956 protein-coding genes, 1 tRNA gene, 3 other RNA genes, 5 pseudogenes, 5 riboswitches and 5 other annotated features (2 of these 975 running past the window's edge) are annotated in these 922746 nt (G+C 41.1%); of the genes and pseudogenes, 349 read left to right on the plus strand and 616 right to left on the minus strand.

The window, feature by feature from the left end:
- The 122 genes from fabG to NSQ11_RS08605 form a co-directional block, all read left to right on the plus strand.
- On the plus strand, positions 1–17 hold the 3' end of the coding sequence (gene fabG, locus NSQ11_RS08000) for a 3-oxoacyl-[acyl-carrier-protein] reductase (protein ID WP_008344855.1). 727 nt of this gene lie to the left of the window's left edge; the window shows 17 of its 744 coding nt (coding positions 728–744); its start codon lies beyond the left edge, outside the window; its stop codon occupies positions 15–17.
- A gap of 81 nt (positions 18–98) precedes the next feature.
- On the plus strand, positions 99–332 hold the full coding sequence (gene acpP, locus NSQ11_RS08005) for an acyl carrier protein (protein ID WP_008344853.1): 234 nt from the start codon (positions 99–101) through the stop codon (positions 330–332).
- A 184-nt stretch (positions 333–516) separates the two neighbouring features.
- Entirely contained in the window at positions 517–1260 is a 744-nt protein-coding gene (gene rnc / locus NSQ11_RS08010; RefSeq protein WP_008344850.1) for a ribonuclease III, read from the plus strand.
- A 105-nt stretch (positions 1261–1365) separates the two neighbouring features.
- Entirely contained in the window at positions 1366–4926 is a 3561-nt protein-coding gene (gene smc, locus NSQ11_RS08015) for a chromosome segregation protein SMC (protein ID WP_342501330.1), read from the plus strand.
- 21 nt (positions 4927–4947) lie between these two features.
- Positions 4948–5934: a signal recognition particle-docking protein FtsY gene (gene ftsY / locus NSQ11_RS08020; protein ID WP_342501331.1), complete on the plus strand. Its 987-nt coding sequence runs from the start codon at positions 4948–4950 to the stop codon at positions 5932–5934.
- Positions 5935–6075: 141 nt separating this feature from the next.
- Complete coding sequence (locus tag NSQ11_RS08025; RefSeq protein WP_008344844.1) at positions 6076–6408, plus strand: putative DNA-binding protein; 333 nt, start codon at positions 6076–6078, stop codon at positions 6406–6408.
- Positions 6409–6421: 13 nt separating this feature from the next.
- Positions 6422–7765, plus strand: a complete 1344-nt coding sequence (gene ffh, locus NSQ11_RS08030) for a signal recognition particle protein (protein WP_008344842.1) — start codon at positions 6422–6424, stop codon at positions 7763–7765.
- Positions 7766–7870: 105 nt separating this feature from the next.
- Complete coding sequence (gene rpsP / locus NSQ11_RS08035) at positions 7871–8143, plus strand: 30S ribosomal protein S16 (protein ID WP_008344841.1); 273 nt, start codon at positions 7871–7873, stop codon at positions 8141–8143.
- A complete protein-coding gene (locus NSQ11_RS08040; RefSeq protein WP_012009937.1) occupies positions 8143–8388 on the plus strand; it encodes a KH domain-containing protein in 246 nt (81 codons plus the stop codon). The genes rpsP and NSQ11_RS08040 overlap by 1 nt, the downstream gene beginning before the upstream one ends.
- Before the next feature lie 103 nt (positions 8389–8491).
- Positions 8492–8878, plus strand: a complete 387-nt coding sequence (locus NSQ11_RS08045; RefSeq protein WP_008344839.1) for a YlqD family protein — start codon at positions 8492–8494, stop codon at positions 8876–8878.
- Positions 8879–8886: 8 nt separating this feature from the next.
- Positions 8887–9411 (plus strand): ribosome maturation factor RimM, encoded by a 525-nt coding sequence (gene rimM / locus NSQ11_RS08050; RefSeq protein ID WP_008344836.1) that lies wholly within the window; start codon positions 8887–8889, stop codon positions 9409–9411.
- Positions 9408–10142: a tRNA (guanosine(37)-N1)-methyltransferase TrmD gene (trmD, locus tag NSQ11_RS08055; protein WP_007499635.1), complete on the plus strand. Its 735-nt coding sequence runs from the start codon at positions 9408–9410 to the stop codon at positions 10140–10142. The genes rimM and trmD overlap by 4 nt, the downstream gene beginning before the upstream one ends.
- A gap of 137 nt (positions 10143–10279) precedes the next feature.
- The gene (gene rplS / locus NSQ11_RS08060) at positions 10280–10627 is read left to right on the plus strand and encodes a 50S ribosomal protein L19 (protein ID WP_008344834.1); all 348 of its coding nucleotides are present in this window, start codon (positions 10280–10282) and stop codon (positions 10625–10627) included.
- 90 nt (positions 10628–10717) lie between these two features.
- Positions 10718–11566 (plus strand): ribosome biogenesis GTPase YlqF, encoded by an 849-nt coding sequence (gene ylqF / locus NSQ11_RS08065; protein ID WP_007499632.1) that lies wholly within the window; start codon positions 10718–10720, stop codon positions 11564–11566.
- A gap of 76 nt (positions 11567–11642) precedes the next feature.
- The gene (locus NSQ11_RS08070) at positions 11643–12407 is read left to right on the plus strand and encodes a ribonuclease HII (RefSeq protein ID WP_144684420.1); all 765 of its coding nucleotides are present in this window, start codon (positions 11643–11645) and stop codon (positions 12405–12407) included.
- Between the two features lie 28 nt (positions 12408–12435).
- A complete protein-coding gene (locus NSQ11_RS08075) occupies positions 12436–14169 on the plus strand; it encodes a hypothetical protein (protein ID WP_046526652.1) in 1734 nt (577 codons plus the stop codon).
- Complete coding sequence (locus NSQ11_RS08080; protein ID WP_008344827.1) at positions 14166–14441, plus strand: FlhB-like flagellar biosynthesis protein; 276 nt, start codon at positions 14166–14168, stop codon at positions 14439–14441. Before NSQ11_RS08075 ends, NSQ11_RS08080 begins: the two co-directional genes overlap by 4 nt.
- A gap of 176 nt (positions 14442–14617) precedes the next feature.
- Positions 14618–15778 carry an ADP-forming succinate--CoA ligase subunit beta gene (sucC, locus tag NSQ11_RS08085; RefSeq protein ID WP_008344824.1) on the plus strand — a complete coding sequence of 387 codons (1161 nt, stop codon included), beginning with the start codon at positions 14618–14620 and terminating at the stop codon, positions 15776–15778.
- A gap of 22 nt (positions 15779–15800) precedes the next feature.
- Entirely contained in the window at positions 15801–16703 is a 903-nt protein-coding gene (sucD, locus tag NSQ11_RS08090) for a succinate--CoA ligase subunit alpha (protein ID WP_007499624.1), read from the plus strand.
- A 63-nt stretch (positions 16704–16766) separates the two neighbouring features.
- Positions 16767–17669: a DNA-processing protein DprA gene (gene dprA / locus NSQ11_RS08095; protein ID WP_017367240.1), complete on the plus strand. Its 903-nt coding sequence runs from the start codon at positions 16767–16769 to the stop codon at positions 17667–17669.
- A gap of 194 nt (positions 17670–17863) precedes the next feature.
- Complete coding sequence (topA, locus tag NSQ11_RS08100; RefSeq protein ID WP_008344821.1) at positions 17864–19939, plus strand: type I DNA topoisomerase; 2076 nt, start codon at positions 17864–17866, stop codon at positions 19937–19939.
- 70 nt (positions 19940–20009) lie between these two features.
- On the plus strand, positions 20010–21314 hold the full coding sequence (trmFO, locus tag NSQ11_RS08105) for an FADH(2)-oxidizing methylenetetrahydrofolate--tRNA-(uracil(54)-C(5))-methyltransferase TrmFO (protein WP_007499618.1): 1305 nt from the start codon (positions 20010–20012) through the stop codon (positions 21312–21314).
- 62 nt (positions 21315–21376) lie between these two features.
- Positions 21377–22294 carry a tyrosine recombinase XerC gene (xerC, locus tag NSQ11_RS08110; RefSeq protein ID WP_007499616.1) on the plus strand — a complete coding sequence of 306 codons (918 nt, stop codon included), beginning with the start codon at positions 21377–21379 and terminating at the stop codon, positions 22292–22294.
- A 14-nt stretch (positions 22295–22308) separates the two neighbouring features.
- On the plus strand, positions 22309–22854 hold the full coding sequence (hslV, locus tag NSQ11_RS08115; protein ID WP_007499614.1) for an ATP-dependent protease subunit HslV: 546 nt from the start codon (positions 22309–22311) through the stop codon (positions 22852–22854).
- A 16-nt stretch (positions 22855–22870) separates the two neighbouring features.
- On the plus strand, positions 22871–24271 hold the full coding sequence (gene hslU / locus NSQ11_RS08120; protein ID WP_008344818.1) for an HslU--HslV peptidase ATPase subunit: 1401 nt from the start codon (positions 22871–22873) through the stop codon (positions 24269–24271).
- Positions 24272–24305: 34 nt separating this feature from the next.
- Positions 24306–25085, plus strand: a complete 780-nt coding sequence (codY, locus tag NSQ11_RS08125) for a GTP-sensing pleiotropic transcriptional regulator CodY (RefSeq protein ID WP_007499612.1) — start codon at positions 24306–24308, stop codon at positions 25083–25085.
- A 288-nt stretch (positions 25086–25373) separates the two neighbouring features.
- The gene (gene flgB / locus NSQ11_RS08130) at positions 25374–25763 is read left to right on the plus strand and encodes a flagellar basal body rod protein FlgB (RefSeq protein WP_012009952.1); all 390 of its coding nucleotides are present in this window, start codon (positions 25374–25376) and stop codon (positions 25761–25763) included.
- The gene (flgC, locus tag NSQ11_RS08135; protein ID WP_008344813.1) at positions 25763–26215 is read left to right on the plus strand and encodes a flagellar basal body rod protein FlgC; all 453 of its coding nucleotides are present in this window, start codon (positions 25763–25765) and stop codon (positions 26213–26215) included. Before flgB ends, flgC begins: the two co-directional genes overlap by 1 nt.
- 11 nt (positions 26216–26226) lie before the next feature.
- Complete coding sequence (gene fliE / locus NSQ11_RS08140) at positions 26227–26544, plus strand: flagellar hook-basal body complex protein FliE (RefSeq protein WP_007499609.1); 318 nt, start codon at positions 26227–26229, stop codon at positions 26542–26544.
- Between the two features lie 50 nt (positions 26545–26594).
- Positions 26595–28187, plus strand: a complete 1593-nt coding sequence (fliF, locus tag NSQ11_RS08145; RefSeq protein WP_007499608.1) for a flagellar basal-body MS-ring/collar protein FliF — start codon at positions 26595–26597, stop codon at positions 28185–28187.
- Positions 28188–28198: 11 nt separating this feature from the next.
- Complete coding sequence (fliG, locus tag NSQ11_RS08150; protein WP_017367244.1) at positions 28199–29215, plus strand: flagellar motor switch protein FliG; 1017 nt, start codon at positions 28199–28201, stop codon at positions 29213–29215.
- Positions 29208–29972, plus strand: a complete 765-nt coding sequence (fliH, locus tag NSQ11_RS08155) for a flagellar assembly protein FliH (protein WP_048002828.1) — start codon at positions 29208–29210, stop codon at positions 29970–29972. Before fliG ends, fliH begins: the two co-directional genes overlap by 8 nt.
- A complete protein-coding gene (fliI, locus tag NSQ11_RS08160) occupies positions 29969–31285 on the plus strand; it encodes a flagellar protein export ATPase FliI (RefSeq protein WP_008344803.1) in 1317 nt (438 codons plus the stop codon). Before fliH ends, fliI begins: the two co-directional genes overlap by 4 nt.
- A gap of 8 nt (positions 31286–31293) precedes the next feature.
- On the plus strand, positions 31294–31737 hold the full coding sequence (gene fliJ / locus NSQ11_RS08165) for a flagellar export protein FliJ (RefSeq protein ID WP_024720352.1): 444 nt from the start codon (positions 31294–31296) through the stop codon (positions 31735–31737).
- Positions 31738–31749: 12 nt separating this feature from the next.
- Positions 31750–32436: a MotE family protein gene (locus tag NSQ11_RS08170; RefSeq protein ID WP_017367246.1), complete on the plus strand. Its 687-nt coding sequence runs from the start codon at positions 31750–31752 to the stop codon at positions 32434–32436.
- Positions 32437–33759 carry a flagellar hook-length control protein FliK gene (locus tag NSQ11_RS08175; protein ID WP_017367247.1) on the plus strand — a complete coding sequence of 441 codons (1323 nt, stop codon included), beginning with the start codon at positions 32437–32439 and terminating at the stop codon, positions 33757–33759.
- Positions 33759–34202, plus strand: coding sequence for a flagellar hook assembly protein FlgD (gene flgD / locus NSQ11_RS08180; RefSeq protein ID WP_008344799.1), 444 nt, complete (start codon positions 33759–33761; stop codon positions 34200–34202). Before NSQ11_RS08175 ends, flgD begins: the two co-directional genes overlap by 1 nt.
- Before the next feature lie 21 nt (positions 34203–34223).
- The gene (gene flgG, locus NSQ11_RS08185; protein WP_008344796.1) at positions 34224–35018 is read left to right on the plus strand and encodes a flagellar basal body rod protein FlgG; all 795 of its coding nucleotides are present in this window, start codon (positions 34224–34226) and stop codon (positions 35016–35018) included.
- A gap of 37 nt (positions 35019–35055) precedes the next feature.
- Positions 35056–35271: a flagellar FlbD family protein gene (locus tag NSQ11_RS08190; RefSeq protein WP_008344794.1), complete on the plus strand. Its 216-nt coding sequence runs from the start codon at positions 35056–35058 to the stop codon at positions 35269–35271.
- Entirely contained in the window at positions 35268–35696 is a 429-nt protein-coding gene (fliL, locus tag NSQ11_RS08195) for a flagellar basal body-associated protein FliL (protein WP_007499592.1), read from the plus strand. The genes NSQ11_RS08190 and fliL overlap by 4 nt, the downstream gene beginning before the upstream one ends.
- A gap of 32 nt (positions 35697–35728) precedes the next feature.
- A complete protein-coding gene (gene fliM, locus NSQ11_RS08200) occupies positions 35729–36727 on the plus strand; it encodes a flagellar motor switch protein FliM (RefSeq protein ID WP_008354483.1) in 999 nt (332 codons plus the stop codon).
- Positions 36717–37838 (plus strand): flagellar motor switch phosphatase FliY, encoded by a 1122-nt coding sequence (gene fliY, locus NSQ11_RS08205; RefSeq protein WP_007499588.1) that lies wholly within the window; start codon positions 36717–36719, stop codon positions 37836–37838. Before fliM ends, fliY begins: the two co-directional genes overlap by 11 nt.
- 27 nt (positions 37839–37865) lie before the next feature.
- Complete coding sequence (locus tag NSQ11_RS08210; RefSeq protein WP_007499584.1) at positions 37866–38228, plus strand: response regulator; 363 nt, start codon at positions 37866–37868, stop codon at positions 38226–38228.
- Between the two features lie 18 nt (positions 38229–38246).
- The gene (gene fliZ / locus NSQ11_RS08215; protein ID WP_113747344.1) at positions 38247–38906 is read left to right on the plus strand and encodes a flagella biosynthesis regulatory protein FliZ; all 660 of its coding nucleotides are present in this window, start codon (positions 38247–38249) and stop codon (positions 38904–38906) included.
- On the plus strand, positions 38899–39564 hold the full coding sequence (gene fliP / locus NSQ11_RS08220; protein ID WP_007499580.1) for a flagellar type III secretion system pore protein FliP: 666 nt from the start codon (positions 38899–38901) through the stop codon (positions 39562–39564). Before fliZ ends, fliP begins: the two co-directional genes overlap by 8 nt.
- A 16-nt stretch (positions 39565–39580) precedes the next feature.
- Complete coding sequence (gene fliQ / locus NSQ11_RS08225; RefSeq protein WP_003211206.1) at positions 39581–39850, plus strand: flagellar biosynthesis protein FliQ; 270 nt, start codon at positions 39581–39583, stop codon at positions 39848–39850.
- A gap of 6 nt (positions 39851–39856) precedes the next feature.
- Positions 39857–40636, plus strand: coding sequence for a flagellar biosynthetic protein FliR (gene fliR / locus NSQ11_RS08230; RefSeq protein WP_007499578.1), 780 nt, complete (start codon positions 39857–39859; stop codon positions 40634–40636).
- Positions 40633–41721 carry a flagellar biosynthesis protein FlhB gene (gene flhB / locus NSQ11_RS08235; protein WP_007499576.1) on the plus strand — a complete coding sequence of 363 codons (1089 nt, stop codon included), beginning with the start codon at positions 40633–40635 and terminating at the stop codon, positions 41719–41721. The genes fliR and flhB overlap by 4 nt, the downstream gene beginning before the upstream one ends.
- A gap of 29 nt (positions 41722–41750) precedes the next feature.
- Entirely contained in the window at positions 41751–43784 is a 2034-nt protein-coding gene (flhA, locus tag NSQ11_RS08240) for a flagellar biosynthesis protein FlhA (protein ID WP_008344782.1), read from the plus strand.
- On the plus strand, positions 43784–44902 hold the full coding sequence (gene flhF / locus NSQ11_RS08245; protein WP_017359083.1) for a flagellar biosynthesis protein FlhF: 1119 nt from the start codon (positions 43784–43786) through the stop codon (positions 44900–44902). The genes flhA and flhF overlap by 1 nt, the downstream gene beginning before the upstream one ends.
- Positions 44899–45804, plus strand: coding sequence for a MinD/ParA family protein (locus NSQ11_RS08250; protein ID WP_035392057.1), 906 nt, complete (start codon positions 44899–44901; stop codon positions 45802–45804). The genes flhF and NSQ11_RS08250 overlap by 4 nt, the downstream gene beginning before the upstream one ends.
- Entirely contained in the window at positions 45801–46883 is a 1083-nt protein-coding gene (locus NSQ11_RS08255) for a chemotaxis response regulator protein-glutamate methylesterase (protein WP_008344775.1), read from the plus strand. Before NSQ11_RS08250 ends, NSQ11_RS08255 begins: the two co-directional genes overlap by 4 nt.
- A 5-nt stretch (positions 46884–46888) precedes the next feature.
- Complete coding sequence (locus NSQ11_RS08260) at positions 46889–48916, plus strand: chemotaxis protein CheA (RefSeq protein ID WP_052320408.1); 2028 nt, start codon at positions 46889–46891, stop codon at positions 48914–48916.
- 24 nt (positions 48917–48940) lie between these two features.
- Positions 48941–49402: a chemotaxis protein CheW gene (locus tag NSQ11_RS08265; RefSeq protein ID WP_008344771.1), complete on the plus strand. Its 462-nt coding sequence runs from the start codon at positions 48941–48943 to the stop codon at positions 49400–49402.
- 12 nt (positions 49403–49414) lie between these two features.
- Positions 49415–50041 carry a chemotaxis protein CheC gene (locus NSQ11_RS08270; protein WP_017367253.1) on the plus strand — a complete coding sequence of 209 codons (627 nt, stop codon included), beginning with the start codon at positions 49415–49417 and terminating at the stop codon, positions 50039–50041.
- The gene (locus tag NSQ11_RS08275; protein ID WP_007499566.1) at positions 50041–50541 is read left to right on the plus strand and encodes a chemotaxis protein CheD; all 501 of its coding nucleotides are present in this window, start codon (positions 50041–50043) and stop codon (positions 50539–50541) included. The genes NSQ11_RS08270 and NSQ11_RS08275 overlap by 1 nt, the downstream gene beginning before the upstream one ends.
- A gap of 24 nt (positions 50542–50565) precedes the next feature.
- Positions 50566–51333, plus strand: coding sequence for a FliA/WhiG family RNA polymerase sigma factor (locus NSQ11_RS08280; RefSeq protein ID WP_007499565.1), 768 nt, complete (start codon positions 50566–50568; stop codon positions 51331–51333).
- A gap of 21 nt (positions 51334–51354) precedes the next feature.
- Entirely contained in the window at positions 51355–51894 is a 540-nt protein-coding gene (locus NSQ11_RS08285) for a hypothetical protein (protein ID WP_017367254.1), read from the plus strand.
- Between the two features lie 155 nt (positions 51895–52049).
- Entirely contained in the window at positions 52050–52784 is a 735-nt protein-coding gene (rpsB, locus tag NSQ11_RS08290; protein ID WP_007499561.1) for a 30S ribosomal protein S2, read from the plus strand.
- A gap of 91 nt (positions 52785–52875) precedes the next feature.
- Complete coding sequence (tsf, locus tag NSQ11_RS08295; protein WP_007499558.1) at positions 52876–53757, plus strand: translation elongation factor Ts; 882 nt, start codon at positions 52876–52878, stop codon at positions 53755–53757.
- 134 nt (positions 53758–53891) lie between these two features.
- Positions 53892–54614: a UMP kinase gene (gene pyrH, locus NSQ11_RS08300; protein ID WP_008344767.1), complete on the plus strand. Its 723-nt coding sequence runs from the start codon at positions 53892–53894 to the stop codon at positions 54612–54614.
- 1 nt (position 54615) lies between these two features.
- Complete coding sequence (frr, locus tag NSQ11_RS08305) at positions 54616–55173, plus strand: ribosome recycling factor (RefSeq protein WP_008344764.1); 558 nt, start codon at positions 54616–54618, stop codon at positions 55171–55173.
- A 129-nt stretch (positions 55174–55302) separates the two neighbouring features.
- Positions 55303–56085 carry an isoprenyl transferase gene (locus tag NSQ11_RS08310; RefSeq protein WP_007499552.1) on the plus strand — a complete coding sequence of 261 codons (783 nt, stop codon included), beginning with the start codon at positions 55303–55305 and terminating at the stop codon, positions 56083–56085.
- A gap of 12 nt (positions 56086–56097) precedes the next feature.
- Positions 56098–56892, plus strand: coding sequence for a phosphatidate cytidylyltransferase (locus tag NSQ11_RS08315; RefSeq protein ID WP_007499550.1), 795 nt, complete (start codon positions 56098–56100; stop codon positions 56890–56892).
- Positions 56893–56931: 39 nt separating this feature from the next.
- Positions 56932–58083, plus strand: coding sequence for a 1-deoxy-D-xylulose-5-phosphate reductoisomerase (dxr, locus tag NSQ11_RS08320; protein ID WP_017367255.1), 1152 nt, complete (start codon positions 56932–56934; stop codon positions 58081–58083).
- Between the two features lie 6 nt (positions 58084–58089).
- Complete coding sequence (gene rseP, locus NSQ11_RS08325; protein WP_007499546.1) at positions 58090–59355, plus strand: RIP metalloprotease RseP; 1266 nt, start codon at positions 58090–58092, stop codon at positions 59353–59355.
- A gap of 80 nt (positions 59356–59435) precedes the next feature.
- On the plus strand, positions 59436–61133 hold the full coding sequence (locus tag NSQ11_RS08330; RefSeq protein ID WP_216099257.1) for a proline--tRNA ligase: 1698 nt from the start codon (positions 59436–59438) through the stop codon (positions 61131–61133).
- Between the two features lie 135 nt (positions 61134–61268).
- Positions 61269–65522 (plus strand): PolC-type DNA polymerase III, encoded by a 4254-nt coding sequence (locus NSQ11_RS08335; RefSeq protein ID WP_231131729.1) that lies wholly within the window; start codon positions 61269–61271, stop codon positions 65520–65522.
- A 422-nt stretch (positions 65523–65944) separates the two neighbouring features.
- A complete protein-coding gene (locus NSQ11_RS08340) occupies positions 65945–67795 on the plus strand; it encodes a glycoside hydrolase family 9 protein (RefSeq protein ID WP_035392050.1) in 1851 nt (616 codons plus the stop codon).
- 17 nt (positions 67796–67812) lie between these two features.
- The gene (locus NSQ11_RS08345; RefSeq protein WP_342501332.1) at positions 67813–69921 is read left to right on the plus strand and encodes a glycoside hydrolase family 48 protein; all 2109 of its coding nucleotides are present in this window, start codon (positions 67813–67815) and stop codon (positions 69919–69921) included.
- A gap of 79 nt (positions 69922–70000) precedes the next feature.
- Positions 70001–71227: an endo-1,4-beta-xylanase gene (locus NSQ11_RS08350; protein WP_046343548.1), complete on the plus strand. Its 1227-nt coding sequence runs from the start codon at positions 70001–70003 to the stop codon at positions 71225–71227.
- Positions 71228–71247: 20 nt separating this feature from the next.
- Complete coding sequence (locus tag NSQ11_RS08355; RefSeq protein WP_035700780.1) at positions 71248–72378, plus strand: cellulase family glycosylhydrolase; 1131 nt, start codon at positions 71248–71250, stop codon at positions 72376–72378.
- Positions 72379–72619: 241 nt separating this feature from the next.
- Positions 72620–73093, plus strand: a complete 474-nt coding sequence (gene rimP / locus NSQ11_RS08360) for a ribosome maturation factor RimP (RefSeq protein ID WP_008344744.1) — start codon at positions 72620–72622, stop codon at positions 73091–73093.
- 32 nt (positions 73094–73125) lie between these two features.
- Positions 73126–74241, plus strand: coding sequence for a transcription termination factor NusA (gene nusA / locus NSQ11_RS08365; protein ID WP_003211013.1), 1116 nt, complete (start codon positions 73126–73128; stop codon positions 74239–74241).
- A 15-nt stretch (positions 74242–74256) separates the two neighbouring features.
- Positions 74257–74541: a YlxR family protein gene (locus NSQ11_RS08370; RefSeq protein ID WP_008344742.1), complete on the plus strand. Its 285-nt coding sequence runs from the start codon at positions 74257–74259 to the stop codon at positions 74539–74541.
- The gene (locus NSQ11_RS08375; RefSeq protein ID WP_007499528.1) at positions 74534–74836 is read left to right on the plus strand and encodes a YlxQ family RNA-binding protein; all 303 of its coding nucleotides are present in this window, start codon (positions 74534–74536) and stop codon (positions 74834–74836) included. The genes NSQ11_RS08370 and NSQ11_RS08375 overlap by 8 nt, the downstream gene beginning before the upstream one ends.
- Positions 74837–74855: 19 nt before the next feature.
- Positions 74856–76976: a translation initiation factor IF-2 gene (gene infB / locus NSQ11_RS08380; protein WP_007499526.1), complete on the plus strand. Its 2121-nt coding sequence runs from the start codon at positions 74856–74858 to the stop codon at positions 76974–76976.
- Entirely contained in the window at positions 76973–77251 is a 279-nt protein-coding gene (locus tag NSQ11_RS08385; protein ID WP_017359071.1) for a DUF503 domain-containing protein, read from the plus strand. Before infB ends, NSQ11_RS08385 begins: the two co-directional genes overlap by 4 nt.
- A gap of 17 nt (positions 77252–77268) precedes the next feature.
- Entirely contained in the window at positions 77269–77619 is a 351-nt protein-coding gene (rbfA, locus tag NSQ11_RS08390) for a 30S ribosome-binding factor RbfA (RefSeq protein ID WP_007499525.1), read from the plus strand.
- Between the two features lie 68 nt (positions 77620–77687).
- Entirely contained in the window at positions 77688–78617 is a 930-nt protein-coding gene (gene truB, locus NSQ11_RS08395) for a tRNA pseudouridine(55) synthase TruB (RefSeq protein WP_017367262.1), read from the plus strand.
- A gap of 18 nt (positions 78618–78635) precedes the next feature.
- Positions 78636–79586 (plus strand): bifunctional riboflavin kinase/FAD synthetase, encoded by a 951-nt coding sequence (gene ribF / locus NSQ11_RS08400; RefSeq protein ID WP_048001557.1) that lies wholly within the window; start codon positions 78636–78638, stop codon positions 79584–79586.
- A gap of 155 nt (positions 79587–79741) precedes the next feature.
- Positions 79742–80011 (plus strand): 30S ribosomal protein S15, encoded by a 270-nt coding sequence (gene rpsO, locus NSQ11_RS08405; protein ID WP_008354438.1) that lies wholly within the window; start codon positions 79742–79744, stop codon positions 80009–80011.
- Positions 80012–80194: 183 nt separating this feature from the next.
- Positions 80195–82312, plus strand: a complete 2118-nt coding sequence (pnp, locus tag NSQ11_RS08410; protein ID WP_007499522.1) for a polyribonucleotide nucleotidyltransferase — start codon at positions 80195–80197, stop codon at positions 82310–82312.
- A 185-nt stretch (positions 82313–82497) separates the two neighbouring features.
- On the plus strand, positions 82498–83391 hold the full coding sequence (locus NSQ11_RS08415; protein WP_232516958.1) for a polysaccharide deacetylase family protein: 894 nt from the start codon (positions 82498–82500) through the stop codon (positions 83389–83391).
- 33 nt (positions 83392–83424) lie between these two features.
- The gene (locus tag NSQ11_RS08420; protein WP_007499520.1) at positions 83425–84654 is read left to right on the plus strand and encodes a pitrilysin family protein; all 1230 of its coding nucleotides are present in this window, start codon (positions 83425–83427) and stop codon (positions 84652–84654) included.
- A 73-nt stretch (positions 84655–84727) separates the two neighbouring features.
- Positions 84728–85648: an aminoglycoside phosphotransferase family protein gene (locus tag NSQ11_RS08425; protein WP_129548287.1), complete on the plus strand. Its 921-nt coding sequence runs from the start codon at positions 84728–84730 to the stop codon at positions 85646–85648.
- A gap of 69 nt (positions 85649–85717) precedes the next feature.
- On the plus strand, positions 85718–85990 hold the full coding sequence (locus tag NSQ11_RS08430; protein WP_008344726.1) for a YlmC/YmxH family sporulation protein: 273 nt from the start codon (positions 85718–85720) through the stop codon (positions 85988–85990).
- A gap of 123 nt (positions 85991–86113) precedes the next feature.
- Positions 86114–87016: a dipicolinic acid synthetase subunit A gene (gene dpaA, locus NSQ11_RS08435; RefSeq protein ID WP_007499517.1), complete on the plus strand. Its 903-nt coding sequence runs from the start codon at positions 86114–86116 to the stop codon at positions 87014–87016.
- Positions 87013–87606: a dipicolinate synthase subunit B gene (gene dpaB / locus NSQ11_RS08440; RefSeq protein ID WP_017367267.1), complete on the plus strand. Its 594-nt coding sequence runs from the start codon at positions 87013–87015 to the stop codon at positions 87604–87606. The genes dpaA and dpaB overlap by 4 nt, the downstream gene beginning before the upstream one ends.
- A gap of 139 nt (positions 87607–87745) precedes the next feature.
- Positions 87746–88765, plus strand: a complete 1020-nt coding sequence (asd, locus tag NSQ11_RS08445) for an aspartate-semialdehyde dehydrogenase (RefSeq protein WP_017359063.1) — start codon at positions 87746–87748, stop codon at positions 88763–88765.
- Between the two features lie 92 nt (positions 88766–88857).
- Entirely contained in the window at positions 88858–90072 is a 1215-nt protein-coding gene (gene dapG / locus NSQ11_RS08450; RefSeq protein ID WP_025207348.1) for an aspartate kinase, read from the plus strand.
- Positions 90073–90102: 30 nt separating this feature from the next.
- Positions 90103–90969, plus strand: a complete 867-nt coding sequence (gene dapA, locus NSQ11_RS08455) for a 4-hydroxy-tetrahydrodipicolinate synthase (RefSeq protein ID WP_019744174.1) — start codon at positions 90103–90105, stop codon at positions 90967–90969.
- A gap of 171 nt (positions 90970–91140) precedes the next feature.
- Complete coding sequence (gene rnjB / locus NSQ11_RS08460) at positions 91141–92808, plus strand: ribonuclease J2 (protein ID WP_008344715.1); 1668 nt, start codon at positions 91141–91143, stop codon at positions 92806–92808.
- A gap of 325 nt (positions 92809–93133) precedes the next feature.
- Positions 93134–93862, plus strand: coding sequence for a ClpP family protease (locus NSQ11_RS08465; protein ID WP_008344713.1), 729 nt, complete (start codon positions 93134–93136; stop codon positions 93860–93862).
- Positions 93859–94095, plus strand: a complete 237-nt coding sequence (locus tag NSQ11_RS08470; protein WP_048002209.1) for a YlzJ-like family protein — start codon at positions 93859–93861, stop codon at positions 94093–94095. Before NSQ11_RS08465 ends, NSQ11_RS08470 begins: the two co-directional genes overlap by 4 nt.
- Positions 94096–94205: 110 nt before the next feature.
- Complete coding sequence (locus NSQ11_RS08475) at positions 94206–96581, plus strand: DNA translocase FtsK (RefSeq protein WP_335358189.1); 2376 nt, start codon at positions 94206–94208, stop codon at positions 96579–96581.
- A 164-nt stretch (positions 96582–96745) separates the two neighbouring features.
- Complete coding sequence (locus tag NSQ11_RS08480; RefSeq protein WP_057079526.1) at positions 96746–97471, plus strand: GntR family transcriptional regulator; 726 nt, start codon at positions 96746–96748, stop codon at positions 97469–97471.
- Positions 97472–97574: 103 nt separating this feature from the next.
- On the plus strand, positions 97575–98804 hold the full coding sequence (locus NSQ11_RS08485) for an MFS transporter (protein WP_172793306.1): 1230 nt from the start codon (positions 97575–97577) through the stop codon (positions 98802–98804).
- Between the two features lie 319 nt (positions 98805–99123).
- Complete coding sequence (locus NSQ11_RS08490; RefSeq protein ID WP_335357810.1) at positions 99124–102240, plus strand: MMPL family transporter; 3117 nt, start codon at positions 99124–99126, stop codon at positions 102238–102240.
- Between the two features lie 145 nt (positions 102241–102385).
- Positions 102386–103666 (plus strand): pitrilysin family protein, encoded by a 1281-nt coding sequence (locus NSQ11_RS08495; RefSeq protein ID WP_182489155.1) that lies wholly within the window; start codon positions 102386–102388, stop codon positions 103664–103666.
- A complete protein-coding gene (locus NSQ11_RS08500) occupies positions 103663–104955 on the plus strand; it encodes a pitrilysin family protein (protein ID WP_144716491.1) in 1293 nt (430 codons plus the stop codon). Before NSQ11_RS08495 ends, NSQ11_RS08500 begins: the two co-directional genes overlap by 4 nt.
- A 151-nt stretch (positions 104956–105106) precedes the next feature.
- Positions 105107–105583: a MarR family transcriptional regulator gene (locus NSQ11_RS08505; RefSeq protein WP_007499493.1), complete on the plus strand. Its 477-nt coding sequence runs from the start codon at positions 105107–105109 to the stop codon at positions 105581–105583.
- Positions 105561–108680: an MMPL family transporter gene (locus tag NSQ11_RS08510; protein WP_048002211.1), complete on the plus strand. Its 3120-nt coding sequence runs from the start codon at positions 105561–105563 to the stop codon at positions 108678–108680. Before NSQ11_RS08505 ends, NSQ11_RS08510 begins: the two co-directional genes overlap by 23 nt.
- Before the next feature lie 29 nt (positions 108681–108709).
- Positions 108710–109438, plus strand: coding sequence for an SDR family oxidoreductase (locus NSQ11_RS08515; RefSeq protein ID WP_017359052.1), 729 nt, complete (start codon positions 108710–108712; stop codon positions 109436–109438).
- Positions 109439–109511: 73 nt separating this feature from the next.
- Positions 109512–109769, plus strand: a complete 258-nt coding sequence (locus tag NSQ11_RS08520; protein ID WP_008344693.1) for a DUF3243 domain-containing protein — start codon at positions 109512–109514, stop codon at positions 109767–109769.
- Positions 109770–109900: 131 nt separating this feature from the next.
- Positions 109901–110692, plus strand: coding sequence for a DUF3388 domain-containing protein (locus tag NSQ11_RS08525; RefSeq protein ID WP_003211480.1), 792 nt, complete (start codon positions 109901–109903; stop codon positions 110690–110692).
- A gap of 23 nt (positions 110693–110715) precedes the next feature.
- On the plus strand, positions 110716–111627 hold the full coding sequence (locus NSQ11_RS08530) for a helix-turn-helix domain-containing protein (RefSeq protein ID WP_008344690.1): 912 nt from the start codon (positions 110716–110718) through the stop codon (positions 111625–111627).
- Between the two features lie 73 nt (positions 111628–111700).
- Positions 111701–112282 carry a CDP-diacylglycerol--glycerol-3-phosphate 3-phosphatidyltransferase gene (gene pgsA, locus NSQ11_RS08535; protein WP_008344688.1) on the plus strand — a complete coding sequence of 194 codons (582 nt, stop codon included), beginning with the start codon at positions 111701–111703 and terminating at the stop codon, positions 112280–112282.
- A gap of 16 nt (positions 112283–112298) precedes the next feature.
- On the plus strand, positions 112299–113549 hold the full coding sequence (locus tag NSQ11_RS08540) for a competence/damage-inducible protein A (protein ID WP_007499480.1): 1251 nt from the start codon (positions 112299–112301) through the stop codon (positions 113547–113549).
- A gap of 177 nt (positions 113550–113726) precedes the next feature.
- Positions 113727–114770, plus strand: a complete 1044-nt coding sequence (gene recA, locus NSQ11_RS08545; RefSeq protein WP_007499478.1) for a recombinase RecA — start codon at positions 113727–113729, stop codon at positions 114768–114770.
- A 300-nt stretch (positions 114771–115070) separates the two neighbouring features.
- Positions 115071–116633: a ribonuclease Y gene (gene rny, locus NSQ11_RS08550; RefSeq protein WP_003211958.1), complete on the plus strand. Its 1563-nt coding sequence runs from the start codon at positions 115071–115073 to the stop codon at positions 116631–116633.
- A gap of 89 nt (positions 116634–116722) precedes the next feature.
- Positions 116723–117517 carry a TIGR00282 family metallophosphoesterase gene (locus NSQ11_RS08555; protein WP_019744184.1) on the plus strand — a complete coding sequence of 265 codons (795 nt, stop codon included), beginning with the start codon at positions 116723–116725 and terminating at the stop codon, positions 117515–117517.
- A gap of 202 nt (positions 117518–117719) precedes the next feature.
- Entirely contained in the window at positions 117720–117980 is a 261-nt protein-coding gene (spoVS, locus tag NSQ11_RS08560; protein ID WP_003211281.1) for a stage V sporulation protein SpoVS, read from the plus strand.
- 203 nt (positions 117981–118183) lie between these two features.
- Positions 118184–121228, plus strand: coding sequence for an efflux RND transporter permease subunit (locus NSQ11_RS08565; RefSeq protein WP_048002213.1), 3045 nt, complete (start codon positions 118184–118186; stop codon positions 121226–121228).
- A gap of 177 nt (positions 121229–121405) precedes the next feature.
- Complete coding sequence (gene tdh / locus NSQ11_RS08570; protein ID WP_048002214.1) at positions 121406–122470, plus strand: L-threonine 3-dehydrogenase; 1065 nt, start codon at positions 121406–121408, stop codon at positions 122468–122470.
- Positions 122467–123648, plus strand: a complete 1182-nt coding sequence (locus tag NSQ11_RS08575; protein ID WP_116306873.1) for a glycine C-acetyltransferase — start codon at positions 122467–122469, stop codon at positions 123646–123648. Before tdh ends, NSQ11_RS08575 begins: the two co-directional genes overlap by 4 nt.
- Before the next feature lie 157 nt (positions 123649–123805).
- A complete protein-coding gene (gene miaB, locus NSQ11_RS08580) occupies positions 123806–125332 on the plus strand; it encodes a tRNA (N6-isopentenyl adenosine(37)-C2)-methylthiotransferase MiaB (protein WP_007499471.1) in 1527 nt (508 codons plus the stop codon).
- 1 nt (position 125333) lies between these two features.
- On the plus strand, positions 125334–125768 hold the full coding sequence (locus tag NSQ11_RS08585) for a RicAFT regulatory complex protein RicA family protein (RefSeq protein WP_008344661.1): 435 nt from the start codon (positions 125334–125336) through the stop codon (positions 125766–125768).
- 248 nt (positions 125769–126016) lie between these two features.
- Positions 126017–126562: an outer spore coat protein CotE gene (cotE, locus tag NSQ11_RS08590; RefSeq protein WP_007499466.1), complete on the plus strand. Its 546-nt coding sequence runs from the start codon at positions 126017–126019 to the stop codon at positions 126560–126562.
- Between the two features lie 124 nt (positions 126563–126686).
- Positions 126687–129263 carry a DNA mismatch repair protein MutS gene (gene mutS / locus NSQ11_RS08595; protein WP_076821692.1) on the plus strand — a complete coding sequence of 859 codons (2577 nt, stop codon included), beginning with the start codon at positions 126687–126689 and terminating at the stop codon, positions 129261–129263.
- A 22-nt stretch (positions 129264–129285) separates the two neighbouring features.
- The gene (gene mutL / locus NSQ11_RS08600; protein ID WP_035392004.1) at positions 129286–131187 is read left to right on the plus strand and encodes a DNA mismatch repair endonuclease MutL; all 1902 of its coding nucleotides are present in this window, start codon (positions 129286–129288) and stop codon (positions 131185–131187) included.
- 204 nt (positions 131188–131391) lie between these two features.
- The gene (locus NSQ11_RS08605; RefSeq protein ID WP_017359046.1) at positions 131392–131562 is read left to right on the plus strand and encodes a hypothetical protein; all 171 of its coding nucleotides are present in this window, start codon (positions 131392–131394) and stop codon (positions 131560–131562) included.
- A gap of 144 nt (positions 131563–131706) precedes the next feature.
- Here the strand turns inward: NSQ11_RS08605 and bslA are convergent, their stop codons facing one another.
- A complete protein-coding gene (bslA, locus tag NSQ11_RS08610) occupies positions 131707–132243 on the minus strand; it encodes a biofilm surface layer hydrophobin BslA (RefSeq protein WP_017359045.1) in 537 nt (178 codons plus the stop codon).
- A 125-nt stretch (positions 132244–132368) separates the two neighbouring features.
- On the minus strand, positions 132369–132770 hold the full coding sequence (locus NSQ11_RS08615) for a hypothetical protein (RefSeq protein WP_342501333.1): 402 nt from the start codon (positions 132768–132770) through the stop codon (positions 132369–132371).
- Between the two features lie 590 nt (positions 132771–133360).
- On the opposite strand from NSQ11_RS08615, the gene NSQ11_RS08620 reads away from it, so the two are divergent.
- From NSQ11_RS08620 to NSQ11_RS08630, 3 genes are all read left to right on the plus strand, one after another.
- Positions 133361–133834: a CarD family transcriptional regulator gene (locus NSQ11_RS08620; RefSeq protein ID WP_007499456.1), complete on the plus strand. Its 474-nt coding sequence runs from the start codon at positions 133361–133363 to the stop codon at positions 133832–133834.
- Positions 133835–134148: 314 nt separating this feature from the next.
- Positions 134149–134898: a poly-gamma-glutamate hydrolase family protein gene (locus NSQ11_RS08625; protein ID WP_060832343.1), complete on the plus strand. Its 750-nt coding sequence runs from the start codon at positions 134149–134151 to the stop codon at positions 134896–134898.
- Between the two features lie 165 nt (positions 134899–135063).
- Positions 135064–136212 carry a Rap family tetratricopeptide repeat protein gene (locus NSQ11_RS08630; protein WP_008344020.1) on the plus strand — a complete coding sequence of 383 codons (1149 nt, stop codon included), beginning with the start codon at positions 135064–135066 and terminating at the stop codon, positions 136210–136212.
- An 88-nt stretch (positions 136213–136300) separates the two neighbouring features.
- Here the strand turns inward: NSQ11_RS08630 and NSQ11_RS08635 are convergent, their stop codons facing one another.
- The gene (locus NSQ11_RS08635) at positions 136301–137626 is read right to left on the minus strand and encodes a S8 family peptidase (protein WP_249476599.1); all 1326 of its coding nucleotides are present in this window, start codon (positions 137624–137626) and stop codon (positions 136301–136303) included.
- Between the two features lie 584 nt (positions 137627–138210).
- Here NSQ11_RS08635 and NSQ11_RS08640 point away from each other — a divergent pair.
- Positions 138211–138945, plus strand: a complete 735-nt coding sequence (locus tag NSQ11_RS08640; RefSeq protein WP_017359039.1) for a poly-gamma-glutamate hydrolase family protein — start codon at positions 138211–138213, stop codon at positions 138943–138945.
- A 76-nt stretch (positions 138946–139021) separates the two neighbouring features.
- Positions 139022–139471, plus strand: coding sequence for an OsmC family protein (locus NSQ11_RS08645; protein ID WP_035700836.1), 450 nt, complete (start codon positions 139022–139024; stop codon positions 139469–139471).
- A 46-nt stretch (positions 139472–139517) separates the two neighbouring features.
- On the opposite strand, the gene NSQ11_RS08650 is transcribed toward NSQ11_RS08645, so the two are convergent.
- The 4 genes from NSQ11_RS08650 to NSQ11_RS08665 all read right to left on the minus strand — a co-directional run bounded on the left by NSQ11_RS08650 (position 139518) and on the right by NSQ11_RS08665 (position 141140).
- Complete coding sequence (locus NSQ11_RS08650) at positions 139518–139886, minus strand: multidrug efflux SMR transporter (protein WP_007499443.1); 369 nt, start codon at positions 139884–139886, stop codon at positions 139518–139520.
- 15 nt (positions 139887–139901) lie between these two features.
- Positions 139902–140219 carry a multidrug efflux SMR transporter gene (locus NSQ11_RS08655; RefSeq protein WP_017367286.1) on the minus strand — a complete coding sequence of 106 codons (318 nt, stop codon included), beginning with the start codon at positions 140217–140219 and terminating at the stop codon, positions 139902–139904.
- Between the two features lie 2 nt (positions 140220–140221).
- Positions 140222–140764 (minus strand): TetR/AcrR family transcriptional regulator, encoded by a 543-nt coding sequence (locus NSQ11_RS08660; RefSeq protein WP_008344015.1) that lies wholly within the window; start codon positions 140762–140764, stop codon positions 140222–140224.
- 112 nt (positions 140765–140876) lie between these two features.
- Positions 140877–141140, minus strand: coding sequence for a hypothetical protein (locus NSQ11_RS08665; RefSeq protein WP_017359036.1), 264 nt, complete (start codon positions 141138–141140; stop codon positions 140877–140879).
- A 104-nt stretch (positions 141141–141244) separates the two neighbouring features.
- On the opposite strand from NSQ11_RS08665, the gene NSQ11_RS08670 reads away from it, so the two are divergent.
- The 9 genes from NSQ11_RS08670 to NSQ11_RS08710 all read left to right on the plus strand — a co-directional run bounded on the left by NSQ11_RS08670 (position 141245) and on the right by NSQ11_RS08710 (position 148119).
- Positions 141245–141646, plus strand: coding sequence for a YmaF family protein (locus tag NSQ11_RS08670; protein WP_007499437.1), 402 nt, complete (start codon positions 141245–141247; stop codon positions 141644–141646).
- Positions 141647–141715: 69 nt separating this feature from the next.
- On the plus strand, positions 141716–142666 hold the full coding sequence (gene miaA / locus NSQ11_RS08675) for a tRNA (adenosine(37)-N6)-dimethylallyltransferase MiaA (RefSeq protein ID WP_017359035.1): 951 nt from the start codon (positions 141716–141718) through the stop codon (positions 142664–142666).
- A gap of 25 nt (positions 142667–142691) precedes the next feature.
- Positions 142692–142913, plus strand: coding sequence for an RNA chaperone Hfq (hfq, locus tag NSQ11_RS08680; RefSeq protein WP_003211269.1), 222 nt, complete (start codon positions 142692–142694; stop codon positions 142911–142913).
- Between the two features lie 161 nt (positions 142914–143074).
- Positions 143075–143407: a YmzC family protein gene (locus NSQ11_RS08685; protein ID WP_249476598.1), complete on the plus strand. Its 333-nt coding sequence runs from the start codon at positions 143075–143077 to the stop codon at positions 143405–143407.
- A gap of 79 nt (positions 143408–143486) precedes the next feature.
- The gene (locus tag NSQ11_RS08690; protein WP_003212415.1) at positions 143487–143699 is read left to right on the plus strand and encodes a hypothetical protein; all 213 of its coding nucleotides are present in this window, start codon (positions 143487–143489) and stop codon (positions 143697–143699) included.
- A gap of 265 nt (positions 143700–143964) precedes the next feature.
- A complete protein-coding gene (gene nrdI, locus NSQ11_RS08695) occupies positions 143965–144357 on the plus strand; it encodes a class Ib ribonucleoside-diphosphate reductase assembly flavoprotein NrdI (RefSeq protein WP_017359034.1) in 393 nt (130 codons plus the stop codon).
- Positions 144317–146419, plus strand: a complete 2103-nt coding sequence (gene nrdE / locus NSQ11_RS08700) for a class 1b ribonucleoside-diphosphate reductase subunit alpha (RefSeq protein WP_019743850.1) — start codon at positions 144317–144319, stop codon at positions 146417–146419. The genes nrdI and nrdE overlap by 41 nt, the downstream gene beginning before the upstream one ends.
- A 17-nt stretch (positions 146420–146436) precedes the next feature.
- Positions 146437–147417 carry a class 1b ribonucleoside-diphosphate reductase subunit beta gene (gene nrdF / locus NSQ11_RS08705; protein ID WP_008344010.1) on the plus strand — a complete coding sequence of 327 codons (981 nt, stop codon included), beginning with the start codon at positions 146437–146439 and terminating at the stop codon, positions 147415–147417.
- Positions 147418–147501: 84 nt separating this feature from the next.
- Positions 147502–148119 (plus strand): hypothetical protein, encoded by a 618-nt coding sequence (locus NSQ11_RS08710; RefSeq protein WP_048002221.1) that lies wholly within the window; start codon positions 147502–147504, stop codon positions 148117–148119.
- A gap of 55 nt (positions 148120–148174) precedes the next feature.
- On the opposite strand, the gene NSQ11_RS08715 is transcribed toward NSQ11_RS08710, so the two are convergent.
- Positions 148175–148933, minus strand: a complete 759-nt coding sequence (locus tag NSQ11_RS08715; RefSeq protein WP_008344009.1) for an N-acetylmuramoyl-L-alanine amidase — start codon at positions 148931–148933, stop codon at positions 148175–148177.
- Positions 148934–149253: 320 nt separating this feature from the next.
- Here NSQ11_RS08715 and spoVK point away from each other — a divergent pair, with 320 nt between their 5' ends.
- The 9 genes and pseudogenes from spoVK to NSQ11_RS08760 form a co-directional block, all read left to right on the plus strand.
- Complete coding sequence (gene spoVK, locus NSQ11_RS08720; RefSeq protein WP_008344008.1) at positions 149254–150213, plus strand: stage V sporulation protein K; 960 nt, start codon at positions 149254–149256, stop codon at positions 150211–150213.
- A gap of 120 nt (positions 150214–150333) precedes the next feature.
- The gene (hflX, locus tag NSQ11_RS08725; RefSeq protein ID WP_017367291.1) at positions 150334–151596 is read left to right on the plus strand and encodes a GTPase HflX; all 1263 of its coding nucleotides are present in this window, start codon (positions 150334–150336) and stop codon (positions 151594–151596) included.
- 18 nt (positions 151597–151614) lie between these two features.
- Positions 151615–152895 carry an aminotransferase class I/II-fold pyridoxal phosphate-dependent enzyme gene (locus NSQ11_RS08730; protein ID WP_048002222.1) on the plus strand — a complete coding sequence of 427 codons (1281 nt, stop codon included), beginning with the start codon at positions 151615–151617 and terminating at the stop codon, positions 152893–152895.
- 91 nt (positions 152896–152986) lie between these two features.
- Positions 152987–153397 (plus strand): MerR family transcriptional regulator, encoded by a 411-nt coding sequence (locus tag NSQ11_RS08735; protein WP_007499423.1) that lies wholly within the window; start codon positions 152987–152989, stop codon positions 153395–153397.
- A 60-nt stretch (positions 153398–153457) separates the two neighbouring features.
- Complete coding sequence (gene glnA, locus NSQ11_RS08740) at positions 153458–154792, plus strand: type I glutamate--ammonia ligase (RefSeq protein WP_007499421.1); 1335 nt, start codon at positions 153458–153460, stop codon at positions 154790–154792.
- Positions 154793–155227: 435 nt separating this feature from the next.
- Positions 155228–155617 carry a S8 family serine peptidase gene (locus NSQ11_RS08745; RefSeq protein WP_035700856.1) on the plus strand — a complete coding sequence of 130 codons (390 nt, stop codon included), beginning with the start codon at positions 155228–155230 and terminating at the stop codon, positions 155615–155617.
- Between the two features lie 13 nt (positions 155618–155630).
- Positions 155631–155786: a hypothetical protein gene (locus NSQ11_RS08750; RefSeq protein ID WP_263490855.1), complete on the plus strand. Its 156-nt coding sequence runs from the start codon at positions 155631–155633 to the stop codon at positions 155784–155786.
- A gap of 199 nt (positions 155787–155985) precedes the next feature.
- Positions 155986–156648 (plus strand): DUF3986 family protein, encoded by a 663-nt coding sequence (locus NSQ11_RS08755; protein ID WP_224559748.1) that lies wholly within the window; start codon positions 155986–155988, stop codon positions 156646–156648.
- Between the two features lie 373 nt (positions 156649–157021).
- Positions 157022–157450: pseudogene (locus NSQ11_RS08760) on the plus strand (T7SS effector LXG polymorphic toxin); the annotation flags it as partial.
- A 161-nt stretch (positions 157451–157611) separates the two neighbouring features.
- Here the strand turns inward: NSQ11_RS08760 and NSQ11_RS08765 are convergent.
- Both NSQ11_RS08765 and NSQ11_RS08770 read right to left on the minus strand, forming a co-directional pair.
- Positions 157612–157872: a YesK family protein gene (locus tag NSQ11_RS08765; RefSeq protein ID WP_035700867.1), complete on the minus strand. Its 261-nt coding sequence runs from the start codon at positions 157870–157872 to the stop codon at positions 157612–157614.
- Between the two features lie 34 nt (positions 157873–157906).
- Entirely contained in the window at positions 157907–158326 is a 420-nt protein-coding gene (locus NSQ11_RS08770; protein ID WP_024720408.1) for a hypothetical protein, read from the minus strand.
- A 191-nt stretch (positions 158327–158517) separates the two neighbouring features.
- Here NSQ11_RS08770 and NSQ11_RS08775 point away from each other — a divergent pair, with 191 nt between their 5' ends.
- The 7 genes from NSQ11_RS08775 (at position 158518) to NSQ11_RS08805 (ending at position 166287) form a co-directional block, all read left to right on the plus strand.
- Positions 158518–159357, plus strand: coding sequence for an SMI1/KNR4 family protein (locus NSQ11_RS08775; RefSeq protein WP_035700871.1), 840 nt, complete (start codon positions 158518–158520; stop codon positions 159355–159357).
- A gap of 511 nt (positions 159358–159868) precedes the next feature.
- Positions 159869–160960, plus strand: a complete 1092-nt coding sequence (locus tag NSQ11_RS08780; protein WP_035700873.1) for a Rap family tetratricopeptide repeat protein — start codon at positions 159869–159871, stop codon at positions 160958–160960.
- A 2-nt stretch (positions 160961–160962) separates the two neighbouring features.
- Entirely contained in the window at positions 160963–161097 is a 135-nt protein-coding gene (locus NSQ11_RS08785; protein ID WP_255201816.1) for a hypothetical protein, read from the plus strand.
- Between the two features lie 817 nt (positions 161098–161914).
- Positions 161915–162250, plus strand: a complete 336-nt coding sequence (locus NSQ11_RS08790) for a hypothetical protein (RefSeq protein WP_008343962.1) — start codon at positions 161915–161917, stop codon at positions 162248–162250.
- 561 nt (positions 162251–162811) lie between these two features.
- Positions 162812–163690 carry a hypothetical protein gene (locus NSQ11_RS08795; protein ID WP_008343961.1) on the plus strand — a complete coding sequence of 293 codons (879 nt, stop codon included), beginning with the start codon at positions 162812–162814 and terminating at the stop codon, positions 163688–163690.
- 183 nt (positions 163691–163873) lie between these two features.
- Positions 163874–165799, plus strand: a complete 1926-nt coding sequence (locus NSQ11_RS08800) for a T7SS effector LXG polymorphic toxin (protein ID WP_008343960.1) — start codon at positions 163874–163876, stop codon at positions 165797–165799.
- 5 nt (positions 165800–165804) lie between these two features.
- Positions 165805–166287: a TIGR01741 family protein gene (locus tag NSQ11_RS08805; RefSeq protein ID WP_008343959.1), complete on the plus strand. Its 483-nt coding sequence runs from the start codon at positions 165805–165807 to the stop codon at positions 166285–166287.
- 69 nt (positions 166288–166356) lie between these two features.
- Here NSQ11_RS08805 and NSQ11_RS08810 read toward each other — a convergent pair whose 3' ends face one another.
- Entirely contained in the window at positions 166357–166818 is a 462-nt protein-coding gene (locus NSQ11_RS08810) for a macro domain-containing protein (RefSeq protein ID WP_135008858.1), read from the minus strand.
- A gap of 165 nt (positions 166819–166983) precedes the next feature.
- Between NSQ11_RS08810 and NSQ11_RS08815 the strand changes: the two genes are divergently transcribed.
- Both NSQ11_RS08815 and NSQ11_RS08820 read left to right on the plus strand, forming a co-directional pair.
- A complete protein-coding gene (locus NSQ11_RS08815; protein ID WP_035391969.1) occupies positions 166984–167526 on the plus strand; it encodes a GNAT family N-acetyltransferase in 543 nt (180 codons plus the stop codon).
- A 140-nt stretch (positions 167527–167666) separates the two neighbouring features.
- Positions 167667–168248, plus strand: coding sequence for an undecaprenyl-diphosphatase (locus NSQ11_RS08820; protein WP_008343955.1), 582 nt, complete (start codon positions 167667–167669; stop codon positions 168246–168248).
- Positions 168249–168305: 57 nt separating this feature from the next.
- On the opposite strand, the gene NSQ11_RS08825 is transcribed toward NSQ11_RS08820, so the two are convergent.
- Positions 168306–168677, minus strand: coding sequence for an iron chaperone (locus NSQ11_RS08825; protein ID WP_008343954.1), 372 nt, complete (start codon positions 168675–168677; stop codon positions 168306–168308).
- Positions 168678–169061: 384 nt separating this feature from the next.
- Here NSQ11_RS08825 and NSQ11_RS08830 point away from each other — a divergent pair, with 384 nt between their 5' ends.
- From NSQ11_RS08830 to NSQ11_RS08850, 5 genes are all read left to right on the plus strand, one after another.
- Positions 169062–169715, plus strand: coding sequence for a CotZ-related putative spore coat protein (locus NSQ11_RS08830; protein ID WP_035392640.1), 654 nt, complete (start codon positions 169062–169064; stop codon positions 169713–169715).
- 74 nt (positions 169716–169789) lie between these two features.
- Positions 169790–170134, plus strand: a complete 345-nt coding sequence (locus tag NSQ11_RS08835) for an S-Ena type endospore appendage (RefSeq protein WP_008343952.1) — start codon at positions 169790–169792, stop codon at positions 170132–170134.
- 44 nt (positions 170135–170178) lie between these two features.
- Positions 170179–171288: a collagen-like protein gene (locus NSQ11_RS08840; RefSeq protein ID WP_342501334.1), complete on the plus strand. Its 1110-nt coding sequence runs from the start codon at positions 170179–170181 to the stop codon at positions 171286–171288.
- Positions 171289–171532: 244 nt separating this feature from the next.
- Positions 171533–172645 carry a tetratricopeptide repeat protein gene (locus NSQ11_RS08845; protein WP_035391960.1) on the plus strand — a complete coding sequence of 371 codons (1113 nt, stop codon included), beginning with the start codon at positions 171533–171535 and terminating at the stop codon, positions 172643–172645.
- A gap of 462 nt (positions 172646–173107) precedes the next feature.
- Positions 173108–173329, plus strand: coding sequence for a hypothetical protein (locus NSQ11_RS08850; protein ID WP_008343948.1), 222 nt, complete (start codon positions 173108–173110; stop codon positions 173327–173329).
- Between the two features lie 39 nt (positions 173330–173368).
- Here the strand turns inward: NSQ11_RS08850 and NSQ11_RS08855 are convergent, their stop codons facing one another.
- Both NSQ11_RS08855 and NSQ11_RS08860 read right to left on the minus strand, forming a co-directional pair.
- Positions 173369–174064 (minus strand): YoaK family protein, encoded by a 696-nt coding sequence (locus NSQ11_RS08855; RefSeq protein ID WP_008343947.1) that lies wholly within the window; start codon positions 174062–174064, stop codon positions 173369–173371.
- Positions 174065–174098: 34 nt separating this feature from the next.
- Complete coding sequence (locus tag NSQ11_RS08860; RefSeq protein WP_057079497.1) at positions 174099–175964, minus strand: DNA ligase D; 1866 nt, start codon at positions 175962–175964, stop codon at positions 174099–174101.
- Positions 175965–176079: 115 nt separating this feature from the next.
- Between NSQ11_RS08860 and NSQ11_RS08865 the strand changes: the two genes are divergently transcribed.
- Positions 176080–176928 carry a Ku protein gene (locus NSQ11_RS08865; protein WP_007499384.1) on the plus strand — a complete coding sequence of 283 codons (849 nt, stop codon included), beginning with the start codon at positions 176080–176082 and terminating at the stop codon, positions 176926–176928.
- A 28-nt stretch (positions 176929–176956) separates the two neighbouring features.
- On the opposite strand, the gene NSQ11_RS08870 is transcribed toward NSQ11_RS08865, so the two are convergent.
- Positions 176957–177400: a DUF2188 domain-containing protein gene (locus tag NSQ11_RS08870; RefSeq protein WP_007499382.1), complete on the minus strand. Its 444-nt coding sequence runs from the start codon at positions 177398–177400 to the stop codon at positions 176957–176959.
- A gap of 159 nt (positions 177401–177559) precedes the next feature.
- Between NSQ11_RS08870 and NSQ11_RS08875 the strand changes: the two genes are divergently transcribed.
- From NSQ11_RS08875 to NSQ11_RS08905, 7 genes are all read left to right on the plus strand, one after another.
- Positions 177560–178033: a VOC family protein gene (locus NSQ11_RS08875; RefSeq protein ID WP_129548295.1), complete on the plus strand. Its 474-nt coding sequence runs from the start codon at positions 177560–177562 to the stop codon at positions 178031–178033.
- Positions 178034–178081: 48 nt separating this feature from the next.
- Positions 178082–178495, plus strand: a complete 414-nt coding sequence (locus NSQ11_RS08880) for an Rrf2 family transcriptional regulator (protein ID WP_017367312.1) — start codon at positions 178082–178084, stop codon at positions 178493–178495.
- A gap of 135 nt (positions 178496–178630) precedes the next feature.
- The gene (locus tag NSQ11_RS08885) at positions 178631–179482 is read left to right on the plus strand and encodes an SDR family oxidoreductase (protein ID WP_342501335.1); all 852 of its coding nucleotides are present in this window, start codon (positions 178631–178633) and stop codon (positions 179480–179482) included.
- 189 nt (positions 179483–179671) lie between these two features.
- Positions 179672–180388, plus strand: coding sequence for a (Fe-S)-binding protein (locus NSQ11_RS08890; protein WP_342501336.1), 717 nt, complete (start codon positions 179672–179674; stop codon positions 180386–180388).
- A gap of 21 nt (positions 180389–180409) precedes the next feature.
- Positions 180410–181834 (plus strand): LutB/LldF family L-lactate oxidation iron-sulfur protein, encoded by a 1425-nt coding sequence (locus NSQ11_RS08895; RefSeq protein WP_144716654.1) that lies wholly within the window; start codon positions 180410–180412, stop codon positions 181832–181834.
- Positions 181831–182553 (plus strand): lactate utilization protein C, encoded by a 723-nt coding sequence (locus NSQ11_RS08900; RefSeq protein ID WP_008343937.1) that lies wholly within the window; start codon positions 181831–181833, stop codon positions 182551–182553. The genes NSQ11_RS08895 and NSQ11_RS08900 overlap by 4 nt, the downstream gene beginning before the upstream one ends.
- A 330-nt stretch (positions 182554–182883) precedes the next feature.
- Positions 182884–183792, plus strand: a complete 909-nt coding sequence (locus NSQ11_RS08905) for a DMT family transporter (protein WP_048001489.1) — start codon at positions 182884–182886, stop codon at positions 183790–183792.
- Between the two features lie 49 nt (positions 183793–183841).
- Here the strand turns inward: NSQ11_RS08905 and NSQ11_RS08910 are convergent, their stop codons facing one another.
- Complete coding sequence (locus NSQ11_RS08910; protein ID WP_282901001.1) at positions 183842–183997, minus strand: hypothetical protein; 156 nt, start codon at positions 183995–183997, stop codon at positions 183842–183844.
- Positions 183998–184104: 107 nt separating this feature from the next.
- Between NSQ11_RS08910 and NSQ11_RS08915 the strand changes: the two genes are divergently transcribed.
- From NSQ11_RS08915 to NSQ11_RS08950, 8 genes are all read left to right on the plus strand, one after another.
- Entirely contained in the window at positions 184105–186321 is a 2217-nt protein-coding gene (locus tag NSQ11_RS08915) for an RNA ligase (protein WP_342501337.1), read from the plus strand.
- 64 nt (positions 186322–186385) lie between these two features.
- On the plus strand, positions 186386–187096 hold the full coding sequence (locus NSQ11_RS08920) for a DUF421 domain-containing protein (protein ID WP_017359590.1): 711 nt from the start codon (positions 186386–186388) through the stop codon (positions 187094–187096).
- A gap of 228 nt (positions 187097–187324) precedes the next feature.
- A complete protein-coding gene (locus tag NSQ11_RS08925; RefSeq protein ID WP_017359589.1) occupies positions 187325–187906 on the plus strand; it encodes a TetR/AcrR family transcriptional regulator in 582 nt (193 codons plus the stop codon).
- A gap of 21 nt (positions 187907–187927) precedes the next feature.
- On the plus strand, positions 187928–191071 hold the full coding sequence (locus tag NSQ11_RS08930) for a bifunctional cytochrome P450/NADPH--P450 reductase (protein WP_342501338.1): 3144 nt from the start codon (positions 187928–187930) through the stop codon (positions 191069–191071).
- Positions 191072–191315: 244 nt separating this feature from the next.
- The gene (locus tag NSQ11_RS08935; protein WP_048001486.1) at positions 191316–192224 is read left to right on the plus strand and encodes a trypsin-like serine protease; all 909 of its coding nucleotides are present in this window, start codon (positions 191316–191318) and stop codon (positions 192222–192224) included.
- Positions 192225–192370: 146 nt separating this feature from the next.
- Entirely contained in the window at positions 192371–194365 is a 1995-nt protein-coding gene (locus NSQ11_RS08940; RefSeq protein WP_048001485.1) for a glycosyltransferase family 39 protein, read from the plus strand.
- Positions 194366–194592: 227 nt separating this feature from the next.
- Positions 194593–194973, plus strand: a complete 381-nt coding sequence (locus NSQ11_RS08945; protein WP_224559893.1) for a NucA/NucB deoxyribonuclease domain-containing protein — start codon at positions 194593–194595, stop codon at positions 194971–194973.
- A gap of 143 nt (positions 194974–195116) precedes the next feature.
- Positions 195117–195965, plus strand: coding sequence for an STAS domain-containing protein (locus NSQ11_RS08950; protein ID WP_017359585.1), 849 nt, complete (start codon positions 195117–195119; stop codon positions 195963–195965).
- A gap of 32 nt (positions 195966–195997) precedes the next feature.
- On the opposite strand, the gene NSQ11_RS08955 is transcribed toward NSQ11_RS08950, so the two are convergent.
- The gene (locus NSQ11_RS08955) at positions 195998–196540 is read right to left on the minus strand and encodes an IseA DL-endopeptidase inhibitor family protein (RefSeq protein WP_017359584.1); all 543 of its coding nucleotides are present in this window, start codon (positions 196538–196540) and stop codon (positions 195998–196000) included.
- A gap of 296 nt (positions 196541–196836) precedes the next feature.
- Here NSQ11_RS08955 and NSQ11_RS08960 point away from each other — a divergent pair, with 296 nt between their 5' ends.
- Positions 196837–197280 carry a hypothetical protein gene (locus NSQ11_RS08960; RefSeq protein WP_008343821.1) on the plus strand — a complete coding sequence of 148 codons (444 nt, stop codon included), beginning with the start codon at positions 196837–196839 and terminating at the stop codon, positions 197278–197280.
- A 47-nt stretch (positions 197281–197327) separates the two neighbouring features.
- Here the strand turns inward: NSQ11_RS08960 and lexA are convergent, their stop codons facing one another.
- On the minus strand, positions 197328–197948 hold the full coding sequence (lexA, locus tag NSQ11_RS08965; protein ID WP_342501339.1) for a transcriptional repressor LexA: 621 nt from the start codon (positions 197946–197948) through the stop codon (positions 197328–197330).
- A 159-nt stretch (positions 197949–198107) separates the two neighbouring features.
- Here lexA and yneA point away from each other — a divergent pair, with 159 nt between their 5' ends.
- The 6 genes from yneA (at position 198108) to NSQ11_RS08995 (ending at position 202524) form a co-directional block, all read left to right on the plus strand.
- Positions 198108–198419: a cell division suppressor protein YneA gene (yneA, locus tag NSQ11_RS08970; RefSeq protein ID WP_007499348.1), complete on the plus strand. Its 312-nt coding sequence runs from the start codon at positions 198108–198110 to the stop codon at positions 198417–198419.
- Positions 198420–198436: 17 nt separating this feature from the next.
- The gene (locus NSQ11_RS08975) at positions 198437–199084 is read left to right on the plus strand and encodes a recombinase family protein (protein WP_017359583.1); all 648 of its coding nucleotides are present in this window, start codon (positions 198437–198439) and stop codon (positions 199082–199084) included.
- 69 nt (positions 199085–199153) lie between these two features.
- Positions 199154–199384 carry a DUF896 domain-containing protein gene (locus NSQ11_RS08980; RefSeq protein ID WP_008343816.1) on the plus strand — a complete coding sequence of 77 codons (231 nt, stop codon included), beginning with the start codon at positions 199154–199156 and terminating at the stop codon, positions 199382–199384.
- 188 nt (positions 199385–199572) lie between these two features.
- The gene (tkt, locus tag NSQ11_RS08985; protein ID WP_047946227.1) at positions 199573–201576 is read left to right on the plus strand and encodes a transketolase; all 2004 of its coding nucleotides are present in this window, start codon (positions 199573–199575) and stop codon (positions 201574–201576) included.
- A 198-nt stretch (positions 201577–201774) separates the two neighbouring features.
- Positions 201775–202221, plus strand: coding sequence for a sporulation inhibitor of replication protein SirA (sirA, locus tag NSQ11_RS08990; protein ID WP_007499339.1), 447 nt, complete (start codon positions 201775–201777; stop codon positions 202219–202221).
- Between the two features lie 84 nt (positions 202222–202305).
- The gene (locus NSQ11_RS08995) at positions 202306–202524 is read left to right on the plus strand and encodes a YneF family protein (protein ID WP_003212379.1); all 219 of its coding nucleotides are present in this window, start codon (positions 202306–202308) and stop codon (positions 202522–202524) included.
- Between the two features lie 268 nt (positions 202525–202792).
- On the opposite strand, the gene NSQ11_RS09000 is transcribed toward NSQ11_RS08995, so the two are convergent.
- Positions 202793–202960 carry an aspartyl-phosphate phosphatase Spo0E family protein gene (locus NSQ11_RS09000; protein WP_008343814.1) on the minus strand — a complete coding sequence of 56 codons (168 nt, stop codon included), beginning with the start codon at positions 202958–202960 and terminating at the stop codon, positions 202793–202795.
- A gap of 214 nt (positions 202961–203174) precedes the next feature.
- Here NSQ11_RS09000 and NSQ11_RS09005 point away from each other — a divergent pair, with 214 nt between their 5' ends.
- On the plus strand, positions 203175–203882 hold the full coding sequence (locus NSQ11_RS09005; protein WP_008343813.1) for a cytochrome c biogenesis protein CcdA: 708 nt from the start codon (positions 203175–203177) through the stop codon (positions 203880–203882).
- A gap of 94 nt (positions 203883–203976) precedes the next feature.
- Entirely contained in the window at positions 203977–204459 is a 483-nt protein-coding gene (locus NSQ11_RS09010; RefSeq protein ID WP_007499337.1) for a CcdC protein domain-containing protein, read from the plus strand.
- A 20-nt stretch (positions 204460–204479) separates the two neighbouring features.
- Here the strand turns inward: NSQ11_RS09010 and NSQ11_RS09015 are convergent, their stop codons facing one another.
- The 4 genes from NSQ11_RS09015 to sspO all read right to left on the minus strand — a co-directional run bounded on the left by NSQ11_RS09015 (position 204480) and on the right by sspO (position 205970).
- Positions 204480–204908: a DUF2621 domain-containing protein gene (locus NSQ11_RS09015; protein WP_007499335.1), complete on the minus strand. Its 429-nt coding sequence runs from the start codon at positions 204906–204908 to the stop codon at positions 204480–204482.
- A 259-nt stretch (positions 204909–205167) separates the two neighbouring features.
- A complete protein-coding gene (locus NSQ11_RS09020) occupies positions 205168–205557 on the minus strand; it encodes an Hsp20/alpha crystallin family protein (protein ID WP_342501340.1) in 390 nt (129 codons plus the stop codon).
- A gap of 102 nt (positions 205558–205659) precedes the next feature.
- Positions 205660–205806: a small acid-soluble spore protein P gene (locus NSQ11_RS09025; protein ID WP_003211331.1), complete on the minus strand. Its 147-nt coding sequence runs from the start codon at positions 205804–205806 to the stop codon at positions 205660–205662.
- Positions 205807–205823: 17 nt separating this feature from the next.
- Complete coding sequence (gene sspO, locus NSQ11_RS09030) at positions 205824–205970, minus strand: small acid-soluble spore protein O (protein ID WP_017359581.1); 147 nt, start codon at positions 205968–205970, stop codon at positions 205824–205826.
- Positions 205971–206190: 220 nt separating this feature from the next.
- Here sspO and acnA point away from each other — a divergent pair, with 220 nt between their 5' ends.
- From acnA to NSQ11_RS09065, 7 genes are all read left to right on the plus strand, one after another.
- On the plus strand, positions 206191–208920 hold the full coding sequence (acnA, locus tag NSQ11_RS09035) for an aconitate hydratase AcnA (protein ID WP_144740955.1): 2730 nt from the start codon (positions 206191–206193) through the stop codon (positions 208918–208920).
- Positions 208921–208986: 66 nt separating this feature from the next.
- Positions 208987–209490: a TlpA disulfide reductase family protein gene (locus tag NSQ11_RS09040; RefSeq protein ID WP_144740958.1), complete on the plus strand. Its 504-nt coding sequence runs from the start codon at positions 208987–208989 to the stop codon at positions 209488–209490.
- Positions 209491–209566: 76 nt separating this feature from the next.
- Positions 209567–209692 (plus strand): FbpB family small basic protein, encoded by a 126-nt coding sequence (locus NSQ11_RS09045; protein ID WP_003211002.1) that lies wholly within the window; start codon positions 209567–209569, stop codon positions 209690–209692.
- A gap of 51 nt (positions 209693–209743) precedes the next feature.
- Positions 209744–209887, plus strand: coding sequence for an acid-soluble spore protein N (locus tag NSQ11_RS09050; protein ID WP_008357830.1), 144 nt, complete (start codon positions 209744–209746; stop codon positions 209885–209887).
- Positions 209888–209902: 15 nt separating this feature from the next.
- The gene (gene tlp / locus NSQ11_RS09055) at positions 209903–210145 is read left to right on the plus strand and encodes a small acid-soluble spore protein Tlp (protein WP_017359579.1); all 243 of its coding nucleotides are present in this window, start codon (positions 209903–209905) and stop codon (positions 210143–210145) included.
- Positions 210146–210248: 103 nt separating this feature from the next.
- Entirely contained in the window at positions 210249–210671 is a 423-nt protein-coding gene (locus tag NSQ11_RS09060) for a thioesterase family protein (protein WP_008343800.1), read from the plus strand.
- A gap of 3 nt (positions 210672–210674) precedes the next feature.
- Positions 210675–210983 (plus strand): hypothetical protein, encoded by a 309-nt coding sequence (locus NSQ11_RS09065; RefSeq protein ID WP_019744130.1) that lies wholly within the window; start codon positions 210675–210677, stop codon positions 210981–210983.
- Between the two features lie 41 nt (positions 210984–211024).
- Here the strand turns inward: NSQ11_RS09065 and NSQ11_RS09070 are convergent, their stop codons facing one another.
- Together NSQ11_RS09070 and plsY are read right to left on the minus strand one after the other, a co-directional pair.
- Positions 211025–211312, minus strand: coding sequence for a HesB/YadR/YfhF family protein (locus tag NSQ11_RS09070; RefSeq protein ID WP_008343795.1), 288 nt, complete (start codon positions 211310–211312; stop codon positions 211025–211027).
- A 96-nt stretch (positions 211313–211408) separates the two neighbouring features.
- Positions 211409–211990 (minus strand): glycerol-3-phosphate 1-O-acyltransferase PlsY, encoded by a 582-nt coding sequence (plsY, locus tag NSQ11_RS09075; protein WP_019744131.1) that lies wholly within the window; start codon positions 211988–211990, stop codon positions 211409–211411.
- Positions 211991–212144: 154 nt separating this feature from the next.
- On the opposite strand from plsY, the gene NSQ11_RS09080 reads away from it, so the two are divergent.
- The 3 genes from NSQ11_RS09080 to parC all read left to right on the plus strand — a co-directional run bounded on the left by NSQ11_RS09080 (position 212145) and on the right by parC (position 217385).
- Positions 212145–212558 (plus strand): CoA-binding protein, encoded by a 414-nt coding sequence (locus NSQ11_RS09080; protein ID WP_017359577.1) that lies wholly within the window; start codon positions 212145–212147, stop codon positions 212556–212558.
- A 415-nt stretch (positions 212559–212973) separates the two neighbouring features.
- On the plus strand, positions 212974–214941 hold the full coding sequence (parE, locus tag NSQ11_RS09085) for a DNA topoisomerase IV subunit B (protein WP_007499323.1): 1968 nt from the start codon (positions 212974–212976) through the stop codon (positions 214939–214941).
- Positions 214942–214943: 2 nt separating this feature from the next.
- Positions 214944–217385: a DNA topoisomerase IV subunit A gene (gene parC / locus NSQ11_RS09090; protein WP_156061706.1), complete on the plus strand. Its 2442-nt coding sequence runs from the start codon at positions 214944–214946 to the stop codon at positions 217383–217385.
- 53 nt (positions 217386–217438) lie between these two features.
- Here parC and NSQ11_RS09095 read toward each other — a convergent pair whose 3' ends face one another.
- The 3 genes from NSQ11_RS09095 to NSQ11_RS09105 all read right to left on the minus strand — a co-directional run bounded on the left by NSQ11_RS09095 (position 217439) and on the right by NSQ11_RS09105 (position 219309).
- The gene (locus tag NSQ11_RS09095) at positions 217439–217564 is read right to left on the minus strand and encodes a hypothetical protein (RefSeq protein ID WP_008343787.1); all 126 of its coding nucleotides are present in this window, start codon (positions 217562–217564) and stop codon (positions 217439–217441) included.
- A gap of 29 nt (positions 217565–217593) precedes the next feature.
- Positions 217594–217941, minus strand: a complete 348-nt coding sequence (locus tag NSQ11_RS09100; protein WP_142155186.1) for a hypothetical protein — start codon at positions 217939–217941, stop codon at positions 217594–217596.
- A 195-nt stretch (positions 217942–218136) separates the two neighbouring features.
- Positions 218137–219309 carry an MFS transporter gene (locus NSQ11_RS09105; protein ID WP_144740961.1) on the minus strand — a complete coding sequence of 391 codons (1173 nt, stop codon included), beginning with the start codon at positions 219307–219309 and terminating at the stop codon, positions 218137–218139.
- 77 nt (positions 219310–219386) lie between these two features.
- Here NSQ11_RS09105 and NSQ11_RS09110 point away from each other — a divergent pair, with 77 nt between their 5' ends.
- Both NSQ11_RS09110 and NSQ11_RS09115 read left to right on the plus strand, forming a co-directional pair.
- Positions 219387–220550, plus strand: a complete 1164-nt coding sequence (locus tag NSQ11_RS09110; protein WP_108611262.1) for an isocitrate/isopropylmalate dehydrogenase family protein — start codon at positions 219387–219389, stop codon at positions 220548–220550.
- 2 nt (positions 220551–220552) lie between these two features.
- A complete protein-coding gene (locus NSQ11_RS09115) occupies positions 220553–221107 on the plus strand; it encodes a sugar O-acetyltransferase (RefSeq protein ID WP_342501341.1) in 555 nt (184 codons plus the stop codon).
- Between the two features lie 210 nt (positions 221108–221317).
- On the opposite strand, the gene arsC is transcribed toward NSQ11_RS09115, so the two are convergent.
- The 7 genes from arsC to NSQ11_RS09150 all read right to left on the minus strand — a co-directional run bounded on the left by arsC (position 221318) and on the right by NSQ11_RS09150 (position 226899).
- Positions 221318–221737 carry an arsenate reductase (thioredoxin) gene (arsC, locus tag NSQ11_RS09120; protein ID WP_008343782.1) on the minus strand — a complete coding sequence of 140 codons (420 nt, stop codon included), beginning with the start codon at positions 221735–221737 and terminating at the stop codon, positions 221318–221320.
- Between the two features lie 14 nt (positions 221738–221751).
- Positions 221752–223050 (minus strand): arsenical efflux pump membrane protein ArsB, encoded by a 1299-nt coding sequence (locus tag NSQ11_RS09125; protein ID WP_035391915.1) that lies wholly within the window; start codon positions 223048–223050, stop codon positions 221752–221754.
- 12 nt (positions 223051–223062) lie between these two features.
- Positions 223063–223377: a metalloregulator ArsR/SmtB family transcription factor gene (locus NSQ11_RS09130; RefSeq protein ID WP_034646476.1), complete on the minus strand. Its 315-nt coding sequence runs from the start codon at positions 223375–223377 to the stop codon at positions 223063–223065.
- A 730-nt stretch (positions 223378–224107) separates the two neighbouring features.
- The gene (locus NSQ11_RS09135) at positions 224108–224560 is read right to left on the minus strand and encodes a VOC family protein (protein WP_025207410.1); all 453 of its coding nucleotides are present in this window, start codon (positions 224558–224560) and stop codon (positions 224108–224110) included.
- Positions 224561–224666: 106 nt separating this feature from the next.
- Complete coding sequence (locus tag NSQ11_RS09140) at positions 224667–225380, minus strand: DsbA family oxidoreductase (RefSeq protein WP_342501342.1); 714 nt, start codon at positions 225378–225380, stop codon at positions 224667–224669.
- A gap of 126 nt (positions 225381–225506) precedes the next feature.
- Positions 225507–226127, minus strand: coding sequence for an NAD(P)H-dependent oxidoreductase (locus NSQ11_RS09145; RefSeq protein ID WP_025207412.1), 621 nt, complete (start codon positions 226125–226127; stop codon positions 225507–225509).
- 127 nt (positions 226128–226254) lie between these two features.
- Positions 226255–226899 (minus strand): NAD(P)H-binding protein, encoded by a 645-nt coding sequence (locus NSQ11_RS09150; protein ID WP_007499309.1) that lies wholly within the window; start codon positions 226897–226899, stop codon positions 226255–226257.
- Positions 226900–227130: 231 nt separating this feature from the next.
- Between NSQ11_RS09150 and NSQ11_RS09155 the strand changes: the two genes are divergently transcribed.
- Positions 227131–227712: a TetR/AcrR family transcriptional regulator gene (locus NSQ11_RS09155; protein ID WP_241511920.1), complete on the plus strand. Its 582-nt coding sequence runs from the start codon at positions 227131–227133 to the stop codon at positions 227710–227712.
- A gap of 218 nt (positions 227713–227930) precedes the next feature.
- On the opposite strand, the gene NSQ11_RS09160 is transcribed toward NSQ11_RS09155, so the two are convergent.
- Positions 227931–228512, minus strand: a complete 582-nt coding sequence (locus NSQ11_RS09160) for an NAD(P)H-dependent oxidoreductase (RefSeq protein WP_342501343.1) — start codon at positions 228510–228512, stop codon at positions 227931–227933.
- A 123-nt stretch (positions 228513–228635) separates the two neighbouring features.
- On the opposite strand from NSQ11_RS09160, the gene NSQ11_RS09165 reads away from it, so the two are divergent.
- Positions 228636–228980 (plus strand): helix-turn-helix domain-containing protein, encoded by a 345-nt coding sequence (locus NSQ11_RS09165; RefSeq protein WP_007499303.1) that lies wholly within the window; start codon positions 228636–228638, stop codon positions 228978–228980.
- Between the two features lie 332 nt (positions 228981–229312).
- On the opposite strand, the gene NSQ11_RS09170 is transcribed toward NSQ11_RS09165, so the two are convergent.
- The 5 genes from NSQ11_RS09170 to NSQ11_RS09190 all read right to left on the minus strand — a co-directional run bounded on the left by NSQ11_RS09170 (position 229313) and on the right by NSQ11_RS09190 (position 233580).
- Entirely contained in the window at positions 229313–230416 is a 1104-nt protein-coding gene (locus tag NSQ11_RS09170) for a threonine synthase (RefSeq protein ID WP_342501344.1), read from the minus strand.
- Positions 230417–230488: 72 nt separating this feature from the next.
- Positions 230489–230863 carry a RidA family protein gene (locus NSQ11_RS09175; RefSeq protein WP_017367342.1) on the minus strand — a complete coding sequence of 125 codons (375 nt, stop codon included), beginning with the start codon at positions 230861–230863 and terminating at the stop codon, positions 230489–230491.
- A gap of 11 nt (positions 230864–230874) precedes the next feature.
- The gene (locus tag NSQ11_RS09180) at positions 230875–231525 is read right to left on the minus strand and encodes a PAS domain-containing protein (RefSeq protein WP_017359563.1); all 651 of its coding nucleotides are present in this window, start codon (positions 231523–231525) and stop codon (positions 230875–230877) included.
- 162 nt (positions 231526–231687) lie between these two features.
- On the minus strand, positions 231688–232347 hold the full coding sequence (locus NSQ11_RS09185; protein ID WP_034646467.1) for a TetR/AcrR family transcriptional regulator: 660 nt from the start codon (positions 232345–232347) through the stop codon (positions 231688–231690).
- A 63-nt stretch (positions 232348–232410) separates the two neighbouring features.
- The gene (locus NSQ11_RS09190; protein WP_342501345.1) at positions 232411–233580 is read right to left on the minus strand and encodes an NAD(P)/FAD-dependent oxidoreductase; all 1170 of its coding nucleotides are present in this window, start codon (positions 233578–233580) and stop codon (positions 232411–232413) included.
- 257 nt (positions 233581–233837) lie between these two features.
- Between NSQ11_RS09190 and NSQ11_RS09195 the strand changes: the two genes are divergently transcribed.
- The 3 genes from NSQ11_RS09195 to NSQ11_RS09205 all read left to right on the plus strand — a co-directional run bounded on the left by NSQ11_RS09195 (position 233838) and on the right by NSQ11_RS09205 (position 235163).
- On the plus strand, positions 233838–234026 hold the full coding sequence (locus NSQ11_RS09195; RefSeq protein WP_242730488.1) for a hypothetical protein: 189 nt from the start codon (positions 233838–233840) through the stop codon (positions 234024–234026).
- Between the two features lie 108 nt (positions 234027–234134).
- Entirely contained in the window at positions 234135–234302 is a 168-nt protein-coding gene (locus tag NSQ11_RS09200) for a YdhR family protein (RefSeq protein ID WP_123766609.1), read from the plus strand.
- A gap of 93 nt (positions 234303–234395) precedes the next feature.
- A complete protein-coding gene (locus NSQ11_RS09205) occupies positions 234396–235163 on the plus strand; it encodes a pentapeptide repeat-containing protein (protein ID WP_081114681.1) in 768 nt (255 codons plus the stop codon).
- A 43-nt stretch (positions 235164–235206) separates the two neighbouring features.
- Here the strand turns inward: NSQ11_RS09205 and NSQ11_RS09210 are convergent, their stop codons facing one another.
- The 6 genes from NSQ11_RS09210 to NSQ11_RS09235 all read right to left on the minus strand — a co-directional run bounded on the left by NSQ11_RS09210 (position 235207) and on the right by NSQ11_RS09235 (position 241787).
- Positions 235207–235629, minus strand: a complete 423-nt coding sequence (locus NSQ11_RS09210) for a cytidine deaminase (RefSeq protein ID WP_342501346.1) — start codon at positions 235627–235629, stop codon at positions 235207–235209.
- 224 nt (positions 235630–235853) lie between these two features.
- On the minus strand, positions 235854–236780 hold the full coding sequence (locus tag NSQ11_RS09215) for an alpha/beta hydrolase (RefSeq protein WP_008343757.1): 927 nt from the start codon (positions 236778–236780) through the stop codon (positions 235854–235856).
- Between the two features lie 26 nt (positions 236781–236806).
- Positions 236807–237208: a MerR family transcriptional regulator gene (locus NSQ11_RS09220; protein ID WP_017359557.1), complete on the minus strand. Its 402-nt coding sequence runs from the start codon at positions 237206–237208 to the stop codon at positions 236807–236809.
- A gap of 235 nt (positions 237209–237443) precedes the next feature.
- Positions 237444–238919 (minus strand): glycoside hydrolase family 1 protein, encoded by a 1476-nt coding sequence (locus tag NSQ11_RS09225; protein WP_048001470.1) that lies wholly within the window; start codon positions 238917–238919, stop codon positions 237444–237446.
- Positions 238920–238933: 14 nt separating this feature from the next.
- Complete coding sequence (locus NSQ11_RS09230) at positions 238934–240826, minus strand: beta-glucoside-specific PTS transporter subunit IIABC (RefSeq protein WP_048001469.1); 1893 nt, start codon at positions 240824–240826, stop codon at positions 238934–238936.
- 118 nt (positions 240827–240944) lie between these two features.
- Positions 240945–241787, minus strand: coding sequence for a PRD domain-containing protein (locus NSQ11_RS09235; protein WP_008343748.1), 843 nt, complete (start codon positions 241785–241787; stop codon positions 240945–240947).
- Between the two features lie 373 nt (positions 241788–242160).
- On the opposite strand from NSQ11_RS09235, the gene NSQ11_RS09240 reads away from it, so the two are divergent.
- Positions 242161–242469, plus strand: a complete 309-nt coding sequence (locus NSQ11_RS09240) for a DUF4870 domain-containing protein (protein ID WP_007499277.1) — start codon at positions 242161–242163, stop codon at positions 242467–242469.
- Positions 242470–242522: 53 nt separating this feature from the next.
- Here NSQ11_RS09240 and NSQ11_RS09245 read toward each other — a convergent pair whose 3' ends face one another.
- The 16 genes from NSQ11_RS09245 to NSQ11_RS09320 form a co-directional block, all read right to left on the minus strand.
- On the minus strand, positions 242523–243926 hold the full coding sequence (locus NSQ11_RS09245; RefSeq protein WP_342501347.1) for a HAMP domain-containing sensor histidine kinase: 1404 nt from the start codon (positions 243924–243926) through the stop codon (positions 242523–242525).
- A gap of 2 nt (positions 243927–243928) precedes the next feature.
- Positions 243929–244636 carry a response regulator transcription factor gene (locus NSQ11_RS09250; RefSeq protein ID WP_048002663.1) on the minus strand — a complete coding sequence of 236 codons (708 nt, stop codon included), beginning with the start codon at positions 244634–244636 and terminating at the stop codon, positions 243929–243931.
- Between the two features lie 131 nt (positions 244637–244767).
- Positions 244768–246033: a glycoside hydrolase family 30 beta sandwich domain-containing protein gene (locus NSQ11_RS09255; RefSeq protein ID WP_080964594.1), complete on the minus strand. Its 1266-nt coding sequence runs from the start codon at positions 246031–246033 to the stop codon at positions 244768–244770.
- A gap of 41 nt (positions 246034–246074) precedes the next feature.
- The gene (locus tag NSQ11_RS09260; RefSeq protein WP_212339158.1) at positions 246075–247619 is read right to left on the minus strand and encodes a glycoside hydrolase family 43 protein; all 1545 of its coding nucleotides are present in this window, start codon (positions 247617–247619) and stop codon (positions 246075–246077) included.
- A 229-nt stretch (positions 247620–247848) separates the two neighbouring features.
- The gene (locus NSQ11_RS09265) at positions 247849–249309 is read right to left on the minus strand and encodes a CoA-acylating methylmalonate-semialdehyde dehydrogenase (RefSeq protein ID WP_342501348.1); all 1461 of its coding nucleotides are present in this window, start codon (positions 249307–249309) and stop codon (positions 247849–247851) included.
- Positions 249310–249674: 365 nt separating this feature from the next.
- A complete protein-coding gene (locus NSQ11_RS09270) occupies positions 249675–251006 on the minus strand; it encodes an alpha-glucosidase/alpha-galactosidase (protein ID WP_025207430.1) in 1332 nt (443 codons plus the stop codon).
- Positions 251007–251037: 31 nt separating this feature from the next.
- Entirely contained in the window at positions 251038–251868 is an 831-nt protein-coding gene (locus NSQ11_RS09275; protein ID WP_007499267.1) for a carbohydrate ABC transporter permease, read from the minus strand.
- Positions 251868–252800 (minus strand): sugar ABC transporter permease, encoded by a 933-nt coding sequence (locus NSQ11_RS09280; RefSeq protein ID WP_156061672.1) that lies wholly within the window; start codon positions 252798–252800, stop codon positions 251868–251870. Before NSQ11_RS09280 ends, NSQ11_RS09275 begins: the two co-directional genes overlap by 1 nt.
- Positions 252801–252830: 30 nt before the next feature.
- The gene (locus tag NSQ11_RS09285; protein WP_025207433.1) at positions 252831–254087 is read right to left on the minus strand and encodes an ABC transporter substrate-binding protein; all 1257 of its coding nucleotides are present in this window, start codon (positions 254085–254087) and stop codon (positions 252831–252833) included.
- A 217-nt stretch (positions 254088–254304) separates the two neighbouring features.
- Positions 254305–255345 (minus strand): LacI family DNA-binding transcriptional regulator, encoded by a 1041-nt coding sequence (locus NSQ11_RS09290; protein WP_156061668.1) that lies wholly within the window; start codon positions 255343–255345, stop codon positions 254305–254307.
- Positions 255346–255528: 183 nt separating this feature from the next.
- The gene (gene alsE, locus NSQ11_RS09295; RefSeq protein ID WP_025207435.1) at positions 255529–256221 is read right to left on the minus strand and encodes a D-allulose 6-phosphate 3-epimerase; all 693 of its coding nucleotides are present in this window, start codon (positions 256219–256221) and stop codon (positions 255529–255531) included.
- 17 nt (positions 256222–256238) lie between these two features.
- Positions 256239–257501, minus strand: a complete 1263-nt coding sequence (locus NSQ11_RS09300) for a PTS ascorbate transporter subunit IIC (protein WP_144741000.1) — start codon at positions 257499–257501, stop codon at positions 256239–256241.
- Between the two features lie 26 nt (positions 257502–257527).
- A complete protein-coding gene (locus NSQ11_RS09305) occupies positions 257528–257794 on the minus strand; it encodes a PTS sugar transporter subunit IIB (RefSeq protein WP_017359544.1) in 267 nt (88 codons plus the stop codon).
- 15 nt (positions 257795–257809) lie between these two features.
- Positions 257810–259882 (minus strand): BglG family transcription antiterminator, encoded by a 2073-nt coding sequence (locus tag NSQ11_RS09310; protein ID WP_342501361.1) that lies wholly within the window; start codon positions 259880–259882, stop codon positions 257810–257812.
- Positions 259883–260170: 288 nt separating this feature from the next.
- Positions 260171–260611 carry a hypothetical protein gene (locus tag NSQ11_RS09315; RefSeq protein ID WP_008343720.1) on the minus strand — a complete coding sequence of 147 codons (441 nt, stop codon included), beginning with the start codon at positions 260609–260611 and terminating at the stop codon, positions 260171–260173.
- A gap of 199 nt (positions 260612–260810) precedes the next feature.
- Positions 260811–261254, minus strand: a complete 444-nt coding sequence (locus NSQ11_RS09320) for a GNAT family N-acetyltransferase (RefSeq protein ID WP_017359541.1) — start codon at positions 261252–261254, stop codon at positions 260811–260813.
- Between the two features lie 108 nt (positions 261255–261362).
- Between NSQ11_RS09320 and NSQ11_RS09325 the strand changes: the two genes are divergently transcribed.
- Complete coding sequence (locus NSQ11_RS09325) at positions 261363–262739, plus strand: PLP-dependent aminotransferase family protein (RefSeq protein WP_017359540.1); 1377 nt, start codon at positions 261363–261365, stop codon at positions 262737–262739.
- Positions 262740–263022: 283 nt separating this feature from the next.
- On the opposite strand, the gene NSQ11_RS09330 is transcribed toward NSQ11_RS09325, so the two are convergent.
- The 3 genes and pseudogenes from NSQ11_RS09330 to NSQ11_RS09340 all read right to left on the minus strand — a co-directional run bounded on the left by NSQ11_RS09330 (position 263023) and on the right by NSQ11_RS09340 (position 264210).
- A complete protein-coding gene (locus NSQ11_RS09330) occupies positions 263023–263496 on the minus strand; it encodes a GNAT family N-acetyltransferase (RefSeq protein ID WP_008343714.1) in 474 nt (157 codons plus the stop codon).
- A 118-nt stretch (positions 263497–263614) separates the two neighbouring features.
- Positions 263615–263767 (minus strand): annotated as a pseudogene (locus NSQ11_RS09335) (DUF6262 family protein); the annotation flags it as partial.
- A 23-nt stretch (positions 263768–263790) separates the two neighbouring features.
- Positions 263791–264210 carry a MarR family transcriptional regulator gene (locus tag NSQ11_RS09340; protein WP_046344981.1) on the minus strand — a complete coding sequence of 140 codons (420 nt, stop codon included), beginning with the start codon at positions 264208–264210 and terminating at the stop codon, positions 263791–263793.
- Between the two features lie 170 nt (positions 264211–264380).
- Between NSQ11_RS09340 and NSQ11_RS09345 the strand changes: the two genes are divergently transcribed.
- Complete coding sequence (locus tag NSQ11_RS09345; RefSeq protein ID WP_342501349.1) at positions 264381–265901, plus strand: MDR family MFS transporter; 1521 nt, start codon at positions 264381–264383, stop codon at positions 265899–265901.
- A 41-nt stretch (positions 265902–265942) separates the two neighbouring features.
- Here NSQ11_RS09345 and NSQ11_RS09350 read toward each other — a convergent pair whose 3' ends face one another.
- From NSQ11_RS09350 to NSQ11_RS09370, 5 genes are all read right to left on the minus strand, one after another.
- Positions 265943–266812: a class II fructose-bisphosphate aldolase gene (locus tag NSQ11_RS09350; protein WP_144741011.1), complete on the minus strand. Its 870-nt coding sequence runs from the start codon at positions 266810–266812 to the stop codon at positions 265943–265945.
- 2 nt (positions 266813–266814) lie between these two features.
- Entirely contained in the window at positions 266815–267273 is a 459-nt protein-coding gene (locus NSQ11_RS09355; protein ID WP_048002655.1) for a fructose PTS transporter subunit IIA, read from the minus strand.
- 15 nt (positions 267274–267288) lie between these two features.
- Positions 267289–268704 (minus strand): PTS fructose transporter subunit IIBC, encoded by a 1416-nt coding sequence (locus NSQ11_RS09360; protein ID WP_035391864.1) that lies wholly within the window; start codon positions 268702–268704, stop codon positions 267289–267291.
- A gap of 12 nt (positions 268705–268716) precedes the next feature.
- Entirely contained in the window at positions 268717–269631 is a 915-nt protein-coding gene (gene pfkB, locus NSQ11_RS09365; protein ID WP_035391863.1) for a 1-phosphofructokinase, read from the minus strand.
- A 130-nt stretch (positions 269632–269761) separates the two neighbouring features.
- Positions 269762–270538, minus strand: a complete 777-nt coding sequence (locus NSQ11_RS09370; RefSeq protein ID WP_007499235.1) for a MurR/RpiR family transcriptional regulator — start codon at positions 270536–270538, stop codon at positions 269762–269764.
- 160 nt (positions 270539–270698) lie between these two features.
- On the opposite strand from NSQ11_RS09370, the gene NSQ11_RS09375 reads away from it, so the two are divergent.
- Positions 270699–272105, plus strand: coding sequence for a phospholipase D family protein (locus NSQ11_RS09375; protein WP_144626593.1), 1407 nt, complete (start codon positions 270699–270701; stop codon positions 272103–272105).
- Positions 272106–272117: 12 nt separating this feature from the next.
- Here NSQ11_RS09375 and NSQ11_RS09380 read toward each other — a convergent pair whose 3' ends face one another.
- Genes NSQ11_RS09380 through NSQ11_RS09390 form a run of 3 tightly spaced genes read right to left on the minus strand, consistent with a single transcriptional unit; the run spans position 272118 to position 273750 of the window.
- Positions 272118–272603, minus strand: coding sequence for a DMT family transporter (locus tag NSQ11_RS09380; RefSeq protein ID WP_024718278.1), 486 nt, complete (start codon positions 272601–272603; stop codon positions 272118–272120).
- A 21-nt stretch (positions 272604–272624) separates the two neighbouring features.
- Entirely contained in the window at positions 272625–273311 is a 687-nt protein-coding gene (locus NSQ11_RS09385) for a Crp/Fnr family transcriptional regulator (protein WP_035704488.1), read from the minus strand.
- Positions 273312–273324: 13 nt separating this feature from the next.
- Positions 273325–273750 carry a DMT family transporter gene (locus NSQ11_RS09390; RefSeq protein WP_008343684.1) on the minus strand — a complete coding sequence of 142 codons (426 nt, stop codon included), beginning with the start codon at positions 273748–273750 and terminating at the stop codon, positions 273325–273327.
- 212 nt (positions 273751–273962) lie between these two features.
- Here NSQ11_RS09390 and NSQ11_RS09395 point away from each other — a divergent pair, with 212 nt between their 5' ends.
- The 3 genes from NSQ11_RS09395 (at position 273963) to cysI (ending at position 279167) form a co-directional block, all read left to right on the plus strand.
- Entirely contained in the window at positions 273963–275390 is a 1428-nt protein-coding gene (locus tag NSQ11_RS09395; protein ID WP_024718275.1) for an aldehyde dehydrogenase family protein, read from the plus strand.
- A gap of 213 nt (positions 275391–275603) precedes the next feature.
- On the plus strand, positions 275604–277415 hold the full coding sequence (locus tag NSQ11_RS09400; RefSeq protein ID WP_182489213.1) for an assimilatory sulfite reductase (NADPH) flavoprotein subunit: 1812 nt from the start codon (positions 275604–275606) through the stop codon (positions 277413–277415).
- 33 nt (positions 277416–277448) lie between these two features.
- Positions 277449–279167: an assimilatory sulfite reductase (NADPH) hemoprotein subunit gene (gene cysI / locus NSQ11_RS09405; RefSeq protein WP_035704482.1), complete on the plus strand. Its 1719-nt coding sequence runs from the start codon at positions 277449–277451 to the stop codon at positions 279165–279167.
- Between the two features lie 27 nt (positions 279168–279194).
- On the opposite strand, the gene NSQ11_RS09410 is transcribed toward cysI, so the two are convergent.
- The 10 genes from NSQ11_RS09410 to NSQ11_RS09455 form a co-directional block, all read right to left on the minus strand.
- Positions 279195–281129: an AMP-binding protein gene (locus tag NSQ11_RS09410; protein ID WP_342501350.1), complete on the minus strand. Its 1935-nt coding sequence runs from the start codon at positions 281127–281129 to the stop codon at positions 279195–279197.
- A gap of 14 nt (positions 281130–281143) precedes the next feature.
- Positions 281144–282667 (minus strand): acyl-CoA carboxylase subunit beta, encoded by a 1524-nt coding sequence (locus NSQ11_RS09415; RefSeq protein ID WP_048002653.1) that lies wholly within the window; start codon positions 282665–282667, stop codon positions 281144–281146.
- Between the two features lie 18 nt (positions 282668–282685).
- Complete coding sequence (locus NSQ11_RS09420; RefSeq protein WP_342501351.1) at positions 282686–283468, minus strand: enoyl-CoA hydratase; 783 nt, start codon at positions 283466–283468, stop codon at positions 282686–282688.
- A 15-nt stretch (positions 283469–283483) separates the two neighbouring features.
- A complete protein-coding gene (locus NSQ11_RS09425; RefSeq protein ID WP_035391839.1) occupies positions 283484–284389 on the minus strand; it encodes a hydroxymethylglutaryl-CoA lyase in 906 nt (301 codons plus the stop codon).
- 12 nt (positions 284390–284401) lie between these two features.
- The gene (locus NSQ11_RS09430) at positions 284402–284617 is read right to left on the minus strand and encodes an acetyl-CoA carboxylase biotin carboxyl carrier protein subunit (protein ID WP_008346646.1); all 216 of its coding nucleotides are present in this window, start codon (positions 284615–284617) and stop codon (positions 284402–284404) included.
- A complete protein-coding gene (locus NSQ11_RS09435) occupies positions 284614–285963 on the minus strand; it encodes an acetyl-CoA carboxylase biotin carboxylase subunit (RefSeq protein ID WP_035391838.1) in 1350 nt (449 codons plus the stop codon). Before NSQ11_RS09435 ends, NSQ11_RS09430 begins: the two co-directional genes overlap by 4 nt.
- Before the next feature lie 8 nt (positions 285964–285971).
- Complete coding sequence (locus NSQ11_RS09440) at positions 285972–287609, minus strand: AMP-binding protein (RefSeq protein ID WP_048002651.1); 1638 nt, start codon at positions 287607–287609, stop codon at positions 285972–285974.
- A gap of 42 nt (positions 287610–287651) precedes the next feature.
- On the minus strand, positions 287652–288794 hold the full coding sequence (locus NSQ11_RS09445) for an acyl-CoA dehydrogenase family protein (RefSeq protein ID WP_008346640.1): 1143 nt from the start codon (positions 288792–288794) through the stop codon (positions 287652–287654).
- Between the two features lie 159 nt (positions 288795–288953).
- Positions 288954–290489 (minus strand): family 10 glycosylhydrolase, encoded by a 1536-nt coding sequence (locus NSQ11_RS09450; RefSeq protein ID WP_342501352.1) that lies wholly within the window; start codon positions 290487–290489, stop codon positions 288954–288956.
- A 24-nt stretch (positions 290490–290513) separates the two neighbouring features.
- On the minus strand, positions 290514–291401 hold the full coding sequence (locus NSQ11_RS09455; RefSeq protein WP_342501353.1) for a tyrosine-protein phosphatase: 888 nt from the start codon (positions 291399–291401) through the stop codon (positions 290514–290516).
- Between the two features lie 90 nt (positions 291402–291491).
- Between NSQ11_RS09455 and NSQ11_RS09460 the strand changes: the two genes are divergently transcribed.
- Positions 291492–292244: a DeoR/GlpR family DNA-binding transcription regulator gene (locus NSQ11_RS09460; RefSeq protein ID WP_048002648.1), complete on the plus strand. Its 753-nt coding sequence runs from the start codon at positions 291492–291494 to the stop codon at positions 292242–292244.
- A gap of 121 nt (positions 292245–292365) precedes the next feature.
- A complete protein-coding gene (locus NSQ11_RS09465) occupies positions 292366–292755 on the plus strand; it encodes a tautomerase family protein (RefSeq protein WP_017359513.1) in 390 nt (129 codons plus the stop codon).
- 33 nt (positions 292756–292788) lie between these two features.
- Here the strand turns inward: NSQ11_RS09465 and NSQ11_RS09470 are convergent, their stop codons facing one another.
- Entirely contained in the window at positions 292789–293343 is a 555-nt protein-coding gene (locus NSQ11_RS09470; protein WP_041092801.1) for a hypothetical protein, read from the minus strand.
- A gap of 125 nt (positions 293344–293468) precedes the next feature.
- Between NSQ11_RS09470 and NSQ11_RS09475 the strand changes: the two genes are divergently transcribed.
- From NSQ11_RS09475 to NSQ11_RS09500, 6 genes are all read left to right on the plus strand, one after another.
- Positions 293469–294602, plus strand: a complete 1134-nt coding sequence (locus NSQ11_RS09475) for a sugar diacid recognition domain-containing protein (RefSeq protein ID WP_017359511.1) — start codon at positions 293469–293471, stop codon at positions 294600–294602.
- Between the two features lie 77 nt (positions 294603–294679).
- Positions 294680–296089 (plus strand): glycolate oxidase subunit GlcD, encoded by a 1410-nt coding sequence (gene glcD, locus NSQ11_RS09480; RefSeq protein ID WP_008346628.1) that lies wholly within the window; start codon positions 294680–294682, stop codon positions 296087–296089.
- Positions 296086–297432 carry a (Fe-S)-binding protein gene (locus NSQ11_RS09485; RefSeq protein WP_342501354.1) on the plus strand — a complete coding sequence of 449 codons (1347 nt, stop codon included), beginning with the start codon at positions 296086–296088 and terminating at the stop codon, positions 297430–297432. The genes glcD and NSQ11_RS09485 overlap by 4 nt, the downstream gene beginning before the upstream one ends.
- Before the next feature lie 78 nt (positions 297433–297510).
- The gene (locus NSQ11_RS09490; RefSeq protein ID WP_342501355.1) at positions 297511–298998 is read left to right on the plus strand and encodes a spore germination protein; all 1488 of its coding nucleotides are present in this window, start codon (positions 297511–297513) and stop codon (positions 298996–298998) included.
- Positions 298999–299010: 12 nt separating this feature from the next.
- Positions 299011–300111, plus strand: coding sequence for a GerAB/ArcD/ProY family transporter (locus NSQ11_RS09495; RefSeq protein WP_025207468.1), 1101 nt, complete (start codon positions 299011–299013; stop codon positions 300109–300111).
- Positions 300108–301208 carry a Ger(x)C family spore germination protein gene (locus tag NSQ11_RS09500; RefSeq protein WP_241511937.1) on the plus strand — a complete coding sequence of 367 codons (1101 nt, stop codon included), beginning with the start codon at positions 300108–300110 and terminating at the stop codon, positions 301206–301208. Before NSQ11_RS09495 ends, NSQ11_RS09500 begins: the two co-directional genes overlap by 4 nt.
- Before the next feature lie 43 nt (positions 301209–301251).
- Here NSQ11_RS09500 and NSQ11_RS09505 read toward each other — a convergent pair whose 3' ends face one another.
- A complete protein-coding gene (locus NSQ11_RS09505; protein ID WP_008346618.1) occupies positions 301252–301482 on the minus strand; it encodes an excisionase family DNA-binding protein in 231 nt (76 codons plus the stop codon).
- Positions 301483–301637: 155 nt separating this feature from the next.
- On the opposite strand from NSQ11_RS09505, the gene NSQ11_RS09510 reads away from it, so the two are divergent.
- From NSQ11_RS09510 to NSQ11_RS09520, 3 genes are read left to right on the plus strand one after another with little or no spacing between them, the layout of a single operon-like run.
- Entirely contained in the window at positions 301638–302057 is a 420-nt protein-coding gene (locus tag NSQ11_RS09510) for a GtrA family protein (protein WP_241511938.1), read from the plus strand.
- A 4-nt stretch (positions 302058–302061) separates the two neighbouring features.
- Complete coding sequence (galU, locus tag NSQ11_RS09515; protein WP_017359504.1) at positions 302062–302943, plus strand: UTP--glucose-1-phosphate uridylyltransferase GalU; 882 nt, start codon at positions 302062–302064, stop codon at positions 302941–302943.
- Between the two features lie 53 nt (positions 302944–302996).
- Positions 302997–303599: a DedA family protein gene (locus NSQ11_RS09520; RefSeq protein ID WP_007499192.1), complete on the plus strand. Its 603-nt coding sequence runs from the start codon at positions 302997–302999 to the stop codon at positions 303597–303599.
- 39 nt (positions 303600–303638) lie between these two features.
- On the opposite strand, the gene NSQ11_RS09525 is transcribed toward NSQ11_RS09520, so the two are convergent.
- Positions 303639–304460: a uroporphyrinogen-III synthase gene (locus NSQ11_RS09525; protein ID WP_048002644.1), complete on the minus strand. Its 822-nt coding sequence runs from the start codon at positions 304458–304460 to the stop codon at positions 303639–303641.
- A gap of 148 nt (positions 304461–304608) precedes the next feature.
- On the opposite strand from NSQ11_RS09525, the gene NSQ11_RS09530 reads away from it, so the two are divergent.
- A complete protein-coding gene (locus NSQ11_RS09530; protein WP_007499188.1) occupies positions 304609–305229 on the plus strand; it encodes a GPR1/FUN34/YaaH family transporter in 621 nt (206 codons plus the stop codon).
- Between the two features lie 38 nt (positions 305230–305267).
- On the opposite strand, the gene NSQ11_RS09535 is transcribed toward NSQ11_RS09530, so the two are convergent.
- Positions 305268–306287 (minus strand): LLM class flavin-dependent oxidoreductase, encoded by a 1020-nt coding sequence (locus tag NSQ11_RS09535; protein WP_035704454.1) that lies wholly within the window; start codon positions 306285–306287, stop codon positions 305268–305270.
- A 175-nt stretch (positions 306288–306462) separates the two neighbouring features.
- On the opposite strand from NSQ11_RS09535, the gene NSQ11_RS09540 reads away from it, so the two are divergent.
- Complete coding sequence (locus tag NSQ11_RS09540) at positions 306463–311181, plus strand: hypothetical protein (protein WP_342501090.1); 4719 nt, start codon at positions 306463–306465, stop codon at positions 311179–311181.
- A 33-nt stretch (positions 311182–311214) separates the two neighbouring features.
- Here NSQ11_RS09540 and NSQ11_RS09545 read toward each other — a convergent pair whose 3' ends face one another.
- The 9 genes from NSQ11_RS09545 to nirB (NSQ11_RS09585) form a co-directional block, all read right to left on the minus strand.
- The gene (locus tag NSQ11_RS09545) at positions 311215–311775 is read right to left on the minus strand and encodes a CatB-related O-acetyltransferase (protein ID WP_017358859.1); all 561 of its coding nucleotides are present in this window, start codon (positions 311773–311775) and stop codon (positions 311215–311217) included.
- 64 nt (positions 311776–311839) lie between these two features.
- Positions 311840–313207 carry an MATE family efflux transporter gene (locus NSQ11_RS09550; RefSeq protein WP_035703202.1) on the minus strand — a complete coding sequence of 456 codons (1368 nt, stop codon included), beginning with the start codon at positions 313205–313207 and terminating at the stop codon, positions 311840–311842.
- 19 nt (positions 313208–313226) lie between these two features.
- The gene (gene dacB / locus NSQ11_RS09555; RefSeq protein ID WP_008346599.1) at positions 313227–314711 is read right to left on the minus strand and encodes a D-alanyl-D-alanine carboxypeptidase/D-alanyl-D-alanine-endopeptidase; all 1485 of its coding nucleotides are present in this window, start codon (positions 314709–314711) and stop codon (positions 313227–313229) included.
- Between the two features lie 131 nt (positions 314712–314842).
- Positions 314843–315823 carry a pectinesterase family protein gene (locus NSQ11_RS09560; RefSeq protein WP_008346597.1) on the minus strand — a complete coding sequence of 327 codons (981 nt, stop codon included), beginning with the start codon at positions 315821–315823 and terminating at the stop codon, positions 314843–314845.
- A gap of 99 nt (positions 315824–315922) precedes the next feature.
- Positions 315923–316615, minus strand: coding sequence for a DUF421 domain-containing protein (locus NSQ11_RS09565; RefSeq protein WP_008346595.1), 693 nt, complete (start codon positions 316613–316615; stop codon positions 315923–315925).
- A 66-nt stretch (positions 316616–316681) separates the two neighbouring features.
- Complete coding sequence (gene nirD / locus NSQ11_RS09570) at positions 316682–317005, minus strand: nitrite reductase small subunit NirD (RefSeq protein WP_008346593.1); 324 nt, start codon at positions 317003–317005, stop codon at positions 316682–316684.
- Between the two features lie 23 nt (positions 317006–317028).
- Positions 317029–319440: a nitrite reductase large subunit NirB gene (gene nirB, locus NSQ11_RS09575; RefSeq protein ID WP_017358862.1), complete on the minus strand. Its 2412-nt coding sequence runs from the start codon at positions 319438–319440 to the stop codon at positions 317029–317031.
- 89 nt (positions 319441–319529) lie between these two features.
- A complete protein-coding gene (locus tag NSQ11_RS09580; protein WP_342501091.1) occupies positions 319530–321668 on the minus strand; it encodes a nitrate reductase in 2139 nt (712 codons plus the stop codon).
- Complete coding sequence (nirB, locus tag NSQ11_RS09585; protein WP_017367411.1) at positions 321665–323926, minus strand: nitrite reductase large subunit NirB; 2262 nt, start codon at positions 323924–323926, stop codon at positions 321665–321667. Before nirB (NSQ11_RS09585) ends, NSQ11_RS09580 begins: the two co-directional genes overlap by 4 nt.
- Before the next feature lie 169 nt (positions 323927–324095).
- Between nirB (NSQ11_RS09585) and NSQ11_RS09590 the strand changes: the two genes are divergently transcribed.
- Entirely contained in the window at positions 324096–325298 is a 1203-nt protein-coding gene (locus NSQ11_RS09590) for a nitrate/nitrite transporter (protein ID WP_008346586.1), read from the plus strand.
- Between the two features lie 63 nt (positions 325299–325361).
- Here NSQ11_RS09590 and gltD read toward each other — a convergent pair whose 3' ends face one another.
- Positions 325362–326846, minus strand: coding sequence for a glutamate synthase small subunit (gltD, locus tag NSQ11_RS09595; RefSeq protein ID WP_008346585.1), 1485 nt, complete (start codon positions 326844–326846; stop codon positions 325362–325364).
- 16 nt (positions 326847–326862) lie between these two features.
- Entirely contained in the window at positions 326863–331434 is a 4572-nt protein-coding gene (gene gltB / locus NSQ11_RS09600; protein WP_212337985.1) for a glutamate synthase large subunit, read from the minus strand.
- A gap of 153 nt (positions 331435–331587) precedes the next feature.
- Between gltB and NSQ11_RS09605 the strand changes: the two genes are divergently transcribed.
- The 3 genes from NSQ11_RS09605 (at position 331588) to NSQ11_RS09615 (ending at position 336144) form a co-directional block, all read left to right on the plus strand.
- Complete coding sequence (locus NSQ11_RS09605; protein ID WP_024718330.1) at positions 331588–332490, plus strand: LysR family transcriptional regulator; 903 nt, start codon at positions 331588–331590, stop codon at positions 332488–332490.
- Between the two features lie 94 nt (positions 332491–332584).
- On the plus strand, positions 332585–334318 hold the full coding sequence (locus NSQ11_RS09610; protein ID WP_138825899.1) for an ABC transporter ATP-binding protein: 1734 nt from the start codon (positions 332585–332587) through the stop codon (positions 334316–334318).
- Complete coding sequence (locus NSQ11_RS09615; protein WP_138825901.1) at positions 334315–336144, plus strand: ABC transporter ATP-binding protein; 1830 nt, start codon at positions 334315–334317, stop codon at positions 336142–336144. Before NSQ11_RS09610 ends, NSQ11_RS09615 begins: the two co-directional genes overlap by 4 nt.
- Positions 336145–336203: 59 nt before the next feature.
- Here the strand turns inward: NSQ11_RS09615 and NSQ11_RS09620 are convergent, their stop codons facing one another.
- Complete coding sequence (locus NSQ11_RS09620; protein WP_342501092.1) at positions 336204–337025, minus strand: MerR family transcriptional regulator; 822 nt, start codon at positions 337023–337025, stop codon at positions 336204–336206.
- 88 nt (positions 337026–337113) lie between these two features.
- Here NSQ11_RS09620 and NSQ11_RS09625 point away from each other — a divergent pair, with 88 nt between their 5' ends.
- Positions 337114–337683: a GNAT family N-acetyltransferase gene (locus tag NSQ11_RS09625; RefSeq protein ID WP_008346575.1), complete on the plus strand. Its 570-nt coding sequence runs from the start codon at positions 337114–337116 to the stop codon at positions 337681–337683.
- A gap of 179 nt (positions 337684–337862) precedes the next feature.
- On the opposite strand, the gene NSQ11_RS09630 is transcribed toward NSQ11_RS09625, so the two are convergent.
- From NSQ11_RS09630 to proC (NSQ11_RS09640), 3 genes are read right to left on the minus strand one after another with little or no spacing between them, the layout of a single operon-like run.
- Positions 337863–339131, minus strand: coding sequence for a glutamate-5-semialdehyde dehydrogenase (locus tag NSQ11_RS09630; protein WP_272753665.1), 1269 nt, complete (start codon positions 339129–339131; stop codon positions 337863–337865).
- An 18-nt stretch (positions 339132–339149) separates the two neighbouring features.
- On the minus strand, positions 339150–340268 hold the full coding sequence (gene proB / locus NSQ11_RS09635) for a glutamate 5-kinase (protein ID WP_019743320.1): 1119 nt from the start codon (positions 340266–340268) through the stop codon (positions 339150–339152).
- Positions 340269–340295: 27 nt separating this feature from the next.
- Positions 340296–341141: a pyrroline-5-carboxylate reductase gene (gene proC / locus NSQ11_RS09640; RefSeq protein ID WP_080563247.1), complete on the minus strand. Its 846-nt coding sequence runs from the start codon at positions 341139–341141 to the stop codon at positions 340296–340298.
- A gap of 423 nt (positions 341142–341564) precedes the next feature.
- Between proC (NSQ11_RS09640) and NSQ11_RS09645 the strand changes: the two genes are divergently transcribed.
- The gene (locus NSQ11_RS09645) at positions 341565–342761 is read left to right on the plus strand and encodes a cytochrome P450 (RefSeq protein ID WP_041507098.1); all 1197 of its coding nucleotides are present in this window, start codon (positions 341565–341567) and stop codon (positions 342759–342761) included.
- Positions 342762–342879: 118 nt separating this feature from the next.
- Positions 342880–344919, plus strand: a complete 2040-nt coding sequence (locus NSQ11_RS09650; protein WP_342501093.1) for a molybdopterin oxidoreductase family protein — start codon at positions 342880–342882, stop codon at positions 344917–344919.
- 46 nt (positions 344920–344965) lie between these two features.
- Here NSQ11_RS09650 and NSQ11_RS09655 read toward each other — a convergent pair whose 3' ends face one another.
- The 3 genes from NSQ11_RS09655 to xylA all read right to left on the minus strand — a co-directional run bounded on the left by NSQ11_RS09655 (position 344966) and on the right by xylA (position 348611).
- Complete coding sequence (locus tag NSQ11_RS09655; RefSeq protein ID WP_007500674.1) at positions 344966–345652, minus strand: glycoside hydrolase family 11 protein; 687 nt, start codon at positions 345650–345652, stop codon at positions 344966–344968.
- A 94-nt stretch (positions 345653–345746) separates the two neighbouring features.
- The gene (gene xylB / locus NSQ11_RS09660; RefSeq protein ID WP_342501094.1) at positions 345747–347240 is read right to left on the minus strand and encodes a xylulokinase; all 1494 of its coding nucleotides are present in this window, start codon (positions 347238–347240) and stop codon (positions 345747–345749) included.
- A 33-nt stretch (positions 347241–347273) separates the two neighbouring features.
- Positions 347274–348611 carry a xylose isomerase gene (xylA, locus tag NSQ11_RS09665; protein ID WP_046526857.1) on the minus strand — a complete coding sequence of 446 codons (1338 nt, stop codon included), beginning with the start codon at positions 348609–348611 and terminating at the stop codon, positions 347274–347276.
- 213 nt (positions 348612–348824) lie between these two features.
- On the opposite strand from xylA, the gene NSQ11_RS09670 reads away from it, so the two are divergent.
- Positions 348825–349985, plus strand: a complete 1161-nt coding sequence (locus NSQ11_RS09670) for an ROK family transcriptional regulator (protein ID WP_017359472.1) — start codon at positions 348825–348827, stop codon at positions 349983–349985.
- 47 nt (positions 349986–350032) lie between these two features.
- On the opposite strand, the gene NSQ11_RS09675 is transcribed toward NSQ11_RS09670, so the two are convergent.
- The 3 genes from NSQ11_RS09675 to csaA all read right to left on the minus strand — a co-directional run bounded on the left by NSQ11_RS09675 (position 350033) and on the right by csaA (position 353898).
- Positions 350033–351640, minus strand: coding sequence for a glycoside hydrolase family 43 protein (locus NSQ11_RS09675; RefSeq protein WP_144740094.1), 1608 nt, complete (start codon positions 351638–351640; stop codon positions 350033–350035).
- 24 nt (positions 351641–351664) lie between these two features.
- Positions 351665–353056: an MFS transporter gene (locus NSQ11_RS09680; protein WP_007500679.1), complete on the minus strand. Its 1392-nt coding sequence runs from the start codon at positions 353054–353056 to the stop codon at positions 351665–351667.
- 509 nt (positions 353057–353565) lie between these two features.
- Entirely contained in the window at positions 353566–353898 is a 333-nt protein-coding gene (gene csaA, locus NSQ11_RS09685) for a chaperone CsaA (protein ID WP_017359474.1), read from the minus strand.
- 267 nt (positions 353899–354165) lie between these two features.
- Between csaA and NSQ11_RS09690 the strand changes: the two genes are divergently transcribed.
- Positions 354166–354645, plus strand: a complete 480-nt coding sequence (locus NSQ11_RS09690) for a hypothetical protein (protein WP_007500681.1) — start codon at positions 354166–354168, stop codon at positions 354643–354645.
- On the opposite strand, the gene NSQ11_RS09695 is transcribed toward NSQ11_RS09690, so the two are convergent.
- The 7 genes from NSQ11_RS09695 to NSQ11_RS09725 form a co-directional block, all read right to left on the minus strand.
- Entirely contained in the window at positions 354642–356267 is a 1626-nt protein-coding gene (locus NSQ11_RS09695) for a YndJ family protein (protein WP_342501095.1), read from the minus strand. The two genes, NSQ11_RS09690 and NSQ11_RS09695, sit on opposite strands and share 4 nt — an antisense overlap.
- Complete coding sequence (locus tag NSQ11_RS09700) at positions 356260–356865, minus strand: DUF4166 domain-containing protein (protein WP_342501096.1); 606 nt, start codon at positions 356863–356865, stop codon at positions 356260–356262. The genes NSQ11_RS09695 and NSQ11_RS09700 overlap by 8 nt, the downstream gene beginning before the upstream one ends.
- Entirely contained in the window at positions 356828–357709 is an 882-nt protein-coding gene (locus NSQ11_RS09705) for a hypothetical protein (protein ID WP_148779942.1), read from the minus strand. Before NSQ11_RS09705 ends, NSQ11_RS09700 begins: the two co-directional genes overlap by 38 nt.
- A gap of 151 nt (positions 357710–357860) precedes the next feature.
- Positions 357861–358433 (minus strand): TetR/AcrR family transcriptional regulator, encoded by a 573-nt coding sequence (locus NSQ11_RS09710; RefSeq protein WP_008346533.1) that lies wholly within the window; start codon positions 358431–358433, stop codon positions 357861–357863.
- Between the two features lie 3 nt (positions 358434–358436).
- Positions 358437–359156 carry an MBL fold metallo-hydrolase gene (locus NSQ11_RS09715; RefSeq protein ID WP_342501097.1) on the minus strand — a complete coding sequence of 240 codons (720 nt, stop codon included), beginning with the start codon at positions 359154–359156 and terminating at the stop codon, positions 358437–358439.
- A 38-nt stretch (positions 359157–359194) separates the two neighbouring features.
- On the minus strand, positions 359195–359671 hold the full coding sequence (locus tag NSQ11_RS09720) for a GyrI-like domain-containing protein (RefSeq protein WP_046526860.1): 477 nt from the start codon (positions 359669–359671) through the stop codon (positions 359195–359197).
- Positions 359672–359725: 54 nt separating this feature from the next.
- Positions 359726–360649, minus strand: coding sequence for a YafY family protein (locus tag NSQ11_RS09725; protein ID WP_017359481.1), 924 nt, complete (start codon positions 360647–360649; stop codon positions 359726–359728).
- A 118-nt stretch (positions 360650–360767) separates the two neighbouring features.
- Between NSQ11_RS09725 and NSQ11_RS09730 the strand changes: the two genes are divergently transcribed.
- Entirely contained in the window at positions 360768–361292 is a 525-nt protein-coding gene (locus NSQ11_RS09730; RefSeq protein WP_035391760.1) for a hypothetical protein, read from the plus strand.
- A 35-nt stretch (positions 361293–361327) separates the two neighbouring features.
- Here NSQ11_RS09730 and czrA read toward each other — a convergent pair whose 3' ends face one another.
- Positions 361328–361657, minus strand: coding sequence for a Zn(II)-responsive metalloregulatory transcriptional repressor CzrA (gene czrA, locus NSQ11_RS09735; protein WP_007500691.1), 330 nt, complete (start codon positions 361655–361657; stop codon positions 361328–361330).
- A 187-nt stretch (positions 361658–361844) separates the two neighbouring features.
- Between czrA and NSQ11_RS09740 the strand changes: the two genes are divergently transcribed.
- Together NSQ11_RS09740 and NSQ11_RS09745 are read left to right on the plus strand one after the other, a co-directional pair.
- Positions 361845–363170 carry an APC family permease gene (locus tag NSQ11_RS09740; RefSeq protein WP_017359483.1) on the plus strand — a complete coding sequence of 442 codons (1326 nt, stop codon included), beginning with the start codon at positions 361845–361847 and terminating at the stop codon, positions 363168–363170.
- A 97-nt stretch (positions 363171–363267) separates the two neighbouring features.
- Positions 363268–363930, plus strand: a complete 663-nt coding sequence (locus NSQ11_RS09745; protein ID WP_017359484.1) for a lysozyme family protein — start codon at positions 363268–363270, stop codon at positions 363928–363930.
- A gap of 35 nt (positions 363931–363965) precedes the next feature.
- On the opposite strand, the gene prpB is transcribed toward NSQ11_RS09745, so the two are convergent.
- The 4 genes from prpB to NSQ11_RS09765 form a co-directional block, all read right to left on the minus strand.
- The gene (gene prpB / locus NSQ11_RS09750; RefSeq protein ID WP_035391757.1) at positions 363966–364883 is read right to left on the minus strand and encodes a methylisocitrate lyase; all 918 of its coding nucleotides are present in this window, start codon (positions 364881–364883) and stop codon (positions 363966–363968) included.
- A 12-nt stretch (positions 364884–364895) separates the two neighbouring features.
- Positions 364896–366332 (minus strand): bifunctional 2-methylcitrate dehydratase/aconitate hydratase, encoded by a 1437-nt coding sequence (locus NSQ11_RS09755; protein ID WP_025207494.1) that lies wholly within the window; start codon positions 366330–366332, stop codon positions 364896–364898.
- 2 nt (positions 366333–366334) lie between these two features.
- Positions 366335–367477, minus strand: coding sequence for a citrate synthase (gene mmgD / locus NSQ11_RS09760; protein ID WP_342501098.1), 1143 nt, complete (start codon positions 367475–367477; stop codon positions 366335–366337).
- A gap of 167 nt (positions 367478–367644) precedes the next feature.
- A complete protein-coding gene (locus NSQ11_RS09765; RefSeq protein WP_008346516.1) occupies positions 367645–368184 on the minus strand; it encodes a DUF420 domain-containing protein in 540 nt (179 codons plus the stop codon).
- A 204-nt stretch (positions 368185–368388) separates the two neighbouring features.
- Between NSQ11_RS09765 and NSQ11_RS09770 the strand changes: the two genes are divergently transcribed.
- The gene (locus NSQ11_RS09770; RefSeq protein WP_008346514.1) at positions 368389–368895 is read left to right on the plus strand and encodes a GNAT family N-acetyltransferase; all 507 of its coding nucleotides are present in this window, start codon (positions 368389–368391) and stop codon (positions 368893–368895) included.
- Positions 368896–369047: 152 nt separating this feature from the next.
- Here the strand turns inward: NSQ11_RS09770 and NSQ11_RS09775 are convergent, their stop codons facing one another.
- The 8 genes from NSQ11_RS09775 to NSQ11_RS09810 all read right to left on the minus strand — a co-directional run bounded on the left by NSQ11_RS09775 (position 369048) and on the right by NSQ11_RS09810 (position 374968).
- Complete coding sequence (locus NSQ11_RS09775) at positions 369048–369839, minus strand: 3D domain-containing protein (protein ID WP_007500712.1); 792 nt, start codon at positions 369837–369839, stop codon at positions 369048–369050.
- A gap of 256 nt (positions 369840–370095) precedes the next feature.
- Positions 370096–371877 carry a DNA helicase RecQ gene (gene recQ, locus NSQ11_RS09780; protein WP_144626229.1) on the minus strand — a complete coding sequence of 594 codons (1782 nt, stop codon included), beginning with the start codon at positions 371875–371877 and terminating at the stop codon, positions 370096–370098.
- 135 nt (positions 371878–372012) lie between these two features.
- A non-coding RNA gene (ssrS, locus tag NSQ11_RS09785) (6S RNA) lies at positions 372013–372198 on the minus strand.
- Positions 372199–372331: 133 nt separating this feature from the next.
- Positions 372332–372832 (minus strand): TraR/DksA C4-type zinc finger protein, encoded by a 501-nt coding sequence (locus tag NSQ11_RS09790; protein ID WP_057079424.1) that lies wholly within the window; start codon positions 372830–372832, stop codon positions 372332–372334.
- 91 nt (positions 372833–372923) lie between these two features.
- Positions 372924–373571 carry an SDR family oxidoreductase gene (locus NSQ11_RS09795; protein WP_144626230.1) on the minus strand — a complete coding sequence of 216 codons (648 nt, stop codon included), beginning with the start codon at positions 373569–373571 and terminating at the stop codon, positions 372924–372926.
- A gap of 177 nt (positions 373572–373748) precedes the next feature.
- Positions 373749–374090: a PH domain-containing protein gene (locus tag NSQ11_RS09800; RefSeq protein WP_008346505.1), complete on the minus strand. Its 342-nt coding sequence runs from the start codon at positions 374088–374090 to the stop codon at positions 373749–373751.
- A 478-nt stretch (positions 374091–374568) separates the two neighbouring features.
- A complete protein-coding gene (locus NSQ11_RS09805) occupies positions 374569–374706 on the minus strand; it encodes a YozQ family protein (protein ID WP_017359491.1) in 138 nt (45 codons plus the stop codon).
- Between the two features lie 49 nt (positions 374707–374755).
- Positions 374756–374968, minus strand: coding sequence for a DUF6501 family protein (locus tag NSQ11_RS09810; protein WP_008346502.1), 213 nt, complete (start codon positions 374966–374968; stop codon positions 374756–374758).
- Between the two features lie 209 nt (positions 374969–375177).
- On the opposite strand from NSQ11_RS09810, the gene NSQ11_RS09815 reads away from it, so the two are divergent.
- The 4 genes from NSQ11_RS09815 to NSQ11_RS09830 all read left to right on the plus strand — a co-directional run bounded on the left by NSQ11_RS09815 (position 375178) and on the right by NSQ11_RS09830 (position 380559).
- The gene (locus NSQ11_RS09815) at positions 375178–376662 is read left to right on the plus strand and encodes an aldehyde dehydrogenase family protein (RefSeq protein ID WP_017359492.1); all 1485 of its coding nucleotides are present in this window, start codon (positions 375178–375180) and stop codon (positions 376660–376662) included.
- Positions 376663–376762: 100 nt separating this feature from the next.
- Positions 376763–378640, plus strand: a complete 1878-nt coding sequence (locus tag NSQ11_RS09820; RefSeq protein WP_035391751.1) for a prenyltransferase/squalene oxidase repeat-containing protein — start codon at positions 376763–376765, stop codon at positions 378638–378640.
- Positions 378633–379457, plus strand: coding sequence for a superoxide dismutase (locus NSQ11_RS09825; protein WP_342501099.1), 825 nt, complete (start codon positions 378633–378635; stop codon positions 379455–379457). The genes NSQ11_RS09820 and NSQ11_RS09825 overlap by 8 nt, the downstream gene beginning before the upstream one ends.
- A 151-nt stretch (positions 379458–379608) precedes the next feature.
- Positions 379609–380559, plus strand: coding sequence for a bile acid:sodium symporter family protein (locus NSQ11_RS09830; RefSeq protein ID WP_035391745.1), 951 nt, complete (start codon positions 379609–379611; stop codon positions 380557–380559).
- Between the two features lie 31 nt (positions 380560–380590).
- Here NSQ11_RS09830 and odhB read toward each other — a convergent pair whose 3' ends face one another.
- The 7 genes from odhB to cdaS form a co-directional block, all read right to left on the minus strand.
- Positions 380591–381847: a 2-oxoglutarate dehydrogenase complex dihydrolipoyllysine-residue succinyltransferase gene (gene odhB, locus NSQ11_RS09835; protein WP_007500721.1), complete on the minus strand. Its 1257-nt coding sequence runs from the start codon at positions 381845–381847 to the stop codon at positions 380591–380593.
- 14 nt (positions 381848–381861) lie between these two features.
- Positions 381862–384696 (minus strand): 2-oxoglutarate dehydrogenase E1 component, encoded by a 2835-nt coding sequence (sucA, locus tag NSQ11_RS09840; RefSeq protein WP_035391743.1) that lies wholly within the window; start codon positions 384694–384696, stop codon positions 381862–381864.
- Positions 384697–384920: 224 nt separating this feature from the next.
- Positions 384921–386837 (minus strand): VWA domain-containing protein, encoded by a 1917-nt coding sequence (locus tag NSQ11_RS09845; protein WP_058336741.1) that lies wholly within the window; start codon positions 386835–386837, stop codon positions 384921–384923.
- A gap of 11 nt (positions 386838–386848) precedes the next feature.
- Positions 386849–387727 carry a MoxR family ATPase gene (locus NSQ11_RS09850; RefSeq protein WP_017359496.1) on the minus strand — a complete coding sequence of 293 codons (879 nt, stop codon included), beginning with the start codon at positions 387725–387727 and terminating at the stop codon, positions 386849–386851.
- 89 nt (positions 387728–387816) lie between these two features.
- Positions 387817–388395: a superoxide dismutase family protein gene (locus NSQ11_RS09855; RefSeq protein WP_019743268.1), complete on the minus strand. Its 579-nt coding sequence runs from the start codon at positions 388393–388395 to the stop codon at positions 387817–387819.
- Positions 388396–388472: 77 nt separating this feature from the next.
- A complete protein-coding gene (locus NSQ11_RS09860; protein WP_035703339.1) occupies positions 388473–389804 on the minus strand; it encodes a peptidoglycan endopeptidase in 1332 nt (443 codons plus the stop codon).
- 404 nt (positions 389805–390208) lie between these two features.
- Complete coding sequence (gene cdaS / locus NSQ11_RS09865) at positions 390209–390835, minus strand: sporulation-specific diadenylate cyclase CdaS (RefSeq protein WP_212357261.1); 627 nt, start codon at positions 390833–390835, stop codon at positions 390209–390211.
- An 81-nt stretch (positions 390836–390916) separates the two neighbouring features.
- Between cdaS and NSQ11_RS09870 the strand changes: the two genes are divergently transcribed.
- The gene (locus tag NSQ11_RS09870) at positions 390917–391042 is read left to right on the plus strand and encodes a hypothetical protein (protein WP_003215647.1); all 126 of its coding nucleotides are present in this window, start codon (positions 390917–390919) and stop codon (positions 391040–391042) included.
- A 59-nt stretch (positions 391043–391101) separates the two neighbouring features.
- Positions 391102–392469: an MATE family efflux transporter gene (locus NSQ11_RS09875; RefSeq protein ID WP_342501100.1), complete on the plus strand. Its 1368-nt coding sequence runs from the start codon at positions 391102–391104 to the stop codon at positions 392467–392469.
- 21 nt (positions 392470–392490) lie between these two features.
- Here NSQ11_RS09875 and bshB2 read toward each other — a convergent pair whose 3' ends face one another.
- The 4 genes from bshB2 to rarD all read right to left on the minus strand — a co-directional run bounded on the left by bshB2 (position 392491) and on the right by rarD (position 394792).
- A complete protein-coding gene (gene bshB2 / locus NSQ11_RS09880) occupies positions 392491–393156 on the minus strand; it encodes a bacillithiol biosynthesis deacetylase BshB2 (protein ID WP_007500738.1) in 666 nt (221 codons plus the stop codon).
- A 17-nt stretch (positions 393157–393173) separates the two neighbouring features.
- Positions 393174–393524 (minus strand): YojF family protein, encoded by a 351-nt coding sequence (locus tag NSQ11_RS09885; protein ID WP_024718572.1) that lies wholly within the window; start codon positions 393522–393524, stop codon positions 393174–393176.
- Entirely contained in the window at positions 393521–393802 is a 282-nt protein-coding gene (locus tag NSQ11_RS09890) for a hypothetical protein (protein ID WP_048003185.1), read from the minus strand. The genes NSQ11_RS09885 and NSQ11_RS09890 overlap by 4 nt, the downstream gene beginning before the upstream one ends.
- Before the next feature lie 78 nt (positions 393803–393880).
- On the minus strand, positions 393881–394792 hold the full coding sequence (gene rarD / locus NSQ11_RS09895; RefSeq protein WP_039165518.1) for an EamA family transporter RarD: 912 nt from the start codon (positions 394790–394792) through the stop codon (positions 393881–393883).
- Positions 394793–394878: 86 nt separating this feature from the next.
- Between rarD and NSQ11_RS09900 the strand changes: the two genes are divergently transcribed.
- The gene (locus tag NSQ11_RS09900) at positions 394879–395352 is read left to right on the plus strand and encodes a spore gernimation protein GerT (RefSeq protein WP_046526872.1); all 474 of its coding nucleotides are present in this window, start codon (positions 394879–394881) and stop codon (positions 395350–395352) included.
- 40 nt (positions 395353–395392) lie between these two features.
- Here the strand turns inward: NSQ11_RS09900 and NSQ11_RS09905 are convergent, their stop codons facing one another.
- Both NSQ11_RS09905 and NSQ11_RS09910 read right to left on the minus strand, forming a co-directional pair.
- Positions 395393–395611 carry a hypothetical protein gene (locus tag NSQ11_RS09905; RefSeq protein WP_003215921.1) on the minus strand — a complete coding sequence of 73 codons (219 nt, stop codon included), beginning with the start codon at positions 395609–395611 and terminating at the stop codon, positions 395393–395395.
- Between the two features lie 75 nt (positions 395612–395686).
- Positions 395687–396019: a winged helix-turn-helix transcriptional regulator gene (locus tag NSQ11_RS09910; RefSeq protein ID WP_008346466.1), complete on the minus strand. Its 333-nt coding sequence runs from the start codon at positions 396017–396019 to the stop codon at positions 395687–395689.
- Between the two features lie 141 nt (positions 396020–396160).
- Between NSQ11_RS09910 and NSQ11_RS09915 the strand changes: the two genes are divergently transcribed.
- The 3 genes from NSQ11_RS09915 to NSQ11_RS09925 all read left to right on the plus strand — a co-directional run bounded on the left by NSQ11_RS09915 (position 396161) and on the right by NSQ11_RS09925 (position 398712).
- Entirely contained in the window at positions 396161–396778 is a 618-nt protein-coding gene (locus tag NSQ11_RS09915; RefSeq protein WP_035703274.1) for a nitroreductase family protein, read from the plus strand.
- Between the two features lie 237 nt (positions 396779–397015).
- A complete protein-coding gene (locus tag NSQ11_RS09920) occupies positions 397016–397234 on the plus strand; it encodes a DUF3311 domain-containing protein (protein ID WP_060832399.1) in 219 nt (72 codons plus the stop codon).
- Positions 397219–398712: a sodium:solute symporter gene (locus tag NSQ11_RS09925; protein ID WP_048003186.1), complete on the plus strand. Its 1494-nt coding sequence runs from the start codon at positions 397219–397221 to the stop codon at positions 398710–398712. The genes NSQ11_RS09920 and NSQ11_RS09925 overlap by 16 nt, the downstream gene beginning before the upstream one ends.
- Before the next feature lie 245 nt (positions 398713–398957).
- On the opposite strand, the gene NSQ11_RS09930 is transcribed toward NSQ11_RS09925, so the two are convergent.
- A complete protein-coding gene (locus NSQ11_RS09930) occupies positions 398958–400343 on the minus strand; it encodes a S41 family peptidase (protein ID WP_008346456.1) in 1386 nt (461 codons plus the stop codon).
- A gap of 151 nt (positions 400344–400494) precedes the next feature.
- Here NSQ11_RS09930 and NSQ11_RS09935 point away from each other — a divergent pair, with 151 nt between their 5' ends.
- The gene (locus NSQ11_RS09935; protein WP_342501101.1) at positions 400495–401193 is read left to right on the plus strand and encodes a class I SAM-dependent methyltransferase; all 699 of its coding nucleotides are present in this window, start codon (positions 400495–400497) and stop codon (positions 401191–401193) included.
- A gap of 92 nt (positions 401194–401285) precedes the next feature.
- A complete protein-coding gene (locus NSQ11_RS09940) occupies positions 401286–401549 on the plus strand; it encodes a hypothetical protein (protein ID WP_017359682.1) in 264 nt (87 codons plus the stop codon).
- Positions 401550–401598: 49 nt separating this feature from the next.
- On the opposite strand, the gene NSQ11_RS09945 is transcribed toward NSQ11_RS09940, so the two are convergent.
- The 5 genes from NSQ11_RS09945 to NSQ11_RS09965 all read right to left on the minus strand — a co-directional run bounded on the left by NSQ11_RS09945 (position 401599) and on the right by NSQ11_RS09965 (position 404506).
- Positions 401599–402429, minus strand: coding sequence for a M15 family metallopeptidase (locus NSQ11_RS09945; protein WP_017367458.1), 831 nt, complete (start codon positions 402427–402429; stop codon positions 401599–401601).
- Between the two features lie 68 nt (positions 402430–402497).
- Complete coding sequence (gene deoD / locus NSQ11_RS09950; protein ID WP_007500754.1) at positions 402498–403193, minus strand: purine-nucleoside phosphorylase; 696 nt, start codon at positions 403191–403193, stop codon at positions 402498–402500.
- 110 nt (positions 403194–403303) lie between these two features.
- Positions 403304–403621 carry a hypothetical protein gene (locus NSQ11_RS09955; protein ID WP_007500756.1) on the minus strand — a complete coding sequence of 106 codons (318 nt, stop codon included), beginning with the start codon at positions 403619–403621 and terminating at the stop codon, positions 403304–403306.
- A 54-nt stretch (positions 403622–403675) separates the two neighbouring features.
- On the minus strand, positions 403676–404284 hold the full coding sequence (locus NSQ11_RS09960; RefSeq protein WP_060832401.1) for a phosphatase PAP2 family protein: 609 nt from the start codon (positions 404282–404284) through the stop codon (positions 403676–403678).
- A gap of 51 nt (positions 404285–404335) precedes the next feature.
- On the minus strand, positions 404336–404506 hold the full coding sequence (locus NSQ11_RS09965) for a YozD family protein (protein ID WP_017359685.1): 171 nt from the start codon (positions 404504–404506) through the stop codon (positions 404336–404338).
- Between the two features lie 119 nt (positions 404507–404625).
- On the opposite strand from NSQ11_RS09965, the gene NSQ11_RS09970 reads away from it, so the two are divergent.
- Complete coding sequence (locus NSQ11_RS09970; RefSeq protein WP_017359686.1) at positions 404626–404760, plus strand: hypothetical protein; 135 nt, start codon at positions 404626–404628, stop codon at positions 404758–404760.
- Here the strand turns inward: NSQ11_RS09970 and NSQ11_RS09975 are convergent.
- The 7 genes from NSQ11_RS09975 to cgeC form a co-directional block, all read right to left on the minus strand.
- Positions 404757–405437: a hypothetical protein gene (locus tag NSQ11_RS09975; protein WP_008346441.1), complete on the minus strand. Its 681-nt coding sequence runs from the start codon at positions 405435–405437 to the stop codon at positions 404757–404759. The two genes, NSQ11_RS09970 and NSQ11_RS09975, sit on opposite strands and share 4 nt — an antisense overlap.
- Before the next feature lie 147 nt (positions 405438–405584).
- Positions 405585–405809 carry a YozE family protein gene (locus NSQ11_RS09980; protein WP_003215834.1) on the minus strand — a complete coding sequence of 75 codons (225 nt, stop codon included), beginning with the start codon at positions 405807–405809 and terminating at the stop codon, positions 405585–405587.
- Between the two features lie 79 nt (positions 405810–405888).
- Positions 405889–406170 (minus strand): YokU family protein, encoded by a 282-nt coding sequence (locus tag NSQ11_RS09985; RefSeq protein WP_025207505.1) that lies wholly within the window; start codon positions 406168–406170, stop codon positions 405889–405891.
- A gap of 2 nt (positions 406171–406172) precedes the next feature.
- The gene (ablA, locus tag NSQ11_RS09990; protein ID WP_081114315.1) at positions 406173–407573 is read right to left on the minus strand and encodes a lysine 2,3-aminomutase; all 1401 of its coding nucleotides are present in this window, start codon (positions 407571–407573) and stop codon (positions 406173–406175) included.
- Between the two features lie 116 nt (positions 407574–407689).
- Entirely contained in the window at positions 407690–409066 is a 1377-nt protein-coding gene (locus tag NSQ11_RS09995) for a sigma 54-interacting transcriptional regulator (protein ID WP_116307019.1), read from the minus strand.
- Positions 409067–409221: 155 nt separating this feature from the next.
- The gene (locus NSQ11_RS10000; protein WP_035391731.1) at positions 409222–410517 is read right to left on the minus strand and encodes a glycosyltransferase family A protein; all 1296 of its coding nucleotides are present in this window, start codon (positions 410515–410517) and stop codon (positions 409222–409224) included.
- A gap of 18 nt (positions 410518–410535) precedes the next feature.
- Positions 410536–410856 carry a spore maturation protein CgeC gene (gene cgeC, locus NSQ11_RS10005; protein WP_007500768.1) on the minus strand — a complete coding sequence of 107 codons (321 nt, stop codon included), beginning with the start codon at positions 410854–410856 and terminating at the stop codon, positions 410536–410538.
- A 207-nt stretch (positions 410857–411063) separates the two neighbouring features.
- On the opposite strand from cgeC, the gene NSQ11_RS10010 reads away from it, so the two are divergent.
- Together NSQ11_RS10010 and NSQ11_RS10015 are read left to right on the plus strand one after the other, a co-directional pair.
- The gene (locus tag NSQ11_RS10010) at positions 411064–411465 is read left to right on the plus strand and encodes a hypothetical protein (protein ID WP_007500770.1); all 402 of its coding nucleotides are present in this window, start codon (positions 411064–411066) and stop codon (positions 411463–411465) included.
- A 183-nt stretch (positions 411466–411648) separates the two neighbouring features.
- Positions 411649–412443, plus strand: coding sequence for a DUF3880 domain-containing protein (locus tag NSQ11_RS10015; protein ID WP_342492982.1), 795 nt, complete (start codon positions 411649–411651; stop codon positions 412441–412443).
- Positions 412444–412471: 28 nt separating this feature from the next.
- Here NSQ11_RS10015 and NSQ11_RS10020 read toward each other — a convergent pair whose 3' ends face one another.
- Positions 412472–413194: an N-acylneuraminate cytidylyltransferase gene (locus NSQ11_RS10020; RefSeq protein WP_017367462.1), complete on the minus strand. Its 723-nt coding sequence runs from the start codon at positions 413192–413194 to the stop codon at positions 412472–412474.
- Positions 413195–413447: 253 nt separating this feature from the next.
- On the opposite strand from NSQ11_RS10020, the gene NSQ11_RS10025 reads away from it, so the two are divergent.
- Positions 413448–414476, plus strand: coding sequence for an SDR family NAD(P)-dependent oxidoreductase (locus NSQ11_RS10025; RefSeq protein ID WP_017359692.1), 1029 nt, complete (start codon positions 413448–413450; stop codon positions 414474–414476).
- 52 nt (positions 414477–414528) lie between these two features.
- Here NSQ11_RS10025 and msrB read toward each other — a convergent pair whose 3' ends face one another.
- Together msrB and msrA are read right to left on the minus strand one after the other, a co-directional pair.
- Entirely contained in the window at positions 414529–414960 is a 432-nt protein-coding gene (msrB, locus tag NSQ11_RS10030; protein ID WP_282900319.1) for a peptide-methionine (R)-S-oxide reductase MsrB, read from the minus strand.
- Positions 414960–415493, minus strand: coding sequence for a peptide-methionine (S)-S-oxide reductase MsrA (msrA, locus tag NSQ11_RS10035; protein ID WP_065460583.1), 534 nt, complete (start codon positions 415491–415493; stop codon positions 414960–414962). Before msrA ends, msrB begins: the two co-directional genes overlap by 1 nt.
- A 138-nt stretch (positions 415494–415631) precedes the next feature.
- Here msrA and NSQ11_RS10040 point away from each other — a divergent pair, with 138 nt between their 5' ends.
- From NSQ11_RS10040 to NSQ11_RS10050, 3 genes are all read left to right on the plus strand, one after another.
- Positions 415632–416063 (plus strand): MarR family transcriptional regulator, encoded by a 432-nt coding sequence (locus NSQ11_RS10040; protein ID WP_007500780.1) that lies wholly within the window; start codon positions 415632–415634, stop codon positions 416061–416063.
- Positions 416064–416115: 52 nt separating this feature from the next.
- Complete coding sequence (locus tag NSQ11_RS10045; RefSeq protein ID WP_008346413.1) at positions 416116–416376, plus strand: hypothetical protein; 261 nt, start codon at positions 416116–416118, stop codon at positions 416374–416376.
- Positions 416377–416493: 117 nt separating this feature from the next.
- Positions 416494–417162 (plus strand): DUF4397 domain-containing protein, encoded by a 669-nt coding sequence (locus NSQ11_RS10050; protein ID WP_039963952.1) that lies wholly within the window; start codon positions 416494–416496, stop codon positions 417160–417162.
- 188 nt (positions 417163–417350) lie between these two features.
- On the opposite strand, the gene ypmT is transcribed toward NSQ11_RS10050, so the two are convergent.
- The 7 genes from ypmT to ilvA all read right to left on the minus strand — a co-directional run bounded on the left by ypmT (position 417351) and on the right by ilvA (position 422179).
- Positions 417351–417548, minus strand: coding sequence for a protein YpmT (ypmT, locus tag NSQ11_RS10055; protein WP_008346409.1), 198 nt, complete (start codon positions 417546–417548; stop codon positions 417351–417353).
- Between the two features lie 24 nt (positions 417549–417572).
- Complete coding sequence (locus NSQ11_RS10060; protein ID WP_007500787.1) at positions 417573–418139, minus strand: YpmS family protein; 567 nt, start codon at positions 418137–418139, stop codon at positions 417573–417575.
- 9 nt (positions 418140–418148) lie between these two features.
- Positions 418149–418910, minus strand: a complete 762-nt coding sequence (locus NSQ11_RS10065; RefSeq protein ID WP_025207511.1) for an SGNH/GDSL hydrolase family protein — start codon at positions 418908–418910, stop codon at positions 418149–418151.
- Positions 418911–418979: 69 nt separating this feature from the next.
- Positions 418980–419570: a cytochrome c oxidase assembly protein gene (locus NSQ11_RS10070; protein WP_007500791.1), complete on the minus strand. Its 591-nt coding sequence runs from the start codon at positions 419568–419570 to the stop codon at positions 418980–418982.
- Positions 419571–419592: 22 nt separating this feature from the next.
- Positions 419593–420435 (minus strand): DegV family protein, encoded by an 843-nt coding sequence (locus tag NSQ11_RS10075; RefSeq protein WP_268373069.1) that lies wholly within the window; start codon positions 420433–420435, stop codon positions 419593–419595.
- 187 nt (positions 420436–420622) lie between these two features.
- Positions 420623–420874, minus strand: coding sequence for a YpmP family protein (locus NSQ11_RS10080; RefSeq protein ID WP_008346400.1), 252 nt, complete (start codon positions 420872–420874; stop codon positions 420623–420625).
- Between the two features lie 36 nt (positions 420875–420910).
- Complete coding sequence (gene ilvA, locus NSQ11_RS10085) at positions 420911–422179, minus strand: threonine ammonia-lyase IlvA (RefSeq protein ID WP_008346398.1); 1269 nt, start codon at positions 422177–422179, stop codon at positions 420911–420913.
- A gap of 180 nt (positions 422180–422359) precedes the next feature.
- On the opposite strand from ilvA, the gene NSQ11_RS10090 reads away from it, so the two are divergent.
- Both NSQ11_RS10090 and NSQ11_RS10095 read left to right on the plus strand, forming a co-directional pair.
- The gene (locus NSQ11_RS10090) at positions 422360–423328 is read left to right on the plus strand and encodes a sigma 54-interacting transcriptional regulator (RefSeq protein ID WP_079919886.1); all 969 of its coding nucleotides are present in this window, start codon (positions 422360–422362) and stop codon (positions 423326–423328) included.
- A 13-nt stretch (positions 423329–423341) separates the two neighbouring features.
- Positions 423342–423977 (plus strand): hemolysin III family protein, encoded by a 636-nt coding sequence (locus NSQ11_RS10095; protein ID WP_008346394.1) that lies wholly within the window; start codon positions 423342–423344, stop codon positions 423975–423977.
- A gap of 38 nt (positions 423978–424015) precedes the next feature.
- Here the strand turns inward: NSQ11_RS10095 and NSQ11_RS10100 are convergent, their stop codons facing one another.
- From NSQ11_RS10100 to NSQ11_RS10155, 12 genes are all read right to left on the minus strand, one after another.
- On the minus strand, positions 424016–424639 hold the full coding sequence (locus NSQ11_RS10100) for a hypothetical protein (RefSeq protein ID WP_017359699.1): 624 nt from the start codon (positions 424637–424639) through the stop codon (positions 424016–424018).
- A 19-nt stretch (positions 424640–424658) separates the two neighbouring features.
- Positions 424659–425147 carry a type 3 dihydrofolate reductase gene (folA, locus tag NSQ11_RS10105; RefSeq protein WP_046526877.1) on the minus strand — a complete coding sequence of 163 codons (489 nt, stop codon included), beginning with the start codon at positions 425145–425147 and terminating at the stop codon, positions 424659–424661.
- Positions 425144–425938 (minus strand): thymidylate synthase, encoded by a 795-nt coding sequence (locus tag NSQ11_RS10110; protein WP_017367468.1) that lies wholly within the window; start codon positions 425936–425938, stop codon positions 425144–425146. Before NSQ11_RS10110 ends, folA begins: the two co-directional genes overlap by 4 nt.
- Positions 425939–426051: 113 nt before the next feature.
- Positions 426052–426579, minus strand: a complete 528-nt coding sequence (locus NSQ11_RS10115) for a phosphatidylglycerophosphatase A (RefSeq protein WP_008346387.1) — start codon at positions 426577–426579, stop codon at positions 426052–426054.
- Between the two features lie 18 nt (positions 426580–426597).
- Positions 426598–427215: a YpjP family protein gene (locus tag NSQ11_RS10120; protein WP_046526878.1), complete on the minus strand. Its 618-nt coding sequence runs from the start codon at positions 427213–427215 to the stop codon at positions 426598–426600.
- Between the two features lie 266 nt (positions 427216–427481).
- Positions 427482–428279 carry a class I SAM-dependent methyltransferase gene (locus NSQ11_RS10125; protein WP_025207514.1) on the minus strand — a complete coding sequence of 266 codons (798 nt, stop codon included), beginning with the start codon at positions 428277–428279 and terminating at the stop codon, positions 427482–427484.
- Positions 428280–428344: 65 nt separating this feature from the next.
- The gene (locus NSQ11_RS10130; protein WP_025207515.1) at positions 428345–428779 is read right to left on the minus strand and encodes a BrxA/BrxB family bacilliredoxin; all 435 of its coding nucleotides are present in this window, start codon (positions 428777–428779) and stop codon (positions 428345–428347) included.
- An 81-nt stretch (positions 428780–428860) separates the two neighbouring features.
- The gene (gene ilvD, locus NSQ11_RS10135) at positions 428861–430537 is read right to left on the minus strand and encodes a dihydroxy-acid dehydratase (RefSeq protein ID WP_007500822.1); all 1677 of its coding nucleotides are present in this window, start codon (positions 430535–430537) and stop codon (positions 428861–428863) included.
- 310 nt (positions 430538–430847) lie between these two features.
- On the minus strand, positions 430848–431987 hold the full coding sequence (locus tag NSQ11_RS10140) for a conserved virulence factor C family protein (RefSeq protein ID WP_025207516.1): 1140 nt from the start codon (positions 431985–431987) through the stop codon (positions 430848–430850).
- A gap of 30 nt (positions 431988–432017) precedes the next feature.
- The gene (locus NSQ11_RS10145) at positions 432018–432641 is read right to left on the minus strand and encodes an HD domain-containing protein (RefSeq protein ID WP_025207517.1); all 624 of its coding nucleotides are present in this window, start codon (positions 432639–432641) and stop codon (positions 432018–432020) included.
- Between the two features lie 2 nt (positions 432642–432643).
- A complete protein-coding gene (locus NSQ11_RS10150; protein WP_007500827.1) occupies positions 432644–433126 on the minus strand; it encodes a glutathione peroxidase in 483 nt (160 codons plus the stop codon).
- A 74-nt stretch (positions 433127–433200) separates the two neighbouring features.
- Positions 433201–434883, minus strand: a complete 1683-nt coding sequence (locus tag NSQ11_RS10155; RefSeq protein ID WP_099496572.1) for a formate--tetrahydrofolate ligase — start codon at positions 434881–434883, stop codon at positions 433201–433203.
- A gap of 138 nt (positions 434884–435021) precedes the next feature.
- Between NSQ11_RS10155 and metA the strand changes: the two genes are divergently transcribed.
- Both metA and NSQ11_RS10165 read left to right on the plus strand, forming a co-directional pair.
- Positions 435022–435930 (plus strand): homoserine O-succinyltransferase, encoded by a 909-nt coding sequence (metA, locus tag NSQ11_RS10160; RefSeq protein ID WP_008346374.1) that lies wholly within the window; start codon positions 435022–435024, stop codon positions 435928–435930.
- A 228-nt stretch (positions 435931–436158) separates the two neighbouring features.
- Positions 436159–437310 (plus strand): diglucosyl diacylglycerol synthase, encoded by a 1152-nt coding sequence (locus NSQ11_RS10165; RefSeq protein ID WP_007500831.1) that lies wholly within the window; start codon positions 436159–436161, stop codon positions 437308–437310.
- Between the two features lie 35 nt (positions 437311–437345).
- Here the strand turns inward: NSQ11_RS10165 and NSQ11_RS10170 are convergent, their stop codons facing one another.
- Positions 437346–438047, minus strand: coding sequence for an AIM24 family protein (locus tag NSQ11_RS10170; RefSeq protein ID WP_007500832.1), 702 nt, complete (start codon positions 438045–438047; stop codon positions 437346–437348).
- A gap of 267 nt (positions 438048–438314) precedes the next feature.
- Here NSQ11_RS10170 and cspD point away from each other — a divergent pair, with 267 nt between their 5' ends.
- Entirely contained in the window at positions 438315–438515 is a 201-nt protein-coding gene (gene cspD / locus NSQ11_RS10175; RefSeq protein ID WP_003215784.1) for a cold-shock protein CspD, read from the plus strand.
- 51 nt (positions 438516–438566) lie between these two features.
- Here the strand turns inward: cspD and NSQ11_RS10180 are convergent, their stop codons facing one another.
- From NSQ11_RS10180 to NSQ11_RS10190, 3 genes are all read right to left on the minus strand, one after another.
- A complete protein-coding gene (locus tag NSQ11_RS10180) occupies positions 438567–438749 on the minus strand; it encodes a hypothetical protein (protein ID WP_008346368.1) in 183 nt (60 codons plus the stop codon).
- Positions 438750–438920: 171 nt separating this feature from the next.
- Positions 438921–439103 (minus strand): zinc-finger domain-containing protein, encoded by a 183-nt coding sequence (locus NSQ11_RS10185; protein WP_008346366.1) that lies wholly within the window; start codon positions 439101–439103, stop codon positions 438921–438923.
- 1 nt (position 439104) lies between these two features.
- On the minus strand, positions 439105–439776 hold the full coding sequence (locus NSQ11_RS10190; RefSeq protein WP_035703310.1) for a ribonuclease H family protein: 672 nt from the start codon (positions 439774–439776) through the stop codon (positions 439105–439107).
- 94 nt (positions 439777–439870) lie between these two features.
- Between NSQ11_RS10190 and NSQ11_RS10195 the strand changes: the two genes are divergently transcribed.
- The 3 genes from NSQ11_RS10195 to NSQ11_RS10205 are packed head-to-tail and all read left to right on the plus strand — an operon-like array spanning position 439871 to position 441126.
- Positions 439871–440560, plus strand: a complete 690-nt coding sequence (locus NSQ11_RS10195; protein WP_007500834.1) for a queuosine precursor transporter — start codon at positions 439871–439873, stop codon at positions 440558–440560.
- Position 440561: 1 nt separating this feature from the next.
- Positions 440562–440957 (plus strand): reverse transcriptase-like protein, encoded by a 396-nt coding sequence (locus tag NSQ11_RS10200; RefSeq protein WP_035703313.1) that lies wholly within the window; start codon positions 440562–440564, stop codon positions 440955–440957.
- Between the two features lie 43 nt (positions 440958–441000).
- Positions 441001–441126: a hypothetical protein gene (locus NSQ11_RS10205; RefSeq protein WP_008346357.1), complete on the plus strand. Its 126-nt coding sequence runs from the start codon at positions 441001–441003 to the stop codon at positions 441124–441126.
- 37 nt (positions 441127–441163) lie between these two features.
- Here the strand turns inward: NSQ11_RS10205 and NSQ11_RS10210 are convergent, their stop codons facing one another.
- The 7 genes from NSQ11_RS10210 to NSQ11_RS10240 all read right to left on the minus strand — a co-directional run bounded on the left by NSQ11_RS10210 (position 441164) and on the right by NSQ11_RS10240 (position 448961).
- The gene (locus tag NSQ11_RS10210; RefSeq protein WP_035703315.1) at positions 441164–442051 is read right to left on the minus strand and encodes a 5'-3' exonuclease; all 888 of its coding nucleotides are present in this window, start codon (positions 442049–442051) and stop codon (positions 441164–441166) included.
- A 274-nt stretch (positions 442052–442325) separates the two neighbouring features.
- Positions 442326–442589: a YpbS family protein gene (locus NSQ11_RS10215; RefSeq protein WP_008346351.1), complete on the minus strand. Its 264-nt coding sequence runs from the start codon at positions 442587–442589 to the stop codon at positions 442326–442328.
- A 41-nt stretch (positions 442590–442630) separates the two neighbouring features.
- Positions 442631–446224 carry a dynamin family protein gene (locus NSQ11_RS10220; protein WP_144610228.1) on the minus strand — a complete coding sequence of 1198 codons (3594 nt, stop codon included), beginning with the start codon at positions 446222–446224 and terminating at the stop codon, positions 442631–442633.
- Between the two features lie 132 nt (positions 446225–446356).
- Positions 446357–446464, minus strand: coding sequence for a Fur-regulated basic protein FbpC (gene fbpC / locus NSQ11_RS10225; protein ID WP_306172627.1), 108 nt, complete (start codon positions 446462–446464; stop codon positions 446357–446359).
- A 64-nt stretch (positions 446465–446528) separates the two neighbouring features.
- Complete coding sequence (locus NSQ11_RS10230; protein ID WP_017359716.1) at positions 446529–447038, minus strand: isoprenylcysteine carboxylmethyltransferase family protein; 510 nt, start codon at positions 447036–447038, stop codon at positions 446529–446531.
- Positions 447038–448135 carry a 3-oxoacyl-[acyl-carrier-protein] synthase III C-terminal domain-containing protein gene (locus NSQ11_RS10235; protein WP_017359717.1) on the minus strand — a complete coding sequence of 366 codons (1098 nt, stop codon included), beginning with the start codon at positions 448133–448135 and terminating at the stop codon, positions 447038–447040. The genes NSQ11_RS10230 and NSQ11_RS10235 overlap by 1 nt, the downstream gene beginning before the upstream one ends.
- Before the next feature lie 319 nt (positions 448136–448454).
- On the minus strand, positions 448455–448961 hold the full coding sequence (locus NSQ11_RS10240) for a GrpB family protein (RefSeq protein ID WP_035391701.1): 507 nt from the start codon (positions 448959–448961) through the stop codon (positions 448455–448457).
- Between the two features lie 480 nt (positions 448962–449441).
- Between NSQ11_RS10240 and NSQ11_RS10245 the strand changes: the two genes are divergently transcribed.
- Positions 449442–450296, plus strand: a complete 855-nt coding sequence (locus NSQ11_RS10245; RefSeq protein WP_035391699.1) for a polysaccharide deacetylase family protein — start codon at positions 449442–449444, stop codon at positions 450294–450296.
- Positions 450297–450360: 64 nt separating this feature from the next.
- On the opposite strand, the gene pbuX is transcribed toward NSQ11_RS10245, so the two are convergent.
- The 12 genes from pbuX to NSQ11_RS10305 form a co-directional block, all read right to left on the minus strand.
- Positions 450361–451680: a xanthine permease PbuX gene (gene pbuX, locus NSQ11_RS10250; protein ID WP_335358226.1), complete on the minus strand. Its 1320-nt coding sequence runs from the start codon at positions 451678–451680 to the stop codon at positions 450361–450363.
- Entirely contained in the window at positions 451677–452261 is a 585-nt protein-coding gene (xpt, locus tag NSQ11_RS10255; protein ID WP_008346333.1) for a xanthine phosphoribosyltransferase, read from the minus strand. The genes pbuX and xpt overlap by 4 nt, the downstream gene beginning before the upstream one ends.
- Before the next feature lie 118 nt (positions 452262–452379).
- A riboswitch (purine riboswitch) is annotated at positions 452380–452479 on the minus strand.
- A 138-nt stretch (positions 452480–452617) separates the two neighbouring features.
- Positions 452618–454123 (minus strand): carboxypeptidase M32, encoded by a 1506-nt coding sequence (locus NSQ11_RS10260; RefSeq protein ID WP_129548351.1) that lies wholly within the window; start codon positions 454121–454123, stop codon positions 452618–452620.
- 127 nt (positions 454124–454250) lie between these two features.
- On the minus strand, positions 454251–456188 hold the full coding sequence (locus tag NSQ11_RS10265; protein WP_017367482.1) for an ATP-dependent DNA helicase: 1938 nt from the start codon (positions 456186–456188) through the stop codon (positions 454251–454253).
- A gap of 75 nt (positions 456189–456263) precedes the next feature.
- Positions 456264–456461 (minus strand): hypothetical protein, encoded by a 198-nt coding sequence (locus NSQ11_RS10270; RefSeq protein WP_017359721.1) that lies wholly within the window; start codon positions 456459–456461, stop codon positions 456264–456266.
- A 105-nt stretch (positions 456462–456566) separates the two neighbouring features.
- The gene (locus tag NSQ11_RS10275; protein WP_017359722.1) at positions 456567–457721 is read right to left on the minus strand and encodes a class I SAM-dependent RNA methyltransferase; all 1155 of its coding nucleotides are present in this window, start codon (positions 457719–457721) and stop codon (positions 456567–456569) included.
- A gap of 108 nt (positions 457722–457829) precedes the next feature.
- Positions 457830–458211: RNase P RNA component class B (rnpB, locus tag NSQ11_RS10280), an RNA gene on the minus strand.
- A gap of 60 nt (positions 458212–458271) precedes the next feature.
- A complete protein-coding gene (gpsB, locus tag NSQ11_RS10285) occupies positions 458272–458577 on the minus strand; it encodes a cell division regulator GpsB (protein ID WP_008344631.1) in 306 nt (101 codons plus the stop codon).
- A 75-nt stretch (positions 458578–458652) separates the two neighbouring features.
- Positions 458653–459195, minus strand: a complete 543-nt coding sequence (locus NSQ11_RS10290) for a DUF1273 domain-containing protein (RefSeq protein WP_202394241.1) — start codon at positions 459193–459195, stop codon at positions 458653–458655.
- Between the two features lie 49 nt (positions 459196–459244).
- Positions 459245–459481 (minus strand): spore coat protein CotD, encoded by a 237-nt coding sequence (gene cotD, locus NSQ11_RS10295; RefSeq protein ID WP_072368252.1) that lies wholly within the window; start codon positions 459479–459481, stop codon positions 459245–459247.
- 314 nt (positions 459482–459795) lie between these two features.
- Entirely contained in the window at positions 459796–461043 is a 1248-nt protein-coding gene (locus NSQ11_RS10300; protein WP_017359725.1) for a ribonuclease H-like domain-containing protein, read from the minus strand.
- Between the two features lie 23 nt (positions 461044–461066).
- Complete coding sequence (locus NSQ11_RS10305; protein ID WP_017359726.1) at positions 461067–463313, minus strand: DEAD/DEAH box helicase; 2247 nt, start codon at positions 463311–463313, stop codon at positions 461067–461069.
- A gap of 160 nt (positions 463314–463473) precedes the next feature.
- On the opposite strand from NSQ11_RS10305, the gene NSQ11_RS10310 reads away from it, so the two are divergent.
- On the plus strand, positions 463474–464592 hold the full coding sequence (locus NSQ11_RS10310; RefSeq protein ID WP_025207530.1) for an NADH-dependent flavin oxidoreductase: 1119 nt from the start codon (positions 463474–463476) through the stop codon (positions 464590–464592).
- A gap of 51 nt (positions 464593–464643) precedes the next feature.
- Here the strand turns inward: NSQ11_RS10310 and NSQ11_RS10315 are convergent, their stop codons facing one another.
- Complete coding sequence (locus NSQ11_RS10315) at positions 464644–465150, minus strand: PTS glucose transporter subunit IIA (RefSeq protein WP_008344623.1); 507 nt, start codon at positions 465148–465150, stop codon at positions 464644–464646.
- 168 nt (positions 465151–465318) lie between these two features.
- On the opposite strand from NSQ11_RS10315, the gene NSQ11_RS10320 reads away from it, so the two are divergent.
- Positions 465319–465738, plus strand: coding sequence for an Hsp20/alpha crystallin family protein (locus NSQ11_RS10320; protein ID WP_035391689.1), 420 nt, complete (start codon positions 465319–465321; stop codon positions 465736–465738).
- A gap of 21 nt (positions 465739–465759) precedes the next feature.
- Here NSQ11_RS10320 and NSQ11_RS10325 read toward each other — a convergent pair whose 3' ends face one another.
- The 3 genes from NSQ11_RS10325 to NSQ11_RS10335 all read right to left on the minus strand — a co-directional run bounded on the left by NSQ11_RS10325 (position 465760) and on the right by NSQ11_RS10335 (position 466984).
- Positions 465760–466212 carry a YppG family protein gene (locus NSQ11_RS10325; protein WP_017359729.1) on the minus strand — a complete coding sequence of 151 codons (453 nt, stop codon included), beginning with the start codon at positions 466210–466212 and terminating at the stop codon, positions 465760–465762.
- A gap of 108 nt (positions 466213–466320) precedes the next feature.
- A complete protein-coding gene (locus NSQ11_RS10330) occupies positions 466321–466701 on the minus strand; it encodes a YppE family protein (RefSeq protein ID WP_231493314.1) in 381 nt (126 codons plus the stop codon).
- Between the two features lie 49 nt (positions 466702–466750).
- Positions 466751–466984, minus strand: a complete 234-nt coding sequence (locus tag NSQ11_RS10335) for a DUF5446 family protein (RefSeq protein WP_231131595.1) — start codon at positions 466982–466984, stop codon at positions 466751–466753.
- A gap of 196 nt (positions 466985–467180) precedes the next feature.
- On the opposite strand from NSQ11_RS10335, the gene sspM reads away from it, so the two are divergent.
- Positions 467181–467285, plus strand: a complete 105-nt coding sequence (sspM, locus tag NSQ11_RS10340) for an acid-soluble spore protein SspM (RefSeq protein ID WP_017359731.1) — start codon at positions 467181–467183, stop codon at positions 467283–467285.
- 23 nt (positions 467286–467308) lie between these two features.
- Here sspM and NSQ11_RS10345 read toward each other — a convergent pair whose 3' ends face one another.
- Positions 467309–468265, minus strand: coding sequence for a DUF2515 domain-containing protein (locus NSQ11_RS10345; protein WP_017359732.1), 957 nt, complete (start codon positions 468263–468265; stop codon positions 467309–467311).
- Positions 468266–468311: 46 nt separating this feature from the next.
- Here NSQ11_RS10345 and recU point away from each other — a divergent pair, with 46 nt between their 5' ends.
- Together recU and NSQ11_RS10355 are read left to right on the plus strand one after the other, a co-directional pair.
- Positions 468312–468947, plus strand: a complete 636-nt coding sequence (gene recU, locus NSQ11_RS10350; protein WP_017359733.1) for a Holliday junction resolvase RecU — start codon at positions 468312–468314, stop codon at positions 468945–468947.
- A 19-nt stretch (positions 468948–468966) separates the two neighbouring features.
- A complete protein-coding gene (locus tag NSQ11_RS10355) occupies positions 468967–471654 on the plus strand; it encodes a PBP1A family penicillin-binding protein (RefSeq protein ID WP_019744017.1) in 2688 nt (895 codons plus the stop codon).
- 35 nt (positions 471655–471689) lie between these two features.
- Here NSQ11_RS10355 and NSQ11_RS10360 read toward each other — a convergent pair whose 3' ends face one another.
- The 17 genes from NSQ11_RS10360 to NSQ11_RS10440 form a co-directional block, all read right to left on the minus strand.
- A complete protein-coding gene (locus tag NSQ11_RS10360; RefSeq protein WP_019744018.1) occupies positions 471690–472199 on the minus strand; it encodes a YpoC family protein in 510 nt (169 codons plus the stop codon).
- A complete protein-coding gene (nth, locus tag NSQ11_RS10365; RefSeq protein ID WP_008344602.1) occupies positions 472196–472858 on the minus strand; it encodes an endonuclease III in 663 nt (220 codons plus the stop codon). Before nth ends, NSQ11_RS10360 begins: the two co-directional genes overlap by 4 nt.
- A gap of 17 nt (positions 472859–472875) precedes the next feature.
- Positions 472876–473580, minus strand: coding sequence for a DnaD domain-containing protein (locus tag NSQ11_RS10370; RefSeq protein ID WP_007500879.1), 705 nt, complete (start codon positions 473578–473580; stop codon positions 472876–472878).
- A gap of 97 nt (positions 473581–473677) precedes the next feature.
- Positions 473678–474970 carry an asparagine--tRNA ligase gene (gene asnS / locus NSQ11_RS10375; RefSeq protein WP_024718525.1) on the minus strand — a complete coding sequence of 431 codons (1293 nt, stop codon included), beginning with the start codon at positions 474968–474970 and terminating at the stop codon, positions 473678–473680.
- Positions 474971–475086: 116 nt separating this feature from the next.
- The gene (gene tseB, locus NSQ11_RS10380; protein ID WP_035391675.1) at positions 475087–475572 is read right to left on the minus strand and encodes a cell wall elongation/penicillin-binding protein regulator TseB; all 486 of its coding nucleotides are present in this window, start codon (positions 475570–475572) and stop codon (positions 475087–475089) included.
- 12 nt (positions 475573–475584) lie between these two features.
- A complete protein-coding gene (locus NSQ11_RS10385) occupies positions 475585–475755 on the minus strand; it encodes a YpmA family protein (RefSeq protein ID WP_008344594.1) in 171 nt (56 codons plus the stop codon).
- Positions 475756–475887: 132 nt separating this feature from the next.
- Positions 475888–478680: an ATP-dependent DNA helicase DinG gene (dinG, locus tag NSQ11_RS10390; protein WP_046527068.1), complete on the minus strand. Its 2793-nt coding sequence runs from the start codon at positions 478678–478680 to the stop codon at positions 475888–475890.
- A 115-nt stretch (positions 478681–478795) separates the two neighbouring features.
- Positions 478796–479179, minus strand: coding sequence for an aspartate 1-decarboxylase (gene panD, locus NSQ11_RS10395; protein WP_017359738.1), 384 nt, complete (start codon positions 479177–479179; stop codon positions 478796–478798).
- Positions 479172–480038: a pantoate--beta-alanine ligase gene (panC, locus tag NSQ11_RS10400; RefSeq protein WP_046527069.1), complete on the minus strand. Its 867-nt coding sequence runs from the start codon at positions 480036–480038 to the stop codon at positions 479172–479174. The genes panD and panC overlap by 8 nt, the downstream gene beginning before the upstream one ends.
- On the minus strand, positions 480035–480874 hold the full coding sequence (gene panB / locus NSQ11_RS10405) for a 3-methyl-2-oxobutanoate hydroxymethyltransferase (RefSeq protein ID WP_342501102.1): 840 nt from the start codon (positions 480872–480874) through the stop codon (positions 480035–480037). The genes panC and panB overlap by 4 nt, the downstream gene beginning before the upstream one ends.
- Positions 480875–481073: 199 nt before the next feature.
- A complete protein-coding gene (locus NSQ11_RS10410; protein ID WP_254505563.1) occupies positions 481074–482057 on the minus strand; it encodes a biotin--[acetyl-CoA-carboxylase] ligase in 984 nt (327 codons plus the stop codon).
- Positions 482030–483232: a CCA tRNA nucleotidyltransferase gene (locus NSQ11_RS10415; protein ID WP_342501103.1), complete on the minus strand. Its 1203-nt coding sequence runs from the start codon at positions 483230–483232 to the stop codon at positions 482030–482032. Before NSQ11_RS10415 ends, NSQ11_RS10410 begins: the two co-directional genes overlap by 28 nt.
- The gene (gene bshA / locus NSQ11_RS10420; RefSeq protein WP_008344584.1) at positions 483225–484370 is read right to left on the minus strand and encodes an N-acetyl-alpha-D-glucosaminyl L-malate synthase BshA; all 1146 of its coding nucleotides are present in this window, start codon (positions 484368–484370) and stop codon (positions 483225–483227) included. The genes NSQ11_RS10415 and bshA overlap by 8 nt, the downstream gene beginning before the upstream one ends.
- A gap of 2 nt (positions 484371–484372) precedes the next feature.
- Entirely contained in the window at positions 484373–485077 is a 705-nt protein-coding gene (gene bshB1, locus NSQ11_RS10425) for a bacillithiol biosynthesis deacetylase BshB1 (protein WP_017367496.1), read from the minus strand.
- The gene (gene mgsA, locus NSQ11_RS10430; protein WP_008344580.1) at positions 485064–485483 is read right to left on the minus strand and encodes a methylglyoxal synthase; all 420 of its coding nucleotides are present in this window, start codon (positions 485481–485483) and stop codon (positions 485064–485066) included. The genes bshB1 and mgsA overlap by 14 nt, the downstream gene beginning before the upstream one ends.
- A 17-nt stretch (positions 485484–485500) precedes the next feature.
- Positions 485501–486304, minus strand: coding sequence for a 4-hydroxy-tetrahydrodipicolinate reductase (gene dapB, locus NSQ11_RS10435; protein WP_017359745.1), 804 nt, complete (start codon positions 486302–486304; stop codon positions 485501–485503).
- Positions 486305–486309: 5 nt separating this feature from the next.
- Complete coding sequence (locus tag NSQ11_RS10440) at positions 486310–486645, minus strand: nucleotide pyrophosphohydrolase (RefSeq protein WP_008344575.1); 336 nt, start codon at positions 486643–486645, stop codon at positions 486310–486312.
- A 137-nt stretch (positions 486646–486782) separates the two neighbouring features.
- On the opposite strand from NSQ11_RS10440, the gene NSQ11_RS10445 reads away from it, so the two are divergent.
- Positions 486783–487655: a YitT family protein gene (locus NSQ11_RS10445; protein ID WP_003215598.1), complete on the plus strand. Its 873-nt coding sequence runs from the start codon at positions 486783–486785 to the stop codon at positions 487653–487655.
- A 30-nt stretch (positions 487656–487685) separates the two neighbouring features.
- Here the strand turns inward: NSQ11_RS10445 and ypjB are convergent, their stop codons facing one another.
- The 36 genes from ypjB to NSQ11_RS10625 all read right to left on the minus strand — a co-directional run bounded on the left by ypjB (position 487686) and on the right by NSQ11_RS10625 (position 519382).
- A complete protein-coding gene (gene ypjB / locus NSQ11_RS10450) occupies positions 487686–488492 on the minus strand; it encodes a sporulation protein YpjB (RefSeq protein WP_008344572.1) in 807 nt (268 codons plus the stop codon).
- A gap of 65 nt (positions 488493–488557) precedes the next feature.
- On the minus strand, positions 488558–489151 hold the full coding sequence (locus tag NSQ11_RS10455; protein WP_017359746.1) for a DUF1405 domain-containing protein: 594 nt from the start codon (positions 489149–489151) through the stop codon (positions 488558–488560).
- A 102-nt stretch (positions 489152–489253) separates the two neighbouring features.
- The gene (locus tag NSQ11_RS10460) at positions 489254–490021 is read right to left on the minus strand and encodes a menaquinol-cytochrome c reductase cytochrome b/c subunit (RefSeq protein ID WP_008344567.1); all 768 of its coding nucleotides are present in this window, start codon (positions 490019–490021) and stop codon (positions 489254–489256) included.
- Positions 490022–490062: 41 nt separating this feature from the next.
- On the minus strand, positions 490063–490737 hold the full coding sequence (gene qcrB / locus NSQ11_RS10465; RefSeq protein WP_003215804.1) for a menaquinol-cytochrome c reductase cytochrome b subunit: 675 nt from the start codon (positions 490735–490737) through the stop codon (positions 490063–490065).
- 2 nt (positions 490738–490739) lie between these two features.
- Complete coding sequence (locus tag NSQ11_RS10470) at positions 490740–491246, minus strand: ubiquinol-cytochrome c reductase iron-sulfur subunit (RefSeq protein ID WP_007500911.1); 507 nt, start codon at positions 491244–491246, stop codon at positions 490740–490742.
- Between the two features lie 144 nt (positions 491247–491390).
- Positions 491391–491837, minus strand: a complete 447-nt coding sequence (locus tag NSQ11_RS10475) for a YpiF family protein (RefSeq protein WP_007500913.1) — start codon at positions 491835–491837, stop codon at positions 491391–491393.
- A 61-nt stretch (positions 491838–491898) separates the two neighbouring features.
- Positions 491899–492438, minus strand: coding sequence for a ReoY family proteolytic degradation factor (locus tag NSQ11_RS10480; protein ID WP_008344562.1), 540 nt, complete (start codon positions 492436–492438; stop codon positions 491899–491901).
- Between the two features lie 75 nt (positions 492439–492513).
- Complete coding sequence (locus NSQ11_RS10485; protein ID WP_035391664.1) at positions 492514–493785, minus strand: tetratricopeptide repeat protein; 1272 nt, start codon at positions 493783–493785, stop codon at positions 492514–492516.
- A 289-nt stretch (positions 493786–494074) separates the two neighbouring features.
- On the minus strand, positions 494075–495361 hold the full coding sequence (aroA, locus tag NSQ11_RS10490; RefSeq protein ID WP_017359749.1) for a 3-phosphoshikimate 1-carboxyvinyltransferase: 1287 nt from the start codon (positions 495359–495361) through the stop codon (positions 494075–494077).
- 10 nt (positions 495362–495371) lie between these two features.
- On the minus strand, positions 495372–496487 hold the full coding sequence (locus tag NSQ11_RS10495; protein WP_017359750.1) for a prephenate dehydrogenase: 1116 nt from the start codon (positions 496485–496487) through the stop codon (positions 495372–495374).
- Positions 496488–496602: 115 nt separating this feature from the next.
- Positions 496603–497700, minus strand: coding sequence for a histidinol-phosphate transaminase (hisC, locus tag NSQ11_RS10500; protein ID WP_017359751.1), 1098 nt, complete (start codon positions 497698–497700; stop codon positions 496603–496605).
- An 11-nt stretch (positions 497701–497711) separates the two neighbouring features.
- Positions 497712–498515, minus strand: coding sequence for a tryptophan synthase subunit alpha (gene trpA / locus NSQ11_RS10505; protein ID WP_017359752.1), 804 nt, complete (start codon positions 498513–498515; stop codon positions 497712–497714).
- Positions 498512–499711, minus strand: coding sequence for a tryptophan synthase subunit beta (gene trpB, locus NSQ11_RS10510; RefSeq protein WP_007500937.1), 1200 nt, complete (start codon positions 499709–499711; stop codon positions 498512–498514). The genes trpA and trpB overlap by 4 nt, the downstream gene beginning before the upstream one ends.
- Positions 499692–500360, minus strand: a complete 669-nt coding sequence (locus NSQ11_RS10515; RefSeq protein WP_017359753.1) for a phosphoribosylanthranilate isomerase — start codon at positions 500358–500360, stop codon at positions 499692–499694. Before NSQ11_RS10515 ends, trpB begins: the two co-directional genes overlap by 20 nt.
- The gene (gene trpC, locus NSQ11_RS10520) at positions 500357–501109 is read right to left on the minus strand and encodes an indole-3-glycerol phosphate synthase TrpC (protein ID WP_048003157.1); all 753 of its coding nucleotides are present in this window, start codon (positions 501107–501109) and stop codon (positions 500357–500359) included. Before trpC ends, NSQ11_RS10515 begins: the two co-directional genes overlap by 4 nt.
- On the minus strand, positions 501102–502124 hold the full coding sequence (trpD, locus tag NSQ11_RS10525) for an anthranilate phosphoribosyltransferase (protein WP_048003158.1): 1023 nt from the start codon (positions 502122–502124) through the stop codon (positions 501102–501104). The genes trpC and trpD overlap by 8 nt, the downstream gene beginning before the upstream one ends.
- The gene (gene trpE / locus NSQ11_RS10530) at positions 502096–503643 is read right to left on the minus strand and encodes an anthranilate synthase component I (RefSeq protein ID WP_048003159.1); all 1548 of its coding nucleotides are present in this window, start codon (positions 503641–503643) and stop codon (positions 502096–502098) included. The genes trpD and trpE overlap by 29 nt, the downstream gene beginning before the upstream one ends.
- Before the next feature lie 232 nt (positions 503644–503875).
- Positions 503876–504259 carry a chorismate mutase gene (gene aroH / locus NSQ11_RS10535; protein WP_008344549.1) on the minus strand — a complete coding sequence of 128 codons (384 nt, stop codon included), beginning with the start codon at positions 504257–504259 and terminating at the stop codon, positions 503876–503878.
- Positions 504256–505347 (minus strand): 3-dehydroquinate synthase, encoded by a 1092-nt coding sequence (gene aroB, locus NSQ11_RS10540; RefSeq protein WP_017359757.1) that lies wholly within the window; start codon positions 505345–505347, stop codon positions 504256–504258. The genes aroH and aroB overlap by 4 nt, the downstream gene beginning before the upstream one ends.
- The gene (aroC, locus tag NSQ11_RS10545; protein WP_046343851.1) at positions 505347–506519 is read right to left on the minus strand and encodes a chorismate synthase; all 1173 of its coding nucleotides are present in this window, start codon (positions 506517–506519) and stop codon (positions 505347–505349) included. Before aroC ends, aroB begins: the two co-directional genes overlap by 1 nt.
- 76 nt (positions 506520–506595) lie before the next feature.
- Positions 506596–507372, minus strand: a complete 777-nt coding sequence (locus tag NSQ11_RS10550; RefSeq protein WP_008344547.1) for a protein-glutamate O-methyltransferase CheR — start codon at positions 507370–507372, stop codon at positions 506596–506598.
- 144 nt (positions 507373–507516) lie between these two features.
- Positions 507517–507963: a nucleoside-diphosphate kinase gene (ndk, locus tag NSQ11_RS10555; protein ID WP_003216015.1), complete on the minus strand. Its 447-nt coding sequence runs from the start codon at positions 507961–507963 to the stop codon at positions 507517–507519.
- 129 nt (positions 507964–508092) lie between these two features.
- Positions 508093–509055: a heptaprenyl diphosphate synthase component II gene (gene hepT / locus NSQ11_RS10560; protein WP_007500951.1), complete on the minus strand. Its 963-nt coding sequence runs from the start codon at positions 509053–509055 to the stop codon at positions 508093–508095.
- 24 nt (positions 509056–509079) lie between these two features.
- The gene (locus NSQ11_RS10565; protein WP_035391650.1) at positions 509080–509784 is read right to left on the minus strand and encodes a demethylmenaquinone methyltransferase; all 705 of its coding nucleotides are present in this window, start codon (positions 509782–509784) and stop codon (positions 509080–509082) included.
- A 3-nt stretch (positions 509785–509787) separates the two neighbouring features.
- Positions 509788–510555, minus strand: a complete 768-nt coding sequence (locus tag NSQ11_RS10570; RefSeq protein WP_007500958.1) for a heptaprenyl diphosphate synthase component 1 — start codon at positions 510553–510555, stop codon at positions 509788–509790.
- Between the two features lie 115 nt (positions 510556–510670).
- A complete protein-coding gene (gene mtrB, locus NSQ11_RS10575) occupies positions 510671–510901 on the minus strand; it encodes a trp RNA-binding attenuation protein MtrB (RefSeq protein ID WP_008344541.1) in 231 nt (76 codons plus the stop codon).
- A 23-nt stretch (positions 510902–510924) separates the two neighbouring features.
- Entirely contained in the window at positions 510925–511494 is a 570-nt protein-coding gene (folE, locus tag NSQ11_RS10580; protein WP_003215789.1) for a GTP cyclohydrolase I FolE, read from the minus strand.
- Between the two features lie 190 nt (positions 511495–511684).
- Entirely contained in the window at positions 511685–511963 is a 279-nt protein-coding gene (gene hbs, locus NSQ11_RS10585) for a non-specific DNA-binding protein Hbs (protein ID WP_003215863.1), read from the minus strand.
- Positions 511964–512337: 374 nt separating this feature from the next.
- Positions 512338–513816 carry a stage IV sporulation protein A gene (gene spoIVA / locus NSQ11_RS10590; protein WP_008344534.1) on the minus strand — a complete coding sequence of 493 codons (1479 nt, stop codon included), beginning with the start codon at positions 513814–513816 and terminating at the stop codon, positions 512338–512340.
- A 205-nt stretch (positions 513817–514021) separates the two neighbouring features.
- Positions 514022–514747, minus strand: a complete 726-nt coding sequence (locus NSQ11_RS10595) for a hypothetical protein (protein ID WP_007500961.1) — start codon at positions 514745–514747, stop codon at positions 514022–514024.
- A gap of 18 nt (positions 514748–514765) precedes the next feature.
- Positions 514766–514969 (minus strand): DUF2768 domain-containing protein, encoded by a 204-nt coding sequence (locus NSQ11_RS10600; protein WP_008344530.1) that lies wholly within the window; start codon positions 514967–514969, stop codon positions 514766–514768.
- Between the two features lie 266 nt (positions 514970–515235).
- Entirely contained in the window at positions 515236–516273 is a 1038-nt protein-coding gene (locus tag NSQ11_RS10605) for an NAD(P)H-dependent glycerol-3-phosphate dehydrogenase (RefSeq protein ID WP_048003160.1), read from the minus strand.
- Between the two features lie 14 nt (positions 516274–516287).
- Positions 516288–517598, minus strand: coding sequence for a ribosome biogenesis GTPase Der (gene der, locus NSQ11_RS10610; RefSeq protein ID WP_008344528.1), 1311 nt, complete (start codon positions 517596–517598; stop codon positions 516288–516290).
- A 159-nt stretch (positions 517599–517757) separates the two neighbouring features.
- Complete coding sequence (locus NSQ11_RS10615) at positions 517758–517952, minus strand: hypothetical protein (RefSeq protein WP_008344527.1); 195 nt, start codon at positions 517950–517952, stop codon at positions 517758–517760.
- A 6-nt stretch (positions 517953–517958) separates the two neighbouring features.
- A complete protein-coding gene (locus NSQ11_RS10620) occupies positions 517959–518843 on the minus strand; it encodes a YIEGIA family protein (RefSeq protein WP_007500964.1) in 885 nt (294 codons plus the stop codon).
- Positions 518840–519382: a hypothetical protein gene (locus NSQ11_RS10625; protein ID WP_017359763.1), complete on the minus strand. Its 543-nt coding sequence runs from the start codon at positions 519380–519382 to the stop codon at positions 518840–518842. Before NSQ11_RS10625 ends, NSQ11_RS10620 begins: the two co-directional genes overlap by 4 nt.
- Before the next feature lie 178 nt (positions 519383–519560).
- Here NSQ11_RS10625 and NSQ11_RS10630 point away from each other — a divergent pair, with 178 nt between their 5' ends.
- On the plus strand, positions 519561–519692 hold the full coding sequence (locus tag NSQ11_RS10630; protein ID WP_008344525.1) for a YpzI family protein: 132 nt from the start codon (positions 519561–519563) through the stop codon (positions 519690–519692).
- Between the two features lie 173 nt (positions 519693–519865).
- On the opposite strand, the gene fni is transcribed toward NSQ11_RS10630, so the two are convergent.
- The 17 genes from fni to NSQ11_RS10715 form a co-directional block, all read right to left on the minus strand.
- Positions 519866–520933 carry a type 2 isopentenyl-diphosphate Delta-isomerase gene (gene fni, locus NSQ11_RS10635; RefSeq protein WP_008344521.1) on the minus strand — a complete coding sequence of 356 codons (1068 nt, stop codon included), beginning with the start codon at positions 520931–520933 and terminating at the stop codon, positions 519866–519868.
- Positions 520934–520947: 14 nt separating this feature from the next.
- On the minus strand, positions 520948–522099 hold the full coding sequence (rpsA, locus tag NSQ11_RS10640) for a 30S ribosomal protein S1 (protein WP_008344519.1): 1152 nt from the start codon (positions 522097–522099) through the stop codon (positions 520948–520950).
- 223 nt (positions 522100–522322) lie between these two features.
- Positions 522323–523000, minus strand: a complete 678-nt coding sequence (cmk, locus tag NSQ11_RS10645; RefSeq protein WP_007500974.1) for a (d)CMP kinase — start codon at positions 522998–523000, stop codon at positions 522323–522325.
- A 71-nt stretch (positions 523001–523071) separates the two neighbouring features.
- Entirely contained in the window at positions 523072–523254 is a 183-nt protein-coding gene (locus tag NSQ11_RS10650) for a YpfB family protein (RefSeq protein ID WP_008344514.1), read from the minus strand.
- A gap of 63 nt (positions 523255–523317) precedes the next feature.
- Positions 523318–523965 carry a flagellar brake domain-containing protein gene (locus tag NSQ11_RS10655; protein WP_007500975.1) on the minus strand — a complete coding sequence of 216 codons (648 nt, stop codon included), beginning with the start codon at positions 523963–523965 and terminating at the stop codon, positions 523318–523320.
- A 102-nt stretch (positions 523966–524067) separates the two neighbouring features.
- Positions 524068–525417, minus strand: a complete 1350-nt coding sequence (gene ypeB, locus NSQ11_RS10660) for a germination protein YpeB (RefSeq protein ID WP_008344510.1) — start codon at positions 525415–525417, stop codon at positions 524068–524070.
- A gap of 16 nt (positions 525418–525433) precedes the next feature.
- Positions 525434–526354 (minus strand): spore cortex-lytic enzyme, encoded by a 921-nt coding sequence (gene sleB, locus NSQ11_RS10665; protein WP_045034327.1) that lies wholly within the window; start codon positions 526352–526354, stop codon positions 525434–525436.
- Positions 526355–526486: 132 nt separating this feature from the next.
- Complete coding sequence (prsW, locus tag NSQ11_RS10670; protein ID WP_008344507.1) at positions 526487–527143, minus strand: glutamic-type intramembrane protease PrsW; 657 nt, start codon at positions 527141–527143, stop codon at positions 526487–526489.
- Between the two features lie 155 nt (positions 527144–527298).
- Entirely contained in the window at positions 527299–528270 is a 972-nt protein-coding gene (locus NSQ11_RS10675; RefSeq protein WP_017367512.1) for a YpdA family putative bacillithiol disulfide reductase, read from the minus strand.
- A 124-nt stretch (positions 528271–528394) separates the two neighbouring features.
- A complete protein-coding gene (locus NSQ11_RS10680) occupies positions 528395–529669 on the minus strand; it encodes a Glu/Leu/Phe/Val dehydrogenase (protein ID WP_007500982.1) in 1275 nt (424 codons plus the stop codon).
- Positions 529670–529865: 196 nt separating this feature from the next.
- On the minus strand, positions 529866–530444 hold the full coding sequence (locus tag NSQ11_RS10685) for a genetic competence negative regulator (protein WP_007500984.1): 579 nt from the start codon (positions 530442–530444) through the stop codon (positions 529866–529868).
- A gap of 164 nt (positions 530445–530608) precedes the next feature.
- On the minus strand, positions 530609–531397 hold the full coding sequence (locus NSQ11_RS10690) for a metallophosphoesterase (RefSeq protein WP_017367513.1): 789 nt from the start codon (positions 531395–531397) through the stop codon (positions 530609–530611).
- An 87-nt stretch (positions 531398–531484) separates the two neighbouring features.
- A complete protein-coding gene (locus NSQ11_RS10695) occupies positions 531485–531937 on the minus strand; it encodes a DUF2663 family protein (protein ID WP_007500988.1) in 453 nt (150 codons plus the stop codon).
- A 64-nt stretch (positions 531938–532001) separates the two neighbouring features.
- Positions 532002–532766 (minus strand): LysM peptidoglycan-binding domain-containing protein, encoded by a 765-nt coding sequence (locus tag NSQ11_RS10700; protein WP_108611144.1) that lies wholly within the window; start codon positions 532764–532766, stop codon positions 532002–532004.
- Positions 532711–533352: a CPBP family intramembrane glutamic endopeptidase gene (locus NSQ11_RS10705; RefSeq protein WP_108611145.1), complete on the minus strand. Its 642-nt coding sequence runs from the start codon at positions 533350–533352 to the stop codon at positions 532711–532713. The genes NSQ11_RS10700 and NSQ11_RS10705 overlap by 56 nt, the downstream gene beginning before the upstream one ends.
- On the minus strand, positions 533349–534857 hold the full coding sequence (locus NSQ11_RS10710) for an ATP-dependent DNA helicase RecQ (protein ID WP_048003166.1): 1509 nt from the start codon (positions 534855–534857) through the stop codon (positions 533349–533351). The genes NSQ11_RS10705 and NSQ11_RS10710 overlap by 4 nt, the downstream gene beginning before the upstream one ends.
- Positions 534850–535902: a helix-turn-helix domain-containing protein gene (locus NSQ11_RS10715; protein WP_056704678.1), complete on the minus strand. Its 1053-nt coding sequence runs from the start codon at positions 535900–535902 to the stop codon at positions 534850–534852. Before NSQ11_RS10715 ends, NSQ11_RS10710 begins: the two co-directional genes overlap by 8 nt.
- Positions 535903–536170: 268 nt before the next feature.
- On the opposite strand from NSQ11_RS10715, the gene NSQ11_RS10720 reads away from it, so the two are divergent.
- Positions 536171–536419 carry a ferredoxin gene (locus tag NSQ11_RS10720; protein ID WP_008344492.1) on the plus strand — a complete coding sequence of 83 codons (249 nt, stop codon included), beginning with the start codon at positions 536171–536173 and terminating at the stop codon, positions 536417–536419.
- 34 nt (positions 536420–536453) lie between these two features.
- On the opposite strand, the gene NSQ11_RS10725 is transcribed toward NSQ11_RS10720, so the two are convergent.
- The gene (locus NSQ11_RS10725) at positions 536454–537035 is read right to left on the minus strand and encodes an ECF transporter S component (protein WP_008344490.1); all 582 of its coding nucleotides are present in this window, start codon (positions 537033–537035) and stop codon (positions 536454–536456) included.
- Between the two features lie 149 nt (positions 537036–537184).
- Positions 537185–537317: riboswitch (FMN riboswitch) on the minus strand.
- Between the two features lie 287 nt (positions 537318–537604).
- Between NSQ11_RS10725 and serA the strand changes: the two genes are divergently transcribed.
- Positions 537605–539179 carry a phosphoglycerate dehydrogenase gene (serA, locus tag NSQ11_RS10730; RefSeq protein ID WP_008344488.1) on the plus strand — a complete coding sequence of 525 codons (1575 nt, stop codon included), beginning with the start codon at positions 537605–537607 and terminating at the stop codon, positions 539177–539179.
- A gap of 33 nt (positions 539180–539212) precedes the next feature.
- Here serA and NSQ11_RS10735 read toward each other — a convergent pair whose 3' ends face one another.
- From NSQ11_RS10735 to NSQ11_RS10805, 15 genes are all read right to left on the minus strand, one after another.
- A complete protein-coding gene (locus NSQ11_RS10735) occupies positions 539213–539860 on the minus strand; it encodes a M23 family metallopeptidase (RefSeq protein WP_035391628.1) in 648 nt (215 codons plus the stop codon).
- A gap of 265 nt (positions 539861–540125) precedes the next feature.
- A complete protein-coding gene (locus NSQ11_RS10740; protein ID WP_035702882.1) occupies positions 540126–541232 on the minus strand; it encodes a hypothetical protein in 1107 nt (368 codons plus the stop codon).
- Positions 541192–541752 carry an RNA polymerase sigma factor SigX gene (gene sigX, locus NSQ11_RS10745; RefSeq protein WP_007501006.1) on the minus strand — a complete coding sequence of 187 codons (561 nt, stop codon included), beginning with the start codon at positions 541750–541752 and terminating at the stop codon, positions 541192–541194. The genes NSQ11_RS10740 and sigX overlap by 41 nt, the downstream gene beginning before the upstream one ends.
- 202 nt (positions 541753–541954) lie before the next feature.
- Positions 541955–543736 carry an ATP-binding protein gene (locus tag NSQ11_RS10750; protein WP_008344481.1) on the minus strand — a complete coding sequence of 594 codons (1782 nt, stop codon included), beginning with the start codon at positions 543734–543736 and terminating at the stop codon, positions 541955–541957.
- Positions 543733–544455, minus strand: a complete 723-nt coding sequence (locus tag NSQ11_RS10755; RefSeq protein ID WP_017359777.1) for a response regulator transcription factor — start codon at positions 544453–544455, stop codon at positions 543733–543735. The genes NSQ11_RS10750 and NSQ11_RS10755 overlap by 4 nt, the downstream gene beginning before the upstream one ends.
- An 86-nt stretch (positions 544456–544541) precedes the next feature.
- Positions 544542–545720: a c-type cytochrome biogenesis protein CcsB gene (ccsB, locus tag NSQ11_RS10760; protein ID WP_050827366.1), complete on the minus strand. Its 1179-nt coding sequence runs from the start codon at positions 545718–545720 to the stop codon at positions 544542–544544.
- Entirely contained in the window at positions 545704–547383 is a 1680-nt protein-coding gene (locus tag NSQ11_RS10765; RefSeq protein WP_252224427.1) for a cytochrome c biogenesis protein ResB, read from the minus strand. Before NSQ11_RS10765 ends, ccsB begins: the two co-directional genes overlap by 17 nt.
- Before the next feature lies 1 nt (position 547384).
- Positions 547385–547915, minus strand: a complete 531-nt coding sequence (locus tag NSQ11_RS10770; RefSeq protein ID WP_017359780.1) for a thiol-disulfide oxidoreductase ResA — start codon at positions 547913–547915, stop codon at positions 547385–547387.
- 90 nt (positions 547916–548005) lie between these two features.
- The gene (rluB, locus tag NSQ11_RS10775; protein ID WP_008344472.1) at positions 548006–548740 is read right to left on the minus strand and encodes a 23S rRNA pseudouridine(2605) synthase RluB; all 735 of its coding nucleotides are present in this window, start codon (positions 548738–548740) and stop codon (positions 548006–548008) included.
- Positions 548741–548874: 134 nt separating this feature from the next.
- On the minus strand, positions 548875–549411 hold the full coding sequence (locus NSQ11_RS10780) for a spore maturation protein (RefSeq protein WP_019743084.1): 537 nt from the start codon (positions 549409–549411) through the stop codon (positions 548875–548877).
- Positions 549412–549415: 4 nt separating this feature from the next.
- Positions 549416–550003, minus strand: coding sequence for a nucleoside recognition domain-containing protein (locus tag NSQ11_RS10785; RefSeq protein ID WP_008344468.1), 588 nt, complete (start codon positions 550001–550003; stop codon positions 549416–549418).
- Positions 549991–551142, minus strand: coding sequence for a D-alanyl-D-alanine carboxypeptidase family protein (locus tag NSQ11_RS10790; RefSeq protein ID WP_019743085.1), 1152 nt, complete (start codon positions 551140–551142; stop codon positions 549991–549993). Before NSQ11_RS10790 ends, NSQ11_RS10785 begins: the two co-directional genes overlap by 13 nt.
- Positions 551143–551255: 113 nt before the next feature.
- Positions 551256–551735, minus strand: coding sequence for a YpuI family protein (locus NSQ11_RS10795; protein WP_060781158.1), 480 nt, complete (start codon positions 551733–551735; stop codon positions 551256–551258).
- Positions 551736–551848: 113 nt separating this feature from the next.
- Positions 551849–552442: an SMC-Scp complex subunit ScpB gene (scpB, locus tag NSQ11_RS10800; RefSeq protein ID WP_008344462.1), complete on the minus strand. Its 594-nt coding sequence runs from the start codon at positions 552440–552442 to the stop codon at positions 551849–551851.
- Entirely contained in the window at positions 552432–553190 is a 759-nt protein-coding gene (locus tag NSQ11_RS10805; protein WP_007501021.1) for a segregation/condensation protein A, read from the minus strand. The genes scpB and NSQ11_RS10805 overlap by 11 nt, the downstream gene beginning before the upstream one ends.
- 210 nt (positions 553191–553400) lie before the next feature.
- Between NSQ11_RS10805 and NSQ11_RS10810 the strand changes: the two genes are divergently transcribed.
- The gene (locus NSQ11_RS10810; RefSeq protein ID WP_008359694.1) at positions 553401–553493 is read left to right on the plus strand and encodes a YjcZ family sporulation protein; all 93 of its coding nucleotides are present in this window, start codon (positions 553401–553403) and stop codon (positions 553491–553493) included.
- An 88-nt stretch (positions 553494–553581) separates the two neighbouring features.
- Positions 553582–554106, plus strand: coding sequence for a DUF309 domain-containing protein (locus tag NSQ11_RS10815; RefSeq protein ID WP_060781159.1), 525 nt, complete (start codon positions 553582–553584; stop codon positions 554104–554106).
- Positions 554107–554331: 225 nt separating this feature from the next.
- Here the strand turns inward: NSQ11_RS10815 and NSQ11_RS10820 are convergent, their stop codons facing one another.
- The 7 genes from NSQ11_RS10820 to NSQ11_RS10850 all read right to left on the minus strand — a co-directional run bounded on the left by NSQ11_RS10820 (position 554332) and on the right by NSQ11_RS10850 (position 558677).
- Positions 554332–554685 (minus strand): GNAT family N-acetyltransferase, encoded by a 354-nt coding sequence (locus NSQ11_RS10820; RefSeq protein WP_008344455.1) that lies wholly within the window; start codon positions 554683–554685, stop codon positions 554332–554334.
- A 113-nt stretch (positions 554686–554798) separates the two neighbouring features.
- Positions 554799–555263, minus strand: coding sequence for a 6,7-dimethyl-8-ribityllumazine synthase (gene ribE / locus NSQ11_RS10825; protein WP_007501031.1), 465 nt, complete (start codon positions 555261–555263; stop codon positions 554799–554801).
- Positions 555264–555289: 26 nt separating this feature from the next.
- Positions 555290–555913 carry a 3,4-dihydroxy-2-butanone-4-phosphate synthase gene (gene ribB / locus NSQ11_RS10830; RefSeq protein ID WP_017359786.1) on the minus strand — a complete coding sequence of 208 codons (624 nt, stop codon included), beginning with the start codon at positions 555911–555913 and terminating at the stop codon, positions 555290–555292.
- 11 nt (positions 555914–555924) lie between these two features.
- Positions 555925–556575: a riboflavin synthase gene (ribE, locus tag NSQ11_RS10835; RefSeq protein ID WP_048003386.1), complete on the minus strand. Its 651-nt coding sequence runs from the start codon at positions 556573–556575 to the stop codon at positions 555925–555927.
- Positions 556576–556823: 248 nt separating this feature from the next.
- A riboswitch (FMN riboswitch) is annotated at positions 556824–556965 on the minus strand.
- A gap of 114 nt (positions 556966–557079) precedes the next feature.
- Positions 557080–557424, minus strand: a complete 345-nt coding sequence (locus NSQ11_RS10840) for a hypothetical protein (protein ID WP_008344451.1) — start codon at positions 557422–557424, stop codon at positions 557080–557082.
- 234 nt (positions 557425–557658) lie between these two features.
- Positions 557659–557895, minus strand: a complete 237-nt coding sequence (locus NSQ11_RS10845) for a DUF2164 domain-containing protein (RefSeq protein ID WP_017359788.1) — start codon at positions 557893–557895, stop codon at positions 557659–557661.
- Positions 557896–558095: 200 nt separating this feature from the next.
- Positions 558096–558677: a TetR/AcrR family transcriptional regulator gene (locus NSQ11_RS10850; RefSeq protein WP_017359789.1), complete on the minus strand. Its 582-nt coding sequence runs from the start codon at positions 558675–558677 to the stop codon at positions 558096–558098.
- Positions 558678–558929: 252 nt separating this feature from the next.
- On the opposite strand from NSQ11_RS10850, the gene NSQ11_RS10855 reads away from it, so the two are divergent.
- Positions 558930–560192, plus strand: coding sequence for an MFS transporter (locus tag NSQ11_RS10855; protein WP_342501104.1), 1263 nt, complete (start codon positions 558930–558932; stop codon positions 560190–560192).
- Between the two features lie 30 nt (positions 560193–560222).
- Here the strand turns inward: NSQ11_RS10855 and NSQ11_RS10860 are convergent, their stop codons facing one another.
- Complete coding sequence (locus NSQ11_RS10860; protein WP_007501040.1) at positions 560223–560660, minus strand: peptidylprolyl isomerase; 438 nt, start codon at positions 560658–560660, stop codon at positions 560223–560225.
- A gap of 321 nt (positions 560661–560981) precedes the next feature.
- Here NSQ11_RS10860 and NSQ11_RS10865 point away from each other — a divergent pair, with 321 nt between their 5' ends.
- A complete protein-coding gene (locus NSQ11_RS10865) occupies positions 560982–561866 on the plus strand; it encodes a DUF1002 domain-containing protein (RefSeq protein ID WP_008344446.1) in 885 nt (294 codons plus the stop codon).
- 40 nt (positions 561867–561906) lie between these two features.
- Here the strand turns inward: NSQ11_RS10865 and lysA are convergent, their stop codons facing one another.
- The 23 genes from lysA to NSQ11_RS10980 all read right to left on the minus strand — a co-directional run bounded on the left by lysA (position 561907) and on the right by NSQ11_RS10980 (position 580067).
- The gene (gene lysA, locus NSQ11_RS10870) at positions 561907–563232 is read right to left on the minus strand and encodes a diaminopimelate decarboxylase (protein WP_224559315.1); all 1326 of its coding nucleotides are present in this window, start codon (positions 563230–563232) and stop codon (positions 561907–561909) included.
- Between the two features lie 115 nt (positions 563233–563347).
- Positions 563348–564820: a spore germination protein gene (locus NSQ11_RS10875; RefSeq protein ID WP_007501043.1), complete on the minus strand. Its 1473-nt coding sequence runs from the start codon at positions 564818–564820 to the stop codon at positions 563348–563350.
- Positions 564774–565382 (minus strand): stage V sporulation protein AE, encoded by a 609-nt coding sequence (locus tag NSQ11_RS10880; RefSeq protein ID WP_007501044.1) that lies wholly within the window; start codon positions 565380–565382, stop codon positions 564774–564776. The genes NSQ11_RS10875 and NSQ11_RS10880 overlap by 47 nt, the downstream gene beginning before the upstream one ends.
- Before the next feature lie 6 nt (positions 565383–565388).
- Entirely contained in the window at positions 565389–565739 is a 351-nt protein-coding gene (gene spoVAE, locus NSQ11_RS10885) for a stage V sporulation protein AE (RefSeq protein WP_007501045.1), read from the minus strand.
- Positions 565739–566755 (minus strand): stage V sporulation protein AD, encoded by a 1017-nt coding sequence (gene spoVAD / locus NSQ11_RS10890; RefSeq protein WP_008344437.1) that lies wholly within the window; start codon positions 566753–566755, stop codon positions 565739–565741. The genes spoVAE and spoVAD overlap by 1 nt, the downstream gene beginning before the upstream one ends.
- Positions 566756–566767: 12 nt before the next feature.
- Positions 566768–567220: a stage V sporulation protein AC gene (gene spoVAC, locus NSQ11_RS10895; RefSeq protein WP_019743094.1), complete on the minus strand. Its 453-nt coding sequence runs from the start codon at positions 567218–567220 to the stop codon at positions 566768–566770.
- Positions 567221–567240: 20 nt separating this feature from the next.
- Complete coding sequence (locus NSQ11_RS10900) at positions 567241–567657, minus strand: stage V sporulation protein AB (RefSeq protein WP_007501049.1); 417 nt, start codon at positions 567655–567657, stop codon at positions 567241–567243.
- Positions 567647–568267, minus strand: coding sequence for a stage V sporulation protein AA (locus NSQ11_RS10905; protein WP_046343891.1), 621 nt, complete (start codon positions 568265–568267; stop codon positions 567647–567649). The genes NSQ11_RS10900 and NSQ11_RS10905 overlap by 11 nt, the downstream gene beginning before the upstream one ends.
- 114 nt (positions 568268–568381) lie before the next feature.
- Positions 568382–569149 carry an RNA polymerase sporulation sigma factor SigF gene (sigF, locus tag NSQ11_RS10910; protein WP_007501051.1) on the minus strand — a complete coding sequence of 256 codons (768 nt, stop codon included), beginning with the start codon at positions 569147–569149 and terminating at the stop codon, positions 568382–568384.
- A gap of 12 nt (positions 569150–569161) precedes the next feature.
- Complete coding sequence (gene spoIIAB, locus NSQ11_RS10915; protein ID WP_007501052.1) at positions 569162–569602, minus strand: anti-sigma F factor; 441 nt, start codon at positions 569600–569602, stop codon at positions 569162–569164.
- On the minus strand, positions 569599–569952 hold the full coding sequence (gene spoIIAA, locus NSQ11_RS10920) for an anti-sigma F factor antagonist (protein WP_008344431.1): 354 nt from the start codon (positions 569950–569952) through the stop codon (positions 569599–569601). Before spoIIAA ends, spoIIAB begins: the two co-directional genes overlap by 4 nt.
- A 157-nt stretch (positions 569953–570109) precedes the next feature.
- Positions 570110–571312 carry a D-alanyl-D-alanine carboxypeptidase family protein gene (locus NSQ11_RS10925; protein ID WP_125590488.1) on the minus strand — a complete coding sequence of 401 codons (1203 nt, stop codon included), beginning with the start codon at positions 571310–571312 and terminating at the stop codon, positions 570110–570112.
- A gap of 111 nt (positions 571313–571423) precedes the next feature.
- Complete coding sequence (locus NSQ11_RS10930; RefSeq protein ID WP_008344425.1) at positions 571424–572236, minus strand: purine-nucleoside phosphorylase; 813 nt, start codon at positions 572234–572236, stop codon at positions 571424–571426.
- Positions 572237–572247: 11 nt separating this feature from the next.
- The gene (gene deoB, locus NSQ11_RS10935) at positions 572248–573432 is read right to left on the minus strand and encodes a phosphopentomutase (RefSeq protein WP_017367531.1); all 1185 of its coding nucleotides are present in this window, start codon (positions 573430–573432) and stop codon (positions 572248–572250) included.
- Between the two features lie 153 nt (positions 573433–573585).
- On the minus strand, positions 573586–574476 hold the full coding sequence (xerD, locus tag NSQ11_RS10940) for a site-specific tyrosine recombinase XerD (protein ID WP_035702861.1): 891 nt from the start codon (positions 574474–574476) through the stop codon (positions 573586–573588).
- Between the two features lie 6 nt (positions 574477–574482).
- Positions 574483–574710: a YqzK family protein gene (locus tag NSQ11_RS10945; protein ID WP_008344420.1), complete on the minus strand. Its 228-nt coding sequence runs from the start codon at positions 574708–574710 to the stop codon at positions 574483–574485.
- A gap of 117 nt (positions 574711–574827) precedes the next feature.
- Positions 574828–575280 (minus strand): ferric iron uptake transcriptional regulator, encoded by a 453-nt coding sequence (gene fur / locus NSQ11_RS10950; protein WP_003215577.1) that lies wholly within the window; start codon positions 575278–575280, stop codon positions 574828–574830.
- A 121-nt stretch (positions 575281–575401) separates the two neighbouring features.
- Entirely contained in the window at positions 575402–576046 is a 645-nt protein-coding gene (gene spoIIM, locus NSQ11_RS10955) for a stage II sporulation protein M (protein ID WP_008344417.1), read from the minus strand.
- 115 nt (positions 576047–576161) lie between these two features.
- Positions 576162–577292 (minus strand): S8 family peptidase, encoded by a 1131-nt coding sequence (locus NSQ11_RS10960; protein WP_326849286.1) that lies wholly within the window; start codon positions 577290–577292, stop codon positions 576162–576164.
- Positions 577293–577403: 111 nt separating this feature from the next.
- Complete coding sequence (locus tag NSQ11_RS10965) at positions 577404–577625, minus strand: hypothetical protein (RefSeq protein WP_008344413.1); 222 nt, start codon at positions 577623–577625, stop codon at positions 577404–577406.
- Positions 577626–577892: 267 nt separating this feature from the next.
- The gene (locus NSQ11_RS10970; protein ID WP_113767095.1) at positions 577893–578345 is read right to left on the minus strand and encodes a GNAT family N-acetyltransferase; all 453 of its coding nucleotides are present in this window, start codon (positions 578343–578345) and stop codon (positions 577893–577895) included.
- On the minus strand, positions 578332–579513 hold the full coding sequence (locus NSQ11_RS10975) for a TIGR00375 family protein (protein ID WP_019743102.1): 1182 nt from the start codon (positions 579511–579513) through the stop codon (positions 578332–578334). Before NSQ11_RS10975 ends, NSQ11_RS10970 begins: the two co-directional genes overlap by 14 nt.
- On the minus strand, positions 579510–580067 hold the full coding sequence (locus tag NSQ11_RS10980; protein ID WP_024718940.1) for an NUDIX hydrolase: 558 nt from the start codon (positions 580065–580067) through the stop codon (positions 579510–579512). Before NSQ11_RS10980 ends, NSQ11_RS10975 begins: the two co-directional genes overlap by 4 nt.
- A 168-nt stretch (positions 580068–580235) precedes the next feature.
- Between NSQ11_RS10980 and NSQ11_RS10985 the strand changes: the two genes are divergently transcribed.
- Positions 580236–581162: an aldo/keto reductase gene (locus NSQ11_RS10985; protein ID WP_035702855.1), complete on the plus strand. Its 927-nt coding sequence runs from the start codon at positions 580236–580238 to the stop codon at positions 581160–581162.
- 178 nt (positions 581163–581340) lie between these two features.
- On the opposite strand, the gene NSQ11_RS10990 is transcribed toward NSQ11_RS10985, so the two are convergent.
- The gene (locus tag NSQ11_RS10990; RefSeq protein WP_008343840.1) at positions 581341–581565 is read right to left on the minus strand and encodes a YqkE family protein; all 225 of its coding nucleotides are present in this window, start codon (positions 581563–581565) and stop codon (positions 581341–581343) included.
- A 119-nt stretch (positions 581566–581684) separates the two neighbouring features.
- Here NSQ11_RS10990 and NSQ11_RS10995 point away from each other — a divergent pair, with 119 nt between their 5' ends.
- Entirely contained in the window at positions 581685–582614 is a 930-nt protein-coding gene (locus NSQ11_RS10995) for an alpha/beta fold hydrolase (protein ID WP_080987801.1), read from the plus strand.
- A 24-nt stretch (positions 582615–582638) separates the two neighbouring features.
- Here the strand turns inward: NSQ11_RS10995 and NSQ11_RS11000 are convergent, their stop codons facing one another.
- From NSQ11_RS11000 to NSQ11_RS11010, 3 genes are all read right to left on the minus strand, one after another.
- Entirely contained in the window at positions 582639–583901 is a 1263-nt protein-coding gene (locus NSQ11_RS11000) for a tetratricopeptide repeat protein (RefSeq protein ID WP_024718943.1), read from the minus strand.
- A gap of 300 nt (positions 583902–584201) precedes the next feature.
- Positions 584202–584441, minus strand: a complete 240-nt coding sequence (locus NSQ11_RS11005; protein WP_008343836.1) for a YqkC family protein — start codon at positions 584439–584441, stop codon at positions 584202–584204.
- Between the two features lie 12 nt (positions 584442–584453).
- On the minus strand, positions 584454–584780 hold the full coding sequence (locus NSQ11_RS11010; RefSeq protein ID WP_024718944.1) for an iron-sulfur cluster biosynthesis family protein: 327 nt from the start codon (positions 584778–584780) through the stop codon (positions 584454–584456).
- A 213-nt stretch (positions 584781–584993) separates the two neighbouring features.
- Between NSQ11_RS11010 and NSQ11_RS11015 the strand changes: the two genes are divergently transcribed.
- On the plus strand, positions 584994–585701 hold the full coding sequence (locus NSQ11_RS11015; protein WP_035390737.1) for an expansin EXLX1 family cellulose-binding protein: 708 nt from the start codon (positions 584994–584996) through the stop codon (positions 585699–585701).
- Positions 585702–585718: 17 nt separating this feature from the next.
- Here NSQ11_RS11015 and NSQ11_RS11020 read toward each other — a convergent pair whose 3' ends face one another.
- Complete coding sequence (locus NSQ11_RS11020) at positions 585719–586693, minus strand: GNAT family N-acetyltransferase (RefSeq protein WP_035390739.1); 975 nt, start codon at positions 586691–586693, stop codon at positions 585719–585721.
- Positions 586690–587169 (minus strand): GNAT family N-acetyltransferase, encoded by a 480-nt coding sequence (locus NSQ11_RS11025; RefSeq protein WP_007501073.1) that lies wholly within the window; start codon positions 587167–587169, stop codon positions 586690–586692. The genes NSQ11_RS11020 and NSQ11_RS11025 overlap by 4 nt, the downstream gene beginning before the upstream one ends.
- Before the next feature lie 281 nt (positions 587170–587450).
- On the opposite strand from NSQ11_RS11025, the gene NSQ11_RS11030 reads away from it, so the two are divergent.
- The 4 genes from NSQ11_RS11030 (at position 587451) to NSQ11_RS11045 (ending at position 591101) form a co-directional block, all read left to right on the plus strand.
- Complete coding sequence (locus NSQ11_RS11030; protein WP_024718948.1) at positions 587451–587900, plus strand: YfmQ family protein; 450 nt, start codon at positions 587451–587453, stop codon at positions 587898–587900.
- Positions 587901–588041: 141 nt separating this feature from the next.
- Positions 588042–589274, plus strand: a complete 1233-nt coding sequence (locus NSQ11_RS11035) for a DNA polymerase IV (RefSeq protein ID WP_035390741.1) — start codon at positions 588042–588044, stop codon at positions 589272–589274.
- Between the two features lie 15 nt (positions 589275–589289).
- On the plus strand, positions 589290–589634 hold the full coding sequence (locus NSQ11_RS11040; RefSeq protein WP_035390743.1) for a YolD-like family protein: 345 nt from the start codon (positions 589290–589292) through the stop codon (positions 589632–589634).
- A 231-nt stretch (positions 589635–589865) separates the two neighbouring features.
- A complete protein-coding gene (locus NSQ11_RS11045; RefSeq protein ID WP_035390745.1) occupies positions 589866–591101 on the plus strand; it encodes an MFS transporter in 1236 nt (411 codons plus the stop codon).
- A 227-nt stretch (positions 591102–591328) separates the two neighbouring features.
- Here NSQ11_RS11045 and coaA read toward each other — a convergent pair whose 3' ends face one another.
- Complete coding sequence (gene coaA, locus NSQ11_RS11050; protein WP_008342294.1) at positions 591329–592288, minus strand: type I pantothenate kinase; 960 nt, start codon at positions 592286–592288, stop codon at positions 591329–591331.
- A 189-nt stretch (positions 592289–592477) separates the two neighbouring features.
- Here coaA and NSQ11_RS11055 point away from each other — a divergent pair, with 189 nt between their 5' ends.
- Both NSQ11_RS11055 and NSQ11_RS11060 read left to right on the plus strand, forming a co-directional pair.
- Positions 592478–593806 carry a CoA-disulfide reductase gene (locus tag NSQ11_RS11055; protein ID WP_035390747.1) on the plus strand — a complete coding sequence of 443 codons (1329 nt, stop codon included), beginning with the start codon at positions 592478–592480 and terminating at the stop codon, positions 593804–593806.
- An 8-nt stretch (positions 593807–593814) separates the two neighbouring features.
- Positions 593815–594237 (plus strand): VOC family protein, encoded by a 423-nt coding sequence (locus NSQ11_RS11060; RefSeq protein ID WP_225310449.1) that lies wholly within the window; start codon positions 593815–593817, stop codon positions 594235–594237.
- Between the two features lie 16 nt (positions 594238–594253).
- Here the strand turns inward: NSQ11_RS11060 and NSQ11_RS11065 are convergent, their stop codons facing one another.
- The gene (locus NSQ11_RS11065) at positions 594254–595030 is read right to left on the minus strand and encodes an SDR family oxidoreductase (RefSeq protein ID WP_025207582.1); all 777 of its coding nucleotides are present in this window, start codon (positions 595028–595030) and stop codon (positions 594254–594256) included.
- Positions 595031–595993, minus strand: a complete 963-nt coding sequence (locus tag NSQ11_RS11070; protein ID WP_035390752.1) for an MBL fold metallo-hydrolase — start codon at positions 595991–595993, stop codon at positions 595031–595033.
- 168 nt (positions 595994–596161) lie between these two features.
- Positions 596162–596373 (plus strand) — a binding site (T-box leader).
- Between the two features lie 41 nt (positions 596374–596414).
- Here NSQ11_RS11070 and proC (NSQ11_RS11075) point away from each other — a divergent pair.
- A complete protein-coding gene (gene proC, locus NSQ11_RS11075; protein ID WP_008342285.1) occupies positions 596415–597242 on the plus strand; it encodes a pyrroline-5-carboxylate reductase in 828 nt (275 codons plus the stop codon).
- A gap of 35 nt (positions 597243–597277) precedes the next feature.
- Here proC (NSQ11_RS11075) and NSQ11_RS11080 read toward each other — a convergent pair whose 3' ends face one another.
- Together NSQ11_RS11080 and NSQ11_RS11085 are read right to left on the minus strand one after the other, a co-directional pair.
- Positions 597278–597769, minus strand: coding sequence for a DinB family protein (locus NSQ11_RS11080; protein WP_035390754.1), 492 nt, complete (start codon positions 597767–597769; stop codon positions 597278–597280).
- 112 nt (positions 597770–597881) lie between these two features.
- Entirely contained in the window at positions 597882–599495 is a 1614-nt protein-coding gene (locus NSQ11_RS11085) for a M20/M25/M40 family metallo-hydrolase (protein WP_058214168.1), read from the minus strand.
- A 140-nt stretch (positions 599496–599635) separates the two neighbouring features.
- Here NSQ11_RS11085 and namA point away from each other — a divergent pair, with 140 nt between their 5' ends.
- Together namA and NSQ11_RS11095 are read left to right on the plus strand one after the other, a co-directional pair.
- On the plus strand, positions 599636–600652 hold the full coding sequence (gene namA / locus NSQ11_RS11090; RefSeq protein WP_342501105.1) for an NADPH dehydrogenase NamA: 1017 nt from the start codon (positions 599636–599638) through the stop codon (positions 600650–600652).
- 119 nt (positions 600653–600771) lie between these two features.
- Complete coding sequence (locus NSQ11_RS11095; RefSeq protein WP_212338148.1) at positions 600772–601536, plus strand: alpha/beta hydrolase; 765 nt, start codon at positions 600772–600774, stop codon at positions 601534–601536.
- Positions 601537–601580: 44 nt separating this feature from the next.
- On the opposite strand, the gene NSQ11_RS11100 is transcribed toward NSQ11_RS11095, so the two are convergent.
- Both NSQ11_RS11100 and rnz read right to left on the minus strand, forming a co-directional pair.
- Complete coding sequence (locus tag NSQ11_RS11100; protein WP_008342274.1) at positions 601581–602888, minus strand: aminotransferase class I/II-fold pyridoxal phosphate-dependent enzyme; 1308 nt, start codon at positions 602886–602888, stop codon at positions 601581–601583.
- Positions 602889–603027: 139 nt separating this feature from the next.
- Positions 603028–603957 (minus strand): ribonuclease Z, encoded by a 930-nt coding sequence (rnz, locus tag NSQ11_RS11105; RefSeq protein WP_074041963.1) that lies wholly within the window; start codon positions 603955–603957, stop codon positions 603028–603030.
- 222 nt (positions 603958–604179) lie between these two features.
- Here rnz and zwf point away from each other — a divergent pair, with 222 nt between their 5' ends.
- Positions 604180–605655: a glucose-6-phosphate dehydrogenase gene (zwf, locus tag NSQ11_RS11110; protein WP_008342269.1), complete on the plus strand. Its 1476-nt coding sequence runs from the start codon at positions 604180–604182 to the stop codon at positions 605653–605655.
- A gap of 48 nt (positions 605656–605703) precedes the next feature.
- Here the strand turns inward: zwf and NSQ11_RS11115 are convergent, their stop codons facing one another.
- From NSQ11_RS11115 to NSQ11_RS11135, 5 genes are all read right to left on the minus strand, one after another.
- Positions 605704–606426: a GntR family transcriptional regulator gene (locus tag NSQ11_RS11115; RefSeq protein WP_017357941.1), complete on the minus strand. Its 723-nt coding sequence runs from the start codon at positions 606424–606426 to the stop codon at positions 605704–605706.
- Between the two features lie 175 nt (positions 606427–606601).
- The gene (locus NSQ11_RS11120) at positions 606602–608008 is read right to left on the minus strand and encodes a glycoside hydrolase family 1 protein (protein ID WP_056705209.1); all 1407 of its coding nucleotides are present in this window, start codon (positions 608006–608008) and stop codon (positions 606602–606604) included.
- Positions 607992–609338 carry a PTS cellobiose transporter subunit IIC gene (celB, locus tag NSQ11_RS11125; RefSeq protein WP_007501108.1) on the minus strand — a complete coding sequence of 449 codons (1347 nt, stop codon included), beginning with the start codon at positions 609336–609338 and terminating at the stop codon, positions 607992–607994. The genes NSQ11_RS11120 and celB overlap by 17 nt, the downstream gene beginning before the upstream one ends.
- A 25-nt stretch (positions 609339–609363) precedes the next feature.
- A complete protein-coding gene (locus NSQ11_RS11130) occupies positions 609364–609696 on the minus strand; it encodes a PTS lactose/cellobiose transporter subunit IIA (RefSeq protein ID WP_017357943.1) in 333 nt (110 codons plus the stop codon).
- A gap of 3 nt (positions 609697–609699) precedes the next feature.
- The gene (locus NSQ11_RS11135) at positions 609700–610011 is read right to left on the minus strand and encodes a PTS sugar transporter subunit IIB (RefSeq protein WP_017367558.1); all 312 of its coding nucleotides are present in this window, start codon (positions 610009–610011) and stop codon (positions 609700–609702) included.
- A gap of 437 nt (positions 610012–610448) precedes the next feature.
- Between NSQ11_RS11135 and NSQ11_RS11140 the strand changes: the two genes are divergently transcribed.
- Entirely contained in the window at positions 610449–611447 is a 999-nt protein-coding gene (locus NSQ11_RS11140) for a hypothetical protein (protein ID WP_342501106.1), read from the plus strand.
- 113 nt (positions 611448–611560) lie between these two features.
- Here the strand turns inward: NSQ11_RS11140 and NSQ11_RS11145 are convergent, their stop codons facing one another.
- The 4 genes from NSQ11_RS11145 to NSQ11_RS11160 all read right to left on the minus strand — a co-directional run bounded on the left by NSQ11_RS11145 (position 611561) and on the right by NSQ11_RS11160 (position 616089).
- Positions 611561–612346 (minus strand): SDR family oxidoreductase, encoded by a 786-nt coding sequence (locus tag NSQ11_RS11145; protein ID WP_017367560.1) that lies wholly within the window; start codon positions 612344–612346, stop codon positions 611561–611563.
- 14 nt (positions 612347–612360) lie between these two features.
- Positions 612361–613206, minus strand: coding sequence for a GRP family sugar transporter (locus tag NSQ11_RS11150; protein WP_035390999.1), 846 nt, complete (start codon positions 613204–613206; stop codon positions 612361–612363).
- 118 nt (positions 613207–613324) lie between these two features.
- Positions 613325–614734 carry an NADP-dependent phosphogluconate dehydrogenase gene (gene gndA / locus NSQ11_RS11155; RefSeq protein ID WP_035390773.1) on the minus strand — a complete coding sequence of 470 codons (1410 nt, stop codon included), beginning with the start codon at positions 614732–614734 and terminating at the stop codon, positions 613325–613327.
- Positions 614735–614832: 98 nt separating this feature from the next.
- On the minus strand, positions 614833–616089 hold the full coding sequence (locus tag NSQ11_RS11160; RefSeq protein WP_007501120.1) for a DNA polymerase IV: 1257 nt from the start codon (positions 616087–616089) through the stop codon (positions 614833–614835).
- A gap of 120 nt (positions 616090–616209) precedes the next feature.
- Between NSQ11_RS11160 and NSQ11_RS11165 the strand changes: the two genes are divergently transcribed.
- Together NSQ11_RS11165 and NSQ11_RS11170 are read left to right on the plus strand one after the other, a co-directional pair.
- Complete coding sequence (locus tag NSQ11_RS11165) at positions 616210–616491, plus strand: hypothetical protein (RefSeq protein WP_008342247.1); 282 nt, start codon at positions 616210–616212, stop codon at positions 616489–616491.
- A gap of 25 nt (positions 616492–616516) precedes the next feature.
- Complete coding sequence (locus NSQ11_RS11170) at positions 616517–617335, plus strand: membrane protein insertase YidC (RefSeq protein ID WP_007501121.1); 819 nt, start codon at positions 616517–616519, stop codon at positions 617333–617335.
- Positions 617336–617461: 126 nt separating this feature from the next.
- On the opposite strand, the gene NSQ11_RS11175 is transcribed toward NSQ11_RS11170, so the two are convergent.
- Genes NSQ11_RS11175 through mce form a run of 4 tightly spaced genes read right to left on the minus strand, consistent with a single transcriptional unit; the run spans position 617462 to position 620957 of the window.
- Positions 617462–617926 (minus strand): chemotaxis protein CheW, encoded by a 465-nt coding sequence (locus NSQ11_RS11175; RefSeq protein WP_008342245.1) that lies wholly within the window; start codon positions 617924–617926, stop codon positions 617462–617464.
- Positions 617927–617940: 14 nt separating this feature from the next.
- Positions 617941–619062, minus strand: coding sequence for a tripeptidase T (locus tag NSQ11_RS11180; RefSeq protein ID WP_035390776.1), 1122 nt, complete (start codon positions 619060–619062; stop codon positions 617941–617943).
- 16 nt (positions 619063–619078) lie between these two features.
- Entirely contained in the window at positions 619079–620542 is a 1464-nt protein-coding gene (locus NSQ11_RS11185; protein ID WP_017357949.1) for an acyl-CoA carboxylase subunit beta, read from the minus strand.
- The gene (gene mce, locus NSQ11_RS11190; protein WP_017367566.1) at positions 620535–620957 is read right to left on the minus strand and encodes a methylmalonyl-CoA epimerase; all 423 of its coding nucleotides are present in this window, start codon (positions 620955–620957) and stop codon (positions 620535–620537) included. The genes NSQ11_RS11185 and mce overlap by 8 nt, the downstream gene beginning before the upstream one ends.
- A gap of 101 nt (positions 620958–621058) precedes the next feature.
- On the opposite strand from mce, the gene prli42 reads away from it, so the two are divergent.
- Positions 621059–621151, plus strand: a complete 93-nt coding sequence (gene prli42 / locus NSQ11_RS11195) for a stressosome-associated protein Prli42 (RefSeq protein ID WP_017357951.1) — start codon at positions 621059–621061, stop codon at positions 621149–621151.
- 39 nt (positions 621152–621190) lie between these two features.
- On the opposite strand, the gene NSQ11_RS11200 is transcribed toward prli42, so the two are convergent.
- From NSQ11_RS11200 to NSQ11_RS11225, 6 genes are all read right to left on the minus strand, one after another.
- Positions 621191–621700 (minus strand): L,D-transpeptidase, encoded by a 510-nt coding sequence (locus NSQ11_RS11200; protein WP_008342241.1) that lies wholly within the window; start codon positions 621698–621700, stop codon positions 621191–621193.
- A 52-nt stretch (positions 621701–621752) separates the two neighbouring features.
- On the minus strand, positions 621753–622706 hold the full coding sequence (locus tag NSQ11_RS11205; protein WP_007501130.1) for an aromatic acid exporter family protein: 954 nt from the start codon (positions 622704–622706) through the stop codon (positions 621753–621755).
- Positions 622707–622817: 111 nt separating this feature from the next.
- Positions 622818–623540, minus strand: coding sequence for an amino acid ABC transporter ATP-binding protein (locus tag NSQ11_RS11210; RefSeq protein WP_017357952.1), 723 nt, complete (start codon positions 623538–623540; stop codon positions 622818–622820).
- Complete coding sequence (locus tag NSQ11_RS11215; protein WP_024718895.1) at positions 623533–624192, minus strand: amino acid ABC transporter permease; 660 nt, start codon at positions 624190–624192, stop codon at positions 623533–623535. Before NSQ11_RS11215 ends, NSQ11_RS11210 begins: the two co-directional genes overlap by 8 nt.
- 121 nt (positions 624193–624313) lie before the next feature.
- Entirely contained in the window at positions 624314–625078 is a 765-nt protein-coding gene (locus NSQ11_RS11220; protein WP_017357953.1) for a transporter substrate-binding domain-containing protein, read from the minus strand.
- A gap of 196 nt (positions 625079–625274) precedes the next feature.
- Positions 625275–625712: a BrxA/BrxB family bacilliredoxin gene (locus NSQ11_RS11225; protein WP_007501138.1), complete on the minus strand. Its 438-nt coding sequence runs from the start codon at positions 625710–625712 to the stop codon at positions 625275–625277.
- A 167-nt stretch (positions 625713–625879) separates the two neighbouring features.
- Here NSQ11_RS11225 and NSQ11_RS11230 point away from each other — a divergent pair, with 167 nt between their 5' ends.
- Complete coding sequence (locus NSQ11_RS11230; protein WP_008342237.1) at positions 625880–626773, plus strand: YegS/Rv2252/BmrU family lipid kinase; 894 nt, start codon at positions 625880–625882, stop codon at positions 626771–626773.
- Positions 626774–626787: 14 nt separating this feature from the next.
- Here NSQ11_RS11230 and NSQ11_RS11235 read toward each other — a convergent pair whose 3' ends face one another.
- The 9 genes from NSQ11_RS11235 to NSQ11_RS11275 form a co-directional block, all read right to left on the minus strand.
- Positions 626788–627081, minus strand: a complete 294-nt coding sequence (locus NSQ11_RS11235) for a YesK-like family protein (RefSeq protein WP_008342236.1) — start codon at positions 627079–627081, stop codon at positions 626788–626790.
- A 68-nt stretch (positions 627082–627149) separates the two neighbouring features.
- A complete protein-coding gene (locus tag NSQ11_RS11240) occupies positions 627150–628406 on the minus strand; it encodes a dihydrolipoamide acetyltransferase family protein (protein ID WP_035390777.1) in 1257 nt (418 codons plus the stop codon).
- Positions 628407–628425: 19 nt separating this feature from the next.
- Complete coding sequence (locus NSQ11_RS11245) at positions 628426–629409, minus strand: alpha-ketoacid dehydrogenase subunit beta (RefSeq protein ID WP_007501148.1); 984 nt, start codon at positions 629407–629409, stop codon at positions 628426–628428.
- A gap of 12 nt (positions 629410–629421) precedes the next feature.
- Positions 629422–630414 carry a thiamine pyrophosphate-dependent dehydrogenase E1 component subunit alpha gene (locus NSQ11_RS11250; protein WP_017357956.1) on the minus strand — a complete coding sequence of 331 codons (993 nt, stop codon included), beginning with the start codon at positions 630412–630414 and terminating at the stop codon, positions 629422–629424.
- A gap of 17 nt (positions 630415–630431) precedes the next feature.
- Positions 630432–631856 carry a dihydrolipoyl dehydrogenase gene (lpdA, locus tag NSQ11_RS11255; protein WP_035390778.1) on the minus strand — a complete coding sequence of 475 codons (1425 nt, stop codon included), beginning with the start codon at positions 631854–631856 and terminating at the stop codon, positions 630432–630434.
- Entirely contained in the window at positions 631846–632973 is a 1128-nt protein-coding gene (gene buk / locus NSQ11_RS11260) for a butyrate kinase (protein ID WP_026050108.1), read from the minus strand. Before buk ends, lpdA begins: the two co-directional genes overlap by 11 nt.
- 27 nt (positions 632974–633000) lie before the next feature.
- Positions 633001–634095, minus strand: coding sequence for a branched-chain amino acid dehydrogenase (gene bcd, locus NSQ11_RS11265; protein ID WP_007501155.1), 1095 nt, complete (start codon positions 634093–634095; stop codon positions 633001–633003).
- Positions 634096–634120: 25 nt separating this feature from the next.
- Positions 634121–635014: a phosphate butyryltransferase gene (gene yqiS, locus NSQ11_RS11270; RefSeq protein ID WP_008342231.1), complete on the minus strand. Its 894-nt coding sequence runs from the start codon at positions 635012–635014 to the stop codon at positions 634121–634123.
- Positions 635015–635139: 125 nt separating this feature from the next.
- Positions 635140–637212 (minus strand): sigma-54-dependent Fis family transcriptional regulator, encoded by a 2073-nt coding sequence (locus tag NSQ11_RS11275; RefSeq protein WP_035390780.1) that lies wholly within the window; start codon positions 637210–637212, stop codon positions 635140–635142.
- 149 nt (positions 637213–637361) lie between these two features.
- Here NSQ11_RS11275 and NSQ11_RS11280 point away from each other — a divergent pair, with 149 nt between their 5' ends.
- Positions 637362–637598 (plus strand): DUF2627 domain-containing protein, encoded by a 237-nt coding sequence (locus NSQ11_RS11280; protein ID WP_017357960.1) that lies wholly within the window; start codon positions 637362–637364, stop codon positions 637596–637598.
- Between the two features lie 33 nt (positions 637599–637631).
- On the opposite strand, the gene NSQ11_RS11285 is transcribed toward NSQ11_RS11280, so the two are convergent.
- The 29 genes from NSQ11_RS11285 to NSQ11_RS11425 form a co-directional block, all read right to left on the minus strand.
- Positions 637632–638369, minus strand: a complete 738-nt coding sequence (locus NSQ11_RS11285) for a glycerophosphodiester phosphodiesterase (protein ID WP_008342228.1) — start codon at positions 638367–638369, stop codon at positions 637632–637634.
- Between the two features lie 226 nt (positions 638370–638595).
- Positions 638596–639696, minus strand: coding sequence for a Rap family tetratricopeptide repeat protein (locus NSQ11_RS11290; protein WP_007501159.1), 1101 nt, complete (start codon positions 639694–639696; stop codon positions 638596–638598).
- Between the two features lie 449 nt (positions 639697–640145).
- Entirely contained in the window at positions 640146–640949 is an 804-nt protein-coding gene (gene spo0A, locus NSQ11_RS11295) for a sporulation transcription factor Spo0A (protein ID WP_081114343.1), read from the minus strand.
- A gap of 283 nt (positions 640950–641232) precedes the next feature.
- Positions 641233–642510, minus strand: coding sequence for a SpoIVB peptidase (spoIVB, locus tag NSQ11_RS11300; protein WP_017367575.1), 1278 nt, complete (start codon positions 642508–642510; stop codon positions 641233–641235).
- A gap of 198 nt (positions 642511–642708) precedes the next feature.
- Positions 642709–644442 carry a DNA repair protein RecN gene (recN, locus tag NSQ11_RS11305; protein ID WP_035390783.1) on the minus strand — a complete coding sequence of 578 codons (1734 nt, stop codon included), beginning with the start codon at positions 644440–644442 and terminating at the stop codon, positions 642709–642711.
- Positions 644443–644476: 34 nt separating this feature from the next.
- Positions 644477–644926 (minus strand): transcriptional regulator ArgR, encoded by a 450-nt coding sequence (gene argR, locus NSQ11_RS11310; RefSeq protein WP_007501163.1) that lies wholly within the window; start codon positions 644924–644926, stop codon positions 644477–644479.
- 367 nt (positions 644927–645293) lie between these two features.
- Positions 645294–646148 (minus strand): TlyA family RNA methyltransferase, encoded by an 855-nt coding sequence (locus tag NSQ11_RS11315; RefSeq protein ID WP_007501164.1) that lies wholly within the window; start codon positions 646146–646148, stop codon positions 645294–645296.
- Positions 646145–648046 (minus strand): 1-deoxy-D-xylulose-5-phosphate synthase, encoded by a 1902-nt coding sequence (gene dxs, locus NSQ11_RS11320; protein WP_007501165.1) that lies wholly within the window; start codon positions 648044–648046, stop codon positions 646145–646147. The genes NSQ11_RS11315 and dxs overlap by 4 nt, the downstream gene beginning before the upstream one ends.
- A gap of 151 nt (positions 648047–648197) precedes the next feature.
- A complete protein-coding gene (locus tag NSQ11_RS11325) occupies positions 648198–649088 on the minus strand; it encodes a polyprenyl synthetase family protein (RefSeq protein WP_046343947.1) in 891 nt (296 codons plus the stop codon).
- A complete protein-coding gene (locus NSQ11_RS11330) occupies positions 649078–649338 on the minus strand; it encodes an exodeoxyribonuclease VII small subunit (protein WP_003215880.1) in 261 nt (86 codons plus the stop codon). Before NSQ11_RS11330 ends, NSQ11_RS11325 begins: the two co-directional genes overlap by 11 nt.
- Positions 649322–650680 carry an exodeoxyribonuclease VII large subunit gene (gene xseA, locus NSQ11_RS11335; protein ID WP_046343949.1) on the minus strand — a complete coding sequence of 453 codons (1359 nt, stop codon included), beginning with the start codon at positions 650678–650680 and terminating at the stop codon, positions 649322–649324. Before xseA ends, NSQ11_RS11330 begins: the two co-directional genes overlap by 17 nt.
- Before the next feature lie 70 nt (positions 650681–650750).
- A complete protein-coding gene (folD, locus tag NSQ11_RS11340) occupies positions 650751–651602 on the minus strand; it encodes a bifunctional methylenetetrahydrofolate dehydrogenase/methenyltetrahydrofolate cyclohydrolase FolD (RefSeq protein WP_007501171.1) in 852 nt (283 codons plus the stop codon).
- Between the two features lie 14 nt (positions 651603–651616).
- Complete coding sequence (gene nusB / locus NSQ11_RS11345) at positions 651617–652009, minus strand: transcription antitermination factor NusB (protein ID WP_008342218.1); 393 nt, start codon at positions 652007–652009, stop codon at positions 651617–651619.
- A 209-nt stretch (positions 652010–652218) separates the two neighbouring features.
- Positions 652219–652626, minus strand: coding sequence for an Asp23/Gls24 family envelope stress response protein (locus NSQ11_RS11350; RefSeq protein WP_017357965.1), 408 nt, complete (start codon positions 652624–652626; stop codon positions 652219–652221).
- Between the two features lie 25 nt (positions 652627–652651).
- On the minus strand, positions 652652–654001 hold the full coding sequence (gene accC / locus NSQ11_RS11355) for an acetyl-CoA carboxylase biotin carboxylase subunit (RefSeq protein WP_008342217.1): 1350 nt from the start codon (positions 653999–654001) through the stop codon (positions 652652–652654).
- A gap of 11 nt (positions 654002–654012) precedes the next feature.
- Positions 654013–654495 (minus strand): acetyl-CoA carboxylase biotin carboxyl carrier protein, encoded by a 483-nt coding sequence (gene accB, locus NSQ11_RS11360; RefSeq protein ID WP_008342216.1) that lies wholly within the window; start codon positions 654493–654495, stop codon positions 654013–654015.
- Between the two features lie 194 nt (positions 654496–654689).
- Positions 654690–655322, minus strand: a complete 633-nt coding sequence (locus NSQ11_RS11365) for a SpoIIIAH-like family protein (RefSeq protein ID WP_024718861.1) — start codon at positions 655320–655322, stop codon at positions 654690–654692.
- The gene (gene spoIIIAG / locus NSQ11_RS11370; protein ID WP_035390787.1) at positions 655322–655993 is read right to left on the minus strand and encodes a stage III sporulation protein AG; all 672 of its coding nucleotides are present in this window, start codon (positions 655991–655993) and stop codon (positions 655322–655324) included. Before spoIIIAG ends, NSQ11_RS11365 begins: the two co-directional genes overlap by 1 nt.
- Positions 655986–656618 (minus strand): stage III sporulation protein AF, encoded by a 633-nt coding sequence (gene spoIIIAF, locus NSQ11_RS11375; RefSeq protein ID WP_007501185.1) that lies wholly within the window; start codon positions 656616–656618, stop codon positions 655986–655988. Before spoIIIAF ends, spoIIIAG begins: the two co-directional genes overlap by 8 nt.
- A 14-nt stretch (positions 656619–656632) precedes the next feature.
- On the minus strand, positions 656633–657781 hold the full coding sequence (gene spoIIIAE, locus NSQ11_RS11380) for a stage III sporulation protein AE (RefSeq protein WP_230677075.1): 1149 nt from the start codon (positions 657779–657781) through the stop codon (positions 656633–656635).
- A gap of 64 nt (positions 657782–657845) precedes the next feature.
- A complete protein-coding gene (gene spoIIIAD, locus NSQ11_RS11385) occupies positions 657846–658259 on the minus strand; it encodes a stage III sporulation protein AD (RefSeq protein WP_087978339.1) in 414 nt (137 codons plus the stop codon).
- Positions 658256–658462: a stage III sporulation protein AC gene (spoIIIAC, locus tag NSQ11_RS11390; protein ID WP_003153142.1), complete on the minus strand. Its 207-nt coding sequence runs from the start codon at positions 658460–658462 to the stop codon at positions 658256–658258. Before spoIIIAC ends, spoIIIAD begins: the two co-directional genes overlap by 4 nt.
- 19 nt (positions 658463–658481) lie before the next feature.
- A complete protein-coding gene (spoIIIAB, locus tag NSQ11_RS11395) occupies positions 658482–658997 on the minus strand; it encodes a stage III sporulation protein SpoIIIAB (protein ID WP_007501189.1) in 516 nt (171 codons plus the stop codon).
- A complete protein-coding gene (gene spoIIIAA, locus NSQ11_RS11400; RefSeq protein WP_035390790.1) occupies positions 658991–659914 on the minus strand; it encodes a stage III sporulation protein AA in 924 nt (307 codons plus the stop codon). The genes spoIIIAB and spoIIIAA overlap by 7 nt, the downstream gene beginning before the upstream one ends.
- 66 nt (positions 659915–659980) lie before the next feature.
- Positions 659981–660262 carry a YqhV family protein gene (locus NSQ11_RS11405; protein ID WP_008342211.1) on the minus strand — a complete coding sequence of 94 codons (282 nt, stop codon included), beginning with the start codon at positions 660260–660262 and terminating at the stop codon, positions 659981–659983.
- Between the two features lie 373 nt (positions 660263–660635).
- Entirely contained in the window at positions 660636–661193 is a 558-nt protein-coding gene (gene efp / locus NSQ11_RS11410) for an elongation factor P (protein WP_007501192.1), read from the minus strand.
- A 25-nt stretch (positions 661194–661218) separates the two neighbouring features.
- Entirely contained in the window at positions 661219–662280 is a 1062-nt protein-coding gene (locus NSQ11_RS11415; protein ID WP_007501193.1) for a Xaa-Pro peptidase family protein, read from the minus strand.
- The gene (aroQ, locus tag NSQ11_RS11420; protein ID WP_007501195.1) at positions 662277–662720 is read right to left on the minus strand and encodes a type II 3-dehydroquinate dehydratase; all 444 of its coding nucleotides are present in this window, start codon (positions 662718–662720) and stop codon (positions 662277–662279) included. Before aroQ ends, NSQ11_RS11415 begins: the two co-directional genes overlap by 4 nt.
- Before the next feature lie 109 nt (positions 662721–662829).
- Positions 662830–663357, minus strand: a complete 528-nt coding sequence (locus NSQ11_RS11425) for a YqhR family membrane protein (protein WP_035702799.1) — start codon at positions 663355–663357, stop codon at positions 662830–662832.
- Positions 663358–663578: 221 nt separating this feature from the next.
- Between NSQ11_RS11425 and NSQ11_RS11430 the strand changes: the two genes are divergently transcribed.
- Both NSQ11_RS11430 and NSQ11_RS11435 read left to right on the plus strand, forming a co-directional pair.
- Positions 663579–664535 carry a DUF1385 domain-containing protein gene (locus NSQ11_RS11430; protein WP_046527015.1) on the plus strand — a complete coding sequence of 319 codons (957 nt, stop codon included), beginning with the start codon at positions 663579–663581 and terminating at the stop codon, positions 664533–664535.
- A gap of 38 nt (positions 664536–664573) precedes the next feature.
- A complete protein-coding gene (locus tag NSQ11_RS11435) occupies positions 664574–664969 on the plus strand; it encodes an SA1362 family protein (protein ID WP_007501201.1) in 396 nt (131 codons plus the stop codon).
- Here NSQ11_RS11435 and NSQ11_RS11440 read toward each other — a convergent pair.
- The 3 genes from NSQ11_RS11440 to NSQ11_RS11450 all read right to left on the minus strand — a co-directional run bounded on the left by NSQ11_RS11440 (position 664966) and on the right by NSQ11_RS11450 (position 667504).
- Entirely contained in the window at positions 664966–665841 is an 876-nt protein-coding gene (locus NSQ11_RS11440; RefSeq protein WP_008342205.1) for a patatin-like phospholipase family protein, read from the minus strand. The two genes, NSQ11_RS11435 and NSQ11_RS11440, sit on opposite strands and share 4 nt — an antisense overlap.
- Before the next feature lie 306 nt (positions 665842–666147).
- The gene (gene mntR, locus NSQ11_RS11445; protein ID WP_003215946.1) at positions 666148–666582 is read right to left on the minus strand and encodes a transcriptional regulator MntR; all 435 of its coding nucleotides are present in this window, start codon (positions 666580–666582) and stop codon (positions 666148–666150) included.
- Between the two features lie 85 nt (positions 666583–666667).
- Positions 666668–667504 (minus strand): biotin/lipoate A/B protein ligase family protein, encoded by an 837-nt coding sequence (locus NSQ11_RS11450; protein ID WP_017357972.1) that lies wholly within the window; start codon positions 667502–667504, stop codon positions 666668–666670.
- Between the two features lie 219 nt (positions 667505–667723).
- Between NSQ11_RS11450 and NSQ11_RS11455 the strand changes: the two genes are divergently transcribed.
- On the plus strand, positions 667724–668104 hold the full coding sequence (locus tag NSQ11_RS11455) for a rhodanese-like domain-containing protein (protein ID WP_024718853.1): 381 nt from the start codon (positions 667724–667726) through the stop codon (positions 668102–668104).
- A 39-nt stretch (positions 668105–668143) separates the two neighbouring features.
- Here NSQ11_RS11455 and gcvPB read toward each other — a convergent pair whose 3' ends face one another.
- The 3 genes from gcvPB to gcvT are packed head-to-tail and all read right to left on the minus strand — an operon-like array spanning position 668144 to position 672057.
- A complete protein-coding gene (gene gcvPB / locus NSQ11_RS11460; RefSeq protein ID WP_046343959.1) occupies positions 668144–669604 on the minus strand; it encodes an aminomethyl-transferring glycine dehydrogenase subunit GcvPB in 1461 nt (486 codons plus the stop codon).
- On the minus strand, positions 669597–670943 hold the full coding sequence (gene gcvPA, locus NSQ11_RS11465) for an aminomethyl-transferring glycine dehydrogenase subunit GcvPA (RefSeq protein ID WP_025207616.1): 1347 nt from the start codon (positions 670941–670943) through the stop codon (positions 669597–669599). Before gcvPA ends, gcvPB begins: the two co-directional genes overlap by 8 nt.
- Before the next feature lie 16 nt (positions 670944–670959).
- Complete coding sequence (gene gcvT / locus NSQ11_RS11470; protein ID WP_035390798.1) at positions 670960–672057, minus strand: glycine cleavage system aminomethyltransferase GcvT; 1098 nt, start codon at positions 672055–672057, stop codon at positions 670960–670962.
- Positions 672058–672260: 203 nt separating this feature from the next.
- A riboswitch (glycine riboswitch) is annotated at positions 672261–672368 on the minus strand.
- 250 nt (positions 672369–672618) lie between these two features.
- Here gcvT and NSQ11_RS11475 point away from each other — a divergent pair.
- The 4 genes and pseudogenes from NSQ11_RS11475 to NSQ11_RS11490 all read left to right on the plus strand — a co-directional run.
- Positions 672619–674289: an SNF2-related protein gene (locus tag NSQ11_RS11475; RefSeq protein WP_035390799.1), complete on the plus strand. Its 1671-nt coding sequence runs from the start codon at positions 672619–672621 to the stop codon at positions 674287–674289.
- A 14-nt stretch (positions 674290–674303) separates the two neighbouring features.
- A complete protein-coding gene (locus NSQ11_RS11480; RefSeq protein WP_035390802.1) occupies positions 674304–675101 on the plus strand; it encodes a YqhG family protein in 798 nt (265 codons plus the stop codon).
- 184 nt (positions 675102–675285) lie between these two features.
- Complete coding sequence (locus NSQ11_RS11485; RefSeq protein ID WP_080934047.1) at positions 675286–675450, plus strand: anti-repressor SinI family protein; 165 nt, start codon at positions 675286–675288, stop codon at positions 675448–675450.
- Between the two features lie 33 nt (positions 675451–675483).
- A pseudogene (locus NSQ11_RS11490) lies at positions 675484–675810 on the plus strand (helix-turn-helix domain-containing protein); the annotation flags it as partial.
- A 75-nt stretch (positions 675811–675885) separates the two neighbouring features.
- On the opposite strand, the gene NSQ11_RS11495 reads toward NSQ11_RS11490, so the two are convergent.
- Genes NSQ11_RS11495 through tapA form a run of 3 tightly spaced genes read right to left on the minus strand, consistent with a single transcriptional unit; the run spans position 675886 to position 677894 of the window.
- Positions 675886–676686, minus strand: a complete 801-nt coding sequence (locus NSQ11_RS11495; protein WP_035390805.1) for a TasA family protein — start codon at positions 676684–676686, stop codon at positions 675886–675888.
- A 58-nt stretch (positions 676687–676744) separates the two neighbouring features.
- A complete protein-coding gene (locus NSQ11_RS11500; RefSeq protein ID WP_041091749.1) occupies positions 676745–677317 on the minus strand; it encodes a signal peptidase I in 573 nt (190 codons plus the stop codon).
- Positions 677318–677366: 49 nt separating this feature from the next.
- The gene (gene tapA, locus NSQ11_RS11505; protein WP_046343966.1) at positions 677367–677894 is read right to left on the minus strand and encodes an amyloid fiber anchoring/assembly protein TapA; all 528 of its coding nucleotides are present in this window, start codon (positions 677892–677894) and stop codon (positions 677367–677369) included.
- Positions 677895–678146: 252 nt separating this feature from the next.
- Here tapA and NSQ11_RS11510 point away from each other — a divergent pair, with 252 nt between their 5' ends.
- A complete protein-coding gene (locus tag NSQ11_RS11510) occupies positions 678147–678473 on the plus strand; it encodes a DUF3889 domain-containing protein (protein ID WP_048001387.1) in 327 nt (108 codons plus the stop codon).
- Positions 678474–678507: 34 nt separating this feature from the next.
- Here the strand turns inward: NSQ11_RS11510 and NSQ11_RS11515 are convergent, their stop codons facing one another.
- From NSQ11_RS11515 to NSQ11_RS11555, 9 genes are all read right to left on the minus strand, one after another.
- Entirely contained in the window at positions 678508–678708 is a 201-nt protein-coding gene (locus tag NSQ11_RS11515; protein WP_060781188.1) for a YqzE family protein, read from the minus strand.
- Positions 678709–678768: 60 nt separating this feature from the next.
- Positions 678769–679152: a competence type IV pilus minor pilin ComGG gene (gene comGG / locus NSQ11_RS11520; RefSeq protein WP_057079315.1), complete on the minus strand. Its 384-nt coding sequence runs from the start codon at positions 679150–679152 to the stop codon at positions 678769–678771.
- A complete protein-coding gene (gene comGF, locus NSQ11_RS11525; protein ID WP_342501107.1) occupies positions 679149–679646 on the minus strand; it encodes a competence type IV pilus minor pilin ComGF in 498 nt (165 codons plus the stop codon). The genes comGG and comGF overlap by 4 nt, the downstream gene beginning before the upstream one ends.
- Complete coding sequence (gene comGE, locus NSQ11_RS11530; RefSeq protein WP_057079313.1) at positions 679588–679902, minus strand: competence type IV pilus minor pilin ComGE; 315 nt, start codon at positions 679900–679902, stop codon at positions 679588–679590. The genes comGF and comGE overlap by 59 nt, the downstream gene beginning before the upstream one ends.
- Entirely contained in the window at positions 679886–680332 is a 447-nt protein-coding gene (comGD, locus tag NSQ11_RS11535; protein WP_342501108.1) for a competence type IV pilus minor pilin ComGD, read from the minus strand. The genes comGE and comGD overlap by 17 nt, the downstream gene beginning before the upstream one ends.
- Positions 680325–680618 (minus strand): competence type IV pilus major pilin ComGC, encoded by a 294-nt coding sequence (gene comGC, locus NSQ11_RS11540; RefSeq protein ID WP_008342186.1) that lies wholly within the window; start codon positions 680616–680618, stop codon positions 680325–680327. Before comGC ends, comGD begins: the two co-directional genes overlap by 8 nt.
- Before the next feature lie 16 nt (positions 680619–680634).
- Positions 680635–681675 carry a competence type IV pilus assembly protein ComGB gene (comGB, locus tag NSQ11_RS11545; protein ID WP_342501109.1) on the minus strand — a complete coding sequence of 347 codons (1041 nt, stop codon included), beginning with the start codon at positions 681673–681675 and terminating at the stop codon, positions 680635–680637.
- Positions 681656–682726, minus strand: coding sequence for a competence type IV pilus ATPase ComGA (gene comGA / locus NSQ11_RS11550; protein WP_035390817.1), 1071 nt, complete (start codon positions 682724–682726; stop codon positions 681656–681658). The genes comGB and comGA overlap by 20 nt, the downstream gene beginning before the upstream one ends.
- 457 nt (positions 682727–683183) lie before the next feature.
- Positions 683184–684056: an STAS domain-containing protein gene (locus NSQ11_RS11555; RefSeq protein ID WP_035390819.1), complete on the minus strand. Its 873-nt coding sequence runs from the start codon at positions 684054–684056 to the stop codon at positions 683184–683186.
- Between the two features lie 99 nt (positions 684057–684155).
- On the opposite strand from NSQ11_RS11555, the gene NSQ11_RS11560 reads away from it, so the two are divergent.
- Positions 684156–684226: transfer RNA gene (locus NSQ11_RS11560), tRNA-Gln, on the plus strand.
- A 55-nt stretch (positions 684227–684281) separates the two neighbouring features.
- Here NSQ11_RS11560 and NSQ11_RS11565 read toward each other — a convergent pair.
- Positions 684282–684662, minus strand: coding sequence for a Spx/MgsR family RNA polymerase-binding regulatory protein (locus NSQ11_RS11565; RefSeq protein WP_007501232.1), 381 nt, complete (start codon positions 684660–684662; stop codon positions 684282–684284).
- 212 nt (positions 684663–684874) lie between these two features.
- On the opposite strand from NSQ11_RS11565, the gene NSQ11_RS11570 reads away from it, so the two are divergent.
- Positions 684875–685117, plus strand: coding sequence for a DUF2626 domain-containing protein (locus tag NSQ11_RS11570; protein WP_003217440.1), 243 nt, complete (start codon positions 684875–684877; stop codon positions 685115–685117).
- A 48-nt stretch (positions 685118–685165) separates the two neighbouring features.
- Here NSQ11_RS11570 and NSQ11_RS11575 read toward each other — a convergent pair whose 3' ends face one another.
- Entirely contained in the window at positions 685166–685804 is a 639-nt protein-coding gene (locus NSQ11_RS11575; protein ID WP_017357989.1) for an MBL fold metallo-hydrolase, read from the minus strand.
- 160 nt (positions 685805–685964) lie between these two features.
- Here NSQ11_RS11575 and NSQ11_RS11580 point away from each other — a divergent pair, with 160 nt between their 5' ends.
- Complete coding sequence (locus tag NSQ11_RS11580) at positions 685965–686138, plus strand: DUF2759 domain-containing protein (RefSeq protein ID WP_003217333.1); 174 nt, start codon at positions 685965–685967, stop codon at positions 686136–686138.
- 24 nt (positions 686139–686162) lie between these two features.
- Here the strand turns inward: NSQ11_RS11580 and NSQ11_RS11585 are convergent, their stop codons facing one another.
- From NSQ11_RS11585 to rpmG, 11 genes are all read right to left on the minus strand, one after another.
- The gene (locus NSQ11_RS11585; RefSeq protein WP_008342314.1) at positions 686163–686477 is read right to left on the minus strand and encodes an MTH1187 family thiamine-binding protein; all 315 of its coding nucleotides are present in this window, start codon (positions 686475–686477) and stop codon (positions 686163–686165) included.
- Positions 686478–686554: 77 nt separating this feature from the next.
- A complete protein-coding gene (locus NSQ11_RS11590) occupies positions 686555–687808 on the minus strand; it encodes an MFS transporter (RefSeq protein ID WP_039170371.1) in 1254 nt (417 codons plus the stop codon).
- A 350-nt stretch (positions 687809–688158) separates the two neighbouring features.
- Positions 688159–689280, minus strand: a complete 1122-nt coding sequence (locus tag NSQ11_RS11595; protein ID WP_079919861.1) for a M14 family metallocarboxypeptidase — start codon at positions 689278–689280, stop codon at positions 688159–688161.
- Positions 689281–689366: 86 nt separating this feature from the next.
- Complete coding sequence (locus tag NSQ11_RS11600) at positions 689367–691286, minus strand: LTA synthase family protein (protein WP_025207626.1); 1920 nt, start codon at positions 691284–691286, stop codon at positions 689367–689369.
- A 212-nt stretch (positions 691287–691498) separates the two neighbouring features.
- Complete coding sequence (locus NSQ11_RS11605; protein ID WP_007501244.1) at positions 691499–692452, minus strand: ROK family glucokinase; 954 nt, start codon at positions 692450–692452, stop codon at positions 691499–691501.
- Positions 692453–692465: 13 nt separating this feature from the next.
- Complete coding sequence (locus NSQ11_RS11610) at positions 692466–692669, minus strand: YqgQ family protein (protein ID WP_008342322.1); 204 nt, start codon at positions 692667–692669, stop codon at positions 692466–692468.
- Between the two features lie 70 nt (positions 692670–692739).
- The gene (locus NSQ11_RS11615; protein WP_035390823.1) at positions 692740–694278 is read right to left on the minus strand and encodes a rhomboid family intramembrane serine protease; all 1539 of its coding nucleotides are present in this window, start codon (positions 694276–694278) and stop codon (positions 692740–692742) included.
- Between the two features lie 86 nt (positions 694279–694364).
- Positions 694365–694538 (minus strand): hypothetical protein, encoded by a 174-nt coding sequence (locus NSQ11_RS11620; protein WP_017367602.1) that lies wholly within the window; start codon positions 694536–694538, stop codon positions 694365–694367.
- 89 nt (positions 694539–694627) lie between these two features.
- Complete coding sequence (locus NSQ11_RS11625; RefSeq protein WP_008342327.1) at positions 694628–694891, minus strand: hypothetical protein; 264 nt, start codon at positions 694889–694891, stop codon at positions 694628–694630.
- 85 nt (positions 694892–694976) lie between these two features.
- Positions 694977–695537 (minus strand): 5-formyltetrahydrofolate cyclo-ligase, encoded by a 561-nt coding sequence (locus NSQ11_RS11630; protein ID WP_035390824.1) that lies wholly within the window; start codon positions 695535–695537, stop codon positions 694977–694979.
- A gap of 49 nt (positions 695538–695586) precedes the next feature.
- Positions 695587–695736, minus strand: coding sequence for a 50S ribosomal protein L33 (gene rpmG / locus NSQ11_RS11635; protein ID WP_008360061.1), 150 nt, complete (start codon positions 695734–695736; stop codon positions 695587–695589).
- Between the two features lie 451 nt (positions 695737–696187).
- On the opposite strand from rpmG, the gene NSQ11_RS11640 reads away from it, so the two are divergent.
- Together NSQ11_RS11640 and NSQ11_RS11645 are read left to right on the plus strand one after the other, a co-directional pair.
- The gene (locus NSQ11_RS11640) at positions 696188–696535 is read left to right on the plus strand and encodes a hypothetical protein (protein ID WP_003217285.1); all 348 of its coding nucleotides are present in this window, start codon (positions 696188–696190) and stop codon (positions 696533–696535) included.
- Positions 696532–697032 (plus strand): endolytic transglycosylase MltG, encoded by a 501-nt coding sequence (locus tag NSQ11_RS11645; protein ID WP_035390825.1) that lies wholly within the window; start codon positions 696532–696534, stop codon positions 697030–697032. The genes NSQ11_RS11640 and NSQ11_RS11645 overlap by 4 nt, the downstream gene beginning before the upstream one ends.
- 44 nt (positions 697033–697076) lie before the next feature.
- Here NSQ11_RS11645 and pstB (NSQ11_RS11650) read toward each other — a convergent pair whose 3' ends face one another.
- The 9 genes from pstB (NSQ11_RS11650) to NSQ11_RS11690 all read right to left on the minus strand — a co-directional run bounded on the left by pstB (NSQ11_RS11650) (position 697077) and on the right by NSQ11_RS11690 (position 706678).
- The gene (gene pstB / locus NSQ11_RS11650) at positions 697077–697859 is read right to left on the minus strand and encodes a phosphate ABC transporter ATP-binding protein PstB (RefSeq protein WP_017367606.1); all 783 of its coding nucleotides are present in this window, start codon (positions 697857–697859) and stop codon (positions 697077–697079) included.
- A 15-nt stretch (positions 697860–697874) separates the two neighbouring features.
- Positions 697875–698678 carry a phosphate ABC transporter ATP-binding protein PstB gene (gene pstB / locus NSQ11_RS11655; protein WP_008342339.1) on the minus strand — a complete coding sequence of 268 codons (804 nt, stop codon included), beginning with the start codon at positions 698676–698678 and terminating at the stop codon, positions 697875–697877.
- Positions 698679–698710: 32 nt separating this feature from the next.
- On the minus strand, positions 698711–699595 hold the full coding sequence (gene pstA / locus NSQ11_RS11660) for a phosphate ABC transporter permease PstA (RefSeq protein WP_035390827.1): 885 nt from the start codon (positions 699593–699595) through the stop codon (positions 698711–698713).
- Positions 699595–700521 carry a phosphate ABC transporter permease subunit PstC gene (pstC, locus tag NSQ11_RS11665; protein ID WP_017367608.1) on the minus strand — a complete coding sequence of 309 codons (927 nt, stop codon included), beginning with the start codon at positions 700519–700521 and terminating at the stop codon, positions 699595–699597. Before pstC ends, pstA begins: the two co-directional genes overlap by 1 nt.
- Positions 700522–700600: 79 nt before the next feature.
- The gene (locus NSQ11_RS11670) at positions 700601–701518 is read right to left on the minus strand and encodes a phosphate ABC transporter substrate-binding protein (RefSeq protein ID WP_007501261.1); all 918 of its coding nucleotides are present in this window, start codon (positions 701516–701518) and stop codon (positions 700601–700603) included.
- Between the two features lie 214 nt (positions 701519–701732).
- Positions 701733–703868: a penicillin-binding protein 2 gene (locus NSQ11_RS11675; RefSeq protein WP_129548381.1), complete on the minus strand. Its 2136-nt coding sequence runs from the start codon at positions 703866–703868 to the stop codon at positions 701733–701735.
- Between the two features lie 122 nt (positions 703869–703990).
- A complete protein-coding gene (locus NSQ11_RS11680; protein WP_008342348.1) occupies positions 703991–705277 on the minus strand; it encodes an MFS transporter in 1287 nt (428 codons plus the stop codon).
- A 123-nt stretch (positions 705278–705400) separates the two neighbouring features.
- Entirely contained in the window at positions 705401–706009 is a 609-nt protein-coding gene (sodA, locus tag NSQ11_RS11685) for a superoxide dismutase SodA (protein WP_007501264.1), read from the minus strand.
- Between the two features lie 183 nt (positions 706010–706192).
- The gene (locus NSQ11_RS11690) at positions 706193–706678 is read right to left on the minus strand and encodes a DUF456 domain-containing protein (protein ID WP_048001748.1); all 486 of its coding nucleotides are present in this window, start codon (positions 706676–706678) and stop codon (positions 706193–706195) included.
- 143 nt (positions 706679–706821) lie between these two features.
- Here NSQ11_RS11690 and NSQ11_RS11695 point away from each other — a divergent pair, with 143 nt between their 5' ends.
- The gene (locus tag NSQ11_RS11695) at positions 706822–707574 is read left to right on the plus strand and encodes a DUF1189 domain-containing protein (protein ID WP_017367612.1); all 753 of its coding nucleotides are present in this window, start codon (positions 706822–706824) and stop codon (positions 707572–707574) included.
- 241 nt (positions 707575–707815) lie between these two features.
- Here NSQ11_RS11695 and NSQ11_RS11700 read toward each other — a convergent pair whose 3' ends face one another.
- Complete coding sequence (locus tag NSQ11_RS11700) at positions 707816–708361, minus strand: GNAT family protein (RefSeq protein ID WP_017367613.1); 546 nt, start codon at positions 708359–708361, stop codon at positions 707816–707818.
- Between the two features lie 184 nt (positions 708362–708545).
- Here NSQ11_RS11700 and NSQ11_RS11705 point away from each other — a divergent pair, with 184 nt between their 5' ends.
- Entirely contained in the window at positions 708546–708848 is a 303-nt protein-coding gene (locus tag NSQ11_RS11705; protein WP_007501268.1) for a hypothetical protein, read from the plus strand.
- Positions 708849–708954: 106 nt separating this feature from the next.
- A complete protein-coding gene (gene ispG / locus NSQ11_RS11710; RefSeq protein WP_008342357.1) occupies positions 708955–710070 on the plus strand; it encodes a flavodoxin-dependent (E)-4-hydroxy-3-methylbut-2-enyl-diphosphate synthase in 1116 nt (371 codons plus the stop codon).
- Positions 710071–710118: 48 nt separating this feature from the next.
- On the opposite strand, the gene NSQ11_RS11715 is transcribed toward ispG, so the two are convergent.
- Positions 710119–710481, minus strand: a complete 363-nt coding sequence (locus NSQ11_RS11715; RefSeq protein ID WP_052320617.1) for a DUF308 domain-containing protein — start codon at positions 710479–710481, stop codon at positions 710119–710121.
- Positions 710482–710620: 139 nt separating this feature from the next.
- Between NSQ11_RS11715 and NSQ11_RS11720 the strand changes: the two genes are divergently transcribed.
- Complete coding sequence (locus tag NSQ11_RS11720; RefSeq protein WP_008342361.1) at positions 710621–711199, plus strand: nucleotidase; 579 nt, start codon at positions 710621–710623, stop codon at positions 711197–711199.
- Positions 711200–711221: 22 nt separating this feature from the next.
- Here NSQ11_RS11720 and NSQ11_RS11725 read toward each other — a convergent pair whose 3' ends face one another.
- The 5 genes from NSQ11_RS11725 to NSQ11_RS11745 form a co-directional block, all read right to left on the minus strand.
- Complete coding sequence (locus NSQ11_RS11725; protein WP_008342363.1) at positions 711222–712139, minus strand: ROK family protein; 918 nt, start codon at positions 712137–712139, stop codon at positions 711222–711224.
- Between the two features lie 141 nt (positions 712140–712280).
- Positions 712281–712709 carry a Fur family transcriptional regulator gene (locus NSQ11_RS11730; RefSeq protein ID WP_003217433.1) on the minus strand — a complete coding sequence of 143 codons (429 nt, stop codon included), beginning with the start codon at positions 712707–712709 and terminating at the stop codon, positions 712281–712283.
- On the minus strand, positions 712687–713547 hold the full coding sequence (locus tag NSQ11_RS11735) for a metal ABC transporter permease (RefSeq protein WP_007501274.1): 861 nt from the start codon (positions 713545–713547) through the stop codon (positions 712687–712689). Before NSQ11_RS11735 ends, NSQ11_RS11730 begins: the two co-directional genes overlap by 23 nt.
- Positions 713547–714323 carry an ABC transporter ATP-binding protein gene (locus NSQ11_RS11740; protein ID WP_008342368.1) on the minus strand — a complete coding sequence of 259 codons (777 nt, stop codon included), beginning with the start codon at positions 714321–714323 and terminating at the stop codon, positions 713547–713549. Before NSQ11_RS11740 ends, NSQ11_RS11735 begins: the two co-directional genes overlap by 1 nt.
- Positions 714324–714459: 136 nt before the next feature.
- The gene (locus tag NSQ11_RS11745; protein ID WP_008342375.1) at positions 714460–715341 is read right to left on the minus strand and encodes a YitT family protein; all 882 of its coding nucleotides are present in this window, start codon (positions 715339–715341) and stop codon (positions 714460–714462) included.
- Between the two features lie 140 nt (positions 715342–715481).
- On the opposite strand from NSQ11_RS11745, the gene NSQ11_RS11750 reads away from it, so the two are divergent.
- The gene (locus NSQ11_RS11750) at positions 715482–715736 is read left to right on the plus strand and encodes a DUF2624 domain-containing protein (RefSeq protein ID WP_008342377.1); all 255 of its coding nucleotides are present in this window, start codon (positions 715482–715484) and stop codon (positions 715734–715736) included.
- Positions 715737–715785: 49 nt separating this feature from the next.
- Here the strand turns inward: NSQ11_RS11750 and NSQ11_RS11755 are convergent, their stop codons facing one another.
- Entirely contained in the window at positions 715786–716679 is an 894-nt protein-coding gene (locus NSQ11_RS11755; protein ID WP_017358005.1) for a deoxyribonuclease IV, read from the minus strand.
- A gap of 9 nt (positions 716680–716688) precedes the next feature.
- On the minus strand, positions 716689–718008 hold the full coding sequence (locus NSQ11_RS11760; protein WP_035390836.1) for a DEAD/DEAH box helicase: 1320 nt from the start codon (positions 718006–718008) through the stop codon (positions 716689–716691).
- Positions 718009–718163: 155 nt separating this feature from the next.
- Here NSQ11_RS11760 and vrrA point away from each other — a divergent pair, with 155 nt between their 5' ends.
- Both vrrA and NSQ11_RS11770 read left to right on the plus strand, forming a co-directional pair.
- Positions 718164–718883, plus strand: a complete 720-nt coding sequence (gene vrrA / locus NSQ11_RS11765) for a VrrA/YqfQ family protein (protein WP_035390838.1) — start codon at positions 718164–718166, stop codon at positions 718881–718883.
- Between the two features lie 156 nt (positions 718884–719039).
- Positions 719040–719984 carry a 4-hydroxy-3-methylbut-2-enyl diphosphate reductase gene (locus NSQ11_RS11770; protein WP_007501283.1) on the plus strand — a complete coding sequence of 315 codons (945 nt, stop codon included), beginning with the start codon at positions 719040–719042 and terminating at the stop codon, positions 719982–719984.
- Between the two features lie 36 nt (positions 719985–720020).
- Here the strand turns inward: NSQ11_RS11770 and NSQ11_RS11775 are convergent, their stop codons facing one another.
- From NSQ11_RS11775 to rpsU, 25 genes are all read right to left on the minus strand, one after another.
- Positions 720021–721142, minus strand: a complete 1122-nt coding sequence (locus tag NSQ11_RS11775; RefSeq protein ID WP_045034382.1) for a Nif3-like dinuclear metal center hexameric protein — start codon at positions 721140–721142, stop codon at positions 720021–720023.
- Positions 721135–721851, minus strand: a complete 717-nt coding sequence (locus tag NSQ11_RS11780; protein ID WP_048001529.1) for a tRNA (adenine(22)-N(1))-methyltransferase TrmK — start codon at positions 721849–721851, stop codon at positions 721135–721137. Before NSQ11_RS11780 ends, NSQ11_RS11775 begins: the two co-directional genes overlap by 8 nt.
- A gap of 120 nt (positions 721852–721971) precedes the next feature.
- Entirely contained in the window at positions 721972–722331 is a 360-nt protein-coding gene (cccA, locus tag NSQ11_RS11785) for a cytochrome c550 (RefSeq protein WP_008342390.1), read from the minus strand.
- Positions 722332–722632: 301 nt separating this feature from the next.
- The gene (rpoD, locus tag NSQ11_RS11790; protein WP_008342392.1) at positions 722633–723754 is read right to left on the minus strand and encodes an RNA polymerase sigma factor RpoD; all 1122 of its coding nucleotides are present in this window, start codon (positions 723752–723754) and stop codon (positions 722633–722635) included.
- A gap of 203 nt (positions 723755–723957) precedes the next feature.
- Positions 723958–725787, minus strand: coding sequence for a DNA primase (gene dnaG, locus NSQ11_RS11795; protein ID WP_008342393.1), 1830 nt, complete (start codon positions 725785–725787; stop codon positions 723958–723960).
- A gap of 33 nt (positions 725788–725820) precedes the next feature.
- Positions 725821–726321, minus strand: a complete 501-nt coding sequence (locus NSQ11_RS11800) for a DUF188 domain-containing protein (protein WP_035390840.1) — start codon at positions 726319–726321, stop codon at positions 725821–725823.
- A gap of 261 nt (positions 726322–726582) precedes the next feature.
- Positions 726583–727404: a pyruvate, water dikinase regulatory protein gene (locus NSQ11_RS11805; protein WP_008342399.1), complete on the minus strand. Its 822-nt coding sequence runs from the start codon at positions 727402–727404 to the stop codon at positions 726583–726585.
- 25 nt (positions 727405–727429) lie between these two features.
- Entirely contained in the window at positions 727430–728068 is a 639-nt protein-coding gene (locus NSQ11_RS11810) for a helix-turn-helix transcriptional regulator (protein WP_024423017.1), read from the minus strand.
- Positions 728069–728234: 166 nt separating this feature from the next.
- A complete protein-coding gene (glyS, locus tag NSQ11_RS11815) occupies positions 728235–730280 on the minus strand; it encodes a glycine--tRNA ligase subunit beta (RefSeq protein ID WP_342501110.1) in 2046 nt (681 codons plus the stop codon).
- The gene (gene glyQ, locus NSQ11_RS11820; protein ID WP_003217487.1) at positions 730273–731160 is read right to left on the minus strand and encodes a glycine--tRNA ligase subunit alpha; all 888 of its coding nucleotides are present in this window, start codon (positions 731158–731160) and stop codon (positions 730273–730275) included. The genes glyS and glyQ overlap by 8 nt, the downstream gene beginning before the upstream one ends.
- Positions 731161–731489: 329 nt before the next feature.
- On the minus strand, positions 731490–732260 hold the full coding sequence (gene recO / locus NSQ11_RS11825) for a DNA repair protein RecO (RefSeq protein WP_007501304.1): 771 nt from the start codon (positions 732258–732260) through the stop codon (positions 731490–731492).
- 35 nt (positions 732261–732295) lie between these two features.
- Positions 732296–732439: a YqzL family protein gene (locus NSQ11_RS11830; RefSeq protein WP_008342408.1), complete on the minus strand. Its 144-nt coding sequence runs from the start codon at positions 732437–732439 to the stop codon at positions 732296–732298.
- Between the two features lie 147 nt (positions 732440–732586).
- A complete protein-coding gene (gene era / locus NSQ11_RS11835; protein WP_007501305.1) occupies positions 732587–733492 on the minus strand; it encodes a GTPase Era in 906 nt (301 codons plus the stop codon).
- Positions 733485–733883 carry a cytidine deaminase gene (locus NSQ11_RS11840; protein ID WP_008342410.1) on the minus strand — a complete coding sequence of 133 codons (399 nt, stop codon included), beginning with the start codon at positions 733881–733883 and terminating at the stop codon, positions 733485–733487. Before NSQ11_RS11840 ends, era begins: the two co-directional genes overlap by 8 nt.
- A 112-nt stretch (positions 733884–733995) precedes the next feature.
- Positions 733996–734382, minus strand: a complete 387-nt coding sequence (locus NSQ11_RS11845) for a diacylglycerol kinase family protein (protein WP_008342413.1) — start codon at positions 734380–734382, stop codon at positions 733996–733998.
- Entirely contained in the window at positions 734360–734839 is a 480-nt protein-coding gene (gene ybeY, locus NSQ11_RS11850) for an rRNA maturation RNase YbeY (protein ID WP_007501310.1), read from the minus strand. Before ybeY ends, NSQ11_RS11845 begins: the two co-directional genes overlap by 23 nt.
- Positions 734840–736930 (minus strand): HD family phosphohydrolase, encoded by a 2091-nt coding sequence (locus NSQ11_RS11855; RefSeq protein ID WP_171465590.1) that lies wholly within the window; start codon positions 736928–736930, stop codon positions 734840–734842.
- A 138-nt stretch (positions 736931–737068) separates the two neighbouring features.
- On the minus strand, positions 737069–738028 hold the full coding sequence (locus NSQ11_RS11860) for a PhoH family protein (RefSeq protein WP_008342419.1): 960 nt from the start codon (positions 738026–738028) through the stop codon (positions 737069–737071).
- Positions 738029–738031: 3 nt separating this feature from the next.
- On the minus strand, positions 738032–739222 hold the full coding sequence (yqfD, locus tag NSQ11_RS11865) for a sporulation protein YqfD (protein WP_035390845.1): 1191 nt from the start codon (positions 739220–739222) through the stop codon (positions 738032–738034).
- 18 nt (positions 739223–739240) lie between these two features.
- Complete coding sequence (yqfC, locus tag NSQ11_RS11870; RefSeq protein WP_003217398.1) at positions 739241–739522, minus strand: sporulation protein YqfC; 282 nt, start codon at positions 739520–739522, stop codon at positions 739241–739243.
- Positions 739523–739728: 206 nt separating this feature from the next.
- Complete coding sequence (locus NSQ11_RS11875; protein WP_017358016.1) at positions 739729–740208, minus strand: hypothetical protein; 480 nt, start codon at positions 740206–740208, stop codon at positions 739729–739731.
- Between the two features lie 31 nt (positions 740209–740239).
- Positions 740240–741232 (minus strand): flotillin-like protein FloA, encoded by a 993-nt coding sequence (floA, locus tag NSQ11_RS11880; RefSeq protein ID WP_007501317.1) that lies wholly within the window; start codon positions 741230–741232, stop codon positions 740240–740242.
- A 27-nt stretch (positions 741233–741259) separates the two neighbouring features.
- Positions 741260–742573, minus strand: a complete 1314-nt coding sequence (locus NSQ11_RS11885) for a nodulation protein NfeD (RefSeq protein ID WP_017367624.1) — start codon at positions 742571–742573, stop codon at positions 741260–741262.
- Positions 742574–742714: 141 nt separating this feature from the next.
- The gene (locus NSQ11_RS11890; RefSeq protein ID WP_007501319.1) at positions 742715–743164 is read right to left on the minus strand and encodes a GatB/YqeY domain-containing protein; all 450 of its coding nucleotides are present in this window, start codon (positions 743162–743164) and stop codon (positions 742715–742717) included.
- A gap of 14 nt (positions 743165–743178) precedes the next feature.
- Positions 743179–743352, minus strand: a complete 174-nt coding sequence (gene rpsU, locus NSQ11_RS11895; RefSeq protein WP_003152957.1) for a 30S ribosomal protein S21 — start codon at positions 743350–743352, stop codon at positions 743179–743181.
- A gap of 182 nt (positions 743353–743534) precedes the next feature.
- Here rpsU and NSQ11_RS11900 point away from each other — a divergent pair, with 182 nt between their 5' ends.
- Positions 743535–744464 (plus strand): Na/Pi symporter, encoded by a 930-nt coding sequence (locus tag NSQ11_RS11900; RefSeq protein WP_017367625.1) that lies wholly within the window; start codon positions 743535–743537, stop codon positions 744462–744464.
- Between the two features lie 40 nt (positions 744465–744504).
- Here the strand turns inward: NSQ11_RS11900 and mtaB are convergent, their stop codons facing one another.
- The 12 genes from mtaB to gpr form a co-directional block, all read right to left on the minus strand.
- Positions 744505–745863 (minus strand): tRNA (N(6)-L-threonylcarbamoyladenosine(37)-C(2))-methylthiotransferase MtaB, encoded by a 1359-nt coding sequence (gene mtaB, locus NSQ11_RS11905; RefSeq protein ID WP_017367626.1) that lies wholly within the window; start codon positions 745861–745863, stop codon positions 744505–744507.
- A complete protein-coding gene (locus tag NSQ11_RS11910) occupies positions 745863–746633 on the minus strand; it encodes a 16S rRNA (uracil(1498)-N(3))-methyltransferase (protein WP_035390848.1) in 771 nt (256 codons plus the stop codon). The genes mtaB and NSQ11_RS11910 overlap by 1 nt, the downstream gene beginning before the upstream one ends.
- 23 nt (positions 746634–746656) lie before the next feature.
- On the minus strand, positions 746657–747592 hold the full coding sequence (gene prmA / locus NSQ11_RS11915) for a 50S ribosomal protein L11 methyltransferase (protein WP_342501111.1): 936 nt from the start codon (positions 747590–747592) through the stop codon (positions 746657–746659).
- Between the two features lie 22 nt (positions 747593–747614).
- The gene (gene dnaJ, locus NSQ11_RS11920) at positions 747615–748748 is read right to left on the minus strand and encodes a molecular chaperone DnaJ (protein ID WP_008342467.1); all 1134 of its coding nucleotides are present in this window, start codon (positions 748746–748748) and stop codon (positions 747615–747617) included.
- 165 nt (positions 748749–748913) lie between these two features.
- On the minus strand, positions 748914–750752 hold the full coding sequence (gene dnaK / locus NSQ11_RS11925; protein ID WP_008342469.1) for a molecular chaperone DnaK: 1839 nt from the start codon (positions 750750–750752) through the stop codon (positions 748914–748916).
- A gap of 24 nt (positions 750753–750776) precedes the next feature.
- Entirely contained in the window at positions 750777–751334 is a 558-nt protein-coding gene (grpE, locus tag NSQ11_RS11930) for a nucleotide exchange factor GrpE (protein WP_008342471.1), read from the minus strand.
- 63 nt (positions 751335–751397) lie between these two features.
- Positions 751398–752429, minus strand: a complete 1032-nt coding sequence (hrcA, locus tag NSQ11_RS11935) for a heat-inducible transcriptional repressor HrcA (protein WP_008342473.1) — start codon at positions 752427–752429, stop codon at positions 751398–751400.
- 81 nt (positions 752430–752510) lie between these two features.
- Positions 752511–753650 carry a radical SAM family heme chaperone HemW gene (gene hemW / locus NSQ11_RS11940; protein ID WP_035390855.1) on the minus strand — a complete coding sequence of 380 codons (1140 nt, stop codon included), beginning with the start codon at positions 753648–753650 and terminating at the stop codon, positions 752511–752513.
- Positions 753651–753764: 114 nt separating this feature from the next.
- On the minus strand, positions 753765–755603 hold the full coding sequence (gene lepA, locus NSQ11_RS11945; protein WP_008342476.1) for a translation elongation factor 4: 1839 nt from the start codon (positions 755601–755603) through the stop codon (positions 753765–753767).
- Positions 755604–755768: 165 nt separating this feature from the next.
- Entirely contained in the window at positions 755769–756101 is a 333-nt protein-coding gene (locus NSQ11_RS11950) for a YqxA family protein (protein WP_017358024.1), read from the minus strand.
- A 13-nt stretch (positions 756102–756114) separates the two neighbouring features.
- Positions 756115–757323 (minus strand): stage II sporulation protein P, encoded by a 1209-nt coding sequence (locus NSQ11_RS11955; protein WP_007501337.1) that lies wholly within the window; start codon positions 757321–757323, stop codon positions 756115–756117.
- Between the two features lie 66 nt (positions 757324–757389).
- Positions 757390–758505, minus strand: coding sequence for a GPR endopeptidase (gene gpr / locus NSQ11_RS11960; RefSeq protein WP_035390857.1), 1116 nt, complete (start codon positions 758503–758505; stop codon positions 757390–757392).
- Positions 758506–758703: 198 nt separating this feature from the next.
- Between gpr and rpsT the strand changes: the two genes are divergently transcribed.
- A complete protein-coding gene (gene rpsT / locus NSQ11_RS11965; protein ID WP_008342485.1) occupies positions 758704–758970 on the plus strand; it encodes a 30S ribosomal protein S20 in 267 nt (88 codons plus the stop codon).
- Positions 758971–759104: 134 nt separating this feature from the next.
- On the opposite strand, the gene holA is transcribed toward rpsT, so the two are convergent.
- Positions 759105–760124, minus strand: a complete 1020-nt coding sequence (holA, locus tag NSQ11_RS11970) for a DNA polymerase III subunit delta (protein WP_017358025.1) — start codon at positions 760122–760124, stop codon at positions 759105–759107.
- 238 nt (positions 760125–760362) lie between these two features.
- On the opposite strand from holA, the gene NSQ11_RS11975 reads away from it, so the two are divergent.
- Positions 760363–760497 carry a YqzM family protein gene (locus NSQ11_RS11975; RefSeq protein ID WP_008342491.1) on the plus strand — a complete coding sequence of 45 codons (135 nt, stop codon included), beginning with the start codon at positions 760363–760365 and terminating at the stop codon, positions 760495–760497.
- A 39-nt stretch (positions 760498–760536) separates the two neighbouring features.
- Here the strand turns inward: NSQ11_RS11975 and NSQ11_RS11980 are convergent, their stop codons facing one another.
- The 3 genes from NSQ11_RS11980 to NSQ11_RS11990 form a co-directional block, all read right to left on the minus strand.
- Positions 760537–762864: a DNA internalization-related competence protein ComEC/Rec2 gene (locus tag NSQ11_RS11980; RefSeq protein ID WP_035390859.1), complete on the minus strand. Its 2328-nt coding sequence runs from the start codon at positions 762862–762864 to the stop codon at positions 760537–760539.
- Entirely contained in the window at positions 762857–763426 is a 570-nt protein-coding gene (locus NSQ11_RS11985; RefSeq protein ID WP_008342495.1) for a ComE operon protein 2, read from the minus strand. Before NSQ11_RS11985 ends, NSQ11_RS11980 begins: the two co-directional genes overlap by 8 nt.
- Before the next feature lie 65 nt (positions 763427–763491).
- Positions 763492–764121: a helix-hairpin-helix domain-containing protein gene (locus NSQ11_RS11990; protein WP_008342497.1), complete on the minus strand. Its 630-nt coding sequence runs from the start codon at positions 764119–764121 to the stop codon at positions 763492–763494.
- Positions 764122–764211: 90 nt separating this feature from the next.
- On the opposite strand from NSQ11_RS11990, the gene comER reads away from it, so the two are divergent.
- Positions 764212–765060, plus strand: a complete 849-nt coding sequence (comER, locus tag NSQ11_RS11995; protein ID WP_045034391.1) for a late competence protein ComER — start codon at positions 764212–764214, stop codon at positions 765058–765060.
- Positions 765061–765108: 48 nt separating this feature from the next.
- On the opposite strand, the gene NSQ11_RS12000 is transcribed toward comER, so the two are convergent.
- The 8 genes from NSQ11_RS12000 to NSQ11_RS12035 are packed head-to-tail and all read right to left on the minus strand — an operon-like array spanning position 765109 to position 770126.
- Entirely contained in the window at positions 765109–765852 is a 744-nt protein-coding gene (locus NSQ11_RS12000; protein ID WP_136944802.1) for a class I SAM-dependent methyltransferase, read from the minus strand.
- Entirely contained in the window at positions 765849–766205 is a 357-nt protein-coding gene (gene rsfS, locus NSQ11_RS12005) for a ribosome silencing factor (RefSeq protein ID WP_008342502.1), read from the minus strand. The genes NSQ11_RS12000 and rsfS overlap by 4 nt, the downstream gene beginning before the upstream one ends.
- A gap of 12 nt (positions 766206–766217) precedes the next feature.
- The gene (gene yqeK / locus NSQ11_RS12010; protein WP_008342503.1) at positions 766218–766781 is read right to left on the minus strand and encodes a bis(5'-nucleosyl)-tetraphosphatase (symmetrical) YqeK; all 564 of its coding nucleotides are present in this window, start codon (positions 766779–766781) and stop codon (positions 766218–766220) included.
- A complete protein-coding gene (locus NSQ11_RS12015; RefSeq protein WP_342501112.1) occupies positions 766771–767340 on the minus strand; it encodes a nicotinate-nucleotide adenylyltransferase in 570 nt (189 codons plus the stop codon). The genes yqeK and NSQ11_RS12015 overlap by 11 nt, the downstream gene beginning before the upstream one ends.
- A gap of 13 nt (positions 767341–767353) precedes the next feature.
- On the minus strand, positions 767354–767644 hold the full coding sequence (gene yhbY / locus NSQ11_RS12020) for a ribosome assembly RNA-binding protein YhbY (RefSeq protein WP_008342507.1): 291 nt from the start codon (positions 767642–767644) through the stop codon (positions 767354–767356).
- Positions 767638–768480, minus strand: coding sequence for a shikimate dehydrogenase (gene aroE / locus NSQ11_RS12025; protein ID WP_171465595.1), 843 nt, complete (start codon positions 768478–768480; stop codon positions 767638–767640). Before aroE ends, yhbY begins: the two co-directional genes overlap by 7 nt.
- A gap of 21 nt (positions 768481–768501) precedes the next feature.
- Entirely contained in the window at positions 768502–769602 is a 1101-nt protein-coding gene (gene yqeH / locus NSQ11_RS12030; RefSeq protein WP_156061211.1) for a ribosome biogenesis GTPase YqeH, read from the minus strand.
- Between the two features lie 2 nt (positions 769603–769604).
- Positions 769605–770126, minus strand: a complete 522-nt coding sequence (locus NSQ11_RS12035) for a YqeG family HAD IIIA-type phosphatase (protein WP_008356191.1) — start codon at positions 770124–770126, stop codon at positions 769605–769607.
- A 362-nt stretch (positions 770127–770488) separates the two neighbouring features.
- Between NSQ11_RS12035 and NSQ11_RS12040 the strand changes: the two genes are divergently transcribed.
- Positions 770489–770629: a sporulation histidine kinase inhibitor Sda gene (locus NSQ11_RS12040; RefSeq protein WP_003217327.1), complete on the plus strand. Its 141-nt coding sequence runs from the start codon at positions 770489–770491 to the stop codon at positions 770627–770629.
- Between the two features lie 136 nt (positions 770630–770765).
- On the opposite strand, the gene NSQ11_RS12045 is transcribed toward NSQ11_RS12040, so the two are convergent.
- From NSQ11_RS12045 to NSQ11_RS12060, 4 genes are all read right to left on the minus strand, one after another.
- Positions 770766–770915 carry a hypothetical protein gene (locus NSQ11_RS12045; RefSeq protein WP_003217499.1) on the minus strand — a complete coding sequence of 50 codons (150 nt, stop codon included), beginning with the start codon at positions 770913–770915 and terminating at the stop codon, positions 770766–770768.
- Positions 770916–770993: 78 nt separating this feature from the next.
- A complete protein-coding gene (locus NSQ11_RS12050; RefSeq protein WP_169476094.1) occupies positions 770994–771722 on the minus strand; it encodes a GDSL-type esterase/lipase family protein in 729 nt (242 codons plus the stop codon).
- Between the two features lie 71 nt (positions 771723–771793).
- On the minus strand, positions 771794–772534 hold the full coding sequence (locus NSQ11_RS12055) for a polysaccharide deacetylase family protein (RefSeq protein ID WP_024718802.1): 741 nt from the start codon (positions 772532–772534) through the stop codon (positions 771794–771796).
- Positions 772535–772700: 166 nt separating this feature from the next.
- Positions 772701–773822 (minus strand): tetratricopeptide repeat protein, encoded by a 1122-nt coding sequence (locus NSQ11_RS12060; protein WP_007501361.1) that lies wholly within the window; start codon positions 773820–773822, stop codon positions 772701–772703.
- Between the two features lie 231 nt (positions 773823–774053).
- Here NSQ11_RS12060 and sigK point away from each other — a divergent pair, with 231 nt between their 5' ends.
- Positions 774054–774782: an RNA polymerase sporulation sigma factor SigK gene (gene sigK / locus NSQ11_RS12065; protein WP_058014952.1), complete on the plus strand. Its 729-nt coding sequence runs from the start codon at positions 774054–774056 to the stop codon at positions 774780–774782.
- A 150-nt stretch (positions 774783–774932) separates the two neighbouring features.
- Here the strand turns inward: sigK and NSQ11_RS12070 are convergent, their stop codons facing one another.
- The 6 genes from NSQ11_RS12070 to NSQ11_RS12095 form a co-directional block, all read right to left on the minus strand.
- On the minus strand, positions 774933–775214 hold the full coding sequence (locus NSQ11_RS12070) for a DUF3986 family protein (protein ID WP_048003093.1): 282 nt from the start codon (positions 775212–775214) through the stop codon (positions 774933–774935).
- Positions 775215–775259: 45 nt separating this feature from the next.
- Positions 775260–775670: an Imm1 family immunity protein gene (locus tag NSQ11_RS12075; RefSeq protein ID WP_050827450.1), complete on the minus strand. Its 411-nt coding sequence runs from the start codon at positions 775668–775670 to the stop codon at positions 775260–775262.
- Between the two features lie 20 nt (positions 775671–775690).
- Positions 775691–776119, minus strand: a complete 429-nt coding sequence (locus NSQ11_RS12080) for an NUDIX hydrolase (RefSeq protein WP_050827452.1) — start codon at positions 776117–776119, stop codon at positions 775691–775693.
- A 557-nt stretch (positions 776120–776676) separates the two neighbouring features.
- Positions 776677–778089, minus strand: a complete 1413-nt coding sequence (locus NSQ11_RS12085) for a polysaccharide deacetylase family protein (RefSeq protein ID WP_182489314.1) — start codon at positions 778087–778089, stop codon at positions 776677–776679.
- 153 nt (positions 778090–778242) lie between these two features.
- Complete coding sequence (locus NSQ11_RS12090; RefSeq protein ID WP_017367650.1) at positions 778243–778797, minus strand: hypothetical protein; 555 nt, start codon at positions 778795–778797, stop codon at positions 778243–778245.
- Entirely contained in the window at positions 778751–779305 is a 555-nt protein-coding gene (locus tag NSQ11_RS12095; RefSeq protein WP_182489408.1) for a GNAT family N-acetyltransferase, read from the minus strand. Before NSQ11_RS12095 ends, NSQ11_RS12090 begins: the two co-directional genes overlap by 47 nt.
- 336 nt (positions 779306–779641) lie before the next feature.
- Here NSQ11_RS12095 and NSQ11_RS12100 point away from each other — a divergent pair, with 336 nt between their 5' ends.
- From NSQ11_RS12100 to NSQ11_RS12120, 5 genes are all read left to right on the plus strand, one after another.
- On the plus strand, positions 779642–779968 hold the full coding sequence (locus NSQ11_RS12100) for an uberolysin/carnocyclin family circular bacteriocin (RefSeq protein ID WP_017358050.1): 327 nt from the start codon (positions 779642–779644) through the stop codon (positions 779966–779968).
- Positions 779969–780267: 299 nt separating this feature from the next.
- Positions 780268–781806 carry a hypothetical protein gene (locus NSQ11_RS12105; RefSeq protein ID WP_234915757.1) on the plus strand — a complete coding sequence of 513 codons (1539 nt, stop codon included), beginning with the start codon at positions 780268–780270 and terminating at the stop codon, positions 781804–781806.
- Positions 781769–782308 (plus strand): stage II sporulation protein M, encoded by a 540-nt coding sequence (locus NSQ11_RS12110; protein ID WP_342501113.1) that lies wholly within the window; start codon positions 781769–781771, stop codon positions 782306–782308. Before NSQ11_RS12105 ends, NSQ11_RS12110 begins: the two co-directional genes overlap by 38 nt.
- A gap of 21 nt (positions 782309–782329) precedes the next feature.
- Positions 782330–782875 (plus strand): hypothetical protein, encoded by a 546-nt coding sequence (locus NSQ11_RS12115; RefSeq protein WP_045034088.1) that lies wholly within the window; start codon positions 782330–782332, stop codon positions 782873–782875.
- On the plus strand, positions 782868–783536 hold the full coding sequence (locus tag NSQ11_RS12120; protein WP_046344050.1) for an ABC transporter ATP-binding protein: 669 nt from the start codon (positions 782868–782870) through the stop codon (positions 783534–783536). Before NSQ11_RS12115 ends, NSQ11_RS12120 begins: the two co-directional genes overlap by 8 nt.
- A gap of 52 nt (positions 783537–783588) precedes the next feature.
- Here NSQ11_RS12120 and NSQ11_RS12125 read toward each other — a convergent pair whose 3' ends face one another.
- A complete protein-coding gene (locus NSQ11_RS12125) occupies positions 783589–783882 on the minus strand; it encodes a CotD family spore coat protein (RefSeq protein ID WP_017358055.1) in 294 nt (97 codons plus the stop codon).
- A 183-nt stretch (positions 783883–784065) separates the two neighbouring features.
- On the opposite strand from NSQ11_RS12125, the gene NSQ11_RS12130 reads away from it, so the two are divergent.
- Both NSQ11_RS12130 and NSQ11_RS12135 read left to right on the plus strand, forming a co-directional pair.
- Positions 784066–784383: a hypothetical protein gene (locus NSQ11_RS12130; RefSeq protein WP_025207665.1), complete on the plus strand. Its 318-nt coding sequence runs from the start codon at positions 784066–784068 to the stop codon at positions 784381–784383.
- A 27-nt stretch (positions 784384–784410) separates the two neighbouring features.
- Positions 784411–784632 carry a hypothetical protein gene (locus tag NSQ11_RS12135; RefSeq protein ID WP_223255645.1) on the plus strand — a complete coding sequence of 74 codons (222 nt, stop codon included), beginning with the start codon at positions 784411–784413 and terminating at the stop codon, positions 784630–784632.
- Between the two features lie 241 nt (positions 784633–784873).
- Here NSQ11_RS12135 and NSQ11_RS12140 read toward each other — a convergent pair whose 3' ends face one another.
- The 4 genes from NSQ11_RS12140 to NSQ11_RS12155 form a co-directional block, all read right to left on the minus strand.
- Positions 784874–786214, minus strand: a complete 1341-nt coding sequence (locus tag NSQ11_RS12140; protein WP_007501378.1) for a sugar porter family MFS transporter — start codon at positions 786212–786214, stop codon at positions 784874–784876.
- A gap of 84 nt (positions 786215–786298) precedes the next feature.
- On the minus strand, positions 786299–787720 hold the full coding sequence (gene araA / locus NSQ11_RS12145; protein ID WP_017367659.1) for an L-arabinose isomerase: 1422 nt from the start codon (positions 787718–787720) through the stop codon (positions 786299–786301).
- A 17-nt stretch (positions 787721–787737) separates the two neighbouring features.
- On the minus strand, positions 787738–788442 hold the full coding sequence (locus tag NSQ11_RS12150) for an L-ribulose-5-phosphate 4-epimerase (RefSeq protein WP_046527161.1): 705 nt from the start codon (positions 788440–788442) through the stop codon (positions 787738–787740).
- Complete coding sequence (locus tag NSQ11_RS12155; RefSeq protein ID WP_058214201.1) at positions 788436–790061, minus strand: FGGY-family carbohydrate kinase; 1626 nt, start codon at positions 790059–790061, stop codon at positions 788436–788438. The genes NSQ11_RS12150 and NSQ11_RS12155 overlap by 7 nt, the downstream gene beginning before the upstream one ends.
- Before the next feature lie 272 nt (positions 790062–790333).
- On the opposite strand from NSQ11_RS12155, the gene NSQ11_RS12160 reads away from it, so the two are divergent.
- Positions 790334–791446: a GntR family transcriptional regulator gene (locus NSQ11_RS12160; protein WP_046344054.1), complete on the plus strand. Its 1113-nt coding sequence runs from the start codon at positions 790334–790336 to the stop codon at positions 791444–791446.
- A gap of 5 nt (positions 791447–791451) precedes the next feature.
- Here NSQ11_RS12160 and NSQ11_RS12165 read toward each other — a convergent pair whose 3' ends face one another.
- The 13 genes from NSQ11_RS12165 to NSQ11_RS12225 all read right to left on the minus strand — a co-directional run bounded on the left by NSQ11_RS12165 (position 791452) and on the right by NSQ11_RS12225 (position 808082).
- A complete protein-coding gene (locus tag NSQ11_RS12165) occupies positions 791452–792468 on the minus strand; it encodes a serine hydrolase (protein WP_182489406.1) in 1017 nt (338 codons plus the stop codon).
- A 10-nt stretch (positions 792469–792478) separates the two neighbouring features.
- A complete protein-coding gene (locus tag NSQ11_RS12170; RefSeq protein WP_234935723.1) occupies positions 792479–792934 on the minus strand; it encodes a MarR family transcriptional regulator in 456 nt (151 codons plus the stop codon).
- 94 nt (positions 792935–793028) lie between these two features.
- Complete coding sequence (locus tag NSQ11_RS12175) at positions 793029–793754, minus strand: DsbA family oxidoreductase (protein WP_144610320.1); 726 nt, start codon at positions 793752–793754, stop codon at positions 793029–793031.
- Positions 793755–793902: 148 nt separating this feature from the next.
- On the minus strand, positions 793903–794460 hold the full coding sequence (hxlB, locus tag NSQ11_RS12180; RefSeq protein WP_052321112.1) for a 6-phospho-3-hexuloisomerase: 558 nt from the start codon (positions 794458–794460) through the stop codon (positions 793903–793905).
- Positions 794457–795089: a 3-hexulose-6-phosphate synthase gene (gene hxlA, locus NSQ11_RS12185; RefSeq protein WP_024718772.1), complete on the minus strand. Its 633-nt coding sequence runs from the start codon at positions 795087–795089 to the stop codon at positions 794457–794459. Before hxlA ends, hxlB begins: the two co-directional genes overlap by 4 nt.
- A gap of 338 nt (positions 795090–795427) precedes the next feature.
- Positions 795428–795766: a winged helix-turn-helix transcriptional regulator gene (locus NSQ11_RS12190; RefSeq protein ID WP_034646559.1), complete on the minus strand. Its 339-nt coding sequence runs from the start codon at positions 795764–795766 to the stop codon at positions 795428–795430.
- A gap of 89 nt (positions 795767–795855) precedes the next feature.
- Positions 795856–796725, minus strand: a complete 870-nt coding sequence (locus NSQ11_RS12195; protein ID WP_342501114.1) for an alpha/beta hydrolase — start codon at positions 796723–796725, stop codon at positions 795856–795858.
- 79 nt (positions 796726–796804) lie between these two features.
- Positions 796805–797008 carry a hypothetical protein gene (locus NSQ11_RS12200; RefSeq protein WP_342501115.1) on the minus strand — a complete coding sequence of 68 codons (204 nt, stop codon included), beginning with the start codon at positions 797006–797008 and terminating at the stop codon, positions 796805–796807.
- A gap of 18 nt (positions 797009–797026) precedes the next feature.
- Positions 797027–797374, minus strand: coding sequence for a YxiJ family protein (locus NSQ11_RS12205; protein ID WP_144625331.1), 348 nt, complete (start codon positions 797372–797374; stop codon positions 797027–797029).
- A gap of 551 nt (positions 797375–797925) precedes the next feature.
- Positions 797926–798795 (minus strand): hypothetical protein, encoded by an 870-nt coding sequence (locus tag NSQ11_RS12210; protein WP_057079283.1) that lies wholly within the window; start codon positions 798793–798795, stop codon positions 797926–797928.
- Positions 798796–798834: 39 nt separating this feature from the next.
- On the minus strand, positions 798835–805839 hold the full coding sequence (locus NSQ11_RS12215) for a DNRLRE domain-containing protein (RefSeq protein WP_342501116.1): 7005 nt from the start codon (positions 805837–805839) through the stop codon (positions 798835–798837).
- 169 nt (positions 805840–806008) lie between these two features.
- Entirely contained in the window at positions 806009–806797 is a 789-nt protein-coding gene (blaBPU, locus tag NSQ11_RS12220; RefSeq protein WP_129547731.1) for a BPU family class D beta-lactamase, read from the minus strand.
- 115 nt (positions 806798–806912) lie between these two features.
- Positions 806913–808082, minus strand: a complete 1170-nt coding sequence (locus tag NSQ11_RS12225; RefSeq protein ID WP_017367671.1) for an acyl-CoA dehydrogenase family protein — start codon at positions 808080–808082, stop codon at positions 806913–806915.
- A 120-nt stretch (positions 808083–808202) separates the two neighbouring features.
- Here NSQ11_RS12225 and NSQ11_RS12230 point away from each other — a divergent pair, with 120 nt between their 5' ends.
- Genes NSQ11_RS12230 through NSQ11_RS12245 form a run of 4 tightly spaced genes read left to right on the plus strand, consistent with a single transcriptional unit; the run spans position 808203 to position 811269 of the window.
- Positions 808203–808991 carry an amino acid ABC transporter ATP-binding protein gene (locus NSQ11_RS12230; RefSeq protein ID WP_017367672.1) on the plus strand — a complete coding sequence of 263 codons (789 nt, stop codon included), beginning with the start codon at positions 808203–808205 and terminating at the stop codon, positions 808989–808991.
- Positions 808988–809848: an amino acid ABC transporter substrate-binding protein gene (locus tag NSQ11_RS12235; protein ID WP_017358081.1), complete on the plus strand. Its 861-nt coding sequence runs from the start codon at positions 808988–808990 to the stop codon at positions 809846–809848. Before NSQ11_RS12230 ends, NSQ11_RS12235 begins: the two co-directional genes overlap by 4 nt.
- The gene (locus NSQ11_RS12240) at positions 809845–810543 is read left to right on the plus strand and encodes an amino acid ABC transporter permease (RefSeq protein ID WP_008342617.1); all 699 of its coding nucleotides are present in this window, start codon (positions 809845–809847) and stop codon (positions 810541–810543) included. The genes NSQ11_RS12235 and NSQ11_RS12240 overlap by 4 nt, the downstream gene beginning before the upstream one ends.
- A 12-nt stretch (positions 810544–810555) precedes the next feature.
- Positions 810556–811269 carry an amino acid ABC transporter permease gene (locus NSQ11_RS12245; protein ID WP_216942551.1) on the plus strand — a complete coding sequence of 238 codons (714 nt, stop codon included), beginning with the start codon at positions 810556–810558 and terminating at the stop codon, positions 811267–811269.
- A 35-nt stretch (positions 811270–811304) separates the two neighbouring features.
- Here the strand turns inward: NSQ11_RS12245 and NSQ11_RS12250 are convergent, their stop codons facing one another.
- From NSQ11_RS12250 to NSQ11_RS12275, 6 genes are all read right to left on the minus strand, one after another.
- On the minus strand, positions 811305–812135 hold the full coding sequence (locus NSQ11_RS12250) for a manganese catalase family protein (protein WP_335358268.1): 831 nt from the start codon (positions 812133–812135) through the stop codon (positions 811305–811307).
- A gap of 128 nt (positions 812136–812263) precedes the next feature.
- Positions 812264–813304, minus strand: coding sequence for a 2,3-butanediol dehydrogenase (locus NSQ11_RS12255; RefSeq protein WP_008342621.1), 1041 nt, complete (start codon positions 813302–813304; stop codon positions 812264–812266).
- Positions 813305–813374: 70 nt separating this feature from the next.
- Positions 813375–814595: an MFS transporter gene (locus tag NSQ11_RS12260; RefSeq protein WP_046526831.1), complete on the minus strand. Its 1221-nt coding sequence runs from the start codon at positions 814593–814595 to the stop codon at positions 813375–813377.
- 371 nt (positions 814596–814966) lie between these two features.
- On the minus strand, positions 814967–815716 hold the full coding sequence (locus NSQ11_RS12265) for an SDR family oxidoreductase (RefSeq protein WP_046526830.1): 750 nt from the start codon (positions 815714–815716) through the stop codon (positions 814967–814969).
- 194 nt (positions 815717–815910) lie between these two features.
- On the minus strand, positions 815911–817110 hold the full coding sequence (locus tag NSQ11_RS12270; RefSeq protein WP_052320847.1) for an iron-containing alcohol dehydrogenase: 1200 nt from the start codon (positions 817108–817110) through the stop codon (positions 815911–815913).
- Entirely contained in the window at positions 817107–818549 is a 1443-nt protein-coding gene (locus NSQ11_RS12275) for an alanine/glycine:cation symporter family protein (RefSeq protein ID WP_052320848.1), read from the minus strand. The genes NSQ11_RS12270 and NSQ11_RS12275 overlap by 4 nt, the downstream gene beginning before the upstream one ends.
- 130 nt (positions 818550–818679) lie before the next feature.
- Between NSQ11_RS12275 and NSQ11_RS12280 the strand changes: the two genes are divergently transcribed.
- Positions 818680–819573 carry a LysR family transcriptional regulator gene (locus NSQ11_RS12280; RefSeq protein ID WP_008342630.1) on the plus strand — a complete coding sequence of 298 codons (894 nt, stop codon included), beginning with the start codon at positions 818680–818682 and terminating at the stop codon, positions 819571–819573.
- Between the two features lie 138 nt (positions 819574–819711).
- Here the strand turns inward: NSQ11_RS12280 and NSQ11_RS12285 are convergent, their stop codons facing one another.
- The 5 genes from NSQ11_RS12285 to NSQ11_RS12305 all read right to left on the minus strand — a co-directional run bounded on the left by NSQ11_RS12285 (position 819712) and on the right by NSQ11_RS12305 (position 825410).
- Entirely contained in the window at positions 819712–820833 is a 1122-nt protein-coding gene (locus tag NSQ11_RS12285; protein WP_046344081.1) for an ABC transporter permease, read from the minus strand.
- The gene (locus NSQ11_RS12290) at positions 820826–821992 is read right to left on the minus strand and encodes an ABC transporter permease (protein WP_138826136.1); all 1167 of its coding nucleotides are present in this window, start codon (positions 821990–821992) and stop codon (positions 820826–820828) included. Before NSQ11_RS12290 ends, NSQ11_RS12285 begins: the two co-directional genes overlap by 8 nt.
- Positions 821993–822011: 19 nt before the next feature.
- The gene (locus NSQ11_RS12295) at positions 822012–822956 is read right to left on the minus strand and encodes an ABC transporter ATP-binding protein (RefSeq protein WP_138826138.1); all 945 of its coding nucleotides are present in this window, start codon (positions 822954–822956) and stop codon (positions 822012–822014) included.
- 209 nt (positions 822957–823165) lie between these two features.
- The gene (gene fdhA / locus NSQ11_RS12300) at positions 823166–824380 is read right to left on the minus strand and encodes a formaldehyde dehydrogenase, glutathione-independent (RefSeq protein WP_017358089.1); all 1215 of its coding nucleotides are present in this window, start codon (positions 824378–824380) and stop codon (positions 823166–823168) included.
- Positions 824381–824807: 427 nt separating this feature from the next.
- Entirely contained in the window at positions 824808–825410 is a 603-nt protein-coding gene (locus tag NSQ11_RS12305; protein ID WP_017367683.1) for a methyltransferase domain-containing protein, read from the minus strand.
- Between the two features lie 318 nt (positions 825411–825728).
- Between NSQ11_RS12305 and NSQ11_RS12310 the strand changes: the two are divergent.
- Positions 825729–825803, plus strand: a pseudogene (locus NSQ11_RS12310) (YjcZ family sporulation protein); the annotation flags it as partial.
- A 43-nt stretch (positions 825804–825846) separates the two neighbouring features.
- Here NSQ11_RS12310 and NSQ11_RS12315 read toward each other — a convergent pair.
- From NSQ11_RS12315 to NSQ11_RS12345, 7 genes are all read right to left on the minus strand, one after another.
- Positions 825847–826002 carry a hypothetical protein gene (locus tag NSQ11_RS12315; protein ID WP_223255651.1) on the minus strand — a complete coding sequence of 52 codons (156 nt, stop codon included), beginning with the start codon at positions 826000–826002 and terminating at the stop codon, positions 825847–825849.
- Positions 826003–826167: 165 nt separating this feature from the next.
- A complete protein-coding gene (locus NSQ11_RS12320; protein WP_008342648.1) occupies positions 826168–826302 on the minus strand; it encodes a YrzI family small protein in 135 nt (44 codons plus the stop codon).
- Between the two features lie 443 nt (positions 826303–826745).
- Positions 826746–826976, minus strand: coding sequence for a YrhC family protein (locus NSQ11_RS12325; protein ID WP_017358091.1), 231 nt, complete (start codon positions 826974–826976; stop codon positions 826746–826748).
- Between the two features lie 72 nt (positions 826977–827048).
- Positions 827049–828197 carry a bifunctional cystathionine gamma-lyase/homocysteine desulfhydrase gene (locus NSQ11_RS12330; RefSeq protein ID WP_008342652.1) on the minus strand — a complete coding sequence of 383 codons (1149 nt, stop codon included), beginning with the start codon at positions 828195–828197 and terminating at the stop codon, positions 827049–827051.
- A gap of 1 nt (position 828198) precedes the next feature.
- Entirely contained in the window at positions 828199–829122 is a 924-nt protein-coding gene (locus NSQ11_RS12335; protein WP_024718360.1) for a cysteine synthase family protein, read from the minus strand.
- 46 nt (positions 829123–829168) lie between these two features.
- Positions 829169–829864 (minus strand): 5'-methylthioadenosine/S-adenosylhomocysteine nucleosidase, encoded by a 696-nt coding sequence (gene mtnN / locus NSQ11_RS12340; protein WP_019743016.1) that lies wholly within the window; start codon positions 829862–829864, stop codon positions 829169–829171.
- Positions 829865–829879: 15 nt separating this feature from the next.
- Entirely contained in the window at positions 829880–830521 is a 642-nt protein-coding gene (locus NSQ11_RS12345; protein ID WP_216942540.1) for a class I SAM-dependent methyltransferase, read from the minus strand.
- A gap of 187 nt (positions 830522–830708) precedes the next feature.
- On the opposite strand from NSQ11_RS12345, the pseudogene NSQ11_RS12350 reads away from it, so the two are divergent.
- Positions 830709–830914 (plus strand): annotated as a pseudogene (locus NSQ11_RS12350) (DUF2536 family protein).
- Positions 830915–831050: 136 nt separating this feature from the next.
- On the opposite strand, the gene NSQ11_RS12355 reads toward NSQ11_RS12350, so the two are convergent.
- From NSQ11_RS12355 to NSQ11_RS12430, 16 genes are all read right to left on the minus strand, one after another.
- Positions 831051–831716, minus strand: a complete 666-nt coding sequence (locus NSQ11_RS12355; RefSeq protein ID WP_017367687.1) for a YrrS family protein — start codon at positions 831714–831716, stop codon at positions 831051–831053.
- A gap of 67 nt (positions 831717–831783) precedes the next feature.
- Positions 831784–833526 (minus strand): penicillin-binding protein 2, encoded by a 1743-nt coding sequence (locus tag NSQ11_RS12360; protein WP_060832468.1) that lies wholly within the window; start codon positions 833524–833526, stop codon positions 831784–831786.
- A 50-nt stretch (positions 833527–833576) separates the two neighbouring features.
- Positions 833577–834050 carry a transcription elongation factor GreA gene (gene greA / locus NSQ11_RS12365; RefSeq protein ID WP_007501433.1) on the minus strand — a complete coding sequence of 158 codons (474 nt, stop codon included), beginning with the start codon at positions 834048–834050 and terminating at the stop codon, positions 833577–833579.
- 633 nt (positions 834051–834683) lie between these two features.
- On the minus strand, positions 834684–835316 hold the full coding sequence (gene udk, locus NSQ11_RS12370; RefSeq protein ID WP_007501435.1) for a uridine kinase: 633 nt from the start codon (positions 835314–835316) through the stop codon (positions 834684–834686).
- Positions 835317–835323: 7 nt separating this feature from the next.
- A complete protein-coding gene (locus tag NSQ11_RS12375; RefSeq protein ID WP_017358097.1) occupies positions 835324–836592 on the minus strand; it encodes a U32 family peptidase in 1269 nt (422 codons plus the stop codon).
- A gap of 20 nt (positions 836593–836612) precedes the next feature.
- Positions 836613–837542 (minus strand): peptidase U32 family protein, encoded by a 930-nt coding sequence (locus NSQ11_RS12380; RefSeq protein WP_008342670.1) that lies wholly within the window; start codon positions 837540–837542, stop codon positions 836613–836615.
- Entirely contained in the window at positions 837539–838204 is a 666-nt protein-coding gene (locus tag NSQ11_RS12385) for an O-methyltransferase (RefSeq protein WP_035390950.1), read from the minus strand. Before NSQ11_RS12385 ends, NSQ11_RS12380 begins: the two co-directional genes overlap by 4 nt.
- Before the next feature lie 212 nt (positions 838205–838416).
- Complete coding sequence (gene mltG / locus NSQ11_RS12390) at positions 838417–839499, minus strand: endolytic transglycosylase MltG (protein WP_165378943.1); 1083 nt, start codon at positions 839497–839499, stop codon at positions 838417–838419.
- Positions 839500–839572: 73 nt separating this feature from the next.
- Positions 839573–840661 (minus strand): acetyl-CoA C-acyltransferase, encoded by a 1089-nt coding sequence (locus NSQ11_RS12395; protein ID WP_212338232.1) that lies wholly within the window; start codon positions 840659–840661, stop codon positions 839573–839575.
- Positions 840649–842106, minus strand: coding sequence for an acyl-CoA synthetase (locus NSQ11_RS12400; RefSeq protein WP_251185815.1), 1458 nt, complete (start codon positions 842104–842106; stop codon positions 840649–840651). Before NSQ11_RS12400 ends, NSQ11_RS12395 begins: the two co-directional genes overlap by 13 nt.
- Entirely contained in the window at positions 842106–842672 is a 567-nt protein-coding gene (locus NSQ11_RS12405; RefSeq protein WP_007501449.1) for a biotin transporter BioY, read from the minus strand. Before NSQ11_RS12405 ends, NSQ11_RS12400 begins: the two co-directional genes overlap by 1 nt.
- A 159-nt stretch (positions 842673–842831) precedes the next feature.
- Entirely contained in the window at positions 842832–843113 is a 282-nt protein-coding gene (locus tag NSQ11_RS12410; protein ID WP_024423112.1) for a DUF1292 domain-containing protein, read from the minus strand.
- Positions 843114–843128: 15 nt separating this feature from the next.
- On the minus strand, positions 843129–843545 hold the full coding sequence (ruvX, locus tag NSQ11_RS12415) for a Holliday junction resolvase RuvX (protein WP_003216519.1): 417 nt from the start codon (positions 843543–843545) through the stop codon (positions 843129–843131).
- Between the two features lie 3 nt (positions 843546–843548).
- On the minus strand, positions 843549–843815 hold the full coding sequence (locus NSQ11_RS12420; RefSeq protein WP_024718370.1) for an IreB family regulatory phosphoprotein: 267 nt from the start codon (positions 843813–843815) through the stop codon (positions 843549–843551).
- A gap of 89 nt (positions 843816–843904) precedes the next feature.
- Positions 843905–846541, minus strand: a complete 2637-nt coding sequence (alaS, locus tag NSQ11_RS12425) for an alanine--tRNA ligase (protein ID WP_079920073.1) — start codon at positions 846539–846541, stop codon at positions 843905–843907.
- 79 nt (positions 846542–846620) lie between these two features.
- Positions 846621–846828, minus strand: a binding site (T-box leader).
- Positions 846829–846871: 43 nt separating this feature from the next.
- Positions 846872–847936, minus strand: a complete 1065-nt coding sequence (locus tag NSQ11_RS12430; protein ID WP_017358104.1) for an AI-2E family transporter — start codon at positions 847934–847936, stop codon at positions 846872–846874.
- Between the two features lie 225 nt (positions 847937–848161).
- Between NSQ11_RS12430 and NSQ11_RS12435 the strand changes: the two genes are divergently transcribed.
- The 4 genes from NSQ11_RS12435 (at position 848162) to NSQ11_RS12450 (ending at position 851114) form a co-directional block, all read left to right on the plus strand.
- Positions 848162–848890, plus strand: a complete 729-nt coding sequence (locus tag NSQ11_RS12435) for an amino acid ABC transporter ATP-binding protein (RefSeq protein WP_050827499.1) — start codon at positions 848162–848164, stop codon at positions 848888–848890.
- A 14-nt stretch (positions 848891–848904) separates the two neighbouring features.
- Positions 848905–849714 (plus strand): transporter substrate-binding domain-containing protein, encoded by an 810-nt coding sequence (locus NSQ11_RS12440; RefSeq protein WP_008342689.1) that lies wholly within the window; start codon positions 848905–848907, stop codon positions 849712–849714.
- A gap of 80 nt (positions 849715–849794) precedes the next feature.
- Complete coding sequence (locus tag NSQ11_RS12445) at positions 849795–850448, plus strand: amino acid ABC transporter permease (protein WP_008342691.1); 654 nt, start codon at positions 849795–849797, stop codon at positions 850446–850448.
- Positions 850449–850463: 15 nt separating this feature from the next.
- Positions 850464–851114 carry an amino acid ABC transporter permease gene (locus tag NSQ11_RS12450; RefSeq protein ID WP_017367699.1) on the plus strand — a complete coding sequence of 217 codons (651 nt, stop codon included), beginning with the start codon at positions 850464–850466 and terminating at the stop codon, positions 851112–851114.
- Positions 851115–851152: 38 nt separating this feature from the next.
- Here NSQ11_RS12450 and NSQ11_RS12455 read toward each other — a convergent pair whose 3' ends face one another.
- The 8 genes from NSQ11_RS12455 to NSQ11_RS12490 all read right to left on the minus strand — a co-directional run bounded on the left by NSQ11_RS12455 (position 851153) and on the right by NSQ11_RS12490 (position 857971).
- Positions 851153–851284 (minus strand): YrzQ family protein, encoded by a 132-nt coding sequence (locus NSQ11_RS12455; protein WP_008342695.1) that lies wholly within the window; start codon positions 851282–851284, stop codon positions 851153–851155.
- Positions 851285–851304: 20 nt separating this feature from the next.
- Positions 851305–851496 (minus strand): hypothetical protein, encoded by a 192-nt coding sequence (locus tag NSQ11_RS12460; protein ID WP_003216308.1) that lies wholly within the window; start codon positions 851494–851496, stop codon positions 851305–851307.
- 13 nt (positions 851497–851509) lie between these two features.
- Complete coding sequence (locus NSQ11_RS12465; protein ID WP_008342703.1) at positions 851510–851968, minus strand: PRC-barrel domain-containing protein; 459 nt, start codon at positions 851966–851968, stop codon at positions 851510–851512.
- A gap of 90 nt (positions 851969–852058) precedes the next feature.
- Positions 852059–854443 (minus strand): ATP-dependent RecD-like DNA helicase, encoded by a 2385-nt coding sequence (locus NSQ11_RS12470; protein WP_017358107.1) that lies wholly within the window; start codon positions 854441–854443, stop codon positions 852059–852061.
- A gap of 19 nt (positions 854444–854462) precedes the next feature.
- Positions 854463–855116, minus strand: coding sequence for a tetratricopeptide repeat protein (locus NSQ11_RS12475; RefSeq protein ID WP_008342707.1), 654 nt, complete (start codon positions 855114–855116; stop codon positions 854463–854465).
- A gap of 61 nt (positions 855117–855177) precedes the next feature.
- Positions 855178–856296, minus strand: a complete 1119-nt coding sequence (gene mnmA, locus NSQ11_RS12480) for a tRNA 2-thiouridine(34) synthase MnmA (protein WP_008342709.1) — start codon at positions 856294–856296, stop codon at positions 855178–855180.
- A 94-nt stretch (positions 856297–856390) separates the two neighbouring features.
- Positions 856391–857533 (minus strand): cysteine desulfurase family protein, encoded by a 1143-nt coding sequence (locus tag NSQ11_RS12485; protein ID WP_099496641.1) that lies wholly within the window; start codon positions 857531–857533, stop codon positions 856391–856393.
- A gap of 18 nt (positions 857534–857551) precedes the next feature.
- A complete protein-coding gene (locus tag NSQ11_RS12490; RefSeq protein WP_008342713.1) occupies positions 857552–857971 on the minus strand; it encodes an Rrf2 family transcriptional regulator in 420 nt (139 codons plus the stop codon).
- Between the two features lie 207 nt (positions 857972–858178).
- Between NSQ11_RS12490 and NSQ11_RS12495 the strand changes: the two genes are divergently transcribed.
- Positions 858179–859444 (plus strand): replication-associated recombination protein A, encoded by a 1266-nt coding sequence (locus NSQ11_RS12495; RefSeq protein WP_099496642.1) that lies wholly within the window; start codon positions 858179–858181, stop codon positions 859442–859444.
- A 33-nt stretch (positions 859445–859477) separates the two neighbouring features.
- Here NSQ11_RS12495 and NSQ11_RS12500 read toward each other — a convergent pair whose 3' ends face one another.
- From NSQ11_RS12500 to NSQ11_RS12520, 5 genes are all read right to left on the minus strand, one after another.
- On the minus strand, positions 859478–860242 hold the full coding sequence (locus NSQ11_RS12500; protein ID WP_213406884.1) for a tRNA threonylcarbamoyladenosine dehydratase: 765 nt from the start codon (positions 860240–860242) through the stop codon (positions 859478–859480).
- 92 nt (positions 860243–860334) lie between these two features.
- Positions 860335–860515: non-coding RNA, 6S RNA (gene ssrS, locus NSQ11_RS12505), on the minus strand.
- Positions 860516–860592: 77 nt separating this feature from the next.
- Positions 860593–862371 carry an aspartate--tRNA ligase gene (gene aspS, locus NSQ11_RS12510; protein WP_046344996.1) on the minus strand — a complete coding sequence of 593 codons (1779 nt, stop codon included), beginning with the start codon at positions 862369–862371 and terminating at the stop codon, positions 860593–860595.
- Positions 862372–862389: 18 nt separating this feature from the next.
- Positions 862390–863664: a histidine--tRNA ligase gene (gene hisS / locus NSQ11_RS12515; RefSeq protein ID WP_008342721.1), complete on the minus strand. Its 1275-nt coding sequence runs from the start codon at positions 863662–863664 to the stop codon at positions 862390–862392.
- A gap of 73 nt (positions 863665–863737) precedes the next feature.
- Positions 863738–863977: a binding site (T-box leader), on the minus strand.
- A gap of 58 nt (positions 863978–864035) precedes the next feature.
- Entirely contained in the window at positions 864036–864206 is a 171-nt protein-coding gene (locus NSQ11_RS12520) for a YrzK family protein (RefSeq protein WP_003216250.1), read from the minus strand.
- 137 nt (positions 864207–864343) lie between these two features.
- On the opposite strand from NSQ11_RS12520, the gene NSQ11_RS12525 reads away from it, so the two are divergent.
- Positions 864344–865924 (plus strand): SH3 domain-containing protein, encoded by a 1581-nt coding sequence (locus NSQ11_RS12525; RefSeq protein WP_335357732.1) that lies wholly within the window; start codon positions 864344–864346, stop codon positions 865922–865924.
- 97 nt (positions 865925–866021) lie between these two features.
- Here NSQ11_RS12525 and dtd read toward each other — a convergent pair whose 3' ends face one another.
- The 8 genes from dtd to NSQ11_RS12565 form a co-directional block, all read right to left on the minus strand.
- The gene (gene dtd, locus NSQ11_RS12530; RefSeq protein ID WP_048003401.1) at positions 866022–866465 is read right to left on the minus strand and encodes a D-aminoacyl-tRNA deacylase; all 444 of its coding nucleotides are present in this window, start codon (positions 866463–866465) and stop codon (positions 866022–866024) included.
- Positions 866466–866483: 18 nt separating this feature from the next.
- A complete protein-coding gene (locus NSQ11_RS12535; protein ID WP_008342726.1) occupies positions 866484–868694 on the minus strand; it encodes a bifunctional (p)ppGpp synthetase/guanosine-3',5'-bis(diphosphate) 3'-pyrophosphohydrolase in 2211 nt (736 codons plus the stop codon).
- Positions 868695–868836: 142 nt separating this feature from the next.
- Positions 868837–869349 (minus strand): adenine phosphoribosyltransferase, encoded by a 513-nt coding sequence (locus tag NSQ11_RS12540; RefSeq protein ID WP_008342729.1) that lies wholly within the window; start codon positions 869347–869349, stop codon positions 868837–868839.
- Between the two features lie 23 nt (positions 869350–869372).
- A complete protein-coding gene (gene recJ / locus NSQ11_RS12545) occupies positions 869373–871706 on the minus strand; it encodes a single-stranded-DNA-specific exonuclease RecJ (protein WP_017358116.1) in 2334 nt (777 codons plus the stop codon).
- Positions 871707–871787: 81 nt separating this feature from the next.
- Positions 871788–872144, minus strand: coding sequence for a lipopolysaccharide assembly LapA domain-containing protein (locus NSQ11_RS12550; protein ID WP_017358117.1), 357 nt, complete (start codon positions 872142–872144; stop codon positions 871788–871790).
- A 99-nt stretch (positions 872145–872243) separates the two neighbouring features.
- A complete protein-coding gene (locus tag NSQ11_RS12555) occupies positions 872244–872732 on the minus strand; it encodes a cation:proton antiporter regulatory subunit (protein WP_008342734.1) in 489 nt (162 codons plus the stop codon).
- Between the two features lie 200 nt (positions 872733–872932).
- Positions 872933–875161, minus strand: a complete 2229-nt coding sequence (gene secDF / locus NSQ11_RS12560; RefSeq protein ID WP_342501117.1) for a protein translocase subunit SecDF — start codon at positions 875159–875161, stop codon at positions 872933–872935.
- 41 nt (positions 875162–875202) lie between these two features.
- Positions 875203–875499 (minus strand): post-transcriptional regulator, encoded by a 297-nt coding sequence (locus tag NSQ11_RS12565; protein ID WP_003216788.1) that lies wholly within the window; start codon positions 875497–875499, stop codon positions 875203–875205.
- A gap of 116 nt (positions 875500–875615) precedes the next feature.
- Here NSQ11_RS12565 and spoVB point away from each other — a divergent pair, with 116 nt between their 5' ends.
- Complete coding sequence (gene spoVB / locus NSQ11_RS12570; RefSeq protein WP_019743030.1) at positions 875616–877166, plus strand: stage V sporulation protein B; 1551 nt, start codon at positions 875616–875618, stop codon at positions 877164–877166.
- Between the two features lies 1 nt (position 877167).
- On the opposite strand, the gene NSQ11_RS12575 is transcribed toward spoVB, so the two are convergent.
- On the minus strand, positions 877168–877830 hold the full coding sequence (locus NSQ11_RS12575) for a DUF421 domain-containing protein (protein WP_019743031.1): 663 nt from the start codon (positions 877828–877830) through the stop codon (positions 877168–877170).
- Positions 877831–877994: 164 nt separating this feature from the next.
- On the opposite strand from NSQ11_RS12575, the gene NSQ11_RS12580 reads away from it, so the two are divergent.
- Entirely contained in the window at positions 877995–878372 is a 378-nt protein-coding gene (locus NSQ11_RS12580; RefSeq protein WP_007501492.1) for a TIGR04086 family membrane protein, read from the plus strand.
- 49 nt (positions 878373–878421) lie between these two features.
- Here NSQ11_RS12580 and yajC read toward each other — a convergent pair whose 3' ends face one another.
- The 7 genes from yajC to NSQ11_RS12615 all read right to left on the minus strand — a co-directional run bounded on the left by yajC (position 878422) and on the right by NSQ11_RS12615 (position 883450).
- The gene (gene yajC, locus NSQ11_RS12585) at positions 878422–878688 is read right to left on the minus strand and encodes a preprotein translocase subunit YajC (protein WP_003216659.1); all 267 of its coding nucleotides are present in this window, start codon (positions 878686–878688) and stop codon (positions 878422–878424) included.
- A gap of 47 nt (positions 878689–878735) precedes the next feature.
- Positions 878736–879881: a tRNA guanosine(34) transglycosylase Tgt gene (tgt, locus tag NSQ11_RS12590; RefSeq protein WP_008342748.1), complete on the minus strand. Its 1146-nt coding sequence runs from the start codon at positions 879879–879881 to the stop codon at positions 878736–878738.
- 31 nt (positions 879882–879912) lie between these two features.
- Complete coding sequence (queA, locus tag NSQ11_RS12595) at positions 879913–880941, minus strand: tRNA preQ1(34) S-adenosylmethionine ribosyltransferase-isomerase QueA (RefSeq protein ID WP_046344118.1); 1029 nt, start codon at positions 880939–880941, stop codon at positions 879913–879915.
- 34 nt (positions 880942–880975) lie between these two features.
- The gene (locus tag NSQ11_RS12600) at positions 880976–881176 is read right to left on the minus strand and encodes a DUF2905 domain-containing protein (protein ID WP_008342752.1); all 201 of its coding nucleotides are present in this window, start codon (positions 881174–881176) and stop codon (positions 880976–880978) included.
- A complete protein-coding gene (gene ruvB, locus NSQ11_RS12605; protein ID WP_136944770.1) occupies positions 881169–882173 on the minus strand; it encodes a Holliday junction branch migration DNA helicase RuvB in 1005 nt (334 codons plus the stop codon). The genes NSQ11_RS12600 and ruvB overlap by 8 nt, the downstream gene beginning before the upstream one ends.
- Before the next feature lie 11 nt (positions 882174–882184).
- Positions 882185–882790, minus strand: a complete 606-nt coding sequence (gene ruvA, locus NSQ11_RS12610) for a Holliday junction branch migration protein RuvA (protein WP_017358123.1) — start codon at positions 882788–882790, stop codon at positions 882185–882187.
- A 147-nt stretch (positions 882791–882937) separates the two neighbouring features.
- Entirely contained in the window at positions 882938–883450 is a 513-nt protein-coding gene (locus NSQ11_RS12615; RefSeq protein WP_008342756.1) for an intercompartmental signaling factor BofC, read from the minus strand.
- 226 nt (positions 883451–883676) lie between these two features.
- Between NSQ11_RS12615 and NSQ11_RS12620 the strand changes: the two genes are divergently transcribed.
- The gene (locus NSQ11_RS12620) at positions 883677–884321 is read left to right on the plus strand and encodes a serine/threonine protein kinase (protein ID WP_017367714.1); all 645 of its coding nucleotides are present in this window, start codon (positions 883677–883679) and stop codon (positions 884319–884321) included.
- Between the two features lie 233 nt (positions 884322–884554).
- Here NSQ11_RS12620 and NSQ11_RS12625 read toward each other — a convergent pair whose 3' ends face one another.
- Complete coding sequence (locus tag NSQ11_RS12625; protein WP_008342761.1) at positions 884555–884737, minus strand: hypothetical protein; 183 nt, start codon at positions 884735–884737, stop codon at positions 884555–884557.
- A gap of 192 nt (positions 884738–884929) precedes the next feature.
- Between NSQ11_RS12625 and NSQ11_RS12630 the strand changes: the two genes are divergently transcribed.
- On the plus strand, positions 884930–885079 hold the full coding sequence (locus NSQ11_RS12630; RefSeq protein ID WP_164071257.1) for a hypothetical protein: 150 nt from the start codon (positions 884930–884932) through the stop codon (positions 885077–885079).
- 30 nt (positions 885080–885109) lie between these two features.
- On the opposite strand, the gene thiC is transcribed toward NSQ11_RS12630, so the two are convergent.
- Positions 885110–886870, minus strand: a complete 1761-nt coding sequence (gene thiC / locus NSQ11_RS12635) for a phosphomethylpyrimidine synthase ThiC (RefSeq protein WP_342501118.1) — start codon at positions 886868–886870, stop codon at positions 885110–885112.
- 126 nt (positions 886871–886996) lie between these two features.
- Positions 886997–887106, minus strand: a riboswitch (TPP riboswitch).
- Positions 887107–887344: 238 nt separating this feature from the next.
- Here thiC and NSQ11_RS12640 point away from each other — a divergent pair.
- Entirely contained in the window at positions 887345–887977 is a 633-nt protein-coding gene (locus tag NSQ11_RS12640) for a LysE family transporter (RefSeq protein ID WP_008342767.1), read from the plus strand.
- Positions 887978–888023: 46 nt separating this feature from the next.
- On the opposite strand, the gene NSQ11_RS12645 is transcribed toward NSQ11_RS12640, so the two are convergent.
- The 5 genes from NSQ11_RS12645 to nadB form a co-directional block, all read right to left on the minus strand.
- Positions 888024–888644: a YhcN/YlaJ family sporulation lipoprotein gene (locus NSQ11_RS12645; RefSeq protein ID WP_008342769.1), complete on the minus strand. Its 621-nt coding sequence runs from the start codon at positions 888642–888644 to the stop codon at positions 888024–888026.
- A gap of 133 nt (positions 888645–888777) precedes the next feature.
- On the minus strand, positions 888778–889974 hold the full coding sequence (gene safA / locus NSQ11_RS12650; RefSeq protein ID WP_048001812.1) for a SafA/ExsA family spore coat assembly protein: 1197 nt from the start codon (positions 889972–889974) through the stop codon (positions 888778–888780).
- Positions 889975–890105: 131 nt separating this feature from the next.
- Positions 890106–891215: a quinolinate synthase NadA gene (gene nadA / locus NSQ11_RS12655; protein ID WP_052320804.1), complete on the minus strand. Its 1110-nt coding sequence runs from the start codon at positions 891213–891215 to the stop codon at positions 890106–890108.
- A complete protein-coding gene (gene nadC / locus NSQ11_RS12660) occupies positions 891202–892065 on the minus strand; it encodes a carboxylating nicotinate-nucleotide diphosphorylase (protein WP_017358129.1) in 864 nt (287 codons plus the stop codon). The genes nadA and nadC overlap by 14 nt, the downstream gene beginning before the upstream one ends.
- Positions 892047–893618, minus strand: a complete 1572-nt coding sequence (gene nadB / locus NSQ11_RS12665) for an L-aspartate oxidase (RefSeq protein WP_342501119.1) — start codon at positions 893616–893618, stop codon at positions 892047–892049. Before nadB ends, nadC begins: the two co-directional genes overlap by 19 nt.
- 92 nt (positions 893619–893710) lie before the next feature.
- Between nadB and NSQ11_RS12670 the strand changes: the two genes are divergently transcribed.
- Positions 893711–894859, plus strand: coding sequence for an IscS subfamily cysteine desulfurase (locus NSQ11_RS12670; RefSeq protein WP_017358131.1), 1149 nt, complete (start codon positions 893711–893713; stop codon positions 894857–894859).
- A 2-nt stretch (positions 894860–894861) separates the two neighbouring features.
- The gene (locus NSQ11_RS12675; protein WP_017358132.1) at positions 894862–895401 is read left to right on the plus strand and encodes a transcription repressor NadR; all 540 of its coding nucleotides are present in this window, start codon (positions 894862–894864) and stop codon (positions 895399–895401) included.
- A 24-nt stretch (positions 895402–895425) separates the two neighbouring features.
- Here NSQ11_RS12675 and pheA read toward each other — a convergent pair whose 3' ends face one another.
- The 20 genes from pheA to NSQ11_RS12775 form a co-directional block, all read right to left on the minus strand.
- A complete protein-coding gene (pheA, locus tag NSQ11_RS12680) occupies positions 895426–896304 on the minus strand; it encodes a prephenate dehydratase (RefSeq protein ID WP_017358133.1) in 879 nt (292 codons plus the stop codon).
- An 18-nt stretch (positions 896305–896322) separates the two neighbouring features.
- Complete coding sequence (locus tag NSQ11_RS12685) at positions 896323–896766, minus strand: ACT domain-containing protein (protein ID WP_008342790.1); 444 nt, start codon at positions 896764–896766, stop codon at positions 896323–896325.
- Between the two features lie 55 nt (positions 896767–896821).
- Entirely contained in the window at positions 896822–898108 is a 1287-nt protein-coding gene (gene obgE / locus NSQ11_RS12690; protein WP_007501521.1) for a GTPase ObgE, read from the minus strand.
- Positions 898109–898129: 21 nt separating this feature from the next.
- Positions 898130–898723: a sporulation initiation phosphotransferase B gene (locus NSQ11_RS12695; protein WP_007501522.1), complete on the minus strand. Its 594-nt coding sequence runs from the start codon at positions 898721–898723 to the stop codon at positions 898130–898132.
- A 256-nt stretch (positions 898724–898979) separates the two neighbouring features.
- Positions 898980–899264, minus strand: coding sequence for a 50S ribosomal protein L27 (gene rpmA / locus NSQ11_RS12700; RefSeq protein WP_003216586.1), 285 nt, complete (start codon positions 899262–899264; stop codon positions 898980–898982).
- 12 nt (positions 899265–899276) lie between these two features.
- Complete coding sequence (locus tag NSQ11_RS12705; RefSeq protein ID WP_007501524.1) at positions 899277–899615, minus strand: ribosomal-processing cysteine protease Prp; 339 nt, start codon at positions 899613–899615, stop codon at positions 899277–899279.
- A 14-nt stretch (positions 899616–899629) separates the two neighbouring features.
- On the minus strand, positions 899630–899938 hold the full coding sequence (gene rplU / locus NSQ11_RS12710; RefSeq protein ID WP_003216781.1) for a 50S ribosomal protein L21: 309 nt from the start codon (positions 899936–899938) through the stop codon (positions 899630–899632).
- 12 nt (positions 899939–899950) lie between these two features.
- Positions 899951–900024, minus strand: a sequence feature (ribosomal protein L21 leader region).
- A 66-nt stretch (positions 900025–900090) separates the two neighbouring features.
- Entirely contained in the window at positions 900091–900960 is an 870-nt protein-coding gene (locus tag NSQ11_RS12715) for a M50 family metallopeptidase (RefSeq protein ID WP_041506793.1), read from the minus strand.
- Positions 900953–901744 (minus strand): M23 family metallopeptidase, encoded by a 792-nt coding sequence (locus NSQ11_RS12720; RefSeq protein ID WP_048002776.1) that lies wholly within the window; start codon positions 901742–901744, stop codon positions 900953–900955. The genes NSQ11_RS12715 and NSQ11_RS12720 overlap by 8 nt, the downstream gene beginning before the upstream one ends.
- Before the next feature lie 109 nt (positions 901745–901853).
- A complete protein-coding gene (minD, locus tag NSQ11_RS12725) occupies positions 901854–902657 on the minus strand; it encodes a septum site-determining protein MinD (protein ID WP_017358134.1) in 804 nt (267 codons plus the stop codon).
- 2 nt (positions 902658–902659) lie between these two features.
- Positions 902660–903343: a septum site-determining protein MinC gene (gene minC / locus NSQ11_RS12730; RefSeq protein WP_007501533.1), complete on the minus strand. Its 684-nt coding sequence runs from the start codon at positions 903341–903343 to the stop codon at positions 902660–902662.
- Positions 903344–903397: 54 nt separating this feature from the next.
- Positions 903398–903916: a rod shape-determining protein MreD gene (mreD, locus tag NSQ11_RS12735; RefSeq protein ID WP_048002775.1), complete on the minus strand. Its 519-nt coding sequence runs from the start codon at positions 903914–903916 to the stop codon at positions 903398–903400.
- A complete protein-coding gene (gene mreC, locus NSQ11_RS12740; RefSeq protein WP_007501536.1) occupies positions 903913–904812 on the minus strand; it encodes a rod shape-determining protein MreC in 900 nt (299 codons plus the stop codon). Before mreC ends, mreD begins: the two co-directional genes overlap by 4 nt.
- Before the next feature lie 27 nt (positions 904813–904839).
- Complete coding sequence (locus tag NSQ11_RS12745) at positions 904840–905859, minus strand: rod shape-determining protein (RefSeq protein ID WP_007501538.1); 1020 nt, start codon at positions 905857–905859, stop codon at positions 904840–904842.
- Between the two features lie 90 nt (positions 905860–905949).
- Positions 905950–906624: a DNA repair protein RadC gene (radC, locus tag NSQ11_RS12750; protein WP_026050121.1), complete on the minus strand. Its 675-nt coding sequence runs from the start codon at positions 906622–906624 to the stop codon at positions 905950–905952.
- 48 nt (positions 906625–906672) lie between these two features.
- On the minus strand, positions 906673–907242 hold the full coding sequence (locus NSQ11_RS12755) for a Maf family protein (protein ID WP_046527127.1): 570 nt from the start codon (positions 907240–907242) through the stop codon (positions 906673–906675).
- A gap of 177 nt (positions 907243–907419) precedes the next feature.
- The gene (locus tag NSQ11_RS12760) at positions 907420–908436 is read right to left on the minus strand and encodes an SPOR domain-containing protein (protein WP_046527137.1); all 1017 of its coding nucleotides are present in this window, start codon (positions 908434–908436) and stop codon (positions 907420–907422) included.
- 157 nt (positions 908437–908593) lie between these two features.
- Positions 908594–909325 carry an A24 family peptidase gene (locus NSQ11_RS12765; protein WP_050827521.1) on the minus strand — a complete coding sequence of 244 codons (732 nt, stop codon included), beginning with the start codon at positions 909323–909325 and terminating at the stop codon, positions 908594–908596.
- A gap of 152 nt (positions 909326–909477) precedes the next feature.
- Positions 909478–910779, minus strand: coding sequence for a folylpolyglutamate synthase/dihydrofolate synthase family protein (locus NSQ11_RS12770; protein ID WP_050827523.1), 1302 nt, complete (start codon positions 910777–910779; stop codon positions 909478–909480).
- 65 nt (positions 910780–910844) lie between these two features.
- Complete coding sequence (locus NSQ11_RS12775) at positions 910845–913487, minus strand: valine--tRNA ligase (RefSeq protein ID WP_008342812.1); 2643 nt, start codon at positions 913485–913487, stop codon at positions 910845–910847.
- A 58-nt stretch (positions 913488–913545) separates the two neighbouring features.
- Positions 913546–913775 (minus strand) — a binding site (T-box leader).
- Between the two features lie 166 nt (positions 913776–913941).
- Between NSQ11_RS12775 and NSQ11_RS12780 the strand changes: the two genes are divergently transcribed.
- Positions 913942–914133, plus strand: a complete 192-nt coding sequence (locus tag NSQ11_RS12780) for a hypothetical protein (protein ID WP_024718406.1) — start codon at positions 913942–913944, stop codon at positions 914131–914133.
- 82 nt (positions 914134–914215) lie between these two features.
- Here NSQ11_RS12780 and ysxE read toward each other — a convergent pair whose 3' ends face one another.
- The 8 genes from ysxE to hemA form a co-directional block, all read right to left on the minus strand.
- Complete coding sequence (ysxE, locus tag NSQ11_RS12785; protein ID WP_008342818.1) at positions 914216–915247, minus strand: spore coat protein YsxE; 1032 nt, start codon at positions 915245–915247, stop codon at positions 914216–914218.
- Between the two features lie 37 nt (positions 915248–915284).
- Positions 915285–916529: a LysM peptidoglycan-binding domain-containing protein gene (locus NSQ11_RS12790; RefSeq protein WP_052321018.1), complete on the minus strand. Its 1245-nt coding sequence runs from the start codon at positions 916527–916529 to the stop codon at positions 915285–915287.
- 331 nt (positions 916530–916860) lie between these two features.
- A complete protein-coding gene (gene hemL, locus NSQ11_RS12795) occupies positions 916861–918153 on the minus strand; it encodes a glutamate-1-semialdehyde 2,1-aminomutase (RefSeq protein ID WP_335357791.1) in 1293 nt (430 codons plus the stop codon).
- Between the two features lie 27 nt (positions 918154–918180).
- The gene (gene hemB / locus NSQ11_RS12800) at positions 918181–919152 is read right to left on the minus strand and encodes a porphobilinogen synthase (RefSeq protein ID WP_335357792.1); all 972 of its coding nucleotides are present in this window, start codon (positions 919150–919152) and stop codon (positions 918181–918183) included.
- Positions 919149–919940, minus strand: coding sequence for a uroporphyrinogen-III synthase (locus NSQ11_RS12805; protein WP_335357793.1), 792 nt, complete (start codon positions 919938–919940; stop codon positions 919149–919151). Before NSQ11_RS12805 ends, hemB begins: the two co-directional genes overlap by 4 nt.
- Positions 919937–920872 carry a hydroxymethylbilane synthase gene (gene hemC / locus NSQ11_RS12810; RefSeq protein ID WP_025207728.1) on the minus strand — a complete coding sequence of 312 codons (936 nt, stop codon included), beginning with the start codon at positions 920870–920872 and terminating at the stop codon, positions 919937–919939. Before hemC ends, NSQ11_RS12805 begins: the two co-directional genes overlap by 4 nt.
- Positions 920873–920909: 37 nt before the next feature.
- Positions 920910–921740, minus strand: a complete 831-nt coding sequence (locus NSQ11_RS12815; RefSeq protein WP_008342830.1) for a cytochrome c biogenesis protein — start codon at positions 921738–921740, stop codon at positions 920910–920912.
- Between the two features lie 7 nt (positions 921741–921747).
- Positions 921748–922746: the 3' portion of a glutamyl-tRNA reductase gene (hemA, locus tag NSQ11_RS12820; protein WP_008342832.1), read on the minus strand. Its footprint extends 369 nt past the window's final position; 999 of the gene's 1368 nt are visible here — the last part of the coding sequence; its start codon lies off the right edge, out of view — the gene reads right to left on this strand; its stop codon occupies positions 921748–921750.

The raw sequence follows: 922746 nt of genomic DNA on the forward strand, positions 1-922746 counted from the left end.
GAATGGTTATGTCCTAAGAAATATCAAAATTTCGTTACGTTTTCTCTAGTTTTTTAAAAACGAATCAACTATAATACTTTGAGGGGAGGTGAAAGGCAATGGCAGACGTATTAGAGCGTGTATCAAAAATTATTGTAGACCGCCTTGGCGTTGATGAGGCTGACGTGAAAATGGAAGCTTCATTTAAAGAAGATTTAGGCGCTGATTCCCTTGATGTAGTTGAGCTAGTTATGGAACTTGAAGATGAGTTCGATATGGAAATTTCTGACGAAGATGCTGAAAAAATTGCAACAGTCGGTGACGCTGTGAACTACATAAATAACCAGCAATAAGCGTAACAAAGTCCCGTCTATTTTCATGGCGGGACTTTGAAAATTTATGTTAGTTTCAACATATTCAGCTGATCAATTGTCAGCCTTTTTCAGATGCTAAGGAGCACGGTTTCCTTGCATGTAGAAAGAGAGACTCCATATAATCAGTATCCTTAAAGGCGATGACGCCTACCTGGAGGTTGCTATGCCAAAACAATATAAAGACAAACAGAAACAGAGCAAAAAACTAGAGCAATTCAGAGAATTTCAGCAGCGCATTTCTGTACACTTTAAAAATGAGAAACTACTCTATCAAGCCTTTACACATTCCTCTTATGTGAATGAGCATAGGAAAAAACCTTATGAGGATAATGAAAGACTTGAATTTTTAGGGGACGCTGTTTTAGAATTGACGATCTCACAGTTCTTATTTGCAAAGTACCCAGCCATGAGCGAGGGAGATTTAACAAAACTGAGAGCGGCGATCGTATGTGAGCCATCACTTGTGTCATTAGCGCATGAGCTGTCCTTCGGAGACCTTGTTCTTTTAGGAAAAGGGGAAGAAATGACAGGCGGCAGAAAGCGTCCGGCACTCTTAGCAGACGTATTTGAGGCGTTTATCGGAGCGCTTTATTTAGATCAAGGACTTGAGCCTGTTGAACGATTCCTAGAAGCCTATGTATACCCGAAAATTAATGACGGGGCATTCTCACATGTCATGGACTTTAAAAGCCAGCTTCAAGAATTTGTTCAGCGAGATGGAAAAGGTGTACTTGAATACCGAATCCTGCATGAAAAAGGTCCGGCACATAACCGGGAATTTGAAGCCAATGTATCCCTTAGAGGAGAAGTGCTCGGGATTGGAAATGGCCGTTCAAAAAAAGAAGCCGAACAGCATGCTGCACAGGAAGCACTTGCTAAATTACAGAAACATCATATGAACCAATAAAATCCCCCTCGTGATTCAGGGGGATTTCACTCTGTTTTCCATCATCTTTTTTCAGTTCATATGGTAAGATAATAGTACTTTAAATACATAAGGAGGATCACTCTCATGTTCCTCAAACGTTTAGACGTGATAGGATTCAAATCTTTCGCACAGCGAGTGACTGTAGACTTTGTCAAAGGGGTTACAGCTGTTGTTGGACCAAACGGAAGCGGCAAAAGTAATATTACTGATGCGATCCGCTGGGTACTTGGAGAGCAATCAGCAAAAAGCCTCCGCGGAGGAAAAATGGAAGACATCATTTTTGCAGGAAGTGACTCAAGAAAACGAGTCAACTTAGCAGAAGTGACATTAACGCTCGATAACGAAGATCACTTTTTGCCGATCGATTTTCACGAAGTCAGTGTGACAAGAAGAGTCTATCGTTCTGGAGAAAGTGAATTTCTCATTAACAATCAATCTGTCCGCTTAAAGGATATTATTGATCTTTTCATGGATTCAGGTCTTGGAAAAGAAGCTTTTTCGATTATCAGCCAAGGTAAGGTAGAAGAGATTCTATCGAGTAAAGCTGAAGAAAGACGTAGCATCTTTGAAGAAGCAGCTGGTGTCCTGAAATATAAAACAAGAAAGAAAAAAGCCGAGAATAAACTGTTTGAAACGCAGGACAACTTAAACCGGGTAGAAGATATTCTGCATGAACTAGAAGATCAAGTAGAACCACTAAGAATGCAGGCATCTATTGCAAAAGACTATCTGCAAAAGAAAGAAGAACTTGAAAATGTAGAAATTGCTCTCACCGTCCATGATATTGAAGCACTGCACAAAAAATGGACAACACTTGGTGAAGCTGTCGAGCGGTTCAAACAAGATGAAATGAAGCAGTCAACAGACATTCAAGCGAAGGAAGCCAAAATCGAAGAATCGAGAGACCGTATTCAGGCACTTGACGATTCGATTCATGACCTCCAAGAAGTCCTCCTTTTCACAAGTGAAGAACTAGAAAAGCTTGAAGGGAAAAAAGAAGTTCTAAAAGAACGGAAAAAAAATGCGGCTGCTAACCAAGGGCAGCTAGAAGACACGCTCGTGCGTTTAACCAAAAAACAGGCGTTGTTAACGGAAAAGATTGAACAGCAGAAAGTCACACGTGACAGCCTGCAAACAGAAGTGCAGCAGCTAAAAGATGAAGTGAAAACAAAACAACATCAGCTGTCTCTTCATAGTGAAGATGTGGAAGGGCAAATTGAACAGCTAAAAAGCGATTATTTTGACCTGTTAAACGAGCAAGCTTCTATCCGAAACGAACGCACATTACTAGAAGAACAGCAGCGCCAAGCAGCCTTGCAGCTAGAGCGGTTAACGCAAAATAATCAGAAACATATCGAAGAACGGGTGTCTGTGAAGGAAAAGAAAACAGAAGCCGAGAAGCAACTTTCAGAACGAGAAGAAGACATTTTGGCTCAGGTGAAACGCTTTAGAGAAGCGGAACAAAAGCTAGAGCAGATGAAACGTCAATACGAGAAAAAAGAAACGGCTCTTTACCAAGCCTATCAATATGTACAGCAGGCAAAATCTAAAAAAGAAATGCTTGAATCCATGCAGGAAGACTTCTCAGGATTTTTCCAAGGAGTGAAAGAGGTTTTAAAGGCAAAGGACCGGTTAGGTGGTATTCACGGGGCGATTGCAGAGCTGATTCAAACAGAGCAGCAACATGAAACAGCGATTGAAATCGCACTTGGCGCAGCCACGCAGCATGTCGTTACTGAAAATGAAGCGGCTGCCAGACAGGCCATTGGATACTTAAAGCAGCATTCCTTTGGTCGTGCGACCTTCCTGCCGATGAACGTCATCAAAGAACGAACCATTCAGTTCAGAGATATTCAAACAGCTGAGCAGCATGACGCATTTATCGGCGTAGCGAGTCAGCTCGTTTCCTTTGATGAAAAGTATGAAAAAGTCATTCGGAATTTGCTTGGAACAGTCCTAATCGTGAAAGACTTAAAAGGTGCCAATGAGCTAGCGAAAATGCTTGGACATCGTTATCGTATCGTGACCCTTGATGGGGACGTGGTGAACCCAGGCGGTTCAATGACTGGGGGCGGCGTAAAGAAAAAGAACAATTCCCTCCTCTCCAGAAACCGAGAGATTGAAACATTAACAAAGCAACTCGTTGAAATGGAAGAAAAAACAACGATTCTTGAAAAAGAAACAAAAGAAACGAAGCAATCGATTGCCGAAAGCGAAGTCCAATTAAATGAATTGCGTCAGCGCGGCGAAATGCTTCGAGAAAAGCAGCAAGAGTTAAAAGGGACCTTATATGAACTGCAAGTAGCAGAAAAAAATATTAACGCTCATCTAGAGCTCTATGATCAAGAAAAAGAAGAGTTGCAGCAGCGCTCTAGCGAACTTGCGAGCAAGGACAAAGAGCAGGCAGCCCTTGAAACATCTATAGGTGAGAAACTGACCTCTCTTGACGAAGAGATCAACACGTTAACAAAACGGAAGCAGACCCAAAGCTCAACGAAAGAAACCATTTCTTCCGAATTAACAGAGCTGAAAATCTCGCTTGCCAAAAAAGAGCAGTCTTTAGCAAATGAACAAGAAAAACTGTCGAGCTTAACGGCTGAATTAGAAGAGGCTGAAAAGACGCTGACGGAAACAAAAGAAGATTTGTCCCTCTTAACAAGTGAAATGTCATCTAGCTCAAGCGGCGCCGAACAACTGGAAGAAGCGGCAAAAGAGAAACTGGAACATAAAAACAAAACGACAGCGCTTATCTCAGAGCGACGCAAACAGCGCCTGGCTCTTTCTGAAACATTAGAATTCGCAGAACGTGAACTGAAAGAGCAAAAACGCCTGTATAAACAGCTCACGACAAGCTTAAAAGATGAAGAAATCAAGCTTGGCCGCATGGAAGTTGAACTTGATAACCTCATCGCTTATTTAAACGAAGAGTATGCCCTTTCGTTTGAAGGAGCAAAAGAAATGTATCATCTGACGCTATCGCCGGATGAAGCAAGAAAACGCGTGAAATTGATCAAACTAGCCATTGAAGAGCTTGGAACAGTGAACTTAGGCAGCATTGACGAGTATGAACGTGTGAATGAACGTTTTCTCTTCTTAACTGAACAGCGCAATGATCTGACAGAAGCGAAAAATACGTTATTCCAAGTCATTGAAGAAATGGATCAGGAGATGACGAAACGTTTCTCTGAGACATTCTCTCAAATCCGCGGGCATTTTGAATCTGTTTTCCAAGCATTATTTGGCGGAGGAAGAGCAGACCTTAAGCTCACAGATCCAAACGATTTACTAAACTCAGGCGTCGATATTGTGGCGCAGCCGCCGGGGAAAAAGCTGCAAAATCTAAGCCTACTTTCAGGCGGAGAAAGAGCATTAACAGCCATCGCTTTATTATTCTCGATCTTAAAAGTGAGACCAGTACCATTCTGTGTGCTAGATGAGGTAGAAGCGGCACTTGATGAAGCGAATGTGTTCCGCTTTGCTCAGTATTTAAAGAAATACAGCCAAGAAACACAGTTCATTGTGATTACACACCGAAAAGGAACCATGGAAGAAGCAGATGTTCTGTACGGTGTCACGATGCAGGAGTCAGGTGTCTCAAAACTGGTATCTGTCAAACTAGAGGAAACGAAAGAGCTTGTCCAGTAATTAAAGGAGGTTTTTGAACCCATGAGCTTTTTTAAGAAATTAAAAGAAAAATTTACGCAGCAAACCGATTCAGTATCAGAAAAGTTTAAAGATGGACTTGAAAAAACGAGAAATTCGTTTCAGGGAAAAGTAAATGAACTCATTTCTCGCTATCGTAAAGTGGATGAAGACTTTTTTGAAGAACTAGAAGAAGTGTTAATCGGTGCTGATGTTGGTTTCACGACTGTGATGGAACTGATTGATGAGCTGAAAAAAGAAGTGAAATTAAGAAACATTCAAGACCCAAGTGAAGTACAAGCAGTCATCTCTGAAAAACTCGTGGAGATTTACAATAGCGGTGAGGAACAAATCTCTGAACTGAACATTGAAGACGGCCGTTTAAATATTATTTTATTTGTAGGCGTGAACGGTGTCGGTAAAACCACAACCATTGGTAAGCTGGCAAACAAGCTGAAAAGTGAAGGGAAATCCGTCATTTTAGCAGCAGGTGATACGTTCCGTGCGGGGGCGATTGAGCAGCTTGAAGTATGGGGCGAGCGCTCTGGTGTTCCTGTCGTTAAACAAACAGCAGGCTCTGACCCGGCAGCGGTCATCTATGATGCCGTTCAATCAGCTAAAGCCAAAAAAGCAGATGTCCTGATCTGTGATACAGCAGGCAGACTGCAAAATAAAGTCAACTTGATGAAAGAGCTGGAGAAGGTCAAGAGAGTCATTGAACGCGAAGTGCCCGATGCACCGCATGAAGTACTGCTTGCCCTTGATGCGACAACGGGTCAAAATGCGATGGCGCAAGCGAAGGAATTTTCTAAAGCAACAAACGTGACAGGTATCGCTTTAACAAAGCTTGACGGTACTGCAAAAGGCGGGATTGTTCTTGCCATTCGCAATGAGCTCAACATCCCTGTAAAACTTGTCGGATTAGGTGAAAAAGTAGACGATCTGCAAGAGTTCGATGCTGAATCGTATGTGTACGGATTATTCTCAGACATGATTGATCAAGAAGACTAATCAAAAAGCCGGCAAAACTGCCGGCATTTTTATTTATATATCGCCGCAGGAAGTGACAAGATAAAAACTTGACACATAGATTAGAACCGTGTAAACTTAGTTGTTGTAAAGGGAATGAACTTAACAAAGGGGAGAGAGCCCATGACGCTTGAAAAAACAACGAGAATGAACTACTTGTTTGATTTCTATCAATCGTTGTTGACCGCAAAACAAAAGAGCTACATGTCGCTTTACTACCTAGACGATTTTTCCCTCGGTGAAATTGCGGATGAATATGAAGTATCAAGACAGGCTGTTTATGATAATATTAAACGGACTGAAGCGATGCTTGAACAATATGAAGAAAAGCTGCTCTTGTTTAAGAAATTTAAAGAGCGTAAAGAACTTCTCACAAAAATGAGAGAGCTTGTAGCAGATTCCGCGCAAAAGGAAGAAGCAGAAGCTTTAATTGAATCGCTTGAGAAATTAGATTAGGAGGCGGCACAGTATGGCATTTGAAGGATTAGCCGACCGACTGCAGCAGACGATTTCAAAAATCCGCGGCAAAGGAAAAGTGTCAGAGCAAGATGTAAAAGAAATGATGCGCGAGGTACGCCTTGCCCTTCTTGAAGCTGACGTCAATTTTAAAGTAGTCAAAGACTTTGTGAAAAAAGTAAGCGAGCGGGCAGTTGGACAAGAGGTCATGCAAAGTCTTACCCCAGGACAACAGGTCATTAAAGTTGTGAAAGAAGAACTCACTGAATTAATGGGCGGGGAAGAGAGTAAAATCGCTGTAGCGAAAAAATCTCCAACTGTCATTATGATGGTTGGTCTTCAAGGGGCAGGTAAAACGACCACAACTGGAAAGCTTGCCAACTTACTTCGCAAAAAACATAATCGCAAGCCGATGATGGTGGCGGCTGATATTTACAGACCAGCAGCGATCCAGCAGCTTCAAACGCTTGGGAAACAGCTTGATATGCCCGTATTCTCATTAGGTGATCAAGTTAGTCCTGTCGAAATTGCCAAACAGGCAATTGAAAAAGCGAAAGAAGAACATCATGATTATGTCATTTTAGATACAGCAGGACGTCTTCATATTGATGAAGACTTAATGGATGAACTTCAGAAAGTAAAAGAAGTCGCAAATCCAGAAGAGATTTTCCTCGTTGTTGACTCGATGACTGGTCAAGATGCTGTCAATGTCGCAAAAAGCTTTAATGAACAGCTTGGTTTAACAGGTGTCGTTCTGACAAAACTAGACGGTGATACGCGAGGCGGGGCAGCACTTTCAATTCGTGCAGTCACAAATACGCCGATTAAATTCGCCGCACTAGGTGAAAAGCTTGATGCAATTGAACCATTCCATCCAGAGCGTATGGCATCGAGAATTCTTGGCATGGGAGATGTGCTCACGCTTATTGAAAAAGCACAAGCAAACGTTGACCAAGATAAAGCGAAAGAGCTTGAACAAAAAATGCGGACAATGAGCTTCACGCTCGATGATTTCCTCGAGCAGCTTGGGCAGGTTCGCAACATGGGTCCACTTGATGAACTGATCCAAATGATGCCGGGAGCCGGTAAAATGAAAGGGCTCAAAAACGTCCAAGTAGACGAAAAGCAGCTCAATCACATCGAAGCGATCATTAAATCAATGACGACCGAAGAAAAAGAACAGCCAGAGGTCATCAATGCAAGCCGCAGAAAACGGATTGCAAAAGGAAGCGGAACATCTGTACAGGAAGTCAATCGCCTTTTAAAACAATTTGACGAAATGAAAAAGATGATGAAGCAAATGACCAATATGTCCAAAGGAAAGAAAAAAGGCGGCTTTAAATTACCATTTATGTAATTGGTTATACATGATAAAACCGTTGTTAAGAAAAAACACTTTACAAACCCTTTTATCATTGTTAATATACTATCTTGTTGAAATATTTTCGGAGGTGCTAGTAAAATGGCAGTAAAAATTCGTTTAAAACGTATGGGAGCAAAAAAATCTCCTTTCTATCGTATTGTTGTAGCAGATTCTCGTTCACCACGTGACGGTCGTTTCATCGAAACAGTTGGAACTTACAACCCAGTGGTATCACCAGCTGAGGTGAAAATCAACGAAGAATTAGCGCTTAAATGGCTTCAAAATGGTGCGAAACCATCTGATACAGTTCGTAACCTTTTCTCAAGCCAAGGAATTCTTGAAAAATTTCATAATGCGAAAAACAGCAAATAATGAATGAGCTGTCCTTGGAAGAATTGATTGTGTCCATCGTCGAGCCACTTGTTGATTTCCCTGAAGATATTCACGTATCTTCATTAGAAAAAGATGAGCAGGTCATTTACACACTGTCTGTCAATGCTGAAGATACCGGAAAAGTGATCGGTAAGCAGGGACGTACAGCTAAAGCGATACGAACAGTCATGTTTGCAGCAAGTGCAGAGTCTTCTAAGAAAGTTCAACTTGAGATTGCTGACTAAAAAGGGAGAGGGCTTAGGACCTCCCCTTTTTTTACACGTTTAAATCTATTTTTCGTTATACTGTAGAGGACAAATGCCTTCGGATAGGGGGACAAAAAGGAAGATGCAGATCATTCAACATGTCACCGTCATGCAAGTATTAACTGAAAGCAGTAAGGACAAACTGTTAACGACTTTTTTGGAGAAAAAAGAAAGACTAGAACGTGAGTGCAATCAACTATATTTTCAACTAAAAAAGCATGAAAAAGAACCACATCAGCAAGAAGCCATCCCTCAATTTCAAAAAGCCATTGAAAAAAGACAAGAGAAAATGAGGCAAATTGATTTTCAAGTCGAGCAGCTTCATATCTTGCCTCTTGGCAGTGAAATGAAAGAAACAGAAGTGGATGCGCTGATTGAAGTAAAAATAGGTGATAAATGGGATGACAAAATGCAAGACAATGTCATCGTCGTGAAAGACGGCACCATTGTGGAAATACGTCAGGGGTGATTGAGAACATGGAGCTAGAATGGTTGAATGTCGGAAAGATCGTCAATACACATGGAGTGCGCGGAGAAGTACGTGTTGTGTCAAAGACTGATTTCCCAGAAGAACGCTACAAAAAAGGCAGCGTCCTTTATATTTTCAAACAAAATCAAAAAGAACCGCTAAAAGTGACTGTCGCATCACATAGACAGCACAAACAATTTGATTTACTGACATTTGAAGAAGTCGGCTCGTTAAATGAAGCTGAGCAATTAAAAGAGTCGATTTTAAAAGTAGAAAAAGAACATCTTGGTTCATTAGATGAAGGGGAATTCTATTTCCACGAAATCATCGGCTGTGAAGTATATGATGAAGAGGACAAACTGATTGGTCAAATCAAAGAAGTTTTAACGCCAGGGGCAAATGATGTATGGGTGGTTGGAAGAAAAGGCAAAAAAGATGCCCTCATCCCTTATATTCCATCTGTCGTCAAAACAGTTGATATTTCATCCAAGAAAGTACACATTGAAGTGATGGAAGGACTCATTGACGAATGAAAATTGACTTCTTAACACTGTTTCCTGAAATGTTTGAAGGGGTGCTTCACTCATCGATCTTAAAAAAAGCTCAGGAAAAAGATGCGGTCTCATTTGATGTCGTGAATTTTAGGGAGTATTCCGATCATAAACATAAAACAGTGGATGACTATCCGTATGGCGGCGGTGCTGGCATGGTTCTGAAAGCACAGCCTGTATTTGATGCGGTAGAAGATTTAACGAAAAAAGCAAACAAGAAGCCCCGCATTATTCTTGTCTGTCCTCAAGGAGAAAGATATACACAAAAGAAAGCAGAAGAGCTTGCAAAAGAAGAGCATCTTATGTTCATTTGCGGCCACTATGAAGGCTACGATGAGCGCATCAGGGAGCATCTTGTCACAGATGAAATCTCAATCGGAGATTTCGTTCTCACAGGCGGAGAGCTGCCGGCGATGATGATTGCAGACAGTGTGGTCAGGCTTTTGCCTCATGTGCTTGGAAAAGAAGCGTCTCATATCGAAGATTCATTTAGTACAGGTCTGCTTGAGCATCCGCACTATACAAGACCAGCTGATTATAAAGGATTGAAAGTACCAGATGTGCTTCTCTCTGGAAATCATGCCAAAATTGAAGAGTGGCGGCGTAAAGAATCGTTGAAGCGAACCTATACAAGACGGCCAGATTTGATCGATTCTTGCAAAACATTAACGGATGAAGAAAAAAGATGGCTTTGGCAGCTTCATAATGACTAGATTGTATTGCACAAGGTATACAGGTGTGGTATGATACTACTTGTGACTTGGACGGCTTGCCGATTCAAGTTTGAAAACGATGTTCCGCTGCAATGAAGAAAGAGGACATGAGCATCTGTTGGAAGGAGTTGAAAACGATGCAACAATTGATTGAAGAAATCACAAAAGAACAATTACGCACTGATCTTCCTGCGTTCCGTCCTGGTGACACTTTACGTGTACACGTGAAAGTTGTCGAGGGTACTCGTGAGCGTATCCAGATCTTTGAAGGTGTTGTAATTAAGCGTCGTGGTGGTGGAATCAGCGAAACTTTCACAGTTCGTAAGATCTCTTACGGTGTAGGCGTTGAGCGTACATTCCCTGTACACACACCAAAAATCGCTAAGATCGAAGTTGTACGTCACGGTAAGGTACGTCGTGCGAAACTTTACTACCTACGTGAACTTCGCGGTAAAGCGGCTCGTATCAAAGAAATCAGACGATAATGATATCAAAGGAAAGAGCTTGTTACCTGTAACAGGCTCTTTTTTTGTACAATGTATAGAGACAACCGTTAGAAGAGAGAAGGTGCACATATGACAATTCAATGGTTTCCAGGCCATATGGCAAAAGCAAGACGGGAAGTCACAGAAAAATTAAAGCTCATCGACATCGTATTTGAATTAACCGATGCAAGGATTCCGATGTCCTCTAGAAACCCAATGATTGAAGAAATCCTCCAAAACAAACCGAAAATTATGCTTTTGAACAAAGCAGATAAAGCAGATCCTCGTATGACAAAAGAGTGGCAGGCACACTTTGAAGCGCAAGGTGTACGGTCGCTTGCCATTAATTCTGTCGATGGACAAGGGTTAAATCAAATCATTACGACATCAAAAGAAATATTAAAAGAAAAGTTCGATCGAATGAAAGCAAAAGGTGTTAAGCCGCGTGCCATTCGAGCTTTGATTATCGGAATTCCCAATGTCGGCAAATCAACGCTGATCAATCGGTTGGCAAAGAAAAATATTGCGAAAACAGGAGATCGACCTGGTATTACGACGTCACAGCAATGGGTGAAGGTAGGAAAAGAACTTGAACTGCTCGATACCCCCGGAATTCTCTGGCCGAAATTTGAAGATGAACAAGTAGGTCTTAGGCTGGCCGTCACCGGAGCGATTAAAGACTCAATCATCAACTTGCAGGATGTCGCCGTTTATGCGCTACGCTTTTTAGAAGAGCACTATCCAGAGCGATTAAAAAAACGCTATGATCTAGCAGAAATACCTGAAGATACAGTTGAGCTGTTTGATGCCATTGGCACAAAACGCGGCTGTCTGATGAGTGGAGGATTCATTAATTACGACAAAACGACCGAAATCATCATTCGGGATATTCGAACGGAAAAATTTGGTCCCCTCACTTTTGAGAAGCCTGAAAGCTAAAAGACACGCAGCTCATGCGGGTCTTTATTTTTTGCGAAAAACTGCCGATATAAAGAAGGAGGCTGCGGAAAAGCCAATGTACACGGTCAAACAAATAAAAGCATTAATAGAACAACATGCTGACGACGAGTCATACATTCGTGAACTATTGAAAGACGATACAAGAAAAAGTGTCCAGAAGCTGATGGACAAATGGAACAAAGAGAGAGAAAAGCATCAAGAACTACATGCAGCATGGAAGCAAATGCTGCAATTTGAAACCAAAGCAAAAGCGCAAGGATACACTTATATTGCAGGCATAGATGAAGCAGGAAGAGGACCACTCGCTGGCCCAGTGGTTGCGGCAGCTGTGATATTAAAAGAAGATACCGTCCTACTCGGTTTAAATGATTCAAAACAGCTATCTGAGAAAAAAAGAATGACCTATTATGAGCTCATTCAAAAGGAAGCGCTCGACATCGGCATCGGCATTGTTGATGCGGCAACGATTGACGAAATCAATATATACGAAGCATCAAGACTGGCGATGGTGAGGGCTGTAAAGCAGCTCACTCACACACCTGATTATCTACTCATAGATGCGATGACGCTCCCGCTTCCTACTCAACAGGAGAATATCATCAAAGGAGATGCTAAAAGCGCATCCATCGCAGCTGGTGCATGTATTGCCAAAGTGACAAGGGACCAAATGATGGAAGAGTATGGACGCCAGTACCCTGAGTATCAATTTGAAAAACATAAAGGGTATGGAACGAAAGAGCACCTTGCTGCCATTCAAACACATGGCGCCACACCTATCCACCGGTTATCATTTGCACCAGTGAAATCTGTTATTTCATAAATATTTTGACACAAGGAGGCTGCCTGTGATGACAAGAGTTGAAGATATACATACTGCACTGAATAGTCGGCTGAATACGGCAGAATCTGTTCCGCTTAACACGGAAGGAAAGGAAAATATTCACCGGCTCATTCTCGGCAAAGTACTGAAAATGCTCGGGGATGATACAGCACTTGTTCAAATAGGTTCGACCAAAATCAAAGCGCAGCTAGCGGCTCAGCTCAAAGCCGATTCTTTCTACTGGTTCCAATTAGAACAAGAAGGTGGAGGCAGTCTGAGTAAATTAAGACCTGTTCAGCAATTTGACCAAGATCCTAAAACATTAAAGGATGCCGCAGCTAAACTACTAGAAGGTCTGTCGCTTAAAAATGGACTTGAACAAATGTTAACAGCTACAGCTTTTTTAAAAGAAAAACCGGTCATCAACGAAGCAGAGTTAAAAACGGCAGTAAAATGGATTGAACAACTTCAAGGTGCGGATATCAAAAAAGGTCTGCAAGCACTTCTTTTTGCTTTAAAGAAAGATTTGCCGATTCAACAAGGAGTGCTCCAATCAATATTAGCGATGAAATCCCCCTCTGCACTTCATCAGGATGTGACAGCACTGCTAGATCGATTAACACAGCTTCCGAAGCAATCAGAAGCCACACAGGCTCTTACACAGGCCGTTCGTACGGTTGTAAATGCTGAGACAACTGTTCATGCAGAAAAGCTCTTATCGGTGCTTCTAGGAGCAAAAGAAGGTCAAACGAAGCAAGGAGAAAGCTTGCAGCTGGTGCAGCCTCATGTCAATCCGGCTCAGCAAACAAAGCAGAGCCAGCCCGCCGCTATACAAGGGCGACAGGCGGATACAGTGAATCAGAACAGCGTGCAGCAATTATTAAGTCCAAAACAGCTCCCGCTTCAGCAAATAGAACGCATTCTGACGAGCATCACAAAGCAAGGTACAGACGGACAGCAGCAGCTTGATGTAAAACAACTCACATCACTGGTTCAAGCAGTCCAGCAGGCAGGGCCACAGGCTGACGCAAAGGCAGCCGTGCTTCAAAGGGAATTTCCGTTTCTTTCAAAAACAGAGGCGAACGCATTGGCAAAGGTCATTCAGCAGACTGAACCAGCATTAAGCAATAAAACCGATGTACTCGATTTACTGATGACGATGAAAAAAGCGATAGGTGTACGAGATGAAATTGGGGTGCTAAAATTACTGGAAAAGGGCAGCCAAGATGTCAAAAGCCAAGAGCTTCACCAATTAAAGATGGTTTTAAATGATGCAAGGCAAGCTGATGTTCCCGAGCCCGTAAAAAAAGAAGTGGATCAATTATTCCATAGATTAAATGGGCAGTTACTAGTGCATCAGGAAAACCAAACAGTTAGTCAAATGATGGTTTCTTACCCGCTTTTCTCAAAACATAGTGTTCAAGATTTAACCTTTATTCTAAAAGGGCATAAGAAAAAAGATGGCTCTATCGATATTTCTCAGTGCCGTTTAATGTTTTATTTAAACATGGAAAACTTAGAAGAAACGTTAATAGACTGTACGATTCAGCAAAAAGTGATGTCAATTACAGTCGAGACGGCTCACGAACTGCAAGGGACCATTAATCCAATGATTCCAGCTGTTCGAGAGAATTTAAATGCCCTAGGGTATAGTTTGACGGGGATTACAGCGAAAAAGAGAGAAGAGCCAATTGATCCGTCTGACTTTCTAGATGAACACTTTCATAAAATCAGCGAGAAAGGGCTGGACTTACGAGTATGAAAGATTCAAAACCGCTTAGAAGAGCGGTCGCTCTACACTATGATGAAGAAAAACAAAAAGCGCCAAAAGTCGTTGCAACAGGCAGTGGCTATGTGGCTGATCATATTATTGAAGAAGCTCAAAAAGCTGGAGTCCCTATTCAAGAAGACCGTAATTTAGTAGAACTGATGCGCCACTTAACGCTCGATGAGGAAATCCCAGAAGCGTTATACGATACTGTAGCAGAAATATTTTCATTTATCTATCGATTGGATCAAAAAATGAAAAAATAAGGTAAAATAAGTGTTTTGACTGAAAAATTTATATTTTTAATAAAATAAAAGTTTGAATGTTTAGAAGGATTTTACGATTTTACATAGAACCCTAGACATTCTCTTTTTTATTCTTTAAAATGAAAGCGCAGTCTATTTTATAATTTTTGTTTCTACATATGTTGGGAGGATGGGAAATGAATATCCATGAGTACCAAGGAAAAGAAATCCTAAGAAAATATGGGGTTTCAGTTCCAAATGGTAAAGTAGCATTTACACCTGATGAAGCAGTGAAAGCATCAGAAGAGCTTGGAAGCTCTGTATATGTCGTAAAAGCACAGATTCATGCAGGCGGCCGTGGTAAAGCAGGTGGGGTAAAAATTGCAAAAACAAAAGATGAAGTGAAAGGGTTTGCAGAGGAATTGCTCGGCAAGACACTTGTCACACATCAAACAGGGCCTGAAGGGCGCGAAATAAAACGCTTACTTATTGAAGAAGGCTGCGATATTCAAAAAGAGTACTATGTAGGACTCGTTTTGGATAGAGCGACATCAAGAATTGTTTTGATGGCTTCTGAAGAAGGCGGTACTGAAATTGAAGAAGTAGCAGAAAAAACGCCAGAAAAAATCGTGAAAGTGGTCATCGACCCAGCGATTGGTCTCCAAGCCTATCAGGCGAGAGAAGTTGCGTTTAAAATTAATATTCCAACAAAATTAGTTGGTCAAGCTGTTAAGTTTATGACAAGCCTTTACAATGCGTTTATTGAAAAGGATTGTTCAATTGCCGAGATAAATCCTCTTGTTGTAACAGGTGATGGAAAAGTCATGGCACTTGATGCAAAATTAAACTTTGATAGCAATGCCTTATATAGACAAAAAGATATATTAGAATACCGTGACCTTGATGAAGAAGATCCAAAGGAGATTGAAGCATCTAAATATGACCTAAGCTACATTTCACTAGATGGGAATATTGGCTGTATGGTGAATGGAGCAGGCCTTGCGATGTCTACAATGGATATCATCAAGCATTACGGCGGGGACCCTGCAAACTTCCTTGATGTTGGCGGCGGTGCAACTGCTGAAAAAGTAACGGAAGCATTTAAAATCATCTTATCTGATCAAAATGTCAAAGGGATTTTCGTGAACATTTTTGGCGGCATCATGAAATGTGATGTCATTGCAGAAGGTGTTGTTGAAGCGACGAAACAAGTCGGCTTAACATTACCACTCGTTGTACGTCTTGAAGGAACAAACGTTGAATTAGGGAAGAAAATCCTGAGTGATTCAGGCTTAAATATCACTTCTGCTGAGTCTATGGCTGACGGGGCAGAAAAGATTGTATCTTTAGTCAAGTAGAGCAGAAAGGCAGGGAACCTAAATGAGTGTATTTATTAATAAAAATACGAGAGTAATTGTTCAGGGGATTACCGGTTCAACCGCATTATTCCATACAAAACAAATGATTGAGTATGGAACAAATATCGTTGGCGGTGTCACACCTGGAAAAGGTGGAACTGAAGTAGAGGGAGTTCCTGTATTTAATACTGTATCTGAAGCAGTACAGACAACTGGAGCAAATGCTTCTGTTATCTATGTACCAGCACCATTTGCAGCAGACGCCATTTTAGAGGCTGTTGATGCAGAAGTGGATCTAGTGATTTGTATCACAGAACACATTCCAGTTCTGGATATGGTTAAAGTGAAACGCTATATGGAAGGTAAGAAGACAAGACTTGTTGGACCGAACTGTCCTGGTGTGATTACACCTGAAGAATGTAAAATTGGCATCATGCCTGGCTACATTCATAAAAAAGGTCATGTTGGTGTTGTGTCTCGTTCTGGAACGCTTACATATGAAGCGGTACATCAGCTTTCAGAGGCTGGTGTTGGTCAATCAACAGCTGTAGGAATTGGCGGCGACCCTGTCAATGGTACGAACTTTATTGATGTATTAAAAGCCTTCAATGAAGATCCTGAAACGCATGCTGTGATCATGATTGGTGAAATCGGTGGTACTGCTGAAGAAGAAGCAGCTGAATGGGTAAAAGCAAATATGACCAAGCCGGTTGTTGGCTTTATTGGCGGTAAAACAGCGCCTCCAGGAAAACGTATGGGACATGCTGGTGCCATTATTTCTGGTGGTAAAGGAACTGCTGATGAAAAAGTAAAAACAATGCGTGAATGTGGAATTGAAGTGGCAGAGACACCATCAGTCATGGGAGAAACCTTAATTAAAGTGTTAAAAGAGAAGAATCTCTTCGAAGCTTGTAAAACGCATTAATGACACAAGAAGACTTGTTCTTTGACAAGTCTTCTTCTTTCTATCTTAAACTGGAGGAATGGTATGTACAACGTGTCCGAAAGAATGATTTTTCACCGCTTAAAAGGCCTCATCTCACCCTCTTTGTTAACAAAATGGTGGAAAGTCGATCCTGAGCTATATATAAATGAAGAAACACATCATTTCAAACAGGATCGATCATTACAAAAGATCGACTTTACCCGCTTACAACAAGCTGAAGAAAATGAATTCCCCATTTTTCAACACATCGTTCAAGCCTATTTAAAGCAAAATATTCACATGATTCCCATCACATCACCTTTATATCCCAGCTCACTAAAACACATTTATGATCCTCCCCCAGTATTATTCCTAAAAGGAAACGTTACCTATTTAAATGAAGAAAAAAGTTTAGGTGTAGTAGGTACACGAGTGCCATCCTCTTATGGAGAAGCGTGCGTGAAGAAAATTGTTGGAGAACTTGTAGAGGAAGATTGGATGATTGTGAGCGGTTTAGCAAAAGGAATTGATGGACTTGCACACAAAGAGTGCATAAGAAAAAAAGGAAAAACGATTGGTGTTGTAGCTGGCGGCTTTCAACATGTATATCCAAAAGAACATGTGCAAATGGCTCAATATATGGGAGAACATCATTTACTGTTGTCAGAGCACCCGCCTTATATCAAACCAGAAAAATGGCATTTTCCAATGAGAAACCGATTAATTAGTGCCCTGACAAGAGGAACCATCGTGGTCCAGTGCAAAGAAAAGAGCGGTTCGCTTATTACAGCCTACCAGGCATTAGAGCAAGGAAAAGAAGTGTTTGCTGTTGCAGGATCGATCTTTGATTCTAATTCTATAGGTCCAGCTAGATTGATTCAGCAAGGTGCCAAGCTTGTTCATTCAACGAAGGATATTTTAGAGGAATTCTCCTTGAGCGGTGTTCAATATACTGAACTCACATAAAAATATCGTTTGACAAAAGACATCGGAATATTTAATAATAGTGAGGATTTAAGTTTACACTTTGTTTTTCGTGTTTATAATGATGTTCATCATAAAGAATTTTTAACGATTGCCTGTTAAATAGGTGCAATTAACATAAATATAAATTTGTGAAATGGATAAAGAGAGAACACCTCTTAAGGGGGATTTTGAGTATGGCTGATTATTTAGTCATCGTTGAGTCGCCAGCAAAGGCGAAAACGATTGAGCGTTATTTAGGAAAAAAGTATAAAGTAAAGGCTTCAATGGGGCATGTAAGGGATTTACCGAAAAGTCAGCTTGGTGTTGACACTGAGCATGACTTCGAACCGAGATATATTACGATTCGAGGAAAAGGTCCAGTCTTAAAAGAATTAAAAACAGCAGCGAAAAAAGCAAAAAAAGTATATCTCGCAGCTGACCCCGACAGAGAGGGAGAAGCGATTGCTTGGCATTTAGCCCACAGCCTTGACCTTGACCTCTCTTCAGATTGCCGGGTTGTCTTTAACGAGATTACAAAAGATGCAATTAAAGATTCCTTTAAACATCCACGTATGATCGATATGGACTTGGTTGATGCGCAGCAGGCAAGACGAATCTTAGATCGTCTCGTTGGATATAAAATCAGCCCAATTTTATGGAAGAAAGTCAAAAAGGGCTTAAGCGCCGGTCGTGTTCAATCAGTTGCACTCCGCCTGATTATTGACCGCGAGAATGAAATTAATGAATTCAAACCAGAAGAATACTGGACAATTGATGGTACCTTCCTAAAAGGGAAAGAAAGCTTTGAAGCGAGTTTCTTTGGCGTAAATGGCAAAAAACATCCGCTAAAAACAAAAGAAGATGTAAAAGAAATCCTTTCGAAATTAAAAGGAAGCAAATTTTCTGTTGAAAAAGTGACGAAAAAAGAACGTAAACGCAACCCAGCTGTTCCGTTTACAACATCTACCTTACAACAAGAGGCAGCGAGAAAACTAAACTTCCGTGCGAAGAAAACGATGATGATTGCACAGCAATTATATGAAGGGATTGATCTTGGTAAAGAAGGTACAGTAGGTCTCATTACATATATGAGAACGGACTCAACACGTATTTCCAATACGGCAATTGAAGAAGTATCTGCTTTCATTGATCAAACGTATGGCAAGAATTTCTTGAATACAACAAAACGAACTGCCAAAAAGAACGAAAATGCACAGGATGCTCACGAAGCCATCCGTCCGACTTCTACGCTAAGAAAACCAGCAGATGTCAAACATGTGCTAAGTAGAGATCAGCTTCGTCTTTATAAATTGATTTGGGAACGTTTTGTGGCAAGCCAAATGGCACCAGCTGTTCTTGATACAATGAGTGTGGATCTTGAAAATAACGGGCTTACTTTCCGTGCAAATGGAAGTAAGGTGAAATTCCCTGGATTTATGAAAGTATATGTTGAAGGGAAGGACGACCAGTTAGAAGAAAAGGACAAAATGCTTCCTGATCTGAAAGAGGGAGACACCGTTCTTTCAAAAGATATTGAACCAGAGCAGCACTTCACGCAGCCGCCTCCACGTTACACTGAGGCAAGACTTGTCAAAACCCTTGAAGAGCTAGGTATTGGCCGCCCATCTACGTATGCACCAACATTAGATACCATTCAAAAGCGTGGCTACGTGGCACTTGATAACAAACGGTTTATTCCAACAGAGCTTGGAGAGATTGTGCTCAACTTAATTATTGAATTCTTCCCTGAAATCATTAACGTAGAATTTACTGCGAAAATGGAAAAAGAACTTGATAGCGTTGAAGAAGGTACGATTGAATGGGTACGCATTATCGACAGTTTCTATCAAGATTTTGCAAAACGGGTAGAAAAAGCAGAAGCAGAGATGCAGGAAGTTGAGATCGAGCCTGAATACGCCGGAGTTGATTGCGAAGAGTGTGGTCATCCAATGGTGTACAAAATGGGGAGATACGGTAAGTTCATGGCATGCTCTAATTTCCCTGACTGCCGTAACACAAAACCAATTGTCAAAGATATTGGTGTCAAATGCCCGACTTGTCACGAAGGAAATATCGTTGAACGGAAATCTAAGAAGCGCCGCATTTTTTACGGTTGCGATCGTTTTCCAGAGTGTGAATTCGTTTCTTGGGACAAACCAATTGAAAGAAAGTGTCCAAAATGCGAAAATATGCTTGTAGAGAAAAAGCTGAAAAAAGGCATTCAAGTTCAATGTGTGAACTGTGATTATAAAGAGGAACAACAAAAATAGCGGTGAGCAGCCTTGTTCACCTGCTTTTTTATGTCATCAAATAGAACTTACGAAATAGGAGAGTTGTACAATGAGTCAATTTGTAAATGTGATCGGAGCAGGTTTAGCAGGAAGTGAAGCGGCATGGCAAATTGCCAAGCGCGGAATTAAAGTCCATCTGTATGAAATGAGACCTGTCAAACAAACACCAGCTCACCACACAGATAAATTTGCGGAGCTCGTATGCAGTAACTCATTGCGTGCGAATGCTTTAACGAACGCAGTCGGTGTTTTAAAGGAAGAAATGCGTCATTTAGATTCAGCAATCATCGCAGCAGCAGATGAAAGCTCGGTTCCTGCTGGTGGAGCGCTTGCAGTAGATCGTCATGAATTTGCAGCTAACGTCACAGACCGCGTGAAAAATCACCCGAATGTGACGGTCTTTCAAGAAGAAGTGCAAAGCATTCCAGAAGGTCCGACGATTATCGCAACGGGTCCTCTTACATCAGAAGCACTTTCAAAAGAATTAAAATCTTTAACAGGTGAAGAGTATTTATATTTCTACGATGCAGCAGCGCCTATCCTCGAGAAAGACAGCATCGATATGGATAAAGTGTACTTGAAATCACGTTATGATAAAGGGGAAGCGGCTTATTTAAACTGTCCGATGACAGAAGAAGAATTCGATCGTTTTTATGAGGCGCTTATTTCTGCTGAAACTGTGCCGTTAAAAGAGTTCGAAAAAGAAATCTTCTTCGAAGGCTGTATGCCCATTGAAGTCATGGCCAAAAGAGGGAAAAAAACCATGCTCTTTGGCCCGATGAAACCAGTTGGACTTGAAGATCCAAAAACAGGAAAAAGACCTTACGCTGTTGTTCAATTAAGACAGGATGATGCAGCAGGTACTTTATATAATATTGTTGGTTTCCAAACACATCTAAAATGGGGCGATCAAAAGGAAGTATTCCGTTTGATCCCAGGTCTTGAAGAGGCTGAGATTGTTCGCTATGGTGTGATGCATCGTAATACATTTATTAACTCGCCAAGCCTTCTAAAACCGACGTATCAATTTAAAAATAGAGACGACTTATTCTTTGCCGGACAAATGACTGGTGTTGAAGGATATGTTGAGTCCGCGGCTTCAGGATTAGTGGCTGGAATCAATGCAGCTCGTTTTGTTAAAGGAGAAGAGCTTGTGACACTTCCAGAAGAAACAGCGATTGGTAGTATGGCTTACTACATCACATCAACAAACAAGAAAAGCTTCCAGCCGATGAATGCAAACTTTGGCTTGCTGAAAGATCTTGGCGTTCGAATTAAAAACAAACAAGAGCGCTATGCAGAGTACGCTAAACGCGCAATCGAAACTATTCAAACTATTTCGAAATCTCTGTAGTAAAACATTGCACGGAAAGCAAGATATGTGATACCATTTAAAAGCCTTAAAGAGGTGTAAAAATGACAGATAAACAGCGTCTTGTCCACTTATTCATTGAATATTTGCAGATTGAAAAGAACTATTCGGCTTTAACGATCTCAGGATATACTGAGGCGATTGAAGAGTTTGTCAGATTTATGAACATTCAAGGAATAGACGGTTTTGAAGAGGTATCCTATCAAGATACGAGAATTTATTTAACAGAAGCTTATGAAAAAGGCCTTACAAGAAGAACGATTAGTAAGAAAGTCTCTGCACTTCGCAGCTTTTATAAATTTTTATTAAGAGAACAGCTTGTGAAAGAAAATCCTTTTTTACTCGTTAGCTTACCAAAGCAGGATAAGCGAATTCCTTCATTTTTGTATGAAGAGGAACTAAAAGAGCTATTTACAGTTTCTGATGTAAATACACCGCTTGGTCAAAGAAATCAAGCCATTTTAGAACTACTTTATGCAACAGGTATGAGGGTCAGTGAGTTATGTTCATTAAAAGAATCTGATCTTGATTTATCGATGGATACAGTGCTTGTACATGGGAAAGGCAGCAAACAGCGGTATGTACCTTTCGGATCTTATGCACATGAAGCGCTCTCCACATATTTAGAGGATGGAAGGCAGAAGCTGAAAGTGAAGGGAAAGGATCGTGCTGATTCACATGTGTTTTTGAATCAGCGCGGAGCTCCTCTTACAGATAGAGGCGTTCGATTCATTCTAACTGAATTAATGAAAAAGGCGTCTGGCACATTACATATCCATCCACACATGTTAAGGCACACCTTTGCTACGCATCTTTTAAACGAGGGAGCGGATTTAAGAAGTGTTCAAGAACTTCTCGGTCACTCAAATTTATCATCAACACAGGTGTACACGCATGTATCAAAAGATTCTTTAAGAAAAACGTACATGTCTCATCACCCAAGGGCTTTTAAACGATCCTAAAAGGAGGTTTTTTCATGTCATCATTTCATGCAACCACAATCTTTGCCGTTCAACATAAAGGAAAAAGTGCGATGGCTGGAGACGGTCAAGTCACTTTTGGGCAGGCTGTCGTCATGAAACACACAGCAAAAAAAGTGCGCCGTCTTTTCGGAGGCAAAGTACTCGCAGGTTTTGCTGGTTCAGTTGCAGATGCATTTACACTCTTTGAGAAGTTTGAAACGAAGCTTGAAGAATACGGTGGTAACCTAAAACGAGCAGCTGTAGAACTGGCGAAAGAATGGCGGAGTGACAAGATGCTCAGACAGCTTGAGGCCATGCTGATCGTCATGAATAAAGAAAGCATCCTGCTCGTATCTGGAACAGGAGAGGTCATCGAGCCAGACGATGGCATTTTGGCTATCGGGTCAGGCGGCAACTACGCGCTTAGCGCCGGGAGAGCACTCAAAAAACATGCAGGTGACCATCTCTCAGCTCGAGAGATTGCAAAGGCGGCTCTTGAAACGGCCGGAGAAATCTGTGTCTACACGAACGATCAAATCACTTTAGAAGAGCTTGAATAGAAAGGACATGAGACGTATGGAGAAAAAGCCGTTCACCCCAAGAGAGATAGTTGAAAAGCTCGATCAGTACATTATTGGTCAGCTTGATGCGAAAAAAGCAGTGGCGGTGGCTTTAAGAAACCGTTACAGAAGAAGTCTTTTACATGATAAGCTAAAGGATGAAGTCGTTCCTAAAAACATCTTAATGATTGGTCCGACAGGTGTGGGGAAAACAGAAATTGCCCGCAGAATTGCAAGGATTTCTGGTGCACCTTTCATTAAAGTGGAAGCGACGAAGTTTACTGAAGTTGGATATGTCGGACGTGACGTAGAATCAATGGTCAGAGATTTAGTGGAAACAGCAATCAGACTAGTCAAAGAAGAAAAAATGAAGGATGTTCAAGAAGAAGCGGAAAAACAAGCAAACAAACGGCTTGTTCATCTACTTGTTCCTGGAAAGAAAAAAAGTCAGTCTGTGAAAAATCCTTTTGAGATGCTGTTTGGTGGTTCTGATGCTGATGAAAGTGATCGAGATCACTCAAGTGAAGAAGTAGAGCTTGAGTCGACGAGAAAACGCATTGCGCACCAGCTGGCGATGGGTGAACTTGAAGACCATTACGTCACGATTGAAGTTGAAGAGCAGCAGCCTTCCATGTTTGATATGCTTCAAGGCTCGGGTATGGAGCAAATGGGTATGAACATGCAGGATGCGCTTAGCAATCTCATGCCTAAAAAGAAAAAACGCAGAAAGCTGACCGTCAGAGAAGCGAGAAAAGCGTTAACTGCTGAGGAAGCTTCAAAACTGATTGATATGGATGAAGTCGGTCAGGAAGCCGTGCAAAAAGCAGAGCAGCAAGGAATCATCTTTATCGATGAAATCGATAAAATTGCCAAAAGCGGTGGTGCATCGTCTGCAGATGTTTCTCGTGAAGGGGTTCAACGTGATATTTTACCGATTGTAGAAGGTTCCACTGTGATGACGAAGTATGGGGCTGTGAAAACAGATCATGTTCTATTTGTAGCAGCAGGCGCTTTTCATATGGCGAAACCATCGGATTTGATTCCAGAGCTTCAAGGGCGCTTCCCAATCCGTGTAGAATTAGATAAATTAAGTATAGAAGACTTTGTGAAAATCTTAACGGAACCAGATAACGCGTTATTAAAGCAATATAAGGCTTTACTTGAAACAGAAGGTATATCTCTTGAATTTTCTGACGATGCTATTCATAAGATTGCCGAAGTGGCTTATCACGTCAATCAGGAGACGGATAACATCGGTGCAAGAAGGCTTCACACCATACTTGAGAAGCTGCTAGAAGAGCTCTCATTTGAGGCGCCTGATATTACAATGGAAACAGTGACTATTACCCCTCAGTATGTAGAAGAGAAGCTAGGAAAGATTGCAAATAACAAAGACTTAAGTCAATTTATACTTTAACAAATGAATAAAGTAATCTAGGAGGATCATTATTATGGCGTTACTACAAAAAACAAGGATTATTAACTCGATGCTGCAAGATGCAGCGGGGAAACCGGTTAATTTTAAAGAAATGGCAGAAACACTGAGAGATGTCATTGATTCAAACATTTTCGTATTAAGCAGAAGAGGGAAGCTTCTTGGCTACTCCATTAACCAGCAGATTGAAAATGCACGTATGAAAAAAATGCTGGAAGATCGTCAGTTCCCTGAAGAATATACAAAAAGCTTATTCAATGTCCCTGAAACATCTTCAAACCTTGACATCAATAGTGAGTACACAGCTTTCCCGATTGAGAACCGTGATTTATTCCAATCAGGTTTGACAACGATTGTGCCAATCATCGGAGGCGGAGACCGCTTAGGGACGTTAATCCTTTCTCGTTTGCAAGATACATTCACAGATGATGATTTAATTCTTGCTGAATACGGCGCAACAGTTGTTGGAATGGAGATTCTTCGCGAGAAAGCGGAAGAAATTGAAGAAGAAGCAAGAAGTAAAGCGGTTGTTCAAATGGCAATCAGCTCTCTTTCATACAGTGAACTTGAAGCGATTGAACATATCTTTGAAGAACTTGATGGAAACGAAGGGCTGCTTGTGGCAAGTAAGATTGCTGACCGTGTAGGAATCACTCGTTCAGTGATCGTAAACGCACTTCGTAAATTAGAGAGTGCAGGCGTTATTGAATCTCGTTCTCTTGGAATGAAGGGAACATACATTAAAGTATTAAACAACAAATTTTTAATTGAACTTGAAAATTTAAAATCTCACTAATCAAAAAACCCTTTTCGGCCGAAATAAACGCTGAAAAGGGTTTTTTTGTATAAAAAAAGAGGATTTGTCCGAAAAATGACACTCTTTTTTCCAAGAAACCCCTTACAATTCTGTAGTGCTTTGAATCTAGGTCTTTATACCTATTCGTAAAATAGATATATATTACGAGTTTTTTTTACAATTACATCATAGACTTTAATCCTATTATTTCTTACAATGAACATATGGTTTTACAAATCTCGACATGATTAAATGGAATGAAATACATATGATTGGAGGTATATGGTTTTGGATATATTTTCTGGAACGATAAGCAACCTTGAGAATGCCTTGGGCAGAGCGAATGTTAAGCAAAAAGTCATAAGCAATAATATCGCGAATATAGACACACCGAACTACAAGTCTAAAAATGTTGCATTCCACGACATGCTAAATGATGCGTCAATCAAATTAGATGCTAAAAAAACATACCAAGGTCACATTGATTTTTCTAAAACAGGGTCTAATTATTCAGTTGTTTCGAGTAACCGTACTTCTTATCAAGAAAACGGAAATAATGTCGATATTGATCAAGAGATGAGTGAACTCGCTAAAAACCAAATTCAGTATAATGCGTTGGTTGAAAGAATGAGCGGAAAGTTCAATTCTCTTAAAACAGTTTTGACAGGAGGTAAGTGATGTCAATTTTTTCAGGCGTTAACGCTTCGGCCTCAGCATTAACAGCACAGAGGCTCAGAATGGACGTTGTATCCTCAAACCTTGCGAATATGGATACAACAAGAGCTAAACAGGTTGATGGCGAGTGGGAGCCTTATAGACGCAAGCTCGTCACATTACAGCCGTCAGGTGAATCATTTTCATCTATATTGAACTCAAGCATGAATTCGAGCGGCAAATTAGGAAACGGCGTCAAAGTAACGAAAATTACTGAAGACGAAACTCCATTCAACCTTCAATATGATCCTACAAATCCCGATGCCAATGAAAATGGATATGTTCAAACACCAAACGTTGATCCATTAAAGGAAATGGTTGATCTCATCAGCAGCTCAAGGTCATATGAAGCAAACGTGACTGCGCTGAATGCAAATAAAAGCATGCTGATGAAAGCTTTAGAAATAGGAAAGTAAGGTGAAAAGAATTGGTTAACGCAATATCTCCTTTCCAGCTTCAAACCGCTCAGCAAGCAAGTGAATTGACGAATGCATCGTCTGTGCAGGCGGCTGCACCTAAAAGTCAAACGAATTTCTCTGATGTGCTGAAGAATTCCATTGAGGCATTAAATCAATCACAGCTGAAATCAGACCAGTATACGAATGCTCTCGCACAAGGGAAAGATGTCAATCTCGATGAAGTCATGATTGCTTCACAAAAAGCGAGTGTGACACTCACAGCTGCAACCGAGTTTCGGAATAAAGCAGTCGAAGCGTACCAAGAGATTATGAGAATGCAGATGTAGGAGGTGCTGGTGGACAAAAAATAGACTGAATGGAATGACCGGGGGTTAAGATGAATCGTACTTTAATGCAATTAAGAACAAAAACAGTTGAGTTTTGGCGAAATCGATCAAAATTACAAAAAATACTCATGATTGGCGGCGTAGCTGCCCTAGCAATCATTATTACGGTTGTTAGCATCTTTGCTTCTTCTGAAAAAATGGTTCCGTTGTTTAGAGATTTGTCTGAGGCAGAAGCAGGACAAATCAAACAGGAACTGGATGGCAAAAACGTTAAATCGGAACTTGCAAATAACGGAACGACGATTTTAGTTCCAGAAAAGCAAGCAGACACTTTAAAAGTAACACTTGCATCAGAAGGACTTCCTAAAACGGGGAATATTGATTACTCCTTCTTTGCGAACAATTCCGGCTTCGGTTTAACAGATAATGAATTTGATGTTCTGAAAGTAGACGCAACTCAGACAGAACTATCCAATCTGATCAACACGATTGATGGGATTAAAGATTCAAAGGTTATGATTAACCTGCCAAAAGATTCCGTTTTTGTTGGAGAAGAGCAAAGTAATGCATCAGCATCAATTGTGCTGCAAGTTCAACCAGGCTACACGCTTACTCAGCAACAAGTAAAAGGCCTTTATCATCTTATTTCAAAAAGTGTGCCGAATTTAAAAACAGAAAACATTGTCATTATGGACCAAGATTCCAACTACTATGACTTAAACAGCAGCTCAGATTCCTATGCAAGTGGAATGGATGCACAGCAGCAGAAAAAAGAGGAGATTGAAAAGAATCTTCAACGAAAAATTCAACAGCTGCTTGGAACGATGATGGGTCAAGAGAAAGTTGCCGTATCGGTCACTACAGACATTGATTTTACCGAAGAAAAAAGAAAAGAAGATCTTGTCGAACCAGTTGATCAAGAAAACATGCAAGGAATTGCTGTCAGCGCTGAAAAGATTGCTGAAACTTATTCAGGTAATGGCGCAGCAGCTGGAGGCACCGCTGGAACAGGTGACGATGATGTCACAAATTATCAAGGTGCCGATGGAACGAATGGAAGCGGAGATTACGAAAAGAGCGAAGATCGTATCAATTATGAAGTCAACCGCATTCATAAAGATATCAAAGAAAGTCCTTATAAAATCAGAGACGTTGGCATTCAGGCACTGGTTGAACCACCTACTGCAAACGATCCGACCTCATTAACTGCTGAAAGGCAGGATGATATCAAAAAAATTCTTTCAACCATCATCAGTACATCGATTGATAAAGAATACACAAACGGTCAAGCGCTCACTCAAGCAGACTTAGATAACAAAATCGTTTTATCTGTATCAAAATTAGACGGTAAACAGCAAACGGCAGCAGAAAACCCTTCAAACAATATTCCGATTTGGGTTTATATTGTTGGCGGTGTGCTACTACTTGCCATTATCGCTCTCATTATCCTTCTCGTACGTAAGCGAAGAAAAGATGAGGAAGAAGAGTTTGAGTTTGATGAACGTACACCAATTCATGTTCCTGATATCGATACTGAGCCAGAAACAGAAGAAATGGTGAGAAAAAATCAGCTTGAAAAAATGGCAAAAGATAAACCAGAAGACTTTGCTAAATTGCTACGCAGCTGGCTGTCCGAGGATTAGGAGGAATACACATGTCGAGAAAAGATCCAAATCGACTAACAGGCAGACAAAAAGCAGCAATCCTAATGATTTCCTTAGGGCTAGACGTGTCAGCATCTGTATACAAACATCTGTCTGAAGACGAAATAGAAAAATTAACATTAGAAATTTCAAATGTAAGAAGTGTAGATACTGCTAAAAAAGATGAGATCATCGAAGAATTTCACAGCATTGCCATCGCGCAGGACTACATATCACAAGGTGGCCTTATGTACGCAAGACAAGTGCTTGAAAAAGCGCTTGGTGAGGACAAAGCGGACAGCATCTTAAATCGCTTAACATCCTCACTTCAAGTGAAACCATTTGATTTTGCTAGAAAGGCTGACCCAGAGCAAATTTTAAACTTTATCCAGCATGAGCATCCACAAACCATTGCGCTCATTCTTTCCTACCTAGATCCAGTACAGGCTGGACAGATTTTATCTGAGTTAGGCGAGGAAGTACAAACCGAGGTTGCAAGAAGAATTGCTTTAATGGACCGCACATCTCCAGAGATCATCAATGAGGTGGAACGTATTCTTGAACAAAAGCTGTCTTCAACCTTTACGCAAGATTATACCCAAACGGGCGGAGTCGAAGCGGTAGTCGAAGTCCTGAATGGTGTAGACCGTGCAACGGAGAAAACCATTTTAGATACACTGGAAATTCAAGATCCTGAGCTTGCTGATGAAATTAAGAAACGTATGTTTGTCTTTGAAGACATTGTCACTCTTGATAGCAGAGCCATTCAGCGCGTGATTCGAGATGTTGAAAATGACGATTTACTGCTTTCACTCAAAGTGGCAAGCGAAGAAGTCAAAGAAATTGTCTTCCGCAACATGTCGCAACGTATGGTCGAAACGTTCAAAGAAGAAATGGAGTTTATGGGACCTGTCCGGCTTAGAGATGTCGAGGAAGCACAGACTCGTATTGTCAGTATCGTAAGACGACTTGAAGAGGCTGGAGAAATCGTCATAGCTCGAGGTGGAGGAGACGATATCATTGTCTAGGATTATCAAACATGAAACATCTGTTATTCCTGAACAAGGCCGTCAAACCATTCCCTTACAGCAAGTGGAATTCAAAAGAGAACATCACGAAGAAGAGCTTGTCAACGAGACAGAAGCATCTCAGCTTGTATTAAGTGATGCACAAGATGAAGCAAGCCGTATTTTAGAAAAAGCAAATCGTGAGCTGGAACAAACAATGGCTGAAATCAATCAGCGGCGAGCTGATTTTGAAGCAGAAAGAGTACAGCTCATTGAAGAAGCAAAACAAACAGGATATCAAGATGGTTTTCAAAAGGGCGAAGCAGATGCGAATTTACAGTATCAATCGATTCTTGATCAAGCGAATGACATTGTCAGCCTTGCAAAGCAGGACTATGAAGCAAAAATCGAAAGCTCTGCTGAAGAAATTGTCGAACTTGCGTTTGAGCTCGCTAAACGAGTATGGAATGCAGTTGAGGACACAAAAGAACAATTTTTAACGCTAGTGAAGCAGGTCATTTCAGAAGTGAAAGAATATGACGATATTTCCATCTATGTCGACCCTGCACATTACGAGCATGTGATGGAATATAAAGATGAATTAAATAGAATCCTTCAAAAGAATACACATCTTGCCATTTACTCGGATGAAAAAGCACCAAAAGGTACTTGTTACGTCGAAACAAGCTTTGGAAAAGTGGAAGCGAGTGTTGATACCCAAATGAATCAGTTAAAAGAAAAGTTATTAGAAGTCATTGATTCAGGTGATCACAAATGAACATAGATGTGCTAAAAGAAACGATTGAAACTGCCGATCCTTATAAACGTTTTGGTAAAGTCAATCGAGTTGTTGGACTGATGATCGAGTCCAAGGGGCCAGAAAGCTCAATCGGTGATGTATGTCTGATTCACAAAAAAGGGAGCAAGAATCATCCGATCAAAGCAGAAGTCGTTGGCTTTAAAGATGAAAACATTTTGCTCATGCCCTACGTAGAAGCCTCTAACATCTCACCAGGCAGTCTTGTTGAAGCAACAGGTGAGTCGTTAAAGGTCAAAGTAGGAACTGGTTTAATCGGGCAGGTTGTTGATGCCTTCGGTGATCCACTGGACGGCAGCATGCTTCCTAAAGGACTTGCACCTGTCTCAACAGAACAATCTCCTCCAAACCCGATGGACAGACCGCCTATTCGTGAAAAAATGGGCGTTGGTGTCAGAGTGATTGACAGCTTGCTCACAGTCGGCACTGGTCAAAGAATTGGCATATTCGCGGGAAGCGGTGTTGGTAAAAGTACATTGATGGGGATGATTGCCAAGCAGACAGAAGCGGATCTCAATGTCATTGCACTTGTTGGAGAGCGTGGACGTGAAGTTCGCGAGTTTATCGAAAAAGATTTAGGAGCTGAAGGACTGAAGCGTTCGATTGTTGTTGTCGCAACTTCAGATCAGCCCGCACTGACAAGATTAAAAGCAGCCTATACTGCAACGGCTATTGCCGAATATTTCAGAGACAGAGGCAAAAATGTCATGTTCATGATGGATTCTGTCACAAGGGTCGCCATGGCACAGCGGGAAATAGGACTTGCAACTGGTGAACCGCCAACAACAAAAGGATATACGCCTTCAGTGTTCGCTATACTGCCAAAATTGCTAGAACGAACTGGTACAAATCAACTTGGTTCCATCACAGCGTTTTACACAGTGCTTGTTGATGGTGACGATATGAATGAGCCGATCGCTGATACAGTGCGGGGGATTTTAGATGGCCACATAGTACTTGATCGTGCACTGGCCAACAAAGGACAGTTTCCAGCTGTCAATATTCTGAAAAGTATCAGTCGTGTCATGAGTAATATCGCAAGTCATGATCACAAGGAAGCGGCTAACCGGTTCCGCCAGCTTTTATCCACATATCAAAACGCTGAAGACCTCATTAACATTGGAGCATATAAAAAAGGCTCCTCTAAAGATATTGATGAGGCCATGCAAGCTTACCCACAACTGATTTCATTTTTGAAGCAGGACGTTGAAGAGGCTGTATCAATTGAAGACAGCGTGAGGATATTGCTCAGTTTGATGAATAGAGAGGATTGACAAAAACAGTGAGATATCAATACAAATTTCAAAAGCTCTTAGAATTGAAAGAAAGTGAAAAAGACAAATCACTTGCAGCGTATCAACAATCCGTTTCGGCATTTGAGCAAGCCGCTGAAAAACTCTATGAAAATATGAGTAAAAAAGAGCTAATGGAAAAGAGCAAAGAAGAAAAGCTGAGAAGTGGGATGAGTGTTCAAGAAATGCGTCATTACCAACAATTTGTGACGAACTTAGATAACACCATTCATCATTATCAGCAGCTTGTGATCATGAAACGCCATCAAATGAATGAAAAACAATCTGATTTAACTGAAAAAAATATTGAGTTTAAAAAGTTTGAAAAAATGAAAGAAAAGCAATTTGAAAAGTTCTCCCTTGAACATAAGGCAATTGAAATGAAAGAAATGGATGATATCTCTATCAGCCAATTCATGTTTCAAGGACATTAGGAGTCGAGATGAATGCCTAAGAAGGAAAAAACAAAGGAATCAAGCGGCGGCGGTAAATTTCAATGGATCTTGTTTATTGTCATTATCCCATTGGTTGTGCTTGTGATTGTAACGGGCACAATCCTTTATATGGCAGGTTATGATCTAAAGAAACCGCTCCAAAACATTCCGGGGATTAGCAGCTTGGTTGGATCAGATGACACATCAAAAACGTCATCTTCAAATAACGATCAACGTGATACAGAGTTGAAAGCGTTGAAAAAGACGATTAAAGAACAAGAGAATGAACTTGAAATTGCTCAAAAAGACTTGAAGACAAGTGATGAAGAGATTAAACGATTGAATCAAAAAATCAATTCACTTGAAAAAACATCTGATAAAGAGAACACGTCAGCAAGTGACAGTTCATCAAACAGTACATCATCAAGTAATAACGCATCAGGATCTTCAACTGATTCGTCAGCATCTTCTAATCAGCAATCAAAAGGAAAGGTCACCAGCATTTATGAAAGCATGGATGCAGGGAAATCTGCCAAAATTCTATCAGAGCTAAGTGATAAAGAAGCTTTGAAGATCCTTGAAGAGCTGAGTAAAAATAAGCTGACGGACATATTAGCAAAACTGACACCTCAGAAGGCAGCAACGTTCACGAAGGAGCTTGCCAAAAAAGAAGAAAGTGAAAATGGAGGTGGACAATAAGTGAAGCTATTGGACATTGGAGCCTTACAGCAATCTTCCCAAGGTCTCTCGGGACTAAAGGGAGAGGGGGCAGTATCTGCTCGCGGCCTGTTTAAACAATTGTTAAATGGCGCAGGTATTCAAAGTGGTCCAGTTATTTCTCAGCCGGCGGAAACCAATCTATCCATGAATGATGCGATGCAAATTATTGAAAAATGGATGCAATCACCTGAAGAAGGAATAGATGGAGATCTTCTTGCGGCACTTCAGGCGCTGCAAGGTCAAAAGCTTGAAGGGGCTGACTTAAAGTCACTTGAAGAGCTATTTCAAAAGATGGAATCGGTAATCTATGACGATCAAGATGAGAAGCCAGTTGCTGAACATAGTGAACAGCTCATACAAGTCCACTTTTTCTTATATCAAATACTGAATCAGCAGACAGTGAGCTTTGATGCAAAACTTGTACAGGATATTCAAGCAAAAGGTGAAGATTTCATCAAGTTTCTAACGAAAAACGGAGCAGATGAAAAGCTCATTCAACAAGTAAAAGAGCAGTTCTTCTCGCAAGGATCGGCACCTAAGCTGAATAATATGTCGCAAAGCGAGCTGAAACACTTTAATCAGTTAATCGATCATATGATGGCGAATGCGAAAGGGTCAGATAAAGAGTGGAAAATTTCCTTAGGAGAGTTAAAAGAAATGGTTGCTCCAAGGCAAGAATCTTCCTTCTCATCTCCAGCAAAAGGTGCTGCCTCACTTGAATGGCTTATGAAAAAAGAAGTCACCAAAGGTCAAGGCACTACGGCACCTGCTTCTGAAAAAACAATCACCCATACGCTGCTTCCAGGGCATAAACAGTTCTTCCAACTGCAATCAGCTGCTCCTGTGCAGCAGACGCAAACAACTGACGAAAAGCCAGGTACGGTTGATCAGCAGATTTTAAATACGTGGAAACAAATGAAGTTCACACCATTTGGCAATTCAAGCGGACGGTTTACCGTACGATTAAATCCAGAAAATCTAGGGTTTATTACCATCCAGCTAACGAAACAAAACGGAATGTATGCGAGTAAAATTACAGCTTCAACGCAAGCAGCAAAAGAGCTGCTCGAGCATCATCTGCCGCAGCTCAAGCAGGCGCTACCGAATATGTCGGTTCAAGTTGACCGTTTCCATATACCGCTTCAGTCAAATGAGCAGCCGTCTTTTGGACAATTTAATGAGGAAGGCAAGCAGCAGCCATCAAAAGGACAAAGTTTCCAGCAGCCTGATGAACAGGAAGCTGAATTCCAAGATGTACTGGATGCGCTTGTTGGATCAGAAGAAGAAGAGGAGGAGATCTAATGGCAACTGTTGATGCGACGAATAGAACAGCCGCACAAGCGGACACTTCTTCAACCGCAGCAAAGAAAACAGATACACTTGGCCGAGATCAGTTCTTAAAAATCTTGCTTACGCAGCTTCAAAACCAAGATCCGACAAACCCGATTGATGACCGTGAGTTTGTCACACAGCTTGCAACATTTTCTTCTTTAGAACAGCAAATGAATATGAACGAATCTATCACTCAAATGAATCAGATCATGTCTACATTCGTTGCACACCAAGATCCATTTACGACATATGTAGGCTGGATTGGTAAAGAAGTAGAGGGTAAACAAGATGATAAAGACATATCTGGCATTGTGAAGTCTGTAAAAAACATAAACAATGAATACTTCCTATATTTAGAAGATGGAACGAAAATCAGCCCTTGGGACGTTACAACTGTTGGAGAAAAATCGTAAGCAAATCGAGGAGGAAAATAAATGTTACGCTCACTTTACTCAGGAATTAGCGGAATGAAAAACTTCCAAACAAAATTAGATGTTGTAGCCAATAACGTAGCCAACGTCAATACACACGGATACAAAAAAAGCCGTATCACGTTTAAAGATATGGTCAGTCAAACCATTGCAAGTTCTGGTGGACCGACGAATAACTCTGGTTCAATCAACTCAAAACAAGTTGGATTAGGATCAGCTTTATCTTCTATTGATAAAATCATGACATCAGGTTCTTCTCAAAATACAGACGAACCATATGATTTCTATATTAATGGAGATGGATTTTTCCGTATTGAAAAGCAAGGTGAAATCCTATTTACAAGAACAGGGAACTTCAAACCTGATTCAAATGGGGATTTGGTAACATCTGATGGAAACTATCTTCTTGGCATGGATGGGCAAAGAATCAACATTCCACGAGACAATGTGTCAAGTGTTAGTGTTGGGCCAGATGGGACCGTTTCTGTTGTTGAGAACAACGTTTCTCGTACTGTTGGACAAGTATCACTTGTGTCTTTCAGTAATGCAGGAGGATTAGATAAAGTTGGGGATAACTTATATCGCCAAACACTCAGTTCCGGTGCACCAAGTAATGCCATGGCTCCTGGAACTCAAGGAACAGGTGAACTTCAAACAGGTAAACTTGAAATGTCAAACGTTGATTTAACAGACGAATTTACAGAAATGATTATCGCACAGCGTGGATTCCAATCGAATGCAAAGACGATCACAACATCTGATGAAATTCTGCAAGAACTTGTGAATCTGAAACGATAGGAGGTAGGGGGAGCGGTTTATCGCTTCTCTGCTTAATATGATTGAAGTGACAAGATTAAATGGCAAAGGATTTATGCTCAACGCTCTCCATATCGAGCAAATCGAAAGCTTTCCAGACACGACCATTACACTCGCCAATGGAAAGAAATTCGTTGTGAAAGAAGATGAAGAGCAGCTTCAGGAGAAAATCATTTCTTTCTATAGAAAAATCCAAGTCATTTCATTGAATCAAGGAATAGAGGAGTTTGAATGAAGAAGAAATTAGTCGTAGTAATGCTAATCATGATTATTGCTATCGTCGGAATTGGAGCAGGTATTGTCTTTCTGGTGAATGGGTCAGACGAAGCAAAAGCAGAAAAAGAGCCAACAGCAGATGAAGTCGTAAAAGCTTCTGTTGAAATTCCTGAGATTGTGACCAATTTAAAATCTGAAGGAAATGCGGTTAAACTTGTACTAAATATTGAAACAGATTCAGAAAAAGCCAAAGAAGAGCTTGAAAAAAGAAGCTTCCAAGTGAAAGATGCTGTGATCGATATTTTATCAGACACGAATGCAGATGAACTTGATGGCAAAAAAGGCAGAGAACATTTTAAAACACAGGTCAAAAACAAAGTGAATAACTATTTGCAAGATGGCAAGGTGAAAGAAGTTTATATAACCTCCTTTAATCTGCAATAGAGGCGATTAATTGACACGATGGAGGTGAAGAAATGTCAGGAGAAGTGCTTTCCCAGAATGAGATCGACGCATTATTATCCGCCATATCAACAGGCGAAATGGATGCAGAAGAGCTGAAAAAAGAAGAAACGACGAAAAAAGTGAAAGTGTATGACTTTAAACGTGCACTGCGCTTTTCAAAAGACCAGATTCGAAGTTTAACAAGAATTCATGATAACTTCGCTAGACTGCTTACCACACACTTTTCAGCGCAGCTAAGATCATATATTCAAATTTCTGTCAGCTCGGTTGACCAAGTGCCATATGAAGAATTTATTCGTTCGATTCCTAATATGACATTATTAAACTTATTTTACGTCAGCCCGCTTGAAGGAAGAATCATGCTTGAAGTGAACCCAACGATTGGCTATGCCATGATGGATAGGCTGATGGGTGGGATTGGCATTAGTCATAATAAGACAGAATCACTGACAGAAATCGAAACAAAGATTATCTCAAACATGTTTGAGGGAGCTTTGGAAAACTACAGAGAAGCGTGGCAGTCCATAACCGACATCGAGCCAGAAATGGCAGATTTCGAGGTAAATCCCCAGTTTGTTCAAATGGTGTCACCAAACGAAACAGTTGTCGTCATTTCTCTTAATACACAAATTGGTGAGGTAAGCGGGGTTATTAATCTCTGTATTCCTCACGTAGTATTAGAGCCTATTATTCCGAAGCTGTCTGTACACTACTGGATGCAATCGGAACGAAATGAACCGAAACAAGAAGAAACAAAGGCCATTGAAAAACGGATTATGACGGCGAAAATACCGGTAGTCGCAGAGCTTGGACAATCGGAAATGACGGTGGAAGAGTTTTTGAATTTGGAAATTGGTGATTGTATTGCCTTGGACAAACCAGTAAATGCGCCTCTTACTGTTATGGTCGGAAATAAACCGAAATTCTTGGGACAGGCCGGCCGCGTGAATCGGAAACAGGCGATTCAAATTCTAGATCACGACATAAGAGGTGAAGAAGATGGAGAATAACGGAAGTAAATTATCACAAGATGAAATCGATGCGCTCCTTAAAGGAGGCAGCAATGACGATATAGAGCCTGATACACTCCTTTCTGCAATGGAACAAGATGCCATTGGGGAAATCGGAAATATATCATTTGGAAGCTCTGCAACAGCACTTTCAACCCTATTAAGTCAAAAAGTGGAGATTACAACTCCAACTGTCACAGTGATTCAAAAAAGCAAGCTGAATGAGGAATTTCCTCATCCATATGTCGCAATTGAAGTGAATTATACGGAAGGCTTCAGCGCTAGTAACCTGCTTGTCATCCAGCAAACCGATGCGGCAGTCATTGCGGATTTAATGATGGGCGGAGATGGAACAAATGCTGACCCGTCGTTAAGTGAAATTCACTTAAGTGCAGTACAAGAAGCGATGAACCAAATGATGGGTTCAGCAGCGACGTCCATGTCAACAGTCTTTAATAAAAAGATTGATATTTCTCCGCCTCGCGTTGAGTTGCTTGATGTGAAAGAAGGAGAAGGCACAGACCGCATTCCAGCTGAAGAGATGCTTGTCAAAGTGTCCTTTAGATTAACAATAGGTGAACTCATAGATTCAAATATTATGCAGCTTTACCCTATTACGTTTGCGAAAGATTTGATTGCAGAATTAACAGACCCAGCGGAAGAAGAGCCGGTTCAAGAAGCACCTCAGAGTGCACCTGAACCACAGCAGGCTGCTCCGCAAGCACAATCTGCTCCTATGCAGCAATCGGCACCGCCGAAAAGACAGGCGAAGCCAAAGCCGGCAGAACCTGTCAATGTGGCGCCAGTTGAATTTGAGGCATTTAGTGAGCCTCAGCATACAACAAGTCAGCTCGGTAATCTTGATATGCTGATGGATATTCCACTTTCCATTACAGTGGAGCTTGGAAGAACGCAGCGCAGTGTGAAAGAAGTACTTGAACTTTCCGCTGGAAGTATCATTGAACTGGACAAACTTGCAGGTGAGCCAGTCGACATTCTGGTCAACAAACGAATCGTCGCCAAAGGAGAAGTTGTTGTCATTGATGAGAACTTTGGCGTACGTGTGACTGACATTTTAAGTCAGTCTGAAAGACTTTCTAATTTAAAATAAACAAACATATAGGGAGAGAATAAGTAAATGGCTACTAAGGTATTAATCGTAGATGATGCAGCATTCATGAGAATGATGATTAAGGATATTCTTGTAAAAAACGGATTTGATGTAGTAGGAGAAGCAGAAAACGGCGCACAAGCTGTTGAAAAATATAAAGAAACATCTCCTGATCTAGTCACAATGGATATCACAATGCCAGAAATGGACGGGATCACAGCATTAAAAGAAATTAAACAAATCGATGCTTCTGCAAAAATCATTATGTGCTCAGCGATGGGACAACAATCAATGGTTATTGATGCCATCCAAGCAGGTGCAAAAGACTTTATCGTGAAGCCATTCCAGGCAGACCGTGTACTTGAAGCAATTAATAAAACGTTAGGCTAAAAAAGGGTGTAAGACTTGTTGAAAAAACGTTTGATATGTATAGCAATGATCAGTTTTATGCTTTTCTTGACAGCGCAGCCAGCCTCACTGTTTGCTGAAACAAAAGATCCTGAAAATGGCATGGTGAATGACTGGATCAAAGATGAGAAAGAAAGCAAAAAGGATACAGAAAAGAAAACCACTGACAATCAAACGAATCCGACAGAAGAAGCTCCCTCTTCTTCTGTCTCCATTATGGATTTTGTCAAAATGATTGGTGCCTTACTTTTTGTCATCCTGCTCATTTACGGATTGGTGAGATTTGTTGGAAAGCAAAACCGCTTACTCAAGCCATTTCGCTATGTTGAAAATATTGGCGGAACGACGGTTGGTCAAAATCGTTCAGTTCAGCTGATCAAAGTGGGCAAACGAGTATTAGTTGTCGGCGTAGCAGACTCAATCCAGCTGCTAAAAGAAATCGATGATGAACAAGAATGCGAAGCGATTGTGAAACAATACGAAGAAGCGATGGAAAGTAAGACTGACTTACCGAAAATGATGCAAAAATTAACATCGCAAGTGAAGAAACACGATCAGCCGACCACTTCTTCTTTTTCAGCCAATTTAAAGGCGCAGCTAGCCGAATTGAAAAAGACCCAATCAGAAGTCAGAAAGAAAGGCCCGAAACAAAATGAATGAGTTTATCGATTTATTTAATTCCAGTGGCGCAGGGAATATTAGCACATCTGTCCGTCTTCTTTTATTGTTAACTGTATTTTCAGTTGCACCAGGCATTCTGATTTTAATGACCTGTTTTACACGGATTGTGATTGTTCTTTCGTTTGTTAGAACATCACTTGCAACCAACTCAATGCCGCCAAACCAAGTGCTTGTAGGACTTGCTTTGTTTCTCACATTTTTTATTATGGCACCCACGTTCTCAGAGATTAATAAAGAGGCACTCACGCCGCTGTTAAATGATGATATTACGTTAAATCAGGCCTATGAAAAAGCCGAAGTGCCAATTAAAGAGTTTATGAGTAAACATACGAGACAGAAAGATTTGGCTTTATTTCTTAGTTACGCAAAAATGGATACCCCTGAATCAATTAAAGATATTCCCTTAACGGCGATGGTACCAGCTTTTGCAATTTCAGAATTAAAGACGGCATTTCAAATTGGTTTCATGATCTTTATTCCATTTTTAATTATTGACATGGTGGTCGCAAGTGTCCTGATGTCGATGGGGATGATGATGCTTCCGCCGGTTATGATATCGCTCCCTTTCAAAATATTGTTATTTGTATTAGTTGATGGATGGTATTTGATTGTTAAATCTTTGCTGCAAAGCTTTTAGAGTAGGTGCTTAAAACATGAGTTCAGAATTTGTCATTACGATGGCTGAAAGATCAGTGTATGTTGTTTTACTTGTCAGCGGGCCGCTTCTTGCGCTCGCACTAATCGTGGGACTAATTGTCAGTGTGTTTCAGGCGACAACCCAAATCCAAGAACAGACGCTTGCGTTCATTCCAAAAATTGTTGCAGTGCTCATTGGACTTGTTGTGTTTGGTCCGTGGATGCTTTCAACAATTGTGTCATTTACAACAGAGCTGTTCTCGAATTTAGATCGATTTGCAGGTTAATCAGAGATGTCAATCATAGAATTATTTCCTGCCTTTCTTCTCGTTTTCATTCGGATCACCGCTTTTTTTGTGACAGTGCCGCTATTAGCGCATCGAACGATACCAGCAGTTCACAGAGTTGGTTTTTCACTGTTTTTGGCTGTCATTAGTTTTAGCACCATTAAAGAACCGCCAGCACTCGATATCGACGGTCTTTACATGATGCTTGCCGTGAAAGAAGCAATGGTCGGACTTCTTCTTGGACTGATTGCATATATCATGGTGTCCGCAGTTCAAATTGCCGGCTCATTCATCGATTTTCAAATGGGCTTTGCGATCGCCAATATTATTGATCCACAAACAGGGGCGCAAACGCCGCTGATGGGGCAGTTTTTTTATACGGTGACCTTGCTGCTGATGCTGGCAACAAATGCACATCATTTGCTGCTTGATGGAATCTATTACAGTTTTCAATATATTCAAGTTGATCAGTATGCACTGAACTTCGGTAGTGAATCCTTTGCTTACTTTATTGCAAAGAGCTTCAACCAAATGTTCATCATAGCCTTTCAAATCTCAGCACCTGTTGTGGCTAGTTTGTTTTTAGTCGATTTGGCATTAGGAATTGTGGCACGTACAGTTCCACAAATGAACGTATTTGTCGTTGGACTTCCCATTAAAATGGGCGTGAGTTTTATTATGATCATCATTTGTATGGGTGTCATCTTCGGGGTCGTCCAAAATACATTTGAAACGATTGTGCTCACCATGAGGAACTTCTTAGCATTGGTCGGTGGTTCGTCATGACGACAAGACTTAGACTCGACTTGCAATTTTTCGCAGGTGAAAAAACAGAAAAAGCAACACCGAAAAAGAGACGGGATTCACGTAAAAAAGGGCAGGTTGCCAAAAGTACCGACGTCAATACAGCCATCTCATTTCTACTAATCTTTTTATCATTCTTTTTTATTGGGCCTTTTATGAAAGAGCGTATTATTGCGCTCATTGAACGTTTTTATTCAACAACGATGCTAATGAAGGTTAGCACATCTAATATTCACCAGTTATTCTTGGAATTGCTTCAAGAGACAGGTCTCCTCCTCATGCCAATTCTTGGTGTTGGGATGCTTGCAGGGATCATCAGTAACTATTTACAAGTTGGATTTCTCTTTTCAACTGAAGTGATCAAGCCCAAATTAGAAAAGCTTGATCCAATCAAAGGGTTTAAACGAATATACAGTATTCGAGCACTCGTTGAGCTATTAAAATCCATTTTGAAAATTGGTTTTGTTGGTTTTGCGACATTTATCGCTCTATGGATGCACTTTGACGAAATCTTGCGGCTCCCTCTACTCACTGCAGAGGAAACCCTTCATTTCGTGGCTAATATGACCTTGATTATGGGGCTATATGCAGCAGGTGCTCTTCTGATCTTAGCCGGGCTTGACTACATGTATCAGAAATTTGATTATGAAAAAAACTTACGGATGTCTAAACAAGACATCAAAGATGAGTATAAAAAATCAGAGGGTGACCCGCTCATAAAATCAAAAATTAAACAGCGGCAAAGGGAAATGGCCATGAGACGGATGATGCAGGAAGTCCCAAAAGCGGACGTCATCATTACAAACCCGACCCACTACGCAATTGCCCTGAAATATGACGAAGAAAAGATGGACGCGCCGTTTGTTGTGGCAAAGGGAACGGATATTTTGGCTTTGAAAATTAGAACAATTGCGAAAGAACATGATGTCATGACTGTAGAGAACCGGCCACTCGCCCGCGCCCTCTATGATCAAGTGGATATCAACCAAGCGGTGCCGGAAGAGTATTTTAAGGCGATCGCAGAAATTTTGGCTTACGTATATAAAACGAAACAAAAGATTTTATGAATTTTTGGTTTTAAAAGGAGAGAACAGGCATGTCAGCAAGAGATTTATCTGTTTTATTCAGTGTTATTTTAATCGTGGCGATGCTGGTCATACCGTTTCCGCCCATCCTATTAAGTATTTTAATCATTATTAATATTTCTCTTGCGCTTATCGTGCTTCTCACCACAATGAACATGCAAGAACCACTGCAATTTTCCATTTTTCCGTCTTTGCTTTTGCTCTTAACACTGTTTCGTTTAGGGCTTAACATCTCTACAACCCGTTCTATTTTATCAACTGGAGATGCTGGTAAGGTTGTAGAAACGTTTGGATCATTTGTTGTTGGGGGCAATATACTCGTTGGTCTGGTTGTCTTCCTTATTCTGATCATCATTCAGTTTATTGTCATCACCAAAGGGGCGGAGCGTGTATCAGAGGTTGCGGCCAGATTTACACTCGACGCGATGCCAGGTAAACAAATGAGTATTGACGCAGATTTGAATGCAGGAATGCTGACAGAAAGTGAAGCTAGAAACCGCCGTGAAAAAGTAGCAAGAGAAGCAGACTTTTATGGTGCGATGGATGGTGCAAGTAAGTTCGTTAAAGGGGATGCCATCGCAGGTATTATCATCGTTATTATCAATATTATTTTTGGCATCATTATTGGGATGATTCAGCAAGGAATGTCGATTCAAGAATCAGCTTCCCACTTTACTCTTTTAACAGTAGGGGACGGAATTGTGTCGCAAATCCCTGCACTTCTCATCTCAACAGCGACAGGGATTGTTGTCACGAGAGCGGCTTCTAACGGAAACCTTGGTTCAGACATTACGGGTCAGCTCTTTGCCTTCCCTGCCATGCTTTACGTCACAGCAGGTACGATCTTCCTGCTTGGATTGTTTACGCCAATTGGCGTACTTTTGACAGGGCCGATCGCAGGTTTACTTGCACTCGGTGCGTACATGATGTCGAAAAACAAACAGGATCAAGAAGAGATTGAAGAAGTACTGGAAGAACAGGCAGAGGTAGAAGAGATGAAAAGTCCAGAAAGCGTCATTCATCTCCTGCAAATGGATGCCATTGAATTTGAATTTGGCTACGGGTTGATCCCGCTTGCAGATGCCAATCAAGGCGGAGACCTGCTAGACCGAATTGTCATGATCAGAAGGCAGCTTGCTCTTGAACTAGGTCTTGTTATTCCAGTTGTCCGTATTCGAGACAACATTGCGCTGAACCCGAACGAATACAGGCTCAAAATAAAAGGGAACGAAGTGGCAAAAGGAGAGCTGCTGCTCGATCATTACTTAGCGATGTCTCCAACGCCTGATGATGATCCGATTGAAGGAATTGAAACAATCGAACCATCCTTTGGCCTGCCGGCAAAATGGATATCAGAAGCAGAAAAAGATCAGGCTGAAATGCTTGGGTATACAGTGGTCGATCCAGCATCTGTTGTGTCTACCCACATCACAGAGAAGATTAGACAAAACACCCATGAACTGCTTGGACGCCAAGAAACGAAGCAATTAATCGATCATCTGAAAGAAAGTTATCCAGTTCTAGTAGATGAGGTAACACCGAATCCACTAGCGGTCGGGGATATCCAAAAAGTACTTGCAAAGCTTCTGAAAGAAAAGGTCTCCATTCGAAACCTTGTGACCATTTTTGAGACCCTTGCAGACTACGGAAAATTAACGACTGATACAGACTTGCTAACAGAGTATGTTAGACAGGCACTTGCAAGACAGATTACTGCACAGTATGCAAGAGAAAATGAATCACTGAAAGTCGTGACATGCTCAGGCCGAGTCGAAAAGGTGATTGCAGACAGCGTGCAGCAAACAGAGCATGGGAACTACTTATCGTTAGATCCAGAATCCTCTGAAAGTGTGATTCAATCAGTGGCGAGAGAAATTGAACAGCTTTCGCTTCGTCAGGAAACGCCGGTTCTATTATGCTCACCTCCTATAAGAATGTACGTCAAACAGTTGTTAGAAAGATATTTCCCAGATTTACCGGTACTATCTTATAACGAACTAGAAGCAAATGTGGAAGTACAGAGCATCGGAGTGGTGGATATCTAATGAAAATGAAAAAAATCACAGCGAATTCTATGCAGGAGGCAACGATCCAAATCAGGCAGCAGCTTGGGAAGGATGCCGTCATATTAAATTCGAAAACCGTTGTCAAACGAAAGCTGTTCGGTTTAAAGAAACAGCAAATGGTCGAAGTGATTGCAGTGCTGGATCAAGATTTTGAAGAAAGAGCCGGCAAAGGATTACAACCAGCAGCTGCGCCTATCCCGGTGTTACCGAAAAAGGAGCAGACTCAACACCTTACACAAGAGCTGCCGGCTGCTGCTCAAGCAGTCAAAGCAGCGCCTTCTCATTCTCAGCCTATAGAATATGCAAGAAACGAACGCCATGCCGGGATCTTGCCGGATTCTCTCATGAAAATGGATCAAAAGCTAAAGGATCAAGGTCTTGATGATGAGATTCGAGATGAGTGCTTAAAGGGTCTTTTAACAAAAGGTGCTGTGAAAGAAGAGCAGATTGAAAAAGAGCTTGAAAAACTACTCACAGGGATGCTGCCGGCTCACACTTCTGATGAGCCGATGATTCGTTCGAAATACATTGTGCTGTTTGGTTCAACTGGTGCTGGTAAAACGACAACGATTGCAAAGCTTGCTGCGAAAACGGCTATTCAGCAGCAAAAGAAAATTGCTTTTATCACAACAGATACGTACCGGATTGCCGCGATTGAACAACTAAAAACATATGCTGAACTGCTGAATGCACCTCTTGAAGTTTGTTATTCAAGAGAGGACTTTGTGAAAGCACAGCAGACCTTTAAAGACTATGATCATATTTTCATCGATACAGCAGGCCGTAACTTTAAAGAAGAGGCGTACATCAAAGAGCTGACAGATATCATTCCATTTGATGAAAGCATTCAAAGTTTTCTCGTCATGAGTGCGACATCGAAATATCAAGATATGAAAGCCATGGTCAAACGTTTTGAACACGTTCCAATCGATCAATTTATTTTTACAAAAGTTGATGAAACAGACACGATGGGAACGATCTTTCAAATCATTGCAGAATCTCAAATCGGGCTCGGGTTTTTAACAAATGGCCAAAATGTGCCTGAGGATATTCTTGAGAGTTCCCCCCTTGATTTGACAAGGATGGTCTTACAATGATGAAGCCTGACCAAGCCGAAGGTTTAAGAAAGCTTGTTCAGCAGAACCAACTGATTGTACCGAACTCTCTTCGTGCGAATGGACAAGCGAAAACCATTGCTGTCATGAGCGGTAAAGGCGGAGTAGGTAAATCGAATTTGACGCTGAATATGGCACTGTCTATCGCAAGTACGGGCAAGCAAGTGCTCATCATCGACCTCGACTTTGGCATGGGGAATATTGATATTTTACTAGGGAAAACATCGACCAGCTCTATATTAGACGTGCTTGTTAGAAAAAAATCCTTCCAAGCGGCTATGACAAAAGGAACGGACAATCTGTATTACATTTCTGGCGGAAGCGGGCTTGAACAGCTGTTTTCTTTAGACAAAGATCAATGGTCGTTCTTTTTAGAAGAGATGGAGAAAATATTGAATGACTTTGATTGTATATTCTTTGATATGGGTGCAGGCTTGTCAAAAGATCAACTCCCATTTGTTTTATCGGCAGGAGAAGTGGTCGTTGTGACAACGCCAGAACCAACATCCATCATGGATGCCTACAGCGCAATTAAGCACTTAGCCATTCATCAGTTTGAACAGTCTGTTCAAATCATTGTCAACCGGTGTAAAACCCCTTCGGAAGGATCTGAAACGTACCGGAAATTAGCAGGAGTGGTGACGTCATTTCTACACCGAAAGCTTGTATTTGCTGGTGCGGTACCTGATGATCCTGCTGTTCCTAAAGCGGTCACTGAACAAATGCCATTTTATATGAAGCAGCCTCATTCAAGGCTAAGTAAAACCATTAAAATGCTGGCTGAAACACTTTATCATCAGCAGATAAGAGAGGCACAGAGAGAGCAGCATACGTTTATAGATAAGTTGTCCTCTTTTTTTAAAAGGAGGAAGGTGGACTCATGATTAGAGTGCTTGTAGTAGATGACTCGGCTTTTATGAGAAAACTCATCAGTGATTTCCTAAGTGCCGAGCAAGAAATTGAAGTCGTCGGAACGGCGCGAAATGGAGAAGATGCCTTAAAGCGGATTAAGGAATTGAATCCGGATGTTGTCACACTTGATGTGGAAATGCCTGTTCTAAATGGAACAGAAGCATTAAAACAAATTCTGGCTGAACACGACCTTGCTGTGATTATGGTGTCAAGCCAGACGAAGCAAGGGAAGGAATTAACCATCCATTGCTTAGAACTCGGTGCTTTTGACTTTGTGACAAAGCCTTCAGGAAGTATTTCGCTCGATTTACACAAAGTAAGAGGTCAAATTGTAGAGCGGGTACTTGCGGCAGGCCTGTCCAGAAAACGTACTGAGAAACAAGTTTCTCCTAAGCCGTTCATGAAGCCGCCAAGTCCAATTCCAGCGGCCGCTCCCCGCCTGCAAGAAGTAAGAAGCGGCTCATCACTCCGAAAGATTATTTCAATCGGAACTTCTACGGGAGGGCCTAGGGCGCTTCAACGAGTCGTCACGAAGCTGCCAAAAGACATAGAGGCGCCGATTTTGATTGTGCAGCATATGCCGGCAGGATTTACGGCATCGCTGGCTACTAGATTAGATCATTTATCACAAATTACGATCAAAGAAGCTCAAGATGGAGACATCGCTAAAAATGGAGTGGCTTACATAGCTCCTGGTGGATTGAATATGTCACTTCATGAACAAGGGGCAGCTTTAGTGATCAGGCTGTCCCCAGAAGACACTGACAGCCGTCACAAACCTTCTGTTAACTATTTATTTGAATCCATCAGCAACATAAAAGGTTACGAGAAAATCGCTGTCATTATGACAGGAATGGGTAGTGACGGCACAGAAGGTGTCAAAAAAATGGTCGCAAGCGGTCATACAAAAGTCATTGCAGAAAAAGAAGAATCATGTGTTGTTTTCGGAATGCCTAAATCAGTCATTAAAGCAGGCCTTGCACATGAAACAAGGCATGTGGATGACATCGCACATGCAATTATAAGCTCCATGAAAAAAGAGAGGGCGTGAACACGTTGGATGTAAACCAATACTTAGATATCTTTTTAGATGAAAGCAGAGAACACTTACAAACTTGTAATGAAAAACTTCTTGAATTAGAAAAGAACCCAACAGACTTGCAGCTAGTGAATGATATATTCAGAGCCGCTCATACACTGAAAGGCATGAGTGCAACGATGGGCTATGATGATATGGCTCAATTAACACATCATTTAGAAAACATGTTTGATGCCATCAGAAACGAACAAATGATTGTCACTCCTGAATCAATGGATACGATGTTTGAAGCACTCGATCACCTTGAAGCAATGGTTCAATCGATTGCAGAGGGCGGGGATGGAAAACGTGATGTCACGGAGATTAGTAAAAAACTAGATGTGACAGGAAGCCATGCAGAAACAGCATCTGCCGTTGAGACAGCTGAAGCATCATCAGCTGCAAGCGACCTAGATTATAACGAATTTGAACGAACAGTTCTTGATGAAGCAAGAGAACAAGGCTTTAAATGTTATGAGCTGACCGTGACATTAAGTGACGCATGCTTATTAAAAGCCGTTCGTGTCTATATGATTTTTGAAAGACTGAACGAAGCAGGAGAAGTTGTCAAAACGGTTCCGAATGCAGAACTTTTAGAATCAGAAGATTTTGAATCTGAATTCAGCATTTCTTACTTATCGAAACAGCCGATGGAAGAAGTGAAAAAAATCGTGACAGCGATCTCAGAGGTTGAACAAGTGGAGATTTCTGAAGTCTCTGCCTTTGAAGAAGCGGCTCCGGCTGAAACAAAAGCAGCGAAACCTGAGCAGAAAAATGAAGAAGCCACAGTTCCTGCCACTAAAGCGCCAGCAAACGATGCGCCAAAAGCAAATGGCAATAACGGTGCAGCTGCCGGCGGAACGAAAACGATCCGTGTCAACATCGATCGTCTAGATTCACTTATGAACCTGTTTGAAGAGCTTGTCATAGATAGAGGACGTTTAGAACAGATTGCCAAAGAACTTGAAAACAACGAACTCACGGATACAGTGGAAAGAATGTCCCGTATTTCTGGCGACCTGCAATCGATCATCTTGAACATGAGAATGGTGCCTGTAGAAACGGTGTTTAACAGATTCCCTCGTATGATTCGTCAATTGACGAAAGAGCTCAATAAGAAAATTGAACTGATCATTGAAGGTGCTGAGACAGAGCTTGATCGAACAGTGATCGATGAAATTGGCGATCCGCTCTTACACTTACTTAGAAACAGTCTCGATCACGGGATTGAATCACCAGAAGAACGTGTGAAAAAAGGCAAACCAGAAAAAGGAACTGTTCTTTTAAAAGCATATCATAGCGGAAACCATGTCTTCATTGAAGTAGAAGATGATGGCGGCGGGATTAACCGTAAAAAGGTCCTTGAAAAAGCATTAGAGCGCGGAGTTATTACGGAAAGAGAAGCGGAAACACTTGAAGATCACCAAATTGATTCATTGATCTTTGCAGCAGGGTTCTCTACAGCTGATACGATTTCTGATATCTCGGGCCGAGGTGTAGGTCTTGACGTTGTGAAAAACAAGCTGGAATCATTAGGTGGTTCTGTGAGTATTAACTCAACAGAAGGTCAAGGCTCACTTTTCTCAATTCAGCTTCCACTCACATTATCGATCATTTCCGTACTTCTTGTGAAACTAGAGGAAGAAACATTTGCTATTCCGATTTCTTCTATTATAGAAACGGCTGTCATTAAGAAGAGTGACATCCTTCAAACGCATGATCGTGAAGTCATTGATTTCCGCGGATTTATCGTACCGGTTGTGTACTTGAAGAAACAGTTCAACGTACCAAATGCGAATGATTTAGAAGAAGAACTGCACATTATTGTTGTCCGTAAAGGAGACAAGCTAACAGCATTTGTGGTCGATTCGTTTATCGGTCAGCAAGAGGTCGTATTAAAATCACTTGGAGATTACCTACCAAACGTATTTGCGATATCAGGCGCAACAATCTTAGGTGACGGTCAGGTTGCACTCATCGTTGACTGTAATGCACTGATCAAGTAAAAAACAATAGAGGAGCGGTCTGAAATGAGTACAGATATCAAAACTGGCGAAAAGATGATTGTGTTTATCGTAAACAAAAAAGAATACGCCATTTCAGTATCAGAAGTAAAGTCCATTGAAAAATGGCAGCAGCCGACAAGAGTTCCTGGCGTTGCCCCTTATATATGCGGTGTCATTAATCTACGCGGTGTCGTGACACCTGTCATTGACCTTAGAGTGAGACTTGGATCAACTGACAACGAGATTACAGACGAAACAAGAATGATTATTGTACAAGTTGGTGACATTGAAGTCGGCTGGATTGTTGATGAAGCAAATGATGTCATTACTGTCCATCAGGAAGAGGTAGAATCTTCTACTGATTCAGCTGAAAAAGAAGGACTGTCATGGGTGACAGGAATTATTAAGCATGATCAGCGTCTATTCAATATCATTCATGCTGGTGCGGTCCTCGACAAGAGCGTGCAAGATGCACCTGTTCATTAAGGGGGATGTGAAATGAGCATTTTCAATGAAATTAAAGATGAACAGCTAGATATATTAAGTGAGGTTGGGAATATCGGAGCAGGCCATGCAGCGTCTGCTCTTGCCAGCCTATTGAATCGCAAAATTGATATGGCTGTTCCTTTTGTCAAAGTTCTCTCGTTTGAAGATTTAATGGATTTCTTTGGTGGAGCAGACCTTCCAGTTGCCAGTATCTTTTTGCGAATGGAGGGTGATCTTACCGGTTCAATCTTTTTCATTATGCCGTTTGAACAAGCTGAACAATTTGTAAGGGAGCTTGTTCAGGACCCAGCATTTGATATTGATACGATTCATGAACACATGCTAGGAACATCAGCGCTTCATGAGCTAGGAAATATTTTAGCAGGTTCTTATTTATCAGCACTTGCCGATTTAACAAAACTGCAGCTTCACCCAAGTGTTCCAGATGTCACGCTCGATATGTTCGGGGCTGTCATTAGTGAAGGGTTAATGCAGTTTAGTCCTCTCGGCGATCAGGCAATTGTGATTGATACATCGATTTTTGATGATCAAAATAAGCAAGAGCTGAAAGGAAATATGTTTCTATTACCAGACTTTGAATCGTTTGAAAAACTGTTCAAAGCATTAGGTAACCTATAATGAACGTGCAGATTCCGGCAGTTGTAAAGGTTGGTATAGCGGATGTTCAGCTTGTGAAAACACCGGACCGTATTCGGACATCCGGTCTTGGTTCTTGCGTAGGACTTGTCCTTTTTGACCAAGAAAAAAAACTGGCAGGACTTGTCCATGTCATGCTTCCAGACTCCTCTCTTTCAAAAGGAGCGGTAGAGAACTTGGCTAAGTATGCAGATACAGGTGTCAAGCATACAATTGATCTGCTCTTAAAAGAAGGAGCACGCAAACATGCGCTAAAAGCGAAGCTTGCTGGCGGCGCAGAAATGTTTAAATTTAAGTCAACCAATGATCTGATGAGAATTGGACCTAGAAATGTATCAGCTGTGAAAGAACATCTGTCTCTTCATCATATCCCGATCATTAGTGAGGACACGGGCGGGAACAATGGACGCACGATTGAATTCGATCCGCTTACAACAGAACTTGAGATCCGCACTGTGAAACAAGGCATTATGAAGATATAACTAAGGAAGTATAGGGGGAGAAAGATGCAATCCTTAAATTACGAAGATCAGGCGCTATGGGCTAGATGGAAAGAGTGGAAGGACCCAGCTGCTGGAGATGATCTTATGCGCCGCTATATGCCGCTCGTCACATATCATGTTGGAAGAATTTCCATCGGTCTCCCGAAGTCAGTGCACAAAGAAGACTTGATCAGTCTAGGGATGCTCGGTTTATATGATGCCCTTGAAAAATTTGACCCCGGAAGAGATCTGAAGTTTGATACATATGCATCCTTCAGAATTCGTGGGGCCATCATCGACGGTCTTCGTAAAGAGGACTGGCTGCCTCGTACATCAAGAGAAAAAACAAAAAAAGTAGAAGCGGCAATTGAAAAGCTTGAACAGCGATATTTGCGAAATGTGACACCAACAGAGGTTGCTGAAGAACTCGGCATGAGTGAACAAGATGTGGTCACAACGATGAATGAAGGGTTCTTTGCGAATTTGCTCTCGATTGATGAGAAGCTGCATGATCAAGAAGACGGAGAAAACGTTCAAGTCATGATTCGTGACGAAAAGACTGTGACACCTGAAGAAAAAATGCTGAAAGATGAATTAATTGAACAGCTTGCCGAAAAAATGACAGAGCTTTCGGAAAAAGAAAAGCTTGTGATTAGTCTTTTCTATAAAGAGGAATTGACGTTAACGGAAATCGGTCAAGTGCTTAATTTATCGACCTCTCGCATTTCGCAAATTCATTCAAAGGCATTGTTCAAGCTTAAGCATCTGCTTGATAAAGCCATTCAATCTTAAAGAGTTAGTGAGTGAAAAAATATGCTATGGCTGATTAGCTTTATGCTTCATGCTGCACTTATTTATTTTGTGATCATTTTATACACGAGAATGAATTCGCTGAAGGCAACAGAACAAAAGCAGCGAGAGCTTTTAGAAGAAACGGAAAATACCCTGGCTGCATTTTTGATGGAAGTCAAAGAAGAGAATGAAAAACTATCAAAAGCTGCAGCCACTTCCCCTGATTTTTCTGCTGAAGAGCTGAAATCGGATCTTCAGACACCAAAGCAACCACAACCACCAATTGAATCCCAGCAATCGGTAGAAAGTGAAGATCCAGTTCCAGAGCACCTGTCGGCTCTCCTTAGCGAAGTTGAGGTGCAGGAAGAGAAGGTAAACGAACCCGTTTCAAGTCTTGAAACAGAAGCTTCTGTGCCTTCTGAAAGTGAAATAGAAGAAACATTTGAGGATCAAGTAAAGGCCTTATATGATCAAGGGCTATCATTAGAAGAAATAGCGAAAGAATTAAAAACGGGCAAGACAGAAATCGAGCTTTTATTAAAATTTAGCGGAAAGCTGTAAAGGATTCTTGATTGTCAGTCCATCATGTGTTATATTATTTCTTGGTGTTAAATACACACGCTTAATGATTCGTATGAAGGTGCTGCCGTGGCGCAGTTTTATGTGAACATGACTTAAGCGGAGGAAAAAAAACCATTATATTAGGAGGCAACAACATGTCAGTTATTTCTATGAAACAATTGCTAGAAGCTGGTGTTCACTTCGGTCACCAAACACGCCGTTGGAACCCAAAAATGAAGCGTTACATCTTTACAGAGCGTAACGGTATCTACATCATCGATCTTCAAAAAACGGTGAAAAAAGTAGAGGAAGCTTACAACTTCACGAAAAACCTTGCTGCTGACGGAGGAAAAATTCTTTTCGTTGGTACGAAAAAGCAAGCACAAGATTCAGTGAAAGAAGAAGCAATCCGTTCTGGTATGTTCTATGTAAACCAACGCTGGCTTGGTGGAACGTTAACAAACTTTGAAACAATCCAAAAACGTATCAAACGTTTAAAAGATATTGAAAAAATGCAAGAAAACGGTACGTTCGAAGTTCTTCCTAAGAAAGAAGTCGTTCAACTGAAAAAAGAATTAGAACGTCTTGAAAAATTCCTAGGCGGAATCAAAGACATGAAGGGTCTTCCAGATGCACTTTTCATTATCGACCCTCGTAAAGAGCGTATTGCAGTTGCAGAAGCTCGTAAATTGAATATCCCAATTATCGGTATCGTTGACACAAACTGTGATCCAGACGAAATTGATGTTGTGATCCCTGCAAACGATGATGCAATCCGTGCTGTAAAACTTCTAACTGCTAAAATGGCAGATGCGATTCTTGAGTCTAAACAAGGCGAAGAAGAAGCTGTTGTAGAAGAAACGACAGAAACTGAAACAACAACTGCGTAACCTATTCAAAAGGTGATAAGAGGGAACTGCCTTTTATCACCTTTTTTTCACCTAGTAATCCGTGTTTTAACATAGAAGGAGGAAATGTAAAATGGCAATTACTGCTCAATTAGTAAAAGAACTGCGTCAAAAAACTGGTGCAGGTATGATGGACTGTAAAAAAGCGTTAACAGAAACTGATGGTGACATCGATAAAGCAATCGATCTTCTAAGAGAAAAAGGGATCGCAAAAGCTGCGAAAAAAGCAGACCGTATTGCGGCAGAAGGATTAACTCTTATTAAAACTGACGGCAACACTGGCGTTATCCTAGAAGTGAACTCTGAGACTGATTTCGTTGCGAAAAACGAAGGATTCCAAAATCTTCTTAACGAACTTGCTGATCATTTACTTGCTGCGAAACCTGCAACAATTGAAGAAGCACATGCTTCTAAAATGGAAAATGGTTCAACAGTTGAAGAACATATTACTTCTGCAATTGCGAAAATCGGAGAAAAAATTACGCTGCGCCGTTTCTCAGTCATCACAAAAGAAGATAACGCTGCATTCGGTTCTTACTTACACATGGGCGGACGCATCGGTGTATTAGCGGTTCTTAACGGAACAACTGATGAAGAGCTTGCGAGAGACATCGCAATGCACGTTGCTGCTGTAAACCCTAAATACATTTCTCGTGACCAAGTGTCTGAAGAAGAAGCAAACCGTGAGCGTGAAGTATTAACACAACAAGCGCTTCAAGAAGGAAAGCCTGAAAATATCGTTGCTAAAATGGTAGAAGGCCGTCTAAACAAATTCTTCGAAGAAATTTGCTTACTTGACCAAGCATTCGTTAAAAACCCAGATGAAAAAGTGAAACAAGTTGTAGGTGCGAAAAACGCAACTGTTCAAACTTATGTTCGCTATGAAGTGGGCGAAGGTATCGAAAAGCGTCAAGACAACTTTGCTGAAGAAGTTATGAGCCAAGTGAAAAAATAATGTTTGAAAAGCTCTCTGGGGCTTTTTTAGGGAGCACAAGCACTGTGTTCCCTATTTTTTAGAGGATATTGATTTACAAAAGACGGTTTCTTACGCATAATAAGAGACGGTATAGTTTACACTTGGAGGTTATCATGAGCAAACCGAAATATAATCGCATTGTACTGAAGCTAAGTGGAGAAGCACTAGCTGGTGATGCTGGAAATGGAATTAACCCAACTGTCATTCAATCAATTGCAAAGCAAGTAAAAGAAATTGCAGAGCTTGATGTTGAAGTTGCAGTCGTTGTAGGCGGAGGAAACCTTTGGCGTGGTAAGACAGGCAGTGACTTAGGAATGGACCGGGCAACAGCAGACTATATGGGGATGCTTGCAACAGTGATGAATTCATTGGCATTACAAGACAGCCTAGAAACGCTTGGCATTCAGTCTAGAGTACAAACCTCTATTGAAATGAGACAGGTTGCAGAGCCATACATAAGAAGAAAAGCGATCCGTCACCTTGAGAAGAAACGTGTCGTGATTTTTGCTGCAGGTACTGGTAACCCTTATTTCTCTACTGATACAACAGCAGCACTTCGTGCAGCTGAAATTGAAGCAGATGTCATTTTAATGGCGAAAAACAATGTAGACGGTGTCTACAGTGCTGATCCTCGTACAGATGCGGATGCAGTAAAATATGATAAGCTTTCATATCTTGATGTACTAAAAGAAGGGCTTGCTGTAATGGATTCTACTGCGTCCTCATTATGTATGGACAATGACATTCCATTAATTGTCTTCTCTATTATGGAAGAAGGTAATATTAAACGTGCCGTCAATGGCGAATCAATCGGAACGATCGTGAGGGGGAAATAACGTGTCAAAAGAAGTGTTGAACCAAACAAAAGAAAAAATGGAAAAAGCCGTTCAAGCATACGGACGTGAACTAGCAACTGTCCGTGCGGGCAGAGCTAATGCTTCCCTTTTAGACAAAGTAACAGTGGATTACTATGGTGCGCAAACACCACTAAACCAAATTGCGTCAATTACAGTGCCAGAAGCACGTATGCTGATTATCACACCTTACGATAAAACAGCGATTGGTGATATCGAAAAGGCGATCCAAAAGTCTGATCTTGGTATCACACCAACTAGTGACGGAAACGTGATCCGTATTGCGATCCCAGCACTAACAGAAGAAAGACGTAAAGAACTTGTAAAAGTTGTGAGAAAATACTCAGAAGAAGCAAAAGTAGCTGTTCGTAACGTTCGTCGTGATGCAAACGATGAATTGAAAAAGCTAGAGAAAAATGGGGAGATCACTGAAGATGAATTAAGATCATCTACAGAGGATGTTCAAAAATTGACAGATGAATATGTCGCTAAAATTGATGAAGTGACAAAAGATAAAGAAAAAGAAATCATGGAAGTTTAAGAAAAAACTATGTACAATAGATAATAGTGAAAAGACCCTCTTCATGTTTACAGGGGGTTTTTTTGTTAATACTGTTGAGGACTATATTATTAGCGGGAACGCAACCTTTTTGGGTGATGGAGGAATCTCATGCTCAATATACTCAAAAATTGGAAGAATCAGCAAACAGCAGCTTCCAACTTAGAAAGCCTGACAAAAGAAGACATATTAAATGGAGAAATTCCTGAACATATCGCCATTATCATGGATGGGAATGGAAGATGGGCGAAGAAACGTGCGCTTCCACGGGTAGCAGGACATCATGAAGGAATGAAAGTTGTCAAGCGCATGACCAAGCTTGCAAATGAGCTGAATGTCAAAGTGCTGACTTTGTATGCTTTCTCTACAGAAAATTGGAAACGTCCAAAATTAGAAGTAGACTTTTTAATGAAGCTTCCTGAAGAGTTTCTAAACATCTATCTGCCTGAACTCATCGAGGAAAATGTCCGTGTACGTTTAACAGGTGATCCAGACGGCCTCCCGCAGCATACGAAAAAAGCGGTAGAGAACGCAGTGAAGAGTACGGCGAATAATGACGGACTCATTTTAAATTTTGCGCTCAATTATGGAGGACGGACAGAAATTATTTCTGCATGCAGACAAATTTCTGAAAAAGTCAAAGAAGGCAAGCTTCGAGCAGAAGACATAACAGAAGAGATGTTTTCAGCTTATTTAATGACAGAATCTCTTCAAGATCCGGATTTGCTTATTCGTACGAGTGGAGAAATTAGATTAAGCAACTTTATGCTTTGGCAAATTGCATACAGCGAGTTTGTCTTTACGGATGTGCTTTGGCCTGACTTTTCTGATGAGCATCTCATAGGCGCTATCGGAGAGTACCAGCGCCGCGGCCGGAGGTTCGGTGGAATTTAGAGGGTGGTGCAGATGAAACAAAGAATTTTGACGGGTGTTCTGGCAGCTGCAGTGTTTTTACTTGCAGTGATTTATGGACAAATGCCATTTACCCTGCTGATTTATTTAATGGGAAGTGTCGCTCTCTTTGAGCTTCTTAGAATGAAAAAGATTTCGATTTTCAGCTTTCCTGGCATTGTCAGCTTAATATTGCTTTGGCTTTTAATGGGCGGAGAAAATAGCTTCTTCCCGAACGTAGACGCATCAAAAATGCAGATTGCTTTATTTGCAGTCTTAATCCTTTTAACTTATACAGTTCTGAGTAAAAACTCTTTCACATTCGATGAGGTTGCTTTTGTTATATTAGCCACATTATATATTGGCGTTAGTTTCTATTATTTTATTCAAATTAGAGGCTTGTATGGCATGAGTGCGATCTTCTTCGCAGCGGTGATTATTTGGTCCACTGACTCAGGTGCCTATTTTATTGGGAAATCTATGGGGAAACGAAAGCTTTGGCCAGAGATCAGCCCAAACAAAACAGTAGAAGGATTTATCGGCGGAATCGTCACAGCGGTCGTGCTGTCACTTGTGTTCCAGGCGGTTACAGGATTTTTGCCATCATATCTGCTTGTTATGTTTATTACTCTTTTGCTCAGTATTTTTGGACAGCTTGGCGACCTTGTGGAATCTGCTTTAAAGCGTCATTACCATGTGAAGGATTCAGGGACAATACTCCCAGGTCATGGCGGAATTTTGGACAGGTTTGACAGCTTTTTATTCGTTCTGCCGTTTTTATATTTATTGCTGGCCACGTTTGCTAGCTAACCTCATAGAAACTAATTGAACGAGAGAAGGAGTGGCAATTTGAAATATATTTCGCTATTAGGCGCAACAGGATCAATCGGAGAACAAACATTAGATGTGATCAGGCAGCATCCAGACAAATTCAAGTTGAAAGCGATGACGTTTGGCAGAAATATAGACAAGGCCATCCCTATCATTGAACAATTTCAGCCTGAATTTGTTGGATGTGTAGACGAAGCGACCTATCGCACGTTAAAAGGTCATTCATTTCAATACGATGTTAAAATGGCTGCGGGTGATGAAGCGAACATCGAAGCAGCGACCTATGATGCAGTGGATGTTGTGGTCAATGCACTGGTAGGAAGTGTCGGACTTGTGCCGACATTAAAAGCCATTGAACAAAAAAAGACGATCGCACTTGCAAATAAGGAAACACTTGTGACAGCTGGTCATATAGTAAAAGAGTACGCCAAAAAGTATGACGTTCCTTTACTTCCTGTCGATAGTGAACACTCCGCTATTTTTCAATCCCTGCAAGGTGAACAAGCTAAAAACATTGAACGCTTAATCGTCACAGCTTCAGGCGGCAGTTTCCGAGATAAAAAACGCACGGAGCTTGAAGGTGTAACGGTTGAAGAAGCGCTGAATCATCCGAACTGGTCCATGGGCGCAAAAATTACGATCGATTCAGCGACCATGATGAATAAGGGGCTTGAGGTGATTGAGGCGCATTGGCTGTTTGATATCCCATACAATCAAATTGATGTGCTGTTACATAAAGAGAGCATCATCCATTCCATGGTGGAATTCCATGACAAAAGTGTCATGGCTCAGTTAGGTACACCTGACATGAGGGTTCCGATTCAATACGCGCTCACTTACCCTGATAGAGCGCCATTAAAAGAAGCGAAATCATTAAACCTTTGGGAGATTGGACAATTAAATTTCCAAAAAGCGGATTTTGACAGGTATCGCTGCTTACATTTTGCTTATGAATCAGGTAAAATAGGAGGGACAATGCCTACTGTGCTTAATGCAGCCAATGAAATAGCTGTTGATGCATTTTTAAAAGGCAAAGTAACGTTCCTGCAAATTGAAGAATTGATTGAAAAGGCACTGAACAGACATCATGTGATTTCAACGCCTAGTTTGCAAGATATCCATGAAGTGGACAAAGATACACGAGACTTTGTTCAATCAATCCTCGCATAAGGTGGTATGTTCGTGAATACAGTGATTGCGTTTATTATTATTTTTGGAACGCTCGTTTTTTTCCACGAGCTTGGCCATTTAATTATGGCGCAGCGCGCAGGCATTTTATGCCGCGAGTTCGCAATTGGTTTTGGACCGAAGATTTTCTCCTTTAAACGAAAAGAAACCGTCTATACCATCAGACTTCTGCCAATCGGCGGATTTGTTAAAATGGCTGGAGAAGACCCTGAAGTCATTGAAATTAAACCGGGTCATACAGTGGGGCTCTTATTCAATGAGCAAAATGAAGTAGAAAAAATCATTTTAAATGATAAAGAGAAATATCCTGATGCACTTGTCATTGAAGTTGAACAAATTGATTTAGATCATGCGATGAGAATTTCAGGATATGAGGCTGGAAATGAAGACATCCTGACTGGTTACAATGTAAGCCAAACAAGCTTCTATATTGCAGATGGTGAAGAAATTCAAATTGCGCCATACAACCGTCAGTTTGGTTCAAAAACAGTATGGCAGCGTATTAAAGCCATTGCAGCTGGACCGATTATGAACTTTATCCTGGCATATGTGATTCTAGTGGCTTTAGGATTTATTCAAGGTGTAACCGTGGATGATCCTGTACTTGGTAAGCTGACAAAAGACGGCCGGGCAGCGCAAGCTGGGCTTATGCAGGGAGATCATATCGTTTCAATTAACGGGGATAAAATGAATTCTTGGACAGATGTTGTTCAAACGGTTCAAAAGAACCCAGATAAAAAAATGAATGTCGTCATTGACCGAGATGGCAAAGAAAGCACCATTCAAGTTGTACCGGAAGCTGTGAAGGCCGAAGGAAAAACCATTGGCCGTTTTGGCTCTTATCCGCCAACGGAAAATGGATTTCTCAAAGTCATTTCATCCTCAGGCACTACAGTGATATCTACAGCAGGTCTCATCTTAACGAACTTGCAAAAGATTGTCACAGGACAATTTTCATTAGATATGCTTGCAGGTCCTGTTGGAATATATGACATGACAGGAGAAGTAGCGAAACAAGGTGTGTTAACATTAATGCAGTTTGCTGCGTTTCTTAGTATCAACTTAGGGATCGTGAATTTATTACCGATTCCTGCATTAGACGGAGGAAGATTACTTTTCTTATTCGTTGAAGCCATTCGCGGCAAACCAATTAATCGTGAGAAAGAGGCACTTGTTGTCTTCATTGGTGTTGCGTTCCTCATGCTATTAATGCTAGTAGTGACATGGAATGACATCCAGCGATTATTTTTATAAAAACCATTGTCTCTTGTTTCTCATTATGGGAAACAAGAGTTTTTGTGAGAAGTCCTATTTCTTAAATGAGGTGTAACGACATGAGACAATCCCTGACTTTCATTCCAACTCTTCGAGAGGTGCCGGCAGATGCTGAGGCAAAAAGTCATCAGCTATTAGTAAGAGCTGGATTTATTAGACAAAACACGAGCGGTATCTATCATTATTTGCCGCTAGCACATAAAGTGATTCAGCACATTCAATCCATTGTTCGCAAGGAAATGGAAAAGGCGGGAGCAGCTGAGCTGTTAATGCCAGTGCTGCAGCAAGCAGAAATGTGGCAAGAGTCAGGAAGATGGTATACATACGGTCCAGAACTCATGCGTATGAAAGATCGTCACGGCCGCGAGTTTGCACTTGGCCCAACACACGAAGAAGTGATCACATCACTCGTACGCAGTGAAGTCAAATCGTATAAAAAGCTTCCTTTGACACTGTATCAAATCCAATCTAAATTCCGTGATGAACAAAGGCCTCGCTTTGGGTTATTGCGCGGACGTGAATTTATTATGAAGGACGCCTATTCATTCCACTCTTCACCAGAGAGCCTTGATGACACATACAACAAAATGTTTACAGCTTACTCGAATGTCTTTTCAAAAGTAGGTCTTAACTTTAGACCCGTCATTGCCGATTCTGGGGCAATGGGAGGAAAAGATACACATGAGTTTATGGCACTTTCAGAAGTAGGAGAAGATACAATCGCATACTCTGACACATCTTCCTACGCTGCGAACATTGAAATGGCTGAGGCTGTGTATCACGGAGAAGAAGCAAACCCTGCGGACTTCAAAGAACTCGAGAAAGTAAACACGCCGCAGGTGAAGACGATACAAGATGTTGCGTCATTCTTTGAAGTGGCTCCTTCTACATGTATCAAATCTGTCTTGTTTAAAGCGGATGATGCGTATGTACTTGTCCTGACAAGAGGCGATCATGAAGTAAATGATGTGAAAGTGAAAAACTTAGTTGGAGCACAGCTTGTAGAGCTTGCTTCACGTGAGGAAGTACTAGACGTGATCGGAACAGAACCAGGATTTGTTGGACCAGTGAAGCTTGAAGCGGAAGTAACGATTTATGCAGACCACGCTGTCAAAGGAATGACAAATGCAGTTGCAGGTGCAAATGAATCGGATTATCACTATGTCAATGTCAATCCTGCTCGTGATCTATCAGTGAAGGAATATACAGATCTTCGCTTGATTCAAGAAGGAGACGTTTCTCCAGATGGTGAAGGCACAATCCAGTTCGCAAAAGGAATTGAAGTAGGACAAGTCTTTAAGCTAGGCACACGTTATTCAGAGGCAATGGATGCAACATACCTTGATGAAAATGGACGTGCGCAGCCAATGATCATGGGCTGCTATGGTATTGGAATTTCTAGAACCCTTTCTGCGATTGTTGAACAGCATCATGATGATAAGGGGATTATTTGGCCAGAAACAGTTGCGCCATATGATCTTCATCTACTTGCCTTAAATATGAAAAACGATGCACAAAAGGAACTGGCTGAAACGTTGTATGAGCGTTTACAGGAAGAGGGCTATGATGTCCTTTTCGATGACCGCCAAGAGCGAGCAGGCGTCAAATTTGCCGACAGTGACTTAATTGGACTGCCAATTCGCATTAGCTGCGGGAAACGTTCAGAAGAAGGTATTGTCGAAGTGAAATTCAGAAAATCAGGTGAATCACACGAAGTATCTGTTGATGAACTGATTTCATTTATACGCCAAGCATAAAAAACGAACAAAAAAATGAAGGTACCTCCTGCAAAAAAGAGGTACCTTTCTGATTTACAAAAGGAGGGTCCTGTCTTGGATGAACAATTACCGATTACCCGGCGGCAATTTCATATATTACTCAATCAGATTCAAATGACAGATGATGACCTCAGTCGTTACTTTGAAGAAGGCGAGATCGTCAAATTGACGGTGCATAAGGCGGCAAAAACATGGCATTTCCATTTTAAATTTAAGGCGCTTTTGCCTTACCAAGTATATGCAATGTTTTTAAGCAGGCTGACAAATGCATTTTCTCATATCGCACAAGTCACTTGTACGATTGAAGTCAATGATCCGCACATATCTGAAGAGCTCGTTCAATCGTATTGGTCCCATTGTGTGGAAGAGCTTCAAGGAATTTCTCCCCCAATCATCAGCTTGCTTCAACAGCAAAAACCAGCGCTGTCTGGACATAAGATCATCATCAAAACAAAAAGCGAAACTGAGGCTCTGGCCATCAAGAAGAAATATAGCCCAATGCTTCAGGCTGCATTTAAACAAGTTGGTTTTCCAGAACTTCAATTTGATACAGAAATTTTTGTATCAGATCAAGAGATTCAGAAGTTCAGAGAACAAAAACTTGCTGAAGATCAAGAAAGAGCCATGCAAGCCCTTGTTGAGATGGAGAAGAAGGAAAGTGAGGATCAAGAGGAAGCTCCTTCTGGCCCTCTGATGATTGGCTATCAAATCAAAGACAATGAAGAAATACGTACGCTTGATAGTATTATGGACGAAGAAAGACGAATCACCGTCCAAGGGTACGTGTTCGATGCAGAAACGCGCGAACTAAAAAGCGGCAGAACCCTTTGTATCTTTAAAATTACCGATTATACAAATAGTATTTTGATCAAAATGTTTGCGAGAGAAAAAGAAGATGCTCAGCTCATGAAATCCTTGAAAAAAGGGATGTGGGTTAAAGCAAGAGGAAGCATTCAAAACGATACGTTTGTGAGAGATCTTGTCATGATCGCAAATGACGTCAATGAAATGAAACCTCAGCTGAAAGAAGATACTGCACCTGAGGGAGAAAAGCGTGTTGAGCTTCATTTGCATTCGCCAATGAGCCAGATGGATGCTGTCACTGGCATCGGTAAACTTGTTGAACAAGCAAAAAAATGGGGGCATGAGGCCATTGCTCTGACAGATCACGCCGTTGTACAATCCTTTCCAGATGCGTATGCAGCAAGTAAAAAGCATGGCATCAAAATGATGTACGGGGTGGAAATCAATTTAGTCGATGACGGGGTACCGATTGCGTATAATCCAGAGCACCGCTTGTTAGAAGATGCGACGTTTGTCGTATTTGATGTTGAGACAACAGGACTCTCTGCTGTGTATGATACGATCATTGAGCTTGCAGCCGTGAAAATCAAAGGCGGGGAAATCATTGACCGCTTTGAGGCATTTGCAAACCCTCATCATCCGTTATCAGCAACAACCATTGAACTAACCGGTATCACGGACGACATGGTGAGAGATGCACCAGATGTGGTCGATGTTGTTCGGGATTTCAAAGAGTGGATTGGACAAGATATCCTTGTTGCTCACAATGCGAGCTTTGATATGGGCTTTTTAAATGCAGCATATAAGCGACTATTAAAAACAGATAAAGCGTCAAACCCTGTCATTGATACACTAGAACTCGGCCGATTCCTTTATCCTGAATTTAAAAATCACCGGCTGAACACCCTGTGTAAAAAGTTCGATATTGAACTCACGCAGCATCACCGGGCGATTTATGATGCAGAAGCAACTGGTTACCTCATGCTGAAGATGCTAAAAGATGCGGCTGAAAAAGAGATTGCCTACCACGATCAATTGAATGAAAACATGGGGCAGTCCAATGCGTATCAGCGCTCACGTCCTTACCATGCAACAGTGATTGCACAAAATGAGACGGGTCTAAAGAATTTATTTAAGCTTGTTTCACTTTCTCATATTCATTATTTCTACCGCGTGCCGCGTATCCCTCGCTCACAGCTTGAGAAATATCGAGAAGGTTTAATTGTTGGGTCTGCTTGTGATAAGGGTGAAGTGTTTGAAGGGATGATGCAGAAGTCACCTGATGAGGTAGAAGACATTGCCGCATTTTACGACTATTTAGAAGTTCATCCGCCAGAAGTGTATCAGCATTTACTCCAGCTGGAGCTTGTTCGGGATGAACGTGCATTAAAAGAGATCATCACAAACATTGTGAAACTTGGTGAAAAACTGAATAAACCAGTCGTGGCGACTGGAAATGTGCACTACCTGCATCCAGAAGACAAAATTTATCGCAAAATCTTAATTTCATCACAAGGCGGGGCGAATCCGCTTAATCGTCATGAACTGCCAAAAGTTCATTTTAGAACAACTGATGAAATGCTAGAAGCATTCTCTTTCCTTGGAGACGAGAAGGCGAAAGAGATTGTAGTGACGAATACGCAAAAAGTATCTGAGATGGTCGAAAGTATTAAACCAATCAAAGACGATCTTTATACACCAAAAATCGAAGGTGCAGATGAAGAAATTCGGGAAATGAGCTATAACATGGCTCGCAGCATCTACGGTGACGATTTACCGAAAATTGTAGAAGACCGGATTGAGAAAGAATTAAAGAGTATTATTGGTCACGGTTTCGCTGTTATTTATTTAATTTCTCATAAGCTTGTTAAGAAATCACTTGATGATGGATATCTAGTTGGTTCAAGGGGATCAGTTGGTTCATCTCTCGTTGCGACATTAACAGAGATTACAGAAGTAAACCCGCTTGCGCCGCACTATGTATGTCCAAGTTGCAAGCACTCTGAGTTCTTTAATGACGGATCGGTTGGCTCAGGATTTGACCTTCCTGATAAAGACTGTCCTGAATGCGGGACGCCGTATAAAAAAGATGGACACGATATTCCGTTTGAAACGTTCTTAGGTTTTAAAGGAGATAAAGTGCCTGATATCGACTTGAACTTCTCAGGAGAATATCAGCCGATTGCCCATAACTATACGAAAGAGCTGTTTGGTGAAGAGTATGTATACCGGGCAGGTACAATCGGTACCGTTGCAGAAAAAACGGCATATGGTTATGTGAAAGGCTACGCAGGAGATCATAACCTTCATATGAGAGGTGCTGAAATTGACCGGCTCGTACAGGGCTGTACGGGCGTCAAACGGACAACGGGCCAACATCCAGGCGGTATTATCGTAGTGCCGGATTATATGGACATTTACGATTTCTCACCAATTCAATATCCAGCAGATGCGACAGGTTCTGATTGGAAAACGACGCATTTTGATTTCCATTCAATCCATGATAACTTGCTGAAACTAGATATTCTTGGACACGATGATCCAACGGTCATTCGGATGCTTCAGGACTTGAGTGGAATTGATCCAAAAACGATTCCGACAGATGATCCTGAGGTCATGAAAATCTTCCAAGGAACGGAACCTCTCGGTGTCACAGAAGAACAAATTGGATGTAAAACGGGAACACTTGGGATTCCAGAGTTTGGCACAAGGTTTGTTCGTCAGATGCTTGAAGATACAAAACCGACAACCTTCTCGGAGCTTGTTCAGATCTCTGGTCTATCTCACGGTACAGATGTATGGCTCGGCAACGCCCAAGAGCTGATTCATAATAAAACATGTGAACTAAGCGAAGTGATTGGCTGTCGTGATGATATTATGGTCTATCTGATTTATCAAGGTTTAGAGCCGTCACTTGCCTTTAAAATCATGGAATCTGTTCGTAAAGGGAAGGGACTTCCTCCTGAATGGGAAGAAGAAATGAAGAATAATAACGTACCGAACTGGTACATTGATTCTTGTAAAAAGATTAAATACATGTTCCCTAAAGCCCACGCGGCTGCTTATGTATTAATGGCCGTTCGAATTGCTTATTTCAAGGTGCACCATGCACTTCTGTACTATGCGGCTTATTTTACCGTTCGTGCTGATGATTTTGATATCGAAACGATGACAAAAGGATCGAATGCGATTCGAGCGGTCATGGACGATATTAACTCAAAAGGTCTTGATGCATCACCGAAAGAGAAGAACCTATTAACTGTACTAGAGCTTGCACTTGAAATGTGTGAAAGAGGCTATCACTTTAAAAAAGTAGACCTATACCGATCAAGTGCCACTGAGTTTATCATTGATGGAGACGGGCTAATCCCGCCATTCAACTCCATCCCTGGACTCGGAACAAACGTTGCGTTAAATATTGTACGCGCACGCCAAGATGGTGAATTCCTTTCAAAAGAAGATTTACAAAAACGAGGAAAAGTGTCTAAGACCATCCTTGAGTATTTGGATCGTCAAGGCTGCTTAGAAGCACTTCCTGATCAAAACCAGCTTTCTTTGTTCTAATGTGAAAAATGAAGAGCGCCCTTAAAGGGCGTTCTTTTTTTGTATATACAATAATATTATTATGTTAACTAAATGTTTTAACTGGAATTATTTTCTTGTTGATTCATATATCTTGATTTAACGTCGTGTTTTGAGAGAAGAGATTGTATGTCATTCTTTCTACCCAAATAGAGCAAAAAAGAGAATTTAGCCGTCTGAAATGTTCTCATACGACATATGATCATTTTGGGTACAGTCACATGAAGAATCAAGGAGAAAACCCTCGGTGAGCGTCAAGCTGATGGCTGTTTACTATGCACATTTTTGAAACATGCTTGATTCTTTTCAACACTGTACAAAACACGAACGGAATAACAAGGAGGTGGTCATTTCTTGTTCAATGTTTCACGTTTAAGAAAAAAGAAGGGGTGAGAAGTAGGTACATGTCAGATTACAACTATGTAGAGGTGCTTCAAAAATCCATTTTGTTTTACGAAGCCCAGCGTTCCGGAAAGCTTCCTGAAAGCAATCGTCTTAACTGGCGAGGGGATTCTGGACTAGAGGATGGGAAAGATGTTGGTCATGATTTAACAGGAGGCTGGTACGATGCTGGTGATCATGTGAAGTTCGGACTTCCGATGGCTTACTCGGCAGCCGTGCTTGCATGGACAGTCTATGAGTACCGAGAAGCTTACGAAGAGGCAGAGCTGCTTGATGATATGTTAGATCAAATCAAGTGGGCAACCGATTATTTTTTGAAAGCCCATACAGGTCCAAATGAATTTTGGGCACAAGTAGGCGATGGGAACGCGGATCATGGCTGGTGGGGTCCAGCAGAAGTGATGCCGATGAACCGGCCGGCATTTAAAATTGATGAACATTGTCCAGGAACAGAAGTAGCCGCCCAAACCGCAGCCGCTTTAGCAGCAGGTTCAATTATTTTTAAAGAAACTGATGCGCCTTATGCAGCAAAGCTTCTCACCCATGCAAAACAGCTTTATGCATTTGCTGACCAATATCGCGGTGAGTATACAGATTGTGTCACCAATGCGCAGCCATTTTATAACTCTTGGAGTGGCTATATTGATGAGCTCATTTGGGGTGGAATATGGCTCTACTTGGCGACAAATGACCAGACCTATTTAAACAAAGCACTAAAAGCAGTAGAAGAATGGCCGAAGGATTGGGACTATACGTTTACGATGTCGTGGGACAATACCTTTTTTGCTTCGCAAATTTTACTTGCGAGAATCACAAAGGAGAAAAGGTTTATCGAATCGACGGAGCGTAATCTCGATTACTGGTCGACGGGTTTTGTTCAAAATGGAAAAGTAGAAAGAATCACTTATACGCCTGGCGGACTAGCGTGGTTAGATCAATGGGGTTCTCTTCGTTATACAGCAAATGCTGCATTTTTAGCGTTTGTGTACGCAGATTGGGTCTCTGATCAAGAAAAAAAGAATCGATACCAAACGTTTGCGATCAGGCAAACACACTATATGTTAGGGGATAATCCGCAAAATAGAAGCTATGTCGTTGGGTTTGGCAAAAATCCGCCGATGCATCCACACCATCGAACTGCACATGGCTCATGGTCTAATCAGCTGACAACTCCTTCTTCTCATCGGCACACGCTTTATGGAGCGCTTGTTGGGGGGCCTAATGCACAGGATCAGTATACCGATGACATCTCTGACTATGTATCAAACGAGGTAGCAACAGACTATAATGCCGCCTTTACTGGAAATGTAGCCAAAATGGTACAGCTGTTTGGTCAGGGGCAGTCAAAACTGCCGAATTTTCCGCCTAAAGAAAAAGTGGAAGATGAGTTTTTTGTAGAGGCAGCTGTCATGAGTAACGATACAACATCTACTCAGATCAAAGCCATTCTATACAATCGATCAGGCTGGCCGGCCAGAAGTAGTCAATCACTTTCTTTTAGATATTATGTCAATCTGAGCGAGATATTTGCGAAGGGATTCACTGATAAAGATATTCAAGTGACAGCTGTCTACAATGAAGGCGCTTCCTTATCTCCGTTAACGGTGTATGACGCATCATCCCATATCTATTTTACAGAAATCGATTTTACTGGCGTAGCTATTTTTCCAGGAGGCGAATCGCTTCATAAGAAGGAAATACAGTTCCGGTTATCTGCGCCAAATGGTGCGAATATATGGGATGCCTCAAATGATTATTCCTTTCAAGGATTAACATCCAATATGCAAAAAACAGCGAGAATTCCTGTTTTTGATCAAGGTGATTTAGTATTTGGTACGCTTCCGAATAAATAAATATAAAGGGTGAGGACATGACAAATAAAGAACGGTTTTTAACACTTTATCATCAAATGAAAAACGATGCGAATGGATATTTTTCAAAAGAAGGCATTCCGTATCATTCCGTTGAAACACTCATTTGTGAGGCACCTGATTACGGGCATATGACAACTTCAGAAGCTTACAGCTATTGGTTATGGCTTGAAGCATTGTATGGTCACTACACAGGCGATTGGAGCAAACTAGAAGCGGCTTGGGATAATATGGAGAAGTTTATCATTCCAGTAAACGAAGATGGACATGACGAACAGCCGCATATGAGCTCTTACAATCCATCCAGCCCAGCCACATACGCTTCAGAAAAACCATATCCAGATCAATATCCGAGCCAGTTGACGGGTGCTCGCCCTGCTGGTCAAGATCCAATTGATCAAGAACTGAGGTCAACTTACGGAACGAATGAAACGTATTTAATGCACTGGCTTCTTGATGTAGACAACTGGTATGAATATGGGAATTTGCTCAACCCATCACATATAGCCGCATATGTAAACACATTCCAGCGGGGTCCGCAAGAATCCGTATGGGAGGCCATCCCTCATCCATCACAAGATGATAAAACAGCCGGAAAGCCCAATGAAGGTTTCATGAGCTTGTTCACAAAAGAAAATCAAGCGCCAGCCGCCCAGTGGCGCTACACAAATGCGACGGACGCTGATGCACGTGCGATACAGGCAATGTATTGGGCAAAGGAACTTGGCTATAATGGGTCAGCCTATCTTAATAAAGCGAAAAAGATGGGTGATTTCCTTCGCTACGGAATGTATGATAAATATTTTCAAACAATTGGAAGCGGCAAGCAAGGTAATCCGTATCCTGGAAATGGAAAAAGTGCATGTCATCACTTAATGGCGTGGTACACCTCTTGGGGCGGGGGACTTGGAGAATATGCGAATTGGTCATGGCGTATCGGAGCGAGCCATTGTCATCAAGGGTATCAAAACCCAGTCGCTGCCTACGCTTTATCCTCAGATAAGGGAGGCTTAAAGCCATCGTCACCAACTGCTGCAAGTGATTGGGAAAAGACGTTAAAGAGACAGCTTGAATTTTACGTCTGGCTTCAATCAAAAGAGGGAGCGATTGCAGGAGGTGCTACCAACAGCTGGAATGGAGACTATAGCGCTTATCCTGCAGGAAGAAGCACATTTTATGATATGGCTTATGAAGATGCGCCTGTTTACCATGATCCTCCGTCCAATAACTGGTTTGGAATGCAAGCATGGCCGATTGAGCGTGTAGCAGAGCTTTATTATATCTTTGCAAAAGATGGCGACAAAACATCTGAAAATTTCCAAATGGCCAAATCTGTCATCACAAAATGGGTCAACTATTCACTAGATTATATTTTTATTGGCACGCGTCCTGTGTCGGATCAAGATGGGTATTTTTTAGATGGTCAGGGTCAAAGGATTCTAGGGGGGGCAAATGTGGCTGTTGCTACGACGAGTGCACCCGGAGAGTTTTGGATTCCTGGGAATATAGAATGGAGCGGTCAGCCTGACACTTGGAGCGGATTCCAATCTGCAACAGGTAATCCAAATTTAACGGCAGTTACAAAAGATCCTACTCAAGATACTGGTGTACTGGGCAGTCTCATCAAAGCGCTCACATTCTTTGCTGCTGCAACACAGAAAGAGACAGGGAACTACACAGCACTTGGCATAAGAGCAAAAGAGACAGCGGCACAGCTCCTTGAGGTTGCTTGGAATTACAATGATGGTGTAGGGATTGTGACAGAGGAAGACAGAGAAGACTACCACCGTTTCTTTAAAAAAGAAGTGTACTTCCCAAATGGCTGGAACGGAACATTTGGTCAAGGAAATCAGATCCCTGGTTCCAGCACCATTCCTTCTGACCCGCAGCGAGGAGGTAACGGAGTGTATACGAGCTTTGCAGATCTTCGTCCGAAAATCAAGCAAGACCCAGCTTGGTCAGCCCTGGAGAGTAAATATCAATCATCTTTTAATGAAGCAACAGGCAAATGGGAAAACGGAGCGCCAAGTTTCACCTATCACCGTTTCTGGTCGCAAGTTGATATGGCTACAGCTTATGCAGAATACCATCGTCTCATAAACGAATAGAACGTAGTACAGCTGCCGGCTTTTTTAGTCGGCGGTCTTCTCATAAGATAAATGAAGTGAAAGCAAAGGTGATGTCATTATGGTTAAAAAGAAAGAATTTATGAATCATTCATCGAATGGCGGATCACAGGAACAAGAAAATCAAAGCTGGAGAAAAGAAGCAAATGATCGAATCTTACAACATAGACAAAGAGAGCTTGTCATAAACGTCATCAATAAGGAAAAAAAGCCAGTTGCCGGAGTAGAGGTGGAAATAAAACAAATCAGACATGAATTTGCATTTGGTTCAGCAATGAATGACCAAGTACTATTCAATCAAAGGTATGCTGATTTTTTTGTTCAACATTTTAATTGGGCTGTGTTTGAAAATGAGGCAAAATGGTATGCAAATGAGCCTGAACGAGGGAAAATAACCTACGAAAAAGCAGATGCCATGCTGAATTTTGCCAATAGACACCAAATTCCAGTGAGGGGGCACGCCTTATTTTGGGAGGTAGAGGATGCCAATCCAAACTGGCTGAAATCATTACCGAATCATGAAGTATATGAAGCTATGAAAAGGCGGCTTGAACATGCAGGGAATCATTTTAAAGGAAAATTCCGTCATTGGGATGTAAACAACGAAATGATGCATGGTTCATTTTTTAAAGACCGGTTTGGGAAACAGATTTGGAAATGGATGTATGAAGAAACGAAGAAAATTGACCCTCAAGCCTTGTTGTTTGTCAATGATTATAATGTAATCTCATACGGCGAACATCATGCATATAAAGCACATATCAATGAACTTCGTCAGTTGGGGGCACCAGTTGAGGCTATTGGAGTTCAAGGTCACTTTGAAGATCGAGTGGATCCAGTCGTTGTAAAACAAAGACTAGATGTGCTTGCTGAGCTTGGTCTACCGATATGGGTGACAGAGTATGACTCTGTTCATCCGGATGCCAATAGACGAGCGGATAACTTAGAAGCTTTATATCGGGTAGCCTTTAGTCATCCAGCTGTAAAAGGTGTGCTGATGTGGGGATTTTGGGCGGGTGCTCATTGGAGAGGTGAGCACGCAGCCATCGTGAATCATGATTGGTCGTTAAATGAAGCAGGCAGGCGTTATGAAAAGCTACTACAGGAATGGACGACACAAAGAGTGGAAAAAACAGATGCGAATGGCCAAGTGACATGTCCAGCGTTTCACGGGACGTATGAGGTTCGAATTGGTGAAGTAAGTAAAATGTTGCAGCAGCAGACGATTGAACTTGATTCAACTAAACAAACACCGCTGCAACTAGATATCATCGTACCAGTAGAATAAGGGATTGTGAGGAGAATGGAATGAAAAAATGGGTTCAACGGGTGGCTTGTTTTATGCTGCTGATCACTTTATGGGCGGGTTGGTTCACTCTGACCGTAAAGGCCTCCTCCTATGTGCAAACATCTGGTACACATTTTGTATTGAACAACCACCCATTTTACTTTGCTGGCACAAATAATTATTATTTTCATTACAAATCAAAAAAGATGGTAGATGCTGTTTTTGACGATATGAAGGCAATGGATTTAAAGGTTATTCGTATTTGGGGATTTCACGATGGTACCCCTCAAGAAAACTCAGTCTTACAATCTCGTCCAGGTGTTTATGAAGAATCCGGTTTTCAAAAACTAGACTATGCGATTTATAAAGCAGGGCAGGAAGGAATCAAGCTGGTCATCCCATTCGTGAACAATTGGGATGACTTTGGCGGGATGAATCAATATGTGAAGTGGTTTCAGGCAGGATCACATGATCACTTTTATACAGATCCTCGGATTAAAACAGCTTACAAAAACTATGTGCGCTATGTATTAGAGAGAACCAATACGTACTCAGGTGTTCAATATAAAGATGATCCTGCTATTATGACATGGGAGCTCGCCAATGAGCCGCGCGCTCAGTCAGACCCTTCGGGAGATATACTAGTAAACTGGGCAGATGAAATGAGTGCATGGATCAAATCAATTGACTCGAATCATCTTGTTGCTGTAGGAGACGAAGGGTTCTTTCGCATGACAGGTCATGATGATTGGTTTTACAGTGGAGGAGAAGGTGTTGATTGGGATCGTTTGACTGCTCTCCCTCATATTGATTATGGAACCTATCATTTATACCCGGATCACTGGAATCAGTCTGCTGCATGGGGAGTGAAATGGATCAAAGATCATATCACCCGAGGAAACGCAATCGGAAAACCTGTTGTATTAGAAGAGTTTGGCTATCAAAATCAAGCAGCCCGTCCTGATGTATATGATAGCTGGCTGAAGACAATTGAACAGCTCGGAGGCGCAGGTAGCCAATTTTGGATTTTAACAAGCATTCAAGACGATGATTCCCTCTACCCGGATTATGATGGTTTTCGAGTTTTAAAGGAGAGCCGGGAGGCAGGAATTATTCGTGAACACGCCAAAAGAATGAATGAAAAGAACTGATGAAGAATGCCTGTTTATAAGGAACTTCATTTGCATAAAAAAATTGGATATGGTATAGTTTTTATGGAAATGCTAACGATTACCGAGACAAGAGTGGGGAAACCCGCTCTTTTGTATTGAACAGGCAATTTTTGTCTCGACATTATTCATCCGTTTTCTGCTCCCCCTGCTCACAATAAAGCAGGGTTTTTATGCAGAATGATTGATAAGAGCGTTTATCGAAAGCACAAGGAGGAAGAGAATGAGCAAAAAAGTAGTGGATATCGTAAGCGACATGGTGCAGCCAATTTTAGATGGCTTACAGCTTGAACTCGTTGATGTTGAATTTGTCAAAGAGGGTCAAAACTGGTTCCTTCGCGTATTTATTGACTCTGATAAAGGCGTCGATATCGAGGAGTGTGCCAAAGTGAGCGAAGCCTTGAGCGAAAAGCTTGATGAGGCAGATCCAATTAGCCAAAACTACTTTCTTGAAGTGTCCTCTCCTGGAGCGGAGCGCCCATTAAAGAAAAAAGCTGATTTTGAAAAAGCACTTGGAAAAAATGTTTTCATGAAAACATACGAACCAATTGATGGTGAAAAGGCATTTGAAGGTGAGCTTACAAGCTTTGATGGTGAGATTGCAACAGTGACAGTGAAGATCAAGACAAGAAAGAAAGAGATCAATATTCCATACGAAAAAATCGCTAACGCAAGATTAGCAGTTTCGTTCAATTAACCTTTTCATTGATATAAGGGGGAACCATAAAAATGAGTAGTGAGTTGTTAGATGCCCTGACTGTTCTTGAGAAAGAGAAGGGCATTAGTAAAGAAATTATTATTGAAGCGATAGAAGCTGCACTCATTTCTGCATACAAGCGTAATTTTAATCAAGCACAAAATGTGCGTGTTGATTTGAACCGTGAAACGGGAACGATTCGCGTATTCGCAAGAAAAGATGTTGTAGATGAAGTGTATGATTCTCGCCTTGAAATCTCTGTAGATGATGCAGCAAATATGAACCCGAATTACATGGTTGGTGACGTGGTTGAAATTGAAGTCACACCAAAAGATTTCGGACGCATTGCAGCTCAGACAGCGAAACAAGTCGTGACGCAGCGAGTGAGAGAAGCAGAGCGAGGTGTGATTTACACTGAGTTTATCGATCGTGAGGAAGACATCATGACGGGAATCGTTCAGCGAATTGACAGTAAATTCATTTACGTGTCACTTGGCAAAATCGAAGCCCTTCTTCCGGTAAACGAACAAATGCCAAATGAGGACTACAAACCACATGACCGCATTAAAGTGTTCATTACGAAAGTAGAAAAAACAACAAAAGGACCACAAATTTATGTATCAAGAACACACCCAGGTCTTTTAAAGCGTTTATTTGAAATCGAAGTGCCAGAAATTTATGATGGTACTGTAGAGCTTAAATCTGTCGCTAGAGAAGCAGGGGACCGTTCTAAAATATCTGTTCGTACAGATGATCCTGATGTTGATCCAGTTGGTTCTTGTGTAGGACCTAAAGGTCAGCGTGTACAAGCAATTGTCAATGAGCTGAAAGGCGAAAAAATTGACATTGTTCATTGGTCTAATGACCCTGTTGAATTTGTTGCCAATGCGTTAAGTCCATCAAAAGTTCTTGATGTCATTGTAAATGAAGAAGATAAGGCGACAACTGTCATTGTCCCTGATTATCAGCTGTCATTAGCCATTGGTAAAAGAGGTCAAAATGCGCGTCTTGCAGCGAAATTAACGAGCTGGAAGATTGACATTAAAAGCGAAACAGATGCAAGAGAACTCGGTATTTTCCCAAGAACTGAAGACTCTGAATCTCTTTTCTTAGAGGCTGAACCAGTAGCTGAGGAATCTGACGAATAAGAGGTGATATAAAAGGTGAAAAGCCGAAAAAAAATCCCGCTTAGAAAATGCGTCGTGACGGGAGAAATGAAACCAAAGAAAGAACTGATTCGCGTTGTTCGTTCAAAAGAAGGTGAAGTGTCTGTTGACGCAACCGGAAAAATGAACGGGCGCGGCGCTTACCTTTCTCTCGATAAAGAAACCATTCTTGCGGCGAAGAACAAACGTAGTTTACAGCAGCAATTTCAGACACAGATTGACGAACACATTTTTGAAGAATTACTAGAACTAGCTGAAAAGGTGAAAAAACCGAATGACTGAATCTGAATGGTATCCTTTGCTTGGTCTAGCAAATCGAGCTCGTAAAGTCGTGTCAGGAGAAGATCTGGTGATCAAAGAAATTAGACATGCGCGTGCTAAGCTGGTTCTTCTTGCAGCAGATGCCTCATCCAACACAGAGAAAAAGGTATCTGACAAATGCAAATTTTACAATGTTCCGGTTAGAAAAGTTGAAGACCGTTCCGTTCTCGGACGTTCTATAGGGAAGGAAGCTCGCGTAGTTGTCGCTGTCACTGACCAAGGCTTCGCTAAGAAGCTCATAAGCTTGCTCGATTAATTTATTTGGGGGTGAACGAATGGCTAAAGTGAGAGTATATGAATACGCAAAAGCCATAGATGTTTCAAGTAAAGATATTATAGCAGCGCTTAAGGATATGAACGTGGAAGTGAACAACCACATGGCGACGCTTGAAGACGACACTGTGAAAAAGCTAGACGCTATCTATAAAAAAGCCAAAGCAAAAGAGACAGCTAACGAGAAACCCGCAGAACAAAAAAAACAATCATCTAACAAAAACAATGATAGAAAGAAGAATGACGTGCAGAATAATCAATTTAATAAAAACAAAAAAAACAACAACCAAAACAAAAACAAAAATAAACGCGGCGGCAACAACAAGGCGCAGCATCAGCAAGCAAGACCTGTGAAGCCGAAAAAAGAGCTTCCTGAAAAAATTGAATTTACAAATTCAATGACAGTCGGCCAGCTTGCTGACGAGCTTGGCAAAGAAACTGCTGAAATCATCAAAAAACTGATGATGCTTGGTGTCATGGCTACGATCAACCAAGAGCTCGACAAAGATACAGTCGAATTAATTGCTTCTGAATATGGTGTTCCAGTAGAAGAAGTGATCATTTTAGAAGAAACTGAACTTGAAAAGTATGAAGTTGAAGATAAAGAAGAAGATATGCAAGTACGCCCTCCAGTAGTAACGATCATGGGACACGTTGACCACGGGAAAACAACGCTTCTTGACAGCATTCGTAAAACGAAAGTTGTTGAAGGCGAAGCGGGTGGAATTACGCAGCATATTGGTGCATACCAAATTGAAGAAAATGGTAAGAAAATCACGTTCCTTGATACACCAGGACACGCAGCTTTCACTACGATGCGAGCACGCGGTGCTGAAGTAACAGATACGACGATCTTGGTCGTTGCAGCAGATGACGGTGTCATGCCGCAAACGATTGAAGCGATCAACCACGCAAAAGCGGCAGAGGTGCCAATCATTGTGGCTGTCAATAAAATTGACAAACCAACAGCGAACCCTGACCGCGTGATGCAGGAATTAACTGAGCATGGTCTTGTACCTGAGGCTTGGGGCGGCGAAACCATTTTCGTTCCTTTATCTGCAAAAACAGGTGAAGGCATTGACGAATTGATCGAAATGATCCTTCTTGTCAGCGAAGTAGCAGAACTAAAAGCCAACCCAAATCGTGCGGCAAAAGGAACTGTGATCGAGGCTGAGCTTGATAAAGGAAGAGGTTCTGTTGCAACCCTTCTCGTTCAAACTGGTACACTTCAAGTAGGTGACCCAATCGTTGTCGGAAATACATTTGGCCGTGTACGTGCAATGGTCAATGACATCGGACGCCGCGTGAAAACAGCAGGACCATCTACACCTGTGGAAATCACTGGTTTAAATGATGTACCGCATGCAGGGGATCAGTTCCTCGTATTCAAAGATGAAAAAACAGCTCGTCAAGTCGGTGAGGCGCGTGCGTCTAAACAACTTGATGAACAGCGTTCAGACAAAGCGAAATTATCTCTCGATGACCTATTTGAGCAAATCAAACAAGGTGATGTGAAAGATATCAACTTAATCGTAAAAGCAGACGTACAAGGTTCTGCTGAAGCACTGACGGCAGCTCTTCAAAAAATTGAAGTAGAAGGCGTAAAAGTGAAAATCATCCATACGGGTGTTGGAGCGATTACAGAATCTGATATCATTTTAGCAAGTGCTTCTAATGCGATCGTGATTGGATTTAACGTACGTCCTGATGGCAATGCGAAGAGCACAGCTGAAACAGAAAACGTAGATATCCGCTTACACCGCATCATCTACAAAGTCATCGATGAAATTGAAGCTGCGATGAAAGGGATGCTTGACCCTGAATATGAAGAAAAAGTCATCGGTCAAGTTGAAGTTCGTCAAACGTTTAAAGTATCAAAAATCGGTACAATTGCTGGTGGCTATGTCACTGAAGGTACCATTACTAGAGACAGTGGTATCCGCTTAATTCGTGATGGCGTCGTCATCTTTGAAGGTGAAGTCGACGTATTAAAACGATTCAAAGACGATGTGAAAGAAGTTTCACAAGGCTATGAATGTGGTATTACCATTAAGAAATACAATGATATCCGTGAAGGTGATGTCATGGAATCATTCGTTATGCAAGAAATCGAAAGAAAATGATCGGTTATACCGAGTGTGAGTGTATGATCTATGATGCATCCTCACTGAAGGAAAAACGTGCGGTTCTGCAGCGTATCATGACAAGAACGCGCCATAAATTCAATGTGACCATTGCTGAAATGGACTATCAGGATACATGGCAGCGTACTTCGATCGGAATCGCCGTCATTTCCTCCTCCCGGGTTCAAGTGGAAAAGGAACTTCAGCGTGTGTTAAGCTTTATTGATTCTTTTCCTGAAATTGAACGAACGATCACGAAAACTGAGTGGTTTTAACTAGAGGTGATAAGATCATGAGTATGAGAGCAACCCGTGTGGGTGAGCAAATGAAAAAAGAATTAGGCGACATCCTTGGCAGAAAGCTAAAAGATCCAAGAATCGGCTTTTTGACTGTAACGGATGTTGAAGTATCCGGTGATTTGCAAATTGCTAAAGTCTACATTTCTGTTCTTGGCGACGAGAAGAAAAGAGAGGAAACCCTAAAAGGCCTTGCAAAGGCGAAAGGGTATATCCGCTCTGAAATTGGCAATCGAATTAGACTTCGCAAAACACCAGAGCTTCACTTTGAATTCGATGAGTCTGTAGATTACGGTAACCGAATTGAAAGCCTGATTGCTGAACTAAACACAAAAGATCACGAATAAGACGTTGGAATAAGGATAGGCGATGATCGTCTGTCCTTTTTCATCGTTTATGAAAGGAGAGAACGCAGGTGCAAAACGGTGTTCTTTTATTACATAAAGAAAGAGGCATGACCTCTCACGACTGTGTGTTTAAAGTGAGAAAGATTTTACACACAAAAAAAGTGGGACATACAGGGACACTCGATCCAGAGGTTTCAGGTGTTCTGCCTATTTGTATTGGACGAGCTACAAAAATTGTGGAGTACTTAACAGATAAATCGAAAACGTATGATGCGGAAATCACCATTGGATTTTCTACAACGACAGAAGACCAAACAGGTGAAGTAGTAGAAGAAAAAAAGGTGCCGGTACCGATGTCAGAAGATGACATTGATGCTGCGTTGAAACAATTTGAAGGAACCATTGAACAGATCCCTCCGATGTTTTCTGCTGTCAAAATTGGCGGAAAAAAGCTCTATGAATATGCAAGGCAAGGCATTGAAATTGAACGTCCAAGCCGTGAAATTACCATTCATCGCATCGAGCGGACAACACCTGTCACATTTGAAAATGGAAAGGTATCCTTTAGATTCACCGTACTGTGTTCAAAAGGCACATATGTGAGAACGTTAGCCGTCGATATCGGAAAAAAACTTGGGTTTCCAGCCCACATGTCTCACCTCATTCGCATAGGATCTGGTGACTTTACGTTAGATGAATGTATCACTCTTGATGAGCTGCAGGAGATCAGCGAGAAAGGAACGGTTGAGGAACATCTTGTGCCGATCGAGCGTGCGCTCAATCATTTGCCGAAATGGGAGATAAATGATACATTAGCAAGTAAAGTGGAAAACGGTGCAGTCCTACCTATGCCTGATGAATTTGCTCATTTTGCAGAGGAAGATCGTGTCGCTGTCTTTGCTCCTTCAGGCCGTTGTATGGCGATTTATATGAAGCACCCGACCAAACAGAACCTGATGAAGCCGGCGAAGATTTTATCACAGGACAAGCAATCTTAAAGAAAAGGTGACCATCTCGTGAAGACTATACATATTTCACACCCACATACATTGAATCAAAAGGATCAAGTCCCGTCTGTGATGGCTTTAGGGTATTTTGACGGTGTTCACCTCGGACACCAAAAAGTGATTGATGCAGCGAAAAACATTGCGGAAAAAGAGGGTTTAGCTCTAGCAGTCATGACTTTTCATCCGCACCCATCACATGTTCTGCAAAAAGCACGTGAACCAAAAGACTTAATCACACCGCTTGAGGATAAGATTGATTTTATCGAACAATTAGGTGCTGACTACTTATACATTGTGCAATTCAGCGAAAGCTTTGCAGCACTGTCTCCTCAAGAGTTTGTCGATCAATATTTGGACGAACTGAATGTGAAGCATGCAGTCGCTGGTTTCGATTTTACATTCGGCCGGTTTGGCGCAGGCACAATGGAAACGTTTGACGAATACGGGAAAGGGCGGATTTCTGCGACCATTGTACCTAAGCTTTCCAACCAAGACCGGAAAGTCAGCTCGACCCTTATACGTTCCGCATTGAAAAATGGAGACGTTGAATATGTGAGTGAGCTTTTAGGGAAACCGTATCAGCTGCGCGGCATTGTGATTCATGGAGATAAACGAGGACGCACGATTGGCTTTCCAACCGCCAATGTTGGTTTGTCTGCTGAATACATCATCCCGCCAACAGGCGTATATGCAGTGAGAGCGGAAGTGAAAGGCAAGGTGTATGACGGTGTTTGTAACGTTGGCTACAAACCAACATTTTACGAAAAACGTCCTGACCAGCCTGCGATTGAAGTGAACCTTTTTGATTTTAACGAAGAAATTTATGGTGAACCGATTAAATTACAGTGGTACAAACGGATTCGCAGTGAACAAAAATTTAACGGTATCCAAGAATTAACGGCTCAAATTAGTCAAGATAAAGAAGAAGCGATTCAGTTTTTTCAAGATCATCTTCATTAAACAAAAAAATCGCAGAAAAACCGCTCTATCATTTGCAAAATCGGCATATTTTTAGTATGATAATTCCTGTAGCTTTAAAACCACTTACTTGGCAGGCCGACTTCACCGACGGTTGCGAGGTAGATGGGGCTAACATGATTTGGAGGTGAAACAGGATGGCTATTACTCAAGAGCGTAAAACTCAATTAATTAATGAGTTCAAAACACACGAATCTGATACTGGATCTCCAGAAGTTCAGATCGCTGTCCTAACAGAATCAATTAACAACTTGAACGAGCATTTACGTACTCATAAGAAAGATCACCACTCACGTCGCGGTCTTTTGAAAATGGTAGGTAGACGTCGTAATCTTCTTACGTATCTACGTAATAAAGACGTAACTCGTTACCGTGAGTTAATTAACAAACTAGGCTTACGTCGATAATCGTAAAAAGCGGGAGGATTCCCGCTTTTTTATCGTATAATCACTAATATTTTATGGTTAAAATGTTGAAAGAATGGCAAAAACCCTTCTACATACAGCTTTCACATTGATATGTGAAAATCATTTTGTTCATAATAAGAAATAACCTAAAAACTTTACGACAAGAGAGGAGTTTATCTCAGAATGGGACAAGAGAAACAAGTCTTCACCATAGACTGGGCTGGACGTCAACTGACAGTTGAAACTGGCCAGCTTGCAAAGCAAGCAAACGGAGCGGTTCTCGTACGCTACGGAGATACGGCTGTGCTTAGCTCAGCAACAGCTTCTAAAGAACCAAAACCACTTGATTTTTTCCCGCTCACTGTAAACTACGAAGAAAGATTATATGCAGTTGGTAAAATTCCTGGTGGTTTCATTAAAAGAGAAGGCCGCCCAAGTGAAAAAGCAATCCTTGCGAGTCGCTTAATTGACAGACCGATCCGTCCACTATTTGCAGACGGATTTAGAAATGAAGTACAAGTCATTAGTATTGTCATGAGTGTGGATCAAGATTGTTCATCTGAAATGGCTGCAATGTTTGGCTCATCTTTAGCTTTATGTGTGTCTGACATTCCATTTGAGGGACCAATCGCTGGCGTGACAGTAGGACGAGTAGATGGAAAACTCATCATCAACCCAAATGTTGAGCAGCTTGAACAAAGCGATATCAACCTTGTTGTAGCTGGAACAAAAGATGCAATCAACATGGTAGAGGCTGGTGCTGATGAAGTACCAGAAGAAACAATGCTTGAAGCCATCATGTACGGCCATCAAGAGATCAAACGCTTAATCGAATTCCAAGAAGAAATTGTGAAAGCTGTCGGTAAAGAAAAAATCGATATTCCTTTATATGAAGTCGATCAAGCATTAGCAGAGGAAGTAAAACAACTTGCTGAAGCGGATCTACTGAAAGCGATTCAAGTACATGAGAAGCATGCTCGTGAAGATGCCATCAGTGCTGTGAAAAAAGCTGTCGTTCAAAAATTTGAAGAAGAAGAGCGTGACGAAGCAACGATTAAACAAGCGAAGGATGTCTTAAATAAGCTTGTGAAAAACGAAGTTCGCCGCCTTATTACTGAAGAGAAGGTACGTCCAGATGGACGCGGCGTCGATCAAATCCGTCCACTTTCTTCAGAAGTAGGACTTCTTCCAAGAACGCACGGTTCAGGATTGTTTACAAGAGGCCAAACACAGGCACTCAGTATTTGTACATTAGGTGCACTTGGTGATGTACAGATTCTTGATGGTCTTGGTGTTGAAGAGTCTAAGCGATTCATGCACCATTATAACTTCCCGCAATTCAGTGTTGGTGAGACCGGTCCAATGCGTGGTCCAGGCCGTCGTGAGATTGGACATGGTGCGCTAGGCGAACGTGCATTAGAGCCAGTCATTCCATCTGAAAAAGATTTCCCTTATACGGTTCGTCTTGTGTCTGAGGTGTTAGAATCAAACGGTTCTACTTCACAAGCAAGTATTTGTGCGAGCACACTTGCGATGATGGATGCAGGTGTTCCAATTAAAGCACCAGTTGCAGGGATTGCAATGGGACTTGTTAAATCTGGTGAATACTACACAGTGCTGACAGACATTCAAGGAATGGAAGATGCACTTGGAGATATGGACTTTAAAGTAGCAGGTACATCTAAAGGTGTAACAGCGCTTCAAATGGACATCAAAATCGATGGTCTATCAAAAGACATTTTAGAAGAAGCACTTCAACAAGCGAAAAAAGGAAGAATGGAAATTTTAGATAGCATGCTGTCAACGATTCCAGCTTCTAGAGGAGAATTGTCACGTTATGCACCAAAAATCTTAACGATGACAATCAATCCAGATAAAATTCGCGATGTCATTGGACCAAGCGGTAAACAAATCAATAAAATCATTGAAGATACCGGTGTGAAAATTGATATTGAACAAGACGGTACAATCTTTATCTCTTCTACTGAAGAAGACATGAACCAAAAAGCGAAGAAAATCATTGAAGATCTTGTCAGAGAAGTTGAAGTTGGCCAACTTTACCTAGGTAAAGTAAAACGAATTGAAAAATTCGGTGCCTTCCTTGAAATCTTCAGCGGCAAAGATGGACTTGTTCATATTTCTGAGCTTGCACTTGAACGTGTTGGCAAAGTAGAAGATGTCGTGAAGATTGGTGACGAGCTACTCGTCAAAGTCACTGAAATCGATAAACAAGGCCGTGTAAACCTTTCTCGTAAAGCTGTTTTACGTGAAGAAAAGGAAAAAGAAGAAAAGCAGTCTTAATGAGAACAAATAAAATGTGTTAGAAGCCAGGTATCCGTGCCAGGCTTCTTTCTTTTCTTGCGCGTAACAATAGTTCTAGCTTGTTTCTCCCCATCATAATTTGTGGTAAAGGGGAGGGACAACCATTGAAAAAAACGATACCATTCTTTGTGTTTGTATTTTTACTGCTCGTGTCATATCAAACGATGAAGCAGCCGGCTGCTGTTACATATATGAATTCAATGAAAGAGCACGCCGAGGTAGCATCTGTTTCAAAAGATATTCTGTATCAAGAGATCGAATCGAAGTCTTCTGACTATGAAGAGAAGCCGCAAAATGCTAAGATTGATAAAGTGTGGAAAAAGATGCCTGGTTTAAATGGACAGACAGTCGATATCGATGCTTCTTACGAAAAAATGAAAAAACAGGGCTCTTTCGATGAAAAGCTGCTTGTTTTTAAAGAAACAAAACCATCTGTCCATTTACATGAACTTGGTGCTGAACCTATCTATAAGGGACATCCAGACAAAAAGATGAATGCATTCCTGATCAATGTAGCTTGGGGCGACGAGCATTTAACAAAGATGTTGAATACACTAGAAAAGCATCAAGTGAAGGCAACCTTTTTCTTAGAAGGCAAATGGGTGAAAAACAGTCCAGACCTTGCTAAAAAAATCGTGGCAGATGGTCATGAAATTGGAAATCATTCATACAATCACCCGGATATGCGCACACTGACAAGAGCACGAGCATTAGAGCAGATGATTAAAACAAATCGCCAAATTGAAGAATCCCTTGGGAAAAAACCGATATGGTTTGCGCCTCCAAGTGGCAGCTTTAAAGAAGAAACAGTAAAGCTTGCGAAACAAGAAGGAATGGAAACCATTATGTGGACAGTAGACACGATCGACTGGCAAAAACCATCACCAGCTGTATTACAAAAACGAGTGCTTGGGAAAATTCACAATGGGGCGATGATATTAATGCATCCAACAGACGCAACAGCGAGAAGTCTTGACGCACTTATCACTCAAATCAAAGAAAGAGGATATGAATTAGGAACGGTTTCTGACCTCCTAAGTGAAAAAAGACACCCGTGATGCGATCTGTTTGTTGAATAGGAGGAGCAAAACTTGGTCAAAACGTATACATGCCAAAACGGAGTAAGAATTGTACTTGAAAACAATCCCACTGTAAGGTCTGTCGCAATTGGCGTCTGGATTGGAACAGGTTCTAGACATGAGACACCAGAAGTAAATGGGATCTCACACTTTTTAGAGCATATGTTCTTTAAAGGAACAAAGACGAGATCTGCACGTGATATCGCAGAATCCTTTGACCGCATTGGTGGTCAAGTGAATGCCTTTACGTCAAAAGAATATACTTGCTATTATGCAAAGGTACTTGATTCACATGCTGGGTATGCCCTCGATGTGTTGAGTGACATGTTTTTCAACTCTGCTTTTGACGAAGAAGAGCTGAAGAAAGAAAAAAATGTGGTCTATGAAGAAATTAAAATGTATGAAGATACTCCTGATGACATCGTACATGATTTGTTAAGTAAAGCCATTTACGGTGATCATTCATTAGGTTATCCGATTTTAGGGACAGAGGAAACACTCTCTACTTTTAACGGTGATTCCCTTCGAAAATATATGGACGAATTCTATACGCCAGATCGCGTCGTCATCTCTGTTGCAGGGAACGTCGATGACACCTTCATTCGTGAGGTCGAAACATTATTTGGCTCGTATGAAGGAAAGGGGAAAAAGCAGCCTGTCGAAGCCCCGCAATTCCACTATGACAAACTGACACGCAAAAAGGAAACAGAACAGGCGCATCTTTGCATGGGCTTTAACGGACTTCCTGCTGGAGATCAGGGCATCTATGACTTAATCGTCTTAAATAATGTTCTAGGCGGTAGCATGAGCAGCCGGTTGTTCCAAGACGTAAGAGAAGATAAAGGACTTGCGTATTCTGTATTCAGCTATCATAGTTCATTTGCAGATAACGGAATGCTGACGATCTATGGTGGAACTGGAGCGAAGCAGCTGAACCTGCTATCTGAAACCATCTTACAAACATTAGACGTCTTAAAACGTGAGGGAATTACGCAGAAAGAACTTGAAAACTCTAAGGAGCAAATGAAAGGCAACCTCATGCTCAGTCTTGAAAGCACAAACAGCAAGATGAGCCGAAATGGTAAAAATGAATTACTCCTTGGCAAACATCGTACGCTTGATGAAATTATTGATGAAATCAATCGCGTCTCATTAGACGGCGTGAACAATTTATCGAAAAGAATCTTTACAGAAGATTATGCGCTCTCGCTTATTAGTCCGACGGGTGATCAGCCATCATAATGTAAACAACACGGCAGACTTCTCAAGAGGTCTGCCGTTTATTGTATACCAAGAAGAAAGGGGCCCTGCGTTCATGAAACACGAAAAACTGAAACAGCTATCTCCGCTTCTTAAACAAGCCATCTCTTTCCAGCCGATGACATCTGGATTTTCGGGAGACCGCACCTTTTTGGTCATAACGCCTAGTGAAAAGCTAGTACTCAAGCTATCAGACATTCAGAAATATTCCAGTTTGAAAAAGAAAGCGTCCATTCAGCAGAAGTTAAAAAATCGAGGCGTTATTTGTTCTGAAGTGATGGAGGTCGGAGTGAGTGCTGAACAAAACTGTACCTTTCGTATTTTTCCATTTATCGAAGGAGAGATTGCTAGAGCATCCATTCATCTGCTCACAGAAGAAGAGCAGTATGAAATCGGAAGGCGGGCAGGCAGAGACTTGAGTATCATGCATACATGCGATGCCCCTTTTTATGCAGCCCCCTGGGATAAGAAGGTATTAGCGAAACATGAACGGTATGTACATGCCTATCAATCAAGCGGAGTGACCTTTTCCCATGATCAGTTCGTATTAGATTTTATTCAGTCACATGCTGATGCGGTAAAAGGGAGGCCAAACCAGTTCCAGCATGATGATTTTCATTTAGGGAATATCATTATACAGCGTCATCAATATGCTGGGGCGATCGACTTTGATCAATCCGACTGGGGCGATCCGATTCATGACTTTTATAAACTGTCTTTATTTAGTCGAGAAAGAAGCATTCCATTTTCAGCCGGGCAATTGGATGCCTATATAAGTACGCAGACAACACATGATTTTTGGCTTCTTTTTTCCATCTATACAGCCATGAGCTGTTTTTCTTCTATTGTTTGGACGTTATCCTATGACCCGGGGCATGTAAAAGACATGGTGAATCGAGTGGAGAGAATGCTGACAGACCATAAGCGTTTTACTCAACTGACGCCAGTTTGGTATACAGATTGGCTTCATTCGTGACGTGTAGAACGGGACGGTCTATTCCCCCTCCCTGCTGCATATATGATATGGAAGGGGAGTGATGCGATTTTGAGGCTGAGTGAGCTGTCAGGAAAAGAGATCGTCGATATTAAAAGAGCGGAGCGGCTTGGCGTGCTTGGACAAACCGACCTTGAAATAAATGAACAGGACGGTCAAATTACAGCACTCATCATACCTTCCGTCAAATGGTTTGGCTTTCGAAAACAAGGAAATGACATCCGCGTTCCGTGGAATCACATTCAAAAAATAGGATCAGATATGATCATTCTCGATGTGCCTGAAGAACTTCAGCCGCACGGAGAAAAAGAGCACCCATCATAAAAGGGTGCTCTTTTTCTTTTCTCTTCCCGATTTGTTCACAGGCTGAATCCTCTCCTCATATGCTGAAAGGGAGATTCGGAAAATATTACAGACTTTTTTAAATAAAGAAGGTGAACGGTCAGTATGTTGAGCGGTTTAACGGTTGCGGTGATCGGGGGAGATGCTAGGCAGCTTGAAATCATTCGCAAGCTGTCACAGCAGCATGCCAAAGTGTTTTTGGTCGGTTTTGATCAGCTGGATCATGGATTTATTGGTGCTGAAAAGCTGAAAATGTCAGAGCTTCCATTTGAGCAGGTAGACAGTATGATCCTTCCGGTATCAGGTGCTACAGACGAAGGGGTCGTTGCCACCGTTTTTTCAAATGAGAAGGTCGTGCTAGAAGCTAAATATTTAGAAAGAACCCCTGCACATTGTACCTTGTACTCAGGTATTTCTAATATGTACTTAGACAATATGGCAAAGCAGGTGAACCGGAAGCTTGTGAAGCTGTTTGAGCGAGATGATATTGCCATATATAACTCTATTCCAACAGTTGAAGGGATTATCATGATGGCTATTCAGCAAACGGACTATACGATTCATGGGTCACATGTCGCTGTTCTCGGACTTGGTCGAACAGGGCTCACCATTGCCCGCACATTTCGGGCGCTAGGTGCGGAAGTGAAAGTTGGTGCTGCGGATACAGCCCATTTAGCGCGAGCCTTTGAGATGGGACTTGATCCATTTTCAATGGACCGTTTAAAAGATGAAGTAACGGATGTCGACATCATCATCAATACGATTCCAAGCTTAGTATTAGATTCATCTGTCATCGTCAGCATGACACCAAAGACACTCATTTTGGATATCGCCTCCCGCCCAGGTGGAACAGACTTTGACTTTGCACAAAAGCATGGAGTGAAGGCACTTCTTGCACCAGGACTTCCAGGGATTGTGGCACCAAAGACAGCCGGGCAGATCATTGCAAAAGTGCTTTCTGGGCTCTTATGTGAACTTGCGGAGGAAAAAAGGGGGATGAAATCATGACTACACTAAAAGGGAAAAGAATCGGCTTTGGTTTAACAGGTTCTCACTGCACGTACGAAGCCGTTTTTCCGCAAATCGAATCACTCGTGAAAGAAGGGGCAGAAGTGCGTCCTGTCGTGTCATATACGGTGCAAAATACGAATACGAGATTCGGAGAAGGAGCGGACTGGATTGAGCGGATTGAGAAGCTGACAGGATTTCAAGCGATTGACTCAATCGTCAAAGCAGAGCCACTCGGACCAAAACTTCCACTTGATTGTATGGTCATTGCACCTTTAACAGGCAATTCAATGGCGAAATTTGCAAATGCACTGACAGACAGTCCAGTCTTAATGGCTGCTAAGGCGACCATTCGTAATCACCGCCCTGTCGTTTTAGGCATTTCCACCAATGATGCATTAGGTTTAAATGGTACAAATCTCATGAGACTCATGTCGACAAAGAACATTTTCTTTATTCCATTCGGCCAGGATGATCCATTCAAAAAACCGACTTCCATGGTAGCGCATATGGATCTACTGACGAAAACGGTAGAAGAGGCGCTCGAGCATAGACAAATTCAGCCCATTTTAATTGGATCAAACGAATAATAGATTCACTAGAAAATCATGAAAGATTCAAAAAAGGTACTTCAAGCCTTGCTTTTCTATGGTAAAATAAAATGTAAAAAGTCATAGGATGGCCATCCGAAAGAAAAGAATCATGGATGGGTCGGAAGGAGTTTTACTGATGGGAAGAGGATTGCATGTAGCTGTAGTTGGAGCGACTGGAGCTGTCGGTCAACAAATGTTAAAAACACTAGCTGACAGAGATTTTGAAATGGATACACTTACCCTACTATCCTCAAAACGTTCTGCTGGAACAAAAGTGACATTCAGAGGTCAAGAGTATACCGTTCAAGAAGCAACACCTGAAAGCTTTGAAGGGGTCAATATTGCACTATTCAGTGCGGGAGGAAATGTTTCCAAAGCGCTAGCTCCTGAAGCAGTCAAACGAGGTGCAATTGTTGTCGATAATACAAGTGCTTTTCGTATGGACGAAAATACCCCTCTTGTCGTACCAGAGGTAAACGAAAAAGATTTGCATGACCATCAAGGGATCATTGCAAACCCTAACTGTTCAACGATTCAAATGGTGGCGGCGCTAGAACCGCTTCGTCAAGCGTATGGCATGAAAAAAGTCATTGTGTCTACTTACCAAGCAGTATCAGGTGCAGGACATGAAGCCATTGACGAACTGTACAGCCAGTCGCAAGCCATTTTAAATAAAGAAGATGTGAAACCAGAAGTCATGCCTTATCAAATTGCCTTTAATGCAATTCCGCAAATTGATAAATTCCAAGATAATGGCTATACATTTGAAGAAATGAAAATGATCAATGAAACGAAAAAAATCATGCATTTGCCAGAGCTGGAAGTAGCGGCAACATGTGTGAGACTACCAATTGAAACGGGTCATTCAGAATCGGTTTACGTTGAACTTGAATCAAATGACGCAACGGTTGATGACGTCAAGTCCATCCTAAAAGATGCACCAGGCATCACATTACAAGATGATCCGTCTCAGCAAATTTATCCAATGCCTGCAGATGCTGTTGGTAAAAACGACGTATTTGTCGGCCGCATTCGGAAGGATTTGGATCGTCCAAATGGCTTCCATATGTGGATTGTATCTGATAACCTGCTAAAAGGCGCTGCATGGAACTCCGTTCAAATTGCAGAAAGCTTACGAGCATTAAAATTAGTTTAACATTCAATGGATGATGAGGACGAATAGAAGAGAGTTAGGCATCTTTCGCCTGCTCTCTTCTGTTACGTCAGAATGAACTTGGAGTGAAAACAGTGAAAATAATTGTCCAAAAATTTGGCGGTACATCTGTCAAAGATGATCAAGGAAGAAAAAGGGCACTTGCACATATCTTATCTGCAAAAGAGAAAGGCTATAAATCGGTCGTTGTCGTGTCTGCGATGGGACGAAAAGGCGATCCTTATGCGACAGATACACTGCTAGGTCTGCTTTACGGCAGTGCGCAGCATATGACAAACCGAGAAAAAGATTTACTCGTGTCTTGCGGAGAAAATATTTCAGCTGTTGTTTTTTCAAGTATGCTGAATGAAAACGGGCTAAAGGCTGTTGCGATGACTGGATCACAGGCAGGCTTTGTGACGGATAAAGAACATACAAATGCGAAAATTATTGACATGAAGTGTGAACGTCTTGAGGCGGCACTTTCAGAGCATGATGTGGTTGTCGTAGCTGGATTCCAAGGCGCTGCAAAAAATGGAGACGTGACAACAATCGGACGAGGCGGCAGTGATACGTCAGCTGCTGCGTTAGGCGCTGCATTGCAGGCAGATTTCATCGATATTTTTACAGATGTAGAAGGGGTCATGACAGCAGATCCCCGTATCGTAGAAAATGCAAAACCACTGAGAGTCGTGACATACACAGAAATTTGTAACCTCGCATACCAAGGGGCAAAAGTCATTCACCCGAGAGCTGTTGAAATTGCCATGCAAGCAAAAGTACCAATGAGGGTCCGTTCAACATACTCTGATGATGAGGGCACACTCGTGACATCACACTACTCAGATAAAATGAGTCATGATGTGTACGACCGCCTGATTACGGGTATTGCACATGTCAATGATGTCACACAAATCAAAGTCCCAGCTAAAGAGGGACAGTACAGCGTACAAACAGAAGTCTTTAAAGCAATGGCAAATGCCCAAATCAGTGTCGATTTCTTCAACATTACACCGAGCGAAATCGTCTATACGGTGACAGGTGCAATGACTGAAAAAGCAACGGCGATCCTAAAAGATCTGGGCTATACGCCGATTGTCACGACAAACTGTGCAAAGGTATCAGCTGTTGGAGCAGGCATTATGGGTGTACCAGGTGTCACATCTAAAATTGTATCTGCACTATCTGAGCAAAATATTCCGATCTTACAGTCCGCTGACAGTCATACGACGATTTGGGTGTTAGTGAACGAAGAAAACATGAGAGCGGCTGTCAATGCCCTTCATGAAGTGTTTGAACTTTCAAGATAAATGTGATTGAATCATGATGAGGTGAAAAAAATGAATTTCGGAAATATCGCAACAGCTATGATTACACCTTTTGATAAAAAGGGCAACATTGATTTCCAAAAGCTATCAATTCTCATTGATTACTTGTTAAAAAACGGCAGTGACTCTTTAGTCGTTGCAGGGACAACAGGCGAATCGCCAACTTTATCGACTGAAGAAAAAGTCGCTCTTTTTCAGCAATCGGTGAAATTAGCAAATGGTCGTTGTAAAATCATTGCAGGAACAGGCAGTAATAACACAAATGCGTCTATTAAACTAACGAAAAAAGCAGAAGAAGCGGGCGTTGATGCAGTGATGCTTGTCGTACCTTACTACAACAAGCCATCACAGGAAGGCATGTATGCACACTTTAAAGCAATTGCCGAGTCTACATCTCTTCCTGTCATGCTTTACAATGTACCAGGAAGAACGGTTGCTTCATTAGCACCAGAAACAACGATTAAGCTTGCGCAAATACCGAACATTGTCGCAATCAAAGAAGCAAGCGGTGATCTAGATGCCATGACAAAAATCATTGCAGAGACACCAGAAGATTTTGACGTTTACTCTGGTGACGACAGCCTAACGCTTCCTGCGGTTGCGATTGGTGCAAGAGGAGTCGTCTCTGTCGCTTCTCATATCGTAGGCCTTGATATGCAGCAAATGCTAAAAAGCTACGCTTCAGGACAAACAGCGAATGCGGCATTGATTCATCAAAAACTGGTGCCGATTATGAACCAGCTGTTCTCAGCGCCAAATCCAACGCCTGTCAAAACAGCTCTTCAGCTGAAAGGATTAGATGTCGGATCCGTTCGACTCCCGCTTTTACCTTTATCAGAAGAAGAAAGACTGAATTTAAGCAGCGTATTAAACAGCTGATCAAAACAAAAAAATTCGTAAGCGGTCATTCTCAGATGTCCCTGAGTATGACCGTTTTTTATACATAAACACTTTCTTAAAATGTGACTTCATCTTGTTTTCTAAAATTAGATTCAGTTATAATAGCATTAAGCGATGATGGACGGGCTTGAGACTAGGAGGATAAGAATTTTGAAAAAGAAAAATACAGAGAACGTAAGAATTATTGCACTGGGAGGCGTTGGAGAAATCGGGAAAAACTTATATGTCATTGAGATTGATTCCGACATATATGTTGTAGATGCAGGACTCATGCATCCAGAAAACGAAATGCTAGGCATTGACGTGGTCATTCCTGATATCTCTTATTTAACAGAACGAGCTGATCGGGTGAAAGCAATTTTTCTTACCCACGGACATGATGAAGCAATCGGAGGCGTATTCCATTGCTTAAGCAAATTGTCTGTACCAGTTTACGGCACGAAGCTGACCCTTGCGTTACTTCGAGAAAAGTTAAAGCAATACGGCTTCAATCAAAAAGCTGATTTGCGAGAGGTTCATGCAAAGTCAGTCATTACATTTGAAACAACAAAGGTGTCATTCTTTAGAACGAATCACAGTATTCCTGATTCAGTCGGAATCAGCTTCAAAACATCTCTTGGTTCAATCGTATGCACAGGTGATTTTAAATTTGATCAAACCCCAGCGCTTAACCAAGCCTGTGACATCGGAGAGATTGCGAAAATTGGAAACAATGGCGTTTTAGCACTTCTTTCAGACAGTGCAAATGCTGAAAAACCAGGCTATACACCTTCTGAGGCGCTCGTCCAAGACGAAATCTCAAATGCGATGTACAATGCTGAAAACCGTGTGATTGTGGCTGTATCTTCATCAAATATTAATCGTGTACAGCAAATCATTAATGCCACAAACCAAAATGGCCGTAAGCTTGCAGTAGCAGGGAAAAATATGATGACAACTCTTCAGCTTGCGATCAAACTTGGTTATGTGACAGCGGACGAAGAATTATTTGTTCCAGTCCAAGAAGTGAAAAAAATGGCGAAAAACAGTGTGGTCATTCTCACAGCAGGAAGCCACGGCGAGCCTCTCGCTGCTTTAACAAAAATGGCGAAACAAAATCACAAACAGCTTCATATTGAAAAAGATGACACGGTTGTGATTGCGTCTACACCTCTTCCAGGACAAGAACTTACCTATTCAAAAACGGTGGATTTCCTTACAAGAAGCGGAGCACAAGTGATTTTTGCTCAAAAACGTGTGCATGTATCTGGACATGGCTGTCAAGAAGAGTTAAAGCTTATGCTGAACTTACTGAAGCCAAAGTATTTAATTCCAGTAAACGGCGAATATCGCATGCAAAAAGCACATTCTCGTATTGCTGAAGAAGTGGGCATGAAACGAAGCGACATTTTCTTAATTGATAAAGGGGATGTTGTGGAATTTAGAGGTCAAAACGTCAAAATCGGTGAAAAAGTACATCAAGGGAACATTTTGATCGACGGTCTTGGTGTTGGTGATATTGGGAATATTGTCTTACGTGATAGACGCCTATTGTCTCAAGATGGCATCTTGATTGTAGTCATTACGCTCGATAAACAAAAGAAACAATTAATTTCTGGACCTGAGATCATCACAAGAGGATTTGTTTATGTAAGAGAATCCGAAGAGCTGATTGTGAAAGCAACAGAAATGGTCAAAGGGATTGTGAAAGAGCAAACGGAAAACTCAATTGTTGAATGGTCAACACTGAAACAATCCATGCGCGATGTACTAAATCAATTCCTATATGAAAAAACAAAACGTAAGCCAATGATCATTCCAATTATTATGGAAGTGTGATGAGAAAAGCCCAAAGAGCACAAGCTCTTTGGGCTTTAGATTGTTGACAAAGTGCTAAAATGAACTTTATTTTAGCACTTTGTCTTCTTTTTAGCGTGATAGAAAACCTTTGCAGTCTAGGAAGGACGAGCACCGGAGCGGAGCGAATTTGACATTCGTGAGTACCGAAGCGCAGGACTGACAACGAATGCGAGGGTTTGTCTACACGCTAAGCCCAAGGAGCACAAGCTCTTTGGGCTTTTTTGATGTGACATGATGAATGCGGATGGAATGTGACGATCTTGTTCATAATAGGAGGAGAGTTTTTAGGAAAGGATGGAGACAAATGGACGAACAGAATGAACAGCAGCCTGAGCGAAAACCAGAAGAAAAAGATAGCATTATGAGCAAAATACAACAGCTTGGTGAAACAGCCGTCCCGCAGTTGTCACAAGATACAAACATACATTGCCTGACTATTATTGGACAAATTGAAGGGCACATGCAGCTGCCGCCACAAAATAAAACAACCAAATACGAACATGTCATTCCACAAATCGTAGCAGTTGAACAAAACCCAAAAATTGAAGGACTTCTAATCATTTTAAATACAGTCGGCGGCGATGTAGAAGCAGGACTAGCCATTGCGGAAATGCTCGCTTCTTTATCCAAACCGACTGTATCCATTGTGCTTGGCGGCGGCCACTCTATTGGGGTCCCAATCGCCGTATCGTGTGATTATTCATACATTGCCGAAACAGCAACGATGACCATTCACCCTGTACGCTTAACCGGTCTAGTCATTGGTGTTCCGCAAACCTTTGAATACTTAGATAAAATGCAGGAAAGAGTCATTAATTTTGTCACGAGTCACTCAAACATTACAGAAGAGAAATTTAAAGAGCTTATGTTCTCTAAAGGCAATTTAACAAGAGACATCGGGACAAATGTCGTTGGTCATGAGGCGGCTGAATACGGACTGATGCATGAAGTCGGCGGCGTTGGACAAGCGATTAAAAAGCTGAACGAGCTTATTGGCGAACGGGCTGCACAAAACGAGGGGCTGATCCAATGATTTTATATACAACTATGCCTTATGAAGCCATTTACGCTGAGGAACAAGGAGAACGCAAACTCCAGCAGGTAAACATTCAGGGCGTGCCAGTGATGGTTGAAATGAAAGAAGATGAAGCGGAAATCGTTCAAGTAATGAGTACAAATCCAATGGACTTTTTGAATCAGGAGCTTGCACCAGGTAAGCGATTGAAGTTACATTTAGGCACCAATCAAACCGACTCATATGAATGATTCTATGCTATAATAAAGGGAAAACTTACAACAAGATGCAGCCAAAACCAGGCTGCTTTCTTTCTGATCTTTTCGTAGGTTATATTTTCTTTTGTAGTAAGGTGATGAGTATGGCGAAAAAGAGAAAACGTAAAACAAGAAAAAAACAAAATAAACAGCTAAAACTGAAATATGAACTAAATGGGTTAGTCTGTATTGCCATAGCGATCATTGCCATTTTACAGCTAGGTGTAGTTGGACAAACCTTTGTACATCTATTCCGATTCTTTGCAGGTGAATGGTTTATTCTCTGCCTTATCGGATTATTTCTTTTTGGTGTGACGATCTTTTGGAAAAAACAAATTCCTGATTTACTGACCAGAAGAAAAGCAGGTTTATACTGCATCATTGCGAGTATCTTGCTTTTGTCCCATGTGAAGCTTTTTCAGCATCTTTCAGCTGCAGGCGTGATAGGTTCTCAAAGTGTAATCAGAAATACGTTTGAGTTATTCTTAATGGATATGAAAGGTGAGACAGGCTCGCCCGATTTAGGAGGCGGTATGATCGGTGCTGTATTATTTGCGGCCTCCTATTTCTTGTTTGCACAAGCAGGGTCGCAAATCATGGCTATTGTGCTAATGCTGATCGGCATTGTGCTGATCACAAACCGGTCACTGCAAGAAATGGTCAAAAAAGTGACGCTGCCTGTATCACAATTTTTGGTGAAGCAGTGGAAAGCATTTATTGAAGATATGAAAGGCATAAGGCAGGCGAAAAAGAATGCACCTGCGCAAAAAACAAGTGAAAAGAAAAAACGTTCACGCTTGCAAGAAGAGGCCGAAGAAGATCATGATCATATCTTGATCGAGGAAGAAGAGCAAGCTTCTGACAATCGTCAGCCGATTATCTCAAGTTTTGCTGATCGAGATGACATGCTCACACCGCAAGTTCAAAAAGATCAGCCGGTCAATGAGCCAGATCCTCTTCAAGAAACTGTACAAGGCACTCCGTCTCATGATACAGGGGATGAACCGAAAGAAGCTCCGCCTATGACGTTTACGGAGCTTGAAAACAAGGATTATGAGCTGCCATCGCTTGATATTTTAGCTGAGCCGCAGCATTCAGGTCAGCAAACAGATAAGAAGAATATTTATGAAAATGCAAGAAAGCTTGAAAAGACCTTCCAAAGCTTTGGTGTAAAAGCAAAAGTGACACAAGTTCATTTAGGGCCGGCCGTCACAAAATATGAAGTATACCCTGATGTCGGCGTGAAGGTAAGTAAGATCGTCAACTTGAGTGATGATCTAGCCCTTGCATTAGCAGCAAAAGACATTCGAATTGAAGCGCCGATTCCTGGCAAATCCGCCATCGGAATTGAAGTTCCCAACGCAGAAATTGCGATGGTTTCTTTAAAAGAGGTTTTAGAATCGAAACAAAATGACCGCCCAAATGCCAAGCTACTCATCGGACTCGGCCGAAATATTTCTGGTGAAGCTGTGCTGGCTGAAATGAACAAAATGCCGCATTTACTTGTGGCTGGTTCGACAGGAAGCGGAAAGAGTGTATGTATCAATGGTATTATCACAAGCATTCTCATGAGAGCAAAACCTCATGAAGTAAAAATGATGATGATTGACCCGAAAATGGTTGAATTAAATGTTTATAACGGCATCCCGCATCTGTTGGCTCCAGTTGTGACAGATCCTAAGAAAGCCTCACAGGCACTTAAAAAAGTGGTTAGTGAAATGGAGCGCCGTTATGAATTGTTTTCTCATACGGGTACAAGAAATATTGAAGGGTACAATGATTACATTAAACGAATGAATCAATCAGCAGAAGCGAAGCAGCCAGAACTCCCTTATATTGTCGTCATTGTAGACGAGCTTGCTGATTTAATGATGGTTGCTTCCTCTGATGTAGAAGATTCCATTACAAGGCTTTCTCAAATGGCACGTGCTGCGGGGATTCATTTAATTATTGCTACACAAAGGCCTTCTGTTGATGTCATTACAGGTGTCATTAAAGCAAATATCCCTTCCCGCATTGCATTTAGCGTATCGTCACAAACCGATTCAAGGACCATTCTTGATATGGGAGGCGCAGAAAAATTGCTGGGCAGAGGGGATATGTTGTTCTTACCTGTCGGTGCGAACAAACCAGTTCGTGTACAAGGCGCCTTTTTATCAGATGAAGAAGTGGAACATGTGGTTGATCATGTCATCACGCAGCAAAAAGCACAATATCAAGAAGAAATGATCCCAAGTGAAGAAACGCAAGATCAGCTTGGGGCTGTGGACGACGACTTATATGATGAAGCAGTTGAACTGATCATTGGCATGCAGACGGCCTCTGTTTCTATGCTGCAAAGGAGGTTCCGCATCGGTTATACCCGTGCTGCGCGTCTTATTGACGCAATGGAAGAGCGCGGGGTTGTCGGACCATATGAAGGCAGTAAACCGAGAGAAGTCCTCCTCTCAAAAGAACAACATGACGAGCTCTCTTCATAATTCGAAGAGAGCTTTCCTAACATGAAGTTAACGATATATTGATTATGTTAACTGGAAGTCAGACTATTTATTTATTTGCAAAAACATGATATAGTTATGTTCATCTTATCTCGGAATAGAGATTTCTCATCTTATCATTTGCATTGATTAGACGGAGGGAAAACATGTCGACCAAAACAGACAATCGCCATTTATATTTGAAAGTGATTGACCGTATTAAAGAAGATATTCAAACAGGTGTATATGCCGAAAAGGAAAAGCTTCCTTCTGAGTTTGAGCTCTCAAAGATTTTAGGCGTGAGCAGAGCGACCCTTCGTGAAGCCCTTCGTATATTAGAAGAAGAGAAGTATTTAATTAGAAGGCATGGTGTGGGAACTTTCGTCAACTCAAGACCGCTTTTTTCTACTGGCATTGAACAGCTGACAAGTGTCACAAAAATGATTGAACAGGTCAATATGACGCCAGGTACCATCTTTTTGTCCTCACAAGAAGGGGAGCCGACAGAGAATGATGTCATTCGTTTTCAGTGTGATGAATCCGAGAAGGTTTTTTCAATGGAACGCGTTCGAACAGCAGATGGACAGCCAGTCGTCTATTGTTTAGATAAAATTCCGGTCAAACATCTTCCCGCTTCTTTTACTCATGAGGAAGAATCGCTTTTTGAGCTGTTTGGCAGAGAACCGCACAGCGGAATTAAATATGCAGTGGCAGACATCGAACCGATTGGTTATCACGATCAGGTTTCACCGATACTAGAATGTGACCCAGAAACAGCGTTACTCTTACTGAAACAAATGCACTATGATCAGGATGATCAGCCGGTCTTATACTCGCTCAATTATTTTCGAGCGGATAAATTCAGCTTCCATGTCATACGTAAACGATTTTAACAAAGCAGTCGCTTCCATAGGCGGTTGCTTTTTGTTTGCCCATACATAAAACCCGTGAAACATGCCACACTAATACGTAACAGTATATAGAATTGGGTGAATGATGTTGGGCGAGAAAACTGTCAGTAAAAAGAATATTATTGCATTATCATCAGTGCCTCTAATCATGACACTTGGGAACTCGATGCTAATCCCCGTATTACCAGAGATCGAAAAGAAACTCTCAATCACTTCCTTTCAAGTGTCACTCATTATTACGGTATACTCCGTTGTGGCGATTTTGTGTATTCCGATTGCCGGTTATTTATCTGACCGAATTGGGCGAAAAAAGGTGCTTTTGCCGTGTCTTTTAATCGCAGGACTTGGAGGAGCTGTGGCAGCTGTTGCCTCAACCATCATGAAAGAACCCTACATGTGGATTCTATTTGGCAGGGTCCTTCAAGGAGTTGGCTCAGCTGGGGCAGCACCTGTCGTTATGCCGTTTATTGGCGATTTGTTTCACGATGATGAAGAGGTAAGTGCGGGACTTGGAGCCATTGAAACTTCTAATACAGCTGGAAAGGTACTAAGTCCTATTATTGGGGCACTTCTCGCTTCTTGGTTTTGGTTTGTACCGTTTTGGTTCATTCCATTCTTTTCAATCATTAGCTTTGTGATGGTACTGTTTATGGTTGAATCCGCAAAGAAAGAGGAAGATCCGCCTACATTTAAAGAGTTTTTAAAATCAACAAAGACGATTTTTAAGCATGAAGGACGCTGGCTTTATGCCATTTTTGCTATTGGTGGTTTTATTATGTTTCTTCTTTTTGGCGTGCTCTTTTATTTGTCAGATAATCTAGAGGCGGCGTATCAAATAACGGGTGTCAAAAAAGGCTTGCTGCTAAGTATCCCGCTCCTTTTCTTATCAATCAGCTCGTATATTGCGGGGAAAACAATCGGGAAAGAAAAGGGGAAAATGAGGATATTTCTCATCGTTGGTATGGCTCTTTTATCACTTTCGTATATATTTTTATGGTGGAATCACAGTTTTTACGTGTTGTTTGTCTGCTTAAGTATTGGTGGCGTAGGGATTGGCATTGTGCTTCCAGCACTTGATGCGTTGATAACAGAAGGTATTGAAAAAGAGCAGTGCGGAACCATTACGTCATTTTATAGCAGCATGCGGTTTATCGGTGTTGCTTTAGGACCTCCAATTTACGCATTTCTTATGGATAAAGGAGACTCCATCGTTTTTATTCTATCGACCATATGTAGTCTCATTTCATTATTTTTGGTCCTCTTTTTTATCCAGCCAGATGAAAAGGATGAAAGTGAACAATTGAAAACGGTTTAAACATAGAAAAAAGACGGTATTTTGCCATCTTTTTTCTTTTTTATAAATTGACATGTAAAATTTTGATAGTTAAACTAATGTATAGTAATATCTTTTAAATTATCCCAAATAGGAGGTGTTCAAAAACATTCATTTTCTGTCTTTATTTTAAGGCAGAAATTGAGCTCGTGGCTGATGATGGATATGCGTTTCTTCAACACGAAAGGACAATTGAATAGGTCATCCTGCCATTAGCACGTTGAAGGAGACGAAGTCAGCACTTCAGACACGCTCAAAAACAGCAAATTGATTGATGAACTAGAAGGAGCTTGAAGCAGCTATGTTGCAAATAATTAAAGCAAGATGGATTGTATTACTGGTGTGGATGATAACAGCTGTGATTCTGTTTATTACTGCGCCCAATTTAGAGGAATTAACAAGAGAAAAAGGGCAGTTAAAGGTTCCAGAGGGGACACCAACAGCTGAGGCACTTCACTTATTGGATAAGCTTTCAGATCATAATGGGAAAAAAGATACTGGTGTGATTGTATTCTCCGAACAACATTTGTTCCCTGCCAAAGAGCAGGAATTAAAAAAGGCTTTAGCTGCACTCATGACACATGCCCCAGAACTCCACATTGACGGAATTACTTCGTATTTTCATGTAGAACGTGACATTCAAAAACAACTTTTATCAAAGGATAAAAGTACACTTCTTGTTCCATTCAAATTCGACCACTACGAAACAAAAGCTGTGAAGGTTAAAGAACGAATTGAGGAAGTTTTAAAGCCCTACAACGTCTCATATGAAATGACAGGTCAAAAATTTGTGGACTCAGATGTCATTAAAAGCTCTCAACAAGGTCTGAAGAAAACTGAACTTATTACGATGATTTTTATTTTCTTTATTTTAATAATTGTATTCAGATCGATACTGGCACCTGTTGTTCCGCTTATTACGATTGGCATTTCTTATGCTGTCAGCCGGTGTATTGTGGCTTTTCTCGTAGAATATACACCATTTCCTCTGTCTAATTTCACTCAGATTTTTATGGTAGCTATTATGTTCGGTATAGGAACGGATTATTGTATATTACTTTTAAGCCGTTTTAAAGAGGAGATTGGTCAGGGGCGTGATGTCAAAGAATCGATTATCATCACGTATCAATGTGCAGGGAAAACAGTCTTTTTCAGCGGCTTAGCTGTGTTAGTCGGCTTCTCAAGTATTGGTTTCGCAAAATTCCAATTGTACCAATCAGCCGTCAGCGTTGCCGTAGGCGTTGGCATTCTGCTCATTGCACTTGTCACAATCGTTCCCTTTTTTATGTCGGTTTTCGGAAAATCCCTTTTTTGGCCGTCTAAAAGAGAAAACATTCGTCATCCACAAAGTAAGATTTGGGAATGGGCTGGGCGCTTTTCATTTAAAAGACCGCTCATCAGCTTAGGGGTAGTTGCACTCATCACTGTTCCTCCAATTCTGATGTATGACGGCACTCTTTCTTATAATAGTTTAAATGAGATTGGGACAAAGTATGAGTCAGTGTCTGCATTTAATACGATATCTGAGCAATTTGGCTTTGGTGAAGCGCTGCCGCTGAATGTGCTTGTCGAAAGTGACAATGAGCTCGATAATCAAGAAAAGATCGTCATGATTGAAAAACTGACCCGTAAGTTAAGTGACATTGAGGAAGTAAAAGCGGTTCGCAGTGTCACTCGCCCAGTTGGAGATGGGTTAAGTCAGCTCTATGTTACCTCTCAAGCGAAAGAGCTAGGAGGAGAGCTTGGGAAAGGTCATGAGGGCATCGGGAAAATTACAGATGGCTTGACCGAAACAAACTTAGCACTTCTCAAACAAAAACCAAAAATTGAAGAATCCGCTAAAGGGATTGATCAATTGATTGATGGGACAAAAGCCATCAAAGGCGGGATCGGAGAAGTGAGGAAATCACTCATTTCTTTAGAGGATGGTGTGAGGCGCAGTAAAGAGGGCGTAGGAACCATTCGCACTGAAATCAAACAAGCGAAAAAAGAATTAGAGCAAGAATACCGCAGAAGTGAAACCATGATTCAAGACCTTGAACGAGTCGTAAGCACACTGGAAGGTCACGCAACATCAAATGAGCAACTGATGACAACGATTAAGAAAGTGAAACAATCCTATGAAAACGTATCATTTGAAGGACTTGAAAACCGGCTTCCAGAAATCAAAGATATGAATGAATATAAAGAAATCAAAAAAGTATTCGAAGACACAAAAGGAATGCTCGATCAAGCTGGAGAGCAAATGAGCGTCTATGAAGAGGAAGCATCTGCCTTTAAACAAAAGATCAAGAAAGCAGATCAAGTCATTCAAACGTTCTCAAGCAAGCAAAAAGAAATCAAACAACAAGTAAAGGCGCTGATGACAGGTCTAGATCAAATTTATGATGGTCTTGATGAAACGAATAAAGGACAAAAACAGCTCATCAAAGAAATGCCTAAAATTGAAGATGGCGCAGATCAGCTGACAGATGGCCAAAAAGCCGTGAAAAAAGGGTTTAACCAGCTATCATCTAAACTCTCACTATTAACAGATGGATTAGATGAAAGTATTTCCGGACTTGAGCAAGTAAAAAGCGGCTTTACCGAGGCGGACAGCTATTTAAAACAGCTTCAGGAAGCACCAGATGAAGAAGTAACGGGCTGGTTTATACCAGAAGAAATACTGAAACGCCATGAATTTAAGAAAATATTTAATACGTATATGTCCCCAGATCGTAAATTAACAACCTTTGAAGTGATTTTAAATGTAAATCCATACAGCAATGAAGCAATGAAAGGTGTAGCAAAAATTGAAGAAACCCTTGATCAATATTTACCTGTAAGTGGTTTGAAAAACGCCAACTACGGTGTATCTGGTATCTCCAGTTTAAATGTTGACTTAAAAGAAACGTCAGACGGTGACTTTATCAGAACGGTTATTTTCATGTTAATTGGTATCTTTATTATTTTAGTTATATTATTAAGGTCAATCGTCATGCCGATATACTTAACACTGTCACTCATATTAACGTATTTTACATCCATTGGCTTAACAGAATGGATTTTCAAAATATTCTTTGGCTACGATGGTGTCAGCTGGGCTGTTCCATTTTTCAGCTTTGTGATCCTTGTGACCCTCGGCATTGATTATTCGATCTTCCTCATGGATCGTTTTAATGAATGGAAGGGAGAGCATGTTCAAGCATCCATGATATCAGCGATGAGAAATATGGGGTCGGTCATTATTTCAGCAGTTGCTATTTTAGCGGGTACTTTTGCTGCGATGCTGCCCTCGGGTGTATTATCATTAGTTGAAATTGCAACGGTCGTACTCATTGGACTTTTATTATATGCTTTTGTTGTACTACCACTCTTTATCCCGGTCATGGTTCGCATCTTTGGAAAATGGAATTGGTGGCCGTTTAGAATGAAATAACAACCTGCGTCTCTGCTTTTAGCAGAGGCGTTTTTATTTCCTATCCTTTCCTCTGATTGATATAATGACTATTAAATGGCTGTTTCACGTATATATCAGCTATGTTCTAATACATAATAAATAGGATGAACAAAGGAGGTTTCTCATGACGTACTTACAAGAGAAGACATTTGATACACCTGGTCTTCATACTCATATTGTCAAAACAGAAAAATTTAAAACCGTGACGATCCTTTTTAAAATGCTTGCGCCTTTATCCAAAGATGACGTCACCATGCGTTCTCTTTTCCCGCATGTGCTTTTAAGAGGAACAGAAAAAATGCCGAAAACGGGAGAGCTTCGTGCTTATTTCGACGAGCTCTATGGGGCGACCGTTTCCGCAGACATGGCGAAAAAAGGTGAAAATCACATCATTACCTTTCGTCTAGAAATGGCGAATGAAAAATATTTAAAGGATCAAACCCCTTTACTAGAAAAAGGGATTGCCTTACTTTCTGAACTATTATTCCACCCGTACGTGGAAAACGGGGTATTTCATGAATTGTACGTTGAGCAAGAAAAACGAACATTGAAACAGCGCATTCAAGCCGTTTATGATGACAAAATGCGCTATTCAAACTTAAGACTTGTGCAGGAAATGTGTAAAGGTGAGCCATATGCACTGCACGTCAATGGTGAAATGGAAGACGTCGAAGCGATTACGTCAGAAGCGCTCTTTAAAGCATACGAGCATGCACTTCAGTCAAACCAGCTGGATCTCTATGTTGTGGGAGACGTTGATGAACAAGACATCAATCGAATGGTCTCGCAATACTTTAAAACAAGTGAAAGAGAGCCGGTCAAACAAAATACCGAATCATCAAGATTACAAATAGAGCCAAAAGAAGTCATTGATGAAGAGGACGTAAAACAAGGAAAGCTAAACATTGGTTTTCGCACACATACAACGATAGCGGATAAAGATTATCCGGCGCTGCATTTGTTTAATGGCATATTCGGCGGCTTCTCGCATTCAAAGCTATTTATCAATGTGCGCGAAAAAGCAAGTCTTGCGTACTATGCTGTTTCTAGACTTGAGAGCTTTAAAGGTTTGATGATGGTCATGTCAGGAATTGAAGTCGGCAACTATCAGCAGGCAGTAGACATCATCAAAGAACAATTTGATGCCATGCAAAAAGGCGATTTTTCTGATGAAGCAATTGAACAGACAAAGGCTGTCGTCAAAAACCAGTTGCTCGAAACAATTGATACGTCTTATGGAACAGCGGAATACTTATATCAGCATGCCGTCGTGCCAACAGAGGAGAGCCTCGATTCCTTTTTAGATGCGTTAGACAGAGTGACAAAAGAGGACATCATCAAAGTGGGTCAAAAAATCGAATGGGATACGACCTATTTTCTTAAAGGAACGGAGGGTGCTTCATGACAGTGAAAACAATTCAATTCGATCAGCTGCAAGAGACGGTGTATCATGAAAAAATGGATAGCGGACTTGACGTCTATGTGCTGCCAAAGCAAGGGTTTAACAAAACCTATGCAACCTTTACAACAAAATATGGCTCTGTCGACAATGAATTTGTGCCGCTTGGCAAAGAAGACATGATCCGAGTGCCTGATGGAATTGCCCATTTCTTAGAACATAAACTGTTTGAAAAAGAAGATGGAGATGTGTTTCATACATTTAGTAAACAAGGAGCATCCGCAAATGCTTTTACGACATTTACGAGAACAGCTTACTTATTCTCAAGCACCTCAAATGTCGAACAAAACCTTGAGACACTCATTGATTTTGTGCAAGAACCTTATTTTACTGAAAAAACAGTCGAAAAAGAAAAGGGCATCATTGGTCAAGAGATTAACATGTATGATGACAATCCCGACTGGCGTTTATTCTTCGGTTTGATTGAAAATCTATATCAAGAGCATCCTGTGAGAATTGATATAGCTGGAACAGTAGAAAGCATCGCTCCGATTACAAAAGATCATTTGTATGAATGCTATGAAACGTTCTATCACCCAAGCAATATGCTTCTATTTGTTGTCGGTCCCGTTGATCCGAAGCAAATATTAGATCAAGTTCGAGCGAATCAGGCGAAAAAGCCATTTACAGACCAGCCAGAGATCAAACGAAAAGACATCAATGAGCCTGAAGGTGTGTACCGAAAAGAATACGAACTTCCAATGAACGTACAAGGCTCAAAATGTATGTTTGGATTAAAAACAAAGAATCCTCATAAAAAAGGCAATGAACTGTTAAAACATGAGCTCGGAATGAATCTCATTTTAGAGACGCTGTTTGGTAAAAGCTCCTTACAATATGAACAGATGTATGAAAAAGGCTTAATTGATGAGACCTTCAGCTACGATTATACGGAAGAAGGCGGTTTTGGCTTCACTTCAGTTGGCGGAGACACAAATGACCCTGATCAACTCGCAGATGAATTAAAAGAAACGCTTCTTCAAGCAAAAAGCCTGATCACAGAAGAAAAGATTGAACTTGCTCGCAAGAAAAAAATTGGCAGCTTTTTAAAAGCGATGAACTCCCCGGAGTACATCGCCAATCAATTCACTCGATACGCATTCTTAGAAATGAGCTTATTTGATGTCGTGCCAGTACTGGAGCAAATCCAATTAACAGATATTCAGGAAATCTTAGACGAAGAAATTGATGAAGAAAGAATGTCAGTTTTTAAAGTCGTACCGAAAGCAAAATAAATGAAAAAAAGACAAACTCAACGTATAAGAGTTTGTCTTTTTTGTGTCCAGCTAAAGAAAGTGCTTTATATGCGAAGATATTGATTGACAATTGTTTTGGGTATTAGTTAAACTCTTTAATAGTTAAACAATCAAACTAAAGGAGCAGCATATGGTACAAAATAAAATTGCCCAGCTCATCCAGAGATATGCGGACGTCTATCTCATGATGGAGAAAAAAGTATCGAGTATGATCACGGAAAAGCTCGATAAAGAACTGACACTTGATCAATATTACTCGCTTCGATACATCAATTTACACCCAGGATGTACATCAACAGACCTTGCCATCGAATGTAATGTCAACAAAAGTGCTGTGACATCCATGACCAATCGTCTTTTTAATAAAGATTATATTTATCGTGAGCATGATCAAGCTGACCGAAGAAACGTTCATCTCTATGTAACGCCCGAAGGAAAAGATGTAGTCAGCCGAATGGAAAAGCAGCTTCAGGATCTTGTTCGGTCATATTTAGAAAAATTTGATGAAAAAGAAATCGAATCATTTATTCAAACATATGAAAAGATTTATCAAATTATCATCGAAGAGGAGGCACAACATAGTAATGAGAGCAATCATAAAGGGTAGATGGCTGATCACGATCCTTTGGGTCGTACTAGCGGCTGTATTATTAATCACCGCTCCTAATATGGCGCAATTAACAAAAGAAAAAGGGCAGATTTCTGTTCCAGATGGTTATCCTTCTTCCTACGCCGATCAATTATTAAAGAACATGTCTGAAAATGGGGATACGGAAAAATCGATCGTCATTGTCTTTCAAGGAAAGGATATCGTTAAAGAAAGAGAAGCCTCTTTAAAGAAAGCGATGGAGATTTTAGAAAAGGATCAAGATCTCCATGTTGAAGACATCACTTCTTATTTTGATGCAAACAAAGATATTAAAAAACAGATGCTCTCTAAAGATCAAACAACACTTCTTGTTCCAGTTACATACGACTCGAACAAAATCAAAGCATCCGATTTTAAAGAAAGAGTCAATGAAAAGCTTAAGAGCCTGAACCTGAAATTTGAAATGACAGGGCAGCCGCTAATCGACGATGATGTCATCACAAGCTCACAAGAAGGTCTGAAAAAAACAGAATTCATTACAATTGGGTTTATTTTAATTGTTCTTGTGCTTGTTTTTAGATCCGCAGTGGCACCGTTCGTTCCTTTAGTGGCCGTAGCGCTTTCCTATTTGGTCAGCCAATCCATTGTGGCTTACCTAGTAAAGTATGTTGATTTTCCGCTCTCTACCTTTACCCAAATTTTTATGGTCGCCATCATGTTTGGGATTGGAACCGACTACTGCATCCTGTTGCTAAGCCGGTTTAAAGAAGAACTATCTCACGGAAAAGATAAGATTGAGGCGATTATTACAACATATAAGACGGCAGGTAAAACCGTTTTATTCAGCGGAATTGCTGTCCTCATTGGTTTTACGTGTATCGGATTAGCCGAATTCCAACTGTATAAATCAGCTGTCGCCGTGGCGGTTGGTGTTGCCGTGTTAATTGTGGCATTGCTCACTGTCGTTCCATTCTTTATGGCGGTTTTAGGAAAAGTGTTATTTTGGCCGATCAAAGGCGATATTGCTCACCCGCAATCGAAAATGTGGGAAACAGCCGGTCGTTTTTCATTTATGAAACCACTTCTCAGCTTGCTAATCGTTGCAATTATTACCCTTCCAGCGATTCTTATGTATAAAGGAACACTTTCATATAACAACCTAGACGAAATCGGCAATAAATACGAATCCGTCAATGCATTTAATACGATCTCTGACAAATTTGGACCAGGTGAAGCCCTTCCAGCAACCGTTGTCGTGAAATCATCCGATCTTTTAGACAATAACGAAGGTCTGATTGCTGTTGAAAAACTCAGTCGTGCGATTGAACAAACAGATGGCGTGAGTAAAGTGAGAAGTGCCACTCGTCCTGTTGGAAAAGGACTGAATGATCTGTACGTGAAATCTCAAGCCAAAGAGCTAAATAGCGGGCTTGATAAAAGTAACGAAGGGTTGAAAAAGATCCAAGATGCTCTTACAACCATGAGTAAATCCATCGAGGATCAAACACCACAAATTAAAGCATCAGGAAAAGGCATTAACAAATTGATTTCTGGAACCGAATCCGTAAAATCAGGTATTCAAAACGTCGAAAAAACGATGAGAGAACTGCAAACCTATATCGATCAAAACAAAAAAGGCGTTTCTGAAATTAAAGAAAGAATAAAGGGTGCGAAAAAGGAATTAACAGATCAAGTCGCACAAGTGAATCAACAAGTGGCACTGTATAAAAGCATTTCCAAAGAATTAAAAGCAGCATTGGCACAAGTCGATACGTCATCCTCTGCCGCAGCGGATGTGAAAGCTTTGATCAGTCAAGCGAATAAACAGTTCAGTACACTTGAGCAGCAAATTCCGCAAGTGAAAGAAAATCAATCATATCAAGCCATCAAAGCTTCATATAAGGAACTTTCTACTACCTTGCAAGAAGGAGCCAAACAGGCTGACAGCTATGCAAAACAAGCAAAAGAAGCAAAAAAACAGCTTGAAGCAGCAGATGCTTTTATCGCAAAAGCTTCAGAGCAGCAAAAAGTGTTTACAAATCAAATTGATGAGCTGATTGCTGGCTTAGAAGCCATTGAAAACGGGCTAGATCAAACGTCTAAAGGCCAAGGGCAGTTAGCTGATGGTATGCCTAAACTTGCAAATGCAGCCGGCGACATCATTAATGGTCAAAAACAAATGAAAGAAAAAATTGGCGGCTTTGGTGACAATCTGACCAAGCTGACAGATGGTCTAAACAAAAGTGTCGACGGCCTTGAGAAAATTTCAAACGGCTTAATGGGTGCAGGAGACTACTTAGATGAACTGAAAAACGCGCCAGATCAAGACATGGCCGGTTGGTTTATTCCAAAAGATGTCCTGAAAAACAAAGCTTTCAAGCAAGTGTTCGATTCCTATATGTCTGATGACCGCAAGATGACAAAGATTGACGTCATTTTAGAAGACAATCCATATGGAAACGACGCCATGAAAACAATTAAACAAGTAGAAGCTTCGGTCAAACGTGCACTTCCTGAAACAAACCTAAAAGATGTTTCATTTGGCGTATCTGGTGTTTCAAGTATGAACGCTGATTTAAAACAGCTGTCAGACCAAGACTTCAATAAGACGGTTCTTTACATGATGATCGGTATTTTCCTGATACTAGTGATTCTGTTCCGTTCTCTCGTGATGCCGCTTTACTTAGTAGGCTCGCTGATTTTAACGTACTTTACCGCCATTGGTGTAACAGAATTTATTTTTACCCATTTCTTTGGATATCCAGGCATCAACTGGGCTGTTCCATTCTTTGGCTTTGTCATCTTAATGGCGCTTGGAGTCGATTATTCGATTTTCTTAATGGAACGGTTCAATGAATACAAAACAAAAGACATCCAGTTTGCCATGACTGAATCAATGAAAAATATGGGATCTGTTATTATGTCTGCTGCCGTCATTTTGGCAGGAACATTTGCAGCGATGCTGCCATCAGGTGTATTGTCACTCTTACAAATTGCAACACTTGTTCTAACTGGACTTTTATTGTATGCACTCGTTGTGCTACCATTGTTCGTACCTGTGATGGTCAAATTGTTCGGATCAGCGAATTGGTTCCCATTTAAACGAAAAGAATAAGGATTCCATAAAGAAAGTAGGAACAAAGTATGAGTCGTTGGGCACTGATTACTGGTGCCAGTGGCGGAATTGGGCAGGCGACAGCCAAAAAGCTTGCCCAAGAAGGCTGCCATCTGATGCTCCATTATCATCAAAATGAAGAAGCGGCTAGTCGTCTTTCCGCCGATCTCAAAGAAACATATCAAGTAGAAACGTACGTCGTTCAAGCTGATTTAGCGAAAACAGGCGGAGCAGCAGAGCTTGTCAGCCGCCTGCCGCTTGATCCAGATATTCTTGTTTTAAATAGCGGAAAGAGTCATGTTGGTTTAGTGACAGATACTGAAAAAGAAGTTCTAGCCAGCATGGTGCAGCTTCATGTGACAAGTCCATATGAGCTTACCCAATCCATTTTGCCTGCCATGATCCAAAAAAAGTCAGGTCATATTATTGCAGTTAGCTCAATATGGGGGGAAACCGGTGCCTCGTGTGAAGTACTGTACAGTATGGTCAAGGGTGCTCAAAATGCCTTCATTAAGGGGCTTGCCAAAGAGCTTGCCCCAAGTGGAATTAGAGCAAATGCAGTCTCACCAGGTGCGGTTCAGACTGATATGATGAAAAGCTTCACACAAGAAGACCTTGCGATGATGGAAGAGGAGATTCCACTCGGCCGTCTTGCCGCACCTGAAGAGATAGCCGATGCCATTTGGTTTCTTGCCTCCAAGCAGTCAAGTTATATCACAGGTCAAATTTTATCTGTGAATGGCGGCTGGTACTGTTAAAAAACGTGTATAATTCGTCTCTCCATGACAAAAGCTATGGCTGTAATTCATCTTTTCGAATGGAGGAATCGACATGTCTGTACTTGAGAGCTGGGACCATTGGAAAAACTTTTTAGGTGACCGTTTAAATCATGCACAGGATAAAGGTTTATCAGATGATACCATCAATAACCTTGCGTATGAAATTGGCGGATACCTGGCTAATGAAGTTGAAGCAAAGAATGAGCAAGAAAGAGTACTTTCTGACCTTTGGAGCGTTGCATCAGAAGATGAACAGCGTGCCATTGCAAACATGATGGTCAAGCTAGTTGAAAATAATAGCTCGCACTAAACAAAAAGAGAGGTCGTTTGTGCCTCTCTTTTTATTTTAACCGTTTAGCAACATTGTGCTTTCTAAAAATGTGAAAATGCTTTATGATAAAGGAAGGTAAAAATTTGCCACAATGAAGGGGGTAATATCATTTGGCAAAGCTCGAATGGTATTTTGAATATGAGATACAGGTGAACCGTCCCGGACTTTTAGGAGACATTTCTTCTTTAATGGGGATGCTTTCAATTAATATTGTGACAATTAATGGTGTTGATGTATCAAGACGCGGCATGCTTCTTCGATGTGACCACACAGATCAAATTAAGCGGCTTGAATCAATTTTAAATACAATGGAAACGATAAAAGTAACGAAACTAAGACAGCCAAAACTTCGTGACCGTTTAGCTGTTCGTCATGGAAGATACATTCAGCGTGATGCGGATGACAAAAAGACGTTCCGTTTTGAAAGGGACGAGCTTGGTCTACTTGTCGATTTTATGGCTGAATTATTTAAAAAAGAAGGACATAAATTGATTGGAATTCGCGGAATGCCGCGGGTTGGAAAAACAGAATCAATTGTTGCTTCAAGTGTATGTGCCAGTAAGAGATGGCTGTTTGTATCGTCGACTCTTTTGAAACAGACCATTCGCAGTCAGCTGATTGCAGATGAATACAGCCCAGATAACGTCTTTATTATTGATGGGATTGTGTCGACAAGAAGAGGTTCTGAAAAGCACTTGCAGCTTTTAAGAGAAATTATGAGACTGCCTGCTACAAAGGTGGTAGAGCATCCAGATATCTTTATTCAAAATTCAGAATATACAATGGATGATTTCGACTACATCATTGAATTGCGTAATAGTGCAGACGAAGAAATTACATACGAGCACGCAGAAGAACCACAAGTATTTGATCATTCTGGTTTTTCTGGCTTCGATTTTTAATATGGTAATGGTAGGTGTTTGTTTTGACTGAATTGGGAAAACGGCTCGTTGAGGCCAGAGAGGAAAAAGGGATGTCGCTGGAGGATTTGATGGCGGCTACCAAAATCCAAAAGCGCTATTTGCTAGCAATAGAACAAGGAAACTATGATATCATTCCAGGTAAATTTTACGTCAGAGCGTTTATTAAACAATATGCCGAAGCCGTTGGACTGAATCCTGAACAATTGTTCGAAGAGTTTCGTAAAGATGTACCAAGCACGTATAACGATGAAGTGTCTGATAAATTATCAAATATTAAACCGCAACGAGAGCTGCCAAAGCCTGCCTCAAAGGTACTGGAGCTGCTTCCGACGATTTTAATCATTGGAGGGATCCTTGTGGTGATCGCTATCATTTATGTGATCGTTCAAGCGGTTAATCATGATAGCGGACAAAAAAATAATCAGGCGGCTCCTCAGCAATCAGAATCAAAATACGAAGTGTCTAAGGATTCATCGCTTGCAAAGGATCAAAAGAAAAAGGAAAAAGCTTCGTCAGATGATCAAGAAAAATCATCTGAAAAAGACGATTCCTCAAAGGATTCATCTAAAGACGATGAAGATGTTTCTTTGAAGGCGACGAATACAGAGGGTTCTACGACAACGTATGAAGTATCAGGTGCAGAAGAGATGGAGCTAACCATTTCTGCCTCACAAGCTTCATGGCTTCGTGTGAGAGACGAATCTGGAAAAGTGCTGAAGATGGGTGAATTGAAAGATGGCGAATCGTTTAAAACAGACTTGACTGATCTTTCCCAAGTCGATATTCGCTTAGGAAATGCATCGGGAATCGATATTAAAGTCAATGACGAAACGCTGAAGTACGAATTAGACCCTAAAAACACCATGACACAAAACATTGTGATTGTGAATAAAGGAAAGGAAAAGTCATCTTAAGCAAGTAGATGACTTTTCTTTTGTTCCTACTATTATATACATAAAAAAATGCCTTATTGGAGGATTGGAATTCATGTTTAACTTACCGAATAAAATTACTCTTTCTAGGATCGCCTTGATTCCTGTGTTTATGTTGATTATGCTTGCTCCATTAGATTGGGGTGTTGCGCGCTTTGGTGACGTCAGCATCGAAGTCACTCACCTTGTTGGAGCGATCTTGTTTATTGTCGCTTCGACAACCGATTGGATTGATGGTTACTATGCACGTAAGCTCAATTTAGTCACAAACTTTGGTAAGTTTTTAGATCCGCTTGCAGATAAATTGCTTGTTTCAGCGGCTTTAATTATACTTGTTCAATACAATCTCACACCGGCATGGATGGCAATTGTAATCATTAGCCGTGAATTTGCTGTAACAGGTCTAAGGCTTGTCTTAGCTGGAGGCGGTGAAGTGGTCGCAGCCAATATGCTTGGAAAAGTGAAGACGTGGGCGCAAATCATTGCGATTTCGGCACTTCTTTTGCATAACCTGCCGTTTGAACTTGTATCATTCCCATTTGGTGATCTTGCTATGTGGGTAGCGGTGTTCTTCACTGTTGTCTCAGGCTGGGATTACTTTGCGAAAAACTGGGAAGCCTTAAAGAATTCTAACTAAAAAGGACGTGTACGCTTTGAAGTCAGAGAGAAAAGCAGAAATTATTGCAGTCGGTTCCGAACTTTTGCTAGGGCAAATTACGAATACGAATGCACAATTCATCAGCAAACAACTAGCTGAAATTGGTGTGAATGTTTATTACCACACAGCTGTTGGTGACAATCCAGAGCGTTTAAAAAGGGCCATTCAAGTGGCACAGGAAAGATCAAATTTTATTATCTTCTCAGGGGGTCTTGGACCAACGAAAGACGATTTAACAAAAGAAACCATTGCGAGTACGCTCGGTAAAGAGCTTGTGCTAAATGAAGAAGCATTTGAGTCTATTCAAGAATACTTCCGTAAAACCGGACGTGATATGTCGCCGAACAACCGTAAACAGGCGCTCGTTCTAGAGGGATCTGATGTGCTCGTAAACCGTTTCGGAATGGCACCTGGCATGTTTATACAAGAGGGAGATACGTTTTACATTCTGCTCCCTGGACCGCCAAGTGAATTGCACCCGATGTTTGAAAACGAAGCGAAGCCGCTTATTTCTGAAAAACTTGGCCTAAAGGAAAAAATCGTGTCTGTAGTCTTGCGTTTCTTTGGCATCGGTGAATCTCAACTGGAAACAGATCTTGAAGATTTAATTGATGCACAGACCAATCCAACGATTGCACCGCTTGCAGCTGACGGGGAAGTGACGCTAAGGCTGACAGCCAAGCATGAGGATGAAAAAGAAACAGAGCGTCTGTTAAAAGAAACAGAAGCACAAATTTTAGAACGGGTCGGCGAGTACTTCTACGGATATGGTGATACATCTCTGGCCTTTGAAGCTTCAAAGGCCTTGCATGAACACGGGAAAACAGTAGCAGCGGCTGAAAGCCTGACTGGTGGTATGTTTTCAGAGTGGCTGACAGATCTCGAAGGGGCATCATCCATTTTAAACGGCAGTGTGGTTTGTTACACAAATCAAGTCAAGCAGCAAGTGCTGGGCTGCCGTGAAGAAACATTGTCTTCTCATGGTGCTGTTAGCAAAGAGTGTGCGTTAGAGCTCGCAGAAGGCGTTAGAAAACTGACGGGAAGCGATATCGGTATTAGCTTTACAGGTGTGGCAGGTCCTGAACCACACGAAGGACAGCCGGTTGGAAAAGTATTTATCGGGCTATCGACAAAAGATCAGACAGACGTGTTTGAATGGATGTTTACTGGCAGTCGATCAGGCATTCGCAAGCGTGCTGTGAAATATGGTTTGCACCACCTTCTCAAATTATTAAAAGAAAGTTAATTTTGTTTTTTATGAGGTTTACTCCTTTATAAAAGAGCGTTTTTTCTAATAGAAACAGCTCTTTTCTTAAATAATCTGCCAAGAAAAAATCGAATATGTGTTCGTTTTTTTCTTGGCAAATGACGTAAAACAAGGTATAGTATAGATAGTGGAATTGATAAAGGAGGAAACAATAGAATGAGTGATCGTCAAGCAGCCTTAGATATGGCTCTTAAACAAATAGAAAAACAGTTTGGTAAAGGCTCTATTATGAAACTAGGAGAGCAAACAGATACACGTATTTCAACAGTACCTAGTGGTTCGTTAGCACTTGATACTGCGCTTGGAATAGGTGGATACCCTCGCGGCCGTATTATTGAAGTATATGGTCCAGAGAGTTCTGGTAAAACGACAGTAGCACTTCATGCGATTGCTGAGGTTCAGCAGCAGGGAGGACAAGCTGCATTTATCGATGCGGAGCATGCGCTAGATCCAGTTTACGCTCAAAAATTAGGTGTCAACATTGATGAGTTATTGCTTTCTCAGCCGGATACAGGAGAACAAGCACTTGAAATTGCAGAAGCACTTGTTCGTAGTGGTGCAGTTGATATTGTTGTCATTGACTCAGTAGCTGCTCTTGTACCAAAAGCAGAGATCGAAGGAGACATGGGAGATTCACACGTTGGTCTTCAAGCACGTTTGATGTCTCAAGCACTTCGTAAACTATCTGGTGCTATCAACAAATCAAAAACAATTGCGATCTTTATTAACCAAATTCGTGAAAAAGTAGGGGTTATGTTTGGTAATCCTGAAACAACGCCTGGTGGACGTGCACTTAAGTTCTATTCATCTGTTCGTTTAGAAGTACGCCGTGCTGAACAGTTGAAACAAGGGAACGACATTATGGGGAACAAAACGAGAATTAAAGTTGTGAAAAACAAAGTGGCACCGCCATTCCGTATTGCCGAAGTAGACATTATGTACGGTGAAGGTATCTCGAAAGAGGGAGAAATCATCGACCTTGGAAGCGAACTAGATATCGTACAAAAGAGCGGGGCTTGGTATTCTTATCAAGAGGAACGTCTTGGACAAGGACGTGAAAATGCGAAGCAATTCCTAAAAGAGAATAAAGACATTCTTCTTATGATTCAGGAGCAGATTAGGGAGCACTACGGTTTGGATACAAACGGAGTGAAATCAACTGACGAAGAAGGACAAGAAGAATTGGAATTGAATGACTAAAAAGACGCTGAAAAGCGTCTTTTTTTTACAATTACATAACAGCTAGCGGGTCAAAAGTTCTGTCTTTGCTTGAAATAACGACTTACGCCTTAGTCTGACTAGCTTGACAAGTATTTCCGACACAATTACAATGGGAATGTATCACTTGTTTTTCTTAACATGATTGATAACTAATTTAAACTTGACAAGGGCAGTGAGGATCTCATTCCCTGTGAAGGCCCTGTATGTTGAGACACAAAACAATGTACATGCCGACACTTTATTTGTAAAACCAAGTTCATAGCAAGAGGAGGTGAAAATATGTCGCCTACGATGTTTACGATCATCTCCATTTTGCTGAGCCTAATCTGTTTAGTTGTTGGCTACTTTGTTCGTAAAACCATTGCAGAAGCAAAAATATCCGGCGCAAGAAACATGGCCGAACAAATTGTTGAGGATGCAAAGCGTGATGCGGAAGCATTGAAGAAAGAAGCGCTCTTAGAAGCGAAAGATGAAATTCATTCGTTTCGTGTAGAGGCGGAGCAAGAAGTTCGTGAAAGACGTAATGAGCTTCAAAGACAAGAAAACCGTTTACTTCAAAAAGAGGAAAACCTTGATCGCAAGGACGAATCTTTAGATAAACGGGAGTCCCTGTTGGAGAAGAGAGATCATTCTCTGAATGAACGACAACAACATATTGAAGAGATGGAAAGCAAAGTGGATGATATGATTCGTTTGCAGAAAGCTGAGTTGGAGCGTATTTCTAGTCTAACTCGAGATGAAGCGAAACAAATCATTCTGGATCAAGTTGAAAATGAGCTTTCCCACGACATTGCAGTCATGACGAAAGAATCTGAAAACCGGGCGAAAGAAGAGGCTGATAAAAAAGCGAAAAACATTCTTTCACTTGCGTTACAGCGTTGTGCAGCTGATCATGTAGCTGAAACAACGGTATCTGTAGTCAATCTTCCAAATGATGAGATGAAAGGTCGTATTATCGGACGTGAAGGACGAAATATCCGTACGTTAGAAACGTTAACAGGTATTGACCTGATCATTGATGATACACCTGAAGCTGTCATCTTATCGGGCTTTGATCCGATAAGACGTGAAACAGCGAGGATAGCTCTGGACAAGCTAGTCCAGGATGGACGTATTCATCCTGCACGAATTGAAGAAATGGTGGAAAAATCACGCCGTGAAGTCGATGATTATATCCGCGAGATGGGTGAGCAAACGACATTTGAAGTCGGAGTTCACGGTTTACATCCGGATCTCATCAAAATTCTCGGTCGCTTAAAATTCCGTACTAGTTATGGACAAAATGTCCTGAAGCATTCAATTGAGGTTGCACATCTTGCAGGTCTCATGGCTTCAGAGCTTGGAGAAGATGCAAAGCTTGCAAAACGAGCAGGTCTTCTGCATGACATTGGAAAAGCCATTGATCATGAAGTAGAAGGAAGCCACGTGGAAATTGGCGTTGAGCTTGCGACGAAATATAAAGAGCATCCTGTTGTCATCAACAGTATTGCATCTCACCATGGTGACCAAGAACCGACATCTATTATCGCTGTTCTTGTTGCGGCAGCCGATGCATTATCTGCAGCACGCCCTGGTGCAAGAAGTGAGACGCTTGAAAATTACATTCGGAGACTTGAGAAATTAGAAGACATCTCTGAATCTTATGAAGGTGTTGAAAAATCGTTTGCGATACAAGCTGGACGTGAAGTGCGTATTATGGTGAAGCCAGATTCAATTAATGATCTTGAAGCTCACCGTCTAGCAAGGGATATTCGTAAGCGGATTGAGGACGAGCTCGATTACCCTGGTCACATTAAAGTGACAGTTATTCGAGAAACTCGCGCAGTAGAGTATGCAAAATAGAGCGGTGCGCTTAGCGCCGCTTTATTTTTTTGTGTAAATATGCAACACTGATAAGAAGATCATTTTATAAGAGAAAGGGTTCAAAACGTATGAAAATATTATTTGTTGGAGATATCGTTGGTTCACCTGGCAGAGATACACTGAAAGAATACTTGCCAAAGCTAAAGAAAAAATATCAGCCACACTTTACGATTGTCAATGGAGAAAATGCGGCTCATGGGAAAGGTCTTACTGAAAAAATCTATCATGAGCTGCTTCAAGCTGGGGCTGATGTGCTCACGATGGGGAACCATACATGGGATAAAAGAGACATCTTCGATTTCATCGATGATGCACCCCATATTGTTCGTCCGGCAAACTTCCCGCAAGGTACACCAGGGAAAGGGCTCACTTTTATTAAAAAACAAGGTAAAGAACTAGCTGTCATCAACTTGCAAGGCCGCACATTTTTACCTCCGATTGACTGCCCATTTCAAAAAGTAGATGAGCTAATAGCAGAAGCTTCAAAACGTACACCGTTTATTTTTATTGATTTTCATGGCGAAGCCACAAGTGAAAAGCAAGCAATGGGTTGGTATACAGATGGCCGTGCATCATGTGTCGTTGGAACACATACACATGTTCAAACAGCAGATAACCGCGTCTTGCCAAAAGGAACTGCTTATATTTCGGATGTTGGCATGACTGGTCCTTATGACGGCATTTTAGGTGTTGATCGGGAAACGATTATTAAACGATTTAAAACGAGCCTTCCTGTCCGTTTTGAAATTGCAGAAGGCCGCACGACATTAAGTGCAGTGATCGTAGAAATTGACGAACCGTCGAAAAAAGCTGTCAAAATTGATCGAATTTTGATAAATGATGACCATATTTTCTTTGAATAAATATTCACATATTTATTTCAGAAAAATATTAATCAGAAAGAAGGAATATGCGCCCTCTATCGTGAATATAGTAAAAATGGTAGGTAGCCTGCTATTTTTGAAAAACATTTTGGGGATGGATTTTCAAAAAAATAGCAACATCTAACAAAGATTGTTCTAATGAACACTCACTTATCCATTGTAAATTTAAGGGGGAGCAAAAATGGAAATTTTAAAAGTTTCAGCAAAGTCAAATCCAAATTCAGTAGCAGGAGCATTAGCCGGCGTTTTACGTGAACGCGGTGCAGCGGAAATACAGGCTATCGGCGCTGGAGCACTGAATCAGGCGGTCAAGGCTGTCGCCATTGCAAGGGGATTTGTTGCGCCTAGCGGAGTGGATTTGATATGCATTCCAGCCTTTACTGACATTCTTATCGATGGAGAAGAAAGAACAGCAATCAAACTGATTGTTGAACCACGATAATTCTAATTTTATTATTTTCAACCTGCTTACATCATGTAAGCAGGTTGTTTTTGTTTACCGCTATACATTTCTCATATAACATATTTCTTTCACAAAATAGATAGAAAATGACATATTAGAGCTTGCATTTTTTCACCATGATGATAAATTAAGATTAAGTTGAAAATACTTCATCAAAAATAAATATTTAAGTAGGTGAAATAATGGTTGAAGCTTTTTTAAAAAGAGGAAAGCTTGTTTTTATTTTATTTTTTATCGTTCTCATTGCTGGAGGTTATTTGTTTACACAGCTTCCTAAACGAGAACTGCCAGAGTTTCAAGCGAATATTGTAACCATTTCGACTGTTTTCCCTGGTGCAGATGCAAAACAGGTAGAAAGTGATGTCACCAATAAGCTTGAGTCGGCCATTTCTGATATCAATGGTGTAGAGAAGACAAGCTCTGTTTCTGCTATTGGTTTCTCAAATATTGTGCTTGAAATTGATGATCAAGCCGATTTTCAAAAGGTGGCAAGTCAAATCAAGAGTGAAACCACAAATGCCGCCTCTTCTTTTCCAGATGGTGTGATGGAGCCAGATGTAAAGGATGAGTTTGGCAACGTGCCAGTTGGTTCTTATATGATTGTAGCAAGTAACTCATCTGATTTAGCAAAAAGTCAGGAATCGCTGCGTGCGTTAAAAGAAAAAGTGGAGGACATCAAAGGTGTTGATGGAGTCGTCATCAAAGGGTTCAATGACAAACAAGCAATATTGAACTTGGATTCAAGTAAACTGGAGGATAACGGGTTAAACGTGACTGATGTCACAAATGCCATCAATCAAGAATTTGACACATCCCCTCTAGGTGACGTCCAGGCAGCTGGAGAAAAGGTCAAGCTGTCCATTGATGCCTATGATCGTTTAGATCAAATCAAAAAGATTGAGATCTTCTCAAAAATGAGCCGAGAGCCTGTTACAATCGGTCAGCTTGGTCGTTTAAAAGAAGTAGAAAAAGAGAAAAGTGATATCGTTTCATATAACGGAAAGCCAGCCTATTCATTTACAGTCAATATCAAGCCAGGACTGGATATTCCTAAAATGTATGACAAAGTCAGTGCGGTCATTGAAAAAGAGAAAGAGCTGCCAAATGGTGTGGATTGGATAGACTACTATTCACAAAAAAGTGAAGTAGATGCCATTTTTAACGATTTAATCAAAGAAGCGATCGTGGCCGTCATCGCCGTCATTGTCGTCACCACACTTGGTCTAACCATTGGTGGTGCGTTTATCGTTTCACTTGCGATTCCGCTATCCATAACGATCGGAACCATCCCGCTGCCGTTTTTACAAGTGGACCTTAATCAAATTTCAATTATTGGCTTTATCATTGCGCTAGGGATACTTGTAGATGACGCCATTGTCGTCAACGATAATATTTTAAGGCAGATGAAAAAATACGAAAGTCCGCTTAAAGGAACAATTGCAGGTGTAAAAGAAGTGGCTGGATCCATTTTAACGTCAACACTGGCAGTTGTCTTTGCCTTCTTGCCGCTTGTTTTCCTTTCTGGTGCGAACGGTTCATTTATTCGAGCGTTACCGTCTGTTCTAGTCACAACTGTACTTGCGTCAATGGTTATTTCATTGACACTTGTGCCAGTGTATCAATATACAGCAAACCGAAAAAGAAAGAACAAGAAGATTCAAAAGGAACCGGGCTTTTTAGGCAAACCATTAAAAAGATTAGCTGATTTTTATGCAGATCGAGTACTGACAAACATCGTGAAGCGGCCACTTCTCATTGGATTAAGTGGTTTGCTCGTTGCCACACTTGCCTTTTTGCTTATTTTCGCCACACCATTTGAGTTTTTCCCTGCGGCGAATAAGAAAGAAGTTGTTGTCACTGTGACACTTCCAAGTGAAACAACCTTAGATAAAACAAATGACACATTAGAGAAAATAGAACAAGAGATCAAACAGCAAAAAGGCATTGAAGAGACGGCCATTTTTGCAGGCGGCGGTGTGCCGAACTTGTTTAATGAAAGCATTTCAAACGCAAGTGATCATACTGGTCAGATTGTTGTCAGAGTAGACAATAATCAGATGACAAGCAAAGCATTGATCGATCGTATGACAGAGCCATTGCGAAAGAAATATAAAGATGCTGATATCTTTATGAAAACCATTGTTCAAGGTCCGCCAACTGGAGCGCCTGTGACCGTAACCATTGCAGGAGAACAATTTTCAAAGCTCGTAGATGTGAAAGAGAAGCTCACAAAAGAAATGAAAGAAAGCGGAGCAAGTCTGATCACAGACGATGTCAATCAACCGGTGAAAACCATCTCATTTGAATTAAATCGTGACCGAATGGCAGAGGATGGGCTCACTGCTCAGTTTGTCAGCAGACAGCTTGGCCTTGTCACAGAAGGAATTCCATTAGGCACTTTTAAACAAGGAACAGATGACATCGACCTCGTAGTGAAACAGGACATGGGGACACATCAAAACGGACTGAAGCTAAAAGACATCAAGGTGCCTGTGAGTGCAAATGAGGGTGGCATGCCTCAACTTGAGCCGCTTAGCCGATACGTAAAAGAAAAAGAAACAGAGCAATTTGAAAGCATTCCGCATGAAAACGGGATGCCGACGATCACGTTAAAGGCATATCCTGGTACATCAGATACGTTTAAAGAGGATATGACAGAAGTCGTAAATGAAGTTGGGAAAAGCGATGCAGCGAAGAATTTGACCATTTCTCAGGGCGGAGAAAATGAAGATCAAACCCAATTCTTTATTGAAATTAGTCTCTTATTTGGGGTAGTTTTGCTGCTCATTTATGTGACCATCGCTTTCCAGTTCAATTCACTCATGCTTCCGCTTTTAGTTCTTGGAACGGTTTACTTAGCGATATCCGGCGCCATTATTGGACTATTTGTCACTCAAACGCCGTTTAGCTTTATGGCCACAATGGGGATTGTATCATTGGCAGGTATTGTTGTCCGAAATGCGGTCGTTTTGTTTGAATTTATTGAACAGCGGCGCAAGCAAGGTCTCGATCAACAGGCAGCTGTGATTGAAGCGGGGAGAGCAAGGATTAGACCTATTTTGCTGACAGCATTTACAGCACTTGTCGCTCTTATGCCCGTTGCTTTAAGTAATGACCCACTCTTTAAGCCGCTAGCGATCTGCATCGTATCAGGTGTCTTTTTCTCAACGATTCTGACACTACTGATTGTGCCGGCTTTATATGTGGCCGTTTCAAAAAAACGCTGACAACTTAAAAGCAAATCTCCGAATAAAAGGAGATTTGCTTTTTTTTTTAGAAAAATATCTAAAAAAATATGTGGAGTGTTCATTTGTCTTCTCCTGAAAGACATCGGTATTTACGTCTAAAATAAGACATGATAAGATCGGATTGGGAGAAGTTTTTTAACAAAGGGGTTGTACGTCATGTGTGGAACGATGAAAGCGATTGTTAAAAAAGAAAGCGCTTACGGAGCGACGATGATGGAAATGCCAATTCCAGAAATAAGGGATCATGAAGTGCTTATCCAAGTAAAGGCTACATCGATATGCGGAACGGATGTGCATATTTATAATTGGGATGATTGGGCGAAGGGGAGAGTCAAAGCACCGTACATTTTTGGTCATGAATTCACAGGGGAAGTTGTCAAAACGGGGAACCAAGTCTCACGAGCAAAAGTAGGGGATTTTGTATCGGCTGAGACGCATATTGTCTGTAATCAGTGTTATATGTGTTTAACGGGTCAGCAGCATTTGTGCAGCGAAACGAAAATTTTAGGGGTCGACATTGATGGCTGTTTTGCTGAATATGTCAAAGTACCAGAACAAAATGTGTGGCATAATCCAGCTCAAATGCCAGTGGAACTTGCATCTATTCAAGAACCGCTTGGAAATGCTGTTCATACAGTTCTGCATACACCTGTTTCAGGAAAGTCAGTGGCGGTTTTTGGCTGTGGGCCCATTGGTTTAATGGCGATTGCGGTTGCAAAAGCCTCCGGGGCTGTCCAAGTGTTCGCTGTTGATAAAAATGAATACAGACTGGATCTTGCCCGTAAAATGGGTGCAGATCATATCGTGGATATCGGAAAAGATGATCCTGTTGCCATGATCAAGCAGCTCACGCGGATGGAAGGGGCAGACGTGATGTGTGAGATGTCAGGACATCCCGTTGCGATTAATCAAGCACTCGAAGCTTGTGCAAATGGAGGGAAAGTGAATATACTAAGTTTGCCAGAGCGGCCGGTAACCATTGACATTACGAATCAAATTGTTTTTAGGGGATTAACCGTGCAAGGGATCACGGGGAGAAAAATGTTTGAGACGTGGCGTCAAGTATCTGAACTTTTAAGAACGAATACCATTGATGTACAGCCGGTTGTCACCCATACGCTGCCATTTGAAGATTTTGAAAAGGGATTTGAACTCATGAGAAATGGTACGTGCGGGAAGGTCGTACTGATCATGCCATCATATCAAAGGGGGACGAAATGATGAAAGAATTTACGTATTTACAAGATGAATTGGGCACAATGAAGCAGCAAGGCACCCATCAAACACTGAAAGAAATCGATTCCAAACAATCATCCACGGTGACATTAAATGAACAATCCGTCATACAACTCTCTTCAAATAACTACTTAGGTCTCACCTCACATCCAAGGCTGATGAAAGCGGCAAAAGAGGCGATTGATGAATTCGGTGCTGGAACAGGATCTGTACGAACCATTGCTGGAACGATGACAATGCATGAACGGCTTGAAAAAAAGCTCGCAGCTTTTAAAAAGACAGAGGCAGCCCTCGTATTCCAATCAGGCTTTACGACCAACCAAGGGGTCTTATCCAGTATTCTCACAAAAGATGATATTGTCATTTCAGATGAGCTGAACCATGCCTCAATCATCGATGGGATTCGCTTAACAAAGGCAGATAAAAAAGTATATGCTCATTCTAATATGGAAGAGCTTGAGAAAATATTAAAGAAATCGATGAATTACCGCGTCCGTCTTATCGTGACAGATGGTGTGTTCTCAATGGATGGAGATATTGCACCGCTTCCTGAGATTGTAAGACTTGCAGAAGCATATGATGCCTTTGTGATGGTAGACGATGCCCATGCGTCTGGAGTACTTGGTGAAAATGGCCGCGGAACAGTGAATCATTTTCAACTTGACGGCAGAGTGCATATTCAGGTTGGCACACTTAGTAAGGCAGTTGGTGTGCTAGGCGGTTACGTCGCTGGTTCTGCCGTTTTAATCGACTATTTAAAGCATAAAGCAAGACCGTTTTTATTCAGCACCTCACATCCGCCGGCTGTCACAAGAGCCTGTGAAGAAGCCATTGAAGTGTTGTTAGACGAACCGGAGCGCATTGAAACACTTTGGGAGAACGCGGCCTATTTTAAAGAAAAAGTCATCGGTCTTGGATTTGAGGTGGCACCAACAGAAACGCCTATTATTCCGATGATGATTGGAGACGAGGCACTCACTTTCCGTTTTTCAAAAGCATTAATCGAGCGCGGCGTTTTCGCTCAAGGCATTGCTTTTCCAACTGTAGCGAAAGGAAAAGCGAGAATTAGAGCCATCATCACAGCAGAGCACACAAAAGAAGAGCTTGACCGTGCACTGACAATCATCGAAGAAGAAGCAAAAAAACTGAATATACTTGATTGAGAGAGCTGAGGCTCTCTTTTCTTTTGATCAAGAGTATTGATGACTGTCCAGATGATAGACATTTTTCATAGAAAAAACACATATGAATTTATTTTCATTTCACGACAAAATAGTCTATACTGTAGGGTGGAGCTTGGTTTGAAAGGAGTACAAATTCATGAATGAAGAGCAGAGAAAAGCGAGCGGACAAGTAAGTTCATCGGACAAAAAATCCGAGAAGGACTACAGCCAGTATTTTGAAGCTGTGTACATTCCGCCTTCCTTAAAAGATGCAAAAAAACGGGGTAAAGAAGAAGTCGAATACAATCAATTTCAAATTGACGAGCGTTTTCAAGGGTTAGGAAACGGCCGCAAGTTTTATATTCGCACATATGGCTGTCAAATGAATGAGCATGACACAGAAGTGATGGCTGGTATTTTTATGGCGCTTGGTTATGAACCAACAAATTCGACTGAAGATGCGAATGTCATCTTATTAAACACTTGTGCCATTCGTGAGAATGCAGAAAACAAAGTGTTTGGAGAGCTTGGTCATTTAAAAGCATTAAAGCGTGAAAAGCCAGATTTAATCTTAGGCGTCTGCGGATGCATGTCGCAAGAAGAATCGGTCGTTAACCGTATTTTAAAGAAACACCCATTTGTTGACTTGATTTTCGGTACCCACAACATTCACCGCCTGCCAGAGCTATTATCTGAATGCTACCTTTCAAAAGAAATGGTCATTGAGGTTTGGTCTAAAGAAGGCGATGTGATTGAAAATCTTCCGAGAGCCCGCCAAGGAAAAATTAAGGGCTGGGTGAATATTATGTACGGCTGTGATAAATTCTGTACATACTGTATCGTCCCTTACACGCGCGGTAAGGAAAGAAGCCGCCGTCCGGATGAAATTATTCAAGAGGTCAGACGCTTAGCAGCAGAAGGATATAAAGAAATTACCCTTCTTGGTCAAAACGTGAATGCGTATGGAAAAGATTTTGAAGACATGGAATATGGTCTTGGTCACCTAATGGATGAGCTGCGTAAAATCGATATTCCACGTATCCGTTTTACAACAAGCCACCCGCGTGACTTTGATGATCACTTAATTGAAGTGCTTGCCAAAGGCGGAAACCTTCTCGATCATATTCATTTGCCGGTTCAATCAGGAAGTTCTTCTGTGCTGAAACTCATGGCAAGAAAATACGACCGTGAACGTTACCTTGACCTAGTGCGCAAAATCAAAGAGGCAATGCCAAATGCTTCATTAACAACGGACATTATCGTTGGGTTCCCAAATGAAACAGATGAGCAGTTTGAAGAGACGCTTTCCCTCTATCGTGAGGTTGAGTTTGATGCGGCTTATACGTTCATTTACTCTCCAAGAGAAGGAACACCAGCAGCCAATATGAAAGACAACGTGCCAATGCGTGTAAAAAAAGAACGTCTGCAGCGCCTGAATGCACTCGTAAATGAAATTTCTGCGAAAAAAATGAAGGAATATGAAGGGCAGACTGTCGAAGTATTAGTAGAGGGTGAAAGTAAAAACAACCCTGAGATCCTAGCCGGATATACAAGTAAAAGCAAGCTTGTGAATTTTAAAGCACCAAAAGAAGCGATTGGCAACATCGTCAAAGTGAAAATCACACAAGCCAAAACTTGGTCTCTTGACGGAGAAATGGTTGGAGAAGCTATCGAGGTGAATTAAAATGACGCTTTATTCAAAGAAAGAGATTGTCGAGCGCGCAAGAGAGCTCGCGAAAATGATTTCTGAAACAGAAGAAGTTGATTTCTTCAAAAAAGCAGAAGCGCAAATCAATGAAAATACAAAAATTGCAGCGATCATTAATCAAATTAAGGCGCTTCAAAAGCAAGCTGTGAATTTAAAGCATTATGGCAAACATGAAGCCTTAAAACAAGTGGAAGAAAAAATTGATGCCCTGCAAGAAGAACTGGATGAGATCCCAGTGATTCAAGAATTCAAAGAATCACAAACAGAGGTTAATTCCCTGCTTCAGCTTGTAGCGCACACGATTTCTAATCAAGTAACGGATGAAATCATTCTTTCAACCGGCGGTGACCTCTTATTAGGAGAAACCGGTTCAAAAGTGAAAAACTCATCCCCAAGTTGCTCCATTAAATGAGAAAACCCCGCAGATGCGGGTTTTTTTGTTTTCTGATGTAAGAATTGCATACCTTCTTTCTCCTTCAGCTTCCATCAACCCCAATCTCTCATTCTCCAACTTTTCCAATTTTCAAGGCAAGTTTATGGGCGACCATGCATACACTGAAACAGAAATGAATTTAATTGAACATGAGACTCAAAATCGTGACACACTAGACGAATGCCCAGCATAAGATAAAACGATCAAGAACAAGGAGGCATGCCGGAATGTCTGAATACAGAGAAATTATTACAAAAGCGGTGGTCGCAAAAGGGAGGAAATTTACCCAAAGCACACACACCATTTCTCCATCGCAAAAACCAACCAGCATCCTAGGCGGTTGGATCATTAATCATAAGTACGATGCTGAAAAAGTCGGTAAAACAGTTGAGATTGAAGGTACATTTGATATTAACGTGTGGTATTCTTACGCAGACAACACGAAAACCGAAGTGGTCACAGAACGTGTAAAATATGTAGATATCATCAAACTGAGATATAAAGATAAAAACTTCCTTGATGATGAGCACGAAGTGATTGCGAAAGTCTTACAGCAGCCCAATTGCTTAGAAGTCACCATTTCTCCAAATGGCAATAAAATTGTCGTTCAAGCAGAGCGTGAATTCATTGCTGAAGTAGTAGGGGAAACCAAAATTGTTGTAGAAGTCAATTCAAGCTGGAAAGAAAAAGATGATCACGAATGGGAAGAAGAAGTGGATGAGGAATTAGAAGATATTCATCCAGAATTCCTCGCGGGTGATCCAGAAGAGTAATTGATGACTAGGGCGCATATCCCCCTAGTTTTTTTGTGCCTTGATCTAAGGAAAAAAGGTGAATTTTTATGCTATAATGAAAGATGGTATGAATTCGAAAGTAATATAGTGAGGGATTAGAAATATGGCAAGTTATACGCCCATGATACAGCAATATTTAAAGATCAAGGCAGATTACCAAGATGCCTTTTTATTTTTTCGCTTAGGCGATTTTTATGAAATGTTTTTTGATGATGCAAAAGAAGCAGCACAAGAATTAGAAATTACGTTAACGAGCAGGGATGGCGGCACGATTCCAATGTGTGGTGTTCCATATCATTCTGCGTCTGCATACATAGAACAACTGATTGAAAAAGGCTATAAAGTCGCCATTTGTGAGCAGGTGGAAGACCCTAAAACGGCAAAAGGTGTGGTCAAAAGAGAGGTCGTTCAACTGATTACACCAGGTACGGTCATGGATGGCAAAGGACTGAATGAAAACGAAAATAACTTTATCGCGTCTGTTTCCAGCTTTCAAAATGGCTACGGTCTTGCGCTTTCCGATTTATCAACAGGTGAAAACATGGCGGCTTTCATTGAACGGTTAGATGAAGTTGTGTCTGAAATTTATTCTGTCGGTGCAAAAGAGATTGTGGTATCAAAGCAGCTCGATGAAGAAACGGTGAAAACCCTGAAGGAACGCTGCCAAGCGACCATCTCATACGAAGATCGCGCTGAATTAATAGATGAAGCTGAACGACTCGTTGCTCATCTTGACGAACATCTGAAAAGAGCATTTTTAACACTCTATGCATACTTAAGAAGAACGCAAAAAAGGAGTCTTGATCATCTTCAGCAAGTTCAAGTGTTTCAGCTTGAACAAACGATGAAAATTGATCTTTACTCAAAGCGAAACCTTGAATTAACAGAAACCATCCGTTCAAAAAGCAAGAAGGGTTCTTTATTATGGCTATTAGATGAAACAAAAACGGCAATGGGCGGAAGACTGCTCAAGCAATGGATCGATCGTCCGCTCATCCGCCTTTCACAAATCAAAGAACGCCAGGAAATGGTGCAAATTCTGATGGAACATTTCTTTGAGCGAGAGGATCTGCGAGAACGTTTAAAGCAAGTGTATGATCTTGAACGTCTAGCAGGCCGTGTGGCATTTGGAAATGTGAATGCTCGTGATCTTATTCAATTGAAAGAATCTCTCAAGCAAGTGCCGGCTATTAAAGAGCTTGTCCATTCTCTCCCGGAGGAAATGGCGAAATCTAGAGCAAATGACATTGACCCATGCGGTGATTTACTTAATTTATTAGAAGATGCTCTTTATGAGAATCCGCCGATGACGTTAAAAGAAGGCAATTTGATTAAAGACGGCTACAATGCAAAATTAGATGAATATCGTGATGCGAGCCGAAACGGGAAAGACTGGATCGCTCGTCTTGAACAGCAAGAAAGAGAATATACAGGCATTCGATCGTTGAAAGTCGGCTTTAATAAAGTGTTTGGCTACTATATCGAAGTGACCCGTGCAAATACGCATTTATTAGAAGAAGGCCGTTATGAAAGAAAACAAACCCTTGCCAATGCAGAGCGGTATATTACACCTGAATTGAAAGAAAAAGAAGCCCTTATTCTTGAGGCGGAATCAAATATTAGTGAATTGGAATATGAACTATTTTCTGCGCTTCGGGAACAAGTAAAAGCCTATATTCCTAGATTACAGTTGCTCGCAAAACAAATGAGTGAGCTTGATGCGCTGCAATGCTTTGCCACTGTGAGTGAAAAACGGCGTTATGTTCGCCCTGAATTTTCATCAGATGAAGTGGAAGTCATTGATGGTCGTCATCCTGTTGTTGAAAAAGTGATGGATCATCAAGAGTATGTGCCGAATGACTGCCAAATGGGCAAAGGGAGACAAACCTTGCTCATTACTGGTCCGAATATGTCAGGGAAAAGCACATATATGAGACAAATGGCATTGATATCGATTCTTGCGCAAATTGGCTGTTTTGTGCCAGCATCAAAGGCAACCCTTCCGATTTTTGATCAAATCTTTACACGTATTGGGGCGGCAGATGATTTGATTTCTGGTCAAAGTACTTTTATGGTAGAGATGCTCGAAGCAAAAAATGCGATGGTACATGCGACAAAGAACAGCTTGATTTTATTTGATGAAATTGGACGCGGGACAAGCACTTATGATGGAATGGCTCTTGCACAGGCAATCATTGAATTTGTGCATGATCATATTGGTGCCAAAACCCTTTTCTCCACTCATTATCATGAACTGACGGTACTGGAATCCCAATTAAGCGAACTGAAAAATGTCCACGTGCGAGCTGAAGAGCATGAAGGAACAGTTGTTTTCTTACATCAAATCAAAGAAGGTGCAGCGGATAAAAGCTACGGCATCCATGTAGCGCAGCTTGCTGAACTGCCTGATGCGATCATTGATCGAGCCCAGACCATCTTAACGGAGCTTGAGAGCGGATCACATGAAGTGATTCCGCGCGTCTCTAAAGCCCCGAAAAAAGAAATGGCTGAGGAAAAACAGCAGCTTTCTTTCTTTGAAGTGGAAGAAAAACCGCAAACAAAACCTGTGCTGAAAAACAAAGATCAAGCAGTGATCGAAGAATTGAAGTCATTTAATTTAATGGATATGACACCGCTTGAAGCGATGACAAAGCTATATGAATTGCAAAAGAAATTATAATGTAAGGTGAGGTGAGCAAGAAATGGCAAAGATTATTCAGTTATCCGATGACCTATCAAATAAAATTGCAGCTGGTGAAGTGGTCGAACGCCCGGCTTCTGTTGTGAAGGAGCTCGTGGAAAATGCGATCGATGCTAGTAGTACTGTCATTGAAATCGATGTAGAAGAAGCAGGACTTTCTTCTATTAGAATTATTGATAATGGGGTGGGAATCGATGCTGAAGATTGTAAGCTCGCCTTTCAGCGTCATGCGACGAGTAAAATCAAAGATGAAAATGATCTGTTTCGTGTCAGGACGCTCGGTTTCAGGGGGGAGGCGCTGCCAAGTATTGCCTCTGTCTCTCACTTAGAAATGAAGACAAGTACCGGTGAAGGTGCTGGAACACACTTAGCTCTCCAAGGCGGGAAAATCATTTCGGAGAAAAAAACCTCTGGCCGTCGCGGCACCGAAATTGTGGTCACCAATTTATTTTATAATACGCCAGCCCGTCTAAAATACATGAAAACTGTTCATACGGAGCTTGGCAACATTTCTGATGTTGTGAACCGAATTGCACTTGCTCATCCAGAAGTGTCGATTCGTTTGCGACATCAAGGAAAAGTGCTGCTTCAAACAAATGGAAACGGAGATGTGCGGCATGTGCTTGCGGCCATTTATGGAACGGCAGTGGCCAAAAAAATGCTGCCACTACATGTACAATCACTTGATTTTGAAGTAAAAGGCTATATTTCCTTACCAGAAGTGACAAGGGCATCACGTAATTATATGTCTTCTGTTGTCAATGGCAGATACGTCAAGCATTTCCCGCTGGTAAAAGCCATTCATGAAGGATACCATACACTGCTTCCGATCGGACGCCATCCGATTACATTTATTGAGATGAAGATGGACCCCATTTTAGTCGATGTGAACGTACATCCTTCTAAACTTGAAGTCAGACTAAGTAAAGAGCAGGAACTTCATGAATTGATCAAACAAGGGATTAAGGACGTCTTTCAAAAGCAGCAGCTTATTCCAAGTGCTTCAGTGCCAAAAAAAGCACCAATGCCAGCAGTGAAAAATGAGCAGCAATCTTTATCTTTTGATTCTAAACAAACAATGAAAAGCCGAATGGAAACACCTGTTTCCTATGAGCTGGACTCGCTTGAATCGGCTGTATACGAGACCAGTCAGAACGACACATACGGGATGCGTGAACCGGAAAGTACGGAAGCGACTTTACCAGCATCGTCTGAAGAAAAGTTTGACCATGTATATGTAGAGGAATCTGCAGCTTCGCATGAACAACATGATGAAGTGATACTGGAAGACAGTGCAGCCCAGCATCAGGCTGAAAGTGAACGTGTCCCTGTGATGTATCCGATTGGACAAATGCACGGAACGTATATTTTGGCTCAAAATGAACGCGGTCTTTACATCATCGATCAGCACGCTGCCCAAGAGCGAATCAAGTATGAGTACTTTCGTGAAAAGGTAGGAGACATTGAACAGGAAGTGCAAGAAATGCTTGTTCCATTAACCTTTCACTACTCAAAAAACGATATGTTGATTATTGAAGAGCATATCGATATTTTAGCAAAAGTAGGGGTCTTCTTAGAGCCATTCGGATCAGGCAGCTATATCGTTCGATCGCATCCGCAGTGGTTTCCTAAAGGAGAAGAGGCTGAACTCATCGAAGAAATCATTCAGCAAGTACTTGATGAAAAGCGTGTGGATATCAAGAAACTGAGAGAAGAAGCGGCGATCATGATGAGCTGTAAAGGCTCGATTAAAGCAAATCGTCATTTGCGTCACGATGAAATCAAAGCCTTATTAGATGAACTCCGCCAAACACAAGACCCATTTACATGTCCGCATGGCCGGCCGATTATGATTCATCATTCCACTTATGAAATGGAAAAGATGTTTAAACGGGTGATGTAGCAGGATTTTAGCTGGTGGGTGAATCGGTTTGCCCACCAATTAATTTTTCAATCCGATAGTTTGGTTCGTGTTTTTGTGATGTGAAGATAAACACCCGCTGTCATGTTGTAAGGATAACCCCTTTCCTCAAATGGATAGGGGTTTTTGTTATTTGGTTATACGATTAGGTGAAGCGTGATATGATTTTAAAAAGGAGGGAATATGATGACATTCAAAAAAGCGTTCAATATAGGTTACTTTGTTTTGCTTTTATCTTTTTTTGTCGTATATTTTTTGCTTCCAGTCGATCAACTATTTACCGCAATGATGATTCTAACCTTACTATTTGGAGTATATCAATTTGTGATTTTTAAAAAACTAAAAGAGCAAAAATAACAATAAAAAACGCCATATTTGGGTTTGCCAACTAAATGATGACAGTCCATAATGAGATATGGTGTAACAATTATATAAAATGCAGTAAGCACAGTGGCAAGAGATGTAATAAATGAGAAAAAGCGCTCTAAGAGCGCTTTTTGTTTAGCATCCGCAAGGATTTGGCGGTGTGACGACAACTGGCCGTTTATTAATATCAATCGTATCCTCTGCATAAAATGTGGAACCAATGCTGATCGCACGATTTTCTGCGCGGAACGTATATGTACCTGCAGCAGGAAGTACTTTATGAGAAAGTTGTAATGTATATTGGGAACTTCCGAATAAATCGAAACGAGCTGGAATGCGAACAGTTTTTCCATTGTTCAAAATGTAACTGTCTTTTAAAGCTTTTCCGTTGATAATATCCTTTGTTGTGGCTTGAAAACCTGCTGGTAAAGTAAATTCAACTGCACCAATACTAAGAACAGAATTTGGACGGTAAGTCAGGTCAATGTCAGAAAAAGACCATTCTTGTTTACTTGCTCCTGTGATTTTTGCATAAAGGGCAGCTGGCCTTGCATTCGTTGAAGCTTTGCCTTCCTCTGTTTTAGCCCCTTCAGCTGATGCGGCTAGCGGTACTGAGAGTGCCATGACCAATGTCAGCATCCCCATCATAATGATTGTCCATGTTTTCTTCATTTCTTCCTTCCCCCTTGGTTGATTATAGGTAAATAATAGATGATTACATCCATTATTTACCTATAAGGTTACCATATTCCTATATGTCATTAAATGGTATTTTATACCCTTATTTTGCTTGTTTTTTAGTAATAACCGGGTAGGAATGCATTTGGTTGGTTCATTCCGTAAGCATTTCCTGTCATATGATGATTTGCCGGCATCATCATTTGCATATCATGATAGCCGTATGGCTGGTGGGGAGCCATACCATAACCGCCGTAGTGACCGAAGTGATGGTGATCGTTCATCTGTACATTTGAATAGGGATCATACTGCTTCGTAAAAGGAGAATAGGCTGAATGATGATGCGGGTGGTGTCCGCTATAAGCATCTTTTTTACCGGTATGATAATGATTTGGCATATTCATAGGGTCATGCATGTTTGGTGCGATCATATGCTCATGATTGGCTGTATACACATTTTCAAACGTGTGATAGGGATTTCCTTGATGGTAATGGTTGGTTTGGTTATTCATATTGTTCATTTTGTATCTCATCCTTTTTTTCAGGTTGCCATATCTTATGAACTGCACCTGTTTCATGAGCCTATCCATATGAAAGAAAAGAACGACATGTAACAAAAAAACCGGCTTTTCAGCCGGGAAAACAAAAAGCAGGTGTAGCGTCAAACACTAAAATGAGAAGCTATGTCTTTTTCTGCGACGCTTCTTACATCTGCTGCAGACACTTTTAGGAAAATAATGGGGATCGTAGCTTCTTGAAGTATCCCAAAAATCGCTCTCAAACCAATCATCTTTTTTATGATAAAACTTCTTTTTTTCACACGGATCCATATGGTGATGATCGTCATGCTTTTTATAGCATTTTGAGTGGGAATGTTTGCTCTTGCATTTGCACATTGTCATCCCTCCTAAATGTGACTCAATGCTAGTATATGCAAGAAAGGTGTACGAGGACTGGATGGTGGCGCTCCTTTTGTAAAAAAAGGCTAATTCTTTAAAAACTCAAATAAAAAGAATTGACTAGTGCTAAATTAACATGATAAAATATAAATTTTTATCCTCTGCTTAAATGTGTTATAATGATATTGTGAATACTTTCGGAGGTGGCGGATTTGTTTCAAATAGGTGATAAAATTGTTTATCCAATGCATGGAGCCGGTGTGATTGAAGGAATGGAAGAAAAAGAGATTTTAGGTAAGACGCAGGAATATTTTCTGATTCAAATGCCGAATATGCAGATGATGGTCCCAAAAGGCAGAATCAATCAACTAGGTATACGTCCGGTAGCTGATCAAGCTACGCTGAAAGTTGTGATGAACAATTTTGCAGAAGAAACAAACGACGACACGCTTACTTGGAAGCAAAGATATGATGAAAATCTGAAAAAGCTAAAAACAGGTTCGATTGAAGATGGCGCAGACGTTGTCAAAGATCTGATGAGACGTAATCAGAAAAAAGCCTTAAATTCTAGTGAAAAGAAGATGCTTGAAGATGCACGGGGCATGTTAGTGAGCGAAATTTCACTTGCACAAGGCATGTCGCAAGATGAAGTGCTGACAGCATTAGAGAATGAATTAAGAGTTTAATGCTGGATATACAGAGACTGGCTGTAAACAGAAGGAGATATTCCTTTTGTTTACAGCTTTTTTATTTGAAAAAAGATGAAAATTCCCAATTTTGTAGGTGTTTTTGACTAAAACTAAAATGAGGTCATAGGATTTAGTTTTTACTTGCACATGAACCGTTTGAAAGAAGCCGAAAATACCTAGGGCAACATAAAAAAACAGGTAAGTTCTCCTGATTCATGAAAAGGAGCCGGACATTCTTTGAATTCTTTTAGCGATTGATAGTAAAATAATGCGATAAGATGACATCGAAGAGAATGAAAAGGAGCGGTGAAATGAAAAGACTACTCATAAGTGGATTCATCTTTCTCATCCTGTGTGCTCTTTTACTGGTGAAATGCAGCCATTCTATCCAAGAAAATAAAGAGCAAAAACAACATCATGAAGAAGTAGAAAAGTATAAGAAAGAGCGAAAAAAAGGGGATCAATATGAAAGTTTTAAGCAGCTTATACGGCATGAAAGAGACGGCTATGAGATAGAGTTTCATGAAAAAGGGGGAAGTGACTTACTTGTCTTTTCTCCTCACGGCGGCGAAATTGAACCAGGAACAAGTGAAATTGTAGAAGCATTTGAAAAGAAGTACTCTACGTATTTATTTGAAGGGACAAAACAAGACAACAATCGTGACTTGCATATCACTAGTACAAAATTCGATGAACCGATTTTGGTTCAAATGATTAAAACATATCCCTTTTCTATATCTATCCACGGCTATAAAAGTGATAGAAGACATACACTTGTGGGCGGGACAAACGAAAAAATGCAAGAAGCGGTTGTGCGAGAACTAAAAGACCGGGGCTTCTCTGCAGAGCTCGTGCAAAAAGGTGAGCGCCTCTCTGGTACGGATCCAAACAACATTAATAATCAAAATGCAAGTGGCGAAAGTGTCCAATTAGAAATTAGTACGGCGCAGAGAAAAGCCTTTTTTGACAACTTTGATACAAGAAAAGGAAAGAAAAAAGCATTTAGTCGCTATGTCAGTGGTTTAAAAGAAGTGCTTAGAGAATTCGACCCTTCTTCGTAGAAAAAAGGTTTTGATGGGCAAAAGTACTCTCTTTAAACTTGGTAAAAAAGATAGAAATGTGCAAAATCAACATAAAATATGAAATAAATGACAATTTGCCTTAAAATCATAAATTATGTAAAATAATAGTTATCAGTTTGATATGATAGAATGGGGCTGAAGTGGATGGCACACAAAATACCATCTTCCGAAGTAGGTGTAAAAATCAATCAATGGTACACACATATTTGCAAATTTGAAGTTGATCAGGCAAACGATATGAAGCGCCTTGTTGAAGAAGACATTCATGAGATGGAAGAAGATCAAGATTTATTACTCTATTATTCTCTCATGGATTTTCGCCATCAAATGATGCTTCAGCACTTAACGCCAGTCCATGCAGGGAATGAATCGCTTCAAGCGGTTTCTTTTCCAAAAGATATTGAAGAGGCAGAAGATGAGATGACGGGTTTATTGGGCTATTACTTTCATTTTTTCCATGGAATGTATGCATTTACCCAGCACCGGTATATCGAAGCCATTTCCTATTATAAGCATGCGGAACATCAGCTGATCTTAGTGACCGATGAGATCGAAAAAGCGGAATTTTATTATAAAATTGCTGAAGTATACTATCATATGAAACAAACCTATTTTTCTATGCATTATGCGAAAAAAGCGAGAGACATCTATAAGAAACATCAGCTTTATGGAAAAAGAAGCATTCAATGCGATTTTGTGATGGCAGGTAATTGGATTGATGTAAGTCAGCATCAAAAAGCGCTCCCGTATTTAGAAAAAGCTTTAAAAGTGTGTGAAGCAATGGAAAGAAAAGAATGCACATCTTATTTTAAGGCGATGGCCCTCAATAACTTAGGAACTTGTCATTATAGTATGGGAACCTATCATACAGCGACTGTCTTCTTTGAACAAGCCATTTCACTTTATCAAAAAGATCAAGCTGCAACGATGATCAAATCATTGTTTTCACTGGCTCTTACTTGTTTTAAACTCGAAGATATGGAGCGAGCGAGTGAGGCTATAAAGGAAGGCATGAATCAGGCATCTATATTGGGAGATGAAATTTATCAATTGAAATTCCAATTTTTACAGGCACTCTATATAGAAACAGACAGCTCTGAACAATTGAGATCAGCCCTTTTGGGACTACGAAACAAAAAAATGTTTGCTGATTTAGAGGAATTGGCACTTGATGCGGCTAATTATTATAAGGAACGCGACATGTACAAGGAATCTTCCACTTTTTTTGAAATTGTGATCGAAGCGCGTACGCACATTCAAAAAGGAGATGAGATGTATGAGAACGAAGCATAACATGTCAGCTGCTCAAGTAGAAGAAAGACTTCACACATAAAACAGACAAAACAACACCCTTTACGAAAAACGTAAAGGGCTTTTTTATTTATTCTTGGATTGCTTTTTCTGCGTCGATGGCACCTGCTCCGTAAATCATTGGGTCCTCTCCAGACCACTTGCTTGTATTTTCTTTTAATAAGGCTTTGACTTCATCAGGTGTTAAATCTGGTGAATGCTCTAATAATAGTGCGCAGATACCGGCACAAATGGGTGTCGCCATCGAAGTGCCAGATAACGTCGTATAATCATCATCGACTCTACTTGATTTATCTAGTTTATCTAGGAATGATCTTGGTGATCTAAGAGAGACGATATTGACTCCTGGTGCGAGGAGGTCGGGCTTTGTTTCACCGTAGACCGTTGGACCTCTGCTCGAAAATGGTGCCACGACATCGTCACTTGATTCTGGCGTATTTCGATCATCATAGGCTCCGACCGTAATGACTTTTTGACTCACGGCAGGGCTTGCGATTGTTTGACTGTTAGGACCGGAGTTCCCAGCAGCAACGCATACAACAATCCCTTGATCCCAAGCCGCATTGACAGCGCGCACCATCGGATCGTCTTGTTCGTCATCATAACGCTGCGCATCGCCGCCAAGTGACATACTGATAATGTGAATTGGGTCATTAGGATGGTCTTCGTTGAACTGTATGCACCACTCAACACCTTCTATAATAGTAGAAAGTGATCCAGCGCCTTGTTTATTTAACACTTTTACCCCAATGATATTGGCTTTTGGAGCGGGTCCTTTGTATAAGCCGTCTGAGGCAGCTCCGTCTCCAGCCACATCCCCAGCGCAATGCGTTCCATGACCGTTATCATCATAAGGTTTCGTTTTTTGTTTGACTAAATCTACAAAGTCGCGAATTCTTCCATCTAAGTCCTCATGTGGGTATACGCCTGTGTCAACGACCGCAACCGTAATGCCTTCACCGGTTAAGGTCGTGCCATTTCGGACGACTTCATCCGCATGACTTGATTGTGTCGCCACATCCAGCAGTGCATGTACCTGTCTGTCTAAATATATTTTGCGAATATGCTCCCCATTTGCTAAGAGTTCCTCTAAAGCAGCAGGGGTAAGATCAGCTGCGCAGCAGTTAATATGTGAAAAATGTTTTTTGATGTTTGTTTTTCTGCTTTTTTTCATTAGCTGCTTTGTGCTTTGAATACCTGCTTCGACTGCATCTTCTTTAAATTCAATGATGACCCGAAGCTTCTTGCTCTTCTTTAACCTTCCTTCAAAAAAACGATGAAGAAAACAAGGCGTCCACTTAAAAGGCTTATAGAGGTGAAGGACGGTCTCTCTTAAAGGTTGATCCAATTTACTAGCATGTGTTCTGACCATTTGTACCATGGAAAATCCAAACATGTGATGCCCTCCATTCTAGCTATCCATTCTCGTACACTCTTACGTTATGAACATGACAGCATCTTCGTTCGGATTCTTGTCCCTTCTTTTGTTCATATTGGCGTCTGACTCATTTCCTCCAAAAAGAAAAAGCGTTTACATTTTGTAAAATAATAGAAAAAGGTGGAAATCATATCAAAACTGCCGATGATAGGTGGGAGAGTTCTTCTTAGAGAACCAGTAAAACAGAGGATTCTGCAGAAAAAAGGGGGTTCTAGACAGGGTCAATGCTCATACAAATGTGATTCATTCCAGATGAAAAAAACCAAATCAGCATAAAAAAAAGACGAATTAAAGAAAACAGACTGGGTAGGACTAGGTCATTTTAAACATAACTTCATTTGTTTGTCATACTATTCTAACTCTGTTTTCAATCAGGAGAGGCGTTTCTGTGTATATAAATGCAATTATCTTATTTTTGAGGAATCTCATGATCTAGAGTGTTATGATCAAATTTGAAGAGAAAATGTGGAAAAAATGAAAAGAAATGATGATTCAATATTAATCATAGAAACGGCTTAGAAATCTGTTAAAGGAGAACGGGAATGAAGAAGTTTTTTGCTTTGCTTCTCCTGCTTGTCATCGGATGGGGCGTCTATTATACCATGCAAGCACAGGAACATGATGAGCCAGTGTCATCAGGTGGAGAAGACGAAAGCGGTTCAAATGATATGTATCGCAATTTTAAAGAACTGGAAGAGAATGAATCAACAGATCATTATCAAATCACATCCAATCCAGTGCCCGGCAGCCGTCTTCTAGTGATGTCGCCTCATGGCGGGAGAATCGAAGGCGGCGTTAGTGAGATTGTCCATTTTTTTGATAACGATTTTTCTACGTACTTATTTGAAGGTTTTAGAGAAAATGCATCAGAACTTCATATTACAAGTACAAACTTCGATGAACCAATCGGAGTCGCACAGGCAAAAGCACATGATTATGTATTAGCTGTTCATGGATATAAAGGGGAGCCGGGAATTGACCACACCCTTGTTGGCGGAACAGACTATGACCGTGCTGAAAAAATTGTGAACTCATTAGAGCGCAACGGTTTTTCTGCTGAACTTGCAGTTGCACACGCAACCCTAAGCGGAACGAGCAATCATAATATTAATAATCTTACAAAAACAGGGCAAAGTGTACAGCTTGAGATTAGTAGAAGTCAACGGGAAGCGTTATTTGACAGTTTCGATTTTCGGTATCGATCGAGTACAAAAAACGAGACGTTCTACCGGTATGTCAGGGCGATTCGCACGGTGCTGGATGAAGAATATACGTAAGGATGGTGCACATCTTAAGACAGCAAGGTGAATTCTTGTTACACTATAAAAAGTGATAACAAAAGGAGAGACAGATATGGCGCGTCATCATTTTCATCTTCAGGCAAGCTGGCCTGGTCTGCGTAACGATGTGGGGACAATCGAATGTGCACAGTTAAAGACGGAGATTTCCATTCCAAAAGAAATGGATGGACCGGGTATTGGAACAAATCCAGATGAGATGCTCCTAGGTGCAGCGGCCACATGTTATATCATTACACTTGCAGCCATGATGGAGCGGAGTCAATTAGAGAAAGAGGATCTATCGATGAGCTCTGAGGCAGTTGTCGATGTGACAAACGGTGTTTTTACATATGAGAAAATCATTCACCGTCCTGTCATCATTCTCAAAGAGTCTGCTACTGCACAGGACATAGAACGAGCTCGTAAGCTTGCACATAAAGCTGAAAGCTCATGTATGATCTCTAGAGCTGTGCAAGGGAATGTCCATATTTCTTTAGAAGAAACCATCAAAGCGGGTCATTAAGACAAAAAAGTCATTTTCTCTTGATTAATGGAGAAAATGACTTTTTTTATGACGTCCATTCGGTTTGATCGAATGGTTCTTTCTTTTCTTCCTTTTGTTTTTTGGATTGATTTAAGACAATGACGCCGCATATGACAAGTGCAAGACCAATGAATCCTTTCATATGAATGGTTTCGTTAAATAGTACGAGGCCCACAAGAGCAGTAAGTGCTGTACCGACCCCAGACCAAGTGGCATATGCAGATGACAGCTCAATTGTTTTGAGTGCCAAACTGAGAAAGGTAAAGGCGCACCCAAATCCGATCAGGACCCCCATACTCGGCAGCACCTGTGTAAAACCTTGCGAAAGCTTCAGCATCGTACTGCCAAAAACCTCTGTCAAAATGGCTCCTGTTAAATAAAGCATTCCTTTCATATCACTTCACATCCTTTAAGACATATTTAATAGTACGACCCCTGAAACAAGCATTGCCATTCCAATAAGTGCTTGACGGTTCAAGGTTTCTTTGAAAAAGAGCACGCCAAAAAAAGCCGTGAGGACGGTACCTACCCCAGACCATGTGGCGTAAGACATGCTAAGTGGAATGATATTAAGGGTCAATGACAGCATGTAAAAAGCAAGTGTATAGCCAGCGACAACGACAGCGCTAGGTTTAAAGCGTGTGAAACCATTTGATAGTTTCAGCATCGCTGCCCCAATCGCTTCTGAAAAAATGGCGATAGCCAAAAAAAGATATCCGAGGATCATCATTATCCCTCCTCTAAAATGTGTAAAATCCGATGAAGTAAAAGGGTTTTTTCCTCTCGATTCAATGGTTCAAGCTGAAACATTTCTGAAAACCATATGCCATCACAGGCAAGACGGATCAATTGGCTAAGTGCAGGGTCATTGATTTCCTCGGCTGCTTTTTCTTTAAATTCCGCATAAAAATGACGCCAAGGATTTAATAACGCTTCATCAAATGACATGGTTGCCAGCATACTTGTACATAGCTGTGTGGTGTTTTGCCTATCAAGATCATTTAATGTGGCCAATATATAGGCACGTACATAAGGCGCCTTTTCGTTTTTGTATGTTTCCTGATACGTGTCAAGCTGCTGACGAAAAGAGGCAACCGCATGCTCATTCATTTGCTGGATCAGGTCTTCCTTGCTCGAAAAATGATACAGTAGCCCGGCTTTGGTCATATTTGCATGTTCTGCCACCTGCTGAAGGGTGAGCTGACTCAATCCTTCTTTTAGAATGGTGTGAGCTGCTGCCTCAAAAATTTGTTCTTTTTTCGTTTTAGACATAAAAAAAACACCTACTTTACTGAACGGTCGGTAAAGTAAATGTTAACCTATGAAAAACAAATGTGTCAATCGATTCATTTTATAAGAGGATGTTTTCACTGAATCGTCATATTTAATAATAAGGGTATGGTCCATATGGCGGGTATGGCGGTGGATAAGGATAACCATAGCCATATCCTGGAGCAAGAAGCGACCCAGCTAAAAGCCCTCCAGCAAAACCACCTAAAAATGGCGGTCCAAAAAATCCAGGTCTTCCATAGCCAAAACCAGGGCGCCCAAAACCAAACCCAGGTCTTCCAAAACCAAATCCAGGGCGTCCAAATCCAAAAGGTCTTCTCATCTCATCTTGAACAAACGGTGCGTCAAAATAATTCATAAAAAAAGACTCCTTTCACATAAAATCACTGTAACTGACATCAGTGTATTCGAGTGGCCCACTTGTGTTTGGGTGAATGCCTAAAATAAGGAGGAATGTAAAAAATGGGCCTGTATCCGTCTGATTGGGCTAAATGTCCACCTCATGCACATGCTTATAAAGCGCGAACGGATGTAACCGAAGAACATTATCATTTAATAGAAGGTATTTCTCAGCCTGTGAATGGAAGCAGTACCGATAGACATACTCATTATTATCGGGGGATCACGTCATTTGAAAGAGGGCATTTTCATAGATATTATGGCGTCACTGGACCTGCTATCCCAAGAGTGGACGGGACGCACTACCATGAAATTGAGGAAGTCACGTTTTCTGCCTATACCGATTCTGTCCCGATTCCATACGGGGGAGTCGTTTACAGTCCAGATGAAGAAAGGCCAACGCATAAGCACCGTTTAAAAGGAAAGACATATGAAGTGGTCGGGAATGAACCACTTGGCTGGTGACGAGGAGTATATAGGAGAGAAAGAGAAGTTATGCTATACTGTAGGCAGTTTGTAAAAGAGAGTGATGTTATGAAAAAACAACCAGTGATTGTATTAGTAGGTCCGACGGCTGTCGGAAAAACAAAGCTGAGCATTGATATAGCGAAAGCATTTAATGGAGAAATTATCAGCGGGGATTCCATGCAGATCTATAAAGGGATGGATATTGGCACAGCGAAAATCACCCCTGAAGAAATGAATGGCGTTCCGCACCATTTAATCGATATTAAACAACCGGATGAATCGTTTTCTACAGCTGAATTTCAGCAGCTTGTCCGCTTAAAAATCAAAGAGATTGCTGCGAGAGGAAAAACGCCCATGATTGTTGGTGGAACTGGGCTATATATTCAGTCTGTTTTATATGATTACACGTTTACTGATGAGAAAAGTGATCCTGCTTTTAGAGAAGAGATGACGCTGTTTAAGCAGCAGCATGGACCGATCAAGCTGTATGAAAAGCTAAAAGAAGCCGATCCTGACGCTGCAAAAGCGATTCATCCGAATAACGTCCGCCGCGTGATCAGGGCGCTTGAAATCATCCATACAACAGGTCAGAAAATGTCTGATATGCAAAACGGGCATCAAGAAGTTCCTCTGTATGACACTGCCTTCATTGGGCTGAAAATGGACCGAGAGCTTTTGTACGAGCGCATTCATCAAAGAATTGATATGATGTTAGATGAAGGCTTAATTGAAGAAGTGAGCGCACTTTATCAATCTGGTTTGAAAGATTGTCAGTCTGTTCAAGCGATTGGTTATAAAGAGTTGTATGCCTATTTTCAAGGCAACTGCTCACTTGATGAAGCCATCCAGCAATTAAAACAAAATTCCCGCAGATATGCGAAGCGTCAGTTTACGTGGTTCCGTAATAAAATGGATGTCACCTGGTTTGATATGACACCACCTTGCCACTTTTCGGACAAAAAAGAGGAAATTTTCGCATATATAGCAGGAAAGCTTGGACTTAAAGCGAAACTGTAGTTATCAGAATCAAGGAGGACGAAACATGAAACCGATTAATATTCAGGACCAATTTTTGAATCAGATCCGCAAAGACAATACATTTGTCACAGTATTTTTACTGAATGGCTTTCAGCTTCGCGGTCAAGTAAAGGGATTTGACAATTTCACGGTGCTGCTTGAGACAGAAGGGAAGCAGCAGCTTATTTATAAACATGCGATTTCAACATTTGCACCTCAAAAAAATGTAAATCTTGAATTAGAATAAACACCCGTTTTCACCAATAGCCCCATGCAGCTGCGAATAAACCGGCCGAAACCCGCTACGTTTTTTGTCAGTGCAGAGGGGCTATTTTGCATGCCATGAAACTTTTCTGTCCAAGTTGCGTATAAATCCTTATTGGACATTTAAAAGGTGAGGGGATTTATATGGAAAATGCAGAGCTTGAATTGAGAAGGATTCGAGTGATCCTTCTTTTGATTGGAATCGTTGTCTTATTTGGATCATGCGCCATCTCGAACATCGAAACGAGACAAGAAAGTTGGCATAACCATTCTGGTGAGCATGATGGGAGCCATGTTGATGGTCTTTTACCATCATCTGTTGCACTAAAAAATAATCACATTGCTGTTGTAAAAGATGATGAAGTACATGTATACCGGTTTGATGAAAAAGAAGGAGAGCTGACGCTCATTACGACAAAGTACATAGATGAATGGGATGGAGATGATGGTGATAGTGAAGACTTTGATGAAGAGTAAGCACGTAAATTTACAAATGAATGTGAAGTCGCTACACTATAAACATGCATCAGACATCTAGACAGAAAAGGATGAGTTCATGACACACAAAATTAAAATTAATCATTGGGAACAAACTTGTGAAGATGACTCCTGTTTCGAATATGGAACAAGCGTTTCTGTAAACGGGAAAGAGTTAGTAAGAGAAGCCTCGATCGTCTCTGCGCTTGAAGCGGTGCTGAAAGAATTAGGTGTTGAAGTGGAAATAACAGAAGTGTCAGAAGATTTACAGTGCGATGCCTACAAAAAATAAAACAAAAAGTCTAGTCTACTAAGCGATTTTTTTTCGTGTTATGATAGATTTCGGTTTCAGTTGAATAGGGAGTAGGGCAGTCTATTTTTAGAACCTGCTCTGCTCTATTTATTTGAACGTACGAGTTCGGCTATGAATGTTCGGCCGGGTTGGTTGATTTTTTTCGTTTCGAGCATCTATATGTTGTGTTTTGAAAAAACATAGTATACTATATATAGTGAATAGCGGAATGATCAACAATACTAAAAACTAGGTCGTGATGGAATTGATTCAAATCGTATTTGATTCAAAAACAGGAAATGTTCAACGCTTTTTGGACAAGACCCCTTTTACAGACAAACGAAAATTGACTGGAGAAGAGTTTTTGGATACGCCGTTTATTCTCGTCACCTTTACGACAGGATTTGGACAAGTCCCTGGTACCACTCAGTCATTTTTAGAGAAAAATGCGCACCTTTTACTAGGTGTAGCGGTGAGTGGGAACAAAGTGTGGGGAGATAACTTTGCCAAAAGCGCCGATACGATTTCTAAACAATATCAAGTTCCTATTTTGCACACCTTTGAACTAAGCGGAACAAAAAGGGATGTTGAATTGTTTACACAGGAGGTAGAAAGAATTGTCACAAAATCAGGTTCCAAAGTGGATACAATTAAATAACGAGATTATGATTCAAAAAGAAGGAAAGTTTCAGTTCGACAAGGACAAAGAAGCTGTACATAGTTATTTCGTAGATTATATTAATCAAAACACGGTCTTCTTTCATAATCTAGAAGAGAAGATTGATTACTTAATAGAAAACGACTACTATGAGGAAGAATTTTTAAGACAATATAGCATGTCAGATATTAAAGAAGTATTTGAAGCTGCATATGCCAAGAAATTTAGATTCCCATCATTTATGAGTGCGTTTAAGTTTTACAATGACTATGCACTGAAAACAAATGACAAAAAGAAAATCCTTGAACGCTATGAAGACCGCATTTCAGTTGTGGCTCTTTTCTTTGCGGGCGGAGACAAAAAGAAAGCACTTGAGTTTGTGGAACTGATGATCAACCAAGAGTATCAGCCAAGTACACCAACATTCTTAAACGCAGGCCGTAAAAGACGTGGTGAGCTGGTGAGCTGCTTCTTGCTTGAAGTGAATGACTCATTAAACGATATCTCAAGAGCCATTGATATTTCCATGCAGCTGTCTAAATTAGGCGGCGGCGTTAGCTTGAACCTTTCAAAGCTTCGTGCGAAAGGTGAAGCGATCAAAGATGTTGAAAATGCGACCAAAGGTGTCGTAGGCGTCATGAAACTTCTTGATAATGCATTCCGATATGCAGATCAAATGGGACAAAGACAAGGTTCAGGCAGTGCCTACCTGAATATTTTCCACAGAGATATTAATGATTTCTTAGATACGAAAAAAATCTCTGCGGATGAAGATGTTCGTGTGAAAACACTTTCGATCGGTGTCGTCATCCCAGATAAATTTATCGAGCTTGCTAGAGAAGATAAAACAGCTTATACATTCTATCCTCATACAGTTTATAAAACTTATGGACAGCATCTTGATGAGATGGATATGGAAGAAATGTATGACGAGCTTGTAGAAAACCCGAAAGTCAAAAAAGAAAAAGTCAATCCAAGAAAACTTCTTGAAAAATTAGCTGTTCTGCGCTCAGAATCAGGCTATCCATATATCATGTTCCAAGATAATGTGAATAGAGAGCACGCTCTGAACCATATTTCACGTGTGAAATTCTCAAACCTTTGCTCAGAAGTACTTCAAGCTTCAGAAGTCTCTTCTTACACGGACTATGATCAAGATGATGAGATCGGACTTGATATTTCTTGTAACCTTGGTTCTTTAAATATCATGAACGTGATGAAAAACAAATCCATTGAAAAAACAGTCAAGCTTGCAACGGACTCACTTACACTTGTGTCTGAAACAACAGATATCCGCAATGCACCAGCTGTTAGAAAAGCGAACAAAGCGATGAAGTCAATTGGACTTGGTGCGATGAACCTTCATGGGTATTTAGCTCAAAACCAAATCGCTTATGAAAGTGAAGAAGCAAGAGATTTCGCTAATACGTTCTTTATGATGGTGAACTATTACTCCATTAAGCGTTCAAGTGAGCTTGCAAAAGAAAAAGGGGAAACATTCCACCGTTATGAGGGCTCTGGTTATGCAACAGGTGAGTACTTCAATAAATACGTAGAAAATGATTTCACTCCAAAAACAGAAAAAGCAGCTGCGCTATTTGAAGGCATGCACATTCCAACAAAAGAAGATTGGGCAGCACTCAAAGATTTTGTAGCGGAAAATGGCATGTACCATAGCTATCGATTATGTATTGCGCCAACAGGTTCTATTTCGTATGTTCAATCGGCAACAGCTTCTGTAATGCCAATTATGGAACGTATCGAAGAAAGAACATACGGAAACAGCAAAACGTATTATCCAATGCCTGGACTTTCAGCACAAAATTGGTTCTTCTATAAAGAAGCATACGATATGGACATGTTTAAAGTAGTCGATATGATCGCAACCATTCAGCAGCACGTCGATCAAGGAATCAGCTTTACATTATTCCTAAAAGATACGATGACAACGCGTGACTTAAACCGCATCGATCTTTATGCACACCATAAAGGCATTAAGACACTTTATTATGCAAGAACGAAGGATACAGGGCAGGAAGGCTGTCTTTCTTGTGTTGTTTGATTAAAGGAGAGTTTAACGTGACAAAAATTTATGATGCAGCCAACTGGTCAAAACACGAAGATGATTTTACACAAATGTTTTACAACCAAAACGTCAAGCAATTCTGGCTTCCAGAAGAGATTTCCTTAAACGGGGATCTCTTAACATGGAAATATTTAGGCGAAGAAGAGCGAGATACGTACATGAAGGTACTGGCTGGACTGACGTTACTTGATACAGAACAAGGAAATACAGGAATGCCGATAGTGGCTGAACATGTGGACGGTCATCAGCGTAAAGCCGTGTTAAACTTTATGGCCATGATGGAAAATGCCGTGCATGCAAAATCATACTCAAATATCTTTATGACACTTGCACCGACTGAAACGATTAGTGAAGTATTTGAATGGGTCAAGAAAAATAAATTCTTGCAAAAGAAAGCAGATATGATTGTAGGTCTGTACCGTTCCATTCAAAAGGATGACCCGATTTCCTTATTTAAAGCAATGGTTGCTTCAGTGTATTTAGAAAGCTTCCTATTCTATAGCGGCTTTTACTACCCGCTATATTTCTACGGTCAAGGAAAGCTCATGCAAAGTGGTGAAATCATTAACTTGATTTTGCGCGATGAAGCGATTCACGGTGTGTATGTTGGATTGTTAGCACAAGAAATTTACAACAAACAAACACCTGACGTGCAAAAAGAGCTTTATGATTTCTCTATCGATCTGCTTAATGAGCTTTATGAAAATGAACTTCATTACACTGAGGATATTTATGACCAAGTCAATTTATCGCATGATGTGAAAAAGTTCATTCGTTACAATGCCAATAAAGCGTTAATGAACCTTGGATTTGCCCCTTACTTTGAAGAAGAAGAGATCAACCCAATTGTATTGAACGGACTCAATACAAAAACAAAGTCACATGACTTCTTCTCAATGAAAGGGAACGGCTACAAAAAGGCAACAGTTGAGCCGTTAAAAGATGACGATTTCTTCTTTGGAGATGAATCATAAGGAAAGCGTAAAAGTCAAAACGCATCACTCGTTTTGGCTTTTTGCCATTTCTAACAATGTGTTACATACTGGAGGTTACCGAACATGGGAAAAATGGACGAAATGATTTTAGTTGCACCGCGCGCACGCGTGTTCCAAAACGAAACACTTGCGTTTAATGGTGTGAATAGTGAAGAGAAAACAATCAGCACCATTATGAAAGAAATCGAAGAGCACTTCGAGCAAATGCGAAGAGGCGATGCAGAAGAAAATCCTGACTTTAAGCAGCCAATTCCATATGTTGTCATTAAGCGTGAGGACGAAGTATATGTATATGAAAGACTTCAAGGCGGGGGAGAGACTCGCTTACATCATAAGTTATCTCTTGGCTTTGGCGGTCATATGAATTTCATTGAAGGGAAAAAATTTGCTGAGATTCTAAAAGAAAATACCGATCGTGAACTGGACGAGGAACTTTCGATTCAAGAAGAAGACAAACTTGAGATGAAAACCCTTGGACTTATTAATGATGATGACAACAGTGTCGGCCGTGTGCACATCGGACTGTTATCAGCCCTTGAATTATCACCGGGTGCTCATGTAGAAGTAAAAGAAACAGATCAAATCTCAGGCGAATGGATGAAAGTAACAGATTTGAAAAAGCCTGAGTACTTCGATCGTCTTGAAACATGGTCTCAATTTGTCGTGAACATTTTAGCATAATTGGATAGACAACAAACCGGCTCTAAAGATGACTTGAGCCGGTTTGTTTTTTAGATTATTGAAAAACGAATGCGTCGTGACCGGCCTGCTTTAATCGAGCGACGAGGTCATCTGCATTTTGCTTTGAACGGAAAGCGCCAGCTTGGACTCGGTACATGCCGCTATCCAGTACGACCAGCGCTTCAAATCCTTTGGATCTGAGTGTAGCTGCTAGTTCATCCGCATTGGCTTTGACCTTGAAAGCCCCTGCTTGCACTTTATATAGGTTACTTGCTTTTTTTTTCAATTGAAGGGCTTTTTCTAATCCAGTGGCATGAGCACGAGCGATCCCTTGAAGGAAAGTAGCGTTACGGAGCTTATTTGCATCAGCTACCGTATCGATGAAACCGTTTTCAGTTAAAATGGCAGACATAGAAGTTTCCCGCAGAACGTGGAAGTTCGCCGTTTTCTTGCCGCGGTCGGCAAAATCAACGGAGCGGACAATCTCATCATGAAGGGCATTGCGATACGTGGTGGTTGGTGCTGAAACGCCAGGGTACACATAACTTTCAAAACCTGTGCCTCCGCCAGCATTAATATGAATAGACACGAAATAGTCAGCTCCCCAGCTGTTTGCCGCATTCGTACGCTGGGATAACGTGACGGATTGGTCAATTGAACGACTTAAGCGGACGGAAACCCCATCATATTCACTAATCAACATATCCCTCAGAAAAAGCGCAATTTGCAGTGTGATATTTTTCTCCAAAAGTCCATTAGCAGCAGCTCCAGAATCTGTTCCTCCGTGGCCAGGATCAATAAAAATTTTCACCATCTATTCATCACCTCGTCTTTATTTTATGAGGAAATAGAAAAATTGCCTGTACAAAATGCGGAAATCATCGAGACTCTTTTTTGCACAATTTGTGATGAAAAAGCGCCATTTTTCTAAGAAAAAACAAATTGTTGGTTTGTCCGCCCGAAATGGATGAATACAATGGAAATAGCACATCATTTCCTGGGAAACCGCACAATCCCCTACAATAACCGGTATCTCGGGTCATTTTGACAGTAAACCGATGCTAGTGCGGGCGATTGTCACGATTACAGCTCCACCCGAATAGATTAAAGAGAGAAGAGCGAGAGGTGAATACGTTGGAGCGAGCTGTCACATATAAAAATAACGGCCAAATCAACATTATACTTAATGGACAGAAGCAAGTATTGGTTGATGCAGATTCAGAGGCAGAATACTTAGAGGCCTTGCAAAAAAATGAGGCCAAACACAGCATCTTACGAGAAATAGAACGAGAAATGAACAGCCTTGTCGGGATGGATGAAATGAAACGAAACATAAAAGAAATTTATGCTTGGATTTTTGTCAATCAAAAAAGACAAGAACAAGGATTAAAGGTAGGAAAACAAGCGCTTCATATGATGTTTAAAGGAAATCCTGGCACAGGGAAAACAACGGTTGCACGGCTTGTCGGGAAGCTTTTCTTTGAAATGAATGTTCTTTCAAAGGGGCACTTAATTGAAGCGGAACGAGGAGATCTGGTTGGAGAGTACATTGGACATACAGCTCAAAAAACAAGAGATTTGATTAAAAAATCACTAGGCGGCATTTTGTTCATCGATGAAGCCTATTCTCTTGCCCGCGGAGGAGAGAAAGATTTTGGGAAAGAAGCCATTGATACCCTTGTAAAACATATGGAGGATAAGCAGCATGAATTCATCCTCATCTTAGCTGGATACTCCAAGGAAATGGATCATTTTCTTTCTCTAAATCCTGGTCTACAATCGAGATTTCCGATCAATATCAACTTCCCTGATTATACGGTCGATCAGCTGATGGATATTGCAAAACGAATGATGGCCGATCGGGAATATGTCTTTACCCAAGAGGCAGAATGGAAACTGCGAGACTATTTAATGCACATCAAGAGCACCACGAGTCCTGCCAAATTCAGCAACGGCCGTTTTGTGCGAAACACCATTGAAAAAGCGATTCGAACTCAGGCTATGAGGCTGCTTCTTGTGGATCATTATGATAAAAAAGACTTACTTACGATTAAAAGCCATGATCTGCAAATGAAAGAGGATACGCCTTCTTGAAATGGCGTATCCTTTTTGTAAAGAGACAAGAAATTAAACCTTCCGAATGGTGGTATACGTGTGGTGTGTTTGGTATGATGGTACTACTGAAACTTAAGTACAGAAAGGAAACAACTGACGTTGAATGAACATGAAATGATCGAAAAAGCGATCCTTGTCGGCTGTCAACTGCCGCATATAACGGATGAACGCTTTCAATATTCTATGGAAGAATTAGCTTCCTTAACCAAAACAGCTGGCGGTGAAGCTGTCAGCATCATGACGCAAAAAAGAAATAGACAAGACAGCGCGACTTACATCGGGAAAGGGAAAGTGGAAGAGCTTGAAGTGCTTTGCGAAGAGTTAGACTGTGACGTTATTATTTTTAACGACGAGCTTTCGCCTAGCCAGTTAAAAGCTTTGGCGACTGCCTTAGATGTGAAAATCATTGACCGTACGCAATTGATTCTAGACATCTTTGCCAAAAGAGCCCGTACAAGAGAGGGGAAGCTGCAAATAGAGCTTGCCCAGCTTCAGTATGCCTTGCCGAGGCTAAGTGGACAAGGGATCAGCCTTTCAAGACAAGGCGGCGGAATTGGCGCAAGAGGTCCAGGTGAAACAAAACTTGAAACAGACAGACGTCATATTCGAAACCGCATACACGAAATTCACGGACAACTGTCTGCAGTCAAAGAACACCGCACGAGATACCGGGAACGACGGAAAAAAAATGGCGTATTCCAAATCGCTATTGTCGGGTACACAAATGCCGGGAAATCAACATTGTTTAACCAGTTAACAGAAGCGGATAGCCATGAAGAAGATTTGCTGTTTGCTACACTTGACCCAATGACGCGTAAAATGACACTTGAATCTGGCTACAGTGTACTGATTTCCGATACAGTTGGTTTTATTCAAGACCTTCCAACCACACTGATTGCAGCATTTCGTTCCACTCTTGAAGAAGTAAAAGAAGCAGACTATTTGCTTCATGTGATCGATTCTTCGAATGAGGATTATGAAGGGCATGAACGAACGGTTCATAAGCTTTTAGAAGAATTAGAAGCTGATCGTATTCCGATGCTGACAGTCTATAACAAAAAAGACCAAATCAGGCCGGATTTTATCCCTTCCTCAAAGCAGCGCCACATTTTAATCAGTGCTAGGCGCGAGGAAGATGTGAAGCGGTTAAAAGCGGATATCATGGCTGAACTGAAAAAAGATTTTTTAAAGCCATATCATGTAAGAATTCCGGCATATGAAGGAAAACTCATATCTGCCTTAAAGTCAGAAACCTTGGTGGAATCACTGGAATTCCAAAAGGAAGCAGAGCTTTATGACATCACTGGATTTAGTGGTGAGGAGCAAACCATATTAGGACAAATCAAGAAGTATATGTTGTAGGAAAGGAATTAAATCACGATGTTTCACACTTTAAAACATGGCACCATTTTAGAAAAAATAGCAGCAGAAGCAGAACAAGACATTTCACAAATACATCAGCAAATTGATCGAAAGAGTGAACAAAATGAGTGGCGGGTTCTTGAAAGCTACCGGAAACATAAAGTCAGTGACTCTCATTTTAACCCGACAACTGGTTATGGCTACGATGATATGGGAAGAGACACGTTAGAAAAGATCTATGCGGATGTATTTGGAGGGGAAAGCGGTCTTGTACGCCCGCAGATCATTTCTGGAACACATGCCATTTCCATCGCCTTATTCGGTGTGCTAAGACCTGGTGATGAATTGATCTACATGACGGGGAAACCTTACGATACCCTAGAAGAGATTGTCGGGATTCGCGGCAAAGAAGGGACAGGCTCATTAAAAGATTTTCAGATCGATTACAAAGCCATTGATTTGCGTCAAGATGGATCTGTCGATTTCGACAAAGTCAAAGAATCTATTTCCCCAAAAACAAAAGTCATCGGGATTCAGCGTTCTAAAGGCTATGCGTCAAGACCATCCTTTACAATAGAAGAAATTGAACAAATGATTTCATTTGTGAAAGACATCAATGAGGACATCATTGTGTTTGTTGACAACTGTTATGGTGAATTTACTGAATTACAAGAGCCGTGTCATGTGGGTGCAGACCTTATGGCAGGTTCTCTCATTAAAAACCCAGGCGGCGGCCTTGCCAAAACTGGCGGCTACATCGTCGGAAAAGAAAAATGGGTAGAAGCTTGCTCTTATCGAATGACATCTCCAGGCATCGGCAGTGAAGCGGGTGCATCGCTGTATGCGCTTCAGGAAATGTATCAAGGATTTTTCTTAGCACCGCATGTTGTTGCACAAAGTTTAAAAGGCGCCGTGTTTACAGCGCGTTTTCTTGAAAAACTCGGGTTCCAAACAAACCCGGCGTGGAATGCGAAAAGAACCGACTTGATTCAATCTGTAGAATTTGGAGACCCTAAAAAAATGATTGCATTTTGTCAGGCGATTCAATATGCATCACCGATTAACAGTCATGTCACACCGCATGCAAGCTATATGCCGGGATACGAGGACGATGTGATTATGGCAGCGGGCACATTTGTCCAAGGAGCCAGCATTGAATTATCAGCTGATGGTCCGATTAGACCGCCTTACACAGCCTATGTTCAGGGCGGTCTCACGTATGCCCATGTGAAAAATGCCATTTGCAGTGCTGTAGATGCCTTACTAGAGCAAGGTTTTATTGAAGTGCCTGCTCGATAAAAAAATCCATGTTAATATTCCTAACATTTCGTTGACACATAATATAACATGACATATAATAAATTTAAGCAAAGAGGAGGAGACAGTTGAGATGAGTGATAACATTCGCCGCTCAATGCCTTTATTCCCAATTGGGATTGTCATGCAGCTAACAGAATTATCTGCAAGACAAATTCGCTATTATGAGGAAAATGGTTTAGTATTTCCAGCTAGAAGTGATGGGAATCGCCGATTGTTTTCTTTCCATGATGTTGATAAATTACTAGAAATCAAAAACCTCATCGAACAAGGTGTAAACATGGCAGGCATCAAAAAACTTTTTGCCAAAGCTGAGGCAGAAAATCCATCGTCTGAAACAAAGACAGAGGAGAAAACCACAGCGAAGCACAACTTGACAGATGATGAACTCAGGAAGCTACTGAAGAAGGAACTCATTCAGGCTGGACGTTTCCAACAAGGAACGACCTTTAGGCAGGGGGATATGTCAAGGTTCTTCCGTTAACCAATTAGCAAAAGCATTGCTATACACATTTTACCTTTTGTAGGGGAGGAGTTTTACGAAATGGCAAAGTACACAAGAGAAGATATCGTAAAATTAGTAAATGAGGAAAACGTAAAGTACATCCGTCTGCAATTTACAGACATTCTCGGAACAATTAAAAATGTTGAGATTCCTGTGAGCCAGTTAGAAAAAGCTCTCGATAACAAATGTATGTTTGATGGTTCATCTATTGAAGGGTTTGTACGTATCGAAGAATCAGATATGTACCTATATCCAGATCTAAACACGTTTGTTATTTTCCCTTGGACAGCAGAAAAAGGTAAAGTTGCACGCTTTATTTGTGACATTTATAAGCCAGACGGAACACCATTTGATGGAGACCCTCGTAACAACTTAAAGCGTATCTTGAAGGAAATGGAAGAACTAGGATTTAGTGATTTCAACCTTGGACCTGAGCCAGAATTCTTCTTATTTAAATTAGACGAAAAAGGCGAGCCAACGCTCGAACTAAACGATAAAGGTGGATACTTTGACCTTGCACCAACAGATCTAGGCGAAAACTGCCGCCGTGACATCGTGCTTGAGCTTGAAGAAATGGGCTTTGAAATTGAAGCGTCTCACCACGAAGTAGCACCTGGACAGCATGAAATTGACTTCAAATATGCAGGCGCTATCCGCTCTTGTGATGACATTCAAACGTTCAAACTCGTTGTTAAAACAATTGCGAGAAAGCACGGACTTCATGCGACATTCATGCCAAAACCATTGTTCGGTGTAAACGGATCTGGTATGCACTGTAACCTATCATTATTCAAAAATGGCAAAAACGCATTCTTTGATGAAAAAGCAGATTTACAATTAAGCGAGACAGCTAGACACTTTATCGCAGGTATCGTGAAGCACGCAACAAGCTTCACAGCGGTCACAAACCCGACGGTGAACTCTTACAAACGTCTTGTTCCTGGCTATGAAGCACCTTGCTACGTAGCATGGAGTGCACAAAACCGCAGCCCATTGATTCGTATTCCAGCATCACGCGGCATTAGCACACGTGTAGAAGTACGCAGTGTAGACCCATCTGCAAACCCATACCTTGCACTAAGTGTATTACTTGCAGCAGGTCTAGACGGAATCAAAAACAAACTAGACGCACCAGCGCCAATCGACAGAAACATCTATGTCATGGACAAAGAAGAGCGCCTTGAAAACGGCATCGCTGACTTACCTGCAACACTTGCAGAAGCACTTGAGCTGCTCAAGTCAAACGAAGTCATGATCAACGCACTAGGCGATCACTTATTCGAGCACTTCATCGAATCAAAAGAAATCGAATGGGATATGTTCCGCACCCAAGTACACCCATGGGAACGCGATCAGTATATGTCTCAGTATTAATAAAGAAATCCTCTTGGAGCCATTGGCTTCAGGGGGATTTTTGTTTTTATGAGTGTTTCTTATATTTTAAAATGAAGCAGGCACCACCCACCATTCACCCACAAAAAAGTGATAAAAAACCACTCCATTATCTTGGAGATATACTCTTCATAATTATTCATTGAATCTGTGTCTATTTTTTCTAGTATGAGGTCCAAGCCAACGAAGCTGTACCTATGCAGAAAGATGAGAAGCAGCTACTAATGATTAGATTGCCCTCAAAGTGTGCAAGACGATTCTGACGAGAATGATTAAAAAGAAGAGGAAGACGGGGCTGCCTAAGATGGCACGCAAACGATCAAAACGGTGGTTCCTACTTTATCGCTTAGAGGATGGACATCGTGTTCATCTATATGAACTGCTTAGTCGGATCAGGAAAAGGTGGAGGATTATCAGATGAAAAACAAATTCTTAGAAGGAGACTGGATTAAAGCATCTAAGAAAGGAAAAAGAGAACAACTTAATAAAGCAGGTTATGTACTTAAAGTAGCCGAGGATGATATTTTAGTAAGGTTCCTTAGTGGTAATACTTTGGTTGTTCCAAAGTCTTGGGCTGAAAATTTGGATGAGGCACTTATTGTTGTAATATCATCGGTTGGGAATTATGGGTTACAAGAAAAGAGTGATATACTCTACCCTGCTAAATTTGAAGGTGTTATCGCTGTAGGAGCATTAAATATGAACGGTGATATATGGAAAGGGACAACTGTAGGTAATGGCCTTAAATGTGTTACTTCCGGGGCATTATATAAAAAGTTATTCAAAAGATGGTTCTTTTTTATATAGTAGTGGTACTTCAATGGCGGCTGCCTACATGGCAGGTCTTGCTGCTCTCTTTTTTGAAGAATATTCTTCTTATAATAAATCCACAATCTCTAAAAAATCATGGGAAAAAATCAAAAATTCAGATAAAATAAATGGGTATTCAGTTATGGATACAGTTAAATTTTTTTGAGAAACTAGGGTTTATATGAAGAATAAGCTTATTTTAGTAGTACTGTCTTTTATTCTATGTTTTTCGCGGTGACTCCAGCATATTCTTAGAGCGTAACTTCACTGAATAGTGAACTTGTGGTTAGTGATCAATTGATTGAACAAGATACGAGGATACCAGTATAGATGTTTCAAACTTTAATAAAGAATTTGACTTTCTTTTGAATGATCCAGTATTTATTGAAATAGAAGAAACTTTAGCGTTACAGAGTCAGAATGCTGAATTGAAAGAAGACAGTGTAACTGGTCAGTGGATACCGGTGGTGGCTGCTGCTTTAAGATTATTAATTTCTCAAGTTGGAAAAAAGGGAATGCAAAAAGGATGGAAAGTAGCTAGACCATATGTGCAGAAAGCATTAAAGGCGCCTCAAAATCGTATTATTGATGGCCCTGGATCAGGAGGGTGCATTATACAGGTACGTAGCAAAAAAACCACTATTCAGACTAGATTATGCACCTATAAAACATGGAAGACCTGCTGTTCTGCATTATCATGTTCCACCAAATCTAGAAGATCATCATGTTATTTTCTAAAGGGGAGATCAACGTTGCTTAACTTAGACGATACAATGCATTTGCATGTAGGCTATTATGAAAATGATTTAGATTATGAAGGAGTGTTTTTAAAAAGTTTAGATTCAGGGAAATGGTTATTGTTTTTTTATCAAGAAAGCTATGGTATAAAACTTGAACAAAAATATGAAAAATATGATGATTTTGTTTTGTTGGTTGGAGAGTATAATATTGATGATGAAGATATTGAGGATAAAGGTGATGCATTGTTCGAACAATTTCTAAAAGAAAATGGTTTAATAAAAGCATAGCGTTTTTGTGTGATACGTTACAATAAATAAAATGATATAGAAGAAGATATCTTTATCTGTTTAAAGACTGTTATGTAGACTTTAAAACTTTTCTAGAAGTATATTGATTCTGAAGGCGATGCGTTTTGGGAATAATAGAACCAAAGTGTCCATGTTTATGGGCACTTTTTTTATTTTCATTGCCGAGAAAAAGCGAACATGAATATTTTGTCCAGAAAGAAGAACCTGCGGACGCTGATCATTGGGCGCTTTAAGTGCCACACAATGGGTGTCCACTTTTATGTTGTGTTTTTTGTATCTTTACTCCTATTTAATGACAGCCATCACGTTGGTAAAATTGACCTTGTTAATGGATAGAAGGGAGTGACTTCTTCTGGGGAAGATACTTGATGCTAAAGCACTAATCAGTGCCATGGACGCAAGGGCGAAACATTATCAGGAACTCCGCGAACAAATGATTGATTTAAAAAAGGCACTACAAGGCGTGGCAAACCTCGGTGATGATTTCACTGGAAAAGGTGCGGTTAACATTAAAAGCTTTTATAAAGAACTAGCGGGTAATGTAGACATGTTTATCAGCTTTATTGATAAGCAAAAAGCGTTCCATGAAGGTGTTTCTGGTACGCTTGATGATACGAGCTATGGCGGGGACACCTTCGTAGAAGAACACTTTTTAGACAACGCTGTACATATGGGCATCAAAAACGCCAAAAGCATTGTGAAGGATCAAAAAAATGCTCTTAAAACGATTTTTGAAGATATCGATGACCTCATTTCACTGGAGGTATTCGATAGCAAAACCAAGCCTTATTCCGCAGCGTAAGGAAGGTGGGAAGAGGGTAACACTTAAGCATTTCCTCCAATTATTGAAAGGGTCGAAGCACTTTTAAAAGCATGTCCGTTATCTTTGAGTACCCTGAAGATTAAAAAGTACGCAACTTCTGAATTGGAAGTTGCTCTATGTTATTTACTCCTAAAATAACTCAAGATGGCATTTATAATTAAGGTGATCACAGATGCAATCAGTAAAGATATACTGATTGCACCCAGTCCTAAACCTTCCCACTTTCCTACGAAAAAACTGATTAATAATAAGATCATACTGATGAAGATGAGAATTGATGGTATTCCATACTGTAAAGGTGCATTCTTTCTTTTAAAGATAACAGAAACAACAAGTATAACGATCGTAAGGATAACTGTTAGCAGCCAAAATGATGACATTTATTGACCTTCCTTCTTCTAAAAATATATGAAATTATTTTATTTCCTCATCCATTACTTTCTTATACTTTTCAAATTCAGCATCTTTCATTTCACCGTTCATTTGTAATAAAAAGTTTCCTTTTGAATAGGTGTGAGAGAAGAACATAGATCCAGCATTGCCTAACTCATCATAATAGGATTTCGCCTGCTGTAAATCAGTTTCATTTCCAAATTTAAAAATCCTTCCGCCAGCATTTTCACCTAAGGAAGGAACGAGAATTCTTTTTCCTTCTTCTCTTATATTTCCAAACTCTTTTTGTTTAAGATCAGATGGTTTTTCTGCTTCAAGGCCAGCACTTTTAAAAGCTTCAATAATATTGGCTGTCGTGAGCTGTTTTTCATTTGATGCTGCGCTACTGCAAGCTGTTAGCATCATTAAACAAATAAAAATGAATATAGATAATTTCTTCATATTGGATCCTCCTGATTTTTAGGTGCAAAGGAAATTTTACATGAAGTACCTTCTTTTTACTATCGTTTCGACAAAAATAGACAACGTGAATGACTAAGTAACTAAGGTTCTTCTTTTATTTTGCCTAAATTGTTAAATATACTCAGCAAGATGGTATACTTATGTGCATATTTTACTAGGAGGCATTCATCTTGAAATCATTTTGGGAAATAGACGAGGAAGGTTACTATACGTTAAAAAAGATCAACGAAGCAGAAATAGCTAAAGCTGAAAAGAAACTTGGTGTCACTTTGCCAGATACATATAAAAAGCTCATATTAGAGCAGAATGGTGGTAATACCATTCATAATGCTTTTCCAACCACTCACTCTAATTCATGGGCTGAGGATCATATTCAATTTAATCACCTGCTGGGAATTGCTGAAGATGAAGGAATTATGGATAGTGCCTATTTAATAAAAGAGTGGGAGCTGCCAGAAGGGCTTGTTTTGATTTTTGGGGATGGTCACACTTGGGTAACGATGGATTATCGAAAAACGAAAGAGAATCCTGCAATTCATTATTATGATGTTGAGATGGAAGAAGACTTTAAGTTAGCAGATTCCTTTGATGAATTCATTGAGGGGCTTTATACAGTTGAGTACAGTGTTGATGAGGAAGCAGCAGAGGGTGAATATGAACTTTCTGAAGTTCATTTAAGTAAAGAAGAACTTGAAGCCATATTTGAATTGGACGTCCTTGATGAAGAGAATCTTTATAAAATTCAATATTACCCGATGGTTGATTTGAACGAAATTGAATGGTTTTTTAAAAAGATGCAATATCACATTGAAAAAACAAAAGATGAAGATGATCTTTATGAAGTAGCTTCTACGGTTAACAACGCTCTCTTATTGAATCCAAATATGCCAATCAACGATAAAATTAATGAGATTTTACAGCAAATAGCTAAATTTCTAGAAAAAAATGATGAACCACTATTAGTGAATCTCGGAGAACATATTGCTATGAAAACAAGTTTCCTTTATTAAGCTTTGATCTGGCATAGGCTGTCCATACTGATGGAAGATCATTTTAGGAAAAAATGCAAAAGAGAGCATTCTGTCTAGAGTTGCTCTCTATATTACATCTGTTTTTATTAATCAGTAATTCAGTGCTTAAAAATCCAATAAATCAAGGTTGATGATCCACGAAGACATATAAAGACAATATAGTACACTTGTGGGAACGCGATCAGTATATGCCTCAATATCACTTCTAAGCAATTCTTCATGTTTTGAAGAGGAAACGCTTCTTCTATGTAATAAACTTACGCTAGAAAACATTTGTTACTTCTTGTGTTACAGTATACCTATGTTTAACTATTCACTGCCATGTCATTCCTATTTTAATGCGTTCTACACAAAACATACCTTTTATAAATAAACATTATTGTATTTTGCGGGATACCGAAAACTTTTAAAATAAGCACCTTGTCTTTACATATGTTGTAAATGTCATGTTAAAATTATACAAAGGAAATGATAGCAAGGGGGTAATGGAATGTCGAATTTGATTGCTTCTGTAGATGTAGCAAACACTCTCAACAAATGGTATTTACATATTAAAAAGAGAGAAGTTTCACAAGCAGTAGAGTTGAGGGATGAGATTCAAGATATGTTAGGCGAAATGGAAGAAAATCAAGATGTTTTACTCTATTTCAATATTCTTGATTACAGGTTTAAGGTGCTTATGGAAGATTTAGTTGGGCAACCAACCATAACAGAAAGTGAAAGAGTCAAAACAGATGACATGCTAAGGTTTTACTTTTATCTTTTTAAAGGTATGTATGAGAGTGCAAAGAATAACTATTCAGAAGCTCTAGTCCTATTCAGAGTAGCTGAGAGACAACTGGACAAGGTACATGATGAAATTGAAAAGGCCGAATTCCATTATAAAATTGGTACACTCTACTATTTCAATAAGGTCACGCTCCTTTCTCACCATCATCTACAAACAGCAAAGGACATCTACAAGGGTCATGAAGGCTACAGCATACAGACCATAAACTGTAATATGTTGTTGGCACTGAATTTGATTGATGATGGTAGACTAGACAAAGCTGAAAAAATGCTTTTGGATTGTGTTGAGAGACTAATTGAAAAGAATGATAAGAGATTGTTAGCGTTAGCTTATTATGATCTAGGATTTCTAAAAATTCAGGATGACCACCATATAGAAGCAATTGAATATTTCAACAAAGCAATTTCCGCAGATGATCTAAAACAGTCAGCTCCCGTTTCATACTTACAATGTGCGTATGAATTTGCAAGATCAAGCTATAAATCAAATCAGTTGGATCAGGCAATAAGTTGGGTTGCTGAGGGGAAAGCCTTTTCTAAAGAACAGCAGAACACAAACTTTATTTTGAAATTCAATATCCTTGAGAAATGTTATACAACACCACAGGAAAGCTCTGAGGATATTAAGAAAGAACTAGGACTTTTGGAAGAAAGAAAAGCATATGTTGATATAGAGGCTTTAGCTCCTGATGTTGCCTCCATTTATAAGAAGTTAAATCTTTATGAAGAAAGTAACTATTTCTTGGAATTGGCTTTAAAATCTTGTACGCTTATAGGAAAGGAGGTCATATGATCATGAAAAAAGTAATGATGATGATTACTACTGCTTTGCTATTAGGTACAATTCTTGGAATGCCTGTTGTACAACAAACTCAGTCAGATGTTAAAGATGAGATAGTGTTACTTTCCTCAAGAGGTGCAGGATCATAAAAGGGATAGGGTTTTAATTCATCACTGCGAAGTATAATTGTTTAAAAAATGATAAAGTGGATTAAAGTGTCAGGCTCCTTATGGTATAAAAGAATATGCCATAATGGAGTCTTTTTTATATTAGATGCTCCATTTACTTTGATGGCAGCGTATAGAGATACTAAAAAACAAATGAATTTATTAAGCTTTTTGAAGAGGAAACTTTTAATGTCAGTTAGAGAAAATATGGGTATTACCCAATTTCACTGTATATATTTATGTGAGAGCTGTATAAAGTATGGGATTCTGAAAAGCTGAAAAAATGTATGAAGAATTTCAAGATGTTTTTATGAAGAAAGAGAAGAAAACAATTTGAGGTAAAAACAAATATAGTACATACTTTCAATTTTGTTACTTAAATCCTAAATATGGAACTGACTGTAGAATGTTGAAACTGATTGTTTTATAATTTCACGGTAACATAACTTTCTCTGGATTGTAATTAAAAGTATAAAACGTAAGTGAAAGTATATCGGAGGATTTGGATGATAAAAAAAGAAGTTTTTCAAATAATTTTGTTTACAGTCCTTTTAGCAATTTTTCTTTATCAAGGTGTACAAAGAGATTTTCCTTTTGAATATCTGATTACCTTAGTTGTGTGCTATGTTGCTGTAATAGTTTATAGAATTATAAAAGTAATGAAATATAAAAAGGAGCAAAGTACAGTTAAGTAGTTTGAGCTATTTTTGTTTGCGGTGTCCGCAATCACTATTGGGATCAGACGTTTGAGGTCATGGCTCTTTGGCATGTTGACATTTAACTTCGGAGGTGCTTTTATATGTCTATTCAAGTGAACGATGATGATGTTTTAGAGATGTGTAATATATATGCTCAAGAAACTCATCACAGAGAAGCATTGATTTTAGGAAACAGGAAGGGTCTATTGGAATTAAAAAATGCGATAGATCAGGCTTTAAAAACTGGTAGTGCTGTTGCAAATTTATACCCATCTGATTTTGAAGGGTATGAAACTTGTATTGCTCTAGTGGATGATGAAAAGCAGTTTGAGAAATTAATTACTCCTTATGTAGAGGAATATACACAAGATGATGATGCGATTGATCCAATTGATATTATTAAAGACTACGATTCCAAAAAAGAAAAACTCTTATAATAGGGTTTTTCTTTTTTTAGTGGAGTATAGTTTCACCTTTTTTAGCTTTGTGTTTACTTGGAGTAAGGGATGGAGAAAGTTATGTAGGTGTGAAAATAAATAAATGGTAAACAGAATATTACAGGGTGGCATTACAACCCCAAGTGATTTGAGATGCAAAAAATTAATAAGTGTCTTAATGATTGCTATCATAATTTGATGAAGTTGTGATGGAGTTTGAACGTGAAAGTAATCTATGTGAGTACTGCCTACCGAAGTGTAGACTATAAGAGCAACTTTGCTAAATCATTTTTGAAAGGTCTTAAAAAATATGATATCGTTGAGAAAAAATTGTTGGGGGGATGTAAATGAAACGCACATTATATATGTTGTTAGGAGCCATCATTTTAACTTATTTTACTTTGATTTTACCTTTTTCAAAAATATACAACAGTGGACTGTTTGAAGTATTGTCTTTTTGGTTAATTCTAATCTTTGTATTTTCTTATAATAATAAAAACCATACTTGAGATATTTACGATTTTTTCTTTATATGGTAGTGTGTGGGCGGAGGTGTTTGGGATGAAAATCAGGTTCATACTCATTTTACTAGCTTTCGTATTCTCATTGACAATGTTTGGGGGTATTTCAAGTGCAAAAAGTAAGGAAACTAAAGATAATACAAGCCAAGAACATTCAGTCAAACTTGAAGTTGTCAAGTCTACTACATATTATAATTCACTAGATGGAGAACGAATTGAATATAATTCTGAGAATGAAAAGCGGATTGCAAAAACAAAATTAGAGGACATAAAGAAGTATAAAAAGCTCACAGGAAAAAGTATTTCATACGAAGATGTAGGGTTGAAAGATAATGGTGATTTAGGAGAATCTGATAAAATACATACCTTATCATCTTTACCGCCAACCGATCCGGCAACAAATAGCAAACTGCTTATTTCTCAACAAGTTTTTTATAAAGGTACATCTGGAACTAATTATAAATATCAATATCATTCTTATGCCGAATGGTTTAAAAAGCCTGTTAACCATAAAAAAGATGCGTTTGCAGTAGCTTGGGATACATCTGCAGTCCCTTTATCAGGTACTTTTGAGGGGTATTGGCAGCAACAAAAGGCCGTTGCTGATGGTAAAGGTGGCCTCACACATGTAACAGAAGATAAACAACTATCAGCTGATACAGACTCATACAAAAATTATGGTCATGGAGTTATTCTTTCACCTGGCTATGGAGATACTCAATTTATAACAATGGATAGAGATGTACTTGTTCCAAAGTCTAAAAAAGGAGATCCTGCAAATATTATCACAAAATATCATCACACTTATGCAACAATAAATGGTATTTCCATTAGTGTTGGCCCAGCTTCAATAAGTTTTAGTGATAGTTGGGGAGATGATTTAGTTACAGAATATAGCTTTGTATATGGAGATAGATAAGAGAAGAGGGAAGCCCTTCTCTTTATTAGGATTCCTTATTAATTCCTATTGATAACAGCATCTCATTCAATGAGTATGTTCAAATTCTTCAAAATTGGTTAAAAAACGATAAAGTGGATTAAAGTGTCAGGCTCCTTATGGTATTCTAGTAAAAGAATATGCCATAAAAGGAGTCTTTTTTATATGAAAATATTAGATGCTCCATCTTTACTATCAGCTGTAGAACAGAGATCAAAGGCCTATCATGAGCTTCAAGAAGAAATGAAACTTGTGAAAAAAGCATTAAAAAGTGTGTCGGGCTTAGGTGATGAATTTACTGGAAAAGGTGCAGACAATATCAAATCTTTTTATGAGGATCTTGCGCTGTACACAGACACATATCTTGATTTTATCGATATGCAGAAAGCTTTTTTAGATGGGGTGAAAGGAAAGCTTGATGATGAATCATTAGGCGGGAGTACTTTTATTGATGAGCACTTTTTAGACACTCAATTGAAACAAGGGATTCAGAACAATAAAGATATGGTCAAAGAACAAAAAGAGGCACTTTCCACTATTTTTGATGATATTAGTGATTTAATTGAATTACATACTTTTTCAAGTAAAGAGGTCAATGAACATTTAGACGATGCGAACAAAAAAAGAAAAGAGACCATTGAAGTTTTACATCAAATAGACAATGATTTAAAAACGGAATACGCAAAGTCAGAAGCGGTTGAGAACCACCTCAACACTTTTTATGCAAAGATGATGGCTGCTACTGGAAAAGGAAAGAATGCGCAGCCAATGTATTATGATGCAAAAGCATTTCATGAGACAGACGTGTACAAGAACCATGATCAAATTGATGCTCAAGTAAAAGCCTATTTAAAGGTGAAAAACGAAGAAAAAGAAAAACGAAGAATCAAAGAATTGAAAGAAAAGCTCAATGATCCTTCGTGTCTATCAGAAGCGAAATACTTTGAGATTGTAGACGAGATCGGATATGAGAATCTCACATATGATCAAAAAATGTATTACAGCCAGCTTCTCCAAATCAAAGCTCAGGAAGAGGCCTCGGAGGTATTTATTGATAGTGTCAAAGGTGCTGCAGTTGGTCTATATGATGTGGCAAAAGATACAGTAGTTGGCATCTACGATCTTGTGACAGATCCTGGAGGTGCCGTTGAATCTGTCGTAACGGCTGTTTCTCATCCAATTGAAACGTCGAAAGCGATTGGAAAATCTATTTCTGATTCATTCCAAAAAGAGGTCATTGAAGGTGATGCCTACTCGAGATCACACTGGTTCGCCTATGCGACTGGTTCTCTAGCAGAAATTGTCTTTGGGTCTAAAGGGGCAGGAGCCATCACAAAAACAGGGACAACAGCGGCCAAAACAACAGTGAAGAAAGGCCTTGAACAAGGAGCAAAATCATTAGATAGAGTCTCTATTCCTGGTCTATTGCCATATTCACCAAAGTTTCAAATGGCTGGTGGACCGAAGCTCCCGTACAATGTATTTGATGGAGAAAATCTCAAAAATAAACTCCTCTCCATGGCAAAGCGTCTAGACAACAACTCAGGATACGGTACCTCTCAGACAGGCAGAAGATTACCAGCACCTAAATCACCACCGACCGTTGTCAGTTACGGAGAGCACTATGTGCGATGGAAACGCAAAAAGGTATTAAAACCGAATGTCGTTTATTCAACAAAGCAAGGTTACACCTACACAACAGATCACTATGGCCGCATTGTCAAAGTCGAAGCAAGTGATTTAAAATATGGAGAGATGAAAAGAAACCAATATGCTCAATCCAATTCAGGAAAGCCGGATCGATTACTGGATGATGATGGAGGGCATTTAATTGCATCTATTTTTAAAGGGTCTGGGGATATTGATAACCTACTTCCGATGAATTCCCAGATTAATCGTAGTGGCGGGAAATGGTATAACATGGAGCAGGAATGGTTGGCTGCACTCAAAGAGATTCCACCTAAACATGTAGAGGTAAGTATTGAGCCTATTTATCAAGGTGATTTGCTAAGACCTGATAGTTTTTTTGTGGAATATAAAGTAGGAAAAAGTTATGTTCAAGAATTTATCAAGAATCAACCTGGAGGTTAAAGATAATGGAATCAATAGAACACTATTATAAAAAGATAGCAGAATCAATTAATGAATTAATACCATATGATTGGGATAAAGTTTGGATGTATGCAGAAATCCTTGATGATTCGGCTGGAATTACATTTTGTTTCAACGAGACTAATAGTGAAGAGTATGTTTATGGACATGAAATTCCACTTAAATATAATGTAAGTAAGTCAACATACATTCATTTATTATACGAACTAAGTAAAACTTTTGAAGAATTGAAAAAAGCATATATACAAAATGATTTAGGTGCTTGGACAACAGCTACCCTACAATTAGATAAAACAGGGAAATTCTCGATTGATTATGGCTATGAAGATATTTTATCTATAGGGCTTTATGGTATCCAGAGAAGAGCCGTATGGGAGTATAAAACGTTCGGGTTTTTACCAGAAGACGAGAAAGATAAAGAAGCTGTGCTAAATTATTTGAAAAATAAAGAAGAAAATAGCAAATAGCAAATGACCCTCCAAATGAATGAAGGAGGGTTTTTGTAATATTTGTTTCATAAGAATTTCCCATTTTACCTATTTAAACCGATAAACCGTCACTTCACACTCACCAAGGACCTCTTCTATCATCTCTCGAACAACCGTCCAATCGCCACCTGCCAAGCCGCAGCCGATCCCATAAGGAATGGCGATAGAATGAAGGAGGTTCTCTTCATTTGGATTTGTCACTGTCTGTTTTAGATGTTCAAAGCAGCTGCGTAATGCGTCGTCATCTGTTTGTTTTGTTTTTCTTCCGTATCCAACTTGAGCGAATAAGTTGGCAATGGTTTTTCCGTCGTTTGTTGTGATGAGCTGGACGGAGCTTAATAAGTCATCTCCTTGTTCTGCACATAAACGTTTATAGTCTTTATACACATTTGGGTATTTGCTTTTGATTTGCTTTGCTAACCCTGCTCCCATGACACCCTTACAATTCACTTGGTGACAGATGATGTCTTCTTCTGCGTCTAAGATATTGCCTTCTACCGTTTTGATCATTTCAAGTCATCCCTTTTCAATAAAATGCAAACTTATGTTCTATTATACCAGTTTTGATGACATTATGTTTAAAAAAATGGATACGTTCATACGATCAAATTGGCAAAAACAGTCCATGACATCTAAAATAGTGAAAGATAAAGAAAAAGTAGTAAGGAGAGTCTTATGGATAAAATAGAAACAAATCGGTTAATTCTTAGACCATTTCGTGATGAAGATGCACCCGGAATGCTTGCATACTTGTCTCAACCAAGAGTGAATTGTTTTCTGGATGATCAAATCTCTACATTAGAAGAAGCGGTAGCTAAGGTGCAAAAAAGAAAAGCAGATCACTCTTATATGGCGGTTTGTTTAAAAGAAAGTCAGTTGATTATCGGTGAACTGTTTTATCTAAAAGATGAGCCGGATACGTATTCGATTGGCTGGAATTTTCATGCGTCATATGAAGGGAATGGATATGCCCGTGAAAGTGCAGAAGCTCTCTTGTCGTATCTATTTGTCAATCAAGGAGCAAGGCGCTTATATGCATATGTAGAGGATGACAATGATCGATCTCAAACATTATGCGAACGTTTAGGTATGAGGAAAGAAGGCTTCTTTCTTGAGTTTGTTTCATTTACTACAAATGAGGATGGCACACCTAAATATGAAAATACCTATCAATATGCTTTGCTGAAAAAAGAATGGGAGCAGTTTCATTCTAAATAGTGCTTTGTTTCTTGGTATCCGGATGACAATGAAGTGACAAAAATGTGAGATGATCCCTTTATTTTGTTCGCTCGATCGATGTCACGGTCTTCTTTTTTCATTTATCCTTTTCCTAAACGAAGCAAAAGGAATGAAATGAGATGCAGGAGTTTAATGAACGGGTATTTCGGTCGATTAATCAACTTAGTATGAATCACGATGTCTTAAATCCAGTTCTTATTGGATTGGCTGAATATTCAGTGATGTTCATTGCGATCATATTTTTGATCATGTGGTTTCAAAATCGGAGCAGAAGAAACAGATGGATGATGATATCTGCTGGGTTGACCTTTATCTTGGCAGAGATGTTAGGGAAAGTCGCTGGGCTCTTTTATTCCAATCAGCAGCCCTTTGCAGAATTGAATCATGTTAATCTTTTAATCGAAAAGGAAGTGAACAACTCTTTTCCGAGTGATCACACCATTTTTATTTTTTCCATTTGTATAGTCTTATGGCTTTTTCACAAGCGTCGTATTTATTGGCTTTTCATTGCCTGCGCTGTAGGATTTTCAAGGATTTGGGTAGGTGTTCATTATCCATTTGATGTGCTGGCAGGTGCTGTGATCGCTTGTTTAACGGCGGTAACGGTTGTTTATTTGCCGCTATTCCAAAAGGGCGTTAGCCTGCTTCTGTCGTGCTTTGAATGGGTGGAGCAGAAATGGGCAGGAGAGAGAACCAAATAAAATGTAAGTCCACGAAAAAACACCCCAATCTGTTATGAAATCAGATCGGGGTGTTTATTATTTTCGCCAAAATGTGGAACAATCTGCTTTGTCTTCAATGTTAAATTCAATGATTTTTTTAAGTAGAGGATAGTCAATCGGTAAGCTTTCCTTCATCCGAAACATCTTTTTTCCATGGTCATAACCAGCTTGTACAATATCTGCTGAAAAGTGATCAATCCCTTTTCCTTCTGGTGCGACAGAAATGTGGTGTTTTGCGACGCTAAATCCGATAATAAATGTGCCATGATCTGTGAACATGGGCTGATTCCAAGCAATTCTGGGCTCTAATTGAGGGAATGTGTCTGAAATCCATTGTAAGATGTCTTGCATGCGCTGTTTCAGCTCTGGATGACCGATATTGCTTACATATTCTTCAAAAACCTGCATTGTTTTCATCCTCCATATTCATCAAGCCTCAGACGGGATTCGAACCCGCACTCCTTTCGTAAGCATAGGCTAGGGGGCAACACGCTTCCCTACGGAATTTCACCGACAGGAGTTTCACCTGTCTCAGCTCATTTGCTTTTCGGTGCTTCTGAAACCCTTGCCTTGCGACCCGCTAGCTACAATTGTTTTACGGCGCTCTTCCCTTCTAGAGCTACTGAGGCACGGAAGTTCTTGTTCATATTATATAGAGAAACTTGAAAAATGAAAAGCTATGCTCATCATCTAATCCAATCGCACAAAATAGTCAAAGGCACATATGATAAAAGACCATATAGTTATGTATACAGCATGGAATTGGGCTGATTGAAAGTGACAAACCTGTTGATGAGTAAACTAAAAGAGATAAACAATCAAACAAAATTAGAAGGCTTTACTCACAAACGTTCGATGAGTTCTCCCTTTTTGCTCACCATGGAAGATGGGGAACCTTTTTACTCATGGGTGTTTTTTGAAAGAAGTGTGTTTAAGACTTGCTATTTTTCTTTGAGCTCTATCAATGAAAAGCAGAATTGTGTGCTGTTGGAACTTCTTGTACCGTGCTGCAATAGATCAACATGCTGTCAAAAAGTTTTGTATCGATCCAGTTCGAAAATTCTTGTAGATCTTTCTTTTTTATGTGGAATGATTGAAGTAGAGCTTCCTGTATATGATGCGCTTATTTTAAAGAATATAGAATCTCACCACATCTTTCTTTGTTTTTCCACAACGCCCAGTTCGGTGGAAGTATGGCGGAATGGAACAAAATTTCTCAATACGGCAACTGTTGTGTTGCATCATCAAGATCATCAGGATGTACCAGTCGCAATTAGGATTCAAACTGGTACATTTTGTTATGATCTTCTTGTCCAAAAAGGAGAAAGTCGTGCGATTACTGTGAAAGATGTGAAATTTATCTTGAAATCTCCATCAACTGAAAGTGTGCAAGCACGATTAGACATGCAAATCAACATGGTGCAAAGAAGAAAAATAAAGCTTTGAAGCTGTGATAATCGCACAATCTTCAAAGGTCAATGGATCATAGTCTATCAAGACTAGGTTGAAGGAGGGTTAAAATGGCTATTTTAGGCGGATGTAGTAATGAACAAGCGGGCTTTGTAAATGATGCAGTATGCTTCACACTTGATTTAGCAGCAGCAGCTGATGCAGTTGTCGTCTGGACAGATGGAACACCTTATGTCATAAACGGAACCATCATGGTGGAAAACAATGGGATTGTGGCTGTAGCACCTACCGTGGCTTTAGAGGTAAACGGTACAGCTGTTCCTGATTTCACGGTACCGCCAGGAGAGAGTCGATCCATTACGCTCAGTGATCTGAACTCGATTGGGATTTTAGCTACTGGTGGAACCTCGACTGGAAGTATTGTCGTTTCGTTTTCTCTCAATTATCAGTATTAGTGTGTGTGTCTTGAAGATTCCACAGTTTGAAAGTAGTGTGAGACATGTGCGCCCAACTTAATATGTGTGGAGGAATAACCGGTCCAACGGGAGCCACGGGTTCAACGGGAGTAACTGGCCCGACTGGAGCCACGGGTTCAACGGGAGTAACTGGCCCGACTGGAGCCACGGGTTCAACGGGAGTAACTGGCCCAACGGGAGCCACGGGTTCAACGGGAGTAACTGGCCCAACGGGAGCCACGGGTTCAACGGGAATAACTGGTCCAACAGGAATAACCGGCTCAACGGGAGTAACCGGTCCAACCGGCCCGACTGGAGCCACGGGTTCAACGGGAATAACTGGTCCAACAGGAATAACCGGCTCAACGGGAGTAACTGGCCCAACCGGAGCCACGGGTTCAACGGGAGTAACTGGCCCAACGGGAGTCACGGGTTCAACAGGAGTAACTGGCCCAACTGGTGCAACGGGCTCAACAGGAGTAACTGGTCCAACGGGAGCCACGGGTCCAACAGGAATAACCGGCTCAACGGGAGCCACGGGTCCAACAGGAATAACCGGCTCAACGGGAGCCACGGGTTCAACAGGAGTAACCGGCCCAACCGGAGCCACGGGTTCAACAGGAATAACCGGCCCGACTGGAGCCACGGGTTCAACCGGTGCAACGGGCACAACTGGTGCCACAGGTCCAACAGGAGTAACTGGTCCAACCGGAGCCACAGGTGACACAGGTCCAACCGGTACTAGTTTAACAACTAACTCGATGTACGCATCCAATACGTCGGGAAGTACGGTGCTGGTTGTTTTGGGCGGAACGGCAGTGACGCTGCCTAATAACCAAAGTTTAGATGGATTTACCGTAAGTGGTGGTAATACGGTGTTTACTGTACCTGTTTCAGGACGATATTTCATCACGTATCAAGTAAATACAAACGCTGCACTTCTGGCAGGAACAAGAGTAATTAACAACGGAACCCCCATAGCAGGGTCTATTTTAACACCTGCTTTATCTACATCTACCTACAATGTATCTCTCATTACAACACTTGCAGCAGGGAATCAAATTTCTCTTCAAATATTCGGTTTAGTCGCAACCGTAGTATTACTTGGCGGGGGATCTGTTGGAGCGGCATTAACCATTATCAGATTGGAATAAATCCAAAAAGCCCAATAAGGGCTTTTTTTCAATTCAACCGTGTCCTTTAATAGAAAAAAGACGGATTTTTTAGTGTATGCATCATTGACTAGGAGAAAGAAACGCAATAACAAAGGAATCGGTTATTGAAGATTCAAGTGATTCATATTAAAATGATGTCAAATGGACGAATTAGCAATTGCTAATAGAAGTTCCATATTTAGTGAAATCATGTGGTGTAGCTGAAGGTGATTGGGGGTGTAGAATGAGCAAAGTTCCTGTGGCGGAATTGGCATCACTATTAAATGACTGGAACATGGAAATCAAAAAAGATCATGCAGATGAGGCAGAACGGCTATTTGCTAAAGCGAAACAAGCAGTAGAGGAAATTGATGATGCTGACATCCTCATGTATTATTCTCTTCTTGAGAAAAGGCATCATATTCTGATGTACAATTTAAGAGGGCAAAAAGGCAATGTTTCAACGAAAAGTAAAGAAGGCCATTATGGGAAAAAAGATGATGATTTGTCTAATCGCCTTGCTTACTATTTTGATTTTTATGAGGGTGTGTATGAACAGCATCAGGGGAATTATGAGGTTGCATTACAGATGTATCAAAGTGCGGAAAAGCTCTTAGATAAAATTCCAAGTGAAATCGAACGCGCTGATTTCGATTTTAAGGTCGCGTGGCTTTACTATCGCCTGAGTCATATCATGCTTTCATTAAGTTATATTCGCAGGGCTCTACACGTCTATAAACGTCACAAGCACTATGAAAGAAGAACTGCACTTTCATATTCTCTTATTGCAGCCAACCTTACAGAGATTGGCAGGTACGAAGAAGCGCTTGAGAATTATCGTTTGGCGGAAGAGGTGTTGACGAGCGAACAGGATGATTTTATGCTGGCTCAGCACCATCATAATGTCGCCATTTTATATTCATTTTGGAATAAACCGAAAGAATCTATACGACATCTTGAAAAAGCATTGTCTCATCAAGAGTATTATGATTCAGATTTCTTTTTCCATTCTACGTATCTGATCAGCCGGGAACTCTGTGTGATTGGTGAAAAGCAGCGTGCAAGTCAGTATATAGATGCTGCATATGCCCGAATGAAAGAAGCTTCTCATGAAGTGTTTCAGCTCAAAATAGGCATCGTACATGATCTTTACTTAACGAATGTGCCACAAAGATTTCAGCAAATTAATGAGAAATTAAGAAAGTTAGAAGAAAAGAATGAATATCATGAAGTGAAAGAGCTTTCTCACTTTGCTGCAAAGTATTGTGAAAAGCAAGCACTTTATGAGCAGTCTGTTTTTTACTTGAATAAAAGTTTAGAAGCGGATTTACATATGAAAAGAATGGGGTTGATATAAGATGAAAACAGGATTAAAAGTATTATTCGTTGTGGGTTTAGCGGTCGCTGCGGCTGTTTTAACTGAAAATGTAGCGGGTTCTTTCGAAGTAGCAGAAAAAATCATTGGTGGTTAATCACCCAATCATTTCTCGCCCTTGTTGATGATGATCAGCAAGGGTTTTTTATATGTGTGAAAATAGGCTCTTCTTATTAAACGCTGCAAGAACGTTTAATAAGAAGAATTCGCAACAAAGGGGGTGTGCAAATTTGTTACCTGCTCCATTATTCTAAATAAATATAGGGCAGAGCAACAAGTTAAAAAGGTCACCTTTCTTTGCTTAATTTAATTTTTTGCAGGACTTTTCATTCAAATTTCATCAAATTGGTCTATAGTACATAGAAATTGTTACAAAAGTGGGAACACCGCTCCATTTGTCACGCATATGATGAGATGAAGTGTAAGTTGAAGGCAGGTGATTGTATGGATCCTCGGGTATATGGAGGCTTTCATGGCGGCGGTTTTAGCGGAGGTGCAGTGGGCCCTCATATTGGCTTTGGCGGGTATTATGTGAGCCCTGGCGTATTCTCGGGCTTAGGAGGTTACCCTGGATATGGAGGGTTCGGGACGTTTTCTGGATATTCTCCATATGGCTCCACATTCATTATGGGGCGTCCTCCTGGTTTTTATGTAAGAAGTTATTAATGTTTTATCACAGTGGTTGAAATAGCCATCTAAGATTGGCTATTTCAATTGGTGAAAGTGCTTAAATGTAGCTGTGATCACGATAACCCCTAGGATGCAAATAGGCAGCCAAATGATGATAAACGGATCGTACGCATCTGTGTATGCTGCTAAAGCAGCTCCTAGGCAGTAAAAGACAATAGAACCGATTCGCAGCAAGCTCACATGTTGAATAGGGGCTTTTCTTTTTTCCCGATTTGATAAGCGCTGCGCCAAATCTTCAAATAAGTTAGCAAGTGTACTCGTTAAAACTGTTGTAGAAATGCCAGCGACATTTAATTTGCGTGCGGCCGCCGTTTGCATGCCCATCGCCATACTTAAAAGGATAATCAGCATAAAATAAGCACCTTGCGTATAAGGAAAAATGGTCATAAGAGCAAATAGAAGCAAGATGATGACTTCTATGATAAAGATGCGTGTAACGGCTTTTGGCCAAAATGTTTTTTCTTGTTTTCCACCTATGACAACAGCTAGTAAAACACCTAGAACAAATCCGCTAAGTGCCGTGATGGAATGAAGAGCGGTTAACTGCAATGAACTGCCTGCTGCAATGCCAAGCAGTACAATATTTCCCGTCATATTTGCTGTAAACACATGCCCCAGGCTTAAATAGCCAATAACATCCACTATTCCTGCGGTAAGACATAAGAACATCAGGGCAATGTTTCGTATTGAGTGTGCGGTCAAAATAGTCATCCCTTTCTTCCTATCTAATGAATAAGTGTAACGCTTAATGACCGCGTATGTCCATTTTATGAGCTGGTAACATGTCCTGCAGCTGATATAAAACTTGTCGAAAAGAATCATCATTCACATGGTGCCTCATTTTCCGGAATGGATCGCCTTTTTCCTTTAGACGTTTCATAACAGCCGGCATCGTAAATAAAGAAGGGTGACAGTCTTCGCTATTTAATTCTTCCCATTCAATCGGTGTTGCAACAAGTCCGAGCTCGTTTCCTCTCGGGGAATACGGGGCGATGATTGTTTTTCCAGCATCATGTTGAAGGTAGTCTAAATATAAACGGTTGCCGCGGTTTTTCTTTAGACGCTCTAGCGTAAACAGCTCGGGTGCTTGTTCGCATAAAAATTGGCAGATGAACGCAGTGAATTGTCTAGTTTGTTCATATGTGAAGGCATTTTTCTTCAATGGGATATAAACTTGTAGCCCTTTCCCACCACTTGTTTTAATAAATGCGGTGAGAAAGAGTCCATCTAAAATGGCCTTGATTCGTTTGGCTGCTTCTATTGCTAGGTGAAACTCTTTAACAGAAGGCGGATCTAAATCAAATACAATTTCTACAGGCCGATCTGTATCTCTCGTTTCAAAAGGAATATGAAATTCCATCGCCAGCTGGTTACCAAGCCAAAGCAACGTATTAGGATCATTACAGATTGTGTAAGACATATCGTGCGCTTGATCTGTCTCAACAAAATCAGGCGCATAATCGGGCGTTGCCTTTTGATAAAAAGATTCTCCACCAGTGCCATGAGGAAAGCGTATTAACGTAAGACGTCTTTCACGTAAAAAGGGCAATAAATAGGGAGCGGCTTGCCTCAAATAAAGTAAGTAATCTGCCTTTGTGATATGAAGGGCAGGTACAACCGGTTTCTCTGGGTGGGTGACGTCAATCAAAGCTGGGAGCGGATAAAGCTGTTTGAGCATGTGTTGAAAGGTACACGTTGCTGGATCTGCAGCGAATAAAAACGAAGAAAACCGGGGCTCTCGTAAGGCTGATCCATCAAAAGAGATACAGGCAATCTTTGCGACAATGGATGGTGGGATTTCATAATGTGATGCTCCAGTCATTTGACCTTTGGTTAGAAATAAGGTGCGCAGGGTTTGTTCTTCTTCTTTAGAAAAACCATGCTTAAATTGGACAACCTCTAAGAGATTCGTTTCTTGATAAAGACATCCTTGAAAATAGCCATTGTCTTTATCAAAACGAGTCACGATGACAGATACATACCGCCAATTTTTGATTTTGAGCCATTCTTTCGAGCGGGTATGCTCCTGCCATTTACTCATTTTCTTTTTAGCAACTAATCCTTCCGCTAAATAGGTCAGCATGATTTTTTTCATGTCATCAGGGCTGCTATCGGTTTGGATGATTTGAAGAAGAGAGGGGTGATTCAGCTGAACGGAGGGAGGAAGATTTGCAGCTTGGAACACCTCATGCAGCTCAGCTTTTCTTTCAATCAGCGGTAAATCAACGAGGGATTTCCCTTTGCATCTCAATAGATCAAATGCAATCAAATGACATGGAAACCGCTTAGCCTGGCGTTGAATGGTTTCTGTGTTTTTCAGGCGGCCTCTTTGCTGAACTTTAGTAAAGTCGCTTTCTTGTTCACTCAGTAAAAAGACCAATTCTCCATCTAGGGTCAGCGGTAAAATAGGTGCAAGCTGCTTTGTTAGTTGCTGGCACTGCTCAATGACTTCAGGAAATTGTTTGTTTAATCGTTTTCCCGCTCTGCTCTCTAAATGGATGGCGTCTTTTTCCCAAATAAGAATGGCCCTGAAGCCGTCATATTTTAATTCATACAGCCAGTCTGCTCCAACAGGAATACCATGTGCAGACGTTAAACGCATCGGTTTCATTGTGTTTTTCACTTCCTTACATCATGTGTTCTTATGGTGGGATGAAATTTTCATAAACATACATAACTCTGATGAAAACATTACATAGTAAGGAGAAAAGAACGGAGGCGTTACGATGCATACAGTATGGAAGGGCGGCATTAGCTTTGGACTGGTGAATATTCCAGTCAAGCTGTTTACCGCTACAGAAAACAAAGATATTAAATTAAGACAGCTTCATAAAGAATGCCATACGCCGATTAACTACAAAAAGGTTTGTGCTAACTGCGGCGAGGAGGTAGCGCCAGAGCAAATTGTAAAAGCGTACGAGTATGCCAAAAATAAATTCATTGAATTGGATGAGGAAGAACTCGAAAGGCTGAGAAAAGAAAATGAAGAAAAAGCCGTCGAAATTATTGATTTTGTGAAGATAGAAGAAATCGACCCCATCTATTATGAAAGAAGTTATTTTCTATCTCCAGATACCGGCGGAGCAAAGGCTTATTCATTATTAAGAAAAGCGTTGCAAGAATCAGGGAAAATCGGTGTAGCCAAGATCATGATTCGCTCAAAGGAGCAATTAGCGATTGTTAGGTGCTACGAACATATTTTACTAATGGAAACCATTCATTTCCCTGACGAAATTAGGCAAGTATCAGACGTCCCCAATATCCCGCAAGAGGAAAACATCGTGAAGAAAGAGTTAGATACAGCACTCCTTTTAATTGAGCAGCTGACCACCACATTCGATCCAGCCGCTTATCGGGATGAATACAGAGAGCAGCTGATGAATGTCATTGGAGACAAAATTTCTGGAGAACATACCGTTCAACCAGCAACGACAGGTAAAAAAGAGGCTTCATCCAATGTCACTGATTTGATGGCCGCTTTGCAGGCTTCTATCGATCGATCAAAACCAGAAAAAACGAAAAAAGCAGCACCTAAGAAAAGAAAAGCACCCGCTAAAAAAGAAAAGAATGCATAAAGAAAAGACCGCTCGCCAAAGGGCGGTCTTATTTGGGCTTCACCACATCCTGAATCGTCCCGTCTGTTCTGTGGATGACAACTGCTGTTCCTTTTTTAGATGAAATCTCTTTCGCGCGGTCGATGGCTTCCTGTTTCGTTTCTTTTACCTCACTTGCACGCTTCGCTTTTTCAGTTTGAACCGCCCAGCCTTCATCATGTTTCACGACATGCTGCGCATGATCCATGAGCTCAGGTCGTGCAGAGCTGCTTTTCTTAGAAGGAGTCACAGAACCATGAGAGTGAAAGTCCTCCATTTCTTTTTCCGTCGCATTCTTTTTCCACTCTTTCGCTTGATTGATCGCAATTGGAATCGCTCTACCTTCTTCATAGCCTTCCTGCACCATTTTGTTGGCAATCTCAAGTGCTTTTTTTCGAATGACTTTGTCTAGTGATTGGAATGAAGCTGGATAATCTTCCATTGTCCAAGGCATATTGAACGCTCCTTTCTTTTATTTGAACACCTTCCCCCATATGCAATGGATCAAACATTTAACCATCTCAATCCAATGGCTTGGTTGAAATACATCGTTTTGCTGAGGAAGAATGTTTTCAATTCCTGCACAATAGAAGATAGTAAAGGAGTGATTGAAATGATGATGAAAGGCTTGTATGAAGCACATTTACCTGTGAGTGATTTGAAGGCATCCATTTCTTTTTATGAAAAATTGGAATTAACACTTGCTCATGAAAATGAACGAGTGGCCTTTTTGTGGATTGAGAAAGGAAAGAGCTGGCTCGGCCTTTGGAAGGTTGATATGTCCACTGTTCCATATCATCCAGCGACGCGACATGTCGCCTTCCAAATAGAAACATCCAGCATTGACCAGATCAAAGAATGGCTGATAGAAAAAGGGATCAGCATTCATCCGATGTTTGGTTTTTCGGAAGAGCAGCAGCCTTTAGTTCTTGATAATCCGCCACAATTTCATGCCGCCATTTACTTTCTTGACCCAGATGGCAATTTGCTTGAATGCATTGCACCGCTTGAAATTGATGCAGGAGAACATCATGAGATGATGACATTTGAAGATTGGGAAAGAAAGAAACATCCGTTTATTGATTGACAAAACCGCTTATTGTAACTATATTGATTACAACGGTGGTGAAGGAATGTGAAACAAATTAGCAGCAGGTATACCATTGCTGTTCATATCTTGTCTTTTATTGCGGGTGTTTCAAAAGAGTGCACAGGGGATTTTATTGCAGAAAGTGTCAATTCAAATCCAGTCATTATCAGAAAAATGATGGCTATGCTCAAAAAGGCGGATCTCATTGAGATTCGCCGAGGAGTTGGCGGTGCTTCCTTAAAAAGGCCGGCAGAGGACATCACTCTACTAGATGTGTACCGGGCTGTGGATGTAAGCGCAGATGAAGAGTTATTTAGCTTTCATCAACCAGTCATTGCATGTCCAATTGGTCAAGCCATGGATACGAGACTGCGGCAAGAACTTAAAGAAGCACAGTCCGCACTTGAGCATCACCTTAAACAAGTGACAATTAAGCAATTATTAATCGAGGCAGAGTAGAAAAAGCTCATACATAGAGCTTTTTTTACCCCTTCGTTGTAACCATTTTGATTATAACGAATGATCTGATGCAAGAAACCAGCTGCTTCATACATGAAACATCACCGTTGAACGAAAAATGAGGAGGTCAAATCAATGACATTATTAGTGACAGGTGCAACAGGACAACTTGGATCGCTCGTCGTCAAACATTTGCTCGCAAAAGTACCAGCTGAACAATTGGCGGTCAGTGTTCGAGATCCGCAAAAAGCAGTCCATCTAAAGGAAGCTGGGGTGGATGTGCGCAAGGGAGACTTCACACAGCCGGATACACTTCAATCAGCGTTTCAAGGGATTGATCGCCTTTTGATCATTTCGTCTGGGGATGGAGACCGCGTGAAGCAGCATATCAATGCCATCCAAGCAGCGAAAGCAGCGAATGTGTCATTTATTGCTTATACAAGTGTTGTCAATGCAAGAGAAAGTCAGCTTAACCTAGCACATGACCATGCAAAAACAGAAGAAGCAATTTTGGCCTCTGGCATACCTCATGTTTTTCTAAGAAACAATTGGTATGTGGAAAATGAAAAAGATACGATTCTGGCATCAGTCAACGGAGCGCCGTTTATCAGCCCAATTGGTGAAGGTAAAGTCGGCTGGGCAACAAGAAATGACTATGCAGAAGCAGCAGCAAATGCGTTAACACTGCCGGCACATGATCAGAAAATCTATGAATTGTCAGGACCGCTTCGCACACACACTGAACTTGCACAAATGGTCAGCAAAGTGAGCGGGAAAGAAATCAAAGTAGAGCACATGGATGTAGATACATTTGGAGAATTTTTAGCGTCAAATGGTGTACCGAAAGAAGCTGTTCCATTTGTCAAAGCGATGCAAAGCGGAATCCGCGATGGGGCATTAGCAGTCGAAAGCCATGATTTCGAAAAACTATTAGGCCGCTCTTTAACACCTATTGAAGATAGAATACGAGAAATGATGTCAAACTAAACATGTAAAAACGCCCTATAAAAAGGGCGTTTTTTTCATGTACCTTCACAAGCATGATGTCCAAATTTTAGACAAATCCGTTCGTTGAAATTTCAGAAATTTGGGATTAAAATGAAATGAAAGTCCATTATTTAGTCATCAGATGACCAGACATAAATCAAGGTGCAGTAAAAGAAAGGAAGTTCGCCGATGAGAGTCAGTTTATTTGTCACCTGTATCATTGACACGATGCAGCCACATGTAGGAAAGGCGACTGTTGAGGTATTAGAGCGGCTTGGTGTTGAAGTGGAATTCCCTGAAGCACAAGTGTGCTGCGGGCAGCCCGCCTTTAACAGCGGTTATACAAAAGAAACAATCAAAGCGGCCAAAAATATGATGAAAGCCTTTGAATCAGCTGAATATGTCGTCACACCATCAGGTTCTTGTAAGGCCATGTTTTTAGAATATCCGCACCTTTTTAAAGAAGACCGAGCGTGGTTCGCCCGTGCTCAGGCACTTGCTGCGAAAACATATGAATTAACGGAATTTATTGTTGATATATTACATGTAACAGATGTAGGTGCGAGATTGAAAGGAAAAGCCACCTATCATACCTCCTGCCATATGACGAGACTGCTTAGAATTAAGGAAGCACCTTTCACACTGTTGTCAAATGTCAAAGATTTGGTGATGGAACCATTGCCTCGCGCTGAAAATTGCTGCGGATTTGGAGGAACTTTTTCAATCAAAATGACACCCATTTCTGAGCAGATGGTCGATGAAAAAGTACAAAGCATAGAGGGGACAGGCGCTGAATATATCATTGGTGCTGACTGTGGATGTCTGCTGAATATCGGGGGAAGGCTGAATCGTCTTCATAAGCCAGTCAAAGTGATGCATATCGCAGAAGTGTTGAATAGCCGCTGAAGCTAAGAGGGGGAACGGCACATGAGTATGAAAATTGGAGAGAAGGCTTTTAAAGAGCGGATCGGCGAAGGATTAGAAGACGCTGTGATGAGAGTAGCTGTTTCCTCTGCACAAGAGCGTCTGTATAAAAGACGGATGACTGCAAGTGAAGAGCTTGGAAACTGGGAAAAGTGGCGTGAACTTGGAGAGGACATTAGGCAGCATACACTTGCCCACCTTGATGACTACTTATATCAATTAAGTGAGAGCGTGAGCAGACGTGGAGGTCATGTGTTTTTTGCAAAAACAAAGGAAGAGGCATCGGCGTACATTCAAGATGTCGCACAAAAAAAAACAGCAAAAAAGATCGTGAAATCAAAATCAATGGTCACAGAAGAAATTGAAATGAATCAAGCGCTAGAAGAGATTGGCTGCGAGGTAGTTGAAAGCGATCTTGGAGAATATATTCTTCAAGTTGATGACCATGAACCACCTTCACATATCGTGGCACCAGCCCTTCATATGACGAAAGAACAAATACGGGAAGTTTTTCACGAAAAGCTTGGATATGATATGTCAGAGACTCCTGAAGAAATGACCAAATTTGTAAGAGCTTTGTTACGAGAAAAATTTCTTGAAGCAGATATTGGTGTGACGGGCTGTAACTTTGCTGTGGCTGACACAGGATCGATTTGTCTTGTGACGAATGAAGGGAATGCGGATCTTGTCACGTGTATTCCAAAGACACATATCGCAGTCATGGGGATGGAGCGGCTTGTACCAACGATGGAGGAGCTCGATGTCCTTGTCGGTCTATTGTGCAGAAGCGCAGTAGGTCAAAAGTTAACAAGCTATATCTCTGTCGTGGGGCCAAAAGGAGAAGAAGAAGTTGATGGGCCAGAAGAGTTCCATTTGGTCATTGTGGATAACGGACGGTCAAACATATTAGGGACAGAATTTCAGCCAGTTTTGCAATGTATTCGGTGTGCAGCCTGTATCAATGTGTGCCCCGTTTATCGGCATGTTGGCGGTCATTCGTACGGATCAATTTACCCGGGTCCGATTGGTGCTGTTCTTTCGCCGCTACTTGGAGGATATGACGACTACCAAGAGCTTCCTTTCGCCTCAAGTTTGTGCGCAGCCTGTACAGATGCTTGTCCAGTGAAAATTCCACTTCACGAATTATTAATCAAACATCGACAAGTCATCGTTGAAAAAGAGGGGAGAGCGCCTAAAGCGGAAATGATGGCAATGAAAATGTTCGGAATGGGCGCATCCACTCCTAGAATGTATCGATTTGGAACAAAAGCAGCCCCTGTGCTCTTGAAACGTATGGCTTCAAACGGACAGATTTCAAAAGGTGCGGGTCCTTTAAAGAATTGGACAGAAATTCGTGACCTCCCAGCGCCAAGCAAAGAAAGGTTTCGGGATTGGTTTAAAAAGAAACAAAAGGAGGAGCGACAATGAAAGGAACCATTTCTCATCGGGATCCATTTTTAGCACATATCCAGCAACAATTAGGCAAAAGCTCCTCCAAGCCTGCATCTATTCGGCGTCCGGTTTGGAAGCATCGAGTCAATTGGGAAACAAATGAAGGTCTGTCGAAAGAAGAATTGGTAGAGCAATTGAAGGTGCAATGTCAGCAAATTCATACGAAAGTGGTAGAAACAACGCCAAAAGAAGCACCCTCAACGTTACGATTATTGATGAAAGAGTATGGAGAAGGTCCTGTGATGACTTCGAGCGATAGACGTTTTGCACAATATGAATGTCATCCTATGTTTCAAGCCTTGCGGAAAGAAGGAATCTCAGTCACTAGCTGGAATGCAGATACATCAAGAGAAGAAAATATAAGGCGGGCAGAACAAGCGAAATATGCAGTGGTATTCAGCGATTACACACTTGCAGAATCCGGAACCGTTGTTCTTTCCTCCCATCAAGGTCAAGGGAGAGCACTTCATTTTTTACCGATGATGTATATCGTATGTATTGAAAAAAGCACAATTGTCCCGCGGATGATTCATGCTGTTTCAGCTCTTCATCGCCTAGTAGAAGAAGGAGAGCAGACGAAAGGCGCCATTCATTTTATATCAGGTCCAAGTAATTCTGCCGATATTGAAATGAATTTAGTCGTTGGTGTTCATGGGCCGGTGCGGGCTGTGTATGTATTAATAGATGATGAATGAGGGCTTTCGTGAAGAAAGCTTCAGCGTGTAGGCAAACCCTCGCATTCGGTGTCAGTCCTGCGCTTCGGTGCTCACGAATGTTAAATTCGCTCCGCGCCGATGCTCATCCTTCCTAGGACTGCAAAGGTTTTCTATCACGCTGAAAAGAAGACAAAGGGCTAAAATCAAGTTCATTTTAGCCCTTTGTCAACAATCTGGGGCTTTCGTGAAGAAAGCTTTTTTTATGTAAACATTCTTAAAATTCATCTTGCCTCTAGGCGAATGGTCATAGTAAGATGACGTCATACAAGATGAGAAGCTCATCTACTGCTGATGTAAAGGAAGCTGCTAATGGAAATGAAGACAAATGCTCCAAAGAAGTCGATTGCGGTGCCGCTTGTGATCTCCATCATTGCGATTTCGTTTTCGGCCATTATTGTGAAGTGGTCAAGTGCGCCTGCTGCTATTTTAAGTATGTATCGAATGATATTTGCGGCGGTTTTGATGCTTCCGTTTATTCTGCCGCGTCAAAAAGAGTTTGTCTCGTTAAAGCGGAGAGACTGGTTTTTCTTATGTATGTCAGGTTTCTTTTTAGGGCTCCATTTTGTTTTGTGGTTCGGCTCATTGAAGCTCACCACAGTGGCGAGCTCTACAATCATCATTGCACTTCAGCCGATGGTGTCATTATTAGGCGGATTTCTCATTTTTCGTGAACGAACAACGAAGTCAGCCATTTTCACAATGTGTGCGGCGATTGTTGGTGCGCTCATGATCGGATGGGGGGATATCGGACATAGCCAAGACGCCATTATAGGAGACATTTTATCCTTTTTCAGTGTAATCGCTGTTGTTTGTTATTTATTAATCGGTCAACAAGCTGTGAGAAAGATATCTCATTGGATTTATAGTTTTTGTGTATTTGGTTTTGCCGGCCTTTTTTTAATTTTATTTAACCTTATACAGCAAACGCCTTTTGTAGGCTATTCGGGTAAAGAATGGGGGATTTTCTTACTGCTCGCCATTATCCCTACCATGTCCCATGTCATTAACAACTGGCTGTTAACCTATGTGAATGCGACAACTATTTCAATGAGTATTCTAGGAGAACCTGTTGGGGCAACGATACTCGCTGTTTTACTGCTTGGAGAGAAAGTCACGCTGCTACAAATGTTCGGTGGTCTTCTTGTTCTTTTAGGTGTCTTTTTCTTTTTGATGCAGCAGCGACAAGGGATCGTGATGAAAACAAAAGAATCCGGTTAACTCCCGGATTTTTTTACTCTTTTAAATGATTTTTTTCAATTACTTTGTTTCATCTAGCCTCGACTTTCTTCAATTCCACTTGTTTTCTTCTTATCATTCGAATCGCGATGACAACGATGGTCACGATCAATGCAATGAATAGAAGAGAAAATACTTGAAATACGATATCCCCAATGTTGAATGCAGTATTCGCTTCATTAGGCATGTGTAACCCTCCTTATATCTATATATTACCATCATCAATAAAAGATTGAGATTTATCCATAATTTATCTATAATAGGTAAAATATCACTCATTAAAGGAGAACCATTATGAGAACTTTAGTCCTTTTACGAGGTCTCCCAGGTGCAGGTAAATCAACTTGGATCAAAGAACAAGGCTTAGAACCATATACATTATCAGCGGATCAGATCCGTCTGTTAACCCAGCCTCCGCAGTTATCAGTCAATGGGAAACCGGAAATTTCAAGCAAACATGATCATAAAGTCTGGTCTTTATTATTTGAACTCCTCACAGCCCGAATGGAACGAGGAGACTTTACTGTCATTGATGCAACACATGTCACAAGTAAGTCCATTTCGCAGTATAAATCATTAGCTACTTCATACCGCTATAGAGTGTATGTCGTCGATTTTACGCAAGTGCCTCTTGAAACAGCCCTGCTGCAAAATCGCGGTCGAGAGCCGCACAAAGTAGTGAAGGAATCTGTGTTATATCAAATGAATGAACGGTTAAAGACAGAGAAGGTGCCTTCATGGGTAACCGTTTTGACGCCTGAGGAATATCCAGTCATTATGACGTATCAGCCCAGGTCTTTTGATCAGTATGAAGCCATTCACGTCTTCGGTGATATTCACGGCTGTTACACAGCTCTAAATACTTATTTGCAAGGAGACTTGAAAGAAAACGAGCTTTATATCTTTGCAGGTGATTTGCTTGATAGAGGAATAGAAAACAAGGAAGTTTTAGAATGGATGCTGGCACATAGAGAATGCCGCAATGTGATCGTCATTGAAGGAAATCATGATCAGCATCTTTACAAATATGCACATGAAGAAAAAGTGAGAAGTAATATGTTTAACCGTCATACTGCGCCTGAAATTGCGGAAGCAGGTTTTGACCTAAAAGAATTAAGGAAGTTTGTCAGAACATTTCATCAGCTCACCTATTTTACGTATCATGGTCAGACATTTCTTGTCACCCATGGTGGGCTTGCCCATTTGCCAGAAGAGCTTCTGCATGTCTCAACGCAGCAGCTTATTCACGGAGTAGGTGAATATTCAGATGACATTGACCACTTATTTGTGCAAAATACTTCTGGATTAGATATCATTCAAATTCACGGTCATCGCAATTTATATAGACTGCCTATCCAAGCGGCGGAAAGATCTTATAACCTCGAAGGTCAGGTTGAATTTGGTGGACAGTTGCGTGTGTTAAAAATTACAGCAGGCGGGATTGAGACACATGAAATTGACAATCCTGTCTACAGAGCTTCTGAAAACAAGCAACCGGTCTTTGTTCAGCCCAATGTGACGCTGGGTGATTTTTTAGCCCATTTAGATCAGCATGAATATGTACAAGAATTAAAGCTGCCACACGATATTTCATCTTTTAATTTCACCAAAAAAGCATTTAGTGAAAGACAATGGGATGAAATAAATGTCAAAGCAAGAGGGTTGTTTATCAATATGACTTCAAAGCAGATTGTGTCTAGAAGTTATAATAAGTTCTTTAATATTGATGAACGTCCTGAAACAAGAATGCAGCATTTAGTGAATCATCTTCAATTTCCTGTGACGGTCTATGATAAAGCAAATGGATACTTAGGCACGGTTGGGTTTAACGACATAAAAGATGAGCTGGTGTTTACGTCCAAATCGTATACGTCACATGTGAAGCAAAATCAGCATGCTGCTTGGGTCGAAGAGCTATTTTATGCGACCTTTGACGATGTGCAGGTCGACTACATCAAATCATACGTACGCGACAACCATGTATCCCTTGTATTTGAAGTCATTTTGCCAGAGAAAGACCCGCATATTATCACATATGATCATGATCAACTCATTTTACTTGATATCGTGAAGCGTCAGCTGAGCTATCAAAAAGAACCATTTGCTGAAGTGAAAAGGCTCAGTGAACAGCTTGGCATGCGGTGCAAACAGCAAGTGGCAGTGTTTCATGATTGGACCTCTTTCTATAAATGGTATCAATCTGTATTACATGATGACACAATCAAAGAAGAAGGCTATGTCATTGAGGATAATAGCGGCTTTATGACCAAGTTAAAGCTTCCTTATTATCAATTTTGGAAGCAAATGCGATCCATTAAACAGCGTGTTGCAGATAAGCGCTCCACCCAAAAATATATGCAGGCTTTGCAAACAGCAGAGCAAGCAAGATTTTATACATGGCTACTCGAGCAAGATCCAGTAAACGTGAGAAACAGCTCAATCATTGAGCTGCGTTCACAATTTGAGCAAACGGAAGCGGGCCATTTGAATAATGACGGAATAAATGCATAGTCTAACAAAGAGTCTTTTCTAGAGAAAAGGCTTTTTTTCATGAAATCGAAAGGTGGAAGCTGAAATGCCAGATCATATTGAAGTCATACTTCGAACCATATTTGCTTTTGCTATTTTATTCGGCGGTGCCCGTCTTCTTGGAAAGCAAACCATTGCACAAATGAATATTTTTGATTTCATTGCGGCGATCAGTCTAGGTTCAATTGCGGCGAACTTGGCGTTTAATACTACGCTTCCGCTTCATCACACAACCATTTCTTTTGTGACACTTGTGATCATTATTTATGTGATTTCTTTACTTGCTTTAAGAAGCCGGAAGGTGAGAGGTTTTATGGCCGGTAAACCAACGCTTGTGATTCAAAATGGCAAAATCCTTGAAGAGAATATGAAAGGAATGAGGTATACACTTGATTATTTAAATCAACAGCTCAGAGAAAAGAATGTGTTTGACATTAGTGAAGTTGAATTTGCAATGATTGAAACAGATGGGCATATGTCAGTGAAAAAATACCCTTCATTTGATTATGTCACGCGAAAAGATCTTAACCTGTGGATGCAGGCAGAGCGTTACATGCCCATTGAAGTCATTATGGACGGAAAGCTCATTTTGAAAAACCTTCATGAAAACCAATTAACGGAGCAGTGGATCTATGAAGAAATTCAAAAAAGGCAGCTGTCTTTAAAAGACATTGTTTATGCGGTTCGTTCAAGTAATGGCAGTTTATATATTGATACATATGACGATCACATCCATTCTCCAATTGACCAAGAATGAACATATAGTTCAGACGACACCCGCGCGTCACAGAACTGCCAATATTTATAAGTCGTTTGGATGTCATCTATCTAGGTATCATTTCTCAATTATTATTATTTTCAGAAAATGTAGTGACGGAGAAAAATAAGTATGTTTAAGTATAAATAGAAGAATTTAAAATATTAATATAATATACATCAAGCGGAATGAACATTCATTCCTGATAAAACGAAAGGAGAGGATGAAATGCCCGCAGCAACTACTGATAAACAGGAGCAGATTATGAAGGCTTCTCTGGACTTATTTATTGAACGGGGTTTTGACGGTACAACGATGCCGATGATTTCGAAAAGAGCCAATGTTGGAGCAGGAACCATTTATCGTTATTTTGATAGTAAAGAAGCTCTTGTGAACATTTTATACCAGCGAAGTCTGACTGCATTTATCGACAAGGTGAATACAAACAGTCCAGACCCTAAAGCAAGCATTAGGGCTTATTTCAAACATGTCTTTTATTGCTTAGTGCTCTTTACAAAAGAGAATCCAAGTGGTCTGTACTTCTTAGAAATTGACAAACGCTCACACTATTTAGATGAGAAAAGTAAAGAGAAGATGCAGCAGCTATTAAATGAGCTATTTCATATTTTTGAAGAAGGCAAAAAGGATGGAATTCATCCAAATCTTTCAGGGAGAACAATTTTATCCATTGTATTTGGAGCGTTCGTTCAGCTTCATAAACAGATTCTAGCAGAGGAAATTGAACCAACGATTGAATTTTTAGAAGATATTGAGCAATGCTTATGGCGTGCCATTAGCGTTGCATCATAAAGAAATAAAGGGAGTGGGCACATGCAACAAATATCAATCATTCCAAAACCAAAAACATACGGACCTTTAAAAAATATTCCTCATATCAAAAAAGGAGAGCTTTCTCAAACCTTTTGGCGGCTGGCAGATGAATTAGGGCCGATCTTTCAGTTTGAATTTTCAAAAGCAACAAGTATTTTTGTTTCCAGCCATGAACTTGCCAAAGAAGTATTTGATGAGAGGCGTTTTGATAAATTCATTGGAAGCAGTCTCAATAAAGTGAGAACATTTTCAGGGGATGGGTTATTTACAAGTTGGACAGAAGAGCCGAATTGGAGAAAGGCTCATCACATCTTGATGCCGGCGTTTAGCCAGCAGGCCATGAAAGGCTATCATGAGATGATGCTCGATATTGCCACACAGCTTGTACAAAAATGGCAAAGAACGGGCCGTGATGAAGAAATTGAAGTAGCAGAGGATATGACAAAGCTCACTTTAGATACGATCGGGCTATGCGGTTTTGATTTTCGATTTAACAGCTTTTACAAAGAAAATCAGCATCCATTTATTGAAAGCATGCTGAATGGCTTAAATGAAGCGATGGATCAAGCAAGTAGATTGCCGGTCGCAGATAAATTAATGATCAAAAGAAGAAAAGAATTTGAACAAGATGTTGAATTTATGAAGCAATTAGTAGATGACATTATTCAAGAACGGAAAAAACAAGATAAAACGGGCAATGATTTACTTTCTCTCATGCTACATGCAAAGGATCCTGAAACAGGTGAACGCCTGTCAGATGAAAATATCCGTTATCAAATCATTACCTTCTTAATAGCAGGTCATGAAACAACAAGTGGATTGTTGTCATTTGCGATTTATTTTTTACTAAAGAATCCAGACAAATTAAAAAAAGCCGTACAAGAAGCAGACGACGTGCTACAAGGCGGACTGCCGACATTTAAGCAGGTTCAAAAACTAAGTTATACGCGTATGGTCTTAAATGAAGCACTTCGCCTCTGGCCGACGGCGCCTACGTTCTCTCTTTATGCGAAAGAGGATACAGTCATTGGAGGGAAATATCCGATCAAAAAAAACCAAAGTGTCAGTGTGCTACTTCCTAAAATACATCGGGATCAAGCGGTTTGGGGGGAGGATGCAGAAGAATTCAAGCCTGAACGTTTTATGCATCCTGAAAAGATTCCACAGCATGCCTATAAACCATTCGGAAATGGCCAGCGTGCATGTATTGGGATGCAATTTGCCCTTCATGAAGCCACGATGGTTCTGGCGATGGTTCTGCACAACCTTGAACTGATTGACCATACGTCGTATGAACTGGATTTAAAAGAATCCCTGACGATTAAGCCGAATGATTTTAAAATCAAAGTACGGCCAAGAAAGCAGCAATTCTTTATGGCGCCTCCGAAAGAAGAACCAACAAAAAGCACGGCATCTGCTGAAGCAAAAATAGCGAGTCATGGAACACCGCTATTGGTCTTGTACGGATCAAATCTGGGCACAGCAAAGCAGATGGCAAACGAATTTGCTGAAGACGGAAAAGCAAAAGGGTTTGACGTGACAACGGCACCGCTTGATGATTATACTCGAAAGTTACCAGAGTCAGGCGCAGTTTTAATTGTAACGGCTTCATACAATGGTCATCCGCCTGACCATGCGAAACAGTTTGTGGATTGGGTGACGCAGGATGAGGAGCAGGATCTATCAAACGTGACATTTGCAGTCTTTGGGTGCGGGGATCGAAATTGGGCGAGCACGTATCAGCGTATTCCTCGTCTGATTGATGAAGCACTTGAAAGAAAAGGGGCGAAGCGTGTAACGGATATTGGTGAAGGCGATGCGGGCGGTGATATGGATGAAGATAAAGAAACATTCCAGAAGACAGTCTTCGATGAGCTTGCAAAAGAATTCAATTTAACCTTGCAGGAGAAACGCCAAGAAAAGCCAAACCTATCCATTGTATATACGAATGAGCTAGTGGAACGTCCTGTAGCTAAAACATACGGTGCCTTTTCAGCTGTTGTATTGAAAAATCAAGAATTACAATCTGAAAAAAGTACCCGCCAAACAAGGCATATCGAACTTCAATTACCTGAAGGCAAGCATTATAAAGAAGGAGATCATATCGGAATCGTGCCAAAAAATAGTGCAACACTCGTTCAGCGAGTGACCGATCGTTTTAAGCTGGATCCCAAGCAGCACATGATACTCTCTTCGGAAAAAGAAGCAAGTCATTTACCATTAAATCAGCCAATTCAAGTCGAAGAATTGTTGGGGTCACATGTAGAGTTGCAAGAGCCTGTGACACGTACTCAGCTAAGAGATCTTGCAAAATATACGGTATGCCCACCTCATCGTATTGAACTTGAACAAATGGCGGGAGACATTTATCAAGAAGCTGTATTAAAGAAGCGTGTGACCATGCTTGATTTACTAGAACAGTACGAAGCATGTGAACTGCCATTTGATCATTTCTTAGCCCTTTTACCAGGATTGAAGCCTCGTTATTACTCGATCTCCAGTTCGCCAAAGGTAGATGAAAAGAGGCTTAGTATCACAGTAGCTGTTGTGAAAGGAAAATCATGGAGCGGACGCGGTGAATATGCAGGCGTCGCATCAAACTATTTATGCGGACTGCAAGAAGGAGATGAAGTGGCCTGCTTCCTTCATGAAGCTCAAGCAGGATTCGAAATGCCGCCTTCTCCTGAAATACCAATGATCATGATTGGACCAGGAACAGGTATCGCCCCGTTTAGAGGGTTCATTCAGGCAAGGGAAGCTTGGCAAAATGAAGGGAAGTCGTTAGGTGAAGCCCATCTTTATTTTGGCTGCCGCCACCCGCATGAAGATGATCTGTATTATGACGAAATGCAGCTTGCACAAGAAAAAGGAGCCGTCACCATCCACCGTGCTTACTCTCGCTACGAGGAGCAAAAAGTGTATGTCCAGCACTTCATTAAAAATGATGGAGCCAAGCTCATTGAATTGCTCGACAAAGGCGCCTACCTGTATATTTGCGGGGATGGAAAGGTCATGGCACCAGATGTCGAGGCAACACTTATTGAACTGTATCAGACTGAGAAACAGTGTGCGAAAGAAACAGCTGAACAATGGCTGACATCTTTAGCCAATGACAACAGATATGTAAAAGATGTATGGAGCTGATCATGTTGAAAAGAAGACAAAGGGCTAAAATAAATCACTTTTTAGCCCTTCGTCAACAATCTTGAAACCGCCAAAATGGCGGTTTTTCTTTTTTCATAGAGAGATCGCTAGAATAAATATTTGGAAGATACGAAACACCTAATTTACAAATGAAATATTTTGTAAAAAATAAGAATATTCTCTCATTTACTCCAATATGAAACAATCGTATCATTTTTGATATAGGACATAAAGGAGGAATATGATGAAAAAGGTGAAAAAATTAATCCCTTCTCTACTCGTTTTTGGTGCTTTAAGTGTGCCTAGTTTTGCCCATGCAGCATCTGATTCAGTACTTACGTCTGATTATGACATGGTGACTTCTGACGGAAAGGTGATTTCTTCAGCTGACTTCCACAACGATATGAAAACCCCCTCATCCTTTGACAAAGTGGATGATCTCTCTTCTACTATTGGCGAAAAAGTAAAACCACTCACAAAATATTTAAAAGACTTTCAAACAAAAGTAGTCATTGGAGACGATGGTAGAACAAAAGTGACGAATACAAGAGTAGCACCCTATAATTCTATTGCCTATATTACATTTGGTGGATCTAGCTGCACAGGAACACTCATTGCTCCAAACAAAATATTGACAAACGGACACTGCGTCTACAATACAGCCACAAGAAGCTATAGTGCAAAAGGGTCTGTCTACCCAGGCATGAATGACAGCACGGCTGTGAACGGCTCAGCAAACATGACCGAATTCTATGTACCAAGCGGATATATCAACACGGGGGCGAGTCAATATGATTTTGCCGTCATTAAAACAGATACGAACATTGGAAATACGGTCGGCTACCGCTCTATTCGTCAAGTGACAAGTCTAACAGGTACAACGATTAAAATTTCTGGATATCCAGGTGATAAAATGAGATCGACTGGCAAAGTGTCACAATGGGAAATGTCAGGTCCAGTCACGAGAGAAGATACGAATCTCGCATACTATACGATCGATACATTTAGCGGAAACTCTGGCTCTGCGATGCTAGATCAGAACCAACAAATCGTCGGGGTCCATAATGCGGGTTATTCAAACGGAACGATCAACGGCGGACCAAAAGCGACTGCTGCTTTTGTTGAATTTATCAACTATGCGAAGGCGCAATAAAAAATAGGGCATTCAGCTTGTTTCCTTTACAGGGCACAGGCTTTTTTTATCGTCAATTGCAGAAAAGTTTCTTTTTTTGTTCATCACTATTTCATATTTAAAAGCTATGCTGAATGAAATAAATGAAAAAGAAAGAAGAGATATGAGTGAAAAATAAAAAAATAGATATGATATTGTTGTTGATTTTATTGATTGCAGCTTTTCTCTACACTTATCAAATTTGGCAGAATGACAGTGCCAATCAATATTATTTAGCTGCAGTCAAAAGTATGTCCAAAAGCTTCCATCACTTTTTTTATGCCTCATTTGATGCAGCTGGATTCGTATCAATTGATAAACCACCCGTCGTTTTTTGGATTCAAACCATCAGTGCACTTATTTTTGGCTTTCATACATGGAGTGTGATATTGCCGCAGGCACTTGCTGGAGTGGGATCTGTTCTTCTTCTTTATCTCATGATAAAACCGGCTTTCGGTCAAGGTGCTGCAAGGGTGTCAGCGGCCGTTATGGCTCTCACACCAATTGCCGCAGCTGTGAGCAGAACAAACAATATAGACAGTATGCTCGTCTTCACATTACTTGCGGGTACGTATTTCTTGATGCGTGCTGTAAAAAGCGGGAAGATGCGCTGGCTTCTTATGGCCTTCGCTTTGGTAGCGGTAGGATTTAATATGAAGATGCTGCAAGCGTTTATGGTCGTTCCAGCATTTATTTTCTACTATTTTATTGCTGCTCGCGTACCGTTAAAAAAGAAAATTTTCTCTCTCTTATGCTCGATCGTTGTATTAGCCTGCTTATCTCTATCATGGGCAGTTGCTGTAGATATGACAGCTGAAAGTGAGCGCCCTTATGTGGGAAGCAGTCAAACAAATTCAGTGTTAGAACTTGCCTTTGGGTATAACGGCACGGAACGGCTGCTTGGTCAGACGACAGGGAAATCCTTTGGTGACATGAACCAGCAAGCAGGTATGGTGATGCCAGACAATTCTGGATTAGGCGATTCGTCAGAGGATCAGTCAAACAGAAATCAGCCGCCGCCATCCCAAAATCAAATGATGCCACCTCAACATGGTCCAGGTGGTGGTTCTCCGCCTGGAAGTGCTGTAGGTCAACAAAGCATGAATATGTATGGCACTGGGAATCCCGGTATATTTCGTTTATTTCAATCTGCATTGTCAGGTCAAATCAGCTGGATGCTGCCGTTTGCTTTGTTTGGACTTTTAGGGATGATCATCAGCTGGTGGAAGGAGAGAAAAGCTCAATTAAATGAATGGAAACAAACGATGTTTTGGACAGCATGGCTGATTCCTGCTGCCGGATTCTTTAGTATTGCGGGTTTCTTTCACCATTACTATCTCATTATGCTTGCCCCGCCTATTGCAGCACTATGCGGCATAGGAGCTAAGAAGATGGGAGATTTATTTAAGGCCAACAAAGGAGTATCTGCGTATTTGCTTCCAGCAGCAATCGCTGTTACAGCCATCTTCCAAGGGTATATTTTGAGTAACTATACGACTCAAATCAGTAGTATTTGGATGTATGCCATTGCGATTGCAGGGATGATTATCGCTATCCTATTGCTGATGTACAGAGAAAAACAATTGATCATGAAACGACTGCTCATCACCGCTTTGACAACGCTGTTACTGATTCCAGGTTTTTGGTCCGCCACCCCAATCATCTATGGTGGAAATGCTGTTCTTCCAGAGGCAGGTGTACAGCTGGCTAGTTCACGAGGAGGGAACATGTTTACATCTAGTGTCGATCAAGGCTTACTCACTTATTTAAAGGCGCATCAAACAGGAGAAACGTATTTATTTGCAACGCTTACGACTGTTACCGCAGCGCCATATATTATTGATGAAGATGAGAATGTCATGGCCTTAGGCGGTTTTAATGGGACAGATCCTATTTTGACTGTCAATAAATTAAAAGCACTTATTCAACAAGGAAAGGTGAAATACTTTTTATTACCAGACAATCAGTCATCAGCTAACAGCAAATTGGTGAGCTGGATTAAATCACATGGTACAGTCATCTCATCAGAAGAATATAAACAATCCTCATCAGCTGAAGAAGGGATGCCGTCCGAGATGTCTTCGCAAAATGAAATATTATATAGAGTAGATGAAATATCTTAAGTAGAACAAGGCGAATGATGAAGAAATCATTCGCTTTTTCTTATGAATCTTTTGCTAGGCAGATTCAGCTCATGTTTTTCACATGTCATCACGCAGCCACTCATACATTAAAAATGACTCATTTCCTTCAAGTCAACATCATTTCATCAAAAGTATGAGGAGGTCACGAGCTTTTGAAGATGAGAAAAGGCTGGATCGCTGCTGTCGTTCTTTGTTTTGTCATTTGGATGGGTGCGTTATTAGGTGGTTTTGGAGAGGATCGTTCCGCAAAAGGGGCAGATCGTTATGATCATGTGATTCAATTTCCTAAGGAACGGTATCCTGAAACAGGCAGTCATATTCAAGAAGCTATTCGAAAAGGGCACTCAGATGTGTGTACCATTGACCGAAATGGGGCAGATGCCCGCAGGCAAGAATCATTAAAAGGAATTCCCACAAAACCTGGTTTTGACCGGGATGAATGGCCGATGGCAGTGTGTCTTGAAGGAGGAAAGGGGGCGAGCGTTCAATATGTCAGTCCATCAGATAATAGAGGCGCTGGTTCATGGGTCGGGCATCAAATCAGCGGGTATCCTGACGGGAAACGAATTTTATTTATTGTCAAATAAACATAGACAAGAGGCTCCTTGAGGGGGGCTTTTTTTGTTCAACAGGAGCGTATTCGAGCTAGCAGGTACAAAAGATTCAGTGGTACAATCAATCCATCAGGTACAAAGACTGACAAGTAGAAAATGTGAAGGGACATATGCTTATGGAAAAGAACCGTGCATTATACGATTTTTTCATGCAACATGCAGAGAAACTGACTGAAACATGGTATGAATCAATTGAGGATGATGATCCAGAATCCATTTATCGTTCAACAGATTCCAGCATCATAGCAGAGCTAAAACGGCAAAATCAAGATTATTATCAGCATTTTATCCGCGCACTTATTGAAGACAAGACGTATTTACATACGAAATTTAAAAAATGGTCTGAAGACTTAGCAAGTGATCCGAAGCACTTGAACACACCATTAGATTACGTCGTGAGAGAATATATGTCCAATCAAAGAGTGGTTCTTCATTACTTAAAAGAGTTTATAAAACAGCATCAAGGTGATATTGACATTGACCGAATATTTTATTGGTATGATTTGATATCTGAGGCATTTAACATTTCAATTCATGTCTTTATTCAGCAATATGTGAAAAATACCACCAAAAAACTCGTTGCACAAAGAGACATGATTTATGAGCTGAGTTCCCCAGTCATTGTGTTAAAAAGTCATGTTGCCTTATTGCCTTTAGTTGGAGATATTGACACTGCGCGAGCAAAGATTATCTTAGAAAATACATTAAAACAGTGTTCGCAAAAAGGTGTTCAACATTTATGTATTGATTTATCAGGTGTCGTCATCATTGATACGATGGTAGCACATCAAATCTTTGATCTTGTCACGTCACTTCGATTAATTGGGGTTGATACGACCATTTCAGGCATTAGACCAGAAATTGCTCAAACGGCTGTACAGCTTGGACTTCCTTTTAATGAATTTCAAACGGCTTCATCACTTGCTCACGCTTTAGATCGTATGACTGAATTTTCATCCATATAAAAACCAGGCCTAGTGAACGGCCTGGTTTTTATTTAGATCACAGCGTCAATTTTTGTTACTTTCCACTCGTTTTGTACTTTCTCGAAAGTGACAGTACGTTTTACTTTGCGTCCATCAAGTGTTGGAACTGTGAATTCGTATGTGCGGATTGTACTTTTCTTAGAGACGAGTTTAGGTGTTGCCTTATCCCAATTAAGCATATTGTCTCCGTCACCAACTGGCACAGCCATTTTTCCTTTATGAACGATGAACTGATAGTCTTTTAAACCGTGAGTAATGGCATCTTTTGTGAAAACTTGAGATAGATAGCTGTTTAGTTTTTTCTTTGTGTCAAATGTTTTAGACAGGTAGTTGTAAGTCATATCTTTATAAGTAAATGATTTTAATTTGTAATCTGAATGCTCTTTAATGTTGTAGCCTGACATCGCACTCCAAAAGTGTTCTCTTGCATCAAGGGCAATATGTAACGCTTCTTTATTTGTCAAAGCGGCTGATTTTTTGGAAGCGGCCAGTGTTGTTGTTTGTAATGAGATCATAAGCATAATAGCGGTTAATAAAACAAATAATTTTTTCAAGGCGATTGCCTCCTTTTCTCAATGAAAACTTCTTATGTTACAAATGTTACAATAGTTACAGAGATATTACAAGTATTAAATCTAAATGTTTTTTATTTCTTTTCTTTCTATCTATATAACGTTTGAGGGAGACAAAAAGTTTTCATTTTTTTATTTTTTTCTTCCTCATTAGTATTTAACCGTTCTAAAGGAGAATAAAACGTCTTTTGGAAAGATTTCTATTTGTCTCCTCAACACTCTTTTTTTATGTATGACATATACTGTCGTGATGAATGTCTAAGAAAGTGGTGTTTAGTATGTATAATCCATATGAAGGTACGTGGAATGGATACTTGTACGATCGGCAGGTACAAAGCATGCCAGCGTTTCCTATTTCTCAAGTTGGAGGATTTCCCGGCTTGCCATTCGGAGGGACTGGGCAAGGGCAAGGTGCAGGAGGACAGTCGGTCCCGCCAGCCCCGCCGCAGCATATCATCTCGCAATATCAACAAGCAGTTTCTCAGCCTCAAAGTATGCAGCCGCTCATTGCAGGGCAGAGTGTAGGCGGAAGCCAGCAAACGGTTCAATTTGCAGCTGGATGTAATAGAAGGTGGACCATTGTGTTCCTTAGAAACGGTCAAGTATTTCTCATGTATGTTCTTTCCTCGCAGCCTTTTGGCCGTACAACGGGTTTTATATGGCCGAACTTTACATTTGGCTCGTTCCCAAGCTCCAGTATTCTTGCATATTCTTGTTCATAAAAGAAAAAGCCGGCTCTCATCAGCAATTGATGAAATACCGGCTTTTTTTAATGAATATTTCTAAATACGCCAATCACTTTACCTAGTATACTCACATTCTGTAAAATAATCGGTTCCATTGATGGATTATCGGGCTGTAATCTAAAGTGTGTATCTTCCTTATAAAAACGTTTCACTGTTGCTTCATCTTCTTCTGTCATAGCCACCACAATATCTCCATTGTTGGCAGTGCTTTGCTGACGCACAATGACGTAGTCTTTGTCCAAAATACCTGCATCAATCATACTTTCTCCCATAATTTCAAGCATAAATACTTGTTCATCTGGCGCTGCAAAAGTTTCTGGAAGTGGGAAATATTCTTCTACATTCTCAACAGCCGTGATAGGCAAGCCTGCTGTGACTTTTCCGATGACTGGAACATTCATTACAGCGCTCTTTGGAATATTCATTTCCTCTTCATCTAGTACTTCGATCGCTCTAGGTTTCGTCGGGTCTCTTCTAATTAAACCTTTCGTTTCTAGTCTAGCTAAATGTCCATGGACAGTTGAACTTGATGCTAGACCGACAGCTTCGCCAATTTCACGAACGGATGGGGGGTAACCCTTGCTTTTTACTTCTTCTTTTATGAATTTCAGGATATCGAGTTGTCTTTTTGATAGCTTCGTCATCTTTTGCACCTCAAAACGTCAATTTTAAAGAAATTATAGCATGTTTTTCCTAACAGTACAAACATAGGTTCGAAAAAAACGTTTGACAGAAACGTTTGTTCGTATTTATAATGAGTGTCAGAAAGAACGAACACACATTCTATTAGGAGAGATGACATTATGAGGTTAAAGGAATCTATTATTTTTATTGGGCTATTCTCATTCATCGTTGGCATATTTCTCTCACTTATTGCAGTCACTAGCCATAATGATCCAAATCAATATGTTAAAATAGAGGTTCAATCAGGTGATACTCTTTGGGGATTAGCTGATCAAGTAAACGACAGTAAATCAATCGATAAAAATGCTTTTATTGACTGGGTAACTGAACACAATGATCTCGCTTCAACTGACATCCAGCCGGGAGATATCCTTGTGATTCCAGTTAAAAAAGAGCATCCAGTCGTATATCAACTTGCAACAGTACAGTAGAAAGGTCGATTGAAGACATGAATGCAATCATTTATGCGAGAGTAAGTACTGCCAAAGAAGAGCAAGAAACCTCGCTTAAAAGACAAGAAGAAGAACTGCTTGCTTTAGCTGCAGCGCACAAGATGAATGTAGTCAAAGTGATTAAAGAAAAAGCGAGTGGTTACGATCTTGATCGTGACGGTGTTTTTGACATGCTGGCTGCGCTGAAAGAGGAAGAAATCGATGCTGTTCTCATTCAAGATGAGACACGCCTTGGAAGAGGGCAGGCGAAAATCGCTCTTCTTCATTGTCTGTTTAAAGAAAAAGTCAAGGTGTACAGCGTATTTCATAGAGGAGAGCTTGAGCTTTCAGAAGCAGATGAAATGGTCATTGAAATTGTAGGCGTTGTAGAAGAGTATCAGCGGAAAATTCATAATTTAAAAATTAAGCGTGGGATGAAAAAAGCTGTTGAGCGAGGGTATCAACCCGAACTAAATTTAAAACACCAAGAACAGGCGCCCGGCCGCGAACGTATTGAAGTACCGATTTCTGAAATTGTTCGATTAAGAAAAAACAACATGACATTCGCTGAAATTGCAGTGACATTGCAGGCACTTGGTTTTGACATTTCAAAAGCAACCGTCCATAGAAGGTACCAAGAATATGAAAAAGGGCTTGCGACTTAAAGCGTGATTTGTTGTAAAAATGACTGATATTTAGTAGTATGTAGAGAAAATGTTTTAAAGGAGTTTGTCATGATTTCTAAAGAACAGCTTGCAAGAATCAATGAGCTTTCAAAAAAGTCGAAAGAGGCCGGTTTGTCGGACGCTGAGAAAACAGAACAGAAGCAATTAAGAGAGGAATATTTAAAGGCTTTTCGTTCTTCTATGAAAAATACACTCAAAACCGTGAAAATCGTCGATCCAGAAGGAAACGATGTCACACCAGAAAAATTAAAAAGAGAAAGAGACCAGAATCTTCATTAAAGGTCATCATTTCTTGATTTTTGAAAAGATGGGAGGAATATTCTCATCTTTTTTCATATTTGCATAAGTTTTTAGGTGATCGATAAACTAAATGTGACAAAATCCTTCTTTTTCGGCGTGAAATAGTTGTGAAAAAAGGACAGTAGATTTATGATAATGGTGTACACAAGATACGGAAGGGGATTTATATGGAAACGATTGAATTGAAATCTATTGCAACAATACGTACTCTCTCCATAGACGCAATTGAAAAAGCGAATTCCGGTCACCCTGGAATGCCGATGGGCGCTGCACCAATGGCATACGCTTTATGGACGAATCACTTAAACGTAAGTCCGCAAAATCCAAATTGGTTTAACAGAGACCGTTTTGTGTTATCTGCGGGACATGGCTCTATGCTTTTATATAGCATGCTTCATTTAAGCGGATACAATCTGAGCATCGAAGATTTAAAACAATTCCGCCAATGGGGAAGCAAAACACCTGGACATCCTGAGTTTGGACATACAGAGGGTGTAGATGCGACAACAGGTCCTTTAGGACAAGGGATTGCGATGGCTGTTGGAATGGCACTTGCAGAAAGACATCTTGCAGAAACGTATAACAAAGATCACTTTAATGTTGTGGATCACTATACATACAGCATTTGCGGAGATGGAGACTTAATGGAGGGCATTTCCTCTGAAGCTGCTTCACTTGCTGGTCATTTAGGCTTAGGCCGTTTAATTGTTCTTTATGATTCAAACGACATTTCTTTAGATGGCGACCTCGATCGTTCTTTCTCTGAAAATGTGAAGAATCGTTTTGAAGCGATGAATTGGGAAGTTCTTTATGTAAAAGACGGCAATAACATTGATGAAGTGACGGCTGCTATTGAAAAAGCCAAACAAAGTACAGACAAACCTACACTTATTGAAGTGAAGACGACAATCGGTTTCGGATCTCCAAACCGCGCGGGAACGTCTGGGGTGCACGGTGCACCGCTTGGCAGTGAGGAAGCGAAGCTAACGAAGGAAGCTTATTCTTGGACGTTTGAAGAAGATTTCCATGTACCTTCTGAAGTGTACGATCATTTCAAAACAGCTGTTAAAGACGCTGGACAGAAAAAAGAAGCAGCGTGGAATGAACTGTTTGAGCAATATGAAAAAGAATATCCAGAACTAGCAGCTCAGCTGAAGCTTGCGATTGAAGGAAAACTTCCTGAGAATTGGGATCAAGAGGTTCCTGTTTATGAAGCAGGTTCAAGCCTTGCCTCTCGTGCTTCTTCTGGAGAAGTATTAAATGGCATTGCAAAACAAGTACCATTCTTTATTGGCGGGTCTGCTGACCTTGCTGGATCAAATAAAACAACAATCAAAGATACAACTGACTTTGGCAGAGAGAATTACGCTGGCAGAAACATTTGGTTTGGTGTGAGAGAATTCGCAATGGGTGCAGCATTAAACGGTATGGCACTTCACGGCGGACTTCGTGTATTCGGCGGAACATTCTTTGTTTTCTCTGACTACTTAAGACCTGCCATTCGTCTTGCTGCATTAATGGGACTTCCTGTCACTTATGTATTTACGCATGACAGCATTGCGGTTGGGGAAGATGGACCAACGCATGAGCCAGTTGAACAGCTCGCTTCATTACGTGCGATGCCTAACCTTTCTGTGATTCGTCCAGCTGATGGAAACGAAACAGCTGCAGCATGGAAAATTGCTGTATCTTCAACGAATAAACCGACAGCGCTTGTTCTTACTCGTCAAAACCTTCCAACGATTGATCAAGCACCAGAGAAGGCGTATGAAGGCGTAGAAAAAGGTGGATATGTCGTCGTTGAAGCAGCTGATGCACAGCCAGAAGCTCTTCTACTTGCTTCAGGATCTGAAGTAGGTTTAGCCATTGAAGCGCAAAAAGCACTTGAAAAAGAAGGCATTCGCGTTTCTGTCGTGAGCTTACCTGCATGGGATCGCTTTGATGAGCAGTCAGACGAATACAAAGAGTCCGTTCTTCCTAAAGCAGTGAGAGCACGTGTTGCAATCGAAATGGGTGCTTCACTTGGCTGGGAACGTTACACTGGCCTTGATGGCGATGTGATTGCGATTGATAAATTTGGCGCTTCTGCACCAGGCGAAACCATTATTGAAAAATACGGTTTCACTGTCAGCAACGTGGTGAGCCGCGTAAAGGCAAAGCTAAATAAATAATCAGTCTCCAAGCATCATGCTTTTTTGCAGTCGGTTTGCAGAGCTTTTCACTATGCTCTGCAAACTTTTTTCTTTTTTCTTGTTTTTTTGACAAAACTAGTTTCTTCTTGCTTCATATATAGACAATTCTTTCTTTCACATTTTTGTATAATACAAGCAATAAGCGAGATTGACGAAATGTGAAAGGAAGGGATAGACATGGAACGCCATTATTATATTTATTGGATTGAGGATGAGTTTGCTCATCATTATTTTGGTAGAGAATCTATTTTGTTTCATTTGTTTGAATCGTTACACTGGACGAACCGCAGTGATGACGAATTAGTCATGCTTGTTAAGCAAGTGGATTATGTAACGAAACGTATCCCTGCTTTTCATATGCACCAGCGTTTAATGAACAATTTAACCAACATTCACTATACACAAATAGGCTCAATATACAGTGCATCGCTGCCAGATGGAAAAGGCACAGCCGCATTCATTATAAAAGACCGTTACATTCAAATGTCTGCCACAGGCAGTTATGAGGCAGAAGCGGTGTTTTTTGAAGTACTCAGAAAAATTAGTCCTTGTTTCCTAGCTATGGACTTTGGATCAAAGAAGCATGGTTGGCTCAATCCGGTAAAAGTGAGGAATTTTGTTTAAAAAAATAAAATTGAACGTGAAATGTTGTATAATAGCCTTTTGTTTAGTACACTTTATACGAGACAACATGAAGGAGGAAGAATTATGGATTTATGGGTTGTCATCCTTGTAGGCGTTGTTGCACTGCTTGCAGGAGTTGCACTCGGATTCTTTATTGCTCGTAAGTATATGATGAGCTACTTGAAAAAGAATCCACCAATTAATGAACAAATGCTTCGAATGATGATGATGCAAATGGGCATGAAACCGTCCCAAAAGAAAATCAATCAAATGATGAAAGCCATGAACAACCAAGCGAAATAATACGTACGTTATTATGATCATAGATGGAACATGGTCCCTAAAGATTGGACAAGCGATGTCCTTTCTTTATTGAAGTCACCTTCATCAGACGCATAAAACCACTGTACTTGCATGAATAAAGCAGGGAAAGTGGTTTTTATTTTGCCGTGAACCGTCCGTTAAAGACAAAACAAAAAACCCCTGTGAGCAGAGGTTTTCGTTTCTTTTATTGTCACACATATCAACTTTTCTAAAATCGTGCGGCATTTGTTTCTATCTTGAGATATCATTAGTTGGCTGAGTTTGAGTGTAAGTGTCGTTGATATTGTAAGAGGAGATGATCTAGCTGCTGGCTATGTTCGATGGTCACTGTTGATGTCATCCCATTATGCAAGACAACTTTCATCAACTCTTCTCTTTTTTCTTCAATTTGAGTTAATAATGATGTTTTTACCAAAGTCATGTTCCTTTCATGCAAATCTTGATAAAAAGAATCGGTTCTATTATATCCATTTTAAGGTTTATTTTCAAATTTAAAGGGTTTGGTATCTTGATGTCAAATTAAATTATATAAGGTTTTAAGAGATTAGACCATCTTTATTGAGATGATGTAAAAAAAATGAAATGAATTTGTCATCTCTTATTGTATATTGTAAGAAGGGGGTGTTCTTTTGTCAGATTTGAATTACTTTTTAGCGTTTGGAGCAGGGTTTCTTTCTTTTATCTCACCGTGCTGTCTGCCACTTTATCCAGCCTTTTTATCCTATATTACGGGCGTTAGTATAGATGAAGTGAAATCTGAGAAGGTGATGCTGAGAAGGAGAAGTCTTCTTCATACATTATTCTTTTTAATTGGATTCTCTCTCATTTTTATTGCCATTGGATTTGGGACATCGTTTGTTGGGAAGTTTTTCATTGAATATCAAGATGCGATTCGTCAAATTGGTGCCATTCTCATTATTTTCTTTGGCTTTATGATTCTTGGTGTATTTCAGCCTTCTTTTTTAATGGGAGAAAAGAGGTTGCAGTTTAAGAATCGTCCAGCCGGTTTTTTTGGATCGATTCTCATCGGAATGGGTTTTGCTGCTGGTTGGACACCATGTACCGGCCCGATTTTATCAGCCGTCATCACACTTGCCAGCAACAAGCCAGAGTCCGCTGTGACCTACATGATTGCGTATGTATTAGGTTTTGCTATCCCATTTTTTGTTCTTTCCTTTTTCATCACAAAAATGGCTTGGATCAGAAAGCGCCAGCAGCTCATTATGAAAACTGGCGGGATTATTATGATCGTGGTAGGAATCTTGCTGTTCTTTGATCTTCTGACGTGGATCATTATTATGTTCTCATCATTATTTGGAGGATTTACTGGTTTTTGAAATCGTTTTCTACAGTCGCGGCGAATGGTTTTTTTTCGTCAATTGGAGTATATTATACATAGGCTGACCTTAAAGAATAAAGGAATGATTTGATATGATGATCATAATTTCTTCTATAGTGGCGGTATGTATGGCGGTAGCCGTCATGTTTATTCGCATTAAATCATCTGCAAAACCTGCAACCGCGAAAAAAATTATTTTACCTCCTATCTTTATGAGCACTGGTGCACTGATGTTTTTTGTGCCAATGTTTCAAGTAACTGGAGCTGAATTTTTAGAGGCGATTACTGTAGGGATGTTTTTCTCTATCTTTTTAATTAAAACATCGAAATTTGAAATTAGAGGCAATGAAATCTATTTGAAGCGTTCAAAAGCATTTGTGTTTATTCTCATTGGGCTTCTTGTTCTTCGTATCGGAATGAAGACGATTTTAAGTTCTTCCATTGATTATGGTGCGCTTAGCGGGATGTTTTGGATTCTAGCCTTTGGCATGATTGTCCCTTGGCGGGTTGCGATGTATTTGTCGTTTAGAAAGATGTCTAAACAATTAGATCTGCAGCAGGCCCAAATAAATTAAACCTCCTTTTTAAAAGGAGGTTATTTTAATAAAGATTCATATGGTGAATGGTCGATCTTTTTTTCTTGAAGGCGCTTTAGTAGAAATTTATGATCCCGCTTCGGTGTAGCGATAATATAGCCACGAATGATTAAGTCTAAATTAATGCTGGCCGCTTGTTCTTTAAGTGCCAGCTCGCCAATTTTACCGGCGATTTTTTCTTTGGCGACATCTCTAAACAGTTCTGGAACCGGTAAAACTAGCTCATTTAATAGCTGTTTGTCTTCATCACGCCATAGGTGCAGGCTCTTTTGAATATATTCATCCTGCCAATCAAGCTCTGATTTCCCGTCTTCTTTCGGCAATCGTTTTAAAAACTTGCGAAACATAAAAAAGCCACCGATCGCTAGTAATCCAATCATCACTGTACCCCAAAATAAAATGAACCACAAAAACCAGCCGCTTAACATGTTCTCACTCCCTATATCCCTTCTCTCTATTCTATTTTACATGAAGAGAAGGTAGAAGAAAATAACAAAAATGTATGTGTTTTTTCTCTATAAATGCCTTTTTTGATCAAGAGGCGCCCATTTACTAGAATGACCCAAACCATTTAGTAGAAATGGAATACATTATTGTATAGCGACTCTACTATTTGGCCATGGTGGTTCGCACAAGGTATTGACTTGAAACGAACGGAAGAGAGCCCGCCTGTATACAGGCGGGCTCTTAATGTTTGAAGTGTGGCATTTGAAAGGAAAATGCTCCGTCTTGACGATGGGCATCCTTTTTGATTTTTATTGATATGATTCTGTTTTCGTAATCTGTATCAATGTCTTTGTCATTCAAATAAAAAGGGAGCATGACACTTTTTTCAATCGGCTGTTCTCTTTCATCAATCAAATAAGCGAGGATGAGCTCACATCCGGAAAAGGTCAGTTTTAAATCAGTGATCAATAGGGTGGAGAGGTCGATCTCAATAATATAATCACGGCTCGTTTCGTAAAGATCGATTGGGAGCTGTTCGTCATACCATGCAAAAGGATCATCGATTAATACACTCAGCCAATCATCTATTTCAAGAAAATCAGAGGAATTCACTTGCTTTTCATTCTCCATAAACACTCCTCCATCACATCTCATAATAAATCATATGATGAAAGCTGAAATGTGTGAAAGACCTAAAACATCCCGTTTGGTCACGGGCTTAAGAGAAAATGTTTACATATCATGATGTGAATTGTGCTTTTGTCTTGTATGGTTGCGGTTTTTCACTTTTTTACTGCCTGATAGTGGCTCAGGCTGCCCGCCTTGATGCTCTTTAGGAGAGTTTTGACGTATGTCTTTCCCGGTGTTTTTGTTCGTCATCATTACTCACTCCTTTCTTATTGGTTTTTTTTACGCTTTTTATTATTTTGCTTTTGTTCTTCTGTTAAAACGAGCTGATCATTTTCTATATAGCCTGCACCATTTCCTTGGCTTTTGGCTGCGTTCATGCCGTCAATGACATGATTTGCTTTTCTTTTTGTCATGTTCTATCACCTCAGCATTAGTATGAACCCGTGCTGCTCAGTTTATGAAGAGTAATCATTTCCTCATGATAAGCTAAACTTATTGAATTTAATAAAAGCATTGTTATTTACTTATGTATGAATTTGTTTTAAGATGAAATTGTGAGAAAATTGTGGTGAAATACGACGATTTTTCTGAGAATTGAAATTGATCTTGATCATCAAAAGGGGGATTTTGGACATGTCGAAACAGCAGCAAGTCGCTAAACAAGACGCTTTTCAATCTAGAAAAACGTTTTCGACAAATGGGAAAACGTATCACTATTATTCGTTAGAAGCACTCGAGAAACAAGGAATCGGAAATGTTTCTAAATTGCCTTATTCCATTAAGGTACTGTTAGAATCAGTGCTTCGCCAAGTAGACGGTAGAGTGATCAAGAAGGAACACGTTGAGAACTTGGCAAAATGGGGAACTGCCGAGGTAAAAGAAATTGATGTTCCATTTAAACCTTCTCGTGTTATTTTACAAGACTTCACGGGTGTGCCAGCTGTCGTTGACCTTGCTTCTTTAAGAAAAGCAATGGCAGATGTGGGCGGAGACCCAGATAAAATCAACCCTGAAATTCCAGTTGACTTGGTCATTGACCACTCTGTACAAGTCGATAAAGCTGGAACTGAAGATGCATTAAACATTAACATGGATTTAGAATTCGAACGTAACGCAGAGCGTTATAATTTCCTTAGCTGGGCAAAGAAAGCGTTTAACAATTATCAAGCTGTTCCGCCTGCAACAGGGATCGTTCACCAAGTGAACTTAGAGTATCTTGCAAGTGTTGTTCATGCAATCGAAGAAGATGGCGAGATCATCACTTACCCAGATACATTAGTTGGTACTGACTCACATACAACAATGATTAACGGTATCGGTGTACTCGGATGGGGCGTTGGCGGTATCGAAGCAGAAGCTGGTATGCTCGGTCAGCCTTCATACTTCCCAGTACCAGAAGTTATTGGTGCTAAATTAGTTGGAGAGCTTCCAAACGGAACAACTGCAACTGACCTTGCATTAAAAGTGACACAAGTTCTTCGTGAAAAAGGCGTAGTTAACAAGTTCGTCGAGTTCTTCGGACCTGGTGTTGCACAATTGCCGTTAGCAGATCGTGCAACAATTGCGAACATGGCGCCAGAATACGGTGCAACTTGCGGATTCTTCCCAGTAGATGAAGAAGCGCTAGCTTACCTTCGCCTTACTGGACGTGATGAAGAGCAAATTAATATCGTTGAAGAATATTCTCGCGCAAATGGCTTATTCTATACGCCGGATGCAGAAGAGCCAATCTTTACTGATGTTGTGGAAATTGATCTTTCTCAAATTGAATCAAACTTATCTGGTCCTAAACGTCCACAAGATTTGATTCCACTTTCTCAAATGAAAGAGACGTTCCATAAACACATCGAAAGCCCAGCTGGTAACCAAGGTTTTGGCTTAGAAAAATCAGAGCTAGACAAACAAATCGAATTTGATCTAGCAAATGGTGAAAAAGCTGTGATGAAGACAGGTGCGATTGCGATTGCAGCGATTACGAGCTGTACGAATACATCGAACCCATACGTCTTAATCGGAGCAGGTCTTGTTGCGAAAAAAGCAAGTGAGCTCGGTATGAAGGTGCCAAACTACGTGAAAACGTCACTAGCACCGGGTTCTAAAGTTGTAACAGGGTACCTTGTGAATTCGGGACTTCTTCCATATTTAAGAGACCTCGGATTTAACATTGTTGGGTATGGCTGTACAACATGTATCGGAAACTCAGGACCGCTTGAAAAAGAAATTGAAGATGCTGTCTCTGAAAATGATCTGCTGATCACTTCTGTTTTATCAGGTAACCGTAACTTCGAAGGTCGTATCCATCCGCTTGTAAAAGGAAACTACCTTGCATCTCCACCATTAGTTGTGGCTTATGCACTTGCTGGTACGGTGAATATTGATTTAACAAAAGATCCGATCGGTGTCGATAAAAATGGCGAGAACGTTTATTTCAATGACATTTGGCCATCAATGGATGAAATCAACAGCGTCGTGAAAAGCACTGTCACACCTGAGCTATTCCGTTCAGAGTATGAAACTGTTTTTGACAACAATGACCGCTGGAATGAAATTAAAACGACGGACGATGCATTGTATAAATGGGATGAAAATTCCACATACATTGATAACCCGCCATTTTTTGAAAACTTATCAGTTGAACCTGGTAAAGTTGAACCACTTAAAGGATTGCGCGTAGTGGCGAAGTTCGGTGATTCTGTCACAACAGACCATATTTCTCCTGCTGGAGCGATTGGTAAAGACACACCTGCGGGTAAATACTTGCAAGAAAGAGGCGTATCGCCTAGAGACTTTAACTCATACGGATCTCGCCGTGGTAACCACCATGTTATGATGAGAGGTACTTTTGCAAACATCCGTATTAAGAACCAAATCGCACCAGGAACAGAAGGCGGGTATACAACGTACTGGCCAACTGGTGAAGTGACATCGATTTATGATGCATGCATGCGTTATAAAGAAGATGGAACTGGTCTTGCGATCTTAGCAGGTAAAGATTACGGAATGGGTTCTTCTCGTGACTGGGCTGCAAAAGGAACAAATCTTCTTGGAATTAAATTCGTTCTAGCGGAAAGCTTTGAGCGTATCCACAGAAGTAACCTTGTCTTCATGGGTGTACTTCCTTTACAGTTTAAAGATGGAGAAAGTGCAGAAACTTATGGACTAACAGGAACAGAAACATTCGAAGTAGATGTTGATGAAACAGTTCGTCCGCGTGATCTTATCACTGTAAAAGCAATTGATACAGATGGCAACGAGAAAACATTTGAAGTAATTGTTCGCTTTGACAGTGAAGTCGAAATTGACTACTACCGTCATGGTGGTATCCTTCAAATGGTATTGCGTGAAAAATTGGCAAGCAACTAATAAAGCAAAGAAGAGAAGGCGCTTAGACAGCTTTCTCTTCTTTTTTAACATAGTGGAGGATCAATCATGTGGAAAAAAGGAATGGCAAGCGCTGTTTTACTTGTGTTGATTGGTTTACTTGCATGGAATGTATTCGGACCAAAAGAGCCATCCATCGGTCTTGAAACAGGGGACAAAGCCCCTGATTTTGAGCTCAAAACACTTGATGGCAAAACGGCATCGTTATCTGATTATCGAGGGAAAAAAGTACTCCTCAATTTTTGGGCGACATGGTGTAAGCCTTGCCGAACAGAAATGCCAGATCTAGACGCAATTAGAAGTGAAAATGAGCAAGTTGAGGTACTAGCGGTGAATTTGACGAACACTGAAAAGAGTGTGGATCACGTCGCCTCATTTATTGATGAACTTAAGGTCAGTTTTCCTGTTTTATTAGATCAAAAAGGTATTCAAGCGAGATATCAGGTACTTTCCTATCCGACGACATACATACTAGATGAAAAAGGGCGTATCCTGACTGTAAAGCATCAAATGCTCACAAAAAAAGAAATTGAAAAAGAGCTGGATCTATAATGATTCAGCTCTTTTTTGCTTATTTTCTAAATGTTTTGGCGAAAATGGTATGAACAGAGTGGAGGTGGTGATAGAAATGAGACGAAGAAAGCGCCGTACTTTTGAAGAACTTGTGCTTGAAAATAAAAAAGAATTATTAAGCAATGAGGAATTTTTAAACCAGCTTGAAGAAAAGTTGGAAGAGCGATTTAGACAGAAATAAGTTATGATTTGACCTTTTTCGTTCATCCTAAAGAAGAGGGAGGGATGAATGATGGGTAGAGAGCATGATAAACAAGCGCAGTTTACACCAGACCATTTAGGGACAAAACCTGTAGCATACAAACGAAATAAAGGCAAAAAGATGCATAATAAATCGAATGAACAGCCTGATGTGATACAGACGAAGGGCGAATAATAGGAGGGAAGCATGATGAATGACAAGTCATATCAATCCAATCCAGATGATCGTTCTGATAATGTTGAGAAGCTGCAGGATATGATCGAAAACACACTTGAAAATATTGATGAATCTGAAGCAGCAATGGGTCTTTCAACAGAGGAAGAAAAGCAGATGATCAAGCAAAAAAATGAAAACCGTAGAACAAGTATTGACGCAATGCGTTCTGAAATAAAGGACGAGGAAGCAGCAAGAAAGAGCGGTTACACTGAATAAACCAGGGATTCCTGGTTTATTTTATTGCCTCTTTTTAGAAGAACCATTTGGAATGTGGTAAAATGTCAGAGACGTTAGGTTTTGATAGGAGAGCGATGAAAACGTGTATGTATCTAAAAAAGAAATAGAAGTCCGTTATGCAGAAACAGATCAAATGGGTATTGTGTATCATGCCAACTATTTAATCTGGATGGAAGTCGGCAGAACAGCATTAATTAAAGAATTAGGCTTTTCCTATGCCCAGTTAGAGGCAGACGGTGTCCTTGCACCTGTTGTCGATCTTCAGGTTCAATATAAGAAACCACTACTGTACGGTGAAACGGCTACAGTTCACACATGGATAGAAGAATATAACGGCGTGAAAACAGTGTATGGCTATGAAATACAAAAACCTGATGGACAAACGGCTATTACAGGGACCACCTCACATATTTGTGTGGACAAAGAAACCTTTAGACCGATTCAATTTAGAAAAGCTTTCCCTGCATGGCACAGCGTATACGAACAGTCCAAGAAGCAGGTTTGATTCATGGCCTTTGGAATTAAAAGAAGAGATTTGAATGCTTGGAAATCAGCTGTTCGGCAAGGGAATGTGGCCTTTTTGACACACTATTGGCTTGATGACCGTTTTCCGCATGCGAATACTGTCACAAAGGCAGCCTGTCAGGATATGGAGCAATTAATCGCTTGGGGACAAAAGCATGGATTAAAGAAAGAATGGATCCATGTTCGCGAAGGTTTTCCTCATTTTGATCTCATCGGTGATTCGCAAAAACGGATTTTGCAAAAAGAGCGGTCGTTAGGAAACATTCAGGAGTATGGACTTTATATTGAGTGATAAACAAAAAAGATACCCGAGGGATGAGGTATCTTTTTTGTTTATTCATAATGAAATTCTGGTTCTTTCACGGACTCGTTATAATCAATATGCAGATCATGGTTGTCAAAATACCAAATATCACTTTCTTCCACAAAGAAAGTAATGCCTTCTACTTCAGCGGTTGCGCCGGCATTTTGAGGTTCATCTTTTGCGACGCCGAGAGAAAAGCCTTTTTGTACATTACTGCACCCGCCATATCTGACAAAAAAGCGAACATGATCACCTTTTTCTAAATCCAGTTCATTCTTGTACCAATTGAGTGCATCATCTTTTATCGTTAATTTCAATGTGATCGCCCCTTTTTGAAGTCATGCTGTTTTTAAATGCAGGATGCAAAAACAGCTTTTCTTTACTTTTACCACATATTTAAATTGATGAAACGGCTAAAGCCATTTGATTTTCGGTTCAGTTTTGTTGAGAATTCGTTTGAGGTTGGCGATGTGTCTGAAGATCACAAAACCAGCAAGAACAGCAACAACAATAATTAAAAATACGTCTTGGGTGAATATGCTGTAAATGAATGTGTAGATCCCAGTCAGCATAGATGATAATGAAACATATTTACTAATGTATAAAAATAAGAAAAAAGCAGCGATCATCGTGATAAATAAGAACGGGGCATAAAATAACAGCACGCCGCCTGATGTAGCGACCGCTTTTCCCCCTTTAAATTTTGCAAAGACAGGAAAGCTGTGACCGATAACAGCAGCAACTCCTGCTAATAAGGGATGAATGTCCAGTTGCATGAAAAACGGTAAAGCCGAAGCAAGAGTCCCTTTTAAAATATCAGCAGTGATAACGATGGACCCTGCTTTCACACCTAGCGTACGGAATGCATTCGTCGCACCTAGGTTCCCGCTGCCATGTTCACGGATATCGATTCCCTTTGCAGCTTTCCCGACAATGAGACCTGATGGAATACTGCCGAGAAGATAAGCCAAAATAAACATCAAAGCAATTAACATCTGCATAACTCCTTTATATTCTCCCTCTTGTCTTACATTTTAACATGATCTTATGAAAAACATGGCGATCTTTTTTTGAAAAAAACGATGGCCGATGAATTCAGCTTTGTTTTTAACAAGAAATTCGCTAAAATAGAAGAAAAGGAGTGTCTGGATGAATCATCCTTCAAAACAAGAAATTGGGCGTATATTAAAAAGCAGTAAGCGAATTGCGGTTGTTGGTTTGTCAGATCAGCCGCACCGAACGTCCTATATGGTTTCAAAAGCCATGCAAGATGCCGGTTATGACATCATTCCTGTCAATCCAACGATTGATGAAGCACTTGGGGTAAAAGCGGTCGACTCTTTAAAAGACATAGAAGGGCCTGTTGATATCGTCAATGTCTTTAGACGTTCTGAGTTTTTGCCTGAGGTGGCGAAAGAATTTCTTGAAATAGACGCACCTGTTTTTTGGGCGCAGCAAGGCGTATATCATGAAGAGGCAAAAAGGCTGATTGAGGAAAATGGCAAGGTCGCCATCATGGATTTATGTATCAAAGTGGCTCATGCGATGACAAAAACTCATTAAATCGTCAAAAATCCTTGGTTTTTCAAGGATTTTTGCTTTTTTGTTGCAGAAATATATTTGCGATTCTAGAAGAAAGCGATAAAATAAGGCGACAGGGACCTATCGGTGACCTTGCATATCGAGAAAAAGAGCGATAAGATAAATATAGAACATTTGTTCTGTTTTGCTAAAACCATCATATGATTGCATTTGGCTTATGAAACAGTCTTGTTTATAATGGACTTCTAGTTCTGATTGCAGAATGTAGAACATTCTCATAACCGTGCAAAAGAGCATGTATCGCTGAATCACACATGCATGGTGATGATGCAGCTTATTAAAGTGGACAGTAATGAGCAGCATGATCATCATTAAAATCTAGAGAGATCATTGATGATTAGCCGGTTATGTTTGTTAGTGAAAGGGGATTAAGCATTTGGTTAAAAAGCAGCAAGTAGATTATAACGATGATTCTATTCAGGTGCTAGAGGGGCTTGAAGCGGTCCGTAAACGCCCAGGGATGTATATTGGATCGACGGATTCACGCGGTCTTCATCACCTTGTCTATGAGATTGTAGACAACTCTGTCGATGAAGTGCTCGCTGGCCATGGAGATCATATCATTGTCAAAATACATAAAGATAACAGCATTTCCGTCCAAGATAAAGGGCGCGGAATGCCTACTGGTATGCATAAGCTTGGAAAACCGACACCAGAGATCATTTTAACGGTCCTGCACGCAGGCGGAAAATTTGGTCAAGGCGGTTATAAAACAAGTGGTGGACTTCACGGGGTTGGGGCGTCCGTTGTGAACGCACTTTCAGAGTGGCTCACCGTGACGATAGAACGCGATGGATTTATTTATCACCAGCGCTTTGAACATGGCGGAAAGCCAGTCACATCACTTGAAAAAATCGGGAAAACGAAAAAGACCGGTACACTGATTCATTTTAAGCCAGATCCAACGATGTTCAGTGTCACCACCTATAATTTTGATACATTATCAGAGCGTTTAAGAGAATCAGCCTTTTTATTAAAAGGGCTAAAAATAGAGCTGATTGATGAGCGCCATGATGTGCAGGAGACCTTTTATTATGAGACAGGTATTGAAGCGTTCGTTGCTTATTTAAACGAGGAAAAGGATGTACTTAGTGAAGTCGTTTCGTTTGAAGGCGAACATCAGTCCATTGAAGTCGATTTTGCCTTTCAATTTAACGACGGATATTCAGAAAATATTTTGTCGTTCGTCAATAACGTAAGAACCAAAGATGGCGGTACGCATGAGTCTGGTGCAAAAACAGCCATGACGAGAGCCTTTAATGAATATGCACGCAAAGTGACCCTTTTAAAAGAAAAAGACAAAAATTTAGAAGGTACGGATATTCGTGAAGGTCTGTCAGCTGTTATTTCTGTCAGAATTCCTGAAGAGCTTCTTCAATTTGAAGGACAAACAAAAGGAAAGCTTGGAACGAGTGAGGCAAGGTCAGCTGTTGATGCCGTAATTTCTGAAAAATTGGCTTATTTCCTTGAAGAAAACCGCGAAACGGCAACACTGCTTGTGAAAAAAGCGATTAAAGCGCAGCAGGCAAGAGAAGCGGCTAGAAAAGCAAGAGAAGAAGCGAGGAGCGGCAAGAAACGGAAAAAATCTGAAGCAACACTCAGCGGAAAATTAACACCTGCTCAATCTAGAAACCCGGCAAGAAATGAACTGTATCTAGTAGAGGGTGACTCAGCGGGTGGATCAGCCAAGCAAGGGCGTGATCGGAAATTCCAAGCGGTGCTGCCGCTTCGAGGGAAGGTCATTAATACAGAGAAAGCAAAGCTTGCAGATATTTTCAAAAACGAAGAAATCAATACCATTATCCATGCCATTGGCGGTGGGGTTGGTGTCGATTTTAATGTAGAAGACATCAATTATGACAAAATTGTCATCATGACAGATGCTGATACAGATGGCGCGCATATTCAGGTTCTATTGCTTACGTTCTTCTATCGCTATATGAAGCCGCTGATTGAGCATGGCAAAGTATTCATTGCCCTTCCGCCTTTATATAAAGTTAGCAAAGGCTCAGGAAAGAAAGAAGTCATTGAATATGCTTGGTCTGATGAAGAAATGGATGATGTACTAAAGAAAGTTGGAAAAGGATATACGATTCAGCGCTATAAAGGTTTAGGTGAAATGAATGCCGACCAGCTATGGGAAACGACAATGAATCCAGAGTCGAGAACGCTTGTCAGGGTGAAGATCGATGATGCTGCACGGGTGGAGCGCCGCGTCACGACACTGATGGGTGACAAAGTAGAACCACGCCGTAAATGGATTGAAAAGAATGTCGCCTTTGGACTTGATGAGGAAAGCAACATTCTTGAAAATGAAAACTTGTCGCTAGCTGAGGAGGTTTAAACATGGCACAACAAGAACGCTTTCATGATTTACCGTTAGAAGAAGTGATTGGGGACCGTTTTGGTCGCTATAGTAAATATATTATCCAAGATCGTGCACTTCCAGATGCACGTGATGGATTAAAGCCTGTACAACGAAGAATTTTATATGCGATGTATGCAGAAGGAAATACACAAGATAAAAACTTCCGTAAAGCTGCCAAAACAGTCGGTAACGTCATTGGTAACTATCATCCGCATGGTGATTCATCTGTTTATGAAGCAATGGTGAGAATGAGCCAGGATTGGAAAGTGCGAAACGTGCTGATTGAGATGCATGGAAATAACGGGAGTATCGACGGAGATCCTCCTGCTGCCATGCGTTATACGGAAGCAAGGCTTTCTGCCATTGCATCAGAGCTTTTAAAGGACCTCGACAAGGAGACAGTCGAATTTGTCGCGAACTTTGATGATACAAGCAAAGAACCTGTTGTCTTACCAGCGATGTTTCCCAACCTTCTTGTGAACGGGTCAACAGGGATTTCAGCCGGTTATGCGACTGATATTCCGCCGCACCACCTAGGAGAAGTGATTGATGGCGTGATTAAGCGAATTGAACAGCCGCATTGTACGGTTGAAGATTTAATGACAGTCATCAAAGGGCCAGATTTCCCAACAGGCGGGATCATTCAAGGTGTAGATGGTATTAAGAAGGCATATGAAACAGGAAAAGGAAAGATTATGATTCGCGGAAAAGCGGAGATTGAAACCATCCGCGGTGGACGCCAGCAAATCGTGATCACAGAAATTCCTTATGAAGTGAATAAGGCTAATCTTGTCAAAAAGATGGACGAGTTCCGTATTGAAAGAAAAGTAGAAGGAATCTCTGAAGTTCGGGATGAGACGGATCGTACCGGCCTTCGGATTGTTGTAGAGTTGAAAAAAGAAGCGGATGCGAATGGTGTCTTGAATTTCTTATATAAAAATTCTGATCTGCAAATCCCATATAACTTTAATATGGTCGCGATACATAACAGAAGACCGACTTTAATGACGCTTACAACTGTACTAGACGCTTACATTGCTCATCAAAAAGAAGTGGTGACGAACCGCTCAGCATACGAGCTTCGAAAAGCAAAAGAACGTCATCATATTGTAGATGGATTAATTAAAGCTCTTTCCATTTTAGATGAAGTCATTGCGACGATTCGTTCGTCTAATGATAAGCGTGATGCGAAAAACAATTTGATGGAGAAATATGATTTTACAGAAGCTCAATCAGAAGCGATTGTTTCTCTCCAGTTATATCGTTTAACAAATACAGATATCACTCAACTAAGAGACGAAGCAAGAGAGCTTGACGTGCGAATTGCAGAGCTTGAAGACATTTTAGCGAATGAGAAGAAGCTGTTTAAAGTCATTACGAACAACTTGAAGAAGTTGAAAAAGACGTATGCTGATGAAAGACGATCCGTCATTGAGGAAAAAATTGAAGAAATTAAGATTAACCTTGAAGTGATGATCGCATCAGAGGACGTGTACGTCACAGTCACAAAAGATGGATACATCAAACGGACAAGTCAGCGTTCCTATGCTGCATCAAACGGTAAGGACTTCGGTATGAAGGATACAGACCGACTGATTCACCAGTTTGAAATGAATACAACAGATGTTCTTCTGCTATTTACGAATAAAGGGAGCTACATTTACTGTCCAGTTCATCAGTTGCCAGATATACGCTGGAAAGACATGGGGCAGCACATAACGAATATTATTTCGATTGATCGCGATGAAACCATTCAAAAAGCGATCCCAATTAAAGAATTCGATGAATCATCGTATCTCTTGTTCTTCACAAAAGGCGGTATGGTGAAGAAAACAGAGCTTCTCCAATATAAAGCGCAGCGCTATTCAAAACCGCTTGTCGCCTTGAATTTAAAAGGTGATGATGAACTTGTAGATGTTCATGTTACAACAGGTCAGCAAGAATTGTTTATTGCGACGAAAAATGGCTATGGATTATGGTTTGATGAAGAAGAAGTGAGTGTGGTCGGTCCGAGAGCGGCTGGTGTGAAAGGCATCAATTTGAAGGACGGAGACGAGGTGGTCTCTGGACAAACCATTGATCCGAAGAACAATGTGCTTGTTCTCACGACACAAAGAGGTGCTGTGAAGCGGATGAACCTCTCTGAATTTGATAAGACATCAAGAGCAAAACGTGGAGTGATCATGCTAAGAGAATTAAAGAAAAATCCTCACAGAATTGTTGCTGTGATTGCTGCTTCACTGCACGATACACTTGAGATTGATACGGAAAAGGGTGCCACGATCCCGCTCGATATTTCCACACTAAGGGCAAATGATCGTTATAGCAATGGATCGTTTATTTTAGATGAGGAAGAGCAGGGAGAAGTAACTCAAGTTCTTTTATCACCTGCTGCATCTGACCAAGATGACAATAAATAAGCAAAACGAAAACCCCCTGCGTAAGGCAGGGGGTTTTTTATGATGAGGTCAATTTAACTCTCGTGATTGCCAAACATGCTTGTGATGGCATGCACTACTTCAATTCCTTGGTAAACGAAAAGAGAAAGTGAAGTGACAGAGAATAGACCTAGAATGAATACTCTTAAGAAAAATAACATCGTGTAAAACCTCCCAATTTTTGTTTGATTTAAATGGTTGGGTTAACACGAGCTACTCGGAAATTCGAAGACTGGTAGAACACTGCAAGTAAATGCTTCTTTTTCCGGTCAAATCGATCAGTATAAGTGATGCGTGCAAATCCAGCTGCCATACTGCCAATGACTAGCAGTGCTGTAAATGCCGCAAATACTGCGTTCACATGTTTTTGTTTTTTATCATCGCCTGCTGTCTGAACGATTTTCATTTCATGTGATTCTTGATCAGCAACCACCTTTGCATGATGGTATACCTGAACGGAATGAGGCATTGAGAACAAATGAAAACTTGCAAGTGCTATGAATAAGACTGCTAATTTTAACAGCATATTTTTTTTCATTTTTCTCACCCCTTCCTGTTTATTTTCATGATCTTACCACGTTTTCAGTTATTTGAAAAGTCTTATTTTTTTACTTTCCCTCTTTAAAAAAGCGCTAAACATCAAGACATCTATAGGACTGTTTCACTTCATGAAAGGTTTCAATTTTATTTATTAAATTTAAAAAAAGTACCGAGATCAAAGATCTGGCACTTTTCAAAAAGAATGTATTGATGTCGGTTTTGCAACAGCTTTTGTAAAGATTCCTGCAATACAAATGGCAAACAGAACAAAAATAAACGCATGAAGCAGACCGACTTGATTGGCGAGCAGTCCTAAAACAGGGGGCCCTGATAGAGAGGCTGTATACCCAGATAAAGTGACGATACTGACACGTTTGACAGCATAGCGGCTATCATCACCAGCTGCTGAAATGGTCAGCGGGAAGCCTAATGACGCGCCAAGTCCCCATAAAAAGATAGATATCATACACACGACGAGTGAAATCTTTAAAATCACCAAGAATAGTCCGGCGGCAGCAGATAAGATCGCGACTCTTAGCAATAACACCCTACCAAAGCGATCAATGAAACGTCCACTCAGTAATCTGCCACTAATCATTCCACACAAAAATAATGCATAGATGACCGTACTCATTGAATGAGAAACCTGATAGCCATCAACCATTGCTAGTGGAATCCAATCATTTGCAGAACCTTCTACAAATGCGAGACATAAGGCAATCATCGCTAATGAGATCGTCCGTTTGTTCAGCCATGATGTTTGAGAAGCCTCAACTGATTCTGTCTGCGTCTCATCCTGGTCTTTTCCTGTCCCGTGCGGAATAAACCGTGTACAAATCAGGATGCTGAGAAAGAAAAGGAGTGCAATGGTGAGAAGGTGAATGAAGACAGACACACCTAAATAAATAAAGAGAATTCCGGCACCTGCACCAATTAACGTTCCAATACTGAAAGAAGCATGCAAAATCGGCAGGATTGTTCTCTTGATCTGATACTCAATCTCCGTTCCTTCTAAGTTCATGGCTACATTGCACATGCCTGAGCCTGAACCAAAAAGAAAAAGACCAGCAGTGACAACCAGCGTAGAAGAGAGGGCGGCGCCGATTGCAAGGGTTGAGAATCCAATAAACATCAAAAAAGCGCTGACCACAATCGCCACTCGGCCGCCTTTTTTGCGAACGAATACATTGGAAAGAATCAGCCCGACAATGGAACCTACAGATAAGCCGAGTAAAATGAGTCCCATTGTGCCTGTATCTGCTTGCAATAAATCTCTCACTTCTGGTGTTCTTGAAAACCAAGTGGAGATGGAGATCCCAGACATCGTAAAAATAACAATAATCGCTTTATACCACTTTAATTTCATCTAATCCCTCATATCTATGTAGTCATACAGAACAAATCTACTCGATTATAAAGGAGACTTCTTGATTCGTAAATAACATGAGGGAGGATCATCATGAAGAAAATATTCCAACTTCATCATTCTTTGATAGAATGAAGACAAAAGGGGCGATACATATGTCATATCGAATAGGTGTTTTAAAGGGAGACGGGATTGGACCGGAAATTGTTAATTCTAGTATCCGTATTTTAAAGACAGCGTTGTCACAGTTCAATGAACCATTTGTGGAATTTGTAGAGTGTCCTATCGGTGCTGAAGCCATTCATTCTCATCAAGATCCAGTGCCAGCTTCTACGATAGCCGCCTTGAAAAAATGCCATGGCTGGATATTAGGACCTCATGATTCAGCTTCATATCCTGATCAATTGAAAGAAAGAAGAAATCCAAGTGGAGAACTGCGTCATACATTTGATTTATTTGCAAATATTCGTCCATCGCAATCGCTGCCAGGTGTGAAAAGCGTTGCCAGTGGCGTCGACCTTGTCATTTTTCGAGAAAATACAGAAGGCTTTTATCCAGACCGGAATATGTATCAGGGGACAGGAGAGTGGATGATTACACCAGATGTCGCCATATCTACAGGTGTGTTTACAAAAAAAGCAATTACCCGTATTGCCTACGCAGCCTTTCAACGTGCAGTGGAGAGGAGGGGGAAAGTCACCATTGTTCATAAAGCGAACGTGATCAAATTAGGATCTGGCTTGTTTTTACGAACATGTCAAGAGGTAGCGAAAGCATATCCACAAGTGGAGGTTGAGGATATTCATATTGATGCGATGGCTGCTCATTTAGTGAGACGTGCAGGTGATTTTGATGTGATTGTGACAGAAAATATGTTTGGCGACATATTATCTGATCTTGCAGGGGAACTAGTCGGCAGTTTAGGAATGGCACCCTCATTAAATTGTAACGAAAATCAAGCGATGGCACAGGCGGCACATGGTTCAGCACCGGATATTGCTGGTCAAAATATCGCCAATCCAATGGGCATGATTCTTTCTACAGTGATGCTTTGTAACTGGCTACATGTGAAATATCAAGATGAAAGATTAAAACAGACAGCGAGTCTGATCGAACATACTCTTGGTGAGGCCTTAAAAAAGAACTTGAAAACGAAGGATTTAGGAGGAAATGAGACGACAACACAATTCACCGAGGCATTCATTCAAACGATGAATGAAGTTTCAATAAAAGGGAGATGAACATGAAAACCGAAAAAGAAAAGATGATCAAAGGAGAATACTATCACCCAAATGACCACACATTGATGAAAGATCGAGCAAAAGCGCGACAATTGACATTTGCCTATCAGCAAACAAATGAGCCATCACAGAGAAAGGCCATTTTAAAGGAGCTTTTAGGCGCTTGCGGAGAAGATGTGGTGTTTGAAGGCAGAATACAATGTGATTATGGATACAATATCGAGGTTGGTGAGCATTTTTTTGCAAATTTTGATGCTGTGTTATTAGATGTTTGCAAGATTACAATTGGAGATCATTGTTTGTTAGGTCCGAATGTACATATATACACAGCTGGACATCCGTTAAATCCAGAAGAACGTCAAACAGGTATTGAATTCGGCAAATCAGTCACAATTGGACATCATGTATGGATTGGCGGCGGTGCCATTATCAATCCAGGTGTGACAATCGGAGATCATGCTGTCATTGCATCAGGAGCCGTTGTGACAAAAGATGTTCCGGCAAATGTGATTGTTGGCGGGAATCCTGCAAAAATCTTAAAACATTTAGAGGAATGAAAATCTGACGAATCAACCGTTGGATTTTCATTTTTTATTTTATCTCAATAAGATAAGTATACTTAATAATGAGACAAAGAAAATTCAATTGTTTCTTAACTTCCTAGAATATATATTATGTAAACTAGATATTAATTAATGCAAAAAGAGAATCTTTGACTTGATCCTCTTTATTATTAGATTTTATATTCAATCGACTCAAACGCAGCACTACTTTCCAGTCTCAGCAAACTGTTTCAATCGATCTCCAATTTCATCTCTTACCCTTTGGAAAAATGACCACTTCTCTTCTTCTGTTCCTTCTGCCTTTGCTGGATCATCAAAGCCCCAATGGACACGCTCGACATGAGGAGGAGTCATCGGGCATTTATCAGCTGCGTCCCCGCATAGTGTTACGACTAAGTCAGCGTGATGCAATATTTTCTGATCAATCAGGTCAGACGTTTGATGAGAAATATCAATCCCTATTTCTTTCATTGCTTTTACAGCATTCGGATTTAATCCATGAGCTTCGATACCAGCACTATAGACCTTCCACTCATCTCCAAGATGTTTTTTAGCCCAACCTTCAGCCATTTGACTGCGGCAAGAATTACCGGTACATAAAAAGTATATTGTTTTCTTTGACATGTTGATCGTCTCCTTTAATGTATAATCATTAGCCAGAAATACAATGCTAAAAGTGTGATGAATAGCGTTGGTACAGTTAAAATGACCCCTATTTTGAAATATGTCCCCCAGGAAATCTTCACACCTTTTTGAGAAAGGACGTGGAGCCATAGTAGTGTTGCTAAGGAGCCAATGGGCGTAATTTTTGGTCCTAAATCAGAACCAATGACATTTGCGTATATTAACGCTTCTCTCATCATTCCTTGTGTATCGGTGCCGGAAATGGCTAATGCATCGATCATGACCGTCGGCATATTATTCATGACAGATGAAAGAATCGCTGCGATAAATCCCATACCAAGAGTACCTGCCAATAAACCTTGATTTGCTACAGCTTGAATCACGCTAGAAAGAGCATCAGTAAGCCCTGCATTTCGCATGCCATAGACAACAACGTACATACCTATGGAAAAGAAAACGATCGCCCAGGGAGCTTCTTTTAGAACGCTTTTTGTTTGAACAGAAGGGCTTTTTTGTGCAATGACCAAGAATAAAATAGCAATCACTCCAGCTATGACCGATACAGGTATAGATAAAAATTCGCTTGCAAAATAACCAATCAACAAAAAAGCTAATATATACCAAGATAATCTAAACATCTTTGGATCTTTTATTGCTTCACTAGGTTGTTTTAACTCATTCATATCATAGTGTTTAGGTATACTCTTTCTAAAGAAAAGGTACAGTACAGTGATACTCGCAAGCAACGAAAAAAGGTTTGGAACAACCATTCTGGATGCATATTCAATAAATGTAATGTTGAAATAGTCGGCTGTTACAATGTTCACCAAATTACTTACGACAAGTGGAAGCGATGTTGTATCTGCAATAAACCCACTCGCGATAATAAAAGGGAATACTATTTTTTCATTGAAGTGTAATGCTCTGACCATGGCTAAAACAATGGGTGTCAAAATAAGTGCTGCACCATCGTTTGCAAATAGAGCAGCGACGATTGCACCAAGGATGGTCACATACACAAACATACGTAGCCCACTGCCTTTTGCAGCCTTTGCCATATGCAATGCTGCCCATTCAAAAAAGCCGATTCGATCAAGGATGAGTGAAATGACGATAATGGCGACAAAAGCTAAAGTCGCATTCCAAACAATGCCTGTCACGGTGATCACATCGTCTACATTCACAACACCTACGATTAATGCTAAAATAGCTCCTCCACAAGCGGACCACCCTATGGATAAATTTTTTGGCTGCCAAATAACCAGTACCAAAGTGAACAAAAATATGATTAATGATAAAACGGCAAAACTCAAACCCATCCCTCCTTACGAACAAGAAATGTTTGTTGCTTTATGTTGTATACTTTTTAAAAGGTCATCTTCTTTATCAATTTGATTTAAGATGATCCGAATCGTCTCAAATTCTGGAGACAGTGTATTGATTGAATAATAACGCCACTGCCCTTTTCTGTTCTCATGAACAAATCCAGCTTTTTTTAATTTTCGTAGATGCTGACTAATCGCTGGTTGACTCATTTCGAACATATCTACCAGTTCACAAACACAATATTCTTTCTCCAAAAACAATTTCATCATGATCAGTCTTGTTTGATCACTGAGTGTTTTTAAACAATTCGACATATGTGTCACACCAATTGAAACATCTGTAGTCACAATGATTCCCCCTCTTTTCAACTCCTTCAATAGTATATAACTGAAAACTTATATAATCAATTGATTATATGAATTCAAACAAAAATTGATTCGTGTGAAAATGATTGATTTAAATACCGACTTCTCTTCTTCAAATGAAACCACATAGTTATTTAAATAGCCCAGTTCTCTATATTGGCAAAAAAGGTGTTGATAAAAACAAAAGACAGAGGTCTTGTGCCTTTTATCATTCGAGTGAAATTAAATAATCAAGAAGAAAAAACTTACGAGGCAAAGACGGTTATACATGCCACTGGTACGTGGAAAAACCCTAACCCAATAAATGCTGAAGGGATTATGACAGAAAATGAAAAAAGAGTTGCTAATCGAATGGCATTCCTGATATTTTAAATCGCGATCTGATTCGGTATCAGAATTGCATTGGGCATTCTGCTGTTAACACTTTGCTAGAGCTGCCAAAGCTAAAAGAGACATCAAAAAGCACAGAAATGATATGGATTTTAAGAAAGCAGGATATTAGTGAGGTATTAAGAGGAGAAAACAATGATCAATTGCCTGCAAGAGGTCAATTAGATGGAAAGGACCCTTCTTGGTGTCCTATGATCAGAAGGTGAAAGAGGGTCCACAAATTAAGATACAGTTATTGTTTCAACTAATTAAAGGACCCTTGTTCTTGTCTTGGTACAAATTAGATAGGTCATAAAGGTTTTTGGGGTAATTCCATTATTTGAATCTCCATCCCCCATGAAGTTGTGATATAGAAAAATCCAAGAGAGCTCAGCTCTCTGACTTTAACATCAGACTGTTCTGCAAAATATTTTAAAGCCTCTTCTATATCGGTAACTGTAATAGCTAGATGGGCTACACCGATATCACTGGGTTTTAGGTGAACATTCTGTTGATCTGGCGTCGACCATTGAACCAGTTCGATCTTTCTACCGCCATATTGCAAAAATGCCGCCCCTTCTACAACTGAATGTTCGTGAACCCCAAAGTACCTTTTTAAACTATCGTCCTCAAACTGCATCCGTTTTGGCCGGAACAAGACTTCAAAACCCAAAATATGAGTGAAGAATTCAACTGCTACTTCGATATCGGGTACTACAAATCCTGAATGCTCGATTGTACCTTGAAAAATTGTATTTTTCATATCGCTAAACCCCTTTGATTTTTGGAAGTAAATGTTTCATTATAAAGTGGTATTTAAAGTAGCTATATCAATCTTTTGTGATTTCTATATCTTTTTTGAATATCCATTAAAATTTACATGTTCCATCTGAACAATATTCATCGAGCGACGACTCTAATTTATGCTCTTCAACCTTACGATTCCCGTACTCTTCTTTCCATACCTGTTGTAATGTTTCTAAAAACACTTCGCTAGGTTGTGCTCCTGAGATGACATATTTATCATTCACAACGTAAAAGGGCACGCCCTGAATCCCAATTTTAGATCCCTCGGCTCTATCAGCTGCGATATTCTCGCTATATTGATCATTTGATAAAACATCCAAAGCTTCGTTGCCATCAAGACCTATTTCACTTGAAAGTTGAGCAAGTGTTGCGTGATCACCGATATCTAGTGAATCTGTGAAATGAGCTTTCAAAATACGTTCCATAAACTCCCGAATCTTCCCTTTCTCTTTTGCATAATAAGAAAGACGAAGTGCATCATATGAATTCGTAGGAATCATTGTATCAAATTGATAATCTAACCCAACCTCTTTTGCTTTCTGTTTCAATTGATTGTTCAGTACTTTTGCTTTTTCATATGGGACACCATGCTTAGAGGATAATAATTGATGGATATCCATTCCTGTATTTTTTTTCGCATATGGATCTAATTGAAAATGTCGAAATAAGACTTCGACCTCTTCTTTATGTTCAAACTGTTCTAACCCTATTTCAAATTGACGTTTGCCAATATAACAAAACGGGCAAACAAAATCAGACCAAATTTCTACTTTCATCCTATGTTCCCCCTTTATGATTTTAATGAATGTATTTTGTCTATTCTTCTTTATTACGCTTTTGAACGTGCGAGGTGGGATGATGTTAATTAAAATCTTTTTAACTAATCCCACCAATGCTCTTTTTTAAAACGTTCGTGCTACCGTTTTTGCTTTTTCAATTGTTGAAGTAACAATTTCTTCTTCTTTAGTTGGATCATAGTCAATACCTTCAACAAAAATCGTTGGTTCCACTTCAATTCCAACAAACTTCAGCGCACCTCTTACGTAAGAATCGGAATGTTCCATTCCAATTGCCTGCGAATAAAATCCTCCCATACCATGAATATGGATTGCTTTTTTCCCTTTCATCAATCCTTCTGGACCTTCTGATGTATATTTAAACGTTTTTCCAGCACTCATGATTGTATCAAAATAGGCTTTTAATAAAGGTTGGATTCCTAAATTCCACATTGAAGACTGAATGATATATTTATCTGCTTCCATAAATTGCTTTGTGAATGCATTCACTGCTTCTATTTTTTGTGATTCAACATCTGTTAGCACTTCCCCACTTCTTAACTTCTTTTGTCCAGTTAAAAAATCAGCATCGATTAATGGCACATTTGCATAATAGACATCTACTTCTATTATTTCATCCGTTGGATTTACTTTCTTATATTCAGTGATAAATGCTCTAGCAACTTGCGTACTTCTTGATTGTTCCTCACTTTGAGGTGTTCCTTTAACAAATAATACTTTTGACATGATCATGTCCCCTTTATGATTTTGATTTTGAATACTTATAAAAAGAATGCACACGCAATATTTTGGTATGACCCTAAATGATTCCTATAATTTCTGCTGAATCAACAACCTCATACAAAAAGCTGATTTAATGATTATAGACAATGGGCATTTTTCCGATTAATTGGTGTTGCCTAGCAGCGTCATACATGAGTTTAGCGACATTTTCCCTAGATACGGACATTTTAGCTGGCTGATCGCCGAATGAATAACCGTAAGATTGCCCGTTGTATTTGATATTAGGATTAATGATTCGAACGACTGTCCAATCCAGGTTCGATTCTTTAATCAGTTCTCCTATCTTCTTCATTTCGGCATAACCATTTGGCATGAGAAGTTTAGGCAATATTCTTGGCAATATCGTCGATAAGCTTTTCTTATCGTCTTCAGATTGCAAGGCTGGCGTCGCGAGTGTAATCAACCTTTTTTTGGTGAACTTCTTCATCGCTTTGACAATTCGGTTATGTCCATCGGCGATCGGTGTACCTTTTTGTTTTCGAGACAAATCAATGCCGGGACCTAAGGTGCTTATCACGACATCAGCTTCTGAAACTGCCGTTTCAATAGCTGAAGTGTTCGTTAGTTCACCCGTTACAATGCGTAAATTCGAATGCTTTTGCTTGATTTTCTCAGGGTTTCTAACATATACCGTAACGATATCTCCGTTTTCTAATGCAAACTGTGTTAAAAGTTGACCGATTGCACCAGTTGCACCAAAAATAGTGATGTTCATGGTCGTCTATCTCCTTTTGTTATTCAGAATGATCACAATGATTTCCTTGATCAAAAATCTTTCGTAATAACATGTGTTATTTAAGCAACGCGCGTTGTATAATTGATGATAAGATGAAAAAGAATAATAAACAATAACCAAAATAGCCAATATGTAGTTTACGCAACACTTCTAATGTATTGTCGTTTTTAGACAAGATGATGAACCCTAAAAGGAGAAGAAAAAATAATTATGCCAAAAAAAGATCCGAGAATACTTCGTACAAGACAATTGATTGTAGACTCTTTTCTTTCGTTAGCTAGTGAAAAAGATTTCAACCATATAACGGTACGTGATATCACAGAAAAGGCTACTATTAACCGGGCTACATTTTATGCGCACTTTGACGATAAATTTGATTTATTACATTCTACAATCACCAATACATTTACAGACAAATTGAAAAAAAGACTCAATGATCACGATGGATTCAATGAAAAAGTCATTGCAAATATTTTTCTAGCCATGTGTGATCACCATAAAGAGATAAGCGACCTATGTCCCAAAGGTTATCATTCTTTAGGAACTATTATCGAAAGTAAAATTAAAGAGGAGTTACAGAAGCTAATAGCTGATCTTATGCTAAAAGGAACTAACAACATCATCGAATTAGAGGATAAACAAATGGTAACAACCCTATCTACTATGCTAAGTTGGGGGATATACGGAGCTGCATACACATGGAATAAGGATGGAAGACTTATTTCATCAGAAGAGCTAGTGACTAAGACCCTGCCTATCTTTAAAAATGGCATGAGTCAGTATTATCTTTAATGAAAATGATGTTAACAATCTGCTTGAGCCGGCAGTGCTATAAAAAATATTAAAAAAACACAGAAATGGTATGGGTTTAAATAATGGGGTATTTGGAGGAGATCAAGAGGTCAATTAGGCAGGCTCGATTTGTTGTTGCTTAAATGACAAAACTTCTACGACCTTCTCAAGAAATTAAATCGGTCGTAGAAGATGGGCCTTATTTGTTGTACTGTAAATCAAATATTCTGGGATATTTCTTTTAAAAATTGCTTTCTCTTTTCATCTGTTGTTAAATTCACTCTAGAAAAATGAATCCATTTCGTGGAGTCGTTTTTTATCCCCAAATCAGCTAGCGTTCTGTCAATGAAAACGCTTTGAATAGCATTTCCAGCTTCAGATTCTATATACTCTTTATCTGTAGTTGATGTTGAGATCACGGTTGTTTTTTTAATATTTGTCAATAAACCTTGTAAAGTACCAGTGTTTTGATCTTCAATGAATGCGAAACCGCTTAACATCACTTTATCAATAAATCCTTTTAAAATAGCAGGTAGATCCCACCACCAGACTGGGAATATAAATATCAATTCTGTTGACTGTTTTAATTTTTCTTGATAATCCTTCACTAATGAATAAGGCGTTTCTCCTTTATGAAAATGCTTTAATTCTTCAGCTGTAAAAACAGGATTAAATCCATCTTTATATAAATCGATTACTTGAAACGGTTCTCTCTTTGTTTCTAATTTTTCTGTTATGGAAGTCAAAATGGCATGATTATAGCTTCCATCCCAAGGATGTGCATAGACAATCGTTTTCATTATTCATTCACCCTTTTTCTGAGTTTTGTATCATTTTTTGATGTACATTGATTTTATTGTATGCTATAACATACTACAAGTACGGTAATCAAAGTGCGATACTAACCCAAAGGAGAGTATAAAATGAATGAGGAGTCCTTCCAGACGAAAGCTGAGCTAAAAGATACTGGTTTTGGGTATACTTTGTCATTAATTGGTGGGAAATATAAAATGCCAGTTCTGTATGCTTTATATTCAAACGATGGTCCTGTTCGCTATAATCAGCTGAAACGTAAGCTCGGAACGATTTCTTTTAAAACATTAACCAATACACTAAAAGAGCTTGAGGCGGATCACTTAATTCATCGTAAAGAATATCCCCAAGTGCCTCCAAAAGTAGAATATAGTTTATCTGAAAAGGGCTTATCACTGATGCCTGTATTAGATGAGATATGTTATTGGGGAGAGAAACAAATGAAAAATAATTAGGTAGAGTGGAAAGAAAGCTACTACGGTTTAAACATACTTTTTAAAGTAGCTTTCTTCTCATCTTATATCAATCCGATTGGCTCATTTTGTTGATGCGCTAACTCCATTTCTTCTGCCAGATAGAGAGCGTTCTTCCCGATACATGCTGCTAACTTGCATCTAAAATCATGGAAGTCGGTGTAAGACCAATGTGCTTCGAAATGAGTAAAATCCATTCCCACGAATCATTCCTCCGTTTTCAAATTGTGATGGTCAATGTATTCAACATTCGCAAATATTACTCCTGATTGATCCTATAATAGGACAACGAGGCACGCAACGGAGTCCTAAGGTTATTTTGATTTAATCCCTGCCCCACAAAGAGGGATGATAATGGTTTCTTCTGATTCCTTTTGATATTTCATGTAGCCAACAAAATTGATGGCAGATGTCACTTCGACATAAAATCCTTTCTGACTCAGTTTAGAGCGTGCATGTATAATTTCTTCTTCTTCAATATCAATAAACGTACCATTCGTCTTGTATACAGCTTCTAAAATTTGTTTAGAACGCGCTGGGGCAGCAATAGCGATCCCTTCTGCTACAGTCCCTTTATTTGTGACAGGTGATGCTGATTCCTCCGCATGTTGAAAAGCTTTCACAAGTGGTGCGCAGTTCTTTGCTTGTATGGCAATAATTTTCGGTATTTTATGAATGAGACCATTTTCGAATAACTCTCTAAAGCCATAATACGCACCGAGCAGCAGAGTGCCGTTTCCAACCGGAATGATTAAAGCATCCGGTGCTCCTTTTAGTTGCTCATAGATTTCATAGGCGTATGTTTTTGTACCTTCGAAAAAATAAGGGTTATAGACATGGCTTGCATAAAAAACGTTTTCTTCGTCTACTGCCTTTTGGGCCGCAGCTGCAATGTCCTCTCGTGTACCATGAATTTCTTTAATCGTTGCCCCGTGGGCTTTTATTTGAGCGACTTTTTTAGGTGATGTTTGATCACTTAGATAGATGTCACAGGCAATACCACAACGCGCCGCATACGCAGCAATTGCCGTTCCTGCATTCCCGCTGCTATCAGCAATGACTTTTGTTACCCCTAATTCCTTAGCTTTTGTCATTAACACAGCTGCTCCACGGTCTTTAAATGATAGTGTAGGCATCATATAATCAACTTTTACATATGTGTTTGGCTCATTAGGATCTAGAACGATTAAAGGAGATTGGCCCTCGCCCATTGTCACAGTTTCCCACGTCTTAGAACCTTTTGGAAATGGCATGGTTTCAACATAACGCCATAATGAATTTGGATAGTGCTCCCAAGCTGTGACGTCTATTTTCGGGGTATCTTTCACTAGATTGAATACTCCACCACAATCACATTTCCATAGAGTTGGTGTCATCTCATATTTTTCTCCGCAATGGTTACAAATTAATTGATTCATTCTTCATCTGCCCCTTTGAATATTTTTTTATACAAAATATAATTTTTTATATAGGGTGGTCAAAAAAATATTCTAAATATATGCAATGGCATCCATTTCAATTTTGAAACCAAAATGTAATTCATTCGTTGGTACAATCGTACGAGCTGGTTTATGTTCACCGAAAAATTCGGTATAAACCGCATCTACTTTGTCCCATAATTCAATATCTGAAATGTATAATGTCATGCGCAAAATCTTTTCTTTTTGACTTCCAGCAGCCTCTACAATCATCTCTACATTCTTAAGCGCTTGTAATGTCTCTTTTTCAATGGGGCCGAACTCTTTTTCTGTCGTTTCAGGATTGATGGCAAATTGTCCCGACACATAGACCGTGTTTTGATGAATGGTTGCGAAGGCATAGTGTCCGTTTGATTTTAGATTTCCTACCTCGAGTATGCTTTCCATTTTGACACTCCTTACCTCGATTTATTTTTGATTTCATCCAAATAGCTATAGACGGTTACTTTGGAAATGCCTAACATAGATGCGACCTTCTCAACAGATCCTTTCATTAAAAAAATGCCCTTTTCATCCATAAATTTGATTAGTTCAATTTTTTCATGGCGTTTCATGACTGGATGAACACTGTTTTGAATGATTTGTTGAATCAATTGATCGACGATTTCTTCCACATTTTCAAGATCATCATTTGATGTTGTTTCTTTCTCTTGAGCTTCCACTTGTGTAGAAAGAAATGTGTCCATAAATTGCTGCATTTGATTCAGTGCTTCAACATCAAAATTGATACAGAAAGCTCCGATCACTTTTTGCTTTGAATCACGTATTAATGAAGTCGAAGAACGAATCGTACGCTTATCTTCTGTTACAAATGTATAACCAGCCAGATAATCTTCTTTAAAATCTTCTGATTGTAATACAGTCTTGACTAGATGATCAAATGATTGGCCGATTTCTCTTCCTGTCACATGGTTATTTACTGTAAACATGACAGATGCTTGAGGATTCGTTAAATCATGAATCACCACTTCACAATTTGGTCCAAACATTTTTGCAGTAGATTTTGCTAAAGGAATATAACTCTCTAATAACTTTTTAATATGTTCCATGCCTAAGCACCTCATTTTTTTATTCCACTAGATTATATAATTTTTTATATATAAAAACAATATATAGATTTATTTATATATTGTAATGCTCACAAGATCACAAATATGAAAATCACCATATAAAAAAAGCAGCCATTGACTGCTTTTTGCTTGTGCTCCTTTCTAATTGTCTTCCTGCTGGATGCCATACAAAATGACGTCAATTCCCCATCGGAACCGTTCCATTGATACGGTATCACCTGCAAACATTTCTTCTTTTACATGATGAATGAAAGGAAACTGCGTTTTGTCTGCTTGAAGAAATGCTTTTTTTGTGTCTGAAATCTGTGAAGAGCCTTGTTTCTTCCAAGAGACCTTTTCGTATGCTACAGAAGATACGTATAACAGCAATAGGTCTACTCCCCATGCTGCGGATGTAGATTTGATCCCGCCTTCATGCAATGCAGCGAGAAGATGTTCGGTCAACTGAATAAAGTTCGTTCCTTGTGGAATGGTGGAAAGAGAAATTTCAGCGAGACCAGGTTTTTCGAATAGCAGGAGGAAATAAGTATGCAATAGGTCGAATAACTGTTCTTTCCATGTGCTATCCTTTGAATCTGGATAGACCATTTGTCCGAGACCATAATCCAATACGTAAGCACTGAGTTCTTGAACATTGTTCACGTAGACATACAAGGATGCAGGTCCCGTATCGAGTGCTTTAGCCACCTTACGCATACTCATGCCCTCTATCCCATGCTCCTTAAGAAGCTCATAGGCCGTTTTCACAATAAGCTCACGGCTTAAGGGTTCTTTAGCCGGCCGAGACCGGCGACTGATCATACGACGATTTGAATTGTTCATACTCTCTTTATAACATGTCAAAGTAAAATAGTAAATTGAGCATCAATCATCATCCTTTTGAAAAGAATTCATCATATCTGCAAGCTTGACCGCAGCGTCTTTTGAAAAACACAGTTTTAAACTATTCTCCGATTCATTAGCTTTTTTCGATGAATATTCGTACATCATGTCTTCGTATTCTTCAATCGCCTTTTCAAAATGATGAGGATGCCGGACAATAGCAAGTGCTAGCTCCCTTGCATCAAACATCGCCATGTTCACACCCTCGCCTGCGAATGGCGACATGACGTGAGCTGCATCACCGATAAGCGTTACTCCTTTATGACGATTCCATTTGAAACCGACAGGAAGCGTATAAATCCGTCTTGGAATGATGGTATCTTCTGCATAACGAATATAGTTTTTCAGCTGATCATCCCAATCACTAAATAACGCTAATAATTGTTCTTTTGCTTCTTTCGCTTGATGAAACGGTATGCCACAAGTCTCGATCCAATTGCGTTCTACCATGAAGCTTGCGTACACTTTGATTCGGCCATCTCCGTTTAACTGCCCAATCAGTCCTTTGTGGTCTGCCAAAGCAAACATCTTACCTCGTTTATTAAATTCAGCTAAATCAGGGTGGTTCTCCTCTACGCTTATGACATTCAGTTCTAGCATCGTGAGCCCAGAGTATTCAATCTCAATATCTGTTAACAGAGGACGCACACGAGAAAAAGCACCATCAGCCCCAATCAAAAGGTCAACTGTTTCGACAACTCCGTTTTCAAAATGAAGCTCGGTCATACCACTTTCTAATGAAACGCATCTTTCTAGTTTATATCCATATTTGATGGTTTCAGCATCAATTTGTTCTAATAGTAGTTCACATAACACACCACGATCAATTTCCGGGCGAGTACCTTTTTGATCTGATTCCGTTTCTTCATCTAAATAAATTCTTCCTGATTTATCAAGTAATCGGAAATCTTCCCCTTCATAGCGGGCATTCCTTTGAAATTTCTCATAAACTCCTGCTTCTTTTAAGGCTTTTTGACCTGTTTCTTCGTGAATATCCAGTGAGCCCCCTCGTTCAAGGCTCTTGTCATGCATCTCCCGTTCATAGATGGTTGTTTGTATACCGTAATTTTGCAAAATTAAGGCAAGTGTTAGTCCCCCAGGTCCTCCTCCAATGATAGCGATTTGCTTTTGATTCTTAGATAATGACGTCATCTTTTGCATCTCCTCATCCCTTTGTGGAAATCGTTTTAAATTTCATTTCATTTATATTATAACGAACACCGTTCGTAAAGAACAGCGTTCGTTTAAAATTGTTTGTTGTACGATTGTGTTTTCATGAAAAAGAAACCCATCGCCCACCATCATATGATACACTCCATCTAGGAAGGTTAAAGGTTGTCGAATCATAACAATGATACTTAGATCAGTAGGTCTCCATTGTTCTCACTCTAAGTGTAAGAGGTGTTTCTATGAATAAATTATTGGCCATGTTGATATTAGGATTAAGCTTTAGTGGTGCTGCGCTCATTCTTTCAGTCCCTTTGTTATTCAAACAGAAACCAGAACAATTTGAGCTGGTGTTTGCTGCTGGATCAGCGGGCGCTTTCGTAGTATTCGCTGTCTCATGCCTAGTTCTTCGAAAACGATTCAATTGCTAAAAAACCTAAACAAATACCCATTGTTTATGACGGTGGATTTTGTTTAGGTTTTTGTGATTTACCTTAGTGTTCAGTCAAAGAATGTATACAAGCTGACCCCGATAGGGAATCTACTTATTCAAAACAAAAGAAACCGCTGAAACATATCACGATATGCACTCTAAACGAATCACTAGCTTTGGCATAATAGACATCAATGCGAAAATCTTTAATATTAATTCTGACATTCCTCATATCACAAAAGGTCCATTAAACGCATATCGTTTTGTGATATAATCTTGAGTCAAAGACAAGCGCTAAGAGAAAATGAACTTGCTGAATGGACATCATGACTGTGAAAAATTCTGAAGAAATGATAGGGTGATAGCGATGAGAAGACTTGAGTCTGGTATATCAGTAGACAACGAAACATTTTCTGATGTTGCCAGGTATGAAAACGAAACAATTAGCAGAACGACAATCATCAACTCAAATATTCGTTCTCCTATTTTTTGGAGCTGTCACTTGGATCATCTTGTATTTGATACGTGTGATCTGACGAATGCGAGATTTTTTGCCGGTAGTACGATTGATCATTGTACTTTTAGTCATTCAGACTTGCGCTCTGTGGGCATTGGCAAAAACGAAGCTGTCTTCACCAATTGCGAATTTTCTTCCTGCGATATGAGGGGAATGACATTGGAGAATGCTACGTTTATCGATTGTACTTTCTCTAATTGTAGATTCAATGACCGTGTTTTACAGGCAGCGAACATCGTCAATTGTACCTTTGCTGGTAAGCTAATAGATATAACGTTTGAGGGAAATGGCAAACAAAAGCTGATCGCCAATTTTGAAAACTGCACCCTTGATGGTGTTCGTTTTATAGGCTGTGACCTAGCGGCATGTATTCCGCCAGCATCCAAAAACCATTTATATGTTGAACATGTATCTGCACGTGTGAAAAAGGCCTTAGAGAAGATAGATGATGATCCTACTCTGTCTGACCATGATCGGAAAATACTAGTGCGGAGTCTGCGGAAGCTTGAACAAATGGAACAGTATATTTTTAACACGAAATATATGGAGAACATACATGGGGCCGCTTTTGTTGAACGCTTTTTCAGTCATCTTGGATGTAGCAAGGATCACATGTAACGTTTGCTACATCCCTTTTCCTATTTTATCTTTATGTGGTACATCAGCTTCGAGTATATTTGAGCGGAATGAGTTCTTCGATTTTCATCTTGACCAGCTGCCCATCCATATCAAGGATGACAAAACATGTTGGTCCAAAGTCTGAAATGAGCTCTCGGCAGATGCCGCAAGGGCTGACCACCCTAATTCTTCTATCTTTTTCATCTGAATAAGGGTGTCTCACTGCAACAATTGTATCAAAATCTTTGTATCCATTCGATAAAGCGCTACCAATCGCAATGGTTTCTGCACAAACAGTTACCCGTCCGATATAGGCTTCTATATGGACAGCTGATATGATTTCTCCTGTTTTCATGCGGATCGCTGCCCCTACATGATGCTTGTCATCTTCATAAAGACTGATAATCTTCTTTTTTGCTTCGCCTATTAATTCGATATCTTCTTGTGATAGATCAAACGTTTTCATTTCGTTCCCCTTTCACCTTACTGCTCGTATGTATTATACCAAACATGAGGTGATGGACTGAACTTCACTCTCCTTTACTAACCAGCCAAAAGACCGTTTAATCTGTAGTGAATTGCCATTTTGAATGTATTTCATATTCAATTGAAAAAGGCTGCTTTCACGTAAGCAACCTTTTCCCTTATTTACATCAGAACATGTACCCTTTCTAGGTGTGAACTGAATCCCTAACGATTGATCACTTGAATGATTTTCTTCAGAGCATCTGCCGCTTCTGGAATTGGCATGACAACAAACACATGCAGCATTTCAGGATAAACAAAGGTTTTGATGTCTATTCCTTGTGCTGTTAATTTTTCATCAAGCTTGATGGCATCTGGATATAACATATCATGTGTTCCAATGAAATGAGTGATCTTCGCTAGTCCTTTGAAGTCGCCGTATATGGGACTGATCAATGGATCTGTGAGACTTTGATCAGCTGCCCACAATTTTGTGATGACTTCCATTCCTTCATGACCTAGAATCGGGTCCTTTTTTGCATATTCAAAAATGAGAGGGTTGCTCATACTCATATCAACACACGCAGATAGTAACACGATATCCTTTGGCTGCGGCAGATCTTCCTTCTTTAAAAGATGCGCAAGACCAAGTGAGATGTTTCCGCCAGCTGAATCTCCCATGATCGTCAATTGATTGGCACTTCCGGCAGTTTTCAGAAGGTCTTTATATAGGTTAAGCATTTTCGGATATGTATCCTGGTTGCTATAATGAGGTACTTTTGGGTAAATAGGAGCGACTACTTTCGCACCTAGTGATTGCGCCATTTTATCCATGAACCACCAATGGACATTCAAAGGCTGATTTGTCCACGCGCCACCATGTAGATAGAGAATGACTTTTTGATTTTGTGATGATTGTTCATTCAATGTGAAAACTTGCATGCCTTCGAAAGTCTGCTCTTGTACCTCACTGATTAACTTCACATCATCCCCAATGGCATAAGGCTGCGTATTTTCAATTCCTTTTTGCTCGAGGAATTTTTTTGTCTGTTCGATACTGGAAAAACTCTCTTTATTACTTTGCGAAGCGAATAATGTTTCAAATTGAATACTTTCTTTAGAACGTTCACCATGATACATTTCTACACTCATTTTTTTCTCTCCTTCACCCAATAGGTTTATTGATCATCCTGCTTTGGAACACGAAATGATTCCAGGTAGAGTTGTACTTTTTTTTCAGGGGTTTTTAATAAGTTAGATAAAAGGTCTTGAATGAGACGAAGGCTTTTAATTTTCTTTTCAATTTCTTCATGTTTAAGATGGACAATTTGTCTTAGGGTATCAAGGTCTATGTCTTGACTTAGCATGTCCATAATTTCTGCTATTTCCTTTAATGAATAACCGAGCGTTTTCGCATCTTTGATCAATTGAATTTTCACAACATAGTCGTCTGTATAGAGTCTGTAACCGTTTGAACGTCGTCTTGGAGCAGGTAATATGTTGTGTTCTTCATAGTAACGAATTGCGGCAGGACTTACTCCTGTTTTTTTGGCAAGTTCTCCTCTAGTCATCAACTCCATCGTTACTCCTTTTTTATTATTTTGTTTTACTATATGTACATTATAAAGGTTGAACTATACTTCAAGGTCAAGGTGAAACATTTTTCGGCCAACTTTTGTTATCAAATGATTGTAGCAAAGAGATCTCTAGTGCTTGCTATGACATAATTGAGGTTACTTTTCGGTAAACAAAAAAACACCATCGTACCCGGCCAATTAAGGCGGATGCAATGGTGTCATCATCATTCCATCTGGATTATGATAAATCTTCCCCATTTGTTGCAATCACTTTTTTGTACCAGTAGAAGGAATCTTTTTTGTAACGATTTAATGAACCATTCCCTCTGTCGTCTTGATCTACATAGATCAAACCATAGCGCTTACTCATTTGAGATGTTCCGCAGCTAATTAAGTCAATACAACCCCATGGTGTATACCCCATTAAGTCGACACCTTCTTTGACTGCTTCTTTCATCTGTTCAATATGTTGTTTTAAATAATCAATTCGATAATCGTCGTGAATTTCTTTGTCTGGTGTCAATGTATCTCTTGCGCCAAGTCCGTTTTCACAAACAAATAAAGGTTTTTGGTATCTGTCATACAGTTTAATTAATGAAATGCGCAGACCCATTGGATCAATTGGCCAATCCCATTGTGATAACTCCAAATGCTCATTTTTAATTGGACTATCAAATGTACCCGCTAGCTCGGCTGCATCTTCTCGGGCTTCTGCTACGTGGGACATATAGTAGCTGATCGCCACAAAATCAACGATGCCCTCTTTCAAAATTTGCTCATCCTGCTCTTCGATATCAAGTTTGATGTCGTTGTCAGCAAAATATTTCACCATGTATGTTGGATATTCACCTCTAGCTTGAACATCCGGATAGAACATATTCAATTGGTTCGATTTTACCGCTTGCAGCTGGTCCTCTGGTTTCGTTGTTTTTGCATAGGCTTCAATTTGGTTTATCATACAGCCAATTTGGACATTTGGAATGATTTCTTTTGCAGCCTTCACTGTGAGAGCGCTGGCGATAAATTGGTGATGTGATGCTTGATACGCAGCCTGTAATTTATGGTCTACTAGGTCCTCTAAAATTCCAGCACCGGTGTAAAGGCTGTTGAGGTTCATATTCATTTCATTGAATGTAATCCAATACTTCACTTTATTTTTATATCTTTCTAAAATGGCACGGGCATATTTTTCAAACAACGGGACAAGCTCTCTACTCATCCAGCCATTATATTTCTCTGTTAAAGTAATCGGCATTTCGTAATGAGACATCGTGACTAGCGGTTCAATTCCATATTTCGCACACTCATCAAATACGTTATCGTAAAAAGCCAATCCTTCTTCGTTCGGCTTGTCTTCTAAACCAGTTGGAAAGATTCTTGCCCATGAAATAGACAAGCGAAACACTTTAAAGCCCATCTCTGCAAATAGTGCAATATCCTCTTCATATCGATGGTAAAAATCGATTCCGCGTCTTTTCGGAAAATCAAATTCATCGGGTTGTTCCTTGTATCTTGTTAATTCAGCTGAACTCACATCGAAAGTAAAGTTGTTCACTTTTCCTTTTTCATAAGGATCTTTATATGCAGCAAAGTCTGACGTCGACAGGCCCTTGCCACCTTCTAAGTATGCGCCCTCTATTTGATTGGCAGCAGTTGCGCCACCCCATAAAAAATCATCTGAAAATCCTTTTTTTAATTCTTTCATTTCAATCATCCCTTCTCTTTATATTAGTGAATAAGCATTAAGAGCTTATTTTGACCTGCGGTGACATGAGCGTCACCTGTATGAATCACATCAAGATATTGCGTTGAATTTGTGACGATAATAGGTGTCACTACATCTAAATGGTTTGATTGAATTCCTTCTATATCAAACGATAATAAATGATCCCCCGTCTTTATCTTATCGCCCTCTTTTACCAGTACATCAAGGAATTGGCCGTTTAGGCTGACCGTATCAATCCCCACGTGGATCAATAATTCAATCCCATCATCTGAAACGAGTCCGATGGCATGTTTAGTAGGTGTAACAGTCACTACTTTTCCTGAGAACGGTGCTTGTACCACCCCCTTATCAGGCAAAATTGCGACTCCCTTCCCCATCATTTCACTTGAGAACACGGAATCATTCACTTCAGATAAAGGAATGACCTTTCCACTCATAGGTGCTTGAACTTCATAAGGGTTTGTTTGCTTAGACATTTGTTGATTCTCTGTACTCTCAGTGTGATTTGGCTTTTCTGCAGCTTGCTCGTTAAAAGCCGTTACAGACTCCTGAAATCCAAGGAGAATGGTGATGAGAAGTGACACGATGAAGCTAAGGGCGATTCCAATCAGAGCCAGCTGAAAATTATTTGTCCCTTTCATAATGTAAGTTGGCAGTGAAGTAATGCCTGGGATCGAAAAGGCTGTCGTTTTAACTGAAAATAAACCGTAAAAACATCCACCGACTGCGCCGCCAATTAATGAAGCATAAAAAGGTTTTTTTAGTCTAAGTGTGACTCCATAAATGGCTGGTTCTGTGATCCCGAAGAAACTAGGAAGCAATGTTGAAAGCGCTAAAGACCTTGTTTCTACCCGCTTGGTGCGGATGATGACACCTAACACAGCGCCTGCTTGTGCCATATTCGCAATGAAATTCATTGGAAGCAGCATGATATCGTAACCCACTTTTTCAAAGCTGGCTAACGTGCTTGGGAAGAATGCGTAATGCATTCCAGTTAACACAATGAGTGGCATAAGGCCCCCCATTAATAAACCGGCAATCGGACCAGCGAAATTGAACAATGAAGTGAAAAAGATTTCTAAATATTGCCCAGAAACGTTCCCAATAGGAGCGATAAAAGCCAGTGTAAGAGGAGCCGTGATCATCAGGCTCAGTACCGGTGTAAATACGATACTTAAGGATTTTGGGATCGCTTTTGTTATCCACTTATCGACAAAACTTAGTAATAGCACACCTAATATAATTGGTAATACAGAAGATGTGTAATTATTTAGTGGAATACTTAACCCTAAAAAACTTAACGGGTCTGCTCCTTTTGCTGCACCTTCGATCATCGTTGGATATAGTAAAATCCCTGCTAATGCGAGCGCAAGAGATTCTCGCGTTTTAAATTTCTTCGCTGCCGAATAAGCAATGAGGAAAGGTAAAAAGTAAAAGACAGCATTTGAAAAAATTTGAAGTACTTGATAGGTAGAACTTGTCTCCGTCAGCCACCCTAAGCTAACGAACAGTGCCATGATTCCTTTGATCAATCCACTACCAACAATCGCTGGCAAAATAGGTGTGAAAATCCCGCTGATCACATCGAATACGACTTCAATTGGGTTCATCTTTGACGTGTTTTTAACAGGAGCAGAATCATTGCTACTATGACCGGCCAGATGATCGATTTCCTCATAAACCTCTGCTACCTTTGCTCCAATAATGACTTGGAACTGTCCACTTTGGAATTGAGCACCTAAAACACCATCTAATGTTTTCAGCTCATCTACTTTTACCTGACTTTCATCGTTGAGATTAAATCTTAGCCGTGTGATACAATGCCAACTTTGAGATATATTTTCGGTTCCACCAATTAATTTCACAATTTTTCCAGCCAATTCTTTGTTTTCCATGCTTTCACCCCTTCATTTTCACAAAAAAAACCTAAACAAAATCCACCATAGAAAAGATCATTCTTTCTCATGGAGATTTGTTTAGGTTAATGCTTTTTCATAACACGCCTAAAAGAAATCATTTATTTTTTTGGTGTTCCTTTGTGATTCTCTCAATATGGATGACTAAAAAAACAAGTTCGTCTTCTGTCACATTCCAATTGAATTCTCGTTTTAACATTTCTTTGATGATCAATCCGCAGGCATAACTCTTCATATAACGATCCTGTATTAATTCTTTTAACGAGTCATCCATCTGCTGCGGTGGTTGGTTGGTTTCCTGCCTGACAATAAAATATCTCAAGTGGGTAATAAACCTCGAATAATTAATGGATGATTTATCCAATATCATCTCGAAAATATTTTGAATGATTTTGACGATTTCTTTCGTCAGGTGAGTCATCTTAATGGTGTCTCCCATAGACTGACCATCTATTTGAGCGTTTACAAAATGCAGGGCAATGAGTGAAGCTTCAGTATCTTCAAAAGAAATGCCCATCATCTTTTGAATAATTGTCAGTGCTTTTTTCCCGACTTGATATTCTTGAAAATAGAGATGTGGAATTTCCCACACAATGGGGTTTTCATACGCCATTTTTTCTTCGTGCCTTTGAATAGCGAAGGTGAGATGATCGGATAGCGAAAAGAGCGCGCTGGAACCTAACTTCTTATTCAACATCTCTTCGCCTACGCGAATGATTTTTTCAGTTAATAAAAGGATATCAGTTGGGATAGCGGCAAGTTGAGATTCTAATGGAGACGTCTGATCAGAATAAAATGTCTTACTGACAGCGCTCTCATCAAGTGTATCACCTTTCTTCTTTTTAAAACCTATTCCTGTTCCAAACACAACGACTTCATTTTGAGCCTCTGTTAGAGCTAATACGATATTATTATTTAAAACTTTAACGACGGTGAACATCCTCATCCCACCTTACCTAAAATGCTAAAAAAGCATAAAAAAACACCAAAATCTCAGCAAACAACGTACAAATGTACAATCTGTTTACCTGACTTGGTGGTGCCTGATCATATCAGTAACACTCCTGCATCGGTTACGACTTTATTTTAAATAGATGGATGACCAAAGTCAACTATTTTTTTCTGAAAAAATAGATTAAAATACCCAGAATCATTTTATCTTTCCTTGTCTTTTTACAGTTTAACATATTTAAGGTTGCTGTAAGGTTCGGATTAATACGAGTTAAGGTTGAGGTTGTACAATGGGTTTGTAAGGAATTGAGGGATGAGTCAAATGGTCCCCTCTTCTAAATCAATCATAGAGGTGAAAAGCTTTGAGAGAAAATAAAATTTTGTCTTCATTATGTTACTTCAGTATCTTTTTTGCACCGTTTCTATTTCCGATTATCGTTTATTTCTTAGGAAAAGACGAAGTGAAATACCATGCGAAAAAATCACTATGGACACATATTATTCCTTATTTGATTTTCGGTCTTGGTATTGCCGGTTCAGGTTTACTTGGCATGAACGATATCAGTCATGCTGGTCCGTTCTTAATTGCAACGTATGCTGTGACATTCCTTGTGGCGATCTACTTCTTCATTTGGAACATTGTGAAAGGCATTAAAGTGTTTTCAGAATAAGAGTTAGAAAAAACGGTTCTGTGATTGATCAGAACCGTTTTTTGTATGTCCGTTTAAGCGGGTAATTGGATATCAATCGTTGTTCCTTCTCCTATTATACTTTGTATTGTCATATCTCCCCCGTGTTTTTGGATGATATCTTTTGCAATCGCCATTCCAAGACCTGAGCCTGCATGTGTCCCTCCTGTATTCGTCCCTCTATAGTAGCGGTCAAACACTTTTTCTAGCTCTGCCTCTTCAATTCCTTTGCCGTTGTCTTGAATGGTGATGTGGGTATGTTCTTTTTGTTCAAGCTGTACAATGATTTTCACATCAGCATCATTGTGAACAAGGGCATTTAAAATGAGATTGGTGACCGCTCTTCTTATGAGGATCGTATCAATATTCAGCATAAGCTTGTCTACATGCGTTTGCAGCTCAATGGTCTGATCTGCATATCTCGAATCGTTGAGGATATCAATTAACGTTTCACGCAGCAATGGCACAATGTTCACCAGTTCTTTATGCAGCATCACGTCGTTATTTTTCAGCCTTGTTGTTAAATTGAGATCCTCCATCACATCTTTGATGTACAGTGATTTATTCTCTATGATGCTGGCATAATGTCTAATGTCTTGATTTGAAAGAGGATAATTTGGATCTTTCATGATTTCTGCATAGCCTTGAATAGAGGATAATGGTGTTTTAATATCATGAGAAATATGACTGATCCACTCTTCCCGCATTTGCTCTAATTTGTCTTTTTCTTTTTGGCTTGAAGCGAGCTGCTCGGATAAGTGATTGACATTATAGAACACATCTTTATATATCCCCTTCGTTGGCAGCTTTGTCGTATAATCTCCGTTTGCGAGCCGCTGGATGCCATAAATGGCACGGCCGAGCGGTTTGATGAGTTGCCGGCTGAATAAGTATCCAATGAATAAGGCAATGATGGCATCAATCGATAATAAAATCATCGTCCCGATATTGAATTGCGATATTAATTCTTTCGTATCAAAAGAAAATAAATATTTTCCGATGGAAGGGTCCTTAAATCCGATGAAGTAGCTGTATTCCTTACCCTTTCCATTTTTCCCGCCAGCATAGATCGTCGACATCAATTGCTTATCTTTATATTTATGTAAGTTTACAATTTCTATAGGTGTGTATTTGCTTTTTAAGCCTTTAGGTGCTAGTGCATGATAGACGTCTTGTCCATTTTCGTCTAATATTTGAATCCACGCATTTTGTTGTTTTAAAGCTTGCTGTCCTTCTTTACTCACAGTGATATTTTGATTAGACAAGGTGATGTATTGTTCAAATGTTCTTGTGAAGGTTTCCGGCGTATTTTCTTCGTTTTGCTGACTGCTTGCTTGTAGTACAAGCCCTATCATGAATCCAAATAAGTTAATAAAGACCGTGATAATGGTCACGATAATGACAGAGACCATGTATCTGCCTGTTAATCGCCATTTCATCTTTACGCATCCTTTACAACAAATTTATAGCCAAGTCCTTTGACCGTCACGAGAAATTCTGGTGTAGATGGGGAATGTTCTATTTTTTCCCGCAGTCTTCGTATATGAACCATTACCGTATTATCAGAACCGAAGAAATCCTCTCCCCAAACCGTTTGATAAAGCGTTTCTTTACTGATGACGCGATTCGGATGCTGCAAGAAATAAGTCATCAACATAAGTTCTTTCGGTGTGAGTTCAATTGCCGCACCGTTTTTCGTCAGTTCGGCTTGCTGCTCGTTTAACTCAAATGGTCCTTTTTTGATCACGGGCTCCGCTTGAGAAGGCTGTACGTATGATGACCGTCTTAGCTGGGCTTTTACCCGGTAGGCGACTTCTTTTGGACTAAACGGTTTTGTAATGTAATCATCGCCGCCAATGGCAAGTCCTACAATTTTGTCTGATTCCTCTCCCTTTGCTGATAAAAAAATAATCGGAACATGCGAAACATCTCTGATTTGTTTGCAAATATCGTAGCCTTCACCGTCTGGCAGCATAATATCCAATATGACGAGATCTGGTTGTTCTTGATGAAATTGCGTGAGCCCATCACGGGCAGTTGAAGCTGTTAACACTTGGTCAATGCCTTCTCTTGTTAATACGGTATGGATTAATTCTAAAATTTCTTTTTCGTCATCTATAATCAATACTTTGCTTTGAACCTTTGGCATGATGATCACTCTCCTGAAGTCATTGTTATTATTATACCCAAAGTGTTGACGTCGTGAAAAATCAACTTTCTATTTACACAGAAAAAAGCCAATTTTCTTTTTTAATGAGAAAATTGGCTTTTCGTGTTTCTTTAGCGTTTGACCACAAATGTTGTCACACTTTGAGCCGGGAGATGAGCCCAAAATTGATTTCCTGATATGTTTAAGTCAGTTCCAGGTTGAAGGTTGCTGCTGCCGCTCGTCACCCATCTAGACGCCTGAGAAACGGAGCCATTTTGCACGACGAAGTGTTGATTGACCCCTGCATTGCTTTTATTAATCGCCACAATGACGACCTGATTGTTTCCTTTGTAGGCTGAGACGAAAACATTTGGTTCAGGGCTTTTCGTTGCATCAATTCTGACGAAACCTGGTCGCACAAACTTGGAGAAATGCGCCATGTTGTATCCGCGCTTGCTAATCATTCCATCTTCTTTCATAGGACCGTATGATCTCCGGATGTACCACCACACATACGCCTGAAAGTCCCCTTCCACCATTGAATGGTGAATATGCTCTGATACCCCTAATGCTTCAGGCCAGCGGTCCGCTGAATTGTTATCACTATTCGGGTAGTAGACCTCTGTCATCCATAGCTCTTTCCCTGCCCCTTTTTGTTTGAAAAGAGGGTACGGAAGCTGGCTAATTTGGGTTCCGTATAGATGAGCGCCGAGAATGTCCATATTCCTTAGCGCCTGCGGATCGTTTAAGATAGGATCTGAGATATTCTTAAGGTATTGAAACGATTCTGGTGCAATCACACGTGCATTAATGGAGCCGGCATTTTCTCTCATGAATCGCAGGATTTCCTGAGGTGTCCACCATGTCCATTCATGCGCATAATCAGGCTCGTTTTGTACAGAAATGGCATAAAGATTGACTCCGTTGTTTTTCATGTAAGTGACAAAATCATTCAGATGCTGAGCATATGCTGCGTATTGATTGTATTTAAGCCGCTTGGCAGGTGATCCATTCCGGTTAAATGTTTCAACCATACTGCTTGGAGGATTCCAAGGGGAAGCAATGACTAGAGCACCATGCTCGATCGCTCGTTTGGCCGTCGCGACTTCTCTGCTCCAATTGTTTCTGTTTTCGTCTACATAAATTCTAAGAATGGAAAACCCTAACTGATTTTGTCCATTGCCAAAGGCGGTTTCCCTTTGTGGTGCTGTCAAATCACCAATCCAAGCTGGATGGTTCATTCCGCCAAAACCACGAATCACTTGTCTTTCTGCATTAAGGTTAATGTTTGCGTCAGCTGCTGATACTTCAGCTACTCCGGGGCCTATGAACATGACAGACAGCATGGTGAAACACACCAATAAAGCAAGCATTGGTTTTTTTATACATGACATCAAATTTCCCACTCCTCTATCAAACATTTAAGCACCTTTATTCGCTACCTTTGAGTAAACTGCCAAGAATCAAATTGGAATAGATTTCCCCCGCCAGTTCCGGTAAAGACAAAAAATACGTTGTGCACTCCGGATGCGCCGTTAATCGATGTTTCTATTTCCCGCCAGTTTTGTGTTCCACCGGTGGAAGGAACATCAAGTGTACCGACCAGTCTGCCGTTTGCGCTGCCAAGGCGTACTTCTATTTTCCCGCCTACTGTCGATGCGACATTGGCTTTAAATGTTCTAGCGCCATTTGAACCAAAGTCTACATTCCCTAAAGCCACCCAATCGCCATTTTGAATATTGGTGACATGCTGGTTATTCACTGGTCCTCCTGGTGCTGACGAGGCTTCTGTCAAAATGCGTCCATTCCAAGCGAATGTTTCAGCTTCAACACGTTGATATGGATTCAGATTAGATAGCTGTTTCACCCCTTCATAATTGGCTGCTACTTCTCGAAGGGAGCCATCTGCATTATGCACAAGCTTGTTAATATGTGGAGAGCGATAGCCTTTGCCGCTTCCGTATAATGCAGAGCTAACGGTTTGCGTATGATACACCACATACCACTCATTTTTAAAATTGAACACCGCATGATGGTTGTTACCGCCGCCACCAAAAAAAGCACCCGGATTTTTCAGAAAGTGTCCTTTATACGTGAAGGGTCCCATCGGACTTGAGCTCGTCATATAGCCGATTTCACCAGGTGGTTTATCAGCAGGATGTGAGCCGCCAAAATTGATGCAATAGGAATAGTAATAGGTACCGTTATACTTATGCATCCCTGAATCTTCAAACATAAAAGGAGCATCAATGGTGGATGCGATACTGGCCACACTTGTCATATCAGCACCTAGCTTCAGGACTCTTGCTGTTTTAGGATTTGCCCATTGTCCCTGCGTTGGATTGGAACCGCCTGGAACGCCACCGCCGGCATATAGATAACCAGTACCGTCATCATCTACAAATACGGCCGGATCAAAAAGCCATACAACTCCAGACATGCCAGGTGTACTTGGCGTAACGAGTGGTTTTCCAATCGGATCAGTCCATGGGCCGATCGGGCTGTCTGCTGTAAGGACTCCAATCCCTCCGCCGCTGTTAGCGAAATAAAGGAAAAATTTATCCTTTCCATTGATCTTCTTTACCGCTGCTGATGGGGCCCATGATGCGCCTGCCCATTTGGCAATGCCTCTGCCGCCATTTGCCCCATTTGCTCCCGCTACTGGAATCGCTCCGTGATCGGTCCAGTTGACCATATCCGCCGAAGAGATGACGAATACTCTATTCAGATTTGCAAATGAATTGTCCTTAATTGTTCCGTTGCTTTGATATTCATAGTCATCACTCGACATATAAAGGTACACTCTTCCGTTATAGGTAAGCGCAAACGGGTCTGCTCCTAAGTGATGATCAATGAGCGGGTTTGCATTTCCTACTTGCTTGGCAATTGGTGTGCTTGCCGCATGAGCTTCATATACTGGCAAACAACTCAGTACCAAAGTGAAGATCAATAAACAAACGCTACACTTCATCCTCGTCCTCATCCTCATCGTGTCATTTCCTCCTGTTTTCATCTTCCTGATATTGGGGTTTAGGCCCAATTTCAAATTATGTTGATGTTTCGTGATGAAGAATGAATACAAAGAATGATTTCTCCCTGTGAATCCTTGTAAAGAGTGCGATGAAAACCCTTACTTTTTAACTAGAAGACAACAAAAAAATGCAGTCTCCATGATGGAGCTGCATTCTTCCTCAATGTTCAATAAATGTAGACTACATATAACGAGCGGTCACCATTTTCTTTCTCGTGTAAAACTCTACTCCATCTGTCCCATTGGCGTGCAAGTCTCCGTAGAAGGAATCTTTCCAGCCGGAAAATGGGAAGAAAGCCATTGGAGCAGGGACACCAATGTTAATGCCTAACATGCCGGCTTCGATGTTTTCACGAAATTCTCTTATGCTTGAAGCGCTGTCTGTGTATAGGCAGGCACCGTTTGCGAATTTTGATTGATTGGACAGGTCGATTGCTTCTGCGAGTGATGAGACACGGACAATGGATAAGACTGGGGCAAAAATCTCGTCCTGCCAGATTTTCATTTGATTTGTGACATGATCAAAGATCGTTGGTCCGACAAAATACCCTTCTCCATTTGTTTCGTTATCTTGTCTGCCATCACGAATCAGGCTTGCGCCTCCTTCAATTCCTGATTGGATATATTGAAGAGTTCGTTCTTTATGCTCTTTCCGAATGACTGGTCCGAGAAAGACATCTTCATTTATTCCGTTTCCGATGACAAGCTGGTTGGATTCATCGACCAATTGTTGAATCAAGTCGTCCGCCACGTCTTCTTCCACTGCGACAACGGCTGCTGCCATGCAGCGTTCACCTGCTGATCCAAAAGCAGCGCCAATGATTTGTTTTGTGGCTGATTCTAAATCAGCATCTTTCAAGACGATAGAGTGATTTTTTGCACCGGCAAGTGCTTGTACACGTTTACCATGTGATGTCCCTTTTTTATAGACGTATTCTGCGACTGGCTGAGAGCCGACAAACGAAATGGCTTTTACCTTTTCATGTTCAAGCAGACCGTTTACTACATCGTGAGCGCCATTGACAATGTTGAGCACACCTTTTGGAAGTCCCGCTTCTTCAAATAGTTCTGCTAACCGTGCAGCAAGGATTGGCGTCCGTTCTGAAGGTTTTAAAACAAATGTATTTCCGCAAGCGATGGCAAGCGGGAACATCCAGCATGGGACCATCATCGGAAAGTTAAACGGGGTAATGCCGCCGATGACGCCAATTGGGTAGCGGTACATGCCAGACTCTAGACCAGTCGCAATATCAGGCAGTTGTTTCCCCATCATTAAGGTTGGTGCACCAGCGGCAAATTCCACACATTCAATTCCTCGCTGCACCTCTCCTTTTGCTTCTGTTACACTTTTTCCGTTTTCCAGCGTGACAAGTTCAGCTAACTCATCCCATTTCTCTACGAGTAACTGTTGGTATTTAAATAAGATACGTGCGCGCCGGGGAACAGCTGTTTTAGACCAAGTGGTGAACGCTTCTTGTGCTGCCTGGACTGCATGTTCTACATCCGTTTTTGTTGAAAGTGGTACTTCTGCGATGACTTCGCCAGTAGCTGGATTATAAACAGCTTCCGTTTGGTTCGTTTCGGCGTCCACCCATTGTCCGCCAATATAATTTTTCAACGTTTGTACATCTGTTTTGGTCATGTTCCCTCTCTCCTCTTTGTTTGGATTGTGATGCAATCGTGTGTTGATTTATCGTCATTGTCTCATCTAAGGGGCCTTCATCTGTATACACTCTTTGTCAAATGAAACCACAATTTTGCTTTACGTTCTGATAAAACATGTGAAGTCTATACCTTCTAGCTCTTTTGGTTCCGCAGATCTGTCCCCCTTTTAGGTCGTTTTGTCTGTGTGTCATGATCATGTTAATCAATTGATGATATATTTTTGGTTAACTGTTGGTTAACTTTAAAAAATCATAATATTAAAAACGCTTCCAGTCAATGATCAGTTTGTTGATCTAAAAAAACCTGATGCCAGGTGCATCAGGTTAAGACTGTTTATGTTAGTTATTTAGAAGAAATTGCGTATTGACTTGGCTCTGTATAAGCCGGGAGCATCTCCCCGTGTGCTTCAATTAATTCATTACATAGTTTGATGGTGTCATCAATTGATAATTCAGCACTTGTATGCGGGTCTAATAATGCCGCTTGGTAAATGTGTTCTTTTTTGCCGCTGATTGCAGCTTCAATCGTCATGAGCTGTGAGCTGATATTGGTCCGGTTGAGTCCAGCCAATTGTTCAGGTATCTCTCCGATATAACATGGCATGATACCGCTCCGGTCTGCAACACATGGCACTTCCACACAGGCTTTTTCAGGAAGGTTGTGAATGAGTCCTCCTGTGTTCAGTACATTTCCACCAAATTTAAAGGGAACGTTCGTTTCAATCGCTTCAATGATACGTGAACCATATTCTTTAGAGCGCGTATGCGTGATTTGTGTGTTTCCCACAAGGTCATGTTTCATCGTATTCCAATTGTTGATTTGTTCCTCGCAGCGTCTTGGGTATTCATCGAGCGGAATGTTAAACTGTCCAATCAGTTCTGGATAACGAGATTTGATAAAATACGGATGATATTCTGCATTGTGCTCTGAGGATTCGGTGACATAGTAGCCGAATTTATCCATTAGTTCAAAACGAACCATATCAGGATGCCGCATTTTTTGTTTTTCTTTTGCTCTTGCTTTGATTTCTGGATACAAGTCTTGACCGTCCCGTTTCACTTCTAATAACCATGCCATGTGATTAATGCCGGCAATTTTTTCTTCAATGCCTTCATGATCCATTTCAAGTGATTGAAATAAATCTTTCGTACACACCTGTACGCTATGGCAAAGACCAACCGTTTGAACCCGAGTATAACGCAGCATAGCGCCAGTCAGTGTGGCCATTGGATTCGTGTAATTTAATAATAAGGCGTGTGGACATACCTCTTCCATATCCTTTGCGAAGTCCAGCATCACGGGAATGGTTCGAAGTGAACGGAAAATACCGCCGATGCCAACCGTATCCGCAATCGTTTGTCTTAATCCATATTTTTTTGGAATCTCAAAATCAATAACAGTGCTTGGCTGATAGCCTCCTACCTGGATGGCATTGATGACATATTTCGCATTCTTTAAGGCTTCTTTCCGGTTGTGATACGACTGAATGGTCACATGTGCACCGTAGTTCTCTTTTAAGTGACGTAGCATCGTTTCTGATTCTTTCAGCCGGTTATGGTCGATATCATATAACGCAAATTCAAAGCCAGCAAGTGCGGGAACGAACAAACAATCTCCTAATATATTTTTAGCAAACACGGTACTTCCTGCACCGATAAATGTAATTTTAGACATAGACGACACTCCTTTTTACATCAAGGTTGGATTACCCTTTAACAGAGCCTTGAGACAGCCCTGCGATAAAGTATTTTTGCAAAAGTAAAAACATCGTGACCATTGGCAGCATCGCAATAAGAGCAGCGGCGCCAACGAGCTGGAGCTGGTGTTGATTTTGACCAAAGAAATTGGATAAGGCGACTGTAAGTGTATGCATCTCTTTATCTTGCAAGAAGAAGATGGCAAATTGATAGTCGTTCCAAATATACACACAGGCAATGATTAAAACAGAAGCGGTAATCGGCTTCAGCAGCGGAAAAACGACGGTGAAAAAGACTCTGAGTGTTCCCGCACCATCAATACGAGCGGCTTCTTCAAGCTCCTTTGGAATCGTCGACCGGATAAAACCGGCATATAGAAAAATCGTCAGTGGCAAAAAAGCAGCAACATTGTTTAAAATAGCGATTTGATAAGTATTCATCATGCCAATTTGTACAACCATTTTGTATAAAGGGACAAGGGCTGTGAGCGGCGGTATGACCATAATGGCAATGAATAAGAGATACACCGCTTGATTCAGCTTTGTTCCTCTTCTTGCAAGCGGATAGGCGGCAAGTGATCCAAAGATGATGAGTAGGGCAGCCGAGCTGAACGTAATGATCACTGTATTCAAAAAGGACTGGCCAAGCTGAGCATCTGTCCATGCCATCAGAAAGTTTTCAAAATGAAGCGTTGATGGGAACAACCATTTTGAGCTAAAATCTCCTATCCCCTTTAGAGAGGTCGTGACTAAAATATAAAATGGAATCAGGTGCAGCAATGTGATCAAAAGGGCGAGTAAGGAGTACCATCTTTTCTTTCGTTTATAGGCGTTATCCATCACACCTCGGTCTCCTTTCGTTTGAAATAAATGAGCGCTGCGACACTAACGACAAGGATGATGACAGCCATGAAGACACCTTGCGTCGCTGCATAGCCTGCATCCTGCCGTTTGAAATACAGATCGTACATAAAAGTCGACATCGATTGCGAGGAATCTCCGGGTCCTCCGCCAGTGAGGGCGACAATGACATCAAATAATTTAAGTCCACCGATCACATTGAGCACAACATTGATGGTGATAGATGGCATTAAAAGCGGTAATGTGATTCGCCAAAATTGCTGAAGACCTGAAGCGCCATCGAGTTGTGCTGCTTCATAATAATCTTTAGGAATGCTTTGGAGTCCTGCTAAATAAATGATCATGGCAATCCCGACGAATTGATACGTATTCACAAACACGATGATCCAAGTGTTTAGCTGCGGATTACCAAGTGCGTTCATTGGATCAAATCCAAAAAGGGTGACAACGTCGTTTAATGCGCCGCCTTGGTACGCAAAGACAAAATACCAGATATAGCCCATAGCAATCGGGCTGATCATGACGGGTAAATAGATCACCGTTCTTGTGATGGCTCTCATCTTTAAACTTTGATTTAATAAGAGTGCATATCCAAGTCCAATCATATTTTGTAAGATGGTGCTCCCGATGCCGTAAAGAAGGGTATTTCTCACAACAAGCCATGTGGTTGGATCTTGCAGCAATCGTTTGTATTGATCCAGTCCAATCCACTCATACTGTTGTGAGAAACCGTTCCAATTTGTAAAAGAAAGCTGAATCCCGTTAAAAAAGGGATAAATGATAAAGGCACTGACAACGAGAACAGCAGGCAGATACATCCACCAAAGTGAAGAATTTTGGCTATTTTTCATCTTCTGTTTTGGAAAAGAGGTAAATGTCGCCGCCTGTTTTTCTTTTGTGATGTCACTCATTGGCTTCACTCCTGTTTCAGCATGAGCCTGCTATTGTTTTTTCAGACGCTTATATTCCTCTTCCATTTTCTTCGATAGTTGTTCCGGTGTGATGGAGCCTGCTAATAATTCTTGACCGGTCGTTGCCATGACAGCCCACATGCCGCTCGGTAGGTATTTCCGATCAAAATAGGGTTCAATCTTAATATCTTCATATTGCTCGTAAAATGTAGAGTAATAGTTTTTGGCTTTGACTTCTTTTAAAGCCGTTTCAGAGGAAGTGCCCTCTGCGATTTTCTTTGCGTTTTCAGGCTTTGCTAAAAAGTCAATGAATTGTTTTGCTTCTTTTAGATGCTTTGAGTCTTTCCATGCCGCAACAGTAAAGCGTTCCCCGCCAATCCAGCTTTGCTCATCACCTTCATGAATAGCTGGTACGGGCATGGTGCCTACTTTGATCGATTGATTGAGTTCAGTCGCCTCAGGTCCTAAAGATCCTCCCACAAAGGTGAAAGCGATTTTGTTTTGTGCCATCAGCTCAGGTGCTTGGGATAGTTTCGCCGTGAGTACGTCTTTGTTTAAAAGGTCTTGATCTTTCAGCTCCTTCATAAACTGTGCAAGCGGTGTATAGTGAGACCAATCAAATGATCCATTTTCAAGGTCTTTTCCGTATTGATGTTTTTGATCGGTAATGAGTAAAGGCGTTGCCAGCTCATCAAAGACTTGGGCAATATTAGAATTGTCGCCTCCTGGGATCCAGAGCGGCACAACGTCTCCTTTACTTTTTTCTTTGACAGTTTGTAAAGCACTTTTCAGTTCATTCAGTGTTTTAGGAACTTTTATGCCATATTCTTTTAATAGATTGGCATTAAAACTAAGTCCGTCTTTTGCTTGATTCAGCGGATAGGCATAGACTTTGCCGTCTTTGTCTTTTAAAATTTGATCGAGTGAAGGATCGAGTTGTTTTACCCAGTCCATCTCCTTTAGATCAGCCACGTATTCGCTATATCGCAGCTTGGCCCAGCCGTGTGTATCAAATAGGTCTGGCATATCGTTTGCCCCCATTTTGACGCGTATCATATCTTCATAGCTGTTGCCAGGGAAGTTGGCATCAATTCGGATGTTTTGATGTTCTTTTTCAAAATCACGGATCACTTCTTCAAATGCCTTTCTCTCCCCGCTGTTACTCATTGTGGAGAATAGAGTCAAGGTCACTTTCCCGTTTGCTTCAGACGCACCGTTATTGCCGCAAGCAGACAAGATCATCGACAAAACTAGAGCTACACACAGCATCAGAATTTTTTTACTCATCGTTTCCTCCTTTTGATTACTGAAAATTCAGACGATTATCGGTAGAATTCATGCAGTTGCGGAAACAAAAGAAGTCCATTATACTGGAATTCTATTCTTTTCAAAGAGATAAGAGAGCAATTGGGTGAACTGCGTTGTTTTCAGCATGATCTGGCCATCATGCTCAGCAGCTCCCTTCCTGCTTTTTTGTCTCTTTTTTGTTTGCTGAAATGCTCGTTCACCCCCTTTCATGGATTGGGCATGTGCTGCCTCTTTGCATGAGCTTTGTTGGCACGACGACTTTTAGGGGAAGCTTTCTTCCTTCTATCCGCTCAAGCAAAAGCTTTAGACCTACTTCCCCCATTTGTTCTGTATATACTTTAACCGTTGTGAGCGGCGGGCTTGAAAAGGAAGCGGCTTCGATATCATTAAACCCCACGATTGAGACATCTTGAGGTACACGAAGACCGGCTTCATGTAGCGCACGCATAGCGCCTATTGCCATAGAATCACTTCCGATAAAAAAGGCTTCTGGAAGCTTTCCTTTCTGAATGGCTTTTTGCATAAGTGAGTAGCCTTCTTGCATCGAATATTCGCCTATGTGGATGTCATTCATATGAAGAGTTCCCGCTTCTTGCATTCTTTTGATAAAAGTTGTTTGTCTTTCATCCTCAATCACAGCATTTCCTTCGAAATAATGCTCCCTCTCTTTCCCGCCAATATAGCCTAGATGTGTATAGCCGAGAGATTGCAGATGACAAATGGCACGATCTGCCGCTCTGACAAAATCCACATGTACACAATCATACAAATCTTCATCCGCATAATGATTGATAAAAACGATATGTTCCATTCGGTTTGTCATCTTTTCAACCGTATCAGGGCTGATTCGTCCAATGACAATCAAACCGTCAATATCCTTTAGTATCGCCCCTTTGTCCATGTTTCTTAGGCGAAAGGTATGGAGAGTAGACAGACCTTGTTTGGCATATTCTTTTTCAATTCCTTTTCGAATCGATGAAAAAAAAGGATCATTTAATTCTTCGTCAATGGATTGGGCGACAACGACACCGATGACTGGGGATGCGGGTGGGCTTTTAACTTCTGCTTGATCGGCTTTTCTTGCTCTGACTGGGGTATAGTTTAATTTCTTGGCTATGTCGAGGATGTTTTGTCTTGTTGCGTGTGAAACGGCAAGCGTTTGGTCGCCATTTAACACACGGGATACAGTAGAGACGGATACTTTTGCATCATGAGCAATATCTTTGAGTGTAGTCATAGGTAAACTCCTCATCATTTTTGACTAAATGTTTACTAAAGATATTTGAAGAATAACACATAAATAAAGCGCTTTCAATTATAAATTTGTGCTTTTATGAAGTTTTTGAGTATGTTTTGATAAGGAGATAGTTTTTTTAGTAAAATTGCGTAAAAAAGAGGATGGGCTTCATCCTCCTTTTTACTAAGGTGATTTCATTGTGGCTGTTTCTTTTGCGAACAATTGCTTCATTATTTCCCATGCTTTATCTAATTCTTCGTGAAGGCCAAATAAACCTGAAGTGCCAATGATGTAAATTTCATTTCCTGCCTCAGCAAGCAACCGGAACGTGCTTTCATTACAAGAGCCGTCTACCTCAATTGAAAATGAGTATCCCCCCTTCTCTTTGATTTCTTTCACCTCTTTTATTTTCGGAAGCATTTCTTTGATAAAAGGCTGACCCGCAAACCCTGGATCAATTGTCATGATCGTCACCCGGTCTATTAAATGAATAAAAGCATCTAATGCTGCAACTGGTGTGGCGGGATTGAGAACAAAGCCGACCTCACACTTTCTTTCGTGGATATGCCGAATGATTCGAAAAACGTCTTTTTGCACCACTTCTGGATGTAAACAAATCATCGTTGCGCCTGCATCAATACATGCATCAATTAAAAATTCCTGAGGCTGTTCGGCCATTAGATGAACATCAATCGGAACATCTGTCAGTTTCCGAAGTTGTTCAATGAAAAAGGGTGATAAGGTCATATTCTTTACGTAATGACCATCCATGACGTCGACATGATAACGGTCTGCCCTTGTGTTCAGAAGCTGAATTTGTTCACGGAAGTGTGTTAAATCCATGCACATCAATGAAGGTGAGAAAAAAGCTGTCATCCTGAAATGCCTCCTTTTTAAAGATGAAATAAAAATTTGATCAATCCAATCAATATTCCGATGATACCGAAGTCTGTATCTCCAAATGTTGTCCCTTCAAAGCCAAGAGTGCCTAACACAGGAAGTAAACAAGCTGGTAAAAATGAAAGGAGTATTCCATTTACAAAGGAACCGGCGACTGCACCTCTCACTCCCCCCGTTGCATTGCCATATACGCCCGCTGTCGCACCGCAGAAAAAGTGTGGCACAAGTCCAGGAACAATGACAGTTAAACCAAACAAAGGAAGAAGGAAAATAGACACGATGCCTCCTGCAAAACTGCATAAAAAACCGATGATCACCGCATTTGGAGCAAATGGGAAAACAGTTGGCGCATCAAGTGCCGGCTTTGCCCCTTTGACGAAACGATCGGCAATCCCTTTGAAAGCAGGCACAATTTCCCCGATTGCCATCCGTACACCTGCTAAAATAATGTACACCCCAGCAGCAAAGGTAATGGCCTGAATGAGAATGAAGACAGCAAAGTTCGTACCACCACTAATGTTTTCTATATATGAAATTCCCGCAAACGGTGCAATCGCAAAGAAAAGCAAAGCCATCGTAATGGAGATGGCCACCGATGTATCTCTTAGAAAACCGAGTGATTTAGGCACTTGAATGGTTTCCGTTGATTTCTCTGGGCGCCCGACCCATTTGCCGATCATTCCCGCTGTAAAATAGCCGAACGTACTGAAATGACCGAGCGCCAGATCATCACTTCCAGTGACTTTCCTTGTAAACGGCTGAAGGATTGCGGGAGCAATGACCATCGCTGCACCTAATACGATTGAACCAGTGATGATCAGCAGCGTTCCTTGCATGCCGGCTGTTGACAGAACGACTGCAAGCATAGCCGCCATATATAGCGTATGATGACCAGTTAAAAAGACGTATTTAAAGGGTGTGAATTTTGCCAAAAGCAAATTGACCACCATACCAAAAATCATAATGAGCGCTGTCTGTGTACCGAATTCCTTTTGGGCAATGGCTGCCATGGCATCTGTATTTGGGACAACCCCTTGAATGTGAAAGGCTGCTTCAAACATCTTCCTGAAAACCCCAAGTGAATCAGATACGACTGTGGCGCCCGCTCCTAATATTAAAAAACCCATTGTTGTTTTTAAGGTGCCTGATACAGTATCGGCAGCTGACTTTTTCTGCAAAAGTAAACCAGCCAGTGCAAACAAACCGATGAGAATTGCGGGTGTGCCCAATATATCGTTCATGATCAGTTCTATCATGATGTGAATCCCCCTTTTTCCGTCGATTATATGTGTTTACGAAGGACGTCTTTAATGGCTTCCTGGTCTAACAAGTTATTTAATCCAGCGACCTTTCTTGTGCCGTCATCCAGCTGATCGATAATGTCTGTTGCGCCGATATAGAGGTCTGCTTGTTCATTTTTGCTTGTACTGAGATCGGTGTGATCCACTTCCGCTAAAAGTCCTAATTCTTCTAATGCTTTTTTGACATTCATTTCAACAATAAAGCTGCTTCCTAAACCGTTTCCGCATACAACTAGAATTTTTTTCATTCTCTTTTTCCTCCTTTATACTTGTGAAAATCGATTGATTAATTGTTGAATGGCTGCTAATTCCTCTGCTTCAATCAATTGTCTCACCCGTTTTTCTTCACTTAACAGCATCGTCAGCTGTTTGAGTGCTTTCAGGTGGGTCATACTGTCAATGGCAGCTAATACAATGATGAGCCGAACTTGCTTTTTTCCATCCTTTGAAAAGGAAACGGGCTGATGACATGACATAAGTGACATGCTTAATTTGTTCACGCCATCTTCTGGTCTGGCATGCGGAATCGCCACTTGTGGCGCAATCACAATATAAGGGCCATTTTGATGAACAGACTGGATCATCGCTTTCACATAACTTTCCTGAATCGCTTGTTGATCAAGCAAAGGCTGCGCTGCTTTTGTAATGGCCTCCTGCCATGTGTCTGCTGTTTGCTGGAGCTGAATGGTTTCTTCTGTTAATAAATCGTTTAACACTGGTTTCCACCCTTTCTGGTGTGATACATATGTCGGATGAAGCAGCTCCTTCAGGTCATGAAGCAATGCTTTTTCATTTTGAACGATGGTATGCTGCTGAATGATATTGAATAAAGCATTCACATGGTGCTCATCAAGCTTAGGTTCTGAGCCTTCTCCATATTGAAGCAATGTTTTTTTCTCATAAGCAGTGAGAATCGGGTGCACGAGATGAACAGGTTTTCCTTTAAACGATATAGGTGTCGTTGACACAACAAAGTCGGCATCAATGGATGTTAATTCTTCATATGAACGTTTTGATAACAGTCCGCGTATGTCGATGTAGCCGATTAATTCAAGAAGCTGCGTTTTCAGCATGTGACTGGTGCCAATTCCTTCTCCGCAGACAATGTAAACAGAACGTTTCGCAATCGATGAAATCCCTTCTCTTCTCATCCAGCCGCCAAAATGCATCGCCACATAGGCAATTTCATGATCGCTCATCTTTGAACAGGCTGCCTTCTCTAAATGGCAAGCAACCTTTTGCGTGATGTCAAACACCTCTGGCTGTGCATGTTTCATGGAATCTGTTAATTCATTGATGATCTCAATGTGATAGATGAGCCTATAATAGGCCGGAATTAAATGCATGGTTAAGTTTTGTTCCAAGACTTCTACTTCCTGGAAGGAAATACACGCATAACGCTGAAAGTCCATGATCATTTGTCTCGCAATGGTTCGAATGAGATGTTCTTCTGGTTTTTGACTTGTTGGAAGTTTTTGTTTTTTGGCACTGAGCCATAAGGTGCTAAGAAAATAGATTTCATCATCATGAACCAAAAGACTGGTTTCTTTTTGAATTTGCGCCATGAAACGAATAGCAGCCAAGCATTCATCTGTTTCCTGCAGTGTCCGTTTTTCTTCTGTTGAAATGTGTACAGCACGTCCTAGCTTCATCCGTTTAAAGTAGAAAAAGAGATCCATAGACAGCTGATCCAGCATGTCATCTGCAAATTCAAGCTTCAGATCTTGTTCGGATTGTTGAAGGAGATCATGTATTCTCTTATATGAGATAGGATCCTTTAACCAAACCGATGGAAACGTTTTTTCATTTTTTATCATGGTGCGAATGAAATGAATATAAGGTTTCAGCGCCAACCGAATTGTTCTTTCTTCTCCTGAAATTAAATAGCCACTGGCCGCCAGATAATGAAGTGTAAGCTGCTGTTTTGAAAGTGCTTCTTTTAGTTGTTTCATATCTTCAAGCAGTGTATTGCGGCTTACCTTCGTCATCTCCATAAAATCATCAATTTTTAGATGCTTTTCACTGCATGCAATGGATAGGAGCAAGATGGCACGTCTTTCTTTTACACATGGTTCATAGTCATGACCGACAAGAACAGTGTCAGCTTTTTCGATAATGACTTCTTTCTCGTGTGGATGTAAATAGTAGCCTCGTTGATCTTTTCGCTGGACGCCACTAAGCTGATGGGTTTCCAGCCAACTATTCATTCGTTTGATTTCAGCGTAGACCGTTCGAGTAGAGACATTCAGTCGATTCTGTAAATCTTCAATTGATAGATAAGTGGTCGTGTGAAGCAGCATCGATAATAAAGTCGTGCCCCTTTTGGTTAAGTGCAGTTGGAATCCCTCCCCTCTTCCCTTTGGTTATAAGTCTAATCAACTCGCATGAGTCAAAGAAGTCCAAATGTTTTCAGTAAATGTTGTGCAGGTTTTTGGGTGTTCTTTTGTTATAAGAAAAAGCACACTCGTTTGAGTGTGCTTTGAGACTTGTATACAAAGAGCTCTTTGTCTTCTTTTACGTGTTTGAGGACGAATAAACGCAAAAAACCTAGAATGGTATAAAGCCAGTCAAGGTTTTTTCACTTCTTATTCATCTTTTATTTTTCCTATATGTGACGCTTAAAATTATTTTTTGTTTAAACTAAATCCGAAATCCAAATCGTTTTCAAATGAAATACAAATACTCCAATCACCTTCTAATGATATAAAGTAGTGGTGCTGTGGGATATCTAAAAAATAGACTAGTAACTCTTCTAGATGTTTTAATTCAAACTGGTACCCAAACTCTGTAAGGTTATCCCCTATGTAAATTACTTGTAAGTTATTATCTAAATATTTTTCTTTTAATTCAGTTATAAAGAGAAGAGCATCAGAAAGTAACGATTCATGATTTGAGCTCTTACTATAATGTTTATTGGTTTGTAACCAATCTATTTTTGAACCAGCAAAATCAAATTTTTGTTCTATTAAGTCTAAATAAATTTTTGGATTTTTATGTACTTTGACATATTTAAGAAGGTCTTTTAATTCCAAATCCTTTATTAGATCTTCATCATAAGAATTCAATAAAATTACCCCCCTTTGTGTTTTTTAAAGTCTTTCTTGACAAAATCCATAGGAATCGCTGTTTCGTCATTTTGTTGCAAACAATTCAGTGTACAATGCCATTGTAGCTTGCTGATCCGTCTCTGACAAAGCATATTCATCTTTTTTTGACCGAATTATATTGAATTTTCTGCCATGCCAAAACTTCATTCTTCTGTGTTCAATCCCAATAATAAATATAGTGCTGAGTTGAAGAATCGCTTGTCATCCCCATTTTTTCATACAATTGTTGTGCTTTTATATTAGAAGTCGCTGTTTCTAAACAGATAAATCGGGTTCCTTTATCGTTTGCAAATGAAAATGCTTTTTTCATCAATTCCTTACCTACTCCCTTTTGACGAAAATCGTTTATAACAAACAAATCATTTAAAATGAACGCATCTTTCATCGCAACAGATGAAAATGTGGGATACAGTTGTACAAATCCTACATATTGTTCACCTTGCTTTGCAACAAACAAAATAGACTCTTGTTTACGGTATCGTTCCACTAGAAAATGATAAGCACCTTCTATATTAGAAGTCTGTTTATAAAATTGGCGATATTGATCAAATAGAACCGAAACTTGTTTTAAATCATTTTCATTAGCTCTTACTATATCCACTCTTCTATCCCCTTTTCATATCAATTAGTAGTATAATAATCGATATTCTGACATGTAAAAATGTACAGATTTATACTTTATTAAATGTCAGAAGGGAGGAATGAAGAAATGAAACATTATATTTTCCCTTTCAGTGCCAATCAACCAAAATATAAACAAATTTATGAGCAATTTAAAAAATTAATCGAGGAGGGAAAGTTAAAAACAGGAGAAAATCTTCCTTCCATTCGTTCACTAGCCAATGACCTAGGTGTTAGTCGCCACACTACACTACAAGCATATGATCAATTATTAGCTGAAGGATATATTCAAGCCAATGAGCGTAAAAGCTATAGTGTCAATGAATTTGAACCGATATTTCTTCAAACCTCTATTTCAGAAGTACCTAGAAATGAACCAATACAATTGATCGATTTCATTGATTTCAAAGCAAGTACTGTTGATGAGGAACAATTCCCTTTAAAAGTTTGGCGGCAAATTTCCAACAAAGTGCTGCAGCAATCCATTAGCTTTCAATATGGAGAACCTTTTGGAGAACCGGGGTTTAAACAAGAACTGGCTGATTATTTATTTCAAGCGAGAGGTATGATCATTAACCCCAAAAATATTATCGTTGGAAGTAATACACAGCAACTACTGTTGTATTTGGGATTTCTATTAAAAGAACGTTTTTCTAGTATGATTGTTGAAAACCCTGGTTATAGCGGTGTACGGGAGGTCTTTCATTTACATGGATTTGAAATGGAGAGTATTCCTGCATTAAAACAGGGTGTATTATTGGACCCACTTGTACATAAAAAGGGGAAATTATTGTATATCACACCTTCACATCAATATCCTACTGGTACTGCACTATCGATTCAACAAAGAATTGAATTGATTCAATGGGTACGATCAAAAAACGGTTTCTTATTAGAGGACGATTACGATGGAGAATTTCGATATGGACAAAAACCATTTCCTGCTTTAGCCTCTTTAGATGCTGCACATGTCATTTATTTTGGTACGTTTTCGAAAGCATTTCTACCAGCTATACGATTAGCATATATGGTGTTACCTGATTCATTAATCAATATCTATATGAGTAAATTTGAACATTTCGAACATAATGCTTCTTTATTGCACCAACTGACCATGACTGAATTTATGAAAAGTGGGGAATGGACAAAGCATATTAAGCGTATGCGCAATACTTATAAAAGGAAAATGAATTTATTGGTTCAACAAGTTCACCATCTATTTGGAGAGCAGATTGAGATCATTGGTGACAATGCAGGGTTATATATCATGTTACGTATATACACTCCCTATTCCGAAAAAGAATTAATTGAAAAAGCTCTTCAACAGCATGTTAAAGTGTATCCTACAAGTCATTTATTTATCGGAAATCCACCTGTACAACCGCACATACTGCTCGGTTTCGCAAACCTTTCTCTTGAACAAATCGAAAGAGGTATTTGTTTATTAAAAGAAGCATGGGAATAAGATTGGTGGTTCATTGGAGGTTTTTTGTAACTTAGATGGATATACTCATCTAACACTTCCTCTGGTGAATCAATATCCTGATGAAATGTCCCACCTAAAAAATCTTCTAACTTCTTTAAATAACTAGAGCTCTCATTCATTGAATCACCTCTGCAATGTATTATATCTTTTCTACTATTGAAAAAAGTTAAATAAATAAAAGGGTATAACATATTTTATATAACGAATATGTTATACCCTTTCTTCTTAAACTAACGCACCTGTTAGCATAACAAAAAAATGATTATTTTATTTTTTTTAGCATTTTAAAATTAGCCAACTTAACCCCCTTTTTTTCCACAGTTTGTGAACAAACAATTTTGTAACCTAGATGTTCAAAAAATGGCTTAGCTGTAATACTTGCTTCGGTATCAATTTCTAAAAGCTTTAGTTTCTTTGCCTCAGATTCGAGCATATCAACTAAAGCTGTGGCTATACCTTGTCCTTGATAATCTTTATGAACGAATAGTCTATCTAAGTACCCGTTATGCGTTAAATCGCTAAAACCAACAACTTTATCATTCACTTTAGCAACAAATGTTATATTTTGTTCCAATGATTCCTTCCAAGAATTCATTTTAGATTCTTTTTCATCTCTTGGTGCCCAAGCATCCAATTGTACTTGGGAATAATCTTTTGAATTTACGGAATGAACTGTTTCATAAAACAATGAAATAATCTCTTTTGTATCAGTTTCCTTAAACTTTATAATCTCCACTTTCTGTTATACCTCCCCTTTTTAGGATAAGCATCCTAATATACTTATCATTATTTCATCAACTTCTTCTTGCGCTATACTGCTCCGTTAGTTGAAGGAGGGTGAACGTTATTCTCTCTTATAAATTTTTATAGACATCTGCATATGCTACTTTCAGTTGCTCTCTTAATTGCCTATTTTCCTCTTCCAACTTTTTGTTTTTTCTTTTTAGAGATGCAATGAGAGCATCTTTGTTGTTTTCGTTCATTTCTCGCTTTACTTATTTCGGTGTAGTTAACGCATCAGTGTGCTTTCTTACGATTTAGACTTAAGCAATTGCAGCTCTTGATCCATGATTTCAGCTGCTTCTGAAATAAATTGAATGATTAAATCCAATTCTTCTGGCTTGTATTCATTTGTGAGTTTTTTGGTGGATGCCGATAAAGATAGAAAGAGTTGTTTCACCTGTGATTTCCCAGCCGTTAATGGAACAATGATGACTCTTCGCTTGTCTTTTGGGTCCTTCTCCCTTTTGACGTAGCCTGCTTTTTCTAACCGGTCAATGAGAGCGGTGACCGCACCTGAGCTAAGACCGGTTTTTTCACTTAATTCACCTGCTGTGAGTGGTCCAAGTTCGTTTAACAAATCTGCTGATTTGAGATCTGTTGGGAAAAGGCCGAGCGATTGAGCGGCTGCTTGGTGAAATAGGACTGTTCGTGTAGCAAGGCGTCTCATCGTATGAATGATCTGGTCCGCTCGATCTTCTGCCTCGTTCTTTGTTGACAACTTGTTCTCCTCCCTTTAAAATCAATTTATCTTGATCATCAAGATAAATGTTCTCTTACTTTATAATTAACTTGATCATAGCAAAAATAATGAGAGAACGTAAGCAGGAGGTAAATGAAATGAATCACGTGGATAAAGGCAAGGCATCCACTCGCTTTGTTGTCGTCGGGTTGCTGTTAGGGATTTTTATGGCAGCGATGGACAACACCATTGTCGCAACAGCAATGGGAAGCATCGTCGCCGATTTGGGCAGTTTTGATAAATTTGCTTGGGTGACTGCTTCTTATATGGTGGCAGTGATGGCCGGTATGCCGATTTATGGAAAGCTTTCAGATATGTATGGTCGAAAGCGTTTTTTTCTGTTTGGACTTATTTTCTTTTTAATTGGATCTGCGCTGTGCGGCATCGCACAAACGATGGATCAGCTCATTATTTACCGTGCGATTCAAGGACTTGGAGGCGGTGCTCTTCTTCCGATCGCTTTCACGATTATCTTTGATATCTTCCCGCCAGAAAAGCGCGGGAAAATGTCCGGTATGTTTGGTGCAGTTTTTGGTCTATCCAGTGTATTAGGACCGCTGTTAGGAGCAATTATTACGGATTCGATCGGCTGGCATTGGGTGTTTTATATTAACGTACCAATTGGTATCGTCAGTGTGTTCTTGATCGCCAAATTTTATCAAGAATCGGTCGAGCATCGTAAGCAGAAAATTGACTGGTCAGGTGCCATTACACTTGTCGTTGCGGTTGTCAGTTTAATGTTCGCCCTTGAGCTTGGCGGCAAATCGTATGCATGGGATTCTGTTCAAATCTTGACACTATTTGCTGTGTTTGTAGTCTTCGGCACCATCTTCTTCATTGTTGAACGAAAGGCCGAAGAACCGATTATTTCATTTTGGATGTTTAAAAATCGTTTGTTTGCGACATCTCAAATTTTGGCGTTTTTATATGGCGGGACGTTTATTATTCTAGCTGTCTTTATTCCTATTTTCGTCCAGGCGGTGTACGGTGAATCTGCAACAAGTGCCGGGTTCATTTTAACACCGATGATGATTGGGTCTGTGATTGGCAGTATGATTGGTGGAACGATGCAGACGAAAGTACCTTTTAGACGATTAATGACTATCTCTGTGATTTCATTTTTTGCTGGGATGCTACTGCTTGCCAATATGTCGCCAGATACAGCAAGATTGTGGCTTACGCTCTTTATGATGATTTCAGGTTTTGGTGTTGGATTTAGCTTCTCCCTTCTGCCATCTGCTTCAATGAATGATCTCTCTCCGCGCTACCGCGGCAGTGCTAATTCTACCAATTCGTTCATGAGATCACTTGGGATGACTTTAGGCGTGACGATTTTTGGAACGATACAAACCAATGTCCTGACAAATCGTTTAGCAGATGCTTTTAGCGGAATGAAAGGAGCTTCTTCTCAAGTTGGTGATCCACAAGCCATTTTCCAAGAGGGGGCACGCTCACAAATTCCGCCTGATATTTTAAATAAAGTGATTGATGCGATGTCACAAAGTATTACGTATGTATTTATGATTGCTTTATTCCCGATTGCACTTGCGGCGATTACGGTCATATTTATGGGAAATGCACGAGTACGTACATCAAATGAAATGAAAGAAAGCGAATAATGTGAAAAAAGCAGAGCGATGCGGCTCTGCTTTTTTTCATCTTATTGATATAAAAATTGGGCTTTTCCTTCACTGCCAACGATCTTTATTTTAGATGTGACCATGTCTTTGGCTGCTTGTTTTGCTTTTTGTAAATACATACGCGGATCTAAGCTTTCAGGTTCGTTTGAGAAATGATCACGAATCGCTTCAGAGTATGCATTTTTTAGTTCAGTGGACACATTGACCTTTGCCATACCGAGTGCGACACATCTTTTGACATCCTCATCTGGTACAGCTGAACCACCATGAAGGACAAGTGGCACATCGACAAGCGCTGCAATTTGTTCAATGCGGTCAAAGTCGATATCCGGCACCCCTATATAGATGCCGTGGGCCGTGCCGATCGCAGGTGCTAAAGTAGGTACACTAGTTTCTTCTACAAATTGACGGCATTCAGATGGAATGGCTTTTTGGGCATCCTTTTCATCCACGACAATATCATCTTCTACCCCGCCTACCTTGCCTAACTCGGCTTCCACATTCACCCCTACTTTTAAGGCAAGGTCAACCACTTCTTTTGTGCGGCGTACATTTTCTTCATATGAATGCATGGAAGCATCGATCATAACGGATGTATATCCCGCTCGTATACAAGTAAGAATCACATCAAAATCAGTGCAATGATCGAGATGAAGGCCGATTGGTATTTGGTATTGATCAGCTGCCGCCTTTACTGTATCTGCAATGGCTTTTGCGCCAAGCGATTGGACCGTGCCAACCGTTGTTTGCAAAATGACAGGTGATTTTAATTCAGCTGCCGTTTCGAGTACCCAGTAAATACTATCAAAGGAATGTACATTGAATGCGACAATTCCGTATTTTTCTTTTTTTGCTGCTTCAAGCATAGGTGTTGTGGAAAGTAAAGGCATGGTCAAACATCCTCTCTCGTCAAAATAACTGTTTTTAATACAGCGAGCATTTCTTCATTTGTTCTTGTTTCGAGCAGTTTTTGCCGTTTCGTTTCATCCATTAATCCGCGTGAAAGAGCAGAAAGTGCTTGTAAGTGAGTAGTTCCTGCTTCACTTTTTGGAATGAGTAAGGATAAGAAGAAAAAGCAAGGCTTTCCATCAAAAGCGTCCCATTCGATTCCGGTTTCTGTACGGACGATGACGAGTGCCGGTTTTGTGATGGCGTCTGACTGTGTATGCGGAATGGCAAATCCATCTTGAAAGCCGGTTGTACTCAGAGCTTCTCTTTCAGCTAGTCCTTTTTTGACTGCCTCAGGAGATGTAGAAATCCCTGCTTCAGAGGCAATGTCAGCTATGGCTGCGAAAACGCCAGCCTGTGAAGAAGCTGTTTCATGTAGATTCATATAAATATGTTCCATCATTTCTCTTCCTCCCTATTAAACTGCGGGTTTGTCTATTTTCTTGCGGTAAAGTCCGTATAGAATCGCACCTACAAGTGAGCCGATGAGTATGGAAAGCACCCACTGAAATGCGCCTGTGACGACTGGAAGGACAAGGAATCCACCATGCGGAGCAGGAACCTGTACGCCAAAGAGATACGTCAATATAGCAGAGATGGCGGAACCAAACATGATAATTGGCAGGACAACGACTGGGTTTTTGGCCGCAAATGGAATGGCTCCTTCGGTAATATGAGTCGCTCCGAGAATATAGTTGATCATCCCAGCATTTCGTTCTTGTGGTGTAAAATGTTTTCGGAAAATCGTTGTGGCAATCGCAATGATAAGCGGTGGTGTGATACATGCTGCTGACACCCCTGCCATGAAGTAAAGGTTACCTTCTGCGAGTAAAGCCGTTCCTGTGACATAGGCTGCTTTGTTAAAAGGTCCTCCCATATCAAATCCACACATGGCTCCAACAATTAAACCTAAAAGCAATGGATTTGTGGATTGAACTGATGAGAGAAAATCCATTAATGAATGATTTAGCCCTGTGATTGGAACTAATAGCGGGGTCATGACAGCCCCAATTAAGAAAATACCGATAACAGGATAGAGGAAAATTGATTTTAATCCGTCAAGTGATGCTGGTAATTTTTGAAGCAGGAATTGAAGAAGTACGATGATATACCCTGCTGCAAAACCTGCGATAATACCACCTAAGAATCCAGCGCCTCCATCGTTTGCAAGCAGGCCGCCGATAAATCCGACAACCATCCCTGGGCGTTTGGCGATTGAATCAGCGATAAATGCTGCTAAAATAGGCACCATTAAGCTAAAGCCGAGCCCGCCAATGTTTTTCAAGTAGGCAGCGAACGGATGATACGTTTCATGCTGAGGATCAGCTGAGTAAATACCGAATAGAAAAGATAAAGCGATTAAGACACCGCCCCCAACAACAAATGGAAGCATGTGTGATACACCGTTCATTAAATGCTTATAGATGGTGTGTATCCACTTATTCGCTGACTTTTGTTGAGCTGATGAAGGCGCAGATGGTTTTTCTGTTCCAGAAGCTCTTCCTTTCACTTGATGAACGGGGGCTTCTCCATTGATAATGCCTTGAATCAGTTCGTTTGGTGTGCGAATACCCTTTGCTACAGGCACTTCAATGAGTGGTTTGCCGTGAAAACGATCTGTATTCACATCTTTGTCAGCAGCGACAATGACCCCATCGGCCTCCAAAATGTCTTGATCCGTTAAAGCGTTTTCAATTCCTACTTGACCATGCGTTTCAACTTTGATGTCGACCCCTAATTGCTCAGCTGCGATTTTTAATGCCTCAGCTGCCATAAATGTGTGCGCAATGCCTGTTGGACAGCCAGTGGCAGCGACAATTTTCTTGCGGCTCATGTGAACTCCCCCTTATATGTTCTGAATGTGTATTTGCTCAATTAATGAATCAATGTCATGTAAATCACTTAACCCTTTTGAAAAGGCGGTAGATGCCCCTGTTGCAATGCCGTAGCGTAAGCATTCTTCATGAGGTTGTCCTTCCAGCTGTTTACTTAGGAATGCAGCGAGCATGGCATCACCAGAACAAGCCGTATTTACGACCGTTCCTATTGGTGCATTTCCTTTTAATACGGCTTCATTTGTAAGGAATAGTGCTCCTTCCCCTCCTCGGGAAATGAGTACTTGCTCTGCACCCATCTCGATCAGCTTTCGCCCTGATTCAACGAGTTCTGTTTCTGATAAACGGTGGGTTTTTCCAAAAAATGCGGCCATCTCTTCTTCATTTGGTTTTAGTAAATATGGTTTGTATTGAAGTGTTTCTAAAACCGCTTTAGAGCTTGTGTCTAAAATAAATTTCACGTTGTTTTGATGACAAATAGCGGCTATCTCTGAGAAAATGCTAGCAGGGACGCCTTTAGGCAGACTGCCTGACATAATGAAGATGCTGCCTTTTGGAATGGTCGAGATTTTTTCGCGAAAGGCATCAAGCGCTTTTGCCTCAATAGCAGGTCCTTGATTCACAAGCTTGTATTCTTCCGTTGTGTTAATAAATACATTAATGCGTGTAATCCCATCCACTGGGATAAAATCGGTTTGAATGGAAAGATCTTTTAACGATTGTTCAATATATGAACCTGAAAACCCAGCAATAAATCCTAATGCAGTGCTGGTGAAGCCATATTTCTTTAGCATAATGGAGACATTAACACCTTTTCCATTCGGCTGATAATCTTCATCTTCCGTACGGTTGACTGTATCTGCCCGCATTTCTTTTAATGCAATATATAGGTCAATAGCAGGATTTAAGGTGCAGGTATAAATCAATTGGTTTCACCTTCTTTCTTTTCTCTAAAGAAAGTATCTCATACGATTCAGTGAAAATGTTTTCAGATTGTGTAAAGGTTTTCACGGTAAAAAGCCTCCCATCATAAAGTGTGGAAGGCTTTTTGAGTGTTTATTTCATCCGAATCACATAGGCGTCTAGTAAAATGCGGGCAATGACATGAAGCGACAGGCGGGACCTGACTTCATAATCTGGGAAGAATGATTGTTCCCCTTTATATCCGACGAGTGTCATATCTGATATTTTACTTAATGTAGAATCAATTCTCGTTGTGACCGTAATGGTCGTGACCTGCTTCATACTGAGGTTTTGGCAGGCTTCTACTAGTTCAGACGTTTCTCCATTTAATGAAACAAAGATGGCAAGTTCGTTTTTATCAATGTCACGCGATTTGAGCCGAATGATATTCGGGTCGTCATGAACTTCACATGTTTTCCCGATGAGCTGCAATTTGATGGTCATCTCTTTGGCGATCATCTCTGAAAAGCCTCTGCCAAAAATATAAATTTTGTCCGCATCGTGGATTTTTTGAACTGCATCCTCAATTTGCCCAATACTTTGCAGTTGAATCGTCTTTAAGACCTCTTCTTCATTTTTTCGAATGGCTAGTTTGATGTCTTCGTCAATATTTTTTAGTTGATCACTATCATCTGTCATTTTCTTTTCTTGTTTCAATCGATATTTAAAGGATGTATAGCCGTTGTATCCGATTTTCTTCATCAGTCTGACAATGGTCGCCGTCGACACGTTGGCTCTTTCACTTAATGTGACGATGGATAAGGTGGAGATATCCTCTAAATGCTGGTGAATATAATGCAGTAAATAACGTTCTGTTTCACTTAACGTTTGATACACATCACTTGGTATATTAAATAATGGTTCATTCAATGCGATTCCCCCTTACTCATTTCATACTATAATTAAATGCCCTATGAAAACAAGATGATTCTTTTATCCTGTATTTTTTATTAGAAAGCTGGATGAGTGAAATTTTGTTTTTAACATAAGCTAAGAAAAAGAACGGTTTGTGTGAAAGGAGTTGATCACTGTGCTTCAATTCTTGTTTTTTCTGATCTTTTTATATGTGGTGTATGTATTTTTGACCGCATTTGTCTTGTTTTATTTACCGTTTCAAAAAACTTGTAAAGAACATTGCATCTATAAAGCTTCTTCCATCTCAGGAGACGACCAAGGCATAAATCAAGTCATGCTGCTTGATGACGGATTTGAATCAGGTCAAGTGAGAGTTCAAATGATTCGAGAGGCTGAAAAGAACATTCGTTTGAGTTATTATTCCATTCAAAAAGGAAAAACCGCCGAATGGGTGCTTGGTGCTTTAATTGAAGCGGCTGATCGAGGAGTAAAAGTTCAGCTGTTGTTAGATGGCATTTGCCATAGCCTGCGTGGACCGCTGAAGCATTTGCGTTATGCTGTGGCGAATCACCCGAATATGGCCATTCGTTTTTATGAGCCTTTTCGTTTGTTCAAGCCATGGACGTGGCATAACCGCCTTCACGATAAGCTTCTTTTGGCAGATGGCAGGGTCGCTGTCATGGGCGGCAGAAATATTGGTGATAAATACTTTGCAGATCAGCCGCCGAAAGACTTTGCGTATGACCGAGATGTGCTGCTGTACAACGCCAAAAAAGGAAAAGTATTAGATGAAATGGAGCAGTATTTCGTTTATTTGTGGAATCATGATTTTACGAAAAGAACAAAAGATGTATTTTCCAAGGCAAAAGCGAAAAAAGGAAAAAAGCTAAGAAAACAGCTGCTTCGATCTTATCAGGAAGCCATTCGTACAAAAGAACCCTTTGTCACGTCCACATATGATTGGGCAAAAGACGCCATTCGTGCAAAGCAGATTGCATTTTTCACAAATCCAGTGGAACGCTTAAATAAACGTCCGCTCGTCTTGAAAAAGTTAAACGATCTCGCACAGCGGTCAAAGCGTTCTGTTCTTATCCAGACGCCTTATGTCATACCGACACGGCCAATGAAAGACGGGCTCACGCCATTACCAAGTGATATTCAAACGACGATCGTGACGAATTCTCTTACAGCGACACCAAACCCTTTAGCATTTGCAGGATATTTAAGCACGAAAAAGGAATTGATGAAAACAGGTGTTCATTTGTATGAATATCAAGGTCCGTATTCAATTCACGCCAAATCAATGGTCATTGATGATAACTTAAGTATTATTGGAACATATAATCTAGATGCAAGATCCAGCTTTTTAAATACTGAATCGATTTTGGTGATTGATAGTGCACCATTTGCGTTATCTCTGACGGAAGCAATCGAACGAAAAATCGCTTATAGTATTCTCGTAGCGAAAGATCGGACAGAATATAAAGCAAGCGACTATGGACAGAAAAAAAAGCCTTTCATGAAAAGGCTCCTTTTAACTGGTTTATCTACCATAACGGTTTTATGGCGGCGGTTGATTTAAATAAAAGGGCAGCTACTTTTGTGGCAGCCCTTTTTCTCTTGACTGCTCCTCTTCTACTGGTTCCAGCTTGGTTAACTTAAATACGAGGATTCCTGCCACAATGACAAGTACACCTAATAATTTTGTAAAAGAAAATGTTACTTTTTCTAACCCAAGCCAGCCAAGCGAATCAAATAGAAGCGCACAACCTAGCTGGGAGGTGAGAACAATCGAGATTCCATAAGTGGGACCGAGACGTTTGATGCTCTGAACAAGACAGATGACAACGCCTACCCCGATGGCTCCGCTTATCCAGTACCAGGCTTCCATATGCCTTAATTGAAACATGCCGGTTCCTTCTAACAAAAGACCCATCAAAAGTGAAGCAATAAAGCCCATTCCTAGAACTAGCGTCGTTGTTGACCAAGAGCCTGTATGCTCATTAACTTTACTATTAAAAATGGTTTGTAAGCTGACAAGTGCCCCAGCAGTGACAGCTAATATTATTCCTATGATCATATATAAGTCCCTTCGTTTCTTCTATTCATAAATGTTGTGTTCTGCTATTTCTAAAAGCCCTTTTTGATCACAAATCGTAATCTTTCCTCTTCGCCTTTCAATCAGCCCTTTTTCTTGGAACTGCTGAATGACCCGATTAATATGGCGGTAGCTTGTTCCAATTAAGCTCGCTGCATCCGTGAGGCGAAGCGGCCGTGCGTGCGCGTCATCATCACCTGTTAAAACAGACAATAAATAGCTTGCAAGCCTGACCTCTACAGGGTATAAAAGGTGGAAGCTTAAATCATTTGATTTTGTATAAAATTTGTTTGTGATGCCCTTGAGCAAAAAGGTTAAAACTCGTGGATCGTCCTTTGCATGCCGCATGAGGGCTTGATGAGAAATCCTGAGCATATGTACTTCTGTAACGGCTTCAACTGTATTGACCATATCTGTCTGCTGAACGTATTCAATATCTCCAATCGCTTCAAGTGGGTTTTTAAAGCAAAGAATAAATGTTTTTCCTTCCTTTGTGGTGGTGAAAATCTTTAATTTTCCTTTCACCAGCAAGTACATATACTCCCTTTTATCCCCTTTTGAACAAATCAGCTCACCTTGCTGATAGCGCCACAAGCTCACATGTGAGATGAGTTTTTGATGAAAGACATTCTGTAACTGATGCGTCTTCATATAAGAGGAAAAAAGAGATTCATCATGCAGCTCCTCCATCTGATGCCCTCCTTTATAGTTTTAAGATGATGACGCCTGCAATCATTAAAAAGATGCCTGCATAATGGGGCCATTTCATTTTTTTCTTCTGAACACCAAACCATCCTTTTGCATCGATGGCAAAGGTAAACGCAAGCTGTGCGATAAGTAAAGCAGCGATGGTGAGTGTCACACCAATGATTTGAATGGCAGTGACCTCATTAAAGATAATAATGGCTGCAAATGCACCTCCAATTAAATAAAGAGGCTGCACTTTTTTGTATTCCTTAAAGTGGCCATCCCGTACGATGAGTAAAATGACGAGAGAGATGATAAACCCTGTCAGCTGCGTGATCGTTGCCGCCTGCCACGTCCCGATATCTTGACTAATTCTGGCGTTGGCTACGCCTTGCAGTGTAATACAAGCGCCTCCTAATAATGCGAAAATAACACCTTTCATTCGTTCAAAAGCTCCTTCTTTTTTCAGTCTAGTTCCATTAAATGATAGATGCCCTCATGTTGAAAAGGACATATGTCCCACTTTGCGTATTATATCAGAAACTTTTTCTTATGCAGTTTCTCTGTTTTAGATTTTTCACAGTGGGTACAGTTTTATATCAGCTGAAAACAAAATAATGGATTGAATCACACATAAAAAGGAGACATGTCAGAATGAGAAATCAAGAGAAACACTTTATTAATGGAGAATGGGTCGCATCAACAGGAAACGAAACGACGGAGGTCATTAACCCTGCGACAGAGGAAGTCATTGGCACCATTAGTTTAGGAACGAAAGAAGATTTAAATCAAGCTGTCAAAGCAGCTCGAGCTGCCTTCCCTTCTTTCTCAAAAACATCTCGAAATGAACGAGTAGAAATGCTGGAAAACATTGTGCGCGGGTACGAAAAACGCAAGGATGAACTTGTAGAAGTGATGACAAAAGAGCTTGGTGCACCGCTGAAAGTGTCCGAAGAAGTTCATTACAAAATGGGTTATGAACATTTTTCTAAAGCTGCGGAAGCACTGAAATCTTATACATTTACCGAAGACCGCGGTGGACATACGATTATAAAAGAGGCGATTGGTGTCAGTGGATTGATTACACCGTGGAACTTCCCGACGAATCAGACATCTCTTAAAATTGCGGGTGCCATTGCGGCAGGCTCAACAGTTGTCTTAAAACCAGCGGAAATTACCCCTTTTGCTGCGATGATTCTTGCAGACATTATTGATGAAGCAGGTGTACCGAAAGGAGTCTTCAACTTAGTAAACGGAACGGGTGACGTGATTGGTGACGGCATTAGCTCACATCCTGATATTGACTTCGTTTCATTTACAGGATCAGGTGCCGTCGGCTCTAAAATTATGGAAAACGCAGCGGACAATGTGAAGAAAGTAGCACTTGAGCTTGGCGGAAAATCCCCTCTTATCGTCTTAGACGATGCAGATGTGGACGAAGCAGCAGAAACAGCTATTCATCATATTGCAATGAACACAGGTCAAGTATGCTCTGCAGCTACACGTGTGCTGATTCCAGAATCAATGAAAGACAAGTTTGAAAAAGCGCTGCTGAACGCTCTGCCGAAGTTTACAGTTGGTGATCCGAGAGAAGATCACGCTACTGGCCCGCTTGTTTCTAAAAAGCAGTGGGATACGGTGCAATCTTATATTGAAAAAGGAATCGAAGAAGGTGCTACCCTTCTTGCTGGGGGAACTGGAAAGCCGGACGGAATCGATAAAGGATATTTCGCCAAGCATACCATTTTCACCAATGTGAAAAATGATATGACCATTGCGCAAGAAGAAATCTTTGGGCCAGTCATGAGTGTGATCACGTATCAAGACCTCGATCATGCCCTTGAGATCGCCAACGATACAGTGTATGGTCTTGCCGGCTATGTTGTTGGTCAAGATGAAAAAACATTAAAATATGTCGCTGAACATATTCGTGCCGGTCAAATCACCATTAACAATGCAGAAACAGATTACTTTGCCCCATTTGGAGGCTTTAAGCAATCAGGTATCGGAAGAGAATGGGGAGACTTCGGTATCGAGGAATATTTAGAAGTGAAAGCTGTGATGGGACTTCCAACGGCGTAAGTCAGGCGAAAAAGAGGAAAACGGTGATCCGTTTTCCTTTTTTTGTGCCCTCTCCCCTATTCATCCGTGTTTTGTCATTAGAAATCTTAATCATGACAATCAATATTATATATTTTACTTAATGGCAAACTTTCGGTAAAGTTCAAATTAAACCTATATATATAATTCCTATCGAATTAATCTATGTTTATATTCCTTGTGAGGTGGATATTGTTGCAACTTCATGTATTGAACAGTCCGTTTAGCCAGGAGCAGGCAGAGTTACTCAATCAGCTGCTTCCGACTTTAACAGAACAGCAAAAAATTTGGCTTACTGGTTATTTATCAGCACAGGCAACCCTTGCCGGCTCAGAAGTTGTCGCTCCGGCGCCTTCTGCCGCAGCACCTGTCCAGCCTGTGAGCAAAGATGTGACCGTGCTTTATGGGTCGCAAACAGGCAATTCCGAAGGGTTAGCAAAAAAGACAGCCCAGCATCTTGAAGAGAAAGGCTTTCAAGTGACGCTCTCTTCTATGTCCGATTTTAAACCGAATAATCTGAAAAAAATAAACAATTTACTGGTCATTGTCAGCACACATGGCGAAGGAGATCCGCCGGATAATGCCCTTTCGTTCCATGAATATGTTCACGGCAGACGTGCGCCAAAGCTCGATCATTTAAGCTTTTCTGTCCTTTCATTAGGTGACAGCTCATACGAATTCTTCTGTCAGACAGGAAAAGAATTTGATGAACGCTTCGAAGAACTTGGCGGTACTCGCCTGTTTGACCGAGTGGATTGTGACCTTGATTATGATGAGCCGTTTTCAGAATGGCTTCAAGGTGTTGCCTCTTCTTTGAGTGAAGGTGAAGCTGTCTCACTGCCGCAAGAATCAGCGGGAGCCAACAATCAAGCCGTTTCTGAATATTCAAGAACGAATCCTTTTTATGCTGAAGTTCTTGAAAATATCAACTTAAATGGGCGTGGATCTAATAAAGAAACACGTCACTTAGAGCTTTCTCTTGAAGGATCGGGCCTCGTGTATGAGCCAGGTGACAGCCTTGGCATTTACCCGACAAATGATCCTGCACTTGTCGATGAACTGATTCAAACATGCGGATGGAATGCAGAAGAAGCCGTCACCGTTCATAAAAACGGAGACACTCTTCCTTTAAAAGAAGCACTCACCTCGCATTTTGAGATCACGGTTTTAACAAAACCACTTCTTCAAAAGATCGCTGAACTGACAAAAAGCGAATCCTTGCATACCCTTTTAGAAGAAGGAAACGAAGAAAAACTGAAAGAATATATCGCAGGCCGGGACTTAGTAGATGCGGCTCGTGATTTCGGTCCTTTTGAAGGAACCGCCGCAGATTTCACGTCCATTTTAAGAAAAATCCCTGCACGCCTTTATTCCATTGCAAGCAGTCTCAAAGCAAATGATGAAGAGGTTCATTTGACGATAGGGGCTGTCAGATATGATGCGCACGGCAGAGAACGCCAAGGTGTCTGTTCGATTTTATGTGCAGAGCGCCTGCAGCCAGGTGATACGTTACCTGTTTATATTCAGCACAACCAAAACTTTAAGCTTCCTCAAGATCCAGATGCACCGATCATTATGGTAGGACCAGGCACAGGCATCGCCCCTTTCCGTTCATTTATGCAGGAGCGTGAGGAAATGGGTGCAAACGGAAAGTCATGGTTATTCTTCGGTGATCAGCATTTTGTGACGGATTTCTTATACCAAACGGAATGGCAAAAGTGGTTAAAGGATGGCGTCTTAACGAAAATGGACGTGGCTTTTTCAAGAGATACTGAGGAAAAAGTATATGTCCAGCACCAAATGAAGAAACAAAGCACAGAATTATTTGAATGGCTTGAGCAAGGTGCTTACGTGTATATTTGCGGAGATGAAAAGCATATGGCGCATGATGTTCACAATACCCTTCTATCCATCATTCAAGAAGAAGGTGCGATGAGCAAAGAAAAAGCAGAAAGCTATCTTGCCAACTTACAGCAGCAAAAACGCTATCAGCGTGACGTTTATTGATTTGATGCTTGAAAGAAAGGAGCTTTTACTTACATGGTGAAGACAGCATTAACAGCGCCGGATGGACCTCCGAGCGACGTAGAGGAAATCAAAGAAAAAAGTGATTATTTACGGGGTACGTTAAAAGAAGTGATGCTTGATCCGATCTCAGCGGGAATTCCGGATGATGACAACCGACTGATGAAGCATCACGGCAGCTACTTACAAGATGATCGTGATCTGAGAAATGAACGACAAAAACAAAAGCTTGAGCCTGCCTATCAATTTATGTTGCGTGTCCGTCTGCCTGGCGGAATCGCCACATCTAAGCAGTGGCTTGTGATGGATGAGCTTGCTCACAAATACGGAAACGGTACGTTAAAGCTGACTACTCGTGAAACCTTTCAGCTTCACGGTATTTTAAAATGGAATATGAAAAAGACCATTCAAGACATTCATTCTACTATGCTTGATACGATCGCAGCTTGCGGCGATGTGAACCGGAATGTCATGTGTACATCGAATCCTTATCAATCTGAAGTGCATCATGACGTGTACGAGCTGGCAAAAAAATTAAGTGATGACTTACTTCCACAAACAAGAGCCTATCATGAGATTTGGCTTGATGAGGAAAAGGTAGCAGCAACACCTGACACTGAGGTTGAACCGATGTATGGTCCGCTTTATTTGCCAAGGAAATTCAAAATTGGCGTGGCCGTCCCTCCTGCTAATGACATTGATGTTTTTTCGCAGGATCTAGGCTTCATTGCCATTATAGAAAACGATCAACTGGTCGGTTTTAATGTCGCAATTGGCGGCGGAATGGGTATGACGCATGGTGATACAGCGACTTATCCGCAGCTTGCAAAGGTCATCGGCTTTTGTACACCTGAACAAGTCGTAGAAATTGCCAAACAAGTCATCACCATTCAACGTGACTACGGAAACCGTTCCGTCCGAAAAAATGCCCGCTTTAAATATACGGTGGACCGCCTTGGTCTTGAGAATGTAAAAGAAGAACTTGAGCGCCGTCTTGGGTTTACTCTTTTAGAGGCAAAGGACTATCACTTTGATCATAACGGTGACCGTTATGGCTGGGTAAAAGGCATTAATGGCAGATGGCATTATACGATGTTTGTAGAAGGCGGACGCATCACAGATTATAATGATTATCCGCTGATGACAGGCATCCGTGAAATTGCCAAGGTGCATACGGGTGACTTCCGTCTAACCGCCAATCAGAATTTAATCATTGGGAATGTGACAACTCATAAAAAGAAACAAATCGAACAGCTCATTCAGAAGTTTGGTTTATCAGACGGCCAGCAGCATTCTGCCCTGCGCCGCAGCTCAATGGCTTGTGTCTCTTTGCCAACTTGCGGTTTAGCGATGGCTGAAGCAGAGCGCTACCTTCCACGATTGATTGATAAAATCGAAGACATCGTGGAAGAAAACGGATTAAGTGATAAAGAAATCACCATTCGAATGACTGGTTGTCCAAATGGTTGTGCTCGTCATGCGCTTGGAGAGATTGGATTTATCGGAAAATCACCTGGTAAGTATAATATGTATCTTGGTGCCGCATTTGATGGCAGCAGATTAAGTAAATTATACCGTGAAAATGTGGGTGAGGAAGACATTCTAAAAGAACTTGGCTCTATTCTCCCCCGCTACGCAAAAGAACGAGAAGAACATGAACATTTCGGCGATTTTGTCATTCGTGCAGGGATTGTGAAAGAGACAACAGATGGAACGAATTTTCATGTGCAATAAAAAGAGACAGGAATTATCCTGTCTTTTTTATTTTTTCTGTCTCTTATTCAAGTATTCGGTCAGACTCTTATATACATCTGGATTGTCTAATGAAGATAGATCGGGTGAAGGCTTCTCTTCATACGCCCCTTTAAGTAAACGTCGTACAATTTTTCCATTCCTTGTTTTCGGTAAAGCTGAAATGAGATGAACTTCTTTTGGTGTGAGCGCTTTTCCAGCATGTGAACCAACATGGGCTGAAAGCTCTTGGATAAGGGTTGCTTCTTCAAAAGCATGAGGACTGGTCACGATGAAACAGACGAGCGCCTCCCCTTTCACCTCATCCTTTACCCCAATCACAGCGGCTTCATGCACGGCAGGATGCCATGTAAGGATGGATTCAATTTCAGCTGGCCCGATACGTTTCCCTGCTGTATTAATGACATCATCCGATCTGCCGGTGATGTGGAATTCTCCGTCCTCTGTTTGCATGACCCAATCTCCGTGTGTCCATACACCATCAAATCGTTTGAAATACGTATCTTCATAACGCTCCGGTTCGTTCCAAAAACCACATGTCATGCCGACCCATGGCTTTTTCACCACAAGCTCCCCTACTTCATTCATCACGCTTTGCCCAGCTTCATTGTATACATCTGCCGCCATTCCTAAGATCGCCGCATTAAAGAGAATCGGTTTGATGGGACGAAGCAGCGTACTGCCTACAATGCCACCAGAAACCTCGGTTCCTCCTGAATAATTTAAGATGGGGATGTTCTTTTGACCAATGGTGTGAAATAACCATTGCCACGGAGCTTCATTCCATGGTTCCCCTGTAGAAATAATGGCTTTGACATGCGATAGCTCGACCCCATCAATCGTTTGCTGCATCGCAGAACGAACAAATGTAGGGGAAAGCCCAAAATGAGTGACTTTCTTCTGATGGATGAATGACCAGAGCTGCTGCTCATCTGGATAATCGGGAGCGCCGTCATATAAAACGATGGCAGCTCCATTGATCAAGCCGCCAAAGACGAGGAATGGCCCCATCATCCAGCCCATATCAGTCAGCCAAAACAACCGGTCTCCTTTTGCCACATCCATACATAGCCCGGCATCAAAAGCTGCCTTTATCGGAAAGCCTGCGTGTGTATGAACGGCTCCCTTTGGTGTGCCGGTTGTGCCTGACGTATACAAGATCATCAGCGGATCTTCATTTGTGACATAGGTCACGCCGGTGATCGGCTGTTCTTGTAACAAATCATTTAGCAGGACATCGCCCTGATATCCGGTATGAGAGGAAGTGTGCACAATCACTTTTTGCACAGTTGTGGTTTTGTTGATGGCATTAGCCACACATTCCCGCATGTTGATCGTTTTCCCTCGCCGCATCATTTCATTCGCTGTGACGACAATGGATGCGCCTGACGCACGAATGCGTACAGCGAGTGGCTCGCTTCCATAGCCTGAGAAGACTGGGCTGAAAATAACACCAATCTTTGTAAAGGCAAGCATGACGGCGACCGTTTCTGGAAGCATTGGCATATAGATGATGGCTACATCCCCTTTTTGAAGTCCTTCTTTCAAAAAGCCAGCTGCAAGACGGCTCACTTTCTCTTGAAGTTCGAGAAATGACCATTTCTTTTCTTCACCGGCTTCATTGCTCCAAATGATGGCGGGCTGATGCTTCGTCTCTTCTTTTTCTGCCCATTTGTCCACAGCCGTTTCGGTGATGTTAAGTGTGCCGCCCTGATACCATTTCGGCCACATCAATGAGTGGTGACCTAATGCCGCTTCATATGGTTTTTTCCACTGAATTCCAACCGCCTTTTCCGCTTCTCTCCAAAACCAGTCTGTGCGTGCAATACTGGCTTGATAGAATGAGTCATACGTAGAAAAACCAAGAGATTTCATCCACTGATGCAAACGTGTTTTTTGGCTCTGCTTTTCTTCCGGTATCCATTCTGGTTTCAGGTTGATCATGAGGACTGCCCCCTTTAGACCGGATAGACCGGATGTTTTCGTTTCGTAAATGTCATGTCTTTCGATGAATAGGCTAGTAATCTATGACAAAGTTCCGTTCTTAGACGGTCAAATGGGATGACGCCATCGACAATCATTTCAGAGGCAAGCTCATAGATATTCATATCTTCCTGGTATTCCTTCCGTTTCTCTTGTATAAATGAAGCCCTCTCTTCGGGCGGGAGTTCTGCAATTTTATTTGCATAGACGGCATTTACAGCGGCTTCTGGACCCATCACAGCGATTTGCGCCGATGGAAGAGCGAGACAGCAGTCTGGCTCAAAAGCAGGGCCTGCCATTGCATATAGTCCTGCTCCGTATGCTTTACGGACGATGACGGATATTTTCGGAACGGTCGCCTCTGACATAGCGGAGATCATTTTTGCCCCATGACGAATAATGCCGGCTTGTTCCACTTTTGTTCCAATCATAAATCCTGGTATGTCCGCAAGAAAGAGCAGCGGGATATGAAAGGCATCACAGAGCTGAATAAACTTGGCGGCTTTATCAGCTGAGTCGTGGAATAATACGCCGCCTTTGACCCTTGGCTGATTGGCAATGAGACCGATAGGCTGACCGTTCATTCTGCCAAAGCCGGTGATTAACTCTGCGGCAAACAGCTTTTTGATTTCAAAAAATGACCCTTCATCAATCAGTAAATCGATGAGTTGATACATATCAAATGGGGTATTCTGGCCTTTAGGGATTAAGTCTTGGATGGTAATTTCAGATGGTTTAGGTGCTTTTGCTGCTGTCATTTTTGGTTTTTCTGTATAGTTGGCAGGCATATAGGTTAAATAATCACGTGCAATTTGAATGGCCTCTTCCTCTGTTTTGGCTAATATATCTCCGCATCCAGAAATGCTGCAATGCATTTTCGCACCGCCCATTTCCTCAAGTGATACTTTTTCACCGATCACCATTTCAGCCATTCGCGGCGAGCCTAAATACATAGAGGCATTTCCTTCGACCATGACGACAATGTCACAAAAAGCAGGGATATACGCACCACCGGCTGCAGATGGACCGAAGAGTAAACAAATTTGTGGGATACGCCCAGACAGCTTGACTTGGTTATAAAAAATGCGCCCTGCTCCTCTTCTGCCTGGAAACATGGCGATTTGATCAGTGATTCTTGCACCCGCAGAATCGACTAGATACAGCATAGGACAATTGAGTTTCTTGGCCGTTTCTTGAATTCGAATGATTTTTTCTACTGTTTTGACGCCCCACGATCCTGCTTTAACCGTAGAGTCGTTTGCCATGACGCAAACAGTCTGCCCATTCATACGCCCGGTTCCTGTGACGACACCATCTGCTGGTAAATGTTCATCTTTGCACTCTGCAAACATGGCATCTTCAATGAAAGAATCCTCATCTAATAACAAATGAAGCCGATCACGGACAAATAATTTTCCTTTTTCTTTGTTTTTTTGATGGTAGCGTTCTGCCCCGCCCTTTTCAATTCGTTGTTTTTTTAATTCATATTCTTCGATCATAAACATTCCCCTTTCTTGCTATTTCCCTCTGTAATAAGGCGTTCGTTTTTCTTGAAAAGCCTTGAGACCTTCTAGTCGATCTGCTGTATGAATAAGCCGCAGATAAGCTTCGTATTCTTTCGTCAGCCCTGTTTGTAAATCGTGATCAAGGCTGGATTGAATGGCTTGTTTTGCTTCTTTTAAAGCAATCGGTCCATTCTTGGTGATTTGTTTTGCGAGTGTGATGGCATCATTCATCAGTGAATCGGCTGTAGAGATACGTTCAATCAGTCCGATTTTAACGGCTTCTTCTGCTCGTAAAGAAGTGCCTGTGAAGATCATTTCTTTCGCTTTCCCGGGTCCGATCAGGCGCGGAAGTCTTTGTGTGCCCCCTGCTCCCGGCAGGATAGCTAGTCCTGTTTCCGGCAGGCCGAGCGCTGCACCCGCTCTTGCGATGCGGAGATCACAGGCGAGCGCGAGCTCAAGACCTCCGCCAAGTGCGTGTCCGTTTATCACGGCAATGACAGGAACGGGCAAAGATTCAATGTCTGTAAAGGTTTGCTGAATGGTCAGAACAGCTTCTTTGGCTTCTTGTTCTGTCATCAATCGCCGTTCTTTTAAGTCTGCTCCTGCGCAAAAAACTTTAGCGCCAGTTCCTGTCATGAGCAAACAGCGGATGTTTTCATCATGTTTGATTTCTTGAATCGTTTGATTGATTTCCTCTAGCATAGCAGCTGATAGAGCATTGGCTTGTGCTGGTCTATTTAATGTCATGATGCCAATATGATCATCTTGTATTGAAAAATTGACCAATGATGTCATGTGATTCACCCTTTATCAAGTAGTGTGAGACTGAAAAGCGCGTAAACAGTGACTTGGCAGGGTTCGATCCACTTTTGCTTCAATCCATTCAGCCGCTTTGATCAAACGAGGGAGGTCGACATTTGTTTCGATCCCGAGTTTGTGAAGCATGTGCACCACGTCTTCTGTCGCCACGTTTCCGCTGGAGCCAGGTGCATAAGGACAACCGCCAAGCCCCCCGCTAGAGGCATCAAATATGGTGATGCCGGCTTTTAATGCTGTATAAATATTGGCAAGCCCCATTCCTTTCGTATCATGAAAATGAAGCGCGATTTTATCAGCAGGAAAGCGTTCAAGTAAAAGGTCTAACCGTCTTTCTACTTGTAGGGGATGGGCTTCCCCAATGGTATCCCCGAGTGATATTTCATCAATGCCGAAGGAGAGCAGTTGTTCCGTTAATCGCAGCACTTGGTCCATCGGCACTTGTTTTTCATAAGGACATCCAAACACGGTTGAAATATAGGCCCGCGTTTGCCGTCCTTCTGCTTTTAAATCGGCTGTCATTTGTTTGATCACAGGCAGTGTTTCCTGTATAGATCGATTCATATTCTTTTTATTATGTGTCTCACTCGCTGAGATAAACATAGCCCCTACCTCAAGGTTTGCTTCAAAAAAATGAGCTAACCCCTTTTCATTTGGGATGAGTGCGGCATAGGTAATATCCTCTTTTTTGTTTAATGATTGGGCTAATTCTTTGGCGTCTTTTAAGGCTGGAACCCATTTCGGATGAACAAATGAGGTGACTTCAATATAAGGAAGATGGGCTTCTTCGAGTAAATGGATCCATGTTCGCTTCTCCATTGTGTCCAGCCAAACGGATTCATTTTGCAGGCCATCGCGCGGGCCGACCTCTCTAATGAGCACGTTTTTTGGTAATGCCATGCGGCTTTCCCCCTATTCTGTCAGCTCCAAAAGTACCTCTCCCTCGTCAACAAAGTCCCCCTCCGCCTTATACACTTTACTGATCACACCTGCTTCTTCTGCAACAATGGGAATCTCCATTTTCATCGATTCTAAGATGGCGACTTCCTGTCCTTTTTGCACATCATCACCCTGTTTCACAAGAAGCTTCCATAAGTTTCCGGCCATTTGTATCGTGACAGTTTTCATGAACGGTTTTCCTCCCTTTTTTTCATCAGATAATCGGTTGTGATGCTGCCATGTAAAAAGGCAGTTGATTCGGCTATTTCCTTTAAAAGCGGTACATTGGTTTTGATCCCTTCTATTTCATATGCTTGTAATGCTGCTTTTAATCGTTCTATGGCGAGTTTTCGAGTATCACCGTACACAATCATTTTCGCAATCATTGGATCGTAAAATGGGGTAATGACACTTCCACTCGTGACGCTTGACTCATGACGGATGTATGGGGCATCAGGTGTAGAAAGCCGAGTGATCGTGCCTGGCGAAGGGTAAAATGTCACAGGGTCTTCAGCGTATATTCTAACTTCAATCGCGTGCCCAATTTGATGGATATCCTCTTGGCTGAAGGACAGGGGCTCTAATGCTGCAATTTTTAGCTGCTCCTCGACAAGGTCAATCCCAGTAATTTCTTCAGTGACAGGGTGTTCTACTTGCAATCTCGTATTCATTTCTAAGAAATAAAATTGCTGGTTTTGATCGACTAAACATTCAATCGTGCCCGCATTTTCATACCCAATCGCTTTGGCAGCTTTGACGGCCATCTGTCCCATTTGCTGTCTCACAGTTTCTTCAAGACAGACGGCTGGTGCCTCTTCAACAATTTTCTGATGTCTTCTTTGGAGTGAACAATCTCTTTCAAATAAGTGAACGCCGTGACCGAACGAATCAAAAAGAACTTGAATTTCGATGTGCCGTGCGTGTTCAATCACCTTTTCCATGTACAACGTACCGTCTTGAAAGAAACTTTGTGCTCTTTTTTGATTTCCTTCAAACGCTCGATGCAGCTCTTCGTCGTTGCGGACGAGCTGCATACCAATCCCACCGCCGCCGCTTGATGCTTTTAGCATAATGGGATAGCCGAGTGTCTGTGCTTTATGAACCCCTTCGTCTGCATCATGAAGCGGGGCTGAAACACCAGGAACGATTGGGATGCCCGCTTGTTCCATCGTTTTTCTCGCTTCAATTTTATTTCCCATCTGCTGAATGACTTGTGCAGATGGTCCAATAAAGGCAATGCCCTCGCTCCGGCAGCGCTCAGCAAATGCCGCATTTTCTGATAAAAGACCATACCCTGGGTGGATAGCATCAGCATTTGTTTGTTTGGCAACCTTAATGATCGCTTCCATGTTTAAATAGCTTTCAGAAACTTTAGCGCCGCCGATATAATAGGCGCTGTCTGCTTCTTGCACATGAAGTGCATGCTGATCAGCCTCTGAATAAACGGCAACGGTTTTGATTCCGAGCCGTTTACATGTCCGAATCACTCTACGGGCAATTTCGCCTCGATTGGCGATCAATACTTGTTCAAACATCGCTGCCTTCACTCCTTTATTAGATCAAGCGCCTGCTTTTTCAAGCGAAATTTCTGAATTTTGCCTGAGGCGGTCATTGGGTACTCATCTGTAATGAAAAAGTATTTCGGGATTTTGTAGCGTGCCATTTGCGACTGACAATAGCTCGTTAATGTCTCAATTGAGACCGACTTCCCTTGTTTCAGCCGAATGAATGCGGCTGCTTCCTCGCCGTATGTCTCATCAGGAATACCAACAACCTGTGCGTCAAGAATGGCAGGGTGAGTGTATAGGACATCCTCAATCTCTTTTGGGTACACATTCTCTCCGCCTCTGATGATCATATCTTTGAGCCGGCCTGTGATCTTCACATAACCGTCATGATCCATCTCAGCTAAATCCCCTGTATGAAGCCATCCGTCCTCATCAATGACTTCATTTGTTGCTTCTTCGTTTTTATAATAGCCCTTCATGACATGATAGCCTCTTGTACAAAGCTCCCCTTGCTGTCCTCTTGGCACTTCTTCTGATGTTCCTGGTAAAGCAATTTTGACTTCAATTTGAGGAAGCGCACGTCCGACCGTTTGAACTCGTCTTTCAAACGAATCATCGGTTCTTGTTTGGGTAATGACCGGTGAACTTTCGGTCTGACCATAGGCAATCGTGAGCTCTCTAAGTCCCATTTTTTCAATGACTGCTTTCATGACATGGGATGGGCAGAGTGAACCGGCCATAATGCCCGTTCGTAATGTGGACAGGTCATAAGAGTGGAAATTTGGATGATCGAGCTCCGCGATGAACATGGTTGGTACACCGTGAAGAACCGTGCATTTTTCTTTTTCTACTGTTTGGAGGACTCGTTCTGGATGGAATGATTCAAGTGGAATGATCGTTCCCCCTTTTGTGAGACAAGCAAGTACACCAAGAACAGAGCCGAAGCAATGAAAGAACGGCACTGGGATACACATACGGTCCTGCTCTGTTAATTTCATACAATCTGCGATTTGACTCGCATTACAGACGATGTTTGTGTGGCTGAGCATAACGCCTTTTGGATAGCCGGTTGTGCCTGAAGTGTACTGCATATTAATAACGTCATCAGGCGTGAGCTCATTCATTCGCTTCTCCCATTGATAATCTTCGCTTCTTTTGGCAGCCACTTGAAGACGATCCCAGCCGAGCATGCCGTTTGGTAGATGCTGACCGATATAGATACATCTTTTTAAATAAGGAAATTGTGTGGAAGTGATTTCCTCTTGATGAGCGGTTTGAAGTTCTGGAATCAGCTCTTCAAGCATGTTGACATAGGACGTTTCTTTAAAGCCGTCTACAATAAACAACATTTTGCTGTCAGAATGCTTGAGTAAATAGGCGAGTTCCTGTGATTGAAAATTGGTATTCACAGTGACAAGAACAGCACCAATGGAGGCGCAGGCAAATTGAAGAATGAGCCATTCAGGTATATTTGGTGCCATAATGGCGATGTGATCTCCCTTTTGAACGCCTAATGCCATGAGACCTTTACCTGTTGCCTTGACCTCTTGATAAAACGCTTCGTACGAATAACGTAAAGAACGTTCTGGGTAAACAATGGCTTCATGTGCTGGATGCTGTTCTTTTTTTTCTCTTAATAGGGAGCCAATCGTTTGCGGGTGAATCGACATCATTGCTTTCCTCCCTCATGTTTAGTAAGCGTTTTCATTAAGGTATTACGCTAACAGCTGTCTTGCGATCACGAGCCGCTGAATTTCAGAGGTTCCTTCTCCAATTTCCATCAGCTTGGCATCTCTCACAAGCCGTTCAACACCGCATTCTTTCATATAGCCTGTTCCGCCATGAATTTGGACCGCATCAAGACTTGCTTTTGTGGCCATTTCTGAAGCAAACAGTTTGGCATAGGCCGCTTCTTTTGTAAATGGTTTGCCTTGATCTTTCAGCCAAGCGGCTTTCCAGACCATTTGTCTTGCAAGCTCTATTTGCATCGCCATATCCGCCAGCTTAAACTGAATGGCCTGGAAGGATGAGAGCGTCTTTCCAAATTGCTTTCTTTCTTTTGCATAGGAAAGTGAAGCATCAAGTGCCGCTTGCGCAATTCCGACAGATAAGGCTGCAATGGAAATTCGTCCGCCGTCTAATGTATATAAAAATTGCTTGAATCCTTTCGATTTGTCTCCTAATATATGATGCGCTGGTACACGCACTTCGTCTAAAATGATTTCAGCCGTATCTGAACCACGAACCCCCATTTTGTCATATGGGTTTGTAATCGACAGTCCCTTTTGTCCTTTCTCCACAATAAAGGCGGAGATGATTGGACGTCCGTTTTCATCATGATCTGTTACAGCGGTGACAATAATCGTTCTGGCATAATTGGCATTTGTGATCCAGCACTTTTCCCCACTGATGACATATTCTTGTCCGTCTTGAATGGCTTTTGTTTTTGTTCCTTTTGCATCTGATCCAGCGTTTGGTTCTGTTAATCCGAAGGAGCCAAGCGCTGTTCCAGAGGCTAATGGAACAAGATGGTCCATCTTTTGCTCCTCCGTCCCGAAGTAATAAAGTGGACTTGCGCCTAAGGAAACCGCTGCGGCATAACTTAAACCTGTACTCGCACACTGTTTTCCAATTTCCTCGACTGCCAGTGCATACGAGATCGTATCTCCTCCAGATCCTCCATATTTCTCTGGAAAGGGTATACCCATAAAACCGAGCTCCCCCATTTTTTGAAATGTTTTTACGGGAAATGCTGCCTGTTCATCAACAGTTTGAGCGTGCGGTGCAATTTCTGTTTTTGCAAATTCTTTGACCATCTGACGGATCATTTGCTGCTCTTTCGTTAATTCAAAATCCATTGTGCTTCCCCCTTTGGCGCTTTTCTATCATATTTATTATTGAAATAGCTGCTTCATGCCAAGCTTGATTGAATTCAGAAAATTAAAATAAAAATAGTAGAAAAATAGAGAAAGCAAAAAAGCATAAATGGAGGAAAACCCTCATTTATGCTGTCTTTGTTATTTTACTGTTTTTGTAGAAGGTTTGCTTTCATGATGAAGGCGATTGAGTGCCGTCACTTTATAGGTATAGCTCTTCTTTTGATTGGCTAAAATGTCTTTCGTTTGTGTGAAGGAACCTGTTTCTTTTCTGACCGTTTGCACAAATTCGTATGTCCCTTTATTCGACAATCGATAGACTGCATAATAGGATGCACTAGAGCGCGGATCATTTTGTATCTGTAAAACTGCGCCATCCTCTGTCTTTTTCACAGATTGGATGATTGGTTTTTTTGGCGCTTTTTGATGAAGCCATGGCATCTCTGGTATGAGAGCTGGTTTGCTATAGGTTTCTTCTATTAATCGTTTCTTTACATTCAAGGGATTCCGATTGATATCTTTCAGACTAAAATGCATGCTTCCTTGTACGAGCTGTGACTGCCTGTTCAGCTCGATCTGGCGAAAATACTCCTCTGGATCAGACCAAGCAGGATCACTGTTTTGATTGATTTTATACGTCGCTTGACCAATGTACAAATGAACAGGCTGCCCCTTCACTTCATTTGACCACCATTTCGTCAGCACATCATAGGCAGCGGGCTGAAAGCCGATACTCCAATAAATTTGCGGGGTGATATAATCAATATGGTGCTGCTGTATCCATTCTCTTGTATCAGCATACAAATCATCATAATTGGTCATCCCTGCTGTTGTGTTTGAACCGGTTGGGTCATCTTTTATGTTGCGCCATACACCAAATGGGCTAATGCCGAATTTCACATACGGCTTTTCTTTCTTAATGGTGTCATTGATCTGCTTCACTAGCTCGTTCACATTATCTCTTCGCCAATCTTCTATATGTGTGAATTTCTGCCCGTAAGTTTCATACGTTTCTTGATCTGGAAATGGCACACCAGCGATTTTATTCGGGTAAAAATAATCATCCATATGCACCGCATCAATATCGTAGTTTTTCACTACTTCCTCTATCCCGTCAACAATGAAGTCCTGAGCATCAGGAATGCCTGGATTAAAGTACAGCTGATTTCCGTAGGCAATGGTCCACTCAGGGTGTGCTCTTGCAGGATGATCGGCTGATAACCGGTTGAGATCGGTATGATTCATGGTGATTCGATAAGGGTTAAACCAAGCATGAAATTCAAGGCCGCGTTTATGTGCTTCTTCTATCATAAATTCAAGCGGGTCATATCCAGGGTCTTTCCCTTGTGTACCAGTCAAATATTCAGACCATGGACCGAATTTCGATGGATAAAAGGCATCTGCTGTTGGTTTAATTTGCATGATGACGGCGTTCATATTCATCGCTTTGATGTCGTCTAACAGTTGAATGAACTCTTGTTTCTGCTCATCTGCGGGCAGTCCTTTCTTTGAAGGCCAATCTAAGTTATAAACCGATGCGACCCACACTGCACGCATCTCTCTTGTGCTCTCAAGCTTCCCTTTTGGCATCGAACGAGCTAGACTGCTAGACGGAATCAATAAGAAGACACCCATGAAAACTAGTGTCAGAACCGTCATACTGATCTTTTTCAGCATGTTTTGCATCACCTCATATTAAGTTTATTCTGCGTTTTGTGATGGAATGCTAGCAGATGGTGTAAGCAAGATGTTTTTCATTTTAAGCAGCTGAGCTTTCGGGACGTCGCAGGCTTCTAGTAAATACCGCTCTGCACTTCCGTATGTATCCATCATCTCATTCAGTACATCTTCAAGATAATCTTGCTGCACACCGAGCAGGGGCTGAATTTGTTCTTTTGACACCCGATATAAACTCATCATGCGAACAAATCGTTCTTGTCTTTTCACTAGCATTTTCACGCCTTCATTGGAACGCATGTATTCACTTAAAACGGTATGCACCGGTACACCCGCTGCTAATTGAATAAGAGCAGATAAAAAGCCTGTACGGTCCTTTCCACTTGTACAATGAAGCATAAGCGGATAATTTTTTTCATCTGACAGTAATGTAAACAATTGCTGAATCTCTTTTTTTCGCTCATAGAGCATGCTTTGATATACATCTTTCATGATCGGTGTAAAGGATAGAGATTTTCCTTCTGCTATCAGCATACGAAACATGGTCCATTTGCTAGGCATCATGCTGTCAGGCTGCATAGGGATATGAACAATTTTGTCATGTTCCATGATCTTTGGTGGGTGTGATTTTCGTTCTGAGCTTGTACGCAGGTCACAAATCGTTTGAATTCCAAGTGTTGAGAACGTCAATATGTCTTGCTTCGTGAGACGTGATAAATCAGCAGATCGATAAATCATTCCTTGTTTGATGACCATCTGATCCGTTGTTTGAAGTCCCCCTACCTCTCTAAAATTTGCAAGCTTTGAAAATTGTATGTTGTGTTCATTCATAGAAGTGAATATCCTTTCTATCCTCTTTTCTCTATCATACGCTTTTATGAAAAATGAGAAAAGATAAGAGAAAAAGATCATTAGATTCTCCCATGTTGATCAGTGACATCTTTTACGTGGAATTATTGTTATAATAGAATCAGCATATTCGTATTGATTGGAGATTGTAGCATGATAAAAACAAAACGTATTCAGCAAATAAAAGAGTATGTATTTGACCGGGAATCTGCCTCTCTTGATGAGCTTGTGACGCATTTTGGCGTCTCAAAAAACACCATACGCCGAGATGTACAAGCATTGGTAGAATCCGGCGTGCTAAAGAAAGTGTACGGCGGCGTCGCTGTGAATCACACAACATTGGTGGTGTATCAGGAGCGAAAGACTCGTCAGCTGAGTAAAAAACAATTGATCGGACAGGCTGCCGCCGCTTTTGTTGAACATGGTGATATGATTTTTGTTGATTCTGGTACAACGACACTGGAGATGCTTCCCTATTTGAAGGAGAAACAGATTACCGTTGTGACAAATAACGTGGATTTCATTACACAGGCTATGCCTTATGAACACCTCACCATCTTTTCAACCGGCGGTATGCTAGAGCGAAAAACAAATTCTTTCGTTGGTTATCAAAGTGTTGAGCGTCTCAAAGCATACAATGTCAATAAAGCATTTATTGCATCAACTGGTTTATCCATTGATCATGGCGTCACGAATTCCTCCCCGCTTGAGACAGATATTAAAAAAACGCTCGTTGAAAAAAACGCCAAAACCTTTTTATTAGTCGATGATAGTAAGTTTGACCATTATGCCTTGACCACGTTTTGTGACTTAAAAGACATAGACATCGTCGTGACGAATGAACAACCAAATGAAGATTACCTTCAATATGGAAAAGAGCATGATGTGAAATTTGTCACGCCTTAGTCCAGAGCGAAAAAGCCAAGCGCCAATGTTTTGGCTTTTTTCTTATGCGCAAAAGAGTGAAACGGCGAAGTGTTGGTTACATTATGATTGTATATTAAACACATATTTGGAGGTTGACCTGATGCCGTTGTTACGATTTGACGTGATAGAAGGCCGTTCAAAAGAGGAATTAAAAAAACTGCTGGACACTTGCCATGAAGCAATGGTTGATGCCTTTGGGGTACCTGAACGAGATCGCTATCAAATTGTTCATCAGCACCGCCCTGAAGAGATGATGATTGAAGACACTGGGCTTGGTTATCCGAGAACAAAAGATCTTGTTGTCATTAGTGTTGTCAGTAAACAGCGGACGAAAGAGCAAAAGGAACAGCTTTATGCACAAATCGCAGAACGTGTAGAAAAAGAATGCGGGGTTGCCAAGACGGATGTGATGATCTCCATCGTGGAAAATGGAGACGCCGATTGGAGCTTCGGGATGGGTGAGGCTCAATTCATAAGAGGATTGCTCTAAAAAACGGCTCAGGAATTTGAGCCGTTTTTTGATTCATTCATTTTCAAGCTGCATGAGCAAGTTGAATAAATAGCGGTACACTGCTGAGATCACACCAATCAAAGGTGTATCTTCTTTGATGTCCTCTAGTTCAAGAAGCGGAATGTTGACATCAAATAACCCGTCTTGTCCATTAAATTGAAGCTGAGCACCATTTAATGTTGAGAGCATCTCTTTTAGTAATCCAGTATCTTTTTTAGGACGCTTCAATCCGAATAACACGGTATACGTCTGAAATACTTCATCCCATTCTATGGCAAGTCCGTCGGCTCTCACCACATCAAACCACTTCGACTCGATATAAATGAATTCTTTTTGTTGTTTTTTTACGTATGTAAGAGGTGTATTTAAAAAGGCAGCATTTTCTGCTTGAATCATTTCCTCCGATTCTTTGTCTACACGTTCTATATAAACATCAGCAAAGCGTGCTTCTTCTGTCATTTTTGCCCCTTCTAACGGCCAATTTTGACTTGCGGCTTTGTTATATTCAAAGTCGGTGAGCGCCTGCCCTTCTTTCAATAAATCTTGTAAGCGATTTTGCAGTGACATGACTGTATCTCCTTTCATCTACTTCATATGCGTTTTTTATTTTAGCATAACACATGAAAAGAAAGATATGCCTGAGCATATGATGGTATGATAGTGGAAAAAGAAACATCTCGGAGGGGACCGTTTTGCTCACAATGACACTGGCAGAAAAAATCGTAGATGAGGTCAAAAAGGTACTGACGGAAGAAATCATCATCACACAAACAAACGGTACCATTATTGCTGCAACAGATCCAGCACGCATTGGTCAATTTCATGAAGGAGCATATGTCACATCCTTAGAAGGGCAGAAACGAATTCTCACAAAGGATGATGTGCTGCAGATGAAAGGCGTCAAAGCCGGTATCAATCTGCCTATTTATTTTAAACAAGAAGTCATTGGGGTCATTGGAATGACAGGTGATCCTAGGCATGTCTCCCCTTTTGGCGACATTTTACGTAAAATGACGGAGCTGCTCATTCAAGAACATGAATTTTTTCAAGAAACGGAAACAGATGAACGGCAGCTTGAAGCATTTGTGTTCGACTGGCTTCATCTGCCAGAGACAGCGGCAGGTATGACCGAGAAGGCGCAGCGGCTTGGCCTTGATGTCAACAAGCAGCGTGTCGCTATTCTCATTGATTGTCAAGACGAATCGTTTATGAAGCAGGATCAATACAAACTGATGAAGGACAAACTGCAACTCACCAATCAGGAGATCATTGTGCGCTGGGGGCATGCACGTTTTTTGCTCATGCTACAAGCCACACCAGATGGTCGTGATACATGGCACAAGCGCTTGTTCCATATTCATGCTGCGCTCACAGCGCTGTCACCATCGAGGATTTTAATGGGGGCAGGAAAACCAGCAGCTTCTCATGTCATGAAGCAGTCCTTTCATCAAGCGTTTCGCGCTTTAAAATTGGCGCATGCTGAAACACCCATTGTGTTTGATGAAGATTTGACACTTGAACTTTTTATGGAGGAAATCAGTCAGGAAACAAAAGATGCGTTTCTTGATCGAACGATTGCGTCCCTTTTCCCCTATCCTGAACTAGTGAAAACTTTGCGGGTACTCATAGCTTCGGATTACTCATTGAAACATACAGCAGAAGCTATGCATGTCCATATTAATACACTTCATTACAGATTAAAACGGATCCAGGATTTAACGACACTTGATCCAAAGCGTATGCAAGATGCGATGCTTTTTTATTTGGCCTTGCTGCTTTTAGATCATGATACAAAAAATACGATAAAACAGCCTGATATTTTGTAGAATCGTCTATAGTCATGTGACGGTTCTTTTTTTATACTGGTAGAAACGAGACGTTAAATGAGCGGGAGTGATTGTATATGCTAGATTCAGAATTTTCAAATCAATTAAAAGAGATTGTCGGTGCGCCCTATGTCCAAGACAGCAAGGCGGATCGTCTTGCCTACTCTTATGATGCGACACCAAATTTTCAACAGATGCCAGATGCGATCGTGCGGCCTCACACGGCTGAAGAAGTGCAGCAAATTGTGAAACTGTGCGCCTCTTACAAGGTGCCGATCGTCCCAAGAGGCTCAGGGACGAATCTGTGCGCAGGAACATGCCCTACTCAGGGCGGATTGGTAATTCTCTTTACTAGAATGAATCAATTATTAGAAATAGACGAAGAAAATTTAACCGCAACGGTGCAGCCTGGTTTAATTACGCAGGAATTGATTCATCAAGTAGAGGAAAAAGGTCTCTTCTACCCGCCAGACCCAAGCTCTATGAAAATTTCCACATTAGGCGGCAATATTAACGAAAATTCAGGGGGACTGCGGGGATTAAAGTATGGAGTGACAAGGGATTATGTCCTTGGGCTTGAAGTGGTTTTGCCAAATGGTGACATCATCAAAACAGGCGGAAAGCTTGCAAAAGATGTTGCTGGATATGATATGACTCGATTGTTCGTTGGTTCAGAAGGAACACTCGGGATTGTCACAGAAGCGGTGCTAAAGCTCCTGCCGCTTCCAGAAACGAAACAAACAATGCTTTGTTTATACGAAAGCCTTGAAGAAGCTGCGACTTCTGTATCGGCCATCATTGCCGAGCGTATCATCCCTGCTACATTAGAATTTATGGATCAGCCGACCCTTGAAGTCGTTGAAGATTTTGCAAACATCGGCCTGCCCACCGACGTTCAAGCTGTGTTATTAATTGAACAGGACGGCAACCCTGAAGCTGTTGCTCGTGATATCCAAAAAATCGCAGAAGTCTGTGAGCAGCACGGAGCTACAAGCGTCAAGATTGCACATTCAGAAGAAGAGGCAAGTGCACTCTTAACAGCGAGACGCTCTGCTTTATCTGCCCTCGCTCGATTAAGTCCTACAACGATTTTAGAAGATGCTACCGTTCCCCGGTCTGAAATTGCCAATATGGTTCGTGCAATCGAAGACATTGCACGAAAGTACGAGGTGAACATTTGTACGTTTGGTCATGCCGGTGATGGCAACTTACACCCCACTTGTGCGACAGATGCAAGAAATGAAGAAGAAATGAAACGGGTAGAAGCTGCTTTTCAGGCCATTTTTGAAAAAGCCGTTGCCCTTGGCGGCACGATTACAGGCGAACATGGCGTGGGCCTCATGAAAGCGCCCTATTTGGAGCTGAAGGTCAAAAAAGAAGGAATCGCTGCAATGAAGGCGATTAAACAGGCACTTGACCCTGCACATATCATGAACCCAGATAAAGTGTTTGGAAAAGCCTCAAGAAAGCGAGTGGTGGTCTCATGAGTTCTTCTTCTAAGCAAAAAGAGATCCAGCAGCAGTTTCAGGAGCAAATGGATGAAAAGGAGCTGCTTAATTGCATGCGCTGCGGATTCTGCCTCCCTTCCTGCCCTACTTATATTGAATCTGGACAACAAGAAACGCACTCCCCTCGGGGCCGAATTGCGTTAATGAAAGCTGTAAGAGATGGCGTCATTGAGCCAGATGAAGATGTTGAACATTCCCTTAATCTTTGTCTTGGCTGCCGTGCATGTGAACCAGTCTGCCCTTCTGGCGTCAAGTATGGACAGCTGCTAGAAGATGCAAGAGACATTATTCAACAACATAAAAAACAATCGTTTCCCGTCAAATTGATGAGACGTGTTGTGTTTAAAGGTCTCTTTCCGTCACAAAGTCGTATGCGACAAGCTGCTAGTTTTCTTCGATTTTATCAAACATCTGGTCTGCAAACAGCCGCCAGGAAGACTCGCATACTGAAGGTGCTTCCCTCCCATTTACAGTTGATGGAACAGGCACTTCCAAAGGTGCCGCCTCAAAAGAAAAAGAAAAAACGTTTGAATGAATATAAAGCCATTGGTCAGGCAAAAAAACGGGTGGCGTTTTTTACTGGCTGTTTAATGGATACAGTTTTCTCAAACACAAACAAAGCGACCATTCATCTCTTACAGCTGGCAGGCTGCGATGTGATCGTTCCTCCTATACAAACGTGCTGCGGCGCGTTACATGGTCATAGCGGAGAAAAAGACCAAGCAAAACAGTTAGCCAAGCGGAATATTGAAGCATTCGAGGAAACAGATGCCGATGCGATTGTCATGAACGCGGGCGGCTGCGGCGCCTTTTTAAGTGATTACGGTCATTTGCTTCAGGATGACCCAGATTTTCAAAAACGAAGTAAAGCCTTCTCACAGAAAATAACCGATATTTCAAGCATCCTTGTAGAGCTGGAATTTCACCGCCACGTGCCACTGGCTCTGCCAGCGCAAGTGATCACCTATCAAGACTCCTGTCATTTACGAAATGGAATGAATGTACTACAGGCGCCGAGGGTGCTCATGAAAGCCATTCAAGGGGTAACGTTTAAAGAAATGAAAGATGCCGGCCGCTGCTGCGGTTCTGCAGGAATCTACAATATCTTGCAGCCAGACATGTCGATGCAAATTTTAGATCATAAAATGACTGAAGCGAGCAACACAGCTGCAGCTGCCATTGTGACGTCGAATCCAGGTTGTCAATTACAAATGGCAGCTGGCGTCAAAAAGGCAGGACATATGCCTAGCATGAGAGCGATTCATCTGGCAGACTTTTTACTAGAAGCCGTTCAATATGGAAAAAAAGCGTCCAGTTCATGAAGCTGAACGCTTTTTTTATGCATATCTTCAGAAGATCGGTTGGATAATAGAGGCAAATCGCGGAAGGAGATGGTTCAAGTGCTGAAGAAAAACAAATCAAAACAGAAAGACCCGAATTCAGTATTTGAAGCATTATCGCGCTCTTCTGATTTTATCAATGAATTATCAAGTTCCGGAGGTTTTCTTTACAGAATTTCTTTTTTTCGATCTTTAATTAATGGCAATCTCCTTCATGAACAAATCTTGCCTTTTATTCAACAATTGCATCTAACACCCACCCTTGAAGAGTTGAAAGAACACATCCCAATTGAACAAGCTGTGATTACGAAGGACCTTCAAAAAGTGGAAGAAGCTCTTCATCGAGGCAGTATTGCTTTTCGGATTGAGACAGATTGGGGCAATACGCTTCTCTTGCCGATTGAAGAAAAGAAAGGCAGACAAGTGGGCCCGCCTGAGATTGAATTCGGAATCATTAGTGCGCAGGAAGCATTTGTGGAAGGGCTGGACACAAACTTAAACTTGATTAGGCGCAGGCTGCCCACTCCTGACCTTAAAGTAGTTGAACACACAGTCGGTACCCTTTCTCTAACGAAAGTAGCCGTTGTATACATAGAGGATATCGCCAACCCGCAAAACATTGAAACCGTTCTTCAGCGGATTCAAGATGTTGACTATGACCAAATTCTAGATTCTAATTATCTTGCGCAAATGCTTTATGATGTGTCCAATACAATCTTTCCATTGTTTTTAAATACAGAACGACCAGACAGGGTTTCCTCAGGTTTAACGGAAGGAAAAATAGCCATTATGGTTGACGGTTCGCCTCATACCCTGCTTGCACCTACAATTTTACTCGAGTATTTTTCTACAATGGAAGACTATAACATGTCTTGGATCGCAGCATCCTCCTTTCGGCTGTTACGCATTTTTGCAGTGATATTTTCTATTTTTGCAACCCCTTTGTATGTAGCTGTTTTAACGTTTCACTATGAACTGATTCCCAAGGATTTATTAGAAACGATCGTAGCATCACGTTATCTCGTGCCCTTTCCGCCTATTATTGAAGCATTATTTTTAGAGATATCGATTGAGCTACTTAGGGAAGCCGGGTCTCGCCTTCCTGCAAAAGTCGGACAGACGCTCGGGATAGTTGGAGGTATTGTGATCGGACAGGCTGCGGTTGCAGCGGGATTAACAAGTAATATCCTGCTCATTATTGTCGCATTATCAGCTCTTGCCTCTTTTGTCACCCCTATATATAAAATGGGGACAACCATTCGTCTCTTACGTTTCCCATTCCTTTTTGCTGCACAAGTGTGGGGAGCGCTAGGGATTTCGCTAATGGGGGCTTTTCTTCTTACACATTTAATGAAATTAACGTCTATAGGCCAGCCTTACTTAGAGCCAATCTTTCCACTTCGATTGGCCGATTTAAAAGGTAGTTTGATTCGGCCCCAACTCCGCTTTTTGAAAAAACGTCCAGAAAATTTACGCCCGCAAAATGAAACGATACACCGCCAAAAGCCAAAGCAAGGCCGTAAGGGGAAAAATGATTTTTATGAATAAGGAAGTGAAGGCATGAGCTCTTCTTCTGTGAAAGAAAAATTTCAAGTGTCCCCTTTTTTTGTGTTTTTTCTGATCAATGCCAATCAAGTAGGTGTTGGTATTTTAAATTTCCAGACGAATCTTGTCCGGACGATTAATAATGATGGGTGGATCGCCATTTTAATTGCTGGTGCAAGCGTCAATTTGATGATCTTCCTCATTTACTTTTTGTTTAAAAAAGCACCTACTGACGAATTTAGTGACATTACGCAATCTGTGTTTGGTAAATGGCTTGGACAATTCATCAACATTCTCTACATTTTGTATTTTTCTTCATTGTCTTTGATTGTGCTTGTTCATTATATGGATGTGATCCATGTTTGGCTGTTTAAAGAAATTCCTGGTCTTTTATTTGCATCAGTGCTGCTCATCCTCGTCTATTACATTCACACAGGCGGATTTAGAACAATCGCTGGCTGGGCATTCTTTAGCATTGTTCTAACGTACTGGATGACCTTTATCTGCTTTTATGTCATGAAATATAGTCACATCCGGTTTATGTTCCCAATGTTTGATCATTCATTTTCACAACTCATGATGGGGGTCAAAGATGCCTCTTTATCCATGTTTGGTTTTGGAACATTGCTTGTCTATTATCCCTTTATTAAAAAAGCACAAACGTCGCAAAAATTTGCACATATGGGAGTGTTGCTAACGACATGCCTGAATTTGCTTGTATTTCTCGTCTCTATAGCGTACTACTCAAGTGCTCAGCTCGAACTAACGAAATGGCCGACATTGACATTAACCAGCATTGTCAAACTTCCGTTTATCCAGCGCTTTGAATTTATTGAAGTGTCGCTATGGCTTTTGCTTATCGTTCCGAATATCGCTATTCCATTATGGGCAGCCAGCAGAATGGCAAAACAAGTGTTTCACACGAGCCAGCGCACCACGTTAATAGTTCTCAGCCTTCTCATTCTCGTCATGTTTTCATTTTTTATCAGAGCTACCTCATTTGAGACATTTAATAAATGGGTGGAATATAGCGGATACATCCTCATCTATGGATTGATTGGATGTATGATCATTGGGCTGCTGCTGAAAAAAAGGTGGGTGAAAAAACGAACATGAAACATTCTATTCTGATATGTCTCATGTTATTGAGTCTTTTCTTAACGAGCTGTGCACAGCCTCGTCTCTTAGATGAATTAAGTATCTCGCAGGCGGCGGGATTTGACTTATTGGAAGATGGAGAAATGAAGGGCTTCTTTGTTTTCCCTGTTTTTAAAAGCGAAGAACAAGGAAGCTATCAAATTGTAAGTGCTAAGTCAAATACCATTAGTAATATTCAGTTTCTTGTGTCGGAAAAATCGCCTTTCCCCGTTGTCATGGGACAAGTACTCGTGATTTTAATAAGTGAAAAGCTGGCGAAAGAAGTGGGTATGATTGATTTGATGAATTACATTTATCGTGATCCGATCATTGGGTCCCGTCAAGTATTTGCCATAGTAGGCGGAGAAGTTGAAGATTTGTTGTATACAAAGATGAATCAAACCAACTTAAATATCGGTGTATATCTTTCAGATTTGCTGGCCCAAAACATGCGAAATGGCAATCAACCTGTGACCAATCAGCATATTTTTATGAATCAGATGATGGCAAAAGGCGTGGATGCCTACCTCCCTTACATTAAAAATACAAGCAACTCTATTAAAGTGTCAGGTGTCGCTCTTTTTGATCAAGAAAAAATGGTTGGGCATATTCCAGGGGAAGATACGTTTACGTTTAAAGCGATGATTGAAAATCATAAAAATGGGATTTATGAGTTTCGATTTAATGACAAAAAGAAAACCCATGTCGTCATTGAAAATATCAAATCACATGTGTCTTATCACATTAAACCAACTGAAAACCTTTCAAAAAAGCCTCATATCACCATTGATATCAAGCTGAAAGGTGAGTTAAAAGAATTCATGAAATCAAAAAAAATCGATACGCCTTCTATCTTGCAGCATGTTGAAAAAGAAGTGGAGAAGCGTGTGGCCCAGCAAGGAAGAGACCTTGTTCAATCCTTTAAAAAGCAAAAAATTGATCCACTTGGACTTGGTTTGAGATATCGCTCTAAAGATAAAGCCATGACACCGGAGAAATGGCAAAAAATCTACCCTGATACAGATGTCCAAGTGAATTGTCATATGAACATTGTCCAAACGGGTGTCAGCCAATAAAAAAGACTGTATGAAAAGGTTCTCCCTTCTCGTACAGTCTTTTTTAATCTTCATCTTTTACGTCCGGGTCCTCAGGGATTGGTTCATTTAAGATGTCTTGAATGAGCTCTTTATATTGTTCTAGCTGTTTCATATGGGTTTGAAACTGCCCTTGATAAATGAGATACGATTCCCCGTCAAATACGTAACGAATCTTTTTTTGCTGAATTAATTTTTCAACATATGCTTCAGATACTTCTAAGTATTCAGCTGTTTCTCCAATTGTTAAATACATGCATGTGCACCACCGTTCGTTTCATCTTACAAATTATATCACGAGCTGGTGAAAAAACAGATATCGCTTGTTCATGTTTTTTTCATCTTTTCTTCACTGATTCGTCAACTCGCTTTTGTACAGTATTCATACACCCACTCAAACACTAGGAGGTGATGATCCTTCGCATGACAAAGAAAAATATTCGGACCTATGTCACATTTTTAACTATAGGCGCAAGCAATACGATGATTGACTTTCTGTTCTTCTTTTTTTTCACTGCTTGCTTTGTTCCCTCTTTTCTTGCACAGTGCCTGTCCTATACAGCAGGAATGCTGAACAGTTATGTTTGGAATCGAAAATGGACGTTCCAAGTAAAAAAGAAAGCGGATAGGTGGGAATGGATCAAGTGGGCCACAGTCAACGGCGTCGCGTGTCTCCTCACCTATGTTGTCTTATATGTCATGCAGCAAGCAGGCTTCTCATTATTCATTAGTAAAGCGATTGGTACCCTTCTTGGCATGATGATCACTTTTATTGGAAGCCGCCTATGGGTGTTTCCATCAGAAAATAAACCATCAGAAATGGAGCGATGATTCAATGAATATCAAAAAAGCCGTTATACCAGCAGCCGGATTAGGCACACGTTTTTTACCCGCAACGAAAGCACAGCCAAAGGAAATGCTGCCGATTATCGACAAACCCGCCATTCAATACATAGTTGAGGAGGCTGTTCAATCAGGCATTGAAGATATACTAATTATCACAGGAAGAAATAAAAAATCGATCGAAGATCACTTTGACCGTTCGATTGAGCTAGAACACACGTTGCTTGAAAAAGGGAAAAATGAACAGTTAGCTGAAATCAAACATATTGCGGATATGGCCAATATTCATTATATTCGTCAAAAGGAGCCGTTAGGTCTTGGACATGCGGTATTATGTGCACGTCATTTTACTGGCAATGATCCTTTTGCGGTCCTTTTAGGTGATGATGTCATGGTGTCAGAAAGACCTGCACTCTCTCAGCTCATGGAAGTCTTTGAAGACAAACAAAGAGAGGTCATTGGCGTCCAGCAAGTGGATCGTCTAGATGTCAGTAAGTATGGTATGATAAGACCAGCTAGAGTAGACGGTCAAGTGTTTGAAGTCACAGACTTAGTGGAAAAGCCAGCTATTCATGAAGCTCCTTCCGATTTAGCCGTGATGGGCAGGTATCTGTTAACACCATCGATTTTTCCTATTCTACAAGGAATTGAGAGAGGTGCCGGGAACGAAATCCAACTGACAGATGCGCTGAAAATCATTGCACATGAATCACCCATTTATGCAAAACAATTAGATGGGATGAGATTTGACGTTGGTGATAAGCTGGGCTCATTTAAGGCAGCGGCTGAAATTGGATTGATGCGTCATGATATGCGGACAGCCATGCTAGCATATATGCAAAGCATACTCATGAGAGAAGCAAAACAAGCATAGGCTCTTATAAGGATGCTTGAAGAAAATTCGTATTTAAAGGCAGAGTGAAATGAATGGGAACCTTGTTTAATGAAATTTTAACCTGGCTGACAAGCCTTGGTTACGCAGGTGTTGCACTTGGACTGATGATTGAAATTATCCCGAGTGAAATTGTACTTGCCTACGGCGGATATATGGTGTCAACAGGAAGCATTGGATTTGTTGGAGCCGTCATCGCTGGGGTGATTGGAGGAACACTTGCCCAGTGCTTTATTTACTGGATCGGCCTTTACGGCGGAAGACCTTTTTTAACAAAGTATGGGAAGTATTTATTCATCCATGAGCATCATATTGCCACGGCAGAACGCTGGTTTGACCGATATGGAACGGGTGTCGTATTTACAGCTCGTTTTATCCCAGTCGTGCGCCACGCGATCTCAATTCCAGCTGGTATTGCAAAGATGCCATTTCTGAAATTTGTTCTTTTGACCGGATTAGCCGCCATCCCTTGGTCCATCCTATTTATTTATCTTGGAATGCAGCTTGGGACAAAATGGGACCACATTCAAAGTGTCGCTCACACGTATACAACACCAATTATGGTCATTGCCATCGTTCTCATCGTACTGTATTTCGTTTTGAAAAAAATTCGCACAAATCGAAAACGGACAATCTAACAAAAACGCCTTTCACTCGTCATGTGAAAGGCGTTTTTTCTATGCGTGCGTCGATTGTTTTTTCATATATTGAGATAATTCCATAATCATTGCACCCATTCTTTCAAGTGAAGGGGCTAGAATTCGGCTTATCCCCTCTTCTTTTAATGCTTCAGCTGTGACTTTTCCAACAGCTACAGCTAATACATGCTGCTCGAATAGATGTTGCAGTTCTTCTTTTTTGCCCCATTCTTCTGCTAGTTTGAAAAAGGCATGAACCTGAACAGCGGTTGTAAAACAAACGGCATGGACCTTCCCTTCTTTCATTTCTTGAAGCAAAGTGTCCGCCGCCTCTGGTTCAGGGGGCGTGTGCTGATATGGCATGAGCTGCAAAACGTCTGCTCCCTTGTGATGTAAAAAATCAATGAGAGCTGGTGCATTTTCGCCGTGAAGCTGTACCATGACCCGTTTACCTTGAAGTTCTTTGTCTTCTAACTTTGAAATGAGGTCACGAACGGTTCCATCTTCATCAGAAACATCTGGCTGAATGCCGTGTTTTTTTAGAGCCGCAAACGTTTTGTATCCTCTTGAAGCGATATGGGCACTTGATAAAATGTTCATAAATGCTTCTCCAAGCTGGAGCTCTTCTGCACTTTCAATTAATGTGTCTGTGCCGATACCCGTTGTTAAAATGACCCAGTCAGCTCCCTTCTTTACAAAGGTTTCTATGCCTGGCTTCAATTCCTCTTTGGCTAAAAATACAGTGCCCTGAAGAGAACGAATAACAGCTTGTCCTCCTTGCTTTCCAACAAGTGTACGCATTTCTTCTGTTTTTCTTGTTCCGCATATGGCAATGGTCTTTCCAGCTAAGCCTTTACTCATTCTCATCCCTCTTTTTCTATCACATGTATGATGTATTGTATTAAATATAGATTTATTTGGAAGACGTTGCAAGTGTCTACTAAAAAAGAGCTTGACGTTTCTATCGAATTCGAGTATCTTTTGTAAGTGCAAATTGTAGGAGGTCATTATGGAAAAACAGAATGTTCAAGCAATTCGATTATCAATCGCTGACCCAACACCACTTGGTTTGTTTGGTTTAGCAATGGTGACGCTTGTTGCGTCTTCACAAAAACTAGGAATCACAGATGGCACATCTCTTATTTTACCTTGGGCTATCTTCCTTGGAGGAATCGCGCAGCTGATCGCGTCCATACAAGATTCAAAGCATCATAATATTTTTGGAGCCACTGCCTTCGGCGCATTCGGTCTTTTTTGGATGGGTGTTGGAACCACTTGGCTCATTCAAGCTGGCGTTTTTGGGAAAACGCTTGCGGGAGCTGCGGACCCAAAACAACTAGGTTTTGCTTTTATTGGTTATTTGATTTTCAGCTTATTTATGACGATCGGTGCAATGGAAACACATAAAGTATTGTTTTTGATTTTCGTCTTTATTGATTTCTTATTCATTGGCCTGTCCCTAAGCTCGTTTGGTGTGATGTACGATGTGACTCATACGATGGCTGGTATTGCAGAATTGATTATTTCTCTTCTTTCATTTTATGGTTCTGCAGCTGTTGTGCTGAATACACATTTTGGTCGTACAGTACTGCCAGTTGGACAACCATTTCGCGTGTTTACTAAAGCATAAATAAAAAAGAACTGCTCTTGGCAGTTCTTTTTTTATTCTTATTTTTCTTGTTCCTCTTGAAATATCTCTGCAATGATTTCATAAGAACGCATTCTTTCTTGATGGTCAAACATATCAGAATTAATCATGACTTCATCTGCTTGAGTCGCCTCAATAAAGGCTTCTAACTCTTTTTTCACCTTTTGTTTATCCCCGATCATCGTCGAACTTAATTGTTCGTCCACCATCGCCTTCTCATATGGACTCCATAGCCCATCCATACTTTCAACAGGGGCTTTGAGTTTTCCTGGTGTATTGCGAATGAGGCTCAAGAAGCGCTGATAATGAGACGTCGCCAAATATTCAGCCCGCTCTGTTTGATCAGCAGCAAAAACCGTCACACCAACCATCGCATAAGGTTCTTTTAACACATCTGAAGGTTGAAATGACTGTCTGTATAATTCTAAAGCAGGAATGGTATTTTTAGGGGAGAAATGTGCCGCAAAGGCAAATGGCAGTCCCAGTTCTCCTGCAAGCCTTGCACTAAAACCACTTGAACCAAGAAGCCAAATTGGTATATCCAATCCTTCTCCCGGAACGGCTCTTACATGTTTTTTGACCTGACCAGTCGGTTTGAAATATTGCCGAAGTTCTTCAAGCTGCTCAGGGAAATCCTCACCATTATGAAGATTACGTCTAAGTGCCCTTGCCGTTAACTGATCTGTTCCTGGTGCCCTGCCAAGACCTAAATCAATTCTCCCTGGATACAGAGTCTCCAGTGTTCCAAATTGTTCTGCAATGACGAGTGAAGAATGGTTTGGAAGCATAATCCCCCCAGAACCAACCCGGATCTTTTCAGTCCCTCCAGCAATATGTCCAATCAAGACGGATGTTGCTGAACTCGCAACCCCTTCCATATTATGATGCTCCGCAAGCCAATATCTATGGTAGCCCCACTTCTCAGCTTTTTTTGCTAAATCCATACTATGCTCAAATGATTCTTTAATTGTGCCCCCCTCTGTTACAGAGGATAAATTTAACACGGAATATGCTGTGTGTTGTAAAACTGATTGACTCATACATGCTGCCCCATTTCTTTCAAAAATCATACTAGTTTCATTCTTTCAACACCATAACATAAAACGATTTAACTTTTAAATGATTTGATTCGATGAACTTCGAACTAAAAAATATCATTAAGCTCAATTCCGCTTTTTAAATTTCCACATAGAATAAAATATTAACTTTTAGGAGATGGGGAATTTGTATAACCAGTACGATAACAAATGTCCCTTTTGCGGAAAAAATCATGATTGGCAACCTCATTACAGAAAATCTCGTCACGATAGACTTACATTTGATGATTGCCCTCTTCTTAAACGAGAATGTAAAAAGAAAAAAGTTGTTAAACATCACAGCACTTGTGCTAAAGCAAAAGGACGAAAAAAAGCAAATAATAAGATTGTAAAAAGAGGTTCTACTGGTGTTACTGGTCCAACCGGAGTTACTGGAGCTACTGGTCCAATCGGTGATACTGGAGCCACTGGAGATACTGGTCCAACCGGTGCGACTGGTGATACCGGACCTACCGGTGCTACTGGTGTAACTGGTGATACCGGGCCTACTGGTGTGACTGGAGTTACTGGTGATACTGGTCCAACAGGTGATACTGGTGTAACTGGAGATACCGGGCCTACTGGTGCCACTGGTGTAACTGGTGATACTGGGCCTACTGGTGCCACTGGTGTAACTGGTGATACTGGGCCTACCGGAGCCACTGGTGTAACTGGAGATACTGGGCCTACGGGTGCCACTGGAGTAACTGGAGATACTGGGCCTACTGGTGCCACTGGAGTAACTGGAGATACTGGCCCTACCGGTGTAGGATTAACAGGAATTGAAGCGTTTGATCCGGTAGTAAGTCCTACTTACCCGGTAGGGCAAGTAGTGACCTTTAATGGCAGTACGTATGTAGTAAATACTGCACCACCGACAGGTACACCAGATACTTCCCCAGACTACACATTACTGGCTGCAGCAGGATCAACTGGAGATACTGGAGTAACTGGAGATACCGGACCTACCGGTGCTACTGGTGTAACTGGTGATACCGGGCCTACTGGTGCGACTGGAGTTACTGGTGATACTGGGCCAACCGGTGCCACCGGAGTTACTGGATCCACTGGAGATACTGGCCCTACCGGAGCCACTGGTGTAACTGGAGATACCGGACCTACCGGTGCGACTGGAGTTACTGGTGATACTGGCCCTACGGGAGCCACTGGAGTAACTGGTGATACCGGACCTACTGGTGCCACTGGTGTAACTGGTGATACCGGACCTACTGGTCCAACCGGTGCTACTGGTGCAACTGGTAATACCGGACCTACCGGTGCTACTGGTGTAACTGGTGATACCGGGCCTACTGGTGCGACTGGAGTTACTGGTGATACTGGGCCTACCGGAGCCACCGGAGTTACTGGATCCACTGGAAATACCGGACCTACTGGGCCTACCGGTGCTACTGGAGATACTGGGCCTACCGGAGCCACTGGTGTAACTGGATCCACTGGAAATACCGGACCTACTGGGCCTACCGGTGCTACTGGAGTTACTGGGCCTACCGGAGCCACTGGTGTAACTGGAGATACCGGACCTACTGGTGCCACTGGTGTAACTGGAGATACTGGGCCTACCAGTGATACCGGACCTACTGGTCCAACCGGTGATACTGGAGATACTGGACCTACCGGTGCCACTGGTGTAACTGGTGATACCGGCCCTACTGGTGTGACTGGAGTTACTGGTGATACTGGTCCAACAGGTGCTACTGGTGTAACTGGTGATACCGGGCCTACCGGTGCGACTGGTGTAACTGGAGATACTGGACCTACTGGTGCCACTGGTGCCACCGGAGTTACTGGAGTTACTGGAGATACCGGGCCTACTGGTGCCACTGGTGTAACTGGTGATACCGGACCTACTGGTGTGACTGGAGTTACTGGTGATACTGGTCCAACAGGTGCTACTGGTGTAACTGGAGATACCGGGCCTACTGGTGCCACCGGAGTTACTGGTGCGACTGGTGTAACTGGAGATACCGGGCCTACTGGTGCCACCGGAGTTACTGGAGTTACTGGAGCTACTGGAGATACCGGGCCTACTGGTGCCACTGGTGTAACTGGTGATACCGGACCTACTGGTCCAACAGGTGCTACTGGAGTTACTGGAGATACTGGCCCTACGGGAGCCACTGGTGTAACTGGTGATACTGGGCCTACTGGTGCCACTGGTGTAACTGGTGATACCGGACCTACTGGTCCAACAGGTGCGACTGGAGTTACTGGAGATACTGGCCCTACCGGAGCCACTGGTGTAACTGGTGATACTGGGCCTACTGGTGCCACTGGTGTAACTGGAGATACTGGGCCTACCGGTGTAGGATTAACAGGAATTGAAGCGTTTGATCCGGTAGTAAGTCCTACTTACCCGGTAGGGCAAGTAGTGACCTTTAATGGCAGTACGTATGTAGTAAATACTGCACCACCGACAGGTACACCAGATACTTCCCCAGACTACACATTACTGGCTGCAGCAGGATCAACTGGAGATACTGGAGTAACTGGAGATACCGGACCTACCGGTGCTACTGGTGTAACTGGTGATACCGGGCCTACTGGTGCGACTGGAGTTACTGGTGATACTGGGCCAACCGGTGCCACCGGAGTTACTGGATCCACTGGAGATACTGGCCCTACCGGAGCCACTGGTGTAACTGGAGATACCGGACCTACCGGTGCGACTGGAGTTACTGGTGATACTGGCCCTACGGGAGCCACTGGAGTAACTGGTGATACCGGACCTACTGGTGCCACTGGTGTAACTGGTGATACCGGACCTACTGGTCCAACCGGTGCTACTGGTGCAACTGGTAATACCGGACCTACCGGTGCTACTGGTGTAACTGGTGATACCGGGCCTACTGGTGCGACTGGAGTTACTGGTGATACTGGGCCTACCGGAGCCACCGGAGTTACTGGATCCACTGGAAATACCGGACCTACTGGGCCTACCGGTGCTACTGGAGATACTGGGCCTACCGGAGCCACTGGTGTAACTGGATCCACTGGAAATACCGGACCTACTGGGCCTACCGGTGCTACTGGAGTTACTGGGCCTACCGGAGCCACTGGTGTAACTGGAGATACCGGACCTACTGGTGCCACTGGTGTAACTGGAGATACTGGGCCTACCAGTGATACCGGACCTACTGGTCCAACCGGTGATACTGGAGATACTGGACCTACCGGTGCCACTGGTGTAACTGGTGATACCGGCCCTACTGGTGTGACTGGAGTTACTGGTGATACTGGTCCAACAGGTGCTACTGGTGTAACTGGTGATACCGGGCCTACCGGTGCGACTGGTGTAACTGGAGATACTGGACCTACTGGTGCCACTGGTGCCACCGGAGTTACTGGAGTTACTGGAGATACCGGGCCTACTGGTGCCACTGGTGTAACTGGTGATACCGGACCTACTGGTGTGACTGGAGTTACTGGTGATACTGGTCCAACAGGTGCTACTGGTGTAACTGGTGATACCGGGCCTACCGGAGCCACTGGTGTAACTGGTGATACTGGGCCTACTGGTGCGACTGGTGTAACTGGTGATACCGGACCTACTGGTCCAACCGGTGCGACTGGTGCAACTGGTAATACCGGACCTACCGGTGCGACTGGTGTAACTGGTGATACCGGGCCTACTGGTGCGACTGGAGTTACTGGTGATACCGGAATCACTGGTGCCACTGGAGGCACCGGTCCAACTGGAGCTACCGGAATCACTGGTGCCACTGGAGGCACCGGTCCAACTGGAGCTACCGGAATCACTGGTGCCACTGGAGGCACCGGTCCAACTGGAGCTACTGGAGCTACCGGAATCACTGGTGCCACTGGAGACACCGGCCCAACTGGAGCTACTGGAATCACTGGTGCCACTGGAGGCACCGGTCCAACTGGAGCTACTGGAATCACTGGTGCCACTGGAGGCACCGGTCCAACTGGAGCTACCGGAATCACTGGTGCCACTGGAGGCACCGGTCCAACTGGAGCTACCGGAATCACTGGTGCCACTGGAGGCACCGGTCCAACTGGAGCTACTGGAGCTACCGGAATCACTGGTGCCACTGGAGACACCGGCCCAACTGGAGCTACTGGAATCACTGGTGCCACTGGAGGCACCGGTCCAACTGGAGCTACTGGAATCACTGGTGCCACTGGAGGCACCGGTCCAACTGGAGCTACCGGAATCACTGGTGCCACTGGAGGCACCGGTCCAACTGGAGCTACCGGAATCACTGGTGCCACTGGAGGCACCGGTCCAACTGGAGCTACCGGAATCACTGGTGCCACTGGAGGCACCGGTCCAACTGGAGCTACCGGAATCACTGGTGCCACTGGAGGCACCGGTCCAACTGGAGCTACTGGAATCACTGGTGCCACTGGAGGCACCGGTCCAACTGGAGCTACTGGAATCACTGGTGCCACTGGAGCTAGCGGTCCAACTGATACGGCACTTTATGCTGGAAATACAACAGGTCCTACAATCATTACTATTGCTGGTGGTACGAACATTGCTTTACCAAGTAATCAAAATATTAATGGATTTACGCCGAATGGTTCAAATGATACATTCACAGTCCAGCAAACAGGTAAATACTATATCACATATCAAGTAAATACCACTACTGCACTTTTAGTGAGCACAAGGCTATGGTTGAATGGATCAACTGCTATTCCAGGTTCAATTCAGTCCTCTGCCGTATCCACAACTTTTATGAGCAATACAGTTATTGTCAATTTAACAGCAGGAAATACAATTTCATTACAATTTTTCGGAGCGGTTGTAACAGCCATTCTAATAGGTGGTGGTGCAACCGGTGCATCACTTACCATCATCAGACTCAGCTAAGTGAAACGAAGATAGAAAAAAAGAAAGGCTCTGTCAGCCTTTCTTTTTTCTATCTTCAATTACGCTTATACAACGGTCAATATCAGGAGATTGCAAGAGGTGAAAAATAGACTGTATGAACGAAAACTCTAAATTCCACCATTCTAATAACTGAAGTTTTTCAATGATATCCGAAGAAAACCGATATTTCATGAGCCGCTGCGGGTTCCCTGCGACAATCGCATATGGAGGCACATCTTTTGTAATCAGACTATTTGCTCCAATGACTGCCCCGTTTCCTATCTGTACTCCTGACATGATTGTTGCTCCATATCCAATCCAAACATCGTGCCCTATACACACATCCCCTTTTGATCGTGGATGTCCTTCAATATGGGCAGCATCTGTGAAAATTTGATTGAAGGGATATGTGGTGACCCAATCTGTTCGGTGTTCACCACCAAGAAAAACTTTTACTTCGTTTGCGATGGAACAAAACTTCCCTACATTCAGCGTTGTTCCTTCTCCCCACGTCAAGACTTGAAAATCTGGTCCGGCATAAGTGAAGTCACCGATATCATACGAACTGAGCTCACTTCTTTGATTTAAAAACATAGAAGATCAGACCCCCTACAAAGTAATCGATCTTCGTATGTATATGCCAGATGATAGGCTCACATTATGATTGGACAAGTGCAACGATCTGCTTTTTCTTCCATACCAGTCGATAATAGCCGTATTGGAGCAATAAGTTTACAAAAAAGGCAGCAGGATATCCTATCCAGATTCCTTTGATCCCAAGCGATGTATGGTGTGATAGCACATAAGCCACTGGTACTTCAACAAGCCAAATGGAACAAATACTAAAGATGGTCGGCCATAGAACTGTGCCACTTGCTCTCATTGTGGCTGCAACGATTTGCGCCGTTCCAAAAATGAGATAGCTCCATAGGGTAATCACGACCAAACTATATGCAATGTCAATCGTTGCAGGATCTGTTAAAAAGATAGATAAAATTTGTGGTGCGAAAATATAGACGAAAATAATAATCAATCCGCCTATCGCAAAGTTTAGCCCCAGCCCAATTTTAATGACATCTTTCAAACGATTCATGTTTCCTGCGCCAATGAATTGTGCGGCGAAGATAGAAACAGCAATACCAAGGCTCACTGCGGGCATCTGTACATAACTTACGACTTGGTTAACAACGCCATAAGCTGCGGTCGCCTGTGATCCATAATCGTTGACAAAAGAAATGACAGCAATTTCTGATAAAGAAATGAGAATCATATTAATACTAGAAGGGATACTTAACTTTAATAGCGTTTTTAATAAATCCCCTTTCATCAATAGATGCTTTCTAACCGACGCATCAATGCGCAGCGGGTGCTTTGTTTTATAAAGGTAGATATGAAGAATGATAAACGTAACGATTGTAGAAATCACAGAAGAATACGCAGCACCATATAAACCAAATGCCGGTAAACCAAGCCAGCCGAATAATAAGATCGGTAGCAGTAAAATATTTGTTCCTGTACTAATCATTAAGAAATAAAATGGAGTTTTCGAATCTCCTGTTCCTCGTAAAAAAGTTGTATAGACAAAATAAAGAAATAAGATGGGCATGGAGATGAATAGGATTCTGGCATATGCCGCACTTTCCTCCACAATATTTGCAGGTGTCCCCATCAAATGTAAAATATCTGTGGCAAAAAAACCTCCAATGACAGCTAAAGAAAGTCCGATTAAAAAGGTGAACGAAAGCGTTGTACCGATAATTTCCTTTAACCTCTGCTCATTTTTTGCTCCGTATGCTTGTCCAATCAGGATCGAGCTCCCTGATCCAATCCCAATGGAAAAAGAAACAAGTAAAAAGAAAAGTGGAAAGAATGCCGAAATCGCAGCTACTGCATCCTCTCCAATCCATCTACCGACAAGCACAATGGAAACAAGCTGTCCAATTGATTGCAAAATATTGCTTAATAAAAGTGGAATTAGAAAGATCGACATGGTTTTTACTAAAGATTGATTATTATCTAACGTCATGATGGTTCTCCTTCTCTGTCTAAAGATCCTCAGCTAACATGCTGACAATTCGGTCTTCTATCTCTTTTCCTTTTTCGTCATCAACGAGATGATTCAATAAGATGGAAAAAGCAAGCGTTTTTCCACTCTGCGTTTCAATATATCCAGATAGTGTGCTGACCGTTGATAGTGTACCTGTTTTTGCACGCACTTTTTCTAGTGTAGCTGGTTCTTTCAATCTATTTCTTAATGTACCTCCCACCATACGCTCACTTGCCCCAGCTAACGGAAGTGCATGGACATAGGTGTTAAACCATTTTTCCTTTTGAATGTTTGTCAAAAATAACGTGAATTGATTTGCAGAAACAAGGTTAATCGGTGATATGCCTGATCCGTCTCTCAACACAGTCATAGATGCATCTATGCCATAGGCAGGAAGACGTTCATTCAGCACGTCAAGCCCTTTGTCAAAACTCCCTTTGTTCTTTACCCGCTTCCCAAGTTCTTTTAACAGAATTTCTGCATGTGTATTGTTGCTTAATTTCATCATCGGAACAAGAAGATCGGATAAAGGCATTGATGTATGGGAAGCGATTTTTTTCGCTTTTTTAGGAACTTGTTTTGTTTTGAGTGGTCCTTTCAGCTGAATCCCCTCAGCCTTTAATGCTCGTTTCATTAAGTCTAAAGCATACGTTGTCGGTTCCCATAATGCGACCCATTGTTTAGACGAGGATGCTTTTAGCGGAATCGTTCCAGTCAGTGTAATTTTGTTTGTACCGTGAGAGCGTTTAAAAGATATTTTCTTCTTTCCGCCTTCTGGCACAGTTTTCACTTGATTGACAACTTGAGCGACGTCAGTCTTCGGGATCATCTCATAGCTGGCCTTCTGCCCTGCTTTCTTTCCCGGCTTAACTTCGAGAATGATCGTCCCTGCATCATAATCCTCATTCGGTGAAGCAGTAAGAGCAGATATTTGAGCGCCGTAATATTGATCTTCATCACTCCACGGCAGATCGATGGAATACCTTGTGTCATCAAACCAAGTATCATCAGCTGCAAGCTGTCCACGAATCGTATGTATTCCGGCCTTTTTGACTTGTTTGGCTAATGCGGCAAAATCGCTTTCTAACAATGTCGGGTCTCCAGAGCCTCGGAGATAAAGATTGCCGTGCAATGTTTTTTTGTGAATTGAACCATCTATCCAAACGTCTGTTGGAAAAGTGTGTGTTTCACCCAGTAGATCGAGTGCGATAGCAGATGTGAGTAATTTCATATTAGAAGCAGGAGTCAGACGGATGTCCGCTTGATGTTCATAAAGAAGAGAAGTGTCAGAAGTATCGCGTACGCTGATGCCAGCAATTGCGCCCTCTAAATCAGGTGCTGTTCGAATGAATTCGTCTAAAGAAGTGATCCATTTTGATTGATCATCATGAGCTGTTAGTTGTTCATCTTTCACTGAAAAAGGGAGAAATAACATCGACAAAATACATAGTTGTAAAAACATGACCTGTGAGAAACGTTTCACGCAATCCCTCCTTTTTAGAAAAGCAGCCAAATTTAGCAGATTATGTTCATTATACACAAAAGAACGTTTGTTCTCAAAGGTTTTTTAAACAGAAAAGTCAGCTTTCTTTGACGAAAACTGACAAGCCTCTTTTACCTTTTTTCAGGATTCCAGCCATCGCTTCCGCTAAGCACGGCTTGAACGGTGATTTGACTTGCTTCGTTTTTTGTTAATATCGTTGACCACTTCACCCGGTTTGCCACATGACTCCCTGCGCCCGTTGATCCATATTCTTGATATCTAGCCGTTCTTTCGTTGTCTTTGTTCTCCCAGTTATGCCATCCCTCAGCTTTAATATGTTCATCCATTTTTGTTTGGAGGAACGTGACAGCCGAATGAGGTCTCCACGGACGGCCTAAGTACACAGATTGAGACGCAGACGTTCCTTTATTTAACGTGGAATCAATAAAAACGTAGCCATACTTTTGCGCTTCTGTTGTGGATGCCGCTGTAATATATCCATTTCCAAGACTTTTTATTTCAGCTCTTTTAAATACAGCCGTTGCTGAACCAAAGATGAAGTCAACCGTGCCCTCGATATAGCAATCTTCATAATATTGTCTCCCTGTGCCTGTGGCATAAAGTGTATCTTGATAACCGAGAACACGTACGTGTTTAAACACAGCCCGGTCCCCGGATACATAAAGGGCAACCGCCTGCCCTGCGTTTCGACCAGCTGTATTTTGAAACGTGATATTTTCTGCGTAAAAATGATTTGCCCGAATCATTGTACTAGAGCTATTGGTTGTGCTCCCGCTGCTTGCATTTGTATCATCATACGTCAGAATCGTCTGATACTGATTTTCTCCAATAAAGGACACATACGGCTTATTTTGCGGAAGGAGAATCTTTTCTTTATACACACCATTTTTAATATATATCGTCGTTTGCTGTTGATTGTTCACTGGTATCGCATCAATGGCAGATTGAACCGTTCGAAATGTCCCATTTCCTTTTTGGTCGACAATAAGCACGCGGTTTGTTTGATGGTTGTGTCCAGCTGCTTGCGCATAAGCTGAGTCAAAAAGCAGTAAGGCCAATACCATCATCAGCAGTCGTTTTCCATACTTCATCACACATCTCCCCCTTATATTGTGAACGTTTTCATTGACGTATTCTTTTTGATCCTATTCAGTTATAAAACAAAAAAACACAAAAAAACATCCACTGTGTTAGGTTGTGGATGTTTTTTCATATTTCATCGCATAAATTCCTTCATTTTCAATCCATTCACAAAATAGGACGTCTTTATAGGAGGATATGTGCTGTTTTTTCAATTGCTCTCTCAGCCACGCTTCATCAAATCCAGCTTCCTTTAAATCTTTTTTTAAAATCTCTCCGTCGATAATAAACGTTCTAGGCAATGTGACTTCTTTTCCTTTCACGTTCACATCTTCGGCTGTAGCTGGTGCATATTTCATTTTCGGAAGCACACTCACAGACCCATCCGTTTCCAAAATGGCAAATTCAATTTCATTAAGAGCAAAATGCCCTTTCGCTCGAATCAGCGTCTGCAGCTGATTTAAATCAAGCATATTTTTCTTTAATCGATTGTAGTGAATCTTTCCTTTATCAATCACAAGAGTCGGTCTTCCCTCTAAAAAAGCGCGAATGGATTTGAATTTTTGTGAAAGCCATTCAACTGTGTAGATTAAAACGCCCCAGACTGCAACTGCAAAAAGGATATGTAGCACGCTGACTTCTGGATCAAAAATGGCGTTACCAACCATCTCCCCTAAAATCAGTGCAGAAATAAAATCAAACGGCGTGATTTGTGCAAATTGTGTTTTCCCTAATAGCTTTGTAATGGAAAATAAAGCGAAAAATCCGATAAAGAGTTCAATCAAAATATTAAAAAATGGCACACATATACCTTCCTTTCTCACTGCATGTACTTACAGCATGTACAGGAAAGGAAGGTTCTAAACCATTTATGAAGGCAGTAAAATAAAGACGTCGTCTCCCTCAACCAATGCTTCATATGTTTTCACGCATCCATGATCTGGTTCTTGAACATTTCCTGATGAAAGGTTGATTTTCCAATCATGCATTGGACAGAAGACATGATCTCCGCTCACCATTCCTTCAGCTAGTACACCGCCTTTATGAGGACAGCGATTTTCAATGGCTTTGAACTGCTTGTTAGAGGTTTGAAAAACAGCTAATTCAAGTGGACCGGCTGCGACTGTTTTCCCTAGCTGCAACGGGAAATCTGATATTGTACCAATATGAACTTTTACAATTGAAACTGTCATCTGATCTCATCCCTTCAATTGATTTAGACGGAAGCAGTTGCCTTTTGAAATAATTGTCTTGTTTCTGTTTCGTTCTCTCGAATCTCTTGCCACGGTTCTTCATAAGTTGAAAGTGCGATGTCCATTCTTTCGATGAGTGCTGCACGTTTCTTGTCATCTAGCAGGACCGTTTGGATATGATTCAATCCAAGCCGTTCAACCCAAGCGGATGTTCTCTCTAAATAATTTGCGGTTTCTCTGTAATATTGAAGGTAGGCTGCGGCCATTTGTTCTACTTCTTCTGCTGTACTTACTTTCATTAATAAGTCTCCAGCTCGTAAATGTGTCCCTCCATTCCCGCCAGCATACAATTCAAATCCCCCATCGATACCTACGATGCCAAGATCTTTAATCCCAGATTCAGCACAGTTTCTTGGACAGGCTGATACGGCCATTTTGACTTTGTGCGGTGTGGCAAGTCCTTCAAATTTCTTTTCAAGTGCGATCCCAAGAGAAATGGAATCCTGCGTTCCGAATCTGCAAAATTGTTCTCCAACACAAGTTTTGACGGTTCTTAATGATTTTCCGTAAGCATAACCAGACGGCATATCTAAATCAGCCCATACTTTTGGTAAATCTTCTTTTTTGACACCTAAAAGGTCGATTCGCTGCCCTCCAGTCATTTTCACAAGCGGTATCTCATATTTGTCAACGACATCCGCTATTTTTCTCAGGTCATTAGCATTTGTCACGCCTCCGTACATACGTGGAACGACCGAATAGGTACCATCGTTTTGGATGTTGGCATGCATTCGTTCATTCACAAATCGCGAGCTTTTTTCATCTTTGTAGTCAAGCGGATACATCATCCCTAAATAGTAATTCAGTGCAGGCCGGCACTTTGAACAGCCTTCTTCTGTTTCCCAGTCAAGTACATTCATCACTTCTTTGACATGCTGCAAACCTTTCTCTTTTATTTCATGAATCACTTCATCTCTTGATAAGGTGGTGCAGGCGCAGATGGTTTCTTTTTGCGCAGTGCGGTTTGCATCATCGCCTAAAGTGTGCCATAAAATCTCTTCCACAACAGGTTGGCAGCCTCCGCATGACCGAGAAGCACTTGTACATTGCTTGACCTCTTGTATAGTCGTTAGGCCTTCTTTTTGAATAGCTGCCACTATTTGACCTTTTGAGACACCATTACAGCCACAAACGATATGGTCGTTTGCCATTTGTTCAATCGTGTTTTCTTGCGCCAGCTCATTTGATGTTAAGACAGATACTTTTTCCATATCTGACATATCAACACCTTCTCTAATGTACGAGAATAAACGTGGTCCATCGCTTGTTTCTCCAAACATGACGGCGCCGACTAATCGGTTTTGCTGGAAGACTAGTTTTTGATAAATACCTTGCTGTTCATCAAAAATTTTAATCGCTTTTTTCTCATCGTTTTCGATAAAATCTCCAGCTGAAAATACATCAACCCCTGATACTTTTAGCTGTGTCGATAGTACAGATCCTTCATAAGGCGTCGGGGCCATATCACAAACATGCTTCGCAAGCACGTTTGCTTGATCGTATAATGGCGCAACAAGACCGTACGTTTGTCCTCTATGTTCAACACATTCTCCGACTGCGTAAATCCGCGGGACACTTGTTTCCATGAAATCATTGACGATAATCCCCCGGTTCACTTCAATGCCGCTCGTTTCGGCAAGCTTGTGATTCGGTTTAATTCCTGCTGCCATGACCACCATATCTGTCTCTAATGTAGAACCATCTGAAAATGTTAGCCCTTCTACCCTTGTATCTCCTAAAATCTCATTTGTCTGTTTTCCTAATAGAAAGCTCATGCCTTGTTTTTCTAAAGCTGCTTGCAGAAGCTGACCTGCCACCGGATCGAGCTGCCGGTCCATTAGATGAGAGCCAAGATGAATGACGGTCACTTCCATTCCTAAGTTTAGTAGACCACGCGCGGCTTCAAGTCCAAGGAGCCCGCCTCCAATGACGGCTGCTTTTTTGTACATCATAGATGCTTTGACCATTTCCTCTGTGTCTTGTAATGTACGAAAAGCTGTTACCCCTTTTTTATCGCTCCCTGGAATGGGCGGGATGAACGGGAGGGACCCTGTCGCTAAAATTAAACGGTCATAATGCACGGTCCGTCCTTGATCACTCATAACGGTTTGATTGTCTGGATCGATCTTCACAATGGTCTCATTTGTAAACAGCTGAATATGATGTTCTTTGTACCAATTCCAATCGTTTAACGTAATATCCTCTGTCTTTGTATCCCCTTGGAGAACTTTCGATAAAAGAATCCGATTATAGTTAGGATACGGCTCAGTTCCAAATACAGTCATGTCGAATCGTTCATTGTCTGTTTTTAAAATGTTTTCGAGCGTTCGGATACCAGCCATACCATTCCCTACTAATACGAGTTTTTCTTTCATGAAAAACACCCCTCATGTGATCGTTTTTTAGAAAGTACCATAATCTAAACAAAGATGGAAAATACATGTTAAAATTTCTCACATAGTTTTCAATTCTTGTAGGCTGACAGCTGTACAGGACAATATTTAAAACCTGGCATTTTACTGTGTGGATCTAACTGTTTACCAATTAATAGGTTAATTGATTGATGTTTATTCCAGTGAAACGGAACAAACACAGTATCTTTTCGGATGCTATCTGTTATGTGGCACCTCATGATGACACTACCTCGTTTTGACTGGATGGTGACGAGCTCCCCGTGCTGAAGTCCATAAGCTTCGGCTGTGTCAGGATGAAGCCCTACATAAGCTTCAAACTGCCGGGCAACAAGAGAGGTGCTTTTTCTTGTTTGAACGCCCGTTTGGTAATGAGCCATCACCCTGCCGGTCGTTAAATAGAGTGGATATTCTGGACTGACTGGTTCTTTTGCACCCTGTTGTCCATGTGCAACGACTGCAAATTTTGCTAATTTATCAGGATGTGAGAATTGATGCTCAAATAGTCTTTCTGTTCCTCGGTCTTCCAAATGAGAGCAGGGCCATAATATGCCTTGCGTCTTCCTTAACCTGTCATAGGTCATACCGGAATAATCGGCTTTGGCTCCTTTCGTTGCTGTTCTCAATTCCTCAAAGATGTCTTCTGCAGATGAAAAAGAAAAAGAGCCGCCTTTGCCTAATACTGCTGCTATATCACAAATGATTTGCCAATCGTGCTTTCTTTGGTGTTTGAGTGGATAGGTTGCTTCTCTCAGCGTAACGCGTCCTTCTATGTTCGTCATGGTCCCTTCGTCCTCTAAATATGACGAAGCTGGTAAAATAACATCTGCAAGTGCAGCCGTCTCAGAGATAAATAAATCAATTGCGACAAAAAAGGACAGCTGCTCGATGGCTTTTTTGATAAAGCTTGCATGCGGACCTGATTGAACGGGATTAGAACACATTAAAAAGAGCGCTTTTATCTCTCCTTTCTGCATTTTTTCAAACATTTCAAAAGCAGATACACCTTTTCCAGGCAGTTCTTTTTCATCGATATTCCATATTTCGGCCATTTCTTTTCTATGTACTGGGTTTGTGATATCACGGTAACCAGGAAGCTGATCTGCTTTTTGTCCATGTTCTCTTGCACCCTGTCCATTTCCTTGCCCAGTAATGGCACCATATCCACACCCAATCCGGCCAATTTTCCCAGTAACAAGCAGAATATTCAGGAAATTACGAACGGATGCTGTCCCGTCTATTTGCTGCTCAATGCCTCTTGCAGTCAGAATCATTCCTGTTTTTTCGCGTGCGAATTTTCTCGCTATTTTTTGAATGACTTTCATCGATACACCGGTTTGCTGCGTAATGTCAGGCAGGGACATGTGTGAAATATGCTGTTTCATTTCTTGAAAACCTGATGTTCGTTTTTTAATAAATTCTTCGTCTAGTAACTGTTCATGAAGCATGACGTGTAAGATTCCATTTGCGAGTGCAGCATCTGACCCAGGCCTTAAGCTGACATGTAAGTCAGCTAGTTTGGCTGTTGCTGTTTTTCGCGGATCGATCACGATGAGAAATGCCCCGTTCTTTTTAGCTTCTTCCAAGTACGGCATGAGGGTCGGCTGACATTCCGCTATATTGGTTCCAACCAATAGTAAAACCCGGGCATGCTTGATGTCACGAAGCGGAAATGTTAGACCCCGATCAAGTCCAAATGTTTGGTTAGCTGCTGTTGCTGCTGAAGACATACACAGTCTTCCATTGTAATCAATGTATTTCGTTTTAAGGGCGACCCTTGCAAATTTTCCGAGTAAATAAGCTTCTTCATTTGTAATCGATGCACTACCATACACACTGATAGCATCGTTCCCATGTTCCGTCTGAAGGGTTTGAGTGCGTGCTTTGATTTCGTCAAGTGCCTCCTGCCAAGTCACTTTGACAAATTGACCGTTTCTTTTGATGAGGGGGTGATTCAATCGTTCCTTGTGCAGTGCGTGCTGGTGGGCATGCTGCCCTTTCATACAGATCCTGCCGAACGTGGTTGGATTATGAATACCTATCGTCTGGTAGCGTGTTCGCCCTTCTGCGTGCTGCTCGACTAATTGCATTTTGCACTGCATACTGCAAAACGGACATTGAGATGGGAACACCCTTTTTCGCTCTTGCTGCTCTGATGTTTGCTGCACATATTGTAAAAAAGATTGATTCATACATTCACACCCTTTTGTCTACTTTGCTCAAATTGCTCGCAGAGCTCTTCTCTCATTTCCTCATCGAGCAATTTTTCTCGGATGGAAATGATGCCGTTTTTTTGGATCCAGTCTCCAATAGATTCTTGAAAATATGCACGTTTTCTATAGTCTTCAAGCAGTGCTTTTAAAAAAGGAATCAGCTCATCCGTTCGGCTCACAGAATAAAAAAGCTGACCTGCCTTAGGTTGACGTATGCTGCCTCCTATATAAATGTCCCATTCATCCAGCTGCTTCTTGATGCAGATGTCATAGATGGGGCTGAAATGACATACGCAGGAAGGACCAGCGATATGAATCGATGTGACTGCAGGTAAAAGCGTGTTTTCTAGTTGTCTTTCGATCTCCATGACAAGTGTTGTGACAGATGGATCGTGACGACAATCACATGATAGAACATGAGAAAGTCTCTTGCTTTCTTGTGGCATGATGTGTCCATGTTCTTTTATAATATGGTCGGCCTCTTGTGAAATACCGATCAGCCGAATTCGTTTATTCTCCGTTAGTTCTACGTGCTGAATTTGCTTTTGCTCTAATAATCCGGTTATCATCTGTAAAAATGTCAGATCAAGACGGCCACCATATAACTGAGGCATTAGTATGGGCTCATGATCTGATGGGCTGTCTTTTACGAAAAGATCTTGAAACTGCTCAAGATAGTATGGAATGGCTGCTCGGCACTTGTCACAGCCGTTATCTGTCATCCAATCAAATTGTCTTCTTACTTGCTCTTCATTCAGCGGCTGCTGCTTTTTTACATACGAAAAAATGGTCTCTTCCTCTACATTTGTGCACGAGCAAAACGTGTCCAGTGCTTCCGTTAGCTGATTTGATGAGACATGGCAGCAGGCACGAACAAGCTCTTGACAGCCTCCGCAGCCCGTTGCGGCCCCTGTCTGTTTTTTTATCTCTTCTAAATTTGTCAGCTGATGGACCGATATGCTTTTGAATATCGCTCCCTTCGTCACCGTGTGGCATTGGCAGATGAGATCCTCTGTTTTTAATGAATCTAAAGGGGATATCTGCTCTTCATTCAGTGATTTCATGACTACGCTTTTATCACGCCCCACTTTTACATCCTGCAAAAGCTGCTCAGCTCTCTCAAGTTGACCAACTAATACAACGCCTGTGAGCACATCATGTTCAAACACTAGTTTTTTATATACTTCTTGTTCTTCATCTAAGTAAGTCACCACTGAAGCGGAGGGGGATCGGTTTACAATACTGCCAGCAGAATAAATAGATATGTCATTTGCTTTCAATTTTGTTGAATAAATGGCAGGAGGTAAATTCGTGACCAGTTCATCTAATAAATGATTCGCAAGCACGTTTGCTTGTTCATAAATAGGCTGCACAAGACCGTGCACCATTCCCTTATGCTCTGCACATTCTCCAATAGCATAAATATTCTCAACGTTTGTCTGCATGACATCATTTACAACAATGGCTTTTCTTGTATGAATGCCGTGCTGTTTTGCAAGCTCTATATTCGGACGGACCCCTGTTGTGAAAACCACGAGATCAGCATCCACGATGTCTCCACTTTTTAACAGAACGCCTTCTACTCTCTCGTTTCCTAAACATGCAATCGTATGAGCATTTGTTTTTACCTGAATCCCCTTGCGACTTAATTGTTGAGACAAAAGCCCTGCAGCGGTTTCATCTAATTGGCGTTGCATAAGCCAATCCGTGTGATGAATCAAGGTTGTCTTCAGTCCAGCGATCTGTAAACCAGCGGCCACTTCCACACCAAGTACACCACCTCCAATGACTGCTGCACGCTCATAGCGTAAAGAATCAGCGTAAATGGCCTCATAATCGTCAATCGTACGAAAAGCATAGACCCCTTTTTTGGATACGCCTTGTATAGGTAGAAAATGAGGCGATGAGCCTGTGGCGATAACCAGTTTGTCATACGGGATATTCCGGCGTGCTTCTGTCATGAGCAATTGACGCTTTGTATCGATGTGGACAACTGCTTCGCCTGTTTGGATGGTGATGTCATGTTTGGTGTACCATTCTTTTGGCTTTAGTTCAATTTGAGACAATGATTCACTTTTTTGTAAAACCGATGAAAGTTTTATTCGGTTGTAGGCCGGGTGCTTCTCTTTTCCAATGATCGTGATGGAATAGCGTTCTGGCTGATTCTTTACGATATGCTCGATACATTTCATACTCGCCATGCCGTTTCCGATAAACACGAGTTTACGTTTTGCCATGTGAGATCAACCTTTCTAGCTTTTTGCGCCAAAGCAATGTTTGCCTAGATTATGGCACACATTTGTAAAAAAGTGTTTATCCATGTCATTTTTTCTAACACAATACTTCCATTCCTTCTATCAACTCGCTATCTTTAAGTCAGAAAATTCAAAATAAAGGAGTGGTTTTGTGAAACTCTCAGAATTGACTTCTAGTGGTCATCCTAAGACATTGTTTGGTTCATTTTTATATTTTGACGTGAGTTTCATGATTTGGGTTTTGCTGGGGGCACTCGGTGCTTTTATTGCACAAGATTTTGCCTTATCGACAATAGAAAAAGGCATGATTGTAGCCATTCCGATTTTATCCGGATCTTTTTTTCGAATTGTGCTAGGCCTATTAACAGACCGAATGGGACCTAAAAAAACAGCGATGATGGGCATGATTTTGACCACCATTCCGCTTATATGGGGGTTTTTCGGTGGTACAACCCTTTCAGAGCTAGTACTGATCGGGATTTTATTAGGGGTTGCAGGTGCGAGTTTTGCGGTCGCTTTACCGATGGCAAGCCGCTGGTACCCTCCTCATTTACAAGGGGTAGCGATGGGAATTGCCGGCGCCGGAAACAGCGGAACACTGATCTCGACACTCTTTGGACCAAGGCTTGCGGAGATGTATGGCTGGCATACAGTGATGGGGCTCGCTCTTATTCCTTTAAGTTTCGTCTTTTTGTTTTTTATTTTCACAGCAAAAGATGCACCAAACCAGCCCGCCCCTCAGCCGCTTCGGTCCTATTTTTCAGTCTTTCAAGTGAAAACAACGTGGTTTTTCTGCCTGCTTTATGCGATTACATTCGGTGGTTTTGTCGGCCTTTCAAGTTTCTTGAGTATTTTCTTTGTGGACCAATATGCGATTTCAAAAATTCATGCCGGTGATTTTGTGACGCTTTGCGTGGCGGCAGGCAGCTTCTTTCGGCCAGTTGGCGGTTTGATTGCCGATAAAATTGGCGGGATGAAAGTACTGCTCGGTTTATTTGCTTTGATTGGTATCTGTTTAGGGGCAGTGAGTAGTCTACCTGCTTTACCAGTGGTCATTGCGCTTTTATTTGTCGGAATGATGTGTCTTGGTATGGGGAATGGGGCGGTGTTCCAGCTTGTGCCGCAAGTGTTTCATAAGGAAATTGGGATTGTGACTGGAATTGTAGGGGCTGCAGGAGGCATTGGGGGATTCTTTTTACCAAACGTTCTTGGCAGTTTAAAAGAAATGACGGGCTCCTATACATTTGGCTTTTTGACCATTTCTCTTTTTGTTCTTGCTGTCTTCCTCTGTTTGGTTGTCTCCCAGTTCAAACGTAAAAAAGTCATTATCCAGCCAACCATGTCTGAATCATAAAAAGCCATGACCACTCTTTGGTCATGGCTTTTCTCTATATATGGTAAACACCCTTTGTTTGACCTATTTTGGCAGAACCGAACTCCCCATTAAATAACGGTCTACCTCATGCGCCACTTGTCTGCCTTCGTTAATTGCCCAGACAATCAAGCTTTGACCGCGTCTTGCATCTCCCGCTGCAAATACGCCTTCTACATTCGTCGTATATTCCCCATATTTTGCGTCAATCCGATTGTTTTTGCTGTCCACGCCAAAGTGTTTCACTAGCGGCTGTTCAGTTCCCTCAAAACCAATCGCAATAAAGACTAGCTGAGCTGGCCATACCTTCTCTGTTCCTGGAATCTCATGAAATTCAAACTTCCCTTGCTCGTTTTTCACCTTTTCCATTTGAATGGTATGAAGCTCTTTTAACTTCCCATTTTTATCAGCCACAATCTTTGTGGTTTGAATCGAATATTGCCGCGGATCTTCTCCAAATTTTGCTTGTGCTTCTTCGTAAGCATAATCTAGAGAGAAGACATAAGGCTGTTCTGGCCACATGTTATCCCCTACACGTGTATCTGGAAGCTTTGGATGCTTTCCGAATTGAACAACACTTTTTGCTTTTTGGCGAAGTGCAGTTGCGACGCAGTCAGCGCCTGTATCTCCTCCGCCAATCACAATGACGTCTTTCCCTTTTGCGTCAATAAAGTTTTTATCTTTGAATCCTGAATCAAGCATGCTTTTTGTTGCGAGTGTTAAATAATCCATTGCCAGGTGAATCCCTTTTGCTTCCCTGCCTTCAATTAACAGGTCACGCTGCTTTTGTGCACCTGTACAAAGGATGACCGCATCAAATTGCTCTTTCAGTTCATCAGCCGTGATATCCACACCAATTTCTGTATTGGTCACAAAGTCAATGCCTTCTTGTCTTAGCAGTTTAACTCTGCGCTCAACGACTTCTTTGTCGAGCTTCATATTCGGAATACCATAAGTGAGCAGTCCACCAAGACGATCAGATCGTTCAAACACGGTTACAGCGTGCCCTGCTTGGTTTAGTTGGTCTGCACTTGCCAGTCCTGCTGGTCCTGATCCGACAATGGCAACCTTTTTCCCTGTACGGCTTGAAGGAATTCTTGGTGTAATCCAGCCATTTTCAAAACCTTTATCAATGATCGTCCGTTCGATATTTTTAATCGATACTGCTGGATCATTGATCGCGACGGTACATGAGCCTTCACAAGGTGCTGGACATACTCTTCCAGTAAATTCAGGGAAATTGTTCGTTTTTTGTAGTCTTTCAAGCGCTTCTTTCCATCTGCCCCGGTAGACAAGGTCATTCCATTCTGGAATTAAATTGTAGATCGGGCAGCCAGAAACGCCGCCCCTGATCTCCATCCCAATTTGACAAAACGGTGTTCCGCAATCCATACATCTAGCACCCTGCTGTTTCAATACCTCATCTGTATAAGGAGCTGAATATTCTTTCCAGTCATTTTGACGAGTGAGAGGGTCACGTTCATTTGGCTTTTCTCTTTTATAATCCATAAAACCTGTTGCTTTGCCCATTGTCCTCTCCCCTTTCTTAATGAGCGAGGGCTGCTTTTTGCCCGTTTGCCGTTTCTTTATTTTTCGGTTTTGTGTTTGCTTCAAATGCGAACATAACAGCTTCCTCGTGGCTGAGGCCTGCTTGTTTTTGTTCCTCAATGCTTTGAAGCATCATTTTGTAATTTCTTGGAATGATCTTAATGAAGTGATTCTTTTCTTGTGCCCAATTCTCTAGAAGCGCTGCTGCTTTTGAGCTGTTTGTATAATCAAGGTGTTCCTGAATCATTTGCTTCACTTCTTGTTCTTCTTCGTGATCTGTGAGTTTTTCAAACATGATCATTTCCATGTTACACATTCTTTTGAACTGTTTTGCATCGGATGTATGCACGTAAGCGATACCGCCAGACATCCCTGCGCCAAAGTTCTTCCCAACGTCACCTAAAATGACAACACGTCCGCCAGTCATGTATTCACAGCCGTGATCACCGATTCCTTCAACGACCACATTGACACCTGAATTACGCACGGCAAAACGTTCACCTGCACGACCGTTAATAAACGCTTTTCCGCTTGTCGCGCCGTAAAATGCAACGTTACCGACAATCACGTTCTCATGTCCATTTTGTACAAAGTGATCAGATGTTTTGACAGCAATTTTGCCTCCAGAGAGTCCTTTGCCGATATAGTCATTTGAGTCACCTGTTAAATATAAAGACATCCCCTTTGGAACAAATGCGCCGAAGCTTTGTCCAGCTGAACCAGTGAACCGAAGTGTGATCGTATCCTCTGGCAGGCCTTCTTCTCCGTAGCGCTTAGACACTTCGCTGCCCGTAATCGTTCCAGCTACACGGTGAATGTTGCGAATGTTTAGTGACAGATCAACCGGTGTTTGATGATCGAGCGCTTCCTGTACATAAGGGAGAATCTCATTCATATCCAGTGATTCATCAATTTTATGATTTTGCGGCGTTCTGAATGTGCGTGGTCCCTCTGGCTGATAAAGCAGGGTTTCAAGGTTCAGCTGTCCTGCTTTCCAGTGTGATTTTGCTCTTTCACTTACTGATAAGACATCCGTACGCCCAATCAATTCATCCATTGATGTAAAGCCAAGTTCAGCTAAAATTTCTCTTACTTCCTCTGCAATAAACATCATGAAGTTGACAATGTGATCAGGGTCACCCATGAATTTTTTGCGAAGTTCTGGGTTTTGAGTAGCGACTCCGACTGGGCAAGTATCTAAATGACATGCTCTCATCATGACGCATCCTAATACGACAAGTGGAGCTGTCGCAAAGCCGTATTCTTCTGCTCCTAAAATCGCAGCCATGACAACGTCGCGTCCTGTCATTAATTTGCCATCCGTTTCAAGAACGACTCGCTCTCGAAGGCCGTTTAAGACAAGGGTTTGATGCGCTTCTGCCAATCCAAGCTCCCAAGGAAGTCCTGTATGTTTAATACTTGTTTTCGGAGAAGCTCCAGTACCGCCATCATATCCACTAATTACGATGACATCAGCTGTCCCTTTTGCAACACCTGCTGCAATCGTTCCAACGCCAGCTTTAGAAACTAGCTTGACACTGATGCGTGCGTCACGGTTTGCGTTTTTCAAATCATGGATCAATTGAGCCAAATCCTCGATTGAATAAATATCATGGTGAGGCGGTGGTGAGATTAGGCCAACACCTGGCGTAGAACCACGTACGTCTGCGACCCAAGGATATACTTTATTCCCTGGCAGTTGTCCGCCTTCTCCAGGCTTTGCACCTTGCGCCATTTTAATTTGCAGTTCATCTGCATTGACTAAATAATGACTTTTCACACCAAAGCGGCCAGAAGCAATCTGTTTAATTGCACTTCTGCGATCATCCCCGTGCTCATCTACTGTGAAGCGTGCAGGGTCTTCCCCGCCTTCTCCGCTGTTGCTTTTGCCTCCAATTCGGTTCATCGCAATCGCTAGTGCTTCATGCGCTTCTTTACTTAATGAACCAAATGACATCGCACCTGTCTTAAAGCGGCGTACAATGGATTCAGCAGATTCAACTTCTTCCAGACGAACTGGCTTTTGTTTTGAACGAAAAGCAAATAGATTTCTAAGGAAACCAATTCGTTCTTCATCCGCTGCCTTCGTATATTGCTTAAATAAATCATAATCTTCGTTGCGGCATGCCCACTGAAGGGTATGAATGGTTTTTGGGTTAAAGGCATGATGCTCTCCATTTTTTCTCCACTGGAATTCACTGCCTGATTCTAGCGTTTGATCAGTTGATGCCTGATACCCAGCCTCATGACGAAGCTTTGCTTCACTTGCAATGGTGTCAAGATCAATACCGCCTAACTGCGAAGCTGTTCCTGTGAAATACGCCTGGATGACATCTTCACTAATACCGACTGCTTCAAAAATTTGTGCGCCTCGATAGCTTTGGACAGTGGAAATTCCCACTTTAGACATTACTTTAACGACGCCCTCAGTCACACTTTTCCCAAACTTTGTGACAGCTTCATCAAAGCTAATCGCAATCGCTTCTTCAGCAATAAGCTGTTTGTATGTTTCGTAAACGAGGTACGGATGGATCGCATCTGCGCCGTAGCCAATCAGTGCGGCAAAATGATGAACCTCTCTTACTTCTCCAGATTCGACGATTAAGCTCACCTTTGTTCGTAAGCCTTGACGCACAAGATGCTGATGAAGTGCACTCAATGCAAGAAGTGGTGGAATCGGCACTTTTTCTTCTGTCATGTCACGATCAGAAAGAATTAGTAAAGATACCCCTTCACGAATGGCTTTTTCTGCCTCTTCAAACATCGCATCAAGACCGCGTTTTAGGTCATCAGTGAAAAGTGTATGAATCGTTTTGCTTTTAAAGGCGTTATGAACAATCGTTTTCAAGCCGTTGAACTGCCCGCTTGTTAAAACGGGTGTATAAAGTTTAATTCTTCGGCATGAATATTCATTTGGATGTAAAATATCTCCCTCAGCACCTAACCAAGTCATGGTCGATGTGACAAGCTGCTCACGAATGGCATCAATTGGCGGGTTCGTCACTTGAGCAAACAGCTGTTTGAAATAAGAAAACAGCGACTGCGCACGATCTGATAACACAGCAAGCGGTGTATCACTTCCCATCGAGCCTATTGGGTCCTTGCCTTCTTCTAGTAAAGGAATTAAATACTTTTGAATGTCTTCGTACGTATAATGGAAAGCACGCTGACGCGTTAACAAATCACTCATTATACTAGAATTTTCTGAATTTTCTTCCGAGCGATTGACGTGAACCATTTCTTCATCGAGCCATTTTTGATAAGGAAGTTCATTCGCAATCGAAGATTTCACTTCTTCATCAGAAATAATGCGTCCTTCTTCTAAATCGATTAACAGCATTTTACCTGGTTCAAGACGGTCTTTATACTTCACATCTTCTTCATTCGTGTCGATGACGCCAACTTCAGATGAGAAAATGATATGATCGTCATTTGTCACGTAGTATCTCGCGGGTCTTAATCCGTTACGATCTAAGATGGCGCCGATTTGTTTACCATCCGTAAACGAAATCGCTGTTGGGCCATCCCATGGCTCCATTAACGAACTATGGTATTCATAAAATGCCCGTTTCTCTTTTGACATGTGCGTATTCTCCGTCCACGGCTCAGGAATCAGCATCATCGCTGTATGAGCAGGAGTACGCCCTGCAAGCACGAAAAATTCAAAGGCATTGTCTAAAATGGATGAATCACTTCCGTCTGCATTCAGCACTGGCAAAATCTTGTCTAGATCTTCTCCGAAGGCTTCAGACACGAATTGTTGTTCTCTTGCTCTCATCCAATTGATGTTTCCTCTTAATGTGTTAATTTCTCCGTTATGAATTAAGTAACGGTTTGGATGCGCTCGTTCCCATGTCGGGAATGTATTTGTACTAAATCTTGAATGAACGAGTGAAAATGCAGAAACAAATGTTTCATCCTGTAGATCAAGATAAAAAGCATCAACTTGATCTGATGTTAAAAGCCCCTTATATACGATGGTTTGACTCGACAGGCTGACAAAGTAAAATTGTTTTTCCTCTGCTGTTCCCCAGTTTTCAGCCTGCTTGCGGATGACGTATAATTTTCGTTCAAATGACAAACGGTCTGTTATGTTGTCGTTTGCTCCGATGAACACTTGCCGGACAACCGGACAGCTCTTCGCTGCAACCGTTCCAATTTTCCCAGCATCAACAGGAACCGTTCTCCAGCCAATTAATGTTTGCCCTTCTTGTTTAATGAAGCCGTTGATCTTTTGTTCGATCGCTTGACGCGTTTTGGCATCATCATCTTTTGAAAAGAACACCATTCCTACCCCGTAACGGCCCTTTTCAGGAAGTGCAAGGTCTTGACAGTTCTTTCTAAAAAAAGCGTCTGGCAGTTGTACCATTAAACCGGCACCATCACCTGTATACGGATCACTGCCTTGCCCGCCGCGGTGATCAAGCTGGCACAGCATTTGCAATCCCTTTTTGACGATGCTATGTGTCGCCTCCCCTTTTAAATGGGCGTACAGTCCGATTCCACATGCATCATGTTCAAATTCAGGACGGTAGAGACCTTGTGGTTGTGGTAGTTGATTATAAGTCATCGTTTCTCTCCCCCGTTTAAAAGATCCGTTTTTTCACAGTAATAAAATCTCACAAACTCTGTAACTTATTTTAAGTTTTCAAATTAATATAAACAATATATAATTTAGATCAAAACAATCTCTTTTTGAGATAGATGGGTGTGAAGTGCAAAAATGGAGCTTCGTCAATTACGTTATTTTGTAGAAGTTGCTGACCGTGAACACGTGTCAGAAGCGGCTGAAAACTTACACGTTGCCCAATCTGCCATCAGCCGGCAGATTGCCAATTTAGAAGAAGAACTTGGAGTGGCTTTATTCGAACGAGAAGGACGAAATATCAAATTAACGAAAATCGGCAGACAATTTTTGGACCATGTCAGAACCGCCCTAAAAGCGATCGATTACGCCAAAGAACAAATTGATGAATACTTAGACCCTCACAAAGGGACAGTGAACATTGGATTTCCTACAAGTCTAGCAAGCCAAGTGCTCCCTTCTGTCATTTCCGCATTTAAGCTGGAATATCCAGAGGTCGATTTTTTACTTCGGCAAGGTTCCTATAAGTTTCTGATTGAAGCTGTTAAAAATCGAGACATTGATCTTGCCTTTTTAGGACCTGTCCCGACAAACGATCCTCAAATAGAAGGAAATATCTTGTTTTCCGAAAGCATTTATGCCCTTTTGCCTATTAGTCACCCCTTTAGCGGGCAAAGAAGTATTCATTTAAGTGATTTGAGAAAAGACCATTTCGTTTTGTTTCCTGAAGGATATGTGCTGAGACAAATTGCGGTTGATGCCTGTAAGCAGGCTGGCTATGAGCCTACTATCTCATCTGAAGGAGAAGATTTGGATGCCATTAAAGGTCTTGTGTCAGCGGGTATGGGCGTTACCTTATTACCCGAAAGTGCTTTTTATGAAACAACACCGCGATTTACAGTGAAAATTCCCATTGATTTCCCTCAAGTGAGAAGAACGGTCGGAATTATTGCGTCTAAATCAAGAGAGATGTCTCCTTCTGCCCATGATTTTTATATGTTTGTAAAGGACTTCTTTTCAAAAATTGAACAATATAAATAATTCATTAAAACAAGACATTTCATTTGTAGAAATAATCCCTCTTTGTATATGATGAGTTACAGAACAACAGACTATATGGAAGAAAGGTAATCGTATGAAATCAATTTTATCGTTTTTAAAGCCCTATCGGCTATCCGTTGTGTCCATTGTGATTCTCACCTTTTTAAGCAGTATGCTCCAGCTGTATTTACCGACGCTTACGGCAGATATCGTTGATGTCGGGATCGTCCAAGGTGATGTCGCTTATATATGGAAAGTTGGGGGCTGGATGGTGGGTTGTTCTTTACTTGCCATCTTGCTCACGATTTGGAAGTCCTACTTGTCATCTAAGACAGCTCTAGGCTTCGGGCGTGATATGAGAAGACAGCTGTTTGTGCATGTCGAACAATTCTCATTAGAAGAATTTCAAAAAATCGGGACATCTTCCTTTATTACAAGATCAACAAATGATGTGAAACAAGTTCAAGATGTCACAATCATGATCTTACAAATGATGACACGGGCGCCTCTTATGCTCGTTGGTGGAATTATTTTGGCTGTATCTAGAGATGCTGTGTTATCTCTCATCTTTTTAGCAGCTCTTCCCCTTCTTGGCGGGTTCATTTATTTGGTGTCAAGAAAAGCAATCCCCCTCTTTGGCCAGCTTCAGAAAAAAACGGACCGGCTGAACTTGATTATGAGAGAGTCGCTTTCAGGCATTCGGGTCATACGTGCGTTTAACCGAGTAGATGACGAAAAGGAACGTTTTCAAGAAGCCAATACATCGTATAAGGATACTGGTCTTAAGGTCAATCGATTAATGGCGTACTTGTTCCCTTTTATGCTCATTATCATGAACTTCACGAATATCGGCATTGTCTGGATTGGCGCTAATCGGATTGATGCCGGACAGATGGAAGTCGGGAATCTAATCGCCTTCATTCAATATGCGATGATGATTTTAATGGCACTCATTATGCTGTCTATGAGTTTTATTATGGTGCCTAGAGCTCAGGCATCCGCTAAACGGATGAATGAAGTGTTAAATCTAGAACCAAAAATTAAAGACAAAAAAGAGACTGTCACTAAACTTGATCAGCCAGCCCAGTCCATTCGCTTTGAGAATGTGTCATTTTATTATTCAAATGCTGAAAAACCAGCCGTTCAAGACATGACGTTTGAAGCCAAAAAGGGTGAAACGACGGCGATCATTGGCAGTACAGGTTCCGGGAAAACGACCCTTCTTCAGCTGATGACACGTTTTTATGAAGCAACAGAAGGAAAAATTACATTAGATGGTGTCGATATTAGAGAATTGCCTCAAGAGAAACTGAGAAGTCAGATGGGTTATGTTTCTCAAAAAGCCATTTTATTTAGCGGAACCATTGCTGATAATGTGCGCTTTGGCAAACGAGATGCTACAGATGACGAGATTTGGCAGGCACTGCGGACAGCACAGGCCGAAGAATTTGTTTTGCAAAAAGATGGCGGAATTCACGCAGAGATAGACCAAGGGGGTTCGAATCTCTCTGGCGGTCAAAAACAACGTCTTTCGATCGCAAGAGCACTCGTAAGAAAACCTTCATTCTACCTGTTTGACGATAGCTTCTCTGCCCTTGATTACAAAACGGATGCAAAACTTCGGTCAGCGCTAGAAGCTGAAAAAGAGCATGCTGCTTTGATTATTGTGGCCCAAAGAATCAGCACAGTGAAGCATAGCGATAAAATCATTGTGTTAGATGATGGAAAAATAGCAGGTATCGGTACACATGAACAGTTACTGAAAGATAACCTTGTCTATCAAGAAATAGTCGCATCACAGGAAGGTCAGGAGGTGGAGCAAGGATGAGTAAAAAAATGTCTTCTGGAATGGGACATAAAGGCGGTCACCCAAGGGGTCCAGTACAAAAACCGAAGGAATTTAAAAAAACACTTCTTCGTTTAACGGGCTATTTAAAACCGAGAAAATTTCAGCTGATCATTGTCCTGATTGCAGCGATCGGTTCAACCGTTTTTAATGTTGTCAGTCCAAAATTACTTGGGGATGCCACCTCTTCCCTATTTGAAAGTTTTACACAAGGAACTGGCGTTCAATTCGATGTCATTTCACGCATTTTATTGTTGCTTGTTCTATTATATGTCGTGGCATCTCTCTTCTCATTCGTTCAGCAATATGTAATGGCGGGTGTCTCGCAGCAGACCATTGCTGAACTAAGACAAGAAGCGAGTGACAAACTCACACGTCTCCCTCTTCGTTATTTTGATAAAACAACACACGGAGACACGCTGAGCCGGGTGATGAACGACATTGATAATATTAATACTTCTTTACAGCAGGCACTCACACAAGTGATCACATCTGTTATTACAGTCATTGGTATTGTCGTCATGATGCTTTTCATCAGTCCGCTGCTGACAATGCTTGTTTGTTTGACGCTGCCCCTTAGTTTGTTTGCGATTCGAGGCATTACATCATTTTCGCAAAAGCATTTTAAAGCACAGCAAAAAGAACTAGGGATGATCAATGGACATATTAATGAAATGTTCACAGGACATCAGACGGTTCGTGCGTATGGCTATGAAAAGAAAGCCATTGATACATTTGATCAATTAAACGAACAACTATATGAATCTTCAAGAAAAGCACAATTTATCTCCGGCTTAATGATGCCGATGATGACCTTTATTGGGAATCTTGGCTATGTGGCGGTAAGTGTTGCTGGCGGAATTCTTGTCATTAACGGGAATATTCGTGTTGGGGATGTGCAAGCATTTATCCAATACACACAGCAAATGTCGCAGCCGCTTGTGCAAGCATCCAGTGTTGCAAACTTAGTTCAATCTGCTATCGCATCTGCTGAACGGGTGTTTGAAATTTTAGATGAGGAAGAAGAACATGCGGAAGAAGATGCAGCGATTGATCTTAAATCCCTTTCCGGAGATGTGGCCTTTGAGCACGTTCACTTCGGTTATGAGAAAGATCAACCCATTATTAAAGATTTGAATTTACATGTCCGAGAAGGACAAACGGTTGCCATTGTTGGGCCAACAGGCGCTGGAAAAACAACGATTATTAATCTGTTAATGCGCTTTTACGAGCTAGATCAAGGCTCCATTCGCATTGGCGGCGTAAAAACAACCGACCTCAGCCGAGAGCAAGTACGTGACTTATTTGCGATGGTTCTTCAGGATACATGGCTCTTTGAAGGCACAATTTATGACAACATCGCATATGGCAGACCAAATGTTTCAAAAGAGGATGTGTTGAAGGCCGCTAAACATGCCTATGCAGACGATTTCATCCGCACCCTTCCAGATGGATATGACACACTCTTAACAGAAGATGCAGGCAACCTCTCACAAGGTCAGCGTCAACTGTTAACCATCGCCCGTGCCATCTTATCTGATCCGAAGATATTAATCTTAGATGAAGCAACAAGCAGTGTCGATACACGGACAGAGATGCATATTCAAAAAGCGATGAATGAATTAATGAACGGCAGAACAAGCTTCGTTATTGCACATCGACTTTCAACGATTAAAGATGCCGATCTCATTTTAGTTATGAAAGATGGCACGATCATTGAAAAAGGAACTCATCGTGAGCTTTTGAAAGAAAAAGGCTTTTATGCAGACCTCTATATGAGTCAATTTGCCGAAAACCAAGTCGGTTAAACAGCACCAAAAAGGATAGACAGCATGTAAAAATGCCTGTCTATCCTTTTTGTGATGCCTTAAGCTTCCCGTTTTCTGACTTTCACACTAAGTTTCGTCATGTAATCCGCTTCATTTTTAGACATCAGAGAATGAAGTAAATACTCCTCAAAGACATCCCCATCCAGTATCATATCCTCTGCTTCGATGTGATCTAATAAACGTGAATAGGCAGTCTCCATTTCTCCATATGTTCCTTGTTGATACATGACTGCATATAGACCCGCTGGCTTTTTGACTGCATCCGGTCCTTCCATTCGGCAAAATAGCCGATCAGACTGATGATAATGACGCTGCAAAAACTGCTCCTTGTTTAAAATAGAACCATTTGCTGCGGCACCTTTAATACCAATTCCTTTCAGAAATTCTCCTACAATTCGAGAAATTTCTTCTACAGGTGTGTTTGAATCAATTGGGTTTGATGTACTGAGGACGATCGGTTCCTCTGGCAGTTCTTGAAACAAGACTTCCCCTGTTTTCACTGATGATAATTCATTCGTTGTCTCGATCACACGAAAAAGAAAAGATTGAATATCCTGTAGTTTTTGGATCTCCTCCCCGACCTTTTCTGCTTGCTCAACCGCAAGGCTTTGCAATTTATCCTGAGAAGGCTCAGTAAAGTATTGTTTTAATTGTTTGATCGGAAATTGAACAGCACGAAGGGATTGAATGGCCATGAAATGATCAAACTGTTCAAATGTATAATAACGGTACCCATTTTCCTGAACACCTGCCGGCTTAAACAAATCGATTTTATCATAATAGAGCAGTGTATCTTTTTTCACTTCAAATAATGACGCAAATTCTCCAGTTAAAAATGTTTTTTGACCATCGCTCATCATTTTTAGGGCCCCTTTCTTGACTATGGAGTTACTCCATCCTTTATGATAACATGCATAAACACCACGTATGTGGAGAAAGGATTTACACATGAACAAAATCGCACAAGATCAAGTCACATTATCACTTGCAAATCAAGAAGACTTCCCTTTGATGAAAAAGGAACTGCAAGATGCTTTCACAGCTGGCATCATTGATGCATTTGGCGATGCAGAAGGTGGACCAATTCCTCCTGATGAGTCGATTGATGAATCTTTTTATTCGACAGAGAACCTTGTCTATCATATTTTACTAAATGGTCAAAAGGCAGGAGGGGTTGTCTTAAAAATCAACCCGCATACACACCGCAATTCGGTGGACCTATTATACATTTCTTCATCATCTCACAGCCGCGGCATTGGTCAGGCAGCATGGAAAGCCATTGAGGCGCAATATCCAGAAACGAAGGTGTGGGAAGTTGTCACTCCTTATTTTGAAAAGCGCAACATTCATTTTTATGTGAACAAATGCGGGTTTCAGATTGTTGAGTTTTATCACTTACACCATCCAGATCCGAGCTTCCCTCATGAGAAGAATCAAGAAAATGACCCTTTAGCACCTGAGACATTTGAATTTTTCAAATTTGAGAAAGTCATGAAAAAAGACCGTTCAAGTTCATAAAAAAACTAGATTGTTGACAAAGGGCTAAAATGGACTTCATTTTAGCCCTTTGTCTTCTTTTTCAAGAGTTGTCAGTGCTTCAGCATCGTTTCCATGTCGTTCCCCTTTTTTCTCTCTTCTTTTCTCATACACTAAAAAACACTACCCCAAGAAGAAAGGTAGTGTTCGTTACATTCATTCTAGCTTCTAATCTGACCATCACCAGATAGAAGCAGCTTTGTTGTTGTCAGTGCAGGAAGTCCCATTGGCCCTCTTGCGTGCAGTTTTTGAGTAGAAATGCCAATTTCAGCGCCATATCCTAGTGCACCGCCATCTGTAAAACGTGTAGATGCGTTATGATAAACAGCGGCCGCATCGACTTCGTTTAGAAAGATTTGTGCGTTTTTTTCATCCTCTGTTACGATGGCTTCTGAATGTTTCGTTCCGTACTGATCAATGTGGTGAATGGCGCCCTCAATTGAGTCAACGACTTTCACCGCAAGATCAAGACTTAAATACTCATCTGTCCAATCCACTTCCTCCGCAGGAACCGCTTCGGAAAAGAAGGATTGAGCGTCTTGATCCCCGTGCACAGTGACTTGGTGCTGAAGCAGTGCTTCATTCAATGCTGCACTATTTTCTTTCAGCCAATCGCGATGAACGATCAGAGTCTCAAGCGCATTACAAACGGCCGGACGATTTGTTTTCGCATTGATGACAATCTGAATGGCTTTTTCTACATTCGCTGTTTGATCAATAAAGATATGGCAGTTCCCTGTCCCTGTTTCAAGAACTGGAATGGTCGATTCTTCTACAACGGTTTTGATTAAAGAAGCCCCGCCTCTCGGGATTAAAACATCAATCCACTCTTTTAGATGAAACATCGCTTGAACCGATGAACGGTCTGTTTGTTCAATAAACTGTACCGCATCACGAGGGATCTTTGTTTGATCCAATGCCTCATGAATGACGCGGACGATGGCTTTGTTGGAAGAAATAGCGGAGGAACCGCCTTTTAAAATCACTGAGTTGCCTGCCTTGAGGGCAAGCCCTGCTGCATCGACAGTGACATTCGGTCTCGCTTCATAGATCATCCCGATCACGCCGAGCGGTACTCTTCGGCTTTTCACATGTAAGCCGTTTTCAAGAGTCCATTCATCCAATATTTCTCCAACAGGATCTGTTAATCTCGTCACAAGCCGCAAACTTTCTGCAAACTCATGAATTCTCTCTTCATTTAACATTAATCGATCCATTAATGCTTCAGAGAAGCCCTTTTCTTTTCCTGCCTCTAAATCCTTTTGATTTTCCTGTAAAATAAAATCACTTTGCTGTTCGAGCGTTTCTGCTATTTTCAGCAGCGCCTCATTTTTTTCCTCTGTTTGAAGTAAGCCTAGTTTTTTTGATACGTGCTTTGCTTTTTTCGCTTTTTCTTTGACCGATGTGACAACTTCAGCTGTCAGTGTCATGAAATTCCTCCCTTATGATTAGCAAACTGGTATTGATAAATCTAAATGACAAACAAACGCTTCAAGATCTACGACATGCACCACTTCATCCTGTAGCAAGTCACCGTTGAGTGCGAGTTCGTCGGACGCATAATTGACAATGCCAAGCCCTATTTCTCTTTCATCTTGATCTAAAATACGGACTACATCGCCTTTTTTAAACGAACCCTTTACATCGACTATGCCGTCAGAATCCAGACTTTTCTCACGATGCATGAGAAGCTCCTGTGTTTTCTCTTGAACAACGATTTCGCCTTTTGGGCCAGAATGAAAAGCAATCCACTGTTTTTTATAATTCAGCGGCGCTAAATTTTCGTCAGCTGTAAAATAAGTGCCGTCCTCTGTCCCGTTGATGGCTTTGTCTAAAATGTGAGGCGTATCGGCTTTTCCCAAAAAGCCATTGATGCCTGCGGCCATTGAAATTTTAAAGGCATCGAGTTTTGATTTCATTCCGCCTGTGCCAACGCTGCTTCCCGCATCTCCAGCGGCTGCTTCGATGTCTTCTGTGATTTCTGTGACTTCTAGAATTCTCTTCGCATTCGGGTTTGTATGAGGGTTATCTTCATACAAGCCATCAATATCAGATAAAATAGCAAGGAAATCCGCATCAATCAGTCCAGCTACTTTTGCAGACAATGTATCATTATCTCCAAACTTCAACCGATTGATCGTCACTGTATCATTTTCATTAATAATCGGGATGATCCCTCGATCTAATAACACATTCATTGTATTTCGCACATTTTGATAGCGCGTTTCATCTGAAAAATCACTTCTTGTAATTAATAGCTGTGAAGCAATATAGCCGTGCGATAAAAATAAAGTAGAATATGACTCCATTAAAAGCCCTTGCCCTATTGAGGCAGACGCCTGTTTTTCTGGCAGTGTTTTCGGTCTATCAATAAATCCTAATTTTCGGTAACCAGCTGCAACCGCACCAGATGAAACCAAAATGACTTCGTGTCCTTCATCTTTGAGTTTTACAATTTGATTGACGAGGTTTTCTAGTTTTTTTAAACTAATCTCACCTTGAAAGCTAGTAAGAGAGCTGCTTCCGATTTTCACAACAATTCGTTTTCTCTCTTTATCTGCGTACACCTTATCACTCCTGTATTGAGGCTCTATTTATATCGTTACTTTTTGTTTTTGCTGTTCACTTATTTCTTTTGATCGATTGGCGGCATGTTTGACGGCCTGCTTGATGGCTTCTCCTCCGCCAAAATCATCTAATGCATCTAGTCCTGCAGCCGTTGTTCCATTAGGTGACGTAATTTTTTCTCTGAGGACAGAAGGGTTTTCAGCTGTTTCTTGCAGCATCTTCGCTGCACCGAGAAGTGTCTGTGTACCGATTTGACGGGACATTTCTTTTGATAAGCCAGCTTCTTCTCCAGCTTCTTCGATTCTTTCCATTAAGAAATAAAAATAAGCTGGACCGCTTCCGGCAATTCCTGTGAAAATATCCATTTGTTCTTCCTGAATGGTATACACTTCTCCCATTTCAGATAAAAGAGCCCGACTCATGCTTACATGTTCATTTTTCACATCACGTCCAGCAGATAAAGCGGTCGCCGACGCCCCAATCGTACTTGACGTATTTGGCATTACTCGCATAACAGGCTGCCCTTCATGCAGCATGTCTTCAATATACGATGATTTCACACCTGCAAGCACAGACAGGATGAGCTGATCTTTCTGAATATGAGGTTTTAATGATTCAAGTGCTGTTTCAGCATCCTTTGGCTTCATTGCCAGGATCAACATATCCATCTCTTCAAAAGGAAATGAATCCATTGTGGCTGTTTGGATTCCGTAGCGTTTCGTTAGTTCGTTTAATCGCTGCTTATTTTGCTTGTTTGTTGCGTAAATTTGGCTGAGCGGCATCTGACCTGATCGCACAATACCTGCAATCATTCCTTCCGCCATAGAACCTGCTCCAATGAAAGCAACTTTCTTTTGATCAATGATATTGATCCTCTCCCTTGTTCGCTTTTTGTTCGTGTTTTTCGCACGTTAGTTATCGTAACATGATGAGAAATCGTGTCAAGAAAGAGCCAGCACTTTTCAAAAGTCCCGAATGCACGCTGAACAGCTTGCGGTATGTATGTTAGCCGTGTTTTTTTAAATCATCAATTTAGATCAAAAGAACTATACAGATTTGAATCATAGTACCCTTTCGTTCGACTGAATTCACCATTTTATTTTTGGTTTCGGTGACTTCAATTCTAGTTTTTAGAAAGCGTTATCATTTTTGATGACTTTCTATTTTCCTATAGGATGAATGTGTTTGAATCTTTCGATTAGACTATTGACATATTTTAGAAAACATGTCCGTTGAAATGCGTTTTTCGTGGTGATACCGTGAAAGGGAAATCAAGTGAAAAAGGAGCGTTCATAATGAAAGTAAAAGAAAATTACGTCAATGTCATCCCAATGAAAGAAATCCGATCTACTGATGACCTTCTTTTCCCATTCCCTATCTACAATGAATTACGATCGCAGGGTGATATTCGATACGATGAAACGAGAAAGTGCTGGGATCTCTTTCGATATGCTGATATTCAGTCCGTTCTGAAGCAGCCAAAAGTGTTTTCATCACAGCGAGGAAGAAGTACATCTAAAACGAGTATTTTAACAATGGACCCACCAAAACATACCAAAATGAGAGCACTCGTCAATAAAGCCTTCACGCCAAAAGCGATCAAACAAATAGAAGAAAAGATCAAAGACTTGACCCATGATCTATTACATCAAGTAAAGGATCAACGGACCTTCGATATTGTCCAAGATCTTGCCGCTCCCCTACCTGTCATGATCATCGCCGAGCTTCTCGGGGCAGAAGTGAAAGACAGAGAGCTGATCAAAAAACATTCAGATGCTCTAGTTGCAGGAGCCAAAGATGATTCAAAAGAAGCTGTTCAAGCCGTTGTCGACATGCAAAAACAAGCAGAAAAAGAGCTGTCAGCGTACTTTGCTCATTTGATCCAAAAACGAAAAGAAACGCCAGCCGATGATTTAATCTCCCTTCTCATCCAAGCGGAAATTGACGGTGAGCGTTTATCAGAAAATGAACTACTTGGCTTTTGTATACTCTTACTCGTTGCTGGTAATGAAACAACGACGAATTTAATTACAAATGCCGTACGACTTTTAACAGAGCAGCCGCATATCGCCGAATCAGTGCGGCAAGACCTGTCTCTCATTCCTCAATTGACGGAGGAAACGCTACGCTATTATCCGCCTGTTCAAGCGATTGGGCGAGTTGCAGCAGAGGATGTTCAGATTGCCGGTTCTCACATTGAAAAAGGAGACTATCTCATCAGCTGGGTGGCATCTGCGAATCGTGATGAACGGAAGTTTGACGATCCAGATACGTTTCGTCTTGACAGAAAATCAAATCCGCATTTGAGCTTTGGCTTCGGCATCCATTTTTGTCTTGGTGCCCCTCTCGCCCGGCTTGAGGCTCATCTAGCACTTGAGATTTTACTCCGTACGTTTCGAGAAATCACCTGTGCGGCAGATCAGCTGAAACCAATTCAAAGCACGTTTGTGTTTGGGGTCAAAGAATTCCCTGTGCAGGTCACCCGTTTTTAAAAGTCCCTTTCATTAGGGGCTTTTTTTCATATGCTTCTCCTTACCTTCCTCGTCTGAACATGCTAAAATAAAGTCCATATGTACAGTGATCACGGAATTCGGAAAGGAAGCTAAACGTATGACCGATTACACAGCAATGAAAGACGGAATATTCAAATCAGTTTGTTCGTTAGATTGCCCTGACCAGTGCGGTCTTTTAATCCATAAAGAGAACGGAAAGATCGTTAAAGTTCAAGGAGACCCAGATCATCCAGTCACTCAAGGAAACATTTGCAATAAAGTGCGGAATGTCACAGCTCGTTTATATGATGAAAAACGTCTGACAACGCCATTAAAACGTGTAGGTCAAAAAGGTGACCGGCAGTTTGCACCAATTACGTGGGAAGAAGCGATTGAAACCATTCGTCAAAAATGGACAAAGCTGATCGAAGAAAAAGGACCAGAAAGCATTTTGCCTTACAGCTTCTATGGGAATATGGGGAATCTTAATGCAGAAGGAATGGACCGCCGCTTTTTCTATCGACTTGGCTCAAGTCAGCTAGACCGAACCATTTGTCAGTCAGCCGGAACAACAGGCTATAAATATACAATGGGCGCAAGCATCGGGACAGACCCAGAAGAGACCATTCACACGAAACTATTTATCTTTTGGGGCATCAATGCGGTTTCAACCAATATGCATCAAATCACGTTGGCACAAAAAGCTCGAAAGCAAGGGGCTAAAATTGTCGTCATTGATGTGCACAAAAACCAAACGGGCCGGATGGCAGATTGGTTCATTCCGCTTCGCCCTGGCACTGACAGTGCGCTAGCTCTTGGGATCATGCATGTCCTTTTTAAAGAAGACCGCACAGATGCGTCATTTTTAGAGACTTACACGGTCGGTCACAATGAACTTCGCGAGCATGTGAAGCAGTATGATCCAGAAACGGTTGAACAAATCACGGGTGTCCCGAAAGAAGACATCATCACACTTGCGAGAATGTACGCAGAGACAACGCCGTCTCTCATTCGTATTGGCAATGGGCTACAGCATCACGATAATGGCGGCATGAGTATTCGAACCATCTCCTGTCTCCCTGCCCTCACCGGTCAATGGCTGCACAAAGGCGGCGGTGCGATGAAATCGAACTCTTCTTTTCTTAGTTATAATGAAACCGCTCTTCAGCGACCGGAATTATTAAAGGAACGCGAACCTAGAACATTTAATATGAATCAGCTGGGCAGCGTGCTAACGAACGCAGAACCTTCTATTGATTCTCTTTTTCTCTACTCTTGCAACCCGGCTGTTGTGACACCTGAAGCAAATAAAGTAAGAGACGGTTTAATGCGGCAAGACTTATTTACGGTTGTCCATGACTTGTTCATGACAGAGACAGCCACTTATGCGGATATTGTTCTGCCAGCGACATCTGCCTTTGAAAACGAGGATTTTTATACTTCTTACTGGCATCATTACATTCAAATTCAAGAACCTGTTATTGAACGTTATGGAGAAAGCAAATCAAACACAGAAGTGTTTCGTCTTTTGGCTCATGCGATGGGCTTTGAAGATGAAGCCTTTAAAGACACAGATGCGGAACTAATGGAACAAGCTCTTCATCATCCTGAAAATCCGCACTATGAAAACATCTCATATCAAGCGTTAAAAGAGAAAAAGTGGATCAAAGCAAAACGAGGGCCTTTCAAAGATTTAAAGCTCCCTACCCCAAGCGGGAAAATTGAGCTTTACTCTGAACAAATGAAAAAAGATGGATATCCAGCCCTTCCAACCTATGTACCTTTATTCAAGGAAAGTGATTATCCACTAACGTTTATACCGGGACCAAACCATAATTTTCTTAATTCCACCTTCTCTCTTCATGAGAAGCATCAAAAGCTAGAGAAATTTCCGAAGCTTCATATGAATGAACAAGATGCAAAAGAAAGACAGATTGAAGATGGGGACATGGTTCGTGTGCTGAATGATCGAGGAGAATGCGAGCTGATCGTGTCAGTCGGACAAAATGTGTTATCTGGCGTTGTTGTCAGCCAGGGATTATGGGCAGACCAAAAAGGCAAAAAACATTTGGTGAATGGCCTCACACCTGATCGCTTGGCAGATATGGGCGGCGGTGCGACGTTCTTTTCCGGCAGAGTCGAAGTTGAAAAATTATGATAGAAAAAGCCAGGAGTTTTGCTCCCGGCTCTTTTCTTTGACTTTTTTAGTTGCCAATAAACAGCTGATTGGTCATCACATTTGCACTTCCGCTGCTTTGGTAGCCTTCTACAGTAAATGCCGTTTCATACATTTTCCCCATTGGCATCCCTAAGCTTTCCCATTTTCTAAAATGCGCACTGACGGAGACCGTTCCGCTTGTACGTTTCGTTTGACGTACACTCCAATATTGCTTGAAGGTTGCGATCCCGATAATGGAAGGCTGATTGACACGGGTTGTTTCATAAATGTCATATGTGCCTCCATCAGCATAAAATGATCCTTTATACGCTCCTGTTGGACGATATGTGCCCCATGAATCAACAATGTAGTATTCTGCTAATGGAGATTGTGTCCAGCCATAGACACATAGATAGGAATTCCCGCCTGGGTTAAAACTTGCGTTGTAATTGATGGAGATGTTGCCAAGCTGATGGTGAGTTCTAGTGGAATCAAACTTTTTCCCTTTTCTAAATAAAGCATTTCCGATATTGTTCCAGCCTGCACTAAATGCCCCGCCGTTATTGAGTGTCATCGAGGTGTTTCCATAATCCTTCCATAATTCATAATCGTACCCGCTATGGTTACCCATTTCATTATTCGTAATGGTTCTCGCATGGGCTGGTACAGCCGTCAGTATAAGCGTCAGTCCAATACACATCACAAACAACAGTCTTAATTTTCTCAAATTCATCGTCCATTCCTCTCCTTTTTCATCCTTTTAATTCTGTCATCTCTATGATGAAATGAATTCATCACCTCCTTTCATGCCCCTACTCACTACTAGATTATCGATACTGTGCTAGACCCGCATGAATGTCTCTTGTGTTTGTATAAATGCTTTGATACAAACGAAAGAGATGATCATATACATCGACATGCTGTTGATTTGGTGTAAATACGACCGCTTGATGGATAAACTGATCCGCGCACGCCTCAAGTGACTCGTACCAGCCGCATCCAACTGCTGCAAGCATCGCTGCACCTAATGCGGGCCCTTGCTCATTTTCAAGCTGCATCACCTCAGCTTGAAAAATGTCTGCCTGCATTTGAAGCCATGTATGACTTCTCGCACCTCCACCAATAGACACGATGGAATCAATGCTTTTTCCCGCCTGCTTGAATAAAGCGATCGATTCATTTAATGAAAAAGTGATTCCTTCAAGCACAGCTCTAACCATATGCGCTTTTTTATGCCGGCTGTCTAATCCAATGAAGCTTCCACGAATGACTGAATCTGCATGAGGCGTTCTTTCCCCAACTAAATATGGCGTAAATAGCAATCCATTTGCGCCAGGCGCTATATCTTTTGCTCCGGCTAAAAGGTCTTTAAACGAATCATTTGGAGCAAGTAAAGATTTAATCCAATCGAGGCTATAACCTGCTGACAAAGTGACCCCCATTGTATAAAAAGCGTCTTTTTTTGCATGATGGAACAAATGCAAGTTTCCATTCAGCTCTCTGTTATGATTTTCTTCATAGGAAAGAATGACACCTGATGTGCCAATGCTGCATAGTGTGTGACCTGATGATAAAATGCCGGCACCAATGGCACCGCAAGCATTATCCGCTCCACCCGCAAAAACCTTCACCTCTTCTGCCATCCCGGTTTCCTTTGCGATCTGCGGCAAGAGTGTTCCAACCTCCGCCTCCGATGAAACGAGCGGCGGGCAAATACGAATCGGAATATCAAAGGTTTGACAAATCTCCTCACTCCATGCTTGTTCTCCCATATCCAACAGTAACGTACCAGCCGCATCAGAATAGTCCATATGAATAGCACCGGTTAATCGATATCTGACATAATCTTTTGGAAGTAAAAACAAATGGATTCGTTGATCAATTTCTGGTTCATGTTCCTTTACCCATAACAACTTTGGCAGTGTAAATCCTTCTAATGCCTGATTTTTTGTGATCGCTTGCAGCCTGCCTCCTAGCTTTTCTGTCATGCGCACGCATTGCGGTGTTGTTCTTGTGTCATTCCACAAGATGGCAGGCCTGAGCACTTGAAGGAATTCATCTAATAAAACAAGTCCGTGCATTTGTCCAGAAAAACTGATGCCTTCTACTTGCCTTGACTGAACAGGCTTTCTCTCCATAAGTTCTGTCATCGCGGCAATCGTCTGCTCTACCCAGTCTTCAGGATTTTGCTCACAATAACCTGGTTTGCTTTGAATGAGGCGGTAAGATTTAGTCGTCTCGCAGCATACCTTCCCGCTCTCATCTACTAATATCGCTTTAACTCCGCTCGTTCCAAGATCAATTCCCATCACATACTTCATGTGTTCACTCCTTCAAAACATCCGCCCGCTCCATTAATCTTCTAACAAATATTGATTTAATCTGGCTTTCAGCTGTTCCTCTCTGCCAGATTCGTTTCTGATGAGCGGATGTTTCAGTGCATATTCTTCTAATGTATGAAAGTTTGCCTTTCCTTCTGAAATCTCCAGTCCAATTCCTTCAGAAAAACTGCGGTACCTGTGCTTGATCACATCTTCAAACACACGGTCTTCTATGAGTCTATGAGCCACCCGCAGCCCTTTTGCGAATGCATCCATCCCCGCAATATGGGCATACAGAAGATCTTCCAGTTCAAAGGAGGCTCTTCTGACTTTTGCATCAAAATTGAGACCGCCTGTTCCAAGTCCGCCATTTTGCAAAATTTCATACATGGCGAGTGTTGTGGCATATAAATCCGTTGGGAATTCATCTGTGTCCCATCCTAGAAGGGAGTTTCCTTGGTTGGCATCAACGGAACCGAGCAGTCCATGAATTCTTGCTACACGCAGCTCATGCTCAAACGTATGACCCGCTAATGTCGCATGATTGGCCTCGATATTTAATTTAAAGTGTGTATCCAATCCATATTGTTTTAAAAAGGCGATCGATGTCGCTGCATCCGTATCATATTGATGAGTTGTCGGTTCCTTCGGCTTTGGCTCAATTAAAAATTGACCTGTAAATCCAATTTCTTTTGCATAATCGACCGCCATATGCAAAAAGGTCGCCAAATGATCAAGCTCTCTTTTCATATCTGTATTCAGCAGTGTGTCGTAACCTTCTCGTCCTCCCCAGAAAACATAATTTTCTGCGCCGAGTTCCTTTGCTGTTTCGATGCCCTTTTTCACTTGTGCAGCTGCATAGGCAAATACATCTGCATGACAGGATGTCGCTGCACCGTGAACAAATCTTGGATGCTTAAACATATTAGCCGTGTTCCATAGAAGCCGAACCCCGCTTTGCTGCATGTAATCTTTCATTCTTTCTATGATGATGTCTAACTGCTGATTGGTCTCTTGAAGCGTGTCGCCCTCTGGTGCAATATCACGGTCATGGAATGAAAAATACGGAACATCCAATAGATCAAAGAGCTGAAAAGCCACTTCCAATCTAGCTTTCGCCAAATCCATTCCACTATAAGAATCCCAGGCCCTTTTCATCGTGCCAGTTCCAAACATGTCTGTTCCATCAGCAGTCAGTGTATGCCAATAAGCGACGGAGAATCGCAGGTGATCTTTCATTGTCTTTCCGCCAATCTTTTCGCTCGGATTATAATATTTAAATGCGAATGGGTTCTTTGAATGTTTTCCTTCATATTGAATGTTGCCAATCCCTTGTAAACTACTTAACGAAGTCATATTTGATTTGACCATAAGTGATTCCCCCTATATATTCACTTAGTAAGTTGATTCAACAAACAAACGAACGAGTTGACCAACTAATCTCTTTGAATTTTCCATATTTTTTAGTTTTTTAGAAATATTTTCGTTATAATAAAGTGAAAAGCATGTTTTATAGAGAATGAACTCGACAAAAAACGGCTTTTCTTCACTTAATCTAAAGACGAAACAAATGGAGTGGATACAATGGATATTGCGGATCAGAACTTTGTGAAAAAAATAAATCAAAAGCTATTGCTAAACGAAATTCTGCACCATGCACCAATTTCCAGAGCAAAATTATCTGAACGCACTGGGTTAAATAAATCGACTGTTTCTTCTCAGGTGAGTACATTAATGAAAGAACATCTTGTTTATGAAATCGGTCAAGGCGAATCTAGCGGCGGAAGAAGACCCGTGCTTCTCATGTTTAATAAACGTGCAGGTTACTCTATCGGCATTGATGTCGGTGTTGATTATGTCAACGGCATTTTAACAGACCTTGAAGGGTCGATGATTCATGATGAGCAGCTCAAGCTCCCATCCAGCACACCTGATGTGACCGTCCGTATTTTAATTGAATTGATTCAGCAGTTACGTTCACATATCCCTTCTTCCCCATACGGGCTAATTGGTATTGGGATTTGTATACCAGGTCTGGTCGATGCAGATGAACAAATTGTGTTTACGCCTCATTCAAAATGGAAAAATGTCGATCTGAAAACAAGTCTCCAAGACACATTCCAAGTACCGGTTTTTATCGAGAATGAAGCAAATGCCGGTGCGTACGGTGAAAAAATCTTTGGTGCTGCTAAACATTATGACCATCTGATCTATGCAAGTATCGGCACTGGTATTGGAATAGGCATCATTATCAATCATCATTTATATAGAGGCACAAACGGTTTTTCTGGTGAAATGGGACATATGACGATCGACTTTAATGGACCGACATGTAGCTGCGGAAATCGTGGTTGCTGGGAACTGTATGCATCTGAGAAGGCACTGTTCCAATCGCTCCAAACAGATGGTCAGCCATTCACCTATCAAGATATTGAGCGGCTGGCGAAGTTAAATGATATGAAAACACTCAATGCCTTGCGTAACTTTGGCTTTTACATTGGGGTAGGTCTCACAAACGTTCTGCATACCTTCAACCCACAAGCCGTTATTTTACGAAACAAGGTCATTGAATCTGAGCAGACCGTTCTAAGTGTCATTCAAGATGAAGTATCCTCTAGAATGGATGCACAATTCAGCTCACGGGTGGAGCTGCTCCCTTCGTCATTAGGACAAAACGCACCAGCCTTAGGGATGACATCTCTTGTCACTGAAGCTTTTTTGCGTGATGTCACGCCTTCACCATAATGGAATACATGTTAAAGAGAGACAGCCTTTAGAGTGTTGTCTTTTTTTTATTCAGTTGTTTCTTCGTATCGAAAATACTTAAAATCGGCAGGCAGACGCTCGCCGCTTGTGTCTTGGCACTGCATTCCGACAAAAGCACCTGTAAAGAACCCCCCTCCTCGAATAAAATCATCTGATAAATGGGTCGATTCAAGCGGTATATCTATTTTTTCCCACTCTTGTTGATCAAAAGAATAAGAATACGTGTACGTCTCTCTCTGAACGGTTACTCTTAAATACACATACGTGACCTCGTCTGGAATGATGATTTTTTTAATTAGCGGCTGAGAAAAGGCCAGATTTTCACACACAGATAATTCAAGGATACGGTCAAGCGCCTCGTCATAAGTCACCTGAAGTGCAGTCCAATTTTCCGTATTATAATAATTCACAAGACCTGCCGCTTGCTGAAAGTTTTTCGGAAAGAAGGAAACCGCTGTCTCTGCTTCAAAATAAAAGCTTTGCCAGCGCCTCGCAACAAACGCTTGGGTAAATTTAGACGTTAAAGATTCCTGCCCATACAGCCTTAAATGATGAGGATTTTCCGTCACTGAACCAATCTGATCCGTAAATGGGATTCTTAATGTTTGGAAATGTCTATTTAACGATGAATCTTTAAATTCATCGACTATGTGATAGGTTGGAGAGAACTCTTTTACGCTCATCGCAGGCGCTTCAACCTCTAGGAGCCCCTCTTTTCCGCCTACCACATACGGCCAGCCATCTTTCCATTCAAGCTTTTGTATGGCTGTCTCTCTTCCTAAAGGGCACCAGCCTCTTTGCTGAAAAATGGATTCCTTACTTGAATGAATTGGGCGGCCAGTCAGATGAGCCAAATACCATTCATTTGTATGCGTTTGTACAATGGAAGCATGCCCGCATTTTTGTAGTGGATGGCTAGGCGCATGAAAAGCCGTTAAAATTGGGTTGTCAGGATGAACCTCGTACGGCCCATCAATACGCGAGGAACGGGCGATTGTGGCTGCATGTTCGTAACGTGTTCCCCCTTCAGCTGTTAATAAATAATAGACATCATTGATGTAATAAAGATGCGGGGCTTCTGTCAGTTTGATTGGCGTGCCTTTAAAAATGACCTTCCGCTCACCGACCAGTTTTTTTTCAGATACACTATATTCCTGTAAGGCTATACCTGCAAAGGAGTGATGTTTTTCTCGATGGTCCCACAGCATATTCAACACGTATTTCTTTCCGCTTGGATCATGGAACAAGGAAGGATCAAACCCAGAACTATTGAGTCGAACCGGATCGCTCCACTCGCCATCTACTGCGTCAGCTGTGACCAAATAATTATGACCATCCTTAAACGGACCATCTACTACTTTAATATCAGAATAGATGAGCCAAAACTGACCATCCGCATAACTTAAACACGGCGCCCATACCCCGCCGGAATCAGGATTTCCTTTCATATCGAGTTGAGAAGTTTTTTGCAAGGGACGCGCGGCGAGCCGCCAGTGGACGAGATCCTTCGAGTGATAAATTTGCACCCCCGGGAACCATTCAAATGTAGAAACCGCCATGTAATAGTCCTCTCCCGCACGGCAAATACTTGGGTCAGGGTTAAACCCTTTGAGCACTGGATTGGTAATGTTCATTGAATTTCCTCCTCTTTCAGAGAGCTACATTTTAAAGTCGTCCATATGATCGATATACACCTTATCTCTATTCTCAAGCTCTCGTATGACTTTTTTATGTTTTTCTTCATCTAGGTTATAAAAATTAATATCAACCATCGCTAAAATGAGTAAACATACAGGAATCACCGTTGTCGTGATTAAAATGCCCAGTAAAGCTTCTGGTGTTTGCACTTGATTTGCAATATAACCAAATCGGTCAAGGACAAGCCCTGGAACGATGCCGCCTAAGGCCATCCCAAATTTAAAGAAGAAGCCAATCACTGCGTAGATCAGTCCACCCATTCTTTTCCCTGTTTTATATTCGCCATATTCAACGGTTTCAGGAATGAGTGCCCACATGTAAGCACCTGCTGTAATACTCCCTGCAGCCGCAACGAGCCTGAAAATAAGTATTAAAGTGATTTGACTCGGCGGGATCACAAGTAAGGCAAGAAGGCCTACAATATTCAGCAATAATGAATAATTCAGCAGCTTTTTCTTTCCTAACAACTTGTGTAGCTTAGGGATAAACGGCAACACCATTAAAGCTGGCAGACTGCCAATCAGGCCGTACCACTTCACTAAATCCTCTCTGCCGAGGTTATACGTCACATAATAGATCCCGACTGAGTTGCTGATCGAGTTCACACCAAAGATAATGATAAAGAAAATGCTTAACACAACAAGCGGACGATTCACTCGTAACTGGACAAAGAGATCACTGAACTTGATCTTTTCCTCTGGCTTTTGAAGCGTGACGCGCTCATTCGTACTTTTAAAACAGAAAATCAGTAATCCGCCCCCAAGTACGCCGAGAAATGCCATCGTGATCTGCCAGCCAAGTGCTGTATTTCCTGTTGTATCACTCAAAAACGTCGCAAGAAACGGAACAAAAAAAGCAACAACTAAACCACCGAGATTTGCAAAAAGCATACGAACAGACGTAATACTGACGACCTCTTGGTTATTTCTTGTCATTGCGGAAGTTAAAGCACCATAAGGAACATTGATGAACGTGTATGTAAGCGATAAACCAACATACGTGATGTACGCATAAATGAGTTTTCCCATTTCGGAAAAATCCGGTGTCGTAAAACAAAGAATGGCAAGAACGGCAAAAGGTAACGCACCAAATAACAAATAAGGTCTAAACCGGCCAAAACGGCTGTTCGTTCGGTCAACCATCGCCCCAATAAACGGATCTGCAAGCGCATCGATGGCCCGAACCACCAAAAACATCGTCCCTGCTGCTGCTGCTGATAATCCATACACATCCGTATAAAAAAATAATAGATACGTAGAGACAGTTGCATAAATTAAATTACATGCGAAATCTCCTGAAGCATACCCCACTTTTTCAGACATACGAATCTTCTTTAAATTCTCACTCACCATGAGTTTTCTCCCTTCTTCACTTAGCCTCTTCTAACGGACAGATGGTGCAGGGCAGCAGCAATCAATAGGTCGAAAATAAAGCGCTTTCAATTTGTTGTAAAAATGAAGCTGAACAGCTCTTTCTTTCAGCTTAGCCCACATAGCAGCAAATCATGTGCTTTAAACAATAGATGATCGCCATCTTAGTTTATCGATTAAACAAACTAAGATGAATTCATTTTATAAAATATGATCTGACTTTTCAATATTTTTCGAAAAAATAATCCAAATAATTGATTTCTTGTCATTTTTTCTATGATATGAGGAGATGAACCTTCTTTTTATCTTCCAAAAACAAAGAGAACTCAAATAATGGTTGCATTCATATCAATCCCATGCTATATTAATCAAGCGATGAGCTGAATTGTGTAAGTCGGGTAACATGTCTCTTTGAGACACACACGAATGTGGCGTGTGGTTATTCCGCCTCAATACGCAAAAGACATCTTCTGATGAAGATGTCTTTTTTCTTACCCTATTTTAGTGCCATTTTCAACCGGCTCATCGGTGGCAAGCAGGACAACGTCTTCTTTTGACGGCATGCCTCCTAAGACAAGCACCTCTGATTTAAACCCGGCAATTCTTCTTGGCGGGAAATTGACCACTGCAATAATTTGTTTCCCAGTGAGATTCTCAGCCTGATAACGTTTTGTCAGCTGTGCACTAGATTGTTTTATGCCAATCTCATCCCCAAAGTCAATCTTCAGCTTAAAAGCAGGTACTCTTGCTTCTGCAAAAAATGCTGCTTCTACTATCGTCCCAACACGAATGTCTAACGCTAAAAACTGTTCAATATCTGCCATTAGAATCTCTCTCCCTTTCAATCTTTCATAAAAAAGGTCACATTTTTCTTCTGCTAGATGACCACTTGTCTTCCACTAATTTCTTAATTGTAGCACACCCTACTCTTCTAAAAGAAAGGGTTAAAAAGACTATTGATTGAAAATCCTTTTTAGTTTACATAATCATTTTATAGTAGTCTATTAAATGTTTGCATCATGAAAATGAATTCGGTAAAATGGCAAATAATCCTACTGCTTCCTCTCGAATATTTCAGGGAGGGTTAACACTTGTTTACATTATCAGATATGTGGACGTTTTGCTGGTCGTTTTTCGTCATTCTTCCTATCGTTGCCATCTTGCATCAGCTGGGCCATATTGTAGTCGCCTGGCTGTTTGGAGCAAAGGTTTCGTTTGCGCTTGGCCGAGGCAAAAAAGTATTGAAAATAGGCGTCGTTGAAATTAGAAGAATCTATTTTCTTGATGCATTTTGCCACTATGAAGAAATGAGGAGAAATAACCGTTTCTCACACATTCTTGTCTACTTAGGCGGATCATTATGCAACCTGCTCAGTGTTCTTATATTGAACACAATGATCGCCAACGATTTCCTGCCAGAACATCAATTTTTCTATCAATTTGCTTACTTCTCAGTCTACTATGTATTTTTTGCTTTACTGCCAGTACAGTATGCAGATCATCATCCGAGTGATGGGCAAGCGATTGTGAACATCATTCGTCACGGTGAACCATGCGACATCATTGATTAAGATGAGTGGCTTTCACTGTCGATTTGATACTGAATCGTTAAAAAAGGAATACCGAATAGCTTCATTTGATGAATTGCTGTGAGACTTTTTTCCGTCTCCGGTTTCATATGAAAGCTTTCTTCCATTGGCAGTTTCATGGTGATGAAAGACGTATGCAAATACAATCCTTCATCACCCGTACTGCCTTTTGGACTTTTACTTTTTAATAGAAAATCTTCCTTTTCATTCAAAGGTTTTAAAATTGCCGTAAGCTGTGAAAAAGGAAGCGGCAAAGCAATATTCATATAGACTGTCTCTTCATCATGGTGCTGGGCATAGAGTGCATAAAAGACTTGCTCGCCTTTCTCATTGCGCCTGACCCACACACGTACATTCTCCCTATCTTCAAGAGGATGTTGAAATCTTGAAAGACTCCCCGGCATTTCATATGGCAATCGTGATGACCCTAAATAGAGCTGTCCTATTTGTCTAAAAACAGGTTGAAGCAAAAAGACAAACGGCCTTACCCACCAATGAAAACAGACGGCTGCTTTTAACGTAAATGACATCGGGTCCTCATAAAATCTGCGAATAACAGGTGACACACTCTCTGCTGAAAATGCCTTTCCATTTAATTGGTCAAGAGAATCGACTAAACCAATCTTCTCATCATGCTGCATGTCGTCTTGTTGAAAAGACATGACCTGAAAACGACCGTGAACTCTCGATACCGGAAAATCCTTCTGTTTCAATCGATCAGCTGGTCTTTCAATCAACCATCCAATGAGGCCTGGTAAAATAACCAAACTTGCATTGATACTGCCATGAAACCAAATCATTTGATCCATGCTGATGTAGGTAACATGTAAAAGCATTCCGGCAGAATAAAGGAATGATAGGACAATGGTTCCCATTAACATGATGCTAGAAAACACAACGAACCCTTTTGCGACAGTTGAACGAAAAGAAGTTGTCATACATAAAATTCCATACAAATAAAGTGCGATCACATAAAGAACGACGCTGAACGTATCAAACAGGCGAGAATAGCTGATTCCCACAGCAATCATCACTGGCGACAGTAAAATAACCCAGCCACCCACTTTGTATAGCGTCGTCTCTTTTTTGCGCTGCCTCCCCAATAATCCATAAAAGATTGGGATAAAAAAAGCCGAATAATGAAAATGAATAGCGGTCAAAAGAACAATCATCGGTGAAAATGTCATCACTTGTATATCTGCTATGTACAGCCAGAACCAAAGCCCACCTAGAGCGATATACATACATGCGCCATCGATCATCAGCTCATGAAGCGGATGGGCTCCTCTTTTCAGCAAACGGGTGAAACCAAATAAAGCCAGAATCATTGTAAAGAAAAGCCATCCCAATGCAAGCCAGAGAGAATGATAGATGAATGCGCCTGTTGCACATAGAGCTGCTACTGGAAAGGCTTTCATTATGAAGCCGATCAGCCCCTTCTGCTGCCGTTTCTTCTCTTCCTGATAAAAAAAGTGTAAGAAAGCGGGAAGAAAAAATAAAATCGCAATCAAAACAAAAAATTCTGGTATGGGAGCTGTCGTCAAACGTGTAACGAGAAAGCAAGCCATCAACATGATGCTACACATCAAATGCCATTTATTCATGAGATGACACCCTTTCCGTAAACCGGCCCTTATACGTAAAAAGAGTGCCAAAAAGGCGATTTTTCACTTGAACATCAATCGTATACTCACCTGCATGCTCATCGTACCCTTCTGTTACATCAGATTCACCATAAAGCCAAGAAGGCAGTGGCCACTCCCGCCCAAACAGCAAAAACTTTTGCTTACCTGATTGAATGTGCAAGAATCCTTTTTCCGTGGCTGTAAAATGAAGCTCTGACACAAGAAGCCTAGGTTTTCCAAAGTAGTCTAGTACTTGATGGCTCTTCTGATCAATGATCATATCTGCATCAAAATGTCTTTCCTTGTCAGGAAAATAGAACGTTCGAAACCAGTGCATCCCTTCTTCTCCCTTACTTGTCGTAAAAGGCTTGTTCACAATTTGGAAGGGAATATTTCGCCCTCTTTCAGGAAAAAAACAGCGAAACAATGGACCGATTTTGAATAACAATCGGATGAGCTTTGTCCCGCCTCCTATTTCCTCCATGATGCCTTCGGCCGTAAACGCGCGGTTATAACGTTCTTTTAATGCTGGATGCAGCTTATCGTAGTCTTTTACTTGATGATGATGAACGACCATGTCTACCTCCCCTTTTTCGTTTGATCGAAAACACATCTACACAATCTTTTAAATTGATCATTCCTGCAACGGATAAAATGAAAAATGCACTCAGCACCAGCGGCTCGTGCAGAGTCGTTTCTGGCGATAAAATCCCTATACCAAGCATCAGCAGCAGAAAGATGCTTTGAAGGATGAATATATATTTTTTTGGCAGTTTAGGCATGAGCCATGATACACCTAATAGCGCATAAAACAATCGAAATCCGGTGCTATGATCAAAAGCAGAAGGTGAAAAAGGAATGATCGCTTGACATAACCAGACGATGGCAAACAACAAACAAATGCCATAATGGGCAAGTGTTCTCTCAAGCAGCAAACGGGGATGCGTGCCCTTTTCAAGCCACGTCTTTAATGCGCCAAAGCTAAAGGCAGTCATAACCCCCATCATTGGCCGAAAAAAGAACCGGTCTGCCCATTTCCACCCTTTTCCTTCCTTTGTTTCATAATCAAATTGCGTTTGAAACACAATGTGATCATTCGTTTTCATGTATTTCCAATACCCTCCGCCTTCTTTGATGAAAGACAAAGGGTGTGATGATTTAAATTGAAGTGAGGATGCTCTTTCATGACGCTCATCCTTCACGCTCGTTCGATACGCTCCTGTCCCAGTTACACTAATGCCGAATCCAAGGTGTTTCTCATACAAAAAGGATTGGGGCTGTTCATCACTAGGTCCATTTAATGAAATGGTCGAAAATCGCAAATCCCATTGTTCATGAAGCTTTGGATTTTGCGTATACTCCCATACTTTTTCAATAGGTGCTTGAATGGTTGTTTCCACATAAACAGGCTTTCTTTTCATCTGCCTCTACTCCTCTATGTGAATTATTTCACATAATAAGCATACCATGTTTCACAAAACTGTCAAATCTTTATTGGTTTTTTGCCCAAAAAATGTTTTGATTCGTTTACATCTCCTTCATCATATCAGTTCGATACATAAAAAAGACCTGTCAATGAGACAGATCTTCTTGCTCTTTGATGCCTGCAATATAAAGACGGACCGCATAGCTCACACTATCTTCAAGCTGTTCTTTCCGTTGAAATCCTTTTTTGTTTGAAATATCTCCAAAGCCGTGCAGTAAGCTTCTAAGCCCTCTGACGACATGCGTCATGTCCTCTTCTTTTACACCAAAACGAGACATGATGGATTGGACAAAATCAGCAAGATTCTCTGCAGCCACACTGACTTCTTTTTCATTCATATGTGAAAAAGCAGCCTCATAAAGGCCGGGATGCTGACGAACAAATTGAACATATTGTCTTGCAAATGCTAAAACAGCGTCTTCTTTTTCCAGCCCCGCTGTAACTTGTTTGCCGGCCTCACAAAGCATTGTCAGCCCCTTGACAGCAAGAGCTGCCTGTATTTCATGAAGACCAGATATATGGTTGTAAAGAGATGGTGGTCTGATGTTAAGCCGTTTGGACAATGTAGCAATGGTCAAAGCGGAAAAGCCCTCCTCATCGACAAATTCGATGGCAGATTCAACAATTTTTTCTTGTGTGATACCCATTCTTGGAGACATGGCTTACTGTCCTCCCTTTTGTAGCTGATGCTTCCTTTTTTCGATAGCGGCTCTGAGCTTTGCCTCAGGCTCTATGATGAGATCACCATGTCCTGCTGCGAGACAAGACAAGCGAAGTGCCAGTAATTTTTCAGCGCTTTTTAGTGCTGTTTCTGCATCCCAAGTGGCAAAAGCCGGGAATGGGAAGGTCAAGCGAAACTCACCCGTTACAAATAAACCGCCTTTTGTCACAACTGCATCACCCGCAATGACAACCCCTGACTTTTCATCGTATAAAGAGATGCTTCCTGGTGTATGTCCTGGTGTGGCAATGACTTTAAGTGACCCAATCTCGTCCCCTTCTTCAACAAGCACGTCTGGTTTTGTGAGAATGTCTTTTGAAAAACTGCCTTTGACTTTTTTCTTCGGTTCACCAGGAAGTAAAGAGAAATCGCCAGCAAACAGGCGAGCATCTCGTTTCGATAAATAAACAACTGCCTCTGGAAAAGCCTTTTTCACTTCATCTAGTGCGCCAATATGATCCATATGACTATGAGTCAGAATAATTTTGTTAATGGGTTTGTTTAATTGATGTGCAAATTCAATGATCGAGCTTGCTGCCATTTTCAAAGCTGCATCAATTAAGATGAGTTCATTCTCTTCCTCAAATACATAACAATTTACCGGAAAAATACGTGGCATGAGTGTAAGCTGGTGCAAACGGTCAAATGTTGTCAATCTCATCTTGTTTTCCCCCTAAAACTAATGTCGTTAGTTTTATATTAACTAATATCATTAGTTTTAGCAACTATTTTTTCGTCGACTGCTATATAAATATCAATTTGTGCTTCTTTTGGATCAATCGATCGTTCGTCGTACCATTCAAAATCGCCAGTATATGTTCGCAAGTAACGCTGATCCCAGCTCCAAATCTGCTGCCATGTTTCAAACACAACCTCTTCAATCGGGCCCTTTCTCGTTTGAAATCTTGCGTAGGTGGAGCCTGGAATCTCTTTTGCATCTTGTGCTAGCTGCTGGTCAACCAATTGCCCCGCTGTGAACAAATAAGCGCCATTTTCATCCTTTTCATAATCTGAATACAGCCCTATGACTGGCGCATGTCCTCCGCGAAGCTGCTGCGTGAAAAATTGCTGCCAAAGCGGAGCAATCTTCCGCTCGTTTGTTTGCTCCATTTCATTTGTTGTTCGAACAGATAATCCCTTGATCCATTGTTTCTGTAAAATCACGATATCGTACATACATTCTCATCTCCTTTTTTTCCATCATATAAAAAGAAACCTGACAACATTGTGTCAAGTTCCTTTTGGTTTTTGAAATTGTTTCAACTTGAGATCAAATGCTTCCCGAACGGATAGCGGAGAGACAATGTCGACATCTGGCCCTAAATAAAAAAGAAAGCTATATAACCAATCATCCTGAGGCAACGTGATTGTGGCAAGATACGTACCATCTGCACATACGGTGAATTCATTTTCATCTATCCATTCCTTCACTTTACCAACAGAATCTTCAGTCAACCTGAGCGTTAGTGTACTGACGGAAGGTTCTTCGTGCCAAGAATCATTCCAAGGCTTGTCTTCATTTTTTATTCGTTTAGGAAGAAAAGATACTGAATGCGTGATAAGGTCTGACATTCTTTTGAGTTTAAACAGACGAAACGCTTTTTTCACGCAGCAATACGCATACAAATACCAGTGTCTTCCTTTTAAGACAAGTGTATAAGGCTCTACTTTTCTAGGAAGTGTTTCGCCTTTTGCATTGCGATAGGTGAACTGGATATATTGATGCGCTGAGGCAGCGGTATGAATGAGCTGGAGCTTCTTTTCTAAATAGCTGTCTTTCCCCCAAGAGCTTAAATCAATAAAGACATGTTGCTGTTTCTCATTTTGAGGCGGAATCAGGGATTTCATTTTCTTTAGAACATGTTCACTTTCTTTAAAGGTGTATGCACTCGTAATGCTTTCAAGAGCTGTTAAAATCAGTTCAATATCATCATCGGTGAATAATTTTTTCTCTAGACGATAGTCGTCAACGAGTGAAATTCCACCCCCTGCACCTTGTTTTGTGACAACTGGAATCCCCGCTTGATTAATCGTATCAATGTCACGGTATATGGTTCTTACGCTCACTTCATGTAGTTCAGCGAGGTCTTTCGCCTGTACTTGCCGTTTGCTAATTAGTATCATCACAATGGACAAAATGCGATCGATTTTCATGACTTTTCCTCTTTTTCATAAATATAGGTTTTGATTTGATAAAAAAAGAAAGAATGGTAATGATAAGTAACAGCCAGCATTCGTTTACATCCCTGCCTGTGCAGGAGGAGGTTGCATCATGACACATCACGTATGGCAGTTGTTCATGATCGGGATCGTCATGCTCGTCTGGATCATCATTCGAATGAATCGAATGAGACGCTATCAGCTTGTGCGCCCGGTAAATCTTTTCATGAGAATGTATGTATTTAGTCTCACTGCCCTTATTCTCTTATCAGAAGGATGGCAAAATCACAGTATTTTTATCTATGCCGTCATTGGCATGATCTTCGGGAGCAGTCTCGCCGTTCACGCCTATCAGACGATTCAGATGAAATTAGAAAATGGCCGGCTGTATATGAAAACAAGTAAATGGATTGAAAGCTTTATTTTATGTTTGTTTTTATCTAGGCTTGCATTTAAATCGGTCAATCTGACAACACATGCGATCACCAAAATGGATATCGTTGAATTGTATCAGCATATTGTCAGCGATGATGCGTTGACAATACTCAGCTTTTTCCTTCTAGCGGCTTACTATATTGTGTTTTCTTATCAAATGATGAAAGCAAATAAACGATCAACCCAAGTACATCATGCATAAAAAACCTTCCTATATAAAAGTAGGAAGGTTTTTTCTCAATCATGCTGTGCATGGTGTATCATTTGTTCAAGCACTTCCATCACATGCTGATCTTCAGGACTGTAAAAAATCGAGGTCCCTGCTCGTCTAGATTTCACGAGACGAAGATTTTTTAAAAAGCGCAGCTGATGAGATACGGTTGATTGCATAAGGTTTAGTGTTTCTGCTATATCATTTACTGAATGTTCACCTTGAGACAGCAAATGCAGAATACGAATACGCGTCGGATCAGATAAGGCTTTAAATGTTTGGGAGACAAGAAATAGACTTTCTTCGTCCAGCTCCATCCGTTCCTGTTCTTGATTTGTATTCAGTTCTTCCTTCATTTCGCTTCACCTTTCTTGTCAGTCAACTCACGACTTATTCTATGTATCATCATATACCAAAACGTGTAGCATGCAAAGCTTCCACACCTTTTGAAAAAAGATTTATTCAAATAGCATTGACACGTGGTAGCATTCTTTTTAAAATGAGCATTATTTATACATTTTTTTAGAGGAGCTGATAGGCAAATTGACTGAAGAGCCAAGACTAAAACGCAGCCTGACTGTTTTTCCGCTTGTTGTGATCGGGCTTGCTTATATGGACCCACTTGTCGTATTTGATTCATACGGCATTGTTGCTCAGCTGACGAAAGGACACGTTGCTGCAGCTTATATCTTTACTTTACTGGCATTACTATTGACAGCGCTTAGCTATGGGAATATGGTGAAGGCTTTTCCAAAAGCAGGATCTGCATATACATACGCGCAAAAAAGTATTCATCCTCACGTCGGCTTCCTTGTAGGCTGGACACTATTGCTGGACTATTTATTTTTGCCTATGGTGAATTTTGCAATCGGAAGTGCATATTTAACCGCAGCCTTTCCTGATGTACCTCATTACATTTGGATCATCATACTTGCTATCGCCATAACGACTGTCAATGTAATCGGTATACGTCTTACAGCCAACATTACAGCGCTATTTGTGACCTTTCAGGTGATTGTCGCTGTTACATTTGTTGGGTTTATTATTTATGGGCTCACGCAGCATGCAGGCACGGGAGAGATACTGTCAACCCGCCCGTTTTATTCAGCAAGCTTAGATCCCGCCCTTATTTTTTCCGGCGCGACGATTTTATGTTTTTCTTTTCTAGGATTTGATGCGATTTCGACTATGTCTGAGGAAACAATTAAGCCAAAAAGAACGATTCCTCTCGCTATATTTTTAACGGTCGCCATTGGAGGTGTGCTGTTTACCCTCACCTCTTATTTTTTACAGCAGGTGTTTCCAAATTTTCAACAGTTCAAGCATCCAGATGCGGCATCACTTGAAATTGCGGAATTTGTGGGCGGCGCGTTTCTCCACTCATTCTTTTTAGCCGGCACCATGGTCGCTGTCATCTCTTCCTCCCTATCATCACATGCGAGTGCCGCAAGACTCTTGTATGCGATGGGAAGAGATCAATCATTACCAAAGCGTTTCTTCGGTTATATTCACCCAACATTGAAAACGCCTGTATTTAATATTTTATTAATTGGTGTTTTCTCGTTAACCGCAGTTGTTGGTGAGCTTGAGGTCATTTACTCGTTTATCAGCTTCGGGGCATTAATTGGATTTACGTTTGTTAACTTGTCTGTTTTCGCTTACTATTTCATCAAACAAAAACAAAGAGGTGTATTAAACACACTGAGGTATGCCATCATCCCTCTTTGCGGAACGGCTTTTTGTATTTGGCTCTTAACAAGCATCAGTACAAATGCATTAATCATCGGCATGGTGTGGCTCATGATCGGTTTTGTTTATTTCTGCTATAGACTGAAAACAAGAACAGAATTTACGTTTGGCTATGATTGAATATAAGGTTTTCACTTGGTATCCTGTGCAGGATATGGCATAATATAAAGGCTGTACTTCCCTTTTAAAAGCGGGGCAAAACAGGGGTGAACTGACCTTGAAAAAGAAAAAAACAGGATGTTTTGCCATTTCAGGCTGTTTCACGATTTTTCTGTTTGTTTGCGTATTAGCGGCCATTGTCATTTCCTTTAATCAAAAGGAGTTAAAAAAGCTGCCGATTGATACGGAATCAATTGTTTTGTCGAGATTGGATGATTACAAACCGCTTGTAGAAACAGAGTTAAGAGATCAAGATTTAGATCAATATACCGCATTAATTCTCGGTATGATGTATCAGGAATCAAAAGGCAGAGGCGGAGATCCAATGCAGTCCTCTGAATCTCTTGGTTTGAAACGAAATGAAATCAATGACCCTCAGAAAAGCATTAAACAAGGAGTCCATCATTTTTCGACCATGTACAAGCATGGGAAGAAAAAAGGCGTTGATTTGGAAACCATTATTCAAAGCTATAACATGGGAATCGGCTATATTGATTTTGTTGCAAAAAACGGGGGAAAACATTCCGAAAAATTGGCAAAGCAATACTCCAAAAAGCAAGTGAAGCGAAACCCTGAAGTCTATACATGCGGGGGCGACAAAGATAACTTCCGCTATCCGTATTGCTACGGTGATTTCACTTATGCTGAAAAAGTAAAAGAAAAAACGAAAACAGTTGAAGAAAAGATGAAATTGGCTTCATCATCCACACCATCATCGTAAAAAAAAGCACTTCCTAAACGGAAGTGCTTTTCATTTTATGAATGCTCTTTCCCGATTTCCGGCAGGATCGTTTTGGCTAAATGCTGATCCATTTCTTCATATTCATCATAATGAATCGTTTCATATAGCTCTTTTCTCGTTTGCATGTCCTCCAGCATTCCCTGCTGCGTCCCTTTTTCCTTAATCTCTGTAAATAAACGCTCATACGCTTTTGCAGCAACTCTCAAGGATGACACTGGATAAATCACCATTTGAAAGCCAAACATAGAAAATTCGTCTGCATGATAATAAGGTGTTTTTCCAAACTCCGTCATGTTTGCAAGAAGCGGCCCTTTTATATTGTTTGAAGCATACGTGAAATCTTCTGCTGTAATCAGCGCCTCGGGGAAAATGGCATCTGCTCCTGCTTCTAGATAGAGATTAGCCCGGTGAATCACATCCTCCACCCCGTTTACTGACTTCGCATCCGTTCTTGCGATGACAAGAAGTGTAGGTGCCGCTTGTTTGATCGCTTTGATTTTCGCCATCATTTCTTCTACAGAAACAAGTAATTTTCCGTTTAAATGTCCGCATTTCTTCGGCATTTGCTGATCTTCAATTTGAACAGCCGCTACCTTGCTCTCAACCATCTCTTTTGCTGCTCTGGCTGCATTTAATACACCGCCATAGCCAGTATCCATATCAACCAAAAGAGGCAGCTGAGAAGCTCGAATGATTTCCTTTGCCTTTTCCGCCATTTCAGTGGAATGAATCATACCAAGGTCAGGAAGCCCTTTGCTTGCGCAAAAAGCGGCACCCGATAAATAAAGCCCTTGAAATCCCATTTTCCTCGCATAGAGCGCAGACATTCCATCGTGAACGCCTGGAATTTGAAATAAAGCGGATTTGTGCATTTGCTCTTTAAAAGCTGCGGCTAAGTCAGCTTGACTTACTTCATCATTCACGATCCACACACTAGCTCCCCCTTATATGACAAATAAGTCCATAAATGCTGGTACTGTCGTTGTTTTTAATTGATTGGGATTTTGACAAAGTGAAACAATTTGATCGACTTGTTTTTGTGGAAATCTCGTTTTCAAATGATATACCCATTTCTTTTCAAGCAGCGGGATCCCTTCCTGCCTTCTTCTGCGATGACCAAGCGGATATTCAATTTCGATTCGATCTGTCATCGTTCCGTCTTTAAAGAAGATTTGAACACAGTTTGCAATTGATCTCTTTTTCGGATCTAAATAGTCTTCTGTATACCTTTTATCTTCTTTCACGATCATTTGATCACGCAAACGGTCAATGAGCGGATTCTGCGCCGTTTCTTCTTCATAATGATCAGCGGTCAGCTCACCATAGATTAACCCAATGGCTGTAATATACTGCAAGCAATGGTCACGGTCTGCCGGGTTGTAAAGCGGTCCTTTTTTATCAATAATTCGAATGGCTGATTCATGTGTCGTAATCTCTATCCTGTCAATCTCATCTAAACGGTCTTTTACCGCGTCATGTAGAATGACAGCGGCCTCAGCGGCAGTTTGCGCATGAAATTCTGCTGGATAAGCAATTTTAAAGAGTACATTTTCGATCACATATGACCCAAGCGGCTGGGCAAGTGTGAGTGGTTTTCCTTTCATTAACACATCTTCAAACCCCCACTTTTCTGCACTGAGGGGCGTTTGATAGCCCATTTCTCCTTTCAATGTCATCATCGCTAGTCTCACTGCACGGCTTGTTGCATCCCCTGCTGCCCATGATTTCCTCGATCCTGTGTTTGGGGCGTGGCGGTACGTTCTAAGCGGTGAATTGTCCACAAATGCTTGTGATAATACATGCTGCACATCTTCTTTCGTTCCGCCAAGCATTGCACAAACGACTGCACTTGATGCCACCTTGACAAAAAGAACATGATCCAAGCCATTTCGATTCAAACAATTTTCTAAAGCAAGCACACCTTGTATTTCATGTGCCTTTACAATCGCATGCAGTACGTCATTCATCGAAAGCGGTTCTTCTCCGTTTGCAAGCCTCGTTCTGCTGATATAATCGCTTACAGCCAATATCCCGCCCAGGTTATCTGAGGGATGCCCCCACTCCTGTGCAAGCCACGTGTCATTATAATCTAACCAGCGAATCATACAGCCAATATCAAAAGCCGCTTGAACAGGATCTAATACAAATGAAGTGCCGGGCACTCTTGCTCCGTTAGGGACAACAGTTCCAGGTACGATGGGTCCAAGATGCTTCGTGCATTCTGGAAAGTTGAGCGCCAGCATTCCGCAGCCGAGTGTATCCATGAGTACATACCGAGCTGTTTCAATGGCCTCTTTGCTCGTAATTTCTCCATCCACGGCATAAGCTGCGATATCTTCTAATAGTTGATCTGTTTGATTGGCTACTGCTGTTTTATTCATATTCATTCCCCCGTTTTTCCATCATCATTTGAGACTTTTAATCCTCTTGGTCCTAAATACCTTACTCTCGGTCTAAAAATCCGATTGTGTGAATGCTGCTCGATGACATGCGCTGCTAATCCGCTTGCTCTCGCAGCAAAAAAAATCGGTGTATAAAGTGAAATAGGAATACCGAGCACGTAATAAATAGGTGCTGCGTAATAATCAAGGTTTGGATAGAGGTTTTTCTTTTCTTTCATGTATGCCTCGCCTGCGACGCACATGTCATAAAGCGTCGTGTCTCCTTTTGGTTCGGTAAGCGTTTTCAACGATCGTTTTAAAAGAGCCGCTCTTGGGTCCATTTTTCTCATGTATACCCGGTGTCCAAAGCCCATCATTTTTTCTTTTGCGGCTAATTTACGTTCGATGAGCGAAAGGAAACCTTCTGTTGTTTTGCCTTCGAGCAGCATGTGCATGACTGCTTCGTTTGCGCCTCCGTGTAAGTCACCTTTTAATGAAGAAATCGCTCCAGTAAAAGCACCATACATGTCAGAATGAGTAGATGCAATGACTCTTGCTGCAAATGTTGAATTCGGCAGCTCATGCTCACTATAAAGCGTGAGTGTTTGGTCAAATGCTTTGATTTCGTCTTGTGCCGGAGTGCGGCCTGTTAACATCGCTAGAAAGTTTTCAGTGTAGGATTTGGTCTGGTCTGGAGTAGGTGTGGTGTCTTGTGTGAGAATATGATAGCTTCCCGCAACAATCGCTGGTAGCTGGCCAAGTAATCGAACAGCACGCGCTTGTTGGCATGCTTCTGATCGATCATTCAGTTGTTCATCGTACCCTGCAAGAGCAGATAAACACGTTCTCATGGCATCCATTGGGTGAGTGGTTTTTGGCAGTTTTGTCAAAATGGTTTGAATGGTTGGATGTAAGCTTGTTTGTGAGGAAATATCTTGCTGAAATTGGTGATATTCCATTGCATCTGGTAATCTTCCATAAATGAGCAAATAGGCTGTTTCTAAGTACGTCTTGTTTTGTGCCAGCTCGATGAGGTCATAACCGCGAATCACAATTTCTTCTTGCTGGACATCTAGGAACGAAATTGACGTTTCGCTTGCCACAATGTCTTCAAGCCCCGGTTTGTACTGCAATTGTTCAGTCATCATATAACCCCCGTTTCGTTCAATTGTGTTCTCCAAACGAGCAAACGGCCAGACATGATGTGATTCTATAGGTGGGAAGATACCGTGCAAGTCGGATACCCAATTCCCATTTTATCCAAAGCACTTCATCTTGTAAATAAAAGAACGTATGTCCAGATGGACATACGTTAGCTGTAGTATGGAGAAATCATAATATATACGATGACACCTGTTAGACTGACATAGAGCCAAAGAGGCATGGTCCATCTGGCAATTTTACGATGACGTTCGACTTGCATTTGTGCGCCTCTAAAGAGAGTGATCAGTGCAAGCGGTACAATGACGGCAGATAAGACGATATGTGTGATGAGAATAAAGAAGTAAATCGGACGAATGATTCCTTCTCCCCCGAAGTGTGTATCAGCTGCCATTGAATGATACGTCACATACGAAATTAAAAAGACAAGTGTTGTTGAAAAAGCCGCAAAGATAAATCGTCTATGGGCTTTAATGTTCTTTTGTTTAATCATAATGAGCGCTGAAAGTAAAAAGATAAACGTAAAACTGTTCATCACGGCATTCAGTAACGGCAGAAATGTAATATCCAGATGACTAAATTTATCTGTTTTTGGCATGAAAAATAATAAAGCAATTAAGCCGTTTATGGCAATTGTTAAAAAGACAACAATGCCGGTGAAATTTTTCGGTTTTTGATTCTGTTCGTTCATGTTTGAAAACCTCTCTTTATTAGTTCCGACTAAGAGTATGTTATTTAACTTTCTCTCTAAAGTCAATGAATTCGCTGTCTTCGTCGAATTTTAGACAAACTTGCCGATTGCCTGCCTTCTAGCGGCTTGAAAGATCCACTCACTTCCTTTAGAATGGGAATTTGTGTGGTTTTTATCAACTCTTCTATGAAAGGAGCAATAGACTTGTCAATCTTACAGGAAACAACAAAAGATGTGAAGACATTAGAGCAAGAATTACAGCAGTTGCAGTTCCAAATGTATCGAATGCAAGAAAATATAAAAGATATTTCAAAAAAAGCAAAGATTATTGGCATTGATCAAGCGAAGGAAGATGAATGGATGATCGTCTCTGCAATTGAGAATGCAGATACGTGCAAAATCATGTTAAGCGATTGTGAAAAAGCTTTTCGCGGACAATCTGATTTTTCCTTGATTGCGGAATATCCTGAAGAAGGAAAGATTCACATTGCCGATATTAAAGGCCCGCCTGATAATGGCTATGGATCCATCTGTATGAAGCATTTAAAAGAAATCGCAAGAGAGCAAAACATTCCAGTCATTACTGGGGATCTCGTCAAAAGAGATTGGAACCATGTGGACCGCCTGATTCATTTTTATGAAAAACACCATTTTGATGTCCAAATTAATTGGAAAGAGCAAAGCGGAGAAATTTATTGGGTGGACAGCTAACGACACAAAAACCAGCGTTGAGATAGACTTATACGCTGGTTTTTGTCGAAAATGCGAATTTTTCAGAAAAATATGTGTATTTCCGGCCAAAAAAAGGTATAATAAAAGCATCAGGCCGCCACCTGATGCTTTCTTCCAAAAACAATAGACTACTAGTTAAGTACTTTCACTTTGACTGATTTTACGCCCCAATTTTTAGCTTGGGATTTGCTTGGTACGTGTACATCAATTTTGTTACCTTTAATTGCGCCGCCAGTATCTGCTGCGATGGCTTCACCGTAGCCTTCAACATAAACCTTACTTCCTAATGGAATGACATTAGGATCTACTGCGATTACTTTTGCATTTGGGTTTTTGTTTAAGTTTACCCCTGTTGCAGTGATACCTGAGATGCCACCATCATTTGCTGTATAAGCCGTAGCCGTTACAGTCATTTCTTTTTGAACACTTTGACTAGCAGAAGATGATTCTGCTTTAGCTGTTTCCTTTTTAGGAGCAGCTTTTTTCGTTGTTTGCTCTTTTTGGACAGGTGCCTGTTTTTGAACAGGTTCTGAGCTTACCGGAGCTGAGCTTTGACCAGCAACACTTAATGTTGAACCAATCATAATTATATCTGAGTTTAAGTTATTCCAAGACTTAATATCGCTAATTGACACATTGAATTTTTGAGCGATTTTCCAGAGGCTGTCCCCCTTCTGGACTTTGTACTGCTCCTGAGTTTTCTCTTTTGAAGAGATTGTCAATTTATCTCCTACATAGATCATGTCTGTAGATAAATTGTTCCAACCCTTTAGGTCCTTTAGAGACACATCATTTTTTTGAGAGATTCCCCAAAGTGTATCACCTTTCTGTACAGTGATTTCCTTTGCAGAAGCTTGCTGTGCTCCTAATGCTGTTGTTGAGATTGCTGCAACAGCAACCAAGGACATAATAGTCTTCTTCATAAAGTAAATCCTCCCTTGTTAGCTTTTTATGGCGGCTAACGAGTGCTATCGTAACATATGTAAATGTCATTTCAATAACAAAACGATATGTTTTAGATTACAGTTCCTTTACATGAAACATCTCTCTCCATTGGTAAATCAGCCCACTAAATGGCTCAATTCCGCACCATATCAAGGTTTTGTAGGGATGGAAATCATCATGATGAAAACGCGTCCAAGTGAAACGAAAAAAATTTATTTTCCTTCTTCAAACTCTTTATTTTTTCTCTTTTTCTATAAATAAACGAATTTCTTCTAAAAAAACATCTCCATATTTCTCTCTTTTTTGTGCACCGACACCCTTAATATTTAAAAGTTCTTCTTCTGTTTTAGGCTCTACTGCTGACATTTCTTTCAATGTTTGATCAGAAAAGACAACAAATGGCGGAACGCCCTGCTCTCTTGCCAACTTCATTCTGACCATTCTTAACTGCTCAAATAATGCATCATTTTCTTGAATAGCCTCTGCCTTTATCGCCTGCTTTTTATAGACGGTCTCCTGCCCCACTAGCACTTTCTTTCCTTTTTGTGTCACTTTTAGTGTTGGAAAAGCTCCTTCAGACATGTGTAAATACTCTTCTGTAATTAAAAATTCAATGAAATCACTGATATGTTGGGCTGAATGCTGTTTCATTAAAGCATAAGTAGGGAGCCGGTCGAAACCAAAATCAAGCACTTTTTTGTTTTTAGAGCCGGCTAATACTTGAGCTATCATCATTTTTCCAAATCGTTCGTTCATTCTAACGGTACACGACAAAACCATTTGTGCTTCTCTCGTGACGTCTTCACGCTCTCTCTCGTCTAGACAGTTGCTACATTTTTGACAAGGGGCACTTGATGATTGGTCAAAGTAATCCATCACAAATTGCTGAAGGCACTGTTCCGTATGACAGTAGTCTACCATTTGTCTCAGCTTGAGCAATTCATGCTGATACCGCAATTCATCTTCTGTTGATTGTTCAATGAGAAAGCGCTGCACGCGTACGCCTTGCGGTGAAAACAGCAAAATGCATTCACTTTCAAGCCCGTCTCTCCCGGCACGTCCTGCTTCTTGGTAGTAACTTTCAATATCTCTTGGAATTTGATGATGAATGACAAAACGTACATTAGACTTATTAATCCCCATACCAAATGCAGATGTAGCTACCATTACTTGAATATCATCATTTAAAAAAAGATTTTGCTGTTCTTCTCTCACTTCATCATCTAATCCTCCGTGATAAATACCCGCTTTGATCTTTTGCTTTTTTAGACGATGATAAATTTGATCTGCTTCTTTTCGTGTGGCTGTATAAATAATGCCTGACTCAAGACTGTTTTTCTTCATATATTGTGTGATGAATTGGTCGCTGTTTTGCCCTTTCACTACTTGAAAAGACAAATTTTCTCTAGCAAAACCAGTAAAGATTGTTTCTTCTTCGTCCATGCCAAGTTGCTCACATATATCCTGTTGGACCTTCTTTGTAGCAGTGGCTGTTAATGCTACAATAACAGGCCTTTTTGAAAGCTTGTTTACACATTCTTGTATAAAGCGATAGCTCGGTCTAAAATCATGTCCCCACTCAGATATACAGTGCGCTTCATCTATAGCCATTAAAGGAATCGTCAATCGATCAAGCAGCTGAAAAAAACGTTCATTTTGTAAGCGTTCAGGGGTGATATAAAGCAAATCATACTCCCCCTGTTCACATTTTTTCAGCCTTGTATTCATTTCACCTGCTGAAAGTGTACTATTTAAAAAGGACGATCGTATTCCCATCTCATTTAACGCATCAACCTGATCTTTCATTAAAGAAATAAGCGGAGATACAACGATTGTCGTTCCTTCCATCATAAGGGCAGGAATCTGGTAGCAAACCGATTTCCCTCCACCTGTCGGCATAATGCAGACCGTATCCTTCCGTTTATTCACAATCGATTCAATGGCTTGTTTTTGTCCTTGTCTAAAAGCATCAAAGCCATAATATTGTTTAAGAAGTGCTTCAGCTTGTTGTAACATCCAATTCCCTCTCCGTCGTTTGTTTTGTCTATTTTAACATACATTTGTCCATCCACATTCGGTCTGTTCAAAATCGTATTTTGGACAAAATAAAAAGCCATTTTCCAAAAATGGAAAATGGCTTGAATCATCCTAGGAAAAGCTGCGGATGCCGTAATCTAAGTAAGAAAGTTTTAAACCACCACTCCTCAAAGTGGGTGTTTGCAGAAACGTTCCTGTCTTCCTCTCGAAGGAGGCGTGACATTCCGGATTCAATATAAAACTCCCTATTACAGCTTAAAGGTTAAAACTTAATTAACATTACGCGCATCGCAGCCTTTAAACTATACTACACGAAAGTTTATTAAATTTCAAGATATGTTTTTTCTAAAAAAATACTCATGTATACAAGATTTTTGTCCATGTAGACGGGGGAAAACATTATGTTGAGAAAACATAAATTCCTCTCATCATGTTATTTTTCCTCATCTACATCAACATCTTGCTCTTCTTCTAGCCTTTCATACGTATCTGAATGCATTTGATCCATTGTTTCTCTATTTGTTAAATCACGCATTTGCTCAGAGAACGAACGGTCAAATTCATTTGGATCTTGATTGGTTTCTTCATTTTTCTTTGCATCAATTGAATAACGAGTATAGGGTACTGCTTTCAAACGTTCATATGGAATGTCTTTTCCTGTTTTTTCACAAATTCCATATGTTCCGTCTTCCATCCGCTTAAGCGCTGCATCAATTTCACCTTCGAGCTGATCATCGACTTGATCCAGCGTCTGTTCGGTCATGCGGTCTAAATAGATGCTTCCGTGATCTGCGATATGGTTTCCAACACCATTTGAAATCTCATTCGATTCGGCCAGCATGGATTCTTCTTTCTTTTTTGATCCTTTCACATCTTCTTTTAATTGAATAAGTCTTTCATACAAATCAGCTTTTTGCTCTTTCGTTAAGCTCACGGTCAATCACTCCTTTCTTTTTACCTTCCCGCTCCATGCGAAATGAAAACATCAAAAAAGCCGCCGCCTCTTTGGCAGCAGCTTTCTTCATTTAAAGATTGCGAAGTGCTTCTTCTACTGGTGTATCACCTTTGATTAAGTCAAAGGCTTTATTTTTCACATTGAATTCCGTTAAGCTTTCCACTAAGACAGTGGCTACATCTTCTCTGGAAATCTCAATGTCACGATCGTCTGGAATATGAGCAGCCGCTTCTATTTTCCCTGTCTTCTCCTCATGCAGCAGTGCTCCTGGCCGCACAATGGTGTAAGAAAGACCAGACTGTTTTAAATGTTCATCGGCTTTTCTTTTCGCTTCATAATAAATCTCCATACTGCCTTGTCCTTTTCCTTGATGAGGATCGTCGGCATTATAAGAACTCAGCATCACAAAATGCTGAATATTTTCTTTTTTGGCTGTATCAACGAGGCGTTTTGCCCCCTCTTGATCAACAGCGATGGTTTTATCTGCACCTGTTTTTGAGCCTGAACCAGCTGCAAAGATGACAGCTTCTGCTTGCTTCACAGCATCTGTCACATCCTTTTCAAGATCACCGATGACAGGCGCTGCCCCAAGTTCTTTTAGCGCATCTGCTTGTTTTTCATCTCGAATGAGAGCAAGCGGCTCATGTCCTTTTTCTTTTAAATATCGAATGACAAGTCTCCCTGTATGTCCGTTTGCTCCAGCAACTAATACTTTCATTGTTCATTCTCCTTTCTGTATCTGTTTCATCTTTATCCTTTTTTGTTGTGATTCAAACACATGAATAGAAAAAAGCCTTCCCCACTGTAGTGGGAAAAGCTCAAGAGATGTGCGATAGATAAAAATAAGAACAAAGAATGAGAAAAGTGCATGTGATCTATGTAATCGCATCGTTGATCAGCAAAGATGTTTTGTTAAAATGGCCTGCACGTCACTCAAATCTGTATCTTTAGAAAAATCGAGTTCAAATACTTTTGAGCTTGTAACAAGCAGCATACCAGTGTCCTGATCAAACACGCCAGCTTCTTGAATGGCAAAACTTTCAATTGATCGATACGGCAAGGAGACCCTGACTTTCTTTTTAGAAAATACGCGGTTATCGCCAAAGATCAGTCGTTTATTGGTGAAACAAATTTGGTCGTGACGCAGTCTGTAAACAGCCTCAATTCTTTCTCCTTCAATTAATAAGGATTCGAATTTTTTATGATCATTTTGTTTACTGACAGAAAAAATACCCACGTAAACCCCCTCTTCCTGCATCAAATTCCTTTATGACAAAACGGCCACACGGCTCTGTGGGTACGTTTTATTCTCACTTATAGAATACGCTATAAATCGTCGTTATTCCATTACGAATAGATTAAATTTCATTTAACTTTTTCTTTTTGATCCGATGCTCTTTCCTCTACTTATTTAGACTGTTAAAGCAGGAAAAAAGTTTCATTTTTTTTCAAGAAATCATTCGTTATGAGACCATAAAAAAACAGTGATTATGTAAAATCACTGTTCAGCGTGTAGACAAACCCTCGCATTCTTTGTCAGTCCTGCGCTCTGGTGCTCACGAATGGCAAATTCGCTCCGCAAAAGTAGCTGTCCTTCCTAGACTGCAAAGGTTTTCTATCACGCTGAAAAGAAGACAAAGGGCTAAAATAAAGTTCATTTTAGCCCTTTGTCAACAATCTGAACAGTGATTATGTAAAACCACTGTTTTAAATGACTATTCATCTTTCGGGGTATCAATCGTTCCTTCGGCATACACATCAGAAATTTGCTCAAGTGTAATCGCCATATCAGCATCTTCATTGTCATGCCAAGCATTTTGATGTTTCTGCTCTTCTTGCTGCTGCTTTTTCATCATCATCACCCTTTACTGTTTTTCTTAGTATGAGTGATGACCATCAAAATCATTCAGCAGAATTGTCTTCGAAATACTCTTTGTAGTACCCGCCTACTTTACCCGTATTATCAACGACAAAGAGAAATTCCTCAGTTTCATTTTTCACATCATATGTGTGCCCAACCGTTAATGCTCGGTCAACCATATATTTTTTCGCATTTGTATGTACACATTTTACTTGTTTTATCGTTTCAGCCGTTTGCCAGTTTTGATGGATCATGATTTAAAAACTCCTTTTTTCATCTATACATTTATTGTAGCCAATTTTTCGTGAAATGCAATGAGTGTTATCGATTGCTTTCAAAGATGTCGTGTAATATGATAAATGTATACGTTTACATCTGTGTGCGTATACAAATTGCTTCATGTCCACTTTTTCCACCTAGAACTCGCAGAACAACCCATATCTTTAAGGAGGTTTGTTTATTTATGAGCTCTACAACACTTCAAATCAGTTCAAAACTCGAATCTTTTCTCCAAGGGACGAAAAAACTCTACATTAACGGTCAGTTTGTCACAAGTCATGATAACAAAACATTCTCTACACCTAACCCTGCCACAGGAGAAACCCTTATTGATGTATATGAAGCAGGTGCAGCCGACATTGATGAGGCAGTAAAAGCTGCTAAAAAGGCGTTCCATGGACCTTGGCGTTCTATGTCTGCAGCCGAACGTGCCCGCTTGATGTTTAAGCTGGCAGATTTAATGGAAGAACACCAAGAAGAACTGGCCCAGCTGGAAACACTTGACAATGGAAAACCAATTAATGAAACAACCAATGCGGATATCCCTCTTGCCATTGAGCACATGCGCTATTATGCAGGGTGGACCACGAAAATGACTGGACAAACCCTTCCTGTCAGCCAGGGATATTTTAATTATACCCGCCATGAGCCTGTTGGCGTTGTGGGACAAATCATTCCTTGGAACTTCCCGCTCCTCATGGCCATGTGGAAAATGGGTGCTGCACTGGCAACAGGCTGCACCATCGTTTTAAAGCCAGCTGAACAAACACCGCTATCTGCTTTATATTTAGCTGAATTAGTGGATAAAGCCGGATTCCCAGAAGGCGTGATTAACATCGTTCCTGGATTTGGTGAAACAGCCGGTGAAGCATTAACCGATCACCCTGATGTCAATAAGCTGGCTTTCACTGGATCAACAAGTGTTGGGAAATTGATCATGGAGAAAGCAGCCAAATCCATCAAGCGTGTTACTTTAGAGCTTGGCGGAAAATCGCCGAATATTATTTTACCAGATGCCGATTTAAAGAAAGCCATTCCAGGTGCATTAAACGGCGTGATGTTTAACCAAGGTCAAGTGTGCTGTGCAGGATCAAGGGTCTTTGTGCACCGGAGCCAATATGATGAAGTCGTCGATCAAATGGCTAAATATGCGACATCATTAAAACAAGGAGCTGGTCTTCATCATGATACCCAGATTGGGCCTCTAGTGAGTAAAGAGCAGCATGAACGTGTGTTAGGTTATATCGAAAAAGGGAAGTCAGAAGGTGCAACAGCCGTAGTCGGTGGTGACTGCCCTTATGAAGCAGGCTATTTCGTCTCCCCTACTGTCTTTAGAGATGTAGAAGATGAAATGACAATCGCAAAAGAAGAGATCTTCGGTCCAGTTCTATCTGCAATTCCTTACGATTCCATTGATGAAGTGGTCGAACGGGCCAATCAATCTGACTATGGGTTAGCGGCAGGACTTTGGACAGAAAACTTAAAGCATGCTCACGATATCGCTGCACGCCTAGAAGCAGGGACCATTTGGGTCAACTGCTATAATGTCTTTGATGCCGCCTCCCCGTTTGGCGGATATAAACAGTCAGGCCTTGGCAGAGAAATGGGATCATATGCCCTAAACAACTATACAGAAGTCAAAAGCGTGTGGATTAATCTGCAAGATTAATCATTTAAGAAAGCCGGTGACGATGTCATCGGCTTTTTTTGAGCTGTCATGTGACAGGCCGACTCCTGAATATAGTGATAAAGGAAAGGAGCATGGCCGAATGCAAGATTTTAAAACGAGAGTCAACGAATATATCGATGAACTGCACATGCAGGTAGAACGCAGACAAAGAGAAGATGGCGCATTTATTTTCTGCTTTGAAGGACCTATGATGACAAATGCTTTTTTCATTATGCTGTTAAAAGCCGTTGGTGACCCCGATCAGCAATTGATCCATCAATTGGCCGAAGCAATACATGCCAAACAAAATGAAGATGGTTCCTTTTCTTTGTATCATGACCAGTCAGGACATCTCACAGCTACAGTACAAGGTTATTGCGGAATGCTCGCATCTGGCAGATTTCAAAAAGACGAGCCCCATATGGAAAAAGCAGCACAATATATTCGCTCAAAAGGTGGCCTAAAGAACGTTCATTTTATGACAAAGTGGATGCTTGCCGTAAATGGCATGCACCCTTGGCCCTACTTCTATGCACCTCTTTCCTTTTTACTCATCCCTACGTCTTTTCCGCTACACTTCTACCACCTTAGTGCCTATGCAAGGATTCATTTTGTACCCATGATGATCGCACTGAACAAACGGTATACCTCTCATGCTGCGTTTCCATCATTAGCCCATCTTGATGAAAACATGTCTAAAAATCCATTTGACTGGTTTATGGCAAGAGAAGAACGTTCGACTGATGACTTCCTCATGTATATGCGGTCATATACAGCCCTCGACAGCCGGCTCGACTTTTTCGGATATGAAGCGGCAAAGCGATACATGTTTGACCGTCTTGAAAAAGATGGGACGCTGTACAGTTACTTAAGTGCAACCATCTTTATGGTCTATGCCCTCATGAGCCTTGGGTACTCCCCTGGACATCATCTCATCCAAAAAGCAGTCAGGGGTATGAAAAAGCTCGTCACCTCCTGTCAAGGCAAGATATATGCTGAGAATTCCACCTCGACTGTGTGGGATACAGCGCTTGTCAGTTACGCTTCTCAAAGAGCAGGAAGAAAACGAGAAGATCCCATGATCATGAATTCCTTCACCTATTTGCTGGACCGCCAGCAAATGAAGAAAGCGGATTGGGCAGTTCATAACCGTCTTGCTACTCCCGGGGGCTTTGGTTTCTCACATATCAATACGAATAATCCTGATTGTGATGACACGCAAATTGTGTTAAAAGCGATCCCAAAAGAATACGCTCCACTTCAGTGGAAACGAGGATATGACTGGCTTCTCTCCATGCAAAACCGTGATGGCGGCTTTTCTGCTTTTGAAAAAAATCAAGATCACTTTCTACTTCGTCACCTTCCGCTTGAATCTGCGGAGGATGCGGCGATTGATCCGTCAACTCCTGATATTACTGGTCGTGTGCTCCATTTGATTGGTTTAGAAGAAAAAGAGACTGCTTCACCCACGATTCTCAGGCAAAAAGATCGATGTGTAAAATGGCTCATTGACCACCAGGAGAAAAACGGATCATGGTTTGGCAGATGGGGTGTTTGTTATATTTATGGAACTTGGGCAGCGTTAACAGGACTGAAAGCGGCCGGCATTCCCTCCTCACACCCTGCTGTGCAAAAAGCGTGCCGTTTCCTAAAGCAGATTCAGCTTGAAGATGGCAGTTTCGGAGAATCGTGTAAAAGTGCAGAACTGAAAACCTATGTCCCGCTTTCCTTTGGCACAGTGGTTCAAACCGCATGGGCGACAGAGGCGCTCCTCCAATATGAGAAAGCAAATAACGCAGCCATTTTGAAAGCTGTCTCCTTTTTAGTGAACCATCACCATACTGAAGAAGCCATGTACTATCCGGTCGGCATTGGACTGCCAAAACAATTTTACATCACCTATCATAGCTACCCATTTGTGTTTCCGATGATGGCTTGTTCTACATTTTTAGAGGAAATGAGGCGTATACATGAATAAAGAAGAATATCGCTCACAGCTCAAAGAGTGGCTTAGCACGATTCAACATGTGTGGCAAGATGATAATATCCATCGAAAAGTGGAACATTTACGACTCAAAATGGAGGATGATGATTCCAGTGAACAAGAATGGTACGAACTAGCCGAAAGGATTGCAGAAGACATGCAGCATCCACACGAAGAAGTGCGCGATGTAGCAGCTGGAAATCATCAGTTACCACCACTGCCTTATCGGTATGACACACTCGAACCTTATATTTCAAAAGAAATTATGTACTTGCACCATCAAAAGCATCATCAAACTTATGTTGATGGTCTAAATCAAGCTGAACTTGCGCTAAAAAAAACAAGAAGAACCAACGACTTTACGATGATCAAGCATTGGGAACGTGAGCTTGCCTTTCATGGGGCAGGACATTATTTACATTGTATCTTTTGGTTTTCCATGAGTCCTTCAGGGAAAAGAAAACCTACTGGTCAAATGCTTCGTCTCATTGATCAATCATTTGGCAGCTATGAGGCGTTCAAGTCACATTTTTCAGCTGCTGCCAAACAAGTAGAAGGTGTCGGATGGGCGATTCTTGTATGGTCCCCTCGATCTCAGCGTTTAGACATTTTACAAGCAGAACGCCATCAGTTCCTCTCACAATGGGACGTCATCCCCCTTCTTGCTCTTGATGTGTGGGAGCATGCCTATTACCTCCAATATCGAAATGAAAAGGCGCAATATGTAGACCGGTGGTGGAATGTCGTTGACTGGCGTGAGCCAGAAGCAAGACTAAAACAGGCTCAACAAGTAAAATGGACACCTTTTTGATCGCATACTCCACATAGTTCATTTACTATGTGGGTTTTTATTAGTTTACATAATAATATTATGAACACCCCTTGCAAAATCATAGGTTGTTTTTTCAGAAAATTCATTTAAAATAGAAAAGATATGAAAAGAAAGAGAGTTGAACGATAGTATCAACACCCTTTTACACATTAGTCACTTTGCAGGAAGAACATTCGCTATATGGGTCATTGTCTTTGCTTGTCTAGGTTTTACTTTTCCTGCGGCATTTTCTTTGATTGGACCTTATATCCCTTTTTTACTGGGCATTATTATGTTTGGCATGGGGCTGACGCTGTCTTCTGAAGATTTTAAAGAGCTTTTTAGAAAGCCTCTTTATGTATTGATCGGGGTTTTAGCGCAGTATACACTGATGCCACTCATAGCATTTTTATTGGCCTATGGGTTACATTTGCCTTCTGAAATCGCTGTTGGTGTCATTCTCGTCGGCTGCTGTCCAGGCGGGACTGCATCCAATGTAATGACCTTTTTGGCGAAAGGAAATACGGCCTTATCCCTTGCCGTGACAACGATCTCGACACTACTTGCTCCCATTTTGACCCCTGTTTTTATTTATATTTTTGCAAAATCTTGGTTATCTGTATCACCGGGTGCTTTGTTTTTGTCGATTGTCCAAGTTGTCTTAATTCCGATTATTTTAGGTGTCATCGTCAAATTGTTTTTTAAAAAACAAGTGACGTATGCTGTACAAGCACTTCCACTTGTATCTGTTACTGGCATTGTCGCCATCATTGCAGCTGTTGTCAGCGCAAATAAAGAACAGATTCTGCAATCTGGACTGCTTATTTTTGCCGTTGTTGTTTTACATAATGCTCTTGGTCTATTATTGGGTTACCTCATTGCAAAATGGTGTAAAATGGACATTCCTTCTCAACGAGCAATTTCAATAGAAGTAGGGATGCAAAATTCTGGACTTGGCGCAGCCCTTGCAACCGCACATTTTTCTCCACTTGCCGCCGTTCCCAGTGCCATTTTTAGCGTATGGCATAATTTATCTGGCTCTTGGCTGGCAACATTTTGGTCAAAAAGAGGCTACTCAGAAAATAAAGACCAAAAAAGCTAGTACCCTCATCGGTACTAGCTTTTTCTTTCGATTATCCTTCAAGCAATAGCTGTTCAGGATCTTCAAGTAGATTTTTAATCGTGACAAGGAACCCAACAGCTTCTTTACCATCGACAATACGGTGGTCGTATGAAAGAGCTAAATACATCATTGGACGGTTTTCAAAGCGTTCTTCATCAATTGCAACAGGACGAAGCTGAATTTTATGCATACCTAAAATTCCAACTTGAGGACTGTTTAAAATTGGTGTTGAAAGCAGAGAACCAAATGTTCCTCCGTTTGTGATCGTGAATGATCCACCTTGTAATTCATTGAGCGATAATTTGTTATCTCTTGCTTTTTTCGCAAGATGACCGATTTCTTTTTCAATTCCTGCAAATGATAGTCTATCTGCATCACGGACAACTGGTACCACAAGCCCTTCATTGGCGGCTACAGCAATACCGATGTCATAGAATTTTTTAATGACAAGCTCATCACCTTGAATTTCTGCGTTGAGAAGTGGATATTTTTTAAGTGCTGCTACCACTGCTTTTGTGAAGAAGGACATGAAGCCCAGTTTCACATCGTTTTGTTCAAGGAAGGCATCTTTGCGACGCTTTCTTAGATCCATGACAGCTGTCATATCGACTTCATTAAATGTTGTCAGCATCGCTGCCGTTTGTTGAACTTCAACTAAACGTTTTGCAATGGTTTGTCTGCGGCGTGACATTTTTTCACGCTCAACTGGTTTCCCTGCTTGATCATTTTGCACCGCAGCATTTGCTTTTGGCGCGGCTTTCGGTGCACTTGCAGGAGCTTCATTCTTTTGGTAAGAAGCTACATCCTGCTTTCGTACCCTGCCCAGCGGATCTGCGGTTGGAATCTCAGATAAGTCTAACCCCTTCTCTCTTGCTAGTTTTCTAGCTGCTGGAGAAGCGATCGTTCTGCCATTACCAGATTTCGGCTCTTCTTTTGCTGCCTCTTCTTTTTGTTCAGCTGCTGGTTCTTCTTTCGAAGCTGGTGCAGAATCTTGCTCAGGTGCTGGAGCTGCGGACTCGCTTCCGCCAGCTTCACCTGCTGCAATCGTTCCGATGACTTCTCCAACTTGGACAGTGTCACCAGAATCTTTCAGTACTTCTTTTAGAACACCAGATTCTTCAGCTGTCAATTCGACATTGACTTTATCTGTTTCAAGTTCTAACAGGTATTCCCCCTGCTCAACATAATCGCCCGGCTGTTTTAGCCACTGAGCAATTGTTCCTTCCGAGATTGATTCCGCTAGTTCAGGTACTTTAATTTCCGCCATTTTTCATTTCCCCCTTAGTTTTTGCGAGTCAAGCTATCAGATACAATTCGTTCTTGTTCTTTTTTATGAACAGTTGGATCACCCTCAGCCGTACTTGAACGTCTTCTGCGGCCGATGTAACGTACTTTTACTTTTTCAGATGCAATTTCACGTAAATATGGCTCAATATATCCCCAAGCGCCCATATTTTGCGGTTCTTCTTGCACCCATACGATTTCTTCTAAGTTCGTCAGTTTTGATAAAATGGCTTTAATATCTTTGGCTGGGAATGGATATAATTGTTCCACTCTCGCAATATGAAGCCAATCTTTTGAGTCTTCCATTTGAGTAAAACGATCACTAATATCGATCGATACCTTCCCGCTCGATAGCACAAGGCGTGTTACTTTTTCATGATCATGCACAAGGCCCGGCTGTTCAAGAACTGGACGGAACTGTCCATCTGTTAGTTCTTGGACTTCGGATAATGTGTTCGGGTTTCGAAGCAGACTCTTCGGTGTCATGATGACAAGAGGACGAATCTCTTCACGAAGCAGCATTTTCGCCTGTCTTCTAAGAATATGGAAGTATTGAGCTGCACTTGTCAGGTTCGCAACTGTCCAGTTATTCTCAGCAGCTGATTGCAAGAAGCGTTCTGTTCTTCCACTAGAATGTTCTGGACCTTGTCCTTCATATCCATGTGGCAAGAGCATCACAAGCCCTGACTTTTGTCCCCACTTGGCGCGGCCTGCTGAAATAAATTGATCAAAATACACTTGAGCCGCATTTGCGAAGTCTCCAAATTGAGCTTCCCAAATCACTAATGTTTCAGGAGAATAGACATTATAACCATATTCAAACCCGATGACAGAGCCTTCTGACAGTGGACTATTATGGACTGTAAATGATGCATTTGCATCACTCAGTTCATGAAGAGCAATGAATTCATCACCCGTTTGACTGTCGTGAAGAACAAGGTTTCTTTGAGCAAATGTGCCTCGCTCAGAATCCTGTCCGGTCATTCGAATCGGCGTACCGTCTTTTAATATAGATGCAAATGCCAGTGCTTCACCAAGTGACCATTCCACTTTGCGATCATCTGTAAACACTTTTGCACGTTTTTCAAGGATCCGCTTTAGCTTACCGAATACTTGGAAGTCTTTCGGCCAGCTAATTAATTCTTCATTCAGCTTTCTTAATACATCAAACTCTACAGATGTATCAACTGCAGGGAAGCCGTTAGATACAGGCTCTGGCAGTTCGATTTCTTGAATCGTATGTTCTTTCTTTGAAGGTACTTTTTTATAAGCTTCTTCAATTTTTGCCGTGACAGCCTGCTCAATTTCTTCTCTTTGTTCTTTTGACAGAAGGCCCTCAGTGACAAGCTTATCTGCGAAGATATTCTTGACCGTTTTGTGCTTTCTGACCGCATCGTACAGCATTGGCTGAGTAGTAGAAGGCTCATCCATTTCGTTATGGCCATATCTGCGGTAGCCAATCAAGTCAATTAAGAAATCCTTTTTAAACCGTTTACGGTATTCTACCGCCAGCTGAACAGCTGCTAAACAAGCTTCTGGATCGTCTGCATTGACGTGAACAATTGGAATCTCGAAACCTTTTGCAAGGTCACTAGCGTATTTCGTTGAACGAGATTCATTGCTTTCTGTGGTAAATCCAATCATATTGTTGGCAATGATATGGATCGTTCCCCCCACTTGATAGCCGACTAATTGACTTAAATTTAATGTTTCTGCGACAATTCCCTCTCCAGGAAATGCAGCATCCCCATGAATTAAGATGGCTAACGCTTTTTCAACGTCTTGAACTGGATAGCCTTTTTGAGTACGCGATTCTTGAGCAGCACGAGTGCTTCCTTCAATAATCGGATCAATAAATTCCAAGTGACTTGGGTTATTGGCAAGTGTGACTCTTGCACTCTTTGTATCTTCATCTTTGATTTGGCGGTCAGCACCGAGATGATATTTTACATCCCCTGTCCATCCGTAGCTGATGCCGATAGAGCCTTCTGATGGTACAAGCTCTTTATTAGGCGCATGCTGGAATTCTGAGAAAATGATCTCATATGGCTTTCCTAACACATGTGCTAATACATTTAAACGGCCTCTATGTGCCATTCCAATGTTAATATTTGAAGTCCCTTGTGTAACAGACTCGGATATAATTTCATCAAGTACTGGAACAAGTGCGTCTAATCCTTCTATAGAAAAACGCTTTTGTCCAACAAATGTTTTATGAAGGAACTGCTCAAATTGCTCGACTTCTGTTAATCTTTTGAGTACAGAAACTAGTTTATCTGCTGGTTTTTTCTTAAATAATTCACCAGACTCAATAGATTTAGAGAGCCAGTTGCGCTCTTCGAAGTCATGTACATGATCAAACTCAAATGAAATGGTACGCTTATACGTATTTCTCAAATGGTTAATGGCTTCTATGCCGTTTGAAATGTGTTTAGGTGCATCTGGACTAATAATTGATATTGGAATATTCTTAACGTCTTCTTCAGTTAAACCGTATTCCTTTAATGGAAACAGCTCTTGTAATTCCTTTTCTTTGCGAAGAGGATTGACGGAAGCATTTAAATGGCCATACGTTCTGATGTCTTCTGCCAGTTTAACGACTGATGCTATCTTTTGGATTTGTTCAGAAGTAACTACGCTATTTTCTTTTTTCCCAATTTCCTCCTTCATTTCACTCGGTGGTGCACCAAGTTCATCAAATATGCCTCTTATGTCTTCATCAACACTAGTAGGATCCTGGACATATTGATCGTAGAGCTCGAGCACGTAGCCGAGGTTCGGACCATGAAATTCTTCCCAACTCAACGGTTGTTTCACATCATTTTGAAACATTTTGAACACTACCCCCAACTTTGATCATCAAGTGATTGAACACTATCTCGATATAACTTCCAGAACACAATGACCAAATTTATGTAATAAAACGCTTCCAATCATATTCTACCACTGTTTCGGATTACTTTCTACATTCTTTGTTCAATTAAAGATAAAAAATTCAAAGAAAAACAAAAAATTTAAATCATTCCGAAAAATATTTTAAAGAAAGGGGCAAAACCTTATGCCCCAATGCTTTTATGCAGCAATTTCTTGAGTAATGGATATAGCACATCTGGCAATGTATCGACATCCGGTACAAAAATGCTGAACTTGCCATACATATCTTGGATCGTTTTCATCTGCGCCTCTTCAATCGGAGAATTGGATAAAAACACATTGATCACTTCAATTCCCTTTTTTCTCGCTTCGAGAACCGCTTCATGTGTATCCACGATCCCATTTTGTTCGTAGCTGAATGCAGCCGGCTCTCCGTCTGAGAAAACAATGAGGAACTTTTGCTCTTCTCTTCGTTTTAAAATCATTTTTGTCATTTGGCGAATCGCATATCCATCCCGGTTATCTTCTTCTGGCTCAAGTGACATAATGGATGGTCCTGCGTCAAATAAGGAATCTTTGAACGATACGACGGTGTTAAAGTAGTTCGGCTGACTTGTTTCAGTTGCGTCATTTGTATCTTCCCAGAACCCAACAATTTGATGAGGTACCTGCACTGATTTTAAAGCTTCATGAAACAGAACAATCCCTTTTTTTGTCTCATCCATCTTGTCAAACATACTCGCAGAGCAGTCAACTAATAAAGTGAACACAGCATCAATTTGAGAAGATGGCGCTTGTTTTTTATAAAATAGTCGAGGGTTAGACTCTGTAAAATAACGAATGAGCTTTTTACTGAGACGCCCTGCATGAAGATCTGTTTTTGGCCATGATTTTTTATGCTCAAGTGTTTTTTGAATCATTTGTTTTAAGCGTTTCTGATAAGGCTCGATTGCCTTTGCGTGCTGCTTGTACACATCTATTTGCTCTGGTGAAGGAGGTTCTGGTGAAATCATGACTGGAAAAGCATATTTGTTTTCTTTTCCATTCTCATGCGCATCTGCCCCGCTTTCTTCTCCTTCTGCCTCTTCTAGTGCTTCAAGCTTTGAATAGTCTTTTCGATGGGTTTGTTTGGCTGAACCTTGAACCGTTCCAAGCGCCTGATCTCCATCGTCACCTTCTCTTGCCGCATCTTTACCGAGATCGCTTTTACCACCGTGTTCTAAATCAAATTGAAGGAAACTTTTAGATGGTGCTTCCGTTTCTCTATGCCATACTTCCATATATTCATTATGGATGTCTTCATCCCCCTCTTTTTCCCGATCGACTTTTATATCCTCACTTAATTTAGGCTTTCTTTTGAGGTCATGGAAAAGCGGTTCTTTTGCCGCTTTTTCATAGTCCAATTCTGGGAAGAAGAAGTATGTATTCAGCATATCCTTTTCAAGGAGCTCATCGAAGCCTTCTGTCAATTCCTTCACAATGATGGCAATATCAGATGTCGAGCGTGCGTCATATACACGTTCAAGACTTGACTCAATAAACGGAATCATTGGGTCTATCCGCTCATGAAGGGGTGGAATTTCTTCAAGCGGAGATTCGGCTGTCAGCTTCACGTATATCGCACAAAAGAGTGCATCTGTTAAAATACTGCGCTCTTGGTTAATCGTTAATTGTGTTTTAAAGTGACGTCTGTAAAGCTCTCTTCTCCGTTTAAATACCTTTTTTGTTCCTGGGCGGTCACGTTTAATCCGCTCTTCAATGCGGATATCTTCAAACAGCATAAACAATTGTTTGCACACATCAGGAATGGATAATGTGTGGGCATAGCGAATGATGTCTTCAAATACTGTAAGATCGCTATACACTGTCCCTACTGCTCGCAGAAACACATCACTTTTTAGGCCTGCCATCATATCCTCTTGATGACGATCATCCCAAAAATGGCTGATGAAAATTTTCTTTTCAAACGGTTCATAGTACGACTGAACACCGTATTCAAGCTCCACATCATCACTTTTGGCAAGTGTTTTGGCTAAATCCGTTAATTCCATAAATAGAAATGAATCGATTCTGCTGTCATTAAATTTGATGAATTTCAAAAGTCAGAACCTCACTCGAATAATGTTTGAGCGATATTTCTTACCGCTGCTTTTTCCCGGTCATCTTCTAGCTTCTCTACAATTCCTCGTTCAATTGCACGAAGCGGCGGAATATATTGCGCAAGATCACATGTGTCTAACAGTGCGCGAATGGATGCGGCTTCTTCACTGACCTGTCCATTGTGTGCTTGGACGATGAGATCTGATGAGAGCTGTACGAATTGATCGATTAAACGCTCATCCTTTAATACGGATTGAGTGTGCAGTACTTCTTTTAAAATGCCACCGCCAATGTAAGGAACTTCAATGACGACAAAACGGTTTTTCAGCGCTTCATTGAGCGGCACTGTCCCCACATATCCCTCATTGATTGCTGCAATCACGCCAAAACCTTCTTCTGCTCTAACGACTTCACCTGTAAATGGGTTTGTCATCATTTTTCTGTAATCAAGCACACCGTTTAAAATAGGCAGTGTTTCTGGTTTTGCCATGTTGATTTCATCAATATATAAAAGGTGTCCTTTTTTCATTGCTTTTGTAACGGGTCCTTCAATGAATTCTATAGAAGCAACTTGTCCATCATTATGGATGGTTTTATAGCCAATAAGACTTTCTGCATCAAGGTCAACTGAGCAGTTTACACTGTGCATCGGCTGTTGAAAGAACGCAGATAAAGTTTCTGCTAGTTTGGTTTTACCTGAGCCCGTCGGTCCTTTTAACAGAACATTTTTTCCTAGGGCAAGTGCAATCATGGCATCTTGAATAATAGACGTATCTTGTGATTCATAGCCGCCTGTTCCGATAAGCGGACGAAATTCTTCTTCGAGAACTTTTCCTTTTGCTTCGATCATTGCTTGAATTTCTTCTGGGAGTGCTGGTTGGTTAAACATATATGATTAATTCCTCTCTTCGATCATTTTCCTCACCAAGTATACTAAAAAAACCTTTATGCACTCAATACATAAAGGTTCGTCTTCTGTTATTTTACCATTTCTTTTGTGATGGCTCCGCAAGCAATGCGTTTCCCTGAGTTGCCAGAAGGGTTGCTTAAGTAATCATCTGCTTCTGCATGGATGATAAAACTTCGCCCGTTTTGATTAACTAATTGATTCTGGCCTCCCTTTAACGTCACATCTGGTACATTCACGACAACATCAATTTGTCCATCTGCCCCTACTTCTAAATTAGGCATATCTCCAGCATGATGCCCTTTTGGGTTGTCGAAGCCATGCTCTCTATGGGTCGGATTAAAATGTGCACCTGCTGTTTCAAAATCTGGCGTTTCACATATTCCTGTTTCATGAATATGAAAGCCGTGAGGACCTGGCGGCAGTCCTTTCGCTTTCACATGCAGATCCAGCCCATTTTCTGAGGACTCTCTTATTTCAATGCTCCCTATTTTTTGACCGCTTTCGTTTATGAGTGACGTTGTGACTGGTGCTTGTTTAGGTGCGGCAACTTCTCTTGTTTCTTCTGTCGTTTCTTTTTTCGGCGGTGCATGACATGCTGATGCGGTAAAGATCAAACATATCATGATCATCCACACTGACTTTTTCATTTATGACTGCCCCCTTTTGTTATCAGTATGGACAATCACAGCAACGGGCAAACAAAAAAAGCCGAAAATCGGCTTTTTTAGAAGAAACGTTTTGCGCCTAGGTAGGCTTTTTTCCAATATGGATTGCTTAAGTTTGAAATTCCTACTCCGCTGTCACTTGCATGAAGGAAATCTCCTCCACCTAGGTATAGTCCCATATGAGAAGGACCTGCTTTGTACGTTGTGAAATAAACAAAATCTCCAACTTGTGGTGTGCTGACAGGCGTCATCATATTCCAGTATCCTGCTGTACTCAATCTAGATACTGATGAAACCTTATTAATGAGATAGTAAACAAAGCCGCTACAATCAAATCCAGCTGGTGTATTGCCACCCCATCTGTAAGGAATGCCTGTGAGTTTTTTACCTTCTTGAATCATTGTCGTGATTTTTGCATTCATTGGAACGTCAGTTTTATTATTGTTGACCGGTGTTGTTGAACCGTTTGACGTAGAACCATTAGATCCAGTTGAACCGGAAGCTGTTCCGTTGATTTTTAATACTTGTCCAATTCTCAGCACATCACTTTTCAAGCTGTTTGCTGTGCGGATTGATTGAACCTGCACCTTAAACTGATTCGCAATTTTCCATAATGAATCACCTGATTTAACCGTATAAGATGTGGTTTTACTACTTGAAGACTGATTGCTGTTTGAAGGCGTGCTAGATTGAGCAGGTGCTTTCGGCTGACTTGGTTTTGACGTCACCGTTCCTTTTACCTTCAATACTTGATTTGGATAAATCATATCAGATTTTAGCGAGTTCAATGTTTTAATTTCACCAATCGACATGTTTAACGAATTGGCAATTTTCCAAAGTGAATCGCCTAATTTTACTTTATATGTACTAGATGCTGATGACGAACTATTAGAATTCGTTGATTTGTTACTTGAGCTAGAATTAGATGTTGAGTTTGAATTTGTTGACTGGCTGCCGCTCGTTTTCGTCGTTCCAGACACTTTCAGCTTTTGTCCAGGACGAATGAGGTCACTGTTTAAGCTGTTCAAACTTTTCAAACTTGCAACTGACATTTTGTGATTCTTCGCAATCAGCCATAATGAATCCCCAAGCTTGACTGTATAGCTAGATGTTGTTGAAGCACTTGATTTCGTTGCTTTTGAACTTGTTGATGAGCTGGATTTTGAACTTTTTGCACTAGGAATCTTTAAGCTTTGTCCTGCAAAAATCATCGTCGTTTTTAATTGATTAAGAGATTGAAGTTCCGAAATACTTGTGTTGTACTGTTCGGCAATCTTCCAAAGTGAGTCACCGCTTTTCACCTTGATCGTCTGTGCTTCTGCCGGTGCAGCAATAACAGCTGAGCCCGCGATCGCTGAAACTGTGAGGCCGGTTACTACTTTTTTCTTCATAGATAAATCTCCGCCTTTCATGATTTCGTCCCATAAGACTTATGTACTAGTTTCGAGTTTAGCATTTAATGGTTCTGCTTCTCTTGCACTATTTTATCTTTATTTCTATAATATTACTCGACATGAAGACGTTGGGCAATACTAAATAGGTTTTAGAGCAGCAAACTCAAAATGCTAAAACAAAGCCATATCGTTTCTATCGGCTGTTTGCTGTATTTATAAACAATTTTTAAGGAATTTTTAAGTTGACGTTTAGAAATTTGTCAAAACAAGCACGTTGCTAGTTTCATAGTTCTATTCTACATGACAAATTTTTCTGTATCAAATGACTTTTTACTTAATTGCCTGTTTTTTCTCCTCAATAAAAAAAGCACCCTTCCCAATGAAGAATGCTGTGTTCATGTTTACTTTCTGATTTCTTGGTCTTTTACAGTTAACGGATAGAGGACGCCTTCTTTCGCAAACGACATTTTCCCTGTTTCTTCTGATACAACAAGAACAAGGGCATCAGTCATGCCAGAAAGTCCAATGGCTGCCCGGTGTCTTGTGCCTAGAGAAGGGCTGACTTTTTTTGAGGTGAGCGGTAGGACGTTTGCAGCGGAAACAAGCGTGTTTTCTTTTACTAAAAGGGCGCCATCATGAAGTGGGTTTCCAGGATAGAAAATGCTTTCTATTAATGATGCGCTAATTTTCGCATGGAGGTTTGTCCCTTTTTGTATATAATCCTCTACCTCATCTCTCCTTTGAATCACAATCAGTGCGCCATGCTTTTGTTTTGATAAGTTCTCAATGGCTAAAGAAAATTGAGCAAAACCTGGTGTGTATTCTTCCATATATGCTTGTAAATAAAACGAGGAAGCCTCTGCATGCATTTCATTAAACTGATCATGTAATGATTCGAGTTCACAAAGAAGACATTGTTCCGTCTGGTCAAGCGATTCGACGATTTTCCTTGCATCCATCATAATTTGCGTTAAATGAGATTTCATTTCTAACTTAAACATCGCTTCTTCATTTGTGCGATTGATCATCTCACCATGTCCCTCCTTCTTTCGCTTGTGTCATAAAATAACAAATTGTGCACATTCTATTTGTATGGAGGTGAATTCAATATGACCATTCAAAAAGTGATTCAATATGCTTGCAGCATTTTAGGTGTTGTCAGTCTTTCTTTTATTTATGCCCAAATGTTCAAAAAAACGAAGCCCTCAAAGAAAAATAATCCGACGGAGAATTGATTTTTTTACATAGCGTGATATAATTCCTCTCGTTATTTCTGTTCAGAGAGGAACTTATGATGAGAGAAACGAATAGTATTCGAGCAAAGTTGGCACAATTTTTAACCATATTGATTCCGATTTTAATTACACAAGCAGGTCTTTCGCTCATCACATTTTTAGACACGGTGATGTCTGGAAAAGTGAGTGCAGAAGACCTAGCAGGTGTAGCGATCGGTTCGAGCATTTGGACACCTGTTTATACTGGTCTCGCTGGCATTTTAATGGCTGTTACCCCTATTGTGGCTCAGCTGATGGGCGGCGGCCGCAGGGAAGATGTTCCTCGTGCGGTCTTCCAGGCCATTTATTTATCTTTTCTTTTAAGTATCGTGGTGATTGTCATTGGATCGATGTGTGTTCCTTTTATTTTAGGGCGACTTGGGCTTGAACCATCCGTAGAAACCATTGCCCGTCATTTTCTCAGCTTCCTTGCTATTGGAATCATCCCGCTTTTTGGTTATTCAGTCATGAGATCGTTCATTGATGCATTAGGAAAAACACGTGTGACGATGTTCATTACGTTAACCGCACTTCCTATTAATTTTGTTTTAAATTATCTCTTTATTTTTGGAAACTTTGGGTTTCCAAAGCTTGGCGGTGCAGGGGCTGGTCTTGCATCTGCGCTGACGTATTGGGCGATTTTCATCATGAGTATTTGTATTGTCATCAAAGCCGAACCGTTTGCATCCTTTCGGTTGTTTCAGACATTACCTCGTTTTAACGTCTCCCGAATGGGTCAAATACTGAAAATCGGTATCCCTATTGGGTTTGCGATCTTTTTTGAAACAAGTATTTTTGCAGCTGTCACGCTCTTAATGGGTCACTTTGATACCGTGACAATCGCCAGTCACCAAGCAGCAATGAACTTTGCTTCTATTTTATATATCCTGCCGCTTAGTATCTCAATGGCTTTAACGATTGTTGTAGGTTTTGAAGCCGGTGCCATGCGGTATAAAGACGCAAAAAGCTACAGCTATATTGGCATTGCAACAGCTGTTTTGTTCTCATTATGTACCGCAGCACTCATCTTGTTATTTAGACCTGAGATCGCTGGTTTATATACAACTGAATCAGCTGTTTTACAAATGACACAGCACTTTTTGATGTATGCGATCTTTTTCCAGCTGTCAGATGCGATCGCTGCACCCATTCAGGGGGCTCTGCGCGGCTATAAAGATGTGAATTACACACTGATTGCTGCGTTTGTCTCTTACTGGGTCATCGGCCTTCCAGCTGGCTACTTGATTGGCACGTATACCTCATTTGGAGCGTTTGGTTATTGGGTTGGGCTGATTACTGGGCTTGCCGCAGGTGCCATCGTCCTATTTGTTCGTCTTAGGTTGATTGAAAGACGTATGCATTCTCATACAACAGGAAAAGGCAGCTGACTGAAGTCAGCTGCCTTTCATTTAGTCATTCCATTGATACGTCCAGAAAATTTCTTCATCAAACCATTTTTGAACGACTGGTTCTTTGTTTTTCAGCTTTTGTTCAAGCTCTCTTAGCATGCCTTCTGTTTGTGTTCTATGCGCTCTTAGTGCATTTAATTTGATATCGGCTACATCCGTAATATCAATCACAATATCGGCATTTCCTAGCACTTCTTCTCGATTTTTCGTAATGGCCATGCAGTATGTGACGGGACGGTCTTCTTTTTTCTTGCGGTATAGAGCACGAATGACCGCTTCACCTGTCGCATCATGATCAGGGTGTACGCCATGACCTGGATAAAACGTGACAATAAGAGTTGGTTTCACTTCATCAATTATGCGTTCCATCACATCCGCTAAATACTCATCATCTTCAAATTCCAACGTTTTATCCCGAAGACCAAGCATTCGCAAGTCTGTGACATCCATTTCTTTACATGCATTGATTAATTCCTGTTTTCTTAATTCAGGAAGTGTCTCACGGTTAGCATAAGTTGGACTTCCCATATTTCTTCCCATTTCTCCAAGTGTCCCGCATGCATACGTCACTGGAATTCCACGTTTTCTGCTTTGCGCGATGAGCCCTGCGACCCCGAAGGATTCATCGTCGGGGTGAGGCAGCATCACAAGTACATGTTCGTTCATCACTGTTCCCCTCTCTCCTACACCTGAAATGGTGTTTCACTAATTTGTAATGAGATCGCTAGTTTTCCGTCTGGCAGGTGTCCTGCTAACAGCAGGCGGCCTTTTTCATCAAACACGTAATCGGTTAAACCTTCTGCGTAAATCCAGCCATCTTCTGTTTTCATTCCGACACGGTATGGACCTTGTCCTTTTATTTTTGCCTGTGAATAGACAACTTTTGCGTTGCGGATATACGCCACGACCGTCATATTTTGCTCATTCACATGAGCTGAATAAGAACCAGTTGTCGTTTCAAGATGAACGAAGACTGGCCGATTTAAAAACGATTCAAGATGTGCTGTGACATCTTCCGTTTGAATTGGTTTCATGAGTGGTTCCTTCCTTCATTTTGAATTAGTTCTCGCAGCTTTTTCGTATGTAAGCTGATCAGCTGTAGTTGATGACCCTGCTCAATAGCACTTTCTAAAATTCTTTCCACAGCGAGTACATACTTTTGATGTAATGACTTTCTTGCGCGAGGATGGGTGCGTACATCAAGCAAATCATCTCGTATCGCCTCGTGTAATGAAGTCATATCCACTACATCAAGCTGCCGATTTTTCCATAAAGATTGATAAGCGTGTCCAAGCTCATCGGCTGATGACATGTGATCACCTCTACAGTTTTGGTAACAACTTATTATGACATGATCCGCCTGCAAAAAAAAGCAAACTGCTTCGTCTCTTTAATGAGAATTCGCTGTTTTTTTCATTCGCAGTTGAGAGGTTGTAAATAGTAAAATCGCCACCCAAATACAGAGGAATGTCACGATTTTTGCTGCAGATAAGTGTTCGTGATACACAAACAGCCCCAAAAAGAGTGTAATGGTCGGTGCAATATACTGCAAAATACCAACTTGGTATAAAGGAATTCTTTTGGCCCCTTCAGAAAATAAAAGAAGCGGTACAGCTGTAAAGACACCTGCAAAAAATAATAGCCCAAGAGAGCCGAAGCTGCTCGGATTCATCGTGACAACAGGTTCTTTTAAGAAGAAGAATAAGTAAACAAGCGCAGCTGGTGCAAGAAGCAGTGTTTCAATGGTTAATCCAATGGCACTCGTAAAACTCATTCTTTTTTTAATCAGTCCATAAAACCCAAAACTAAAAGCCAATACGAAAGCCACGACAGGAAATGAGCCGTACTGAACAGTTGAGATGATGACACCAGCTGCAGCAATGAGAATGGCGGTGGTTTGCATTTTATTCAGTCGTTCTTTTAAGAAAATGATGCCTAGTAAAACTGATACAAGCGGATTAATATAATACCCTAAACTCGCTTCCAGCATCAGATCGTGATTTACAGCCCAAATGTATACATACCAGTTGACCGAAATTAAAATAGCCGATAAAAGTAATGAAAAAAGTGCTTTTCCATCTATCATCAGACCTTTCACAGTCTGCATCGCTGGACGGACTTGCTTTAAATATAAAAGAATACCGCACATAAAAATAAAGGACCATACGATTCTGTGCGCTAAAATTTCGCCTGACGAAATATGCTCCATCAGTTTCCAATATAATGGGAACAACCCCCATAATGTAAAAGATGCAGCCGTATATAAGACACCTTTTGATTGTTGTTCGTTCAATCTAACCATTCCTTTCTAAACCTATCGTATATTATAGCACGCACATCACATTATGGGCATATACTAATTCAGGGCATTTAGAAAGGATGATTTGCATGTTTGACTGGAACCGATTATTCCCTTTTCAAAAGCAATTTTCAAAAGAAGCGTTAAAAAATTCAGACCCTAAAGACGTTGAGCAATATGTCAATCAAGTCATGGAAAGTGTTTTCGGCTCCAATTATTCTGCTCAATTCCCCTTTCAGGATCCGCTGTCTCAGAAGCAGAAAGCAAGAGAGACAGACGATAAAAAAAAGAAAGAGCCGAATGTTGAAGTATTTGAGACGACAGATCACGTGTTTGTCAAAATAGAGCTCGATCGTCCGAACACTGAAAAAGTAAAAATCAAACATACAGCCAATCTGCTGTTTATTGATCATTTTCCTGAAGAGAATAAACAAAAGAAGGTTGTCCTGCCTGCTGCTGTGAAAAGAAAAGGAACGAAGGCTTCGTATCAAGATGGTATTTTAGAAATTATGTTTTTAAAGCATGATGATCCAGGCATCTCTGAAATTGATATTCCATTATAAAAAGCCTGCTTTGAAATGGAAGCAGGCTTACTCTTTTTTCTTAATAATATGGTGGATATCCGCCGCCATAAGGTGGTGGAACAGGCGGTGGTGGTGGCGGGTAATATGGACGAGGATAATTAAAAATCGCACTTCCTAGAAATCCGCCAAGCAGTCCGCCGACTAAAGGAGCGCCAAAACCAAAAAACAAAGGGACTCTAGATTCATATGGCGGAATGCCAGGGGCACCGCCTCGAAAATACGGAGTATGAGGGTACATGCTTTTCTCCTCCTTTGTCATGTGCCTAACATCAGCATATTCATTAGGAGACAAAACGTTTGGGCAAACCTAAAACTAGGCTTGCTCCTTTTTTACATGAGATCCAGCATACTCCCCTGCCCAGCGCGATACTTCTCCGAACACACCATGTAATGCACTTCCTTTTTCGGTTAGACAATAGATGACTTTGACTGGCGTTTCAGGAAGTACAGTGCGCTTTATGATTCCTTCTTGCTCAAGCTCTTTTAAGCGTTCTGCGAGCATTTTTTGACTGATGGATGGAATAATGTCCGTCAGGTCTTTAAACCGCTTCGGACCATCAAGCAATACATGAATGATGAGACCATTCCATCTTTTGCCAAGAAGCAAAAAAGCTTGCTGAATGTTTGGACATAATTGAAATTCCATATATTTCAGCCTTTCTTTTCATAATCGTTTGACAAACTAACGGTGTACAATTTAAAATATATCTCTAGTTACAATAAGTAAGTTTCTCACTTTTTTATTTATTGTACCATACTATTTGCAAAAACGGGAGGAAATATCCATATGGCGAGCGATCAAAAAACGATTGACATTTTAAAAGAAAGAGCTTCAGTAAAAGAGTATGATACAACTCATGAAATGACAAAAGAAGAGTTAACAGAGCTTCTTGATATCACAACAAAAGCACCATCTGCTTGGAACCTTCAGCATTGGCATTTCACTGTTTTCCATAGTGCTGAATCAAAAGCAAAACTTCTTCCAATTGCTTATAATCAAAAACAAGTCTCACAAGCATCAGCTGTGATTGCAGTGCTTGGTGACCTTGAAGCCAATCTAAATGGTGAAAAAATCTACAGTGAGCTAGCAGAACAAGGTTTCATCACAGAAGATATTAAAGAAACACTGATGACACAAATCAATGGTGCTTACCAAAGCGAGCAATATGCACGTGAAGCTGCGTATTCTAACGCTTCGTTAGCTGCTATGCAATTAATGATTGCGGCGAAAGCAATGGGATATGATACATGTGCAATGGGCGGTTTCAGCAAAGAAGCGTACGTGAAAGAATTCAATGTGAGCGGTCGATACGAACCAGTGATGTTGATTTCTGTCGGCAAAGCAGCAAAAGAAGCTCATAAAAGCAATCGTTTTGACATCGAAGAAGTATCTGATTTCCTATAAAAAACGGCACAGTCTCAGCTTCATGCTGGGGCTTTTTTATTTGCTCTAAATATTATCTTTCCATACTTATTTTCAAGTCTTCCTTTCTCTCTATTCACTATTTACCTCTTTTTAAAAATGAAAGCGTTATATTAGTATGATATTCATAAAAATGATTGTTTTTTCTGAAAATGGTCTTGTGATCTAATCTGACAACTGCTATTATTATGAAATTACAAAATATTAGAGGAGGAAAACATGAACAAAAAACTGATACTGACACTACTCATCGCGATTCCATTCATTGGGCAGCTTGCACTGCTCCCCTTTGTGAATCGTATTCATCCATTTGTCATCGGGCTGCCTTTTTTCCACTTCTGGCTCTTACTATGGATTGTACTCACACCCGTTTACACATTTATCATTTACAGGATGCAACATTCAAATGGAGGAACTGACGAATGCAAGGAAACTTAACAGCTTTATTGATTACTGCAAGTATTATTTTCATCGTCGTGGTCATCGGTTTTGCCGCTGGTCGTGATAAATCATCAAGACAATCAGTAGAAGAATGGTCTGTTGGCGGGAGAAAATTTGGCGGGCTTCTCGTCTGGTTCCTTGTTGGCGCAGACTTATATACTGCTTATACCTTTTTAGGGCTCACAAGTACAGCTTATACAGCGGGAAGTGTTGCTTTTTTCGCTATCCCCTATTCAGTTCTTGCTTATTTTATTGCGTATTTCTTCTTACCAAAACTTTGGACGGTTGCAAAAAATCACAAGCTGACAACACTTGCTGATTATGCACGTGAGCGATTTGACAGTAAACTGTTATCCAGTTTGATTGCCATTGTCGGTGTACTCATGCTCATTCCATACATTTGTCTTCAGCTCAGCGGGATTCAAGATACGTTAACTGTCGCTGGAACGGGTTATATTAATGTGAATGCAGTTGTTATGATTTCATTTATTTTAGTTGCACTTTATACATTTTTCAGTGGTATTAAAGGTCCTACATATACAGCTATTATTAAAGATATTCTTGTTTGGGTGATCATGCTCTTTATGGTGGTTTCCCTCCCGATTATTCATTTTAACGGCTGGACGCCGATGATGAATACGTTAGCTAAGGAGGCCCCACAGCTTCTGACGATACCTGAAGGAGGCCCTAAAGGCATTTTGTGGTTTATTACCGCATCAGGTGTTTCTGCACTCGCATTATTTATGTGGGCTCATGCAGCAACTGGTGTTTTCACAGCCAAAAGCGCAGATGCCATCCGTAAAAACAGTATGTTTTTACCTCTTTACAACATTGTATTGATTTTGGTCATCTTCCTTGGCTTCATTGCCTTTTTAGTCTTACCGGAAGATACAAATCCAAGATTTGCTCTTCTTCATTTAATTCAGACGTCATATGGCGGCGTGATGCAGGGGCTTGCGTATTCAACGATTGCACTTGCTTCTCTCATTCCATGCTCGATCATGGCCATTGGGGCGTCGAATTTATTTGCCAATAATTTGTACCGTGATTTAATCCATCCAAATGTGTCACCTAAACGTTTAACGATCATTACACGTTCGATGGTATTTATCGTGATCGGGCTTGCTCTTTTATTCGGTATGTTGTTCCCGACTGCGCTTGTCACGCTTCAGCTGATCGGTGTTTCTGGAATGGTTCAAATTTTCCCAGCCATCGCCATCAGCTTATTCTGGAAAAAACAATCGAGAGAAGCAACGATCGCAGGGCTCATCGTAGGAATTATCGTTACCTTTACAGCGAATATGACACAAATGACATTCGGCCTTTATGAAGGCTTTCTCGGCTTACTAGCAAACGTTGTGGTCATCTTGATATTGAATCCATTCTTCCAGAAGAATGTCGCATCTAATTCTGTGACAAGTGATTTGTTTGAAAAGAATGGGAAAACAACGGAACCTGTGGCTAACAAAGCGTAACACAAGAAAAAAGCAGTCCCCTGATAAGGACTGCTTCAGCGTGTAGACAAACCCTCGCATTCTTTGTCAGTCCTGCGTGCTGGTGCTCACGAATGTCAAATTCGCTCCGCTCCAGTACTCGTCCTTCCTAGACTTCAAAGGTTTTCTATCACGCTGAGCTGAAAAGAAGACAAAGGGCTAAAATAAAGTTCATTTTAGCCCTTTGTCAACAATTTGAAGCAGTCCCCTGATGAGGACTGCTTTTTCTATTTCATTTCTTTTTTCAACACTTCAATGGCTTTTTTCATTTGCGTGTCATTTTTCTTGAGCTTATCTTGGATGTTTGTCATCAGTACCGTCGTTGTGTCCCCTGTCAGAATACCATCAGCCTTTAGATCGTGATCTGATTGGAAACTTTTCACGATCGACTGGAATGCTTGATCATATTCTCCATTGGCTTTTGCTTTGTAGCCAAGCGCTTGGAACATTTTTTGAGCCGCTTTGACTTCATCTCCATCATCATTCAGTTGATACGTCTTTTTCGGACTTAAGTATGGCAGCTTCGCATAACTCGGCAGAGATGCTTTCACCTGTGGCTCAATTCCTTTTTTGTGAATCCAAGACCCGTCTGGTGTCAGCCACTTGGCAATGGTTAATTTCACACTAGAGCCATCATTGTAGCTTTGCGCATTTTGAACAGTCCCTTTACCAAATGTCTTTTCTCCAACCAGTTGAATGCTAGAGGATTGGTGCAGAGCTGCCGCCATGATTTCAGCAGCACTCGCTGAACCGCCGTTTACAAGAACAACTGTCGGCTGATGAACTTTGCGTTCTTTTTCCGCTTTGTACACTTGTTTCTTTCCTTTTTCCTCAACCTGCATAATGACTTTTCCTTTATCGATAAAGTCATTGCTCATTTCAATTGCTTCTGTCATAATGCCGCCTGGATTATCTCTCAGATCAATGACAAAACCTTTTGCCCCTTTTTTCTCGAGGTCATCAATCGCTTTATCTAACTCTTTAGACGTGGTTTCAGCAAAAGAAGTGATTTGGATTTCACCTATTTTATCTTTTGTTAGTTTTGCATACACCGTTTCAAGTGGAATCGTATCTCTTGTGATCGTCACATCCACATTTCCAACACCTTGTCGGTTCAAATGCAGTTTGACATCCGTTCCTTTTTTCCCTCTGATAAGAGAAACGGCTTTATTCACTGACATGCCTTTTGTACTTTTACTATCCACTTTTAAAATACGATCATGAGGTTTCAAACCAGCTTTTTCAGCAGGAGAGCCTTTAATCGGTGCGACAATTAAAATTTGTCCATCCTTCTCTTCTACTTGTGCACCAATTCCTTCAAATGAAGATGAAATGGTGTTGTTAAACCCTTCGGCTTCCTCCTGATCCATATATGTAGAGTATGGATCATCAAGTGATGCAATCATTCCTTGAATCGCACCGTCTACTAGTTTTTGATCATCCGTTTTTTCGTAATACTCGTTTTTTACCTTCGTATATGCAGCCATGAGTTTACTAAACTTCTCATCTCCTGAAACGCTGACAGCACCTTGTTTTGTGATCACAAATGTAATCGCTGAGGAAAGCGCTGCTGTTACCAGAATGGCTATCACGAACTTGAATTGTTTTTTCAAAAAAACACCACCTTTATCTCCTTTCATTATTATCAAGGACGATTCTTCATCCGTCAACCAAAGGATCAAACTTCTATTTGAAAAGATAAGCCATTTCGCCTTGCAATGCATAATCTTTAGAGAGAAACATGATAAAGAAAGAAGGGATTCCATGAGTGACTATGTAGAAATGCTTGCCTATTTTGGTGTATCAGGTGCCCATCCTGGTGGAATTGAGCTAACAAAAACGATGATTGAGCATCTTCACTTGGCGTCTGACGATCGTATACTGGATGTCGGATGCGGCACAGGACAAACAGCCGCCTATCTAGGACATTTAGGTTATGAAGTAGAGGCGATTGATACACACCCTTTGATGATTGAAAAAGCCAATCTGCGATTCGAGCGGGAACAACTACCTTTCCGTGCACAGCAAGCATCGATCGAACACCTGCCATTTGCGGATGACTCGTTCTCTCTACTGATCAGTGAATCTGTTTTAAGTTTCACCCATTTACCTGCTGCGCTTGCTGAGGTCAAACGGGTGCTTGCTCCTGGAAAACAATTGATCGCAAATGAGGCTGTGTTAAAAGTGCCGCTTCCCTCAAAAGAACAGGCAACCTTTCGGGAGTTTTATGGGTTTCACTCCCTCTTTTCATTTTCTGAATGGAAAAGGCAGTTAGCGTCCGCAGGATTCCGTGACATTCAGATTCTCTCATTCGATGAGCACATGGTGCAGGAAGAGCCGACCGAAATGGAATTATCAGATCAAATACCACCTTCTCTTTATGATACATTACAGACACACTATGACCTGATTCAAACACACCGAGAACACCTGAGTCACCTTGTATTTGAATGTACAGTATAAAATGAGCGAATCTCCTATATGTTTTGTCCAAACTCTATGAAGTCTTTCGCATAGGATAAGAGTGAAAAGAGTTTGTCATAAGGAGGAAAAACATGGAGCGCTACTATAAACTTTGTCAGCAGCATATGGGGAAAGTAGCTAGAATTACTGATCGAAATGGCAGAGTACATGTTGGACGTATTGAGCGGGTGTCAAACCGCAAAGTTTATATCCGACCAGTCGGCGGGTCCCGCAGGGGCTTAGGCTTTGGCTATTACGGAGGTTATTACGGAGGCTATTATGGCTGGGGTCCAGCTTATGGCATCGGTCTCGGTTTTATTACCGGCTTCGCATTAGCAGGTTTGCTCTTTTTTTAAAACGGCGTATAAAAGAAGGCCTCCCAGCTTCGGGAGGCCTTTTATTTGTTTATATTTTCTTCACTTTGTTCATATACTCTTCGAATGTTAAATCATGATCGTGCATCGCTTTTGCAGCTTCTTTCCCTACATAGCGCAAGTGCCACGGCTCATATTCATATTTCGTGATGTCTTCTTTCCCTTTTGGATAACGGATGATAAAGCCATATTTATAAGCGTTTTTGGCTACCCATTTACCATCAGGTGTTTCACCAAATTTTTCAGAGATTTCAAAGCCGGCACTTTTTGAGGAAATATCCATAGCTAAACCTGTTTGATGTTCACTTTCGCCTGGTAAGGCTACGGCTTCTTGGGCTTTTTCTTTCCCTTTTAGTTTCACTTCACTATCAAAAATGACTTTTTGACGATCATAGGAACGATAGCCCGATACTGCAGCAAGCTCAAAGTTTTCCTTTTTAGCACCTTTGAATAACTTCGCAAGTGCCTCCGCTGCTTCTTTTCGAATATATCGTTTTTCAATATCCTCTGAAAAAGAGAATTCCACTTTTGGTACAACGAGATCAGAAGGTTTATAGGTTCCTGGCAGTGCATATTCTTTGTTCACTAAAGCAAGCACATTTTCAGGGTTTTGAATGGTCTTCAGTCCGCTCACTACCTTGATGTCATTGAAATATTCACTCTTTAACGTCAGCTCTTGATTAGATGAATCTGCCGTATCGTTTGAGTTTTGCTGGGGTGATGAACTTGCTGCGTTCTTTTGTTCGTTTGTTTTGTTAGATTCAGTGGTACCGCTTTTCTGATCCAGCAACTGGCAGCCTGATAATGCGGCCGTCAAACCAAGAATCGATGCGATTGAGAGTATTTTATAGCTTTTCTTCATGACATACCTTCCTTTTGCTCTACTAAAAAAATAAAGATGCGCTACATCGTAGCACACCCTTTATACTATTATAAAACAGAATCTAGTGCAATTAAGATCATTTCGTCAAATGTCGTTTGACGCTCTTCAGCAGTTGTTTCTTCTCCTGTTAGCACATGATCGCTCACTGTCAGAATCGACAACGCTTTTCTGCCAAATTTTGCAGCAAGCGTATAAAGAGCCGTTGTCTCCATTTCGATCGCTAGAATTCCATATTGGTCCATCAGCTCAAGTGGTTTTTCATTATAAAACTGGTCTGCTGTAAATACATTCCCAACACGCACAGCTACATTTTTCGCTTCTGCTGTGTCGTAGGCTTTTTTCAGTAAACCAAAATCAGCACATGGTGCGTAATCAATCGGTCCAAATGCCACACGGTTCATTTGAGAATCTGTTGATGATGTTTGAGCTAAGATGACGTCACGTACATTGACATCTTTTTTGATCGCTCCGCAAGAACCAACACGGATTAAGTTTTGAACATCATAGCTTTGGATCAGCTCATTCACATAGATCGAAATAGACGGTACGCCCATTCCAGTACCTTGTACAGAAATGCGTTTTCCTTTATATGTTCCAGTATAACCATACATGCCGCGCACTTCGTTATAGCACACAACATCTTCTAAATATGTATCTGCAATATATTTCGCACGAAGCGGATCGCCTGGAAGCAATACCGTTTCTGCAATTTGTCCTTTTTCTGCTCCAATATGTACACTCATTTTTTAGCCTCCACTTACGTTTAACATGTGTTTAGTCCCATTTATTATAAACGATTGAGATCAAAAAAGAAAATACCAGCTGAAAGTAAAGCTGGCATCGTCGTTTATATTTAACTCATCGTCATTAGGCGTTCACTGCGTTTCCATCCTGCCGGAAAGAGTTGGTAGTAGCACTTCCCTTTTTTCTGGTCATCAATCACAACGATATCCCCTGTTGTGATAAACCGTGCATTGTAATCATTAGGGACTGTATCTTGTACATTAAATGTCGAGAATGCTTTTTCTAGTACATCAAGGTGTGTCCTGCCGCCAATCTTTGTCCGGTACACAGGCTGATGTCCGCTTTCTGCACCATATTCAGGTGTTTGATAAATGGTTAAGTGATAAGCTGAAGGTTTCTTTTGAAAAAATCTCAACGTCAATTGCATTCAAATCCCTCCCCTTTTATATAAAATTGGCTGGGATCTATGAATTTCCTTCTTCTATTTTTGTCGAATGACGGTCAATTTTTCGTCAATCTTTTTACATATGAGAAATAAAGCTAGTCCTATCGCAAAGCCCCCTGCTACATCAGTGACATAATGAACACCGATATACATCCTGCTGATGCCGATCATCAGCACATAGCACCCTGTCACCATGTAGACTGCTTTTTGTCTCTTTTTCAGCCACGGAACCATTTCAATGAATAGATAGGCGATAAATGGATAGATCGTTGCTGCATTCATAGAATGTCCGCTCGGAAAGCTGTAATAGGTCTCATTCACTAGATGATCAAAGGCTGGACGCTCTCTAGCAAACAGTCCTTTCAGTTCATGATTGACCGTTTTTTCTGCTATATATAGTAGAAAAAGCAGCATAATAGAGTGGTAGCGTTTATACATAAACAGCACCACGCTAAAGATGAGCATGATTGGGACAAGCAGCGCACTGATACCAAAGTCAGTCAAAGTCAGCATGACATCATTTAAAAAAGGAAGTCTGATGTTTTCAAACGATAAGATGATCTGGTTGTCCAACTCCTGGAACATGCCAGACACCATAAGCGCTGCGATGGCGCCAAACAAAAGGAAAAAAATGATGACATACACGCGAACCAATTCCCCTCCCTTTCTACTCAGAATCTCTTCAAAGTATAGTGCCTACCACGCCTCTTCTTCAACTATCATTGCTTTCCTCAGCATATATTCAAATGTAATATCGGCAAGCTCAAACGTTTCCAGTTCAGATGGTATGTACCCTCTTTTGACCAGCTCCGTGTAGAAGAATTCTGCAATTTCCTCTGTATCAATCACCAAATCTGCTTCTTTCATTGCTTTCCGCCTCCTTTTTTATGATGTATGAACGTCGCCTTATTTTTATTACAGTTTGTCATAATGGCTCATTCCATACATATAAATGCAGTAAACGAAAAGAAAAGGGGCATGAGGCAATGAAATGGTTAAGCATTTTAGATGGACATACTTTTGATCAGGTGATGGGCCGTATCTTGAGGGGATGGTTTTATGTGATTGCTTTTTTCTGTGTTCCTTACTTTTTATTCGTGTTAGGACAAGTCTTCTTTTAACCAAAATGCTCGTTTAAACTTTCCAAAATAAAGTCCATCATATCCTTATATTCTGGGTCTTTGAAAAATTCATAGAGAATTTTATAATCATTGTAAATATCAAGAAGCTCATCCACTATAGATACAGCGAGAAATTCTAGTGATGCTTCGCTTTCTTGTTTCTCTTCTAACTGTAATAGAGCGGTTTGCACCATATCTTCCTCTATTTCTTTTGAGGTTTCTCCAACGTAATGCACAAAAAGAAGCTGATGAACAAACTGATCCATCTCATATTTTCTTAGGACAAGCGTCAAGTCTTCTTCTTCTGTTTCCAGCCATTCTCCGTCTTTTAACCTTGTCAGTTCATAAATGACATCTTCCCAGCCATCTTCAAGGTAGCGCCATATCTCAGTCCGATGGCCAATGATTTTAAATAGCTCTTTCCCGTAATCCTTTACATATACAACATCGCCAATGAGGAACTCATATTCAATGTCCAGCTTTTCTGTATCTACAATCACCCCGTCGTACTCATCGTAAAGCTGGAGTGATGTTTCAAAATAAAGCACCTCATTATGATTGACCTCATATAGATAATGTTGGTCAATTTGATGGACTTTTGTTATCGTTCCAACTGTGCCGTACATGACAACGACGACAATATCCCCTACTTTATATTTTGGTGCTTTCGCCTTCATTCTGTCTCCCCCTTGCCCGACTTTTGGTCTTAACGTATCGTATGCCGGCGCAAGGAATTCTGCATGGGCAACCACACCATGCAAAACGCCATTTTATTTCTTCATGAAAAAACCGCTTCTTCCATACGGAACAAGCGGTTGTGTGTGTTATTTTTTTTTGACTTCTACTTCGTATTGCTCAAAAGCCTCATCAAATGTCGTCATGGAGCTTAAATAGTCCCCATTTAACTCTAAATAGGCACATAGCTCATGATAATCAGTGGATGCTTTAGGAAAGCTGTGATCTTCATAAGCAGCATTTGCAAAATGACTGATTTCATCCTTCGGTTTTGGATGTCTGTACTTCATTAAATAATGGTAAAACGACTTCACCTGTTTTTCCCTCCGCGACACTCTATTTTGTTGTTATATTATACAGGAATTTGATGACTTGTATAGGCGGAGGTACAACTTATGAAGAAAAATCAAAGTAATTACGCTTTAATAACCGCTCCATGCTCATTAATTCTGCATATGAGATTTTTTCTGGAAGTTTTGTTTGATCGACTAAAATTAATTGATCTTCTATCTCTTTTACTGTCTCATCCTTCTGATACGTCATCCCGCAATGCGTGCAAGAAATCGAAGGCGTTTCCAAAATCTCAATCGATTGTGTGCCCGTGATGAGTTCCCAATAGACTGTGGTCTGTCCTGCGTTCGCTTTCTTCTCCTCACACCAATCACATGTCAGCAACGTTATTTCTCCTCCTTTACGGTTTGTTCTTTTTTGAGCTGGGCTTGATATTTCTTCTCTTTTAATTCATCTCGTTTTTCACGTTTGTTTTTGAGCGTATCATGTTCAGGATTCGTTTCATAAGACTCTCTTCGTTTCATTCGGCTTAAATTTTCAGGCGTAAAGGATCTTGCTTCATCCTCAAATAGAGCAGTTATGCCAATGGTGGGTTCTTTCTTTTCTTCATAGATTTCATTAAAATACGCATCTGCTTGGCCTGCGACGTAATGTTCTGGCTCCGGATAAGAGGTGATCACACCTTCAAAGTTACGCAGGACCACTTTCTCAGGGCTTTGAGATAATAAATAATTTGGCTGTAAGGTGATCTTACCTCCTCCGCCTGGTGCATCTACAACAAAGCTTGGCACGGCATAACCACTCGTATGTCCTCTTAAGCCTTCAATGATTTCAAGGCCTTTTGAAACCGGTGTTCTAAAGTGGCCGATCCCCTCAGATAAATCACATTGATAAATATAATAAGGTCTGACGCGAATCATGACGAGATCATGCATCAGCTTCTTCATAATTGGCACACTGTCGTTAATTCCTGCTAGGATCACCGCCTGATTGCCAACAGGCACGCCAGCATTGACAAGGCGCTCACACGCTTCTTTCGCTTCTTTTGTGATTTCAATGCTTGTATTAAAGTGAGTGTTCAGCCAAACTGGATGATATTTTTTCAAGATCTCACACAATTCATCTGTAATTCGCTGCGGAAACACGACCGGTGCACGTGTTCCAATTCGAATGATTTCAACGTGAGGAATGTCTCGTAAGTTTTTCAAAATGTATTCAAGCACTTGATCATTAATTAACAGCCCGTCACCGCCTGAAATTAACACATCCCGCACTTCAGGGGTTTCTCTAATATATCCAATGGCGGCATCTAATTGCTTTTTCGGCACGCCCATCCCGATCTGACCGGAAAAGCGCCTTCTCGTACAATAGCGGCAGTACATGGAGCACTGATTTGTGACAAGAAACAGCACACGATCTGGGTAGCGGTGCGTTAAACCTGGAACAGGTGAATCCTCATCTTCATGGAGCGGATCTTCGAGGTCATATTTTGTTTTATGAAGCTCCTCTGCAATTGGTACAGACTGCATACGAATTGGGCATCTTGGATCGTCTGGATTCATCAGTGAGGCATAGTAGGGTGTTATGTTGAGTGGAATGGTTTTCGTGGAAATCTTCACCCCTTCTTTTTCCTCTTCTGTTAAGTTCACGACTTTTTCTAAATCTTCTAGCGTTTTGACCGTATGCGTCAGCTGCCAAATCCAGTCGTTCCACTTTTCCTCGGGTACGTCCTTCCAAAGTTCAATGTCCTTCCAATGTCGCGCAGGTTGATACAGTTTTTGATTCATATCCATTCCCCCTATCAGCATTCACTTTATACTATGCAAGTTATGTGCCAACATGGGAAAATGCCCCTATTCTTTACAAAAGGAGCTTTTCCGTCACATTCACCTGTTTGAAGTGCCTACTTTTCGGCATCTGTATATTTTTTTAGTTTATACTGCAATGTTTGTCGAGGAATTTTTAAAGCGGCTGCCGTTTGCTTAATATTCCCTGCGTGCTGTCTTAAAGCTTCTTGAATCAGCGTTTGTTCAAATGACGTCACTTGACTTTTTAATGAGGACTCTGGCGGATGACTTTCTATCTGATGCGTCCGCAAATGGGCAGGGAGATATGCTGGGGTGATTTCTTCTGCTTCCTTTGGCATCATCAAGACGGCATGCTCGATCGTATGTTTTAATTCTCTGACATTCCCTGGCCACTGATGGGCCATAAATACTTGGACAGTTTCTTCAGAAAGGCGGTTGCCGTTTTTAGAAAATTGCTGATGATACATTTGAATAAAGTGGCGGGATAACAGCTGGATATCATGCTTCCTTGTGCGAAGCGGCGGGATATGAAATGATGACACATGCAGTCTATAAAATAAGTCTTCTCTTAACATCTGTTTTTTAACGGCTTCAAATGGGTCGATATTGAGGGCAGTAATCACTCTGACATTTACTTGAACCGCCTTTGCATCACCTATCCGGCGGACAACACCATCCTCTAACACACGCAGTAATTTTGTTTGAAGCGTAAGAGGCATCGCTTGCAGCTCATCAAGAAAAAGCGTACCGCCATCTGCTAATTCAAACAGCCCCTTGCGATCTATTGCGCCCGTATAACTTCCTTTGACAGACCCGAATAAAAGACTTTCAAGCAGCGATTCTGGAAGAGCAGCGCAGTTTTGCGGGATAAAGACTTGATCTTTCCGATCAGATGCATGAACAATCGCTTGTACGAGTACCTCTTTTCCTGTCCCAGTTTCCCCGAAGACCATAACCGATGAAGGATATGCAGCAGCTTTTTTCGCTTTCTCCAGCACCTCTTTTAAGTGTGGATCATTTGTTAAAAATGAAGAAAAATCGAGCATTTGAGTGGTCTCCGCGGCACCATCCGTTCGTTTTTTTTGATCTAAACGATTCGAAAGCGCTGACAGCTTCGACACATCCTTCGCTACTTCTACCGCCCCAATTAACTTGCTGCCTTCTATAATAGGCAGTGTAGTGTTGACGGTCTCAATTTTTTCTCCATTTTTGTTCAAATAGGTTTGCAACGAATGATAAATGGGTTTTCCTGTTCTAAGTACATGCATGAGTGTACTTGTCTTTTCAGTTAATGAAGGATACACGTCCAGTATGTACTTGCCAATCACCTCTTCTTTCGCTAAACAGTCGAACTTCGCTGCATTATGATTATAAAAGATGGTAACCCCTTGATCGTCTACAACGTGAATCGCTTCATCGATGGCTTCTAAAATTAATTCAAACCAATCCGCTCTTTCGACAACCTTCCCCACTATTTCCCCCTCACTTTCTATGCCGAAAATCCGGCACGTATTGCCCAATTTTCAGCGGCTTGATGATGTTCAACGTGTTCCCCTATCCTTTTCACGTTTCGCTTTTTCCTGTCGATCTCCTGCTTTTTTCATCTATTCTAAAAAAAGCACCCCTCTTAGGAGGAGTGCTTTCGTCCTGACATCTGATAAAGAGACAAGTCAAATTCCTGAAGTGACTCCATATACAGCGGCACAATTGGCTTTCCTTCTTGAAAAAATGCAAATTGAGAAGGTTGTAGTTTGATTGGCTGATGGTAAAACGCAAATATTTTCACTACCTCAGGGACAATTCGGCAAAAGGTATCATGCACAAATAAATAGACATCTTGTTTCCATTTAAACAGCCGTCTATTTGGCGGGCTGAATATAGGAGATACTTGAATGATCTTGCCATCCTTAAACGTCTCTAGCTGCTGTTTTGTGACCGTGTATATCTCCTTTTGATGAAACTGAAAATATTGCACATCACGTCTTGAAGCAAACCTTCTTTTTGTCTGATGTTCAATATAATAAAATGTTCTTCCGTTATCTGCAGTGACGACTGTATAATTCGGAACTGTCAGCGGCTCGTTCATTTCATATTTCATCGTACATAAAGAAGGAACACGAATCGCACGCCTGTTCTTTTCATTCACCCAGCGCCTGTCAATTTGATGAAGACATCCGTGAGCGATTTGATAATAATCGCCATCTCTTTCAATCACAGTTCCGTCAATTAAATCGTAGGGCATACTCGAAAACATATGATGGAATGATTGTGGCGTTTTATATGTGGTATCAAGTACTTCTTGTAATGGAAAGAACGCAGCAAAATGATTCAGTCTCATCCAAAACACAGAATCAGCATGATGCCAATGTTTTGGTTCGTCGGCCCAGTATTGTCCGTATTTTTCATGAATAAACGAAAGCAGCCGGCTTCTATGCATAACAGAGCAATGGTCGACTTGAAAGGATGCATGCTCCAACACTTGATCAGCTTCTCGAACGAAGCTCGCCGTTTCCACCAAATGCTGATTCACATGCACGACACGCTGCGAGGAATAGACGATATCTATATGAGGCTTCGATTGAAAAACCTCGACCATTTTCTCTAAACGATCTTTTCTGTAGACTGTATCATCAGTTACATAACAAACCAGCTCACCTGTTATATGTGTTAATGCTTCATTAATTAGCGTTGCATAACGTACAGTCTTCAGCCGGTTTGCAGGATGAATTTGATGAGAATACAATTGAATGCGCTTATCCACTAAATAAGGCTGCATCTTTTGGATCGTTTCTTGTTCAGAGCCATCATCCATGATCAAAAGCTCCCAATGCTGATACGTTTGTTCTACCACACTCTTTAGCACACGTTCAATGAAATCAGGTTTGTTGTAGCTTGTTAATATCACTGATACTTTCATGACCATTATCCTTTTTTAAATAGATTAAAAAGCCCCCCAGCTGACAATGTTCACATAAGGAACACTTACTCTTAGCTGATTTGTCGCATTTTTAAAGACTGCTACTGAGTCAAACAATTGTACGACAACCACGTTTTGCAGCACATCTCCATTGACTAAATGAACACGCGGCAGCGGAATGCCGAGCTCAAGCCACGGGCGCAGCAATTCTTTAATCTCTGACGCACTCCCTTCCTCACTTTCCTCTAAAAGATGAAGAAGAAGTATTATCAACACAACTTCAAGTATTCCTTCTGTTTCTAGTAATTCTTCGTTCCAGCCATTTAATAGTTGTTCAAATTCCATTCAGATTCCCTCTTTCTTCTCGTTTGATCTTTACTAGAGTATGAGGATCACTTCATTTAGCATCAGCATTTGAAAACATTTTTCAAAAATGTGTGAAGTCATTAAATGAAAAAAGAACAAGGAATGAGCATTCTGCTTATACCAAAAAAAGAGAACGGCATATACATAGTGGTGTGTTTGAATGGATGAAGAAAGGATGGGGAAAACATGAGCGAAAAGCGTGCCGAATTAAAAAAAGAGCTGTTAAAGCTGTTTTTCAAACCGCTTAGTCATGCGTTAACAGTTAATCTCGAAGAAGGAGGAGTTCAAGTGGAAGAAAAATTGAACGATTTATTTAGTGAGGTGGCTGCTGAAGCATCACCTTCAGATTCTGCTACAACACTCGACGTATCTCAACCAGCAAGATGGATTTTTGCAAGACTTGCACCTGGAACAGTCATTAGCATTGTCATGGACTCAGGTGACTTAATCGGACCCGTTCAATTCGTATCATTCGATGCTTCAACAGGTGTTGTTTTCGTCACACAAGAAAGCTCTGTGACACCTACGGGCTCTGCAACGACTCTATTAGATGTAGATAAAGTAGAAAGTGTTACGTTCACATCTTAATGTGAGAGGGCCATCATGAAGCTTCTTTATATCAGCTCTGGCTACGGTGGAATCTATCGGATGTTCGATCAATGGATAGAAGATAGCTTCATTGATTCCCCCTTTTCATGCGTCAAGGTGGAAAGGGAAACTCTACCCGCTCATATGCACAAAATCCGGACATTTTCTCCGGATTTTGTTTTCATGATGATCGGTGATCATATTCCAACAGAACTGCTTCATCAATTCAAACAAGAAAAGATCCCCGTTGTACTGTGGATGACAGAAGACCCTTTTTATATAGATGTGTCAGCTGCATGCGTAAGTGATGCACAGCTGATCTTAACGATTGACGAAGGTGCTTTGTCATTTTACAAACAAATGGGCGCTGATCACGCGCACTACTTTCCCATTCCAACCAATACACACGTATTTCAGAAAAAAGAATCACCACATGAGTCGTGCATTTATGACATTGCACTCATTGGCTACCCTTATCCAAACCGCATCAAAGCCATCGATACACTCTTACATCAAAACAAATGGCGCATTCTCGTAGCAGGAAAAGAGTGGCATCGCGTGTTGAATAAATCACGCAGACAATATCGTGATCTCTCACTGATGACCCACTGGCTGAGTCCCGAGCAGATGGCAGACATCTATCAAACATCAGCCATTGTTCTGAATCCGCACAGGCCCGCGCAATTTGCCTATAATCAAAACAAAGCCAATGTTCAAAATATGAGTCTTAACAACAGAGCATTTGATATCGCTGCAAGCGGAGGCTTTCAGTTGACAGATCTACAACCGTCACAGGCATTTTCAAGCTTCGCTTTTTACACACATGAAAACGATTTGATTGAGCAGGTCGAGCACTATGTAACAAACCCTCAGCAAAGACAATCGGTTGCAGAGAACAATTACGAGCAAGTCGTTCGCTGGAACACATTTGATACGCTGCCATACAGACTTTATGAAATAGTCAAAAGCGCCCTATGACCGGGCGCTTTTTCTAACTGCCATCATCTTATGCCGTTCCTTCTGCATCTTGTCGAGCCAATAAAATCTTCTCTGCCTTTTTCCGATCTTCCTCACTTTTCACAACAAGCGATTGCGCATGATCCATCATATATGCACCAACAGATCCTTCTAAAAAGGAATGAATGCATTCTTTTGCATATGGAACATGAAACGCATAGACAGCTCCATTTAAACGTCCATACGTATAAGGGTGCTCCTGAGTTGGTACAAAAAAATAATGATTGTCCTTATACAGGCTGGCTTCATTGGTGTCATGAAGTGTCCAAGTTTCATTTGGATTTTCTAACGCCTCTGTAAAAGAAGCCGCACAATCATATCCTCCCTCTACTAGAAGCTGCAAGCAGTTCTCAATATCTGCCGTCTGCCTTAGTGGTGATGCTGGATGCAAATACAAAACAATATCAAACGTCTTTCCCTCTCGTTCTAAATAAGCAAGTGCATGCTTCACAGCTACTAAAGAAGGTGTTTGTTCCGTCACATGTGTGCTTGGCAGTTCAATGACATTTGCTCCATAGTGGGACGAAATGATTTGAGTATTCACATCCTCTGAAGATACGATGACTTCATCTAATTCAATCATTTGTAATAATGGCTGAATGGTCCAATAGATTAGCGGCCGCTCCGCCAATACGCGAATGTGTTCAGCATGATGCCCCTGCTTGCTGCTAAAAGCTGGTATCATGGCTAAAATACGATTTCCCCTATACATGTATGATCTTCTCCCCTCGCGCAGCTCAGTATCAGTGAATATATTCTGAGAGCTGAACTGATCGCCGTACTGAAGTCTTCAGGTGCCTCGCTATTCTACTTAATCTTCTATCTCTACATATTCTATTAAGTCGTCAAGCAGATGGTTATAATTGGTTCACCTAATTTATGCATGAAGTGGTTCTTTTCCTCAAACGTCTTCCACTCTTTCACATATGATGCAAAGTAGAGAAATGAGAGTTGGGGGATTAGATATGTCCAAACAAATAGAAACGAGTTTGAAGACCTTTTTTCGTGACAAAATCATCTTGGTCACAGGCGGTACGGGTTCGATTGGCCGGCAGATTGTGAAAAAATTAACAGCCTGCTCTCCTAAAAAGGTCATTGTCTTCAGTAAAGATGACAGTAAACAATACATGATGAAAAATGAATATGCGGCGCATCCAGAGGTTGTATTTGCACTTGGAGATGTGAGGGATGCAAGCCGCGTCAGGCAGCTTGTCAAAGGAGTAGATATCATCTTCCATGCAGCGGCGCTCAAACAAGTACCCACCTGCGAAGATAATCCGTTTGAAGCTGTCCAAACCAACATCATCGGCGGACAGCATGTCATCGAAGCAGCACTTGAACATGAAGTCAGTCATGTTGTCAACATTTCAACCGACAAAGCGGTTTCTCCGACAAATGCCATGGGAGCTACAAAATTAATTTCAGAAAAATTGTTTTTTCAAGCGAATGAAAGTATTTCAAATCAGAAAACGAGGTTTTGCTCTGTCCGGTTTGGCAATGTACTTGGATCAAGGGGTTCCGTCATCCCCATCATGCTTCAACAGTTGTTAAATGAACAACCTCTAACTGTAACTGATCCTAAGATGACACGCTTTTTTATGTCTATCGAAGAAGCTGTATCCCTCACGCTTGAAGCAGCTATCATGATGAAAGGCGGCGAAACATTCATTCTCAAGATGGAGTCATTACAGCTGGCTGATCTATTGAAAGCATTTCATGAATATGCCGGTCAGATCAACGTTCCTTCTCCTGATATTCTCGTTGTCGGCAAAAGACCTGGAGAAAAACTTCACGAGGAACTCACATTCCCTCACGAGGCAGATGCACTGTTTGAACATGAACAATTTTATGCCATTTTACCAAGACCACATCTTCACCCTCATTTTCAAAAAGTCCATTTGACCCATTACACATCAAACGAAGCACCGCTCATTACAAAAGAGAAACTGTTTCACATCATTGAACAATTACATCATACCCACCATAAAAAATAAAAAAATCGTCACACGGAAGCAGCTGACTTCCATGTGACGATTTTTAAATCAATTATTGAAAGATGTGTTTCAAATGGCCATAGCCTTCTTTTTCAAGATCATCCTTCGGGATAAACTTTAAAGCGGCTGAATTAATACAATACCGAAGACCGTTTGGCCCTGGGCCGTCAGGGAATACATGACCAAGGTGAGAGTCGGCCGTCTTACTGCGAACTTCTGTCCGCACCATGCCATGGCTCGTATCTACTTTCTCTTCTACCTCTTGATCTTCAATCGGCTTTGTAAAACTTGGCCAGCCGCAATGGGCATCAAATTTATCTAAAGAAGAAAACAATGGTTTGCCTGAAATGATATCTACATAAATGCCCTCTTCCTTATGATTCCAAAATTCATTTTGAAATGGCGGCTCAGTTCCATTATTTTGCGTCACTTCGTACTGCATTCGGTTTAATTCTTTGATGCGCTGCTCTTTTTCGTTAGCCATTATTTATCACTCCAATGAGATTGAATAAAACCTGCTCTGCCCGAACCGACATGGTATCGTTCGTAGTGCATTTTGTTCTTTTTATAATAATGCTGATGATATTCCTCAGCAGGATAAAAAGGACCAGCCTCTAAAATTTCTGTCACGATTGGCTTTTGGAAAACTCCACTTTGGCTCAGCTGCTCTTTTGATGTTTCTGCAAGTTGCCTTTGTTTTTCATTGTGGACATAAATCCCTGTACGGTAGGACTCTCCTCTATCACCAAATTGTCCTCCATCATCTGTTGGGTCTATTTGCTGCCAATATAGTTCTAATAGCTTCTCATACGGAAAAATGTCTGGATCAAAGGTAATTTGAACGGCTTCTCTATGGCCTGTCGTATTTGTACATACTTCCTCATAGGTTGGATTCACTGTATGTCCGCCAGTATACCCTGATTCAACTTTGATAATGCCCGGCTGTTCATCAAAAGGTTTAACCATACACCAGAAACAGCCTCCAGCAAATGTGGCTAATTCTTGTTTTTCAGACATATTAGTGCCCCCTTCATTTAAAAAATGGTATCATCATATTATAACATGATAAAAAATAATGAAAATGATACGACTTGTATACCTAAAAACAAAAGAAAGCATTCTGTCGTATCTTAAAATATAATGGGGGTTTAATGATTGGAACAAAGAAAACAAATGATGTATGAAATGGATACTTTACTGAGAACCGTATTTAAGCAAATACGTTATGAAATTAACAGCCTGCTTGAAAACGAATTATCTCGGAATGAATTTCTCATTTTAAATCTGCTGCGTGAACAAGGCGCAAAAAAAGTAACGGAGTTCGCCTCAATTCTCGGTGTATCAGCAAGCCATATTACAGCTGTAACCGACACACTTGTAGAAAAAGGCTGGATCACTCGTATCCGTTCAAAAGAGGATCGACGCATCATCAAAATCCACTTAACCGATAAGGGTAAGGAAATTACTGAGCATTTTGAGAAAAAGAAAACAGAATACTTCATGGAACGATTTGAATCATTTGATGATGAAGAACTGAAAACGATGATCAAATTATTTAAAAAGCTGGATAAAAGTCAAAAAGATTAAGCATAGATTTTAGCGTGGAGGACATGCTACGGATAAAAAGGTGGAATGAACCATGACAAGTCCATATCTTTGTCCGAACTGCAAAACCAACAGAACGCGTTTTAATCTCATCGAGCAGCATTCAGAACCTGTGAAACTTGATCCAGCAACTGGAGCGATTGTCGAAACATATGAAGGAGATCAGCTTTCTCCTTTTCACATGAACTATCAAGGACCGAAAATCAAAGTCCAGTGCGGCGTTTGCGGATTAATTGAGGATGAAAAAACGTTCATTAAGTTGGCTGAATATCATCAATATTCATCTCCTTCTTAATACGAGAGCCTGACACTTTTTGTCAGGCTTTTTTCTATGTTTCTTTTGCCTATACAGATCGTCCCTTTCTTGCATACGCTACAAAAAACACATTGCAGAGAAAGAAGGGATAAAGACGTGCAGCAGCTCTACGAGATGAATCAATTTCTATATCGTCCATTAGCTACCTTTCCCCCATACCATCCGAGAAACACCATTTCCAAAGCTGTTATTCGATTATTTCACGCTGCACCGGATTTAAGTGAGCTTGCTGTATTTGTAAATCAGCAGCCAATCCAAAAAAAGCTACCATACGGTCAGCTGTCTGCTTATATGGAATGGGATGAGGGTGTTTATGAGATAGAAGTATTCAAGCTGGCTACAAAAGAAAAAATTCTTTCTTCTCGTATGATGATTAATGGAAACGAGACTTACACGCTATGTATCACAGGAGCTCGTACCGGCTTTGCGTTGCTCACAGAAAAGCAAGACTCGCTGATTAAGCAAGATGAGCTATCAGCACTCACGTTTATCCAGCTGTCACCAGACCTCCCTTTCATTGATATATATGAACGAGATCAAGGCATGTTATCAAAGGAGCTCGGATATGTAAACGGCACCCAAACCCACCACTTCTCTCCGAATAAGTATCACTTTGAATTAAAAGCTGCCGGTACTCAAAGTGTACTGCTAGATATTCCGAAAGTTCACCTGCAAACAAAGCGGGCCTATCTTATTTTACTTCATGGATTTGCAAACGGAGAGCCCGAGCTAATGGCAAAAGTCGTCTTGTCTCACCAAATGTAAAAAGAGCCTTTCCAAATGGAAAAGGCTCTCAGCGTGTAGACAAAGCCTCGCATTCGGTGTCAGTCCTGCGTGCCGGTTCTCACGAATGCCACATTCACTCTGCGCCAGTACTCGTCCTTCCTAGAATGCAAAGATTTTCAATCACGCTGAAAAGAAGACAAATAGCCTTCCCAAATGGAAAAGGCTATTTACGAGACATCTTCAGCTTTTTCTTGTTTTTGAAAATCAAAAGCAAGAATCATGGTACCTAAAAATAATGCACAATAGGCGATATTTAAGTAAAACTGGTCGATATTTTCTGCTTTTAAATGAGAAGCAGCTGTCATGCCAAAGTATGCAGCAAATAAGAGCGACAGTAAACTAAAATATTGATAGACTCGCTTCATCGTTTCACTCCTGACTTACACGTTCTATTGCTTTGGATGATAATATGAGAATTCAATTTCATCATTCTCAAGATCAATTTTGTTCGCTTTGACATACATATCATTCGTCAGCGGCATTTCTGAAAGGCGCACTTCCACCGTTTTTTGGTCTGGTTTCACATGAACGAAATCAGGCAGTTCATAGAATTGACCCATGTAACTTAAAACAAAACTGATTGGGATGCTTAATTGTCCAATTGAAAAGTCATCTACTTTCAGCAGAACATCCCCGTTATCTTCAACAGTTGGTGTAAATGATACATTTGCATTAATCGTTGAAGAAAAAGCTTTGATTGCACCTGTTACTTTCACATCTTGGTCAATCGCAACATGAAAGTCGGGCATATCGCTTGATCCTTGGTTTTTCAAATAATCATTGACAAAGCTGGTGAGCGATTCTTTTGAACTAGAAATGTTAAAAGCATACTCGCTGTTCACTTCTTTTTTCGAAGCAGATTGATCGCTCGGCAGCAGCATAAAAATACCGCATACAAGAACAATCAATAGATTAATTGACAGTAAAATAAAAAATAAACTCTTCCATTTTTTCATCTTTTCACCCTATTCCTTCGGCAGTCCTTCTTTTTTCACTTCTGAGAATAAACGATTTGCCATAAGAGAGTACCCCTTTTGGTTTGGGTGGAAATCATCATCTGCCAGTAATTTTTCATCTTGATCATCTTCAAATAAATCTGCTACATCGATCATATCAGCATTGCCGTCTTTTTTTAGTTCTTTTTCGGCAGCAGCATTCCAGTCTTTGACGACCTCATCAATATCTCTCAGCTCAGACAAGCTGAACTTAAAAGGATTGTACATACTGACATACATGATCTTTGCATGGTCATTATGCTCTCTTAATTGAGCAAGAATGGTCTTAAAACGCTCTTCAAAAGGACCTTGCTCTTTTTGAAAAGGAGCAAATGTCAAGTTGAGCACATTTTGACGGACGACATGCATTAAGTCATTTCCGCCGATCGTAAAGAAAATATAATCAGCGTCTTTCAGTCCATCCTGCACTTTTTTTTCTTTTAATCTTTTTAATAAATCTACCGTTCTACTGCCTTTAATGGCATAGTTTTTTAATGTAACAGACTGTACGCCGTCCACCGCTTCTATCTTGTCACGGGTGATGCCTGCATACCCTTTTTTATTTTGATCTCCGATTCCTTCTGTTAAGGAATCTCCAACCGCTGCGATCGTAATATGTTCTTTTACGTTTTGTGTGTCTTCTAGTTTATCCTTTATGCCAGCCTCTTGCGCGGAACATGCAGAAAGAACAAAAGCTAGAGACATCACAATCAAAATCAAACGAGCCTTCAAACGATGATGTCCCTCCTTTTTCTGATTAAAAAAGTGTATCATGTTTTCGCTCATTTGAACATCCTTATGCTAGCTTCGATTCAGTGTTTTGATGTCCTTGATGATTTCATCATATGGCGTATTTTGAACACCATCATAGTTTTTCATCACTTTTCCTTCTTGATCAACGAGGAAAAACAGAGATTGATGTATCACTTGGTCTTCGTCTTCAGGTTTTTTCACAATCGTCTTAAAGCTTTTCATTGCAAATTTTTCAATCGCTGACTGCGAGTAACCAGTGAGAAAATCCCAATTTTTAAAGGATAATGGATATGCTTTTGCAAATTCCTTTAGCTTTTTCGGTGAATCCACCTCTGGATCGACGCTAAATGAAATGATGTGCGCATCCAATTTTTCTTCTTTTAACCGTTTTTGTAGCTCTGTCATATGTGCGGTCATCGGCGGGCAAATCGTTTCACAGCTTGTGAAAATAAAATCTGCCACCCAGACTTTCCCCTTTAAATCGTCGAGCGACACCTTTTGACCATCCTGGTTTTGATACTCAAACGGCTGGATTTGATAATTTAACGCATCCTTGATTTGTCCATTTGAACATGAGACTAAAAGAAGCACGCTTATGATCGTAAGCGCACCAAATAAGGCTCCCCTTTTTGTATACATGACCATTACATCCCCTTTTCAATCAATCGGTATAAAAAGTAAAGCCTATAGCGCCCTTACCAGTATGACAGGAAATAATCGGTGTTGTATAAGCGATGTCAACTAGTGCATCAGGTGTGTGATCAAGCAGTGCTACTTTAAGCTTTTCTGCAAGTTCTAATGCGTCTGCATGTGCAATCCCAATGGCCTGAACGGTTTTCCCTTTCACCGCCTGTACATACTGTTTTGTCAAATAGCGGACAAGAGCGGAGTAACTTCTCACATTCGCTTCTGGTGTGTATATGCCGTCTGTTAAGCTGGCAATTGGTTTAATATGAAGAAGTGAACCGATCAGCGCCTTTCCTCTTCCAATTCGTCCACCTTTTACGAGATTTTCTAATGTATCGATTGTGACAAATAGCTTTGTTTTAAGACGAATTTTGTCCATTTCTTTGAGGATGTCATCACGGCTTGCCCCTTTTTTTGCAAGCTCTGCTGCTTTGGTGACTTGAAACCCTAAACCATAGGAAATAAAATTCGAATCAATGACAGTGATATTCCCGTCTACCATTTTAGAAGCGCTTTCAGCAGTTTGAACCGTACCACTCATCCCACCAGTTAAATGGATACTAATGACTTCGCTTCCATCTGCCGTCAGTTTTTCATATAATTCGACGAATTGACCGATCGCAGGTTGAGACGTTTTCGGCAGTTCCTCAGCGGCCTCCATTTTTTCAATAAATTCATCTGGCTGTATGTTCACTCGGTCAATATAATCAACCCCAGAAATGGAGATATTGAGCGGAATGACATGAATGGAAAGATCATTGATTTTTTCTTGCGGAAGGTCCACAGTTGAATCTGTTACAATTTTAATTTGTTTCACTATCGTCTCATCCTTGCTGTCTTAGTCTTTACATATGATATTACCTTATTTCGTGCATACTTGAAAACAACTGTCAGAACGTTTTTGAAATTGTCACATTTTCTTCTTTTCATGTAAAAAATCCTTGCCAAGATGAGTAGCCCCCAATTGAAAATGGCCGCTCACTCTCTTTGGCAAAGATTCCAATTTACGCATTGTGTTTTAGTGTAGGCTCTTGGTAGATCTGTTCATATGTGCTCCACTTGACGTTACGTTTCACATCCTCCCTGAAAGAGTACACATGCCTCTTTCCCTTAGATACATAGACTTTTTTCAAGAAAGCTTCAAGTCTAAAGGTGAGCATGAAACCATAGGATTCATCTCCCTTTAAAACAGGGACTTCTGTTACCTTGATCTGAGCTCCATCCATCCGTCTAAAACATATTGTTTTGAGCAGCACAAACGATCAATCCTCTTTTCCAATTATCTGTTAAGCCTAAATAAATAGGTGGAATAAATCTTGATCTTTATTCACTTCAACATAGTGGAAGCCTTTTTTATTCATTCGGTCAATCAGCGCTGCATAGTCATCTCTTTCTTTCAATTCGATCCCAACAAGCGCAGGTCCTTTGCTTCGGTTATTCTTTTTCGTATATTCAAAGCGTGAGATATCATCATTTGGCCCTAACACTTCATCCAAAAATTCCCTGAGAGCACCTGCTCTTTGCGGAAAATTAACGATGAAATAATGCTGGAGTCCTTCATAAATCATGGAGCGTTCCTTGATTTCTTGCATTCGGCCAATGTCATTATTGCCTCCGCTGACAATACAAACGACATTTTTCCCTTTAATCTCCTCACGATGTGCATCTAAAGCCGCGATCGGTAACGCACCCGCTGGCTCAGCTACAATGGCACATTGATTATACAGCTCTAAAATGGTTGTACATACTTTTCCTTCTGGTACAAGACTAATCTTATCGACAACAGACTGAAGCGATGTAAACGTCTTTTCGCCAATCCGCTGAACCGCTGCTCCATCTACAAACTTATCTATTGAATCAAGTGTGACAACCTCCCCTTTCTCGTGGGAAGCATGAAGTGAGGCGGCACCAAGCGGCTCGACTGCAATAATTTCTGTTTCTGGTGCGATATTTTTCATATACGTGCCAACGCCAGATAACAAACCTCCGCCCCCAACACTTGCAAATAAAAAGTGAGGCTCCACTTCGATATCATTTAATATTTCTACAGCAGTTGTTCCTTGTCCTGCCATGACATCTAAATCATCAAATGGATGAATAAATTCCCGCTTTTCCTTATCTCCGCATTTGACTGCTTCATGATACGAATCATCAAAGGTATCTCCGGTTAAGATAATGTCAACATATTCTTTTCCGAAAAGCTCCACTTGAGATACTTTTTGCCTTGGTGTGGTAGCAGGCATAAAAATTTTTCCGTGGATACCTAAATATTTGCAAGAATAGGCAACGCCTTGTGCGTGATTTCCAGCACTGGCACAAACAATGCCGTTTTCTAGTTTTTCTTTTGGCAACTGGCTCATTTTATTAAAAGCGCCTCTTAATTTAAAAGAACGAACAACCTGCAGGTCCTCTCTTTTTAAGTAGACATTACATTCATATCGTTCAGAAAGTCGCTCATTTTTTTGAAGTGGAGTATGAATCACTACATCCTTCAAATTTTGATGGGCTTTTAAGATGTCTTTCACTTGAATTAGCGTGTTTTCTTTGAGCAACGGTTTCATGTACAAGATCCTTTCTCTTTAACCTTATTTAATTTGTCATTATAACATGAATATTCAAAAAATAAACCAATAGATCATGGATCGGAGATAAATTTCATGAACTTTTTCGTTTTTCTATACATTTGTTCTAATTGGGTGTTATAATAAAACCAATTAGAACCAAAAGAAAGGAATCGCTCGATGACCACACATCCGTTTGCTAATATATATGGAGAACACCAAGATATAAAACACGCCATTCATTTGGCAAAACAATTCACGAAAAACGATCAGCCTGTGTTGATCACAGGTGAAATTGGAACAGGCAAATCACGCTTTGCACAAGAAATGGCCCATTCATTTGCTGCGCAGGCTTCGTGGAAACATATCTACTGCCCCATTGTAGATGAAGTGACTTTGCAGGAAGCATTTACTCATGCGACAAATCATGTGATTTATTTAGACGAAGTCAGCGCACTTAGTATTCCTATGCAGCATCAGGTCATTCGTTTTCTCGAAGTTTCTCCTGCAACAAAAATCATTGCTTCTTCGTCTTTATCATTAGAGGCGATGAGCGTTTCGTCCAGTTTTTTACCTGAGCTGTTTTATCGGCTCAATGTGCTTCATATCCCTCTCCCGCCCTTAGAAGATCGAAAAACAGATATTCCTATTTTAACCGCTTCTTTCTTTCAGGAACTGAACATGACGCCTGACATCGACTCAAGTGTGTGGGAAGTCTTACAGCAATATTCGTTTGAAGGGAATGTCCAGGAGCTCAAAAATATCGTTCATTATGCAGCCGCAATTCTCGAAGGGCAAACAGTTTTCTTGCATCACTTGCCACCTTTTGTATTATTACCTCAACAAACAGCTGGTAAAGGAAAAAAAGAAGAACACCAGCTCACGCTTATGGAGAAACAAGAATTTGTTTTCTTACTCGAAGCCATTAAGTCTCTAAATGAAAAAGGAGAAGCAGCCAGCAGACGTATCTTGTCTGAGTTAAGCAAACAAGGCGACATCCCGCTGACCCCTCAGCAAGTCAGGAGTCGATTAGATGATCTTGAGAAAAAAGCCTATGTGACAAAAGGGAAAGGCAGAGCTGGAACGAAGATTACACTTGAAGGTCTCTCATTTCTGAAGTCGCTTGATGGTTATATACCGGTTCAATAAAGGAGGACATCCATTGTTTACTGTAAAAGAAGAAATTGCCAACGCGATTACACATGGCATTGGCGTCATTTTATCCATTCCCGCCATTGTTTTTCTCGTTTTATTCGCTGTTCAATACGGCACTGTCACTGACATTATTAGCTTTTCGATATTTGGCGCGTCGATGCTGCTGCTTTATTTAAGCTCTACTTTGCTTCATAGCATTCGGCACAAAAAAACAAAAGATGTATTTGAAATCCTTGACCACTCTGCGATTTATGTATTGATTGCTGGTACATATACGCCATTTTTGCTTGGCCCATTAAAAGGCGCACTTGGCTATACTCTTCTTGCAATCGTATGGGCGCTCGCTGCAGGCGGTATCGTCTTTAAGATCTTTTTCGTCAAACGGTTTATCATTGTATCCACCCTTGTTTATTTATTAATGGGCTGGATGATTATCATCGCAATTAAACCTCTGTACATTCAATTAACAGGAGCTGGATTCAGCCTCTTACTATTAGGCGGTATTTTGTATTCAGTCGGAACGATCTTTTATATTTGGCGGAAAATTCCCTATCATCATGCGATTTGGCACAGCTTTGTTCTCGGTGGAAGTGCATCCATGTTCTTCTGCATTCTATTTTATTGCGTCAACATCCCAGCATGATTAAAAAACCAGCATCCACATTCGGATGCTGGTTTTTTCTATGCGCGCTTTTGTGCGTAATCACTCATCTTGACCGGTGCTTTGATATGGATATCGACATTAACTGGACGAAGTCTTTTGACGATCTTCCCTGTTAAAAGACGGTCTGTGCCGCTTGTTTCAACCGGAACAAGTGAGCAGTTACATTCTTCAGCAAGCGTTTCTGCCATGACACGATACTGTTCAGAAAGCAACAGACTCTGGCCAGATAGAACTCTTTCTCTTGCTTCTTCTAATAACGCCTCATCAGATTGATTCTGCTTGATCACCGCCATCTTCTTCAACCATTGTTTTAAGATGGGATAGCGAAACAGATGCGGTTTTGCCATAAAAGCAAATGGCTTCTCTAAGTGACCAATCAGCAATGTCGTCGTCACTGGATGATGTGCTTCTGTGACATAAATAACAGGGCCATCTGGCAGCCTTTTTTGCTGATGAATGGTCATGACCGATCCTGATTGATCAATACACCCTCTGGCAAACCTTTTTGCATGCTCATGGATGAGATGCATTCGTTTCGTATAGGAAATGCGTGGATCCGTTAATTCATGATCATACAAATGCCTTATACTTTTAAAAAAGGATACAACAACATAAATCGTTAAAAACCAATAACGAAACAACCGTACTCCTCCTACTCACTTATCCTTCTTTTCTGTCATAGACGACAAATTCATAATTGTAGGGGTTCTTTTCGTCACGACGGCCTTTTTCACGTGATACAATCGTCCAATTCTCTTCATCGTAATAAGGGAAGAAACGGTCGCCTTCAAATGAATGATGGATGTGCGTGATATATAGACGATCTGCGTATGGCATCATTTCCTCATACAGCTTAGACCCGCCAATGATCAATAATTCTTCCTCGGTCTTCGCAATGTTTAAAATATCATCGATTGAATGAACTACCTCGCATCCTTCAGCTTGAAAAGAAGAACTTGTGGTTAACACGATATTCCGGCGGTTAGGCAGTGCTCGTCCAATTGATTCAAACGTTTTTCTGCCCATGACAATGGTATGGCCACTTGTGACTTTTTTAAAATACGCTAAATCAGCGGGTAAATGCCAAGGCATTTGATTATCTTTGCCAATGACTCTGTCTTTTCCTGTCGCCACTATCATGGAAATCATACACTGACTTCTCCTTTAATATGCGGATGTGGATCATAGTTCTCGAGCACAAAATCATCAAACGTAAAATCAAAAATACTTTTGACATCTCTAGTGATGCGAAGCTGCGGAAGTGTGCGCTCCTCACGCTCTAACTGCATTTTGACCTGCGGAAGATGATTTTGATAAATATGAGCATCTCCTAGCGTATGAATAAACTCTCCTGGCTCAAGGTTTGTCACTTTGGCAATCATCATCGTTAGAAGTGCATACGAAGCAATATTGAAAGGCACACCTAAAAAGATATCTGCCGAACGTTGATAGAGCTGGCACGATAATTTACCGTTTGATACATAAAATTGAAACAAGCAATGACAAGGAGGCAGCGCCATCTGATCAATTTCTCCTGGATTCCACGCACTGACAATCAATCTTCTCGAATTAGGATGATTCTCAATATCATGGATCAGCTTGCTGATCTGATCTACTGTCTCTCCGTCTCCACTCGCCCATGATCTCCACTGCGCACCATACACACGCCCTAGCTCTCCATTTTCATCTGCCCATTCATTCCAAATACGGACACCATTTTCTTGAAGATATTTGACATTTGTATCACCTTTTAAAAACCACAGTAACTCATGAATGATTGATTTCAGGTGTAATTTCTTTGTTGTTAATAAAGGAAACCCTTCCTGTAAATCAAATCTCATTTGGTAACCGAACGTGCTGATAGTGCCTGTTCCTGTTCTGTCACCTTTTTCATCCCCGTGCTGTAATACATGACGGCATAACTCTTTGTATTGTTTCATTTTTTTCATCCTTTATTTATGTTCTTGTTGTAGTTTACCTTATTTCTGCTTTTGTTGAAACCAATTGAAACCAAAAAAACATGTCTGCAAGATGAGCAGACATGTTTTTCTTTTTATGCTTGATTCACTCGATCCTGCTCTTCGTCCTTAATATCTTGGTGAGAGTGAGCTATGCGACTTGCTGCTGCAGCGGCAAGCGCAGCGACAAGGTCATCAAGGAAAGTGTGTACTTCACCAGGACGACCTTCATCTAATTCTCTAATAATACCAAATTTCTCTTTGTCTAGATAACCGAAGTTGGTCAAACCGATTGATCCATATACATTGACAATGGAAAGCGGAATAATCTCATCAATTCCATATAACGGTTCATCTGTTTCAACTAAATGCTGCAAAGGTTCTGGCAAAAGCTTTTTTTCTGCCAGCTGATCAAGAGCAAGTCCTGTCAAAACTGCGTGGACAATTTCCCTTTTATTCAGCACTTTTTCAACATTTTCAATGCAGACACTAAGTGGAAGATTTGGGTTGTATTTCTCTTGGAGTTTCAGCACAATGTGTGCAATATCTTCTATTTTCACTCCACGCTCGTTTAACATCTGTTTTGTAATGCGAACCATTTCGTTCATTGTATACTTTTTCAATTGGCATGACATCTCCTTCTAGTGGCTCATCCAGCTCGGCGGGGTGTTTTTATCCCAGTAAATATTACCGAGTTCATGATGCGTCTGGAATCCATCTTCTGCTGTATGGTAGTGAAAGTTAAACCAATATCCGCTGTGAGGCGGCTGATCTCTCCTGACATGAAAACGAAGCAAATCTTCTCCAGTCTTTCTATTATAAATGTGGAAGATTTTTTCCCCATTTCCGCTTGAAGGCTGATCAGTTAAAACAACATCTTGAAATTTTTCGTCATCTTTGAAATTTGTTAAAAAGTCGGTTAACACTTGTTCAATTTTTGGTTGAATCTCTTCTCTATACTCGTCCTCAATGACAGGTGTGATTTTACGACCAAATTTGAGAAAGGATTGGTTTTCTGCACTTAATAGAACCTCTTGCTTATATTGCTCAAAGGGGTCTACCCGCTCTTTGTTGTCTTCTTGCGATAATTCCCAGCTGCGCGTAGCATCTGATGTATCATAAACTGCTGTATAAGGTGATTTATCAGATGAAGAAAGTTCAGATGGCTTGTCTGTCATCAAAGCTGATGGAGGAGAGATTAAACCAAAAGTCGCAATCGTAAAGAGTGCAACGAGCGTTTTTCTCATCCACATTTTCATGATATCTAATTCCTTCCATAAGTTATCATACTGCTATTCTAGCATATAATGAATTTTCAGTCATTCAATTTGGTCATTGAGTTCAGACTTTCTTTTTCATGATAAAACGTTTACAATGACAGTAACGACGACTAAAATTTGGGAGGAATGGATATGCTTGAAGGGTTTTTCATCACAGCTTCCTTGCTGACGTTATTTTATTTTGTCTATATGGAGATCACCGATTAAAAGCCCTGAAATAGGGCTTTTTTAATTGTTAAGAGTGATTAAAGTTTTGTTGATTTGTCTTCTTCTATTGAGATATATCCGTAATGGAATTGGGCGGTTTTACGTTTCATCACCTGAAATTGATAGGAATCAGTGGTAAATCGTGTGCTTTTCCAATGATCTTTTAAAACCACTCTTTTTCTAGCCACTCTCATTGCTTCTTTCACAGCGGTTTCATGGTCAAAATGATGCTCAGCTGCATGACGAAGCGGCATCATACTAGCAGACTCTTGTATGGTTTCTTCGAACATTGGATCAAAATAGACGATATCATAGGATCGATCAGGGAGCTTCTTTAACTGCTCAATACTATCCCCGCTGATAACAGATATCCGTTTCATCGCTTCGTCTGCCTCTCTCACACCCGTTTCCCATGTGATGAGTCCTTCTCGAACAAGCAATGCCGTCATCGGATTTTTTTCAATACCGGCCACTTTTCCATTGGTTCCTGTAGTGCAGCTTGCGGTAATCGCATCAGATCCTAAGCCAAGCGTACAATCTAAAAAGGAATCGCCCGGCTTTAATTGTGCTGCTTCTATTAATGGATCTTTTTCCCCTCGCAGAACCCGCTTCACCCTAAACATCGCTGAGCTTGGATGGAAAAAGAACTTTTCACCATTTGGCTGATACCATTCAAATCGTTCTTTCCCAACAACGAGTACATCCCCCCGCTTGATCGCAAGCTGTTTGACAGATTGTTTGCGCCGCTCGATATACTCACCATGCAAGTCCTTTGCGAGGGCCTTTGCCGTTTCAATTGTTTGTTCATTTGCTCTAAAGCTTGTTGTAATGAGCATGACGTTCCTCCATCATAATCAAGAAAAAATGCCCTGATGGATCACAGGACATTTCAACATTTGTATTAGCAATGTTTTTCAAATGCAGATAAGACGTTCTTCATAATATCTTCCATTTCATGACCTTCAATTTCGTCACGCGGGATAAAGTGAACAAGTTCATTTCCTTTTAAAAGTGCCATAGATGGAGAAGATGGCTCCTCACCTGTGAAGTATTCTCTCATTTTAGCCGTTGCTTCCCGGTCCTGACCAGCAAAGACCGTCACCATTCGATCTGGTGCTTTTTCTGCTTTCATGACAGCTTGAGTAGCAGCAGGGCGTGCTAAACCAGCAGCACATCCGCATACGGAATTGACGACAACAAATGTTGTTCCTTCTGCTTTCTGCATCGTTTTTTCTACTTCTTCTTCAGTCGTCAACTCTTGAAACCCTGCACTTGTTAGTTCTTGGCGCATTGGTACGACGAGCTGACGCATATATTCTTCATATGCCATTGACATAAAAAAGCCCCCTCTATAATCCTTATGTTGTGAATAAAGGATACTATAGAGAGAGCCAATTTTCAAATGATCAATTTCACATTAAATTTTCATGATTCCGCCTGTATTGGCTGATGTCACAAGTTTTGAGTATCTGGCAAGGTAACCTGTTTTTACTTTTGGCTCAAAGCCTTTCCAGTTTGCTTTTCTTTTTTCCCATTCTTCTTCCGGGACATCTACACTTAAAATGCGTTTTTCGATATCAACAACGACATGATCACCATTTTCAACAAAGGCAAGCGGGCCGCCTTCTGCTGCCTCTGGAGAAACGTGTCCAATAGACAATCCGCGAGAAGCACCGGAGAATCGTCCGTCTGTAATTAAAGCAACCTTTGGACCAAGTCCCATTCCAACAATTTGTGAAGTTGGTGCAAGCATTTCAGGCATACCTGGACCGCCTTTAGGTCCTTCATAACGAATAATGACAACATGTCCTGCTTCTACTTTTCGATTAATGATTCCTTCAAGTGCTTCTTCTTGGGATTCAAATACGATCGCAGGTCCTTCATGACGTGTGATGCCGTCTTGTACACCGCCTGTTTTAATGATTGCTCCATCTGGCGCAAGGTTTCCAAATAAAACGGCTAAGCCGCCCTTTTCAGTAAATGGCTTGTCAATTGGATAAATGACGTTATAATCTTTTACCTCATGACCTGCAATGTTCTCGCCTAACGTTTTCGCTGTGACGGTCATGGTATCTAAATGAAGAGCCCCCTCTTTTTTGGACAATTCATTTAGTGCAGCAGTCACTCCGCCAGCTTCATGTAAATCTTCAATATATACATCTGAAGCTGGAGCAAGTTTCGATAAATGCGGCACTCGTTCTGCGACTTCATTGATACGCTCAAGTGAGTATTCAACGCCTGCTTCATTTGCAATCGCCAATGTATGAAGAACTGTATTGGTTGAACCACCAAGTGCCATATCTAAAGCAAATGCGTTATCAATCGCTTTTTCCGTGACAATATCACGTGGTTTAATGTCTTTTTTGATTAGCTCCATCAATTGTTTTGCTGACTTCTTCGCAAATTCTCTTCGTTCTGGTGAAGTCGCCAGAATGGTTCCATTTCCAGGAAGAGCAATCCCAAGCGCCTCTGCTAGACAGTTCATTGAGTTGGCTGTAAACATACCAGAGCAAGATCCGCATGTTGGACAGCCAAATTGCTCTAATTCATTTAATTCCTCTTCATTAATTTTCCCTGATTGGTATGCGCCTACGCCTTCAAAGACAGAAGAAAGAGAAATTTTTCTGCCATCACTTGTTCTCCCAGCTTCCATCGGTCCACCACTGACAAATACAGTTGGGATATTCACACGCATGGCAGCCATCATCATACCTGGCGTGATTTTATCACAGTTAGGAATACAAACCATGCCATCAAACCAGTGTGCAGACACCACGGTCTCTACTGAATCAGCAATGATTTCACGGCTTGGCAATGAATATCTCATCCCAATATGCCCCATCGCAATACCATCATCTACCCCGATTGTATTGAATTCAAATGGAACACCGCCAGCTTCACGAATGGCTTCTTTCACAATTTTTCCGAATTCCTGAAGATGGACATGCCCTGGGACAATATCAATATAGGAATTACATACGGCAATAAACGGCTTGCCAAAATCCTCATCTTTTACCCCAGCTGCTCTTAGTAAGCTTCGGTGAGGTGCTCTGTCAATTCCTTGTTTAATCATATTACTGCGAAGTTCTGCCATCTGTTTAAAAAGCCTCCTATACTACTAGTCTTGTTGACTGTATGATTTTGAGTTCATTTTATTTTACAAATTTTCTGTTTATTTAGCCACCTATAATAGATAGTGACTGATTTCTCTGCTGAAGCAAGTGCTCAGCAAGGATTGTGTCATAAAATCTGACCTCCAATATTCTATATTGGTACTACTATATAGAGTTTTTTCTCATATTTCAACAATATTCAAAATAATTTTTCTAAAAAAATTTTTCTGCCAATAAAAAAGCCATTTTCAGAAAACAAGCTGCCTTTTATTGGCAGCCTGCTCGTCTTTCTTATGATTCTGATGCATTTTTTCTACTTTCTGTCATTTGCTTCCACACAGAGCCTTTTGCTTCTTCTCCGTGCTCAATTCGTTCGATGGCCATTTTCACTTGAAGACTGACTTCAAATTCAGGGTCCTGCTCCGCTTCTTTTAAAGCTTCTAGTGCTGTTTCGTCACCTTCTTCATAAAGGAACATGGCCGCACGCCAGCGGACAAGCTTACTTGGGTCCTTTAAGGCTTGGATCATCGCTTCAATCGCACTAGGATCACCAAGATCTGAAATACAATCTCCAGCAGTTCTTCTAACCGTCACTGTTTTATCTTCAAGCCCTTTATACAAAATAGGCAAAATGTCTGGATCTTCAATCATGCCAGCATTCACAACAGCTTGTCTGCGAATCGATGTTTTTGGGTCCTCCATCGCTTTCATTAAAACAGGTATATCTTTTTTCTCTGGCTGCATTTGCTCTAAATGAGCAAAACGTTTCTTCCAATCTTCATCACGCAGCATCTCTTCTGTCACATCATATGCTTTTCGGTTCACTTGTTTATCTACAGCCTCTTGACCTTCCTTCACTGCCTCTGTTAAACGGGATAAACGCTCGTCGTCATATGCAGCTTGCAGCTCTTCTGTGACTTCTTGACCGATATCAGCAAATTCTCCAAAACGTACGCCATGTTCTTTCCACACACGTTCAAATACAACATTATCTGAACTGCTTCTTAGCTTTAAAATCGCTGCCTGGAAACGTTCAGGCATTCCAAATCGTTCTTCTCTTTCACCGTCTGTCAGCTTCACCTGCATCGGAATCCCATTAAACATTTGAACAAACACTTTGACTTCTCCAAATGTGTCATCACCTGACTGCGATTCTCCCTGAAGACCTTCTGTTTCTTGTCCAAAGGCTTCTCTGACTTGCTGTAAAATACCTTGCCAGTCAAATTTCGCATTACGCTCAACCGCTAAGAAATCGGCTACATGGTAAACACCTTTTACACCTTCAATGGTTAAAATGCGCTTGATCATCTCTGGCGCTTCGTCTTTTTGATCTTTTTTGTAGTTATTGCTTTTACCGCCTGCAAGCGCTTCTGTCAAAATGACTTTCATTGTATTCGGGCTTGGCGTTGGTTCTATGGCAGTTATTTTCATCTATACATCCTCCTTACACACATAAAGACCCTACTCATCTGTAAGGCCGCATTCTTCTTTCCATGTCTTAATAAATAGACACATAAACTCATGCCGCTCATGAGCCAGCTGCTTTCCAGCACGTGTGTTCATCAAGTTTTTTAATTGAAGCAGCTTTTCTTGCATATGCAAAAGTACTGTGCCTTGGTGAGCACCCTCTGTATAGTGAGGCTCCCCTTTTGCACCTGCATATGTAAACACCCTTGCAATCCCAGTTGCACCTATCGCATCTAGCCGATCTGCATCTTGAACAATGGCCCCTTCTAATGTCACTGGCTTATGCTGCATATGCCGGTGACGAAAAGACATCGTTGTAATAATATCCATGATATAGCGAATATCTTGCGTGTCCACTTCCCACAAAAGGAGCTGCTGCTTGAGATCATGCGGTGAAAGCTTCCATTCACTAGACAGCTTGTCATCAATGACATCATGGATAATCGCTGCCATTTCAATGACAAAAAGCGACCCGCCCTCCTGTTGTGCAATATGGACGGCAAGCTGGCGCACACGATTGATATGAGCTTCATCGTGTCCAGTCGGTTCATTCTTTAGCTGTTTTGAAACAAAGGAGGCAGCTGCCTCCAATTGTTCTTGCTGCTTACTCAAATTCATGCTTATTTCTCCAAAAGAGCGATAATGGAGCTTTCTAATTCTTTCGGTGGTGTTTTAGGAGAAAATCGTTCAGTCACTTCTCCGTTTTGGTCAACGATAAATTTTGTAAAATTCCATTTCACCGTTTTTGTACCAAGCACACCTTTCGCATGACTCGTTAAGTATTTGAAAAGCGGATGCGCATTGTCACCATTGACATCTACTTTTGCAAACATCGGGAAGGTCACACCATAGTTTAACGAACAGAATTCTTGAATTGCTTCTTCCCCTTCTGGCTCTTGATTCATAAATTGATTGCACGGAAATCCTAAAATTTCAAGGCCCTTTTCATGATATTGATCGTATAACTCTTGTAATTGTTTAAATTGAGGGGTCAGTCCACATTTGCTCGCTGTGTTCACGATGATCAGTACTTTCCCTTTGTAATCTGCCATTGATTTTTCCTGACCGTTAATGGTCTTGACCTGAATATCATAAATTGACATCTCATAGCCTCCTAGGATTCACTTTTTCCTATCGTAACATGCTTCTTTTAGAAAATCGCTTTTTATGCTTTCTGCTAAAAGAGTCCAGTCACACTGCCGTCTTCTAATAAATCCATCTCAAGTGCCGCAGGTTTTTTAGGGAGACCTGGCATGGTCAGAATGCTTCCTGTTAGTGCAACGATAAAACCTGCTCCTACAGATGGTTTTAACTCTCGAATCGTAACGGTGAAGCCTTTTGGTCTGCCGATTAAAGCCGGATCATCCGATAGTGAATATTGCGTTTTTGCCATACAAACCGGCAAATGGGCCCAGCCATTTTTCTCAATTGCAGCTAGCTGCTTTCTTGCTTTTGATGTAAGGTTGACGCCGTCTGCACCATAAACCACTTTGGCGACTTTTGACAACTTTTCTTCAATGGAATCTTGCTCCTCATATAAATAAGAAAAGCTGTTTTCATTCTTTTCAATGAGTGTCGTGAGCTCTTCGGCAAGTGCTACGCCGCCAGCTCCCCCTTCTTCCCATACATTGACCGCTTTGACTGGATGTCCATTCGTTTCGCACCAGTTTTCTATTGCTTGAATTTCTTCTTTTGTATCGGTAATAAAACGGTTCACTGCAACGATATATGGTAGACCGAAGGCTTGCACTGTTTCAATATGCTTCTCTAAATTATGTATACCTTCTAATACAGCCTGTGCATTTGCTTCCTTGAGCTCTGTTTTCTGCATTCCGCCATGCATTTTTAGCGCCCTGACAGTTGCTACAATGACAACAGCGCCTGGTTTAAAATCACCGGCTCTTGTTTTGATGTGAAGAAATTTTTCCGCGCCGAGGTCTGCACCAAATCCCGCTTCTGTTACGACGTAATCTGCTAGTTTTGCCGCCATTTTTGTGGCAATTAAACTATTGCATCCATGTGCAATATTGGCAAAAGGACCACCATGAACAAGGGCTGGAGTTCCTTCAATCGTTTGAACAAGGTTTGGTTTCAGCGCATCTTTTAAAAGCAAGGTCAATACGCCTTCATATCCTAGATTTCCAACTGTGACCGGTTCACCTTCTTGATTGTAGGCAACAACAATAGAAGAAAGACGTTTTTTTAGATCGTTTAAGTCGTCTGCTAAACAGAGGATGGCCATCATTTCGGATGCAACCGTAATATCAAATCCATCTTCTCTAGGGTACCCATTTAATTGACCGCCAAGTCCTACGACCACTTGTCTTAGAGCACGATCGTTTAAATCTAACACTCGTTTCCATACAATTCGGCGTGCGTCGATCCCAAGCTCATTTCCGTGATGGATATGATTATCAATAAAAGCAGCTAAAGCGTTATGTGCAGATGTAATCGCATGAAAATCCCCTGTGAAATGAAGATTGATTTCTTCCATAGGCAACACCTGTGAATATCCGCCGCCAGCTGCACCGCCTTTAATACCCATTGTGGGACCTAGTGAAGGTTCACGCATGGCAATAATCGCTTTTTTCCCAATTTTCTCGAAGGCTTGACCGAGGCCAACTGTTACGGTGGACTTCCCCTCACCTGCTGGCGTTGGGTTGATCGAAGTCACAAGAATCACATTTCCTTCTTTTTGTTCCTTTAAACGGTCAAAAATAGTCAAAGATATTTTCGCTTTTGTGAAACCATAGCATTCTAATTCTTCGTCATGTATTTGTAATTTTGCTGCGATGTCTTGAATGGGTCTCAGCTTTGCCTTTTGGGCAATGTCAATATCTGATAAATGCTTTGTGATCATGATTAATGGCCTCCTTTTTTGACAGAAACAGCTTTCTTTTTTGCTCTATTTTTCATTGTAACATAATTGAAACATTGAAATATCGCCAGAAAGTTCCTATAATGAAGTGAAATTAGCTTTGGTTCAGGGGGTGGCGAGTTGCCTATTAACATACCAGTTCATCTGCCGGCAAAACAAATACTAGAGAGCGAAAATATTTTCGTCATGGATGAGACAAGGGCATTCAAACAAGATATCCGTCCTTTGAATATCGTGATCTTAAATTTAATGCCAAAAAAAATACAAACTGAAACGCAGCTGCTGAGAATGCTCGGAAATTCTCCTTTGCAAGTGTATTTTACATTTTTGATTCCAAGTACACATACACCGAAGAATACATCGAGAGAGCATCTAGATGAATTTTATACGACCTTTGACTCGATTCGCCATAAAAAATTTGATGGCATGATCATTACAGGTGCACCAATTGAGCATTTAGCTTTCGAAGAAGTTTCCTATTGGAAAGAACTGCAGGACATTTTGGACTGGAGTAAAACGAATGTGACGTCTACTCTCCATATATGCTGGGGGGCACAGGCTGGTCTTTATCATCATTATGGCATTGAAAAAATCAAGCTTCCAGAGAAAAAATTCGGTGTTTTTGAGCATCTTGTCAAAGAGAAAAAAGAAAGATTAGTAAGAGGTTTCGATGAAGTATACTATGTCCCACATTCTAGGCATACAGATATTAATACAGAACAATTAAAAAACACGCCGAATCTAAAAGTATTGAGCACGTCTGAGGAAGCTGGTGTTTGTTTAATTGTTTCAGATGATGATAAACAAGTATTTTTAACTGGACATCCTGAATACGATACAGATACATTGAAGCAGGAATATGAAAGAGATTTGTTGAAACATGATACAGTCAAAAAACCCGTCCACTATTTCATAGAAGATGGAGACACATTAGTTCCAGTGAACCGCTGGAAAGCCCATGCTACTTTGCTGTTTATGAATTGGCTTAATTACTATGTTTATCAAGAAACACCATATGTGTGGGAATAAAATAGACTGTAGTCTGATGATAAATGCTTAAAATGTGTTAAAATACAAATGGCTCTGTCTTCCATTATCAAATTAGTCTGTTTGTTTTTTAAAATTAGTTTAATTCTTTCGTAACGAATGATATGCTCTCGCTGTTTATATGTTATCTTTATGTATATGTAGACCTATGAGATTTATAGTTTTCGTACGAAGTTTTGTTGTTGTTGATTACATTTGAGGTGAATATTCTTGAATACCAATAAAAAAATATTAATCTTGACCGCAAATTATGGAAATGGACATATGCAGGTTGCAAAAACACTGTATGATGAATGCAAATCCCAAGGGTTTGAACATGTGATAGTTTCTAATTTGTATCAAGAATCAAATCCCATTGTGTCTGAAGTGACTCAATATTTATATTTAAAGAGCTTCTCCATTGGGAAACAATTTTATCGCTTGTTTTATTACGGTGTAGATAAAATTTACAATAAACGCAAATTTAACATTTATTTAAAGATGGGAAATAAGCGTCTTGATGAATTAATTCAATTACACAATCCGGATATCATCATCATTACATTCCCGATGATTGTTGTACCTGAATACCGAAACAAAACAGGTAAAGTCATTCCAACATTTAATGTGATGACAGACTTTTGTCTTCATAAAATTTGGGTACATGAAAACATTGACCGATACTATGTTGCAACCGATTATGTGAAACAAAAGCTAGTAGAAATCGGCACACATCCAAGCGATGTCAAGGTAACAGGCATTCCGATTAGACCACAATTTGAAGTAGACGTGCCTAAATCGATCATCTATAAAAAATATGGATTATCATCAGACAAAAAAGTCCTTCTCATTATGGCGGGTGCCCATGGTGTACTAAAAAATGTGAAGGAACTGTGTGAAGCACTACTTCTTGACAGTGAAGTACAAATTGTTGTTGTGTGCGGTAAGAATGCAGCGCTGAAGCAATCGCTTAGCGAACTTGAACAAGCACACCCAAATCAATTGAAGGCGCTTGGATATGTGGAACAAATTGATGAATTGTTCAGAGTAACGGACTGTATGATTACAAAACCGGGTGGAATTACATTAACAGAAGCAACAGCAATTGGTGTCCCAGTTATTCTTTACAAACCTGTTCCAGGACAAGAAAAAGAAAATGCTCTTTTCTTTGAAGATTACGGCGCTGCCATTGTCATCAACAGACACGAAGACATTTTAGAATCTGTCACCAACTTGCTGCAAGACGAAGAAAAATTAGAATCCATGAAACAAAACATCAAAAAATTACACTTAAAACAATCTTCTCAAACCATTTTAGAAGATATCGTCGAACAATCAGATCTGATCATGAGCAACAAATCGTATGCTCAAGCATTATCATAAAAAGGTGTCCGTCATTGACGGACACCTTTTTTCTTTTAACCTTGATTTCCATTCGTTGTATATACTTCTTCAAACGGCTGAACAACAACAAAGCCACTTCCGCTAAACTTCATTTGAATGGACTCTCCGCTTCCCCTGCCAATAAACGTTTTGAACGATACATCTGTCACAAATTCAGTCTGCAAATCTCCTGACCATGCGACCGTCGCATTCGGATCTGTATAAACAGAATCACCTGGCTGAACAATCAGCGTCAGCGGTTCGTAATGACTTGTGATTGCCACAAGACCTGGTCCTTCAAGTTTGACATTAAATAATCCGCCTGCAAGCATGCCAGACACCTTTTTCATTAATTTAATATCCCACCGAACAGACGGTTCAAATGCGAGCAAGTCGTTTCCATTAACGAAAATAGACTCCCCTTGAGCCAATCGAAGAATCGAAATTTTTTTCCCTTGGTCTGCTACATATAATTTCCCATCACCTGTGGCCTTCATCAAAGAAGTTCCTTCTCCTGATAACATTTTTTTGAACATCTTTGACACACCGTGTTCAAACACACCTTCACGTTCAAACTTTATTTTCCCGCGATATGAAACCATGGAGCCTGTTTTTGCCCAAATGGTATCCGTTAAATTAATTTCTAACAATCTTGGTGTTTCAAGTTCAAAGACCCCTTCCCCTTTGTCTTCTTGCTGCGTATTCTGAACAAACTCCTCAATTGTGTAACGATTCATGACGCACCTCTTTCTGTATTTTTACTATATACGGACAAGTTATACGTTAGGTTTCATGAGATTAGGACGTTTTATAGATAAATGTCATTCACTAAAAAAACAAAAAAATCAAACATTCTGCTCAAAATTTGGCTTGCCCGCTTGACGCTTTACTTTTGATGGTGTATAGTGGAACCATCATTTAACAACTTCTTAAGTCGTTAGGTGATGAAAAATTTTTTTTAGTATGCCAAAAGGTGTGCTACAGTACTAGGAGGAAAAAGCAATATGCAAAACGGTAAAGTAAAATGGTTCAATAATGAAAAAGGTTTCGGCTTCATTGAAGTTGAAGGCGGAGACGATGTATTCGTTCACTTCACAGCTATCGAAGGTGACGGTTACAAATCTCTAGAAGAAGGACAAGAAGTTTCTTTTGAAATCGTTGAAGGTAATCGTGGACCTCAAGCTGCAAACGTAACAAAAATCTAATCAACTCAATCAATGATGAAACGACAAAATAAAGAGAGGCGTATGCCTCTCTTATTTGATTTTCAGCTGAATTTCAATCGCTAAAATATTTTGCTTTAATCTTTGTTCAATTTCAGAGATATCTTTTTCGAGAAAAGGTCTTCCCTTCTTTGCAACATCTACCAGTTGCTCTAGATCACTGTACACCTCTTGAAATGTCCGATGTAATACCGTTTCAAAATCCTTATTATCCATGCCGGCCTTCCCCTTTTCCTCTATTATCCGTCACTTAGTCAAAAAGTAACTCAACCAAAACTTTCTATAGTTATATCGGCTCATTTTTCAGAATATGTTCTTTTTTTACACATTCTATTCGTTTTTTTTCGTGAGCGTATGATACATCTAGGGGAAAACCGGAGTGTACGCTTATTTTTTTAGTAATTCATTCCCGTATTGTTTGATCTTCTCTCCTACCGTGCATTGCTGAATACAAAAGGAGTGCGCGTATTTTTTACCAAATTCTTTACGAAAGTGCTTCTTAATCAAACAATCTGAACAATACGTGTCTTGAAGATCTGTTAATTCTTTTACTGCTGTTTTTTTATCCACTTTATTCAGCTCCGTCTGCTTCTAATTTCAACTTACTTTCGATAGGGACGTCTGCAAGTATCTGTCTGGCAAGCTGATCTGCTTCTGCATTTTGTTTACGATCGATGACTTCATATGTTGGCGTGAGCTTCAGCTCTTTGATCGCAGCCTCAATTCGGTCGAGCCATTTGTTATGTATATCATCATAACAAGGCCATTCCCCTTTGAGCTGATTCATCACAACAAGAGAATCTCCTCTAATCGTAACAGAGTTTCTGCTGGCTCCCAGTTCTTTTAAAGCTTTTACCGCTTCAAATAAAGCCGCATACTCTGCCTCATTGTTCGTGGTGCTCTGAAAAGGCTGATTCTTCCTTAACCGGTATGCATCCTGTCCGAGCTGATAATACACGACAATTCCAAGCCCAGCATCACCTGTTTCTTTGCGAAAACTCGCATCAAAATAGACCTGAAGCTGATCGGGTTCAAGCCTAAGTTCTTCGTTTAGCTTTTCAAGTTCTTTCGTCGACCACATCGCACCCTTTTCATCTTCAAATGATAGAAGTGACTGCGGTTCTTTTTTGTCTATATGTTTTGCTAAAAGCAAGGCCTCTTTGAGCTCCATCCAATTTTCTTGGAAAAAAGCAATGGACCCAATCGATTTCACTTTCATTGTATAGTGTGCTCTTAGTTTCATTGATCACATCGCCTTCCCATACTTTTAAGGTAAACGTTCGTTATGCTATAATCAAAAAGTTACATTTTACATTTAGAAAGGAAGTTCATGTCACTTGTTTAATGAAGGTATTTGGATCTTATTTGCGATCATTAATTTTATCATTGTTCTTCTATTTTATAAAGGATTTGGCAAGATGGGGCTTTTCGTATGGATTGGTTTTGCAACAGTTGCGGCCAATTTACAAGTGGTCAAAACCGTTGAATTATTTGGCTTAACGGCAACACTTGGCAACATTTTATACGGCAGTGTGTTTTTTGCAACGGACGTCCTCAATGAAAAATATGGACAAACCGAAGCGAAAAAAGCTGTCTGGATTGGCTTTGCCACCCTTTTAACATTAACTGTTGTCATGCAGGAGGCTTTGCTTTTCCATCCCGCTCCATCTGACATTTCCCAATCATCATTAGAAACGATATTTGGCTTTATGCCAAGGGTCGCTCTTGGTAGCCTTGCTGCTTATATCATCAGTCAAATGTTAGATGTTTATGTATATTCGTTTATTCGCCGGATATTTCCTTCAGATGGTGCGCTCTGGCTGCGAAATGCGGGGAGTACAATGATTAGCCAGCTGCTTGATACACTCGTTTTCACAACCATTGCCTTTCTTGGGACCTACCCATTCCATATATGGATCGAAATTTTCATCACGACTTATGTGATTAAATTTATCGTCGCTGCCATTGGCACACCTTATGCCTATGCGGCGAAAAAAATGGTTCCGATTGATGAAAGGGGGAAATAAATTGCCAGCTGAAATATATATTGACGGTGCTAGTGCCGGAAACCCAGGTCCATCTGGCATCGGCATTTTCTTGAAATATGACGGAAAAGCTGAGTCTTTCTCCATTCCTCTTGGCACCATGAGCAATCATGAAGCAGAGTTTTCCGCGCTCATTGAAGGCATGAAAATTTGCGTAGAAAAAGGATTACGGACCGTTTCATTCCGCACTGATTCACAAGTAGTAGATCGTGCAGCCAATGCAGGATTTGCTAAAAATCCATCTTTTCGTCATTTTATCGAAGAAATGCTGCAGCTTCAAAGCGAATTTGATTTATTTTTCATTAAGTGGATTCCGAGCAAGGAAAATCAAGTGGCTGATCAGCTCGCTAGAAAAGCGATTCACCTTTCAAAAGGATGAATCGCTTTTCTTTTGGTTATGCTAATGGGTGAGGTGATACGAATTGGATAAAGAGAACAGAGGCCGTGTCACAAACGGAACGACTCCTCAAGGTGATGCGCAGACAAAAGATAAACAGCCAATATCGCAATTAGAAAATAAGGCGAAAAAAAGCAACACAAAGGGCTAAAATGAACTTGATTTTAGCCCTTTCTTTTTTTCTAACCTTAACTGATTCCTAATTGACTTAAGCGGTTCACCATTGGTTCGATCCCTTTAATTTGATGCAAGCGAAGCATTGCCGCTGCCCGCTCTGGATCCATTTTTATTTTTGTTTCGTCAATCGGACAGCTGAGTGGTACATCACATTTAATTTCTGCCAGTATACGAGAAAGCTTCAGATCTTCTAATCCTGCTTGCATTTTCTTTTGCTGAGCTGCCGTTAATGAATGAACATTTTCTAACAGTCGATCAATCGTTTGATACGTTTGAATAAATTTCAATGCTGTTTTTTCGCCGATTCCTTTTACACCAGGGTAATTATCGCTAGAATCACCCATCAGTGCTTTCATATCAATCAGTGCCTTTGGAGATATGCCCATTTCCTCTTCAAAAAGGGCTTTTGTATAATGCTTATAATTCCCAATGCCTTTTTGCATTAAAGCCACGGTCACTTGTTCATTCAAGATTTGCAGCAAATCTTTATCTCCTGTTAAGACGGTCACATGTGCTTCGTTTTGATAGATTGATGCAAGCGTTCCAATACAATCATCTGCTTCAAAACCTTTCACACCAATGTTCATGATCCCCAGTTCTTCTGTCGCCTCTTTTGCTAAATCAAACTGCGGGATAAGCTCAACAGGCGCCTCGCCTCGATTGGCTTTATAATCTTGAAACAATTCGTTCCGGTATGTCTGGCTCCCCATATCCCAGCAGCATACGATATGAGTCGGCTCAAATGTTTGGACAGCTGTTAACAAATGCTTCAAATAACCATTCACTCCATTTGTCGGCACACCACGATCATTTATCATAAAATTGCGATGGACAGCCGTCGCATAAAACGACCTAAAAAGAAGGGCCATTCCATCTACAAGTAATACGTGTTTATTCATTCATCTAAACTCCCTTTTTATAAACAATACTCCTATTCTATCATAGAACATCGAAACGAACATAAAAAAGGCGCCTTCTTCTTTTGATAAAGAAGAGGCAGCCCGATTACTTTTTACCATATTGCATTTTTTTCGTTTCCGCTTCTGCGTAGGATGGCATGCCTTTTTCCTTCGGCATGCGCTCCTCCTGCTGCTTTACGTTTTGCTTTTTTGCCATGATCATTCCCCTTTCTGGTTCATTTGTTAAGATGACCAAAAATGAGAAAGTTACTCTTTACTTCTGTTTACGCTGGGTGTATTCCTCCACCATCTCAATCGTGACATGTTTACGAAGGGGAACAATTCCGCCTCGGGCAAGCTCATTCATTTTAGACGTAATGGCGTTGATCTCATCTGTTGAAAATGGTTCATTGTGTTCACATTTTTTCACAGCCGATTCAATCGCCTGCTCTCTTTTTTGTTCAAGTGCAAGAAAAGATTGGATGTGGGCATGTTGTTTCTGTGAATGTGCAGAAATTTCTTCGTGTACGCTCGTCATCGTCTATCAACTGCTTTCTTTTTTATATAGTCTACCATGAATCATATCGTTTTCAACTGGTTCTTCCATTCATTTGTTTGTTCATAAACTTGTTCAATGACCGCCTGTTTTTCAGCATCTGTTGTAAGGCTTGTCATAAATGTCTGTTTTTGCTCATTGAGCTGTTGGAGAGCATCTTGTTCGTACCTTTCCGTATAGGTCTTCACTAGCTTTTCATATCTGCTCAGCAACTCTTCTTTTTCGTTATCTGCCCAACGTGTTGTCATTTGATGTAGAACATCTCGAATGGCTTCAATAAACGTAGCCTTTTCATTTTGTTCAAAGAAGGCTTTCGCTGATTTTTGTTTCTTTAAAAGCGGCTCAAATGGTGTAATCTCTGCTTCAACTTCAATTTGTTTTAGCTCAGCATTTTTCTCCTCAGGGGCTGACAGGCTAAGAGAAAAGTAAGGATCTTCCGCACATGCAGCCTGCATCCCTTTTTCCCACTCCTCCTGGAAATAATGATGGATAAACGATTCCATTCGGATATCAAGTGCCTTGAGCTCCTGCACAAATTCAAATTCATACTCCTTTAACGCTTTCTCAAGTGCCTTTTTTAACTGCTGACCAAAATTCCCTTGAGATATGCCAGGATAAAAAGCCGACTTTAATAGATCATTCGCAAATAATGAAAGCCGCTGTACAATATGATAGAGCTGTTCATGCACGTCTTTTTTTACGCTTTCGGTCACAAGTTTAGACCGTTTCACATCTTGCATTTTTTCGAGAATGGCTTCATAGGATGTCTTGATGTTTTTCTTTTCAGCTTCTTTCTCATCTTCTGATTGATGCAAGGTCGCACGTAGTCTATCGACCGTTGTACATAATGTATTAGCTTCAAAATGCAAAAGTTCAATGGCATCTTTCGTTAATTCTTCCTCAATAAAATAGTCGAGCTGTTTTCTCAGTGTTGCATATTGATTATAAGATGTCGGCTCTTTCCCCTCGATCTCTTCCTTACTAGACACATGATGCAGGTTTGGATTGCGGATGCCTTCTTTTGTGAGCTCGCTTCGTACATAGTCAAATACGGTTTCAAGCTCTGCTTGATCCTTAGCCAAATCAGCTGCATTGATGATAAAGAACATTTTATCCATGCTAAAGGAATCTTTTACGAGTCCAAGCTTCCGTAAAAATGAGCGATCAGCTTTTGAGAAAGAGTGCTGATAATACGTTAAATAAAGAAGGGCGTCTGCATCCTTCATATACTGGAAGGCGATTTCTGTATGACGCTTATTCATACTGCTAGCACCTGGTGTATCGACAATCGTCAGTCCTTTATCTGTCAAAGGTGTACTTAAATACACCGTCACTTCCTTCACCACACAAGAAACAGATTCTTCCGCTACATAAGGCTTTAATTCTTGAAGTGTGACATGTAAATTGGTTTGGTTGTCAATGTCATCATGAAACTTGGCATAGGCTTGTAGGAAATGTTCTACAATGATTCGGTGATCCTGTTCGAGCTGCCGTTTTTTCAGTACTCTTTCCAGCTTTGCCTTAAACGAATCTCCTTTTTCTGTTGCGATCGAAAATCCAAGAATCTGATCGAGTTCCTCTAGAATGTCCTGCTTGGTTTTAAACACCACTTTGACACTTTCATGAGGATGATCTTCCGTAGGTCGTGTCAGTTTGTTAATTGTCGCAGTTGTTGGCGTAGGTGATGATGGTAACACCTTCCGTCCAACAAGCGCATTGGCAAAAGAAGATTTTCCAGAACTAAAAGCGCCAAATAAAGCGAGTGTAAATTCTTTTGCCTGCAGCCGTTCTGTTCGTTTTTCAAAGGAATCTCTTTGAGACTTTAGAATATCTAAAGGCGATAAAATGCGGGAAAGCTCTTTAAATTGTGCAATTGATTGTGCTGTTGTTAAATGCTGTGATTGGCGGTATTGATCGCGCTCTATCCGTTCAGTTGCTTGATCGCTCTCTTCAACATGAATTGATGCGCGATTCTTCTCCAGCTGGTCGTGCTGCATCCATTGCTTTTTCGCATAAAACCAGTCGCCTGGGATATGATCATCCGTTCCGTTTTGCCAAATATCCCATAAATGCTGAATATCCTGTCTTATTTGTTCATTTTTTTCGTTATACTCCTCAAGGCTCTGAAGCTCTTGTTTCGCTTGTTTCCATTTTTCCTCTTGCTTCTCTTGTTCATTCCGGAGCTGGTCTTTCAAGGTCTCAATCATCTGTTCAATCAATTGAAGCGCTTGCTGTTTTGCCTGTCTTTTCAATGCTTCACCAGCATCTTTCGCATATTGAAGAACATATTCGTTAGAAAAAGTTGCCCCTTGGTGAATGACCTTTTCAAGCAAGGATTCTTCAACAGGTGTCTCAAATGCCATGGCTTTGTCTAATAACGCTTCCCCAAGCTGATGCTGTTTTATTTCTTTTTTAAGGAGCTCGGCAATGTGCCAGTCAACTTCCGCTTTCATTCTCTTTTTTACATCTGCTAAAAAATCACTTGCCCGCTTTTCCTTTTCCTGCTCGGTTTTATTTTTTGCAAAAAGTAAACCCACTTTAAAGCCAGGTGCTTTCGATTCGATATAGTCACTTGCAAGCTCTCGCATCTTAAATGGCGTGAGGTTTGCATTTTTTAAGATGTTCTCTACTTCAGAAGACACTTTATCTTCTACCTGCTTTGCACCATTTTCAATAAATCGGCGTTTCTCTTCTAGTTCTTTCACTTCATTCCTTTTTTCTTGAAGCTGCGCGTCAAGGTCCTCTTCATGCAGTTCTTCTTTTAACGAGTCTATATGTTCTTTTAAAACATGTTCGATTTTCTGCTCTGTATAGGCTCGAAGTGATGCTTTAGGCATGGTTTGTAATTCTTGTAGCTTCTTCACTAAACGGATCATTTCGTTTTTTGGGTGTGCCTCATCCGTCACAGAAGTAAAATATAGATGTTCTTCTTCAATGCCTTCTTTTAAAAGCATCTCAACGACTTGTTTTTTGTAGTTTTCAAAAGTTGTCTCTTGTTCATCATGCCGATCCACTTGATTGACGATGAAATAAAGATTAGGCACTTTCTCTTTAATCGAGCGAATGAAGCGAATGTTTTCTTCAGAATGGACATGGTTATAATGAACGACATAAAAAAGAGCATCCGCTTGATGAAGAATCGAAGCAGCGGATAAAAAGTGCGCATGATCCGTTGAATCAATTCCCGGCGTATCAATGAGTGCCACTTTTTCTTCAAGTCCACTATAATCACCGCTAATTTCCACCATCTCAATTTGTTCCCCATCTTTACAAAAACGCTGCACCGCTTCTTTATCATAAGAACCGCTCATTTTTGCAAAGCGTCCATCAGACGTATGGAGCTGAACTTCACTGACCCCTTTCCTGACAACAACCAAGTTTGCACTCGTTGGAATTGGGCTTGTGGGCAGGATGTGATCATGAAGAAGATGATTCACTAGTGATGACTTACCAGCAGAATAGTGGCCGGTAAATGCGATATATACTTCTTCTTCAGCTTCCTTTTTCATAATAGATGCAAGTTTGGCTGCGCGCTCGTGATCATCCCTTTTCAGAAGGCTTTGATATAAAGCACCTGTAGTTTGAACGAGCGAATCTCGAATAGACAAGTCTTTCATGACGATAAACCCCTTTGTTTTTAGAAAAGTCAGTTATGTATGTGTACCATTTTACACAAAATAAAGAGATTTTTCTTCTGATCTGAGGAAATAAAAAAAATCTGCTGCCCGATCAGTCACAATGGACTGCAATCAGGAAGCAGATTTTTTTGAAACACCTTTTAATACGAAGCCAATCAATAAGCTGTATACACAGACCGTACCGAGTAAGAAAATCATTGTCATGTGATCACCGTCCATCCTTCATGATTGAGAATGTTTATCATTAATGAAAGTGTAGCACAATTGATAATGATTTTCAATATTAATTTAGTAAATATTGATTCAGCGCTTTTTCTTCTGTTTGTATTCTGACCATCATCATCCATCCATTTAAACACGTAAACAAAATGGCAGTAATAAATGCGTTAAATAGCAGCGGAATGAACATCAGTTCAATCGCCACCACCACATAGTTAGGATGCTTTAACCAGCGATACGGCCCCTTTTTCACAATCATCGCATTTGGAACGACTAAGATTTTTGTATTCCAATACGTCCCAAGTGAACATAGTGCCCAGTACCGAATCACCTGGGTAGCAAGAAGGAACACAAGCAGCAATAGGAAAAAACGAGACGGTTGACGATGCAGCAGCCATGTCTCTCCAATAAGCGAGAGGAAAAAAGCTGCATGCATAGCGACCATATAAGGATAATGGCTTGCACCAAATTCAATTGCTCCGATCGCCTTCACCTTCTTTTCATTTCTTTTCGCCACAAGCACTTCAATGAGGCGCTGACAAATGAAAATGCCAATCACTATCCAGAAAATCATCACGAGAGCCCCTCCCATTTCATGAGCAATAATTCTGACGAAAAGCCTGGACCAAGTGCTCCGCAAAGCCCCACCTGTCCTGCATCTAGTGACTGATGTTCAAGAAAATGCTTCATGACATATAAAACGGTGGCAGAGGACATGTTTCCATGCTGTTTCAGAACCTCTTTTGAAGAAAATAGCTGATGCTCTTGTAAAGATAGGCTTTCAAGATAGGCATCAATCACTTTTTTTCCTCCAGGGTGAGCAAGAAATACGGATACATCCTCTGTTGAAAACCCTAGTTGATGTAAAAAGTGATCCACTTGCTCTTTTAACCAGCCAGAAATGATGGACGGAATGTCACGTGAGAAGATGACCCGAAATCCGTCGGCGGTAAAATCCCATCCCATCACATCCTCAGAATCTTTCATGGTCACTGACTGCGTGCCAAGCACTTTAGGAACCGTTTTTAACCGCGTATACTTAGAGGCGGCCTTTTCTCCAGTTAAAAGAACGGCCGCAGTCCCGTCACCGAACAGCGAGGTTCCAATTAAATTGCTTTTTGATTGATCTTGCGGCTGAAAAGTGAGGCTGCAAAGCTCGCAGGCAACAACGAGCACTTTCGCTTCTGGATACGCCCTGATGTATTCATAAGCTCGGGATAAGCCTGCCGCCCCGCCCCCGCAGCCTAACCCCCAAATTGGCACTCGTTTCGTATAAGGAGAAAATGGAAGAACATTCATCAGCTTTGCATCAAGACTTGGCGTTGATAACCCTGTACTGGAGATGAAAAACAAAGCATCAATCTCATCAAAAGGAACTGGCTTTGTAAGAAATGCTGTTTCATGCAGACAGTGAAAAACGGCTTCTTTCGCATGAGCCAATGCTTTTTCGATATAGAGGTTGTTTTTCTCTTCAAAAGAGTGATGTTCTTGATACCAATCAATAGGCTGTACAAACTGTCTGCTCTCTATTTCGCCATTATTAAAAGCTTTTAATAGTCGATCAATGTCTTTAAACGATCGTTTAAATTGAGATCTTGCAAATTGAGCAGCTGCTTGCTGATCCACATGATGTTTTGGCAGACTTGTTCCAACTGAAAGAATGTATGCCATCGGCTTCACCTCTTTTTTCGGTTAATATCCCCAATCAAAAAAAGGATATACATGCCAAAACGACACAATTCAGTCAAAATATTTTCCTCCGTCTAACTTTTTGTCTTGACGACAATTGATAAATATTGGATAATATAGGTGAAAACATGATGTAGTTTTCCTCCTTCACAGGTTCGTTCCAAGCCAAGCGAACCTGCTTTTTTTATGCAATTTAAGTTCAAAAATAATATTGATTTAATGAAAAATAAAAGAACTCCGTTAATTGGGAGTTCCTCTGTGAATGACCTCTCTTAAGAACATCTAAAGAGCAAACCCTCACCTAAATCTTTTCAAGGATTGACTTAATAAAATCAGTTTTTTCATGTGCGTATTTGTGTTTGTCATTTCCATGTAAACTTGATAATTTAAGTTTAAGCTGTTGGTACTCACTTCTAGCTTGCTCATTATTTCTCAAGTAATCTCTGAAATTTAACTGTTCAAGTAAATACTTATTATGTCTTTGGTACATATGGATTTGATGTGTTCGTGGTTCTCCCTTATTAAAGTAGTGTCTTTCAGGTAATACGTCTGTTCCTTTATATGAGTAACCGAGTCCTTCCAACGCTATTACACATTTTTCTCCATCAATAAAATGTTCTATTTCAATTGCAATATCAATAATTGGCTTAGCGCTTAAACCTTTTACTGCCGTACTTCCAATATGATGTACATTGATTGTGTATGGACCAATATCAGCTATTATCTGGCGCTTTTCTTTTTCATATTCGTTTTTCCACTCCATAGACCAAGGCACTAAAAAAACTTCCCCTCTTGGTAATCCTAACATTTACTTATCCCACCTTTTAACACCCATTTGGAGAATGTTAATAAACCAACTTTATCATAAGTCCCATATAGAGAGAGCAGACAGATTTCAATAATCATCCTATTCGTTTAGATCTATTTCTTGGTTGATGTCATTCAATACGATTCTTAACCATTCACTCTCATCTTAGTTTTATATCTAAAGAACAAAAATGATTATTAATAGAGTTAGTTAACATAGCTTTATGCAAAAAAACACCTCTCAAATGAGAAGTGCTGACCGTAGACAAACCCCACCTTTCATTTAAACATGAATGGATCACCTTTTTTTCTGATCAACACAAATGAATAACCATAAAATGCTAATTTATTTGATGATTTTATATGAAAAGGGGGTTTTTTCCTGTATACTTAATCAATATGAGCACCATGAAAAACAGTGAAAAAAGACAGAATCTACTACATGATTCGGCACAAAATTTAATTGATTGGAGTGATTGTCATGAAAAAGGTGTCCAAAAAACAAACACCCTACAACACGATATTTCTCTCGAAGATAATTGGTTTAGTGCTTCTTACACTGTTTCTCTTTTTTATCTGGGATATGTCTAAAACCCATTTGCAGGCGACAAATGAGCAAGCAAAAATTGTTGCTAGCAGTGACTTCCGAGACACAAGTATCAGTCTGAAAGCAAAAGATCATTCTGCAAGAACATTGGATCAACAATTTAAGACCAATCCAAACCAACAGACAACGAATAAAACGGTCTTTTTAACATTTGATGATGGCCCTTCTGCTACATCAAATCAGCTGTTAAATATCTTAAAAGCACATCAAGTGAAGGCGACATTCTTCATGCTTGGACCGCAAATCCAAGCTCACCAAGCAACTGTGAAAAGACTTTATCAAGAAGGACATCAATTAGGGCTTCATGGCATGACGCATGATATAAACCGCTTTTATCAGAACAGTGAGTCTCCCGCAAATGAAATGAGAGAAGCTCAGCTCATTCTTGCTTCTGTTACAGGCGTTTACACCCGTCTTGTGAGAACACCTTATGGCAGTGTTCCAAATTTAACATATGATCAAAAAGTACGTTTAAACCAAAATGGCTTTATTTACTGGGATTGGACGATTGATAGCCTTGACTGGAGATATAAAAATTCACAATTTGTTCCAGAGGTATTGAATCAACTGCAAATGTTTGAGAAAAATAAACCATGGGAACCAAAAGTTATTTTAATGCATGATCAGCCCTCTACCACGAACTATTTAGATAGCCTGATTACACAACTAAAAGCAAGGGGCTATACATTTGCAGTCATTAACGAAACAATGCCGCCGGTACAACATTAATAGCACTAATCACAACAAGCCCGTATCCAAAGGATGCGGGCTTTCACCTCTCCAAGAGAAGTGTTTACATAACAGATTGCTTAGGTTCTTCCATTAGCTCCTGCTCTGTTTCTTTTTTAAAAGGAATCATGTGATAAATAATATGAAGCAAAATAGCGGTAAAGCTTCCGGCGACGATTCCGTTACTTGTTAACAATTTAATCGATTCTGGCAAATGATCAAACATTTGCGGTACCACCGTTACTCCGAGCCCGATGCCAACTGAGCATGCGACAATGAGTAAGTTTTCCTGTTTTGCAAAATCGACGCGTGAGAGCATTTTAATCCCGTACGCAATGACCATGCCAAACATGGCGACCATTGCACCGCCTAGAACGGATTTAGGAATAATCGTTGTAAATGCCGCGATTTTAGGAAAAAGGCCAAATACCATTAATAATACACTTGTCACCACAATGACCTGATTTTTCTTCACACCTGTTAATTGGATCAATCCAACGTTTTGAGAGTAAGCTGTGTATGGAAAAGCGTTGAAGATACCGCCTAATAAGACGGCAATTCCCTCTGCACGATATCCCTTTGCTAAATCTTTCTCTTTTAATGAACGATTCGTTAAATCTCCGAGCGCAAAGTATACACCCGTTGATTCAACTAATGACACAATGGCAACTAATGTCATTGTCATGATTGGTGCAAATTCAAAAGTAGGCAACCCAAAGTAAAAAGGCTCAATGATGCGGAAAACTTGTGCATTCGCCACTTCTGCCGTCTCCACCTTCCCTAAGAAAGCAGCAACTGCTGTCCCAAGTAGAATGCCGATTAAGATGGCAATGGCTTTCATGAATCCCTTTGTAAATCGATAGAGAAGGACAATAATAAACAACACTAGAAAAGCAAGTCCAAGATTCTCAAAAGAACCATAGTCTGCACTTCCTTCACCACCTGCCATATTGTTCATGGCTACCGGAATTAAGGTAATTCCAATGATCGTGACGACGGAACCTGTGACAACGGGCGGGAAGAATTTCACAAGCTTCCCAAAGAAAAATGAAAGAGCAATGACAATACACCCTGCGGCGATAATACTTCCATATATAGACGAAATTCCATATTTAGAGCCAATCGCAATCATAGGAGATACCGCAGTAAATGTACAGCCTAGTACAACAGGCAAACCGATGCCAAAAAAGCGGTTTTTCCATACTTGAAGCAGTGTGGCAGCGCCGCACATGAAAATATCTGCCGAAATTAAGTACGTCAGCTGGGTTGGCGTGAGCCCAAGGGCATCTCCAACAATGAGCGGGACAAGAACCGCACCTGCATACATCGCCAGTACATGCTGTATCCCTAGCGAAAGGGTTTTGGCTTTTTTAGCGGCACTCATGATTGTACCTCGCGTACAAACGTGACTTTTCCTTCCTCGAGCGATTCGATACGTGCAAGTGACTCGACTCTATAGCCCATTTGCACAAGTTCTTTTCTTCCAGGCTGGAATGATTTCTCGATAACAATTCCAAAACCAGCTACTTTTGCTTTCGCTTGCTTTGCGATTGCAGCTAGTCCCTTAGCGGCTTCTCCATTTGCTAAAAAGTCGTCGATAATTAACACACAATCATCCTCACTAAGGTGCGTGTTAGAGACAGCAATCGTACTTTCTACTTTTTTGGTAAAAGAATACACACTTGCTGTCAAAAGGTTATCCGTTAAAGTCAGTGATTGCCGCTTTCGGGCAAAAACAACTGGCACATGAAGGGCAAGTCCAGCCATTACAGCAGGTGCAATACCAGAAGATTCGATTGTGATAATTTTAGTAATTCCATCATGCTTAAATAATCTAGCAAACTCTTGACCGATCTCATGCATTAACACAGGGTCAATTTGATGATTTAAAAAAGCATCTACCTTTAGCACTTGATTTGACAGAACGATTCCTTCGTTCTCAATCTTTTGACGTAACAATTCCATCATTCTTCCTCCCAGCATATTAGCAACTTTCATTTTTTTGCATAAAAAAAGCATTGCTGTCCATTAAGGAGCAAGCAATGCGAAAACGACCCACGGGATCTTCAGCTCATACAAAAGCTGTTTCATTTTGCTCACTCATAGTCGGACGGTATCGGTGTCCGGTAGAAACTTGCGTGCCTTCATCACGCGATTATATGAGTGTTTCATAGTGTTCAAATTATAACAAGATTTCAGACGCTTGGAAAGCACTTTTCTAGAAAAATACCGAACTTAAATAATCATTAAGCTTTAAACGTTCGTTTTTAGAATATTCAACCAGCAAAAAAGCACCCTTCTGATCAAAGGGTGCCTTTCATTTATGATAAATACAGTTTCGTGTACTTATCTGTTAAATAATCAATTAAGTATTGAACATTTAATTCTTCACCAGTTGCGTCTTGAATGATTTCAGATGGCTTTTTCCGTTTTCCATGCTGATGGACATGTTCAGTTAGCCATTCTTTTATCGGTGCAAAAGACCCATTTTGAATCAGTTCATCAAAATTCGGTAAATCTTTGATCATTTGCTGCTTTAATTGCGCCGCATACATATAACCAAGTGCATATGAAGGGAAATAACCAAAACTACCATCAGACCAGTGAACATCCTGCAAAATACCAAGCGCATCGTTAGGCGGCGTAATGCCAAGATATGCTTTATATTTTTCATTCCATAACGCCGGCAGATCTTCAACGGCTACTTCTTCATTGAAAATGGCTTTTTCAATTTCATAGCGAATAATAATGTGAAGTGGATACGTGAGTTCATCTGCTTCAATTCGAATGTAAGTCGGCTTCGATTCATTCACCGCATGAACAAATTCTTCTAAAGTGACATCTTTAAATTGTTCAGGAGATGCCTCTTGCAGCTTTTGATAATACGTTTTCCAGAAATCTTCATGTCTGCCGATAAAGTTCTCAAAGAAAAGAGACTGTGATTCATGAATACCCATTGATGTGCCGTCACATAAGAGCGTTCCGCTCAGTGCCTCATCAATATTTTGTTCATAAATGGCATGGCCGCATTCATGAATGGTGCCAAAGATCGCCATGCGAAAATCGTACTCATCATAACGCGTCGTCACACGTACATCCCCTCTGCTTAATGTCACAGCAAATGGATGAACCGTTGTATCAAGTCGTCCTGCGTCAAAGTCATACCCTAACTCTTTTAAGAAAAAGAGACTCAGCTCTTTTTGTTTGTCGATCGGGAAGCTTTTCGATAAAAACGAAGTATCCGGTTTATTTGGCGAAGCTTCAATTTTTTTCACGAGAGGAACGATGGCGTCTCGAAGTGCACCGAATTTTTGATCGAGTTGTTCAACCGTCATATCCGGCTCATAATTATTGAGCAGCACATCATATGGTGTTTTTTTCACGCCCCAGTATTGAATGAAACGCTTGTTAAAATCAATCAGCTGTTTTAAATAGGGTGCAAAGAGTGAAAAATCTGATTTCTCCCTTGCTTCTACCCAAACATGTTCTGCTTTTGATTGTAGAATGGAGTATTCTTTAAATTCTTCTTTTGGAATTTTGCTGTTTTCATCATATTCTTTTTGCGATAATTCGAGTGCCTTCTGCGTGTCTTTTGAAAGCTTTTCTTTCTCTTTATTTAATGCATCAAGAAGATTTCTCATTTCATCAGAAGTCTTCATATTAAAGATATCGCTGGATAATTGACCGATGGTTTCTGCTCTGAAATCAGCACTTTTTTTAGGCGCTTGTGTTCGAGAGTCCCAATAAAGTAAATGAAGCGCCTCTGTATAATGGGCGATTTTTCCTAGTAATTGATAAAACGCTTTCTCTTTTGATTCAAGACTCATGCGTTCGTTCCCCCAATCAATAAAATATGTATGTACGTTTCAAGGCTACTTCAATAAATGTTCTTTTGTCAATGAAAAAGGAGGATACGCTGATCGTATCCTCCTCTTATTGAATGGTTTTCTATCATTAAGAGATCACTGGCTTCACTGGAAGAACGGATTCAATTTTACTTTGTAGCTCAATATCTTTCTGACTGCCAAAGTAAATATGAATGCTGCCAGCATCTTGGCTTGTCCGAATCAGTCTCCCAATGCCCTGCCTTAGACGAAGCAGCATGTATGGAAGGTCCACTTCAGTAAATGCATCTTTCGCTTCATTCCGTTTTGCTTCAAATACTGGGTCATGCGGTGGATATGGAAGTCCCCAAATAACCACATTTGTTAGAGACTGTCCTGGAATATCCAGCCCTTCCCACAGGTGAACGGAACATAACACAGATGTTTCATCCGCTTGGAACTTTTGAACAATGGTACTGATCTCCTCGTCTCCTTCAAAATACACATGGAAAGGCAGTGATTCATTTGATGCATCGAGCTGCTTTCTAAATACATGCAGTTCATCAAATGAAGGGAATAAAATAAGAGATCGACCGCCATTTTCTTTTACCTGAGCCAGCACGTGCTGACCTTTTACATCTGACTCTGTCATTGGCTGCTGAATTCCGTGGAAATACATTTGCATTTGCTCCTCATAATCATACGGCGAAGCCACACTCATAGATAAGTAATCTTTGATCCCAAGGCTTTCAGCTAAATAATCAAATGATTGGTTTTCAGACAATGTTGCAGACGAGAAAATATAAGGGATTTTTTGCGAAAATACCTTTTCACCGAGCACTTCTGCTACCGTTTTTGGCATGACGACAAAGGTTGTATCTAATTCCTGCTTCTCCAGCCAGCTAATGGCATTTTTCTGATAAAGCGACAGAGAATACGCCATCTGTTCAATGTACTCTTCCACAACAGACAATTCATATTGATCAATTGTGTACATCTCTGATTCAAATACGAGCGCTTCTCCAATCTTCTCAAGCAAATCACATAATTCACTTGCTGAACGCTTCACCTCATCTACACGACCAATTTCAAGACGGTGTGATCCTTTGATTTCTTTGGCATTCGTTTTTAAGAGGTAAAAGAACTGATCGTTTGTTGCAAGTGCATCTTCAACAAGTTCTGCAAACTCTTCACGAATATCATTTTGCAAAAGACGTTCCAAAAACGTCTCTAGTGTTGATTGCTTCACTCGGTATGTTAGCGCTTTTTGTGCTGCAAATTCAAGAAGATGTCCTTCGTCAAATACAACAGAGCTATGCTCAGGAAGGAGCGGCAGCTGTCCTTCACGTTTACGTGACTCCTTTGTCCATACATGCTCCATGTAAAAGTCATGAGAGCAAATGATGAGGTCTGTGGCTTTTCGGTAATGGTCTCTTGATAAATTCAAGCCACAGCGGTGCCGCATGTCGCACGTTAAGCAGTCCTGAAAAGAGTCATAACCAATTCTTGACCACTCATCATTTGTTAATTCTGGATACTCTTTTCGATCACCGTACGGATAAAATGTCTGCATCCCATGAGATTCATGAACAAATGAAGGAAGCGATTCATAAATGTCGAGCCACTTCTCATCATCTTCACGTTGCATCGTTTTCTCTAGTTTCTTTAAACACAAATATTGATCATGCGATTTACTTAATCTCGCATCTATTTGAATATCAAGGTGATTGGCAATTTTATAGATATCACCTTCTTGTTTGACGAGCTGTTCAATTAACGTTTCGTCTGCACATGCAATGATCGCAGGTTTCCCTGTATATCTTGCATATGTGACCGCAAATAAAAGGTAAACGATTGTTTTGCCTGTGCCTACCCCAGCTTCGGCAAACATCACACTTTTTTCTTTAAAGGCTCTTTCTAACTGAAAAGCCATGAATATTTGTTCATCTCGAAGATCAAAGCCCTTTTCTGGCAAGATGTCATAAAACACATCACCAATCCAGTTGCCCAGTTCTTCGTAAAAATTATGTTCTTTTGTTAATGAAAAAGGCAAACGAGACGCTGTCACCTGCTTCAACCCCCAACTTTTGAATCATTCAGACATTCAATAGTACCATTTATGCTGGGGTATGACAATCTTTTTTTAAGAGCGCAGGCGATGTTGGTAGCTTTCCTTCATTAAAAATGCGTGCTCTGAATGGTCTATGTAGTTTTGAGCCATTGCTAAGTTCTCGATGGCTGCCGTAAGTTTAGCAGATTGTCCTGTTTCAATCCCTTCTATTTCTCGGGCTGTTGAAGCGAGTGCTTTTTGAATTAACTGAAATTGATCATAATGAATCATGAAGACACCTCTTTTTTTAAAATCAAGTTCAGTTTATTCCGTCCCGTGACGACTTATACCTTTTTAGCATAAAAAATCCACACCGTCTCGTGGTGTGGACATTTGTTATGATTCAGTTGTTTCTCTTCTAGGTCGGCGTTTTCCCCAGTATTGATAATAATCTGTTTTAATAAATCCATTAAACAGTTTTCTCTTTTTCGTCGCTTTTCTTCCGAAACACTCTTCGAATTTTTCATGTGACGTTAAAATGTAAATGGACCACGTATCTAGGTTTTTCAATGCTTCGCCCATGCCTTGATACATTTTTTCCACAGCTGGCTTATCGCTGAGACGTTCACCGTAAGGCGGATTTCCGACAATCACACCATACTCTTCTTTTGTTTGAAAGTCCTTCACTTGCATTTGCTTAAATTGAATCAGTTCACTAAGTCCAGCTTCTTCTGCGTTCAGTTTCGCAATCTCTACCATACGATGATCGATATCGCTCGCGATAATGTGAAGCGGCTGATCATAATTCGCCTTTTCTTCTACTTCAAGGCGTGCTTTGTTCCAAACGTCCTCACCGATCCATTCCCATGATTCAGATGCGAACTCACGGTTAAATCCAGGGGCAATGTTTTGTCCAATCATCGCTGCTTCAATAGCAATTGTTCCTGATCCGCAAAAAGGATCGACAAACGGACGGTCAGGTGTCCAGTTCGTTAATAAGACAAGCGCCGCTGCAAGGGTTTCTTTAATCGGCGCGCCCCCTTGATCTGCACGGTATCCGCGTTTATGAAGACCCACACCAGACGTATCAAGCGTCAGCAATACTTTATCTTTTAAAAGCGCTACCTCGATTTTGTATTCAGGGCCTGTCTCTTCTAGCCATTCAGACTGTATGTTGTAAGACGATCTAAGTTTTTGCGCGATAGCCTTTTTGACGATGCGCTGACAATCCGGCACACTGGCAAGCTGAGATTTAACAGATTTACCAATGACAGGGAATGTGCTATTTTTCGGTAAAAAAGCAGCCCAGTCAATGGCTTTTGTCTGCTCAAAAAGCTCGTCAAATGTTCTAGCCGAAAATTCAGCAACTTGGACCTTGATTCGGTCTGCTGTACGCAGCCATAGATTCGCACGGCAGATGGCAAGCGCATCTCCTTGAAAAATAACTTTTCCGTTATCTACAGTGCACTCATACCCGAGGTCTCTTACTTCTTTTGCAACAATCGCTTCAATTCCCATTGGCGCTGTTGCGATGAGTGTATAGGTTTTCATTTGTTTATCACCTGTTTTCTCGTTCTTTTCTTAATCAAGATAAAAGCTCTCCATATGTAGAAATAGGAGAGCTTTGATTTCATCATGTTTATGATAACGGATATAACGTTCTGTAAGCCATGTTTTGTTCCATCGTACTACAAACGGCAAAAGCCTCGTACTCAGGTGGTAATCATCTATCTACAGAATTCTCTGTCCTTCTCTCCGTTTGGTTCCTTTGAGAAAGTTCCCCTACCAAGTTTGGGTTTCTCGCTCGAGGGGTTTACCGCGTTCCACTCTCACCATTTCTAGTGAGACTTCGTCACTGTGGCACTTTCAAGGATACTTTGCCATATCCTAAAAGGACGTAGGCATTTTTCCTGCCGTCAGCCTTTCCCAGGCTGCCCTGGCTTATTTTTTCGCCAGGCACGAACACTACGGGCATCTCAGCACCGTGCGAGCATGGACTTTCCTCTGCAATGTCAAAGCATTACAGCGATTACCCGAACGTTAATCAACATGCGTTATTATAAACGACAATGTCATCTGACACAAGCTTTTTTGGTATTACTCAATCATAAAGTTTGCTACCGAAAACGTGTTTCTCAAGATTAGATAGTCTTTTTAAAATATCAAAGTTTGTTGTATTGGACTGTGCAGGCTGTCTTTTCCCTTGCTCAACCGCTTCTTCAAGCTGTTTTGACAAGTGAAGGTTTTCTTGTTGGAGTTTTTCAATTTCTTGATGGAATGTCTCATAGTCTTTAATGACCATATCTAGAAATTTATCGACTTCTTCTTGTTTATACCCTCGGACACCTGTTTTAAATTCTTTTTCTAAAATTTCTTTCGCAGAAAGCTTTACTTTATCAGCAAGCATCTTTTTCACCTCATATCGTGAATTCATAGTATATTTTTTCAGAAATACGTGACGTTGTCAAATTTTCTCTTGCTTTTAGTCAAAAAACGGATCTTCCGCCTCAACCTGTGCTCTTAAATCATCCATTGTGATATACATTATTGGGTAGTCGGTATAGGTTTCAGCTTCTTTGATCATATATTTTGGCGAGCCTTCGTGCTCGGGATCATATAAGACGAGAAGGCCGTCCGTTTTTTCAATAAAAAAGCGGTTCTTTTGTTTAAATTGTGCCGGACTTTCATACGGTCTATGCGTGACACTTTCTACAAAATCAGCTTGTGCAAGAACGCCTTCATACAGCTCTTTATTTTGTTCATTCCAGCGCTCTTCCTGTTCATAAAATGGTGTAATGACAGCAAGTTTTAAATCTGGAAACTCCTCTTGAAGCTCAAAGACCACTTCAGCTGTCCATATTTCTGCCCCTAACTGACCTGAAATGAGCACCCATTCCAGCCCGTCTTCAATGAGTGCCGTCAGCCTTTTCCGAAGTTCCGCTTTTATGTATTGAAGTGCAGGCTCGTCTTGTTTGAAGATCCCAAGCTCAAATGGCTTGTACCCTGTGACAGCAATAATTTTCATTTTTTCACCTGCTTTTAAAAAAAGGGACTTATAAAAGTCCCATTTCACTTTATCTGTTACAGCAAGGTCCACCGCAGTTAAAGTGTTGATGTGTTGCCGGGTCCACCTGAGAAAACGTATGCGGGAAGTAGTGAACATGTTGGAAATTTTGGTGATGAACATTTGTTACATGCTGCGGGTGGATGTGCGGCACAATTGTAGTTGACTCACTATGCGTACAGCAGTGATTCGTTGGATGTACAATTGGCTGTGTAACATTTGGATTGCAATGATGATGATGGTACATGTAGCATTCCCCTCTCCTTGATTTTCTTACATTAACAATGTATGAATCAAGAGGTGTACATGTACTAATGCATTAACCTATTTTAAAAGTTTGCAAGAAAAACATCTTTATAGTTTGAAAACACAAACGCGACCAATATGACAACAAGAAAAAACAAGTAGAAAAGACCCTTATACATGCTCTACGCTCCTCATTCAATATCTAACGTTATTTTACAGGATTCGTGACTTTTCTACAATAAAAGTGCTAAACAATTTTTATTTTCGGCCGAGAGCCGAACGTTGTCATTTTTTGCGCTTTCCCAGGCAATAATTTCATTGCCCAGCTTTTCTTAAGAGCCGCTTTTCTCGCTTGTCAAGTTCCACAATGTCTCGTTCACTTAAAGACGATTGTGATAACAATGTTTGGGTAATGGAAAGGGCTGCTTTAGGATCTTTTTGACGGTGTTCTTCATACTTTGCTAGCTCTACACCCGCTTTTAATCTTACATGAACATCACTTGATTCAAATAGACGCCTCCATATGCATGCCGCTTCATCCCATTGTTTTAATCGCTTGTACTGTAATGATAGATCATAAGCTGCTTGATCCGCATGCTCAAACGCTGCTCCCGTTAATTCTTGCAGGTGCTTTGTTGCTTCCTGCACATCGCGGTGAGCAAGATGCCACTTAGCTAATGCATATTTCTCATCGTCTTCCTTCACCGCATCTTTGGATAAGATTTTTTTAGACAAATGAATGTAGAGACTGATTAACGATAAGACATCAAGTTCATTGTGAGTCAAAATTCCTTCAATCAGTTTCGGGTTTTGTTCCTTTAAAAAGTGAAAATAGATCATTGGTGCGAGGAACCCCGGTGTATCTCCCTCTCGATTGACGTGCAGTTCCTCTTTTTCTACAACCGAAAGAGCCATACGCTCATATTTATGTTTCCACAATCTCCTTGACCCATGCAGAAGGTCAAAATGACCAAATTCAGGTAGAGCAGGTATTTGATCGCGTAATAATGTATGCCTCGTTTTGACTTGAGGCCAGTCAAATGATTTTCCATTATATGTCACAAGCGATTCAACATCCACCTCACTAAGAAAGCTTTTATAAAGTGCCGCTTCATTTCCTGGATTCGTGAGCAGATGTTGTTTTACCACCACTTTATCTGAATAAACTCTCGCATGCCCAAGCAGAAAAATCATATTTCCCGTTCCGCCAGATAGTCCTGTTGTTTCTGTATCGAAGAAAAATAGCTCGTGAGGCTTGTAGCCTTTTGCAGAAAGAGAATGCTGAATCTCACTTTTGTTCCATGCACTCACCATCTCCGGCAGTTCTGCAAATGAATATCGCCCATGCTGATGGTCAAGTGGATAGGTCACTTCCCGAATGAGGCAGAAAGAGTCTTCAAAGTAGTAAGGAGCTGCACTTAATTCCCCCCACTCTTTTAGAAATGGAATGGTTTCAGCCGTCACAGTGTGCGTTTGTTCCTCTTTTACTGCCACACGCTTTTCATCTGACTGATTGTGTGACAGGTGTTTTTTCATTCTGTTTAATTTTCCTTTTAATGACATGAGTACGTCTATTCCCCCTTCCCTTAAAATCCTGCCATCAATTGAATGATACTGCTTTTTCCATCGATCTCTTTCATTTCCATGCCAATACAAGATGGACAGCCGTTCTCGCAGCTGCATCGCTCAATCAGCTGAGTGGCTGCACGAGCAATTTCATCAAAGCGAGCCTGGACCTCTTTACTTAAACCGATTCCACCTGGGTAATGATCATATAAAAATACGGTCGGTTTCCCCGTATGGGCTGCCTTTATTTGAGAAATGACATGAATGTCTGAACGGTCACACATGACAAACGCCGGAACAATATGCTGAAGAACATTGGCAATACCGAGCAAGAGCTGTTCAAGTGTTTTTTCTTCAAATGTCCGCTCTGCTTCATGTAATTCAAACCAAGCAGCACTCGTATGAATCTCTTCTTCAGGTAAGTGAATCGGGCCGGAGCCGATATTTTCACCGGTTGATAATCGAATTTTTTTGAAAATGGTCGGCATTGCATTGACGGTCACATCACCGTAGTGAACAGATACCGCTTCCTTCTCTGTTGTCTGATCAATTTCAAGCACCTTGAGCTGAACCGCTAAATTCGCATCTGTATAGTATTCTACATCGACTTGTTTCACATAAGCCTTAAGGTGTTCATAATCTAGCTTTTCCACTTGATACTGAACCCCTTCATGTAAATAAATCGCTTCATCATGAAGTAAGGTCATCGCACTGAATCGATCCATCTCCCCAATAATTCGAACGTTCGCTACATCGGATTGATCGACAATGACGACATTTTCCTGACTTGCAGATCTCAGACTGATCCCATGAGCCGGGAACGATTGATCTGACCAATAATAACGGTTCCCGCTGAAATGAAGAACCCCTTCTTCATGTAAGTATTGCAAGATTTCTTCTACTTCCATACCGCCAAACTGTTCATCTTCTCGAAACGGTAGCTCGTAGGACGCACATTTTAGATGATCGACTAGGATGATAAGGTTCTCAGGATTGATTCTTGCCGATTCAGGTGGTCTGTTAAAGAAGTATTCAGGGTGTCTGACAATATATTGGTCAAGTGGCGATGAGCTTGCGACCATGATAATGAGTGCTTCCTCATGACGCCTTCCAGCTCGTCCTGCCTGCTGCCACGTACTCGCTACACTGCCAGGATATCCGGTCATGATACAGACTTTTAGCTGTCCAATATCTACTCCTAATTCTAGTGCGTTTGTGCTGACAACACCGAGAATGTCTCCTTCCCTTAAGCCTTTTTCAATCATGCGCCGCTCTTTCGGCAAATAGCCCCCGCGATAACCACGGATCGATTTAGGACCAATTTCTTTTTTCACTAGTTCTTGAATATGACTTAGAATGACTTCAACTCTTACCCTACTTCTAGCAAAAACAATCGTTTGAATTTTTTCTTTTAAAAATGTTTTAGCGAGCTGATTCACAACAGTGGCCGCACTTTGTCTAATATTTAATGGCTTATTGACGACTGGCGGGTTGTAAAAGACAAAATTCTTTTTACCGCTAGGCGCTCCGTTGCGTTCAATGAGATGCACCTTGCTTCCGGTCAGCTGCTCTGCAAGCTCTTTCGGATTCGCAATGGTCGCTGAAGTACAAATAAAGGTCGGGTCACTTCCATAAAATGCACAAATTCGCTTTAGTCTGCGAATGACATTGGCAACATGACTGCCAAACACGCCTCGATATGTATGAAGCTCATCAATGACAATATACTTTAAGTTCTCAAATAAACTGACCCATTTCGTATGATGAGGTAAAATCGCTGAATGCAGCATATCTGGATTTGTGATGACAATATGTCCTGCCTGTCTGACGCGCTGGCGAATCGCTGGGGAGGTGTCCCCGTCATAGGTTTCACTGTGAATTGGAACATCCATCTCATGAATGATTTCGTTTAATTCACTTTTTTGATCTTGCGCAAGTGCTTTTGTTGGAAATAAATAGAGGGAGCGGCTTGTCTGATCTTCTGAGATCGACTGAAGAACTGGCAGATTGTAACAAAGTGTTTTACCTGAAGCTGTAGGTGTCACAGTCACCACATTCTCACCATCCATCACACGTTCAAAGGATTCCTTTTGATGAATGTATAGTTCACTCACACCTCTTTTTTCAAGCGCCACTTTGAGCCTGTCATTTACTCTTTCAGGAATTGGAGAAGTCCGTGCAGGCTTCGCTTCAATTTCATGCCAATGCTCGACCTGTTCGTCTTTTTTTAAATCTTCTATGAGTTCGTTCATTGTTTTCTTCTTCATCTGGTATCCACCTCTCATTCTAGTGTACCGAATATTTGTTTGCATGACTAGGCGGCAATTTTTTGATGCACCGCTTGTGAGCAAATATTTTGATGTGTTGTAACAATATCTATTACACTTCTATAGTGAAATGATTTTATCAAGGAAGAAGATGATCAGATTGAAAAACGAATTTAAGCCTTTATTTGAACCTTTTACATTCCCAGGGGGTGCCTCTATTGATGGCCGTTTAGTCGTTGCACCAATGACACACTTCGGTTCTCATGAGGATGGCACGATCTCAAAGGAAGAAATTGATTTTATTACCGCTAGATCAAGCGAAATGGGCATGGTCATCACCGCATGTGCAAACGTGACGCCAGATGGTAAGGCGTTTGAAGGACAGCCTTCTATTGCAAGAGATGAAGATATACCTGGCCTACAAAAGCTTGCTTCTGCGATTCAAGCGAAAGGAACAAAAGCCATTATGCAAATTCATCATGGCGGCTCTCAGGCTCTCCCTCATTTAGTCCCAAACGGTGATGTCGTTGCGCCAAGTGATGTATTTAAAGATGGAAAACAAATTGCGAGAGCTTTGACAGAAGAAGAAATTCCTCACATCATCGACTCATTTAAAGAAGCAGCAAGACGCGCAATTCAAGCAGGATTTGATGGGATCGAAATCCATGGAGCGAACGGATATTTATTACAGCAATTCTACTCCCCACATAGTAATCAGCGTACAGATCAATGGGGCGGAAGCGAAGAAAAGCGTCTCGCATTTCCAATTGCAGTAGTAGATGCAGTGAAAGAAGCAATCAAAGAGCATGTAACAAAACCATTTATCTTTGGATACCGATTATCACCTGAAGAACCAGAAACACCTGGTTTAACCATGACAGAAACATTTACTTTAGTGGACGTACTTAAGACAAAAAACCTTGATTACTTGCATATTTCTTTAATGGAGATTGACGCTAAAGCAAGACGTGGTGCTGATACAAGTAAGACGCGGATGGAGTTATTAAAAGAGCGCTGTGGTGACACGCTTCCACTCATCGGCGTCGGCAGCGTCATTACAGCTGAGGATGCACTGAATGCATACAATCAAGGGATTCCACTCATTGCTGTTGCAAGAGAAGTCATTGTTGATCCCGATTGGGCAGTAAAGATTAAAGAAGGCAGAGAAAACGAGATTGAAACCGTCATTAAACGCAGTCAAAAAGATAAGTACTTGATTCCAGAAGGTTTATGGACTGTCATGGAAGCAAGTAAAGGCTGGGTTCCAATGGAGGATTAATGTCCTCAATCAAAAAACTACCCTATCAACTCAGGGTAGTTTTTTTTTGGATTATTTCATTTTTACTGTAAAAAGCTTGGACGTCTGCTTTTCTACAGAGCCCTTAGGTTCTTTGTCAAGATGTTCTACTAAATCACCATTCATGATGACAATTGGTGTCACTGTGCTTGCCGCTTTTTCTTCAATCAGCGCTAAATCACACGTAATGAGAGGATCACCTGCTTTCACTTTATCCCCTTCTTTTATGTGTGCTTCAAAGCCTTCACCATTTAATCCAACCGTTTCAAGTCCGATATGAATCAGAAGCTCAAGCCCTGAGAGTGTTCGAATCCCAATTGCATGTTTTGTATGGAAGAGTTGAATAATTTCACCATCTACTGGCGACACAATGGTGCCGTTTTTTGGTTTTACAGCTACGCCGTCTCCCATCATCTTTTGAGAAAAAACGGGATCTGGTACATCGGTCATATCCATTAACTCTCCATCGACTGGAGAATAAATGACTTCTTCCTTTACATCATCTTGGTTTTTTCCGAAACCGAATAATTTTTTCAGCAATGTTCATTTGCTCCCTTCAAGCTTTGCTTCTAGATCTATTCAGCGTATAAACCTTCACGCCCATACACCTTGCTTCATTCAACACTATTTAATCATAATTTTTTCCTCTCATCAATTGATAACCGCCTGAGCCCCTTTTGCATAGGCTGTAGATGAGAGGTGATTCAAATGAAACATGAAAGTGAAAAGAAACACGAGTTGCTATCAAATGAAGACATTCTATATGAAGCGATTGAACAGTTTTTTGCATCATCGCCGTTTCACGACATTTTAAATAGTGCAGAGGCGCTGATGACCACGAGCCATTCACTTGCATCCATTACAACCGATGTGACAGAAGATGATCAATATGTATATATTGAGATTCGATTTCCAGACCATTTTGTCGAAGGTGATATCGCACTAGAAGTGAAAGCGCAATATTTACACTTATCGGTACAGGAAAAAATCAAAACAGACACGACTTCCTCCTATTCGAGCTTTACCAAAACCATTTTAATGCCTGCAAAAATAGATGAAACCAAGATGAAGAGCGTTTGGAAAGATCAATCACTTCGTGTGACTGCGCCAAAACAAACAACCCAATAGATGTATATCTATTGGGTTTTGCTATGCTTTAAAAATGCTTGTAAATCCTTTCGCCAATGAGCCCACTTGATTCATTGTACTCATCATTTGTCCAGCAGTATCAAACATTTTATTAAAATCGTATTGCCCATTCGTTTTTTTAAATTGTGACAGCACACTTTTAAATTGAGATGATTGCTGTTTTTGCGGCCTTGGCAAAGGATAAGGATTCATAGGCTGCTGCATAGGCATCATGCCCGGCGGCTGCATTTGCGGCTGATTCATTGCTTCAGGCTGCGGCTGATAAGGCTGGAAGTTTTCCTGATATCCAAAAGGCGGCTGATAGCCTGCAGACGGCGGCTGGTTCATTTCACCTTGATATGGGGGCATGAAATATTCTGGAGGCTGCGGAGGCTGCTGCATATCTGGATACGGAAAAGGCCGTTGCTGAAATTGATTCATTTCATAAGATGGCTGGTTTGAATAAGGGAACATGTATCTCGCTCCTCTCGCTCTGAAAACATATTGAAGTCAATGATATATTATGTTCAGGAAGCAGAAGATGTGCCTACAGCAGCCATAAGAAAAACGCAGACTGTTTCATCAGCTGCGTTTGTTGATTTCTTCTATTAAAAGGTTCAGTGTATAAATCACTGACTCAACTAAATTTTTCACACGAGGTGCATGCTGTTTGCCAAAATAAGATTGCAGCACAACCTCTTTTCCATTTTCTTGGACGGCTTCAAGCTGTTCTTGATGTAAGTATCTAGGTTTGGCCTGATGAATAAATGAGGTAGCAGCAGTAAGCCACTTTTCCATTTGCTGATCAAATTTGACAACGGCCGGCTGAATATCGTTGTAAAAATCATAAACTGGGTATTCCTCTTCTGCCTTTCCCTTTAGGTACTGCTCGTATGCTTCTTCGATCCACGTGATCAACTCTTGTGTATGTTTCAGTAATGTTTGATTATCCAAAGTGTTCACCTCTATGAACCATCCTATCAAACGTTTACTTATTGCTCAAATAGAAAAGCTATCCGGCGTGATATGCGGGTCTTGCCGCCAGCTTATACTCTGCTGCATGAATTTTCAATTCACATTCCTTCACTTCAGATTCAAGACGGTCAATGATTTGTTCTTGCTCCTCTACGGCAGCGTTTTTTGTTTTTTTGACAGCTAAAGACAGTTCTTCTTCCACCGCATCAATCTTTCGCTCAATTTCCTCTAACAACTGCATAATGGATTCTTTTGATACAAATTCGCTCATCATCAGATTCCTCCTTTATCATCTCTCGTTACATTCTCTTTTCTTTTGCTCCCTCCTTCATACATGACAAAACTAGAACTAAATCGCCAATCTAAGTGAACATAAGCGCAATTTCTTCCATTTCGACACGTGCTTGTCCTTCTTTGTATGATCGCGTCCGATTGTGTAAATTCTAAGGACAAAGGAGGTAGATGTCATGAAAAAGCAGCAAGCACCAAAAGAGCAAAAAACAAAAGGGAAAGAAAACAGTACAGATCAGCTTGATAAAAAGCTCGGCGGCCCTAACCGTCCATCCACGTAAAAAAAGCAGGTACCCCCTGCTTTTTATTTATGCAAAAAATAGTGTTCTAATGAGAAAAGAAAACGAAGCTGCCTTTTTTTATGAAAATACCAGTCGGTCAGCTCAATTTGTTTTGGTAAACGCTCTGCTTCAAACAAGGATGGACTCAATTTCTTTTGAAACCAATCTTCCCTTTGATCGTCTAATGAATGTGTCATGACTGGATACACCGTTCTGAGGAAAGGGCTTGACCTTCGCGCAATCCCTAAAAACGGTTCAAAATCAAATCGAGATCCCGTATGTGGCACGGTATGCAAAAAATGATAAAAATCCGAAAACAAATCGGCTCGAAACAATAGTTTTGCTAGTTTTTTCCCTAACGTAATGCGCTCTTTTACTTGGGAAAACTTTCGTATGGTTAACCCGTACAAATGCCCGTCTACTGTCGGAAAAACGACGGTTTGAAAATGTGCCCACTCGCTGAAAAGATATTGAATCGAGTGAAAAACATTCTTTTTCAGTAGAGGATTTTGTATAATAGGAGATTGTATAGTATATTGTTCATTTATGATGAGTGCATGCAGCAGTCGCTCTGTGTCACGCTTTTGCCAAAATCGTTCCCACTCAGCGCTCATAAAACGAGACACACCGAAATGGGGCAGCAGATGAAATAAAGGTTTGCGGCACCTTTTTGACCATTCATACAAGAGAAGCTGCGGGTAAGCATCTGAAAAGATCAGCCAATTCGCTCTTTCATATGCTGTAAAGAACAGATGCCCTTGCTGATCCGTTAAACCCGGATGGAAGAGCTCGCCTTTTAAATCTGTCATCGACCATCCAGCATTTCTGGAGACAAAAGAAGCAAGCAGAGACCATTTCATCTCTGGATGACGGTCATAAAAGCGCTTGTACGCATTTGTCCTTGTCAGGTTGTCCTTATTTTTCGCTTTCGTTTCATGTAAAATATGCTGGGTAATCATGTGCTCTTGTTGTGACAACATGGTGATCTCTCCAATACAAAATGCATTAAAAGGAGGCTGAAACTTGATGATTCGGTATCCTAACGGAAAATCGTATCAGCCCATTCAACAAATTGGGACAAAAAAAAGAATCAGCGGCGAATCATCTTATAGTAACCGCGGGATGACGCTTGAAGCTGACTTAAATGAAACGAACCAGTACTATTTGGTCAACGGGATTGCAGTCATTCATAAAAAGCCTACCCCTGTTCAAATTGTCAATGTGGATTATCCAAAAAGAAGCGCTGCTGTCATTAAAGAAGCCTATTTTAAACAATCCTCCACAACAGACTACAACGGGGTATACAAAGGGCGTTATATCGATTTTGAAGCAAAGGAAACCAAAAGCACCACCTCGTTTCCACTCAAAAATTTCCACGACCATCAAATTGAGCATATGAAACAGGTTGAAAAGCAAGGCGGTATTTGTTTTGTTATTATATCCGCATTTGGTTCCGTTTATTATTTGTCCGCTACTGACCTCTTCTTCTTTTGGGAGCGGCAGCAGCAAAACGGCCGTAAATCCATTAGCAAAGATGAATTAATGGAAGCAGGTCACCTCATGACACTTGGATATTCGCCAAGAATTGATTATATTAAAGTAGTGGAGACACTTCATTTTTCGGATGACAGCAAGCAACATTTACGTTCGAAAAAGGTTTAACACGAAAGGTTGAGATGTGATGTCTGATCAATTTACAAGTCGTGAACAGCGACGTAAAGCAAGTCAAGAAAACAATAAGAAGCAAAAGAACAAAAAAGGCAAAAAGAAAGCAGGTCTATTTAAAAAAATATTTTTATCTTTACTCGTGATCGGTCTTCTTTGTTTAGTAGCCGGAATCACAACTTTTGCCGTTTTTGCATCAAGCGCTCCTTCTATTGATGATAGCAAGCTAAAAACGCCGTATTCTTCAAAACTTTATGATAAAGACAAAAAAGTCTTTGCAGAAGTCGGGGCGGAGAAAAGAACGTATGTCTCAATTAAAGATATACCCGACGTGGTAAAAGACGCGTTTATTGCAACTGAAGATGCACGTTTTTATAAACACCACGGGATTGATCCTATCCGTATTGGCGGTGCTCTTGTCGCAAACGTCGAGGACGGTTTTGGAGCAGAAGGTGGAAGTACGATTACCCAGCAGGTAGTGAAGAACTCCCTGCTTAACAATCAAAAGACGTTAAAACGTAAAGTACAGGAAGTATGGCTCTCGATTCAGCTTGAGCAAAAATACTCTAAAGATGAAATTTTAGAAATGTATTTAAACCGTATTTTCTTCTCTCCTTATGCTTATGGTGTTGGGAAAGCGGCTGAACAATTTTTCGGAGTGACAGATTTAAATAAACTAACTGTTGCACAGGCTGCCACACTTGCAGGTATGCCGCAAAGTCCATCTGCCTATAACCCAGTGAAACATCCAGAGGCAGCGGAAAAACGTCGTAATATCGTTTTAGGCCTAATGAAAAAACAAGGCTATATTTCAGAAAAAGAGTATGAGGAAGCAAAAGCAACACCTGTCAGCAAAACGGTTGTTTCAGCTGATAAATATAAGAGTCAAAACTCAAGTAAGTACTCTGCTTATATTGAAGAAGTCATGGAAGAAGTACAGAAAAAAGCCAAAGTAGATGTATCAACAGATGGATTAAAAATCTATACTTCTCTTGATCGAAAAGCACAGGATCATCTGGATGACATCATCAATGGGGATTCAGCCGGATTTACGAAAGGTATGCAAGCTGGAGTCACCCTGCTAGATACAAAAAATGGTGAAATTCGTGCCATTGGCGGTGGTCGTGATGTACCAGCCGGCGGCTTTAACTATGCCACTGATGCAAAACGCCAGCCGGGATCTACAATCAAACCAATTTTAGATTACGGCCCTGTAATTGAAAACAAAAAATGGTCAACATATCAGCAAATTGATGATGCGCCTTATACGTACTCTAACGGTACACCAATTAACAACTTTGACAGAAGACACTTAGGGAAAATGTCGATGAGAAGTGCTTTGGCACAATCACGAAACATCCCTGCTTTAAAAGCTTTCCAAGAAGCTGGTACAGATAATGCTGTTCAATTCGCCAATAACTTAGGTCTGGACTTACCTTCTGACATTCCTGAGTCTTACTCAATCGGCGGATTTGACGAAGGTGTCTCTTCTCTTAAAATGGCTGGTGCATTTAGTGCATTCGGTAACAACGGATACTATAATGAACCGCATGCTGTAACGTCTGTTGAATTTAATGACGGGACGAAGCTTGACTTAACGCCAGACTCTAAAGCAGCCATGAGTGATTACACTGCATTTATGATCACAGATATGCTGAAAACTGCTGTACAATCTGGAACAGGTACACTCGCACAAGTACCGAATGTTCAAGTAGCTGGTAAAACAGGTACAACCAACTTTACACAAGATGATATTAATAAATACAACATCCCTTCTGGCGGTGCGAAAGATTCATGGTTTGTCGGTTACACGCCGCAATACACAGCAGCTGTGTGGACTGGAATCGGCAACTCAAAAGATGCAGACGGCAAAATGTGGCTTACGGATTATGAACAACGTGTTGCCAAAGTTGTTTTCCAGAAATTAATTTCTCAAATTGATGATGGAAGCGGCTCATTTGAAAAGCCAGACAGTGTCGTTGAAGCAACGGTTGAAAAAGGATCAGATCCAGCGAAGTTAGCTGGACCAAACACACCAAGTGATAAGAAGACAACGGAATACTTCGTCAAAGGAACTGTCCCAACAAAAGTTTCTGACACATATGAAAAGAAAGAAGCTGACAAACCATCTGACTTAAAAGCGGTGTATGATGAAGAGAAAAAATCGATTACACTTACTTGGGGTTATGATGACGATGCAGATGCAACATTTAATGTGAAGCAAGCGGTCGATGATGGCGGCTATAAAGACATTCAAAACAGCTCTTCTAAAGAAGCCGTCATCTCTGATGTGAAGCCAGGATCCACCTATAAATTCCAAGTGACAGCGACTGTAGACGATGTCACAAGTAAAGCTGCTTCTACCTTCCTCACCATTAAAGATGACGAAGAAGAGGAAGAAAAAGCAGATGATGAGAACAAAGAAGAAGAGCCACAGCAACCTGATGATGAACAGACAGATCAAACAGATGATAATCAAAACCAAGGCACTGATGAGCAGAAGCCTGATGATAAAAAAGATCAAGATCAAGGCGGAAATACCGAAAATGGCAATGGTGGTTCAAGTGATGGCTCAGACAGTACAAATGGAAACAGCAACTCACAGAGCGATGCCAATAAAGATAAAAAGAAAGACGACGAGAAAGCCAATTCTCAAAGCTCAAATACTCAGTCAAATTCTACTTCTCGCAAAGAAGACGAATAACAAAAAAGCACTTGCCCTATGTGGCAAGTGCTTTTTTAACGATTTTGTTTTAACTTTCTGAGTGCTTCGTATTTTCCATACTGCTTTTTGAGCTCTGTGTATAACTCGTCCAATTGAATAAAGCAATGATATTGAGTAGGTTTAAGTAAAATAAACTCTAATCGTTCTGTCCAGTTAATGGGGGCTACTGGAAACGTCTGTTGTTTGATTTCCTCCCAATCAACGGTTTGAAGCTTCTCTCCTTTGATCCAGTAAAACATTGCAATCATACTGACAATGCCTTGCAGCATATCATCCTCTTCACACCGAGATTTTCTCGTTTGAAAGCGAGGAAGCATGTTGTCTTTTAATTCATTCCACAGATCAAACATCAAAGGAACAAATTCTTCCGTTTTCTGCCACGGTTGCTCATCTAGTAAAGGTTCTGAAGATAGATCAAATGCGAGTGGATTGATTCTTAATATATCCTTTTTTTCGCCGCTTATCTCTACCTTTTTCTCTTTTAGCTTTTCGACATATGAGGTGAAAACAGCTGCTCCGCTCATGCCAGCTTCACCAGCCCTTTTTTCAGCCTCTTCTGCCCTTCTCTGCACATATCAAGAAGTGGACAAGATTCACACTGTGGCCGCTGCGCCTTACAGTGATATCTGCCGAAAAAGATGAGACGATGATGGGTCACGGACCAATCCTCTTTTGGCACCTTCTTCATTAAGGTTTGCTCTACCTCAAGAACAGAATCCTTCCAGCGGCAAATCCCAAGTCGTTTGCTTACGCGCTCGACATGTGTATCTACTGCAATGGCGGGAATTCCAAAAGCGACAGACACAACGACATTTGCTGTTTTCCGTCCAACCCCTGGGAGCTTGATTAGCTCATCTCGATCTCTTGGCACTTCACCGCCATAATCTTCAATCAGCATTTGGCTTAATTTTTGAATGTTTTTTGCCTTATTACGATAAAGACCGATCGAACGAATATCCTGCTGCAACTCTTCAAGCGGCACACTTAAATAGTCTTCTGGTGTTTTATATTTTTGAAATAGATGTTTGGTCACTTTGTTCACTAGAACATCTGTACATTGCGCTGAGAGTGCGACAGCAATCACTAGTTCAAATGGATTGGAATGAACAAGCTCACACTCAGCCTCTGGAAACATATCTCCTATAATATCTAAACATTCATTGATTTGTTTTTTTGATAACATGCCTTCTCCTTTATTGGTTATTGTTCCAGCCAATTATAAAAAGGAACTTGTCTTTTATATGAAGATGTTTCTTCTTTTGAAGGTGGGGCTTTTTGCTGCGAACGGAAATGCTGGCTATGCTCTTTCGCTTCTTCCGCTGTTTTCAGCCCTTTCTTTTTCCACTCAAACAATATTCGATCGATATAGCGAAAATTTAATTTTCCTGATAAAACGGCTTCTCTTAGAGCAAGACGAATCATCTCAGCATCATGATGGTCTTGGTCCATCCAGATCGAGAGTGTTTCCCCTTCAAGAGGAGAAAGTGGTCTGCCAAACTCATCTTCAAATAGCGCATATAAAGATTTTTCAGCCTGCACATGATTCTTTTGCAGGTCTTTCGCCTGTTTTGCTTCTAAAAAGTCATACAGCACACCCCATAAGGGTTCTACCGAGTACCGGTCATGCTGAATACCAGACCTGTCTTCAAACGGCTGGATCGAAATAAACCCTTTTTGAATCAAATACTGCACCATATAAGCACATTCTTCGGCCGAAATGGTCATACCATGTGAAAGCTCTTCAAATGTCTGAAAAAAGACGCCTTGTTCTTCATTCATTTTAATCTTTAACATGACCATCATTTGTGATTCATTCAGTCCTAATTGCTCATAATGGGCAATCAGCAAATTAGGCAAACTGGTCGAACCCATTTTCTGCATATCTATAAATTGCTGCCTTTTCATCGGATACACCTCTTCACTTTCAGTATATCACGTTTTCTCATACGTGCTGTCCTTAAGACGTTTGAAAAAGCCTCCATATGTTGGAGGCTTTCACGTCTTAAGGATATAAACGGTTTAATAATCTTGGGAATGGAATTGTTTCACGCACATGCGGCGCTCCGCTAATCCAAGCAACTGTTCGTTCAAGTCCAAGACCAAAACCTGAATGTGGTACAGAACCATACTGTCTTAATTCTGTGTACCATTTGTACGTTTCTTGATCTAACCCATGTTCTTTTAGTCTTGCTTCAAGCAGATCTAAATCATGAACACGTTCAGAACCACCGATAATCTCTCCATAGCCTTCTGGCGCAATTAAATCTGCACAAAGGACGACATCATCACGGTCTGGTGCAGGCTGCATATAAAATGGTTTTAATGAGGTTGGGTAATGAGTGATAAAGACTGGTTTATCATAGCTTTCGGCGATCGCTGTTTCATGCGGCGCACCGAAGTCATCTCCCCATTCAATGTCATCAAATCCTTTATCCTGCAAGAATTTAATCGCTTCATCATATGTGATGCGCGGGAATGGTGCTTTGATGTTTTCTAATTTTGCTGTATCACGGCCAAGTGTGTGCAGTTCTACTTTACAATTTTCAAGTACACTTTGAACAACGTGAGACACATAATTTTCTTGGTACTCAAGGTTTTCATTAAATTCAACAAATGCCATCTCAGGCTCGATCATCCAGAACTCGATTAAATGACGTTTTGTTTTCGATTTTTCTGCTCTAAATGTTGGACCGAATGAGAATACTTTTCCGAGTGCCATCGCAGCAGCTTCCATGTAAAGCTGTCCACTTTGAGAAAGGTACGCATCTTCATCAAAATATTTAGTAGCAAACAGCTCTGTTGTTCCTTCAGGAGCACTTCCTGTTAAGATTGGCGGATCCACTTTCACGAAGCCTTCTTGATGGAAAAACTCATATGTAGCACGAATAATTTCATTACGGATTTTCATAATGGCATGCTGTTTTTTAGAACGCAGCCATAAATGACGGTGATCCATTAAGAATTCTGTTCCATGTTCTTTTGGTGTAATTGGGTAATCTGTTGCTTCGTGAATCACTTCAATGGATTTCACTTGTAATTCAAAACCAAGTGGTGAACGTTCGTCTTTTGTTACTTGTCCTGTGACATAGACCGATGTCTCTTGTGTCACTGATTTCGCAAGCTTAAAGACTTCCTCTTCCACCTCTGCTTTTACAACGACTCCTTGAATAAAGCCTGTCCCGTCGCGAAGCTGCAAGAATGCAATTTTCCCGCTTGAACGTTTATTGGCAATCCATGCGCCGATTGTTACTTCTTCATCGACGTGTTTGAACACTTGATTAATAGTTGTTTTCAACATATTTCCCTCCAAAGCCAGAAAGAAACTCACCTTGTTAAATAGGTGTGATTCTTTTTTCATACATTTTATTATAACCGTTCTAAATCAGCATGGTCAACGCAAGACAGAAGAAACTACGGTGTTAAATTTTTTTCCACTCGTCCTGTCGTAAAATCAACATAGCTGAAACTATATTGGTTGTTCTCATTTAAGTACGTTACTTCCCAAAGGAGGACGTCACCTTCTCGTGCTAATTGAACATTTTTTAGCTTAGAAATGGTGTTCTCCTTTTGAACGGCTTGTACTGCTTGGTTTGAAGTAATGCCTTCTTTTGCTTTTTTAGCAATGACTTTTTCTTTTTTGCTGGCAGGTACCCACACATAGATCGCTTCGTTTTGTTTGTTTTTACCTTCCACAATAAATTGCTTTTCTTTCCCAACAAAGGTATCCACTTGCTCTACTTGTTCTATTGATGCTTGCTTTTTTGCTCGTTCAATCGCTGCCTCATGACCTTCTTCTTTTTGTCCCATGGCAATTTGATAAATCCACGAAAAGCTAATGATGCCAATGAGTAAAACGAGCGCAGCAACGGATGAAATAATCCAAACTATTTTTTTCATGTCAAGCTTCCCCTATGTGCGATATATGGTAAATATCGCTTGATTTTGATCTTCTTGATCTAATGCTAATCCAAACATAAGATCTTCCCTTTTAAGCGTTCTGTTCAGCAAATCGACGATTTTGTATAGGTCTTCTGAATGCTTAATTTGAACAGTTGAAAGTACCTCTATTTTACTTTCCACTTCTAATTCCTCCTCGGTACGTAAATATTGTTAGTCATACTTTTCAATGTGAGAACCGATACTATTTTTACAACGGAACATAAAAAGCCGTTACGATAAATTAACTCCAAACCCACACCAGTGAAAGGCCGCTTATGACAGCGGCTTTTCGTTGTTAAGCTTTTCTATATACGCCTCAAGCGACTCTTTGGACATCTCGTGAACTGGCGCATGATGAAGTGATTCTAAAAATAGTTTTCCATACGAAGCGGTTTTCACTCGGCGGTCTAAAATCAGCAATGTTCCGATGTCTTTTTCCGAGCGCAGCAAGCGGCCTGCTCCTTGCTTAAAAGTTAACACAGCTTCCGGGAGAGCGACGGCTTTAAAGGGATTCTTCCCCTGTTTTTTTGCAGCTTCACATTTTGCTTCAATGAGCGGTGAATCGGGTGGTCGGAAAGGAAGCCTTGCCATAATGACGGTCGTTAGCTCTGAGCCAGGAAAATCCACACCTTCCCAGAAACTCCCTGTTCCTAGCAAGATGGCCTGCTTAGCCAATTTGAACATTTTTGTCAATTTTACAGGGCTCCCGCCTGTCAAACCTTGAGCAAACAATGCCGATTGCATACCTTCTGATTTCAGCTCTTCATACACTGCTTTTAACATCTCATGTGAATTAAATAACACCAATATTTTCGCTTGATCCTGCTTTTCCATGATCTTAATATATGTTGCAGCTTGCTTCACATATTCGCGTTCATCACGGTTTGTGATCGGCGGCATGTCAGCAGGTACAACGACCTTAAGCTGTTTTTCAAGTTCAAAAGGTGAATCAATTTGGACAAGGTGTGGGTAAAAATCTTGCAGGCCAAAACGTTCCAAGCAATAATCAAAGCGTTGATTGATGGTAAGCGTCCCTGATGTGAGGACAACGCTTTTTTTGTTCATGAAGAACCGATCAGCTAGCAACTCCCCTGTATCTAGCGGCTGCGCGTGCATAAAGACAGCATTCTTGGCACCCTTTGCATCAATCTCAATCCAAACGGTTTCATCATTGTTTGGTTCAAAGATAAACCGGTACAGCGTACTGCAGAATGTCTGCATAAATGACATCACTTGATCGTATTCTTCTGCTTCAAATGCAAACTGCTCTATGAACTGATCACTTTTGTGAAGCAACTCATTTTTTTGCTGCTCATACAGTTTCTCACAAGCAATCAATAACGAACAAAGCTTACTCGCTGATTCTTTAATTCGGACCCACTGAGCATGTTTTGAATGATGACGGACTCTATGAATGAGACGATTGATGTCCGCTTTTGGTTTTGTCCTTTTGACAAAAGAATGAACGGTACTAAAAAATGCGTCACTTTCCACCTGAAGCTGCTGAAGATACTCGTCCATTTCAATAAAGGTGTCAGTTGATAAACCTGCCCCATGAAATCTCTTTTTCAATTTCTTAAGCAGCCCGCCATGCAAAGAGCCAAGCTGGGTTAATTTCGCATGAAGCTGGATATAAGACGCACTGTCACCTAGCGTTTCATTGGCTGTTTTTTCAAATTGGTGGGCCTCATCAATCACATAGACATCTGCATGCTGAAAGATAGAAGCTCCTTCTGTTTGAGATAAAAGCAGACGGTGATTCGTCAAAATTAAATCAGCTGTTTGAGCCTTTCGTTTAGCCCGTTCATAAAAACAATGTTCTTTAAAACGGCGTTTTTTCGATGTAAATGGCATGTGCACACAAGAGATACGGTCTTTTATATTTGCAGCTCCTGACGGTAAATTCAGTTCAGACAAATCACCTGTTTCAGTGACAAGAAGCCACATTAAAATTTGCGCTTTTGTTAAGACAACATCATAGTTATCATCTTCCTCATGCAGGACATGCTCAAACTTATCTAAACAAATATAATGTGCACGCCCTTTAAACACACAGGCGGCTGGCTCAAATGGGAGCAATTGCTTGAGTAGCGGAACATCGCGCTGAAGCATTTGCTGCTGCAGTAAAATAGAATATGTACTGATAATGACAGGTTTTCCTGATTTCTTTGCTTCTAAAGCAGCTGGTATAAGATAAGCGAGTGTTTTCCCGATTCCTGGCGCCGCTTCAATTAACGCATAAGCTCTTTCATTGAACGCATCTCTTACTTTGTTCATCATCGTGAGCTGGCCTTCTCTTACTTCATAGCCTTCTAATGTTTGAGGAAGCTTCTCTTTTATCTCTTCAAACAGTTGCTCGTCGTCACCGCCTACTGCATATGTCGATTCAGTGATAGGATTGGTCACATCTTTCACAGCAAAAGATCCTACTTCTACAAGCGAATCATCCTGACTCGTGTGATTGGTTTCAAGCTGCTTAATTAAAAGTCCTATATCACTTAGAAGATAAGAGGATAATCTGCGCAGCTGTTTTAACACATTTGGCGGTGTATTCCTTAATTGATGTAATAAGGTTAAAAATAACATAGCAGTAACTTCCGCATCACTATCCGCCCTGTGCGGGTGGTCATGTGGAAGCATGAGCTCTTCGCTTAATTCAGTTAACTTATAACCTTCAAGCTCAGGATAAAGAATTCTAGAAATTTCAACCGTATCAATCGCTAGCACATCCAGCTCATTTTTCCCGCATGCTTTTAGTTCATCGTTTAAAAAGTTCAAATCAAAATGAACATTGTGCGCAACAAAATAAGCGCCCTGTATGAGATCATACACCTCTTGGGCAATGTCCTCAAAAAACACCGCGTCATCAACCATGTGCTGTTTAATTCCTGTCAGCTGTTCAATAAATCCAGGAATCGTTTTCCCTGGGTTCACATATTTTGAATACCGTTCGACAATTTGTCCATTTTCAATGACCACCGCAGCAATTTGAATGATTTTATCACCTTTTTTTGGTGAATTCCCGGTGGTTTCAATATCAACGACAACAAACCTTTGATCGGTCATAAAATGGACACCTCAATTCCTCGTTCCACTCATAGTGAAACACACTCTGGGCAATATAGCTGAAACAGAACAGCTTCCTTATGATGAAACTGTTCTGTTTCCATGTGAGCGTGCGTTATAAAATCGTTCTCGCAGGCTCTTGCCCAATCATTTGTTCAATTTGATTTTGTTTATTTAACACGACCACTTTAGGTGTGTGCGATTTCGCTTCTTCCTCTGACAACATCCCATAAGCGATAATAATGACTTCATCTCCTGGCTGAACCAATCTTGCTGCCGCACCATTTAAACAAATGACACCGCTCTTTCTTTCTCCAGGGATGATATATGTTTCAAGTCTAGCACCATTGTGATTATTGACAATTTGCACTTTCTCATTTGCCATCATGCCTGCCGCATCAAGCAAATCTTCGTCGATGGTAATACTGCCTACATAGTGTAAGTTTGCTTCAGTCACTGTCGCTTTATGAAGTTTCGAGGTCATAAAAGTTCTATACATGCTTTTCACCGCTTTCAGGAACATGGAAAATCACATTATCAATCAGTCTTGCCCGGGAGAACTTCACAGCAGTGGCAATGATCACTTGGCCCGTTAAGTGCTGAAGAGGTTCAAGCTCTGGGTAGGAGTAAATGTCAATATAATCGATTTCTCCACTCGTTTGAAGAATCTCCTCTTCCACTAATTGATAAATACGATTTACATCATGTTCACCATTTTCTACAGCTGTCTGTCCTTTTTTTAATGCCCGATATAAAGCAGGTGCTTCTTGCCTTTCTGTTTCAGACAAATACACGTTCCTTGAACTTTTCGCTAAACCGTCTTCTTCTCGAACAGTAGGAACAGACACAAGGTGAAGATCAAAAAAGAAATCCTTGATCATCGCATCGATAACAGCGACTTGCTGTGCATCCTTTAGCCCAAAGTATACATTGGTTGGTGCGACAAGGTGAAACAGCTTTGTCAGCACCGTGACAACGCCGTCGAAGTGTCCTGGGCGTTTCTTCCCGCATAAGACGTCTGTACGCTTTTGAACAGTCATCGTAACCGATGGCTCGTCTTTGTACATTTCCTTCACACCAGGTGTAAATAATATATCTACTCCAGTTTCTTCGGCAAGACGCTGGTCTCTTTTCATATCTCTTGGATAGGATTCAAAGTCTTCATTCGGTCCAAATTGCAATGGATTGACAAAGATGCTCATCACCACAATGTCATTTTGATCTCTTGCTTCTTTTGCAAGCGTAAGATGTCCTTCATGAAGGAAACCCATTGTAGGGACAAATCCAATGGAATGCTGCTTCTTTTGATGCTGCTTGATCATTTCTTTTAATTCATGAATATGGGAGACAACCTTCATTCCTTGATCCCCCCATATAAACCATCAAGGACTTCTTCTTTCATATGAAAGGTATGAGCATCCTCTGGGAATGTGCGTGCTTTTACTTCTTTTGTATATTGTATGAGCGCTTCTTCTAATACAGCATCGATTTGCGCGTATTGTTTCACAAATTTAGGTGTTCTAGACACGCCGTACCCTACCACATCATGGTAAACGAGAACTTGTCCATCTGCTTCAGCCCCTGCCCCAATTCCGATCACAGGAACCTTTAGCATGTCAGTAATCCGTTTTGTCAGTTCACCAGGTACACACTCTAACACAAGGGCGATGGCACCTGCTTCCTCACATTTCAGACTATCTTCAATCAATTTCTGTGCACTCTCTTTGTCTTTTCCTTGCACTTTATAGCCGCCAAGGACACCGACTGATTGAGGGGTGAGGCCTAAATGGCTTACAACAGGAATGCCGCCTCTTGTAAGTGCTTGAATGGATTCAAATACTCCGTCTCCACCTTCAAGCTTTAATGCATCAGCACCGCTTTCTTGCATAATGCGTGCTGCATTTTTCATCGTTTCTTCTAATGAATAATGATAAGACATAAATGGCATATCCGTCACAACAAATGTGTCTTTTGCGCCTCTTTTCACTGCTTTTGTGTGATGAATCATATCATCCATCGTCACTTGCACTGTGGAATCAAGTCCAAGGACAACCATCCCAAGTGAGTCACCAACTAAGATCATGTCGACTTCCGCTTTTTCCGCTTGCTTTGCAGCTGGATAGTCGTATGCTGTCAGCATCACGATAGGTTCGTTTTGTTCTTTCATTTTGAAAAAATCTAACTTTGTCTTCATTTGTTCCTCCTCATTCTGGAGAGGAGATGGCTTGTCTGATCTCACACGCTTTTATCTCTCATGTGCAGACGAATCATCCCTCTGTCCAAGTCCCTTAGGATCAAGGCAGAAATTTATCGAATTTTTCTTCCTAACAGGTACAGTTCTTTTTCAGATACTGCCCACACGAAGTATATCAAAAATGTGCCGGGTGTTCCACTTAAGTTGACTTGATCTCAATGTCAGCGGAGTAGATGTTTTGGATTCCGCCCTCCGTTTCGAGTAAGAGAACGCCTTCATCGTTAATCCCAAGCGCCGTTCCAGCATATTGTCCATTGACGGTGCGTGCGATGATACGCTTTCCAATGGTCATCGCATACGATTCCCATAATTGTTTGATCGGAGCAAAACCATAAGTCATATATTCATCATACCTTTTTTCAAAGGTGGACATGATGGTTTGAATCATTGCCGCTCTGTCTACCTTTTCACCCAGCTCCATTTGCAAACTCGTCGCAACATCCTTTAATTCTTCAGGAAAATCATTTGCCGTCTGATTCACGTTAATGCCTGGGCCAATAATGACTGCGTGAACTTGGTCAGCTTCTGCTTTTAATTCAGTCAAAATACCAACGACCTTTTTTCCGTTTAGCAAAATATCGTTTGGCCATTTGATCGATGGACTGAGACCCGTTTGCTGCGCTATGGCTTCAGCGATCGCGACAGATGCTAAAAGCGTCATTTGCGGCGCTTTGTGCAGCGGTATTTCTGGCCGGAGAATCAAACTCATCCATATGCCTGTCCCATTTGGTGAGTGCCACGTTCTTTGAAGGCGTCCTTTTCCGTTTGTCTGATGATCACTGACAACAAGCGAGCCGTGCGGGGCTCCTTTATTGACGAGGTCATGGGCAATGAGCTGAGTTGAGGCGACTTCTTCTTGAAAATAAATATGCCTGCCAAACAGCTCTGTTTCCAAACCAAACAGAATTTCGTCTTCACTAATTTTGTCCGGTTTACGAAGCAGCCGGTATCCTTTTCTTCTGACCGCTTCGACCTCATATCCCTCTTTTCGCAAATCCTCTATATGCTTCCATACTGCCGTTCGGGAGCAGCCAAGCTCATCACATATTTGCTGGCTTGAGACAAAATCTTGCTCAGATGCTGTAAATAGTTCAATTAATCGTTTTCTAATCGCTGATCGCACGCTATGAGCCACTCCTCTATGGCTTCTTTTCGGTTTTCAAGCTGGTTTTGCAAAACGGCTTTTTTCACAGAAGCAAGCTCTTCTGCAATCCATTTACCAGCTGGCTTTTGCCGAAAGGCCATCAAATCTTTTCCTGACACTGCAAGGTCTTGAAGCTGTTTAATCGGCAACGCATCATATGAACGTTTCGCCGCCTCCAGCTCATCAAAGAAAATGCGACGCTCATGTTTGAGCTGCGTGATTTTCATACTAGAAAGCAGGACATGTTCACCAGCTTCAAACATTTTTTCCGCATCCCAGTCACAATCAACATATTTGCTAATGACAACGGCTTCTTTTAAAAGTTTCGTTGATAACTTCCATTCTTTTAAAAAGGACACCGCCTCCGCCTCTTCTAGACCAAGTAAATGGATAAAGGCTCCCCACACCTCATCTAACCCATCCAATAAATAATACGGGAAAGCTTGGAACGTTTCATTCAGCTGATCCTTTTTGAGACCGGGCAATTCTTCATACAATTTGGTGGAGATGAGCACCTTGATGGCTTGCTCACAGTAGCGTCCTTTTAAAAGTTTTTCCATTTCGATTTTTTTGCGTTCAACAGATATGTTGGCAAGCAGATGTTTATCTTTTTTCATTGCTTCTTCCGTCTCTTTAGAAAGCTCAAACCCGAGCTGGCTTAAAAACCGTACCGCTCTCATCATCCGAAGCGCGTCTTCTTGAAAGCGGCAAGCAGGATCTCCAACCGTTTGAATTCGTCTCCGCTTAATATCCCGCTTGCCGCCTACATGGTCAATGATGTCACCATGGATATCCATGGCTACTGCATTGATCGTTAAATCTCTTCTTAAAAGATCTTCTTTTAATGATGAAATAAACGCCACTTCTTTAGGCCGGCGAAAGTCTTCATATTCTGATTCAGTCCGAAACGTAGTGACCTCATAGCTGACCCCGTCAAGTAACACAATAACAGTGCCATGCTCTTTGCCGACATCTACTGTTTTATCAAATAAAGACTCCACCACATCAGGTGTGGCATCTGTCGCAATATCGATATCCCCAACTTCCCTGCCTAAAAGGACATCTCTCACCGCACCGCCGACAAAATAAGCTTGATACCCATGTTCGTGCAGCGTATGTAAAATAGGGATCGCATGTGTGAATGGTTCATTCATCTTCAACATCACCTTCGATCAATTCTAAGTAAAGCTCTTCATACTCTCTCACAATTTTGTCAGAAGAGAAATTGGCTTCCACACTAGACTTGGCTGCCATCGATATTTGCTGATGGAGCGCATTGTCTTTCAGAATAGTGATGGCATGTTTTGCTGCTCCATCTACATCACCAAGCGGAACAAGGAATCCTGTCTCTCCATGTGCAATCACCTCTGGAATTCCTCCAACGTCTGTTCCTATACAAGGTACTCCGCATGCCATTGCTTCAAGTAGTACAAGACCAAAACTCTCTTTCTCAGAAAGCAGCAGCTTCAAATCACTAATCGAATAGAGCTCCTCCACCTTCTCTTGCTTGCCTAAAAATAGCACGCGGTCCGTTAATCCAAGCTTTTTCACAAGCTCGCAAACAACCGATTTTTCAGGTCCGTCCCCAATCAGTAGCAGTTTTGCATTCACCTGTTCAGAAATCTGTTTAAACACATGGATCACGTCATGCACCCGCTTCACTTTACGGAAATTTGATACATGGATGACGACCTTCTCATCCTGCAGAAGACCATAATGCGTCTTCAGCACTTCGTGATCTTCACGCAAATATACGCGCTCATCGACGAAATTATGGATCGTATCAATTTTTTTATTCGGTTTAATCAGATCGTATGTCTGCGCAGCTAATGAATGTGATACAGCCGTTACGCGGTCAGATGATTCGATCGCAAACCGGATGACTTCCTTTAAAGATGGGTCATAGCCTAAAACCGTAATATCCGTCCCGTGAAGCGTGGTGACGACTTTGACAGACTGTCCAGTCATTTGCTTAGCTAAGAACGCACAGACGGCGTGAGGGACCGCATAATGCGCATGAATAATATCAAGCTTCTCTCGTTTTGCCACTTCTGCGAGTTTACTTGCCAGTGCAAGGTCATAAGGCGGATATTGAAACACAGCATATTGATTGACATCCACCTCATGAAAATAAATATTCGGATACACTTTATTGAGTCTAAACGGAATACTTGAGGTAATGAAATGAACATCGTGCCCTTTTTCAGCTAAACGTTTTCCAAGCTCTGTGGCAATAATGCCCGAACCGCCAACACTCGGATAACAAGTGATTCCGATCTTCAATTTTTTCATAATTACCCCCCAAGTAAGTCATCGTCCATCAAAAGTGGCTTCTTTGTCAGAAACCCTTCTGCAAAAGGTTTATTGACTTCCCTTCCATACATCGACTCTCTCATTTTGACAAAATCAATATAACCATTTACAAGCGGTGTCTCCACTGAACTCTCTGTTTTGACAAATTGGCTTTTATACGCATGTAAGCTATCAATTTTTTGGTTCATCTCGTCTGAGATATCGATCACAAAATCTGGACGATGGTGGCCATTAATCATGTAATAATACATCTGGCTTATTTTATGCGCTGGCTGCTTGTATGAATCTTCAAATTTATGTATACCTGCAGAAAAAGCGGCCTCTTCTACAAGTGAACCCGCATGACCATGATCAGGATGTCGATCTTGGTGGTGCGGGGCAAAAATAAGTTTTGGTTTATATGTTCGGATGACACCTGCAATTTCTTTTATCGCTTCGTCATTCAGATAAAGTCCTCTATCTGGCAGCGTGAGCTGGATTCGAGTCGTGACGCCTAAAATGGCAGCGGCTGCTCTGGCCTCTTCTTTTCGGCTGTCAATCGTTCCATTTGAAGATAATTCAGCCTGAGTCAAGTCACAAATCCCAACACGTGCCCCTTTTTTTACGTATTTTGCAATCGTTCCACCCATACCGATCTCTACATCATCACTATGGGCACCGAATGCAAGGATATCAAGTGGTTTCATGCGTTCCTCCGTTTTTTGCTACATCTCGAAAATCAAACGTACCTTTATTTAAATTCCTGACTAAAATTTCGGCAGTCCCCATATTGGTTGCTAATGGGATGGCATACACATCGCAAAGCCGGATGAGTGCAGATACATCCGGTTCATGCGGCTGTGCAGTGAGAGGGTCTCTAAAAAAGAGCACAAGATCCATTGCATTATCAGCAATCATGGCACCAATCTGCTGATCCCCTCCAAGTGGTCCTGATTGGAAACGATGAACGGGAAGCCCAGTCGCTTCTTTCACTCTTAAACCTGTGGTTCCTGTTGCATAAAGTGTATGATCTGCCAAAAGATCTCGATACGCAATGGCGAATTGAATCATGTCACTTTTTTTCTTATCGTGAGCGATTAAAGCAATGTTCATCAGGGATCCACTCCTTATTAGTCGATAATATTTTCTAAGCCATAAACGAGTTGATCAATATGCATCACCTGTTCAACAGAAAGCTTCACACCTGACATAAAGGATGCACGGTTATAAGAATCATGACGGATCGTGAGCGTCTGTCCGTCCATTCCAAACAGCACTTCTTGATGTGCAATCATGCCTGGAAGTCTTACGCTGTGAAGGCGGATGCCATCATAATCTGCTCCTCGTGCACCTTCGATTAGTTCTTTTTCTTCAGGGTGCCCCTGCTTTTTGCTTTCTCTTACTTCTGCGATCATTTCAGCTGTTTTTAGTCCTGTACCGCTCGGAGCGTCCAATTTTTTATCATGATGAAGCTCAATGATTTCAACATCAGGAAAATAATTTGCTGCCATTTTGGCAAACTTCATCATTAAAACAGCACCAACAGCAAAGTTAGGCGCAATAATACAGCCTATCCCTTTTTCTTCTGTTAATTGCTGAAGTTCTTTTAGGTCGTCTTCTGAAAAACCTGTTGTGCCTACGACTGGACGTACGCCATGTTCAAGGGCTTTTTTTGTATGTACTTTCCCGATTTCTGGGGTCGTCAAATCAATTAATACATCCGGTGCTGTTTCTGAAAGACACACGTCAATATCCGTATAAATGGGCGCATCAGATGTTGTATGAAGCACATCAGATAGCTTTTTCCCCTCATGTGTGTGATCAAGTGCTGCTACCAGTTCAAAATGGCTTGTTTCTTCTGCAAGCTTGACAGCCTCTATCCCCATTCTTCCTCTTGCTCCAGCGATTACGACTTTGATGGTTTGATTCGTCATCTTCTCTACTTCCCTTCTTTTTTCGTCCAGCGATCTTTGTCTCTTGTATTGAATTTATGCATCACACGATCATGGGCTTCTTCAAGTGATATATTGAGTGAATTGGCAAGGCATGTTAACACAAACAGCACATCGCCAATTTCTTCTTCCATGCTTTTTTCTGTTTCAGTTGTTTTTTTCGGCTTTTCTCCATAGTAATGGTTAACCTCTCTTGCCAGCTCACCTAATTCTTCTGTCAGACGGGCCATCATGGCAAGCGGGCTGAAATAGCCTTCTTTAAATTGTCCTATGTAATCATCTACTTCTTGCTGCACGTGACGCAGCGTTTTTTCATTCGTCATGAAGCTCATCCTCCTATCCATCTCTTACATGTTAGCGAAATCATAAATATTTGACAAATGTTTAAAACTCAGTTTGCTTGTTTCTCTTCCATACCATATAATATTATCGCTGTCTAAGCAAAAAAAGGAGTGATCTTTTGCTAAAAGAAATTCGTCTTAAAAATATCGTATTTATTTTAATAGGATCTGCGATTTTTTCTTTCGGCCTTGTTCATTTTAATATGCAGAACAACTTGGCGGAAGGCGGATTTACAGGTATCACACTGCTTTTATATTTTCTATTTCACATTGATCCATCTATTTCAAACCTTGTGTTAAACATTCCGATCTTTTTTATCGGCTGGAAAATGCTTGGAAGAACCATGTTTACATATACAATTGTCGGAACCGTCAGTCTTTCTGTCTTTCTAGCCATCTTCCAGCGCTTTCAAATACATATGCCTCTTCAGCACGATTTAGCCTTAGCCGCACTTTTTGCAGGTGTGTTTATCGGAACAGGCCTCGGAATCATCTTTAAATTCGGCGGGACAACAGGCGGCGTTGACATTATTGCAAGATTGATCAACAAACATTATCAAGTCGCAATGGGAAGAACGATGTTTATCTTCGACGCGTGCGTCATTACCATCTCTCTCACCTATTTAAATTACAAAGAAGCCATGTATACACTTGTTGCCGTATTTGTTGCTGCAAAAGTCATCGACTTCATGCAAGAAGGCGCTTACGCTGCCAAAGGAGCGATGATTATTTCTGAAAAGGATGACATCATTCAAAAGAAAATCACAGAGGAAATGGAGCGTGGAGTGACCATTTTAAAGGGTGTCGGCTCCTATACGAAACAGGAACGCAACGTCCTTTACTGCGTCGTTCCAAAAAATGAGCTTGTCCACCTCAAGAGCGTCGTAACTTCCGTCGATCCTCATGCCTTTGTATCAGTGAGTGACGTGCATGACGTACTTGGTGAAGGCTTCACATTAGATGAACATAAAAAGCCGCTCAATCCCCATTAAAAAAGAAGCCCGATAACGGTGCTTCTTTTTTTATGACTTTGGATAATCGGCTTGTCTCTTTTGCTTTTTTTCTTTTTCAGCACGGTATTTCCTAAACCCAACATACGTTAAAGTGAGTAAAATCATACTTCCTGTTGTTAAAATGACCCATAAAAGCGATGGATCCGCTTCATCTTGATCAACGTTCGCAAACACACTTGATAAATCCTCTTCGAGTTTCGTGAGACGCTCAAGCTTTGTCCCACTCGATGCTTTTAAAAATTCACCTTGTTCAATTACTTCCATGTGCTGCTTAATCGTTTGCAGCTTTTCAGGCGAGATATCAATGGTTAAACTCGGATAAATCATATCATACAATGAAACCAGCTCATTCCAAGTTTCATAGAACGTCGTCGATTCTGGATCTTTTACTTCTTTCTTTAATGTCGGAAAAGACCCCATAATCGGCTTCTCGAGAGATCCCCAAAGAGGTTCTGAATTTGATTGTATCGCATCGAGAAGCATTCTAAACTGAGAGGCATACCGAAGTTTTTCGCGCTCATTTAAGTCTTCCTGCGGGAGTCCTTTAATGATATCTTGATAGCCAAGTGTAATTTGCCGAACCTGCGTATTCGTCAAAGTTCCGCGCCAATTCTCAGCTTTAAATGTCTTTTCAGCATACAATGCAACTTGTAATGCCTCATCATATTTAGCTTGTCTCGTTAATTGAAAGATTGAATCTGATAGTTCCGTTAATTCTTGCAGCGCTTTAGCAGCTGTTGTTTCCTCACCTTTTGCAGCAGCTGGATGCAAGACAAGAAATAATAATAGAATCATCGCGATTGACTTTCGTTTCATGCAAGTCCCTCCTAGCCTTTCTCCATACAGCGTATGAAGAAAAGGACAAGGTTAGACCAACATTGTTAAGGGAGTTCAAGCTTGACCGATTTTTTCGAGATGACAAGATAATACGAAACAAGAAGAACGGCAATACTTAACCAAAACGTCACGTAGCCGATCTCATTTGAATAGGCAGAAAGCATAGAATAACGCGGCATCATTCCAAATACATAATCAATCACATCATTATGTAAAATCCATATGCCTGCTACAACCAAATGACGCATTTGAAAACGATAATACGGCGCAAATAACACAGCCTGTACCGCCATCGCAAAGTGCGAACCAATTAGCATATATCCTTCCCAAGGAAAATCATCAACAGAAACGAGCACGAAAAGATTCATCCCTACAGCCCATAATCCATATTTGATCAAGGTGACAAGGGCCAGTGCTTCAAAATAAGGAGCATGGCGTTTCATTAGAAAGGCTAGTAATACAAATAAAAAGAAAAAGCTTGCCGTCGGACTGTCTGGAACAAAAGGTAAAAAGATAGCCGGCGTCTCAACGAGCTGCGGGATATACCAGTAGTAGCCGTACACAGTACCAAGAAAGTTGACAATGAGCACCAGCACAAGCATGTAGCGTGTGGCTAGCAAATATTGAATCCATCTCATATTTCTCTTCACTCACGATCTGTTAAAATCAGAAAAAAGCTGACAGCGCCAGCTTTTTTCTCCTTTTGAGTATATCCTTGTACTTGCATTTAAACAACTGAATTATTTAGATTTGACCTCAGATAAATATTTCGAGAGCTTTTCAAGTTCTTCATCGCTGCCTTTAAAAATGCCCTTAGGCATGTTGCCTTTACCTTCTACAGCGATTTTCGCAATTTCCTCTGGTGCTAAACCATTGTCAACAAGTGACGGTCCAGCTGCCCCGCCTTGCATATTATCTCCGTGACAGGAGATACATGTCTGCTCTTGATAGATTTTATACTCTTCAGCTGAGGTATCAATCTCTGCTTCTTTCTTGATTTCACCTTGCTTCGCAGCTGCTTCCCAGTCATGAGTAGCAACAGATTCCCATGTTAAATAGGTTGCTGCACCAACTGCAAGAATCATCATCCCAACTGCAATTGGTCTTCGATATGGCCTGCGTTCAGGACCAGAATCAAGAAATGGTGCGAGTAAAAGAGCACCAAACGCAATTCCAGGCATAATCATTGCGCCAACTACCGTATAGCTCCCTGCAGCAAACTCATATTTTAACAACTGGTACAAAAATAGGAAATACCAGTCTGGCAGCGGAATATAGCCCGTATCTGTCGGATCAGCCATCCGCTCAAGCGGAGGTGCATGAACAACAGTTAGGACAAGAAATCCAATTAAAAAAACAGCACCTACAAGCCATTCCTTTAAAAGAAAGTTCGGCCAAAAGGCTTCGGTTTTTCCCGGATATTCGGAATAGTCTTTAGGTATGTTAGGTTTTCTTTCTGCCGGTATTCTGGAATCTCCGACAAACTTCATCCCTTTTCCCCTATGCAAAGTCATCCCCTCCTCATTGAACATTCATCAAACGCAAAATTTTACAGCGGTCCAGAAATTCCTTGCTTACGAATCATAATAAAGTGGGCAGCCATCAGCCCAAATAATGCCGCTGGCAAGAAAAAGACATGGATAGCGAAAAATCTCGTCAGCGTTTGTGCACCTACAATGTCAGGATGACCTGCAAGCAACGTTTTAATCTCTTTCCCAATGAAAGGTGTCGCCTCTGCAATTTGAAGACCAACCTTCGTCGCAAATAGCGCCTTCATATCCCACGGTAAAAGATATCCTGTAAAACCAAGTCCAAGCATCACAAAGAAAATGAGCACACCGACAATCCAGTTTAGCTCTCTAGGCTTTTTATACGCCCCTTGGAAAAAGACCCTCAGCGTATGTAAAAACATCATAACAATGACTAGACTCGCACCCCAGTGGTGCATCCCTCTTACAATCTGTCCAAATGCCACTTCATTTTGCAAATAATAGACAGATTCCCATGCATTTTTAATATCCGGTACATAATACATCGTTAAAAACATGCCCGAAAGGACTTGAATGACCGTCACAAAAAACGTTAAACCGCCAAAACAATACACAAAAGCAGAGAAATGATGTGCTGGATTGACGTGCTCAGGCACTTCATGATCCGCAATGTCTCTCCATATCGGTGTGATGTCCAGCCGCTCATCTACCCAATCGTAAATCTTGTTAAGCATCGTTACCCTTCCCCTTTCGGCACAGCTTTTCCAAGATAGAGGTATCCGTCCTTCACTTGCTGCTTATAATGATCAAGCGGTGCAAGCGGTGGAGTTCCGGGTACGTTTGTACCATCCTTGTCGTACAGCCCATAATGGCAAGGGCAGAAAAATTTGTTTGGATTTTTCGGATCACTGTTCCAGTTCACTGTACATCCCAAATGTTTACAGATTGGCGATAAAGCGACAATTTCATCCCCTTCTTTGTACACCCATGCAGACCTAGATTCCTTTGACTCATACCATGCATCTACTTGATCAATTTTAAAGTCAAAGCGCTTCGGTTCTTTTGTCAGTTCATCTACACTGACAACTTGAACCATATCCTGATCCTCTGTTCCTTTTAGCACAGGGTCAAGCGCAAAGCGAACCATAGGCATGAGCATTCCAGCGGCCATAAATCCCCCCACGCCGGTCAACGTGTAATTCAAAAATTGACGCCTGGACACTCCATGTCTCTTCTCGCTCATTTTTTTCTCCCCCCCTCAGGTCGTCAGCTACTTTATAACTGAATTAGAAAAAATTTCATAAAACTAGGACACCCTCATAATATATCAATCTATTCACAAGGTCAACAGCCTAAAAAGCTATGTACAATGCAAATGTAAGGGTTTTTATGAAGGGTTCCATTTTTGTAACAAAAAGTTCAAAATTTGTTCTACACTGTCTTGAATGACTTTTTGCTTTAAATTGACCTTTAAATGCTCAAGCGGAACAGACTGCAATATAAATGCCGATTCGCTCACTTCTAGCTGTTCTTTCCATTTGTTATCAGATGTGATAAACACAACATGCTGAAAATGTTCTTGCAATGATTGTTTTACTGCAAGTATGTCTTCTTGCTTACGATGATTTACTTCTAAATATGTATGTGGAGGAAAAAGAAACACTCTGCCTTTCAGTTGCCTTTCAAGATCCTCTGCCACAAGCATTGTAAACTCACCTAAAGACACGGTTTGTTTGATATGGCTTGCATCTATCCCAACTAATGGAATGATAGCGGTATCAATGTAATCTTTAGATTGTAAAAAGAGATCCGCGTCCTCCGCCTGAAACTTCATCTAGTTCCCCTCTTTCATCACATAAGCCCTGCCTGTATAGGGCAAGGCTTATTGGCTTGGTTTATGATAATAGGCTTAATTCTTTTGCTAACTTATTAAATGTTTCTTGATCATGACGGTCAAGCGCTTCATCGATTTCTTTCATCAGCCGTTCTTTTTGGAAAGTAGCGATAGAATGCTCTAGCACTTTCTCAGCAAGATCTTTATCTTTTTCATTTTCATATAGATCTTTAGGAATATGAGGATTTGTTTCAAGTACAGCGGCATATTCCGGCGAACGATATGCAGATCGGAAATTCAATTGAATAAACAAATCTTGCTGTTTATTCAAACGAATATCATGAAATGATTTTTCTGCATCTGTCGTCATGATATTTTCTTTATAAAATCTAAAGGGAACTTCATCCACACAGTGTGTTGACATAATAATTCCCCTTGGGCAAAATTCTGCTTGCTCTACAAAATGAACCTTTTCCATCAAAGAGTCGTGACTCATTAAATAATTTAATATCCAAACACACTCTCTTCGCTTTAACTGATAATGGTTTAAGAACCACCGGATAAATTCCTTCTTTTCATTGACAGAAACAGGGGTCTGCATGTTATTCCCTCCTCTATCGTAAATTAAATTGCTATACATGAATTATTCAACAAACCAGTTCTTCATTCCTGCAAACTATAAGGAAATTTCGTCTTCAATTCTTAAAATCGTTTCTTCAATTTCTTCATTGGTGCCATCTTTCTGAAGAACTTTTCGTAATAACGGCAAGGCTTCTTTTTGTCTGCCTTCTTCTAAAAGGAACGAAGCATATTCATATAAAAAGTCACGTTCCTCATCAAAATCAGGCAGAGCAAGTTTGAAATACTCAGCGGCTTCATCGTATTCTTCTCGTCCGACAGAAGCAGAAGCAGCATACCAATTCCATTTTGGATCTTCTTCCCCAAAGCTTTTAACCTCTTTAATCACATCCAGAATTTCATCAAACAGCTCTTCATTTAAATAGATCGCAAGCAGCGTTTGAACCGCTTCAATATATCCTGGATCAAGAGCAAGTGCTTCTTGAAGCAATTTTTTCGCATCTTCCGAATGGCCATTTTTCAAATCAATCTTTGCCCCATATAAATATAACTCTTTGTTATACTCATCCACTTTAATTCCTTCTTTTACTATCTCTAAAGCTTCATGATATAGTCCTTCTTCCTCATAGCTTTTGGCTAAAGGCATATAAAGTGACGAATACGAAGGATCAATATCTTTTAGTTCAGAGAGCTGCTGAATAGCCGTTTTCGTTCTGCCAGCCCTCATCGCTGTAAATCCGTAGCCAAAAAGTGTATTTGGATCCACTTGATCCTTTACAGCCTTTTCATACCATTCAAGGGCATCTTCAAATTCTCCAGCTGTGCTTAATGATTCAGCGAGCCGCTGATATACATTGACACCGCCAATTTCATTTTGTTGATCGGCCACTTTGTAGAAATAGTCGGCTGCTTTCTTTGAAAGACCTTGAGAAAAATACAATTCCCCTAAAGCAAAATCAATGACGGCTTCATGAGGTAGTAACTCTTTCGCTTTTAAAAGCTTTTGTTCACTGACTTCAAATAGTCCTTGCATTTGATACAAATCTGCCATTAACAATAAACTCTCTGGAAACGCATCGTCATCTTCAGGAATCGTTTCAAGAACTGCTATTGCCTTCTCTTCTTCATCAGAGTCTATTAACAACTCTGCATAAAAACAGGTTAATCCTGTTTCTTCTGGATATAAATCATGTAAATCACTAATGAGATTCCGCGCTTTATCAATATCTCCCCAGTCATAATATAACTGAGCTGCCTGCGCTTTTTCTTCATCATGAAGATGCTTCTCTGCTTGAGCAAGTGTTTGGAGTCCCTTTTCAGTCTCACCCGCCTCAACTAATTTTATGGCTTCTTGTAATGAACTATTCAAATCAAACCGTTCCTTTCTGTTTCCAAAAACCTAAACTGTTGTTACTTCATATCATAATCGACAGCTGCATATCCAGCAAATATGTTGCTCTTTTAACATGAAGCCATTTTTGTGTTTTGAAGACTCTTTTTCAATCAATACTTTACTAAACTGACGATTTGTAAACCGAATACACTAAAAAATTGTTTTTGAATCAGCAAAATGCTCTTTTTCAAGGTTTCACCTTGAGACAAGCTATGCTATAGTTCTTTCAAATATGCAAAAGGAAAGAAAAAGCCTGAGGAAATCCTCAGACTGTTTGCGTTAAGTATTCAATGTGTTCAAAGAAATTTGGGTAAGATACACGTACTGCATCTGTATCTTCAATCTCGATTGCTTGCTCTGTTATACATGCCGCAATTCCTAACATCATACCAATTCGATGATCTCCGTAGCTTGAGACGACTGCGCCGCCTTTAAGGCTCGTTTTACCATGAATCTTCATTCCATCATCTGTTGCTTCAATATGAGCACCTAGTTTTTTAAGTTCTGAAACGACTGTATCAATACGATTGGTTTCTTTCACTTTTAATTCAGCGGCATCTTTAATGATCGTTGTTCCTTCTGCTTGAGTAGCTAGGAGCGCAATAATAGGAATTTCGTCGATCAGTCTAGAGATCATATCACCTGAAATGTCGATCCCTTTTAATGAAGAGGTAGAGATCGTTAAATCACCGTACGGTTCTCCGCCTTTAGCATCCACTTCTTGAATGTCGAGGTCTGCACCCATTTGTTTTAGCACATCTATAATACCAGTTCTCGTTTTGTTCAAACCGACATTTCTCAATACAATCCGGCTGTTTGGAACGATAGATCCAGCCACTAAGAAAAATGCAGCTGAAGAAATATCTCCAGGGACAAATACATCTGTTGCTTTTAACGTTTGTCCACCTTCAATTGAAACACTTTGTGCATCTTCATGTAGCGAGACACCAAACATTGATAACATTCTTTCGGTATGGTCTCTTGATTTATGCGGTTCAGTTAACGTCGTTGTTCCTTCTGCCTGCAGTCCAGCTAAAAGGACAGCCGATTTAATTTGCGCACTTGCAACCGGAGACTCATAAGAGATAGCTTTTAAATTGCCCCCACGTATAGAAAGCGGTGTATACTCGCCACTTGCTCTGCCATCTATCTTGGCTCCTAATTGTCTTAGCGGACCTGTTACCCGTTTCATCGGTCTTTTGGCAATACTTTCGTCTCCGATCAGCGTACTGTGGAACTCACAGCCAGCCAAGATTCCCATCATTAAACGAATAGTCGTGCCAGAGTTACCGACATCGAGAATATCACTCGGCTCTTTAAGTCCTTTTAGTCCCTTACCATGAATGACAACATCTGTACCTTTTTGTTCGATGTCGACACCCATTTTTCTAAAACAATCAATCGTGCTTAAACAATCAGCGCCAGGAAGAAAGTTTTTTACTACTGTAGTACCGTCAGCAATAGCGCCAAACATCACAGATCTATGAGAAATGGATTTATCTCCTGGAATATGAATTTCTCCATTCATAGGAGCACTTTTATGAATTTTCATCTTCCTCACCTCAATCAGCATAAAATGTATCGTAATTTGCTCTATTTTTTATACAGAGTTCTGCCCGCTTTCGATCGTCATCTGTTTGAAAACTAATGCGTAAAATCCCGTTAATGTCTTCTCGCGTTTCAATAATACGGATATTTGTAATACTGATGTTTTCATTTGCTAGATATCCTGTAATTTCCGAAATAACACCAGGATGATCCGGCACATCGACATAAAGATCATAAAAAGCAGGGATAGCTCCTTTTTTCCTCAGAGGCAGGCCGTCGCGATATTCCTTGGCCTCTTGGAAATAAGAGAATAACCCCTCAGCATCTTCTTGTTGCACAAAGGATTCAATGCGGTCAATCTCTTTTTTCCATTCATGAAATCGGTCTAAAATCTTGTTTTTATTGTGCAAAAGGATATCGCGCCACATTGCAGGATTACTTGATGCAATACGGGTAATATCTCGAAAGCCTCCAGCAGCAAACCGTTTTACAAGAGGAAATTCTTCTTCAAAATGATGCGCTTGATGCACAAGACTGGCAGCGACGATATGTGGAAAGTGACTAATCACACTTGTCACAGCATCATGTTCTTCGGGTGTCATTTCAATGAAATGAGCATTGGTTCCCTTCAGCAGATCCTTCAAACGGTCAACAGCCTGACGACTTGTTACCTTTGCTGGCGTTAAAATGTAGAATGCATTTTCAAATAAAAAGTCTTTCGCTGCAATGACACCTGATTTATGAGACCCTGCCATCGGATGCCCGCCAATAAATTGGTAATGATCAGGCAACGTTTTTTCAGCAAAGTGAACGACCTTTTGCTTTGTGCTCCCTACATCCGTAATCGTGAGCTCTCTTTCAATTCCAGATGCTGCAATATCACTTAACATTTTGACGGTTTGTTGTACTGGCGTTGCCAAAATAATCGTTGCTGCTTCATTTAAGCCTTCCATAAAGGACTCGGCAGTCGCGTCGATGATCCCTAGTTTTGTTGCAGCAATCATTTGTTCTTTAGAGACATCATAGCCTACAATTTTTTTATGTGGAAATTCTTTTTTAATCGACAGTGCAATAGAACCACCAATTAAACCGAGCCCAGCGATTAATATGGTTTCGTTTGCTTCATTCATGTTCATCACCTGATTTTTCGCGAAAATTAAACAAGCTGTTTCTAGCTTATATGTATATTGGATGAGTTACAACGAAAGCCATATCCCATAAACAGGATATGACTTCATTGTTATGCTACGCACGAATGCCTTGTAATAAATCGGCAAGTGTAGTTAGGATTTCTTCATTTTGCTCCTTTGTTCCAACAGTAATACGTAAAGAAGTTGGGAATCCGAGAGCTTGACCAGATCGAACGATATAGCCCTTTTTCAAAAGTGCATTGAACAGCTCATCTGCATCTCTTTTAAAATCAATCAGCACAAAGTTTGTTTGAGATGGATAGATAAATAATCCAAAACGGTCTGCAAATTCTTGATATTGTTTAAGACCTGCTTCATTTTTTTGTCTGCACGATTGAATGAAGTCTTGATCTTTAATGGCTGCACGTGCAGCTGCCTGAGCGATACGACTTGTATTAAATGGCTCTCTCGCAGGTTCAATGGCGGTAATCAATTCCTCTGAAGCAACCCCATAACCTACTCGAAGTGCCGCAAGTCCATATGCTTTAGAGAATGTGCGCAATACAATGACATTTTGATAGGCTTTTAATAGAGATAAACTGTTCGGAAAGTCTTCTGCGCGGACATATTCAAAATATGCTTCATCTAGAACGACAAGCACATGAGCAGGCACTTGATCTAAGAACGATACTAGCTCAGATTCTGACAAATGATTTCCTGTCGGATTGTTCGGGTTACACACCCAAACGACTTTTGTGTTGTCATCCATCGCATCTAGCATTCCCTTTAGATCATGAGCTCCACCATTTAGAAGTGGTACTTCTCTAATCTCTGCATGCTCAATTACTGCATTGTGACGGTATTGCGGGAATGACGGAGATGGGATCACCGTATTTGTATGTTGATCAAGGAATGCCCTAGCAATAATTTGCACAAGTTCATCTGAGCCATTCCCGAATATTAATTGTTTTTCATTTACTTGAAGAAACTCAGCCAGTTCCGTTCTTAAACTTGCGCTGTATCCGTCTGGATAAATCGCTAAATGTTCAAGTTCAGCTTGTATAGCCTCTCTTGCATGTGTGGAACATCCAAAAGGGTTTTCATTTGAAGCCAATTTCACAATTTTGTCTAATTGATATTCTTTTTTGACCTCTTCAATTGGTTTCCCAGGTTGATACGGTTTTAGCTGTTTTAATTGATCTTTGATTTGCAAAATGTTTCACCTCATTTGAATGAATAGAGGGGACTAAATGTTTTTGCATATGTTTCAAATTCTCTTAAAGCCTCTTGGCGTGTATCACTTGCTACTAATTGTTCTTGAAGCTCTTCAATTTTTTTGACAAGCGCACTGCCGACAACGACACCATCACTCATTTTATTCATTGAGTCTACTTGTTCTCTTGTTGAAATACCAAAACCTACAGCAACTGGTATTTGACTCAACTGTTTCACTTGTTGAATAAAATCTGTAATCGATGCGTCGAAAGATTGTCTGACACCTGTGACGCCGAGAGATGAAACACAATACACAAAACCTTCTGCCTGCTCTACAATTTTTTCTAATCGTTCCTTGCTTGTTGGTGCAACGAGTGATATATATGAAATGTCGTGTGCTTGACAGTTCTTCTGTAGCTCGCTGCTCTCTTCAAAAGGCAAGTCGGGTGTTAAGAGTCCCGAAATATGATTTTTGCGCAGTAAAGCGAAAAAGTATTCTGTGTCTAATTGTAACACAGGATTATAATACGTAAATAGAATTACAGGAATTTTTACGCCGTTTTTTTTCATCTTTCCTGCTAATTCTATCGCTTTTACGATATTCATACCATGATGAAGTGCTCTTTTAGAAGCTCTTTGAATGACGGGGCCGTCCGCTAACGGATCGGAATACGGAACACCTAGTTCAATCGCATGTGCCCCTGCTGCTTGAAGCGCGAGGGCTAAATCAATGGTGATCTCTTCTGATGGATCACCCGCTGTAATAAATGGAATAAATAATTTCTGACCTTGCTCTAATTGAAATGTGATCATTTTGTTTCACCCTCACTTTCAAGCACATTCATTAATGTATGCACGTCCTTATCTCCTCTGCCTGACAAACAGACAAGAACAATGTCGTCTTCACTCATGTTCTGGCTCATTTCAAACGCTTTTGCTAAAGCATGTGCAGATTCGATCGCTGGCAGGATTCCTTCTTTTTCTGTGAGCAGCTTTAACGCATCTAGTGCTTCTTGATCTGTCGCACTCACATATTGAACCCGGCCGCTCGCATGCAAATACGCATGCTCTGGCCCAATCCCCGGATAGTCTAATCCAGCTGAAATCGAATAAGGCTCAATAATTTGACCAAATTCGTCTTGGATCAAGTATGTCAAAGATCCATGTATGACACCTTTTGTCCCTTTCGTGATGGTTGCTGCATGAAGCGGAGTGTCGATTCCTTTCCCAGCAGCTTCTACACCAATGATATCGACCTCTTCATCTAAGAACGCCCGGTACATTCCTATCGCATTGCTTCCGCCGCCAACACAGGCAACGACTTTATGAGGAAGCTGCCCTTCCTTTTCAAGTATCTGTGCTTTTGCCTCATCTCCGATCATCCGCTGAAATTCACTGACGATTTGAGGATACGGATGAGGTCCAACGACTGAGCCAATCATATAAAAGTGGTCACTGCAATGCTGGACCCAATAGCGGATGGCTTCATTGGTTGCATCCTTTAATGTTCCGTTCCCGCTAGTAACAGGTATGACTTCAGCGCCGAGTAGTTTCATTCGGAACACATTGAGTGATTGTCTTTCCACATCTTCTTTTCCCATAAATACAGTGCAGGATAAACCGAATTTTGCCGCCACTGTTGCAGCAGCTACACCGTGCTGACCTGCTCCTGTTTCGGCGATAATATTTGATTTCCCCATTTTTTTCGCTAGCAGTGCCTGCCCAAGCGCATTGTTAATTTTATGAGCGCCTGTATGGTTTAAATCTTCTCTTTTTAAATAGATTTTAGCACCGCCGAGATATGCCGATAATTGATCAGCATATGTGAGTGCGGTTGGTCTGCCTGAATAGTTTTTCAAAAGCGATATATATTCCTTTTGAAAAGCAGGGTCTTCTTTTAATTCACGAAAAGCTTGTTCGATCTCTTCTAGTGGCTGCATGAGCGTTTCAGGAACGAATTTCCCTCCAAATTCTCCATATCTGCCAATCTCATTTGGATATGCGTACATGGTTCAACATCCTTTCTTCGAGCGCTTTCATCTTTGTACTGCTTTTCTTCCCGTTTTCTTCTATACCGCTTGAAAGGTCTATGACGTCTGGACCAAAAGCAAGCAGATCTATTATGGTGTCTGGCGTGATCCCGCCAGCAATGGCGCAAGTTTTTCCCAGTTGTTTTGCATGCTGAACATATGAAGGCACCGCCTCCCATGCAAAAGCTGTTCCAGAACCGCCTCTCATTCCTTTTACTTTCGCATCAATGAGAAAACCGTCGACACTTGGAGCGAATGCCGTCATATGTTCAAGTGTGTCGTTTACATCGGGCTCGTGATGGAACACTTTCCAAACGAGCGCCTTCGTATGCTGTTTAATGTCATTTGCAACTTCTGGCGTCTCATCGCCATGAAGCTGCACAATATCTAAGGGGAGGTTGTTTGTGATCTCGCACACTTTTGGTGTTTTTTCATTCACAAATACCCCCACTATCTCTTTTTTGCATTTTACTTGTGACAGCCAGTGTTTCACTTGATCTGGATCAACTCGTCTTTTACTCGGCGCAAAAATAAAACCGATGGCATCCGCTTGAGATTGCGAGATGCATGCGACATCCTCTTGTGAGACAGCACCGCAATATTTTAAGTAAGGCTTAATTTTCTTCATTCTCCGAACAATGCCTGAACGGCTTTCTCCTGTGATCGTTCCCTCATTAAAGATTCACCAACAAGAACGGCGTTTGCTCCGTGCTGTTTCACAAAGGTCAGATCATCAAATGTCTTTATGCCACTTTCACTTACTAGTAATACGTCTTTTGGAACAAGTGGCGCGATCTCTTTTGTTTGTTCAACAGTTGTTGTAAACGTATTGAGATTCCGGTTGTTCACACCGATGATCTCAGGAGTGAATAGGTGTAAAATCTTTTCTAGTGTATGTGCTGCATGTACTTCAACGAGGACATCCATTCCTTTTTCTTTCGCTTCTGTATAGAGCTCATACAGCTTTTGCGGCTCAAGCACCTCTCCAATTAATAAAATGGCATCTGCCCCTATCCGTTTCGATTCTTCTACTTGTATAGAGTCAATAATGAAATCTTTTCTTAAAATAGGACGTGTGATGTGTTCTTTAATAAGAGACAAATATTCGTTTTTCCCTTGGAAAAACGGTTCATCCGTTAAGACAGATAAACAATCTGCATTTGATGCTTCGTATGCTTTTGCTGTCTGTAAAGGATCAAAATGAGGCTGAATGATGCCTTTGGAAGGAGACGCTTTTTTCACCTCAGCAATCAGTCCGATCGAGCGGTGAGGATTCATAAGGGCTTCTTTAAATGATTGTCTTTCATAATGTCCTTCCTCAGGTAATTGCAAGGTTTGCACATGTTCTTTTTTACGGGCGATAATTTGATTAAGCATAGATCTCTTCCTCTTTCGTTTTTTGTTTTAGACGGGCTAATTGTTCTTTAGCTGATCCGTTTTTGATCGTTTCTAATGCTTTCATTGTCCCTGCCATCAGACTCTCTGCTTTTCCTGCCACATATAATGCGGCCCCAGCATTAAGCGCTGTAATATGAAGCGGTGCTCCACCCGCTTGATAATTCAATATATTCTGAATCAATTTGGCGCTTTCTTCTGGTGATTGGACCTGAATGTCTGATAAATGCCCTTTTTCAAGTCCGAAGTCTTCTGGGTTTAACGTATATTCTGTCATGACACCTTTTTTGAGTTCAATGATGTATGAATTTGCTGTAATGGTTAATTCATCCAGCCCATCATCTCCGCAAACAAACAGGACATGTTCTGGCTCTAAAGGAGCAAGAGCTTTCGCCATGAGCTTTGCCTTTTCCTTTGCATACACACCAATGATTTGCTTTTTGGCCTGCATCGGATGGCAAAGCGGTCCTAATAAGTTAAATACCGTCCGAAATCCGAGCTGCTTGCGTACGGCGGCTACTTGTTTCATAGAAGAATGATAGAGCGGTGCAAATAAAAAGCCCATGTTTTTCTGCTGTATTTGCCGTCTTGTTTCTTCAGGTGTGGATTGAATTTGAATACCAAGACATTCTAGCACGTCAGCACTCCCGCTTTTAGAGGAGACGGAACGATTTCCGTGCTTGGCGATTTTCGCCCCAGCAGCCGAAGCAACGATGGCAGCGGCTGTTGATATATTAAATGTTGATAAACCGTCGCCTCCTGTCCCGCACGTATCAACGACATCAAGTGACCTTTCCACTGGTGCTGCATGCTGCCTCATGGCTTTCACGAAGCCTGTCATTTCTTCGGCGGTTTCTCCTCGATGCGCTAAAATAGATAGACTAGCAGCGACTTCAGCATCTGTTAACGAGCCGCTCATCATATCATGCATCAGGCCATTCGCTTCTTCTTCTGATAGTTTTCCTCCATTAACAAGAGCTGATAGTCGTTGATTCATTTGGCACACTCTCCTTTTCTGAGAAAATATGTTCAGCAAGCTGAATGGCTTTTAGAAGTGCTCCTGCCTTATTACATGTCTCTTCCCATTCGTTTTCTGGAACGGAATCAGCGACAATGCCGGCACCTGCTTGTATTGAAGCAGTCTGATGTTTGACGCTCATTGTGCGAATGGTAATACAGGAATCGATATTGCCGTCGAAACCAATATAGGCAATACAGCCGCCATACGTCTCTCTTGGCTCAGGCTCCATTTCGTTTAATAATTGCATCGCCCTAATTTTTGGGGCGCCTGTCAATGTGCCTGCTGGAAAAGCGGACATAAGTGCATCTACTGGATGTGTATCCTGCTTCAGCTTCCCTGTCACAATAGAAATAATGTGCATGACGTGCGAAAAGTTCACGACTTTTGTAAAAGTTGGGACAGACACACTGCCATACTCTGCCACACGCCCCACATCATTTCGAGCCAGATCCACTAGCATGTAATGTTCTGCTTTTTCTTTTTCATCATCGAGCAACTCTCTTGCTAGTGCATCATCTTCTTCTTTTGTCATTCCTCGTTTTCTTGTACCAGCAATTGGATGGATTTCTAAGTGACCGTTTTTCGCATGGATTAATCGTTCTGGCGAGCTTCCCACTAAGTCTCGATCTTTTAATTTCATAAAATACATATACGGTGATGGATTGACGATCCGAAGCACACGATATAATTCAAATGAGCTCACTGTCACTGGAATGTCAAAACGCTGAGAAAGTACACCCTGGAAGATATCACCCGCTCGAATATACTCCTTGATTTTTTCGACATCCTTTAAAAATTTTGCTTTTTCATAGGTAGACGTCACCTGTTCAAACGAAGGGGGTTCATTCATATTCCCTGAGATAATCAGTTCTTTCATATCAATTTTTGTATGAAGCTGCTGTACCATCAGTTCAAGCTGCTTTTGATTTTCTCGATAAACCAGAATTTTTTCTTCGTCTGTTTCATGACCGTTCAGCTGCGTGTACTGAATAAAATGAACTTGGTTTGTTTCATGATCAAATGCGATCATTGTTTGGCAAACAAATAATGTGCAATTATCTGTTGTTGATGCATTCGGATGCGGCTTGACAGACGGCTCAATGTTGGGAATGAGGTCGTAACTTAAGTACCCTACGGCTCCGCCAGTAAATGGGATCTCAATTTCAGGTGTCTTGATTTGATATTGCTCTTTCATCCAGTCAAGCAACTCTTTCAGCTCCGCTTTTTGCATCACTGACTTTCCTGCAGCGTCACGAGCAATATAATGGTCTTGCTCGTCATGTAATGTTAAAAAAGGATGTAATCCGATAAAGGAATATCTCGACCAGCTAGAAGATTCGTCTTTGCTTTCTAGCAAATACACAATATCCTGTTTCAGTTTCTCAACAATTTGAATGGGTGAGAGCGTATCAACTGTAATGGTTTCAACAATCGGGATGGTTTTGTAAAACTGGCTGTCTCTTAAAAATTGGGTAAGGTTTGATTGGGATTTCATAAGCACACTCCTTAAATGGAATTAAGGAGAATGAGGGGACATCTTGAGGATTTGTTTGAGTATACGAAATAAGCCTAAAAGAGGCTTCGCTCTTTTAGGCAGTATGATTAAATAGAAGTATCGTATCTCTGCTCAACTCTACTCATCTCAACTACCCTAGTCTCATTCTCATCTTCTCTAAGCTTGCAATGCCGTTCACACCTGTGTGTAAACTTCAGCTGTTCATATCGTATTATAATTCCTTGTTTTTTGTCAACTGTAAATCAGGCCGAAGCGTGACAGCCTCTTCCAAGTATACGTGCTGTATGTCTTCCTGCTTGACATCTGTCTGAACGGTCATTAAAACGCGAATACACTTCTTTAGACCTCCATCAATGTCAAGCTCTTGCATACAAGTGACAGGCACATAGGTCCATCCTTCAAACTGCCTGAGTGCTTTTGCTGGAAAAACAGAGTGAATATCTTGTGTAGCTGAAATCAAGATCTGCACGACACGCTCTGGATCTACTTGGTTTTTTGAAATGATCGCTTCTAGCAGCTGCTTCGTTTTGGTTAACACTTCTGTTTCAGTATCTTCTGTCACAGTTGTAGCCCCGCGTATGCCGCGAAACATCATAGACAGCCCTCCTCCCGTTTCCATTCTTCGAGCCAGTGATACAGCTCATCTTTTGTGAAAGATTGCAGGGTGACGTCTCCAACTTGTTTTAGCAAAACAAACTGAACACTCCCGCCTCTTGCCTTCTTATCACCAATCATGCGATCGACAAATGTTTTGGTTGAAATCGTTTGTGTGACTTGTACTGGGAACCCTAGTTCTTTCATCCACACTTTAAGTTTCTCGCGATCTAGACTGAGTCCTTGCTCTTTTTCACTGACATATAAAGCAAACTGCATGCCAATTGCAATGGCATCTCCATGCGTGATCGCACCGTATCCATACTCCGCTTCAATGGCATGCCCTAGTGTATGACCTAAATTCAAGTATGCCCGCACACCTTGTTCTTTTTCATCTTCTTGAACAATGGATGCTTTCACTTGAATCCCTTGATAAAGCATATGTGCCAGTTCATCCTTTGATAATTCTGTCAACGAACGAATGGACATCAGTTCTGATAAAAAGACTTCACTTGAAATCAGTGCATGTTTTATCACCTCAGCAAAGCCTGATCTCAGCTCTATTGGTGAGAGTGTCTCTAGCATACTTGTATCATAGATGACAGCAGCCGGTTGATGAAACGCACCAATTAAATTTTTGCCGAGCGGATGATTGATTCCGGTTTTTCCGCCGACTGCACTATCATGTGCAAGCAGCGTGGTCGGTACTTGAATAAAATCAATGCCTCTCATATAAGTGGCAGCAGCAAAGCCAGCCAAGTCTCCAATCACCCCGCCTCCTAATGCAATGATGCATGAGGAGCGGTCGAGTTGAAATTGGATGGCTTTCGTATGAATCTGCTCAAACTGCGCAAAAGATTTTGATTGTTCTCCGTTTGGCACCACTATTTTTTGTACAGACCATTTCTGTTTCAGTAATTGAACCATTTCATCTCCATAAAGGGCATCGACGGCTGAATCTGTCACGATAAAGAGCTTCGTGTAGGATCGCCCAGTGGAAGTAATCAAGTCTACGATATTTTGTCTAATCCCATCACCGATATATACAGGATAAGTAGCTGAAGACGTCTTCACTTCCAGTGTTTTCATTAAAACTCCCTCTGAAGCTGGCGCATTTTGTCCACATTTTCTTTAATGCGGTCAATTTGATCAAGACCAAACTGCTCAACCACTGCATTGGCGATTTCCCATGCAACGACTGCTTCTGCCACAACACTTGCGGCAGGAACAGCACAGCTGTCAGAACGCTCAATACTTGCAGAGAAAGGTTCTTTTGTCTCAATATCCACGCTTTGCAATGGTTTGTATAAGGTTGGGATTGGTTTCATAACCCCTCTTACGACAATCGGCATGCCAGTTGACATTCCGCCTTCAAGACCACCTAAGCGGTTTGTTTTTCTCGTATAGCCTTTTTCTTCATCCCAGATGATTTCATCATGAACTTCACTGCCATTTTTAGAAGCTGCCTCAAAGCCAATACCAAATTCAACACCTTTAAAAGCGTTGATACTCAGTACTGCACCTGCAAGCTTGCTATCCAGTTTGCGGTCATAGTGCACATAGCTGCCGACTCCAACTGGCATCCCTTCAACGATGACTTCGACAATACCACCAATTGAATCGCCGTTTTGCTTCGCTTCGTCAATGGCATCCATCATTTTTTGACCAGCTTCACTGTCATAGCAGCGAACAGGTGATTCTTCTGTTACTTTTTGCAAATCTTCAATAGATTCATAAGTGGTATGGGAAGCTTTTACTCCACCAATTTCAAGGACGTGACCAGCCACTTTGATTCCAAGGTGAGCCAAAATTTGTTTCGCTACTGCACCTGCTGCTACACGAACCGTTGTCTCGCGTGCTGATGAGCGCTCTAATACGTTTCTCATATCACGGTGACCATATTTAATCGCACCATTTAAATCCGCATGCCCTGGTCTTGGACGAGAGATTTGACGCTTCATTTCACTCTCTTCTTCTTCAGTAATTGGCTCTGCACCCATGACCTTTGTCCAGTGCTTCCAATCATTATTTTCAACAACAAGTGCAATAGGAGAACCTAATGTTTTCCCGTGGCGGACTCCACTTAACACTTTCGCTTGGTCTTTTTCAATCTGCATTCTTCTTCCGCGGCCATGACCTTTTTGTCTTCTAGCCAGTTCATAATTGATGTCATCCTGCTCTATGTAAAGTCCCGCTGGAACTCCTTCAATAATTGTGGTCAGTTGTGGACCATGTGATTCACCTGCTGTTAAGTACCTCATGACTTATTCTCCCTTCATCGCATTAACGCTTTTAAGTAAAACTATAATAACACACTTCCTACTAAAAAGTCAGCTACTACCCCTTCTTTTGATAAAAGAAAGTATCAGCAGAGGTTAGTCCAAACTTTTCTGGGTGAAAAATTTGTTCTGTAGAACCAACAAATAATACGCCGTTTTGCTTTAAACTGCTGCTCATTTTTAAGTAAATTTCTTCTTTCGCCTCTTCTGTAAAGTAGATGAGGACATTTCGGCACACGATGAGATCCAGCTGTTTTTCATATGGATCCGCTAAAAGGTTGTGTTTCTTAAATTGAATGTGCTTTCGAATCTCATCCTTCACCGTGTAAAATGAAGAATCTTCTTTGGTGAAATATTTTTGCTTGATTTGATCTGGCACCTCTTGCAAAGATCGTTCATGATATCTTCCTTTTTGCGCGGATTGCAGGACTTTATCATCAATATCCGTTGCAATAATTTGGAAGTCTTTCACAAGCGGATGGCTTGATAGCAGCATTGAGAGTGTATACGGCTCTTCTCCAGTTGAGCAAGCTGCACTCCATATTTTTAGGGTGCCGCTGTTTTTTGAAAGCAGCGGCAGGATTTTTTGATCAAGTACTTCCCAGCGCTGATAGTTTCGGTAAAATTCTGACACATTGATCGTCATTCGATCCATCGTTTCATCTAATAGTGCTTTGTCCTTTTCAAGAGCAGACGCAAATGCCTCAAAATCTTTATATCCTTTTTTATCATAAAGAGATGTTAATCTTCGTTTCATTTGTGCTTCTTTATATAAATTCAGATCTACCCCAGTTAGTTTTTTCCATTTTCCAACAAATACTTGATACTGATCCATCAATGTCCTCTCCTGTCTCATCTATCTTTGTCCTAGTATAGCTGTTTTTATCATAAATTTGTATCATCTCATGCGAAAATTCGTATAGAAATCTCAATATAAAAAAGCCAAAGTGATCGTTTGATGAACACTTTGGCTTGAACATTAATAAATCCAGCTTGAGATCGTTTGATCCCAGTTTGTCAGTTCTTCTTGTTTGAAGAACAGGTTGATTTCTCTTTCGGCACTTTCTGGTGAGTCTGAGCCATGGATAATGTTTTTGCCAACAGTTAATCCATAGTCGCCTCTTATTGTTCCCGGAAGCGCTTCCTTCGGATTTGTCTTTCCAATTATCTGCCTTGTTACGTCTACGACTTGTTCACCTTGCCATACCATCGCAAATACAGGTCCTGACGTAATAAAGTCAACCAATTCACCGAAAAATGGTTTTTCTTTATGCTCTCCGTAATGTGTTTCTGCTACTTCTTTTGGAATGCTCATGAGCTTTGCTCCAACAAGCTGAAGCCCCTTTTTTTCGAATCTTGACACAATTTCACCGATTAATTGTCTTTCCACACCATCAGGTTTGACCATAAGAAATGTTTTGTCCATATACGTTTTCCACCCCGTCGTTATGTATGTATAGGCTTACATTGTTACAAAGTGATCGTATCATTTTTTTTTATAATAATCAATTTTTGACAAAAAATTTCACAAAAAAACCAATCAACGAAACGTTGATCAGAATTTTCGTTTACCAATATATTTTGCAATCGACGCTAATGAAGATTTAGCCCGCCCACGCGGAAGTTGATCGAGCTGTTCAAATGCTTTTTTCAAATACATTTCACTCACTCGAATGGAACGGTCGATCGCATCTGTTTGTTTGAGATGTTCAATCACAGGTTTCAGCTGCTTTTCCGTCGTTTCACTATTGATCAGCTTCAACTGACCTTCTAACGTCGGGTTCTGAAGCGCATATAAAACAGGAAGAGTGACATTTCCTTGTAAAAGGTCCCCACCAACAGGCTTGCCTAATTCTTCTTCAGTTGATGTAAAATCAAGGACATCATCAATGATTTGGTACGACATACCAACATAGTACCCAAACCAGTAAAGGGCTTTATGTGTTTTTTCATCTGTTCCAGCTGCAATCGCACCTAATTGGCAGCTGCCTGCAATAAGCAAGGCTGTTTTTCGCTTAATTCTTCTTAAATATGTACGAAGGTTTTGGTCCATGTTGTATTTATCTTTGACTTGTTCTATTTCCCCAAGACAGAGCTCGACGACCATTTTTGACAAAATTTCATGTGCCATTGGGTGATTGATTTTCGTCATGTACTCGAGTGACCTTGCAAATAAGTAATCCCCCGTGTACATCGCAATTCTGTTGTCCCATTTTGCTTTAATCGTCGGTTTTCCTCTTCTCAGTTCTGCATCATCAATGACATCGTCATGGACAAGTGATGCCATATGAATTAATTCAAGCGCTACGGCTACATATTTAATTTTATTAATATCATAGTCACCAAACATGCCTGAAAGGAGAACAAAAACGGGGCGGATTCGTTTTCCGCCCGCTTGCAGCAAATGAAGACCGGCTTCACTTAATAATGCATAATCAGAGCGAACGGTTTGTTCAAGCTCTTTTTCAATTATATCGATATCATGATTTAGAAAAGAAATCATTGCTTTTAGTTTCATTATTTTCACCCAAATATCGTTTATTCAAAGCTTCTTTCCGATATGTGTTGCTGCTACACCGCCTGTAAATGGATGATACGAGACATCAGATAGACCGGCCTCTTCAAAAAGAGACGCCAGTTCTTTCATGCCAGGGAACGTTTTGGCTGATTCTTGAAGCCATGAATACTCCTGATAGCTTTTGGCAAACAGTTTGCCAAAGAGCGGCATGATGTATTTGAAATAGACATAATACCCTTGTTTAAACCCAATCATCTCAGGCTGTGATGTTTCAAGGCAGACAACCATTCCACCGGGTTTTACCACTCGTGTCATTTCCTTTAGCACTGTTAAATAATCAGGGACATTTCGAAGGCCAAAACCGATTGTGACATAATCAAATGAGTTGTCCTCAAAAGGAAGCTCCATTGCATTGCCGTGGAGCAGCTCAATTTGATTGTAGCCGCCTGTTTCCACCTTCGTTTCGCCAACACTCAGCATATTTTTACTGAAGTCAAGACCTTTGACCTCGCCTGTTTCTCCAACAGCGTCTGCAAGCGCAATCGTCCAATCGGCAGTTCCGCAGCATACATCTAGTGCTTTGGCTCCTTTTTGAACATTCATGAGCTTCATTGTTTTATCGCGCCATTTTTTATGCTGTTTAAAGCTAATGACAGAGTTCATTTGGTCATAGTTTTTATAAATTTTTTCAAATACACCGTGTACTCGCTGTTCTTTTGATTGCTGCATGACTTACCCTTCTTCCACTTTCTGATGGTACGCAGGTTCATTTTTCATATGATCCAAGCGATTTAATAGCTCTTTTTGAACGATCGGAGATGAAACTAGATGCTCCTTGATTGATCGTTTGGCCTTTTCATAGCCTTCATTCTCAAAGTTGTCAAAACATGTATAGGCGTCCGTATAGCTATCGTTCAAAAAAAGTTTTAAATGTTTGTCGTCTTCTGCTTGTTTCATAAAACGTTTATAAACAAGGAAGCGACTTGCAATTTCATTCCAATGCGTCAATTGAAAGTGCTCAGAAATTCTTTGGAATAGCGCAGATTCCACTGTAGCAACACTTTTATAAAAGTGGGCTGCATCTTGAATGGATCGATCATATAGTCTAATTTTATGTTCATTAATCTCTTTGATCGCCGTGGCGAGAGTGCGGATCATGTAAATATCTTTCATGTCAGAGAGAAGAGAGTAATAGAGACCGCTGAAATAGTCTCCTGCTAGGATGGTCAACTGACGATTTTTGAATTCGTCTTGTTTGATGGCTGCAGCAGTTGTGACTTCGTCATGGGTATCAAGGGCAATTTGCACAAGCATCGCCGTTAAAATATAATTTTCTTTTTTCTCAGCATCGATTTGAGCTTCATCAAACATTGCATGAAAAAGAAGGAGCTTATCTTCATCGATGAGCGGCGCACGCAAATGCTTCGCCAAATAAGGATGAGAAAGCTTTTTGTTTAATTTTATATTCAGATTAGATAAAATTCCGTAGATGTCTTGCAAAGATATCACCCTTGTCCCAAAAATTACAGTTTCATATGTAGCTCTCTACATTGTATAGAGATTTATTATACCATATCAGGCCTGACTTTCATGCTATCAAGTGCATAGTCGTGCGTTATTTCTTTGCTTCGCTTTGAATTTCACCGAAGCTTGTTTGAATGACAGCATCGCCCCGCACTTTGATGGCTGATGTGTGCTCAGTAAATTGTGCGATAATGACTTCACCTTTATCGAGCTTTTCGGAATGGTGAAATCTTGTATCGGAACCTCTAGTTAAGCCGATCACATTGACACCATTATCAATGGCTTTAATCACCACAAAATCAGATGCTTTATTTTCACTCAATCTGTTCACCTTCCATCTATGGATTAGTCGTTTTTAATAAATGAAAGCACTTCTGCTCTTGCTGCCGCATCATTTGCAAATGTACCGCGTACGGCTGAAGTGACTGTTTTAGCGCCGGGCTTCTTCACTCCGCGCATCGTCATACACATATGCTCTGCTTCAACGACAATCATCACACCATGTGGATTTAAGGTTTCTACCATACTGTCTGCAATCGTTGATGTAATGCGTTCCTGAAGCTGCGGGCGCTTTGCCACGGCCTCTACTGCTCTTGCCAGCTTGCTGAGTCCCGTTACTTTTCCGCCGCGCGGAATATAAGCGACATGGGCTTTGCCATAGAATGGCACAAGGTGGTGTTCACACATTGAATGAAAAGCAATATCTTTGACAAGAACGAGTTCTTCATGATCTTCACCAAAAATGGTTTTAAAATGTTCTTTTGGATCTTCATTTAATCCCGAGAACACTTCTTCATACATTTTTGCTACTCGTTTTGGGGTATCAAGAAGTCCTTCACGATCTGGATCTTCTCCGATTGCTTTTAATATATCGCGTACCGCGTGTTCGATTAATTCTTTATTTATTTCACTCATGTATTATATCCTCCAAAGGCGATTACATTTCATTCAGATTCTAGCACACTTCAGATCCTAAAAGCAAAGGAGAGCGTTCTAAACAAACCATTTGATTCAAAAGGAAAAGCCCCTTATCAAAGGGGCTTTTCTAGACCAGTGTGAAACTGTATATGTATAACTCCTTCAATAGGATCATTACACATAACGATTATTTACCTGCCACCGCGTCTTTAAGTGCTTTACCTGGTTTGAAAGCAGGTACTTTGCTTGCAGGGATTTCGATCTCTGCACCAGTTTGTGGGTTACGTCCTTTACGAGCTGAACGCTCACGTACTTCAAAGTTACCAAAACCAATAAGTTGGATTTTGTCACCATTTTTAAGTGCATCTAAAATTGTATCAAAAACAGAATCAACTGCTTTTGTCGCGTCTTTTTTAGATAACTCGCTTGCTTCAGCAACCGCGTTAATAAGTTCTGTCTTGTTCATGCCTTTCACCTCCTCCCAAAAATATGCATTCAATAGATTGTTATCATTTCTTCACAATTCATCTTCTTTCTATACACTTTTTTTGAAAAAAAGAGCGTCTAGAAAGCGTCATACATGGCTTTTCATTAGAAAACTTCTCTTTGAAGGAATGTTTGTCCAACAAAGTGAAGATTTTCTGTAAGTAGATTAACACATATGAAATACCATATCAAGCATTTTAAAGGGAAGAATCCTTATTCGTCAAGGATTAAGGGCACTTTTACGAACGAATATTCCTAATTTCAGCCTGAATCTGACTAATCTTTATACAATTGTCTTTTTATGACTTCACCCGCACGCAAAAAAAGACCCCCATCAATGAGAGGTCTCACATCCTATAGAATAATCGCGATCAGACCGCCTGATCCTTCGTTAATAATTCGTTCAAGCGTTTCCTTTAGTTTATACCTTGCATTTTCCGGCATCAGCGAGAGTTTTGCTTGAATGCCTTCTCTGACAAGCGAGCTGAGTGAGCGTCCAAATATATCGGAATTCCAGATAGAAAGCGGATCATCTTCAAAGTCTTGCATTAAGTATCGGACGAGCTCTTCACTTTGTTTTTCTGTTCCGATAATCGGCGCAAACTCACTTTCTACATCTACCTTAATCATATGAATAGATGGCGCGACTGCTTTTAATCTGACGCCGAATCTTGATCCTTGCCTAATGATTTCCGGCTCATCTAAACTCATATCTGACAAAGCTGGTGCCGCAATTCCGTAACCAGTCTGCTTCACCATTTTCAAAGCGTCAGACACTTGATCATACTCCGTTTTCGCATGTGCAAAATCTTGCATGAGCTCAAGAAGGTGATCTTTGCCCCTAATTTCCACACCAACCACTTCTTTTAGGATATGATCATATAGATCATCCGGCGCATACAGATCAATTTCTGCGATCCCCTGACCCATTTCAATGCCTGCTAAGCCCGCTCTTTCGATAAAATCGAATTCACTGAACTGACCTACCACTCGGTCAACATCTCTTAATCTCTTAATATCCTTGACGGTTTCTTTCACTGAATCCTGATAACTCTCTCTTAGCCAATGATCTTCTTTTAGTACCATGACCCAGCTTGGCAGGTTCACATTCACCTCAAGCACTGGAAATTCATATAATGCTTCACGAAGTACACTGAGAACGTCTTGTTCTCTCATACTTTCGACACTCATCGCGAGTACAGGAATATCATATTTTTGACTAAGTTCCTGCCGCAGTGCTTCTGTTTCAGGGTGATAAGGTCTCACAGAGTTGATTACCATAATAAACGGCTTTCCAACTTCTTTGAGTTCGTCAATGACACGTTCTTCTGATTCAATATAGTCATGTCTTGGGATTTCCCCAATTGATCCATCTGTTGTAATCACAACACCAATGGTTGAATGCTCTTGAATGACCTTGCGTGTACCAATTTCCGCTGCTTCATGAAACGGGATTGGCTCTTCATACCACGGTGTATTAATCATTCTCGGACCATTTTCATCTTCATACCCGCGTGCACCAGGCACGGTGTAGCCTACACAATCGACAAGTCTAATGTTGACATCCAGGCCGTCGCTCACGTGAATGGATGCCGCTTGATTTGGCACAAATTTTGGCTCTGTGGTCATAATGGTTTTTCCTGCTGCACTTTGCGGCAATTCATCCTGTGCTCTTGCACGATCTGCCTCATTATTGATATTCGGGAGCACCACGAGCTCCATAAACTTTTTAATAAACGTAGATTTCCCTGTACGAACAGCTCCAACGACTCCTAAATATATATCGCCTCCTGTTCGTTCAGCGATATCCTTGAAAATATCGACTTTTTCCAAGTGATCCCCTCCCGGACTTGCTATCCTCGTTTTCAAATAAAATACTCTATACTTCAATCAAACGGTGCTTGAAAGGTGTCAGGACAATATATGTGTATGACGTTGTCCTATTTGAATATGACACCTTTTTTGTTTTGAGAGTATGTTTAGCCATAAAAAAACCTTTCTCCTCATTTATATGCAGAGGAGAAAGGTTCATTCTTGTTTATGACGTCTTTTTTTCTAAAAAAGCCGGCTCACCTTTTTTGTTGATCGTATATGGAACAGAAAACGCTGGTACAAACGGGGTTTCCTGCCAATAGACATCTTGAATATTTTCACCTGGTTTCAGCTTTTGTTTCGTATTTTTCAAAATCTGGGCAAAATCACTGCGATAGTCAACATAGATTTCGCCATTTGAGGAAATCAGTAATGGAAGGGATTCCCCCGTGACAGGGCTCGTCACTGTAGGCGGTGCTTTTAACCCTAGTTTTTTTTCATTTAACGTATATAAATCTTTGGATACTACTTTGCCATATGGCGGATATGTATGTTCATCTTGATATATTTTGATCCTTAGACGTAATTCACTGATCGTTTGCGTCATTTTGACATCAAGCAGTTTCACCGTTGGGTTTTGTTCGACGTCTGTGAGGACATAGATATATTCGCCCCCGCCTTCAAAAGATGTCGACGGTACATCGTGTAAATATCTTGGTGACAGACGCTTAAAGTCAATGACATACTTCTGATAAATCGGTGTGTCGCCTTCTTTTGTTTCAATGGGCAAAAGGCCATTTGTCGCTTTTTGAAAATCTTCAATCGCTGTCTGCACACTTTGCAGCTGCTCTTTATATGGCACGCGGTTTTCAGCTTTGCGATTCTCTGGATAGAGGCACCCCGTAAGTAAAATAAGTGTTAACAGCATGACACTGATTTTTGCTTTGATCATCACATTCTTCCTTTTTCTTTATTCATTGACCGGCCCGCTAAATACAACTAAAAACACAATGATACCTGATATGAGCATTAAGCTGTACGCGACAGTTGAGGCTGTTATTTTCAGAAACCGGCTCTTCAGCTTAAACCTACTCAGATAAATGGTTACAACGGCTAAAAACATGAGCCCCATTGAACCAAGTGCAAACCACATCTTGATTAAAGCAAAACTCATCGTGCCTGTCCCCCTCTAATACAAACGAATTGTAAGCGTTTATATTTCATTCTAAACCAAAATTAAGTAAAATATCAATCATTTTTCCAATCATTCAGAAAAAAGTGCATAAAAAAACTGAAGCAAAGAGGGGGACTCTGCTTCAGTCATTAGGTCGACTATTTTTCCTCATTCTGTAGAGGCAAAGCTCTATTCAAACTTCATTGTTATGTTATGCAAGTCTGCCCCTTCTTGCATCCTCTACACGCCTAAGTTCAGTCTTCCAATTACTTTGTTTGGTTTTCGAACATGTTCACAAGGTCTTCCATCTCATGTGTTTTCACACGTGCCATTAAGGATTCTACAGCATCGTCAACCTTTTTCCCTTCAAATAGGACGCCGTAAAGAGCCTCCGTAATCGGCATGCTGACCTTGTATTCTTTGGAGAGCTGATAAGCGCCTTTTGTTGTGCGGACGCCTTCGACAACCATCCCCATTTTTTCAAGCACTTCTTCGAGCTTATATCCTTTACCGAGTAAATTCCCGCAGCGCCAGTTACGTGAATGAACACTTGTACATGTGACAATCAAATCTCCAACACCTGTTAACCCGGCAAACGTAAGAGGGTTTCCTCCCATTTTTGTGCCGAGGCGGGCGATTTCAGCAAGCCCCCTTGTGATGAGCGCTGCTTTCGCATTATCGCCATATCCGAGTCCGTCTGTGATTCCTGCCGCAAGAGCGATGATGTTTTTCAGCGCCCCGCCAATTTCCACACCAATCACATCAGGGTTTGTGTACACTCTGAAGTTGTTGTTCATAAACAAATCTTGAACAAATTGAGCCGCTTCAATATGTTCTGATGAAACTGTAACAGTTGTCGGATGACGCAAGCCAACTTCTTCAGCGTGACTTGGTCCTGACAGGACAACAACTGCTTCTCTTTTTGCTTTTGGGACTTCTTGTTCAATCATTTGAGAAATTCTAAGAAGCGTATCTGGTTCAATTCCTTTACTGACATGAACAAATGGCACCTTTGACGTAATGAACTCATTTGCCTGTTTCAATACCTCTCGAATAGCCTTTGTTGGCACAGCGACAATAATCGCATCTGTCCCTTCTAGTGCCTGTTTCATATCTGTTGTCGCTTGAATAGACGCTGGCAATGCAACATTAGGCAAGTAATCATGATTTTCATGTTTCTCATTGATTTGATCAATTAATTCTTGTCTATGTCCCCACATGTGTACATCATGATGATTATCAGCTAATACAAGCGCAAGAGCTGTTCCCCAGCTCCCTGCTCCAAGTACTGAAATTTTCTTCATCCTGCTCACCCTTTTTATTTTCTCGCTCTCGCAAATATTTTAATTGGTGTTCCTTCAAAACCAAATGCATCTCGAATTCGGTTTTCTAGGAAACGCTCATAAGAAAAGTGCATAAGTTCTGGATCATTTACAAACACAACAAAGGACGGCGGTTTGATCGCCACTTGTGTTGCATAGTAAATTTTCAGACGCTGTCCGTTATGGGTCGGCGTTGGGTTCATTGCTACGGCATCCATGATAATATCGTTTAGAATGTTCGTTTGAACGCGCATCGCATGATTTTCACTAGCGGTAATGATTGTTGGCATTAACGTGTGAATTCTCTTTTTCGTAAGAGCAGACATGAATAAGACAGGTGCATAATCAAGGAATTGAAAATGCTCACGAATGTTTTGCTCAAATTCCTTCATTGTACGCTCGTCTTTTTCAACAGCATCCCACTTGTTCACAATGATCACAACGGCTTTACCCGCTTCGTGTGCGTAGCCGGCAATACGTTTATCCTGTTCAATAATGCCTTCTTCACCATCAAGAACAACAGCGACAACATCCGATCGATCAATGGCTTTCAACGCACGGAGTACACTGTATTTCTCTGTTGTTTCATATACTTTCCCTTTTTTTCTCATACCTGCTGTGTCGACAATGACAAAGTCACGTTGGTTGTACGTAAACATTGTATCTACAGCATCTCTTGTTGTACCAGCGATGTTGCTGACAATGACACGTTCTTCACCGAGCATCGCATTCACCAAAGAGGATTTCCCTACATTTGGGCGGCCGATTAAGCAGAACTGTACCACTTCTTCATCATACTGTGTATCTGGTAAGTTTTTGAAATGCTCTGCGACAGCATCAAGCAGATCACCTAGACCGAGTCCGTGCGTTCCAGAAATCGGATACGGTTCACCAAATCCAAGTGCATAAAAGTCATACACGTCGCTTCTCATTTCAGGGTTGTCCAATTTATTGACAGCAAGTACGACAGGTTTTTTCGTGCGATATAAAATTTTTGCGACTTCTTCATCCGCAGATGTGACGCCATCTCTTCCATTGACCATAAAGATAATAACATCCGCTTCATCCATTGCGATTTCAGCCTGATGGCGAATTTGCGCCAAAAACGGCTCATCTCCAATATCAATTCCACCAGTATCTATTAAATTAAAGTCATAATTTAACCATTCAGCAGAGCTATAGATTCGATCTCTTGTTACACCAGGTGTGTCTTCTACAATCGATATTCTTTCGCCTGCGATTCGATTAAAAATTGTAGATTTTCCAACGTTGGGCCTTCCAACAATGGCTACGACAGGTTTACCCATAGTACCCTTCCTTTCAATCCAGCCGCGATTCAATATGTTCATCATCATGTTTCAACCGGGATTTATAATTTTCATTCAGTTTTATGAAATAAACCCTTCAAACATGAAGGGTTCAACTTATATATTATATCAATTTTTAATCAGACCACAATGAATAACTTAAAAATGTTTGACGATCAAATAAAGATCTTCTCCAATGCCGTGTGCAATTCCATCTAAAATGGCCTCTAAATTCATGGCATACATGTCGAGCTCTTCTTTATTTTCACAGAAAAAAACGGCTGTTCCGCCAATGACCCGCTCTTTATTTGTTGTCGCCACAGCCAATATAAATTGTTCAATGGTGTTCGCCATGCCCTATTACCTCACTTTCTTTTTAATGAAATCTGTCGGCATTCTAATAGCATTTTCTAAAATAGGCACCTCTTCTAATACACGGACAGCTAAATCTTCACGCTGCCATTGCGGTAAAATGAATACGCCAAGTGTGCCATTATTCAGATCACGTTTTGCGAGCGGACAAAGCGATGGTTCACCAGAATCTCGGTATACACCAAGCACGTTGGATAAATCAAATAAGATAGCCTGCCGCTGCCCAAGGTTTGCGATGGTTGTGGCCGAGTTAAAATTCTTCGGAGTCAAGATGAACCCCATTCCATGCTCTAAAATCAATTTTTGCTTTTCAGGCAGCCCGATATTCATAATGTAAATATCATTTACGTAAAGTCCTGCGCCGTCAAAGCGAAGTTCCCCTTTTTGAATATTCACGATATCCTTTAATTGGCTCCCTGACATTAATAGTTTTGCCATGAAAAAACAAAGAATACCGACCACTGTCCCCACGACGAGCGAGAAGAAAATACAGGCGGTCGTTGTAATAAGGGCAGTAAGAATGGCAATATAATTTCGACTTTCAAAGGCAATCGCAATGCCTTCGATATATGTACTGCCTCGTGAGACAAGCTCATACGAATCCATTTGGGTCAATGTATTTCTTTCCATATTACGCACATCACGAAATTGCGTGGCTGCAAGCGTCAGAAAGGTAATAGCAGTGAATTCTTCCTGGATCAGTGCAGGCATAATAATAGCACCAAGCCCTGATGCGATAAAACCAAGCGCAATGTGAATCACTTGTCCATGAATATATGTGGGATATTGCCGATAATCAGTTCTTAGCATATAAAGCCTAGCCGCCATCCCAAAGATGACACCAATAATCACAGGAAACGTGTAATCCGTCATGTTGATTTTGCAGCCCCTTTTACTGGTTTTCTAGATGAACGGGTGTTCAAGAGTTTTTCAAGCTGACCTACACCTAATAGAAAGACAGCTCCTTGAACAGCCATGGAAAGAAACGAGAGATCTCCTATGACAATGGAAGATGTGAGGCGATGAATCGTAAGCGCATAAAGGGCTTCCCCCAGACATATAGCCATCATCCATAAAGTGATCCGTTCCGTTAACTGATGCCCATATGTTAAACACATCAAGATCAGCAAGGCAAATACAACCCAGTCCACCTTTATTATCGTGAACCAAACTGGATCATATAATGCAAAAATCATAAAAAAGGCATACGCACTGACCATGGAACCTAATTGCATGATTCGCATGATTCGATGAGCAGGCCGAAAGATCACGAATGACATGCAAGCATATAAAAAGGTCATCAAAAATCCTGCATTGATCCTAATGTCTAAAATAGAAACCATGACATGACTGCATATAATATGAATGAGAACACATACGCCTAGCACATTGCGCCACGTGCTTTTCTCCATGATAAATGTCACCATAATCCAAACGAACCATATTGACCAATAATAGTACAATGCCTCCAACCCTCATCACCTCAATTACATTATGGGAAAATTTCCAGTTTTTAAACGTATGAGAAGGTGCGAGATTTGCATGAAATAAACAAGAGGTGACACCCTAATAGTTGAGGAGGGATGTATAATGGGTAAGGATAGACAGGAAAAACGCCTAAAGGCGTCAAGAAGAGTTGAATCTGACCGCGATCAATCCATTCATCACAAAGGGGCAACAACTTTAGAAGGCCCGGAAGACGCTCGCAAAAGAAATCAATAAAAAAAGACATGTGATCACCACATGTCTCAGCGTGCAAACAAACCCTCGCATTCAATGTCAGCCTGCGCATTGGTGCTCATGAATGTAAAATTCGCTCCGCAAAAAGCAGCTGTCTTTCATAGACAAAAAAGTTTTCTTTCACACTGAAAAGAAGACAAAGGGCTAAATTTCATTTAGTCCTTTGTCTTCTTATTTCTTAAACTATAGTACGTAGTATCCACGCCTCTTTCTTTCAGCCAATGACTTGTTTCCCCTGTAAGCACAATTGGAGCTTGCCGTAGCTCCTCAATTGTCTTCATGCCAAGTACTGTCATCAACATCTTCACATCATCTTGTAGATCAATGATATCAGAGATAAGGCCCTTTTCTCCTCCACTCGTCAGGGATTTTAAGAAAAAGCCGGCTAATCCAGCGGCAGACGCACCAAGAGCAATTGATTTTGTCACATCAAGTGCATCTTGAATGCCTCCAGAAGCTAGGACGGTTTGATCTGGAAAGGCTGTATGTACTTCAGCCAGACTCGCTGCAGTTGGAATTCCCCACTGGTCAAAATAGCGAAGTGCTTTTTGACGGCGCAGGTTCTCGATTTTAGAAAAATTCGTTCCCCCAAATCCGCCTACATCAACAGCAGCAACTCCAGCATCAAATAATTTCTTTGCTGTTTCCTTATTCATCCCAAATCCAACTTCTTTGACAACAACAGGTACCTCAATTGATTCAGTGATGGCTGCGATCCGTTCAACAGCACCTCTGAAATCACGATCTCCTTCAGGCATGACGATCTCTTGAATCACGTTTAAGTGAATTTGGAGCATGTTTGCCTCCAGCATGTCAACGGCATCCCGCGCTTGCTGAATTGTCGCCTCACTGCCTAAATTGGCAAAAACGAGTCCATCCGGATTCACCTTTCGAACCACTTCATACGTACGACGTTCGTCTGCATCTTTCAGTGCAGCCATTTGTGATCCGACTGCTACTGGAATATTGGTTTCCTTCGCTGCGATAGATAAAGAGCGATTAATCTCATAGGTCGATTCTCCGCCTCCACCAGTCATTGCATTGATAAAAATTGGCGAACCGAAAGTCAGTCCGCCAATTGTCGTATGTGTATCAATTTGTGATGTCGCAAGATCTGGTAAACTGGCGTGAACGAAGGAAACATCTTGTAAACCTGTTGCTGCATGCTGGCCAGTCGACAAAGCATGCTCAATATGCTGTTTCTTTCTTTCTGCTCGCGTCAATTTTGATCACCAAATTATTTTAGTTTATTGAGTTTATCACCAATCAGGTCACCAAGCTGGAATCCGCTTGTATTTTCTTCTTTCGCCTGATATTGACGGTAATCCTCTTCAATTTGTTTTTCAGGATTCTCTTCTAATTCACGAATGCTAAGTGAAATGCGCTCTTCATCTTCATTGACATCAAGCACTTTCACTTTCACAGTCTGCCCTTCTTCAAGGACTTCTTGAGGAGTACCAATATGTTTGTGTGAAATTTGGGAAATATGCACAAGTCCTTCTACACCTGGCAGAATTTCAACAAATGCACCAAAGCTCACAAGACGTTGAACGGTTCCTTCAAGAACATCACCTTGTTTTACCTTTTCACCAATTTGGCTCCAAGGTCCTGGTAATGTTTCTTTAATAGATAGTGAGATACGTTCGTTATCGCGGTCAACAGCAAGAACTTTGACTTTTACTTCCTGTCCTTCTTCAACAACGTCAGATGGCTTTTCGACATGCGCATGGGATAGTTGAGAAATGTGAACTAATCCATCAATGCCGCCAATGTCAACAAATGCACCAAAGTCAGTCAGGCGCTGCACTTTTCCATCAATCACACTGCCTACTGCAAGCTTTTGCAGGAAGTCTTGCTTCTTGTCTAATTGTTCTTGCTCAACGACTGCACGATGCGATAGAATCACGCGGTTTTTTTCGCGGTCAAGCTCTACCACAACAAGCGAGAGTGTTTTTCCTTTGTAGTCAGTGAAGTCTTCTACATAGTGTGCCTCAACAAGAGACGCAGGAATAAATCCGCGAACACCAATGTCGACCACTAGACCACCTTTGACAACGTCTTTTACTTCTGCTTCAAATACTTCTTTTGTTTCAAACTTTTTCTCTAGGTCTTCCCAAGCGCGGTCTGCATCAACAGCACGTTTCGATAAAATCAAAGCATCGTCTTCGACCTTTGTTACTTTAAGCTCTAACTCGTCGCCATCTTTCACGACATCTGATGCTTTTTCAACGTGAAGACTTGATAATTCACTGATTGGGATGATCCCAGGTTGTTTCACATTGACGATATCTACATTGACATGCTTGTCCTCAACTTTAGAAACAATCCCTTTCACTACATCTCCAACCTCTGGTACCTGAACATCGATTTGATTCATTTCCTCTGTCATTTCGATAACCTCCTTGGTCCAAACCTACACAGCTTAGTTAAAACGACTGGGTGAATATGTGTCCTTAGCATGATGATTGCCAGCCGAATATGTATTATAGAAACATTCAAATCAACAGAATTGCTTGAATGATCAATAAAAATAGTATTAGTATAAACTTCTAATAAAAGACCTTGTTTGTCAAGAGATAAACCTCTAACTTATAAAAGTTTTCTAAAATTTCTTACTGTTTTTCTACACGCTCTGCTGCATCTAAAATTTTACCTGCAACCTCTTGAATAGAAAGAGAAGTCGTGTCAATTTCAATGGCATCATCTGCTTTCTTCAGCGGTGATACCTCCCGCTCAGAATCAAGCTTGTCACGTCTTGCAATTTCTTCGATCAGTTGATCGTAATTGACATCGTAGCCTTTTTTCTGATTTTCTTCAAAACGGCGTTTTGCTCTTTCCTCTACTGACGCAAGCAAGAAAATTTTCACTTCTGCATCTGGAAGAACATGCGTGCCGATGTCTCTTCCATCCATGACGACACCGCCTCGGTTCCCCAGCTCTTGCTGCCTGCGGACCATTTCTTCCCTAACAGCTCGATGCTTTGCAACAACAGAGACTTGATTGCTCACACGGTCTGTTCTGATGTCTTCTGTGACATCAATCGTGTCTAGATGTACTTTTTGACCTTCGTCAGTTGACACAAGTTCAATGACTGTCTTTTTCAATAAAGCATCAAGTGCCTGTTCGTCTTCAAGGTCTACGCCTTGATTGAGTGCCGCAAGTGTAATTGCGCGGTACATCGCACCTGTATCGATATAAATATATGATTTTTTCGCTGCGACAATTTTTGCCACAGTGCTTTTTCCTGCTGCAGCAGGACCGTCAATTGCGATAGATAATTTCTTTTTCATAATACCTCTCCTTGATTGAATCTCCCTTATGAATTGTAACACGATCACCGCTCAAACGGGGGAATTTTCTATCAATCCTTTTGCTTAAATGTCTCAATCCAATCTTCAATGCTCATGTTATTTACACCCTCGTATTGTACGACTTTTGACAAAAATAGTTCTCCTTTCGTCAAGTGAAGGGTGACCTGAACCGCCAAAAGCAGAATGAGCTGAATGAGCACTGCTTTGAATAGCCATCTTTCCATTGTTTTCATACAAAAAGCCTCCAACGCTAGATTCTTTCTCTCTAGTATGGAAGCTTTTGACAACCTTTATTCTTATACTTTTTTCACACGTGTTAGAAGCTGCTGCTGGAAGCAGTACTTCATGATGTGCTGCTGGTGGTCGTTTGTGATTTCAGTAAATTCCATGATCGCTCTTGTTTTCCCGGTCTGTTCATCTTGATAAACGCGATTCATTTCTGCAATCGCTTTAATTTTCACTGGTTCTTTCAGTGAAAGTTCAAACTCTGTGACGACCTCGCCATATTCTTTTAGTGAGACACCTTCTGGAACAGCAATTGCTACACCGCCAGCACTCATATTGACAATAAATGTGTCGAAGGTTTCTTCACCATTTTGCGTAATGGACGCTTTCACCATCGTATCCACTCGAAGATATTCTCTTCGCTGAAGCCGAATCATTTCTTCTTTTGGCGGAATAGAAACGACAATCATCGGGATATCTTCTTTTCTTTTCCCAATGACTTTGCTTGTACATTTGTATGGAATTTGATTTTCATCGAAAAAGAAGACGGTGATTTCTGTTTCTTGATTTAAATAGATCGTGCGCCCCGTTTCTTTATCAGCTGGATAATTAATGCAAATATCATCGTTATTATTTTCCAAAACTTTCGATTTTGCAGTTTTCACTTCTTTGTTCTCATTGACATACTCAATTGTGATTGCATCCCCTATTTGTAACATTCCTCATCACTCTTTTCATCTGTGAAATCGTATCCTCTCTTATATTAAACCATGTATAAAACAAAAGGAAAAGGCTTATTCGCCTTTTCCTCGCTTCCTTTTCTATAGGTCTTTATATATAGGTTCTGCATTTTTTAGCTTATCTACTCTTTCTTCTTTTCCAGTATCTGCATTAATAAACATTCGGTATGTGTCGTTTTTAATGGTTCCTAAAAACTCATAGCAGAGAACTTCCTCTGACATATCATTTTGAACAAGAGCTACATGTGTATCCTCAATCTTCACATGTTTATTTAAGGTCTTTTCAGCTTCTTTTCGAGAAATCTTTGGTGCTTTTATGTCACGTTTTCTGTGATTCATTAAATAGTCTTTCGCTGAGAATCCCACAACCTCTCCATCATCTAAAGCGACTTTCATTCGAATGCTATCTGGATAAAGCAATACGTTATTCTGTAAAGGGACATAGGTAAATACGCCGATATTATCAAATTGCGCACTCTCATCTAAATGAAATGATTCAGTATCGAATCCATGCTTCTTTAAGAAACTTAGTGCTTTTTCTGAGGCATCATTTAAACTGATTTTTTGTTTTTTCACTTCACGGTTCTGAAGAAGATAGACAGGATGGCCGCCTTTTTCAGTCAAGTCTAAATAAAAGTTTGCCCGGTTGTCTGGGTCAGACATTGACAGGCTGTAAACATCACGGTTCGTTTTACTCCCACTTTTTCTCACCTTAAAATCTTTGTTATGGTCAGGCGCAAATTGCTGGGCGATACGGATCGCTTCTTTTTTTGAAATCTTTTGCCCTTTTAAGTGATTGTAGCCTTGCGTTTCTGATTCAGTTGACACATTTGTAGGGCCAAGATCAACATCTGCAAACGCATCAGCATTTCTCTCAACGGTTTTTAATCCGTCAATGATGGTGTTGTCGTTTTTTCGATCTCCATCAGCCAGTGCCATTTCAACATCCATCCATTTTAAATTTTTGTTGAGTACGAGATGCTGCACTTGTCTAAGTTCGTTTTGAATATCTGCCGCTTGATCATATAAAGTGGTAATGGTTTTGTGTGTATCTTTGTTTAATGGTTCATCTGATAAAGATTTAAGTGACGATTTATAGCTAAAGTCACCGACATTCGCTAGAAACTCTTCTGTTTTGTTAAAAGGCATCAATGTGAGCGGAAGCTGACTGACATTGTTATGCGCTTCTGATGACATTCTCCATACATCTGCCAGTGCTGGAGATATAGATGTTTGGCTATTCATCGCAAGTGTTGCGCCAAGTTTATCGTGCAGCTGATCGACTTGATACGTTAAATCATGGAAGGCTCTTTGATAGTTGTTCTCTGCATGAAGCAGTACTGCATCTTTTTCTTGATGCTCTTTATAGCCCCAGTATCCTGTTGAGATGACAGCAATTCCTAAAATAGCAATCAATATTCCTCTGATCATTTATTTACACCTCTTTTTATTCACAGAAAATATGTTTCCCGATTCGTTTAATTTGTGGTCTTCCCCAAATCCATGGGCTTGTTGCTGTATCAGGATTAAAGTAATAAACGGCGCTTTCAGATGGGTCCCAGCCATTAATGGCATCAAATACTGCCTTTTTAGCGGTTTCATTTGGCGCCATATAAAATTGTCCATCTGCTACAGCAGTAAACGCAAGCGGTTCAAAAATGACACCAGCAATCGTGTTTGGAAAAGTCGGGTTGTTTAAACGGTTTAAGATGACGGCTGCGATCGCTACCTGTCCTTCATAAGGTTCACCTCTCGCTTCACTATACACAGCTTGTGAAAGAAGCTGAATGTCATTGCTTGAAAAACCACCTGGCATGTTGGCTGCTGTTTGTTTCGGCGTTTGATTTGCTTGACCATTTCCTGACTGGTTTCCAGACTTCCCAGACGAGCTGTTTCCTCCGCTTTGACTTTTTTGATTCTCTTTTGCACCTTGTGCTGTCTTTTTTTGCGTGTTTCTTTGCGCAGGAGCCTTTGTTTGCTGATCAAGAGGTTTCCCGCCGTAGTGCGTAAACTGGTTCCCTTTTTGCAACTGCTGTTGCACAAACTCTTTATAGTATTTCGTCTTTTGAACTAATAGGCTTTTTGTTTTTTCCCCTACGAGTCCATCGACTTTCTTTACACCAAACTGGCTTTGAAAATTGCGCACGGCCCAGTAAGTTCCCCAGCCATACACACCGTCTATTTTTCCATTGTAAAAACCATTGTATTGGAGCCTTGCCTGGAGCTCGACGACATCTTCTCCTGTAGCTCCCCGCTGAATCACTTGATTTGTGAAAGCTTCACTTTTTTCAGCTGTCATCAATGAAGACGCGAGCAGAACAATTGAGAAGATAAGGACGATTTGTTTCATGAAACGAGCTTTGTCCATATTTAATCCTCCTGTACTTTTGATGTTTGAATATATGTTTCTTCCGATCCCTATTTTTATACATTCATCACAGGAGGGAATTGGATGGAAAAGACAAAAAACGCCCTAAAGACGTATAGGACGTTTTCCAATTTAAATTTGTACCATCTTCACCGCACGGGCTTTTTTGGCTTTCCGCAGACCAAACCACCATAAAAAAATCATGAACGGTAACATGATATATCCCCAATTTTTCATGCCAAGAAGAATGAAATCATATAAGCCATGAAAAAGGATAGGAAGTATTAAAGAGAGAATCAGCCATTTTCGCTGCTCTTTTTTATCAGAGAAACGAGCTTTACCTATATAAAACCCCATCACCACACCAAATAAAGCGTGGCTTGATACAGGCAGCAAGGCACGTGTAAACGCGTACTCTACCCCATGACCAACTAAGTACAGAATATTTTCAAGTGTCGCAAATCCAAGCGAGACACTTGTTCCATAGACAATCCCGTCATAGTGTTCATCAAACTGTACGTGCGCATAGACACTGACCATTAAAATAAACCACTTTAATGATTCTTCTAAAAAACCCGATGTCACAAATGAAATCACGATAGGATTCGTGGCGATATTTTCCTCTTGGAGGACATACTGAATAAACATGGTTGGAAACACAAGTATGACACCTAGCATAAAAGATCTGATGACCATATGAACCGGCTCATTGTCGTATTGATCTTTCAAATAAAAATAACTTAAAAGTGCGATGCCGGGAGCTAAACCTGCTGAAATGATTGCGATCATAATCAGACCTCTTTCCCTACATTATCCTTTATTATCGTACCACGAATCACCCCTTTTTTATATGACTCGAGCCCATTTTCCCAAAAATAATCTTCTATATAATCCCAATTTACATAAAAAAGAACTGAATCCCTTAGAAGGACCCAGTTCTTTTTTTACCCGTTGATTCTTTTGTTGATTTCTTCTGCAATCAACCCGCCATGAAATCTTCCATTTTCAATGAAAATTTCGTTGGCGTTGTTACCAGCTGCAATAACCCCTGCAATGAAAATACCTTCTACATTTGTTTCCATTGTTTGTTCATCAAATGCTGGGCGGCCTGATTCTGGATCGATTGTTACACCCATTTTTTCTAAAAATGAATGATCAGGATGATAACCTGTCATCGCAAACACATAATCACTTTTCACTCGATCTGTTTGGCCCTGCTGGTTTGTAAAGACAACATCCTGTTCTGTGATTTCCTTCACCTCTGCACCAAACTCCATTCGAATGGTGCCATTTCGAACAAGCGCTTCAAACTCTGGTAAAATCCAAGGTTTGATGCTGGATGAATATTCAGTTCCTCTATATAAAACCGTCACCCTGCTTCCGCATTTCACAAGTTCTAGGGCAGCATCAACACTAGAGTTCTTCCCGCCGATCACCGTCACATCTTTATCAAAGTAGGGGTGTCCTTCTTTAAAATAATGATACACATGAGGAAGGTCTTCCCCTTTTACATTCATATAGTTAGGATGATCATAGTAGCCAGTCGCAATCACAACATAGTCACATGTATAGTCGTCTTTTGATGTATTTACCGTAAAACGGCCATCTTTTTTCGTCACAGCGTTTACCTTTTCAAAAGCATTCACACGAAGGCTTTTTCGTCTGACCACCTCTCGGTAATAGGAAAGCGCCTGAATACGAACGGGTTTCCGATTTTCAGTGATAAAAGCGACGTCACCGATCTCAAGCTTTTCACTTGTACTGAAGAAGGTTTGGTGTGTAGGGTAATGATAAATACTGTTGACCACATTGCCCTTTTCAATCACAAGTGCATCAATCCCAATTTGCTTGAATGCAATGGCAGCTGATAGACCGCACGGGCCTCCTCCTATTATGATCGCTTTTTCTTGTTTCATTTGTTCCACTCCTGTCGTTTCACTGCAATAACAATTGCTGGGCTGTTTGATTCTTTGCATGATTCCATAAAAAAATCTCCTATTTAAGGATAGGAGATTTTAAGGCGCGATGCAAATAAGTCGCTTAAATCCAGCCTCTGAATCGAGAAGCTTCAGCCATTTTACGTACACCGACCATATATGCTGCTAGTCGCATATCAATACGGCGGTTTTGCGCCATTTCATAAATATTATTAAATGATTTCACCATCATATCTTCTAAACGAGTTTCCACTTCTTCTTCTGTCCAGTAGAACCCTTGGTTATTCTGAACCCATTCAAAGTAAGAAACAGTCACTCCACCCGCACTTGCAAGTACGTCTGGAACAAGCAGTACACCACGATCTGAAAGAATTTTTGTCCCTTCCAATGTCGTTGGTCCATTTGCTGCTTCTACGACAATTTTGGCCTTAATGTTTGCCGCATTATCTTCTGTAATTTGGTTTTCAATGGCTGCAGGTACTAAGATATCACAATCTAGCTCAAGCAGCTCTTGGTTTGTAATTGTATCATTAAATAATTTAGTGACGGTTCCAAAGCTGTCACGTCGGTCAAGCAAGTAGTCAATATCGAGACCATCTTCATCATACAAACCGCCGTAAGCATCTGAAATTCCTACGATTTTCGCTCCGGCATCATACATAAATTTAGCCAAGTAACTTCCTGCATTTCCGAATCCCTGAACGACAACACGAGCCCCATTGATGTCAATTCCTTTTTTCTTCGCCGCTTCTTTGATACAGATCGTTACACCTTTTGCCGTTGCAGTATCACGTCCATGTGAGCCTCCAAGAACAATTGGTTTTCCTGTAATAAATCCTGGCGAGTTAAATTCATCAATTCTAGAATACTCATCCATCATCCATGCCATGATTTGAGAGTTTGTAAACACATCTGGTGCTGGAACATCTTTTGTTGGTCCAACGATTTGGCTAATTGCGCGAACATAGCCGCGGCTTAGTTTTTCAAGCTCCCTAAATGACATTTCTCTTGGATCACAGATAATACCGCCTTTTCCTCCGCCATAAGGAAGATCCACAATACCACATTTTAAACTCATCCAAATTGAAAGCGCTTTTACTTCTTTTTCAGTAACGTTCGGGTGGAATCGAATTCCGCCTTTTGTTGGACCGACAGCATCATTATGCTGCGCACGATAACCAGTGAAAATTTTCACCGATCCATCATCCATACGTACTGGAATTTTGACCGTTAATAGGCGAATTGGCTCCTTCAGCAATTCATACACTTCTTGCGGATAGCCCAATTTATCAAGCGCTTTATGTATGACGGTTTGAGTTGACTTTAAAACATCTAGCTTATCTTCTGCGTTATGAGCGGCGTTTTGATCGGCTGCCATTAAAATAAACCCCCTAGAAATCTTTCATGATCTACTGCTCCCTTTCAAGCAATAGTATACACCTTCGTACTGGTAAAGCAAAGGTAAAAAGCGTTTTTTATCAAAATAAAATATCAGCGTTTATAAATATAAAAATGGATATAAAAAAATACTGTTGTTTCATCACAACAGTATTAAATATAATAGAAAAAAGTGATTAAAAATACAGTTGAATCGTTTTCACTGCATCTTCCTGCATGATCACTTTTCCGTATTCTTTTAACCGGTGAATGGTTAATGTCGTCGGAGAACCGAACTCCGCTAAAATAGAAATGACTGTATCTGCAGACAGTTCTTCGAAATCATCTAGGCTGAGAAAATATTGACCTTCATAGTGGTAAACTGTACCCCCTAAAAGTCCAATACGACTTAAACTATGGGACAGTTGAATCACATCTTCAAACGAGGCAAATTGATAGAGCACATGCTTGCTCTCGTCGAGCTTGACTTGCATCTCAATGTAATCTTCATCAAACTCATCATCAGCATCTTCCTGCTGACTCTTTGTCACAATGACGACCATCCCCTGCGCCTGAAGAGAAAATACTTCAACAGCAATCGGTCCATTCGCTTCAAAACCGAGCTCCTGATTCGCTTCGTTCATCATGTCTTTAAACAGCTGATGAACTTTGAACGAATCTTTCCAAAGGTCTTCTTTCGTAAGACCTCGGTCTGTCAGATCATCTAGTGTGAGAAAAATTTTGATTTTATTATAATTCAGACGCTCTAGCCGCATAACGTTCCCTCCTGCCTCTTCTAACACACATCATACTGTAGTATATGAGATGATGAGTCATAGGTTCTTAATTTTGTATTCAGTTTACACTGTGTCAAGACGGAAGACAAGCATGAAGCTATGCTTACGGTGACTTTTATGGAAAATATTGATGGGGCATCAACTTAGCGCGTTTTTAGCGGCATTAAATAGATCAGATGGGTTTCTGGTTCTGCTCCAAGACGCATCGGAATCTTTGTTGTTCCGTAACCATTACTAATCAGAAAGAAAGCACCTTTGACTTGGCCTGTTCTTCCTTTTTCATACGGACCAAATTTCCCAATACGAATTTGACCCCCATGGGTATGACCGCTCAAAACAAGATCAATTCCCTCTTCTTCACTCATCAAGTGATGCACATCTGGGTTGTGTGATAAAAGGATATTCACGTCTTCTTTGACAAACTCCGGCCGTATCGCTTCATAATCTGCTTTTTCAAGCCGGATATCATCGATTCCGCCTATTTTAATGGGCTGTCCTTCAAAATTCCACACAGCCGTCTCATTTTGCAATGTCGTCACCTGATAGGTATGGAGGATGTCTTTGAGTTTTTGCTGATGCAGCTCATGGTCGTTATTCCCCCACACAAAATACACCGGGGCAATCCTTGCTAAACGTTTCACATTTTCTTCAACTCTAGCATAAGGGACTCCCTTTTCAGCTAAGTCCCCGCCGATCATAATGACATCAGGCTGCTGCTCTTTTACTTCCGCTAATAAAGTATCACTAATTAGACGGCGATGGGTATCAGAAATAAAGAAAATGACTGCAGGTCGATCTGACTGAAGTCCTTCTATTGTAAAGTAATGCTTTTTGATGTTGTTTTGTTTTGCCGTTTTCACCATTTTCGCTGTTACACACACACCTGTTGTCACAGCCGCTATGGCAGCAGTAAATCCGATGGCATATTTCATTATGAATGACTCCCTTGTATCAGCTTTCTTTTATAAGACGCTTGAATGAAAAAAGACGTTTCAACTGTTTAAACGTCTTTTGCTCATTTATTTACTTTCATAATAGAGATTGATATCATATTGCGTCTGCATGAAGTGGAAAACGGCCTCGCGCTCTTTCCATTGATTTGATTGAGGCCATAAATCTGTGCTTTTCTGTATAATTTCACATCTGAGCTTATGATATTCATCCTCAGCCTTTTCTTCTTTTTTCTTATAATAATACGATGCGTAAAAAGCAAACACTTCAGCCATGATCCAAAACAGAAACACCTCATGGCCAAGCAATGTGGCAATCATCGCTTCCGGCTGCAGGGAGCCCCCGCTATTAGCTGTTATCACAAAATAAAACAGAAGAATCGCAAGTGATAAAAGGGCTGTCCATTGCCACCTTTTGCATTGTTTTGCAAACCCCTCGTATTTGCGCTTCCTTTTGATCAATGTTTCAATCATTTTCTGTGTCGGCTGATCCATATAGCGGCTGATTGCGTGCAATGTCATCACATACACCCTTGTCCCTTTTTTCTACATATGTATGTGCTTTTCGATTCATTCATGTCAAATATTAATTTTCTAATGGGATATTCAATACTTGTCCGCTGTACACGCTATTTCCTTTTAAATGATTGTAAGCTCGAATTTTCTCTTCCCCTGATCGGTTTTGATAATACTTCATGGAAATTCGATACAAGTTTTCCTCTGGCCCAACAGTATGCTGCACGACACGAACAGGCTTTTCTTCCTGCTTCTTCTTCTCTTCTGCTTCTTTTCGCTTTTTTTCTTCCTGCTGTTTTTGAAGAGCGAGCTGTTGCTGCTCACGCTTTTTTGCAGCTTCGGCCTTTTCACGCTCAGCCTTCTCTTTAGCGGCTTGTTCTTTTTTCTTTTGCTCTGCTTTTTCTTTTGAACGCTGCTTTTCTTTACCAGCATCTTTCTTTTTCTTCTCATCATCAGACGCATCCGCTTTGTCAGCGCTTGAATCATTTTTTGTGTCAACAAGTGCTGACGGGACTGGATCTGTGTCAGCACTCGATGTTTTATCAATATAAACACCTTGATTGTTGTTATCATTAATTTCCTTTGATGTGTAATAAATCAACAGGAAGAAAACCGTGACGACAATAATAGGAAAGATAATAGCCAGTGTCGTAAACAATGGATTACGCACTTTTTTGGTTCGCTGCTTTTTATATTCATGAAAATCTTCTCGTGTAGGAAAGTGAGAGTCATCTGAAGGATGCACTTTTTCTTCTTCAAGATTTTCCTCTACATCCTCATCATGGATGTTTGTCAGCTGCTGCTTTTTTCTCTTCATTCTCGACATTTCTTCCATGTTCATCCCTCCCCCAATATTTAAAACGAATTTGACATGCAAAGACTAGGTCAATGACAAAGTGTGTCATGACAGGAACGAATAAATTTCCTGTCCACTCGTATAAAAGTCCTAAAAAAATACTAATAGAAACCACAAGGATAAACAAGAGTATTTTTGACAAGTAGCGAAAGTGAAGAAGTGCAAACACAATGCTTGCAATCTCTAGTCCAAATTGCTGCTGAACGATCCCGCGAAATAAAATTTCTTCTGAAAAGGCAATGAGCAGCGTTAACCAAACAATATGCGGGATGCTGCGGTTTTTGAACATTTTTTCATTTAATCCGCCATCATCATACATATGAGCTGGAAACACCTTCATGACAATAGCGTCGAGAATAATCACAAGCAAAGCGCCGCCAATTCCGTAAGTCAGGATACGCATATCTCGGATCTGCCATAGGGCTGTAAAATCAGTCCAATGATTAAACATAAACATCCCTAGTAAAAAAGAGACAATCAGCATGAGCAGCTGTGTAAAATACAACTGTTCTACTACTTGTCGATCGGTTAATTTTTCAATAATACGGCGATGTTGTTCAATCAATGCTGCGCCTCTTTTGTCAGATGAAATAGACGATCCAGCTCGGTCTTCCAGTGTTTCATTTCATTCAGCTCCAATGGTTGATCTTTTTTTTCGTAATCAGACAGGTCAAGTCCGCATGAAGAGCAGCAGTTCCCAAAGGATGCGTCCTCCGTTAGATCAAGCTGCTCATCAAAGTATGATAACAGAGATTGCCTAAAGCAGCGATGGCCAGTGATATGCTCTTTAAACTGCCACACTTTTTTTAGCTTTTCTGTTTGTCTATCCTGCAGCTTTTCTTTCAGCTTCTTCATGAGTAAACGGGGCTGTTCAGTTTGGTACATCGTGTAATAATGCGAGAGCATTCGCGCGCGCGTCTCCTGAAGCCCTGCTTCCATCAATTGTTCACGTAATTTCTTTTCATCATTGATCGGCATTTGTGATACTCGAGCTAAGAAAAAATCAATTTCCGGGTCATCAAAACCTTCTGCTTGAATCAAATGACTTTGAATATCCGCATCCTCTTCTGTATATAAAAGAACGCTCACACTATTTTTCCTGTCCCGTCCAGCTCTTCCAATTTCTTGCATAAATGCTTCAATTGACTGAGGCGGACTCATATGAATCACAAAGCGTATATTTGCTTTATCAATTCCCATTCCAAAAGCACTTGTACAGCAAATGAGATCAATTTGACCGCTGATAAATTGCTGCTGGATCAGCATGCGGTCCCCTGACTCCATACCCCCATGATAAAACTCTACACGTTGACGCGTTTTTTGTTTCACCAAACGTGAGATATCTTCTGTCATTTGCCGGGTCGGACAATAAATCAGCCCAGGCCCTTGAAGGGTTTCCACAAGCTCAAGTGCTCGTTTCTCTTTTGCTTCTTTCGTTTCATGCGCCTCTTTTAATAGTGCAATATTCGGCCGGTTAACTGAATGAATATGAACATCTGGATGCTCTAGCCGCAACGTTTGCACAGTATCTTTTAAGGTTTGTTTCGTCGCAGTTGCCGTTAGTGCTAAGGCGACAGGATTGCCGAGCGCTTCTCTCCATTCTCCAAGCTTGGAGTATTCCGGGCGGAAATCATGTCCCCATTCCGATATACAGTGAGCTTCATCTACAACGAATAGACCCACATGCATCGCTTTGAGCTGCTCTAACAATACCTCTGACATAAGCGCCTCAGGTGCGACAAATAAAAATTTATATGATGGCAAATGCCGAATAATATGTCTTCTTTCTTGAAAAGACAGTGTACTGTTAAGCGCAGCTACTCGCTTTTCACCGCGCATTTTCATGCGTTCCACTTGATCTTCCATGAGTGATAAAAGAGGTGAAATGATCAGCACTAACCCGTCTGTCAAATAGCCCGGAATTTGATAACAAAGTGACTTCCCGCCACCAGTAGGAAGCATGGCAACCGTATCTTTTTGTTGAAGTACACTTCGAATAATGTCCTCCTGACCTGTTTTGAAGGCATCATAACCAAAGTATCGCATCAGCGTCTGATGAAGCTTATCCATTTGCTTTCACCATCCTTGTCAATGCCAATCGTATTTGAAAATAAGTAAATGAATGCTCGAGACTTTCTTTGATCAGCTTCATCTTGTTGGTTTGGAGCTGACCGGCTACCTCATGTATCGCCTTTTGAGCTTCACTACTGACATATGGTTCAATCGAGAAGCTCGGCTCATGTATTGAGAGCTCCACAATATGATCTTCAATTGTCGCTTTTTTTAATGAACGAATATGAGCAATTTGATCAATACTGAACCCTTTTTGTACAAGCTCAAGCGTTTTATGGGTAGAGGTGGTCAGCACACGTTTGAATTGAAGATCATCTATCATTCGCTGGATGATCGGTGCCTCACCTTTTTGCGCACATTGAATAAAATAATGGAGCACATTCCAAAAAAGCAAGTAAACATACCATACATCTTCTTTCATCCATTCCGCCATTTGCTGGTACGTCCGTCCGATTCTTTCATTGGAAGTCAATGAATACACAAAAAGCAGTGCCTCTTGATCAGTTAAATGAGCAAGAAGTGTTTCAAGCTCATGATGGATATCTTCAGAAAGCTTTTTCTTCTGGTGATATTGCGAGAAGAAGGATTTTGTCCAGTTTTGAACCGATATATCTCTTTGAATCGGCACATAGTGTTGTGACCCCGCTGCATGATGTGAAAGGACCTGCACAAGTAAAGACAGTCTCATCCATAACACCTTTGCTTTATCATGATACTTGGCACCATTAAAATAAACTGGCATCGGTTTTTCAGTGAAACACTGCCTGAGCATACTTATTCCTGCATCTGTGGCGATGAATGTATCCCCTGTCTTTCTGATGAAGTGCTGCTCTTTTAGCCTTTGTACAGAGCGGTTCAACTGATCCCTCGTAAAAGCTGGATAGCAGCCGAAGTAGCTAGAAAGCTGAAACAAACTTGCATCCTGTATCGTTTGTGATGATTTTTTTCCTTTAAAAAGATGGTAGACAGCACTAATGGAGCGTTCGCCGTTCAATTTATGTACGCTGTCCATCAACATGACATCCAAGTAATGAATCGTCATTGACCAAAGCACCTGTCTTCCTGACAAAATTCGAATATTTTCTCCCTTTATTTTAACAGATTTCATTGAAGAAGAAATGTTTAAACTCAATTAATGGGGGAAAGTTATGAACAAACCCTTATGTGATAAGCATTCTCAATCACTTTACAGTTGAAATGTGAATTTAAAATCATTACAATAAGGTTTGAGGAAATTGGTTTTTTATCGGTGAAACTAAAAAGGTTAAACCATTTGTTCCATCGAACAATCTGGGAGGTATTTTTTTAACATGGCAAAATATACAATTGTAGACAAAGACACATGTATTGCTTGCGGCGCATGCGGTGCAGCTGCTCCAGACATTTATGATTATGATGATGAAGGCATTGCATTTGTCACGCTTGATGACAATCAGGGGACTGTAGAAGTTCCAGAAGTACTTGAAGAAGATATGCTTGACGCATTTGAAGGTTGCCCAACTGACTCAATTAAAGTTGCGGACGAAACTTTCGATGGTGATCCACTTAAGCATGAATAGGATAAAAGCCCCTTTAAAAGGGGCTTTTTTTATATTAACTATTTTGAAGTCGGCGTTTATTTTCAAACCATGGACGCATTTTGACAAAAATGAAACTAAAGACGATGGTGATGATGATTCCTTTAATCAGGTTAAAAGGCAAGATCCCTGCTGTAATGGTTGCCTTTAGCACATGATCTGACAGGACGGGTGCATTCAAAAACCATGTATAAGCAGGAAGGAACAAGAAATAGTTTAAGATGCTCATCATGACTGTCATGAGTAATGTTCCGAGAATCATGGACCACGCTAACCCTCTTGCTGATTTAATCTTTTTAAAAATAAAAGCCACCGGTAAGATGAATAGTACACCTGCTGTAAAATTCGCTACTTGATCCACAGGAACACCGGACATGCTACCATGAATGAGGTAGTGCAGTAGATTCTTTAAAGCTTCAACAGCAATCCCAGCACCTGGCCCATAAATTAAAATTGCAATAATCGCAGGAATATCACTAAAATCAATTTTTAAATACCCAGGCAGCCCAGGAAAAGGAAAATTCAATAACATTAATACAAATGCGATACTGCTAAGCATGCTGATGACAACTAAACGTTTTACTTTACTTTGATTCAATATTCTCTCTCCTTTTCGATCAAATCTTTCGAAAAGAGGATTGTTCAATTTTAGCCACAAAAAAACCGCTCTGAATACATACACAGGAGCGGGAAATTTAGGCTACACAAATAAACGTATAAACAGACATGTTTTCAACGTTTACGAACCTCCATCTTCTCCCATCCAGACTATACTGTCGGCTTCGGAATCACACCGAATCCTGCCAAAAAAGGCTCGCGGGCTTAGAGACTATGCCTCATCACCGCCGGTAGGGAATTACACCCTGCCCCGAAGATTGATCATTATTCAATTCGACATCATTATATATGATATATGAGCATTTGTACAGATAAAAATCCTGAGCAATTTCATCAGTTTTAAGAAATCGTAAAAAACCTAAAATTTATAATGACAAATGCGTAAAAATTGGGTATCTTTTGTTTAAAGGTGTCCATTCTTGATCAAGACACTAAAAAATGTTCGTGTTTTCTTTTTCGCTTTACTGCTTTAATTTGATTGACACAGTGAAAAGGAATATGGTAAATTATCAGATATTTATGACGTTTATTTTAGGAGGAAATCTTACGATGTTTCGAGTATTAGTCTCAGATAAGATGAGCAATGATGGTCTTTTACCACTATTAGAATCAGATTTTGTTGAAATTGTTCAAAAAAATGTAACAGAAGCAGAAGATGAATTACACACGTTTGATGCCTTACTTGTCAGAAGTGCCACAAAAGTGACAAAAGAACTTTATGAAAAAATGACTTCATTAAAAATTGTTGGCCGTGCCGGTGTGGGAGTCGACAACATTGACATTGATGAAGCAACAAAACATGGTGTGATTGTCATCAATGCACCAAATGGGAATACGATTTCAACGGCAGAGCATACGTTTGCGATGATCTCATCTCTCATGCGTCATATTCCTCAAGCGAATATTTCTGTTAAATCAAAAGAATGGAACAGAGGCGCATATGTCGGTGCTGAGCTTTACGGAAAATCTCTTGGGATTGTTGGCTTAGGCAGAATTGGAAGTGAAATCGCCCAGCGTGCAAGAGCATTTGGCATGACCGTCAACGTATTTGACCCTTTCCTCACAAAAGAACGTGCCGAAAAAATTGGTGTCAATGCAAAATCACTTGATGAAGTGCTTGAAGTATCAGATATTATTACGGTACATACACCTTTAACAAAAGAAACTAGAGGACTTCTCAATAAAGAAACAATCGCAAAAACGAAAAAAGGTGTTCGTCTAGTGAACTGTGCACGCGGCGGTATCATTGACGAACGCGACCTTCTTGAAGCACTTGAAAATGGTCATGTCGCAGGGGCTGCTCTCGATGTATTTGAAGTAGAACCACCTACTGAGAATCCACTTGTGGATCATCCAAACGTCATTGCCACTCCGCATCTTGGTGCATCTACAAAAGAAGCACAATTAAATGTAGCGGCACAAGTCTCTGAAGAAGTTCTTCAATTTGCAAAAGGACTCCCGGTCATGTCATCTATTAATCTACCAGCGATGACAAAAGACGAGTTCAAGAAAATCCAGCCTTATCATCAATTTGCAGGAAAACTTGGACGTCTTGTTTCTCAATCGATGAGAGAACCTGTAAAAGAAGTCAGCATTTCATATGAAGGATCTATCGCAAAACTCGAAACATCATTTATTACAAAAAGTCTGCTTTCTGGCTTTTTGAAAGAGCGTGTCGATTCGACTGTAAATGAAGTCAATGCTGGTATGGTGGCAAAAGAACGCGGCATTAGCTTTAGCGAGAAAATTTCTTCAAGCGAATCTGGCTATGAGAACAGCATTTCCATTGAAGTCAAAGGTGACCTTTCCACCTTTACATTAAAAGCAACGTATATCCCGCATCTAGGTGAACGTGTCGTTTCTATTAATGGTTTCAATATTGACTTTTACCCAGATGGACACCTTGTCTATATTCAGCACACTGACGCACCTGGTGTGATCGGTCAAGTTGGAAAGATTTTAGGCGACCACGATGTGAACATTGCGACAATGCAAGTAGGCCGTAAAGAAAAAGGCGGCGAAGCCATCATGATGCTTTCTTTTGATAAGCACCTTGAAGATGAAATTGTCCAAACGTTAACTAAAGTGAGCGATATTCTTTCTGTACGTCTGATTGACCTATAAAAAAATGGTAAACCTCATGCAAAAGCATGAGGTTTATTTTGTTGAAACGATTAAACGTTCACCTGTCCGTATGAGATGCGTTGTCAGTGCATTGATTTTCTTCAATTGATCAACGGTCATTTGATGTGCTTTAGCAATGGACCAGAGCGTGTCCCCTCGTTGTATGACATATGTATGTTTCTCATATCCATCTACATGAAGGGCTGGCTCTTGGAAACGATCTCTTGCAATGATTGTGAGCGGATCTACTGCATCTTCTTTACTAACTGACCAATTACCCCTGTGCACCTCAAAATGCAAATGAGTGCCCCTAGAGGCGCCTGTGTTGCCTATGATGCCGATCGGCTGCCCTGTTTGTACATGGTCACCATTCTTTACAAAACGCGCATTTAAATGCGCATAGACGGTTTCATATCCATTTGGATGCCGAATAAATACAACTTCACCATATGTAGCAGATACATAGGAACGAGTAACCACACCTTCGCTAGCAGCAAAAATGGATTCTCCTTCTGGTGCAGCAATGTCTAACCCCTTATGCGAACCACCTCTTGTCCCAAACAAATCAGTGACTTCACCTTTGATTGGTTCCACCCACTCGGTTGTTTTCTCTGCATGGGCAAACGGTGATAAGGTCAAGAACAAGAAACAGCTAGCACATATGTAGCAATACCTTTTCATCAGTGACTTCCCTTCTTTGAAGTTCTTTTCATGACAGCTTAGTATACCTCAAGGAAGCCCTTTTCTATACATGAAAAAAGAACGCAATAAGTTGCGTCCTCAGATTGTTGACAAAGGGCTAAAATGAACTTGATTTTAGCCCTTTGTCTTCTTTTCAGCGTGATAGAAAACCTTTGCAGTCTAGAAAGGACGAGCACCGGAGCGCAGGACTGACAAAGAATGCGAGGGTTTGTCTACACGCTGAGAACGCAATAAGTTGCGTCCTTTAGCGTTCTTTGATAACAACTGGGTTTGGCAGTGCCGGTACCTCTAGCGGTTCTTTTAATTCATATGGGCCTACTTGATCTGTTCCTGCATTTTGTATCGTGACATCTGTAAAACCGAAATCTTTCGCTGTGAGCAGCAGTCCTTCAATAAGTAAAATATGATCAATTGAGTCCGTTAATTGTGCTGATGCTCCAAACGTGATGGTTGCATGTTTTCCTTTTGATGTCACTTTTTTAATAGGCTCTTCTTTAATGAGTGGATCGAGTCCTGCATCATTCGCCCGCTTCATCGCCTCTACTGCATCTTTATAAGAAGGATAATCATCTTTTGACGGCACCAAAAATGTCCCACTCTTATTTTCTAAAACGTAGTAAGCGTGCTTTGTTTGTTTATTAATTGAAATGGTACCAAGACGGCCATTCGTCCCTAATTGAAGGTGCGAGCCATTGACAGACTTGACCTGTACTTGTTTATATTGGCTCCATTTTAACGTTTCTTTGACCATGTCTTTAAAACGGTTGGCTTCTTTTAATGTATCAAGAGACAAATCATTTTTCAGCTGAAAAATCAGTGTGTCCCCTTTTTCACTCACATCCACCATATCCATATAAGCTTGAAGAGGTTTTGTCATTTCAGGCAGCTCCAATTTTTCATATGTATCAAGAAGCGCCTGCACATTATCATGCTTATTTTCTTTTTGAATACTGATTGGGACAACTTGAGAAGTGGATTCATCTATGTATGAAATCGTCATATACTTTTCTTTGTCAGATGCGTAAGCAACATGTGAAGGATCATTTGTGTTTTTTACCGCCTCTAATGTAGCGTTCACCTGTCCTTTTTCAGCACTCGAATCCATTTTCAATTTCTTTATATCTTGAGCAGCCGGCTGAAATAAATGAGGAGAAATCAAAAACGCCATAAATAAGACCACAACGGTTGCGACCGCTGGACCGATCCATCTGGCACTTTTCTTTTTCTTCCCGCTTGCCATCAGCATTTGCTGGTAAATCTGCTTAGATGAACGGTTGTCCTCCACCTTTGGAAGCTGACTGAGTAATACTTTAATTCGTTCTTCGCTCCAATTGGACCTGTTCGTTTTCATTCACTAGCTCCTCCTTCAAAAGCTCCATATGTTTTCGGAGCACTTTCAGGCCTCGGTGCTGCGTTGTTTTGACTTTGCTTTCCGAGAACTTTAGCGCCTTGGCCGTCTCCATGATTGAGTAGCCTTGGATAAACCTTAAAATGATGACGGCTCGTTGATCAATGGTGCAATGATCAAGTGCGGCATAAATTTCTTTGATATTTTCATCCTGTACAGCCAATTCATCTGGGAGCAGGTCTGGATCTTTTACATCCTGTTTATCCCAATCAAACGTGCCGAGCACCCGTTGTCTGATGGTTTGCTGTTTGCGAAACCAGTCAATTGCCACATGCCTTGCAATTGAAAACAGCCATGTTTTCTCGCTGCTTCTTCCTTCAAAAGTTTTATATGAGTGAAGTACCCGAATGTAAACCTCCTGCACGAGATCCTCTGCCTGATTTTTATCTTTTACCATATAAAATAAAAATTGGTACAAATCTTGATGGTACGAATCATATATTTTTTGAAAGGTTTCATGCATAGGAAACCCCTCCGTTCACTTATTTTTGTCGAGTGACTCTCACAAAACGTTACATTACAACTTTATGACAAATATATTACAAGATCGACAATTTGGAAAGGGCTTTTAGTTTAACTTCTCCTTAAAAATATGAAAATAGAAAAAACACTTCATTTTCTTTCGAAAAGAAGTGTTTCTCATGTAACAAGATTCTTCGTCAAGATTAGACGAGTTCCTGCTTTTTTTTCGGAATATAGAAAGTGAAGTGAGTACCTGTTCCAGCTTTACTATGTGCATGAATGGAGCCTTGATGTGCTTCTACGATGTTTTTCACAATCGCAAGACCCAGCCCCGTACCGGAACGTCCTCTTGTTCTTGCTTTATCTGCTTTATAGAACCGTTCAAAAATAAACGGGAGATCCTCTTCAGGAATGCCGCTTCCCGAATCTTTCACATCCATCTTGAGCCCATTTTCCACCGATTGAACTGAGAAGTGAACTTCTCCGCCTTCTGGTGTATGACGAATGGCATTATCGATGAGATTTGTAAAAACCTGTTCTATTTTATCTGGATCAAATACAAAATACGGTTCTTCTACTTGAATTTCATACGTCAGGTTGATTTGTTTTTCTTTCGCAATTCCAAGGAATTTACGGTAGATTTTTTCAGTCAGCTCTTCTGTATCAGTTGATTCAAGATTCAGTGTAATATGACCAGCTTCCATACGTGCGAGATCGAGAAGATCATTCACAAGACGCCCCATTCGAAGTGATTCGTCATAGATAATTTGGGCAATCTCTTTCTTTTCCTCTTCTGATCCGGCAATGTCATCGACAATCGCTTCACTATAGCCCTGCAGCATAGCAATAGGTGTACGGAGTTCATGACTGACATTTGCAATGAAGTCTTTTCTTAGCTTATCCAGTCTTCTCTCTTCTGTCATATCGCGAAGCACCGCAACCGCCCCTCTGACATCTTGCTGGTTATAAAGCGGAGACATGAGAAGAACCCAAGTACGCCCTTGCAGCGTGACTTCGATCATTTGCTCTTTTTCCGTACTGACGGCAGTATGAAACAATTCACGCGCTTCTGGCGGCAGTTCATCCCCATCTTTGATCTTCATATTTTGCTCGTAATACCAAGCCTGCAAGAATCTTTCTGCAGGAGGATTTGTCATGAGGATCGTTCCATCAATATTGATCGTGATGACACCGTCTGCCATACTGCTCAGAATGTTGGACAAATGTTCTTTTTCTTGATTTAAAGCGGTTATATGAAATTTAAGCTGCTTACCCATTTGATTAAAGGCGATCGCCAGTTCCCCAATTTCATCTTGCGTTAAAATAGGAATCTTTGTATCAAATTTCCCTTTCGCCAAATCTTGTGCTCCCTCTCTCATCTTTCTGAGAGGGTAGGTGACACGAGTGGATAAGAAGAAAGCGAAAATTGTCGTCAGCACAATCGCAATTCCGGCTGCGAGGAAGATATAACGCGTCGTATGTTTTGTTGTCTGCTCTACAGCGAGGAGGGATTGAGAAAGAAAGACCATCCCTTTCTTTCCGTTCGCCTCGTAAGGAACACCTACTACAATGCGCTCATCCTTCTGATTGCCTGTATCAGATTCAGCTCGTTTACTGATTTTTTTTCGTTGTGTCAGTGCTTTGTTCAAATCTTTGTCTGCTTCAATTTGTTCTTTTGTGATCGCAGGAAGCTTCCCGCCTTTTTCAGACGAATACCATTCTAGTCCATCCTCTTGAACAATCGCGATACTTGTCAATTTATCAGCTAGTTCTGATGTAATCGACCTTGCAAGCGATTGATCCTCATGGCTTTCTAAAATGACTGCTACTTTGTTGGCCATTTGTGTTAAATCAGACTTTGCTTCTTCGACATGGTAGTTCTCAATGAATTCTAAAAGAAGCACAGTTAAAATCGATAAAACAATGAGCACGAGGAAAAGAATGGTTAACCATAGCTTTCCTACGACACTTTTCCACAGCTTCATTCAGTGCCGACCTCAAATTTGTACCCGACACCCCATACTGTCACGATTTTTTTCGCTGCTTCTGGTGACACTTTATTTAGTTTTTCGCGTAGCCTTTTGACGTGGGTATCCACTGTTCTCAGATCCCCAAAGAATTCATACTGCCACACTTCTTTGAGAAGCTTTTCCCTGTCATAGACCTTATCCGGCGTTTTTGCTAAGAAGTACAAAAGTTCGTATTCCTTCGGCGTGAGGCTAACTTCTTTTCCATCTGCAGTGACCCGGTGTGCATCATGATCAATGGATAGATGAGAAAACACAAGAACATCTTTTGTGGTTGTTCCAGTATTGAGATATGACGTTTGAGACGATCTTCTTAACAGTGCTTTCACACGAAGAACCACTTCACGCGGACTGAAAGGTTTGACGATATAATCATCCGTTCCTGCCTCAAAACCTTGCACACGGTTGGCTTCCTCACCTTTTGCTGTCAGCATAATAATTGGTGTGGCTTTTTTATCTCGAATTTGATTACACACTTCGATCCCATCTGTCCCAGGCATCATTAAATCAAGCAAAATGAGGTCATAATCGGTTTGAAGTCCTTTTTGAATGGCCTCATCCCCATTTTCCGCTTCATCAATTTCATAATTTTCCCGTTCTAAATACATTTTTAAAAGGCGGCGAATTCTTGCCTCATCATCGACGACTAATATTTTCGTTTGAGTTGTGTGTTCCATTAGACAATCCTCCTGCTTTCTCCGTTGTTACATACATTTTAACAAAAAGCCGAATCGAATCATAAAAGTTGGCCTTTTTCATGCGATTACGCGTAAGAATGAAGCCCCGCAATCACTAGGTTGACAAAGATGAGGTTAAACATAATGATCGCAAATCCGATCACAGCAAGCCAAGCGGACTTTTCACCATGCCAGCCTCGTGATAACCGAAGGTGGAGATAGGCGGCGTAAAATAAAAATGTAATTAAAGCCCATACTTCCTTCGGGTCCCATCCCCAGAATCTCGTCCATGCAATTTGTGCCCAGATCATCGCAAAAATAAGACCACCTAACGCAAATACAGGGAATCCTATGGAAACAGCCCTGTATCCAATTTCATCGACTAAATCAAGATTCACCTGTCTTACGAGCGGCTGAAGCAGCGCACTTAGTCGTTTGCGAATGATCAATCTTAGCAGTCCATAAATGATCAGCCCAACGCCAAATGACCACAGCACTGTATTCACCTTTCTACCTGAAAAAACAGGCGGCAGATCAACCACAGGCTCTAAACGATCTTTTGTGATAAGTTCTCCTTTATGAGGTCCTACTAAGGCAGGCAGCTCATAGACCATGACGCTCTCTTTTTTATTTTTATCTACCCAATTAAATTCCGCTTCATACCCTGTCATTCTAAAGATGGACGTGACAGCGATAAATGCAAGGGTAACCACAATCATAAACATGACCAGCTCTAAGCCAAAGGTTTTCTTCCCCGGTTTTGTTTGATCGACATGCTTCAAAAGAAAAATCACACCTGCCACAAAACTGATCGCCAAAATGGCTTGACCAAGCGCTGCTGTCGTGACGTGAATATATAGCCAATTACTTTGAAGCGAAGGAATCAGCGGTGAAATATCCGATGGAAACATGCTTGCATAAGCAATGATTAATAAAGCGATTGGAAGTGTGAATAAACCTAGCACAGACACTTGATAGACAAAATATAAAATAATAAATGCGAGCACCAGCATCATGCCAAAGGCTGTGGTGAATTCAAACAGATTACTGACTGGTGCGTGACCAGACGCGATCCACCTTGAAATAAAATAGCCAAATTGACTCAAAAAACCAATGATGGTGAGCGTTATGCCGATAAGTGCCGCCTTATTTTTGCGCGGACCCTCTTCTTTCTTTTTTCCTTTAATGGCCCCTCCAAAAAAAGGAACTGCCGCTAAATAAAATAGAAAAGCTGCAAATAACAGGTTTTCACTGACTGCCGCCATCTAACCCTTCCCCCTTGCTTTTGCTGATACTTGTTGTATCAGGCAGTTCTTTTTGATCCACTGGCTGTTTGATGCCACTGCCGTGCAGTAACACCTTGAGATCAGACTTTAAGCCGAACCAGTTTTTGTTTGTATGTCCTGCCACAAACACTTTTCCATCCTTTACCGACAGCCAAATTCTTCTATGCTGCCAGTACATCCCTTGTACGACACCAATCATAAAGATGATTCCGCCAACAATAAGTACCCAGAGTGTTAAGTCTTTTCGAACCGTTAAACCTGTCACGTTTTTTGTTTCAACCCGGTCAAATTTCATTTTATAAAGATTGTTATCAGAACCCTCTACTGTCTCTTGAATCGCGACAAAACTTTTTTCACCTTTTGGTTTTTCAGGAGAGATCATTTCAAAGACGAACGCAGGATTATTCGGATTCCTCGTTTTCGTACTAGGTGTGCCATCTTCGTCAAAATAAAAATCAGGCAAATAACTCATCACCTTGACTTTGTAACCGCTACCAAGATCATATTCTGACTTAGGCTCCAGCAGATTAATCTTCACTGTTCCGAAAGATTTCTCAGTATCTTTTCGAATCAGCTGAAAGACCATTTGATCGAGTTCATTTTGTTTAAAATCCACTTGATATAATGAGAAATTGTCAAACTTAAGCGGTTCATTCACTTTAATATCGTGTTCTGTTACCTGCTTCAGCTTTGGCTTTTCACCAAAAACAACTTCCCCTTCACGTTTGTATAAAACGGCATCGGTTTTATAACTTTTGACGACTTGACCATCGCCAGCCTTTTCAATAGCATTTTCAAAGACTTCTTTTTCTTTTTCAGATTCATAGCGGTCAATTGAAAACGCATTATTCTTTAAGAAGTATTGGCCTCCCGTCCCTGGGATTGGTGCCGTTTCGCCTTCTCTTACCCATAATGTTTCATCCACGTACATTCCCGGGACAAACCGAAGCATGGATCCAATGAGAAATATAATTAATCCAATATGATTGACGTAAGGTCCCCAGCGGGAAAAGCGGCCTTTTTCAGCTAAAATATGTCCATCTTCTTCTCTTACGCGGTAACGCTTTTGTTTCATCTTACTAACGATGCCTTCATATGTATGTTGATCTAATGTTTGATTTGTTTCGCTGAAAAGACGCTGCCTTCTCATAAAGCCTTCTTTTTTGACAACCCCTTGATTTTTGAGTGCACGATAAAGTGGAATCACTCGATCAAGGCTGCAAATCACAAGGGAAATTCCGATAGATGCGACAAGGGCTAAAAACCACCAAGAATTATAAAGATCATGGAATCCAAGGATGTAATATAACTTGCCAAACGACCCATATTGCTCCTCATAATAAGTGGAAGCTGATGCACCTGGCGGAATAAACCGCTCCTGCGGAAAAATAGTTCCTAGCGAAGAAGCTAACAGTGTGATGACAATGAGCCACACACCCACTTTTACGGAAGAAAAAAAGTTCCATACTTTATCAACAATCGTTTTGTTGTATGTTTGCGAGCGTCTTGCACTGCCGTCATATCTCATATCAAGCAGCTTTGATGAATTTTTCTCTTTTGCTGCAATGGGATTCCCGCATGATTCACATAGAACAGTACCGATTGGATTAATATGTCCACACTCGCACTTTACCTCTTTCATTCTATGACCCCTTTGGTTTAATCAAATTCATATATTCATAGACATTACGTTCTGTCATCGTCCCCTTTATGACTTTGATTACTTTGCCTTCAGGATTAATTAAAAATGTGGTTGGCAGCGGCGTAATATCATATGCCTCTGTCACTTGACGATCTTTGTCCATGGCAACAGGAAAATTCACGCCATAAGCATCCATAAAATTCTTCACAGCAATATTGGATTCCCCCACATTTACGGCAACAATTTCGACACCGCGATCCTTGAACACTTCATACTGATTTGCCATATAAGGGAATTCCTGCTTACATGGACCGCACCATGTACCCCAAAAATTGAGAAAGACGCCTTTGCCTTTTAAGTCCTTTAATTCAATCCGTTCCCCATCTACTGATTGAAGGACAAAGTTCGGCGCAATAGATCCTTCTTTGATTTGATCCTGTTTGGCAAATACTGAGTTATACATCGTATAACACAGTGCAGCAAGCATCACGAGGAGAATGCCCGTCCGTATGAAAAATCGTCTTTTCTTCATCTGAAGTACCCCTTCCCCATAGACATTCAGGTAAATTATAGCATTCTCCTTCTTTTGATGCTTCTTCATTTTTTGAAGTTTATGTGAAAATTAAAAAGCGCTTTTCCCATGATCCGCAATCGCTCTTAGGCGTTTTACTTCATGCGGCGTCAATTCTCTGCGATCTCCTGGTCTCATGCCTTCAATATGAAGGAAAGCATATTGCTCTCTTTTGAGTTTTAAAACGTCGTGGCCGATTGCTTCAAACATGCGGCGAACCTGTCTGTTTCTGCCTTCATGAATGGTTAATTGCACAATACATGTTTGCTTTCGTTTATCAATTGAAAGCATTTTGGCACGGGCAGGTGCTGTTTTTTTATGGTCTAACATGATTCCTTTTTCTAACTTTCTAAGCAATTCTTTTGAAGGGATGCCTTTTAGTTTCGCTGCATACGTTTTATCAATTTGATATTTCGGATGCATGAGCTTATGGGCAAACTCACCATCATTTGTAATCAAAATTAAACCGCTCGTATCATAATCCAACCGGCCGATTGGATACAGACGCTGCGGAACATCATCAAAGAAGTCTGTCACGACTTTGCGTCCTTTATCATCCTCGGCAGCTGAAATGACGCCGCGCGGTTTATAAAGCATAAAGTAAACCGGTTCTTCTCTTTCAAGCTTTAAGCCATTGACTTCAATTTTATCTGAAGAGCCCACCTTTACTCCGAGCTCTGTCACTGTTTCACCATTAACGGTAACTCGTCCTTCTTTAATTAATTCTTCAGCCTTTCGTCTAGAAGCGACGCCGGCATGGGCAATTACTTTCTGTAAACGTTCCATTTGTCTTTCACCTCATGTACTATCTTACTTGCTTGGCTTGAAACAAACAAGCATTCGTGGAAAAATAAGCGTTTCATCTGTCTAATTTCAACAAAAAAGCTGTTTTCCATCCACGAAATAAAAAAAGCACCTGATTAGGCGCCGCTAAATAACAAACTGACGATAATAATCGATGCAATGATCCCAATCAGGTCTGCTAACAGCCCCACTTTCAGTGCATCTCCCATTTTTTTAATACCAACTGCTCCAAAATAGACGGTTAAAATATAAAGGGTCGTATCTGTTGACCCTTGCATAACGGCGGCAAGCTTGCCGATAAAAGAATCTGGACCATAAGTCGCAATTAAGTCTGATGTCATACCAAGCGCCGCTGTTCCTGATATAGGGCGTATCAAAGCTAGCGGCACCACTTCTGTAGGAATACCAATCGCTGTAAACACAGGTTTCAATAATTCCATGACAAAGTCAAGGGCACCTGATGCTCGGAAAATCGTAATGGCGACAAGCATACCGACTAAATACGGAATGATTGAAAAGGCAATTTGAATGCCTTCTTTCCCGCCTTCTACAAATGTTTCGTACGTCGGTACTTTTTTAATCGTCCCTGCAATCAATATTCCTGCGATGATCAGTGGAATCAAAGCAAGTGACAGCCAGTTAATAAATGCCACAAGATCACCCCCGCCTGCTTCTGCGATAGTGGAAATAGCGATCAATCATAATCGCACCGATACCTGAAATAAGTGTCGCCAAAATGGTTGGACCTACAATATCTGTTGGCTGATCTGCGCCATAGGTCATACGAATGGCAATGACAGTCGTTGGCACAAGTGTGATAGAAGATGTATTGACTGCTAAAAAAGTGATCATCGACCGGCTCGCCTCATTTTTTCCGCCATTTAATACTTTCATCTGCTCCATCGCCTTAATCCCAAGTGGAGTGGCGGCATTGCCAAGGCCAAAGAAATTTGCCATGAGATTAGACAGAATATACCCCATCGCTGGATGATTCGCAGGAATCTCAGGAAATAGTTTTGAGATAAAGGGCCGGCATAATTTACTAAAGAAATGTAACAACCCCGCTTCTTCTGCGATCTTCATCAATCCTAGCCAGAATACAAGAACACTAATCAACCCAATTGAAATGGTGACCGCTTCTTTTGATCCTTTAAAGACCGCTTCATTCACTTCATGCATCGTTCCGTTAAACATTGCATAGACAAGACCGATGACCGTGAGGAATACCCAGATCAGATTGACCATGAAGATCCGCCTATCGATGTCTGAAAGACAGACTTAAACATTTCTTGAAAGCTTTTTTGAGGCATTCGGTTGCGTTTGTTTTCATAAAAAATGGGGACTTGCTCAATCACCTGACCATCCAGTAAGAACGTCATTTTCCCTACTACATCTGGGATCGCTTCTTTGTTTTTCTCCCATTTCTTTTCAGGCGTCAGCATTTCCGTTTCGATTTCCACTAGTTTTTTCTCATCTTCATTTAAAAAATAGTCCACATCCCGCTTAATAAACGCTTTTTTTTCGTAAAAAGTCCCTTTTAACGAAGCGAGCCTGCCTTTTTCAGCAAGCACATACGTTTTATAGTGATCAAATGCATACTCAAACATTGAGATATGATCCTTCCAATCATCCGGTGCATTAATCGTCACAGCAATGAGCGCAGCATCTCCTTTTGCAGCTGTGGAGACAAGCGTGCGTTTTGCAAGTTTTGTATATCCTGTCTTCCCTCCAGTCGAATATTGATATAAACCAGTGAGCAGCTTGTTTTTGTTTTTCCAATAACCTTCGATTGTTTTTGCTTTATAAAAGGTGGTACCGGCAATTTTTTGATATTGCTGATGTTTCATGGCGTACTTCGTTAAGATCGCCATATCATAAGCTGATGAATAATGGTTTTTATGATCATCGAGTCCATGCGGATTTTGAAAATTCGTATTCTCCATGCCTAGTTCAGAGGCCTTTTGGTTCATCATAAAAATAAATCCTTCTAAGCTGCCGCCAACATGTTCTGCAATGGCAACAGCTGCATCATTTCCAGAGCGCAGCATGAGCCCGTATGTCAAGTCTTCTAAACTTACCTTCTGTCCTTCCTTTAAATAAATCGAAGAACCTTCCGCTTGAATCGCACGTTTTGACACTTTGACCATGTCGTTCATTTTTCCTGATTCAATGGCTAATACAGCCGTCATAATTTTTGTGATACTGGCGATTCTTCTTTTTTCGTGCTCGTCCTTTCCAAATAGGACTCTGCCTGACTGTCCATCTATTAAAATGGCGCTTCTCGCACTCACCGATAATGAAATGTCTGCTTGAGCGTGTGAGGAAAAAGGCAGTAAGAGTGTCAATAGAAGAAGGACTGCTGTTCCAATTTTTAAATAGGGCATGTTCATTCACGTCCTTGTCCGTTTTGTACAAGTGTATGCGCGGCTGAAAAAGTTATGATGCCTCGTCCATAAAAAAAAGCGACTCGATGATTAGAGTCGCTTTTCATTCTTCTTTATACCATTTTCATTTGCTGATGAGATGTTGTATATTCCAGCTCTTCTCTCATCGTTAAAAACTCTTTTTCTAATGAAGAAAACAAACGTTTGACCTCAGCCGATACTTCATGATGGAAAACAATGCAGCTTTTTCCTGTGTAGGCTGAACGGCTATCTTCATACCATGTATCCTTTTTTGGTGTAAAAAATTCTTCAATACATTGATGATAAATACGATGAAGCGTCTGCTGTGCGGCTTGCTGCGGGAATGTCTGTTGCTGCCTGATTTTCCTACAAACCGCCGCGGCATCCTCGCTATAAACTGCAAGCTTCCGCAATGTACTTAATATGTCACAATAATAGGCTTCCGCTTCCGGGTTTAATCGTTTCAAGCTTGATAAGGTAGCTTCGTTCAGAAAATCATTCACTTCAACTGCAACCTTTGATAAAAAAACGCCTGCTTGATCAACTTGAGCCTTTACATTCATATGTGCCATTTGTTTCGTGTTTACCTTCCCCTCATGGCTTTGTCACCATTTTATCTTTCAAATAAAGATTTTAGACCTAAAATCTTTTTTATATTTTATCATACATTTTTCCTTATTTTGAACTATTTTATCTCTTCAAATGTTTGATTGAAGTTTTCAAAAAAGAGATCAGCCTCTTCTTGCACCCCATCTGCTTCCACATTCTCTGGAAGTGGCGGTAATTCATCTAAGGCTTTTAAACCAAATTGCTCTAAAAAGGTAGGTGTTGTCCCATAAAGGATCGCTCGTCCCGGTCCATCGGCACGTCCTACTTCACAGAGCAGTGCTTTGGCCACTAAACTATGCAGCACTCGTTCTGATTTAACGCCTCTGATCTCCTCGACTTCGCTGCGTGTAATCGGTTGTTTATACGAGACAATGGCGAGCACTTCTAGCGCTGCCTGTGACAAACCTTTCGATGGTGTCTCTACTAATTTTTTTAAATATACGCTGTATTCTTTTTTCGTCAGCAGCATATATGAATCTGCATATTCAATAAGCTCAATCCCTCGTTCTTGTTTTTGATATTCTTCCTTTACGGCAGACATAATATCAAGCAACGCTGCCTCATCAACTTCAAGAACAGACATGAGCTGTTTTCTTGTTAAGCCTTCGTCACCTGCTGCATATAGCAGCGCTTCTAAGATGGCTTTCCAATTCACGATATCAAGCGTCATGAATCGTTTCACTCCCTATGATATAAATATCTTCAAAGTTTCCTTCCTGCTCCAGCATGATTTGATGGCTTTTCATCAATTCGAGAACAGCAAGAAACGTCACGACAAGGTGTTCCTTTTGATCATGTTGAAATAAAGTCATGAAATTGGTCCGCTTTTTTGTTTTTCTTAAATGGTTCATAATCTCATTCATTTTGTCTTCAATTGGGATTTCTTGTCTTGTAATCTTTGATGGTGCTGGTTTTGTTATTTTTTTGCGGTTCAATACCTTTTGGAACGCACCTAACATATCATACACCGTGACGTGTAAGTTTGTGTCCTTCGCTTCTGCTTCTTTTGCAAATTCACTTAAATCACTTGGTGGTTTTGTGAAGGCGTTTTGCCGCTCTTCTTCACGTTCCTTCAGTTCTTGCGCTGCATTTTTATACTTGCGGTATTCAATTAATTTGCCAATCAGCTCATCACGAGGGTCCTCTTCTTCTTCCATCAGGTCTTCATCAAACAGCTCTTCCTCTTGTTTTGGGAGAAGCATTCTGCTTTTAATGCTGAGGAGAGTTGCAGCCATCACCAAATACTCACTTGCAACATCCAGTTCAAGCTCCCTCATCGTGTGGACATATAATAAATACTGCTCCGTAATTTTAGCGACGGGAATATCATAAATATCAATTTCCAAACGGTTAATTAAATGTAAAAGCAAGTCCAAAGGACCCTCAAACGAATCTATTTTCACCTGATATTCCAGCATTCTTTTCTCACCATTTCTACTGTCTTCTAAGTACCGTTTTCATCGGCTAACCTTTAGTATAAGACACGATAAAGCTCTCGTCCAATATAATTTCGACCATGAGGCAGCAGGCAAAAAAAGAAAAACAGTGGATTCGCCCATACCAATGAGGGCATTTATACATAGAATACCATTGTAATCAGAACTGATGAAAAAGGAGGCCGTAACATTATGGGAGATGGTTATTACTTCGGCGGAGGATTTGCGCTTATTGTTGTGCTGTTCATCTTGCTGATCATCGTTGGCGCGGCTTGGGTTTATTAAAGAAACAGAGCGTCCTTTCATAAAGGGGCGCTCTTTCTTCTTTTCTTTTCGGTATGTTAGACTGATAGTGGAAAAGGAGTTGACCGCTGTGTATCCTAAAGCGTACGTGGCTTTTTTACATGAATTTCATACGACAAGAGATTATTTTGAGTGTCATGAAATTCTTGAAGAACTTTGGAAAGAAGATCCTCCTCATCAGCGCAAAAAGTACTGGGTGGGTCTCATTCAGCTTGCTGTTGCTTTGTATCATCAAAGACGAGGGAATGGAAAAGGAGCAAAACGGCTGATTTCAAACAGCCTTCATATATTAGATTCGGACCGGAACATACTAACAGAATTAGGTCTTGATGAAGAGGCATTTCTTTTGCTGCTGAGAACACTGAAAAAGAAAATCGATGAAGACATGCCCTACGAAAGTGTGATGCTGCCAATCCGAGATGAAACGCTTCTTTCTTTATGCCAAGAGATGGCCCAAAAAGAAGGCTTAACCTTCGGACAGGAGAGCAACTTATCCCATACATTCTTAATTGAAAAGCATAGACTGCGTGATCGAACGGACGTATTGCTTGAACGTGAAAAGCAGATGGAACGTAAAAAAAGCAGAGGCATATAACCTCTGCTTCAGCGTGTAGACAAACCCTCGCATTCGGTGTCAGTCCTGCGTGCCGGTGCTCACGAATATCGAATTCGCTCCGCTCCAGTACTCGTCCTTCCTAGGGCTGCAAAGGTTTTCTATCACGCTGAAAAGAAGACAAATGGCTAAAATCAAGTTCATTTTAGCCCTTTGTCAACAATCTAAAGCAGAGACATATAACCTCTGCTTTTACATGTGTGATATTTAGTTTGTTTCACTGTGACACTTATGAAAAAAGCCTTGCGTTAATTCATTTGGAATGAGCGTTTTCGTTTTGAATACTTCTTCCACGGCTAATACCATTTCCTTGCCGATGCCTTGGTCACGATGGGACGGATTGACACTAATATGTTCGATTTGTACTTGGTCGTCTGTTTTCAGCACACCAATCGCACCGACGATATCCTCACCATCTTTCCAAAGGAACAGCTGCCGATCTTCATCCATTTCATACGACTTTATCGTCTGCTGAAGCTGTTTGACGTCTTTCTCACCCGGCATAAAGGACAGGAGTCCCATGGCAATTTTTTCAAAAGACCTCTTGTAACGAATTAACATATATACCCCTCAATATTAAAATTATCCTATTTTCCAGCAAATGTCTTATGAATCACTTGCTCATCACACATTATAAACACTTTTAGGTTGTTTTTAAACTCTTTTTCATCAAATTAACGAAACGTTCGATTTAGGTTGGCCATTTCAATAGCAGCTGCAGCCGATTCACTGCCTTTATTTCCAGCCTTTGTACCGGCTCTTTCAATGGCTTGTTCAATAGATTCTGTTGTCAGTACACCAAAGATAATCGGCACCCCTGTTGAGATGGCACTTTGTGCGATTCCTTTAGCCGCTTCATTACAAACATAATCGTAATGTGATGTTGCCCCGCGAATCACGGTTCCAAGTGTAATGACTGCATCATATTTTTTTGTTTCTGCTAGTTTTTTTGCCATATACGGAATTTCAAAAGCCCCCGGCACCCACACGACATCAATATCGTCACCGTTTGCTCCGTGTCTAAGCAATGTATCTTCTGCTCCATCTAGCAATTTACTTGTAATAAAATCATTAAATCTAGCGACGACGATTCCAAACTTTAATCCTTCTGCTACTACATTCCCTTGTATTGTATTCATATGTTCATCATCCTTTTTTGTGATTTTTATTTTGTTTTCATTGTCGTTGTTTGCTTGTTTATATATGCCTGCAATGCTTCAATCGTCAGCATCTTTAAATCGTGTTCTTTTTGAATTTTTTGTAGTTCGGGTACGCGGGCCATGGTTCCATCTGCATTCATAATTTCACATATGACACCCGCTGGCACTGAACCCGCAAGTTTAGCAAGATCAACAGCCGCTTCTGTATGACCTGGTCTTTCTACTACGCCTCCCTCTTTCGCAATAAGAGGGAAAACATGACCTGGGCGGGCAAAATCTTCTGGTTTTGACTCTTTATTTAACATGGCCAAAATGGTCGTTGAGCGCTCAAAAGCACTTATACCAGTTGTCGTTGACGTATGGTCGATGCTCACTGTAAATGCTGTATGATGTGCATCCGTATTTCGCTCGACCATGGGATGCAGATCCAAGTGTTTCGCAATCGAGGCATGAACTGGTGTGCAAATAAGACCTCTTCCATGTAAAGCCATGAAGTTAATGACTTCCGGCGTTGCATGCTCAGCAAGTGCCACAAAGTCTCCTTCATTTTCTCTGTCTTCATCATCTACTACGATAATGATTTCTCCTCGTTTCAGGGCATTTACTGCCTCATCAACTGAATGATACATACAATCGCCTCCTAGAATCCGTGCTCTTTTAAAAATGATGGGGTTAATCGTGATGGCTGCTTTTCATTTTGCTCTTTTGTTAAAAAGCGATAAATGTATTTACCGATCATGTCACATTCAATATTTACTACATCCCCCATAGATTTAGTCGGGAAAATAGTTCCTTCAAGCGTATGTGGAATGATAGAAACTGTCACATGAGCATCTCGCAAATCGAAAATAGTCAAGCTGACGCCGTCTATTGCGATCGATCCCTTTTTTGTGAGCATATCTGTGAGGGTCTTGTCCATTTTCAAATCATAGTAAATGGCATTACTCTTCTTTTCTACACGGGTAATCACAGCCGTTCCATCGACATGGCCTGAAACAAAATGACCGCCGAATCGTCCATTTGATGACATCGCTCGCTCTAAATTCACTTGGCTACCTGGCGCAAGCTGATCAAGTGATGTCGCTTTGACCGTCTCAGGCATCACATCTGCCGCAAACTGTTCTTTTGTGAAGCTTGTGACAGTGAGACAAACGCCATTGATGGCGATACTATCGCCTAGGTGAACATCTTCTAGTACACGACTGCACTTGATGATGATTTCCATGGCATCTGCGGATCTTTTGCTCAATGACTTGACTGTACCCACTTCTTCAATAATCCCCGTAAACATGTGATCCTCCCTTTCTCTTTCTTTTGTATTTCTCACTTTATGAAAAAGCGATGTTTGGGACATGTGATCGATTGAACACCTTCGTCGCTTTTTATGGTCCATACAAGATGAGGGATCACCTAATAAACACTGCATGTGATGACTATATTGACATACAGAAAGCCCCGGAAAAATTCCGGGGCTGTGGTTTTTTTGCATTAGAAATAAAACTATGATCAACACATATTTTTTGTTCATACATAGCTCTCGTTATCCTTCTCCCATCCAGACTTTCACTGTCGGCTTCAGCTTCTCACTGAATCAACCGTTAATAAATTAACGGGTCACGGGCTGTAAAGCATTTGCTTTATTACCGTCGGTCGGGATTTTCACCCTGCCCCGAAGGATACAATCGATATTTAGCTGTCCTTAGGGGCTATTATAGCGATCCTTGTGGTCAAATGCAACAATCAAGATTTATTCATCTGTTCATAAAAAGAGCCTCCCTATAGGAAAGGAGACTTGTTAATTGACGACTTTTACTACTTTTATAAGACCGTCTATTCTTTTTTCATTACTAAAGTATGCTTTAATACGATCGCCTTTTTTCAGATCGGCCACATCATCTTCAAATTTCTTTCCGTTAAAAATGATTTTCGTGCCATTTTTGGCTTGACCGTAATACTCATCACCATCAATTTTTGTAATGGTATATTCATAGATTGTGTAATCTTTATCATTATTCGTTAAACTTTCGCCAATGGCTGTTGGCACATCTTCAATTTTCATGCCATTCATGTATAAATAACCTGCGCCTAAACAAAGCAGTAAAACAAATAAGATTGCGATTTTTAATTTGATTTTCCCCATATTTAGAACCTCCATCATCTGCACTTCGCCTATTTGTATGTTCTATTCCTTCTTTTGATGAAATAAAACCAAAAAAGCTGATTTTCATTAATGGTTACTTATATAACGATTCAAATGGACTTTTGGTTCCACCTTTTCATCATTACATATGATACGAATATGCGTTCTTTATTAAGGGGGTCTTTTTTCCTCTTTATCTGTTAGCAGGTTGAATAAGATAGACGAGCTTTTTGATTATATTCTTTTCTCTAATGCGAATAGATCTTCCTCTAACAATTGAGATCTTTGAACAGCGATATTTCGGCTGTCACGAACCCCTTGATTATAATAGTAGCTTCCAAGATGTTTTGTGATAAATTCTAATATATTGATGGCTGCTAATTCACCAATCTCCTCTTCTCGTTCTTCGGCAAAGTAACGCTGAATGGCAATCATCATCTGGTTTTTTTCTTCTTTTGTTAATGGTTTCAAAGTATCTCCTGCTTTCTTTCAGCATGATCACACGCTTTTTAGATGTGCACTTTCACTTATTTTTAGAGCTACATATGGTGACACTCACGAATACGAATGTTTGTTCTCTTATCATATCACAAAAACGTGTCCATCACACCCTAAAAGAAAAAGCGTGTTTTAATCAATTGATCAAAATACGCTTTCTTTATATAGACTATTTATTTCAATATGGATAGTATCGTCGCTACAGAATGATCTACAAATGAACGCTCAGGGCGAGATTTCATGAGAACTGTAAGTCCAATAAAAGAAACAACCAGTGCCTGTGCTAAGGCTTTGGCATTCAGACTGCTTTCGAGCTCACCCGAGCGAATACCTTGTACAATTTTTTCTTCAAAAATGACCGAAAGATACATCTGATGCTCTCTTGTGAGAATTTCAAATTTCTCTTCGTGGGGGGCAAGCTCGACTATTGTATTGATGCAGAAGCACCCTTTACTCGGCCCATGTCCATATTCCTCTTCTACTAATTCAGCAAATAATGTATGAAATGCTTCCTTTACAGATAGATTGTTTTGAAGTTTTGTTCGAATGTGGGCAGCATGCTGAGTTGTATATTTGCGTAATGCCGCTTCAAACAATTCCTCTTTATCACCGAACGCTGAGTATAAGCTCGGCCGCTGTATTCCCATTTTTGCAGTTAAGTCGCTTAATGTAGTGGCTCTGTACCCTTTCTCCCAAAAAAGCAACAAAGCCTCATCTAACGCTTTTTCCTCATCAAATTCCCGTTGTCGAACCATCATCAACCCTCATTTCTATCATAAAAATCTCTTCACTAGATCAATCATCTATTTCTTATAAGGATATTTTTTACTTATCGGTACATTATCATTTTATTTTATTGACATATCATTGTCAAATTGACTGCCTCTCTCAAGATCTTCACTACATCACCTTGACTTTAAAACGTTTATCTGGTTATCCTTAACAGGAATCATTTTATACCGATCAGTATATTATATTTTTTAGTACAAAAGGAGCTGATGACATGCATGAAAAAAGAAAAAATGAATGCCGTTGAACATTCTGATCTGGAAACGACTCATTTACAAATAACCACCCGATCAACGATGACTCGCAATATGGCTCTACTGTTTTCGACAGCCTCCGGGATGGCAGTTGCAAACATATACTTTGCACAGCCATTATTAGACTCCCTCGCATCCGAGTTTGGTATCAGCTATTCATCCGTTGGTATGGTCATTACGATTACTCAGCTTTGTTATGCGCTAGGACTGCTACTGATCGTACCACTTGGTGATCTGTTCAACCAACGGCGGCTCATTGTAGCTCAAATGCTAGTATCCGTGTTATCTCTCGTTCTAGTCGGTATCGCCCCTACCGCCACCGTCCTGTTCATAGGACTAGCTGCGGTGGGACTGCTTGCTGTAGTCACTCAGGTACTCGTAGCATTCGCAGCGACATGGGCCGCTCCTGAAGAACGTGGCCGCATAGTGGGCTTGGTTCAAAGTGGAATTGTGATTGGTATTCTTCTCGCACGAACGTTTGCTGGTGTACTAACCGATCTCGCCGGCTGGAGATCAGTCTATCTCGTTTCCGGCGTGATGATGCTGATCATCACTGGCGTGTTGTACCGGTATCTTCCTCGTGCTGACAACAAGAGAGTCTCCATATCCTATGTGAACTTGCTCGCTTCAATGTTTATATTGTTCAGACAAGAACGGATTCTACGTATTCGTGGCGTACTGGGTTTTCTGATCTTTGTTGTGTTTGGCACGCTGTGGACTTCACTTGTGCTGCCTCTCAGCACTACGCCATACAATCTGTCACATACTGCGATTGGTGCATTTGGCCTTGCTGGAGTTGCCGGAGCATTAGGTGCCGCTCGAGCTGGAAGCCTTGCTGATCGAGGCTTAGGACAGTTAACAACGTGCATCGCCCTTGTCCTATTACTCTTTTCATGGTGTTTTATTTTTTTCACTGAATATTCCCTCATTTTATTAATCGTTGGTATCGTCATTCTTGACCTATCTGTGCAGGCCGTTCATGTGACCAATCAAAGTATGATTTTCATGGTCCGGCCTGAGGCGAGAAGCCGGCTGACTGCTGCTTATATGATTTTTTATTCCCTCGGCAGTGCGCTCGGTTCTATTGTATCAACTAACATATACGCAAACGCTGGCTGGAATGGGGTATGTCTATTTGGAGCCTCTATCAGCGCCTTAGCCCTTTTATATTGGATGATCACCTACCGCTTCACGGCACAGATCACAGGAACATCAGATGTAAAATAAAAAAACACCGCAATTAAGCGGTGTTTTGGATTAAGCATCGATCACTTCGACTTTTTCCATGCCTTGTCCTTGTTCCATATCAAGAACAGCTTCGATACCAGATGTTACTTTGCCAAAAACAGTGTGAACACCGTTTAAGTGAGGCTGTGGGTCATGTACGATAAAGAATTGGCTGCCGCCAGTGTCTTTACCAGCGTGTGCCATTGATAATGAACCTCTCTCGTGCTGATGAGGGTTTCCTTCTGTTTCACATTTAATTGTGTAACCAGGTCCTCCAGTTCCATTACCGTTTGGATCGCCGCCTTGGCTTACGAACCCTGGGATCACGCGGTGGAATTTCAATCCGTCGTAGAAGCCTTCATTCGCTAATTTTTCAAAGTTTGCTACTGTACCTGGAGCAGCCTCTGGGTAAAGTTCAAACTCAATTTTCTTTCCATTCGTTAATTGTATGTATCCTTTTTTCGCCATTTTTCACATTCTCCTTTCAGGTTAAACAACGCTCATTATAGCACATTTTCGGTGATGTTAAACATCCCCTGCTTACCTAATGTGATTTACCTCTTTTGCCATCATTGATAAAATAAAAGAGCTTGATCCTTTTCTCCTAAGGAAATGATCACAGACTGAGCAAATCACTTCATCATATTGGAGGTTTCAAACATCTTTAAAAGAAAATTGAAACGTCAGACTGATTTGTTACGTCTATATGATGGAGTACGATTCAAATCATGTACTCAAAAGATGAGTTTCTCACCATCGAGAAACGTTTTCGACTTGAAGGAGGTCAACATGTTTAAAAAAACAATGCTTGGTATGATGGCAGCGCTCCTTTTACTGATTGGTGCGCCTAAAGTCAGCTTAGCGGATGCAGCTGTCGGCGATGTCATCGTCACACTCGGGCAAGACTTAACACCGGCTGATCGCCAGAAGGTGCTTGACGAGTTGAATCCACCTGAAAATGCGACAAAAATTGAAGTAACCAATAAAGAAGAGCACGAATATTTAGGAAAGTATATCCCTCGTTCTTCTATCGGGACGAGAGCATTATCATCTTCATCCATCACCATTGAAAAATCAGGTACGGGTCTGACCGTGGATACACATAACATTAAGACCATTACAGATGAGATGTATTTAAATGCTTTAATGACCGCAGGCGTGAAAGATGCAAAGGTTGTCGTGACGGCGCCGTTTGAAGTATCTGGTACAGCAGCACTGACAGGTCTATTAAAAGCCTATGAAGTGTCAAGCGACAAAGCCATTCCTGAAGATGTGAAACAGGTGGCAAACGAAGAGCTTGTAACAACATCTAAACTGGGAGACTCTATTGGAAAAGACAATGCTTCTGCCCTGATTGCAAAAATCAAAGATGACATTGCCAAAAATGGAGTTCCTAAAACAACAAAAGAAGTGGAAGAAAAAGTAGATCAAGCCGCTTCTGATTTGAACTTAAATCTAACGCAAGACCAAAAAGATCAACTTGTCTCTCTCTTCGATAAAATGAAAAATATCAATATCGATTGGAAACAAGTCGGATCTCAAATTGATAAAGCAAAAGACAAGATTACAAAATTCATAGAATCAGATGAAGGGAAAAACCTTCTACAGAAGATTTGGGATTTCTTTGTCTCCATTTGGAATGCGATCGTCTCTGTATTTACTGGTGGAAAATAAATGTCATAGAAAAAGCTGCCTGATGATCAGGCAGCTTTTTTTAAGTCGATGATTTCACTTTTGATTGATAAGGTAAATCCAATTTGACAATGTCCTCATATGTCTCACGCTCAACGACAAGCTGCGCTTCCCCATCTTCTACAAATACTACAGCCGGGCGCGGGATGCGGTTATAGTTGTTTGACATGCTGTAGCCATAAGCTCCTGTACAAAAGACAGCTAATAAGTCTCCCTGTGATAACTCTGGCAAATCAATATCCCAAATGAGCATATCTCCACTCTCGCAGCATTTCCCTGCAATGGACACCGTTTGATCATGCGTTTGGCTCATTTTATTGGCGCTCACTGCTTCATATTTTGCTTGATATAAAGCAGGTCGAATGTTATCACTCATTCCGCCGTCAATGGCTACATAATCGCGAATGCCAGGTACATGTTTGGATGAGCCGATCGTATAAAGAGTGGTTCCTGCATCTCCAACAAGGGAACGGCCTGGCTCAATCCAAATTTCAGGCATCTCAAATTCATAGCGGGCTACATTTTCTTTCACCGCTTGAATAATTTTCTCCACGTATTCAGTTGCTGGAAGTGGTTCGTCCTCTTCTGTATAACGGATGCCAAAGCCTCCGCCTAAGTTCAGCACTGTGGAAATAAAGCCAAATGATTCTCTCCATTCATCTAGCTTCAAGAAAATTTTATCTGCCGCAAGGACAAAACCAGCTGTATCAAAAATTTGTGAGCCGATATGACAATGAACACCTAAGAGCTCGATCACTTCTGATTTAAGCACTTGTTTGACTGCTTCGTCTGCTTGTCCATTATGAAGATCAAAACCGAATTTTGAATCTTCTTGACCTGTTGTAATGTAGTCATGCGTATGTGCTTCAACGCCCGGCGTGATGCGGAGGAGTACTTTCACCTGTTTTGACAGCTCTTGCCCAAGCTGTTCAATGAGGTTGATTTCATAGAAATTATCAACAACAATACAGCCGATTCCATGCGCTAATGCCATCTTTAATTCTTCTCTGCTTTTGTTGTTACCATGGAAATGAATTTTTTCTACTGGAAACCCGGCACAAATGGCTGTGTGCAGCTCCCCGCCTGAAACGACATCAAGTGATAAGCCTTCTTCTTTTGCCAGCTGGAACATGGCAATAGAAGAAAACGCCTTACTCGCATATGCCACCTGAGCTTTTAGTTCTTCTTCAATAAATGCTTTCTGAAAGCTTTTTGCACGCTCCCGTATTAAAGCCACATCATATACATAAAGTGGTGTCCCATACGTTTCAGCTAAAGAAACGGCATCAACACCACCAATTTCTAAATGTCCGAGTTCATTTTGTCTGCAAGTGCCGTGTAAATACAATGTCATTCCCTCTTTCTCCGCCTCGGCTGAAAAAAGACAGCTGCACAAGCTGCCTTTTGCCGTTTCTCAAAGTTAAAAATACAATATCACAATCTTCAGCCACTTTCAACGAGCGTTAAGAATTTGGCGGAATTTTTGATCTGTTCTGAGGGTGAACGATGCTTGGCCTTACTTTTGAGCCAGGAACAGACGTCCGAATGAGCACTTGCCACAAGGCCTTTCCATTAAAAGGAATGAACGGCCACATATAAGGCGTCTGTAAGGAACGAATGGATGTTAAATAAATAAGTAACAGCGTAAAACCGATGATCAATCCATTCAGCTTAAAGATCGCTACTAGTGCTAATATGATCAGCCGGATGATTTTATTAGCGACACTCAGTTCATAACTTGGAGTGGTGAATGTGCCGATGGCTGCTAGCGAGACGTATAATATGACCTCTGGTGTAAATAAACCGACATCAATTGCAATTTGTCCAATTAAAACGGCCGCAATCAAGCCCATGGCAGTCGACAAGGCGGTCGGCGTATGAATCGCCGCCATTCGTAAAAATTCCACCCCAAAATCAGCAAGGAATACTTGGAGAATGACAGGGATATGAGAAGGTTTGTTAAATCCAATATAGCTTAGATTGTCTGGCAGAAGATTCGGTTCTAGAATAAAAAGAAACCAGATCGGCAAAAGAAAAGTAGAACATAAGATGCCTAAAAAACGCACCCATCTTAAAAAAGTCCCAACTGCTGGCGCCTGGCGGTATTCTTCAGCATGTTGAACGTGATGAAAAATAGTGGTTGGTGTAATGATGACACTAGGAGATGTATCCGTAATGATGATGACATGCCCTTCTAATATATGGTTAGCGGCTACATCTGGGCGCTCGGTGTATCGCACAAGCGGGAAGGGATTATATCCTTGCTTAATGATAAATTCTTCTATTGTTTTATCAGACATCGTCAGTCCGTCAACTTTAATCCCAGACACTTCTTTTTCGATAATATCAACAAGATCAGGGTCAGCTATGTCTTCAATATAACAAACACAGACGTCTGCTTTAGAGCGCTCGCCTACTTTAAGCATTTTGTATCGCAATTTTTCATCCCGCACTCTTCTGCGAATGAGTGCTGTGTTCACAATGATGTTTTCAACAAAGCCGTCTCTTGCACCTCTGACAACCTTTTCTGTATCCGGTTCCTCCGGCATTCTGCCAGGGTAGCTCCTGACGTCAATAATAAATGCGTAATTTTCACCTTCGACAACGACTGCCACAAGTCCAGACAACACTTGATCCACAGCTTCATCAAGCGTTTCAACTTTTGAGACTTGCTGATTGACAAGACGGTTTTCTACCACACGTGCAAGATCATCTGATTCAGGTTCGTTGTCATTGATTTCAATCAGTTCTTTTAATAAATAGATCACATATTGTGTATCACATAATCCATTTACATAGTAAAGCTGGATTTCCTGATCATGGACATAAATTTTCCGAACGCCAAGGTCAAAGCTGAGACCCATCCCGACATTGTCTTTGAAAAAATCTTCATTTTTCTTCGGATCTCGGTACACGTGCACCTTGTCTTTCTTCATGGAAACCGCTCCTTTCTAAAATTAATTCGACTGCCTTCATTGTAATGGGGGACCCTTTGCTTAGATCATCTTTCCGTCCCATCTTGCCAATATCTCCAATGCCGACAACAATCGGAAGCTGTAGTGAATCGAGACAATACACTGTATCTCCACTCATTTTGTGTGGTTCCATTTCTGGAAGTCCATGTTTGTCAACGCCGTATTCTGTCAGTTCACCTTCCCGGTCAATGGAGACATGTACCTTTGTCCATTCCGCTTGATGGGTTTTAGATGCCACTGCAATGGCGCCAATCACTTCAATTTCAGGGTGACGTGCTACGTGCTTCATAGCCGTCTCCCCTGTTCCTTCACCTGTTAAGCCAGAATCATCAAACATGACAAACACTGGGTCATACGGCGTTTTTAAAATCATCTGGACCAGTTCTGGTCCTGTTCGTTTGCTCGGATTCCCTTTTGAGCTGGAAATACATCTTCCGCCGACTTTCTTTGCGACGAGCTCAATCGTTTTGGCAGCATATATATCTCCGTCTGTCACTAAAATGACTTTGCGTCTTTGCCCCATATTAGGTTATCCTTTCGGTTTAAAGATAAGTGCAATGATAAATGAAAATAAAATTGCAGCTGATATTCCAGCAGAGGTTAACTCAAAAATCCCAATTCCGATTCCAATAAATCCGTGGACATCAGCCTGATGCATCGCCCCATGAAGCAAGCTATGACCAAAGCTTACGATAGGGACGGTAGCACCCGCTCCTGCAAATTCAATAAATTTATCATAAATACCAAACCCGTCTAAAATCGTCCCCGCCACAACAAAGGTCGTCATGACATGTGCTGGTGTGAGTTTCAGTACATCAAGTAAAAGCTGGCCGATCACGCAAATCAGTCCGCCTGCAACAAAAGCAATCAAATAATCCATTAGCTTTCTCCTCCTGCACGCTCAAATACAACTCCGTGCGCAATGGTTGGAATGGTCTCTTTTTGCTGAACCATCATTGGGCTGAGAAGCGCCCCTGTTGCTACAACCAATACTCTTTGTAAATTCCCTGCTTTCATTTCTTGAAAGATGTGACTGAATGTCACGACAGCTGAGCAGGCACAGCCGCTGCCTCCAGCGAATACATTTTGATCAGGTGTGTATATGATTAATCCGCAATCATCATGCTTCCGTCCAAGCTGAATGCCATCTTCTTTCAGAAGATCCTTTAAAATAGGCGATCCAATTCCAGATAGATCTCCTGTTAGGATGAGATCATAATCATCTACTGTTCTTCCTAAGTCTTCTAAATGTTGTTTGATTGTGTCTGCCGCTGCAGGCGCCATAGCCGAACCCATATCAAATGGATCTGTAATCCCAAGATCCATCACCCGTCCGACGGTGGCACTTGTAATTTGAATTTGGGAAGGTTCTTGGCTGATGACGACAGCACCGCTCCCTGTCACTGTACTTGTGGCTGTATCGGGTTTTTGCCCGCCATATTCTGTTGGATTACGAAATTGCCGCTCTGCCGTCGCATTGTGACTGCTTGTCGCAGCAAGTGCTCTATTGGCAAAGCCACCATCTACTAGCGCTGAGGCAATCGCGACTGATTCCATTGATGTGGAGCAGGCACCAAATAAACAAAGAAACGGGATTTTGAGTTCTCTTGCCACATAGTTGGCAGTCACGTTTTGGTTCAGTAAATCTCCTGCCAGCAGAAGGTCAATATCACTTTTTTGCAAATTCGCTTTTGATAAGGCCATTGATATGGCATCATCCATGAGCTGCCTTTCAGCCATTTCCCAGTTCTTTTGATAACAGTGCATTTCATCATAGGTTTTATCAATGAGATGACCGATTGGGCCTTCTTTTTCTTTCGGTCCTGCAGCTGTTCCTTCCGCATTCACATAAAGCTTGTGTTCAAATACCCAAGATTGCTTACCTGTTAGTTTCACGTTTTATTCCTCCTACGAAAACATCTTTTCCAAGACGTATCGAATAATCCCTACGACATATGCCGAGACGACACCAAACACAATGACGTTCCCAGCCAGTTTAAACATGTTGGTCGCTACACCTAACACAAGCCCTTCACTTTTATGCTCAAGAGCCGCACTTGTCATGCTATTTGCAAATCCTGTCACCGGGACAGCTGATCCCGCTCCAGCAAACTGGCCGATTTTATCGTAAATACCAATACCAGTTAAAATAGCAGAAATTAAAATAAGGGTCGCCACCGTTGGATTCCCTGCTGTCTTCTCATTAAAATCAAAAAAAGTAATATAGAAATTTTGCAATCCCTCGCCTATCGCACAAATCAAACCGCCGACAAGAAAAGCCTTGATGCAGTTCAGTACATAAGGAGGTTTCGGCTGATACGTTTTCACTTTAGATGGATAGTTCTCTTTTAAACTTGACACGTGTTGTTCCCTCCACATTTTTAAATATAAATAAGCCAATGAAATAGCGAGCCAAACACCTTCCCTAAGACGATGGCCATGAGCAGCAGCACAATTTTCCCGTCCATTCCAATTCTTTTCGTTAAGATAGGAAGTACATTTAACACTTCAGTGAGTGCGGCTGCAAGCATGCCAACAAAAATGCCAGATAAAAGACCGATCGGAAGCGCTAGCCATTTGGATAAATGCAAATGGACTTGACTTAAAGTAGCCCAGCCGCCAACGACCGCTCCACTTATCACGGCAGCCTCATATCCTTGAATGAAACGCTGCGTTTTCGTTAATTGCATTAATCGAGGGATAATACCAAGCACTGTGAGAAACGCCACAAATCCTGCCCCTACCGTTAAACCGCCGCCGAGCCCAACAAGCACCACAAAAAGCCATTTACCGATCATGGATATCTTTCAATGTTTCTTTGTTTTCATTGAGTGCGACATAATGATCAAGATCGAGCTGATATTTAAACATTTCCACTTCAAGCGGACTTGGCTCTTCGTTTAAACGCTTTTTAAACACATGATTGAAAAATAAAATCATGCCCAAACCGAGTCCAAAGCTATATGGAATTTGTAATAAATAAGGATGCTCAACCGTGTTTCCAGTAATCATCTCGTAAAGGCGGATATGCACAAGCCGCATACTAACATCCTCATGGAAATTCATGATGGCAAGGGCCGCTCCGACAAATAAGAGGAGCCATACAAACACGAATAATACGGGGGACAGCTGGCGTTTGCCTGTGTCTATTTCAACAATGGCTTCTGAGCCTCCGACCGTTTGAATGTCGATGTCAGGCCACGCTTTTTTGATCGTTTTGACCACATGCATGATATCTAACACAACGATGTGACGATCCTTTTTGCTGACATGGTATATCGGCATTTTGCTCAACTTTTGCACAGCACTGTCATCTCCAGTGATTTGGGCAATATCCTCTAAATAAATAAGCTGATCATTACCAGTCTTAATCCGATGGCGCAGCCGAATAAAGATTTGTCCGTCCATCCAAGTCACTTCCTATACGATGGGTTAAAAATAGTATGTGGTGAAAAATGGTTCTCATACTGAAAGAACTTGATTTACCGGTAATTACCACACAAAAAAAGCCAGCCGAATTGGCTAGCTGTCTTTTTGATCCATTTGCATTTGGATTTGTTTTAAAATCTTCTTTTCAAGCCGTGAGACTTGCACTTGGGAAATTCCGAGTCTTTCTGCTACTTCTGATTGTGTTTGGTCTTTATAATACCTTAAATAGACAATCAGTTTCTCGCGCTCTTCTAATTCTTTAATCGCCTCTTTCAGCGCAATTTTATCAAACCATCTTTCTTCTGAATGATCGGCAATTTGATCGAGCAACGTAATCGGATCGCCGTCATTTTCATACACGGTTTCATGAATAGATGATGGTGAGCGGACCGCTTCTTGAGCGAGGACAACATCCTCAGGTGTGATGTCCAGATATTCAGCGATTTCCTGAACAGTCGGCATTCGTCCATGAGATTTAGACAATTCGTCCCTTGCCCGCCTAATTTTATTTCCAAGTTCCTTTAAGGACCTGCTGACTTTGACGGTTCCATCATCACGAATGAAACGCTGAATTTCACCAATGATCATTGGAACGGCATAGGTCGAAAACTTCACATCATAAGACAAATCAAATTTATCAACAGATTTCAGCAGGCCAATACAGCCTATTTGGAACAGATCATCTGGTTCATATCCTCTATTTAAAAAGCGCTGAACAACGGACCAAACAAGACGCATGTTTTTTTCTACGAGGAGGTCTCTTGCTTGTTGATCTCCGTCTTGGCTTTTTTTGATGAGCTGTTTCACTTCATCATTAGACAGCTGTGCTTTTTTTGCTTGCTTTTTTACCTCCACATCCATATGAGCAGCTCCTTAATTACAAAGCGCTTTGCTTTTTGATAGATGCTTTGTTAAGCGGATCGTTGTGCCCATTTCTGGAGATGAGTCCACCATGACATCATCCATAAAGTTCTCCATGATCGTAAAACCCATCCCGGAACGCTCTAAATCTGGTTTCGTCGTAAAAAGCGGCTGCCTTGCTTCCTCAAGATCTGAAATGCCCATGCCTTCGTCTCGAATCGTCAGATACACAATATGGTCATCCAGTGTGACGCTAATGTGCACCTTGCCGTCTGGATTCCCGTCATACCCGTGAATGATCGAGTTCGTGACCGCCTCTGATACGACTGTTTTGATTTCTGTTAGCTCATCTAATGTTGGATCGAGCTGAGCGATGAATGCTGCCACCGTTACTCTCGCAAAGGATTCGTTTTGACTTAAAGCAGAAAAAGTCAGATTCATTTCATTTGTCATGATGCCACCCCCAATGTTTGCAGCGCAGTTTGCTCTGAAGGCTCCATACGAATAATTTTAAACAAGCCGGACATATCAAATAAACGGTTCACCGCCGGCGAGATCGCACAGACGACCATTTCACCGCCAAGCTGTTTAATTTCTTTGTATCTTCCTAAAATCACTCCGAGCCCAGAGCTGTCCATAAACGATAAATCAGCTAAATTCAGCACGATGTGGCGAATGTCCTCTGTTTCCAAATAATTCGTCACCTTTTGTCTCAATGTCTCTGCGGAGTGATGATCAAGCTCCCCTGTCAACCGAATGCAAAGTACGCTCTCTTTTATTTGAAAATCAATACCAAGGCTCATCTTTTCTTCCTCCTTGCTCTATTTTCGGATAAAGAATGTTTCTCTTTCTTCACATGCAAATCCTTCACCATGACAAAACTAGTGATCATTCGTCACATTTAGATGTTCTTTTCGTTCATAGCAAAAAAGACTGCCAGTTTCAGCAGTCTTTTACCTTTTACTTCCATTTAACAAATTCGGCCATAGCCCGTTTGAAGAACGTCCAAACACCGGCTTTTTCCATATCTTCTTTGGCTTCAACAGGACTTTCATGAAGCACTTTTCCATCTTTTTTCAAGATGATGGTGCCAAGTTTCGTTCCTTTTGAAAATGGGGCTGTGACATCTTGAGTTAATTTAATTTCTTTTTTGATCTGATCGACATTTTCGCCTTTTTTCGTTAGAAGAGAAATCGGTTCAGACGTGACAAGCTGAATTTTTTTCTTTTTCCCTTTGCTCACTTTGATCTCTGCTACATCTTGACCACGCTTGTACAGAGGATGCGTTGTATATTGACTAAAGGCGTAATCCAGCATTTTGACGACTTGGGCATTTCTGTCTTTTGGTGTACTAGCGCCGAATACAACAGCAATGACGCGCATGTTCCCTTTTTTAGCGGATGCAGTTAGACAGTATTTCGCCTCGCCTGTAAACCCTGTTTTCACCCCATCCACACCTGGATAAAATTTAATGAGACGGTTTGTATTCACAAGCCAGAATTTTTTATCCGTGTTCTGACGAAGATAGTCTTCGTATACACCTGTGAACTTGGTGATCTCTTCATATTTCAACAGCTCTTTTGCCATTTTTGCCATATCATGAGCCGTGCTGTAATGATCTTTTTCAGGAAGTCCTGTTGGATTTTGAAAGACCGTTGAGGTGAGCCCTAGCTCTTTTGCCTTTTTGTTCATTTGCTCAACAAACTGTTCTTCAGATCCAGCAATATGTTCTGCCATGGCAACTGAAGCATCGTTTCCTGACGCAATCGCAATGCCTTTTAGCATGTCTTTAACCGTCATTTCTTCTCCCGGTTCAAGGAAAATTTGTGAGCCTCCCATAGATGCTGCATGATCGCTCGTTCTTACTTTATCAGTCATTTTTAATTTTCCTTGATCCATCGCTTCCATGATGAGAAGCATCGTCATGATTTTGGTCATACTTGCAGGGGCAAGCTTTTCATCACTGTTTTTGTTGTAAAGCACTTTTCCCGTGTCACGTTCCATTAAAATCGCTGATTTGGCTTCATGCGCCAATTCTGATGTTTGTTTTTCTCCTGGCTTTTCAATCTTTTCTTTTGCCATCGCTGATGGTGTAACCATTGAGATAAGGATCATTAAAGTAAACAATGCACATATATGACGTTTCAAGTGGCAGACCTCCATTATCGTAATCCTTTCTATTTTTTCCTCATAAAGGCTGTTTTATTCAGAGATCGTTTGATTGCCATAAAAAAAAGCCCTCTGTTTCATGAACAGAAGGCTTTTTCACACGATCTATGAGAGTTGTTTGACAACATCTTTCACTAAATCAAGGAAACTTGCTTTCACTTTTTCCGTCACTTCGATCACTTCATCATGAGAAAGCGGCTGATCTAAAATACCTGAAGCCGCATTAGAGATGCATGAAATACCAAGTACTTTTATGCCTGCATGACGTGCCACAATCACTTCTGGCACAGTCGACATACCGACTGCATCAGCGCCAAGCGTTCTGAGGAAACGAACCTCTGCCGGTGTTTCATATGAAGGCCCTGTCATTCCTGCATAAACCCCTTGCTGCACAGATATGCCTAAATGTTTAGCCGTTTTCTCTGCAAGTGCCAGCAAATCTTTATCATACGGTGCAGACATATCAGGGAAACGAACCCCTTGACTGTCGTTTGGTCCAATTAACGGATTGGTTCCCATCATATTGATATGATCTGTAATCAGCATGAGATCGCCAGGATGGAAGGATGTATTCACACCGCCCGCTGCATTTGTCACAATACATGTTTCAATGCCGATTTCTTTCATCACACGGACAGGAAATGTCACCTGCTTCATATCATACCCTTCATAGTAATGGAAACGTCCTTGCATAGCACAAACGACCGTGCCTTTCAGCGTTCCAATGACGAGCTGGCCTGCATGCCCTTCTACTGTTGAAACAGGGAATCCAGGAATATCTTCATATTTCAATTTGATTGGATTTTCAATCTCATCGGCTAAAATGCCAAGACCTGAACCTAAAATCAATCCAACTGTTGGTACATATGTCGATGCTTGTTTAATATATGCCGCCGCTTCTGAAAACTGTGCTCCCACGTGATTTCCCCCTATTTGAGTTTAGATAAAAAGCTTGTTCCGTATTTTGGCAGCGTTGATTTAAAATTATCTGCTACCGTTGCCCCAAGATCAGCAAATGTTTTCGCTGTTGGTAGCTCATTCGCTTCTTGATGCTTTTTGCTGTAAGCAATAAGCGGAACGTATTCTCTTGTATGATCTGTTCCGTGATGAACCGGGTCATTTCCGTGATCTGCTGTGATCACAAGCAGATCATCCTCTTTTAATAGATCAAACACTTCAGGTAGACGTGCGTCAAATTCCTCTAGTGCCTTACCGTAGCCTTCTGGATCTCTTCTATGTCCATAAAGCGCGTCAAAATCGACCAGATTTAAGAAGCTCAGCCCAGTAAAGTCTGATTTCAGCGTCTCAACTAGCTTGTCCATTCCATCCATGTTGGATTTCGTTCTGAGTGAAGAGGTGATTCCTTCTCCATCATAAATATCAGAGATTTTTCCGATCGCAATGACATCTAGTCCATCATCTTTCAATTCATTCATGACGGTACGGTCGAATGGTTTTAATGCATAGTCATGACGATTTGGTGTTCTAACAAATGCCCCCGGCTCCCCGACAAATGGACGAGCGATGATGCGCCCTACCATATATTTTTCATCTAAAGTCAGTTCACGTGCGATTTCGCAAATGCGGTAAAGTTCGTCTAATGGCACAACTTCTTCGTGTGCAGCAATTTGCAGCACAGAATCTGCTGAAGTATAAACGATTAAATCGCCTGTTTTCATATGCTCTTCGCCAAGCTCATCAAGAATTTCTGTACCAGACGCTGGTTTATTTCCAATGATGCCGCGCCCTGTTTTTTCTTTTAATTCATTTAACAGTTCATCTGGAAAGCCGTCTGGAAAGACTTTAAATGGTGTGTCGATGTAAAGACCCATGATTTCCCAATGCCCTGTCATTGTGTCTTTCCCGTTGGATGCTTCTTGCATTTTCCCATAATACGCAAGCGGTTTTTCGTCCGCTGGAATTCCTTTAATTTCTTTAATATGACTTAGCCCAAGCTTCGCCATATTCGGCATATGAAGCCCGTTCATTTTTTCAGCAATATGTCCAAGTGTATCTGCACCTACATCATTAAAATCAGCAGCATCAGGTGCTTCCCCGATTCCTACTGAATCCATCACAATGAGGAAAATACGTTTATACTGATAATCAGGCATAAAAAAGCGCCTCCTTCAATATTCTTGTCCTTTCACCTTTCACAACTGGAGAGGTCAGACATCTCAAGTATAAACCGTTTTCAAGTCAATTGACAACCATAAACGGTCCAAACATAAAAAAGCATGATACACGTTCACCGTGCCATGCTTTACTTATGCCCTTGGATGGAATTTGTGATACACGTCTTTTAATCTTGTTTTTGTGACATGTGTGTAAATTTGTGTAGTAGAAATATCGGCATGTCCGAGCATTTCCTGTACGGCTCTAAGATCCGCACCGTTTTCAAGCAAATGTGTCGCAAATGAATGTCTGAGCGTATGAGGCGTCAGTTCTTTTTGAATACCTGCTTCTATGGCTCGTTTCTTTAAGTTCTTCCAAAAGCCCTGCCGCGACATTTTTTTTCCGTGATGATTCAGAAATAAAGCATCGGCCGGCTGTTTTTTGAGCAGCTTGTTTCTGCCTTTTTCTATATACACTTCAATCGCACTTGCAGCAGCTTCACCAATAGGCACGATTCGCTCTTTTCTTCCTTTTCCAAAACAGCGGATAAACCCCATGGTCAGATGCACATCTGCAAGAGTCAGATCAAGCATTTCACTTACGCGAATACCTGTTGCATATAAAAGTTCGAGCATGGCTTTGTCACGGTAGTCAAATGGTGTTTGCTGCTTAGGTGTATCGAGCAGCTTTTCTACCTCATCTAATGATAGAACTTTCGGTAATTTCCGCTCTGTTTTTTGTGATTCAATGTTCCATGACGGGTCATCTGTTGTCACTTTTTCACGGAGCAAAAATTGATGAAAGGAGCGTATCGATGATAGATGACGGACGGACGTTTTACTCGATTTCCCCTCGTCTTTTAACTGTTTTAAATAATGAATAATATGAAGGCGTGTGACGTCTTTTACATCTGTCAATTGTTCATGCGTCATTAAAAAAGACAAATAGCTCTGTAAATCTCTTTTATAAGAGACAATGGTATTTTCAGAGAGTCCTCTCTCTACTGTCATAAAATGAATAAAGTCGGATAATTGATCCTTCAATGGTTTCTACTCCCCGTTTTGATAAAAATAAATCAATCGATCCTGCCAGCTGTCTTGTTTCGGCTGATCCATTTCCATCACTTTTATCGCTGCACCTTCTGGTTTATCATAACGATGATAGCTTTCATATTCTGAATTTATCCATATCATAGCATAATAGAACAGGACGGTAAAACCAGTGAACAAGATAAATACTTTCATTACTTCCCCTGTTGTTTTGAGCCATTTTCGCATGTTCTTCATGTCCTTTCTCGTGTTCTCATTACTTCAGCATATGCCAGGTGGGACAAGGAATATACAGCGAACATGCAAAAAACCTTTTCATTTTGAATGAAAAGGTTCCAATTCGGATTATTTGCCGGATTCATCATCATGACACCGGTGGCAAATACCATGGAATGTCAATCTATGATCCTTAATTTTAAATTTCCAGTCGCGTTCAATAATCTCTTCAACATCTTCTAATAAATCATCTTCTATCTCATCGACTGTCCCGCATTCCATGCAGACAAGATGGTGATGGAAGTGAGCGGCTCCTTCTTTGCGAAGATCATATCGCGAAACGCCGTCTCCAAAGTTAATTTTATCAACAACTTTCAGTTCAGTAAGCAATTCTAACGTCCGATAAACAGTAGCAAGACCAATTTCAGGAGACTTCTCTTTTACGAGGAGGTATACATCTTCTGCACTTAAATGGTCTTCTTCATTCTCAAGCAGTACTCTTACTGTTGCTTCACGCTGTGGCGTGAGCTTATAGCTGGAAGAATGAAGCTGTTTCTTAATTCGATCAATCCGATTTTCCATTGACTTTCCCTCCTACGCCACATTACTTGATCATTATATCAAATGATGTGCAGAGAGCCAACTATAATCATTTTAAATTGATAAATAAATTGATTATTATTTAATAACGATTATAAAATCATCAAAACAGAACACCTGCCAGCTTTTTCATCAGCATGAATGATAAGTATGATTCAAAAAAGGACGAAAGAGCAGCGAGGGTTAAAATCATCAGTAGAACAGAAGCATACCGGCCAAACCAATGGATTGGCGCTTGACTGATGGTTTTTTTCATAAAAAGCTGACCAATTAAACGAATGGAGAACGCAATCGCACAAGTTCCGATCACTAAATACGCTGGAATGAGCAAGATATTTTGAGGAAGCACCGAGACAAAAGATAGAAAAAAACCGCTAAGCCCCATTTGATTGACCAAAAAACCGACAGTAAACCCAACTACAATCCCTTTTAAAAAAATCATAAGAAAAATAAGCGGCAGGCCAATGATGGAAATTCCGAGTATCCACATGAGGCCCAAATATTTCATATGATGTAAAAAGCTTTGCAAAAACATTTCTTTTGATTCTGCTGCTTTCTCATTCGTCAGTTGACCAAAAAATTGATTTAAATAGTAGAATAAATCCTCTTTCTGACTCATTGTCATACTATTGACGATAATGGCTCCAAAAATGACGCCCATTAAAAATAGTACAGAAACAAACAAATAAATCGATACATGATCTTTCACGTGCTGAAGAAGATGTTCTTTCCAAGACTTTTTCCGCATGCGCCTTCCTCCCAAATAGTAAAGGTTACTAGATTCTATGAGAGAGCAGACGAAACATGACAGTTTTATAAAAAGAAAAACGAGAAAGCAGCTGTACACCGCTCTCTCGTTTCCTTTATCGTGCAGCTTTTTGTACGTTCACAAGCCCAGCGCCATAATAAAAAGGTTCGCCAAGTTTTGTTGCCGTTTTTGTCAGCCTTTCACGCAATTCATCATTTGTCAGATTCGGATGTTTTGATAGAATGACTGCCGCAGCACCAGCTACATGAGGTGATGCCATAGACGTTCCACTCTTATATCCATATTCGTTATGAGGAATGGTACTTAATGTTGAAACACCTGGTGCTGATACTTCCACTTCTTCCCCAACAGAGGAATCAAAGGCTCTTTGCTTTCGTTGATCCACAGATGCGACTGCCATGACAGAGCTGTATTTGGCCGGGTAATCTATCGTATTAAGTGACCCGTAGCTCCCAGCATTTCCTGCAGATGCGACAATGAGAATCCCGTTGTCATAAGCTCGATCTACCGCTTCTTTCAGCGCCTCCGATTCACTTGCTCCCCCCATACTAATATTGATAACATCCATCTCATTCTCAATCGCCCATTCAATGCCTTTAATGATCCAGCTATAGTAGCCGTCACCATTTTCATCTGCCACTTTCACCGCATAGATCGAAGCTTTTGGTGCCACACCAACGACGCCTACTTTATTATCTAATGCTGCGATCGTGCCTGCAACGTGAGTTCCGTGTTCATGCGGGTCAACGAGCGGATCGGACTCTGTTGGAACAAAGCTGACACCACCAGTTACATGTAAATCTTCATGCTTGCCGTCGATTCCACTGTCAAGAACAGCTACTTTGACATTCTGTCCGGCATATCCTCGTTTATGTACCTTTTGTGCTTTGATGCTTTTGATGCCATAAGGAATGCTTTGACCGCTTGTTTTTGCTTTTTGGTCTTCCTCAATAAAAGTAACTTCTTTTGCTTGATGTAGTTTTTCTTTTGATGCTTCGTTCAACGAAACTTTCATCATATCTATTTTCTCTATTGATTCTTTCACATGACCGCCGGCTTTTTCAACAAGCTGTTTTTGTGTTTTGTCTTGAACGGAAGAAGAAAAACCGATCATATACTCTTTTTTTGCTTGATCCTTTGCAGATACATCTGATGCGCCGAATGTCATCGATGCCAGTAGCATACTTGCCATACAAAGCCCTGCTCCAAATGATTTGACCTTCACGATACCCACTCTCCCTTTCATTTCTTTTTGTCATTTAACTACATTTTTAGACAAAAAGAAACGACCGTTTGTCCTATTTTTTAAAATTTTTCCAATTATTTGATCTACTTGTCACAAAAAAGCAAAATAAAAATGCTTATGATCCTGTTCATAGCGATCATAAGCATTCCTACCTTTATGTTTTTTCATCATATGCTGCAAGGCTTCTTGTTTTGTTTTTGTCTTTCTTTCGTGTGTACTAAAATGCGGCATATTTCCTCTCGATTGTTCTGGATTTCGGCTGTGCTGTCTTTGAAGGTGTTCTCTCTTTTTCTTTGCTTTGCTTTTTCCCATTTCGCAAAACCCCTTTCGTTGTCGTTATGATACATGAAAGCACCTAAAAAAGATAGACGTATACACGTCTATCTCAAATTGTTGACAAAAGGCTAAAATGTACTTGATTTTAGCCTTTTGTCTTCTTTTCAGCGTGATAGAAAACCTTTGCAGTCTAGGAAGGACAGCTACTTTCACGGAGCGAATTTGACATTCGTGAGCACCGGAGCGCAGGACTGACAAAGAATGCGAGGGTTTGTCTACACGCTGAGATAGACGTATACACGCCTATCTTTCTTTTCTCACCATATCAAGATGCGGAATTCCATCCTCATCATAACAATCTGAGACAGCTACGAAGCCAAACGATTCGTAGAACGATTTCAAATAAGCCTGTGCTTGGATTTTAATCTTTGTTTCGCCTAATTCACTGAGCTTTTTTATCGCCTGATCGAGCAGGATCTTCCCGTAACCTTTTTTCCGGCCGGTCTTCGTCACAAGGACACGGCCAATGGATGCCTCTTTGTACATGATCCCGCTTTGGAAAATGCGGCAATAAGCGACAATCGTGCCGTTCTCTTTGGCGATGACATGCAGCGCCTCTTGATCACGATGATCAATTTCAGGATAAGGACATGTTTGTTCTACAACAAACACATTTACCCTTTCCATTAAAATCAAGTAAAGGTCCTCTTTAGACAGTTGTTCAAATGTGTGACATGTCCATTTAAGTTGATTCATGATTGATATCCACCTTACCGTAGACCCCGCCTCCGCCAGCGATCAGTCCAACTTCACCTCTTCTTGCTTTGATGATGTAATCGGCTGTTTTCTCAGGCAGGACCGCTTTTAATTCTTGTTCTGTTGCTTGATGAAGAATATTCATCTCTGTATGAAAGACAGCTTTTAACTTTTCTAACGTTTTGGCTCCAACACCAGGAATAAAATGAAGGGGAAGCTGGTGAACATAAGGAGGCCTTATTCCTTTGTCACTTTCTTGGTCAGCAAGCTCCTTTAACCGCTCACTCACCCCTTTTGTCATTCGGGTATGGCCGCATGCTTGGCACTTTTCTTGATCCTGACTGTCAGGTCTTACCCCGCATTTCTCACAGGTCGTATGATAATACTTTCCGAGCCGCGGAGCGAGCCCATAATTTCCAGTGATGTTTCTGCCATCTTTTCCTTGAAGCGCTAGCTCAAATTCAGCAAAGGAGGCATGATCCATTCGGATCTTCGTATATTCCCGCGCAATTTTCCCTAAAGAATGGGCATCTGAATTTGTTAAAAAAGGATAACGGTTTAGCTCACTTAGTTGGGAGGCCATAGACGTATCACAGCTAAGGCCAAGCTCAACAGCATCAATGAGTTCTGGATCGAATACTTCGGTTAAAGACGTATTGACCCCTTTGCCGTATAAACTTTTATGCGGCGTAAAAATATGGGCAGGAATAAATAATCCCCCTAGTTCCTTCACCTTATGCTGAAGCGTTCTCCCATCCACATATAACCGCTGTGAACTCAAATGCACATTTTTCATATGAAGAGAAAGCCATGCGGAAAACTCAGACATTTTACGAAGCGTGGGCATAAAGGCAAGCACATGAATCGGACCTTTTGATTGGTCATCATTGATTTCTAGCTCACTGCCTAAAAGCAAAACGGTCTTTCCAAATGATAAACCGCCATCGCTTAGTTCAGTGTACGTGCCTTCCTCTACACCTTCTATCAATTCTTCTAGTACTTCGGGAGATTGTGCATCAATGACACCAATCATCCCCATCCCTTTACTTTGAGACGCTTCAATGAGAATTTGGTCAATGGTCAGTGACCTTGCACCTGTAATTTTGACAGCCCTGCCTGTTCTTGTTCGACCAATATGAATATGGATATCTGCAAAGAATTCTCTCATTTTGTAGACTTAAGTACCTCTTGCAATTGTAAGTATTGAATGGCATAGGCTGTTTTTGCATCATAAATATGCTGTTTTTCGATGAGGTGCAGCGCTTCTTCTAGTGAGACTTCCATCACTTCGACAAATTCATCCTCATCCAGCTCTCGTTTTTCTTCAAGCGGGACGAGCTGATCAGCAAGGTAGATGTGAACAATTTCATCCGCAAACCCTGGTGATGTATAAAAGGCGGTCAGCTTTTGGAGCGCCTGAGTTGTATAACCTGTTTCTTCTTCTAATTCTCTCAGTGCTGTATGTGCCGGCTCTTCTCCTTTTTCTAATTTTCCAGCCGGAATCTCAACGATGGCTCTCTCCAGTGCTTTACGGTATTGCTTGACCAAAATGATTTTATTTTCGTCTGTACGTGCAATGACTGCTACTGCACCTGGATGTTTAATGATTTCGCGTTTGCCTGGTTTTCCGTTCGGCAATTCTACATCTTCAAGAACCAAGTCAATGATTTTTCCGTTATATAATGTTTTTGACGATAATGTTTTTTCTTCAAAGTCCTTCAATTTTGTCAGCTCCTCGTTCTACTTTCACTTTTTACTTCATTCATTTTAACATAGATGTTTTAGGAGAAGCCAAAATGCGGATGCCTGCTTCAATGCGCCTTTTGAAATCACCTAGCTTGAATTCCAGAATTGTTTCACTTAATGTGAAAGGATAGGAGTGTGATTGAATTGAAAAAAAGACGAATTGGCACCTCTGATCTCTTGGTTAGTGAGGCGGCACTAGGATGTATGTCCCTTGGGACTGAAAAAGAAAAAGCGCTCTCTTTATTAGATGAAGCCATTGATCTTGGGATTAACTATTTGGATACAGCTGATTTATATGATTTTGGAACAAATGAGGAAATCGTCGGGGAAGCCATTAAGAACAGACGCCAAGATCTGATTTTGGCCACAAAAGGTGGCAACCGCTTTGAAAATGGCAAACCTGGCTGGGAATGGGATCCTTCAAAAGCATATATAAAAGAGGCAGTGAAACAAAGCCTGAAACGACTTCAAACAGATTATATTGATTTATATCAATTGCATGGCGGCACAATTGACGATCCAATTGACGAAACAATCGAGGCATTTGAAGAATTGGTTGAAGAAGGTGTCATTCGCTATTACGGCATATCGTCGATCCGTCCAAATGTCATTAAAGAATACGCCAAAAAATCAAACATCGTGAGTGTGATGATGCAATATAGTTTACTCGACCGCCGCCCAGAAGAATGGTTTTCTCTTCTTGAAGAACAAAGCATTAGTGTCGTGGCAAGAGGTCCTTTAGCAAAAGGATTATTAACAGAAAAACCCCTTTCGCAAGCAAGTGCGGCGATTCAAAAGAACGGGTATCTTGACTATTCATTTGAAGAGCTCCAGCAAATCATCCCTTCGTTAAAGAAAGTCGCTTATGACCTATCACTGACAGAGCTGTCCATTCAATACTTGCTCAAGCATTCTGCAGTCAGCTCTGTTGTTTTTGGCGCAAGCTCGGTGAAACAGTTAAAAGAAAATGTGGCAGCGGCAAATGCACGTTCATTAAGCGACCAAGAAGTAAAAGCTTTGTCATATTTCACAAAACAGTCTGTGTATGAGACGCATCGTTTGAATCAATAGAAGACAAATGGAAGAACAGCTTGCCACTTATGTTTTGTTTTAATGTACAACCCTATTGATGGTGCGATTCTGAAATGAAGTGATACGAGGGAGTTAGACGTGTTTTCTCTCAGGCTCATGTAGTATGTATTCATCTCAATAATATAACATAAAAAAGGGAGCATCGTAGCTCCCTTTTTTAACTTTTATACTTTCTCCAGTCTAAATGACTTTCATCTAGCAGCTCTGAGAAGCTTTTATTTTTTTCTTTTTCTTTCTGTTGCCGAAGGAGGTCTTGTCGTTTTTGTTCTTCTCTTTTTTCTGTCTCAGCGGCCAGGTTCTGCTTCATTTGAAGGAGCTGCTGTTTCACATCATCCTTTATGCCGTCCTTTAGCTTTGCTTGATCTTGATTGGTCTTTTTCACTTTGCCTCTCTCCTTTTGCTTTAGTGTATCATCCGTTTTATTTGCTCAGCAAGAGTCACGCCAAACTCCCAACATGTGGTATGATCTTCATAGAAACCCTTCGGAAAGGAAGAATCAGCTTGAAGAAGAAATGGCTCGCTATACTCGCCTTGATATTATTTCCACTCGCTGCAATCGGCATTTTTTTTACCAATAAAATGATGTATATACGAAAATTAACGGATGAAGAGCTCATCAAACGAGAATCAGATGAAGGGCACTATCATCACGAGGAGTTTCAACAGCTGCAAAAAGAGAAAGTTTGTATTCCTTCAGCATTTGGTTACGATCTTCATGGCTATTTTGTACCGCTCCCTCATACAACACGCACCATCGTTCTTTGTCACGGGGTTACCGTCAGTTTGATCAATTCCGTGAAGTATATGAAATTATTCCAAAAGCTTGGATGGAATGTGCTGCTTTATGATCATAGAAGACATGGGATGAGCGGCGGAAAAACAACGAGCTATGGATATTATGAAAAAGAAGATTTGGCTCAAGTCGTCAAGTGGCTGAGAAAAAAGCTTGGGGAAAAAGCAATCATTGGGATACACGGAGAATCGATGGGCGCAGTCACAACTTTATTATATGCTGCAAAACCGGATGCAAACGCCAATTTTTACATCGCTGATTGTCCTTTTGCTTCTTTTGAGGATCAGCTTCTGTATCGATTAAAAACAGATTTTCGTCTTTCAGGACAGTGGATTCTTCCACTAAGTGATCAAGTGTTGAAATGGCGGGACGGATACAGCATTCGACAAGTTTCTCCACTTGATGTAATCGACCAGGTGAAAGAACCTATCCTTTTTATTCATAGCCTCCATGATGACTATATCCCTTGTGAGCAAAGCGAGCAGTTATACGCACGCAAAAAGGGTGATAAACGGCTATTTATTGCGCCACATGGTGCGCATGCGATGTCTTATAGTGACAATAAGGAAGTCTATGAACAAGAGATCGAAGCATTTCTGGAAGCATTTCAATTCAATCAAAATGAAAGAGGAGAATGAACAGCCGTTCGTCTCCTCTTTTTGCTAACTTATACGATAGTCACCACTGTTGTATGGTGTCTGCCCGCCAGCTCCATATGGCTCTCTTCCGATTGCTGCTGACTCATGACCGATAACCCTGCAGTTGCTGCCAATAAAAGAACTATCAAACTCATTTTCATATAAATGACCTCCATTTTGAATTTTTGATATGGCTTGAATTTTCCTTTCGTAATACCGGGTAGAAACTTCAAATAATCCAAGCTCATTATAATAATGAGCCGCATCAAGTGCCAGTTCCTCAATATCTGGGTATAAGCGCTTGTCCTCCAACAAATCTAATGTATCGTCTATGATTTTTATTTCTGCATCAACGTATAATGCTTTTAAAAACTGAAACTTGCAGATGTAAATTTCATCTTCTAATTCACAGGCTTTCATAATACCTTGTTGATAGAGGGTTAACGACTCTTCTATTTGTTTTTGTTTAAACAGGATTTGGGTCAGCATAAATAGTGGGTCTAGAGAGCGATTTAGATGGGTTAAATTCTCCTTTTCAAACACTTCAAGAGAGTCTTTGAGATAGCGACTTGCTGTAGCAAGATCGTTCATTTGGTAATAGCAGTTACCTAAGTTGAAAAGGGCCGAACCTATGACTCGAGGGTTTCCAATTGAGCGTGCTCGCTTTAGAGCATTTTTAAAGTAGGGCAATGCATGTTCATAGCATTTCAAATCATCATAGTTTGCACCGATGACAAATTCACAGTGGATGATTCTCAGCGTGTACGTTCTGTAGGCAGAGTACGTATCTAACGCTTGCAAAGCATAGTGCATCGAAAAGTGGGTTTGTTTCATGTGGTAGTATATTTCTGCTAATTTAAAATAAAATTCTGCTCTTTCTATATCATCTGATATGAGATTGAGCTTTTTTTCTGCGGAACGGTAATAAGCAATGGCACTCAAATAGTTTCTCTGTTCAAATTCAAACATTCCTGTAAAAAAATGAACATAGTATTCAAGCATATCTGTTAATTTGGTCTGCGAATGTTCAATTGTTTCTAGAAGCTTCTTAATCTCCTCATCATTTGAGGCTTTTTTTGCCGGTTCAAAATATTCAAGCATGACCTTATGTCGAAAATCCATTAGCTGGTAAAAAAGCAGCAAGTTCTGATCTTGCTCCATCTCAAGGATTTCCTGCTCGATCTCGGCCTTTAGCTTCTCTGCTTTCATGACATGAAATCCGCAAATCTGCCTATACCATTCGTTTATTTTGATTCCAACCTGAGGCGATGACAGCTTGAGCTTCAATTCACCTTAGCACCTCCCTCCTCATGTACGATACATGTTGTATTCTATCATATTTCCTCGAATGGAAGAAATATGAAATGTCGTTTTTCGTAAAGTTTTCGGTATCCCGCAATAACCGCTTCCATTGCCGATTTTTCGGCATTAACAGTCTCTATTTTTCTCTTTCTACTTTTCTCATTTTGTCGAAATGTTTGTTAAAAATGACTTTTTATCGTTGAAAAATCTCATTTTTCAAATTAGACAGTTCTTCTGTTTGATGAGATGATGATGGCACAAAAAAAGCCCTCTTCAGCAAAGGGCTTATAACACATCTGTTACGTGTTCCATATTCTCTTTTATCCAACTGACTGCTAATTCAAGCGTTGGAAATTCTTCCGTTTCAAATGTGACTTCATCTTGGAGAAGCCAGACGTCCTTTTTTACTGAATCCATTCCACCGATTGACCAGTGCAAAAGGCTATATGGATGATTATTATTTAAAAACGACACCCACGTTTTATTTTGTGCCGTATTTTGTATCACTTTCAGCTTTTGATCCACTACGTTTCCACCTTACTTTACAAGTATACCCATTCTCGGGCTGAGTATTTGTTGAGGACTTTTCAACATAAGTGTATTGGCTTTTTCATTAAAATCAATCGTCATTTCCTCGTCAAAAAACACCTTTTGTGCTGTGTGTATATATAGTTTTAAATGTTGGCTATTTTTAAGTGGTTCCCATTCACCTGTTCTTTCACTTGTTAACCAAAGCATTGGTACGCCACTCACTGCACAGCCACAACCTTCTGAATCGTAGCGAAGCAGTAACTCCTTCGTCTCGTTTCCTGTTTGCTGTTTTTCTATATATGTTTTAGCCAGTTCTGTGATGTGAATATACATGGCGAACATCCTTTTTAAATTGATGCTTACATTGTAACACATAAAACACCATAAAACATGACACACGACTAAATCCGAAAGTCATACTCTTTGAAATACACGCTCTTCTCACTAGGATTATATCTATCTATTGGCTCTTTCTGCATCCTGTTTTTTAGAATTATACTGATGACGCTATCAATTTTAAAAAGAAGAAACAGGAGGTTTTAGATCGTGAAAAAAAGATTATCTCTCTGCTTTATCGGGGCGCTGATATTGATGTTGAGTTTCACTATGCCAAACATGAAAGCGGCATCTATCCTTGATGAAGTACGAGAAAGCTATGCGACTTATACGGGATCTGGTTACTCAGGGGGCGCCGCTTTATTAGATCCTATTCCCTCTGACATGAAAATTACAGCTTTAAATCCCCATGACTATAACTATAAAGGGGTAAATGCGGCACTTGCAGGGGCTTACCTTGAAGTAACGGGGCCAAAAGGAAAAACCGTTGTGTATGTAACCGATAAATATCCAGAAGGAGCAAAAGGAGCTCTTGATCTTTCTCCTAATGCCTTTACCAAAATTGGCAATATGGAAGATGGGAAAATCCCGATTAGTTGGAAAATTATAAAAGCACCGATTAGCGGAAATGTAGCTTACAGAATAAAAGAAGGTAGCAGTGAGTGGTGGGCTGCGATTCAAGTGCGCAATCATAAATATCCGGTTATGAAAATGGAATATTACAAAGATGGAAAATGGGTGAACATGGAAAAGACAGACTACAACCATTTCCTTGGCTTTCATATGGGGTCTACATCTCTTCCTGTTCGAATCACAGATATTCGCGGGGTCATAGTAAAGGATCAATTACCCGCTCTTCCGTCTACTGCTGCTTCACAGGCCTATATTGTAAAAGGCAATGTTCAGTTTCCTAATTAACGAGATGAAGAGGCAGCTTATTTAAGAGCTTCCTCTCTTCCTTCTCTATCCCAGCGATATGCCTCATTTTCTATTTCTTTTATGATTTCATTCTTTCCTGCCATATAGCTTTGTATATCTTCCGGATACTGATTTGCTAATTGTTCCTTGACAGACGCATACGCTACAGCTCGTTCTGGGTGGACTCTTAAGTAATCTCGAAACAATAAATGTCTTTTCACATCAGGATGATTTCTTTCATACACATGGACATGATGCGTACGATTCAAGCCACCCTTTTGAAAAAAACGTCTCCCTTTTATACCATTTTCACCGAGCACTTCGTATCCAAGGTGTTCAAATCTCTCTTTTTTCCTATCAATCTCTTCTATATCGCTTACTTCTATTAATATATCTATAATTGGTTTGGCAACAAGTCCTGTAACTGACGTGCTGCCAATATGGTATCCTTCTATCCAGCTCTTTTGAATGATTTGCTTGAGTCGCTGCTTTTCTTGACGGAATTCTTCATGCCATTCTTTTTTGAATTCGACAACCTCAACCTTGCGTCGCGGTGTCCATTTCATTTTTGATAGGGTGAGCTCTTTTGCCACATGAATCACATTTGTTTCAAAAAACCCCAATTTTTCATATAGCCTTTTTGCAGGGGTGTTTTCTTGCCCTGTGGTCAGTTCTATCGGGACATTCTTCTCCATAATTGTCGACATAAGTCTTGTTCCAATACCCTGCTTTAGCGCTTTTGGATGCACAGCCAATCGACTAATGATCAAACAATCTTTCAGCTCTTCATAGGAGACTACACCTAATAAGAGATCATGTTGCTCAAAACCAATAAATTGCTCTTTTGCTTTCATGACATCTTGAATGGTCTCTTTTAATGGCGGAAGATCAGCATAGCCAATTTGTTCAGCTTCTTGTTGGTATGCAGCTAGTTGAATATGTAAGATCTGCTTTGCTACATCACTTATTGTGTGATCTAAATGAACAATCATTTCATTGCCTCCAGCTTCTTCACAAATAACACACGGTCTTCATGAATGCCATCGTAATCTGAAAAGACTGAGATGCCATCTACTGTTTTATCTCCCTTTTCTATCTGAAACCCGAGTTTTGTATGGTAAGCAATGGAGACTTTATTGATAGGAGCTGTGACAGCTTTAATGGTTGTTCTTCCTTCCTTTTCAGCCGCTTCATAAAAAGCTTGATAGAGGATTTTGCCTATCTTTAATTTACGGTGATCTGGGTGGACGCCAACAAAGTGAATATAGGCTTCATCCGAATGAGATTGCGATAAAAAGCCAACCAAAAAGCCGATCAGCTCTCCCTTTTCAACGACAACAAAACTTGTTTGCTGGAAATGTTCAAAAAAGAGCTTTGGCAATTTTGCACGCAAATCTCTGCCTCCCCACCAGCTTTGAATGACGGATGTGACTGCGTAAAAATCTGACGGTTTCACTTGACGTATCATGATGGCCTCGCCCCTTTTTCCATTTTGGCTTTCCTTTGATTCGTTTTTTCTCAAAAATGCGATTGTTTCAATAGTCTACTGTCTGATCAAATGGTTGTAAAGACAGTATGCCCGTCTTTTTCATGTTCACTTGTTGGTTCTTCGTCTTTCAGCCGTCATCTCCTTTTAAATCTTCACACTTATTTCAAAAAGTTCACTTTTTGTGCGAAAGTTTCATTCATTTGTTATGTTAAGATGGTTCATATAGGAAATGGTACAAATGTTTATTGGAGATGATGAGATTGGTTTGGGTTGTTATTTCGCTTGTTGTGTTTAGTCTTTTAAAGCTGCTTGTCACCTCTTTGCCTTCTGGTGTTGTTGAGCGCCTTTTTAGCCGCTACGCCGTACATGCTAAAGTAACAAGTGAGCAAACAAATATTACTTTTCAAGGTCGTTCGCTTGATGAGCAGCGAGCATCTGAAATCATTCAACATTTTAATGATGCGATCTTTATTGAACGCTATTATATTTACCCTGGTGATGAAGAGCGCTTTCTTCATCCGAATGAAGGGCCAGCGCCGCTTACTATGCAAACAAAGCATGGGAAACATGATGTCACCCTTTATCTATTCCATTATGATGACCATGTGGATGTGGTTCGGCAGTTTACACATAAGCCAAAGAAAAAGCTGATGGCTTATCGTCTGCGTTCTGAACCGCTCCAAACATTCCACAACATGGCACATGCCTAACAATCGTTGCAGCAGACGAGACGAAGTGTTCATCACTTCGTCTTTTTTGTATGGACAGCTTTTGAATGATTTACCAGTATGAATTTCACCTCATGTTGTTTACAATAGATACAGAACATACGTTCTAAGAGGTGAAGTACAATGAATGAACGAGCCATTCTGCTTGTGGATATGCAGTCATTTTATGCATCAGTTGAGAAGGTGGAGGCGCCTCATTTGGAGAATGTGCCGCTCATTGTCTCTGGAGATCCAGAACGAAGAAGCGGAGTCGTCCTGGCAGCCTGCCCTCTCGCGAAGAAACGTGGCGTACAAAATGCATCAAGGTTATGGGAAGCACAGGAGAAATGTCCTGAAGCAGTGGTCGTACGTCCACGTATGCAGCGCTATCTCGATGTCTCTGTCATGATTACAGAACTGCTTGAACAATACACAGACCTTGTCGAGCCATATTCCATTGATGAACAGTTTCTTGATATTACAGGCAGTCTTACACTATTCGGCTCTCCACATGAGATCGCTCAACATATACAAACAACGATTATGAACCAGACTGGCATTTACGCACGTGTGGGCATAGGCCCTAATAAAGTGCTCGCTAAAATGGCCTGTGACCATTTTGCCAAAAAAAACAGATCCGGCATCTATGAACTGAGTGCCGACCGGGTTGCCACTGATTTATGGCCGCTTCCCATTGGGAAATTATTTGGCGTCGGCAAACGAATGGAGCATCATTTGAAACGAATGGGCATCAGTACTATTGGCACACTTGCTACTTATCCGTTAGACCGATTAAAAAAACGCTGGGGAATCAATGGGGAGCTTCTGCAGCGAACAGCTTTAGGACACGATCCCTCTCCAGTCACTATTCACACACATGATCAACAAAAAGCCGTTGGGCATCATATGACCCTTCCCCGTGATTACGCATCTCTTGAGGAGATCAAAGTCGCTCTTCTTGAATTGAGTGAGGAAGTCGCTCGGCGGGCACGTTTTAAGCATTATCTCGGTCAAACAGTGTCTGTTGGTGTAAGAGGGGCTGATTTTTCACATCCAACAGGCTTTCATCGACAAATGAAGCTTCATTCACCGACACAGTATGGCTCAGATATTGCAGAGGCAGCGATTCAGCTATGCCAGCAGCACTGGGATGGTCAGCCCATTCGCAGTGTAGGCATTACCCTCTCACAGCTGCAGCCTGACAGCCACTATCAGCTGACTTTATTTGATCATCATTTGAAGAAAGATCAACTCAGCAAAGTATTTGATGAAATCCATCTGAAATATGGACCTGCGGCATTATTGCATGCTTCGTCACTGACAAGCGCAGGGCAGGCATATCACCGCGCCGAGAAAATTGGCGGGCATTACAAATAACGGAGGCGAACAAGCATGAATCCCAATAAATTAACACCTGGATACAACATCATGTGGGAATCAAGCCGAATGATGCTACCAGAGCACCGAGAGCAACTACTTGCTCAAAAACGAAAGAAAAAAGAATATACACCTCTACCGCTCAGCTCCGATCAGCTAGAGGAAATGAATGTTTTGATCACACAGTCGATTACCGAGGATCAAGCGATTTGCGTGACATATGTCTCATCAGGCATGAAAGCACAGTTTTGGGGCTGGGTGAAAGCCATTCATTATGAAACACGCCGAATGAAAATCGTGAATGACGAAGATGTGCTAGACCTTTCCTTACATCAAATTATCGCCATCGACCTCAATTGATTTTCGCAAAACGAAAACATGATCATTGAAAAACACGCTTCGTTTTTCTGAAAAAATTATGATCCATCAAGGCTTAAAACCTTGAAAACGAGGCATATGCTCTTCGAATGAACGGAACGGTTCAAGCTTCTCTGTCATTTGACGGATGACTCCTCCATCAAATTGTGTATTTAATTTGCACAATTTTTCATGTATGATTGGAACATCTTACAAACTCAGGGGAGACACAGCATGAAAAATAACTTACGCACTTTACATCCACTTAGTTGGACGATCATCATCGGCACGATATTTGGCCGAATGGCGACATCCATGAGCATTCCCTTTTTAGCCGTTTATTTGACACAAGTCAAAGGCGCCTCAGCCTCTTCAGCTGGATTGATCATTGCCGTCAGCTCTCTTATTGGGATTGTTGCGAGTTTTTACGGCGGCTATGTTTCCGACCGAATCGGCAGAAAAAAGGTCATGCTTTTATCCATCTTTGGCTGGACACTTGTCTTTGTTGGCTTCGCGTTTGCAGATGCCATTTGGGTCTTCTTTTTTATGAATGCTTTAAATGGACTGTGCCGGGCGCTGTTTGAACCAACGTCTAAAGCACTCTTATCCGATGTCACCCCATCGAGCATTCGGTTGTTTGTCTTTAACTTACGGTATACGGCCATTAACATTGGTGTCATTTTCGGCCCGCTGCTTGGCTTATATCTCGGGTCATCAAAAACGACTTTTCCATTTCTCGTCGCTGCCCTCATTTACTTGTTGTACGGGTTAACGCTGGCATGGCAATTTCAAAAGCATCCAGTGGCTGCTCCAGAAAGTACCAAACAAATCGGCGTCAAAAAAGCTCTTTCCATTATTCAGAAAGATACGGTCTTTAGCATCATCCTCATTGGCGTTACTTTATGTTCATTTGGCTATTCACACCTAAGCTCAACACTGCCTCAATATTTATCGGCATCCCCTATGATTGAGGATGGCCCTAAACTGTTTGGGTATCTTTTATCCTTAAACGCAGTGGTTGTCATTGTCGTTCAGTACCCGCTGATTATGATCGCTAAGCGCTATTCAACGATTTTGTCGTTAACGACTGGGAACGTGCTTCTAGCAGGCAGTTTGTTTGCCATTGCTTTTTCACAAAGTCTCGGTACGCTTGCTTTCATCATTGTCGTGTTTACGATTGGTGAAGTGCTGCTCTTTGCGATGATGGATCTGTTTGTAGACAATATTGCAAAACCTGAAGTGAAAGGGTCATACTTCGGCGCAATGGGGTTTTCTCAGCTCGGCAGCGTCGTCGGACCGTTTGTCGGAGGATTGTGTATTGACTTATTTGGCGCAGCCCATCCCCTTTCTATTTTTTCAGTCTTGGCGATTGTCACCGCTGCAGGCGTTCCATTTTTACTCATCGGATACTACCGCCTAAAAAAACGAACGGCGGCTGCCGTGGCTGTGAAAGTAAGAGGAGGTCATTAAAAAACCGCTCTCAATTGAGCGGTTTCAGCGTGTAGACAAACCCTCGCATTCTTTGTCAGTCCTGCGCGCTGGTACTCACGAATGTCAAATTCGCTCCGTAAAAGTAGCTGTCCTTCCTAGACTTCAAAGGTTTTCTATCACGCTGAAAAGAAGACAAAGGGCTAAAATAAAGTTCATTTTAGCCCTTTGTCAACAATCTAAAACCGCTCTCAATTGAGCGGTTTTCTTTATACCCTGCGGATGGCGATCTCTTCCACCTTATGCTGATCGCCTTTTTTTAAAATCAAATCGGCTCTATATTTTGTCGGCAAAATATTTTCATATAAATTTGGCCGGTTCACTGTATTCCAAATCGTGCTTGCCATCTGATCTGCTTCTTCATCCGTCAAATCTTTGTATTGATGAAAGAAGGATTCAGGGTCTTGGAAGGCTGTTTCCCGCAGCAAACGGAACCGTTCTTTATACCAGCATTGAATTTGCGTCTCAGCGGCATCTACATAAATCGAAAAATCGAAGTAATCTGATACAAACACGCGCGGCTCATCCTTCAGATCATCCAGTGCCGGTGATTGCAACACATTGATCCCTTCAATGATGACAATATCTGCATCCTCTACTGTTTCATACACCCCTTCAAGACGATCATAGGTCAGATGTGAATATACAGGTGCATGCACAGTTTGTTTCCCTGATTTTAATTCATTTAAAAACGAAAGTAGCGCTTTAACATCATAGCTTTCCGGGAAGCCTTTCTTTTCCATCAGCCCCCGATCTTTTAACTCTTTTTGAGGATACAAAAAGCCGTCCGTTGTTACGAGACTCACCTTCAGCCCATCTCCAAGCCTTGATAAAAGTGTTTCAATAATACGTGCTGTCGTGCTTTTTCCGACGGCCACACTTCCTGCAATCCCAATTAAAAAAGGGATTTTCGCATGATGCGGGTAGTTTAAAAAAGCATTGACATGCTGATTTTTTTGTTTTTCTGCAAAGACGTGTAATGTCAGAAAACGAATAAGCGGTATGTAAATATCTCGAACTTCTTCTAGCGATAAGTAGTCGTTTAATCCTTGAAGTGCCCTCACTTCTTCTTCTGAAACAGATACCGGCATATATTCTCCAAGAGCGGCCCATGCCTCTCTCGTATGGCGTGTATATAGTGTATTAAAATCTAGTCGTTCGTCACCCAAAGTCTTTCCCACCAATCTAAACTAAACTCATAACCAAAAAGACGATAATCCGATTGTAGCTTAAAATGAAGGCGCTGTCTTTATTTTTCAACGAAAGTTTGCTTCTTTTGCGAAAAAAAAAGCATTAAATAAAGGAAAATGAGGGTAAATAAGAGTATTCAGTTTGATAGATAGAAGGGAGCACACCAAATGAAATATGTGATGATTGGCGGAGATGCAGCAGGAATGAGCTGCGCTATGCAAATATATAGGGAGGATCCAGACGCGCAAATTGTAGCTTTTGAAAAAGGAGAGATTTTCTCATATGGACAGTGCGGACTCCCCTACTTGATCGGCGGTCTCATTGATCATCACAGAAAACTCATCGCACGCAGCGCTGACACCTTTCGTGACAAATACGGAATTGATGCCAGATGCTTACACGAAGTGACCTCAATTGATCCAGAGCAAAAAACAGTATCGGGTATTCATTCTAAAACAAAAGAGCCCTTTACAGAAACGTATGACCGTCTGTTAATTGCGACAGGAGCAAGCCCCGTCACACTTGATCTAGACAGTCATTCATTAGAAGGTGTCCACGTATTAAAAACAATCCCGCATGCGCTGTCTATTTTAGACAATCTCAAAAAAGACGTCACACATATCACGATCATCGGCGGAGGATATATCGGTTTAGAAATGGCAGAAAATTTAAAAGCGCTAGGCAAAGACGTTCATATCATTCAGCGGGGTGCAACACTTGGGCCAGGCTTTGATCCCGATATGGCAAAATATCTGAAAGAAGAAGCGGACAATCAAAGCATTCACGTGGTACTTGGTGAAACAGTGCAAAAATTAAAGGGCAAGACACATGTAACAGCTGTTCAAACAGACAAACAGACCATTGAAACAGATATGGTCATCATTGCCGTTGGCGTCACTCCGCAAACATCCTTTTTAGACAGCACAGGAATTCAGCGACTTCAAAATGGTGCAGTCGTTGTGAATGAATACATGCAGACGAATGTACAAGATATCTATGCGGCGGGGGACTGCGCAGCGACCTATCACCGTATCAAAAAAGAACTGGACTATATTCCGCTCGGCACGACAGCAAATAAACAAGGAAGAATCGCAGGCTTTCATATGACAGGAACAAACCGCGCGTTTCAAGGCGTCACCGGCACAGCGGTGATGAAATTTATGGACGTGACAGCAGGGCGAACGGGTTTATCAGAGAAAGAAGCAAAAGACGCGGGCCTTCCTTTCTCCACCATCACCATCGACAGCACTGACCACGCTGGATATTACCCAGATGCAGAGAAAATGAAAGTGAAACTGATTTACAGAAGCGATGATCACACCTTGCTTGGCGCACAAATCATCGGTAAAGAAGGTGTTGATAAACGAATTGATGTCATGGCAACGGCTCTTTATCAAGGGCTGACTGTGACAGACCTTGAAGATTTAGATATTAGCTATGCCCCCCCTTTTAACAGTGTATGGGATCCACTTCAGCAAGCGGCAAGGCGGATATAGAAAAAGGAGTGAAGCCATTGACCATTCAACAAATTGCTACTATTGAAATTCCTGTGACTGATATCCCCCGAGCTGTCTCTTGGTATGAACAGATTTTAGAGATGATCGTTTTACATCAATCAGAAGAAGCCGCCATGCTCACTTTTACTCATGGCGAGGGACCTTCTTTTTATCTCGTCAAAACAAAACACGAGAAACGAATCTACTTTATGAACTCTTTTACAGGAGTTCGGCATAGTATGATCGATTTATTTGTGAAGGATTTAAAAAACTTTCACCAGTATTTAAGCGAGCATGCAGTGACTGTATCGGATATTCAAATATTAGCTGACCCAGACTTAGGCGGTTTTAGCTTTGAAGATGTTGATGGCAATGTCTTTGGCGTCACCAATATCAAGCCCCATCAAACAAAAAAAGAAACCAGCCTGTGACCGGTTTCTTTTTTTGTTATTTTTTCATCATCGCTTTACGTGCTGCTTTTTCAAATAAAAACGGGAATAATTGATACAATTTACTGCCAGCATTCATCCATCCTGGTAAATTAATCTCTCTTTTTTTCGTCATCATGGCGGATACGACCTTCCCTGCTACCTTGTCAGCACTGAGCATCATAAAATCAACATTTTTCACATATTCACCACTGCGGTCTGCAATGGTAAAGAAGTCTGTGGCAATCGGTCCTGGATTGACGGTTGTGACATGAATTCCGCTGTCTGCCAGCTCCATTCTGAGGCTGTTTGAAAATCCGAGAACCGCATGCTTTGATGCGGAATAGATGGCGGATTTAGGGGTGGCAATTTTGCCTGCCTGTGACGCAATATTGATAATATGTCCCTTCCCTCTTTGTTTCATCTCAGGAAGGACCTTTTTTGTGCAGGCAATTAAACCAAAGACATTGACCTCAAACATCGACACCATTTCTTCAATGGATGCGTCTTCGACGAGATCGAACACACCAAAGCCGGCATTGTTCACCAAAATATCAACAGCACCCACTTGTTGATAGGCTTGATCAATGTCCTCAAGCTGACTGACATCAAGCTGAACGATGTGACATACGCCGCCAGCACTTATAATCTTTTCTTTTACACCTGCGAGCTTTTCAATTCGTCTTGCCGACACAATGATTTCTGCTCCTTCGGCTGCTGCCAAGTACGCCATCTTTTCACCAATACCGCCTGAAGCACCTGTAATCCATATTCTCTTTCCTGTTAGTCGCCCCATTTATTTCACTCCTTCAGTTGCTCGATAGTAGAGGGTTCCGTCTTTTTGCACTTCTTCAATTTGTCCAGCCGCTAAAAGCACATCAAGCTGGCCGACTGTCTCAGACATTGTCAGAAATAATGCTTCTTCATACAGGCCCGGAAATAAGGTGCGGCAAAGATGAAAGGCGGTCATTTCCTTTCGTTGAAGCAGCTGATACATCGTATTTGCCCGTTTTTCCTGTTTTTTAAATCTTTCTTCGATCAATTCGTGATGAGAGGTAATGAGCTGGCCATGCCCTGGATAAATCGCCTGAATGGGCAAATGCAATAAACGCTCGAGTGATGCTTTATATTGAAGCAGCGATTTTTGACGTTCTGTTCCTTTCATTGGCGCTTCCATTAACGGATTGGAAGAAATGGTTGTAAGCAGCAGATCACCGCCGATGAAATTCCCTGTTGTTTCATCTAAAAAAGAGAGATGAGATTGTGCATGTCCTGGGGTCTCCAGCACTTGGAAATGCTCATGTCCCTTCAAACGATCGCCTTCTTTTATGACGTCATCGACATGTGCCGTACAAGAATATGTATAGGACTGCCTCACCATTCTTTCACACTCACCTTGACGAAGTGGGACACCTAACTGCTGAAAAAAATCATTCATAAAATGGATTTGACGCTGTTTAAACGCTGCATCCTGACTAATATAGGGCTCATTTAACTCGTGTCCGATGACACGGACATGGGGTTTCATCAGATCTAAAAGACCGACATGATCTGCATGATGATGTGTCAAAACCACTTGATCAATATCATCTATTGATAAATGATGTTCCTTTAATTGCGTGACAAAGGCATGCTGCGCCTCTTGTGTCATCGGTCCGGAATCAACTAAGGTCACGGCATCGCCTTTTAATACATATGCATGGACATCCCCCACCGCAAACGGTGTAGGGATGGATAATTGAATCATTTCTTCTTTCACTTTTATACGTCATCTCCTGCTTTTTGACTCATAGATCATCTGAACTTCCTCTTCTTTATTCATTGTATCTTGCAAAGGGCAGACTGTCATGCGGTTTAGATGGTCATTTTTTTATCTTTCCCTATTGACACAAACTTGTCCATCGTTGCATAATGAACAACAAATATAAGATGCGCGATGACAAGGATTAGTAAGCAAAATAATGATGCAAGAGAGTGAGGTCCGCAGGCTGTAAGGCTTCACCATCCTCTTATTTGCTGAACCTGCCCTTTGAGCTGTTAGGCAAACCTAAACGTTTCCCGCGTTAAGGGACTAGAGCTGAGTATGTATGATTGCATGCTAATTGAGGGTGGTACCGCGAAAAACCTTTCGTCCTTTGCAGACGAGAGGTTTTTTTATTTTCTACAAGGAGGAGCAGCTTATGAGTAAAATTGGATTTATTGGTGCAGGCTCAATGGCCGAGTCTATGATTAAAGGTCTTTTAAAGAGCGGCATTATGTCAAATGAAGATATCATTGTCACAAATAAAACAAATGAAAAACGATTAGAAGAATTACATGCACGTTATGGAGTCAAAACAGATTTCGCGCGTTCCTTTATTTATGAAGAAGCCGATATGCTGGTGTTTGCTTTAAAACCAAAAGATGCGGAAAGTGGCATTTCTGAAGTAAGGCCCCATTTAAATGGACAGCTGATTATTTCTATTTTAGCGGGCATTTCTATTGAAACCATTCAGCATTATGCTGGCGCAAAAACGGCGGTGGTTCGTGCGATGCCAAATACATCAGCAGCCATACAACAATCAGCTACCGGCATTGCTGTCAGTGATGAAGTCACAGAGGCGCAAAAGGAAAAAGCAGTTCAACTGTTTGAAACGATCGGTCATGTGACGGTTTTAGATGAATCACAGCTGAATGCGGTCACAGCCATTGCAGGCAGCGGTCCTGCCTTTATTTATCATTTGATTGAAGGAATGGAGCGAGGTGCATCGGAACTTGGGATGGACCAAGAGACAGCGAAATTGCTCATTTGTCAAATGATTGCAGGCGCTGCAAATATGCTTCAGGATAGCGGTAAGGAACCTGCTGAATTGCGCAAAGAAATTACGAGCGAAGGTGGAACGACAGAAGCAGGACTGAATACCCTTGCTTCCTATCAATTTGAAGAAGCAATTGTCGATTGTGTGAAAACAGCGACAAAACGCGCAGCAGAATTAAACGACATGTTTTCAGCGAGTACGTATAAGTAAGTGAGAAAAGCACCTGCCTTGATGACAGGTGCTTTTCATCTATCACTCGATGCTCTCATGGACATGATGGCTTTGATTTGATCGAGGTGATGAATTTCATGTAAAGCAATGGTTTCAGCTAAAATTTGGACTGTCATCATCCCTTCTTCAGGATGGAGGCCTGAAAAATCCCATGTATCCTTTTCTAATAGCTGCAGTGTTTTGTTTCTGCTTTCTTTTAGGCGTTCAATCAATGCACTGACCTCTTGTGCGGTATACATTTCATAAGCTCTTCCCTTCACATATATCTCTGGATCATATGATGCGAAAAGCGTGTGCTCATTTGATATTGCCTGCTCTATCCGCTCTGACCAGACTTCTTCTGTATCATACAAATGTCCAACAATTTGTTTAATCGACCACTTGCCTTCCCCAAAAGATTCATCTAATGTAGCCTCATCACATGTCCATACTAACTCCTCAAGCTTACGCAAACTCTCATGAAGTGATCTCATGATCTCTGTTTTTGTTAGTACTCCTGTTTTCACTCTCACAATCCCCCTTCAAATATGTAAGTATTATTCTATATCATACTCTATTTCTTTAGACAGAAGGTGATTGATATCAAGAAAAGCCCTATCATGACGATAGAGCTTTCACTTAATTCTTTTCTAATAAAGCATGAATTGTTGATTGTAAGAGCGACGGCAAAACGCCAAAAGAGAATGGGACATGCAGCCGTTCTGTCCATTTGTGCGCATCCTTTCCTAATGGACCAACGTTGATGACAGGAACGTTAAGAGCTTCTTTTTCTCCTTGTGGTAACGAGTAACCTTTTTGGTATAGCGGCATGTTGGCTGTATAATCCTCTATATCTTGATTTTCAAGCTGTAAGTAGCTTAAATCAGATAAACCAGGAAAATATTTGACTTCTTCTACTTCGATTCCATAGATCTCTTTTGCTTCTCTTTGAATCTTCTTTAAGGTCGTTTGAATATGCAGATCATCTGTTGAAGAAACAGATGGGTAAAATGGCGGACTATAAAACAACACAATCAGTGCTCCATCTTCCTTACAAAGGGTCGTCAGTTCTGATACAATTTTGGTTGAAAAATCACGATCCCCTAGCTCACCCCGGTTGGCAAAGGCGTAGTTGACAATTCGCTCGACCTCCTGCTTGCCGGATCGTTCAGCAGCTTTTTCGTACAGCTCATGATACGTTAACACCGTGATGTTTGTATCGATGGGTGTAAAATGTTTAAAGCGTTGAAATGCAGCGGTTTTCTGTTTGAGATTGGCTTCGATTTGGGCTGCTGCTTGTTTCGCAGTTTCATAGAGGAGCCCGTGAAGCTCTTCACTAGAGCGGTTCATCATCAGCACATTAAATAAAGAAACAGCCGTGTGAGGCGTTTGAACAGAGTAAGCTTCTTTCAAATCCTTTTGCATCAAATTGGTCGGAGGTGGTGTCACTTCACCATCTACTTCCTCACAATAATCACTATTCAGTTCTAACAGCCTGTTTAATTCAGATACCATAAAATTTGCATTTAATCCTGAGAAGGGCTCACCTACATGTGTTTCAATTCCTTTGCAGAAAAATCCCGCAAGTACCTTCCCTATACTACCTGTATAGATGTATTGGTGCGCATCCCCGGGATACTTTTCAAACATCGGCTCACTGTTTAAACACGCGGTATAATCAAGGTCATACTTCTGCTTGAGCTCCTTTAGTTTCGGAACAGCCTCCAGCATCCCCTGTGAATTCACTTCTTCATCTGGCACTGTGACGAGCAGAATATTTCCTTCAAACCTCCCCGCCATGGCTCTTTCTAGCATGGAAAGCTGGACAGTCAGGCCTGCTTTCATATCCATGGACCCTCGTCCAAACAGCCAGTCACCTGAAGCTAAATCCTCTCTTGCCCTTTTTGGAAGAAGTGCACTTTTTTGAGAAAAGGACGCCATTAACTCTTCGGGCTTACACGCCATATTTTGAAATTCTCCGTAATCCTCTGTATCCACGACATCAAAATGGCTGAGGAGTAAAACAGTACGTGGCAACGTACTTCGTTTGACAAGTGCCGTTAAAAAATACCGGCCATCTTTCATTGGATGCAAAGCCAAGTGATCAGGATGCTGTTCAAAATACGGCCGCTCCCTCAGCAAGTAATATAAATATTCCGCTAATGCGACTTCTCCCGTTGTACCAGATATGCTTTCATACTGCATAAGAGCTGTGAGTAGCTCCTTTAGTTCACTTTCCGTTTGCCATTTCATCCGTTTATCCCCCTTTGATGTCCATATCTTTCATTATACAAAATCATGTACAAAAGCTATATGGTTTGAGCACCTTTTATGACGAATGTTTGAATGGCTGTTATAATCGGCTATACCATTCTATGAGGAGGCGAAGGTAATTGGAAACAAAGCTTTTTTCACCTTGGACATTAAAAGGTGTCACACTCAAAAACCGCATCGTCATGTCCCCGATGTGTATGTATTCATCCTATGACCGTGATGGAAAATTACAGCCTTTCCACTTTGCACATTATATTTCCCGTGCGCAAGGTCAGGCCGGATTAATTATGGTCGAGGCAAGTGCTGTTTCACCTGAGGGAAGAATTAGTGATCAGGACCTCGGAATTTGGAGTGATGAGCACATTGAAGGATTTGCCTCATTAAACGAACAAATCAAAGCGTACGGAACAAAAACGGCCATCCAGCTAGCCCATGCAGGACGCAAGGCTGAGCTAGATGGTGACATTCTTGCTCCATCCAGCATTCCATTTGACGAGCAATCTAAAACACCTCTTGAGATGTCTATCGATCAAATAAAAGACACAGTTCAGGCATTTCAAGATGCCGCTGTCCGCGCCAAACAAGCTGGATTTGACATCATTGAGATTCATGGTGCGCATGGCTATTTGATTAACGAATTTCTCTCACCGCTTGCCAATCACCGGACAGATGAATATGGCGGTTCACCAGAAAATCGTTATCGCTTCTTGAGAGAAGTGGTTGAGGCAGTCAATGAAGTGTGGGATGGACCATTATTTGTCCGTGTATCCGCTTCTGATTACACAACAAAAGGACTAGATATTGCAGATTATATTGGCATTGCCGCATGGCTGAAAGAGCAAGGAGTCGATCTAATTGATGTGAGCTCAGGCGCTGTGGTGCAAGCCAGTATTAAAACATTCCCCGGCTACCAAGTCACCTTTGCTGAGAAAATAAGAGAAGGTGCCGGCATCCAAACAGCCGCTGTCGGTATGATCACATCTGGTGTACAGGCCGAAGAAATTTTACAAAATCAGCGTGCTGACTTGATCTTTATCGGCAGAGAATTTTTACGGGATCCGTATTTCCCAAAAACAGCCGCTAAAGAGCTTCGTACATCCATCGAAAGCCCGCGCCAATACGATCGTGCTTGGTAACATCTTTAAGCAAAAAGGTGTCTATTTTTTGAAATAGGCATCTTTTTTGTTTTTAAGAGAAACATCTTTGCCTTTTGTGCCGTCTTTTAGCTAAAGAACCACTTAGAGGAGATGGAAGAATGAACTCGGCATTGATTGAAAGAACGTATCATATAGATGGACATCACTTTTATACAAGGCATCGTCAAGGGAAAAAGGAAGCCACCATTATTTTTGAAGCAGGATATGGAATTTCAGGCGATACGTGGGCGAATATCGCTCGTGATATTGACCCAGAGCTTGGTGTTTTCTTATATGACCGTTTAGGCAATGGAAAAAGCAGCGAAAGCAAAGAAGGAAGAACTTTGCATGATCTTGCGGATGATTTAGATACACTCTTACATCAAGCCAATATTCAGCCGCCATTTCTCATTGTGGCGCACTCATTTGGCTCTCTTGTCAGCCGCTTATGGGCAAGCCGCAGAAAAGAAGATGTTATCGGTATGGTCCTTCTAGACCCAGCAAGTGAGGAGCAAGAGCAGGTCATTCTGCCGCTCTTATCAAAGGAAGAACACACTTCATATATGGCGCAGTTCACAGCAGAATGTACACATGAGGACTTTGAGCAAATGCTGCGTACGACCAAAGAGGAGCAAACGCATTATGGGATGATGCCCCTTCTTGTCATTTCATCAGGCAAAAGCCGCTTGTTTCATCCAGCACATGAAGCTTGGCTGAGGCTCCATAAACGAATGCTCACATTGTCATCCCAAAGCGGATGGATTCAGGCGCAGAACAGCTCGCACTATATTCATCACGATGAACCACATATTGTGCAGCTTGCGATTTATGATGTATGGTGTGCAGCAAAACAGCCTGCCACTTATTATCAAACAGCCAACTAAAAACAAAAACTCCTTGACCGGACATCAGTCAAGGAGTTTTTTCGTTATACCGTTGGTGCTGATTGACTTTTCTCAGACAGCAGCTTTTCAATGCTGACAAGCTGAACGCATAACGTAAAGATGTCAATCGCCTGCTCTAGTTCTTCAAGCGTTGGGAACGTTGGCGCAATACGGATGTTACGATCAAGCGGGTCGTTACCATAAGGATATGTCGCCCCTGCACCTGTTAGTGTCACACCGGCTTCTTTCGCTTTTTGCACAACAGCTTTTGCACAATGATCGAGTGTATTTAAGCTAATAAAATATCCGCCATTTGGTTTGTGCCACTCAGCGATGCCTGTTCCACCAAGCTTTTCATCAAGGATCGAAAGAACGAGGTCAAATTTCGGCTTAATAATCGCTGCATGCTTTTTCATATGTTCCTTCAATCCTTCTGGATTCTTGAAGAAACGAAGGTGTCTTAATTGATTGATTTTATCTGGCCCAATGGTTTGAACTGATAGCTGTTTTTGAATAAAGCTGACGTTGTCCTGACTAGATGCCATCAGTGCAACACCCGAGCCTGGGAACGTAATTTTAGAAGTAGAGGCGAACATAAACACACGGTTTGCATGTCCTGCTTTGTCTACTGCTTGAAAAATATCTTTTAACGTATCAGGCGTATCTGTTAGATGGTGGACTGCATAGGCATCATCCCAAAAAATACGGAAGTCGTCTGCTTTTGTCTGCATGGAAGCAAGACGGTCAACAACCTCATCTGAATACGTAATGCCGTCAGGGTTACTATATTTCGGTACACACCAAATCCCTTTGATGGCTTCATCTTCTGCAACCAATTTTTCTACCTGATCCATGTCAGGTCCATCCGACTTCATATCTACCGTAATCATCTCTATGTTAAAATGCTCACAAATGGCAAAATGACGATCATACCCTGGGCTTGGTGCAAGGAATTTTACCTTTGGAAGCTCTCCCCAAGGTGTTTTGCTGCCATATACGCCGTGAGTCATAGCACGTGCAATCGCGTCGTGCATCATATTCAGACTAGAATTACCGCCAATGATGATTTGTTCTGGCTTCAGGTTGAGCACACTTGCAAAAAATTTCTTTGTTTCAGGAAGGCCTGTCAAGCCGCCATAGTTTCGCACATCTGTACCATCCTCAGCTGTCATTGCATCCTTTGATGTCACGACATCGAGCATGCCCATAGATAAATCGAGCTGTTTTGGTGAAGGTTTCCCTCTAGACATGTCTAAGTGTAAGTTTTTACTTTTGTACGTTTCATATTCTTTTTGTCGTGCTGCATATAGGTCATTTAATTCTGCTTCACTTAACGCTGTAAAACCGCTCATCTTTGATTGTGCCTCCCGTATTCTTCATAGTGTAATTCGTCATTTGTTTTTTCTTCACCATTTTACCACTACCTTAAAAAGAGCGTCATCATAAATATCAAAAAAATCACACAACTATTTTTGACGATTCATCCAATTTTTACAGGGTACGGTCAATAGGAAAAGAAAAGAAATCATGTGCAGCTTCAGTCAGCGGGAATATATCGCGGGCTTCTTTGAGTAATTGTTTCAGTGACTCTTCCCCTTGGTACCGTGCACTAATATGGGTCAAAATCAGTCTTTTTGCGCCTGCTTCCTGCGCTGTTTTTGCTGCCTGTTCTGTCGTACTGTGATAATAATTATAGGCTAGTTCTGCATCTTCTTTCCCAAATGTTGCTTCATGGACTAACACATCCGCATTCTTGGCAAGCCTTGTTATATTCTCGCACAAACGGGTATCTCCTGAAAATGCAACGATTCTCCCTTTTTTAGGGGGTTCCAAATAATCGGTTCCATCAATCATTCTTCCATCTTCGAGTGTAACGGTTTCCCCATTTTTCAACTTCTGATACAAAGGTCCAGGTTTTACACCGATTTTTTTTAGGTCTTCGGCTTTTAGTGCACCGGGTACATCTTTTTCCACGACCCGATAACCGTAAGCTGGGATCCCATGAGACACTCGTTTTGCTTCTACTTGAAAGGTATCATCTTCAAAAACGATCCCTTCCTCTATTTCTATGATATGCAGCGGATAAGTCAAATGCGTTTGTGTCGCTGAAAGTGCCGCGTTTACAAAAGCTTTAATGCCGCTTGGACCATATATCGTCAATTCATCCTCTCCGCCTTGAAAGGACCTGCTGCCAAGCAGACCCGGGAGACCATATACATGATCACCGTGCATATGCGTGATAAAGATCTTCTCAATTTTTCTTGGTTTAATCGTTGTATGTAATATTTGATGCTGCGTCGCTTCTCCGCAATCAAAAAGCCACACGGCTTTTCTCTCTTCTAAAAGCTTCAGCGCAGTGCAAGTGACGTTTCTTGTTTTTGCAGGAATGCCTGCACCTGTTCCTAAAAAGAGCAGTTCCATTACGATTTCCTCCTACAGCCGGTATACAATCTCTTCATTCATATAGAATACATGAAGACAGGATAAATGTGAATTCAGCGGAATTTTTGAAAAAAGTCAAACTTGGGCAGAAAAAGTCGAATCAAATGTTTGCTTTACGAACAATGAACCTTTAAAATAAAGAAAATGTACATACATTCTCGGTTTTTACAACAATGCTACGAATAAAGTGAGGTACTTTTCGTGAATACAGAAACTAACTATCCAAAAGCAGTCATTGTCATCTTTGGCGCAACAGGAGACCTTGCAAAACGCAAGCTCTACCCTTCTATACATAGACTTTATCATAGCGGAAAGCTTGGAGATCAATTCGCTGTTGTAGGTGTTGGACGTCGTCCTTGGTCTCATGAAGACCTAAGAGCTGTGGTAAAAGAATCAGTCTCTTCTGATGATGCAGAAGCAAAAGCAGAGGAATTTATTTCTCATTTCTATTACCATGATTTTGATGTTTCAAGTCCCGCTTCCTATCAAGCACTGAACACACTTCTTTCTGGTCTTGAAGATACATACAGTATCCCGAATAACCGGATGTTCTATTTAGCGATGGCACCAGAATTCTTCGGAACCATTGCGAAGTTTTTAAAAAGCGAAGGCGTATCAGAAACGACTGGATGGTCTCGACTTGTTATTGAAAAACCGTTTGGTCATGACCTGCCTAGTGCCAAAACATTAAATGAAGAGATCCGAGATGCATTTACAGAGGATCAAATTTATCGTATTGACCACTACCTCGGTAAACAGATGGTGCAAAACATTGAGGTGATTCGTTTTGCGAATGCGATCTTTGAACCGCTTTGGACAAACCGCTATATTTCAAACATTCAAATCACATCGAGTGAATCATTAGGCGTCGAAGACCGTGCGAGATATTACGAGAGTTCTGGTGCACTGAGAGATATGGTCCAAAACCATATGCTTCAAATGGTTGCACTACTAGCCATGGAGCCGCCGATTAAGCTCAATACAGAGGAAATCCGTAGCGAAAAACGGAAAGCATTGCGTGCGCTTCGTCCTTTCTCGAAAGATGAAGTGGATCAATTCTTTGTCCGCGGACAGTATGATGCAGGAACGATTGATGGCAATATGGTTCCTTCCTATCTTGAAGAGCAAAATGTGGACCCAAACTCCAACACAGAAACATTCGTTGCAGGAAAACTTCTCATCGATAACTTTAGATGGGCCGGGGTACCATTTTACATTCGTACAGGAAAACGTCTAGAAAAGAAATCCACTCAAATCGTGGTGCAATTTAAAGACATTCCGATGAACCTGTACTACGGAAACGGGAATTCCATGCATCCAAACTTACTTGTGATTCACATTCAGCCAGACGAAGGCATCACCCTTCACCTGAATGCTCGCAAGCTTGATGGCGGAACGTATGCTAAACCAATTAAGCTTGACTATCAAACAAATTACAACGACATCATGAATACACCAGAAGCGTATGAAAAGCTAATTCATGACTGTTTGCTAGGTGACGCAACAAACTTTGCCCACTGGGATGAAGTGGCACTGTCTTGGAACTTTGTTGATCCAATTTCAGAAAAATGGGCTGAAACCAAAACGTTAAAACCAAATTATCCTGCTGGTTCTATGGGACCAAAAGAAGCAGATCAGCTTCTTGAAAAAGATGGATATCACTGGTGGAATATATAAAATAACAAAAAAGAGCAGTCTCCCGATTGAGGGGGTTCTGCTCTTTTTTTAAAGTCGTGTTTTCGTAATTTCAACCGTTGAAAAATCAAATTTATCATAGCGATGATGGCTAAAGGAATATTCAAACGGCCGACCTGTGTTTAAATAAGCCACCTGCTCCACTTCTAGCACTGGATCCGTAGGGTCACAGCCTAAATATTGCTGATCAAGCTGATCTGATTTAGCCGCTCTAATTTTTTTGTGCGCTCCTGCCACTTTTAAATGAAGTGTGTTTGTAATGTAGCTATAGATAGACCCCAATAAAACCTCTTCATCTATTCCTTTAATGACATTGACAGGCATAAAGGTTTTTTCTAATACATATGGCTCTTCTTCCACCAAACGGAGCCGAATAATGTCATAGACGGGTGTGCTTGAGTCAATGGATAAATGAGCTGCCACCTCTTCACTTGGAAAATGCACATCAAAGCGAATGATTTGGCTCGTCACGTTTTTATCTGCCATCACTTTCGTGAACCCTTTATTTTCATGACCTGATACGTTGATCGCACCTTGATTTAGTGCTGCCTTCACAATAAATGTGCCATGACCTCTTTTTCTAAAGAGCAGACCTTCCGCCACTAAAAGATCGAGCGCACGCTTCATCGTCATTCTGCTGCATTTAAATTCAGCGGCAAGCGAGTTTTCATCTGGAATGGGTTGATCTTCTGGATAATATGCTGTTCCTATTCTTTTTCTAATTTCTTCTGAAATGAGTTCGTACTTTGTCATCTCACACCACCAACTGACTTGTTTTTTCATATCCTATTATAGCGCTTTCTAGCCTTCCTCTCATTCTACACTAAGCCTAGTGCGCTTAAAAGGTTCGAGCCACTTTCATTTCAACCCTTTCATCTTTACATAAGAAAAATACTTGCCCTTTTCAAGGAAAGAGCAAGTATCTTGATTAGAAACCATTATTCTCTGAAACCGATTGAAACCAGTAGCCACTTTTTTTGATGGTACGTTTCCCGTCTTTCTCAAGGTCCACTGAGACAAATCCATAGCGATTTTTATAGGCATTCGACCATGACCAATTATCCATAAACGTCCACAGATGATAGCCTTTTACATGACTTCCTTCTTGAATGGCTTGATGCACCCATTTAAGATGCTCAGAAATAAAATCAATGCGGTAATCGTCATGAATCATTCCTTCTTCATCCTGAAACCGCTCTTCTCCTTCAACACCCATTCCATTTTCAGAAATAAAGCATTCAATATTCCCATAGTCTGTCTGGACTTTTTTCAATATATCGTAAATACCCTTTTCATAGATTTCCCAGCCGCGGTACACATTCATTTTTCTGCCCGGCATTTCAAAAGAATCGAAATAATGGTCTGGCATAAATGGTGCATCAGGGTGAGGCATATGTTCCTTTGCTTTCACTCTTCTGGGCTGATAATAGTTGATGCCGAGAAGGTCGATCGTGTTCTCTTGAATGAGTTCAAGGTCTCCTTCCTCCATAGCTGGCATCAATCCTTCTTTCTTTAACACGTCCACTAGCTTTTCAGGGAAATGTCCTTTCACTGCTGGATCTAGGAAGGACCGGTTAAAGAAGGCGTCAGCCATCTCAGCTGCTTCGACATCCCGCGGATTCTGGCTTCGCGGATACGAAGGAGTAAGGTTGAGGATAATGCCTATTTTCCCATCCTGCTTCATCTCTTTATAAGCCGCAATGGCCTTAGCATTTGATAAAATCTCATGAAATCCAACTTGCACTGCCTTTTGGAAATCAACTTCGTTTGGATAATGGAAGCTATACATATATCCACCCTCTACAGGAACAATCGGCTCGTTATGGGTAAACCATTTTTTCACCCGGTCGCCAAATAGCTGAAAACACAATGTCGCATAGCTGACATAATCGTCTACGACCTGCCTGTTTACCCATCCTCCCGTCTCCTGAAGCGCCATTGGCATATCAAAATGATACAAGTTCACAAACGGTTCAATGTCACTCGCTATCAGTTCATTGATCACATCATTGTAAAAAGCCACAGCTTCTTCATTAACAGCCCCTTTTCCCTCAGGTAAAAGGCGTGACCATGAAATAGATAGACGAAACGAGTTGTGCCCAATCTCCTTCATGAGTCGGATATCCTCTTTGTATTTACGATAAAATTGCGAGGTCACAGCTGGACCGACGCCCTGAAAAAAACGATTCGGCTCTTTTTCAAACCAGTGATCCCAAATGTTCGGTCCCTTTCCATCTCCTGGATAACTGCCTTCTGTTTGCGTAGCAGAGGCAGAAGATCCCCACCAGAAACCTTCTGGAAATGTATATGATTGACTGTTAGTTTCCATCGACATGTATTGAGTCTCCTTCACCTTTGATGTTTGTTTGTTTCGTTTTTTCTGTCGTGACTATTTTTTCATTTTTCACATTCATACGATCAATAAATTTTAGGAACGGGAACCAAATAACAAACACAATCATTAAATTAAACAGCTGAAGCAGACCGCCCGCTAATGAATTTGTTGCCATGACTCCGCTAATAAAGATCGGTACTGTCCATGGAATATTCACGCCTGTCGGAGGCGGCACAATACCTGCAGCCATCGCAAAATAAGAAATACAAGTAATCACCATTGGCGCCAAAATCCATGGAATGAGAATAAGCGGGTTCATCACAATCGGTAAACCGAAGATAATGGGTTCATTGACGTTAAATAAACCTGGTCCTAAGCCGAGCTTTGCTACTTGTTTCAATTGCTTACTTTTAAGAAAAATTAAAATCGTAAACACAACAGCTAGCGTCATACCGGTTCCACCCATACCCACTGTATAGATTTCGATAAACTGCTTGCTGATGATGTTCGGAACCTCACCTGTTTTTGTGTAGCTTTCTAGATTTTGAATGGACAATGTATTCCAAATCGGGTCCATGACAGAGTTGATAATAATTTGGCCGTGGAGCCCAAAGAACCAAAGAATTTGTATAAAGAAAATAGCGATCAAGGTCGGAATGATACCGCTTCCAAGTCCGACAAGCGGCGCCTGAATCGCATTGTAAATCAAGTCATGCATGTTGGTTTTGAACCCTTGTGTAATGATGATATTGATCAGTAGAAAGGTTGTGAGTGTCAAAGTAGCCGGGATGAGTGCAGCAAAAGACTTAGAAACAGCTGGCGGAACCCCTTGCGGCATATTGATGACAAATTTCTTTTGGACAAAATAGCGATAAATTTCAGCAGACAAAAAGCCTGTGATCATTCCAAGGAACATTCCCTTTGCGCCCAAACGATCGACTGGGATGACGCCTGCAATGGATGCACCGCCCTCTTGTTCTAGTAAAAATGGCGTAAGGAGCAGAAAAGAGGCTAAAGCGATCACACCGCCAAAGACAGCTTCCACATCATAGCTTTTCGATAAATAGTAGCCAATCCCAAATACAACAAACACACTCATAATGCTGATGGTCGCACTAGGTGCAATATTCAGTGCAGACTGAACACCTTCCAGTGCTGTTTGACTCATGATCTTATCTAAAAATGGCAAATTCATTAATACGACCATGATGGAACCAAAAATCGTTAATGGGAACGCAAGCATAAAGGCATCCCTTAAAACCCCTAGATAGCGATTGTTGTTCAATCTCCCAGCAATCGGAACCAAAATCGCACTTATTTTATCAAACATTGGTTTCCCCCCTTGTTTACACCCTTTATTGTTTCAGTGATTGCAATATCGGTAAGAGCTCTCCCACAAGCTCTTTTATTGTCATCGTTGACATGAAATGATCTTCGGCATGCATGAGCAGCAAGGAGAATGAAATCGTTTCTCCGCTTGCCTCTTGCTGTACCATTTGAAAATGAATATCATGTGCATTCCGCAAATCATCTTCCGCTTCTTTGAGAAGGTCAGATGCTACTGTTTCATGACCTTCTCTAAATTGTTTAAGAGATTGAAGCAATTTGCTTCGTGCATTTCCGCTGTGTAAGATCAATTGAAAACTGATTTGTTCTTCCGTGAGTCCTTCGAGTGTTTTCTTTTCCATCCTTTAAGATTCCCCCATCAATGAAACCGCTTGTTCATACGCTTTTTGTCCATCTGCTAGCCCATACGCCTGCATATCGATGACCTCTACTTCAATCCCATATTTTTGAGCTTCTTTTTGAAGATCCCCTTTTAAAAAGCTCATTTGCGGTCCAATTAATACAACATCGGCATGTGCCATTTCTTTTTTCGCTTGGTCTTGTCCGACTGCCCAAATCTCTGCTTCTTCCCCTATAGACTCAGCATGTGCCTTCATCTTTGTGACTAGTAAACTCGTAGACATACCTGAACTGCATGCTAATAAAATACGTTTCATTTCTCTCACCCCATTGTTGTAATAAAAGCGCTTCCAGTTAATATTATATATTTTTATTTTTAAATGTCTAGACATTTAATTATATATGTCTGTATTTTATTTTAAAAATGACCGTATCAATACTCACAACAAGCTTTCAGAACAAAAAAGATCTCATCCAGATATGAACGAGACCCCTTTTCTTTTAAAAAATACTCTCCGAATGAACCATAAAGTAGCTTCTTCTTCTGAAGACAGTCTTTGAGAACTTTGTTAAAATAAGTGCTAATGACTTAGCTCATTCAAAAACCCAATTTTTCATCCCATAAATCATGAGAAGTAACTGCCCAGAGATGGAAACAGATTCTATTCCCACTCAATTTGATGGATAGGTAAACGTCTTTTGCTGCTACTTTTCGAATCTATTCATATCTTTGCAATCAAAAGGAGTGGATATCATGGCAGTCACTCATTTATGTGAAGCCTGTAAAAGAAACGAGATTGATGTTGTAAAAATTTCTGATGAACCAGCTCAGCCTTATCGTTTATGCAATGATTGTCACAGGCGGCTCTTAACCTATTCTTTACGTCCAATTGAATGGTATCACTTAGCGATCATCCACTCTCCAAAGAAATTTTTATTGCACGATGATTTTTATGAAGAAGACGGAGAGGCTTGTCAGCCAGAAGAAGATGTATTGGTCACAGCAGAAGAGAAAATACCCACATTACAAGCGGTTCAACACGATTTGGAGTCTTTATTAGATTTCTCAATCACAAGATGGTTTCTTCAATACGATGTCATCAATGCCCTGAAAAAACACGATACACAAAAAATGTTGATGTCTGTAAAATCTAGATTTTATGGAACGGAAAATCATGAAGTTAAATCAAGAATGCTGGAGATCGCAGCTGATGTTTTAGGTACTACAGCTTCGGATTGGGTAAGAGAGCTTTGGGAGAATGATGCCGATAAATTTTTTCATCCGCTTTCTTGGGCAGCAGCCAGTAGTTTACCAGCCGAGGAAGGAATGAGACGTATTTTTGATCAATTGAAATGTGTAAGTGAAAAGGAATTGCCAATGACGGCTCTCTCCAGCCTATATCGTTTCCGTTCACATCACATACTTGATTGGATGGAGTCTCATTGCTCCTCTTTTAACGACAGTTGGGGCAGGTTGGCATCAGCATGCTTTCCAACATGGCTCAGAATGAAATCTTGGCTAAACAAAGGAAGACCTTTCAGTTTAATTGCACTCGATACAATGGCGAACTGTCTAGCAGTTAAAAACGATCCATTTATCGAGGAGTTATCACCTAAAATACTTCGTACAGATATCAATGAAATAGAACCCATTTTATATGATTATCTTCAAAAAGATGGCGTTCCTCGTGTCAAAACGAAAGTAGGCATCATCGTGAAGAACAAAGAAGCCATATTTGAAAAAGGCGAATAAATGGATAAAAGCGTGTGCAATGTTTATGCTCACGCTTTTCACTAGCATGACAACATACTAGATCATAATTTGATGTTGTGTTATCCTCTGAGCCCAGCCCGTGTTCATCACGATTATCCTTTTCCTGCTTGGAATCCAGGGTACTTGGTCATACCGCCGTCTACATATAACGTCAACCCTGTCACATAGCTCGCCTCTTTTGATGCAAGCCAGACAGCACATGCTGCCACTTCTTCCGGTTTTCCGATATAACCAATCGGTATCAGCTCAATGACGCCCTTTTTCAATGCTGGATCATCAAATTTTTCGGCATTGATCGGGGTATCAATTGCACCTGGTGCAATGCTGTTTACACGAATTTTTTTAGGGGCATATTCTAGTGCCAGCGTTTCTGTCAAAAGCTTGGCGCCTCCTTTACTTGCTGCATAATGGACAAAATGAGGCCACGGAATTTGCTGATGGACCGACGACATATTAATAATCGACCCCTCGATCCCGTGTTCTGTCATATACTTTAATGCATCACGGCACCCTAAAAACATACCTGTTAAATTGGTGGACATCACTTTGTTCCAGTTATCTAGCGTCATTTCAGTTGAAGGAACTTCATTTTCAATTCCTGCATTATTGATCATGACATCAAGACTGCCATATGTATCAACAGCTTGATTAATCATCGCCTTCATATCCTCTTCTTTTGATACATCCCCTTGAATTTTCACAGCCTGTCCGCCACTTTTTTGAATCTCAGCAATCGTGTCGTCCGGGTTTTCTTTATCTGAGAAATAATTGATCACTACATTGGCTTTTTCTTGTCCAAACCGGCGCGCCATCGCCTGACCTATCCCTGTACCTGCTCCTGTGATGAGAACTGTTTTTCCTTCCAAATCTGGATACATTCGCTTAAAACCTCCTATTTTGTAAAACCTAGTAGCACACCACCTGCGATAATCATCAAGCAGCCTGCAATGACAAAGCTTGTTTTAGATGCTTTCTCTTTTAATAAATAAATACCGCCTAAAGTCGAGATGACAATTCCTGTTTGAGACATGGAAAAACTTACTGCTACGCCAATGAGTGGAATCGCCAAAAGAAGCCCTAGATTTCCTGTCGACCACACAAGACCAGCAATGATATTTCTGAACGTATATTTGCTAAACGGGTCTTGCTTTATACTAATCGCTAACGATGAAAGCAGCATGCCGACAGATTGCGGAACGAGCGCAGACCAACCATCTATATGAAACCATCTTAAAATGACGACATATCCGACGTAGCCTACGGTTGAGATGAGCAAAATGATGATTCCCTTTTTAAAATTGCCGCCCTCGTTTCCGCCACTCTTTTTTTGACCAAGTGATGTCATGACAACGCCAGCAATAATAAATAAAATGGCACAAGAACCAATAAGTATGACCGTCATAGTTTGCCATTCTTTGAAGACGATGACACCAAATAATGTCGTGCTCACAAGCTGCATACCCGTTGATAAAGGAACAGCCTTTGACACCCCTAGAAAAGCGACACTTGAAAGCTGATTCATTTGCCCTATACTCCAAAAGATCCCAGAGATAACGGAAACCGCAAAAATAAGCGGTGTCAGTTCCGGCATTTTGATCAAATAGGCGCCGATTGAAAACAAAAAAGCGCCGAGGGTAATGCCGAGTGTTTGCTGATAGGCATTCCCGCCAAGTTTGACACTGATGAGAACAATACTTCCCCAAAATATCGCTGGGAGAAGTGCATATAAAATGCCCACTTCTATCCCTACTTTCTGTTCTTTTTTACTTAGCATCCCTCTTTTTCGGATTTTTAGCCGAATAGATGTAAACACAAAAAAGACCTTACCAAAGGTAAGGTCTTTTGAGGTTTTATACTTATTTCATCCATTCAGTATGGAAGATGCCTTCTTTATCTGTGCGCTCATACGTATGTGCGCCGAAGTAGTCACGCTGTGCTTGAATTAAGTTAGCTGGAAGGACAGCTGTACGATAGCTATCAAAGTAAGCTAGTGCACTTGAGAATGAAGGAACAGGAACACCTTGTTCTACTGCAAGTGAAATCACTTTACGAAGTGATGATTGATAGCTTTCTACGATATCCTTAAAGTAAGGATCAAGCAATAGGTTTTTCAATTCAGGGTTACGGTCATATGCTTCTTTGATTTGCTGCAGGAAGGCTGCACGAATGATACATCCACCGCGGAAGATCATCGCAATTTCACCGTATTTCAAATCCCAGTTATACTCATCAGACGCTGCTTTCATTTGCGCAAAACCTTGTGCATATGAGCAGATTTTACTCATGAATAGGGCTTTTCTAACCGCTTCGATCAGCTCTTGTTTATTCTCTGCTGATTGCGCTGGCTTAGGACCTTCAATTAATTGACTTGCTTCAACACGCTCATCTTTCATTGCTGAAATGTAACGCGCGAAAACAGATTCAGTAATGATTGGAAGCGGAACACCTAGATCAAGAGAGCTTTGGCTCGTCCATTTCCCAGTTCCTTTTTGTCCAGCTTTATCTAAGATCACATCCACAAGCGGCTGATTTGTTTCTTCATCCACTTTTGTGAAAATGTCAGCTGTAATTTCAATTAAATAGCTGTCAAGCTCGCCTTTATTCCACTCTGAGAATACTTCATGAAGCTCCTCTGCTGACAATCCTGCCACATGCTTCAAGATAAAGTATGATTCAGAGATCAATTGCATGTCTCCGTACTCGATACCGTTATGAACCATTTTGACATAATGTCCTGCTCCATCTGGACCGATATACGTTGTACAAGGCTCACCATCTACTTTCGCAGAGATGGCTTCTAAAATTGGTTTCACTAGCTCGTGCGCTTCTTTTTGACCGCCAGGCATGATAGAAGGACCTTTAAGTGCGCCTTCTTCACCGCCAGAAACACCTGTACCAATGAAGTGAATACCACTTTCCGCAAGCTCTTGGTTACGTCTTTGTGTATCCTTGTAATATGTATTTCCACCATCAATTAAAATGTCACCTTTCTCTAGGTGAGGCAATAATGATTGAATGGTTGCATCTGTTGCTGCACCCGCTTTTACCATTAAAAGAATTTTACGCGGCGTTTCAAGCGATTGAACAAATTCTTCAATGCTGTATGTGCCTACAACGTTTTTCCCTTGTGATTCTTGAAGAAACTCTTCTGTTTTGCTGCTAGATCTGTTATAAACGGACACGGAGAAACCGCGGCTTTCAATATTTAGGGCAAGGTTTTTCCCCATAACGGCTAGTCCAACGACACCGATTTGTTGTTTTGACATAATTCTGACGTCCCTTCTAACACACTATATTGATTACTGCTGAAATGATGTACCCTTTGAAATTACCACAACATCACCTCTTTTATCAAGTTTTCAGGCTAGTCATTTCCTCTTTCGTCCTGAAAAAAGTCTTTATTAAAACTTGTACCACTTGTTTTGCTCTCTTTTTCCTTAATGGTTACTCCTCTTTGGATGAGTGGTTTACCGTATTTTTCTTTCAGTCCGTCTAAAAGAGATTGGAGCGGTTCGTCTTTTGCATCTTCTGTATAAGAGAATAAATCAAGCTGCTTGACGGCTGATTTTCGTTCCACAAGATCGGTCCCCGTCACACCTAAAAGTCTTACTGGCTGGTCATTCCAATGCTTTAGGAATAGCTGCTTTGCCGCCTCAAATAGATCTTCCTTTCGATCAGTTGGATTCGTGAGTGTGACGCTCCGTGTGATATTTTTCCAGCTTGCATACCGAATCATAATGAGCAGCCGGTTCGCCATCACTTCTTTTCTTCGTAATCTGGCACTCACCGATTGCGACAGTTTCTCTATTAATGAGACGAGTTCATCTGTATCATCAGAATCGTGAGGAAGAGTGGAAGAATTGCCGACAGATTTAAATTCGTATATTCTTTCTGGATCGACAATGCCGTCATGCTCTCCGTTTGCCTTTTGCTTTAACCTCGGTCCATTGATGCCTAATAACTCTTTCAGCGCATATTCATTCGCTTTTGCTAAATCTTCAATTGTATGAATTCCGATGGTTTTCAGCTTATCTGCCGTTTTCTGTCCAACCCCATGCATGTCACCTGCAGGGAGCGGCCAGAGCATTGTCGGGACATCTCGTTTACGCAAAATGGTAATGCCCATTGGCTTTTTCCAATTAGACGCCATCTTCGCTAGAAATTTATTCGGTGCAATGCCAATACTCGATGGAAGCATGAGCTCTTCTACGAGCCTCGTTTGAATATCATGAGCGGTTTTCACGGCATGCTCAGCATAAGGTGTATCGGTTAAATCAATATAGCCTTCATCAATTGAAACGGGTTCAACTAAGTCACTATATTCTCTTAGTATGGTAAACATTTCTTGTGAGGAGCTGCGGTACCGGTCGAAGTTGGGTGTACGCACAATCAGTCCCGGACATAGCCGCTTCGCTTCCCAAAGTGGCATCGGCGGCTTCACCCCGAGTGCTCTTGCCTCGTAGCTGCAGGTTACAACTATGCCTTTGCGCTCTTTTGCATTTCCGCTAATGGCTAAAGGTTTCCCTCTCAAAGAAGGATCATACGCCATTTCTACCGATGCATAAAAACTATTCATATCAATATGAAAAATGATTCGCCCCTTCTTTTGAGAATCAGCCATTTGCTTGCCTCCTTAGGTGATCTACTTTCCTTCACTTCACCGTGATTTCACCTGTTTGTTCCATTAGACATTTCATATGGTGTATAGTACACTGTGAGTAATGAAATGGATGTGATAATCATGATTATTGATACATTCAATGAAGTCTTTTTCCTTGTTGAATTCTTTACGATTATTCTTCCAGCGCTGACCGCCATCGGTATTGCTTTCTTATTAAAAGACTGCCGAATGAACGAGCACCTCGGAGGACATCGTTTAGAAGAGTTGGACGCATCTTGTTTGAATCGAACAGACTTTCTGTTTATCATATATGATCGCATTACAACTTGGATTAGTAAAGTCATTCGAATGAAAAGATCATCAAATGATGATGAAGACCATTCGCTTCCTCTCTCTTATTAGATTTTATTATTGAGGAGGAAACGAATTGAAACGTTTATTGACTATTTGTACGACTTTATTTTTGATGATGGTAGCGTCACCGGCATTTGCTGCGAGTGCGCAAACAAATACAAGCTCTGATGGGTTTTTCCATCATTATTTTGTTCAGCCTTTTTCTGAGTTGATTATCTGGCTTGCGAACTTTTTCCATGATGACTACGGTTTATCCATTATGTTCGTGACATTGATTGTCCGGCTGCTTATTTTCCCGCTTTTTGCAAACCAATTTAAAAAGCAGAGAGTGATGCAAGAGAAAATGGCACTCGTTAAACCTCAGATTGACCAAATACAAAGCAAATTGAAAAAAACGAAAGAACCTGAAAAACAAAAAGAACTGCAAATGGAAATGATGAAAGTATATAAAGACAACAATGTGAACCCGCTGGCAATGGGCTGTCTGCCGATGCTGATTCAAATCCCAATTGTTCTTGGCTTTTACTCGGCAATTCGCTCAACACCTGAGATCGCAACGCATTCGTTCTTATGGTTTAACTTAGGACAAACTGATCTTTTGGTGGCAATCTTTGCAGGGGCCATGTATTTCTTGCAATTTTATGTCACACAAAAATTCGCAAAGCAATCAGGCACCCAAACAGAAGCTGCACTGAAACAAGCAAAAATCATGGGCATGATTTTCCCAGTCATGATGCTGTTTCTATCAATTAATGCTCCCGCTGCTCTTCCTTTATATTGGATGACAAGTGGACTTTTACTCACCATTCAAACGATTATTTTAAATGTGATGTACCAAAAATCAAAAACAAAAGCTGCGGCAAACGATTCAATTAACCCAGCAGCTGAATAAATTATAGCCCCCTTACCTAAACATGATAAGGGGGCTATATTTGTCTTCTGTAGAGCGCAACAAATAAAAGATTCGTGAGCTCCGGCACGCAAAATGACCCCTTATCCATGGATAAGGGGCCTTTGTTTATGCCAATTCCTCTTTCAATCGCTCAGGCAATTGATCAAGATCCTCAATTTTCCCTAGAAACTTATTAGGGTCCACTTGTAAAATCATCTTGTTCTCTCTCTCAACGACGCCGAAGAAATATTCAGATGCTTTTGTGTTCATATGAAATGGCTTGATCTCACTTAGCTCGATATCAATGATATCTTTTGCATCAGAAACAAGGCAGCCAATCATTTGATCGTTTAATTCAAATAGTAGAACCTTAGACTGTTCGGTTACATCCAGAGGTTTTCCGTGCAGCATGACACCTGTGTCACTGACTGGAATGACCTCTCCTCTTAACGACATGAGTCCTTTAATCTCTTTTGGAAGGTTCGATACTTCTTGTAAATAAGGGACCTTCTCAATCGAGCGTATATGCTCTACGCTGATACCAAAATCCTCTTGTCCCACTTGGAAAATAATGATCTTTTGCGTGCTCACAGAGTCTCCTGCCTTTACGATGGATTTGTCGTTTCTTCGATAATGGCGAGAACCATTTCAGCTGTCTTGACTAATTCTTCAATCGGCATTTTCTCATTTTTCGTATGAATATCTTCATATCCAACAGCTAGGTTGACAGTTGGGATGCCATTTCCAGCAATGACGTTTGCATCACTGCCTCCCCCGCTTGTCTGTAGTTCTGAAGGGCGGCCAATTTTCGCAGCCGCTTTTTTCGCCACTTCAACGACTTGATCGCCGTGTGAGAATTTAAAGCCTGGATACATGATGTCAATTTGTACATCGGCACTTCCGCCCATTTCTTTAGCGGTTTTTTCAAAGGCTTCTTTCATTTTTGCTACTTGTGCTTCCATTTTTGCCGGTTCTAAAGAACGCGCCTCTGCCAGAATATCCACTTGATCACAGACAATATTCGTTTGTGTTCCACCTTCAAAACGGCCGATATTCGCCGTTGTTTCTTCATCAATACGGCCAAGCGGCATGCTGGCGATCGCTTTTGATGCAATCGTAATCGCAGAAACGCCTTTTTCTGGTGCCACACCTGCGTGAGCTGTTTTTCCGTAAATGGTTGCACGTACTTTCGCCTGTGTTGGCGCAGCCACGATGATGGTACCGACCTTGCCATCTGAATCAAGCGCATAACCATATTTTGCTGTCATCAGTTTCGGATCTAACGCTTTTGCTCCTACAAGTCCTGATTCTTCACCAGCTGTAATGACAAATTCAATCTTGCCATGCGGTACATTTTTCTCTTTTAGGACACGGATCGCTTCAAACATTGCAGCAAGCCCTGTTTTATCGTCAGCACCAAGAATGGTTGTGCCATCTGTCTTGACATAGCCGTCTTCAATGACTGGCTTAACACCATTACCTGGTACAACTGTATCCATATGAGAAGTAAAATAAATCGTATCTGCCTCTTGATTCCCTTCAAGTGTGCAAATAAGGTTGCCTGCTCCGTGGCCGGTTGTCTCTTTTGAATCATCTTCAACTACATTAAGCCCTAAACCAGTAAATTTCTCTTTTAGGACTTCAACAATTTTTTCTTCATGTTTCGTTTCTGAATCGATTTGAACAAGTTCTAAAAATTCGTCTAATAAGCGTTTCTCATTGATCATGATGATGTTCCTCCTCTTATAGCGGCATGTTTCCATGCTTTTTTAACGGTCTATCTTCTTCCTTACTGCGAAGCAGGTCAAATGAGCGAATGAGCCGCTCTCTCGTTTCATCTGGCATTAAAATATCGTCGATTAATCCTAATTGTGCTGCCTTGATGACACTAGGTTCATTGTCCACCTCACGCAAAGCAGGATGAACAATTTCGTCTGCAAACGATTTTCCCATGACATCAATTTCTGCCTCTGGCCATGCATATACAAAGTCAGCACCTAATCCCTTACTATTCATCGCAACGTATGCGCCGCCAAACGCCTTTCTCAAAATCACAGTGATTTTTGGAACAGTCGCCTCAGCATACGCATACAGAAGCTTTGCGCCGTGGCGGATAATGCCTGCATGCTCAGCTTTCTCACCTGGCAAAAAACCAGGAACGTCCACAAGGGTTAAAATGGGAATGTGAAATGCATCGCAAAATCGAATAAACCGAGCCGCTTTATCAGCAGCATCGAGGTCAAGGCTTCCTGCCAGCACCTTAGGCTGATTGGCTACAAGACCAATGGAAGACCCTTGTAATCTGGCAAAACCTGTGACGATATTTTTGGAGAAACAACGCTGCGTTTCAAAAAATGAGCCGTGGTCGGTGATCGCTGTCACCACTTGTTTGACATCATAAGTGCGTGATGGCTCCTTTGGCAAGATGTTCCCAAGATCGCTCGCATCATGCTTTTGCACCTTACGATGAATGACAGGCCGTCGTTTCGTTGGTATGTACGTTAAAAGCGTTCGAACTGCTTTTAACACGTCTCTCTCATCTTTCCCTGTATAGTGCACATTCCCGCTTGTTTGATGCTGAACTGCTGCACCTCCAAGCCGGTCAGGACAGACCGTCTCTCCTGTTGCTTTTTCTATCACTTTCGGACCAGTTAAAAACATATGAGCTGTTTGCTCCGTCATGAATACAAAATCCGTCAATGCAGGTGAATAAACTGCACCTCCCGCACAGGAGCCTAAAATAACGGATATTTGCGGAATTTGACCAGAGTACAGCACATTCCGTTTAAAAATCTGACCATATCCCTCTAATGATACCACACCCTCTTGAATTCTCGCACCACCTGAGTCTTTTAGACCGATAACAGGCATTTGATTTTTAGCCGCCAAATCCATTAAAGCCGCTATTTTTTTCGCATGCATGTCCCCTAGTGAACCCCCGTACACGGTCGCATCTTGTGCATAAACGCCTACTTGTTTCCCATGAATCAGTCCCGTCCCAGTGACAACGCCATCCCCTAAATGCTCTGAGCGGGAGCCTTTAGCAAATGACTGGATTTCCATAAAGCTGCCTTCATCAAGAAGTTCATGAAGCCGCTGACGAACAGTCAGCTTTCCTTTGTTTCGGTGAGCCGCTGCTCGTTTTTCACCGCCACCCCTTAAAGCTTTCTCGCGCCATTCAGACAAGTCATTGAACGATTCATGCATCTTCCTGTTTCTCTCCTTTCAATGGCGCACACAATTCAAATAGCACACCTGACGTTTCTTTTGGTGAAATAAACGCGATGCGCTTTCCGTTCGCACCATTTTGTGCGTCCTTTTGAATGAGCTGCATGCCGAGCTCGTCAAGTTGACTGAGATCAGCCTGAATGTCACCTGACTTTAATGCAATATGATGAAGCCCCTCTCCTCTTTTTGTTAAGAAGGTATGTAATGTGCTGTGATTTGATATCGGTTCAATCAACTCAATGTGCAGATCACCTAGGGAAGCAAAAGATACTTTGACCCCTTGATTTGGAAGTACTTCTATGTCTGAAAATTCCCAGTTAAACAGCCTGGAGAACGTACGTGCTGTTTTTTGAATTGAAAAAACGGCAATGGCTATATGATCGATTTGATTCATCCGTTCACTTCCTTTGTACATCACTTGTCGCCTGCGTAAAAACGAGCTAGAATAAAGAAAGGTGCGCTCGTCGCAAAAACATTTGATTATAGGGGTGCGATATGTCTCAGAAATTCATGAAATTTATGGTATTGCTCATGATTAGCTTACTGTTAATTTCTTCACTTTTAGCAGGAGCGGCAGCCTTTTTATAAAGTGTTGATAAAAAAGCAGACAAGCAGGTGATTCGTTTTTTAACGAATGGCCTGTTTGTCTTTGGCCAGTTTTTCAAATGCATCGCTTGATGTCGTGATCCATACCTTTGTACCAACTGGAAGCTGATCAAATAGCCGTTCTACATCTTGATTATGAAGACGTACACAGCCCGCCGTAATAAATTTCCCTATCGATGTCTCATCACTTGTTCCATGAATGCCATAGGTTCTCCCGTCGGTTCCTCGCGCATCAAATCCAATCCACCTTCGGCCGAGTGGGTTATTCTTCGCGCCGCCTTCAATATTTTTTCTTCTGTAATAAGGATCTTTCGCTTTGATCATAATCGTAAATTCACCTTCTGGCGTTAAATCAGCTGTTTTGCCAGTAGAAGCCGGGTAGACTTTTTGAATTTTCCCATGATCAATATACGCAAGCTCGTTTGTTTGTTTATTAATAATGACATACGGGTCTCCTGGAAGCGGGTTTTGCCCAAGCGGCCAGATGGGTGAAAGGGACATGGTCAGCACAGTATAAAATAAAAGACGCATAGGCTCCTCCTTTTTCATTAGATTGACCAATGAAGGAGGAACTCATGCGTCTTTATTCTTTCATCCCTTTAAAATAACTTTTCAGCACCAAATATTGTTCCATTTCCCCGAGAAAATGAAAGAGTGCGGCTCTAGCTTCAAATTCTTCACGTGTTTGCGGAAGCGGCAGTGCATCAAACTCTTCTTTCATATCAATCAGGCGTCTTAAGAACTTATGCGCCGTGTTCCCTGGGTGAATATGTTCTCGTAAATCTCTAATATATTCTGCAATGATTTGCCCATGCTCCGTTGTAACAGAAATGGACGTAATTTTCGGAAGCACACGCTCAATGATTTCAAATTGCTTTTGTCTCATGTTGAAATAATGATAATACAGATTTTCATGTCTTAAGACATGGTTTTCAACATCACGGTATGCAAGAGCCTTCGCTTCTTTAATCAATTGATGCGTCTCTGGAATTTCTTTTCCTGTCCAGTCTTGTTTTCCGGTCATTAAATATTGCTCGATTTCTTCAAAGATTTTCGCAAAATTCGCTTCAATTTGTTCACTGTATTGTTTCAGCTTTTTATCAACGCTAGGCATATACAGGTTCATAATGAGTGCGACCCCTACACCAATGGTGATGAGTAAAAGCTCATTCCAGATGAGATGAAGCGTAATGCCTCCAGACATATACAAATGAAGGATAATCACTGAACTTGTGACAATCCCTTCTTTAATCCGAAGCAAGACCGTTGTTGGAATAAAGACGAGCAGCATCAGTCCAATGACAAAAGGATGATACCCAATCAGATCAAAAAATAAATAAGAAAATAAGATGGCAAGACTGCATGCGGCAAAGCGGGCCCCAGATGCGAGGAGTGACCTTTTTTTCGTCACCTGAATACAAAGAATCGTAATAATGCCGGCAGCTGAATAGTTTTGCAGACCGAGCATTTGTGCAATGTAAATGGCTAGAGCTGTTCCTAATGCTGTTTTCAGCGTTCGGTAGCCGATTTTAAACATGATGTGATTCACTCTTTTCTGTCTACTTTTGTGAAATGATGAACTTTTTTTACTTTCCCCATTATAATCAAAAAAAGAAGGAGATGTTAAGTCTCCTCCTCGTTTTTTTCATTATAATATTTTTTGTAAGAAATCTTGAGCACGCTGTGAAGACGGAGATTCAAAGAATTCTACAGGATTGGCATCCTCTACAATTTTCCCATCATCCATAAAGATCACACGGTCTGCCACTTCTTTTGCAAAGCCCATTTCATGTGTGACGATCATCAGCGTCATCCCAGATTGAGCGAGCTCTTTCATGACCTCTAATACTTCCTTTACCATTTCTGGATCAAGAGCAGACGTCGGCTCGTCAAAAAGCATGATGTCTGGTGTCATCGCAAGGGCACGTGCAATGGCGACACGCTGCTTTTGACCACCTGACAGCCGGTTCGGATAATCATCTTTTTTCTCTAAAAGTCCAACCTTTTTTAAAAGCTCCTCTGCCTGCTTGATGCTGTCTTCCTTCGATTGGTTCTTTACATTCATTGGCGCATACGTAATATTTTCTAGCACTGTTTTGTGCGGGAATAAGTGAAAATGCTGAAATACCATACCAATATTCTCGCGCACTTTTAATGCATTTGTTTTTGGATTGGTAATTTCCGTCCCCTGAATCGTAATCACTCCAGAAGTCGGTTTTTCAAGTAAGTTAATACAGCGAAGAAATGTTGATTTTCCTGAACCAGAAGGCCCGATGACAGCTACCACTTCGCCTTCTTTAATCGTGGTATCAATCCCTTTCAACACTTCATTTTTACCGAAAGATTTTGTGAGTTTCTCTATTTTAATCATTTGATTTTAACTTCCTTTCCACCGATTTGCCGACGAAGGTAAGAATAAGCACGATGACATAATAGATGAGACCCGCAAAAATAAGCGGTTCAAGATAGTTATAGGTGACGGCACCTGCTTGATAAGCTCGTCTCATGACATCGCCCAGTCCAATGACTGTGACAATCGCTGATTCTTTTGTCAGTGTAATCGTTTCGTTCACAAGTGCTGGTGAAATATTTTTGAATGCTTGCGGAAGCAATAAGTCCTTCATCATTTTAGCATACGGGATACCTAAAGCAACGGCCGCTTCTTTTTGCCCTTTATCAATGGCATTGATTCCTGCACGAATGATCTCAGAAACGTACGCCGCCGAGTTTAGTGAAAATGCTGCTACAGCTGCCCAGTATTGATCAATTTGAAAGCCGAGCAGCTGGGGAAGACCAAAATAAATAATCAAAAGCTGAAGCACAAGCGGTGTGCCTCGGAAGATTGACGTATAAAAATCTGCTAGCCAGATAAGCGGCTTAAATACACTAATTTTACAGAGCGTTAATAAGATTCCTAAAATAAAACCAAGGAACAGTGATACCACAACAATAGAAAGCGTTACTTTAAGACCTTCTAAAATAAAGGGCATCTGAGGTATGACATCTTTAAAATCCATCATGATATTCTCCTTTTTTTCCTTCAGATAAAATCAAAGAATAAAACAGGAAAAAAGTTCAACACATGTTGAACTTTTCAGCGCTTTCTACTTGATTTTCATGAATGACGCTGATCCTTTTCCTGACTTACTTTTCATCAGCAAACCATTTTTTAATGAGTTTATCAAGTTCGCCATTATCCTTCATTTCTTTTAATGATTTATTGAATTTCGCTGTTAAGTCGCTATTTTTTTTGAATGCAATGGCTGAACCTTCGTTTGAGCTATTCAATCCAAACGCTTGGAAATCTTTTTCCTTTTTCAAGTAGCCAGCCGCTACTTTATCTTCAATAATGGCTGCATCAAAACGGCCTGCCTTAATTTCTTGAATGATATCAGAGATTTTATTACGATCTTCGACCGTTAAGTTATATTTCTTTTGCAATCCATTTGCTTCATCTTGCTGGATAGAACCTAATTGAACGCCAACCGTTTTGTCTTTTAAATCTTTCTCTGTTTTCATACCGCTAGATTTTTTTGATACAACCAAGTTTTCAGCATTGTAGTAAACATCTGAGAAATCAACTTGTTTTTTACGCTTTTCAGTAGGTGTCATACCTGCAAGCACAATATCAGCTTTATTTGTTTTAAGAGCTGACACGAGGCTTGCAAAGTCCATATCTTGAATTTCTAGCTTGTAGCCGTTCTTTTTCGCTAGAGCTGTAGCAAGGTCGACATCAAAACCGATAATTTTATCACCATCTTTTGATTCAAATGGCGGATAATCTGCTGAAGTCGCCATAATGAGTGTTTTGTCGTCTCCTGATGCGTTTGAATTATTAGAAGAAGTTCCGCATGCTGCTAATGCAGCTGCAAGACCAGCTGTCATAAGTAATAATAACCACTTTTTCATATGATAATGCCTCCTAGTATTTAAAATCATGAGTAGATTTGAATATTTATTCACTATAATGTATTTTAAACACTTTCTTTTTGATATGCAATAGTATTTTGCTAAAATTATTTTGATTCGTATGTCATATAAAACAAAAAAACAGACCGATCAAAAGACCGGACTGCCTCTAAATGATTCATTCAAAAGTAACATGTTACACTTCTTCGCAATACTCATCGAAAGCGGCTTGAAGTTTTGACACCACTTCCATCGGTTCATGTCCTTCGATTTCGTGACGTTCGACCATTTTAATGATCTTCCCGTCTTTTAATAGAGCAAATGATGGTGAAGATGGCGGGAAGCCTTCAAAGTATTCACGTGCTCTTGCGGTTGCTTCTTTGTCCTGTCCAGCAAACACTGTGAGCAATTGATCTGGACGCTTATCGTAATGAACAGAATAACCAGCCGCTGGTCTTGCAATACCGCCTGCACAGCCGCACACTGAATTCACCATAACAAGTGTCGTTCCTTTTTTCGTTAGCGCTTCATCAACTTCTTCAGCTGTTGTCAGCTCCGTATAGCCTGCCTGTTTAATTTCTTCTCGTGCTTGTTTCACGATATCATTCATAAATAAATTAAAATCAATATTCATAACCGTCCACTCCTTCTACGTACCAAACCATTTTAACTACATCATATCAAGGAAAACGCCGGCGGGCAAATGTCTTGTTTCGTCCCCTTCACTTTTTTCAAACGTCGTTTATGACCTGTGGAATTGGGGAAAAGTGATAATAAAGTGATGAAAGGGAGAACTGCGTGATGGCACAATTCAAAAAAGCGATACTCATTTATAACGGAAATGCTGGACAAAAAAACATGGAAAAAACACTAGGTCAAACAGTGCCTCTTCTTTCTTTACATATTGATGAACTCATCCTTAAGCCTACAAAACAGCCGAATGATGCCTATCATTTCTGCCGCGAGATGGATGAGTCGATTGAATTGTTGATTATACTAGGCGGAGACGGAACCGTCCATGAATGTATGAATGGAATTGGCGGTTTAGAAAAAAGGCCAGCTGTAGCGATTTTACCTGGCGGGACGTGCAATGACTTTTCTAGAACGCTAGGCATCCCGCAGCAGATGCCAAAGGCCGCTCAAATGGTGATAGATGGCACTGAAAAAAAGGTCGATTTAATCAAAGCAGATGATCGATACCTTTTAAATTTTTGGGGGATTGGTCTCATCGCAGATACCTCAAACAATATTAATGATAAAGAAAAAGCTGTCCTCGGAAAAATCAGTTACTTCACGAGCGCTCTTCGAACCCTTCAGCAGACAGAACCTTTCTATGTACGCATTGAAACGGAAGAGGAAAACTGGGAAGAAGAAGCTGTGATTGTCCTTGTCATGAATGGGCACTTTATCGGTACAAATAAAATAGATCTGCCAAATGCTTCAATTGATGATGGAAAAGCCGAAATTTTAATTTGCAGAAATACGAGTTTCTCTGCTTTAAAAGAGATTTTTTCAATGAACCGCGAAGAGCTAGAAGATTTTAAAGGTGACCTGTCTCTTATACAAGCATCCCGCATTCATATTCATACTAAAGAGGAAATGGATGCAGATACAGATGGTGAAGTATACATGACCGCTCCTTCTTCCCTTGAAGTATTAAAACAGCATTTGACCTTTATTGTTCCGGCAGAATAAAGAAAACGCCTGCATCATTTCGATGCGGGCGTTTTTTTGATATAACGTCTGTATAAATATTCAAGTGCATACCCTAGCAGTGTACCTATCAGAAGGGAAATGCCTAATAAACTATTGGCGACTCCTTTAAATCCACCTATCATCAACAAGCAATAGGCGATTTGAATGATTGAAACGATCGATATGATGAGCAGTAAGCGTTCAGGATGATTGCGTGATTTGGAAATATACCGAAGAAAAGCGAACGCAATGGCTGTGATAAACATCAGACCAATCGTAAGAAAAGCAAAGAAATCTAATCCAGACATCTCATCGCTCCTTTCTGATTGATATGGAAATCCCCCTCTCATTGTGAGAAGGGGACATATAAATGAGCTTAATAGACGGACGTCTGCTCGTCAATGCCTTCAAGAATTTGTTTAATTCTTTGCAGGAATCTACCGCATACAAGACCATCGAGTACTCTATGATCTAATGAAAGACAAAGATTCACCATATCTCTTGCGGCAATCATACCATTTACAATCATCGGGCGCTTTACAATAGATTCTACTTGTAAAATGGCTGCTTGCGGATAGTTAATGATCCCCATTGATTGAACCGAACCAAACGATCCTGTGTTGTTCACAGTGAAAGTGCCGCCTTCCATGTCACTTTGCTTCAGTTTGCCTTGTCTGACCTTGAAAGCAAGTTCATGAATTTCCTTGGCGATTCCCTTAATCGTTTTCTCATCCGCATCTTTAATCACTGGGACAAAAAGAGCGTCATCTGTCGCAACAGCAATGGAGACATTGATCGCTTTCTTTTGAACAATTTTATCACCAGCCCACATGCTGTTCATTTCAGGGAATTCCTTTAAGGCCTGAGCCACTGCTTTGACAAAGAACGCAAAGAACGTCAAATTAAAGCCTTCTTTTGCTTTGAATTGATCTTTTAGCTGATTTCTTCTTGTCACAAGGTTTGTCACATCCACTTCCATCATCGTCCAGGCATGTGGAATTTCATGCTTGCTTCTTAGCATGTTTGCGGCAATCGCCTGTCTAATCGGAGTGACCGGCAGTTCAACATCTCCAGGCATTGAAGGGATGGAAGGAGCTGCTTTTGCTTGTGACGGCTTTGCAGGTTCTGTTTGACCCGTACCTTCACTCACAGGTGCTGCCGTTTCTTGTGCGACTCCACTTTCGATAAGCTTCAGCAAATCTTTTCTTGTGATTCTGCCGCCAGCTCCCGTTCCATGAACAGCCGCTAAATCAATTCCGTGCTCATCTGCTAAACGCAGGACTGCCGGAGAGTATCGTTTCTTTTGACTCTGATCCACATTTGTTTGGTCAGGTTCTGGTGCTTCATCTTGCGCAGGCGCCTCTTCTGTTTTCGCACTCTGCTGCGCACTGCCTTCTACTTCAATTTCACAAAACACTTCTCCTACTTGAAGTGTATCACCCTCTGCAGCCGCTAGTTTAGTGATTGTTCCTGTATAGGATGACGGAACTTCTGCATTTACTTTATCTGTCATGACTTCCGCAATCGGATCGTATTTATTCACATGATCGCCAGGTGAAACGAGCCATTTGCTAATGGTTCCTTCTGTTACACTTTCACCAAGCTGAGGCATTTTCATTTGTTCAGTTGCCACTTTGAAACCCTCCTCTTTCTTAAAACGCCGCTAGTTCTCTCATTTCAGCTTCTACCTTATCCGGATTAACCATGAAGAATTTCTCCATTGTCGGTGCATAAGGCATTGCAGGGATATCAGGTCCTGCTAGACGTTTAATTGGCGCATCTAAATCAAACAAGCAGTGCTCTGAAATGATGGCCGCTACTTCACTCATGATGCTTCCTTCTTTTGTATCTTCTGTTAACAAGAGTACTTTCCCTGTTTTTGATGCCGCTTCAATAATCGCTTCTTGATCAAGCGGGTACACTGTACGTAAATCGAGAATATGAGCAGAAATTCCGTCCTTCGCAAGGCGCTCTGCTGCTTGGAGGGCAAAATGAACACAAAGGCCATATGTAATGACCGTAATGTCATCGCCTTCTCGTTTCACATCCGCTTTTCCAATAGGGAGCGTATAATCCTCTTCAGGCACTTCTCCTTTAATGAGACGGTATGCACGTTTGTGTTCAAAGAACAATACAGGATCTGGATCACGCACTGCGGCTTTTAACAACCCTTTGACATCATAAGGTGTAGAAGGCATCACAATCTTTAAGCCTGGCTGATTGGCAAAAATGGCTTCGACCGATTGTGAATGATAAAGCGCCCCGTGTACGCCGCCCCCGTAAGGAGCACGAATGACCATTGGGCAGCTCCAATCATTATTGGAACGATATCTAATTTTTGCAGCCTCTGAAATGATTTGGTTGATGGCTGGCATAATAAAATCCGCAAATTGCATCTCTGCGATCGGACGCATTCCATACATAGCAGCCCCAATACCTACACCTGCAATCGCTGATTCGGCAAGAGGTGTATCCATGACGCGCGCTTCTCCAAATTGCTCGTAAAGACCCGCTGTTGCTTTAAATACGCCGCCTTTTTTCCCGACATCCTCTCCGAGCACAAACACTTTCGGATCTCGCTCCATTTCTTCTTTCATCGCTAGTGTAATAGCGTCTATATATGACATAACAGGCATTTTTCTTCCCCCTTACTCCGCATACACGTAACGAAGTGCGCTTTCTGCATCGGCATAAGCTGCATTTTCCGCTTCATCAGTGGCTTCGTTTACGATTTGCATGATTTCTTTGGTCATGTCTTCTTTCATTTCAGAAGTCATGACATTTCCTTCGATTAAGTACGTTTCATATTGAATGAGCGGATCTTTCTTTCTAGCTTCGAGCACTTCTTCTTTTTCTCGATAGCTAGAATCATCGTCATCACTTGAATGCGCAGTTAACCGGTAAGAAATGGTTTCGATCAATGTTGGGCCTTCGCCTCTTGCCGCACGGTCTCTCGCTTCTTTGACCGCTGCATACACTTCAAGCGGATCATTTCCATCAACCGTCACACCTGGCATTCCGTACCCTATTGCACGATCTGAAATACGCTCACATGCCACTTGTTTGTCATACGGGACAGAAATCGCATACTTATTGTTTTCACACATGAAAATAACAGGCAGCTTATGCACTGCAGCAAAGTTGGCGCCTTCGTGAAAGTCTCCTTGGTTTGAAGAGCCTTCACCGAACGTGACAAAGCTAACAAAATTCTTTTGCTCTAGACGCCCGGCAAGTGCGATGCCAACCGCATGAGGAACCTGTGTTGTCACAGGCGATGATCCAGTCACAATTCGGTTTGATCTTTGCCCAAAATGACCTGGCATCTGTCTCCCGCCTGAGTTTGGATCGTCTTTTTTCGCAAAACCAGACATCATTAAATCTTTCGCCGTCATCCCGAATGCAAGGACAACCCCCATATCACGGTAATAAGGTAAAACGTAATCCTCTTCCCTATTGAGGGCAAAAGCGGCACCGACTTGCTGCGCTTCCTGTCCTTGACAAGAGATGACGAATGGAATTTTTCCAGAACGGTTTAAAAGCCACATCCGTTCATCAATTTTTCTTGCTAAAAGCATGGTTCTATATATGTCAATCGCTTGTTCATCTGATAATCCTAATTCCTGATGACGCATGTTACTCATCATGTTTCCCTCCTTGATTAAAAATGGATCGCCTTTCCGTCAACAGCCAGTGCTGCCTCGCCAATTGCCTCTGACAAGGTTGGATGCGGGTGGATCGTCTGTCCCACTTCCCACGGAGTTGCATCTAATACTTTGGCTAATCCAGCTTCAGATATCATATCTGTTACATGAGGACCAATCATATGAATCCCTAAGATATCATCTGTCTTTTGGTCAGCAATGATTTTGACAAATCCATCAGACTCTCCAAATACAAGCGCTTTTCCGATGGCCATAAAGGGAAACTTCCCAATCTTTACTTCGTAGCCTTGCTCTTTTGCCGCCTGTTCAGTCAGTCCAACGCTAGCGGTTTCTGGGTGAGAGTACACACATTTAGACACGAGCGTTTCATCAAGCGGCTTTGGATCTTGACCAGCCATATGTTCTACTGCAATCATGCCTTCATGTGATGCGACATGCGCCAGCTGAAGACCGCCAATGACATCACCTATTGCGTAAATATGCGACTCTTTCGTTTGGTAATGCTCATTCACGACAATGCCATGATTTTCTGTCTGGATGTCCGTGTTTTCAAGACCTATGCTTTCCACGTTTGGCACTCGGCCAACTGAAAGAAGCAGTTTCTCTGCTTCAAACGACTGAGTGTCTCCACCTTGTTCCACTTGGATCTTGACCAGATTCTCATGCTTTTCTGCAGTATCTGGCAGAACCTTCGCATTTGTCACTAAGGTGATGCCCTTTTTCGTTAAAAGCTTTTCCATTTCTTTAGAAATATCTTGATCCTCTGTTGGCAAAATGCGATCTGCAAATTCGATCACTGTGACTTTTACGCCAAAATCGTTAAGCATGGAAGCCCATTCGATCCCAATCACGCCTCCGCCGACAATCAGCATGGACTGAGGGAGTTCTTGCAGTTCAAGTGCTTCGTCTGATGTAAGGATGTGTGTTCCATCCGCTTCAAGTCCGGGCAGGACGCGCGGTCTTGATCCAGTCGCAATGATGACCTGCTTAGGAATCAGCATTTCATTTTCATCGCCATTCGCCATTTCTACCGAGATGGTGCCTGGCATTGGCGAAAAAATCGAAGGGCCTAAGATACGGCCTATTCCTTCGTATACATCAATTTTCCCTTGTTTCATTAAATGTTTGACGCCGCCTGCTAATTTGTCGACAATCTCTGTTTTTCTTTTTTGTACGCTTGCAAATTGTAAGGCAATTCCGCTTGCTTCAACGCCAAAATCAGCGGCACGTTTGACCGTTTGATAGACTTCTGCACTTCTAAGCAGCGCTTTAGATGGGATACAGCCTTTATGAAGACATGTTCCACCGAGCTTTGATTTTTCTACGACTGCTGTTTTCAATCCAAGTTGAGAGGCACGAATGGCCGCTACATAGCCGCCTGTGCCTCCACCAAGAATGACGAGGTCATATTCAGTTGCCATGACTTGTCACTCCTTTCTCCGCCTTTTGATCATTTGGGTATTCTTTTGGTGATTCTTCTTCTTTTAAAATGCGAAGCGCCCCTTCTGCTAAGGATTGCAATTCATTTTCACCTGGGTACACAACAACATCTGAAATCCAGTCAATGTATCCTCTAATGCTTGACGTAATTTGTTTGCTGTAGGCAAGGCCGCCTGTTAACACAATGACGTCTACAGCTCCTTTTAAGACCGCACTAGCCGCACCAATTTCTTTGGCAATTTGATAGCACATCGCTTCATAAATAAGCGCCGCACGCTCATCGCCTGCTTCAATCATTCGCTCTACTTTTACTGCATCTGTCGTGCCAAGATAGCCCGCAAGACCGCCTTCGCCAATAATGCGTTTGAGCATTTCCTCTTGCGAATATTCACCAGAAAAGCATAAATTAACAAGGTCACCTGTTGGGAGAGTACCTGCCCGCTCTGGGCTGAAAGGACCCTCACCATGAAGACCGTTATTCACATCAATGACTTTTCCTTTTTGATGTACACCAATCGTAATTCCGCCGCCCATATGGGTAATGATCATGTTCAAATCTTCATAACGTTTTCCAAACGAAGCAGCCGTTTTTCTTGCGACTGCTTTTTGATTTAACGCATGAAAAATGCTTTTCCGCTCAATTGTTGGCAGTCCTGAAATACGAGCAATTGGCTGTAGTTCATCTACGACTACGGGATCAACAATAAAAGCTGGGATGTTAAGACCAAGTGCAATTTCTCGGGCAATGATTCCGCCTAGATTAGAGGCGTGCTGGCCAGCATACCCTTCTTTTAGATCTTCAACCATTTGCTCATTTACTTCATATGTGCCACCTTCAATCGGGCGAAGCAGACCACCGCGTGCGCAAACTGCATCAAACTTTGAGATGTTCATCCCCTGTTCATGCAGTGTTTTTAAAATGGTTTCTTTACGGAATGAAAATTGATCAATGATATGAGGAAACTGCTTGATTTCCTCATCTGTATGTCTTAATGTCGTTTCAAAAATAGATCGTTCATTATGAAACACACCGATTTTTGTTGAGGTAGAGCCAGGATTAATCGTGAGTATACGCCATTCTTTTGTCAGCAAAAACAAAACCTCCGTTTCAACTCATTCATCCATTTAGCGACGACTTAAAATATGTTGACCATTTTGCAGGAATTGGCTTCTTGATTTGCGCATTCTTTCAATTCGCTCTTCAGCCAATCGGTCTGCCGCTTTATAAGTTGGAATGGCATCACGGTTAGAGATTTCAATCACTCGCTCAATGTTTTGGTAAATGCCTTCTACTTTTTTCATTGCACGATCGGCATTATAGCCATAAAGCTCATCTGCAACGTTAATCACACCGCCTGCATTGATCACATAATCCGGTGCGTACACAATGCCCATTTCATGAATAAGATCTCCATGATGTGTTTCTCTCAGCTGGTTATTCGCTGCACCTGCAATGACTTTTGCCTTTAATTTAGGAATCGTCACATCGTTAATGGTTGCACCGAGTGCACATGGTGCGTAAATATCACATTCTTGATCATAAATATCATCAGGGTCTACCGCTTTTGCACCGAAGTCTTCTACAGCTCGCTGAACTGAGTCTTTGTTGATATCAGTAACGATAAGCTGTGCGCCTTCTTCATGCAGGTGTTTACATAGGTTGTAAGCCACGTTTCCAACACCTTGAACGGCAATTGTTTTTCCTTCTAATGAATCTGTACCGAATGCTGCTTTTGCAGCTGCTTTCATGCCTTTATATACACCGTAAGCAGTCACTGGAGATGGGTTTCCTGAAGAACCAAATGCAGGAGAGATGCCTGTGACAAAGTCTGTTTCTTCATGGATAAGATCCATATCTTCTACCGTTGTACCGACATCTTCAGCGGTGATATAACGGCCATTTAATCCTTGAATGTAACGGCCAAAAGCACGGAACATTTCTTCATTCTTGTCTTTTCTCGGATCGCCAATGATGACCGTTTTACCGCCGCCAAGGTTAAGCCCTGCCGCCGCATTTTTATAAGTCATACCTCTTGCAAGACGCAAGGCATCTTCGATCGCTGCTTCTTCATTTTCATATGTCCACATTCTTGTTCCGCCGAGTGCTGGCCCAAGTGTTGTATCATGAATGGCAATGATGGCTTTTAAACCAGACTGTTCATCCTGACAAAATACAAGCTGTTCATAATCGTATCGTTCCATATATTTAAAAAGTTCCATTTTCTTTTCCTCCTATTACTTTCACTTAATTTGATGTACAGATGGCAAGTGCAATTGAATAGAGCTTACTTTCTGCTGAATCAGACCGGCTTGTTAAAGCAATCGGGGCCTTCGCTCCTGCCACCACAGCCCCCACTTTTGCATGAGCAAAGTAGATGAGAGATTTATAAAGAATGTTGCCTGCTTCAATGGTTGGCACAAGCAAAATATCAGCATGACCAGCCACATCACTCGTAATATTTTTATGAGAAGCTGCCGTTTGAGAAATGGCATTATCTAAAGCAAGCGGCCCATCAATCAGACAGCCAGAAATTTGACCTCTTCGATTCATTTGCGCAAGGCTTGCAGCTGTGAGCGTCGAATCCATCGCTGGGTTTACGACTTCTACCGCTGATAATACCGCCACTTTGGGCATATCATTTCCGACAGCTTGTGCGACTTGAACGGAATTCACCGTAATTTCTTTCAGCATATTTAAATCAGGCGCAATGTTCATCGCAGAGTCCGTTACATAGATAAAACGGTCAAAGCCTGGTACTTCGAAAGCTGCAACATGTGAAAGGACACTCGCTGTCCGAAGCCCATACTCTTTATTTAGGACAGCTTTTAACAGTACGGCTGTCGGGACATGACCCTTCATGAGAATATCTGCATGATTTTCACTTACTGCCTGAACGGCAATTTTGGCAGATTCTTCGGGTGAATCTGAATGAATAATATCTATCCAGTCTTCATTGATCTCATGCTGTTTGACTAGCTCCTTTAGGTTGCGTTTGTTTCCAACCAGCAGGAAGCGAGCGACTTTTCGTTCGATTGCCATTTTGATGGCATGAAGCACTTCTTCGTCTTCTGCATGAGCCACAGCCGCTGTTTTATTCTGCAACTGCGAGGCTTTAATAATCAGATCGTCAAGCTTCATACTTGCCCACCTTTCCTTGTGCTCGGTTCCTCTTTTTATATGCAAGTTCCGTGCCAGCTTGAAATGTGTGAAAAATAAGCCTTTCCGCAAAGAAATTATGCAATTTCTTGCAGGTTACGTGCATGTTACTGCATGCTATCTTTTGCAAGATGATACTTATCCATTTTATAGTAAAGATTTCGAATGCTGATCCCTAACGTTTTCGCTGTTTTTGTGCGATTGAATTGATGTTTTTCAAGGGTTTGTTTGATCAGCTGCGCTTCAAATGCTTCTACAGCCTCTGAGAGCGTCTCCCCCTCAAATTGACTAACAGCCAGTTCCTGCTGCTCTTTTTCCTCATGCTCGTCTGACTCCATGAAGGCGATATGCGCTTCATCGATCCATTCTTCTTGCGGATTCAAAAAGATCATCGCTCGTCCAAGCACATTTTCAAGCTCTCTCACGTTGCCTGGCCAGCTATATGATCGAAGTCTATGAAGCGCACGATCTGTTAAGCCGCTGACGTTTCGCCCATAGTCTAAATTGATCTTCTGGATGAGGCGTTTACTTAATGATTCAATATCTTCGAGACGCTGTCTGAGCGGTGGGATCGATATCGGGTATCTATTCATTCGATAATATAAATCCTCTCTGAACTTCCCTTCTGCCATCGCCTTTTCAATATTGACATTTGTCGCTGTGATCACACGCACATCGACCGGTATCGCTTTCGTTCCGCCTACCCGAACAATTTCTTTTTCTTGCATGACACGCAGCAATTTCGCTTGTGTACTTGGCGTCATTTCACCGATTTCATCTAAAAAGATGCTGCCTTGATTGGCTTCTTCAAACAGCCCTTTTTTCCCGCCTCGCCTTGCACCAGAAAACGCTCCTTCCTCGTAGCCAAACAGTTCTGACTCTAAAAGAGTTTCTGATAAGGCAGCACAGTTGACACGGACAAAGCGGTTGTACTTGCGATCACTTTCATTGTGAATGGCATGTGCAAACAGCTCTTTCCCAGTACCTGATTCTCCGCGGAGTAAAATGGTTGCCGGCGTTTTTGCACCCAGCTTTGCCTGCTCAAGTGCGACAAGCATTTGTTCACTTTCTCCAATAATGTCTTCAAATGTGTACTTTGCTTCAAGTGTTCGGATGAGCTGTCTTGCTTTATTTAATTCATTCGTCAATGATTGAATTTCGGATACATCGTGAATGACGCCGACACTGCCTTTTAGAATGCCGTCCACAATAACAGGTGCTACATTGACGATGACATCTTTTTTATTTGGACCAACCTTCATTCTGACGCCACGAACAGGTCTTCTTGTTTCAAGCACCTTTAAGTGCATGCTTTCCCCTTCGGAAATATCAGCACCAGCTGGTTTACCTACGACCTCTTTATCCGTTAAACCGGTCATTTTCGTATAAGCACGGTTGATCAAAATACCTTTCCCCTGCTCATCGACAACCGATATGGCTTCATCTGATGATTGAATAATCGCCTCAAGCATCGTTCTTACTTCTTTGAGGTTTGTCACTTCTTCCGCAAGCTCCACCGCATCTGTAATGTCTTTAAAGATGGATAAAGCACCTAACATTCTCCCCGCGTCATCAATAATCGGCAGACGGGTGGTCACAATTTGAATTTGCTGATTCAAAAATTGCTTTTGGTTAAATTCCGGCTCCCTTGACCTTAATATATCGGGAAGTTTCGTGTTCGGAATCACTTCTCGAATGTGACGGCCAATCGCATCCTTTTGCGAACACCCCACCATTTTGGCAGCCGATCGATTAAACAGGACCACTTCTTCATCCATATTAATAAAAATCATGCCATCATTCGTTGCATTAAAAATGCGGTCATGTTTATAGGTTTGTTCCTTCAATATTTGAATAAGCTGTTGTTTCTCTGCCATTAATTCTGACATGACATATGCCATCGAGCTTGGCACAATCACAGCATGCTCTGGTTTTTGTTCAATTAGTTCCTTCAGTACAGCAGAACTGCCTGTGGTTTCAATGATGATATCAATGTCATCTTTTATGTATTCTTTCCAATCCGTCGTCGTCTCAATTCCATTCTTTTTCGCTTCATCCATCCCCGGTGCCTCGAGATCAAGGTCGGCGATCGCAATGATTTGAACCGTATTTGTTTTCAGCAATGTTTCAAGCAGTGCTGATCCACCTTGTCCTGCACCGACAATCAAGACTCTCTGCATCCCGTTACCCCTTTATATGAAAAATTTTGCACACCATATTTTTCCGTTGCAAAAAATTGCACAACACCTATATTACCACGTTTTCCTTTCTTGACAAAATATTTTTTGAATTAGACAATGGAAGTAAATGACGTTTAAGGGGACATTTGATGGGGAGAATACTGGCATTAGTGATTATTTTAATACCTGGAGCCTTTGCAGCACTTGGCATTAAGCTGCTGCGTGACACTGTTTTCGGCATCATCATTGCACCATTTCCATATTTATGGCTGCAAGGAATTGCAGGGTTGTTATTTTTAGGGGGAGGTCTTTATGTTGTTGCAGGATTTATTTTATATAGAGACCGTAAACGAAATAAAGTAACAACTCGTTTTAAGCAAAGGTAATCATGAAAAAGACCCGCTGTTGATAGCAGGTCTTTATTTCATTTCTTCTCTTATTTTGACGGCTCGATCAGGAAAATCAGTAAAGATTCCATCAACACCCAAGGTCAACATATTTTTTATTTGCTTCTCACTGTTTACAGTAAACGGTCTGATCACTTGTTGGTCCGCATGGAGAGCGGATACAACTTCTTTTGTCACCCCAGCGCCCTTTATATTCGGATGGTACCCCTTTGCCGGTATTGTTTTTAAATACATCTCCGGCTGATGAATCACATCCATCGTGAGGACCGCCAGTTCAATGTGCGGCATCAGCTTGTGAAAAAGAGCTAAACTGCCGTGATGAAATGATGAGACAAGCACACGATCCTCTATTTGAAAGTGCTCAATTTGCTCTTTTACTTTCTCTTCAATCCCTGGATATCGATAAATAGAGTTTTTTAATTCAATGTTGATCATAAAGGATGGTCGCTGCGTCACTAGCTCTAATACTTCTTCTAAAAGAGGAATGGAGACCGCACCCGTTTCTTCATAGAAAGAATGACTGGCATCCCCTCTTTTTAACTCTTCATATGTATAGTCTTTCACTAACCCTTTCATATTGGTCGTTCGATTCAGCTTTTCATCGTGAATGACAGCCAGTCTGCCGTCTTTGGTGAGCTGAACATCAAGCTCAATTCCATCCGCTCCAGAATGGAGTGCGTGCTCAAAGGCAATCATGGTGTTCTCTGGATAGTTTCCTTTAAAGCCTCTATGTGCAAAAATTTTCGTCATATGCCACCTCTAAATATGATGATTACCTATATTATGACGTGTCTGTTTTCGTTTTTCCAGTTTGAGCACATAAAAAAACCTCTTCTGATTAGAGAGAAGAGGTTGACAGGTAAATTCGATCACGTAATCGCTCTGATGGCTTGCTCTGTCGTCTCTGCGTCAAGAGCAAAAAGGGAAGAAACAACTGCGACTGCTGTAACGATTGTTACACCTAACAACAACTTTTTCATAAGATAACCTCCACTTTCTTTTGAAGTATTTGTGCATCGAATTTCTTTTCAAGAAAACGAATGGCATTTTGATAATCATTTCGTTCCTTGAAGTATTTCGATATTTGTTCAGACAAATCCTCAAGCTCCACATATAATCTATTTTTTTCTATGTAGTCTAATTTTTCAGAGAATACGTCTGCCGCTCCACTATTTTCGCACATCAGATCCAAAATTTCAAATTTTACTATATATTCATTATTTTGGATATCGCAGCTATATTGAATCCCCTCTTTAATATATTCTTTCGCCTCATGATCTCCTAAATGAACTAAGGCATTTGCGAGAACATATAAAGATTGGATGAAATAATGGCTATTGTCGCGATGAATTTGAATGCTCATCCCTTTTTTGGCGTATTGTGCGCTTTTTTCATAATCATGTTTTGCGTAATAAAGAACCGCTAAATTGTGATAGCACTTCCCAATCAGCACTTCATTGTTAATGCGCTTACTTTTCTCAAGTGCCTCTTGGTACTTTTCCTCAGCTTCATCAAACTGTAGTAAATCAATACAGTTGCTCGCATGTAAGATCAAGCTGTCAATCGCCTGTGCGGTATATTCTTCATGCGCTTTAAATGTATCAATGGCTTTTTTAATATGATTAATGGAAATGAAATTTTGCTTCAGTTCGTAATAAATGGAAGCGACTTTATGATGAAAAGTTCCGACTTCAAGATCTTCATTCACACGTTTTAGACGCTGCTCTGCAATCTTATAAAAACTAATCGCCTCATCATATTTTTTGACATAGGCGGCATATTGGCCTTTATAAAAGTAAAAATAAAAATTAATAATGTCATCTGCTTTTTCATCCAGCGTTCCGACACTTTTCATAATCTGATTGGCTTTTTCAATATTTCCAAGTAACATTTCATGTCTGCCGTCGACTAGCTGATAATAAAGAAGAACTTCTCGGTCCTCATCTGTATTTTTTAGCAAATTCTGAATTTTCTCTTTATAGACAGCAGATTTTTCTAGGTCATTCTGAGAAATGACCCTCGTCCACTTGCTAATTTCGTTCGCAACCTCAGCAGAGTGGATTTTCAGCTTTCCCATAACCTCACCCTCTTCTTTTCATTATTATAGCATAGTAAAAGAATGTGAAAATTATTAAATTCGACAATGGGAATATTCAGTTCAAATGGCACAATCTCTAAGAAGCCAGTGACTTTAAAACGCCAACCAATCGGGTCAATAGAAATAGAACTTTCGATCTCATTTGCTTTATTTACCAATTACATAAGACCTTTTCCTCTCATCCTTTTTCTTACGAATGAGCGTTTTCTTCTTCTATAAGCCAGTTGATTAGCGTAGCTGATTACCACTATTTTATGTCCTATTCATTTCTTTCATGCTTCATTTTTCATTTTATTCTGAAAATAAAGCGACCCGTTTGTCCAATTTAAACATTAAAGATGATTTTATCAACATATCCATTTTTTAGCAATATTTTACAAAAATAAAAAAACGCCTCATTGAAGAAACGTTTTTTTATGGACGTTGACTTAGCTTGCTCTATGCTCTAAACGCAGACGATCAGCCACCATCGCAATAAATTCTGAATTGGTTGGTTTGGCTTTTGACATGCTGACTGTGTAACCAAAGAGTGAGGAAATGGAGTCAATATTCCCTCTGCTCCAAGCCACTTCAATGGCATGACGAATCGCTCGTTCTACCCTGCTGGCTGTCGTGTTAAATTTCTTTGCAATGTCTGGGTACAATACTTTTGTAATACTGCCGAGTAGTTCAATATCATTGTACACCATCGAAATGGCTTCTCTTAAGTATAAATAGCCTTTAATATGAGCTGGCACGCCAATCTCATGAATAATTGTCGTAATGCTCGCATCTAAGTTCTTACGTTTCGGTTCAGTTTTGCTGCGAAGGACACTGTTTTGGATAGATGAAGATCGATGGCTGACTTGTGTGCCGTTTCCACTGACTTGACGAATATGACCTACGAGGTTTTCCATATCGAATGGTTTCAAAATGAAATAGGATGCGCCCAAATCGACCGCTTTTTTCGTTACGTCTTCTTGTCCGAAAGCCGTCAGCATAATGACACTTGGCTGTTTGGTCATTTCATTGTTTTCACGGAGGCGTTCCAGTACAGCAAGACCGTCTAAATGAGGCATGATAATATCTAAGAGGAGAACGTCGGGCTCTTTATCTTTAAATAATGTCAGACATTCCTGACCATTATACGCCACGCCAAGTACTTCCATATCTTCCTGTCCCTCAATATACTCTGTCAAAAGGCCAACAAGTTCTCGATTGTCATCAGCTACACACACTTTAATTTTCTCCACGTTCTTTCCTCCCCAATGTCGATTCCTTAGTCTTTTGCATTTCTCTTCTGAGTGTTCAATTCGACAAAACCATGCTATCCCCTTTAAAAAAGTTTAATTTTCCGAATAATAGAGCATTATCTAGCTTTTTCTACGTTTTTCTTAATGAATCGACGATTATTGCAATTTGACAACACACTGTTTTCCATTTTGTCGAAAAATCTCTTTTTCCTTATTTTATAACATGATGGAAGAGAAAGAAAGGGTAGAAAAAAACTGCCGGAAGATTCGCGGCAGTTTTTCATCAGCTTGCTTTTTTGTTTTTTTGATAAAGGTCAATTCCTGCTTCTGACAGCATCCATTCAATGTGTACGCCGTATCCGCTTGTCGGGTCATTGACGAACACGTGAGTGACCGCTCCAATGACTTTGCCATTTTGGATGATCGGACTACCGCTCATTCCTTGAACGATCCCGCCCGTTTTGCTTAATAAGCGTTCATCTGTTACTTTAAGCACCATTCCTTTTGTTGCCGGGAATTTTTGTGGTGTTGTGCTGACGATTTTAATATCAAATTTCTCTACTTTATCATGGTCCACGACCGTTAATATTTCGGCTGGACCTTCTTTTACTTCATTTGATAATGCGACTGGAAGTGGTTTGTCTGCTACATGATTTTCAAGTTTTTCGGTTAACGTACCAAATATACCGAATGGACTGTTACGTGAAATATCACCTATCGTTTTTCTTTCGGAAGAAAACCTGGCCAATTTTTCTCCAGGGTTGCCTCCTGTCCCTTTTTCAATGGATGTGACAGTTGATCTGACAATTTCACCATTGTCGACCACGATTGGTTTTTTTGTATCCATGTCAGAAATCACATGCCCAAGGGCGCCATATTTTTTAGAAGATGGTTCAAAGAAGGTCATCGTCCCGATTCCTGCTGCGGAGTCACGAATATAAAGACCAATTCGATAAGTACCTTCACTTGAATCTTTAGCGGGTGTTAATGTCGTTTGAAAGGTTTTATGGTCTCTTTTTATGAGTAAATGAAGGGTTTCCCCCGTTTTTCCGGCTTTCTGAATAAATGGGGTGAGGTCATTCATCTTCTCCATTTTCTGACCATTGATCTCAATGATCATATCCCCTGATTGAATGCCTGCAGCTTCACCTGGTGATTTTTTGCCGTCTGCTGTTGTGATTTGATGAAAACCGACAACGAGAACTCCGACAGAGTGGAGTTTGACGCCAATGGATTGTCCTCCAGGAATGACTTTTAATTCGGGAAGAACATCGACTTTTGTTTTCTTAATAGGAAATCCTTTAAAATCATAAACAATTTCGGCTTTTCCCGCCTTTTGTCCCGTTACTTCAAGTTGATTCTTTTTCTCTGAAAGACTAAAGGCTGGTGAAGAAGCATTGGCTGACGCTTCAATGGATGTATCAATCGAATGCTTCTCGTGTTCAAATACTGCGACAGTTGTTGGAATGCTGATATATTCCTTCACTATGCTCATAAACCCTGTACTTATTAAAGAAACAAGGAGAATCACACCAATGGCTTTTCTCATCTTTTCGGGCATTCATTTTTCACTCTCCTCGCTCCTTACCCACACCAGAACATTAATGTTTTGGCTACATCTTTACTTTTGCCTTCTTAGCGAGGATTTATAACCGACACCTTTAGAAAATGATTGGATAAATTGATAAAAGAAAAAGACAATTTCATGCGTATATACGGCGAATATGAGACAATATAAAAAAGGCAGCTGTTGTTTCAGCTACCCTGTCGTTTTGACATCATTTGCTTGGTGCAGTAATTCTTTTGCATGCTGTTTTGTGAGCTCAGTGACTTCTACACCAGCAATCATTCGGCCAATTTCACTCACTTTTTCATCATCACTGAGTGGTTTGACGTTCGTCATTGTTCTGCCAGCTTTAGCGCGTTTAGAAATAAAAAGATGTGTATCAGCCATTGCTGCGACTTGCGGCAGATGGGTAATACAGAGTACTTGTGAGCCTGCTGCTACTTTATAAATTTTTTCAGCAATGGCTTGTGCGACTCTGCCGCTAACGCCCGTATCCACTTCATCAAATATAATGGACGTCACTTCTTGTTTCGCTGAGAAAATACTTTTCACTGCCAGCATGACACGTGAAATTTCTCCTCCAGATGCTACTTTTGACAAAGATTTCATCGGTTCACCCGGATTTGTTGAAATGACAAATTGCGCTTGATCTATGCCGTTTTTCCCGAGCTGTACGGGTTTTCCATCTAAAAGCGGGCAGTCCGTACTGCCAAAAGGTGCATATCGAATCGAAAAAGCGGTATCAAAAGAAGACTTCTCCATATATAAATCCTTCAATTCAGCTTGAATGTGCTTCGCCAGTTTTTTCGCCCATTTTTTACGGAGCTCTGACACGTTAAGCGCTTCAAGCAATGCATCCCGGCTTATCGCATCAAGTTTGTTTTTAAGTGTCTGCAAATGGCTGTCTCGATTTTGGATTTGGTCTATCTCCTCTTCAATCTTAGCCGCATATTCTAAAATTTCCTCAACGGTTGTGCCGTATTTTCGCTTCAGCTGCTTCATCTCATTTAGTCTAGACTCAATAAAATCAAGACGGGCTGGGTCAAATTCTAATTGATCAAGCATGCTGCGCATTTGAAAAGTAGAATCTTCTAATAAATAATAGGAGTTTGACACTTGCTCAGAGAGCTTTTTCAGATCGTCGTTGATCTCAGAAACTTGCTCAAGCTCGCTTGAAGCCATCCCAACCCAATCAAGTCCTCCCTGCTCATTACGCAGAGCATTATATGCGTTTTGAAGTGAGGAAAAGATTTTTTCAAAATTGCTGATTTGATGACGTTCCTCTTGAAGCTTCTCATCTTCCCCAGGCTCTAATTGTGCCGCTTCAATCTCTTCCAGCTGAAATTGCAATAAGTCTAACCGGTGAACCATTTCCTGTTCATTTTCAGACAGCTGTTTGAGTTTTTGCGCCGTCTTCATATATTGATCATACGCTTCTTGATACTGCGAGAGAGCAGGTGCAATTTCTTCTGCTCCAAATTGATCAAGCAAATGTAAATGATTTTCATCTTCCATTAACAGCTGATTATCGTGCTGTCCATGTATATCAAGCAAAAGCCGGCCAACTTCTCTTAAAAGCGAGATGGTGACAAGCTTACCATTAATGCGGCAAATGCTTTTCCCGCTTTGATTGATATCACGGCGAAGAATCATCATTTCATCAGATGCATCAATTCCTTGCTCCTCGCAAAGAGCAAATACAGGATGATCTGCTGGTACAAGAAAAAGACCTTCCAGCTCTGCTTTTTTTTCACCATAACGGACAAATTCGGATGATCCTCTTCCCCCTACGAGAAGTGAGACAGCGTCAATCATGATTGATTTTCCGGCACCTGTTTCCCCTGTTAGAACTGTGAGTCCTTTTTCAAACGAAACCGTTAACTCCTCAATGATTGCAAAGTTTTTAATGGTTAGTTCTGCTAACACTCATTTGACACCTCTTTTTGTAAACCTGATCTCTTTATAGAAGTTCTAAAATTTTAGACGAAACGGTATCCGTATCATCTGGCGTGCGGCAAATGATTAAGATGGTATCATCCCCACAAATGGTTCCCATAATTTCTTCCCAATCTAAATTATCCATTAAAGCACCGATGGCTTGAGCGTTCCCAGGCATTGTTTTTAGAACGATTAAATGACTGGCAGCATCCATTTTAATAAATGCGTCCATTAAGGAACGCTTTAATTTTGATAGCGGGTTAAACCGCTGATCTGCAGGAAGGCTGTATTTATATGTTCCGTTATTTGTTGGCACTTTGACTAAATGCAGTTCTTTGATATCTCTTGATACGGTCGCCTGTGTGATGTTATATCCATCCGCTTTCAAAATATCGACTAATTCGTCTTGTGTTTCGATTTCTTGGCTTGCGATAATTTCTCTAATCTTAATATGTCTTTGACCTTTGTTCATTTTGACCCCCCTAGACGTTAGAATCTCAGTTTGTCTTTACGTTCTATGTTATATGATGCACACTTCAAAAAACAAGCATTACGTGAGAAACGGTCAATTCTGATCTTTTGACCATGTAAAAAGGAATAATAGCGAGCTATTATTCCTTTCAGCATGTAGACAAACCCTCGCATTCTTTGTCAGTCCTGCGCTCTGGTGCTCACGAATGCCAAATTCGCTCCGCGCCAGTACTCGTCCTTCCTAGGGCTGCAAAGGTTTTCTATCACGCTGAAAAGAAGACAAAGGGCTAAAATCAAGTTCATTTTAGCCCTTTGTCAACAATCTAAAAGGAATAATAGCGAGCTATTATTCCTTTTGTTTCAATAATTCATGTGTCAGCCGGCTCAGGACTGTTTTTCTTTTCTTTCAATACGGCATGGGCTTCTTTGACGACTTTTTCAAGTTCAGATACTGGAAGTGCCGTATTCTCTTCTTGATCGGGATGCAGGACCAAGTGGAGGAGAAATTCGATATTTCCATCTCCGCCTGTAATGGGTGAAAACGAAACATCCTTTACATCATAGCCTTCTTTTGCAGCAAATTGATTCATTTCTTCTAGCACACCAAGATGTACAGAAGGTTCTCGCACAATGCCTTTTTTTCCAACAAGCTCTCTGCCCGCTTCAAACTGCGGCTTCACTAGCGCAATACAGTCGCCGCCTGGGATAAGAATATGCTTTAATGCGGGCAGAATGAGTTTGAGCGAGATAAATGATACATCAATAGATGCAACCTCTGGTAATCCTTCGGTGAAATCTGCCGGAACAGAATGGCGGAAGTTGGTGCGTTCCATGACGATCACCCGATCATCCTGTCGTAATTTCCACGCAAGCTGATTGTAGCCAACATCCACAGCATAGGATTTGACTGCTCCATTTTGGAGTGCGCAATCTGTAAATCCCCCTGTTGATGAGCCGATATCAATTAAAAGCTTTCCTTCAACGGTTAAATCAAATTCTTGAAGTGCCTTTTCGAGCTTTAGCCCACCTCGGCTGACATATTTCAGCGGATTCCCCTTCACAGTCAGCGGGGTATCACGAGCGATTTTTTCTCCTGGCTTATCCAAACGGTTTTCATTTGAATAAACGATCCCTGCCATAATGGCGCGTTTTGCTTTCTCTCTCGTTTCCATTAGTCCTTGTTCGACTAATAAAACGTCAAGTCGTTCTTTCTTTGATGTCATGATCCAATTCCTTTTCTTGGTGCTGCGGGAAGCAGGTCACGTAACGTTTCAGCAACCTGCGTTTTCGTCAGTCCAATTTCCTCAAGTAGCGCATCGACACTTCCATGCTCAATAAATTCATCTGGAATGCCCATACGTTCTACTTTTATATGAGACGCTTTTTTGTCGTGAATATATTCTAATACGCTGCTGCCAAATCCACCTTGAAGCACCGCTTCTTCTATTGTTAAAATTGGCAAACCTTCAGACAGTATCTCATTTAACATGCCTTCATCAAGAGGCTTAATGAAACGTGCATTGACAACACGGATTGATTTACCTTCTTTTTGCAGTTCTTCTGCTGCCTGCAGCGCCATTTTAATGGTTGTACCGAATGTTAAAATGACAGCATCTTTCCCGGGACGAAGAACTTCCCAAGAACCAATTGGGATGGTTTTCAGCTGTTCATCCATTTTGACGCCTAGTCCATTTCCACGCGGGAAGCGCATGGCGATTGGACCATCATCATATTGAATGGCTGTGTTGACCATATGCTGTCCTTCATTTTCATCCTTTGGCATCATGAGAACCATATTCGGCATATGACGCATGAAAGCAATGTCAAACACACCTTGATGTGTTTCTCCATCTGCACCGACAAGACCTGCACGGTCAATTCCAATGAACACATTGAGATTTTGACGGCAAATATCATGCAGCACTTGATCATAGGCTCTTTGAAGGAACGTTGAATAAATCGCTAAAAATGGCTTCATGTCCTGTGTAGCAAGTCCGGCTGCCATTGTTGCAGCGTGCTGCTCTGCAATTCCAACATCAAACATTCGCTCAGGGAATTCTTTTGCAAATCCTTCAAGCTTTGAGCCAACGGGCATTGCAGGTGTAATCGCGACAATCCGCTCATCTTCCCGTGCAAGCTTTCTGACGGTTTCACTGACGAGACCACTCCATGACGGTGCAGCTGCTGTCGGTTTTACAAAGTCACCTGTGTCGATTTTGTATGGGCCTGTTCCGTGCCATGTGCCGATCTTATCAGATTCGGCCGGCTTATAGCCTTTTCCTTTTTTCGTGATGACATGAAGGAGAACCGGGCCTTTTGTTTTCTTTGCGTATTCAAGATTCTCAAACAAATCTTCATAGGAATGTCCATCTACTGGTCCTAAGTAAGTAAAGCCCATTTCCTCAAAGAACATACCAGAAACAAGCAAATATTTCAGACTGTCCTTGATACGTTCTGCTGTTGCAGCAAGCTTCCCACCTACTGCTGGGATACGCTTGAATAAATATTCAAGCTCGTCCTTTACCCATTGGTATTTACCAGCTGTACGTAGTCTGCCAAGCATTGTATGGATCGCACCAACGTTTGGCGCAATACTCATTTCATTGTCGTTTAAGATCACAATCATGTCTTTTTTTTCATCCCCGATATGGTTCAGTGCTTCTAACGCCATACCGCCGGTTAGTGCACCATCGCCGATAATCGGGAGAATGTATTCATCTGTTCCTTTAATGTCACGCGCTGCCGCCATTCCCATTGCACCAGATAATGAGGTTGAACTGTGTCCAGTCTCCCAAACATCATGTTCACTTTCATTTCGTTTGGGGAAACCGCAGAGCCCTTTATATTGACGAAGCGTATCAAACTCGGCGCCTCTTCCAGTTAACAGCTTGTGAACGTAAGATTGATGTCCAACATCCCAAAGAAATTTGTCTTTCGGGCTGTCAAATACTTTGTGAAGTGCAACAGTAAGTTCAACGACACCAAGGTTTGGACCAATGTGCCCACCAGAGTTCGCTAACGACTCAATTAAAAACGTGCGAATGTCCGCACTCAGCTCCTCTAATTCTGCATTTGACATTCCTTTTAGAAACGTTGGATTTTTTATTGATAAAAGATCCAATCAGGATCAACTCGCTTTCAACAAAATTTCTATCTACATATATAATGCCTTATTCCTATGAAAACCAATTCAGGAATAAGAGTTGTCTCATCATGATAAACTGTTTACAGTTTACCACAATTGCTCGAGGACCCTCAAATCTAGGCTGTTTTTAGTGATCTCGTGAGGCAATCAGATCGCATAAATCATGCAGCAAGTTTTGCTCCAACTCAAGATTTGAGACAATTTCTTTCGCACGAGTGATATGTTCATCCAGCTTTTCTTTTGCTCCTGAAAGCGTTAATAAAGAAGGATATGTCGACTTTTCATTTGCTGTATCGGAGCCGATCCGCTTTCCTATTTTCTCTTCGCTGCCTTCAAGATCTAAAATATCATCACGGATTTGAAAAGCAATGCCAATATGATAGCTGAATTCTCTCAGCTTTTCGATCTCATCATCAGGTGCACCTGCCAGTATCGCACCAGCAACCACACTAAAGGTGAGTAGCTTTCCTGTTTTGCGGGCATGAATCGATTCTAATTCAGAAAGAGGGATTTGTTTCTGTTCTGCTTCCATATCATCAAATTGCCCGCCAACCATTCCGAGTGCACCTGCTGATGTAACAAGTTCATCGATGATTCGAAGCTTTTGATCAGCAGGTACATCGTCAGATAATTGCGATGTGATCAGACGGAAGCTTTCAGTGAGCAGCGCATCACCTGCAAGAACGGCAGTTGCCTCGCCGTATACTTTATGGTTGGTCGGCTTTCCTCTGCGCAGATCATCATCGTCCATACAAGGAAGATCATCATGTATCAACGAATACGTATGAATCATTTCCACTGCACAGCCTACTGGTATACCGTCTTCTTCCTTTTTCCCATACGCATTTAAAAGAGCAAGAACAAGCACAGGACGCAGTCTTTTTCCGCCAGCCTTCAGAGAATAAAGCATAGAAGATTTCAGCTCTTCTGGAATAGACAATTCCTGCACATATGTAAATAAATAATCTTCAATTGCTTGTTTTCGTGTTGTTAAAAATTCGTTTAAGTTACTTGTCACCAGCATCTGCCTCCTTCACAGAAAAAGGAGCCAGTTCACCGTCCTCTTTCAAAATGAAATCCATTTGCTTTTCAACATGCTGTAATTTTTCATGGCAAAGTTTTGAGAGTGTCATACCCTCTTGGAAATAGTGGATGGCTTGTTCAAGCGGTACATCGCCTTCTTCGAGCTTTCCCACAATCTCTTCAAGTCCTTTCATGGCCTCTTCAAATGTCATTTGTTCTTCTTTTTGTTTATTTGATTCTGTCATGATGATTGCCCTCCTTCTCAATAACCTCACAAATCAGACGTCCATCCTTCATTGTAATCGTCAGTTGATCCTTCGTTTCTACTTGATTCACACTTTTAATGAGCTCATCTTCTTTATAGGCTAAACTATAGCCTCTTTCCATGACTTGAAGCGGATTTAATGCATTTAGTTTACCAAGAACCGATTGGAACTGCGAATGAATTGTTTTCATTTGCACATTCATGCTCCGAACGAGCTGTTCTGTTTCATTGGCGTGACGTTTTTTCGCCTGAAGCAGCTGCTCTTTTGGATGAAGCGGCTTCAGTCTATATGTTTGGCGGTCAAGTTGACTGCGTTTTTGTTCCATTTGTCTTGTCAGCTGTTTTTGAAAACGATCAAATACCATATCGAATTGCTGCTCTTTTTGCTCTTGTAATCGTTTTGGAAAACGGAAAGCATAGGAGGATTGAAGTGCCACAAGACGGTCTTTTGCTTGTGACGTTCGATTTTTTACCGCTCTTGTTAACCGAATGTCGATTGATTTGATTCGTTCGATTAAGTCGGAAGTGCTTGGAACAGCTAGTTCTGCTGCTCCTGTTGGTGTGGGTGCTCTCATGTCTGCAGTGAAATCACTAATGGTAAAGTCTGTTTCGTGCCCAACCGCAGAAATGATTGGAATGTCTGATGCGAAGATCGCTCTTGCGACTGCTTCTTCATTAAAGGCCCAAAGTTCTTCAATCGATCCTCCGCCTCTCCCGACAATCAAGACATCACAAAGCTGTTTTTCATTGGCTTCTTTAATCCGTTCCACAATCGAACGCGGAGCATTTTCTCCTTGGACTAATGCCGGAAGCACAATGATCTTGGCCTGCTGATAGCGCCGATTGATCGTGGTAATGACATCTCGAACAGCTGCTCCTGTTGGGGATGTAATAACACCAACAACCTCTGGAAATTCAGGAATTGTTTTTTTATAGCGCTCATCAAATAAGCCTTCACTTGCTAGTTTCTTCTTCAGCTCTTCATAGGCAAGATGAAGAGCACCAACACCATCAGGCTGCATTTCTTTTGCATATAATTGATAGCTTCCGCTCGGTTCGTAGACTTGAATTCCGCCTCGTACGAACACTTTCATCCCGCTCTTTGGTGAAAAAGGCAGCTTGGACGCGGAGCGCTGGAACATGACGGCTTGCATACGTGCATTTTCGTCCTTTAAGGTGAAATAAACATGCCCTCTTGAATGAATCTTCACATTTGATAACTCACCTTTGATCCAAATATCTTCTAAATGAGGGTCAACATCAAATTTTCTTTTTATGTATTTTGTAAGGGCTGTGACCGTCACAAAGGCTTTTTCACTCATGACGTATTCCTCCTCTTCAAAAACGCACATTCATCCACCGGCAGCACGCAGGTGGATGAATGGATCAAGCTTATGATAATGTACGTTTTGCTGATTTAACCGTATTGTGTGCAAGCATCGTAATTGTCATTGGACCCACTCCGCCAGGGACTGGTGTGATGTATGAAGCTTTTTCTTTTGCTGCTTCAAAGTCAACGTCCCCTACAAGTTTCCCTGTTTCTAGACGATTGACTCCTACATCAATGACAATAGCGCCTTCTTTAATTTGGTCAGCTTTAATAAAGTTTGCTCGACCGACGGCAACAACTAAAATGTCCGCTTTTAACGTATGTTCTGAAATGTTCGCCGTTCTTGAATGACAGTAGGTGACGGTTGCATTTTCGTTTAATAGCAATTGTCCAACTGGTTTGCCGACGATATTGCTTCGTCCTACAACGACCACTTCTTTGCCAGAGAGATCCACACCTGTTTTGTTCAATAATTCAACAATACCTGCTGGTGTGCAAGGGAGGAATGTGTCTTCTCCAAGTAGCATTTTCCCGATATTTAGCGGATGAAAACCATCTACGTCTTTCTCTGGTGAAATTCGTTCAATGACGGCTTTTTCAGAAATATGTTTTGGCAGTGGAAGCTGAACAAGAATTCCGTGGAATTGATCATTTGCATTGTACTGATCAATCATCTTTAGCAATTCCTCTTCTGTTAAAGAAGCATCTAAATGATCAAGCTGGAAATGCATGCCCATGGCTTCTGCTGCTTTTTTCTTCCCGCGTACGTAAGAAAGTGAAGCCGGATCATCACCGATTAGAATAACGGCAAGACCAGGTGTGACTCCTTTTTGTTTTAGCTCTTCTACTTCTTTTGCTAATTGTTCACGCTTTTCTTTTGCTGTTTCTTTCCCATCGATGATTGTTGCTGTCATGTCGAATCCTCCTATTACTGCTTTAGGTCGTTTTTAATGTTTGAAAGTACACCATTTACAAATTTCGGCGCCTTATCGTCACCGAACAATTTAGCAAGTTCAATGGCTTCATTCATTGAAACACTCACCGGGATATCTTCTTGATATACCATTTCGTACACAGACAGCCTTAAAATGGCTCTGTCTACGTTCGCAATACGATCAAGTTTCCAATTCACAAGATGCTGTGAAATCATGTCATCGAGTTTGTCCTTTTGTTCGAGCACACCGAAAACCAGTTCCTCGAAAAAAGGATCTGATTCTTGTTCATCCAGCGCATGTGTAATGGCCTCTTTCGGATCAATATTGCTGACATCAATTTGAAATAATGTTTGTAGCGCCTTTTCTCTTGCAGTTCTTCTTTTCATTATTTACTCCTTTAACCACTTTATCCGCTTGTCGTTAAGCCATACAGAGATCATAACATATTTTGACCGCAGTCGCACCAAGATCCATGCGAGCTGTGACGAAAAACGAATCACTCCATGCGTGACGTAATCATCATGTGGAATTTTCCCAAAAATGGGCTTTAAAAAACCAAAGAGGCAATGCCTCCTTGGTTTCACTTCAACCATTTTTACATTTCTTGATCAACTTCAGCTTCAGCTGTTTTTGTATCAAATTGAATGCCGACGACATGAATGTTGATTTCATTAATCGTTAAGGCCGTCATGTTTAAAAGGGTTTGACGGATATTTTCTTGAACAGCAGTGGATACCTTTGGAATGGATAGGCCAAATTCAACCACACAATACACATCAATTGTGATGCCTTCATCAGAGACATCTACTTTCACACCTTTACGGTGATTTTTCTTCCCAAAGCGTTCTGCCACATCAGCAGCGAAGTTGCCGCGCATTTCCGCAATTCCTTCGACCTCTGATGCAGCGATCCCAGCAATGACTTCAATCACTTCTGGCGCAATTTGCACTTTTCCCAATTGATCTTCATCAAGGTTCATTTCAAGCAAATTGTTTTCTGACACGATCATTCACCTCCGAAAGCTGTTATTATTTCATAATTTGATACGTTTCTAAAAACTTCGTATTAAAATTACCGCTCACAAATGTTTCGTGCTCTAGTAATCTGAGGTGGAATGGAATCGTTGTGTAGACTCCTTCAATGACGAATTCTTGAAGCGCACGTTTCATTCTTGCTATTGCTTCTTCTCTCGTTTTACCATATGTGATCACTTTCGCAATCATACTATCGTAATATGGCGGAATCACATAACCAGGATAAGCGGCAGAATCAATACGTACTCCTAAACCGCCTGGCGGAAGGTACATTTTAATTTCACCAGCAGAAGGCATGAAGTTTTTCTCAGGGTTCTCTGCGTTAATACGACATTCAATCGCCCAGCCTTCGTATACGACATCCTCTTGCGTAAGGGAAAGCTTTTCACCTGAAGCTACTTTGATCTGTTCTTTGATCAAATCAACACCAGTGACCATTTCCGTTACAGGATGCTCTACTTGGATACGTGTATTCATTTCCATGAAGTAAAACTTCTCTTCATTATAATCGTAAATGAATTCAACCGTTCCGGCACCTGTGTATTCAACAGCTTCGGCTGCTTTTACGGCAGCTTCACCCATTTGCTCACGAATATCTGCATTTAGTGCAGGTGATGGCGTTTCTTCCAGAAGCTTTTGCATTCTTCTTTGGATAGAACAATCACGTTCACCTAAGTGAATGGTATTCCCATGCTGATCAGCAAGGACTTGAATTTCAACGTGTCTAAAGTCTTCAATGAATTTCTCCAAATAGACACCTGGGTTCCCGAAGTTTTGTGCTGCTTCCTGCTGCGTGATGGTGACACCGTTAATGAGCTCTTCTTCTGTGCGAGCCACACGGATACCTTTACCACCGCCCCCTGCAGTTGCTTTAATAATGACAGGATACCCAATACCAGCTGCTGTTGAAACAGCATCATCAAGATCTTTTACAATTCCTTGAGAACCAGGGACAATTGGAACACCAGCTTGCTTCATTGTTTCTCTTGCCACATCTTTCGTTCCCATTTTGGAAATTGCTGACGCAGTTGGTCCAACAAAGATGACATTACATTCCTCGCAAAGCTCTGCAAAGTCTGCATTTTCAGCAAGGAAACCATATCCTGGATGGATGGCATCTGTACCTGTTAGTTTTGCCACACTGACAATATTTGTTACATTTAAATAACTATCTTTTGAAGCAGTCGGTCCGATGCAATATGCTTCATCAGCCATTTGAACATGCAGCGCATCACGATCCGCTTCAGAAAATACCGCAACTGTTTCAATTCCAAGCTCTTTACAAGCACGGATGATTCTAACTGCGATTTCTCCTCTGTTTGCAATTAATAGCTTTTTAATCATGATCGTACTCCTTACTCTGCTTTCACTAGAAAGAGGGGTTGTCCGAATTCTACAAGCTGACCGTTTTCAGCTAATACTTCGACGATTTCGCCTTTTACTTCTGCTTCGATTTCATTAAACAGTTTCATCGCTTCAACGATACATACAACTGAGTTTTCCTTCACTTTAGAACCTGTTGTCACATATGGATCTGCTTCTGGTGAAGAAGAAGCGTAAAATGTGCCAACCATTGGGGATGTGATTTTATGCAGGTTTTCAGACGCGGCTTTCTCTTGTGCAGGGGCTTCGGTCTGAGCTGGAGCTTGTGCTTTAGGAGCTTGTTGAGCTGGAGCTGCTTGGACAGGAGCCACTGGTGCTTGTGCCGCAACTTGCTGAACGACTTCTTTATTTTTCTTTAACTTGATTTTTGCACCTTCGTTTTCGTACGTAAATTCATCAATTGTTGATTCGTCAATTAATTTAATTAGTTCATGAATCTCTTCAATTTTTAACATGGATTTGCACCCCTATGTATGGATTTATCTTTTTTTATAGGCTAGTACTAAAAGTACATACTATAACCATCTTACAGGAGGATTTCGTTGAATTCAACTATTAATGTGATGAGACACCTCGCACAAGCACCTGAAAAAGGGCGTCAACCCGCATGAAAAAACGCCCTTTTCAGAAAAGGGCGCTTGTGCATTTTTTATTGATTCGATGGCTCAAAAGTGACGGCTACGTTATCAAGCCCTCTCATTTCTTTTGTGACCAAATCAATAATATCTGCTGCTTGGGACTTTGATTTTTTATCAGAACGAACCGTGATGTTCACTTTATCTCCTTCTGCACTGACGAGCGCATCTTTATATCCTTTTGTTTTGATTAATGTCTCCAGCTGACGCTCTGTTCCTTCTGCCTCACTAAGTGCTGTCATTTGATCATAAGCTTCACTTTTCTCTTGCGCTGTTGCATCATCGCTAGACACGATTTCGTTATACTCTTCACGCTGCTTGCTGCGCTTATCTTCCAGTTCAAGTCTGTAGGTTGTGAAAAGTTCATCGTCGGTCTGCTCTGAAACAGCCTTTCCTTCTTCTCCACTTGTTTCAACATCTTCTTGTTTCGCATTGGTTTCTTTGTCAGTTGATTTCTCTTCTGCGTTCTTTTCGGTTCCTTTGTCAGTCCCTTTTTCTGGCTCAGCCTTTTTCTCTTCCATTCCTTTTGATTTTGTATCTTCTACTGTCACAGCATTCTCACCTTGTGGAGACATGATATAGTACACACTTAATACGACAACTAAACTTAGCATCGTTAATAGCCAAACCGTTTGTTTTTTTAACATCATTCCGAATCCTCCTTGATTTTTTTAGGGGCAACAGCCACTCTATGGCTCGGTACATCAAGCACTCGTGTAACCGCTTCAATGATGGTTTTCTTTATTTGAACGTTGTCTACTCCTTGAGCAACAACGAGGACACCTCGAATGTCTGGCTTTTTCGTTTGGACAACAACAGGTGTTTCTTCATTGCCATTTTTAATAATGACAATCTCTTCTTCTTTTGTTTGATCCGTGACACTTCGCACGCCGCCTTCTTTGTCTGTTTCCTCGGTCGTAGTGCTTTTATTGGATTTGTTTTTTTCAAACACTTTTAAAGAAGTTGCGTCTACATTTACCACAATGGATACATCCTCAACACCAATGATCGTTTCTAAAATCTCTTTTAGCTGATTTTCGTATTCTTGTTCAACATCCTCTATCGAGTTGTTTGACTTACCTGAAGAGGATGGTTTGAACACCGCCTGCTCTTCTGAGGATGTTTTTTTAGACGCAGGAACAGCAGCCTCTTGTTTGCTTGATGGCGGTGACAGAATCTGACTGACTAACATGAATGACACGCCGATGATGAAGACAAGCAGTAAGTAATGGTGCTTCGTTAATTTTGGTTTCCCTTCACCTTTTTCAGGTGCTTGGAACATTGATTTCAGTTTTTGTCTCCAGTCTTTGTTATTCATGATCTGCTGCGTCACCTCCCTCAATGTTCAGCGCAATGTGTTCAGGCCGTGTATTCCATACATCTGCAAGCGTCTCTTTCACCCTCGCCATCTCTTTTGCTGACGCCCCGGCGCTTTCCTCCTTTTGCCTGGAGAGATCAATGTCGACCTTTGCCACCGTTTCTACAGCATCACCTGTGAGCGGGACAAGGACTGCTTTGATGCGAAATTGATCTGCCTCCATATTCTGATCAAGGTGCTCCTCATCTGCCAACACTTCTACGTGTTTCATTTCATAGCTCTCCTTCTCCAGTGGCTCCTTTGCGCTTTTTTCTAGTTGGACAGCCATTTGCTTTAAAATATATGCACGCTGTGAAGCTTGTATTTCTTTTTTTTCTAAATTCATCTGATTTTTTATTTCTTCTGATTGCGCTTGGTCCTTCCCTTTCATGATTTCTGAGAAAATTTGGTCAGGATCTGCCCGGAATAACGCAAAGATCGGATTGAGCATCACCACAATTAACAGTAAGCTGACGACCATTTTTGCATACTTCTGCATGCTTGAATTGGGAAGCAAAAGATCAATCACAATCGCAAATAAAATAAATAGAATAATACTTGTGATCCATTCTGTGAGAAAACTCAAATGGTGTCCCCTCCTTACTTCATCATCATGGTGAGGTTGCCAGCTGTGATGATAACGGTAATGCTTAAAAAGAACATAAGCGATACAACAGCTAATGCAGCAAATATATAAAGAACACTTTTTGAAATGACATCAAGGCAGCTAATAATCGGCCCGCCCCCTAAAGGCTGAAGAATCGCAGCGGCCAATTTATAAATCAGAGCGAGCGACAGCACTTTAATCGCTGGGAAAGCCGCAATTGAAATCAAAATGGCGACGCCTACAAGGCCAACCGTATTTTTCAGCAGCACAGAGGCGCTGATAACGGTATCTGTCGCATCAGTAAACATTCTGCCAAGGACAGGGATGAAATTTCCGGTAATAAACTTGGCTGTGCGAAGAGCGATGCCATCCGTGATAGCAGCAGATGCCCCCTGTACAGAAATGACGCCGAGGAATACAGTTAAAAAAACAGCGAGCCCGCCAATGGCGACATTTCTTAACAGCTGGGCAAGCTGGGTCACTTTGTATTGTTCGGTCAGCGTACTGACAATGCTCAATATCGCTGATAAAAAAATAAGCGGAAGAACGACATATTGAATAAAAACACCGCTCGTGTTCATTAAAAACAAAATCACAGGATGAAAGAATCCGGCTGAGACAAGCCCGCCTGATGAGGCAATAAGTGCTAATAAAAGAGGAATAAGAGCAAGAATAAAACTAGTCATCGTTTGAATGGCTTCTGTTGCATAAGAGATCGCAACATGAAAACTGTTTAATGCAATAATGATAAGCACCATATAAACAAGAGCGTATGCAACTTTACTAACAGTGCTTTGCTCAAACGCATTTTGCAAAAGCTGCAAAAGCGAACAAAAGATGGTGAGTAATATAAGTGTACCTAAGAGCTTTCCATTGGCAATCAGCTCATGAAACAGATAATGAACAAAAGCCTTCAGCCACGTTTGGGGAGACAGCTCTTTATCGCCATCGATCATTTCCTTCACTGTACCTTTTTGGCTTTCAGGCAGAAAGCCGCCATACTCGTCCAATATCGTTTCCCAAAAGTCACTGATAGAATGAAGCTCTAAGGCATCAGCCTGTCCACCCGCAACTTCTTCTGCGACCGGTTCTTCACTTGATAAAGGCACACTTTCTTCTGCACCTGCATACGGAACAATCATCCAAAAGAACATCATAAACCCTAGCACAGCTGTCACCCGTTTCATCATCATCACCTCTTTTCCATCAAGTCATGGACGGGATCATACCTAGGATCGTCTCAATGATGACCGTTAAAATCGGTACCGCCATGACCAAAATAAGAATTTTGCCGCCAAGCTCTATTTTTGAAGCGATGGCGCCTTGTCCCGCATCCTTTGTGAGCTGGGCACCAAATTCTGCAATATAGGCAATGCCAATGATTTTCAAAATGGTTTCAACGTATTTCATATTGACGCCTGCACTTGCTGCAATTTTTTCAATCATGGAGATAATGGCATAGATTTGATCGATTAAATAAAGGAAAATGACACACCCAGTAAACACAACAAGCATAAAGGCGAAGGTTGGCTTTTGTTCTTTGACGATTAATGCTAGAAAAGTAGCGATTAAACCAAGTCCAACAATTTGAATAATTTCGATTTGTAAGCCCTCCCCTATCCTTGAAATAGAAATACGGCTTTAATCTTCTTAAACAAATCATCCACAATGGTAGCAACCATAAATAAAATGTAGATAAATCCAAGCAGTGTCACCCACTGTGCGTACTCTTTTTTCCCCATTTGATCTAAAATCGTATGGAGAAAAGCCACGACGATACCCACTCCCGCAATTTGGAAAATGACGTTTACATCAACGCCCATGCTCTCGACTCCCTTCCTCTCACATCAATAACAGAATCAGTAGTAAACCACTTAGAAAACCAAGACTTCTCACCATTTTTTCATTTTTTGCTTGGGCAACTTCAGCTTCTTTTTCCTCTGATTCCAAATGGCCTAAAGCTAGCTTGATATATTTTTGCTGAGCCGTCACATCATGCTGACCAAGGGTTTCTCCAAAGTGCTTCAGCGCCTCATATTCGCCTTTTTTTAATACGGTTTTTTTCCATACATCCTCTAGACTTTCATTCCATGCATGCCTCGCAGAAAAGGTTCCAACGTTGAGTTTTTCTGCAAATTGTTCAAATAGCCGATTCACAGGCGGTCCTACTTGGGACGCAATTTGGTCAGCGGCTCTAGCTAAAGGTGTTTGACCATACATAATTTCAGCTTCAAGAGATTGGAGTGCAAACCGGAGCTGGCGGATTTGCTTTGGCCGATCACTGTACCGCTTCGCAAACTCGAATCCTCCCCATGTCGTAGCCGCAACAATGAAAATAGCACCAATAAGCTTTAACATACGTCCACTCCCCGCCTCCTCTTCAGCTCTTGTCCCTCTTGGTCAAATATCCGTCCGATTGTGCCAGGCCCTTTTTCTCTATTTAATTCCACATATCGATCAAACACACGAAGCTGCCATAACGGTTCAAATGATGGCCGTTTAGATAAGTCTTCAAGAGAATACCCATGAGCTGAGACGATAATGGTGACTCCAGCATGGATTGCTTCTAGCAGTGCCTGTACATCTTCACTTTTTCCGATTTCATCGACAATGATGACTTCTGGGCTCATGGACCTGATCATCATCATTAACCCTTCAGCCTTTGGGCACGCATCAAGTACATCAATCCGGTGTCCAAAAGAATGCTGCGGCACTCCTCTTATACAACCTGCGATTTCAGATCGTTCATCTACAATCCCTGTTTTTCTAGGAGAAATGGTTGTTGTTCCTGTACTGACAAGACGTGCTAGATCACGCAGCAATGTCGTTTTCCCGGTTTGCGGCGGACCTATAATCAGTGTGTTACACCAATGTTTTTCATATAAATAAGGGAGAAACGGCAGAGCAATTCCGATCTTCTCTTTTGCGATGCGAATATTAAATGAAGAAATATCTCTTAAGCCTTTGACGAATCCATTTTCGACGATGACCTTTCCAGCAAGCCCAACCCGATGTCCGCCAGATATGGTGATATAGCCCTGTTTTAACTCTTCCTCAAGTGTGTACATGCTGTAATTACTGAGCCTGCCTAATAGCTGAGCCGCCTCTTCACCTGTTGTATGATAGGAAAGAAAGCGTGGTTTTCCACCTTGCATCAGCTCAATCGGGCGATCGGTGCGAATGCGGATTTCTTCTATTTGCGCCCACTCTGCTTCTTTTAACATGCTGAGTTCTTGTCCAATTGAGTGCGGGAGAATATCCAACAAACTCCGCAACGAATTCCCCTCCTTTTTTTCTTCTCTAAAATGTATGATGTATGCCGTTAATTATGCCAAGCCATTTCACTTATAAATTCCAACAAGAATAAATACGACACCAATGAAAATAAACACAAGCTTCGCATAGGATAACTGCCCTGCAATTTGATAGATTCCAATCGTCATCGTGATAATAAAAATGAGCGGCCCGATGATCGCTAATATACTATTGATGACAACCGCTTTACGCACATCATTAGTCACTAAAATGAGGATGGCGGCCGTCAGTTCAATCGAGGCAGATAAAAACCTCATCCCTGCCATGGCAGCAACTGATGGGTGTATACCCGGGAGAAATTGTTTCATATAGAACCTCCAGCTTTTTTTACACTATATGCTTCACTAGCTAGAAGTAGTCTTGTTTTTCAAAAGGAAGAGAGATGGATGAGAGAATAGAGTAAGGGGTGTCATAACGAGGCGTCCTATTTTTCAAATAAAAAAAGACTGTAAACACGAGGTTTACAGTCTCAGATAGTTGACAAAGGGCTAAAATGAACTTGATTTTAGCCCTTTGTCTTCTTTTCAGCGTGATAGAAAACCTTTGCAGTCTAGGAAGGACGAGTACTGGCGCGGAGCGAATTTGACATTCGTGAGCACCAGCGCGCAGGACTGACAAAGAATGCGAGGGTTTGCCTACACGCTGAGACTGTAAACACGAGGTTTACAGTCTCTCTGTTCATTACGCTCTTGAAACGTATGAACCGTCAGATGTATTGATCACTAGTTTATCACCTTGGTTCACAAAGAAAGGAACGTTCACGATTAAACCAGTTTCTGTTTTTGCAGGTTTTGATCCACCTGATGTCGTATCACCTTTAATACCAGGCTCTGTTTCTACTACTTCTAGTTCTACAGTGTTTGGAAGTTCTACTCCAAGTGTTTCATCACCGTACATGACGATTTGAACCGACATATTTTCAAGCAAATATTTCAGCTCATCTTTGATTTGCGCTTCGCTTAGTTCAAGTTGTTCGTATGAACTTGTATCCATGAATACATGCTGATCGCCATTTGCATATAAATATTGCATTGTTTTTGTTTCAATTTGCGCTTTCGCTACTTTTTCACCTGCACGGAATGTTTTCTCTTGAATCGCACCTGTACGCAGGTTACGCAGTTTCGAACGGACAAACGCTGCGCCTTTTCCTGGTTTTACGTGTTGGAAATCCACTACACGCCAAATACCGCCGTCCACTTCAATTGTCAGGCCTGTACGAAAATCGTTTACTGAAATCATTTTGTCATCCTCCTACATTTCACCATCATAATATGATAAGTTCTTTCGGTGAGTGGGTCAATCGTTTATTGCCGTCAGCTGTCAGGACAATATCATCCTCAATTCTCACGCCGCCGACATCCGGCAAGTAAATGCCTGGTTCAACTGTCACAACCATTCCCTCTTCTAACACGACATCTGAGCGCGAGGAAAGGCCAGGTGCTTCATGTACTTCCATACCAAGACCATGTCCAGTCGAATGCCCGAAGTATTGACCGTAGCCATACTTTTCAATGATGTCTCGTGTGATGCGATCAGCTTCTTTTCCTGTTAAGCCTGGCTTGATTTTATCCACACCAGCGTTTTCTGCTTCTAATACGATATGATAAATTTCCTTTAATTTGTCGCTTGGTGTTCCTACAGCAATGGTTCTTGTCATGTCTGAACAATAGCCTTTATAATAGGCACCGAAATCCAGTGTCACCAAGTCGCCAGATTCAATCACCTTTTCGCTCGCTCTCCCGTGTGGCAGGCTTGAACGAACGCCAGAGGCAACAATCATATCGAATGAAGATCCTTCTGCCCCTTCTTTTCTCATGAAAAATTCAAGCTCGTTCATGACCGCAATTTCTGTCAGGCCCGGCTTGATGTACGTGAGAATATGATCAAAGGCATGATCTGCAATCTTCGCAGCTTCCTCTAATATCTTAATCTCTTCATTAGACTTAATCAAGCGCAACTTTTCAACTGATTCTGAGACTGGAACAAGCTCGATACCGCTTGCTTTCCCCGAGTACTGCTGGTAGGTGGCAAATGTCATATGGTTTTGTTCAAAACCAAGACGTTTCACCCCAAATTCGTTTGCCGTTTGGACAGCAGTTTCCACAATGTTTCCTTTATGTTCAATGATGTCATAGCCCTTTACTTGATCCTTTGCTTGCTCCGTGTAACGAAAATCCGTAATAAAGGCGGCTCGATCCTTTGAAACGATGGCAAGACCGGCTGATCCAGTAAAACTCGTCATATAATGTAAATTAAAGCTGCTCGTAATCACTAAACCATCTATGTCTAATTCGGCTAAAAGTTTTCTTAGTTTTTCAAGTTTCATGATACTGCTCCCCCTTCACTGACTAAATAACGAATCGCCAATTTATATCCTTCTAAACCAAGTCCAACGATTTGACCTTGACATACTGGAGCAAGAACCGAATGATGGCGGAATTCCTCTCTCTTATGAACATTTGTGATATGTACTTCGATGACAGGTAACGTAATACTTGCAATGGCATCTCTCAGTGCATAGCTATAGTGGGTAAAAGCACCCGGGTTAAACACGACGCCATCGTACTGATCTTCTGCTTCATGGAGCGCATCGACCAAATCTCCCTCGTGATTCGATTGAAAGAACGTCAATTGAATATTTGCTCTTTCTGCAAACTGAAACAAATCCGTTTCTAAATCTGTTAATGTTTTACTTCCATAAACTCCTGGCTCTCTCTTGCCGAGCCTATTTAAGTTGGGCCCATTCAGCACTAGAAAATGAGGCATATGACCACTCCTTCACCCTAATTCACTCTATATCGATGTCTGTTTCTTTTTCCTTAGAAACCTTTCGTTTCCAAAAATAATTTTATCATATGAAAGGTGGATTTACACTTTATTCTGTCTTTTTCCCGAGTGCTCTTGCAAGCTTCTGACTCGTTAATTCATTGTATTCAAATGAAATACTGTATCCGACAAACATGCCATATAAAATATATAGGCAAAATGTCGTCACAATGGTGCTTTGCTGCAAATCTTGCACTTGCTTCACATCGGGGAATATAGGATTAAATACATAAAAAACAAGCAGCCACAAAACCCCTCCATAAATCAGTCCCATCCAAAAACCTTTTATCCGTTTGAGCAGTCCATAATAAATAAAGGCTGCCCCAATAGATAAAATCCCTAAAAGAACAATACTCATAAATGTACCAAGTCCGCCTTTTTTCCATTCACCAAGCACAAATGGCTGCAACAGCATATTTGGACTCACCTCTGAAAAATGAAACATATGGGTCAGAAATCCGATAAAGCCCCAAAAAACTCCGCCGACAAAACCTGTGGCTGCTGCCCTTGCCACCATTGAAGACATTTGTACTGATTGATTTTTTTCTTCTTGGTTTTTCTTTTCATCACGTTTCATATGAACACCTCCAGCAAGTAGTATGTCCAAAATGTCATGAAAAAAAAGGATTTCCGTGCGAGAGTGTAAAATTTTTATAACAGGGTATACTGGCTAAAAAGAGGTAGATAGAATTCTAGTAGATAATCGACCTGTGAGCTAGTGATTTCCCCTCTTTTCCTGTACAATAAAGGTATAAGGAAATGCATGTAAATTACAGGAAACAGGCAGGTTGATGAAATATGTCCAATCAAACAAAACCTCCAGCATATGGAGGGCAGGCAGTTGTGGAAGGTGTCATGTTCGGAGGTAAAATGAACTATGTGACAGCGATTCGGCGTAAGGATGAGTCGATTGAGTTTTTAAAGCTTCCCCGGACCTCCAATAAACGAACCGCCTTTCTTAAGAAAATCCCTTTTGTCAGGGGTGTTGCTGCACTTGTTGAAGCAAGCGCAAACGGCAGTAAGCACTTAAACTTCTCCAGCGAGCGCTATGACTTAGATCCTTCTGAAGATCATTCTCTTGAAAAAGAACAAAAAAGCTCGAAATTATCAATGATCTTCGGCATTGCTGTGATCGGAGTTCTCTCTCTTCTTTTTAGTAAATTTGTCTTTACTTTAGTGCCTGTCTTTTTAGCTGAACTTGTGCGTCCGGTGTTTTCTGGAAACTTCGCACAAATTGCAGTGGAAACATTCTTTAAATTGATCCTGTTATTAGGCTATATTTACTTTATTTCCATGACCCCTTTAATTAAAAGGGTATTTCAATATCATGGGGCAGAACATAAAGTCATAAACTGCTATGAACAGAATCTTGACATCACAGTGGAAAATGTCCAAAGCCAATCTCGCCTGCATTATCGATGCGGCAGCAGCTTTATTTTATTCACTGTCATTGTCGGCATGTTCGTCTATTTACTCGTACCGACAGATCCTTTATGGGTGAGAGTTCTGAATCGCTTGGCGCTTATTCCGGTTGTTCTGGGCATTTCATTTGAAGTGCTTCAGCTCACAAACAAACTCCGTGACGTGCCAGTGCTTAAAGTGCTTGGCTATCCTGGCCTTTGGCTGCAATTGCTCACAACAAAAGAACCCTCTGATGATCAAGTCGAGGTAGCCATTGCAAGTTTTAATGAACTTCTTCGTTTAGAGGAAGCATCTGCGAAACAAGCATCAGATTCTTCTCATCAAGTGATCTAGTTTATAAATCCGGTAAATTCTTTCGGAGGTGGACAGTTATGAATCGCCGAGTACATCCTGCTTTTACCATTATTTTCGCTTTAGGTGTTTTGGGATTTGTGTATTTACTCACAACGAATCCAAGCAGACTCTTTACAATGCTGCTATCAGTTGTGATCGTTGGAGCGGTTCTATTTTTCTTATTTAGATGGCTGATGAATCGAAGAACTGGAACAGAAGGAAATCTTTATCGTAAAGCAGTCAAACAATCAAAACGTCGCTACCAGCAGCCTAAACCAAAAACGAAAAGCCAGATGAAAAACCGGGTCACTCATTTGCGAAGCGTGCCGACTGACCACAAGTCTAAGCCCGTCCTTCTCAAAAAGAAAAGCCAAACACATTTGACAGTCATTGAAGGCAAGAAAAACAAAAAGAAAAATCGCGCCTTATTTTAAAATGTCCAGCTCTTTAAAAATTGCTCGGCCTTCTGTCTGCCTAGATCGACGAGCGCCTTTTTCTTTTCTGTCATCAGCTGAAAATCAGTGGCAATGACGTGTTCTACAGGAATAAAAATAATATGACGTTCGTGTTTTGTGGCAATATGTCTTTCGTCATGAGCACCACGCATCGTTTCAAATAGAGCGCCAAACAGTTCAAACGCATTGCGGATGGAATGTTGAGGGCGTTCTTTTTCGTTTGGGGTTAATGTGACACCGACAAACGGTCTTTTTTTCTCTTCAGCAAAAAGCCAAATCGGAAAGTTGCTGAGCACGCCGCCATCCACTATGGTACAAATTCCTTTTGAAGACCTCAGTTTGACAGGTTCGAAAAAATACGGCAGACTGCAGCTCATCCGAATGGCTCTGGCGACAGAAAACCGTTCTGGATTTAACCCATAGGAAGGAAGGTCATCTGGAAGGACAAGGATTTTGCCATTTGTTAAATCAGAAGCGACGATTTTGAGCGTATCTTTTTTCAGATCCCCGAATACGGTGACGCCTTTTCGTTTTAACACGTCTGTCAGCCATTTTTCTAGACGGTCACCTTTGTAAAGGCCAAGACGCCAATAAATAGACACCCACCTGAGCATTTTAAACGGAATGAATTGACACCTTCGATCAAGCAATTGATGCTCATCCATTTCGTCTAACAGCTCCCGAATCTCCTGACTCGTAAAACCCGCTGCGATGAGTGAAGCAATGATCGCTCCCGCACTTGTTCCAGCGAGACGGACAAATTGAAACCCTCTTGCTTCAAGCGCTTCATAGGCGCCTGCAAGTGCTGCACCCTTAATGCCTCCACCTGAGAACACACCATCTATCTTCATCAAGGAGCCCCCTTTTCTGTCACACTATTAATAGTGTAGGAGCATTTGCCTTTCATTAGAACTATATTCAAAAAGGACACCCATGCTAAGGGTGTCCTTTCAGCGTGTAGACAAACCCTCGCATTCGGTGTCAGTCCTGCGCTCCGGTGCTTACGAATGTCAAATTCGCTCCGCTCCGATGCTCGTCCTTCTTAGACTGCAAAGGTTTTCTTTCACGCTGAAAAGAAGACAAAGAGCTAAAATAAAGTACATTTTACCCCTTTGTCAACAATTTAAAAGGACACCCTTCGACAGGTGTCCTTTTTCTTAAGATTCTTGATTTGTTTGTTCGTTTTTCTTTTGAATCGCTTTCAGCTGAACGGATCGCTCATCGTTTTCTTCAAAGAATTGGACAAGGTCGCCGATGCGGTCAATGCTGTTCCAGCTGAGATGATGCTCAATACCTTCTACATCATCATAAATTTTCTCTTCATCTACACCAATGATTCTTAAAAATTGCTCTAGCAGTTCATGTCTGTATACGAGACGTTTTCCAATTTTTTTGCCTTTCGGGGTTAAAATTAGACCACGATATTTCTCATAAATGAGGTATTCATCTTTATCTAGCTTCTGAACCATTTTTGTTACAGAGGAGGGATGGACAGCGAGGGCTTCTGCAATATCAGATACTCTTGCATATCCTTTTTCTTCTATCAGCATATAAATTTGTTCAATATAATCTTCCATACTAGGTGTAGTCATAAAACCCCTCCAAAATGCACCTTTACTTAATAATCATAACAATTCTACACCATCGCCCATTAAAAAACAAGAAGAGTCCTTCGTCTTAACGCTTGTAATTCCAATCATCTGTGGCGTATTTCGTTTTGGCGAGGTGATGAACAAATGCCAACTCTTCATCTGTCAGCTCATAAGGCACAAGCTCGATATTTAATCCTTTTTCAAACCCTCGTTTAAATGCAACACGCGCATCGTCTATCGTACATGTTCGATCTGAAATTTCATTGATCGCCACCGCTTTGTTTTTAAAGCTGCGCTGCATCCGCTCTCTCACCCGGTCATTTGGATACAGAAATAAATCAAACAATTTATCCTCATCAAGATCAATTAAAATCGAGCCATGCTGGAGGATCACACCTTTTTGCCTTGTTTGCGCACTGCCTGCTACTTTTCTGCCTTCTACAACAAGCTCGTACCATGAAGGCGCATCAAAACATACAGACGATCTTGGATTTTTTAAGCTTTCTTTTTCTTTTTCTGTACGAGGAATGGCAAAATACGCATCGAGTCCCAGTTCTTTAAAGCCCTCTAAAATCCCTTCTGAAATGACGCGGTATGCCTCTGTCACCGTCGCCGGCATCTCTGGGTGCTCTTCTGACACGATGACACTGTAGGTCAATTCCTGATCATGAAGAACGCCGCGGCCTCCTGTAGGCCTGCGAACAAATCCAAGACCATAGCGCTCAACCGCTTCCATGTTGATTTCTTTTTCAACATGTTGAAAATATCCAACAGATAATGTCGCTGGATTCCAACCATAAAAACGGATCACAGGCGGGATCAGCTTCTCGCTATGCCAATAAAGCAAGGCCTCGTCCATTGCCATGTTAAAGGCAGGGTCTTGGTTTCCTGTATCAATGAAACACCATTTCTCTTTTTGCATATAAAATCCCTTCTCTTTTACGTAGTCAATGTTAGATAATGGTGGTGACCACCGATTTTCTCTCTTCATCAGTCTATCAAATAGGGAAGGAATTGAAAATAATTCTTACCATTTATGATGACAAGTTTCTTTTGCTTTACTATAATAGTATTTGTCTAAAACGTACCATCAGACAGGTGACTGTGCTGATGCTCAAGAAGGAGTCGAGTCGTATTGCCAATATTCAACTATATCGTCCTCTCACTTTGTGGACTTTTCGTTCTTTATTCCATCGGCAGTTACATTTATCAGCAGCGCATAATGAAAACGCTGACGGAAGCAGAATTTATCAAAGGTTACCGCAAAGCCCAACTCATTGATGTGAGAGAACCAAATGAGTTTGAAGGTGGACATATTTTAGGCGCAAGAAACATTCCCCTTTCACAATTAAAGCAGCGCAAAAATGAAATACGCCCTGACAAGCCTGTTTATCTCTATTGCCAAAATAATTTGAGAAGCGGAAAGGCTGCTCAAACGTTACGTAAAAATGGCTGTCGTGAGATTTATAATTTAAAGGGCGGCTTTAAAAAATGGGGCGGCCGCATTAAAACAAAGAACTAACAAAAAAGACTCTGGGAGCTATTGCCCCCATGAGTCTTTTTATTTTCTTTCAAAAACTAGCACTGGATTCCGTGCTGCCTTTGTTTCATCCATTCGTTTCACAACGGTTGTATGTGGTGCTTCCTGTACGATTTCTGGGTTCTCTTCCGCTTCTTTTGCGATTTGAATCATCGCTTCAATAAATGCATCGAGGGTTTCTTTTGATTCTGTTTCAGTTGGTTCAATCATGATACATTCCTCTACATTTAGCGGGAAGTAAATCGTTGGCGGATGATAGCCAAAATCAAGTAATCGTTTGGCAATATCAAGTGTCCGCACACCTAGTTTCTTTTGGCGTTTACCTGAAAGGACAAATTCATGCTTACAATGGCGGTCAAATGGCAGATCATAATGAACACATAAGCGGCGCATCATATAGTTTGCATTCAACACCGCATGATCAGTTACAGCCTTTAAGCCGTCTGGTCCCATAGAGCGGATATACGCATACGCTCTGACATTGATACCAAAGTTCCCATAGAACGGTTTCACACGGCCGATGGATTCTGGACGATCGTAATCAAAGAAATAACCATCTTCTTTCTTCACAAGCACTGGCTTTGGCAAATATGGAATCAAATCCTTTTTCACGCCAACTGGACCTGAACCAGGGCCTCCTCCTCCGTGTGGACCTGTAAAGGTTTTATGAAGATTTAAGTGAACCACATCAAATCCCATATCCCCAGGTCTTGCTCTGCTTAATACAGCATTTAAGTTCGCTCCATCATAATAAAGCTTCCCGCCTGCTCCGTGGACGATTTCAGCCATTTCTAAAATATTTTCTTCAAAAAGGCCGAGTGTATTTGGATTTGTGAGCATGAGAGCCGCCGTTTCTTCATTGACAACACGGCGCAGGTCGTCTAAATCGACAAGCCCATGTTCATTAGATGCCACCGTAATCGTTTCAAATCCAGCTACGGTTGCAGATGCGGGATTTGTTCCATGAGCAGAATCAGGCACGATGACTTTTGTTCGTTTAAGATCTCCTCTTGCTTCATGGTATGCACGAATCATCATGAGCCCCGTCCATTCGCCATGTGCTCCTGCCGCAGGCTGTAATGTCACGGCGTCCATTCCTGTAATTTCTTCTAAATGGTCACCTAAATCATAAAGCAACTCCAATGCACCTTGCACAGTGTCTGCCTCTTGAAGTGGATGCACATGCGAGAAGCCTGCAAGACGTGCCACCTTTTCGTTAATCTTTGGATTATATTTCATCGTACAAGAGCCTAGAGGATAAAAGCCAGAATCGACCCCGTGATTACGCCTAGATAATGCTGTGTAGTGACGCATAATATCCAGTTCAGAAACCTCTGGCAGCTCCGCATCTTCATGGCGGATATACGCTTCATCAAATAAATCTGGGAGCTTCTCCTCAGGTACGTCTAAATCAGGCAGGCTGTAACCAATTCTTCCTTCTTTGGATAATTCAAAAATAAGCGGCTGATCTTGTTTATTCATGACGATCCCCCAATTCCTTGATGAACGTATCAATTTCTTCTTTTGTTCTTAGTTCTGTCACAGCGACAAGCATATGCTGCTGAAGCTCTGGATAATCCCGTCCCAAGTCATATCCACCGATGATTCCTTTTTCAAGCAATCGCTCATTCGCTTCTTTCACAGGTTCATTCAGTTTCAACACAAATTCATTAAAATGAGCGCCCTCTATTTCAGCCTGTAACCCATGTTTTTCTGCCTGCGTCTTGGCATAATGGGCCTTTTGTACGTTTTGATAGGCAATGTCTTTGATACCTGTTTTCCCAAGCGCCGTCATCGCAACAGAAGCGGCTAACGCATTTAATGCTTGGTTCGAACAAATATTTGAAGTCGCTTTGTCTCTTCGGATATGCTGCTCGCGCGCTTGAAGGGTCAGCACAAATCCTCGCACACCGTTCTCGTCTTCTGTTTGCCCGACTAAACGCCCCGGCACTTTCCGCATTAATTTTTTCGTCACAGCAAAATATCCACAATGAGGTCCGCCAAATGCAGCTGGAATGCCAAATGGCTGCGCATCACCAACGACAATATCTGCCCCAAGCTTTCCTGGAGGTGTCAGTAAACCAAGTGCAAGCGGGTTGCTTGAGACGATGAATAAACTTTTCCCTTTATGTGCAATCGGTTCAATGTCTTTTAACGGTTCAACAACACCGAAGAAGTTTGGGTATTGTACAAGGACCGCTGCTGTTTCCTCGCAGACAGCTTCTTCTAATGCAGCTAGATCGGTCTGACCTTTTCGCGCAGGTACCTCGACGACTTCAATATGCTGTCCTTTCGCATATGTTTTCAGCACCGCTCTTGATTCAGGATGAACCGTTTCAGAGACCACAACCTTTTTCTTCTTTGTATGTCCTGCAGCCAGCATCGCCGCTTCAGCTAATGCCGTTCCGCCATCATACATCGAGGAGTTGGCAAGATCCATACCGGTCAGCTCAGCAATCATTGTTTGAAATTCAAAGATTGCTTGCAATTCACCTTGAGAAATTTCAGGCTGATAAGGTGTGTACGCTGTATAAAATTCAGAACGTGAAATCACATGGTCGACAATCACAGGCTGGTAATGATCATACACACCAGCACCTAAAAACGAGGCATAGGCCACTGTATCTTTATTTTTTGCAGCAAGACGAGACAATTCCCGCACTAGCTCTGTTTCTGATGCGGCTTCTTTAATGTTGTACGCACCTTTGAATCTGACTTTCTCTGGGATATCTGAGAAAAGCTCATCAATTGACTGAACACCGATGACATCCAGCATTTCTTTTTGATCTTGCTCTGTTTGCGGCAAATACCTGTGCTTCATCCTCTATTCCTCCTCGTTATTTGGCTCTTTTATAAAATGGTGTGGCGACAATTTTGGCTTTTAGACGTTTTTTGCGAACTTGCACTTCCACTTCTGTCCCAAGCTGCGCCTCTGATGTTTCAATCAAGGCAAGCCCAATATTTTTCTTTAATGTTGGAGATTGTGTACCGGTTGTGACTAAACCAATCTGCTTATCTCCTGAGAAGACTGGATAGTCTGTCCGCGGAATCCCCTTATCTATCATTTCAATCCCGACAAGCTTTCGCTTTGGTCCTTCTTCTTTTTGTTTTTTAAGTGCATCTTTTCCGATAAAATCTGCTTCTTTATCCGTTTTAACAGCAAAACCAATGCCGCCTTCTAAAGGAGAAATATCCTTCGTGAGCTCTTGGCCATAAAGCGGGAGTCTTGCTTCAAATCTTAAGGTGTCACGTGCACCGAGTCCACATGGGATCAGTCCTTTCGGCTGTCCGGCTTCTAATAAAGCGGTCCAAAGGTGAACAGCATCTTCTGACTGGCAGTAGATTTCAAAGCCATCTTCTCCTGTGTAGCCGGTTCTTGATACAAGCACCTCTTTTTGCGCAATGATTGCTTTTGATAAAAACGTAAATGGCTTCAATGACGTTACCTCTTCATCCGCAACATCTTTGATGATGTCATCAGCAAGAGGTCCTTGAAGGGCTAACAAGGCGGTTTGATCAGAGACATTTTTAATCGAAACGTCTTCCTCACCTTGATGTTTAAGCAGCCAATCCACATCTTTTTCAATATTTGAAGCATTGATCACAAGTAAATAGTTGTTCTTTTCTTTTTGGTAGACGAGCAGATCATCCACCGTTCCGCCATCTTCATAACACATGGCTGTATATAGTGCCTTACCGTCTGTCAGCTTTGACAGATCATTGGTTAATAACCTTTGTAAAAAAGGAAGGGCTCCCTGACCTGTGACTTCCACCTCACCCATGTGAGACACGTCAAACAGCCCTGCTTTTGTTCGAACAGCTTCATGTTCTTCTTTAATGGAAGAAAATTGGACAGGTAATTCCCAGCCCCCGAAGTCAATGGTTTTTGCGCCAAACGTTTCATACGCATGAAAAAGCGGTGTTCGTTTCAACATCAATCGTTTCCCCCTTTTTTCTTACAGTGCACATCACAAGCTGAATTTTCAGAAAAAAATCACAGCAAAAAAGGACAGAGCGCTCCCTTTTATCAAAAAGAAGTCTCTGTCCTTGCACCTGAAAGTTTACAGCACAACATCATTGTGCGTTTTCCCCTTTGGTGGTTTGCTAAAAATCGCTGCGCAAACACTCTCCAGAGTTGCGTCCGGTAAGAGTACTTTTGCCTGAGAGATTCACTGAACCAATTCAGCTTGCTCCTTCGGCGCCTGTCAGTGCAAAATAACCGCTAGGTCTCTCCCCATACCATCATCCGCTCATATTCTTCACCTTTATTGGACATACTATCAAAATGGGTGACTTATTCTCTAGATCACTTACCAACATCCTACCATTAGAAATGGATGAAGAGCAACAGAAAAATCATTAACATTTTTAAAATAATCATTCATTATCGTTCGCTTTTATTGATATATAACATCTTTTAAATCGCTATCAAAAAATGAAGCGTTTAAAAACAGAACGATTTTATCATCACTCTACCAGAAAGGCAGGCGGTCACATTGAATATTCAAACGATATTTGATCAAAAATGGGCAAGTGAATTTCAAAAGCGGCTTACAGCAGACGGTCCCTGGGCGAATTGGGATATGTACCGTTTAGCAGCACAGGTACAAAAAGTGACAGCCATTGATTCATTTGAAGGACTGCAAGCACCTGCGCACCTGCCTGCATTTACTCCTTTAAAACACCAGCTCGAAGTCGCTAGAAGAGTCGTAGAAGAGATGAATGGGAAAGCCATTTTAGCAGATGAAGTGGGTCTTGGAAAAACCGTTGAAGCAGGACTGATTATCAAAGAATACATGATTCGCGGACTTGCCAAAAAGATTCTCATTCTCGTACCCGCCTCCCTTGTGTCCCAATGGGTACAAGAACTGCGGACGAAATTTTACATAGATGCTGTCGAGCAAAAGAAGAGCTATGTGTGGGAGCAGTGCGATGTTGTGGTTTCCTCAATTGATACAGCCAAAAGACAGCCGCATCGAGACACGATCTTATCCATCTCCTACGATATGGTCATTATTGATGAAGCACACAAACTGAAAAACAATAAAACGAAAAACTATGAGTTTGTGAGAAATTTGAATAAAAAGTTCTGCCTACTGCTCACAGCCACACCTATCCAAAATCGGATAGGAGAAATTTTTAATCTCGTCTCGCTGTTGAAGCCAGGCCATTTAGGTAATGAAACACAATTTAAAGACCTCTTTGCCAAAAAAGATCTTCAACTTGAAGACCATGACCGGTTAAAACAGTTAGTCAATAAAGTCATGATTCGGAACCGGAGACAAGACACTGGCATCGAGTGGTCAAAGCGTCATGTGAAGACAATTTCTATTGATTTCTCCCCAACAGAACAAGCATTATATGATGAAATTTGTAAGTTAAAAGAAAACCCTTCCTATACGAAGCACATGTTTTCAATTATGACCTTAGAACGAGAATGCTGTTCGAGCCGTGAGGCCGTCTATATGACCATCAAAAAAATGCAAGAAGAGGAAAAACACATTCTAGGCGCTTCTGCTATGATGCAAATCATGGAGAAAATCAACCAGGTAGAACAAAATTCTAAAGCACTTGAAGTCGTTAAACTCATTCAGCAATTAAATGAAAAAGTCATTATTTTCACTGAATACCGTGCGACACAAATTTATTTACAATGGTTTCTCCAGCAAAACGGCATCAGTTCGGTCCCTTTTCGAGGCGGGTTTAAACGGAGTAAAAAAGACTGGATGAAAGATTTATTTAGAGAGCGGGCGAAAGTGCTCATCGCGACAGAAGCAGGCGGCGAGGGGATCAACCTTCAGTTTTGCAACCAAATCATCAACTACGACCTTCCGTGGAACCCAATGCGCTTGGAACAAAGAATTGGACGTATTCACCGGCTCGGTCAAGAGCGGGATGTCCACATTTACAATATGGCAACTAGCGGGACAGTCGAAGAACATATTTTAAAACTTTTATATGAAAAAATTCAGCTGTTTGAAAACGTCATTGGCGATCTAGATGATATTTTAACCCGAATTGATATCCAAGATGCTGAAACAGAATTGCATCAAATTCTCTTCCAGCACGAGTCTGACGTAGACATGAAAAAGAAATTAACCCAATTTGCTTCCTATTTAACAGAAGCACAAACACCGCTTTTAGAAGAAAGACAGCAAGGTTCATAAAGGAGAGTTGACCAATGGAGCAGCGCGAGATTCACACATTTCTTCTCCGTTTCTTTCAGGCAAATCAATGCGACATACTTGAAGAAAGTGCAGGGCACCTGACCGTACAACTGACAATCGAAATGGATAAATTGATCATGAACCGCCCTTTTTATTGGCATTGGCTCGAAAAAACGGGAGGCGTACCTGAGCCGCGGCAATTGACTTTGATCACCGATCAAAAAAAAGCTGATGACTCGGTCGAAGGAGAATTTGTCCACTTCGGCTCCCCTCGTTTATTCCAAATATTCGAGGCTGTGAAACAGCAAGGCCGTTTTATTCGGCTGTACGAAAAAGTCAGACCGCTCACAAACAGCCAGATCGCACTGGAGCCGTGGCTTGGTCTCAATGTCAAAATATCCTATCTGGCAGACCGTAAAAAAGATAAACTGCTGTCTCTTGGACTTCATCTAATACGCGGAGAAGTCATCGAACAATTTCAAGAGAAGCTAGAAGCACGTGAGCTATCGTCTCAAATTCCTGATTATTGCTTCACAATGAGTACGATGATTAAGCCAGAGAGCGGCGTCAAACGGCTTTACAGCCTGATGGAACGTTATGCCAATGAAGAGCCGGATGATTGGGCGGTAAGAGCTGTTCAAAAGTGGAAAGAAGACTCGAAACTTTTAAACCAATTTTATGAAGGGACTTCAGACACATCTGTAGAATATGAAATAGAAAGACAAGCACTTAAAACTTTATACGAACCAAAAATCAGTCTTACGATTGAAAATGGCGGACTTTTTTACTTACAGCAAAAAAGAGGAGGCTGACTTAGCGAGTCTCCCTCCCTTTCATGTGATATCAAATTTTCGATCAATCAAAAGCAACGTTTGTCTGTTTGTATTGGGCGGAAACATGACGCAAGCAATCTATGAGGTCTTATCACCTGTGTTTTTCCATTTCATGCGTTAAGTGCCTGAAATACACGATTCAGTATTTTAGGAGGGTATTTGTATGGAAAAGAAAACGAAGTTATTAGACAGTGAATGGGTTCAATTATTACGCGAAGCGCGCAAAGCAGGACTAACAGTTGAAGAAGTCCGTCATTTTCTCAAATCACGCAAAAAGTCCTCTGAGTCTCCCCCTATGGCAAGAAGTCATTCTATCAAACCTTTCTGAATGTGCTATAATATCGAAAGGAAGGTGATGACATTGATTGGCCAGCGTATTAAACAATACCGCAATGAAAAAGGCTACTCACTATCAGAACTGGCCGAAAAGGCTGGGGTAGCGAAGTCTTATTTAAGTTCAATAGAAAGAAACTTGCAAACAAACCCCTCCATTCAATTTCTTGAAAAAGTCTCCGCTGTTCTGGACGTCTCGGTTCATACACTGTTAAACGAAAATGATGAAACCGAATACGATGGTCAATTAGATAGTGAATGGGAAAAACTAGTTCGAGATGCAATGACATCAGGGGTTTCGAAAAAGCAATTTCGTGAATTTTTAGATTATCAAATCTGGAAAAAAAGCAAGAAGAGGAGTAATGCGCATGTTTTAGCGCATACTCCTCCAATTGCTATGCAGATCTTGTTATCAGTCTAAAGACTGACTTTATTTTTTATCTTCGCTGTGTGCTTTTTCGTTTTCTTTCACGTAGCCTTTTTCATCCGTATGCTTTTTTGGATTGATCGTTAAACCATTCCACTGAGTCGCTTCGAAGGAAAGATCAATTTGAATCGCATCGCCTTGGTATTTATTTTGGATATAGTGACCCGCTTTATCCTTCGTCTGGTCATTGACAAATTCAATGATCATTTCCATTTTATCGTAATCAAACGGATTCTTTGGAATGCCGTCATACTCTGGAGCTGTTGACCCATCAACGGTGGCAACATTAATTTTACCACTTTCATGTAAAAACTTCTCATCGACGGCATGACGAAGCTTTTCAAATGCGGTCTGATCCTGCTTTGACGTTAATAAATGCAGGTCAAGCAGGTTTGCATGGTCTAAAATAATATTTTTCGGGTATCCATTCCCACCTTCGGCTCCAACCGTTAGAACACTCACCTGAAATTGGCTGAGGAATTCTTCAGCTGTATTCTTCCCGCCATTTTTCGCTGATGTTCCATCTTGAAATTGGCTGTAATCAAGACTCATCAGGACTTGATTAATTGCAAGAGACCCTTTATTTTCAAAATTAAATTCCTTCTTTATACGGTCACCGGGTTTTATGTTCGCAAGGTTGATGGCGCCGGAATTCTCTTTTGCAGATAGATTCAGCTCTCCTGTAGAGTAGACCGCGTTTGCCGTCTCAACATCATTAAATGCAGCCCACGTTCCCCCTCCAATTAAAGCAAGACCTAATGCTCCCGATAAAACACCTAAACGAATTGATTTTTTCATTGCCATGATTGAACCCCCTAATAAATTGTTTTATTGAAACCTGATTTAGGTTACAAACGAAAATTTATGCTTGTTCCTCTGACATATGTAACTCAGCCGTATGTCTTCGATGTTTGGCAGCACCAACAAAATGAATGGTTGAATAAACAAGCAGCATCACCCCTGGAATGATGAGCAAAAGAGCGGTCCCAGCAGAAGTTCCTGCATACGAAAGAAGCTTTCCTGCATAAGGAATGTTCACTCCCGTATACTGCGCAGTCACTTGATTCGCTTTGACGAGCGTGCCGTCTTGATACATATTGTGGTCTCCTTTTGTCTCAAAGGCTTTATTTACTCCTTTTCCTTTCACCCCAACAATGCGGTGAGTCACAAAGGATTGGTCTTGCTTCGTTTGAAACGTAATAATATCCCCTTTTTTGAGTGCTTCAGGTGAGGTGACATGTTTCACGACAATCAATGAACCAGTCGAAAATTCCGGTTCCATTGATCCAGATAATACTTGCTTGAACTCATAACCAAAAATCTGAGGATCTCCTCCTGTTGTTCTTGATGACAACACGACAATAATACACACAATCATCATCGTGAAGACCAGCGCGTAAAGAATACTCCCAGACATTTTCATCCACTTTTTCATACCTTTCTCCCCTTTGCATATCATGTTTCATTCAAAAGACTAGTCTCCTTTAGGACACCTTTTCTTGACAGTTCGAAAGCTGCATATGTTGAGACGTAAAGAATGGCTTTTCAGAACCACCAAACCCTTTAGGATAATAGATTTTAAACAAATAGATTCCATTTGTTTTTGCTTTAACTGCCGTGACAGTCGTCGTTTCTTCTGATGAGAGGGACTGTATAGCACCTTTTTCAATAACATGGCCATCTTGTAATGGCATCTGAGCACTCTCTACTTTATACAGTTCCCACTTCCATTCAGAGTGCGCGATGGGTTGTCCAATATTTTTTAGTGACATGCTCAACTTTTGAGGCGCACAGACTGTCCCCTCAATGATCGTTTGATCGATCAGTTTCAAATGGCTTCTATCCCATTTCTTCGGCTGGCAATGCTGATCTGTCTCTTCGAAATTTTCACATGTTTTCATGACAAAATTCGAATGCTCAACATCGTTAAAAGAAGCATTAGTAGACGTAATAAAAAAAGAAGTGAAAATCAAACAAATAGCACAAAATAGTACAAAGAGCGGCTGTTTCATTGATTCTTTCAACTCCTTGAACAATTGTTCTTTAAAAAGAACGATTACACTCAGTATAAGGAATTACCTATAAAATCCAAAACGTCAAATTAGTCCATTTTGTTCTTAAACAAGAACATTACCGAGAAAATTCTTCCATTTTCTCATTCTTTCGCCATATTCAATATTTTTTTCTGTGACATTTGTACTTCTTAAAAATTTACATAAAAGTGCAGGATTTGGTCAGGATAATAATTGGTGAGGTGATGTTAGTTGAAATATGGAAGAATCATGATCATGCTCAGTTTACTGTTAAGCCCTTCGATCCAAAGCGCCCATCTAACGGAGGCAAAAGGAATCACTGCTGCCGCAGATCAATGGGAAACAAGGGCAGTCAAAGAAGCAAAAAAACGGTATCCGTTAGCACATGTTTTATTCAAACAAAAAGTGTGGGATCGGCACCGGGAGAAAGAATCCGTGAAGCAATATCATATTACGTTGAAAGATCAGGCCAAAGAATTTGGGGTATATGTCACCATTTCCTATAACCCATACTCGAACAAGGTCAATAAAGTCATTGTTGTCGAAGAATACAGCTAAAATGACATTAAAAAAAACCGCCTGCTGGCGGCTTTTACTTTTGTCGATGACGATGACGTTGACGTTTTTTTAGCATCATTGAGAAGCCAAAAGGCAGAACACCAAATAAACGCTGAGAAAATGGTGGTTTTGTCTCCATTTTTTCCTGTTTATGTTCTTTCCGCTCATCACGTGGTGTATTCATGTATTTAATGATTTCCTGCGTCATATATTTTACGTAATCATTTGTCTTCATCGAACACTCACCTCTTCTTCCTTAAAGTGTTACCAAGAAGAGTATCGTTTTATACACTCGCTAATAAGTGCTGATCCATTGATTGATTTCTCCTGTCTCCTTATTCATCTCTAGTTCCCGCTCGTCAGTTACACCACCCTTTGTTTCGATGTTAACCAAGAGGCGGACTATCTTTTTTCTGTCATCGCACCCAATTCGCTTCAATGTCACTCGGCCTTCTTCTGTGACAATTGGGCTCAATGGCTGATCACAAATCCGATTTAATTTATTTGCGGCTTCATTTAGACCCATTCGAAATAACTGCTGTTTTTGATAAAAAGAAATCGTGAGCTCTGCACTTTTCAACTCTTTTTGAAACCCAATGGTCATCGAGCCTAGAATCAATAAAAATAAAAAAATGACAGCAAGTACGTGTGGATAAATAAACCCATCTTCTCTTTTCACGTTTTAGGAATCACTCCTTTGTAAGTGAAAAAAACAGCTTCATGTACTTGACCAAATACATCTGTGACTTGGAGAGTGGTGGTTTGCTGTTTTGTTCTTACATGGAATTGTTTCACCTTTTGTAATAAAGGGAGATGACCTGCCTGATCCGTTCGTTTACGAAGCATCTCTTGATACGGCTCAATCGTCACCACTCGCCCTTGATTTGACATGTACTCCAGTGCTGTTCCTTCTTTCACCGCTCTTACAGCGACAGCACAATTTAGATCCTCCTCTAATTGCAGGACCGTTTGTTTCCACTCCATTTGCGAAAACTTGTTGATTTCTGCAAACGGATGAGCTTTTTCAGTAATTGATAAAAGCAGCATGCAGCCAACAGAAAGCAGCAAAAATAGCTGCACTTGCCATATTGCTTGTGCGAGTGTAAAGCCTTGTTCATCGCTCCAAATGCCAAAAGCAAATCGTCTGCTTTTTTTGTACTTTGTATGAAACACATCCCTTCTCCTGACCCCAAATGAATTCATATGTGATCTCGCCTCGTTTCTTTGTACTTGTTTTCTTTTGACCTTCTATAAAAGCTTTATTCATATACTCATGTAAAATTTGATAAGCTTCCAGTTTGGCTCTTAATTCTTCTTTCCCTATTGTCAGTTTTTCAAAGGATGGCACGAGCACAAGAGCAGTAAATAGAAAGAGATGGCAAGAAAAGAGCATCTCAAACGTACTAAATCCTTTATTGTTTTTGAACATGAATCCGTCCGCTCCCTAAGTAAATCGTGAGTTTATATATTTGACTGCCAAATTGAACAATGAGAGAACCGCCGTTATTTGGATGTCCGTTTTTATTAAAGTGAAGGCCTTGTTGAAATGTGGATTGCTTGATGATGCCTTTTTTTTGTGCATGAGAAGCAATGATTTGCTCACTATTCTGCTCGATGACTTGATAAGATACATTGGTCGGGTGAAACTCAACAGTTACTCGTGTTTTTTTAATAAATGCAGTATAAGATGCCAATTGAAGATCTTGTTTTAGCAAGTTCACTTGCTTTTTTGCTTCAGCACTTTCTAATATATTGGGAACTTTTCCACCTATTATCGATAATAAGATAGAGAAAATCATGACGATCAAGAGCTGCTCAATGAGTGTAAATCCTTTCTCCTGGAAAAGCGATTTATTCATTTTTCACATCCCCATTTTGAATGAAAATTGCCTTTCCATTCGGACAAGTTAATCCCTTTTTGACATAGCCTTCTTTTTCTAATTCAGCTAAAGATGGCGTCTTGCCATCATGCTCTAATTCATATGCCATTACCTGTGTACTCACCATTGATTTCAGCCCTTCACAGCCCTTTGCTTGAATGCTTTGATGATGCCGAGTGATATTTGGAATGGTAATCAATAAAAGAATGGAGATCACAAGCATGACAATTAACATTTCTAACAGGGTAAATCCTTTATCATTCATGCCTTAGTCCTCCTTTTCACACTTGTTCCATTAGTTGATACATTGGTAAGAGAATAGATAAATACACAATGAGTATAAGAAATGCTGTTAAGCCATAGATGACAGGCTGCAGCCATGAAACCCATTTTTCAATTTTCAATTCTGCATTCTCTAAAAGAAATTGACTATATGTGTACATTTCTCTTGCTAGCATCCCGCTTGCTTCCCCATGATTGATGACAGCTGCAAAATGCCTTTCGAAAAAAGGGGACCGGCTTATTTGATCTTCCATACTCTCACCTTTTCTTAACTCTCCTATCATTTGTTCAGACATTTCTTGAAGGAAGGGTAAATAGGTCTGCTGTTTAAAAGCTTGCAAACTTTCGTAAATTGATAACCCGGCTTGGAGAAGTCCACTTAGCTGAAGAGAAAAAAGATACGTATGCATCAGCTGTACCCCTTTAAATAACACTGGCAGCCTGCTGATGACTTTCAATTTCTCAAGGGTCGATTTTTTCTTAAAAAAAAGCTCATAATATCCAAAAAGACAGATACATATACAACCGATCATGAGCAGCAAAGCGTGTAGGAATTGAAAGAGGCCAAACATTCCTTGAATCAGCCATGACATGCTTGTATTCATAGATGAATATAATAAAGAAAATTGAGGGACGATCATTTGCTGAACAATGATGAGCACAACAAAAACCGTAAACATAAGAAAAATCGGATATCGTAACATACGCTTGAATGTGTCTACCTGCATGATTTTTTTCTCTAAAAAACGGGCGCTTTGTTCAAGAGCTCGCGCTAGGCTGCCATGTTTCTCTGAAAAACAAAGAATAGCGACGGCTTCCCGCTGAAAATGAAGTCGCTCAAGTACAACGTAAAAAGGCTCCCCTTCAAGCAGCCACTGAATACCTGGCGTTAATCGCTGTTGCTGTTTTTTTGATAATTGAATATTCACCATCGTTAATGCCTCAACCAATGTATATCCAGCTTGAATCAATTGAGCCAGTTTCGATAAGAATTCAGCTTGTTCTTTTTTAGACCAGGCTTTAGAGGTTCGCTTCTTCATAAACCCAGCGATGATATGTGCTTTTTGATAAATAGCCGAGTGCCACTCCTTTCCGAATTAATCTTTGCAGTGTTTCGTATGACGAATGAGCGTATTCTCCTTTTGCCTCTTTGATACACTCACCAAGCTCCTTTCCGTAAAGCAATTCAAATACATTTGTTCGTCTGACTGGCCGATTTAGTTTGCAATAAAGCTCACACGTTTCGCCGCAAAATGGACATGCGAGTTCGATTAACCGCTGAGCAGCAATGGCAACCATTGTTTGTTCGAGTTCATTCATCGTCACACCAAATTCCAGCATTCGATAAAGAGCTCCTTTTGCATTTTTTGCATGCAGTGTGCTCATGACTAAATGGCCTGTCAAAGCTGCTCTAATAGCTGTTCTGGCTGTTTCCGCATCTCTTATTTCTCCAAGCACAATCATATCTGGATCATGTCTTAAAATAGCGCGTAAACCTGCCGCATACGTGATACCAGCTTTTTCATTTACTTGAACCTGCAACACTTCTTCATTTCTTGTTTCCACAGGATCTTCAAGGGTAATAATATTCCGATTAAAATGTTTTTTGGCAAACTGAATCAATGAATAAAGTGTTGTCGTTTTCCCTGAATTTGTTGGTCCTGTAAATAAAATGAGCCCATGCGAATGATTCAGAAACGATAATAATCTCGTTGAAGCTTTCGGGAACAGTGACAAATACTTTGTTTTAGGCACATGATCCTGCGGTAAAATCCGAATCACTAGACTTTCATCATTTACAGTTGGTAGTGTAGAGAGCCGAACAAACACTTGACCACGTCTTAGCATCACAGCCAATGATCCATTTTGTGGTCTCCTTCTTTCACCAATATCCATAGAAGATAAAAATTTGAAATGAGCAATGAGCCGCTCTCCGCTCTTTTTGTCAATGATCCGCTGCTGAATGAGGTCAGCGTCTACACGAAAAGAGACTGAAGCTTCCTTTTCTCTCGGAACAATATGCACATCAGATGCTCTCATTCGGCACGCCTCTTCTAACAGCTCTTGCCCCAAATATTCAATACCATACAAGTGGTTCACTCCTTTCAGTGACCATATTGTATGATGGCGTAACGTGCCTGACAAAAGCGTATTTCATGATTTTCATGACTGAAAAAGGTTAAAAATGTTCAATTTGAGGTGTATTTCATCTATAAATAACAGAAGGACATATCAAAAAATCTGACTTTTACAACAACGGGTTCCGTTCAGAGGAGAAAATAAAAAAGAAGTGCTATTGGCACCTCTTTTTGATGATTATTTCATTTGGTTCTTTCATTATGGATAATCTGTTACAAGGAGGTGTCTCCAAATTTAATCCTCCTTAATAGATTACTGATTTGAAGATAAAGAATATCCTTTCGTGTCTGATTTATGGGTAAAAAAAGAGACCAAATCTGTATGCGAATTGGTCATCTCATTCATATGCTCATTATATTGTTTCTCCTTGTCAATGGACCCGTTACTTTTACTAGTAACATTTTTTGGTTCACGTTGCTTCTTGCTGCTGCTCTTCAAAGATACGAAATCCTCTTTTTTCTAAAGCTTTTGCAAGGCTGTGTTCAGTATTTACTTTTGAGAAATCAATGCCCAGTTTCACTACAGTTTGAGCGATTTCTGGGCGAATGCCTGATATAATCGTCTCAATTCCTAGCAACTTCGCACTATCAACCACTTTAAACAGCTGATAAGCAACCATCGTATCAACAACGGGAACGCCAGATATATCAATAAATAAATGGGTTAGACGCAGTCTAGATGCCTGTTCTAGTACTGATTCCAAAATGATTTTTGCCCGGTACGTATCAATTTCACCAATCAGCGGCAAAATACCGATCTCTTTTGAAACTGGAATAACAGGCGCACTAAGCTCTTGAATCATTTCTCTTTGTGCATTAAGCTGATTGATTGTCACGCGGTCATACTCTTCTGATAAACGTGCAATCATGTCATCAAATGTTGCGTGAAAATGCTGATTCCAATCGCACACATCTTTGAGTGTCACTTCAAGCTCCGTTTGTTGTGTAAAGGTCTCAATTCTGGAACAAAAAATGTGACGGAACACCTTAAATTGTCCGATGATTTCATATAAAGGTACTTCATGAACAGCTCGATCGCGGGCAATATCAACCGACCACTTTTTTAGGTGGTCTTCTACTTTATCTGATAGCGTGACTAACGTTGCTGCAATGGTTTGGATAAATGCTGTGTTTTGTTCTTTCAGCTTCTTTTCTGTCTCCTCTGAAGCATGTTTGGAGTATAATGAGCCTTCTTCTGTTCTTGTTTTCAGCCATTCTTCGGTCATGACAGGGGCTTCTTTAAGAATAAATTCATATAATTGCTCAGATTTTTCATTTTTCATTTCTGTCGTTCGCTCCTTTTTCACTTACAACTAGTGACAACCAACTTTTTATGTATAAATGACCGCAGATGGTGAACAATAGCATTACACGTTTCATATTGGGCTATAGCCAAGTGGTAAGGCAATGGACTTTGACTCCGTGATCGTTGGTTCGAACCCAGCTAGCCCAGTTCAGCACAAAAACGAAGACGGCTGAAACATCATTCAGCTGATCTTCGTTTTTGATTAGGAAACCGATTGATGAATCGCTTTCTTTTTTGAAATTTTCATGAGTTCTCCTGGATTATAGCCGACCACTAATTTATTTCCATCAATGATAATAGGTCTCCGGAGCAGCTTTGGCTTTTCAATGAGAAGCTGAAGTACCTCATTTACTTTTAGATCATTAATATTTAAATTTAAGCTTTTAAAAGCTTGGCTTCGAGTAGCTAAAATTTCATCCATTCCTTCTGTTGTTAAGGAAAGGATTTTTTTCAATTCGTCTAGAGTTGGCGTTTCTCTGAAAAGGTGACGCTCTTTAAAATCAATTTGATTCGCCTTTAACCAATGTTTTGTTTTGCGGCAAGACGTGCAGCTTGGGTATGAATAAAAAGTAATGTCACTCATTAGTCTTCCTCCTTAGGTCGTTAACCTTTTCTCTTATGGACTAAGTACCCTCATAAATTTAGGCATAAACACTTTTTCATCACTTTTTCAAAAAAATTTTTTCTAACGAAAGAATGAATGTTCACACGTTGTCAAAAATGTAAATGTTTACATAACAAGTGATCATCAGCTATAATATGAATCAAAGGGGTTTTTTAAGGGGAGGGAAAGAAATGAATCGCATGTTCCGCGTTCTTGGGTTTTGGACGGGTATTTTTGCTGTCATGTTCTATTTAGGACATATGAAAGATGCATCCTTGCTGTTCTTCGGTCAAACCGTTCTTTTTGTATTTTTATCCTACTTGAATTTATCCGAAAGAATGTATATTTACATTTTCGGAGCGTACTTGACGATTTTCTTTGCCGGATTTACATATTATTCGATTTTCATCATGGTTCCCGGTACCGGACATTAATAGAAAAAAGCATCTCCTTTGAAAGAGATGCTTTTTTCGTGCGTGCGATTATAAAGAAAACCCATTGATAAACGGATTTTGCTCCTGTTCTGTAAGCACAGTTGTTTCCTCGCCATGTCCACTTAACACAAGAGTTGATTCTGGCAATGACAACAATTTGTCATGTATCGATTGAAGTAGCACGTCTTGATTACCGCCCGTTAAATCAGTTCTCCCGATACCGCCTTGGAATAAAGTATCACCAGAAATCACAAATCCCTCTTCCGCTGAATAGTAAGACACACTGCCAGGTGAATGACCTGGTGTGTGGAACATTTCTAATGTAAACGATCCAATTTGAAGAGGTCCTTCTGACGTAATCAATTGTTCCGCTTCTTTGACCGTAATTCCGTTACCAATTAGTCGAGCTGAACCGTTTAGCTGAGCATTTGTCAGCCATTCTTTTTCCTTTTCATGGACATAAAGCGGAATTCCCCATTCTTGACGCACCTCATCTGCTGCACCAATATGATCAAAATGGGCATGTGTCAGTAAGACTGCAAGTGGTTTCAGCTGTTTTTCTTTCACATAAGAAATTAGCTTTTGCGCTTCGCCGCCTGGATCAAAAATTAAACATTCTCCTTGTTCATTTTTCCAAATATATGCGTTCGCTTGCACATAGCCTAGTGGCATTCTTCTCCAATTCATTTTCATCACCTACTACTTTTTTCATTCTTTTTTATTATGAAGGCTATTCAATAAAAATTCAAACAATCGTCAACTTGAATGTACTCGACAAGCTTTATGAAAACGGTTAAAATGAAAAGAAAGGAAATCAAGGGGATTGATGACAAAGGGGGACTTTCATATGATGCTCGTCATTATTTTTGGTCTAGTCACGATTTTAGCCGCTCTCGGCATCTATCGCTCACTCAAAAAAGTGAACGTACTGGCCATTGCTTTCGCTGGCGCCACATTTTTGGTTTTTGGATGGTTTACCGTCATGACCATCATCTATAGCGGTTATCCAACTGCACATTAAAAGCCTGCAATCAGCAGGCTTTTTCTATTGATTCAAATGTTTATTCACGCTTTCTAATTTGCTTGAAAGGGTGGTCGTTTGATCTCTTCTGTCATCTATGCGGATATTGGTTGCTACTCGGTGTAAACCCTTTTCAAATGGAGCTTCATGAATACGCTGAATGACCTCAAATAAAACGGATAGCTCCCCTTCAATTAATGTATTCATTGGTGTGAGCTGATATTTGATTTTCCCTTCTTGTTGAAAGCCCTCTAACAGTCTTTGTACGTCTGCTACATATGCACTCACGCTTGGTGTATCAGTGCCTATTGGAATGATGGTGACATCTGCTATCGCCATGGTTCTTGCTCCTTTCAATGACATCCTATTTCTTTCTCGTTCTCATTGTAACCCATCGTGATTCAAAAATGCCATGATCATGTGGCGTTTAAGCTTGGTTTGTCCCGTTCTATCGTCAAATCTGCTCTCTCTACCTTCCCAATATTTGTGAAAAGGAGCAAGCATATACCTGAAATAGCCTCTATCAGTCCTCCTGCTGCAATGACATAACCTGAACCGAATAACGTCGCCATATAACCACCAATGAGAGCGCCTAACGGTATCATTAAATACGAGATCATGTTAATAATCGCATACACTTGCGGCTGATCCTCCGCTTTTACTGACAATTGAATCATCGTATGTTCAGGTACATTGACTGCACTGATGGCTGCACCTAAGGCAAATGCAGATATAAACACAAGTGGTAATAAGGCATTCATCCCTGTAATGAAAAATGCAATTCCATCAACGATCCCTGCCCCGATAAACAACAGACCGTATCGATTCACTTTCACCTTTGTTAAAACGAATCCCATCAAAAATGCACCTAATGCCGTGGTCACTTTGATGAATGAATATACTACTGGTCCACTATGTAAATCTTCTGTTAAATAAATAACCGACAATGCCTCCCACGGTGCCGCAGCAAAATTGGAGCAGACACAAAAAATGGCTAATGGAAACAAAATATGATGACTTTTCACAAGTGAAAATCCCCTTATTAATCGTTTTCCGTATGATAATCCTTTTTTTCCTTTATCCATGATCGCTTCCGTTTTATATGTAATCAGCAAAACCAGTAAAGCGGACATGAGGTAAAGAGGAATAATCACAAGCATTGTATATCCTACCCCTACAAATGCAATCATGACACCACAAATCGTCACAGTCACAAGCCTGACCACATGACTGGCTGATTGAATGGTTGCATTCGCCTTTTGTATCACATCTTCATGCACAAGCTTTGGAATAATGGACACCGAAGCTGGTTCATAGGAACCACCAGTCGCTGAATGCAGCAACATACCGCCAATGATGAGTGCTAAAGGAGAAAAATCATAAAAGTAACTCACCACAATCACAAGTATAATCGCCGCCCGAGTTAAATCAGCAAAGCACATCCAAAATTTCAATTGATGCGGCTTCATCATTGGGGTAATAAACGGCCCAATAATGGCTTGAGGGACAAAACTAACGGCAATAAAAAATGCTGTTCCAATTGCTCCTTTTCCCCCTAGCACTAAAAGCCACAAAATGGTGTTAAAAGATAAACTATCAGCAGTAATTTTACACATTTTAGAAACAAATAGATAAGTAAAATTCCGTTTCCACAGGCTTTGAGCATTCAATCATCGACATCTCCCTAATTCATATCCTTTTTTTTACATCCACTCTTTCACAATAGCTTACAGGGATGCTCTCGTCAATCACTTCAACACGGTTTTTATTGACCATAAGAAATTGATTGGTTTGAACGAATTAAAAGCACCGATTAGATGCTTTCAGATTGTTGACAAAGGGTTAAAATGAACTTTATTTTAACCCTTTGTCTTCTTTTCAGCGTGATAAAAAACCTTTGCAGCCCTAGGAAGGACGAGTACTGGTGCGGAGCGAATTTCACCTTCGTGAGCACTGGCACGCAGGACTGACAAAGAATGCGAGGGTTTGTCTACACGCTGAAAGCACCAATTAGGTGCTTTTAATACTTACATGCTTCCCACAGTAACCGCTTTGTTTTTTCATAGATCGAATCAAATTGACTCATAGAAAGCGGGTTCTTACCTCGCCCAAGTTCCACCGTATAGCCCTCACTTTTACATTGATAAATAAACCAATCTCGATAACCTGCATAGCTATCAAGATATTGAATCGCTTTGTAACCACTCACCCGTTCTAACCGTTCGACCGTCTCTTTTGAAATGGCCGGTTCGTGGCCAAGAAAACCCCAGTATATCTCTTCTCCTTGTGTATGAAGGGCAATTAGCCGGTCAAAGCGTTTTCGTAAGGCGAGATGTGCCATTGCTTTCGCTTCTGGTTCTGTTAACGGCTGATGCCCTGGGAAATCCCTATAAGACGGAGCTTTCGGCTTATTACGATAATATTCGATTTCCCAATAAGCAGGAAATTGATTGTTTAGATCAATTCCTCGAATATTCGCCTTCCATTCTCGATAATCGGAAAATCCACCATTTAGCGGCGCGAACTCCTCACCGCACAGCCCTAAAGATTCTGGACCATTGCGAACCAAATCAACACCGTCTGGATTTACCATCGGGACAATAGACAAAGCAGTAGTCTGCAATATACGAACCGCTTCATGATGTCTTGCTTGCACTGGGTCAGAGGCCGCTAAACAAAGTGATTTAAGCCATTTTAATAAAACAGAGGTCGTGATCCATTCATTTGCATGAAAAGAGGCATTAACATGTATGGAATGTAAATGTTGTACAGGCTCCGTACGGATTTCATAAATGGGCGTATCAAGCACTGATTGACCAATCACACTCATTTGAAGAAAAGGAAAAACAGCTTTCAAATATTGAAGCTCTCCTTCTAAGTGAGCGCTATCATATTCAAATATTCCGCTGATCCAATCATCTGATTGCTGGAGCCGGTAAGGCGCTATGAAGCTTTGCACATCACCTACCGATTGAAATGAATGGGTCCCTTCTGGAAGTCTATACCCCGGTAAAAGGAGGTGATCCGTATTTGATTGATTGGATAAACTGAAAGCTTCTTTCCCTATACCAAGCTGCTTTGCCACATCCTCCTTCCTTGCTTCACCCAGATGCCATTCAATTGTGCCAAACGACTTTTTCATTTACATCCCTCCCCTCTCACACTATATGAACCAGTAAGTAAAAAAAGAAAACCTCTGCATGTAAATAGCAGAGGTTTTCTTTTAAATTAAGACGCCTTTTTTAGCTCAGTGTCATCTTCTTTTTTAGATGGTGAATGGTCCGAGTTGTTTCGGTCATAAAATCTAAGGAGATCTCCATAGATAATTTGATCAGAGAATTGAAGCTCCTGCTTTGCCTTTTCTTCATAAGACTGACAACCAGACTCATCTTCTCTCGGCTCACCCGTTTCTTTGTTGTAGCACACACCAGCTGTGAAAACACTGTCCTTCGTAATAAAACTTCCATCTCGAAGCACTGTGAAGTCATTTGTATCTTTTGATAATAGGTCATGACCAAATTGAATTTGCTTACTTGTATCGATTCCTAGAAGGTTCATGACTGTTGGACGGATATCCACTTGGCCGCCAACTGTATCAATCTCTTTTGGATGTTTATCCGTGATACCAGGAATGTGTACAACAAATGGTACTTTTTGAAGCTGAACTTCTTCAAAAGGTGTAATGTCTTTGTTTAAGAATTGTCCCATTGCTTCGTTATGGTTTTCAGAAATCCCGTAGTGATCCCCATATAACACAAAAATGGAGTTATCGTATAACCCTGCTTCCTTCATTTTTTTAAAGAAAAGCTTGAGTGCCTCATCTTGATAACGCACTGTAGGGAAGTATTTGTTCAACGTTTTGCTCTTTGAGTCATATTCATCAATGAGCTTATCTTCTTCATCTAAGTCGAATGGAAAATGGTTCGTTAATGTAATCAATCTCGTATAGAACGGCTGCGGGATCGTTTTCATTAAATCCACTGACTGCTCAAAAAACGGACCATCTTTTAGTCCCCAGCCAACTGAATTTTCTTCATTTACATCGAATGATTTAATATCAAAAAATTTGTCGTAGCCAAAGCTGTCATAGATCAGGTCACGGTTCCAGAAACTTTTGTTATTCGCATGAATAACAGAAGAATGATAGCCTTCCTCTTTTAACAACTCAGGTGCGGCTTTGAACTCGTTGCTTGGATTTGTGAAAAATACAGCTCCTCTTCCAAGTGGATAGAGTGAGTTATCAACAATAAACTCGGAGTCGGATGTTTTCCCTTGACCCGTTTGATGATAGAAATTACTGAAATTGTAGCTTTTCTTGATCAATTTGTTTAAGAACGGCGTGATCTCTTTCCCATTCAATTTTTCATTGATCACAAAGCTCTGGGTAGACTCAAGCGATACTAGAATGACATTTCGTCCTTTTGCTTGACCAAACGTCTTTTCATTACGGTCTGTTTGATTTGCGCTTACATAGTTTTCAATTTCAGTTAAGCTATTGCTGTCGGCAAGTGCTCGCTGAGCGGATTGCTTCGATTGCAGAACCCCATCATAAATATGGAAGTTATATAAGCTGATGTTTTTCACTAGCATCTCACGGTCAAATGAACGAGTTAACAGCTCTGGTCTTTCTGTTTCAGCCAGACCAAGGTTAAAGAAGAAAGTGGCTGCCACAAATAAATAATAAGCTGCACGTCCCTTACGTGAAATCGTTACATCTGTTCTAAAGGAAGGCTGTTTTTTATAGAGCCAAATTAAAATGATGATATCAACAAACATCAGAAAATCAACTGGTTCAATTAAAGAGGTAATACTTGACCCGAGGTCACCCATATTGTTTGTTTGAAATAGGACGGGGATGGTTAGAAAATCACTGTAGAATCGATAAAATACAATGTTAGCTAACAAAATAAATGTCAGAACAAAACTCGTCACGATGATATATCGATTGCGATTTTTTTCTTTAAAGAATAAACCGATACCGAAGATAAACAAGAGAAAGCTAAGCGGATTAATAAACAGGATAAATTCCTGCATGAAATTTTCAATTTTGATATTAAAACTAGATTTATAGATAACATAGGTTTTCACCCACATTAACAAAGTCGCAATCAGTAAAAATGAAATCGCCTTTAATCTTTTCTTTCGCATTGTAACCTCCTTATGCTAAAAACGCACTCAGGTTAGGGACATCCCCAATTATTGGTGCTTCTTCAAAAATAACTAAAGTATATCTTATCCTGTCTATGCTGGAAAATCAATGTCTTTTTCCCCATGACAAACTTATGAATATGCTAAACATTCAAATTCATGCCTATCTATCGCTGATTTTAATAAAAATGACATCATTATGACATTTTTGTTCAAGACAGCCACTTGTTTTTTGCCATCCATGCACCGCCGATCACGCCTGCATCGTTTCCTAGTGAGGCAATCACCACTTCAACATCCTCAGCACATGGCGGGAAGGCATGATGCTTGACGACACGCTCTACTTTACTGCGAAGAAGCTCGCCCGCTTTAGATACACCCCCGCCAATGACGATTTTTGTTGGGTTTAAAGCACTGGCTAGATTCGCAAGGACAAGACCAAGATGGGTTGTCACTTCATCTACGACACGCATCCCCAGTTCGTCTCCGTTTTCTGCTGCCTCAAATACATCCTTTGCAGACAGCGAAGTAAGTGAGCCAAGTGATGATGTATGGCTCTTTGTTTGTAATGTATCCTTTGCGATTCGGACGATCCCTGTGGCAGACGCAATGGTTTCAATACAGCCTGTTCTCCCGCAGTTACATGGTGCTCCTTGAAATGGAACGGCACAAATATGACCAATTTCTCCACCAGCACCTGTTTCGCCTTGAACCACTTCTCCATTGACAATAATACCGCCGCCAACCCCTGTGCCCAGTGTAACCATCAGGATGTTTTTGGCGCCATCACCTGCACCCTTCCACATTTCACCGAGTGCAGCAATATTCGCATCATTTTCGATGACAGATGGAAGTCCTGTCTCTGCCTCTAAATGGTCTTTCAAGGGATAGTTTGTCCAGCCCAGATTCGTTGTTTTATAGACAATTCCGGATACTTTATCCACTGGTCCAGGTGCCCCCATACCGATCCCAATTAGGGCTGATTTCGGCATGCTGATCTCAACTAGTTTATGGTCAATTGACTTGGCAATGTCGACTGTAATTGTCTGCCCAGATTTATCCGTAGGAATCTCCCACTTATGCTGAATTTCACCATAAAGATTAATAAACGCAAGCTTAATTGTCGTACCGCCAAGATCAACTCCTACAAACCAATCCCCTGTCATATGTCCTCCACCTTCACATTGTTTTTCGGTTTAATTTGGCTAGTTCCATTTGAAGGATGGTCATTGCGTTTGACCATTCAGTTCGATCGATGATGCCCGATGTGTACATTTCCTTCAATTCATCTGCCATAAATTCTAATTCCACTTCACGATCTCCGAAATACACGTAATTTCCAAATCTCATGAGCAGCTGCTGTACATCATATAACGTTTTCATTACTTTCACCATTTCTCTAAATCAACAGATAGGATAAGCGTATTCATAAATACGCTTTCAGTCAAGTCATTCAACGTGTTTGAGTGTTTTCAATATATTGTTTCAACTTTAAAAATTGGTCATTTTGCGGATCTTGTTTTAATGCTTTTTCGATGAAGTCGTCTGCCTCCGCTGTCTCGCCTTTTTCTACATATAACAACGATAAGTGATACAATTTATTCGGCTCATTAGGATCTTTTTCAAGCGACTTTTGCAAATACTCAATGGCCTTGTCAAGATGTCCAAGCTGCGCTTCGGAAAGCGCATAAATATGAAGTGCTTCAGCTGAGGCATCCTTTTGCTTTACATATTCCTCTAGACGCTGACTTGCTTCGCTATAGTTCTTTTCATCAAATAAACTCGCTGCCTCGCTAGTTGCCGCCGCTTCTTTTTGATCGTCTGAATGAAACCCTGTATACAATCCAAAGCCGCCAATAAGGAGGAGAAGAAGACTAGCAAGAAGCATTTTGACAGGCTGAAACTGTTTAGGAAGACGGACCGCTAAAGCGGCTAAAAATCCGCCAGCAAGCCCCCCAAGATGCCCTGCATTATCAATCCCTGATACAGTGAAACCTATCCCTAAATTGATGAGGATAATAACGATAATATTTGTCCCCATCGTACGAAAGAAGAGCTTCCGGTTAGAAATCGCTAAATATAACAATGCGCCTAAACAGCCAAAGATCGCACCTGATGCTCCTGCTGCGATGGCTGTATTAAACACAAAGCTCGCTATGGAGCCAAAGATGCCGGAAATTAAATAAATGAGCAAAAATCTTCCTGAACCATAAATTCTCTCAACAGCCGCTCCAACGGACCAAAGAGCAAATGTATTAAAGAGTAAATGCGTCAAACCAATGTGTAAAAACATAGGTGTCACAAAACGCCACCATTCACCCTCTAAAATCAGCATATTATTTTTCGCACCAAATGCTGTTAAAGTGGCTGTATTGGTACTTCCACCAGATAATTCAAGTAAAAGAAACATCACCACTTGGACTGCGATTAACATATAGGTAAAAATCGGTCTGCCATTTTGAAAAACGGCCCGTTCTCGTTCACGCTGCTTTTCCTGATCTTGAAATGCCTGAAGCACGTTCATTTTAAGCTGCATCACATCTTCGGCTGTATCTGCTTTCGCCTCTTCTACATCAATCGAAAGTGATGTATTCAGCCATTTTTGCAGCTCGTGTCCATCGTTTTGAAGGGTTTCTTCATTCAGTAAAACAGGTGTCACCGTCACCTTTTGCTGTTTTTGCGGTTGACCGTTTATGTCTTCCCAATCATCTACTGGATGATCAGCTGTAAATTGTAGCTGCAGGAGATGGAGAGAACGTTTACGCATGGCTTCTCTCAACTGATTCATCCGAAAAGCCTGCTCTTCCATATCTCGAACGATCTCCTGTCTAAAATTCACATCTCTTCTATATAGACGGATGAGATCATATCCTGAGTTTCGTGGTGCTTCAAAAAAGATTTCATCTTCTGGGTACGGGCTTTGAATCATCTCGTATCCTTTTTGTCTGAGTTCATCAATCACTCGCCAAAATAGACTATCTATGACATTCATTCATTCGCGCTCCATTTTTTACATTATTATAGCAAGAATTACTCTTATACGCATTTCTCAACAAAAAAATCCCGGCTTTTGCGGGATTAGAATGCTTGGCGAATAAATTTCGTCCGAAAATATGGGATTTTCATCAGCCATTTAATAAAAAAGTGACGCACTTGGTTTTGACCTAAGATCAAATTCATGAGCCGATAACGATTTTGCACAAGAACGAATGCAAACAGTGTGAACACAATGCTCCAAATCATTTTATTCATCATATTCCCTCCTATGTTCGTATCGTGGCTTAAATAGGATTTGTTTATGCATGAACCATCATTTTTATCTCTTACCATGCGATCTACTTTCACACTCTAATCCCTTGTTCTTTTGATTGGATATAATAGACCTCTTCACACTCTGATTGATCATAAGAACCGCCAAATTGATGAAGGTCGATTAAATCTTTGAACGCTTTGATATACTCTCTTCTTATTTTTCCGACTCCAAAAAAATCAAGGTGTGTATGCCAAAAATAAACCCATGAATCATGTTCGAGTTGTAAGTCAAAAGTATTCACTTCCTCCCACAAATTACGGAAGTATCTTTTCTTTCCTCGAAATTTTTTCAATATATGACTCCTACTAGATAAAATGCCCTGAGCTAATGAAAAGATCTCAACACAAAAAGCCCGTTTTTGGACAATGAGCGGGCTTTCACTTTTGATATAACGTACCTTTTTCACTGACAATCATAGATACCGGTATGTCGTGCGCTTCAGCCGGAATATGCCTCGTCTGCTGTAAAGACAAACAAAGGGCAATGGTTACGCCGTGGTAGTCCGCTAAGTAGCGATCATAATAGCCCCCACCAAACCCAATCCGGTAGCCGTTCTGATCGAAGCACACCCCAGGAACAATGATCAAATCAATGGCTTCTTTATGTACAGCTGTAGACTCAAGAGGGTCTGGCTCCAATAGTCCAAAGTAGCTGGATGTCATCTTTGTTTCAGGTGTATATTCATAAAACACCATCTCTTTTGTTTTCGGAAAACAGGTGGGAATACAAACTGTTTTTCCTTCTTCCCACGCTTTTTCAATCAGAGGCATTGTCGGTATTTCTTTTCCCCTAGACATAGTCAAAGCAATCGTTTTCGCCTGTTTCCATTCTGACAGCTGCAGCACGTGTTCATGAAGTAGAGAAGCATAGCGATTGAACTCTTCAGTGCTTAACTGCTCAAGCATGGCCAATGTTTGAAGGCGGAGCTCCTTTTTCATACAGGTTCATCTCCCATCATAAAAAAACAGCAGGAAAATTCCCTGCTGCTTACTTTGTTTCACGATGTAAAGTTTGTTTTTTATCACGTGAGCAATACTTTTTGAATTCAACGCGATCTGGATTGTTTCGCTTATTCTTTTTAGTAATATAGTTACGCTCACCGCATTCAGTGCAAGCTAGAGTAATATTTACGCGCATGTTTTTCCCTCCAAACTAAAATCAATTCACATTCAGACCTAACTATAATACCACTTCTAGCTAAGGAATGCTAGAATGTTTTTTCACCAATTTCATTTTTCAATGCATTCCACCCGCATCCTGATCCATATTGTCTGGTCATGTGATGAAAAATCGCCTTCTCCCCTATAAAAACACGTTCTTTGTCGTACTGTATACATGAGAACCCCTTCTTTGTTCCACAGCTTTTTTTCATCTGATCCGTCTTCTTTTATTTTAACAGCGGGCAAGGTTTTCATACTTGGTTTCCCTATAAAAAGAAAAATGATGAAAAAAAGGTGATTTTTTCAGCAATTCCTTTTGAAACTAGCTTTTTTATGGTATAAAAAAGAAGGGTCGAAAACTGTCTGAAACAATCATGAGAGCCTTTTTTGGCTTTCAGCATTAAAATATGAATAAAAGGTGATGAAACATGGAAATTGCAATTATCGGATTGCTTGTTGTCAGTATTGTACTGATCGCATTCTCATATTTTCAAAGAGAGCCGATTAAAGAAGTCGAACAGGAACTTGAAACACTTCAACTATCTGCAATGCAAGAAATCTATAAACTGAAAAAGAAAATGAAGGTTCTTGAAGAAGAATTGCTTGAAACAAACATCGTTGTCCGCAAGCATTCAGAAATTGATCCATCTATTGCAAGACAAATCATTTCAAAGCATCAAAATGGCATGTCTCCTGAGGCGATTGCGCGCGCTGAACATGTATCTGTAGAAGATGTGAACATGATCATTAAAGACAACGAGAGGGTGCTTGTATGACGAAAAAAAGCATCCAAACGTTTGCAGCAGGTATGATTCTTGCAACTGGTGTTCTGGCGATCGTCTTTTTCCTTACTGGAAAAGATGAAGCGGCAGCTGATTCTACAACAAAAGAAACCCTCGCAGCAAAAGTGACAGACACTGACGTGAAAAATTACTTAGACTCTAAAAAAGAAGTCTCCGTCAGCCGTGAAACATATCAACAACTTCTTGATTATAAAGAAAAAGCGCTGAAAGCAAATGAAGACGGCGATTCTCAGAACGATAAAAAAACAACGGACAAGCCAAAAGGCAAAACGGTTAAATTCGTGATTAAAAACGGTATGAGCACAAGTGATGTTTCAGACATGCTTGAAAAGGACGGAATCATCAACTCGTCTAAAGATTTTAATGATTATGTGATAGACGCAGGCTACCATAAAGAAATTCGTGCCGGCAAATTCAATTTAAAAACAGGTATGACATTCAAACAAATCGTCAAAGCCTTAACAAAATAACATCAAAAACCCCCTGGCGGCATTGACCTCCAGGGGGTTTTTGATTATCCAAATCGTCCTGATATATAATCATTTGTTCTTTGATCATTTGGCTCTGAGAACATCACATTCGTATCATTGACCTCAACAAGCTCGCCCATCAAGAAGAACGCTGTTCGGTCTGATACCCTTGCCGCTTGCTGCATATTATGCGTCACAATGGCAATCGTATATTTCTCTTTCAATTTCATGATTAATTCTTCAATCTTTAATGTTGAAACAGGATCAAGCGCAGATGTTGGTTCATCCATTAATAGAATATCCGGGCTTGTGGCAATGGCTCTTGCGATACAAAGACGCTGCTGCTGACCGCCGGAAAGACCTAATGCAGGCGCACTTAATCGATCTTTCACTTCATCCCAAAGGGCAACATCACGAAGCGCTTTTTCAGCGATTTCTTTCAATTGCTGCTTGCTCTTCACCCCGTGAATTCTTGGCCCGTAGACGACATTATCAAAGATAGATTGAGGGAATGGGTTTCCTTTTTGAAAGACCATCCCGACGTTTTTACGCAGTTCCACTAGATCGACACGACCTTTTAAAATATTGTCACCGTTATACATCATATCCCCGGTGATTTTCACACCTGGCACTGTTTTGACCATGAGATTTAAGGTCTTTATAAAAGTTGACTTTCCGCAGCCGGACGGACCGATAATCGCTGTGACCTCATGCTCTTTAATGTCTAAATCAATATGCTTCAGTGCGTGATGCTGTCCGTACCAAAGGTTCATATCATTCACACGAAACACTTCTTTTTTGGCTGTTTCAGTTGCTACTGCATTCATCAAAATCCACCCGCCTTATCCGAATCGACCATTAATATAGTCTTCTGTTTTTTGCTGCGCAGGACGTGTAAAGATACGTTCAGTCGCATCGTATTCCACTAGATCACCATTCAGGAAAAAGGCTGTATGATCAGATACACGTAACGCTTGCTGCATATTGTGTGTGACAATGACAATCGAATAATCATGTTTTAATTCCGATAATAGCTCTTCAATTTTTGCATTTGAGATCGGGTCTAAGGCAGAAGCCGGTTCATCTAATAAAAGCACGCTAGGTTTCATCGCAAGGGTACGTGCAATACAGAGGCGCTGCTGCTGGCCGCCTGATAATGATAAGGCAGATCGGTGCAAGCGATCCTTGACCTCATCCCATAGTGCTGCCTTTGTTAAGCTTTCTTCTACCGCATCATCAAGCACTGATTTCCTTTTTTCACCCGCATATTTTAGCGCATGCGTAATGTTGTTGTAGATGGATTTAGGAAATGGATTTGGCTTTTGGAAGACCATCCCGATTTCTCTTCTTAAATTCACCACATTAATACGATCATCCAAAATATTTAACCCTTCGTACATGATCGCCCCTTCACTTCGTGCACCTGGAATTAGGTCGTTCATGCGGTTAATACTGCGTAAAAAAGTCGATTTTCCGCACCCTGATGGGCCGATTAATGCAGTGATTGCATTTTTTTCAATTTCAAATGAAATTTGATTGACCGCTCTTTTTTCACCATAATAAATACTTAAATCCTGCACCTGTAGAATCTGTTCCGCTTGAAGTGGAGCCTTTTTTGCTGCAATCTCTTTTTTTTCTGCTAGCATTTGAACCATATCCCCTTCACACCTCTCACTATTTATTTTGACGTAAGCTTCTTATGAATAAATGAACCAAGCCATCTAGCTGCTAAGTTGAATACTAATACAGAGAGCACAAGTACGGCTGATGCACCATTTGCAATGGCCTCTGCATCTGGAATAATCCCCTGTGTATTGACGTTCCATATATGAACGGCTAATGTTTCTGCCGGTCTAAAAATATTCAGTGGTGACGTATCGGAGAAAGGACTCCAGTTTGTAAAATCAAGACGCGGTGTTGAAAGACCTGCTGTGAAAAGAAGAGCAGCCGCCTCACCGAAAACTCTTCCCGATGCTAAAATCGCTCCTGTAATAATGGATGGAATCGCACCTGGGATCAGAACCGTCTTCACTGTATGCCACTTTGTCACACCGAGCGCAAGCGATGCTTCCTTTTGATCCTTCGGTACAGATCGAAGTGCATCTTCTGTCACCCTGACCATCACTGGCAGATTAAAGACAGTCAGCGCAAGGGCTCCTCCGATGATCGTATAGCCCCATCCTGTTAAATTAACAAACATCAGCAAACCAAACATACCGATGACGATCGATGGCAGAGACGATAACACTTCAATACATGTACGAATAAAATCAGTCACTTTGTTTTGAGGTGCATATTCTGCCATGTACACCCCACCGCCCACGCCAAGAGGCACAGTAAACAGCATCGTAATAAATAGAATGTAAAACGAGTTAAACAGCTGATCCCTGATACCGCCGCCAGAGCCAATCGCACTTGAGCGGGTAGTCAAAAAGTCAAAATTTAATTCTTTGGCACCGTTGAAGATGATATAAGAAAACAAGCCAACAAGTATCGCCGTAATAATGACGGCACATAATCCAAAAACGATTGTGGCAAAACGATCGGTCATTTTGCTATTCATTAAATCTTCCTCCTAGATGACAAGTATCTGATAATGAGTATGAACATAAATGATACAACTAGAAGGACAAGTCCCATTGACCAAAGTGTATTGTTTTCAACACTTCCATACGTTGTATGTCCCATGTTTAAAGTAATAATGGTAGTTAATGTACCAGCTGTGTCCATAATACTTTCTGGTAGATTACGCGTGTTTCCAATGACCATCTGAACGGCAAGGGCTTCTCCAAATGCTCTTGCCATTCCAAGCACGACCGCTGTCATTAATGTCGGAAGCGCTGCCGGTACAAGAACACGTCTGATCGTTTGCCATCTTGTTGCGCCTAATGCATACGATCCCTCACGTAAACTTTTTGGAAGTGAAGCCATTGCATCAGTTGCAATGGATGTAACAGTCGGCAGAATCATAATAGACAGGACAATCGTTCCTGCTAAAACACTGTGCCCTGAACCGCTTAACTTGAAGTGTCCAATAAACGGCACCAATACTGTAAGACCTATGAATCCGTAAACAACGGATGGAATCCCTACAAGCAGTTCAATCACTGGCTGGAGAATTTTCCGTCCCCATGCAGGTGCAATTTCTGTCATAAAGATCGCTCCTGCGATGCCTAGCGGTGCTGCTATGAGTGCTGATAGAAGCGTGACAGCGATTGAACCAAAGATAAACGGAAATGCGCCGTATTGCGGATTTTCTGCTGTAGGGTTCCAATTGATACTGGTTAAGAACTCAATTGGGCTTACACCATTTACGATGAAAGATTGTAAACCCTTAATACCAAGGAAGATTGTGATGGCAATTGATACAGCAATCATTAAGAATGCGCAAAATTTCACCAAAATACTTCCTCTTACTTCATCCATTTGCCTATTTTTTTTCGAGCTGATCAGTCGATCGCTCGCTTCTGTATGTTCTATCTGTTTCATCTTTTTCTACACTCCTATGAATGTCATAAAAGGAAAAGTGAAAAGCTCCACTTTTCCTTCATCATCAATTCAAGACCTTTTACTTATCTGTTTGTTTGCCTGTTGCGTCTCTTTCTACTTTCATATTAGAGACTGAGATGTAGCCTTGGTCTTTAACGATTTCTTTTTGTACTTCGTCACTCATCAAGTAATCTAAAAATTGTTTTGCTAAACCGTCTGGCTCACCTTTTGTATAAGAGTGCTCATATGCCCAAATTGTATATTTACCGCTTTCTACATTGCTTTCTTCTGGTTTCACACCATCAATGCTAAGCGGTGTAATTTTGTCATCTGTTAAATAAGAGAATGCTAGGTACCCAATCGCACCTGGTGTTTCTGCAATCAACTTTTTCACTGTGTTTGAAGAATCCTCTGTGATTCCTTCTGCAGGAGTCGCGCCGTCAAGTGCATATTTCACAAATGTTGCACGAGTTCCTGATGAGTCAGGTCTGTTCACAAGTGTGATTTTTTGGTCTTTCCCGCCAAGCTCTTTCCAGTTTTTGATTTTACCAGTGAAGATTTTTTTCAATTCGTCCTTTGTGATGTCTTTGACACCAACTTCAGGGTTAACAGCTGCCGCCATTCCAACAACTGCTACTTTGTGGTCTTTTAAAGCTTTTGCGTCGATTCCGTCTTTCTCTTCTGCGAATACATCTGAGTTCCCAATTTGTACAGATCCTTCTGATACTTGAGAAAGTCCTGTTCCTGAACCGCCGGCTTGTACTTGAATATCGGCTTTTGGATGTTTATCCATGAATTTTTCTGCTGCCGCAAGAACTAAAGGCTGCATCGCAGATGATCCTGAGATGGTAATGGAACCTGATGCCTCATCTTTGTTTGAAGCATTTCCTTTACTGTCTTTTGAATCTCCGCTTGAGCTGCTGTTTCCGCATGCTGTGACGAATGCTAACAATGCGATAGTAAGGAAAGTAAGCAGCCATAATTTGTTCTTTTTCATTTCAAGAATACCCCCTGAATAATTTGTCCTACGAGTAATACATTAAAGGTTCTTTATTAATTTCGTTTAAATGGAATGTTAAGGTTTTGTAAATGTCGAAGATTTGTAGAGAAATTGCGGGGTTTTTTATGATTTTTGTCAATTTATATCGAAAAGTTTGAAGAAAATATAAAAAAACGCCCACAAAAAGTGAGCGTTTTTACCTAGAATAGGTCTAGTTATTTGTTTCTGCTTCATTTTCAATTTTGTTTTTGTTCTTCGCTTGTGTATCATTGCTTTCCTGTTTCGATTTCAGTTCAAAGTACTTGTCTAATACTTGTTCACCAATATCATTTGTAATCGGATAGCGCTGGTTGTAATCTTGATACACCCAAGGCACGACAACTGAAATCGCTACTTCTGGATTATCAGCAGGCGCATACGCAACAAGTGTTGTGTTATACGTCGGTGTGCCGCGTTTGCTTTTAATCGGGCCGTCATAGAATGATTGAGCGGTCCCTGTTTTGCCAGCTGGATTGTATTTTTTGTTGCCAAAGTTCGAATATGCTGTCCCTCTTGGGTTCTGCATCACAAGCTTGAATCCTTGCTGTACGCGTTTGATCTCATCACTTGTCATATCGAGCTTATTCAGTACATCCGGCTTGACGGACTCCGTTACAGCCCCAATGCCTCTTTGCGGATCTGGCTCTCTCACTTCTTTTACGAGCTGAGGACGTAAACGATAGCCGCCATTGGCAATCGTTGAGACGTATTGCGCCATTTGTAGCGGTGTAAACGTGTCATATTGTCCAATCGCATAGTCAAGTAAAAGACCGGATTGTGTAGACGTTCCACGATAGCCAGTTGCTTCGTTTGGCAGGTCAATACCTGTCTCCACTCCAAGACCAAATTTACTAAAATTGTAACGGAACGTATCAAACGCCTTTGTATCAATTGGGAGCGGCTGATTCTTACGATATTCCCCTTTCCCAATTGCAATCGCTGTTTTAAACATATACACGTTTGATGAACGTTCTAGTGCGGTTAAATCATTAATGAGTCCCATATTTTGATAGGATTTTTTCGGCGGTGACTGAGCGATATAGAGCGGTTCATCGTATTGGGTGCTTCCAATATGAAGGACGCCTGTTTTATAACCTGTCAGCACAGTTGCCCCTTTTACTGCTGATCCCATCGCATATGATGATGTCATCGTTCCTAGTGCATAGTCATCAAATTTGTATGTCCCATTCTTATTGGAAATCTGTTTACCCGCAATCGAGAGCACTTCCCCATTTCTCGGGTCCATCATGACAACAAACGCACGATCAAGAAGTTCTGTGCCGCCTCTTTGTTTCGCACTTTTCAAGTTCTTTTCGATAATTTTTTCCACCGCTTTTTGCAGCTGAATATCAATCGTCAGCACAAGGTCTTTCCCGCTCTTTCCTTCTGTTAACACTTTAGAGCTTGTGACATTGCCTTCTTTATCCGTTGTACTTTGTTCTTTTTCTTTTTGACCTTGCAGGACATCTTCATATTGATATTCAAGATAACTTTTTCCTACACGATCATTTCGGCTGTAGCCGAGTGATAGATAATGTTCAAGCAGTGACGACGGAAGACCTTCATCACTTGAAGACACACTGCCGAGCATACTGCGGAGCAGTCCTTTATAAGGATAGCTGCGTGACCAGTCTGTTGTGACATCTACACCTGGCAACTCGTCCAAATGCTCAGAGACGTAAGCAATTTCACTTGGTTTAACGTCTTCATTTTTTATGAATTGAGGCGTAAGTGCATAGCCTGCATCCATTTGTCTTTTAATCGCAAGCACTTGCAAATCTTTTTTCGTCAGTTGATTTAATTCCTTGTCTGTGATGCGTTTCAGCTGGAGCTCGTATAGTTTATCATCAGAGACCTTATCGTCACCCTTTAAATCGGATTCCTTTTGAACAAGCTTTTTCGCTTCATTCGGATGGGTTAAGATCCAGAAATCTTTTTTATCACGATCTGTGATTTTCTTCGTACTTACGTGAATCATATCCGCTAATTTTGTTGCCACTTTGAGCCGCTCTTCTTGTGAAGTCGTCGAGGTTCTCGTATATGTAATGGCATTTAGCGCTTTATTGCTGACAATCGTGTTATAGTTTCGATCATAAATTTTTCCGCGCGGAGCAGATGAGCTGACATTCACGTCTTCTTGTTTTTCTGCCTGCTTTTTATAATCTTCTCCATTCACAATCTGCACAAAACCGAGTCTGACCACAACACCGGTAAAAATAATGAACGCAGCTAAAAATAATAAATTCAGCCGGATCGGAAGTGTTTTGCGCCCTTCCTTCGCGTCTTTTTTGTTTTTCTTGTTTCTCATCACATCACCTTTTCTATCAAGAAAGAAATGGCACCCCTTTTTGTGTATAAAAGGTGCCATCATCATTTTAGCGGTTTTTCTATCATTTATCTAGAAATTTGATGTTCCATTGGTAAGAAATTTTACCTTTCTCCCTTCATAAGGTTCGTTTGAGAAACAGGCTTTTGACCGTCAGCCTCTTCTATATCAGCTGTTTTCTCTTTTAAATGAATGTCCTTTACAAAATAATAAATAAGGGTGTGCCCCGCTCCGAGTACGACTAGTGAAGCAGGAATCCCAAGCCGATCGCCCAGTAAGGTGACAGATAAAAGAAAAAAGACAATCGAACAAATACGCCCGGCATTTAAAAATAGTTCTCTGACGACAATATATTCAATTCGGGCTTTTCTTGCATATCTGGCATGACCGATGACATCGTAAGTTAAAGAGACATACGGAACTAGCAGAAGCGGGTAGCCGATCGCAATGGCTACAGCGTACATAAGCAGTGATACATAGGACAAGTGAAAGACGATTAAAAATAAAGCGCCGTATAAAATAAGCCCGCCAAACATAATCGCTTTTTTGCGCCATTTTTTCTTAATCAAACGAGTAGCAAAAAAATAGGCAAAAAAGGCAACACCTGAATTGACTAGACCAAATGTGCCTAAAGCAAGCTCACTGTTTGTTGCAATAAACACAAAGACACTGATTAAAAAGACAAACACGCCTTCACGGAGCCCCTGAAAAAAGTGAGCAGTTGTGATCTTACGCCAATTCTCGTCCGCATGGCGCTCTTTCCAAATTTGCTTAATGATAAATTTTCCTTTTGATTGTCTCCTCTTGAGGAAAAAACTCATCACAACCGCTAGTGAAAACAAAAAAAGCGATAAAGTGAAAATCACTGTATAGCCTGTATCATCCGTTAATTGAGAAATCACAATTCCTGCAATGAGCGGCCCGATCATACCAGCTGTAGAGGTAAGCACTCCTAAAAATCCATTAAAGAAATCCCTTGTTTCAGGTTCAGTGATCTCAAAAGTGAGCACGTTAAAGGCAAGCCAGTAAAAACCATAGCCGATTCCAAGCACACTGCCTAATAACACGAGCCGAGCTGCCGCTTGCTCTCCTGCCATGAGAACAATTAAGTAAAAAGCGGCTAAGAAGATGACACCGAAACGAAGGACAAATGCACGATCTATTTTTTTAGCGAGCCGTCCAGCAAATAAAAAGGTAATGGGCTGAAGGACAACAATTGCCAAGTTATAAATCGCAAGGTCTGTAAATCGCCCAGACTGTTTCCATAAATACACGTTCACAAACGTATTCGAAAGCGCAATCGCAAGTGCGTATAATCCGCCAATCGTGAGGAGGAGCAATAAATCTCTTGTGACATCCATGTCCCCGAACATTTTCTTTAATCTGCTCATATCATTCATTCTCCTTTTCTACACAATAGTCTGTCTCATCAAAAGGCAGATATGTAAAAAAAGGAGGGAAAATATAAAAAGACCCGCTCTCAGAGAGAAGCAGGTCTTTTCAAATCAAATCATTTATTTAGCTTCGCTGTAAAGGCGAGCCACTTCATCCCAGTTCACAACATTCCAGAATGCTGAAATGTAATCAGGACGACGGTTTTGGTAGTTTAGGTAGTAAGCATGCTCCCAAACGTCTAGTCCTAGAATTGGTGTTTTTCCTTCAGTTAAAGGAGAATCTTGGTTTGGTGTGCTTGTAATTTCAAGTTTGCCATTGTTCACAACAAGCCATGCCCAACCAGAACCAAAGCGTCCTGCAGCTGCTGCAGCGAAATCAGATTTGAATTTTTCAAATCCGCCTAATTCTTTTTCGATCGCATCTGCAAGTTCACCAGTTGGTGCGCCGCCACCGTTTGGTGAAAGAAGCGTCCAGAATAATGAGTGGTTCGCATGTCCTCCGCCATTGTTACGTACAGCTGTACGAATGTTTTCAGGCACAGAGTTCAAGTTAGCCACTAGCTCTTCAATTGATTGATCTTCAAGAGCTGATACACCTTCGATTGCTTTGTTTAAGTTTGTTACATAAGTGTTGTGGTGTTTTGTGTGGTGAATCGTCATTGTTTCCTTGTCGATATGTGGTTCTAATGCATCGTAAGCATATGGTAATTCTGGAAGTTTAAAAGCCATGGTTAAATTCCTCCTTAGAAATGTATGTACTGAAATGCTTCCTTAGTAAGCAAGCAATTCACCCTAATCAAAGAGTATCAAAAGAAACGGCTTGTTTCAACGTTATTGCTCATGATCTGAAACATTTCAGTGTTTATTTTGTATTTAACCCTTCAGAAAGAGTGTTAAACACCGATTTTCCATTTAGCGAAGCACATAAAACAAAAAGATTCCCAGCATCAGTGCTTGAATCAACCCTTTTACAAATACGCCTGACACAAAACCAATTAATGAGCCAAGCCCCACTTTCACACTTGTCTTCAGATCTTTTTGATGAACGAGCAGCTCTGCGATGACACTGCCGATAAATGGACCAATGATAATTCCAGCAATCGGAATCACAAAAGGACCGGCTAAAAGCCCAATGGTACTTCCCCAAATGGCCGCCCGGCTGCCGCCAAAGCGTTTCACCCCAATCAGATTGGAGACATAATCCGCGGCAAATAACACAGCTGTAAACATGGCTTGAATGAGCCAAAAGGTGAGCGTCAATTTCTCAAAGCTAAAAAAGAGCCCATATAAAATAAACCCAAGAACCATGAAAACCACACTAGGAATGATTGGATAGACAAGTCCCACAAACGCAATGATAAATGCACAGCCGATCAAAACCCAATATAGCACGTCCAATCCGCAGCCGCCTCCTTTTTATATGCTGTATACATTATGCCTCATTCCTTCTATCTTAACCAGCAATGAAGGCCGTACTTGTACTGGATGGATAGACATTGATACAATGTGAGAAATAGAAAAGAATGTAGGAAGTGAATCGGTTGAACGTATTTAGTTTATTGTTAAAAGGAATTTATTCACCAAAAGATATTGCCAGAGCACGTTTTACTGGGATTGGAAAGGCCATTTTATTCATCTTTATCCTTTCGATCATCGCAGCTGTCCCCCAGGGCTATCATATGAGCCAAGAGATTTCAAATGCGATGTCAGGATTTCAGCATGTGATTAAAAAAGATTTACCCGACTTTTCCATTGAAAAAGGAACGCTTCAAGCGGTCCAAAGCACGCCGATAGAAAAAGAAGAAAACGGCATCACGATTATCTTTGATCCCGCTGAAAAAATAAAATCAAGTGAGCTTGAGTCAAAACAAACAGCCATTGCGTTATTGAAAGAAAAAGCAGTGATTGCCATTGATGGACAAATGACAGATATTCCATACCAGCTGCTTGGCGGAACACTCACAAAAGATGAACTTGCCAGCGTCACAAACCAGAATCAAGCGATCATTATCCCTGTCATTTGTGTCCTGCTGTACCTATCTACTGCTGCTCTCATGTTCATCAGCGCAACATTCCTAGCCATGCTTGGCACATTTATTAAACGAATGCAGCAAAAAGAGCTGTCCTTTCAAATGCTTTGGAAGCTCTCTGCCTATTCACTCACATTAACAACCGTCTTTTTCGCCATCATGAGTGCATTAAACACGCCGGTTGCGAACTCATTTTTATTAAATTGGGTGATTAACTTTATTTTCTTATATCTTGTCATTAAAGAAATACCTGCAAAAAAATAAGCTCCCTCATTTTGGGGAGCTTTCAGATTGTTGACAAAGGGCTAAAATGTTGTTGATTTTAGCCCTTTGTCTTCTTTTCAGCGTGATAGAAAACCTTTGCATTCTAGGAAGGACAGCTACTTTGACGGAGCGAATTTGTCATTCGTGAGTACCAGCGCGCAGGACTGACAAAGAATGCGATGGTTTGCCTACACGCTGTAAGTTCCCTCATTTTAGGGAGCTTTTTTTATTTGTCTTGACCCTATGACTCATCTGGATGGATGATCGCAAACATATAGTGATCCTCCCACTTATCATTGATCTTTACTTTTTTACGATGAAGTCCCTCATTTTCAAACCCTGTCTTCTCAAGCACACGAATGGAACCAATGTTAGATGGTTTTACGCCAGCCTCAATACGGTGAAGGTACAATTCATAAAAGGCATAATCGATAATCAAACGAATCGCCTCTGTCATATACCCCTTCCCGCCTTGCCTTTCATCAAGCACATATCCAAGCAAAGCCCCTTGAATCGGTCCTCTTTCAACAGAATGGAGTGAGATCGTTCCAATTAATGCATCTGTTTCATTTAAGAAAATACCGTGCATATAGGCTTCATCTTTTGCACGCCTTTGCATACTGCGGTTAATCCGTTCCTTTTGACGAGGTACAGTAAAAAAATCATCCTGAACCAAAGGTGTAAATTGCTGAAAATAAGTGCGATTCTCTCGTTCAAGTGTTAATAGAGCTTCTGCATCACTTTCTGTTAGTGTTCTTACATATATATTCTGACTGATTTTCTTCATATACTCTCCCCCTTTTTTTATTTTATCATAATAAAGAAAGGGCTTAGGCTTATCAAAGATTTTTCCGATTACAAGTCATAATAGAACTCACTAGAACCACCCTTCCTAGCTTTTTCACTCTTTTTGTTCTATCAACTCAGGGACAAACATACACTGAAGTAAACTCTTAAAAGCGGTGAGTAAAATGCGGCGAATTATTTTTTTACTAGTCAGTTTGTTTGTCCTCTTTATTATCTTTTTTGATTTGAAAAATGGAACGATCCCCGTTCAGGAAGGACCTGCTGTTCCCGCCAGCGCCTTTCAAACAGCTGAAAAACAGGCATATAAAACTGTCACTGTTAAACAAGGTCAAACCGTCGTCTCTATCGTACATACAAGTAAGCCATTAGATGAAGTGATCGAAGACTTTGAAGCACTGAATCAAGGCGTCAAAGCGAACGAAATTCGGGCAGGCAGCACATACAAGTTTCCGGTCTATAAGAGATAAAACGTTAATTCCTTGTCATTCATATAAAGAGACTGTTACAATATGAGATGTAAAACACGTCGTACACTGCAAACGAATTGCATGTACACTAAGGAGCGATTGACAAGTGAGTGAAGTCACACATCGTACAAAAACGCGTCCCGTCAAAGTGGGACCTTTAACTATAGGTGGAAACAATGAAGTCGTCATTCAAAGTATGGCGACAACCAAAACACATGATGTCGAAGCGACAGTAGCTGAAATTAAACGTTTAGAAGAAGCTGGCTGTCAAATCGTGCGTGTCGCATGCCCAGATGAGCGTGCAGCAAATGCGATTGCGGACATTAAAAAACAAATCAACATTCCCCTTGTTGTCGACATTCATTTTGACTACAAGCTTGCACTGAAAGCGATTGAAGCAGGTGCAGACAAAATTCGTATCAACCCAGGAAACATCGGAAGACGAGAAAAAGTCGAAGCTGTTGTGAAAGCGGCAAAAGAAAAAGGCATTCCAATTCGTATTGGGGTAAACGCCGGTTCACTCGAGAAAAAGATTCTTGATAAATACGGCTATCCAACAGCAGATGGTATGGTTGAAAGTGCACTGCATCACATTAAAATTTTAGAAGACCTAGACTTTCATGACATCATTGTCAGTATGAAAGCATCTGACGTAAACCTTGCGATTGAGGCATACGAAAAAGCAGCAAAAGCCTTTGATTACCCTCTTCATCTTGGGATTACAGAATCAGGTACGTTATTTGCAGGTACGGTCAAAAGTGCAGCTGGTCTTGGCGCAATCTTGAATATGGGGATTGGTAACACACTCCGTATTTCATTAAGTGCTGACCCGGTCGAAGAGGTCAAAGTGGCACGTGAATTATTAAAATCATTTGGCCTTGCATCAAATGCAGCAACACTCATCTCTTGTCCAACTTGTGGACGAATTGAAATTGACCTCATTAGCATTGCAAATGAAGTCGAAGAATATATTTCTAAAATTAAAGCACCAATTAAAGTAGCTGTTCTCGGATGTGCTGTAAACGGTCCGGGTGAAGCGCGTGAAGCTGATATTGGCATCGCTGGCGCTAGAGGTGAAGGCCTTTTATTCCGCAAAGGTGAAATCGTTCGGAAAGTGCCAGAAGAAACAATGGTCGAAGAACTGAAAAAAGAAATCGATAAAATCGCTGAAGAACATTATGCAAAAATGGAAGCTGAAAAAGCAAAACAAGCGAACGCATAACAAAGAACGCCTGACATCACTGTCAGGCGTTTTTCTGTTCCTATCCTGTTAAAAGAACGGGGTGATAAAGATGCCGAGGATGACGGAAACGATTCCGATCCCGATTGACCACGCGCCAAGCGCATGTGCTCCTTTTCTTCTTGCAACATAACCAACGACGATTGCCGCTACCCCTAATAGCACCGGCAAGACAAATAATGAGATAATCGCAATCGCGAGTGCTGTATAGCCTATCCCCTTACTGCCTGAATCGTCACCTACATGGTCACGTTCTCTTCTGTCTTCACGATCTCTTGATGCTTGATATGGCTCTGCTATTTCAGCAGCTGTTTCCTCTAAATAGCCATCATCATTACTAAAGTGTGTGTCGATTTCACGATCATTTCTTCTGAAATCTTCGTCTCTTTCCATGATCAATTCCCCCTTTTGGTTAATAGAAAGGAGCTTTTTTAGTATGAGCAAAAATGTCTGTTTCATGTTTGCTAAAACTTGCTGGAATTGTGAATTGATTATGTTACACTTTAAGAGGATAAATATGAGGAGTGTGGGCATGTTACGTTTAGGAATTGATATCGATGGCACAGTCACGGCGCAGGACACCTTTGTCCCCTACTTAAATGAGTCGTTTCAATGTGACATCACACTAGATGATATGACGGAATATGATTTGACGAAGCTTTTAAAGATTTCAAATGAAGAATTTTGGGGCTGGATGAATGAGTATGAGCCTCTTATTTATAAACAGGCAAAGCCTGCCGAGGGTGCAAAAGAAATCCTCAATCAAATGAAACATCATCATCAATTGATTTATATCACAGCCAGAAGGCAGCATCACTCAGACATCACCTACAAATGGTTTGAGGAGAATCATGTCCATTATGACGATATCGAGCTTGTTGGCGGACATCATAAGGTGGAAGCTGTTCAAAAACATAAGATCGATGTGTTTTTTGAAGATCATCATGGCAATGCCACAATGATTGCAAAAGAAGCTGACATTCCAGTGATTCTGTTTAACTCACCGTATAATCAAATGCCAATTGATGAACGGATCATTCGCGTGAATAATTGGCAAGAAGCATCCCAATGGATCAAACAGTATGAAAAGCGTCTGCAAACTGCTTACTAAAACAGATCAAAAGCCGATACGTTTAATGTATCGGCTTTTTGATTGTACGATGATGTCCTTCTTTTATTAAAAAATGATAAAGTGCACCCATCATACCTGCCTGATTGAAGTAATAGCACGTTTCCAGTGTCACCTGTATGTTTTTCCATGCATGCAAAGTATGTAAATGTTTCTCAATGTTTGGAATCAAATCGGGCCTTGCACTCACGCCCCCGCCAATGAGGATTTTCTCTGGATTGAGAACTGTTGCCACATTGTAAATGCCAATTGCGATTCGCTTGTACCACTTATCGATCATCTTCTCAATGGCCGGATCTTGCTTGGCTTTTTCAAAGATTTCTTGACCGTCGATTTGCTGACTTTGTGGAATTCCTTGCTGCTCTTTGTAGCTTCGTATCAATCCAGCTGTCGAAGCACTGCTGTTGAGTGTGGTAAACTGACCGTTTTCTGTTTCTGTCAGCATCATGCCAAATTCACCGCCGCGAAAAGAGGCACCGCGCACAAGCTCGCCACCAGCAAAAATACCACCGCCGACACCAGTCCCAAGCGTCATACATATAAAGCTGTCACACTCTTTCGCATGACCACTAAATTTTTCAGCCAGAGCTGCACAGTTCGCATCATTTTCTACTTCTACACGAAGTGATGTTTTTTCTTCCAAAAGTGTTTTGACATTTTGGCCATTTAAAGCAATAATCGCTCCTGCAAATTCCGTATAACCCGTTTGACTGTCAACAAACCCCGGAAGACTCATCGCAATCCCTTTGATATCCCAAGTCCTTTGATACTCTTTCACCACGTTCTCCATGTCCTCTAAAAACCGCTTAAGCTGCCGGCAGTTTGTTTCGTAGTCGCCGCTCGTGATCAGCTCACCATTTCGATTCATGACCCCGTGCTTTGTTTTTGTCCCGCCTACATCGAATACGATATAATACGCCACTTTTGACCCCTCCCCCTATTTCTAAAGACTCAAATCTGCTTCTATAGATGATCTGTTGTTCTCATTTTAATGAAACAGCTATCCTTTGTAAAACGTTTTCAACATGACAAAACAAAAAGCCAGCCCATCGGCTGGCTTCTTTCATGAATGAACTTCCTTCGGTTCGCAAGAAGGACACGTTCCGTAAATCTCAAATTTATGTCCGCTAATGTGATAATCCTCTAGATCAGCATCAAGCTTGTCCATAGGGCAAGCGTCGATTTCCTTTGTTTTACCGCATGTCAAACAAATAAAGTGATGATGATGATGGGAAAACGAACATTTAAAACGGAACAGTTTCTCCCCTGATAATTCCGTTGTCTCTAATATCCCAAGATCTTCATATAAAGACAGGTTTCGATAAATCGTATCAAAACTAAGCCCTGGGTAATCTTCACTTAATGCTGTTAATACATTTTTAGCGGTCAAGTATTTATCAGAATCAGAAAACAATTGAAGCATATCTTCACGTTTGCTTGTATATTTATAGCCTTTTTCCTTTAATAAATCAAGCGCTTCTTGTACGTTCATGATGATTCCCCCTTCTGAATTTCCCAATACTAATACACCCGATTAAAATCAAGATAGACAGCATCACAATGGTTCCACCCGGCGCTAAATCAAGATAATAACTTAAAATCAAGCCGACCATGACAGACAATTCCCCAAATAAGATGGAAAGGAAAATCGCCTGTTTAAACCCTTTGGCAATCCGAATACTTGCCGCAACAGGCAGTGTCATGAGTGCGGACACTAGGAGTGTACCAACAATACGCATCGATGCTGCGATGACAAGTGCAACGACTAAAATAAAAATAAAATGAATCCACTTAGCTGAAATACCAGAAGCCTTCGCATGTTCTTCATCAAAAGAAAGCAAAAACAATTCTTTATACAAGAGCACAACCACTAATACAACGACAAGTGAGATCCCAACAATGATCCAAAGATCGAGCCTTGAAACCGCACTGACACTTCCAAACAAATAGCTGAACAAATCTGTATTAAAACCATTTGCAAGTGAAATGAAAATAACAGAGATCCCAATACCACCTGATAAAATAATGGGAATCGCCAGCTCCTGATAATGTTTATACACAGAGCGCAGACGTTCAATAAACAACGAGCCAGCCACAGAAAAAGCCATTCCTAAGTAAAGCGGGCTAACCCCTGTCAAAAGTCCAAACTTTTTATCAAGGAATAAACTTGCCGCTATCCCAGCAAGTGATACGTGACTAAGCGCATCTGCGATGAGAGAGAGCCTTCTCACGACAATAAATACACCAAGTAAGGGCGCAATAAAGCCGATCAGCATACCTGCGATAAACGCATTTTGTAAAAATTCATAATGAAAAAATGGAAATAGCATTATTCATGTCCCCCATGATGGTGATGATCGTGATGAATCACTTGAATGTCATGCCCGTAAAACTGAGAAAGCGCCTGATCATCCATCGAATCAAACGTTTCCGCATCTCCATGAAAATGAAGTGTCTGATTTAAACAAGCCACATGCGTGACTTTGTCAGAAACGGTTCCTACATCATGTGTAACGAGAATTAAAGACATTCCTTTTTCTTTGTTCAATGTTTCTAGCAGCTGATAAAAGCCCTCTACTGTTCTTTGGTCTACACCCACAGTCGGCTCATCTAAAATAAGCAGCTTCGGCTGACTGACGAGTGCACGGGCAATAAATGTACGCTGCTGCTGACCGCCTGAAAGCTCACCAATGTTTTGGTGTTTTAAGTCTTGTATGCCAACTGAACGTATGGCCTCATCTACTTGAAGCTTATCCTGCTTACTCATGCGTTTGAATAAACCAATCTTCGCCGTTAAACCACTTGCCACGACCTCGTATACAGAAGCAGGAAAACCTGTATTAAAGCTATTCGCCTTTTGAGAAACAAATCCAATTTGATCCCAGTCTTTAAATTTTTGAGCAGGTGTGCCAAAGAGCTTCAATTCTCCCTGCTGTGGTTTAATCAAGCCAAGCAGGCATTTTAATAAGGTTGTTTTACCAGATCCATTCGGTCCAACAAGTGCTAGAAAGTTTCCTTCCTCTACTGTTAAATGAATGTGATCGATGACATTTCGCTGTCCATATGAATACGAAATGTCCTTCATTTCAATAATTGGCTTTGCCATAAATCTTTCCACCTTTAATCCAATATAAAAAGAATGATTACGATTTATACAACAAAAAGAAAATGGCAAAAGCCATTTTCTTTGTCCATACATACATTTCATTATATAAAAGAAAGATAAAAAAGTAAAATAAAAGCTAATGAATGGCTGTTTTGAATTTACCGCCTTTTGTTTCATGCGTATCCATAATCGTAATAAAAGCTTGACCATCAATTTCAAACACAATAGATTTCAGCTTCGTAATTTCAAGTCTTGTCACGACGGCGTAAATGACATCTTTTTCTTCATCGGTATAACCGCCTTTTCCTCTAAGCTTGGTCGTTCCCCTGCCGAGACGATGAAGGATCGCATCTGAAATTTCATCATAATAATCCGAAACGATAATGACAGCTTTTGTTTCATCTAGTCCTTGAATGACAGCATCAATTGTTTTCATTGCCAAATAATATGTCATGACAGAATACATAGCTTGCTCCGGTCCGAAGACAAAGCCCGCCCAAATAAAAATGAACACATTGACAATCATGACAAACTCACCGACGGAGAAAGGAATTTTTTTCGTCAGAAGAATTCCTAAGATTTCCGTTCCGTCCATTGAGCCTCCATTCCGTATCACAAGCCCAACGCCAAACCCGAGTAACAGCCCCCCAAATACAGTAGCTAAAATCGGCTGCGTCGTAAATGCTTCTACATGATGGAGTGAAGATTCAATCACGGCCAAGCTGACAATCCCAATCACAGTGGAAATCAAGAAGGTTTTCCCAATATGTTTGTATCCTGATATCATAAATGGAATATTTAAAATGACAACAATCGTCGCGAAATTAATGAATGGGTTATCCGTAAAAAGATAATCCAAAATAAGCGAAATACCGATGATGCCTCCATCAATAATATTGTTTGGCACTAAAAATAATTCAATGCTGACTGCTGCACATGCAGCTCCTACTAGAATCAGAAAAATTCTCAAAATAAAATGAGGCACTGATTCCTTTCTATGCTGTTTACTATTTGCCATACGTTCTCCCTTCTACACATGTTTAGTTTTCAATGAACATTTTATTCACTTTACTATTTTATCATTTCACAGAGTAAAATAAAATTTTTTGCACATTTTCCGTTTTCGCCCATACATTGATACAGAGGGGAGGAATGGAATTGATTTTAATTCAAAAAATTGTGTTGCAGCGTCTGAATCAGATCACAGCAAATGATTTGTTAAGGTATGCGAAACAGTACGGGGTCAGTTTAACATCCAATCAGGCTGCTGAGGTCGCCAAACTCATGAATGGGAAAAACGTCAATATTTTTAATGATGCAGAGCGCAACCGGCTGCTTAAGCAAGTAGAAGCGATTACGTCTAAACAAACTGCACAGACCGTCAACGATCTGTTTAATCAGTTCACAAATTAGGCAAAAAAGGGCCGCATTTAGCGGCACCTCATCACATTGCATGCACTTTTTATTGACCCGTAATCTTATCTAGTAAACCTTCATCAAATTGCTTTTCTTTCAGCATCGCAATTTCGAATTTATAAGGTGGTTTCTTGTTCTTTTTATCTTCACCTACATAAGGCGTTTCTAGAATCTTCGGCACATCTTGAAGCTGTGGATGATGAACGATATAGCTCAGGGCATCAAAACCAATTTCTCCGAAACCGATATTTTCATGTCGGTCTTTTCTTGCGCCTTGTACATTTTTACTATCATTAATATGAAGAACTTTGATTCGGTCGATCCCAACAATTCGATCAAATTCTTCTAATACTCCATCAAAATCACTCACAATGGGATAACCAGCATCGTGCGTGTGACACGTATCAAAGCAGACAGAAAGTGCTTCGTTATGTGTCACACCGTCAATAATTTGAGCAAGCTCTTCAAAGCTTCTTCCGCACTCTGATCCTTTTCCCGCCATTGTTTCCAGCGCAATTTGAACCTCCTGCCCCTTCACAATGACTTCATTGAGACCTTCAATGATTTTTTGAATTCCAGCATCTGCACCTGCTCCGACATGCGCACCTGGATGAAGAACAATTTGTCTTGCACCTAGCGCTTCTGTACGCTCTATCTCAGAGCGAAGGAAATCCACTCCAAGCTCAAATGTCGCTGGATTCACTGTGTTCCCAATATTGATAATATACGGTGCATGAACGACGATATCTGTCATACCATGCTCTTTCATATGCGCTTGTCCAGCTTCAATATTGAGATCTTCAATTTTTTTACGGCGCGTATTTTGCGGTGCACCTGTATAAATCATAAAAGTATTTGAACCATAAGAGGCAGCTTCCTCACTCGCTGCAAGTAGCATATGTTTTCCGCTCATGGATACATGTGATCCAATCTTCAACAATGTGTCCCCCTACTTTCCGTTACGCTTTGACTTTCTACGTTCTTGTCTTTTGATCTTATCCATCTCACGTGTCATTTTCTTTTTATATCCAGGTTTGACGGCTTTCGGTTTTCTGACAAGGCGTTTTGCTTTTTCTTCAATTTCATTTGGTGCTTTTTTACGTCTTTGACGCTTCAAACGATCATCTGCATCTCGCCATTCGCCATGAACAATCGTTTTGTTTTCAAACACAACACCCATTTTTTCAATTTGAACGAGTGCATCCTCATCAGCGAGATCATAAATGGTCATTGCAATGCCAGATGAACCAGCGCGAGCCGTTCTTCCCACACGGTGAACATAAAAATCAAGATCGGATGGGAGCTCATAGTTAATCACGTGGCTGACGCCCTTAATATCAATACCGCGGGCAGCAAGATCAGATGCCACAATATAGGTGAACTCCAAATCTTCAATTTGTTTCATCACTTTTTTACGTTCACGAGGCGTTAAACCACCATGAAGTACCCCAATGTTCATTCCTTTTTCCTGTAGGAATGCGGCAATTTCATCAACAGTTGATTTCGTGTTGGCAAAGATGATCCCTAAATAAGGCTGTACATTCGTCACCATTTCATGAAGTAATTTTAATTTATCACGCTGTTTAGATGGAACTAAAATATGCTGAATGTTTTCAGCCGTAATGCGTTTCGGTTCAACATGTGCATATTTCGGATTATCCATATATTTTTTGAGGAAAGGTTTTAATTTTTCTGGAATAGTTGCTGAGAACACGAGCATTTGCAGCTGTTCTGGCATTTGTGAACCAATACGATCCACATCTTCTAAAAAGCCCATATCCAGCATAAGGTCTGCTTCATCAATGACAAGAGATGTTGCTTTGTACACATTCAGCGCTTGCTCATGAATAAGATCAGCAATACGTCCAGGAGTGCCGACCACTAAGTGCGGCTGATTCTTTAGCTTTTGAATGGATTTCTGCTTGTCCGTTCCGCCAATGTAAAGCTTTGCCTTGATTTCTTCTTCTGGAGTCGTATTTTTTAAGATCGTTTGTGCTTCTTTAAAAATTTGATTCGCTAATTCTCGTGTTGGTGCAGTAATGACCACTTGTACTTGCTCTTTGCTTGGATCAATTGAATGAATAAGCGGCAATAAATACGCATGGGTTTTCCCTGTCCCTGTTTGAGACTGTCCAATCACGCTTTCACCTTTTAAAACAGCAGGGATGATTCTCTTTTGAATATCAGTCGGCTCATAAAAGCCCAGTTCATGAATAGCATCTATAATAAAAGACTTTAATTCATATGTCGTAAATTTCGTTTCTTTCATGTTTTCACTCCTTAAGGCAATGCCTTTTTGCTCATCTCCTCATTATAGCTGATTTTCAGCAAAAAAACCATGTCCGCTTTTCTCACAGGAAACCAAATGATACTTCCTTGCATAACCTATGAAGAGAAAGAGAATGCAGTAAGGGAGGTACAAGTATGTTAGGGCAAAGGCCTATGGGCGATTTTCAGCCGCATCGCCCCTCACGCCGGCACCTTGGAAATGGCGGACAGCCCGGGATTTTTCAACGGAGACAGCAGGCTCCGATCGAACAGCCTTTTCAAGGGCAAGGCAACCAATTTCAACAAATGATGCCTCGCTCTCCGTCTGTACAAGGCGGCGGTCTACGCGGGATGGGTGGCATTCCTGGAGGCGAAAGCCGTGCACTAGGCGGCGCCGGAATTAAGGGCATGCTGGCAAAATTTCTTCCTGGAGCTGGAGGTGCAGGAATCTCTGGAGCTGGAGGTGGTGCGGGATTACAAGGAATCCAGAGCTTCGCAAACCCTGCGAACCTTTCAAGCATGTTAGGAAATGTTCAAAAAGTACTCGGAATGGCGCAGCAATTCACGCCTATGATTCAGCAATACGGTCCTTTAGTCAGAAATTTGCCTGCCATGATTAAACTCTATAGCCAGCTTGGCAGTGCGGATGATGATGAAACAAATACGAATGATGCAGACGAAGAACCAAAAGAAATCACTGCAGAAACAGACGTTCCGCACGAACAAGCAGCACCGGTTGATGATGAAATAGAAGAAGGAAAAGAAGAAGAACCAGAGGACATCCTTGTCAAAAAAACCACTGTACACACATCAGCTGCTCCTGAAGCAAAACCGAAAAAAAGATCGGGCAGTTCAATTCCGAAACTATATGTCTAGTGATCTTTTATAGGCGAAGTGTTTCCCATGTATAACAATCTTTGATATATGCGCTTACTTTGGCTATAATGAAGGAAGAGAATGATCAAAAGCCGTTTTTCACGGCTTTTTATATTGTTCTTCTCTAGCAGCACTTCCCTACAGGAGGACGAATAAATGAATGTAATTAAAATTTCGCCGCGTGGCTATTGCTATGGCGTTGTAGATGCAATGGTCATTGCTAAAAATGCCGCACTTGATAAAAACTTGCCACGCCCAATTTATATATTAGGTATGATTGTGCACAACAAACATGTCACAGATGCCTTCGAAGAAGATGGAATTTACACACTGGACGGACCAAACCGTCTGGATATTTTAAAACAGGTTGAAAGTGGCACAGTGATTTTCACCGCTCACGGCGTATCTCCTGAAGTCCGTCAAATTGCAGAAGAAAAAGGCCTTGTCGCCATTGATGCGACCTGTCCAGATGTCACGAAAACACATGAACTCATTTCAGAAAAAACAGCTGATGGATATGACATTATTTATATCGGGAAAAAGGGTCACCCTGAGCCAGAAGGAGCCGTCGGTGTTGCACCTGACAAAGTCCACCTTGTCGAAACAGAAGCTGATATTAAAGCGCTCGATTTGACGTCAGATAAACTACTCATCACCAATCAGACGACAATGTCTCAGTGGGATGTTCATGATCTGATGGAGCTCATTAAAGAAAAATATCCTCACGTCGAGTACCATCAAGAAATCTGCCTTGCGACACAGGTACGTCAGGAAGCTGTGTCACAGCAAGCAGGCCAAGCCGATCTGACCATTGTGGTCGGCGATCCAAAAAGTAACAACTCAAATCGTCTGGCGCAAGTGTCAATGGAGATTGCAGGAACGCAGGCTTACCGAATTGGTGATCTCAGTGAGTTAAAGCTTGAATGGCTCCAAGGGGTAAAAACAGTTGCCGTTACTGCAGGTGCTTCCACACCAACACCTATTACAAAAGAAGTCATTCGTTTCTTAGAAAACTACGAACCTGATGATGAATCGACATGGAAAATTGAACGGACGGTTCCTCTTTCTAAGATATTACCTCGCGTGAAAACAAAGAAATAAAAAAACGTCAGAGCTGCTATGCTCTGACGTTTTTATTTACACAAATTGAAACGGATTTGTGTTTGATTCTGATACAAAGAATCGCACATCATATTTTTTATCTGTACATAGCGATTCTAGCTTTGTCTTTACGCCTTCTTTCATGATCTTTTCTGCGTAATGACCTGGGTCCACTACATTCAGTCCGAGCATCATGGCATCGTGAGCGACATGGAAATAAAGGTCGCCAGTCACGTACACATCTGCACCCATTCTTTTCGCTTGATGGATATATTTATTTCCGTCTCCTCCAAGCACAGCTACTTTTTTCACGACCGCTTCCTGATCTCCTACAAAACGCGCTCCATTCACATCTAACTTCGTTTTCACAAATTGAGTGAAGTCTTTAAGTGTCATAGGTTCTTTTAATTCTCCAATACGGCCAAGGCCTTTTTGAATAGGAGGAAGATCTGTCGTGTGTACACTGTAAGCCACTTCTTCATAAGGGTGTGCTTTGATCATTTCACGAATCACTTGTTTTTCAATACTCGCTGGGAAAATGGTTTCAATTCGTACTTCTTTCACAAATTCCAATTTACCCGTCTCACCAATAAATGGCACAGCTTCTTCTGATGGCAGAAAACTGCCTGTCCCTTCATTTGAAAAAGCGCAATGACTGTAGTTGCCAATATGGCCAGCTCCCGCATTTCCTAAAGCCGTCCTGATGGCCTCTTCAAATTCCACTGGGACATACAAAGCTAGCTGCTTAATTGGATCTTCGTATGTTGGAACTAGCACTTTTGTTTCCCCGAGCTCTAAAGCCTCTGCAAGCAAGTCATTGACTCCTCCATCAGCCACATCCAGGTTTGTATGTGCTACATACACCGCAATATCATGTTTGATGCATTTCTCAATGATCCGTCCTGCCGGCTGATCTGTCGCCACATGTTTTAATGGACGGAAAATTGGCGGATGGTGGGCAATAATGAGATCCACCTTCCGCTCAATTGCCTCATCTACCACATTTTCTAATACATCTAAGGTGATCATGACATTGGTCACTTTTTTATTTAGCGTTCCAATCTGGAGCCCAATTTTATCACCTTCCACCGCATATGCCTTTGGTGAGAATTGCTCAAATAATTGGATGATTTCATGCCCGTTCACTGTTTTAGCCAACAGTCAAAACCTCCTTTAGCATTTTTATTTTCGCATTCAGCTCTTTTAGACGTTCTTTGTTCTCTTCCGTCGGCGCTGCTTTTTGAATCTGGCCTTCTATATGCTCCATGTGCTGAAGCTCATTCATCCATTTGCGCCGGAAGACATCATTATGTTCTTTGGCAAGAAACGGACCAACGAGCATGCCTGTTTCAATCGACATGCCTTCATAAGCTTTATCTTTGTCGCCAGTTTCGGCAATGATGATTTCGTATATCTTGCCATCCTCTTCTAAAATCACTTCATCCATCAGTTCATACCCCTCTTGATAGAGCCATAAACGAATATGGTGAGCATGAATATTAGGCTGAAGAATAAGCCGCTCCTGCCCTGTGAGCTTGTGTTTACCTTCATTTAGAATGCTTGCAATGAGTGCTCCGCCCATTCCTGCAATCGTGACAGCATTCACCTCGCCTTTTTCAATCACTTCAAGGCCATTTCCTTTTCTGACTGAAATCTGCTCATCTAATTCAAGCCTATGTACTTGCTGCTTCGCAGATTGAAGCGGTCCATCAGTAATTTCACCAGCAATGGCTTTCAATGCTTTATGATGTAATATCGCATAACATGGCAAATAGGCATGATCTGAGCCAATATCAGCAAAGACCGCCTCTTTTGGTAAAAAGTCTGCGACTCTTTTTAATCGTTTTGACAAATTCATTTCATTCATCCATATCACTACTTTTCTTTAATGTTCATACTTGTCTATCTTATATAAATTATGGACTTTTTAAAAGTCGTTTTCAAATGAAAAAAGCTCTTCTGATGAAAAAGAGCTTTTTGCGCTTTATTATTTAATTTTGGATACCCATTCTGACATTTCATCGAGCTTTTCATTCGGAATTAGCCCGCCCGGCATCCCATTTCCGCCTTCTTGAATTTTTTTCTTGATGTCTGCTACTTCAAGCTTGTCGCCAACACCTTTTAATGCAGGACCAGCGCCACCTTCGTAGTTTTCCCCATGACAGCTAATACAGTTCTGCTTATACAATTCTTCCGGCGTCGCATTTGCGGTCTCTTCTTGCTTTTGCTCTTTGCCCCCAGAGGCAATTTTGTCTTCATCTTTCAGCCCCTTCATTGATAAGAAAAAAGTGAGTCCAATACCTAAAATGGCAATCAATAAGAATGGTATAAGTGGATTCCGTTTCATTTCTTTCATCCTCCCCTTTGTGAAAAACCCCTTTGAGACTATGCAAACAATTCTAATTCTACTTTAATTTTACAAAAAGTAAACGAATTATGATACAAAACTTTGGTCAAGTTCACAGATTAGACAAAAATGATTCAAAATGAGAAATGAAGCCTTCAGCACATTTAGATGTATTTTTTATACATCTTTTCTCTAAGAACGTTGCAAATTCATTTGTTATTCAGTAAAATATAATCAGATCAAAAAAGCGTTTTCATTTTGATGAAGAAAGAACGGATCTCTCTCAAGATCCGTCCGGTTTCTATTCTAAGAAGTCTTTTAATCGTTTACTTCTGCTTGGGTGTCTTAATTTACGAAGAGCTTTCGCTTCAATTTGGCGAATACGCTCTCTTGTTACGCCAAACACCTTTCCTACCTCTTCTAATGTGCGTGTTCTTCCGTCATCTAGTCCGAAACGCAGTCTCAGCACATTTTCTTCACGGTCCGTTAGCGTATCTAATACATCTTCAAGCTGCTCTTTTAAGAGCTCATAGGCAGCATGGTCTGATGGAGAAGTCGCCTCTTGGTCTTCGATAAAATCACCAAGATGCGAGTCATCTTCCTCACCAATAGGTGTTTCTAAAGATACTGGCTCTTGCGCAATTTTAAGAATTTCTCTTACTTTCTCTGGTGTTAAATCCATGTCTTCCGCAATTTCTTCTGGCGTTGGTTCTCTACCTAGATCTTGTAGAAGCTGTCTTTGAACACGGATTAATTTATTAATGGTTTCCACCATATGAACCGGGATCCGGATTGTTCTCGCCTGATCGGCAATCGCACGTGTGATCGCCTGTCTAATCCACCATGTCGCATATGTTGAGAATTTGTATCCTTTGCGGTAATCAAACTTCTCAACCGCCTTCATGAGCCCCATGTTTCCTTCTTGAATCAAGTCAAGGAACAGCATACCACGACCAACATAACGTTTCGCAATGCTGACAACGAGACGAAGGTTCGCTTCCGCTAATCTTCTTTTTGATTCCTCATCGCCTTCTTCAATCTTTTGAGCATACGTAATCTCTTCTTTAGCAGATAGCAAATTGACGCGCCCGATCTCTTTTAAGTACATACGAACAGGATCATTAATTTTGACACCTGGTGGTACGCTTAAATCATTCAGGTCAAATTCCTCTTCTGCCTTAGCCAGCTGCTGAACATTTGGGTCTTCAGTCTCTTCATTTTCACTGATGAGTTCTACACCCTGTTCGCCTAAGTATTCATAGTATTCATCCATCTGGTCTGATTCAATTTCAAAGCTAGACATACGCTCTGCAATTTCTTCGTATGTTAAAACGCCCCGTTTTTTACCCGTTTCAGTGAGCTTATCTCTCACCTGTTCAAAGGTTAATTCAGTTTCAGTTTCGTGGGCTTGTTTATCAGCCATTATGGATCCCTCCTTCCAAAGCTTGCAACGAATTCTAAAGTAACTTGCGATTTGCTTCTGCTCTGCCTTTCTCTCTCTATCAAACAGAATGAGCAAATAGGAATAAAATAAATAATGATGAAGGCAAGATGCTTGCGGTCTTATGCTCCTCCCATTAAAGGATTCATTGCCAGCCGTAAGTCTTGTCATAAATAGTAGACGTATTACTTCAGCGAACGGTTCAACTGAATAATTTCTTTTGCAAGTGTTGCCGCTTTGAAGAAATCTTTTTGCCTCTCCGCCTCTGCACGTTCTAGTTCTTTTTCCTTTATCATTGACAAATTCCGATGATTCAACACTTTTTTTACATAATCACTTAATTCAGCTTCACTTAGTTCGTCTCCAACTTGAATCATGAATATATCCGTCAGGAGCTGATTGATCACATCATCTTCTATACGGTTCATCAGATGCTGCGGGGTCGGCTCCTTGCCTTCTTCATACAATGCATAAATGTATGTTGCCAGCGCTCTGTGCGAATCTATATTAAATTCAAACCCTATCCTATCAAGCACTTTTCGGATCACGTCATCATTTTTCAACATATGTGCAAGGAGCATTCGCTCTGCGTTTTCATATGCCGGCCTTAGACGTTTTCGTCTTACCTGTGTTGACAGATGTGCACGCCGCTTTTCAAGCCCATTTTCTTCTTGCGAGCTCTTGGCCTCTTGGCGCTGCTGCTTTTCAAAAAGCTCCAATTGCTCCTTTAATGAGTCAAGTGAAATGGAGAACTCCCCGGCCAGCTGCTTCATGTAAATCTCTTGTTCCAAGGAACCGTTTAATCGGCTGATTTCTCGGAGAACCTGCTTCATGTAAGTCAGGCGGTCTCCTTCGTCAGACAAATTCTTTCCTCTTCGGAAAAAATTCATCTTAAATGTCATTAATGTCACACTTGCATCTATGATGTCATTCCTAAATTTCTCGCCGCCATATTTACGAATGTAATCATCTGGATCAAGTCCATCTGGTATCATGGCAACGCGAACTTTACATCCTCTTTTTCCAAGCAAATCTGATGCTTTCATGGTCGCTTCATACCCGGCCGTGTCAGAGTCATAACATAAAATGATCTCTTCTACGTTCCGCCTAAGAAGCTTTACGTGCTCTTCTGTTAAAGACGTACCCATTGTTGCAACACTTTCGCCAACACCACTTGTGACAGCCGAGATGACGTCAGCAAATCCTTCGAAAAGGACTGCACGTTCGCGTTTTCTAATATGCATACGCGCGTCATGAAAGTGATAAAGCAGCTTACTTTTATGAAAAAGTGGCGTTTCAGGACTATTCATATACTTTGGCTGCTGATCACCAAGTGATCTTCCAGAAAAAGCGACGACCGTCCCGTGATGATCATGAATTGGAAACATGACACGATCTCTAAAGCGGTCAAAAAAACCTGTGCCGTTTTCTCGTTGAATCAAAAGACCAGCCTTCTCCATCATCGCAGGATCAAACCCTCGTTTTTCTAAAAACTTGGTCACGAAATCCCACGAGTCGAGAGCATACCCGATCTCAAACTTGGCAATTGTTTCATCCGTAAAGCCCCTGGACCTTAAATAATCGAGTGCGTTTTGACCTTCCTTTGTATTTACCAGCAAATGGTGGTAAAATTTCTTAAGAAGCTCATGCGCCTCAATCATTTTATGATCTGCTGTATCCTCTTGCTGTGAGGAACTGATCTGCGCATTCGCTACATGATCCGGCAAATCAATATGGTACTTATCAGCAACATGTGAAACGGCTTCAATAAATGAGTAGCCTTCCATTTGTCTGAGGAACGAAAATACATTGCCTCCTGCACCACAGCCAAAACAATGGAAGATTTGCTTATCTGCTGAAACAGAGAATGAAGGAGTATTTTCACCATGGAATGGACAAAGACCGAAGTAATTCCGACCTTGTTTTCTAAGCTGTACGTATTCTCCAATCACTTCGACAATGTCTGCGTTTTTTTGGATTTGCTCCAAAAGTTCATCTGGTATACGTTTGCTCATCCTAATAACACTCCGTCGTACATTATTCGCCTTTTAATTCAAAAATCCTTCATGATTCGACAGGATTTTTTGTAGTTGGGCAATAAATCGCTTTTTATCCTCTTCTAAAAGCTTTTTGGGACCTTTTCCGTATACACCTTTTCTTCGCTGTTTACTGGAAACATGCCTGCGTTCCAAATCAAAATCAATTGTTTCGTTTGTGTACATTCGTCCTCTTTCAGACAGAACAATGACTTGTCTTGGAAGCAGTAAGGAGGACAGACCAATATCCTGGGTGACAACAATATCGTGCTTGACAGCTAAGTTCGCAATGACTAAATCTGCTGCTTCCTTATGTGTATCAACAAACCGCCAATCTTCAAGTGGTGATCGTTTGGTTTGAAAATGCTCATATGAAGCAATGAAAGTCACAGGTACTTGAAATTGAGATGCGACAGAAAGGATTTCGTCTTTTACAGGACAAGCATCTGCATCGACATAAATCGTCCTTTCTTTTTTACGTTCATTCAGGTGACTAATTCTCCATCCCTCCACCTTATTCCTGCTTTAGAGAAGCAAAAAGACCATACTTTTCCCCCATAAAGCAATCAACAGTAAAACTCATTTTGTCGAAAAGTTATGTTCAGAATCACTTGACTTCTGCCAATATTAGTTTATTCGTTCTTGACTTAACTTAAACCTAAAATCAATCATTTTATCACAATTTTTTATTATAATACAAATGCAGCAAATATGCTATTGTTTTTGTTTACCCGTTTCCCACCATAGGAAAAACCCAGGAGGAGCATCCTGAGTTTATTCGGAACCTCTTTTGGTCAGCATTTGATGAATGACATTTGCTGTCTCCTCAACTGCTTTATTCGATACATCAACAACTTGACAGTTAATGCGGTCAACCACTTTTTCAAAATATTCTAGTTCCTCTTTAATCCGCTCGATATTCGCATAAATGGCACGGTCATTTAAACCGAGTGATTTTAAACGTTCTTTACGGATATGATTTAGTTTATCTGGACTAATTTTCAGGCCGATGCATTTTTTTGGATCAACTGAGAATAACTCCTCTGGCGGATCAACTTCAGGAACAATCGGAACGTTTGCTACCTTCAAGCGTTTATGTGCTAAGTATTGAGAAAGTGGTGTCTTAGACGTACGCGATACACCAATCAGCACAATATCAGCCTTTAGAATACCTCTTGGGTCCCGGCCATCATCATATTTCACAGCGAACTCAATGGCTTCTACCTTTTTAAAATAGTCCTCATCTAATTGACGTACACGACCTGGCTCATGTTTCGCTTCATTTCCATATGCCGTCTCCATTTTATCAATAAGTGGACCGATAATGTCATAGTACACGACGCCATTCGCTTCTGCTTCTTCTATTAAGAATTGGCGCATTTCTGGCACAACAAGAGTAAAGCAAACGATCCCATTATCTGCTTTCGCCAATGAAATCACTTCTTTAATCGTACCGACATCCTCTACATATGGGATTCTTCTAATATTTGAATGGTCGGATGAGCCGCCATCAAATTGGCTAAGTGCCGCTTTGACCACGAGCTCTGCCGTTTCTCCTACTGAATCTGATACAACAAAAATTACGCGATTACTCATAACATCCCCTCGCAGTCTTCTGTAATTAGATAATTTCGTTCTCTGATAAGCTAACAAGTATTTTCGTCATGTTTGTTTTCGTAATTCTGCCGACCACTTCAAAGCCTTTATCCGTATCTTTTATAACAGGAAGTGCATCTATTTGCTTTTCAATCAAGTGCTTGGCCACATCCATAATAAAATCTTCTTTGCGGCAAACGGTAATGTTCGGCATTCTTGTCATAATAATATGGACAGGTATAGATGGAAGCTCTTGTTTCCCAATACTTGCTCGAAGGAGGTCTTTTCTTGATAACACGCCTGTTAAAATAGAGTGATCGTCCACAACGAATAATGTGCCCACATCCTCTAAAAACATCGTACAAATCGCATCATAAACCGAAACATTCTCGTGTATCACGACCGGAATGGACTGAAAATCTTTCACTTGAAGTTTTTTCAGCTTATCTGCCAGAAGCTGCGTGCCTGTTTTGCCTGTAAAAAAGTAGCCGACCCTTGGTCTTGCTTCTAAAAAGCCAGACATCGTTAAAATGGCTAAATCCGGTCTGAGGGTAGCCCTTGTTAAGTTCAGCCGATCGGCGATATGCTCTCCAGTGATCGGACCATTCTCTTTGACAATCTGTAAAATCTGCTCTTGCCGTTTATTTAACTCGATTGTACTCACCACCTTTAAATAGAGAGAGCGAATCCTTACTTTATGTATATCAATTTCATAACTCATCATATTATAGCGCATCTTCGTCCGAATGAAACAAAAATCCACTCAAAAACCGTGAATTAAATGAGTAAAAAACGATTGCCCTTCGAAAAAGGCAACCGTTCTTAGGTATTTATTTTACAATTAAATTGTTCATATTCGCAAATGATTGAATGACTTTTGCAAGTTTGACCATTTGTGCCAAACGATTTTGTTTCAGTTTTTCATCATCGGCATGAACCATGGTATGGTCGAAATAATGAACAATTGGTGCTTTTAATGTATCTAGCGCTTCAAGTGCTGATTGGTACTGACCTTTTGCCATATACTCGTTGACGGCTTTTTCCGCTTGCTGATACGCTTCAAATAGCTTTTGTTCGTGTTCATTTTCAAACAGTTCAGGCTGAATCTGTGCGTCTTCCCCTTTTTTACTGATTGAAATGACGCGGCCTAGTGCCTCAGCCGTTTCTTTGAAACTCTCCTGTTTCACGCTCTCTTCAAGAACAGCCGCTTTTTTCACAACCGCATATGGTTCAATATTTTCAACATCAAGGACTGCTTCCACCACGTCATGACGGATATGTTCTGCTTGGAGAACATATTTCAAACGGTGTGTTAAAAATTCAATGAGAGCCGCTTCATGTTTTGCATCTACTTGAGCTAGTGCTAAAAGCTCTTTAAATGAAAGATTCCATTGGCGGTCTAGCAGGATTTGAACGATACCGCTCGCTTGTCTTCTTAATCCATAAGGATCTTGAGAGCCCGTTGGAATGACATCAATTGAGAAGAATGAACAAATAGAATCTAACTTATCCGCCACTGCAACAATCGCCCCAATAAGTGTTGACGGCGCATCGTCACCGGCAAAACGCGGCATATAGTGCTCGTTGATACTCTTTGCCACTTCTTCATGCTCGCCAAGTGCTCTAGCATATTTTTCACCCATGATTCCTTGCAGTTCTGGGAATTCATAGACCATCTGAGTCACAAGGTCAAATTTAGAAATACTGGCTGCTCTTGCAGCGCGTTTAGACGTTTCTTCATCTGCACCCACATGACTAGCAAGGCGGACGGCAATGTCTGTTACTCTTTTCAGCTTGTCGCCAATCGTGCCAAGTTTCTCATGGAATACGACTTTATCAAGCTTTTGAATGTTGTCTTCAATGACGAGTTTTTCGTCTTCTTTATAGAAAAATGCCGCATCTGATAAACGTGCGCGAAGGACCTTTTCGTTCCCTCTTGCCACATTTTCAAGTGCCTCACTGTTTCCATTTCTGACCGTAATAAAGTGCGGCAGTAATTCCCCTTGTTCATTTTTCACAGGGAAATAACGCTGATGCTCTTTCATTGTCGTGACAAGCACTTCTTCCGGCAGCGCAAGAAATTCTTCTTCAAAAGAACCAAATAGAACGGTTGGATATTCAACGAGATCGTTCACTTCTTCTAGAAGCTCAGGATCAACTGGAATGACCCAGCCTTTTTCGGAAGAAAGCGCATGTAATTGCTCAGTAATTAATTGTTTTCTTTTATCTGAATCTACAATGACAAATTGATCTCTTAATGTTTGCTCATAAGAAGCTGGTGTGTCAATGCTGGCTGTCGTCCCTAGGAAACGATGTCCTCTAGTCTCCCGTCCGCTTTTCACTCCTGCAATTTCGACAGGAATGATCTCTTGACCAAATAAACAAACAATCCATTTAATTGGACGGATATAGCGTAAATCCTCGCTTCCCCATCTCATGTTCTTTGGAAAACTCAATGAAGCGGCAATGTCCCCCAATGCTGGAAGAAGGTCTTTGACTTGTTTTCCTTCTTGAAACTTTTGGACATGGACATAATCCACACCTTTGATGTCTTTGAAATACAGATCATCAGTTGAAGCGCCTTGTCCGCGGGCAAAACCTTCGGCAGCTTTTGTCCAATTGCCTTCAGCATCTTGAGCAATCTTTTTAGCCGGTCCTTTTGCTTCTTCTTTGATGTCCTCTTGTTTTTCTGCAACACCTTTGACGAGTACAGCTAGACGTCTTGGTGAATTAAATAAAGCAACGTCTTCGAATGAAATATTTTGCGCTACGAACCAAGCTTCTACTTTGTCACCTAGCTGCTTTGTACTTTCTGGCATGAAACGAGCCGGCATCTCTTCTAAGCCGATTTCAAGTAATACATCTTGTTTATTCATGAGAAGCCGCCTCCTCTTTTAGCATAGGGAATCCTAGTTTTTCTCGTTCTTCGTAATATGTTTTGGCTACTTTTCTCGCTAACTGACGTACTCTTCCGATATAACCTGTTCGCTCAGTCACAGAAATCGCGCCTTTGGCATCAAGCAGGTTAAAGGTGTGAGAACATTTGAGTACATAATCATATGCCGGGTGAACAAGCCCTTTGTCCATTTGGCTATGTGCTTCTTTTTCATATGTTGTAAATAAATCGAACAGCATATCCGTATTAGATGTTTCAAACGTATACACAGAATGCTCGTATTCAGCCATTAAGAATAAATCTCTTACAGTAAAGCCATCTGTCCATTCAAGATCAAATACATTTTCTTTGTCCTGGATGTAAGAAGCAAGACGCTCAATACCGTATGTGATTTCAACAGAAACTGGCTTACATTCTAAACCGCCGACTTGCTGGAAATACGTAAATTGCGTAATTTCCATTCCATCTAGCCAAACTTCCCAGCCAAGTCCTGCGCAGCCAAGAGATGGGTTTTCCCAGTTGTCTTCAACAAAACGGATATCATGTTTCAGCGGGTCAATGCCAAGCGCCTTCAATGATTCTAGATACAGTTCTTGAATATTGTCAGGTGATGGCTTAATGATCACTTGAAATTGATGATGTTGATACAATCTGTTTGGGTTTTCTCCATATCTGCCGTCAGCCGGGCGTCTTGAAGGTTCTACATAGGCTACCTTCCATGGCTCTGGCCCAATGCTTCTGAGGAACGTGTATGGACTCATCGTTCCAGCACCTTTTTCTGTGTCATATGCCTGCATTAATACGCAGCCTTCATTTGACCAATGCTTTTGCAGTGTCAAAATCATGTCTTGAATATTCAATGATCGCACCTCCATCTTTTTTACACCATCCGCTATGTATGGCGGTGGGGCCTAGAACCTTTTTGCAAAACACAAAAACTCCCGTCTCTATGCTCACAAGGTTCCTTGCAAACATAGGGACGAGAGTTTTTCCCGCGGTTCCACCCTATTTGCTGGTGTCGTAGCACCCAGCCGCTTTGTTTTACGTTGCTCAAGAATGCCTTTCGTTACGTGTCCATCCTTAGCTCACACCGTCCTAAGGTCGCTTTTATGGCTGATACGTAAGTACTTCTTTCTGTCAATGCAACATATTTGATCTTAGATGATCTTACAAAAAGTCACGAGAGATGTCAACTTTTGTTTTCACCGTCCATTAGCTTTTTCATGGATTCCATTTGATTCATGAATTTTTTTGATTTTAAATAAAGACCTGAATACTCTTCATAATAATGATCGAGCACTTGACGAATTTCTTGTTTCGTTTGTGGTTTCACGTCAACCTGACCAAGCCTTGATAAATCAAAATAATGAAACAAACGGAGCAGTCTTGCTGCTGCTGGGGATAAGGGCAGTTTATATGGATCTTTAGAAAAGCATTGCCTACAGATGAATCCGTTATCTCTAATTGAGAAATGGAACTGCCCTTCTTTTTGACCGCAGTGTACACATTGGTCCAGTTCAGGCTTCAACCCCATCACTGACAGCATTTTAACCTCTACGATAAATAAAATAATATCAGCATCTGTGCCTTCATTGAGATGGCGTAAAGATTGAAGAAGAAGTTCAAACAAGTAAGGGTTTGGCTTTTTTTCTTCTGTTCCTTTATCAAGTAATTCTGTCATATATGCGGCATATGCGGTCAGAAATAAATCTTCCCGAATGGTTCGCATGCTTTCCATCATTTCACCTTGCTGGAGCGTTCCAAGTCCTGTTGATGATTGGATCAGGAAGGTTCCGTATAAAAACGGCTGGCTTATGGCTGACAGGCGGCTGTTCGATTTCTTAGCGCCTCTTGCCATCACACCAATTTTCCCATGTTCTCTAGTGAGCAGCGTGACAATTTTGTTTGTTTCGCCATAATCTGTTGTTCTAAGGACGATTCCTTCACTTTTAATGAGCATTTGTCTACACTCCGAGCATTGGAGGGGGTCAAGAATTATAAGATTGGAAAATCAAGTCGTGCTATTTCTTCTTCAAGTACATCGGGTCTTTCCAGGTTCTCCTTTTCTAACTCTTTGAAAAGCAGATACGTGTCAACGCTTCCTGTTTGTGAAAATACGTTCCATGTAAAATTCAACATAAAAACCCCACCTTTCTTTATTAGAAGCAGCAACGCTACATCCAACATATTAATTTTATCTTGACCAGGCTACCTCCATTTCATGATAAACAATTTTTACTAATCGAACCGCACCATTGTCAGATCTACTAACAACTGTATCGGTTTTTAATATTCGTCTTCTCTAAATCCGAAATCACGAAGATGTGTGGATTTATTACGCCAGTCCTTCTGCACTTTTACCCAAAGCTCTAAATACACCTTTGAGCCTAAAAGTGCTTCAATGTCTCTGCGCGCTTTTTGTCCCACTTCTTTTAATAAGCTGCCGCGCTTACCAATCACAATCCCTTTTTGTGAATCACGTTCTACGACGATGGTCGCTGCAACATGAATCTTGCCGTTTTCATCTGGCTTGATCGATTCAATCGCAACCGCAATACTGTGAGGGATCTCTTCTCTCGTTAAATGCAGCACTTTTTCACGAATTAATTCAGAAATAATAAATCGCTCTGGGTGATCTGTTACTTGATCTGCCGGATAAAATTGAGGGCCTTCTGGAAGATAACCTTCAATTTGCTGAAGAAGCGTATCAATGTTGTTGCCTTCAAGTGCTGAAATTGGCACAATTTCCTTAAATGGGTAACGTGTACGGTATTCATCAATTAAAAGGAACAGTTCATCCGGATGAATTTGGTCAATTTTATTGACGACAAGGAACACCGGTGTCGATGTTTGCTTTAGTCGTTCAATGATGAATTCATCACCTTTTCCATAGCCTTCCTGTGCGTTGATCATAAACAAGATCAGGTCGACTTCCTTGAGTGTATTTTGAGCCACCCTCATCATAAAATCGCCAAGTTTGTGCTTCGGTTTATGAATTCCTGGTGTATCGATAAAAATCGTTTGTGACGTGTTCGTTGTCAGAACACCTTGCACTTTGTTTCGAGTCGTTTGGGGCTTATCACTCATAATCGCAATCTTTTGTCCAATTACACGATTAAGAAAGGTCGATTTCCCTACATTTGGTCTTCCAATAATTGATACAAATCCTGATTTGAAGCTTTCGTTAGTCATTTAAATCCTCCGGTGAAAATGCGCCTGGCAATAGTTCGTTTACTGTCGTTTCGTATATATGACCTTTTAAGTTCGTTAGAATCACTGGCATATCAGGTGCACATAGCTCTGAAATGACCTGTCTGCATGCGCCGCATGGTGAAACAGGCCGATCTGTATCAGCCACTACTGCAAGCATTTGAAAAGATGTGATGCCCTCTGAGTACGCTTTAAAAAGTGCTGTTCTTTCCGCACAATTACACATACCATATGCTGCATTTTCAATATTGCAGCCGCCATACACTTTTCCGTCATGCGATAATAATGCTGCACCGACTTTGAATTTAGAATAGGGTACATATGCAAAATCTCTTGCTTTGACTGCTTCTGAAATCAACTCTTGTTTGTTCATTCTAGTTCCCACTTTCAGAAGAAATGGTACCACTGTCACATTTATATTTTACATAATTCACGTGACATTTTCACGCCCATTTCTAAAAATGTTAATAAATAGTAATATTGTTCTATTGCATGATCTTCGGTAAGAAGATGATCAACCCAATCATAACCGAAATGGCGGCGTAAACGCAAACAGCGCCTGCTGCCGCGTCCTTCGCTCTCTCAGCAAGAGGATGCTTCTCTTCTGTGAAAAGATCTACTGTATGTTCAATCGCTGTATTCACAAGTTCTAACGCAAACATCCCGCCGCATAAAAGCAGAATGATCATCCATTCAACCGGATGAATGTGAAACCAAAAGCCGCAAATCACCACGATGATGGCTGCGACTGTGTGAAACCGAAAATTCCGTTCATTCAAGAAAGTTCGCCATATTCCTCTAAATGCATAATAAAAACTCCGAAAAAAACGGACAAGCGGCGTTCGCTTCTTACGATGATCTCGAAAGGCCATAATCATCCAAGATTTTTGTCTGTTTGGCGAACATTTCTTTTTCATCTTCTTCTGTCATATGATCATAGCCAAGCAAATGAAGAAAACCATGAATCGTTAAAAATCCTAGCTCTCTCATGAAGGAATGTCCATATTCCTCTGCTTGCTCTTTCGTACGATCAACACTAATGATAATGTCACCAAGTACAGGCGGAATGTCATCAGCTCCAATGATTTCAATTTCCCCTTCGCCTTCTTCCTCAAGGGCAAATGAAATCACATCTGTTGGTGCATCTTTTCCTCGGTATTCTTTATTAATTTGATGAATTTCTTCATTTGAAACGATCGATACTGATACTTCCGCTTGATCTTTTACCTCAAGGGCATCCGCAGCAAATTGAAGAAGCTTTTCCACTTCTTCAAGCTGCTCTTTCGATACTTGTCCTGTTTCATCTATTAAATCGATTAACAATGTCATTTACTTCACCTTCTGCTTCGGGGCATCTGGATATTCAATCCGAGAATGGAAAATCCCCTTTAATGTTGTACAAATTGTTTGGCTAATAATATTTAATTCTTTAAATGTCAGATCACATTCACTAAATTGCCCATCCTGCATCTTATCTGAAATAATGCCTTTGACAAGCTTTTCAATCCGCTCAGGGTTTGGATTATGCATCGAACGAACCGCCGCTTCCACGCTGTCAGCTACAGAAATAATGGCCGCTTCTTTCGATTGCGGTTTTGGACCAGGATAACGAAATTCTTCTTCTGTCACCTGATCATCCCGTTCTTTTGCCTTATAGTAAAAGAACTTCAGCAGGGACTTTCCGTGATGCTGTTCTGCAATGTCCACAAGTTCCTCTGGAAACTTCTTTTCTCTCAGCATTTCAGCACCATCTGTCGTATGGGCAATAATAATATTCTTGCTCAGCTGAGGAGAAAGCTTGTCGTGCGGATTATCAATGTTCATTTGGTTTTCAATAAAGTATTGTGGTCTTTTCGTTTTTCCAATGTCATGATAATAAGCTCCAACCCTTGCTAACAATCCATTTGCACCGACTGCTTCACATGCAGCATCCGCTAAATTCGCCACCATGACACTATGATGATATGTACCTGGCGTCTCTGTTAAGATCTTTTTCAGCAGCGGATGATTCGGGTTCGATAATTCAATAAGCTTCATGGTCGAAAGAATGCCAAACATGCTCTCAAAGACTGGCATTAACCCGATAACCAAAATAGCCGATGCAAACCCTGACACAATCGCCATGATGAGGTTTACACCTATTTCAAGCCCTGATGGAGAAGAATTTTGAATCAGCATAATGGACAGCACAACAAGTACATTCACCAAAGCTACCCAAAGCCCCGCCTGCAAAATTTTTGATCTCGCATTATGTTTTCTCAAAAATAAAATCCCCGCCATCCCGCTTATTAAATAATAAGCACAGATGACATAGTTAAAGACGCCTGTTACTCCTTGATTAAACATCATACTGCCGCAAAGGGCAAATACAAGGCCGGAGAAGATCGCCAGCCGCTCATTGATCAGCAGCTTAATCAGCATCGTGCCAAGTGCCACAGGCACGACGTAGCCGATGGTTGTATATTTGGTTTCCTGGAAGAGACTGAATACTTCCATGATGATTAAAATAATGGTGAAAATAAGCGAGTACAGCAGTAACGATTTATTCTTATGGACGAGCGACTTTTTCCTCGATTCCAGTGAGTGGACAATCGCCGCTAAGAAGAGACCAATTAAGATGATAAGACCGCTTACAGGCTTAAACAAATTGGAGCTGTTTAAAAGGCCGGTCAGTTCTAATTTGCGATACACTTCGCGGTCAATGAGCTCTCCTTCTTCCACTAAAATTTGCCCTTGCTTAATTTGAACCGGCTGGATATTATCAGCTGCTTCTTGTCTTTTCTTCTCTGTTGCGACCGGGTCAAATACATAGTTTGGAATAATCGCAAATTCACCAATTTCTTTCGCTGCATTTAAATATTTTGACGGAATCGAATTGTTTTCAAGCTCTGCTTTCACTTGTTTTTTCTCATCTTGCAGCTTAGAAGCTGTGATTTCTTTACTCATGAGAGAATTGACCACTGTGATGATGGAGTCCTTTGTAAAAGAAAGGTTTTCGTCGCTTGCTTGGAGCAGTGCTTTAATCGATTGATCCGAAACAGCTTCCTGCATATCGGTTGTGAGTTTCTCTTTTACACGCTTCACCATCTCTTGATCTGTTGGCGGGTTCTCTTTGTCATCAGCTGCTGCTTTCTTCTCTTCTTTAATGGCTTCAAAGAGGGATGAAATGAGGTCAACACGATTATCAGAATACGCTTTTTTGAGTGTATATTGGTCTTCCACTTGATCCGTTGCTTCTTGTTTCTTTTCTTCTGTTGCTTCTTGGTCATCAACGGTAGACGGAGAATAGATGGTCTGTTCGCTCACTGAAAACAAATCTAGGTCGAGCGATTCAGGCTTTACATGGAAGAAGAGCACCACAAACAGGATGGCCGCTAAACCAGCGTATAGCAGTACGTTTAAATAGCGTGAGCGCTCCATTTTCTGAGGTTCTTTTTTAGACAGCAGCCTTTTGCGCTTACTGCCTTTCTGATTCTTTCTCAAGGAAAGTACCTCCTTTTTTACTTTAAACCACGATCGAAACAAAATGACCCGATTAAGGCGATCGGGTCACTCAGTTCATTTTTGCTTTTCGTATGCTCCAATGATCTTCGCCACAAGCGGGTGTCTGACCACATCTGTCTGATCTAATTCAATGAATGAGATACCCTTGATCTCAGCAAGCATGTCCTTTGCAGCTGCAAGGCCTGACTGCATACCTTTAGGCAAATCAATTTGTGTAATATCTCCTGTAATGACCATTTTAGAACCAAAGCCTAGTCTCGTCAAAAACATTTTCATTTGAGCTGGCGTTGTATTCTGCGCTTCATCTAAAATCACAAATGCATCATCAAGCGTCCGCCCTCTCATATAGGCAAGAGGGGCAATTTCAATCACTCCGCGCTCAATTAAACGTTCCGTATGATCACTACCAAGCACATCGTGCAGAGCATCATATAGCGGTCTTAAATAAGGATCGACTTTTTCTTTTAAATCTCCTGGCAAAAAGCCAAGACTTTCTCCTGCTTCAACAGCTGGCCTTGTCAGGATAATCCGTTTGACATGTCCATTTTTCAGGGCATGTACGGCGTTGACCACTGCTAAATACGTTTTACCTGTACCAGCAGGTCCAATCCCAAAGACCAGATCATCTTTTTTCATTGCCGCAGCATATTCACGCTGGCCGATCGTTTTGACTCTGATCGACTTGCCTTTGGCATTTTTCGTAATTTCATCTTCATACATATTTTCAAAATAATTGAGCTTGTCTTTTTGCGCCATTTTAATGGCATAGACGACATCCCGCTCAGAAATCTCAATTCCTTTACGAATGAGATGTAAGAGAGATGTAATCAAACGGCTCACAGTATCTCTTGATGCTTCCTGACCAGAAACATACACTTTCTCTCCACGTGTGATAATGGAGACATTCAGCTCGTTTTCCATCAGTTTCAGATAAGCATCTTGATTGCCAAATAAAGCAATGGCTTCGTTTGGGCTATCCAATTTTTGTTGAATCTCAAGTAAATGTTCTGTCATTCTCTAGTCTCCCTGAACAATAGGTGTTGGTTGAACAATATCTTCTATTACTTGGTAAAGGATGATTAACTTAACTTTACCATTCCCTGTTGTCTCGTGCAAAACTTTTTCACTTTTCACCTCACCTGTTTGACCTAGCTTTTCTTCTAATTCTTTTTTACCCATTTTAATCCCTGCTTGAACCGCTTCTTTATTTGTGTATTCTCGATTTATTTTTTCACTTTCTCGTGTGATTTCCTTTTCATAGGAGAACGGCAATTGCATATTCAAAAAATGAAGCGGGTGAACTTCTGTTTCTGTTTTCGGCTGCTGAAAATCATCTTTTTTAAAGGAAAATCCCCAAAATGGGATGGAGCCTCCAAATAAGGAGAGCTTGTGCTTTGTCTTCATTTTACCCGTAAAGACATCAAAAGATGTTCGAAGAGGGACAGAAACTTCAGATCGGTACCATGTTTCACCATATATTTTCGCTTTAGCTCCGACCGTTTTTTTCTGATCTTCACTCCCAATTAAACCTGAGACGAGCATCTGCCCTTTTTTCACATGCTCATCGACCTGGGCAAGCGGTTCTCCCTTTTCTACATACATTCTCGTGATAACCGCCTTTTTCTTGGCAAAGATGTGCTGAGGACTTGTATATTTCTCCTTTTCAGGTTCATTTTTTTCGACCACTTTCATTTGAAACGTCGTTCCGTTCAGTTCAACTCCGACCCATGTAATGCTCTGAATATTGGTCGTCAATGACTTTTGTATTTTTTCAGGTGTCCCCATGAGAAACTGAAAACGCCCTTTTTGTACCCCTATTTCGTCCAGATGCTTTCTCATTTGGTGTTCTGTTTCTGGATTCGCACCTTTAATCTCAATTTTCCACACCATATTTGAAAGAGCCAATATCGTCACTAGGAAAAAAGCCATCCCGAGGGTGAAGCCAATATTTCTTCTCGACCATAGAAGAAGAAACGGGAACCCTTTCTTTTGATGAAACGAACATTTCACCTCATGATGTCTGCGCACTTTTCTAAAGGCATGTACATCTGAGAGGCGAATAAATAAGCGCACGCTGTCTTGACGGCGGCTCACTTGAAAAATTGTGATCCCCTGTCTCGTGCACTCATTGATTAGCCGCTCAATACCGCTTCCTCTTATCTCCACTTCCACTCTGCCAATAAAATAGGAAAACCATTTGTTCTTCACGTTTCTCCCCTCCGTCAGTTAAGAATCAATATAACGGACCTCATCGATTTTCCCCTCTAATAAGATCTCTTCTGGCAAAATCGTTTTAATCACAAAGTCTTTTCCTGAAATAATGCACTGTCCTTGCTTGAGCATCAGCCTTACCTCTTGATCACTGAAAAGTAAAAGCCCTTTATGGTTCTCTATGTAAATATGGAGTCTGCCAACCATCGTAATACGGGGAAGATCCATCATCACGTCCGGAGGGATTTCAAGTGTTCTTGTCAGCCATGCTTTAAGTTGATTTTTTCTTTTTCCCATTCAATAAGAACCCCTTCCCACCTCATGTGTATGAGATCAAACTGAAAGATGGTGAGACTGATGAGAAAGCCTCTATATCATCCTATTCCTCAGCGGTTCATATCATGCTAATGAATCCCGTAAAACAGCCGTTTCATCATTTTGACTAAGAAAAATCTCCATTACGCAACAAAAAAGCCCCCTTAAGAATAAGGGGACTTTCTTCTTTATCTTTTATATGGTCGTTTCATCGTTCGATGCGGCTTTTTCGCACGAGGCTCTCCAAATACTTCACCAAGGATCATCCCTTGAACGACCGTATCTTGGTTGAGCTTCTCAATGATTTTCGGCTTCATTTCAGCAGATGCTGCCTTTGGCCTAGTAAGCTGTCTTTCAAGCGATTGAAACTCTTTATTCAGCTCGCTTTTTCTTTCTTCCATTTCGGCAAGTGTAGCGGTATAACGATCCTGTAAGGACTGTGAACCTTGTTTCTTCATCCCGCCATGATCATGTACATCGCCAAAATCGTCCAACTGGTCTGTTTTGACCGGGGCTGGTCGTGTTTGTTCTGCCTTCTTTTGAGGAGCTGGCTTTTGCTGCCGGTTATTTTGTTCCTTCTCCTCTTGTTTGCCGATTTTCCCAAAGACCGCAGAGATAATACCGATGATAATCGCTATTAGTAACGGATTTTCAAATAGAATGTCCAATGGGCTCCCTCCTTAAAGCGTGAGAGGATGCTTATTTGTTTTCATTATCAGATGGACCTTTTGTCATTTTGCCAAATGAATCTCTCATATCCGTATCAGCATCGATATTCTTAATGTTCATGTAGTCCATAACTCCAATATTACCTTCACGTAGTGCTTCGGCCATTGCAAGTGGTACTTCAGCCTCTGCTTCTACTACTTTCGCGCGCATTTCTTCAACTCTCGCACGCATTTCTTGTTCTTGTGCAACAGCCATAGCGCGGCGTTCTTCTGCTTTCGCCTGTGCAATGTTTTTGTCGGCTTCTGCTTGGTCTGTCTGCAGGATCGCCCCGATATTCTTACCGATATCAACATCTGCGATATCAATCGAGAGAATTTCAAATGCTGTACCTGAATCTAATCCTTTACCAAGAACCGTTTGAGAAATCATATCAGGATTTTCAAGAACCTTTTTATGATTATCTGATGAACCGATTGTAGAAACAATCCCTTCACCTACACGAGCAATGATCGTTTCTTCCCCTGCACCACCGACAAGCCTGTCAATGTTTGCACGAACTGTAATACGTGCTTTTGCTTTTACTTCAATCCCGTCCATCGCAACACCTGAGATAAATGGTGTTTCAATGACTTTAGGGTTTACACTCATTTGGACAGCTTCAAGTACGTCACGGCCTGCTAGGTCGATTGCCGCACAGCGAGCAAAGTTCAATTCGATATTCGCACGCTGAGCTGCGATCAGTGCGTTGACAACTCGGTCTACGTTACCACCTGCAAGATAGTGGCTTTCTAATTGGTTAATCGTCGCATCAAGACCTGCTTTATGCGCTTTGATGAGCGGGTTGACCACTCGGTTTGGAATCACTCGGCGAAGCCTCATTCCTACAAGTGTAAAAATGCTCACTCTTACGCCAGCCGCTAGGGCAGAAATCCACAGCATCACCGGTACAAAGGTGAAGAAGATCGATAGAACGATCAAACCTGCTGCGATAATCACAAATAATAGTAAAGTAGATGGATCCATTTTATTCCTCCTATAAAATCAGTATATCTATACTTTCCTCACGACAATGCGTGAGCCTTCCGCTTTCACAATTTTTACTTGTTCATCCTTATCGATAAAAGCACCTTCTGACACAACATCAATGCGCTCGTCTCCGAATACAATCGTACCAGATGGACGAAGTGCTGTTGCTGTCACTGCGATTTGTCCTACAAGATCATCTCTTGTTTCATTTGAGACATAACCACTTTCTTTATTGGTTGAATCGGTTAAAATGAACTTTTTAAAAAATTTCATACGTTTCCCCAACACCTTTGTCAATAAAATAACTGCTATGATTGAAACAGCAGTGGCAATCAAGATGGAAATCGCCATTTCTGTAAAGCTTCCAGCTGCTAAAAATAAGCTGACAACAACACAGATTAGTCCAATGACACCCACGATTCCCCCTGGCAAAAATAATTCCAGAATGATCAACACAATCCCTGCCAAAAACAGGAACAATGTCTCATATCCTGCAAAACCTGCCACGAGATGACCATAAAAGAATAGAAGAAGCGCTGTGACTCCCATGGTGCCTGGGACCCCAAACCCGGGAGAATATAATTCAACAATTAACCCTAAGCTCGCGATGGATAAAAGGATAGGAATGACGATCGGATGCGTGAGAAAACGCGCAACCTTTTCAGCAAAGCTCACTTCATCGTATTGAACAGAAGCGTCTGCTAAGTTCAGCTTCTGAAGCAAGTCATCCATATTTTTCGCTTCTCCTTCTGCATAACCGAACTGAAGTGCCCGATCTGTATTAAAGGTCAGCAATTCTCCTTTTGGTGCACCAGCTTCTTTTGCGTCTATATCTACATCTGCCATCGCAAGAGCATATTTTGGATTACGCCCCTGCTTTTCAGCAGCGTCACTCATTTCAGCAAGCCATAGAGATTCAGATTTTTGATCGGCAGCGTTGCCTTCACCATCAATGATCGCAGCAGCCCCCATCTTTCCGTTTGGGGTCATATAAATTTGATCGGCATTTAAGGCAATGAATGCCCCGGCTGAAAGCGCTCTATGATTCACAAACGCTGTCACTGGGATATCGGATGCACGAATGGTATCGGCGATTTCAAGCGCCGCATCGACTGCACCACCTGGTGTATTGATGTCGAGAATGATGTGCTTCGCCCGTTCCGACTTTGCCTGCTCAAATGATCGTTCAATGAATTTAGAAAGTCCTTTTTCTACTGTATCTTCAATTGGGATAACATGAACTTTCTGATCTGCTGATTTCGCGGTCAATTGAACCCCTAATAACAAGCATATTATAAAACAACTGAAGAGAGCAATAGAAATTTTCATTTTTTTCATCTATTTGGTGATCCCCCCTCTCTTTCTTTCATTTTACCGTTCCTTTACATACGTTACAAATGTATCATAGGTTTCATTTTTATATGACAGGTTTATGAAGACATAAAAAAAGTACCCTTCTAACATGAGAAGGATACTTTTTTATTGAGACAGTTGCTCGCTGACAAGTCTGTTAATCACAGCACCATCAGCTTTACCTTTTACTTTTGGCATAATAGCGCTCATCACTTTACCCATATCAGCTTTCGATGAAGCACCGGTTTCGGCGATTGTTTCTTTCACAACCGCCTGCAGTTCTTCTTCAGAAAGCTGTTCAGGTAAATAAACGTCTAAAATGTCAATCTCTTTTTGAACTTTATCTACTAAATCTAAGCGATTAGCTTTCGAAAATTCATGGAGGGAGTCTTTACGTTGCTTAATCTCGCGGGAAAGGACGGTTAGTTCCTCATCTCCGGTCAAACTGTCTTTCTTAAGCTTTATTGCTTCATTTTGCAGTGAAGCCTTTACCATACGAATGACAATAAGCTTGTCTTTCTCTCGGTTTTTCATAAAAAGCTTCATATCAGAATTTAATTGCTCAAGAAGACTCATAAAATCCACCCTCTTTAGAATTTACGTTTTCTAGCAGCTTCAGACTTTTTCTTACGCTTTACGCTAGGCTTTTCATAAAATTCACGCTTTCTTGCTTCTTGCAATGTTCCAGTTTTGGATACACTGCGTTTAAAGCGACGAAGAGCATCTTCAAGCGATTCGTTTTTTCTAACGACCGTTTTTGACATTCTCTTTCCCTCCCTCCGAATACACCAATCGACTGCATTAAAAAAAGATATACATGCAAAACATGTACCTAGACATTATAATATAAGCCTAGGTTGAGGTCAACTAAGTGATTTGGAAATATATTTTCGTCATGAGCAGGTAGACAAGTCCATATATTCATTGGTAAGAGGAGGACTTTTCTATGATGGCGATCATTTATTTTTGTGCACTTATTTTCATTTTTTTATGGGCAATGGGTTTGCTTAGGAAAGGATTAATGGCGCTCACGTCGTCTCGTATTGAGAAATCACTTCTTCTCTTTACAGATCATCCAGTCAAAGCATTCTTGGTCAGTATTGTGTTTACAGGGGTTCTTCAAAGCAGTTCGGCATTTATGGTCATCGTTATCGGCTTTGTGAGTACAGGCATTCTCACGTTTAAAAAATCCATACCCATGATTCTTGGAACGAATATCGGCTCAACATTTACGACAGAATTTATTGCCATTAAGATGGACGTGTTTATGTGGGTTCTGATTGCAGCTGGTCTTTTATGTATCATTTTGGGCAGGAAGTCTTTTCGATATGCAGGAAAAAGTTTATTTGGGCTTGGCATGATCTTTTTTTGTATTCAAAGTTTTTCAAAAATTGCAGGGATGATGACCAGTCAGCCAGAGACACTGCGTTTCCTTGAAATGATGCAGCACTCCGATTGGACAGCTCTTCTCTCTGGTACAGTGCTCACGGCGATTGTTCATTCAAGTTCTGTATGTATCGGTATTTTGATGGGATTTATGAATGAAGGGACTGTCGCTCTAAAAGAAGGCATCAGCTTTGTTTTAGGATCCAATATCGGAACATGTATTACTGCCGTGATGGCTGCTATCTCTGGCGGTTATGCAGCCCGCCAAACCGCGTATGCGCACGTCGTGTTTAATGTTCTAGGTGTTCTTTTATGTCTTCCTTTTCTCGCCTTTATCACAGAGTTTGTTGCGTTTTTAGCAAGCTCTCCTGCCCAGCAGATTGCGCACTTTAGTCTGCTGTTTAATGTTGCAAGTTCTCTCCTCTTTTTCCCGTTCATCCGCCCTTTTCACGCCTTGATTTTGTTCCTTCTTCCGAATCGGTCAACATAAAAGAAACCGGCTTGCCTAATGGCTGCCGGTTTTTCATTCATTATGAGGTCATTCTCACTTGATCCGTCTGCACGTCATCACTTATACGGACGAATTGTCCTTCGTTATAAGGATAACCTGCTTTCGTAATCTTCACTTTCACCAAACGGCCGATCATGTCTTCTGTTCCTTCAAATACGACCTTCATGTAGTTATCAGTATATCCTACATACAGATTGTGCGTTCCGTCTTGTTCTTTGAAGGATTCTTCTGGAATAATCTCTAAGACGTCGCCTTCATATGCCGATGCATATTCTTTCGCAAGCTGATCAGAAAGAGCAATGAGGCGGTGAACGCGTTCGTTTTTCACATTCTCATCTACTTGATCTTCCATTCTTGCAGCAGGCGTACCTGTCCGTTTGCTGTAAGGGAACACATGGAGCTCAGAGAATTGATGGTCTTTGACAAAATTGTATGTTTCCATAAATTCTTCTTCTGTTTCTCCTGGGAATCCAACGATCACATCTGAAGTGACAGCAAGACCTGGCAATGCTTTTTTGAGCTTCGTTAAACGCTCTGCAAAGAATTCCATTGTGTATTTACGGCGCATTCTTTTCAGTACAGTATTAGAACCAGATTGAAGCGGAATGTGCAAGTGTCTCACAATTTTATCTGACTGATCGAGCACTTCAATCACTTCGTCTGTAATTTGACTTGCTTCAATGGATGAAATGCGGATTCGTTTTAATCCCGCCACACGTTCATCTAATTCTTTCAGAAGCTTAGCAAAGTTATAATCCTTTAAATCTTCACCGTATCCACCTGTATGAATACCTGTTAATACAATTTCTTTGTAGCCAGCATCGACAAGCTGCTGCGCTTGATTGATGACTTCTTCTGGATCGCGAGAACGCAGTAATCCGCGAGCCCAAGGGATAATGCAGAATGTACAGAAATTGTTACAGCCTTCTTGGATTTTTAATGAAGCACGTGTTCTGTCAGTAAACGCAGGAACATCTAGTTCTTCAAAGACCCGTGCTTTCATGATATTGCCAACTCCATTGATCGGCTGTCTTTCTCTTCTGTATTCTTCAATATAACCAAGCAGTTTATGTCTGTCTTGTGTGCCAACCACAATATCAACACCAGGAATCGCCATGATTTCTGCCGGAGACGTTTGTGCGTAACAGCCTGTTACACAAATGACACCATCCGGATTATGACGAATGGCTCTTCTAATGACTTGGCGGCTTTTTTTATCGCCTGTATTGGTGACGGTACATGTATTAATGACATATACGTCTGCTTTTGATTCATAATCTTTTCTTTCATAGCCAGCTTCTTTAAACAGTTGCCAGATGGCTTCTGTTTCGTAGTGATTGACCTTACAGCCAAGTGTATGGAACGCTACTGTTCCCATCATGATTCACCTCTTAATAACTCTGTTTGATAAGATATAGCAGAAAGCGCGTAAAGAGGAGCTGTTTCTGTTCTTAAAATGCGTGGTCCAAGCCCGCAAATGACTGCACCATGCGCTTCAAGTTCTTCAATCTCCTTTTCTGCTAAACCGCCTTCTGGACCAAAAACCACTAATAAGGTTTGTCCGCCCTTCATCTGTTGGAGCACCGTTTGAAACCGGCTTTGCTCGCCTTCTTTCGATGATTCTTCGTATGCAACGACACATTTATCGAATTCACCGGCCAGTTGAATCAGCTCTTTAAATGTTGATACTGGATGAACGCGCGGAATGATATTCCGGTAAGACTGCTCGGCAGCTTCTTTCGCAATTTTTTCCCAGCGATCTCGTTTTTTTAATGACTTTTTTTGGTCAAGTTTTGTAATCGAACGAGTCGCTTGAAACGGAATAAAAGCACTTGCGCCAAGCTCGGTGCCTTTTTGGATAATCCATTCAAGCTTATCCCCTTTTGGCAGACCGCTTGCAATCGTCACCTTGATCGGAAGTTCTCGATTCTGATTCGTCCAGCCTTCCAAGTGACAAATCACTTCTTCCTTTGTTATTGTATCAATTTTACTGAGCGCTTCAAAGCCGTCTGTCGTTAAGCAAAGGATGTCTTCTCCTGCTTTCATCCGCATGACGTTTGCAAGGTGATGAACATCTTCACCCTTTATGACGATGTTTCCCTTTTCCGTCACTTCTTCTTTTGTGAGGTCGATAAAATATCGTTGCATACGTGTCCTGACACCTACTCGCTTTATTTTTTCGCTATAATGCTGACCCAATCTTCCATTGACAGCACTTCAACAATCTCAAAACCGGCTTCTTCTAAAGCCGTTTTGACTTGTAATTTCTTTTGTCCGATAATGCCTGATGTAATAAAGTAACCGTCTTTCTTCAATAGATCATACGCTTGATCTGTAAAGCGCAAGATGACCTCTGCAAGGATGTTGGCCACAATCACATCGCGTTCACCTGAAATCCCATCAAGTAAATTGTTTTGTTTTACCGTTACTTGGTCGCTCACACAATTTAATTCGATGTTCTGCTTTGCACTTTCCACTGCAACGGTGTCGAGATCAAATGCATGAATGTCTTTTGCACCGAGCATTGCAGCAGCAACACTTAAAATGCCAGATCCTGTTCCAACGTCAATCACCGTGTCGTTTTCCTTCACATAGCGCTCAAGCGCCTGAATGCAAAGAACCGTTGTTGGATGTGTACCGGTTCCAAATGCCATTCCAGGGTCCATTTCGATGATCAATTCATCAGAATGAACAGGTGTGTACTCTTCCCATGTTGGGACGATGGTAAATTTCTCAGAGATTTTCACAGGATGATAGTATTTCTTCCATGCAGTCGCCCATTCTTCTTCGTTTACTTCACAAATTGACAGTGTATTTCGTCCAAGGTCAATATCATATAGAAGAAGATTGTTGATGGCTTCTTTGATCTCATCTACCGTTTCCATCAAAAAGCTATTCATCGGAAGGTAGGCTTTGACGATAACCCCTTCCTCAGGATAATCATTCGGATCGAGCTGGTAGATCTCACCGTATACATTTTCACGTTCCTTGACTAAATCAAGCGGGTCCTCAATCACGACACCACTTGCACCTGCTTCATGCAAAATATTGGTGATCGGTTCCACCGCTTCATTTGTTGTATGGACGCTAATTTCTGACCACTTCAATACTACCAACTCCTTATCCGTCTTACTCGCCTTTAAATGCGCGTTTCACCTTATCGAAAAAGCTCATTTCTTGTTCGTCCGGTTTATTTCCGCTCACTTCAGCAAATTTTCTAATGATATCTTTTTGATTTTCAGTTAAATTCGTCGGTGTTACGACGCGTACAACGATATGCTGATCGCCTTGACCATAACCGCGTACATTTTTTACACCTTTTCCTTTGAGTCTAAACTTCGTACCCGTTTGTGTGCCCGCAGGAACTTTTAATTTGACTTTCCCATGTAATGTCGGCACTTCAATTTCATCACCTAGTGCAGCCTGCGCAAAGGTAAGCGGCATTTCGCAGTAGATGTCATCTCCATCTCGTTCGAAGAATTCATGCGCCCTCACATGGAAAACAACAAATAGATCGCCTGGAGGTCCTCCATTTACACCTGGTTCACCTTGACCAGATACTCTAAGCTGCTGACCATCGTCCACACCTGCTGGGATCGTCACATTGATTTTCTTACGCTTACGCACTTTACCAGATCCACCACATGTTGAACACTTATGTTCAATTTGTTTACCAGTTCCGCTACAGTAGTTACATACTCTGCGGTTGACTACTTTACCAAATGGCGTGGATTGCTCGACATTTAGTTGACCTGATCCGCCGCAATGTGAGCATGTCTTCGCCTGTGTTCCAGGTTTTGCACCTGATCCATGACACGTTTCACATGATTCCTCGCGGGGAATCTCGATCGTTGCTTCTTTCCCAAATGCCGCTTCTTCAAATGAAAGGGTCATTGTATATTGAAGGTCCGCTCCTTGACGCGGTGCATTTGGATCTCTTCTTCTGGCTCCGCCGCCAAAAATACTAGAGAAGATGTCATCAAAGCCGCCGAAGCCGCCAAAGTCTCCTCCACCGCCAAATCCGCCGCCACCAAATCCTTGGTTTGGATCGGTGTGACCGAACTGGTCATAATGTGAACGCTTTTGATCGTCAGAAAGGGTTTCATAGGCTTCTTTTACTTCTTTGAATTTATCATCTGAGCCAGCTTCTTTATTAATATCAGGGTGATACTTTTTTGAAAGCTTGCGGTATGCCTTTTTGATTTCGTCCTTTGAGGCGCTCTTACTCACGCCAAGCACTTCATAGTAATCACGCTTACTCATCTCTTCACACTCCCGATTTTCTCACATAAATACGATTGTATCATTTTAAATTGATCTTTTTCAATTCCTTTTCATCGTTGAAAAGAAAAAAGTCAAAGCCAAGAGATCCTGACTTTGACTTTCTGACGAGTACGTTTCAGCAGTCTTTTTCAAAAGTAAAGGTGATTATTTTTTCTCTTGATCGTCGTTTACTTCTTCGTATTCTGCATCCACTACATTGTCATCTGCTTTTTGAGCACCTTCAGCGCCTTCTTGCTGAGCTTGTGCTTGTTTTGCAGCTTCTTCATAGAGCTTTGTCGTTAATTCTTGAACGATTGTTTGTAGCTCATCTTTTTTCGCTTTGATGTCTTCAAGCTCGCCTTTTTCGATCGCAGCTTTTAGCGCATCTTTTGCATCATTCGCTTTTTTCACTTGCTCTTCATCGATTTTGCCTTCAAGATCTTTTAATGTTTTTTCTGTTGTAAACACTAATTGATCTGCTTCATTGCGCACTTCGATTTCTTCTTTTTTCTTTGCATCTGCTTCAGCATTTTCTTCTGCTTCTTTGACCATTTTTTCGATCTCATCATCAGAAAGACCTGAAGAAGATTTGATTGTGATGTTTTGCTCTTTGCCTGTACCCATATCTTTCGCACGTACGTTGACAATACCGTTTTTATCGATATCAAAAGATACTTCGATTTGTGGTACGCCGCGTGGTGCTGGCGGGATATCAGTCAATTGGAAACGACCTAATGTTTTGTTGTCTGCTGCCATTGGACGCTCACCTTGTAAGACGTGAATGTCTACAGCAGTTTGGTTGTCAGCAGCCGTTGAGAATACTTGAGATTTACTTGTTGGAATCGTTGTATTACGTTCAATCAGCTTTGTGAATACGCCGCCCATTGTTTCAATTCCTAAAGAAAGTGGTGTGACGTCAAGAAGAACAACGTCTTTGACATCTCCTGTGATAACTCCACCTTGAATTGCCGCACCAAGTGCAACCACTTCATCAGGGTTTACGCCTTTATGAGGCTCTTTACCTGTTTCTTTTTTGATTGCTTCTTGTACTGCAGGAATACGAGTTGATCCACCAACAAGGATAACTTTATCAATCTCGCTAGCAGATAGACCAGCATCTTTCAGTGATTGACGTACAGGTGTCATTGTACGCTCTACAAGGTCTGCAGAAAGCTCTTCGAATTTAGCACGCGTTAGCGTTAATTCTAGGTGAAGAGGACCTGCATCTCCAGCTGTGATAAATGGCAGTGAGATTTGTGTAGAAGATACACCAGAAAGATCTTTTTTCGCTTTTTCAGCAGCATCTTTTAAACGCTGAAGCGCCATTTTATCTTTTGAAAGATCAATGCCGTTTTCTTTTTTGAATTCAGCCACTAGATGATCGATGATGACTTGGTCAAAATCGTCTCCACCTAGACGGTTGTCCCCAGCAGTTGAGCGTACTTCAAAGACGCCGTCTCCAAGCTCAAGGACTGATACGTCAAATGTACCGCCGCCAAGGTCATATACAAGGATCGTTTGATCTTCATCTGTTTTATCTAAACCATAAGCAAGTGCAGCTGCTGTTGGTTCGTTGATGATACGTTCTACTTCAAGACCAGCAATTTTACCAGCATCTTTTGTTGCTTGGCGCTCTGCATCGTTGAAGTAAGCAGGAACTGTAATAACCGCTTTTGTTACTTCTTCGCCAAGATAAGCTTCAGCGTAAGATTTAAGGTGTTGAAGAATAATTGCAGAGATTTCCTGCGGCGTGTAGTTCTTGCCTTCAACTTCTACTTTATAATCTGTACCCATATGTCTTTTAACAGACATGATGGTGTTCGGGTTTGTAATTGATTGACGCTTCGCTACTTCACCTACTTGGCGCTCTCCATTTTTAAAAGCGACAACAGATGGTGTTGTACGTGCTCCTTCAGCGTTTGCAATAACTTTTGGCTCGCCGCCTTCGAGTACTGCAACGCATGAGTTTGTTGTTCCTAAGTCAATACCAATGATTTTACTCATATTCGATGACCTCCCATTATGTAGTTATTGATTTACTTTTACCATTGATGGACGAATAACTCGGTCTTTGAGTTTATAGCCCTTTTGCAATTCTTCTACAACGATGTTTGAATCGTAGTTTTCATCTTCAACTTGCATGACGGCTTGATGAAGGTTTGGATCGAACTCTTTGCCGACAGCTTCAATTGGTTCAACGCCTTCATTTTTCAACGCTTCTACCAGCTGGCGGTAAACCATTTGCATACCTTCTAACAAACTTTTCGTCTGCTCATTGTCTGGATCGATTCCAAGCGCTCTTTCAAAGTTGTCGAGAGCTGGGAGAAGGTCGCTGACAACATGTTGAGAACGATATTTTTGCACGGTCTCCACTTCAGTTCGAGCACGGCGTTTATAGTTTTCAAAATCTGCTTGAACACGCAGAATTTTGTTTTCTTTTTCATCTAGAAGCTGCTGCAATTCATCAATCTTCTCTTGGAAGGCAGACTGTTCATCGTGCTTTACTTCCTCAGTTTCTGCTTGAACTGCTTCTTCTTGTGCTTCAACCTCTGCTGCTTGCTCAGGTGTCTGTTTTTCTTCTGACATTGTGTTCACCTCCCTCAAAAGATTCAATTATACGAAGGGGCTGTGCCCCCATCTTTTATCACCCTACTCATCATACAAATTGGAAAGTGCGTTTGACAAGTCTTTTGATACATGATGCAAAAGACTAACGACTCGCCCGTAATCCATACGGGTTGGACCAATGACAGCGATGGAGCCGAGTGATTTTTGATCAATCGCATAAGTTGCTGTGATTAAACTGCAGTTCTCCATTGCTTCCAAATTGTTTTCTGAACCGATTTTAATGGTGATTCCTTGCTGATTTGGATGAAACAGCTGCATGACATCGTTCTTTTGTTCAATCAGCATCATGAGTGAACGAATGCGGTCAATGTCATGAAACTCTGGCTGGTTCAACATATTAATCTTCCCGCCAAAGAAAAGTTTTGATTCATTTTGTGTTGAAGTGAATGTGTTACCAAGTGCATCTAAAATATGATCATAGTCTTTTAAATGCGTGCGAAGGAGCATCACTACTTCTTTATACATCCTGTCCTTCAGCTGATCCATCGGGACTCCGGCTAAGCGGCTGTTTAAAATATTCATTAGCTTCTCAATATCGGAGACATCAAGATGCTCAGAGAAGGTAATGGTTTTGTTTTCAACATGCCCGCTGTCTGTAATCATAATCGCTACTGCTTTATTAGGCTGGACAGGGACAAGCTGAATTTGCTTCAATCGATTTTCACTTAGCTTTGGACCAAGGACAATCGATGTGTAGTTTGTGAGATCTGATAAAATTTCCGCCGATTTTTGAACTGTTTTTTCCAGCTCAAAAATTTTCTCCTGAAAAACTGACTGGATGAGCACAAGCTCTTTAGATGACAGTTTTCGCGGAGAGAGCAAATGATCTACATAATAACGATATCCTTTTTCGGAAGGAATTCTTCCTGATGAAGAATGGGTCTTTTCAATAAAACCGAGTTCCTCCAAATCAGCCATTTCGTTTCTAATCGTCGCAGAGCTGAATGTAATGTCTTCTTTTTTGGAAAGAGTCCTTGATCCAACTGGCTGCGCCGAACGAATAAAGTCATTAATAATGACTTGTAGAATCAAAAGCTGACGATTTGTTAACATCATCATCACCCCTGTTAGCACTCTCTTTCAACGAGTGCTAATTGTATAAACAAAATTACCAAACTCAAATTAAAATGTCAATTATAACTCACCGAGAAACGCTTGAAATACTTCATTCCCTAACAATTTTCCTTTTCTTGTTAAACGAATGCCAATCTCATCCTGTTCAATGAGACCTTTTTCTGCTAATTCTTCAAGAATGGCGGGAAAGAGTGCTTCTGGTGATGCTCCAAATTTCGCTTGAAAGTGAGCACTTTTCACGCCTTCAATTTTCCGCAAACCTAAGAACATTTCTTCTTCGATCTGTTCTGCTTTTGTCACCTGATGCGTTTCCTTATATGGAAACCCTGTTTGTTCAATGAGCTCTAAGTAATGCTTCACTGGTCCAGCGTTCACATTACGGACGCCATCTACATACCCGTGCGCTCCTGCGCCAAAACCAAAGTAATCTTCGTTGCTCCAATAGGTGAGGTTATGCTGGCTTTCAAAACCTGGTTTGGCGTAATTGCTAATCTCATATTGTTTGAGTCCGTGCCGCTCCATTTCATCCATGACGAGCTCATACATTTCAGCCTCACGTTCTTGCGGTGGTAAATGCAGTTTCCCTTTTTGCATCAAATTGTAAAAGACCGTCTTTGGCTCGACAATCAGTGAATAAACCGAATAATGTTCTGCACCTAATGAAAAAGCGGTCTCTAGTGAATGCATGACATGATGCTTCTCTTGGTGAGGCAAACCAAACATCAGATCAAGACTAATGTTGTCAAACCCAACTGCTCTTGCTCGCTCGAAAGACGTGAGAACATCTTTCTTTTGATGAACCCGTCCGATTTTTTTGAGCAGGTCATCTTCAAATGTTTGAACACCAAAGCTCAGCCGATTAACGCCTGCTGATTTTAAGACATTCAATTTCTCAAGCGATAGTTCGTCTGGGTTTGCTTCTACTGCAAACTCGATTAAGTTTTTGGTTGGTTTTAATACGCGGTGAATGCTGTCCATAAGCTGATCTAATTGGCTGGTTGTCAGTGATGTCGGGGTTCCCCCGCCAATAAAGATCGTCTTTAGTTCTTGCTCCCCTTTTTGATCGATCGTGTGCTGCATTTCTTTTTCAAGAGCGGCTAAGTATTCATCGACCGGCTGGGTTTTAATGAAAAATTTATTAAAATCACAATAGTGACAAATGTGCTCACAAAATGGAATGTGAATGTATGCTGCTTTCATTTGTTGACACCTTCTTTACAGGTAAAGAGCCGCAGTTTATCGCTGCGGCCTCTTCGTTTGTTTTCGACTATAAACGTCAAGGCGAGCATTGTAAAGCAGGTTGCCTTGAGGATGTTATTTTTTCGGTGTGCTGTCGTCCATTTTCAGCACGGCCATAAATGCTTCTTGTGGGACTTCTACAGAACCCACTTGCTTCATGCGCTTTTTCCCTTCTTTTTGCTTCTCAAGAAGCTTTCTTTTCCGGGAAATATCTCCACCATAACACTTCGCTAGTACGTTCTTGCGCATTGCTTTAATGGTAGACCGAGCAACAATCTTTTGACCGATCGCTGCCTGAACTGGTACTTCAAAGTGCTGGCGCGGAATTAGTTCTTTCAGCTTTTCTACAATGATCTTTCCGCGTTCATATGCATAATCGCGGTGAACAATAAAGGAAAGCGCATCGATTTTTTCGCCATTAAGCATGATATCCATTTTCACTAGAGTGGATGGGCGATAGCCGATCAGCTCGTAATCAAAGGATGCATACCCTTTTGTATTGGACTTTAATTGATCAAAGAATTCGTATACGATCTCTGCCAGAGGAATTTCGTACACAATACTTACGCGGTTTGCATCAAGATATTGCATATCAATGAAATTGCCGCGCTTTCCTTGGCAAAGCTCCATCACAGAACCAACATAATCATTTGGCACCATCATTGTTGCCTTCACGTATGGCTCTTCAATTCGCTCAATCTTTTGCGGATCAGGCAAATTGGATGGGTTATCTACGACGATTTTTTCTCCGTCTGTCATATACACATCGTAAATAACACTTGGCGCTGTCGTAATAAGGTCGATTTTAAATTCACGTTCAATCCGTTCTTGGATGATTTCCATATGAAGCATGCCAAGGAAGCCGCAGCGGAAGCCGAAGCCAAGTGCTTGGGATGTCTCTGCCTCATATTGAAGTGAAGAATCATTTAATTCAAGCTTTTCTAACGCTTCACGCAAGTCGTTATATTTCGCTGTGTCAATTGGATAAAGGCCGCAGTACACCATTGGGTTCAGCTTTCTATATCCAGGCAGAGCTTCTTTCGCAGGGTTTACCGCACTTGTGATCGTATCCCCTACTCGTGTATCACCAACGTTTTTAATGGCAGCTGTTAAATAGCCAACATCTCCAACAGTGAGTTCGTCTGTTGGCATTGCTTTCGGTGTAAATACGCCGACTTCAAGCACTTCAAATTCTTTGCCTGTCGCCATCATCTTGATTTTTTGACCCGGTTTGACGGTTCCTTCGACAATTCGTATGTAAGCAATGACGCCACGATACGCATCGTAGAGAGAATCAAAAATGAGGGCTTGAAGTGGTGCTTCCGGATCTCCAGCTGGTGCCGGCACCTTTTCGACGATTTGTTCTAAAATATCCTCGATCCCGATGCCCGCCTTAGCAGAGGTAAGAACAGCTTCAGATGCATCCAACCCGATGACATCTTCAATTTCTTGTCTTACACGTTCAGGTTCTGCACTCGGCAGATCAATTTTGTTAATGATCGGCAGGATTTCTAAGTTGTTATCAAGAGCTAAATAAACGTTCGCTAGTGTCTGTGCTTCAATGCCTTGTGCTGCATCCACCACAAGAATTGCACCTTCACAGGCAGCTAGGCTTCGAGATACCTCATAGGTGAAGTCGACATGCCCTGGTGTATCAATCAGGTGCATAATATATTCTTCTCCATCCTTTGCCTGATATTTCAGCTGGACAGAGTTTAATTTGATCGTAATGCCGCGTTCACGCTCTAAGTCCATGGAATCAAGTAATTGTTCTTTCATTTCTCGTTGCGTAATCGCCGCTGTTTTTTCCAAAATACGGTCAGCCAATGTGGATTTCCCATGGTCAATATGGGCGATAATGGAGAAATTTCGAATTCTTGATTGCCGTTCTAATCGTTTTTCTTTATCTGTCACAATCTATCACTCCTACTATAAAACGCGGGTTGCGCTAGGTTAGATTATATCAATAGGGCTGTAAAGATTCAATCGAAATCAAGAAAAGCCGCTCATCGGTTAGCGGCTTTTGCGAAAAGGTGTGATATCTTATGAAATAACATCCAACATGATGCTTACAACAGTTTATTTACCATTCACCCAATCATAAAGTGTACGGGCTGCATGCGTCATACCATCTGATAATGCTTTTCCGGCCTTAGAGAAGGCATTAAAGCTCTCCATTTCTTCTAGCTGCTTTTGTTTTTCTGCTAAGTCCTTTTGTGTGACAGCTGTTCCGAGGATAGAAGCTTCTTTTTCTTGATCATCATTCGTTTGCACAGTGAAGGCCCCTTTTAATTGTGGATCATGATACCCTTTCATTTGCAGCATGCCATTATTGGCTTGCTGCATTCCTAAAAAGACACCGAATAGCAATACGAGCGATAAAATAATGGTTTTTCCGATAAATGAGCCCATGTCCTCCACCACCTTAAGACCGTTTTTTCTCATCCTTTGCTTTGCCGTCTACCTTTTCTGCGTCCCAGAAAATTTCACTGAACACATCAGCTGCTGCATTGGATGCGTTTTTCAGTTCTTCCATATTATTATCCACACCGCCAAATTCTAATAGGAGGGCTTTGTCAGATAAATCTTGATTATAGATTCCATTATCACCAATTTCTCCTTTGGCAAACACACCGACACTAAGTCCTTTATATTTTTTCTCCATCAAATGGTGGAACTCTGTCGCCAGCTTTAAGTTTTTCTCATAGCTTTGATTTTTCTTCCCTACAACAAAAGCGATTCTCGCATATTTCTTGCCTTTGATTTCTACTGTCGTATCTTTCTTTCTTCTTGAATCCCGGTGAATATCGATTAAGTAATCTAGGTCATCATTTTTAGCGAGAGCTTCTTTTACAACCAATCTGGATTCATTATATGATTGAGGATACTTCAACCCTTTTTTCAGCAGTCTTTTTTCAATTTCTGTTTTATCCACTGTATTGCCGATTCCTTGCTGATCGAGCGCTTTACCAAACATCTCCCCGACAAGGGTGACGTTCACTTTTGAGTGGCGCGCATTGTTTGGGTTTGTTTCTCCTTTTAAAAATGGTAAATATGATTCCGTATTATGTGTGTGATAAATGTACACAGCTTTTCGTTTTCCTGTCGACTGGTCCGGCTCTTTTGCAGGCGTTTTCGGTTCATCTTCATCAAGCTTGTCCAGCTCAGCTAGATTTGCTTCTTTTTCATCTTTGATGACTTCACTTGGAGGCGGCGATTCCATTGGCATATTCGTATAGTCTGTACCTTCACCTGCTAGGATGATTTTTGTATCAAAGTGTTCAAAGCCTGGCAGCTCTCTTCCTAGAAAACTGCGGGGGTCTTCTAAATTGATACTTGTGGCAAGTTTGAGTGACAGCCCGGAGAAATGAAATCCTTTTTGATCTTCAGGGACTGCTGAGGCAAAATATTGATTTTCCATCCCCATTAGAGTTGCAAAGAATGCCCCTGACAGCTCATCTGCCACACCATATAATGACGCTTGAGGCCTAAGCTCAGGTTTTAAAGACGTCAAAGCCCCTGACATGACAAACACAACCACCAGAGAGACAATAAACAAAAAAATACTCTTCACTACTTTTGTTCCATTAATCGCAACGACCAACTGTCGAGGACGGCGAGGTCTTTTTTTCATGATTTACTCCCTCCAGCACGCTTTCTAGTAATTACACTATGAGCGAGCTAGAGAAAGTAGAACTGATTAATGATTATAGGAACCCATGTTGTCTTGAGAGATTTTTTGATGAAGTGCTGTATTTAACCCATTGGCGAGGACGTTCGCCATGTCATCAATGAATGTATCCACTTCCTTCGGTGTGACCATTAGATTTTGTCCAAGCGGTGCAAGCACCTCATGGATCAACTGTCTTTTTTCTTCTTCAGGAAGCATTCCGACGATTCCTAAAAAGGATTGACGCGTTTCATCATCTGGCAAATCTTCTTCATTCAGCACTTTTTTCTTGCCAAATGTCAGACCCGCTGGTACTAAAGATCGGGAAGGTCTATCATCTTTCAGTTCTCTACCAAAATGCTTTAACACGTAATCAATCGTGTCACTTGCGATCGTGACTGCATCGACCACTGTCGGTACACCAATGGCAATGACTGGAATCCCCAAGGTCTCTTTGCTTAATTCTTTTCGTTTATTTCCGACACCCGATCCTGGATGTATACCTGTATCAGAAATTTGAATTGTCGTATTCACCCGTTCTACTGCACGTGCAGCCAGTGCATCGATGGCGATCACAAAATCTGGTTTAGATCGTTCAATGACACCTTGTATAATGTCACTTGTTTCTATACCAGTCAGTCCCATGACTCCAGGCGATAATGAAGACACTGGGCGATAGCCTTCCTGCACATTCTCAGGCTGTAATTCAAATAAGTGGCGTGTCACCAGCAAATTTTCAACTGTGAGCGGCCCTAAAGCATCCGGCGTGACATTCCAGTTTCCGAGTCCTACGACAAGACAGCTCGCATCTGCCTGAATGCCGTGATCTTTTAAAAACTGAGCAAAATGATGGGCAAAAACTTCGACCACTTTTTCTTGCATCTCAGAGTCTTTCTCCCGAATTCCTTGCGCCTCAAGCGTCAAGTATGTCCCTGCCTTTTTTCCGGTCAACTCTTCTCCTTCTGTCGTAATCTCCACAGTGCGGATGCGGATGCCGTGCTCTTCCTTCTCCTTCTCAACAATTCCTTGAATACCGTCCTTTTTGACCACATTCGGATCGTTCTCTTGTTCTAGTATCTCTTTTGTTTCAACGGCCAAATCGGTCCGGATTTGATAAGCGCTTAAATCGAGTTTCTGTTTCTTCATGAAAAGGCTCCTTCCATCAAGTAATTAACAGTAGTCTTTCCATCTCGTTCAAGAAACATTCGAGCGCTTCATCAATGAAAAATACTTTACATTTATATTGCATTCTAAAGGTGTGTTTGATAGAATACAATTTGTTCTATTGTGAAGATTTAACCTTAAGACAATTGTGTTTAGGTTGTATCTTAGGAGGTGAAACACATGCCAAATATTAAATCAGCGATCAAACGTACAAAAACGAATAACGAACGCCGTGCACACAACGCAACAATCAAGTCTGCGATGCGTACTGCGATTAAACAAGTTGAAGTTTCTGTAGCTAACAACGATGCTGAGCAAGCAAAAGCTGCTCTTTCTTCTGCTGCAAAACGCATTGACAAAGCCGTTAAAACTGGTCTTGTACACAAAAACGCAGCTGCGCGTTACAAATCAAGACTTGCGAAACAAGTAAACGGACTTTCTGCATAATGTTTGCAACGCCTCAGTGATGAGGCACCTGTTTAACTGTACGTCCGTCCTGAACGGCTCAGCCATAAGGACAGACTGGCAATTATACATCTAAACAAAAACGACCCTCTTTTGAGAAGGTCGTTTTTTTATGTTCAAGCCCCTAATAACCGAAGCAGGAACAATTCTAATAATAGCTGCTTGTCCTTTTTACCCGTTTTCATTTCATAATCAATCGTGGAGAGCTCTTTGACGATGTACTTTAGCTCTTCTTCTGAAAACAGTCTTGCCTGATCCATCGCGAGTTTGACCCGAAAAGGGTGGACTTTCAGGTTTGACGCAATTTGTTTTTGCCCGTATCCCTGCTGAGCAAAGTACTTTGTCTGCAATATCAACCGAAATTGATTTGAAATGAGTGCCAATATTTTAATGGGTTCCTCATTTTGCTTTAGGAGGTCATAAAACATTTGCATCGCTTCAGACCGGCGCCTGTTCACGATTTGGTTAATCAGTTCGAAAATATTCTGCTCCAAACTTCGTGCAACGAGCTGATTGACATCCGCCAGCTCAATTTCCTCTCGCTGCCCAATATATGTACTTAGCTTTCGAACCTCTTGAAAAAGTGAGGACAGGCTCCCGCCACATAACATGACAAGCTGTTCTGCCGCTTCAGCCGAGATTGTTTTTCCTTCTGTTTTCACCAGCGTGATGGTGAAATCTGTTGTTTCTTTCGGATTTAACTCTTTCGCCTCAACTACAGCCGCTTTCTTTTTTAACAATTTGGTGATTTTCTTACGTTCGTCCAGTTTTTCATATGGGGCCAATAACACGAGAATCGTGTAGGGTGCTGGCTTTTCTAAATAAGCTTCTAACACAGAAAGCTGATGCTCGATCTTTTCTTTTTTCTTTTCTGCAGTGAGGAAATAAGGGTTCTTGATCACAACGAGACGCCGCTCTCCCATAAACGGAAATGTTTCTGCGTCCGTCACAGCCTGCTCAAGCGGCACCTCTTCCATATCGAAGACAGAGTAATTAAAATCCTTTGTTTCTTCGTCGACGACAGCTTGTCTCAATTTTGCAGCTGTCTCTTGAAGTAAATACGTTTCTTTTCCATATAAGCAATAAACGGGGTGAATATCCCCTTTTTTTAAATTGTTCCATACTTCAAAGACCATTCGCTTAAATCCCTCTCTTTCACTTCCTCCTCTATCCTAAAGTGTGTAGAGACATTAGTAAAGAGGAAGCTGAAAGTGCCGCCTCCTCATTTATAGTAAACGTCTCACGTAAGCTCCCGGGTCAGCTTACAGTCAGACGATATTCACAAAATGATCATGAAAATGGAAAACGGTTACTTTACCTTCTAGCAATTCCAAATGAGTTCAAGTATACTAAAAATAGCCAGGAGGGATGAAAATGAATGAATTTGAAAAGAATGTTCAAAGCAAGCGGAATGATGTGACCGACTCAGCTGTTGGTTTTATCGTCACATTCGGATTTTTCGCCTCAATGTTTATTTTGGCAACTGTGATACACCTCGTTGGATCTTAACTACATGAATGCAAGATGACTGCCGTTTTGGCAGTTTTTTTATTGATTTTGTAAGATATCATATGGAGGATGAGCGTAAAATGTTCCATCCTCTTCAAGAAATTCATAGGTCACACTTCCATCGATATCTGTACGATACACCCTTGTTTGATGATCATTTAATTTTTTCAAAACTTCTTGATGAGGATGCAGATACCGATTTCGTTCACCTGCTGAAATCAGTGCATATGACGGATTCAAATGCTGAAGCCATTCTTCACTTGTTGATCCTTTACTCCCGTGATGCCCAACCTTCAAGACATCCGCTCGTAGCTTGGGGTAAGCTTGAATGATGTCTCGTTCCCCTTCTTGTTCAAGATCCCCAGTCAGCATAAAACGCTTGCCGCCAAGCGTAAAGGTGAGGACCAGTGAATCATTATTTTTACTCGTCACCTGGTCACGAGCTGGATGCAGAACGTCAAATTTTTGTCCTCCAATTCTCAGCTGATCCCCTCTTTCCAACTCATCTACAGGAATCCGTTGATCAGCCGCTTCCTTTAAAAGCTGCGCATCCTCTGGATTTCGAGCAAAGCCTTTTGGGATTGCAAGGCGTTTGACTTTATTTCGCTTTATTAACCGCATCGCTTCTCCCATGTGATCTTGATCTGCGTGGGTAAGGATGAGGACATCAAGTTTTGCTATGCCTTTAGAATGCAGAAATGGAATAAGGGTTTGATCCCCAATTGTAGATACTTTACGTCTTTTTTTCCATGGCTCTTCTTCAAAAGAAAGCCTGCCTCCTGTATCAACTAATATATGCCCGGTTCGATAAGGTAGCTGAATAAACAAACTATCCCCTTGTCCTACATCTAACATCGTGACCTCTCCTTTTTGAAGAAAATTCGGCGTGAAATAGTGTACAGACAGCACACAAACGAGAATCAAAATCGGCACAAGATAAGATTTGATAGAAGTTTTACATTCCATCACAATGAATAGAAAAACAATGGAGGAAACCTCTAGGAGCACATGCCACCATGTCGATTTCATAAAAATGAGAGTAAGACTATCGTAAGCAGCCATGTGTGCAGACAATTGATGACTAAACTGGATCACCCAATCAAGCAGCTGAAACAGTGTTTGTCCAAGCGGAAGATAAATGATAGATAAAAGAAAAAAGAATAAGGACAGAGGCATGACAACCATTGTATAAAAAGGAACAAACATCATATTTAAAGGAACACTCAGCAAGGAAAATTGTTGAAAATAATATAAAAGAACAGGAAGCGAAGCAAGCTGTGCAATCAAGGAAATGAGGAATAACTGCATCACCGAACTTTTTGCTTTTGATAAAATACTAGTGGATAGCAAAATAAATAAGGTCACCACAAATGACAGTTGAAAACCGACATCAAATATATAAAGTGGTTGAATGGCTAATAAAAGCAAGAACGCTGCACTTAACACGACCGCAGAAGGCTGTTTCATTTCTTTTGGCAGACTTGTGATGACTAAATAAATTCCAGCCATGAGACAGGCTCTTAACACAGACGGTGCAGCACCTGTTAAACAAGCATAAACCGGCAAAAAGGATAATAAAAGAATACGCGCTGTCTCTCTTGTCACGCCAGCGCGAAGTAGACACCAAAATAGACAAGCGAGCAATGTTTGAACATGAAGTCCTGAAATGGCTAATAAATGAATGATGCCAAGCATTTGATAATCTCTTAATGTATCAGGGTCTATTAAATCACGATCGCCAAAAATAAGTGCCTGCACAATCCCAACAGAATTCTTCGGAACGTGATCTTCTAGAAATTTCAACCCCTTCTGCCTAATAGATGAAAGGTCATGTGAAGGGCTGTCATGTTTCGTGCAGCTTTTCATAGACTGCGTTAAGAAAATAGCATCAATGCCTTTTGTTTTTAGAAATTGATCATATTGAAAGCCATTCGGTATGGTTGCATGTTTAGGCAACCGCATCTCACCTGTCATATGACAGCTCATACCTGGCCCAACATCTTTTAGTGCTTCTTTTTCACGCTCTGTTTGAATCGTATAAAATGCCGCTAGTCGACGATTCTCTGATGAAACAGTCGCTGAAAAGCGATTGCCATCTATTTTCGGGATCGTTTCAATCACAACCGAATGAGAAAATGCTTTTTCTTGTACAGGATGATCCGTTTCAAAAGACTGATGCACCATAAAAATGAGCATATAGATCATTCCACACAAACTGACCATTAGAAAGAGCTGGGGTGTTTTTTTCAGCAGACTGAAAAGAAGACATACAAGAAGAAAAAGGAGAAAATACAGATGAAGATGATATGCGGCCAGAGCAATTCCAACAGCTGCTGAAATCGCCCCGAACGGCAAATACTTAAACATAGGAAGTAAATAATTGATTCGCCTTTTCATGCATTTGACGAATTTCTGTTTCGCTACGTCCTGATTCACTTAGTTTGCCTATTAAATCCGCAACAAAGGCTAATTTTTCTTGGTTTTTTAAGTCAATAATCATCTCATCTAGTTCAACCTGTTCTGTTTGAACTCCGGCCTGTTCAAATAAATCAACAGCATATGGATGATTTTTATAATCCTTCGCATAATACACTGTTCGAATACCTGCTTGAATAATCGCTTTACAGCACTGCAAGCAAGGAAAATGCGTCACATATATTTCAGCATCAGCCGTTGGTGCACCAAATTTGGCACATTGTAAAATAGCGTTCATCTCCGCATGGATTGTACGAACGCAGTGATGATCTATCACATAGCATCCTACATCTGCACAATGTACGTCGCCGGCAATGGATCCATTATATCCACCTGCAATGATGCGCTTGTCTCTTACGATCGTTGCCCCAACAGCTAGCCGCTCACAGGTGCTTCGCAAGGCAAGCAAATGGCTTTGAGCCATAAAATATTGATTCCATGAAATTCTCTCCACGAGCTGATCCCTCCAGAATGATGGTTGGTATTAAGTGTACATGCCTTTCTTCTATACCGTCAATTCTACTTAACCGTCAGTTGATTTTTCAGCCGTTCAATGGTCTTCTCTCCAAAACCCGAAATATTCCGCAAATCTTCAATTTGCTGAAATTCTCCATGTTCTTCTCTATACGCAATGATGGCTTCCGCTTTGGCTGGGCCTATTCCGTTAATGGTCTGCAATTCCGCTGCATCAGCTTGATTGACATTCACCCCTTGGCTCTGTTCATTTCCCGGCGGCGCATTAGCCGCTGCTGTTTGTCCCTGCTTGTCACCTTCCCCCTTCTTTCGTACATAAATCATCATACTGTCCTCTAATTTTGCTGCTTGATTGATGTCAACTGTATCTGCCTTGCTCGTAAAACCACCTGCTCTTTTAATGGCTTCTTCAACTCTGTCCTCAGCCATAAATGCATAAACGCCAGGCTTCCGTACAGCTCCTTTGACCTCTACTACGATGGATGTTGGCTCTTTTTCTGCACTCTCTTGTTTTTCTTCTAATGTGACCCGCGTTTCATGTTGTTCTTTCAATACACTTGGCTCAGCGCTGCCTTTCTCTTTTCCTACTAAAAAGCAGAAACAGATGATGAGGAGGATGATGATGCCCGCTATCAGATAAAATCTGTATTTTTTCAACGAAATGAGCTGCTTCACTTGTTCACGCTTCTTTCAATCATATTTTCACGCTGCTTCACATACTGTTTAGAAGATAACAGATCCTATGCGTCTAAGGAGGGAGAACGTTTGAATATAGGGTTAATCGGTACAGGAAACATGGGTACCATACTTACTGAGGCATTTATTGAATCAAAAGCAGTCAATCCCTCATCCATCACCATTACAAATCGGACCATCGAAAAAGCGTTCAATATAAAAAAGAATCACCCAGAGGTCGAAGTGACGAAACAGCTTTCAGGAGCTGTAACAGATAAAGATTTCATCTTTGTTTGTGTCAAACCACTTGATATTTATCCGCTTTTAAAAGAGCTGAGCCCACTTTTAAAAGAACAGCAAACCATTGTCATCATTACAAGTCCGGTTCATCCTGAACAGCTTCAAGACATTGTTCCTTGTCAAACAGCCAGACTGATCCCAAGCATCACCAACCGCGCATTATCAGGCGCATCACTTTTAACATTTGGTTCATCATGCAATGTCACGACAAAAGCAGCGCTCAGACAACTCGCTTCCCGCATTTCAACACCAATAGAAATTCATCATTCAATCACACGAGCAGCCTCAGATATTGTCAGCTGCGGTCCTGCCTTTATTAGCTTTCTTGTTCAGAAAATGATTGAAGCCGCTGTTGAAGAAACGGATATTTCAAAAGAAGAAGCCACCACCTTATCAGAAGATATGCTTGTAGGACTTGGCCGTTTGATTGAAAAAAGGGTGTATACCCTGCCGACACTGCAACAGAAGGTGTGTGTAAAAGGCGGCGTCACCGGCGAGGGCATTAAAGCACTTGAAGCAGGTGTTCAAGATATGTTCCATCAGCTTTTCCAGAACACTCATGACAAGTTCGATGAGGATGTAGAAGCGGTTGCGCATCAATACCCACCGAGTGTGTTTACTGATGATCTCAGAAATTAAACATGTTCGCAACAAGCGAAAAAAGGGTTTTAAAAAAACCATCGTCCATTAAACGATGGTTTTTGGTTTCTTCGCTGAAATAAAATACCTTTCGGCCAATTCCTGAGGTGCTTCATTTGTAAAATCAGCGGTCACTTCAATCTGTTCAAAGCCAGCGGACTCAAGGAACGCTGCATAAGTTTCAAAAGGAAATGTACGTTGTTCGTGCGTTTCATCATAACGCTCATACACGTCTCCGTCTTTTACAAAAAAGCTTAAATCATGAATAACCGAATATGGGTCATCCCCTTTATCACTCTGCCAAATGTAGCTGATTTCTTCATCTTGATCGACATAAGTAGAGCCAGGAAATACCTCTTCCATTTTATAAGGGGTATGAACATCAAACAATAAAACCCCACCTGTCTCTAAAAGCTGAAACATGTTTTTAAAGGTTTTTTTGACGTCATTTTCGTTTTTTAGATAATTCAAAGAATCACAACAAATAACCGCTGCTTGAAAAGTTTGTTCAAACCCCTCAAGCTCTCTCATATCTTGATGTAAAAATTGAATAGACTGCTTATGAGCCTGTGCTTTTTGCTGCGCAAATGCCAGCATCTCTTCACTTAGGTCAATTCCTGTGACCATGTGGCCTTTTGCAGCTAACCGAAGAGAGATCTCTCCAGTTCCACAACCTACATCGATAATCGCACTATTTGGCTTGATATACCGCTGTATCCACTGAACCCATTCATCATAAGGGGCATGTGTCATGAGCTCATCATACACACCTGCAAACCCTTGATAAATCATGAGTTAATGCCAAGCGAAAGTGTTTCTCTCGGCGCATCTCCCCAAAGCTTCTCTAAGTTATAGTATCCTCTTTCCTCTTTGTGGAACACATGAGCAATGACATCTCCTAGATCAATCAATACCCATCTTGCTTCGTCAAAGCCTTCCATCTTTTTGACTTCGATGCCGCCTTCTTCTGCAAGGTGTTTCACTTCTCTTGCAATGGCCTGTACTTGTTTGTCAGAATTCCCGTGACAAATGAGAAAATAATCTGCAACAAGTGAGATCCCTTGCATATTCAGGGCAATAATATCCTCTGCCCGTTTATCATCGCACGCTCCTGCTGCGATGTTTAAAATTGATGATGCATCCATCAAAATTCCTCCTTAATTGTTCTTTTGCACAAGTGAGTTATAAGTAGCAAGTGTATCTGGGAAAACTGGCTGATTCTTTTTCATTAAAAAGCTGACGGTGTTTTTTAAAGATTGAATCAAGGCAAGGTCCAAATCCTGCTCTGCTAACTCTCTTACTTCCTCTACACCAGGAAAATGGCGTCCTGGCTCTATATAGTCGGCGACATAAATAACTTTTTCAAGCAATGTCATATTCGGTCTGCCGGATGTATGGAATTCAATGGCTGTTAAAATATCTTGGTCGTCAATTCCAACTTCTTTTTTGACCAAATAGGCACCAACTGGGGCATGCCAAAGCTCAGGTGAATATTTAAACAATAGAGGGTTCATCTGTTCTTGCTGGATGATGCCCTTCATTTCTTCTTTCGGTCTAAATTTAGCATAATCGTGGAAAATAGCTGCGACCTCTGCTTTTTTCACATCTGCACCAAAACGTTCAGCTAATGAAATGGCCGTCTCCATGACCCCAATTGTATGTGTATATCTATGCTCTGTTAACTGCTGTTTGACACAGTTTAAAGCTTCTTCACGATTCATATAAATGATGCTCCTTTATATAACACTCAACAGCTTTCGGAATCAAATAATCAACAGGTTTCCCCTGCTTCATTCGCTGCCTAATCAATGTCGATGATACATCAAAAGCCGGAACATCTGCAAACAAAAGAGGATACGCCGTACTTCCTTCATAACCTGGTCTTTTCATCCCAATAAAGGTGATCATCTGAAGCAAATCATCGATTCTGTGCCATTTCGGCAAATACTCGACCATGTCCGCTCCAATCATAAAAAAGAACTCATCTTCAGGATGGCGCTTCTTTAACAGCTCAACCGTATCTACTGTATAAGATGGGCCCTCCCGCTCCATTTCAATAAGCTCAACTCGAAAATGAGGATTTGTCTGAATCGCTTTTTCCACCATTTTTACGCGGTGATGACTCTCTGCTCGTTTTCGGCCCGTTTTATGAGGGGGCTGGTGATTTGGGATAAACCAAATTTCATCAAGCCCTACTTGGAAATGCACCTCACTTGCCATCAGCAAATGCCCATTATGCAGGGGATCAAACGTACCACCGAACAATCCTATTTTTTTCATATCATATCCACCTTTACGGCAGCTTAATTTGTTTATTTTCCTTTGATTCCTTATAAAGGACAATCACATTTCCGATCGTTTGAACGAGTTCAGCTTTTGCACCTTTTACAAGTGCTTTTGCAACCTCTGTTTTGTCCTCGTCGCAGTTTTGCAATACGCTGACTTTCAAAAGTTCTCTTGCTTCAAGCGCCTCGGAAATTTGCTTGACCATATTGTCATTTACCCCGCCTTTTCCAACTTGAAAAATAGGTGATAAATGATGTGCTTGCGCACGTAAAAAACGTTTTTGCTTACCTTTTAACATGGTGTTCCTCCTAATTTCTCTATGACAATTGACTTCATTTTTCGGGCGTCAGGTGTAATGCCCGTCCACAGTTCAAAGGCTCTTACCGCCTGACCAACAAACATGCCGACGCCATCGACTGTTTTCAAACCTAACCCGGCTGCTTCGCTTAGCAGCTTTGTTTCTATTGGATTATACACAATATCACAAACGACCGCTGTTTTTTTTGCGTTCGCTAAAGAAATGGGGGTTTCTTCAACATTCGGATACATACCAATTGAGGTCGTATGGATGACGACATCATATTCCCCAAGCCGCTCTTCTGCTGTATTTAATGCTATCGCACGAGATGTAATTTTCCCATCGGCACTTTCAATTAAAGCCTCAGCTTTTTCAATGGTGCGGTTGGCGATATCAAATTGTTTCGGTGCATACTCAGCAATTGTCGTGTAAATCGCTCTTGCTGCTCCACCAGCACCAAGCAGGAGAAATGACAGCTCTGATAACGGCTGATCCAACGCTTCAAGCAATGAATGAAGAAAACCCTCTCCATCTGTATTGTACCCAACGAGTTGACCATTTTCGAGGCGAACCGTATTGACGGCACGCAGACGTTCAGCTGTCACATCAATTTTGTCAAGGTACTGCATGATGTCTACCTTGTGCGGAACAGTGACGTTAAAGCCGCTGATTCCTAAGGCTTTCATACCGTTAATGGCATCTTCCAGGTCGTTTTCTACTACTTGAAAGCCATGATAATGTCCATCAATTCCAGCATCCTTTAATGCTGCATTATGAATATCTGGAGACATTGAATGGCCAACAGGGTTACCGATTACTCCGTATAAAGGTTTCAAGGTCTCTCCCCCTCTGAACATTTAAATTAACGAACGTCTCATAAACACGTGCACGCCTTTTGGCGCATACACTTTGATTTGTTTCCCAGCATCATTCGCCGTCACCCAGCCTAATCCTGAAAAGACAATGTCCATTTTTGGCTGATCGATGGTGAAAGTGTGCGGAACGAGCGGCGGGAAATCTTCCATTCCCTCTTTTGATGGCGGTGAAAGCAGCTCACCTGCATGCTTTTCATATAAGTCATCTGCATTCTCCATCTTCGTCCTATGAATGTTGAGTTCATTTGGCATGTAGCAAACAAAGGATGTTCTGCCGCCTTTTACATAATCAAATCGAGCCAGTCCGCCAAAGTAAAGCGTTTGAGCTTCATTTAACTGGAACGTTCTCGGTTTCAATTCTTTTTTCGGCGTTAAAATCTTTAAGTCATTTTTGCCGACATAGTGCGCCATTTGATGGCGGTTGATGATCCCCGGTGTATCGAATAAAGCAGACCCGTCATCAAGCGGGATTTCAATCGCATCAAGTGTTGTCCCTGGGTATTGGGATGTGGTGATCACATTCTCTTCTCCAGACACCTCTTTGATAATGCGGTTAATAAATGTTGATTTCCCAACATTTGTACAGCCGACAACATAGACATTTCTGCCCTCACGGTAATGATCAATGGCCTCCATAACCTCAGGCACACCTTGTCCTCTGCTCGCACTGATTAAAAACACATCAATCGGATTGAGCCCATTTTCTTTTGCTTCCCGCTTCATCCATTGAATAAGACGGTCTTTTTTCACGGATTTCGGTAAAATATCTACCTTGTTGCCGACCAGTAAAATGGGATTACCACCAACAATACGGCTCAGTCCATTAATCCAGCTTCCGTTAAAGTCAAAAATATCAACGACCTTGACGATCAAAGAATCAGTCTCGCCAATGCTGTGTAAAATATTTAAAAAGTCGTCTTCTGTTAAAGATACATCCTGAATTTCATTGTAGTTCTTTAACCTAAAACAGCGCTGACAGATCACATCTTCTTTCAATAGAGATGCTGCCGGCGCATATCCTAATTGATCTTTATCTTCCGTCTGAATGGCTACACCGCAGCCAATACAAACAACCTTTTCCATTATTACTCTTCCTCCCACTGAATGTGGCCCTTACGCTTTAAGGCTCCTAAAATTCTTCGTTCAATCTGCCTGTTAAACTTCGTGAAAAATCCGTCCGATGCCGCAACAGGTACAACCAAAATGGTATGGAAGCCATGCCTGTTTCCGCCAAGCACATCTGTCATAAGCTGATCGCCAATGACAACCACATCTTCTTTCTTCAATTGCATATCAGCGACGGCCTTATTAAAGGCTCTTCCCATCGGTTTTCTCGCTTTATAAATAAACGGGATATGAACCGGCTCAGAAAAAAGCTTGACCCTTTTTTCATTATTGTTCGATACAATCGTCACCTGTATCCCGTGATCTTTCATCTCTTGAAACCATTCAATTAAACGCGGGGTCGCACTTGGACGATCCCATTCTACTAGTGTGTTATCTAAATCCGTAATAATTCCTTTTACATTTCGTTCTTTTAGTTTTTGCGGCGAAATGTGGAAAATACTTTTCACAAATTCATCCGGTAAGAAATACTTCTTTAGCACAATTTGCACCCTTTCTTCCATTGGTTTTTCAGCGATTGTGTCGAATCAAATCACAATTTGTCTGTCTATCGAATACAATGAAAAAGTTTTCGACATATGATGAGGACCTTCAACAGGTGTGGATAATTTTACACACATTATCCACCTATATTTCATCACGCTTTCATTCAATTATAAACACTCTACCCACAAGTTATCCACTTAACCATGTGGATAACAGAACGATTGTTCTTGTTTCCCATTCATGGTAGATTAAAGGTACTTCAAAGACATTCGATCAACCTATGATGATATGTCTTTTCCTCAAGTTTTATGCCAACTTTTTCAGGGGAGGTGTTTTTCCCATCATATGGGTTTCTAGTATGAAAAAGCTGTCAGATGATTTACTTATAGAATCGTATTATAAAGCAAATGAAATGAACTTAAATCGCGACTTCATTGAATTAATTGAGACAGAAATGAAAAGACGTTCGCTCGGGCATATGCTCTCTGTTTCCTCTTAATTCCATATATCCAGGAACCATGCCTCCCGAGCACTCTCCTTTTTTAAACTCAGGTGACTGATATTATATCACTTGCGCTATAGGCTTACTACTATTTTCCGTAAAAAACACCCCTTCTGATCAAAGAAGAGGTGTCTTATTTGCAAGGCTGTTCATTCCAAAACCATAACCCTCCACCTACGACCAAAATGACGACAAGGAACACAACAAGAAAAGCGTAACCGATTCCTGCTCCTTGAGCTGGATAAGGCGAACACGCAGGGTAAGGATAAGGACATCCCCACATATCAGTTACCTCCTTCTAAGAAGATATACTGTTAGACTATGCTGGATGGATCGTCTTGTTTAGGCAGATGGCCTGCATTTAAAAATGTTTAATGACATCACGCTCTTTGATTTCGTTATAAATGATTCTTGCCCCTTTTGGTGTCATATGATTGCCAGAAGGGTCAATGAGGCCAGACTGAATCAAGGCGTTGTCACTATCTTCACCTGCTTCTCGGATGAACGCTTTCCAATTGTCGACAAGCGGCACTTGCTGTTTTTCAGCTACTTGTCTTGTGATGTCATTGTATGAGTTTTGCCAAGCTCTCGCCCCGCCTCTCTCAGCAAAATAAGATGACTTATATCTAGAATAATAATACAAGCCCTTTTTGCCTCCTTCCACCACAGGCACGCACGTCATGAGGATCGGGGTAATTCCCTCTTTTCTACTTTCAGAAATGAAGTAGGATAAGTTTTCTTTAAATCGTTTTTTGGTCACACGGGGATGTTTCCCGTCTAGAATCGCCGCATCATTTGTACCGAACATGATGAGGACGTAAGTTGGTTTTTGTTTTAAAATATCCTGCTCAAAGCGCAGCTTCGCATCTTCTGTTGTCTGCCCGCCAATTCCGGCATTCTGTACCTTGATTTGGCCGCGCTCGACGTTTTTCATGAGATTCACCCATTTTTCAGATGTTGGATAATCTCGAAAATCCCAGTTCGATCCTCTTGTGTTACTGTCACCAAATGCAATCACACTTTCCTGAACTGGTTTTGAGCACCCAGCAGCAACACATAACAGGATGAAAAGGAAAACAAATTTCTTCACAACATTCACCTCCAAAAGCCCTCTTCATATAGTAAACGACAAGACTTTTGGTTTCAATGAATGACTGTTTCTTATTGTAATTGAACCGGTAGATAATCTCTGTTATGGTGCACCAGTTCGCTCACTTTCACAAACTCATAGCCTCTTTTCTTTAGTTCAGGTACGACTTGTTTCAGCGCTTCTACTGTCTGCTTACGATTTCCTCCGCCATCATGTAAAAGGATGATATCACCGCCCTGAATATTCTCAATAATACGGCTGGCAATTTTGTGTGCACCTGGCCTAGACCAGTCCTTCGGATCTTGCGTAAAGGACCACATCACGACATCGTATCCTTGCTTTGAAAGAATGCGGAATGACTTCATCGTCAAGCGCCCGCCCGGGGGACGAAATAATAAGGGTCCGCCAGGCTGGAGAGAAGCGATATGAGCCGCTGATTCTTTTAATTCTTGCTTGATTTCTTTCGATGACAAAAGGTCAAAATACGTATGGTTCATCGTGTGATTGCCAAGCTCATTTCCTTCGCTCACAATCCGCTCTGCGAGCAGGGGATATGCATGAATACGGCTTCCGATGACAAAAAAGCTGGCATTCACTTCATGCTCTCTCAGTACATCTAGTATTTGATTTGTGTATACCGGATGAGGTCCATCATCAAAGGTTAACGCAATCTTTTTCCGTTCCTCTCTCATGTCCCAAAAGGCTCGTCCCGTTTTTTCTAGGTCGATTCTTTTTAATGTACGCGCCTCTATGTTACCAGGAACAAAAGCGCATATTACCAATATACATAACAAGATATGCAACCCTTTCATCAGACCGCCTCCACAGAACATCATTACACATTAAATTGCCCGCTTTCTGATGAATTCATTCAAGTTTCGTGATCGTCTACGCTTCTTTTTCACATAAAAAAAGCCGGCCCATCAGGCCCGCTTTTTGTCTCACGTTTGGTTTCTCTCTTCAACTGTCGAACGTTGCTTAGAATTCATACAGACACTCTCCTTCTTGGATTTGATTTTGAGCCCATAGCAATTTTTGATAATACTGGTTGGACTTCTGGTATTGTTGAGAGGTTTCTAAGGCTGTCGCAATTTCTAGTGAGATATCCTCTATATAAGAGTATAGGCTAAGTTTTTCCAAATAATCAATGGTTTTTTGCAGTTGTTCTTCATTGATTTCCTGAACATATAAAGCATCCAGATACTCAAACATATGACAGAACAGCTGGTCTTCATGCTTCTTTGCGGCCAATTTCCCATCCTCTAATATGCGCCTTGCTTCAGTCTGCTCATTTTGTCTAAAAAGCAGCTTGGCCAGTGTATAAAGTGTATGAGGCAGCGTGGGAAGCAGCTCTTTTTTGGCGAGGTCAGCCGATTCGGTTAAATATCGTTCTGCTTCTTCTCGATAACCTAACTCCCCGTAACATTTCCCTAAATTATAGAGTGCTGAGCTATAAATGCGCGGGTGGTCAATTTCAGATGCGAGTTGTTTCGCCTTTTTCAAGTGAGGCAGTGCTCGATCTTTACGTTTTAAATCTTGATAATTTCCCGAGATGACAAAGAGGCACTGAATAATGCGAATGGAATATGCATCATGCTGATCGTATATTTCAAGCGCTTTTAAAATATGGTGCATGGAGACATGCGTTTGTTTCATTATATAGTAGGCTTCTGCTACTTTAAAATGAAACTCAGCCTGCTCAATATCATCAAATACCATAGACAGCTGTTTTTCTGCCATGCGATAATATTTGACGGCCTCCAAATATTCTTTTTGACTAAACTCATGCATGCCACGAAAAAATGCATGGTAATAATGCAGCATATCAGATAACTCATGATTGGAATTTTCGATTTTATCGACAAGGTTAGATACTGAGAAAGGTTGATATTTTGAAGGGTGTATATAGTCGAGCATAATTTGGTGCCGAAAACACATGAGCTGATAATAAATCAGTAAATGCTGGTCCTCTTCCATACGTTCAATTTCCGCTTCTACTTCCGCTTTCAAGATTTCCGCATCTGGAACACTGAACTGCCGTATCATTCGATACCATTCATTAATTTTCATACCGACATGTGAAGAAAGAACCTTCCCCATGTTCCGAAAAAACCCCTTCCTTTTCGGTCTAATATTACATATTTTAGCACGCTTCTAGACCGCCAAGCACCGCAAAGAAACCGCAAACATATGAGAGGTGCAGCAAAAACATACGCACACAAGCACGCTTCTTTCAAATAAGATGATTTTTTCATCGTACAGACACAGACAATCCTTCCTTCACATACATTTGAGGATATAGGCAGCGGCCTAAACATGGTGGAGGTGAAAATCGTGGCAGGAGTATTTACAGCGATGGGATTGATGGTCAAAGAATTGGTGTTTTTAGTGTCCTATGTCAAAAACAATGCCTTTCCACAACCCCTTTCGGGAGATGATGAGAAAAAATACTTAGCCCTCATGGCAGAGGGCGATGAACACGCAAGAAACATGCTGATTGAACATAACCTTCGGCTCGTCGCCCATATTGTCAAGAAATTTGAAAATACCGGGGAAGACGCTGAAGACCTCATCTCCATCGGGACGATCGGACTCATTAAAGCCATCGAAAGCTATTCCTCTGGAAAAGGAACAAAGCTGGCGACATATGCGGCGCGTTGTATTGAGAACGAAATCCTCATGCATTTACGCGCACTCAAAAAAACAAAAAAGGACGTCTCTCTGCATGACCCAATCGGTCAAGATAAAGAAGGAAATGAAATTTCATTAATTGACGTCTTAAAATCAGAAAATGAAGACGTGATTGATACCATTCAGCTCAACATGGAGCTTGAAAAAGTAAAAGAATATATCGACATTCTCGACGGCCGGGAAAAAGAAGTCATCGTCGGCCGGTTCGGTTTGGACTTAAAAAAAGAGAAAACGCAGCGGGAAATAGCCAAGGAGCTCGGGATATCAAGGAGTTATGTATCTCGGATAGAGAAACGCGCGCTGATGAAGATGTTTCATGAGTTTTACCGAGCGGAGAAGGAGAAACGGAAGCGGGAGAAGGGGAAGTGATTTGAAAGATATAAAAAAATCCATTCATTTTGGGTTGATAAAAAAACAGACCACATTAGGTCTGTTTTTTATTTTGACCATTCTTTGTTTCTTATATAAGACTGACCCTTATTAGATTTAAAAATACTCTAAAGGCTAAGAAATATCTGTTCACTCCATTGACTTCAATATCCCGTTTTCTTTTAAAAAACGCTCAAACAACTGATTTCCTTCATCTTCAATTTTGTCATCTTCAATGGAATACTCCCCAATCAACAGCCCTAAATCTTCATATTTTTCATAATGCTTTAAAAGCGTGATCCCATACCATGTATGATCAAAAAATAATAGCCATTTTCCTGTGTCTAAACTCTTAAAAAACATCCCTTCAATATCAACACCCTGTTCATAATAGCCAACATGTAGGTGCATCGTATCGTCTAAACTATGCATTTCATCCCCCTTAACACGTGTCTATCTGGTTCCCTCGTAAAAAATTTATAGATTTTGCTGAAAATTAATCGTCCTCAACTCCACCCATTCAACACTATCAGGTATCGATTTTGTTTTTAGAAAATGTTGAACGATTTCATAAGCTTGATGTCGATCGACGTAGCTGCATGAAGGTACATACAATGGTGCGCCTGCAACGACATGCTTGATCGTTTCTATCTTCTCTACTTTTTTAAAAGGAACCAAAAAATCTGGATATCTCATGAGAAAAAAGCCATAAGGTTTATGATAAAAGAAAACAAGACTTTCCGTTTCCCAATCTTCATCCACTTCAATAGAAGATTCTCCATTCCCTTGTTTCCAATAGTCTTCATCCTTATGGAAGAAGATTTCTTTCATCCATTCTTCTCCCGGATTTTCCACTGGAGCACCGGTTGGTCCATAATACAAAAACATTCCATTCTCTCCTTGTTCATTTATTGATCCCTTGTTCTCTTTCCTTCAAATGTGTAAAATGCACGCGTCTGTTTATTTAATTTTAACATGCTGAATAACTGTGGATTTAATTTTTCAGCATCTTGGTTGCTTACCCATTTTACTTCTTCAATATCATGATCAGGATCTAGAATATTCATCTCTCCCCCGATGATTTCCGCAAAAAACGTAAAAATAAGTGCATGATGCATGTTATCTTGAAAAAGTATTTCTCTAACAGAATGAAGTTCATTTACTTTAATCACATATCCTGTTTCTTCTCTCACCTCACGGATCACAGCTGGCTGCAGATGTTCTCCTTTTTCCACTGCACCACCGGGAAACTCCCAATAACCTTTCACATTTTTCACCATGAGAATATGTTCATCCATGTCATAAATCAAAGCTGACACCACGTCTACTCTCTTCAACTGAATCCTCCTCACCCATTGTCGAAAATATAAAACGAGCTGTTCATATCAATCTTTTCTCATTATACTGTATCCTTGTTACGAAAGATTGGAGGGCTTAGCTCGTGGATCATTATGCTCTTACTGATTGTCCAAATCAGATTTACGAGGAACATCGTCTCTCTTTTGAGACAATTCAAGGAGTCAAACGAGAAAATCATTGAAAAACAGACAAGTAAAAAACCTCCTTCATTTAGCGGGAGGTTTGTTTATTTGATTCTCTTTCAATTGTTTCTCATCGTATAACAAATATCTGATACGCTGTAGATAATGGAGCGCAATGTGACCGAGACAGAACATAAGCCCGATCATTGAAAGTATATAGATGGGCAACATCAAACCAGGTACATTGTTTATGACAAAAGCCAAACCAACCACTGTCAGCATAACGAGACTTATAAATCTTATCAATACCACTTGAAGTCCCCCTTCATATTCACCATAACAGATTTTCCCTTTATTTTCATGACCTGCCTAAAAAAGATGCGAATCCACTAAGATTCACACCAAAAGGGGTATTACCTATTCGACTCACCTTTCTTCTCACGCGCTTCCTTCCACTGCTCAAGCTCAGATACCGTCAATAATTGATATCCCTGTTTTGTAAGTTCTTTGATAATCGTGACGGCTGCGTTGGCTGAGGTGTCATAGATGTCGTGCATTAAGACCGTTTCACCGCTAGATGCATGGGCTAGAATGAAGTCCGCGACGTATTGGCTGTTTCGATATTTCCAGTCTTCAGGATCCACATCCCAAAGGGTCACTTTCATGTGAAGAGCTTCGTTGATTTGAACGTTTGTCCCGCCATATGGCGGTCTAAAATGAGTCGGTGTGAACCCGCTCGCTTTTTCAATGATTTGCTGCGTGTCTTCTACTTGTTTGACCGCTTGTTTTAAAGGAAGTCTTGTGAGCAAAGGGTGGTTATAGGAATGGTTTCCAATTTCATTTCCTCCCTTTCTGATTTCACTTAACATATCGGGATAATACTGAACCCTGCTGCCTAATACAAAAAATGTAGCATGTCCTTTGTTCTCTTTTAATGCTGTTAAAATTTTTGAGGTCGTTGATGGATTGGGCCCATCATCAAATGTGAGTGCAATGGCTTTTTGATTTGGATGAAATGTGGATGGTTTTGCCAATTTCACAATCTTTCTTGTTGGAATCGGTTCTTTTTTCTCGTTTTTGTTCATTTCTTTCTTAATATATTCGGGTTTTAATATTCCTTTCAGCAGTGTTTTCTTAATCGCTAACACTTGAGGGCCTTGATGATTTGGAGCGATTTGTCCTCTTGGAAAGTAGAATTCGATATAGCGATCCTTGATGGCAAAATACTGATAATTCTTCGCCACAGGAGACGTTCCCTGATTGAGCAGCGACTGATTTTCAGCTAGCGTTCGATCTTTTTTTAATTCCTCAAAAGTCATATGAGATAATTTTTGAAGATTGTCCTTCTTTGATAGAAAGATATCGTTGATTGATAAAAATGTCTGTTTCTTGAAATCAAAATTCATCATATTCGTTTGATTGACGCCTTGCTTTCCGCCCTTCACCTCATATGTATTGAATTTGATTGCGACGGTTTGCTTGGCATAATGAATGATCTCATAATCGATATTTAATTCGTATCGTTTTTCTTCATTGACATCACTCGCTTGACTAAACGATGTTTTAAACCTTTCTAACGCTGTCTCTGCAAATCTTTTGATCTCCTGATCTAGTTTTTCTTGATGAAACAGCGGATAGTTGACAGCATATCTCATGAATTTCCCGTCATTCACAAGTGTGACAATTTCAACTTGTTTGTAGCTCGCATCTTGTTCTACTTTTTTTCTCTCTGTCCCGCTTGCCTGCTGGTTATGATAAAACGCAGCGATACCGATAACGACCGCAAGTACACATAGGACGAGACTGATCTTCCCTTTCGTTGACACAATGATTCTCCTCTCGTGATGCCGTCCTGTCTGGATGACGTGTGTTTGTAGGATAGACTTTTCGCAGCCCCTTTTAGTTTGCAAAAAACACATTTGTCACATTTTCGACATATTTTACGAGAGGCATATAAAAAGGGCTTGATTGCTCAGCCCTTATTTTTGCATATACAGTTGGAATAACTTTGTTTCTTCATCAATAGAGCGTGCCTGGTCAAAAGCTGCTCTGACTGTTTTTGAGTTGTTCACCAGCTCATACAGCATGGTGAGAACAAAAATAAATGACGCATTTCCATCAATGTAGTCATCGGGCGCTGTATAGGATATCGCCCCTGTTTCTAAAAAAGCTTCTGCCACCTTTTTTTCGCCTAGTGTACAGCCTGTACATATAATGTGGACTCCATTTAACGAAGCATACCGCTTTATGTCATCCGCACCAAAAGCAGCACCTCTCGGCTCACCCTCTTCGTATACATCTTCTCCTAACTCCGGCATGAGAAACGCTCCTTCTTCTCCGTGAAAGGATAAAAGAATGAAATCCGTCTCGCCTCTATTCCTCCCGGATAATACATCAATCAGGTCATTCGGTCTGCCTATCCAATGCATATCGACTTTTGCGCCAAAGTTTTCAAGTGCTGCACGAAGCGCAAAGGATTCTAGCTCACTATTTGGTCCGGCTGCCAATGTGATGCGCATAACTGGCTGGCTCATTTATATCCCCTCCAAATGATGATAAACATAGCACCATTTTTTCCTCATCTACATAAGCACCATTTATTTTTAGTGCTTTTTCCTCTACCGCATACGACTTAAATCCAACAGACTTGTAAAGATGTTTGGCTGGGTCGTTTGTTGTGACCACTGTTAAATATATTTGTTCGATGTCTTTTTTTTCGCGTGCAAAAGAAAGTACTTTTGTCAGAAGTGCCTTCCCCATTCCTTTTCCGCGTCCATCGGTCGTTACATACATCGCTACCACATTGGCACGGTGCTTTAATTTCTGCAAGGTTTCTTGTATGAGTGTAACCGAGCCGACCAGCTGACCTTGATGAAAGGCACCGAATGTCCACATAGATTGTGTAGAGGCAAAACGAGCCTTATATTTATTCTTCGTATCTAGCTTCTCTTCCTCGTAACTCATAGCAAAACTCTCTGGATTTAATCGGAGTGCTTCTAATCTCAAGTTCGCATATTCTTGAGCATCTTCTGGTGTTAACAATCGAATATTCAGAAAATCGCCTCCATCAGAATGAATTGATACTTCCAATTTTATCTTGAAAGGCGCTTTTGATCAAAGAATATTGGTTCATTTACATATAGCACATTTCTTATAGACTTTTAGGCTCTCTTTCGTTTTTGTGAAAACAAGGTCATTTTGATCATGTTCACTCGATATTTCCTATCCAAAACGATTCTTTTCTCACTTATCTTTTCACTTATTTTATATTAACCTATAACTAATTCATGAAAAAAAAGAAAAAAAAGGATTGATATGAACAAAAACATATCATAAGATAGAATAGTAATAAAAAGACAAAAAAGGGAGGAATTTGATATGACAGAAACAAGAAATGAAATCAAACTACATGTTCTTTTTGGTGCTTTAGCAGTAGGATTCCTTATGCTAGCTCTTTTTTCCTTCTCGCTACAAGTACTGCCAGTTGCTGATCTAGCAAAAGAATTTGGTATTCCAGGCAGTGTTGCCGCTGTGGTTCTTAATGTGGTTGAAGCGGGTGGAGCTGTCACTACAATTGTCTCCATTTTAACTGCTGTAGGTTCAGGCGGTCTTTCTCTTATTGCTGCGGCTGGTAAAGAGACAATTCGTCAATACCTTAAAAACGAAATTAAGAAAAAAGGCCGTAAAGCCGTTATCGCTTGGTAATTTATTTAACGACTCAATAGAAGGAGACTCTGTTCTCCTTCTATTTAAATTTTTGTGCAGGTGAGAAGATGTTATATCCTTTATTATCACTACTTCTATCCATTAGACTGGAGCAGCAGTATTCTAATATCGCTCAGTACGTTATACGAAAAATTCCATTTCTCAAGTCGTTTTCTTCAAAACAGTACATATTTTTTTCTTGTATTCTTGATATCATATTCGGATGCATGATTGTATTCGTTATATCTTCATTTCTTTACTCCCCCGTCTATCAAATAGAATGGGAAAGTGCTTTTGTGATGTTTTTATTTTTATTTTCTATCGTCAAAGGAATTGAATCTTATAGAAGAACTCATCTTCTTCCTTTTAAAGAATTGATACAGCTAGCACCTGTTTCCTCTAGACAACTTTTTCAAACGCTTCTGTTTTCAGAATTGATTTGGCTTGTGTTTACGAGTTTGAGCACTTATTTGATCTATTTTTTGTTTCAATATGATATTGTTCAAACACACGATCTGGCATTCTGGTTAAAACATGTCAATGTGATGCTGACAAGTATCTTCCTATTTATCATCAGCAATAAGATATTCGGTGCTTATATTTATAACATCGTCGTAAAAAAAATCGGGGCCATTCGTGTCCTCTTTTTTGCAAGCATCGCTTTGCTTTTTTTCTTATTCGGAAGGGTTCTCATATTAAACATCATTTTCCCTTTTTATCACACCTTCCAGCAACTATTTCAATCGATCTCATCGCTTGCAGAGGATTCGTTTTGGATCACTCTTTCAAACAAGCTGATCTCTTTATATCAACATGATCTTCAGCAAATGCATCATGCTTTATTTTCAGATGGCTCTGTTTTTCTACAATTTCAAGCCCTTTTTAATTCACCTATTACATTGATTGTTGTGATACTAGGTAGTGCGCTTGTCATGAGAAGTCCTGTTCGATGGATTCCAACGGAAAAAGATCAAGACCAAAGCTCAAAGCATTTTCGGGATTTATTTTATTGGTACTTTCAAGTACTGCATAAAATTCAGGGTTTGTTGTTTAGACAAAATGTGTTGATTCAAAAAGACATCAAGCTGTTGAAAGAAAAAAGGTGGCTTCTATCTAAAGAATTGTTTAATTATATGTTCATGTCATATGAAGCCTTCTTTTATATTGGTGTTTTTACCGGATTGATCTCGATCATCGATCATCAAGCCTTGCAAATTCAGCTGCTATTCACACTCAATATTATGATACTAGCGAATCAATCTTATGAGATGAGAATGCTGACACCTTCTATTTTTGCTTTAAGTGCTGAAAAAAAGAACATTTGGCTTTACGAGCTTTCTCAAATATCTCTATTGCAGTTTTTCTTATCAAAAATCCAGTTATTTTATTGTTTATTTTCCATACCAGCACTCTGTTTACTATTCATTAATCTATCTATTATGACTGTGTATCAACTGTTTCATGTTCAGATGCTCATTCAACTGGTGGCATTAGGGATTGGCTTTTTCATTTTTCCTTTAATCCAACTGTACTTGTTTCCATTCACAACGAAATTCAATTTTATTCATGAGCATGAAATAGGGACAACAAATGAGGAATTAGAGATCATCGATAAAGGTCAGGCATTTGCCAGAAACTTTCTTGTTCTGCCTTTTATGTACTATTTGATTTTGACCTCTTTTCTCCCTATATTGCAGCAATCCTCAGGGCTCGTAAACGTGCTGTTCGCTATATATTTTGTGATCGTTTCAGTGATTTGCTGGATATTATGCCGCAAGACCATTTATAAAGGAATTGAGTATGTTGAAAAAAATAAGATATTTTCTATCGGAGAATAGATTGATTCTACGCCTCGGCTATCTTTACGCCGGTGTATTTATTGCAGCTTTGCTCATTGGATGCCTCCTTCCTTATGATCAGATTCCTTATTTAAAAAAGGATGAAGACATGTTTTTTCTCTCTATTTTTTCAAACAATTTACAGGTTGGACTTGCCATTCTAGGTATCGGGGCTTTTACTGGCGGCATTATGTCTGCTGGCATTCTTTTTTATAATGGCTATATCATCGGAAAACTCATTCAGTTTCTGATAGCCCATCATGAAGTGCCGCAGTTATTCACTGGCCTCATGCCGCATGCTTTTGTTGAGATTCTTGGTTTGATCCTCTTTTCAATCGTCAGTGCTTTTCCATTTATTTATCTTTACCGGTTTATGAAAGGTAAGGCCATTGATGTAAGAAAGCTGACTCGGACTGTGATTCAGTTAATCTTTGCCGCTGTAGTGCTCTTGTTGATTGCCTCTCTTTTAGAGGAATATGTCAGCCATGTACATCTATCTTAGAAGAAAGGAGAATGTGGTTCTATGGAGCTACTTCTACGCCCTAAACAATTTTTCAACCAACATCAATCGACCAAAACTGTTATAGGCTTAGTCTTACTATCTTTATTTGTTTCAACTGTTTTTTTAACATTTTTCATCATTGATTTGTTAGTAGAGGAACCATTATCTGCGGGAAAACAATTAGCCAGCATTGTATTTATCTTTTTACTGACAATCCCACTTTATTTCATATTGAATTTTCTCGGTACTGTCGTGACTTCAATTTATATGTACTTTTTTCATAAAACGTTTATTTTGCGCAAAATGTATTTTGTCATCTTGCTTTATAATGCGTTTCTTCTATTAGTGAATAGCGCAGCAATCTATTGTGTGATGGTACTCGATTTAGATCATTATTTTATCTTCATCCAAGCGGTTTCGTTTTTGATCAACTTGTACCTTTTACGCATCCTATATGACGGGATCATTTATTATGCTAAAGGATCAAAAAAAGCCGCCCTTGCGACCGTCATCTTGTATATGCTGGTGACCACCGTTTTTGTTATTGGAGGATTTATCAATGGCTAGTTTGCAAGTGTCTCAGCTATCTTTTCGTTATGAAACAACTGAAGAAAGCTCTCCCCTCCTTGATCAAGTATCCTTTCATCTGAAAGAAGGTGATTGTGCTTGTATTATCGGAAAAAACGGCAGCGGTAAATCGACACTTTTAAAGATCATCGCAGGTCTGCTTCCTTCAGTATCCGAAACGGTTTTACTCAATGAACAGCATCATCCTGGGTCAGCTCTTTATAAAGGGTTGGTCGCGTACATCCCAGATAAGCCTTTGGTTTATGATGCGCTGACTGGTATCGAGCATATGACTCTTATACAGTCGCTATGGAAAATGAATCAGTCAGAAAAAGAGGTATACAAAAAGACATTTCTCTCGCTTTGTGATGCATTTGATTTAACTCATGCACTCAAGATGCCTGTCAAACAATATTCACTAGGCATGAGATATAAGCTTTTCTTTAATTGTATGGCGGCCAGATCACCAGAGCTAATCATTCTTGATGAACCTTTTACATCTCTTGATGAGGCATCTCAAATGCAGTCTATTTCTTTATTAAAAGAAGAATTCTCTGATCAATGTGTTTTATTTACAAGCCATCAGCGCTACCTTTATTCAGAATTAGGAAATCGTTTTTTCGAGCTTGATCACGGACAACTAAATGAAATAGAGCGTTGAACATACAAAAGGCATCCCATCACAGGATGCCTCACTTCTTTTTACCATTAGACTACCACTTACAGCGTTTGACCGGGCGGCAGCAAGGATTCTTGATATCACTGCCACAGTCATATTCTTCCACAATATACTCATTTCGAGTAGATTGCGTCACAGGGTAGTAGTTTTCAATTCTTTTGATGTTTTTATTGACGTTTGTGATATGAGTTGGATGAATTTTTCTGATCGTTTGTACATTTGTTGTCGTGTTGACAATTTGACGTGTAGGGGATACAACCGTTTCAACTTCTCCATGATTCCCTCTGCGAGGCCCAAAGAAAAAATTGTCTAATCGATTACGGCTCATCTCAACACCCCTTCAAGTTGTCTTTCACTTACACTCTATCGTATGTCAGAGGCACGATTAGTGATTAGATGCTTGTCTATTTTTGATAAAATCCGCTGGTGATCTAGTAGTCTCACCCTTTACAATAGGACAATTTTAACATATTATACAAATGATCTCTTGTGAAGGAAAGGACATTCATTGATGAAAACAAGACATAAGCTTTTTTCATTTTTCATTCTGCTTGTCGTGATGATCACCCTTCCCTTGCTGTCGCCTATGGTTTTTACAAATGCGACTGAAAGAGGAGCGATACGGCATGCCATTTATCAAGAAGGCTACCCTTACCAAAGCTATTTTGCTATTTTGCAAAAAAAGGACGATGTAGACCCTCAATATGGTCAGCTGTATGATGTGTATTGGCAGGCTTGGAAAAGTGAGACGGGAATGACGCCTTCCGTCTGTTATTCAAAAAAGGTAGAAGACCATGAATATAAGGTAAGCTGCGGAACTGCACCGTAACATTTTTCAATAACTTTAAAATAAGAGGTGAACGATTTGATCAACACAACACAAACCATCGAACGAAACAAACTGGACATTGCACTTGAACTGACGCAATTGCATTTGAATCGATATGAAGCAAATCATCCTGATCAGCTGAGTGAAATTTATGCGAAATATTATGCGCTGCTTGAAGTGCTGGACGTATCCTCACCTGATCAATTAATGGATTTACTGCCAGATGAACTGAAACAAATACTTGATTAAAAAAGCCATCTATCCACACAGGATAGATGGTTCAGATTGTTGAAAAAGGGCTAAAATGAACTTGATTTTAGCCCTTTGTCTTCTTTTCAGCGTGATAGAAAACCTTTGAATTCTAGGAAGGACGAGTACCGGCGCGGAGCGAATTTGACATTCGTGAGCACTGGCACGCAGGACTGACAAAGAATGCGAGGGTTTGTCTACACGCTGAAACCATCTATCCACACAGGATAGATGGTTTCTTTTAGACTCGTGCAGCCATATCGGTTTCGATTTGTTCTAAGCTTCTTCCTTTTGTTTCGACTAATACAAAGCGCGTGAACAACAGGCCAATTAAGCAGATGACCCCAAATGAGGAGAAAATCACGCCAAAGCTGAATTGGTCAGCTAAGATAGGGAAAACAAGGCCAACTGCTAATGATCCCGTCCAGTTAAAGGCAGAGGAAATACCTGCTCCAATGCCTCTTACAGAAAGTGGGAAAATTTCACCGATGATAATCCATGTGATCGGTGCCCATGAGAAGGCATAGCACAAAATAAAGCAGCAAAGTGAAATCAATGTGACCCAGTTTAATATGCCTTCACTTACTCCGAGCGCACCTAATGCCGCTGGTGCAAAGAAAGACAGGGCCATCCCCGTTCCCCCAACTGTGAGAATCGTTCGGCGGTCGAACCGGTCGACGAATTGTAAAAAGATCACGGTCGTCACAACAAATATGACTCCAACAATGACGGTAAAACCTGCGGCAACTTGCGGAGCAAGACCTACATTTCTTGCGATACTCGTTGCATAATACACAATGGAGTTCGCCCCCTGTATTTGCTGGAGTGTCGCCATTCCGACCCCAATAAAGAGAGCCATACGGAATTTCTTTTGAAATAATTCACGAATGCCTGAGCGTTCTTCTTTTGCCACTTCTAAAATTTCTTGCATTTCTGCTTCAATCTCTTCACGTGAGGAACGAAGTGATCCTAATACTTCACGTGCCTTATGAGCCATTCCGTGTTTAATTAAATATCTTGGAGATTCAGGAAGTTTCAGCATGCCAATATAAAGCACGATCGCAAATAATGCAGCACTTCCCAGCATCCAGCGCCAGCTGTCTGGAATGGGCTCAAACACAAATGCGACGATATAGCTAAGCAATAATCCACTCACAATCATCAGCTGATTCAGGCCAGACAATTTCCCGCGGATTTTAGCTGGAGCGATTTCAGACATGTAAGCAGGCACGAGCGATGAGGCTGTCCCTACAGCTGTTCCTAAGAAAATCCGGGCAATGGTTAATGAGATTTCTTCTGGTGCAATGGCTGAGCCAAGCGCACCGACAAAAAAGATAATTGATGACACCAAAATGAGCTTTCTGCGGCCAAACTTATCCCCCATTAGACCGCTTAAAATGGAACCAATGATTGCCCCGCCCATTAGTGAAGAGACGACGATGCCAAGCCATAACGGGCTGAGCTGAAATTCTTCCTGAATGTGCCCTTCCGCCCCTGCGATAATACCAATATCATATCCAAATAAGATGCCTGCAAAGGACCCGAAAAAGAAGATAAATTTACTTGATACTTTTTTCTCCAAGTGGATGACCCCCCTCACTTAATAAACCGCTTTCATTTCTCCCTGCCATTCTACCGTTCACAGTAGAATGCATTTCACCCTTCTTTATAAAACCACATATTCTGCATTCACAAGCTTTGCAAAATGAACAATTTGATCAACCGTTAAATTGAGAGATACGACTGTATGATGACCTCCGCCGTGCTTAATCCATGCTTTGACGCCATCTTGAAAGTTCGGTTTGATTTTCCAGAGGACTCGTGCCACCGGTAAATGTGGTGCTGCTTCCTGCGGCTCAAAGGCTTCCACTTCTTGAATCAGCCATTTGAAATGTGTTCCAAAATCAGCAATGGAGACAACAACGCCCTCGCCTGCTTTTCCATCAAACACAAGACGTGCTGGGTCTTCCCGGTTTCCAATGCCTAGCGGAGACACGACAATGACAGGTTTTGTATGTGCAAGCGCTGGATCTACTTCTAACATATGAGATTGCAGCACTGCTTCCTGACCAGAGGTCATTTCATATGTGTAATCTTCCATAAAACCTGTGGATTGATGATGGCTCATCACCTTTAATAAACGATCCAGTGCGGCGGTTTTCCAATCCCCTTCACCTGCAAAGCCATACCCCTTTGCCATCAGCCGCTGAACGGCTAAACCCGGAAGCTGCTTCATGCCATGTAAATCTTCAAAGTTTGTCGTAAAGGCATTGTAGCCGCCTTCATCTAAGAAACGTTTGATGGCAATTTCATATCGTGCTTGCACTTTTACACTTTGTTCCCATTCTTCTGCCGAATAACTCCCATAATCCACGTCATATAACGTTAAGTACTCAGCAAACAGAGCATCAACTTCTGCTTCTTCCACAGCATTTACATAGTTCACAAGATCGCCAATACCAAAGTAATCAACGGTCCATCCCAGCTGGATCTGCGCTTCAATTTTATCTCCTTCTGTCACCGCAACGTGGCGCATATTGTCACCAAACCTGGCCACTTTGATATGAAAGCTCTCATGATAGGCAGCTGCAACGTCCATCCAATCAGCGATTTGTTGCTTCACCTCCTGCTTCGACCAATGACCTGCAACGATTTGATTTTGCTTATTTAAACGTGCATTGATATAGCCGTACTCTCTGTCTCCATGTGCCGATTGATGGAGATTCATATAGTCCATATCAATCGTGTCCCACGGAATGTTTTCATAGTATTGCGTGACGAGATGCAAAAGAGGCTTTTGCAAAAGAGACGTCCCACGTATCCACATTTTTGCTGGAGAAAACGTATGCATCCAAGTCATCACACCGATGACCTCATCACGATAGTTGACCTCTTTCATCAGCTCTGTGATTTGATCCGCACTAACCGCCAGTTCCTGCAGAATAATTGGATAAGGCAGCAAACCGCTCTCATTTAAGGCATCTGTTATCTTTTGCGCATCTGCCTTCACTTGCTTTAGTGCCTCGTCCCCATATAAGTGCTGTGAACCGACGACAAACCAACATTCTTTCTTCTGACTTGTTAACATAGAAATCCCTCTTTTCTTTATCTTGAAGGTTTTTGTCCGTAATACGCATGTGTTCCATGCTTTCTTAAATAATGTTTATCTAAAATCACCTGCGGAAGAGGCTCCGCATATTCGTTCAATTGCTTTGCAAACAGGTTCATTTTCGCTACTTCATCTAAAATGACACTGTTCATTACCGCACTTTTTGCATCTTTTCCCCACGTAAAGGGCCCATGACCTTGTAGCAAAATACCAGGAACCGCCATGACATCTATCTGTCTTTTCTCAAACGTTTCAATGATCAGGTGTCCTGTTTCCACCTCATACCCGCGATTCACCTCTTCTTCTGTGAGAAATCGAGCGCACGGAACAGGTCCGTAAAATGTATCTGCATGTGTTGTGCCCATTGCTGGTAAATCAAGTCCAGCTTGCGCCCATACCGTTGCCCACATTGAATGGCTATGTGAAATGCCGCCAATTTCCTCAAAGTGTTTGTAAAGAACAGCATGTGTGGCAGTATCGGAAGAAGGATTGAATTCCCCCTCGACCACTTGACCGTCAAAATCGACCACGACCATGTCTTTTGCTGATAATTTGTCATACGCTATGCCGCTTGGCTTAATGACAAACAGTCCACTGTCACGATCGCACGCACTGACATTGCCCCATGTAAATTTCACAAGTCCATACTTTGGCAGATCTAGATTCGCTTGAAACACTTCTTCTTTTAACCTCTCTAACATACAGGTGCCGCTCCTTTCTGTGGCGTCAAATGTTCTACTGCTACTTTTTCTATCGGGAGTCCTTCTTGATAGCGCTTTATAAATGCCTCAAAACCTTTAACATCCAGTGGATCAGGATCAATAAGCTCTTCTAATGTATGGGCAAATACTTGATGCTTGAGGAAATGGCTCAGTGTTTGCTGCTGGTGATTGATCATATATGAAGCAAGGACCGCCATCCCAAACGCGCCGCCTTCTCCCGCCGTTGATACGACGGATACAGGTGTCCCGAGTGCAGCAGCGACCATTTTTTGCCCAACTACTGGTGTTTTAAATAAACCGCCATGTCCTAGTAAACGATCAATCTTGACTTGTTCATGTGCTTTTAACCGATCCATCCCGATTTTCATTGCGCCAAATGCAGAGAAGAGATGCGTCCGAATGAAATTAGCAAGTGTAAACCGGCTTTGAGGAGATCTAACAAAAAGAGGTCTTCCTTCTTTTAGTCTCGTAATATTTTCACCAGAATAATAGCCATAGCTTAAAAGCCCGCCCCCATCATGATCTGCTTCTAAAGCTTGATTTAATAGGTTTTCGTATAATCTTTCTGTTTCAACTGGCTGCCCCATTGCTTCAAACGCTTCTCTGAATAGATTCATCCAAGCGTTGAGGTCACTTGTACAATTGTTGGCATGAACCATCGCGACTGGCAGGCCATCTGGTGTCGTGACAAGATCCACTTCTGGGTACACACCTTTTAGATGATGCTCTAACACAATCATGGCAAATACAGATGTCCCAACTGAAATATTCCCAGTTCTCTTTTCCACACTGTTTGTTGCGACCATTCCCGTTCCTGCATCACCCTCTGGTGGGCAAAAAGGGATACCTGGCTGCAACTGTTTACCTTGGTCTAAAATCGCTGCTCCAGCTGCTGTTAACACACCAGCTTCTTCGCCTGCTAAATAGATGCGCGGCAAAAGATGACGTAGCTTCCACAGGTAGCCTTTTTCTGCAATCAATGCTTCAAACTGATGAAGCATCACTTCGTTGTAATCCTTCGTTTTTTCATCAATGGGGAACATTCCCGACGCATCGCCAATTCCGATGGCCTGCTTCCCTGTTAGCAGCCAGTGAATGTAGCCTGACAAAGTGGTCACATACTCTAACCGGGACAGATGTTTTTCCTCTCCTAATATCGCTTGATATAAGTGAGCGATGCTCCATCTTTCTGGAATATGAAATTGGAATACATCTGTTAGCTTTTGACTCGCCTCGGTCGTTGTTCCATTCCGCCACGTTCGAAACGGGACGAGGACTTCTCCTGTATGATGACAGGCGACATAGCCATGCATCATCGCAGATATCCCGATGGAGCCAATGGTTTGAATCGTCACCCCATACAATTGTGCAGCCTGTTCTTTCATCTGACGGTATGCCACTTGAAGACCTGTAATGATCTCAATTAAGTTGTACGTCCATATTCCTTCTTGAAGAGAACTTTCCCATTCAAATGCACCTTGCGCAATTGGCTGAAACTCTTCATCTATTAAAATCGCTTTAATTCGTGTGGAACCAAATTCAATGCCCAAAGATGTCCTGCCTTCTCTAATGGCTTTGGCCGCCTTTTCACGATTCATTTTGTTCACCTCCAAGATGATAACGGTTTCAAATATCTTTTTCGTTTGATTCACCTTTACCTGTGCACAAAAATAATATAATATTTGTCCGTACATATGTCAATAATAAATATATTTGTACATACACAATCAGACAAAAACTTTCATATTCTCTAAGGATTAGACGGTAGACACTGCAAGCGCCTGTTTTTGATTGAGCAACCATGTTAAAATATGTCCATACAAGTTCTTCTCAACCCGAGTAGAGGATCAACTGTGAAAGAAGTGAAACGATGAAAAAGAAGTACCAGATCATTATGGATGATATAAAAAGCAAAATACTGACAGGGGATTACCGGATCGGGGAGCGTATTCCAACCGAATCAAGCTTACAAGAGATGTATCAAGTAAGCCGGCATACAGTGCGAAAAGCCATCTTGGAATTATCGAGTGAAGGTTTTTTAAGAAGTGAAAAAGGCTCAGGCACATTTGTCACCAATCAATATCAAACAAAACCTGCTGGACATGCTCATATGAAAACGATTGGCGTCATCACCACATACATATCCGATTACATTTTCCCGTCGATCATTCGGGGCATCGAAAGCCGATTAAATGAAGAGAACTATTCTTTGTTACTGGCGAGTACAAATAACGATGTGGAGCAGGAGAAAAAAGCGCTTGAAATGATGCTGTCCTTTGGTGTGGACGGATTAATTGTCGAACCGACAAAAAGCAACTTATATAATCCAAACATTTCGTACTACCTATCCTTTAAAGAACAGGATGTACCGCTTATTATGATCAATGCCTACTATGAGCAGTTAGAGGTTCCCTTCCTTTGTTTGGATGATGTGAAGTCCAGCTATTTAGCAACAAAGGAGCTGATCACCTCTGGACATCAGCACATTGGACTGATTTCAAAAACAGATGATTTACAAGGAAAATATCGAATGAAAGGCTATATTCAGGCACTCGGTGAAGCGAAGCTCAATTTCCTACCAGAACATGTCCTTTTTTTCGATACAGAATCGAAGCAGTATTTAGGGGATCATATCAAAACCTTTTTACAAGCGCACCAGCATGAGCTAACCGCCCTTGTTTGCTATAACGATGAAGTCGGGTTAGAAGTAGCAAATGTATGTAGTGAAATAGGTTTATCTATTCCAGATGATCTTTCCATTATTGGACAGGATAACTCGTATATTGCCCAAAAAAATGCCCATGTGAAACTGACAACGCTGACACACCCTCAAGAGCAAATGGGACGAGATGCGGCAGACTGGATGATTAAAAAAGTACAAGGGAAAAAGAATCTCCCTGATCAAACATTTTATGAGCCTGAACTCGTTCCTGGTGAAACGATTAAAGCGCTGAACGCAAGAAAAAATGAGCCCTCTTCATAGAAGGCTCATTTGACTTTAGGCTCTTGTTCAAGCATATTCATCACATCATAGGCAATTCGGTCGGGAGAATCTTGCGTGATACGATTGCGATAGTTAGACAAGACGACTACTCCTGTTTTTGAATGCGGGCGTAAGCCCATGAAGCTGGAGAAACCAGAAGTTGCCCCATTATGGCAAATCAACCCCGTATCATCTATGACCCACCCTAGTCCCATTGACATGTTTTTCCCTATCTTTACCTTTGGTTCGTGGGTCATTTTCCATGGAGAAGCGGCGTCTGCACTCATGTGTGCAGAGAGAAATGAAAGCAAATCAGTGATCGTCGACCGAATCGCACCAGCCCCTTGGTAGTCTTGCATCTGAAGCGGAGGAACCTCTTTTCCATTCTCTTGATGACCGAGGATCATCTTCTCTTTGACGTCCTCCTTGATCGTAATAAAGGTGTTCGATAGTTTCAGCTCATCCACGATATATTCAGTCAGCAGCTCTTCATATGTTTTGTGAAGAGACCATCCCATGATCAACCCGAGGAGCCCCATCCCTACATTGGAGTAACGAGATAGGTATTCCTTTCGCTCATTCCATTTTTTCGAGTGTAACAGTTTCATTAATTCATCAAGGGAGTATTGGCAGTACATATCTCTTCTCACTTTTGGAAGGAACCTTAGTTGTAAATCTCTGAGAAAACGATGTGAAGGAAGCCCAGACGTATGGGTTGCCAGCTGTTCCAATTGGATGGGGTGATTCTTTCTTATTTCGGGACAATACAGTGAAATGGAATCGTCTAGCTTCATCTGCCCTTTTTGAATCATGCTTGCCAATATACTTGTCGTAAAGACTTTTGAAATAGAGCCGATTTCAAAAATGACCTCCTCAGGCTGGACGCACTGCTGTATGGGGTGATCTCCGAAATGAAAAACGTGTCTTTCTCCTTGATGAATCAGTCCGATCACGAGCAGTGCCTGTTTCTTTTTCTCCGTATAAGAAGAGGCAATTCGCTGTACTTCTTGTTTGAGCATCATCAATGGATCATCATCCTTCCCCTTCATTTTGATCTACAATCAATTGATCAAGCTTTGTATAAATGGATGTCAATGTGTTGATCTCTTCGAGGCTTAATTTTGAATAGTATTTTTCAATGATCGCAAGTTCTATCTTTCTCATATTCTCCAAGTACGTCTTTGCCTTTTCAGAAAGTTCAACGTGCAATTCCCGGCGGTTTTGCGGGTTGATGCTGCGGCGAATCCATTCTTTTTTTTCAAGCGTGTTTAATAACTGGCTCACAGCACTTTGGGTGATGCCTAGTTGCTGAGCAATTTGAATAGGTGAGCTTCCCCCTTTTCGCTCTACGAAATCAAGGACAATGTGCTGCTTATCAGTTAGCTCATCTACAAATAACTCTTCAAACTCTAATCGGAGCTTTTGATGGATACGCGCTTCGATTTGGTTTAATTCTTGGATCATCGTTGTTTTGGATGTCAATGTCATCACCTTCATAATTAAGATAACTTAAGTATAAGGGTATATTAATTATTAATCAACAAAAATCCCTATCTTTTATCAAAGATAGGGAAAATGCCGATTATACTTCTTCTTTAGGTGAAGGTACTGCACATACGCCATCTGCACATGCTTCTTCAAATGAAGCATCAGCCGCTTTCTCCGTTTGCGCTGCCTCTTCTGTCCAAGCCGTTTCAAGTGCACGAAGGAACGTATCTGCTGGCTGTGCACCAGCAACCGAATATTGATCATTGATCAAGAAAAAAGGCACAGCAGAAATCCCGAGCTGTCTTGCTTCTTTTTCGTCTTCTCGCACAGCGTCTGCAAATTCTTGCCCGTCTAGAACCTTTTGTACTTCGTTCTGATCAAGGCCTGCTTTTTCTGCAATATCTAAAAGGGTTTGACGATCACCAACATGCTTTCCATCTGTAAAATACGCTTGAAACAGCTCACTCATGACGAGATCGCCTTTTCCCATTTTTCCAGCATATTGTGCGAGCTGGTGGGCATCAAAGGTGTTTGTCAAAACGAGTGGATCGAATTGAAAATCGATTCCTTTCTCCTTGCCCGCCTGTTTCACCTGTTCATTCATCGCGATGGCCCGGCTACGGCTCATGCCATATTTTTTGACAAGCATATCATGCACATCATAATCCACTGCAACAGGTGCATTCGGATCAAGCTCAAAGCTTTTAAACTCTACTTCTACCTGTTCTTTATGAGGGAATTGCTCAAGCGCTGTTTCCAACTGTTTTTTCCCTATATAACAAAAAGGACAGGCGATATCTGACCAAATTTGCACTTTCATCTTCATCTTCCTTCCGTTGCTTACGTTTTTTCTTTCGAGATGTAACTATTATAGTTACATCTTATCCTTTATGTCAAGTGATCCTTCTTTTTAAGTACCATGTATTAAAAAAACCTTTTCTTCAAAAAAGGAAAGGTTTTCATCACGGCTATTCTAAATTCGCATGGTGACCGTACATTTTATGGGTGTCGAGCTCTTTCATTTCCATCAATCTCAAGATGACCGCATCGTACATAAGAAGCAAAGTTTGCTCAAATAATGAGCCCATCGGCTGAATCGTATGATGGTTTCCTTCATGTTGATCCTTTGGCGCACCTGACAGTAAGATGACTTCATCCGATAGATCAGCTATAGGTGACTCAGTTGAAAGTGTGAACGACGCCACGCTTCCGCCAATCGCCCTTGCCTTTTTCGCGAGCACAAGCAGCGTCTCTGTTCGGCCAGAACCGCTCCCTACAATCAATAAATCCTCAGATGTAAAAGCAGGCGTATTCGTTTCACCGATCACATAAGCTTCGAGACCAATATGCGTGAGTCTCATCGCAAACGATTTTCCCATCAAACCAGACCTGCCAGCCCCTGCGACGAAGACCTTTCGAGCCGCTAAAATGCTTTTGACAAGCTGCTCTGCTTGTTCGTCTTGAATCGCGGGCGAGTGCTCAGAAAGCTCGCTTAGAATCGCTCTCACATAGTCACTTGTTTTCATGATTGTGCAATCAACTGCTTCATTTGCGCAGCCACTTCTGCTTTATTGTCTTGGCTCGCTATGCCGCCGCCGACAATAATCAAATCAGGGTTTAATTTGACGACTTCAGGCAATGTATCAAGCTTAATACCGCCTGCAATCGCTGTTTTTGCCTGTTTGACCACTTGTTTTATGGTCATGAGGTCAGCAAATGAGTTTTGACCAACCGCTTGCAGGTCATAGCCTGTGTGCACGCAAATATAATCTACCCCAAGCTCATCCAGCTCTTTCGCACGGCCGGCGATATCTTTGATCCCAATCATATCAACTAAAATTTGTTTCCCTCTTGCTTTTGCTTCCTTCACCGCTCCTTGGATAGACATATCTTCCGCTGCCGCAAGAATCGTGACGATATCCGCTCCAGCTTCAGATGCCTGCTGCACTTCATAACCGGCAGCATCCATAATTTTAAGATCCGCCAGCACACGTAAATTCGGAAACGCCTGTTTGACTTCTTTTACAGCACGAAGCCCTTCGTTGATCACAACAGGTGTCCCAATTTCCACCACATCAATAGACGCTTCTACTTCTTTGATCAGCTCGATCGCTTCTGGTATATTCACTAAATCTAACGCTAATTGTAATTTCATGAACGTTCACTCCCGTTTTTTCATCTCATCTTCAAGAGCTCCGTGAATAGGGCTTCTTGAACGATGAAATGAGTATAACAACAGGATGGAAGCAATCCAAGTACGCACTTTTTTTTTACATACTATACTTTTTCGCATATGGTTACAAAAAAGACACTGTCTTTTCGACCAGTATCTAAACGTACTGACAAATCCTCGCATTCGGTGTCAAGTCTGTGTTGTGATGCCGCTCCAGTACTCGTCCTTCCTAAACTGCAAAGGTTTTCAAGTCACGCTGAAAAGAAAACAAAGAGCTAAAATAAAATGATTTTAGCTCTTTGTCTACATCTATCGTCTTTCTATTTATCATCCTTTAAAAAATTGCTATCGAGATATTGTTTTCCCCAATCATACATCGCCTCTAAAATCGGCATTAAGCTTTCTCCGAGTTCCGTGAGAGAATACTCAACCTTTGGCGGAACGACGGGATAAACCTCCCGGTGCACAATGTGATCTTCCTCTAATTCTCTTAGCTGATTGACAAGCATTCTTTGCGTAATCCCAGGCATTAACGACTTTAACTCACCAAACCGTTTTGTCCCTTCTCTGCCAAGGTGCCATAAGATCAGCATTTTCCACTTCCCGCCGATAATATTCAGCGTCAGCTCTTTTTCACAATTGAACACTTTATTTTCCATTCTTGATGACAACAATATACACTCCTTTAATCTCAAACCACTTTATCATATACTGAGGCAAAATGGATTGCCCTAGCATACAGTCTTTGTTATTGATTTTGTTTTTTGACGAAAGCCATCACAGCCTTTGTCATCTCTTGCGCTTCTTTTGGCGCTCTGTCAGATCCAAACCATTTATTTAAATCACTGTGGCTCAGCGAATGAACCCGAAACACAAAATTAGAGCCTTTCTCATGATTGAGTTTTTCTGCAAATCGGTACACTTCAGGATTTTCCCAGCCTGTGACCAAATAAACAGGCGGTACATTCGTTTGATTCATATAAGTGACCGGTGATGCCTTTGTCCAGTTTTCCTCTTGTTTGCCAAAGACTTTTTTGTACGATGGAATGGCTTGTATAAATTGATTGATGTTTAACGGCCCATCTAAAATCACGATGGAATTGATCGTTTTTGGCGACAGTCCCACACGCTTTAAGTAAGTCGAATCTGTGGCCACCAGTGCCGTCAAATGACCGCCCGCTGAGTGACCCATGACATTGATTTTTGATGAGTCAATTTGATACTCATCTGCATGATCCTTGACCCATTTGATGGCGTTTGCCGTATCATCTGCCATCTGCTCATAGTTGGCATCAGGGTGAAGCCTATAATTCATCGAAACAAACACATACCCTTGACCGGTAAAATAATCCGCCTTTGAAGCGACTCTATTCTTATCGCCGCCTGTCCAGCCGCCGCCATGGAGATAGATCATGACTGGATGCTTCTTCTTTTTGTCTTCATCTTTTCCCTTTGGCATATACATATCGAGTGTTTGCTGTTTGTTTTGTGTGTCTGCATAATGGATGTTTGTCGTCGGCTTAGGCTGGTTTAAACGGAACACAAAGAATGCGCATACCAATAAGCCAGCGATGACCGCCGCAAATAAGAGCCATTTCATGATTCGATTCAATGTCATTGCACCTTTCTGTGTTAGGATGGGGAAGACTGAATGTCCAATAAAAACTAGAATCGTCTGTTAAGTACAAACCTTTGATTTAAACAGAAGGTAGATTGGTGAATTTTAGATGTATGTCGGCTTGAATCACAGATTCAAATGGGTTGTGCACGTCAATACAATAGATCAAGTCGTAATGTTCATTATACTCTTTAAAGTAGTGAAATTCATTGATTTGCTTTAGATGGTTGATATTGAAATCAGGGATTTGTTTCTGGACTTTTTCATCTAAAAACCATGTCATCGTTTGTCCTCCAAGAGGTTATTGTATAAGTGCAATGATTTGTTTTCTTGTTTCTTCATGGTATTGAACATAGGAGTGCAATAAAGGATATGATTCAAGGATCTGTTGATACGATTTGATTTGGGGATATTGCTCTTCAAATGACTGACGCAGCACGTTTAACTGTTTTTTCGGTATTCGTTTATGATCGACCACATAACTTAAGCTGCCTGCAACAAGTGAAAAAAACATATAAAAATCATCTGAACATACACCAGTTTTCTCTTCAAAAGAGACGATTTTATCTGGATAAGATGAATCTAATAAGTATTGATATCGCTGCTTCAAATCATTGATTAAGCCTTTTTTATCTTGGCTGATGTTCATGGACCTCTCCCCATTCTCTCAATGTTTTTAATTCTGATTTAGGCACTAATTAGATTTTCATATACACTGCAAATAAATTCCTGTGAGTCGAAACATACTTTTTCGATTCTATCGCAAATAACATACATTTTATGTTAAATATTAAGTTTACATGTGAATCAAATTCTTCAAGTTGTTTATTTTTAAGGTTCCCTATCCCATAAACCGAATAATTGAATCGTGAACAGCCAATTTTTCTCTCTAGTAAATAGAGAAAGCTTTACTTTGGCAAAATCAAAGTTCTCGTTATCTAATATTGGAAACTCTTTATTTAGAAAAGACTTATGAATCATTTCTTTCTTTTTGAAGCATTGCTTTTTTTCTCACTTATATTCTCAGTATTTTTAGTTATTTCGAGCCCTCGCAAAACTAAGAATCATTAGATTAAAATGGAGTTGCGTATTTTTCTTACCATTGTTTTTATTAATTTAAATTTATAACAAAACCTCTTTTCTAAAGAAAAGAGGTTTTGTTAAATTAAAGTTGATAATTAAGATTTGTAATCTATAATCCTAAGATATCTTTCCAATATAAATATTATTATATTCATCTAATCCAGCAATAATATTATTATGTGATGTTATATCGGTGAATACTATTTTTTCATTAGTTTGCAAATCTAATAGACTTAAATCAAAACAATTTACAAAATCATTCGTTTTAAAAGCTTTACTGATTTCATAGTTAAGGGGGTCCCTTATAAAAAGATATAAACTTGATTTATGTTCACAAATAGCAGTCAAATCTAAATCTATTTTTCTAGTTTCAACAAATTTATCTGATACTAAATCTATTTTTTTAAATATTTTTTCACCTAATACACTAAAGTAGAGATATACATATGATCCAGTTACAAATGAATCATAATAGTGATCAATTGGATGAGGCTTTTCTTTATCTAATACTGGTTTGATTCTAAAAGTAGAATCAAACCTATTAAATCCCTTTTCACTTAAATCTCCATCGATCATCGAGAAAATTCCCATTTCATCATAGCCTACCCAAATATTTTGATCGTTGTCTATCTTAATAGAATTGATATAACGTCCAGCATAAAATGATTTATAAAATCCCTTTACAGGATTCCAAAAATATGCATTTGGGGTTTCATCAATAATACCATCTTCATATTCTTTATCAAAAATCAAAAGATAATCATCTTTACACTTTAGTACAAAGGTAATCTGATCAATCGTAGTTACACTATACTCATAGTGTAACTCCTGTTCATTAATGTGGTAAACATATAAATTATTAACATATTTATTCGTGTCGACTTCATTTTGTAGAACAAATACTAAATACTCTTCGTCTAAGCTAAAACAACTAAGTTCTCTCTCATTAATATCCAGATTAAGTTTTTTAAAATATATTTCCTGCATACTATCCTCATTTCTATTTTTAATAGTAAGATTTAAAGATCAATACGGATAACTTGTCACAACATAGTCTCCTGATTTTACTACCTTTACCTTTCTAGTCAATTTACCTTTTGTATTTCTTCCTACTGGTTTTTTAAACACCTTAAAATGAACTGTTCTCCCATCTGCTTGAGTGTATGCTGGTTTTGTTCTAGCAGTCGCCCTTGTAGTTCTCTTTAAAGTTTTTGAACTTTTGAATTTACTTTTAGGTCTTTTATTAGGCATTTTAGCTTTAGATTTTGGACCATGCTCTTGTTTTATATGTCGCCAGTTAGTATTAGCTTTTTTAGAAGGTTTTGCAAAATTATAAGCCCTTTTCGCTCCCTTTAATTTTCCACCACCCAAAAATCCTGATACGGTTGCAGCCGCTACACCTTTCCAATCTTTCCCTGATTTATGTGCTTTGTATCCATCATATACCGCAAATCCTGCATTGACAACAAACCATACCCAATGACCATCCGGGTCCACATTCATGACTGGGTTGTTGTTTCCATAGGTATATCCATTTTGATCTAGTGCATCTCCATCGCTTCCTGGGTCTGGATCTAGTGATAGGAATACTCCGTTTCTCGGTTCATAGTAGCGGGCGATTAGATAGTAAAGTCCTGTTTCTTCGTCGAAGCGGTAACCTGCATAGCGATATGGGTTGCCTTTTACTTCTTCATCTTCTTTTACTTTTGTTGGAACGCCCCATGTATCGTATTCGTACTCAGCAACGATTTTTCCTGCACTATTTGTGATGGCTATGACATCACCGTGTGCATTGTAGTGATAGAAATATTTGTTTCCATTTTGCGTGAATGCAAGGAGTTGTCCACTCTCACCGTATGTGTATGTTTTTGTGACTTCGTTGTCTCCATCTGTTTCGTATAAAACATTCAGACTATCACCATCATAAAAATAATTGGTGACTTTTCCATTCACTGTTTTTTGAATTCTATATCCACGCTCATCATATTTGTAAGTGACAAATGGCTTGTCTTCCCCTTTTTTCGTGATGGCCGTAATGTTATCTTCTGCATCCCATTTATAAAGGAATTGCCCATCAGACGTTCGGTTGCCATTTTTGTCATAAGTTAAAGTCTCATCATTTACCTTTGTCAGTTGGTTCATGATGTTGAATGATGCGTTGATTGTTTTTTTAGTGCCATTTTTTTCAGTCGTGACGGTTTTTCTGTTTCCAAACCCGTCATATGTGTACCCAATGACCGTGCCATCTGGATGAGTTTCTTTGATCAATTGATCTAATTTTCCATATTCATAACGAATCTTCCCGTTGCTTCCTTGATCAACCGTTATTCTGTTTCCATTTTGATCATATTCGTAAGCTTCGTTTAAGATCGTTACCCCTTGGCTTGTTCCAATGTGCAAATCATTGATTAAATTGCGCTCATCATAAGCAAAGCTAGCACCACTGCCGTTACCTGTAATAAAGGACTGAACATTTCCATTTTCATCATAATCAAACGAATACGTAGAACTCGAATCCTTCATCTGCGTCATTTGATCAAGCTTATTGTAACTGAATTGGTTCGTTCCTTTTTGATTTCCGTGTGTCCATTCAAAGGATTTCAGTTTATCTGAATTGGCTGGATACGTCCAAGTTTGGCTGCTGCCACGCTCTGTTAACTTTGTGATGCGGTTTTGTTGGTCGAACGTTCTGTTTTTGGTTGTGTTTTGTTCTTTGTTAACAACCGTTGTTTCGTTTCCGTTTTTATCATAGCTAAAGTTATATTTTTCTGTCCCATTGTATGACTTGGATTTCACTCGGTCTGTTCCATCATACGTGAGAGACACTTCATGTCCATTTGCAGAAATTGTTTTGATTAAGTTGCTATTCGCATCATATTCACTTTTCAACACATTCCCTAATGGATCAATGGTTTTTGTCAATTTGCCCATTAGGTCGTATTCGAATTGATACGTCTGATCTGACTCTGCACGAATGGTTTTCGACTGTTCATTGCCCTCTTTATCATACGTTCTCACAATGGATGTCCCGTTAGATAAAGTGATTTTCTTCAGCTGATCAGCCTGGTCATATTCAAATGTTGTTTTTTCGCCTTTCGCATCTGTTTCAGAAAGTTTTTTGCCTGTTTCATCGTAGGCAGATTGAGATGAGTAACCAAGCTCGTCCTCTTCTTTAACTGCATAGTTCCCTTTTTCGTCGTAAGTGGTTTTCGTTAAAAGACTTCCTTCTACTAGACGGATATCATCAAACCAAGCCGTTCCCGTCGCACTTTTTTGGAAAACGATCTGTACGTCGACTTTTTTCAATGGTTTTGTTTTTGGTATGACAACCGCTGCTCGGTTCCATTCCTGTGTACCGGTTGGGAATTTCGCATTAAATGTTCCTGTTGTGCCATCTGTATACGTAACGAACGCTTGAAGTGAGTAATCATTTTCATTTGAGGCTTTGACATTTTCAGCCTTAGACATCCCAGTCAATGTGACATACACAGATTGATCATTCGCACTTTGTTCAATCGGTACAGATTGTTTATAGATGGCATTTGCTTGAGTTGAAGAGGTTCTGGTCATTTTTAACGAAACGTCATCGTTAAAGCCTTCTTCATTATCTAATGAACCACCTGTTCCGCTCCAGCTTGTTGTTTTATCCGTAAAGGAATTATTTTTGACTGGATTATAACTTGATGAAACTTCGCCTTTTTCTAGCTGAATCTCATCGAACCAAGCTTTTCCTTTTCCAGCCTTATCTCGATGATCCACTTCCATATAGATCACAGCTTTGCCTGCATGAGATGGCGTCGTAAACGTGACTTGGCGTTTAGTCCAATCGTTTTTGCCTGATAATGTGCTGTAGCCGTTGCTGATCCATTGAATTCGTTTGTTGTTTGTATCTCTTAAATCAATGTTAAAAAATGCTCTTGCTTTCGTTAGCTCTGTCTTGATTTTTCCACTCAGTGTATACGTCGTATTTGGCTCTAGTGTCACTTCTTGAGTAGCAGAAGAATAGCCAAGTTCAGTTCCTTCAGTTGTCGATTGTGAACTGATCTCTAACACTCGACTGCCAGACAAAGCACCACTTTTTCCAGCTGTTTGTGCTAATTTCCCTCCATCCTTAGATGCTGTAAGCTTCCAGCCAGTTAGCGTATCTTCAAAACTGCCATTTTTTAATATACTCGCACCTGCAGCAAGTTCTTTACTCGTTTGTACCAAATTCCCGTACGAGTCATAAATACTTGCTGAAGACATATTCCCACTTTGATCCGTTTCAGATACAGCATCTAATCCATCGTAGGCGATATCTGTGATATCTCCTTCTGTATCTTTCACTTTAGTAACATCATTGTTTTTGTTATACTCGTAGGTTTCTGTCCCGTAAGCATCTTTCGCCAGAATGACGTTGCCATTTTTGTCATACGAATAGCTTTCTGTAGCTTTTCCTTTTTCTACATCATTGGGATCAGTTTCTTCTACGATTTGGTTGCCTTCATATTTCGTTTTAGTAGTAATTTTAAGCCCTTCCGCATCATCTACAACTTGAATCGGGTTGGCTGCTTCATTATACGTATACTGTATTTTCCGGCCGTTTGGCTGCGTCAGCATGAGTGTCTTTTTAGACATATCATATGCATACTCAAAGGTTTCTTTTTTTGCATTGATTGCCTTAACTAAACGGTGATTTTCATATTGGTATTCTGTAAAAACAGGCTGATCTTCTGTGCTGTTTTGAGAGAATTGTTTAATCAATCTGCCTTCTTTGTCGTATTCATATGAGATACTCGTTCCATCTGAATCAATGACTTTTATTAGAAAGCCTGCATCATACTCATATGAAAGTTTTTTTCCTTTTGGTCCTTGAACCGAGGTGATATGACCATCTTCATCATATTCCATTGTTATTTTTCGGCCAGATGCATCTTCCATTGAAGTGAGCTGATTGTTTTCGTTATATTTGTATGTCGTTGTATTTTTATGTCCATCTACAATCTTGGTGATTTTCCCACCATTTTTACTAAAGTGTGCAAAGGTTTGATCCTTCGTTTTTAACATGTATTCATCTTTTGATTCCGTTAATTCAAGGAAAATACCTGTTGGTGGTTGATACGTACCATCTGCTTTTTTTGTAAAAATATGAGTTGTGGCATCCTCATCAAGATAGATGGCACCTTCTTTTGTTGGCGTGATACTAGTTTCTACATCTGCGTACCACCCTTGACCAAACAGATGGTCAGCTGCATCTAAACTGTTATACGTGCGACCAATTCCAAGTCCCGGTCCTCTTCCATCGATCGACATTTCTTCTTCACTGACAATCACATTACCAGTTGCACCATTCAGCTGGCCGTCTGGTATATCAATAATCGACCAGTAATCCTCTATTCCAAGGAATTCGGCACCTTCATGGAATGTAGGGTTAAAGGCTGGTGTCGGAATGGTTTCTCCATTTGCATCGTATGCGGAAAGGGTAAAGGAGTAGTTCTTGCGTCCTTTATAATTTCCATTCGCATTTTCATAAACTGGTGATGGGTCTAGCGCTAATTCCCCGCCTTTACCATCTGTATGAAGCACATATTTCCCACTTGTAACTTCAGTAGGAGTCGGCCAAATGTTCTTATTTTGTGTTGTCCAATGATCGACATCACCAACATCAAATGATTGATATGCCTTACCATTATAGATGTTAATTTTATATCCTTTTGCATTTTTTACTTTGTCCCAATGTAAATTGATATAACCTGTTTGGCTCTCTTTCGTATTCGTATAAGCATATCCAGATAAAGCTTTTGGTCTAGATAGATCAGGTAAAGTTGGTCCAGATGGCGGTGAAGCAATAGCTTCTCCATCTTTATTGTAGGCGATCACTCTGAAGGAATAATGTTTTTGAGCCGCATCTCCTCCAGCATTTTTATAAGTCGCACCAGGATGAATTGGAAGCTCAGCCCCTTTTCCATCTTGGAGGTGCAATGCAAATTTACCTGCTTTAATCTCAGCAGCTGTTGGCCATACTTTTTTTCCTTTTGTTGACCATGATGTTTGATTACCGAGATCCAATGTCTCATAGCTTTTCCCATTAAACATTTGTATTTTATAACCGGTCGCACCGGAAACTGAAGTCCAAGAAAGATCAAAGTAACCTGTTGCGTTATTATTATTGAATCCTTTTGTACTAGGTGCTTTCGCTCTAGCCACATTCGGCACGACAGGTTTTACTTTTGCTGACATTGCGCCTTCACCTTGGTCGAAAATCGCACTTACAGCTACCCAATAATTTTTGCTTGTCGCATAATTACCACCTGAGTTTTTGTAAACCGGGGAAGGATCAACTGCTAATTCTGTCCCCCCTTTTCCATCTAAATGAAGTTTATATTTCTTAGCTGCAATCTCGCTTGCTGTCGGCCAAATATTCTTTCCTTTTGTACTCCATGATGCTACATTCCCAACTGAAATGGCTTCATATTCTTTTCCGTTGTATAGCCACACTTTGTAACCTTTTGCGCCAGACACCTTTTTCCAACTTAAGTTTAAGTAACCTGTCCCATTTCCATTACTAAAACCTTTTACAGTTGGTGCATTTGCTTGTGGAATGGTATATGTGACTTCAATGACTGGTTTTTTGGTTGAGTTTGTTGATGAGATTATTTTTTTCCAATGGTCTTGTCCATTTCCATTAGCATGTAATTTAAAGCCGTAGTTAGCTGTTCCACTATTCCAAGCTTTGATGGTCGATGTCACATCATAACTCGCCCATTGTCCTTTATATACGTTGGCCTTACCGATGTTTTTAGAACTTGGTTTATTGTTCCATGTTAGCTTTGTATGATCATAGTTGGCATTCACTGTATCAAGCCAAAGACCAGTTGCTTTCGTCCCGTAATATGAATGAGCAACATACGTTTTGAGCGTCGCTTTTGTTACATTCATATTTTGAATCGGTTTGAATGAATTAAACTTCATGAACGCGTAGTTTGTACCAGTTGTTTTATCATAATAACCGGTTTTCAGGACATAACTTTTCAGATTAGCATCCCATTTTTGCGTAGATGTTGAATAGTTTGTTGTTGGGTATGCACTCATAATGAATGTGTCTGATGAAACAGATAAAGAAGTCGATGGATCGATAGACACAGGATAAACTCGTTCAGGATCCTTAAGCCATTTCTCATCAGCAGTTACACGAAGTAAATAGCCATCATCTTCTTTTTGCAATTCAAAGCTCACATCTTCTGATCGAGCCACTTCGCCTGACTTTTCATCTAGATTTGAATCGGTCATAAACGGTTTTGGAACTTGAAAAATGGTCTGTTTTTTCTGATCAAAAAATCTAATAGAACCATCTTCCTCAATTTCTCCAGTTAGATCTGTCTTTATTTTAAATGTAAAAGAATTGTAGCCATCATATCGTTTGAGTACAATATCTTCTTTGATATTTTCATTAAAAGTAAATGATCGTAAATCAATATGTGGAAATACCTCTTCGTATGTAAGTTCGTTGGTGTTTTCTTTAAATTGTGCAGAGGTATCTTTGGAACGAATTTCTGATTTGTTTGTTCCTGAAGCTTTTAAAATTGAAAATTCAATTTGATGCTTCTTGTGTTCGAATGTAGCATAAAGCCCTTGCTTCATTTGTTTTTGAAAGGTTGAATCTAACCTTGCATTTTCCGTTTCTATTTCTTTTTTCGAAGTTGCTTTTAACTCTGGAGAGATGTCCTCCCACTCAGCATCTGGTGACTCTTTTATATGAATGGGGTCAGGATATACTTCTTGCGTAAATACTCCCTCTCCTTCATAGAAAAGTTTGCTATTGGCTGTTCTTTCCGAAAGAACTTCTCCGTCTTTACCAATTTCAGCTTCATCAATCCCTGCTATTTCAAGGGTTTTTGAATCGTCTGTTTCTGGCATGCTGTTATGACTTGATTTTGTATTTTCTACATGTTCTTCTGCAAAAATGTCAGAAGGTAACATTGATATAAGCATCACAAAGGCTAGAAGCGCTGCAATATTTCTTTTCCAATTTACTTTTCTTTTTAGGTTCATATTAATCTCCTTATCATATATTTGTAACATTTGTAACAATACGTCATATATCATAATATATTTAAGATAACGTTTCAATATTTTTCTAAAAATATATCATCCTTTCAAACTAACCCAAGTATCATCTTTTTATCAATATATCCCCAAATTCACTCATAAAAAAAGCACCCTAAACGGATGCTTCTACCAAATGATATTTTTTCAAAATACGATAGGTGATTTCTTTTGCTTCTAGTCCGGTGCCTTCTATATTTGTGGCGAAGATGTAGGTTTTGTTTTCATGTTTGATGAAGCCTGCGTACCAGCCGATTCCTGATCCGGAGCCTGTTTTTCCGTATAGCGTGGTGTGTTTCTCTTCTTCTTGTATCATCATTCGTTTGACGGTTCTCATAACCGATAGGTCAAATGGGAGACTTTCTTCATATAGCTGTTTAAGGAAATGAACTTGTTCTACTGGAGAAATGCTCAACGTACTGCTTAGCCAAAACTGATCAATTCCGCCAGATATGTCTTGATTCCCATAATGAATGGCTTTTATCCAATGGCCCATGCGTTCTTCCCCGATGTCACGTGCCATGGCTTGATAATACCAGACGACTGAATCTCTCATGCCAGAGCCCAGTGTATGGTCCTTATTCCAGTTATCAATCTCTCTTTTTACTCCGTCCCAATATTTAATGTCATATTCATCTTTAACTGCGCCTGTTTGAAGTCCGATTAAGGCATTTGCTATTTTAAACGTTGATTGAGGTGCAAAGCGCTTGTTCGCTCTTTTTTTGTTATACACCCATGGTGATTTTTCTTTTACTTCTTGAATCACAAATGTGCCTTCCCGATCTTTCATGAATTCATCGACGGACCATTTTGGAGATGTTCCTTCACTTGATGCAGGCTTGCTCATACAAAGTGCTGCAAGCATCGCGCCAGCAATCAGCCATTTCATCTTTTTTTTTTGCAAACAATCACCCTCTTTGCTCATGATTGCAATCGATTGTAGCATGCTGACTGATCAGAAATAAGAGCCGCTCGTCCTCTTTTTCAATAAAAAAAGCCGGTTTTATCCGGCTTTCTGTTTATTGTACGTTCAATTTTTTCTCTTCAATCGCTTGCTTCGCAATTTTCGAAATCGTCATATCGTCCATTGGTGGGTTATGAAGGCCAGCACGAATGTCTCGATAGTAACGTTGAAGCGGACAGCTAAGGCTTAAGCTTTTTGCACCGACTAAACGCATGGCTTTATCGACCACTTGCAGACTATGATTGACGACTGTATGCTTCACAGCACCGAATTCATTGATTAACAGCTCTCTTTTCTCTGGCTGCTCATACAATGTTGTCGTTGAATAGATGACATGGCGTGCTTGCTTTAGTAGTAAATCAATTTCGCCAATCAGTGTTTGGACATTTGGCAGTTCGCTAATCGTTCCGCTAATACTGTTCGGTGAATGGGTGATGGCATACTGAACAGCATAGTCTCTTGCCGCTTGCGCAATCCCTAAATAGCAGGAAGGAATATGTGCGATCCAAGGGTTTAACGTACCGCCCCGAGGTCCTTTTTGCACTTCAACCAACATGTCATCTGGGACTTCCACATGATCTAGAATTAAATCATGGCTCTCTGTTCCTCTCATGCCAACAACATTCCACGTTTCTTCTATAGAAACACCTTTTGTATCACGGTGAATTAAGAAGAAGCCCATCGCTTCTTTTTCTTCGATCCATACACCGACGAGAAAGTATGTGAGCGCTGGTGACATCGTTGTGAATGTTTTCCGGCCATTGATCACCCAATGATCTCCTGATCTCGTTGCAGTTGTTCCAGGTTTGCCTCCTCTTGTTGGACTACCTGTCTGCGCTTCACTGACAGCCCGGTTCACAAGAGCCCCATTTTTGATTTCTTCAGCAAAAAATTGCAGCTGTTTCTCATTCCATAGTTTCTTTTCATAAATTTCACCAACAACTCCTTGGTGCCAGCCGATCGATAAGGCAGTTGCTCCATCCATACTTCCTAGTGTTTCTTGAAAAAGGACCATATCCTTTACAGATTGACCACCACCCCCGTACTCAACAGGCAGAGACAACGTTGTATAGCCCAGTTCTACTAATGATTCGATATTCTGTTTAGGAAAATAGGCACCCTCATCATGTTCTTTTGCAGACTGTTCGATCGTTTCACGAAGGGATTCTAGTTGATTCAGCCAATTTTTTTGAAAATCTGTATCGACAAATAATGCTTTAGACAAAACGTATCCAACTCCTCTGTTTCTCGCAATCTATCATATCCGATTTATCCAATAGGTATTATTAAAACACACTTTACTTATAGGATTTAATGTGTTAAATTTTATCAATATTAAGTACATATGTCAAAGGAACGTGATGCTTTTATGATTTCTGCTATTAATCTACATAAATCCTATGGGTCAACTCATGTGTTAAAAGGAATTGATTTCACCGTACAAGAAGGTGAAGTGGTCGCCATTATTGGACCGAGCGGATCAGGAAAAACAACCCTTCTCCGCAGTTTAAACAGCCTTGATATCCCAGACAAAGGAACGCTGACAGTTGGAGAAGCCACGATTCAATTTGAACAATATCGAAAAAAAGATCTTCTAAAACTCAGACAGCAATCGTCTATGGTGTTTCAGCATTATCACTTGTTTCAAAATAAACGAGCACTTGAAAACATCACAGAAGGATTGATTGTGTCTCAAAACATGTCTAAAAAAGAGGCGGAAAAAATCGGAGAGCAATTGTTAACACGAATTGGGCTGCTTCATAAAAAAGATGCGTTTCCAAGTGAATTATCCGGCGGTCAACAGCAGCGGATTGGGATTGCTCGTGCTCTTGCCATGAATCCTGCGGTGCTTTTGTTTGATGAACCAACGTCCGCACTAGACCCAGAGATGGTCGGAGAAATCCTTGAAATGATGAAAGATATTGCGAGCCAAGGCATGACGATGGTCATTGTGACGCATGAAATCTCGTTTGCAAAAGATGTAGCGGATACAGTGATCTTTATGGCAGATGGGGAAATCGTTGAAAAAGGCTCACCAGAAGACGTCCTGATGAAGCCTCAGCATGAACGGACGAAACAATTTTTATCAAGAATTCATCGCGGGATGTGGCAAGGATTGGAGGAAGACAGATGAAGCGCAAGACTTTATTCACCGCCGCTAGTATCCTTCTGTTTCTCCTCTCTCTCATTGGCTGCAGCAGTGTGAAAACGACAACAGATGATGGCAGACAAATTGTCAAAGTCGCACTAAGCGCAGAAGTCAATCCGCCTTTTTTAGCCACAAATGACCGCAACGAACCGATTGGCTATAACATCGATTATTTAAATGAAGTCGAGAAACGTTTGCCACACATTCATTTTGATTATATCTTCGGCGAGGAAGAATCCAATTTAATTGGGATCGGCGCTGGGAAATTTGAAATGGCGGCTAATTGGTTTTTTAGTAATCCTGAACGTGAAAAACGCTTTCTTTATCCTAAGGTTCCATACGGCTATTCGATGACAGGTTTAATTGTGAATGAATCAGAGCAAGATATTCAATCTCTAGACGATATGACATCAAAAAAGCTCGCTCCCGTCAGTCCTAGCGGCGGCCTTCGTTCCATATTAAATCAATATAATGAAGAAAATGATCCGAAAATTCCGCTCACGACCATTGAAAGCCCTTCAAACGAACTCAATTTAAAACGAGTCGAAAGTGGACGGTCCGATGCGGCTTTTATGAATATTTCAACCTTTGATACGATACAAAAACATCTTCACCTGAAAGTCAAAGTGGGCGGCATTGTCTCAAAGGAACCTATTTATCTTGTCTTACAGCCTAGTCAAAAGAAACTAGCATCACAATTGGACCGAGTGACACAAGAGATGATAGAAGACGGAACATTACCTGACCTTGCGAAGAAATGGTTTGGCGTTGATTTCTTTCAAGATATTGACTATATATCAGAGCAAGGCTATCAATATGAAGAAAGGAAGGAAGCGCCATGACGTTTACAGCTGGAGATTGGCTGAGAATCTTTTTACAAGTGGTTGATCGTCTGCCACTCACATTTCTTATGATTGTGGTGTCATTGTTTTTTGCCATCATCATCGGATTGCTGTTTGCTTGCATTCGAATCAAACAAATTCCAGTGCTGAAACAATTGGCGGTCATTTATTTGTCATTTACACGAAGTACGCCGCTCATTGTTCAGTTATTTCTGATTTATTTTGGTCTGCCTCAGCTTTTACTCATGGCCGGAATTCAAATCAATCATTGGGATCGTGTGTTATTTGTGATGATCACATTCTCGTTACATACGGGCGCTTATTTATCTGAAGTCTTTCGCAGTGCATATTCTTCTGTTGGGAAAGATCAGCTTGAAGCAGCTTACATTGTTGGGATGACAGATACTCAGGCATTAATGAGGATCATTATTCCACAAGCCTTTCTCATTGCACTTCCGAACCTCGGAAATTACACCATTGATCTCGTGAAAGATACTGCCATTGCATTTACAATCGGACTCATTGATATGATGGGACAGGTCAAAATCATCCTAGGTAATAACTACGGGATAGGGATGTTTGAAGTGTACGTCATCATTGCAATTGTGTATTGGCTGATTTGCATCAGTATTGAACTGATCACGATGCTACTGGAAAGAAAATTTGTGAAAGGCCGCACCAGCCTGTCACGCTAAGGAGGCGATTTGATGCAAACCATTGATATATCATTTGCGATTGACCAAATACCACATATTCTAAAAGGCGTTCCCTTTACCTTATTGATTGCACTTGTTTCTATGGCTGTGAGCCTTTTGATTGGATCTATTTTTGCTTTCATTCGCCTCTTTCGTATCCCTGTGCTCCGCCAGCTGGTCACGCTCTATGTCTCATTTTTTAGAGGAACACCTCTCATTGTTCAGTTGTTTGCTTTCTTTTATGGCATTCCATTTGTTCTGACCAAAATGAATAGCACTTTTGGGTTGACCTTTCACCCGGATATGGTCTCCCCGCTTACCGTTGCCCTTATCACCTTCAGCCTGCATTCAGCCGCACATTTAACAGAAGTGGTCCGCAGCGCACTCCTTGCGGTAGACAGAGGGCAGCTTGAAGCGGCGAAAATCGTTGGCATGACCACCAGACAGGCGATGATTCGCATTATTTTACCGCAAGCGTTTGTGGTTGCCCTGCCAAACCTAGGGAATCAGCTCATTCAGCTGTTAAAAGCCACATCCCTTTCGTTTACAATTGGTGTACTGGAAATCATGGGAATCTCGCGCATCATTGCAAATGATGGCTACAAGTTTTTAGAAACGTATCTTGTCTCTGCTTTGATCTATTGGATGCTTAGTATTTTCTTTGAACTCGCTTTTGCTTTGTTAGAGAAACGAGTCAGCGTGTACGGAAAATCTCTTGGACGTTAAAAAAGTCGATCAGGCACAAACCCTGATCGACTTTTTTATTCTCCTTTTTTCGGTGTGTTATATAGTTCTTTCGGTGCTGGTTTGAGTTTAGGCGCAGAGCCGAACACGACAGGAGCAGAAATATATCTGAATTCTCCCTTTCCATCCATACTTCGGCCATGTGCCCATCTGCCTTCTTTGCTTTCTTCTCCTCTTGAGAAGTTAAACAAATCATAGGATACTTGCTGTTTTTCCAGTGAGCGCGGGAAGGTGGTTGGAACAACGACATCCCCTTCTCGTTCTTCTAATTCCTTAATTGCAGCCAGCCACATATTTTGATGATATGTATCACGAGCAATGAGAAAGGAGAGCATATCCTTCACTCCGCGGTCATCGGTCATTTCATAAAGCCGTGTAACCTGAAGTCTGCCTTGTGACTCCGCATTCAAATTTGCCCGGAAGTCAGCCATTAAATTTCCGCTTGCAATGATATATTTTGCATTCCACGGATACCCTTGACTATCTGCTGCCATTGCCCCTAAGCCTGCAACAATTGCATGTTGAGGATTCATTCCGCCCATGACGGCTGCAAGTGCTGGATCACTTTGATACGCTTCTTCTTGTTCTTTAACTGGGGCATTATCAAGTAATCGAGCAATCATCGTTGCCAGCATTTCGACATGACCGATTTCCTCCGTTCCAATGTCATGGAGCAAATCTTTATATTTTTGATCCGCTCGGCAGTTAAACCCTTGAAATAAATATTGCATCATCACGCTGATTTCTCCATATTGACCGCCTAACACCTCTTGTAATTTTTTCGTATAAAGAGGGTCCGGCTTAGAGGGCTTTGCTTCATATTGCAGTTCTTTAATGTGATAAAACATGATGTCATCTCCTTTATTTACAAAAACCTTTGCAGTTATCACTATTCAGCCGATGCCCTCTTTATGAAAAATCGCATGCTCTTATAAAAAAAAGAGAACGGCATCTGCCATTCTCTTTATCGTCCTACTTATTCAGCACTGACTAAAATTTTCACTTGATCTTTTTCATTGATTAATGCATGGAAGCCATCTTCGATCACATCGTCCAGCTTGATTTTTTTCGTGACGAGTGTGTCTGCAGAGAAATAGCCTTTTCTCATTAAGTTTAATACAGATGGGAAAACATCTCTGTAGCCGATGATTCCTTTGACTGTACGTTCTTTAATGACAATGTCATTCGGCATAATTTCTGCGCCTTTTTCCCAAATGCTTACAATGACTGTCTCACCTGAAATTCTAGTTGATTGGATTGCTTGCTTCAATACAACAGGTACACCTGTCACTTCAAAAGAAACATCGACTCCACCATTTGTGCGGCGTGCGATTTCTTGAACAACATCTTCATACTGAGAAGGATCTACAATGATCGCTCCAAGTTCTTTTGCTTTTTCTTGGCGCTCTTTTGATAATTCCACTGCATAAATGTCAGTAGCACCAGCTGCTTTTAATGCTTCAATGACAAGTAAACCGATTGGTCCACAGCCAAACACAGCTGCTGTATCCCCAGCTTGCACTTTACTAGAACGAACGGCATATAAAGCAACTGCAGAAGGTTCAACAAGTGCACCTTGCTCATATGAAATTTCGTCTGGTAACAAATGAAGTAATTCTTCATCGACAGATACATATTCAGAGAATCCTCCGCCGCCGCCAGCAAGTCCTAAGAAGCCCATGTTTTCATCTAAGTTGTAAGCACCTTGGTGCCCGTGAGTTGCAAAAATAGGTTCAACAACCACTCGATCGCCTACTTTGTAATTACTCACGCCTTCTCCAACTTCTACAATTTCACCAGAGAACTCGTGTCCCAATGTAATGGGTGCTTTTTCTTTTGTAAGTGGATGAGGTTCGTTCACAGGAATGAAGATCGGTCCGCCTAAATATTCATGTAAATCACTACCACAAATGCCGCACCATTTTACTTTCAGTTTCACTTTTCCTGGAGCAACTGTTGGTTCGTCAATTTCCTCTAGTCGAATGTCCTTTTGATCGTGCCAGCGTAGTGCTTTCATTTGTAAGACTCCTTTTCTCATCAATTTAATTAACTTACTTAAATAATGATAACATAATTTTTTTAATTTTCTAAGTAAGATGCACTATTTTTTTGACAGTCAATGGACGAAAAATGACAAAACATAGCAACAGACAAATAAGAAGCATACATAGGCAGCCAATCATGACAGAAGTACGTATCGATAACACATGCGCCAATGCTCCGCATATTCCTGTCATCATCATCGTCAGAACAGCTTCACATAACGCATAAAAACTTGCCACTCTCCCCATAACCTCTACCGGGATATTCGTTTGATAAAAAGTCATAAAACCGGTGTTTGCAAATGCTAAAAAGAAAGCGAGAACAAAAAAGCCAGCTGCTGCGACAGTCAATGTGCTTGAAAAAGCATAGATCAAGTATCCAAAAGCCACAAACAAACTTCCCGCACCAAGCATCACTGAAATAGGCAGCCTTTCGACAATGACCGTATTGAGACATGCCCCTGCGATAATCCCTGCTCCAGCTACACTGACAAGAAATCCATATTCGGTATTGGTCAACATCAGCACTTCCTTTGCAAAAGCTGCTTCAAGTGAGTCAATCGCAGTCGGCAGCACCGTGATGGCAGCACTAAATAATAAATACACGGCCATCACTTGCCGGGATGTGAGACTGAAACGAAAGACAAGTTTTGCATCTTCCTTTAATACTGAGAGAGAAAAGCCTTTTTGTGCCCCGGCTACTTTTGACAAAGTCGGTAAACACATCGTCAAAACAGCAGATATCAAAAGGCAGATTGCATTTACATAAATTGAAAGGGCTGGTGTACCAATGAGAAAAAGCAACCCTGCTACGGCGGGTCCGAGTAAAAATCCACCAGACTGAAGCAAAGATCGAATGGCATTAAATCGTTTTCGTTTATCCGCCGGGATTAGTGCTGTCATATACACCATCGAAGCTGGATGAAACATGGCTTGTGCCATATGAATGAGAAATAGCATCACATATACGATCAATAAGTGGCCTGAAAATAAGGCAAAGGGTAAACAAGCAATCAGAACGGCCCGGCATAGATCTAGACTGATCATGACATTCCGCTGATTCAGTCTATCTACTAAACTACCAGACCAGCTATTTGTTAAAAGAGCCGAGACAGGTCTTAACATATAGACGGCTGTTACAGCAAGAACGGAGCCCGTTTCCTGAAAAATCAGCAGGTGGAGAGCAATCATATAAATCCATTCTCCTATGTTCGCAATACCAATCGCTCCAAGTAACATGCTCATATCCCGCCAATGTTTTTTCATCGTGGTGCCCTCCTTTTTGTCATAAAAAAATCCCGCCCCCAAGACATTTCTGTCTTGAGGACGGGATTGACTCCGCGTTGCCACCTCAGTTCATTCACCTGTTACCAGATGAACCTTAGCAGGTTATCGCTAACCCTTCTCTATAACGGGAGAATGCCGCTTCACCACCATCACAATGAATCCGGTGCAGAGCTAAGAGGCTTGGTTCTGTAACGCTTCCCAGCTCCTTCTCAGCTTCACGGAGTTCTCTGTGTGAGGCAGCCATTACATACTCTTCTCTATTTGCGCTTTATCTTTTTTTCATCACGATCTTCAGCTGAATTGTTCTATATTGTACTGCGCCTCCGTCAAGACGTCAATGTTTTTTCATGTTAATCCGCATAAATCATTTTTCTAGTCATGCCGCCATCAACAACCAAATCGGTTCCTGTCACAAATTGATTGTCTTCATCTGTTAAATAAAAACAAGCTTTGACAATATCCTTTGGCGTTCCTACTCGATTGGAAAGGTGCTGCTGATGGTCAATTTCTCGCAAATTTTTCTCATCCTTCGTTTCAATCCACCCAGGGGAAATGCTGTTTACTGTTATGTGATCCTGACTAAAAGAAGCAGCCAGCGCATGAGTAAGTGCTGATATCCCGCCTTTTGATGCAGCATACGCTTCTGTATGAGGCTCTGACATGGTCGCACGGGTAGATGAAATATTCACAATGGAACCGCCGTTTGGATTCTCTTTGATATAACGTGCCGCTTCCCTTGCACATAAAAAAGCACCTCGTAGGTTTGTATGCAGCACATGATCAAACTCATCAACCGTTAGCTCATAGGGCGATTTTGTACACATAACCCCTGCATTATTGATGAGAATATCGATCGTTTGATAACGAGCCACAGCAGCCGACATGATGTCTTGAATATCCTTCTCTTGTTTCACATCCGTTTTTTTAAAAAAAGCCTCAAAGGACTCCTTTTTCAGCTGATCTTCCAAGCGCTTGCCCTTCTCTTCGTCAATATCCGCAAGCACAACAAGCGCCCCTTCTTTCGCATAGCCATACGCGATCGACTCACCAATTCCATTGGCTGCGCCAGTGATTACGACTGTTTTATTGTGAAAATTCATCGTTTATCCTATCCTTTCTCTCATGAGATGTTGTCGTCTATCATACCACTCATGTATACACGATACCTAGTCAAATGGGACATAGAAAAACCACCACCTAAATCATACATTAGGAGGGTGGTATATTTGTAATTCTCCATATTGACGACATAGTCGTTTGCTTCTTGTGTAAAGTCTGGGAAAGTTTGTGTTTATCATTCAGTCAGTCTATTCGGCTCTTTATCTGTATGACTATATGAAAAAGCAGCCTTTAGTATATCTAAGTAGTCCGCTTTCGTAACGGCACGAACATTGCTTTTTGTAGAGTTATTTTGTTCTGCTAGTTCAGCCATTTTTTCAAAATCCTCTACTTTTACATAAGATAATTCTTTTAGTGATGGAATACCTAAATTCTTTGTGAATGTATACATACCATCCATTAATTTTTGAATCGCCACATCATCTGCATCCGTTTTATCTGCAAAGCCCATAATGTTTGCAAGCTCTATGTGCAATGATTTGTTTTCAGCTGCATTAAATTGTATGACATAAGGTAAAAACACAGCATTTGCGATACCATGAGGCGTATCATAAAGACTGCCGAGCGCTTCGGCTAAACAATGTACGGCTGCTACATCAGCGGAACCGAAGCATAAGCCAGCGAGTAAACTGCCTTCCTGCATTTTGTATCTTGCTTCTAAATCAGAACCGTCTTCATACGCCTTCGGTAAATAGGTCACAATGGTTTTCATTGCGCTTGCCCCCATCGCCTTAGAAATAGGGTTTGTTTCTTTACATGTATAGCCTTCAATCGCATGGACCAGTGCATCAACACCTGTTGCCGCTGTTATACTTTTTGGCACCGTAGAAGTAAGAGCAGGATCCAAAATCGCAATAGTTGGTCGAAGCAAGGCATGTTTTAAGGTGATTTTTTTATGTGAAGCAGCTAACGTAATCACAGATGAACGGGTCACCTCAGAGCCAGTTCCAGCCGTGGTTGGAATACAAATTAAGGGTGATACATTTGTATACGCCTTCTTCCCTGCTATATACTCTTCAGGATTACCGCCATTTGGACCTAATAAAGCAATGGCTTTTGCCGTATCCATTGGGCTGCCTCCACCAATCGCAATAACCGCTGATGCTTGTACTTTTCTAAAGTGCTCTGCACCCGTTAGACATTCATGATCTCTTGGGTTTGGAGATACTTGATCAAAGACGACAACGGAATAACCAGCTTCTTGCAAATATGCTTCAATAGGCGTCACCAATCCTGCGCTTTTTACACCAGGGTCAGTCACAATCATAATTGTAGCACTAGGCAATACAATGTCCTCTACAATAGAGGCAATATCTTTAGATTTTCCAGTCCCCATGATCATTTTCGTATGACAATCATATTCAAAATTTATCATTGATTTTCTACCCCTTCATTTGTTGATTTAATCGCTTGTTTTTCTGCTCCCCACCATTCTACTCCTTTTAAACCTGGAATGGTAGAAGCGTAAAAAACAGGGTTCTTTCCTACCTTTCTTTGTCCCATGTAATCATTTAGAGCCGCAAAAGCAAATTTGCCTAAAATCGCAATGGCAACCAAGTTAACAATAGCCATAATCGCCATCGACAAGTCCGCTAACGTCCAAACGATTTGTAAGTTGGCGAGAGCACCAAACATGATCATCATTAAAACAGTGATTCGATACACGAATAGCGCGGTTACACTGTGATGAATAAAACCGATATTGGCTTCACCGTAATAGTAGCCACCTACAATGGAGCTAAATGCAAAAGTAAAGATCGCAAATGCTAAGAAAATACTAGCCCAAGAACCAAAATGTTGCGCCATTGCAGCTTGAGTAATTTCAATACCTGACAAATCACCTACTGTTTCTACTGTTGATAGCATAATAATAAATGCTGTACAACTACAAACAACTAATGTATCAAAAAATACGCCTAATAATTGAACAAACCCTTGTTTTACTGGGTGTGAAACATGGGCAGCAGCAGCTGCATTTGGCGCACTTCCCATCCCTGCTTCATTGGAAAACAACCCGCGTTTGACACCGTTCATTATTGCAGCGCCGATTCCGCCTCCAACCATTTGCTCTAATCCAAACGCACTTTTCATAATACTTGCTAATGCTGCGGGTACATCAGCGATATTTGTCACAATCACATAAAGTGCTAAGATAATATAAAACGAGGACATGATTGGCACAATGATTTGGGTAAAGCGGGCAATTCTCTTTACACCACCAAAAATGATGAGAGCCGTAAGAATGGTTACGAATACCCCCATGCCAATTGGACTGATACCAAATGAATATCGAAAGGCATTTGTGATGGTGTTCGTTTGTACTGCATTAAAAATTAAGCCAAAACTAAGAATAACAGAAAAGGCAAAGATCCTACTTGGCCATTTCAGTCCAAATTGCTTTTGTATATAATAGCCTGGCCCCCCTTTAAAACCATCACTTGTTCTCACTTTATATATTTGAGCGAGTGTACTTTCGACAAATGCAGAAGCTCCCCCTAAAACTGCTGCAAACCACATCCAGAAAATAGCTCCAGGACCACCAACTGTGATGGCAATAGCAACACCTGCCATATTTCCAGTTCCAATCCTCGTCGCTGCTCCGATAAAGAAAGCTTGCATTGAAGAAATGTCTTGACTCCCTTTTATTTTTGGAGCTTTTTCAAAAATAGAACGGAAGATCTCTTTTAGTAAGACAATTTGCATAAACTTCATTCTCACCGTAAAGTAGATTCCTATTCCTATTAACATAATGACTAAAATATATGTCCATAAAAAGTCATTTATTGAATTGACAATCGTTTCAAACAAAGCCATCCCCCCTATAAAATCTGAACATTCTAAATAATGAAAGCGCCTACTTTTATCATAGTAAAAATGATATGATCTATCTATAGAAGTTTTCTGATTGCATCAATCGGCTCATCCGATTTAGGAGGGATTGACGTTGGAAATAAAGCAACTGATGATGTTCCAAACAGCATCAAAAGTATTAAACTTTACAAAAACAGCACAAATACTTGGCTATGCTCAATCTAGTATCACGGCAAATATCGCTGCATTAGAAGAAGAGTTAGGAACCCCTCTATTTGAAAGGCTTGGAAAAAGGGTCATTTTAACTGAAGCTGGCATGAAGTTTCAAGATTATACGGATAAGATTTTAGGTTTAACAGGAGAAGCATTAGAGGCTGTTGGCGGGATGAGTGAGCCAAGCGGCATTTTGAGAATATGTGCATCTGAAACACAATGTACCTATCGACTTCCTCATATTTTAACGGACTTTCAAACAACGTATCCTAAAGTAGAACTGATTTTCCGTCCCGGAATAGCTGAAAAGGATGTTTTAAATCTATTACTGGAAGGACAAATTGATGTCGCCCTATTATCGATGAATCCTGTCGTATCCTCACATTTAATTGTAAAAGAATTAAAAGATGAACCGATGGCCATTGTATGCTGTCCAACAAATCCATTGAGCAAAAAACAAAAAGTATATCCTATCGATTTAGACGAGCAAAGATTGTTGTTAACCGAAGACTGCGATTATCGTTATGCCTTCGAACACTCTTTGACACAGGCAGGAGCAAAACCGAGAAGTAAACTAGAACTAGCAGATGTAGAAGCCATAAAAAAATGTGTAATGGCTGGTTTAGGAATTGCTGTACTTCCCGAAATTTCTATAAAAAGGGAAATAACAGAAGGCCATATGATTAAAATCAATTGGATGGGACCCTGTCTCACAACGAAAATCCAACTATTCTGGCATAAAAATAAATGGATGTCTCCTGCTTTGAAGGCGTTTGTTGATTTAACAGAAGAATATATCCTTCTCAATGGGTAATGTGAAATATTTACTTGGGCAGCCTTCAATTTCTTTCACCATTAAATATTAACGAGTTATCCAATCATTTAAAGTAAATCACGTGTATACAAAAAGCCCTCTACATAGCTATAGAGGGCTTTTTAGAAGAACAAAGGATTAATAGGATCTGATGCTCTTCAAACCAATGATCATAAAGACCACCGTAAAAGCAATTAAAACCGTCGCATCTAATAATAAGATAGAAAGATTAACATTGCCGCTCATGATCTCACCAAAACCAGACATCATCCATGTTTGCGGTATAGTCAAAGAAATCTTCTTCATAATGTCTGGAACGATATCTAAAGGCCAATAAATACCACCCAGCATGCACGATCCTACAATGACAATTGCACTAAAGATTTCAGCTTGTTTTTTTGTTTGAGATAAAGTAGCTATCATAAATCCTAAACTTACGACAAGGCCTATAACAAATGATCCGAACAATAAGATAAGAAACAGGTTGCCTAAGTAGACATTAAAGAAAATAGATAAGATGGTCAAAAGAACACCCAATTGTATCCATCCAAGAAGGAAATATGCCATTAAATAGCCCAGAAGTACATATATTTTATGGATTGGACTCGAAAGCAATCTTTGCCATGTATAATTTTTATACTCCGAATGTATAGATGACAAAGAGCTTGAAATCGCAAACATCATAAACATAATGGTAAAGCCAAGCGGTATCAAATTTGGTTGTTGGCTTGCTTGACCATTTTGATTTTTTTCGGCCAATGAAATCGTACCAGATTCATTTAACTTGTTCAATGCATTGGTGAGAGAAACACTTTTCTGCTCTTTCACACCCTGATTGATTTGATAAATGATGGCAGCTGTCTCTTTTAAATAGGGAGATAAGACTGCATATTCTTCAGTTTTTTTATAAACTGTCACATCAAAAATCTCTTTATTTTCTTTTAGATGGGACTTTAATTGGTTTACGACTTTCACAGACGCAACTACCTTTTCTTCAGATACTAAATCTTTTGCGTCGCTTTCAGTTGCCTTTACCCAGAGAAATTTGGTGTTTTTTTCGAGAATTTGAAAAATTTCTTGATCTAGTTTACCTTGACTGGGCTCTAGAATAAAAGCAACTGTCGGTTTCTTTGTATCAGATGCGGTACTACCAAAGATAAAACTAAAAACAATTGGCATCACAAATAAAAAAATGAGGGTCAATGGGGACTTTAATGTTTCTTTTAACTTTAACGTGATAATGGCTAATATTTTATGCATAACGATGCTTCCTTTCAAAAGACATTCTTAATAAAGCAATGATGAAGAAAGCCATTCCCATCCCGCAGCTAAGTAATAATCCGTTTTGTATTTCACTAAAATCAGCACCTGCCATACTTTTCAAAAACATTTGAAGTGCAAGAGAATTAGGTAAAAAATAGCTGGTATCAATCACCCATTGTGGGAATAAGTATAAGGGCACCATACTCCCGCCTAAAGCAGCTAACACTTGAGTGCCTAAAATCCCCACACTATTAAACGTTTTTTCTCTTTTGATAAAAGAACCAATCAGCACCCCGAAACCCGCAGCATTTAATATAAAACTACATCCGATCATAACAACAGTAAAAGGCTCTCCCCAGTTCACCTTAAAGACAAAGCTAGTAAATAAAATAATGACCGCAAGTTGAATCATACTCATTAAAATAATGCCCAATAACTTTCCAATGATATAACTAGTATTGTTTAATTTTGATACTAGTAGTCTTTTATAAACTTCTTCTTCTTTTTCCTCTATCATACTGCCAACCAAGAAAACAACAGTCATTAATAAAAAAAGCACACCCATCCCGCCTGCGTAGTATTGGAAGGATGTAATCGGCTGGCTGTTGATATGAATATTCCTTTCGTTCACTAGTTCTTTTTTCAGTTGATCAGACACGACCTCCACTTCTTTACCTTGATTCAACGGCACCAGAATACGATTCATATGATAATTTTGAAAGAATTGCAAAACCACATTTTCTAGGACCATTTCCTGTAAGCTTGAATTAGGTCCTTTCAAAATATTCAATTGCACATGATCATGATTTAATAGGCTTTTTTCAAAATTCGGCTTGATGATTATACCCATTGTAATGTCTCTACTATTTAAATCTTTCTCTAGCTGATTTTTCGAGGTGACCTTCACTTCAAATATGTCACTGAGTTCACTCTTAGACAATGTTGAAAGAAACATTTTACTTGTAGCGGACTTATCTTGATCTGTTATTCCTACTCGAAATGAATTGATCCTAATTTCGCTATCTTTCTTCATGTTATCTCCAAATGCTGCACCTAATATAGCAATTAATATGATAGGCATAAAAAAAAGTGTAAAAAAGCTTTTCTTATCCCTAAAAAACAATAATAGATCTTTCAGTACAACCCAAATGCTCATATGCTCACCTCTATTCGGTCTAATCTCGTAATTTTTTACCTGTTAAATACAAGAATACATTTTCTAAATTTGGTTCTACAACTTCTGCTGAAATTAATTGAACATGTAATGCGGTTACACCTTGAATAAGTTGACTTAGTAAATGCTGAGGATTGTCATCAAATAATTTGATTTGATTTCCCTGCACCATAAAGTCATTCAGTGGGTGATATTCATTTATATATTGGCACACTCGCTCCATATCCTTTTGTCCTTGTTCACATTTAATCGTAAAAATGATTTCTCTTTTTTCTCCAACAAGCTCAGCCAATTCACTTAAATCACCTACCTTAATGAAAGAACCTTGATCCATAATAGCTATTTTTTCACATAGATATTCGACTTCCTCCATGTAATGACTCGTATAAATAATCGTCATTCCTTCACTATTTAGCGTTTTAACTGTTTCTAATATATGATTTCTGGATTGCGGGTCTATACCCACTGTAGGCTCATCCATTATTAATAGTTTTGGCCGATGCAAAATCGCACATCCGATATTCACTCTTCTTTTCATCCCTCCTGAGAATACTTTCACCTTATCATTCGCTCTATTGCCCAGACCAATTAATTCAAGGATTTCTTGTACTCTGCTTTTTAATTCTTCTCCTTTAAGTCCATACATTTTCCCCCAAAACGTTAAATTTTCTTTTGCTGACATATCTAAATATAAAGCGATCTCTTGCGGAACAATGCCAATCAATTGCTGTGCATGCTTTGTTTCTTTATGTAGTTCAATGCCTCCAATCGTAATAGTCCCGCTCGTTGCATGTATAAGTCCTGTCATGATACCGATTAAGGTTGATTTCCCTGCACCATTAGGGCCCAACAGTCCAAATGATTCACCTTGTTTTAAGTGGAAGCTAACCCCTTTTAATACTTGTTTACCTTCATAATTTTTGATGATGTTTTGTACTTTTAGCAATCGCAATCTCTCCTCTATTCTTCCTATCTATCATAACTCTGTCCAATCATTGCCAACTGTTTTATGGTATGTCTTTCAACTAAAGATCATTTTTTCCAATTTACTCATTTTATCACGTTATGAAATGTAGAAGAACAGTATAGGTCTTTTTATATTTATAAACAAAAAAACTTACAGGAAAAATCCTGTAAGTTTTTTTCGATGGATCATTATTTAGAAATCATGCCATGCGGGTCAATCACAAATTTCTTCGCCACACCCGAATCAAAGTCGCTATACCCTTTAGGGGCTTGATCAAGAGAAATAACAGTTGCATTAACGGCTTTGGCGATTTGTGCTCTTCCGCTTAAAATAGATTTCATCAAGCTGCGGTGATATTGCATGACAGGGGTTTGGCCTGTCACAAAGGTATGGGCTTTGGCCCAGCCAAGTCCAATTCGCACTTTCAGAGATCCAACTTTTGCATCTTCATCCACAGCACCTGGATCTTCTGTGACGTAAAGTCCTGGAATTCCAAGCTTACCGCCAACTTTGGTAATATCCATAATTGTATTTAAAACGGTGGCTGGTGCTTCTCCTTGATCTCCATGACCTGAAGCTTCAAAACCGACACAATCGACCGCACAGTCGACTTCTGGCTCTCCAAGGATGTTTGTCATTTGTTCACCGATTCGATCATGTTTTCGTAAGTTAATCGTTTCGCAGCCAAAGCTTCTCGCCTGCTCGAGCCTTTGTTCATTGAGATCGCCGACGATGACAGCAGAAGCGCCAAGGAGCTGAGCGGAATGCGCTGCTGCTAGACCTACTGGCCCTGCACCAGCAATATAGACGGTAGAGCCCGGCTTTACGCCAGCCGTATAAGCACCATGAAAACCTGTCGGGAATATATCAGAAAGCATCGTCAAATCAAGTATTTTTTCCATCGCCTGATCTTTGTCCGGAAATTTGAGTAGCTGGAAATCAGCATATGGCACCATGACGTACTCCGATTGGCCGCCAACCCATCCGCCCATATCTACATATCCATAAGCTGAGCCAGGTCGATCGGGGTTCACATTTAAACACACATGGGTTTTTTGTTCTTTACACATGACGCAGCGACCACAGGCAATATTAAATGGAACTGATACGAGATCACCCTTTTGGATAAACTCTACATCTCGTCCAACTTCAACGACTTCACCAGTAATTTCATGACCAAGGACAAGTCCTTCAGGCGCTGTTGTACGCCCTCTTACCATGTGCTGGTCGCTCCCGCAAATGTTTGTTGTCACCACTTTTAAAATGACGCCATGCTCACACTTACGTCCAACATTGGCTTTAGGTACACCAGGGCCATCTCTTAAAACCAAATCAGGGTATCCAATATCCTCAACTGCTACATTTCCTGCTCCTTTGTAAACGACACCTTTGTTTCCCGACATGTTTTCATTCCTCCCTTTTTGTTTAAAAATGAAGTCTCTCCAAAATTCTCTCTTTCTCGGGCTTTTTCCTTCTTTTAACCGCACATTGACTCAAAAAATAAGTGACAAATGTCTATCTAGGAGAGAAAAATGTATTTTCCAATCAAATAAAAAAGAAAATATTGAAAAAAAAGCTAAACATTTGAAGAACATTGTCGATATAAGGAATAAGCCAGACAGGTATCCTTAATCGACAAACAAATTCCTTATATATACTATCATTCCTTACACACCTGGCTGGCCCCTACATATGAAATGAATGCAAAAGACTCTTCTTGTGAAGTGTCTTTTTTATTGATGAATGATCAATTCCCACATGCAAAAAAGGCCCTTCTGACGAAGAGCCTTTTTTAATTGCTTGTTCATTACCTGGGAAATATTTTCATCATCATTTTAAGGCTTTGATACAGATGTATGTATCATAATGGTAAACAGAGACGTCTCTAAAGTGATACGCTGAAAAAAGACAGCTGATGTCTTCTTCACTGTACGTTGAAAGAGACTGTGAGCGTTTTTGTTCCTTCATTAGTTCCTGCTTTTGAAAAGATAAGAATACTTCTCCATCCACTTGAAGAACACGATATACCTCTTTCATGACTTGTTCGATATCTGGCAAGTAATAGATGGTCTGCACTGTGAACAATTTATTGAATGATCTGTCTTCAAAAGGTAATTGCTCAGCTTTTCCAAGTGTGATAACGGCTTTTTCCTGCTCGACAAGCCTCTTATGTTTTCTTTTCGCGTATTTTACCATATGACGCGAAGCATCGATTCCATATACTTTTCCTCGATCAAGTTTTTCCGCTACTTTAGATAATGTCATACCTCTTCCAGTACCAATTTCTAAAATCCGGTCGTTTTCTTGTATATTTAAGAGTTGAATCGTCCATTGATTGATATTATGATGATTTTTTTCCATATAGCGGGCAACCCATTTTGAGAACAAGCCCTTTGGTTCCCTCATTTGTTTTCCAATCCAGCTTTGAATCAATGTCAACACCTGCTTTGCACCAGTAAATAAAACTATTTACGAATTTTCTTACTTTTCATATCGGCTCTCGCCTAACAAAAGTTAAGACCTAGTCCTAATTTCTTTGTCTTTTATTAGACGGCACCTTTTCTGAAAATGTTTCGCACGTCATGAAAAATATTTAAACAAATAGGCATTTTCATTAATTGTGCTCAGATTGATTTCGTTTTCCGCATGAGCTGCATATTTTATGAATGTATCTTGATTAGATAAAGGTGGTGCTAGATTATGGGCTTTGGCGGTTATTCTGGAGGCTACTGCGGTGGCTACGGTGGCGGTTTTGCAGGCGGATTCGCATTGCTTGTTGTACTGTTCATTTTGTTAATCATCATCGGTGCAAGCTGGATTTGCTAATGTAAAAGGAGCAGGAAACGATAACGTTTCCTGCTCCTTTTCTTTAATACCAATAGGTTGGATAATTGTACATATAGCGTCTGAGCATTTCTTCTTGCTCTCTTTGCATTCTGTATGGATTGCCGTATCCGTGCTTTAAAGAATGCGGAATAGACGCATACCCGTGCCCCACTGACGGAAACCTCATATATGGTGACATCGACATTCATTGATCACCTCACAATCTCCTTTTACGGTTATCATATGTGCAGGTGATCAATGTGGAGCGTGTCTAAACCTGGTCCTTCTCCCTTGTATAACAATCAAGCATTGCAAGCATCATAAACATGTCAATCTCCTCCTTTTCATCTTTTTATTGTCCTTTTTAGTTCATGTACTTTAGTTGTTTCTGCTTCATTTCTTCATAAAATGTTTCGACTTGTTGTTCATAAAGAACCGTTTCAATGTCTTTGTATTTACGTTGGATCGTCAAAGTAATAAAAAATAAATGGATTGTCATATACGCTCACCTCCCTTCAGTTCGCAGCACGCGAAATAGCCCGCAGATCTTCTTTATCAGTTGACCTGCGGGCACACAAAAATGCAGATCAAAAGACAGTGTCTTCTAACCTGCGATGGATGATACGTGAAATCCTCGTTTACTTAAACAGTTTTGTAGCGTGAACCGTAAAAGGTAAAGGAAGGACACGAGCTCTTCCACAGGCTGATGACATGATGAAATTGGTTGTTGAATTGATCACAAGTAGATACGAATAACATATTCTTCAGCCTCCTTTACGTTTTTAATTACTTTGTAAGTATATCCAGCAAGCACCATTTTGTAAACCTGTTTTTAGTAAATTAGATGATTTTTGTGTGTTTGACTAAATTTCTACAGTGATTCTTGTCCGATTATCCAGTGTAATCAAAAAAGTCTCCTCATCATATGAGGAGACTTTTTGCTTAATCTTCATCTAGTTCTTGTAGCTTTTTTTGAAAAAAGATCGCACGTTTCACGCAAAGGAAAGCAGCCAATAGGAAAACACAATCAACTGCCAGCATCAGCATTTTTGGTGATGCTTCTATGTGCTGATTCGGTAAAATCGTACCAATATATAAAAAGGTGCTGACAGCAAGCAAAATAAAAGCGTATTGCTTGTAATCTGTCACTAAACCATCCCACTTTTTCTTCACTTGATTCACCTTCCCGTTATCAATGTCTATTGATAGCTTACCATAGTGAGAGAAAGCGGGGGGCATGTAAATCTATCCATTCGTTACTGCGTCGAGCCCTTGTTCAATATCATGTAATAAGTCATCAATATCTTCAATACCGACAGAAATACGGATTAAACCATCTGTGATGCCAAGCTCTTCTCTGCGCTCTTTTGGAATGGATGCATGGGTCATGCGAGCAGGAACAGAGATTAAACTTTCAACCGCCCCTAGGCTTTCTGCGATTGTAAACAATTTCAATTGGCTTAAAAACACGTCGACGTTTTCTTCTTTTCCAATATCAAAAGAAATCATACCGCCAAAGCCTGTTGCTTGAGTTTTTGCAAGCTCATGACCTGGGTGAGCGCTTAAACCTGGGTAATAGACACGTGTAATCGCAGGATGTTGTTCTAAAAACTCAGCGATTTTCTGCGCGTTTTGTTGATGTGCTTCCATTCTTAGTCCGAGCGTTTTCATCCCTCGCATTAGAAGCCACGCATCTTGCGGTCCAAGAATACCGCCTGTAGAGTTTTGAACAAAGTGCAGTTCTTCACCAAGCTCTTCAGTAGCTGTCACGACAAGTCCGCCCACCACATCACTATGGCCGCCTAAATATTTTGTGGCACTGTGCAAGACAATGTCAGCCCCATATGAAATCGGCTTTTGAAAATATGGGGTAAAAAACGTATTATCGACAATCATCAAGATGCCAGCTTCTTTTGTGATCCGGCTTATGGCTTGTAGATCGGTCATTTTCAGCAATGGATTGGTTGGTGATTCAATATAGACGGCTTTTGTTTCTGGTAAAATTGCTTTTTTCACCGCTTCAGGATCACTTGTGTCTACAAATGTAGCTTTAATGCCAATCCGGTTAAGCACCTTTGTCATCACACGATAGGTTCCGCCGTACACGTCATCAGTCAGTACGATATGATCTCCGCTGTTAAACAGCATCATCACAGCTGTAATTGCAGCCATCCCTGAACCGAACGCATAGCCGTTTGCCCCGCCTTCAAGATCACGAATGACTGTTTCCAGTGCTGTTCTTGTTGGATTCGCAGTTCTGGAATATTCATATCCAGTGTGCTCGCCTGCTTTAGGCTGCTTATAGGTGCTGACTTGATAAATAGGAACAGACACGGCTCCTGTTTTTTCATCACCAGTGATTCCACTATGAATCATCATTGTTTTTGGCTTCATTTTATTTTCCTCCCTCATAAATACCTTTACTTAGATAACGCTCACTGCTATCAGGAAAAATAGTGACGATCACCGTCCCAGGTGATGCCTTTTTCGCTTCCTCTAAAGCGGCAAATAGAGCGGCACCAGACGAGCTTCCGAGCAGAACACCTTCCTTTTCAGCTGCTTCTTTCACCATTCGGAATGCATCATCGTCACTGACGGTATAAATCTCGTCAAATAAAGTCGATTCCATATAATCTGGAATAAATTCAAGGCCAATTCCTTCCGTTCTATGCGGTCCCGGCTTTCCGCCATTTAAAATAGATCCTTCTGGTTCCACGATCACTGTTTTTAGCGCTTCTTTTTGCTCTTTTAAATAGGCAGCACAGCCTTGAAATGTTCCGCCAGAACCCGCTCCTGCTACAAACACGTCTATGTTCCCCTGGAGGTCAGACCATATTTCTGGCCCGAGCGTTTTATAGTAAGTCAATGGATTTACTTGGTTTTTAAATTGTAAGACACAATACGCATTGTCAAGGCTTGCCTCTAGTTCAAGGGCTCGATCAATCGCACCCTTCATCCCATCTTTTCTTGGTGTATGAATAATCTCTGCACCAAGCGCCTTCATGAGCTGTTGTTTCTCTTGACTAAAATGTTCTGGTACACAGAAGATCGGATGCAATTGATGTTTTCTTGCACTTAGCGCAAGCCCGATGCCTGTGTTTCCTGCAGTTGCTTCAATAATGGTTCCGCCTGGGCGCAGTTTGCCCGATGCCAGCGCTTCTTTAATCAGCATATCACCTAAGCGATCCTTAATACTTCCGCCTGGGTTCATCATTTCAAGTTTTGCATAAACATCAACACCTGCCGGCACACCCATCCCTGACAGTTTTAAAAGCGGTGTGTGGCCAATTAATTCCGTAATATCATGTATGACAGCCATATAAATCCCTTCCTTTGTATGGAAAAGAAGGGGGAAACCCCTTCTTTTATTGTGTTTGCTTTATCATACGCAGGACAAGGTCTGTTGAGTGAATCGCTGCTTGCTCTAGAAATTGATCAAAAGAGATATTGGATTCTTTCCCAGCAATATCTGACAACGCTCGAACGACCACAAATGGCGTTTCAAATAGATGGCAAACTTGCGCAACTGCTGCTGCCTCCATTTCCACTGCATACAGCTCTGGAAATTTCTCTCTCACAAACGCGACACGACCAGGATCATCCATAAATGAATCTCCTGTTGCAATCGTTCCTTTTGCCACTTGAATATGATCGATTTCTGAAGCAGATTCCTCTGCCAGCTTCACAAGCTGATCATCTGCGATGAAAGCAGCTGGTAATCCTGGCACTTGTCCATATTCGTAATTAAAGATCGTCACGTCCACATCATGATGTCTAACATCAGTAGAGATGACAATATCACCTACATTTAATGAGTGATGGAAACCGCCAGCTGATCCTGTATTGATCACATAATCTGGCTGAAAGCGGTCAAGCAGAAGTGTTGTGCTGACCGCTGCATTCACTTTTCCAATCCCTGATTTTAATAAAATCACTTCTTTATCTTCATAAACACCTGTTGTAAATTCACACCCAGCGATGTTTTCTTGTGTGGCATTCTTTAGTTGGTCTCTTAAAATCGTCACTTCTTCTTCCATTGCACCTATCACTGCGATTTTCAAATCAAAAACATCCTTTCATTCCCTTTTCTTCGCTTCTACGATCCACACAAAATCATTCATTTGATGAAAAGATGTGCTAAAACCTTCTTCTTCAAAGATTTGCTTTAACACACCTATGGATGGATAATATTCCGTTTCTAAATCCTCTGCAAGCTGATCGAACCCAGCGGCTTTCGCTTTGTTCGTTGCAGCTTGATGTGCTGCTTGATTTTGAAACATTGTATCAGCAAAGACTATTTTACCACCTGAGGGAAGGATGTTGCCATAGGTGTGGATGGCTTGTTTTTTTTCGTCGTCCGTTAAATGATGGAAAGCATATGAACTGACGATCGTATCTGGCTCAAAAGGTGGGGCTGGAAACGATAAAAAATCTCCGTCATGAAATACATTTGGTATTCCTTTTTGAAGAGCCGCTTTCTTCATGGCCTCTGAAGGTTCAACGCCAAACACTTTCTTATCTGCTTGAAGCAGTGCCGCCGTTAGGTTTCCTGTGCCGCTTCCAAACTCAATGACATGTTGACCTGCACGGCGAGCAATCTCTTTTAGAATGGCCGGATACCGGCGAAACACTTCTTTATACTGCTCGTCATGACCACTTACAGTGTCATCATAAGATTCAGCCCAATGATCAAATAAAGAAAGAAACTCACGTCCCATTTTTCTTTCCCTCCACTTTATCTATTTATTCCTATCCGTATAGTATGTTTTATTCGGTCGAACAGTTCCTATCCTACCACATCTTCTGATTCTTTCCTACTAAAAAATACTGAGTGGGGTGGAAAAATATTTGCCCTTTTGAATGGGAGAGATTATGATGAATCTAGAGCATGGAGGGATGAATGAAATGGATTTTCAACTGGATTTTTTAAAGGACAAAATTGAATTTTTTGAAGCACGTCTTTAAAAGAACTTGAACAAAAGATCCAAAAACAAATTGAACATAATCAGGCGATCTTGCTGACTGTTCATTCTGTGAGTCATCAAACGACTGTCATTGATGATAAGATTTTGTATACAGCAGTTGTTCATTTTAAAGCGAATGTCTCATAAAAAAAGATCAGCGTGTAGGCAGTCAGGTCTGTGCGCCGGTGCTAGTCCTTCCTAGACTGCAAAGGTTTTCTATCACGCTGAAAAGAAGAAAAAGGCTAAAATGAAGTTCATTTTAGCCTTTTTGCATGCATCTTTTTTATTTTAATTTTTCAACCTTCACAGGTTTCCAGCCTTTTTCGTCCACCCACGTAATTTCTACACGGTAGCGTTCACCTGTTGATTTATCACGGATGGTTCCTTTTGCATCTTGAGGTCCTCCGTTATTTCCTAACCAAATAACAGTCATTTGATCTTCTGAGATTCCTGTCGCATAGGACATGGCTTTGATCATTTCTTTCCAGTCTTTTGAGTTAGCATCATAGGTTGCTGTATGTGATCCCGATTGCTCTGTTCCTACAGGCTCCCAGTTATCGTTTTCATATGTTTTGTCTACGTCACTTGTTTTACCGCCATCTGTTTCTGTGGCATCTTTTAACGCATCTTTGTTTGGCTCTTCTTCATCATCTGTTTTCTTTGTATCGTCTTTTTTGTCAGATGAATCGTCTTTTTTCGCATCCGCATCATCGGATGTATCTTTCTTTTGATCTTTCACATCTTCTTCTGAGTTTTGTTTATTTTCACTCGATGCAGGTGCTGTTTTTGATGGTTCGTCTGCTACATTTGTATCTTTCGGTTTATTAAAAATTAACAAACTCGATGCGACAACCAAAATAAGCACCACAACGATACCAATTAATATGTTAAGCACCATATTCGCCTTTCTGCGCTTATCACGATGTTCAAATCGAGAATTTCTACTCAAAATCTCTGCACTCCTTTGCCTCTGTTCCCTAAGTCGTTACTATTCTAACATGACATGAAGGAATGTTCTATGTCTGTTTCTTTTCAATTTCATTGACCTTTTTTACAATATCATAAAACGCTTCATTTGTCTTAGCCCGGCCACTTGCCTCATCAAGGTGAACAACGACGAGAGCGTATTTTGGTTTTTCTGCCGGAAAGTATCCGGCAAACCACTTGTGATAAAGTGGATTCCCCTGTTTATCTTTGCTGCCGGTTTGGGCAGTGCCTGATTTCCCTGCTATATGGAACGGCAGGTCTTGAAATCTTCTTCCTGTTCCTTTGTCAGACGTCACCACCTGCCTTAAGTACTTTTGCAAGGTTTGAGCTGTATAGCGGTCAATACTGTCACCATCAGGTCGTTTGTTTTGAAAGGATAGCATCGTTGTTCCGTTTTGATACATCACTTTATCTGCAATCCTCACTTCTTTTCGTTCTCCGCCCCTTGCAATCGTTGCCATCATATTGGCAATTTGTAAGGGAGTTGTTTTGACATTTTTTTGACCAATCGCCGTTTGCGCAATGGCTTTTTTGACATGCTTGTCTCTTTTATCTCCCCACACACTGCCTGTTTCTTCACGATCAAACTGTTTGAATTGTTGCTTATGGTATACATCCCCTTCCCAGCCGGCTCGATCCACAAGCCCAAGCTTTGAAGCTGTCTTTTCAAGAATTTGATCATCTGTTTGGATGAGCTGCTCAGCGAGTGTCGCAAATGTATAATTACAGCTTTGCGCAAAGCTTTCAGACAGATTCAGTACTTCCTGCTTTCCTTCTGGCTCTCCATATAAATTCTTTCGACAATCATACATCGTTTGTGGCTGGTTCAAGTTTTTTTCAATCGCTGCGGCAAGTACGACCGTTTTAAATACAGAACCGGGAGCCATTGCGGTCAGCATGTAATTTCTTGCCTCATGGCGGTTTTTGCTGGTCACATTTGGAACACTCGCCATCGCCAGCACACTGCTATTTTGAATGTCGAGCAGAACCGCTCCGCCTTTTTCAACACCTTGTGCTTTGAGAACATTCTCCATTTCCCTCTGCATGTCTTCGTCCATGGTTGTCTGCACTTGCAGCGGATAAAACGAATGAGCTTCTGCTGTATATTTGACGTCCATCCCAAACAAAGGGTTTCCCCTTCCGTCCACATGATATAACAATTTTGTGTCTTGCTCTGGTAATAGAAATTCGTCAAATGTACTTTCCAAACCGAATGTACCGATCTCAGTGCGGATTGAAAGCTCTTTTTTGTCCGGATAACGTTTTCTCAAGAGTTCTGGATTCTCGCTTGTGAAACCTAATGTGTGGAGGGCAAGTCTTTTTTTGTCCTTCTCTTTCATATATACGCCGTAAACACCTGAATATTTCATATCATTGATGTCTTTCAGCTTTTTTTTCGTGACATCATCTTTTAAAATGAGTGGTTTCTTCGTTTCTGTCAGCTGGCTCTTCAATTCATCTTCTTCCATCTCAAGTATAGAAGCGGTTTGTTTTAAGTGAGGGAGGTCATATTGCAGGAAAGGAAATATGATGACCGCAGGCTCTTCTTTTGTGAGAAGTGCCTCGCCGTTTCGATCTAAAAATTCGCCGCGTCCGTCTGAAATGACTACTTCTTCTGTCCGCTGCCTGACACTTTCTTGGATCAAATTAATATCAAGCTTTGAAAAAGATTCTGTGAAAAACAACTGAATTTCCGCTAGTCTAAATAGGAGACCGAGCAATAAGATAAAAATAATGACACCTGTCCATTGGATTCTTCTTGTTTTCAGCATAAAAACACCTCGTCCCTATTGTGGACGAGGTGTTTATCGTATAAACGTAATTATGAAATTTTTACAATTTGGACGAACATTTCTCCGCCAGGTGTTTGAACCGTGACTTTGTCGTCTACTTGTTTGCCTAAAAGGCTTTTTGCAATTGGTGAATCGTTTGAAATTTTGCCTTCAAACGGATCAGCTTCTGCACTTCCTACAATCGTATAAGACTCTTCTTCACCGTCCGGTAATTCAACGAATGTGACCGTTTTACCGAGTGAAACAATATTTGAGTTACCTTCATCTTCAATAATTTTGGCATTACGAATCATATTATCAAGCGTTGTAATACGACCTTCTACAAACGCTTGCTCTTCTTTAGCAGAATCATATTCCGAGTTTTCAGAGAGGTCTCCAAAACTTCTAGCGATTTTAATACGCTCTACAACCTCTTTACGTTTAACCGTTTTCAAATATTCAAGCTCTTCTTCTAATTTGCGCTTTCCTTCTTCTGTCATTGGAAATACTTTCTCTTGTGCCATGAATCATTCACTCCTTCTATTAATCCTCATCATACAAGCTTTCTGCATGTGAGTGACGACTGAAATATACAAGAATGAGGACATATTCCGGCCCTCATTCCTTCTGTCCCATATTCGTAAAAGTCCATCTTACATGGCGTCCCTTTTAGATGCAACTATTATGCCTTTTTATTAGGCAGGAACAGCAGCGGTCTCATGATGATGTATTATCTTCATCGCACAAACTGTGGAAAGGCACAGGAAGCTCCTGTACCTCGTTCGGCCATTTCGATCATATGTAGAAGAATAGCTTACCCATTCTCCATCTTCCAATACATAATATGGTCAGTGTACGATATGTCTATGCTATATTATTACAAAATTGCATTTTGATCAAGAATTGTTTGAAAATTTGTGATGATTTGTTTGTCGTTTTTTTAATATACTTTTACAAAGCAGGAATAACTGAAACTTTCAGCATCCCATCGTGATTTTCCTGTCTTCATTTCGCAGCATTGTTTTCCTATCATATCAAATCCTTGATTCAGGAAGCTGCTACTTACAATGTTCATCGATGATTTCGTTGACTGTACACCTTTTCTATCATGTTGAAAAGACCTTTACGTCGTAAAGGTCTTTGTTCTTCTCCACCATTTACTCTCCGCGGTTTTGAAGAATCGTTTGAATTTTTGTCACCATGAGATCAATCGCCACATGATTTTGACCGCCTTCTGGGATGATGATATCGGCGTATCGTTTTGACGGTTCAATGAATTGATTGTGCATCGGTCTGACGACAGATACATATTGTTCAATCACGGAATCAATCGATCTGCCTCTTTCTTTCGTATCACGTAAAATACGGCGAATGATCCGAAGATCTGCATCAGTATCCACATACAGTTTAATATCCATTAAGTTTCTTAGACGTTCGTTTTCAAGAGCAAAGATTCCTTCAACGATGATGACATCTTTGGGTTCAACATGTACCGTCTCTTCTGAACGTGTGTTTAGTTTAAAATCATAAATCGGTTTTTCAATGGACTCGTACTTTAGCAGCGCTTCTACATGCTCAATCATCAGGTCATTGTCAAATGCAAGCGGATGATCATAATTGGTCAGCAGGCGCTCTTCAAATGGCATATGACTTTGATTTTTATAATATAAATCTTGCTGAAGCATGAGGATTGAATGTCCTTTGAATTTTTCGTAAATGGAATTGGTGACGCTCGTTTTACCTGAACCCGAGCCGCCAGCGATTCCAATCACCACTGGTTTTTTCCCCATGTGCCGGTTATTTCCCCTTTCTCATCATGTTGCTAGGGTATACTTTTTGATCAAGCTTAAATTTCACAATTTGCAGTGGATGACGAGCGGCATCGAGTTCGTTCCCTTTTTCGTCCCAAATCGTCTCAATCTTGCATGTGAAATTTTCGATTTCTGGACCGAAAAATTCAACTTCGTCGCCAGCTTTAAAGAAATTACGCTGCTGTAATGTGACAATTTGTTCTTGTTCATCATAATGAAGTACAAGACCGACGAAATCAAAGGTCGTTTTCTTTCCATGAATGCCAAACATTTGTTCATCCGTTCCTGGTACACCTTCAAAAAAGGCAGGAGCCGTGTCACGGTTGGCACATTTGTCTAATTCATCGAGCCATTCTTGTTGAATGACGAAATTGTCTGGATCCGCACAGTAAGCATCAATGACTTTACGATAGACACTGACAACTGTTGCTACATAATGAATGGACTTCATTCGTCCTTCGATCTTTAAGCTATCAATTCCCATTTCAATCATTTGCGGTATGGATTCGATGAGTTTTAAATCTTTTGGACTCATCGCAAATGGTGCATCTTCTTCACCGAATAAAGGCGCTTCCTCAGAGCCTTCTAGTTTATAAAGATCATAATCCCAGCGGCAAGATTGGCAGCAGCCTCCGCGGTTTGAATCTCTCGCTGTCATATGGTTACTGAGCACGCAGCGACCAGAATAAGCAATACACATCGCCCCGTGAATGAACGTTTCGATTTCAATATCCACTTTTTCTTTCATTTCTTTAATCTCTAGGGCGCTTGTTTCACGTGCAAGGACCACACGCTCAAGCCCTTCTTCCTTCCAAAACTGCACCGCTTTCCAATTTGAAAGAGATTGCTGTGTGCTCAAGTGAACTTCAAGCTTTGGAGCTACTCGTTTGCATGTTTCAATGATGAGTGGATCAGCGACAATAATTCCCGCTACACCCGCTCCTTCAATCCCTTGAAGATATTCCTCCAGACCGTCCATGTTTTCGTTGTGGGCGAAAATATTCGTTGTCACATAAATACGAGCACCGTATTTATTCGCAAATGCGACACCTTCTGCCATTTCTTCGATTGAAAAGTTATCTGCATTTGAACGAAGTCCAAATTCTTTCCCGCCAATAAAAACAGCGTCTGCTCCATAATGCACAGCAATTTTTAGTTTTTCTAAGTTACCTGCTGGCGCTAACAGTTCTGGTTTTTTTGTAATGACACGTTTTCCATCGATCACTTCAGAAATTCCATCTTTTAAAAGTGCCATTTCCTCTGCCTCCTTTTATCTTAATAAACCGTTTCTTTAAAGAAGAATCCTGTATCGATTGAGCGGTTGACAGGCTGGATCTCTTCAATACGCTCCACCCATTCATCTTTCTGATCTTCATAGGCTTCCTTATCAGTCACAAGTAAATCAATGGCTTTTCGATAGAGGGATGTCACTTCTGTCATATAAGAAAGTGACTTTAAAATTCCGTCAATTTTAAATGAGTCAATGCCTGCGTCGACAAATTCTTCTAATTCATCAATCATACATACATCATTTGGACTCATAATGTGTGTGCCATTTTCATCCTCAAAAATAGGATATTTGTTTTGACGCTCCTGGTCGTGAAGGAATAGACCTTCTTCCATATTTCTGCCTTCCACGTCCATTTGTTTGCCTTGATATTCAAAATAGTTGCCAACAAGTGTCCGTTTGGATTGGAACATACAGGTCATGCCGTGGACTTGAATTTCAATCTCCACTTCAGCGTTTTCTTTGATATCAATCACGCTATCCATATTGAGTTCTTTGGCAAGAACAGCACGTGTTGCGCCTTTTCTGCCCCAGTAGTTACAAGTGTAATAGTTTGTCCCAGTTGTTTCTGTACTCCAGTGCAGATTCAAGTTGACACCTGTTTCTTTTGCGGCCATGATCACTGCCGGATCTCCAAAAACGACACCATCCACGTTTAACCCATCGAGAAAGGTTAAATAATCTCCAAGCAGTGCCACACGGTCATTATGAAAAATCGCATTCATGGCGACATATACTTTTTTGTGATGTGCATGTGCGAGTTGAACCGTTTGTTTCACATCTTCTCTTGAAAATTCACCTGCAAGACGGATTCCATATGTTTGTTCACCTATTAAAAATGCGTCAGCACCCGCTTCAATGAGCGGCAGTACATCCGACACCTTGCTTGGTGTCACAAGCAATTCTGGTTTTTTCATGATTGGTCACCTCTTTTTGTACTAATAGCGATCCCATCTCCAACCGGAATGATACACGTTTGGTAGTCAGGATTTGACATCAGCCATTGATTGTATCGATCAATTTTGCCTATTAATTGTTTTTTTCGTTTATCTTCAATTTCTTCTTCATAATTTGTCGCAACTAAGCCTTTAAATAATACGTTGTCTGTAATAATCATTCCGTCATCGGACAGCATCGGTTCAAACAGCTCAAAAAAGCGTTGATACTGGCCTTTTGCCGCATCAATGAAGATCACATCATAGGGCGCCATCGTCTGAACCGTTTTAGCTGATTCCATCGCATCGCCAAAAAACACGTGAATTCTATCTTTGAAATGTAATTCTTCAATATTCCGTGTCGCTTCCTCATAACGTTTTGCATTTCGCTCAATCGTATAGATTTCAGCATCTGGCAGAGCTTCTGCCATTCGAATCGCTGAATAGCCAATCGCTGTCCCAACCTCAAGAATCTTCTTCGGTTTTTTCAAAGAAAGCAACTGCAATAACAGTTCAATGCTCACCTTTTCCATGATTGGCACATGATGCTCTTTGGCATACTCCTCTAATTGAGCGATGGCATCAGGACTCGGCTCAATTAAATCTTCAATATAATCATTTATTTGATCATCTTCGATTGTCATTATATGTCTAGCTCCTTCATGACCTGAAAAAGAAGAGTCCTGCCTATTGCAGCTCTCTTTCTCGTCAATCTTTCGTTCATCTAAGTAAAAACAACCCGATATATTTTACCACAAAGATGTGGTAATTGCGAACCTATAAAATGGATATAACAACGAAAAAAACTGCAGGCAATTTCACCATTGTCTACAGTCTTTTTCCTTTCACATGAGCGCTAGTTGCTGCCTGTGATGTATTTCGCTTTCGCTTTGTTGTGCTCATTTAACGTTTTCGTAAAGACGACTTCGCCATTTTTCTTTGCTAGGAAGTAAACAAAATCTGTTTTCTCTGGATGGAGTGCTGCTTTCCACGAAGATTCTCCAGCATTGGCAATAGGTCCAGGCGGCAGCCCTTTGTTTGTATACGTATTATAAGGTGATTTCACTTTTAAATCTTTGTAATAAACACGGGACTTATGCTCGCCAAGCGCATAAAGAACGGTTGGATCTGTTTGAAGCGGCATATCCTTTTTCAACCGGTTATAAAACACACTTGAGATTTTTGACCGGTCTGTTTTTTCAGTTGCTTCCATTTCTATCAGGGATGCCATCGTTAGGACATCATGGATGGACATCTTTCTCTTTTTCATGTCCTTTTCATACGTTTTCACATATTGATCTGTTTGTTTAATCATCGTGTCAATGATGGTTTCAAGTGATTCATCCTCACGATAAAACGGATACGTCGCCGGGAATAAATATCCCTCTAACGGATGCTTGACCTGTTTCCCGGTCACTTGTGATGTCACCGTTTTCGGGTATTTTTTCATCAATTTTTTAATAAAGGCTGGATCATCCAGCTTCGCTTCAACTTCTTTCGCTGAAAAATTCGTCTGGTTTGCAATAATAGCTGCAATATCAGACAACTGTTTCCCTTCAGGTATCACAAGCTGAAATGCGTAATCTGTCCCGCCAGATGTCAGCTTTTGAATCAGCTGATCCGCATCCATTGTTTGTTTGAGATGAAAATAGCCCGCTTTAAAGCCTGACGCTTTTTTGTACTTTGCATAGTAAGTGAAAATCGTGTCATTTGAAATCAGTTCATTTTCTTTTAAAATGCTCGCAATTCCGCTGACAGATGTCCCATTTGGAATATGAATATTAATGGTTTGTTTGCTTTTTTGATCGACCGGCCCGAGTGCTGATTTTACATATAAAAAACCTGATAATGCTGCAATGATGATCACAGCAAGTACAGATAACAGGACGATCCCCATTTTTCGTTTAAAAAATGGTCGTTTCTTTTGTTCTGAAAACATGCATGGCCCTCCTCACATCTAGCTTTTATAGTACATGATTCGACGGAGTTCGGCAATTACTTGCTCATGCATGTCATGACAGAACTTGCCATAGTGTGGCTAAACCGACACCGCCTCCACTGCCAATTGCAGCCATGACATAGCTTCCATTCGGTAAGGCACGGGCTTCGTAAAACAGTCTCACCATCATAGCAGCTCCCGAGGCGCTATATGGATGCCCAAGACAAAGCGCACCGCCTCTTTTATTGATACGGTCATAAGGAATACCTAGTGTCCGGGCAATGAGCACTACTTTGAGCGCAAACGCTTCATTGATTTCAAAAAGTGCAACATCTTCTATCTTCACTTGTTCTTTATGTAAAAGTTTCTTGATTGCATCAATTGGTGAAGCAGCAGGATAATGCGGGTCCATAGCGGTCACGGCACTCCCGATATACCGCAGCATAGGGCTAAAGCCTTTTGCCTCCGCTTCCGCTCTTTCCATCACAACGACGGCAGCTGCACCATCTGCTTCTTTACAGCTATTGGTCACAGTCACAGTACCTTTGCCTGGTAAAAAGACAGGTTTTGCCCGCTTTATCAAGCTTGTAATCGGTCTTATTTTAGCTGCCGCTTCATCTGTGCTCATCCCGCCAATCGGAACAATTTCTTCTGAATACGTCCCTTGCTTGAATGCGGTTATACTTCGTTCCCAGCTTAAAAGTGCATAGTCATCTTGCTCTTGTCTCGCAACTGAAAATCTCGACGCCGTCAGCTCTGCCGCTTCCCCCATATGAGGGTCCCCTATCCACTCTGGAGAAAAGCGGGCCCTTTCTTTCATTGGTGACCGAGAAATGCTTTCCGTTCCACCAGCGATATACATTGATCCCTCCCCCGACTGAATCATGATGCACGCCGTTCTAATGGCTTCAAGACCGGAAGCACACTGCCTATCAATGGTCATACCCGGAATATGTAATGAAAGCCCTGCTTCTAACGAGGACAGACGGGCAATGTTGCCACCGCCCCCGACGACGTTGCCTAAAATGACGTCATCTGGCTTGGTCACGCTTGAAAAGTGCTGGATCAGGGGCGCAGCTAGATGCTCTGGCCGGTAATCCTTCAACATTCCATTTTTCTCACCGAAGGGCGTCCGCTTCGCTTGTACGATCACGGCTTGCATAATAGTTGTTCCTCCGCCCACTTTTTCATACTGGCACGAGCGATTTTCCCTCCTGATGTTTCGATCATTTTGTCCGTGACGAGCCATTTTTTTGGTACTTTGTATGCCGCTAATGTTTCTTTTACAGCTTGCCGAATGGTTTTTGTTTGCTGTACATTCTCAATAATGGCAACAGGGATTTCGCCCCAATATGGATCAGGAAGTCCAATCACGATTGACCGATTCACCTCTGGCTGTTCATTCAGCACACGCTCAATTTCCTCTGGAAAAATATTCAGTCCCCCATAGACAATCATGCCATTCTCGCGGCCGCTCATATACAAGTAACCATCCGCGTCGAGCCATCCCATGTCATAAACGGTCAACCACTCTTCGGGCGGCTTTTCATCTTGTAAATAGCCTGAAAAAGACATTGGGCTTTTCACATAAATTCTCCCGATTTCATTTGGCTTGCAGACGGTTTGATCTACCCTCCTGATTTCAACCTGAATAGAAGGAAAAGGCTTTCCGACAGAAGTAGGCTTTTGCAAAAAATCATCTGAAGATAAATAGGAGACAAAACTCAATTCTGATGTTCCATAAAAATCAAAAAATGTGATGTGGGGATTGCGGTTGACGAGCTGTTTTTTTGAAGAGTTTCCCCAATCTGCACCAGACGACAGGACAAGAAGCGGATTCTTTCCGAAAGCATCCATTTGCAGTAACGCTTCTGTCATGGTCGGAACCGTATAAATAGCCGTGATGTCTCCTCTTTCTAAGATGTTCTTTGCTTTCTCTGGCACAAATTTTTCTAACAATGTCACGGTGCCGCCGAAATAAAGTGTGCTGATCGCCCCATATAAAAAATGAGAGGATAAAAGTGTACCTAAAATCAGCACATGGTCTTGATGTGTGATCCCAAAGACGGATGTTGTCATTTGAAAGCTCTCGATCCATGACTGCTGGCGTCTTATGAAGGCTTTGGGCGATCCCGTTGATCCTGAAGTAAATCCCATATAAAAAGCAGGATCTTCCTCCGGTTCACCTTTGTTCGATTGAACGTTTATGCTGAGACTGATTCTTTCTTTCCATTCAGATAAAGAGAGCACTGGCATATCCAGCTTGTACTTTTCAATCCTTTTGATATATCGATCTTCCACAATGACAAGGTCCGCGTCGCTTAATAAGAGCTTTTCCGCGCATTCCTTGTTACTCCACCGCGGATCAAGAGGCACCGCTGTCCATCCTGCAGAAGCTGCGCCAGCAAATAGTTGAAGAAACGGAACACCATTTGATACTAAAAAAGCGACTCTTTTTTGCTGATGAGGCATTTCTTTTAACCATTGTGCAGATGACTGTACACGCTTATGCCATTCTTCATAAGTGATCTTCTCTTTTTCATCTATGATCGCCATCTGACCTGGCTTCACTTTTGCATGAGCTGCATAGCTTTCCGTTATTCTCATCAAACTGCTCGCCTCCCTCTATGTAAGTCCCTTTTTCGATATGACATCGCTTGAATGATTTTCACCGTGAAGACGGCACATATTCCTGCTTTGATCAGATCACCCGGTAAATAAATGACGCTGAACAGAGCTGCTTGCGTGATCTTTATATGCATCATCATGGCTTGAAAGGGAATTCCGCCTATATATAATATCCCGATACTGCATACCGCATAGATCAAAAATAGGCGTAAGGCCGTCACTTTCTTCAGCCGGTTCAGCCACAGGCTGATCATAAAGGCAGCCACTGGATAAGCAAGTAAAAAACCACCGCTTGGCCCAAAAAAGACCCCTATTCCGCCTCTCCCTCCAGATAAAAGAGGTGCGCCTGCTGCCACTATTAGAAGAAACAGAAGTAAACTAATCAGCGCTTGCTTTGGTTTTAACAGCCCTCCAGCAAGCAAAAGACCTGCGGTTTGTAAGGTGATTGGTACAGGTGTAAACGCAAGAAAAATAGGCGGAATCAATCCTAACATCCCAATAACTGCTGTCATTAATGCCATTTGCATCATATCGTGAATTTTCAATTTTCATACCCCTCACTCGATGTTTTTGATAAAAATAGCGTAAAAGGTCGAGTGATATATGTCAACTAAATTTCAATAATAGTTTACATATAGAATGTAAAAAAAGACCTGTGAAGAAAGATCACAGAGATCATGTTCACAGGCCTTTTATTCGTTCTATTATTCTTCGTCTTCTTGATCTAAGAACGTATTTAACGTTTCTTCAATCATGTCCCACTCTTCATCCGTTTCAATTGGCTCTAATTCGCCATCTTCACCGTCTTCGTTTGGTGTGAAGCTTGATGCATGAATTTCAATTTCTTCGTTATCTTGTTCAGAAATTGGGTAGTAAAGAACATATGATTTGTTAAAATGGTCGCTTTCAAAAGTAAATAGTACTTCGCAAAGCTGCTCATTTCCATTATCATCAACGATTGTAATTTGTTTTTCTCCGTGTTCCATTTGATTCACCTCATTTTAATTTAAGCTGTCTAAGTACCCTTGAAGGATCATAACAGCCGCCATTTTATCAATGACTTTTTTACGCTTTTGTCTGCTCACATCTGCAGAGATGAGCATTTTTTCTGCTGCCATCGTTGACAGACGCTCGTCCCAAAGCACAACAGGAACATTGTACGTGTTTTCTAACACTTTCGCAAATGATTGGCTGGCCTCGCCTCTTGGACCGACCGTACCGTTCATATTTTTTGGAAAACCAAGGACAATTTTATCCGTTCCATATTGCGAGACGATCTCAGACAGGCGGCTGAGACCAAAGTCTCCGCCTGCTTCATCAATTTTAATGGTTTCAATCCCTTGAGCTGTCCATCCCATTTCATCACTGATTGCCACACCAAGGGTTTTCGTGCCTAAATCTAAGCCTAAAATTCTCATGTTTTACGCCTCTTTATGTGTCTCTAAGTACGATTTAACCAATTCCTCAATTAATTCGTCTCGTTCTAGTTTACGAATTAGGTTGCGTGCATCCTGATGTCTTGGAATATAAGCAGGGTCGCCTGACAGCAAGTATCCGACAATTTGATTGATCGGGTTGTATCCTTTTTCTTGGAGTGCGTCATAAACTGTTATGAGCACTTCATTCACATTGGTTTCAGCTGAATCATCAGAGAAGTTAAACTTCATTGTCTTATCAAATGAACTCACTGCTTCTTGCACCTCTCTTCCAACATTCTACTAGCAAGCTTTTTTCTAACCGCTCATCTAATACCATTATTCTACACTACATTGACTGATTATAAAACGGATTTGACAGATTCTTCGACAGTTGCCAGTGCTTCTTCAAGCTTTTCTGGCTGTTTCCCGCCTGCTTGTGCCATATCTGGGCGTCCGCCTCCGCCTCCGCCGCAAATTTCAGCTGCCTGCTTCACAAGTTTTCCTGCATGAAGACCTTTTTCAATGACGTCTTTCGTCACACCGGCTGAAATGTTGACTTTTCCATTTTGAACGGCACCAAGTACGATGACAGCTGAACCTAATTTCGCTTTTAAGTCATCAACCATCGTTCTTAAATGGTTCATGTCTTTAGCGTTTACTTTTTCAGTTAACACGTTCACTCCGCCAACTTCGATGACTTTTTCTAAAATAGAGCCAGCTTCTGCTTGACTTAATTTCGCAAGAAGTGATTCGTTTTCTCTTTGAACTTCTTTTAAATCAGCCTGCAAGGAAGCGATGCGTTTTGGTACATCTTTTGTATTTGATTTCAGTTCATTAGCTGCCTTTTCTAAAATCGCAAGCTGATCATTTAATTCTTCATAAGCACCTTTACCTGTTACAGCCTCAATACGGCGTGTTCCAGCACCAATACCCGATTCAGATGCAATTTTAAACAATCCGATCTCTGCAGTGTTTTGAACGTGACAGCCTCCGCATAACTCGATGCTGTAGTCACCCACTTGCACCACACGGACAATATCGCCATACTTCTCGCCAAACAGCGCCATTGCGCCCATTTCTTTTGCTTCAGCAATTGGTTTCAGGTCAATGGCAACCGAAATGCCTTCCCAAATCTTTTCGTTGACGATTTTTTCAATTTGTGACAATTCTTCTTTTGTTACTTGTCCAAAGTGAGAAAAGTCAAAGCGAAGTCTGTTTTCATTCACAAGTGAACCCGCTTGGTTAACGTGGCTGCCCAATACATCTTTTAGCGCTTGGTGCAAAAGATGTGTCGCTGTGTGATTTTTCACAATGCCTTTTCGAAGCGCTGATTCGACTTCTGCAGTGACTTCAATGCCTTTTTGAACCGTACCACTTACGACGACTCCTTCGTGGACATGCTGGCCGTTTGGCGCCTTTTTCACATCTTTGATATCAATGATCGCTTCGGCACTTTTTAACGTTCCTTTATCCGCCACTTGTCCGCCGCTTTCCGCATAGAAAGGTGTTTCATCTAATAAAATTTGCACCGTTTCCCCTTCGTGAGCTTCTGTGACAATTTCACCGTTTTGAAGCAATTCGATAATACGAGCATCTGCAGTTAAATTTTCGTAGCCAATAAACGTACTTTCTGCTTTAATATCGCCTAAAGCCCCGCCTTGAACCTGCATACTGCCCACATCTTGTCTGGCATTTCTTGCACGTTCACGCTGCTTCTCCATTTCTAGCTGGAAGCCTTCTCGATCGACTGTCATGTTCTCATCTTCTGCATATTCTTCTGTAAGTTCGACCGGGAATCCATATGTGTCATAAAGCTTAAACACATCTTTACCGGAAATTTGTGAGCTGCCATTGTCTCGTTCTTTTTTGATCACTTCTGATAAAATGGCTAACCCTTCATTCAGTGTCTCATGGAAACGCTCTTCTTCATTTTTGATCACTTTTGCAATAAATTCTTCTTTTGCTTGAACATCTGGATAGAAATCCTTCATGATCTCCGCAACAACTGGAACTAGGTCATACATAAATGGACGGTGGATATGGATCGTTTTTGCATAACGCACAGCACGGCGCAGCAAACGTCTTAACACATAACCTCGGCCTTCATTAGAAGGAAGTGCTCCGTCACTGACGGCAAAGGCAACAGTACGAATATGGTCAGCAATGACTTTAAATGCTGTGTCTTTTTCTTTTGACTCCCCATAGCTTTCTCCAGAAATCGTTTCTACTGCACGAATAATCGGCATGAACAGGTCTGTATCAAAGTTCGTCGGTACGTTTTGAATCACAGAGACCATACGCTCAAGACCCATTCCTGTATCAATGTTTTTCTTCGGAAGCGGTGTGTATGTACCATCTGGATTATGGTTAAATTCAGAAAAAACAAGATTCCATACTTCTAGATAACGTTCATTTTCTCCGCCTGGATATAATTCAGGGTCGTTCATGTCGTTGCCATATGCTTCGCCGCGATCATAGAAAATTTCTGTATTCGGACCACTTGGCCCCTCGCCAATATCCCAGAAGTTGCCCTCTAGACGAATAATTCGTTCCTCAGGGACACCCATTTTATCTCTCCAAAGAACATACGCTTCTTCATCCTCTGGATGTACCGTGACAGATAACAGATTCGGATCAAAGCCAATCCACTCGTCACTTGTGAGGAATTCCCAAGCCCATTCGATTGCCTCTTCTTTGAAATAGTCTCCAATAGAGAAGTTGCCCAGCATTTCAAAAAACGTATGATGGCGTGCTGTTTTCCCTACATTTTCAATGTCATTTGTACGAATTGATTTTTGTGCGTTGCAAATACGCGGATTCTCAGGCACAACGCGGCCATCGAAGTATTTCTTTAACGTTGCCACCCCGCTGTTAATCCATAAAAGTGTTGGATCGTCATGCGGTACGAGGGACGCACTCGGTTCGACAGCATGTCCTTTTTCTTTAAAAAAATCTAAAAACATTTGACGTACTTGAGCTGAAGTTAAAGTTTTCATCATAAATCCTCCCTTTTTTATTCTCAATCTTCACACAAACGAAAAAACATCCCGCCCTATGCAAGCAAAAAACTACTTACACAGGGACGAGATGCTCTCGCGGTACCACCCTGATTATAGACATATGCGTCTATCACCTTCACATCCGATAACGCCGGAAGAGAGCGGCAGTGTTTATCTGCACTCGGGACTAGCTTCCGTTAAAGGTCTGATAAGGCTTTTCTCAGCAAACAAAGCCTCTCTCTGCAACAGCTTTTTAACGTACTCGGGTCCGTCATTGAATTCAATATGTATGAATCGAAATTATTATAGACAACTCGGCTCGTCTTGTCAATGAACGCTTCGTCTCATGTGAATATATTGCACAATAATGACCCTCATAATGGCTGCGGACGGTACGGCTAAAATCATTCCAATCAAGCCAAACAGCTCCCCTCCAGCGAGTAACACCAGCATGATCACGACAGGATGCATATGCAGGCTTCTCCCGACAATGATCGGACTCAGTACATTGCTTTCTAAAAATTGAAGCACGGCTACTGTAATTAGCACAATGATCACTGACTTCACTGAGATGGTAAAAGCGATAAAGACAGCTGGGATCGCTCCAATAATCGGGCCAAAATACGGAATGACATTCGTTGCACCGATTAACATACCTAGTACAAGCGGATATGGAATATGAAACAGCCAAAGAACAATGGCAGCAGCACCTCCAATTAAAGAACAGACAAGCAATTGCCCTCTAATATAATCCCCAAGTGAGTCATCCACTGCTTTCACAAAGGCATGTCCCCTTTTTCGAAAGCTTGGCGGGGTTAAATACCATGCTGCCCGCTTCATCGTGTTCATATCTTTCACCATATAAAAGACAAGAAAAGGAATAAGTGCAGCAACTAAGGCGTAATCAAGCAATACTTTACAGCTTAGAATCATCCGCTCTGCCCCATTTGCGGCATACGTCTCAGATTGGACAATAAAACGATCCAGCCGTTCATGTAGTCCATCAGGCCAGTGGCTTGTATGACGATGAACATGTGATAAAGCACCATTATACGTTTCGGCAAGCATGGGAATTTGCTCCGACAATTCATTTAACTGAGCGATTAAAACCGGTGCCCCTTTATACACAGCCAGACCAATGCCGCCAAAAAACAGCACATATATTAATAAAAGACTGACCGTCCTTGGCAAACCTCGCTTATGTAGTCTTTCAACAATTGGATAAAGAAGATAAGAAATAAAAATAGCGATAAGAAGCGGGATCAAAACCGCTTTGAGCAATAAAAAAATAGGCATCCATAGCTCGTCGAGCTGAACCAAAATGAGTAAAGACGCAAGGACAAGCAGTACACCTGCAGCATATATTAGAAACTCGATCGGACGTTTCTTCACCTTTTTCACCTCTCTTCTTATTGTTTAACCAACTTCTGCAATTATCCATGTAAATAAAATTTGTCCTAACTTTGTTAAAAATGAATACACATGAAACATACGGCTCCATCCAAAGTCACTGTTTGCTGTAAAAATCTCGTTAGAAAATATTCCATTATTTTCTTATTTTCACCTCATTTATGCTAGAATCCGCTTTAGCTCAATCATTAGAAGAGGAGGTTCTTCATGATCACATTCGAAGAAGTCAACAAGCATTACGGCCAGTTCCATGTACTTAAGGACATTAACCTACATATTCAAAAAGGTGAGGTTGTTGTGATCATCGGTCCTTCAGGGTCTGGAAAAAGCACGATCCTCAGGTGTATCAATCGTCTTGAAAGCATTGATGAAGGAAAAGTCCTTGTCAATCAAGTGTCTGTTCAGCATCCGAAAACCAACATCAATCTCATCAGGCAAAATATCGGGATGGTGTTTCAGCACTTCCATCTTTATCCGCATAAGACGGTGCTTGAAAACATTATGCTTGCGCCGATGAAGGTTAAAAAAGTGAGCAAAGAAGAAGCAAAGGAAACAGCTGAATTTTATTTAAATAAAGTTGGCATTCCTGAAAAAGCAGACACCTACCCTTCTAGACTCTCAGGAGGACAGCAGCAGCGTGTGGCAATCGCAAGGGGACTTGCAATGAAACCTGAGGTCATGCTTTTCGATGAACCAACATCAGCTCTTGATCCAGAGATGATCGGTGAGGTGCTAGATGTGATGAAACAGCTGGCAAGGGAAGGAATGACAATGGTCGTTGTCACGCACGAGATGGGGTTTGCCCGTGAAGTCGCAGACCGCATTGTGTTTATTGATGAAGGAAGAATTCTTGAAGAATCAACACCAGCTGCCTTTTATGAAAAACCGCGCGAGAAACGCGCTCAGCTCTTTTTAAGCCGTATTTTAAATCACTAGGGGGAATGAATTTGATGAAAAAAATGAAACGCTTTGGCCTATTACTGTTGATGACTTGCTGTATGATCGCTCTCGCTGCCTGCGGCTCTGCCGAGAAAGGCTCAACCGATGCAAAACAAGGTAGCTCATTAGAAGCCATTAAGAAAGACAAAAAAATCGTTTTCGGTGTGAAAAACGATACTCGTTTATTTGGTCTAAAAAATCCTAGTAGCGGGGATATTGAAGGGTTTGATATTGATATCGCAAAAGCGATCACTAAAGAAATGCTCGGTGATGAAGGAAAAGCAGAATTCAAAGAAGTGACATCTAAAACAAGAATTCCTTTACTGCAAAAAGGAGATATTCATGCCATTGTTGCCACAATGACGATCACAGAAGAGCGTAAAAAAGAGGTCAATTTCTCAGACGTATACTTTGAAGCAGGACAATCACTGCTTGTGAAAAAAGGCAGCGACATTCAATCGATTGATGATCTTAAAAAAGGTACGAAGGTGCTTGCAGTGAAAGGGTCCACTTCTTCTCAAAACATTCGCGAAAAGGCACCAGAAGCATCCGTTTTAGAATTTGAAAATTACCAAGAAGCCTTTACAGCCTTAAAATCAAATCAAGGGCAAGTTCTGACAACTGATAATGCAATTTTATTTGGCATGGCAGACGAAGATTCAAATTATGAAGTCGTTGGCGGAACATTTACCGATGAGCCTTATGGTATCGCTGTGAAAAAAGGCGATGAAGAATTGACAGAAGCCATTAATAAAGCGTTAAAGGCATTAAAAGACAATGGAGAGTATGACAAGATTCATAAAAAATGGATCAAAGAATAATCAATTGACTCGATCAATCTCAACACCCTCAGGAGAGCCGCTTGCCGGCTCCTCTGTTGATTAGGAAGGAAGTGAACTGATTGCTGCGGTTTTCCATTTTAACTGAGAACTTCCATCTTTATTTAGAAGGGTTTAAATATACGATTGGTGCAAGTGTCATTGCGTTGATTGGAAGCTTTTTCATCGGTACACTCATTGCCATTATGAGAATTGCGCCACTAAGGCCGCTCAACTGGTTAGGGACGGCTTACGTGGAATTTATTCGGAATATTCCGTTATTATTGATCACCTTTGTGTTCTTTTTTGGTTTACCGGTACTTGGCATTGTGGCAGATGGCTTTACAGCAGGAACCATTGCCCTCTCCATTTATACGTCTGCTTTTATCGCTGAAGCCATTCGTGCAGGTATACAAGCTGTACCGCTTGGACAAATGGAAGCAGCTAGAGCTTCTGGTCTGACATATGGCGGAACGATGCGATATATTATTCTGCCGCAGGCAATCAAAATTGTCATTCCACCACTTGGGAATCAATTTATCAACCTTGTGAAAAACTCGTCTATTTTAGGTGTCATTGCAGGGTTTGATCTGATGTACCAAGGAGACCTTATCGCTTCGAGAACGTTTGTGACATTTGATGTATACATTTTTGTTGCCATGTTCTATCTTCTATTGACCATTCCACTTAGTCTAGGCGTTGGTTATTTAGAAAAAAGATTAGCCCGAAGCCACTAGAAAGGAGGAAACACAATGGATTTTATAGGTGCCTACCAGCCCGATCATCTCGCCTTTTTACTTGAAGGATTTGCTGTCACCTTAAAAGTGGCTTTTATCTCCATCATTTTAAGCTTTATCATCGGATTAGTCGTTGGCACATTGAGGTTCGCACAAATCCCTATTTTATCAAAGGTGCTTGCGGTCATTGTTGAAACCGTTCGGAACCTACCGCTTTTGCTGATCATCTTTTTTACGTATTTCGCCCTGCCTGAAATTGGCATTAAGCTGAGCATCACGGCCTCTGCCATTGCGGCTTTAACCGTGTTTGAATCCGCTATGCTGTCAGAAATCATTCGCAGCGGATTAAAATCAATTGATAAAGGACAAATCGAGGCGGCCAGATCCTCTGGTTTAACCTATATTCAAACATTAAAAATGATTATCATGCCACAGGCGTTACGCCGAATGGTACCGCCGATTGTCAGTCAATTTATTTCTCTTTTAAAAGATACATCGCTCGCCGTTGTAATTGCCCTTCCAGAGTTATTGCATCACGCGCAGATTTTAAATGGTCAAAGCCAATCTTATTTACTTCCTATTTTCCTCTTGGCGGCCATGATGTATTTTGTTGTGAACTTCAGCTTGTCCTTACTTGCACGGAGATTAGAGTACAGGCAGGCATAAAAAAAGGACATCCGCTCATGGTGGATGTCCCTTTTTGTTTAAAGCATTCGCATAACTCGTTTTCTCATCTTTTTCATATCCCGCTTAGATGGCATATCATATCGACTTGCAAAGTGATATGCGAGTGCACCTGCACCAAGCGTTAATAGTGAAGAAGTCATTTTGCCCATTCGAAATTCCCCCTTAACACTTATAGTTGAATTGAACGTTCATCGTCACTAAACAGGTCGTCTAAACTGCTTAGTGTACCGTCTTCCTCCACTTGGTGAGTAGATATTTTGCCTTTTGACAGTGTCAATTCAATAAAACAGCCCCAGCAATAATATTGATTGACCCCAATTTTTCCGATGTCTTTACATTTGCAATTTGGGCAAATGAGCATATTCAGCACCTCTTTACGTTCGGTTTAGAACAAGTGCTTCCTTTTGAACATCCATCAAGGTTCCGGCAGCATGCAGCTGCTTTCGAATCCCTGATAGCTCTGTAAAGAAGCCGTCCGAGAGTTCATATGCTACGATTGTGCCCGAATTCATGCAAAAGTATACATCTTCCAAAACACCTAATGTTTCACCATCTGGCGTACGGATCATTTTCTTTTTTAATTTCGAAAAGAAAAAGGATGGGGCGGTGGTATCTATCTCGATGCCCTTCTGGCAGCTCACATATAGACCTTTGTCTGTCAGTTTGTCGCCAGCTGAGAATGGAATGAAAGCACAGTCTTTCTTTTTCCCATCTAAAACATATCCCCCGCAGCTGCCGCCGGCTAAAAAGCAAATATCTTTGATCGCCCCAAGTGAATAAGACAGCTCGTCTGTATAGATCGTCAGTCCTTCAAGCTCTCGACATGTTCTCAAAATGTGATCAACCACCTTTTCGGAACAGTCTTATCGTGTGCGTTTCCTCTATGACTCATACGAAGAAATGGCTTCCATGAAGGAAGCCATTTACTCTTGCATAAAATCAAACGGAGTGATTCCCTCCATGCCAATATTGGCATCGTGTACGCTGAAAGGAAGTTCTTTTTGGAGGGCTGCTAGCTCAGCGTCCATGATTTCTTCCGTTTCAGTAAGACGCATGGTTAAAGACGTTTGTCTGAGGGAGTCTTCATTATTTTTTACGCCCCACTCTAATGCTGATTCCTCACCGCACAAAATTAAAAACTTTTTACTTCGTGTAATGGCCGTGTAAAGCAAATTTCTTCGAAGCATTCGATAATAACTTCTCACGACTGGCAGCACCACGATTGGGAATTCACTGCCCTGGGATTTATGAATCGAGCAACAATAAGCGTGTGTAAATTGATGAAAATCTTTTTTCGTAAACGTGATTTCATTTCCATCAAAGGAGATGACCGCCATATCTTCTTTTTCTGTGTTTTCTTTCGCATAAAAGATCGAGACAATTTCGCCAATATCTCCATTAAAAATGTTATTCTCGGGCTGATTGACAAGCTGAAGTACCTTATCACCTGTCCGGTAGACGACATCACCAAAAGGAATTTCTCTTCCTTTTGGCTTTTTAGGATTCAAAATTTGCTGAAGCATTTTATTCAGTTCATTAATGCCTGCTTTTCCTTTATACATCGGGGCGAGCACTTGAATGTCCTTTGCTGAATACCCCTTTTGAGCAGCATTGCTGACCACTTTCTCGATGACTTCTTTCATTTGGTCACTAGAGCATTGAATAAAGGATCGATCCTTCGAGCGTGCAGTAATATCCTTTGGCAAAACACCATTTTTCATATCATGCGCAAGCTCAACAATTGTTGAACCGTCTGCCTGCCGGTAAATATCAGTTAATGTAACTGCCGGTATAGCTTGTGACGCAAGCAGGTCTCTTAACACTTGACCAGGCCCGACAGATGGAAGTTGATGTTCGTCTCCAACCATAATGACTTGAATATGATCTGGGATCGCCTTAAACAAATGGTTCGCCAGCCAAATATCCAGCATACTCGATTCATCAATGATAACAAGCTTTCCTTCAATCGGCTGGTCTTCATCATGTGAGAAGCCTTCTGATCCATTCCAGCCTAGCAACCGGTGAATGGTCACAGCAGGAAGTCCAGTGGATTCTGTCATTCGTTTCGCAGCACGTCCAGTTGGTGCGGCAAGCACGAACGGAAATGCTTCATCTTTTTTATAATCACCCGGGTCAAGAGATACGCCGTGAAGATCGCTGTAAAGCTCGACAATCCCTTTAATGACCGTCGTTTTCCCTGTACCCGGTCCGCCTGTTAGAAGCAGCATTGGAGACATGAGTGCCTTTTGAATGGCTTCTTTTTGGGTTGGTGCATACTGGACACCAAGCCGTTCCTCCAGTTCACCGAGTGCAAGCAGAAATTCTGATTCAGGAAATTGATCTGCATATTCTGTTTGAGAGACAATTTTTTGAATACGTTTTGCCACACTTTGCTCCGCATAAAAGAGCGACGGATGATAACAGCGATCATCTTCAATGATCATGTCTTTCCCTTCACCAAGTGCAATGATCTGATTGGCAACGTCCATTTCAGTCACTTTGTAGTCATTGCCTGTTTGATTCAGCAATTTACGGGTTTCGATGATCAGATCTTTCGTTTGTATGTACGTATGACCGTCTTGCAGGCTTGCTGTCTCAACGGTATACAAAAGGGCTGCACGAATGCGTTCTGGATCATTTCCAGATATCCCTGTTCTAGCGCCGAGTTCATCTGCTTTAATAAATCCAATCCCCTCGACGTCTTTGACGAGCTGATAAGGGTTTTCTTCAATTTTCTGCAACGTTTCACTCTCGTACGCTTGGTAAATCTTCATACTAAGCTGAGGACCAAAGCCATATTGATTCAGGCTGATCATAATTTGCTCAAGCCCTTGATGCTCCTGAAGTGCGGCAGCCAGCTTATCAGCCTTCTTTTTTGACAGGCGAGGGACGTCATACAAAACAGACGGATCACGCATAATTTGATGAAGCGTCTGATTGCCTAGCTTGCCGACGATTTCTTCCGCTGTCTTTTTTCCAATCCCTTCAAACAAGTCACTAGAAAGATAATGAATGATGCCTTGCTTTGTTGTAGGGACTTCCTTTTGAAAATGAGTGGCTTGAAACTGCTCGCCAAACTTCGGATGACTTGTGACCTTGCCATAGAAGGTGTAGGTTTCCTCCTCATGAAGCGCTGGGAAGTACCCTGTGACAGATGCTGTTTTTTCCTCTAAATTCTCTGATGTTTCAATGACTTTTACTTTTAACACCGAGTATAAATTACTTTCGTTATGGAAAATAACGGCTTGAACCGTCCCTTTTAAAAACGGTTCATCTTCAAGCTTCATTTGATCTGGATGTTCCTGCACAGGTCTTCCCTCCTTCCGGTTATTCTGCCTCTTGAATCAGCTTTTGCGCATGCAATGCAAGCATATGATCAGGTTGCACGTCAATGGCTTTTCCTAGCATTTCAAGCGCTTCATCTTTTTTTTCTAAATACGCATACGCAACGCCTGCATTATAAAAGGCGTCTGCATGCTGCGGATCTCGCGTAATCACTTCAGTAAAGACTGCGACCGCTTCCTCCAGCAGATGTTCATTCGCTAAGCACATGCCAAATTGAAATCTTGCTTCGTTATCTTCTTCGTTTAGCTCAACTGCACGCTGAAGATAAGGCATCGCAAGCTTTGGCTGCTCTAATTTCATCAGTGTCTGCCCTAACATATAAAACAAATCACTGTTTTCCATTCCAGCTTGTAGCGCTTGCTCAAAATAGTCTTTCGCTTTCATAAAGTCTTCTTTCATCGTGTAGACATTTCCTGCCCCATAATAAGCTGCAGCTGCTGTATGATCAAGTTCAATGGCTTTTTGAAAGAAGTTCAATGCACGTTCAAATTCATGAACACTTGAAAGTAAATTCGCAAAGTTAATATATGGAACCGGGTCCTTTGGGCTTTCTTCAATGGCTTTCGTAAAAGCTTCAGCTGCCTGTTCGATGTTCCCTTGATTTAAAGCTTCAATACCGATTTCGTTATGATTCATTCGCTCTCTTCATCCTTTCATTAAAAAACCTCAACAGCGACGTTGAGGTTTTTAACACATGTTACACATACGACAGCTTTTGGCCATCTTTAAAGACATCGTCAATGGTCCCGCCGCCAAGACATTCTTCGCCATCATAAAAAACAACAGCTTGTCCTGGAGTGACAGCACGAACGGGTTCATCAAAGATCACCATTGCTTCCTGCTCACCTGTCATTTTGACTTTTACATGATGGTCTTCTTGACGGTATCGGAATTTCGCTGTGCATGTGAGTTCACCGTTTTCGCCGACAATATGAGGACGAGTCCAGCTGATGTTAACAGCTGAAATACTTTCAGAGTATAAAAGCGGGTTGTGGAAGCCTTGTTCAACAAATAAGATATTTTTCTCTAAGTCCTTCCCAACAACGAACCACGGATCACCGCTTCCGCCAATGCCAAGTCCTTGGCGCTGACCGATCGTGTAATACATCAGTCCATCATGTTCACCTTTTACTTCTCCGTCCATTGTCTGCATCACACCGGGCTGTGCAGGCAAATATTGGCTAAGGAACGTTTTAAAGTTTCTTTCCCCAATAAAGCAGATGCCCGTAGAATCTTTTTTCGTTGCTGTTGCGAGCTCTGCTTCTTTCGCTAATTCACGCACTCTTTTTTTCTCTAAATCGCCGATTGGGAACAACACTTTATCAAGCTGTTCTTGAGTCAGCTGATTCAAGAAATAAGTTTGGTCTTTGTTTGTATCAAGACCTCTTAGCATTTTGACTTCATCGCCGGTTCTGTCGACACGGGCATAGTGGCCTGTTGCCAAATAATCCGCTCCAAGCGACAATGCATGCTCAAGAAATGCTTTGAACTTAATTTCTTTGTTACACATGACATCTGGGTTCGGCGTTCTGCCTGCTTTATATTCATCAAGAAAATATTGAAACACTTTGTCCCAATACTGTTTCTCGAAATTCACTGCATAATATGGGATTCCAATCTGGTTACAAACACGAATGACATCCTCATAGTCCTCCGTTGCTGTACATACACCATTTTCATCTGTGTCATCCCAGTTTTTCATAAATATGCCGATCACATCATAGCCTTGCTCCTTTAGCATGAGCGCAGCAACTGATGAATCGACGCCTCCGGACATACCGACCACAACTCTTGTGTCTTCAGGTCTTTTTGTCATCTTCATCAACTCCAATTTCAATGAAACAACGTGCGCGTTTCGTTCTTCAGGTGCCTAGCTGTTTCATTTTTCACACACGAACAAAAGGGAGCATTTATTTGGCTAGGCGTTTCACGACAGCCGCTATCTTATGCGCCGCCTGCTTCACATGTTCCTCTTCATTTCCAAGACCGAAGCTAATTCTGACTGAGGATGTCAGCTCTTTTGCTTCTTCACCATACATGGCGCTTAATACGTGCGAAGGAAGGACAGATCCAGCCGTACATGCTGACCCGCTTGAAACAGCAATCCCTTCCATATCTAAGTTCACAAGTAACGATTCAATAGAAACGCCCGGGAAGTGGACATTTAAAATATGCGGCAATGTCTCTTTCGGGTGTCCATTGATAGAGAAATTGAGTGATTCCTCTTTGAATACTTGCAGCATCGCTTCTTTGAGCTTACCATAATGCACTGCTTTTTCTCTTCTATTTTGCTTTGTTAATTGAACTGCTTCTGCAAGCCCAATGATTCCCGCCACATTTTCAGTGCCAGCACGGCGTTTTCTTTCTTGTTCTCCTCCGAATAGCTGCGGAGAAAGTTTTACACGCTCATTGACGTATAAAAAGCCTGTTCCCATCGGGCCATTTAGTTTATGACCGGACGCAGATAAGAGGTCGATATGAAGTTCTGTGACATCAATTGATATTGTCCCAAATGCCTGTACTGCGTCTGTATGAAAATAAGCAGTGTGTTCGTGTAAAAGTTGACCAATTTCTTTGATTGGCTGAATCACACCCGTTTCATTATTGCCATACATGATGGTCACAAGAATTGTATCGTCTCTTAGTGCTTGTTTTAATTGATCAAGATGAATCAATCCAGTGTGATCCACATCTAAATACGTCACATCAAAACCAAGCTTCTCTAAGCGTTCGCATGTATGCAGCACTGCATGATGCTCAGTTTTTGTTGTGATAATATGTTTTCCTTCATGCTGCCTTGCCATTGCCACACCTGTAATGGCCAAGTTGTCTGCCTCTGTTCCCCCGCTTGTGAGGATGATCTCCTGCTGCTTACAGTGTAATTCTCCTGCAATGACTTCCCTTGCTTCATCGAGCCACTTTCTTGCCTCGCGCCCATATGAATGAATACTAGAGGGATTGCCAAATATCTCTGTAAAGTAGGGCATCATCTTGTCCACAATTCGCTGATCCATCGGCGTTGTGGCTGCATGATCTAAATAGATACGTTCCATTTCCGGTACACCTCTGATCTAAATATAGAACATATACGCCTCTTGATCCTCGTCATCTTTATAACTTGCCAAGTCTTCAAGAGTTGTATTGTCTAGTACGTCTTTTACTGCATCACGAATACGAATCCAAAGTGCACGCTTTGCTGGCTCTTCGTTTTCGATCACTTCAACAGGACTAATAGGTCCTTCTAATACACGAATAATATCACCGGCTGTAATCTCGTTTGGCTCATGGGCAAGCACATAGCCGCCATACGCTCCTCGGATACTTTTCACAAGACGTGCATTGCGAAGTGGTGATACAAGCTGCTCTAAATAATGCTCAGACAAATCATTGTTTTGAGCAATTGATTTTAATGATGTAGGGCCTTCGCCATGTTTTTTGGCTAATTCGATCATGATCGTCAGACCATATCTGCCTTTAGTAGAAATTTTCAAGTTAAACACCTCTGCGTTTTCTATTTCTATGTCATCAATTATTTTTCTGATTTCATATACGCTTATATAGACCAAAAGCAATTATATCATACTTTTAGCCAACTTTCATTTGCGGGTTCTGAGCTCAAAACGAGGACGCATCCCTTTTCTATTTGAAGAAATTTCGGTACTCTATACAAACAAGACATTGCTTTAGGAGAGATAATCATGAAACCTTTAGCGTATCGGATGCGCCCAAGTCATATTGGAGACATTATTGGGCAGGAGCATCTCGTTGGAGAAGGTCAAATTATTAGACGAATGGTCGAGGCGAAACATTTGTCCTCGATGATTTTATACGGGCCGCCGGGAATCGGCAAAACATCCATTGCAACTGCAATCGCTGGCAGTACAAGCATTGCCTTCCGTACATTGAATGCGGTGATTCATAACAAAAAAGATATGGAAGCTGTCGCCGCTGAAGCGAAAATGAGTGGTCAAGTCATCTTGATTTTAGACGAAGTCCACAGACTCGATAAAGGGAAGCAGGATTTCCTTCTTCCGTATTTAGAAAATGGCATGATTATTTTAATTGGCGCGACAACAGCTAATCCGTATCATGCGATCAACCCAGCCATCCGTAGCCGGACACAAATATTTGAGCTGAAGCCGCTGGAAACAGAGCAAATCAAAGCTGCATTATCTCGAGCTTTACAGGATGAACATCGCGGGCTTGGCGGTTATTCGGTCAAAGTTGATGAGGAGGCAATGAATCATTTTGCAAATGGATGCGGAGGAGATGTGCGTTCCGCTTTAAATGCGCTTGAACTAGCCGTCTTATCGACAAAAGCGGATGATTCTGGACAGATCACGATCACTCTAGCTGCAGCAGAAGAATGTTTACAAAAAAAGAGCTTCTCGCATGATAAAAACGGTGATGCCCATTATGATGTCCTCTCGGCTTTTCAAAAATCCATTAGAGGATCTGACGCAGATGCTGCGCTTCATTACCTTGCAAGACTGATTGAAGCGGGAGATCTCGAAAGCATTTCGAGACGATTACTTGTGATGGCTTATGAAGATATTGGCCTAGCCAGCCCGCAGGCAGGGCCGCGTGTGTTAAGCGCTGTTCAAACAGCTGAGAGAGTTGGTTTCCCAGAAGCACGAATTCCACTCGCTAATGCCGTGATTGAACTGTGTCTTTCTCCAAAGTCAAACTCCGCTTACCAAGCGATTGATGCGGCACTGCATGATATTCGCACGGGGAAAATTGGTGAAGTTCCCGTTCATTTAAAAGATGCCCACTATAAAGGGGCAGCTGCACTTGGAAGGGGCGCCGATTACTTATATCCGCACGATTATGAAAATGGCTGGGTGAAGCAGCAATATTTACCTGACCCGCTGAAAAACAAGCAATACTATGTACCGAAGCAAACCGGGAAATTTGAAGGTGCATTGAAACAGGTCTATGAGAATTTAAAACGCCAGAAATAAAAAAAGCCCCCTGCATATTAGCAGGCGGGCTGTTTATTTATCTTTCACACGTGTAATCGGAATATCTTTTAACAGTTTCATAATGACATGACCACCCATGATCAGTCCAGCCACAGATGGAACAAAAGCATTGGATGAAGGCGGCATTTGTGCCTTACGAATTTTCGCTTCATCATTTCCAACTTCTTTTCTCACATCTTCACGAATGACAATCGGACTTTCATCAGAGAAAATAACTTCAATTCCCTTACGAATGCCTTCCTTCCGCAGGCGTGTTCTGACGACTTTCGCAATTGGGTCTGTATGTGTTTTTGAGATGTCTTCAATTTTAAACCGCGTCGGATCTGTTTTGTTTGCAGCACCCATACTCGAAATAATGTTCACATCGCGTTTCAGGCACTCTTTCATTAAATGAATTTTATAATGAATTGTATCTGATGCATCAATGACATAATCAAGTGGATACTCAAAGAATTGTTCATATGTTTCTTCTGTATAGAACATTTTGAGCGCAACAACTTCACATTCTGGGTTGATGTCAGCAATTCTTGCCTGCATTAAGTCAACTTTAGGCTGACCAACCGTTGATAGCAAAGCTGGCAGCTGCCTATTTACATTTGTAATATCAATATCATCTTTATCAACAAGAACAATACGGCCAACACCTGAACGAGCAAGGGCTTCTACTGCAAAAGAACCTACGCCGCCTACTCCAAGCACTGCAACTGTACTGTTTTTTAATATATTTAAGCCTTCCTTGCCAATGGCAAGCTCGTTTCTTGAAAACTGATGTAACAAGTGCCTCACTCCACCTTTATTTAAAATGAATCGAAAGAATCATATCATATTCAGCGTTCTCCGTCATCCTTCTCAAATAGAAAAAAACACAAAAAAGTCCCGATCACGCCGCCAGCTTTTCCTTCGTTTTGAACCCCGCACCATGCAGGTGGGTGCTTTCTTCCTCACTTTATAAGTCCTCAGAAGAGGCATTTATGCAGAAAGGAAAGGCAAGCTCCCGTAAAAAAAAATGTTCGGTCAAAACTAGGTAACCACCGTACGTATCAGGACTTTATTTATTGGTTGATGAAAGCATATCATAGGCATGTCCCTTTTACAAGCGTTTACATGCCTATAAACATGCGCCTATTTTACTGTTTTACTTTTGTTTTAATCGCCAAACTCAGTTCATCTAGCTGCGCTGCGCTTACAGTGCCAGGAGCATCTGTGAGAACACAGCTTGCACTTGCCGTTTTCGGGAACGCAATGGTATCTCTTAGGTTAGATCGGCCGGCAAGCAGCATCACTAAGCGGTCAAGTCCAAGCGCAATTCCGCCATGCGGAGGCACACCATGCTCAAATGCATCAAGAAGGAAGCCGAACTGATCGTACGCTTCTTCTTTAGAAAAGCCAAGTAAACCAAACATTTTCTCTTGAATGTCCTTTTCAAAAATACGAATAGAACCTCCGCCAAGCTCATAGCCGTTCAGCACAAGATCATACGCTTGAGCTTTCATATCTTCTGGACTTGTTTCAATTAATTCAAGATCATCCCGAACTGGCATTGTGAAAGGATGGTGGGCAGCATAGAAGCGGCCTTCTTCTTCATCTTTTTCAAGCAGCGGCCAATCGACAACCCATAAGAAATTAAAGACAGACTCATCGATGAGTTTAAGCTCTTTGCCAAGTTTTAAGCGAAGTGCGCCAAGCGCATCATGGACAACAGACGTCTTATCTGCAACAAAGAGTAAAAGGTCGCCTTCTTCAACTTGAAGCTGTTCTTTTAATTCTGCTTGTTTTGACTCATCAAAGAATTTAGCGATTGGTCCTTTTAACTCTGTCCCTTCAGCTTTTAGCCAAGCAAGACCTTTTGCACCATAGTTCGCTGCAAATGCACCGAGTGCATCGATGTCTTTTCTTGAGTAGTTTGCTGCAGCCCCTTTGACATTAATCGCTTTGACAGCTCCGCCATTGTTTACAGCACCGCTGAAGACTTTGAAATCTGAGTCTTTTACCGTATCTGAAATGTTGACAAGCTTCATGTCAAATCGGGTATCCGGCTTGTCAGAACCATAGGAATTCATCGCTTCATCGTACGTCATACGAGGTAATGGCAATGTCAGGTTAACACCTTTGACATCTTTCATCACCTTTGCCATCATCTCTTCAGCAAGCGTCATGATGTCTTCTTGGCTCATAAAGGACATTTCAATATCGACTTGTGTAAATTCCGGCTGACGGTCAGCACGTAAGTCTTCATCTCTAAAGCAGCGAGCGATTTGATAGTAGCGGTCCATCCCAGACACCATGAGCAATTGCTTAAATAATTGCGGAGACTGCGGCAGCGCATAGAATTCTCCTTCGTGTACACGGCTTGGCACAAGATAGTCACGTGCACCTTCTGGCGTACTTTTTGTTAAAATTGGCGTTTCAATGTCTAGAAAGCCGTGATCATCTAAGAAATGGCGGAATGCTTTTGTGACTTCATGTCGCATTTTCATCGTTTCAAACATCGCAGGACGGCGAAGATCTAGGTAGCGGTATTTTAAGCGCACATCTTCTGATACCTCATCTGCTTGATCAGAAATCACAAATGGAGGCGTCTTGGCTTCATTTAAAACAGTGACCGTGTCGACTTGAATTTCAATTTTGCCTGTTTTTAAATTTGGGTTGATCGTGGCTTCTTCTCTTGCGACCACTGTCCCTTTAATATCAAGGACATATTCATTACGAATCGATTCTGCTGTCTCAAGAGCCTCTTTTGATTGGTCTGGATGAAAGACAACTTGCACAATGCCTGTACGATCACGCAGGTCAATAAAGATTAATCCACCAAGGTCACGACGTTTTTGTACCCATCCTTTTAATACAACTGTTTGACCAATTTGGTCTTCTGTTACTTCTCCACAATAAAAAGTTCTACCAAACACAAACATTCCACTCCTTCTTTACGCTTTCTGGTGGGCTTTCATCATTTGAATCAGCTCATCAAGCTTCACTTCAATTTGTTCACCCGTTGTCGTATCTTTTACATTTACAATTTGCTGCGCCAGCTCATCTTCACCAAGAACTGCAATAAACTTGGCTTTCAAGCGGTCTGCGGCTTTAAATTGTGCTTTTAGCTTTTTCCCTGTATAGTCCATTTCACTTGAAATGCCTTCTTTTCTTAGGCGATTCAATAAGCCAACAGCATAATCTTTTGCTTGATCTCCTAATGCCGCAATATATAAATCAATGCCGTCTTGAACAGGAAGCTCAATCTTCTCTGCATCAATCGCTGATAGGAAACGTTCAATACTCATCGCAAAGCCGATACCTGGTGATTCAGGACCGCCAATTCCTTCAACGAGTCCATCATAACGGCCGCCGCCGGCTAATGTTGTGATCGCGCCAAAGCCTTCTGCATTACTCATAATCTCAAAGGCAGTGTGATTGTAATAATCAAGACCGCGCACTAAGTTCGGATCGACGACATATTCAATGCCTAGATCGGTTAAATATTGTTTTACTTTTTCAAAATAAGTCCGTGATTCTTCATTTAAGTAATCTTGAATGGATGGTGCCGTTGCCATCAGTTCGTGGTCGCGGTCCTTTTTACAATCAAGAATACGCAATGGATTTTGATGCAAGCGAATTTGGCAGTCATGACAGAATTCATCAATTCTTGGTTCAAAATGCTCGACAAGTGCTTGACGGTAATCTGCACGGCTTTCTTTGTCACCAAGGCTGTTAATGACGAGTTTTAAGTTGGAAAGACCTGCTTTCTCGTACACACTCATCGCTAATGAAATGACCTCTGCATCAATGGCAGGATCTTTTGAACCGATCGCTTCAATTCCGAATTGATAAAATTGACGATATCTTCCCGTTTGCGGACGCTCATAGCGGAACATTGGTCCAATGTAGTACAGCTTTGTAGGCTGTGCAGGCTGTGCAAACAGTTTATTTTCAACATAAGAACGGACAGTTGAAGCTGTTCCTTCTGGGCGAAGTGTGATGCTACGTCCTTTTTTGTCTTCAAATGTGTACATCTCTTTTTGAACGATATCTGTTGACTCGCCTACTCCTCGTGCAAACAGTTCCGTATGCTCAAAAATCGGTGTGCGAATCTCTTTGTATTGAAAGGCTGCACATGTATCTCTCGCAATTTGTTCAACATACTGCCAGCGTTCTGATTCTCCCGGTAAAATATCCTGTGTGCCTCTTGGAATATTAAAACTCATTTTTCGTCCTCCTACGACCATCATTCATTTTTTATGTGGACATATAAAAAACCCCCGCCTCTACTATGTGTATAGTAGGGACGAGAGTTATACCCGTGGTGCCACCCTAGTTGGAACATGATCTAGCCATGTTCCCGCTCAAATCCTTAACGCAGATTCACGTTCTCCGCCTAATGACTCATTTTTTGAGTGTTCAGCAGGAAACCTACAGAGTGTTCTTTCGTGATAAATGCCATGCGGATTCGCTTTCAGCCTAAGGCGATTCCTCTCTGCTCACGCAATTTACCCTACTATTCTCTATCATCAGTTCCACATTTTAAATTTTCAAGTGTGTTGATTTATATTATAATAAGGTCGGTGCTGCCACTCTGTCAACCCTTGCCGTGTCTCTTTTTCTTTTCCAGCTCTTCTTTTGACGTGCATCCGTATTCAGATGCCGTTTCTTCAAGGAAGCCTGGTTGATCCATTTCGTCGTGCTGCCAGCGGTCGATATCACGATGTCCATTATATTGCACTCGTCCTAATTTTCTGCTTAATCTCATGTTTGTACATCCTTTTATCACATTTTTATCTAGTATAAACAGATTGATTCAATTTTATTAGGGAAACTGCAAGGAATTCATCCATTACATAACGAATTAACATTCATCGGTTTTACAAGGGAGGGGAAAACACCGTTTTGAATCTGAAAACACACCATCACATGATGTTGCTGCTCACCTGTTTTGTCCTCATTGCCAGCACTTGGCCAATGACACATGCGACGGCTCAAACAGATCAAGCTGTCGTTGCAACAGATGAAATCAATGTGCGAACCGGACCTGGTTTAAGCTACGGGATCGCAGCAGTTGTGAAACGAGGAGAAAGCTACCCGATTCTCACTGAACAAGGAGAATGGGTACAGATCGGGCTATCGAACGGACAAAAAGGCTGGGTCGTCTCATGGCTGATTACCAAGTCATCTGATGCACAAAAGCCTGCTAAGCAAAAGACGCAAGGTCAAAGTACGCAAGGAAGCAGTTCGATTACGTCAACAGCCTCCGACCTTCGCATTCGGACAGGCCCAGGGACTTCCTATCAAGTCATTGGCACTTTTCCGCAGGGCGCTTCCGCTAAAAAGCTGGACACAAGCGGCGAATGGACAAAAATATCGTACAAACAAGCGGAAGGCTGGGTCCACTCTGATTATATTTCTGGCGGACAAAACGCTTCTTCATCCAGATCAGCTGAGCCCGCTCGTTCTAAACAGTCCGGCACAGTTGGCGTATCAAGCTTGAATGTTCGAAAATCGGCGGCACCAAACGCACAAGTGGCCGCTTCACTTTCCCGCAACACTCAAGTCACCATTTTAAGGGAGCAAAATGGCTGGTATGAAATCGAAGCAAAAGGCGTTAAAGGCTGGGTTGCAAGTTATTATATTGTCTCAAACCAAGGAACAAGTGCAGCACCTGAAAAGAATTCTTCCTCTTCGTCATCTCATCAGAAAGCGTACATCGTTTATGATGGAACGAATATTAGAAAAAGCGCTTCTACCTCTGCTGGAATTGCAGAAAGAGCAACAAAAGGAGCTGCTTATCAAATTGTTCGTACGCAAGGTGACTGGTACGAGGTGACATTATCAAACGGCGGAACAGGCTACGTGGCGAGCTGGGTCGTTCAAACAAAGAAAAATAGCAGCGAAGCACCAAGACCTCAGCAGGATTCATCGTCTGGCACTGGATCTTTAAAAGGCAAAACAATTGTTCTTGATCCTGGGCATGGCGGAAAAGACAGCGGCACGATCGGCGCAGACGGTGCATTTGAAAAGAATATCACGATCAAAACCGCTCATTTGCTGGCGGGTAAGTTAAGAGCTTCTGGAGCAAATGTCTATTTAACACGAAGTGATGATACATTCATCAGCCTTCAATCGAGGGTTGCCACTTCACATTACCGAAATGCAGATGCATTTATTAGTCTTCATTATGATAGTTTTATGGACCCAAGTATCAGAGGGAGCACCGCATATTATTATCAGGCATCCAAAGATCAAAGCCTGGCGACAAGCGTTCATACGGAAGTCGCAAAACGATCACAGATCCCTGATAAAGGAGTCAAATTTGGAGATTATTTTGTTTTAAGAGAAAACAAGCGCCCTTCCCTTTTATATGAACTCGGCTATTTAAGCAATCCTCAAGAAGAAGCGATCATTTATAGCGCCTCTTACCAAGAACGAGTGACAGAAGGAATGACAGAAGGATTAAAACAATATTTCCGATAGAAAAAAGAGGCCGCTGCGCCTCTTTTTTGTTTGATCGCAAAAGAAAAAGACTCTAAACAAACTCTCAGCAAGAGTTTATCTACAGTCTAATGTCTTTCTATTCTTTGCTGTCCATCAACATGGTGACTGGCCCCGAATTGGTCAATGAGACGTCCATCATCGCCCCAAAACGTCCAGTTTCAACATGGATGCCCTTTTCTCTAAGCGTTTCATTGAAGCATTCGTAAAGTGAATTCGCCACATCCGGTTTGGCAGCTTTCATAAAGTTCGGCCGTCTGCCTTTCCTCGTATCACCATAAAGAGTAAATTGAGATACAGACAGCACGCTTCCTTTTACATCCAATAACGAAAGATTCATTTTCCCGTTTTCATCTTCAAAAATACGCAAGTGTGCGAGCTTTTCAGCTAAGTAATGCACATCTTCTTCTGTGTCTTCATGTGTAACCCCAACGAGCACCATATAGCCTTCATTGATGGCACCTGTGATCTCTTCTCCTACTTTCACAGATGCACTCGTCACACGCTGAACAACAAGCCTCATAGACGATATACTTCCTTTCTAATTCATGAATCGGCGAACAGAGTAAATGTCTTTGATTTGTTTGATGCGTTCTACCACTTTGTGCAAATGGTTAATATTTTGGATAAAGATCGCCATATGGATCGTCGCCACTTTGTTACGATCAGACTTACCAGAAACCGACGAGATGTTCGTTTTGGTTTCGTTGACTGCTTGAAGCACCTCATTAAGTAAGCCGCGTCTGTCATATCCTAATATCTCAATTTCCACATTGTATTCTTTACGGTTTCGAGCAGGCTGTTCATGCTCCCACTCAACCGGGATTAACCGTTCCTGCGCTTCTCCTGTCTTTACGTTCGGACAGTCATCACGGTGAACAGATACGCCACGGCCTTTTGTAATAAAGCCAACAATGCTATCACCAGGAACAGGATTACAACACTTAGATAAACGGACAAGCAAGTTATCAATGCCTTTCACTCGCACGCCAGCTTCCCGTTTTTTCCCGTGATATGGTTTTGACTCTACAGACACTTCTTGAACGGTTTTCTCTTGTTCTTCCTGATCTCTTTGTTTTCTTTCTTTTTCCGTTAAACGATTCGCCACTTGGAGTGCCGTAATTCCGTTATAACCAACGGCTGCATACATGTCCTCTTCATTTGAGAAATTAAATTTATCAGCCACTTTTTGCAGATTTTCAGCGGTCAAAATGTCTTTAACATCGAACTCAAGGTTTTTGATTTCTTTCTCCACAAGTTCTCGGCCTTTTTCGACATTTTCTTCACGGCGCTGTTTCTTGAAAAACTGTCTGATCTTGTGCTTCGCTTGGGAGGTTTGGGCAAGTTTGACCCAATCCTGGCTTGGTCCATAGCTATGCTTAGATGTCAGAATTTCAATAATGTCACCTGTTTTTAGCTTATGATCAAGTGTGACCATTTTACCGTTGACTTTGGCTCCGATTGTTTTATTCCCAATTTCCGAATGAATCCGGTATGAGAAATCAATTGGAACTGAACCAGACGGCAGCTCTATGACGTCTCCTTTTGGTGTAAATACAAACACCATATCAGAGAAGAGATCGATTTTTAACGATTCCATAAATTCTTCCGCATCTGTGGATTCATTTTGGAATTCAAGGATTTCTCTAAACCAAGACAGCTTCTTCTGGAAAACGGCTTCTTCCGTCGATTCTGCTGACTCTTTGCCTTCTTTATACGCCCAGTGTGCCGCAATTCCGTATTCCGCAATTTCGTGCATTTCCACTGTACGAATCTGAACTTCAAGCGGGTCCCCTTTTGGACCAATCACCGTTGTATGAAGAGACTGATACATGTTCGGCTTTGGCATCGCAATATAATCCTTAAATCTGCCTGGCATCGGCTTCCAGCACGTATGAATAATACCAAGTACCGCATAGCAGTCTTTAATGCTGTCAACCAAAATACGAACAGCCAGCAAATCATATATTTCATTAAATTGCTTATTTTGCATGACCATTTTTCGATAAATACTATAAATATGTTTCGGTCTGCCGGAGAATTCAGCCTTAATGTTCACCTCAGACACGCGGTCTTTTACTTCATTAACAACCTCGTCCAAGTATTCCTCACGTTCCGCTCGTTTGCGCTTCATGAGATTCACAATCCGGTAGTATTGCTGCGGATTTAAATAGCGGAGGGCTGTATCTTCAAGCTCCCACTTAATCTTTGAAATCCCTAATCTGTGCGCAAGCGGTGCAAAGATCTCAAGGGTTTCATTTGAAATTCTTCGCTGCTTTTCCTGCGGAAGATGTTTGAGTGTTCTCATATTGTGAAGACGGTCTGCCAGCTTAATTAAGATGACGCGAATATCCTGCGCCATTGCAACAAACATTTTACGATGGTTTTCAGCCTGTTGTTCTTCTTGTGATTTATATTTAATCTTTCCGAGCTTTGTCACACCATCAACAAGCATGGCCACTTCTTCGTTAAAATGCTCTTTTAAATCTTCTAATGTCACATCCGTGTCTTCGACAACATCATGCAAGAAGCCGCCAGCAATGGTCGAAGGGTCCATTTCAAGATCAACAAGAATTCCCGCCACTTGAATAGGATGGATAATATAGGGCTCACCGGATTTCCGGTATTGCTCCTTGTGAGCATTTTCAGCATATTCGTATGCACGCTCTATAAATTGAATATGTTCAGCGGACAGGTATTCTCTTGCCTTATCAATGACCTGCTGCGCCGTTAAAACTTGTTCGTTCGCCATGGAATCACCTTTTTAAATGAAAACTGTATTGTAGTTTATTATCAAGAAAAATTCGATAGATGTAAAGAGAAGAAGTCCGCTAAAAGATTTTTGATAGGAAAAAAGCACCCTTCTTACTGAGTGCTTTTTGCGTAAAACTCCATTAGTATTGCATTAACGTCAAGATGTCGTAACCGTCAAGCTTCTTTCTGCCATCAAGATACGTCAGCTCAATTAAAAATGCAATCCCTGCCACAACGCCGCCTAATTCCTCAACCAGCTTGATGGATGCTTCAATCGTTCCACCTGTCGCAAGCAAATCATCTGTGATCAGTACACGCTGACCAGGACGAATTGCATCTTTATGAATCGTTAATACATCTTTACCGTATTCCAAACCGTAATCGACTTTGATGACTTCACGAGGAAGCTTTCCTTCTTTACGAACTGGGGCAAAACCTACACCAAGTGCGTATGCTACAGGGCAGCCAATAATGAATCCACGCGCTTCAGGTCCAACAATGAGATCAATGTCTCTTTCCTTCGCGTATTCAACGATTTGATCCGTTGCATAACGGTACACTTCGCCTTTATCCATTAACGTTGTAATATCTTTAAATTGTACACCTTCCTTTGGGTAGTCAGGTACAACTGTCACATATTGTTTTAAATCCATCTTTTCCTTTTCCTCCTCGTACGTCAAAGCACAGGTGAGACTTCGCTCATCATGCTATTCAGCCATTCCTTCAGCTCTTTGGCTGAGGAATATGTTAGTGTTTGATCGAGTTCCATCAATCGTTGTTTTGCTGTATAAGACGATGATGCGGTTAAATCTTTTTTAGGGGCATCACGCACTATTGACAGCACACCATTCTCTATTTTAACAAAACCGAGTTCAAAAAACACCTTTGTCATAAAAATGATTGTATCTTTTGTCCAACCTCTATGTTTGGCAAGCTCCATGCCTTGTTCTTTAATAGGAAAACTTCCCCGTTTGAACAAGAACCCATAGAACCATTTGAATTGATCACGGCTCGGGAATGAGGACATAAAGTGATCTTCTTTCCGCTGAAACACCGTATAAATTCTTGCTGGTTGTTGATTTTCTAAAAGCAGCTTGAGCAAGTGTTCATCTGCAGGAACATCGGCAAAGATCACATACTTTTCCTGCACATCAAACGTGGATACATTTTCTGCATCAATAAGGTGAATCGGAATATCCACCAGCTCCGATTGCCTTTTTGTTTCTTCGTCAAAACAGAAGACCATCGTTTTTGCTGGATCAAGTGTTGATACTTTCTTTTCCCAATCTTTTTTCCCGCGTAAATCAAAGAGCTGCCATTCATCGACTCTGGCGTCTTTTAGCATGAGCTGAGGTTTCTTTCGGTTATTCCATTCATTAATAGAGACCTCACCAACGACAGAAATTTGACTCCCTGGGACAAGTTCTTCTTTTAGCTTGCCTTGGTGAAAACCGACACAGTCGAGCAGCTTGTCTTCGTCTTTTAGTGACATTTTAATGTGATTTTGATTGGCCCCGATCGTTCGGATGTCTTCAAGCTGGGCGTCTTCAATCATAATGAACGGCTTAGGATTCTGCATGCCAAACGGGGACAGCAGTCCCACTTCTTCAATGGCTTGCACCGTCATTTCGTCCACTTTACATACTGCATCGACCCGTTGAATTGGAATGAAATCTTCTTCTGTCAATGTTTCATTTGCATATTGATTCAATCTTTCCCTAAGTAAAGGAACATCATCCGCTTGAAGTGTCATTCCTGCTGCCATCGGGTGTCCACCGAAATGCGGCAGGATGTCACGGCACTTGCTCAAATGGAAAAATAAATCAAAGCCAGGAATACTTCGAGCTGACCCTTTCGCCATCTGCGTTTCTTCGTCTATTCCAAGCACAATCGCCGGACGAGAAAATGTATCCGTCAATTTTGAGGCAACAATGCCGACAACGCCTGGATTCCAGCCAGCTTTTGCTACGACGATAGCAGACTGGTCAGCACCTGTCTCTTCGACCATTTGAATGGCTTCTTCCGTGATCGTACTCACAATTTTCTGCCGTTCTTTGTTCAATTCTTGTACAAAACGAGCGAGTTCTTCTGCTTCATCCATATCCTCAGTCATGAGAAGATGAACAGCCGGATCTGCCTGCTCAATTCGTCCAACAGCATTCAGCCTTGGCGCAATTTGAAAGCCGACCGTTTCCTCATTTGCTTCTTCAAGAGTGGCGCCTGCTTCTTTTAATAACGCTTTTAACCCAGGCCGTCTAGATTGACGAAGCTGCATTAAGCCTTTTTTTGCAAGCCATCTATTTTCATCATGCAACGGGACAAGATCCGCAATTGTACCGATTGCAGCAAGATCTAATAATTCTACTGGGAGTTTACCAAGGAGTGCATGTGCCACTTTAAACGCAACACCGACACCCGCCAGCTCTTTAAACGGATACTCACACCCAGGCTGCTTAGGATGTACAATCGCAAGTGCCTCAGGCAGTTCCTCGCTTGGTTCATGGTGATCTGTGATGATCAGGTCTAATCCTATTTCTTTTGCAATACGTGCTTCATTTACAGCAGCGATCCCTGTATCCACGGTGATAACAAGCGATGCTCCTTGCTCTTTGATATATCGGAAAGCCTGTTCGTTTGGCCCATATCCTTCTTTAAATCGATCTGGAATATAAAAGTCTACCTTCGCAGATCGTTCTTTAAGTGTATGTAAAAGTACAGACGTACTTGTCACACCATCTGCATCATAATCTCCGAAGATCACAATCGATTCCTGCTCTTCGATCGCTTTGTTGATGCGCTCTACTGCTTCTTTCATTCCTTTTAATAAGAATGGATCATGAAATTCGGCTTTTTGATCAAATAAAAAAGACCTCGCTTCTTCTACTTCTTCGAGCCCTCTTTGTACAAGAAGTGATGCAGTCAGCGCTGAAATATTCAGATTTTCAGAGAGTGATTTCACTTTTTCTTCGCTAGGATGTTCATATTCCCAGCGCATTTTGGATAATAACATAAATTCACCCCTCAACCACACTATTATACTAGAGTGGACTAAGGGGTTTCAATTTTTATTTTATGAAATTGTACTGGAAGATTATTTTTCCTTCCGGTCAAAAGACGCTGGCTGTTCTTTTAAAGGTGTGACATTCGTTTTCTTTTGAACGTCTTTGTCCGCCTTTTTATGAGAAGAAGCAGGGCTTGCTTTAGCGGCTGCATGTTCAGCTTTTAATGTTTTTAATTCACGTTTTAGTTTCATAATTTGGAAAATCCCCGCAAAAGCCACAATGAGTCCGCCCATAAGAACAGAACCGATAATGACAAGGATCAGCGGCCATTCAGCCGTTCCAAATAAGTAGTCTACCTGTACAGGCCGCACGTTAATAACAGCAAATACTGAGACAATTAATACGAAAATAAATGCGAGTATGATGGTCCATTGTTGTTTATTCATCTACAAATCCCCCAAGCTTTTTCTTTTATTCTTCCCTCTTTCTTGTCCTTTTTAAACACCGAAAGAACATGGCGGAAGGTTTTCTATCAGCATGGGCGCTTAGCTGCTGAGTTTTTCTTTAATGAGGCTCTTTAATTCTTTTCTTTCTCCAGAGATGACAAGGGTGTCTCCTTCTTCAATCACCGTATCTGGTCCTGGATTTAAAATTTTCTCATGTGATTTTCTCACAATGGCGATGACTGTCACTTGATAATTTTGACGAACACTCAGGTCTCCGATCGTCTGGTTAACAGCCGGTGCGTTCTTTTCAATCTTAAACCATTCAATGATGAGTTCATCAATGGCCACCTCCACTGTCTCAAGCGCTTTTGGTTTATAGACCATGCCGCCTAAAATAGCCGAGATTTGTCTTGCTTCTTCATCGCTAAGCAAGATACCAGAAATACATTCTTCGTGATCATCTTCTTGAAAATGATACATCTCTCTTCTGCCGTCATCATGTGTGATAATGGCAAGTTTCTCATTATTTCTTGTGATCATTTCGGCTTTGTGACCGATACCTGGCAGTTCAGTTTCCCGAACCTTCATAACAGCCCCTCCAATGAATAAAAGCCAAATGCCCCAAACGGACACTTGCTTTCTATACTGATCTAAACGTATGTCATTATAGCAAAAGACCATTTCAAGATCAATGAAACCCGAAATGTTTTTACATATCATCTTATTGTTGTGACGATGACAAGTATGATGCATGAAAAAAAGACTGCCAAGCTGGCAGTCTTTCTTGTTTAAATATCTTGTTCTGTGTCGATTTTAGCCGGCTTTTTCAGCTCACGACCTTTCCATATCAGCCAAATTTGTGCCGCAATGTAAAGGGATGAATACACCCCTGTTAATAGTCCGACAAGTAAGGCGATGGAGAAGTTTGTAATAGATGCTGAACCGAAAACGAGAAGTGCAATCACCACAACAAGTACGGTGAGCACGGTGTTCACAGAACGCGTAAAGGTTTGCTGTAAACTTAAATTCACAATGTACGATAAATCTTCGATCGTTTTCGGTTTGCGTTTCTTCATTTGCTCACGCACCCTGTCGAAGGTGACAATCGTGTCATTGATTGAGTACCCAATGACCGTGAGTATCGCTGCAATGAAGGTGACATCCACCTCTAAACGCGTAATGCTAAAGAAGGCAACGATAAAGAATGCGTCGTATAGCAGAGAGACAATCGCTGCAATCGCCATTTTATACTCAAATCGGATAGATACATATAAGATAATCCCGATCGAAGCAATGATGACAGCGTATAATGCGTTACGTGCCAGCTCTTTTCCAACCGTCGGAGACACTGTACTTACGTTAGGCTCCGTTCCATATTTATCTTTGAAGTAATCTTTCACTTCAGCGATTTTTTCTTTATTCGGAACACCGACAAATCGAGCTGCTGCTTGATTTTCTTTTTGACCCGATAACACAACACTGTCTGTCTCAAGGTCTAGCTTTTTAAAATCTTGCTCCACCTGTTCTGTTGACAGTTTATGGTCACTTTGAATATCAACTCTAGTACCACTTGCAAAGTCAATACCTGCATTGAGCTTGAAGATCGACAGCACAATGATTCCAGCAATGGTAATGGCTGCCGAGAAAATCATAAAGCCTTTACGTTTGCTGACGAAATCCCATTTATCAAATGGTGTTTTCGGTTCAGTATTTTCAGTTGTTTCATGAATATCAATAATGTCTTTCTGACGAACCCCAAACCAGCCTTTTCTGCGGTCGAGATAACGGCTTTCTACAAGTAATCCAAGAAGGAATCTTGATAGGAAGACAGCCGTGATAAAGCTTGTCAAAATCGATAGGATAAGCATGGTTGCAAACCCTTTGACAGAGCTTGTTCCAAAGAAGAATAGAACCCCGCCGGCAATAATACTTGTTAAGTTTGCATCAAAGATCGTGGCAAATGATCTGCGGTTACCCGATCTGAAAGCAGAACGGACAGATTTACCGAGCTTGAGCTCTTCTTTAATCCGCTCATACGTAATAATGTTGGCATCTACAGCCATCCCTACCCCAAGAATCAATGCAGCGATTCCAGGCAGTGTCATGACCGCACCCATCCAGTCAAAGACTTGCAGTGTGATATAGATATAAGCTGACAGTGTAATGACAGCAACAAGACCTGGTAATCGGTAATAAAACAGCATGAATAAGAAGATAAATGCGATTCCTACAATTCCTGCGAAGACTGTTTCGTTTAGTGCTTGCTCACCAAACTGTGCACTCACAGATGTTGAATATTTTTCGGTTAATTTTACTGGCAATGCACCGGCATTTAAAATGCTCGCAAGGTCTTTTGCCTCTTGAACCGTAAAGTTTCCTTCGATTTGTACGTCACTGCTGTTAATTTCTTGGTTTACATTCGGCGCAGATACATACTTATGATTTGATTTAGAGACTTCTTTTTTGAAGGAATCTCCCTTATGATAATCAAGCCAAATGACAAGCTGATTGTTTGGTGCCATCGCCGCTACTTTTTTTGTCACGTCACCAAACTTTTTCGCATCCTTTAGTTTGACTGTCACGATCGGCTCATTCGTTTGATTGAATGTTTGTTTTGCACCATTTTCAACAAGATCAGATCCGTTTAGAAGCTCTTTGTCATTCGTATCTCTGAAGGAAAGCTGTGCTTCAGTCGATAGAATCTCCCGTGCTCTGTTTTGATCTTTTACGCCCGCAAGCTGTACGCGGATACGGTTGTTTCCTTCAATCGAAATGTTCGGCTCACTGACCCCAAGCACGTTGGCTCTTCGGTTTAAAGCCTCTACTGTACTGACGAGAACACCATTTGTGATCTTGTCTTCTTTTTTCACTGGGTGTACATCATACAGAACTTCAAATCCACCCTGTAAGTCCAGCCCTAGCGTCATATCTTTCGCAACGGGCTTCGTTAATAAGCCCACACCAGTTCCGATTAACAGAACCACTAAGAAAAACGCAAGTATGCGCCCTTTTTTCATTATGTATTTCCTCCTTAAACACCTGAATCCATTTAGATGGCTTATTTCAACAGTTCGTCCAGCATATTCTTGCCATCTTCACTGTCCAAAAAAGCAGACGTTTTAAACGACTGAACGGTTGCATAGTTCATAAATTCGCCAATTTTCACAGATAAAATATCTGCAACCATTTCATGAATCGGATACTCTTGTTTTTTCTTCCACTTCTTATTCTCTAAGTATGACCATAATTCCTCTAAATCTACATCTTTATAGCCCAAAACGATGAATTCTTCAAGCTTACTGAACAGAAAAGGCTTTAAATGGTCTTTGTATATAGCAGCCGGATGTTGTGTCAATGTGAGGCTCCCCCTTTTCAGTTTTTTATCGAGAGACTTGTCATGCTTGGACGATATACACGCATATCTTATTGTATATGATTCTATGTCGTTTGAGAAGGCAGGTGATCTGTGATTTGACGAAGCAAACGTTTTTAAAAGGGACCATTATTTTAATTTTAGCAGGTTTTATTACAAGAATATTGGGTTTTGTCAATCGAATTGTGATTGCAAGGTTCATTGGTGAAGAAGGCGTAGGGCTTTATATGATGGCAGCGCCTACCTTTTTTCTCGCCGTGACGCTGACACAATTCGGACTTCCTGTTGCGATTAGTAAGCTAGTCGCAGAAGCAGAAGCCCGTGGTGACAAACAGAAAACAAAACGCATTCTAGTGATGTCCCTTGCGATAACAGGAACACTCAGCCTGATTTTCACGCCGCTTTTTTTATGGTTTGCCCCTATTATGGCGGAAAATATGCTGACAGATCCTAGAACGGTCTATCCTCTGCTTGCCATTACACCAGTCGTACCCGTTATTGCAATCTCTAGTGTGTTAAGGGGCTATTTCCAAGGAAGACAGCAAATGAGCCCGCTTGCGATGTCGCAAGTACTAGAACAGGTCGCAAGAATTTCACTCGTAGCAGTATGTACAACAGCGTTCCTGCCTTATGGAATTGAATACGCAGCAGCAGGCGCCATGATTTCATCTGTCATCGGGGAAATGATTTCACTTGCTTACTTACTGATTGCCTTTCGTTATAAAAAGACCATCCGTATCCGAAAACGTTTTTTCAAGGCAATTCATGATGGGAAGGATACGTTTAAACAGCTCATGAGTATTGCCCTGCCAACGACAGGCAGCCGTTTCATCGGCAATATCTCGTGGTTTTTAGAACCGATTGTCGTCGCGCAAAGCCTTGCGATTGCCGGTTATGCAGCTGTGGAAGCAACAAGGCAGTACGGAGAATTGACAGGACTTGCGCTCACCCTTTTGACACTTCCTAGTTTTATCACGTATTCTCTCTCCACCGCACTAGTTCCAGCGATTAGTGAGGGGATGGAACAGAACAAACGCAAAACGGTCGAATACCGGCTCAAGCAGGCGATGCGCCTTTGTTTATTAAGCGGGGGCATTTCATGTATTATCCTTTTCGTGTATGCAGAAAATTTAACCCTCTTCATGTATGGTTCATCACATGCCGCTGTCTATGTAAAATTCATGGCCCCCTTCTTTTTGCTCTATTACTTTCAAGGGCCGTTGCAGGCTGTCCTTCAAGCATTAAATTTAGCTGGGGCAGCGATGACCAACAGCTTGATAGGAGCTGTTGTGAAAACAGGCATGATCTTTGTTCTTGCTTCACAGCCAAGCTTTGGCATTATGGGCGCAGCGCTTGCGATACTCATCGGCATCGTCCTTGTCACATTGCTCCATGCGGCAACTGTCGGTAAAGTGCTGCCTATTCATTTACCATTAAAAGAATATGGACTTTGCGTCCTTGTGATCATCGGTACTGGGGCAGTCAGTTTATGGATGAAACATCAAGCGAGCGGACTCTTTTCCGCCCCTTTGGAGCTTGTCATGATGATCTTTTTGACGTGCGTGCTGTATGTCATTCTATTAATCTGTCTTGGGCTAGTGAAACGAGAAGAGCTACGCCGCATCCCGTTTATTGGGAAGCTGCTTTAGCTCATTCTTTCTTGATCACTTCATCTTTCAAATCAATATAAAAATCCTTCTGATTAAAGCTACAGTAGGAAATCTGCTCGATGTCATCATAGCCTCTTTTGGCAAGCTCCTTTATCAGCCACTGTTCATCATGGTTGATCTGCTTGAGATGATCATGCTGAACCACACCGTCTGCAATAAGAGGGAGCTCAAGCGCTGCATGTTTGCGCTTGTTTTCTTTTTCAACAACGGCGAGCTTCCCTGAAGGCTCTAAGATGGCATATGAGACATCCTGGATACTATCGATGTTATTTTCTCTTAATTGAATCAGCAAATCATCAAAATTGTATCGCTGTTTTCTCATCGCACCCTCATCTATTTTTCCGTTGATGATGAGCAGGGCTGGCTTACCGTCGAGAAAACGCCGGACACCTTGAAATTTTAATGACAAATAGGCAAGGGTGATTTGAATGAAGGTTAACAGCAGGATCGGCCATACTGTATGTAACATGTGATCCTCTACTTCTTCTATGGCGAGCACCGCAATTTCAGCGATCATCATAAAAATAACAAGATCTAAAATACTCAGTTCCCCAATCTCCCTTTTGCCCATTAAACGAAAGATAAACCAAATGAGAAAATATAAAATGATCGTTCTCATGGAGATAATTAAGATGTCCTGCATATGATGTAACCCCTCCTTCTCCACCATAGCTTGTGTCAAAACACTTTATTTATGTAGAAAAGAAAGCCTCGGTTTTTATCACGAGAACATGTCTATTTTTTCTCCTCCGTGAATACATTTTAGTAAAAGACAAGCTTCGGTCAATTGGAGAGGAGACGAATCACATGCAGGAAACGAAACAAATAGGAAAAGGCATTTTATCTGGCTTAATTGCTATTTTTGTCGTGATGATTGTCACAAGCTTACTTGTATCACTGATGCTTACCTTCACAAGTATGCAGGAATCATCGTTTAAATGGATGATCATGATCTTGTCCTTTGCGGCACTTTTTCTAGGAGGAATGATTTCTGGAGGGAAAGCAAAGGAACGAGGCTGGCTCATTGGCGCCATGACCTCTTTTATCTTTTCACTCACTGTTTTTTTATTTCAATATTTAGGGTTTGGAGAAACCTTTTCACCAGAACAATTCATCTATCATGCAGCCTTTTTGGGAATTTGTATGCTAGGGGGAATGATTGGCGTTAATCTTCGGGGCAAATAAAAAAAGAGCGAATGATATCGCTCTTTTTTTATCGCTATGTATTGGAGGATTAACCTTTGTCAGCTAATTCTCTAATAGCACGTCGGTCGAAAGTTAAACGGTTGTTTTCGCTTGTTTTGATGACCACTTTTGATTCATCAATGTAGTCGATTTCACCGTGTAAACCACCGATTGTGACGATTTTATCGCCTTTTGATAAAGATTGCTGCATCTGACGCACAGCTTTTTGTTGCTTTTGCTGTGGACGGATTAACAAGAAGTAAAGCACAGCAAACATGACAACAATCATAATGATTGAACCCATACCACCATCCATTCTATCTCACCCCTTTCTAAAGCATTGTAAAGCCTTTCGTTTATGCGTTAAAAGTTTTTCGCATTCGGTTTGTTAAAGCCATAACGCTCAAAAAACTCTTCTCTAAAATCACCTAAACGATCCTCACGGATAGCTTCTCTCACTTGCTCCATTAATTTTAACAGAAAATGAAGATTATGATAAGTTGTTAATCGAATTCCGAACGTCTCATTTGTACGGATTAAATGTCTAATATAAGCGCGTGTGTAGTTTTTACATGTGTAGCAGTCACAGTTTTCATCGATTGGTCTGAAATCACGCTCATATTTAGCATTTTTCACAACAAGGCGTCCTTCACTTGTCATGAGCGTACCGTTTCTGGCAATTCGCGTCGGCAGTACACAGTCAAACATATCGACACCGCGAATCGCGCCGTCAATTAATGAATCTGGTGAGCCAACACCCATTAAGTATCTTGGCTTGTCATCCGGTAAAAATGGCGTTGTGAACTCCAGCACACGGTTCATCACATCTTTTGGTTCACCAACAGATAAACCTCCAATGGCGTAGCCTGGGAAATCAAGTGAAACAAGATCTTTTGCACTTTGTTTACGAAGCTCTTCGTATTCTCCGCCCTGCACAATGCCAAACAGCCCTTGATCCTCTGGACGTTGGTGCGCTGTTAAGCAGCGCTCTGCCCATCTGCTTGTCCGCTCTACAGAACGTTTCATATAATCGTACTCTGCTGGATACGGAGGGCATTCGTCAAATGCCATCATAATATCTGAGCCGAGCGCATTTTGAATCTCCATCGCTTTTTCAGGAGAAAGGAACAACTTATCTCCATTTAAGTGATTACGGAAGTGAACGCCTTCTTCTTCAATTTTTCTAAATTCACTTAAAGAAAACACTTGGAAACCGCCTGAATCTGTTAGAATCGCTCGATCCCAGTTCATAAATTTGTGCAGGCCGCCTGCTTCTTTGACAATGTCATGCCCCGGGCGCAGCCATAGATGATACGTATTGCTTAAAATGATGCCTGCTTCCATTGCTTTTAACTCTTCAGGCGCCATTGTTTTCACTGTAGCCAGTGTACCAACTGGCATAAATACAGGTGTTTCAAAGGAGCCGTGCGGTGTATGAACGCGTCCAAGACGTGCACCTGTTTGTTTGCATGATTTAATGAACTCATAACGTATCGGTAATTGCGACAAAAATGAGCCCTCCTGTCTTTGTTGTATGATGTTATTGAATCAGCATGGCATCGCCAAAACTGAAGAATCGGTATTCCTCTTTTACAGCCTCATTGTACGCTTTTAGGACGTGTTCTCGTCCAGCTAATGCACTGACAAGCATAATTAAAGACGATTTTGGCAAGTGGAAATTCGTGATCATGCCATCAATTGCCTTAAATGTGTAGCCTGGATAAATAAAAATCGACGTCCAGCCGCTTGACGCTTTGAATTCACCATCATAAGCACTTGCAATGGTTTCAAGCGTTCTTGTCGAAGTTGTTCCGACTGAAATAATCCGTCCGCCTTCTTTGCGCACGCGATTAAGTTCTTCTGCCGTTTCTTCATTCATTTCGTAAAACTCTGCGTGCATTTCATGTTCTTCAATGCGTTCAGCACTGACCGGTCGAAATGTGCCAAGCCCTACATGGAGCGTAATAAACGCAATATGCACTCCTTTTGCTTTCAGTGCATCCAGCAGTTCATTTGTAAAGTGAAGACCGGCAGTAGGCGCAGCAGCCGAACCAACCTCTTTGGAATAAACGGTTTGATAACGCTCACGATCGTCAAGCTGCTCTTTAATGTACGGAGGCAGCGGCATTTCACCTAAGGATTCAAGTACTTCATAAAAAATGCCTGTATACTGAAACTCAACTTTTCTTCCGCCATGTTCCAGTTCTTCTGTACATACCGCTTTTAATCGTCCATCACCAAATGTAATGACTGTTCCGTTTTTCACACGTTTTGCTGGTTTCACGAGCGTTTCCCATTTGTCTCCTTCTTCTTGTTTCAAAAGAAGCAGCTCCACTTTAGCACCCGTATCCTCTTTCGTTCCAAACAGACGTGCAGGCAATACACGTGTATTGTTTAAAACGAGACAATCACCCTTTTGAAAGTAATCTGTGATTTGCGAGAATGTATCATGTGTGATGCCACCTGTTTGTTTATTTAAGACCATCAGTCTTGATGCATCTCGTTTTTCAAGCGGCACTTGTGCAATCAATCTTTCTGGTAAATCAAAATCAAATAGTTCTAACTTCATTTCCTTCACCTATTCTGTAGTTAACTAGTTAACGTTATTTCATCCGTCCGAAGACATTGAGTAAAATGGTTAGGACGATGCTAATGACAATGCATGTAATCACAGGAAAAAAGAACGTTACGTTCCCTTTTTTCACGAAAATATCGCCTGGAAGTTTCCCAACCAATTGAAACACTAAACCTGCGGCAAAAAGGACACCACCTAAAATCATCAACATTTTAGGGAATTCAGTCACGAATCGGAACCTCCATATGAAAATGTTCATACGCTTCTCTTGTGACGACCCGCCCTCTTGGTGTTCTTTGCAGAAAACCAATTTGCAGTAAATACGGTTCGTACACATCTTCAATCGTATGTGATTCTTCTCCAATTGTCGCTGAGATCGTATCAAGTCCAACAGGACCGCCTCTAAATTTTTCAATCATACTTAAAAGCAGCTTATGATCGATATGATCAAGTCCGAGTCTGTCAACTTGCAGACGCTCAAGAGCATCTTCTGCAATTTCTTGTGTGATCGCATGATTTCCAAGCACCTGCGCAAAATCTCTCACTCTTCTGAGCAGACGATTGGCGACCCTCGGTGTGCCTCTAGATCTTCTTGCAATCTCTTCAGCTGAACGAATGTCGATCCCAATCTCAAACAGCTCGGCTGTTCTTGCTACAATGTGAGCCAAATCTCTTTGCTCATAGTATTCCAATCTTGCATGAACCCCAAACCTATCACGAAGCGGCGCTGTTAAAAGCCCAACACGGGTTGTAGCACCTACAAGCGTAAATGGCGGTAAATCAAGCCGCACAGAGCGTGCTGTATCTCCTTTTCCAATCACGATATCTAGACAAAAGTCCTCCATCGCTGGATATAGCACTTCCTCTATTGAACGCTGCAAGCGATGAATTTCATCAATAAACAGAACATCGCCAGGTTCAAGAGATGTTAAGATCGCCGCCAAATCGCCAGGGCGTTCAATCGCTGGTCCAGACGTTGTACGCAGCTGAACATTCATTTCATTGGCAATGATCGACGCAAGCGTTGTTTTTCCAAGTCCCGGCGGTCCATATAAAAGAACGTGATCCAGCGTTTCCTGCCTCATTCGGGCAGCTTCAATAAATACGCTGAGATTATCCTTTACTTTCTGCTGGCCAATATATTGACTAAGCGTCTGTGGACGCAGACTTTGCTCAATGGCTGATTCATGGTTGTCTGCTTCAGTTGAGACGAGCCGTTCATCCATGAGACATCACCCTATTTCAACATTTTTTGTAAAGCTTTTTTCACATATTGATCGGTTGTAAGATTCTTCTCTTCTTTTAATAAAGGAAGAACCTTTTTGATTTCACGATCACCATACCCAAGGACACTTAAGGCTTCAACCGCTTCATCTAAAGCGCTTTGCTGCGTTTCAATCTGGATATGATCCTCGTGGTTAAATAAGTTTCCTATCATTTCAGGCACCACATCTGCGAGCTTCCCTTTCAGATCTAGAATGATCTGACGTGCTGTTTTTTTGCCAACACCCGGGAATTTAATGAGGAAAGCTTCATCCTCTCGTTCGATCGCTGAAATGACAGCGCCAGGGTCACCGGAAGCAAGAATCGCAAGCGCACCCTTCGGTCCAATCCCTGTGACATTTAACAGTTTTGTGAACAACGCTTTTTCTTCTCGTGTTTGGAATCCATATAACGAAAAAGCGTCTTCCTTTATGTAATGATACGTATAAATCGTTTCTTGTTTTGTTACTCGATAGATAAACGGATTTGGGGTATAGACTTGATAGCCCACTCCGCCGTTTTCAATGACAACATATTGCGGGCACACATAATCAATGGTCCCTTTTACAAACTCTATCACCGTTTTCACCTCTTTGACTGTTCTCCATTGTAACATAAATCGAAGAGAAAACCGTAATAAAAGTTAACATACGTTCGCTCAGCCTTTTTTCATCGTCAACCCATGAAAAAGAGCTTGCGGTCTTCACACCAGCAAGCTGTCATACGATTAAAACGATTGTTCATTTCGGTAAGGTTTCATGACTTCAAGCACATGCTCAAATTCATCTTTTGTTCGAAACGGAATGCCTTGTGCAAGCTGCTGCTCTACATGACTTTCCAAGCGGGACGTATCAATTTGAAAAAAGAGATGAATAGGCTCCGCCCACCCGTCAGGCCTTCCATGAAACGTAGAAATCACGCCGTCTTCTGATAATCCGATATATCCATTTGCTTTACTCAAAGGCGATATATCGTCAATTTGCTTTCTAAAAAGGGCAAAATCCTCTCGCTGTTCTACCAATGTCCAGCCCTTATACTGGGCCCAAAATGTGTCTTTGTCTTCTAATGATGCCCGCTGTCTTTCAATACTTACATCGCCGTCTAGATAGACCTTTTCAAGCTGAACGTTGATGGTTTTTGACTCTTTTTGCAAGTGTTCTGCTGCTTCCATATCAACAGCGAAAAAGAGTACACTTGTCATGATAAGTCCTGTAACGAAATACTTTATTTTCACTTTCACTATTTACACCTCTTTAGAACATAAGATCGATGCATGACATATGTAGTTTGACCCATTTTGCTAAACATTAACCAAATCGATGTCTTGACACATATTGAGAGTCTTTCGTTGTATCCTTCGTGCGTAAATGTTATGTTTTATACAATCCATTGCTCTACCGAATTACATGGTTTTTTCATCATTCGTTTTTCAGCCGCATAAACTGAAACCAAAGAAGGTGAAGTCAATGTCAGATGTCAAAAGATTAGCCGAATCGATTCAGTATCAAGAAGAAAAGCGTTTTAATAAGCTCGTCTTTAAACCGGCTGAGCTTGAGCTGTGCGGCAAAGGAAGAAGTGCCTATGTATTTTCATACAAAAAAGACGGCAAAAAAATGGCGTTAAAAGTCTTTTTTCCTTCTTATCGAAACATCGCCCGCAAAGAGGCTGCAATTTATGAAAAACTTTCCGGCTCCTCCTATTATCCTGAGATTTACGAGTCTGGGGATCAGTATATTTTAATGGAATATATTAAAGGTTATACTTTCTATGAATGCCTGACAAAAGGAATTCCGATCAAAAAACAAATGATTGAACAAGTAGATGATGCATTGGAAGAAGCACGCGCGAAAGGTTTAAATCCTTCTGATATTCATCTGCGGAATTTAATTTTAACAAAGGATGGCCGCGTCAGGGTCATTGACGTCGCCCGCTTCACGCAAACGAAAACATGTCATCAATGGGATGATTTAAAAGCTGCATACGCCTATTATCAAAAACCTTTTTTCCCTAAAAAAGCGCCGCGTCTATGGCTTGAAGTGATTGCCTATTTGTATAAGAAAAACTGGCTGTCTCGAGGTCAGCTGAACAATCGAAATGATTTTACTGCATAATGAAAGCCGCTCGAAAAGAGAGGCTTTCAGATTGTTGACAAAGGGCTAAAATGTACTTTATTTTAGCTCTTTGTCTTCTCTTCAGCGTGATAGAAAACCTTTGCAGCCCTAGGAATGACGAGTACTGGCGCGGAGCGAATTTGACATTCGTGAGCACCGGCACGCAGGACTGACACCGAATGCGAGGGTTTGTCTACACGCTGAAAGCCGCTCTCTTTGAGCGGCTTTCTGTTTTATTCTGTTTCTACATGGATACTATTCACATTTAATAGGTTAATGATTTCATTATTCAGCTTAAACCAATGATTGGCTTCCTCAATTTTTTTATACACATCATAGGTAGCTGGACGTTTCAGCTCGAAATCGAGCACTTCCCCATTGTTCATATGAAATGTTACCTTAAATACTTTCATCATAAGATCACCTTCCACTCTGTCTTGTTCACTAACCGAATCGGTCAGCTCTTTTCATTCATTCTCTATTCAATCCGTTTCCCCTGCTTCTTTCCTTCTAAACACAAGAAGTTTAAATTTTGTTTAAATTCGCACAACATATCTATCTAGATACGCTTCAAAAGAAGTATATTGAATGAAAAGGAGGCTGTCTTTATGAAACAAAAGAAAAAACGAACATCTCCAGAGAGACAAACAGTTCTATTTCATTTAACAGATGCCCTCATCCCAAGTATTGAAACGATGGCGATTGCAGTAAAAGCATTTTTCCACCTCGTGAGAAAAGCCATTTCAGCCGTTTTATAAAACCCCGCACTAGAGGAGTGCGAGGTTTTTTTAGGATTGATAGATTTGACTGCCTTGATTGATAAACTCTTTTGCCTTCTTCTCCATCTCTCTTTTCACTTCTTCTGATTGGTTGCGGATGTCATGGGATATTTTCATACTGCAAAACTTTGGTCCACACATGGAACAGAAATGAGCGGTTTTAGCACCTTCAGCAGGCAATGTTTCATCATGGAATGCCAGCGCTCGTTCTGGGTCAAGTGACAGATGAAATTGATCCCGCCATCTGAATTCAAATCTCGCTTTTGATAAGGCATCATCACGCTTTTGAGCAGCAGGATGTCCTTTTGCTACATCAGCTGCATGTGCGGCGATTTTATAGGCGATGACACCTTCTCTTACATCTTCTTTGTTCGGCAGACCTAAATGCTCTTTTGGTGTCACATAGCACAGCATGGCTGTTCCATACCAGCCGATCATCGCCGCACCGATCGCGGATGTAATATGATCATATCCCGGTGCAATATCTGTTGTTAGAGGGCCTAACGTATAAAAAGGTGCCTCTTTGCATATCTCCATCTGCTTATCGACATTCTCTTTGATTTTATCCATAGGAACATGACCAGGTCCTTCAATCATGACCTGTACATCATGTTTCCAAGCGATCTCTGTCAATTCCCCTAACGTTTCCAGCTCTGCAAACTGTGCTTCGTCATTTGCGTCCGCAATGGATCCAGGTCTGAGCCCGTCCCCAAGCGAAAAGGCAATGTCATATGTTTTCATAATTTCACAAATTTCTTCAAAATGGGTATACAGAAAGTTCTCTTGATGATGAGCGAGACACCATCTTGCCATAATGGCTCCGCCTCTTGAAACAATTCCTGTGACACGGTCGACTGTGAGCGGAATATACCTTAACAGGACGCCCGCATGAATGGTGAAGTAGTCAACCCCTTGCTCTGCCTGTTCAATTAATGTGTCTCGGTATACTTCCCACGTCAAATTTTCTGCGATTCCATTCACTTTTTCAAGTGCCTGATAAATTGGGACCGTTCCTACTGGGACTGGGCAATTGCGGATAATCCATTCTCTCGTTGTATGAATGTCCTTTCCTGTAGACAGGTCCATCATCGTATCTGCCCCCCATCTAATTGCCCATGTCATCTTCTCCACCTCTTCTTCAATGGACGACGTCACAGCTGAATTGCCAATATTCGCATTAATTTTCACGTGAAAATTCTTTCCGATGATCATCGGCTCACTTTCTGAATGGTTGATATTCGCTGGAATGACCGCTCTCCCACTAGCCACTTCCTCTCTAACAAACTCAGGACTTAGCTGTTCTCTCAAAGCGATAAACTCCATTTCAGGCGTAATGATGCCCTTTTTTGCATAATGCATTTGCGTCACACAAGCACCTTGTTTCCCGCGGAGCGGTATATGATGAAAATCTGTATGGGCCGCTTGAAAGGATTCTTTCCCATTCAAGCGATATCCATTATCTTCTGGCTTTACTTGACGCCCTTCATAGCTTTCAGTATCTTCTCTTTCTTTAATCCATGCTGATCTCAGGCGCTTTAATCCCTTTGTGACATCAATATGAGCCTCCGCATCTGTATACGGTCCACTTGTATCGTACACACGAATCGGTTCATTTTCGATATCACCTGCTTGTGTCACTGTATTTGTGAGCACGATTTCTCTTTTTGGCACCAAAATGTCAGGTCTTGAGCCTTGTTCATATACCTTTCGACTGCCTTCAAAGTTTGATAATAAAGATTGCGTTGATGGAACATTTGTCTTTTCATTCATTTGCTGTTCTCTCCTTCTTTTCGTGTGACCGGTCAGGATGGAATCAGCACCAGCAAAAAACCAGATTCTATGTAAAGAACCTGGTTTCGTCGTCAGAAAAAAACATGTATGCCATTCATATGGCACATGTATCATCTTCAACTTCCCCACGCTGGTACGAGCCAGATCAGGTCCAAAGGGTTAAGAAGCTTGTCTTCTCTCTCAGCCCGCATTTCCGGGCACCCCTAGTCACTTATATTGATTTCCACAACAGTGTAGCATAGCTGAGAAATGAAAAAAAGAAGTTTTAGGAAAATAGTTCCTTTCCCCTACAATGAATACACGATCTTCACGATATACATCTTTCTATACACGATTTATCTCTCTCATTTCGATTAAATCAGAAATAATCATTGATCCTTTTCTCCTAATATGTATAATTAATCTAAACGGAGAATTTTTATACAAACATGATTCAAAGGAAGTTCTAGTCGATTGCAAACATTTCTTACATTTATCGTCGTTGGATTCTCAATTGCTCTACCTGTTGGAGCGATCACGGTTGAAATGACAAAGCAGGGATTAAAAAACGGATTCTTTCATGGATTAACTGTAGGCGCTGGTGGTATGACCATCGATATATTGCTCATCTTGGCTTTATATGCTGGATTTGCTCAATTTTTATCTTTGCCCTTTATCCAAATTCCGCTCTGGCTGATCGGTGCCATCTTTTTAATGATTCTTGCCTACGATTCGATTAAAAATGCGGATCAAGACATCCATTTAGCAGGAGAAAAAGTGAATAAATCATTCGCTAAAACATACCGAAATGGGCTGCTCGTCGCGGTATCACCTGGAAACCTTGTGTTCTGGGTATCTGTGTTTGGTGCTGTACTGGCAGATGCTTATACGAATACAAATTCATCTGAATTTATATTGGCTGCTGCGGGTATTTTGGCAGGGATTCTTCTTCATGACATCGGTCTTCTCACGATTGTTTCCCTAACAAGAAAAGTGATGAACCGAACAATGATTAAGTGGACTTCCATTATTGCCGGTATTTTATTACTTGGATTTGGCTGTTATTTCTTTTATGAATTTTATATCGGGATCAAAGTTTATTTTTAAAGAAAGGCTAAAGTTCGTCATGAACTTTAGCCTTTTTTATTCCAGCCTATCGGGTCATGCCTGTCTGACCTGTTTCAAATTGCGTTTTTCTCATATCTCTGAAGCGTGTAAATGCGCCTTCGTCTTTAATGACTTGGACAGCTCTTCCATCTGCATAACGAGTCGCTGCTTCTTCTACTTGTGATACACCCTCTGATGTCAAGCGCCCATCTGTTTTAAGAGCAATATACACATTTTCATCCGTCACCATGACTTGTGAGTCTGTCACATGGTTCATTTTGTTCACTCGGTTGGCGATTTTTCTTGAACGCTGGATGTTCTCTTGTTTATCGTAGCCAGAGAACGACATTTGGTTATGATAGTTCATATCTCCATGACTGTAGCGTCCATCTCCACCAGTAAGTGGCATTCTCACTTGATCCTGTGTAGGGCGTGAACGATCATCAACATTCGTTGTATTTCTTCCGTTCATTCCCTCCATAAGCTCAGAAACCGGTCCTTGATGATCTTGATTGTTGTCTGTTGCCTGTTGATTGGAGTGGTATCCAACTGGCTGGCCTGATTGATTATGACGTGTATCTACACCCGCATTGTTATTTGTACCACATGCCGTTAATCCAATAGGTAGAAGCACTAAGGCGATTGTTTTTTGCCATTTTTGTCTCAAACGAAAAACCCCCTGTACAAATTGAATCTCATGAGCGCAAAACAGGCTCTGTTTTAGCATGTACAGTTGAGGACAAAAACAAGCTGTCAGTTATAAACAAAAAAAGGAACGATTGAGATCGTCCCTTGTGTCATTAATCTTCTTCGTCTTCTTCTGGTCTTGCAAAAACAGATGGGTTTTGATAAGGCTGCTGCATATAAGGCTGTGCTGGATAAGCACCCATTTGACCATATGGAACAGGGTTTGGATAATGTCCAGGCCATGGTTGATGATGCTTCATACCATCATCGCATCCGCAGTCTTCCTTGCCATATGCTTCATTTGGAGCGTTTGGATAAAAGCCTTGATTGACATTGGCATTCACATTCGCGCCTGCATTTGGATGCATATGGTGGTGCCAGTGATGCCCGTCGTTTGCATGATGCTCATGATTTTCACCATAATAAGCCGGTGCTTGATACGCAGGATAATACGGCTGAGCCGCCGGGTAAGGGTACGGCATCATGTGATGGTGATAATACGGCTGTACCGGATAACAAAGGCCTGATCCCGGTAAAATAGGAGAAGCGGGTACCATTTGCTGCGGATATGGATACATTGCTGGCATGTAATGACCATAACCATAATAAGGATCATATGACTCTTGATGATGGTGGTGATGCTCTTTATTTTCAGCCATGCCCCCTACTGCTGCCCCTCCAACATTCGGCATTTGCGGGAAATTAGGAAGGTTTGGGTAATTACTATGCTCCATTTCTTTTCCCTCCTCTTTTTGATGTGGGATATGAATGAATGGATCATATCCCTTTGCCACTTCATCTTTGAAATGATCCTTATTTTCATGATGAAAATGGTCCTTGTGATCTTTATGATCCTTTTTCTCATGAACATGATCTTTCTTATCATGAACGTGATCTTTTTTCTCATGATGTTCTTTTTTGGGAGGAGGCGTGAATGGCTGGTAGAGATTCGTCTGATAATAGTTTACATCAACTTGTGGAAAAACTGGCTGTTCAATCTTTGGTACTGGTGGCACATAAGGTACCGGTTCATTCGGCTTTTCCTTCGGCTTCGTATCTTGAACTTGCACGACATCCTTTGGCTTTTCTTTTACATACGGGTGTTCTTTTGCTTTTGGCATTTCTTTTGCTTTGTGATGATCGGTTTTGACAGGAACACCACTAGATGGAATTTTGATTTTCATTCCTGGCATAATCAAATCTGGATTACTGAGCTGCGAATTTAATTTTTTCAATTCTTGAAAGTCGACTCCGTACTTCTTTGAAATTTTCCAAAGGGAGTCTCCTTTTTGCACAATATGAATTTTCAACGTTTTCCCCTCCTATGCAAAACGTGAACGTAGCGGTTATGTCAGAAGTACAATATGTTTCAACATAAATTTATGCCTATTTACAAGCCAATATGATAAAAACTTGTTTTCTGATAGGAGGGGACACTTCATTATTTAATGGTGAGCATCTTATTTAAAGCGAGCAATGCCTCTTTTGTCGTCTCTTCATTCACTTGAATCAAACCGACCGGCTCCCCTTTTTCAATGCTTTCAAGTGACCATAGTAGATGAGGCAGATCAATACGGTTCATTGTCAAACATGGACACATATCTGGATTGAGGGATTCGATTTGTTTGTCAGGGTGCTGGTCAATGATGCGTTTCACTAAATTCATTTCTGTTCCAATGGCCCACTTACTTCCTGCTGGTGCCTGCTTGATCGTATCAATAATAAATTTCGTTGAACCAGCTAGATCAGAAGCCTTTACGACTTCATGCGTACACTCTGGATGAACAAGAATCTGTATGTCACGGTCACGTTTTCTCATTTGTTCAATATTCTCAATGGTAAATTTCTCATGAACAGAGCAATGACCTTTCCATAAAATCATTTTGATTCGATGAAGCGGTTGGTCGGTGATGAGCTTTTCTTCTATTTGATCCCAGACAGCCATTTCCTCTAGCGGAATCCCTAAATCATAGGCCGTGTTACGCCCTAAATGCTGATCAGGAAGAAAAAGAATCCGCTCTTTTTGGGTCAGCGCCCACTCCAATACTTTTTTAGCGTTTGAAGATGTGACAGTCGATCCGCCATGTTTGCCGACAAATGCTTTAATATCAGCCGTTGAGTTTACATAAGTCAGCGGAAGGATCGTATCTCCAAACAGCTCAGTGAGCTGATCCCACGCCCTGTCTGTTTGTTTCATATTCGCCATATCTGCCATTGAACAACCTGCTCTCATATCTGGCAAAAAGACGTGCTGATTCTTTTTTGATAACATATCGGCCGTTTCTGCCATAAAATGAACCCCGCAAAATACAATGTATTCTGCTTCGTGATTGTCAGCAGCAATTTGTGCAAGCTGCAATGAATCACCTGTCACATCAGCAAATTGGATGACTTCATCTTTTTGATAATGATGACCCGGTATAAAAAGCTTTGATCCAAAAGCGCGTTTAATCTCTAATACTCTCTCTTTCATTTCATCATAAGAGCGCTGTTTATATTCATCTGGCATCATGGCTGTATGCTGCGCTGCTAACACATCAAGCATGGACATGAGTCGTTCCCCCTTTATGGCTGAATTCCATATTCATACTAAAATCGAATGATGGAGCAGAATGTGTGAGAAATCCAAGTGAAATAAGGTCTACACCTGTCCCTCGGTAGTTAGCCACATTCTCTAACGTGATGCCGCCTGATGCCTCTGTCAATATAGTTTCAGGGGTCATTTGTTTAAAGCGCTTCACTTCGTCTGGAGAGCAGTTGTCAAACATGATGACATCTGCTTTGGCTTCAATGGCTTCCATCAGCTGTGCTTCTGATTCAATTTCCACTTCAATTTTCACCATATGACCGGCGTATGCTCTTGCTTTCTCCACAGCTTCCCTGATAGAACCACAAGCCGCAATATGATTATCTTTAATCATCACCCCATCGGATAAGCCGAAACGATGATTCTTTCCGCCTCCAACTTTTACTGCGTACTTCTCCAGCATGCGCAGACCGGGTGTCGTCTTTCTCGTATCACAAATCGTAATAGACGGATCAGCTAATCGCTCTACTGCTTCATGCGTTAGTGTAGCAATCCCTGTCATTCTTTGCAGGATATTCAACACCACCCGCTCCCCTTTCAGCAAGTCGTTGACGGGACCAGTTATTTGTGCCAGTACAGCCCCTTCATGAATCCAATCACCTTCCTGGAAAAACAGCTCAGTTTGAACTTGTTCATTCAGCAGTTTGTATCCCATATCAATGACTTGTGTCCCGGCCAATACGCCTGATTGTTTCGCCATGATGTAAGCTGTTCCTTTCTTGTCTCCAAAGATGGCATCAGCGGATACATCTCCAAACCCAATATCTTCTTTTAAAAAATGAGTGAGCATTTGCTTTAACTGTAAACGTTCCATTTGGCACCAATCCTTTCATTTTTTACGGTATAAATATGGCCCTGTTCATGTACAATCTGTTTTGCTCGCCACGAAGCATCGTGCCGATTTGGATAATCGGTGCGATAATGACCGCCCCTGCTTTCTGTTCGGAGTAATGCGGATTTGACAAGGCATATGGCTAAAGCCCATTGATTCGTTATTTCGATCTGTTCATTTGTGATATTCTTCACATTGATTTGCTGAAAAGAGACTTGTTCTAAATGATCGAGCAAAGTCTGTAAGCCTTTCTCATCTCTCACAATTGCGGCATATGCTGTCATCCATTTTCTGAGCTGAGCCTGTGACACCGTTGGGACAGACCATACTTCTTGAATGGAAAGAGCAGGGTTTTTATCTTGCTGGGCTTGCAACCGCTCAACATACCGTGCCGCCTTGTTTCCTAAAACGAGACCTTCTAAGAGCGAATTACTTGCCAGTCGATTGGCGCCGTGTAAACCTGTACAAGCTACTTCACCAATGGCGAAAAGTGATGGAACAGTTGTTTCTCCATGTTCATTCACCTTAATTCCACCCATTAAAAAGTGCATACCGGGTGAAACTGGCAGCCTTCCGCTTGCCATATCAACTCCCGCACGCTGACACATCGAAGCAATCGCAGGAAAACGTGCAGAAAAATGCGGAATATCACGGATGTTAAGATAAATGGAATGACCGAATTGCTGCTCATGGAAAATGGTCCTTGCCACCACATCTCTAGGCGCTAAATCGCTCTGCGGGTGGATTCCTTTCATGATGCGCCTACCTGATTCATCTTCTAAAGAGGCGCCCTCTCCCCTGACTGCCTCTGATACGAGACCAATCGCTTTACCTGAAGTGGTCAAAAGGGTCGGATGGAATTGCACAAATTCGAGATCTACTAGCTGTGCCCCTGCGCGATAGGCCATCATCAGACCATCTCCTGTCACAGACGGATCATTTGTGTTTGTTTCATATAAGGATCCACAGCCGCCAGTGGATAATACAACTGCATCTGCGGTCATTGTATGTACATGACCTTTTTCGTCTTTCCACACGACACCGGTACATACCCCTTCATGAACTAATAGATCCATGACATGATGATTTTCGTATACATGAATGTGTGAGCCGAGCTTCCCTTTCAAAAACTGCACGAGGGTTTTTCCCGTTTGATCTCCTCCTGCATGCAGAATACGATGGGTCGTATGGGCTCCCTCTTTACCTAACTGCGGAATTCCCGTTTCATCTCGATCAAATGGGCAGCCCTCTTCTACGAGCTTCTTTACAAGATCTTTTCCATGACGGACGATCTCCTGTACAGTTTTGTCATCATTGTGACCACACCCCGCAGCTAAAGTGTCTTGCACATGCTGATCGACAGAATCATGTGCAGAAAAGGCTGCAGCGATTCCCCCTTGTGCGAGCATGGAATTACTAGAGGAAAATTGTTTTTTTGTCATCATGATGACTTGGCAGTTCTCTGAGATCGTATTCACAAAGGAAAGAGCCGCAATGCCCGACCCCACCACAATGACTTTTTTGATAGATGACACAATTGCCCCTCCTGTCATTTACACCTGTCTTGACACATATCATTACACAACACTACAATAAATACAAGAAAAAATTTTCACACAGGAGATGGATGGATTTGATTTATTTAGATTATGCAGCTTCTACACCTGTTTCTGAGGAATCACTGCATGTATTTCAGCAGTTGAGCAAAGAATGTTACGGAAATGCGAGCAGCCTGCATGATGCAGGAGGAAGAGCAAATGAAATCTTGGCTTACAGCAGACAATCACTTGCAGCGATTCTAGGGGGCGAACCTGATGGCATTTACTTTACAAGTGGCGGAACTGAATCCAATATCCTTGCGATTCAATCGATCATAAATGGGCTGCCTCCACATAAACAGCATGTCATTACCACATCAGTAGAGCACCCTTCCGTTCATCATGCGGTCAATGCCTTACAGCGTCTCGGTGTGAAGGTGACGGTCATAGAACCGAATCAAGAAGGAATTATCACAAAGGAGATTCTCAAACAGGCTCTATTGCCTGAAACCGGACTAGTATCCATCCAGCATGCCAACTCAGAAACTGGGATTATTCAGCCATTAGCTGAATTAGCAACGCTCTTAAAAGAAAGAGATATTCTTTTTCATACAGATGCAGTGCAGACATTCGGAAAAATGCATGTGTCGATTAAAGAACTTGGGGTTGATGCCCTCTCCATTTCGAGTCATAAAGTTTATGCACCTAAGGGCGCCGGTGCTGTCTATATGGGGGCACATGTCCCTTGGAAGCCTATATATCAAGATACTGTACAGGAAAATGGTCTACGCCCAGGGACAGTGAACGTTCCATGCATCGGTGCTTTTGTTGCCGCGAGCGAGCAAATCATGTTGAAAATAGATCAACAGCAGCAGCTGGATATTCAGCTTCGTGATTATTTTCTTCAGCAGCTAAAAAAACGGAAGCTGCCTGTCCGCATGCTGCAAGAAAGTGACCAGCGCCGCATGCTGTCTCATATTATTGGTTGTTTTTTTGAAGGGTTTGAAGGACAATATGTAATGTTAGCTTGTAACCGGCATGGGATTTGTATATCCACAGGAAGTGCATGCGCTTCTGGTTATCATCACCCTTCCCCTGCTGTAAAGGCATTACATGTATCAGATCGTGATGCCCTTCAATTCATTCGACTATCATTTGGACGAGGATCATCAAAGGATGACATCGATCAGCTTTTGCATACATTTGAAAGCTTGCAAAAGGAGAAGAAAGGAGCATAAACGTGGAACAAGAGAGAAAACTCATTGGCGAAGAAAGAAGAAACGCCATTTTAAAGTGGCTACAAGAGACTGATACACCACTCACCGGAAGTTTTTTAGCTAAAAAAGCCGCTGTCTCACGACAAGTCATTGTACAAGATATTTCATTACTCAAAGCAAAAAACGAACCCATTATTGCCACAAGCCAAGGCTATGTGTATATGGCGCAGCATACACCGGAAACTGAAATTGAACAGATTATCGCTTGCAAGCACGATCCTCATCGTACAGAAGAGGAGCTGACACTGATTGTAGACTACGGTGTAACGGTGAAAGACGTGATCATTGAGCACCCTGTCTACGGGGAGCTGACGGCCTCTATTCGAGTGAGTACGCGCAAACAAGTGGCTGACTTCGTTCATCATATTTCTAATACGGGCGCCTCCTACTTATCAGAGCTGACAGACGGCGTACACTTACATACCCTTACTTCATACAGCCAAAAGCAGCTTGACCAAGCCATTCAAGCGCTTGATGACGCTGGATTTCTCATTAAAGACTAAAAAAATAGTGTCCCCAAGAGGACACTATTTTTCATTCGTTAATTCATATGTTTGATAGCTGCCGAGTAGTTTCACTTCACAGCCAATCGCTTCTAATTCTTGAATGGCCCCAGGGACAAGTACATCATCCATCTCTTTTTCGATATCAATGATAAATAAATAGTGTCCAAGGCCTGTTTTTGTCGGACGCGATTCAATTTTGGACAAATTGAGATTCCGCCATGAAAAAGCTGATAACACGCGGTGCAATGCACCAGACTGATCATCCTTTGGCAGGCTGACAACAATGGTCGTTTTTGGCTTTGAAGAAAAACCAGAATTCATTGGGAACGATGCCTTCGCCTCTTTATGTAAAATAACAAAACGTGTATGATTGTGCGGATAATCATGAATGTCTTTTTTCGCAATCGTCAATCCGTACGTTTTTGCGGCGATTTCATTCGCAATCGCACCAACAGCTTCATCTGGATGCTCACTGATGTATTTTGCTGCATAGCCTGTTGATTCCACTGGCCGATGCGGGATATTAGGAAACTGTCTCTTCAAAAATTGATGACACTGCGCAATGGCGTGCGGATGTGACTGAATCACATCTAATGTCTCCCAGCTCTCCGCTCTCGATGGATGGACAAGCAGGTGCTGGCGAATCGGTGCTGTCATTTCGCCCACAATGGACAAAGCGTCCTCATGAATTAAATAATCAATTGTTAAGTTCACAGATCCTTCGAGTGCATTTTCAAGTGGAACGACCGCCAAATCTACTTCTCCCTTTGACACGGCATCCATACATTGCGGAATGGTTGCATAAGCCCGCTGCTCTGCATCTTTTGGAAAACAAGAACAGACAGCCAAATGAGTAAATGTGGCCTCTGGTCCAAAGTAACCTACCGTTAATTGCTTCATCTGCTATGATCTCTCCTTTTACGCCCCAGAACCTAGAATTTCAACTTTTTCGACAAATTCAAGTTTTCTTAATTGATTCATGACTGTATTGATATCATCTGCCATGCCGGCCGTACTGATCGACAGGGTAACATTCGCTCTTCCTTGCAGCGGAATCGTTTGGTGAATGGATAACACATTACAACCAGAGTCAGCCACAATTTGCAGCAGCCTAGACAAAGCCCCAGACCGATCCTCCAGGTGGAAAAACAATGTGATGATCTGCTCTTTGACCATTGTATAAAATGGAAAAACAGCATCTCGATATTTATAAAAAGCACTGCGGCTTAAATCCGCTTTTTGAACAGCATCGGCAACTGAATCCGCTTTTTTGCGATCGAGAAGCTTTTTGACTTCAAGCGTTTTTCGCATCGCATCCGGAAGTACATCCTCTCTTACTAAATAGAACGTTTCTTCTTTCACCTGTTTTCTCCCCTTTTAAAAACGGGAGAGCCCATGAACTGGACCCTCCTTTTGATCAATCGATAAATTCAAATTCAAATTCAAGCAGACGAATGATGTCTCCATCTTTTGCACCACGTTCACGCAGGGCATCATCAACGCCCATTCCGCGCAGCTGTCTAGAGAATCGTTTCACTGACTCGTCTCTTGAGAAATCTGTCATCTTAAACAGTCGCTCAAGTGCTTTACCAGTTAAGACAAACGTACCATCAGGATCTCTTGAGATCTCAAATGCTGCTTCTCCTTCATCAAACTTGTACATCACACGGTTATCAGAGAGCTCTTCTTCATTGTAGAGCGGGAATTCCGGTGTTGTTTCAAGCTGATTGGCGATTTCAAATAAGAGCTCACGAAGCCCTTCTCTTGTGATCGCACTAATTGGGAACACTTTATAGTCATCTGTTAATTTTTCTTTAAATGCCGCTAGATTGTCAGCTGCATCCGGCATGTCCATTTTGTTCGCTACAATGATTTGCGGACGCTCTGTCAATCTCATATTGTATTGCTCAAGCTCTTCGTTAATCGTCACGTAATCTTCGTATGGGTCACGCCCTTCAAGTCCAGACATATCAATGACATGGACAATGACACGTGTACGTTCAATGTGGCGTAAAAATTGATGACCTAAGCCAACACCTTCGTGCGCTCCTTCGATCAGTCCTGGCAGATCCGCCATGACAAAGCTTCGGTTATCGTCGGTTTCAACAACTCCGAGGTTTGGCACAAGCGTTGTAAAATGATAATCCGCAATTTTTGGTTTCGCAGAAGAGACAATCGAAAGCAGCGTTGACTTCCCGACACTTGGGAAACCAACAAGTCCAACATCTGCAAGTACTTTTAATTCTAAGATGACGTCACGTTCTTTACCTGGCTCACCGTTTTCAGACAGCTGTGGTGCAGGGTTTGCTGGTGTTGCGAAGCGTGAATTTCCACGTCCGCCACGTCCACCTTTGGCAATCACAGCCCGCTGTCCATGCTCTGTCAAGTCAGCTAGTACTTGTTCCGTCTCAGCATCTGTCACAACTGTACCCGGCGGAACTTTAACAATCATTTCTTCCGCATTTCGACCATGCTGGTTTTTACTCATTCCATGCTCACCGCGGTCCGCCTTGAAATGACGCTTATAACGAAAGTCCATTAACGTTCTGAGTCCTTCGTCTACTTCAAATACTACATCTGCACCATTTCCGCCGTCGCCGCCTGCTGGCCCGCCTTTTGGCACATATTTTTCACGACGGAACGCCACCATACCGTTTCCGCCGTCACCGCCTTTAACATACACTTTAACCTGATCTACAAACATAACTTCCTCCGTTTCTCTGCATCACATATCTCGTTCTTGCCTCAAACAAAGCTCAATCATGGACTCATGATTCGTCACATGAAATTGCGTTATACTCATACATGGATAGTTTGCGTCATGAAACGCATTTAACGCATCCAAACTTGTTAATTTTCCTTTGAAATCAAAATATAAGATCACATCATTCTCTTCATGATCCGTTTGGAAAGTGACCGTTAAATGATTTTCAGTTTTTTGGCAAACTGATTGATCGAATATCGAAAACAACTCCCGTGATACCGTTAGCAGCTGCGATTCATATGCTGATAAGTCTCGGGTTTCACCAAGCACTTCATATTCTAGGGTGATAAAATGCGACTCCCAATTAAAGGTTAGAAAGTAATAGGCCAATTGGGGAATTTTTAAATTTGAGAGTTTGGATTCATGCTGTGCTTCAATGACCATTTCTTCTATTATTTCAAACACTCGGTCATATTTTTCTAATGTCAAGTTGCCTTTGATTAACTGCAATTTATTCATCCAGTCGTGTCTTGAACGACTAAGCAGATGGATCAATTCATTCGTTAATGCAACGTGAGTTAATTTTTCGTTTTGTTTACTTGGTATCTCTTCCATTATCGCACTCCCAATCGTTTGGTCTCTCTTTTAGGAGTCTTATCATCAATATGTCTCCCTGAATTATAACAGAGAAGACAGCTTAGAAAAACACTAGTTATGTGAGGAAAGGTTGTTTTTTCTGATCGTATAGGAGAAAATGAGGCAAAGTCAGCAAACGTTCTTTGATATTTATGGAGTGCATCTTCTTTTATCATCTTCGGTACTGCTTGTAAAAGTGAAAAAAACTCCAGTCAATGACCGGAGTTTTTAGCAATTATTGTGCCGCAGGATATACGCTCACTTTTTTACGGTCACGACCGAAACGTTCGAATTTAACCGTTCCGTCGATTTTAGCGAAAAGAGTGTCGTCGCCTCCGCGTCCAACGTTTTCACCTGGATAGATTTTCGTTCCACGTTGACGATAAAGGATAGAACCACCAGTTACGAATTGACCATCAGCACGTTTAGCGCCTAAACGTTTAGACTCAGAGTCACGTCCGTTCTTTGTAGAACCTACCCCTTTTTTAGATGCGAAAAATTGAAGATCTAATCTAAGCATGAAGTTCACCTCCTATTTTTTTGTAGATATTCTCACATAATCGTGATAATCTCGTTCAATTGTTTCTAAGGAAACGACCATGCCTTCTAAAAGCAACTGGGCTTTTTCAAAGGTGACTGGATCTGTATCAGCTGGCAGTTCAAAAGAGAAATACCCGCCTTCATCTCCAATATCAAGCAGTGGATCCATTCCTGTCAGTGCAATAATTGAATTGACTGACCCGAAAACAACAGCAGATACACCTGCACAAACGAGATCCTGACCTTTTTCAGCAAACTCGGCATGTCCAGTCATTTGAAAAGACGTAATGCTTTCATCTGCTGGCGACCGAGTAATGGTTGCTTTGATCATATCACTCACACGCCTTAAGCGTTGATTTTTTCGATAACAACTTTAGTGTAAGGTTGACGATGACCTTGTTTCTTGTGGTTGTTTTTCTTCGGTTTGTACTTGAACACAGTAATTTTCTTACCGCGACCTTGTTTTTCAACTTTAGCCGTTACTGTTGCTCCAGCAACTGAAGGGTTACCCACTTTGACAGTGTCTCCGCCGACAAACAATACGTTTTCGAAAGTAACTGTTTCACCTGCTTCAGCAGCTAGTTTTTCAACATAAACAGTTTGACCTTCTTCAACTTTTACTTGTTTACCACCAGTTTCGATAATTGCGTACATCTCTGCACCTCCTAATAAACTCAGACTCGCCGAATACAGGGGGCCAATAGGCACTTTACACCTGCTCCGCGCGGTTGTAGCACGGGTGCTACATATCCATAACATTAAAAAATATATCAAATTAGACGCTGAATGTCAATGTATTTTCACCATTAGTACGGTAAAAGAAGATCTTCCATGGAAGAGGTGGTTCTTCGATCTGAAAAATAAGCATGGAGCAATTCATTTTCATCGAGCTGGCTCATTTTCACACCATTCCGTTCGATAATAATGGGATGCTTACAGCCCCTTTGGAATCGCGCCATCACTTCATATATTTTCTCCTCAGCACCCGCTCTCAGTGGAATGAGTTTCTCTACCTTTTGCTCTTTTTTACCATAATAACGTTCTAGTAAAAAACGTACCCTGATATAATGCCGCTGCCGGTGTTCCATCACAAGCGAGTAGGCTAAAAAAGTGAGCAGGATCCAGCCGTTGAATTGCAGCGGAGCAAAACAGAGCAACCCTGCTGTCAAAAGACCGAAAAAAATGAGAGAGCCTTTTATTGCAAGGGCATGTGCCTGTTGAAAAGGGTAAAAAACAGATAAGAGCAAAAAGAATAATTTCCCGCCATCAAGTGGCCAAATGGGCAAAAGGTTCACTAGAAAAATCGCTACATTATAAAAAGTAAACATCGTAAAGACGTCATATGAGATAAGTGAGGCTTCCATGAGAAGCCAGGCGACGAGCTGGAGCGGGACATGCTGAAGCGGTCCGCATAAAATGACCGCCAGCTCTTCTTTTAGCGGACGGTTCCCGTGCTCTTCTACTTCTACCGCCCCGCCAAATGGCAGTAAAAAAATCCGCCGAATCCGCCAGTGATAATAACAAGCAGCCGCTGCATGTCCAAGCTCATGGACACAGACGATAATGAGCAGACAAAGCAGCGGCTTAATTTGACCTGATAGCATGGCAAATGCCATGACTATCCAAAGGAGCGGGTGAACATGGACCTTTGTCAGCATGAGCAGCCATCTATTCAAAGGTCATCACCTGAATGGGATCAATAAACTGTTCATTTTGCTTAATGGCAAAGTAATATGTCCCCTTGCCTTGTTCATCAAGCGCAATTTGACCAATTTTTTCCCCTTTATCGACAAAATCGTATAAAGCCACATCAGCTTCTTTTAGTTGGCCGTACCAGCTGTAGCTGTTATCTGCATGCTGCACCACGACGGTGAGCCCTGTATCACTTTTCTTTTTCACTTCTACGACATAGCCTTCTTTCATACTATCGATGGCTTCAGCAGATGTTTCAACTTTCACTCCGGCACCATTTTGCGTAAAGGATTCCTGCACTTTTCCAGAGGCAGGGACAGCCAGCTCTTGATTGGCTTGTACGTCCTTTTGCCCTTCTTTTCTATCGGTTAAAAAGGCAAGTGGGTTTCCGACAGTTTTCTCAAACCACCGGTTGGCGGCGGCAAATTGGAAATCTTGTTCAAACGTTTGACTGATCATCGGCTTCAGCTGCTGAAAAGGCCCCGCCTGCCCTTTAAATGAAATAGCGGCAATCAGTACAAGAGAGGCAGAAAGTAAACATTTAAGCACAAATGTATTTGAATGAAATAACGGATGGCGAAATTTTTTCGGCTGATGAGAATTTGACTCGTAGGAAGCCGAGCCAGAATGCTTTTCTTCTTCTGTCAACATGACCCATGGTGGAATATCATCTTTCTTCTTGAAAGCTGCCTTCTTAGGGGCAGCAGCTGGCTGCTTCATTTTACGGCGCTGCGCTATTTTCTTTCGATACTCGTCCACTCTTTTCATAAGATCACCCTTTACATACAAACAGTTTGTACATTTTATGTGGCGACATCATATGATATGCAACAAAAAGACCGATTCTCATCGAATCGGTCTCATCTCAAGTAAATCATTATGCTCTTACACCGAAAAATGCTTTCAGCTTTGCAAACATCCCTTTGTTTTCTTCTTCAAAGGATTGAAGAGGAACAGATTCACCTAGTACGCGGCGAGCAATATTGCGATACGCAATGGAAACTTTATTTTTAGCATCCATGACAATCGGTTCACCATTGTTTGAAGCCTTAATGACATCATCATCATCGGCTACAATGCCGAGAAGATCAATTGATAAATGATGGACAACTTCATCCACATCCATCGAATCGCCATTTTTCGCCATGTGTGTACGAATGCGGTTCACAATCAAACGAGGCGGTTCAATATCCTCTTGTTCCAGCAAGCCGATAATTCGGTCTGCATCTCTCACAGCTGAGATTTCAGGTGTCGTGACCACAATCGCTTTGTCAGCACCTGATACAGCATTTTTAAAGCCTTGCTCAATTCCAGCAGGGCAATCAATGACAACATAATCAAAGTCTTGTTTCAATGATTGAATTAATTCTTTGATCTGCTCCGGCTCTACCGCCGTTTTATCGCTTGTTTGAGCAGCAGGTAAAAGATACAAAAGATCCTCGAACCGCTTATCCTTCACAAGCGCTTGGTGAATCTTGCATCTTCCTTCTACTACATCGACTAGATCATAAATAATGCGGTTCTCAAGCCCCATCACGACATCTAAATTCCGAAGGCCGATGTCGGTATCAACTAGACACACTTTTTTTCCTTGAATTGCTAGTGCTGTGCCTAAGTTTGCAGATGTTGTTGTTTTGCCAACGCCGCCTTTTCCTGAGGTAATCACAATAGCCTCGCCCAATTTCACATTCCTCCCTCAAGCCTTGTCAGATTAGGTCTTATATGAGCCAATTGCTGCAGGCGTTCAATGATCATATTGCCATCTATATCTAAATAAGCACATTCCATTTCATTTCCATCTTCTTTTTGATCCGGTGCACGGTTAAACACCTGTGCGATGCGAAGCTGGGTTGGAATCATATGAGATGCTGCAATCACAGCTTGCTTGTTTCCATTACATCCAGCATGCGCTACACCTTTTAACGCACCGAGCACAAAAATATTCCCCCCTGCACGAATGGTTCCGCCAGGGTTGACATCTCCTATTAATAAGAGATCCCCTTCGACATAAAGCACCTGTCCAGAGCGTACAATTTTTGCTACAGAAGTAATCTCAGCCTCTGCTTTTAAACGTCTCGCCTCTTCAGTTGACATGACGTCACTTTCAATAGAGTGAATGACAAGATGTTCATTTTCAGACACCGCTTCAGTTAAACGCGCCTCTTGATCCTCTGTTAAATATCGAAAACCAAGTTTAATATGCACATTGACTTTATGTCCTTCTCTTCCGTCTGTATATTGCTCAAGTAATAGAACCTCTCGCAAGCCAGAAAGAAGGTCTTCAAACGAACAGTCATCATTTAACTGTAATGTTAATCCGTTTTTTGTACCTTTTATTGTCACATACTGCTGTTTTTGAGTTTTCAAGATGCTCACCTCAACAACATACTCATTTCGCCGTAATTGGACAAACTCCTGCTTTTATTCGTCGATCAGTCCTTGTTTCACATTGATGAAAAAGAGCCTAAGCGGCACAACAAGTATGAGAGACGCAGCAGTATTTAAAAGAATCGTTGGAATAAAGCGTTCGATGACATACGTATTAAAAGGCATAATATTTGGTTGAATCGTCGCTTGAACACCGTACACATAAAACTCCATCACTGCAACAGCAATCACCGACAGAAAGACAACGACTAACATATTCGTTTGGAGGACTTTGAAGGCTTTTGCTAACAAATAGCAGAGCGCACCAAAGCCAAACATATGAACACCAAGAATACCTGTATACGAAATATCATATAAAAGTCCAAAGACAAATCCATAAATCACACCATATTTTTGATTCACAAAAGCTGTCATAAATACAAGTGCGAGTAAGATGAAATGAGGTGCTAAAATTTGATTGTCTGAAACAAATGGGAGCTTCACTAAATCGACAAAAATACTGTCAAATACGAAAATAAACAACATGACGAAAGCAAGAAGGACACGTTTCACGAGCCTTCCTCCTTCGTTAATTGAGATGCATCTGCCGTACTTGTGCTGCGATTCACAACAATCACACGGTCTAAATTATTGAGTTCAGCAGCTGGTTCTACATAAATAATTTTTGTCAGTCCGTAATGGTCCGGCTCAATTTCACTTACCTTCCCAATCGTCAAGCCCTGCGGGAATACGCCCCCCGCTCCAGATGTTTCAACAAGATCTCCTTTTTTGACATCCCCATCAGCATCGGATTTTAAAATGTTCATTGTCAGCATTTTTTTCTTGCTGTCATAACCGTTAATAATTCCATTGAGTTCTTCTTTGCCCTTTTTCGCAAAAATTTTCGTTGAAATTCTATTATTTTGATCTGTAGAGCTTAGCAACCTTACAGTCGACGTAAAATTGTTGAGCTTATCACTTTCAATTTTCCCAATTAACGCACCGCTCTCATTGGTGACCGCCATATCTTTTTCAACGCCTTGTTTTTTTCCTTTATCAATCATGACAAAACTATCCCAAAGGGACGGGTTTCTCGCAATGACTGTTGAAAGAATGGGCGTGTAGTCACGAATAGAGTTCACATACCCGAGCTGCTTGCGAAGCTTTTTGTTCTCATCTTCTAGTTCTTGAAGTTTCGCCTCATATTGGGTTTGTCCATCAAGTTTTTTTCGAAGACGCTCGTTTTCATCATATGTGTTTTTTAAATCTTGTACGTTCCCATAAATACCGGCAATAAATTGTGATGGTTTATGAAAGACACCTTGAAAAAAGCCTGTCGTATCCCCCACTAATTTTTCCGGCCATGAAGCACCTCTGCCGCTTTTCACTGAAAAACCAATCATGGCCACCAGTACGATGACACAGACAAGGAGCAACATTAATCTTTTATTCATAAAAAACTGCGGCATGTCTTACACCTCTTTATTTACGCCCAATTATCGATTATCTTTAGATTTTCCTTTGAACAAGTGAATATGTTCTAGTGCTTTCCCTGTTCCGATCGCCACACAGTCAAGCGGATCTTCAGCAATAATGACCGGCATTTTTGTTTCATCACTAATGACTTTGTCAAGATTACGTAGCAATGCACCGCCGCCTGTTAATACAATTCCACGGTCCATAATATCTGCTGCCAGCTCAGGTGGCGTTTTTTCAAGTGTCATTTTGACCGCATCGACAATTGTTTCCACCGTATCGCGAAGCGCTTTTGCAATTTCTTCTGCCGTAATAGAGATCGTTTTTGGCAGACCTGTTAAAAGGTCACGGCCGCGAATGTCCATCTCATCATGTACGTCAGGCTGCGCAGAACCGATTTCCATTTTAATCGCTTCTGACGTGCGATCACCAATCATAAGATTATACGTTTTACGAATGTAGCTGCTGATCGCATCATCCATTTCGTCTCCTGCAACACGGATCGATTGAGATGTCACAATACCGCCAAGTGAGATAATGGCTACTTCTGTTGTACCGCCGCCAATATCTACAACCATGCTTCCAGTTGGCTCCCATACAGGAAGGTTAGCACCAATTGCCGCAGCAAATGGCTCTTCAATAGGGTATGCGTCACGAGCACCAGCTTGTCTTGTTGCATCAATGACTGCACGCTCTTCTACTGCTGTAATACCAGATGGTACACACACCATCACGTACGGTTTACGAGCAAAAAGCCCTTTACCTTTTAATGCTTGATTAATGTAATATTTCATCATTGTTGCTGTCGTCTCGTAGTCTGCAATGACTCCGTCTTTCATTGGGCGCAGTGCCACAACATTACCAGGTGTACGACCGATCATGTTTCTAGCGTCATTTCCAACCGCCACTATAGACTTCGTATCAGTTTCCAAAGCTACGACCGAAGGTTCTCTCACAACAATGCCTTTTCCTTTAATAAAAACAAGCGTATTCGCTGTTCCAAGATCTATTCCAAGGTCTTTTGTACCAATTCCAAACATATGTATGTATCTTCCTTTCTTAAACCAAAATTCCCTTTAGGGAAAAACTCATAAACTCTATTATATCGTAAAACATTGAAAAAAAAAGTGTTACAAATACCCTTTTTCCTTCAAACTCACAAATTTTTGATCACCGATCACTAGATGATCAAGCAGCTGTATTCCAATCAGCTTCCCACATTCAAAAAGTCGCTGTGTGACTTCAATATCTTCCCTGCTGGGCGTCGGATCTCCAGATGGATGGTTGTGCACACATATAAATGAAGCGGCCGAACGTTTAAAGGCCTCTTTAAAAATTTCGCGCGGGTGAACAATCGACGAATTTAGACTTCCGATAAACACAGTATGTTTATGAAGAACTTGATTTTTGGTATTGAGATAAAGACAAACGAAATTCTCCTGCGTCAAAAATCTCATATCTTCCATCACAAAATTCGCACCATCTTCCGGCGTGCGGATCACATAACGATTGTCCGTCGTTTGATGGTGTAATCTAGTGCCGAGTTCTAAAGCAGCTAAAAGAGAGATCGCCTTCGCTTTTCCAACTCCTCGAATCTTTGACAGTTCTTCAATCGAAGCTTCCTTCACAGAACGAAGACCACCAAATGTTTGTAAAAGTCTTGCGGACACTTGAAGAACTGATTCCTTTTTTGTGCCTGTTCTCAAAAGAATCGCGACAAGTTCATGGTTTGATAAGCTGCTTGGACCATATTTGACAAATCGTTCGCGCGGCTTTTCATCATGAGGAAAATGCTTCAGCAGCATAGGGAAATGATTCAAGATCTACACTCCTTTTTTGATTCCTTCCCGTCATCAAAAAGGGGTGATACCAAATGTTTCAAGCACTCTGACTGTTTTAGCAATAGGGAGTCCTACAACGGAAAAATAATCACCGTCTATTTTTTGTACAAACAGGGCACCTTTTCCTTGAATGCCGTAGCTTCCAGCTTTATCAAGAGGCTCACCTGTTTCAATATAGCGGTCTATTTCATCTTGTGTAAGTGGCCAAAATGTCACGTCTGTCTGTTCATAAAATGTTTCTTTTCTATTCTCTGATTGAATCGTGACACCAGTCAAGACTTGATGTGTCTTACCTGACAATAATTGAAGCATTGAGGCTGCATCTTCCTTGTCTTTTGGCTTTCCAAGACAGTTGCCATCAATTGCAACAATTGTATCTGCACCAATGATCACAGCTTTGGGATGTATTTTTTGAATATCATTTGCTTTTTGTTCTGCCAACCATTGGACGTTCTCAGCAGGAGAAAGGTTTCGATTTATTTCTTCTTTTAAATCACTTGCTTGAATGTCATAAGAAAACCCTGCTAAATCAAGCAATTCTTTTCTTCTAGGTGATTGAGATGCGAGTATTAACTGGTTCATGTTTGTTCATCCTTTCAGGGTTTAGCCTAAGAAGTAAGATACCCATTCATCCTATCAAATGAACATCTTACCGACAATTGACGAAAATGCCATTTTCATGTTCCTACATCATTATGTTGGAAGCAAAAGAAAAAAACTAGTCATTTTTTGACTAGTTTGGCTGTTAAAAACATGATTTTACGTATTTAGTTGATCTAATAGCGCTTGCTGAGATTTCCAGCCATTTTCAGCAGATGGGTCATTTAAAAGCTGTACAGCTTTCAGCAAACTGCTTTTAGCTGGTGCGTCGGTTGTTTTGGCATTTTCAAGCTCAGAAATCAACTGAGTGACTTCTTTTTGATCCACATCTTCTCCTGCAATCACCTTAGAGGATAAGACAGATGCCTTCTCTATTAAACCTGTCAGTTCATCTGGCACTTGAAACGAGAGCTCTTTTCCTCCCCATGCTTCAAAATGCTGATCGATCAATTTTTTCCCAACGGCACTTGTCATGCCCTGTTCTGTGGCAAGTCCGGCAATCACATAATATCCATCATCCATTGATACCTTTTTACCTGCATATCCAGCCTCTTTTAAACTGTCAACTAAGTCATCTGCTCCTTTTTCAGAAGAAAACTTTCCAGCCTGCACCACAAAGGTTGAAAAATGACCTGATGCACTTTTTTCACCTTCATTGTCCTTTGACGTATCTGCAAGATCAGCCGGTGGCGCATCTCCCCCAGCTTTCGCCGAAGGTCCGCTTCCAGATGCTGAGACGCTGATATGATCGCCTCCTGATGGATTGGCAGACCCATCTTTACTTAAACTTAATGCAAATACACCGAGGCCTGTCCCTAGAACGACTGCAAACACAATCGTAGTCATCACTCGTTTGAAGGGACCGCGGTTTTTACTGAACTTCTGGTCAAAAGAACCTTTTTTCTTTTGATAAGGTGTGACGACCTTTGGATCCGAATGGTAAATGTGATCAGCTGCATCGTCCCATTGAAAATCTTCTTCTTTCGGTTTGGACGGTTCCTCCTCGGAAGCGGCTGTCTCCTGTTCCGACTGCCTCTTTTCCTCCCAGTTCGAAAACGTCACTTGATCCTCTTGCTGTTTTTGAGGTTGATGCTCTTCTCCATGCAGCATTTCTTCCTTGCCATTAATATTGACCTTTAACCCTTGTTTTTTTGCCTGCCTTTTTTTCACTGTCATTCCCCGCTTTCTGACATTGTTTGTAAGAAAGACCTTTCTGTCCAATGAAATAGCGCGAATGTAACCCGTCCTTCTTTCTGTTTCACACTTTAACATAGCCAATAAAAAAAAGAACAAGACTTTTGTCGGCAGGTTCAAAAAGTGTTCGCCAATTTTCTCATCCAAAAAAATCGCGAATTGGGTTTAACAAATCACCACAAAAAAGATAAAGCCAGAAAGAACAAGCGATGGCAGGAACAAAAGGAAAGGGTTCATTTGCCTTGTAAGAAAACACCTTTGCGTAAACCATTCCCGTGACAGACGAAAGAAAAAGAATGATCAGAAATGGCTTAAATCCGAAGCAAAATGCAAGCACACCAAATAGTTTGACATCCGCTCCCCCCATACTATTTGGCTTGAAATGTTCTAAACTATAAAACAAAAGAAGACAAATAAGAAGGGATGCCGCTCCTTCCCACCAAATAAAAAGCGGTTCTTGCGTGCGGTATATGACGAAAAGAGGAAAAAAGAAGAGAAAGAGCTCGTTTGGTACTCTCATATAAAAAAGATCGCTCACGACAGCAATCACGAATAAACTACATAGACTCACAAGAAAAAGGCCCTCAAAAGAGAAACCAGCATGTCTATAAACGAGTAAAAAAAGGCCGCCTGTCAACAGCTCAACCAGTGGATAAAGCAAAGAGAGCCGGGTTCCACAATGCTTACATGACCCTTTCAATACAACATAAGAAACAAGCGGGAGCATGTCGTGAAAAGAAAGCGGCTCTTTACAAGCTCCGCAGTGTGAACGAGGAAAAAGAATAGACCGCTTCATTGGAAGCCTCTCACCAACTAGGTGAAGAAATGACCCCATGACCATGCCTGTGAAAAACATAAAAAAATCGATCAAATTAGGTGACTCCTTCCGGAAATAGAATAGACCGGATTGTACCATAGCGATTCACCTTTGATCACCTTGCGAAAAAGTGAATTTCCCCCTCTCCTACATATCAAAAGAAAAAAGACGCACACTGCATAGAAGCAATTTGCGTCTTTTCCTTACTATAAAATACGACTTCGTACATCTGAGATAAAATAAAGCGAACCTGTCACCAGAATCATTGCTGCAGGATCAGCGCTTTTTTTCTGAATGAACTCAAGCACTGCACGAGGGTCTTCATCAAACGATTTTGCTTCTAAATGACTGCAAGCATAAAGCTTTTCCGCTGATTCAGCTCTTGGAAAGTCAAAGGAAACAAAATGAATCGATGAACTAATCCTTTCAAGCTTTTCGATCATTTGTTTGTAAGGTTTATCTTTTAACGCACTAAAACAAACATGAACCTGTTTACTGGAAAAATGAGCTTGTACAGTTTCGATTAAACGGTCCATTCCTTCTTCGTTATGAGCACCATCTAAATAAACAAGAGGCTGATCTTGGATCTTTTCAAATCTTCCAGCCCACACCGCTTGCCGAATTCCTTCATACACTTGCTCATCTAGCACATGGATATATCCTTCTTGCTCCAGCCATTCGATCAGTAGAACGGCAAGGGAGGCGTTCTGCCTTTGATGCGTTCCGATTAACCCTGTCTCTAGCTGCGAGTACTCCCTTTTTGGGGTAGTGAATGTGAAGCGTTCACCTGTTTCAGTCGGCTGCTGGTCCTTAAAGGTACAAGTATCATGTAACGAGATAAACGGCGCATTCTTTTCTTCTGCTTTGTGTTGAATCACAGTAAGAGCTTCCGCTTGATGAACGGCCGTGATCATCGGAATCCCAGCTTTAATAATGCCAGCTTTTTCTGCTGCAATCTGATTAAGTGTGTCGCCTAAAATGGCCATATGATCGTGACCAATCGACGTAATTGCTGTTAAGATGGGCGCAGCCACATTTGTAGAATCAAGTCTTCCGCCAAGCCCTGTTTCCAAGAGGACAAAGTCTACTTGGTGCACATGGGCAAAATAAGCAAACGCACAGGCTGTAATGATCTCAAACTCTGTTGCTGCACCAAGCTCTGTATCATCTAATTCATCAACTAAAGGCTTGATGTCGTTCACCAAACTCAGCCACTCCTCGTCCAAAATCGGCTCCCCATTAACACTAATTCGTTCATTGAACGTTAAAATAAATGGAGAGGTGAAGGTTCCAACTGAATAGCCCGCTGACTGTAAAATGGATCGAGTAAATGCAATCGTTGATCCTTTTCCATTTGTTCCAGCCACATGCACTGCTTTTATTTTTTGTTCAGGATGGTCTAGTCTGTCCATCAGCCATTTCATTCGTTCAAGTCCCGGTTTGACACCGAAAGCGAGTCTGCTATGAATCCATTCAATGGCTTCATGATAGGTTGTAAACAATGTCATCTCTCATTTCATACGAAATTTTCAAAAAAGACGACTCCATTCCGTTAGGAGCCGTCTTTTCAACATTATGCTTTCAGCTCTTCAATACGCTTTTGAACAGCTTCGCGTTTTGCGACATAATCACGTTCTTTCGCACGCTCTTCTTCTACGACGCTTTCAGGCGCTTTTTTCATAAAGCCTTCATTGCCAAGCTTTTTCTGAACTCGTTCCACTTCTTTTGTCAGTTTATCAAGCTCTTTTTGCAGACGGGCAATTTCTTCGTCTAAATTGATTAAACCTTCAAGCGGCAGAATGAGTTCTGCTCCAGAAATAACAGCCGTCATCGCTTTATCACTAGCAGGAACATCCGTGCCAATTTCAAGCACACTTGGATTCGTAAAGCGTTCAATATATGAACGGTTCTTCTCTAAACGTTCCTGTACATCAGATGTGGATGCTTTGATATATAGCTCGACTTGTTTGCTCATTGGTGTGTTCACTTCACTGCGAATGTTACGAACAGAACGAATCAGTTCAACAAGCAGCTTCATGTCAGCAGAAGCTTGTTCGTTAGAAAGTTCCGGCTTCACTTCAGGCCATGCCGCTACAGTAATGGACTCACCTTCATGAGGTAGATGCTGCCAGATTTCTTCTGTTAAGAACGGCATAAACGGATGTAGAAGTCTCATCGTTTGATCTAATACATACGCAAGGATCGAACGAGTCGTTTTCTTCGCCGCTTCATCTTCTCCATAAAGCGGAAGTTTCGCCATTTCAATGTACCAATCACAGAAATCATCCCAAATGAAGTTGTATAAATGTCTGCCCACTTCACCAAATTCATACTTATCAGCAAGCTGTGTGACACTTTCAATCGTTTCATTTAGTCGTGTTAAAATCCATTGATCAGCAACTGATTTTTCTCCTGTCAAATCAAGCTCATCGTACGTTAAACCATCCATATTCATTAAAGCAAAACGGGATGCGTTCCAAATTTTGTTCGCAAAGTTCCAAGTGGATTCAACCTTTTCAAAGCTAAAACGCAAATCTTGACCTGGAGAGCTTCCAGTCGCTAAGAAATATCTCAATGAATCCGCTCCGTACTTGTCGATGACCTCCATTGGATCAATTCCGTTGCCAAGTGACTTACTCATTTTACGCCCTTGTTCATCGCGAATAAGACCATGAATGAGGACGTCTTTAAATGGTTTTTCTCCTGTGAATTCAAGACCTTGGAAGATCATACGAGATACCCAGAAGAAGATGATGTCATAGCCTGTTACAAGCAAATTGGTTGGGTAGTAGCGCTTGAAGTCTTCACTTTCTGCATCTGGCCAGCCCATTGTAGAGAAAGGCCAAAGCGCTGAACTAAACCATGTATCAAGTACATCGTTATCTTGCTCCCAGTTTTCAATATCTTCTGGCGCATCAAGTCCCACGTATACTTCCTTCGTTTCTTTATGATACCAAGCCGGAATGCGGTGTCCCCACCATAGCTGACGAGAAATACACCAGTCACGGATATTTTCCATCCAGTGTAAATACGTCTTTTCAAATCGGTCTGGAACAAATTGAACTTGCTCATCACCTTTTTGCAGATTGATGGCTTCATCTGCGAGCGGCTGCATTTTCACAAACCATTGTGTTGATAAATATGGCTCCACTACAGCGCCACTGCGCTCACTGTGACCAACTGAATGCATGTGGTCCTCAATTTTGAACAAAATGCCTTCTTCTTGAAGATCTTTCACAAGCTGTTTACGACATTCGAAGCGGTCCATTCCTTTGTATTGAAGTGCGTTTCCATTCATTGTGCCATCTTCATTCATCACAAGAATGCGCTCTAGGTTATGACGGTTTCCAAGCTCGAAGTCATTCGGGTCATGAGCCGGCGTAATTTTTACAGCTCCTGATCCAAATTCCATATCGACATAGTCATCCCCGACGATTGGAATCTCTCGGCCTGTAATTGGTAAAACAACTGTTTTCCCAATCAAATGCTGATAGCGTTCATCTTCAGGATGTACAGCGACTGCCGTATCTCCAAGCATCGTTTCAGGTCTTGTTGTCGCAATTTCAATCGAACCTGATCCATCTGCAAGCGGATATCTCAAGTGATAAAACGCACCTTGCACATCCTTGTAGATGACTTCAATATCAGAAAGGGCCGTTTTTGTTGCTGGGTCCCAGTTAATGATGTATTCTCCGCGATAGATCAATCCTTTTTCATACAATTGAACAAACACTTGGCGGACTGCTTTATTCAAGCCTTCATCTAATGTGAAACGCTCACGCGAATAGTCTAGACCTAGACCCATTTTCGCCCACTGGCTGCGAATAAAATCTGCATACTCTTCTTTCCACTTCCACGTTTCTTCTACAAATTTTTCACGTCCGAGATCATAGCGGCTCACGCCTTCTTCGCGAAGCTTCGCCTCTACCTTGGCTTGTGTTGCAATACCCGCATGGTCCATTCCTGGCAGCCATAAAACATCATAGCCCTGCATCCGTTTCATACGAGTCACGATGTCTTGAAGGGTTGAATCCCAAGCATGCCCTAAGTGTAATTTTCCTGTCACGTTTGGTGGAGGAATGACGACTGTATATGGATCTTTCGTTTTGTCATTTTGTGCTTCGAAGAATTTCCCTTCAAGCCAGTACGTATAGCGGTCTTTTTCAATCGCATTTGGATCGTACTTTGTTGGCATTTCTTGATTATTTGTTTCCATTTGTGTTACCTCCACATTTTTTCGGCTGATGAAACATAAAAAAGCCTTCTCATCCTTATAAAAGGACGAAAAAGCTTTTTCGCGGTACCACCTTTTTTCACGAAACACTTAGACGTGTCCCGTACTCTCTAAAGGATAACGGGGATCTCCCGAATTTCTCTACTACATGTTTCAAGAAATTAAGCTCACAGGCGACCTTCCAAACAAGTGCATCCTAGAAAACCTTTCAGCTATTGGTTTCCCTCTCTTTAGGGTCTTGCTCGTACTCTTCCTGATCCACGCTTACGATATATCACGTTCATCAGCTTATACTCATCTTTTATTAATATTACTAAATGCCTTTTGTTTTCGTCAATCATCTTTTCCGCTTTTCTTCTTCTTTATACAAATTGGGCAGGCACCCTTTGCCTCTTTGCCCATATGATAATAACAAAATAAAGAAGGAGGGCGTTTTATTTTGAAAAAGATCAATCCTTACACACTCCCCCCATGGCTTAGACAAATTCGGGCAGTTGCCTCCCAAGTCGTTCTCCCGATTGCCATATTTCAAGGCTTTCGCACGATCATTTTTCCCACAACATTTGACGTCCTCATCTTAGGAATTCTTATATTTCTCGCCTGTGCCTTTCACCTTGATTGGTTTTAAGGGAGCTGAAAGCTGCAGGCTCACTCTTATGTATAGGTCATCCCTCGTTAGACATTTCATAGCGCAACAGCAAACAACCTCGTCACTCTTCTGATGACGAGGCATTTTGTTCTTCTTCAAGGCGTCTAGCCTGCTCAATTTCGTGTATTTTCATGACGGTCGGCTCAGAATTTTTCATTTGCCAATACGCCCTTAACAGCTCCTGACAACTTTCCATCTCATCCTGTCCGCCTGCTTCATAGGCTTTCACCGTATCAAACAAACCCTGCGGATAAGCGAGGTAGCTCAAGAACAAATGAATCTCTTCCTCACGAAGTTTATTTCCCTTTTGATACGTATAAAACAAAGATGTGCATTCAGGACAAGGAGTAGGGTAGGTTTTGAATGTGCGATAGTAAAAGGTCAAAAGGTCATATATGGGGGCAGCCTTTTTGGACCGCTCAAAATTGGTGAAATGTCCTGTACCTACATCATTGTACAAAAAGTGATGGATTGACAATTGCCCATGGTTTAACACAATACGTGTCGTCTCTTGGTCTTTCATTTCCTCATGCCAATCCTCTAAACGTTCAAGTGCAAATTCACTTGCAGACATCGCTTCTGAAAAATACATAGCAGCAGCCAGCTCAAATGGCGACATATACCATGTTTGTTCTGCCCGCTCGATAAATCGTTCATACATGTCTTTCTCTGTTTCCCATTTGCTTTTCATTTGGGTGTAGTGAGCCTCTATTTCCTGCTCAGTAATGTCCATCATAACTTCTGTTCGTTTATGAAGTCTTGCAATCTCTTGAAATAAATATTCATGTTTATCGTCCTGCTCTTCTCTCTTTTCATTCGTCAGCCATGGCATGAGATAATACGTGTACTGGCTTTCTCGATGATTAGAGAAAAAGGAACCGCTCTTCGTGCGATAAATCGGCACAAACGAGCGATAGCCTTTTGATTCTAGTTCAAGCATTTGCTCTGTAAACTGCATGTGTCGATGGGGTTTTACTCGCTTTAGTGCAAATACGCCCTGCTTTGTATACACTCTAACGACTGCTGGACTGACAGGTTCGATATATTCAGCCTCAAGCCCATATTCGTATAGGACAGATTGGATTTCATCCACGTTCTCTCACCACATTTTCTCGGTCCATCATCTCATACTATGCATTGCTTTTTTGATATTCAGGAATATAAAGAATCTGCCCTTCTTCGAGCTCTGCATCCACCGACAATGAATTCGTTCGAAGGAGCTGCTGCACATTCAACTGATATCGCTCACAAATACGATCGACCGTATCTTCTTGCTGAACTATACATATTTTCATGCGAGAAAAATCTTCCTCCTCCTGCTTATCGAACAGCTTCGTTAAATAAAGAGAATTCTCACTGCCAGACGCTTCTCTCTGGTCATGTTCAAACTCCTCAGCTTCTTGAGCTGATTCATACACCTTTGGTGCTTCACGTTCATATAATCGTTCGAACTGATAGCTGTCATCCCGCTCTTCCTGCGTCTGTTCCATCTGATAAGCAGGTGATTCAAAGGCTGGATAAGCTGGCGGCTCTTCTTCTTCCTTGCTCTCTGCTTCAGGGTCTTTCCTCACTTCCACCTCAAAGAACGTATCATCCCGCTCCTCTTCTTCTAACAGCTTAGGCGGGTCAAAGAATGGCGGCTCTTGTACTTGAGCTTCTGGGAAGGAACGATACCCAAGCGCCACCGCTTCTTCTTCCTCATTTCCCTCCTCTTCTTCTACTTCTTCCACCATCACCGTCTCGATGTCTATTTCATCCTCTTCTTGTTCAGTTCGCGCTTCATGTTGCAAAACGGCATGCTGTTCTGCATTTTCTTCATGCTCTTCACGTGGCAGCATTTCTTGCTCTTCATATTCTGACTGCGCCTGATATTCATAAGTGACATCGCCATATTCCTCTTCAGCACGATGGACAAATTCATATGGCTCTTCTACAAGCGATTCAGGCGTTCCTTCATCTAACAGACCTTCAATGGCCAAATCAGCCTGAATCGTGAGCAAACGGCTTTCTGTCAGCTGGTAATCAAATGCATCAATAAACACAAATACATCATTTAAATGACTAATTTTGTTCTTGGGGATCGTGATATCCACCGGAAATTGATGCAGCAGCTCCGCCGTTCCGTCCTCTCTTACCTTCACCTCATCAGCCTGCCTGTATGATGCATAGGAACTGGATTCACCCATTAGCTCCTCTTGATTTATGTTGTATTCTCCTGTTAGCTCGAGTGAACCTCTAATGGAAACATAATCATTCACTTCTTGAACGAGAATGTCAGGATCGAGAGAAATTGACAGTAGCTCACTGACTTCCTGTCCGTTTTTGAAATAAATGGACTCTTCTACCGAAAACTGTAATCGATTGTTTTGAGACAAGTCGGTGTCCTCCTTTCATCTAATCCTTCAAAATAAAATTAGATGTCAATACAGGTGTATGAAGGAGGCGGTGAAAATATGATTGGTTTTATGCAAAGCAAAAAGCCGATATGTCTCCATATCGGCTCAGCGTGTAGACAAACCCTCGCATTCGGTGTCAGTCCTGCGCGCTGGTGCTCACGAATGTCAAATTCGCTCCGCTCCGGTGCTCGTCCTTCCTAGACTGCAAAGGTTTTCTTTCACGCTGAAAAGAAGACAAAGGGCTAAAATAAAGTTCATTTTAACCCTTTGTCAACGATCTAAGCCGATATGTCTCCATATCGGCTTTTGGTTACTGAGCTAATTTTTGAAATACCTTTTCAACTGTCTCAATCGTATACTCGATGTCTTCATCCGTATGAGCAGTTGATAGGAACAGCCCTTCGAATTGTGAAGGTGGAAGGAAGATACCGTGATCAGCCATTTCCTTGTAGAATTCAGCGAATAAAGCGAGGTCAGCTGTTTTCGCTGTATCGTAATTGACGACTTGTTCGTTTGTAAAGAAGAATCCAATCATGGAACCTGCACGGTTAAATGTTAATGGAATCCCATGTGCTTTCGCCGCTCTTGAAATACCTTCTTCCAAACGATCTCCTTTGCGTCTAAACTCTTCATAAGACTCAGGTGTCAGCTGTTTTAATGTTTCAAGACCTGCTGTCATCGCAAGCGGGTTACCGGATAACGTTCCTGCTTGATATATCGGGCCGCTTGGCGCAATTTGTCTCATAATGTCCGCTCTACCGCCATAAGCACCAACTGGCAGGCCGCCTCCGATGACTTTACCAAGACATGTCAGATCAGGCGTAATGCCAAAATAGCCTTGGGCACAATGATAATCCACACGGAAGCCTGTCATGACCTCATCAAAAATGAGTAAAGAGCCATATTGCTCAGTGATGTCTCTCAATCCTTGCAAGAAACCTTCTTGCGGAGGGACAACCCCCATATTTCCTGCAACTGGTTCTACAATGACACCTGCAATGTCGTCTCCAAATTCTTCAAAAGCGACTTTGATGCTTTCTAAATCATTGTATGGAACGGTGATCGTATTACTTGCTGTACCTTCAGGGACACCAGGGCTATCCGGAAGTCCAAGCGTTGCCACACCCGAACCAGCTTTAATGAGCAAAGAATCACCGTGGCCATGATAACAGCCTTCAAATTTCACAATTTTGTTTCTGCCTGTAAAACCACGTGCTAGACGAAGCGCACTCATCGTCGCCTCTGTTCCAGAGCTGACCATACGAATGACCTCAATAGAAGGAACTCGTTCTGATACAAGCTTAGCTAATTCATTTTCAACTAAAGTAGAAGCACCGAAGCTTGTACCATGTTCAGCTACTCGCTGAATGCTTTTAACCACACGGTCATTCGTATGCCCTAAAATAAGCGGTCCCCACGATAAGACATAATCAATATATTCATTTCCGTCAATATCGTATATTTTTGCGCCTTTGCCTCGTTCCATAAAAATCGGGTCTGTATTGACTGATTTAAATGCGCGCACAGGGCTGTTCACACCACCCGGCATTAACTGCTGCGCTTCTTTAAATGCTTGCTTTGACTTTTCATAGCTACGTCCCATTTCAATGTCCTCCTGTCTATCCGTTCTTTATTCTGAGAGCCATTTCGCTGCATCTTTTGCATGATACGTAATGATTAATTCTGCGCCTGCACGTTTCATGCTAGTCAGCATTTCAAGAACAAGCTCTTTTTCAGAAATCCAGCCATTTTGAGCTGCTGCTTTCACCATTGCATACTCTCCGCTCACATTGTACGCAACAACAGGAAGTGTAAATTCATTTTTCACATCACGCATGATATCTAAGTATGAAAGTGACGGCTTCACGATCAGAAAGTCAGCGCCTTCTTCTACATCAGACTGCGCTTCTCTCAGTGCTTCTAAGCGGTTTGCAGGGTCCATTTGATACGTTTTACGATCTCCAAACTGCGGTGTGCTATGCGCCGCCTCACGAAACGGACCGTAAAAAGCACTTGCATATTTCACAGCATATGACATGACAGGCACATGAACAAAGCCGGCCTCATCGAGCGCCTCACGAATTGCGATAACAAAGCCATCCATCATATTTGATGGAGCAATGATATCTGCACCTGCACGAGCCTGACTGACAGCGGTTTTCGCTAAGAGCTGAAGAGATTCATCATTTAAAATTTCTCCATCTTCAACGATTCCGCAATGTCCGTGATCTGTATATTGGCATAAGCAAGTATCAGCAATAACCACAAGCTCAGGGAAATGCTTTTTGATTTCAAGCGTTGCTCTTTGAACAATCCCATGATCGTGATAAGCTTCACTGCCTACATGGTCTTTATGGTCTGGTACCCCAAAAACAATGATAGATTTAATCCCAAGGTCAACAAGCTCTTGGACTTCTTCTTTCACAAGATCAACTGAAATGTGATAGACACCCGGCATTGAAGGGACTTCTTTCCGGACATTCTCTCCCTCTACAAAAAAGATCGGATAAATGAAATCAGAGGGTCTTAAAAATGTTTCTCTCACCAATTCTCTCATTCCTGCGCTTGTACGCAATCTGCGGTGTCTGTTAAATTTCATCATTGGTTCAACTTCCTTTCAGATAAACGGCACATCAAATCAAGCATCCCGTCTATCGTATAAGTATCTGGGGTTTCAGAAGAAATCCCGTATTGAAGCAGCGCCTCTTGTGTAAGAGGACCGATGCTCACAAAACATGTGTCTGATGCAGCTAATCTATCGATATCAGCCTCCATGGCGTGCATAAAAGAATGAACAGTGGAGGAGCTAGTAAATGTAATAAAATCAAATGATTGCTCCATCATTGCCAACTTGAGTGCGATAATTCCATCCTCATCCTTCACTGTTTCATATATAATCCACTCTTTTACGTCAATGCCAAGCGGAACGAGGGTATTCTTCACCACATCTCGTGACAGGTGGCCTTTTGCTACAAAGACACATTCTTCTGGGTGTACATGATCAATTAAAGCATCTGCCAGTTCTTCTGCTATAAATCGCTCTGGAACCACATCCACTTTTAGGCCGTGCTGCATCAGATAGGCAGATGTTTTTTCACCTACGGCCGCCACTTTCAAGTGGGATAAGCTTTGATGTAATTGATGCTTCTCTATATAACTAAGAAAAAAAGACGCACCATTTACACTCGTAAACACAAGCCAATGGCTTGCTTCTAAATCTTCTAAAAATGCCTTCGCTTTTTCTTTTGTCAGCGTTGGTTCAAACCTGATAAGAGAGGTTAAAACAGCATGGCCGTTCAGCGCTTCAATTTTCTGCTGAAACGCACCCGCTTGACGTTCATTTCGAGTGACAAGCACCGTCTGTCCGTAAAGCGATTTGGCTATCGTCATTGGGAAGACAGATCCTTTTTCACCTTGTCGATCAAATCTTTTGCTCCCTTATCCGCCATTTGCTTCGCACATGCTGTTCCGATTGCCTCAGGGTCAGTACCTGTTACGGTTTCTCGAATAATCGTATGGCCGTCCGCAGATGCCACAAGACCTGTCAATTCAATTTCATCACGCTCATTCATCGTTGCGTAACCAGCGATCGGCACTTGACAGCTTCCATCCATTTGCTTAAGGAAGGCTCTTTCAGCAAGGACCGTTTTCTTTGTATACTCATTTGTGAATTGAGCTAACAGCTGCAAGAGCTCTTCGTCATCTCCCCGACATTCTATCGACAATGCGCCCTGCCCCACAGCAGGAAGGCAAGTATCAGGAGATAAAAATTCCGACACGACTTCTTGACTCCAGCCCATTCTAGACAATCCGGCAGCCGCTAGAATAATCGCATCATACTCTTCATTTTTCAGTTTTTCGAGTCTCGTATCAATGTTTCCACGGATCCATTTAATCTCAAGATCTGGTCTCTTCTGAAGAAGCTGGGCACTGCGCCGTAAGCTGCTCGTTCCCACAACCGCTCCCTTTGGTAGTTCATGAAGACGGAGATGATCCTTTGAAATCAACGCATCCCGCACATCTTCACGCTCAGGAATACAGCCGATGACTAAACCTTCCGGAAGAGAGGCCGGCATATCTTTCATGCTGTGTACCGCCATATCGATGTCATGGTTCAGCATTGCCTGTTCAATCTCTTTAACAAACAGACCTTTTCCGCCAACCTTTGATAAGGTCACATCTAAAATTTGATCACCCTTTGTCACAATCTCTTTAATTTCAAAAGAATAAGAAGGGTTTAGTTCAGACAACTTTTGAATGACCCATTTTGTTTGTGTAATCGCAAGTTTGCTTCGTCTAGAACCTACTTTAATTGTTCGCATTACGTCTTCCTCCCGACAATGCCCTTAAGACTCATCATTATTGAAACCAATGAAAGGTTGATAAGCTACCAAGCAGAAAATAATTGATCATCAGCACAAGAAATGAAGCGACATTCCATCGCGCCACGATTTTGCCTTGCATATTTCTCACCAGTCTAATGTATAAGTAAAAGCCATATAAAAACAGCATAATAAACGAACCGAGCACCTTTGCATCTGTCCAGTACAACGTATCATACGAAATATATGCCCATATAATGCCAAGAATTAAACTAAGCAAGAGCATCGGTACGCCAATAATATTTAAGACATACGCCATATGATCAAGCTTTGATAAGTCTTCAATTCTCAAAAGCCATTTTCCCCATTTTTTCTTTTTCAGCAAACGATATTGAAATAGATAGAGGAGTGAAAAAGCAAATGAAAGTGAAAAAGCGCCGTATGATAAAATGGCCATCGTAATATGAATGACGAGCAGCTCACTCGTCAGCTTTCCCGTCAGTTCGGCAGAATGAAGATCGGATGGTGTAAAGGTGTGAATCGCCATCATGGAAAAACCAATTACATTTGTAAAAAAGACAATAAATTCAACGCGTAATACTTTTGTCAAAACGAGTGACAATGTCACAAGCACCCACGTATAAAAATATAACCCCTCTGCTACATTCAACACAGGGAATCGGTCTGTTTCCATCATAATATAAAACATGTAGACTGTTTGCAGCAGCCAGACAATAGAAAGCAACCAGAAAGCCATTTTTCCAGCCTTCCGGTTGTGTTGAAGAAAATCTATGAAATAGAACAAGACACTGAGTGCATAGATCAAGATCGTCGCTTCGCCTAGTCTCGCTACAATGGATTCCATCATCGCCTAATCACTCACTGGCAACTGTAGCAAGGCCTTGTGCCATATTTGATTTGAACAGTTGAAATGCCCCTTGCTCCACCTGCATCGGCTCTGCCTTTTGCTCTTCATCTTCAACCTGTAAATCAAAGATTTCTTTAAAGAGTAAAAGCTTTTCCTCTGCATTCGGCTCCCCGGCAATTTCTTTGGCCTTTAAGATAGGATCTTTCAGCATTTGATTGATGATGCTTTTCGTATGTTTATTTAACAGCTTCATTTCACGATTTGTAAGGTTTGGAAGCTTTCGTTCGATGCTTTGCATCGTATCCGCTTGAATCGAGAGTGCTTTTTCTCTTAAAGCAGAAATCACAGGAACCACTCCGAGCGTATTAAGCCATTGCTTAAATTCCACAATTTCAGCTTCGATGAGAAGCTCCACCTCTTCAGCTACTGCACGTCGCTCTTTCAGGTTAGCTGCCACAATGCCCTCAAGGTCATCAATGTCATACAAAAAAGCACCTTCTACTTCAGAAATAGCTGGATCTAAATCACGTGGTACTGCAATATCCACCATGAATAGAGGTCTGCCTTTTCTCTGTTTGTTCGCTTTTTCGACCATTTCCTTTGTGATCACAAATTGTTTAGCCCCAGTAGAGCTAATTAAAATATCCGCTTCAGATAAAGTTTTTTCTAATTGATTCAAGCTCTTAGGCTCTCCTGAAAAACGGCCTGCCAGTTCTTTGGCCTTTTCAAACGTTCGATTGATGACTGTTACCTGGCCAATCCCTTGACCTTGAAGGTTTTGAGCCGCCAGCTCGCCCATTTTACCCGCACCAAGAATAAGGACATGTTTATCAGAAAGACGTCCAAAGATTTTTTTGGCAAGTTCCACTGCCGCATAGCTGACAGATACAGCGTTAGACGCAATATCTGTTTCCGCATGAGAGCGCTTCGCAACTGTTACCGCCTGCTTAAACAAATAATTGAAAACGGTACCAATGGTCTTCTCCTCTTGAGCGACTTTAAAGCT

The sequence above is a fragment of the Bacillus sp. FSL W7-1582 genome (assembly GCF_038593325.1).
GTDB classification, from domain to species: Bacteria; Bacillota; Bacilli; order Bacillales; family Bacillaceae; genus Bacillus; species Bacillus altitudinis.

What these genes read in the sequence shown, in the direction of transcription:
- NSQ11_RS09235 (WP_008343748.1), bottom strand. Translation starts at nt 241,787, where the DNA reads ATGTTCACCGTCGTTAAAGTTTTAAATAATAATATCGTATTAGCTCTA.
- pstB (WP_008342339.1), bottom strand. Translation starts at nt 698,678, where the DNA reads ATGCTAGCAGAAAAAAAAGAGATTGCAGCAAAAAAGGCTCCACTTCAA.
- NSQ11_RS11365 (WP_024718861.1), bottom strand. Translation starts at nt 655,322, where the DNA reads ATGTTAAAAAAACAAACGGTTTGGCTATTAACGATGCTAAGTTTAGTT.
- msrA (WP_065460583.1), bottom strand. Translation starts at nt 415,493, where the DNA reads ATGTCTGAAAAACAAGAATTAGCCACATTTGCTGGAGGCTGTTTCTGG.
- mutS (WP_076821692.1), top strand. Translation starts at nt 126,687, where the DNA reads ATGGCAAGTTATACGCCCATGATACAGCAATATTTAAAGATCAAGGCA.
- NSQ11_RS08190 (WP_008344794.1), top strand. Translation starts at nt 35,056, where the DNA reads ATGATTGAAGTGACAAGATTAAATGGCAAAGGATTTATGCTCAACGCT.
- aroC (WP_046343851.1), bottom strand. Translation starts at nt 506,519, where the DNA reads ATGAGGTACTTAACAGCAGGTGAATCACATGGTCCACAACTGACCACA.
- ruvX (WP_003216519.1), bottom strand. Translation starts at nt 843,545, where the DNA reads ATGAGAATTTTAGGCTTAGATTTAGGCACGAAAACCCTTGGTGTGGCA.
- smc (WP_342501330.1), top strand. Translation starts at nt 1,366, where the DNA reads ATGTTCCTCAAACGTTTAGACGTGATAGGATTCAAATCTTTCGCACAG.
- recQ (WP_144626229.1), bottom strand. Translation starts at nt 371,877, where the DNA reads ATGTTACAACAAGCTGAAGCACTTCTTAAACAATATTATGGCTTTGAT.
- NSQ11_RS08730 (WP_048002222.1), top strand. Translation starts at nt 151,615, where the DNA reads ATGTTTCACACTTTAAAACATGGCACCATTTTAGAAAAAATAGCAGCA.
- NSQ11_RS08750 (WP_263490855.1), top strand. Translation starts at nt 155,631, where the DNA reads ATGGCGGCTGCCTACATGGCAGGTCTTGCTGCTCTCTTTTTTGAAGAA.
- NSQ11_RS10675 (WP_017367512.1), bottom strand. Translation starts at nt 528,270, where the DNA reads ATGAAACAAGAAAAAGCGATCATAATAGGAGGAGGCCCGTGCGGTCTA.
- rpmG (WP_008360061.1), bottom strand. Translation starts at nt 695,736, where the DNA reads ATGCGCGTAAATATTACTCTAGCTTGCACTGAATGCGGTGAGCGTAAC.
- NSQ11_RS08315 (WP_007499550.1), top strand. Translation starts at nt 56,098, where the DNA reads ATGAAACAAAGAATTTTGACGGGTGTTCTGGCAGCTGCAGTGTTTTTA.
- fliG (WP_017367244.1), top strand. Translation starts at nt 28,199, where the DNA reads ATGTCGAGAAAAGATCCAAATCGACTAACAGGCAGACAAAAAGCAGCA.
- NSQ11_RS09305 (WP_017359544.1), bottom strand. Translation starts at nt 257,794, where the DNA reads ATGAAAAAAATTCTAGTTGTATGCGGAAACGGTTTAGGAAGCAGCTTT.
- der (WP_008344528.1), bottom strand. Translation starts at nt 517,598, where the DNA reads ATGGGTAAACCTGTCGTAGCCATTGTTGGAAGGCCCAACGTTGGAAAA.
- NSQ11_RS08640 (WP_017359039.1), top strand. Translation starts at nt 138,211, where the DNA reads ATGAAGAAGTTTTTTGCTTTGCTTCTCCTGCTTGTCATCGGATGGGGC.
- NSQ11_RS08485 (WP_172793306.1), top strand. Translation starts at nt 97,575, where the DNA reads ATGTTGGGCGAGAAAACTGTCAGTAAAAAGAATATTATTGCATTATCA.
- NSQ11_RS08270 (WP_017367253.1), top strand. Translation starts at nt 49,415, where the DNA reads ATGAGCATTTTCAATGAAATTAAAGATGAACAGCTAGATATATTAAGT.
- NSQ11_RS08275 (WP_007499566.1), top strand. Translation starts at nt 50,041, where the DNA reads ATGAACGTGCAGATTCCGGCAGTTGTAAAGGTTGGTATAGCGGATGTT.
- NSQ11_RS10470 (WP_007500911.1), bottom strand. Translation starts at nt 491,246, where the DNA reads ATGAGCGAGAAGAGACATGGAGTGTCCAGGCGTCAATTTTTGAATTAC.
- NSQ11_RS12455 (WP_008342695.1), bottom strand. Translation starts at nt 851,284, where the DNA reads ATGGGCAAAATGACTTCTTCACTATTAACGCTTGGTGCAGGTGCACTC.
- NSQ11_RS09300 (WP_144741000.1), bottom strand. Translation starts at nt 257,501, where the DNA reads ATGATAGAACTGATCATGAACGATATATTGGGCACACCCGCAATTCTC.
- NSQ11_RS09625 (WP_008346575.1), top strand. Translation starts at nt 337,114, where the DNA reads ATGAACAAAATCGCACAAGATCAAGTCACATTATCACTTGCAAATCAA.
- NSQ11_RS08685 (WP_249476598.1), top strand. Translation starts at nt 143,075, where the DNA reads ATGGAAAATGCAGAGCTTGAATTGAGAAGGATTCGAGTGATCCTTCTT.
- NSQ11_RS12540 (WP_008342729.1), bottom strand. Translation starts at nt 869,349, where the DNA reads ATGGATTTAAAACAATATGTGACAGTTGTACCTGACTACCCAAAGGAA.
- trpC (WP_048003157.1), bottom strand. Translation starts at nt 501,109, where the DNA reads ATGCTTAATCAAATTATCGCCCGTAAAAAAGAACATGTGCAAACCTTG.
- NSQ11_RS12720 (WP_048002776.1), bottom strand. Translation starts at nt 901,744, where the DNA reads ATGAAAAGAGTGGACGAGTATCGAAAGAAAATAGCGCAGCGCCGTAAA.
- asd (WP_017359063.1), top strand. Translation starts at nt 87,746, where the DNA reads ATGGGAAGAGGATTGCATGTAGCTGTAGTTGGAGCGACTGGAGCTGTC.
- spoIVB (WP_017367575.1), bottom strand. Translation starts at nt 642,510, where the DNA reads ATGCCCGAAAAGATGAGAAAAGCCATTGGTGTGATTCTCCTTGTTTCT.
- NSQ11_RS08665 (WP_017359036.1), bottom strand. Translation starts at nt 141,140, where the DNA reads ATGAATTATTTTGACGCACCGTTTGTTCAAGATGAGATGAGAAGACCT.
- pbuX (WP_335358226.1), bottom strand. Translation starts at nt 451,680, where the DNA reads ATGAGTGCCGCTAAAAAAGCCAAAACCCTTTCGCTAGGGATACAGCAT.
- NSQ11_RS12175 (WP_144610320.1), bottom strand. Translation starts at nt 793,754, where the DNA reads ATGAAAGTGCAAATTTGGTCAGATATCGCCTGTCCTTTTTGTTATATA.
- NSQ11_RS08855 (WP_008343947.1), bottom strand. Translation starts at nt 174,064, where the DNA reads ATGACTATTTTGACCGCACACTCAATACGAAACATTGCCCTGATGTTC.
- NSQ11_RS09900 (WP_046526872.1), top strand. Translation starts at nt 394,879, where the DNA reads ATGTTTGACTGGAACCGATTATTCCCTTTTCAAAAGCAATTTTCAAAA.
- NSQ11_RS12240 (WP_008342617.1), top strand. Translation starts at nt 809,845, where the DNA reads ATGACGTTTACAGCTGGAGATTGGCTGAGAATCTTTTTACAAGTGGTT.
- NSQ11_RS12630 (WP_164071257.1), top strand. Translation starts at nt 884,930, where the DNA reads ATGAAACAAAAGAAAAAACGAACATCTCCAGAGAGACAAACAGTTCTA.
- NSQ11_RS12360 (WP_060832468.1), bottom strand. Translation starts at nt 833,526, where the DNA reads ATGCTGAAAACAAGAAGAATCCAATGGACAGGTGTCATTATTTTTATC.
- nirD (WP_008346593.1), bottom strand. Translation starts at nt 317,005, where the DNA reads ATGACAGTTTCAATTGTAAAAGTTCATATTGGTACAATATCAGATTTC.
- NSQ11_RS12450 (WP_017367699.1), top strand. Translation starts at nt 850,464, where the DNA reads ATGGATTTTATAGGTGCCTACCAGCCCGATCATCTCGCCTTTTTACTT.
- NSQ11_RS12235 (WP_017358081.1), top strand. Translation starts at nt 808,988, where the DNA reads ATGAAGCGCAAGACTTTATTCACCGCCGCTAGTATCCTTCTGTTTCTC.
- mreC (WP_007501536.1), bottom strand. Translation starts at nt 904,812, where the DNA reads ATGCCGCAGTTTTTTATGAATAAAAGATTAATGTTGCTCCTTGTCTGT.
- NSQ11_RS11860 (WP_008342419.1), bottom strand. Translation starts at nt 738,028, where the DNA reads ATGACAGAACATTTACTTGAGATTCAACAAAAATTGGATAGCCCAAAC.
- NSQ11_RS09925 (WP_048003186.1), top strand. Translation starts at nt 397,219, where the DNA reads ATGCAAGGAAACTTAACAGCTTTATTGATTACTGCAAGTATTATTTTC.
- NSQ11_RS11730 (WP_003217433.1), bottom strand. Translation starts at nt 712,709, where the DNA reads ATGAACGTACAAGAAGCGCTTGATTTATTAAAGGAAAAAGGCTATAAA.
- rseP (WP_007499546.1), top strand. Translation starts at nt 58,090, where the DNA reads ATGTTCGTGAATACAGTGATTGCGTTTATTATTATTTTTGGAACGCTC.
- NSQ11_RS08670 (WP_007499437.1), top strand. Translation starts at nt 141,245, where the DNA reads ATGGGCCTGTATCCGTCTGATTGGGCTAAATGTCCACCTCATGCACAT.
- deoB (WP_017367531.1), bottom strand. Translation starts at nt 573,432, where the DNA reads ATGCCTGATTATCAGTATAAACGTATTTTCCTCATTGTGATGGATTCA.
- NSQ11_RS08805 (WP_008343959.1), top strand. Translation starts at nt 165,805, where the DNA reads ATGGAATCAATAGAACACTATTATAAAAAGATAGCAGAATCAATTAAT.
- mltG (WP_165378943.1), bottom strand. Translation starts at nt 839,499, where the DNA reads ATGTTTTCAGAACAAAAGAAACGACCATTTTTTAAACGAAAAATGGGG.
- fliR (WP_007499578.1), top strand. Translation starts at nt 39,857, where the DNA reads ATGTCAATCATAGAATTATTTCCTGCCTTTCTTCTCGTTTTCATTCGG.
- NSQ11_RS09440 (WP_048002651.1), bottom strand. Translation starts at nt 287,609, where the DNA reads ATGATGTCGATTCACCCGCAAACGATTGGCTCCCTATTAAGAGAAAAA.
- NSQ11_RS09190 (WP_342501345.1), bottom strand. Translation starts at nt 233,580, where the DNA reads ATGACGTCATTATCTAAGAATCAAAAGCAAATCGCTATCATTGGAGGA.
- NSQ11_RS11640 (WP_003217285.1), top strand. Translation starts at nt 696,188, where the DNA reads ATGGAAATTGCAATTATCGGATTGCTTGTTGTCAGTATTGTACTGATC.
- NSQ11_RS12330 (WP_008342652.1), bottom strand. Translation starts at nt 828,197, where the DNA reads ATGAAGCCAAAAACAATGATGATTCATAGTGGAATCACTGGTGATGAA.
- NSQ11_RS09495 (WP_025207468.1), top strand. Translation starts at nt 299,011, where the DNA reads ATGAGCTCTTCTTCTGTGAAAGAAAAATTTCAAGTGTCCCCTTTTTTT.
- NSQ11_RS08735 (WP_007499423.1), top strand. Translation starts at nt 152,987, where the DNA reads ATGAGTGATAACATTCGCCGCTCAATGCCTTTATTCCCAATTGGGATT.
- NSQ11_RS08870 (WP_007499382.1), bottom strand. Translation starts at nt 177,400, where the DNA reads ATGCCTTGGACAATGGAAGATTATCCAGCTTCATTCCAATCACTAGAC.
- NSQ11_RS12155 (WP_058214201.1), bottom strand. Translation starts at nt 790,061, where the DNA reads ATGAATCGTGAAAAGGCGGCCAAAGCCATTAGAGAAGGCAGGACATCT.
- NSQ11_RS12345 (WP_216942540.1), bottom strand. Translation starts at nt 830,521, where the DNA reads ATGGGACGTGAGTTTCTTTCTTTATTTGATCATTGGGCTGAATCTTAT.
- sucA (WP_035391743.1), bottom strand. Translation starts at nt 384,696, where the DNA reads ATGTTTCAAAATGATGTGAAACAACCGTTGAGTTGGGAAGAATTTCAT.
- NSQ11_RS12575 (WP_019743031.1), bottom strand. Translation starts at nt 877,830, where the DNA reads ATGCAGGACATCTTAATTATCTCCATGAGAACGATCATTTTATATTTT.
- NSQ11_RS10335 (WP_231131595.1), bottom strand. Translation starts at nt 466,984, where the DNA reads ATGAGCGAATTTGTATCAAAAGAATCCATTATGCAGTTGTTAGAGGAA.
- trmFO (WP_007499618.1), top strand. Translation starts at nt 20,010, where the DNA reads ATGAGTCAATTTGTAAATGTGATCGGAGCAGGTTTAGCAGGAAGTGAA.
- NSQ11_RS09505 (WP_008346618.1), bottom strand. Translation starts at nt 301,482, where the DNA reads ATGTATTTAACAATTGGAGAAACAGCTGAATACTTAGAAGTATCTGAA.
- NSQ11_RS08040 (WP_012009937.1), top strand. Translation starts at nt 8,143, where the DNA reads ATGAATGAGCTGTCCTTGGAAGAATTGATTGTGTCCATCGTCGAGCCA.
- NSQ11_RS10320 (WP_035391689.1), top strand. Translation starts at nt 465,319, where the DNA reads ATGAAACATGAAAGTGAAAAGAAACACGAGTTGCTATCAAATGAAGAC.
- NSQ11_RS09350 (WP_144741011.1), bottom strand. Translation starts at nt 266,812, where the DNA reads ATGCCTTTACTTTCCACAACACCTATGCTTGAAGCAGCAAAAAAAGAA.
- NSQ11_RS08415 (WP_232516958.1), top strand. Translation starts at nt 82,498, where the DNA reads ATGAAGCAGCCGGCTGCTGTTACATATATGAATTCAATGAAAGAGCAC.
- dpaB (WP_017367267.1), top strand. Translation starts at nt 87,013, where the DNA reads ATGACTACACTAAAAGGGAAAAGAATCGGCTTTGGTTTAACAGGTTCT.
- NSQ11_RS11585 (WP_008342314.1), bottom strand. Translation starts at nt 686,477, where the DNA reads ATGGCGATAGCAGATGTCACCATCATTCCAATAGGCACTGATACACCA.
- NSQ11_RS11135 (WP_017367558.1), bottom strand. Translation starts at nt 610,011, where the DNA reads ATGAAACGTATTTTATTAGCATGCAGTTCAGGTATGTCTACGAGTTTA.
- NSQ11_RS08795 (WP_008343961.1), top strand. Translation starts at nt 162,812, where the DNA reads ATGAAAATCAGGTTCATACTCATTTTACTAGCTTTCGTATTCTCATTG.
- trpA (WP_017359752.1), bottom strand. Translation starts at nt 498,515, where the DNA reads ATGATCACATTTCAATTAGAGCAAGGTCAGAAATTATTTATTCCATTT.
- NSQ11_RS11225 (WP_007501138.1), bottom strand. Translation starts at nt 625,712, where the DNA reads ATGAATATTGATTTTAATTTATTTATGAATGATATCGTGAAACAAGCA.
- NSQ11_RS10010 (WP_007500770.1), top strand. Translation starts at nt 411,064, where the DNA reads ATGAGCGAAAAGCGTGCCGAATTAAAAAAAGAGCTGTTAAAGCTGTTT.
- rpsU (WP_003152957.1), bottom strand. Translation starts at nt 743,352, where the DNA reads ATGTCAAAAACGGTCGTTAGAAAAAACGAATCGCTTGAAGATGCTCTT.
- NSQ11_RS09385 (WP_035704488.1), bottom strand. Translation starts at nt 273,311, where the DNA reads ATGGAGGAGCTGCATGATGAATCTCTTTTTTCCTCTTATATGAAGACG.
- NSQ11_RS09195 (WP_242730488.1), top strand. Translation starts at nt 233,838, where the DNA reads ATGAATAAATTATTGGCCATGTTGATATTAGGATTAAGCTTTAGTGGT.
- NSQ11_RS08505 (WP_007499493.1), top strand. Translation starts at nt 105,107, where the DNA reads ATGGTACAAAATAAAATTGCCCAGCTCATCCAGAGATATGCGGACGTC.
- NSQ11_RS11230 (WP_008342237.1), top strand. Translation starts at nt 625,880, where the DNA reads ATGGCACAATTCAAAAAAGCGATACTCATTTATAACGGAAATGCTGGA.
- NSQ11_RS11405 (WP_008342211.1), bottom strand. Translation starts at nt 660,262, where the DNA reads ATGAAACAATTTCTCCCGGGTATACACCCATCAGTTGCTGCCATGGCA.
- NSQ11_RS12060 (WP_007501361.1), bottom strand. Translation starts at nt 773,822, where the DNA reads ATGGGGAAGGTTCTTTCTTCACATGTCGGTATGAAAATTAATGAATGG.
- NSQ11_RS09670 (WP_017359472.1), top strand. Translation starts at nt 348,825, where the DNA reads ATGGATATTGCGGATCAGAACTTTGTGAAAAAAATAAATCAAAAGCTA.
- NSQ11_RS10900 (WP_007501049.1), bottom strand. Translation starts at nt 567,657, where the DNA reads ATGATCGGTAAATGGCTTTTTGTGGTGCTTGTTGGGCTCGGCGGCGGT.
- nadA (WP_052320804.1), bottom strand. Translation starts at nt 891,215, where the DNA reads ATGTCCATGCTTGATGTGTTAGCAGCGCAGCATACAGCCATGATGCCA.
- proC (WP_008342285.1), top strand. Translation starts at nt 596,415, where the DNA reads ATGAGTAAAATTGGATTTATTGGTGCAGGCTCAATGGCCGAGTCTATG.
- NSQ11_RS10230 (WP_017359716.1), bottom strand. Translation starts at nt 447,038, where the DNA reads ATGATTTTCTGGATAGTGATTGGCATTTTCATTTGTCAGCGCCTCATT.
- NSQ11_RS11620 (WP_017367602.1), bottom strand. Translation starts at nt 694,538, where the DNA reads ATGAATAAAATGATTTGGAGCATTGTGTTCACACTGTTTGCATTCGTT.
- ilvD (WP_007500822.1), bottom strand. Translation starts at nt 430,537, where the DNA reads ATGGCAGAACTTCGCAGTAATATGATTAAACAAGGAATTGACAGAGCA.
- holA (WP_017358025.1), bottom strand. Translation starts at nt 760,124, where the DNA reads ATGGTCTTTGAAGTATGGAACAATTTAAAAAAAGGGGATATTCACCCC.
- NSQ11_RS09970 (WP_017359686.1), top strand. Translation starts at nt 404,626, where the DNA reads ATGAAATGGTTAAGCATTTTAGATGGACATACTTTTGATCAGGTGATG.
- NSQ11_RS08645 (WP_035700836.1), top strand. Translation starts at nt 139,022, where the DNA reads ATGGCGCGTCATCATTTTCATCTTCAGGCAAGCTGGCCTGGTCTGCGT.
- NSQ11_RS09045 (WP_003211002.1), top strand. Translation starts at nt 209,567, where the DNA reads ATGAGACGAAGAAAGCGCCGTACTTTTGAAGAACTTGTGCTTGAAAAT.
- flhA (WP_008344782.1), top strand. Translation starts at nt 41,751, where the DNA reads ATGTCAGCAAGAGATTTATCTGTTTTATTCAGTGTTATTTTAATCGTG.
- NSQ11_RS12335 (WP_024718360.1), bottom strand. Translation starts at nt 829,122, where the DNA reads ATGGCTGTCATACATGATATTACGGAATTAATTGGCCACACACCGCTT.
- NSQ11_RS12495 (WP_099496642.1), top strand. Translation starts at nt 858,179, where the DNA reads ATGAAACCTTTAGCGTATCGGATGCGCCCAAGTCATATTGGAGACATT.
- NSQ11_RS09520 (WP_007499192.1), top strand. Translation starts at nt 302,997, where the DNA reads ATGGGAACCTTGTTTAATGAAATTTTAACCTGGCTGACAAGCCTTGGT.
- NSQ11_RS12290 (WP_138826136.1), bottom strand. Translation starts at nt 821,992, where the DNA reads ATGAGCATTTGGGTTGTACTGAAAGATCTATTATTGTTTTTTAGGGAT.
- dprA (WP_017367240.1), top strand. Translation starts at nt 16,767, where the DNA reads ATGTACAACGTGTCCGAAAGAATGATTTTTCACCGCTTAAAAGGCCTC.
- NSQ11_RS12270 (WP_052320847.1), bottom strand. Translation starts at nt 817,110, where the DNA reads ATGATAAATTTTGAATATGATTGTCATACGAAAATGATCATGGGGACT.
- NSQ11_RS08820 (WP_008343955.1), top strand. Translation starts at nt 167,667, where the DNA reads ATGCAGGAGTTTAATGAACGGGTATTTCGGTCGATTAATCAACTTAGT.
- ruvB (WP_136944770.1), bottom strand. Translation starts at nt 882,173, where the DNA reads ATGGATGAACGGCTCGTCTCAACTGAAGCAGACAACCATGAATCAGCC.
- NSQ11_RS11480 (WP_035390802.1), top strand. Translation starts at nt 674,304, where the DNA reads ATGGAGCAGCGCGAGATTCACACATTTCTTCTCCGTTTCTTTCAGGCA.
- NSQ11_RS11600 (WP_025207626.1), bottom strand. Translation starts at nt 691,286, where the DNA reads ATGCGAAAGAAAAGATTAAAGGCGATTTCATTTTTACTGATTGCGACT.
- NSQ11_RS10480 (WP_008344562.1), bottom strand. Translation starts at nt 492,438, where the DNA reads ATGCAGACCCCTGTTTCTGTCAATGAAAAGAAGGAATTTATCCGGTGG.
- NSQ11_RS09355 (WP_048002655.1), bottom strand. Translation starts at nt 267,273, where the DNA reads ATGATGGAACATATTTATATGAATCTACATGAAACAGCTTCTTCACAG.
- NSQ11_RS11855 (WP_171465590.1), bottom strand. Translation starts at nt 736,930, where the DNA reads ATGGAGCGCTCACGCTATTTAAACGTACTGCTATACGCTGGTTTAGCG.
- NSQ11_RS08635 (WP_249476599.1), bottom strand. Translation starts at nt 137,626, where the DNA reads ATGTTTGGATTTTCCATGGTACAAATGGTCAGAACACATGCTAGTAAA.
- NSQ11_RS10735 (WP_035391628.1), bottom strand. Translation starts at nt 539,860, where the DNA reads ATGAAAAGGTATTGCTACATATGTGCTAGCTGTTTCTTGTTCTTGACC.
- mce (WP_017367566.1), bottom strand. Translation starts at nt 620,957, where the DNA reads ATGAATCAAATCGATCATATAGCCATTGCCGTTTTTTCAATTCAAAAA.
- NSQ11_RS09080 (WP_017359577.1), top strand. Translation starts at nt 212,145, where the DNA reads ATGAATCATCCTTCAAAACAAGAAATTGGGCGTATATTAAAAAGCAGT.
- NSQ11_RS08690 (WP_003212415.1), top strand. Translation starts at nt 143,487, where the DNA reads ATGACACACAAAATTAAAATTAATCATTGGGAACAAACTTGTGAAGAT.
- NSQ11_RS08920 (WP_017359590.1), top strand. Translation starts at nt 186,386, where the DNA reads ATGCCAGATCATATTGAAGTCATACTTCGAACCATATTTGCTTTTGCT.
- NSQ11_RS11025 (WP_007501073.1), bottom strand. Translation starts at nt 587,169, where the DNA reads ATGATACGTCAAGTGAAACCGTCAGATTTTTACGCAGTCACATCCGTC.
- NSQ11_RS08865 (WP_007499384.1), top strand. Translation starts at nt 176,080, where the DNA reads ATGCATACAGTATGGAAGGGCGGCATTAGCTTTGGACTGGTGAATATT.
- aroQ (WP_007501195.1), bottom strand. Translation starts at nt 662,720, where the DNA reads ATGCCTCATTTTCTAGTGCTGAATGGGCCCAACTTAAATAGGCTCGGC.
- NSQ11_RS10620 (WP_007500964.1), bottom strand. Translation starts at nt 518,843, where the DNA reads ATGACGGATTACACGTTTCCTGTGATTATTGGTGTCATCTTTGGGATG.
- xpt (WP_008346333.1), bottom strand. Translation starts at nt 452,261, where the DNA reads ATGGAATTGTTACGTCAAAAGATTGAGAACGAAGGAATCGTTCTGTCA.
- cdaS (WP_212357261.1), bottom strand. Translation starts at nt 390,835, where the DNA reads ATGATCAATCGCACAAATGAAGAAGCGATGTTTAAGTTAGAAATGAAA.
- NSQ11_RS09345 (WP_342501349.1), top strand. Translation starts at nt 264,381, where the DNA reads ATGAATCACGTGGATAAAGGCAAGGCATCCACTCGCTTTGTTGTCGTC.
- NSQ11_RS10810 (WP_008359694.1), top strand. Translation starts at nt 553,401, where the DNA reads ATGGGAGATGGTTATTACTTCGGCGGAGGATTTGCGCTTATTGTTGTG.
- NSQ11_RS11055 (WP_035390747.1), top strand. Translation starts at nt 592,478, where the DNA reads ATGAAATATGTGATGATTGGCGGAGATGCAGCAGGAATGAGCTGCGCT.
- tseB (WP_035391675.1), bottom strand. Translation starts at nt 475,572, where the DNA reads ATGAAAAAAATAGTTTGGATTATTTCATCCGTTGCTGCGCTCGTTTTA.
- NSQ11_RS08975 (WP_017359583.1), top strand. Translation starts at nt 198,437, where the DNA reads ATGAATGCAATCATTTATGCGAGAGTAAGTACTGCCAAAGAAGAGCAA.
- dinG (WP_046527068.1), bottom strand. Translation starts at nt 478,680, where the DNA reads ATGACCGATCAAAGGTTTGTTGTCGTTGATATTGAAACCACCGGGAAT.
- NSQ11_RS08945 (WP_224559893.1), top strand. Translation starts at nt 194,593, where the DNA reads ATGGGTGCGTTATTAGGTGGTTTTGGAGAGGATCGTTCCGCAAAAGGG.
- NSQ11_RS08890 (WP_342501336.1), top strand. Translation starts at nt 179,672, where the DNA reads ATGAGAGTCAGTTTATTTGTCACCTGTATCATTGACACGATGCAGCCA.
- NSQ11_RS10650 (WP_008344514.1), bottom strand. Translation starts at nt 523,254, where the DNA reads ATGAAAACAATGGAAAGATGGCTATTCAAAGCAGTGCTCATTCAGCTC.
- NSQ11_RS11430 (WP_046527015.1), top strand. Translation starts at nt 663,579, where the DNA reads ATGTCCAATCAAACAAAACCTCCAGCATATGGAGGGCAGGCAGTTGTG.
- gcvT (WP_035390798.1), bottom strand. Translation starts at nt 672,057, where the DNA reads ATGTTGAAACGAACACCGCTTTTTCATGCGTATGAAACGTTTGGCGCA.
- dapB (WP_017359745.1), bottom strand. Translation starts at nt 486,304, where the DNA reads ATGACGAATCAAACCATCAAAGTCGTAATCGCTGGAGCAAGAGGAAGA.
- nadC (WP_017358129.1), bottom strand. Translation starts at nt 892,065, where the DNA reads ATGGAACGTTTACAGTTAAAGCAAATGCTCACTCATTTTTTAAAAGAA.
- fliP (WP_007499580.1), top strand. Translation starts at nt 38,899, where the DNA reads ATGAATGAGTTTATCGATTTATTTAATTCCAGTGGCGCAGGGAATATT.
- NSQ11_RS09715 (WP_342501097.1), bottom strand. Translation starts at nt 359,156, where the DNA reads ATGAGATTGACAACATTTGACCGTTTGCACCAGCTTACACTCATGCCA.
- NSQ11_RS09820 (WP_035391751.1), top strand. Translation starts at nt 376,763, where the DNA reads ATGCAAGATTTTAAAACGAGAGTCAACGAATATATCGATGAACTGCAC.
- NSQ11_RS11160 (WP_007501120.1), bottom strand. Translation starts at nt 616,089, where the DNA reads ATGGCTGATTCTCAAAAGAAGGGGCGAATCATTTTTCATATTGATATG.
- NSQ11_RS10325 (WP_017359729.1), bottom strand. Translation starts at nt 466,212, where the DNA reads ATGTTCCCTTATTCAAACCAGCCATCTTATGAAATGAATCAATTTCAG.
- galU (WP_017359504.1), top strand. Translation starts at nt 302,062, where the DNA reads ATGAATATCAAAAAAGCCGTTATACCAGCAGCCGGATTAGGCACACGT.
- NSQ11_RS08875 (WP_129548295.1), top strand. Translation starts at nt 177,560, where the DNA reads ATGATGATGAAAGGCTTGTATGAAGCACATTTACCTGTGAGTGATTTG.
- ftsY (WP_342501331.1), top strand. Translation starts at nt 4,948, where the DNA reads ATGAGCTTTTTTAAGAAATTAAAAGAAAAATTTACGCAGCAAACCGAT.
- NSQ11_RS11900 (WP_017367625.1), top strand. Translation starts at nt 743,535, where the DNA reads ATGATGGCGATCATTTATTTTTGTGCACTTATTTTCATTTTTTTATGG.
- NSQ11_RS12555 (WP_008342734.1), bottom strand. Translation starts at nt 872,732, where the DNA reads ATGAAGGTTCGGGAAACTGAACTGCCAGGTATCGGTCACAAAGCCGAA.
- NSQ11_RS10360 (WP_019744018.1), bottom strand. Translation starts at nt 472,199, where the DNA reads ATGAGCGGAGCAGCTGTTTTCACCTCATATGTCGAAAAGCTAAAAGAG.
- NSQ11_RS11115 (WP_017357941.1), bottom strand. Translation starts at nt 606,426, where the DNA reads ATGACAAAGTACGAACTCATTTCAGAAGAAATTAGAAAAAGAATAGGA.
- NSQ11_RS11205 (WP_007501130.1), bottom strand. Translation starts at nt 622,706, where the DNA reads ATGTTTAAAATCGGCTACCGAACGCTGAAAACAGCATTAGGAACAGCT.
- NSQ11_RS11500 (WP_041091749.1), bottom strand. Translation starts at nt 677,317, where the DNA reads ATGAAAAAGTGGATGAAAATGTCTGGGAGTATTCTTTACGCGCTGGTC.
- NSQ11_RS09915 (WP_035703274.1), top strand. Translation starts at nt 396,161, where the DNA reads ATGGCGAGCGATCAAAAAACGATTGACATTTTAAAAGAAAGAGCTTCA.
- NSQ11_RS09470 (WP_041092801.1), bottom strand. Translation starts at nt 293,343, where the DNA reads ATGTCACTGCAAAATCGCTTACAAGATTTATTGAAAGAAGGGCAGGCG.
- NSQ11_RS09465 (WP_017359513.1), top strand. Translation starts at nt 292,366, where the DNA reads ATGCCGTTGTTACGATTTGACGTGATAGAAGGCCGTTCAAAAGAGGAA.
- tapA (WP_046343966.1), bottom strand. Translation starts at nt 677,894, where the DNA reads ATGAAACAGCCGCTCTTTGTACTATTTTGTGCTATTTGTTTGATTTTC.
- NSQ11_RS08285 (WP_017367254.1), top strand. Translation starts at nt 51,355, where the DNA reads ATGCTATGGCTGATTAGCTTTATGCTTCATGCTGCACTTATTTATTTT.
- NSQ11_RS11770 (WP_007501283.1), top strand. Translation starts at nt 719,040, where the DNA reads ATGAATGTAATTAAAATTTCGCCGCGTGGCTATTGCTATGGCGTTGTA.
- parC (WP_156061706.1), top strand. Translation starts at nt 214,944, where the DNA reads ATGGCACAACAAGAACGCTTTCATGATTTACCGTTAGAAGAAGTGATT.
- NSQ11_RS08950 (WP_017359585.1), top strand. Translation starts at nt 195,117, where the DNA reads ATGGAAAAGAACCGTGCATTATACGATTTTTTCATGCAACATGCAGAG.
- ylqF (WP_007499632.1), top strand. Translation starts at nt 10,718, where the DNA reads ATGACAATTCAATGGTTTCCAGGCCATATGGCAAAAGCAAGACGGGAA.
- fliF (WP_007499608.1), top strand. Translation starts at nt 26,595, where the DNA reads ATGAATCGTACTTTAATGCAATTAAGAACAAAAACAGTTGAGTTTTGG.
- NSQ11_RS10060 (WP_007500787.1), bottom strand. Translation starts at nt 418,139, where the DNA reads ATGAAAAAATGGAAGAGTTTATTTTTTATTTTACTGTCAATTAATCTA.
- panD (WP_017359738.1), bottom strand. Translation starts at nt 479,179, where the DNA reads ATGTATAGAACTTTTATGACCTCGAAACTTCATAAAGCGACAGTGACT.
- NSQ11_RS10720 (WP_008344492.1), top strand. Translation starts at nt 536,171, where the DNA reads ATGGCAAAATATACAATTGTAGACAAAGACACATGTATTGCTTGCGGC.
- infB (WP_007499526.1), top strand. Translation starts at nt 74,856, where the DNA reads ATGGCTAAAGTGAGAGTATATGAATACGCAAAAGCCATAGATGTTTCA.
- NSQ11_RS12535 (WP_008342726.1), bottom strand. Translation starts at nt 868,694, where the DNA reads ATGGCGAACGAACAAGTTTTAACGGCGCAGCAGGTCATTGATAAGGCA.
- NSQ11_RS09680 (WP_007500679.1), bottom strand. Translation starts at nt 353,056, where the DNA reads ATGGTGAGTGAGAATTTAAAGAAGATTCGTATGTCTGAAAAAGTGGGG.
- NSQ11_RS10120 (WP_046526878.1), bottom strand. Translation starts at nt 427,215, where the DNA reads ATGAAAATGTGGATGAGAAAAACGCTCGTTGCACTCTTTACGATTGCG.
- sucC (WP_008344824.1), top strand. Translation starts at nt 14,618, where the DNA reads ATGAATATCCATGAGTACCAAGGAAAAGAAATCCTAAGAAAATATGGG.
- NSQ11_RS10170 (WP_007500832.1), bottom strand. Translation starts at nt 438,047, where the DNA reads ATGAATCGTTACACAATTGAGGAGTTTGTTCAGAATACGCAGCAAGAA.
- NSQ11_RS11485 (WP_080934047.1), top strand. Translation starts at nt 675,286, where the DNA reads ATGGAAAAGAAAACGAAGTTATTAGACAGTGAATGGGTTCAATTATTA.
- NSQ11_RS09500 (WP_241511937.1), top strand. Translation starts at nt 300,108, where the DNA reads ATGAAACATTCTATTCTGATATGTCTCATGTTATTGAGTCTTTTCTTA.
- accC (WP_008342217.1), bottom strand. Translation starts at nt 654,001, where the DNA reads ATGATTAAAAAGCTATTAATTGCAAACAGAGGAGAAATCGCAGTTAGA.
- NSQ11_RS10130 (WP_025207515.1), bottom strand. Translation starts at nt 428,779, where the DNA reads ATGTCAATGGCATATGAAGAATATATGCGTCAGCTCGTCGTACCAATG.
- NSQ11_RS08310 (WP_007499552.1), top strand. Translation starts at nt 55,303, where the DNA reads ATGCTCAATATACTCAAAAATTGGAAGAATCAGCAAACAGCAGCTTCC.
- acnA (WP_144740955.1), top strand. Translation starts at nt 206,191, where the DNA reads ATGTCGAAACAGCAGCAAGTCGCTAAACAAGACGCTTTTCAATCTAGA.
- dnaK (WP_008342469.1), bottom strand. Translation starts at nt 750,752, where the DNA reads ATGAGTAAAATCATTGGTATTGACTTAGGAACAACAAACTCATGCGTT.
- fdhA (WP_017358089.1), bottom strand. Translation starts at nt 824,380, where the DNA reads ATGTCGGGAAACAAAGGTGTCGTTTACAAAGGAGCAGGAAATGTAGCA.
- NSQ11_RS09455 (WP_342501353.1), bottom strand. Translation starts at nt 291,401, where the DNA reads ATGATCTTTTTCTCTTATCTTTTCTCATTTTTCATAAAAGCGTATGAT.
- spoVS (WP_003211281.1), top strand. Translation starts at nt 117,720, where the DNA reads ATGGAAATTTTAAAAGTTTCAGCAAAGTCAAATCCAAATTCAGTAGCA.
- NSQ11_RS10770 (WP_017359780.1), bottom strand. Translation starts at nt 547,915, where the DNA reads ATGAAGAAAAGACGATTTTTCATACGGACGGGCATTCTCCTCGTGATG.
- NSQ11_RS09710 (WP_008346533.1), bottom strand. Translation starts at nt 358,433, where the DNA reads ATGTCTCCAAGAATGGGTATCACACAAGAAAAAATTGTTGAATCTGCC.
- NSQ11_RS10415 (WP_342501103.1), bottom strand. Translation starts at nt 483,232, where the DNA reads ATGAATGAACCATTCACACATGCGATCCCTATTTTACATACGCTGCAC.
- NSQ11_RS11565 (WP_007501232.1), bottom strand. Translation starts at nt 684,662, where the DNA reads ATGAGTGACATTACTTTTTATTCATACCCAAGCTGCACGTCTTGCCGC.
- NSQ11_RS08980 (WP_008343816.1), top strand. Translation starts at nt 199,154, where the DNA reads ATGATTTCTAAAGAACAGCTTGCAAGAATCAATGAGCTTTCAAAAAAG.
- NSQ11_RS11275 (WP_035390780.1), bottom strand. Translation starts at nt 637,212, where the DNA reads ATGCAGAGAGTCTTGATTGTCGGTGCAGGACAAGGTGGATCAGCACTG.
- nirB (WP_017367411.1), bottom strand. Translation starts at nt 323,926, where the DNA reads ATGGCAAAACGTAAACTCGTGTTTATCGGAAACGGCATGGCGAGTATG.
- NSQ11_RS09430 (WP_008346646.1), bottom strand. Translation starts at nt 284,617, where the DNA reads ATGAAAACTGTCACGATACAAATGGCCGGAAACTTATGGAAGCTTCTT.
- NSQ11_RS09870 (WP_003215647.1), top strand. Translation starts at nt 390,917, where the DNA reads ATGACCATTCAAAAAGTGATTCAATATGCTTGCAGCATTTTAGGTGTT.
- mnmA (WP_008342709.1), bottom strand. Translation starts at nt 856,296, where the DNA reads ATGACAAAAAGACCTGAAGACACAAGAGTTGTGGTCGGTATGTCCGGA.
- NSQ11_RS10925 (WP_125590488.1), bottom strand. Translation starts at nt 571,312, where the DNA reads ATGGAGGTCTGCCACTTGAAACGTCATATATGTGCATTGTTTACTTTA.
- NSQ11_RS11975 (WP_008342491.1), top strand. Translation starts at nt 760,363, where the DNA reads ATGAATGAATTTGAAAAGAATGTTCAAAGCAAGCGGAATGATGTGACC.
- NSQ11_RS12070 (WP_048003093.1), bottom strand. Translation starts at nt 775,214, where the DNA reads ATGCATAGTTTAGACGATACGATGCACCTACATGTTGGCTATTATGAA.
- NSQ11_RS09905 (WP_003215921.1), bottom strand. Translation starts at nt 395,611, where the DNA reads ATGTACCCTCATACTCCGTATTTTCGAGGCGGTGCCCCTGGCATTCCG.
- NSQ11_RS09275 (WP_007499267.1), bottom strand. Translation starts at nt 251,868, where the DNA reads ATGGATAACGCCTATAAACGAAAGAAAAGATGGTACTCCTTACTCGCC.
- comGB (WP_342501109.1), bottom strand. Translation starts at nt 681,675, where the DNA reads ATGAAGAAGCGAACCTCTAAAGCCTGGTCTAAAAAAGAACAAGCTGAA.
- spoIIIAG (WP_035390787.1), bottom strand. Translation starts at nt 655,993, where the DNA reads ATGAATAACAAAGACTGGAGACAAAAACTGAAATCAATGTTCCAAGCA.
- NSQ11_RS12760 (WP_046527137.1), bottom strand. Translation starts at nt 908,436, where the DNA reads ATGACAGTGAAAAAAAGGCAGGCAAAAAAACAAGGGTTAAAGGTCAAT.
- NSQ11_RS08780 (WP_035700873.1), top strand. Translation starts at nt 159,869, where the DNA reads ATGTCGAATTTGATTGCTTCTGTAGATGTAGCAAACACTCTCAACAAA.
- dtd (WP_048003401.1), bottom strand. Translation starts at nt 866,465, where the DNA reads ATGAGGCTTGTTGTTCAGCGTGTGACGAGTGCATCTGTGAAAGTAGGA.
- NSQ11_RS10905 (WP_046343891.1), bottom strand. Translation starts at nt 568,267, where the DNA reads ATGGACGGACAAATCTTTATTCGGCTGCGCCATCGGATTAAGACTGGT.
- NSQ11_RS10245 (WP_035391699.1), top strand. Translation starts at nt 449,442, where the DNA reads ATGAAAAAGGTGTCCAAAAAACAAACACCCTACAACACGATATTTCTC.
- nirB (WP_017358862.1), bottom strand. Translation starts at nt 319,440, where the DNA reads ATGAAAGAAAAACTCGTATTAGTAGGGAATGGTATGGCTGGTATCCGA.
- NSQ11_RS08810 (WP_135008858.1), bottom strand. Translation starts at nt 166,818, where the DNA reads ATGATCAAAACGGTAGAAGGCAATATCTTAGACGCAGAAGAAGACATC.
- NSQ11_RS10790 (WP_019743085.1), bottom strand. Translation starts at nt 551,142, where the DNA reads ATGCCCTATTTAAAAATTGGAACAGCAGTCCTTCTTCTATTGACACTC.
- NSQ11_RS11615 (WP_035390823.1), bottom strand. Translation starts at nt 694,278, where the DNA reads ATGAATGTCATAGATAGTCTATTTTGGCGAGTGATTGATGAACTCAGA.
- flhF (WP_017359083.1), top strand. Translation starts at nt 43,784, where the DNA reads ATGAAAATGAAAAAAATCACAGCGAATTCTATGCAGGAGGCAACGATC.
- yneA (WP_007499348.1), top strand. Translation starts at nt 198,108, where the DNA reads ATGAGGTTAAAGGAATCTATTATTTTTATTGGGCTATTCTCATTCATC.
- NSQ11_RS08860 (WP_057079497.1), bottom strand. Translation starts at nt 175,964, where the DNA reads ATGAAACCGATGCGTTTAACGTCTGCACATGGTATTCCTGTTGGAGCA.
- NSQ11_RS12230 (WP_017367672.1), top strand. Translation starts at nt 808,203, where the DNA reads ATGTCAAAGGAACGTGATGCTTTTATGATTTCTGCTATTAATCTACAT.
- NSQ11_RS08250 (WP_035392057.1), top strand. Translation starts at nt 44,899, where the DNA reads ATGATGAAGCCTGACCAAGCCGAAGGTTTAAGAAAGCTTGTTCAGCAG.
- flgG (WP_008344796.1), top strand. Translation starts at nt 34,224, where the DNA reads ATGTTACGCTCACTTTACTCAGGAATTAGCGGAATGAAAAACTTCCAA.
- NSQ11_RS08915 (WP_342501337.1), top strand. Translation starts at nt 184,105, where the DNA reads ATGAGAACTTTAGTCCTTTTACGAGGTCTCCCAGGTGCAGGTAAATCA.
- NSQ11_RS09285 (WP_025207433.1), bottom strand. Translation starts at nt 254,087, where the DNA reads ATGAGTAAAAAAATTCTGATGCTGTGTGTAGCTCTAGTTTTGTCGATG.
- NSQ11_RS09040 (WP_144740958.1), top strand. Translation starts at nt 208,987, where the DNA reads ATGTGGAAAAAAGGAATGGCAAGCGCTGTTTTACTTGTGTTGATTGGT.
- NSQ11_RS11145 (WP_017367560.1), bottom strand. Translation starts at nt 612,346, where the DNA reads ATGTATCCAGATTTGGAAGGAAAAACAGTTCTCATCACAGGAGCAGGT.
- secDF (WP_342501117.1), bottom strand. Translation starts at nt 875,161, where the DNA reads ATGAAAAAAGGGCGCATACTTGCGTTTTTCTTAGTGGTTCTGTTAATC.
- NSQ11_RS12125 (WP_017358055.1), bottom strand. Translation starts at nt 783,882, where the DNA reads ATGAGCCGTAATCGATTAGACAATTTTTTCTTTGGGCCTCGCAGAGGG.
- NSQ11_RS12435 (WP_050827499.1), top strand. Translation starts at nt 848,162, where the DNA reads ATGATCACATTCGAAGAAGTCAACAAGCATTACGGCCAGTTCCATGTA.
- NSQ11_RS08615 (WP_342501333.1), bottom strand. Translation starts at nt 132,770, where the DNA reads ATGAACAATATGAATAACCAAACCAACCATTACCATCAAGGAAATCCC.
- NSQ11_RS08330 (WP_216099257.1), top strand. Translation starts at nt 59,436, where the DNA reads ATGAGACAATCCCTGACTTTCATTCCAACTCTTCGAGAGGTGCCGGCA.
- ilvA (WP_008346398.1), bottom strand. Translation starts at nt 422,179, where the DNA reads ATGAAACCGTTGCTCAAAGAAAACACGCTAATTCAAGTGAAAGACATC.
- NSQ11_RS08630 (WP_008344020.1), top strand. Translation starts at nt 135,064, where the DNA reads ATGGCACACAAAATACCATCTTCCGAAGTAGGTGTAAAAATCAATCAA.
- NSQ11_RS11415 (WP_007501193.1), bottom strand. Translation starts at nt 662,280, where the DNA reads ATGAAACTTGAAAAACTAAGAAAACTTTTAGCCGAATTAGACATAGAT.
- NSQ11_RS12150 (WP_046527161.1), bottom strand. Translation starts at nt 788,442, where the DNA reads ATGTTAGAGAGGTTAAAAGAAGAAGTGTTTCAAGCGAATCTAGATCTG.
- NSQ11_RS09695 (WP_342501095.1), bottom strand. Translation starts at nt 356,267, where the DNA reads ATGAATAAATGGCATTTGATGTGTAGCATCATGTTGATGGCTTGCTTT.
- NSQ11_RS11210 (WP_017357952.1), bottom strand. Translation starts at nt 623,540, where the DNA reads ATGATTAAAATAGAGAAACTCACAAAATCTTTCGGTAAAAATGAAGTG.
- efp (WP_007501192.1), bottom strand. Translation starts at nt 661,193, where the DNA reads ATGATTTCAGTAAACGATTTTCGTACAGGCCTGACAATTGAAGTGGAC.
- NSQ11_RS11120 (WP_056705209.1), bottom strand. Translation starts at nt 608,008, where the DNA reads ATGTCGATGGAAACTAACAGTCAATCATATACATTTCCAGAAGGTTTC.
- NSQ11_RS08070 (WP_144684420.1), top strand. Translation starts at nt 11,643, where the DNA reads ATGTACACGGTCAAACAAATAAAAGCATTAATAGAACAACATGCTGAC.
- NSQ11_RS08790 (WP_008343962.1), top strand. Translation starts at nt 161,915, where the DNA reads ATGTCTATTCAAGTGAACGATGATGATGTTTTAGAGATGTGTAATATA.
- folE (WP_003215789.1), bottom strand. Translation starts at nt 511,494, where the DNA reads ATGAGTGAAATAAATAAAGAATTAATCGAACACGCGGTACGCGATATA.
- NSQ11_RS09550 (WP_035703202.1), bottom strand. Translation starts at nt 313,207, where the DNA reads ATGACGTTAGATAATAATCAATCTTTAGTAAAAACCATGTCGATCTTT.
- NSQ11_RS08895 (WP_144716654.1), top strand. Translation starts at nt 180,410, where the DNA reads ATGAGTATGAAAATTGGAGAGAAGGCTTTTAAAGAGCGGATCGGCGAA.
- NSQ11_RS09130 (WP_034646476.1), bottom strand. Translation starts at nt 223,377, where the DNA reads ATGTCGAATTGTTTAAAAACACTCAGTGATCAAACAAGACTGATCATG.
- NSQ11_RS10630 (WP_008344525.1), top strand. Translation starts at nt 519,561, where the DNA reads ATGGGTAAGGATAGACAGGAAAAACGCCTAAAGGCGTCAAGAAGAGTT.
- NSQ11_RS11890 (WP_007501319.1), bottom strand. Translation starts at nt 743,164, where the DNA reads ATGAGTCTTCTTGAGCAATTAAATTCTGATATGAAGCTTTTTATGAAA.
- greA (WP_007501433.1), bottom strand. Translation starts at nt 834,050, where the DNA reads ATGGCACAAGAGAAAGTATTTCCAATGACAGAAGAAGGAAAGCGCAAA.
- NSQ11_RS12400 (WP_251185815.1), bottom strand. Translation starts at nt 842,106, where the DNA reads ATGAGAATAACGGAAAGCTATGCAGCTCATGCAAAAGTGAAGCCAGGT.
- tsf (WP_007499558.1), top strand. Translation starts at nt 52,876, where the DNA reads ATGGCAATTACTGCTCAATTAGTAAAAGAACTGCGTCAAAAAACTGGT.
- NSQ11_RS12520 (WP_003216250.1), bottom strand. Translation starts at nt 864,206, where the DNA reads ATGAGATTAAGCAGAAAATTAGGACGAGTGCAATATAATGGACATCGT.
- NSQ11_RS11065 (WP_025207582.1), bottom strand. Translation starts at nt 595,030, where the DNA reads ATGGGGCGACTAACAGGAAAGAGAATATGGATTACAGGTGCTTCAGGC.
- trpB (WP_007500937.1), bottom strand. Translation starts at nt 499,711, where the DNA reads ATGTACGCATATCCAAATGAGATTGGCAGATATGGAGAATTTGGAGGG.
- NSQ11_RS08280 (WP_007499565.1), top strand. Translation starts at nt 50,566, where the DNA reads ATGCAATCCTTAAATTACGAAGATCAGGCGCTATGGGCTAGATGGAAA.
- NSQ11_RS08900 (WP_008343937.1), top strand. Translation starts at nt 181,831, where the DNA reads ATGAAAGGAACCATTTCTCATCGGGATCCATTTTTAGCACATATCCAG.
- NSQ11_RS11515 (WP_060781188.1), bottom strand. Translation starts at nt 678,708, where the DNA reads ATGAAGACAAATGATTACGTAAAATATATGACGCAGGAAATCATTAAA.
- NSQ11_RS08650 (WP_007499443.1), bottom strand. Translation starts at nt 139,886, where the DNA reads ATGAAAGGAATGCTTTATTTAACAGGAGCCATTTTGACAGAGGTTTTT.
- fur (WP_003215577.1), bottom strand. Translation starts at nt 575,280, where the DNA reads ATGGAAAATCGGATTGATCGAATTAAGAAACAGCTTCATTCTTCCAGC.
- NSQ11_RS08350 (WP_046343548.1), top strand. Translation starts at nt 70,001, where the DNA reads ATGGTTAAAAAGAAAGAATTTATGAATCATTCATCGAATGGCGGATCA.
- NSQ11_RS12195 (WP_342501114.1), bottom strand. Translation starts at nt 796,725, where the DNA reads ATGACATTGAATCGAATCATGAAATGGCTCTTATTTGCGGCGGTCATC.
- NSQ11_RS11555 (WP_035390819.1), bottom strand. Translation starts at nt 684,056, where the DNA reads ATGAAAAATGAAAAATCTGAGCAATTATATGAATTTATTCTTAAAGAA.
- hemL (WP_335357791.1), bottom strand. Translation starts at nt 918,153, where the DNA reads ATGGGACGTAGCTATGAAAAGTCAAAGCAAGCATTTAAAGAAGCGCAG.
- thiC (WP_342501118.1), bottom strand. Translation starts at nt 886,870, where the DNA reads ATGAATGAAAAGACAAATGTTCCATCAACGCAATCTTTATTATCAAAC.
- NSQ11_RS08850 (WP_008343948.1), top strand. Translation starts at nt 173,108, where the DNA reads ATGGATCCTCGGGTATATGGAGGCTTTCATGGCGGCGGTTTTAGCGGA.
- NSQ11_RS10595 (WP_007500961.1), bottom strand. Translation starts at nt 514,747, where the DNA reads ATGATCAAAGCAAAAATCAGTGTCATGCTGTTAACACTTATTTTACTT.
- NSQ11_RS09705 (WP_148779942.1), bottom strand. Translation starts at nt 357,709, where the DNA reads ATGAAAAGAAAGCCTGTTTATGTGGAAACAACCATTCAAGCACCTATT.
- NSQ11_RS08765 (WP_035700867.1), bottom strand. Translation starts at nt 157,872, where the DNA reads ATGTCATCATTTTGGCTGCTAACAGTTATCCTTACGATCGTTATACTT.
- NSQ11_RS12410 (WP_024423112.1), bottom strand. Translation starts at nt 843,113, where the DNA reads ATGGAACACGGAGAAAAACAAATTACAATCGTTGATGATAATGGAAAT.
- NSQ11_RS08080 (WP_008344827.1), top strand. Translation starts at nt 14,166, where the DNA reads ATGAAAGATTCAAAACCGCTTAGAAGAGCGGTCGCTCTACACTATGAT.
- NSQ11_RS09265 (WP_342501348.1), bottom strand. Translation starts at nt 249,309, where the DNA reads ATGACCAAAACAGATGTACAAACGTTGAAAAATTATATTGGCGGACAA.
- NSQ11_RS08785 (WP_255201816.1), top strand. Translation starts at nt 160,963, where the DNA reads ATGAAAAAAGTAATGATGATGATTACTACTGCTTTGCTATTAGGTACA.
- prsW (WP_008344507.1), bottom strand. Translation starts at nt 527,143, where the DNA reads ATGATCGCAATCATTTCAGCAGGTTTAGCTCCCGGCATCGCACTTTTA.
- spoIIAA (WP_008344431.1), bottom strand. Translation starts at nt 569,952, where the DNA reads ATGAGCCTTGGTATTGATTTTCAAATAAAAGAGAGCGTACTTTGCATT.
- sspO (WP_017359581.1), bottom strand. Translation starts at nt 205,970, where the DNA reads ATGACAAAAAGAAAAGCAAATCATGTCATTGACGGCATGAACGCAGCC.
- NSQ11_RS12105 (WP_234915757.1), top strand. Translation starts at nt 780,268, where the DNA reads ATGTTTTTATTTTTATTTTCTATCGTCAAAGGAATTGAATCTTATAGA.
- NSQ11_RS09655 (WP_007500674.1), bottom strand. Translation starts at nt 345,652, where the DNA reads ATGAATTTGAGAAAATTAAGACTGTTGTTTGTGATGTGTATTGGACTG.
- dnaG (WP_008342393.1), bottom strand. Translation starts at nt 725,787, where the DNA reads ATGAGCAAACGTATACCAGATGAACTTTTGGAGCAAATCCAAAAAAAC.
- NSQ11_RS11830 (WP_008342408.1), bottom strand. Translation starts at nt 732,439, where the DNA reads ATGTTGAATTTTACATGGAACGTATTTTCACAAACAGGAAGCGTTGAC.
- NSQ11_RS09175 (WP_017367342.1), bottom strand. Translation starts at nt 230,863, where the DNA reads ATGGAAAGCATACTCGAGGTAGGAAATCTAAAATCAAACGGACACTAT.
- hemW (WP_035390855.1), bottom strand. Translation starts at nt 753,650, where the DNA reads ATGAAAGCAGCATACATTCACATTCCATTTTGTGAGCACATTTGTCAC.
- bcd (WP_007501155.1), bottom strand. Translation starts at nt 634,095, where the DNA reads ATGGAACTTTTTAAATATATGGAACGATACGATTATGAACAGCTTGTA.
- sigF (WP_007501051.1), bottom strand. Translation starts at nt 569,149, where the DNA reads ATGGATGTGGAGGTAAAAAAGCAAGCAAAAAAAGCACAGCTGTCTAAT.
- NSQ11_RS11290 (WP_007501159.1), bottom strand. Translation starts at nt 639,696, where the DNA reads ATGGGAAAGCTGAAAATCCACTCTGCTGAGGTTGCGAACGAAATTAGC.
- NSQ11_RS11910 (WP_035390848.1), bottom strand. Translation starts at nt 746,633, where the DNA reads ATGCAACGATATTTTATCGACCTCACAAAAGAAGAAGTGACGGAAAAG.
- spoIIIAE (WP_230677075.1), bottom strand. Translation starts at nt 657,781, where the DNA reads ATGATTGTTCCGTATGCAGGTGCAGAAGAAAGTGTGCCTTTATCAAGT.
- NSQ11_RS09730 (WP_035391760.1), top strand. Translation starts at nt 360,768, where the DNA reads ATGACACATCACGTATGGCAGTTGTTCATGATCGGGATCGTCATGCTC.
- NSQ11_RS09860 (WP_035703339.1), bottom strand. Translation starts at nt 389,804, where the DNA reads ATGAAGAAAAAAGTAGTAACCGGCCTCACAGTTTCAGCGATCGCGGGC.
- NSQ11_RS12115 (WP_045034088.1), top strand. Translation starts at nt 782,330, where the DNA reads ATGGAGCTACTTCTACGCCCTAAACAATTTTTCAACCAACATCAATCG.
- NSQ11_RS09485 (WP_342501354.1), top strand. Translation starts at nt 296,086, where the DNA reads ATGAGTTCTTCTTCTAAGCAAAAAGAGATCCAGCAGCAGTTTCAGGAG.
- NSQ11_RS11645 (WP_035390825.1), top strand. Translation starts at nt 696,532, where the DNA reads ATGACGAAAAAAAGCATCCAAACGTTTGCAGCAGGTATGATTCTTGCA.
- acpP (WP_008344853.1), top strand. Translation starts at nt 99, where the DNA reads ATGGCAGACGTATTAGAGCGTGTATCAAAAATTATTGTAGACCGCCTT.
- NSQ11_RS10275 (WP_017359722.1), bottom strand. Translation starts at nt 457,721, where the DNA reads ATGAAAACCTATACACTCATCGCAACAGCGCCAATGGGAATTGAAGCG.
- hfq (WP_003211269.1), top strand. Translation starts at nt 142,692, where the DNA reads ATGAAACCGATTAATATTCAGGACCAATTTTTGAATCAGATCCGCAAA.
- NSQ11_RS11130 (WP_017357943.1), bottom strand. Translation starts at nt 609,696, where the DNA reads ATGGAAAAGAAAACACTCGAAGGACTCACGGAAGAACAAATCAGTTTT.
- dpaA (WP_007499517.1), top strand. Translation starts at nt 86,114, where the DNA reads ATGTTGAGCGGTTTAACGGTTGCGGTGATCGGGGGAGATGCTAGGCAG.
- dapA (WP_019744174.1), top strand. Translation starts at nt 90,103, where the DNA reads ATGAATTTCGGAAATATCGCAACAGCTATGATTACACCTTTTGATAAA.
- NSQ11_RS09215 (WP_008343757.1), bottom strand. Translation starts at nt 236,780, where the DNA reads ATGAGTGTAGAAATGTATCATGGTGAACGTTCTAAAGAAAGTATTCAA.
- tkt (WP_047946227.1), top strand. Translation starts at nt 199,573, where the DNA reads ATGGAAACGATTGAATTGAAATCTATTGCAACAATACGTACTCTCTCC.
- NSQ11_RS12625 (WP_008342761.1), bottom strand. Translation starts at nt 884,737, where the DNA reads ATGATGAAAGTATTTAAGGTAACATTTCATATGAACAATGGGGAAGTG.
- cmk (WP_007500974.1), bottom strand. Translation starts at nt 523,000, where the DNA reads ATGAAAAAGAAATTATCTATCGCAATTGACGGTCCTGCTGCAGCAGGA.
- NSQ11_RS09270 (WP_025207430.1), bottom strand. Translation starts at nt 251,006, where the DNA reads ATGTCTAAAATTACATTTATCGGTGCAGGAAGTACCGTGTTTGCTAAA.
- NSQ11_RS10820 (WP_008344455.1), bottom strand. Translation starts at nt 554,685, where the DNA reads ATGTTAATTCGTTACAAGAGGTCTTTTGAAAAAATTGCCATGGGACTC.
- NSQ11_RS10550 (WP_008344547.1), bottom strand. Translation starts at nt 507,372, where the DNA reads ATGGATCAGTATCAAGTATTTGTTGGAAAATGGAAAAAACTAACTGGG.
- NSQ11_RS09445 (WP_008346640.1), bottom strand. Translation starts at nt 288,794, where the DNA reads ATGGATTTTGAATTAACGAAAGAGCAGCAAATGATCCGTCAGATGGTC.
- NSQ11_RS09115 (WP_342501341.1), top strand. Translation starts at nt 220,553, where the DNA reads ATGAAAACCGAAAAAGAAAAGATGATCAAAGGAGAATACTATCACCCA.
- NSQ11_RS10370 (WP_007500879.1), bottom strand. Translation starts at nt 473,580, where the DNA reads ATGAAAAGGCAGCAATTTATAGATATGCAGAAAATGGGTTCGACCAGT.
- NSQ11_RS10145 (WP_025207517.1), bottom strand. Translation starts at nt 432,641, where the DNA reads ATGAATTTGAGTAAGCAGCAAGAACAATTGGAGGCAGCTGCCTCCTTT.
- recJ (WP_017358116.1), bottom strand. Translation starts at nt 871,706, where the DNA reads ATGTTATTATCCAAAATGCGCTGGGAATATGAACATCCTAGCGAAGAA.
- NSQ11_RS11330 (WP_003215880.1), bottom strand. Translation starts at nt 649,338, where the DNA reads ATGACAGAATCAAATAAACAAAAAGAAGAACAAATGACATTTGAAGAG.
- NSQ11_RS09420 (WP_342501351.1), bottom strand. Translation starts at nt 283,468, where the DNA reads ATGACATCATTGGTCAATTTTTCAATACAAGATGATCATATTGGCATC.
- NSQ11_RS12460 (WP_003216308.1), bottom strand. Translation starts at nt 851,496, where the DNA reads ATGCTCATTTGCCCAAATTGCAAATGTAAAGACATCGGAAAAATTGGG.
- NSQ11_RS10710 (WP_048003166.1), bottom strand. Translation starts at nt 534,857, where the DNA reads ATGGATAAGCTTCATCAGACGCTGATGCGATACTTTGGTTATGATGCC.
- NSQ11_RS12100 (WP_017358050.1), top strand. Translation starts at nt 779,642, where the DNA reads ATGACAGAAACAAGAAATGAAATCAAACTACATGTTCTTTTTGGTGCT.
- NSQ11_RS10220 (WP_144610228.1), bottom strand. Translation starts at nt 446,224, where the DNA reads ATGAAAGACTTGTCTATTCGAGATTCGCTCGTTCAAACTACAGGTGCT.
- NSQ11_RS09230 (WP_048001469.1), bottom strand. Translation starts at nt 240,826, where the DNA reads ATGGAAAACAAAGAATTGGCTGGAAAAATTGTGAAATTAATTGGTGGA.
- NSQ11_RS09105 (WP_144740961.1), bottom strand. Translation starts at nt 219,309, where the DNA reads ATGAAATTAAAGTGGTATAAAGCGATTATTGTTATTTTTACGATGTCT.
- NSQ11_RS10755 (WP_017359777.1), bottom strand. Translation starts at nt 544,455, where the DNA reads ATGGAACACACAACTCAAACGAAAATATTAGTCGTCGATGATGAGGCA.
- rpsP (WP_008344841.1), top strand. Translation starts at nt 7,871, where the DNA reads ATGGCAGTAAAAATTCGTTTAAAACGTATGGGAGCAAAAAAATCTCCT.
- NSQ11_RS09540 (WP_342501090.1), top strand. Translation starts at nt 306,463, where the DNA reads ATGGGGAATTTGTATAACCAGTACGATAACAAATGTCCCTTTTGCGGA.
- xseA (WP_046343949.1), bottom strand. Translation starts at nt 650,680, where the DNA reads ATGAGTGAAAAAGCCTTTGTGACGGTCACAGCCCTTACAAAATACATA.
- NSQ11_RS11245 (WP_007501148.1), bottom strand. Translation starts at nt 629,409, where the DNA reads ATGCCTGTTATGTCATATATAGACGCTATTACACTAGCGATGAAAGAA.
- NSQ11_RS08375 (WP_007499528.1), top strand. Translation starts at nt 74,534, where the DNA reads ATGACTGAATCTGAATGGTATCCTTTGCTTGGTCTAGCAAATCGAGCT.
- NSQ11_RS09145 (WP_025207412.1), bottom strand. Translation starts at nt 226,127, where the DNA reads ATGTCAAAAGTATTATTTGTTAAAGGAACACCTCAAAGTGAGGAACAA.
- NSQ11_RS10945 (WP_008344420.1), bottom strand. Translation starts at nt 574,710, where the DNA reads ATGCGAAAATGGCTCAAAACAACAGGGGAAGTAATGAAAGTATTTATC.
- flgC (WP_008344813.1), top strand. Translation starts at nt 25,763, where the DNA reads ATGTCAATTTTTTCAGGCGTTAACGCTTCGGCCTCAGCATTAACAGCA.
- araA (WP_017367659.1), bottom strand. Translation starts at nt 787,720, where the DNA reads ATGTTAACAAGTCAGAAGAAAGAATGTTGGTTTGTCGTCGGTTCACAG.
- NSQ11_RS08385 (WP_017359071.1), top strand. Translation starts at nt 76,973, where the DNA reads ATGATCGGTTATACCGAGTGTGAGTGTATGATCTATGATGCATCCTCA.
- fliI (WP_008344803.1), top strand. Translation starts at nt 29,969, where the DNA reads ATGAACATAGATGTGCTAAAAGAAACGATTGAAACTGCCGATCCTTAT.
- tlp (WP_017359579.1), top strand. Translation starts at nt 209,903, where the DNA reads ATGAATGACAAGTCATATCAATCCAATCCAGATGATCGTTCTGATAAT.
- NSQ11_RS09290 (WP_156061668.1), bottom strand. Translation starts at nt 255,345, where the DNA reads ATGACTACACTCAAAGATATTGCTCATGATGCAAAAGTATCCGTCTCT.
- NSQ11_RS10695 (WP_007500988.1), bottom strand. Translation starts at nt 531,937, where the DNA reads ATGACATTGCACGCAATCAGCCGCTATATGGATCAGCCGACACAGAAA.
- NSQ11_RS12285 (WP_046344081.1), bottom strand. Translation starts at nt 820,833, where the DNA reads ATGCATAAAATATTAGCCATTATCACGTTAAAGTTAAAAGAAACATTA.
- NSQ11_RS09155 (WP_241511920.1), top strand. Translation starts at nt 227,131, where the DNA reads ATGCCAAAAAAAGATCCGAGAATACTTCGTACAAGACAATTGATTGTA.
- NSQ11_RS09380 (WP_024718278.1), bottom strand. Translation starts at nt 272,603, where the DNA reads ATGATCATAGGAATAATATTAGCTGTCACTGCTGGGGCACTTGTCAGC.
- comGD (WP_342501108.1), bottom strand. Translation starts at nt 680,332, where the DNA reads ATGAATAAATCGCTTTTCCAGGAGAAAGGATTTACACTCATTGAGCAG.
- NSQ11_RS10625 (WP_017359763.1), bottom strand. Translation starts at nt 519,382, where the DNA reads ATGGAGAAAAGCACGTGGCGCAATGTGCTAGGCGTATGTGTTCTCATT.
- alaS (WP_079920073.1), bottom strand. Translation starts at nt 846,541, where the DNA reads ATGAAAACTTTAACTTCAGCTCAAGTACGTCAAATGTTTTTAGATTTT.
- NSQ11_RS12550 (WP_017358117.1), bottom strand. Translation starts at nt 872,144, where the DNA reads ATGAATAAACAACAATGGACCATCATACTCGCATTTATTTTCGTATTA.
- NSQ11_RS12165 (WP_182489406.1), bottom strand. Translation starts at nt 792,468, where the DNA reads ATGATGCTCAAACAAGAAGTACAGCGAATTGCCTCTTCTTATACGGAG.
- NSQ11_RS09530 (WP_007499188.1), top strand. Translation starts at nt 304,609, where the DNA reads ATGGAAAAACAGAATGTTCAAGCAATTCGATTATCAATCGCTGACCCA.
- NSQ11_RS09110 (WP_108611262.1), top strand. Translation starts at nt 219,387, where the DNA reads ATGAGGGAGGATCATCATGAAGAAAATATTCCAACTTCATCATTCTTT.
- NSQ11_RS10805 (WP_007501021.1), bottom strand. Translation starts at nt 553,190, where the DNA reads ATGCTGGAATATCAGGTGAAAATAGATTCGTTTGAGGGTCCTTTGGAC.
- NSQ11_RS10475 (WP_007500913.1), bottom strand. Translation starts at nt 491,837, where the DNA reads ATGAAGTTTCAGGCGGAGGACGCGGATCTCTTTTTACAATCTAAAGAT.
- aroH (WP_008344549.1), bottom strand. Translation starts at nt 504,259, where the DNA reads ATGATGTTTCGCGGCATACGCGGGGCTACAACTGTGACAGAAGATACT.
- pstA (WP_035390827.1), bottom strand. Translation starts at nt 699,595, where the DNA reads ATGAATAGCAAAATGACCGATCGTTTTGCCACAATCGTTTTTGGATTA.
- NSQ11_RS10840 (WP_008344451.1), bottom strand. Translation starts at nt 557,424, where the DNA reads ATGGGGAAAATCAAATTAAAAATCGCAATCTTATTTGTTTTACTGCTT.
- NSQ11_RS12205 (WP_144625331.1), bottom strand. Translation starts at nt 797,374, where the DNA reads ATGAACATCAGCCAAGATAAAAAAGGCTTAATCAATGATTTGAAGCAG.
- NSQ11_RS08425 (WP_129548287.1), top strand. Translation starts at nt 84,728, where the DNA reads ATGAAACACGAAAAACTGAAACAGCTATCTCCGCTTCTTAAACAAGCC.
- NSQ11_RS08510 (WP_048002211.1), top strand. Translation starts at nt 105,561, where the DNA reads ATGAGAGCAATCATAAAGGGTAGATGGCTGATCACGATCCTTTGGGTC.
- NSQ11_RS10455 (WP_017359746.1), bottom strand. Translation starts at nt 489,151, where the DNA reads ATGAGATGGATTCAATATTTGCTAGCCACACGCTACATGCTTGTGCTG.
- glcD (WP_008346628.1), top strand. Translation starts at nt 294,680, where the DNA reads ATGCTAGATTCAGAATTTTCAAATCAATTAAAAGAGATTGTCGGTGCG.
- NSQ11_RS12170 (WP_234935723.1), bottom strand. Translation starts at nt 792,934, where the DNA reads ATGACATTGACATCCAAAACAACGATGATCCAAGAATTAAACCAAATC.
- NSQ11_RS12815 (WP_008342830.1), bottom strand. Translation starts at nt 921,740, where the DNA reads ATGATGGAATCCATTGTAGCGAGACTAGGCGAAGCGACGATCTTGATC.
- NSQ11_RS12160 (WP_046344054.1), top strand. Translation starts at nt 790,334, where the DNA reads ATGAAAAAGAAGTACCAGATCATTATGGATGATATAAAAAGCAAAATA.
- NSQ11_RS11705 (WP_007501268.1), top strand. Translation starts at nt 708,546, where the DNA reads ATGCGGCGAATTATTTTTTTACTAGTCAGTTTGTTTGTCCTCTTTATT.
- NSQ11_RS10070 (WP_007500791.1), bottom strand. Translation starts at nt 419,570, where the DNA reads ATGTATACAAAAAGGGGAGCCTTATTTGGTGCGCTTACGATCATAAGC.
- hepT (WP_007500951.1), bottom strand. Translation starts at nt 509,055, where the DNA reads ATGAAACTAAAAGCAATGATTTCTTTTCTAAATCATGATATCGATATA.
- NSQ11_RS08520 (WP_008344693.1), top strand. Translation starts at nt 109,512, where the DNA reads ATGTCTGTACTTGAGAGCTGGGACCATTGGAAAAACTTTTTAGGTGAC.
- NSQ11_RS08490 (WP_335357810.1), top strand. Translation starts at nt 99,124, where the DNA reads ATGTTGCAAATAATTAAAGCAAGATGGATTGTATTACTGGTGTGGATG.
- rbfA (WP_007499525.1), top strand. Translation starts at nt 77,269, where the DNA reads ATGAGTATGAGAGCAACCCGTGTGGGTGAGCAAATGAAAAAAGAATTA.
- scpB (WP_008344462.1), bottom strand. Translation starts at nt 552,442, where the DNA reads ATGACGCTTGATATCGTGAATTGGAAAGCCATCTTAGAAGCGCTGCTA.
- hbs (WP_003215863.1), bottom strand. Translation starts at nt 511,963, where the DNA reads ATGAACAAGACAGAACTTATTAACGCGGTTGCTGAAGCAAGCGAGTTA.
- topA (WP_008344821.1), top strand. Translation starts at nt 17,864, where the DNA reads ATGGCTGATTATTTAGTCATCGTTGAGTCGCCAGCAAAGGCGAAAACG.
- NSQ11_RS09825 (WP_342501099.1), top strand. Translation starts at nt 378,633, where the DNA reads ATGAATAAAGAAGAATATCGCTCACAGCTCAAAGAGTGGCTTAGCACG.
- NSQ11_RS10750 (WP_008344481.1), bottom strand. Translation starts at nt 543,736, where the DNA reads ATGAAGCTGTGGAAAAGTGTCGTAGGAAAGCTATGGTTAACCATTCTT.
- NSQ11_RS12440 (WP_008342689.1), top strand. Translation starts at nt 848,905, where the DNA reads ATGAAAAAAATGAAACGCTTTGGCCTATTACTGTTGATGACTTGCTGT.
- NSQ11_RS10850 (WP_017359789.1), bottom strand. Translation starts at nt 558,677, where the DNA reads ATGGTTCGACAACGGGAATTTGATGAGGAAAAAGCGTTAGATGAGGCT.
- NSQ11_RS09025 (WP_003211331.1), bottom strand. Translation starts at nt 205,806, where the DNA reads ATGACGAACAAAAACACCGGGAAAGACATACGTCAAAACTCTCCTAAA.
- sigX (WP_007501006.1), bottom strand. Translation starts at nt 541,752, where the DNA reads ATGCATGAAACCTTTCAAAAAATATATGATTCGTACCATCAAGATTTG.
- NSQ11_RS12250 (WP_335358268.1), bottom strand. Translation starts at nt 812,135, where the DNA reads ATGTTTTATCACATTAAAGAACTGCAATATGAAGCAAAGCCCTCTAAG.
- hisS (WP_008342721.1), bottom strand. Translation starts at nt 863,664, where the DNA reads ATGAGTTTTAATATTCCAAGAGGCACACAGGATATTTTACCGGGAGAA.
- NSQ11_RS08555 (WP_019744184.1), top strand. Translation starts at nt 116,723, where the DNA reads ATGAAAATATTATTTGTTGGAGATATCGTTGGTTCACCTGGCAGAGAT.
- NSQ11_RS09545 (WP_017358859.1), bottom strand. Translation starts at nt 311,775, where the DNA reads ATGTTTTTAAATCAAAGAAGTGAGCTCAGTTCGTATGATATCGGTGAC.
- NSQ11_RS10880 (WP_007501044.1), bottom strand. Translation starts at nt 565,382, where the DNA reads ATGGGGCAAAGACGCAAAGTCATTTTAGTGACAGACGGAGATATATAT.
- NSQ11_RS12745 (WP_007501538.1), bottom strand. Translation starts at nt 905,859, where the DNA reads ATGTTTGGAATTGGTACAAAAGACCTTGGAATAGATCTTGGAACAGCG.
- rpsA (WP_008344519.1), bottom strand. Translation starts at nt 522,099, where the DNA reads ATGACAGAGGAAATGAATCAAATCGATGTTCAGGTACCAGAGGTTGGA.
- obgE (WP_007501521.1), bottom strand. Translation starts at nt 898,108, where the DNA reads ATGTTTGTAGATCAGGTTAAAGTGTATGTTAAAGGCGGTGACGGCGGA.
- NSQ11_RS10110 (WP_017367468.1), bottom strand. Translation starts at nt 425,938, where the DNA reads ATGAAACAATACAAAGAGTTATGCCGTCATGTATTACAGCACGGGGAT.
- NSQ11_RS08565 (WP_048002213.1), top strand. Translation starts at nt 118,184, where the DNA reads ATGGTTGAAGCTTTTTTAAAAAGAGGAAAGCTTGTTTTTATTTTATTT.
- NSQ11_RS11630 (WP_035390824.1), bottom strand. Translation starts at nt 695,537, where the DNA reads ATGAAAAAGGAGCTCCGCCTTCAAACATTGGCCATGCTTGAGCAGTTA.
- NSQ11_RS10150 (WP_007500827.1), bottom strand. Translation starts at nt 433,126, where the DNA reads ATGTCAATTTATGATATTCAGGTCAAGACCATTAACGGTCAGGAAAAA.
- NSQ11_RS09180 (WP_017359563.1), bottom strand. Translation starts at nt 231,525, where the DNA reads ATGGAACATATTAAAAAGTTATTAGAGAGTTATATTCCTTTAGCAAAA.
- NSQ11_RS08930 (WP_342501338.1), top strand. Translation starts at nt 187,928, where the DNA reads ATGCAACAAATATCAATCATTCCAAAACCAAAAACATACGGACCTTTA.
- gndA (WP_035390773.1), bottom strand. Translation starts at nt 614,734, where the DNA reads ATGTCAAAACAACAAATCGGTGTCGTTGGACTAGCCGTTATGGGGAAA.
- NSQ11_RS11740 (WP_008342368.1), bottom strand. Translation starts at nt 714,323, where the DNA reads ATGGCAAAGCCAATTATTGAAATGAAGGACATTTCGTATTCATATGGA.
- NSQ11_RS11610 (WP_008342322.1), bottom strand. Translation starts at nt 692,669, where the DNA reads ATGAAAACGTTATATGATGTACAGCAGCTGCTCATGAGATTTGGAAAT.
- ffh (WP_008344842.1), top strand. Translation starts at nt 6,422, where the DNA reads ATGGCATTTGAAGGATTAGCCGACCGACTGCAGCAGACGATTTCAAAA.
- NSQ11_RS09615 (WP_138825901.1), top strand. Translation starts at nt 334,315, where the DNA reads ATGAGTAAAAAAATGTCTTCTGGAATGGGACATAAAGGCGGTCACCCA.
- aroB (WP_017359757.1), bottom strand. Translation starts at nt 505,347, where the DNA reads ATGAAAACACTGGAAGTGAAGACGTCTTCAGCTACTTATCCTGTATAT.
- recA (WP_007499478.1), top strand. Translation starts at nt 113,727, where the DNA reads ATGAGTGATCGTCAAGCAGCCTTAGATATGGCTCTTAAACAAATAGAA.
- sodA (WP_007501264.1), bottom strand. Translation starts at nt 706,009, where the DNA reads ATGGCTTTTAAACTTCCAGAATTACCATATGCTTACGATGCATTAGAA.
- NSQ11_RS09415 (WP_048002653.1), bottom strand. Translation starts at nt 282,667, where the DNA reads ATGATCGAAGAATATGAATTAAAAAAACAACGAATTGAAAAGGGCGGG.
- NSQ11_RS10125 (WP_025207514.1), bottom strand. Translation starts at nt 428,279, where the DNA reads ATGCTCATTACAACAAGCTTTAGAGCAAATGAACAAACAATTGAAACG.
- recU (WP_017359733.1), top strand. Translation starts at nt 468,312, where the DNA reads ATGATTCGGTATCCTAACGGAAAATCGTATCAGCCCATTCAACAAATT.
- NSQ11_RS09965 (WP_017359685.1), bottom strand. Translation starts at nt 404,506, where the DNA reads ATGAAAGAAGCAGATTTGGTGATTGATACAGAGGAAATTGCAGAATTC.
- NSQ11_RS11735 (WP_007501274.1), bottom strand. Translation starts at nt 713,547, where the DNA reads ATGCTATTTCCATTTTTTCATTATGAATTTTTACAAAATGCGTTTATC.
- NSQ11_RS09095 (WP_008343787.1), bottom strand. Translation starts at nt 217,564, where the DNA reads ATGTTATTTTTCTTAAGAGTATTCATTCTAGGTCTATTCTCTGTCACT.
- NSQ11_RS12265 (WP_046526830.1), bottom strand. Translation starts at nt 815,716, where the DNA reads ATGAATTTTCACAATAAAACAGTCGTAATCACTGGCGCAGCCAATGGA.
- NSQ11_RS09410 (WP_342501350.1), bottom strand. Translation starts at nt 281,129, where the DNA reads ATGATCAACCTGAAACCAGAATGGATACCGGAAGAAAAGCAGAGCCAA.
- floA (WP_007501317.1), bottom strand. Translation starts at nt 741,232, where the DNA reads ATGGATCCATCTACTTTACTATTATTTGTGATTATCGCAGCAGGTTTG.
- NSQ11_RS11580 (WP_003217333.1), top strand. Translation starts at nt 685,965, where the DNA reads ATGATGCTCGTCATTATTTTTGGTCTAGTCACGATTTTAGCCGCTCTC.
- yqeK (WP_008342503.1), bottom strand. Translation starts at nt 766,781, where the DNA reads ATGAATCGTGAAGAAGCTTTAAACTGTGTCAAACAGCAGTTAACAGAG.
- fbpC (WP_306172627.1), bottom strand. Translation starts at nt 446,464, where the DNA reads ATGGACGGTGATCACATGACAATGATTTTCTTACTCGGTACGGTCTGT.
- NSQ11_RS08025 (WP_008344844.1), top strand. Translation starts at nt 6,076, where the DNA reads ATGACGCTTGAAAAAACAACGAGAATGAACTACTTGTTTGATTTCTAT.
- nth (WP_008344602.1), bottom strand. Translation starts at nt 472,858, where the DNA reads ATGTTATCAAAAAAACAAATCAATGAATGTTTAGATATTATAGGAGAT.
- NSQ11_RS12320 (WP_008342648.1), bottom strand. Translation starts at nt 826,302, where the DNA reads ATGACAATCCATTTATTTTTTATTACTTTGACGATCCAACGTAAATAC.
- NSQ11_RS09855 (WP_019743268.1), bottom strand. Translation starts at nt 388,395, where the DNA reads ATGAAAAAGTCAGTGTGGATGATCATGATATGTTTGATCTTTACCGCA.
- NSQ11_RS09425 (WP_035391839.1), bottom strand. Translation starts at nt 284,389, where the DNA reads ATGGCATTACCAAAAAACGTGCTCATTAGAGAGGTCGGCCCGCGCGAT.
- prli42 (WP_017357951.1), top strand. Translation starts at nt 621,059, where the DNA reads ATGTCTCAGAAATTCATGAAATTTATGGTATTGCTCATGATTAGCTTA.
- NSQ11_RS12375 (WP_017358097.1), bottom strand. Translation starts at nt 836,592, where the DNA reads ATGGCACTTTTAAAAGATGGAATTTCTGAAGTGATCGATGGAAAACGT.
- rpsB (WP_007499561.1), top strand. Translation starts at nt 52,050, where the DNA reads ATGTCAGTTATTTCTATGAAACAATTGCTAGAAGCTGGTGTTCACTTC.
- rimP (WP_008344744.1), top strand. Translation starts at nt 72,620, where the DNA reads ATGAGCAAAAAAGTAGTGGATATCGTAAGCGACATGGTGCAGCCAATT.
- hslV (WP_007499614.1), top strand. Translation starts at nt 22,309, where the DNA reads ATGTCATCATTTCATGCAACCACAATCTTTGCCGTTCAACATAAAGGA.
- NSQ11_RS08935 (WP_048001486.1), top strand. Translation starts at nt 191,316, where the DNA reads ATGAAAAAGGTGAAAAAATTAATCCCTTCTCTACTCGTTTTTGGTGCT.
- NSQ11_RS10680 (WP_007500982.1), bottom strand. Translation starts at nt 529,669, where the DNA reads ATGGCAGCCGATCAAAACGCCGCTCATAACGCAGAAGATAAGCTAGAT.
- hrcA (WP_008342473.1), bottom strand. Translation starts at nt 752,429, where the DNA reads ATGTTAACAAATCGTCAGCTTTTGATTCTACAAGTCATTATTAATGAC.
- spoIIIAC (WP_003153142.1), bottom strand. Translation starts at nt 658,462, where the DNA reads ATGGGCGTTGATGTAAACGTCATTTTCCAAATTGCGGGAGTGGGTATC.
- NSQ11_RS08495 (WP_182489155.1), top strand. Translation starts at nt 102,386, where the DNA reads ATGACGTACTTACAAGAGAAGACATTTGATACACCTGGTCTTCATACT.
- yajC (WP_003216659.1), bottom strand. Translation starts at nt 878,688, where the DNA reads ATGGATGGTGGTATGGGTTCAATCATTATGATTGTTGTCATGTTTGCT.
- NSQ11_RS09765 (WP_008346516.1), bottom strand. Translation starts at nt 368,184, where the DNA reads ATGAACGAACAGAATCAAAAACCGAAAAATTTCACCGGCATTGTTGTC.
- NSQ11_RS10045 (WP_008346413.1), top strand. Translation starts at nt 416,116, where the DNA reads ATGACAAGTCCATATCTTTGTCCGAACTGCAAAACCAACAGAACGCGT.
- lexA (WP_342501339.1), bottom strand. Translation starts at nt 197,948, where the DNA reads ATGACGAAGCTATCAAAAAGACAACTCGATATCCTGAAATTCATAAAA.
- NSQ11_RS10795 (WP_060781158.1), bottom strand. Translation starts at nt 551,735, where the DNA reads ATGGCACATATGAATGTAAAGGCTCAAGTTGATCAAGCAGGCGTTTTT.
- hemC (WP_025207728.1), bottom strand. Translation starts at nt 920,872, where the DNA reads ATGCGAACAATTAAAGTAGGTTCTAGACGAAGCAAACTTGCGATTACA.
- NSQ11_RS11845 (WP_008342413.1), bottom strand. Translation starts at nt 734,382, where the DNA reads ATGGCCTTTCGAGATCATCGTAAGAAGCGAACGCCGCTTGTCCGTTTT.
- NSQ11_RS08770 (WP_024720408.1), bottom strand. Translation starts at nt 158,326, where the DNA reads ATGAAGAAATTATCTATATTCATTTTTATTTGTTTAATGATGCTAACA.
- NSQ11_RS09700 (WP_342501096.1), bottom strand. Translation starts at nt 356,865, where the DNA reads ATGGTCGTTCATCATCATCAAGTAAAAGACTACGATAAGCTGCATCCA.
- NSQ11_RS09920 (WP_060832399.1), top strand. Translation starts at nt 397,016, where the DNA reads ATGAACAAAAAACTGATACTGACACTACTCATCGCGATTCCATTCATT.
- NSQ11_RS11760 (WP_035390836.1), bottom strand. Translation starts at nt 718,008, where the DNA reads ATGAAAGAAACGAAATTTACGACATATGAATTAAAGTCTTTTATTATA.
- ypeB (WP_008344510.1), bottom strand. Translation starts at nt 525,417, where the DNA reads ATGATCAGAGGAATATTGATTGCTATTTTAGGAATTGCTGTCATCTCA.
- NSQ11_RS09945 (WP_017367458.1), bottom strand. Translation starts at nt 402,429, where the DNA reads ATGAAGAAAAGCTATAAAATACTCTCAATCGCATCGATTCTTGGTTTG.
- NSQ11_RS09390 (WP_008343684.1), bottom strand. Translation starts at nt 273,750, where the DNA reads ATGAAAGGTGTTATTTTCGCATTATTAGGAGGCGCTTGTATTACACTG.
- NSQ11_RS11450 (WP_017357972.1), bottom strand. Translation starts at nt 667,504, where the DNA reads ATGCAAAAAGAGAAATGGTGTTTCATTGATACAGGAAACCAAGACCCT.
- cysI (WP_035704482.1), top strand. Translation starts at nt 277,449, where the DNA reads ATGGTGAAGACAGCATTAACAGCGCCGGATGGACCTCCGAGCGACGTA.
- spoIIM (WP_008344417.1), bottom strand. Translation starts at nt 576,046, where the DNA reads ATGCGGAAAAAGTCTTGGAAAGAACATCTTCTTCAGCACGTGAAAGAT.
- celB (WP_007501108.1), bottom strand. Translation starts at nt 609,338, where the DNA reads ATGTTTGATAAAATAAGTGCGATTTTGGTTCCGATTGCTGGGAGATTG.
- NSQ11_RS09245 (WP_342501347.1), bottom strand. Translation starts at nt 243,926, where the DNA reads ATGAAATGGCGATTAACAGGCAGATACATGGTCTCTGTCATTATCGTG.
- NSQ11_RS12075 (WP_050827450.1), bottom strand. Translation starts at nt 775,670, where the DNA reads ATGTTTTTGTATTATGGACCAACCGGTGCTCCAGTGGAAAATCCGGGA.
- NSQ11_RS10515 (WP_017359753.1), bottom strand. Translation starts at nt 500,360, where the DNA reads ATGAAGAAAATTAAGCCTTACTTAAAATATTGCGGTGCTGTCTCACAA.
- fliY (WP_007499588.1), top strand. Translation starts at nt 36,717, where the DNA reads ATGGAGAATAACGGAAGTAAATTATCACAAGATGAAATCGATGCGCTC.
- queA (WP_046344118.1), bottom strand. Translation starts at nt 880,941, where the DNA reads ATGAAGTTAGAACTATTTGATTTTGATTTACCAGAAAGATTGATTGCA.
- NSQ11_RS10600 (WP_008344530.1), bottom strand. Translation starts at nt 514,969, where the DNA reads ATGAGTTTTGCTTTAATCAAGATGTGGTTTGCACTTGGTTCAATGGGG.
- NSQ11_RS08995 (WP_003212379.1), top strand. Translation starts at nt 202,306, where the DNA reads ATGGATTTATGGGTTGTCATCCTTGTAGGCGTTGTTGCACTGCTTGCA.
- NSQ11_RS09140 (WP_342501342.1), bottom strand. Translation starts at nt 225,380, where the DNA reads ATGAAAGTAGAAATTTGGTCTGATTTTGTTTGCCCGTTTTGTTATATT.
- NSQ11_RS08265 (WP_008344771.1), top strand. Translation starts at nt 48,941, where the DNA reads ATGAGTACAGATATCAAAACTGGCGAAAAGATGATTGTGTTTATCGTA.
- NSQ11_RS09775 (WP_007500712.1), bottom strand. Translation starts at nt 369,839, where the DNA reads ATGAAGAAGACTATTATGTCCTTGGTTGCTGTTGCAGCAATCTCAACA.
- ccsB (WP_050827366.1), bottom strand. Translation starts at nt 545,720, where the DNA reads ATGGCGGCAGTCAGTGAAAACCTGTTATTTGCAGCTTTTCTATTTTAT.
- NSQ11_RS11285 (WP_008342228.1), bottom strand. Translation starts at nt 638,369, where the DNA reads ATGACGAAAATTTTTGCACATAGAGGCTTTAAAGGAAACTATCCAGAG.
- pgsA (WP_008344688.1), top strand. Translation starts at nt 111,701, where the DNA reads ATGTTTAACTTACCGAATAAAATTACTCTTTCTAGGATCGCCTTGATT.
- NSQ11_RS10615 (WP_008344527.1), bottom strand. Translation starts at nt 517,952, where the DNA reads ATGGCGAACACCATTGAACAATTTATATTGGCTGTGGCGACAACAAAT.
- NSQ11_RS08660 (WP_008344015.1), bottom strand. Translation starts at nt 140,764, where the DNA reads ATGTCTAAAACGAAAAAAGAACAAATTTTTGAGGCAGCAGCTCACACC.
- NSQ11_RS11570 (WP_003217440.1), top strand. Translation starts at nt 684,875, where the DNA reads ATGAATCGCATGTTCCGCGTTCTTGGGTTTTGGACGGGTATTTTTGCT.
- NSQ11_RS10785 (WP_008344468.1), bottom strand. Translation starts at nt 550,003, where the DNA reads ATGGTCAATCTGATCTGGGTATTCCTCACGGTCATCGGTCTTGTCTAT.
- tdh (WP_048002214.1), top strand. Translation starts at nt 121,406, where the DNA reads ATGTGTGGAACGATGAAAGCGATTGTTAAAAAAGAAAGCGCTTACGGA.
- NSQ11_RS12755 (WP_046527127.1), bottom strand. Translation starts at nt 907,242, where the DNA reads ATGAACCAGTTAATACTCGCATCTCAATCACCTAGAAGAAAAGAATTG.
- NSQ11_RS10020 (WP_017367462.1), bottom strand. Translation starts at nt 413,194, where the DNA reads ATGTATAGGGGAAATCGTATTTTAGCCATGATACCAGCTTTTAGCAGC.
- NSQ11_RS09620 (WP_342501092.1), bottom strand. Translation starts at nt 337,025, where the DNA reads ATGATGAGCGATGGTCAAAAAACATTTTTAACTGGAGAATTTGCGTCA.
- NSQ11_RS09975 (WP_008346441.1), bottom strand. Translation starts at nt 405,437, where the DNA reads ATGAAGGCGAAAGCACCAAAATATAAAGTAGGGGATATTGTCGTCGTT.
- NSQ11_RS09610 (WP_138825899.1), top strand. Translation starts at nt 332,585, where the DNA reads ATGAAATCAATTTTATCGTTTTTAAAGCCCTATCGGCTATCCGTTGTG.
- NSQ11_RS09020 (WP_342501340.1), bottom strand. Translation starts at nt 205,557, where the DNA reads ATGGAGAATGAAAAGCAAGTGAATTCCTCTGATTTTCTTGAAATAGAT.
- NSQ11_RS09875 (WP_342501100.1), top strand. Translation starts at nt 391,102, where the DNA reads ATGAGAGAAACGAATAGTATTCGAGCAAAGTTGGCACAATTTTTAACC.
- NSQ11_RS12475 (WP_008342707.1), bottom strand. Translation starts at nt 855,116, where the DNA reads ATGAATCATAACGAAATCGGTATTGAAGCTTTAAATCAAGGGAACATC.
- xerC (WP_007499616.1), top strand. Translation starts at nt 21,377, where the DNA reads ATGACAGATAAACAGCGTCTTGTCCACTTATTCATTGAATATTTGCAG.
- folA (WP_046526877.1), bottom strand. Translation starts at nt 425,147, where the DNA reads ATGATTTCCATGATAGTGGCGACAGGAAAAGACAGAGTCATTGGCAAA.
- NSQ11_RS12245 (WP_216942551.1), top strand. Translation starts at nt 810,556, where the DNA reads ATGCAAACCATTGATATATCATTTGCGATTGACCAAATACCACATATT.
- NSQ11_RS10210 (WP_035703315.1), bottom strand. Translation starts at nt 442,051, where the DNA reads ATGAATAAACACGTATTACTTGTAGATGGAATGGCCCTTCTTTTTAGG.
- cspD (WP_003215784.1), top strand. Translation starts at nt 438,315, where the DNA reads ATGCAAAACGGTAAAGTAAAATGGTTCAATAATGAAAAAGGTTTCGGC.
- gltD (WP_008346585.1), bottom strand. Translation starts at nt 326,846, where the DNA reads ATGGGCAAAGCAACAGGTTTTATGGATTATAAAAGAGAAAAGCCAAAT.
- ndk (WP_003216015.1), bottom strand. Translation starts at nt 507,963, where the DNA reads ATGGACAAAACATTTCTTATGGTCAAACCTGATGGTGTGGAAAGACAA.
- NSQ11_RS11495 (WP_035390805.1), bottom strand. Translation starts at nt 676,686, where the DNA reads ATGGCAATGAAAAAATCAATTCGTTTAGGTGTTTTATCGGGAGCATTA.
- mutL (WP_035392004.1), top strand. Translation starts at nt 129,286, where the DNA reads ATGGCAAAGATTATTCAGTTATCCGATGACCTATCAAATAAAATTGCA.
- NSQ11_RS11670 (WP_007501261.1), bottom strand. Translation starts at nt 701,518, where the DNA reads ATGAAAAAGAACAAATTATGGCTGCTTACTTTCCTTACTATCGCATTG.
- NSQ11_RS12315 (WP_223255651.1), bottom strand. Translation starts at nt 826,002, where the DNA reads ATGTCACCATATATGAGGTTTCCGTCAGTGGGGCACGGGTATGCGTCT.
- NSQ11_RS11165 (WP_008342247.1), top strand. Translation starts at nt 616,210, where the DNA reads ATGATTATTGATACATTCAATGAAGTCTTTTTCCTTGTTGAATTCTTT.
- gcvPB (WP_046343959.1), bottom strand. Translation starts at nt 669,604, where the DNA reads ATGAATAAACAAGATCAGCCGCTTATTTTTGAATTATCCAAAGAAGGA.
- NSQ11_RS08825 (WP_008343954.1), bottom strand. Translation starts at nt 168,677, where the DNA reads ATGCAGGTTTTTGAAGAATATGTAAGCAATATCGGTCATCCAGAGCTG.
- serA (WP_008344488.1), top strand. Translation starts at nt 537,605, where the DNA reads ATGTTTCGAGTATTAGTCTCAGATAAGATGAGCAATGATGGTCTTTTA.
- NSQ11_RS10260 (WP_129548351.1), bottom strand. Translation starts at nt 454,123, where the DNA reads ATGAGTCTTGAATCAAAAGAGAAAGCGTTTTATCAATTACTAGGAAAA.
- rpsO (WP_008354438.1), top strand. Translation starts at nt 79,742, where the DNA reads ATGGCTATTACTCAAGAGCGTAAAACTCAATTAATTAATGAGTTCAAA.
- NSQ11_RS11950 (WP_017358024.1), bottom strand. Translation starts at nt 756,101, where the DNA reads ATGGGCTCATTTATCGGAAAAACCATTATTTTATCGCTCGTATTGCTA.
- NSQ11_RS08355 (WP_035700780.1), top strand. Translation starts at nt 71,248, where the DNA reads ATGAAAAAATGGGTTCAACGGGTGGCTTGTTTTATGCTGCTGATCACT.
- NSQ11_RS11680 (WP_008342348.1), bottom strand. Translation starts at nt 705,277, where the DNA reads ATGAGCAGATTAAAGAAAATGTTCGGGGACATGGATGTCACAAGAGAT.
- NSQ11_RS10240 (WP_035391701.1), bottom strand. Translation starts at nt 448,961, where the DNA reads ATGTTAGGATTACCAAGAGGGGAAGTTTTTTTAGTGCCTTGGTCTATG.
- hemB (WP_335357792.1), bottom strand. Translation starts at nt 919,152, where the DNA reads ATGATGAAATTTAACAGACACCGCAGATTGCGTACAAGCGCAGGAATG.
- deoD (WP_007500754.1), bottom strand. Translation starts at nt 403,193, where the DNA reads ATGAGTGTACATATTGGAGCAGAAAAAGGACAAATTGCAGAAACGGTA.
- NSQ11_RS09450 (WP_342501352.1), bottom strand. Translation starts at nt 290,489, where the DNA reads ATGCTGAAAAAGATCAGTATGACGGTTCTGACACTAGTTTTCATGGGT.
- rluB (WP_008344472.1), bottom strand. Translation starts at nt 548,740, where the DNA reads ATGGAACGTTTACAGAAAGTAATTGCCCATGCCGGCGTCGCTTCTAGA.
- NSQ11_RS09955 (WP_007500756.1), bottom strand. Translation starts at nt 403,621, where the DNA reads ATGCAATTGACGTTGAGATTTTTTCAAAAGAAACCTTCAGCTTATCAC.
- spoIIIAB (WP_007501189.1), bottom strand. Translation starts at nt 658,997, where the DNA reads ATGTTAAAGCTTATTGGTGCTATTTTCATTGTTGCGGCTACGACATGG.
- NSQ11_RS10290 (WP_202394241.1), bottom strand. Translation starts at nt 459,195, where the DNA reads ATGAAAATTATTGCTGTCACAGGGTACAAGCCATTTGAGCTTGGGATC.
- NSQ11_RS12395 (WP_212338232.1), bottom strand. Translation starts at nt 840,661, where the DNA reads ATGCAAGCCGTGATCGTACAAGCGAAGCGGACGCCCTTCGGTGAGAAA.
- folD (WP_007501171.1), bottom strand. Translation starts at nt 651,602, where the DNA reads ATGACAGCAACAATCATCGATGGGAAAGAAACAGCAAAAGAAAAGCGT.
- NSQ11_RS08715 (WP_008344009.1), bottom strand. Translation starts at nt 148,933, where the DNA reads ATGGTGAAAATTTTTATTGATCCTGGCCACGGAGGAACAGATTCTGGA.
- NSQ11_RS12580 (WP_007501492.1), top strand. Translation starts at nt 877,995, where the DNA reads ATGCAGGAAACGAAACAAATAGGAAAAGGCATTTTATCTGGCTTAATT.
- NSQ11_RS10355 (WP_019744017.1), top strand. Translation starts at nt 468,967, where the DNA reads ATGTCTGATCAATTTACAAGTCGTGAACAGCGACGTAAAGCAAGTCAA.
- rplS (WP_008344834.1), top strand. Translation starts at nt 10,280, where the DNA reads ATGCAACAATTGATTGAAGAAATCACAAAAGAACAATTACGCACTGAT.
- NSQ11_RS12130 (WP_025207665.1), top strand. Translation starts at nt 784,066, where the DNA reads ATGAAAACAAGACATAAGCTTTTTTCATTTTTCATTCTGCTTGTCGTG.
- ybeY (WP_007501310.1), bottom strand. Translation starts at nt 734,839, where the DNA reads ATGACATTGTTAATCGATTTAATAGATGAAACAGGACAAGTATCGAAA.
- NSQ11_RS09435 (WP_035391838.1), bottom strand. Translation starts at nt 285,963, where the DNA reads ATGTTTGAACAAGTATTGATCGCCAATCGAGGCGAAATTGCCCGTAGA.
- spoVAE (WP_007501045.1), bottom strand. Translation starts at nt 565,739, where the DNA reads ATGGATTATTTGATTGCTTTTGTTGCAGGCGGACTGATTTGCGTGATC.
- radC (WP_026050121.1), bottom strand. Translation starts at nt 906,624, where the DNA reads ATGCTGCTGAAGCATTTTCCTCATGATGAAAAGCCGCGCGAACGATTT.
- arsC (WP_008343782.1), bottom strand. Translation starts at nt 221,737, where the DNA reads ATGTCAAAGAAAACAATATACTTTTTATGTACCGGTAATTCTTGCCGC.
- fliM (WP_008354483.1), top strand. Translation starts at nt 35,729, where the DNA reads ATGTCAGGAGAAGTGCTTTCCCAGAATGAGATCGACGCATTATTATCC.
- bshA (WP_008344584.1), bottom strand. Translation starts at nt 484,370, where the DNA reads ATGAAAAAATTGAAGATCGGAATCACTTGTTATCCGAGTGTTGGCGGT.
- sleB (WP_045034327.1), bottom strand. Translation starts at nt 526,354, where the DNA reads ATGGACAAAGCTCGTTTCATGAAACAAATCGTCCTTATCTTCTCAATT.
- NSQ11_RS08480 (WP_057079526.1), top strand. Translation starts at nt 96,746, where the DNA reads ATGTCGACCAAAACAGACAATCGCCATTTATATTTGAAAGTGATTGAC.
- NSQ11_RS10970 (WP_113767095.1), bottom strand. Translation starts at nt 578,345, where the DNA reads ATGAATCAACTTAAATGGACATGTCACACATTTGAACAACTGTCTAAA.
- pyrH (WP_008344767.1), top strand. Translation starts at nt 53,892, where the DNA reads ATGAGCAAACCGAAATATAATCGCATTGTACTGAAGCTAAGTGGAGAA.
- fliQ (WP_003211206.1), top strand. Translation starts at nt 39,581, where the DNA reads ATGAGTTCAGAATTTGTCATTACGATGGCTGAAAGATCAGTGTATGTT.
- NSQ11_RS11605 (WP_007501244.1), bottom strand. Translation starts at nt 692,452, where the DNA reads ATGACAGGGGATTGGTTTGTAGGAGTTGATCTTGGCGGTACGACAATT.
- NSQ11_RS09935 (WP_342501101.1), top strand. Translation starts at nt 400,495, where the DNA reads ATGAGTGACTATGTAGAAATGCTTGCCTATTTTGGTGTATCAGGTGCC.
- NSQ11_RS09260 (WP_212339158.1), bottom strand. Translation starts at nt 247,619, where the DNA reads ATGAGGACGAGGATGAAGTGTAGCGTTTGTTTATTGATCTTCACTTTG.
- NSQ11_RS10875 (WP_007501043.1), bottom strand. Translation starts at nt 564,820, where the DNA reads ATGAAGAAAGACAAGGTGCACGTGTACCGAGATCCGAAGAAAAATGAA.
- hxlB (WP_052321112.1), bottom strand. Translation starts at nt 794,460, where the DNA reads ATGAAAACAAGTGACTATGTGAGAGCGATTCTAAGCGAGCTTTCTGAG.
- vrrA (WP_035390838.1), top strand. Translation starts at nt 718,164, where the DNA reads ATGTTAGGGCAAAGGCCTATGGGCGATTTTCAGCCGCATCGCCCCTCA.
- NSQ11_RS11100 (WP_008342274.1), bottom strand. Translation starts at nt 602,888, where the DNA reads ATGAGCGGTTTTACAGCGTTAAGTGAAGCAGAATTAAATGACCTATAT.
- NSQ11_RS08170 (WP_017367246.1), top strand. Translation starts at nt 31,750, where the DNA reads ATGCCTAAGAAGGAAAAAACAAAGGAATCAAGCGGCGGCGGTAAATTT.
- sirA (WP_007499339.1), top strand. Translation starts at nt 201,775, where the DNA reads ATGGAACGCCATTATTATATTTATTGGATTGAGGATGAGTTTGCTCAT.
- NSQ11_RS11035 (WP_035390741.1), top strand. Translation starts at nt 588,042, where the DNA reads ATGAATGAACGAGCCATTCTGCTTGTGGATATGCAGTCATTTTATGCA.
- alsE (WP_025207435.1), bottom strand. Translation starts at nt 256,221, where the DNA reads ATGACAGCTTTTTTCTCACCTTCATTGATGTGCATGGATTTAACACAC.
- yqeH (WP_156061211.1), bottom strand. Translation starts at nt 769,602, where the DNA reads ATGGAAAAGGTTGTTTGTATTGGCTGCGGTGTAGCCATTCAGACGGAA.
- bshB2 (WP_007500738.1), bottom strand. Translation starts at nt 393,156, where the DNA reads ATGAACGAACATGTACTTGTGATGCTGCCTCACCCCGACGATGAATCC.
- NSQ11_RS08885 (WP_342501335.1), top strand. Translation starts at nt 178,631, where the DNA reads ATGACATTATTAGTGACAGGTGCAACAGGACAACTTGGATCGCTCGTC.
- NSQ11_RS12770 (WP_050827523.1), bottom strand. Translation starts at nt 910,779, where the DNA reads ATGACATTGTTTACAACCTATCATGAAGCCATTGAATGGATTCATAGC.
- NSQ11_RS10715 (WP_056704678.1), bottom strand. Translation starts at nt 535,902, where the DNA reads ATGACGATTCATTACTTGGATGTCATGTTGATGGACAGCGTACATAAA.
- NSQ11_RS10690 (WP_017367513.1), bottom strand. Translation starts at nt 531,397, where the DNA reads ATGAAATATGCCATCGGATTTACTGCTGCCATAGCGGCTGTGACAACA.
- pstC (WP_017367608.1), bottom strand. Translation starts at nt 700,521, where the DNA reads ATGAAACAGATAGAACATACAGAAGCGAGCGATCGACTGATCAGCTCG.
- gltB (WP_212337985.1), bottom strand. Translation starts at nt 331,434, where the DNA reads ATGACTTATAATCAACTACCACAACCACAAGGTCTCTACCGTCCTGAA.
- NSQ11_RS12275 (WP_052320848.1), bottom strand. Translation starts at nt 818,549, where the DNA reads ATGGCTTTGTTTGAAACGATTGTCAATTCAATAAATGACTTTTTATGG.
- miaB (WP_007499471.1), top strand. Translation starts at nt 123,806, where the DNA reads ATGAATGAAGAGCAGAGAAAAGCGAGCGGACAAGTAAGTTCATCGGAC.
- NSQ11_RS09605 (WP_024718330.1), top strand. Translation starts at nt 331,588, where the DNA reads ATGGAGCTTCGTCAATTACGTTATTTTGTAGAAGTTGCTGACCGTGAA.
- NSQ11_RS08255 (WP_008344775.1), top strand. Translation starts at nt 45,801, where the DNA reads ATGATTAGAGTGCTTGTAGTAGATGACTCGGCTTTTATGAGAAAACTC.
- NSQ11_RS09100 (WP_142155186.1), bottom strand. Translation starts at nt 217,941, where the DNA reads ATGAAAAAAAATATGCTGTTAAAATTAGCAGTCTTATTCATAGCACTT.
- NSQ11_RS09220 (WP_017359557.1), bottom strand. Translation starts at nt 237,208, where the DNA reads ATGGAGTTGATGACTAGAGGAGAACTTGCCAAAAAAACAGGAGTAAGT.
- rpsT (WP_008342485.1), top strand. Translation starts at nt 758,704, where the DNA reads ATGCCAAATATTAAATCAGCGATCAAACGTACAAAAACGAATAACGAA.
- NSQ11_RS09645 (WP_041507098.1), top strand. Translation starts at nt 341,565, where the DNA reads ATGAAAGTAAAAGAAAATTACGTCAATGTCATCCCAATGAAAGAAATC.
- NSQ11_RS09160 (WP_342501343.1), bottom strand. Translation starts at nt 228,512, where the DNA reads ATGAAAACGATTGTCTATGCACATCCTTGGGATGGAAGCTATAATCAT.
- trmD (WP_007499635.1), top strand. Translation starts at nt 9,408, where the DNA reads ATGAAAATTGACTTCTTAACACTGTTTCCTGAAATGTTTGAAGGGGTG.
- NSQ11_RS11280 (WP_017357960.1), top strand. Translation starts at nt 637,362, where the DNA reads ATGGGGAGAATACTGGCATTAGTGATTATTTTAATACCTGGAGCCTTT.
- NSQ11_RS11840 (WP_008342410.1), bottom strand. Translation starts at nt 733,883, where the DNA reads ATGAACAAACAAGAGTTGATTTCAGAAGCAGTCAAAGCAAGAGATTTT.
- NSQ11_RS10155 (WP_099496572.1), bottom strand. Translation starts at nt 434,883, where the DNA reads ATGATCACAAAGCATTTATCAGATATTGACATTGCCCAAAAGGCAAAG.
- rny (WP_003211958.1), top strand. Translation starts at nt 115,071, where the DNA reads ATGTCGCCTACGATGTTTACGATCATCTCCATTTTGCTGAGCCTAATC.
- NSQ11_RS08575 (WP_116306873.1), top strand. Translation starts at nt 122,467, where the DNA reads ATGATGAAAGAATTTACGTATTTACAAGATGAATTGGGCACAATGAAG.
- NSQ11_RS10140 (WP_025207516.1), bottom strand. Translation starts at nt 431,987, where the DNA reads ATGAAAATAACTGCCATAGAACCAACGCCAAGCCCGAATACAATGAAA.
- gcvPA (WP_025207616.1), bottom strand. Translation starts at nt 670,943, where the DNA reads ATGAAGCACAGGTATTTGCCGCAAACAGAGCAAGATCAAAAAGAAATG.
- panC (WP_046527069.1), bottom strand. Translation starts at nt 480,038, where the DNA reads ATGAAGGTTGTCTCCCATATTCATGAATTAAAAGAAATGATCAAGCAG.
- xylA (WP_046526857.1), bottom strand. Translation starts at nt 348,611, where the DNA reads ATGGTCAAATCAAATATGACTTCGTTAAGTAGTTTACAAGGGATTGGC.
- NSQ11_RS12055 (WP_024718802.1), bottom strand. Translation starts at nt 772,534, where the DNA reads ATGAAAGGGTTGCATATCTTGTTATGTATATTGGTAATATGCGCTTTT.
- NSQ11_RS09810 (WP_008346502.1), bottom strand. Translation starts at nt 374,968, where the DNA reads ATGATCCATCAAAACTGGCAAACGGCTGAAACGATAAAACAAGTAAAA.
- NSQ11_RS12255 (WP_008342621.1), bottom strand. Translation starts at nt 813,304, where the DNA reads ATGAAAGCACTACGCTGGCACGATCAAAAGGACATTCGACTAGAGGAA.
- csaA (WP_017359474.1), bottom strand. Translation starts at nt 353,898, where the DNA reads ATGGCAGATATTGAACAGTTTTTAGCGTTAGACATTCGTGTTGGGACG.
- bslA (WP_017359045.1), bottom strand. Translation starts at nt 132,243, where the DNA reads ATGAAGAAAACATGGACAATCATTATGATGGGGATGCTGACATTGGTC.
- accB (WP_008342216.1), bottom strand. Translation starts at nt 654,495, where the DNA reads ATGTTAAAAATTGAAGAGATTCATGAACTAATTAAATTAATTGACGAA.
- NSQ11_RS12805 (WP_335357793.1), bottom strand. Translation starts at nt 919,940, where the DNA reads ATGACGATAGCCAAATCGCTTTACGGACAGACGGTGCTTGTCACTCGA.
- NSQ11_RS09050 (WP_008357830.1), top strand. Translation starts at nt 209,744, where the DNA reads ATGGGTAGAGAGCATGATAAACAAGCGCAGTTTACACCAGACCATTTA.
- NSQ11_RS10740 (WP_035702882.1), bottom strand. Translation starts at nt 541,232, where the DNA reads ATGAAAACGAACAGGTCCAATTGGAGCGAAGAACGAATTAAAGTATTA.
- NSQ11_RS08335 (WP_231131729.1), top strand. Translation starts at nt 61,269, where the DNA reads ATGACAGATGATGACCTCAGTCGTTACTTTGAAGAAGGCGAGATCGTC.
- NSQ11_RS09755 (WP_025207494.1), bottom strand. Translation starts at nt 366,332, where the DNA reads ATGAATAAAACAGCAGTAGCCAATCAAACAGATCAACTATTAGAAGAT.
- NSQ11_RS08075 (WP_046526652.1), top strand. Translation starts at nt 12,436, where the DNA reads ATGACAAGAGTTGAAGATATACATACTGCACTGAATAGTCGGCTGAAT.
- NSQ11_RS10235 (WP_017359717.1), bottom strand. Translation starts at nt 448,135, where the DNA reads ATGGCATACATTCTTTCAGTTGGAACAAGTCTGCCAAAACATCATGTG.
- NSQ11_RS11575 (WP_017357989.1), bottom strand. Translation starts at nt 685,804, where the DNA reads ATGAATTGGAGAAGAATGCCACTAGGCTATGTGCAAGCGAACGCATAT.
- NSQ11_RS11200 (WP_008342241.1), bottom strand. Translation starts at nt 621,700, where the DNA reads ATGCGTCTTTTATTTTATACTGTGCTGACCATGTCCCTTTCACCCATC.
- NSQ11_RS09890 (WP_048003185.1), bottom strand. Translation starts at nt 393,802, where the DNA reads ATGTCATCAGCCGATGAGCTTGGACACGCTTATCAATCTTTATGGAAA.
- mtaB (WP_017367626.1), bottom strand. Translation starts at nt 745,863, where the DNA reads ATGGGAACAGTAGCGTTCCATACACTTGGCTGTAAGGTCAATCACTAC.
- ribE (WP_048003386.1), bottom strand. Translation starts at nt 556,575, where the DNA reads ATGTTTACGGGGATTATTGAAGAAGTGGGTACAGTCAAGTCATTGAGC.
- codY (WP_007499612.1), top strand. Translation starts at nt 24,306, where the DNA reads ATGGCGTTACTACAAAAAACAAGGATTATTAACTCGATGCTGCAAGAT.
- NSQ11_RS08845 (WP_035391960.1), top strand. Translation starts at nt 171,533, where the DNA reads ATGAGCAAAGTTCCTGTGGCGGAATTGGCATCACTATTAAATGACTGG.
- cotE (WP_007499466.1), top strand. Translation starts at nt 126,017, where the DNA reads ATGTCTGAATACAGAGAAATTATTACAAAAGCGGTGGTCGCAAAAGGG.
- odhB (WP_007500721.1), bottom strand. Translation starts at nt 381,847, where the DNA reads ATGGCGGAAATTAAAGTACCTGAACTAGCGGAATCAATCTCGGAAGGA.
- NSQ11_RS08585 (WP_008344661.1), top strand. Translation starts at nt 125,334, where the DNA reads ATGACGCTTTATTCAAAGAAAGAGATTGTCGAGCGCGCAAGAGAGCTC.
- NSQ11_RS08960 (WP_008343821.1), top strand. Translation starts at nt 196,837, where the DNA reads ATGTATAATCCATATGAAGGTACGTGGAATGGATACTTGTACGATCGG.
- aroA (WP_017359749.1), bottom strand. Translation starts at nt 495,361, where the DNA reads ATGAAAATTCATAAAAGTGCTCCTATGAATGGAGAAATTCATATTCCA.
- NSQ11_RS08210 (WP_007499584.1), top strand. Translation starts at nt 37,866, where the DNA reads ATGGCTACTAAGGTATTAATCGTAGATGATGCAGCATTCATGAGAATG.
- NSQ11_RS09205 (WP_081114681.1), top strand. Translation starts at nt 234,396, where the DNA reads ATGAGAAGACTTGAGTCTGGTATATCAGTAGACAACGAAACATTTTCT.
- miaA (WP_017359035.1), top strand. Translation starts at nt 141,716, where the DNA reads ATGAAAAAACAACCAGTGATTGTATTAGTAGGTCCGACGGCTGTCGGA.
- NSQ11_RS08655 (WP_017367286.1), bottom strand. Translation starts at nt 140,219, where the DNA reads ATGATCCTCGGATATCTTTTTTTGGCTATCGCCATTTTTTCAGAAGCG.
- NSQ11_RS12670 (WP_017358131.1), top strand. Translation starts at nt 893,711, where the DNA reads ATGGATTTGATTTATTTAGATTATGCAGCTTCTACACCTGTTTCTGAG.
- NSQ11_RS11745 (WP_008342375.1), bottom strand. Translation starts at nt 715,341, where the DNA reads ATGGCAAATAGTAAACAGCATAGAAAGGAATCAGTGCCTCATTTTATT.
- NSQ11_RS12000 (WP_136944802.1), bottom strand. Translation starts at nt 765,852, where the DNA reads ATGATTTATCAAGGGTTTGCAGGTGTGTATGATGAGCTCATGACACAT.
- NSQ11_RS11235 (WP_008342236.1), bottom strand. Translation starts at nt 627,081, where the DNA reads ATGTCTGGATTAGATTTCTTTGCTTTTCTTACGATTGGTCTGATGTTT.
- spoIIAB (WP_007501052.1), bottom strand. Translation starts at nt 569,602, where the DNA reads ATGACAAATGAAATGAATCTGACTTTTTCTGCTTTAAGTCAAAACGAA.
- NSQ11_RS09805 (WP_017359491.1), bottom strand. Translation starts at nt 374,706, where the DNA reads ATGAAAAAGCAGCAGCAAGAAGAGCAGAAACATCAAAATGCTTGGCAT.
- pstB (WP_017367606.1), bottom strand. Translation starts at nt 697,859, where the DNA reads ATGAATGCAGTAGCAACTGAAACAGCCAAAAAAGAAGTGTTTCGTGTG.
- yhbY (WP_008342507.1), bottom strand. Translation starts at nt 767,644, where the DNA reads ATGTTAAAAGGTAAGCAAAAACGTTTTTTACGTGCGCAAGCACATCAT.
- NSQ11_RS08800 (WP_008343960.1), top strand. Translation starts at nt 163,874, where the DNA reads ATGAAAATATTAGATGCTCCATCTTTACTATCAGCTGTAGAACAGAGA.
- NSQ11_RS12090 (WP_017367650.1), bottom strand. Translation starts at nt 778,797, where the DNA reads ATGAGCCAGCCAGTTATGCGCATCACATTGGCAGCCGGACCAAATAGT.
- NSQ11_RS10300 (WP_017359725.1), bottom strand. Translation starts at nt 461,043, where the DNA reads ATGTCATTAAAAGGAAAATTAAACAGAATGAAAAAACACCTGTCACAC.
- rarD (WP_039165518.1), bottom strand. Translation starts at nt 394,792, where the DNA reads ATGGTTAGATTGAACGAACAACAATCAAAAGGTGTCTTATATACGGCT.
- glyS (WP_342501110.1), bottom strand. Translation starts at nt 730,280, where the DNA reads ATGAATAAACAAGATGTATTACTTGAAATCGGCTTAGAAGAGATGCCG.
- NSQ11_RS09210 (WP_342501346.1), bottom strand. Translation starts at nt 235,629, where the DNA reads ATGAAAACGTTTGATCTATCACAAGAAGATATCGAATTAATAGGCGAA.
- NSQ11_RS08815 (WP_035391969.1), top strand. Translation starts at nt 166,984, where the DNA reads ATGGATAAAATAGAAACAAATCGGTTAATTCTTAGACCATTTCGTGAT.
- ypjB (WP_008344572.1), bottom strand. Translation starts at nt 488,492, where the DNA reads ATGAAACGAAAGTCAATCGCGATGATTCTATTATTATTTCTTGTCTTG.
- NSQ11_RS10000 (WP_035391731.1), bottom strand. Translation starts at nt 410,517, where the DNA reads ATGGTCATGAAAGTATCAGTGATATTAACAAGCTACAACAAACCTGAT.
- NSQ11_RS09795 (WP_144626230.1), bottom strand. Translation starts at nt 373,571, where the DNA reads ATGAAAGTATTAGTTGCTGGAGCAAACGGACATACAGGGAGACTTGTC.
- NSQ11_RS11805 (WP_008342399.1), bottom strand. Translation starts at nt 727,404, where the DNA reads ATGAGTAATCGCGTAATTTTTGTTGTATCAGATTCAGTAGGAGAAACG.
- NSQ11_RS11700 (WP_017367613.1), bottom strand. Translation starts at nt 708,361, where the DNA reads ATGAAGAAAATCAGTCAGAATATATATGTAAGAACACTAACAGAAAGT.
- plsY (WP_019744131.1), bottom strand. Translation starts at nt 211,990, where the DNA reads ATGTTAATTGCTTTGATGTTTATTTTGGCTTATCTTCTCGGCAGTATT.
- NSQ11_RS12190 (WP_034646559.1), bottom strand. Translation starts at nt 795,766, where the DNA reads ATGGAAAATAAAGTGTTCAATTGTGAAAAAGAGCTGACGCTGAATATT.
- NSQ11_RS10025 (WP_017359692.1), top strand. Translation starts at nt 413,448, where the DNA reads ATGTCCAAACAAATAGAAACGAGTTTGAAGACCTTTTTTCGTGACAAA.
- msrB (WP_282900319.1), bottom strand. Translation starts at nt 414,960, where the DNA reads ATGGCTAACGAAAAAGAGCAGCGCATCAAAGAATTAAACCGAATGCAG.
- NSQ11_RS08045 (WP_008344839.1), top strand. Translation starts at nt 8,492, where the DNA reads ATGCAGATCATTCAACATGTCACCGTCATGCAAGTATTAACTGAAAGC.
- NSQ11_RS10965 (WP_008344413.1), bottom strand. Translation starts at nt 577,625, where the DNA reads ATGGGAAAAAGCAAAGCAAAGAAAAAGAGAGAACACCTTCAAAGACAG.
- NSQ11_RS09850 (WP_017359496.1), bottom strand. Translation starts at nt 387,727, where the DNA reads ATGTTTAACCAACCAGCACTCCCAGAAGAAATTCAAGCAATGATCGAA.
- NSQ11_RS12695 (WP_007501522.1), bottom strand. Translation starts at nt 898,723, where the DNA reads ATGGAAGAGATACCAAGTAAACAAAACGAAAAATTAACTCACGTTGCA.
- comGC (WP_008342186.1), bottom strand. Translation starts at nt 680,618, where the DNA reads ATGAATGATAAAGGATTTACCCTGTTAGAAATGTTAATTGTCATGCTT.
- NSQ11_RS11045 (WP_035390745.1), top strand. Translation starts at nt 589,866, where the DNA reads ATGAAAAATAACTTACGCACTTTACATCCACTTAGTTGGACGATCATC.
- NSQ11_RS11250 (WP_017357956.1), bottom strand. Translation starts at nt 630,414, where the DNA reads ATGAGTAACATGCGTCATCAGGAATTAGGATTATCAGATGAACAAGCG.
- NSQ11_RS11440 (WP_008342205.1), bottom strand. Translation starts at nt 665,841, where the DNA reads ATGAAGATAGATGGTGTGTTCTCAGGTGGAGGCATTAAGGGTGCAGCA.
- NSQ11_RS11040 (WP_035390743.1), top strand. Translation starts at nt 589,290, where the DNA reads ATGAATCCCAATAAATTAACACCTGGATACAACATCATGTGGGAATCA.
- NSQ11_RS10655 (WP_007500975.1), bottom strand. Translation starts at nt 523,965, where the DNA reads ATGTTACAAATAGGGGATGCAATCACAATTGAGTATGTCAATGAGAAC.
- comGE (WP_057079313.1), bottom strand. Translation starts at nt 679,902, where the DNA reads ATGTTCAAAAACAATAAAGGATTTAGTACGTTTGAGATGCTCTTTTCT.
- NSQ11_RS12040 (WP_003217327.1), top strand. Translation starts at nt 770,489, where the DNA reads ATGAAAAAGCTGTCAGATGATTTACTTATAGAATCGTATTATAAAGCA.
- NSQ11_RS12210 (WP_057079283.1), bottom strand. Translation starts at nt 798,795, where the DNA reads ATGCAGGAAATATATTTTAAAAAACTTAATCTGGATATTAATGAGAGA.
- NSQ11_RS10345 (WP_017359732.1), bottom strand. Translation starts at nt 468,265, where the DNA reads ATGTTGTCACAACAAGAGCACATGATTACCCAGCATATTTTACATGAA.
- NSQ11_RS11980 (WP_035390859.1), bottom strand. Translation starts at nt 762,864, where the DNA reads ATGTTTAAGTATTTGCCGTTCGGGGCGATTTCAGCAGCTGTTGGAATT.
- gpr (WP_035390857.1), bottom strand. Translation starts at nt 758,505, where the DNA reads ATGAAGAAACAGAAACTCGATTTAAGCGCTTATCAAATCCGGACCGAT.
- NSQ11_RS12120 (WP_046344050.1), top strand. Translation starts at nt 782,868, where the DNA reads ATGGCTAGTTTGCAAGTGTCTCAGCTATCTTTTCGTTATGAAACAACT.
- NSQ11_RS08605 (WP_017359046.1), top strand. Translation starts at nt 131,392, where the DNA reads ATGACATTCAAAAAAGCGTTCAATATAGGTTACTTTGTTTTGCTTTTA.
- NSQ11_RS12110 (WP_342501113.1), top strand. Translation starts at nt 781,769, where the DNA reads ATGTTGAAAAAAATAAGATATTTTCTATCGGAGAATAGATTGATTCTA.
- glnA (WP_007499421.1), top strand. Translation starts at nt 153,458, where the DNA reads ATGGCAAAGTACACAAGAGAAGATATCGTAAAATTAGTAAATGAGGAA.
- NSQ11_RS09170 (WP_342501344.1), bottom strand. Translation starts at nt 230,416, where the DNA reads ATGAATCAATTAATTTGTAACCATTGCGGAGAAAAATATGAGATGACA.
- nusA (WP_003211013.1), top strand. Translation starts at nt 73,126, where the DNA reads ATGAGTAGTGAGTTGTTAGATGCCCTGACTGTTCTTGAGAAAGAGAAG.
- rnc (WP_008344850.1), top strand. Translation starts at nt 517, where the DNA reads ATGCCAAAACAATATAAAGACAAACAGAAACAGAGCAAAAAACTAGAG.
- rimM (WP_008344836.1), top strand. Translation starts at nt 8,887, where the DNA reads ATGGAGCTAGAATGGTTGAATGTCGGAAAGATCGTCAATACACATGGA.
- NSQ11_RS09510 (WP_241511938.1), top strand. Translation starts at nt 301,638, where the DNA reads ATGATCCTTCGCATGACAAAGAAAAATATTCGGACCTATGTCACATTT.
- flgD (WP_008344799.1), top strand. Translation starts at nt 33,759, where the DNA reads ATGGCAACTGTTGATGCGACGAATAGAACAGCCGCACAAGCGGACACT.
- NSQ11_RS10865 (WP_008344446.1), top strand. Translation starts at nt 560,982, where the DNA reads ATGTTTAAAAAAACAATGCTTGGTATGATGGCAGCGCTCCTTTTACTG.
- NSQ11_RS11675 (WP_129548381.1), bottom strand. Translation starts at nt 703,868, where the DNA reads ATGAGAAACAAGAAAAACAAAAAAGACGCGAAGGAAGGGCGCAAAACA.
- sspM (WP_017359731.1), top strand. Translation starts at nt 467,181, where the DNA reads ATGAAAAAGCAGCAAGCACCAAAAGAGCAAAAAACAAAAGGGAAAGAA.
- NSQ11_RS11720 (WP_008342361.1), top strand. Translation starts at nt 710,621, where the DNA reads ATGTTACGTTTAGGAATTGATATCGATGGCACAGTCACGGCGCAGGAC.
- NSQ11_RS11715 (WP_052320617.1), bottom strand. Translation starts at nt 710,481, where the DNA reads ATGGAAAGAGACGAAGATTTCAGAAGAAATGATCGTGAAATCGACACA.
- NSQ11_RS11885 (WP_017367624.1), bottom strand. Translation starts at nt 742,573, where the DNA reads ATGAAAAAAATGAAAATTTCTATTGCTCTCTTCAGTTGTTTTATAATA.
- NSQ11_RS08745 (WP_035700856.1), top strand. Translation starts at nt 155,228, where the DNA reads ATGAAAAACAAATTCTTAGAAGGAGACTGGATTAAAGCATCTAAGAAA.
- fliL (WP_007499592.1), top strand. Translation starts at nt 35,268, where the DNA reads ATGAAGAAGAAATTAGTCGTAGTAATGCTAATCATGATTATTGCTATC.
- NSQ11_RS09225 (WP_048001470.1), bottom strand. Translation starts at nt 238,919, where the DNA reads ATGATTGAAATGAAAGAATTAAAAAAAGGATTTTCAGATGATTTTTTA.
- NSQ11_RS10190 (WP_035703310.1), bottom strand. Translation starts at nt 439,776, where the DNA reads ATGAAACTAAGAGCACACTATACAATGAAAGTGAAATCGATTGGGTCC.
- NSQ11_RS08500 (WP_144716491.1), top strand. Translation starts at nt 103,663, where the DNA reads ATGACAGTGAAAACAATTCAATTCGATCAGCTGCAAGAGACGGTGTAT.
- argR (WP_007501163.1), bottom strand. Translation starts at nt 644,926, where the DNA reads ATGAACAAAGGTCAAAGACATATTAAGATTAGAGAAATTATCGCAAGC.
- czrA (WP_007500691.1), bottom strand. Translation starts at nt 361,657, where the DNA reads ATGAAGGAAGAACTGAATACAAATCAAGAACAGGAACGGATGGAGCTG.
- NSQ11_RS08710 (WP_048002221.1), top strand. Translation starts at nt 147,502, where the DNA reads ATGGGAAAAATGGACGAAATGATTTTAGTTGCACCGCGCGCACGCGTG.
- NSQ11_RS09580 (WP_342501091.1), bottom strand. Translation starts at nt 321,668, where the DNA reads ATGAATCAATCTTTTTTACAATATGTGCAGCAAACATCAGAGCAGCAA.
- NSQ11_RS08465 (WP_008344713.1), top strand. Translation starts at nt 93,134, where the DNA reads ATGGACGAACAGAATGAACAGCAGCCTGAGCGAAAACCAGAAGAAAAA.
- NSQ11_RS09325 (WP_017359540.1), top strand. Translation starts at nt 261,363, where the DNA reads ATGAAACATTATATTTTCCCTTTCAGTGCCAATCAACCAAAATATAAA.
- nusB (WP_008342218.1), bottom strand. Translation starts at nt 652,009, where the DNA reads ATGAAAAGAAGAACTGCAAGAGAAAAGGCGCTACAAACATTATTTCAA.
- hslU (WP_008344818.1), top strand. Translation starts at nt 22,871, where the DNA reads ATGGAGAAAAAGCCGTTCACCCCAAGAGAGATAGTTGAAAAGCTCGAT.
- rpoD (WP_008342392.1), bottom strand. Translation starts at nt 723,754, where the DNA reads ATGGCTGATAAACAAGCCCACGAAACTGAAACTGAATTAACCTTTGAA.
- NSQ11_RS09885 (WP_024718572.1), bottom strand. Translation starts at nt 393,524, where the DNA reads ATGAAACCAATTCAAACGGAAGATGTCACAGCACATCTTGAATCGTTT.
- mgsA (WP_008344580.1), bottom strand. Translation starts at nt 485,483, where the DNA reads ATGAACATTGCTTTAATCGCTCACGATAAGAAAAAAAGTGACATGATT.
- NSQ11_RS08345 (WP_342501332.1), top strand. Translation starts at nt 67,813, where the DNA reads ATGACAAATAAAGAACGGTTTTTAACACTTTATCATCAAATGAAAAAC.
- NSQ11_RS09250 (WP_048002663.1), bottom strand. Translation starts at nt 244,636, where the DNA reads ATGCCAAAGGTTCAAAGCAAAGTATTGATTATAGATGACGAAAAAGAA.
- bshB1 (WP_017367496.1), bottom strand. Translation starts at nt 485,077, where the DNA reads ATGAAACCACTTGATATCCTTGCATTCGGTGCCCATAGTGATGATGTA.
- NSQ11_RS11955 (WP_007501337.1), bottom strand. Translation starts at nt 757,323, where the DNA reads ATGAAAAAAAGACCTCGCCGTCCTCGACAGTTGGTCGTTGCGATTAAT.
- NSQ11_RS12485 (WP_099496641.1), bottom strand. Translation starts at nt 857,533, where the DNA reads ATGGAACGTATCTATTTAGATCATGCAGCCACAACGCCGATGGATCAG.
- NSQ11_RS09650 (WP_342501093.1), top strand. Translation starts at nt 342,880, where the DNA reads ATGACCGATTACACAGCAATGAAAGACGGAATATTCAAATCAGTTTGT.
- NSQ11_RS09720 (WP_046526860.1), bottom strand. Translation starts at nt 359,671, where the DNA reads ATGTACGATATCGTGATTTTACAGAAACAATGGATCAAGGGATTATCT.
- NSQ11_RS10180 (WP_008346368.1), bottom strand. Translation starts at nt 438,749, where the DNA reads ATGGATAATAAGGATTTTGAAACGGTATTACATCGGACATTTCAAGAG.
- NSQ11_RS09360 (WP_035391864.1), bottom strand. Translation starts at nt 268,704, where the DNA reads ATGAGCCGCAAGAAAATTGTCGCTGCCACTGGCTGTCCAACAGGCATT.
- era (WP_007501305.1), bottom strand. Translation starts at nt 733,492, where the DNA reads ATGACTAACGAAAGCTTCAAATCAGGATTTGTATCAATTATTGGAAGA.
- yqfC (WP_003217398.1), bottom strand. Translation starts at nt 739,522, where the DNA reads ATGGGAAAAAGAAAAAATCAACTTAAAGCATGGCTGACAAGAACACTT.
- NSQ11_RS12215 (WP_342501116.1), bottom strand. Translation starts at nt 805,839, where the DNA reads ATGAACCTAAAAAGAAAAGTAAATTGGAAAAGAAATATTGCAGCGCTT.
- trpE (WP_048003159.1), bottom strand. Translation starts at nt 503,643, where the DNA reads ATGAAATCCCAATCAAACCTTACCCAATTTTTAAGAGACAGCCAGTTT.
- NSQ11_RS09280 (WP_156061672.1), bottom strand. Translation starts at nt 252,800, where the DNA reads ATGAGTGACATCACAAAAGAAAAACAGGCGGCGACATTTACCTCTTTT.
- NSQ11_RS11185 (WP_017357949.1), bottom strand. Translation starts at nt 620,542, where the DNA reads ATGCATGAATCGTTCAATGACTTGTCTGAATGGCGCGAGAAAGCTTTA.
- NSQ11_RS09340 (WP_046344981.1), bottom strand. Translation starts at nt 264,210, where the DNA reads ATGAGACGCCTTGCTACACGAACAGTCCTATTTCACCAAGCAGCCGCT.
- NSQ11_RS12015 (WP_342501112.1), bottom strand. Translation starts at nt 767,340, where the DNA reads ATGAAAAAAATAGGATTGTTCGGTGGTACGTTTGATCCCCTGCATAAT.
- NSQ11_RS11180 (WP_035390776.1), bottom strand. Translation starts at nt 619,062, where the DNA reads ATGATCAATGAGAAACGCTTATTAGACGAATTTTTAGAACTTGTTCAA.
- NSQ11_RS08475 (WP_335358189.1), top strand. Translation starts at nt 94,206, where the DNA reads ATGGCGAAAAAGAGAAAACGTAAAACAAGAAAAAAACAAAATAAACAG.
- panB (WP_342501102.1), bottom strand. Translation starts at nt 480,874, where the DNA reads ATGAAGACAAAGTTAGATTTTTTCAAAATGAAAGAACAAAACGAACCT.
- NSQ11_RS10860 (WP_007501040.1), bottom strand. Translation starts at nt 560,660, where the DNA reads ATGGCGAAAAAAGGATACATACAATTAACGAATGGAAAGAAAATTGAG.
- NSQ11_RS09460 (WP_048002648.1), top strand. Translation starts at nt 291,492, where the DNA reads ATGATAAAAACAAAACGTATTCAGCAAATAAAAGAGTATGTATTTGAC.
- NSQ11_RS10305 (WP_017359726.1), bottom strand. Translation starts at nt 463,313, where the DNA reads ATGAAGAAGAAAACAATGAACGAACTCATAGAAGATTTAAAAAAAGAC.
- NSQ11_RS11085 (WP_058214168.1), bottom strand. Translation starts at nt 599,495, where the DNA reads ATGAAATGGCAAACGGAAAGTGAACTAAAGGAGCTACTCACAGCTCTT.
- NSQ11_RS11220 (WP_017357953.1), bottom strand. Translation starts at nt 625,078, where the DNA reads ATGAAAAAGTGGTTATTATTACTTATGACAGCTGGTCTTGCAGCTGCA.
- NSQ11_RS10440 (WP_008344575.1), bottom strand. Translation starts at nt 486,645, where the DNA reads ATGACGAATGAAAAAACGCTGCGTCACGTGCAGCAAGAAGTAGATGAT.
- NSQ11_RS08905 (WP_048001489.1), top strand. Translation starts at nt 182,884, where the DNA reads ATGGAAATGAAGACAAATGCTCCAAAGAAGTCGATTGCGGTGCCGCTT.
- NSQ11_RS12775 (WP_008342812.1), bottom strand. Translation starts at nt 913,487, where the DNA reads ATGGAAACAAATAATCAAGAAATGCCAACAAAGTACGATCCAAATGCG.
- NSQ11_RS10215 (WP_008346351.1), bottom strand. Translation starts at nt 442,589, where the DNA reads ATGACGAGCGTACACGAAGAAATTTCTGCACATTCACAGAAACAACAT.
- NSQ11_RS08910 (WP_282901001.1), bottom strand. Translation starts at nt 183,997, where the DNA reads ATGCCTAATGAAGCGAATACTGCATTCAACATTGGGGATATCGTATTT.
- NSQ11_RS10605 (WP_048003160.1), bottom strand. Translation starts at nt 516,273, where the DNA reads ATGAAGAAAATTTCAGTACTTGGAGCAGGGAGCTGGGGAACAGCTCTT.
- recO (WP_007501304.1), bottom strand. Translation starts at nt 732,260, where the DNA reads ATGCTCATTAAAAGTGAAGGAATCGTCCTTAGAACAACAGATTATGGC.
- NSQ11_RS11425 (WP_035702799.1), bottom strand. Translation starts at nt 663,357, where the DNA reads ATGAAACGTGATGAAAAGAAAAACCAAGAAGAAAAAAATCAATCAGTA.
- NSQ11_RS09940 (WP_017359682.1), top strand. Translation starts at nt 401,286, where the DNA reads ATGGAGCGCTACTATAAACTTTGTCAGCAGCATATGGGGAAAGTAGCT.
- NSQ11_RS10090 (WP_079919886.1), top strand. Translation starts at nt 422,360, where the DNA reads ATGACCACACATCCGTTTGCTAATATATATGGAGAACACCAAGATATA.
- NSQ11_RS10270 (WP_017359721.1), bottom strand. Translation starts at nt 456,461, where the DNA reads ATGATTCATTATGATCAATTTCAGTTAATTCAAAAAGCACTCGCTTCA.
- NSQ11_RS12705 (WP_007501524.1), bottom strand. Translation starts at nt 899,615, where the DNA reads ATGATCAAAGCAACCATTACTCGGTCGCCAGCAGATGAAAGCATTACG.
- NSQ11_RS12200 (WP_342501115.1), bottom strand. Translation starts at nt 797,008, where the DNA reads ATGACATGGTTTTTAGATGAAAAAGTCCAGAAACAAATCCCTGATTTC.
- NSQ11_RS11095 (WP_212338148.1), top strand. Translation starts at nt 600,772, where the DNA reads ATGAACTCGGCATTGATTGAAAGAACGTATCATATAGATGGACATCAC.
- udk (WP_007501435.1), bottom strand. Translation starts at nt 835,316, where the DNA reads ATGGGGAAAAAACCAGTGGTGATTGGAATCGCTGGCGGCTCGGGTTCA.
- NSQ11_RS08835 (WP_008343952.1), top strand. Translation starts at nt 169,790, where the DNA reads ATGGCTATTTTAGGCGGATGTAGTAATGAACAAGCGGGCTTTGTAAAT.
- NSQ11_RS10685 (WP_007500984.1), bottom strand. Translation starts at nt 530,444, where the DNA reads ATGCGGCTAGAGCGTCTGAATTATAATAAAATCAAAATTTTTCTCACA.
- NSQ11_RS08925 (WP_017359589.1), top strand. Translation starts at nt 187,325, where the DNA reads ATGCCCGCAGCAACTACTGATAAACAGGAGCAGATTATGAAGGCTTCT.
- NSQ11_RS09135 (WP_025207410.1), bottom strand. Translation starts at nt 224,560, where the DNA reads ATGAAAAATACAATTTTTCAAGGTACAATCGAGCATTCAGGATTTGTA.
- NSQ11_RS09560 (WP_008346597.1), bottom strand. Translation starts at nt 315,823, where the DNA reads ATGAAGTATGGAAAACGACTGCTGATGATGGTATTGGCCTTACTGCTT.
- ypmT (WP_008346409.1), bottom strand. Translation starts at nt 417,548, where the DNA reads ATGAAGCGAGTCTATCAATATTTTAGTTTACTGTCGCTCTTATTTGCT.
- NSQ11_RS08840 (WP_342501334.1), top strand. Translation starts at nt 170,179, where the DNA reads ATGTGCGCCCAACTTAATATGTGTGGAGGAATAACCGGTCCAACGGGA.
- ablA (WP_081114315.1), bottom strand. Translation starts at nt 407,573, where the DNA reads ATGAATCAAAAACTGTATCAACCTGCGCGACATTGGAAGGACATTGAA.
- NSQ11_RS12260 (WP_046526831.1), bottom strand. Translation starts at nt 814,595, where the DNA reads ATGAAAAAACATTGGCGGGATATGAGCATGTTACTTGGAGCGATTGGT.
- NSQ11_RS10765 (WP_252224427.1), bottom strand. Translation starts at nt 547,383, where the DNA reads ATGAAAGAGGTAAAGTGCGAGTGTGGACATATTAATCCAATCGGTACT.
- flhB (WP_007499576.1), top strand. Translation starts at nt 40,633, where the DNA reads ATGACGACAAGACTTAGACTCGACTTGCAATTTTTCGCAGGTGAAAAA.
- cgeC (WP_007500768.1), bottom strand. Translation starts at nt 410,856, where the DNA reads ATGGAATTTGAACAACTATTAAATGGCTGGAACGAAGAATTACTAGAA.
- NSQ11_RS09185 (WP_034646467.1), bottom strand. Translation starts at nt 232,347, where the DNA reads ATGATCAGTCGCCGGTCTCGGCCGGCTAAAGAACCCTTAAGCCGTGAG.
- rpmA (WP_003216586.1), bottom strand. Translation starts at nt 899,264, where the DNA reads ATGCTTAGATTAGATCTTCAATTTTTCGCATCTAAAAAAGGGGTAGGT.
- yqiS (WP_008342231.1), bottom strand. Translation starts at nt 635,014, where the DNA reads ATGAAGCTTGACGATCTGATTATTAAAGCCTCGCAGTTGCAGAATAAA.
- NSQ11_RS10015 (WP_342492982.1), top strand. Translation starts at nt 411,649, where the DNA reads ATGATGATCGGTGATCATATTCCAACAGAACTGCTTCATCAATTCAAA.
- rsfS (WP_008342502.1), bottom strand. Translation starts at nt 766,205, where the DNA reads ATGGATGCATCATCAATTTTAAACATCGCAGCAGGAGCGTGCGATGAT.
- NSQ11_RS10855 (WP_342501104.1), top strand. Translation starts at nt 558,930, where the DNA reads ATGAAAAAAGAAAAAATGAATGCCGTTGAACATTCTGATCTGGAAACG.
- rplU (WP_003216781.1), bottom strand. Translation starts at nt 899,938, where the DNA reads ATGTACGCAATTATCGAAACTGGTGGTAAACAAGTAAAAGTTGAAGAA.
- hxlA (WP_024718772.1), bottom strand. Translation starts at nt 795,089, where the DNA reads ATGAAATTACAATTAGCGTTAGATTTAGTGAATATACCAGAAGCGATC.
- trpD (WP_048003158.1), bottom strand. Translation starts at nt 502,124, where the DNA reads ATGAATCAACGACTATCAGCTCTTGTTAATGGAGGAAAACTATCAGAA.
- NSQ11_RS09065 (WP_019744130.1), top strand. Translation starts at nt 210,675, where the DNA reads ATGGCCTTTGGAATTAAAAGAAGAGATTTGAATGCTTGGAAATCAGCT.
- NSQ11_RS08830 (WP_035392640.1), top strand. Translation starts at nt 169,062, where the DNA reads ATGAGTAAACTAAAAGAGATAAACAATCAAACAAAATTAGAAGGCTTT.
- NSQ11_RS11315 (WP_007501164.1), bottom strand. Translation starts at nt 646,148, where the DNA reads ATGACATCAAAGAAAGAACGACTTGACGTTTTATTAGTCGAACAAGGA.
- NSQ11_RS12385 (WP_035390950.1), bottom strand. Translation starts at nt 838,204, where the DNA reads ATGACAATCGAAGATGATCAAATAAATGATTATATTGAAGATTTAATT.
- NSQ11_RS11595 (WP_079919861.1), bottom strand. Translation starts at nt 689,280, where the DNA reads ATGAAAAAGTCGTTTGGCACAATTGAATGGCATCTGGGTGAAGCAAGG.
- mmgD (WP_342501098.1), bottom strand. Translation starts at nt 367,477, where the DNA reads ATGACTGAACAATTGCAGTACAAACCGGGGCTTGAAGACATTGTGGCA.
- NSQ11_RS11780 (WP_048001529.1), bottom strand. Translation starts at nt 721,851, where the DNA reads ATGAATGAAATGAATTTGTCAAAACGATTAAAAAGAGTCGCAGACTTT.
- NSQ11_RS09395 (WP_024718275.1), top strand. Translation starts at nt 273,963, where the DNA reads ATGAGAAATCAAGAGAAACACTTTATTAATGGAGAATGGGTCGCATCA.
- NSQ11_RS12380 (WP_008342670.1), bottom strand. Translation starts at nt 837,542, where the DNA reads ATGAAAAAACCAGAATTGCTTGTGACACCAAGCAAGGTGTCGGATGTA.
- grpE (WP_008342471.1), bottom strand. Translation starts at nt 751,334, where the DNA reads ATGTCAGAAGAAAAACAGACACCTGAGCAAGCAGCAGAGGTTGAAGCA.
- NSQ11_RS11140 (WP_342501106.1), top strand. Translation starts at nt 610,449, where the DNA reads ATGGCAGTCACTCATTTATGTGAAGCCTGTAAAAGAAACGAGATTGAT.
- NSQ11_RS09010 (WP_007499337.1), top strand. Translation starts at nt 203,977, where the DNA reads ATGATGATCATAATTTCTTCTATAGTGGCGGTATGTATGGCGGTAGCC.
- ribE (WP_007501031.1), bottom strand. Translation starts at nt 555,263, where the DNA reads ATGAATACAATACAAGGGAATGTAGTAGCAGAAGGATTAAAGTTTGGA.
- gpsB (WP_008344631.1), bottom strand. Translation starts at nt 458,577, where the DNA reads ATGCTTGCTGATAAAGTAAAGCTTTCTGCGAAAGAAATTTTAGAAAAA.
- NSQ11_RS09150 (WP_007499309.1), bottom strand. Translation starts at nt 226,899, where the DNA reads ATGAACATCACTATTTTTGGTGCAACTGGTGCAATCGGTCAACTTTTA.
- lpdA (WP_035390778.1), bottom strand. Translation starts at nt 631,856, where the DNA reads ATGGCAACTGAATATGACCTCGTCATTCTTGGTGGAGGCACAGGCGGC.
- dnaJ (WP_008342467.1), bottom strand. Translation starts at nt 748,748, where the DNA reads ATGAGTAAGCGTGATTACTATGAAGTGCTTGGCGTGAGTAAGAGCGCC.
- NSQ11_RS08515 (WP_017359052.1), top strand. Translation starts at nt 108,710, where the DNA reads ATGAGTCGTTGGGCACTGATTACTGGTGCCAGTGGCGGAATTGGGCAG.
- NSQ11_RS10495 (WP_017359750.1), bottom strand. Translation starts at nt 496,487, where the DNA reads ATGAATGAAGCAAACGAAACCATATTAATCGCTGGGCTCGGTTTAATT.
- NSQ11_RS09675 (WP_144740094.1), bottom strand. Translation starts at nt 351,640, where the DNA reads ATGAACATTACCAATCCAGTGCTCAAAGGGTTTAACCCTGACCCAAGT.
- NSQ11_RS09535 (WP_035704454.1), bottom strand. Translation starts at nt 306,287, where the DNA reads ATGAGTCAATCAGTTTTACAACACACAGCATATTCCGTGTTAAATTTA.
- cotD (WP_072368252.1), bottom strand. Translation starts at nt 459,481, where the DNA reads ATGTACCATCATCATCATTGCAATCCAAATGTTACACAGCCAATTGTA.
- pheA (WP_017358133.1), bottom strand. Translation starts at nt 896,304, where the DNA reads ATGAAGCAATTAACGGTAGGTTACTTTGGACCAGAGGCCACATTTACT.
- NSQ11_RS10975 (WP_019743102.1), bottom strand. Translation starts at nt 579,513, where the DNA reads ATGAGAGAATTCTTTGCAGATATCCATATTCATATTGGTCGAACAAGA.
- NSQ11_RS12620 (WP_017367714.1), top strand. Translation starts at nt 883,677, where the DNA reads ATGTCAGATGTCAAAAGATTAGCCGAATCGATTCAGTATCAAGAAGAA.
- rnz (WP_074041963.1), bottom strand. Translation starts at nt 603,957, where the DNA reads ATGGAACTGCTCTTTTTAGGAACAGGTGCAGGCATTCCTGCAAAAACA.
- NSQ11_RS09725 (WP_017359481.1), bottom strand. Translation starts at nt 360,649, where the DNA reads ATGAAAATCGATCGCATTTTGTCCATTGTGATGATACTAATTAGCAAA.
- NSQ11_RS09015 (WP_007499335.1), bottom strand. Translation starts at nt 204,908, where the DNA reads ATGTTAAGCGGCTGGTTTTTGTGGTTCATTTTATTTTGGGGTACAGTG.
- NSQ11_RS10700 (WP_108611144.1), bottom strand. Translation starts at nt 532,766, where the DNA reads ATGGAAGAAATGTCGAGAATGAAGAGAAAAAAGCAGCAGCTGACAAAC.
- NSQ11_RS09630 (WP_272753665.1), bottom strand. Translation starts at nt 339,131, where the DNA reads ATGACACTGACAGCTGAAGTTGTCACATCGGTCAAAGAAAAAGCGAAA.
- xylB (WP_342501094.1), bottom strand. Translation starts at nt 347,240, where the DNA reads ATGAAGTATGTGATGGGAATTGATCTTGGAACGAGCGGAGTTAAAGCG.
- mntR (WP_003215946.1), bottom strand. Translation starts at nt 666,582, where the DNA reads ATGACTACACCTAGTATGGAAGATTATATTGAACAAATTTATATGCTG.
- sucD (WP_007499624.1), top strand. Translation starts at nt 15,801, where the DNA reads ATGAGTGTATTTATTAATAAAAATACGAGAGTAATTGTTCAGGGGATT.
- NSQ11_RS09815 (WP_017359492.1), top strand. Translation starts at nt 375,178, where the DNA reads ATGAGCTCTACAACACTTCAAATCAGTTCAAAACTCGAATCTTTTCTC.
- NSQ11_RS09165 (WP_007499303.1), top strand. Translation starts at nt 228,636, where the DNA reads ATGAATGAGGAGTCCTTCCAGACGAAAGCTGAGCTAAAAGATACTGGT.
- NSQ11_RS11435 (WP_007501201.1), top strand. Translation starts at nt 664,574, where the DNA reads ATGAATCGCCGAGTACATCCTGCTTTTACCATTATTTTCGCTTTAGGT.
- cccA (WP_008342390.1), bottom strand. Translation starts at nt 722,331, where the DNA reads ATGAAACGGAATCCACTTATACCATTCTTATTGATTGCCATTTTAGGT.
- NSQ11_RS08625 (WP_060832343.1), top strand. Translation starts at nt 134,149, where the DNA reads ATGAAAAGACTACTCATAAGTGGATTCATCTTTCTCATCCTGTGTGCT.
- NSQ11_RS11020 (WP_035390739.1), bottom strand. Translation starts at nt 586,693, where the DNA reads ATGATTGTTCATTTAGATCACACAATAAGTGATGTAGCAAAGCAGATC.
- NSQ11_RS10565 (WP_035391650.1), bottom strand. Translation starts at nt 509,784, where the DNA reads ATGCAGCAATCAAAAGAACAGCGAGTACACGGTGTATTTGAAAAAATT.
- NSQ11_RS09910 (WP_008346466.1), bottom strand. Translation starts at nt 396,019, where the DNA reads ATGGAATTTCAATTATGTCCAAACATTCAGCAAGCTTTTTTGCTTCTT.
- NSQ11_RS08340 (WP_035392050.1), top strand. Translation starts at nt 65,945, where the DNA reads ATGTCAGATTACAACTATGTAGAGGTGCTTCAAAAATCCATTTTGTTT.
- NSQ11_RS11010 (WP_024718944.1), bottom strand. Translation starts at nt 584,780, where the DNA reads ATGTATATTCACATCACAGAACTGGCTAAAACATATATAGAAAAACAG.
- pnp (WP_007499522.1), top strand. Translation starts at nt 80,195, where the DNA reads ATGGGACAAGAGAAACAAGTCTTCACCATAGACTGGGCTGGACGTCAA.
- NSQ11_RS08470 (WP_048002209.1), top strand. Translation starts at nt 93,859, where the DNA reads ATGATTTTATATACAACTATGCCTTATGAAGCCATTTACGCTGAGGAA.
- ribB (WP_017359786.1), bottom strand. Translation starts at nt 555,913, where the DNA reads ATGTATCATTCAGTTGATGAGGCAGTAAATGCCCTGAAACGAGGAGAA.
- NSQ11_RS12045 (WP_003217499.1), bottom strand. Translation starts at nt 770,915, where the DNA reads ATGTGGGGATGTCCTTATCCTTACCCTGCGTGTTCGCCTTATCCAGCT.
- qcrB (WP_003215804.1), bottom strand. Translation starts at nt 490,737, where the DNA reads ATGCTTAACAAGATTTACGATTGGGTAGATGAGCGGCTGGACATCACA.
- NSQ11_RS09525 (WP_048002644.1), bottom strand. Translation starts at nt 304,460, where the DNA reads ATGAGTAAAGGCTTAGCTGGAAAGACCATTGCCATATGCGGAACAAGA.